Here is a 922,746-nt window from a genome sequence, read left to right on the forward strand (position 1 = left end):
GTCATAGGCGTGCGACTGGTGGGTGATCTCCACGCCCCGGTGCTCGCCCACCCCGTGCACCAGCATGCTCAGCGGGCGGGTGGCGGTGACCCGGGGGTCCTTCTGCCGCAGCGAACCGGCGGCGGCGTTGCGCGGGTTGGCGAACGGCGCCTTGCCCTCGCCCGTCAGCCGGGCGTTGAGCTCCTTGAAGGCGTCCTCCGGGAGGAAGACCTCACCGCGCACCTCCAGCAGCTCGGGGGCGGGGCGGACGCTCTCGTCGAGCCGGTCGGGGACGACGTCGATGGTGCGGACGTTGAGCGTGATGTCCTCGCCGACCCGGCCGTCGCCGCGGGTGGCGGCGGTGACCAGTCGGCCGTTCTCGTAGATCAGGTCCACGGCCAGGCCGTCGATCTTCAGCTCGCACAGGTAGGCGTCAATGGGGAGCTCGCCGCTGGCGCGCTGCGTCCAGGCCAGGAGCTCATCGGCGCTGAACGCGTTGTCGAGGCTCTCCATGCGCCGCAGGTGCTCGACCGCCGCGAAGTCGACGCTGATGGGCGCGCCGACCTTCTGCGTGGGCGAGTCCTGGGTGATCAGCTCGGGGTGTGCGTCCTCGATGGCGCGCAGCTCGGCCACGAGTTCGTCGTACTCGGCGTCCGAGATGATCGGATTCTGCATGTAGTACCGGTAGCTGTGGTCGTCGATCTCCTGGCACAGCTCGGCGTGGCGCTCGCGCACCGCCGCGGGGATACCGTCAGTGGCCGCCGGTTTTTCCGCGCTCACCCGGGTACGTCCTTTCCTTACCGTCTATCGCCGTGGTTCGTCGCGCAGCACGCGGGCGGCCGTCCGGCACGCCGTGAGCGCCGCGCGCGCGTGGCTCGGGGAGGCCCCGGCCAGCCCGCATGTCGGGGTGGTGACCACCGTCGCCGCGAGTTCCTCCGGGGCGAAGCCGACGCGATTCCACAGCTCACGTACAGGATCGACGGTATCGGCAGCGTCCGACAAAACCGAGTCCGTACTCGCCACGACGCCGAGAAAAAGCCCAGCTCCCGCCTCTACGGCCACGCCGATGTGCTCATCGTGGGCGCGCGTCAGCAGGGTCGCGTCCAGGCTCAGCGCCCGCGCCCCGGAACGGCGCAGCAGGTCGATCGGCGCGGAGGCGGCGCAGCAGTGGGCGAGGGGGAACGCATCGGCGTCGGCGATCGTGCCGAAGAGCCCGCGCAGCCGGTCCTCCACGGTGACGCGGTCGACCGCGGGCAGTCGGCCGTACCCGCTGGCGGTCGGGACGGCGCCGATGAGTACGGACGGCAGGGACGGCTCGTCCACCTGGACCAGCAGGTCGGCGCCGGGAACACGGGTCCGCACGTCGGCGATGTGCGCCCGGACCCCCTCGAGCAGCGAGTCCGTGAGGTCGGCGACGGCGCCGGGGTCGGCGAGCAGCTTCTCCCCGGAGCGCAGCTCGATCCCGGCGGCGAGCGTCCACGGGCCGGCCACCTGGATCTTCAGCGGGCCGCGGTAGGTGTGGGCGTGCTCCTCCAAGGCGTCGACGTCGTAGCGGAGGAAGTCGGTGGCGCGGGCCAGATCGCGGCCGGGGCGCTGCACCACCCGCCAGCCGGTGGGCTGCACCTCGACGGGGAAGTCGACCAGGAGCCCGGAGGTGCGGCCGATCATGTCGGCCCCGGCACCGCGCGCGGGGAGCTCGGGGAGGTGGGGCAGGTCGGGCAGCTCGCCCAGAATCGTGCGGACGGCTTCGCCGGGGTCATCCCCGGGATAGGAGCCGACACCGGTGGAACTCGCCTCGGGCCAGGGAAATCTCGCTTGCGTCACGACGCCCAAGGTTAGAGCACCGCGGGCGGGGTCCCGCCGGTCAGGACACGGCGCGTTCCGTGGGCTCACCGGGGTCGGCGGGCGCCTCCGGCATGGCGGACGCGGCGGCGGCCCTGCGGCGGCGGCGCACCCGGACAAGGGCCACGACCACGGCGATCAGCACGGCGGTGGCGCCCACCGCCAGGAACGGGGAGTGGATGAACAGGTTCCACCACATCGCGATGACGGCGATGCCGCCCAGGCTGTAGACGGCGGCCCAGGCCGTGCAGCCGACGAGCATCGCAACCAGGTAGCGCGGGAAGCTCATCCGCATGGCGCCGGCGGTGAAGTTCACGGCGGTCTGGATGCCGACGGTCAAGAAGGAGAGGGTGACGGCGGGCGGACCATAGCGGTCGATGAGGTCGTGCGCGCGGGTCAGCTTGGTACCGAGGCGCTCGGCCATGCCGGTGCGGTGCAGCCCGGCCCACACACCGCGCCCCAGCCAGTAGGTGGCCTGGGCACGGATGAGCACGATCGCGAACAGCGTGAAGTACACGACCCAGAAGGGCTGACCTTCCAGGAACCCGTACGGCATGCCGCCTCCTCCACACCCTCGCGACCGATAACCACGATAAGGCTAACCTAACTCCGATGAAAGAACGGTGTCAGTCGCGTCACGGCGACAACTCCCCGGACGGCTCGGCCTCCGCCCGAACGACCCCAAACGACGTTGATCTCGGGGATATCGACCGAATAATCGCCGACGTTCGGTCGATATCCCCGAGATCAACGAAAGCCCCGGGAGGTCGGACCCACCGGGGGGTCAGCCCGCCGGAGCCGCCTCCTCGCGGCGTGCGGTCGCCGTGATGGTCGCCGACCCCAGGACGGTGTCGCCGTCATACAGGACGGCCGCCTGCCCCGCCGCCACGCCGGTGGCGGGCTCGTCCAGGTGGATCACCAGTTCGTCGTCGCGCTGCCAGGCCGTGCAGCCATACACCTCGCCGTGCGCGCGCAGCTGGACGGTGCAGGAGGTCGGCTCGATGATCGGGTCGCAGCCGCTCCACACCGGGCGCTGTCCGACGATCTCGTCCACGCGCAGCGACGAGCGCGGCCCCACCGTGACCGTGTTGTTCACCGGCTCGATGGACAGCACGTAGCGGCGGTCGGGCGCCCCGCCCAGGTTCAGGCCCTTGCGCTGGCCGACCGTGAAGGTGTGCGCGCCGTGGTGCGTACCCAGGACCTCGCCGGACTCGTCCTTGATCGGGCCGGGCTCGCCGCCCAGCCGGTTGTTCAGGAACCCCGCGGTGTCGCCGTCGGCGATGAAGCAGATGTCGTGGCTGTCCGGCTTGTCGGCCACCGACAGGCCGCGGCGGTCGGCCTCGGCCCGCACCTCGTCCTTGGTGCAGTCGCCCAGCGGGAACATAGCGTGCGCCACCTGCTCGCGGGTGAGCACACCGAGCACGTAGGACTGGTCCTTGTCGGCGTCGACGCTGCGCACGAGGCGGCCGTCGATCTTGCGGACGTGGTGGCCGGTGGCCACGGCGTCGAACCCGAGCGCGATGGCGCGGTCCAGCACCGCCTCGAACTTGATCTTCTCGTTGCAGCGCAGGCACGGGTTGGGCGTGCGCCCCGCGGAGTATTCGGCGACGAAGTCCTGCACGACCTCGCGGTCGAACTCCTCGGCCATGTCCCAGACGTAGAAGGGGATGCCGATGACATCCGCGGCACGCCGGGCGTCGCGGGAGTCCTCGACGGTGCAGCATCCCCGCGCGCCCGTGCGGTAGGACTGCGGGTTCTTGGAAAGTGCCAGGTGCACACCGGTGACGTCGTGCCCGGCCTCGGCCGCGCGGGCGGCCGCGACCGCGGAGTCGACGCCGCCCGACATGGCGGCGAGTACGCGCAAAGTCATAACGCCTTCCAGACTAATGGCACCGCGGCTCCCAAGAGCGACGTCCGGCCCCGGCCCCCGGCGGCGGCTCACCGCCGAGACCGGCGCGTTCTCCGTGGCACCGCTTCCCACGCCGATGCGACAGCGGTGGGTCATCGCCCACATCACACTGGAGCATCCGCCCCTCTCCCTTCTTTTCGACCAATCTTTTCGACCAACTCGCCCGCTTTGGGCAAAGTCGGGACGGCAGGCGTCCTCCGGTGCCGCAGCAGCCGCTCAGCTCTGCGAAAATCGTGGCCATGGCTCTGTTCCGTCGCCGCAGCACCGCAGCATCCGACTCCGCCGTCGCCGTTGACGAGTTCTGGTCCCAGTGGGCCGACATCCGTGACGAGCTGGCGGCTTCGATCGATGCCGGGTCGGCGGTTTCCGCCGAGGTCGCACAACGTCTCACCGACCGCGTCACGCGCATCCATCCCGCACTGACGTGGCAGGTCTCCCCTGCTCCCAGCTCCGAGTCGGATGGCCTGGGGGACCTCGGGCTGCCCACCGACGCCGACCCCGAGGAGCTGCTGGCGCGGCTGACGGAAGCGGACGAGGCGGCCAGCGAGGGCGCGCACTCCTACGCGCTGACCCTGGTGGCGGGCGCCGACGACGAGGCGCGGGTGCTGGCCGAGCGCTGGATGCGCGCCGCACCGGAGGACGCCGACTGGCGCTTCTTCCCGGCCATCCCCGCCGACCACGCCAAGCTCAGCCAGACCTACACCACCGACGACCACGAGCTCGACCTCTCCCACTGCACCGTCTCGCTCCGGGTGGACCAGCAGCGGAGCATGATGGAGGCCGGGGTCTACCACCCGGACAACATGTTCCTCCCCGAGGAGGTACAGCAGGCGGTGGCCGAGCACGTGGTGCTGCTCGCGCTCGGCGAGGACGACTACGTGCGCTGGATCTCCCAGGTCACTCCGCTGTCGGAGAAGCCCTTGGACCCGCTGCCGCCGACGTCGATGCCGTCGGTCGTGCAGCAGCTGGCCGGGGCGCTCGGCAGCGGCGGCTGGGTGACCGTGCAGGGCCGCATCCCGCTGCGCGGCATCATCGAGATCGCCGTCCGGCACCCCCTGCACCGCCGCGACTTCCCGGCGATGACGCTGTCGGTGACCGTCGCCCTGCCGTACGCCAACAGCGACGCCGACAAGCTGCCCGCCGAGCCGTCGGCCTCAGCCCTGGAGGCGTTCACCGCGCGCCTGGACGACCTGCTCGGGGACAACGGGGCGCTGCTCGCCCGACAGACCGTGGGCGGCCAGCGCCTGCTCCACTACTACGTGGACCCGGAGTCGGGCATCCTGCCGGAGCTTGAGGCCGTCGTCCGAGAGTGGTCGGAGGGCCGGGCCCTGGTGCGCAGCCGCCTGGAGCCGAACTGGGACAGCGTCCATCAGCTGCTGAAACCGATCAAGCGACAGCTGGGCCAGTAGGCGTCGCCCCTGTCGGCGGCCATCACGGGCATGCTGGCGGAGAACGGCCGAGAATCGACAGATCTCCCGTAATCATCGCGGATGCGTCGGGGAACGGGGGTCTGCTGTGCGGCCTTGTCCGCTTTTGTCTCTCCGGTGTCCTGTGGTGAAAAGCGGCACCGAGGGGCGGTGGTGGCCAGGGGCACCGGTCGTCCGGCGATTGGGAGAGCAGTGCCCCCGGAGGCGGGCGAGCACTCTCCGCGCGTTGAAGGCGTGGGGCGCGGATCCGGCCGGGCCGGTCAGCGCCCTCAGGCCTAACCGCAACGCCGCGGTTTCACTTCGCGTGAGAGCACTTCTGCCATGCGGGAGTTTGAGGCTCTTTCGCCGATGATCACGGGAATACTGTCGATTGTCGGCCGTTTTCCGACAGAATCCCCATGATCATCGCCGTGGAGAGGGCCTCAGCGGCGCTTGCTCCGGGCGGCCCGGGCCCGCTCTACGGCGGGGCCGATGGCCGCGCCGAGCGCCGTGATGTCGTCGGGCTCAGAGCCGCGTCCCAGTGAGAAGCGCAGGGAGCTGAGGGCGGTCTCCGCGTCGGCGCCCATGGCCAGCAGGACGTGGCTGGGCTGGGCCACGCCGGCGGAGCAGGCCGAGCCGGTGGAGCACTCGATGCCGTGCGCGTCGAGCAGCATGAGGAGAGCGTCGCCCTCGCACCCGGGGAACGAGATGTGGGCGTTCCCGGCGAGTCGGTCGACGGGGTGGCCGTTGACGATGATGTCGGGCACAGCCTTGCGGACCGTGGCGATGAGCTCGTCGCGCAATGCGACAAGGCGGGCCGCGTGCTCCGCACGTTCCTCGACGGCCAGTCGCGTGGCCGTGGCGAACCCGCGCAGCAGCGGGGTCATCAGAGTGCCCGAGCGGACTTCGCGTTCCTGGCCGCCGCCGTGCAGCACGGGGACCGGGTCGACCCCGCGGGCCAGGACCAGCGCCCCGGCGCCCACCGGGCCGCCGATCTTGTGACCGGTCAGGGTGAGCGCAGATACCCCGGACGCGGCGAAGTCGACCGGCTCGGAGCCGACGGCCTGAACGGCGTCGGTGTGGAAGGGGATGGCGTACTCGCGCGCGATCGCGGCGAGTTCGCGGATCGGCTGCACGGTGCCGACCTCGTTGTTGGCCCACATCACCGAGACCAGCGCGACGTCGGCCGGATCGCGCTCGATCGCCTCGCGCAGTGCCTCGGGGCGGACGCGTCCGAAGCCGTCGACCGGGAGCTCCTCATACACGGCGCCCTGGTGGTCGGCCATCCACCGCGCCGGGTCGAGCACAGCGTGGTGTTCCACCGCGCTGACCAGGATCCTGCGCCGCGCGGGATCGGCCTGGTGGCGCGCCCAGTACAGCCCCTTGACGGCGAGGTTGTCGGCCTCGGTCCCGCCCCCGGTGAACACCACCTCGTTGGGCGCGGCCCCGATCGCGTCGGCGATGGTCTCCCGCGACTCCTCGACCGCCCGCCGGGCCCGCCGGCCCGCACCGTGCAGCGAGGACGCGTTCCCGAGGTGGCCGAACTCCTCCGTCATGTCCGCGATCGCCTCGGGACGGACGGATGTCGTGGCTGCGTGATCCAGATACACCATGGCGTTGTTAAGGATACGGCGCTGGAATCCGCCCCATCGCCGCGACCGGCCCGGACCGTCGCAGGGTGGCCGGTCACACGTTCCTCGCGCTTTTCACCGCTCCCTACGCACCGCCTCCGACCCACCGCTGCCCAGGACGTGCGAGGAGCCCGCCCCCGACAAACAAGCGGTGGCCCCGGGCGTGCTGCCCGGGGCCACCGCTATCACTACCGCGCAGTGGCGCTGCGTGCGCTACTTGCGCTTCTTGATCTCCTCGGTCAGCTGCGGCGCGACCTTGTGCAGGTCGCCCACGACGCCGAAGTCGGCGAGCTCGAAGATCGGCGCCTCGGGGTCCTTGTTGACCGCGATGATGTTCTTCGAGGTCTGCATACCGGCGCGGTGCTGGATGGCACCGGAGATGCCCAGCGCGATGTACAGGTTCGGGCTGACCGTCTTACCGGTCTGGCCGACCTGGAACTGGTTCGGGTACCAGCCGGAGTCGACGGCGGCACGGGAGGCGCCGACGGCGGCACCGAGCGAGTCCGCCAGCTGCTCGACGACCGAGAAGTCGTCGGAGCCGACACCCCGGCCACCGGAGACCACGATCGCGGCCTCGGTGAGCTCCGGACGCGCGCCGCGCTCCTGCTTGACGCGCTCCACGACCTTGGCGCCCTTGGCCGCGTCGGAGATCTCCACGGTGACCTGCTCCTCGGCGGCGGCGCCCTGGGCGGCCTCGGCCGGGACGGAGTTCGGGCGCACCGCGACGACCGGCACGCCGGACTTCACCTTGGCGTGGGTGATGGTGGCGCCACCGAAGATGCTGTGCTCGGCGACGAGCTCGGCGTTGACGTCGACAACGTCGGTGAGCACGCCGGAGCCCAGCTTGACGGCGGTCCGGCCGGCGACCTCCTTGTTCTCGGCGGTGGCCGAGACGAGGATGGCGGCGGCGGACTTCTCACCGGCCAGCTTGGCCAGCAGCTCCGCCTTCGGCGCGACGACGTAGTCGTTCAGCTCGGCCGACGCGACGTAGACCTTCTCGGCACCGAACTCGGCCAGCTTGGCCTTGCCCGACTCGGCGCCCTCACCGATCCACACGGCCGCGGGCTCGCCGATGCGGCGGGCCGCGGTGAGCAGCTCGGTCGTGACCTTCTTGACCTCTCCGTCGACGTGGTCGACGAGGACGAGGACCTCAGCCATATCCCTAATCCTTCTTTCGTCTCCGCCGGACCTACACGAACTTCTTCTCGGTGAGGAAGTCAGCGGCCTTCACGCCGCCGTCGCCCTCGTCCTTGACGATGGTGCCCGCGGCACGCGGCGGGGCCGCGGCGAAGTCCAGGGTCTCGGTCCCGGCGTTGGCGAGACCGACCTTGGCGGCGTCGATCTCGGCGTCGGCGACCGCCAGCTTCTCCACCGGCTTCTTCTTCGCCTGCATGATGAGCTTGAACGACGGGTAGCGCGGCTCGTTGATCTTCTCGACCACGGAGACCACGGCCGGGAGCTGCGCCTCGACGACGTCGTAGCCGTAGTCGGTCTGACGCTGCACCTTGATGGCGGAGCCGTCGACGTCGACCTTGCCCGCGAGGGTGAGCTGCGGCGCGCCGAGGTACTCGGCCAGGGCCGCACCCACGACGCCGGTCCGGGCGTCGGTGGACTCCGAGCCCAGGACCACGAGGTCGAAGCCGACCTTGCGAAGCGCCTGGGACAGCGCGTAGGCCGTCTGCAGGGCGTCCGAGCCGTGCAGCGCGTCGTCCACGACGTGGACGGCCTTGTCGGCGCCCATGGAGAGGGCCTTGCGGATCGAGTCCGTCGCCTGGTCCGGGCCCATCGTCAGGATGGTGACCTCGCCGCCGTGCTTCTCCTTGAGAAGCAGTGCCTCCTCGATCGCGTACTCGTCGAGCTCGTTGATGACACCGTCCGACGCGGCGCGGTCCAGCGTGTTGTCATCCGACGAGAGTTTCCGCTCGGTCGCCGTGTCCGGGACCTGCTTGACCAAAACGACAATATTCATGGCCGGTGGCCGACCTCCCTGCGCTCTTGTGCGTCGCCCACTCGGACGGCGCGGACGCCTGCTGCGTCCCTGCTGCGTATGGTCCCTAAGGGTGCCAAATGCTCCGGTGTCATCCGGCAGCGGGGCGACGTTCACGTCACGCCATCCCGCCTGATGACTCAGGTGATACCCCCGATGTTACTGACTAGTAGCCAGAGGGCAAACGCCGACCCTGGCACAGTTTCAACAAAGGCAAGGCTAACCTAAACATTTGTCGGGCTCGAGGCGAACCAGTCCGCCGGACCGGCCCCGCCCCAGTAGGCCGCGGCGGTCAGTCCGAAGGAGTAGACCAGCATCGTGAACAGGACCAGAGCGGCGATCACTCCCCAGTACACATAGACGTTGCGGATGTTGATCTTGTCGACCAGCCGCACCGCTTCGACGCGCGCGCCACGCCCGTTGGGGCCGAGGAAACTGCCGAGCACCACGACCACGATGGCGTAGGCGCCCACCGTGTTGGCGTCGCCCGACCCCCCGACGGTGAACACGATGATCAGCCCGAGGACGATGCCGCCGAGCAGGTATCCCAGGCCGTACAGCAGCGTCGTACCGAGGTTGCGTATCAGCGCCCAGGGCATGCTCAGCGCGATCACCACACTGTCCGAGCTGCGCGGGCCCCTGGTCTGCAGCCGACGGGCGTGCTCGGCCTTGACCAGGCTCAGCGCGCCCAGGACCGAGGCGACCAGGACACCGGAGATGAGCCCCACCCACGGCACCAGCAGCCCCAGGCCGGCCAACAGGAGCAGGACGGGGATGAGGATGAGCGACGGCAGACGACGCGGCTCCGCGTCGTCGTACTCGTCGTAGCCGTCGTCGTCACGGCTGCCCAGGTAGTCGCTGAGCCGGTCGCTGCTGGAGCCCTTGATCCGGTCGAACAGGCCGCGCCGCGGCTCGTCCTCGTAGTCGTCGCCCTGGAACGTGGCCGTGTGGTCGGCGCGGCGCGCGGGCCCGTTCTGGTCGACGGGCGTGAGGATGTCCCGGAACTCCTCCGGTCGCAGCGTGGAGTCGTAGTACATCGTGTGCGGGCCGGACCGGTCGTTCTCCGGCTCCGACTCATCGGGCGGCAGGTAGCCGGTGGTCTGCGGCTCGTCCACCGGGACGGCGCGCGTCGTCTGGTCGAGGCCGCCGTTCCCGGCGACCATCGTCCGGTCGGGGCGGTCCGTCGTGTCGGCAGTGTTGGCCCTGTCGGCCCCGTCGGCCCAGTCCGTCCGGCCGGTCTCGTCGGTCGGCGCGAGCTCGGTGGCCGCTCCCGCATCGCCGGACGGTGGCGCCTGCCGCGTCGTCTGCGCGTCGGGAACCGCCGGGGTCCGCGGAGCCTCGGGGCGTCGTCGCCGCGTCCCATGGCGGACCCGGCCAGTGCCCCGGCCGCGGCGCCCGCTGCCGCTCCTCCGGCCGCCGCCCCCACGCGCCAGCCCGCCGGTGCCGCCACCGGATCCGCCCGCCGACGCGGCGCCGCGCTCCCGCTCGGGCATGGGCGCGTGCACGGTGTGGCTTCCGGTGAGGCCGGTGCTCGCGTGGGCGGCGTCCTCGGTCCAGGGCAGGTCGAGGTTGAGCTGTCGGGCTTCGGCGACCAGCTGAGCCGCCGTCGGCCGCGACGCCATGTCGCGGGAGACCGCCCGCATGATCATCGGCCGCAGCGCCTCGGGGACGCCGTCGATGTTGATCTCGCCGTTGAGGATGCGGAAGAAGATGACCTCGAACGAGCCCGCGCCGTAGGGGGCCTCGCCGGTGGCGGCGAAGGCCACGGTGGCGCCCCACGCGTGCACGTCGGTGGCGGGGCCGAGGTCGGTGCCCTCGATGACCTCGGGCGAAAGGTAGCTCGGCGTGCCGACGAAGGTGCCGGTCTGGGTCAGTTTGGCGCCGTCGACCGCGTGCGCGATGCCGAAGTCGATGACGATCGGCTCGCCGTTGGAGATGATGACGTTGCCCGGCTTGAGGTCGCGGTGGATGACGTCAGCGGCGTGGATGTCGTCGATCGCCTGCGCGAGCCCGGCCACGAAGCGGGTGAGTGCGCGACCGCGCAGGGGGCCGTGGTCGGTGACCGTGGAGTCGAGTGTGGGGCCGGGGACGTACTCGGTGACGACCCATGGCAGCCGGGCGGAGGTGTCGGCGTCGATGACCTCGGCGACGTTGCGGCTGTGCACCAGGCGCATCGTCGCGACCTCGCGGTCCAGCCGGGCACGCGCGATGTGGTCCCCCGCCACCTCCGGACGGAGCACCTTGATCGCGACCAGCCGATCCGTGCGGGGGTCTTCGGCCTGGTACACAACGCCCATTCCGCCCTGCCCGATTCGGCGGCGGATCACGTACGGGCCGATACGCTCCGGCAGCTCCTCGCCCTCGGGGAAACCTGCCGTCATTGCCATAGCGATTTCATCCCCTCAATGCCCGCATATCACCACGTCCAGCCTAGCTGGCGGGAACATCCGGGTTTCGTGACGGCCACGCGGCCCCGGGGGGCGGCCGTCACCTCTCGTGAACCTCAAGCCACATCCACTCGTCCGGTGCCCGCCGGGGCAACCGCCGCCGTGGCACGGGCGCATGGTGTCGACACCATCCGGATCTCCCGATCGCTCGGGGGAGAACTGCCCCCACGCCATGCCACGCATGACGCTCTCGGGTGACCCCACGAGTATGACGGAAAAATTCCGTCCCCGGTTCCGGGAGAGCACCCCCGAATCACGGATTTCGGACACTGAGTCGACCGTGGTCCGTCAACGGCCGCACGGGGCGGGGGAAGGCGGGGCCCAACGAGGGGGCGCGGGGATTCGGACGGGCGGGCATCGACGCCCCCGGTTGCCCCTCCCCTGCCCGCCGCACGGCGGTTGACGGGCGGCGGCTCGGCCTACCGGCCGGAGAAGGTCGCCTTCCCCGGTCCCTGCTCCACGAAGCTGCGCATGCCGGTCTTCTGGTCCTCGGTGGCGAACAGCCCGGAGAACTGGAGCCGCTCGATCTCCAGACCCGTGTCGACGTCGGTCTCCAGTCCGTTGTCGATCGCCTGCTTGGCGGCCCGCAGCGCGATCGCCGGTCCGTTCGCATAGCGCGCCGCCATGGTGACGGCGGTGGAGTACACCTCGGCGGCCGGGGCGACCTCGTCGACCAGGCCGATCCGCTGCGCCTCATCGGCCGCGACCATGCGCCCGGTGTAGATGAGGTCCTTGGCCTTGGCCGGGCCGACCAGCCGGGGCAGGCGCTGCGTGCCCCCGGCGCCGGGGATGACGCCGAGAAGGATCTCGGGCTGACCGAGCTTCGCGTCGTCGGCGGCCACGCGGAAGTCGGCGCACAGGGCGAGCTCGCAGCCACCGCCCAGGGCGAAACCGGTGATGGCCGCGATGACCGGCTTGGGGATGCGGGCGACGGCGGTGAAGGAGTCCTGCAGCGACTGGGAGTGCGCGGACATGTCGGCGTAGCTCATGTCCGCCATCTCCTTGATGTCGGCCCCGGCCGCGAAGACCTTCTCGCCGCCGTAGATGACGACCGCGCGCACCGCGTCGTCGGCACCGACCTGCTCGGCGGCGGCACCGATCTCCCGCTGCACCTGCGCGTTCAGCGCGTTCATCTTGGGACGGTCCAGCCGGATGACGGCTACGGCGGGGTTGGCCGGGTCGGCCTCGACACGAACGAACTCGCCCACGGTCGCCTACCTTTCACGGGTTCTACAGGACCTCTCAGGGCAACGAGGTCTGGCTCACCCTTGCCTACCATGAACGGCTCTCGCGTTCCCCACCCAGGGTGCCGACGTGCCGACCGTGCGGCGCCGCCCGTTTTGCGGTGCTAGGAGCCGGCGGTCGGGTCGAGGATCCGGTGCAGGAACTGCTCCAGGTTGAGGACGGTGTCGGCGATCTGGTCCTCGACCGGCACACCCTCCAGGTACCGCTCCGCCGCGGCGTTCTTCTTCTTGCCCCGGACATAGAGCGAGCAGGCGAGGTCTCCGCAGACGTAGGCGCCCACGGTGTTGCCCTGGCGACCCGCGGCCCCCACCCGGCGGGCGGTATAGAGCACGACCCCGGTTCCGGCGTGCGCGGTGGAGCACAGCGAGCAGATGTTGCTCTTGGCGAGACTCCGCCGCACCCCACTGGCGGCGCGCAGCGTCACGCCGACCAGCCCGCTGTCCCGCTCGGCGACGATATAGCCGCGGTCCAGCGCCCCCGGATCGCGCCAGCCGAGGAAGTCAAGGTCATCCCACGGCACCTCGTGCAGCCCTCGGGGGAGGTTGGCCCGCTTCGCCTCGCCCTTGGAGCAGTTCACGAAGGACGCACGGATCTCTTTGTCGGTCACGGGGTTCATGAATCCGCACGTTAACAGGGCACATGATGGGATGTCTTTCGATTTTTCTCCCCGGGGCCGGTCCACCGGCCGGACTCCGGCATCCCGCGACTCATCCGTCGGCTCATGCGTGCGGTAGCTGCCGGTAGTGGTAAGCATGCGACACCGCGAAGCCGTGTGCCTCGTAGAGCGCTCGGGCGTGCAGGTTGCGTTCTTCGACCTGCAGCCAGGCGTGGCGGACGTCCTTGCGCAGAGCCCACACCCGCAGAGAGTCGAGAATCGCGGTGCCAACGCCACTGCGCCGGTACTCGGGCCGGGTCCCCATGCAGAAGATCCCGAGCCAGCCGCCGTCGACGACCCCGGCTCCGACGCCCGCCACCGTTCCGCCGTCCGCCACGCGCGCGAAGACCGTCCGGCCAGGAATGCGATCCATGACCATCTCACCGGCGTCGTCGACGCGCCCGTCGACAGCCTGGAGCGTCCGCGTCCACTCATCGTCCCGTTGCGCGAGATCGACCCGCCACGACGTCATCTTCCCCGCACCGTGAATCCCCTCTGCCATCCGGTCCAGTGGCGTCCACATGACCAACGACGGCGCGACACGTTCGAACCCACGAGCGGCCAGGTGGCCGTCCAGCATCCGAAGCCGGTGCCCGGGCGAAACCTGGATCAGCGCAGGTTGGTTCCGCTCCGCGTAGAACGCCTCGACATCAGCCAGTCCGTCGAGCGCACCATGCTCGGGCGGTACCGCGCTGTTCGACCGACGGCGCGACACACCGGGTGTGGCACGGAGCAACCACCCGCGCGTCTCCCGAACCACCATCGCGGGCCACGCCCGCACAGCCAGCCGGTCAATGAGAATGTCATCCGCCTCGTTCATGTCGGCAGCATCGCAGCACACCCGACGCTCGGCTCACCGCGGGCGGCAGGTCCCTTCCCAGGATCGCGGCCATGGTCCGCGTTCCCAGGCTGAGCTCGTCACGAGAGCGTTCGCCGGTGCGGATCGGGTGGACACGGTCGGCTCCGGTGATCGCGTCCCGGGTACGCCTCCACAACGAGACGTCAGCCATGCTCGGGATCCCTCCTCCCACCGTCGGCCGCCGACGACTCCGTCGCCTTGCCGAGCGACGCGGGCTCCCTTGGGCGGGCTGTGCGAACCTGCCGGTCTGACCGCCCCATCCAAGCCGAAGGCCCGCGCCTGTACGAGGCGCCATTTGACCGTGACCATCTGCTGAAGCAGAGCCGGAGCCGCCGCTCCGGCCAGAAGCGCCATCAACGAGGACTCGATCTGCCCGGTCAGGACGAGGACGAACCCCGCGAACGCGCCCAGAACGACGTGGAACACCGCGGCCAGCAGATCGGGGGCGAGGTCACAGCTGGCGCTGAAGGACGGACGTTCGCTCGGTTCACCCCCCTCCTTGATGTGCTTGTTGCGAGCCGATTGCCAGGCCAGGACCGCCGAGTACAGGTCGAGGAGGCCCCGAATCGAGCCTCCGGCCGCAGCGATCAGCGTCACACTGAGAATCGGATCCATCGTCGCGTACGTCTCCAAGGACGGGAGGACCAGCCTTCCACGCGCTTGAGAAGCGGGCGGAGTCCTTTGCTGGGATTCCCGAGCGGGGGCAGTGGTTTGTCACCTAACGGTGAGAACCCACTGCCGGGCTCACATGAACAGCGGCTTCCAGGTGCCCAGGGAGAGGGACAGGGCGTGGGCGGCCACCAGCAGCGCCGCGGTTGTGACGAGGAGCCAGGTGTCGGAGCGGCGCCAGACACTCTCGCGGGCGCGGGTGCGTGGTCCGGTGCCGAAGGCGCGGGCGTCCATGGCGGTGGCGAGCAGGGTGCCGGTGCGGATGGAGCGCACCAGGAGGGCGAAGGCCTTGCCGGTGAAGATCGTGGCCGCGGTCAACGGGTTGCGTCCCGCTTCCAGTCCGCGGGCGCGGCGGGCCAGGGTGAGCGTGCGCCACTGGTCGGCGAGCAGGGGAATCAGCCGCAGCGCCGCCAGCACGCCCATCGCCGGGCGTTCGGGGACCTTGAGCCGTTGCACCAGCGCGTCGGTCAGCTCGGTGGGCTCACTGGTCGCCGCCACCAGCACCCCGGGCAGGGCGATGGCCAGCAGGCGCACGGCCAGCCCGAACGCGGTGAGCGGGCCGTCCTCGCCGAAGACCAGGTTGACCACCCCGACCGAGAATGCGGCCAGGAGCAGCGGGCCGCCGAGGGTGACGGCGGTACGCCGGGGGATCCCCGCGAAGGGGAGGAGGAGCGCGATGGCGGCCAGCACGACGCCCGGGGTGACCGGATCGACCGTCGGGATCAGCGCCGCGGTCACCATCAGTGCGGCCACCACCTTCGCGGCCGGGTTCGCGCGGCGCAGCCACGCCCGTGCGGCGGGACGGGCCGCGCGCTCGCCGGCGGGAGGGGGTGCGGGCTCGTCACGCGGCAGGGCCGTGGGCTCGTGGGGAGCGACCGACGGTGGCGAGCTGGTGGCTCGCGTGTGGGGAGCGTGCGGTTCGGTCGGGTGTGTGGTCATCGTGTGGCCTCCCGTTCGGCCGATGGGGCCGGGGTGACGCGGCCGTCGCCCACGCGCAGTTCAATGTCGGTGAACCGGTCGAGCAGCAGGGTGTCGTGCGTGGCCATGACGATCGCCCGCCCCTCGCTCCGGAGGTCGGCGAGCAGGGTCACCAGCTCGGACCAGGTTCGGGTGTCCTGGCCGAAGGTCGGCTCGTCCAGCAGCAGCACGTCGGGCGCGTGGGCCGGTCCGGAGCTGAGGGCCGTCGCGACCGAGAGTCGGCGCTTCTCGCCACCGGAGAGCGTGTTGGGGTGGACGTCGGCGAGACCGGTCAGGCGCAGCCGCTCCAGCAGTTCCTCCACCCACGCCGCCGCCTCGCGCTCGCTCAGCCCGGTGCGCCGCGGGGCGAAGGCGAGCTCGTCGCGGACGGTGCCGGTGACGAACTGGTCCTCGGCGTGCTGGAAGACCGTGCCCAGGTGACGGGCGAGCCTGCGGGCGGGCCAGCGGATCAGCGGGCGCTCGTCGATGGCTGCCAGGGCGCCGCGCGGCTCGACCGCGCCACCATGCGGCGCGGTGAGCCCGGCCAGCAGCATCAGCAGAGTGGACTTGCCCGACCCGTTGGGTCCGGTCAGAGCGGTGGCCGACGCGGAGGTGACCGCAGCGGCCGCCCCGTCGAGGATCGTCGCGGGCGGGCCGGTGCCCGGCCCGAGCGCTTCGGGTGTGCGGGCGACGAGATCGACCGCCTCGATGAGCGGCGACGCGGGCGACGAACATGCGACGGGCCGTTGCTCGGCTCGGGGTTCGTGACCGGGCACCCACACGCCCTGCTCGGCGAGATGGGCGCCGTGGGTGGCGAAGACAGTGCCCGGCGCGCCGTCCGCGATGACGCCGCCGCCCGGTTCGAGGACGACGACACGGTCCACCAGTCCGACCACGTCGGCCACCCGGTGCTCGACCAGCACCAGCGTCGCCTCGGTGGTGGCGACCAGGTCCGCCACCACCTCGCGGACGAGGCGCGCCCCGGCCGGGTCGAGGTTGGCGGTGGGCTCATCGAGCAGCAGGAGGCGCGGGTTCATCGCCAGCGTCCCGGCGATGACCAGCCGCTGCTTCTCGCCGCCGGACAGCGCGGCGGTCGACCGCGCCATGCCATAGGGGAACCCCACCTGGTCCAGCGCGGCGTGCACGCGCGGCCAGATGTCCGCGCGCGCGACGGCGCGGTTCTCCAGACCGAAGGCGACGTCGTCGCCGCTCCGCGCCATCACGAGTTGGGTCTCCGGGTCCTGGCTGACCAGGCCGATGTCGCCGCGGCGGCGGTCGGCGTGCTCGCCGTCGACGAGGAGCGTCCCCTCCTGCTCCCCGGAGATGGCGGCGTCGGGGCCGGTGAGTCCGGCGAGGGCGTGCAGCAGGGTGCTCTTGCCCGCCCCGGAGGCCCCGAGGAGCAGGACCCGCTCCCCCGGCTCGATCGTCAGGTCGACGCCGCGCAGCGCCCACGCGTCGCGGGCACCGTGCCGCCACCCCCATCCGGAGAGCCGAACCGCGGCCCCGCCCCCGCTCATCCGCGTGCCGAGGGGAAGGGGGTGAGGGCGCCAGCGCGGGCCAGCGCCGTGGTCAGCAGGCGACCGCCGACACCGGCGATGACGGCGGCGCTGAGCACCACGATGACCCCGTAGGCGGCCATGAAGGTGACCGGCCAGGCGGCGTAGTAGAGGGCGAGGTCCATGACGGTCGGCGCGAGCCCGGCGGCGGCACCGGCGAGCACGGAGATCCCCATCCCCCAGCGGCGGAAACGGCCGAGCGTGAAGACCACCTCGGGCAGCAGTCCCTGCAGCAGCCCCGCGAGCAGGACCATCAGTCCCCATTCGGTACCGAGCAGCATCGAGACCGTCGCCGCCGCGACCGAGGTGAGCACACCGGCGCCGGGCTTGCGGATGATGAGCATCCCCAGCACGCCGGGCAGCAGCCACACGCCGTAGATCACCGCCTGCGCGGGCGGGAAGAAGAGGAAGAGGGGGGTGGTGGATGCCCACAGCATCCCCCAGACCCAGAAGATGACGCCGATGGCGACGCCCAGGACGGCGGCGACGACGATGTCGACGGTGCGCCAGCGGACACCGGAAACGCCCATGAACTCGGCGATGCGCCGCCGCAGAGCGGCGGCGCGGGTGGCGACTGCGTTCAGCACACCGGTTCCGGTGGATTTGGTCGTGGAGGTTGCTCCAGGCGTGGATGAGGTTCCCACGGCGGTGTTCCTGTCCCTTCGTGTCAGCACACGAGAGGGCGCGAAGTGCCAAGAGGGCCGGGATCGAGGCGCGCATCCGCGCGCCGACCGATTCCACGGCCGACGGATCCTACGACTTCCTTCGCCGGCATGACCCGGATCAGGTGTGTAAGGGTCTGCGGTTCCATCCCGCACTCTCAGCGCCGAAGCGCTCCCCTGTCGGTTCCCTGCCGTTCTGGCAGTTCATTCCATTATGGGTGACTCCGCGTGGAGATAGGCAACGTGGGATTCTCCAACCGCTGAGGCGCGAGATTGTCGACAGGGAGCCCTTGACAACGCCGCAGGGCCGGTCGGATCACAGATGACCGACCGGCCCGACACACGAGGTACCGCCTACGCCGCGACCGCTACCGCAGCACCATTCCGTCGTCCATGGTCTCGGGCGGCTGCGGGACCACGACCAGGCCCATCTCGGCGGGGTCGGCCAGCATGGGGTGGGCGGGCAGGACGCGCACGGTGTAGCCGCACGTTCCGGCGCGCCGGAGGGGGACGGAGCCCGCGTAGCGCACCAGCGGCCCCTCGCTCCCATCGGGCTCGCCGACCACCTCCAGGTCGGCCACGACCGGTTCCACCAGCCGCTCGTCGCCGGTGACCCGGCCGATGGCGACCTCCACCTGGATGTCCTCGGGCGCCAGTCCGGCCAGCCCGAGGGTGGTGTGCACCTGCATCTCGCCGCCGACCTGGGGTGGGTCTTCCATTCCCACCACCTCCACGTGTTCGATGCGCACCCCCGGCCAGGCCTTGCGAACCCGGCGCTTCCACTCGGCGAGTTCGCGCGCACCGTTCATGTCCTCGCCCGCCAACCGGCGGGAGGAGTCGGCCGCCCCCTGGTAGAGGCGGGTGACGTACTCCTGCACCATGCGCGTGGCCAGCACCTTGGGGCCGAGCGAGACGAGGGTGTGCTTGACCATCTCCAGCCAGCGGTTGGGCAGGCCCTCCTCATCGCGGTCGTAGAACTGCGGCGCGACCTCGCCCTCGATCAGGTCGTACAGGGCCGCCGCCTCCAGCTCGTCACGGCGGTCGGGGTCGCGCACGCCGTCGGCCGTGGGGATGGCCCACCCGTTGGAGCCGTCGAACCACTCCGCCCACCAGCCGTCGCGGACGGACAGGTTGAGCCCGCCGTTGAGCGCGGCCTTCATGCCCGAGGTGCCGCAGGCCTCCAGTGGGCGCAGCGGGTTGTTCAGCCACACGTCGCAGCCCTGGACCAGGGAGCGCGCCAGTGCCATGTCGTAGTCGGGCAGGAAGACGATGCGGTGGCGCACCCGCGGGTCGTCGGTGAAGCGCACGATCTCCTGGATGAGGCGCTTGCCGCCCTCGTCGGCCGGGTGGGCCTTGCCCGCGATGACGATCTGCACCGGGCGATCCGGGTCGAGCAGCATCGACTTGAGCCGGTCGCGATCGCGCAGCATGAGGGTGAGCCGCTTGTAGGAGGGCACCCGGCGGGCGAATCCGATGGTCAGGATGTCGGGGTCGAGGACGTCGTCGATCCAGCCCAGCTCGGCCGAACTGGCCCCCCGCTGCCGCCAGGAGGCGCGCAGCCGCTCCCGCGTGTCGGCGACCAGGCGGGAGCGCAGCGTGCGGCGCATCTCCCACAGATCCGCCTCGTCGGCGTCGGTAATCTTGCGCCACCCTTCGGAGTGGGTGAACTCGGCGGAGTCCTGCACCATGCGCCCCGCCATCCGCTGGGCCTCATCCGCCACCCAGGTGCGCGCGTGCACGCCGTTGGTGATGGAGGTGATGGGCACCTCGGCGGCGTCGAAGCCCGACCACAGCCCCTGGAACATGTCCCGGGCGACGGCCCCGTGCAGTTCGCTGACGCCGTTGACGCGCTGCGCCAGCCGCATGCCCATCACGGCCATGTTGAACACCGCGGGGTCACCGCCCGCGTAGTCCTCTGTGCCGAGCTCCATGACGCGGTCGCGCGGGACACCCGGTGTCGCGGAGACGTCGGCGGTGAAGTGCCGCTCGACGAGGTCGCGCGGCAGGCGGTCGATCCCGGCGGACACCGGCGTATGGGTGGTGAAGACCGTGCCCGCACGGGTGGCCTCGGCCGCCTCGTCGAAGGTCAGTCCGGCCTCGTCGATGTACTCGCGGACGCGTTCCAGGCCGAGGAACCCGGCGTGCCCCTCGTTCATGTGGAAGACCTCGGGGCGGGGGTCGCCGGTCTGCTCGCAGTAGACGCGGACCGCCCGGACCCCGCCGATGCCGAGCAGCAGCTCCTGGCGCAGCCGGTGCTCGCTCCCGCCCCCGTAGAGGCGGTCGGTGATGCCGCGCAGCTCCGGGTCGTTGCCCTCGTGGCACGCGTCCAGGAGCAGCAGCGGGACGCGTCCGACGCGGACCACCCACACGTGCGCGGTGATGCGGCGGCCGTCCGCCATGTCGACGCCGATGCACACGGGTTCCCCCGCGGCGTCGGACAGGCGGCTCATGGGCAGTCCGCGCGGGTCGATCTCCGGGTAGCCCTCCAGCTGCCAGCCCTCGGGCGAGAGGGTCTGGGTGAAGTAGCCGTGCCGGTAGAGCAGACCGACGCCGATGAGCGGTAGGCCCAGGTCGCTGGCGCTCTTGAGGTGGTCGCCGGCGAGGATGCCCAGTCCGCCGGAGTACTGGGGCAGGGCGGCGGTCAGGCCGTATTCGGCCGAGAAGTAGGCGATGCCCGAGGGCGGCTGGGACAGGCCCTGATACCAACGTGGTCCGGTGAGGTAGGTGTCGAGGTCGGCGGCGGCCTCGCGCAGACGGGCGCGGAACTCCTCATCGCGGGCGAGCGCGGCGAACCGCTCCCCACCGACCTCGCCGAGCATGCGGAACGGATCCTGGCCGACGCTCTCCCACACCTCGGGATCGATCGCGGCGAAGACCTCGCGGGTCGCCGGGTGCCAGGCCCAGCGGAGGTTCGCGGCGAGTCGGCCCAGCGGGGCGAGTTCGTCGGGGAGGACGGTACGGACGGTAAATCTGCGAATCGCCTTCACGGAGCGTGAGGCTAGTCAATTCGGCGCGGTTACGCGACCCCCTTAGGCCTTTATTCAACGAACACGTCAAAATCTTAACTTCCAGGTTTCTGCGGCGCTTTTCCCCGTATGTCGCAAACCGGAATATCCGGGACAGACCACTCTTCTGGCTCGCCACTCCATGATCACCCCGCACACGCGACACACCCATTTAACCGATTATGGCCACCCGCGAAGCCAATGTGACGATTGCTCCCACTAGGGACACACGACCGCTTTGTCGTTGTTTCCTGCGTGAAGCGGGTGAAGATACATCCCACAAAGAACCATTGCCAGTGTGACGACAATCACAAAAAATACGCACCGCAAACCATCGGATGCGGGCCATTCCGGGCCGACGATAGACAGTGAGAGCGCGTCGCTCCGCGCCACCCGGGGTCCACCTATGTCGCCTTTCGGGTCCGCTGAGCTGCCCGCTCTCAAATGCCTTTCACGCCACAAACGCCACGAACTTCCCACAATCGCCGGAATCGCGACACTCTCGCTCTCTGCATTGGTGCACTTGTGATCGGACGCATTCCCATTCTGAACGTCGCTCCCGTACCCGACCTCGGCGCGGCCAAGGCCGTCGCCGGTGAGACCTTCACCGTCAGCGCCACCGTGATCAGGGAGGGGCACGGCGCCCTCGGCGCGGCTGTGGTGCTGTACGACCCTCGGGGACGGCGCCAGGAGCCCGTGCCCATGCGCGAGGTGGCGCCGGGAACCGACCGCTACGCGGCCGATGTGCGTGCGTCCCGCGAAGGCGCGTGGCGATTCGCCGTCGAGGCGTGGGACGACCCCTTCGCCACCTGGCGGCACGACGCCCAGATCAAGATCCCGCTGGGGCAGGACGTCGAGCTGATGATGGAGGAGGGCGCCCGGCTCCTCGAACGGGCGGCGCGGCGCGTACCGCGCCGCCCCGAGCTGGCCAAGGTCGCCGACCGGCTCCGCGACACCACCCGGTCGGCGACCGAGCGCTTGGAGCTGGCCACCGGGGCCGAAGTCGTCGCGGAGCTCGGCGCCGCCCCGCTGCGCGACCTGGTGACGCGGTCGAAGAAGTTTCCGCTCGTCGTGCACCGCAAGCGCGCGCTCTTCGGCTCCTGGTACGAGTTCTTCCCACGCTCTGAGGGCGCGGAGCCCGCCGACCACGACGGCCAGTGGCGCCCGGGCACACTGCGCACCGCCGCCAAGCGCCTTCCGGCCATCGCCGACATGGGCTTCGACGTCGTCTACCTGCCGCCGATCCATCCCGTGGGTCACTCCTTCCGCAAGGGTCGCAACAACACGCTGCAGGCTGGGCCGGGCGACCCCGGCTCGGTGTGGGCGATCGGCTCGGCCGAGGGCGGCCACGACGCCATCCACCCCGACCTCGGCGACATCGACGACTTCGACGCGTTCGTCGCCAGCGCGCGCGAGCTGGGGATGGAGGTCGCGCTCGACCTGGCCCTGCAGTGCTCACCCGACCACCCCTGGGTGACCGAGCACCCCGAGTGGTTCACGGTCCGCGCCGACGGCTCCATCGCGCACGCGGAGAACCCGCCCAAGAAGTACCAGGACATCTACCCGCTGAACTTCGACGCCGCCCCCGAGGGGCTGTACGCCGAGGTGCTGCGCGTCGTCCGGCACTGGATGGCGCACGGGGTGCGCATCTTCCGGGTGGACAACCCGCACACCAAGCCGGTGGCGTTCTGGGAGCGGCTGCTCGCCGAGATCGCGCGGACCGACCCGGACGTGCTCTTCCTCGCCGAAGCCTTCACCCGCCCGGCGATGATGCACACCCTCGCCAAGATCGGCTTCCACCAGTCCTACACCTACTTCACCTGGCGCAACGGCAAGGAGGAGCTGGAGGACTACCTGCGCGAGCTGAGCGGGGACGCCGCCGCCTACATGCGTCCGAACTTCTTCGCCAACACCCCCGACATCCTCCACGCCTATCTGCAGCACGGGGGGCGCCCGGCGTTCGAGATCCGCGCGGTCCTGGCCGCCCTGCTCTCCCCGACGTGGGGGGTCTACTCGGGCTACGAGCTGTGCGAGAGCACGGCGGTGCGGCCGGGAAGCGAGGAGTACCTGAACTCCGAGAAGTACGAGTACCGGCCGCGCGACTGGGCCGCCGCCGAGGCGGCCGGGACGACCATCTCGCCGCTGCTGACGCGGCTCAACCAGCTGCGGCGCGAGCACCCCGCCCTGCAGGAGCTGCGCAACCTGCGCTTCCACCACATCGACCGGCATCAGCTGATCTGCTTCTCGAAGCGGACCGCCGCCGATGGCGACGGCCCGCGGCAGGACTGCCGCCAGCACGGCCCGGCCGTCCTGGACCCTGCCATTCCGGAGGGTGCTGTTCTGGATGGCGCCGTTCAGGACGATGTCGTTCTGGTCGTGGTCAATCTCGATCCGCATCAGCCCTGTGAAGGCACGGTGTGGCTCGACATGCCCGCTCTGGGGTTCACCTCCCAGGACACGATCCTCGTCACGGATCAATTATCGGGCGAAACGCATGAATGGGGCGCGATGAATTATGTCCGCCTCGACCCGAATATCCGACCAGCCCACGTATTCACCGTCGCACCCTCCGGAAAGCCCCGATAGCACCCGCCAACGGGCACATCCGGCGGAACACACTGGAACGACAACCGGTGGAGTAGTTTCGTGACACATCCGATGCCTGAGCCCGGAGACACGCCCCACGGGGTCGTGCCCGACACCTTTTCGCACGAGAACCCTCGCGACCCGTACTGGTACAAACGCGCGGTCTTCTACGAGGTGCTCGCCAGAGGCTTCTACGATTCCAACGGCGACGGCACCGGGGATCTCCGCGGACTCGTCGAGAAACTCGACTACCTCGAATGGCTCGGCATCGACTGCATCTGGCTACTCCCCCTGTACGCCTCACCGCTGCGCGACGGCGGCTACGACATTTCCGACTACATGAAGATCCTTCCCGAATTCGGGAAGATCGCCGACTTCGTGGAGCTCGTGGAGCAGGCCCACCGGCGCGGTATCCGGGTCATCACCGATCTCGTCATGAACCACACCAGCGAGCAGCACCCGTGGTTCCAGGCCTCGCGCAGCGACCCCGACGGGCCCTACGGCGACTTCTACGTCTGGTCCGACCACACCGACCGCTACACCGACGCCCGGATCATCTTCGTCGACACCGAGTCGTCCAACTGGACCTACGACGAGGTCCGCGGCCAGTACTACTGGCACCGCTTCTTCTCCCACCAGCCCGACCTCAACTTCGAGAACCCCGCCGTCCAGGAGGCGATCCTGGAGGTCCTGCGGTTCTGGCTGGACCTGGGCATCGACGGCTTCCGCCTGGACGCCGTGCCCTACCTCTACGAACGCGAAGGGACCAACTGCGAGAACCTCAAGGAGACGCACGAGTTCCTCAAGCGCGTCCGTTCCGAGGTCGACCGCCTCTACCCCGACCGGGTCCTGCTCAGCGAGGCCAACCAGTGGCCGGCCGACGTCGTCGACTACTTCGGCGACTTCGAGTCGGGCGGCGACGAGTGCCACATGAACTTCCACTTTCCGCTGATGCCGCGGATGTTCATGGCCGTCCGCCGCGAGCAGCGCTACCCCATCTCCGAAATCCTCGCGCAGACCCCGCCCATCCCCCGCAACTGCCAGTGGGCCATCTTCCTGCGCAACCACGACGAACTCACCCTGGAGATGGTCACCGACGAAGAGCGCGACTACATGTACGCCGAATACGCCAAGGACCCGCGCATGCGCGCCAACGTGGGCATCCGGCGCCGGCTCGCGCCGCTCCTCGACAACGACCGCGACCAGATCGAGCTGTTCACCGCGCTGCTGCTGTCCCTGCCCGGCTCGCCCGTCCTCTACTACGGCGACGAGATCGGCATGGGCGACAACATCTGGCTCGGCGACCGGGACGCCGTGCGCACCCCCATGCAGTGGACGTCCGACCGCAACGCCGGATTCTCCCGCTGTGACCCGGCACGCCTCTACCTCCCGCTCATCCTCGACCCCATCCACGGCTACCAAGCCCTCAACGTCGAGGCCCAGCGGGACGACCCGGGCTCGCTGCTCAACTGGACCCGCAAGATGATCCAGATCCGCAAGCGGCACCCGGTGTTCGGCACCGGCGACTTCGCCGAGCTGCACGCCAGCAACCCCAGTGTGTTCGCCTTCGTGCGGGAGTACGGAGACGACCGCATGCTCTGCGTCAACAACCTCTCCCGCTTCCCGCAACCGGTCGAACTCGACCTGCGCCGCTACGGCGGCGTCACCCCCGTCGAGTGCATGGGGGGTGTCCGCTTCCCCGCCATCGGTGAGCTGCCGTACCTGCTGACGCTGCCCGGCCACGGCTTCTACTGGTTCCAGCTCCCCCCGGTCGACGAAACGGACGGCCCCACGACCGAGGACCTGACAGTGCAGTCCGCCAGCCAGTCCGCCCATCAACCCGCCCATCAGTCCGCCAACCACTCCGCCGACTCCGCGACCGACCACGACGCCGCCGTCCACCGAACCACCCATCGGACCGTGCGGGAAGGGAACAAGGCCTTTCAAAGATGAGCCAGCTTGAGGATCTCCTTGCCGGCTGGATCCCGCGGCAGCGGTGGTTCGCCGGCAAGGGGACACCGATCGAGAAGGTGATGGTCGAGGCGGAGCACCCCGTCGTCACCGGCGAACCCGGGCTGCGGCTGCTGGTCGTCGAGGTCGGCCAGCAGGGTTCGACCTCCCGTTACCAGGTGCTCCTCGGCGTGCGCAGGGCCGGGCACCTGCGCGACGAGCTCGCCCACGCCACCATCGGCGTGTGCGAGCTGCCCGGCGACAGCAGTACGTGGGCCGTCTACGACGCGGCCCACGACCCCGAGCTGACGACGTCGCTGCTGGAGGGGATCGCAGACGAGCGGGGAGCGGACGGCATCCGCTTCCGCCGCATGCCCGGCGCGCCGATCCGCACCGGCCAGCGCAGCATCGTCCTCACCGGAGAGCAGTCCAACACCTCGCTGGTCTACGGCGAGGACTACGTGCTCAAGACGTTCCGGCGGCTGTGGCCGGGTCGCAACCCCGACCTGGAGCTCACCGCCGCGCTGGCCGGGTCGCCCTTCGTGGCCCGGCCGCACGGCTGGATCGAGACCGACCTCCCCAGCGACCGGCCGGGCGACGGCAGCAGCGTGCCCACCACGCTGGCGCTGCTCCAGGACTACCTGCGCAGCGCCACCGACGGCTGGGTACTGGCCGCCACCAGCGTGCGCGACCTGTACGACACGCCCGACCTCCCGCCGGGCGACGCCGGTGGGGACTTCGCCGGGGAGGCCGAGCGCCTGGGCAGCGCCACGGCGGCCGTGCACCGCGCCCTGTCCCGGGAGCTGCCCACCGACGTGCTCACCCCCGACATGCTCGGCGACCTCGCCGCGGGCATGCGCCACCGGCTGGAGTCCGCCACCGCCGAGATCCCCGAGCTGAGCCGGTACGCGCCCGCGCTGCGCGCCGCCTACGACGCGTTCGCCGCCGTGGCGGAGCCGCTCCCGGTCCAGCGGATCCACGGCGACTACCACCTCGGCCAGGTGGTGCGCACCGATGCCGGGTGGGTGTTGCTGGACTTCGAGGGCGAGCCCGCCGTGCCGGTGCGCGACCGTCGGCGCCCCTCCAGCCCGCTGCGCGACGTCGCCGGGATGCTGCGCTCCTTCGACTACGCCGCCCACTACCAGCTCATCGGCAGCGCGTCCGAGGAGACCCTGGCGCCGGCGGCCCGCGCGTGGGCGCGGCACAACCGGGACGCCTTCTGCGCCGGGTACGCCGCGGCCGGGGGCGTGGACCCGGAGAAGCACCAGGCCGTGCTGCGCGCGTTCGAGTACGACAAGGCGGTCTACGAGGTCATGTACGAGGCCCGGAACCGACCGTCGTGGCTGCGCATCCCCCTGGACTCGATCGCGGAGCTCACGCGATGAACCGGCACCCGCGCCGCGTCCCCCGTGCGCACCATCCACGCCACACACACGACCCGCGGCACCGCGGGACCCACCCCACCCACACCAGCCCCCCGACATCCACTACCCCGACATCCACCATCGCCCTGATATTCACGACCGACCGACGGGGAACGGCATGAGCCAGATCGACCGCGCTGAACTCGACCACGCAGAGATCGACCGCCTCGTCGGCGGCGCGCACCACGATCCGCACAGACTGCTCGGGGCGCACCCCGGCCCGGACGGGACCGCCGTGCGCGCCCTGCGCCCCCTGGCGGAATCGGTGCACGCCGTGTTGGCCGACGGCACCTCCGTCGAGCTGGACCACCTGCACAACGGCGTCTTCGCCGCGACGCTGCCCACCGACACGCGTTTCGGAGCGGACGCCGGCGCTGTGCCCGACTACCGGCTGCTCGTGCGCTATCCCGGAGAGGTGGAGGGGCGCCTGGTCGACGACCCCTACCGGCACCTGCCCATCCTCGGCGACCTCGACCTGCACCTGATCGGGGAGGGGCGGCACGAGGAGCTGTGGCGGGCGCTGGGCGCGCACACCCGCCGCTTCCCGTCGGCCATGGGCGACTCCCACGGCACCGCGTTCGCCGTGTGGGCGCCGGGCGCCCAGGGGGTCCGCGTCATCGGCGACTTCAACCACTGGGACGGCACCGCGCACCCCATGCGCTCGCTCGGCGGGACGGGTGTGTGGGAGCTGTTCGTTCCGGAGGTCAGCGACGGCTCGACGTACAAGTTCCAGGTGCTCGGCCGGGACGGTGTGTGGCGGGACAAGGCCGACCCGATGGCCTTCGCCACCCAGCGGCCGCCCGAGACGGCGTCGGTCGTGCACACCTCGACCCATGCGTGGGGGGACGACGCCTGGCTGTCGGAGCGCAAGAACGCGGAGTGGGTCGCCCGCCCGATGAGCGTCTACGAGGTGCACCTGGGCTCGTGGCGGCCGGGGCTCGGCTACCGGGAGCTGGCCGAGGAGCTGGTGGACTACGTGCGGGAGATGGGGTTCACCCACGTGGAGTTCCTCCCCGTGGCCGAACATCCCTTCGGCGGGTCGTGGGGCTACCAGATCACCTCGTTCTACGCGCCGACCTCGCGGTTCGGATCGCCCGACGAGTTCCGGGCGCTGGTCGACGCGCTGCACCGGGCGGGGATCGGCGTGCTGCTCGACTGGGTCCCGGCGCACTTCCCCAAGGACGAGTGGGCGCTGGCGCGCTTCGACGGTTCCGCGCAGTACGAGCACCCGGACCCGCGCCGCGGCGAGCACCCGGACTGGGGCTCGCTGATCTTCGACTACGGCCGCACCGAGGTGCGCAACTTCCTGATCGCCAACGCGCTGTTCTGGCTGGAGGAGTTCCACATCGACGGGCTGCGGGTGGACGCGGTCGCCTCGATGATCTACCTCGACTACTCGCGGGAGTCCGGGGAGTGGGCGCCCAACGCGTTCGGCGGTCGGGAGAACCTGGAGGCGCTGGAGTTCCTGCGGGAGCTCAACGCCTGCGCCTACCGGCGCAATCCCGGCATCGTCATGGTCGCCGAGGAGTCCACGGCCTGGCCCGGGGTGACCCGGCCGACCGATCACGGAGGGCTCGGGTTCGGCTTCAAGTGGAACATGGGGTGGATGCACGACACCCTCGAGTACCTCAAGCGCGACCCGGTGTACCGGCAGCACCACCACAACGAAATCACCTTCTCGATGGTCTACGCCTACAGCGAGAACTACATCCTGCCGCTCTCGCACGACGAGGTGGTGCACGGCAAGGCGTCGCTGCTGTACAAGATGCCGGGCGACGAGTGGCGGCGCTTCGCGGGGCTGCGCGCGCTGTTCGGCTACATGTGGGCGCATCCGGGCAAGCAGCTGCTGTTCATGGGCGATGAGATCGGGCACGGCGACGAGTGGTCGCACGAGCACGGGGTCCAGTGGTGGCTGCTCGACCACTGCTACCACCAGGGCGTGCAGCGCCTGGTGGGCGACCTCAACCGGGCCTACGCGGACACCCCCGCACTGTGGTCGCTCGACACCGATCCGGCCGGGTTCACCTGGCTGGACGGAGGCGACGCCCAGGGCAACACACTGTCGTTCCTGCGGCACGGGGACGACGGCTCGGTGCTGGCGTGCCTGGTCAACTTCTCACCCGAGGTGCACACCGGCCGCCGCGTGGGCCTGCCCCGCACCGGCCGGTGGCGGGAGGTGCTGTCGACCGACGCCGAGCCGTACCAGGGCAGCGGTGTGAGGGCAGTGGGCGCCGCAGGGGTCGTCGAGGCGACCGCGGGAGAGTGGAATGGGCAGCCCGCGTCGGCCGTGGTGACGCTCCCGCCGCTGGCGACAGTATGGCTGGTGCCCGACTGACGGACCGCATCACCAGTGTGGGAAAGGCCGGGCCGCGCGCCCGGCCTTCGACTTTCGTGGCGTCCACCCGGCCGAAAGGTTGACCCTCCCCACCTGCGGTAACCACCCGAACGGCCGATGCCGGACCGCCCCCGCGCTCCCTAGTCTCGCAGGGTTCGTCCGTGCCACCAGGCACGGGACGAGAACGAGCGAGAGGGGAGCCACGTGGGCCACCAGGAGGGCGGTAGCGCCGCCGGAAAGCACGGGAAGCCACGGATCGACGTACTGGATGTGCTGCGCGGGTTCGCGCTGTGCGGGATCCTGCTGGTGAATATCGGACCCATCACGCAGATGGGGTACGGTGCCTCCCTCGCGCTGGGCCCCGACGACCCCCGGCCTCCGGTGCACCCGGCCGAGAACATGCTGCACATGTTCGTCGACGGCCGGTTCATGCCGATCTTCGCGTTCCTCTTCGGTATCGGCTTCGCCCTGTTCCTGGAGTCGGCCCGCCGTCGCTCAGAGGCGCCCCGGCAGCTGCTGGTGCGCCGCCTTGTGATGCTGGCGGCCCTGGGCGGGCTGCACATGCTCGCCTACCCGGGTGAGGTGCTCCTCAGCTACGCGATCGTCGGGCTGGTGATCCTGCTCCCAGCGACCTACCTGCCCCGCTGGGCGGTGCTGATCGGCGGCGTGGCCGGGTCCATCGCCGGGGTGACACTCGCCCACGGCGGCCTGCTGCTGGTCCCCGGGCTGTTCCTGCTCGGCCTGGCCGTGGCCCGATACGAGATACCGCAGACCCTGCAGCACCGGACGGGCGAGGTGGCCATCGCGTTCCTGCTGTTTGCGGCCGTATCGGTGGCCGCTGTGGTCTGGCAGGTCAGCGTCGGACTGGAGAACACCGGTTTCACGACGTCGAGCGTGGTCGCCGGGCTGCTCATGGCCGGTGCCTACGTGACCGGGACCTGCCTGCTGATGCGCACCCCGCTGCGACGCGTCCTGCACGCCGTCTTCGCTCCGCTGGGACGGATGGCGCTGACGAACTACCTCAGCGCCACACTGGTCGTCCTGCTCGTGGGCTGGCTGCTGGACTTCTACTCCCGCGACCAGTACGGCGCGCTCTTCGCTCTGGCCGCCGGGCTGCTGACCGCGCAGTGGGCGTTCAGCACTCTGTGGCTCACACACTTCCGCTACGGCCCCTTGGAGTGGGCGTGGCGCTGCGTAACCTGGTGGGGCATCGTCCCGCTGCGCCGTCAGCCGGAGCGCGCCATCGGCGTGGCCGCCTGATTCAACAGCCCAGGAGAGCGCCGCATCCCGTCCTGGGGTGCGGCGGCCCTGCCTCGGACAGAGCCGGTTCCCCACGGTCGGATCAGCTCGCCGTAGGCTCCACGTCCGCGACAGACTCCATCCCCGGCTCGGGGTCGGTGTCGGTATCCGGATCCGTCGATTCCGTGGCCGCCGCGGGTGCTGCTTGGTCTGAAGGATCCGCGTTGTCCGTGGACTCCGCGTCGGCGTTTAGCCGAGTGGTCTCTTCGGGCAGTGCCTCCACGCCCGCCTCGGCGGGGGCGCCGACCCCCAGGCGCAGCATGATGGCTTCGGACAACCCGGCGATGGTGCCTCCGGTGCGCAGCAACTCCAGCGGCGGAATGTCGAAGCTGGACTTCTGTTTCACCGTGGTCAGCAGCTCGGCGGCCATGAGCGAGTCCATTCCGTACTCATCGAGGCGCCGGTGCGGGTCGAGGCGATCGGCATCCATGTGCAGCACCTCGGCGAGGTGCACGGTCAAATACTCGGTCACCCGGGCAAGGGCCTCGGCAGGGGGCAGCTTGCTCAGCTCGGCCGCGATGTCCTCCTGAGCGGTCGGGTCGTCGGTGGCGTCGCCGCCGAAGAGCGGCCAGAAGCGCGGGGACGCGAGAGACGGGAGCAGACTCCGGGCCCTCACCCAGTCGGTGCGATGGACTACGGCTACCTCGGTGGCGCGGTCCCCGCCCACCAGACCGTCGAAGACACGGAGCGCTTCGTCCGAGGTGATCGAGTCCAGGCCCATCTGGGCGGCCAGCGGGGCCAGGCCGTGGCGGGCGACGTATCCCACGTCACTGAGGTGGCCCCACGCCATCGCCCCTCCCTTATGTCCCTCTCTCCGGCGGTTCCGGACGAGCGCTTCGGTGTACAGGTTGGCCGCCGCGTAGTTGGACTGGAAGATGTGGCCGACACTCGCGGACTGTGACGAGTAGGTGCAGAACAGGTCGAGATCGTGATGGCGGGTGAGGTCGTCCAGGACGGTGAGTCCACCCATCTTGGGGCGCAGCACAGCGCTGAAGCGTTCGTCGGTTAGCTCGGCGAGCGGGGCGTCGTCCAGATCCATGGCTGCGTGCACCACGCCGCGCAGCGGGTACCCGCCCTCCTCGATCCGCCGCAGCACATCCGCCATGGCGCCAGCGTCGGAGCAGTCAGCGGCGTAGGCCGTCGCGGCGACGCCGTTCTCGGCGAGGTCAGCAATAAGCTGCGGCGCCTCGGGTGCCTCCGGGCCCCGACGGGAGACGAGCGCGAGCTGGCGGGCGCCGCGTTCGGCCAGGTGACGGGCGGTGGCGGCGCCGAATCCGCCGATCCCTCCGGTGACCAGGTAGGTACCGTCGGGGTCCAGCCGGGGCGGGGCCGGGGGGCACGGGCGCACCGGAGTGGGCAGGCCCTGGTCATCGAAGGTGACGATAACCTTGCCGATGTGCCGGGAGTGCTGCAGGAGCGCGAACGCCTCCCGCACCTGGGCGGCGGGGTAAGTGGTGTGGGGCAGAGGGCGGAACCGACCCTCGTTCAGCCCCTCGACCACCTCGGACCATACGCGGCGGGCGATATCAGGCCTGTTCAACAACGCGTTGAGATCGACACCGCAGAAGGTGAGGTTGTTGTGGAAGGGGCGTAGCGGCAGCGAGCCGTCCGCCATGATGTCACGCTTGCCGAGCTCGATGAACCGGCCACCGGGCTTGAGGAGGTCGAGCCCCCGACCGATCGCCTCTCCGGCCAGTGAGTTGAGCACGACGTCCACTCCCCGTCCCCCGGTTGATTCCATGACGCGGGGGACGAAGTCCAGGTCGCGGGAGTCCAGTACGTCCTCAACCCCCAGTACACGCAGGAAGTCGCGCTTGATCTCGCTCCCGGCGGTGGCGATGACGCGCGCGCCCCGGTGGCGCGCGTAGTGAAGTGCGGCCAGGCCGACGCCTCCGGCGGCGCCGTGCACCAGGACCGTCTCTCCCGGTCCGAGCCGGGCGAGGTCGCCCAACGCGTACTGCACCGTGGTGAACGCGACCGGCGTGGTGGCGGCCTCGGCGAACGTCATGTGATCGGGGATCCGGCCGACGGCGTGTGCTGCGGTCTGTGTGTGGGACGCGAGCGATCGCGGAGCCACGGCGAGCACGCGGTCACCGGCCTTCATATCCTCGACTCCGTCCCCGACCGCCGTGATGATTCCCGCGCACTCCAGGCCGAGCCCCTGCTCGGTGAACGTGCCTTCGACGGCTTCAGCCGGGAGCAGCCCGGTGGCCTGCATGATGTCACGGTAGTTCAGGGCGGCGGCGCGGACCTCGATGCACACCATTCCGGGGGCGGGCTCGGGGATGTCGGCCTCGACCCATTCCGTCCGGTAGCTCAGCCCGATGTCGCGCACGTTGAGTGAGTAGGCGTCGATCTCCGCTTCCGGGACCAACGAGGGGTCCCCGGTCTCACGCGGGACGAACCGTCCGCCGCGTGTGAGCGCGATCTCGTTCTCGGTGGACTCTGCGGCCAGTTCGGCCGCGAGCCGACGGGCATCGACCGCCGTGTCGCCGACGCGCTCCAGACTGATACAGGTGATCGGCAGGTCAGGGCACTCATTGGCCAGGGAGCGAGTCATTCCCCAGACAGCGGCATCGGCGGGGACATCGGGCTTCTCCGGAGCGGGGAGGGCCCCGCTGGGGCGGGTGACCAGGACCAGCCGCCGTAGCGGGGTTGGGTTGTCCGGGGAAAGACCGGTGACGAGCCTGCGCAACAGTGCTGCCCTCTGGGTGGCTCTCTGCACGCAATCCTCTCCGGGGTCCGGCTCGCCCAGTATGAGCGTGATCGAGGTGTTCGTATCCTGACCGGCGGGAAGGTCGGTCCACGCCTCATCCTCGGCGGTGGCGGCGACAACGCGCGATCCGTCACCCTGCGCCTCATCGAGCTCCGCCACTGCCCGTGCCAGGTGAAGCTCCGCCTCGCTCTCGGCAACGAGGAGGTGGTGACACGTATCCGCGTCCGCTTCCGAGGTCGCCTCACCGGTCGCGGTGGTGAGCGGGGCACCGACAGGCGCGACGGTCGTCTCCGCAGGCGTGGACGCGAGGATGATCGAGAAGTCCTCACGTGCGGGCGCGTCTTCGCTGCCGGTCTGGACGACGTTCTCGAAACCGCACCGGCGCAACAGCTCCGGCCACTGGTCTCGGGCGAGGAACCTTCCGTCGGGGCGGAGGTCGGTGTCGGCGGCGTCCCAGAAACTCTCCAAGATGCCGAACATCGCCGCCCCCAGAGCGTTGTTGTGGAACTCGGTGGCCAGGAGGTATCCGCCGGCGGCGAGGAGGGACGCCACCCTGGGCACCGCCACCGCCATGTCGCTGGCGGTGTGCAGGGCGTTGGCGGCAAGGACGATGTCGTAGCCGCCGACGGTGAATCCCTGATCCGCGGGGTCGGTGTTCAAGTCCAGGACGCGGTAGTCGACGAAGTCGTAGGCCGCGAGGTACTTGTCCGCCGCGGTGAGGAAGAAGGGCGAGATGTCGGTGAACGTGTACCGGGTGCGCTCCGGCGGGAAGAGGGGCAGCAGTGCCTGGGTGAGGCCTCCCGTTCCCGCCCCCACCTCGAGTACGCGCAACGGCCTGTCGGTCGGCCACTCGGCCACGATCTGCTGCAGCAGCGCCCGGGCCACACGCTGGCTGAATCGCATGTGGGGCGAGGCCGCGTAGAACTGACGCACCAGCTCACCGGTGCTCTCCTCGGCGAGCATCTCCAACGGGTCGCGTTCCGCGCGCACAAGTTCCGGGAGACGGCACAGCTGATGGAGGATCAGCGCCATCTCGTTCGTGAACGACGGCAGGTCGGACACGACATCGCGGCCCGTGTGCGGGTCCGAAAGGGCGCGAGCGGGAATCCGGTACCCGCCACCGGGGACCGGCTCCAGCAGGTCCGCTGACCGGAGCAACCGCAGCATCGTCTCCTGGAAACGGGCCAGGTGGTCTGGTGCCCGACTGACCGTGTCCTCCCAGTCGACGCGATCGGCTGCCTCCGGCGCCATGGCCAGCCTCGTCTTGGCCAGCAGCCGCGTGCCGAGCGTGGGAAAGCGCTCCGTGAACCGCGCGTAGTCCTGTGCCCCCCAGGCCCGTCGTACCTCGTCGATGCGCGGAGCCGCATGAGCGGCGATGCGATCCGGCGGGGGCAGCGGTGACGCAGCGGCCGGCTGGTCGAGGTGGGGGGCGGCACGCATGACGGTTCGCTGCACCGTGAGCGGCCGCCGCTGCTGGACGGCCAACCGCCGCTCGCGCACCCCGTACAACTCCGCGGTGACGGCACCATTCGCGTCGGTCACAGTGATGTCCCAGCACAGCTCGTGTGGCACGCGTGTGCGGTCACGTGCCCAGATCCACCCCTGTCCGGTCGGGGCGCGCCAGGCTTTCACGGCACCCACCGCAGCGGGCAGAAAGATATCCCCCTCCTCGAGGAGCAGTTCCGCCAACGGAATGACGGACTGCAGTGCTCCGTCCAAGACAGCCGGGTGCACCAGCAGGCGGTTGTCAAGGTCATCGGTCCGGTAGGCGGCGAGGACCTCGCCTTCACCCGCCCACAGATCCTGGAGGACCTGGAAACCGGGGCCGTATTGCAGCCCCAGACTGTCTAGCCATTCGTAGTGCTCGGTGCCGCCGACGTGGCGGGAGCACCGGCCGCGGACCCCGGCCACGTCCACCGGCGCGGGCGCCTGCCCCAGCAGGCGACGCACCCGGCCACGGGCGTGGGCGCGCGGCTCCTTTCCTGACTCGTCGAAGCTGGTGATATGCGTGATGCCGTCGTCAGGGGACACCGATGTCTGGACGCGCATCGCGGTCGCGTCGGGCCAGGAGATCACGAGGGGCTGCGTGAACTCCCAGGCGTGGGCTTCCACCGGATACCCGAGCGCCAGGCGCCCTGCGCTCAGCGCCATTTCGATGTACCCGACCGCAGGGAAGACGACGGATCCAGCGAGCTTGTGATCGGCAATCCACGGAGCCATCGCCGGTTCGACCGGCCCCTCCCAGGAGGAGATGGCCGCAGGCAGCCGCGCGCCGAGGAGCGGGTGGTCGATGGGGCTCGGCGGTGGTGGGGCCCAGTCGTGCGGGGCGCCGTTCCAGTGGCGTTCACGCTGCCAGGGGTAGGCGGGGAGATCGACCACCCGTCCAGCGCGGGGGAAAAAGGCGCTCCAGTCGATGTCCGCCCCCGCCGCGATGAGTGAGGTGACAGCGGTGTCCACGGCCTCACCGCCATCGGTGTCGCGGCGCAGGGTAGCGGTGAGCGAAGGGCGGCGCTGCGGTGAGGCGTCGAAGAGGCGGCGCAGGTAGGGGAGGAGAATTGGGTGCGGGCCGATCTCCGCGAAGACCTCGATGCCCGAGGCGCGCAACCGCTGGGCGGCCGCGGCGAAGAGAACCGGGTCGCGGACGCCGCGCCACCAGTGGTCCGGGGTCAGCTCGGTGCCCTCGATCAGGTCTCCGGTGATCGTCGAGGCCAGCGGGATGTCCCCCGGCTCCGGGGACAGCCCGTCGAGCGCCTGGAGCAACGGATCGCGGACCGGGTCCATGGCCGCGCTGTGAAAGCCGTAGTTCAGGTCGAGCCGCCGGGTGAACACGCCGCGCCGGTCCAGTTCGTCGGCCACGGCCGTGATCTGCTCATCCGGCCCGACCAGGGTGAGGTCGTGGTCGCTGTTGATCCCGGCGATCTCCACATCGGGGTGGCGCTCCGTCAGCTCTCCGGCGTCCTGCGGGGAGAGATCGACGGCGAGCATGCGGCCGCTCCCCGCGGTGGGCGCCTGGGCCGCGCTTCGGGCGGCCACGATCCGCGCGGCCTGGCCGAGGCTGAGCATGCCCGCGGCCCACGCGGCGGAGGTCTCGCCCACGCTGTGTCCGATGGCGGCGGCGGGACGGATGCCGTGGGCGGCCAGCAGGCGGGTTAGGCCTACCTGCACGGCGAACAGCAGCGGCTGGGCGACCTCGGTCCGGTCCAGCCGCCATTCGTCGGGCGGCAGCGCCAGCTCCTCGACCACCGACCACCCGAGATGCGGTGCCAGTTCGGTGTCGGCCTCGGCCATCCCCGCGGCGAACACGGAATCGGATGCCAGCAGGTCAGCGCCCATGCCCACCCACTGCGCGCCATTACCGCTGTAGACGAACGCGACCCGCCCGTCGGCGGCGGGAGCGTCGGCGACGGGAGCGTTCCTCAGCCGCTCGGCCGCCTCCGCGCCGTCGCGGGCGAGCACCACCGATCGGTAGGGGTGTTTTCCGCGTCGGACCGACGAGGTGTAGGCGATGTCGTAAAACTCCTGGGCTCCGGCGGCGTCCACGCGCGCCGCCATGGCCTCGGCAGCTCGGGCGAGGGCGTCGGGGGTGCGTGCCGAGACGACGACCGGTCGTCGGAGGCTCGTGTCCGGCATCCCGTCGGGCGCGCCTACCGCCCCTGGGGCCGCGTCCGGCCGGTCCGCATCGAGCATGGTGTCGACGTCGACGTTCCCCGCGGGCTCCGTGTCCCCCCGCCCCACCGTGGTGGGAATGTCGACCGGTCCTTCCTGGTGGGCCGTTGCGGCGTCGGCGGGCGGGCCGGCGACGATGACGTGCGCGTTGGCGCCGCCGAACCCGAAGGAGTTGACGCCTGCTAGGCGACGTTCGGTCGCGAGCGGCTCGACGTCACTCGGCTCGACGGCGGGAGCCAGGCCCAGCCCCGGGAAGTCGATGTCCGAATTGAGCGGGGTGGCATGCAGTGAGGCGGGGATGTGTCCGTGTCGGAGCACGAGCAGCGCCTTGAATAGTCCTGCCATGCCCGAGGCAGGTTCCAGGTGCCCCATATTGGACTTGATCGAACCGATCGGCAGCGGCCCGGACCGGTGTCGTCCCAGGACGCGACCGATGGACCGGCACTCGGCCGGGTCTCCCACGATGGTTCCGGTACCGTGCGCTTCCACGTATACGAGGTCGTCGGGCGTCACACCGGCACGGGCGTAGACCGTGCGGAGCAGGTCCTCCTGCGCCTCGGTGTTGGGGAGCGCCATGCCCATGGTGCGCCCGTCGCTGTTGGCGCCCCACCCCAGCAGTACGCCGTGGATTCGGTCGCCATCGGCGCGCGCCTCGGCCAGACGCTTGAGCACGACCACGCCGCCGCCTTCGGCGCGTACGAATCCGTCGGCGTCGGCGGAGAACGCCGCGCACCGGCCTTTGCGCGAAAGCATCGAGGCCTGGGAGAAGGCCACGTAGATGGAGGGGCTGAGCAGGATGTTGACCCCGCCTGCCACCGCCATCCCACCGTCGCACCCCACCCGCTGGCAGGCGCGTTCCAGAGCCGTCAGGGACGAGGAGCAGGCGGTGTCCACCGCCATGCTGGGGCCACGCAGGTCGAAGGCGTAGGAGAGCCGGTTGGCGGCGATCGAGTGCGCCCCGCCCGACGCGGTGTAGGCGTTGATGGTCTGCGGAGACGACATCTGCAGTCCGCCATAGGAGGAGTCGGAGATGCCCACGAACACGCCGGTGTCCGTTCCGGCGATGTGGTCGGGGTCGATGGCGGCGTCGTCGAGGGCTTCGGCGGTCATCTCCAGCAGCAGCCGGTGCTGCGGGTCCATCTGGGCGGCTTCCTTCGGGGAGATCCCGAAGTACTCGGCGTCGAAGCAAGCGATGTCGTCGAGGAAGGCACCGGCGGCCGTGTAGCTCCTGCCGACCCGGGGCATGGCCTCGTCCACGAACCGCGCGACCTCGAAACGGTCGGCCGGCACCTGGCTCACCAGGTCGCGGCCTTCATCCAGGGCCGTCCACAGCGTGTCGAGGTCGTGGATGCCGCCAGGCAGGCGGCATCCCACACCGATGACCGCCACCGCTTGGTCGCCGAATTCGTACGTGACTGCACCCATGATCTCCCCCTCGTGCAGCCCGACCGATGGCGATCCGGGGCCGAACGATCACCGCACCCATGATCGCCGTACGCGGTCTCAAAGTTACGCACCGGACATTCTCACCCGCAGGACTTCCGGCAGATCCTTCGATATCCCGATCCATCACGCCTGGTCGCAGGGGTATCCGCGGACGAGAACGGGCCACCTGGCGCCATACCGGACCCACTGGAACCTCCGCCGAAACCCCGAAAGTCACCCGCAGTCCGATACCGCTACGTAAAGTCATGACCTGTGGGAAGGGAGGGCGCTCCCAGCGGTCGTGTGTGATGGCCCCGCGCTCCGCCTCATCGCGTGCCGCCCTCGGCAGGGAGGTCGCCATGTTCACCGCGTGGAGCGCCCTCGTGTACCGCCTCCGCTGGGAGATCATCGCCTTCACGTTCACCATGGCGGTACTCAACGGGCTCTGGGGCGCCGGAGTCGCGCCCTACCTCTCCACCGGAGGGCTGGTCCCCGCGGGCACCGAATCCCGCTGGGTCGCCGACATTACCTACCAACAACTCGCGGCGATCGGCGACACCATCCTCCTCTACCGCGGAACCGAGAGCGGATACGGCAATCCAGCTTTCGACGACGCGGTGCGTTCCAGCGTCCGCGCACTGCCGCGGGACGCCGCGCTCGACGCGTACACCCCCTGGAACGCTTCCCAGAAGCGGGCCGACAGGCTCGTGTCGAGGGACGGGGGCACGGTCGCGGTGGTGGTACGGCTCGCGGGGGCCAACACCACCGAACGCAACGACTCACTGCGCCGTGTCCGCGACACCGTCGAGACCCCCGACTTACCGCGGTCCGGCGTGGACGTGAGCGTCACCGGCCCGCCCGCGATTCGGGCCGAGTTCCGCGAGCTGGCCATGAGCGACCTGGCCCGCGCCGAGCTGGTCGCCTTCCCGCTTCTGTTCGTCGTGCTGCTCTGGGCGTTCGGCAGCGTCACGGCAGCCACGCTCCTGGTTGTGGTCGGCGCGGTCACGGCGGCCTGCGCCACCGCGGTGCTACGCCTGATGGCCGCGTTCACCGAGGTCACCACGTTCGCGCTGAACGTGGTCGTCATGCTCGCCCTCGCTTTGACCCTCGACTACGCGCTGTTCATGGTCAGCCGGTTCCGGGAGGAGCTGGACCTCGGCCGCGAGGTCCCCGACGCCCTGGCCGCCACGATGCGCACGACCGGCCGCACCATTCTGGTTTCCGGACTCATCGTCGGTATCTGCTCAAGCGGCCTCCTCGTGTTCGACCTCGGCGCGCTGAGCTCGCTCGGGCTGGGCGGTATAGCCGCCACGTTCCTGGCCATGGTCGCGGCGCTCACGGTACTGCCCGCCCTGCTCGCCGTCATCGGCCGAGGCATCGACCGGTTCCCCATCGGGCGTCGCAAGGTGCAGGTCCCCGGAACCACCGCCACCGGGGTGTGGGCGCATCTGGCCCGGGGAGTGATGGCGCGACCGCTGCGTTTCCTGACCGCGAGCACCGCCGTGCTCGTCGTGCTGGGGATCCCCTTCGCCGGGGCACGGTTCACCACGACGGGCCCCGAGGTGCTGCCCGCGCACGCCGAGTCCCGAGCGGCCTATGAGGCGCTGAAACACGACCTGCCGGAAATCACCCTGCCCGATGCCACGGTCGTCGTCACCCGCCTGCCGAGGTTCAGCGCGGACGAAGCACTCGACGCCTACGTCGAGCAGGTGGAGGAACTGCCGGGCGTGCGGGAGGGGCGGGTGTTGGGTCGCGACCGCGGTCTGGCCGCCGTGGCCGTCGACTTCACCGCTGGGCCCAAAAGCGACGCGGCACGCGATGTGGTGCGGGAGCTCCGCGCCCTCGCGCCGCCGCCCGGCGCCTCCACGGCCGTCGGCGGTCAGACAGCCGAGTTGATCGACACCCTGTCCTCGGTGCGTGGCGACCTGCCGGTGATGTTGGGGACGGTGGTCGGGGTGACGCTGGCCCTGCTCTTCGTCGCGTTCGGATCGGTCCTGCTTCCCGTCAAGGCCGTGGTGGTGGGCGCGCTGTCGCTGACCGCGTGCTTCGGCGTGGTGGTCTGGGGCTTCCAGGACGGCTACCTGGCCGGCCCCTTGGCCTTCACCGCGCCGCCGGGAATCGACCCCAGTGCCATCGTGCTGATCGCTGTCATCGCGTTCGCCCTGTCGATGGATTACGAGGTGTTCCTGCTCGGACGCGTTCGCGAGGAGTGGCTGCGGTCCGGCGACAACACCGCCGCCGTCGCCGCGGGGATGCAGCGCACGGCCGGTCTGATCAGCCGTGCCGCGCTGCTCATGGCCATCGTGATCGGCGCGCTGGCCACCGCCGAAGTGGTCCTGGTCAAGATGGTCGCCGTCGCCCTGCTCGTCGCGGTCGTCCTGGACGCCAGCTTGGTGCGGGTGATCCTCGTCCCCGCCGCCATGCGGCTCATGGGCCGCGCCAACTGGTGGCTGCCCCGCCCCGTCTCGGCCCTGCACCGCAGAATCGACGTGCTGGAGCCGCCGCGCGCCTCCTCCTCGGCGCCGGAGCCGGAGGAGCCTGATCGGCCGCGGGTCTGACCTGCGGTGCCGACCGGCCCGACCTGGTCGCCGACCCCGCCACCACGTGGTTCGCCAACCAGGTCCGCACGGTCGACGGTGGGCTCGAACTCGCGTGAGCGGAGAGGGGGCGGCGGCCCCGGTCCGCAGGGTCGCCCGGCCCGGCTCAGCCCGCCTCAGCGGCCAGCGCCTGCTCGGTTCCCGGTTCGGTGTCTGCCTCGGGTCCGCGACCTGTGTCCGCTTCGGAGTCCGCATCGCCCACGGTTTCGGCTTCGGATTCTGGAGGGGTATCGGCTTCGGAGGCGGCGGTCGTCGCGGATCCCGTGGAGACGCCTAGGCCCAGGCGCAGCATGATGGTCTGGGTGAGACCGGAGATGGTGCCACCGCTGCGCAGCAGTTCCAGGGGCGGAATGTCGAACGCGTACTGCTGTCTCATCGTGGTCAGCAGCTCGGCCGCCATGAGCGAGTCGAGCCCGTACTCGTCGAGCCGCCTGTCCGGGTCGAGGCGGTCAGGATCGATGTGCATCACATCGGCGAGGAGCTCGGTCAGATGATCCATGATCACGGCGCGAGCCTCGTCGGTCGGCAGTTTGCTGAGCTCGGCGATGATGTCCTGCCGATCGGCCCCGGTAAGGTTCACGTCGCCGTCGAGCAGCATCCCGAAGCGGGGTGAAAGGAGCGAGGGCAGATTCCTTCTGGCCATCCCCCAATCGGTGCGATGAACGACGGCCACGTCGGCGTCGCGAAATCCCTGGATCAGGCCGTCGAGCACGCCCATCGCCCGCGTCGAGGTGACGGCTTCCGCGCCCAGGCCCTCCGCCACGGAGCTGAGCCCCTGGCGGGCGACGTATCCCACGTCGCCGATATGGCCCCATGCCACGGCCAGCCCTGGCAGGTGGCGGCTTCGCCGTCGGCGGATGAGCGCCTCGGTGTACAGATTGGCCGCCGCGTAGTTCGCCTGGAGAACGTTGCCGATGTTCGCGCTCTGCGAGGAATAGGTGCAGAACAGGTCGAGGTCACATCGACGGGTCAGCGAGTCGAGTGCCTGCAGCCCTCCCATCTTGGGTCGCAGTACCGAGGCGATGCGATCGCCTGTCAGGTCGATGAATTCATCGTCGTCCAGTTCCATCGCGGCGTGCACGACCCCGCGCAGCTGGTACCCGTCGGCGTCGATCCGCCGCAGGACGTCCGCCATCGCGTCGGCGTCGGAGCAGTCGGCCGCGTAGGCGGTGGCCTGAACCCCTCCTTCGGCCAACTCCGCCAGCAGATCGGACGCCTCAGGCGCCTCGGCACCGCGGCGGGACACCAACGCGAGGTGGCGTGCGCCGCGCTCGGCAAGATGACGCGCGGTGGCCGCACCGAATCCGCCGAGTCCGCCGGTCACCAGATAGGTGCCCTCGGCGTCCAGCTGCGGCGCGACCACCGTGCGACGACGAACGGAGACCGGCTCGCCCGGCTCGTCGAACGTGACGATGACCTTCCCTATGTGCCGTGAGTGCTGAAGAAGGGTGAACGCCTCCCGCACCCGGGCGGCGGGGTAGGCGGTGTAGGGCAATGGGCGGTACCGGCCGTCGTGGATCCGCTGGGTGACGTGGGACCACACGCCGCGCGCGTAGTCGGGGCGGTCGAGCAGGGCATTGAGGTCGACGCCGCAGAAGGTCAGGTTGCGGTGGAAGGGCTTCAACGGCAACGACCCGTCCATCATGATGTCGCGCTTGCCCAGTTCGATGAACCGGCCGCTGGGTTTGAGAAGTTCGAGCCCGCGGGCAATGGCCTCCCCGGCCAGGGAGTTGAGTACCACGTCGACGCCCTGGCCCCCCGTCAGCTCCATGACCTTCGGCACGAAGTCCAAGTCGCGGGAGTGGAGAACGTCGTCCACACCCATGGACTTCAGGAGGCCGCGCTTGATCTCGCTGCCCGCCGTCACGATCACCCGCGCTCCCCTCTCGCGGGCGTACTGCAGAGCGGCCAGGCCGACGCCCCCGGTGCCACCGTGAACGAGGACCGTCTCGCCAGAGGCCAGCCGGGCGAGGTCGCCCAGCGCGTACTGCACCGTCGTGAACACCACCGGCGCGGTGGCGGCCTCGGCGAACGTCATGTGGTCAGGGATCCGGCTGACCGCGTGGGCCGCGGTGATCGTGTGGGAGGCGAGGGAGTTGGGTGCCAGGGCGAACACTCGGTCCCCCACCTCGAGGCCCTCCGCACCCGCCCCGACAGCGGTGACCACACCGGCACATTCCAGCCCCTGCCCCTGCTCGGTCAGCGTCCCCTCGACCGCTTCGGCCGGCAACAGGCCGATGGCCTGCATGACGTCGCGGTAGTTCAGTGCGGCGGCGCGCACCTCGATGCACACGCTTCCAGGAACAGGCTCGGGCCGGTCGGTCTCGACCCACTGCAAGTGGTAGCTCAAGCCGGGCTCGCGCACATCGAGCGCGAAGGCGTCCACCTCGGCGGAGGGAACTTCGGGGACATGCTCGATCTCGCGTGGCACGAAGCGGCCCCCGCGCGTCAGGACGATCTCATCTTCGGCTGTCTCCCCGAGCAGTTCGGTGACGAGCCGACGCGCGTCGACGTCCGTGTCACCGCTCCGTTCCAGACTGATGCGGGTGATCCGCACGTCGGAGAGCTCATTGTCCAACGTCCGCGCCATACCCCACATCGCGGCGTCGAGCGGGGCTTCGGGCTTCTCCGGAGCGGGCATCGCGCCGCTGGGCCGCGTGACCACGACCAGTGACCGCACCATCGTCTCGCTCTGGTCACCTCGGGCCGCGACGATGGAGCGCACGAGCTTCGCGCGCTGGACGGTCCGGGAGACACTGTCCGGCCCGGTCTCGTCCCGCTCCGCCAGCAGCAGAGTGATGGAGACGGTTTCCTCCTGTTCGGCAAGCAGGTCCGCCCAGGCGCCGGACTCGTCGGGAGCGACGACGGCCTGTGTTTTGGAACCCGCGGCTTCGGCAGCGGCCGCCACGGCGTTGGCCAGCGGGAGCTCCGCCTCGGCCTCGACCGCGATGAGCTGGCAGGGCGGATTCGAGACGGCGTCGGATCCCGTGGCCGCGGAATCGTCGGTTAGGGCGGCGTCCCCGGCGTGGAGAGAAGCCGCGCCGACCGGCGGAGGCGGCGCCTCCGCCCCGGTGGCGGCGAGCAGCACCGAGAAGTCGCTGTATCCCGGTTCCTCGGGGGAACCGGTCTGGACGATGTTCTGGAAACCCGAACAGCGCAGCAGATCCGGCCACTGATCGCGGGCCAGCGCCTTTCCATGCGGTCGCAGCTCGGTATCGACGGCGTCCCAGTGGCTCTCCAACGTCCCGAACAGGCCGGTAAGCAGGAAGCGGTTATGGAACTCCACCGCCAGCAGCTGCCCGCCCTCGGCGAGGAGGGAGGCGACGCGGGGCATCGCGGCGCCCATGTCACGGGCGGTGTGCAGGGCGTTGGCGGCCAGCACGAGGTCGTACCCGCCAGGCGTGAACCCCTGCTCCGCAGGGTCGGTGTCCAGGTCAAGGACCTGGTAGTCGACGAAATCGTAGGCCGCGAGGTTCTTCTGCGCCGCGGCGAAGAAGAACGGCGAGACATCGGTGAACGTGTATCGCGTGCGCTCTGGGGGCAGGAGGGGCAGCACGGCCTGGGTGAACCCTCCCGTACCGGCCCCCACCTCCACCACCCGTAGCGGCCGGTCGGTCGGCCAAGCGGCCACGATCTGCTCTATGAGTGCTTGTGCCAACTGGTAGCAGAAGCGGTTGGGCGGAGATGTAGCGAACAACTGGCGAACAATTTCACCGGTGCTCTCGTCGGCGAGCAGTTCCAGGGGGTCGCGCTCACCGCTCGCTATCTCGGGAAAGTGGCGCAACTGGTGGAGGAGGAAGACGAGGATGTTCGCGTACGACGGCTGGTCGTGAACGAGCTCGTAGACGGCGTGCGGCTCGTCGGCTTCAGAGGGAATCACCCGCACCTCTCCACAGGGGAGTGACTCCACAAAGTCGTGGGCGTCGGGGGAGGAGGCCAGAGTCTCCAGCATCCGGAATGAGGCATTGGGCAGGCCGGTCCGTGCTTCCTCCCACGTGATGCCTTCTCGGGCGCGAGGTGCCACCGCGAGGAGGGTCTGAATACCGAATCGCGCGATGATCGGGGAGACACGTTCGACAAAGCGCGCGTACTCCCCTCCAGGCCAGGTGTCGCGTACATCGTCCATGCGACGGGCGGCACGGGCGGCGAGGAGTTCCGGCTCCGGCAGCGGCGAGACATCGGCGGGCTGGTCCGGGTGGGGAGCGGCGCGCACCACGGTGTGCTGCACCGCCACCGGTCGTTTCCGCTGACCGGTGACACGCCGTACGCGTACCCCGGACAACTCCACGGTGACCGCGCCCTGTTCGTCGGTCACGCTGATGTCGCAGCACATTTCTCCCTGAATGCGTGTGCGGTCGCGCACCCGCACCCATCCCCTGTCGGCCGGTGTGCGCCACACTCTCGCGGTGCCGATCGATGCGACCAGAAAGGGCTCATCTCGCGCCGTCTGTTCGATCAGTGGGGCGACCGCCTGCAGGGCGCCGTCGAAGAGTGCCGGGTGCACCTCCATACCCTGCTCGTCGGCATCGTGGTGATAGGCCGCGATGACTTCGGCACTGCCGCCCCACAGGTCCTGCAGCACCTGGAATCGGTGGCCGTACTGCAGGAACCCCTCCTGGGCGACCCGCTCGTAGTGCTCGGCACCGCTGACGTGGCGCTCGCACCGCACCCGGATGGCGGTCACGTCCAGGGGCGGGGGCGCCTGTCCGAGCAGGCGGCGCACCCGGCCGTGGGCGTGCTGGCGCGGTCGGCCATCATGTTTCTCGGAACTGGCGATGCGCATGGCGCCGTCGTTGGGCGAGAGCGATGTCCGCAGGCGCACACGGGTCGCCTCGGCCCAGGGGATGACCAGGGGTTGGGTGAACTCCCAGTTGTATGCCTCAACCGGGTGGTCGAGCGCGCGTCGGCCCGCGCTCAGCGCCATTTCGATGTAGCCGGCGCCGGGGAAGATGACGGACCCGGTGATCTTGTGGTCGGCGATCCAGGGGACGATCGCGGGTTCGACCGGCCCTTCCCAGGTGGGGATGGCGGTGGGCAGCCGTGCTCCCAGCAACGGATGATCGAGAGGGCTGCCGGGGAGCCCGGCCCAGTGGTGGGGGGTTCCGTTCCAGTGGCGTTCGCGCTGCCAGGGGTAGGAGGGAAGATCCACCGCCCGCCCCGGACGCCGGAAGAACGTCGATCTCCAGTCGATGTCAGCCCCTGCCGCGATGAGAGGTGTGACGGCGGCATCCATCGATTGGACGGCGCCGGTGTCGCGGCGCAGGGTGGCGGTGACCGTGTAGCGCCTGTGCGGCGATCCGGCGGTGACGCGCCGCAGGTAGGCACACAGGATCGGGTGGGGGCCGACCTCGGCGAAGACGCCGATCCCCGAGTCCCGCAGCCGATCAGCGGCCGCGGCGAACAGAACCGCGTCGCGGACCCCGTGCCACCAGTACTCGGGCGTCAGCTCGGCTCCCTCGATCAGGTCCCCGGTCACCGTGGAGGCCAGCGGGATGCGCCCCGAAGTCGGAGCCAATCCATCGAGGGCCCGGAGCAGCGGCTCGCGGATCGGGTCCATGGCCGGGCTGTGAAAGGCGTAGTCCAGGTCAAGCCGCTGCACGAACACGCCCCGTTGTTCCAGTTCCTCGGTGAGGGCCGTGATCTGCGCGCCCGTCCCCGCGAGGGTGACGTCGCGGTCGCTGTTGACCCCGGCGATCTCCACCCCGGGGAATCGCTCCACCAGCGTCTCGGACTCCTGCGCGGACAGGCTGACGGCCAGCATGCGACCGCTTCCGGCCGTGGGGGCCTGCGCCTCGCTCCGTGCGGCCACCACCCAGGCGGCCTGGCGCAGGCTGAGCATGCCCGCTCCCCATGCCGCGGCGACCTCACCCACGCTGTGCCCGATGACCGCGGCAGGGCGGATGCCCCATGCTTCCAGAGCGCGGGTCAGCCCCACCTGCACGGCGAACAGCATCGGTTGAGCGACCTCAGTGCGGCCCAAGCCCCACTCGTCGCGCGGCCGTGCCATCACCTCGGACACCGACCACCCCAGGTAGCGCCCCAGCTCGGCGTCGGCCTCGGCCACCGCCTCGGCGAACACGGGGTCGACGGCCAGGAGATCCGCGCCCATCCCCGCCCATTGGGAGCCGTTGCCGCTGTACACGAACGCCGTCCGGCCGTCGTCAGCGGCAGGCGTGCTCGTGGCGGATTCAGCCGCCCTGAGCTTCCCAGCGGCCTCGTCACCGCTGCCAGCCAGCACCGCGAGGCGGTACGGGTGCTTGCCCCGGCGGACACACGACGTGTAGGCGACGTCGTAGAACTCCCCGGAGTCGGCCGTGGCCACCCGATCCGCCATCCGTTCGGCGGCCACGGCCAGGGCCTTGGGGCTGCGCGCCGAGACCACGATCGGTAGGGCGGTGGCCGAGTCCGGATCGGCAGCGGAATCCCCGGTGGAGTCGGGTGCGCCGGTGGTCTCCTCCCGGTCGTGTGCGGAGGGCGCGCCGGCCTGCTCGTCCGTCGGGGAATCCGATGGGGTTTCGGCCGGGGCGGCGACGATGAGGTGGGCGTTCGCGCCTCCGAACCCGAAGGAGTTCACGCCGGCCGTGCGACGTTCCGCGGCGAGGGGCTCGACCGCGCAGGGTTCGACCGCCGGAGCCAGCCCTAATCCGTCGAAGTCGATGTCGGGGTTGAGTGGTGAGGCGTGCAGCGACGCGGGAATCCGGCCGCGGCGCAGCACGAGCAGTGTCTTGAACAGCCCCGCCATGCCTGAGGCCGGCTCGAGGTGGCCCATGTTGGACTTGATCGATCCCACCGGTAGCGGGCATGAGCGGCGCCGTCCCAGAGCGCGCCCGAGGGCCCGGCACTCGAAGGGATCCCCCACCAGGGTTCCGGTCCCGTGTGCCTCCATGTAGACCAGCTCGTCCGGATCCACCCCGGCCCGTTCGTACACCGTGCGCAGGAGGTCCTCCTGCGCATCGGGGTTGGGCAACGCGAGTCCGGCGGTGCGGCCGTCGCTGTTGGACCCCCACCCCACCAGCACGCCGTGAATCCGGTCACCGTCGGCCACCGCGTCTTCCAGCCGTTTGAGCACGACCATGCCGCCGCCCTCGGCACGCACGAAGCCGTCTGCCTCGGCCGAGAACACCGCACACCGACCTTTCGGTGAGAGCATGGCGGCTTGGGAGAACGCGATGTAGACGGCCGGGCTGAGCAGGACGTTCACCCCGCCCGCTAGCGCCACCCCGCCGTCGGACGCCACCTGTCGGCAGGCCCGCTCCAAAGCGATCAGCGACGAGGAGCAGGCGGTATCCACCGCCATGCTGGGCCCGCGCAGGTCGAAGACGTGGGAGAGCCGGTTGGCCGCGATCGAGTGCGTCGCACCCGGCGCCGCGTAGGGACCGATCGCCTGCGGAGACATCATCTGCAGCCCGCCGTAGGACACGTCGGAGATGCCCACGAACACCCCGGTGTCGGTACCGGCCAGGCGGGCCGGGTCGATCGCGGCGTCGTCCACGGCCTCGGCCGTCATCTCCAGCAGCAACCGGTGCTGCGGATCCATCTGCTCGGCCTCTTTCGGAGAGATCCCGAAGTAGTCGGCATCGAACAGGGAGATGTCGTCCAGGAAGGCTCCCGCCGCCGTGTAGCTCCTGCCGACCCGCGGCATCGCCTCGTCCACGAACCGAGCCGCCTCGAACCGGTCATCGGGCACCCGCCCGACCAGGTCACGCCCTTCCTCCAGAGCCGCCCACAGCGTGTCCAGGTCGTTGATACCGCCCGGCAGCCGACACCCGGCACCGACGATCGCGATCGCTGGATGGCCGCCCCCGTCGACGATCCTCCCCATGGACCCCTCCCCCGTGCACGTTGACCGATGGCAGCGACGAATGCGCCTCACCGCCAGCAATGACCACTTTGTGCGTCTACGAGGCTACGTACGGCACTGTGCACTGCCCAGGGGTGCAGCCCGGATCGACGCGAACCTGAGGGGAAAGGTCACGCCCGAAAAGCGCCCAGCGAGGGCAAGGGAGAGGGAGGGACGCAGAACCGGCGGATGGGACCGGGCGTGCACGCGTCACGCGGACGCTGCCTCGGCACCGGCGCCACTACTCCTCGGCAGCGACCGGCGGCCGCCTCAGCGCTTGTACTTCTTGGTGTTCATGGACTCGGCGACCTTGTCGTACAGGGCGGAGTACTGGCTGTCGACGGACCAGGCGTAGACGGCGATGTCGCTCAACGGCAGGAGCCACAGCCGGACCTCGAAGGTGTCGTTGTTCTCGCAGGTCACGGTCCACGCCCGGTAGTTCGCCTTGAGGCCGTCCGCGAGGTAGACGAGACCTGGCTTGAGACCTTCATTCTCCACGAGGGGCTGGAGCTTTTGGCTCTTGACCTTGACGTTGCCGTCCTCCCAGGTATTCAGGGAGCGGCAGGTGTCGGGGGCGGAGGCCCAGCCTTCGTCTTTGTCGAACGCCTGGTCCTTGGTGGGCCACTTGTTCGGGTCCTTCTTGGCGACCTTGGGCAGCACCTGGAGGGACCCGTAACCGCACTTGGACTCACCGGGCGGTCGCATGCACAGGGTGCCGTTGGACTTGTCAGTCTGCCAGCCCTCGGGGGCGTTGATCGTGATCTTCTGGATCCCGGCCTTGGAGAACCCCTCGGGGGCCGGGGCCTCGGCGGCGGGAACGACCCCGCTGTAAGTGGCGTCGGCCTTGGGAGCGCCGTCGCCGGAGCCGTCCGAGGAATCGCCGCCCGCGCATCCGGCCGCGACCAGCGTCAACGCCGTGGCGGCCGCTGCGAGAGCCGGGAGGGAAAAGACCCTGCCTGTGGGGAAGAACCCAACGCGCGTGCGGCCGGACGTATCGGACATGCGATTCCCTCTCTCGGCGCCGGGGGTGACCTTCCGACGATATCGGGAGGACTCGGCATAGTGCGCCATCGCCCGCGTACCGTCCCGGCCACTAGCCTGTGGGCATGCCCGATGTAGCGAAGCTGCTCGACCCCGTAGCCCAGATCCGCCAGCGGCGTACCGCCCCGCTGGTCCTCGAACTCGACCTCACCGACGGCATCACCGACGAGGTCCCGGCCGACCCCATCGGCCGCATCCTGGCGAAGCGGCGGCAGCGGCTCACCGATGTGGTCGAGGGGATCCGGCGCGGCGCCCTCGATCCCCGTGTCAAGGCGCTGATCGCCAAGGTCGACGGCAAGCCGCTGGGCTTCGCCCAGGTCCAGGAGCTGCGCACCGCCGTGCGCGCGTTCCGGAACGCGGGCAAGACCGCGGTCGCCTGGAGCGAGTCGTTCGGCGAGCTCGGCCCCGGAACGGTCCCCTACTACCTCGCCGCCGGCTTCGACGAGATCGCGCTGCTGCCCACCGGCACCGTGGGGCTGACCGGCCTGAGCATCCGGACCACGTTCGTGCGCGACGCCATCGACAAGCTCGGCGTGGAGTACGAGGTCGGCGCGCGGCACGAGTACAAGAACGCCGTCAACATGTTCACCGAGCGCGGGTACACCGAACCGCACCGCGAGGCCACCGGCCGGATCGTCGCGTCGCTGAGCGACCAGGTCGTCGAGGGCATCGCCGCGGGTCGCGGGATGACCCAGGAGCGGGTCCGCGAGCTGATCGGACGCGGCCCGTTCCCCGCGTCCGAGGCGCTGGAGAGCGGGCTCGTCGACCGCCTCGCCTACCGCGACGAGATTATCGACGACCTGCTCGGGCGCTTCGCTTCCGGGGAACGCGAGGGCGGCCAGGGCGGTCCGGGCGACGGCGGTCGGCCGATGCTGCAGTTCGTCCCCCGCTACCAGCACCGCCAGGTGATGGCCGCGCGTGTCCCGGCCGTGCGGCGCGAGGGCTTCATCGCGCTGATCAACGCCGCGGGCGCGGTGCAGACGGGGCGCAGCCGCCGTTCCCCGATGGGCGGCGGCAGCGGCATGGGATCCGACACCATCGCGGCCGCGTTCCGTGCGGCGCGCCGTGATCCGCACGTGAAGGCGGTGGTGTTCCGGGTGGACAGCCGCGGCGGGTCGCCTGTGGCCTCCGACATCATCCGCCGTGAGTGCAAGCTGACCAGCGAGTCCGGCACCCCGGTCATCGCGACGATGGGCGACGTCGCCGGTTCGGGCGGCTACTACATCACGCTGGGCGCCGACGCCATCGTGGCCCACCCGGGAACGATCACCGGATCCATCGGGGTCTTCGTCGGCAAGCCGGTGCTCAAGGGCCTGATGGGGCGCATCGGCGTCAGCACCGATTCGATCGACGGGGGCGAGCACTCCGGCATGTTCGCCACCGACCGCGGGTTCACCGAGTCGGAGTGGGAGCGGGTGAACACACTGCTCGACACCATCTACGACGACTTCACCGGGAAGGTGGCCGAGGCGCGCGGCATGTCCCGGGAGCAGGTCCACGAGGTGGCCCGGGGGCGTGTGTGGACCGGGCGGGACGCCTACGAGCGCGGCCTGGTCGACGAGCTGGGCGGGCTGGACACGGCGGTGCGGATGGCCCGCGCGAAGGCGGGGCTCGGCGTGTCGGCGCCGCTGCGCCTGTTCCCGCAGCCCAACCCGTTGGACCGGCTGGTGCCCGCGGAGTCCAGTGAGGACAAGAGTGAGAGCGGGGAGGCGCGGCTCAGCATGTGGGGCCCGCTGGCGCACATCGCGGAGCGCCTCGGGCTGCCCGCGGAAGGCCCGCTGGTGATGCCCGAGATGTGGGAGATCCGGTGAACCCCGGTGAGTTCCTGGAGACCATGGCCCGCTTCCCCAGCGGTGTGACGGTCGTGACGGTGTCCGACGAGCTGGACGACATCGGCAGCACGGTGAGCGCGTTCGCGTCGATCTCCGCCGAGCCGCCCATCGTCATGGTCAGCGTGATCCGGACGAGTTACCTGTGCGAGGTCATCGACCTGCGCGGGAGGTTCGCGGTGAACGTGCTCGGCGAGCGCCACCGGGCGATCGCCGGGAGGTTCTCGGCCGAGGGGCGTCCCTCGGCCCGGCTGCTGGTGGCCGCCGAGGCCCACCACCGGGGCGAGCACAGCGGAGCGCTGATCCTCGACTCGGCGATCGCCGCCCTGGAGTGCTCGGTGAGCCAGCGGGTGGAGGCCGGGGACCACATCGTCTACCTCGCCTCGGTGGAGGGCCTGCCGGAGGTGGCGGGCGCGCGGGCGGGGACATCTCCGCTGATCAGGTACGGCGGACGCTACCGCGGTCTGCGGTAGCCGAAACTCTCTAGAGAGGTTGCTCCCCGCACCTTGGGGAGAGCCTATTCCCGCCCAACCGCTAGTTTCTCCGGCGCCATGTCCGCTGTGCAATGGAAGCATGGACGGCTTCTACACGGTTCTCGGGATCCTCGTGGTCGGGTTGATCCTGGCCATGATCCTGTGAACCCATCCCCATGCCCCGATCCCACACCTGTCCCCACATCACGGCCGTCCACCGGCTGCGCGAGGCCCGGTGGACGGCCGTCCGAGGCGCGAGGGCCGCCCCTTTCGTTGATCTCGGAGATATCGGGGTCTCACGGGCGATTTTGACCCCAATATCCCCGAGATCAACGGAGGGTCAGGCGAGTCCGGCCGAGTCAAGCCAGTCCGCCGCGACGTCGGCGGCGTTCTCGTGGTCGATGCTCACGCGTTCGTTGAGTTTGCTCAGCGTCTCGGTGGTGAGCTTCGCGGACACGGCGTTGAGCGCGGCGCGCGCCTTGTCGTCGACGGCGTTGCTGTTGACCAGCGGGGTGACGTTCTGCGTGCCGAACAGGCCCTCGGGGTCCTCCAGCGGCACGAAGTCGTTCTTGACGATCGCCGGGTCGGTGGTGAACAGGTTGGCGGCCTGCACATCGCCGTTCTTCAGCGCCTGCGGCAGGAGCGAGGCGTCCAGCGCGCGGAAGTTCTTGAACTCCACGCCGTAGGTCTCGTTCAGTCCGGGGACTCCCTGGGGACGGGTCTCGAATTCGGGAGGTCCGCCGAGCGTCATGTCGCCGGCGGCCTTCTTCAGGTCCTTGAGGCTCTTCAACCCCTCCTTCTCGGCGGTCTCCCGGGTGACCGACACCGAGTCCTTGTTCTCGGCCGGGGCCGGATCAAGGATCTCCAACCCCTCGGGCAGGCGCTCCGCGACGGCCTTGTTGGTCTGCTCGGTGTCCGTGGCCGTGGCGTCCGGGTCGAGGTAGTAGAGGATGGCGCCGTTGTACTCGGGGAACACCGACAGGTTGCCCTCCGCGATCTGGTCGTAGTAGACCTCGCGGCTGCCGATGTTGAGCTGGGTGCCCACCTCCATGCCCTTGGCCTCCAGCGCCTTGGCGTAGATGTGGGCGAGCAGGGTGCTCTCCGGGAAGTCGGCGGACCCGACCACGATCTTCCCGCTGCCCCCACTGCCTCCGCCGCTGCCGTCGTCGCCGTAAGGGTTGCTGCCGCCGCAGGCGGCGAGGAGCGGGACCAGGACGAGTCCCACGATCGCGGATCGCATCGGTCTACGCATGTCGTGCCTTCTTCTCTTCCGTCACGCGGTTGATGGGGATCGGGTTCGGGTCGGCGGTGGAATGTCCGGTGTGCGGATCAGCGGCCGGCCGGCGTGCCGCGGCGCAGCGCCGGTGCGACGAGGACCCGCCCCAGGAAGCCGAACAGCGCCGTCACGACCAGCGCCAGGACGACCACCAGCAGCGAGCCGCCCAGCATCATCGGCAGGTCCTGTCGGGCCTGACCGTCCACGATGAAGCGGCCGAGTCCGCCGATGCCGACGTAGGCGGCGATCGTGGCGGTGGAGATGACCTGGACGGCGGCGGTGCGCAGACCGAGCAGGATCAGCGGCAGCGCGACCGGGAGTTCGAGGCGGAACAGCACCTCCGCGCCGCGCATGCCCATGCCCTGGGCCGCGTCCTTGAGTTGCGGGTCGACGTTGCGCACGCCCTCGTAGGTGTTGACCAGGATCGGCGGAACGGCGAGCGCGACCAGGGCGACCATGACCGGTAGGAGTCCGATCCCGACGAGCAGTACGACGAGGAAGAGCACCCCGATGGTGGGCAGCGCGCGGGCGAAGTTGGCCAGGCTGGCGAGGAGGAAGCCGCCCCGGCCGGTGTGCCCGGTGAGCAGGCCGAGGGGGACGGCGATGGCCGCCGACAGCAGCAGCGCGAGGCCGGAGTAGCCGGCGTGCTCGACGAAGCGGACCGGGATGCCGCTGGGCCCGACCCACTGCTCGGGCTGGGCCAGCCACTCCAGGATCCACATGATGACGTTCATCGGTCGCCCTCCCCCGGCGCTCGGCCTCCGGGTCGGTCAGGTCCCCCAGTGTTAGGTCCGCCAGTGTCAGCTCGCCCAATGTCAGGCCCCGGATGAGCAGGTCCCGGCGTGCCGGATCCCGCACCCGCGGGGACCGCCGCCACCGCCGCGGTGTCGGACTCCGCCGACCCGTCGGCGGCCCGCCGCTCGGTCCGCGTCGTGCCGCGTGCGGCGCCCCGGCTCTGTTTGCCGCGGTCATCGCGCCGCGTCCACGGGGTCAGCAGATACTGCAGGAGCACCAGCAGGGCATCGGTGAGGAAGGCCAGCGCCACCGACAGCACGACGCCGACGATGATCGGGGCCGGGAACTGGCGCTTGAACCCTTCACTGAGGATGAGCTGGCCGAGCCCGCCCAGGCCGACCAGGGAGGCCACGCTCACCATGCTGATCGTGGCGACCGCCGCGACCCGCAGGCCCGCGATGACGACCGGGATGGCGATGCGCAACTCCACCTGGAGCAGTCGGCGCAGCGGCCCGAAACCCATGGCGACGGCGGCCTGGCGCACGTGGTCGGGCACCTGGTTGAGGCCGTCGACGACGTTGGGCACCAGGATCGTCAGCGTGTAGAGGGTCAGCGGGATGATCGCCGTCCACAGGCTGAACCCGGTGTAGGGCAGCATCAGGAAGAACAGCGCGATCGACGGGATCGCGTACAGGACGTTCACACCCGTCAGCACCGGCGGGTACAGGGGGCGCCACCGCGCGCTGGCGATGCCGATGGGCAGGGCGAGCGCCAGACCGAGCAGGATCGGGGCGTACGACAGCAGCGTGTGCTCGACCAGCCGGGGCCAGACGATCGTGGCGAAGTTGTCGCAGGTCCAGGTGAGCAGCGACGGACCTTCGGTCTCCTCCGAGGCGAGGGAGCGCACCGCCGTGCACAGGCCATCGGTCATGGCGCACCCCGGTTCGCCGTGGGCTCGGTGCCCTCCTCGGGCGTGGCGGTGGTCCCGTCAGTGGTCCCGTCACTGGTCCCATCGCTGGTCCCGCTGGCCCCGCTGCCGTCGGACTCCCCCACCGACCAGATGGCCGAGCCAAGATCGGTCTGTGAGACGACACCGACGACCGTCCCGTCCTCGCTCACACCGACCGCGCGCCCGGCGGGCGAGAGCATCGCGGCGTCCAGGGCGGCCCGCAGCGAGTCGGTGGGGACGGTGAACACGTGCCCGTAGGCGACCAGGTCCAGGTCGCCGAGCTTCCGGTCGCCCTCGGCGCCGTCGAGGACCACGGCCGAGACCCAGCCGCGCGGGTGCCGCTCGGCATCGACGACCAGCAGCCACGGCTCGTCGAGCGTCCGGGCCAGAGACCGCGCTCTGCCGGCCGACATGTCGGCGCCGACGACCACGTCGCCGCGGAGCGAGAGCTTCCCGGCCGGGAAGAAGGAGAGCCGCCGCACCCCCCGGTCGTAGCCGATGAAGGACTCGACGAACTCGTCGACGGGATCGGCGAGCAGGCGTTCGGGGTGGTCCATCTGGGCGAGGCGCCCGCCGGGGCGGAACACGGCGATGGCGTCGCCGAGCTTGACGGCCTCGTCGATGTCGTGGGTGACGAAGACGATGGTCTTGTGCAGCTCGGACTGGAGTCGGAGCAGCTCCTCCTGGAGGCTGGCCCGGACGACGGGGTCCACCGCGCTGAACGGCTCGTCCATCAGCAGGATGGGCGGGTCGGCGGCCAGCGCGCGAGCCACGCCGACGCGCTGCTGCTGCCCGCCGGAGAGCTGGTGCGGGTAACGCTTGGCCTGGCCCGGTTCGAGGCCCACCAGTTCCATCAGCTCACCGGCCCGAGCCCGCGCCGCGCGCTTGGGCCGCCCGAGCAGCAGCGGCACGGTGGCGATGTTGTCCACGATGGTGCGGTGGGGGAAGAGCCCCGCCTGCTGGATGACGTAGCCGATCGACCGGCGCAGCACGGCGGGGTCGCGGGAGCGCACGTCGTCACCGTCGATCGAGATGACGCCGCCCGTGGGGTCCACCATGCGGTTGATCATCCGCAGGGCGGTGGTCTTGCCGCTGCCGGAGGACCCGACGAGCACGGTGGTCCGCCCGGCCTGGACGGTCATGTCGAGGTCGTCGACGGCGACGGTTCCGTCCGGATAGCGCTTGGAAACGCCCTCGAAGGTGATCATTGTGGGTGGCCGCGTCTCTCATCCGGGCGGTGAAGCCCCTGGTGGTTCATGGGCATGGCAGGGGGCGGTGTCTCTGGAAAGCAGGTCTCTGGAAAGCAGGTCTCTGGAAAGCAGGTCTCCGGAAGGCAGGTCTCTGGAAAGCACTGCCCCTGGGAAGCGGATCGGGTCGCAATCTTCCCGGGAAAGGAGGCGGCAAACAAGGACCGGCGAACAGCGGCGCTGCTCGCCTCGTCGACCGTGTTCACGGTGATCAGCCCTGGTCGGCGATCCATCCGGGCAGTTCGTCCAAGCCGTTGAGCACGACGTCCGCGCGTTTGGCGTCCGGCCGTTCGGCGTGCAGGTAGCCGAGCATGCCGCGGCGCAGCAGGGCCGCGCGCATCCCCGCTTCCTGCGCCGGGATGACGTCGTTGTCGATGCGGTCCCCGACGTAGAGGATCTCGCTGTGGCCGGTCCCGGCCACCTCACCGACGCGGGTGAAGAAGGCGGGGTCGGGCTTGGCCACACCCCAGGCGTCGGAGACGTGGATCTGGTCGACCGGCAGGTCCATGGCCGCCAGGGCAGGGGCGGCCGACAGCGGCTGGTTTCCGGCGATGATGACGCTCAGGCCCATGCCGCGCAGGGCGGCGAAGGCGGGACGGACATCGGGGTAGAGGTCGTCGGAGTCGAAGCTCTCGCGCAGTGAGTCGGGTTCCTCGGCACGCCAGGCAGCGGATTCGGCCTCGAGGTCGAACCCGGGCTTGACCACACGGAACACATCCATGAGCTCACGGCCCTGGGCGAGCATGCCGCCCATGAGCCCGAAGAACGCCAGGCGGGGCACACCGAGCCGGTCGGCCCACCGGGCGAAGATGCGTGTCTCGTCGATCAGGGTCTCGCCGACGTCGAACACCACACTGCGAATCGTCACGAAATGGACGCTAACACGTCCCAGGCTGCGGTTTCCTCCGGCACGCACGCACACGGGATGCACATCACACAGCGTACGGCCGACACCCACCGAGTGTTCGGGCGTGGCCGTCGGGCCACGGCGTGTGCGCACGCGCCGGGCGGCGCGAGTGGCGGGGCGCGCCCTGGTCAGCGGCGCTCCGGGGGGCGCAGGACGGCGAAGGCGTCGGTGATCTCCAGCCGTCGGGCGCGGAAGCGGAACATCGCGGCCGGACGCCCGCCGGATCGCCCCGAGGGCACGGACTCTCCGGTCTCTTCGATCTGGCCGCGGCGCAGGAGCACCCGGCGCAGGTTGGTGGCGGCGACGTCGTGGCCCAGCGCCGCCCGGTAGTAGCGGGAGAGCTCCGACATGGTGAACTCCGGCGGGGCCAGCGCGAACCCGATGTTGGTGTAGGAGAGCTTAGCGCGCAGCCGACGGCGGCCGGAGGTGACGATCGCAGCGTGGTCGAACCCCATCAGCGGCAGGTCGGAGGCGGGGTGCCACGCGGTGTCGTCGGGGATGACCGGGTCGATGTCGGCCGGAATCAGGCCCAGGTAGGCGGTCGCCAGGGTGCGTCCGTAGGGGTGGCGGTCGGGCGCGCCGCGGGTCTCCAGCTGTTCCAGGTGTGTGAGTTCGCGCACATCCACCTTCTGGGCGAGCTGACGCCGGATGGATTCGTCCAAACCCTCGGCGTGGCCGAGCTCACCGCCCGGCAGGACCCAGTGATCCTCGAAGGGCGGGCGGCCACGGCGCCACAGCAGGACACTCAGTCGATCCTGCCGAATCTGGAAGACGACGGCGAGCACCTCGTGGGCGGCAACGCCCGGCCCCGTCGGCGATTGCGGCCCCGGGTGTGCCACCGGCCGCTCGACGCCTCCCCTGCTCCGCCCTGACTCGTCCTTCTCGTTGATGTCCGCCTCCGCCCCGGTCCCGCGCATAGGTCACATGTTAGGCTTTGTCGAGTTTTAGCCTAGTAGGCACAAACTCGGCGTGGTCGTCACGACACGCCTCGAAACACGACGCCCGGCCCAGTGACCGGCGTCCCCCGTCCGAACGGAAGTGCAAGGACATGGCAATGGTCACCGCCACCGCGGACAATATGACCACGGAGATGACCACGGAGATGACCAGAGAGGCGTGGGCCGAGGAGGTCCGCCGCCTCGCGAAGGAGCGCGACGCGGTCATCCTCGCGCACAACTACCAGCGGCCGGAGATCCAGGACGTCGCCGACCACACCGGCGACTCCCTCGCGCTGTCCCGGCTCGCGGCGTCGGCGGACGCGAGCACGATCGTGTTCTGCGGCGTCCACTTCATGGCCGAGACCGCCAAGATCCTCGCACCGGAGAAGACGGTGCTCCTCCCCGAGCCCGCGGCCGGGTGCTCGCTGGCCGACACCATCACGGCCGAGGACGTCCGCGCCTGGCGCGCCGAGTACCCCGACGCCGTTGTCGTCGCCTATGTCAACACGTCCGCGGCGGTCAAGGCGGAGACCGACATCTGCTGCACGTCGTCCAATGCCGCCGACGTCATCCGGTCCATTCCGGAAGACAAGGACATCCTCTTCCTGCCGGACCAGTTCCTGGGCGCACACGTGAAGCGGGTCACCGGGCGCGACAACATCCACGTGTGGATGGGCGAGTGCCACGTGCACGCCGGAATCGACGGCGGCACCCTGCGCGAGCGCGCCGCGGCCGAGCCCGACGCCGAGCTGTACGTGCACCCCGAGTGCGGCTGCGCCACCTCCGCCCTGTACCTGGTGGGCAGCGGGACCGTTCCCGAGGAGCGCGTCAAGGTGCTCTCCACGGGCGGCATGCTGACCGCCGCCGAGAACACCACGGCGGACAAGGTCCTCATCGCCACCGAGACCGGCATGCTGCACCAGCTGCGCGCGGCCAACTCCACGACGACCTTCGAGCCGGTCAACCCGCGCGCCGAGTGCCACTACATGAAGATGATCACCGCCGACAAGCTGCTCACCGCGCTGCGTGACGGCAGCGGCGAGATCAAGGTGGACGAGGAGACCTCCACCAAGGCCCGCCGCTCGGTGGAGCGGATGATCGCGATCGGTTCCCCCTCGCGCGGCGGCGAGTAGCGGTCCGCCGTCTGACGCCATATCGGGGGTCCGGAACCCGGCGTATGCCCTCCGAACCCCCGCCAGTCGCCCCTTCTCGTCGAGTAACAGATCCCTTACTGTCCCGCCACAGCTCAGGCATGCGCCGGACAGCACCGTTCCCGCGTCGTTAGCGTCATCCGGACAACTCAGGCGCTATCTCCTTGTCTCAATTCCAGGGGTCCGCCGGGGACGGGTGTCGCACTCGAGGAGGGGGAAGTGACGACGCGCAGCGAGGCCGGACATCAACGGGGAGAGGGGTCCGATCCGGACTTCGCCGTATTGCTGCGCGAGGGGCGCGGATTCGACCGCTGCTATGACACCTTCGCCCCGCGGCTCTACCGCTACTGCTGGTCGCTCGTGGAGCCCGCGCGCGGTACGGAGGGCACGAAGAGCACGGCCACAGACAGCGGCGCCGCGGAGGAGCCCGCTGCGGCGGCCGTGCGGCAGACGTTCCTCGCCGCCGCCGAGCTCATCGGCGAACTGGGCGACCGCACCCTCTTCCGGCCGTGGCTGTTCTCCCTGGCACGGGCCGCGAGCCAGCAGCAGGGGTTCGCCACACGCTCTCCCTTCGTGGATCTGGCCACGGTCCCGGCCGAACGCCCGGCCGTGGAGGTGGCCCGGCGCCTGCCACCCAGCCACCGCGAGCTGCTCGAACTGCACCTGCGGCACGCGCTCCCGGTCTCCGAGATCGCCAAGGTGCTCAGCCTCGACACCGACATCGCGGGGGAGCTGTGCCGGGCGGCCGTACGCCGGGCCGCCGACATCCTGTCCGAGTTCGCCAAGGCGCCGGGATCCGTCGTCGACATGGTCCTGTCCGCCGACGCCATGGCGACCGGCTCCACCGACACCCCGGCGGCCAACCTCAGCGACGCCTCACGGGGCAGATCCGCCCAGAGCGGCGGAGACAGACCCGCCTGGACACCGTCCGACGTGGCCAGGCTCCTGGCTGTCCTCGAACCGCCCGGTCCACCGGCGGACCTGCGCGAGGAGATCGTGGAGGCATGCGTCGGCGACGAGGGGGTGGAGTCGCGCCGCCACGCCGCCGCCGAACTCCGTCCCCTGACCACCGAGGGTTTCCCGCAGCACCGCGAGCGGACCGAGTCGAAGGCCGCGTCGAACGCCAAGGCGCCCTCGCCCGGCGCGTCCGGCGCGACCGACACATCAGACCCTGCCGACACCTCCGAGTCCTCCCGGAAGCGCAGGCCGACCGGCGCGAGTTCAGGGAGCCGCGGCGCGGCACACCGCACCACCGCGCGACGGCGCAACCGAAGCGAGAAGCGCGGGGATCCGACGCGGAAAGGGGCCTCCCCCGGGAAGACCACGAAGCCGGGGGCACCGCGCGACACCGCGCGCGGATCCGCACAGCGCCGCGAGCCCCGGAAGCTTCCCCGGGACCGGATCACCACCAACGACGTCGATCGGATCTCGGCCACGGAACCGATCGCCCGGCCGACGAGGCCGCCGCGCAAGAATGACGGCCGATCCCCCGGCGACCGGAAGGACACGAAGAAGCCGGGGGCCAAGCGGCGCCGCTGGCCCGCGTCGGCCATCTCCGGCCTGGTCACTGTGGCCGCTTCGGTGCTGCTGTCGGCGAGCGCCGTCTTCATGACCGGCGATCCCGGCGACACCATCACCGATCCGGGTCCGCCCGGCCTGCCGTCACCGCCGCCGCTGAGCGACGAGTTGGCCACCGAGGACGGCACCGGCGAGGGCGGTGGGGTCGGCGGCTCCGGTGGCGGGAGGGCCGCGGGCCCCGCACCGGGAGGCTCCGGAGGTACCGCGCCGCGGACCAATCCGGGAGCGCCCGCCGCCGGTGCGGGCGGCACCGACGCCGCGGGGCAGCCGGAGAAGGGCGCGCAACGCGGCGACACCCGCGCGACCCCGGACCCCACAGTCTCGCCCAGCGTCTCCGCCAGCCCCAGCCCTCCGGATAAGGAGACCCCGCCGAAGAAGGACGGCGGCGGAGGCGGCAAGGGTGGCAGCGGGGACGACGGCTCCGGCGGCGCGGGCAGCCCCATGGCGCGGTTCTTCGACGACCTGAAGAACTTCCTGGGCTGACCCGCGTTCCCGGCACGGTGGGCGCACGGCCACCGCCGGGTACGTGTCACCGACCGTGTCACGCCGCCCGACGTCCCTGTGCGTGATTGGATCTCGCGGTTGGATTGCGCGGTCCGATCGATCGCGACGATGGGGCCGCGCACGCGGCAGGGATGGTCTCGACGCGAGCCGCCCTCGCTGGAGCGGCGAGCATGCCCCCTGCCGCACGCGTTCGGCCCCATCGCTCGTCCCCACTGCTCGTCCCCACGGCTGGTGAGGGCGCCGCGGACCGTCACTGTTCACGACGGGGGAGGGAGCCGCGCCACCAGGCCCCGATCGCCGTGGCCCGGTCGCGTCAACGTGCTCCGTGCGGTCCTGCGCGACCGCTGAGAATTACGAGGGGCGCCCACCACGTCGACTCGCCGCGTGGCGTCGGCATGCGGCCGCCGCCCTCGTCACGGTGGCGGGCCAGCCGGATCAGGACGGCCGCTCCAGGACGCTGGCGGTCGCGAGCGCACCTCCCGCACACATGGTCACCAAGGCGGTCGCGGCGTCGCGGCGTTCGAGTTCGTGGAGGGCGGTCGTGATGAGCCGGGCGCCGGTGGCGCCCACAGGATGGCCCAAAGCGATCGCTCCGCCGTTGACATTCACGCGGTCCAGATCCGGGCAGTGCTCCTGGGACCACGACAGGACAACGGCGGCGAAGGCCTCGTTCACCTCGACGAGGTCGATGTCGCCCAGCGTCATCCCCGCGGCCGTCAGCACCTGCGCGGTCGCGCGGATCGGTCCGTCGAGGTGGTAGTGGGGCTCCGCCCCCGTCAGAACCTGGGCGCGGAGGCGGGCGCGGGGCGGCAGGCTCCAGGCACGCGCGCGCTCCTCGCTGGTCAGCAGCACCGCGGCGGCGCCGTCGGAGATCTGGGCGGACGTACCGGCAGTGTGCAGGGCGCCGTCCGCGACGGGTCGCAGGCCGGCCAGTCCCGCGGCGGTGGTCGGGCGGAGGCCCTGGTCACGCGTGACTGTGTCTCTGTCACGCGTGGCGGTGCCCTTATCGCGGGTGGTGGTGCCGTCGTTCCCGGCATAGGGCTCTCCGGCCGTCGCGAGGGACACCGGGACGATCTCGCGGTCGAAGCGCCCCTCATCCCATGCGGTCGCGGCGCGGGCCTGGGAGCGGACGCCCCAGTCGTCGAGGTCGCGGCGGGTCAGTCCGCGGCGGTGGGCGATGCGTTCGGCGGCGGTGAACTGGTCGGGAAGGTCGAGGGACCAGTCATGGGGGCGGGGGTCGTCCGGGTGGACGCTGCGACCCAGCGGAACGCGGCTCATCGCCTCGACGCCGCAGGCGACAGCGGTGTCGACGGCACCGGCCTGGATCAGCGCCGCCGCGATGTGCGTGGCCTGCTGGCTGGAGCCGCATTGCGCGTCAAGCGTGGTGACCCCGACCTGCCAGGGCAGTCCGGCGTACAGCCAGGCGTGGCGCCCGATGTGGTTCCCCTGCTCGCCGCCCTGGGTGACGCATCCGGCGAGGACCTGGCCGACCTCGTGCGGGTCGATTCCGGCCCGTTCCACCACGGCGCGTTGGACATGCGCGAGCAGGGCCATGGGCTTCACCTCGGACAACACGCCGCGCCGCTTGCCGATGGGGGTCCGGACCGCTTCGACGATGACCGGGGTCGCCATGCCGTCTCCTGCCGCCTGTGTGCCGCCGACCTGTGTGCCGCCGACATCGTGCCGCTGTGTGAGGTGCGCACTCGGGGAGCAGAATATAACGCGTTCTAATTTTTGAGGAGAGGGCGGGAACCCGGCATAGGGGCGGGAAAGCCCACATGTGAATTTCAGATTTCGCCCACCAGCGCGGCGACTTCCGGGTGATCCACAACTCGTCACCCACGCACCGAAGAGGCGCGCCGATGGGCGACGATCAGAAACCCGCGAGCAGGGGCTCCGCCGCGACCTCCAGGCGCTGCTGCACCTGCTCCATGTCGCGGTGGCCCTTGAGGATCTCCAGCAGCTCGAAGATCCAGATACTCGCAAGCGAACCGACGAGGACATAGTCGTCGGCGTCGCGGTCGGGCAGCGCGCCTTCCTCACCCTCGGTCACCGGAGTCCCCGTGGCCACTCGGTAGAGGAGGTCGGTGATGCGCGCGCCCAGCTCGGTCTTGACCTCGGCCATGATCAGCGAGCGGACCAGCGCGTCGGCCAGTTCCGGCTCGCGCATCAATCCCCGGGTGGCGCGCATCAGCACGTCGACGGCGCGGCCCGCGGCGGTCTCGGCGTTCGGCGGGCGGCGGCTGATGCTGGTCTCCAAGAGGTCCAGTTCCTCGGTGACCACCGCGACGACCAGATCCATCTTCGATGGGAAGTAGCGGTAGAGCGTGCCCAGCGCCACACCGGCGCGTTCGGCCACCGTCCGCATCTGCATGGCTTCGACGCCGCCGCGCAACGCCAGGGCTGCCGCCGTCTGAACGATCCGCTTGCGGCGCTGGTTCTGATTCCGCATCCGCATCCCAATCGGCGCCTGGACCGCCACGGCGTTACTCCCATCATCGTCGTCGCGGGCACATCCGCCCCGCGTGGACCCTGGCACGACCGAACAGGCCGTGTCGGCCACTCCCCCGTCACCCGGACGCCATCCGCCAACGTCCGGCCGGACTTCTATGAGAACACGTTATCCAAGGATCACCTAGAACTTCATCATTAGACAACTGTGGATAAGGCCTCATCGGGCGATGTCCACGACGCCGAAGAGACCGGAAACACACACCATCCGGGGCTCTGGCGCGACTTAATAGAATTTGTTCTACTGAACGGGGCAGGGTTGGGCTACGACGGCGACCAGCGGGGTGCACCGTGGACTACTCCCTCGACCGCGATCAACAGGACCTGCGCGCGCTGGCGGCCGACGTCCTCGCGCGCGCGACCGACAGCGGGGCGCTGGACGCCCCCGACGACCCACCGTTCGACACGGCGGCCTGGAAGGGCATGGCACAGGCCGGACTGCTGGGGACCGCCGTCGGAGAGGATGAGGGAGGAACCGGGCCGGGCCCGGTCGACGTCGCCGTGGTGCTGCGGGAGGTCGGGGCCCGCGCGGCCCGGGTCCCCGCCTTCGCCACGCTCGCGCTCGGGGCGCTGCCGGTGGCGCTGTGCGGCACGCCGGAGCAGCGCGCGGCTCTCGCCCCCGTCGTGACCGGCGACCATATCCTGACGGCGCCCCTGGGCGCGCCGGGCCGCAGCGACGGTGCCATCACCGATCCGGCGACGACCGCCCACCGCCAGGGCGGCGACTACCTCCTGGACGGCGTAGCGACGTCCGTCCCCTACGCCACCGCGTCGCGCACCCTGTTGATTCCGGCGCGGCTGGACAGCGGCGGAGTCGGCGTCGTCCTCCTCCCCGCCGGCTCCCCCGGCCTCAGCCACCACCCTCAGCCGACGGGAACGCCCGACCCGGCCTTCCGCATCGGCCTCGACGGCGTACGGGTACCGGCCACCGCGCTGCTCGGCGGGGACACCACCGGTGCGGCGGCGCGCACCCTGCACCGCTGCGCCCTGGCCGGACTCGCCGCGACCGTCTCCGGCGCCCTCGCCGGTGCGCTCGGGCTCACCACCGAGCACGTCAAGACCCGGCGGCAGTTCGGCCGCGCCCTAGCCGAGCTCCAGGCCGTCACAATGAAGGTCGGCGACATCTACGTGGCCACCCGCGCTCTGGACGCGGCGATGTGGGCCGGAGCATGGCGGCTCGCAAGGAGCGGAGCGGCGAACCCGACCCCCAGCCCGACCCCCAACGCGGGCGCCGACGCGCCGTCCGCGACGGCGGCGGAGGCGGCCGACGACACCGACCACGTGCTGGCCGCCGCCGCACTCCTCATCACCGACCAGGTCCTGGACGCCTTCTACACCGCTCAACACCTGCACGGCGGCCTCGGCGTGGACGTCACCTACCCCCTGCATCGACATTTCTCCATCGGAAAGTGGGCCTCGACGGTTCTCGGCGGGCCGGAGACGCGACTCGACGCGCTCGGCCGACTGGCCGCCCTCGACGCTCCCGTCCACGTCCACGCCGAGTCCGCTCCCTAGTCCGCTCCCAGGGACCCATGGAGACCCCACATGTTCATCGATCTCACCGAGGAGCAGCGCGAGCTCCGGGACCACCTGCGCGCCTACCTCTCGGCGGTCATGACCCCGCAGGAGCGTGCGCACCCCACCGACCCGCCCGCCTACAAGCGGGTCATCCGCCGCATGGGCCGCGACGGCATGCTCGGATGGGGCTGGCCCACCGAGTACGGCGGCCGCGGGCTCGGTGCGCTGGAACAGCAGATCTTCGTCAACGAGGTGACCCGCGCCGAAGTGCCCTATCCGCTGGTCACCCTGCAGACCGTCGGCCCGGCCCTGCTCCACCACGGCACGCCTGAGCAGAAGCAGCGCTTCCTGCCCGGGATCCTGTCCGGCAAGATCCACTTCGCCATCGGCTACACCGAGCCCGAGGCCGGAACCGACCTGGCGTCGCTGCGCACCACCGCCGTACGCGCCGACTCCGGCGACTTCCTCATCAACGGGCAGAAGATCTACACCTCCGGCGCCCACCTCGCCGACCACATCTGGCTGGCCGCCCGCACCGACCCTGAGGCTCCCAAGCACAAGGGCATCTCGATCCTTATCGCCGACACGGCGGAGCCCGGCTTCTCCTGGACCCCCATCGTCACCGCCGACGGCCACCACCACACCAACACCACCTACTACTCCGATGTGCACGTGCCCGCCGACCGCCTCGTCGGCGAGCTGAACCGGGGCTGGCGGCTCATCACCGACCAGCTCAACCACGAGCGGCTCACGCTCGGCCCCTCCGGCAACATCGGGCACCTCTACGACCGCTTCCTGGACTGGGCGCAGTCGACGCACCGCCCCGATGGCGCGGACGACCGACTACTGGTCGACGAGCCGGCGGTGCGGCGCGCCCTCGGCCGCGTCTACGCCTACCTCCGCGTCAACGAACTCCTCAACTGGCAGGTGGCATCGACCATCGACACCGGCTGGCTGGGCGCCGCCGACGCGTCGGCGAACAAGATCTACGGATCGGAACGGTTGCAGGAGGTGCCGCGGATCATCGCCGACACCGTGTCGCGCTACGGCGACCCCGCCGACCCCCGAACCCGGGACCTGCTCGCCCGCCTCGACTCCGGCTCCAAGGGCGCCCTGGTCATGACGTTCGGGGGCGGGGTCAACGAGGTGCAGCGCGAACTGATCGCCACACTCGGCCTGGGCTTGCCCCGCGCGCCGCGCTAGGCGCGCGCCAGCGGAAAGGACTCCCCCCGTGACCGTTGACCGCACAGTGGACACAGTGGATGACGCGTTCCACGCCCGACTGCTGGAGCTGGCGGCCGCCGCCCGCGAACGCGGGGAGGTGGACGGTGGCACCGCCCCGGACCCGGTGAATACGCCCATGGTCCGCCACTGGGTGCGGGCGATGGGCGACACCAACCCCGTCTACCTGGACGAAGAGGCCGCTCGCGGGGCGGGACACGACGGTCTCGTGGCGCCACCGGCCATGCTGCAGGTGTGGACGATGCGCGGATACCTGGCTCCCGTGGAGCACGACCGGGAGGACCATGCCGAGCGCCCCGAGAGCGCGGTCGACGACCTCCTCGCCTACTTCGCGACCGGCGGATACGCGGGCGTGGTCGCGACCAACTGCGAGCAGAGCTACGACCGCTATCTGCGCCCGGGGGAACGGCTCCGGACGACGACCCGATTCGGCGACCTGACCGGCCCGAAGCGGACCGCCCTGGGGACCGGCTACTTCCTCACCTGGCACACAACCTGGTACAGCGGGAACGAACGTGTCGGGCGGATGCTCTTCCGGGTACTGAAGTTCCAGCCGCCGACGCGCGAGGCGGCGAAGGAGCGCGCGGCCGCGACCGACCCTCCCGCCGCCTCCGATTCCGCTGCCTCCTCTGGCTCTGCGACTGTGTCTGCCTCGGCGTCTGCCTCTGCATCCTCCACGGAGTCCGCTGCCCCGGCGCCCGCGGCCGAACCCGGAAGCTATCCCCTGCGTCCGGTCCGCAACGCCGACACCCACTTCTTCTGGAACGGGGCACTCGTCGGCGAGCTGCGCATTCAGCGGTGTGCCGACTGCGGCCGCCTGCGCCACCCGCCCGGCCCTATGTGCCCGTCGTGCCACTCCACCACCCGCGATCACGTCGTGGCCGCGGGCACCGGAAAGGTCTTCAGCCACGTCGTGCACCACCATCCGAACGTCCCCGGCCGGACATCGCCCTATGTGGTGGCGGTGGTCGAACTTCCCGAGGGCGTGCGGATGGTCGGCAACATCCTGGGAATCGCACCCGAGCGCGTCCACTCGGGGATGCGGGTCCGCGTCGACTTCGAACGGGTCGACGAGGACCTGGTCCTCCCCCAATGGCGCCCGGTGGACGCCGCCGGCCCGGAGGGCCCGTCCGCGAGCGCGCTGCCCACCCTGGAACTTCCGATGACACGGACGTCGATCATCACCCAGGCCCTGGCCACCCGCGACTTCCAGGACATCCACCACGACCCCGACCGGGCGCGCGCCCAGGGGGCGCCCGACATCTTCATGAACATCCTGACCACGCAGGGGCTGGTGGAGCGCTGCGTCACCGACTGGGCCGGGCCCGCGGCGCGCGTGCGCTCCATCGCCATCCGGCTCGGCGTGCCCAACCACGCCGGGGACACCTTCTCCCTCGGCGGAGCGGTGACCGAAAGGGAGGGGTCACGGACGACCGTGGCCATACGCGGGACCAACACCACCGGGACCCACGTCAGCGGGACGGTCGTCGTCGACGTGCCCGACACGGCGGTTCCGGCTGCGGATCCGGCCGTGGGCACCGCGGGGGAGGAGGGCTGATGTCGCTGGCACGCGTGGCCTCGATCGCCGGTATCGGTGCCACGGAGTTCTCCAAGGACTCCGGGCGGAGTGAGCTGCGGCTGGCCGCGGAGGCGGCGGTCGCCGCGCTGCACGACGCCGGTCTGCACCCCGCCGACGTCGACGGCATGGTCACCTTCACCCAGGACACCAACGCCGAGATCGCCGTCGCCCGGGAGATCGGCGCGGGCGCACTGCGGTTCTTCAGCCGGGTGGACTACGGCGGCGGTGCGGCGTGCGGCACCATCGCGCAGGCCGCCATGGCGGTGGCCACCGGTCAGGCCGAGGTCGTCGTGGCCTACCGCGCGTTCAACGAGCGCAGCGGGCGGCGCTTCGGCCAGGTCGCGCCGGGGGCGCTGCGCGCGCCGACGTCGCAGGGGCTGGAGATGAGCTGGCACGTGCCGTTCGGTCTGCTCACCCCGGCCGGGTGGGTGGCCATGTTCGCCCGCCGCTACATGGACACCTACGGCGCGACGAGCACCGACTTCGGCCGTGTCGCGGTGGCGGCGCGCAGGCACGCCGCGACCAACCCGAACGCCTGGTTCCACGGTCGGCCGATCACACTGGAGGACCACCAGTCGTCGCGCTGGGTGGTAGAGCCGCTGCGCCTGTTCGACTGCTGCCAGGAGAGCGACGGGGGCGTCGCGGTGGTTGTGACGAGCACCAAGCGCGCCCGCCACCTGCGGCAGCCGCCCGCCGTCATCGCCGCGGCGGCGCAGGGGTCGGCGCCGGGGCAGATGATGATGACGTCGTACTACTCCACCCACCCCGGCTCCTCCCACTCCACCGACTCCTGCTCCCCCCACTCCTGCTCCACCCGCTCCCCCGACCCGGCCGATGACATGGCGGGGCTGCCGGCGATGGGGATCGTCGCCGAGGGGCTGTGGCGCGGCTCCGGACTCAAGCCCCGCGACATCCAGACGGCGGTGCTCTATGACCACTTCACCCCCTTCGTCCTGGTCCAGCTGGAAGAACTGGGCTTCTGCGGGCGCGGAGAGGCCCGGGACCTCGTCGCCGAGGGCGGGGTGGAGCTCGGCGGTCGGCTGCCGGTCAACACCCACGGGGGGCAGCTGGGCGAGGCCTACATCCACGGGATGAACGGCATCGCCGAGGCGGTGCGCCAGGTGCGGGGGACGGCGGCCAACCAGGTCGATGAGGTGACCAATGTGCTGGTCACAGCGGGAACCGGGGTGCCGACGAGCGGCCTGATCCTCAGCCGCGACTAACGCGCGCGACCGTCACGTCCGCCGATAACCCCGGGGGCTGCCGCTTCTCTCTGACCGGCCGGTACGTACTCTAGAATCCGATTCGGTTTAAGTCCGGACGCACGAGTGAGCACGAACCCGGCGGACGCCCGCGCTCGGCGGGCGAGGAGAGGGGCGACAACATGCGGGAGATGCCACCGGTGGAGGACCTCGGCGGGGGGATCTGGAGCATTCCGGTACCGATCCCGGACAACCCCCTGGGCTACACCCTGATCTACGCGCTGGAGAGCCCGAGCGGCCCCGTCCTGGTGGACGCCGGATGGGAGCACGAGGAGTCGTGGCAAGCGCTGAGCGCCGGCCTGGAACAGATGGGGTCGAGCATCACCGACGTGCACGGCGTGGTCGTCACCCACTTCCACCCCGACCACTCGGGGCTGGCTGGTCGCGTACGCGAGGCGTCGGGGGCGTGGATCGCGATGCACCAGGCCGATATCGACCTGCTGCGGCGCATCGACGATCTGGGCGGCAGCGGGCAGCGCGAGCTGGAGGTGCGCCAGCTCCGCCTGGCCGGGGCCGCCGAAGAGGAGGTGGACCTGTGGGCGCGGCTGGACCCGCGCCTGGACCCGCCGCAGATGCCCGACCGCCCGCTGATGGACGGGGAGCTCGTCGACGTGCCCGGCCGCAAGCTGCGGGTGGTGTGGACGCCCGGCCACTCCCCCGGCCACATCTGCCTACACCTGGAGGACGGCGACCACCTGTTCACCGGGGACCATGTGCTGCCGAGTATCACGCCGCACATCGGGCTCTTCCCCTTCGATGAGGAGCACGACCCGCTCAGCACGTTCCTGGACTCCCTCGCCGGGCTGAGCGAGCTGGGCGCCGCCCAGGCACTGCCCGCGCATGAGCACCGGTTCACCGGGATCGGCCCGCGGGCGGCCGAGATCATCGCGCACCACGAGGAGAAACTGGATCTCCTGGCCGCAGCGCTGGGCCAGGACCCCGCGACACTGTGGGAGCTGGCCTCGGCGCTGCCGTGGCGGCGCTCCTGGGCCGACATGCACGCTCTGGCCCGGCGGATGGCGGCCTCGGAGACCGCGGCCCACCTGCGCACGCTGGAGCGGAGGGAACAGGCGGTCCGGCACACCCGGCCGGAGGGCGTCCTGGAGTGGACGGCGCCCAGCATCGCCCCGGCCGCCAAGGGGTGACGGGGAGAACGAGCCGCGCCCGTTCCCCGTGTGCTCCCTCGCCTTCCCCTCCTTCCCCCCTGCTTTCTCTCCTGTTCCCTTCTGTTCCCCTCCTTTGCGAAGCCCTCCCGGAGACGCATACTAGAACGCGTTCTACCCAACGACCGGCCAGGCGGGAGCTCGCCGATGAGCACGACCGGACCCACCGACCCCTGTCCCACGCCGTCCCACCAGCCCACCACCGCACACCTGCCGACGACCCCACGCCCGCCGACCGACCCGCACCTGCCAACTGACCCACACCTGCCAACTGACCCAAACCGGGCCGACCGGGCCGACCGGTCCCACCGGCCGGGGCAGGACGCTCCGGACACCAGCCTCGACGGCCGGGTCGCCGTCATCACCGGTGCCGGGCAAGGCCTGGGCCGCGCCCACGCTCAGGCACTGGCCGCACTCGGCGCGCGGCTCGTCCTCAACGACCTCGGCACAGACGTGGAAGAGGTCGCGGCCGAGATCCGGGCGGAGGGAGGGCAGGCCACGGCGCTCACCGGCGACATCGCCGACATCGGGCACGGCCAGGAGCTGGTCACCGCCGCCGTCGAGGGGTACGGGCGGCTCGACATCCTGGTGAACAACGCCGGGATCACCCGAGACCGGATGCTGTTCAACATGTCCGAGGAGGAGTGGGACGCGGTCGTCCGGGTCCATCTCAAGGGCCACTTCAGCGCATCGCGCGCCGCCGCCTCCCACTGGCGGGACCAGTCCAAGAGCGAAGGCGGCCCGGTCTATGGCCGGATCCTCAACACCGCCTCGGAGTCCTTCCTCCTCGGCTCGCCGGGCCAGCCCAACTACGCGGCCGCCAAGGCCGGAATCGCGGCCCTGACCACCACTGCGGCGCAGGGGCTCGGCCGCTACGGCGTCACCGCCAACGCGATCTGCCCCCGCGCCCGCACCGCGATGACGTCCGACGTGTTCGGCCCCGCTCCCGACGCGGGACCGGACCCGCTGGCCCCCAAGCACGTCGCGCCACTGGTGGCCTACCTCGCCTCCCCCGCCGCCGCACACGTGAGCGGACAGGTGTTCGTCGTGCATGGCGGGGTCATCGGCGTCATGTCCCCGCCCTCGGTCTCCGGAACCCTGCGCGCCGACGGCTGCTGGTCCTCGGCCGAACAGGTGGCGCGGGCCTTCGCTGAAGCCGCGCTCCCCGCTCATGGCTTCGTCGCCACCGACGTGCTGGAGCTGACGTGAGTCGCGTGAGTCGACCGGCACCCCCGCTCGGCCGCCGCGGATCCAGCGAACCCGGACCGGGCGGCGGACCAACGGCCATCGGAGGTTTGTCCCGACATAAGATCCAAGTACTGAATATCCGCTAGTGACGGCCAGGTATTAAACTGGCCGGTAACATCGCGAGCGTCCCAGTACCAGCCCGAACGACCCGCCCATGAGGGGTGGCGGGGGTCGACGGCGGTTGGCTTCTGGGACGCGGGCTGTCGACGAGGCCGGCCCCGAGCGAAACGGACCGCTATTGGGGGCGCCCCTAGGAAGCGGGTCCACGAGCGACGAACGAGGTGAGCTGTTGACCGTGCCGGCCGGAAGCGCGTCGCCGACGCTCGCTCCACAGCACCCGCCGTCCCCACAGCGCCCGTACTCGCCGCAACACCTGCCGAGTGCACTGCACCCGGCCCCTGCACAGCACCCGGCCTCCGGCGCGCGACGGGGAGTTCCGCGAGCGACAGCTCCCCACACTCACCCCGCACCCGCTAGCCCCACACCCCTGCCGATGGGTTGGACCTATGCCGCATCCTGAACGTCCTCTGCGCGTCGCCCTGCTCTCCTACCGCAGCAAACCGCACTGCGGTGGCCAGGGCGTCTACATCCGCCACCTCTCCCGCGAACTCGCCGCGCTCGGCCACCGCGTCACCGTCTTCTCCGGCCAGCCCTACCCGAACTCGACGAGGGCGTCATCCTGGAGAAGCTCCCCAGCCTCGACCTCTACAACGACGCCGATCCGTTCACGGCGCCCCCGCTCTCCCAGTGGCGCGACTGGATCGACCTCCTGGAAGTCGGCACGATGTGGACCGCCGGGTTCCCCGAACCGCTCACCTTCTCCCTGCGCGCCCACCGCGAGCTGCGCCGCCGACGCTCCGAGTTCGACGTCGTGCACGACAACCAGACCCTCGGCTACGGACTACTCGGCCTGCAGGCGATCGGCTTTCCGCTGGTCACGACCATCCACCACCCCATCACCGTGGACCGCCGTATCGAGCTCGAGCAGGCCACCGGGTGGCAGCGCCTGTCCAAGCGGCGCTGGTACAGCTTCGTCGGGATGCAGGGCCGCGTCGCCCGCCGCCTCCAGCCCATCCTGGTCCCATCGCAGTCGTCCGCCGACGACATCGTCCGCGAGTTCGGCGTCGGTCACTCCGCCATCGGCGTCGTCCCCCTCGGTGTCGACACCCGCTATTTCCACCCGCGCCCCGAGGTCGACCGCGTCCCCGGCCGCCTCGTCTGCGTGGCCAGTGCCGACAGCCCCCTCAAGGGCGTCGCGACGCTGCTGCGCGCCGCCGCGAAGCTCGCCACCGAACGCGAGGTCTCGGTGACCATCGTGAGCAAGCCCAAGCCGGGCGGCCCCACCGACCAGCTCGTCGACGAACTCAGCCTGCGCGACCGCGTCACCTTCGTCAGCGGGATCGACGACACCGAACTCGCCCGCCTCATCTCCAGCGCCCAGGTCGCCGTCGTCCCCTCCCTGTACGAGGGCTTCTCGCTCCCCGCTGTGGAGGCGATGGCCTGCGGGACCCCGCTGGTGGCCAGCCGTGCCGGGGCGATCCCCGAGGTCGTGGGGGACGACGGCGACGCCGGTCGGCTCATCACCCCCGGCGACCCCGAGGAGCTGGCCGCCACCATCGGCGCGCTCCTGGACGACGACCCGGAGCGCACGCGCATGGGTGAGGCCGCCTGGCAGCGCGTCCAGGAACGGTTCACCTGGCGGGCGGTCGCCAAGGCCACCGCCCGCCGCTACGCCCAGACGATCGAGGACGCCCAGACACGCCCGAGCGGCCTGACCTCACGCCTGTGACCGGCACGACCCGAAGGAGCCAGCCCTGATCACCGTCGACTTCACCCTGTTCCCCGTCGGACCGGGGAACCGCGTCCTCGACCTCGGCTGCGGTGGCGGCCGACACGCGTTCGAGGTCTACCGCCGCGGCGCCGACGTCGTGGCCTTCGACCAGAACGAGAACGATCTCGCCGACGTCGCCACCATGTTCGCCGCCATGCGCGCCGAGGGCGAGGCCCCCGCCGGGACGGAGGCCGAGACGGTCAAGGGCGACGCGCTCGACATGCCGTTCGACGACGGCATGTTCGACCGGGTCATCGCCGCCGAGATCTTCGAGCACATCCCGCACGACACGCTCGGCATGAAGGAGCTCTACCGGGTGCTCAAACCCGGCGGGATCGCCGCTGTCACCGTGCCCAGCTGGTTGCCCGAGCGCGTCTGCTGGGCGCTGTCCGAGGACTACCACACCAACGAGGGCGGGCACATCCGCATCTACACCCGTGCCGAGCTGGAGGCCAAGCTCAAGGCCACCGGTTTCCAGATCGGCCCGCACCACCACGCACACGCGCTGCACGCGCCCTACTGGTGGATCAAGTGCGCTGTTGGCACCGACAACAACGACCATCCGCTGGCCAAGGCGTACCACAAGCTCCTGGTCTGGGACATGATGGAGGCTCCGGCTGTCACCCGCGTCTCCGAGCGCCTGCTCAACCCGGTCATCGGCAAGAGCGTCGTCGTGTACCTGCGCAAGCCGCTCGACACCGAGCGCGAGCGCGAGTTCGACGGCCGCTCCACCCGGGCCGACGCGGCGCCCGGCGCGACGATTCGGGACACCGTATGAGTGATGCCTCGCCCGGGCTACCCGCTGTGCCCGGTGTGCTCGACGCCGCCGACATCGCCCGCTCCGCCGGTTACCTGCTGGCCACCCAGACCCCCGAAGGCGCCATCCCCTGGTTCCCCGGCGGGCACCTGGACGTGTGGGACCACGTCGAGTGCGCCATGGCGCTGTCCGTCACAGGGCACGTCGAGGCCGCTCGCCGCGCCTACAGCTGGCTGGCCGGTGTCCAGGACGCCGACGGCTCCTGGCCGGCCAAGCTCCGCCACGGCGAGGTCGTCAACCCGATCCGCGAGGCCAACCACGCCGCCTACCCGGCGGTGGGTGTCTGGCACCATCTGCTCATCACCGGCGACGAGGCGTTCGCCGAGGAGATGTGGCCGGTGGTCCGCGGCGGCATCGAGTTCGTGCTGGGCCTGCGCACCGGACGCGGCGAGATCCAGTGGGCGCGCGACCCCGGCGGCCAGCCCGGCGACCACGCGCTGCTCACCGCGTGCGCCAGCATCCACCAGGCGCTGCGGTGCGCCGCCGCCCTCGGCGACCGGCTTGGCCGCCCGCAGCCCGACTGGGAACTGGCAGCGGCCCATCTGGGCCACCTCGTCGCCGAGCACGAGTCGGTGTTCGCCGACCGCAGCCGCTACTCGATGGACTGGTACTACCCCATCCTCGGCGGGGCCGTGCGCGGCGCCGCGGCCAAGGAGCGCCTCAACGAGCGCTGGGACACGTTCGTGGTTCCCGGGCTGGGTATCCGGTGTGTGAGCGACGAGCCCTGGGTCACCGGTGCCGAGACCTCCGAGCTGGTGCTGGCGCTGGCGGCGATGGGGGAGACGGAGCTGGGAGCGCGGCTCCTCGGCGACATCCAGCACCTGCGCGACCCGGACGACGGCGCCTACTGGACGGGCTACCAGTTCGTCGAGGACGAGAACTGGCCGGTGGAGCGCAGCACCTGGACGGCCGCCGCGGTGATCCTCGCGGCGGATGTCCTGTGCGGAGCCACGCCGGGCGCCCGGGTGTTCACCGCCCCCGAGCTTCCAGCGGAGACCGGCCCGGTCTTCCCCGAGTCCTGCGGATGCGCGGCGCTGGTGCGGTGAGGCGCTGAACCGGGGGCCGGTTTTGGGACCGGTCGCGTGCACAGGCCAAGCACAGTCCAACACCAACACACCAGCACCAACAGACCAGCACCACGAGAAAAAGGCGGTGGCCGGGTCCCCATCCTCCAGGGACCCGGCCACCGCCTTTTCGCGCGCCGAGTGCGGCGTTCTCACTGGTCTGGTTTGTGCCCTTCTGGTTTATGTTCTGCGCGGGGTGGGAGCCGGATGCCCGTGCCGAGGTCCTCCTCGGCGGATGCGGCCGTCCGGCTCACCTCCGGTCAGATCGCTCTGTGCCGGACCACGCAACGGCTACCACTTTCAACCGGGTCCCACGGTTCCTCCGCCGCCGCCCGGCTGCGGGAAATCGCCGCCCTCGTTGCCGCCACCGCCAGGGACGTCACCGCTGCCGTCGCCGCCCGGGTCGGGCTCCTGCCCGCCGCCGGTGCCGTCTCCTCCGGAGGGCGGGGGCGTGCCACCGCCTCCGTCACCGGTACCGTCGCCGCCACCGTTGCCGTTTCCGCCACCCGCGCCGTTGTCCGGCGGGAGCTGCGGCTGCGGCTCAGGCTCCTGCTGTCCCTGGTTCTGCTGCGGGGTGTCCGGCTCCGGCTCGGGGACGTTGGGCGCCCAGTTCTCGATGGTGCCGTCACCGCTGCGCCCGGGGAAGGACTCGATGTCCTTGCCCTCCATGGCCTGGGTCATGAACTTCTGCCAGACGGACGCGGAGAGCGAACCACCCTGGACCACGCCCCAGCCGGGAACGACAACGGGTTTGTTGTCCGTGCTGTAGACCGTCATCGCCGTGGCGAGCTGCGGCGTGTACCCCACGAACCACGTGGCCACGTTGTTGTCGGTCGTACCGGTCTTGCCGGCCGCCGGGCGGCCCAGCGCGGCGTTGCTGCCGGTACCGCCGTTGACAACCGTCTCCAGCGCGTAGGTGACGTCGTTGGCGACGTGCTCCGGGAACGCCTGATTCCGCTTGACCTCCGGGCGCTCGTTCTCGCCCTCCTTGTTGACGATCTCGCGGACGACATGCGCCTCGATGTACTCCCCGCCGTTGGCGAACGTCGCGAAGCCGTTCGCCTGGTCCATGGGACGCAGGCTGGAGATACCCAGGGGGAACGAGGCGGCTGCCCTCTGCTCCTTGGTCATCCTGCTGGCGGGAATGCCGGCAGCCTCTGCCGCGGCCGCCGTCTTGTCCCCACCGACCTGCTTGTTCAGCCGGGCGTAGGCGGTGTTGCTCGACTTCGCCGTGGCCTGGGCCAGGGTCAGCGGCCCGTAGCTGTGGCCACCGGCGTTGCTGATCGACCCGCCGGGGACCGACATCGGCGAGCTCCCGTCCACCACGCTGTCGACGCTGTAGCCCTCCTGGAGCGCCGCCGCCAGCGTGTAGGGCTTGAAGGCGGAACCGGACTGCGCGCTACCGCTGAACGCGCTGTCGTACTGGTTCTGGATGAAGTCCTTACCGCCGTAGAACGACTTGACCTCACCGGTCGACGGCTCGATCGAGGCCATGCCGGCACGCACGTCGTCGGGGAGGGAGTCCATGCCCGAGGTGGACTCCACGGCCTCCTTCGCCTTCTTCATGAGGTCTTCGTCGAACGTCGTGACGATCTTGTAGCCGCCGCGGTTGATGAGGTCCTCGTTGTAGCCGAGCTTCTCCAGTTCCCGCATGGCCTGCTGGAACATGTAGCCCTTGTAACCGCTAAGGTCGCTCTGCGGCGTCTGCTCGTCCGGCGTGGGGAACTCCGCCTTGTCGGCCTCGGCCTGGGTGATGCCGGTCTCGGGGTCCTCGCTGTTCAGCTCGACCATGCCGTTGATCACGTACTGCCAGCGGGACTCCATGCTCGGCGTGTAGTCCTCGTCGGCCTGGCCGAACAGGCTGGGCTGCTGGATGGCGGCGGCCAGGAACGCCGCCTCCGACGCGTTCAGCTCACCGACATCCTTGTGGAAGTACGCCTGGGCGGCGGCCTGGATGCCGTAGGCCTGGCGACCGAAGTAGATGGTGTTGAGGTACTGCTCCATCACCCACTTCTTGTCCTTGGACTGGTCGACCTTGAGCGAGATGACGATCTCCTTGACCTTTCGGGTGATCGTCTTGTCCTTGCTCACACCGTCGTAGTAGCCCCGGACCATCTGCTGGGTGATGGTGGAACCGCCCTGGACCTGCTGGCCGGTGACCGTCGACCACACGGCGCGCAGCGTTCCGGTGACCGAGACGCCCGGCTCCGTCCAGAACCCCCGGTCCTCGGCGGAGATGGCCGCGTCCTGAACCACTTCGGGGATCTCGTCGTACTTCAGCGGCTCGCGGTCCGTGCCCCGGTAGGCGAACTCGGTCTCGCCATCGGCGTAGTAGAAGGTGGATCCCTGTTCGGTGGCGGCGGCCTTAGTGCCGTCGGGGACCGGGATGGTCGCGTAGGCGACGCCGAAGCCGATCACCCCGAGCAGCATGCAGAGGCCGACGCCGATCAGGGTGCCCACGGTGAGGCGCAGCCACAGCGGCTTCTTCGGTTTGCCGCCGCCCTTCTTCGCGACCTTCTTCTTGGCCTTCTTGGTCGTGGTCGAGGTCGCGATCCCGCCGGCGGCGGCCGCGGCCGGGGGGCCATCGTCGGCGGGGTCGGCGCCACCGCCGGACGCACCGGGGATGTCGAAGGTAGCGGTCGTTCCCGCCGCCTGCGTGTCGTTCGTCGTGTCGGGGGTGGGGGTGCCAGAGCCGGGAGGGGGAGCGGACGACGCCGCTGCGGCACCCGCCGCGCCCGCTGCCGCAGCGCCGAGCCCCGCAGCGGCGACGGGAGCGGTGACGTCGGATTCCGTCTTCTCAGGGTCCGAGCCATAGGACTCGCCCGATGCTGAGGCGGAGTCATCCTCATCGACGGATGCGGTGGGCTCCTTGGAGCCATCGGCGTCATGGGATGCGGGGGACGGCTCGGAGCCGACGGCGGGCGCGGAGGACGCCATCGCCGCGGCAGCCTCCACGTCGTCATCGTCGTCGTCGAACACTGGCGTGAAAGCCGCTGTGCCCTCCGGGTCCCAGACGGAGTCGTTCTCGGCCTTCTCGTCGACGTCGAAGGCTTCGTCGTCTACCGAGAAGGAAGGGGAAGAAGAGGAAGCAGGGGAAGCAGGGGAATCGTCGATGTCGTCGACGTCGGCAACAGCAGAGGTGGCACCACCGGCCGTCGCGGCCGTGACGATGGTGTCGTCGGTGCCGTCTGCCTTGTCGGCCTCGTTGGCCTCGTCGACTGCGTTGCCGGTGCTGTCGGTACTGGCGGTACTGGCGGTGCTATTTGTGCTGTCTGGGCTGTCGGTGCTGTCGGCGTCGGCCCCAGCCCGTTCCGCGTCGGCGTCGGCGTCGTCGTCTGCTCCGGACATCGACGCGGCGGACCCGTCACTCTCACCGATCCGGCCGTCCGCGTCGAGGCTGTAGCCCTGTTCAGCAAGGGTGCGCGCGACGCGGTCGCGGAAGAAGCTTCCGCTGTCCTTGAACACACTGGACGAGGAGGAATCGTCCGTCTCGTCGCCATCGTCCCCGGGGTTCCGGTCACTGTCACTGGACGGGTCGAACCAGCCGAAGCTCTCGGACGTGTCTTCAACGTCGGGCTCTCCCGCCGAGCCAGACGCCGTGGTTTCGGTCGCCCCTTCGGAGTGGTCCTCGTCGCTCACCTCGGCATCCGCCTCCGGAGAGGCAGCGCCGGTCTCATCGCGATCGGAGGCCCCAGGCTGGTCGGCGCCGACGTCAACATTGTCGTCGCTTTCGTCCACGTTGTCCGTGCGTGCGTTGGGCGTTGAGTCCTGGGGTTCGATACCGTCCATGGCCGCAGCTTCGTCGTTTTCGGGCGTGTCCGCTTCAGGGCGCGGCTCGGTCTGGCCGCCGCCGTACGTGCTCTCACTCAGTTGGTGGCCCCCTGGCACTCTCGATCCCCCAGCATGCGACACCGTTCACACTTGACTACGCGTGCATGGGTCGAATCGGTTCTGCGAAAATCTGGATCGGTACCGGCGTTGCGGGGGATATCGCCGCTACCCTCCCGGAACACGATACCTTTCTCCGCCTACCACAAAGCCGCCCAAGACCCCCGCTGGTGGGGTTCTTAGCGTCCTCTTAGGCGGTTGGCTCTCGGCCCGAAAACCCACAGGCGGCGGAGACGCCAGACGCAAGGCGCCCTGGCATCGGCGAGCGCCTGCCTGCCACGTTGGCGGGATTCGGGGAACAGCGACCGACAGGGCAATGTGCTTCATGTCACTCTTCCTCGCACGAAGAGGGACCACCCCGACACTGTCGGCGAGCAAACGTGGGAGTCCGGCCGGCCGCTGGAGCCAGCCGCAGCCGATCCATGCGATCGCGAGCATCGGCCCCGATGCTGGACGGCGCCCCGCTCACCCGAAAGCCGACCGAGCCACCCGTCTCGTCATCCGGGGCCGACGAGGAGACGCCAAGGACCGGCAGGAGCCGGACACCGCTTGGCACAGTCGTCCGGCCACTCCCCACTCTGACGCGCCCTCTCGGCATGGCGCACGGCCATAAGGACGATCAGGCCGACAGTCGCGGGCGGCCCGTCGCGCGTTCTCGCGGCACGAAGCAGCGCCGGTATATCAGAAAATCTGTCACGCATCAGAACAATTCCCTCCGCTCTTCCATTCTTCCTTTTCAGCACGGCGCTGCACGCTGAAAATCACACTCCGCTACCTGGTCAACACACCTTAACAAGCCACGTTTTCGCAGGTCAGACAAACGCGAACGTAGATTCGCGTTTGCAATTCCCGGATAACGCAGAGAAGGATGGATCTACATCCACCAGGCCCGCCACGACGGGCTTACTCGCCATGCCCGGACTTCACCGTTCACCACCCCAGGAGGGGACCATGATCCATGCCCGAGAACTGACCCGGAGTTTCAAGGTCAAGCGAGAAACGGTTCAGGCCGTCCGCGGCCTCAACCTCGATGTGGAGCCCGACCAGCTCGTCGCGTTCCTCGGTCCGAACGGCGCTGGTAAGTCGACAAGCCTGCGGATGCTCACCTCGCTCCTGCCGCCGACCTCCGGGACGGCGATCGTCGCGGGCTGCGATGTCGTCGCCGACCCCAGCGGTGTGCGTGCTCGGATCGGCTACGTCGGGCAGAAGAACAGCGCGGGCGAGAACTTCCGGGTCCGCGACGAGTTGGTGACCCAAGGATGCTGCTACGGGCTCACCCGGGCCGCGGCGCGTCGCCGCGCCGACGAGGTTCTCGACCTGCTGGAGCTGGCACCGCTGGCCAAGCGCACCCCCGGAACGCTGTCGGGAGGCCAGCGCCGCCGAGTGGACATCGCGATGGGTCTCATCCACCGGCCCCGGCTGCTGTTCCTCGACGAGCCCTCGACCGGGCTCGATCCGCAGAGTCGGGCCGATATCTGGCGGCACATCCTGCGGCTGCGCGAGGAGTACGACACGACCCCCTTCCTCACCACCCACTACCTGGAGGAGGCCGACAGCATGGCGGAGCGGGTGGTGATCATCGACAACGGACGGATCATCGCCGACGGCACCGCCGAGAAGCTCAAAAGCGACCTGGCGGGCGACCTGCTCACCATCACGACCCCGGACGAAGGCGAGGCGGCGCGGGCGAGGAACGTCGCCACGCGCTTCGCTGTCCCGGACGCGATCAAGAGGGAGGGGACAACCGTCCGGATGCGGGTTCCCCACGCCGGTGAGGTGCTGCCTGACTTCCTGCGGGTGGCGGAGGCGGCGGGAGTGGAGATCGCTTCCGCCGAGACAGCCCGCCCCACCCTGGACGACGTGTTCCTCACCCTCACTGGCCGCAGCCTGCGCGAGAGCGAGCAGGAGGGCGGCGACGCGTGACTCCCCCACAGGGTCGCTCCCGGCGACCCTCCTTCCCCTCAACTCGACGTCGACAACATCGACTCCCCCTATTCCGCCCACAGCCTACGAAGGAGCCCCGAGATGAGCACGACAACGGCGTCGACCACGAAATTCGCCCGCGACACACGGACCATGTTCGTCCGCGAGTTCGCACCGGTGCTGCACGCGCCGGTGAGCCTGCTCTTCACGATGGCGCAGCCCCTGCTCTTCCTCTTCCTGTTCGGCTCGATGCTGGCGGGAACCCAGGATTTCGGGGGTGACGGAGCATCATGGCAGTGGTTCGTCCCCGGAATCCTGATCATGATGTCCCTGTTCGGTCCAATGCTCGCCGGTTACAACCTGCTGGTCGAGCTACTCGGAGGATCGATGGAGCGCATGCTGGTCACACCGCTGGACCGCACGGCGATGCTGATCGGCCGGACCCTGAAGGAGATGGTGCTCCTGCTGGCCCAGTCGCTCCTGATCATCGGCCTCGCCGCACCGCTGGGCTTCCGGGTTCACCCCGTTGGGGTGCTGGCCGGACTGGCGCTCCTGGTCGTCTTCGGGATCGGACTGGGCGCGCTGTCATTCGCCCTGGCGATCGCGTCCCAGCCGAGTGGTGAGCTGTTCTACGGGATCACCCAGCTCCTCCTGTTTCCCCTGATGCTGTTGTCCGGGGTGATGCTCCCCCTCGACTTCGGGCCGAGCTGGCTGCAGATCGTCGGGGCGGTCAACCCGGTCGCCTACATCGTCGACGCGGAGCGCTCCCTCTTCGCCGGACAGATCACCGACGTATCGGTGCTGTACGGAATCGTGTCGGCCTGCGCGATCGCCGCTGCCGGGCTGGCGCTCGGGAATCGCTCGATGCGACGCGCGGTGTGACCCGATCTCCCCACTGGCGCGGCCGGTCTGATGAAACACTTCCGGACCGCCGCGCCACCGATCCAGCTACGGGCCCCCATACCGGCCCACCGGCTTTTGGCCCCTCATGGCCTGGAAGAAAAGGATCGTGAAGGTCAGTGCGGCAATCCCGGAGACGATAGCGCCAATCACGAGGAGTGTCAGAGCGCCATCGGAGAGGTGGGGAATCCGTTCGACCTCGGTGATCGCCGTCCCGGGGATCTCGGTCCAGACCTCGTCATAGCCGGAGTTCAGGGCGGTGTAGGTCACCATCGTTCCGAACACCGCGGCGCTGCCCAGTCCCAGCCACAGCCACAGCCAGCTCCAGTACATCCGCTGCGTCAGCGGGGTGACCACGGTCGGCTGCTTCGCCAGAACGTTGCTGGTCAGGGTGGCGTAGTCGCTCGTGAGGCCGTTGATTCGGATCTTCCGCCCGTCAGCGACAGTGATCGAGGCCGAGAAGTCCAGCCCGAGGTAGGCGGCCGGCGCCGTGGTTCCGGGAGCCTGGCGGTACCACATGCCGCGCACCTGCTCCCACGGCCACTGGCGCAGCGCGAACGCGGTGTTCCACACCAACCCGCCCTCGCGGACCTCGAAGTACTCGTTGGTTCCACGTCGAATCACCTGAACGAGCTGGACCGACCCGATCACCAGCCCGGACAGCGCGAACCCGATGAGAATGCCGATGCCCCGCCCGTGCGAGCGCTGGTAAGGCTGCTCCCCAGAGTCGGCGAGCACTGCCAGCAAGATAAGGCCGGCCACGGCGGCCACGGCCAGTCCGATGACGGCGGCTGGCCAGCGGCGACGGTTGTCCACCCCGGATGCTGACTGACCAGTGCGCCCAACTCGTGCCGCGCCACGTGCACTTCCCCGCTGCTCCGACGGACGGACAGGCGCGAATCTAGCTCTGGGGGCGCATCCGGCACAAGGCCCTGCCTGTACGCCCGGACCTACCAAAGGTCACCATCGCGCCAGTCGCAGGTCAGTTCCCCGGAGAGGTCAAGCGGGACTGACAGAGGCAAGACGTAGACGCCGTCGTCCTCCTGCGCGGTGCGCACGATACCGGAGGGAGTAAGCGCTGATGTCGGCCCCAGCCACCGCCTCCAGCCACGTCCCGCGTAGAACGCCGCGCCCGCATCGGTAGCGCTCAGCGCCCCCAGCTCGTACGCTCCGCCTATCACGCGTTCCAGTGTGTCCATCATCGTCGCCCCATGGCCACACCGACGCCGGTCCGCGCGCACCCCGACACCCTCGACGTACCCCGCACGGAGCGCCCGCCCGTGGTGGAGCAGTCGGCGCTGAACCACGGACGCATGCCCGATCAGATCGGTTCCCTCCCAGAGGAGGGCGTGGACCCCACCCAGGCAGTGTTCCCAGTCGTGGTCGGTCAGGTCGCCCTCGAATACCTCATCCAAGAGGGCCCGCGCAGCAGCGAGGACAGATGCGTCCAGCTCGGCGGTGTGGGCGGTGCCTAGCTCGATCATGTAGTTCATCGTGTCAGTCGCTCCGCGAGAGGCGGGCACCCTGTGCGACCCTCGAGCGGAAGGCCCACACAGAAACAGAAGCGGACGACCGCTCCGGACAGCAGGCCCTCAGCTCACGAGGCCAGGTTGGGTTTCTCCTGGCTGCTCGGCTTCCGGGGCTAGGAGGTCAACCTTCAGGCGGCATGTTGTTACGCCGAGCACCGTCGTGGACCTGTTCGTACTGGGCGGCGAAGAACTCGGCCGACATCAGCGAGCGCGGGTGACCCGCGCGGAGTGGCGGGCTCCCCCGGTCGGACAGGATGGTGTTGATGTCGGGCTGCACGATGATCGGCGCGTGGTCAGTATCCCGGTCGTGAGCGGCCACGATAAGGGGCGGGATTGGTCGATGGGTGTGGTGCGGGCCGGTGATCGCGTGAAGCACGTTGCCACCGTCCGCCCCGATCGAACAGGTGCCGCAGGGCGAGCCAGGCGAACCGACGCCCGCCTCACCACGTCCGCGTATTGACGGCATGCCGATGGCCCGCCGGGCGGGGGGACCTGGCGGGTCCGGCAAGATCACACGAGCAAGCGGCGTCAAACGGTGTCATCCGGTGGCCGATCAGCGGAGCCCTCACCCCCGCCGGTGTCCTCAGCCGGCGGGCGCGCACCCCGGTCAGGGCGGTCCGTGCGGCGGGGGAGCTCGGGACCGCCCGGCGCCCGCGGCGGCGGGGGGTGGGGCCTGTGCCGTGGGCGGGGCCGCTGGGCCCAGCCGCGCTCCCGCGCCCGGCGGTGCTCCTTCTCCAGGTTGTGGAACCGGCACAACGGCTGGGCGTTGGCCAGGTCCGAGGGGCCGCCGTCCCACCAGGCGACCTTGTGGTCGGCCTGGCACCACGCGATCGGCCGGTCACACCCGCCCTCCCACGCACACCTCTGGCGCTGCACCAGCAGAGCGGTGCGCACCGCCGGGGAGAACAACCGCTGGGCATAACCCACATCCAGCGGCTGCCCGCTGACCGGATCACACACCACCCGCCGCAGCACACCATCCGAAGCGTGCGCCCGGGCCGCCGAGGCCGGCCACAGGGTGCCGTACTCACTGACCGCCGGACCCGCCCCTCCTGGCCCTGCAGCAGGTCGAGCCCGACCACCAACGCCACCGGGTTGGCACCGGCCCTGCGGCGCGGCGCCTGCTCGGCGGGCAGCTCCACCACGGTCTGGCACATCTCGACCAACGCGTCATGGGTGCGCTGGTAGGAGGAGCGCTCCTCCCCCTCCGTGGCCGGCGGGGCCAAAAAGGCGTCCAGCGCGTTGCGCAACACGTCCCCCGACGCCTCGTCCCCCCAGGCCTCCAGGTGGAAGGAGTCATCCATCCCCCGGATAAACCTCGCACCCCGGCCCGCATAGCGGTCCTGGTACTCCTTCTCCTGACGCGCCGGGTCCAACGTGTAGCGCAACCGCCGTCCGACCTGGTCCAGGCCCCACACCGTCACCCCCGGCTCACACGCCAACCCCAACAACGGACCCTCAGCCGTGTGGGCGAAGGCCTCGGCCTCCGGCCACCGCTGCACCGACCGGCAGGCCAGGCCTTCGTTGACCCAGTGGGCGATGCGCTCCAGCTTCGCCAGAGAGATCTCGCCCTGCTGGTAGGCCTGCTCGGACTCCTCCAGATGCGCCGAGCGGTGGGCCAACGACGCCAGCTGGCGCGCTTCGGCCGGAGACCGGTGCGCGGTGTGCTGCAACCAATGCGACAGCCGGAACTGCCCCGAGCCCACCAGCCCACCACGCGCCTCGAACACCCCCGCCGCATCGGCCGCAGCGAGCTTGACCTCATCCAGGCCCTGCAGGACCTGGATGAGGTCCTCGCCCACGGTGTGCTCGGCCCCGGGCGGGATGTCGGCCCCGGCCACCTCGCCCAACACCTCAGCAGCACGGCGCAGGCACGCCACCGCCTCGCCCGCACCGCCACCCGGCGGCCGGGAGGAAGAAGGGGTGAAACCCGCGCCATCGCTCATACATCCAAGCTAGAAACCCCACCCCGCCGGTGTCGCAACAAATTTCCCGCCTGTGGACAACCCACGAAATCCTTGTGGCAGGCGGCAGGCAACGGCACGGGGCGGGGCAGTGGGTCTGCTGGGCGGCCGTGTCGGCAGTTATCTGCCCGATGTTCTGTGGTGAAAAGCGGCAGCGAGCTCGGTGAAGTGCTGGGCGCCGGTCCCCTGAGGGGTACGGCGGGCCCGGTTTGCGACGTGCGAGGCTCCTCTCGCTTCGTGTGCAGGGGCTTCCGCAATGCGGGAACACCATCCCGCCCCAGTCCCCTTCCGCTGATGATCACGGGAATTGTTCCGGCAAAACGGACAGAACCAGAGAACTCCCCATGATCATCGGCGGAAGGGGTGCGCGGTGGCGCGGCGAGACGGGAAGAGGCGGGAGCTGTGCCCTATTGATCCTGTTCAGTGCAGAGTGGTTGCGTTGATCTCGGGAAAGCGCGCCAAAAAACCGCTAGAATTTGGCGCACGTCCCCGAGATCAACACAGGCGGGGACATCACGGGCATACAGCCAGCGTTTTCCCGCCCCCGGGCCACCCACCCCACGCCGCTGGACCACCACGGCGCCCCCGCCGGCCGCCGGTGCCGCCTTTCACCCCAGGACACCGGACAGGGCGAACGCCGACACGGCCGCCCAGCAAACCTCCCACGCCCCCATCCCGAGATGATCACGGTGATTCTCCCGGCACACCGGACAGAACCGGGCCCCTGGCCATGATCACCGCGGGACACGTGGGACACACCGGCCACACCCCGGACCGGGCGGGGGCTCTCCGTCCGCAGGCCCAGACCAGCAGCCCCCTCGCCTGCCGATGCGCTCGCCGCCCCTCGACCACAAGGGCGCCCCGCGGCGTGGCCGCCGAAACCAGCCGCGCCCAGCCGCCCCTGAAGGGGACCGACACCCCCACCCCTGCCGTCCTCGGTGCTGCTTTTCACCACAGAACATCGTGCGGGTGACCTCGGACAAGGCCGCCCAGCAAGCCCCCTCGCCCCGCCCCAAAGGCACCCGCACCCCGACCCCGGCTTCACATGTTCACAAACCCGGGCAACAAAAAAGGAGGAGGGCCACCCCACACAGGGGCAACCCTCCTCCACAAGAAATGCGCGGCGGCGTCCTACTCTCCCACCCCCACCATGGAGGCAGTACCATCGGCGCTGAGGAACTTAACGACCGGGTTCGAAATGAGACCGGGTGTGACCCCCTCGCAAAAACCACCGCAACCCTAGAACCACCACCAACAAGGAAAAACCCCGCCAGCGTGGAAAACCACGGGCCGCAACGAGCGGCAATATGAAACTATTCTGATTCGTGTGCGAAATCTACGCCAACACCCACCCATGAACCCAACAGTCCATGAAGGTGTTGATAGTGTGCGCGAGCACCCAGCCATCTGCGGTGGACAAGCCCTCGGCCGATTAGTACCGGTCAGCTCCACCCCTCACAAGGCTTCCACACCCGGCCTATCAACCCAGTCGTCTACTGGGAGCCTTACCCCCTCCAACGGGGCAGGAGACCTCATCTCGAAGCAAGCTTCCCACTTAGATGCTTTCAGCGGTTATCCCTCCCGAACGTAGCCAACCAGCCATGCTCCTGGCGGAACAACTGGCACACCAGAGGTTCGTCCGTCCCGGTCCTCTCGTACTAGGGACAGCCCTTCTCAAGTCTCCAACGCGCACAGCGGATAGGGACCGAACTGTCTCACGACGTTCTAAACCCAGCTCGCGTGCCGCTTTAATGGGCGAACAGCCCAACCCTTGGACCAACTCCAGCCCCAGGATGCGACGAGCCGACATCGAGGTGCCAAACCATCCCGTCGATACGGACTCTTGGGAAGATCAGCCTGTTATCCCCGGGTACCTTTTAGCCGTTGAGCGACACCGCTTCCACACGCCGGTGCCGGATCACTAGTCCCTGCTTTCGCACCTGCTCGACACGTCCGTCTCACAGTCAAGCTCCCTTGTGCACTTACACTCACCACCTGATTGCCAACCAGGCCGAGGGAACCTTTGGGCGCCTCCGTTACCCTTTAGGAGGCAACCGCCCCAGTTAAACTACCCACCAGACACTGTCCCCCACCCGGATCACGGGTGCGGGTTAGATGCCCGAAACAGCCAGAGTGGTATTTCACCAACGCCTCCACCACCACTAGCGTGGCGGCTTCACCGGCTCCCACCTATCCTACACAAACCATCCCAAACACCAATGTCAAGCTATAGTGAAGGTCCCGGGGTCTTTCCGTCCTGCTGCGCGAAACGAGCATCTTTACTCGTAGTGCAATTTCACCGGGCCCATGGTTGAGACAGCGGGGAAGTCGTTACGCCATTCGTGCAGGTCGGAACTTACCCGACAAGGAATTTCGCTACCTTAGGATGGTTATAGTTACCACCGCCGTTTACTGGCGCTTAGATTCCCAGCCTCGCAGGATCACTCCTGCTAACCGGTCCTCTTAACGTTCCAGCACCGGGCAGGCGTCAGTCCGTATACCGCGTCTTACGACTTCGCACGGACCTGTGTTTTTAATAAACAGTCGCTTCCCCCTGGTATCTGCGACCCCACCCAGCTCAAGAAGCAAAGTTCCATCACCAGACAGGGCTCCCCTTCTCCCAAAGTTACGGGACAATTTGCCGAGTTCCTTAACCATGGTTCACCCGAACGCCTCGGTATTCTCTACCAGACCACCTGCGTCGGTTTCGGGTACGGGCCGCCCACACACTCGCTAGAGGCTTTTCTCGACAGCACGGGATCACTCACTTCACCACAAACGGCTCGACATCACGCCTCACCCCTGATGGAGCACGGATTTGCCTATGCTCCGGGCTACACGCTTATCCGGGACAACCACCGCCCGGTAGAGCTACCCTCCTGCGTCACCCCATCACTTACCTACTACCCTCCTGGGTCCCACGCCTCCACGACAGCGCACCCGAAGGCACACCACCGCTTCAGTGGTGGTTAGCATCAAAGGACTCGGTACTGGGCGCGTGTGAACGGGTACGGGAATATCAACCCGTTATCCATCGACTACGCCTGTCGGCCTCGCCTTAGGCCCCGACTCACCCTGGGCGGATTAACCTGCCCAGGAACCCTTAGTCAATCGGCGCCGGAGTTTCCCACTCCGGTTTCGCTACTCATGCCTGCATTCTCACTCGCACACCCTCCACCCTAGGTCACCCGAGGCTTCACCGGACGCACGACGCTCCCCTACCAACCAACACGTATGTGTCGGCTCCACAGCTTCGGCGGTGTGCTTCAGCCCCGCTACATTATCGGCGCAGAATCACTTGACCAGTGAGCTATTACGCACTCTTTAAAGGATGGCTGCTTCTAAGCCAACCTCCTGGTTGTCTCAGCAACTCCACAACCTTTCCCACTTAGCACACGCTTAGGGGCCTTAGCTGATGATCTGGGCTGTTTCCCTCTCGACTACGAAGCTTATCCCCGCAGTCTCACTGCCGCGCTATAACTTAAACCGGCATTCGGAGTTTAGCTGACCTCAGTAACCTTGTCGGGCCCATCAGCCAACCAGTCGCTCTACCTCCGGCAAGCAACACACGACGCTGCACCTAAATGCATTTCGGGGAGAACCAGCTATCACGGAGTTTGATTGGCCTTTCACCCCTACCCACAGCTCATCCCCCAGGTTTTCAACCCTGGTGGGTTCGGGCCTCCACGACCTCTTACAGCCGCTTCACCCTGGCCATGGGTAGATCACCCCGCTTCGGGTCTACAGCATGCGACTCACATTCGCCCTCTTCAGACTCGCTTTCGCTACGGCTACCCCACCCGGGTTAACCTCGCCACACACCATAACTCGCAGGCTCATTCTTCAAAAGGCACGCCATCACCCCACCCGAAGGCAAAGCTCTGACGGCTTGACAGCACACGGTTTCAGGTACTATTTCACGACCCCTCACCGGGGCACTTTTCACCTTTCCCTCACGGTACTTGTGCACTATCGGTCACCAGGACGTATTCAGGCTTGACAGGTGGTCCTGCCAGATTCACACGGAATTCCTCGGGCTCCGCGCTACTCGGGAAAACACCAACGCGTCGACTGCCGCTTCACCTACGGGACTCTCACCCACTCCGGCACCGCTTCCCAACGGCTTCGGCTACAACAATCGACCAACGCGCCCAGTCGGCAGACCAGGCCAGATGCATCCCACAACCCCGCACACGCAACAACTGCCGTCTCTCACACGCGCACGGTTTAGCCACCATCCCCTTTCGCTCACCACTACTCAGGGAATCACTGTTGTTTTCTCTTCCTACGGGTACTGAGATGTTTCACTTCCCCGCGTCACCACCAACCGCCCTATACATTCAGACGGCGGCAACCCGACACAACTCGGGCTAGGTTCCCCCATTCGGACACCCACGGATCACAGCTCGGTTGACAGCTCCCCGCGGCCTATCGCGGCCTCCCACGTCCTTCATCGGCGCCTGGTGCCAAGGCATCCACCGTATGCCACACTAACTTGGCCACCACAGATACAAGATGCTCGCGCACACTATCCACGAATCAAAACACCAGCCACACACCCAACCACAACACCCGGAACAAGCCACCCGAACCCCTCCACACACACGGAAAGATCCGGGATCGACGGCCCACCAGGGTCTTCGTCAGGGTGGCACGCAGGAACACAACCAGCGGTTGCATCCTCAGACACCCAACAGCGCGCCCGCACCCCCTCTTCCAGGACGAGGTGCGGAAGTTCGTCTCTCAGTTCAGCCATCCCAGCAGCTCACGCCTGGACAAAGTCCAGAGCATGCTCCTGGGTCCACTTTCGAGTCCGCCGACCGCCACCGACCACAACAGCCGATGCCACGACCAGCCAAATAAGACTCCTTAGAAAGGAGGTGATCCAGCCGCACCTTCCGGTACGGCTACCTTGTTACGACTTCGTCCCAATCGCCAGCCCCACCTTCACCCACTCCCCCCAGCAAGCTGGTTAGGCCGCAGGTTTCGGGTGTTGCCGACTTTCATGACGTGACGGGCGGTGTGTACAAGGCCCGGGAACGTATTCACCGCGGCACTGCTGATCCGCGATTACTAGCGACTCCACCTTCATGGGTCGAGTTGCAGACCCCAATCCGAACTGAGACCGGCTTTTAGGGATTCGCTCCACCTCACGGCATCGCACGCCCACTGTACCGGCCATTGTAGCATGTTTGCAGCCCAAGACATAAGGGGCATGATGACTTGACGTCATCCCCACCTTCCTCCGAGTTGACCCGGCAGTCTCCCATGAGTCCCCACCATCACGTGCTGGCAACATGGAACAAGGGTTGCGCTCGTTGCGGGACTTAACCCAACATCTCACGACACGAGCTGACGACAGCCATGCACCACCTGTCACCGATCCCAAAAGGACCCACCGTCTCCGATGGTTTACCGGTGATGTCAAACCTTGGTAAGGTTCTTCGCGTTGCGTCGAATTAAGCAACATGCTCCGCCGCTTGTGCGGGCCCCCGTCAATTCCTTTGAGTTTTAGCCTTGCGGCCGTACTCCCCAGGCGGGGCGCTTAATGCGTTAGCTACGGCACGGGAACCGTGGAAAGCCCCACACCTAGCGCCCAACGTTTACGGCGTGGACTACCAGGGTATCTAATCCTGTTCGCTCCCCACGCTTTCGCTCCTCAGCGTCAGGTAAGGCCCAGAGACCCGCCTTCGCCACCGGTGTTCCTCCTGATATCTGCGCATTTCACCGCTACACCAGGAATTCCAGTCTCCCCTACCTACCTCTAGCATGCCCGTATCCACTGCAAAACCAGGGTTAAGCCCAGCCTTTCACAGCAGACGCGACACACCGCCTACGAGCTCTTTACGCCCAATAATTCCGGACAACGCTCGGACCCTACGTATTACCGCGGCTGCTGGCACGTAGTTAGCCGGTCCTTATTCCCCACCTACCGTCAACCCGAGAAAACCCGGGGCCTGCGTGAGTGGTAAAAGAGGTTTACAACCCGAAGGCCGTCATCCCCACGCGGCGTCGCTGCGTCAGGCTTTCGCCCATTGCGCAAGATTCCCCACTGCTGCCTCCCGCAGGAGTCTGGGCCGTGTCTCAGTCCCAGTGTGGCCGGTCGCCCTCTCAGGCCGGCTACCCGTAATCGCCTTGGTAGGCCTTCACCCCACCAACAAGCTGATAGGCCGCGAGCCCATCCCCAACCGACAAGTACTTTCCACACCCCGCCATGCGGCAGGGTGTCGTATCCGGTATTAGACCGCGTTTCCACGGCTTATCCCAGAGTCAGGGCAGGTTGCTCACGTGTTACTCACCCGTTCGCCGCTCGTGTACCCCGAAGGGGCCTTACCGCTCGACTTGCATGTGTTAAGCACGCCGCCAGCGTTCGTCCTGAGCCAGGATCAAACTCTCCATCAAAGGCCAAACAACCCGGCCGTGCCGAAGCATGGCGGGTAAACCTGGAAGAGATAACCCTGACCGACCGAGAACCCTCGGTCAATCAAAGGAACCCCGAGCACCCCGCAACCACCAAGGGTTCCGTGTGCTCAAAAGGGGCCAAAACAAACTTGGCTGAAAGAAAAACAAACACGCGCTGTTGAGTTCTCAAGAAACAACCGCTCATCCCATACGAGCCGACCTGTCATTTGCCTGGTCTGGCTTTTCTGTTGAGGCGGTGCGTTCCGCTTTGTTGTGTCTTCACCGTATCAGGGCCCCGCATTCCCGCCAAATCGGCGTTTTTGCGGATTCCCTTCAAGTGAAGGAATCTTCCTCATCCATTTCACTGGTTCTGACACGGTGTCCGCGCGATCCAGTGAAGTTCCAACCGAGACCCGCTACAACACCACCAGTAGTGGCATCGAACAGTTGATCCTGGATGTGATGGACACGGCCGCAATGCGTCCGCTTCGTCCACCGACGAGGTTGGGCCGACCGCCCATCCGGTGGGATGTTCGGTTCCCGGCCACCTGCTCAACCCAGTTTACACGCTCGCAACGCATGGTTCGAACGATTTTAACGTGACCGAGGGTGATCGGTCCGCTCCCCTGGGGGAACCGTACCGACGACCATGCCGACGGTACCGGATGTTGCTCGGGGGCGCGAATCGCTTATCTCAGGCTTCTGAGGTCTCGTTGCGACCACTCATCCGGAACCAGACCAGACAGACAGAGCGCAGACCGAGTGTTGCCAGGCAGCCACCCTTGAAGAGTCAGCCGACCGGCAACACTCGCGTATCCGTTCGCCTGTTGGACCACAGGGTCCTAGAGCAGCTCCTGGAGACGCTCCGCCAGACGACGGAAGGCGATGCCGCGATGGCTGATCGCGTTCTTCTCCGCGCCGCTCATCTCGGCCGTGGTGCGGGTCTCCCCCTCCGGGACGAAGATCGGGTCGTAGCCGAACCCGTTCTCTCCCCGGCTCTTGTCGATGAGGTGGCCGCGCATCACACCCTCGACGACGTCCTCCGTCCCCGATGGCAGCACGATCGCGGCCGCCGACACGAATTCCGCACCGCGTCGTTCGTGCGGGGTGTCGGACAGCTGGTCGAGCACCAGTTCCAGGTTGGCCGAGTCCTTGTCGCCCGACTGCTCGCCGAAACAGCCGGACCAGCGCGCCGACAGCACTCCCGGCATGCCGTGCAGCTCGTCAACGCAGAGTCCGGAGTCGTCCGCGACAGCGGGCAGCCCCGTGTGTTTGGCGATGGCGCGCGCCTTGAGCAGGGCGTTGCCGGCGAACGTAGGCTCGGTCTCCGGCACCTCCGGAGCGTCCGGGTACGAGCCCAGCCCGACGACCTCGGCGTCGAGCCCGGCTTCGGTGAGGATCGCCTGCATCTCCGGGATCTTCTTGGCGTTGCGCGTCGCCAGAACGATCGTCGTGTGTGCACTCATCCCGCGAGGGCCTTCTTCTGCATCTCGGTGAGTTCGGCGCATCCGCCGACAGCAAGGTCCAGCAGCCCGTCGAGTGCCTTCCGCTCGAACGGCGCACCCTCGGCCGTACCCTGGACCTCGATGAATCGGCCGTCACCGGTGACAACGACGTTCATGTCGGTCTGCGCGACCGAGTCCTCCAGGTAGTTGAGGTCGAGCCGAGTCTGCTCCTGGACGATGCCGACGCTCACAGCGGCCACCGACCCCGTGAGCGGGTTGTTCTTCAGGTTACGGCGCTTGCGCAGGTACTTGACCGCATCCGCCAGCGCCACGTAGGCGCCCGTGATGGCCGCGGTGCGGGTCCCCCCGTCGGCCTGCAGGACGTCGCAGTCAAGCGTGATGGTGTGCTCCCCCATCGCCTTGAAGTCCACGACCGCGCGCAGGGAGCGGCCGATCAGGCGGGAGATCTCGTGGGTACGCCCACCGATCTTGCCCTTCACCGACTCTCGTGCGCCTCGGGTGTCGGTCGCTCTCGGGAGCATCGCGTATTCGGCGGTGACCCAGCCTTCGCCCGTTCCGCGGCGCCAGCGCGGCACACCGTCCTCAACGCTCGCGGCACACAGCACTCGCGTGTCGCCGAATTCGATGAGGGCGGAGCCTTCCGCGTGGCGGAGCCAGTTGCGGGTGATGGTTACGGGCCGGAGTTCATTCGGAGCGCGTCCGTCGGGTCGAGCCATAAAGTCGAGCCTATCGGCGACGGCGAGCGGGCGAGGCGTATGGCCGGATTCTCCGACCTGGCGGGCCCGCCACCCGCCCTCTTCCCGTTCCCATCTCCCTTCGCTTACGGTCCGGTCACCCGCTGCCGGTGCCCACGCACCGGATGACACCATGGGGCTACCGTCCCGCTTTCCCTTAATGGCAGAGGTTTCTCCCCCCATGACAGTCAGTCCGCGGAACGCCGCGGCCGTCCGCAGGAGGCTCGGCGTCATCGCCGCGGTGATCGCGGGGTTGGCGGTCGGCTGCACCACCGACCCGGACGCTCCAGCCTCGCCGAGCCCCACGAGCCCGTCGGAGGAGTCGCCCGCACCGCTATGGAAGGAGTGGGGCGGGACAGCAATCCCGAACACGGCGACCCCGACTCCCACCAGCGGTTCCGCTACCGCCGATACAAAGGTGCCAGGAGACGATCGGGCTGCGGATGGCACCGCCCCGGAGGCGGTGGACCCCCTTCCGCTTCCCGAGTCGTGTGAGTCCAGTGGACTCTCGGAGGACCTGGCCGACATCACCGATCGGCTGACCGAACCGGAGTTCACCGAGGTGCGCGCGGACCAGCGGCTGGAGTGCTCCTGGGCCGGTTACGCGCCGAGCAAGGGAAGTCAGGTGATCCTGGTGACCTTCGAGCCGAAGCGCAGTGAGGTGGAGTACCCGGGCCACGTTCCGGACATCGCGCGCGGCAATCCGAACTACTTCACCACGCCCGCCCTGGAGGAGATCGGTGGCATCGCATCGCTGACCGAGGGCGAGGTATTCACCGAGATCGACCTCCACCTGCCGGGAATGCTGATGTCCATTACGGCACAGAGCGCGTTGGACGCGGACGAGCAGTTGCTAGCAGCCACGACAGCGACGGCTTCGCGGGTGCTATCCGTCGACGCGCCTGACGAGGGTGACGCGTCGAAGGGTTCGTGAAGGCGCGTGACGGTGCCGGGGGAGCAGGAGCGGGGTAGTCAGGATGAGGAGCCCGGCGACCGCGATCGCGATGCGGGGGCTGGTGATGCCGGCCAGCAGGCCCCACAGCCCGGTCAGAGTCGCGGTGGTGGCTTTGCTGGTGACCGACCATGCAGACAGGGTGCGGGCCACGCGATCCGTCCCGGTCTGGTCGAGCCGGTAGGTGGCGAACACCGGGTTGAACACCCCCATGCAGGTGATCAGCCCAAGCTCTACGGCCATGACGAGCATCAGCCCGGCCGCGCCAGGGCGGACGAACACCAATCCGAGCAACCAGCACGCGCGCAGCGCCCCAGCGGTGAGCATAACCTGGCGCTGCCCGAACCGCGCGACCAGTCGGGGCGCCATACGTGAGCCGATCAGTCCGCCGACACAGGGCACAGCGAAGGCCAGGCCGTACTGCCAGGGTGCGAACCCGAGGTGCCCGAGCATGAGCACGGCGAGCAGCGGCGACGTCGCCATGATCAGGCCGTTGACCAGGATCGTGTTGAGGAACAGCGGACGAAGCGTCGGGTGGGTGAGGATGTATCGCCACCCGTCGAGCAGGTCGCCGGCTCGGAGCCGTGGCGCATCGGTTCGCGGGGGGCGTGGCTCCCTCCCGCCGATCGCGCGGATCCCCACTGCCGAGAGAAGATAGCTGACCGCGTCGGCCGCCACGGTCGCCACCGGGCCGAACATCCCGATCGCGGCCCCGCCCAGCGGCGGTCCGAGCGCGGTGGCGGTCCAGGTTGTGGACTCGAACCGCCCGTTCGCGACGAGCAGGTCCTCCGGCCGGACGAGCGCTTTCAGGTAGGCACCGCTGGCCGCCCTGAAGGCGATGTCGGCAGCGGCGACGATGACCGACACGACCAAGAGCTGGGCGAAGGTCAGCCAGCCAAGTGCGAACGCGGCGGGGATGCTCATCACCGCCGCGAACCGGGCCAGGTCCATCGCGATCATCACCGGCCGCTTGCGACAGAACTCCACCCACGGTCCGAGTGGCACCGCCACCGCCGCCCCTACGGCCAACCCCACCGCGGCCAGCAGCGACACCTCGGCCGACCCGGCGTGCAGCACAAGGATCGCGATCATGGCGAACGCGTCGAACGCCAGCCACGTGCCGAACGTACTGACCGCATACGCCGCCCAGAGCCACCCGAACCGCCGCCCCAGCGATCGTCGAGCCCCCATGCCCCGCCCGCCCCTCACCGCCCTGACGAACAACCCAGCGTTGGCCGGACACATCAAAGCGAGCAGTGCCGTCGCAAATCAAACAACCAGCGCTTCGGCAATCCACAACCATCGGTTGTGCACCTAGCCTGGGCAGCGTGGATCTCGATGCCGTGCGCACCGTCGTCGCCGTCGCGGACGCGGGGCAGTTCCAGGAAGCCGCCGCCGACCTGTCGATCACCCAGCAGGCCGTCTCCAAGCGCATCGCCGCGCTGGAGAAGGAGCTCGGGGTACGGCTGTTCACCCGCACCGCGCGCGGGGCGCGGCTCACCATCGACGGGCAGGCGTTCCTGCCCCACGCCCGCGATCTCCTCCAGGCAGAGGAGCGGGCAGCCGCCTCCGTTCGGCCCGGTCGCCGCGCCCTGCGCGTCGACGTGATCGGTCGGCAGCTCGCTCCAGCGGGTCTACTGCGCGGCTTCCACGGCGCGCATCCCGCGATCGACCTCGATGTCGTGACCCTCTTCGACGCTGACGCGGCCATCGCCGCTGTCCGGTCCGGCACGATCGACGCGTCCTTCCGCGCTCTCACCGTGCCCGCACGGCAGCTCCCCCAGGGCATCGAGACCGCCCGGGTCCTCGACGAGCCCATCCCACGAGTTCGCCGCCGCCAGCGGGGTCACACCCGCCCAGCTCGCCGAGCACCGGATCTGGATGCCCGGCATCGTTAGCGGGACCGAGTGGGCCGCCTATTACGACGACCTCGCCACCGCGTTCGGGCTCACCATCGATGTGATCGGCCCCAACTTCGGCGCCGAGCCCCTCCTCGATGCGATCGCCGACTCCCCAGCACTGGCGACGTTCGTCGGCGAACAGACCCGCCTCGTCTGGCCCGCCGACCACGACCTGCGGCGTATTGCCGTGCACAGCCCGACACCCGTCTACCCGCACTCGCTGATCTGGCGCCGCGACAACCCGCACCCCGGACTCGCCAAGCTCCGCGGTTACCTCGGCTCTGCGCAGCCCGATCGCTGCGACGCCGAAACGTGGACGCCCCACTGGGCGCAGCTGTGAACACCACAGTTCCTGACGGCGACAGCTTCATACGGTGGGCAGCCCTGAGCCGCGCCGATAGCGCGGATGGCGCGAACGTCGCGGACGGCGGTGCGGGAGGAGAGACGTGCGGAGGGTGATGCGGGGTGAGGGGGATGGCGGGGCAAAGAAGGCGAAGAAGAGCGACGGGGAGAAGTGGCCCCGCAGTCGTCGCGGGCGGGCATCGGTGGCCGATGGCACACGTCGACGCTCGCTATCACGCGCACCCGCGGGGCACTGATACGTGGTCCGCGGCTCAGCGGCCGCGGATCACCGGTCGGCGAACCTGAGGGTCAGGACAGGCGCTCGGTCAGGCGATGGACGGCGGCCGTGGCCGCATCCCCGCCCGTTCCTCGCACTCCTGTGGATCGTTCGGCGCCGATCTCATAGACCGCGCCGGGCCGGGCGAGATCGATCGGGCCGCTGAAGGTGCTCCGCGCCTCCTCATATGTCCGGTCGTCGTCGTTCCACGGCACCAGGTGCGTGAGGACCAGTCGGCGCGCCGCCGCGCTCTGCGCGTGCTCGCCCGCCTCACTCCCGGTGAGGTGCATGTCCTTGGGATGTTCCCGGTGATCGTGGAACGAGGCCTCACAGAGGAAGAGGTCGGTGTCCCGAGCGAGGTCGATGATCTCGTCACAGGCCCCGGTGTCTCCGCTGTAGGTCAGCGCTGTCCCGTCGTGTTCCAGGCGGATGCCGTAGGCCTCGACGGGGTGGTTCACCACGTCGACCCGGACGTCGAAGGGACCGATGCGCATCTGTCCCGGTGTCAGCTCCCGGAACTCGAAGGTCTCGGTCATGCCCGGATCGGGTTCCAGACCGTACGCCTCGGCCATGCGGTCGGCGACGCCGGTGGGACCGTAGACGGGGATGCGGGGTTTGCGTCCTCCGGGTGGGAAGGTGCGGGCCACCCAGTAGGAACAGAGGTCGAAACAGTGGTCGGCGTGCAGGTGGCTGAGGTAGACGGCGTCGATGTCGTAGATGTCGACGTACCTCTGGAGTGCTCCGAGGGCGCCGTTGCCCAGGTCGAGCAGCATCCGGAAGTCTCCAGCCTCCAGCAGGTAGCAGGAGGCGGGGCTGGCGGGGCCGGGGAAGCTCCCCGCTGAGCCGATGATCGTTAGTCGCACGTCGCAATTGCCTTTTCGATGAGCTGCCTCCGCGAAGACTCACGCGGCGAAGCGGTTGTGTCGCGAGGTGGGAGTCTCCTTGTTCTCCGTGTTACGGGTCTACCCCAATGACCGCTCCGGTGGTACCTAATGTGGGCCTCGTCTCACGCGTCGTGAATCACACGTGACCTCTTCACAAGATGCAACCCATCTTATTTTCCCTGGTCAAGTAGGTTCCTCCGGATGTTCTAGCGGCCCCGTCTGGCCAGTTGCCGACTCTGCGCGACCAATCGTCCCGTCACATCCCATAGGTCGAGGGTCTCGTCGAACCAGCCGTCGACCACCGCGTTCGTCCGGGCGCGGAAGGCCAATGGTCCAGGCTCGGGGATGGCGCGCATGTGCCAGGTCAGCTCGACGGTCGGTGCCCAGCTGCGGGGGCCGAACACGGTGATCACCGATGGCGGAGCGTCGACGGCCAGTGGCAGGACCAGGCACGGGTCCGAGCCGAGGCCTCCGTCCGCCTCACTGAGCCGGACATAGCCGCGGAGGTCCGGAGCGGGGGCGTCTCCGTCTTTGTCTTCTCTGTTTTCTCCGATGTCTCCTGCTTCGGCGCCGCGGCGTCGGAGCAGGTCCCAGGTGTCGCGGGCGAGGTACTGGTCGATGCGTTCGGGAAAGGGAGAGCCGCTTGTGCGGCGGGCCCTCGGGTCATAGCGGCGGCACCGATCGATCGGGGGCACGGCCGCGGGAGGGGTCTCGTAGGTGGGGGTGGTGTCGCGGTCCAGGGTGGCGGTGGCGATCGTGCCGGTGACGAGCGTCTGGCCGCCCTGGCTGATCCCAACCTGGACGGTGGCGACGGTCCGCCCGGCCTTGAGGACGGTCGCGTCGATGTCCGCGGGTCCGGCCGCGCCGGGACGGAGGAAGTGGAAGGAGGACGCGACGGCGTGGAGGTGCGGAGATTCGCACAGCGCGGCGCGCTGCAGCACCGCCATCACGTATCCGCCGTTCATGGCCTGGCCGATGAGGTAGCCGGGGTCCAGGTCGGCGGAGTAGCGCCCGGGACCGAGCGCGGTGACCGATGTCGCGGTATCGAATCGGGCCATGCTGACCATTGAATCGAACGCGATCCCATGCACGAACGCCGGGCCCTGCAGAACGGGACCCGGCTTCGGTGGTGCGGTGACAGCGTCTGGCGGCTCCTAGTCGATGAACCGCGCGTCGGGGTGCTCGGGGGATTCGCCGTCCAGGATCGGCTGCGGCTCGTGCTTCAGATGCTCGTCGAAGAACGCGGTGATGTAGGCGTTCTGGGAACGCAGCAGCCGCGGCCGGTCAGGGGCGTCGCCGAGGCTCTCACGCACCGTCCCCTCAGGCACGATCCCGGCGTCCTCCAGTTGCGGCAGCGTCAGCTGAAGGTCGGTGAACGACATGTGCCTGGCCTGGGGAAAGTTGATGTCGAGCTTCCACCCCGGCGAGTTGTCCCACAGGTCGCCCCAGTCGTCAAAGGTCCGGTGGGTGTGGGGAGCGCGTTCCCCTCCCTCCTCAACGCTGCTGCCTCCCATGAACATGAACGGCCGGTCCAGACCCTCCAGCGCCACCGGGAAGCGCTTCTCGAATTCACCGTCGTCCTGCCGGGAGGTCACCGTTCCGTCCAGGTCGATTCCGGCGTCGACGCGCTCGTCCTCGTACATCGTGTGGATCGAGGTTGCGCCGCCCATGGAATGGCCGAACATTCCGATGTTCTCCAGGTCGAGCCCGGCCTCCAGTCCGCGGGGCACCTCCCCGCCCTCGATACCGGAGTCATCGCCGCCCTGGATCTCCTCCAGCCGGTCGAGGACGAACCGGGCGTCGGCGACACGCGCTTCGACCGCCGTGCGAATGGCCTCCGGGGAGAAGTCCCCGACGCGGTCGGTGTCGACGTGTCCGTCGGGGAAGCGCACCGGGGCCTCGCCGGTGTGGTCCATGGTGACGACCACGTACCCCTGGCTCGCCAGTTCCTGCACGTGGACGGTCCCCAGACCCCGCACGCTGCCGAAGCCCGGGGAGTAGAGGACGACCGGTCGCTCACCAAGGCTGCGGTCCAGCGGGGCATCGGTGATCGCCGACGTTCGGGTGCCCTGGACGTCGACGGTGCCAGGGTCCAGTTCGACCCTCTTGAACAGCTCGTCACCGACCTCTTGGTGCATGTAGGCGGCGCGCTCACGCTCGGGGCCGCGCTTGGCCGGATACCAGACGCTGGTCATCAGTTCGCGGTCCGCTTCCGCGCCCCACGGATCGGTGCGGTCCTCGTCGACCAGGTGCAGTTCGGTCGTCCCGATGCTGTACGGACCGCTGGGTTCGGGAAGATCGAACCGGAACCCCGCGTCGGAGTCAGCGACCGGCTCGGCCACCGCTGGGGAAGGGGCGATGGTGAGGGCGAACCCGAGCGCTCCGGCGAGGACCGCGGCGCCCGTACGGCGGATTCCCGAGGGGCGCGAGGAACGGGTGGGGTGAGCGGACCTCGGGAGGTGGGGGGACTGAGGGATGTCGCGTTTAGACGCTTGTCTCATGGAGGCGAGGCTAGGCACGGCACCCGGGACCGCGCTTCCTCCGTAAGGCGGAGCACTTCCCCCAAACACGGAGCGGGGTTCCCCTGAAGCGCCTCAGGGGAACCCCGCCGCACATCCGTGACGCCGACCGAGGAGCCCCAGCTCGGGACCGGACCTGGGCCCCGCACCGCCGCCTACGGGTCAGGCCCAGAGTTGGCCGTCGAGGCGTTCCTCGGCCTCTTCCAGGGTGCCTTCGTAGGCGCCGGTGGACAGGTACTTCCACCCGCCGTCGGCGATGATGAAGGCGATGTCGGCGCGCTCGCCCGCCTTGGCCGCCTTCTGGGCCATCCCCAGCGCCGCGTGCAGCGCACCGCCGGTGGAGATCCCGGCGAAGATGCCCTCCTTGGTGAGCAGTTCGCGGGTGCGTCGGAGCGCCGCGTCGGAGGGGACGGAGTAGCGCGTGGTCAGGACGGTCTCGTCGTAGAGCTCCGGGACGAAGCCCTCGTCGATGTTGCGCAGGCCGTAGACGAGCTCACCGTAGCGGGGCTCGGCCGCGACGATCTTGATGTCGGACCGCTGCTCGCGCAGGTACCGGCCGACGCCCATCAGCGTGCCGGTGGTGCCGAGCCCGGCCACGAAGTGCGTGATCTCGGGGAGGTCGGCCAGCAGCTCCGGCCCGGTGGTCTCGTAGTGGGCGCGCGCGTTGGCCGGGTTGCCGTACTGGTAGAGCATCACCCAGTCGGGGTGCTCCCCGGCCATGGCCTTGGCCACCCGGACCGCCTCGTTGGAGCCGCCCTCGGCCGCGGAGAGGTGGATCTCGGCGCCCCACATCTCCAGGAGCTGCTTGCGCTCGGCCGAGGTGTTCTCCGGCATCACGCAGACCATGCGGTAGCCGCGCAGTTTGGCGACCATGGCGAGGGAGATGCCGGTGTTTCCGGAGGTCGGCTCCAGGATGGTGCATCCGGGGGAGAGCCGGCCGTCCTTCTCCGCCTGCTCGATCATGTAGAAGGCGGCGCGGTCCTTGATCGAACCGGTCGGGTTGCGGTCCTCCAGCTTCGCCCACAGCCGGACCTCGGGCGTGGGTGAGAAGCTCGGCAGCCCCACGAGCGGGGTGCGGCCGAGCGAGTCGAGGAGAGAGTCGTAGCGCATAGTGCTCGGTGGTCAGCGCATGCCGCCGGCCACGGCCGGCAGGACGGTCACGGTGTCGCCGTCGGAGAGGGTCGCCTCGATGCCGCCGACGAACCGGACGTCCTCGTCGTTGAGGTAGACGTTGATGAAGCGGCGCAGCTTGCCGTTCTCGACGAGGCGCTCGGCAAGGCCCGGGTAGCGCTTGTCCAGGTCTGTGATCAGCTCGGCGAGCGTCGCGCCCTCGCCCTCGACGGCCTTCGCGCCATCGGTCAGATTGCGCAGGATGGTGGGGATGCTGACCTTGATGGCCATGAGCGTCTCTCCGTTACAAGCGTGTGGTCGTGTGTGCGGTCACATCGTGCCCGCGTGTGCAGTGCCGGGCGGGTCCTGGTGCGGCACCCCGCCCCGTTGGTGTGCAACAGGCGCCGAGCATCCGTGATTCCAACGGTGTTCCGTACGTGAGGTCGCGGATGGTCCGTCGCGCCCCCTCGGCGTCCCCCGTGGCCGGTGTCAGCCGACTCCGGCGATCTCCACGGGCTCCTCGGTGACCTCGCTGTCGACGATCCGGTAGGAGCGGAACTCCACAGTCTCGGGGTCGCGCGTGGACACCAGGACGTAGTGCGCGTTGGGCTCGGAGGCATACGAGATGTCGGTACGCGACGGGTAGGCCTCCGTCGCGGTGTGCGAGTGGTAGATAACCACCGGTTCCTCGTCGCGGTCGTCCATCTCCCGCCAGACCTTGAACTGCTCCATGGAGTCGAAGCGGTAGAAGGTCGGCGAGCGCTCGGCGTTGACCATCTCGATGAATCGCTCCGGCCGGTCGGAACCCTCCGGTCCGGCGACGACACCGCACGCCTCGTCCGGGTGGTCGCGGCGGGCGTGGTCGACGATCTTGTCATAGATCGCGCGGTCGATCCTCAGCATGGTCCTCAGCGTATCCGAGAATATTTCCCTACCCACCCACTGGGTATGACTTTTCTCCCGCTCCCCCGCCTCCCTCGACGGTACGGCTGCGGGCCGCGGATGTTGGCAACCTCAGTCCTCCTCCTCGTCGTCGTCCAGACCGCTCGCCCCGAACAACGACTGGACCAGGGACTCCTGCAGGCCGCCGAGCCAGTCGTAGATGTGCAGCGCGGCGGCGTCGCCCTCGTCCAGCTCGCCCCGCTCCTCCTCGGCATAGGTCTGCTCGTCGACCCCGAGGCGGGTGCCGAGGGCGAGGCGGACGTCGTTGATCGCCTTCATCCACGCGTGCGCGTCGCCGAGATCGAGGTGGAGCGTCCCGCCGGCCACCGGAAGCTCCGCCAGCATGGTCCGCGCGTTCTCCCGCTTGTGCAGGCGGAGATCGTCCTCGGTGTAGCGGCGGAAGTCCCCCGCGGCCTCGGTGTCCTCCCTGTAGGCGTCGGGGAAGAGCCGCGCGAGAACGGGGTCGTCGGGCTTCTCCGCGCTGCCGCCGATACCGACGAGTTCGGCGAGCTCGTCCTGCGGCTCAGGTGCCTCCACCATGTCCAGGAGCAGCGCGGCCATGGAGCGGAGCACCGCCGACTCGTCGGCGTCCAAGTCGATGGCGACCCCACTGGAGTCGGGCCGGAATCCCTTGGTCATGTCGTCACTGCTCCGCGGTCCATAGGACGGTGCCCATCATCGTGTCTACGCGCCACCCGCGGCCCATCACTCGTCGTGCTGCAGGGTCGCCCACAGACCATACTGGTGCAGCACCTGGACATCGCGCTCCATCTCCTCACGGGTTCCGCTGGAGACCACGGCGCGCCCCTTGTAGTGGACGTCGAGCATGAGCTTGTGCGCCTTCCGCTTCGAGTAGCCGAAGACGGTCTGGAAAACGTAGGTGACATAGGACATCAGGTTGATGGGATCGTTCCAGACGATTGTCACCCAGGGGAGTTGCGGGCGCACATCCTCCTCGATGTCCGGTCGTTCCAGCTCGACCGGCGCCGTCGTCATGGCTCCCTCACCCTTTCCTCTGTGCGGGCTGTGCGCGGCGGCGCGCGACGGTGTCCAGGACACCGAGCGGGGCACCGATTCGCATAGGCATCCTCACGATGCATTCTCCCATCATTCGCGGCCTGCCCGGGGTGGAGTGTCAGAGGAGGTCGGATATTTTGTTACCGAGAGACACAAACTAACCTTGACCGTTATGACCGACGACTGGAGCAGTGCGCTCCTCACTGACCGGTACGAGCTGACGATGCTGCAAGGGGCATTGCGCAGCGGTGCCGCACACCGGCGGACCGTGTTCGAGATGTTCGCACGCCGACTCCCCGACGAACGACGCTACGGAGTGGTGGCCGGAACCGGGCGTTTCCTGGAGGCGCTACGCGACTTCCGGTTCGATACCCCCACGCTCGACTTCCTGTCCGATAACGGGATCGTGGACGATTCCACGCTGAAGTGGCTGGCCGAATACCGCTTCTCCGGCGACATCTGGGGCTATGGCGAGGGCGACGTCTACTTCCCCGGCTCCCCCATCCTCGTTGTTGAGGGGACCTTCGCCGAGTCCGTGATCCTGGAGACCGTGGCGCTGTCCATCTTCAACCACGACTCCGCGATCGCATCGGCCGCCTCCCGCATGGTCACCGCCGCCAACGGGCGCCCGCTGATCGAGATGGGATCCCGCCGCACCCACGAGATGTCCGCGGTCGCCGCGGCCCGCGCCGCCTACCTCACCGGCTTCGCCACCACATCGAACCTGGAGGCCGGCCGCCGTTACGGGATACCGACGGCCGGAACCAGCGCCCACGCCTTCGTCCTGGCCCACGACAGCGAGCGGCACGCGTTCACTGCGCAGCTCGACGCCCTGGGCCCGGAGACCACCCTCCTCGTCGACACCTTCGACGTCGACCGGGCGGTGCGCACCGCGATCGAGCTGGCCGGGGAGAAGCTCGGCGGCGTGCGCCTCGACTCCGGCGATCTCGGCGCCACCGCGGCACGGGTCCGCGACCTCCTCGACCAGCACGGGGCCACCGGCACCCGGGTCCTGGTCACCGGCGACCTCGACGAGTACGCCATCCAGGCCCTGGCGATCGCTCCGGTCGACGGCTACGGCGTGGGCACGGCGCTGGTCACCGGCTCGGGCTCGCCGACGGTGTCCCTCGTCTACAAGCTCGTCGCGCGTGCGCGCGGCACCGCGCCCGACGACCGGCTGGAACCGGTGGCCAAACGCTCCGTGGGCAAGCCGAGCAAGGGCGGCCGCAAGTGGGGGTCACGGCGGCTGGACGACCAGGGCGTCGCGACCGCGGAGATCGTCTACGACCACGAGCCGGAGGAGGAGCCGGGGGTGCGGCCGCTGCTGCGTCGGCTCGTGGACAACGGCGAGATCGTCGGCACCGAACCGCTGTCCGCCGCCCGCGAGCGCCACAAGGGCGCGCTGGCGGAGCTGCCGGAGGAGGCGCGCCGGATGTCCGGCGGCGAGCCCGCCATCCCCACCCTGTTCGAACGCCTGCATCCATGACCGACCGCACCGACGCGCGGAAGGAGGAGCGGAAGATGACCAAGGCATTGATCGTCGTCGACGTGCAGAACGACTTCTGCGAGGGAGGGAGCATGGCCGTCACCGGCGGCTCCAGTGTGGCGTCGCAGGTGTCGCGCTTCATCGCCGACCACAGCGACGACTACGCGCACGTCGTGGCCACGCGCGACTACCACATCGACCCCGGGGCGCACTTCTCCGATACGCCGGACTTCGTCGACACCTGGCCGCGGCACTGCGTCGCCGGTACCCCCGGCGCCGCGTTCCACCCGGACTTCGACACCAGCGCGGTGGAACAGGTGTTCAGCAAGGGCAAGTACACCGCCGCCTACAGCGGGTTCGAGGGCGCCGACGAGGAGGACCGGTCCCTGGAGGACTGGCTCCGCGCGCGGGGTGTCACCGAGGTGGACGTGGTGGGCATCGCCACCGACCACTGCGTGCGCGCCACCGCCCTGGACGCCGCCGAGGCCGGGTTCGACACCCGCGTGCTGCTGGACCTGACGGCGGGGGTGGCCGAGAAGACGACGGACGCGGCGCTGCGCTCACTGACCGAGAAGGGCGTCGCGCTGCGGGGGAAGCCGGTCCTCGCCTGACGGTGCTCGCCGCGCCGTACTCGGCACGCACAGCACACGGAACGCACCGCGTCCGACACGATCATGGCAGTCACAGCAACGCCCCGGAAAAACACAGAGCATCCCAGAACACCACGGAGAAGCAGAGGAGGGGAAGCAGCGGAAGCGACAGGGGCGGGCCGCCCGGATGGACGGCCCGCCCCTGTCATTGGCCTTCGTCGCGGCGGACGCGGCGGCTCAGTCGATGCCGACGGCGGCGCGAACCTTGGCGACCGTCGCCTTGGCGCGCTCGCGCGCCCGGGCCGCGCCCGCCTCGAGAATGTCGTCGAGGTCGCTGTCGGGGGCGATGAGCTCCTCGTAGCGCTCGCGCATCGGGCCGAAGGTGGTGTTCAGCACCTCGAACAGCTCGTTCTTGAGGTCGCCCCAGCCCATGCCGCCCGCTTCGAGCCGCTTGCGGGTGGCGGCGGTGTGCTCCTCGGTCGCGAACTGGGCGAGCAGCTGGAACGGCACCGAGGTGTCGGGGTCCTTGGGGGCCTCGACCGGGGTGGAGTCCGTGGGGATCCGCCGCACCAGCTTCTTCAGCTTGTTCTCGGGCAGGAAGAGCGGAATGTGGTTGTCGTAGGACTTGCTCATCTTCCGGCCGTCCACGCCGGGCAGGACGCTCGCCTCGCCCTCGGGGAACACGCCCTTGGGGATGGGGAAGGAGTAGGAGTCGCCGTAGAGGTGGTTGAAACTTCCGGCGATGTCGGCGGTGTACTCGATGTGCTGCACCTGGTCGCGGCCGACCGGCACGTAGTCGGCCTCCATGATGAGGATGTCGGCGGCCATCAGGATGGGGTAGTTGAACAGCCCCATGTTGACGCCGGCGTCGAGGTCGGCGACCCCGGCCGCCTCGTTGCGGTCGCGGGCGGCCTTGTAGGCGTGCGCCCGGTTCATCAGGCCCTTGGCGGTGATGGTGGCCAGGATGGTGGCCAGCTCGAACACCTCGGGGACGCTGGACTGCCGGTAGAGGATGGTGCGCTCCGGGTCGAGTCCGCAGGCGAGCCATGTGGCGGCGACCGACCGGATGTCGCTGCGGAGCTTCTCGGGTTCCTTGACCGAGTTGAGCGAGTGGTAATCGGCGAGGAAGTACAGGGTGTCGTGCTCGCGCGCGGCGGCCAGCGCCGGCTTGATCGCACCGATGTAGTTGCCGATGTGGGGCATGCCCGAGGTCTGGATACCGGTCAGATAGGTCTTGGTCGCTGCCATGACGCCGAGTCTATCGGGGGTGGGTAGCCACCCCGGATCGCTGCGCGTGTGCGGTCGCACGCCCGACGGCGCACACGGCAGACGGTGTCCGGCGCGTGCGCGGGCCCGGACGGCTTCGCACGGGAGGCGGTCGTCCGCGCATGCATTATGCATTAGGCGCGGAAGGCCGCCCAGTGTTCGGTCATGCGCTCTCTCTGACCACGCGTGAAGTGGCTCATGCAGGGGTCGTCACTGTAGTTCATGAAGTTGTGGACGGGGTCCCGCCCCGTCTGATCGCAGGTGTCGCGCCCCTCCGGGCAGCCGGCCGCCTGCTTGCTCTCGAACGGGGTGTCGTCGACGTAGTCGCCCGGATGTTCGCAGCCGTTCTGGAAGGTGTGGAAGAGGCCGAGCCAGTGCCCGGTCTCATGGACGGCGGTGAAGCCGAGGTTGAACTTCTCCCGCTCGCCGCCGGGGACCGTGCGGTAGTCGACGACGACGCCGTCGAGCTCGGGCGACTTCTCGTAGTCCTGGGGGAAGGTGGAACGCCCGAGCATCCCGTTGGGCAGATTCAGCATGTAGAGGTTGAGCGTGTCCGCGTCGCCGCGGCGCAGCTTCTCCTTCATCGTGCTCTCGTGCTCGCCGAAGTCCTCGAACCAGGAGTCGTTCACCGTACGTGTGACCGCGCGCAGCTTGAAGCGGAATCCGGTGTCGGCGCCGTAGCCGTAGCCGCCGCTGAAGCCCTTGTTCATGGTGTTGATCTGCCGGGAGATCGTGGAGTCGCTGAGGTCGCCCCGGCCGTCGCTCGCCGAGATCACGTGGACGACGGTCGGCACCTTTTTCCTCAGCCCCTTGGCCGGGGCCTGCTGGGTGACGAGGGCCTCGTTGAGCCGCCGGTCGAGTTCGGCGGCCTCCGCTGGGGTGAGGTGGTTGTGGTCCCGGTCCGGGCCGTCGGCGGTCCGTGCGGCGGTGTCCGCCTCCGGCGGGCACGCGGTGTCGTGCCCACGCGCGCGCTGCGCCTCGGCCGCGGTCTCCTCCGGGCGGGCCACGCCCGTCAGGACCAGCCCGGCCAGTGCGAGCGCGGTGAACAGCAGACCGCTCCAGATGCCGAGCGGTGCGCCGCCATAAGCTTTTCCAGCACGGTTCATGATCACGGACTGTAGCGATCACACTCGACGCGCGTGATCGCCGACACGTCATCATGGCGAACTATTTGCCCATCTTTCCGGCAATCGGCAAGCGCACGGGTCCCGCGGCGGTGCGATCGCCGCCCCGGCTACCGGCCCCCGGTCGCCCAGGAGCGGAGCCGGGCGATCCGCTCACGGATCTGCTCGGGCGAGGCCTGCGCGATGGGCGGACCGCCGCAGGCGTTGCGCAGCTCGGTGTGGATCATGCCGTGCGGCTTGCCGGTCCGGTGGTGCCACGCACCGACCAGGGTCTGCAGCTCCCTGCGCAGTTCGGCGACGACCTCGTGGGTCGCGGCCTGCTTCGGCTCCTCCTTGGGCGCCTTGCGCTGCTGGGCATGGATCTCGGCCTTGCGCTTGCGCAGCAGCTGGGACACCTGGTCGGGCTCCAGCAGTCCGGGCAGGCCGAGGAAGTCCTCCTCCTCGGGAGAACCGGGCGCCCCGCTGCCGAACTCCGAGCCGTCGTAGAGCACGCGGTCGAACTCGGCGGCCGACTCCATCGTCTCGAAGGGCAGCTCGTCGCCGGCGTCGGGGGTGTCGCGCTTCTTGCGGGCCTCATCGATGAGGTCCTGCTCCGGCTCCTCGCCCTCCTTGAGGGGACGGTCGAGCACGTGGTCGCGCTCGCGCTCCATCTCCCCCGCGTACTCCAGCAGGGTGGGCACCGACGGCAGGAAGACGGAGGCGACCTCGCCGCGTCTGCGGACACGCACGAAGCGCCCCACGGCCTGGGCGAAGAACAGCGGGGTGCTGGTGGAGGTGGCGTACACACCCACCATCAGCCGGGGCACGTCCACGCCCTCGGAGACCATGCGCACCGCGATCATCCAGCGGTCGTCGGACTCCGCGAACCGCTTGATCTTCCTGCTGGCGGTGGGGTCGTCGGAGAGCACCACCGTGGCGCCGGTACCGGTGATCTGGCGCAGGATCCGCGCGTAGGCGCGCGCGGCCTCGTGGTCGGTGGCGATGACCAGGCCGCCGGCGTCGGGGGTGGCCTTGCGCACCTCGGTGAGCCGCCGGTCGGCCGCGGTCAGCACCTTCTTGATCCAGTCGCCCTTGGGGTCGAGCGCGGCCCGCCAGGCCTGCGCGAGCGCGTCCTGGGTCAGCGGCTCGCCGAGCCGGGCGGCGAGTTCGTCTCCGGCGCGGGTGCGCCAGCGCATCTCGCCGGAGTAGGCCATGAAGACGACCGGGCGGACGACGTTGTCGGCGAGCGCGGGGGCGTAGCCGTAGCTGTAGTCCCAGGAGCAGCGGCGCACGCCGTTGTGGTCCTGGACGTAGTCGACGAACGGGATGGGGTTGACGTCGGAGCGGAACGGCGTCCCGGTCAGCGCCAGCCGCCGTGCCGCCGGGTCGAACGCCTCGCGTACGGCGTCGCCCCAGGACAGCGCGTCGCCCGCGTGGTGCACCTCGTCGAAGATGACCAGGGTGCGGCGCGCCTCGGTGCGGTTGCGGTGCAGCATCGGGTGCGCCGCGACCTGCGCGTAGGTGACGGCCGCACCGATGTACTGCCGCCCCAGGGCGCCCTGGCCGTTCTTGAAGTCGGGGTCGATCGCGATCCCGAAGTGGGCGGCGGACTCCGCCCACTGCTTTTTGAGGTGCTCGGTGGGGCAGACGATGGTGACGGAACGGACGACGTGGCGGGCGATCAGCTCGCTCGCCAGTGTCAGCGCGAATGTGGTCTTTCCCGCTCCGGGCGTGGCCACCGCGAGGAAGTCCCGCGGGTTCCTCCGGAAGTACTCCTCATAGGCCTCGCGCTGCCATTGGCGCAGGCCACTCAGGCGTTCCGACGTGCTGGTCTCAAGAAGCGTCATGCTGCCAATCCCCTGATACTCACCCGGACGAGGGTAACCGCCCACGGGGACCGGGCAGGCGTCACGCCGACGGCGCGTTCGTCACGTTCCGCCCGCCGTGTCCCGTCGTCCCTCCACGCTGGTGGCATACGCCGCCCCCGGATCCGCGCGGGATCCGGGGGCGGAGTCCGCTGGGTCCACTAGGTGCCCTGGACGTCCACGGCGCCGTCGTTGAACGGCATGTAGGGGTCGATCCACGGGAACACGACGTACCACAGCAGGGCCGCCGCACCCGCGATGAGCGCGAGCGCCAGCACGAGCCTCACCGGGACCGGGCCCGGGAGAAGGCGCCAGATCAATCCGTACATGGGTGCTAGTAACCCCGTTCCTTTTCCGTCGTCCGTCGGCTTCGCCGTCGGCGCGGCCGGTTCTAGGCGTCCGCGTTCTCCGGCGCCATGTCGGCGATGCTCTCGGGCATGCCCTGGTCCTTGGGCCGGGTGTCGGAGAGCTCGCCCCAGACGATCAGCCGGTGGGTGTTGTTCAGCTTCGGGGCGCAGGTGGTCAGGGTCAGCAGCGAGCGCTTCGGGTCATCATTGTTCTCCTTGTCGAACGGGGCGGGGTCGACCACCCACACGTTGTCGGGTGTGACCGTCTGCTCCTTGATGACCTTGTAGGTGTAGAAGTTGTCCTGGTCCTCCAGCACGATGGTGTCGCCATCGTCCAGCTGGTCGAGGTCCCAGAAGATGCCCGGTGTGCGGTGCCCGGCGACGGCGTAGTTGCCCTTCTGCCCCGCCTGGGCGTTGCCGGTGTAGTGGCCGGGGCTGTACTTGATGTCCTCCTGCGAGACCCCGTTGACGACCACCCACTGCAGGTCGAGGTCGGGGATGTACATCCGGGCGTTGGCCGACCCGGGCAGCGGCTCGGAGTCGGGCCCCTTGGGCGCCTCCCACTGCTCTTCGAGCCCCTGGGCGAGCTCGCGCTGCTCGCTCTGGGTCTCGAACTGCTTGCCGTAGACCTCGTAGGCCGCGAAGAACAGCATGAGGACACCGGCGGTGAACAGCAGCTCGCCGATGAGGCGGACCATGCCGCGTGCGACATCGCCGGCCGTCATTCGGGAGTTGGACCTGCCGCGTCGGCCACGCGGGGCGCGTCGACGCCCGCCTCGTGTCGGGCGCCGTTCACTTGTGGAGACCATATGCCCTACCTGTGGTGACAAGGCCGCACGCCCACCCGCCGACGAAAGTGTTGGGGGGCGCGGGCGATGAGCTCCGGTGCGTGCCGCCCGGATTGCGGATCCCGTGGAGCGCCGACGGCGGCCGCACACGGCGTGATCCCCCGCCGTTGGCCGGTTCCGGCGTTCCCGTCGCAAGGAGCGTACCGCGCCTGCTTCGCCCCCTGCAGCACGAAGGGCCGAGACGGACAAATGCCGTCACGGCCCCGCGGCGTGTGCGAAGCGAGAGCCGTGGCCTTGGATCAGGCGGCCATCATCTCTTCGTAGATCTTCTTGCACTCGGGGCAGACCGGGAACCTCTTGGGGTCGCGGTTGGGCACCCACACCTTGCCGCACAGGGCGATCACGGGGGTACCGGTGACGGCGCTCTCCGTGATCTTGTCCTTCTGCACGTAATGGGCGAACCGCTCGCGGTCGCCATCGTCGTGCGAAATATCGGGGCGGGTCTCGCTCTCCGGGAGCACCTTGTTGACAACGTCCATGGCCATCGTGCCCTCACACCTCCTACGTCTCATCCCACGGTATCCGCAGGGGACGAAATTCAGTTCAACGTCGGGTCGTCCGGGAAAGTCGATACCAAGGCGAGATCGCCGCCCTGGCGACGCAGCACCCGCGACCACAGCGAGTCGGGCGTCGGAGAGAAGACGTCCTCGGCCAGGGCGGGGAGGACGTACCAGGCGCCCTCCTCGATCTCGGCGTCCAGCTGACCCTCGCTCCATCCGGTGTACCCGGCGAACACGCGGAACCGGCCGAGCGCGCCGCCGAGGATCTCGGGCGGGGTGTCCAGGTCGATCAGGCCGAGCCGGGGCACGGTGGCGTCCTCGTCCAGGTTGGACAGCGGGCGCCAGCCGAGCGGAGCGTCGTCGGTGCCGGGCATGCCGAGCGCGAGGCCCGAGCCGGTACCGACCGGGCCTCCGGCGAACATGACGGCGGGGTCGGTGGCGTAGCCGCTCCAGTCGCCCAGGACGTCGTCGACCAGCAGCTCCGAGGGGCGGTTCACGATCACACCGAGGGTGCCCTCGGTATCGTCGTCATCGATCACGAAGACGACCGAGCGCCGGAACTCGGGCTCGGACAGCATCGGCGTCGCCACCAGCAGGCGGCCGGTCAACGTCGGCTGCTCCATAGCTCCACACCTACCCCGTGAGCCGGGCGGGCGCCACCCCGCCCTGCCCGGCGTCCACAGGGTGTGGCTACTCGCTCCGGCCGCGTGTGGCGACCTCGCGCACGGCGGAGGCGACGTGCTGGGCCAGGTCGGTGTGGAAGACGCTCGGGATGATGTAGTGCGGGCCCAGTTCGTCGTCGGTGACGACGTCGGCGATGGCGTTCGCCGCGGCCACCATCATGTCGGAGTCGACGAAGTGGCTCTGCGCGTCGAGCAGACCGCGGAAGAACCCGGGGAAGACCAGGACGTTGTTGATCTGGTTGGGGTAGTCGCTACGGCCCGTGGCGACGACGGAGGCGTGCAGGTGGGCCACCTCCGGGTCGACCTCGGGGTCCGGGTTGGCCAGCGCGAAGATGATCGAGTCCTCGTTCATCTCGGCGATGTCCGAGCCGGTGAGGATGTTCGGCGCGGAGACCCCGATGAAGACGTCGGCGCCCTTGACGGCACCCTTGAGGTCGCCGCTGTAGCCTGCGGTGTTGGTGTGCTCGGCGATCCAGGTCAGGTTGTCGTCGAGGCTCTCGCGGCCCTGGTGCACGGCGCCGTGGACGTCGCAGACGATGATGTCCTTGGCTCCGGCGTGCATGAGCAGCTTGAGGATGGCGGTGCCGGCCGCGCCCGCGCCCGACATGGCGATGCGGACCTCGCTGAGGCTCTTGTTCACCACGCGCAGGGCGTTGCGCAGCGCGGCGAGCACGACGATCGCGGTGCCGTGCTGGTCGTCGTGGAAGACGGGGATGTCGAGGAGCTCGCGCAGGCGCGCTTCGACCTCGAAGCAGCGCGGCGCGGAGATGTCCTCCAGGTTGATGCCGCCGAAGCCGGGGGCGAGCACCTGGACGGTGCGGACGATCTCGTCGACGTCCTGGGTGTCCAGGGCGATGGGCCAGGCGTCGATGTCGGCGAAGCGTTTGAACAGGGCCGCTTTGCCCTCCATGACGGGCATGGAGGCCTCGGGGCCGATGTTGCCCAGGCCCAGGACGGCCGAGCCGTCGGTGACGACGGCGACGCTGTTGCGCTTGATGGTCAGGCGGCGGGCGTCGTCGGGGTTGTTGGCGATGGCCTGGGAGACGCGGGCGACGCCGGGCGTGTAGGCCATGGAGAGCTCGTCGCGGTTGCGCAGCGGCACCTTCGACTTCATCTCGATCTTGCCGCCGAGGTGCATCAGGAAGGTGCGGTCGCTGACCTTGTGCACGACGACGCCGTCGAGGGCGCCCAGGGCGTCGATGATGGCCTGGGCGTGGTCGGTGTCGCGCGCCGCGCAGGTGACGTCGATGCGGATCCGCTCGTGGCCGGAGGACGCCACGTCGAGCGCGGTGATCATGCCGCCGACGTGCTCGACGGCGTTGGTCAGGCTGCCTACCGCGCTGCCACCCCCGTCGAGTTCGAGACGAACCGTTATGGAGTAGGAAACGCTGGGAAGGGTGGCCACGAAAAGCTCCTCAATTTCACGGATCTGCCGCGCTCGCCTGCACAGTCACGGTGCTCCGGCGCATCTTTCATGGTGCCATCACCTCTGATGACCGCGTGCTGAAGAGGCCGTGAAAACGGACATTACCGACGAGTAGGTGTCCACCCTCACGCTGTGGTCGGACCACTGGGCCGCACCGTTGCCAGACGGTGGTGAACCCTGTCACATTACCCGGTTTCGCGTTCCTCGGGGGCGATTCCGGACCCTCCCCCGGCCTCTCCGGCGCGGTCACGCGCCAGGCGCTCGATCACGTCGACACACGCGGAAGGGCCGATGACGGTCGAGTCGATGATCAGATGGTAAAGGGAGGGCGCGGCCGGGTCGACCCGGTAGAAGCGGCGGACATAGGCGGTGCGGGCGCGGTCGTTGTCGACCAGGTCATGCATGGTCGGCGGGTGCCACGCGGCCCCGGCGGCCTCGCGGTCGTCGCCGCGCATCAGCGCCTCCTCGCGCGCCGACTCCCGCATCTTGACCGCCTGGGCGAGCCGCCGGTCCTTGGGGCCGTCGAGGCGGACGTGCAGGGCGGTGCCGTGCCCGGAGAGCACGACCGCCGCGGCGCGGCCGAGAATGACGCCGCCGCTCGCCGCGACCTCGCCGATGACCTGCTCGGTCTTGTCGACGAACTCCTGGTCGTACAGGAGCCGTCCCTGTTCGTCGGTGGCACCGACAAAGGTGGAGTCGACGCTGCCCAGGGTGACGGTGGGCAGCCGGGCGGCGCTGGCCAGCAGGCGCTCGAACCCGGTGGCGGCGCGGTCGTCGTGCTCCAGCGCGTCTTCGAGTGAGCAGCCGATCTGCCGGGCCACCGCACCGGGGATGGCGCGGTCCAGGAAGGGGATGCCCAGCCGCTCCGCTACGGCGGGTCCGATCACACTGCCGCCGGCCCCGTAGGTCGCGGAGATCGTCACCACATAGGTCATCGGACACCATCCGGCAAGAGGAACACCTACACGCGTGTGTCCCGGGTCTTACCCCATCGGCCTGGGGATCAACTGACCCGCGGAGCAACGCGGCACACGGGTGCGTGCGGCAGTGCGGATCACCGCGGGACACGTCCGAGGGGGCACCGCGTCCCGACAGAGCCACGGCACCGTCGTCCCGCTCCGGCCCCGACCTGGCAGGGGGCGGAGCCGGAGCGGGACGACCCTCGCAGCGATCGGTGACCCGTGGCCGGAAATCGGCGCGGAGGCTAGAAGAGCGCGGCGGTGAGGGCGCGCCGGGCCTTGGCGACGCGGGGGTCGCCGGAGGGGAGCACCTCGAACAGGGTCAGCAGGTGCTTGCGCGCGGCGTCCCGGTCATCGCCGGAGGTGCGCTGGACCGTGCCGATGAGCCGCTCGAAGGCGTCCTCGAACTTGCCGCCGTACATGTCGATGTCGGCGACGTTGACCTGCGCCGCCACGTCGTCGGGGTTGTCGGCCGCGGCCTTGCGCTCCGCGTTGGCGTCCAGCCCGTGCACGCGGCCCACGAGGCGGACCTGGGCGAGCTTGAGCTTGGCGTGCTCACTGGAGGGGTCGGCTTCGACCGCCTTGGCGTAGACGGCCTCGGCGGCAGCGAAGTCGCCGCGCTGGAGGGCCTCCTGCGCCTCGACGTCCGCGGGGTCCTGGGGCCCCTCCTGCCCGCCGTTCTGGCTCTCGGCGGTCTCGGCGCCCTCCTGGCCGAGGCCGGTGAACTCCTCGGGGAGCACGCCCTGCTGCTTGAGGCCGTCGAAGATCTGGGTCAGCCACTCGCGCAGCTGCTCCTCGGTGGCGGGACCCGCGGGGCCGGGCACGACCTGGCCGCCGATGACCATGGCGACCATGGGGACGCCCGGCACGCGCAGCGCCTGGGCGAGCTGCGGGCTGGCCTGGACGTCGACCTTGGCCACGATCCACTGCCCGCCGGCGCCGGTGGCCAGCCGGTCGAGGGCCGACTCCACCTGAGACGACTGCTCAGAGCTCGCCTGCAGGATGGCGAGCACGACCGGGGCGCTCATGGAGCGCTCCAGGACCTCGTTCTGGAAGTTCTCCTCGTTGACGTCGATGGCGTAGGGGTTGGCTGTGCCCGACGACTCCTGCGCCTGCCGCTTGGCCTCACGTTCCAAGGCCGCCTTGCGAGCACCGAGGTCGACCGCGCTGTGCATTGAGTAGTCCGAAGGCTGCATACTTCCATCCTGCCGTATTCACAGCAGCGGCCGTCACCCTCCGCACCGACGGGGGCGGGGTCGGGTGGTCGCTCGGACTCGTAACCCCTCGCGCAATCCGCCGAATGGATCACATGTGCTGGCCCACGGGGCCGCGCTGCCCGCGATGTCCGGCAGTGCGCAGGTCATCCAGCACGAGGAGGAGTCCTTACTTCCCCGCCGTGTCCCTACTTCCCCGTCGTTCTCCGCTATCGTGGCGCCGCCATCGGGGCCGGGGCGGCCCTCCGGCGCGACCGCGTTCGACGGGACCCACCCACGCGGCCACAAGCGGAGCCTCCACGACACGGCGAACGTCCCCGTGTAGCGCCAGAACCAGCGGCGGTGTGTAACAGTACGTCATTATGTGGAGACACTCCGCGCTGGCGTCGACGCTGGGCCGTGTCGGCTCCCGCTCACGGCGTCGCCGCGGTGCCCTGGCGCTCGCGACCGCCACCGGCGCCCTGCTCCTGGGCACGACCGGCACCGCCGCCGCGCCCATTGCGGCCACAGCCGGCACCAGTGGTCCCGCGCTCTCGGTGGCCAGGTTCAGCGAGCACCAGCCGAGCATCCGGCCGAGCCAGGCCGCGGAGGCGCTCGGTAGGTTGGCGGCCCAACCCGGCGGCCCGGAATCATCCACCGAGTCAGACGGGAGGGACGTGCGCCCCTGCTTCCACCCGCATTGGGTCACCCTGGCCGTCGAGAACCGGGTGTGGCGGGTGCATGGCAGGTCCTGTCCGGACTGGGCGCCCAATGGGCGCATCCCGCTGTTCGCCCGTCCCGCCGCCGAGAGCCGGGTGGTCGGCCACCTCGACTCCCAACGTGAGGCCTGGTACCACTGCCAGGACGTCGGGGCACCCTTCCACCTGGGAAACGCGGTCAGCCGCTGGTGGGCGGCGAGCCGGACCCCCGATGGCCACTCCGGCTGGGTTCCCCAGGTCTACTTCCGCGGCGCCGCCCCCGGCGCGGCCGACAGCGGCCTGGAGTTCTGCGGCCATGCCGGCAGCCGCGACGACCACAAGGTGGCCCCGACCCCCATCGCCCTCCCCCTCCCGACCGGGCCCGCCGACGCCCACGCGGAGACTCGAGAAGGCCGGAACTGACGCGAGTCGGCGTGCGGCGCCGCTGCCTGTCGCGACGTTCTCGACCGCTGCACTACGGCCGACGCGGCGGAAAAGAACGGTGGCCCTGACGGAGACCGTCAGGGCCGGATGTTCGGGTGGGTGGCGCTTCTAGAACTGCGGCGCCTCGGTGTACGTGCCGAACTCTTCACCCATGGTTCGGCAGATCTCGCCGAGGGTGGCCTCGGCGCGGGCGGCGTCGAGGATGACGGGGATGAGGTTGCCGCTGTTCGGGTCGCGGACGGCTTCGAGGAGCCGGTCCAGTGCGGCGTCGACGGTGGCCTTGTCACGCTGGGCGCGGCGCTCGGTGAGGACGCGTTTCTGTTCCCGTTCGATCTCGTGGCTGATGCGGAGGATCTCCAGCTCGCCCGAGACCGTCGACGTGTGGGCGTTGACGCCGACGATGCGCTTTTCGTTCTTCTCCAGGGCCTGCTGGTACTGGAAGGCCGACTCGGCGATCTCGGAGCTGAACCAGCCGTTCTCGATGCCGGCGAGGATGCCGGAGGTCATCGGACCGATGGGGTGCTCGGCGCTGTCGCCGCCGCCCATGTGCAGGATGCGCTCGAAGATGCGCTCGGCCTCGGCCTCGATCTGGTCGGTGAGCGCCTCGACGTACCAGGAGCCGCCGAGCGGGTCGGCGACGTTGACGACGCCGGTCTCCTCCATGATGACCTGCTGGGTGCGCAGCGCGATCTCGGCCGACTGCTCGGTGGGCAGGGCCAGGGTCTCGTCGAGGGCGTTGGTGTGCAGGGAGTTCGTGCCGCCGAGCACGGCCGACATCGCTTCGAGGGCGGTGCGCACCACGTTGTTGTAGGGCTGCTGGGCGGTCAGCGAGACGCCCGCCGTCTGGGTGTGGAAGCGCAGCCACTGCGCCTTCTCGCTCGTGGCGCCGTAGCGGTCGCGCATCCAGCGCGCCCAGATGCGGCGCGCCGCGCGGAACTTGGCGATCTCCTCGAAGAAGTCGATGTGCGCGTCGAAGAAGAAGGACAGCCCCGGCGCGAACGTGTTGACGTCGAGTCCGCGCGACAGGCCTAGCTCGACGTAGCCGAAACCGTCGGCCAGCGTGAACGCCAGCTCCTGTGCGGCCGTGGCCCCGGCCTCGCGGATGTGGTACCCGGACACCGACAGCGGCTTGAACGCGGGGATGTTCTCCGCGCAGCACTCCATCAGATCGCCGATCAGGCGCAGGTGCGGCTCGGGCGGGTACAGCCACTCCTTCTGGGCGATGTACTCCTTGAAGATGTCGGTCTGCAGCGTGCCGTTGAGCTTGCCGGTGTCGACGCCCTGCCGCTCGGCCGCCGCCAGGTACATGCAGAACGCGGGGATGGCCGGGCCGCTGATGGTCATCGACGTCGTGATGTCGCCCAGCGGGATGTCGTCGAACAGGATGTCCATGTCGGCGACGGAGTCGATGGCCACGCCGCAGTGCCCGACCTCGCCGAGCGCCTGCGGGTCGTCGGAGTCGTGGCCCATGAGGGTGGGCATGTCGAAGGCGACCGAGAGCCCGCCGCCGCCCGAGGCCAGGATCATCTTGTAGCGCTCGTTGGTCTGCACCGCGTTGCCGAACCCGGCGAACTGCCGGATGGTCCAGGTGCGTCCGCGGTACCCGGTCGGGTACAGGCCGCGGGTGAAGGGGAACTCGCCGGGCCAGCCGATGCGCTCGAAGCCCGGGACCTGGGCCCCGTCGGTCGGCCCGTAGACGGGGTCGACCTGCTGCCCGGAGAGCGTGGTGAAGTCGGCGTCCCGCGTGCGGGACGCGTCGAACCGTGCCTGCCAGCGGGCACGCCCGTCATCTGTGTGCTGAGCCATACTCCGATAGTAGGACTTCCTACTAAATTTCGATAGGGCCGGTCCCCGACAGCGTGAGCCGTGTGAGCTGGATGGGCTGTGTGATGCCAGGGCGGCCGGGCGTCAGGACTCGCGAGAGGAACCGGGCGCGCGACCGTCCGCCCCGGCGTCGTCGGGGAAGTCGCCGTAGTCGACGCGCAGGCGGCGGAGCATGCCGTGGATGTCCCACAGCTCGCTGTCCTCGTAGCAGTCCATGCCGAAGTCCATGGCCAGCAGGTCGCGCGTGGCGTCCTCGACGACCTCGCGGCCCGACTCGGTGATCTCGGCGAGCGTGCCGCGCCCGTCGCTGGGGTTGGGCTTGCGCCGGACCAGGCCCTGGCGCTCCAGCCGGTCGATGGTGTTGGTGACGCTGGTCGGGTGCACCATAAGGCGCTCCCCGATCTTGCCGAGCGGCAGCGCACCGGTGGAGCTGAACGTCAGCAGCACCAGCGCCTCGTACCGCGCGAAGGTCAGCCCATAGGGCTTGAGTGCGCCGTCGAGCTGGCCGATGAGGATCTGCTGCACCCGCATGATCGAGGTGACCGCGACCATCGCAGGGGAAGCGCCCCAGTGGCGGCTCCAGTTGTCATGGGCGCGTTCGATCGGGTCGAACCGGAGATTCAGCGGGTTTCCCACGCTGCCACTGTAGCGAGCCGGGGATGGTTAACACTCAACTTGCCCCTGGTCAAGGAGAGCTGACTGGCCACCATTGGCCACAGCGCCTACGCGGACCCCGATCCAGCCCGCTACCTGGGTTTCCCATCACCAGGAAATGTTCACGTTGTCACTCTGGCGTTCGGGGACTTAAAAGGGGCGCGCGTGTCGTTGACCGTTCACAAAACTAATAGTTAAGTTTCCTAAAAATTGGTGTCCACACCAGCACATCTCCCATCCCCCATAGGTCCTACGCAGCAGGAGATGCAGCAACGTGAGAACCCCCCACCTACGAGGCCGGCTCGCCGCCGCGATCGTGACGGTCCTCGTCGCACCCCTCGCCCTCATCGCGGCCCCCGCCTCCGCCGCCCCCTCCGGTGTCACCGTCATCTACACCGAGGGGTCGCGCTGGGACACCGGCTACAGCGGCCAGTTCACCATCGACAACCAGTCCTCGACCGCCCTGGACGACTGGACCATCCGGTTCACCCTCCCCTCCGGCGCCAGCGTCTCCAGCCTGTGGAACGCCACGATGGAGCAGTCCGGCTCCGACTACACTCTCACCCCGCCCAGCTGGGGGGCGTCCGTTCCCGCCGGAGGCACCTACCAGATCGGCTTCAACGGGTCCTTCTCCGGCGGCGACACCGATCCGGTCGGCTGCACGCTCAACGACGCGCCGTGTGCCGGAGACCCCGGCGAGGGCGACACCGAGGCGCCGAGCACGCCCACCGACGTCGGCGTGCGCGACACCACCGCCACCAGCGTCACCCTTGAGTGGGCCTCCTCCACCGACAATGTGGACGTGGCCGGATACGAGATCGCCGACGCCGAGGGCACCGTCGTGCGCACCGTCATCGGCGGCTCCACCAGCGGCACCGTCAGCGGCCTGTCCCCCGACACCGCCTACACCTTCACCGTCCGCTCCTTCGACACCGCGGGCAACCGGTCGGACGCCAGCGCGGCCGTCACCGCCCGCACCGCCAAGGAGGACGACGGCGGCCAACCCCCGGCCGGGCAGCGCCGGGTCGGCTACTTCACCCAGTGGGGGATCTACGCCCGCGGCTACCTGGTGAAGAACATCGACACCAGCAACACGGCCGAAAAGCTGACCCACATCAACTACGCCTTCGCCAACATCAACGCCAACGGCCAGTGCTTCCAGGCGAACCAGGCCGGTGAGGGCGACGCGTGGGCCGACTACGGGCGCTCCTTCCGCGCCAACGAGAGCGTCGACGGTGTCGGCGACACCTGGGACCAGGACCTGCGCGGCAACTTCAACCAGCTGCGCGAGCTCAAGGAGAAGTACCCGCACCTGAAGGTCAACCTCTCCATCGGCGGCTGGACGTGGTCGAAGTACATCTCCGACGCCGCCGCCACACCCGAGTCCCGCCAGCGGATGGTCTCCTCGTGCATCGACATGTTCCTGCGCGGCAACCTGCCCGTGTTCGACGGAGCCGGCGGCCCCGGCGCCGCCTACGGCGTCTTCGACGGCATCGACCTGGATTGGGAGTGGCCGGGCTCCGAGGGGCACCCGGACAACATCGTCCGCCCCGAGGACAAGCAGAACTTCACCGCCCTGGTCCAGGAATTCCGCACCCAGCTGGACGCCCTGGAATCCGAGACCGGGCGCGAGTTCGAGCTGACCTCGTTCATGCCGGCCGACCCGGAGAAGGTCGACGCCGGGTTCGAGGTCCCCAAGATCATGCCGAACTTCGACTTCGTCACCGTGCAGGGCTACGACTTCCACGGCGCCTGGGAGGACATCACCAACCACCAGTCCAACCTGGTCCTGGTCGAGGGTGATCCCGGACCGCGGTTCTTCAGCAGCGAGATCGCCATCGACACGTGGGTCGACCGCGGCGCCGACCCCGCCGACCTCGTTCTCGGCGTGCCGTTCTACAGCCGCGGCTGGCAGGGCGTCGAGCCCGGACCGCGGGGCGACGGACTGTTCCAGAAGGCCAGCGGACCCGCCCCCGGCACCTACGAGGACGGGTATGAGGACTGGAAGCGGGTCCGGAACCTGGTCGACCAGGGGTACACGCTGCACCGGGACGACGCGGCCGGAACCGCCTGGCTGTACAACGGCGACATCTTCTGGACCTACGACGACGAGACCGCGATGCGGCAGAAGGCCGCCTGGACCCAGCAGCGCGGGCTCGGCGGCAACATGGTGTGGTCGCTCGACGGCGACGACGCCCAAGGTTCCCTGATGTCGGCGCTCCACGGAGCGCTTGGCTCCTGACCCACCCCGAAAGAGGATCCGGGGCCACCCCCTCCCGGCCCCGCAGGTCCTCCCCCCGGTGGCGGCCCGGTGCGGCGGGCCGCCACCTGACGCCGTCCCGCCCGGAGTGCACCCGGGCGGGACGGCCCCTCTTTTCGTTGATCTCGGGGATATCGACCGAATATCGGCGAGTATTCGGTCGATATCCCCGAGATCAACGGGCTGTGCGGGGTGGGACGCGCTCAGCGGTCGAGTGCGGCGGGGCGGGGGCTCGCGGCGCGGGGGTAGTCTTCTCGCTTCGCGTGAGGCGCCTTCCGCGATGCGGGAGCACTCTCCTGTCGCAGCCCCCTTTTGGCGATGATCACGGGGATTCTCTTCGTTTGTGTCCCTTTTATCCCAACAATCGCCATGATCATCGCGGGAAACTTGTGGCAAACCGGGCATACACGGCGCCCGGCGGCCAGCAATCCGACGTCTGGGCCACCCGCATGCCCCGCCCAGGAGCCGACAGGGGCTCCCCACCCCCGCCTCATCGCCGCCGCCTTCGTTGCTCCACCCGGGAGGAGACCGGTGGGGCGGGCCGCCGCTCCGCTTGGCCGCATCCTCTGAGACGACCGGCGCCCCGAGCCCCTCCGCCGTCGGTGCCGCTTTTCACCCAAGAACACCGGAAAGGAAGAACGCCGACAAGGCCGCCCAGCAGGCCCGACCGAAGTGATCAGCGGTCGAGGGCGGACAGCAGGGTGTCTGCGGCGGTGTAGGGGTCGCCGTGGCCGGTGGCGACGGCATCAGCGAGTTTGTCCAGCCCGGCGTGGCCGTGGATGTCGGCGAGTCGGTCGCGCAGCGCGCTCATCACGATCGCCTCGATCTCCTCGCGGGCGCGCGCGAAGCGGCGGCGGTCGAGTTCTCCGCTGTCCTTCAGGTGGGCGTGGTGCTGGTCCAGGCGCTCCAGGAGTTCCTCGACGCCTCCTCCCTTGGCCGCCACGGTGCTGACGATCGGCGGCTTCCACTCCTCGGGGGCCCGCTCCACCTGGCCGACCATCTGGCGCAGCTCGCGCACGGTGACGCGTGCGCCCTCGCGGTCGGCCTTGTTCACCACGAAGATATCGGCGATCTCCAGCACCCCGGCCTTGGCCGCCTGGACGCTGTCGCCCATCCCGGGTGCGCAGAGCACCACCGTGGTGTCGGCGTGCCGCGCGATGTCCACTTCGGCCTGGCCCACGCCCACCGTCTCCACGAGAATCACGTCGAAGCCCGCCGCGTCCAGCACGCGCAGCGCGTGCGGCGTGGCCCAGGACAGGCCGCCCAGGTGTCCGCGGCTGGCCATGGAGCGGATGAAGACCCCGCTGTCGGTCGCGTGCTCCTGCATCCGGACGCGGTCGCCGAGCAGGGCGCCGCCGGTGAACGGCGAGGAGGGGTCGACGGCCAGCACAGCGACGCTCTCGCCGCGCGCCCGCAGCGCTTTCACCAGCGCGTTGGTGGAGGTGGACTTTCCGACACCAGGCGACCCGGTCAGCCCCACGATGCGCGCGCCGCCGCTGTGCGGCGCGAGCCCCGCCATGATCTCCCGCAGCTGCGGGGCGGCGTTCTCCACCAGGGAGATCGCCCGCGCGACAGCGCGGCGGTCTCCCTGGATCATACGGTCGACGAGTTCGGGGGCCTGCATGCGACTCCTCGGCGTTGAAGGCTCCGTGCCGGATCGTTGGTGATGCCAAAGATCCGATGACGCCGAGTATCGCAAGTGGCGGGAGAGCCCCGTCACACGAGGTCCCCCGCCGCGTCGTGCGCCGCTGTGTTGGCCCGGTTGGAAGCCGGTCCGGTTAGAAGCCGGAGGTGCCGTCGATCTGCTCGCGCAGGATGTCGGCGTGCCCGGCGTGGCGGCCGGTCTCCTCGATCATGTGCACGTAGATCCAGCGCAGCGAGAGCCCACCGATCTGCGGGTGGGTGAAGGACTGTTCCAGCGGCAGGTCGGCGGCGGCCGCGCGGGACTCGGCGCAGGCGCGCTCGTAGTCCGCGATCAGCGTGTCGAGCGTGTCGTCGTCGGTGAGGTCCCAGGTCGGGTCGTCTTCAGGCGTCTCGAAGTCGATGCCGAGTTCGGCCTTCTCGCGGCCGAGCAGGTAGTGCTGGAACCAGCTGCGCTCGACCACCGCCAGGTGCTTCAGCATTCCGGCAAGCGTTGTCTTGGACGGGACGAGGCGGCGGCGCGCGTCGGTCTCGCTCACCCCGCTCGCGCGCCCGATGACGGCGGCGCGCAGGTAGTCGAGGAACGCTTCGAGGGTCTCGCGCTCGGCCGCTCGGCCCGCGGCCACAACGCGTTTTTCCGTGTCGGTCAGGGGGCGGGGGAAGGTGCGCTCTTTGCTTTCGCTGTCGCTCATGCCCGGCAACCTACGCGCCGGGTACGACACCGGAAAGCGATTATTTCGGGCCTCGCCGAACGCCCGCTTCTCCGATGCCGTACCCGGCGAAGCGCGGGTCAGGCGCCAGGCACCTGGAGCAGCAGCGCGTCGCCCTGGCCGCCGCCACCACACAGGGCGGCCGCGCCCAGGCCGCCGCCGCGGCGGCGCAGCTCGTGGATGAGGGTGACCGCGATGCGGGCGCCGGAGGTGCCGATGGGGTGCCCCAGCGCGATGGCGCCGCCGTTGACGTTGACAATGTCCTCGGAGACGCCGAGGTCGCGCATGGACTGGACGGCCACGCTGGCGAAGGCCTCGTTGATCTCGATCAGGTCGAGGTCGCCCACCTGCTTGTCGGCCTTGCCCAGCGCGTGGTTGATGGCGTTGGACGGCTGGGACTGCAGCGAGTTGTCCGGGCCCGCGACGTTGCCGTGCGCGCCGATCTCGGCGAGGATCTCGCAGCCGAGCTCCTCGGCCTTGGCCCGGCTCATCACGACGACGGCGCTGGCGCCGTCGGAGATCTGCGAGGAGGACCCGGCGGTGATGGTGCCCTCGGTGTCGAAGGCGGGGCGCAGCCGCCCGAGGCTCTCGGCGGTGGTCTCCGGGCGCACGCCCTCGTCCTCGGAGAAGACGCGCGGCTCGCCCTTGCGCTGCGGGATGCTCACCGGCACGATCTCGTCGGCGAACCGGCCGTCCTTGGTGGCGGCGGCGGCGAGCTGGTGGGAGCGCGCGGCGAAGGCGTCCTGCTCCGCGCGGCCGATGCCGAGGCGCGCGTTGTGCCGCTCGGTCGAGGCGCCCATCGACTCGTTGTCGAACGCGTCGGTGAGGCCGTCGTGCGCGGTGGCGTCGAGCATCTCGATCGAGCCGTACTTGTAGCCCTGGCGGGACTTGGGCAGCAGGTGCGGCGCGTTGGTCATCGACTCCATGCCGCCCGCGACGACGACGTCGAACTCGCCCGCGGCGATGAGCTGGTCGGCGAGCGCGATCGCGTCCAGGCCCGACAGGCACACCTTGTTGATGGTCAGCGAGGGGACGTTCATCGGGATACCGGCCTTCACCGCGGCCTGGCGCGACGGGATCTGCCCCGCGCCGGCCTGCAGCACCTGCCCCATGACCACGTAGCCCACCTGGTCGCCGGGGATCCCCGCCCGCTTCAGCGCCTCCTCGATGACGATGGCGCCGAGGTCCACGGCCTGGAAGCCGGTGAGTGACCCGAGCAGTCGCCCGATGGGTGTCCGGGCTCCACTGACGATGACGGATCCGGGCATTGGGTGCGCCTCCATGTGTGTTCTTGTGGCTGTTCGCCCGTTCGCTCACAACACCTGGTCTGTCACCATACATATACGTCCTTCACCCACTTTCCGGGAGGTCCACGGCAGTGCCTGCGTTCACCCGTATCGACCACATCGGCATCGCCTGTCACGATCTGGATGCCACCGCGCGGTTCTACCGGGACACCTACGGCTTCGAGGTCACCCACACGGAGACCAACGAGGAGCAGGGGGTCCGGGAGGCGATGCTGCGGATCAACGGAACCGACGACGGCGGCGCGAGCTACCTGCAGCTGCTGGAGCCGATCCGTGCGGACTCACCGGTGGCGAAGTTCCTGGCCAAGAGTGGGGAGGGCGTGCACCACATCGCGTTCGGCACCGCCGATGTCGCCGGTGCCGCCGCGGCTGTCGGCGAGCGCGGAGTCCGGGTGCTGGGCGATCCCCGCACCGGGTCCATGGGCTCGCTGATCACCTTCCTGCACCCGAAAGACTGCGGTGGGGTGCTGACCGAACTGGTCGAGTCCGCCGCGAAACCGGACGGACACGCCTAGAAGTTCGAAAGATGGCGCGCGCACGCGTTATCACGCTAACGTGATCTAACCGTCACTCCACGTGTCGGTGCACGTCTCGACCCGACCAGGGCCGCAGACCTGGGCAGGAACCAACCGAAAGGCCCTTCCGAAAAGGCCTGAGCTTGATAAAGTCTGCTAGTCGCCGGACTCGGATCGTCGGCGGCATCTGTCCCCCCGTACGTATGCAGACTCGTCGAGGCGGGTCGAACATTCGCGGCATGCGCCTTCATTGAGCAAACCTTGACATCAATGGAGTGAACATCCCTACGCGGAAGGACCTCGCGGAGTACCCTTCCCGGGGAAGTGCTACCGCCGATTCGAGGTGCGAGGAGCCGTCCTCCACGCCACCTCATGGCTCTCCAAACGACAATCTCCGCATACGTAGCCGTCTCGTCACCCGTTCAGGATTCCGCCACATGTCGTCGCCAGATATTGAAGCCCAGCTCAGCAATTTCTTCGAGGAAGGCACTCAAGCCACCGAGTTCGACGTGGTGCTGCGTGGTTACGACCGGCACCAGGTCATGGAGTACATCGGCCAGAAGCACAACGAGCTCAGCCAGGCCCATGAAGAGGTCGAGCGCAACCGCAAGGAGCTCGCCGAGGCCAAGCGCCAGATCCAGGAGCAGGAGCGCCCGACCTACTCGGGTCTGGGCGCCCGCATCGAGCAGCTGCTCCGGCTCGCCGAGGAACAGGCCACCGAGCTTGTTCAGGGTGCACGCGCCGAGGCCAATGACATCAAGTCCGCGGCCAAGATCGAAGCCGCCGAAATGCGGGCCGCCGCCGAGAACGAAGCGACCGATCTGCGCACCACCGCCCAGCGCGAGGCGGACGAAATGCGCACGGGCGCCGAAACCGAGGCGGAGGAGATCCGCACGACCGCCCGTCGCGAAGCCGACGAGCTGACCTCGACCACCGAGCGCGAGGTGCAGAAGAAGCGCTCGGCGGTCGACCACGAGATCGCCGAGAAGCGCGCCACGTTCGAGGGTGAGATCGCCAAGCTGCGCACCACCACCGAGCGCGAGTGCGCGACGGCCCGCGCGTCCGCCAAGCGCGAGCGCGACGAGACGCTGCAGACCGCCAAGCGTCAGGCCGACGAGATGCGCGCCCAGGCCCAGCGCGCCGTTGAGGAAAGCGAGGCCAAGCGGGCGCAGGAAGAGGCCGAGTTCGAGATCCAGCTGGCCAGTCGCCGCGAGGAGGCGGAACGTCAGGACGCCGAGCGCCTGGCCGCCGCGCAGGCCGCCACGCAGAAGCTGGTCTCGGAGGCCGAGGAGCGGGCCGCCAGCGCCGAGCAGCGCGCCACCAAGGCGAGCTCGCAGGCCGAGCAGACCCGCCGCGACGCCGAGCAGCACGCCAAGCAGGTCGTCGCCAACGCCAAGAAGACCTCCGAGCAGATCGCGGCCGAGGCCAAGAGCAAGTCCGAGCACCTGGTCAGCGACGCCAAGGCCGAGGCCGACCGCATCATGACCGCCGCGCAGCAGGAGGTCGACGAACTCAGCCGCCAGCGCGACGGCATCCAGTCCCACATGGACCAGCTGCGTCAGCTGCTGGGTGGAGGCGGCGCGCCTGCCGCACCCCCGGCCCAGGCTGCCGCCCCGGCCGCCCAGGAGCCCGCGGCCATCGAGAGCAACAACAAGCAGCAGCAGTCCCAGCAGGCCGTCCCCGCCAAGTCCGGCAAGGGCGGCGACGACGAGGACTGGTGGCAGGAGTAGCGACTCCGGCACCCCGCCTGCCTGTGCCAGGCACACGGAGGCGGGAACGCGCGTGAGTCATCGTCCGTAGCCGCAAAAGCAACGGACGCCACCGCCGGAGGCCCGGCCCCTGAGCAGGGGCCGGGCCTCCGGTCGTTCTGTGGGTCGTGCGTCGGACCGGCGTCACCGCCGACGAAGCGGCCGGGGCACCGCCCTCACGTCAGTGCGCCCCGCCCCCGGTGACGGCGCGCACCTCCATCTCGGCGAACCGGTCATCGTCGCGCTCCTTGGACAGCAGCGTGCCGATGACGGCGCAGAGGAATCCGGCCGGAATGGACACCAGCCCGGGGTTCTCCAGGGGGAACCACGCGAAGTCGATCCCGGCGGGGAACAGCGACATGCTCTCTCCCGTCTCGGGGTGGACCTTGCCCGAGACCACCGGCGAGAAGAACACCAGCCCAACGGCGGCGATGAGCCCGCCGTACATCCCGGCGACCGCCCCCGTCGTGTTGAAGCGCCTCCAGAAGAGGTTCAGCAGCAGCGAGGGCAGGTTGGCGGAGGCCGCGATGGCGAACGCCAGCGCCACCAGGAACGCGACGTTCAGCCCCTGGGCGAAGATCGCCAGGATGATCGCGACCACGCCGATCCCCATGGCGGCGATCCTGGCGACGCGGACCTCCTCCCGCTCCGAGGACTGGCCCCTGCGCAGCACGTTCGCGTAGAAGTCGTGCGCGAGCGACGACGAGGAGGCCAGGGTCAGCCCCGCGACGGTGGACAGGATGGCGGCGAACGCCGCGGCCGCGATGAACGCGAGCAGCAGCGCACCCACCGCACCGCCGCCCAGTTGCAGGCCGAGCTGTTGCGCGAGCTGCGGCGCCGCGGTGTTCCCGGCCGCGTTCTGCGCCATGATGGCGTCCCGGCCGACGATGGCCGCCGCGCCGAAGCCCAGCACCAGGGTCATCAGGTAGAAGGCGCCGATCAGCACGATCGCCCAGTTCACCGAGGTGCGGGCGGCCTTGGAGTCCGGGACCGTGTAGAAGCGGATGAGGATGTGCGGCAGCCCGGCCGTCCCCAGCACCAGGGCGATGCCGAGGCTGACGAGGTCGAGCTTGCTCCACAGCGTCGCCCACGCGTCGCCGTCCACCTCGACCCCGTAGCGCAGCCCGGGTTCCAGGAAGGCCTGCCCCTGGCCGCTGGAGCGGGCGGCGTCGCCCATCAGGGCACCGAAGTCGAACCCGTAGACGGCGAGCACCAGCACCGTCAGCAGGGCCGCGCCGCCCATGAGCACGGCCGCCTTGATGATCTGCACCCAGGTGGTGCCCTTCATCCCGCCGAGGGTGACGTACAGGGTCATCAGCAGGCCGACGATGACGATGCCGCCGACCTTCGCGGCGTCCGCGCTCAGACCGAGGAAGGTCTCCCCCTCCTGGATCCCGAGCAGGAGGGCGATCAGCGCGCCCGCGCCGACCATCTGGGCGAGCAGGTAGAAGACCGACACGGTGACGGTGGAGACCGCCGCGGCGGTGCGCACCGGGCGCTGCCGCATCCGGTAGGAGATGACGTCGGCCATGGTGAAGCGGCCGGAGTTGCGCAGCAGCTCGGCGACGAGGAGAAGGGCGACCAGCCACGCGACGAGGAAGCCGATCGAGTAGAGGAACCCGTCGTAGCCGAAGAGCGAGATCATTCCGGCGATGCCGAGGAACGAGGCCGCGGACATGTAGTCGCTGCCGATGGCCATCCCGTTCTGCAGCCCGGAGAAGCCGCGGCCACCCGCGTAGTAGTCGGTGGCCGATTTGGTGCGGCGGTTGGCCCACACGGTGATGCCCAGTGTGGCCCCGACCAACAGGAGGAACAGGACGATCGTGGCCAGGCGCTCGCCGCCGCCCGCGATGGTCTCGGTCGTGGTGGCCGCGCTCACGGCGGCCGCGGGGGCGGGGCTCATTCGTCGGCCCCCTTCATCCCGGAGGCGGCGGGTCCGGTGTCGGCCAGGTCGTCGGCCAGGTCGTCGGCCAGGTTATCCGCCGGGCCGGGTGCGGCGACCGCGCCGGCGCCCGCGCCGTTCAGCTCGGTGCGGAGCTCCTCGGCGAGGGGGTCGAGGCGGCGCGCGGCGTACCGGGCGTAGATGAACGCGATGCCGAACGTGGTGACGAACTGGAGGAGGCCGAACACCAGGGCGACGTTGACGCTGCCGAACAGGACGATGGCCATGGTGTCGCGGGCGAAGGCCGACATCAGGACGTAGAGCAGGTACCAGGCGAAGAACGCGATGCTCATCGGGAAGATGAACACTTTGAGGCGCCGTTTCAGCTCCACGAATCGTGGATCGTCACGCATGGCCACCGCCCTGTCGGTGGCGGCCCGCCCCCCTGTGCTGGTGTGGTCGGGTGATCCTCGCGATGGATCGACCATAAGTCTCAGACCCCTCTCGACGGCTGCTGGCGTGGCGGTGCGGCGGTACGGCGCTCGGCCGCGTTGCTCTCCCCAGCAAGGTAGAGGTGTTTTGAATCACACACCAGCGTTTGCATGTCACACAAAAATCACCCCGGAGGCAGGTACGCTCTCCGAGGCGATTGGTGTAATATTCAACTTTTTCGCCGAACGTAAGTTCCGGCACCTCAGGCGGCCCACGATTCGGCGAAACAGCTCGTCAACCGGGGTCTCCCCCACATACGGCGGCCCGGCTCCGCGCCTCAGACGGTGTCGCGCTCGGCGGGACCGTCCCAGTCGGTGGGCAGCGGGTACGCCTTCGGCGCGACGCGCTTCACGATCTCGTCGAGCACCGTGCGCACGTAGGGCTCCCCCACCCACAGGTGCTTGGCGTTGTCCACACCGACCACCTCGGCCTGCGGGACGCGGGCGAAGCGCTCGCGCGCCTCGGCCGGGCGCAGGTAGTCGTCGAACTCGGGCACCAGCGCCACCAGCGGACGCCCGAACTCCGCCCACCCGTCCAGGTCGGAGTCATCGGCACGGTGCAGCGGCGGCGAGAGCAGGATGGCGCCCTCCACCTCCGGGTCGCGCCCCCACTTCAACGCGAGCTCGGTGCCGAACGACCAGCCCAGCAGCCAAGGATGGGGCAGCCCCTCGAACTCGGCGAACTCGATGGCGGAGGCGACGTCGTAGCGCTCCGTCTCGCCGTCGCCGAACGACCCCTGGCTCGTCCCGTGCCGCGAGGTGGTGCCGCGGGTGTTGAAGCGCAGCACCGCGACGTCGGCCAGCGCCGGGAGCCGGAAGGACGCCTTGCGCAGCACGTGGCTGTCCATCATCCCCTCGTGCGTCGGCAGCGGGTGCAGGCAGACCAGCGTCGCCACCGGCGCGCCGGACTCCGGGAGCGCGAGCTCACCGACGAGCTCCAGGCCGTCGGCGGTATGCAGGGTGATGGGACGACGGTCGGCGGGCAGCACCGTGGCAGCGCGAATGTCCATGGGTCCTCGATATCGGATCGGGAATGGGGATGATCGGCGTCGGGAGCGGAGTCGGGGCTCAGCGCCGCGGCATCCGGACGCCGCGGTGCCCGCGCCGCTCCCAGCAGGAGGAGTGCCAGTGGCGGCGGTCCTCACCGTCGCCGTAGGGCCGCCACGCCACGACGTGCGGCATCCCGGCCGGGATCTCCTGGTAGCAGCCGGGGCAGCGGTAGGTCTTGGTGGCGGCCGCACCGCTGATGCGCCGGATGACCCACTCTCCGTCGGCGCCCGTCTCCCGGCGCTGGCCACCGGTGACGCGCAGCATCAGCGCATCCTCGTCGGGCGGCTGAACACGGGAATCCTTGCGGCGGGGGCTGTTACGGCGCGGGCTCACGATTCCAGGGTAGGGGGGAACGAACGTGCCAGGTGTTCACCCATCATGGCGGCGGTGGCCGCGGTACCGCGCGAGGGGGCGCGGGGCAGGATCGAGGAGTCGGCGACGCGCAGGCCCGTCACGCCGTGCACGCGGCCTTGGGCGTCGGTGACCTCCCCCATCGCGCAGCCGCCCGAGAGGTGGTTGGCGGTGGAGACGCGTTCCCCGATCCACGTGTCCAGGGCGCGGTCGGAGCCGAGGACGGCGGCCGGCGGGCCGCCGTAGGACGCCGTCAGGCGGCGCAGCGGCGCCGATGTGAGGATCTCCGCACAGCGCCGTACCCCCTCCCGCAGTCGGGCGCGGTCCGCCGCCGAGGTGAGGTGCCGGTAGGTGATGAGCGGTGGGGCGTGCGGATCGGCGGAGGCGAGGCGGATCGCCCCTGAGCTCGCGGTGCGCAGCAGGGTGACGCCGAACGCGACCTCGCCCGGCGGGGTCCCGGCGCCGCCCGGGATCAGCTCGGTGAACGGCGCGGTGTAGGGCATGATCTCCAGGTCGCCGTCGCGGCGCGCGCCCGTGCCCTCGTCCGCGGCGGTCGAGACCGCGTGCAGTGCCGCTTCCACCACGGCGGTCCGGGCGGCGGGGACAGCGGATGGGACGGGGGTGATGCCCACGGCGACGCCCGGGTGGTCGGTCACGGCCCGCCCGACGGCGGGGGCGCCGTGCACCACGCGGATCCCCAGGTCCGCCAGCTCATCGGCGGGGCCCACGCCCGAGAGCAGCAGCAGCCGCGCCGAGCCGATCGCGCCCGCCGCGAGCACGATCTCGTCGCCCCGGACCACCTGGACCCGGCCCTCGGTCTCGGCTTCGACCCCGATGGCACGGGTGCCCGCGAACAGGATGCGGCGGACGAGGACGCCGCCGCGGACGGTGAGGTGGGGCCGTCCGGCGTGCGGCAGCAGGTGGGTGAGGAGCGCGCTGTGGCGGATCCCGGAGACGACGTTGACCGGAACCGGGCCGACGCCCGGCGGCCCCGGAGCGTTCTTGTCGGGCTCCCACGGGTATCCCAGGCCGCGGCAGGCCGCCCAGAACGCCTCGGTGAGCGGGGACGCGGATCCGGGGAAGGTGCGGCGGACCGGCACCGGGCCGCGGCGGCCGTGCGGCGGACCGGCGAAGTCGTGGTCGTGCTCCACCGCCGCGAAGGAGGGCAGCACGCGCTCATAGGACCAGTCGGGGTGGCCGAGCGCGGCGATCGCGTCGAAGTCCTCGCGGGTGCCCCGGATGAAGACGCCGCCGTTGATCGCGCCCGACCCTCCGGCCACCCGGCCGCGCGGCACGGGACGCCGCGTGCCCGGGGCGACCTTCCCGGTGAAGGACCAGTTCAGCGCGTGGCCAGGCCGAGCGGCGGCCATCCGGGTCCCGTCCAGCACCTCCGGCGGGACGGCGTCGCAAGTGGCGGGGGCCGGTCCGGCCTCCAGCAGCTGGACGGAGCGCGCCGCACCCGGGGTGGTGTCGTCGCTGAGCCGTACCGCCAGGGCCGACCCGGTCGGGCCGGCCCCCACGATCACGACATCGGCGCCTAGGACTGCGCGGACCCCTGGCAGCAGCCCTCGTCGTCCTCCTCGAGCTCGGGGAGCTTGTCGAGGATCAGCGGGGCGGGCAGGGAGAAGGGAATCAGCCCGTTGTTGGTCAGCTGGAGGTGGTCCTCGGCGACCTTCTCGACACCGATCTCCTCCAGCAGCTCCACCGGCCCCTTGGGGTAGCCGCAGCCGAACCGCATCGCGGTGTCGACGTCCTGGGCGGTCGCGTAGCCCTCCCCGACCATGCGCATGGCGTCGTTGATGTGCGGGACGAGCAGCAGCCCGGCCAGGTCGTAGTCGTCGTTGCCCTCGTCGCGCAGCTGCGTGGCGAGGGCGCCCTGCGGCAGCTCTTCGGCGGGGTTGTCCGCCCCGGAGTAGTCGTAGAACCCGCGGCCGGTCTTGCGGCCGAGCAGCCCCGCGGCGACCATGCGGCGCAGCAAGGGGGTGGCGACGTAGCGCGACTCGCGGAACTCCTCCCACAGCACGTCCATGACGGCCAGGCAGACGTCCAGGCCGACGAGGTCGGCCAGCGTCAGCGGGCCCATGGGGAACCCGGCGGCCTTGGTGACCGACTCGTCGATCTCCTCGCGCGAGGCGAACTTGTGCTCGTAGGCCTTGACGGCGTCGTTGATGTAGGGGACCAGCAGCGCGTTGGCGACGAACCCGGCCCGGTCGGAGACGACGACCGGGGTCTTGCCGATGCGCTTGGCGACCTCGGAGGCGATCTCGGTCGTGCCCGACGAGGTGAGCACCGTACCGACGATCTCGGCCAGCTTCATGACCGGGGCGGGGTTGAAGAAGTGCAGCCCCACGACCTTGTCCGGGCGGTTGGTCAGGGCCGCGATCTCGGTGACCGAGAGCGAGGAGGTGTTGGTGGCGAGGATGGTTCCCGGCGGGCAGATCCGGTCGAGGTCGGTGAAGACGTCCCGCTTGATGTCGATGCGCTCGGGGACGGCCTCGACGACGAAGTCGGCGTCCGCCAGGTCCTCGCGGGCGGTGGTGAACACCAGACGACCGAGGATGGCGGCGTGCTCCTCCTCGGTGATCTTCCCCTTGCTCAGCGCTCGGCCGAGCGACTTCTCCAGGTGGCCGCGGCCGCGGTCGAGCGCGGCGTCGTCGATCTCCACGCCGGTGACCGAGAACCCGGCCCGGGCGAACACCTCGACGATGCCGGCGCCCATGGTTCCGAGCCCGACCACTCCGACCTTCTTGAATTCCTGCACCATGTGACTCACCTTACGGGGTGCCCGAACCGGCTCTTACCGGCGGGTACTTATTGGGATCTCGTCCAGAAATGTCGGCCACGGGCCGGAGTAATCCGCTCGTTCGCGCGACGAGCGGACGGTATCGCGACCAGAATGCCACCATGCGTATCGGAGCGTTCCTCCCGGCCGCCCAGTTCCCCGGCCGGGACCACACCCGGGTGCTGGAGTCGACGCTGGACGCCGCCGTCGCCGCCGAGGAGGCGGGGTTCGACAGCGTGTGGTTCGCCGAGCACCACTTCATGTCCTATGGGATCTGCCCGTCGGCCGCGACCCTGGCCGGATTCGTCCTCGGGCGTACCCACCGCATCAGCGTGGGTACCGCGGTGAGCGTACTCAGTACCCGGCATCCGGTGGACCTCGCCGAGCAGGCCAATCTGCTGGACCAGGTGTCCGGCGGCCGGTTCCGGCTGGGTGTGGGGCGCGGCGGACCCTGGGTCGACCTGGAGGTGTTCGGTACGGGGCTGGACCGCTACGAGAACGGCTTCGCGGAGTCGCTGGATGTGCTGCTGGCCGCGCTGGGCGGGGGGCGGATGCGCGCCGACGGCGCGACGTTCGGGTTCCGTGAGGTCGAGATCGTGCCGGGGCCGCGGACGTGTCCGCGCCCGGACGTCATGGTCGCGGCGTCGTCGGACCGCACGCTTCGGCTGGCCGCGCGGCTGGGGCTGCCGGTACTGATCGGGATGCACCTGACCCCTCGGGAGCAGGCGGGGCTGTTGCGCGACCACGCCGCGCACGCGCCCGAAGGGCCGGTACGCGGCCATGTGGTGACGGGTGTCGCGCACGTGGCCGACAGCCGGGAGGAGGCGCGCGCCACGCTGCTGGAGGCGCTGCCGCGCTGGTTGCGGCCGGGGCTGGCGAGCTACCTGCCGCTGGACGGGAGGCAGCGGCCCCAGCGGGACCCGGACCGGTACGCGGAGTTCCTCGTCGACACGCACGCGGTGGGGGCGCCGGACGACTGTGTGGAGCGGCTGACCGAGCAGGCGCGGGTGTCCGGCGCGGACGAGCTGATCCTGCTCGTGGAGGGGGCGGGCGATCCGGAGGCGGTGCTGCGCAACATCGCCCGGCTGGGCTCCGAGGTGCTGCCGAAGGTGCGGGCGGCGCTCAGCTGACGCGCGCGGCGGCCGGACCGGGGCCCGGCCGCCCACGACCGTCGGCGGGATCGATCGGTACGGCTACCGGCGATCGGTGTCCCTATCGCCGGTCGTCAGCACCGGCCATCAGCAGTCGACCAGCTCCGGCGACTGGTTGAGCAGCTGGGAGCGGGGGGTCACGAACTCCTCGTAGGCGGCGTCGGCGTCGTTGCGGAAGAGCGCCACCTTGTGGCAGTTCTGGAAGGCCATACGCATGCCGAAGTGACGCTCGACGGCGGCGCGCATGGCGTCGCTCGCCACCAGGCGCAGCAGCTGGCCCCGCTCAGCCTCGCTGGGCGGCGGCACCTCGTTGGCCTCGTAGTCGGCGCCGCTGGCCGTCGCCTGCTCGGCGAGCCCGCTGACGACGCTCCAGGCGTACGGCAGGGACGTGCGGATGCAGTCGATGAAGTCGGCGTTGTCGATGGGGCCCTGTTTCGCCTTGTCGAGCAGTTCCGGTGAGACCGTGAGCGACATGTGAGTCCTTACATCTCTCGGTGACAGGCGGCCACGGAACCCGAGGACCGACCGGCGGATGCGCCGACCATTGGGTTCCGTGCACCTCTTGTGACGGTAAATCCCGGTACGTACGACGTCACGGGACGCGAGGGCCACAGCTTGCTACCCCCGCCGCCACATGAAAATAGTTTTCATTTGCGTCCTCCGCCACCCCCGGGATGAAATCCACCCGACGGACCGCTCCCGTCCTCTCCCATTCCGACCGAACCGGTCCCGCGATGCCGGTAGCGTGACGTTTCGTGCGTCTTGTTATCGCCCGTTGCAGCGTCGACTACGTCGGTCGGCTCACCGCCCACCTGCCCATGGCCCCGCGGCTGATCCTCATGAAGGCCGACGGCTCGGTGTCGATCCACGCGGACGACCGCGCCTTCAAGCCGCTGAACTGGATGAACCCGCCGTGCTCGGTGCGCGAGTCGACCAATGACGACGGCCGCGCCGTCTGGACCGTCACCCACGGCAAGTCCGGCGAGAAGCTGGTGCTGACGCTCGAGGAGATCCAGCACGACAGCTCCCACGAGCTCGGCGTCGACCCGGGGCTGCAGAAAGACGGTGTCGAAGCCCACCTCCAGGAACTGCTCGCCGAACACATCACCACCCTCGGCGAGGGCTACACCCTGATCCGCCGCGAGTACCCCACGGCGATCGGCCCGGTCGACATCCTGTGCCGCGACGCCGAGGGCGCCACGGTCGCCGTCGAACTCAAGCGCCGCGGCGACATCGACGGCGTCGAACAGCTCACCCGCTACCTCGAACTCCTCAACCGCGACCCGGCCCTCAAGCCCGTCCACGGCATCTTCGCCGCCCAGGAGATCAAGCCCCAGGCGCGGGTGCTGGCCACCGACCGCGGCATCGACTGCGTCACCCTCGACTACGACGAACTGCGCGGCATCGAACCGGACACGCCCCGCCTGTTCTGACCGCGCTCGGCGGCCTCGCTCAGGCCGCCAGCCCGAAGCGTTCGGCCACCGCGCAGTCCTCGGCCGGACGGTCCTCGACGTAGCCCCACTTCACCAGGGAGTCCACGCCCAGGTGGCCCTGGCCCTCGGCTTCGGGGACGAGGGCGGGGTCGAGGTAGAGCTGGTCGCCTCCGCCCGGTTGCTCGAAGGCCGGGGCGATGGGTCCGATCTCGGCGTTGAACGCGTCGAGGACCTCGTAGCAGCGGTAGTTGTGGACCGGTCCACCGGGCCAGGTGTTGAGGGAGTCCGGCGGAAGGGAGCGCTGGGTGTAGGGGGTGCCGGCCGGGGCGAGGAAGGATCCCCAGGGGGAGCCGAACCGGTCGAGCATCACGCCCGCGGCCACCTCCACCTCGTAGCTCTGCACCTCGCCGCCGACAACGGCGAAGCCCTTGCGGCCGGGGTAGATCCAGCTCTCCTTGTCCTCACCCGTTCTGGGGTCGGTGTAGGCCTCCCGGTGCCTGTCCAGGAACTCGGTCGGCGAGAGGCGCCCCAGTCGCTGGTAGCCGCGCATCAGGTCCCCCACGACCCCGTCGTCGGGGAGTTCGGCCGGGCCGAGGCGGGGGTCACCGCAGAAGTAGCGGTCGAGGTCCTCCTGGCTCGGCGGCGGGTCGAGGACGGGGCAGTCGGTGGCGACCGCGGCGGCGGCCGGCCGCTCGGCCTCCGCCGGTGCGACGGCGGCGGCCTCGGCCAGAGCCGCCGGGACGAACAGGGCGAACGCCGTTCCAAGGGCAAGGGACAGGCGGGTGTAGGGACGCAACTCAGACTCCGCAGGGCCGTGGGACCGAGCCGACACCGACTCGACCGCAATCAATCAACTACGGCACGTAGCTAACCAGGAGCGGGGCCGCACACCGGCGAAGGCCCGAAATATCCGCGCGGCGTCGTGGCTCACGCCGATGCGGCAGCGTGCCCCCGCGGGACGGGCCGTACGCAGCTGCACCCGAACAGCACGGAAGGGCGGCGACACGTTCCCAGTTCAACAGCTGACCAGAAGCGGCCTACTACTTTTCCCAAATTGAAAAACGTGTTATTGCTCGATCATTTTTGGGTTTACACACCCATAAGCGAGAGGTAGATTCACCCAACACACCGCCGATCGCCATTCCGTGATATTGCGGCCACCGACAGAAATGTGCGACGTGCACATTCCACCACGAGCCCGTATCTACGAGTTCCTGTTGATCGGCGCCGCCACCGATACGCTTTTGCGTACTGGAGGTTTTCAAGTGAATATCACGTTGAAGTCCGTCATGGCCGCTGCCGCCGCACCCCTGATCGCAATGTCGCTCCTCCCTGGTACCGCGCTAGCGGACGACGGCCCCACACGGCAGGAGGAGCGCGAAGCGGTCTCCCAGAAGGTTTGGTCGGCCGATGACCGAGAGGCCGCTGTGCGGGACCTGTCGACCAGGGAGCGCGAGCTCTTCCAGGAGTCTCTCGACAGTTGGACCGCGAAGACCGCCGTGAGCCGTTTCGGCAAACTCTCGCCGACGTCTCCGGAGGTCCAGGAGATGGGACCCGGCGCCGAGAAGATCGCCGCAGCCGGAAACGACCCGGGCACCGAGGGCGCTCCGGCGGCCGGGTGCTGGTACCACTACCAGTACGACAAGTGGTATGACCTCGGACTCAACACTGGTGACACCTGGATGCAGCTGAACTGGTGCCACAACGGAAGTCGCGTCACCAGCCACAGCGTCTCGAACGTCGGTGGCCAGGGGCACCTGGGCAACGAATATGAAGGTGTTCTGCAGTACCACACCCGAGATGTCGGATGGGAAATCCGAAAGGCCACTCAGTACAAGTTCAACCTTTTCGGGGCGAGCGCCCAACCCTGTACTCAGATTCGCGGTGGAAATGGCCTGTACTCCACCCGTATGGACTGTTACCTGGGCGAGCAGTAAGGGCGCCCAGAAATGAGAAACCGTCTGCCCTGGTTCGGGGCAGACGGCCTTTTCGCGCGCAAGGGTCGACCTGTCTCGGACTCAGTGCGGTCGCGGACTCGGCGTTCCACGCGTGATCGCCCTGACACCCCTGATGATGAGAAGGGCGGTGCCCCTGGCCAACAGGACGATCCCGACCAATCCGCAGGCGTGCGCGACCGTATCGGTGACCGTCACCGCCGCCGTCGGAGCCCCGAGGAGGCGCGGCGCCTCCGCCAGTACCACCATCAAGCCCATGGCCACGGGGAGCCACTCCAGAAACGTCCTATTCGTGCGGGAAGTGGCCTCTCTCGATCGCCAGCGCCCGCGTCGGACGACGAAAGCGCCCCCCACCACGATCAGGACAGCGCCGAGGAGAACATTCGGCCACACCGTAGGGATGTACAAAGCTCCTCCTTCGCGCCGGGCTCGGGGCTGCGGCTGACCGGACGTGCCGCACCGCCAATGTAGTCGAGCGCCCGGCGATCTGTGGCAGGCAGCACACCCCCGTACTAGGACGATCAGGCGTGAATCGTCCATAACACCACATGACCCACCCCGCGCGTAAGGGGTATGGCTGATTGTGGCAAGTCCGTGTGCCTCACCTTGATCCGCAGTATCCCGACCTGACAGGCTGCACGGTACTTCTCACCATTCGCGTCCATTCCCGATACCCCGCATGGGTGGACGCCTGTCAGAAGGGCCATCGTGCGCAAGCCAGAATCTGGACGATCCCCCCGGCGTGCACACACCGCACGCAGACGACTGCTGGCCGGTGGTACCACCATCGCCGCCGCCCTGGTTATGGGGCTTGGCCCGGCAGCAGCGCAGGCCGACACGGCCCAGCTGCCCGTTCTCGTGACGGTCGACAATGTCCGCGCCCACATGGAGAACCTGGAGACCATCGCCGAATACAACGGCGGCAACCGGGCCAGTGGGACCGCCGGCTATGACGTGTCCGCCAAGTACGTCATCGACCAGCTCAAGCGTTCCGGCTACAAGCCGAAGAAGCACACCTTCGAGTTCGACTCGTGGAAGCAGCACTCGGACCCGGTGCTCTCGGTCACCAAGCCCGAGCCGAAGGACTTCGTCCACGAGGACGACTTCAGCACCATGACCTACTCCACCGGTGGCGAGGCGACCGCCGCCGGAGTGCCGGTCAACACCGACAGCGGCGAGAGCGGCTGCTCGGCCGACGACTTCACCGCCTTCCCCGAGGGTGCGATCGCCGTCATCAAGCGCGGCGGCTGCACGTTCGCGGCCAAGACGCAGAACGCCGCGGACGCCGGCGCCGTCGGGGCGATCATCTACAACAACCAGGAGGGCCTGTTCGCCGGGACGGTCAGCGAGCTGTCCGACATCCCGGTCGTCGGCGCCTCCGACGCGGTCGGCGCCGAGCTGGTGGCCGCGGGCTCGGACCTGGAGCTGCACCTCAAGGTCGACGCCGAGGTCGTGACCGAGTCCTCCTACAACGTCATCGCCGAGACCAAGGGCGGCCGGAAGGACAACGTCGTGGTCGTCGGCGCCCACCTCGACAGCGTCGAGGACGGCCCGGGCGTCAACGACAACGGCAGCGGCACCGCCGGCGTGCTGGAGACCGCCAAGCAGCTCGCCAAGCTCGGCAAGCCGAGGAACAAGGTGCGGTTCGCCTTCTGGGGCACCGAGGAGCAGGGTCTGATCGGGTCCACGAAGTACGTGGAGGGCCTGAACGCCAAGCAGCTCGACGACATCGCGCTCTATCTGAACTTCGACATGATCGGGTCGAACAACTACGGCCGCTTCGTCTACGACGGCCGCGGTGAGCTCGAAGGGTCCCTGACCCCGCCGTCCGGCTCGGCCGCGATCCAGAAGACCTTCGAGGACTACTTCGACTCCAAGAACCAGGTCTCCGAGCCGACCGAGTTCAGCGGCCGCTCGGACTACAGCGCCTTCATGGAGAACGACATCCCGTCGGGCGGCCTGTTCAGCGGCGGCGACTCCGTGAAGACCGAGAAGCAGGTCGAATACTACGGCGGCACCGCCGGAACCGACTTCGACCCGTACTACCACACGCCCGACGACACGATCGAGAACATCAACTGGGACTCGGTGGATGAGCTCTCCGACGCCCTCGCCTACTCCGTGGAGCGGTTCTCCAAGAACACGCTTCCGGTGAACGGTGTCGCGCCTCGGACGCTCCAGGCCCCGGTCCAGGCTGACATGCAGTTCGATCGCCAGGGCGACCACTGGCTGCGGTAACCGTCCGACCGCGCTGGGCGCCCGTGGGCGAGGGGCCTTCCCCTCGCCCACGGGCGTTTTTCCTTCCCGACCGGGTCCGCCACCGGCTCGGGCTCCCCTCCTTCCCGAACCGGAGACGGGCGGTGTCCCCAAGCCCCCCGACTCAGGGATCGCTCCCCCCTTCGGCGGCCCCGGTCATTCCCCCCTCTTTGAGGCTCGTCCCCCCACGGGCCGCAGTCCCTCGGCCGTCCCCCGATGGTCCCCCGGTCGAACGTCCCACGGCCACTCAGCCCCTGAACAACTACTCTCAGTAGCTTGTTCAGTGCTCAACGTATCAGCCTGCCGATCACACGACACCCTCTGAGACCGAACGGTTATCTGCCGACCGCGTCAGCGCGATCACTTCTAATCTGGGGCCATGACGAAACAGGATTCCGACAAGCCCGTAGTCCTCTCGAAGATCTACACACGGGGCGGCGACGCCGGTACCACCGCCCTCGGCGACATGAGTCGGACGTCCAAGACCGACACGCGCCTGACCGCCTACGCCGACGTGGAGGAGGCCAACGCCGCCATCGGGACCGCGCTCGCCCTCGGCGACGTCCCCGACGACATCCGGACGCTGCTCGGCCGGGTGCAGAACGAACTCTTCGACCTCGGAGCGGACCTGTCCTGTCCGGTCGTGGAGAACCCGGAGTACCCGCCGCTGCGCGTCGAGGCCGACTACGTCGAGCGGTTGGAGGACGCCTGCGACGCCTACAACGCCGACCTGCCGACGCTGCGCAGCTTCATCCTGCCCGGCGGCTCCCCCACCGTCGCGCTGATGCACACCGCGCGCGTGGTCACCCGCCGGGCCGAGCGCAGCGCCTGGGCCGCGATCGAGGCCCATGGCGAGAGCGTGAACCCGTTGACCGCCCGTTACCTCAACCGGCTCTCCGACCTGCTGTTCGTGCTCTGCCGCGTGCTCGGTAAGGACGGCAGCGAAGTGCTGTGGAAGCCCGGCGGCGAGCGCTGACCCGCCCGCCGCGGTCCCGCGCGGCGCCGCGACCAACGGCGCCGACCGGAACGGCGGCCCGCACCGGCCGGCCCGCCCGTTGCCCGTGGCACGGGCGGGCCGGGACCGCGTTCGGCGCCGTCCTCAGCCGCTTCCGCCCTGCCGGAGCTCGTGCTCCACGGCTTCGACCTTGCTGTGCAGGCCGTCGGTGACTCCGTGGCGGATGTCGGCTTTCAAGGTGAGGCTCACCCGCGACGCGCCCTCGCCCGCCGCCTCGACGGCGCGCTTGACGACGTCCATCACCTCGTCCCACTCACCCTCGACGCTGGTGAACATCGCGTCGGTCTGGTTCGGCAGCCCGCTGTCGCGCACCACGCGGACCGCGCGGGCGACGGCAGGGGCGACGGACTCGCCCGTTCCCATCGGGCTCACAGAAAATGCGACGATCATGCGGCCACCCTAAACCGCACCCCCGGCTCCCGCCGAGGGGCGCACCGGCGACCGGCGGCACACGGCCCTCAGGACTGCCAGATCGTCCCCGGCGGCAGGGACTCCAGCCACGACAGGAATCCCGTGAGGGCGCTCTCGCTCATCGCGATCTCATAGACCGGCTCTTTGGGGTCGGTCCCGTCCTCGGCCGACCACCCCACCTCGATGACGACCAGATCCGAGGTGAGCTCGGCGAGGTCGCGGGGCGTGGGCACGCGACGCCCCATAATGACGAGACCGCGGCGCGACAGCTCCGCTGTCGGCCGCGGCCACAAAGAGAAGATGCGGTACCAGCGCAGTTCCTCGCTCCCGTAGCGCCCGAACCCGATGCGCCAGGGCGCCGGATCATCACCGGCACCGGTCCGCAGATAACACTCGACGGCACCGCCCCCGCGCTCCAGGACAAACCTGCGCACGGTCACGGCGACCAGCCCCAGAAGGGCCAGCACGAGGAGGGCGAAGAACAGCCACTCCGCGATCTGAAACCACGCTTGGCCGAACAGCTGCGCCCCCACTCTCATGTCCCCGGGCCTCAGGCCGCCTTGCCCGCGGCCTCCAGGCGGCTGCGCGCACGCGCGGCGCGCGCCTGAGCCTCGGTGTCCTCCGGGCCGACGCCACCGGACTCCACGTCGCTCAGCGCCTGGCGCGCCCGTTCGACGTCGACGTCCTCGGCGAGCTCAGCGGTCTCGGCGAGGATCGAGACCCGGTCGTCGTCGGACACGGAGATGTACCCACCGTGCGCCGCCGCGCGGACCTCACCGGTCTCCCGGCCACCGAGAATGCGGACGACCGACCCCGGCGCCAGAAGAGCCAGCACCGGCACGTGCCCGGGCTGCACACCGATCTCGCCGTCGATGGTCTTGGCGATGACCATGTCGCCCTCGCCCGCCCACACCTCGTGCTCGGGGGAGACGATCTCGACGTAAAGCTTCTTCGACACTGCCACAAACTCCTTCGGCTCGCGGGCGGTTTCGACGGGAGCGGGCGCCGCCCGAGCGCCCGCTCCCCACCGTGAACTAGCCCTGGAGCTTCTTGGCCTTCTCGACGGCCATCTCGATGTTGCCGACGTCGAGGAACGCCTGCTCGGGCAGGTGGTCGTACTCACCGTCGCACACCGCCTTGAAGGAGGCGATGGTCTCCTCCAGCGGCACGAACACGCCCGGGTTGCCGGTGAACTTCTCGGCGACGAACATGTTCTGCGAGAGGAAACGCTCCAGGCGCCGCGCCCGGTTCACGATGATCTTGTCCTCTTCGGACAGCTCGTCGATACCGAGGATCGCGATCTGGTCCTGCAGGTCGTTGTTGCGCTGCAGGATCCCGATCACCCGCTGGGCGACGTCGTAGTGCTCCTGGCCCACGTACTGCGGGTCGAGGATGCGGGAGGTCGACGCCAGCGGGTCCACCGCCGGGTAGATGCCCTTCTGCGAGATCGGCCGGGAGAGCTCGGTCGTCGCGTCCAGGTGGGCGAAGGTGGTGGCCGGAGCCGGGTCGGTGTAGTCGTCCGCGGGGACGTAGATCGCCTGCATCGAGGTGATCGAGTTACCGCGGGTCGAGGTGATCCGCTCCTGGAGCAGACCCATCTCGTCGGCCAGGTTCGGCTGGTACCCCACGGCCGAGGGCATGCGGCCCAGCAGCGTGGAGACCTCCTGCCCGGCCTGGGTGAACCGGAAGATGTTGTCGATGAACAGCAGCACGTCCTGGTTCTGCACATCGCGGAAGTACTCCGCCATGGTCAGAGCGGACAGGGCCACGCGCAGACGGGTGCCCGGGGGCTCGTCCATCTGGCCGAACACCAGAGCGGTGTCCGGGAGGACGCCCATCTCGTCCATCTCCAGGAAGAGGTCGGTGCCCTCACGGGTCCGCTCACCCACACCCGCGAAGACGGAGACACCGCCGAAGTTGCGGGCGATACGGGTGATCATCTCCTGGATCAGAACGGTCTTGCCGACACCGGCGCCACCGAACAGACCGATCTTGCCACCGCGGACGTACGGGGTGAGCAGGTCGATGACCTTGATACCGGTCACCATCATCTCGGTCTTCGACTCAAGCTGGTCGAAGGCCGGGGCCTGACGGTGGATCGGCCAGCGCTCGGTGACGTTTAGCTCCGAGGTGGGGACGTCCATCGACTCGCCCAGCGTGTTGAACACGTGGCCCTTGACGCCATCGCCCACCGGAACGCTGATCGGCGCGCCGGTGTCGCGCACCTCGGCGCCGCGGACCATACCGTCCTGCGGCGCGAGGCTGATGGTGCGGACCAGGTTGTCGCCGAGGTGCTGAGCCACCTCCAGCGTCAGGGTCCTGGTCGTCCCACCGAGGGTCACGTCGGTGTGCAGGGCGTTGTAGATCGCCGGCAGGCTGTCGACGGGGAACTCCACGTCGACGACCGGGCCGGTCACCCGGGCGATACGCCCGGTGGCCGTCGCAGGTGCGGCCGTCCCTTCAGCAGTCGCAGTCACTTCTCTTACTCACTCCCCGCGCTGGCACCAGCGAGGGCATCGGCTCCGCCGACGATCTCGCTGATCTCATTGGTGATCTCCGCCTGGCGGGCCTGGTTGGCCTGGCGGGTCAAGGTCCTGACAAGCTCCTCGGCGTTGTCGGTGGCCGCCTTCATCGCGTTGCGACGCGATGCCCATTGGGAGGCCGCCGACTCCAGGAGCGCGAAATAGATCCGGTTCGTCACGTACTGCGGCAGCAGCTGTTCGAGGACGTCCTCCGCGGACGGCTCGAACTCGTAGAGAGGGAGCGGCTTGCCGTGCTCCTTCTCCAGCTCCGCAGCCTCGACTTCCTCCACCTCCAGCGGCAGCGCGCGGCGCGTCGCCGCCTGCTGGGTCAGCATGGAGATGAACTCGGTCGAGACGATGTGGATCTCGTCGACGCCGCCCTCGTCCGTGTCCTGCGTGTACTTCTCCAGCAGGACCGTGCCGATCTCCTTGGCGTCAGCGTAGGCGGGGCGTTCGGTGATGCCCTCCCACGTCTGCTCCATGGAGCGGTTCCGGAACTGGTTGTAGCCGACGCCCTTGCGGCCCACCACGTACTGGACGACCTCCTTGCCCTGCTCCTCCAGGAGCGCGGTCAGGGATTCGGCCTGCTTGATCGCGTTGGTGGTGTAGCCGCCGGCGAGGCCCTTGTCACTCGTGATCACCAGGACGGCGGCCCGCTTCGGGGCCTCCACGTCGGTGAGCATCGGGTGGTAGTTGACCCGCCCGGCCACGGCTGAGACCGCCCGGGTGATCTCCCGCGCGTAGGGCCCAGCCGCCTGGGCCGCCCGCTGCGCCTTGGTGATGCGGGTGGTGGCGATGAGCTCCATCGCGCGGGTGATCTTCGCCATCGACTTCGTCGAGCGGATCCTCCGGCGATAGACGCGAAGCTGTGCTCCCATGGGCTACTTCCCGGCGCTCTTGGCGACCTTGATGGTCTCCTGGCCGACCTTGCTCTCCTCCAGGGGCTCGGCCTCGTCCTCGTCCTCGGACCCGAGGACACTGCCGGCGCTGGTCTGGAAGGTCTGCTTGAACTCCGTGATGGCGTCCTTGAGGGCGGCCTCGGTCTCCGACTCGAACTTGCCGCTCTCCCGGATGGTGTCCAGGATCCCGGCGTGCTCGCGACCGAGGAACTCCAGGAAGTCGGCCTCGAAGCGGTGCACGTCCTCGACCGGGACATCGTCGATCTGACCGGTGGTCCCGGCCCAGATCGAAACGACCTCCTGCTCGACCGGGAACGGCGCGTACTGGCCCTGCTTGAGCAGCTCCATCAGCCGCTCACCGCGCTCCAACTGCGCCTTCGACACGGCGTCCAGGTCGGAACCGAAGGCGGCGAAGGCCTCCAGCTCGCGGAACTGGGCCAGGCCCAGACGCAGCGAACCGGTGACGTTCTTGATGGCCTTGGTCTGCGCGGCGCCGCCGACACGGGAGACCGACACACCGACGTTGATCGCCGGGCGCTGTCCCTGGTTGAACAGGTCGGACTCGAGGAAGACCTGGCCGTCGGTGATGGAGATGACGTTGGTCGGAATGTAGGCCGAGACGTCGTTCGCCTTGGTCTCGATGATCGGCAGACCGGTCATCGAACCCGCGCCCAGCTCGTCGGAGAGCTTCGCGCAGCGCTCCAGCAGACGGGAGTGCAGGTAGAAGACGTCACCCGGGTAGGCCTCACGGCCCGGCGGGCGGCGCAGCAGCAGCGACACGGAGCGGTAGGCCTCGGCCTGCTTGGTCAGGTCGTCGAAGATGATCAGGACGTGCTTGCCCTCGTACATCCAGTGCTGGCCGATGGCCGAACCGGTGTAGGGGGCGATGTACTTGAAGCCCGCGGGGTCGGAAGCGGGGGCGGCGACGATGGTGGTGTACTCCATCGCACCGGCCTCTTCCAGCGCGCCCTTGACGGCCGCGATGGTCGAGCCCTTCTGGCCTACCGCGACGTAGATGCAGCGGACCTGCTTCTTCGGGTCGCCGGACTCCCAGTTGGACTTCTGGTTGATGATCGTGTCGATGCAGACCGCGGTCTTACCGGTCTGCCGGTCGCCGATGATCAGCTGGCGCTGACCGCGGCCGATCGGGGTCAGCGAGTCGATCGCCTTGATGCCGGTCTGCATCGGCTCGCCCACGGGCTGGCGCTGCATGACCGAGGGGGCCTGCAGCTCAAGCTCACGGCGCTCGGTGGTCTCGACATCGCCCTGGCCGTCGATCGGCTTACCCGTGGGGTCGACCACGCGGCCCAGGAAGGCGTCACCGACCGGCACCGAGAGGACCCGGCCGGTGCGGCGCACCGTCTGGCCCTCTTCGAGGTGGGTGAAGTCGCCCAAGACGACGACGCCGATCTCGCCGATCTCCAGGTTCTGGGCCAGGCCCAGGGTGCCGTCTTCGAATTCCAGCAGCTCGTTCGCCATCGCCGAGGGGAGACCACCGACGCGGGCGATACCGTCACCTGCATAGGTGACGGTTCCGATTTCCTCGCGCGCGGCGGCGTCGGGCTCGTACGACTGGACGAAGCGCTGCAGCGCGTTCCGGATTTCCTCCGGCCGGATCGTCAGCTCCGCCATCTCACGTATGTCCTTGCTCTCCTTGGCGCCGAATTCCCGCGGCGCCGTGCGTGCTTGCGTTGCGTCGTGTCGTCTGTAGCGTCAACCGGCGAGGCGCCGCCGAACCTCGGCGATGCGCCCTGCCACGGTGCCGTCGATGACCTCATCGCCCACGCGGATGGAGAGCCCACCCACGATCTCCGGGACGATTTCGATGTTCAGGTGGATGGTCCGGCCGTACACCCGCGTCAAGACGTCCTGCAAACGGGACTGCTGGTCGGCGCTGAGCGCCACCGCCGTGCGCACCACAGCGATGTAGCGCTGCGCACGCTCGGCGACCAGCTGCCCGAAGTGCTCCAGACCCTGTTCCAGGGTACGGCCCCTGGGACGGGTGACGGCCTCGGTGACCAGGGCAAGCGTCGCCGCGGAGACCTTGCCCGAGAGCAGGTTCTCCAACAGCGTACGCCGGTGCTCCACCGCGACGCCTTCGGAGGTGAGGGCGGACCGCAGTTCCGGCTCGGAGGCGACGATCCGGTCGAACCGGAAGAGCTCGTCCTCCAGCTCGTCGAGCCGCTGCTCGCCCTCGACGCCGGCCATCGTCGCGTAGACCGCCATCCGCTCGATGGCGTCCACCAGGTCGCGCGGTGTGGACCACGCCGCCTGGACGACGTCGCTGACCACGATGACCGTGGTCGGCGACACCTTCGGCTCCAGGAGCTCGCCCATCAGACCGGACTTGGCCTCCGCCGGGTTGGCGGGGTCGGCCAGCCACCGACGCAGGGAGTGCTCCTGGCCGAGGAGCGCCACGACCTCGAAGAGCTCGTGGCCCAGCGTCGGGGCGTTGGCCGACGGCAGAACGCCGTCGAGGCGCTCGGTCACGTGCTCCAGCGACGTACGGCTGATACCCCGCATCAGCGCACCTCGGCCTGCTGGGCGCTTTCGGCCTGCTCCAGCTCCGCCAGGAACCGGTCGATGACGCGGTTCTGTGCGGCGCTGTCCTGGAGCGTCTCACCGACGATGCGCTCGGCGAGGTCGGTGGAGAGCGTGCCGATCTCGGCCCGCAGCTGCGTGAACGCGTGCTGCCGGTCGGCCTCGATCTGCGCGTGCCCCGCGTCGATGATGCGACGGGCCTCCACCTGCGCCTCTTCGCGCGCCTCGGCGATGATCGCCGCGCGCTGCTCCTTCGCCTTCTCCAGCTCGGCGGCGTACTGGCGGTGCGCCTCCTCGAGCTTCTCGCGGTACTGCTGGCGAGCTTCCTCCGCCTCAGCCTCGGCCTTCTTGGCCCGCTCGATGCCACCCTCGATCTGGTTGGCACGCTCATCCAGGGCGGCCATCAGCTTCGGCCAGTACTTGTAGACGACGCCCAGGATGAGGAGGAAGGCGATGAGACCGAAGGTGAACTCGTCCCAGTGAATCCTGAGAATGTTCTGTTGTTCGGCTGCCGAGATCATGGCTGGCATCCCCTTCGCGTTCGGTTAACCGATGGACGTGGTCAGCGGGCGAACGCGAGAACGAAGCCGAGAATGGCCAGGGCCTCAACCACGGCGAAGCCGAAGATCATCTGACCCTGCAGGATGCCACGAGCCTCGGGCTGGCGAGCAATGGCCTGAACACCCATGCCGAAGATCAGGCCGACGCCGATGCCGGGGCCGATGGCAGCGAGACCGTAACCGATGGTGTTGAGGCTACCGGTGATGTCCATTGTGTTTCCCTTTACTCAGATAAGCCGACGGTCTGTCGATTCCGTCGAACTGACGTGAATTACCGGAATGGGGTCGTAAAGCGCGCGCACCGCGATTAGTGCGCACCCTCCATGGCCTCACCGATGTAAATAGAGGCCAGCAGGACGAAAACGTAGGCCTGGACGGCCATGATGAACAGCTCGAAAACCGTGAACACCAGGAAGCCGACCAATGCGAGACCCGAGTAGCCGACGGAGATCGCACCGAAGAGCGGCCCCATGGGCGAGGTCGGGTTGAACATGTACCAGCCGGCCGCAGCGAACACGGCCAGCAGCAGGTGGCCCGCGAACATGGTCGCGAAAAGTCGAATGGCGTGGGTGGCCGGGCGGACGACGAAGTTGGACAGCGCCTCGATCGGCACCACCACGGGGAGAATCCACCACGGAACCCCGCTGGGAACCAGTCGGGCCTTGACGTGTCCGCCGAAGCCGTGCCGACGGATGCCAACCCCGTTCCACAGAATGAAGATCGTGAGCGCGAACACCGCGGGGAAGGCGAGGTTGGAGTTGACCGGCAACTGCAGGCCGGGGATGAGGCCCATGACGTTCATCGAGAAGATGAACAGGAACAGGGTCACCATCAGCGGGAGGAACTTGTCGCCCTCTTTGCCCATGGTCGTGCGGGTGATCTGGTCCCGGATGAAGAAGACCAGCAGCTCGGCCAGGCTTTGGCCGCGGCCGGGGACGACCTTGGACCTGCGGGTCGTGAAGAACCAGAATGCCGCTGCCACCAGCAGCGCGACCGCCAGAAGCAGCAGGTACTTGGTAATCCCGGACGTCCCCGGAAGACCGAAGTCGACCCACGGCGCGGGGAAGAAGAGGCCCGTACTGGGAGCTTCGAATCCGCATCCGGTGCCGAAGATGTGACAGCCTTCCTCGGCGGCGGCGCTGTACACGTCAGCACTCACGGCGAATCCTTTCGTCGTGACGCAACTCAATCCTCGATGTGTAGGGCGGTACCACGCCGCTCTCGGGGAGCCGCGCGCTACCGGGCTGGACGGTCAGGACCGGACGTACTGGGTGATGATCAGGTAGATCGCGGCAACCAGGCCCAGCAGCAGGCCGATGGGCAGGAACAGCGCCTCGTAGCCGAGTGCCCGGTCCACTAACCAGCCCGCACCACCCCAGAAGGCCAAGCCCCCCAGCAGATACGAGATGATCGTGACTCCGCTGGCGCGCGATGGTGTCTTGCCTTCGCCCGCGCCTGGACGGTCGTTCATCTCGCTCCGGAAGATAGCAGTAGGTGAATACAGTGCGCACACCACCCCGGCTACGCGGGGTCACCGCTGTTCCTCGACGGGCTCGGCGTCCGAAACCGGCTCCACATACGGACGTTTCACCCGCATACTCATGAACGCGTGCCCAGAGAGCCACGCGATGACGCATGCCAACGTCGTCAGTGCGAGCACGTTGCTGTCGAAAGCCGTCGTGCCCTTGAAGAGGATCAGTGCCGCCGCAAGGATCCCGACCTTCGTGGTGTAGACCAAGAAGGCTACCGGCAGCAGCAACTCCGGCCGCCGCTCCCCCGTCCACGCAATGATGACAGCGGAGACGGCGAAGAAGACGATGACCAGCAGGGTGCCGAGAACAGCACCGATGAGTCCATGCGTACCCGCGATCGCGAACGCGACGATCATCGCGATCAGGCCGACGACGGCGGTGGGAATCGCGGCGCCACGGAGGACCCGGGCGTCGTGTTCCTGCATTGAGGCTCCGGTGGATGTTCAGTGGGGTGCTTGCTCGTGAAAGCTATCACAAGGATTTCGGCGCTCGTCCCTGGGTGACCTTTACGCGCGTCTTACACCCGCGAAATGTCCCTGTTTCACCGGATTTCAGGGCTCTCTGTAAGCTATCTCACCGGATCGGCATAGCACCATCCGCATAGTTTGTCGTGCGTTCACGCGTCGTTCATCGTCTCGGACGCCGAGCGCGATCGTTCCTTCGCGACCGAAATGTGATCTTTTGTGCTGGAGCGCTTCTGCTGCCGACGACGCCGACGGCGCAGCCGCGGCAGGGTGATCAGGCCTACGGCACAGAGCGCTACCAATGTGGTCACGGTCAGGATCATCACCGGCTGGTCGAACACGGCGAGTGACACCGAGGCGAACGCGATGATCGCCGCCCACAGGTACATCAGCAGCACGGCCCGCGCGTGCGAATGGCCGAGTTCCAGCAGGCGGTGGTGGAGGTGCTTCTTGTCCGGGGCGAACGGCGACTTGCCCGCCAGCGTCCGGCGGACCACCGCGAGCACCAGGTCGGCCAGCGGCAGCGCGATCACCAGCAGCGGGAGCAGGACCGGGAGGAAGACCACCAGGCCGTGGTGGACGCCGACCGCGCCGTCCTGCCCGCTGTTCGCCGCGGTGTTGGCGTCGAACTGGCCGGTCACGGTGATGGTGATCGAGGTCAGCAGCAGCCCGAGCAGCATCGACCCGGTGTCGCCCATGAACACGCGGGCCGGATTGAAGTTGTGCAGCAGGAACCCGATGCAGACCCCGGCGAGGATGATCGCGATCATCGCGGGGTAGGACTGCCGCTCGAAGCCCTGGTCGACCGCGGCCACGTAGTAGTAGGCGAAGAAGGCGAACGCCGAGATCGCCACGATGCCGGCCGCCAGGCCGTCGAGTCCGTCGGCGAAGTTGACCGCGTTGATCGTGACCACGATCAGCAGGACCGAGATCACCGCGCCGAGCCACGGCCCCAGCGAGAGCGTCGTCCCGGGTAAGGGCAGCCACAGCAGCTGCACGCCCATCGACACGAGGATCCCGGCCGCGGCGACCTGACCGGCCAGCTTGGGGATGGGCCCCATCCCCCACCGGTCGTCGACGATGCCGATGACCGTGATCAGCCCACCGGCCAGCAGCAGCGCCATCCAGGTGTTGTAGACGAACACTTCCTGCAGGTGCGGAAGCTTGGCCGAGATCAGCAGCGCCGCGGCGAAGCCGCCGTAGATGGCGATCCCGCCCAGCCGCGGGATGGGCTCGCTGTGCACGTCGCGATCGCGGACCGGCGGAACCGCACCGAAGGTGATGGCCGCACGCCGGACGAAAGGGGTCAGCAGATAGGTGACCGCCACAGCGATGACGAAGGTGAGCGCGTACTCACGCACGACGTGTCCTCGAAGCCTTTCGTTTCCTCGACTCGGCGGGTACGGCCGGGAACCCCGGTGTACGCGGCCGTTAGGGGGTGTTCCTTGCGAACCTAGCACTCTCGCGGGTGCCCGGTGCCGCCTACGGACCCGGCACGGCGTTATTCGACGGGATTCCCGGAGGACGTGGGACCGTCCGGCTTCCCGGTGCGCTCCGACTCCGCGCCGCCGTGGGGCTCCTCCGCCCGGTCCGCGGCCGTGGTGTCGCCCCCGTCCGCCGTGGCGGACTCCTCCTCCGTGGCCTGCTCGGACTCCGCAACCGCGGGCTTGGGCTTGACCTCGCCGATCACCGTGCCGCACACGGCGCGCAGCCGCTCGACGGGGATGGCCCCGCTGCGCAGCACGCGGGGAACAGCGTAGGTCAGGTCGACGATGGTCGACGGCGTGGCGTCGCTGCTGCCCGGCCCGCCGTCGAGGTAGACGGCGACGCTGTCGCCGAGCTGTTCGGCCGCCTCCGCCGCGGTGGTCGCGGCCGGCTGCCCGGAGATGTTGGCGCTGCTCACCGCCATGGGCCCGACCTCCTTGAGGAGTTCGAGCGCGACCGGGTCCATCGGCATGCGCACCGCCACCGTGCCCTTGGTGTCACCGAGGTCCCAGGACAGGCTCGGGGTCGCGGTGCAGACGATAGTGAGGGGGCCGGGCCAGAACTCCTCGATGAGGTCCTGGCCGTGCGCGCCGAGGTCGTCGATCAGCGCCTGCGCCGCCCGGACCGAGCCGACGAGGACCGGCGGCGGCATGTCGCGGCCGCGGCCCTTGGCGTTGAGCAGGGAGGCGACCGCGCTCGGACTGAACGCGTCGGTGCCGATCCCGTAGACGGTGTCGGTGGGCAGCACCACCAGCTCGCCGCGGCGCACGCAGGACGCGGCGTCGGCGACGCCGTCCTTGCGCTTCGCGTCGTCGGCGCAGTCGTAGCTGCGGCTCATCTGTGGATCACCATTCCAATCCATCTGCGGACGTGCGTCATGGCGGCGGATCTAGTCGTCCGCTCTGCGCATGACCACGAAACGATCCCGGTGCGCGAGGTCCTTGCGGTTGCGGACGTCGCGCCACCCCGCTTCCTCGGGGAAGAGGTGGGGGATGTCGATGCCCTGGCCGTCGCCGTGTTCGATCGCCATGGCGCCCCCGGCGCGCAGCAGGCGGCGGCCGACCCCTTCGAGCTCTCGGATCATGTCGAGGCCATCAGTGCCCGACCAGAGCGCGGGACCGGGGTCGTAGTCGCGGACCTCGGGCGGGATCTGGCCGGAGTCGTCGGTGGGGACGTAGGGGGGGTTGGTGATGAGCAGGTCGACGCTGCAGTCGAGCTCGGGCAGGGCGCTGAGCATGTCGGCCTGGTGCGCGGTGACGCGGTCGCCGTGCCCGCTGTTGGAGATGTTGCGCTTGGCCCAGGCCAGCGCGTCGGAGTCGATCTCCACCGCGTGCACGCGCGAGCGCGGCACCTCCTGGGCGATGGAGATGGCGATGGCGCCGGATCCGGTGCCGAGGTCGACGACGAGGGGATCGGCGACGTCCATGGCGCGCAGGGTGTCGATCGCCCAGCCGACCATGATCTCGGTCTCCGGGCGGGGCACGAACACACCGGGGCCGACCTGCAGTTCCTGGTAGCGGAAGTAGGCGCGTCCGGTGATGTGCTGCAGGGGTTCGCGCGCCTCGCGGCGGGCGACGCACTCCCAGTACAGGGCGTCGAAGTCGGAGTCGGGAACCTGGTGCAGCTCTCCTCGACGAACGCCGTGCACAAACGCCGCGAGTTCCTCGGCGTCGGTGCGAGGCGAGGCTACACCCGCCTCGGCCAGCCTCAGCGTGGCCCGCGCGACCTCGTCGAGCAGGAAGTTCATGACTGCGCCTGCTCCAGCCTTTCCTTGGTGTCGGCGTCGATGAGCGCCTGCAGCACACCGCCCAGTTCCCCGTCGAGGACCTGGTCGAGGTTGTAGGCCTTGAAGCCGACCCGGTGGTCGGAGATCCGATTCTCCGGGAAATTGTAGGTGCGGATCCGCTCCGAGCGGTCGACCGTGCGCACCTGGCTCTTGCGCTCCGCGGCGGCCTCGGCATCGGCGGCGGCTTGGGCCTCGGCGTACAGCCGGGCGCGGAGGATCCGCAGCGCCTGCTCCTTGTTCTGCAGCTGGCTCTTCTCGTTCTGGCACGAGACGACGATGCCGGAGGGCAGGTGGGTGATTCGGACGGCGGAGTCGGTGGTGTTGACGCTCTGTCCGCCGGGGCCGGAGGAACGGTAGACGTCGATGCGCAGGTCGTTGTCGTTGATCTCGACCTCGACCTCTTCGGCCTCGGGGACCACCAGGACGCCGGCGGCGGAGGTGTGGATGCGCCCCTGGGACTCGGTGACCGGGACGCGCTGGACGCGGTGCACGCCGCCCTCGAACTTGAGCTGCGGCCACACGCCCTGGCCGGGCTCGGGGGTGCCCCGGTTCTTGAAGGCGATGGTGATGTCCTTGTACCCGCCGAGGTCGGAGGCGGTGGCGTCGATGATCTCGGTCTTCCACCCCTGCCGCTCGGCGTAGCGCAGGTACATCCGCACCAGGTCGCCGGCGAACAGGGCAGACTCCTCACCGCCCTCACCGGCCTTGACCTCCATGATGAGGTCCTTGTCGTCGGCGGGGTCGCGCGGGACGAGCAGCACGCGCAGACGCTCGGTCAGCCGCTCCTTCTCCGCGGTAAGCTCCTTGGCTTCCTCGGCGAAGGCAGGGTCCTCGGCGGCGAGCTCTTGGGCGGCGTCGATGTCGCTCTCGACCTGGTTGAGCTCGCGGTAGGCGGAGATGATGGGCGTGAGCTGGGAGTACCGCTTGCCCAGACGGCGCGCCTGGCCCTGGTCCGCGTGCACGGCAGGGTCGGCGAGCTGCTGCTCCAGCTCGTAGTACTCACCCAGAAGGTCGTCCAGCTTCACGTTTCGTCCTCATCGTCAGCGTCGATGGTCGCCCGGTGCACTCCCCGCGTACAGGTGTGGGGCGCGGTCTCGTCGAACCTAGTGCCGCGGCTCCGGTCGCATGCCCTTGTGCGGGCGCGACCGGAGCCGCCGGGGCAGACGCTACTTGCGCTTGCCGAAGCGCTGCTCGAAGCGGGCGACCCGGCCGCCGGTGTCCATGATCTTCTGCTTGCCCGTGTAGAACGGGTGGCAGGCGGAGCAGATGTCCGCACGGACCTTGCCCTCCGTGACGGTGCTGCGGGTCACAAAGCTGTTGCCGCAGGTGCAGGTCACCTCGGTGACAACGTACTCGGGGTGGATGTCGGCCTTCACGTGGATCTCCTCGCTAGGGCGGTCGCCGGACGCATGCCGATGGTGGTCGCTGCGAAGAACGAGGTTCCCCGCGTGGGCGGGGAGCACCGAATGGCCTGCGCGAACCGGTACCGCGACGGTCACATGACCTGGGATGGCCCCCGCACGTACGGGGGCGATTCTTCCTCTACCAGTCTGCCAGACCTTCAACCCCGAACCGACCAGCCGCTATTCCCGCCACGCGGTGAGAGGCGCCGCATGGCGCGCTGATGTGGGCGCACTCGACCGCCCCGACCGTCGCCCGGCCCCCGCCCCCGGCTCGGATCGCCGCGGGGCGCGTGTGCGTGCGTGAGGCCGCGAACGCGAAACGGCCCGCTCTCACATGCGTGAGAGCGGGCCGTCCGTGTGCGGGCTTTCGCGGGGTCAGCCGTCGTTGGACCCCGGAGTGCTCTTCTGCACCTGCATCAGGAACTCGGGGTTGCTCTTGGTCTCCTTGATCTTCTCCAGGAGCAGTTCGAGGCCCTGCTGGGCGTCGAGCCCGTGCAGCACCCGGCGGAGCTTCCAGATGATGTTGAGCTCCTCGCCCGACATCAGGATCTCTTCCTTGCGGGTGCTGGACTGGACGACGTCGACGGCAGGGAAGATCCGCTTGTCCGCGAGCTGCCGGTTGAGCTTCAGCTCCATGTTGCCGGTGCCCTTGAACTCCTCGAAGATGACCTCGTCCATCCGGGAGCCGGTCTCGACCAGCGCGGTGGCGAGGATCGTCAGCGAGCCGCCGTTCTCGATGTTGCGGGCCGCACCGAAGAAGCGCTTCGGCGGGTAGAGCGCGGTGGAGTCGACACCACCGGACAGGATGCGCCCGCTCGCCGGTGCGGCGAGGTTGTAGGCGCGCCCGAGCCGGGTGATGGAGTCGAGCAGCACCACGACGTCCAGGCCCATCTCGACGAGTCGCTTGGCGCGCTCGATGGCGAGCTCGGCGACCGTGGTGTGGTCCTCGGCCGGACGGTCGAAGGTCGAGTTGATGACCTCGCCCTTGACCGTGCGCTGCATGTCGGTGACCTCTTCGGGCCGCTCGTCGACGAGGACGACCATGAGGTGGCACTCGGGGTTGTTCTCGGTGATCGCGTTGGCGATCGACTGCAGCACCATCGTCTTGCCGGCCTTGGGCGGCGAGACGATGAGGCCGCGCTGGCCCTTACCGATCGGCGACACGAGGTCGATGATGCGGGTCGTCGGGACGTTGGGCTCGGTCTCCAGGCGCAGCCGCTCCTGCGGGTACAGCGGCACGAGCTTGGAGAACTCGGGCCGGTTGCGCGCCTGGTCGGGCGCCATGCCGTTGATGGTGTCGAGGCGCACGAGCGCGTTGAACTTCTCGCGGCGCTCGCCCTCGCGGGGCTGGCGCACGGCACCGGTGATGGCGTCGCCCTTGCGCAGGCCGTTCTTGCGCACCTGGGCCAGCGACACGTAGACGTCGTTGGCGCCCGGCAGGTAGCCGGTGGTGCGCACGAATGCGTAGTTGTCGAGGATGTCCAGGATGCCGGCGACCGGCAGCAGGACGTCGTCCTCATTGATCACGGGCTCCGTGTCCTGGCGGTCGCGCCCGCGGCGGTCGCGGCGGTCGCGGCGCCGTCCGCGGCGGCGGCCACCGGAGCCGTAGTCGTCGTCGGAGTTGTCGCGGCCGCCCTGGCCGCCGCCCTTCCGACCGTTGTCCTGGGACGACGTGTCGGTGGCGGCGGTCTCCTCGCGGTTGCCGCGGTTGCGGCGGTTGCGCTGACGCTCGCGGCCGCCCGAACCGGACTGGCCGGACTGGCCGCTCGCGGAGTCGGAGCCGCTCTTGTGCGGGGTACTCGATGTCTTGGTCACGCTGCTCGCGGTGGTAGAGGGGTCGCTGCCATCCGACGGCCTGTTCTGGTCACCGGAGTCGTCACCGCGCTTGCGGGACGAGCGGCGGTTGCGAGCGGGCTTCTCCGTACGCTCAGCCTGCTCCTTGGCCCCCTCATCGGTCGCGACGGGGGCCTCGGTGGTCACCGGAGCGTCCTTTGTCGTCCCGCTGTCCGCGGACTTCTTGGCGGAACGGCGGTCGGAGGACGCGCCGTCGGTGTCGTCGACCTTACCGCCTTCGGTCCGATTCTCAGAGGTCTTCGGGCTTTTCCTGGACGACGGGCCGGAAACCGGACCACCCTGCTTGGCTTCGATGGCGGCGATGACGTCGTTCTTACGCATCCGCCCCGTGCCCGTGATACCGAGACTCGACGCGAGCCGCTGGAGCTCCGTGAGCTTCAGAGCGGACAGACCGGTGTTTCCGGTCCGGCTCCGGGCCGCCGCGCTCTTGCCTGCTGAAGGGGCGGCGTCGCCGGCTTCCGCAGCGGACGCGGTCTGATTGTTCTGCGTACTGACCGCCGCGTCCGTGTGGAGTTCGGTGGTGTCGCTCACTAAGGGTCCTTCCCAAGGAGCGGGCTCAGGCCGTCATCGTGTCTGTAACGGCCGGCCCGGTGGTGCGAACCGGCGGGGGCCGGGTCGGGCTTGCCCCACCTGGATGTCATCGGGAACCGGCGTGCGGCTCCTACCCATTCACGGCGGGCTCTGGGTACAGCCAGACGTTGGGGCGATGAGCTCGGTAGTGCCGCCCGTGGACCATTCTGTCGCTCTCGCCGAACGAGGAATCGACTTCGGTGGGGTGGGCAGAGCCACGGGTGCGCCGCGAACTCAACACAGTGATCACCGGGTGTAGCGCGTGCATGGAGTCGACCATGTGCGCATCGGACGCGGAGAAAACTGTGGCGGATGAGCACACGCCCCGCAACGGGGCATCTGGTGCTTCACCTAGCCTAACACCACCGGAGCCCACAGCTATTCCTCGACACAGGTCAATGAACGGGGAGAACTGATCCACACCCCTGCCGGATCGATTGTTAAGGGGCGTATGTGCCAACCAGTACCCGTTCGCTCCCGTATTGAATCAACCAGGTCCCCACTGATTTGCGCGACGTTTCCCACTACGTCGGGGATCTCGTCGTTCGCGTCGGCCACCGGCGCGTGCCCCAGGACCAGGACGGTGGGCCCGGCACCCGAGACCACAGCGGGGAGACGGGCGTCTTTTCGCAGCTCGTGAATGAGCGCCGCGCTGGCGGGCATGGCCGGTTCCCGGAAATGCTCGTGGAGCCGGTCTTCGGTGGCCTCCAGCAGCATTTCGGGGTGGCCGGAAACGGCCGCGACAAGCAAGGCGGAACGCCCGGCTGTGAAGGCCGCGTCGGCGTGCGGGACCGCCTCCGGGAGCAGGCCGCGCGCACGCTCCGTGGACAGCTGCTCGTCGGGGATGCACACCACCGGGCGCAGCCGGGGCGAGGGCGGCAGTGCGAGCGCACCCCAGCCGGCCGCACCGCGCCAGGCGATGGTGAACCCTCCGTACACACACGGCGCGACGTTGTCGGGGTGTCCCTCGATGTCGGCCGCGACCTTGAAGACATGGTCCCGGTCCAGCTCACCGGTGGCCGGGTCGCCCTTGCCGAGGAGGACGGCCGCGGCGGTGACGCCCGCGACGATCGCCGAGGCCGAGGACCCCAGCCCCCGGCCGTGCGGGATGTTGTTGCGGCAGCGCAGGTCCAGGCCGGGCAGGGAGTGTCCGGAGGCCTCGAACGTGCGCCGCATCGCCGTCACGACCAGGTGGGAGGCGTCCCGCGGCAGGTCGTCGGCGCCCTCACCGACGATGTCGACGGTGACGCGGTCGTCGTCGCGGACGGCGACCTCGATCTCGTCGTGCAGCCCCAGGCTCAGGCCCAGGGCGTCGAACCCGGGGCCGAGGTTGGCGCTGGTCGCGGGGGTACGGACGAGCACCCCGGCGGGGCGCGGCTGAGACATCACGTGACTCCCAATGGTGTGGAAGTGGAGGCGAAACCGTCCCCGCCTACGCGGGGAGCGAATGCGTTCGGGCTACCGGGACCGGATCCGGACGCCGAAAACCCGACAAAATGGCCGGATCCGGTCACTGGTGCAACGGGGTCACCAGGTCGCCGCGCGGCTCGACACCTGTGGCGAGCGTCGGACGGCGACCGGCGGCCGGGGCCGACCGCCTCAGGCGAGCCCGAGCGCGGTGGCCGCCGCCTGCGCGTCGACCGGGACGGTCGTCGCAGCGGACGCTCCGGCCAGCGCCCAGTCGGGGTCCTTGAGACCGTTGCCGGTGACCGTGCACACGACACGGCTGCCGCGCTCGATGTGGCCCTGCTCGACGGCCTGCATCAGACCGGCGACGCTCGCGGCCGAGGCCAGTTCGACGAAGACGCCCTCCTCGGCGGCGAGCATTCGGTACGTCGACAGGATCTGGCGGTCGGTGACCGAGTCGATGCGCCCGCCGGACTCGTCCCGCGCCGCCTCGGCGTGGCTCCACGAGGCCGGGTTGCCGATGCGGATGGCGGTGGCGATGGTGCGCGGCAGCTGGACCGGCTCGCCCCCGACGATCGGCGCGGCCCCGCTGGCCTGGAAGCCGAACATGCGCGGCTTGCGCGTGGAGACGCCGTCGGCGGCGTACTCCTTGTACCCCATCCAGTAGGCGGTGATGTTCCCGGCGTTGCCGACCGGGAGGCAGTGCACGTCGGGCGCGTCGCCGAGGGCGTCGACGACTTCGAAGGAGGCCGTCTTCTGCCCCTGCAGCCGGTACGGGTTGACCGAGTTGACCAGAGCGACCGGGTAGTCGACGGACAGCTTCTGGGCCAGTTCCAGGCAGTCGTCGAAGTTGCCGTCGACCTGCAGCAGCTTGGCGCCGTGCACCAGGGCCTGGGCCAGCTTGCCCATGGCGATCTTGCCCTGCGGCACGAGCACCGCGCAGGTCATCCCGGCGCGCACCGCGTAGGCGGCGGCGCTGGCGCTGGTGTTGCCGGTCGAGGCGCAGATGACGGCCTTGGCGCCCTCTTCGGCGGCCTTGGTGATGGCCATGGTCATGCCGCGGTCCTTGAAGGACCCGGTGGGGTTGAGCCCCTCGACCTTGAGGAACACCTCGCACCCCGTCAGCTCCGACACCCGGTTGGCGGGCACCAGTGGCGTTCCGCCCTCCATCAGAGTGACGACCGGGGTGTTCGCGTTGACAGGAAGGCGGTCGCGATACTCCTCGACGACCCCTCGCCACGCCCGTGCCATGCTCACGACAGGGCCCTTTCGAGTGGGTGGGACTTGCGTTGGGTTTCGATGCGTCAGGCGGCGGGGCCCGCCGTGTCCGGCGGCCACGCGATACGGGTCACGGCCGGTCCGGCCGCCCCGAACGTCTGAGTTGATCTGCACCGATTCTAGGCCCCAGGGCTCGTGACCCGGGAATCCAAGGGTCGGTGGTCTCGGCTGGTGGGACGGTGTCCCTCCCACGCCCTCTCCCCGTTGATCTCGGCAAAGTGCACCGAATACGCACCGGAATCTGGTGCACTTTGCCGAGATCAACGGGGATCCGGGGACGGAAGGGTCAGCTGTCGCCGCCGAAGGCCTCGACGCGCATCACACTGGCGACCGACCGGACCATGTCGAGCGCGCGCAGCTGCTCGACGGTCGTGGTCAGTGCGGCGTCGGGGGCCTGGTGGCTCACCAGGACGAGCTGGGCGTCGTCGCCGAAGCCCTCCTGGCGCACGTTCTTGATGGAGACGCCGTTGTCGGCGAAGATCTCGGCGACGCGGGCGAGTACGCCCGGCCGGTCGGCGACGTCGAGCGCCACGTGGTAGCGGGTGATGGTGTCGCCCATCGGGTGCACGGGCAGCCCGGTGTCGTGGGCGCCCTCGGGCGCCGCGGCCGACGCGCGCCGGTTGCGGGCGACGGCGACGAGGTCGCCGAGGACGGCGCTGGCGGTGGGCGCGCCACCCGCGCCGGCACCGTAGAACATCAGCCGCCCGGCCGACTCGGCCTCCACGAACACGGCGTTGTAGGCCTCGTTGACGGTGGCCAGCGGGTGCTCGCGGGGGAGCATGACCGGGTGCACGCGCACACCGACGGACGTCCCGTCGGCGGAGCGCTGACAGATGGCGAGGAGTTTCACCACACAGCCCATCGCCTTGGCGCTGGCGATGTCGCCCGCGGTGACGTCGGTGATGCCCTCGCGGTGGACGTCGGCGGCGGTGACCCCCTGGGTGTGGAACGCCAGCCGGGCCAGGATCGCGGCCTTGGCGGCGGCGTCGAACCCTTCGACGTCGGCGGTCGGGTCGGCCTCGGCGTAGCCGAGCGCCTGCGCCTCCTCCAGCGACTCGGCGAAGCCGGCGCCGAGCGTGTCCATCCGGTCGAGGATGAAGTTGGTGGTGCCGTTGACGATGCCCATCACGCGGTGCACCGTGTCTCCGGCCAGCGAGTCGCGCAGGGGGCGCAGCAGCGGGATCGCGCCGGCGACGGAGGCTTCGTAGTAGACGTCCACCCCGGCCTCGCGCGCGGCGGCGTGGATCGTGGCGCCGTCCTCGGCGAGCAGCGCCTTGTTCGCGGTGACGACCGACTTGCCGGACTTGATCGCCGCGAGGATGAGCGAGCGCGCGGGCTCGATGCCACCGATCACCTCGACCACCAGGTCGATGTCGTCCCGCGTCACCAGGCCCATGGCGTCGGTGGTGAACAGCTCCGGGTCGAGCCCCGTGCCGCGGGACCGCCCGAGTCGGCGTACGGCGATGCCGCCGATCTCCAGGGGGGTCCCGATACGCGAGGCGAGTTCGGTCGACTGCTCATTGAGCAGGCGAACCACTTCCGCGCCCACAACGCCGCATCCGAGCAGCGCCACCTTCATTGCCATCTGGGGGTGACTCCCACTTCTCTCATTTCGTGCCGGTCGGAGGTCATCGTGGCCCTCTCCTTTTCTCCGAGGGCCGCAGCCACTCAGCCTACGTCCAGGCGGAGCAGGTCGTCCTCGCTCTCCCTGCGCATCAGCGTCCGGGAGGCGCCGTCGCGCACGGCGACGACGGCCGGGCGCGGCAGGTGGTTGTAGTTGCTGGCCATGGAGTAGCAGTAGGCACCGGTCGCCGCGACCGCCACGAGGTCGCCCGTGCGCAGGTCCGACGGGAGGTAGAGGTCGTGCACGATGATGTCGCCGCTCTCGCAGTGCTTGCCGACGAGGCGGGAGAGCATCGGCTCGGCGTCGCTGCCGCGGGAGGCCAGCACACAGGTGTACTCGGCGCCGTACAGGGCGGTGCGGATGTTGTCGCTCATACCGCCGTCCACGCTGACATACGTGCGGATGCCCTCGACGTCCTTGATCGTGCCGACCTCGTACAGGGTGATGCCGCAGGGCCCGGCGATCGCGCGGCCGGGCTCCACCGCGATCCGCGGCACCGGCAGCCCGGCGGCCGCGCACTCGCGGTGGACGATGGACAGCAGGCTCTCGGCGATGGCCTTGGGGGCCAGCGGGGTGTCGGAGGCGGTGTAGGCGATACCGAGCCCGCCGCCGAGGTCGAGTTCGGAGAGGGTCACGCCCAGCTGGGCGTGGATGAGGGTGAGGAACGCGGTGACGCGGCGCGCCGCGACCTCGAAGCCGGCGGTGTCGAAGATCTGCGAGCCGATGTGGGAGTGCAGCCCGACCAGCTCGATGTGCTCGGCGGCGAGGACGCGCCGGACCGCCTCCTGGGCGGCGCCGGTGCTGAGCGCGAACCCGAACTTCTGGTCGTCGTGGGCGGTGGCCACGAACTCGTGGGTGTGCGCCTCGACGCCGGTGGTGACGCGGATCAGCACCTTGGGCACGCGGCCGTGCGCGGCGGCCAGCCGGTCGAGGCGGTCGATCTCGTCGAAGGAGTCCACGATGATCCGGCCGACACCGACCTCCACCGCGCGCGCCAGTTCGGCCTCGGACTTGTTGTTGCCGTGCATGCCGATGTCCTCGGCGGGGAAGTCGGCGGACAGCGCGACGGCGAGTTCGCCGCCGCTGCACACGTCGAGCTTGAGGCCTTCCTCGCGGACCCACCGCGCGACGGCCTTGGTGAGCAGCGCCTTGCCCGCGTAGTAGACGTCGCCGCCGGTGTGGGCGAAGGCGTCGCGGTAGTCGCGGGCGCGCGTCCGGAAGTCCTCTTCGTCCAGGACGAACAGGGCGGTTCCGTACTCGCGGGCGAGCTGCGAGACGCCGATGCCGCCGATGGTGATCTCACCGTCGACGCGACGGGCCGTGGCCGGCCAGACGCGGGGGTCGAGCTCGATGAGGTCCTGCGGCGGGCTCGGCGGGTGCTCCTCGGGGAGCACGTCGGCGTGGCGCGGGCCTGCTGGGTGGGCGTAACGGCTCATGGGCGTGCGCTCTCGGCTGGGTTCGGTGGGTGGTGCGTCATGTGCGGCGAGTCCGGCCGCTCGGCGACGGCGCACGGCCGCACCGGGCGACGGGACGCACGGTTGTGGCGGGCCGGGGCCCGGTTGTTCACAGCCGTGTGGGCGCGGACACACCGAGCAGGGACAGCCCCGTTCTGAGCACACCGGCCGCGGCGGCACAGAGTTCGAGCCGCGCGGCGATGCCCTCCCCGCAGGTGCCACCGCCCGTTTCCGGACCGATCACGTCCCCGATTACGGCACCGCGGGATTCCCGCCATTCATGGTAGGCAATAGCCAGACCTTCGAGGTAGCGCACCAGGGTATGGGGTTCTCGACGCCGCCCGGCGGTGGCGAGAACGCCGGGTCCGTCGAAGAGTACGCCGATGAGCGCGGCGGCCGCAGGTTCGTCCAGCGCCGCGACGGCGGCGGGGGTGAGATCGATGGTCGCACTGGGATCAGAGTGACCGGACGCGGGATGACCGGACGTGGCCGCCGGGAGCTGACCGGCGGGGGCGGGAGAGTCCCCGAGCGCGTTCGGTTCGAGCCGCACCTGCACCAGCGGTTCCGTGCGTCGGTCGGAAGCCGTTGAAGGACGGGGGGACTCGGCCCCTCCCGCCGAGCTGGACGGCGCGGAACGCGACCCGGTGGGCAGTGATCTGGCGGGAAGCGCCGGGACGTTCCAGCCAGAGGCGTGGGCCCAGGCCAGGGTGGCGACGGCGTGGGCGTGCGCGTAGCGGACGAGGAAGGCGGGGTTGGCATCGGTGTGCCGCGCCCAGTTGCCCGGGTTCTCGGCCGTCGGGAGCGCGGGGAGACCGGCGCCGGTCTCCTCACCCCGGCGCGGCCGTTCGGGGATGGAGCGGCAGAATGCCACGCGGGCGCTGGCCTCGCCGGTGACGGCCAGCAAGCGCGCGACGGGTCCGTAGGGGCGCTGCGCGTCGAGGTAGGGATCGCGCCAGGACACCTCGGGGATACGGACGGCTTCGGAAGCAGAGGCGCTCCGCGCCGCAGAGGAAGTGGCCCGTGCGGGGGTGTCGCCGTACGTGCCGCCGATGCCGCCCGCGTGCGCGACCTCGCGTGCGTGGACGATACGCCGCCGGGCGTCGCCGCGCGCCAGTTCCCGGGCCTCTTCGACGGTCGGCGCCTCGTGGAGCGCGGACAGCGCCCACACGGGCCGATGGCCGCGGCCGCCTCCGGCTCGCCCGCCGCCGGAGGCCTCGCCCTGCTCGCCCTTCTTCGCACCCGTACCGCTCTGGCCACCGGTGAGATACGCCGCACCGTCACCGACGGCGTAGACCAACGACACGCGGGCGTCGGGGGTGAGGGTGACGTTGAGGAAGCCGCGCCCCTCGACCACGGCGTCCACCACCTGTGGGCGCGTGCGCAGTTCCCGAGCGATATCGGCGGCGAGCCGGTCGGCGGGCACTCCCGACAGCCCGGCCAAGCGCATCGGCAGGGCGCTGGCATAGTCCCCGGGTGCATCAACGGGCGGCCGACGCGGCTGCGCGTCGGGGATCCGCACGGGATCGACCCCGCTCACCTCGGCCGCGACCGCGCGCAGCAGATCGTTCACCCACCACGGCGTCGCCCCGCTCAGCACGGACCGCGCCTCGAACGACGCCGCCGACCGCACGCCGTCCTGCCCGTTGTCGTTCTCGCTATGGCCGTCCCGCATACCCGTGCGTCACCCGCCCTGCGGCAACCCGGCGAGGTCGCGCACGATCCGGACGAGTTCGGTCGGCTCGAACGGCTTGGTCAGGTACCCGTCGACGCCGATCTCCTGTCCGCGCTTCACATCGTCCCCCTGGGCGCGAGCGGTGATGAGCAGGACCTTCATGTCCTGGGTCTCCGCACTGTCCCGGAGCCGCGACGCCGTCACCCAGCCGTCCAGCCGGGGCATCATGACGTCGAGCGTGATCACGTCCGGCCGCACCTCGGCCGCCTGCTCCAGGCAGTCCTCTCCGTCCACGGCGGTGTGCACCTCGAACCCCTCCAGCTGCAGATTCACGCTGATCAGCTGTCGGATCACCTCGTTGTCGTCGACGACCAGTACCCGTGCCAGCACATCACCCACGGCCGTGAGACTAGCGCCCCGTCGCCGCAACCGCCGGAGTATCGCCGAAGCCGGGATCAATTGCGCGATCCACCCTCCGCGCCCTGCTAGAGTTATTCCCGCAGCGCGCCCCCTTAGCTCAGGGGATAGAGCAACGGCCTCCGGAGCCGTGTGCGCAGGTTCGAATCCTGCAGGGGGCACACTGAATACAGACGCGAAGGGCGGCGACTCCAGCTGGAGTCGCCGCCCTTCGCGTTGTGCTCATTGTCGTTCCGCATGGTCATCCGGACGGCCCGTCATCCGTGTCCGGACGGGTGAGGCCGACGGCGGGTTCGGTGACCGCCGAGAGGGGTTCTTGGGACACCGTGTCGCCGTTGTCAGGGTCGCCGTCACCGTTGCCGTCGGAGGGCGAGGGCCCCTCCGAGCCCGGGGACGGGGGATCTGTCACGACCCCCGACGGGCCGGGGCTGTCGGGGGGACATGTCCCGGCCGCGATGCCGCCGCCGACGCCGACGCCGAGGAGCGTGCCTCCGTCGCCCAGCACGTAGGCCAGGATGAAAGTCGCCACGGTATCCAGCAGCAGGGTCAGGAGCCATGCACCGACGATTCTGCCCATCGCACTGCCTTCGGGCCCGCGGTTCGAATAGTGCTTTTGTGCCGACGACCGTATCGGGAGCGTAGATCGTGATCAATAACCCGACCAGGAAAAACATCAAGATCACGCACGGTGAGTGAGTGATATGTTCCGTTCGGGCGTCAGAAAATGCGCTGGATGCGCCGATCGTGACAGATGTGCTCGCATCGGCCAGCCGTGTGGTGCCCGCGCACCGGGGACGCCAACCCGCATCACCCGATCCCTCAGCCTTTGCGACGACGGTATTCGGCGGATTATTTGGGATCCACCCCGCTTAATCGTGCTTCGGTCAATTGATCGCTCCGACGCGTTCCGTGCAATTATGATGCGCCGGCGGTGGTACTTTCACGGTTTCAACACGATTGCCTAACGAGGGCCGCGCGGACAGACACAGGGAAGGGCGGGACCGCCACCCCTAGGAACCACGAGTGTGGTCCCCGCACCCCTGACTTCAGGGATTCGCCCACTAGGCCATGGGATGCGTGATCGACGTCGAATGTGGTGGCAGCACCCGTGCGCGTCCGGGGTAAACACACCCGTGCGACGCACCTCGGTGACCTGCGAAGCTAAAGGCATCAGGAAAACCCCGGTAAAAGGTCGGAGGTGGGACGTGCGTTCCGATCATCGCCCGCTGCACGCGCGGCGCGCCCGCCGCGCCCCGCTCGGCATCAGGACATGCCAGGGGCACCGGGAGCGGCACGGCGACGCGGTCGCCCGCCTCGGCCACCAGCCACAAGGACCCTTCTCAAGATCCTTTCCGACCTGGCCGTTCGAAATCGTCCGCCCGGTTCACCCGCCGGACGGGACTACGAACATCCTTACTACACAAATGACTAAGACGTATGTATACTCACCACCGCAATCGAACCATACCCCGTGGCCGTTAAGGCCAAAGAGAACACCACGGCCGGATGTGCACAGCGGCCCGATTCGCCCAGCCGGGCGCGCCCACATCAGAAATTGAACGCGCCCGATCCCCCAACTGATATTCTCCCGCGATGCGAACAAAGATCATGAACCTCACGACATGATCGGCATTCTGCACCACATCCGTTCTGTTGCGGGCACTTCAGGACAAACACATACCCTGTCATAATCATCGAAGGTGGGATCTCTCGTGCGATCGTCGGTAGAATTGAGCGCCCCCGGTGTCCATGAGTTCCGCGATGAACAGGACAGCCTCATATCCCGCGCGGAGGCGCCGCAGCCTTTCGCTCTGCAACTGAGTGGACTGTGCAAGCAGTTCAGCGACAAACTGGTGATGGACCACGCCGAACTCTGCGTCCCGGATCGCTGTGTTTTCGGCCTCGTCGGCCCCGCAGGGGCCGGTAAGACCACCCTGTGGTCGATGTCCGTCGGGCTCCTCCCGCCCGACCAGGGCGATGTCCGGATCTTCGGGATGGACATGTGGTCGGAGCCGGCGCGCGCCAAAGCGGTGCTCGGGGCGCTGCCCGATGAGCCGTCGATTCCCGATCACTGGACCGGCCGGGACTGGCTGACCTCCGTCGCGATGTGGAACGGGCTGGACCCGGTCAAGCTCGCGGTCCGCGCCGAGCAGCTGCTGGGGCTGTGGGACCTCACCGAGGCCGAGACCACGCTCGTCCGGGAGTACTCCACCAGCCTGCGCAAGAAGATGGGGCTCGTCGTCGCGCTGCTGCCCAGTCCCCGGCTGCTGATGCTCGACGACCCGTTCGTCGGCGTCGATGCGGAGTCCGCCGAGATGATGCAGGAGATGCTGCGCTCCTACGTGGACGACGGCGGCACCGTGGTCCTCTCGACCGAGGCGGAGGACCTGGCCGAGGAGGCGTGCGACGACGCCGCGGTGATCGTCGACGGGCGGTTGTTCCCCGGCCGGTGCTGACGAAGGGCGTGCCCACCGAATGATGAGCACGCCCTGATGAGCGAATCTGTGATCTCTTGTGGACCCTGTACCTCGTGCGGCCGGGGGGACGCCGCACGACGGCCCCGAGTCAACTCGCGCTGTCGGCCATGAGCAGGGGGAGCTCGGTCGGCAGATCGGTGCGCCGGTTGACGTTGAGCTTGCGGTAGACCCGGGTCAGGTGCTGCTCGACGGTGCTCACCGTGATGAACAGCTTGCCCCCGATCTCCCTGTTGGTGTGGCCCAACGCGGCCAGGGCGGCCACCCGCCGCTCGGCGTCGCTCAGGACCGCGAACACCTCGGCCTCGGGCGACGCCGCCTTGTCGCCGCCGACACCGTCGGAGCCCTCACTGGGGAGCAGCCGCTGGCACAGCGCCTCGGCGTTGCAGCTCTTGGCGATCTGCTTGGCGCGGCGCGCCATCAGCCGTGCGCGGGCGAACTCCCCGAGCTTGTGGTGGGCGTCGCTGAGGTCCGCGAGGGCCAGGGCGAGTTCGAGCCGGTCGCCGCTCTCCTGGAGGCGCTCCACCGCCTCCTTGAGCATCGGCGCCCGCTTCTTGACGTCGCTCGTGGCCGCGAGGACCCGCAGCGACATCCCCCGCACCCGCGGGTTCCCGGCCCCCGGCCGCCCCAGCTGCTCGACGACGAGCTCCCGCGCCGTGTCCGGCCGACCGAGGCGCAGGTACACCTGGGCCGACGCGGTCCGCCACGGCAGCAGTCCGGGGAGGTCGAGGTTCCACTCCTTGACCAGGGATCCGCAGGTCTGGAAGTCACCGAGCGCGGCGTGCAGCCGGTTCGAGGCCAGGTAGTAGTGGCCCCGCGCGTAGAGGTAGCGCGGCCAGAACCAGGTCTGTGCCATGTTCTCCGGCACGACCTGCTTGGTTAGCTCTTCGGCCTCGGTGAGCCGCCCCATGGCGGTGGTCGCCTGGAGCAGATGGGCCATCGGCGAACCGACGACCACCCCCCAGCTCTGCGGGGACATGTCGGTCAGCGCTTGGCGAGCGTACCGCTCGGCCGCCGCGAGGTCGCCCTGGCGCAGCGCGATGCGCGCCCGCATATCGGCGAGGACCGCCGACCACGCGTGCAGCCCGCGAAGCTTGGCCTCGTCCCCGAGCGTGACGCACCACTGCACGGCCTTGTCCAGCCGGTCGGCGTGGATGAAGACGAGCAGCGCCCCCAGAACGGACTCGAGAACGGTCTCCGAAAGGCGGCAGCTCTGCAGCACCTGCTCGGCGCGGCCGATGGCTTCGTCGCCCCGGCCGTTGTTCATCACATCGGTGAGCGTGGCCTCCGTGCGCACTCCCCGATGCCGTTCGACCGTTGTGCCGTCTCTGCCCTGCTGACCCCGGGTCCTCGGCCCGGGCACCGCCCCCTGCCGCGCGGCACCGTGCCCCATGAAGACGGGGGTGCCGCCGGCTGTCGGTAGGCGTGGGTGGCACAGGCGCAGCCAGTCCCTGGTGAGGTTGAGCTCCGCCTCCGTCCAGGCGTCGGCCTCGTGCTGGGCCCCTTCGAACCAGTCGAGCGTCCCGGCCGCCTCCTCGCCCCGACCGTGCCAGAGCAGGTACCTGCCGAGCGCCATGACGTCGGCGCCCTCCAAGTGCCCCTCCTCGAAAGCGGTCGTCAGCGGGGGGATCAGGCGTGAGACCGCCGAGGGGTTGACCCCCCACTGAACGCGTGCGAGCAGCGCCGTGATGACGGCCCGCCTGCGCTCGTCCCCGGAGGCCCGCGCGGCCAGGTCGAGGCACTCGATGGCACGCTCCGCCTCCCCCATGGCGAGCGCGTGCTTGGCGGCGTCGCGCAGGACCTCCGCCATCCAGTCCTCGTCGACGCCGCCCCCGGCGGTGATGAGGTGGTCGGCGATCTCGGCCGGGTCCGCTCCTTCCTGGTACATCAGCCGTGCCGCCCGCAGATGCATGACCGCCTGGCCCTCAGGCGCCAGGTCGCCGAGCACCGCGGCGCGGACCGCGGGGTGCCGGAACCCGACATCGTCCAGCAGGCCCGTCGTGTTCAGCGCGGCCAGGACCGGCTCGACCGATGCCGCCTTCACCTTGAGCAGGCGGGCGACCGCGAACGCCGACGCGGACGGGCCGAGCAGCGCCACCGCGTGCGCGACCTCGAGCAGCCGCGGCTCCCATCGGTGCAGGCAGGACAGGACCGCCTGCCGAAAGGACTCCCCTGGCACGAGGTCCGCCGCACCGGCGCCGCTGTCGGTCGCGGTGTGGTGGTGGTCCTCGATCAGCCCGTGCAGGAGGACGAGGTTGCCGCCGCTGACCGCGTGGTAGACGGGGGACAGCCGTCGGGCGTCCTCCGTGCCCATGTGCTGCCGCAGTAGCTCCTCGACGCCATCGGGGGACAGCGGCGTCAGCCGGATGCGGCCGCAGTTGGGCTGCCGGGTCAGTTCGGCGTGGAACAACGGGTAGGCGGGCCGAGGCTGCTGCCATTCGCTGAGCACCATCATGGCCCGGCTGGATGTCAGCCGCCGCTGGATGTAAAGGAGCGCCTGCAAACTCGGACCGTCCGCGTGCTGTACGTCGTCGACGCTCAGCACCACGGAACGTTCACGTGCCAGTTCCAGCAGCAACGCGCACAACCCGTAGGCGACGTGGGCGTGCCGCTGGCCGAGGGTGACCGGATCCGGTTCGTCGGCGGTGAAGCCCATCGGCTCCGGCCGCAGCAGGTACTCCACCCGCTCCGACATCCCGTGGGGAAGGACGGCGGAACGGAACAGCTGACCCATCACACCGAGCGGCAGGACGCGCTCCGCACGTGAACCGGCGGCGTGGAGGACCAGTGCCCCCTGGTCGGCGGCGTGCTCGTGAAAAGCACTCACGAGTTCGCTCTTGCCGCTCGCCCCAGGACCGGTGACCAGCACGACCTGCCCTTTACCGTTCACACTCTCGGTGAACAGTCGATTCAATGTCTCTAATTCACGTCTCCGCTCCGCCATCTGCATCCGCGTCACCGTCCTCTATTTGCGTCTCTGCATAAAAGGGTGAGTCGGTGAGACCCGGACCCCTCTCTGCCCCACGCCAACCTACCCGCGGGAGAAAGTGAAGTACAAGCGTCTAACTTTGCGACTCTCCGCATGCGGGTGTACACTAATCGGCACTATCGCCGTGCCAGTTGGGTGTTTTCCGGCAGCATCGACTAAAGGTCAGCGGCAGTGCCACGAATGGCCACCTGGACGACAGGCCACGGACTTCCCCCGGTCGACAAATCGCCCACTGATGACCGAAACCGGATAACTGGCAAGCCCCGAAACACGCGCTTCACACCGCGTTCATGGGGGCACTTAATGATGTGAATCCATGGTACTTCAGCCGACCCACCGTCGGAGCATCCACCCCCGGAGACGGCGCCGACCACCTCAGCGATCGGCATCTGGGCAGGTGGGGCGGCATGCGCGTCGGCGCTGCCGAACGACCGAATTCACCGCACCTTCACGTGGTCGACCACGCGGCGCCCTTGACGGAACTCTCACGTCGCGCCCGACCGCCCGATCATGCGATTCTTCATGATCATTTAGCGTCAACGGGCCGGACTCATGATCTTGACACCGAAGAATGTCGAAATTTGGCCCCCGACGGGGGGCATGAACCCCGGGTGAATGTCGAGCGGCGCTCGGATCCGCCTTGCCCCCGCCAGAAGGGGAACGAGACGGGCCGAACGCCGCCACAGCTACATTCTGCAAGATGTTGAATCCGGGATAATGTCCGGACGCGGCCACCCCACAACCGCGGCTAGGGGAATTACACGAGATCGACCGTCGACGTTTTCGCTTTCAACGACCTGATCATTCCCTGTAAACGCACCGCACACTCAGAGCGTCGCGCCGAGCTCACCACCGGTGACCATTCGGTGCGAAGACCGGCCGAAGTCCTGGTCACTTCCGGCCCCCGCGTTCTCCGCGCCCTGCACCGGCCACGCACGGCCTCAGTCGCGGACGGGCGACCGGCTCTCGATGTGGTCGGTCATCACCTTCATCACCGCGGCGGCATGCGCGGTCAGGAAGAAGTGCCCGCCCTCGTACACGTGCAGGTTGAACCCGCCGCTGGTGTGATCCGCCCACATCCGCGCCTCGTCGAGGGTCACCTGGGCGTCGTCGTCGCCGGTCATGGCGATGATCGGGCAGCTCACGTCCGGACCCGGGGTGTAGCGGTAGGTCTCGGCGGCCCGGTAGTCGGCGCGCACGGCGGGGAGGATCATCCGCAGGATCTCCTCATCCCCCAGGACGGCGGCGTCCGTCCCGCTCATCCGCTTCAGTTCGGTGATGATCCGGTCATCGTCCGCGAGGTGCACCCGCTCGTCCCGAAACGCCGTCGGCGCCCGCCGACCCGACACGAACAGGCCGGTCGCGGTGACTCCCTCCTGTTCCAGCCGCCGCGCGACTTCGAAGGCCAACGACGCCCCCATGCTGTGGCCGAACATGGCCACGGGGCGGTCGGTCCAGGCGCGCAGCTCCGGCACGACCAGTTCGGCCAGCTTCTCGATGTCATCGACACACGGCTCGGAACGCCGGTCCTGGCGCCCCGGGTACTGGATCGCGAGCACGTCGACCGCCGGGGACATCGCCTGGGAGACGGGGTGGAAGAACGTGGCCGATCCCCCCGCGTGCGGAAAGCAGACCAGACGCGTGCGGGCCTCCGGCGCCGGGTGGAACCGGCGAATCCACGCGCCGTTGCCTCCGCGTTCTCCTGACTGTGCTGCCTTCACTCCGTGTCCCTTCTGGCCGTGACCGGCCGTCGTCCGGCGTGTGCCACCGGGTGTTCCTCCGCCCAGGCCCCGGGCGGGGTGTAACCGCGCCACTGGGTCCAGCGCGCCGACCTCGGAGCCGAACGCTGTGGGCTGGACGCCCCGGCCCTGCTCCGCATGAGAGCCAGGACCGCCACCGTGATCGCGGCGATCTCCTCGTCGTCCGGGGAGCCCCGGACGATCCGCATGAACGGGGCCTCCCGGCCCTCCTGTGCCGCGCCCATCAGACCGGTGGGTTGCCGTGCTTGCGGGCGGGCAGCGGCGCGTGCTTGGTACGCAGCATCTCCAGGGCGTCGATGAGGGTCGCCCTGGTCAGCGCCGGGTCGATGACGTCGTCCACCAGACCGCGCTCCGCGGCGTAGTAGGGGTGCATGAGCTCCTCGCGGTACTCCTTGATCCGCTGTTCCCGGGCCACCTCGGGGTCGGGGGCGGCGGCGATCTCGCGGCGGAAGACGACGTTGGCCGCGCCGTCGGCGCCCATCACCGCGATCTCGTTGGTCGGCCAGGCGAACGACAGGTCGGAGCCGATCGAGCGGGAGTCCATCACGATGTAGGCGCCGCCGTAGGCCTTGCGGACGATGAGCTGGATCCGCGGCACGGTGGCCGCGCAGTAGGCGTGCAGCAGCTTGGCGCCGTGCCGGATGATGCCGCCGTGCTCCTGCTCCTTGCCGGGCATGAAGCCGGGGACGTCGACCAGCGTCAGCAGGGGGATGTTGAAGGCGTCGCAGACCTGGACGAAGCGCGCCCCCTTCTCCGAGGACTGGATGTCGAGCACACCGGCCAGGGAGGCCGGCTGGTTGGCGATGACGCCCACCACATGCCCGTCCATCCGGGCGAAGCCGCAGATGATGTTGGTGGCCCAGGAGGCGTGCACCTCGAACAGGTCGCCGTCGTCGACGATCTCTTCGATCACGGCGCGCATGTCGTAGGACCGGTTGGGGTCGGCCGGGACCAGGTCGAGCAGGCTGTCGTTGCGCCGGTCGGCGGGGTCATCGCAGTGCACGGCGGGCGGAAGCTCGCGGTTGTTCTGCGGCAGCAGCGACAGCAGGTAGCGGACTTCCTCGATGCACTCCTTCTCGTCGTCGTAGATGAAGCCGCTCGCGCCCGAGACCGAGGCGTGCACCCGGGCGCCGCCGAGGTCCTCGTGGCTGATCTCCTCGCCGGTCACCGACTGGACGACGTCCGGCCCGGTGATGTACATCTGCGCCGAGCCCTCGACCATGAACACGAAGTCGGTGAGCGACGGCGAGTAGGTGGCGCCGCCCGCGCACGGGCCGAGCATGACGCTGATCTGCGGGATAACACCGGAGGCCTGGACGTTGCGGCGGAAGATGCCGCCGTATCCGGCCAGTGCGGTGACGCCCTCCTGGATCCGCGCCCCGGCGCCGTCGCTGAGGGCGACCAGGGGTGCCCCGGCCGACTCGGCCAGGTCCATGAGCTTGTGGATCTTCTCCGCGTGCGCCTCGCCCAGGGACCCGCCGAAGATGCGGAAGTCGTGGGCGTAGACGAAGACCTTGCGGCCGTGGACGAGCCCCCAGCCCGTCACGACGCCGTCGGTGTAGGGGCGGCGGGCCTCCAGCCCGAAGCCGGAGGCGCGGTGGCGGCGAAACCGTTCGATCTCGCGGAAGGTGCCCTCGTCGAAGAGCAGATCGATCCGCTCGCGCACGGTCAGCTTGCCCTTGGCCCACTGCGCCTCGGTGGACCGCAGCCCGGGGCCCTGGCGGGCCGCGTCGGCGAACTCGCTCAGTTCGGCCACTCGCGCCCGCAGGTCGGGGGGTCCCGCGGCGGTGTCCGTGGTCCCCGCTCCCCCGATGTCGTCAGCCTCTGTCACGGTCATCCGCATCCATCCGTTCGGTCAGGCGATTCCACGCGATCGGCCCGGCCGAGGCCGGCGCCTGCCCCCGCGCACCCTTGCTCCGGTCCGCGCGCACTGGCGCAGGACCGGGCCTGGACATACGTTCGGATAAACAAGCCAACACTCATTAAACCGAGGACTGGTCGAGTGTCGCTACAGTTCTCACCCCCTAAGCTCGGCGCCGTTTCCCCCTACTCATCGGCCCACGTCGACGACCTCGGTGATCATGCTCTTCGGGGTCGCCCCACTACTCTTCGCGCGCGGTTTCTGGGCGTAGCTATCTCGTCCTGAGCGTTTGGCCCTTACGCGCGGTGCCGACCCCTGCCCGCTCCCCCGTTGATCTCGGAGATATCGACCGAATAGCGGCGGATATTCGGTCGATATCTCCGAGATCAACGGAGGGCTGCACCGGCGGACCGGTGCAGCCCTCGGGGCGTCGCTCAGGAGGAGCCGAGCTCGTTGTCGAGAATGTCGAACAGCTCGCCCGCGGTGGCCGATTCGAGGTCGTCCTCGTCGTCCGCGGCGTCCTCCGGGCGGTGGTTCTCGGCCCACTTCGCGGCCAGGGCACGCAGACGGGCCTCGATCCGGCTGAACTCGGCCGCGTCCGGTGTCGCCGACCCGAGTGCGGACTCCAGCCGGGCCAGCTCCGCCTCGACACCGCCTCCCGCAGTCGCGTGCCCACCGACCTGCGACACGATGTGCTCGGTGAGGGCGGTCGGGCTCGGGTAGTCGAAGATCAGCGTGGCCGGGAGACGCAGCCCCGTCGCGCCACGCAGCCGGTTGCGGAACTCCAGCGCGGTCAGCGAGTCGAAGCCCAGTTCCAGGAAGCCCTTGTCCGGGCCGATGGCGCTGGGCCCGTCGTGGCCGAGCACCGTGGCGGCGCTGGTGCGGACCAGATCGAGCACGGCCGGGCCGCGCTCGTTCTCCGGCATCCCCGCCAGGCGGTCGGCGAGCCCGTCATCACTGGGCTCGGCCGCTGCAGCGCCGGTGCCGCGTCGGACCGGCATGCGGACCAGGCCGCGCAGCATGGCCAGCAGCTGCCCGTCGCCTCCGGAGCGGAGCGTGGCGAAGTCCAGGCGCACCGGGAACAGCAGCGGCTCGTCCATGGCCAGCATCGCGTCGAATAGGGAGAGCCCCTCCTCGACGGACAGGCCGAGCACGCCCGCGCGGGCCATCCGGCCCACGTCGTTGGTGTCCAGGTCACCGGAGAGACCGCCGTCGGCCCACAGTCCCCAGGCGTAGGAAGCGGCGTTGAGCCCGAGCGCGCGCCGGTGGTGGGCGAGGGCGTCCATGAACACGTTGGCCGCGGCGTAGTTGCCCTGGCCCGGACCGCCGAGCGCGCCGCCGGCGGAGGAGAACAGCAGGAACGCCGCGAGGTCCAGGTCGCGGGTGGCCTCGTGCAGGTTCCACGCGGCGTCCACCTTCGGCCGCAGGACCCGGTCCATGCGCTCGGGGGTGAGCGCCTGCACGACCCCGTCGTCGATGACACCGGCCGTGTGCACGACCGCCGTCAGCGGGGCCGTGGCCGGGACCGCCGCGAGCAGGCCGTCCAGCGCGGCGCGATCGGCCACGTCGCAGGCGGCGATGGTGGCCTCGGCGCCCAGCCCGGTCAGCTCATCCTTCAGCTCGGTGGCGCCGGGGGCGTCCATGCCCCGGCGGCTGGTCAGCAGGAGGTGCCGCACCCCGTGCGCGGTCACCAGGTGGCGCGCCATCAGGCGGCCGAGGACACCGGTGCCGCCGGTGATGAGGACGGTGCCGTTGGGGTCCAGGCCGGACTGCGCCGCCTGCGCGTCGCCCGACGCCGTGGTGTCGACGCGTGCCAGACGCGGGACGCGCAGCCTCCCGCCGCGCAGGGCGAGCCACGGCTCGTCCGCGGCGGCAGCGGCGAGCAGGGCGGCCACGGGCAGGTCGGAGGAGTCCAGGTCGAGCAGCATGAACCGCTCGGGGTTCTCGACCTGGGCGGAGCGCAGCAGGCCCCACACCGGCGCGTGGACCAGGTCCGCGACCCCCTCGTCACGCCCGGCCGCGACCGCGCCGCGTGTCGCCGCGACCAGCCGGGACCCTTCGAAGCGGTCGTCGGCCAGCCACGCCTGGGCCAGCTCCAGGGCGTGGTGCGTGGCGACGCGGGCGGCCTGCGGGTCGCCCTCCTCTTTCCCAGGGAGGGCGGCGATGACCAGGGTGGGCGTCTCCGCGCCCGAGGCGAGGGCCTGGCCGAGCGCTTCCAGGTCGTCGTAGTGCTCGCCACCGGCACCGGCCGCCGCGAGCGCTGGAGCGAGGCCGAACGCGTCGGGGCCGACCACGACGCACCGTCCGGAGCCGGTCGCACCGGCCTCCAGCTCGGTCCAGTCGAAGCGGAACAGCGTGTCGTTGCGGGCGCTGGAGGCGGCGGAGAGCTGCTCCGCCGACACCGGTCGCGAGACCAGGGCGTCCACGCGGGCGACCGGGGCTCCGGTGGCGTCGGCCAGGTCGATCGCGACGTCCTCGCCGCGCACCGGGCTCAGCCGGACGCGCAGCGCCGTGGCGCCGGAGGCGAACAGCGTCACCCCGTTCCAGGAGAACGGGAGCCGGGTGGTTCCGTCGCCCTCGTCCGCATCGAGCATGTCGGTGTGGAGGGCCGCGTCGAGCAGGGCGGGGTGCAGGCCGAACCGGGCCGCCTCCTCCTGCGCGCTCTCGGGCAGGGCGATCTCGGCGAAGACCTCGTCGCCGCGCCGCCAGGCCTTGCGCACGCCCTGGAAGACCGGGCCGTAGGCGTAGCCGCGGTCGATCAGGCCCTCGTAGGCGCCATCCACGGCAACGGGGGTGGCGCCGGCGGGCGGCCATTCCCTCAGGTCGACGTCGGGCGCCGCCCCCTCGGCCACCAGGGTGCCGGTGGCGTGCCGGACCCACGGCTCGGTGCCGTCGGCGTCGGCTCCCTCGGCACGGGAGTAGATGTTCACCGGCCGCGCCCCCGAGGCGTCGGGGCCGCCGACGACCACCTGAACGGCGACCCCGCCCTGCTCGGGCAGGACCAGCGGCGCCTCCAGGGTCAGCTCCTCCAGCACGCCGCAGCCGACGTGGTCCCCGGCGCGGATCGCCAGCTCCACGAACCCGGTGCCGGGCAGCAGGACCGAGCCGAGGATGTCGTGGTCGGCCAGCCACTGCTGCTTGCCCAGGGACAGCCGCCCGGTCAGCACGACACCGTCGGTGTCGGGCAGCGGCAGCGCCGCTCCAAGTAGGGGGTGATCGGCGGAGAATTGGCCGAATCCGGCCACATCCGCCTTGGCGCCCATGGCCGCCATCTCGTCGGACCAGTACCGGCGCCGCTGGAAGGCATAGGTGGGCAGCTCGACCCGCCGCGTGCCCTGTTCGTCGAGGAGGGTGCTCCAGTCGACCTTGGCGCCGCGTGTGTGGGCCACGCCCATCCCGGCGGCGAACTCGCGCGCCTCCGGTCGGTCCCTACGGAGCAGCGGGGCGAACGCGAACACAGTGTCCTCGTCACCGGTCACGCACTCCTGGCCCATGGCGCTGAGCACGCCGTCGGGGCCGAGTTCGAGGAACGTGGTGACGCGCTCGCGCTCCAGGGTGCGGATGCCGTCGGCGAAGCGCACGGCCGCGCGGACGTGCCGCACCCAGTAGTCCGCGTCGGTCAGCTCGTCGGCGTCGGCCAGGGCGCCGGTCACGTTCGACACGATTGGGATGGTCGGAGCGCTGTAGGTCAGGCCCTCGGCCACCTTGCGGAACGCGGCGAGCATCGGCTCCATGAGCGGTGAGTGGAAGGCGTGCGAGACGGTCAGGCGGCGTGTCTTGCGCCCCCTGCCCTGGAAGTCCTCGGCGATCCGCAGGACCTCCGCCTCCTCCCCGGAGACCACGACCGACGTGGGGCCGTTGACCGCCGCGATGCTCGCCTTGGCCTCCAGACCGGCCAGGGCGGGGGCGACCTCCTCCTCGGTCGCCTGAATCGCGACCATCGCACCGCCCTCGGGCAGCGCCTGCATGAGGCGGGCACGGGCGACGACGAGGGCGGCGGCGTGGGGAAGCGAGAGGACACCGGACACGTGCGCGGCGGCGAGTTCGCCGATCGAGTGCCCGGCGAGGTAGGCGGGTTTCACGCCCCAGGACTCCACCAGCCGGAACAGCGCCACCTCGACGGCGAACAGTGCGGTCTGGGTGTAGGCGGTCTGGTGCAGGAGTTCCGCTTCGTCCGCGCCCTCCTCGGCCCACACGATCTCCTTGAGCGGACGTTCAAGGTGCTTGTCCAGCTCAGCGCAGACCGCGTCGAACGCTTCGGCGAACACGGGGAACGCCGCGTGCAGCTCCTTGCCCATGCCGGGGCGCTGCGCGCCCTGGCCGGTGAAGAGGAAGGCGAGCTTCCCCCGGGCCACCGCGCCACTGACGACGCCCGGCCCGGTCTCCCCGGCGGCCAGGGTGTCCAGGCCGCGCAGCAGCTCCGCACGGCTGGTTCCGGCCACCACCGCGCGGTGGTCGAACAGGGAGCGGGTCGTCAGCAGGGCGTCGGCGACGTCGGCCGGGTCGGCGTCGGGCCGCTCCGCCAGGTGCGCCCGCAGCCGCGCGGCCTGGGCGCGCAGCGCGTCGGCGCTCTTGGCGGACACCAGCCACGGCAGCACCGCGGGCATCGCGGACGGGGCGGTGTCCTGGGCCGGTTCGGGCTCGGCCGGTGCCTGTTCGATGATGACGTGGGCGTTGGTGCCGCTGATGCCGAAGGAGGAGACGCCGGCGCGGCGCGGGTGGCCGTTCTCGGGCCACGTGACCGGCTCGGTCAGCAGCTCGACCGCACCGCGCGTCCAGTCGACCTGCGGGGTGGGGTCCTCCGCGTAGAGCGACCGGGGCACGGTGCCGTGGCGCATCGCCAGGACCATCTTGATCACCCCGGCGACGCCCGCCGCCGCCTGGGTATGGCCGAGGTTCGACTTGATCGACCCGAGCAGGAGGGGCTGCCCGCTCTCCGGGCGCTGCCGACCGTAGGTCGCCAGCAGGGCCTGGGCCTCGATGGGGTCGCCCAGAGTCGTGCCGGTGCCGTGGGCCTCCACGACGTCGACGTCGGCCGGACCGAGCCCGGCCGAGGCCAGCGCCTGCCGGATGACGCGCTGCTGCGACGGGCCGTTCGGCGTGGTCAGTCCGCTGCTGGCGCCGTCCTGGTTGACCGCGCTGCCGGGGATGACCGCGAGCACCCGGTGCCCGTTCTCACGGGCGTCGGACAGCCGTTCCAGCACCAGCATGCCCACGCCCTCGGAGCAGCCGGTGCCGTCGGCCGAGGCGGCGAACGACTTGCACCGACCGTCCTTGGCCATGCCGCGCTGGTTGCTGAAGTAGATGAACATGTCCGGCGTGGTCATGACGGTCACGCCGCCCGCCAGCGCCAGCGAGCACTCGCCCGACCGCAGCGCCTGGGCCGCCCAGTGCATGGCCACCAGCGACGAGGAGCACGCCGTGTCGACGGTGACGGCCGGCCCCTCCAGGCCGAGGGTGTAGGCCACGCGGCCGGAGACCAGGCTGCCGTCGCTGGATCCGGCGCCGTAGTCGTGGTACATGACACCGGCGAACACGCCGGTGCGGCTGCCCTTCATGGCGGTGGGGTCGATTCCGGCGTTCTCGAAGGCCTCCCAGGAGGTCTCCAGCATCAGCCGCTGCTGCGGGTCGATCGCCACGGCGTCGCGCGGCGCGACGCCGAAGAACCCCGCGTCGAAGTCGGCGGCGTCGTGCAGGAACCCGCCCTCGCGGGTGACGCTCTTGCCGGGGCGGCCCGGTTCGGGGTCGTACAGCCCGTCGAGGTCCCAGCCGCGGTCCGCGGGGAACGGGGTGACGCCGTCGGCGCCGTCCATGACCAGCTGCCACAGCTCCTCGGGGGAGGTCACGCCGCCGGGGTAGCGGCACGCCATCCCCACGATCGCGATGGGCTCGCCGGTCTGCTGGGTGAGCTCGGTGTTGCGCTGGCGAAGCTGTTCGTTCTCCAGCATCGACTTGCGGAGTGCTTCGACGATCTGGTCGACGGATGCGTCCACGGTTACTCGGCCTCTCCTGCTCAGTTGGCGCCGTCGGCCTTGAGGGCCGCCCGCACCAGGTCGTCGACTCCCATGTTCTTGATCTCGTCGCCGGTAGCGCCGCCCGACGCCGACGCCCCGTCCTCCTCGGCGGTCGCGGCGGTGGCGCCGTTCCCGTCGGGTGCGGCGAGCTTGAGCAGCTCGTCCAGGAGTCCGGTCTCGCGCATCCGCTCGATCGGGATGGAGGCCAGCCGCTGGCGGATGGCGTCGTCGGAGGTAGCGGAGCCTGGTGCCGACGCCTCGGCCGGAGCCGGGGCCTCCGCCGAGTCGGCGGCGGGGGCGTCGGCGAGGCCCGGCAGCAGCTCCTCCAGCAGGAACCGGGCCAGGTCCACGGGCGTCGGGTAGTCGAACATCAGCGTGGCCGGGAGGCGCAGCCCGGTGGCGGTCTGCAGGCGGTTGCGCAGCTCGATCGCGGCGAGCGAGTCGAGTCCCAGTTCGGTGAAGCCCTTGTCCACCTCGATGGCGTCAGGGTCGTCGTGCCGGACCGCCGCCACGTGGGTGCGCACCAGGTCGAGCAGGACGCGTTCGCGCTCCTCCCCGCTCTGCCCGGCGAGCCGCTGTTCGAGACTCTTCTCGCTGGGCGCGGAGGCGGCGGCCCCCTTGCTCTGCTTGGCTCCGCCGCCGCTGCGGCGCACCGGGGTGCGGGCGGACGCGCGCTTGACGTCGCTCAACAGCGGGAAGTCGGCCGACGCCGCGGCGAGCGCCGTGGCGTCCACGCGCAGCGGGACGAGCACGGCCTCATGCAGGCTGAGGGCCTCGTCGAACAGGACCAGTCCCTCGGCCGAGGAGAGCGGCGGCAGGCCCATCCCGGCCATGCGCTGCTCCTCCGCCTCGGCGTCGACCCCGGTCCCGCCGCCGAGCCCGGTTACTGTCGTCCACAGCGCGAACGGCAGCGACGTGGCCGGGAGGCCCGCGCGGCGTCGGTGCCAGGCCAGGGCGTCGACGAAGCGGTTGGCCGCGCCGTAGTTGGCCTGCCCCGCGCCCATGACCAGGCCGGACACCGACGAGAAGAGGACGAAGACCTCAAGGTCGCGGTCCTGGGTGAGTTCGTGGAGGTTCCAGGCACCGTCGACCTTCGGGCGCAGCACCCGCTCCATCTGCTCCGGGGTGAGCGACCCGATCAGCGCGTTGTCCATCACCCCGGCGGCGTGCACCACGCCCCGCAGCGGGTGCTCGTCCGGGATGCCGTCAAGGAGAGCAGCCAGCGTGTCGCGGTCGGCGGCGTCGCAGGCGGCGATGGTGGCCTCAGCACCCAGCTCGGCCAGCTCCTCCGTGAGCTCGGCCGCGCCGGGGGCGTCCGGTCCGCGTCGGCTGGTCAGCAGCAGGTGCCGCACGCCGTGCACCGATGCCAGGTGCTTGGCGACCAGGGCGCCCAGGCCGCTGGTGCCTCCGGTGACCAGGACGGTTCCGGTGGCGTCCCATGCCGGGGGGTTCTCGTCCTCGTGTGCGGAGACCTTGGTCAGCCGCGCCACTCTGACTTCGCCGCCCCGAACGGCGACCTCGGGCTGCTCCAGCGCGGCGATGGGGGCCAGCTGGCGCAGCGCGGTGTCGGTGCCGTCGAGGTCGACGAGGATGATCCGGCCCGGGTTCTCCTGCTGGACGGAGCGGACGAAGCCCCAGACCGGCGCCTGGGCGAGGTCGATCTCCTCGTCGTCCATCGCGACCGCGCCGCGGGTGACGACCATGAGCTTGGAGTCGGCGTAGCGCTCGTCGGCCAGCCAGCCCTGCACGACCTGGAGCAGGTCGTCGGTGACCGTGCGCACGCCCGCGGGCAGGTCCCCGTCGGCGGGCGCCGGGCAGTCGTAGAGCACCACCTCGGGCACGGGCTCGCCCTCCAACAGGGCCGAGCCGAGCGCCCCCAGGCGCTTGTAGACCGGAACCCGCGTCCCAAGATCGGCCTCGCCGAGGGCGGACTTGCCCCGGCCCAGGATCGCCCACTCGCCGATGGTGGCGTCGGACGCCGGGCCGAGCGCGTGCTGGGTCCAGCCGACGCGCCACATGGACTCGCGTTCGCGGGTGCCGGTGGAGGCGGCGGCAGCGGCGGCGACCCGGTCGGGGGTGACCGCCCGGACCACCAGCGACTCCACGGTGGCCACGGGGGCGCCCATCAGGTCCGACAGCTCCAGCTTCACCGCGTCGGAGCCGACCTTGGCGTCGGAGCCGACCCAGTTGATGCGCACCCGCATCCGGGACGCGCCGCCGGAGTGCAGCGAGACTCCGGTCCAGGCGAACGGGAGCTGCGAGGCGCCGACGTCCTCAGGCTTGCGGCCGTCGAGGAAGTCGGTCGCGCTGAGCGCCGCGTCCAGCAGGGAGGGGTGCACCCGGTACGCGGCGGCGGCCTCCGCGGCGTCCTCGGGCAGGGCGACCTCGGCGAAGATCTCCTTGCCGCGCTGCCACACCGCCTTGAGCCCGCGGAACATCGGGCCGTAGTGGTAGCCCTGGCTGGTGAGGTAGTCATACACGTTGGAGATGTCGATGACCTCGGCGCCCGACGGCGGCCACTCGGCGTAGCCCACGTCGAACGACTCGGGGGTGACGTGCGGCTTCTCCTCGTCGGAGAGCACGCCGGACACGTGGCGGGTCCACTCGACGTGGCCCGGGGCGTCCTCCACCCGCGAGTAGATGTTCAGCGACCGGCGGCCGTCGCCCTCGCGTTCGCCGACGACGACCTGCACCGCGACGCCGCCCGTTTCGGGGATGGGCATCAGCGCCTCGATGGTCAGCTCCTCGACCACCTCGCAGCCGACCTCTTCACCGGCGCGCATCGCCAGTTCGACATAGCCGGTGCCGGGGAGCAGCACCGTGCCCAGGACGTCGTGGTCGACGAGCCAGGGGTGCGTCTCGCGCGACAGCCGACCGGTCAGGGTGACGCCGCCGCCTTCGGGCGACACCATCACGGCACTGAGCAGGGGGTGGTCCGCCGCGATCTGGCCGAGCCCGGCCGCGTTGCCCACCGTCTTGGGCGCGTCCAACCAGTACCTCCGCGTCTCGAACGCATATGTCGGGAGTTCGGTCCTGCGGGCGCCGGTCCCGGCGAAGTACGCCGTCCAGTCGACGGGCGCGCCGCTCACGTGGAGCCGTGCCAGAGCGGTGAGCAGGGCGGTGGCCTCGTTGCGGCCCTTGCGCAGGACGGGGGTGACCAGGGTGTCGCCGTCCGCGTCGTCCAGGCAGCCCTGGGCCATCGCCGCGAGGACGCCGTCCGGTCCCAGCTCCAGGAAGCGGGTGACGCCTTCACCGTTGAGGAAGCGGATCCCGTCGGCGAAGCGGACCGCCTCGCGGACGTGGCGGACCCAGTACTCGGCCGACGCCAACTCCTCAGCGGGGATGTCGCCGCCGGTCACGTTGGAGACCACGCGGATGTCCGGGCTGCCGAAGGTCAGTCCCTCGGCCACGGCGCGGAACTCCTCCAGCATCGGCTCCATCAGCGGCGAGTGGAAGGCGTGCGAGACCGTCAGACGGCTGGTCTTGCGCCCCTTGCCCTGCAAGTCCTCGGCGATCCGCAGGACCTCCGCCTCCTCGCCGGAGATCACGACCGAGGTGGGGCCGTTGATCGCGGCGATGCTGACCTTGGCCTCCAGACCGGAGAGGGCCGGAGCGACCTCGTCCTCGGTGGCCTGGATCGCGACCATCGCACCGCCCTCGGGCAGCGCCTGCATGAGGCGGGCACGGGCCGCGACCAGCGCGCAGGCGTTCTCCAGGGAGAGGACGCCGGCGACGTGCGCGGCGGCCAGCTCACCGATGGAGTGGCCGACCAGCAGGTCGGGGGTGATGCCCCAGGCCTCCACCAGCCGGAACAGCGCCACCTCGACGGCGAACAACCCGGCTTGGGTGTAGGCGGTCTGGTTCAGCAGCTCCGCGTCGTCGGACCCGTCCTCGGCCCACACGATCTCCTTGAGCGGACGCTCCAGGTGCTCGTCCAGCCCGGCCACCACGGCATCGAAGGCCTTGGCGAACACCGGGAAGGCCGCGTACAGCTCCCGACCCATGCCCAGGCGCTGCGCGCCCTGGCCGGAGAAGAGGAACGCGGTCTGGCCGCCGGACCGGGTGGACCCGGTGACGATGTCGGGCGACTCCGCCCCCTCGGCCACCGCCGCGAGGCCGCGCAGCGCGGCGTCGCGGTCGCCCGCCAGCACCACGGCCCGGTGGTCGAGGGACGCGCGCGTGGTGGCCAGTGAGTACCCGGTGTCGACCAGGCTCTGCTCCGGGTTCCCCGCGAGGTGCGCGTGGAGCCGGTCGGCCTGGCCGGGCAGGGCCTTGCGCGTCTTGGCGGAGACGACGAGCGGGACCAGCGGGAGGCGCACCTCCTCGCTGTCCTGGGGCTCGGCGGAGGCGGGCGTCGCCGTCGCGCCATCCGGAGCCTGCTCGATGATGACGTGGGCGTTGGTGCCGCTGAGGCCGAAGGAGGACACCGCGCCGCGGCGGGGGCGGCCCGCATCCGCCCACTCTTGGGCCTCGTTCAGCAGCTTCACGTTCCCGTTGGACCAGTCGACCTGCGGCGACGGCTCGTCGACGTGCAGCGTCTTGGGCATCTGGCCGTTGCGGATCGCCATGGCCATCTTGATGACGCCGCTGACGCCGGACGCGGCCTGCGCGTGGCCGATGTTCGACTTGATCGAGCCCAGCCACAGCGGGTGGTCCTCGGGCCGGTCCTGGCCGTAGGTGGCGAGCAGCGCCTGCGCCTCGATCGGGTCGCCGAGCCGGGTGCCGGTGCCGTGGCCCTCGACCAGGTCGATGTCGGCGGTGGTGAGGCCGGACGAGGCGAGCGCCTGCTGGATGACCCGCTGCTGCGAGGGACCGTTGGGCGCTGTCAGCCCGTTGGACGCGCCGTCCTGGTTGATGGCGCTGCCGCGCACGACCGCCAGGACGGGGTGCCCGTTCTTCTCGGCGTCGCTCAGCCGCTCCACCAGGAGCAGGCCCACACCCTCGGACCAGCCGGTGCCGTCGGCTGCCCCGGCGAACGCCTTGCACCGGCCGTCGGGGGCGAGCCCGCGCTGCTGGCTGAAGTCGACGAAGATGTCGGGCGTCGGCATCACCGTCACGCCACCGGCCAGCGCCATGCTGACCTCGCCGGATCGCAGCGCCTGGACCGCCATGTGCAGCGCGACCAGCGACGACGAGCACGCGGTGTCGACGGTGACCGCCGGCCCCTCCAGGCCGAGGGTGTAGGCCACCCGGCCCGAGGCGATGCTGCCGGCGCTGCCGTTGCCGAGGTAGCCGGTCAGGTCCTCGGGCACGTCCTGCAGTCGGGTGCCGTAGTCGTGGTACATCACACCCGCGTACACGCCGGTCCGGCTGCCGCGCATGGTGGTCGGGTCGATCCCGGCGCGCTCGAACGCCTCCCAGGAGGCCTGCAGCAGCAGCCGCTGCTGCGGGTCCATGGCCAGCGCCTCACGCGGCATGATCCCGAAGAACTCGGGGTCGAACTCGGCCGCGTCGTAAAGGAAGCCGCCCTCCAGCGTGTAGGTGCGGCCGGGCAGACCGGGCTCGGGGTCGTACAGGGCGTCACCGTTCCAGCCGCGGTCCTCCGGGAAGGAGGAGATCGCGTCGCGGCCCTCGGCCACGAGGTCCCACAGCTCCTCCGCCGAGCGGACGCCGCCGGGGAATCGGCAGCTGATAGCGACGATCGCGATCGGGTCGTCACCGGAGACCGTCGCCACCGCCGCCGGGGCCGTCGTCTTCGACTCGGTCCCGGAGAGCCGCGACTTGATGTAGTCGGCCGCGGCCGCCGATGTCGGGTAGTCGAAGACGAGGGTGGCTGGCAGGCGCAGGCCGGTCGCGGAGTTGAGCAGGTTGCGCAGTTCGACCGCTGCCAGCGAGTCGAAGCCCAGCTCCTTGAACGCCCGGTCCGGCCCGATGTCGTCGGCGGACGCGTGTCCGAGGACGGAGGCGACGTTGGCGCGCACCAGCTCCAGCAGCGCACGGTCGCGCTCGGCCTCGGAGAGCCCGGCCAGGCGCCGCTCCAGGTCGCTGCCGCCACCGGCCGCGGCGTCGGCCTGGACCGTGCGCCGCGCGGGGGTGCGCACCATGCCGCGCAGCACCGCCGGGAGCTCGTCGGTCCGGGCGCGCAGCGCCACCAGGTCCAGCTTGATCGGGGCGACCGTCGCCGCTCCGGAGGCCAGAGCGGTGTCGAACATCGCGAGGCCTTCGTCGGCGGTGTGGGCGGGCATCCCGAGTCGGCTCATGCGTTCGAGGTCGGCGTCGGCCAGCTCGCCGCCGAGGCCGGTGTTGACCGCCCACATGCCGAACGCCATCGCCGTGGCCGGGAGCCCTTCGGCGTGCCGTCGGGCGGCGAGGGCGTCCAGGAAGGTGTTGGCGGCGGCGTAGTTCGACTGTCCCGCCCCCACGACCAGGCCGGACGAGGAGGAGAAGAGGACGAACGCCGTCAGGTCGCGGTCGCGGGTCAGCTCGTGCAGGTGCCAGGCGGCGTCGGCCTTGGGGCGCAGCACCGCGTCGAACCGCTCCGGGGTCTGCGCGCCGACCAGGCCGTTGTCCGCGACGGCGGCGGCATGCACGACACCGGTGAGCGGGTGCTCGGCCGGGATGCCGTTCAGCAGCGCGGCCAGCGCGTCCCGGTCGGTCACGTCGCAGGCGGCGATGGTGACCTCGGCGCCCAGCCCGGCCAGCTCCTCCTTCAGCTCGGCCGCGCCCGGGGCATCCATACCCCGGCGGCTGGTCAGCAGCAGGTGGCGCACGCCGTGCTCGGTCACCAGGTGCGTGGCGACCAGGGCGCCCAGGCCGCTGGTGCCGCCGGTGACCAGGACAGTTCCGGTGCTGTTCCAGACCGGTGCGGTGTCCGTACCGGGCACCCGCACCTTGGTCAGGCGCGGGACGCTCGCGGCACCGGCGCGCACCGCGGCTTCGGGCTCTCCCGAGGCCACGACCGCGGGGAGCGCGGCAGCGGATTCGGCCGCGCCGTCCAGGTCGACCAGGGCGAACCGGCCCGGGTTCTCCTCGGCCACGGCCCGCACCAGGCTCCACACCGGAGCGGTCGCGAGGTCGGGCGTCTCGCCGTCGAGGATCGCGGCGTCGCGGGTCACGACGACCAGGCGCGCGGCCGACAGACGGTCGTCGGCCAGCCAGGCCTGGACCGTGGCCAGCACGTCGTTGATGGCCGAGCGGACGCCAGCGGGAACGTTCTCGCCCTCCGGTGCGGTCACCGGCAGCAGCACGGTGCTCGGCACCGGGGTGCCCGCGTCGAGCGCCGCACCGAGGGCGGTGAGGTCCGAGTGGGCCGGAACAGAGTTCGGGAGAGCGAGTCGGTTGTCGCCGAGCACCGACGCGAGGTCGAACGAGTGAGCGGAGTCGTCGACGCCGACCGCCGAAGGCTGCTCCGCGTCGGCGGCGCAGCCGAACGAGGAGGCCGAGCGCGGAGACAGCACTGCCCAGGTCGACGTATCGACGGTGTCCTGGCCCAGAGGCAGCGGGTTCCACTCCACGTGGAAGACGGTGTCGGCGGTGCCGCCGCTCGCCGCGCTGATCTGGTCGGCCGAGACGGGCCGGGAGACCAGGTTGGTCACCGAGAGCACCGGCTGTCCGGACTCGTCGGCCACGTCCAGCGCCGAGACCTCGTCCCCGCGCACACGGCGCAGCCGGACACGGACGGACGAGGCGCCGGAGGCGAACAGCGACACCCCGTTCCAGGAGAACGGGAGCAGCGTCTCGCCGCCCGTCTCGTCCTGCAGCAGGTCGGCGTGCATCGCGGCGTCCAGCAGGGCCGGGTGCAGGCCGAACCGGGCGGCCTCGACCCGCGCCTCTTCGGGCAGCGCGACCTCGGCGAAGACCTCGTCGCCGCGTCGCCAGGCTCGGCGCAGGCCCTGGAACATCGGGCCGTAGCCGTAGCCCCGCTCGATCAGGCCCTCGTAGGCGCCTTCGACGTTGACTTCAGTGGCGCCGGAGGGCGGCCAGGCCGTGAGGTCGAAGTCCGGGGCGGGCGCCGGGGTGGCGGCGAGCGCGCCGGTGGCGTGCCGCGTCCAGGCGTCCTCGGTCGTGTCGCTCTCGGCACGGGAGTAGATGTTGACCGTGCGGGTGCCCGACGCGTCGGGGCCCCCGACGACCACCTGGAGCGCGACACCGCCGCGCTCGGGCAGGACCAGCGGCGCCTCCAGGGTCAGTTCCTCCAACACGCCGCAGCCGACGTGGTCCCCGGCGCGGATCGCCAGCTCCACGAACCCGGTGCCGGGCAGCAGGACCGAGCCGAGGATGTCGTGGTCAGGCAGCCAGGGCTGGGTGTCGGCGGAAAGGCGGCCGGTCAGCACCACGGCGTCGGAGCCGGGCGAGGCGACCACGGCGCTCAGCATCGGGTGCCGCGCCGACTCCAGTCCGGCGAATCCGAGGTCACCGCCTGCGGCACCGCCCGCGTCCAACCAGTAGCGGCGCTTCTGGAAGGCGTAGGTGGGCAGGTCGACGTGGCTCTTGCGGTGGCCCGCGAAGAAGGCGGCCCAGTCGACCTCGACGCCGCGTGTGTGGACCGCGCCGATCCGGGTGACCAGCTCGCGCTCCTCGCCGCGGTCCTTGCGCAGGAGGGGGAGGAAGGCGATATCGGCGTCGCCGGTGACACACTCCTGGCCCAACCCGGCGAGGACGCCATCGGGTCCGAGCTCGACGAAGGTCGTGACCCCCTCGGACTCCAGGGTGCGGACGCCGTCGGCGAAGCGGACCGCCCCACGGATGTTCCGCACCCAGTGATCGGGATCGCGGATCTCTGCCGCCGAGGCCAGGCGCCCGGTCACGGTGGATGCCAGGGGGATCGTCGGTGCGCTGAAGGCCAGTCGCTCGGCGAGCCCGCGGAACTCCTCCAGCATCGGCTCCATCAGCGGCGAGTGGAAGGCGTGGGAGACCGTCAGGCGGCTGGTCTTGCGACCCTCGCCCTTGAAGCGCTCGGCGACCTGGAGGACTTCTTCTTCCTCGCCGGAGACCAGAAGTGAAGACGGGCTGTTGATCGCGGCGATGCTGACCTTGCCTTCCAGGCCGGACAGCGCCGGGACGACCTCCTCCTCGGTGGCCTGGATCGCGACCATGGCACCGCCAGAGGGCAGCGCCTGCATCAACCGGCCACGGGCCGCGACCAGCGCACACGCGTCCTCCAGGGAGAGGACGCCCGCCACGTGGGCGGCGGCCAGCTCGCCGACCGAATGCCCGGCCACGAAGTCCGGCCGGATCCCCCACGACTCGACCAACCGGAACAGCGCCACCTCGACCGCGAACAGCGACGACTGGGTGTACGCGGTCTGGTTGAGCAGCTCGGCGTCGTCCGAGCCCTCCTCAGCCCACACGATCTCCCTGAGCGGACGCTCCAGGTGCTCGTCCAGCCCCGCCACCACGGCATCGAACGCCTCGGCGAACACCGGGAAGACCGCGTGCAGCTCCCGACCCATCCCCAGGCGCTGCGCACCCTGTCCCGTGAAGAGGAAGGCCACCTTCCCGTCGGTCGCGGTGCCGCGTACGACGCCCGGTCCGGCCTCGCCCGCGGCCAGGGCCTCCAGGCCCCGCGCCAGCTCTTCGCGGTCGGCACCGACGACCACCGCCCGGTTCTCCAGGGCGGCGCGCGTCGTGGCCAGGGCGTGGCCGATCTCCGTGGTCGAGTGGTGCACCAGCGCGTCCAGGTGGCCGTGCAGCCGCTCGGCCTGCGCCCGCAGCGCCTGCGGCGTCTTGCCGGACAGCAGCCACGGCGTGGTCGAGATCGACGCCGGGGTGCGCGGCTCGGAGTCACCGGAGCCGTCGGCCTGAGCGGTGTCGCTGGAGCGCGGCGCCTCCTCGATGATGACGTGCGCGTTGGTGCCGCTGATGCCGAACGAGGAGACCCCGGCCCGGCGCGGGTGGTCGGCCTCGGGCCACGGCCGCGCCTCGGTGAGCAGCTCCACCGTGCCGTCCGACCAGTCGACCTGCGGCGTCGGCTCGTCGACGTGCAGGGTCTTGGGCAGCATGCCGTGCCGGATGGCCTCGATCATCTTGATGACACCGGCGACACCGGCCGCCGCCTGGGTGTGGCCCAGGTTCGACTTGATGGACCCGAGCCACAGCGGCTCGCCGCTGTCCGGCCGGTCCTGGCCGTAGGTGTTGATGAGCGCCTGCGCCTCGATCGGGTCGCCGAGGGTGGTCGCGGTGCCGTGCGCCTCGACGGCGTCGATGTCGGCGGGGGTCAGGCCGCCGACGGCCAGCGCCTGCTGGATGACCCGCTGCTGCGAGGGACCGTTGGGCGCGGTCAGACCGTTGGACGCGCCGTCCTGGTTCACGGCGCTGCCGCGGACCACAGCCAGCACCCGGTGTCCGTTCTTCTCCGCGTCACTCAGCCGCTCCACCACGAGCAGGCCGGAGCCCTCGCCCCAGCCGGTACCGCCGGCCGAGGCGGCGAAGGAGTGGCAGCGGCCGTCCACGGCGAGCCCGCGCTGACGGCTGAAGTCCACGAAGGTGTCCGGCGTGGACATCACGGTCACACCACCGGCGAGCGCGAGGTCGCACTCCCCCGCGCGCAGCGCCTGGATGGCCCAGTGCAGCGCGACCAGGGAGGACGAGCACGCCGTGTCGACCGTGACCGCCGGGCCCTCCAGGCCCAGCGCGTAGGCGACGCGGCCGGAGACGACGCTGGCCAGGCCACCGTTGCCGAGGTAGCCGGCCACGTCCTCGGGCACCTCGCTGCCGAGGCGGGTCGCCCAGTCGTGGTACATGACACCGGCGAAAACGCCGGTGCGGCTGCCGCGCAGCGAGGTGGGGTCGATCCCGGCGCGCTCGAACGCCTCCCAGGCGTTCTCCAGCAGCAGCCGCTGCTGCGGGTCCATTGCCTGGGCCTCGCGCGGGCTGATCCCGAAGAAGTCGGGGTCGAACTCGGCGGCGTCGTGCAGGAACCCGCCCTCGCGGGAGTAGCTCTTGCCGGGTTTGCCGGGCTCGGGGTCGTACAGCGTCTCGACGTTCCAACCGCGGTCCTCGGGGAAGAGGGAGACCCCGTCTCCACCGGTGGAGACCAGCTTCCACAGCTCCTCGGGCGAGGACACGCCGCCGGGGTAGCGGCAGCTCATTCCGACGATGACGATGGGGTCGTCATCGTCGGCGGTGGCGGCCACCGCGGTCGGGGCGACGGCAGCGCGCTGCTCGACGCTGATCAGCTTGGACTCGATGTGCTCGGCCAGCGCGTGCGGCGTCGGGTAGTCGAAGGTGAGCGTCGCGGACAGGCGCAGGCCGGTGGCCGCGTTGAGCCGGTTGCGCAGCTCGACGGCGGCCAGCGAGTCGAAGCCGATGTCGCTGAACGCCCGGCGCGGGCCGATCGCCTCGGACCCGTCGTGTCCGAGGACGTCGGCGACCTGGGCGCGGACCATGTCGAGCAGGACGCGGGCGCGCTCGCTCTCGGGCATCTCGGCCAGCTGGCGGGCCAGGGACTCCTCCACGGAGACCGGTCCGCTCGACGCCGCCGTCGGGCGGGCGGGGGCGCGCACCAGGCCGCGCAGGATCGCGGGGACGCCGTCGCTGCGGGAGCTCAGCGCGCGCTGGTCGACGCGCACCGGCACCAGGGCGGCCTCGCCGGTGCCCAGCGCGGCGTCGAGGGAGGCGAGGTTCTCCTCCGGCGAGAGGACGTCGAGGCCGAGGCGCTTGATGCGCTGCAGGGCGGCGTCGTCGAGGTTCTCGCCCATGCCGCCGGTGCCGGTCCACAGGCCCCAGGCCAGGGAGGTGGCGGGCAGCCCGTCGCGGACCCGCTGCGCGGCGAGGGAGTCCATGAAGACGTTGGCCGCCGCGTAGTTGCCCTGCCCCGCACCGTCGAGGAACCCGGCGGTGGAGGAGAAGAGGACAAAGGCCGACAGGTCCCTGTCGCGGGTCAGTTCGTGCAGGTGCCAGGCGGCGTCGGCCTTGGGCCGCAGAACCGCGTCGACCTGGTCGGGGGTCATCGCCGCGGCCAGGCCGTCGGCGAGCACACCGGCCGTGTGCACGACGCCGGTCAGCGGGTGTTCGGCGGGGATGCCGTCGAGCAGGGCGGCGAGTGCGTCCCGGTCGGCCACGTCGCAGGCGGCGATGGTGACCTCGGCACCCAGCCCGGCCAGCTCCTGCTTCAGCTCGGCGGCGCCCGGGGCGTCGGCGCCCCTGCGGCTGGTGAGCAGCAGGTGCCGCACGCCGTGCTCGGTGACGAGGTGCTTGGCGACGGTGCCGCCCAGGCCACCGGTGCCGCCGGTGATCAGGACCGTGCCCTCGGCGTTCCACGCCGCACTCGCCTCGGCCGCCGCCGGGAAGCGGGTGAGCCGCGGCGCGCGGATCTCGCCGTCGCGGAGGGCGAGTTCTCCTTCGCCGGTGGCGAGCGCCTCGGGCAGGCGCCGCACCGAGGTCTCCGTCTCGTCGAGGTCGACGAGCACGAACCGGTCGGGGTTCTCCGCCTGCGCCGAGCGCAGCAGGCCCCACAGCGGGGCATTGCCGAGGTCGGTGGGGGTGCCGCCCGGCTCCGCCTCCACGGCGCCGCTGGTCACCGCGACCAGCTTCGAGGCGGCGAACCGCTCGTCGGCCAGCCAGCCCTGGACCAGGTCCAGCAGGCGCTGGAGGCCGCCGCGCACAGCGGCGGGGATGTCGCCGTCCTGCGGCTCGGGGTCGAAGGGGACGAGCACGGTCTCGGGCACCGGTGTCCCGGCGTCGATCGCCGCACCGAGTGCGGCCAGGTCGGCGTAGGTGCTCACGGCCGCGCCGAAGCGCTGCGACGCGAAGGTGACCGAGCGAGCGGAGCCGCCGATGCCGTTCGTCGAAGGCCGATCCGCTTCGGCGGTGGAGTCGAGTGAGGAGCCTGAGCGCGCAGAAGGAGCGGTGCCACCGATGACGGCCCACCCGGCGACGGCCTCGGGCTGCGGCGTGCCACCGGCCACCACGTCCCAGCGGACGCGGTAGAGCGAGGCGCCGCCGCCCTGGGCGGCGCGCAGCTGCTCCTCGGAGACCGTGCGCAGCACGAACGCGTCGATGGCGGCGACTGGCGCGCCCGCGGCGTCGGCGATCTGCAGCGCCACCGACTCCTCGCCCGTGGCGGTGATCCGCACCCGCAGCGACGACGCGCCGGTCGAGTACAGGGTCACGCCGTTCCAGGCGAACGGGAGGCGCGTCTCGTCGCGGTCGGGCTCCTCAGCGGTGTAGTCCGTAGCGTGCAGAACCGCGTCGAGCAGCGCGGGGTGCAGGGCGAAGGCACCGGCGTCGGAGCGGATCTCCTCGGGCAGCACGACCTCGGCGAACACCTCGCCGTCGGGGCGCCGCCACACCGACCGCAGGCCGTGGAAGGCGGGGCCGTAGCCGTAGCCCTGCGCGGCCAGGTCGTCGTAGAGGGTGGAGATGTCGACGGGAGCGGCCCCTGCGGGCGGCCAGACCGACGCGAAGGTGACCGAGCGAGTGGAGCCGTCGATGCCACGTGACGAAGGCCGATCCGCATCGGCGGCGGAGTCGAGCGAGGAGCCTGAGCGCGAAGAAGGCACGGTCATGCCGAACGCGTCGGCGGAGGCCGCCGGGGCGCCGGAGGCGAGCAGGCCGCTGGCGTGGCGGGTCCACGCCTCGTCCGGGGCGTCGTGCTGGCGCGAGTAGAACTCGACGGCTCTGCGGCCGGTCCGGTCGGCCTCGCCGACGACGATCTGCAGTGCGACGCCGCCCTGTTCGGGCAGGACCAGTGGCGACTCCAGGGTCAGTTCCTCGACCAGGTTGCACCCGGCCTGGTCCCCGGCGCGCACGGCGAGTTCGACGAAGGCGGTCCCGGGCAGCAGCGCCACCCCGGAGATCATGTGGTCGGCCAGCCAGGGGTGGGTGCGCAGCGACAGCCGCCCGGTCAGTACCAGGCCGTCGCCATCAGCGCGCTGCACGACGGCGCCGAGCAGCGGGTGCTCGGCGGGGACCTGGCCGAAGCCGGACGCGTCTGCGGTCGACACCGGCAGGGTCAGCCAGAAGCGGCGGCGCTGGAAGGGGTAGGTCGGCAGCTCGACGCGGCGCGCACCGCGTCCGGCGTAGAAGGCCTCCCAGTCCACCCGGGCGCCGCGCACGTGGGCCTGGGCGAGGGCCGCGACGACCTCGCGCTCCTCGTCCCGGTCGCGGCGCATGAGCGCGGTGAACGTGGTGTCTGTATCTCTGGCGCGCTCAGGCTCCTCGCTCGTTCCACCGCCGATCCCCTCAGGCCTTCGGCCGTTCGGGATCGACGCCTTCACTCGCTCGTTCACCTTCGCGTCGGCGCCGGTGACGCACTCCTGGCCCATGGCCGAGAGCACGGCGTCCGGGCCGAGCTCCAGGAACGTGGTGACGCCTTCGTCTTCGAGCAGGCGGATGGCGTCGCTGAAGCGGACGGCGGCGCGCACGTGCCGCACCCAGTATTCAGGCGAGCACAGCTCCTCCGTGGTGGCCAGCTGGCCGGTCACGTTGGAGACGATCGGGATCAGCGGTGCCTGGTAGTCGAGCACCTGCGCGACCTCGCCGAACTCCGCCAGCATCGGTTCCATGCGGGCGGAGTGGAAGGCGTGGCTGGTGTTGAGCCGCTTGGTCTTGCGCCCCTGCTCCTTGAGCTTCGCGGCGACCTCCAGGGCGGCGTCATCGTCCCCGGAGATGACGACGGCGGTGGGTCCGTTGATCGCCGCGATGCCGAGGCGGTCGGCGTAGTCGGCCAGCAGCGGCACGACCTCGTCCTCGCTAGCCTGCACCGCCACCATGGCGCCGCCCTCGGGCAGCGCCTGCATCAACCGACCGCGCGCCGCCACCAGGGTGGCCGCGTCCTCCAGCGACAGCACACCGGCGACGTGGGCCGCCGCGACCTCGCCGATGGAGTGCCCGGCGAGGAAGTCGGGGCGGATGCCCCACGACTCCACCAGGCGGTACAGCGCGACCTCGACCGCGAACAGCGCGGCCTGCGTGTACATGGTCTGGTCGAGCAGGGCGGCCTCGTCGGACCCTTCCTCGGCGAAGAGCACGTCCCACAGGGACTCGTCGAGCTGCAGGTCCAGGTAGCCGATGGCCTCGTCGAGGGCGTCGGCGAAAACCGGGAACCTCTCGCTCAGCTCGCGGCCCATGGCCAGGCGCTGGCTGCCCTGTCCGGTGAACAGGAACGCGAGCCGGCCGCCGGGCACCGTGCCGGTCGCGGCCCCCGCAGGGGTGCGGCCCTCGGCCAGGGCGGCCAGGGCACCGACCAGCTCCTCGCGGTCGCCGGTGACCACGGCGGCACGCTGGTCCAGGGAGGCGCGGGTGGTGGCCAGCGAGTAGCCGAGGTCGACGGGGGCCAGCTCGGTGTCGTCGGCGACGCGGTCGCGCAGCCGCGCGGCGTACTCGCGCAGGGCGGCGTCGTTCTTGCCGGTGACGACCACGGGGGCCAGCGACGCGGCGTCCTCGTCGCGCGCCTCCGGCTCGGTCGGCTCCTCGCCCTCCTCGGCCGGGGGCGCCTCCTCCAGGATGACGTGGGCGTTGGTGCCGCTGATGCCGAATGCCGAGACGGCGGAGCGGCGCGGATGGTCGGTCTCGGGCCAGGGCCGGTTCTCGGTGACCAGCTCCACCGACCCGCTGGACCAGTCGACGTTGGGGCTCGGGGCATCCACGTGCAGGGTCTGGGGAAGGACCCCGTGGCGCATGGCCAGGATCATCTTGATGACGCTGGCGACGCCGCCCGCGGCCTGGGTGTGTCCCAGGTTCGACTTGATCGAGCCCAGCCACAGCGGCCGGTCGGCCTCGCGGCCCTGCCCGTAGGTGGCGAGGATCGCCTGCGCCTCGATGGGGTCGCCCAGCTTGGTACCGGTCCCGTGGGCGTCCATCGCGTCGACCTGGTCGGCGGTGAGCCCGGCGCTGGCCAGGGCCTGCAGGATGAGGCGCCGCTGGGAGGGGCCGTTGGGGGCGGTGAGCCCGTTGGAGGCGCCGTCCTGGTTGATGGAGGAGCCGCGGACCAGGGCGAGCACGGTGTGGCCGTTGCGGCGGGCGTCGGAGAGGCGCTCGACGACGAGCAGGCCGACGCCCTCGGAGAAGCCGGTGCCGTCGGCTGCCTCGGCGAACGCCTTGACGCGGCCGTCGGGCGCCAGGCCGCGCTGGCGGCTGAAGGCGGTGAACATGCCGGGGCTGCCCATGACGGCGACGCCGCCGACCAGCGCGAGCGAGCACTCGCCGCGGCGCAGCGCCTGGCTGGCCAGGTGCAGGGAGACGACCGAGCCGGAGCAGGCGGTGTCGACGGTGACGGCGGGGCCTTCGAGGCCGAGGGTGTAGGAGACGCGGCCGGAGGCGACGCTGGGCGCGTTGCCGGTCATCAGGTAGCCGTCGAGGCCCTCGGGGGCCTCGTGCACCCGGACGCCGTACTCGTGCACCTCGGATCCGATGAACACACCGGCCTGGCTGCCGCGCAGCGAGGTGGGGTCGATCCCGGCGCGTTCCAGCGCCTCCCAGGCGGTCTCCAGCATGAGCCGCTGCTGGGGGTCCATCGCCAGCGCCTCGCGCGGGCTGATCCCGAAGAAGTCGGCGTCGAACTCGGTGGCGGTGTCGAGGAACCCGCCCTTGTCGACGTAGCTCTTGCGGGGCGTCTCGGGATCGGGGTCGAACATGTCGTCGACGTCCCAGCCGCGGTCGCGCGGGAACTCGCCCAGGACGTTGCGGCCGTCCAGCAGGAGCTGCCAGAGGTCCTCGGGCGAGGACACGCCGCCAGGGAAGCGGCAGCCGATGCCGACGATGGCCACCGGCTCGTCGTCGACGGCCTCAGGGGTGGCCGGAGCCGGCATCTCCTCGGGCAGGCCCAGGATCTCGGCCCGCAGGAACCGCGCCAGGACGGCGGGGGTCGGGTAGTCGAAGGCGATCGTGACCGGGAACTCCCGGCCGGTGGCCGCGGTCAGTCGGGTGTGCAGCTCGACGGCGGCCAGCGAATCGAACCCCAGCTCCTTGAACGGGCGTTCGGCATCGACCGCCGCTTTGGTGCCCGGCCGGACCTTCCGAAGCACCGCCTCGGCCTCGGCACGGACCACAGAGAGCAGGACGGCGCCCTGCTCGGATGCCGGCAAACCCTCGAGCCGACGCTGCAGCGCCGACGCGCCTCCCGCGTTCGGCTCGTTCCGGCTGTCGGAAACAGAGCTTCCGGACTCGCTCATCTGCGCACTCCACGTCATCACTGTTCTTGCGGACAGGCTTCACACACGACCAGGCCCAGCACCGTACGGTACGGAGGAAAATGACCCCCTCCACACCCCTAGCGGCCCCTAGGCGGGAACTGGAAAAAGCGACCCCGCCGGCGCTCCCCGGATATTCGACCGATCAGTTTTCTATTTCTTTTCCTGAGGGTTCCATGGGCGCCTCAACACCCGCGGGGACACTGTCCCGACCGTCGAGTTCCAGCGCTTCGTCATCGAACTTCCGTTGCACATAGGAGAGGTCGTCCAGCAGATCGGACGCGGTGAGCCGACGCGAGCGCCCGCCCCCCACCACCCGTTTCAGCGGCAGCGATCCGGTCTCCGCCCAGCGAAGCCAGCCGTCGCCGTCGATATAACTCCGCGCGCGCCCCATATTGTCCGGATGCACACAGTAGGGAATATCGAGAAAACCCTGCTTGAATGCCAGCAGCAGGGCGCGCCCGATATCGGGGTCGAGGTTCAGCACGGCATCGACGAGCGCATGGGCCTCGCGATACGTCTGCGAATCCTCATCCACCCCGTCAACAGAAAGCGGACGGTTTTCTCCGGCGACCTGCCCGGCGAATTCGAGGGCCGCGACGTTTTCCGCGATAACCGGGATTCTCTGCGATTCGGCCACCGTCTTGACGATGATGCGTTCCGAACCGGTCAGCACGGCCAACCGCGCGGCTTCCCCCATCAACCGGTAGGCGCCGCCGGGGGTCATCGGGTAGACGCCCATGTAGGCGTAGATGACCACGTGCCAGTTGTCGGTGGGCAGCAGGTGGGCGCAGAGGCGGCGCAGCGCGCGGACGGCCTCGATGTCCTGGTCCATGTTGGTCTGCTGGGCGTAACTGACCGAGATGCTGCGGATCCCGTGGTGGTAGAAGAAGAGCGCCTCCAGCACGCTCATCGCGACGAGCTGGCTCGGCGGGCACAGCTGGCCCATCATGCAGCCGCCGAAGGTCTCCAGGTGCGCCTCTACGCCGACGGACCGCAGCTCGGAGAAGAGTGTGCAGCACTCCGCCCAGTTGCGCACCGAGTCGGCCAGCGGGGTGCGGCCGTAGGGGAGGCAGTAGGAGACCGGACCGCCCTCGCTCGCGTTGAGCATCAGCTCCAGGCAGGCGCGGAAGATGTCGCGCGGCACCGCCGAACCGTGCCTGACCTGGACGGGGAAGGTCGCGTCCCGCACCCCGGCCAGCATCCGCCGGGTCGTGGCGGCCTCGTGGTTGACGATCGGGAAGCCGTTGAGGCCGATGCCGTCGCGCAGGGCGCTCTCAGCCGCGTCCAGGTCGCCGACGCGCGTGTAGCTGTCCAGCGTGATCGTGCCGACCGTGCTCGCGTCGGCCCCTTTGGTGGCGATCAGGCCCTCGCGCATCTTCGCGGGGTCGCTGAACCCCATGCGGGGTTGGGCCACCAGGCCGCCGTTGCCGCCCTCGCGGCGCACGAACGCGCCGAAGTCGACCGGCCGCTCGTCGTGCGCGGCCGGTCGGGTGTCCCCCGGGACAAGACTCATCCGGTGCCCCCGTTCATCCTGTGTCCCTGTCCCCGCTCCTTCAGGTTCCGGTGGCCGCGCTCACGCGGTGGCCCCGGACGTCTCCGTGATCTGCCGGCCCTTCGTCGGCGCCGTCTCGATGAACTTCTGGAAGTCGGCGACGCCGCTGACGCCGTCCTGGAATACCCCGTCGAAGCCCGCGGCCATCAGCTCGTCGATGTGCCCGGTGTCCTCACCGCCGGAGATGCCGAGCTTCCCGCCGATCACCATCGGCGTGGCGACCAGCTCTCCGGCCTCGCGCAGCTTGCCGATGACCCGCATTCCCTCCTGGTAGCCGTGGCCGTTGACGCTGCTGATGACCACCATCGCCGGGGCGATGCCGCGGCACTCACGCACCAGGAGGTCGTCCGGGACACAGGGCCCAAGGTTGACCACGTCGTAGCCCAGCTCCTCGATGAGGAGCTGGAGGAACACGAGGTTCCAGGTGTGGGAGTCGGACGCCATGGTGGTGACGACGACGGTCCCCTTGCTGACCTCGTTCTGCGGAGGCTCCAGCTCGGACTCAGACCCTGACTCAGTCAAAGGAAAACTCCACTCGAATGCCGAGATAGATGGCCAGGGATCCGCCCCCGGCCCGGTGTCCCTCCGTTGATCTCGGCGATATCGACCGAATTCCTGCGCTTATTCGGTCGATATCGCCGAGATCAACGGAGGGGTGGGGGCTACTGGCGCACGTTGGGGCCGGATCCCACCTGATAGGAGCGGGTGTGTTCGATTCGGGAGACCGAGACGACCTCGTCGCCCCGGACGATCACTTCTGTCGGTGCGGGCCGCCCCAGGAACATGAGCAGGCTCGCGGTGGGGCCGTAGGCCCCGGCGTTGGGGATGCTGACCACGTCGCCGGAGTCGAGGGGCGGCAGGGCGACCTCGCGGCCGAGGATGTCGCCGGGGGTGCACAGCGGGCCGACGAGGGTGGCCTTCTGCGACGGCTCCTCCTCAGCCTCCAGCTGCACGGCGACCGGGAGCAGCCGTCCCAGGCCGGACATGCCGCCGAAGGTGTTGATCCCGGCGTCGAGGATGACGAACTTCCGGCCGCGGCTCTCCTTGACGTTGCTGACCCCAGCGACCAGCGTCCCGCTGTCGCCCACCAGGTAGCGGCCGGACTCGCACGCGATCCGGGGCGCGCCGTCGCGCCAGCCGGGCAGGTGTACGTCCAGGGTGCTCTCCAGTTCGGAGCGCAGCTTGCCGTAGATCGGGCGCTCCCCGGGCACCGCGTAGGGGAGGGTGAAGCCGCCGCCGATGTCGAGGAAGCGCAGCGGGAGGTCGAGCTCCTCCTGCAGGCGCGCGGCCAGCGCGATGGTGTTCTGGAACTCCCCGATGAGCGCTTCCTCGTTCTTCGCGTTGCTCAGCGGGAAGAAGTGGAAGCCCGCGACGCGCGTGCCGGGCACGGCGCGCAGCTCGGGCAGCACCTCGGGCAGGATCTCGCTGTCGATCCCGAACTGCGAGGGCGTGCCGGTCATCCGGATGCTGGTGGTGGCGCTGGCCGAGGCGCTGTTGACGCGTAGCAGGGCGTCGACCTCGACCCCCAGCTCCACGGCGGCCTCGCCGATGTGCCGCATGTCGCCCAGGGACTCCACCGAGAACATCCGGACGCCGAGCCCGATGGCCTCGCGGAGTTCGCGCCCGGTCTTGCCCGGGCCGGTGTAGAGGATCTTCTCCCCGCTGAACCCGGCGGCCAGGGCCACGGCGAGCTCCCCAGTGGAGCTGATCTCCGCGCGGCAGGCCCGGACGCCGCCGCTGTCGCCGCCCTCGCGGAGGGTGCGCACCACCTCGGGGTGCGGGTTCGCCTTGATCGCGTAGAAGAGCTCGAACTCCTCCGGCAGCGCGGCGAACAGGTCCCGCCGTGCGGCGGCCACCCGGTCGAGGTCGTAGACGTACAGCGGCGAGCCGTAGCGTTCGGCCAAGTCGGCGTATCGTGTCACCGGTTACTCCCGTCGAGCATCTTCACCAGGGCCTCCCGCGAGTTCTTGCCGTGCAGCGTGAGGGGGACGTCGTCGACGACACGGCAGACCGCCGGGACCTTCTGCGGTTCCAGGCGGAGCCGCAGCTCCCGCAGCACCGCGTGTTCCTCCAGCTCGCCCTCGACGAAGACGGCCAGGTCGTATTTGCCGGTCGGCGGCAGGACGGCGGCGCTGCGGACGCCGGGGATGTCCATGGCCGCGGCCTCGATCTCCAGCGTGCTCATCCGGATGCCCTTGCGCTTGAACATGTCGTCGCGGCGGCCCTCGAAGTACAGGAATCCGTCGGCGTCGAGGTGCCCGTAGTCGCCGGTGTGCAGGCGCAGCTCACCGGTGGCCTCGTCGCGCCGGAAGGCGCGGGCGGTCAGCTCGGGGGCGCACCAGTAACCGGGCATCACGTGGGGGCCGGCGGCGACGATCTCGCCGACCTCGCCCACCGGCATCTCCTCGCCGTTCTCGCCGAGGATCAGCACCCGGGTCCCGGGCAGGGGACGACCGACGGACTCGGGCTTCTCCAGCTCCATCTCCGGCGGCATGATCGAGATGCGCTTGCACTCGGTCTGGCCGAACTGCCGCACCACGCGCGCGCCGGAGAAGTGCTTGCGCAGCGCGTCGATGGTGGAGGCGGGCAGGGCCGCGCCGGTGTTGGTGAACATCCGGACGGGCGGCGCGGGTTCGGAGTCGCGTCCGGCCAGGGTGGCGATCATGCCGGCCAGGGACGGGACGATCGGGACGATGGTGGCGCCGACCTCCCGCATGCGCCGGAGCAGCACGAGGTCGGACTCCTCACCGGCGAGCACGATCTCGGAGCGGCCGATGCAGGACAGCAGGACCTTGTAGAGGCCGTAGTCCCAGGACAGCGGGAAGCGGCAGAAGACGACGTCGTCGGGCTGGTAGCCCAACTCGGCGTTAATCGCGTGGGACGCGAAGGTCACCTGAGCGTGCGGGCCCATCACCGCCTTGGGGGCGGAGGTGCTGCCGGAGGTGTAGATGAGGACCCCGATGTCGTCGGGGTCGACCTTGGCGGACACCGGGGGCGCCCCGCGCTCGTCCAGCGCCTCGACCTCGGGCCAGATGTCGGCCACATCGTGCACGGGCGCGGTGGCGGCCTCGCGCAGCGGCTCGACGTTGGCTCCGGCCGCCACGATCAGCGCCGGGTCGGCGTTCTTCAGCACCGACTCCAGGTGGAAGGCCTTCATCGCCGGGTTCAGCGGAACGAAGATGGCTCCGCAGCGGGAGGCGCCGTAGAACATGGCGACCAGTTCCCGGTTGCTCGGCGTCTGCGTTACGACGCGGTCCCCCGGTCGGACGCCGCGTTCCTGCAGCCAATTTCCAAATGCGTGACTGAGTTCACTCAGCCGACGGTAACTCCATTCCCCGACCGCGTCGCGAACGGCACAGGCATCTGGTACCTCCGCGACGGCCTCATCCAGCAAGGCATGAATGAGTCCACCCTCTACGGGCGAGGTCACATAATTACTCAGGGTCGAGTTCGCGTGGGTATCCAAGGCCACTCCCCGTGCCCGGTAGTTGAAAACACACGAGCGTTTCGCGCCCATGGCAGAACAAGGAAGAATTCGGCGTCGCAAAAAAGGCTACCTACGGACGTACGTACGCCATACCCCTAGGCTCCCCTATCCCGTGAGGCGCATTCTCAGCGCCCGTCAGCACCGTCGCGGGGGGGGCGCTACCGCCCTTCAGCGGCCTCCCTGCTCGCTGCGCGCTCACGCTCCTCGCTCACTCCACCGCCGACACCCTCGGGCCTCCGGCCTTTCGGTGTCGACGCCTACGCTCGCTCGATCACGTTCGCGTCGGTACTCACTCCGCGCTCACGCTCCTCACTCGCTACACCGCCAACGCCCTCGGGCCTGCGGCCCTTCGGCGTTGACGCCTACGCTCGCTCGATCACGTTCGCGTCGCTGGCCAGCCGTCCCCGGTCGATCTTCCGGTTGGGGTTGAGCGGGAACTCGGCCACGTGCCGGTACTCCTTGGGCAGCATGCCCGGGGGCAGGACGCGGCGCAGTTCGCGGGCGAGCGCGGCGGGCGAGGTAGGGGCACCGGTGTAGAAGACGACCAGCTCGGTTCCTCCCTCGCCCTCCCGGGTCACGGTGACCGCGTCCTCGACGTCGTCGACGCCCCGCAGCGCATACTCGATCTCCGCCAGCTCCACGCGCCACCCCTGCACCTGGACCTGGGCGTCGAGACGGCCCACGTAGACGAGTTCGCCGTTCTCGGCGCGGCGGATGCGGTCGCCGGTGCGGTACCAGCTGCGCCCGTCGTGCTCGACGAACCGGCCCTTGTTGTCGGCGGGGTCGAGGTACCCGGCCGTCATCTGCGGACCGGTGATGCACAGTTCGCCCTCGTCGGCGTCGGTGGGCACGCCGTCGGCGTCGAGCAGCAGGTGGTCGTGGCCCTCGTGGACCCGGCCGATGGGCATGAGGCCGTTGATCCCCAGCTTCGGCGTCTCCTCGGGTGACCAGCGGTGGCCGGTGATGGTGACGGTGAGCTCGGTCGGGCCGTACAGGTTCTCCACCGTGGAGTTCGGGGCGGCGGCGTGCCAGTCGGCGACGTCGTCCATGCGCAGCGCCTCACCGGCGAAGAAGCTCCAGCGCAGCGAAGGCATCGACCCCGGCGTCAGCGCGCCCATGCGACGCAGGAGCGCGATGCTGCTCGGCGTGGAGAACCACACCGTCATGCCCTGCTCGGCCATGAAGGCGGGTATGTCCCGGTAGGCCTGCGGCGGCATGTAGGTGACGCTGGCGCCCGCGCCCCAGGCGCAGAAGAGGTCGAACATGCCGCAGTCGAAGTTGAGGTCGAACGTCTGGGAGAAGACGTCGTCGGGGGTGAAGTCGTAGCGCTCGTCGAGCAGCCCGAAGTAGTGGTGGGTGTTGCCGTGGCTGATCGGCACGCCCTTGGGGACCCCGGTGGAACCGGAGGTGAACAGCATGTAGGCCGTGTCGTCGGCGGTGACCGGGCGGGGTGCGGTCAGGGCGTGGGCGGGGTCGAGGGGGATCTCCTTGAGGGGGGCGGGCACCACGGCGCCGACCTCGGGGGCCAGAACCGGGACGACCAGGTCGTCGCCGAGGACGTCCGGGAGTCCGGCCAGGCCCTTGTCGTCGACCAGGACCGCCGACACGCCCGACATCTCGAGCATCCGCCGGGTGCGGGGGGCGGGGAAGGCGGGGTGGAGCGGGACGACGGTCGCCCCGGCGTACAGCCCGGCCAGGATGCCGACGTAGGACTGCACGCCCTTGCCGGCCAGGACGCCGACGGCAGTGGGCGGCTCGGGAGTCCCGGCGAGCAGGGACCCGGCCCACAGCAGGGCGCGCCGGTGGGCGCTCTCGTAGGTGATGGCCTGTGTGCCCAGCCGGACCGCGGGACGGTCGGGGGAAAGGGCGAGCCCGCGAAGGAAACGCCTGTACAACGCCGGGTTGGATGTTTCCTTCATTTTCTCCTCTTCCTCCTCGGAAGGTTGCCGCGCGCGACGGGTTCGACAATTTCAGGGCAGCATTTTTAAAGCAAGGGACCGACGATTCCCAAACGAATCCCTTACGCAAAAAATGGGCCCGATAACTTGTCATGACCCAGTTTGTGCAATAACGTCCAGGACGGAGATCAGTGCACCTGGGAGCAGAACGAAAGGCAGATGTCGATATGTGGGATGAACGGTTCGAAGAGCTTCTGCGGTCCTACGTTCCCTTTCTCTCCGCGGACGAGCCGCTGGAGGAGGACACCGACCTTCGGGATCTGGGTCTGGACTCGATGGGGACCGTCGAGCTGCTCGCGCAGCTGGAGGCCGCCTATGACGTGCGGTTCGTGGACGAGGCGCTGACCATGGAGACCTTCGCCTCCCCGGGCGTGCTGTGGAAGACCCTCCAGGAGATGTCCTCGTCCTGACCTCCGGTGCGGCGGGCGGCCCGTCATCAGGGTCAGCCCGCCTGCCGCCGCGCCTTCGGCCGCCGCTTGGGCCGCATGACCATCTGGGGGTTGACCGGGACGACGTCGAAGGTGCGGGTGGTGACCCCGACCCGGCCGAACAGGGAGTCCTGGCCGCACACGTAGACCTTGGAGATGCCCCGCTGCTGGAGGGCCGCCACGGCCTCGGGCCACTGCACCGCCCGGACGAACCCGTCGAGGAGCAGGGTGCGCACGCCGTCGGCCGTGGTGATGACCGTCCCGTCCTGGTCGGCGATCACCGGCAGCTTCGGGTCGCGGAACTCCAGGTCGGCGAAGATCTCCGCGTCCGCCCGCTTCCGCAGGTTTCCGAAGGCGGAGGAGTGCATGGGCGGGTGCATCTCGTACAGCGGCAGCCCGCCGTGGCCGCGCAGCTCCTTCTTGAACGCGTCGAGGTGCTCGCGCCGCAGCGAGACCATGTGGAAGTCGCGGTCGACGCGGCACGCGATGTCGTACCACTCACCACGCGCGTCCATGCCGTCGAGCACCTCGCGCAGCGCCTCGTCCGGCACGCGCGCGAAGGAGGAGGTGACGACGTCGGTGTGCTCCTCGGCGAAGAACTCGTCCTGCAGCCGGGCCAGGCGCACCGCCATCGAGATGCCTTGCGCGGGGTCCAGCGCGCCGGAGTAGATCGCCGCCGCCTTGCCGCCGAAGCTCGGCCCGACGCAGGCCTCCGGCCGGGCGCCGTGCTCCTGCTCGGCCCACCTCGCCATGGCCAGGCAGTTGATCAGGAACGCGGCCTGCGCGTACTCCGAGTAGTCGCCCGGGGTCTGCTTGAATCGCTCGACGAGCGAGTAGCCGAGGGTGTCGTTGGAGACCGCGACGAGCTCCCGCGCGATCGGGTTGATGACCATGAACTTGCCGACGTCCGCGAAGCGGGTCGGCCCCATCCCGGGGAAGACGACCGCCTCGCCCGTCCGGGCACCGTTCTCCATAAGTCCGCTTTCCTTTTTCCGCTTCCGGTCACACCATCAGCGGATCTCAGCGACCCGCAGATTCCACCCGGCTCACGCGATCCCCTTCAGGAATTCCGCCATGACCTCCCGGAAACGCTCCGGCTCCTCCAGGTGCGGCAGGTGGCTGGATTCCTCGAAGATCTCCCAACGCGCGTCCGGGATATTGTCATAGAACGGCTGGACGGTGGCCGGAGTGGCCTCGTCGTACCGCCCGGATATCAGCAGTGTGGGCACCTCGATATCGGCGGAGCATTCCTCCACCGACCAGTCCTTGAGAGTTCCGATGACGTGGAACTCGCTGGGGCCGTTCATCGCGTAGTACACCGTCGGGTCGTTGTAGATCTCCATAAAGGAGGCCATGTAGTCGCGCGGCCACGGCGACAACCGGCAGACATGCTTCTCATAGAAGACCCGCATGGCGTCGAAATACTCGTCGCTCTGCGTCGTGCCCGCCGCCTCGTGGCGGAGCAGGGTCGCGTTGACCTCCTCCGGCAGCTGCTCCCGCAGCACCTTCATCTCCCGCAGCCACAGCTGGTAGGAGGCCGGAGCGTTGGCGATGACCAGGCCGCGCAGCCCCTCGGGACCCTTGGAGGCGTGCCGGGCGGCGAGCATGCCGCCCCAGGACTGGCCGAACAGCACGTATTTGTCGGCGATCCCAAGCCCCTGCAGGAGATTGTCCAGCTCGTCCAGGAACAGCTTGACCGTCCAAAAGGCCGCGCCACGGTCGGGCAGGTGGGTGGAGCCGCCGTTTCCGAGCTGGTCGTAGTGCACGACAGGAAAACCGAGCTCGCTGAGCTCGGCCATGTTCAACATGTAGTCGTGCGTACTCCCCGGCCCCCCGTGCAACAGAACGAGAGCGGGCCGCTCGGAATCCAGATCGCCGGTGACGCGATACCACGTCTCAAATTCCTTGAACGGCACGGTCCCTTTGGCGCTCGGAGCCAGGGACATTGCTATCACCTCGACGGCATCATTATCATTTATCATTCACCGAGAAACGGAACGCCCCCGCGCTCCCACCACACAAAAGGCATGCAGATACGCAGCCGCTCTCGATCCTAACGAAACCACCAACGACCGAAACCCCTAAGCGCTCCCTAGGACCCCCTAACAGCGCCTGCGCAGAAATTTCCATACGATCTGCCGCGAGGACCGATTCGGCTAGGAGTCCACTCACCCGCACCCCACGCCCTCTACCGGGAGGAACCAATGTCCACCCCACCCTCGGGCAGCGGATTCGGCGCCGTGTCGCGGGCCGGTCGCGCGACTGGTCGGCGCATCGACCGCCGCTCCGGCCGGGCCATCATCGTGTTCTGTGTCCTGGCCTGCGTACTTGCCTGGGTCCCCGTCTCCCCGCTGTGGCTCGGAGGCGACGGATTGGACCACCCGCAGGGGCGGCTGCTCATCGGGCTGATGATGTTCACTCCGGCTATGGCGGCGTTCATCGTTCTGCGGTTCGTCGACCGACCGGCCAGCATCCCCCGCGCGACGGGCATGACCCCGCTGCGCCCGGCCGGGCGCCTGCTGCGATACTGCGCCTGCGGGCTCGTCTTCCCGCCGATCGTCATGCTGGGCGGCGTCCTGCTCGCGACGGCGGCGGGCGCCTACCAGCCGGACCTGGCGAACTTCTCCGGCTTCCGCGTGTTCGCCGCCGGCCTGGGCCTCACTGACGCGGACGGCCAAGGCGTCCCACTGGGCGCGCTCGGGCTCCTCGCCGCCCTGCAGCTGGTCGGCGTACTGCTCAGCCTGCCGATGATGTTCGGCGAGGAGTGGGGGTGGCGCGGCTACCTGCTGCCCGCGCTCGTGCCGATGGGAGTGGTTCCCGCGGCGGTGGCCCACGGAGTGGTGTGGGGCGTGTGGCACGCCCCGATCATCCTGCTCGGCTACAACTTCGGCCGACCCGACCTGATCGGCCTCGGCGCGATGACCGCGTTGAGCGTCCTGTTGGGCGCGGTCCTGGCCTGGCTGCGCCTGGCCTCCGGTTCGCTGTGGCCCGCTGTCATAGCGCACGGGGCGTTCAACAACTCGACCGCGATCGTCGTCGTCTTCAGCGACGCCGATGCGGGTCTGGGGACCTCCAGCACGCTGCCGAGCGCGGTCTGGGCCGCGATAGGCGCCTGCCTCCTCACCCTGATCGCCGTCGGCTACGCCGTCCACAGAATCCGATCCTCGATGCACCCGAACCCCCACAAGGGAGCCGCGTCCTGAAACGCGAGAGTGGTATAAACCAGGCTCGTGACGTGGGGCTGTACGCCGATTGGCCGGGCCTCCCCGACGTACGCTGAGCACACACGGCGGGTACGTGAAGCTAGGAGACGGCGATGTCCGGGGCGAGGGACTGGCGGTCCATGATGGAAGACTCCGCGCGGCTACTCCGGAAACGAACCGGCGCCGGGGTCGAGGAGTGGAACGCCCGGGTGCGAGCCAGCGGAGCCGACGACACGGAGGGCCAGTTGCGCTCATGGCTCACCGGCCAGGGCGTGACCGGATACGCGCAGGCACTCCTCGTCATGGAGCGGTTCGGCTACCCCGACTTCCTCACCGCCACCGCCGACGAACTCATCGACGCCCAGTACGCCGACCGGCCCGCGCTACGCCCCGTGCTGGACGCCATCCTTGGCGCCGCGACGGGGTTCGACGAGGTCCATGTCCAGGCGCGCAAGACGTACGTGTCGCTGGTCGGGCCGCGCCGGACCTTCGCCCTCGTTCGGGCATCGACGGCCAGGCGCGTCGATCTCGGCCTGCGACTCGAACCCCAGGGAACCGAGGGCAGGTTGCTCCCGGCCAGGAGCCTCGGCAACGACGACTTCCGGTGGCGGATCGCCCTCGCGTCTCCAGACGATGTCGACGACGAGGTCGTGGCCTGGCTGCGTCGCGCGTACGAGGTGAACCTCTAGGGCGTGCATCGAGCGTGCTGGTCACAGCCCCTCGCGGTAGTCCCTTGTGGCGAACTGCGAAGAGTCCCCACGCTGCCCGGCCGTGATCACGAGCGGCTCACCCGGTCGCGGACGCCGTGGTCGTCGGTCATGCCCAAGTACGCGTCGGCCTGGATGGAGAACAGCTGCCGGTAGTGACCGTTGGGCATGTCCATCAGCTGCTGGTGCGTCCCCTGCTCGATCACCCGGCCGTGGTCGAGCACGTAGATGCGGTCGGCCATCCGTACCGACGCGAGCCGGTGGGTGATGAGCAGAACGGTGCTGCCGGTCGCTGCGGAGTGGAGGGTGTCGAAGAGCCGCTGCTCGGCGCGCGCGTCCAGAGCGGCGGTCGGCTCGTCGGCCACCACGAGGTCGGCGTCCCGGTACAGCCCTCGGGCCGCGGCGATGCGCTGCTTCTGCCCGCCGGAGAGGTCGGCGCCGTCGACGAACCGCTTGTCCAGCAGCGTGTCCAGGCCGTGGGAGAGTTCGGCGACGACCTCGTCGGCGCCGCTGAGCTTCAACGCCCGGCGCAGCCGGGGCTCGTCGCAGGCGCTCTCCATGGTGATGTTGCGCCGCGCCGACAGCGGCCACTGCGTGTAGTCCTGGCTGATCAGCCCGATACGTGCGCGGTACTCCTCCGGCACGACGGTTGCCAGGTCGACGCCGTTCCACAGCACCGCCCCGCGCTGGGGCGTGTACAGCCCCGACAGCAGCCGCGCCAGCGTGCTCTTGCCCGACCCGTTCTCGCCGACCAGGGCGACGACCTCGCCCCGGCGGATTTCGATGTCCACGCCGCGCAGGGCCGGTTCGTCCGTTCCGGGGTAGGAGAACACCAGCTCTCGGGTGGAGAGCACCTCCAGCGCGCCCGGCAGGGATCGCGTAGCGGGCCCAGGAAACCGGGTGCGGGCCTGGTCACAGAACTCCAGGAAGTCGTTGAAGAACAGCCCGGACTCATAGCAGGCGTTGACGCTGTGCAGCAGTTGGTTCAGCGAGGTCTGGCCCTGGCGGATGGCCAGAACGGCGGTTCCGGCGACCGACAGCGGCATGGCGCCGGTCACCAGCAGTCCGCCCAGCGCGGTATAGGTGAGGGCGGTGGCCCCGCCGGAGACGGCGTCGCCGGTGGAGCGCACGAGGGTCTGGCGTCGGGCCACCCCGAGCAGGGCGTCGCGCACGTGGTCGGCGGTGGCCACGTACTGCTCCAGCAGGAACGGGCGCATGGTGTGGGCGCGCAGCTCCGCCGCCGAGGAGCGGTCGGCGAGCAGGTCGCCGATGATCATCTCGCGGCGTCGGGTGGTCGTCATTTCGCGCAACTTGGCGTAGCGGATGCGCGCCGCGCGCACGGCCGCCCACCCGTCGGGGAGCACTGTCAGTATCAGCAGCGGCAGCAAGAGGACGTGGAGGACGGAGAGCACCCCGGCGACCGCGACGAGGCCGATGAGCGCGGTCAGGACGTCGACGGTGTGGCTGACCATCCGCGCGACCTCACGCGTACCGCGATCGCGCGCCCGGTACATGGTGTCGGCGAAGTCGGAGTCGTCGAAGGACTCCAATCGGATGTGCGACGTCAGCCGGAACAGCTCGAGTTCGACCGCGCGCTCGACCTGGGGCGCCAGCCGCGACTGCGCCCACCCGGCGCCCGCGGCCAGCGCCCCGCGCGTCATCGCGGCCCCGGCCACCAGCAGCAGGGAGGGCAGGGCAGCGCGCACCCGGTCCGGAGTCGGCCCGGCACTGAACAGCGACTCCAGCACCCCGGCCACCGCGATCAGCCCGAACGCCGTGAACACCCCGGCCGCCACGTTCAACCCCAGCGTCGCCGCGGTGTCGCGCGGGCTGGCCCGCCACGACCACCGCAGCGCCGTCACCACCAGCGCCGGCAGCCGCGCCGCGACCTGCCAGATCGACGTGGACTCCAGCTCCTCGACCCAGGGACTGTAGCGGCTGGCCTTGACCTCCGGCAGCTGCGCGGCGGATGGGCGTGCCGCGGCGGCCGGAGAGCGTCGGCGCCAGGGTCGCATCAAGCGCTCATCACCTCACAAGAGTGACAGGGAGTACGCGCCCCAGCTTGCGGGAGGAGCTCACGACGGCGCCGCGGTTTCCCGAAATTTCGGGAACCGGACCACGACCGCAACCCGGCCAGGCACCGCTCACGCGCGGCGACGCAGCAAGGTTCGCGCCCCGATATCGCCGACCCGAAACCGCGAACCCCACCTCGGCGCACGGGCGGGCCCCGGCCCAGCGGGTGGAGGTCCGGGTAAAGCCCACAGGCCGCTGGTCACGCCCGCGCTTCGCGATGCCGCAACCGCATCGGATCGGCGGCGCGGCCAACGTCGTGGGAGCGCGGCAGCGGCCCCCGGTCGGCGCAGTCGAGGACCAGTTCTCCGATGTTCTCTCCACCCCAAGCGGGCCGCCTGTGCCAGCTGCTGCTGTGCGCCAACACCGCGCGAGCCGCCAAACGAACGGGAAGGACGCCCCTCGCATGCCAGCGACAGCGAGCACCTTCAGTGTCCGCTGCCTTCAATATTCCGCGCGCTTTCCCCATCACCGTCAAGTGCGTGGTAATCCGTGAACGCAGGTCGACAGCACGTCTTCATCGTCTACCGAATTCCCCGTTGATCTCGGGAAAGTGCGCCAAAAATCCGATAGAATTTGGCGCACTTTCCCGAGATCAACGAGGCGCCTGTGGATGGACTCAGCAGCGACAGGGCTGGGTGCCGCATCGTTTCCTTATGGGACGTCTTCCTTGCATACCTGAGCAACTTCGTCGGGCCCTTCCTCGGGTCTGAGGCGTGCAGGCGCGCGCTGATCACACGCCACCAGTTGCGGCGCTCCTCCTGGGTGAAGCTATGGCCGAACGTCTACACACACGTCGACAGTTGCCCTAATTCGCTCCTGACGCGTTTGCGTGGGCTCATGCTGATCATCCCGCAGGGGGCGGTGATCGGAGGGTCGGCAGCCGCAACCCTTCATGGCGCCGACTACCGGCGCAGGGGAGAACAGATCACGGTTGTCGTCCCCAGGGATACCCCCATGCATCCACGCGAGTACGTGAAGGTAACGCACGCTGAACTGAGTCGGGACGACACGTCGCTCATCCGAGGAGTCGCGGTCACGTCACCTCTGCGTACCGCCTTCGACTTGGCCCGGCTGGCGAAACAGGGAGGTGATGGGACTCTGCGCGAGCCTGTTGCCGCCCTCAACGCGATGCTGCATGTGGGAGTGGAGCCGCACGACGACCGGGAGATCCTGTTCAGCCCGGACGCCTTCCGCTGTTATGTGGGGCAGGAACGGCTGTTCAGATGGGCTGGGGTACGGCAGGCGGCGGCGGTCGCGGAGTTCGCCGAGCCACTCATTCAGTCGCCCGAGGAGTCCCGGCTGATGATGGACCTGGTGGGCGCGGGGCTACCGAAGCCGGTCGCACAGTACCCGCTCGCCACACCCGGCGGGCGCCGCGCCAACGCCTATCTCGACCTCGCCTACCCGGAGCTGGGGATCGGCATCGAGTACGACGGGGAGTGCCACGCGGACCGGCGAGAGTCCGATGTGGAGCGTCGACACCGCATCGAGGAGCAGGGATTCCAATTGTTCGTACTCACCAAGAGCACGCGCGGGGAGCTGCTCCCGAAGGTCGTGCGGGCAGTACGCGCGCGGTCGAGGGCGCGAGGTGTGTACGTCTCCGACATATGCCCTCGTCAGGCCCTCGCCGTTCAGATGAAGGCCGCCTCACAGCTGCGGCAAGAACGCGAGCGGCGCGGTACCGACAGCAACACCCCGCGGCCCGGCCGCCGCCTCTCCTTTCCTCGTTGATCTCGGGAAAGTGCGCCAAAAATCCGATAGAATTTGGCACATTTTCCCGAGATCAACGAGGATTTTCCTGCACGGCTGGGATCGTCGCCGCGAGCGCGCTCATGCCGGCCGAGATCCCACAGTTTGTCCAGCGCAACGCTGCAGCGCTGACACTTTGGTACCAGCCGTAGGCGAAGGGCCGAGCTCACAGGGCCGGGCGCAGCCCGGGTGCCGCACCAGGGGCATCCGAGTGCGGGAACCAGGCGTGTTCCGGGCACCGAACCCGGTCCAGGCGGTCGTGGAATTCCCCCTGTCGCCGCGACTCCTGCTGAGCTACGGTCGGGGCGCCCCCCGACGAACGGGCAATTGAGGCCGTGATGGGCAGCCGGTCGCCTGCTTCAGCGCTCACGCACTTGTTCACCCAGTCGGGCTTGTCCAAGCGGGGCTTTGCCAACGCCGTCGCCGAGCGGGCGCGTCATCCGCTTCTGGCCCTTACCTGCGTGAGGCTCAACTGTTGGGCGACTCAACGACCTGTGGGAAGCGTTGCCGCAGCCGCAAATACCTCCGGCTGCGGCAACGCTCACTTTCGCCGCCGCACGCTTGCGGATGAAGCCTGGCCGGCTACCGATCGGCCCCCTCGGAGAGTTCTGCCTCTGTGGGGCTGGCCATGTCGAGTAGCAGCAGCGCGTCGTGGTCCGGGGTGCCGGGCGGTGCCTGGTAGGTGACGAGGCGCTGTCCGTCGGTGCGGAAGATCGCCATCACCTCGAAGCTGAGGCACATCGAGCCGACCTCCGGGTGCTGGAAGTGCTTCTGGCCGCCGCCGCGCGCCTGAACGTCGTACCGCTCCCACAGGCGGGCGAACTCCGGGCTCTTCACCACGAGTTCACCGACGAGCTGGGCCAGCTCCGGCATGTCCGGGTCGGCGCCCGCCGTCGCACGCAGGTGGGCCGCGCTGTGCGCTGCCATCTCCTCCCAGTCGCGGTACAGCGTGCGGCCCATGGGGTGCAGGAACATGTATCGGGTGATGTTGCGACGCTCCGGCGGCCAGTCCGTGATGCCGTGGAAGAGGCGCAGGCCGGGCCGGTTGGCGGCCAGCAGGTCATTGGCGCGGTTGACGACGTAGGCCGGTGAGGGCCGCAGCGTCTCCAGCAGGGCGCGGACCGACTCCCGTACGGCGCGTTCCGGGGCCGGGGGCTGCGTCGGCGCCTGGCCCGCTGCGAGCGCCGCCAGCTCGTGCAGCCGCCGCAGCGCGTCACCGGAGAGCTGCAGCGCCTCGCCGAGCGCGGTGACGACGGAGGGCGAGGGCCGGTTCTCGCGGCCGCGCTCAAGGCGCGTGTAGTAGTCGACACTGACCCCGGCCAGCGTCGCCAGCTCCTCGCGGCGCAGTCCCGGAGTGCGGCGGATGCCTGTACCCGCAGGCAGGCCCACGTCCTGCGGGCGGATCTGTGCGCGGCGGGCGCGGAGGAAGCGGCCCAGTTCCGTACCTTCGCTCATCCGCCCATTGTCGCGAAGGGGAACGCATCCAGGGAGGCCGTACCACGGCCAGGAACAGCGCTCCCCTGGACGGCTCGGCCTGCCCGGGGCCGTAGACGCAGAGCAAGCTGCTGTCCGTATCCGACAGGAACGGCACAGCGAGGAGCAGCTCACGATGAGCGCGGCGCGATCCGGGCAAGCCCCGGCAGTCGAGGCAAGCTCGGTTACCCGAGGCGGGTCAGGGTCAGGGCGGCCAGGCTCTCCCGGCGCTGCTCTGGTCGCGGCCGTCCTCGGCTTCTTCGTGATCACCCTGGATGTCTCCGGCGTCAACGTGGCGCTGCCCGCCGTGCGGGAAGAACTCGGCGGCTCGATGTCCGGGATCCAGTGGATCGCCGACAGCTACACACTGATGTTCGCGGCGCTGATGCTCTCCGCCGGTGCCTTCTCGGACCGGATCGGCGCGCGGCGCGCGTACGGCTGGGGGCTCGGCGTCTTCACCCTGGCCTCGCTAGCCTGCGGGGCAGCGCCGACGCTCGGGACGCTGATGGCGGCGCGGGTGGTGCAGGGAAGCGCGGCAGCGGTGATGGTGCCCGCGTCGCTGTCGCTGATCCGGCAGGGGTTCCCCGATCCGGCCGCGCGGGCGCGTGGCATTGCCCTGTGGACGGTCGGCGGCGCGGTGGCCGTCGCTGCGGGACCCGTCCTGGGCGGGCTGCTCACCACGGAGTGGAGCTGGCGCGCCGTGTTCTTCCTGAACGTGCCCGCCGGGCTCGCCGGTTTCCTGGTCCTGCTGCGGGCGGCGCGCTCCCCGCGCCACGCTGCCGCTTTCGACCTGCCGGGACAGATGACGGCGGTACTGGCGCTGGCCGCACTGACCTTCACCGTGATCGAGGGCGGGCGCGACGGGTTCACCGGCACCGTCCTTGCCGCAGCCGGGGTCGCGGTGCTGTCCGGGGCCGGTTTCCTGGCCGTCGAGGCGCGGCGGCGCACGCCGATGCTGCCACTGGGGCTGTTTCGCCAGCGCGGCGTCACCGTGCCGGTCATCGCAGGCTTCGCCCTCAACGCCGCGTTCTACGGTGGGGTGTTCGTACTGAGCCTCTTCTTCCAGGAGGAGCGGGGGCAGTCGGCGCTGTCGGCCGGGCTGATGTTCGTGCCGATGGCGGTCATCACCGCCAACTTCAACTACCTCTCACCGAGGGCGGTTTCCCGCTACGGCCCGCGTGCGGTGGTCGTGGCAGGACTGCTGACCGGCACGCTGGGCTGCGGCGGGCTACTCGCCGTCGACACCGGCACGCCCTCGTGGGTGACCGTCCTGCTGATGATCCCACTGGGCATCGGCGGCTCCCTCGCCATGCCCGCGCTGACCTCCCTGATGCTCGAGAGCGTCGCCGCCGAGCGGGCCGGCACGGCAGCAGCGCTACTCAACACCAGCCGCCAGACGGGCGGAGCGCTCAGCATCGCAGTCTTCGGCGCGCTCCTCGCAGCGGACTTCATACCGGGGATGCGGGAGAGCCTGCTGCTCGCCGCATGCCTGCTGGCGGCCAATGCGCTGGGCGCTGCGGCGCTGCTACCGCGACGGTGAGGACGGCCGCAGTGCGTCCATCTCCGCGTGCGCGAAACTCTGAAGCGGTGGTGGATGTTCCGCTCCCCTGCCACCTTCGCTGCTGGGGGCTGCTGGCAGGAGACCTGCGTCCGGTGGGTGTGCTGGTCAGGAGCGCCGGTAGTGGCGTTGATGCTCGCGGCGTGAGAAGGAGGACACCCCCGCTCCGGCAAGGCACTGAAGCGACACCCCTCATTGAAACGTAACCAATTGACCGCATGTGGTCACAGGGAATCATCCGATGAAAAATCAACCGATGATCCTGTTAGCGTGAGCGCCGCACTGGCCCCGTCACGGAACGAAACCAAGCCATGACCACATCCAGGCACAGCCCCCTGCGCCGCCTGACCACCCTCCCCATCACCCTCCTGACATCGGTCGCCCTGATGACCTCGACCAGCCCGGCATCCGCCGAGGTCCTCCAACAGGCCCACTAGCAGCAGGCCGTCGCCGAGGTCGCGCAGGCCTACGGCGCCGCAGCAGCGGCCGGTGGGATCGTGGTCGCCGGCAGCTGGGTCAGTGCCGAGGCCGCTGGTGCCTTCTCGGCGTCGCTGGCCGCTGGCTCGGGTGTGTCCGCGCTGGTGGCCCAGTACCTCTGCTGACGCCCCCCGACCGAAGAGCTAGGAGATCATCATGGATCTCGTCGTAACCGGCGCCGGACTTCTCGAACTCGTCCTGGGCCTTAGCGGCCTGTACTTCATCGGCGCCAAGAAGCCCGTACCGCTCTGGCTCCTGATCGCCATCGCGGTCGAGGCGCTCGTTCTCGTCGCGGCGATGGGTACTGCTGGGTACCTCTGGTAGCTGCCGTCCAAGCATGCTGCGCCGACGATGCGCGCGGCTGGCCCGGCACCCACAGTGCCGGGCCTTTGTGGGGGTCCACCTCCGCGTGCGCAGAGCTCTGGTGTGCCCGATGGGTTGGCGCCGTTCATCCCGGCACGCAGGCAGGGAGAGCAGCCGTGACCTCCGGTTACCGGGCGCGACATGCCAAGCCGCGCAGCGGGGTGGTGGCGTGACTGGCTAACGCCATCGCCGAGGTGATAGTCCGCGTGTTGCGCTCCGAACCGCCGCGTCGACGGAGGAGGATCCACGACTGGCAGCCCAGTCCCGTGGAAGGCCTCCTCCGCCGACGGCTACAGGAGTACGGCGACCCTCGCCGCTACGCGTGGAGCCGGGTCCCGCTGAGCCTGTGGGTCGATTTCGACTACCCCGGCGAGGACATTGGGTGCTGGAACAAGCGCCATGACTCGGACCAGCCCGCGCTCGTCCGCCCTTACATGAGTCCGGGCACCACCTGAGCGCCCTGCCTCAGGGTCATCAGCCATTCCTCGACCGCGTGGGCCGTGGTCTCGGCGTGATCTTCGACCATGGTGAAGTGGTCGCCCGGCACGCGGCGGGTACGGGTGGCGGATTCCCAGGTGGCAGCCCAGTCGGCGGGGGTGGAGTCGTCGGGGGTGGGGTCGAAGGAGTCTTCCGCGCCGACAAAGAAGACGGGTGCCTTGGACGCCTCGGTGTCCATGTCGAGGAGCAGGTTCATGTAGGCGGCCTGGCCGGTCAGGCGGGTGGCGTCAAACCAGCCATAGGTCGCCTCCCGATCGAAGAGGCCACCGATGAGACGCTCGAAGATGGGCGCTCCGGTACGGCCCTTGATCGGGTAGGTGTCGAGCATGACGACCCCGGCCGGGTGGATCGCTCTTTCCTTTTGGAGATGGCCGGCCACCGCCTGAGCGAGGAGGCCGCCCGAGGAGTAGCCGAGCAGCGCGAACGGCTGCCCATCAGCCGCGCGCAGGACGCTCTCCGCGATCGTCTCCAGCGCGCACCTGCCCGTGGCCGGGACCTTCTCCCCATGTGCGAACCCAGGTACCGGGACCGCCGAGATGTGCCGCACCCCGCGAAGGTGGGTGACCAGGCGGCTGAACTGGTGCACGCCGCCGGTGGCCATGGGCGTGCTGACGCAGATCAACCGGGGATACTTGACGCCTTCGGCCAGCTGCACCGGAGCGGGGATTTCCGCCAGGTCGTCGGGGGAGGTGAACTTCGGCCGCTCCTCTGCGGCCACCCTGAGCATCGCGAGGCCCTTCTCCGCGTCGCCGGAAAGAACCGCGTCACGCAGTCGGGCATGGAGGTCGTCCACTTCCTCGGTCTCGGTCGGGTCACCAGCCGCACCGTCGTCCAGTTCGCCCACCAGCAGCGCGGCGATCTGCCGGGCGAGCGCCGCCGAGTTGGCGTTGTCGAACACGACCATCTGCGGCAGGGCCATTCCCGTCGCGGTGCTCAGGCCGTTGCGCAGCTCCATCACGGTGAGCGAATCGAAGCCCGATTCGAAGAAATTCCGCTCCGGGTCGATGTCCTCGGGGCCGCCGTGCCCGAGAACCGCTGCCACGTGGGTGCGCACCAGTTCCAGGATCTCGGTCTCGATCCGCTCCCGAGGTTGCCCGGCGAGGCGGTCGCGCAGCGAGTCCACGTCGGCCTGACCGCTGACGACCCGCCGTTTGGGGCGGCGCACCAGGCCTTGGAAGAGCGGTGGCAGGTCGCCGCTAGCTGCCAGTGATTCCAGATCCAGCCGGACCGGGATCGATAGGGGCGACTCCACGTTCGTGGCAGCGTCGAACAGCTCCAAGCCCTCGGCGTCGGACAGCGGGAGGACTCCGCCCTGGGAGATCCTGGACGTGTCGGCGCCGCCGAGTCCCTCAGTCAGGCCGCTGGAGTGCGCCCACAGACCCCACGCCATTGACCGGCCGGGCAGGCCGAGGGAGCGCCGGTGCTCGGCAAGTGCGTCGAGGAAGGCGTTGGCCGCCGCGTAGTTTCCCTGGCCGGGGTTGCCCAGCACACCAGCGGCGGAGGAGAACAGAACGAACGCCGAAAGGTCGAGGTCGCGAGTCAGGTCGTGCAGGTTCCAGGCCGCGTCTACCTTGGGGCGCAGCACCTTGGCCAGGCGTTCGGCGGTCAACGACCCGATGACGCCGTCGTCCAGCACACCCGCCGTGTGCACGACGCCGGTCAGCGGGTGCTCGGCCGGGATCGTTTCCAACAGGTCGGACAGCGCCGTCCGGTCGGAGACATCGCAGGCGGCGATGGTTACGGTCGCGCCGAGGCGGACGAGTTCGCTGTGGAGTTCGACGGCTCCAGGGGCGTGCGGGCCGCGACGGCTGGCCAGCAGCAGGTGCCGAACCCCGTGCTCGGTGATCAGATGCTTGGCCGCGAGCGCGCTGAGCCCACCGGTCCCGCCAGTGATCAGCACGGTGCCCTCGGGATCCCAGGTGTCGGCCTGGTCCGCTGCGTCGGATGCGATCGCCCTGGCCAGCCTGGGGACCCACGCAGTACCGGAACGCAATGCAACCTGGGGTTCGTCCGATGCCGCAACGGCACCCTGGAGGTCGGCCAGCCCCTCCTCACTGGTGGTGTCCGCATCCACCAGCGTGATCCGGCCAGGGTTCTCCGCCTGGGCCGAGCGGACGAGTCCCCACACCGGCGACAAGCTGAGGTTCGAACTCTCTTCGTCGCTGCCGACGGCCACCGCCCCGTCGGTCACGACCATCAGGCGGGGCGAGGTGAGTTGGTCGTGGGCGAGCCAGGTTTGGAGGAGGTCCAGGGCCTCACAGGCGGCCGAGTGCGCTGCGTCCGGCAAGTTGCCGGGCGCCGGAGCAACCCGGGCAACGACGGTATCGGGCGCTTCTCGGCCGTTCTTGATTGCGGTCGCCAGCTCCGCAACGTCCGTGAAGTGGTCGGCGTCGTCACCGAGGCCGAGCGCGTCAGAGCCGATGGTGGCCATGTCCTGGTTGACGGGAGTAGAACGGCTCAGTGCCGGGGCGGGGTTCCACTTCAGCTGGTAGAGGGATTCGTGTGAACTCTGGGTAGACGCCTTCAGCTGCTCGGCCGGGACCGGGCGTACGACCAGGGAGTCCACCGACAGCACGGGCTCGCCGGTCGTGTCGGCCACGGTTAGTTCCGCGCCTCCTTCGGGCGCCGAGGCCAGTCGCACGCGCAGTTCCGTAGCGCCCACCGCGTGCAGGGACACCCCGTTCCAGCCGAACGGGAGAAAGACCGTCCCGTTGCCCTCGGCTTCGTCTTCTGGGAGGAGTGCCACGTGTAGTGCTGAGTCCAGCAGTGCCGGGTGCACGCCGAAGCGGGCGGCGTCCGCCTGGGCCTCATCGGGCAGGGCGACCTCGGCGAAGAGTTCGTCGCCGCGTTTCCAGGCCGCGCGCAGGCCTCGGAACATCGGGCCGTAGCCGTAGCCGTTCTCTGCCAGGTGCTCATAGGCGCCGTCCACTGCGAGCGACGTGGCGTCAGCCGGGGGCCAGTCGGTGAGGTCGGCTCCGTTGTGCCCAGCCACCGCGTCCGTCACCGTCCCGGTGGCGTGCCGGGTCCAAGCCTCGTCCCTCGGTCCGTTTTCGGCGTGCGAGTAGATGCTCAGCGACCGGGTCCCGGACTCGTCCCGGCCGCCGACCACCACCTGGAGCACGACGCCGCCCTGTTCCGGCAGCACCAGCGGCGCCTCCAGGGTCAGCTCCTTCAGAACCCCGCAGCCCACCTCGTCACCGGCACGGATCGCCAGCTCCACGAATCCGGTGCCGGGGTACAGGACCGTGTCGCCGACCGCGTGGTCGGCGAGCCACCGGTGCGACCCACGCGCCACACGCCCCGACAGCACCACTCCACCCGTGTCAGGTGCGGGCATGGCGGCGCTCAGAACGGGGTGGTCCACCGGGTCCAGGCCGGCGGTCGCGCCCGCCATCATTCTCGCTCCCCCGGTACGCGGGCCGGTCGCGTCCATCCAGTACCGCTCGCGCTGGAACGCGTACGTGGGCAGGTCCACCCGCCGGGCGCGCGACCCGGCGAATGCCCTCCCCCAGTCCACGGGTACACCGCGCACATACGCCTCAGCCAGCGACGTCGCGAATCGGGTCGTGCTGTCCTCGTCGCGGCGCAGCGTCTCCACCGTCGCGGCCGACGCTCCCTCCGCGCCGATGGATTGGTCCAGGCCCATAGTGAGCACAGGGTGTGCACTGACCTCGACGAACGCCCCGGCGCCCGCGTCGAGCAGGCCACGCACGGTCTCCTCGAAGCGGACCGTCGAGCGGACGTTGGTGTACCAGTACTCCGCGTCGAGTTCCGCCGTGTCCAGGCGTCCGCCAGTCACCGTCGAGTGGAAGGCGATGTCCGACGAGCGCGTGCTCACCCCCTCGAACGCCTTCAGCAGGTCGTCACGGGCCTCCTCCACGAGCACCGAGTGCGACGCGTAGTCCACGTCGATACGCCGGGCGCGGATGCCCTCCTCCTGCAGTCGCTGGATGAGCTCGTCAAGCAGGTCCCCGTCACCGCTGACCGCCACCAAGCTTGGACCGTTCTCCGCCGCGACCTGGATGCGTCCGCCCCAGGCTGACACCAGATCGCGCACCCGCGCGACCGGCGCCACCACCGAGGCCATGCCGCCCTTCCCGGCCAGCCGCCCGGCGATGATCTGGCTGCGCAGACACGCCACGCGGGCGCCGTCGTCTAGGGAGAGAGCGCCGGCAACGCACGCCGCCGCGATCTCGCCCTGGGAGTGTCCCACCACCGCCGACGGCTCGACCCCATAGGAGCGCCACAGCTCCGCCAGCGAGACCATGACCGCCCACAGCACCGGCTGCACGACGTCGACCGAGTCGAGGGTGGGCGCGCCCGACTCTCCACGCAGGACTTCGAACAGATCCCAGTCCACGAACGGCTTCAGCGCGCGGGCACACTCCCCCATACGCTGGGCGAACACGGGCGAGGAGTCGAGCAGCCCGACGGCCATCCCGGCCCACTGCGATCCCTGGCCCGGGAACACGAACACGACCTGCGGCGCCTCTGCCGCGCACGTGCCCTGGACGACGTTGGTGGCGGGCTCGCCCTGGGCCAGCGCGGCCAGCCCTTGCATGAGCTCGTCCCGGTCGGTCCCGATCACGACGGCGCGGTGGTCGAATGCGGTCCGGGAGGTGGCCAACGAGTACCCCACGGCCGCCACGTCCGCGTCCCGCTCCGGCCGAGCCTCCAGGTAGCCGTGCAGCTTGCTCGCCTGCGCACGAAGCGCCTCGGGGGTCTTGCCGGAGATCACCCAGGGCACTGCTTGCGACGCGGCCGACATCGATTCGGGGGCGCCGATCCCGGGTGATTCCTCGGGCTCTGCTTCTGGTTCTGGTGCCTCCTCCAGGATCACGTGGGCGTTGGTGCCGCTGATGCCGAACGAGGACACCGCCGCCCGGCGCGGTTCCCCCGTCCGGGGCCACGCGACCGGCTCGGTCAGCAGCCCGATGCCGCCCTCGGACCACTCGATCTGCGGCGAAGGTTCATCGACGTGCAGCGTCTTGGGCAGCCTGTCGTTGCGCATCGCCATGACCATCTTGATGACCCCGGCGATGCCTGCGACCGCCTGAGTGTGTCCCATGTTCGACTTGATCGACCCGATCCAGAGGGGATGGTCCGCCGGTCGGTCTTTCCCGTAGGTGGAGATCAGCGCCTGCGCCTCGATCGGGTCGCCCAGCGCTGTCCCGGTCCCATGCGCCTCGACCGCGTCGACGTGTTCCGGCGACAGCCGTGCGTCGGCCAATGCCTGCTCGATCACCCGCACCTGGGACGGGCCATGCGGCGCGGTCAGGCCGCTACTGGCGCCGTCCTGGTTGAGCGCGCTCCCGCGCACCACCGCGAGGATGGGGTGTCCGTTCTTCTCCGCGTCGGACAGCCGCTCGACGAGCAGGGTGCCGACACCCTCCCCCCAACCGGCGCCGTCCGCCCCACCGGCGAACGACTTACACCGGCCGTCGGGGGCGAGGCCCCGCAGCTCGCTGAAGTAGAGGAAGGCGTCCGGGGTAGCCATCACCGTCACGCCGCCGACCAGGGCCAGCGTGCACTCCTGCCTGCGCAGCGACTGCGCGGCCATGTGCAGCCCGACCAGCGCTGAGGAGCAGGCTGTGTCGACGGAGACCGAAGGACCCTCCAGACCGAGGGTGTAGGAGACCCGCCCGGAAACGATGCTGCCGGTGGTGTTTCCGAGACCGTAGTCGTGGTACATCACACCCGCGAATACGCCGGTGGGGCTGCCTTTGAGCGTGGTCGGGTCGATTCCGGCGCTCTCGATCGCCTCCCACGCCGACTCCAGCAGCAATCGCTGCTGCGGGTCGCAGTCTTTGGCCTCGCGTGGACTGATGCCGAAGAAGTCCGCGTCGAAATCAGCTGCGTCGTAGAGGAACGCACCTTGGTTCACGTAGCACTTTCCGGACTTTCCGGGCTCAGGGTCGTAGAGTCCAGCCAGGTCCCATCCCCGGCCATCAGGGAAGTCGCCAACAACGTCTCTCCCCTCGTCCACCAACCGCCACAAATCCTCGGGAGATTCCACTCCGCCTGGAAAACGGCAGCTCATCCCGATGATCGCGATTGGTTCCCGCTCCCGTTGCTCCGCCTCGACGACCCGCTTGCGCGCATTGCGCAGGTCAGCGGTTGTCCGCCTGAGGTAGTCGAGGAGCTTCTTTTCGTCGTTCACCCACACCATCCAGGCTGAATACGGCAGCGAAGAGCACCGCCAACAATGAAGGCCAGATCGCATCATAGGGGTGATCGAAAACAATGAAAATAATTTAATTTGGGACAATTGAAACCACGCACAAAAAGAGGGGGATATGTCGGAAATCCGACACCTCCCCCTCTCAGTAGATGATCATTTCATGATCATCGTTCGAGAGTCCCGAGCCATTCCTCAATGGCCTGGGCGGTCGTCGCCGCGTCCTGCTCCACGATCGTGAAGTGGTTACCCGGGACGCGCACCGTGGCGGCGGCTCCGTCCCAGGTCGCCTGCCAGTCCTCGCCGTCCGCCGCGTCGCTACCATCCGCGCGCTCAGCCTCCTCGCTCGGCTCCGCCGCCGACGCGGGTCGGCCTTCGGCGGGTGGCATCGGCGGCTCCGCTCGCTCGTTCGACTTCGCGTCGCTGAACCACTCGCTCGCGCCGACGAACATGACGGGGGTCTCGATCCGCCGGACCTTGAAGTCGCCGAGCAGCAGGTCGATGTAGCGGATCATGCCGGAGAGGCGTGCGCTGTCGAACCGCCCGAAGTTCGACTCCTTGGTGTACAGCCCACCGATCAGGTCTTCGAACAGGTCGGCCTTGCCGGAGTCGTCCACCTGGTAGGTGTCGAGCATGATGACCCCCTCCGGCCGCTGTTTCCCCTGATCCTCCAGGTGCGCGGCGAGGGCCTGGGCCACGAGGCCGCCTGACGAGTAGCCCAGCAGCACGTAGGGCTCGCCTTCCGCCGCCTCCAGGACGCTGTCCGCGATCGCTTCGAGGACGCCGCCCAGCGAGGTCGGCAGCGGTTCGCCCCGCCCGAAGCCCGGTAGCGGCAGCGCCGCCACCGGCCGCTCGCCTCGGAACGGCGGAACCAGGCGGGCGAACTGGTGCACGCCGCCGGTCGCCATGGGGGTGGCGAGACAGATCAGCCGGGGGCGCTTCGGCCCGTCCGCCAGCCGCACCGCCCTGATCGGCTCCTCCAGCTGCTCGGCCGTCTCAAACTCCGGGCGTATGTCGGCGACCGCGCGCAGCAGGGACAGGCCCTTCTGCATCCGTCCGGACAGCACGGCGTTCTGGAACAGGTCGTGCAGGGTGTCCGACCGGTCCTCTCCCGACATCGCCGTGTCCGACGGCTTCACGTCACCGTTCGCGGCACCGTCCAGCTGTGTCGCAAGTTCACCGAGGACGTAGCGGGCGAGGTCGGTGGGGTTCTTGTTGTCGAAGACCACCATCGGCGGCAGGCTCAGCCCAGTGGCGGCGTTCAGGTTGTTGCGCAGCTCCATCGCGGTGAGCGAGTCAAAGCCGGATTCGAGGAAGTCACGGTCCGGGTCAACGTCCTCGGGGCCGCTGTGCCCGAGCGCCGTGGCGGCGAAGCCGCGAACGGTCTCCAGCAAGGCGCTCTCGCGCTCCGCCTCCGGGAGCCCGGCCAGCCGCTTGCGCAGCGACGCCGCGTCGGTCCTGGCGCCCCCAGCCGATCTGCGCAAGCGCGTCCGCACCAGACCGCGGAAGAGGTCGGGGAGGCGGTCCCCCGCCGAGGCCATGGCCGTGAGGTCGATGCCCATCGGGACGAGGACCGCCTCTCCCGAGGCCGCAGCAGCGTCGAGGAGTTCCAGCCCCTCGGCGTCGGAGAGCGGAAGCACACCACCCTGCGAGATGCGTGAGCGGTCGACGTCGTCGAGAGCGCCGGTCATGCCGCTGGACCGCGCCCACAGGCCCCACGCCAGGGACTGCCCGGCCAGACCCTGAGCCCGGCGGTGTGCGGCCAGCGCGTCCACGAACGAGTTCGCGGCCGCGTAGTTGCCCTGCCCCGGGCTTCCGAGCACACCGGCGGCCGACGAGAAGACGACGAACGCCGACAGGTCGAGGTCGCGGGTCAGCTCGTGCAGATGCCAGGCGGCGTCCACCTTCGGGCGCAGCACCGTGTCCATGCTTTCCGGGGTGAGGGAGGGGATCACGCCGTCGTCCAGCACACCGGCCGTGTGCACGACCCCAGTCAGCGGGTGCTCGGCCGGGATCGCCGCCAGCATGTCGGACAGTGCCTCCCGGTCGGACACGTCGCAGGCGGCCACCGTGACCTCGGCTCCCAGGCCGGTCAGGCGTTCCACAAGCTCGGTCGCGCCGGGCGCCTCCAGGCCGCGTCGGCTCGTCAGCAGCAGGTGCCGCACACCGTGGGCAGTGACCAGGTGCTCGGCGACCAGCGCTCCCAGACCGCCTGTCCCGCCGGTGATCAGCACCGTTCCGTCGGCCGTCTCCGCGTTGGCGAAGGCCGAGGCATCGGCGTCGGCGTCGGCAACGACCGGGACCCGGGCGAGGCGCGGCACGCGGACCTCGCCCGCACGCACGGCGATCTCGGATTCGTTCACGGTCACGGCCAGTGCTCCAGGAACCGCGGCAGGAGTGGACGGCGCCTCATCCACGTCCAGGAGTGCGAATCGGCCGGGGTTCTCCGCTTGCGCCGAACGCGCCAGGCCGCGAACCGCGGCCCCGGCGAGGTCGGTCACGTCCGCGCTCTCCTCCTCGGCCGCGACGCAGGTCAGCAGCACCAACCGGGGCGCGGCGAATCGCCCATCGGCCAGCCAGGACTGGATCACCCGCAAAGCCGACGACACCATCGCACGAATGCTGACGGGGTCCAGGTCCGTAGCCGATTCGATTGGGTAGAGCACCAGTTCTGGTGCGGCGCTCCCCTCGTCAATCGCCGAGCCCAGCGCGTCGAGGTCCGCGAACACGGGAACGCTGTCCGGGTCTACGGCGCCGAAGGGGTCGCCGCCGATGAGTGCGCAGTTCTCCAGGTCGATTGGTGTTGCCGCGGCGCTCGCCGTCAGGGGCTTCCACTCAATCTGGAACAGCGACTCCTGGTATCCGGAGGCGGCGGCACCGAGCGCTTCGGGAGAGAGGGGCCGCAGCACCAGCGACTCCACGGACGCCACCGGTTCACCGGACGGGTCCGCGACGTCCAGCGCGACGGTGTTGTCCCCGCTCGGGCGCAGACGAACGTGGATCGCGCCGGCACCGGTCGCGTGCAGGGTGACGCCGTTCCACGCCACCGGCAGGAGGGGCCGCTCCTCGTTCCCGTCCATGAGGGAGATGGTGTGTAGGGCGGCGTCGAGTGCGGCCGGGTGCAGCCCGAACCGGGCGGCCTCGCCCTCGGCGCCTTCGGGCAGGGTGACCTCGGCGAAGATCTCGTCTCCGCGCCGCCAGGCGGCGGTGAGTCCCTGGAACACCGGACCGTAGGTCAGGCCCCTCTCGGCCAGCCTCGGGTAGAAGCCCTCCAGGTCGACTGCCTGGGCGTCCTCCGGCGGCCACACGGTCAGTGCGCTGTCCGCCGGGAGCTTGTCCGGCCCAAGGGTTCCGGACGCGTGGCGCGTCCAAGGCACGTCGGCCGGGGCTCCGTCCGGACGGGAGTAGATGTGCAGTGACCGGGACGCGGCGTCGTCCGCCGCACCGACCACGACACGGACCGCTACGCCTCCGGTCTCGGGGAGTGCGAGCGGCGCCTCCAGGGCCAGCTCCTCCACGCGGCCGCAGCCGACCTCGACACCGGCGTGGATCGCCAGCTCCACGAACCCCGTGCCGGGGAACAGCATCGTCTCGGCGACGACATGATCGCCCAGCCACGAAGGCGACTCCCCCGAGATGCGGCCGGTCAGGACCGTCTCGCCACTGTCATCGGGAGCGAAGGCCACCGCGCCGAGGAGGGGGTGGTCGGCGGCCTCCAGCCCCAACCCGGCCGGGTCCCCGCCCAGCGCCGGGTCCTCCAGCCAGAAGCGCCGACGCTGGAAGGCATAGGTGGGGAGATCGACGCGCTTGGCACCGCGGCCCGCGAAGGCCGCGCTCCAGTCCACGGCCACGCCGTCGGCGTACAGTGCGCCGACGGCCGTGAACAGGGCGGTCACCTCGTCCCGGTCCTTTCGCGCTGCCGGGACCAGGAGAGCGTTCGCGGATTCCACGCAGGCCTGCGCCATTCCGGTGAGGACACCGTCCGGCCCCAGTTCCAGGAAGCGGGTGACGCCCTCGGCCTCCAGGGCCTCGATGCCGTCGGCGAACCGCACGGCCTCGCGCACATGTCGTACCCAGTACGCCGCCGACCCCACATCGACCGTTGATCTCGGAGATATTGGGGTCTCAGCGCCACTTTTTACCCCACTATCCCCGAGATCAACGGAAGGGGACGGGGCGGACGGCAGGAGAGCACCGGTCACGTTGGAGACGACCGGGATCGTGGGGGCGCTGTAGGTCAGGCGCTCGGCGACCTCGCGGAACTCCTCCAGCATCGGCTCCACCAGCGGCGAGTGGAACGCGTGCGAGACCGTCAGACGGCTCGTCTTACGACCCTGCTCCTTGAAACGCTCGGCGACCTGGAAGACCACTTCTTTCTCGCCGGAGACCACGACCGAAGACGGGCCGTTGATCGCGGCGATACTCACCCTGTCTTCCAGGCCCACCAGCTCCGGAGCGGCCTCCTCCTCGGTGGCCTGGATGGCGACCATGGCGCCGCCGGGCGGAAGCGCCTGCATGAGGCGACCGCGCGCCGCGACCAGCGCGCACGCGTCCTCCAGGCTGAGAACCCCGGAGACGTGGGCGGCGGCCAGCTCACCGATCGAGTGGCCGGCCAGGTAGTCCGGCGTAATGCCCCAGGATTCGACGAGGCGGAACAGCGCCACTTCGATGGCGAACAGCGCCGTCTGGGTGAAGGCCGTCTGGTTGAGTAGCCCGGAGTCCTTCGCGCCTTCTTCGGCCCAGATGACGTCTTTCAGCGGCCGGTCGAGGTGCTGATCCAGTCCGGCCACCACAGCGTCGAAGACTTCGGCGAACACCGGGAAGGCCGCGTACAGCTCCCGACCCATCCCCAGCCGCTGCGCGCCCTGCCCAGAGAACAGGAACGCGGTCTTTCCTCTGCTCACGGCGCCCCGCGCCACCCCCGGCGCGTTCCCCTCGGAGGCGACGGCGTCGAGGCCGCGCAGCAACTCCTCGTGGTCCGCGCCGACGACCACGGCGCGGTGCTTCATCGCCGCGCGCGTCGCAGCCAGCGAGTAGCCGATGTCCAAGGGCGACACATCGGGTCGGTCCGCGGCATAGTCCCGAAGCCGTTCGGCCTGCCCACGCAGCGCGTCGGCGCTCTTGCCCGAGAGCACCCAGGGCACCACTGGCGTGGTCGTCGTGGCCGCCGGTTCCGGCTCGGCTGGCGTCTCCCCCGGAGCTTCCAGGATGACGTGGGCGTTCGTGCCGCTGATCCCGAACGACGACACGGCCGCACGGCGCGGCCGGTCGACCTCAGGCCACGGCCGCGCCTCGGTCAACAGCTCCACCGCGCCCGAGTCCCAGTCCACCTGCGGCGACGGCTCGTCCACATGCAGCGTCTTGGGCAGCACGCCGTTCCGCATGGCCATGACCATCTTGATGACCCCGGCTACGCCCGCCGCCGCCTGCGTGTGGCCCATGTTCGACTTGATCGACCCCAACCACAGCGGGCGGTCGTCACCCCGGTCGCGACCGTAGGTCGCGAGCAGCGCCTGCGCCTCGATCGGGTCGCCCAGCGTCGTCCCGGTCCCATGCGCCTCCACCGCATCGACGTGCTCCGCCGACACCTGGGCGTTGGCCAGCGCCTGCCGGATGACACGGATCTGCGACGGCCCGTTGGGCGCGGTCAGCCCGTTGCTGGCGCCGTCCTGGTTGAGCGCGCTGCCACGCACGATCGCCAGGACCGGATGTCCGTTCTTCTTCGCGTCGCTCAGCCGCTCCACGAGCAGCATGCCGACGCCCTCGCCCCAGCCGGTGCCGTCGGCGGCCCCCGCGAAAGACTTGCACCGGCCGTCCGGCGCGAGCCCGCGCTGCCGACTGAACTCGATGAACGTCTCAGGCGTCGCCATCACGGTCACCCCGCCGGCCAGCGCCAACGAGCACTCACCGGCCCGCAGCGCCTGCACGGCCCAGTGCAGGCCGACCAGCGAGGACGAACATGCCGTGTCGACCGTGACCGCCGGACCCTCCAACCCGAGCGCGTAGGCCACGCGCCCCGAGGCGATGGCGCCCGTACTCGCGTTGGCCGGGTAGTCGTGGTACATCATCCCGGCGAACACACCGGTCGCACTGCCCTTGAGCGTCCCCGGGTCGATGCCCGCCCGTTCGAACGCCTCCCACGACGCCTCCAGCAGCAGCCGCTGCTGCGGGTCCATGATCAGCGCCTCGTTGGGGCTGATCCCGAAGAAGTCGGCGTCGAAGTCGGGCGCCTCGTAGAGGAAACCGCCCTCGCGCGAGTAGCTGGTATCCGGCCGCGTCGCGTCGGGGTCGTAGAGGTCGGCTGGCCAGCCGCGGTCCTCCGGGAACTCGGAGACCGCGTCCCGCCCCTCCTCGACCAACCGCCACAGGTCCTCGGGGGACTCCACCCCGCCCGGAAAGCGGCAGCTCATCCCGACGATCGCGATCGGCTCCCGCGACGCGGCCGTGAGTTTCTTGTTCTGCGCGCGCAGCCGCTCGTTCTCCTTGAGAGAAGTCCGGAGCGCGTCAACCAGCTTCTTGTCCTTGGCATCGGCCATCGCAGTGTCACGCTTCCCGCGTCGCGTCGTCGTCGGAGTCATCGGAATCGTCGGAGCCGTCCAGCACCATGCTGATCAGGCTCTCGGCGTCCATTTCGTCGATGTCGTCGATGGAGTCGGCACCGTCGCCGTCCCCCTCGTCCGCAGCCTGCGGGCCATCGACGTCGGTGATCCCGGCCAGTTCGAGCAGGCTGTCCATCAGCCCGGCCTCGCGCAGCCGGTCAAGCGGGATCGCCTGCAGTGCCACGCGAATCCGGTCCTCGCTGGACCCCGCGCCGCTGTCACCGTCGTCCTGCGGTGCCAGTTCGGCCACGAGGTGGTCGGCCAGCACCTGGGAGCTGGGGTAGTCGAAGATCAGCGTGGCCGGGAGGCGGAGCCCCGTGGCCGCGTTGATCTGGTTGCGGAACTCGACCGCCGTCAGCGAGTCGAAGCCCAGGTCGCTGAAGGCCCAGTCCGGTTCCACCGCCTCCGGTCCGGAGTGCCCCAGGATCGCCGCCGCCTGGCCCCGGACGAGGTCCAGCAGCACGGTGCCGCGCTCGTCCCGCGACAGCCCCGCCAGGCGCTGCTTGAACGTGGCCGCAGCCGCGCCCGATCCGGCCTCGGCGGTGCGCCGCGCTGGCGTTCGCACCAGGCCGCGGAACACACCCGGGATGGCGGAGACGTCCCCGGCGCTGGCGGCCAGCGCGCTGACGTTCAACCGCATGGGCAGAAGCACTGGCTCGGCCAGTCCGGTGGCGGTGTCGAACAGGGCCAGCCCCTCGTCGACGGCGAGCGCGTCGACACCGGAACGGCTCAGCCGCTGCACGTCGGCGTCGCTCAGGTCCCCGGCCATACCGGCGGCGCTCGCCCACAGGCCCCAGGCCAGCGAGTGGCCGACCCGACCCTGTGCCCGCCGGTGGGCGGCCAAGGCGTCGAGGAAGGCGTTAGCGGCGGCATAGTTGCCCTGCCCCGGCGACCCGATGACACCCGCCGCCGACGAGAACAGGACGAACGCCGACAGGTCGAGGTCCTGCGTCAGCTCGTGCAGGTTCCACGCCGCATCCACCTTGGGACGCATAACCGCGTCGATCCGCTCCGGGGTGAGTGAAGCGATCACGCCGTCGTCCAGTACACCGGCCGCGTGCACGACGCCGGTGAGCGGGTGCTCGTCCGGGATGCCGTCGAGAAGCGCCGCCAGCGCGTCACGGTCGGCCGCGTCGCAGGCGGCGATCTCCACCTCGGCGCCCAGCCCCGCCAGCTCCTCCTTCAGGTCAGCGGCACCCGGCGCGTCCATGCCCCGACGGCTGGTCAGCAGCAGGCGCCGCACCCCACGCTCAGCGACGAGGTGCTTGGCGACGAGCGCACCCAGGGTCCCGGTTGCGCCGGTGACCAGCACGGTGCCGGTGGCGACGCCATCCGGTGCTTCCTGCCCCACGGGCACCCTGGCCAGTCGGGGCGTGAGGATCGCCGATCCGCGCACCGCGACCTGCGGCTCGCCGGAGGCGAGGACCGCCGCCAGCCGCTGCGCGGTGTCGGCTCCCTCATCCAGATCCACGATCACGATCCGCTCGGGGTTCTCCGCCTGTGCGGATCGCACCAGACCCCAGAGCGCAGCCCCGGCCAGGTCGGTCGCGTCCTCGTCCGCGCCGACCGCGACCGCTCCGCGCGTCACCACGACCAGGCGCGCGTCGGCGAACCTGTCCTCGGCCAGCCACGACTGCAGCACGCCCAGGACCTGATGCGTCACCGCCCGGACGGCCTCCGGTTCGGAGCCGCCGCCGTCGCACGGCAGCAGTACAACGTCGGTGTCCCGTGCGGCGCCGAGGTCGTCGATGTTCCGGGTCTTGTCGCCCAGAGCCTCGACAAGCTCTGTACCCGTGGAACCGAGCACCGCCCAGGAGGCGGCCTCCGCCGCGCCCACACGGACGGGTGACCAGTCCAGACGGAACAGCGAGTCGTGGACGGCTGTCCGGGCGGCGGCCAGCTGCTCGGGGGAGATCGGCCGCAGCACAAGCGACTCCACGGTGGCCGCCGCGCCCCCAGCCGGGTCCGCGATCTGCAGCTCCACCTCGCCATCGCGGGCCGGGCACACCCGGACGCGCAGGCTTGATGCGCCTGCCGCGTGCAGTTCAACGCCCGTCCAGGCGAACGGCAGTACCACACCCTCGGTGCTCCCGGTCAGCGCGACGGCGTGCAGCGCCGCGTCGAGCGCGGCGGGGTGCAGGCCGAACTGGGCGGCTTCGTCCTGCGCTTCTTCGGGCAGGGCGACCTCGGCGAAGATTTCGTCCCCCGCGCGCCAGGCGGCGCGCAGCCCCCGGAACAGCGGGCCGTAGTCGAGGCCATCGGCGGCCAGACCGGCGTAAAAGCCGTCCAGGTCGATCGGCTCGGCGCCCCTCGGTGGCCAGGCCACCAGGTCGAACGCGGGCGTTCCCGTAGACGAGCCAATGACACCGGTGGCGTGCCGAGTCCACGGCTCCTCCGCTGACTCCTCTTCGCCGTGCGAGTAGATGTTGATCGAGCGCGATCCTGACTCGCCCGGCTCGCCGACCACGACCTGCAGCGCGACGCCGCCCCGCTCGGGCAGCACCAGCGGCGCCTCCAGGGTCAGCTCCTCCAGCGCACCGCAACCGACCTCGTCACCGGCGCGGACCGCCAGCTCCACGAAGCCGGTGCCGGGGAACAGCACCGACCCGGCCACCGTGTGGTCGGCCAGCCACGGCTGTGTGCCGACCGACAGCCGCCCGGAGAGGACCACCCCGTCGGACCCTGCCAGGCGCACGGCCGCACCCAGCAGCGGGTGGTCGGCCGAACCCAGACCGACCGAGCGGACATCGCCGCCCTTGCCGCCGACCGAATCCATCCAGTACCGCTCGTGCTGGAAGGCGTAGGTGGGCAGGTCCACGCGCTTCGCGCCCGTCCCGGCGAACACCTGCGTCCAGTCGACGGCGACGCCGCTGACGTGCAGGGTGCCGAGTGCGGTGACCAGCGCGACGGCCTCGGGACGGTTCTTGCGAACCGCAGGAGCCAGTACCGCGCTGTCGGATTCGACGCAGCCGCGTGCCATGCCGGTGAGGACGCCGTCCGGCCCGAGTTCGAGGAAGGTAGTGACGCCTTCCGACTCCAGGGCGCGGACGCCGTCGGCGAACCGCACAGCCTCGCGGACGTGTCGCACCCAATACTCCGCCGAGCCCACATCCACCGTTGATCTCGGAGATATTGGGGTCTCAGCGCCGTTTTTTACCCCGATATCCCCGAGATCAACGGAAGGGGCCGGGGCGCCGGTCAGGTTGGAGACGATCGGGATGGTGGGGGTCCCGTAGGTGAGCCGCTCGGCGACCGCACGGAACTCGTCCAGCATCGGCTCCATCAGCGGGGAGTGGAACGCGTGCGAGACCGTCAGACGGCTGGTCTTGCGACCCTGCTCCTTGAAGCGCTCGGCGATCTGGAAAACGGCGTCTTCCTCGCCGGACACCACGACCGAGGACGGGCCGTTGATCGCCGCGATGCTGACCTTGGCTTCCAGGCCCGCCAGCTCCGATGTGACCGCCTCTTCTGTCGTCTGGATCGCGACCATCGCGCCCCCGGACGGAAGCTTCTGCATCAACCGACCGCGCGCCGCGACGAGCGCACACGCGTCCTCCAGGGACAGGACGCCCGCTACGTGGGCGGCGGCCAGCTCACCGATCGAGTGACCAGCCAGGAAATCCGGCCGGATCCCCCACGACTCGACCAGCCGGAACAGCGCCACCTCGATCGCGAACAGCGCCGTCTGGGTATAAGCCGTCTGGTTCAGCAGCTCGGCCGCATCCGACCCCTCCTCGGCCCAGACGATCTCCTTCAGCGGACGGTCAAGGTGTGCGTCCAGCCCCGCCACCACGGCATCGAACGCCTCAGCGAACACCGGGAAGGCCGCGTACAGCTCCCGACCCATACCCAGACGCTGCGCGCCCTGACCGGAGAACAGGAAGGCGATCTTGCCGTCTCGCGCCGTCCCCTCGACGACGTTGGGGCGGGTCTCACCGGAGATGACCGTGTCCAGGCCGCGCAGCAGCTCCTCGCGGTCGGCGCCGACGACCGCCGCGCGGTGCTCCAACGGCACGCGCGTCGTAGCCAGTGAGTACGCGACGTCGATGCCGGTGAGCTCGTCCCGTTCCGACACGAACGCCTTCAGCCGCTCGGCCTGGGCGCGCAGTGCCTTCGCGCTCCGGCCCGACAGCACCCACGGCGTCACCGGCAGGGGCGCCTCCTCGCCCGATACGACATCTCCGGCCGCCTCGCCCTCCGGCGTCTCGTCGCGGGCCGCCGACGCGTGCTCGCTCGGCGCCTGCTCCAGGATGACGTGGGCGTTGGTGCCGCTGATCCCGAACGACGAGATCCCGGCACGCCGCGGGTGGCCGTTCTCCGGCCACTCCCGCTGCTCGGTGAGCAGCTCCACCGCGCCCTCAGACCAGTCCACCTGCGGCGTCGGCTCATCGACATGCAGCGTCTTCGGCAGCTGCCCGCGCCGGATGGCCTCGATCATCTTGATGGCCCCGGCCACGCCCGCCGCGGCCTGCGCGTGCCCGATGTTCGACTTGATCGACCCGAGCCACAGCGGCTCGCCGCTCTCCGGCCGTTCCTGCCCGTAGGTCGCCATCAGCGCCTGCGCCTCGATCGGGTCGCCCAGCGTCGTCCCGGTCCCGTGCGCCTCCACCACATCGACCTCGCCCGCAGACAGCCCAGCACCGGCAAGCGCCTGCCGGATCACGCGCCTCTGTGAGGGACCGTTCGGGGCGGTCAGTCCGTTGGACGCGCCGTCCTGGTTGACCGCGCTGCCGCGCACGACCGCCAGGACCGCGTGGCCATTCTTCTTCGCATCACTCAGCCGCTCCACGACGAGCATGCCCACACCTTCGGACCACCCGGCCCCGTCCGCCGAACCGGCGAACGACTTGCACCGGCCGTCCGGCGACAGGCCCCGCTGGCTGGCGAACTCGACGAAGACCTCGGGCGTCGCCATGACCGCCACGCCCCCGGCCAGCGCCAGCGAGCACTCGCCCGACCGCAGCGACTGGATCGCCCAGTGCAGCGCGACCAGCGAGGACGAGCACGCGGTGTCGACCGTGACCGCCGGCCCCTCCAACCCGAAGGTGTAGGAGACGCGGCCGGAGGCGATGCCGCCGGTCGCGGCGTTGGCTGCGTAGTCGTGGTACATCATCCCGGCGAACACACCGGTTGGGCTGCCCTGGAGCGCGCCCGGGTCGATGCCCGCGCTCTCGAACGCCTCCCACGACGCCTCCAGCAGCAGCCGCTGCTGCGGGTCCATGTACAGCGCCTCGTTCGGGCTGATGTTGAAGAACGCGGGGTCGAAGTCGGCCGCGTCGTAGAGGAAACCGCCCTCGCGTGTGTAGACCTTGCCCGGCGCGCCCGGTTCGGGGTCGTAGAGGTCGGCACCCCAACCGCGGTCCTCCGGGAACGCGGAGACGGCGTCCCGGCCTTCCTCGACCAGCCGCCACAGGTCCTCGGGTGAGGCGACACCGCCGGGGAAGCGGCAGCTCATGCCGACGATGACGATCGGGTCGTCGTCGAGCTGCGCGGAGACCGGTCGGCTCGGGACGGCCTCGTCGACCTTCCCCGAGACCTCGGTGAGGATGTGCTGGGCGACGCGCACCGGCGTCGGGTAGTCGAAGATCAGCGTGGCGGGCAGGCGCAGCCCGATCTCGTCCTTGAGTCCGTTGCGCAGCTCCACCGCCATCAGCGAGTCGAAGCCGAGGTCGGCGAAGGCCCGCTGCGGGTCGACGGACGCGGCCGAGCTGAGGCCGACGACCGAGGCGACCTGCTTGAGCACAATCTCCAGCACGGCGGCTTCGCGGTCGGCCTCCGGGATCCTGGCCAGGCGCTCCTGCAGCGAGGCGGCACCAGCCGCGCGGTTCGCGGTCCGCCGCGCGGGCGTGCGCACCAGACCGCGGAACAGGTCCGCCACCGCGCCGCCGCTACTCAGGGCCTTGAGGTCCAGCCGCATCGGAACAAGCACGGACGGCGTGGCCAGACGCGTCGCGGTGCCGAAGAGCGCCATGCCCTCGTCGCAGGTCAGGGGCACCACGCCCCCCTGCGAGATGCGGGACTTGTCGGTGTCGTCCAGCTGCCCGGTCATCTCGCTGCTCTGCGCCCACAGACCCCATGCCAGCGACTGGCCCGGGAGCCCGTCGGCGCGGCGGCGGGCGATGAGCGCGTCGAGGAAGGCGTTGGCGGCGGCATAGTTGCCCTGCCCCGGCGACCCGATGACACCCGCCGCCGACGAGAACAGGACGAACGCCGACAGGTCGAGGTCCTGCGTCAGCTCGTGCAGGTTCCACGCCGCATCCACCTTGGGACGCATAACCGCGTCGATCCGCTCCGGGGTGAGTGAAGCGATCACGCCGTCGTCCAGTACACCGGCCGCGTGCACGACGCCGGTGAGCGGGTGCTCGTCCGGGATGCCGTCGAGAAGCGCCGCCAGCGCGTCACGGTCGGCCGCGTCGCAGGCGGCGATCTCCACCTCGGCGCCCAGCCCCGCCAGCTCCTCCTTCAGGTCAGCGGCACCCGGCGCGTCCATGCCCCGACGGCTGGTCAGCAGCAGGCGCCGCACACCGTGCTCGGTGGCCAGGTGCTTGGCAACCTGCGATCCGATCATGCCGGTGGCTCCGGTGAGCAACACCGTCCCGTTGGTGCCGAACGCGTCGCTGGGCCCAGTGCCGTCTGCAGCCTCTGCCGAAACCGGGACGCGGGTCAGGCGGGCGGTGTGCAGGGCCGATCTGCGCACCGCGATCTGCGACTCTCCCGCCGCGGCGATCCCCGGGAGGACGTCGGCGAGGTCGGTCGTCTCGTCGTTCGCGTCCAGGTCCACGAGCACGACCCGGCCCGGGTTCTCGGTCTGTGCGGAGCGCACCAGACCCCACATAGCCGCACCGGCCAGGTCGGTGACCCGTTCCTCCGGGTCCACCGCCACGGCGCCACGCGTCGCCACGACCAGGCGCGCGTCGGCGAACCGTTCCTCTGCGAGCCACTCCTGCAGCACGCCCAGCACCCGATGCGTCGCCGTCCGCACCTCCTCGGGTGTGGATCCGCCGCCGCTCGGGAGCAGGACGAGGCTGGGGATCTCGTCCCCGTCCTCGATCGCGTCCCAGGCAACGTGCGCGACCGGGTCGCCACCGGCCGCTGTGACCGGCAGCGTGGGCCACTCCACCTGGAAGAGCGCGTCGTGGAAGGTCGACTGGGCGGCGCTCAGCTGCGCCTCGGAGATCGACCGCAGCGCCAGCGACTCCACCGACACCACGGGGGCGCCGGTCGGGTCAGCGATGTCCAGTTTCAGCACGTCGTCGCGGGTCCGGTCGACGCGGACCCGCAGGGCGGTCGCACCGGCCGCGTGCAGGTCGACGCCCGACCAGGCGAACGGCAGCATGACCTCGCCGCCCCCGGTGCTCCCGGTCAGCGCGATGACGTGCATCGCGGCGTCGAGGAGGGCCGGGTGCAGACCGAACCTCGCCGCGTCGTTCTGCGCCGAATCGGCCAGCTCGACCTCGGCGAACAGTTCGTCGCCGCGCTGCCAGGCGGCCCGCAGCCCCTGGAACACCGGCCCATAGCCATACCCGTTCTCCGCCAGCCGCTCATAGGCGCCGTCAACGGCGAGCGGGGTGGCGTCGGCCGGCGGCCACTCGACCAGCTGCGCGCCGCCGTGCCCGCTTCCGTCCGAGGTCACCAGTCCAGTGGCGTGCCGCGTCCACGGCACGTCCACCGCGTCCTCGTCGTCGGGACGCGAGTACACGTCGACGGTCCGACTGCCCGACGCGTCCGGTCCGCCGACCACGACCTGGAGCGAGACACCCCCGCGCTCGGGCAGCACCAGCGGCGCCTCCAGGGTCAGCTCCTCCAGCGCACCGCAGCCGACCTCGTCACCGGCGCGGATCGCCAGTTCCACGAAGCCGATTCCCGGGAACAGGATGGTCTCCCCGACCCGGTGGTCGGCCAGCCATGGCTGCGACCGCACCGCGAGTCGGCCGGTCAGCACCGAGCTGTCGGATCCGGCGAGGCTGACCGCCGCGCCGAGCAGCGGGTGGTCCGCCGAGCCCAGGCCGACCGATCGGACGTCGCCGCCCTGGCCGCCGACCGAGTCGAGCCAGTAGTGCTCGCGCTGGAAGGCGTAGGTCGGCAGGTCCACGCGCGCACCGGAGCGACCAGCAAAGGCCGGGTCCCAGTCCACCGGCACACCGTTGACGTGCGCCTCAGCGAGGGAGAGGGCGAACTGGTCCAGGCCGCCCTCGTCGCGGCGCAGCGATCCGATGGTCGCTGCCGCCGCCCCGGCGGCCTCCACGGACTCGTCGATGCTCATGGTCAGCACCGGGTGCGCACTCGACTCGATGAAGGCGCCGAAGCCCTTCTCCAACAGGCCCCGGACGACTTCCTCGAAGCGCACGGTCGAGCGGAGGTTGGTGTACCAGTACTCGGCGCCCAGCTCGGAGGTGTCCAGCAGCCCGCCGGTCACCGTCGAGTAGAAGGCGGTGTCGCAGGGCTGGGGGCGCACCCCCTCCAGCGCCTTGAGCAGGTCGTCGCGGATCTCCTCCACGAACACCGAGTGCGAGGCGTAGTCCACCTTCACGCGGCGCGCGCGGATCCCTTCCTCCTCCATCTGCGCGAGGAACCCGTCGAGCGTTTCGACCTCGCCGCACACCACGACCGTCCCGGGGCCGTTCTCCACGGCGATCTGGATGCGCCCGTCCCAGCCCTCGACCAGCTCGCGCACGCGCGCGATCGGCGCGGAGACCGAGACCATGCCGCCCTTGCCCGCGAGCTTCTCGGCGATGATCTGGCTGCGCAGGGCCACGACCTTGGCACCGTCGTCGAGGGTGAGGGCACCGGCGACGCAGGCGGCCGCGATCTCGCCCTGGGAGTGGCCGACGACCGCGTCGGGCCGGACCCCGAAGGACCGCCACACCTCGGCCAGCGAGACCATCACGGCCCACAGCACCGGCTGCACGACGTCGACGGCGTCGAACGTCGGTGCGCCCGGCTCGCCCCGCACCACGTCGATCAGGTCCCAGTCCACGTAGGCCTTGAGGGCGCGGGCACACTCGGCCATCCGCTCAGCGAATGCCGGGGAGGAGTCGAGGAGGTCGACGGCCATGCCGACCCACTGCGAGCCCTGACCGGGGAACACGAACACCATGCGCGGGTCACTCAGCGCCGTACCGCGCACCAGGTTGGGGGCGGGTTCCCCTCCGGCCAGGGCGGCCAGGCCTTCGGTGAGGGACGCGCGATCGCCGCCGACGACCACCGCGCGGTGGTCGAACGCCGCACGCGTCGTGAGCAGCGCGTGCCCGACGTCGGCCGGGTCGGCCTCCTGCGTCAGGTCCGCGCGCTCGCCGAGCTTGGCCGCCTGCGCCTGCAGCGCTTGCGGGGTCCGGGCGGAGAGCATCCACGGAACGACCGGCAGGGCCGGGCCGGGGGTCGGCGCCGACGCGGTGGCGCCGTCCTCGCCGGTGTCAGCGGCGGTCTCGGCCGCCTCGCCCTCCTCGGCCGCGGGCGCCTGCTCCAGGATGACGTGGGAGTTGGTACCGCTGGCGCCGAAGGACGAGACACCGGCGCGGCGCGGGTGCCCGTTCTCCGGCCACTCGACCGGCTCGGCCAGCAGCTCGACCGCCCCGGCCGTCCATTCGACCTGCGGCGACGGCTCGTCCACGTGCAGCGTCTTGGGCAGTCGGCCGTTGCGCATGGCCATGACCATCTTGATCACACCGGCCACGCCCGCCGCCGCCTGCGTGTGACCGAAGTTCGACTTGATGGACCCCAGCCACAACGGGCGGCCGTCCTCGGGGCGCTTCTTGCCGTAGGTGGCCAGCAGCGCCTGCGCCTCGATCGGGTCGCCGAGCGTCGTCCCGGTGCCGTGCGCCTCCACCACGTCGACGTGTTCGGCCGAGATCTGGGCATCGGCCAGCGCCTGCTCGATCACCCGCATCTGGGAGGGGCCGTTGGGGGCGGTCAGGCCGTTGCTGGCGCCGTCCTGGTTGATCGCGCTGCCGCGCAGAAGCGCGAGCACCGGGTGGCCGTTCTTCTTGGCGTCGGACAGCCGCTCCAGCAGCAGCATCCCGGCGCCCTCGCCCCAGCCGGTGCCGTCGGCCGCCGCGTCGAAGGCCCTGCACCGCCCGTCCGGGGAGAGTCCGCGCTGCTCGCTGAACCACACGAAGGTCTCGGGGGTGGCGATGACGGTGACGCCCCCGGCCAGCGCCAGCGACGTCTCGCCCCGACGCAGCGACTGCGCCGCCAAGTGCAGGGCGACCAGCGATGACGAGCACGCCGTGTCGACCGTGACCGCCGGACCCTCCAGGCCGAGGGTGTAGGAGACGCGCCCGGAGACGACGGCGCCGCGCGTGGTGCTGGCCGCGTAGTCGTGGTAGACGAGCCCGGCGAACACGCCGGTGGGGCTGCCCTTGAGTTGGGTGGGGTCGATCCCGGCCCGTTCGAAGGCCTCCCAGGAGGTCTCCAGGAGCAGCCGCTGCTGCGGGTCGCTCTCTTTGGCCTCGCGCGGGCTGATGCTGAAGAAGTCGGCGTCGAACTCCGCCGCGTCGTAGAGGAACCCGCCCTCGCGCGCGTAGGTCTTGCCCGGGGTTCCCGGAACCGGGTCGTAGAGGTCGTCGACGTCCCAGCCGCGGTCGGTGGGGAACCCCGCGATGACGTCCTGCCCCTCGTCCACCAGCCGCCACAGGTCCTCGGGGGTGGTGGCGCCCCCGGGGTAGCGGCACGCCATGCCCACGATCGCGATCGGCTCATGGTCGCGGGCCTCGACCTCACGGAGGCGACGCCGGGTCTGCTGGAGGTCGGCCGTGGCCCGCTTGAGATAGTCGCGAAGCTTGTCGTCGTTGGCGTTGGTCATCGAGATTCAACCAATCTTGCTGCGGTGACGGGTAGGGCCGGCGTCGTGTCTCATGCGTGTCAGGACGTGCCGAGTTCGTTGTCCAGGACCGCGAACAGTTCGTCGTCGGTGGCCTCCGCGAAGTCGTCCTCCGGAGCCTCCTCGGCCGCGCCGCCGTGCGCGTCCTGCCACATCCGCAGCAGGGATTCCAGCCGTGCGGTGATCTTGGCGTGCTCGCCGTCCTCCTCCGGCGCGAGCGCGGCGAGGGACGCGCCGATCCGGTCGAGTTCGGCGAGCACGGGCTGTGCGGCGTCCGCACCTTCGGGACTCACCTCGGTCTTGATGAACTGGGCCACTTGCCGTGAGTTGGGGTAGTCGAAGAGCAGGGTCGCGGGCATGCGCAGACCCGTGGCCGCGTTGAGGCGGTTGCGCAGTTCCACCGCCGCCAGGGAGTCGAAGCCGAGCTCGGAGAACGCGCGGTCCGGCTCGACCCGGGCCGAGGCGGAGTGCCCGAGAACGGCGGCGACGCGCTTGCCCACCAGCTCCAGGAGGAAGTCGTCCCGCTCGGTCTCGCTCATTCCCACGAGGCGTTCGGCGAGGGATGTGCCGCCCGCGTCGGCGTGACCCGTTGCCGCTGCCTGCGCCGCCTGCCAGGCGGGGACCGGGACGACGCCGTGCAGGGCCGGGGGAAGCATGCCCGCCCCGGCCTGCGCCCTGAGGGTGGCGAGGTCGAGCAGGACGGGGAGCAGCACGGCCTCGTCGTCGGCGTCGGCGAGGGTGGCGTCGAGCAGTTCCAGGCCCTGCTCCGCCGACATCGGGGTGATGCCGGAGCGGTTCATCCGCCGCAGGTCGGAGTCGTCGAGCGTCCCGGCCATGCCGCCGTCGCCCAGGCCCCACAGACCCCAGGCCAGGGATGTTCCCGGGAGCCCCGCGGCCCGGCGGTGCTGGGCGAGGGCGTCCAGGAAGGCGTTGGCCGTGGCGTAGTTGCCCTGGCCGGGACCACCGAGCGTGCCCGCGACCGAGGAGAAGAGGAGGAACAGCGACAGGGATTCCGTGTCCCGGGTGAGGTCGTGCAGGTGCCAGGCGGCGTCCACCTTGGGGCGCAGCACCGTGGCCATGCGGTCGGGGGTCAGGGAACCGATGACGCCGTCGTCCAGCACACCGGCGGTGTGGACGACACCGGTCAGCGGGCGCGCGGCCGGGATGGAGTCCAGCAGAGCGGCCAGTGCGTCGCGGTCGGCGGCGTCGCAGGCGGCGATCTCGACCTCGGCACCGAGGCCCGTCAGCTCCTCCTCCAGCTCGGCCGCGCCGGGGGCGTCGATGCCGCGTCGGCTGGTCAGCAGCAGGTGGCGGACCCCGTGTTCCGTCACCAAGTGTCTGGCGACGAGAGCGCCGAGACCGCCGGTGCCACCGGTGATCAGGACGGTTCCGTTGGTGTCGAGGCCGGTGGTGGCGGTCTCGGCTCCGGCCGCTCCTGCCGCTCGGGCGAGTCGGGGCACCAGGGCCGTCCCCTCGCGCAGTGCGATCTCGGGTTCCTCCGAGGTCGCCGTCGTCAGCAGCGCCTCGTAGGATGCGGCGGAGTCGTCCAGGTCCAGCAGCATGAACCGGTCCGGGTTCTCCGACTCCGCCGAGCGCAGCAGACCCCGGATCGCGGCACCGGCCAGGTTCGGCGTGTCCTCGCCGCTGACGGACGCGGCGCCCCGCGTCACGACCACGAGCTTGGACTCGGCGCAGCGCGGCTCGGTCAGCCAGGTCTGCAGGAGTGCGAGCGTGTCGTCCGCCGCCGTGTGCACGGCCGACGGAACCGCAACGTCGTCCCCTGCTGGCGAGGTGGTGGACAGGAACACCAGCCCGGGCACCGGTTCGCCATCACCGGCAGCATCCAGCAGCGCCGCGGCGTCGGCGAACACGGGAACGTCGTCACCGAGGCCGAGCGCGTCGGATCCGATGACCGCCCAGTCGCCGGGCGCCGGAGATGCCACCGCAGCGGTCTCGGCCGGGGCCGATTCCCAGGCGATGCGGAACAGTGCGTCGTCGCGGACGCTGCTCGCCGCCTTGAGCTCGTCGGACGCCACCGAACGGAACGCGACTGTGTCGGCGGACAGGACCGGCTGCCCGGTCGTGTCGGCCATGGTCAGCGACTTGGCGTTGCCCTCACCCGTAGGCGCGAGTCGCACGCGCACCGCCGAGGCGCCCGTGGCGTGCAGGGTCACCCTCCCCCAGTCGGAGGGGAGAGCGATCTCGCTGTCGTCGGCTCCGTCGAGCAGACCGAGGTGCAGCGCGGCGTCGAGGAGAGCGGGGTGCAGGCCGAAGCGGGTGGCCTCATCCTGCGTGGTCTCGGGCAGAGCAACCTCGGCGAACACCTCGTCGCCGCTCTGCCACGCCGCCCGCAGCCCCTGGAACACCGGGCCGTGCCCGTACCCGGCCGTGAACAGGCGCTTGTAGGCGCCGTCGACGTCGATGGGGGTGGAGTTCGGAGGCGGCCACGGCGACGCGAAGTCGAACGAGCGAGCGGAACCGTCGATGCCAGCTGCCGAAGGCTGACCCGCATCGGCGGTGGAGGCGAGGGAGGAGGCTGAGCGCGCAGATGGCTGGGTGAGACCGCTCGCGGCACCACCAGCGGTACCAAGGACACCCGAGGCGTGCCGCGTCCAGCGGGCGTCCGGTGCCGCGTCTTCGGCGCGCGAGTAGATGGTGATCGAACGGGATCCGGACTCCTCCGGGCCGCCGACAACGACCTGGAGTGCAACGCCGCCGCGCTCCGGCAGCACCAGCGGAGCCTCGGCCGTCAGCTCCTCCACGGTGGCGCAGCCGACCTCGTCGCCCGCGCGGATCGCGAGTTCCACCAGTGCCGTCGGCGGAAGCACCACAGTGCCGAGCAGATCATGGTCGGCCAGCCACTGCTGGGTGCCCAGCGAGAGACGGCCGGTCAACACTCGGCCTCCCGTCTCCGGGGCGGCGACGGCGGCGCTCAGCAGGGGGTGCTCTACCGCCTCCAGGCCCGCGAATCCGACATCGCCGGACTCGTGGCCCTCGGAGTTCAGCCAGAACCGCTCGCGCTGGAAGGCGTAGGTCGGCAGGTCGACGCGGGTGGCGCCACGACCGGCGAAGAACGCCTCCCAGTCCACGGCGACGCCGCGCGCGTGGACCGCACCGACCGTCGTGACCAGCTCGCGCTCCTCCGGACGGTCCTTGCGCAGGACCGGGAGAAAGGCGATGCCGGTGTCACCGGTGACGCTCTCCTGGCCCATCCCGGAGAGGACACCAACAGGACCGAGTTCGACGAAGGTCGTGACCCCCTCGGACTCCAGGGCGCGGACGCCGTCGGCGAACCGCACAGCCTCGCGGACGTGTCGCACCCAATACTCCGCCGAGCCCACATCCACCGTTGATCTCGGAGATATTGGGGTCTCAGCGCCGTTTTTTACCCCGATATCCCCGAGATCAACGGAAGGGGCCGGGGCGCCGGTCAGGTTGGAGACGATCGGGATGGTGGGGGTCCCGTAGGTGAGCCGCTCGGCGACCGCACGGAACTCGTCCAGCATCGGCTCCATCAGCGGGGAGTGGAACGCGTGCGAGACCGTCAGACGGCTGGTCTTGCGACCCTGCTCCTTGAAGCGCTCGGCGACCTGGAAAACGGCGTCTTCCTCGCCGGACACCACGACCGAGGACGGGCCGTTGATCGCCGCGATGCTGACCTTGTCCGCCACATCAGACAGCGCCGGGACGACCTCCTCCTCGGTGGCCTGGATCGCGACCATCGCGCCCCCAGAGGGCAGCGCCTGCATCAGGCGACCGCGCGCGGCAACGAGAGCGCAGGCATCATCCAGGGACAGAACGCCCGCTACGTGGGCGGCGGCCAGCTCACCGATCGAGTGCCCGGCCAGATAGTCGGGGGTGATGCCCCAGGACTCGACCAGGCGGAACAGCGCCACCTCGACCGCGAACAGCGCCGTCTGGGTATAAGCCGTCTGGTTCAACAGCACGGCGTCGTCCGAGCCCTCCTCAGCCCACACCACGCTCTTGAGCGGACGGTCAAGGTGTGCGTCCAGCCCCGCCACCACGGCATCGAACGCCTCGGCGAACACCGGGAAGGCCGCGTACAGCTCCCGACCCATACCCAGACGCTGCGCACCCTGACCGGAGAACAGGAAGGCGGTTCGCCTCCCAGAACGGGCCGTGCCATGCACGACGCCGCCCGCGGGTTCCCCATCAGCCAGGCCGACCAGGCTTTCCATCAGCTCACCGTGGTCTCCCGCCACCACAACGGCACGGTGCTCCATCGGCACACGGGTGGTCGCCAGCGAGTAGGCGGTGTTGGTCAGGTCGGTCAGGTCGCGCTGGGCGAGGTCGCTCTGCTGCTCAAGGTGCGACCGCAGCTTCGCGGCCTGCGCGTGCAGCGCCTCGGCGCTCCTGGCCGACAGGACCACCGGCACCAGCTCGGCCGACGGCGCCCGGGCCGCACCCTCGCTGTCAGCCCCGGCCGCGGCATCGATCGACTGATCCATCGGTGCCTGCTCAAGGATGACGTGGGCGTTGGTGCCACTGGCGCCGAAGGAGGAGACCGCGGCACGGCGCGGGCGGTCGGTCGACGGCCACGGCCGCGCCTCGGTCAGCAGTTCCACCGCACCGGCCGACCAGTCCACCTCGGGGGTGGGCTCGTCGATGTGCAGGGTCTTGGGCAGCAGGCCGTAGCGGAGCCCCATGACGGTCTTGATGATGCCCGCGACGCCCGCTGCCGCCTGGGTGTGTCCGATGTTCGACTTGATCGAACCGAGCCACAGCGGCTCGCCGTTCTCCGGCCGGTCCTGCCCGTAGGTGGTGATGAGCGCCTGCGCCTCGATCGGGTCACCGAGCGTCGTCCCGGTCCCGTGCGCCTCCACGGCGTCCACCTCGGCCGGGGACAGCCCGCCGCTCGCCAGCGCCTGCCGGATGACCCGCTGCTGGGCGGGTCCGTTGGGCGCGGTCAGTCCGTTGCTCGCGCCGTCCTGGTTGAGCGCGCTGGCGCGGACGACCGCCAGCACGCGGTGCCCATTGCGCTTGGCGTCGGAGAGCCGTTCGACCAGGAGGACACCGGCGCCCTCACCCCAGCCAGCGCCGTCGGCCGCCGCGGCGAAGGCCTTGGACCGGCCGTCCACGGCGAGGCCGCGCTGGTGGCTGAACTCGACGAACATCTCCTGGGTGGCCATGACCGCCACGCCGCCGACGAGCGCCAGCGAGCATTCGCCGGACCGCAGCGACTGGATCGCCCAGTGCAGCGCGACCAGGGAGGACGAGCACGCCGTGTCAACGGTGACCGCCGGGCCCTCCAGCCCGAAGGTGTAGGCGATCCGGCCGGAGGCGATGGATCCGGTGCTGCTGTTGGCCGCGTAGTCGTGGTACATCATGCCGGTGAACACGCCGGTCGGGCTGCCCTTGAGCTGCGCCGGGTCGATCCCGGCCCGCTCAAAGGCCTCCCAGGACGTCTCCAGCAGCAGCCGCTGCTGCGGGTCCATCGTCAGGGCTTCGCGCGGGCTGATGTTGAAGAAGGCGGGGTCGAAGTCGGCCGCGTCGTAGAGGAAGCTGCCCTCACGCGCGTAGTTCTTCCCGGGGGTCCCCGGCTCGGGGTCGAACCTGCCCTCGATGTCCCAACCGCGATCGGCGGGGAAAGCGGACACGGTGTCGCGGCCGTCGACGACCAGCTGCCACAGGTCCTCCGGTGTCTCCACGCCACCGGGGAAGCGGCAGCCCATGCCGACGATGACGATCGGGTCGTCGTCGTGCGCGGCCGTCGTCGCCACCGGCGTCGCGGCGGCCGGCTGCGTCTCCGCGAAGAAGGACGCGATGTGCAGGGCGACCTGCCGGGAGGTCGGGTAGTCGAAGAGCAGGGTCGCGGGCAGGCGCAGGCCCGTCGACTTGTTGAGGGTGTTGCGCAGCTCGACGGCGGCCAGCGAGTCGAACCCGAGCTCCTGGAAGGGCCGGTCCGGGTCGACGGCGTCGGCGGACGCGTGTCCGAGGACCGTGGCGACGTGCGTGCTCACCAGATCCAGCAGCAGGCGGTCGCGGCCGTCGGCGTCCAGCCCGCTGAGCCGCTGCTCCAGGGACGAGGCGCTGGAGGCACTGTCGCCGCTGGCGGCGGTCTGCCGGATCTGCCGCGCGCGGGCCGGGACCAGTCCGCGCAGCAGAGCGGGCAGGTCGTCGGCGCGGGAACGCAGTGCCGCAACGTCGACCTTGGTGGGGACGAGCACCGCCTCGCCGTTGGCGAGGGCGTCGTCGAAGAGGGACAGGCCCTCGTCAGCGGGCACGGCGGGGAGGCCCAGCCGCTTCATCCGCTGCAGGTCGGCCTCGCCCAGTTCGCCGGCCATACCGGCGGTGACGCCCCACAGCCCGAACGACAGCGACGTCGCGGGCAGACCGGCGGCCCGACGGTGCTGGGCCAGCGCGTCGAGGAAGACGTTCGCGGTCGCGTACCCGGCCTGTCCGGCGGCGAGCACCATACCGCCCGTGGATGAGAACAGCACGAACGCGGTGAGGTCGAGATCGCGGGTGAGGTCGTGCAGGTGCCAGGCGGCGTCCGCCTTGGGGCGCAGGACCGTGTCCAGCTGGTCGGGAGTCAGCGCGGTGACGAGCCCGTTGTCGGCGACACCGGCCGCGTGGACGACACCGGTCAGCGGCTGCTCGTCGGGGATGTCGGCGAGCAGGGCGGCCAGCGCGTCGCGGTCGGCGGCGTCGCAGGCGGCGACCGTGGCGGTCGCGCCGAGCCGGGCCAGCTCTTCGGTGAGGTCGGCGGCGCCCGGGGCGTCCATACCGCGTCGGCTGGTCAGCACCAGGTGGCGGACCCCATGTTCCGTAACCAAGTGTCTGGCGACGAGAGCGCCGAGACCGCCGGTGCCTCCGGTGATCAGGACGGTCCCCTCGGCGTTCCAGGTGTCGGTCGCCGCGTCGCGCCGTGTCGCCCGGGCGAGTCGCGGCACGCTCACGGTGTCGCCCCGCACCGCGGCCTCGGTCTCGTCCGAGGCCGCGATGGCGTGGAGCAGGGCCGTGAGGTCGTCGCGACTGTCGCGTTCGTCGACGTCTACCAGGGTGATCCTGCCGGGGTTCTCCGCCTGCGCGGCGCGCACCAGGCCCCACAGCGGCGCCTGTCCCAGGTCGAGGGTGTCGTTCTCGGGGTCGACGACCACGGCGTTCCGCGTCGCGATGACCAGGTGGGAGGAGGTGAACCGGTCGTCGTCCAGCCATGACCGCAGCAGGTCGAGTGTCCGGCGGGCCGCCGTGCGCACCGCGTCCGGGGGTTCCGCCCCCTCACTGGAGTCGCCGCGGTCGGCAACGGCCAGCACGACGTCCGGGACCTGCGTGTCCGTGTCGAGGGAGGCCGTCAGCGCGGCCAGGTCGGTGAAGCGCGGGGCGTCGCCGCCGATGCCGTGCCCCTCGGCCCCGACCACGGCCAGGCTCTGGCCCTTCGGAATGGCCGCGTCGCGCCCACCCGTGGCCGACGTCCAGTCGACGGTGAAAAGTGCGTCGTGCCGCCTGCTGGCCGCCATCGCGGTGAGTCCGCCCGCGTCGACCGGGCGGGTCACCTGGGTCTCGACCGACAGCACCGGCTGACCGGTGGCGTCGGCCATCGTGAGGGATTCGCGGCCCTGTCCCAGCAGCGAGATGCGAACGCGCAGCGCCGAGGCACCGGCCGCGTGCAGGGAGACCCGATTCCATGCGAACGGGAGGAGCGTTTCGCCCTCGCCCTTGTCCTCCAGCAGGCCGATGTGCAGAGCGGCGTCCATGAGGGCGGGGTGGAGGCCGAAGCGGGCGGCGTCGTCGTGGGCATGCTCGGGCAGGGCGACCTCGGCGAACAGGTCGTCGTCGCGCCGCCAGGCGGCCCGCAGCCCGCGGAACACCGGCCCGTAGCCGTAGCCGTCTCCGGTCAGGCGGTCGTAGGCGTCCTCGACCGGCACGGGGGTGGCGTTCGGCGGCGGCCACGGCGACGCGAAGTCGAACGAGCGAGCGGAGCCGTCGATGCCGCCCGCCGCAGGCCGACCCGCATCGGCGGCGGAGCCGAGCGAGGAGGCTGAGTGCGCTGGAGGCACAGCGAGGTCGGCGGAGGGAGCGTCGGTGTCGGGGGCCAGGATGCCGCTCGCGTGCCGCGTCCAGCCCTCGTCCTCCGCCAGGTCGCCCTCGCCCTGCGAGTAGATGCCGACCGTCCGGGCGCCTGAGTCGTCCGGGGCGCCGACGACGACCTGCAGTGCGACGCCGCCGCGCTCGGGCAGGGTCAGTGGCGCTTCGAGGGTGACCTCCTCGACCAGGCCGCAGCCGACCTCGTCGCCCGCGCGGATCGCCAGTTCCACGAAGCCGGTGCCGGGGAAGAGGATCGTGTCGCCGATCCGGTGGTCGGCCAGCCATGGCTGGCTGCCGACGGCCAGACGTCCGGAGAGCACCACGCTCTCGGAATCCGCGACCCGCACGGCGGCGCCCAGCAGTGGGTGGTCCGTCGAGCCGAGGCCGACCGAGCGGACGTCGCCCTGGCCGCCCGCGACGGTCACGGAGTCCATCCAGTAGCGCTCACGCTGGAAGGCGTAGGTGGGCAGGTCGATGCGCTCGCCTCGGCCGGTGAACACACGCGCCCAGTCGACGGCGGCGCCGGTGGCGTGCAGGGCGCCGACGGCGCTGAGCAGCGTGACGGCCTCGGAACGGTCCTTGCGGGTGGCGGCGACCAGGAGGGCGGTGTCGGACTCGACGCTGCTCTGCGCCATGCCGGTGAGAACGCCGTCCGGACCGAGCTCCACGAACCGGGTGACGCCTTCGGCCTCCAGCGTGCGGACGCCGTCGGCGAAGCGGACCGCGTGGCGGACGTGGCGCACCCAGTAGTCGGCCGACCCCACATCGACCGTTGATCTCGGAGATATTGGGGTCTCAGCGCCACTTTTTACCCCACTATCCCCGAGATCAACGGAAGGGGCCGGGGCGGACGGCAGGAGAGCACCGGTCAGGTTGGAGACGATCGGGATGGTTGGGGCGCTGTAGGTCAGGCGCTCGGCGACCTCGCGGAAGTCCGCGAGCATCGGCTCCATCAGCGGGGAGTGGAAGGCGTGCGAGACCGTCAGGCGGCTGGTCTTGCGGCCCTGCTCTCGCAAGTGGTCGGCGATGGTCAGCACCGCGTCCTCGGCGCCGGAGACGACCACGGAGTCGGGGCCGTTGATCGCGGCGATGCTCACCTTGTCATCCAGCCCGGAGAGCCGCGGGGTGACCTCCTCCTCGGTGGCCTGGATCGCGACCATGGCGCCACCGGCGGGCAGCGCCTGCATCAGTCGGCCGCGCGCCGCCACCAGGGCGCACGCGTCGCCCAGCGACAGCACCCCGGACACGTGCGCGGCGGCCAGCTCACCGATGGAGTGACCCGCGAGAACGTCGGGGGTGACGCCCCACGACTCCATCAGCCGGAACAGTGCCACCTCGACGGCGAACAGCCCGGCCTGGGTGAACGCGGTCTGGTTGAGCAGGTCCGCCTCTGGCGCCCCCTCTTCGGCCCAGATGACGTCGCGCAGCGGGCGCTCCAAATGTTCGTCCAGTCCGGCGCACACGGCGTCGAAGGCTTCGGCGAACACGGGGAAGGTGGTGGCCAGTTCCCGGCCCATGTCGAGGCGCTGTGCGCCCTGGCCGGAGAAGAGGAACGCGGTTTTGCCCTCGCTCGCGACGCCGCGCACCACGCCCGGCGCGCCGGTGTCGGCGGCGATGGCGTCCAGCCCGCGCAGCAGCTCCTCGCGGTCGGCGCCAACGACCACGGCGCGGTGGTCGAGGGCCGTACGTGTCGTGGCCAGGGAGAAGCCGACGTCGAGCGGGTGGGGCGCGGTGTCGTCACCCTCCGCAAAGGCACGCAGGCGCTCGGCCTGTGCGCGCAGCGTCGTGGGGTTCTTCGCGGAGATCAGCCAGGGGACGATCGTGCCGAGGACCGCCGGTTCCGCGGGAGCCTGGCCCTCCTCCGTCTCCGTCGTCTCACCCTGGGGGGCGTCGGAATCGCCGTCCTGCTCAGCGACGGGCGCCGGGTCGTGGGAGGCCTGCTCCAGGACAACGTGGGCGTTGGTGCCGCTGATCCCGAACGACGAGACACCGGCGCGGCGCGGGCGCTCGGTCTCGGGCCAGGGGCGGGCTTCGGAGAGCAGCTCGACGGCTCCGTCGGACCACTCGACCTGCGGCGTGGGCTCGTCCAGGTGGAGGGTCTTGGGCAGCAGGCCGTGGCGCATCGCCATGATCATCTTGATGATGCCGCCAACGCCCGCCGCGGCCTGGGCGTGCCCGATGTTCGACTTGATGGAGCCGAGCCACAGCGGCCGGTCCTGCGGCCGGTTCTGGCCGTAGGTGGCGATGAGGGCCTGGGCTTCGATGGGGTCGCCCAGCGTCGTGCCGGTCCCGTGCGCCTCGACGGCGTCGACGTCGGCCGGGGTCAGCCCGGCGGCGTTCAGCGCCTGCGTGATCACGCGCTGCTGTGCGGGGCCGTTGGGGGCCGTCAGCCCGCTGCTGGCGCCGTCCTGGTTGACGGCGGTGCCGCGGACGACGGCGAGGATCGGGTGGCCGTTGCGCCGTGCGTCGGAGAGCCGCTCCACGATGAGCATGCCGGCGCCCTCCGACCAGCCGGTGCCGTCGGCGGTCGCGGAGAAGGACTTGCACCGGCCGTCGGCCGCGAGGCCGCGCTGGCGGCTGAACTCGACGATGGTCTCCGGGGTGGCCATGACGGTGACGCCTCCGGCCAGGGCCAGCGTGCACTCACCGCGGCGCAGCGACTGTGCGGCCAGGTGCAGCGCCACCAGCGAGGAGGAGCACGCGGTGTCCACGGACACCGACGGGCCTTCGAGGCCGAAGGTGTAGGAGAGGCGGCCGGAGGTGATGGAGCCGGTAGCGGAGCTGCCCGCGTAGTCGTGGTACATCATCCCGGCGAAGACGCCGGTGGGGCTGGAACGCAGCTCGGCGGGGTCCAGCCCGGCGCTCTCGAAGGCCTCCCAGGCGACTTCGAGTAGCAGGCGCTGCTGCGGGTCGGTCTCCTTGGCCTCGCGCGGACTGATGCCGAAGAAGTCCGGGTCGAACTCGGCGGCATCGTGCAGGAAGCCACCTTCGCGCGTGTAGCTCTTGCCGGGCGTGCCGGGTTCGGGGTCATAGAGCGCGTCGAGGTCCCAGCCGCGGTCGGCAGGGAACTCGGTGACCGCGTCCCTGCCCTGCTCGACCAGGCGCCACAGGTCGTCGGGGGAGCTCACATCCCCCGGGTAGCGGCAGGCCATGCCTACGATGGCGATCGGTTCGTGGTCCCGCCGTTCAGTTTCGGCAATACGCTTGCGAGCCTCACGCAGATCGGCTGTCGCCCGCTTCAGGTAATCGAGAAGTTTCTTCTCGTTATTCACCCACGCCACCCCACTGAATCGATCAGGAAAACCACGCGTCGACGCTTCAGAGCCAAGCCGCACACGAGTGGGGGCGACCCCGAGCCGCGGACCCGATTCGCCACTCGAATCCCCTGATTCGGTTTCGCCCCATCACCGTCGACAAGATTCGGCGACCATTGCCGTAATCGCTTGCCTCCACTTATCAAGCCGCGCTCAAGAATTCACGGAAAGCCTCATCGAGGTACCGAGATATCCACTTGCACGCTACTTAGCACCCCCGAGGGGCGCCACCCCTAGCTCGTCCCTACTCCCCCCTAACGGGGAAGCGCGCCCGCGCACGATGCCGTGCCCGCCCCGAGGCGGCACCGTGATCTTATTGTTACTGTTGAGTAGCGGCGCAACTCTATGGCGTGAATCGATTACACGTGGCAAGTAGCACCAGGTGGTGACTTTCGGTTGCGCCGTCGATGATCTTGCCCTCGCCCACGGGCGGCCAGAGCGCCCGAAAAGCCCCTAGTTTCGGGCGATTCAGCACCGCCTGGATGGGTTACGCTCAAGATGACGGTTATACGGACGACTTAGACGTAGGTACGTATAGCGTCGAGGGAGGTTCACTCGTGCGAAAGTGCGCGCACGGCGCCGGTACCGACGGCCTACGGGCCGACGTGCGGTTTCATTGCGGACCGCACCGGCATGGGCCTCCCGAGAGCCCCGGTCGGCGGTGAGAATGACGCGGCTTGCCCCTTGCTGATACCGCGCAGGCTCTCCGCTTCACCGTTCACCCGGTTTCCCCTCTCGTCTGAACGGTGCGGCGAGAGTCGCCGCCGGTCCGGTCGGTACCGGCGACTGTCCACTCGGTGAACGCGTGTGGCCGCGACGGTCCTCGACCATCGCGACCACACCGTCACTTACCGGAGGCGTCCGTGCGGGCTCCCTGCCCCAGAGCCCGACCGGGCGCCTCCGGCCCCGATTCATTTTCCGTGGGGAGTCTCGCGAACCGGGCCCATTCCGGCCCCGATTCTGCGCAGTCCGATCGCCAGGTCACGCCCGCTGGGCGCCGATTGCGGGTCGATGAGCCACTGCGCCATCACGCCCATCAGCAGCGCCTGGAGAAGGGTACCGACCTCGGGCGGCGGCTTCTTCTCACCCCCGGAGTCCCGGTCCGGGAACCATGAGGCCATTGCCTCGCGCACCGCCTGCTGGGAATCGGCGAGAATTCTTCGGACTTCGGGGGCGCGCTCGATCTGCGCGAGCGCCTCGAAGTTGGCGATCCACAGCGACCTGTGCTCGTCGAACAGCTCGACGATGCGGCTCCACACTGTTTCGAAGCGATCCATAGCGCCGGTCGCCGGGTCGAGTTCGACGAGCAGAGCCCGCTCCAACTCCTCATACCACTCTGTGCACGCTTGAATAAGCGCTTCGTTAAGCAAAGCCTCTTTCGACCCGAAGTGGTAGCCGATTGACGCCAGATTCGTATCCGAAGCGGCCACGATGTCCCGCGCGGTTGTGCGCGCGTAGCCCTTTTCGTACAGGCAGTGTTTAGCGCCCGCGAGCAAGTCCCCACGATGTCCCATTTGAACATCGTATCCCGCGGGCTAGACAAACGTCTATTTGAAGTCCAGGGATTCCACCAACAAGTTTGTAACCAGTTCCCTTCGGTTACCGTTACGCGCTCTTAGCGTGACTCATCCTTGTTGCTCGTTCCCCTTCGGCACCGCGATTCCGGTGACGACCAAGCCGTTGCCGACGATCCAGCGGCCCTCGAACCCGCCCAGCCGGCGGCCATCGACCACCGGTCCGTCCACCAGCAGGCGCGCCGTGAAGGTCCGCTGCTCGGGGTCGATGGCGATATCGGCCTCCTCGAAACCCAGCCACATGCGCGTCAGCGGGAACCACGCCTTGTACACCGACTCCTTGGCGCTGAAGAGCAACCGGTCCCACGACACGCCCGGGTCGCCGACGGCCAGGTTCTTCAGCCGCACCCGCTCCTCGGGAAGGGCGATGGTCTCCAGAACGCCGTCCGGCAGGGCGCCGTGCGGTTCGGCGTCGATCCCGATCGTCTCCACGTCGGTCGCGCGGGCGACCGCGGCGGCCCGGTATCCGGCGCAGTGGGTCATGCTGCCCACGGCGCTCTGCGGCCATCCCGGAGCGCCACGCTCGCCGGGTAGCAGGGGCGCGGGCGGAAAGCCGAGTTCGGCCAGCGCGTCGCGGGCGCAGGCGCGGACCGTCGTGAACTCCCGACGCCGCTTGTCGACGGCCCTGGCCAGCAGTGCCTCCTCCTCCGGGAAGAGACGGGCATCGGCGCGGTCGTCGAAGGCCTCGACGCCGACGACCTCGGGGGTCAGCAGCTGCTCGATCACGCGGTGCCCTCCTCCACCGGCAGGATCCGGCGCAGCCCGCCGTGGCCGCCGCGCGGCTTCCACTCACGCGGGTAGCCGATGGAGACCTCTTCGAAGCGCACGCCGTCGTAGACGGTAGTGCGCGGGATGTGGAGGTGCCCGTAGACCACGGCCTCGGAACGGAAGCGCACGTGCCAGTCGGCGGTGCGCTCGGTGCCGCACCACTGCGCGAACTCGGGGTAGCGCAGGATGCGCGTTGGTTCGCGGACCAGGGGCCAGTGGTTCACCAGGACGGTCCGCAGCTCGGGGTCGATCTGGCCGAGGCGCTGCTCGGTCGCCTCGACCCGCGCGGCACACCACGCCGTCCGGGTCGGGTAGGGATCGGGGTGCAGCATCATCTCGTCGGTGCACACCACGCCGACGTCGTAGGCCTTGGCGAGGCTCTCCTCGGAGTTCGCGGTGCCCGGGGCGTGAAAGCTGTAGTCGTAGAGCACGAACAGCGGCGCGATCACGACCGGACCGCCCGCACCCTCCCAGACGGGGTACGGGTCCTCTGGGGTGACCACGCCGATGGAGCGGCAGATCTCCACCAGGTGCCGATAGCGGTGCTCGCCGCGCAGGCGGACGGCGTCCTCCCGGTGTGTCCACAGCTCGTGGTTTCCGGGAACCCAGATGACCTTGGCGAAGCGCTCGCTGAGCGTCGCCAGCCCCCATTCGATATCGGCGCTGAGTTCACCCACGTCGCCGGCGACGATCAGCCAGTCCTCCGGTGTCCGCGGACGGAGCTCTTCTAGGACCTTCCGATTTTCCGGGTGAGCCACGTGCAAGTCGCTGACCGCGAGGAGGTTTCCGGGGTGCAGACGCGCTGAATTCACCCGATCCACCCTACGGAAGGGGTGATCGCGACGTCACCCCTATCTCCCATTGATCCGCGCCGAAAAAGCGCCCGAAACCCCTCCGTTGTCCCTCCCGCAACACGGACCTCTCTGCCACAGTGGGTACACCGGTCCGCGTGCGATCGCGAACCCATCGCTGCGAGGGAAGTCGTCATGGAATTTCGGATGGTGGTGGAGATCCCGCAGGGATCGCGGAACAAGTACGAGATGGACCACGAGCGGGGCCGGATCCGGCTGGACCGCACCCTGTTCACCGCGACGCAGTACCCCGCCGACTACGGCTACATCCCCGACACCCTGGCCGAGGACGGCGACCCGCTGGACGCGATGGTCCCGCTGGACAAGCCGTCGTTTCCCGGGTGCGAGGTCCTGGTACGGCCCGTAGCCGTGTTCTGGATGCAGGACGAGGGCGGCCCGGACGCCAAGGTCCTGTGCATGCCCGCCCGCGACCCGCGCCTGGAACACATCCGCGACCTGCGCAATATCCCCGAGTTCCAGCTCAACGAGATCACCCACTTCTTCGAGATCTACAAGCTCCTGGAACCCGGCAAGAGCTCGGAGGTCCGCGGCTGGCAGGACCGCGCGGCGGCGGAGGCCACCGTGCTCGACGCGCAGCAGCGCGCGCGACAGAAGGCCTGAGTCGAGCGTTCAAGAGCGGACGGCCCCGGCACCGCTGCCTACTCCTCCGCGAGGCTGATCCTGTGCACGGTTCGGGATCTCCCGGGGGCCACCGCGGTTGCCGCGTGCAGGGTGGTGCGGGTCTTCCAGACCACCAGGTCATTGGTGGTCCAGCGATGCGTGTAGACGTAGTCGGGGTCCTGGATGAGGTCGTCCAGCACCTGGAAGTATCGCTCGTTGTCGTTGGCATCGAACCCGATGACGGAGTCGAGGGAGTCCGGAGCTCCGTACACGTAGTCAGCGCCGGTGCCTGCGTCCGTCATGACCAGGGGGTGCTCGATCTTGGGGTACTTCTCTTCCATCAGGGCCTTGAATTCGGCCATTGACAGGCCGGCATGCTCCGCACGGATCCGCACATGTTTGACCGCGGTATGCAGCGCCCTGCGACCCGCGATCCTGGCCTTCCATTCCGCTGGAAGCCGTTCGTACACGTTCACCGCGTTCGCGAACAGCGTGTGTCCACTCGTGCTCGGGACGTTCACCCCGTACAGCATGGTGTACTCCGGGGGATGAGCGTGGTAGCCGGAGTTGTCCTAGTGCCAGAAGTTGCCTACGCGGGCGACACCAATGGGCTGGTCATTCTTGCGTTCGTTCGATGAAACCAGGATCTCCGGTACCTCCGAGTGTCGGTAGTTCTCCACGACGAACGGAACCGGTCGGCCCAGTCGCACGGCCAGCGCAACCTGCTGCCGCGGCGTCATCTCGATCCCGCGTATGACGACGAGCTGGCGCCGCGCGACGGCGTCGGCGAACGCACCGAGGACCTCCTGCCGCTCGAGGTCGGCGTAGGTGACTCCGGTCAGCTCCGCGCCGATGAACGGCGTGATGTCGGTCAGTTTCACCCCGGCGTCCTTTCACCCCAATGGACAGATGAGGGGCAAGGCTAGACAGGCGGCAACAACACGTCGAGTAGCCAATCGGTGACACTCTTGCCGCGGCCCTCTCGGGATGATCAGGTGACCAGGCCGGGGACGGATCGTCTGAGGGCACGGAACGGCAACCGAACGTGGCTCGGTACTGTGGGCGGCGCCCTGCCGGTTCACCCGGAAATCCAGCCACCGTGCGGAACGGAGAACACATGTCTTCGTCAACCCCACCCGCCACGCCCGACCTCGCTCGCGCCGCGTGGGCGGAAGTCGAGCCGATCCACACGTGCATCTACTTCGCCCCGGAGACCGCCCCGACCTACCAGAGCATCGGCATGGAGTCGCTGGCGCAGATGTACTTCGCATCGCGCGGGGCTCCCCTGGGGCCCGTCGGTCCGGAGCTGGTCGCGGCCACCTTCTACAACTTCAATCCCGCGGTGGTCCGCACCGTCATCCCGGAGGCCTGGTCGGTGGCCTCACCCGACACGCTGGTGCGCGCCCGCCTGGAGATCGCGGACAAGTTCCTGCGCCGCGTCCTCGGGGAACAGACCGTGCGGTCGCCCGAGATGCGGGAGGCCGCGGACCTCGCCCGCACCGCGGCGGAGTCGGCCGCGCTGCACCCGCACGGGCGCCCGCTGTTCGCCGGCCATGCCGGACTCCCCTGGCCGGAGGACCCGCACCTGGTGCTCTGGCACGCCGCGACGCTGATCCGGGAGTTCCGCGGCGACGGCCACATCGCCCTCCTGCAGGAGGCTCATATCGGACCGGTGGAGGCGTTGGTGAGTTCCGTGGCGACCGGAAAGTACTCCTCCGAGTTGCTGCTCAAGAGCCGGAGGTGGAGCCGGGAGGACTGGGACGCGGCCGTGGCCCGCATGGTCGACCGCGGCCTCGTCGAGGTCGACGGTGAGGGCGAGCCGTCACAGACCACGGAGGGCAAGCGCTTCCGGGACGACCTGGAGGCACGCACCGACGTCCTTTCCCTTCCCGCCTTCGAGCCGCTCGGCGCCGACGGCTGTCGCCGCCTCGTGGAGCTGGTCTCCCCCTTCGCCGAGGCCATTCGCGCGCAGGACCTGATCCCCTTTACCAAGAAGCGGAGCTGAGCACGTCGGGCGCGGTGGAGCGCGCCCGACGCGGCCGCGCGTCAGCTCCGGTCCAGGGCCTCCTCGGCCGCGGCGAGGGCGGCGACGCGGTCCTCGGGGACCAGCCCGATGCGGGTGCGGCGGTCCAGGAGGTCGGAGACGTCCAGCGCGCCCTCGTGGCGGACCGCGAAGCGCAGCTCGGCCCGGGTGACCCCGTTGACGACCGGAGCGAGCAGGGCGGGGTCGCCCGCGGCCTCGTCGAGGACCTTCGACGCCTCCATCCCGTAGCGGGCGATGAGGCGGCGCGACGCCGGAACCCCGTCCAACGTGTTGCGATCAGCGGCGCCAACTAGTGGGAGTTCCCTGGTCCTGCATCTCCCCGCCGCCAGGTCGGCGGTCCGCACTGCGGCGTCCACGGCCTCCTGTGCCATGTTCCGGTAGGTGGTGAGCTTGCCGCCGACGACGCTGATGACGCCGTCGTCGGAGGTCAGGACGGCGTGCTTGCGGGACAGGTCGGCGCTGGAGTGGTCGCCTGTATCGAGCAGGGGGCGCAGCCCGGCGTAGGCGCCGATGACGTCGGAGCGCCGCAGCGGGGACGTGGCGACGCTGTTGAGGACGTCGAGCAGGAACGTGATGTCGGATTCCGGCGGCTCGGGCACGTCGGGAAGAGGGCCCTCCACCGGCTCGTCAGTGAGTCCGACGAACGCCCGGCCGTCCCCCTGCGGCAGGGCGAGGACGAAGCGGTTGAAGCTGCCCGGTACCGGAATCGTGATCGCGGTGCGCGGGTGGCCCAGCGCTTCCTCGGGCACCACCAGGTGCGTGCCCCTGCTGGGACGCAGCCGGAGTCCGGGGACCAGCTCGCCCGCGTACACACCGGTTGCGTTGATGACCGAGCGGGCGCGCACGTGCAGCTGTTCGCCGGTGAGGGTGTCGCGCAGGACAGCTCCGTCGCCCGCGGCCTGTTCGGCCGCGCAGCGGGTGAGCACCCGGGCGCCGAGCCCGGCCGCCGTGCGGGCCAGGGCCACCACCAGGCGGGCGTCGTCGGTGAGCTGGCCGTCGAAGGAGAGGATGCCGCCGCGCAGCCCCGTGTCGCGGACGCCGGGCAGGAGTCGGGCCGTCTGGACGCGGTTGAGCCGCCGGGAGCGGGGCAGGGTGCGCTTGTCCGTGCCGGCCGCCAGGCGCAGCAGGTCGCCCATCCCCACGCCGGCACGGGTCACGGCGGCATGGGCGGTGTCGAGGCCCTCGTGCAGCGGCACCACCATGGGCATGGTCCGGACCAGATGGGGCGCGGTCACACGCATCAGCACGTCGCGTTCGCGCGCGCTCTCGTAGGCGACACCGACCTGGGCTTTGGCGAGGTAGCGCAGCCCGCCGTGGACGAGCTTGGAACTCCACCGGCTGGTGCCGAACGCGAGGTCGTGCCGTTCGACGAGGAGGACGCTGAGCCCGCGGGCGGCGGCGTCCAGGGCGGCCCCGGCACCGGTCACCCCGGCGCCGATGACCAGTACGTCCACGTTCGGAGCAGCGGCGAGCTCGTCGAGCTCGCGGGCACGGCGGGCCGCGTTGAGCGACGTCGATCGGGTCATCGGTGCAGCACCTCACCCTTCTCTTGGCTGATGGGCCCGCCCCTGGGGTTATTCGCGGGGCGGAGCGGAGGCGGCCGACGTCGATGTCGCCGCGTCGTGGTCGGCATTCGTGGTGGACATTGGTGCCAGGTAGCCGTCCAACATCACGCGCGCCTCGTCGACCAGCTGGTCCTCGGTCATGACGTCGGTGGTCAGGCGGCGCGAGGTCGCCGTGTTCTGGATGACCAGCAGGACCATGCGGGCCATGGCGTCGGGGTCGCCGCGGCGGATCGAGCCGTCGCGCTGGCCCGCCTCCAGCTCCGGGCGGAGCAGTCCGAGCGCCACCGACTGGCCGGTTCCGAGGCGCTGGAATGTGTAGGTGGCCAGGAGTTCCGGCTCGTTGTCGACGATCCGGGTGAACAGGGGGTGGGACAGGAGGGCGCGGAGCACGCCCGTCGCCTGGGCGACGACGTTGTCGCGGGTGGAGAGCTCGTCGTGCTCGACCTTGTGGGCGAGCAGTATCGCGCGCAGTTCCCGGGTGAGGAGGTCGGCGACGAGCGAGGTGACGTCGGGCCAGCGGCGGTAGACGGTGGGACGGCTCACTCCGGCGCGTCGGGCGACGTCGGTGAGCGTCGTTCGACGGATCCCGAAGGCCTCCACGCAGGCGCGGGTCGCGTCGAGGACCTCGTCGTGAACGTTACGTCTTGACGTCATGTGTAAAACTGTACGGCATGAGCACGAACCGCGCCGCAGACATGTCCTGGTTCGCGTGGGGCGACCCGGAGCGGGCCACACCGCTGTCTGAGTCCCTCCGGGACCTCATCGCGCAGACCCTCGGGGCCGAGCTGCGGGATCTGCCGCCCGTCGACGAGGCGGACGTGCGCCTGCCCTCCTCGGCCCTGGACGCCACCGCGCGTGCCGCGCTGGAGTCGGCGGTGGGCGCGGAACACGTGCGGACCGACGCCCCGGCGCGGCTGCGGCACAGCGGCGGCAAGAGCACGCCCGACCTGCTGCGCCGCCGCGCGGGAGACGCCGACCCCGCGCCCGACGCGGTGGTGCTGCCCGCCGACCACGACGAGGTCCTGGCCGTGCTGCGGGCGTGTGCCGAGCACCGCGTCGCCGTCGTCCCCTTCGGCGGCGGGACCAGCGTCGTCGGCGGGGTCGACGCTCTGCGCGGCGGGTTCGCGTCCGTGGTCGCACTCGATCTGCGCCGCCTGGACCGGCTGGTCTCCGTCGACCACGAGTCGATGACCGCGACGCTGCAGGCGGGCCTGCGCACGCCGGAGGCCGAGGAGCTGCTGTCCGCGCACGGCTACACGCTCGGCCACCTGCCGCAGAGCTTCGAGTACGCCACGATCGGCGGGTACGCGGCGACGCGCTCCAGCGGCCAGGCCTCGGCCGGGTACGGGCGGTTCGACGACATGGTGATGGCGCTGAAGGCCGCCACACCCCGCGGCAGCCTGGACCTCGGCCGCGCCCCGGCCTCGGCCGCCGGGCCGGACCTGCGCCAGCTCCTGGTCGGCTCGGAGGGCACGTTCGGCGTCATCACGGAGGTGACGCTCCGGGTGCGCCCCCTCCCCGACGTCCAGCACGACGAGGCGTGGTCCTTTCCCGACTACGCGACGGGTGCCGCCGCCCTCCGGCGGCTCGCGCAGTCCGACGCCCGCCCGACCACCGCGCGGCTGTCGGACGAGACCGAGACCTTCGTCAACGCCGCCCTGTCCGGCAAGGAGGCCGCCGCCGGCTGCCTGGCCGTGGTGGGCTTCGACGGCACCGACGAAGCGGAGGTCGAGGCCCGCCGCGCGGCCGTGACCCGGCTGCTGACCGAGTGCGGTGGAACCCCGCTGGGCACCGAGCCGGTGTCCGAGTGGCGGCACTCGCGCTTCCACGGCCCCTACCTGCGCGACACGCTGCTGTCCGCGGGCGTCCTCAGCGAGACCCTGGAGACCGCCACCACCTGGTCCGGTGTGCTCCCGCTCTACGAGGCGGTCAGCGCGGCCCTGAAGGAGGCACTGGAAGGGCCGGAGGGCGGCGTGGTGACCATGTGCCACATCTCCCACACCTACCCGGCGGGGGCTTCCCTGTACTTCACCGTGGTGACGGCCGCGGGTGCCGACCCGCTGTCGCGGTGGGCCCGCGCCAAGCGCGCCGCCGGAGACGCGATCGCCGAGCACGGCGGAACGATCAGCCACCACCACGCGGTCGGCGCCGACCACCGCCCGTGGATGACGTCCGAAATCGGCCCGCTCGGCGCCGACATCCTGCGCGCGGTCAAGTCCGCACTCGACCCGGTCGGCATCCTGAACCCCGGCAAGCTCATCCCGGACGGGACGGACGAGAGCACCCAGGACGCGCACGCCTGACGGGCACCCCCACCGCGTCCCCACGACCACCCGGCCGCTGCCGCCGCTGCCCCTCTCTCCTCTCTCCCGGCGGTGGCGGCCGGGTTTCGCTCCGGGGACTCCCGGCGACGCCGCGCCCTCCGCCCTACGCTGGCCTACCGTGCGCATCGGATACGCGAGTGAACAGGGTCAGGGCGCGGTCAACGAGGACCGGGTGGCCGCGGGGGTGGACTGGGCGTTCGTCCTCGACGGGGCGACGGCGCCGCCGGGCGTCGACAGCGGGTGCCGACACGGCGTCGGCTGGCTGGTCGACCGGCTGGCCTGGGGACTCACGGCGGAGCTGGGCGCCGAGCACCGTCCTCCCCTGCCCGACGTGCTCGCCGCCGCGATCGAGCGCACGCGTGCCGCGCACGGCGGAGACTGCGATCTGGAGAACCCCGACAGTCCGTCGAGCACCGTCGCCATCGTGCGCCGTAGTGATACCGACGCGCGCCCTGGTGGCCGCGGCCGGACCGACATCCAGCTGGAGTACCTGGTCCTCGCCGACTCCGCGGTGCTCTTCGCGACCGAGGACGGCCGGGTGACCGCTGTGTCCGACGACCGCCTCGACCACCTGCCCGGCGGGCGCCCCTACACCCGTGAGGTGGTGCGCGCCGCGCGCAACGCGCCCGGTGGGTTCTGGGTGGCCGGGGCCCGGACGGAGGCCGCCTATGCGGCGCTCACCGGTACCACCGCCAGCGCTCACGGGCGATTCGCGCTGATGACCGACGGCTGCACCCGGCTGGTCGAGTACTACGGCCACACCTGGGAGCAGGTCTGGCTGCACCTCCACAAGAACGGTCCCGCGTCGCTCATCTCCTGGGTACGCGACGAGGAGCACCGCCGCGGGGTCATCCGCGGCAAACGGCATGACGACGCGACCGTCCTGGTGGGCGGGTTCGGGGCGCCCACGACGCACCCCGAGTGACGGGCGTCACCCTACCGATGGGTAGGATCGCTCCCGCCGCGTACCCGTGACGAGGAGGCGACATGGCCGAGACGCCCGCGTGGGCCCGTGATCCGGAGAGCCAGGTCCTGCGGGAGGAGCGGGACGGCGTCCTACTCCTCACCTTGAATCGCCCGGCCACGCTCAACGCCTGGAACCCCGTCATGGAGAAGCGGCTCTTCGACCTGATGGACCAGGCCGACGACGACCCGGCCGTGCGCGCCATCGTGGTCACCGGGGCCGGGCGCGGGTTCTGCGCGGGTGCGGATATGGAGGCGCTGGCCTCGGTCGAGCCGGGCACCTTCGAGCACGGCACGCGACCGCTCTCGTTTCCCACCACGCTGCGCAAACCGGTGATCGCGGCGATCAACGGGCCGGTGGCCGGGGTCGGTCTGGTGGTGGCGCTCTTCGCCGATCTGCGGTTCGCCGCCGACAACGCCAAGTTCACCATGGCGTTCAGCCAGCGGGGCCTGATCGCCGAGTACGGCGTCGCCTGGCAGCTCCCCCGTCTTGTGGGGACGAGCCGCGCGCTGGACCTGCTGCTCTCGTCGCGCGTGGTGCGGGGCGCCGAGGCCGAGCGGATGGGGCTGGTGGACCGGGCGCTACCGACCGAGCAGGTGCTGGAGGCGGCCCTGGACTATGCCCGCACCCTGGCGGCTACGTGCTCCCCCGCCTCGATGGCGGCGATCAAGGGGCAGATCTACCGGGCGTTGGAGACCGGCCTCGACGCGGCGACGGCGGAGGCCGACGCGCTCATGCCGCCGGTGTTCGACACCCCGGACTTCGCCGAGGGCATCGCCAGCTACCAGGAGAAGCGCCCGCCGGCGTTCCGCGGGCTGCCGCCGCGCGGCTGACCACCCCACCCCTTGCCGTTGATCTCGGAGATATTGGGGTCTCACGGGCGATTTTTACCCCAATATCGCCGAGATCAACGAAGGACCCATCACCCCGCCACTCCACTTATTAAGGGGCCGTCAAGGTCACCCCTGCGGCCATAAGAGGTGCATCAAGACCGCGATCAATGCCCGGTATGACCAGTTCAATCGCATCTGGCCCTACCGGTGGCGGTTTGAGCGAAAGGCGCTCCCCCGGCGTGGGCGGAAGGGAAATCGGTTTCATGCTCGACGTCGCGTACGTCGGCCTGACCCTCGTGTGCTTTGCGATCGTCGGGCTCATCGCGAGGGGGGTGGACCGCCTGTGACCACCTCCGTACTGGAAATCGTCGGGTTGGCCATCGCTGCCGCCCTGATGGTCTACCTGGTCGTCGCCCTCGTGAAGGCTGAGAGGTTCTAGGTGTCGGACACCGTGGCGGGGCTGCTGCAGATCGCCCTGCTGTTCTCCGTGCTCGCGGTCGTGTACGTGCCCTTCGGCGACTACATGGCGCGCGTCTACTCCAGTGAGCGCCACCTGAGGGTGGAGCGGATCGTCTACCGACTCTGCGGGGTCAACGCCGACAACGAGCAGCGTTGGTCGGCCTACCTCCGCGGCGTGCTGGCGTTCTCCCTGCTGTCCGTGCTGGCCCTGTACGCGCTCCAGCGCGTCCAGCAGTGGCTGCCGCTGAACATCGGGATGTCCCCGATGAGCCCGGACGGCGCGTGGAACACCGCCGTCTCCTTCACCTCCAACACCAACTGGCAGTCGTACTCCGGCGAGGCGGCCATGAGCCACCTCACCCAGATGGCCGGGCTCGCCGTGCAGAACTTCGTGTCGGCCGCCGTCGGCATCGTCGTCGCCATCGCGCTCGTGCGCGGCCTGGTGCGGCGCAGGACCGAACTGCTCGGCAACTTCTGGGTGGACCTCACCCGCACCGTCGTCCGCATCCTGCTGCCGATCTGCGTCGTCGGCGGGCTCATCCTGGTGGCCGGGGGCGCGATCCAGAACCTGGACCCGCACACCGTCTACGGCACGATCGACGGCGGCACCCAGACCATTCCCGGCGGCCCGGTGGCCTCCCAGGAGGTCATCAAGGAGCTGGGCACCAACGGCGGCGGGTTCTTCAACGCCAACTCGGCGCACCCGTTCGAGGGCCCCACCTCCTGGACCAGCCTGTTCGAGATCTTCCTGCTGCTGGTCATCCCGGTCTCCCTCACCCGCACCTACGGCACCCTGGTCGCCCGCGCCGGAGCCGGAACGCACAGGCACGGCCTGGCGATCCTGGCCGCGATGGGCGCCGTCTACCTGGTCTCGCTGGCCGGAACCATCGCCGGTGAGCTGCAGGCCAAGGGCGTCGCCACCGAGGCGGCCGGAGCCGCCATGGAGGGCAAGGAGGTCCGCTTCGGCGAATGGCTGTCCGCGCTGTTCGCGACGTCCACCACGAGCACGTCCACCGGCGCGGTCAACTCCTTCCACGACTCCTACACCGCGAGCGGCGGCGGCCTGCTGCTGTTCAACATGCTGCTCGGCGAGGTCACACCCGGCGGCGTCGGCTCGGGCCTGTACGGCATGCTCATCCTCGCGATGCTCGCCATCTTCCTCGGCGGGCTGATGATCGGCCGCACGCCCGAGTACCTGGGCAAGCGCATCGGGTCCTTCGAGATCAAGATGATCGCCCTGTTCGTGCTGACCACGCCGACCCTTGTGCTCGTCGGCACCGCCGTCGCCATGGCGCTTCCCGGAACGGTCGATTCGATGGCCAACGCCGACGTCAGGCCGCACGGCCTGGCCGAGGTCATGTACGGGTTCGCGTCCGGCGCCAACAACAACGGCAGCGCGTTCGCGGGCCTGGGCGCCGACACCTCCTTCTTCAACACCGCCATCGGTATGGCCATGCTGTTCGGCCGCTTCCTGCCCATGGTCTTCGTGCTCACGCTGGCCGGGTCACTGGCCCAGCAGCAACCGGCCCCCGAGACCGCGGGCACGCTGCCCACCCACAAGCCCCTCTTCGTCACCATGGTCGTCGCGACGACCCTCATCATCACCGGTCTGACGTTCTTCCCCGCGCTGGCGCTGGGACCGATCGCGGAGGCACTGAGCTAATGCCTGACGCTGACACTGCTACCCCCGTGCGGCCGCGCGAGCAGACCGCCGAACACACCCCCGCTCGCAACGACACGTCCCCGAGCACGTTCTCCCCGGGCGCGCTGGCCGCCCAGTTCCCCACGGCGCTGGCCAAGCTGGACCCGCGGGTCATGGTCAAACAGCCCGTGATGTTCGTGGTCCTCATCGGCTCGGTGCTGACCACCGCCTACTGCGTGATCGACCCGAGCGTCTTCGCCATCGTCACCACGGTGTGGCTGTGGGCCACCGTCGTCTTCGCCAACCTGGCGGAGGCGGTCGCCGAGGGCCGCGGCAAGGCCCAGGCCGACACGCTGCGCAAGGCCCGTAAGGAGACCACCGCCCGCCTGCTCAAGAACGGTGAGGAGACCGTCGTCCCGGCGATTCGGCTCACCGTCGGCGACCGCGTGGTATGCGAGGCGGGCGACGTCATCCCCAGCGACGGCGATGTCATCGAGGGCGTCGCCAGCGTCGACGAGTCGGCGGTCACCGGAGAGTCCGCGCCGGTCATCCGCGAGTCCGGCGGCGACCGCAGCGCCGTCACCGGCGGCACCCGGGTCCTCAGCGACCGCATCATCGTCCGGATCACCGCCGAGCCCGGCGCCACCTTCCTGGACCGGATGATCTCCCTGGTCGAGGGGGCTGACCGGCAGAAGACGCCGAACGAGATCGCGCTCAACGCGCTGCTGGCGTCACTGACGATCTGCTTCCTGCTGGCTGTTGTCACCCTGCAGCCGTTCGCCACCTGGTCGGGCGAGTCGCAGTCGGTGCTGACGCTGGTCGCGCTGCTCGTCTGCCTCATCCCCACCACCATCGGCGCGCTGCTGTCCGCCATCGGCATCGCCGGGATGGACCGCCTGGTCCGGCGCAACGTCCTGGCCATGTCCGGGCGCGCCGTCGAGGCGGCGGGCAACGTCAACACGCTCCTGCTGGACAAGACCGGCACCATCACCCTCGGCGACCGGCAGGCGCACGCGGTCCTGCCCATCGACGGGGTCACCCAGGCGAAGCTGGCCGAAGCCGCGCTGTTGTCGAGCCTGGCCGACGAGACGCCCGAGGGCCGCAGCATCGTGGCGCTGTGCGAGATGCTGCTGGAGGGCCGGGACCTGTCGGCGGCCTCCACCGGCGCCGTCCCCATCGCGTTCAGCGCCGAGACCCGGATGAGCGGCATGGACCTGCTCGACGGCCGACGCATCCGCAAGGGCGCCGGTGCGGCCGTGCGCGTCTGGGTGGACGAGAACGGCGGGGCATACGACCCCGCGGTCACCGCCATCGTCGACCAGATCTCCGCCGACGGCGGCACGCCGCTCGTCGTGGCCGAGGCCACGGCGGACGCCGCGCGCGTCCTCGGTGTCGTCCACCTCAAGGACGTCGTCAAGGAGGGCCTGCGGGAACGCTTCGACCAGCTGCGTGCCATGGGCATCCGCACGGTGATGATCACCGGCGACAACCCGCGCACCGCCGCGGCCATCGCCAGGGAGGCGGGAGTCGACGACTTCCTCGCCGAGGCCACTCCGCAGGACAAGCTCGACCTGATCATGAAGGAGCAGGAGGGCGGTCGCCTGGTCGCGATGACCGGCGACGGCACCAACGACGCCCCCGCGCTCGCCCAGGCCGACGTCGGCGTGGCCATGAACACCGGGACGACCGCGGCCAAGGAGGCCGGGAACATGGTCGACCTGGACTCCGACCCGACCAAGCTGATCGACGTCGTGGCGATCGGCAAGCAGCTGCTGATCACCCGGGGCGCGCTGACCACCTTCTCGGTCGCCAACGACGTCGCGAAGTACTTCGCGATCATCCCCGCCATGTTCGCCGCGATCCCCGGCTACGGGGGCCTGGGGGCGCTGAACATCATGGGGCTGGCCAGCCCCCAGTCGGCGATCCTGTCGGCGGTGATCTTCAACGCCGTCATCATCGTGCTGCTCGTTCCACTCGCTCTGCGGGGTGTCGCCTACCGCGCGATGAGCGCGGCCCGAATGCTCCGCCGCAACCTGCTGATCTACGGGCTCGGCGGCCTGATCGCCCCGTTCGTCGGCATCAAGCTCATCGACCTCGTCGTCGCGTTGATTCCTGGATTGGCCTGATCATGCCCACCACACCCACCTGGCTGCGCCAGTACGGCGCCGCGGCCCGCATCCTGATCGTCATGACGGTGCTCGTCGGGCTCATCTACCCGCTGGCCATGACCGGCATCGCCCAGCTGCTGTTCCCGTCCCAGGCGAACGGTTCGCTGATCCGGAACGACGAGGGAGAGGTCGTCGGCTCCGCGCTCATCGGACAGAACTTCGATGGCGACGCGTGGTTCCACACCCGACCCTCGGCCGCCGGGGACGAGGGCTATGACGGCGGTTCCAGCTCCGCGTCCAACCTCGGCCCCAACAGCGAGGAGCTGCTGCAACAGATCGAGGACCGCAAGGCCCAGGTCGCCGACCGGGAGGGCGTCGACGAGGACGAGGTTCCCGCCGACGCCGTCACCGCGAGCGGCAGCGGGCTGGACCCGCACATTTCGCCGGACTACGCCGCGATACAGACACGGCGCGTCGCCGCGGCCCGCGGGATGTCCGTCGAGGAGGTCGAGAAACTCGTCGCCGAGCACACGGTCGGACGGTCCCTCGGCTTCATCGGGGAGCCCGGCGTCAATGTGATCGATCTCAACCTGGCCTTGGAGGACGCGCACTGATGTGCTTCCCCGCGAACGCGATCGAGCGAGCGTAGGCACCGATGTCGAACAGCTTCGGTCTCCGACGCATCAGCGGTGGAGCGGAGGCCGGGGCCAGGGAGTCGGCGGCTCCCCGGCCCCGGGCCGGCCTCTTCCATAGAAAAGTCGGAATATCCGACCAAAAGCAGCACAATGTATACGTGGCACGTGGAAAACTGCGCATCTATCTCGGCGCCGCGCCCGGGGTCGGCAAGACCTATGCCGCCCTGAGCGAGGCGCGGCGCCGTGCCGATCGCGGCACGGACATCGTCGTCGGGTTCATCGAGCCCCACGGGCGGCAGAAGACCGCCGACCTGCTCGACGGCCTGGAGGTGCTGCCCCGGCGCACGATCACGCACCGCGGGTCCGAGTTCGCGGAACTCGACATCGACGCCCTGCTGGCCCGAGCTCCAAAGGTCGCGGTCGTCGACGAGCTGGCGCACACCAATGTCCCCGGCACGCGCAACCCCAAGCGCTGGCAGGACATCGACGAGCTGCTCGACGCCGGTGTCGACGTCATCTCCACGGTGAACATCCAGCACCTGGAGTCGCTGAACGACGTCGTCGAGCAGATCACCGGCGTGCGGCAGCGCGAGACCATCCCCGACGAGATCGCCCGCCGTGCCGACCAGATCGAGCTGTGCGACATGTCACCGCACTCGCTGCGCCGCCGGATGTCGCACGGCAACATCTACCCGGCGGAGAAGGTCGACGCCGCGCTGTCCAACTACTTCCGCGAGGGCAACCTCACCGCGCTGCGCGAGCTGGCGCTGCTGTGGGTCGCCGACCGCGTGGATGAGGGCCTCGCCCGCTACCGGGGCGAGCACAAGATCCGGCAGACCTGGGAGGCGCGCGAGCGCGTCGTGGTCGCGCTGACCGGCGGGCCCGAGGGCGAGACGCTGATCCGGCGCGCCGCCCGGGTGGCCGCGCGCTCGCGCGGCGGGCAGCCGCAGCCCAGCCACCTGATGGCGGTCCACGTGGTGGCCAGCGACGGCCTCACCCAGATCCGGCCCGAGGCGCTGGCCTACCAGAAGCAGCTGCTGGCCCAGCTCGGGGGCACCTACCACCAGGTCATCGGGGACGACATCCCCACGGCGCTGCTGGAGTTCGCCCACGGGGTCAACGCCACCCAGATCGTGCTCGGCTCCTCCCGTCGGCGCAACTGGCAGTACATATTCGGCCCCGGCGTCGGTGCGACGGTCGCCCGGGAGTCCGGCGACATCGACGTGCACATCGTCACGCACGAGGAGGTGGGCCGCGGGCGGGGGCTGCTGCCGCCGCTGGCCGGGAACCTGGGGCGGCTCCGGCTGATCTGGGGGTGGGTGACCGGCCTGCTGGCCCCCGTTGTGCTCGCCGGACTCCTGCACCTGCCGTTTCTCGCCGAGGTCGGTCTGCCTACGGAGATCCTGCTCTTCCTCTGCCTCACCGTCATCGCGGCGATGATCGGCGGCCTGTGGCCCGCGCTCGCCGCGGCGCTGTGGGGCAGCTTCCTCCTCAACATCCTGTTCACGCCGCCGGTGCACCGGCTGACGATCACCGAGCCCGACAACATCATCGCGCTGATCATCTTCGTGGTGGTGGGGGCGCTCGTCGCGATCGTCGTCGACCTGGCCAAACGCCGCTCCGTCCAGGCCGCGCGCGCCCGCGCGGAGGCCAGCACGCTGAGCCTGCTCGCCGGGAGCGTCCTGGGCGGCCAGGAACCCCTGCCCGCGCTGCTGCAGCGAATCCGTGAAACCTTCGGGCAGCAGTCCGTGGCCCTGCTGGAGCAATTGGACAGCAGCCGGTGGCGGTGCCTGGAATCGGTGGGCGACACGCCCTGCATGTCCCCCGACGACGCCGATGCGCTGGTGTCGGTCAGCGACTCGCTCGCGCTGGCGCTGCGCGGGCACATGCTTCCCGCGGCCGACCGGCGGATCCTCGGGGCCTTCGCCACCCACATCGGGATCGCGCTGGAACGGCAGCGGCTGGTCGGGGACGCGGCCGAGGCCCGGCGGCAGGCCGCCGGGAACAAGATCCGCACCGCCCTGCTCGCGGCCGTCTCCCACGACCTGCGCACCCCGCTGACCTCGATCAAGGCCAGCGTCTCCAGCCTGCGCTCCACCGAGATCGCGCTGGACGAGGAGGACCGGGCGGAGCTGCTGGAGAACATCGAGGATTCCACCGATCGGCTCAACGGCCTTGTCGGCAACCTGCTGGACATGAGCCGTCTGCAGACCGACACCGTGCGCCCCAAGATGCGCGCGGTCGGTCTGGAGGAGGTCGTCCCGGCGACCCTGATCGGCCTGCCGCCCGACAGCGTCCGGGTGGACGTGCCCGACCACCTGCCGCGCGTGCGCGTCGACTCCGGTCTGCTGGAGCGCGCCGTGGCCAACGTCGTGCAGAATGCGGTGCGGTACAACCCCGCCGGCGCGGACCCCGTGCGGGTCGCCGCCAGCGCCCTGGGCGACAAGGTCGAGCTGCGGGTCGCCGACCACGGGCCGGGGGTGCCCGACGAGGCCAAGGACCGGATCTTCGAGGCGTTCCAGCGCCTCGGCGACGCGCCCCGGGGCACGGGGGTCGGCCTCGGCCTCGCCGTGGCCAAGGGGTTCACCGAGGCGATGGACGGCACCCTGGTCGCCGAGGACACCCCCGGCGGCGGACTCACCATGGTCCTCACATTTGCCAACGCCACAGCGAAGCCGGTGGGTAGCACTACGAGGACGGGGGACGCCGTCTCGGGAGAGCCGTCCACCAATTCGACGGCCCCGTCCGGCACCAACACGAACAGAGTCACGGAAACCGAGGATGCGTGATGCGAATACTCGTCGTCGATGACGACGCGCAGATCGTCCGAGCCATGCGGATCAACCTGCGGGCACGGGGCTATGACGTGGAGACGGCCGGCGACGGGGCGTCGGCCCTGCGCATCGCGGCCAAGCAGCCGCCCGACGTCGTCCTGCTCGACCTGGGCCTGCCCGACATGGAGGGCGGGGACGTCATCGAGGGGCTGCGCGGGTGGACCTCGGTTCCGATCATCGTGCTGTCGGCGCGGCACTCGGCCAGTGAGAAGGTGCGCTCGCTCGACCAGGGTGCCGACGACTACGTGACCAAGCCCTTCGGCATGGACGAGCTCCTCGCCCGTATCCGCGCGGCCCAGCGCCGCTCGGTCCACGTCGAGGAGGCCCCGGTGGTGAACACTCCGACGTTCACCGTGGACCTCGGGGCCAAGCGGGTGACGCGTGACGGCCGCGAGGTTCGGCTCACCCCCACCGAGTGGCACATCCTGGAGATCCTCGCCCGCAACGCGGGTCGGCTGGTGAGCCAGCGCCAGCTCCTCCACGACGTGTGGGGACCCGCGTACCAGAGCGAGACCAACTACCTGCGCGTCTACCTGGCCCAGCTCCGCCGCAAGCTGGAGAAGGACCCCGCCCACCCCAGGCACCTGATCACCGAGGCGGGCATGGGCTACCGGTTCGAGAAGGACGGCTGACCGGCCCGCCCCTGCCCCCGTCCGCCCCTCCCGCGATGCTCATGGGGATTCTGTCCAAATACCGGCGAAATTCGACAGAATCCCCGTGATCAGCGACTGATGAGCTCCGAACGCCCGCACGGCGGAAGTGCCCTCACGCGAAGCGAGACAGCGGCGTTTCGGTCAGGCCCGGGGGCGCCAACCGGCCCGACCGGATCCGCGCCCCGGCGATCCCGGGGCGCGGGGCCTACTTTTTCTCCCTCAGGAGCTCCCGGCGGACCTTGTAGAGGTGGTCGGGGCTGTCGGTGAAGACGCCGTCCACGCCCGTCCGCAGGACCGCGATGTAGTAGCTCCGGTAGTCGCCGTAGGCCGTGGGGTCGTCGCCCTTCCGGTACCCGGCGGGGAGGAACTCGTTCTCGCTGCGCAGGGTCCAGGGCGTGACCAGGAGGTCGCGGTCGTGGGCGTCGGCGACCAGGGAGGTCGGCTCCCCGGCCAGGCCGTCGTCGCCGATCGGCAGTACCCAGCGCATGGTCGGGCCGATGGCGTCGGCGTAGGTGGCGATCTCGTCCAGTCCCTCGGGCGTGGTCAGGTGCCGCTGGTGGCCGCCGATGAGCTGGACCACCGGGATGTCCACCCGGTCGTTCAGCTCGCGGGCGCTGTCCGGCTCGAAGGACTGGACGACGACCGGGGCGTCCTCGTCGCTGAGGCCGCGTTCGTCCAGGATCTCGGCGAATTTGCGCTCCGCGTCCAGACCGATCGAGTCGAAGTACGCCCCGTGCTTGATCTCGGGGATGACCTTGAGGTCGCGTCCGGTCGTCGCGGCGACGGCGTCGCGCAGGTCGAGGACCTCCTCGAAGGTGGGGATCTCGTACTTGCCGTCGTGGCGGGCGCTGCGCGGGCGGATGTCGGGGAGGCGTTCGACGGCGCGCAGGGTCTTGATCTCGGCGAGCGTGAAGTCCTCGGAGAACCAGCCGGTGACCCGCTTGCCGTCGATGGTCTTGGTGGTGCGGCGGTCGGCGAACTCCGGGTGGTCGGCGACGTCGGTGGTGTCGCTGAGCTCGTTCTCGTGCCGCGAGATAAGGTGGCCGTCGGAGGTGGGCACGAGGTCGGGTTCGATGACATCGGCGCGCATCCGAACGGCCAGGAAGTAGGAGGCCAGTGTGTGCTCGGGCCGGTAGGCGGAGGCGCCGCGGTGGGCGATGATCCAGGGAACCTCGACGATGGAATCCACCGGTCTCTCCTGCCGCGTCGCGTCGTGGGTGGCGGGTTCGGCGGCCGCCGGGGCGGCGCCCGCCAGCAGGCCGAGAACGATCACGGGTGTGGTCAGGGCGATCCGGCGCGAAGCCGCCGCGTAGTGCCGCATGGGTCTCCTTCGATCTCCGCTGTCGTCTCAGACGGTGCCCTGGGGCACACAGTGCCCGCAGTGAACGGCGATGGCGTCGCAGTCTGACGATCGACCGCGTCGTGCCGATTCACCGGGTCTGAACGAAAACCCACGCGCCGTGGAATTGTCCACGCGGCGTCCGGTTGTGGACGGGAGCCGTGACACTGGTGCGGCGCCCGTGATAGGAGGCGGCCCGCCGTCCCCGCGGGGGCGGCGAACCGTGGGCGGGGGTGGGCCGGCACTGCTGGGTCCCCGGGAGGGCCGTCAGCAGGCGCACAGGTCCAAGAGCATCCGGAACTCGTCGGTGTCGGCGCGGCCGCGGTTGGCCAGGGCCACCGCGAAGATGGGGGCACACGCCCTGCACCAGGCGAGCAGGCGGTCGGAGGGCACCCCGATGACCGGGGCGAGTACGGCGATCCTGCGCTCGACCTCCTCCAGGCTGGCGGCCTTCCACAGCGGCCAGTCGATGGCGTCGGCGGCGGCGTCGCCGACGCAGGCGCGGGGGTCGACGGCGACGAGTCCGCGTTCGTGTCCACCGTCGAGGACGTTGCCGGGGTGCAGGTCGCCGTGGAGCGGGACGATGTCGTCCTCGCCGTGGGCCAGTGCCCGCGCGCGGGCGTGGCCGTGGTGGACGAGGGCGGCGGACACGACGTCGGCGGCGGCGCCCTCTTGGCGGTACCGATCCCACATGTCGAAAACGAAGTTGATCCTGCTGATGAGGGGATGCAGCTCGCCCAGTTCGTCGCGGGGGACATCGGCCGAGTGCAGGTCGCTGATGAGAGCGCCGATGGTCTCCATCGGCGGCACCACGCCGTTGAGGGCGACCGTGCGGCCCGTTCCGATGGCCTCCAGTAGGACGGCGCCGCGCTCCGCGTCGACCTCCCACACCGCCGGAACCCGCCCCGTGGGCTCCCAGATCCGGAGGATGCGTGCCTCGGAGGAGCCGAGCCTGGGGTCGGGGGAGATCTTCAAGATGCCGGCGCTGCCATCGATGCGGCGGCAGTGCACCACGACCGATGTCCTGCCGTGCGGTGCCGGGCCCAGCACCGTGAGCTTCCATTCCGCCGCAAGGTCGTCCACGAGGTCGGGGAGCCCGGCCAGCCAGTCGTCGGCCCTGCTACCGAATCTGCGCAACAGCCGCTCGCGCTGTTTGGCGTCGACTAGTTGCGCTGTGACGTCACTCATGCGTCCACCTTACGAATCGGCCCCGCCTGTGACCCGGGAATCATGTTGCCTCTCCGCTACCACCGGGAAAACCCCACACCCGGCTCTCACCGGCGGGGGACATCACAGGGATCCCTACCCCGGTGGCCGTCGGTCATATACCCACCCGGGGCATTACCATGACCACGTGATCGCAACGGGGGACAAGGGTGCCGCGTGTTCGGCGTGGGCACGCCTGCTGTTGCTGACGCTCGTCCTGCTGGGTGTGGGGGCCATGCACACGCTCGGCCACATGCAGGTGGACCGTTCCCCCGTTGGCGCGCACGCGCTGTCCGTGTCCGCGGCGGCGTCCGGTCCGCTCTCCACGACCGCCCCCGCATCTGGGAGCACTGCCGTGCGCACCGACGGCACCGACGGGTGGACGGAGTCCGGATCCGTGACCGCGGTATCGCAGGTCACCAGCGATGATGGTGCCGATCACCGCGCCACGGTGCGGTTGGATCCCACAAGCGTGTGCCTGGGGGTCGAGGTTCTGGTCCTCACGCTGGCGTGGGTGGCCATCGGCGCCTTCGCGCGCTGGCTGGGTCGCCTCCCGGGGAGATCATGGCCGTCGCGGATCGTCTCGACGGTGGCCCCGCCCGCATCTCCCCCATCCCTCGCGGCGCTTCAGGTGCTGCGGATCTAGATGCCCCAGGGGTGGAGTGCGTCCACGGCACCCCGCCCGATATCGGACCGACCACCTGTAGCACGGCGCGCTGGCCCGAATTCGCCACCCGCGTCCGCGTTGACGAGAAGGACACACGCATGACCACGCGCAAGCACGTTCTGCTCCTGCTGCCCACGGCCCTGGCCGGGACCGTGATCCTGGCCGCCTGCGGGGGTACCGGCGGCGGCGATGGCGCCGCTCCGACCACGGAGCAGACTGCCACGGCCGCCGCCGACTTCAACGACACCGACGCCGAGTTCGCGCGGATGATGATCCCCCACCACGAGCAGGCCGTGGAGATGTCGGACCTGGCCGAGAAGAACCAGGCCGGGACGCAGGTCCAGGATCTCGCGGACAAGATCTCCGCGGCCCAGGGACCTGAGGTCAGGAAGCTGAAGGGCATGTTGACAACCTGGGGTGAGAAGCCGCTGTCCGACGACGCGGCGGCCGAGGTCATGGACGGCATGCTGACCCCGGACCAGATGGCCGACCTGAGGAAGGCCACGGGCACCGAGTTCGACCAGCTGTACCTGGAGCTGATGGTCGAGCACCACGAGGGTGCGGTCGAGATGGCCCAGAAGGAGATCCACGACGGTGTCAACGCCGATGCGATGCAGATGGCTGAGGACATCGTGGACGCCCAGGAGTCCGAGATCTCCTCGATGAAGGGCATGCTCGGCGATTCCGGAACCGATGGCGGCAGGAAAGCCGCCGCGGACGGCTAGGGACGACGGCGGGGACGGCAGCCAGAGCTGATCTCGCGTGGAAGGGCACCGGCACGCCGGTGCCCCTCTTCTTTCCGTGTGGGCCCCGCCGACCGGAATACCTGTGCCGGTCCGCGTGTTTCCTTGACAGGTGTATACCCCCTAGGGGTATACAAGGACGTAGGGGGCTACACGGAAGGAGCACGACCGTGGCATCCGACGACGCCCAAGGGCACGCGCACGCCCGCCACCACGAGCAGCGGCACCACCAGGGACAGGACGCCCACCAGGGGCACGACGGCCACGAGGGCCATGGCGGCGGCCGCGGCGACCACGCGGCGGTCTTCCGCGACCGGTTCTGGTGGAGTCTGCTGCTCAGCATCCCCGTGGTGCTGACCAGCCACATGATCGCGGGGTGGTTCGGCTACCACGTCCCCGAGTCACTCACCTGGATCCCGCCTGTGTTGGGGATCGTCGTGTACGTCTACGGCGGCTGGCCGTTCCTCACCGGAGCGGTGTCCGAGCTCCGCTCCCGGCAGCCCGGGATGATGACGCTGGTGGCCATGGCCATCACGGTCGCGTTCGGGTCGAGCGCCATGAGCGCGCTCGGCTATGTCAGCGCGGAACTCGACTTCTGGTGGGAGCTGGTACTGCTCGTCACCATCATGCTGCTCGGACACTGGCTGGAGATGCGCGCCCTGGGGCAGGCGTCCAGCGCGCTGGAGGCCCTTGCCTCCCTCCTGCCCGACACGGCGGAGCGCGTCGGCCCCGACGGCACGATCGAGGAGGTGGACTCCGCCCGGCTCGACCCCGGCGACACCGTCCTGATCCGCTCCGGCGGCCGCGTCCCAGCCGATGGCACGGTCACCGAGGGCGCGGCGGCCATGGACGAGTCCATGATCACCGGGGAGTCGCGCACCGTCACGCGCAGCGGTGGCGACCACGTCGTCGCCGGGACCGTCGCCACCGACTCCGCCCTGCGCGTGCGGGTGGACGCCGTCGGTGAGGACACCACCATCGCCGGTATCCAGCGGCTGGTCGCCCAGGCCCAGGAGTCGCGCTCCCGCGCCCAGACGCTCGCCGACCGGGCGGCCGCGCTGCTGTTCTGGTTCGCCCTCAGCGTCGGTATCATCACCTTCGCCGTGTGGTCGCTGCTCCTCGGCGACCCCAGCTCGGCGATCACCCGGACGGTCACCGTCCTCGTCATCGCCTGCCCACACGCCCTCGGTCTCGCGATCCCGCTGGTCATCGCGATCTCCACGTCGATGTCGGCGCGGGCGGGAATCCTGGTCAAGGACCGACTGGCGGTCGAACGCATGCGGACCGTCGACACAGTGCTGTTCGACAAGACCGGCACACTCACCATGGGCCGCCCGGCGGTGGCCGGTGTGGCCGCGGCGGCCGCCACGACCGAGGAACAGGTGCTGGCCCTGGCCGGCGCCGTGGAGTCCGACTCCGAGCACCCGTTGGCACGGGCGATCGTGCGGGCCGCCGAGGAGCGGGGCGAGGTGCCCCGCGCGACGGGCTTCCGCTCGCTGACCGGGCGGGGTGTCCAGGCGTCCGTGGACGGCGCGTCGGTGTACGTCGGCGGGCCCGCGCTGGTCGCGGAGCTGGACCTGGCCGAACCGGCCTCCCTAGAGGGTCCCACCGGCGGCTGGCGGGACCAGGGGGCCACCGTGCTGCACGTCATCCGCGACCACGAGGTCATCGGAGCGATCGCGCTGGCCGACGAGGTCCGGCCGGAGTCGGAGGAGGCCGTGCGGCAACTGCACGAGAAGGGGGTCCGGGTCGCGATGGTGACCGGCGACGCCCGCAACGTCGCCGACGCGGTGGCCGCCCGGCTCGGGCTCGACGAGGTGTTCGCCGAAGTGCTCCCGGACGAGAAGGACGGGGTCGTGCGCGACCTGCAACAGCGGGGGCACCGGGTGGCGATGGTCGGTGACGGGGTCAACGACGCCCCGGCCCTGGCCCGGTCCGACGTCGGGATCGCGATCGGCGCCGGCACCGATGTCGCGATCGAGTCGGCCGGGGTCGTGCTGGCCTCGGACGACCCGCGCGGGGTGCTGTCGGTCCGGACGCTCTCGGGGGCCGGATACCGGAAGATGTGGCAGAACCTGGCATGGGCAGCCGGCTACAACGTCGTCGCGGTACCGCTGGCGGCCGGGGTGCTGGCCCCGATCGGGTTCGTACTGGCCCCGGCGGTCGGCGCGATCCTGATGAGCCTGTCCACCATCGTGGTCGCGCTCAACGCGCAGCTGCTGCGCCGCGTCGACCTGGCGGCGTGACGGCGACCGGGGCCGGCCTACCGGGTCTGTCGTGCCTTCACCATCGCCCACACGGCGAGCGCGACGATCAGTCCGATGAAGACCACGCCGAGGACGAGGGCGAGGAGGACGAGGACGACGAACGTGAGGAACATGCTCTGACCCTAGATCCGCGTGTGGGAACGTCGCACGCCTACGCGCGGATGATCCCCCGTGGACAGGTGGTGACATGCGGGAGCGGGTCCCCCTCACCCCGAAGGGGGGACCCGCTCCCGCATGTCACCGGAACGCCGGTCGGCTCTTCAGGCCGCCAGGCGGGCCTTGGCCGCGCGGTGCTGGGCCAGCAGCGTGTCCACGACGAGCGAGGAGGGCCAGAGAGGAGCTGTGAGGGAGACACCGTCGAGGCTGCGCAGGCGGTCGTAGTCGGCGCCTTCGACCAGCCGCCAGGTGGCGATCGACACCCGGCCGTGGCCGTTGCGCCGCAACCGCTCCACCGCGTCGGGCACCGAGGGGGCCCAGCCGTTGGTGTACCCCACCTGCACCGGGGCGCCCAGGCGGCGGCTGAGCATCCGCGCCACATCGGCCACCTCGTGGCGCTCCTCCTGGGCGCTGCCGCCGTCGGCTGCCAGCACCACACCGTCGCGCCGCGTCCAACCGGCCTCCGTCAGCCGACCGGCGAGGTCGGCGACGATCGAGGGCACCGCTCCCAGCGGCGCGGTCGGGCACGCGTCCACGCGATCGGCCAGGTTCAGCGTGGCCAGTTCGGCGAACATCTCCGCGCTGGCGTGGTCGCCGCCGGCGAGGAAGGCGGGAACCACGACGATCGGGCCGTCGACGGCCCGCACGGCCTCATTCACCTCTGGCCCGGATCCGAACGCCGGGACCACCGGCGCCTCACCGCGATCGGCGACCGCTTCGGCGAGGTCGCAGAGGGCATCCCTGCGATGCGTGTCACGCGAGTCATCGGCAACGAGAACCATCGTTGGGACCATATCCGTCTCCTTACGAATCACCGACTATCGCCGGCCCGCTACCCTCGACCATAGGGTCCGGCGGTTTCTCACGAATAACCTCGTGTTACGCACGTGAAAACTGAAGTCTGATCAGCGAAGGCAACCTCCTCGCAAAGAGAAGGGAAAGATCGCAAAGGGGGAGGGCGCCAAATGCGACCGTTCGCGAACCGAGGGGGAGCACCATCGCTCCGGCCTGCGCTGACGCTCACGTGAAACCGGGGCCTGACCACCAGGTCAGTTGATCCAGGGGGGATTTCCACTCCGATCCACACTCATTCTTCGGCGACATCGTGATCTCCGGGAACAACGGCTGTGACCATCAACACATCCCGTAATCACACGAATCTCGACCTCTCTACAGAGCCCACAGAAGTCCATGAATGAACAATCGGATCTCAACATCCCTGGGAAATCAGCGATACCCGCTTCCGACACGAATTAACGTGACGTAGGTCCCTCCCGAAAGGTGGCGTGAGAATTCACGTGCAAATGCGCTCGCAGTACGATCTCGGACGCGCGCGGCTCGCCCGGCCCACCGGACTCGGGGGGAGCATGCGCACCGCCGGACGCGATCACGCGGCATCGTTTAGCATCACCGCCCAACCACGTCAAGAGAGCAGCATCCCCACTTCATCCCACGTGAGTACCTCCCTGACATGGGAAGACAGGATGCGGATCGCGGATGTTCACTTGCCATCGACTGCTGCACCTCTCAGACTTAGGCCCTGAGGAGCAGTGCTTGGCGCTCCTCCAACGGACACCGGACGGTGCCTTCCCCCGGGCACCCGTCCTCCCACGGGGTCGGACAACCGAACAATTCGGATGCCACCGGGTGCCACGGCCAGCCGGTGGACACACGGAGGAGCCGGCATGAGCCAACCGGCACGATCCGCGAGCCCCGAGCGCAATTCAGACTGGAGACCGTATGGCGATCCACCCCCGCGTGCAGGCCCTTGTGCAGGCGTTCCTCCACCATGCGGACAGTGAGGCGCCCGGGCTCGTCGAAGGGCTGTACCTGACCGGTTCGGTCGCCCTGGACGACTTCCGCCCGCACGCCAGCGACGTCGACTTCGTCGCCGTGACCACCCGCACGCTCACCGCCGCCGACCGCGACGCCCTACGCCGCGCACACGCCCGCACCCGCGCGCAGATCCGCCGCCCCCAGTTCAACGGCATCCACGTCACCTGGGACGACCTCACCGAGGACCCGATGTCGTGCGGTCCCGTCGCCTCCGTCCTCGGCGGCAGATTCAAGGACCAGGCCGCCGCCGAGATCAACCCGGTCACCTGGCACGTGCTCGCCGAACGCGGCGTCACGGTGCGCGGTCCGGTCCCGGTGGAGCTGGCCGTGTGGGACTCCCCCTCCAGCCTGCGCGACTGGTCCCTGGGCAACCTCGACGAACAATGGCGCCGCTGGCGGGCCAAGGCCGGGCGCCTGGTCACGCCGCGGGGTCTCGCGGTCCTGGGGTCGCTGGCCCCCTCCTGGAGCGTGCTGAGCGTCAGCCGCCTCCACTTCACCCTCAACACCGGGGAGATCACCTCCAAGTCCGGCGCCGGGATGTACGCGCTGCACGCCTTCCCCGACCGGTGGGACCGCATCGTCAACGAGTGCCTGCGGATCCGGCGCGACAGCAAGCTCCCCTCGCTGTACGCCAACGCCCTGGCACGGCGCCGCGCCGCGCTCGACTACATCCAGATGGTGCTCGACGACGCGCTCGCCCCGCAGATGGCCTGACGGCGACGGGACGCCGGGACGCCGAGCACGCGGTGGCCGGTGGACGGCCATGCACCGTTCCGCCCCGTGCGCGGCTAATGTGTGACCCATGAGCAAGCGTCCCATCGTCTACTTCGGCGACCCGGTCCTCGTGACGCCGACAGCCCCCATCACCACGTTCGACCGGCACACCGACGCTCTCGTCCGCGACCTGCTCGACACGGTCGACGCTCCAGGACACGCGGGCGTGGCGGCCACGCAGATCGGTGTCGGGCGGCGCGCCTTCAGCTACAACGTCGAGGGAACCATCGGCTACGTGATCAATCCCGAGATCGTCGAGCTGTCGGAGGAGACCCAGGAGGACAGCGAGGGCTGCCTGTCGGTCCCCGGACTCTGGTTCCCGACGAAGCGGGCGATGCACGCCGTGGTCACCGGGGTCGACAAGCGCAACGATCCGGTCACCGTGCGCGGTTCCGGTCTCATGGCGCGCTGCCTGCAGCATGAGACGGATCACCTTGACGGGATGCTCTACCTCGATCGCCTGGACCGCGACACCCGGCGCGAGGCGATGCGAGAAGTCCGGCAGTCAGCCTGGTTCCTGCGCGAGGAACCGGCCGAACCCGCCGCCTCGAAGCTGCCCAGCGCCTTCGGAGGAATGTCCTGATCACACGGGAATCAGGCATAAATCCTCTACGATCACTAGGCAGCTAACAGCGGAGTCTCGTATCGTCTGCTGAAGCATCGCGTGGCCCACGGGCACCTACCCACCCTCGAACCGCCCACATCACAACCCCCGGGCGGGGCCACAGGTCCGTCCACGGAGCGACCCCTTGACTCGAATGCACAACAACTCCCTACGTCCTGCGCGCCGTCCGCGCTCGGTGCGGCTGCTCGCCGGAGTCGCCGTCACCGCGGCGGCGACCCTCCTGACCCCCACGGCGTCCTACGCCGAGCCCGAGGACGAGGAGGTCAGCCTCGAGGAGCTCAACGAGCAGGCCGACGAGCTCGAGGACGAGTACGCGGGTGACCTCATCCAGTACGAGGACGCCAAGGAGAACGCGAAGAAGGCGAAGAAGGCCCTGAAGAAGGCCGACTCCGACCTCGCCAAGGCGCGCGACGACGTCTCCGACATCGCCGCCGCGCAGTACAAGAGCTCCGGTGTGGACCCGGTCATGGAAGTCGTGCTGAGCCGCAAGCCCGGAGGCATGCTGGACGACGCCGCCGTGGTCAACCAGATCGCGCAGACGCACACCGGTCGCCTCGACACCCTCAGCGACCTGAAGAAGAAGCGCGAGAAGGCGTCGAAGAAGGCCGCCAAGGAGCTCAAAGACGCCAAGAAGGTCATCGACGGGCTGAAAGAGCAGCGCGACGAGATCAAGAAGCGGATCGAGAAGTACAAGGAAGAGCGGGTTCCCAAGCCGCCGTCCGACGACAGCTCAGCAGGCGGCGGTGGCACCGGCACCGTCCCGGCGGGCGCCCGCGGCTGGGGATTCGACGGCGCGACCCCGCGCATGGCCGCGATCCGCGACGAAATCATCGGCAAGTTCGGCGCCCCCTACCCGGTCGGCTGCCAACGCAGCAGCAACGACGACCACGGCTCCGGCCAGGCCTGCGACTTCATGATGAGCGCCGGCGGCAACTACCCCTCCTCTGCCAACCAGCAGAAGGGCCAGCAGATCGCCGAGTACGCCAAGAACAACGCCGGCCGCCTGGGCGTCAAATACGTCATCTGGGAACAGAAGATCTGGGACTCCCGCAACCCGGGTGCCGGCTGGAAGCCGATGAACGACCGGGGCAGCGTCACCCAGAACCACTACGACCACGTGCACGTCTCGTCGTTCTGACCAACCGACGAGTCCGGGGGTTCACCATGCAACCGGTGGACCTGCTCGGTGGTGTCATGGACGTCCACCCGCAAGCATGATGCCGGGCCGGGGCTATGCCCCGGCCCGCGCTCTTATGCGCGGGTCATGTCCGTATAGCGGCCGGGGCGGATCACGGTTCCCTCCCAAGCCCATTCTCGGAACGGAACGGCGCGGGGTTCTCTCCCCCTCTTCTGTCGCCCATCGCAATGCCCCAGACCAGCCCAGCCACACATACGTCTAAGTATGTGACGCTCCGCGCAGTCTTCATGACTCATTCAGCGGATCGCAATGGCCCACCTGGGCTATATCAGAAATGGGCCTAATGGGGCCTGTCGGTGCAGCTCGACGATCCGTAGTTTCGACCCCAGCGGTGAGGAGGGACACAGTAGGCCGAAATGAGCGGCCCGCGAAGTACCGGCTCTAATCCGGACTCCGCGAGTGGCACCGTCCGCCGAACTCTCTCCCTCCCCCGATGCCGACGACCGCGCCCGTCGGCAGTACCTACAAGACTCACATGCTGATCTTGGGAGTGGGGCAACATGTGGAATAGGGATTGGGCTGGCAGGGGTCTGTGCCGGGAGACGGACCCTGACGCCATGTTCGTCCAAGGAGCCGCCCAGAATCGGGCCAAGCTCATCTGCCGGGGCTGCCCGGTGCGCACCGAATGTCTGGCCGACGCGCTGGACAACCGCGTGGAGTTCGGTGTCTGGGGGGGCATGACCGAACGCGAGCGCCGCGCCCTCCTGCGCCGACGGCCGGACGTCGACTCGTGGCAGAACCTCCTCTCGAACGCGCGCGACGCCTATGAGCAGAACTCCGAAGCCGAAGGGCAGCTTCTCGCCTAGTCGTCGTGGTGTGGAGGCCGTCCCCGGGAGTGGTGGGGACGGCCTCACCTTATGAGCGATCCGCGCCGCCCAGCAGTTCAGATGCTACTCACACGTTCGTACGGGCCGCATGGTTTCTCGAAGAGACGGCCACACTCGGTCACGTGGCCGTCATTCCCTCGGCCATCATCGGTCCGGTCGCGGCCCAGCTACCATCGGCGGAGCCCTGTCGACTGGTTTCCCTCGGTACCGGCCCCTGACCCACGGTCGCGGTTCGGACCGGACAGCCCGCAGGACCCCCCGGATTCCTGTCGCCGACCGAGCCCTGGGGCCCAGGGAAACAGCCAATGATTCTCGATCTCTCGGATGAAGCCACGCCGAACGAGCTGCTGCACACACTCGTACGCGGGTTTCGCATTCCCCTCTTCGCGCCGATAAAGCCCTTCATGCCCCGGTCGCTGCCGGAGTTCCGCGACGAACTCACGAAACTCCCATCGCCGCCCCGGGAAGTCCATCTGACCGGATGGGGCGAGTTCGCCGAGAAATGGCCCGAGCATGCCGAAGAGCTCCGCGGCATCATGGTTGAACACAGGGACCGGAACCCGGAAACAGTCGTCACCTACACGGACAGCCCGGCCGAGATCAGCACGGTCATCGACCTCGGTGGCGTGGCGGACGCGCGCGACCTGCACCTGCTGCTCAAGCAGGCGCTCGACTTCCCGTGGTTCTACGGCAAGAACTGGGATGCCTTCTGGGACGCCATCACCGGCCTCGTCGAGCTCCCGGCCGCGATCCGGTTCACCGGATGGCGGCACCTCGAAGCGGTCAGTCCCAGGGACGCCCGCATGCTGCGGCAGTGCTTGGATGACTACCTCGCTGAGAGCACCAGGGACGGGGAACACGTGACGGTGGTCTACGGGGATTGATCCGCTGCCCACGCCGAGCGCCGGAAAGCCGGTTGTCCGGCGCAGCGATCGGCCGTCTCAGCCGTTCTCGGGCTCCGGGACCGCCGCCTGGTTGGCGGCGAGCCATTCGGCGATGCGTTCGGCCCTGCGCGGGGTAAGGGAGCGTTCGGCGTGGCCCATGCCCGGTTCGATCCACAGTTCCTTGGGTTCGCTGGCGGCGTCGTGGATGCGGTGGGCGTGGACGAGGGGAAAGTAGCTGTCCCGATCTCCGTGCACGACCAGGAGCGGGGCCGGGGCGACCATGGGGGCGAGTTCGACCGGGTCCTGGGGCATGGGGTTCCAGGCCTGGTCGGTGACGCGGACTTGGCGGGCGACGCGGAGGAACCAGCGGCCCAGCGGCTGTTCCACACCGAAGTGCAGCAGCCGCATCCGGCTGGTTCCCCGGTAGAACCACTGGCTGGGTCCGCTCACCGCGACGGCCGCCGACACACCGCCGAACAGTCCGGCGTGGCGCACGACGACGGCGGCTCCCATGGAGAAGCCCACGGTGGCGATGGACGTGTAGCCGAGGCCGCGCAGGTGCTCGATGACCGCCTGCAGGTCGTAGACCTCATGGTTGCCGACCGTGCTGTCTCCCGTCGAGGCGTAGTGGCCGCGGAAGTCGAAGGTCATGACGTCGCCCACCGGCAGCATCCGGGAGGCGATCATCTTGGTGTCGGGGCTGCGCCACGTGCCGGTGAATCCATTGGCGAGGACGACCGCCGTGCCGCGCGTCGTCCTGGCGTCGGCGCGGATCAGGACGGAATCGAGGTGGACCCCGTCAGGGGTGGTCAGCTGCTGACGCTCGGGGCGAGACCGGGAGGTGAATTCTGAAAGGGCGTCGGACACCCCACCATCCTGCATGATCGCGCTTTCCCGAAGCACGGAAGGACGCACGTGTCTCCCCGGTAGGGGAGGCACTACCGGCGTGTACGTCGCCGCAGCGGAGAGGCGGGTTTCCGCTTCGTCCCCACCCGTCCCCTCCGGTGACTCGTGACACGCCTCACCTGGACGACGCGCCGCGCCGTCGCCGACCGCCGCCGGACCGAGCGGGCCGTCGAACAGCACCCTGGTCGGCGGACCGGCCGCGCCCACGGCGACCGCCCCTCCGCCCGGCACCGCGGCCCCCGCTGTGGCCACCGCGATCGCCGCCGGGGAAGAGCAGGCCGCGCACGTCGATGAGGATGTGCAGCAGGATCGGGATGATCAGGCTTCCCGTTCCCAGGTAGACCACCGTGAACAGCACACCGACCAGGCCGGGGCCGACCAGACCCCACCAGCCCTGGTAAAGGTGGGCGATCGCGAAGAGCACGCAGGAGATGATCGCCGCCGCCCACACCGGCAGGCCGAAGCTCACGCCGAGGGCGATGAACAGGCCGCGGTAGAGCAGTTCCTCACCGACACCCGCGGTCACGGCCAGCGCCGCGGCCAGCCGCCGCTCGGCGGCCGTGTGCGGGGTGAGGGCCTCGATCACCTCGGCGCCGGGGGTCGGCGTGGCGGGCAGCTGGGGGCCGGAGCGCTCCGGATCGTCCGGGTAGCCCTCGGGGCGGTGGTCGGAAGCGGCGTCCGGTCCGGCAGCCGCGTTGGCACCGATGCCGTAGGGCGCGTCGTATCCATGCCCCTGGTCGGGCGCGTAGCCGTAGGGTTCGTCGGCTTCGGGGGCCGCGGGACCGCGCCGCCGGCCGTGCCCCTTCCCCTTCTTTCCGCCGCCCCTGTTCCGGCCGAGCAGCCAGATCACGGCGCCTGCCACGGCGAAGCCGACGAGGGCGGCCAGCAGTGGGCCCCACTGGTCCGGCGCGCGCAGACCGAGGTCGGCGAGGGTCAGGGCGGGCGAGAGCACCAGGATCACGACGATGAGCGCGACCCAGAGCCACTGCAGGGCGATGGTCAGGCCGTAGAACCTCACCAGCGCGCCGGTTTCGGTCTCGCGTCGGCGGCGCAGCCAGGCGTAGGCGTAGCGTCCCAGAATCGGCTCGCCAATGGCGGCGTACGCCATCAGAACGATCCCGAGGATCATCGCGATGAGACTGAATTGGGGAATGCTCTCGGACCACGGCACGGCCACAGCCTAAGAGATTGGGACGGCCGCCACGCCGATTCTGGTCATGCCGCTGTTCAGTTTTCCGGCACCCCCGCACCACCTGCCGCTTCGCCACCACCACGGCACCCTGTGTTACCCCCCGTTTCCCCAAATGACCCCTTGTGATATCCGGCGTGAAAGGTGACGGTAGAGAGTGTCCCGCGTCACACTCGACGCGGACCGCCGGCGTCATCCGCATGGGAGTCGTAGGAAGAAGGTTGGGAAGCATGGCGGACAAATCCGGTCCAGCGACCACCGGCAGGGCACTTAAGGCCGACCGACCGACGGACATACGCAACGTCGTGCTGGTCGGCCATTCCGGAGCAGGAAAGACGACGCTGATGGAGGCCCTGCTGCACGCCTCCGGTGCCACGTCCCGGGTCGGGCGGGTCGAAGAGGGCACGACGGTCAGCGACTACGACGACGTGGAGATCCGGCAGAAGCGCTCGGTCAACCTCGCGATGGCCCCGTTCCGCTCGGGAAACGTGAAGGTGAACCTGCTGGACACGCCCGGCTACGCCGACTTCGTGGGCGACCTGCGCGCCGGGCTGCGCGCGGCCGACGCCGCGCTTTTCGTCGTCTCGGCGCTCGACGGCGTCGACGGCCGCACCCGCCTGCTGTGGGACGAGTGCGCGGCCATCGGCATGCCGCGCGCCGTCGCGATCACCAAGATCGACCACCACCGCGCCGACTTCGCGGGCACCGTGCAGGAGTGCCAGGCCGCCTTCGGCGACGGCGTCCTGCCGGCCTACGTTCCGGTGTACTCCGGCGAGGGCGACGCGCGCACCGTGCGGGGCCTGATGGGGCTGATCTCCCAGCGCTACTACGACCACTCCGGGCCGGAGCGGACCGAGAGCGCGCCGCCCGAGGGCCTCGACGGCGAGATCGACGCCATGCGCAACGCCCTGATCGAGGGGGTGATCCAGGAGAGCGAGGACGAGACGCTCATGGATCGCTACATGGAGGGCGGCGACCTCGATCCCGAGATGCTCATCACCGACCTGGAGGCGGCCGTGGTCCGGGGCGGATTCCACCCCGTGCTCGCGATCTCCTCGACCCAGGGCATCGGTATCCAGGAGCTGCTCGACGAGCTGCCCCGTTCCACGCCGTCGCCGGTCGAGCGGCGGCTCCCGGACGATGTGACCACGGTGGACGGTAAGCCCGTCACCGGGCTGAGCTGCGACCCCGACGGCCCGTTGCTGGCCGAGGTGGTCAAGACCGTCAGCGACCCGTACGTCGGCCGGGTCAGCCTGGTGCGCGTCTTCTCCGGAACGATGCGCCCGGACGCCGTCGTCCACGTCTGCGGGCACGGTCTGGCCGAGCGGGGGCACGACGACCACGACGTCGACGAGCGCATCGGCGCACTGTCCATTCCGATGGGCAAGAACAGCGAGCCCTGCGGCGAGGTCATCGCGGGCGACGTCTGCGCCGTCGCCAAGCTCACCCAGGCCGAGACCGGCGACACGCTCTCCGACAAGGAGCGCCCGCTGCGCATGCCGCCGTGGTCGTTCCCCGAGCCGCTGCTCCCGGTGGCGGTGAGCGCCGCCGCCAAGAGCGACGAGGACAAGCTGTCCCAGGCGGTCTCCCGGCTGTCGTCGGAGGACCTGACCCTGCGCGTGGAGGTGAACCCGGAGACCCACCAGATGGTGCTGTGGTGCACGGGCGAGGCCCATCTGGACGTGGCGCTGGACCGGCTGCGCGAACGCTACGGTGTCCGCGTCGAAACCGATGACGTGCGCATCCCGCTCCGGGAGACCTTCGCGGTCCCGGCCCAGGGGATGGGCCGCAATGTCAAGCAGAGCGGCGGGCACGGCGAGTACGGCATCTGCAAGATCGAGGTGGAGCCGCTGCCGTCGGGGGCCGGGCTGGAGTTCGTCGACAAGATCGTCGGCGGCGTGGTGCCGCGCCAGTTCATCCCGTCGGTGGAGAAGGGCGTGCGCTCCCAGATGGAACACGGCGTGAAGTCGGGCTACCCGCTCGTGGACATCCGGGTCACCCTGTACGACGGCAAGGCGCACTCGGTGGACTCCTCCGACATGGCGTTCCAGAAGGCGGGGCGGCTTGCGCTGAAGGACGCGGCCGAGCACGCGAAGACGTCGATGCTCGAACCCGTGGACGAGGTGGCGGTGCTGGTGGCCGACGATTACATGGGGGCGGTGATGAGCGACCTGTCGGCCCGGCGGGGCCGGGTCATCGGCACCGAGGCCCTGGAGAACGGGCGCACCCTGATCCGCGCCGAGGTACCCCAGCTGGAGATCACCCGCTACGCCGTCGACCTGCGCTCCGTCTCGCACGGCACCGGCACGTTCGACCGCCGCTACCTGCGGCACGAGCCATTGCCGCCGCAGCTCGCCGAGAAGTTCCGGCAGGAGGAGCAGGCCACCTCGTAATCCGGGGGCCGCGCCGCGCCCGCCCCACCACCGGCCCGACCACCACGGCGAGCCGACCCGCCGTCGGCGCTGCCCACGTACGCCGGTGGCCGTCACAGCACGCGGCCGGGGCGGGACCGGTCGCTCAGCGCGTGGAACCGCCACGTGTTCACCGGATGGCTGGAGAGGAGGTTCGCCAGCATCACAAAGAAGCCCTGGTCGGTTGCGGCCCGGTCGGCGATGTCCGCGAAGTCGACGTGGCGGTACAGGTACTTGCCGGCGGCGAGGATCCGCAGCCCCTCCACGCCCTCGGGGCAGAACGCGTAGGCGTGGTTGTCGGCGGTGTACTCCTGGGCGCGGTTGAGCGTCATCCCGATCCCCGGAATGACGTTGGCGACCGACACCCCGAACTGCCGCCAGTAGGAGGCGTGGCCGGCCGCGATGTGCCCGACCTCGTGGCCGATGACGAAGCGGAGCGTATCCGGGTCCCGGAGGCGGCCGCCGACCTCGAACAGGTCGCTGGTGATGGCGACGTACCGGCGAAAGCCGTGTCCGGACGCGAAGGCGTTGATCCGCCCGTTGCCGAGCACCACATATGCGTCGGGGACCCGCGGAAGCCCGAGCTCCCGCGCGGCGTCGACCACCATCCGGTGGGCCTCGGGGAACTGGTTCTCGGAGATGCGCACCCCGTCCGACCGCTGCCGGGCGTAGAGTATCCCGCGGGCGAAGAAGACCGCTCCGGGCACGCTCAGCAGGAGTAGCGGCTGCCCGCTGTCGCCGCCGAGCGACCGGTTCACGGCCCCCACGACCGCCAGCACGGTGACCGCCACACATATCCCCAGGAACACGTTCTCCCGTGGATGCCGCAAATGCCGTCGGCGACGCCGATTCCCCCACGAGGCCCACCCCATCCGCCCATTGTGGTGGCGGCACATCGGCAGCGTCCTCCGCAGCGGTGATCTCAGGGGAATGGGCCCGCTGTCGCGCCGACCACCCGGACGGTCCCTCGAGGTCAACGACGACCGGCCCACCTCCTGCTCCGGGGAAGCCGAGCCGAGTTCGCGCTCCATCGCCGCGGTGATCACGGCGGAAGTCCTCGGCTCTGTCCGTTCTGCCCGAACAGAGGCCGTGATCACCGCGAGGAGTGCCGAACCTAGAGCCGGAAGGGAGGCTCCTCGCGCGGCGGGTCCTGCCCCGGCTCGGGCTGCTGTTCGTAGGGCTGCGGCTCGGAGGCGTCACCGGAGGCCGGGCGGTCGTCCGGCGCGTAGGTACCCGGGACGTAGGGCGTCGCGCCCGGAGGGGGCGGCGGCGCGGAGATCGGGGCACCCTGGGGCGGCGGGGCCGCGACGGGGGCGCCCTGGGGCGGGGCAGGAGACGGGGCCGGGGCCTCGTCGGCCAGCAGCTGTGCCATGTTCGCCTGCCGGGTGGACCCCTCCGCGTCCTCCTGGTGCCGGCCCTCGCCGGTCTCCTCCAGCAGCGCGTCCATGTCCGCCGACTGCGTGGACTCACCGATGTTCTCGTCGGGCACACCGCCGTCGGTGCCGCCCTCAAGGCCGGACTCCGGAGCGATGGACGGGACGAGCGGCGCGGACGGTTCCGCCGCCGCGACCGGGGCCGGTTCGGCGACGGTCGGGGCGGACGGCTCGTGCGCGGGCGCGCCATCCGGCGCGAACGGCCGCTGTGCTCCATCGACCTGGAACGCCTGCTGCGCCCCGGTCGGCACGATGTCGTCCTCCGCGCGGCCCAGGTAGGTGAGGGCGCCGATGGTCAGCGCGGCCAGCCCGGCCCGCAGCGTGGGCTCGCGGTCCGGGGCGAAGAACGGCGAGTGGTTGCTCGGCACCCCGGCCAGCTTCTCGTAGGGCGTGTCACCCGGCGCCGCCGCCCACACGTCGTGGGGGGTCGCGCCGACGAACCAGTAGACGTAGGGGATCGGATCCGGGTCGCCGGGCAGCCCGAAGACGCCGAAGTCCTCGCTGCCGGTCACCGGCTCGGGCAGGTCGATGACGTACCCGTCGCCGAAGTACGCGCGGTGCGCGGCGGCGACGTCGTGGGTGTGGTCGGGGTCGTTCGCCGTCACCCCGGCCTGCTGCATCACGGTGATCTCCGGTTCCCGCGGCGCGCCCGACGCGGCGGCCTCGGCCCGCACGATCCGTTCGATGGCGGTGCGCAGCCGATCGGCCACGAGCGTGTTCAGCGCCCGGGTGTTGATCTCCAGGTAGGCCTCGTCGGGGATGATGTTGGACTTGGTCCCGGCGCGCACCATGCCGACCGTCACGACCGCCATCTCGCTCGGGCTGATCTCCCGCGCGACGACCGTCTGCAGTCGGGTGATGATGTTCGCCGCGATGACCACGGGGTCGACGGTGGCGTCCGGCCGCGAGGCGTGGCCGCCGGATCCGAAGACGCGCACGCTGGTCGCCTCACTGGCGGCCATGAGGACGCCCTCCCGGTGGGTGACCATCCCGGCCGGCTGCGGGCCGATGTGCTGGCCCAGCACGACGTCGGGGCGCCCGAAGCGGGGGTACAGGCCGTCGGCCACCATCGCGGCCGCGCCCTCGATCGTCTCCTCCGCCGGCTGGGCCACGACCATGAGCGTGCCCCGCCAGTGGTCGCGTGCCTCGGCGAGCAGGTCGGCGGCGCCCACGAGGCACGCGGTGTGCGCGTCGTGGCCGCAGGCGTGCATGATCGGGACCTCGCCGCCCTCGGCATCGGTCCCGCGCGCGGTGCTCGCGTAGGGCAGCCCGGTCTTCTCCTCCATGGGCAGCGCGTCCATGTCGGCGCGCAGCATCACGGTCGGACCGTCGCCGTTGCGCAGAATGCCGACGACACCGGTGCCACCGACCCCCGTGTGGACCTCGAATCCTGTGCGCGTCAGCCACTCGGCCACCGAGTTCGCGGTCCGGTACTCGGCATGCGAGAGTTCCGGATTCTTGTGCAGGTCGACGTAGAACCCTTCCACCAGAGGAAAGATCTCATCGACAAGTCGCATGACCACGCCGCCGTGCTTGGCTACACGTTGTGGATCGACCGCTCGCGGCACTGCTTCCACCGCCTTCTTCCATCGGTTCGGCAGGCGGCCGGGGGGTGTCCGGCCACTTCACCGGCGGACGTCCGCCGCGCTGATTGTCTCGCTCGCCCCGGTGAATCTCAAACTCCCGCGATGTCGCCCCACTGCGTCCGCTTATGCCAGGACACGCCCGATTCACTGGGTGCGAACGCTGGGAGAATGCTGAGCAAGTGCCCAGTTTTCTCCGCGCCGCCAGGGCCGCCGCTAGCGTCGTGCCTTGCGGGGAGAAGCAAACCGGGGTGGACGACGGACCGCGTGTCGTAGCCGCACCAACCCCCGCCAGAGCGGCATCCACCACCGATGACGCACGATCTATCACCTCAGGACATGGCCTGATTCCGCCGGTAACGGTAGTGTTCCGTCCCAGGGTTCACAGCGAATTCTCAGGCTTTGGCCATCGGACCCGACACCCACACCGTCCTGCCCATCGCGATGGCAGCGGCACGCCCCCGCTCCGTGCCGAGGAGGACCGGTGGCCCGCACGTGCCCGGCACGTCCCCACAGCCCCGATATCCGGTGACTTGGAGACACACCAGTGGCCTCAATCTCGACACGCCCGTCCGAACCCGACGCAGGCACCGCCGACCCGTCACGGGAGCCGCCGTCGGACCCATCACCGCCCAAACGACGCGACGCGCTACTCGACAACGCGAAGTTCCTGCTGATCCTGCTGGTGGTCATCGGCCATGTCATCGAGCCGACCACCGACACGCGCGAGGCCAACACGGTCTACTTCTGGATCTACCTGTTCCACATGCCCGCGTTCGCACTGATCAGCGGGTATCTGTCGCGGTCGTTCGACGGTTCCCCGCGGCGTATCGACCGCCTGCTGACGACGGTCGCGGCGCCCTACCTCATCTTCTGGGGGATCTACGCGCTGCAGTCCCTGACCGCAGAGCGCGGCCTGCCCGACGGCCCGCTCGATCCGCTGTGGTTGACCTGGTTCCTGGCGGCGCTGTTCGTGTGGCGGCTGACGGTCCCGCTGTGGAAGCGGATCCGCTGGCCGTTCACCGTCGCGATCGCGATCTCGCTGTTCGGCGGCCTGGCCGTGACCGGCGACGCGCTCGGCATCTCCCGGATCATGAGCCTGCTGCCGTTCTTCGTCGGCGGACTGCTCCTGGAGAAGCGCCACTTCGAGCTGCTCAAGACCACCTGGGTGCGGGTCTCCAGCGCCGCGCTCATGGTCGTGACGTTCATCCTGTGCTACGTCTACCTGGAGCAGGTGAGCCGGGAGTGGGTCTACTGGCGGGAGAGCCTGGCCGACCGCGACGTCGACATCCTGCCGGTGGGGCTGCCCGGCCGCATCCTCTTCCTGATGCTCGCGTTCGCGCTCACCGCCGCGCTGCTCTCCCTCACCCCGCGCCGCACCACGTGGTTCACCCGGCTGGGCGCGCTCACCATGTACGTCTTCCTGCTGCACGGACTGGTGATCCGGATCGCCGACCAGTTCGGCTGGTACGACTACTCCAACGCGGTGTTCGGCCCGCACGGCTCCTTCGTGGTCAACTTCCTGGTGTCGATCCCCATCACGCTGGTGCTCTGCTCTCCGTGGGTGCGGCGGGCCAGCCGGTGGGCGGTGGAGCCCTCGGTCGGGGGGATCATTCGCCAGGGCACCGACACCGGCTCCGCTCCGCCTCGGGAGCGCGCCGCCACCTGAGCCGCCTCCGACACACCGTTGATCTCGGCAAAAAGCACCGAATACCCGCGGGTATTCGGTGCTTTTTGCCGAGATCAACGGAAGCGGTCAGCCCTGGAGCTTCGTCAGCTCCGTGGTGAAGTCGCGGGTGGCCAGCCACAGCTTGTAGATGATGATGACCTCGAAGGCCGCGAGCCCGAGGCAGGCGAGGACGGCCACCGGGATGATGAGGCTGCTCAGCGGCGCGACCAGCGAGACGAGCGCGGTCAGCGGAGCGACGACGCACACGAACATCTCGAACTCGATGCCGCTGAACAGGTGCGGGCGGACCCGGCTGCGCAGCAGGGCGTCGCGCACCCGTTCGTACCACCCGAACTTCCGGCTGAAGCCCTGGTGCACGTCGATGACCTTGGCCCCGGCCGGGTGGGCGCCAGAGCGCACCTCGTCGGCCTTGAGCTGGGGGTTGTCCCGCAGCACCTCCTCCATGAAGACGACCGGGGCGCCGTCCCCGTCCTCGCTGCCGTCCTGCGACGCCGCGTTGGCCTCGGTGCTCTCGGGGTCGTCGACCGCGCCGTCCACGGCCCGGCCCTCGGCGGCGGCGCGCAGCTTCGCTCGCATGGCCTGCCGGGTCTTGGCCACCTGCGCGCCGTTGAGGTAGCGGAACAGGTCGAGGAAGATCGCCACCGGCGCCAGGATCAGGTAGGCGACCTCACCTGTGGCCACCCACTGGCCGATCAGCAGCGCCAGCATGCAGCCGAAGAAGCGGATCCGGTCGAAGACGAAGTCCACCCACGCGCCGAAAACGGAACCGTTGCCCTTGAGCCGCGCGATCTTGCCGTCCATGCAGTCGAGCACGAAGCTCAGGTGGAACAGCAGCGCGCCGAGCACCAGCCACGGCCAGTCGGCGAGCGCGAAGCACACCGCGGAGCCCAGCCCCAGCACGCCCGCGCCGAACGTGATCTGGTTCGGCGTGATGTTCGTGCGGTTGGCGGTCCACACCACCAGCCGGGATGCCAGCGGGTCGACGAGGAAGACCGTCCACCAGGCATCGCGGCTCTTGTATGTGCGCTCGCGGACATCCGCGAGTGTGAAGCTCGTCATGTCATCTCCTGCGGAACTCCCGTCCGGTGCCACGTGTCGAATCTCGACGACGCTGGGGGATCGCCCACGATCCAGAGGGAGGGGAGGGGTAGGTGTGTCAGCCGAGATCATTCCAGACGACGTGTCACCTGGGCTAATCGGTGCGGCAATAATGGGTAGGTAAGAGGGGGTTCGACCAGGTATCGACTCATTCGAGTGGAGCCCGGTACCGTCCGCCCCGAACGGCATCGACCGAGGTAGCAGGCGTGCACTTTCTGAACAACCAGGTTCCCGACCATGACCTGACCTACAGTGACGTGTTCATGGTCCCCCGGCGGTCGGCCGTGGGATCCCGGCTGGACGTGGATCTCGCCTCGCACGACGGCACTGGCACGACCATCCCCATCGTAGTCGCGAACATGACCGCGGTGGCGGGCCGCCGCATGGCCGAGACGATCGCCCGCCGCGGCGGGATCGCCGTGATCCCGCAGGACATTCCGATCAATGTCGTGACCGAGGTCATCAGCTGGACCAAGCAGCGTGACCTGGTCATCGACACCCCGATCACGCTCGGCCCGGACAGCACAGTCGGCGACGCGCTGAACCTTCTGCCCAAGCGGGCGCACGACGCCGTCATCGTCATCGACGACCAGCGGCACCCGCTCGGCGTGGTCACCGAGGCCGACTGCCTGGGCGTCGACCGCTTCACCCAACTGCACGAGGTGATGTCCACCGACCTGCTGACGATCCCGGTGGGCACCGACCCGACGGAAGCCTTCGGAACGCTGCACGACTTCCGGCACCACCTGGCGCCGGTCGTCGACGCCGAGGGCGCGCTGGTCGGCGTGTTCACCCGGACCGGCGCGCTGCGCTCCACCATCTACCAGCCGGCGCTGGACGACAACGGGCGGCTGCGCGTCGCCGCCGCCATCGGCATCAACGGCGACGTGGCGGGCAAGGCCAAGGAGCTGCTGGAGGCCGGGGCCGACGTCCTGGTCATCGACACCGCGCACGGCCACCAGGAGAAGATGATCAGCGCGCTGGGCAAGGTCCGCGCGCTGGACCCGCAGGTGCCGATCGTGGCCGGCAACGTCGTCACCGCCGAGGGCACCCGCGACCTCATCGAGGCCGGAGCCGACATCGTCAAGGTGGGTGTGGGGCCGGGCGCCATGTGCACCACGCGGATGATGACGGCCGTGGGCCGCCCGCAGTTCTCCGCCGTGCTGGAGTGCGCGGAGGCAGCGCACGAGCTGGGCAAGACGGTGTGGGCCGACGGCGGTGTGCGGCACCCGCGCGACGTCGCTCTGGCCCTGGCCGCCGGTGCGTCCAACGTGATGATCGGCTCGTGGTTCGCCGGGACGTACGAGTCCCCGGGTGACGTCATGCGCGACGCGCAGGGCCGCCTGTACAAGGAGAGCTTCGGCATGGCCTCGGCGCGCGCCGTCAAGCTGCGGACCTCGGAGGACTCCGCGTTCGACCGCGCGCGCAAGGCGCTGTTCGAGGAGGGCATCTCCTCCGGGCGGATGTACCTCGACGCCGAGCGTCCGAGCGTGGAGGACCTGCTCGACGACATCATCGCGGGCGTGCGCAGCTCGATGACCTACGCCGGCGCGACGACGCTGGAGCAGTTCCACGAGCGCGCCACCATCGGGGTGCAGAGCGCCGCGGGCTACAGCGAGGGCAAGCCGACGCCGAGCGGCTGGTAGTCCGGCGCGGTCACATCGGAGGTCCGCACGGAATCGAGGCGGCCTCGGCCGGGCGCGGGAGAAAACGCGTCCGGCCGACATTCCCGCGGAGGGGAGTCCCCAGTCGACGTCGGGGTCTCCCCTCCCGCGTTCCCGGTGACGTGGACGGCCGCACCGGGCGCGCATCGACCCCGCGGTACGGGGCCTGCGGGAACGGCTCAGATGGCCGGCTGTGTGGCGGCCTCGCAGATCACGACCGGGATCACCCGGTCGGTCCAGGACTGGTAGGCGTCGTAGTCGGGATAGAGCTCGACCAGCCGCGGCCACAGCTCGGCCCGCTCCTGTTCATCGGCCACCCGAGCACGCATACGGCGCATGCGGCCACCGGTCTGCACCACAACGGTGGGTTCCGCCAGGAGGTTGCGGAACCACATGGGGTTGCGCGCCCTCCCGCCCTGTGAGGCGACGAGGATGACGCGCTCGCCCTCGGGGGTGGAATCGCTCAGGTAGAGCAGCGGCGTGGTGCGCAGACGGCCGCTCTTGCGCCCCCGGGTCGTCAGCAGGCATACCGGGATGCCGTCCGGGGCGCCGCTGTGCGCGGGGAACTTCCCGCCGATGTATCCGTCGGTGGCCCGATAGGCGAACGTGTTCACGCGCGACACGACCTTGAGGATCCGCGTGGTGAGCGGCGAATCGAGCGCGGGCGGACGCTGACGGGGCATAGCGGGACTCCTCCGTGTACAGGGGGGATGGCTCCTGACGCTATGACGGCCCTCCCTGCCATGGGAACACATCCGAAAGAATTGGCCGATTTCAGCCATTTCCTGCGCTTGCGCACGATCTCCGTGAGCCCACTCCCCTCCCTGCAGACAGCGCTGTGTCGCACCCCACGTTTGCGGGCGCCGCGAACACAGCCTCGGACGTATTATTTTTGAACTGACTAGTCAGTTCAAAAACGTGAAGGGGGCTGGGGATGCGCCGGGCCACAGGAGCCAGAGTCGAAGCCGACCACCTCGGACTACACACCCGCCAAGGCACCGTCTACACCGACATCACCTTCACCGCCCGCCCCGGCACCATCACCACCTTCCACGGCGAAGCCGGCACCGGCCGCACCGCCCTCCTGCTCACCCTCGCCGCACGCATGACCCCCACCCACGGCACCCTCACCATCGACGGCCACCCCCACCCCACAAAGCCCGCACCATCCGCCAAATCACCGCCCTCGGCCTCACCGACGGCGTCAACGACCTCGACGACCGCCTCCGCGTCCAAGAACACCTCACCGAACGCCACTACCTCCGCCTCCGGCCCGCCAACCGCACCCTCACCAACGCCGCCCTCACCCACGCCGGACTCGCCGACCTCGACACCACCCGCCTGGTCACCGACCTCACCACCAACGAAAAACGCCGCCTGGGCATCGCCCTCGCCCTCATCGACGAACCCCGCCTCCTGCTCATCGACAACCTCGACCACGGCCTCTCCCCACCCACCAAACCCACCTCTGGGACACCCTCACCGCCCTCGCCGACCACGGCCTCACCATCATCACCACCACAACCAACACCACCCACACCCCACCAACACCACCCTCCACCCCTCACACGACCAGAGGACGAGGGTCCGCCGCCGCTGCCCCAGGGGCGGCACCGGCGGCTGAGCCTGGGGGGACTGTTCGGCCGGGGCGACAGCGCGGGTGGCGGTGACGCGGCCGAAACGAACACCGACGAAACGACGAAGACGATGACGAAGGAGACCAAGGCGTGAAGCTCCCGAAGGTCCGGGTACTGCCGGCACTGCGGCTCGGCGGGCTCTCGGTGCGGTCGTTCTTCCGCTCACCCCTGCCCGTCGCCGCGCTGGTCGCGCTGGCGCTGATCCCGCTGCTGTACTCAGGGCTCTACCTGGCGTCGTTCTGGGACCCGTTCGGCAACATGAAGAACCTCCCGGTCGCCCTCGTAAACGAGGACCAACCGGTCACGGTGGACGGCGAGGAGACCCACGCCGGGCAGGACATCACCGACGAGCTACTGGAGGGCGGCGACCTCGACTGGCGCCTCGTCGACGCCGACGACGCCGCCTCCGGCGTCGCCAACGGCCGCTACTACGTCTCCCTCACCATCCCCGAGGACTTCAGCGAAAACCTCGCCTCCCCCTCCGAGGACGACGCCGAGCCGTTGCCCGCGATGCTGGATGCGCACTACAACGACGCCAACAGCTACATCGTCCGCCAGCTCATGAAGTCGGCCTTCAAGGAGATCCAGGCCGCGGCGGGCAAGAACGCCACCGGCGAGTACCTCGACAACATGTTCCTGGGGTTCAACGAGATCCAGGGCCAGACCGAGGACGCGGCCGACGGCGCGGGGAAGCTCGCCGACGGCACCGACGACGCCAAGGACGGCTCCGGCAAGCTCTACACCAACCTCGGCGACGCCAAGGACGGCTCGTCGCAGCTACGTACGGGCATCGGCGACCTCTACGACGGCTCCAAGAAGCTCGCCAAGGGCGCCACCACCGCCTCCGGGAAGGTCGACAAGGAGACCGATAAGCTCAACAAGGCCGCCGACGAGTGGCTGCCGCTGGTCAAGGAGAACGCGCCGACGGTCAAGGAGAAGGCCGACGCCATCAGCGATCTCGCGGACCTGGTCGCCTCCTCTGACGGCAAGCTCCCCGACCCGCCCAAGAACCTCCCCCCGGCCGGTGACGGCCAGAGCTCTGCGACCGACTTCCAGTCCTTCCTGGACGCCAACCCGGACCTCCAGCAGACCAACCCGGAGCTCTACCGGCTGCTGACCGACGCCAAGAAGCTCGCGGGGGACTCGGGCTCCGACCAGTCGGCCTCATCGAGCGGGTCCGGCGACAAGATCCTGGTCGACAAGGACAAGATCGACGAGATCAAGAAGAAGGCCGACGACGTCAGCAAGAAGGCGGCCAAGGTCTCGGATGGCGCTAAGAAGGCCGAGGACTTCGCCGACGACGCCGACGACAAGCTCGACGACATCAACAAGCTCAACGATGGGCTCGCCGACCTGGCCAAGGGCAACCGGGACCTGCGCGACGGCCTGAAGAAGGCGAACAAGGGGATCAAGGACCTCGACGACGGGATCGGCAAGCTGCACTCCGGCGCCGGTGACCTGGACGACGGGATCGGCAAGATCAAGGACGGCCAGCACGACCTCGCCGACGGGCTTGAGGACGGCGCCGAGTCCATCCCCACGTTCAACGACGACAAGCGCGACACCAACGGCGACATGATGAGCAAGCCCGTGCGGCTCAGCTCCAGCGTCGACAACGAGGCGCCGCAGTACGGCACCGGCTTCGCCCCGTTCTTCGTGGCCCTGTCGCTGTGGGTCGGCGCGATGATGACGTTCATGGTGCTGCCCGCGGTCTCCAAGCGCGGGCTGGCGGGCACGGCGCCCTCGTGGCGGGTCGCGCTGGCCGGGTGGCTGCCGCCGGTGGCCATCGGCGTCGCCCAGGTCGCGGTGATGATGTCGACGCTGCACCTGACACTCGGCCTGGACGCGGTGTACTGGGGCGGCGTCATCGGGCTGCTCGTGCTGACCGTCGCCTCCTACAGCGCGGTGGTCCAGTGGGCCACCGTCCAGTTCGGGACGGCCGGGCGGATCGTGTCGCTGATCCTGCTGATGCTGCAGCTCACCTCGGCCGGCGGCACCTACCCGATCGAGACCAGCCCCGGGTTCTTCCAGGCCATCGCGCCCTACCTGCCGATGAGCCACGTGGTGCAGGCGCTGCGCATCCTCATCAGCGGCGGCGACATGGGAGCCGTGTGGACGGCCTGCGGGGTGCTGACCGCCTACCTCGTCGGGGCGCTGCTGCTGACGTGGTTCGCGGTATCGCGCAAGCGGGCCTGGACGATGAAGGACCTCTATCCGGCACTGAAAGTCTGACCCTTCAAGCGGGGCCGCGCCGCGTGTGCTGCGCGGCCCCAGACGGGAGTACCGATAATGGGTACCCGGCTACATCCCCCAGTCCCCCAGGAGCGGCCCATGAGCTCGCGGCGCGAGGCGACCCGCCAGCGTCTGTTCGAGGCGGCGATCACGCTGATCTCCGAACAGGGCTTCGGCGCCACGTCCGTGGACCAGATCGCGGAGCGCGCCGGAGTCGCCAAGGGCACGGTCTACTACAACTTCTCCGGCAAGGCCGAGCTGTACACGGCGCTCATGGAGTGGGGCGTCCAGCGGCTCTCCGACCACCTGAGCGCGGCGGCGGTGGGGCCGCCGCGCGAGGCGCTGGCCAGCGTGCTCCGCACCGAGCTGGAGTTCATCGGCACCCACGAGTCGCTGGCGCGGCTGTTGATGGCCGAGGCGTGGCGGACCCGCCAGACCTGGTACGACACCGTCCGCCAGATTCGGACGGGGGCGATCGGCGTCATCTCCGGCCTGTTGGAGGACCTGGTGGAGGCGGGCGAGCTGCCCGACGACCTCGATATCGGTGTGGCGGGGTCTGCGCTGTTCGGCATGGTGCTGACCGTTGCCCTGGACTGGCGCACGCTGCAGCCGGACCGCCCGTTGGAGGAGATCCACGCGACGCTGATCCGACTGGTGGACGGCTTCCTCACGCGGTAGGGGGCCGCGCGCCGCTTACGGCCGGGCCCCCGCCCACACATCCACATACACGCACAAGGCCATGGCCCGCCATCGGGCCGTGGCCTTTCGTGTGTCTCGGGCACGAACGTCCCCAACTTCCCCGACTTCCCCAAATCCACGCGTGGCGCGTTGTCTGCCGCTGCGCGCCGTCCGAAGCTCGAAGCGAGATCGGGCACACACCGTCATGCCGCGATCACTCGCTCAGGGAGAGACGGGAAGGCGAGGTGAAGGGGGCTGGGGATGCGCCGGGCCACAGGAGCCAGAGTCGAAGCCGACCACCTCGGACTACACACCCGCCAAGGCACCGTCTACACCGACATCACCTTCACCGCCCGCCCCGGCACCATCACCACCTTCCACGGCGAAGCCGGCACCGGCCGCACCGCCCTCCTGCTCACCCTCGCCGCACGCATGACCCCCACCCACGGCACCCTCACCATCGACGGCCACCCCCACCCCCACAAAGCCCGCACCATCCGCCAAATCACCGCCCTCGGCCTCACCGACGGCGTCAACGACCTCGACGACCGCCTCCGCGTCCAAGAACACCTCACCGAACGCCACTACCTCCGCCTCCGGCCCGCCAACCGCACCCTCACCAACGCCGCCCTCACCCACGCCGGACTCGCCGACCTCGACACCACCCGCCTGGTCACCGACCTCACCACCAACGAAAAACGCCGCCTGGGCATCGCCCTCGCCCTCATCGACGAACCCCGCCTCCTGCTCATCGACAACCTCGACCACGGCCTCTCCCCCACCCACCAAACCCACCTCTGGGACACCCTCACCGCCCTCGCCGACCACGGCCTCACCATCATCACCACCACAACCAACACCACCCACACCCCCACCAACACCACCCTCCACCCCCTCACACGACCACCGAGAGACCGTTCTCCGGCAACGGAACGGACGCGGGAGAAGCGTCTCCGTCTCGACGGCCTCTTCGCGGTTCGAGGGCGCGCCGGGGGACACACGAAGCAGGGGAAGAAGCAGGGGAAGGGGCGCGCATGACGTTCCCCCGATTCCGCTTCCTGCCCACGCTTCGGCTCGCCTGGCTGTCGGTGCGGTCGTTCTTCCGCGCCCCGCTGCCCCTGGCCGCGCTCATCGCGCTCGCGGTCGTCCCCCTCCTGTACTCCGGCCTGTACCTGTGGTCGTTCTGGGACCCGTTCGGCCGGATGGACAACCTGCCGGTCGCCCTGGTCAACGAGGACAAGCCGGTCACCGTGGAGGGCGAACCGCTGCACGCGGGCCGGGACATCACCGACGAGCTGCTGAAGGGCGGCGACCTCGACTGGCACCTCGTCGACGCGGATGAGGCCGCCGAGGGGGTGTCTGACAGCCGCTACTACGTCTCCCTCACCATCCCCGAGGACTTCAGCGCGAACCTCGCCTCCCCCTCGGAGGAGGGGGCCACCCCTGTTCCGGCGAGGTTGGAGGTGCACTACAACGACGCCAACAGCTACATCGTCCGAGAGCTGTTGGGGGCGGCCTTCAAGGACATCCAGACCGCGGCCGGGAAAACAGCGACCACGGACTATCTGAAGAGGATGTTCCTGGGGTTCAACGACATCCACGCCGAGACCGTGAAGGCCGCCCACGGCGCCGGGGAGCTCGCCGACGGCACCGACGACGCCAAGGACGGCTCCGGCAAGCTCTACAGCGGGCTCGGTGACGCCAAGGACGGCTCCAGCGACCTCGCCACCGGACTCGGTGACGCCAAGGACGGCTCCAGCCGCCTCTACAACGGACTCGGTGACGCCGAGGCGGGGGCCGGGGAGCTCAGCTCGGGGATCGGGGACCTCTACCAGGGGTCCCAGGACCTTGCCGCTGGTGCCACCACCGCCTCCGACGAGGTTGCCGCCGCCACCGACACGCTCGACACCCTCGCCGACGAGTGGATCCCCCTGCTCCGGAAGGACGCCCCCGCGATCGGATCCACGGCCCGTGCGGTCGCCACCGCGGCGACGACGCTGTCCCACGCTTTGGACCGGCTTCCGGCGCCCTGCACCAAGGGCGCGGTGCGGGCCGCGAAGGTCCGCGAACAGCTCCAGGACTACCTGGACGCCCACCCCGACCTGCAGCAGAGCGACCCCGAACTGTACGCGCTGCTGACCGAGGCGCGGGAGGTCGCCGATCTCGCCGTCGAACTCGACAACTTCGTCCAGAACCACCGCGACGAAATCGCCACTATCAAGAAGAACGCCGACAAGGTCGCCACACTGGCCTCCGCGCTCGCCGAGGCCGCCCCGACCCTGGCCGACGACGCCGAGGCGGCCCGGGACAAGGTCGACGCTCTCGACGCGGCGCTCGCCGACATCGCCCAGGGCAGCCGGGACCTGCGCGACGGCTTGAAGGAGGCGAACAGCGGGGCCAAGGACTTGAAGGCGGGTATCGGGCGACTGCACAGCGGGGCGGGCGACCTCGACGAGGGCATCGGGGAACTCCACAGCGGCGCCAAGGACCTGGACGACGGAATCGGGGAACTCCACAGCGGAGCGGGCGACCTCGACGCGGGCATCGGCGAACTGCAGGACGGCGCGCACGAGCTGGCCGACGGCCTGGATCAAGGCGCGGACGAGATTCCCACGTTCGGCGCCGCCGACCGGGACCAACGCGGGGACATGATGAGCACACCCGTGCGGCTCAGCTCCACCATCGACAACAAGGCCCCGGACTACGGCACGGGGTTCGCCCCGTTCTTCATCGCGCTGTCGCTGTGGGTCGGCGCGATGGTCATCTACATCGTGCTGCCGCCGCTGTCGGCGCGCGGGCTCGTGTCCACGGCCCCGTCCTGGCGCATCGCCCTGGCCGGGTGGCTGCCCGCGCTGGCCATCGGCGCCGCCCAGGTCGCGCTGATGATGGCCGTTCTGCACTACCTGCTCGGGTTGGAGGCGCGGAACTGGCCGGGGGTCCTGGGCCTGCTCCTCCTGGCGGCCGCCGCCTTCACCGCCATCGTCCACTGGCTGGTCACGCGGTTCGGCGCGGTCGGCAAGGGGATCGCGCTCATCCTGCTGATGCTGCAGCTCACGTCGGCCGGCGGCACGTACCCGATCGAGACCAGCCCCGAGTTCTTCCAGGAGATCAGCCCGTACCTGCCGATGAGCCACGTGGTCGAGGGGCTGCGGCACCTCATCAGCGGCGGTGAGCTGACGACCGTGTGGGAGGCCGTCTGGGTGCTGGCCGCCTACCTGGTCGGCGCCCTCCTGCTGACCTGGATGTCGGTGGAACGCCGACGTACGTGGTCCATGAAGGACCTGCACCCGCCCCTGAAGATCTGAACCCGGGACCGAGCACAGATCAGAGCGCAGGTCCTTCAACCGGTGTCCGCATTGCACATCTCAAAGGCGGGCCCGGACCTGCAACTCCATCCGAGCCCGCCAATCGCCCGGGGCCTGGTGCGCGCCCAGCGTAAAGGCCCCTGTCCTCACTACCCGGCCGTCCGGGACACCCCCGTATGTATCCCTTTGGCCGTGGTAACCACGGTAGGTTCGGGCACCCTTCGGAGGCATCGACCCACCGGCGTATTCCCCTCTCCACCCCGCGGGGGTCCGACAGTCCTCCTCCCGGCGGAGGGGTCTCACCGCCACGGTCAGACGCCCAGTTCACGCGGGTCAGGAGGGGCGCCGTTGGAGCTCCGGCCCGTTCTTCACGGGGTCAATGAGGGGGTCGCTGCGGTGGGAGCCGCGAGGCTGATTAACATACATACATGCATGTACGTAATAACCACGCGGGTGGAGCCGAGGGGCGCGATGCTGCCGGCCCCCGCCGTTCCACCCAAGCCGACCGAAGGGCACGGACACGCGACGCCCTCCTCGCGTCGGCCGCACGCGGGCTGTCCCGCTACGGCTACGCCAACCTCGTACTCGAACAGGTGGCCAAGGACGCCGGATACACGCGCGGCGCGCTCTACCACCTGTTCAAGGACAAACAGGACTTAACCCTGGCCGTGACCGAATGGGTTATGGACACCTGGTGGCGGGAGGTCGGCCGGTCCGTCGAGCAGGAGTCGGACCCGGTCGCGGCCCTGCTCACTCTCGCGCGCGGCCACGCCGTCTACTGCCGACGCGACATCGCCCGTGTGGCGATGGCGCTGCGGCTGGAGTTCGCCGGTCAGGACCATCCGGTCGGGCGCGAGGTCGAACGGAAGTACCAGGCACTCATCGACCGCTGCGCCGCCCTCATCGACGCCGGACGCGAGGCCGGATCGATCCCCGATGGTCCACCGACCGGAGCCGTGGCACTCGCCTTCGTCGGCGCACTCGAAGGCACATCGATCGCCTTGGCCGGCCAGGCCCCCCACGACGAAGAACTCACGGCCCGCGCCGTCGCCGGCGTCCTCGGCCTCAGCCCTCACACCACAATCCGAAGGAAAGCATCATGAAGGTCGCCATGGTCGCAAGCCACTACCCGCACGCTTCCTACCGGGACGAGTTCATCGCACGCGTCCAGCAGGTCGCCGAGGTGTTCCGGCAGGCGCCGGGATGTCTCTCGGCTGAGTGCTGGGTATCCGCCGACGGCGAGGCGGTGGTCTCGACCGTGCAGTGGGAGTCCGAGGAGGCACGCGACGCCTCCTTCGCCGCCGTCATGGCGGCAGGACTGGACCTCGACCACGACGAACGCGAATCACGACCGCGCGAGATCATTCAACTCGCGGCGGCCTAACGCCCCTCCCCCGACGCGCGGCCGCTATGGCGCCCGAGACCGATAGGCGGCACCCGGTCCTCGGCTTCGACGTCGTAGCGGACCGTGGCGTCCTGACCGCCGCAGCGTCGTCGACCCAATCACCGGCCTCAATAGACCGATAATCGCCGGTACCTGGCCTTGTCAGGACAGTCTTCGCTACGGTAACCCCCACGTCCCCACTTCGGCCGCCACGACCACGTGGTCGGGAGCACTCCTCCGACCCGTCCGGGACGGTCGGCCACCTCCGTCGCGCGGGAGCGCGAATCAGATCCCCTCGATAGCACCGAGACTGGAAAAGCCGTGGCGTACCTGTACCCCCTACTGCCCATCATGGCGGGCCTAGTGATGCTGGGCGTGCTGCTCCGACACCGCCAGTTCTCCGCGTTCCTCGCCGCGCGCGGCGTGCGCGCCGAAGGCGAGATCGTCGGCTACAGCGAGACCAATACCTCCGCGCGCATGATCGTGCGTTTCGAGACCGAAGACGGCCGCGTCGTCGAAGCCAAGCAGAACAGCACCGGCTGGACGGCCTCACGCCACGGCGATGTCGTCACCGTCGACTACGACCCCGACAACCCTGAGAACATCCGCATCGTCGCCGCGAACTGGCTCAGCCCGTGGGTCAGCAACATGTTCACCGCTCTGGGGCTCGTCCTCATCGCCATCGGCTGCCTGCTCGCCTATCTGGCCTGGTGGTGAGGGCGAACGCAGACCGGGCCGACTCCACTGGCCGGGAGGGGTGCCGCCTCCCCTCCGCCGGAGACCTATCGACGTCGGTCTATGCCGCCGAGAACTGGGAGATGTAGGCGCGGGCCTTCTCCGGGTCGAACATCCACTTCTCGTAGTCCTCGGGACGGTCGAAACCGGAGATCCAGCGGTCGCGCACCTCCGGGTAGGCCACGACGGCCTCCATCAGCTCGGGGAAGTGCTCGGGGGCGGAGCCCTCCCAGAAGCCCGTGACCATCTCGCTGAAGACAGCGGCGTGCCGCCCGTGGTCCTCCCAGAACGCGTCGAACGTCCGCTCCATCCACTCCTCGGTGAAGGGGGCCTCGCCCCGGTACTTGATCGCGTTCAGGTACACGTCGGCGCACAGCGTCGAGTTGTTCCAGCCCTGGCCGCTGGTCGGGTCGCTGGTCAGGACCACGTCGGCCATCCCGAGCACGCGTCCTCCCGACGGGAGGATCCCCACCGGGCGGCGGACCGAGGGGACGATCCGGTCGAGGTTCGCGGATCGGTCGTCGACGAGTGCCGCCCCCTCGCAGCGCGCGGCCACGTCGGGCACGTGGTCGCGCAGGCGACGCATGAGGACATCCAGGATGTCCTGCTCGGTGGCGCGATTGCGCAGGTCGGGGCTGCAGTCGAGCGCCGATCCGGGACGTCCCTTCACGAACACGCTGGTGGCGGGGCCATCGGCGCACAGCATCGGAACGATCAAGAGGTCGCCGCCGGGCAGCTGTCGGCCGTCCGCGGAGTCGCGCGGACCAAGGGAGATCGCCTCGCCGACGTCCTGGGTCTGCGCGCCCTCGGGCGGGGCGACGCCGGTCAGGATCGCCTGGGTGAGGACCCCTTCGTAGGCACCGCCCACGCGATGCGGGTCGGCGTCGAACAGGGCGCCGAGCTCGCCGGCCCCGACCGCGACGATGATCAGGTCGAACATGCGCGTGAAGTAGTCGAGGTCGGTCACGGTGACGCCGTGGATGATGACCTTACCACCGCGGTCCTCGAAGTGCTCCAGCCAGTCGGCCATCTTCATTCTTCGGTCGACCGATACCCCATAGCCGCTGGTGAAGGTGCCGCCGAAGTCGATCGGGGGTTGATCCTGCGGGCGTAGTGACACTCTCGCCCCGGTGTAGCGAGGGGCTTGTTCCTGCCACCGGTCGAGGCGGGCGGCGCGCTCCATCTCCAGGACTCGGGGCATGGTGAGCTGGGTGGCTGAAGGGCGGCTGTTCCGGATCTCGGTGGAGCTCTGAGCGGTAACGACGGTGGTTTCATAGCCGTGGTCGAGCAGAGTGTGGGCGAGGTGGAGCCCGCTCTGTCCGGCACCGACGATCAATATCCTGCGCACATCATCTCCTCACTGTCCGTAACCGACCGAGGCGCGGTCCTGCTGGGCCTGGGGCGCCCTCGCCGTGGGGGTGGTGATGAGCCGGAATCGCGGCGTCGGCCGGATAGCGGGGTTATCGTCCCATAGACCGCCCCCGTGCCCGAAGGGACGGTCTATGGGAAATGAGGCTTTCTCACCCCGGTGCGCCGCTGGACTCGGTGGTTCTGGCGCTGGTCGTCTCGCCGGTTTTCGGCGTGGAGGTGTCGGCTGCTGTCTCGTGGGTCGTTCGTTCGGCCGCCTGTCCGGTGGCCCACGCGGTGAGCATCCCCGCCACGTCGACGAGGGTGGTATCCGGCATCACCTGGGTGTCAGCGCCGGTGATGCGGCGGATGCGGGCGCGCAGCCGGTACACGTCGAGGGACCCCACCCCCAACTCGTACAGCGGGGCGTCGAAGGGGAGCTCCTTCTCCGAACGCCCGGTGAGGCCGGTGACGATGCGGCGGAGCAGGTGGGTCGCCGCCTCGTCCCGTTCCTGCTCGGTGGCGGCGCCGGTGAGGGCGGCCACGGCCCGGGCGTGCTCGGCGACATGCTCGGCGTCGGGACGGGCCCAGCAGCGCGGCGGGAGATCGACCGCGTCCAGGTCGGCGGGGACCGGCCAGGCGGGCACGCGGCCGTGGGTGGCGACCGTTCCCAGGGCCCGCAGGAGATCGGCGCGCTCGTCATAGTCGGCGTCGGCGACCGGGCGCGTAGCCGCGACCACGGGGGCATCGGCGGGATCGTACCCAGGGACGTGGGCGAGGGTGTCGGTGAGTGCGCCGACCAGGACCGGGCGCGGGGCGATCTCGATGAACAGGCAGCGGTGCCGGGCGGCCAGGGCCGCGATGGCGGAGTGCAGGCGAACGGGGGCGCGCATCTGGCGGCCCCAGTAGGCGGCGTCGAGGTCGGTGCCGTCGATGGGGGCGCCGATGGCGGTCGACCACATGGTGGTGCGGGCGGCCCCCGGACGCAGACCGGCCAGCGCCTCCTCCAACCTGTGCGTGTGTTCGGTAATGAGAGGGCTGTGGACGGGGGTCGCTTCTTCGAACAGGTGGGTCCGCGCGCCATCCCGGGTCAGCCGCGCATTCAGGTCGGCCAGGACCGCGTGGGGTCCGGCCAGGACGGTGGCGCTGGGTCCGTTGTAGACGGCCACGGTCGCTCCGGCCTCGGCCGCCTCCTTTTCCGCGGTCTCGGCATCCAGGTCGGTGGCCAGCAGTCCGCCATGGGCGGAGGCCTCGGCCAGCAGCGCCGAGCGCTCGACCACCAGGCGGGCGGCGTCGTCGAGGGTGAGGGCCCCAGCGGTGTGGGCGGCGGCGACCTCACCGAGGGAATGGCCGATCACGATGTCGGGTGTGATGCCCCATTCCCGCCACAGCGCGGCCAGGCCGACCTGCGTGGCGAACTGCGCGGGCTGGATGGTGTCCATCCCCCGAAGCGGATCCCCGGGTCTCCAGGGCGCGCGGTGCAGGTGGGCGGCGAGTGCGTCGTTGGCCGCGTCGCGGGCGGCGGCGAAGGCGGGTTCGGTCGCGGCGAGGCGTTCGCCCATGCGCTCCCTGTGCCCTCCGTGCCCGGAGAAGACGAAGACGACCTTGTCGACACGGCCGACCGGGCGCGGACCGACCAGGGCGGGGTGCTCGTCGCCGCTGGCCAGGGCCGCCAGGGCCTGGTGTGCCAGCTCCGGGGTGTCCGCGACGACCCCCGCACGGTGCCGGAGGTGGTCGCGGCGGTGGGAGGCCGTGGCGGCGAGCGCCCCTAGCTGGTGGTTCGGCCGGATGTGGTCGGCCCAGCGCTGGGCGGTGGCGGCCAGTGCCGCCGGTGTTGATGCCGAGACCGGGATCAGGTGGGCGGTGTCGGCGGTCTGATGCCGCACGTCGGGGCCGTCCGCCCCGCGCCCGTCGGACACGGGAGCCGGAGACCGGATGATGACGTGCGCGTTGGTCCCGCCGAACCCGTAGGAGCTCACTCCGGCGACGTGCGTGTCCCTCGTGGGCCACGGGCGCGGGTGCGTGGGCACCTCCAGTCCGTGGTCCGCCAGGCCTTCGCGCGGATCGGTGTGGTGGACGACGGGTGGGGCGGTGGCGTGGCGCATGGCGAGGACCGTCGCGATGAGGCCGATGACCCCGGCTCCGCCTTCGAGGTGGCCGACGTTGGACTTCACCGCGCCCACCAGCAGCGCGCGGTCCCGGCCGGGGGCCCGGCCCAGGACGTCGCCAAGGGAGCGCGCTTCGACGCCGTCGCCGTCGCTGGTACCGGTGCCGTGCGCCTGCACGTAGTCCACCGTGGCCGGGTCGACCCCGGACCGCTCGTAGACGCGGCGCAGCAGCTCGCGTTGGGAATCGAGGCTGGGACGGACGATGCCGGTACGGCTGCGCCCGTCGGAGTTCACGCCGCTGCCCAGGATGAGCGCTCGTATCGGGGAGCCGTGGGCACGGGCGTCCTCGGCCCTCTGCAGGATGACGACCCCCGCGCCCTCGGAGCGCACGTAGCCGTCGCCCGCGGTGTCGAAGGGGCGGCAGCGCCCGCCGGGGCCGAGCATGCCCGACATCACGAAAGCGCGGGTGTTGTGCTCGTTGAGCAGGACGTTGGCGCCGCCGACGACCGCCAGGTCGGCGTCACCCGTCTGCAGGGCGATCCAGGCGTTGTGGAAAGCGACCAGGCTGGCCGAGCAGGCGGTGTCGATGGTCATCGACGGGCCGCGGAAGTCGAAGTTGTAGGAGAGGCGGTTGGAGAGGAGGCTGGGTGCCGCCCCGAGCGCGGTGACGACCGTGCCGTAGTCCGCCCCCAGGGTGTGGGTGGCCTGGTCGATGGAGGACGATCCGATCCACACGCCCGTGTTGGTGCCGCGCAGCGAGGACGGCGCGATACCGGCGTCCTGGAGCGCCTCGTCGACCACCTCGCTCAACCACCTCTGTTGGGGGTCCAAGGTGGATGCTTCGAAATTGGGCACCCTGAAGTGCTTGCGGTCGAACCCCTCGAAGTCCCCGCGATCGAGGAGCCCGGCCGGGAAGAGGGACTCCGGTCTCGGCTCGTCGGGGGCGGGGGTGTCGCTGATGAGGTCGCGCCCGGCGACAAGCGCGTCCCACAGCTCGGCGGGGGTGGTGATGCCGCCCGGCAGACGGCAGGACATGCCCGTGATCGCGATGGCGGAACCGCCAGGGAAGGTCGGGGTGGTCATCGGGCGTCCGCCTCCCACAGCGCCGTGCAGCCGCGCACCTGGACACGGACGTTGGTGAAGCGCGCCTCGAGTTCGGCGCGCAGGTCCGTGGAGGTATCGCGAGCGTTCGTGAAGATCTCGCGCCGGTTGTAGACGGACATGAGGAGCCGAGCCAGCGGGTTGCGGCGGGCGAACGCCACGTCGCTGACGACGGTGGAACCGAAGAACCGCCCGCCTGGCTCCAGTACCCGGGCCGCCTGATCGAAGAAGGAGGCCTTCCCGGCGAAGCCGAGCCCTTGGTCCGGCAGGGTGTGCAGTACCAGCGACGCGCAGACCGAGGTGAGGGTGCTGTCCACGAGCGGCCAGGTGCCCAGCGCGTCGGCCTGGTGCGTGACCGGGGAGAAGCGGCGCAGGCGCTGCGCGGTCAGCCGCAGCGGGTCGGGGTTGATGTCGAGCAGGTGCAGCTCGCCGAAAGCGTCCCGTGCGGCGGACGCCGCCGCGGTATCCAGCAGTTTGCCTGTACCCACACCGACATCGAGGTGCCGCGAACCGAGGTTTCGCTTGTACAGGTCCACGAGCCGAGGCTCGGGGCAGCCCCAGGCCAGTCGGGTGGAGAGTGTGAGGACGACGAAGTCGTAGTAGCGGATCCAGCGGTCCGTGTAGACGGCTGAGGTCGGTTGGTCACCAGCGGAGGGCATGCTTCGGGCCATAGGGATGCTCCGGTTCGAGATCAGGGAACAGACAACCCGGGATCGAAGGGGTGCGATTCAACGAACCACGCAATCGGCATGGTGGCGCTCACCCCACCGCCGCTCCGAGAGTGCAATGGTGTGATCTATATCGCCGCAACACGCACCGTTGCCACATTTCCGAGCATCCGTCACACATGCGGCGAACTCGAGGGCGGACGCACATACATTCCGCTGGTAAAGCGGAGCCTCAATCCGCTCGAGAGCAGCGAACCTTCACTACAGAACCGGTCATCCCATTACCTAAAGTGACGCCCGCAAGGTCACGAAAACGAAAACGCCGACCACGGGCGGCGAATAAGCCCTTCACTATCTACCAATTCAGCACGTCCGAAACACGCACATACCAGCCGGCCCCGCGAACCGGAGAACCCGCCCTCCCGCATCGGGCGACGCTGAAGGCCCGAACTAGGGGAGCGGGGCGAACCCACCGAAGGCGCCCCCGTGGTAGAGCAATGGCGGCCGAAGGTCCTCCAGTACCAGTGTGTGGGTGACTTCTCCGACCACCAGCCAGTGGTCACCGATCAGTCGGGTGTCGAACCTGCGGCACACCAGGTGCGCGGACGCGCCGTCCAGCAAGGGCACCGCCTCCGGGCCCGGGCGCCACGACGTCGGCTCGGCGAACCGGTCCACATCCTTGCGGGCGAACCGCGCCGCCAGGTCAGACTGCTCCTCAGCGAGCAGGTGCACCCCGAACTCCCCGGCCAGGCGCAGTCGCGACCAGGTCGACGAGGATTCGGCGATATAGAAGGCCACCAGCGGCGGGTTGAGGCTCACGCTGGTGAACGACGTGGCGGTCAGGCCGACCGGCTGACCGTCCACACTCGCGGTGACAATGACGACCCCGGCCGGATGGTGGCGCAGCGTCGCGCGGACGTGGTCGGCCTCAGCAGGGGCGTGAGGGTGGGCGACGGCCTCCGTGGTACTCATCGGACTTCTCCCTGATCGTGGGGAACTCAGGTGGTGGTGGAAGAGGGGGCGCGGAGGGAGGCCCGCAACCACGGGGCGGCGTCCGCGGCCCAGGGTTCCAGGACCTCGTCGAGCAGGGATGTGTCACCTCCTCCCCCATCGGTGGTGATGGCGTCCTGCGGCAGCGCCAACCCGGTGGTGGGCACGGCCGCGCCAAGCTCCAGCAACAGCGGACGCAGGTGCACGTCCACGGCCAGGGTGTGCGCGGGCGAGCCCATCACCAGCACGGGTACCGCCGTCACCCCGGACAGTCCGCCCGAGGGCAGGAGGTCAAGGAACACCTTCAGCAGACCGGTGTACGTGGCCTTGTACGTGGGGCTGGCCACGACCAGCAGGTCGGAGGCGCGCGCCCGCGCCAGCGCCGCGCCCACGCCGGGCGGCGGTCCCGGCGCGAGCAGCGACGGCGCCAAGTAGGACAACTCGACCAGGTGCGCCTCCTCCGAGAGGCCGGCGGCGCGCACGGCGTGGCGGGCCACCGCCAGAGCGCCGGCCGCCGTGCGTGATCCGGCGCGGGGATTGCCGACGAGAACGGTGGTGGTCATGGTTGGGTCTCCGGTTCAGGACGTGGCGGGGGCGGCTGCGGCGAAGGGGACATTGGGTGGTTGGATCGGGGCGCTACAACTGGCCGTGGCGTGGGGGACGGCGCCGGTTGAGGCAGTGGTCGCCGATGCGCTGCACCTTCCAGCGCACGGGGTCGTGGACGGTGTGGGTGCGGGCGTCGCGCCAGAGGCGATGCAGGTTCTCCCCCTCGGCGGTGGCGCGGGTGCCCGCCACCTCGAACAGCGCCGAGGAGACCGCCACCGCCGTCCGGCCCGCCACGACCTTGGCCGCGGCGACGGCGACGGAGGCCTCGGCGGTGACGTCGGCTGCGGCCTGACCGCTGTCCCTCGGGACGGTCGCGTCCAGTACCGCGTTCGCGGCGTCCACCCGGGCGGCGGCGGTGGCGAGCAAGGCCTCGGCAGAGCGCACGTCGACCTCCAGCTCGCCGAAGCGCTGGATGAGCAGGGGGTCCTCGGCGGCTGTGCCTACACCGCTCTCGGACCACGGGCGGCTCTTGGCGCGCACGAACTCGGCCGCTTGGGAGAGCGCGCCGCGCGCCACGCCGGTGTCGATCGCGGCGTGCAACAGTTGCGCGAAGGCACCGTAGGTGGTGGGCCCCTCGAAGATCCGGTACTGGGACAGGACGAACGTTCGGTCCACGGCCACGTCGGCCAGGTGCACGGTGCCGCTCGCGGTGGTGCGCTGTCCCATGCCGTTCCAGTCGTCCTCGACCCGTACGCCCGGAGCGTTGGCACGCACGTAGGCGGTGTGCGGACGCGGCCCGTCCGGCGTCTCGGCCGGTGCGACCACGGCGATCCAATCGGCGAACAGCGAACCGGTGGCGTAGTACTTGACGCCGTTGATCAGATAGCGGCTCCCCTCCTGTTCCAACCGGGTGGCGTAGGTGTGTGCGGTCGTGCCGGAACGCTCCGCTTGGGCGTTGCTCACCAGCGCCCCTGCCAGCACGTCACCGAACACCCGTTGCTGGGCCTCCACGCTCCCACGCAGCCGCAGCGCGTTGAGGAACGTGAAGTGGGGCTGCGGGATCTGGGCCAGGCTGAGGTCGGCGGTGCCGAGCAGCCGCAGCACTTCGGCCACGGTGGAGGCGCGCACATCGGCGCCGCCCAGGGCGCGGGGCACGGTGATACCCAGCAGTCCGCTGTGGGACAGCTCGCGGACCTGGGCGTGCGGTAGGCGGCGCTCCCTGTCACGCTTGGCCGCCCCGTCGGCGAGCCGGGGCACCAGCGCGCGGGCGACCTCGATCGCCTCGTCGTCGCTGGTGAGGACCTGGGGTTCGGTGGTGTCGGCGGGCCTGTCGGTTGTGGGGCCGGTGATGGTCTCGGGCATGGGAAAACCTTTCCTGCACTCGGGCACGGCCGCCCCGCGCCGTGTCCCCGGGATCCCGGCCTCTGGGACCCCTACCTCTGGAATCCCAATTGGCATGACCTGGAGAAAGGGCACGAGGCGGCACGTGTGGGACGGCGGCACGCGGCCGTCGGTACGGCGGGTCAGGTGTACCGGGTGGGTTCGCGAGCGCCTAAGCACGCACAGCCCTGACCGCCTCCTCCGCGGGGGCGCCGTTGCCCAGGCGCTCGTCCACGTCTTTCTCCAGTTCCCGGATCACGGGCAGGACGTGTTCGCCGAAGTGGGCGACGTCTTCGAGGTAGTGCAGGAAGCCGAGCAGCAGCAGGTTCGCGCCGCGCGCCTTGTACTCCACCACGCGGCGGGCGATCTGCTCGGGCTCGCCGATCAGCCGGGTGCGGAAGCCGTCGTTGTACTGGACCAGGTCCTCGAACTCCGAGTCCGCCCACATGCCCTTGCCGTCGGAGGCCGACCTCCCCGCTTGGGCGACGGCCTGGCGGAAGCCCTCCACGGCCTGGGTGTCGGCCTTAGTGACGATCTCGCGCAACACTTCGCGGGCCTCGGACTCGGTGTCACGGGCGATGAGGAAGGCGTTGAGCCCGAACCGGACGGTGCGCCCGTGGATCGCGGCCTCGGCCCGCACGTCGTCGACCTGCTCGGTGAAACCTTCGAAGTCCTTGCCGTTGGAGAAGTACCAGTCCGACACCCGGCCGGCCTGCTTGCGGGCGGCGGTGGAGTTGCCGCCTTGGAAGATCTCGGGGTGGGCGCGGCCCGGGACCTCCACGGGCTTGGGCTTGATGTCGAAGTCGTGGATGCGGTAGAAGTCCCCGCTGAACTCGGCGGAGTCGCTGCTCCACAGTTCGCGCAGGACCCGGATGAACTCCTCCGAGCGCCGGTAGCGCTCGTCGTGCTCCAGCCAGGGCTCGCCGAGACCGGTGAACTCGCCCTTGAACCAGCCGCTGACCACGTTGACGGCGGCGCGCCCGCCGGAGAGCTGGTCGGCGGTGGCGATGAACTTCGCGAGCACGCCGGGATGCCACAGGCCGGGGTGGACGGCGGCGATCAGCTTCAGGCGCTGGGTGGCCAGCAGGAGCGCCAGGCTGAAGCCCGTGGACTCGTGTTGGTAGGCGGCGCCGTAGCTGGCGGTGTAGCGCACCTGGGAGAGCGCGTAGTCGAAGCCGTTGTTCTCGGCGAGCACGGCTAACTCGCGGTTGTACTCGTATCCCCAGTCGGTGCGCTGCTCGATGGTGCTGGTGACAAGGCCGCCGCTGACGTTGGGCACCCAGTAGGCGAAGCGCAGCGGCTCAGGGGTGGTCGGCTGGTCGGGCATTGGTGAGGCCTTTCGTCCGAGTACGTCTCCATTGGGGGTGGGGGATAGGTCTCCATTGGGGGGACGGTCCGGACCGAGGGACGGTCGGCTCCGCGCACGGCAGTGCCCTCGACCCGGATCCAATGGGGCCGACCTCGCGTCGGTGGTCGACCCCGGGTCGGCGGCTCCGCTCCTCCGTCGACCTGACGTCCAGGCTGCTCCTGATAAATCGACTTTGTCAACCAACAAAGTAGGAAATAATCATTAGGACAGACACAGGCCCTCTGACCTGCGCGGCAGCAGCCCGAAGGAGCGGGAACCCGGCGCGCTCTTATGTCGCCGGTGGAGTGATGCCTCCCTCCGGGGGCGCGCACGCACTCCCTGGGGACGGCGGGACCGTGAACGCCCCTCAACACCCACGGCCCGACCGCGCCGGGGAGCCCCGACCGGCATCCCAGCGCAGTGGTGGGAGGGCGGGATCAGCGGGGCCGCGCCTTCTCCGCCCGGTTCAGGTGTGCCTGGACAAGGGCCAGGTAGGGGGAGGTGCGCTTGCGGCCGGTGGTGTGGTCGGTGAGGGTGAAGCGCCACCCATCCGGCGTGCGGTACCAGGTCAGGGTGAATCCCAGGGATTCGGCGCGGTGACGCACCTCGATGAAACAGCTTGCGCCTGTATGTTCACTCCCCTCAAGCTGTCCATGCAGATTCGCCCCGGAAATCCGCCGCCGAGGAGCCCCGTGAGCCGCCCCACGTATCAGCGCATCGCCGATGAACTGCGGCAGCGCATCATCACGGGCATTTACGCGCCGGGTGACCGGCTCCCGTCACGCCAGGCCATCGCCGACGAGTTCGGGGCGGGCATGGGCGCGGCGGCACAGGCTCTCCGCCAACTCGTCGCGGAGGGGCACGTGGTGGCGCGCACGGGTTCGGGCACCTACGTGCGGTCGCGGCCGCCGGTGCGCCGCCTGACACGCAGCTGGTACCGGGAAGCGCGCGGTGGGTCGCCGTTTCGCGCGGACATGTCCGCGCAATCACTGCGCGGTGGCTGGGAGTGCTCGTCAGAGACGGTTGTGGCACCTGCCGATATCGCTGATCGGCTGGCTGTCGAACCCGCAGCGCCCGTGATGCGGACCCGCTATACGTTTACGGCCGACGACGAGCCGGTCATGCTCAGCACGTCCTATGAGCCGCTGGAGATCACGCGGGGTACGCCGGTGGTGCTGCCTGAGGACGGGCCGCACGCCGGGCGGGGCGTCGTCGAGCGGATGCGCGAGATCGGCCAGGAGATCACCTACGCCGCGGAGATCGTCACCGCGCGCCTGGCCGAGGCTGAGGAGGTCGACCGGCTAGGGGTCAGCCGCGGGCAGGTGGTGATGGTGATCCAGCGGACCTACTCCACGGCTGAGCGGCCAGTGGAGACAGCCGACATCGTGGTGCCGGTGGACCGCTACGAGCTGGCGTACATGATCCCGGTGAGACAGGAGTAGTCAGAGAAAGGCCCCCACCGTGGTGAGGCCGAGTGGTCCGCGTTCCTCACCGAGGTCAAGGCCGACCGCCTCTCGCACCCCAGGTAGGACCCATCTACTCGGCGACGTAGGTGCCCTTGCCTGGAACGGTGACCACCAGTCCCCGTTCCTGTAGTTCTCGGACGGCCCTTCGCGCAGTGAGACGGGCGATGCCGTACTGCTCCGCAAGACGTGTCTCTGCGGGGATCGGCCGGTCCGGCTGTAGCTCACCCGAAGCGATCTTGGCCGCGACGATGTTCGCCAACTGCATGTACAGCGGCGTTGCGCTCTCGTGCTTCAGCTCTTCTGTACCACTCACGGCCTCAACATAGAAGGCCTCTGACCTGCGCACCCTAGTAGATCCCTCTGCACCCCTATACAGAGGGCTATATACAGCAGTACCCTGCCAAGAAAATCACACAGCAGACCCCGGCGGGTGCGGGAACACCCCCGGGGCGCGGTCTCAGTCGATGGAGGACTGATGACGAACCCGATTCTGCCACCCATCACTCGTCGGCAACGCCCGCGCTCGACCACGCGCACGCGCCCCTATGTTCCGGTGCTGCGCCCCGCACGGCCCCTCTCCCGCCCCGCCCGGTCGGCGCGCGCGGTGCGCCACTACGCGATGGCCGCGTGGAACCGCCAGCGCATGGGGCTGGCGCCCACTCCCCTGACCTATGCGCCCCGACTCGCCTACCACCCCCTCGCAGTAGGAGCGGGGGCAGCGCGGTGAACGAAGAAAAAGGCGTGCAGGACCCGATGCTGTGGCTCCTGCGCCGCCACTACGCCGGAACCTGGACCATCCGCCGCACCGCCCATCTGTGGATCGCGGTGGCCACGAACCCCGACACCGACCGCGCGCCCACCGTCATGCACGACGACGTCGAGAAGTTCGTCCGCGAGCTGGAGAACCCGCCCCCACGTGTCGGGCGCCGCATCTCGCTGCTGTCCACCTCCTGGTCAGCTGAACGACTCGACCAGATCGGCGACGGCGCCTACCGGGACGACACCCCACCCATCACCTGACCGAAATCAGCGCCCCCAGCGAGCCCGCCGACCACGGAATCGGCGGGCTCCCGTCTCTCAGGGGCACGTCCCACCCGCAATCGGCTGACGCCGACTACCCCTTCGGGGCAACCGCCGATCACACCGCAGGGTCGGTGTCCGCGCCGAGTTCGGCGAGGCGCTTGCGGAGGATCGCGTTTTCGTTCTCCAAGGCGTGGAGCCGTTCGTAGGTCGGCGCGAGTTCAGCGTCGGAGTGCCGACGGGGAATGTGCTTCGGACAGTTCCAGTCATGGCCTTCGAGGTCGATCACCATGATCCGCTCCACGCGGCCGGCCGTGCGGGGTGAGCTCACCCGCTCGGCCAGGTCGGGGTCCTCGTCGAGGTTGCGCGTGTGCGCGTGGCCGAACAGCTTGAGCCGGGACTGGTGGGCGTAGTCCATGAAGAACAGCGCCACGCGACTGTCGGTCTTGAGATTGCCGTTGGTGATGTACTGCCGGTTCCCGCGAACGTCGGCGTAGGCCAGCGTCAACGGGTCGACGACGTGCACGAACCCGGGCGGGCCACCGCGGAACTGGATGTAGGGCCAGCCGGTCTCGCCCACACTGCCGAGGTAGAACCCGTCCCGTCCCGTGATGAACTCGGTCTCGCGTTCGCCCAGCGGGTCGCGTTCCCGTCCCACGGCCTCGCCGAGGTTCTTCCAGCGGGCCGGGCGGGTGCCCTCGTCCTGCTGCAGCTGCCGCACCGTGTCCGTGAACGCCAGGCGCGCAAACCGGCTCATGCCATCATCACTCCTCGCTGTGCTTGTGCTCCGGCCCGCCGCGCGGCAGAGGCGGCCGGGCCCACTCGCCGCTCCATGCCAGCGTGACCGCCGGGACCCGCCGAGCCGGTGCGCGGGTGGCCCTGGCCGGGCCAGCCACGACCGCCCGGGCACCTGGACGCGCCAGGTGCCCGGCGCAGTCGACGGGGTCAGCGCCTGGTGCTCGGGTCCTCCGCCTCCGCTTCGGCGCTCTCGGCTTCCTCCCGGATGATCTTCATCGTGTCGATCCCCACGGGGACGCCCGCGTAGACGGCAGCCTGGAGGGCGACTTCGGCGAGTTCCTCCGCGCTGCACCCGTTGCGCAGCGCACCGCCCACGTGCAGCCGTAGTTCAGCGGGGCGGTTCAGCGCGGCCAGGATGCCGACGTTGAGCAGGCTCCGCGTCCTGAGGTCGAGCCCGTCTCGCGTCCAGACAGTGCCCCAGGAGAACTCCGTAATGAGGTCGAGCAGGGGTTTGGCAGGCTCCCAACCGCGCAACATAGTGTTCACGTATTGGTCGCCCAGTACCTGCCGGCGGATCCGGTCTCCGGCCGCGTAGCGGTCGGCCTCGTCTCCTTCGCTCCGCTCCACTGTTCTCCTTCGCTCCTTCCCTTGGTCCGCGTTCGCGGTCAGTGCGCCGGAAGCGCATGCGGTTCGCTGGTCAACACGGCTTCGTGCCGTACGTCGTGGTCCCCGTCCGGGGGATCGTCGAGGCCGAGGACCGAGCGGGCGATCGCGTCGGCGTCACCGAGGATCACCGAGTCCACACCGGGCCGGACACCGGCGGCCGTGGCCCAGTGGACCCCTTCGGTGGGGACCCCGAACGCGTGCACGCCGGGGTTCGGGCGGCCGCACGCGTCGACCAGCCGGTAGGGCCGGTCGGTGACCTCCAGTCCGCCGGTGACGTGTTCGGTCCCGTTCGTGCGGAGCCGGTGCCGCCGCCCGATCCCGCTGTCGAGGAGGTAGCGCACCAGCGGGTCATCCGAGCCGACGACGCCGGGGTCCGGGAGGCGGGCGTCGATGAGCACGTCCCCGGTGTACTCGGCGCCGACCACGGCCGGTGAGGTCCCGGTGAAGTGGCCGCGCGGGTCGGCCGTTGCGGAGAACCCCGGCCCGGCGACGGTCACGATTCCGGCTTCGATCAGCGCGATCAGTTCCGCGATACGGCGCGGTGGCGGCCCGATCGAGACGAACGCGTTGAGCGGGGTGTAGAAGCCCGAGACGTGTTCCCGGTACGAGGCCGCGGTGAGCTGCCCGTGGTCGATGACCTGACGCACCTCGTTTCGCAGGTCCCGCAACGCGTCCAGCGCCGACTTGATCGGGTTGTCCACGTTGCCGCCGTAGGAGTTGACGAGGTCCTCACGGAGGTAGGCCAACAGGCGGTCGGTGAACGCTTCGGGAGAGGCGAAGACGCCCTCTCCCAGCGGCCGGGAGATACAGTCCCAGTTCCACTCGGTGTCCCCGCCGATGCCGTGCCGACGCAGCAGCGGGCGCGTGTGCTCCGGCCCGTGGGTCAGTGCCGTGACGAGTTCCGTGGCGAAGGCGCGGCGGTCGGCCGCGGGGTCCGACTGCCGGGCCATCGCGCAGTAGTAGACGAACGCGACCTCGTTGGTGATGTGGGGCCACACGTCGTCGTAGAAGTCGAGCCCGCCGACGCCGCGCGCCCGGGCCCGCAGACGCTCGATGGTCTCCGGGGTGAGGAACCGCGGGACGTGCCGACCGGTCACGCCCTTCTGGTTGGCGCCGCGTGCGTGGTAGGGAACGCCGCGCCGGGATCCGGCGACGATCCTGGGCTCCGTTCCCGAGGGCCGGTACACCAGGCCGCCGGTGGTTTCGTCGAAGCGGCCTCCGCGGGCGCTGGTCAGCAGGCTCAGGTAGTCGAAGAAGTTGAGTCCGAGGCCGTTCACGAGCACAGTGTTGCGCTCCGTCACATCGGCCAGGTCGATGTCCGCCGGGTTCGCGGGCGGGATGTACTGCAGCCCGTGCGTGATCGCGAACGCCTCCAGGCGGCGCTCCCGCTCGCGCAGGCTCGCCGGCAGGTGCCCGAGTGCCAGCACGACCTTGTCCACGGTGATCGCCTGGGTGCTGTGGGACGGGACAACGGCGTACCCGCCGGACCCCAGAGCAGTGACCGCGAGCACCCGGTCGGTGTGGACGTGTAATCGGACGTTGGCGGGCAGCCCCGCGCGGACGTGGTCGAGAACCCAGTGCAGGTACCTGCCGTACAGGGCGCGGGTCGGGTAGTCGTCGGCCGCGAGCCGGGCCGCCTGGGCGCGCAGCTCCGGATCGTCGAGCTCGTCCGCGCCGCCCCGTTGAATCCACTCGTACAGGCTCGGCCCGGGCACGATCGGCCCGCGGCACCGGACACTGGTGTCGTTGAACAGCGTGACCTGTGATGCCACCGTGTTCATCAGCAGGTGCCAGGACTGCGTCGGGCGCCAGACGGATCCCGCCCCCGGTGATTCCGCATCGATCGCGTGCACGACAACCGGGGAATGGGGGTGGAGGCGGGCGTTCTCGACGATTCTCTCCAGCGTGGACATTCCTCGCGGCCCAAGCCCGACGATAGCGATGTTCCTGGTCACGGTTGCCTTTTCTGTTCTCATGCCGATTTCTGTGCAGGGGGACGGGTCGGAGCCGGCGGTTGGGGCCAGGACTCCGTACTCGGCGGATGCGCTAGCGGGCGCGGGATGACACTCGGCGCGTGGGCACGGGAGCGCCGGGCCAGGAGAACGTCCGGAGGAGCAGCACTACCACCGCCCCCGCCACCAGGATCGCGCCGCCGATGAGCAGCGCCGGCTGGTAGCCGTGGTCGAGGGTTGGCTGGACGATCAGCGGCCCCAGGACCTGGCCCAGCCCGTAGGCGGTCGTGAGTGCGGCGGCCGAGCGCGGGACGTTGAGTTCGGCACCGGCGGCCAGCGCCAGCGTGGTGATTCCCATGAAGGTGCCGCCGAACAGGACGGCCGAGACGACGACCATCGCGGCGTTCTCGGTGACGCCGGGGAGCGCCACAGCGGCCGCCTGCACCAGCAGCGCCATCACCAGCAAGGTCGGCCGGGAAACGCGGCGGGACCAGTACGACCACAGCACGCACGATGGAATGGCCGCCACGCCGACCAGCACCCAGGCGCCGTTGCCCAACCAGGTCAGACCGGACCCGGCGAGCGCCGCCACGAGGAACGTCGCGGCGATGATGTAGCCGACGCCTTCGAGGAAGTAGCCCGCGAGCAGCAGCTGGAACGCTCGTCGGGGACCCGGCCCCGCGCCGCCTGTCCCGCTTGCGGCCTCGCGCGGATCCGCGGCCCGGTCGATCAGCGTCCACACCGGCGCACCGAGGAGCAGCGCCAGCACAGCGGAGAGGTACCAGAACACCGGCCAGGACGTCGCGGGCCCGGCCACCAGCACCACGGTCCCGGAGAGCGCGATGCCCAGCCCGACCCCTCCGTAGGACCAGCCGGACAGGTGCGGGTTCCTCCGTAGTGTGCGCAGGAGCGCCTGCGCGGCCACGATGAAGATGACCGCACTGGCCACTCCGGCGAGGAACCGCAGCGCCATCCACGCGGGCGCGGTGGTGACCAGCGGCATCGACGCGAGTGTGGCGACGAGGAGCGCCAGTGAGCCCCGTGCGACCACGCGGGAGGTCGCCAGGGACGGAAGCACGCTCAGCAGCACCGCCCCGGCGATGTAGCCCAGATAGTTGGCGGTGGCGATCTGGGCACCCGATACGGCGCTCAACCCCGCCTGCTGCTCCATCATCGGCAGGATCGGGGTGTAGACGAACCGTCCGATACCCATGGCGGCCGCCAGCACCACAGCGGCACGCCACAGCAGCCGCCGTTCGTTCCGTGCGTCGTCCGTTCCTGTGCTGGAAGTTCCGGACACGGATGCCCGCGGCACGCTTTCAGAGTCGACCACGAATCCCCCGTTTTCTGGTCAAACGCGACCGATACAGCGACTAACAATGCGATACGGCCACGTATAACTCTCAGACCGACAAAGAAGACATCTGGCGCAGAGGATCGTATATCAACCGCCCAGCCACCCGGACAGCAGGGTGGCAGCGTAAAGGGAATGTAAATTCTCGGCCCCCGTTCCCTCTACTGCATTCGGAGCTGCGCGAACAGGGGCTCCCGCTCTCGCTGGTCGAGGCTGATCCGCTGGAATGGAGCTCTTCATTCGCGGGAGGGCTTTACATCGCCGACGTGGAGGGCGGGTAGCTCGCAGCGTCTGACCTGGAGCACCTCGACGTCGACGCAGGTGAGCGCGTCGTGAGAGCGCAGGGACGCGCCGCGCGACTATACTCCCGCCCTGCTCCCGATACGTGACTGCGTTGACGAGGCGCATGGTCAATAACAGATTTTTCGCAGGTCAGATGCGCAATGAAGATGGCACGGTGAGCCGCGTGAAAAGCGGACGGCCGTCGGTCCGACCCCGCCCCTGACCACACCTACTTGAACCTGAGAAATGCCCCGTGATCTGGGAATTAAGATCGCGGGGCATTCTTGTGTCGTGGCAGTTGCCGAGGGTGCGGCTGGGCGCCAGCGGGTGGCGGGGCCCAAAACGTGGGACGGGGAGCAGGTGAGTTCCACCGGGCAATGGATCGCGGCTCGCCCCTGATGCGCTCGGTCCCGTTCCCCACGACCGACAGCGGGAGCGCGCAGCAGCCGCACACGTCGTCGGTCGATCCGTGGGCGTCGATATCGTCGTGTGCGAGTTCGGAGTCGGCGATGCCCCCTGCGGTCAGACGCCTCACCCCCACCTGTCGCGAGGAGTCCCCCACTTGTCATCCCTCACCCGTCACACGACACGCGGCCGTGCCGATGGACTCGGCCATCGGGCCAGACGCTTGGGAGCCCTGGTGGCATGTGCTCCCCTCGTCCTGGTCACAGCCTCGTGCGGACTGTTCGACGGAGCAGACTCGGCCGATTCAAAAGATGCCTCGCAGGAGCGGAAGTCCGAGGTCGCCGTCCCTGAGGCGTTCACCCGTGAGGTCATGCTCTTCAATAAGTACGGAGACAACGCAGCGGCCCAACTGGAGCTGGAGGCGGTCGAGGCCACCGACGAATCCACCGCGGTCCACCTGACCCTCACCAATCAGGGCGACACGCTCACCAATCTCTCCTTTGACAACACGAAGCCCATCCTCATCGATCCCGTCGACGGCACGGCATATCCGATGATGGCCGACCGGCCACTCGACTCCCCTGCCCGGGACTTCTACGGCAGTCATGACGACGGGGATGACGTGCCCTTCCTCAAGGGCGTCGACAACGCGTTGCGGTTCTATTTCCCGCCGCTGCCCGACCACGTCGAGTACGTCACCTTCCTTGGGTTCGGAGCGGGGGTCATGACGGGGGTCCCGGTGCAACGGGTGGACGAGCACCGCCCGATTCCGGAGCCCGGCGTCGACGGGAAGAAGCGCGAGCCCAAACCGGGAGAAACGCTGGACTGGCCGGTCCGCGAGCCCGACGGCGACCAGCACGAGTTCGTCTTGGACGCCCAGGGATACGTGGAGGGGGCCGACAGCACGCTGATCCGTGAAGGAGATGAGGAGACCATCGCCCTCGATGCGGATGTGCTGTTCGCGTTCGACAAGGCCGAACTGACCGACGAGGCAGCCGATCTCCTGGCCGACGCCGCCGCCTCCATCGAGACGAACGGGGCCGATGCCGCCGGGCCCATCGTGATCACGGGACACAGCGACGGCGTCGGCGACGACGCCTACAACCAGAAACTGTCCGAGAAGCGAGCCCAGGCCGTCCGGGAGAAACTGGAATCTCTGCTGGACGGAGGACACGACTTCGACGTCTCGGGCAAGGGCAGCTCCGAACCGATCGCCGAGGAGGGCGGGAAGGACGACGAGGAGGCACGCAAGCGCAACCGGCGCGTAGAGCTCTCCTACAAGGTCTCCTCCGGACGTCGTGGCAAGGAAGCCGACGCGTCGGACGACGGGGCCGGAATCGCCGCCGCCGAGCGGCATGTTGGGCTCCCTGCGTCCTACCGTTCGGATCCAGGGAAGCCGGTGGCTAAGAAGCAGGACAGGGATTTCGATCTTGCCGTGTACCCGCTGCTGCGTGACGGTGCCCACCTGGTCGCCGAATTCGAGATCACCAACAACGGGAGCGGATTCCGCACACCCGATCTGGGGGACGACCCGTCGCTGCGGAGGCACACCAAGAAGGGGGGCGAGTCGCTGAGCGGCTTCCGGATCCTGCAGTCCGACCCGGAACTGGCTCGCTACCCGCTGCTGATGTTCTACAAGGACAAGTACGTTCCGATCGCGGAGCGCTCCCGCGCGATCGGTTCCGGTGAGAGCTTCCGTCTGGCCATGATGTTCCCCGCGCCGTCGCCGGAGACCAACGAGGTCACGCTGGACGCAGGCCCGTTCGGCGAGGTCAGCGTTCCCATCACGTAGTCGGGCGTGGGGGCGGGGCTCCGCCCCCACGCGAGGGTAGGTGCCGACCGCGTCCCCGTCGTGCAGGCCCAGCCGTGGAGAGGAGAAAAGGCAATCACGCTTCCTCCTCTGGAGGTGCCCGCTGGGCATCTGTGCCCGACGTCAGCACACACCATGGACTGATCCCGGGAGTGACTCGGGGTGGTGTCCACGACCGAAGACTCCTCCGGACACCACCAGTGACAGCGGTGGCCACCGACGGGCGATGCGGGGCACACGGCCCTCGCGATCGAGGTGCCGGAAGTGATCGCGACGAGGCCTATTGGGCCCGGCTCCGACGTCGTCGGCAAACTTCTCGATTCAGAAGGACGATCCTGGACCTGCGCATTGTATGTAGACAGACCTGTCTGTATATACTTCCTCCATTCGGATCGTGACATCACCCGCCGACTCTCCGAAGGGCCCCTATGACCCCGTCCCGACCTGCCCCGAGCGTGCGCCACGTCGAGACGCCCTACCTGCATCCGCTGCGGCTGGCGACGGCCGGAGCGGCGCTGATCGCCACCTGCTACGGGATCGCGCGCTTCGCCTATGGCCTGTTCGTCCCCGTGCTCCGCCAGGAGTTCGACCTCGATGCCGCGACCGCTGGTCTCATCGCTTCGAGTAGCTACACGGCCTACTGCATCGCGATCGTCGTCTCGATGGTGGTGACCGGCCGGGTGGCCCCACGCCGGGTCGCGGTCATGGCCGGGGCGCTGGCGACCGCGGGAACCGCGTTGATCGCATCCGCCACCGACACAGCGACGCTCTCCATCGGTGTGGTCGTCGCGGGGGCCAGCACTGGTGTGGCCTCACCTCCGCTGGCCGAGGCCGTGGCGCACCGGATCGGGCCGGGCCACCGGGACCGTGTGCAGAGTGTCGTCAACGCCGGAACGGGTGTGGGTGTCATGCTCTCGGGTCCCATAGCCCTGGCGGCCGGGGCACACTGGCGGCCCGCGTGGATCGTGTTCGCCCTGATCGCGCTCGCCGTCACGGCGTGGAACGCCTGGGCCGTTCCCCCGGACATCCCCCGCACCGAACGCGGTGGCGCGCCCTCTCTGCTCCCCACCCCGCTGCTGGCGCCAGGGGCCGTCAGGATGCTCGCGGCCGCGGTGGCCATGGGCGCGGCCAGCTCCGCGGTCTGGACCTTCGGCCGGGACATCGTCATCACCGAGGGCGGTGCGAGCCCCGTGGCGTCGACCTTCATGTGGGTGTGCTTGGGCGCGGCCGGTGTCCTGGGGGCGTTCGCTGGGGACATCGCCGCGCGGACAGGGCTCGGCCGATCCTGGGGCGGCACCATGCTGGCCCTGGGCGCCGCTACCGCGGGCCTGGCCCTCATGACGGGGTCGTCCGCCGCGGTGATCGTTTCGGCGGCGGCGTTCGGGGTGTTCTACACGGTGCTGACGGGTCTCCTCCTGCTGTGGGGGATCCGCCTGTACCCGAACGCCCCCTCGTTCGGGGTGGGCTCCTCGTTCCTGATGATCGCGGCCGGCCAGGCCGTCGGGGCTCCCCTGGTCGGCGTGGCATCCGACCTGTGGTCGCCGGTCACCGCGTTCGGGCTCGCCGCGGGCGCGGCGGCGCTCGGCGCGCTGCTACGGCCTCGTTCTGCGCTGGGTCCCGGCCCGGTCGGGATCCGCTAGCTCAGAACCCGTCTCACGGCGTGAGGCCATGCGCCGCGATCAATACCTCCGCCGCGTCGCGGGCGCCGCGCATCGCCTCGCTCCGGTCTCTGAGCACGGTGGTGACGGTCACGCCTTCCACGAGGACGAACAGCTGCTCGGCGAGGCCCTCGGGATCCGTGGCACCGGCCTGGGCCGCCAGTTCCTTCATGTAGGAGCGCATCCAGCGCTTCTGGTCCAGGGCCACCTGCCGCGCAGGGTGGCCGGGGGTGGAGATCTCGGCGACGGCGTTGACGAACGCACAGCCGCGGAAGCCCTCGACCTCGCCGGACAGCCACGCGTCGAGTGCATCGAAAACCGCCAGCAGTCGGTCCCGCGGCTCGGATCGCTCCTCCACGGTCGTGGTCAACCGCGCGCGCCACACCTCATCGCGTTGCCGAAGATAGGCACCCACGAGTTCGTCTTTCGAGCCGAAGTGCTTGTACAGGGTCATCTTGGCCACGCCGGAGCGGGCCACGACCGTGTCGACCCCCGTGGCGCCGATGCCCTCCTCGTAGAAGAGTCGCGACGCCGTTTCAAGGACGCGCTGCGCTGCTGAACTCTGCACGCGCTGCCCGTTGGCCGGGCCCTTCTGAGCACTCACGATCCGCCGCCCCCTTACCGAACTCGATGCCTTGACTATACAGATCCGTCTAGCTACTTTGAAACCAGGCAGACAGACCTGTCTGTACTCCTTCGTCCCATCGGAGAGGCGATGACCACGCTGAAACGCCGGCTGCGGTCACTGATCACCGCCGTGGTGGACTTCCACCGGGAAATGGAGCGCGGCTTGACCGTGATGCGTTACGGCGAGACCCCGAGAAGCGCGCGCCGGACCTGCCCCTACCCCGCACACACGAACCGGCCACTGCCCCACCACGGGCAGCAGCGTCTGACAACCGTCGGACGCCCGTCTACACGGAAAGGCGGGCGGGGGTCGGACCACCGAGCGACAAGCCGAAGGGGAAGAATCGGCGGCATCCAGCACAGGGATGTCGCCGTCGCTCACCTAGCGCCCGCCCGACGACCCGCCCTCGTCGATGCGCGACTGCAAGTCCGGATGTAGTCCTGGTCAGCCTCCACACGCTCACGTTCAAGATCGGCGATCCGCTCCTCATCGAGGCGATTCTGGAACCGTAGACAAGACGGAAGTCGCGGTCGGTCTCGTGCTCGGCCAGCTCCACCGGCATGATCTTGTTGACCAGGAACCAGCCAACAACGAACAGCGGAACCATCACCACGACCAGCGGCGGGATGAACAGGGTTGCACCCAGGCAAATCACGCCAAGCGCGATCCGCCCCCAGACCCGATTGCGCCGGGCCTGCGCCTCCGGCGTCTGGCCCCGAGAACCGCGAGGCGTCGCAGCGGCGATCGCCTCCGCCTCATCCAGCTCACCCTGCTGAATCCTGACAATGTCGCCAGAGCTCACCCCGCAGGCATGGAGATAGCGAACGTGCTTGCGTCTCTCCATGAAGCTTCCGTACTGCCTCTTCTCTCCCATCTGCCACCTTCCCGATCATCGCGCTTTATAGGTCCGATGATCCTACCCTCGATAGGCTCACCACTCTCACTCCATCAACGCTGCGTGAAGGTCAGCACGGAGAAATCAAGGGAATATTCAGCATCTTCTCCCACGCGCGCAATTTCCCATTCCACCACCTGACATTACCTTATACCTAATTGGCGCGCTAGTCCGCATCCCCGTATGCAGAACAGACACTAGAAGGAACTCGGTACCCTCTCGCTGCGTCCATATCAAAAATGACAAGAAGAGCATCCGGGATGTAGGAGATCCGGCCCTCTACAATCTCTCCCAACGCAATGACAACGCTTTTTCCTCCAGCAAATCCGAGGCGAACAGCCCACGGGACTTCTGAACATCCTTCATTAGGAACGTGTCTAGCCACGCTGGATTGATTGACTGATCGGCCAATGAAACCCCTCCAGCCAAAGGCTTCGGTCACATTAATATAATCATCCGACCGCTGTTGAACTGAGGGAAAGTCATCGCGCAAGTTCAGCGCCAGAGCCTCGTTCAGGCCATCAACAACCCAGGTGAAATATAGCGTCTTTCCGCTGGAGAACACGAGACATATGGCAACATCAACCTCGTGAAAGAGTCCTCCGTGCTCATGTCCACACGGCCACCCTTCCCCCTCAAGGGGGAGGTACCATGCCGACACCAAGGAATCACCGGGCACGAAATTGATCAGGTCTTCAATGAAGTTTTCTGACATTACGCATCCAAATTGACCTCTATCTCCCGCAGAGATTAGTAGCGTCCAAAGTACTGGAACAATCCACTGGAATCGAAGGTTGCCCCGAACCCTCTGCCGCCAGCGCTATCCGGCATGATGTGACGAGTCCCTCCACGAAATCCGCCTGACGTCACAGGAGATACCGCACTACTCGGATGTGTCAGAATATCATCCAGAAGGCTCTGACCAGCAGAGTCAAACTCCTTACCGCTTACCTTAGGAAGATCCCCTCGGCCCATGTGCTTCTGATACTCCCGACCAGCCCTGGTCAAGTTATTCTTATCGGGCCTCATTCCACTTCGCGACAAGGCGTCCAGCCCGCCACAGTTGTGGGTGAGGACGTCACTCGAAGCGCCGACAGCGACGTTGTAGGTGTGGATGCCCTCAACCGTGAGGTTATGGACCTTCGCGGATTGAGTCCAAGCTCGGGTCGCGGTGACCTGGACCCACGTACCGGAAGAAGTCTCCAGCCACATGCCCGGACGCAGGTCGCCTGCGTCCAGCCACTCGCCCAGCTCGGGGACCCAGAAGGGGTGCGCCTCCGTGGCGATGATGATGTCACCACCAGCCAGCGGGCCAGGCATACCGCCGTTTCCGTTGAGGCCGCCGGCGTCAGGGCCGAGCTCAGCTTCCGCAGGCTTCTCTGTGCTGGTGTCGACCGTGATCTCGACCAGGTCTTTCGACCCTTGGCCGATGATGGTGGCCAGAACCGTCTTCTCTGACTGTTCTCCCGTTTCGGGGTCAGTCGCGATGACCTTCTCGCCGACGTCGACATCCTCGATCGGCTTCTTCGACCCGTCGGCCATCAGAACGCCAGTGCCGGGGACAAAGCTGTTGCACCCGGTTGGCCCGTTGCGGGCGGCCCCGCCGCCCTTGCTACGGGAGAAGAAGCCAGAGAGCTTGCTGGACAGCCCCGAGCGGCCACCGCCAGCCCCAGCGCGGCTGGCGCCGCTGCTGAACATTGACCCGATCTTGCTGGAGGCTGCCGACGCGACCTTGCCGCCGAGGGCACCGCCGGCTGCGCCGAAGGCGCCGCCCAATGCCGTGGATGTTAGGGCGTCGGTGACGCTCCATTGCTCCTTGGGGGTATCCAGTTGGTATTGGACCAGGCCGGAGACCGCGCCGCCGAGGGCTGCGCAGCCGATGGTTCCGGCTCCGGCGGTGGCCACCGAGCAGGCGGCGCCGACTGCGATTCCGGCGCCCGTTGCGATAATGGTGTTCTTATGTCGACGGACGAAGGATGACGTGGCGCGATACGCGCGCTTCACATAACTCTTGGTCTTGTGGTAGGCGCGGCGGACATATCTTCTGGCCTGGTGGTACTTCTTCCGGACGTAGCGCTTCGCCTGGTGGTACTTCTTCTTGACGTACTTCTTGACCTTCTTGTACTGGCGCTTAACGTACTTCTTGCCCTTGTTGTAGACCTTCTTAGCCTTTTTCACTCCCTTCTTGACCTTGCTCTTGGTCCAGTTCCAGGCCTTGTCGAGGAACATCCCCGACGGGTCGCTCCAGGTGACCGGGTTGTTGTTGGAGTACACGTAGCCGTGCATCTGCTGGGCGTCGGTCGGGTCCATCACCGGGTCGACCGAGATGAACCGGCCGATCGCCGCGTCGTAGGCGCGGGCGCCCAGTTGGGTGAGGCCGGTGGACGCGTCGATCGTGCCGCCGACGAAGCCCTTCTCACCCGGCCACTCGCCGGTCGACGAGCGCTCCTCGCCGAACGGGGTGAACCGCCGCTGGACGGCCTCGCCCGTCGAAGCGTCGATCGCGAGCTGGCCGCTGCCGTGGTGGTCGGAGATCAGCCAGTGCAGCGACCCGTCGTTCTCGCGCATCGCGACCGTCTCGCCCGCGTGCTCGTAGTAGCGGGTCGCCTCGGTCTTCTGCTCCGCGGCGTCGAACCGAAGTTCCATTCCCGGCAGGTAAAGCGTCGACGACTGCGCGTCGCGGCGCAGCAGGCGCTGGCCGTTGGCGTCATAGGTGTAGCTGGTCGCCTGGTCGCCCTCGGTGACCTTGACCAGGTTCCCCTCCGCGTCCCACTCCAGGTTCTGGTCGTGCTCCGCGGTGAGTCGGCTGGTCATGTTGCCCGACTCGTCGTAGCCGTACTTCTCCAACCGGTCGCCCTCAGGCCCGGTCTCCTCGACCTTGGTGAGCGCGTGCGGCTGCAGCTTCCCCGGGTCGGGGTGGGTGTAGGTACGGACGGTGTCACCGCTGCTGGACGCGGAGTGCTTGGTCTCCGTCAGTCGGTTGCCGACCTTGTCGTAGGCGTACGAGTGCCAATAGGGCGCAGCGCCGCCCAGTGCGTCGGCCGACGGCTTCTCCGCACAGGACTTCTTGTCGTCGTCCTCTCCTGGTTTGGAGGTCCACGCCTCGGTGAGACGGCGCAGGCCGTCGTAGGCGAAGCACTGCGTGTCGCTTGCCAGTCCCTCCGCCGTGGGCTTGTCGCTGATGCTCAGGACGTTGCCCGCGTCGTCATACGTGTAGCTCTGGTGGCTCAGCGACCCGGACCCGATCTCGGGGACGGTGCTGATAGACGACAGCCTGCCGGTCCGCCGGTCGTAGTCGTAGGTCGCCCAGGTCTTCTTCGCCCCGCTGTTCCCCTTGTGGAACTCACGCTGGACCAGCTCGCCGATCTTGGAGAACTTGGCCTCGCTGACGACCTTGTCGCGACCGGCCTGCACCATCGTGGGCATGCCGAGTTCGTTGTAGTGGTACTGCACCAGCTCGCGCGGCAGCTTGCCCGCCTTGGGCAGCACAACGCTCTGCGTGGAGCCGTCGGGGTTGTAGTCGGTGGCGAACCGGTACTTCCCGGAGAGCACCCCCTCGCTCTCCGGGATGCTGATCTCGGTCATCAGCGGCTGGTACAGCTTGTTGTACTTCAGCACCCGCTGGGTGTAGGCGCTATTGCCGCTATAGCGGGTCGCGGAGCTGAGCTGCCCCTTCTGCACCGTGTCGTAGACCATCCCGACGCGCTGCGTCCCCTTCGGGGAGTCCTCGAAGACCCCGGTTTGGCGCCCCAGCTCGTCGTAGGTGTAGGCGAGGGTCCGGCCGCGACCGTCGGTCTGCGACACCAGCTGGTCGAGTTCGTCGTACTTGAAGGTCGTGGTTCCAGCGTCGGGGTCGACCGTCTTGATCTGCCGCCCCCGAAGGTCATACCTGTACTTCCAGACGTTGCCCGCCGGGTCGGTCACCGTGGCGAGCTCATCCGCCTTCGTGTAGGTGTACTTCGTGGCGTCGTACTTGCCTTCGGGCTTGTTCCCGTGGTGCTGCCGCATCTCGGTCATGCGCCCGCGAGCGTCGTAGAGGGTGGTTGTGGCAGTGTCGCCCGCCGGGACCGTAACCAGGGTCCGGTCACCCAGTTCCTGGACGCTGGTGCGCAGCACCTCCTTGCCGCGCGACCGCTGGACGGTGGCGGTCTGCCGCCCCGCTCCGTCGTAGACCGACTCGGTCTGCCTCGGGATCTCGTCCTCGTTGTTGACGACGAACAGCTTGTCGCTGGGCTCCTCGCCGTTCGGGTAGGCCTCCCGCTCCAGGACGACGTTGCCCCGCGAGTCGTAGAAGACCTCGCTGATCAGCCGCCCGTCGATACCGGGGCTCTGCTGCTGCCGCGGGCGCAGCATGCCGTCGTAGATCTCGTAACTCGCGACGTAGTCCCCGCGGTTGTTGAGCTCATAGGTGACGACGCTGGAGGGCGCGTCGGCCCGGATGTTGTACTCGAACTTCGCGCTCGGCCGCTCCTTGTTCTTCTCCTTGTCCCGGTCGGCGAGCCAGACCGAGGTCATCCGCCCGAGCGGGTCGTAGGCGAGGTCGGTGCGATTCCCGTTGGCGTCGGTCTCCGAGACGAGCGACGAGCGCAGCGGGTCCATGCGCACGGTCGTGGTGTGCCCGAGCACATTGGTGTTGGCGATCTCCGTTTCCGGGCCGCCGGGCACGTCGGAGGAGTACGAGGTCTTCGAGACGTTCCCGGCCGCGTCGGTGTCGGTCACCTGGCGCCCGTACTTGTCGTAGGTGCCCTGCGAGATCGTCAGGTACTTGGGGGTGTCCCCGTCGTAGTCCTCGAGCTCCTGGGCCTTGGTGACGAGCCCGCGCGTGGGCTTCTCACCGAATCCCTTGCCGTCGTACAGGATCCGCTCGTCGGAGATCACGTCGTCCGGGTACGTGGGCTTCTCGCCGCACTTGACCGACAGCACCTCCTCACGGGACTGCAGCGCGATCAGCCATTTGTCGGTGTTACGTGCGTAGGAGACCCGGACGCACTGGTCGTCGTCGGGGTCGGACACGTCCCCGTGGTCGTCGATGCGGCTCAGGAACCCGTACTCGTCGAAGGTGCTGTCGGTGAGCGTGACGCGCTGCTTCCCGCCTTCGAGAGGGGTGTAGGTCCGCTCCGACTGCGTGTCGGTGTGATACGAGCGCAGGGTCCCCCACTTGTACTTGCGCTCGGCGGTCTGCTTCTTCCACGGGATGCTGATCTCCTTGGAGATCACCTCACCGCCGGGGCCGTTGCGCTCGATGACTTCGCGCGTTTGACCGTTGAAGGCGTCATGGTCGGTGTCCGTGCCCCCTTCGGAGTCGGTGATCTTCACCGACCGCTTGCCGGACGACAGCTTGTCGCCGTCCATGCCCCGGTAGAAGAGGTACTCGGTCTCCGAGCGGGTGTCGTCCGGGTGCCCCTCGCGCACCTTGACGCGCTCGTACCCGCGCCACTGCGACCAGGTCTTCTGCTTCTCGGGGACCAGGCCGTCGGCGTCGTCGAAGTGCCAGGCGCCGCCGCCGAGGTACTCGTAGGAGGTGACGACGTCGGGCTGCCCGCCGACCAGGTCCTCCTCCGTGACCCGCGTGACGACGTACTTGTGGAACCAGTCGGTGAGCTCCTCCTCGCCCTCGGGTGTCCAGATCACCGGGTAGCAGCGCTTGGTGTTCTTGTCCGGCTTGGGTGTGGAGCCCGCCGTGCACTCCGGCGCGGAGTACTCGACGTGCACCCGCCCACCGGTCTCGTTGGAGACCGAGGTGATCCGGTACTTCAGCATCGGAGCAGGCCCGTCACGGGTGGAGTCGACCCGGTTCTCCATGGCTTGGCCGTGGAAGACCACCTTCGGCATCGTCTCTGTGCCGCCGACGTGCCCGGTGTGGGTGACGGACTTCAGCCACAGCGCCGGGTCGGTGCCGTCACCCGGCTTCGGGTAGGAGTGTTCGAGCTTCCACGAGTCGACCGGCTTGTAGCCGCTCCCGTCGTAGACCTCGGTGGTGACCTTGTCCAGTTTCTTGGTCGACCAGAAGGACGGCGAGTGCTTTCCGACGCACTTCTCGTCCTTCTTGCACTCCTGGTCGGTGGGGACGTCCGGCCAGTGCTTGGCATTGGCCTCGGTGCGCTTCTTGGGCGCGCAGTCGAAGTCCTTGCTGGGGATGCAGCGCTCGCCGACGGTGAACTTCACCCGGGCCGGGGCCTTGGCGAAGACGTCGTCGGAGCGCAGCCCGTACTCGATGCGGTTGAGGTTGCCCGCGCGGGTGTAGGGCGTCGCCTCGGTCTTGACGTTGCGGCCGTAGTAGTCGGTGTACTTGTCGTAGTAGTACGTGGTGACGTTGCCGTGCACGTCGACCTCGTAGTCGAGGTTCCACCGGTAGGCCTGCTGGCACCAGGAATCGGCGAACGACGACGCGTGGCACGGCTCCCCGGAGTCGTTGCCGTAGACGGGCACGGTCCAGGTGGACTTGGTCTCCGGCTTGCCCTTCGACCATCCGGGCAGGCGGTTGCGGCCGAAGTAGTACTGGGTGCCGTCGGTGGTGGTGACGCGCCAGTACTCGCCGTCGTTGTCGCCGTTCTTGGCGCCGGTCAGCCGCTCGATCCTGGAGCCGTCGTCGTTGCGCGGGTGCCAGTCTCCGTCCTTGTCGATGATCAGCTCGGTCGACGTCCCGTTGAGGGACATGGTGGCGTTGTGGCGTCCCCAGCACTGGTCGCCGGTCTTGGATCCCTCGGCCTGACCGTCCTGCATGCACGCCTTGTAGCGGCGCTCGATGTATCCGGCGTCGTAGCTGAACCCCTCGCCGACCCAGGAGGTCTGGTTGTTGGACGACGCGGTGCGGCCGTCGACGCTCTGCGAGGAGTAGCTCAGCCCGATCTCGGGGGACTCCCCGGCCGCGACGCCGGGGGTCTCCATCGGGTACGACCAGGTGAAGTCACCGGTCTGCTCCCCCACGCTCCACGTGGACGACGCCTGCAGCGGGGTCGCGGAGTAGTCGCCGGTACCGCCGGTGGGGGCGGCGGCCAGGGCGAGCAGCGTGCCGCTGCCTCCGCCGCTGGGTGCGGTCGGCGCGAGCGCGGACCGGTAGGCCCCCGGCTCGGGCACATCCGTCCCGGCGCTGGCAGGCGCCACGGCGGTCACCGTCTGCGCGTCGGCGTTGTTCTCCGAGTCCAGCTCGACCACGTCGGGTGCGTCGCCGGGGCAGCCGCCCTGCTCCAACACGCATTCGTCCACGGCGACGAGGCGCAGCCGGGAGCCGTAGTCGGCGCCGAAGGCGGTCGCGAAGTCGGAGTAGTCGACGGAGACCTCGACCGGTCCGTCGGAGTCGCTGCCGTCGGTGCGCTTCAGGCGCAGCAGCAGTCCGGAGACGCCCGCCTTCTCCGCTGCTTCGCGGTCAAGGATCTCCAGGTCGGCGCCCTCGACCGCCGTCAGCGCGGAGGGTTCGGCGGACGGCTCGTCCTCGGTCGCGTCCTCCTGGGACGGTTCCGGGTCGCCGTCCGCGGCGGGTTCCCGTTCCGGTGCGGGCTCCGGCTGCCGCGGCTGCTCGCTGGGGGTGTCGGGTTCCTGCCCGCTCTCCTGCTCCGACGGCGAGTCCGCCTCAGGCGAGGGCTCGGGGGTGGGAGAGGACTGCACGGCCGCGCTGTCGGGGCCCGGAGACCGAACGGCGTCGCGCCGCTCGGACGGGGCCTCGTCCGTCTCCTCTGCCCCGCGCTTCTCCTGGGGCTGGTCGTCGGCCTCGGGGAGCGGGGACTCCCACTCTTCGGCCTCCTTCTCGGGCAGCGCCTTCGCGGAGACCACCGGCTCGGCGCCACCGCTGGATGCCTCGGAGCCGCCCGCCGGAATCTCGATCGTCTCCGGCTCCGGCCACTCGGCGTCCGGCAGCTCGGTGAGCGCTGCCTTCTCGGTCTCATCGTCAGCGGGGGCCACATTCACGGACGCGTCGCTGCCCGCGATGGAGGCCTCGTCGGGAGCGTCCGGACGGTGGTTGTAGGCGATGGCGGACGCCGGCATGACGGACAGCAGACCGATGGCCATGACCAGGGCCACGCCCTGGGATGCGGCCTTACGTCCGGGAAAGCGCCGAGGGGCGGGCGTCACAGGGGGTTCAGACACAGGATTCCTCCTGACCCGTCGATCGAAGTCGACGGGCCTGCTGCAACATCGAGGTGAGTGAGGGGAACGGGGGGTACGGGCGCCTTTCCGCGGCGGCCTAGCGGCGCGGCAAGGTCACGGGACGAACCCCTTCCTGACCAGAAGCACGTCCGGTTCGCTGAGTACGCCCTGGTAGACGTGGACATCGTCGATGTCGCCGCCCCAGGCGCCCGTCAGCCGTTCCTCGAACCGCGCGGCGCCGATGACCAGAGGACCGTCGGCGTTCCAGGGGGTCTTCTGCACGTCGGTGTCCTGCTTGACCCCGTCGACGTAGAGCGCCAGCTCGCCGGTGGTGTGGTCATAGGTGGCGGCCAGGTGGGTCCAGGTGCCCAGCTCGGGCGCGTCCTTGGACAGCGCCCTCGGCCACCCCTTGCTGCCGACCTTGTCCTCGGGGGCCATCTTGAGCACCCAGTTGTCCCAGTCGTAGGTGTTCTGCTGACCGAGGTAAAAGCCGCTGTGCTTGCTGCCGTCCTGGGACACGGCGGTGGAGTTGGTGCCGGTCTCATCCAGGCGCACCCACGCCGCGACGCTGAAGCTGCGGTCGGTGCGGATGGCCGGGGCCTCGGTGGTGATGCGCTCGTCCTTGCCGTTGAGCGTTACCCCGGTGGACAGGGTGTGGTCGTTGTCCGCGCCGCCCCAGGCGGTGTCCGGGTTTCCATGCAGGGCGCCTGTCAGCCCGTGGTCACTGGAGTCGGCCACCGAGGTGCCGGAGGATTCGTCCAGGTCCCAACGGCCCTCCAGTGCGGCCGGACGGTTGGCGAGGCGCCACGGCTCGGAATGCTCTTCCGATTCGTCGAGGACGTCGTCGACGACGACCCGGTCCCAAAGGCGGACATCGTCGATAGCGCCGGGCCAAGCATCGTAGGGCTTTCCCTTGAACTGCGCCCCACCGATGAGCAGCGGACCCTTGGCGGTCCACGGGGTCTTCTGGACGCTGGTGCCCTGTTTGACGCCGTCGACGTAGAGCGCCAGTTCGCCGGTGGCCGGGTCGAAGGTGCCCAGCAGGTGAGTCCACACCCCGGCCTTGGCCGGTTTCTTGGAGTAGACGCGGTGAGCGACACTCGTGGAGGCGGTGTCATCGCTCGGAGCCTGCTTGAACACCCACGAGCCCTTGCCGACCCGGTGGTTGTAGCCGAGGTAGAAGCCGCTGTGCCACTCACCTTCCTGCGCGACAGCGGTGTGGTTGCGGGTCGGGTCGTCCAACCGCACCCAGGCGGCGACGCTGAACGCCTTGCTGGTGTCGACCACCGGGCCGTCGGTGGCGAGTCGGCCGTCCCTACCGTCGGTCTTGACCGCCGTCCCGTTCAGCCGGTGGGAGTCGCCGTCCAGCACGCCGACTCGGCCGCGGGCCCAGTCGACGCCTCCCGACGCCGTCGCGGTACGACCGTCCTTCACCTCGTCGGCCGCCGTACTTCCTTTCCCTTCGTCGAAGGGGAAGTGGGCGACAGGGCCGCTTGGGGGCGCAACGGTGAACGTGTAGACCAGCACGCAGTCCGAGGAGTTGCCGTGGGCATCGGTGGTGCGGGCGTGGATCAGATTGGGGCCGTCCGAGCGCGGCGTGATGGTCGTGGTGACCGACCCGCCCGGCTTGGCGGGGGTGAGCTTGGTGGAGCAGGAGGCGTCGTTGACGCTGTAGTGGTAGGCGGCCGCGTCTTTGACGCCGTTGGCGGAGAAGGTGAACGCCCCCGACTTGCCCACGGTCCCGGTCAGCGCGTCACCGGCGGGGTAGTCCTCAGCGGCCACCTTGGGTCCGGTAGCGGGCTTGGACGTGTCGACCTTGATGTAGCACCAGTCCGACCACGGGTAGCCCCATGCCGTCTTGTCATGGGCGATGGCACGGTAGCCGAGCAGCTTTCCCTCGGGGAGGGGTTGGGCCTTGGCGCTCTGATAGCTGCCCCTGGGCCATTTGTCGACGTCCTTGTAGACCGTGTCCACGTATCCGACGCGGTCGCCCTTGCCGTCGATCTTCCACTCGAATCGGGTCTTCAGTTTCTGCCCGACGAACGCGGAGTCGTAGTCACGGACATAGGCGCGCAGGACCGGTGTCCTGGTGTTGATCAGGCGGGGCTTCTTCGGGTCGGTGGAGCACACGCCGCCGTGGGAGTCCGACATCTTGGACGTCGACGGCTGGGCCGGCTTGTTGTTGTACTTCACCACCAGCTTCGGATTCTTGGCGAAGCGCCGCCAGTCCCAGTTGGAGTTGGACACCTTCTCGTTGCCGTACATCCCGTAGGTCACCGACTGGTGCCCGGCCTTGGCCGCCGACGTGTAGGCCTGGGTGGCGTCGAACTCCACACCCTTGCCCCCGCAGGCCGGGCGCCCCTTGTCGACGTTGACCGTGTCCTGCTTGGTGAGTTTCTCCGGCTGCTTCTTCCAGGTGGTCTTGGACGACAGGATCCGGGTCCGCCACAGGGTGACCTTGGCGTTGGTGCAGCCGAAGGCATGGGTCACCTCCGCACGCAGGGTGGCCGACGTGATAACCGTGGTCGGCTTCTTCGTGCGCGCATAGACGCTGAACCGCCAGAACGCGCGCTTGGTGCTGCCGGTCTGGGGCTCGTAGCCGACGCCGGTGTCCTTGTCGGACCGGTTGTAGTACACCTGCGACGGGAAGCGCTTGTTCACGTACGCCCAGGCCTTGCGGCTGACCGAGACCGAGGGGTCGATGTAGACAGGGTACTCGGTGTCGGGGTCGGTGAGCATCGCCTGGTCCGGCACCAGCTTGATCGACGACGGCTCGACCGTGGTCGCGATCGGCTCGATGCGCGCACCGGTGGCGGCGCGTGCGGTCCGCTCCACCTCGGGGACATCGTCGCCCGAGGAGTCCCACATGGCCGGGGTCGTGGCGGTGAACACGGTCTCGCCGCCCTTGTCGCCCAGCGCTTCGAGGTTGCCCGCTTCGTCGGCGCTCATCCGCACGCCCGTGGTGCCCAGCGCCAGTTCGAGCTCGGCCAGCTTCGGGTTCTGGGCGGCCTTGCGCGACTTGACCACCAGGACCTGGGAAAACCCGTCGGTTCCGGCCGTGAGCACCAGGTCGACATCCGGCAGCACGTCGGCGTAGGTGGCGCGGTCCTCCTCCAGCGTCGGAGCGGGGAGCTCGCCGGGCCAGTCCAGCTCGACCGCCTTGGATCCGATTCCGATCCGGGCCATCGGCGCATCGCCACCGCCGGAGAACTCGACCTCGGCCGAGGACGCCGTGGGCTGCACCATGCCGTCACCGGACGTGACCAGGGTGGTGTCGACCGGCGCCCAACCGTCGGACGTGCGGACCCGCTCGGGCACCGCCGACTGCTCCAAGGTGAACGAACCATCCGGCTCAGCGAACACCTGCGACCGTTCGTCCGTCGCAGAAGTGATCTCCACCCGCTCACCCGACCTCTCGGCCTGCTCCGAGGCCGAGTGCTCCTCCGCTGTCAGGTCTTCGGCTGGGGAGTCTGCGTCGGCGGGGGCCGGCGCCGCCGAGAGCAAGCTCCCGACCAGCACGCCCGCCACCACGGCGGCACTCCTTCTCACGGCACGCATCCGCTCCGGCACCCGTTCACGTCGTCATTGACTCCGGTGCCTCCGCACAAACCCGACGGAGACATAAAGCGCGGATAAAGCTGCCAGAACTTCATAACCGTGTGCAACTGTGTTGCAACTCACAGAAAAGTGTTCCCCTGGGAAATCGGGGAGAATTCCCAGGAAGGGAACGGTGTAACCACCTGCAGAAACGAATGCCGGTTTACACGATTCTCGGAGGTGATTGTAATTTTTTGGGAAAATAATGGTGCACCCTCGGCCGCAAGCGCGACCAAACCGCAACCTTCGGTACGCATGCGTGATGAATGGTCCGTTAAGATCCCTCCGGATCCTTGTGCCTGCAACACGAGAATAGGCGGAAACGCACGCGGTGGCCCACGGAATGGCGACCTCACACCTGCCGCGAATGCGCTCCCCCGTGGGTGGAGAACACCCGCTGGTCAGCGATACCGCACCGGAAGGTGTTTGATCCCGTTGATCCAGGAAGAACGGAACCGCTGCGGAGGCCCGGCCTGCCGGATGTCGGGCATGTGGTCGGCGATCGCGTCGAAGATCAGGCCGATCTCCAACCGGGCGAGGTTGGCGCCCAGGCAGTAGTGGGCGCCTGTGCCGCCGAAGCCGAGGTGGGGGTTGGGATCCCGCGTGATGTCGAAGGTGAAGGGATCCTCGAACACGTCCTCGTCGAAGTTGGCCGAGCTGTAGTACAGGCCCACGCGCTCGCCCCTGCGGACCGTCTGCCCGCCGATCTCGGTGTCGGCCGTCGCGGTGCGCTGGAACGCGATCACCGGTGTCGCCCACCGCACGATCTCGTCGGCGGCGGTTCGGGGGCGGTCGTGTTTGTAGAGCTCCCACTGGTCCGGGTTCTCCAGGAAGGCCAGCATGCCGTGGGTGATGGCGTTGCGCGTGGTCTCGTTCCCGGCCACGGACAGCAGGATCACAAAGAACCCGAATTCGTCGTCGGTCAGTCCGCGGCCGTCGATGTCGGCGTGCACGAGCTTGGACACGATGTCGGGGCGCGCTTCCGCGCGGCGCTCCCCCGCCAGCACCATGGCGTAGGCGAGGATCTCCGCCGCGGCGACGGGCGGATCCACTGTGTACTCGGGCTCGTCGTAGCCCAGCATCTCGTTGGACCAGCCGAACAACCGCGCGCGGTCCTCCTGCGCCACCCCGATCAGCTCGGCGATGGCCTGCAGCGGCAGCTCGGTGGCGACCTCGGTGACGAAGTCCCCCTCGCCCCGAGCCGCGGCGTCGGCCGCGATCCGCTCCGCCCGCGCGCGCAGGGCCTCTTCCAGCGTGCCGATCGCCCGCGGCGTGAACCCCCGCTGCACGATCTTGCGGAGCTTCGTGTGCTCCGGCGGGTCGATGTTGATCAGCATGTTCTGCCGCTGCACCTCGAGCCCGTCCGCGCTCAACCCCTCGTAGAAGCGAATGACCGCGGTATTGGCGTGGGTGGAGTACAGATCGGCGTTGATCGACGCCTCCCGCACGTCGGCGTGCCTGCTCAGGATCCACAGTCCGCCGTCGTCGAAGCCGCTCGTCGCGGGCTGCGGGTTCCAGTAGACGGACCGCGTCGCGCGCAGGGCGGCGAACTCCTCATGCGGGATGCGCTCGGCGATGAGGTCGGGGTCGGTGAAGTCGAATCCGTCGGGGAGGGTGGGGCGGGGAGACGGGGGAGATGGGGGAGACTGCGGAGGCTGGGGAGGTTCGGGTGTCATTTGGGGGCGTCTCCTTGTTGGTCCTGGCGACCGATCGAGGCGCGGGTGTGGGGACGGCTCCGGGGGCGGTGCTGGGGCTAGTGATGTGGTGCTGCGGCTGCCACGCGTCTGGCCCACCTGTAGTCGGCCTTTCCGCTGGGTGAGCGGCGCACTTCGGGGACCATGCGGTACTGGCGCGGCACCTTGTAGCCCGCGACCCTTTCGCGGACGAAGGCATCCAGGTCGGGCGCCGCGACGCCGCCGACGGCCGACACCACGGCGGCCACCCGCTGTCCGAAGCGATCGTCGTCGACGCCGACCACCACGGCGTCGCTCACCTGCGGGTGGCCTTTCAAGACCGACTCGATTTCTTCGGGGAAGACCTTCTCTCCGCCGGTGTTGATGCAGACGGAGCCCCGGCCGTGGACGGTGACGGTGCCGTCGGCCTCGACCGTGGCCATGTCGCCGGTGAGCGTGTAGCGCACACCCCCGGCCTCCACGAACGTCGCGGCCGTCTTCTCCCGATCCTTGTAGTAGCCGAGCGGCACCCGCCCCGACCGGGCGACCTGGCCGATATCCCCCGAACCCGGCGCCACCGGCCGCAGGTCCGAGCCCAGCACGGTGATGCGCTCGTCGTCGAAGCGGTAGCGCAGCCCCGTCTCCGGTGTGGCCCCCGCGACGCCCCACGCGACCAGGCCCGTCTCGGTGGACCCGTAGTTGTCGAGAACGGCCCGCCCCGGCAGCAGCTCCTCCAGCCGGGCACGGACCGAGCCGGACAGGATGGCGCCGCTGGAGCTGATGACGTGGAGCGAGGAGACGTCGTGGCCGCCCGCCTCCAGCGCGTCGGCGAGCGGAGCGGCCATGGCGTCGCCGACGAGGTTGATCGTCAGCACACGCTCCCGCTCGATCGCCCGCAGCACCGCATCGGCGTCGAACCTGCGGACCAGCACGATCGTGCCGCCGCTCCACAGGCAGATGAAGGCGGTGAGTTGCGCGGCGCCGTGCATCAGCGGTGCCACCGGCATCATCACCACCCCGCCGCCCGATGTCGCCTTCTCCACCAGCTCCTCGGGGGTGGCGACCGGTTCGCCGCCGGGGTTGCCGCCGCCGTGGCCGCTGAAGAACAGGTCTTCCTGGCGCCACATCACCCCCTTGGGCAGGCCGGTGGTGCCGCCCGTGTAGATGATGTAGAGGTCGTCGCCGGAGCGCTTCGGGAAGTCCCGTTCGGGGCTGCTTCCGGCCAGTGCCGCCTCATAGGTGATAGCGGTGACGTGCGGTCCCGCGTCGAGGGGCGGGCCGCCCACCGCGACGAGGTGGCGCAGCGTCGGAACCCGGGGGAGCACGGCCGCGACACGGTCGCCGAACTCCGCGTCGTAGACGAGCCCGGCGAGGTCGGCGTCGGTGTAGAGGTACCGCAGCTCATCGGCGACATAGCGGTAGTTGACGTTGACCGGCACCGCCCGGATCTTCAGCACGGCGAGGAGGGACTCGATGTAGGCGGCCCCGTTGTACAGCTGCATGCCGACGTGGGCGCCGGGGCCGATCCCGGAGGCGGTCAGGTGGTGCGCCAGCCGGTTAGCGCGCACCTCAAGTTCGGCGTAGCCGCGGCGGTCGTCGCCGCAGACGAGGGCGGTTCGGTCGCCGATCCGGTCGGCGATGCTCTCGAACATGTCGGCGAGGTTGAACTGCATCCGGCCTCCCGGTGTGGTCACTCCCCCGGAGGTCAGCCCCGTTGTGTCGGTGTTCGCCCCGTTAGCCCCGTGTCGGTGCCGCTGATGCTTCTGTTGTTGGCTGCGGTGGTTTCCGTCAGGTCGTCATGGTCGGTCCGCTCCGACGATCCACATCGCGAAGAACTGTGATCCCGCCCCGTAGGCGTGGCCGAGGGCGACGCGTGCCCCGTCGATCTGGTGCTCGCCCGCCGCGCCCCGCACCTGCTGGGCCGCCTCGGCGAACCTGATCAGCCCGGACGCCCCGATCGGGTTGGCGGAGAGCACCCCGCCCGACGGGTTCCACGGCGTGTCTCCGTCGAATGCGGTCGCCCCCGCCTCGGTGAGCTTCCAGCCCTCCCCTTCGTCGGTGAACCCGAGGTTCTCCAGCCACATCGGCTCGTACCAGCTGAACGGCACATACACCTCGGCCACGTCGATCTCACGGCGCGGGTTGGCGATCCCGGCCTGGTGGTAGACATCGGCCGCGCAGTCCCGGCCCGCCCTCGGGTTGACGGCGTCGCGCCCGGCGAACGAGATCGGCTCGCTGCGCATGGCGGTGCCGCGCACCCACGCCGGGGCACCGCGCGCCGCCCGGGCCGCCGTCTCCCCGCCGAGCACCACGGCGCACGCCCCATCGGACGAAGGGCACGTTTCGAGGTAGCGGATGGGCTCCCAGAGCATGGGCGAGCCCGCCACCGTCTCCGGGGTGATGTCCGGAATCCGGAGGTGGGCATAGGGGTTGCGCAGCGCGTTGCGCCGGTCCTTGGCCGCGACGATGTGCCCGATGTGGCCGGGCGCCCCCGCGCGCTCGATATAGGCGCGGATGAACGGGGCGAAGTACCCGCCGGCGCCCACCACCAGAGAGGTCGACATGGGGTGGGCGACCGTCAGCGCCCACGTCGCGTTGGACTCCGACTGCTTCTCCCACGCGACCACGAGCACCCGCTCGAACGCCCCGCTGGCGATGTGGCTCGCCCGACGATGGCCGTCGATCCGCCGACCGACCCGCCGTGTGCACCCGCAGCAGCGGCTTGCCCCGCGCCCCGAGCGCGTCCGCCAGGTACAGGTCGGGCATGATGACGCCCTCGAAGAGGTCGGGCGCCTTGCCCAGGACCACCGCGTCGATGTCGGCGAAGGTCAGCCCCGCGTCCTCCAGCGCGCGCAGCGCCGCCTCGCGCACCAGCCCCGCGATGGAGACGTCGTCGCGCCGGGTGCGGTAGCGCGTCTGCCCGACCCCGATGACCGCCACAGGCCTGCCGCTCATCTCACCCCTCCAGTACCGCGACGAGGTTGTGCTGCAGGCACGGCCCCTGGGCCGCGTGGGCGACGCCGCGCTCCGTTGTGCCCTCGGCGATCCGACGGGCAACCTCGCCCACCCGGACCAGCCCGGTGGCCATCACCGGGTCGGCGCCGAGCGGCCCGCCCGAGGGGTTGACCTCGACCTCGCCCCCGAGGCCGAGCGCCCGGCGCAGCAGCGGCTCCTCGTGGCTGAAGCGGGCGTGCACCTCGGCGATCTGGACCGGGGCCTTGCCCACCCCGGCCGCGACGGCGGCGAGCTCGGCCGACTCGCACCGTGTCAGATCGCGGACCCCGGGGCTGTGCGGGTCGATGCGCTGCTCCAACCCGCGGATCCACACCGGGCGCCTGCCCTGGGCGTCGGCGATGCGGTAGGCGGTGTCGCCGGAGGCGAGGACGACGGCGGCGGCGCCGTCGCAGGGCCGCGCGATGTCACCCGTCCGCAGCGGGTGCGCCACGTAGTCCTCCTGGTCGAGCAGCGCGTCGGGGGTGAACCCGGCCTCGGCCGAGGAGGGGTTGGCGCGTGCGGCCGTGTGTGCGCGGGCGGCCACGTCGGCGAGGTCCCGCTCGCTCACGCGCCCGGCGTCCAGCAGGGCACGGGCCTGGAGCGCGCCCAGCGCGACGTGGTCGACCTCCAGCGGAGCCAGGTAGTAGGGGTCGAGCTGCTGGGTGAGGATCTCGGGCAGCTCGCCCTGGGTGGCCTTGCCGAATCCGTAGACGAGGGCCGTAGCAGTGCCAGCGTCCCCGTGCCGCAGGCGCAGCCACGCCTCGTACAGCGCCCAGGCGGCGTCCATCTCGACGTGGCTCTCGCTGATGGGCGGCCACGCCCCCACGGCATCGAGCGCGCCGACGAAGGAGAAGGGGACACCGGCGAGGTAGTCGAGGCTGCCGGAGACGGTGAACCCGATGTCGCTCCGGTCGATCCCGGAACGGGTGATGACGTCGGAGACCACCTCGTGGACGAGGGCCGCCTCGGGTGTCCCGTTGTCGGTGGCGCTGTGCCGGGTCTGCGCGAAGGCGACGACGGCGATGTCGGCGCTGCCGTTCGGGGTGCTCACCGGCTCTCCCCTCCTTCCTGGTGGTCGGGGACGAACCAGCGGATGCTCGGCCGCGTGCGGCTGCGCTCCTCGGGCGGCAGCCACTCGGCCCGCACGCGCATTCCGGTGCGCACCTGGGACACCTCCACCCGGCCGATCAGGGCGAGCAGGTCCACGTCGGCCCCGTCCAGGCGCACGTAACCGGTGACGAACGGGACCTCGGGGGCGCGGGGGTCGGGGACGTGGTTGACCGAGTACATGGTGAGCACGCCGGTGTCCGGCAGCTCGACCTCCTCCACACCGGGACTGCCGTCCGTGGGGTCGAAGTCCCGCAGGGGGACATAAACGGTGCCGTGCCGGGAGCGCATGCCGAGGATCCGGCCCTCCACCTGCCCGTCGAGGTAGCGGGTGAGGGCCGTCCCGGCCCGGATCGTGTAGTCCAGCCGGCTGGGCGAGACGACCCGGTCGACCTCGGGGCGGAAGTAGGCGATGTCGGTGATGGCGCCGACGCGCTCGTCGCGCAGCCGGGGCCGGACCCGCAGTCCGGTGCGCAGGTCGCGCGGCGGGGCGGCGCCGGTGTCGGGGCCGAAGCTCAGGGCGTGCAGCATCGGGGTGTCGGCGCCGTCGAGCAGGATCAGCGCCCAAGCGAAGGGGTGGTCGAGGGGGTGTTTGGGCCGGGGGGCGGCCACCCAGGTCCACGTCGTCACCGTCCCGGCCGGACCGACGCCGACGAACTCGTCGGTGACCGGCGAGGCGTCGTCTGGGTCGTACTCGGTGGGCGGCACGAGGACGCGGCCCGAGCGGGTGCGCACCCCGACGAGGCGCCCGTCGCGCAGCTCGGTGAGGAAGCGTCCGATCACCGGGCCGGTGCTGCGGGTGTAGCCGCCGGGGAACTCGACCGTGTGATCGCCGGTGAGGGGCTGGTGGGGTGGGGGTCCCATGCTCACCTCTGTTCGCTGGTCGCGCCGTCGCTCTGCCAGTAGGGGTCCCGGAGCTTTCGTTTGATCAGCTTGCCGTTGGGTTCGCGGGGCATCTCGGCGATGAAGTCGATGCTCTTGGGCCACTTCATCCGGGCCAGTCGCCCGTCGAGGGAGCGCAGCAGCCGGTCGGCCAGCTCGGGGCCGGGTTCGACGCCGTCCGCCGGTTCGATGACGGCCTTGATCTGCTGGCCCCATTCGGCGTCGGGGACGCCGAACACCGCGACGTCCATGACATCGGGGTGGGAGAGCAGCTCGTTCTCGATCTCGGCGGGGTAGATGTTGGCGCCCCCGGAGATGATCAGGTCCGATCTTCGGTCGCTCAGGTACAGGTAGCCGTCGGCGTCCACGTGCCCCAGGTCGCCCATGGTGAAGTAGTCGCGCAGCCGGGCCGCCGCGGTCTTCTCCCGGTCGCCCTTGTACTCGAACTCCGAGCCGGTCATCTTCAGGTAGACGGTGCCGACCTCCCCGGTGGGGACCTCGTTGCCGTCGTCGTCGACGATCATCAGCTCGGTGATCGGCCACGGGCGGCCGACCGATCCGGGGTGCGCGCGCCAGTCCTCGGGGGTGGCGATGGTGCCGCCGCCCTCGGTGGCGGCGTAGTACTCGTAGACGCAGTCGCCCCACCACTCCAGCATCGCCTCCTTCACGGCACGCGGGCAGGGCGCGGCGCCGTGGATGAGCCAGCGCATGGACGACACGTCGTAGCGTTTGCGCACCTCCTCGGGCAGGTGCAGCATCCGCTTGAAGTGCGTCGGGACCATGTGCGTGCTGGTGACCCGGTACGTCTCGACCAACCGGAGCGTCTCCTCGGCCGACCACCCGTCCATATAGACGACGGTGTGCCCCATGTGCAGGGCGATGGTGCTGAACTGCGTGACGGCGGTGTGGTAGGTCGGCGAGGTGACCAGGTGCGTGTGGTCCGGCCCCGGTTCGATGCCGAAGACGTGGAAGAGGGACGTGATCAGCTCGGCGGCGTCGTCGGGGTCCAGCTCACCGAGCGGGCGGCGCACGGCCTTGGGCCGTCCCGAGGTGCCCGAGGTGTAGTGCATGGCGAGCCCGGCCGTGCGGTTCTCGGGGGTGACGTCGGCGTGGCGCCCCAGGAGGTCGTCGAGCGGGGCGCAGCCGGGGATGCGGCCCACCGAGATCCGCGCTGTCGATGGCAGGCCCGCGGTGTCGGCGCCGCGGATGCCCTCCTCGGCGTAGCGCTCGTGGACGACGAACGCCTTGGCCTCGCTGTCGGCCAGGACGTGCGCGATCTCCGGGGCGGTGAAGTGCCAGTTGATCGGCGTGTAGTACAGGCCGGCCTGGGTGGCGGCCAGGTAGAGGGTGAGGCCGTCGGCGCCGTTGGGGATCAGCCCGCAGACGACATCGCCGGTGCGCAGCCCCATTCCGCGCAGCGCGTGGACGAGACGGTTCGCGCGGCCGAGCAGGTCTCCGGCGCGGTACTCCGTGCCGTCGGGGTCCACGCAGGCGAGCCGACCCGGGTCGGCCTGCGCGAGCCGCCAGAAGCCGGGCCGTGTCGCATCCGCCATTGAGATCTCCCTCACATTTAGACGCGCTCGGCGCTAAGTAGATCACGTTCTCGTTTTGTCGCGCAAGACATGTCACCGTGGGTTTTGGCATCTAGAATTGGTTTCTCTTGCTCGCCCACTTCACACCGTTAACGGTGTTCACAACCAGGAGGCCACATGGCCGAGCTTCTCCACGTTTCAACCCCGCACTGCCATGTGATAAAAGACGGCTCCATCGTGACGGTGACGATGCACCGCCCGGAGGCCCGCAACGCGCTCTCGACCGACATGCTCGTCGGACTGGCCGACGCCTTCGGCTACATCGATTCCGAGCCCCAGGTGCGCGTGGGCATCCTGACCGGCGCGGACGGCGCGTTCTGTTCCGGCGCCGACCTCAAGGCCATGGGCACCCCCTCGGAGGACCCCCGGGTGCGGCGGCGGGCGGCCGAGATCGAGGACTTCCACTGGAAGGGGCTGCTCCGGCAGGCGCGGCCGAGCAAGCCCCTGGTGGCCGCTGTGGAGGGGCCCGCTGTGGCGGGCGGAACGGAGCTGGTCGCGGGTACCGACATCCGCATCGCGGCGCGCGGCGCGACGTTCGGCCTGTACGAGGCGCGGCGCGGGCTGTTCCCCATGGGCGGCTGCGCCGTCCGCCTCGCCCGGCAGATCCCCTACACGCACGCCATGGACATGCTGCTCACCGGGCGCTCCTACACCGCGCGCGAGGCCGCCGACATCGGGTTGGTCACCCGGGTCGTCCCCGATGGCGCCGCGATGGACGCCGCCCGGACGGCCGCCGAGGCGATCGCCGCCTGCGGGCCGCTGGCCGTGCAGGCGATCCTGCGGGTCCACCGCGAGACCGAGGGGATGGCCGAGGAGGAGGCGCTGCGGGTCTCCGACCGGGTCGGCTGGCAGGTGATGGCGTCGGACGACGCCAAGGAGGGCGCGCGGGCGTTCGCGGAGAAGCGCGCCGCACGGTTCACCGGAACGTGAGGCGCGCCGCGCCCCGCGGCTTGGCGGTCACTCGGGGATGGTCGGCGGGTGGGTGTGGGCCCCGTCCTGCGCGCGCGGAGCGGAGTAGCGCACCAGTTTCCTGGGCAGCCCGCCGGAGACGGCACCGCGGGTGACCACTCGCGCCCCGGCGATCAGGTCGAACAGGCCCGTCTGGTCGCGGCGCGTCATGGCCGGGAGGCCGTGCAGGGCCGGCACCGCGAGCGCCCACCACTGGAGGTCGAGCACGAACAGCACGGTGACGGGCGTGTAGAGCAGCGCCGAGCGCAGCAGCACCCGCCACCGCTCAGCGGGCCGTGGGCGGCCGAGCCCGGCGAGCGCGAGGTGGACGGAGGCGCGGCCGGGCGTGCAGCGGTCGCGCCGCAGCAGAGGGAGGGCCAGCCCGAACAGCGCCGCCAGCGCGACGAGGGCGACGTCCGTCGCGGCGGCGCCCGCGTGCCGGGGCAAAGCGCCGACCGCCACCGCGAGGGCGGCCAGCGTGCCCGCGCCGAACCACCACAGCCCCAGATCGAGCCCGTGGCCGAGGACGCGGCGGGAGATCGGGGGCGGCATCATGTCGGCCGTCGCCCCGGGCCAGGGGCGGGGCAGCCACCGGACCGCGGCGATGCCGACCAGCCACCCGACGAGCACTCCGAGGCCGCCGAGGACGACATCGTCGACGGCCGCGACCCGGTAGGCGCACGGGTAGAGTCCGAGCACCCCGGTCAGCTGCACCACCTCGACCAGCAGGGCGAGCAGGAGACCGAACGCGACGGTGACCACCGCCCCGCGCCGGTAGCGGTAGCGGGCGAGCAGGCCGACGGGCACGTAGACACCGGCGGCGAGCGCGATGTGCGCGGCCGCGGGCCACGACACGGGTGCCGACCGGACGACGGCCAGTGGCGTGAACAGCGGGGCGGAACCGCCGCTGATGGCGCACAGGCCGTCGACGCCGCGCGGCAGCGGATAGACCGCGTACACCGCCAGCCCGACACCGACCAGCACCGTGATGAGGGTGACCTGACCAGGCCAACCACGCATCGGCCCATAGCGCTGATGGTGGCGCGCGAAGAACAGCGCGGCGCCCAAGAGGATCCCCAGTGCGACCCCAGGAAACACGATCGCCGCCACTGTGGGATCACCCGCGAAAATCCCTGCCATAAGTACCTCAGGCTAGCGGCCGCGGCCTCATTGCGCAGCGAAAACGTGGATCCCACGGTAACCGTCGCAGCGCCCAACAGACCGGACGAACCGCCACACAGGCGACGCATTCGGTAACTTTTTGATAATCCTTCTGCTGTCCCGCGAACCACTCCACACCCCAACGCACACGCATACTCAGGACGAACGCCCTGGTTAGGACCAAAGTCCCAGCTCGGTACTCCCGTCACCAACCGACTGCATACCGCAACCTCCACGAAAACAGTTGATCTCGGGCGAGATACGATCCCCTCGCCGACCCCTAGAGCAATGGCTTTTTCACCGGCGCACCCCTGATCCCCGGTGCCGTCGCGCGGTAGATCCCCGACAGACGACGAGTGTCCCCGGCCCGGTGCGCCCGTCTCCGGGCCATAGGAGAGCAGTGCAGGCAGCAAAAGAACAGCGAGTCACCGGCATCGGCACTCGCCTCCGCAAAATCGTCCTGGCCCCCACGGCGGCCCTCATCGCGCTGTGGCTGGTGGTGACCGGCTATCTCGGCTACAGCGCCGTTCTCCAGTACGCCCTCGTCCAAGGGAACCGGGAGCTGCTGACCCCGTCGGCGGTCGCGCTCACCGCGGTCATGGACGAGCGATCGGCCACGATCGCCTTCCTGGAGGACCCGGACGGGCAGCGCGACGCGCTGCGCAAGGCGCGCGCCACCTCCGACGAGCACATGAGCACCTTCCTTGACAAGTTCAAGGATGTCCTGCCCTACTCGCCCGAGCGCGTCCAGGAGCGCCTCCACGACCTGGACGAGCAGTTCTCCGAGATCGAGGACTTCCGCGCACACGTCGACGACGACGTGAAGAACGGGGAGGGCTCCCGTCAGTCGGTCCTGAGCTACTACAACGACCTCTCCGAGGCCGGGGCCGACCTGTTCGAGGAGGTCGGGCGCACCGGGCACGCCGCCGAGACCATCGGTCCGGGCATGACCGCCGTCTACACCTTCCGCGTGGTCGACACCCTCGGGCAGGCCGACGCCCAGCTCGCCCGCGGCATGGCCACCGGCGAGCTCTCCCGGGAGGACCAGGTGGAGTTCACCCGGCTCGTCGGTTCCTACCGCGGCACGGTCGAGGCGCTCCACGAGTACTACGGGCCCGAGACCGGTCAGAAGCTGCGGGAGCTACAGAAGAGCGACGAGTGGGCGAAGCTGGAGAAGCTGGAGAACGAGATCTCCGACCGCCCCATCGGCACCACGACGGACCCGATCACCGGAGAGACCAGCCAGGACCTGTCCATGCCGGTGGACGCCGAGGAGTGGCAGGCGGCCTATGCCCCGGTGAAGTCGACCCTCACCGACATCGGCGCCGAGCAGTCCCTGCAGACATCGGAGATCCAGGAGGGCGTGGCGGTTCGGGCCATCAGCTACGCCGTCGGGGGCAGCATCGGCATCGCCGTGCTGTCGATCCTGGCGTTCGGCTACGCGCGCCGGGCCGCGGAAAGCCTGATTGACCGGCTCAACGGGCTCCGCGACGACACGCGCGACCTCTCCGAGGTCAAGCTGCCCACGATCATGGAGCGGCTCGGTCGGCACGAACCCGTGGACCTCGACTCCGAGCTGCCCGACCTGATCTCGCGCCAGGAGGGCGACGAGATCGGGCAGGTCGCCCGCTCGTTCGACACCGCCCAGCGCACCGCCGTCCAGGCCGCGGTGCGCCAGGCCGAGCTGCGCCAGGGCATCAACCGGGTGTTCCTCAACATCGCGCACCGCAGCCAGACGCTGGTCCACCGGCAGCTGCGCCTGCTCGACAAGATGGAGCACGAGCAGGAGGACCCGGAGCACCTCACCGAGCTGTTCAAGCTGGACCACCTGGCCACGCGCGCGCGGCGCAACGCCGAGAACCTGCTGATCCTCGGCGGTGAGACGCCGGGCCGCACCTGGCACCGCCCGATGCCACTGATCGACGTCCTGCGCGGGGCGATCTCGGAATCCGGCGACTACACCCGCGTGGAACGGCAGCACATCGCGCGGGTCCAGCTCAAGGGCCCGGCCGTCGCCGACGTCATCCACCTCGTCGCCGAGCTGGTCGACAACGCCACGACCTTCTCCCCGCCGCACACCCAGGTCCGCCTCAGCAGCGACCAGGTGCCCAACGGTGTCGTGGTCGAGATCGAGGACCGCGGCCTGGGCATGCGCGAGGACGAGTTCGAGGCCGCCAACGAGCTCCTGGCCCACCCGCCGGAGTTCGACGTCATGCGGCTCAACGAGAAGATGCGCCTGGGCCTGTTCGTCGTCTCGCGCCTGGCGCACCGCCACGACATCAAGGTCCAGCTGCGTTCGTCGCCCTACGGAGGCGTGCAGGCGATCGTCCTGCTGCCCACGGCCGTCATCGCCGGCGACCCGCTCGCCCTGCCCCAGGGGGTCGAGGACACCGGGGAGCAGCGGATCATCCCCGCGAGGGAGGAGTCCCCCGAGCAGGACGGCACCGCCGAATCCGGTGGCGGGCTGCGCCGCTGCACGGACGGCAACGACGGCAGCGGCACCGCAGGCGACGACACCCCCCCTTCCAGCGGTGGACTGCGCCGCTGCACCGACGGCAACGACGGCAGCGGCACCGCAGGCGACGACACCCCCCCTTCCAGCGGTGGACTGCGCCGCTGCACCGACGGCAACGACGGCAGCGGCACGGCCGGCTTCTCGGCCATCGGGCCGACGCACAGCGTGAACGGCACGAAGGAGAAGGACCCCGCACTGGCCCCGGGGGCGCTCACCGGCGATGTGCTGGCGAGCACCCCGACCCCGCCCTCTTCTTCGTCCGACACCGGCGCGCGCCCGTCGCTGCCCCGGCGCGAGCTGCGACCCGGTGTGTGGAAGGGCGCCGACGAGCTGCGCCAGCACTCGCAGGACCGCCCGAAGCCGCCGACGCTGCCGCGTCGTCGCGAGGCGGCCCCCAACGACGTGTCACCGGTATCCCCCGCTCCGGTCGACGCCTCGGCACCGACCGACACGCCTACGGCTTCTGAGGAGGGATCGGCCACGACGAACGACGGACGCCCGACGCTGCCCCGACGCACCCCCCAGGTGAATCTGGCCCCGCAGCTCTCCGAGGAACCCGAGGCGACCCCCACACCCGACAGCTCCAGCCCCCAGCAGGATGAGGACCGCTCGACGCGGCTGCGCCGCAACATGGCCGCATTCCAGCAGGGCACCGAACGAGGTCGGCTCGAGGCGAAACAGCGCCAGAACGACAGCGAGAGCGAGAAGGACTCCCGATCTTGACCAACAACGCCGCAATGGACCTGAACTGGCTGCTGGACGAGCTCGTCGAGCGGGCCGCCGGTGCCAAGTACGCCATCGTCCTGTCCGCCGACGGCCTGCTGATCGGCCGCTCCCAGGAGCTGAGCAAGGACGACGCCGAACAGCTCTCCGCCGTGGCCTCGGCGTTCCAGAGCCTGGCCCGCGGCACCGGCCGCCAGTTCCGCGGCGGACAGGTGTTGCAGACCGTCGTGGAGATGGAGCACGCCTACCTGTTCGTCACCGGCGCCGGGAGCGGCGCCTGCCTCGCGGTTATCGCCGACGAGGGATCCGACGTCGGCCTCATCGCCTACGAGATGAACGTCCTGGTGGAGCAGGCCGGGAGGTTCCTCAACGCCGCTCCCCGCGAGAACGGCGGCACCGGCGAGACGTCGACTGTCGGCGGAGCCGCCGAGAATGCCACCGGTTGAGGCGGAGGTGAGCCATGTCAGATCACAATGAGGAGCACGAGGCGGACTCGGTCGGTCCGCTGGTACGCCCCTATGTCATCGCACAGGGGCGGCAGCGCTCCGACACCGTCAAGTTGGACATGGTCAGCGTGGTCATCGCGGCCCGTGCCGAGGTCGACGAGATGTCCCTCGAACCCGAGCAGGTGCGGATCCTGGAATTCTGCCGCCGCCCGCAGTCCGTGGCGGAGGTGTCCTCGCACCTGGGCCTTCCGATCGCGGTGACCAAGGTTCTGATCGGCGACCTCATCGGCCGGGGCTATGTCCTGGCTCGCGCCCCCTACACAACCGAGAGCCCGGTCAGCCGGGACGTACTCCAGGCGGTACTCGATGGCATCCAACGACTCTGACCGCGCGGCGGAGCACATCCCCTCCGCGATCAAGATCCTCGTCGCAGGCGGTTTCGGAGCCGGTAAGACCACCCTCGTCGGTTCGGTCAGCGAGGTGACCCCGCTCAACACCGAGGAGGTGATGACCGAGGCGAGCCTCGGCGTGGACGACCTCGCCGGGGTGGAGGCGAAGACCACCACCACGGTCGCGCTCGACTTCGGCCGGATCACCATCTCCGACCAGCTCGTGCTGTACCTGTTCGGCACCCCGGGCCAGGAGCGCTTCTGGTTCATGTGGGAGGAGCTGGCGGTCGGCGCGCTGGGGGCGGTGGTCATCGCCGACACCCGGCGGCTGGAGACCTGCTTCGCCGCGGTCGACTTCTTCGAGCGGCGCGGGCTGCCGTTCGTGGTCGCGGTGAACTGCTTCGAGGGGGCGCACCGCTACGACGTGGACGAGGTCGCCGCCGCGCTCAACATCCCCTCCGGCATTCCCGTTGTCCTGTGCGACGTGCGTGAGCGCGAATCGAGCAAGGAGGTCCTGCTGACGCTCGTGCGGCACGTCGCCGAGAGCATGGCCATGCCGGTGTAGGACCTCCCAGGTCACACGGCTCCCTGTGACAACCGGGTTCCACAGGGTCGCACCCGGCTGGCCGCACCGTTTTCCACCGTCTTACTCTTGCGATGAGTAGGTGGTGGCGTGCACTTTCCGTGCATTCCACCACCTATCCCCCACAACAACGGCGGAATCGGAAGAGTTCGCATGAAACGGTACGACTGGTACGACGAGATCCACCGGCTGGACGCGGAAGCCGACTGTCGGCGGATCACCCAGATCCTCGCCTGGCATGAGTTTCCGTGGGACATCACCCAGGCCCTGGGGCTGGCCCTGTACCGCACCTACGCTGTCCCCAGCATCGGCGGTCTGCTCGACCGCACCCGCGAATTCACCACCCGAACCCAGTACCGCTACGACGACACCGCGCTGCTGCTCGGCGCGATGCTGCACCACGGCTTCGAGCCGGGCGAGGGGCGCGACGCGCTGCGTCGGATGAACCAGATGCACCGCTCCTTCGACATCTGCAACGACGACTACCGCTACGTGCTGAGCACGTTCGTGGTCATGCCGGTGATCTGGCTCAACGACCTCGGTTACGGGTGGCGCAAGCTGACCGAGCACGAGATCACCGCCGCCACCAACTACTACCGCGTGCTCGGCAGGCACATGGCGATCAAGGACATCCCGGAGACCTACGCCGAGTTCTACGAGCTCTACGACTCCTACGAGCGGGAGAACTTCGCCTACTCCGAGGGCGGGCGCGCCGTCTCCGACGCCACCCTCGACCTGATGGTGGACTTCTATCCACCGTGGCAGCGCACGGTCATCCGCCCCTTCAGCATGGCGCTCCTGGACGACCGCCTGATCCGCGCGTTCGGCTACCCGGCGCCCTCGCGATTCTGGCGCTTCGCCGCCCGCGCGGGGCTGCGGGCCCGGGCGAAGGTCGTCCGGTTCATGCCGCCGCGCGTGGAGCCCTTCCAGGAGAAGGACAGCCCGAACATCCGCAGCTACCCCCACGGCTACGACGTCAACCGCATCGGCACCTTCCCGCAGGGGTGCCCGGTCCCCCACGACCTGCTCACCACCGAGGTCCCCGGTACCGACATCCGTGTCCCCGCACCGGGACAGGAACTCGCACCGGAGCAGAAGACGACCTGAGTCAGCAAAGTTGATCTCGGAGATATTGGGGTCAAAATCGCCCGTGAGACCCCAATATCTCCGAGATCAACGGAGGGACCGGCGAGATCGGTGGGGAAACGTCAGTCGTCCCTGACAACCGTGTTCAGGCGTTCCAGGGTGTCGCCGAACTCCGCCATGAACTCGTAGATGACCTGGGAGGTGGGCTTCACCCGGTTCAGGCTGCCCACGATCTGACCGACCGGGGACGGCGTGAGCCGGGGATGGCGGATCCGGCCGACCCGGCGCAGCGCGTCGGCGATCAGCATGAACTGCAGGGGCATGGGCAGTGCCCCGGGTGAGTCCGCGCCCTCCCACGCGTCGGTCCAGTCGTTGCGCAGCATGCGCGCGGGCTTGCCCGTCAGGGACCGCGACCGGACGGTGTCGCGCGAGGTGGCGCCGAGGATCTGCTCCAGGGATCCGGGCGGGGTGTCGGACTCCTCCGTGGCCAGCCAGACCGAGCCGGTCCACACCCCCTCGGCCCCCAACGCCATGCCCGCGGCCATCTGCCGACCGCCCCCGATACCGCCCGCCGCGAGCACCGGCGCCGGAGCGACCGCGTCGACGATCTCGGGGACCAGCACCATCGTGGCCACGTCTCCGGTGTGCCCGCCGGCCTCGGTGCCCTGGGCGACGATGACGTCGACGCCCACCTCGCGCTGCTTGCGCGCGTGGCGCACGCTTCCGGCGATCCCGGCGACGGGGACGCCGCAGGCGTTCGCCTGCCCGACCACGTCGGCGGGCGGCGCTCCCAGCGCGTTGGCCAGCAGGCCGATGGGGTGGCGCAGCGCGACCTCGACCTGCGGCCGCGCGGTGGCGTCGGTCCATCCGAGCAGGAAGTGCGCGGTGTCCGAGTGCGTGAGCTCAGGAACCCCGTGCCGGGCGAGCAGGTCGTTGACGAAGTGCCGGTGCTCGTCGGGGATGAACTCCGCCAGCCGGTCCCGCAGCCCCTCGCCATTGGCCGCGGCGAGGTCGGCCCCCTCGTACATGGCGGGCATGACGACATCGACGCCGTAGGGCCTGCCGCCCACGTGCTCGTCGATCCAGGTGAGTTCGTGTTCCAGTTCCTCGGGCGTGAAGTAGAGCGCACCGAGCACCCCCATGCCTCCGGCCCTGCTCACAGCGGCGACGACGTCACGGCAGTGGCTGAAGGCGAAGATCGGGAGGTCGATGCCGAACATCTCGGTCGCACGGGTTCGCATGCGGTCATGGAAACACGAAACTGAAACACGTTCTAGACACGCTCCACGAACTGTTTCCCCGAGTGCGCCCCTTCCCTCGTTGATCTCGGTGATATCGACCGAATACTCGCCGGTATTCGGTCGATATCACCGAGATCAACGGACGAGGAGCGTCAGCGGGGCAGCCGTCGCCACACCGGCCGCGGCAGCACGCGCAGACCGGCGAACAGCAGCTGCAGCTTGCGCGGGACCCAGACGACGCAGGACCCCTTGCGCAGACCTTCGGCGACCGCCTCGGCGACCTGGCGGGCCGTCGCCGGGAAGGGCGCGGATGAGACGTGGGCGGACATGCGCGTGGGCACGTAGCCGGGCCGGACGATCATCACGCGGGCGCCGGTGCCGTGCAGGGAGTCGCCGAGCCCCTGGGCGAAGCCGTCCAGACCCGCCTTGGCCGCGCCGTAGACGAAGTTGGCGCGGCGCACCCGCACGCCGGCCACCGAGGAGATGACCACGAAGGTCCCGTGTCCCTGCTCCTTGAGCCGGGCGGCCACGGCGATGCCGGCGGAGACGTGCCCGGTGAAGTTGGCCGTGGCGGCGTCGGCGGCGGCCACCGGGTCGGTGTCGAAGACGGCCTGCTCGCCGAGGACGCCGAAGGCGTCGATGACGGCGTCAAGGTCGCCGACGAGCTTCACGGCCTCGGCGACCGCGTCGGCGTGGGTGTCGGGACGGGCGGCGTCGAAGTCGATCGTGTGGACCGCGGAGGCGCCCAGGGAGAGCAGCCGTTCGGCGGCCTTCTTTTCGATGCCCTGGCTCTCCGGCCCCCCGTCCTCCTCGATGTCCGCGGCACCGTGCTCGCCCTCCTCGCTCGGGGCGGGCCGGGCCGCCAGCACGACCTTGCGGGCGCCGTCGCGGACCAGGCGTTCCACGATGGTCAGCCCGATCTCGCTCCGGCCGCCCAGGAGGAGGACCGTGTCCACCGTCCCCACCGCGTTCCGCATGCGCTCCTCCTCGTCCGGGATCTTGGACGTAGCTTCCCAAACCGCGCGGGCCGGGGGAAGAGTCGGCCGCGAAAACCGCGTGTCAGCGACGGCCGTGGCGCACCTTGACCGAGCCGTACGTGATGTGGCCGCTGATCCGGACGTGAAGCGCTCCCGGCTCGGCGCGCTCCGGGACGCGGGAGCGGACGGCGCCGTAGTCGCTTGTGAGTCCGTCGAGATCGGCCGAGGCGCCGCGCGGGAGGGTGATCAGCACGCTCCCGCTTCGCATCGAGACTTCGATGTCGACCACCGGGTGGGGGATGGTGGCCTCGGTCAGGTCCAGACGCACCGATCCGGCCTCGGAGCTGACCTTGAGGCGGCGTGGGACGACCCAGTCACCTTTGCGCCTGATCACTCCGCTGCGCTGGCGCAGTTCGACGGTCTCGGGGCGAGCGGGGACCACGTCGAGCGCGCCGGGCAGGTCGTGCAGCAGCGCCCGCAGCTCGTCGTCGAATGTGGACTGGTAGGCGGCGGTGGAACGGTCGTTGAACTCGTCGAGGGTGAGGCGCCCATCGGCGTAGGCCTGGCTGATGTGGCGCACGACCTGTTCCCGCTCGGCGTCGGAGACACGTTGGCGGGGCGAGGGCGATCCGGGCAGCGACTCCATGCAGGCAGCGTATCCAGGGCGCGCTGGCGCGTTGATGCAATTGCTTATGAGCAATCCCGAAGTCCGCTCACGGGAGGACTGGGGGCGCTTACTCCGGGTAGGGGGTGGACGGCGCATCTATATCCCGCGGAATAAGGTGACACAACCGAATAGCAGGAGGCCTTCGTGGTCGGATTCGCTGTCGTCTGCTTGACCGGTGCCGCACTGACCGCGGCCGTCCTGATTGTCGTCCGCACGAGGCGGCGTCGGGGCGGTTCCACCCCCGTGGTCCTCCCCCGCAGGACCGAGGCCGAGAGCGGAGACGAGGCCTGGTACCACGTCCACCGGGCGTTCGCTCCGTGTTCCTCCTGGATGGCCGGGATCATCGTGGTCACCGCCCTGCTCGCGGGCACGGTCCCCGTGGAGGTGCTGGAACTGTCCGTCCTGCTGATCCTGACGGGATCGGTCGCCGTCACGTTCATCTGGAGCGTGATGGCCCCGCGCAGCCCGCTCCACCGCCGCCCCTATGAGTACGAGGACCACTGGGACTGACGCCGCGGCCGACCGCGCTCCCTGACCGGTGTCCTGAACTTCCGGGGTCTCACCCCCGACGCGGGCCGCGCAGGCGGTGGCCGACTCAGGCCCGCGGCGGGCCGATCCAGTGGAAGCGGCGCTCGGGGCGCCCGGCGGTGCCGTAGCGCAGCCGCACCTCGGCCTTGCCTTCCTGGACGAAGAACTCCAGGTAGCGGCGGGCGCTCACGCGCGCCAGTCCGGTGAGCTCGGCGCACTCCGATGCCGACACCTCGCCCGCGCGGCTCAGTTCCCGCTCGACGAGCCGGGCCGACTCCGGTGTGAGCCCCTTGGGCATGTCCCGGGCGCTCGATTCGGTGGCGCTGGGCACCGACCGCCCGAAGACGCGGTCCACATCGGTCTGGCGCGGGGCGCCGCCGTCCGCGAGGATCCGGCGCGTCTCCTGGTAGCGCAGCAGCCGGTCGCGCAGGGTCTCGGCGTCGAAGGGCTTGATCACGTAACTCACCGCGCCGCCCTGCAGTGCCTGGCGCACCGTCGCGGCATCCCGCGCCGCCGTGATGATCAGGGCGTCCACCTCCGGGCCGCCGCCCGCGCGCAGCCGCCGCAGGACCTCGGTACCGGGCATGTCGGGGAGGTAGATGTCCAGCAGCAGCAGGTCGGGGCGGAGCTCCGCGGTGAGGTCCAGCGCCTCGGCGGCGGTGCGCGCCTCGCCCACCACGGTGAACCCCGGGACCCGTTCCACGAGCTTGCGGTGGACCTGGGCGACCATGAAGTCGTCATCGACGACCAGCACCCGGATCACGGTCGGCTCCCTTCCTCTCCAACGTCGGCCGCTGTGTCCCCCGCCCCGTAGGGCAGGCGGGCGGTGAACTCCGAGCCCGTCACGTCGACGCCGCCGCCCCGGCGAGCGCACACGAGTCGGACCAGTGCGAGCCCGACGCCGCGCCCGGAGGCGCGTCCGGGGACGGCCCCGCTGTGCGCCGACTCGTGGTCGCGCGGGCCTTTGGTGCTGAACCCGGTGCGGAACACCTGCTCGGCCAGCTCCGTGGGCACACCCGCACCTGAGTCGCGCACCCGGACCCGCACGGCGTTCGCCGACGCCGCGGACGCCGTCTCGGCAGAGGCGCCGTCCCCTTCATCCTCATCGACGTCCACCACCTCCTCGGCGCCCTCGGCCTCCTCGGTCAGCTCCACCTCGACCCACGACCCATCGTCGCCCCTGATGGCGTCCAGAGCGTTGTCGACGAGGTTGCCGACGACCGTGACCAGGTCGGACGACAGGCCTTCGTCATGGAGGCCGAGGTCGGTCGCGTCCGAAACAAGCAGCCTGCTGCCCTGCTCGGCGGCGAGGCTCGCCTTGGCGATGAGCAGCGCGGCCACCGAGGGGTCGACGACCCGCGATGCCACATCCTCGGTCAGCCGGGCCCGCGCCCCGCCGATCCGGTTCACGTACCGCCCGACCTCCTCATACTCCTCCAGCTCCAGCAGCCCGGCGATGACGTGCAGCCGGTTGCTGAACTCGTGCGCCTGGGCGCGCAGTGCCTCGGTGGAGGTGCGGCTCGCGTCGAGTTCGTGCCGCAGCGCGACCAGGGCGGTGCGGTCGCGCATCGTGGTGACCGAGCCGATGGGACGGTCCCGGTAGTACAGCGGCATGCGGTTGAGGGTGACCAGGCGGTTGTTCATCAGCACCACCCGGTCGGGCTCCTGGACCCGGTCGGTGAACGCGTCGACCAGGTCGGGGGCGACGCCCAGGTCCGCCAGGCGGCGGCCCTCCGCATTCGGCGGAAGACGCAGCAGCTCGGCCGCGGTGTCGTTGACCAGCGTGACCCGGTCCTCCGCGTCGAGACCGAGCACGCCCTCCTTGATTCCGCGCAGCATGGCCTCGCGGTGTTCGGCCAGGCGGGTGATCTCCCCGGGTTCCAGGCCCAGGGTCTGGCGCTTGACCCGGCGTGCGAGCAACAGGGAGCCCGCGACGCCCAGGACCGAGGCGATGCCGAGGTAGACCAGCAGCGTGGGCGCGGCGGTGGCGAGCCGCTCGATCGGGCCGGGGTAGTCGCGTCCGGCCGCGACGAAGCCGAGGATGTCGCCGTCCTTCCCGATCACGGGGACGTGGGCGGCCAGTACCTGCCGTCCGCCGATGTCGGTGACCCCGGTCCAGGAGCGCCCGTCGAGGACGTCGCTGTCCCCCATGTCGATCTCCCGCCCGATGCGGCGCGGGTCGACGGCGGTCAGGGCGCGCCGGTCGGAACGCGCCACGACGAGGTGGTCGGCACCGGCGAGGCTGCGCACGCCCTCGGCCGTGGGCTGCAGTATGCCCTCGCGGCGCTGGTCCCGGAGCCCGACGCGCACCGTGTCCATCGAGGCCGCCGTCTCCGCGACGGCCTGCATGCGACGCCCCTCGGTCCGCCGGAAGCCCGCGTCGGCCTGGGCCAGTGACACGCCCGCGACCGCGAACAGCACGACCACGACGATCACCAGCTGCAGGGCGAGGAACTGACCGGCCAGGGTCGGCCGCGCCAGTCGGGCCAGCGGTGGACGCACCGGGGCTCCCCCTCTCGGCCGAAGCGGTGATGATGCGTCATCGTCGCACGTGGTCGGTGTGCGGGACGGCGGCAGGGGTCGTGACCACTACGACCGAAACGTCCACTACCACCAATGCCCGCATAACCGACATAACGCTTTTCGCCCCCGTTGCCCGCTGTTTTCATGTGCGTTACGTCACGTCGGCCCAGCCGGCGGAATCCCCCGTACCCCCTGTTCACGGAGGCGCACATGTTCCGCGCACGTCCCGCCGCCCCATCCACCGCGGCCACGCCCACCTCTGCCGCGAGCCGAGCCGCGGCCGGTGCCGCCGCCTGCGTCGGCCTCGCGCTCGTGGCCACCGCCTGCGGCTCCGGCGGCGGGCAGAACGCCGACGGCCCCTGGGCCCCGACCCGCCCGATCGAGATCGTCGCACCGGCGGCCACCGGCGGTGGATGGGACACGCTGGCCCGCACCAGCTCCCGCGTCCTGGAGGAGGAAGGCCTGGTCGACAAGCCGATCCAGGTGGTGAACAAGCCCGGCGGCGGGGGCGCCATCGGCTGGGCCTATGTGGCCGCCACGCCGGACGACCCGCACCGGCTGTTCGTGACGAGCCCGCCCATGACGCTCGTGCCGCTCACCGACGACTCCACCTACGACCACGAGGACTTCACCCCGATCGCGCGGCTGAGCACCGGCTACATGGCCTACCTGGTTCCGGCCGACTCCCCGTTGAAAACCTTCGACGACCTCGTCGAGGCGATGCGCGAGGACCCCGGCGAGATCTCGGTGGCCGGCGGCTCCTCACCGGGCAGCATGGACCACGTCGCCCTGGCCGGAGCCGTCGACGCCGCGGGCCTCGACCCGAAGGACCTCAACTACGTGCCCTTCGACGGCGGCGGCGAGGCGCTGGCCCAGGCCCTCGGCGGCCACGTGGACGCGGCCGTGACCGGCGCCTCCGAGGCGACCGGACTGGTGGAATCGGGCGACCTGCGGGCGCTGGCGGTCTCGTCGCCGGAGCGGGTGGAGACCCTGCCCGACGTCCCCACGCTCACAGAGGAAGGCGTCGACTACACGTTCGACATCTGGCGCGGCGTGATGGGTCCCGGCGGCATGACCGACGACCAGGTCGCCTACTACGAGAAGGCGTTCGCGGACATGGCCGAGAAGGACAGCTGGAAGACCGAGACCCGCAAGCTGGGGTGGGTCGACTCCTACATGGGCAGTGAGGACTTCGGCGCGTTCCTCGACCAGAGCCGTGCGGAGTCCGCCCAGATCCTGAGCGAGGTCGGGCTGCGCAAGGACGAGGGCGGGACCCAGTCATGACGCCCTTCCGCTTCTCCAACCGCGCGGTGGCGGTGGTGGTCGGCCTGATCGCCGCGGGCTACCTGGCGCTCGCCTTCCAGCTGCCGGACTTCACCGCCGTGAGCGTCCCGGTCCAGCCCGCGACGCTGCCCCGCTGGCTCGGGGTGTTCCTGCTCGTCCTGGCCGCTCTGCTCTTCTTCCAGCGCACACCTCCCGAGGAGGACGGCGGACCCGGCGGGACCGCCGCGCCGACAGCCTCCGGCACGGACACGACGGGGCCCGAAGGGGGCACCCGCCTGGGCCGCCTCGCCGACAGCCGGCTCGAACTCGCCCTCTTCGCGTCCTCGATCGCCGTCTACATCGCGCTGCTCGAACCGGTCGGGTTCCTCATCTCCACGACCGTCTACATCGCCGCCGTGACCGCCTACCTGGGCTACCGCCGCCACTGGGTGACGGGGCTGGTGAGCGTCGGCGTCGCGGCCGGGCTGTACTTCCTCATGTCCGACTTCCTCAACGTGGCGCTGCCCGCCGGGCCGCTTCCGTTCTGATCCCCTCCTGACCCGCGGAGCCACCATGGAAATGCTCAGTCACATCGGCTACGGGTTCGGGATCGCGTTCGCCCCGGAGAGCCTGCTGTTCGTCCTGATCGGCGTGCTCGCCGGGACGATCATCGGCATCCTGCCCGGCCTCGGCCCGATGAGCGCGATCGCGCTGATGATCCCGATCGCCTTCGGCATGGACCCGACCACGGCCATCATCATGCTCGCGGGCGTCTACTACGGCGCCATCTTCGGCGGGTCCACCTCGTCGATCCTGCTGAACGCGCCCGGCGTGGCCGGAACGGTCGCGACCTCGTTCGACGGCTACCCGATGGCGCGCCAAGGCAAGGCGGGCAAGGCCCTGGCCATCGCCGCCATCGCCTCCTTCGTCGGCGGCACGGTCGGCGTCGTGCTGCTCATGCTGATCGCCCCGACGCTCGCGAAGTTCGCGGTCAGCTTCGGCCCGGCCGAGTACTTCGCGCTCATGGCCCTCGGCCTCACCGCCGTGGTGTCCCTGGGCGGGAAGAACCTGGTCAAGGGGCTCATCGCCGCGGTGATCGGGGTGATGATCTCGCTGATCGGGATCGACTCCCAGACCTCCACGCCGCGTTTCACCTTCGACCTGCCGGAGCTGTACGAGGGCGTCGAGTTCCTCATCGTTGCCCTGGGTGTGTTCGCGTTGGCCGAGGTCTTCGCGCTGCTGGCCCGACGCGGGCTCGGCGGCGCCGACGGCACCGTGTCGTCGCTGCGGCTCAGCCGGTCCGACGTCAAGGCCATGGCCCCGGCCACGGGGCGCGGTTCCCTGCTGGGTTTCTTCACCGGCGTGCTGCCCGGCGCCGGGGCGACGGTGGCGTCGTTCCTCGCCTACTCCTCGGAGAAGCGCATCGCCAAGGACGGCCACACGTTCGGAACCGGGAACGTGAAGGGCGTCGCCGCCCCCGAGTCCGCCAACAACGCGGCGGCCGTGGGCTCCTTCGTCCCGCTGCTCACCCTGGGTGTACCGGGTTCGGGCACCACCGCGATCCTGCTCGGCGCGCTGCTGGTGCTCGGCGTACAGCCCGGCCCGCTGATGCTGACCGACCGCCCCGACGTGTTCTGGGGAGTGGTGGCCAGCATGTACGTGGGCAACATCGTGCTGCTGGTCCTCAACCTGCCGCTCATCCCGGTCTTCGCGAAAGTCCTCAAGACGCCCAAGGCGGTGCTGTTGCCCCTGGTCGTCGTGTTCTGCGTGGTCGGCGTGTACGGTTTGAGCTTCAGCGTGTTCGACCTGTGGCTGCTGCTCGGCTTCGGGGTCGTGGGGTACCTGATGCGGCAGAACGGCTTCCCCGCGGCACCGCTGATCCTCGGGCTGATCCTGGGCGGCATGATGGAGCGCTCGATGCGCCAGGCGCTGCAGATCTCCTCGGGCGACTGGTCCACGTTCGTGACGTCGCCGGTGTCGGGCGTCCTGCTGGGCCTGGCCGTGCTGGCGGTCGCGGGTCCGCTGATCGCGCGAACGCGGCGCGGGCGCGGCACCGCGGAAACGGCGCCCCCTGCCCCGGTCTCCGCGAGCGACGACGGCGGGCACGACGCGGACGCCGACGCCGTTCGCGGACGGTAGGGAGGTCGACCGAGCGATGTGGACAGGGCGCCGGTGCCTGACCGCCGTGACCGCTCCGCTGGCGCTAGTGCTGGCGGCGGCGGTGGTCGGCTGCGCACCGGCGCCCGCCGTACCCGAGCTGCGGATCATGGTCCCCAACCCGCCCGGCGGGGGCTATGACACCACCGCGCGGACGGTGGCGGCCGCTCTGGAGGAAACCGGGCTGGCCGGAGAGACCGGGGTGTTCAACGTCCCCGGATCGGCCGGGACGACGGGACTGCACCGGCTCCTCTACGAGGAGGGCAACGAGCAGCTGCTGCTGCAGATGGGCATGGGGCTGGTCGCCCGCACGCACATCAACGACGAGACCCCGGTCACCGCCGCCACGCCGCTGGCCCGGCTGGTGGAGGAGCCGATGGTCATCCTGGTCCCGCCCGACTCTCCCTACCGGACCTTCGACGACCTCGCCGAGGACTGGCGCGACCCCGGCGTCCGGCTCACCCTGGGCGGCGGGTCCAGCCCCGGCGGGCCTGACCACCTCCCGCTGATGCTTCTGGCCGAGGAGATCGGGGTGGACCCCGGCAAGGTCGACTACGCGTGGCACGACGGCGGCGGGGAGACGCTCGCCGCCCTGCTCCAGCACGACGTCGACGCCGCGGCGGCGGGGGCGGGCGAGTACCGGCAGGCCATCGCCGCCGGGCAGCTGCGGGTTCTGGCGGTCAGCGGGCCGGAGCGCACCGGAGGCATCGACGCGCCGACCCTCCGCGAGCTCGGATTCGACCTGGTGTTCATGAACTGGCGGGGCCTGCTCGCCCCGCCCGGCATCAGCGAGCGCGAGCGCGACGCGCTCATCGCCGTCCTCGACGACCTGCACGCCACCCCGGAGTGGCGGTCCGCGCTCAACGAGGCGCACTGGACGGACGCCTACCTCACCGGCGACGACTTCGGCGCGTTTCTGGCGGCCGAGGACCGCGACGTCGGCGATGTCCTGGGCAGGCTCGGCCTCGCCGACCGGTGACGCGCTTCCCCTGTTGATCTCGGAGATATTGGGATAAAAATCAACGCTGAGACCCCAATATCTCCGAGATCAACGGGGGAAGCGGCAGCGTCACAGCTCCAACCTGCGCGACAGGTCGGAGACGAGGACGCCACGCGGGTCGACGCGGTCGCGGACCGCACGCCACTCGTCGAGGCGCGGGTACATCGCGTGCACGACGGGCGCCTCGGCCCGGCTGTCCTTGGCCAGGTAGATGCGTCCGCCCGCGGCGAGGACCTGCTCATCGCAGCCGCGCAGCAGGCGGGCGAGGCCGGGGAGCTCGGCGGGCAGGTCGAGGGCCAGGGTCCAGCCGGGCATCGGGAAGGACAGCGGCGCGGGGGTGCCCGGACCGAAGCGTTTGAGCACCGTGAGGAAGGACGGCGCACCGGCCGACGCCAGCCGCTCGGCGATCCGGCGCAGGGTGTCCTCCTCGCCGAACGGCACGACGAACTGGTACTGCACCAGGCCGTGCGGCCCGTACATGCGGTTCCAGCCGCGCACGGCGTCCAGGGGGTGGAAGAACGACCCGAGTCCCTGGATCTCGGCGCGACCGCGCCGGGGCGCGCGGGCGTAGTAGGCGGTGTTGAACGCCCGTACGCTCCACGCGTTGAGCAGCCGCGGCGGCACCCAGGGCGGTGCCCCGGCCACCGTTCGCGGGGTGTAGCGCAGGGGGTCGCGGCGCCAGCGGGAGGGCAGGTCGCCGATGCGGGCGTGGTGGGCGCGGGTGAGCACGCCGCGGCCCATGGAGGCGCCGCGGGCCAGCAGGTCGAGCCAGCAGACGGTGTAGTGGTACCGGTCGTCGGACTCGCTCATCAGCGCGAGCGCGGCGTCCAGGTCCGGCGTGCGGTCGGTGTCGACCCGCGCAGCGGACGTCTCCACCCGGATGACATCGAACGTCGCCTCGGTGATGATCCCGGTCAGGCCCATGCCGCCCACCGTCGCCCAGAACAGCTCCGGGTCCTTCGCCGGGCCGATGACGCGCTCGGCGCCGTCGGGGGTGACGAGGGTCAGGGACCGCACGTGCGCGCCGAAAGAGGAGTCCACGTGGTGGTTCTTGCCGTGGATGTCGGCGCCGATCGCACCGCCCACGGTGATGTGCCGCGTTCCGGGGGTCACCGGCACGAAGTAGCCGTGCGGCAGCAGGTACTCCATGAGGTCGGCGAGGCTGGTCCCGGCCGACGCGGTCACGGTGCCCGCCCCCGGGTCCAACCGCAGGCACGGGGCGAGGTCGGCGCACTCGATCACCAGGCCCCCGGCGCTCTGCGCGGCGTCGCCGTAGCTACGGCCCAGGCCACGCGCGATCGCTCCGCGTCCCGCCGCCTCGGCGGCGCCCGACGCGTCGTCCCCGTTCGCCACACCCTCGGCTCCCGCTCCACGGAGGAGCAGCGCCACGTCTTCGGCGGTGCGCGGACGGGCGACCGTCGCGAGGGTGGGGGCCGTGCGTCCCCACCCGCTGAGAAGGCGCCGGTTCACGCGTAGATCCCGACGCCGATCAGCCCCACCAGCGCCAGCAGGCAGAGTTGGAGCGGGCGGTCGCGCAGGGCGATCTCCTCGGGTTCCTCGCCGACACCGCGGTCGACCAGCTGGTGGTACCGGAGCACGAACACGAAGAAGGGGACGATGCTCGCCGCGTGGAATCCGTTGGGTTCGTGGGCGGCGCCGCCCTCCAGCGCCCACAGGCAGTAGGTGACGATCATGGCGGCGGACGCCATGGTGCGGATCTGCACCAGGTAGCTCCGGGAGTACCCGTTGAGGGAGGCGCGGGCGCCTTCGCTGCCGGGGTTGCGGAGTTCCGCCTCCCGCTTTCCTGCCACGACCAGGAGCGCGGCCAGCGACACCACGATGATGAACCAGCCGGTGATGGGGACGCCGATGACGACGCCTCCGGCGACGGCGCGCAGCACGTGGCACCCGGCGACGGTGGCGATGTCGACGACGGTGATGTCCTTCAGCCACAGCGTGTAGGCGGTGGTGAGGGCGAGGTAGCCGAGGAGCACCGCGAGCAGGGGCAGGTTGCCGCTGGCGATGGCCACGAGCAGGGCGCCGGCCACCAGGGCGACGCCCGTGCCCACGGCGAGGGGGACCGGGACGATGCCGGCTGCGACGGGGCGGTTCCGCTTGCGCTCGTGCAGCCGGTCGTGGTGCACGTCGCGGGCGTCGTTGAGGAGGTAGGTGCCGCTCGCGGCGAGGCAGAACAGCACGAAGGTCAGGACGGTCCAGCCGAGCACTCCCGGGTCGGTGAGCATCCCTGCGGTTCCGGGAGCGGCGAGGACCAGCAGGTTCTTCAGCCACTGCTTGGGCCGAGCGGCCCGGAGGAGGCCAACCGCGCGCGCCCCCGGCCCCGGTGCCGACGCGGGGAGCGTCAACGCCGGGGCCGGGGCGGGGTAGAGCGATTCGCCCATGGAATCACCAGACGTTCAGTGCCGACCGTGGGCCGACGTCCGGGCTCCGACGAGCAGGACGCCGCCGAGGGCGATCAGCACCACGCCGACGACGAGCATCGTCAGCGGCAGGGTGGTGCGCACGAGCGGGATCAGGGACGCGCCCTCGGACGCGGTCTCCACGTTGGACTTCTTGGTCTCGTCGGTGAAGCGCATGTCGCCGTCGAAGAGGACCAGCTTCTCCTCGCCGTCGACGAAGGCGCCGCGGTGCTGCTGTTCGCGCAGGTCGATCGGGGCGCCGGTGGTCGGCTCGATCCAGTAGGTGCGGGTGTTGCTGTACATCACGTCGGTGGTGGCGTCACCCTTGCCCTTCATGTCCAGCAGGGACTTGGGCAGGACCTTCTCCTCGATCTTGGTCGGCTCGACCTTCTGCGTGAACTTGTAGGTGTCGATCTTCTTGCCGTCGATGTCGAGGGTCTCCTCGCCCTCGAACTTGATGGGGAGGGTCTCCTTGGTGGCGGTGTCGAAGAACTCGTAGTCCTTCTTCTCGGTGAGGAAGGGGAACTTGAACGCCTGGCCGCTCTGCTTGGCCGGTTCCTCGTTGACCGAGGCGTCGCAGCAGTCGACCGCTTCGCCGGTGACCCGGTCGTGGCCGGTGCGGCGGGTGGTGGAAAGGAACGCGAAGTCCTTGTCGACATCCTTGACCCAGGTGAACTGGTCCCAGACGGCAGTGTCGTCGTCGCTGGCGGCCACGTCGCCGCGGATGGTGGTGTAGGCCTCCACCTTTGCGTGCTCGACCAGTTCCAGGTCTTTGGCGCTGAAGTAGGTGACGTCGTCACCCCGGTTGACCGTCTCGCTGTACTGGTCGAGGGGGGTCTTCATCGCGGCGCCGGCGACCCAGAACCGCAGCAGCGGGGCCAAGACCAGACAGAAGACCCCGAGCGCAATGCAGACGACTGCGGCGGTACGACGCATGAGTTCTCCCGGGCAGAGTTAAGCGGATCTGGAACTTGCTTCATTTTCGGGTAGAGTACTTGTCCATGGCGTGCAACGTCACCAGGGCGTGTCCGAATTTTTATAACACGTTCTAGTCTGACACGGGGTCGGTGACCTGCCCCCAGGTACCCCCCAGCTAGAGCTCGGCGCTCGCGCCACGCGCCCACACCCGCCAGCCGAAGGCATGTGTAGGAGGCCGGCCTGTGACAGCACCGCCCGAAGCGAATGGGGCCGCGGCTGGAAACCCACCCGCGGCCGGCATCGTGACCGGCAACGGCAGGGGTACCACCGCCCCTGCCACCGCAGCCAGGCCCGACTCCCGGTTTCTACCCCAGGTCAGAGGGCATATCACCGGGCTCGACGGCATCCGGGCCATCGCCGCCCTGATGGTGCTGGTGTTCCACGTGGGGATCGAGACCGGCGCGGCGCTCCACCCCGGTGTCTTCGGCGCCTTCCTCTCGGGCGGGCAGTACGGTGTCCCGCTGTTCTTCGCGCTGTCGGGACTGCTGCTGTACCGGCCGTGGGCGCGCGCCGCCCTCGACGGCACGCCGCGCCCCGCCGTCCTCCCCTACCTGTGGCGACGCGCCCTGCGGGTGCTCCCCGCCTACTGGATCGTTGCGGCCACGGCGCTGCTGATCTGGTCGGACGACCGACTGGGGTCGGTGGGCGCCTGGGTCGAGGTGATGACGCTGACCTTCACCTACGACCTCGACCCGTGGTGGGTGGGGACGGGCCCCTACGGCCTGGGCCAGATGTGGAGCCTGTGCGTCGAGGTCTCCTACTACCTGCTGCTCCCGGTGATCGCGTACCTGCTGGCCCGCTACGCCGGGCGCGCGGGACAGGGCCGCGGGCGCGGCGGACGCGGCGCGGCGAACACCGGCGACGGCCCCACCGCCTCCATCGTGGACGTCCGGGCCAAGCGCCTCCTCATCGGCCTGGCCGTGATGGTGGTGCTGAGCCTGCTGGCCTTCTTCCCGCAGTTCTATCCGGAGCCGCGCCCCTACATGCACTCCTGGCTGCCGCGCACGCTCGGCATGTTCGCGGTCGGGATGGGGCTCGCGGTGGTCTCGGAGTGGGCCTGGCGTGAGTCCGGCCCCGACGGCCCGGTGCGCCGCTTCTGCCGGACCCTCCCGCGCGCGGCGACGCTGTGCTGGTCGCTCGCGGCGATCGTCTACATCCTCGCCTGCACGCCGGCCGCCGGTCCCCGGTTCGTCGGCGTGGACGGCCTGTGGGTCGGCTGGTTCAACTCGATCATCTCGATGGCCTTCGCGTTCTTCCTCATCGCGCCGGTGGCACTGATGCCGCGGTACGACGCGGCTTCCGAGAGCACCGGCGACGGCGGCAGCCCGCTATCGCGCTGGAGCGAGGGCGCCTGGCTGCGGCGGCTGCTGGCCCACCCCGTGAGCGTCTACCTCGGCAAGATCTCCTACGGGATCTTCCTGTGGCAGTTCGTGGTCCTGTACATGTGGCGCGGCTTCACAGGCCAGGAGATCTTCACGGGCTCCTTCTGGTTCGACATCGTTCCCGTCACCTTGGGCACGATCCTGTGCGCCGCAGCCACGTACCGGTGGGTGGAGGAACCCAGCCGCCGCTGGTACAACGCGGTCGGTCCCGGGCGCGGAAAGCGGAAGGCGAAGGCGGAGCAAACGGCCGCCACCGGCTGACCGGGGGCGGCCTGAGGACACGGACGCATAGGGCGGGGCCGCGACCGCGACTCGGGCCCTGCGCCCCGTGCCGCACGCGACCCGTCGACGCTAGTCGTCGCCCGACCCGCCAGCGGTGTCCTTCTTCCCGCCGTCCTCGTCCTTCTCGTCGGCCTTAGTGTCCTTCGTGCCCTTCTCGCCGTCGCCGTCATCCTCGTCGGCGTCCTGCTGTGCCCAGGGGTCGCCGTCGGTCTGCGGCTCCAGCTCGCCGAAGGTCACCCACTTCATGCACAGTTCGTCCTGCTTGGTGTGGAGCAGCAGCTTGCTGCCCGCACCGGGAACGGGGACGTACCACATGCCGCCCTTCGGGGCGGCGGGCAGTTCGGTGTCGATCCACGAGTCGCCGAGGACGACGCCGATGCGCGTGGAGGTCTCGGCGGTGTAGTTGATCGCGAGGATCATCGTCGGCCCGCCGAACGACTCGACCTGCCACATCACCTCGCCTTCGAGGGTGGACATGCACTTGTCGTCGTCCGGCTTGCCGAAGAACGCGCTGTCATCCTTGGGCTTGGCGGGGACGAGGTATCCGGCGTCGTTGAACACGAGCGCGGTGTCCGAGGGGCCGGGGCTGCGGAGCCGCTCGGCGACCCCCTCGTCGGCGAGCGGGCTCAGGACGTAGGAGCTGAGTCCGCGCGGGCCGTTCCACGGCAGCACGATGTCCGCGGGCACGGGGCGCGGGTAGACGCCCGCCTCCTTCGGGATCTCCGACATCTGGGCGCGCACGGTGTCCAGGTACCAGCGCACCCGGTTGCCGCTGAGGGTGTCGGCGAAGGCGTAGGTCGAGTACCCGGCGGCGAGGATGAAGACCGTGGTGGCCGCGATGGTGACATCGCGGGCGCGCTTGGGCGGCGGCACCCACCGGAACGCGGCGTGGCCGTCCGTGCCACCTGCGTGGGAACCGCGTCCGGGGTCGTCCGTGCCCGGACTCTCCTCCCGTGTGGGGATGTAGGCGAAGGCGAGGCAGATCGCGAACACGAGCGCGGCGTCGGCGACGTAGCGCGGGTCGAAGCCGATGGCGTCCTCGTAGCGGCCGCGCGCGATGAGGGTCGGGATGATGTCCACGACCACCAGATAGCCGAGCACGATCGCCCAGGCGCGCCACGAACGGCGGCGCAGCAGCAGGCTGACGCCGACGACCACCGCCAGGACCGACCACGCGCCGATGACCATGGGGGCGGACGGGTTGAGCAGGCCGCCGGCCGGGGTGACCGGACCCCATTCGAAGGGTCCGCCGACGGTTCCGGCCGGGAAGGTCTCGCCGAGCAGCCGCCGCGCCGCCGACACGGCGGTGTCCAGCTTGGGCAGACCGGCGCCCTCGCCCTGGGCGGTGTCCTGCTTGGAGATGTAGAGCAGCCCGTGCCCCACGGACAGCGCGCCCATACCGACCCAGAAGGGCATGTCGCGTTCCAGGGTCGTGGCGATGACCTTGGGGAACCTGCCGCGCACGAGGAAGGCGGCGGCAACGACGAACAGCAGCGGGGGCAGGAACAGCGCCTTCACGGAGAAGGCCATGCCGAGCACGACGGCGCCCGCGGTCATCCAGCCGTACCGGACGTCGCCGGTCCGCAGGTAGCGCACCATCCACAGCAGCGACAGCGCCATGGCCAGCTGGAACGGCACGGCGTTCAGCGCGGCGGCCCACCAGGCGAGGACCGGCATCGTCAGCGGGGCGAAAAGGTAGACGGCCAGCGGGGCGAGAATGGCCCAGCGGCGGCCGAAGACCACCCACAGCAGCCGGAAGACGGCGGCCGACGCGCCCGCCTGGAAGGCGACCATGATCCCGGTGGCCAGGCCCCAGTCGTAGGGCGCGATGGCGGTCTGGATGTAGGCGAGCAGCATCGCCCCGGGCATCAGGTGGCCCTTGTGCAGACTGGTCAGATAGTCCGGGGTGAGGTTGGTGGCCGCGGCGTTCCCGAAGAAGAGGAAGTCGTCCTCGACGAAGTAGGCCGAACGCAGCACATAGATCTTGAGCGCGAGGGCGGCGATGATCAGGACGCCGCCGAGCACCACCAGGGGATCGCGCAGGCCGTAGTCGGCCGCGGCGATGGCCCGACGCACCAGCGTCTGGTCGCTGCGGCCGTCACCGGAAGCAGCGGCATCGGCTTCGGCAGGTGTCGAGGAGCCGGAGGTAACGTCAGGGGTGGGATCGCCACCGCTGACGCCGTGCCCATCGGCCTCCTGCCTCGTGCCTTCGGAACCAGGCATGAGCTCTCACTTCCCAGGGGGTCGGTGCCGGGCCATTTGACGACACCACACAAAGTGATGTCACAATATAACAAGTTTCACATGATGCTATGAGTGTCGCCGCAGCTCCATTGTGGCGGAACAACCAGAACAAGAACCGGGTTCACCCCCGGGTTAGGGATGCCGCCAGGGGGTGGGATCGTGGGCCTCGACGAGGTGCGTGAGGACTGGACCCGGCTCGGATCGACCGAGCCGCTGTGGGCGGTGTGCGTCGACCCGTCCAAGCGCGGTGGCGGCTGGGACGACGACGAGTTCCTGGCGTCGGGTTCCGCCGAGATCGATGGTGCCATGCGGCGCCTGGAGGAACTCGGCATCCGGCCGGACGGAGGCCGCGCCCTGGACTTCGGCTGCGGCGCGGGGCGGCTCTCCAACGCGCTCGCCGCACACTTCACGTCGGTGGTCGGCGTCGACATCTCCGAACCGATGCTGGCGGAGGCCCGCCGCCTGGACCGCAGTGGCGGCCGGATCGAGTTCCGCCTGAACGACACCACCGATCTGCGGTCGTTCCCGGACGACACGTTCGACCTCGTCTACACCGACCTCGTGCTGCAGCACCTCCCGCCGGAGCTGGCCGAGGGCTACCTGCACGAGTTCTGCCGCGTGATCCGGCCGGGCGGGGCCATGGTCATCGGCATCCCGGCGCGCGAGCGGCGGACCTTCAAGGGCCTGGTCTTCAAGTACCTGCCGTGGCCGCTGATCCGCGTCGCCCAACGGGTCATCCTGCGCTACCCCGCCCCGATGCGCATGCACACCCTGTCACCGGACGACCTGGCCGCAACACTGGCTCCCACCGGTGCCCGGATCGTCGCCTCCGACGAATACTGGGGCGGCGACCACTGGCAGCACCTCCGCCACTTCATCACGGTCGAACCAGACGACGCGTCAGGACCCGCCGCAGAGGGCACGCAAGCGGATAAGCAGGGAGCAGACGGCCCCTCAGAGTCAGCGCCAGGAGCCACCCCATGAGCAACACGGGCCTGACAGGTGCGCCCGGCCATTCACCTACTACCCCCTTCCGCGCCACCCTCGGCCGCTCGGTCGCGCTGTTCTCGGCCTTCCGCAAGGAACAGACCGACCCCGACCACTTCTACGGCACTCTGGCCCGCGACACCGTCGCCCAGCTCCGGAGCTACACACCACTCAACGGAGCCGTCGTCGTCGACATCGGCGGCGGCCCCGGCTACTTCTCCGACGAACTGCGTGCGGCCGGCGCCCACTGCGTCTGCGTCGACGCCGACGCGGGCGAGATGCGCCTCCGCGACGGCCAGATCCCCCACACCGCAGTCCTCGGCAGCGCCCTCGACATGCCCATGCGCACGGGATCGGTGGACATCTGCTTCTCCTCCAACGTTCTGGAGCATGTCCCCGAGCCGGAACGCATGGCCGAGGAAATGGTGCGCGTGACCCGCCCCGGCGGGCTCGTCTACCTCTCCTACACCCTGTGGCTCTCGCCCTGGGGCGGCCACGAGACCTCCCCGTGGCACTACCTGGGTGGCCGGTACGCGGCCGAGCGATTCACCCGGAAAAACGGCCGCCGCCCCAAGAACGACTTCGGCTCCACCATGTTCGCTGCCTCGGCCGCCCAAATGCTCACCTGGACCAGGGGGCGCACCGACATCGACGTCGTCGATATCCTCCCGCGCTACCTGCCCACCTGGATGAAGCCCATCGTCCATATCCCCGGCCTGCGCGAGATCGTCACCTGGAACCTGCTGCTGGTACTGCGCAAGCGGTGACGATAGGCCGATCAACGCCCGAACCGGGCCGGCCGGTGGTTCGCTTGTGTGCATTCTCGACAGAAGCCAGAACCGGAAAGTGAGGTTCCCCCGGCGGGCTGGAGAACTTCTTCGCCGACCAGACCAACGGGTGTCAACGTCCGAATGGTGGCTCTGGCGCTGGTCATGGTCGCGTCAATAGGCCAGTCGTTCACCGCCACTGCGCTGACCCCCTATCTGACCAGACGGTCCCGGTGGCGGGTCCGGGGCGAGCATTGCCGGTGGATACCTGAGACGCCCAGAGCACGCACCCTCGCGGAAAGCGCTCGTCCGCACCACGGTGATCACCAGCCTGACCGGGTATTCCATGGTCTTTTTCGGGGTTTGTCCCAAGCTTACCTTGGGCAACGAAATGAATACATTGCGCAGTCGACGCTGGGGTGAACGTGATCCGCAAGCGGTTCGAACGGGAGTCCGCGCCGATCTCGCCGAGGTCGGGGGCGGCGCGCCGGTCCGGTCCTCCTGCCGGGCCTCAAGGACCGGCACGGTCCGTCGGTCGGCGGTGAGGCGGGAAAGGAGCGGTGCGATGCGAGCGTCGGAGACGGTGGGACGGGGCGTGCGCGAGCAGGAACCACCGACGTTCGGGGACGAGGAGCGGCGCACAGGGCGAATCGCCGCCAGGTTGGTGGAGGAGATCGCATCCGGCGGACTCGATCTGCCCCTCCCCGGGAGCGGTTCCACCTGGGTGCGCTGGGAGCGCCTGCGCGACCTCGCCCGTGAGGACCTCTCCCTGGCCCGTTTGGCCGAAGGGCACACCGATGCCATCGCGATCCTGTCGGAACTCGGTGGGTGGACCCCCGAACCCGCCAGCGTGTGGGGTGTGTGGGCCGCCCATCCCCCCGGAACGCCGCTGATAGCGGACAAGACGGGCGGGAGGTGGAGACTGCACGGCGCCAAACCGTTCTGCTCCGGCGCCCGCGTCTGTACCCACGCCCTGGTCAGCGCCGACGTCGCCGGTGGAGAACGGCGGCTGTTCGCGATACGCACGGACGGAACCAAGCCCCGGCCTGGCACCTGGGCGTCGGCGGGCATGGCGGCCAGTGACACGCTGACCGTACACTTCGACGGTGTCGGAGCCGAACCGGTCGGTCGGCCTGGCGACTACGTGGGCAGACCGGGATTCCACCACGGTGGGGCGGGGGTGGCGGCCTGCTGGTTCGGGGGAGCCCTCGCCGTCGCGCGTCCCCTGGCCGCACGCGCCGGCCGGGACGAAGCCGATGCCCACCTGCTCAGTGCATTCGGGGCGGTGGACCGGGAGCTGTACGCCGCGGGCTCCGTGCTGCGCCGCGCCTCGCGTGAGATCGACGACCACCCCCTGGACCGAAGCAGCGCCGCCGTGCGCGCCGCGCGGGTGCGGGCGGTCGTCGCCGACACCTGCACCCGTGTCCTGCGCCGGACGGGAGAGGCGCTCGGCGCGGGGCCACTCGCGGGGGACGTGGTCTACGCCCGCGCCACGGCCGACCTGTGCGTGTACATCCGCCAGCACCACGCTGAGCGGGATCTGGCCGAACTGGGCACGCTCGTCGCCTCCGGGACCTGGATGAGTGGCGCCGATGACTACTGACACCACCCGTTCTTCGAACCCTGCCGAAGACACCGGTACGCCCGAGGCGGAGTGGCGGCGGTGGCCGGAACTCGGCCAGCTTCCCCACCTGGACCTGCGCGGTGTGCGTGAGGCGGCCGTCGTGGCGCCTCATCCCGACGACGAGACGCTCGGTTTCGGCGGCGGGCTCGCCCTCCTCGCCGCGAACGGCGTCCGCCTGCGGATCATCGCGGTGACCGATGGTGAGGCATCACATCCCGGCAGCACCGTGTTCACGGGGGACCAGCTCGTCGTCAGACGCGCGGCCGAACGCGCGAACGCGTTGGCGGCGCTCGGAGCGGCGGACGCCGAGGTGGTGCGGCTGGGGCTGCCCGACAGCGGCGTGGGCGAGTGGGAAACCGCGCTGGCGGACCGGTTGCCGGATCTGTGCGGCGATGCGGACGTGTGTGTGGCTCCGTGGGAAGGTGATCCGCACCCCGACCACGAGGCGGTCGGCCGGGCCGCGGCCGACTGCGCGCGAACACGCGGTACGCGGCTGCTGTCCTACCCGGTGTGGACCTGGCACTGGTCGTCTCCCGGTGACGCGTCCGTTCCGTGGGCCCGGGCGCGCCGACTCGGCCTGTCCCGGGACGCCCGCTGCCGTAAGGACGCCGCCATCCTCTGCTTCGGGACGCAGATATCCCCGATAGGTCCGGAAGCCTCAGACCGGGTCGTCCTGGAACCCTCGATGCTGGCCCACTTCGCGCGGGATTTCGAGGTGGTGTTCGCGTGACGGTGGACGGAACCTATTTCGACGCGATGTACGCCTCGTGTGACGACCCGTGGGGGTTTCGGACTCGATGGTACGAACGACGCAAACGCGCCGTGAGCATGGCTGCCCTGCCACGTGAACGCTACGGGTGCGCGTTCGAGCCGGGGTGCTCGATCGGGCTGTTGACCAGGGAACTCTCGTTTCGCTGCGATCAGGTTCTGGCGTGGGAGGGCGCGCATGAGGCCGCCTCGCGGACGCGGGAGGAGCTGGCCGACGCCGGGAACGTCCGAGTGGTCTGGGCCCGCGTGCCCGAGAAGTGGCCGAAGGACGAGTTCGACCTCGTCGTCCTGTCCGAGCTGCTCTACTACTTCGACGACCAGGACCTGGCCGCTGTCCTCGACCTGGCGTGGGGTTCGCTCAGGTCGGGGGGAACGCTTCTGGCCGTCCACTGGCGCCATCCGGTTGCCGAGCACACGCGTTCGGGGGATGACGCCCACCGAGCGCTGGCGGGACTCCCCGGGCTGGGACGGCTGGTCGAGCACCGTGAAGAGGACTTTCTCCTCGACGTCTACCAGGCCGGGCGCTGCGCGAGGCCCGCCTCTGTTGCCCGAGCCGGGGGGCTGGTGTGATCGCCGGCGTGGCAGTGGTGGTCCCGGCGCACCAGGAGGAGCGGCTTCTCGGCGACTGCCTGGCTGCGGTGAACAGGGCACTGGACGCCTGCCCCCTACCTCCGCACGCGCGGCATGTGGTCGTCGTCGCGGATGCCTGCACGGACCGGACCGCGTCGATCGCCCGCTCGGCGGGCGCGCACGTGGTCTCCACACGCCACCGCAACGTGGGCACCGCTCGCCGTGAAGGGGCGAAGTACGCCCTGCGGTTGGCACATGGCCTGGCCGGGGACGCGCTGTGGCTGGCCGCGACCGACGCGGACACGCTTGTCCCCGAGCATTGGATTGCTGGGCAACTGCAACTCGCGCGCGAGTACGACGCCATGGTCGGGACCATCGACGTGACGGACTGGTCTCCACGCGCCCCCGGTTCCGCCCAATGCTTCGCCCGCGTCTACCAGCGGGGCGGAGGCACAGGACACCCCCATGTCCACGGGGCCAACCTCGGTGTCCGGGCGTCGGCCTACTGCGCCGTCGGCGGCTTCCCGCCCCTCCCCTGTTCCGAGGACCATGCACTGGTGACGGCGTTGGAGATCGGAGGCTATCGGGTCCACCGGTCCCGCGATCTCTCCGTGCTGACGTCCGCGCGAGAGGACGCCCGCGCACGCGGGGGCTTCGGCGACTACCTCACCCGGATTCTGTGAGCCGGGGACCGCGCTTGGCCGCCCCCATCTCCGAAGAAATTCTTCAACGTGCTCGCCGACACTCTCCGCCGCACCCCGTGGTCGGCGAGCTGTCGCTCTACTTCGAGAAGATGCTGCTGCCCACCGACCCCGGCCAGATGCTGGTCACCTACGCAGCCGAACCGGGGTCGCCCTCCGAGGCGGCACTCCGGCTCCTGGCCGGGGCCGACCGCCGCTCAGGCGCGTCCTCCGCGCGGATGTCTCCGGGCGCGTAGAAGCGGGCGACGAGCATGGTGTTCCTCAGTTCTCTTTCGAGGCGTCTGTCGGGGCGAGCAGGTCGAGCACGGTCGCGGTGTCAGCCGCTCCGCGCAGCCGCTCCGCCCGGTCGGGATCGCTGAGCACCCTGGCCAGGGACGACAGCACGCTCATGTGTTCGTCTCCGGAGGCGGCGATGCCGATGGCGAGGTGGACGGTGGGGCCGCCCCAGTCCACCCCGTCGGGGAACTGGACGACGGCGAGCGACGTGCGTTTGACCAGGGCACGGGCGGCGTCGGTGCCGTGCGGGATGGCCACGCCCTCCCCGATGTAGGTGGACACCGAGGATTCCCGCTCGTGCATGGCGGCCAGGTAGGCGGGTTCGACGGCGCCCGTCTTTAGGAGCAGGGCGCCGCACTGGTCGATGGCGTCATCGCGGCCGGTGGCGGTGCACCCTAGACGAACCGCCTCGGCGCGCAGGGCGGGTTCAGTCGGCAAGCGTCTCACCGTCCCGGATCGCCTGCTCCAGGCGGATGAAGGCGGGGTCGCCCAGGTACATCTGGAACGGCACCACCGCCAGGACCGCCGACCGCATCAGGTGGTGGGCGCTCGCTGTGGCGCCCGGCGGTTGCGGGCGGAGGTGATGAGAGCGGCGAGGAGCAGCACCGTGCCCAAGGCCCCCAGGGAGACCGGGAGGTGGGTCTGCACCGCGATGAGGAGGGCGCGGGTGGAGCGGGCGTTGTCGGTGTAGGCGGCCACCTGGGTGTCCTGCAGGGCGAGGTCGGCGTCGAGGAGGACGCGTTCGCCCCGGCCCGAATCCGAGCGCAGGGTTTCCGTGCGCTTCTCGGCGGCGTTCACGACGTTGCCGCTCACCGGTTCGATCCAGTAGGTGCGCTCCACCTCGACCCACCGGGTCGCGTCGACCGTGCCGTCCCGGTCCAGTCCCAGGGCCTTGGCGGGGGCCTCGCGGGACGACTGCGGGACCTGGGTGGGGCTGATGCGCTGCACGAACTTCCGCGTGGCGACTCCGCCGATGTTCTCGGTGCCGTCGAACACCATCCGGGGAGCGGCGCGGATGTCGGCGTCGTAGAAGGCGTACTCGTCCTTGGTGGCGTTCGCGGGCCAGCTCAGGACCAGTCCGGCCTGACGCACCGCGCGGTCGCCGTTGACGTGTTCGCCGCAGCAGTTCACCGCTGTTCCGGTGGACCGGTCGACGATGACCCGCCGGTCCATGTGCTCGATCATGTGCTCGCGGGTCGCGGTGTCGATCGACATGTCCCAGGCGCCCCACTCCGGCTTTCCGGGGCTCGCCGTGCCGCGAACGCCGATGCTGCGCACCACCTCGGCGTCCTCGACCGTCTTCCAGGTGCTGGTGTCCAGGTACGTGGCGGCCTCGTCGGTCAGCCGCAGCTCCATCCGCATGTCCGCGGGTATCACCGCGATCTGGCCGTACAGGAAGAACCGCAGCAGGAGGGCGAAGGTGATGAAGAAGGCCCCGAACGCGGCCAGCAGCGGGGCGGCGTTGCGGCGCAGCACGCCAGGACCGGTTCGGGCGCCATGCTCCTCGGGCGCCAAGGGCTCCTTGGCAGTTGCCGGGCTCATGTCGTCACCTCCTCGACGTCCCGTTCGCCGTCCGAGCGGCCGTCCCGCGCGGTCGCGCCGTGTCTGGCGCCGCCGTTGCCGTTGGCGGTCCCCTCCCCCTGCTCCGCGGCGGTTCTGACCACCATCGGGCGCGTCCAATGCGCGTCGGCGTCGGGTTCCGGCTGCTCAAGGCTGGTGAACCCGCCCAGCGAGACCACCATCCGGGCCACGGCCGGAAGGCAGAACAGCTGCGCCACCCAGCCGCGCAGCGGGTCCCCGAGCAGCTCCCCGATGCCGTGGAAGGGCATGTACATCGACAGGTAGGTGCCGATCGCGAGGGAGATCCCCGCGCACGCGAGCGCGACGGTGACGGTCCACGGCCCGGCGAGCCAGCGGATGATTCGGCCGCCCAGGGCCGGGCGTTCGGGACGCGCGTGCCGGAGCGAGGTGGACGGGGCCCGCCCCAGCCACCACACGAACAGCAGGACCGCCCCCATGACGGCGGCACCGGCCGCACCGGCCACCCACACGCCGAGGCCGACGCCCACCGGGGCCAGCGCGATACGGCCGACGCGGCCCACCTTGGCCGGGACGGCGGAGGCGAGCAGGGCCGCGCGGTCCTTCTTCGGGCGGCGCACCGCGAGCACGCCCGCCAGCAGCGCCAGCACCGCGCCCACGCCCAGCGCCGCGTGGTAGATGCCGTCGGGGGTGTAGGTGAGCGTGACGGTCCCGTGCGTCCCCGCGGGCAGCCGCCAGGCCTGCTTCCATCCGTCCAGGCGTACCGGCTCCAGTGGGCCGTCCTTCCCCTCGACGGTCGCTTCCCATCCCTCGTTGAAGTTCTCGTTGACGACGAGGTAGCTGTCCTCGTCCACGGCCACGTCGAACCGGCGCTCGCTGTTGCCCCAGCCCGCCAGCTTGGGGACGTCGGCGGTCGTGACCGGTTCGACCCTGGATTCCTTGCTGCCGCTGCCCGCCGGCTGCTCGGCTCGGGCGGCCAGGTCGGTGCCCTTCTGCTCGACGATGGCCGAGCCCACCTGGTACTGGTTTCCGGGCTCGACGACGAGCCGGTTGGTCCCGGCCTTCAGATCGACGTCGTCGCAGCTCTCGTAGCCCAGCGGCGTCCCGTTGAGCTTGTCCTCCAGCGTCCCGGAGACGATGCGGGTCTCCACCCGCTCGCCGTTCACGCGGAGCACGGGACCGAGCCCGCACGCCGTGGTGGCGTCGCCGCCTTCGATCGGCTTCAGCGGCTTCACTCCGGGCAGGGCGATCCGCTGGATCTCCAGCGGCTGGTTCTCGGGCGGGTCGAAGGTGATCGACAGCTTGTCGGTGGTGACCGGGGCGAAGTTCACCCACCCGTTGCCGTCGAGCCAGGCCTCGCGGACCGTGGACCCGGTGTCCACGGTCACCCGGATCGGCCGGGACAGGCCGATGCCGCGCGGGAACTCCACGCGCATCCCGTTGATCTTCCGCTCCTTGCCGAGCTCGACGTCGAGCCGGGGCTGTTCCTCGTCCGGGTCGGGGTACCAGACGGTCTTCTCGTCGCCGTCGAAGGCGTTGCGCCCGACGGCCGCCGGGTGGCGGACCGATGTGGAGGACGAGGTGACCTTGGGGTATCCCCCGGCCCGGTTGGCCGCGTTCTCGACGTCGACGGGGTCGGTGACGACGGCCTCGCCGCGGACGGTGTGCCGCTGGGACGCCGCGTCCTCCGACACCTCGAAGGTGCGGTCCATCCCGAAGGCGTCCTCGCCCTGGACGGCGAGCCTCGGGTTGCACACCCACACCTCGGAGCCCTCCATGCAGCCCGGAACGGTTCCGGTGGACCCCGTGAACATCATCGTGCCGGCCCCCGCCACGCCGGGAACGTCGAGGGTGCGGGAGGCGTCCAGGCCGGGGATGTCGATGTCGGTGATGCCCACGCGGCTGCCGAACCGGTAGTCCGGCTCCCACGCGAGCTTCTTGACCTGGATGCGGAGCCGCTTGGTCGTCCCGCTGGGGAGGGTGAACTCCTGCGGCTTGTCGGTGGCGGACACGGGCGCGGTGACCCGGTCGTCGTCGGTGACCAGCGCGATTTCAGAGGGCGGCGGCTCCCCGGTGATCTGCTCGAAGGCGATGCTCACCTTGCGGAGGTCGCGCGGCTTGGCGAACTCGACCTCCAGCCACTGCCCGATGGAGCCGGTGAACCCGCTGGACCGCCACGAGGTCGCGAACGAGTCGTCGAGCGCGGCGAACGGCGCCCGGCCTGGGTCGCGGGTGCCGGGGCTGGCGTTGGCTCCGGCCTCCGACGAGGAGGCGGTGACGGACGCGATGCCGCGGTTCTCCGCCACGGCGGTGTAGCCCTCCCACGCCGGGTCCTGGATGTCGGGCGCGGGCGCGTCGCGCTCGTACTCCTCGTCGGCGGTGAGGGTGTGGCTGACGTTGTGCCGGACGTCGGAGTAGACCACCTCGCGGCGCCGGGCGGTGTCGCTGACCACGGTGTTCTCGGGCGCGATGTCCTCGGCTCCGGGGTCGTCGCCGACGATGACCGGCCGGTCGTCGCGGAGGATGCCCTGCTCGGCCATGGAGAGCAGGGCCTCGGGGCCGCCGGTGACGCGCAGTGTCTCGTCCGCGGGGACGGTGCCGACGACGGGCGCCGGGCCGCCGTCCCGGCCGTCGACCCCGTCGCCGACCTTGTAGATCTCCAGTGACCGGTAGGGCTGGTCGTACCATTCGCTCGCCTCGTGGGCCTCGGTGGCGCCGATCTCCGGCCCGAAGGAGACCACCCGCGAGATGCCGGGCGAGTCCCGCAGCGCTTGGTGCACACGGGCGGGCCAGCCGCCGTTGTTGCCGGTGCGCTGCAGGTCGTTGCGGACGAGCAGGTAGGTGACGCCCATGCGCCCCAGCGTCGCGGTCAGCCCGGCCGAGCCGCGCCCCGAGGAGATCCGCTGGTCGAGCGCGTGGGTCAGCCGCGAGACGCCAGCCGAGCCCCACGGAATGATCTGCTGGTTGGTCCACGCGCTCTGCATCAGCGGCTGCATGGGTTCGTCCATGGGACGCCCCCACTCGTACTCGCCGCGGGCGGAGCCGGGAACGGCCATGGTCATGCCGCCGGGGCCGCTGTTGTGCGCGTCCAGCCACTTGGCGGCCTCGTACCAGTAGCCGGGGATCCGCTCGAAGCCGCCCCGGGTGGCCACGCCCACCGTGGCGATGGGGGTGAGGGTGACGAGGAAGGCCACCGCGCACGTCCCCGCGACCGCGCGGCGCACGACGTGGTGCGGGATCGCCATCGCCCGGAGCCATCCGCTGCGGCGGTCGGCGGCGTCCAGCGCGACGACCACGGGAAGGTGGGCCAGTCCCAGCACGAGGGGCAGCCGGATGAGCGCGTCGAACTTGTGGATGTTGCGGAACGGGCTGAGGATGCCGTCGAACGCCGCCTGCATGGTGGGGGCGAGCGGCCCGGTGAGGTCGCCGGTGTATCCGGCGACGATGATGGCCGTGCCGATGAGCACCGAGACCACGAGGAACACGCGCTCGGGCATCCGGCGGTTGATCAGGCCGGCCAGGCCGAGCCCGGCGACGACCGCGGTCGCCACGACCAGCCACGGCTCGGTGGAGAGCGCGGAGCCGGCGGGCAGCGGGGGCTGGCCCTGGGTGGGGACATAGCCCATCCAGTTGGAGGCGCCGCGCAGTGCGTTGATGAGGGACGTGACGCCGGTGGTCGTGGCCGCGTCCTCGGTGAACGGCATGAACGAGAACACGTAGCTGCCCATGACCAGCAGCGGGGCCAGCCACCAGAACGACACGAGGAACAGCGCCGTCAGCCACCAGGCCAGCAGCCGGAACTTGCGCGGCCCGTTGGAGCGGGTGAGCAGGTAGATCAGCGGAACGACGAGGACCGCCAGCTCGGAGGCGGCGTTGGTGCCGCCGCACAGGAGGAAGGCGACGCCGGAGAGCATCGCCATGCGCATCGGGTCGCGCCCGTGGCGGGCTCCGTGGACGAGCGGCAGGATGATCCACGGAAGCAGCATCATGGGCTGCAGCTCCGCGGAGTTGTAGGAGATGAGCGTGAGCACGCGGGGCGCGAGCGCGTAGGCCACGCCCGCGATGATCCGGGTGTTCGTCGTGCCGATGTCGAGCGCGGCGGCCAGCTTGAAGGTACCGAGGAACGCGGCGCACAGCAGCACGGCCATCCACGTGCGCTGGACCAGCCACTCGGGCATGTCCAGGGCGATGAGCAGCGCGTGGAACGGGCCGTTGGGGAAGAAGTAGCCGTAGGCCTGGTTCTGCAGCTGGCCGAAGTAGGACGGGTCCCAGAGGTAGAGGGCGCGTTCCAGGAAGGCGAGCGGGTTGATCGTCAGGTCGATCTTGGTGTCGCCGACGATCAGCTGCGGGTCGAGGCTGACCGCGACCGCGCTGAGGAGCAGGCAGACGGCGAGCAGCTTGAGCCGGCGCAGCAGGTTGGTATCGGTGTCGGGGCGGACCCGCGCACTGGGCCCGCCCTCCTCACTCCGCCCGTTCGGAGTGTGCGTTCCGGGCAGGGTCACGTGGCGGCCTCGTCGGCGGGGGATGTCGTCGTGGCGGTGGAAGCGGGAGCCGGCAGGGACGTGGTGCCGGCCGCGGCGGTCGGAGCGCTGGTGGTCGCGTCGGCGTCGGCGCGGCCCAGGGTGGAGGCGATCAGGCGCGTCATGTTCGCGCCGCTCTTCTCCCAGGTGAAGCGGGCCGCCCAGGTGCGGCAGGCGGCGCTGATCTCAGCGGCGCGCGCGGGGTCGCTGAGTTCGGCCAGCGCCTTGTCGACGACCTCGGTCAGGTCCTCGCCCTCGCGCACCAGCCATCCGGTCTCGCCGTGCCGCACGGAGTCGCGGAGGCCGTCGACGTCGTAGGCGACCGTGGGCACGCCGAGCCCGGCCGCCTCGATGACGGTGAGTCCCCACCCCTCGAACTCCGAGGCGGTGACGTGCAGGACGGAACGGGCCAGGACCGCGTTCTTGTCCGCTTCGGGGAGGAAGCCGTGCAGCCGGACGTGGTCGTGCAGCTTCTCGTTCTCGATGCGCTCGGCCAGCGGTTCGGTCTCCGGGCCACGTCCGACGATGTGGACGCGCAGGCCGGGCCGGGAGTCGCGGAGCCGGCTGGCGATGTCCACGACGCGGGAGACGCGCTTCTGGACGACGAGGCGGCCGAGGCTGACGATCGCCGGGGAGCCCATGTCGTCGTTGGCGGTGCCGGTGGGGCTGGCCTCGCCGGACCGCGCGCGCCGGGCGGCACGCGCGTGGTCGAGCGCGATCGGCTGCACGGGCGGGCTGCCGTTGTGGATGACCGTGATGGGGGAGCGCCAGCGGAGCTTTTCACGCATCGCGCGGCGCGAGGACTCCGAGACCGTGACGGTCATGCACGAGCGGTACACACGGCTGGCCACCGTGCTCTCGATGAACCTGCCGAACCAGGCGAGAGGACGGTTGAAGTAGGCGTTGAACTGCAGGTCGTGGACGTGGTGGACGACGCTGATGACGCGGGTACGGCGGGGCAGGAGCAGCCGGGAGAAGAACGGGATGCCGTTCATGCAGTCCAGGGCGATGTGGAACTCGCGCCGCCAGAGCAGCAGCCAGAGCATGACCAGAGGGTAGACGCTGAACTTCTGGCCCATACGGCGGATGACGATGCCCTGGCGGGTCTCCACGCGGGCCTGGCCGGGCTCACGGCTGGTCAGGAAGGTGACGCAGGCGCCGCGTCCGGCGAGGTGGCGGCTCATCCGCCAGGCGTACTCCTCGGCGCCGCCGGCGACCGACTGCCACGGGTCGCGCCAGTTGATCATGACAATGCGGACCCCGTCGAGGCGGGGCTCGGTGGGTGCGTCCGGCTCGCCGGGTCTCTCCGTGCGCGCCGGTTCCGTCTCGGGGCCACCCGTGGCCGCGGAGGGAAAGGGCACGCCCGCCGGTCGGACTCGGCCCGTGCCGGAGGTCTCCGGTGCCTCGGGGTCGAGGGTCACCGGCGGCCCGTAGATCGGGTCGAGGAAGAGGGGGGTCTGCTGGTAAACCACATGCTCTCCTGTTCCGCCCAACTCACCCAGACGAGCGGTCGTTCAGGCGTCGCGGCGACGGCTCCCAGGGTTGGGAATCTCCGGGCCGGACAGGGGAGGAATCAGGGCAAAAGGTGCACTGTTCGGCGGAAAGGACCGCCGACACCACCACGAGTTGCGGGTTCCCCCACCGACCGGACCTGCTCTGACGGGCGGGCCACGCGGGACCGCGAGACGATGTCGGACGTCGGGGAAGACTCTCAGACGGCCCCGCTGTCGACGCGTCGACAGCGGGGCCGTCCGCGGCGAATTAGCGGTCGCCGTAGTTGTAGAGAGACTCATTCACCGGCTCGGCCGATGAATTGGCGTTCGTTGCGACAGTGGACCCGACGAGGGCCAGCGTGCCTGCCATAGCCGCTCCGATCACTGAGGCGACGACGATCTTGATCACTGGGAGCTCTCCTTCCGCGATTCCGCCCCGGCACTGCGGGCCGGACGCATGAGAACGAGACTAGAACCTGATGCAACGCATGACCAGAGAATTGCTCCAACTGTAACTAACCAGCCGGTAACTTCCAAGAGCGTGAGCCGGTCTTCTACCGCCGCGACGTGCTCGTCTGGCAGTCGGATCAGGGCGAGACGCGCGCCGTCGTGGACGAGTTCGGCACCCTCGGAGGCAAACAGGAACTTGTTCTCTGTGGGGGGTGAGGAAGGGGGATCGGTGGTGGGATCGGAGGGCGAGGACACCGCCTCGCGCTCGACGAGCACGTAGCGGATTCCCAGCTCTCCCAGGCGGGCGGCGACGCCCGGGGCGTGCATGGACGCCGGAATCCCCCCAAGAGCGGTGGAGTCCGCAGTGTCTGCGCCGATCACCTCGGCGGCCCGGCGGGCGAGGGGGTCTTCACCTTCGACAATGTGGACTTTTCCGGATTCCGCGACCCGAAGGTCATCGTTCCACACGACGCGCCGATCGAACAGTTTTGTCGCCGGGTCGAGTACGACGATCGTACGTCCATCTCCCGTCCAGTCAACGCCGCGGTAGGCGCTCCAGGGAAGGACCAGGACGGCGCCGGGGGCGGTGTCGGCGGCGGCGATGCGCTGGACCTGCCGCCACTCGGCGGGGTAGTCGGCCGGGGCCAGGCGCCCGGCTGCGCCCCAGGCGAGGCCGGGCAGCAGCACGACCGGCGCGAGGAGCAACAGGACGGCGGCGGTGGCACCGGCGGCGTCCGCGCGCGCGTCCCCCCACAGCCACAGCACCGCGCCGCCGAACCCCACCGCTTGCAGCAGCGCCAGCGGCGCCACATACAGCTGGCCGTCCCGCAGCGGGCCGAAGCCCGGCCACGCGCCGATCAGCCCGCGCAGCAGCTCACGCCCGGGCTCGGTGGCCCCCAGCAGCGCGATCGCGAAGCCGATGACCGCCGCAGCCGTCAGCCCCCCGGCCACGTCGGGCCGATGGCGCCGGACCAGCCACACCCACCCGCCTAGGGCGACGATCGCCAGCGTCAGCCGGCACGCCGCGACGAACGCATGCCCGTACCATTCCGGAACCGCCTGCGCGTTCCACACACCGCCCAGCGCCAGCAGCGAACCCACCGTCCCGAACGGCGTATCCGCGCGCGGCGCGAACAGGTCCACCGCCGCCGGGTCCGTGCGCGCCCCGCTCTCCAGCGCCGGAATCAGCCACGGCAGGCTCACCACCAGCAGCCCGCCCACGACCTTGACCACCGCCGCGCCCGCCACCCACGGGCGCCACCCGCGCCAGGGCCGCCCGCCGCGCGCCACCGCCGCCGGGAGTGCGACCACCGCCGACAGCAGCACCGAGGAGAACCCGCCCACCGCCGCCGGAACCAGCGCCACGATCAATCGCGACAGGCGGGACGACCGCACCACCGCTCCCAGCACCCACGGCAGCCCCGCGTACCCCAGCAGCATCGCCCACTGCCCGAGCAGCAGCCGCTCCGCCACAAAGGGGTTCCACACGTAGAAGACGGCCGCCGCCAGCCGCGGCACGACCCACCGCCCCGGAACCAGTCGGGCGGCGCCCGCCGCCCCGATCATGAAGATCGCCAGCAGCACCAGCGCCTGGACGGCGTCGGCGGGGATCGGAAGGACCCGGTTCAGCGCTCCCACCACGGCATCGCTGGGTACCGCGCGCGGGAAGCCGCCACCCCCGCCGAGGGTCACCGCCGACAGCGGCGGATCGGGCACGAACACCATGTCGTACCGCAGGGCGAACCCCGGCCCGAGCGCCGGACCCAACGCGAGGACGCCCGCCCCCAGGCCGATTCCCCAGGGCGCGAGGGATGCCGGCCGGAGCCGTCTACGCCCGAGCCGCGGCGCCCGCCGGAGCCGCGCCCCCCGTGACCGCCCCGGCTCCGACTCCGGTGCCGACCGGGCGCCCCCGCCACCCCGCATCTAGTCCTCCACGACGAACTCGACCGGATCCGCGGCGCCACCCGCGAGGTAGTCGCGGTGCGACACCACGACGAACTCGGCGGCGGGCTTCCCGTCGGTGTCGATGGCCCAGCGGCGGTCCCCGTTGACGACCGCGACGCTGGTCCACCCCTTTCCCTTCCCCGGCCCCTTGGCGTCCCGTGGCTCGCATGCGGGTGCGGCGGAGGAGGCGCCGTCGGCGTCGTCCGGGTCCTCTTCGTCGGAGGGCTCCGCGCACTTCATCGGGCGACGCCACACCTCGAAGTGGGTGGCGTTGGTGACGGCCGCCCACACCAGGAATTCGCGCCGGTCATCGACCCGAACCCACTTCGGGGCCGCTGGCGGGTCGGCGTCGAAGGGCACCTTGACCACCCGCGAGCGCCGCCCTCCGTCACCGCCCTTGAACGGCCGCACCACGAACTCATAGGTCGCCCCGCTGAGCAGGTGATCGACCTCGACGCTCATCCGCCCGTCCTCCGCCGGCGTGGGCTCGGTCAGCAGCGGCACCTGCTCATCCGGGTCGGGGCGCAGCCTCCGCTGCAGCACCTGGTAGCGGGTCGCCCCCAGCACCCGCTTCCACGACAGCACGAGCTTGTCGGCGTCCTGCTCCGCCACGCTCACCTTCGGCCGCGTCTGCGGGCCGACCGGCACTTCGGGCAGCGGCCGCGGGTATGGAGCGCCCAGCCGGAGCGGTCCGGCCAGGGCGTCGGCGAACGCCGCGGCGATCTTCAGCTCGCCGCGCGCGTTGGGGTGCGTGGTGTCCCAGTTGTCCTCGGCCGCGGAGTAGTGCGCCGACGTACGCGCCACGACGACCGGCGAGTCCTGACCCGTCATGTCCTCGGCGACACTCGGCAGCGCCATGTTGAACTCGGCGATCTGCCGGTTGAGCCGCTTGTCATCGTCGGTCCCCCGCACCGGTGTGAGCTCCCCGAGCACGATCTGGAGGTCGCCGCGTACCACCCGCGCCGTGCGGATCAGATCGCGGACCTCCTCCAGCGCCTCCGGCGCGTTCCCCCCGCCCACGAAGTCGTTGACCCCGCCATGAGCAGCAGGTAATGGGGGTCGTACTCGGCCACCTGCTCCCGATGTGCTCGGAGAGCTTCTTCACGGGCGCGCCCCACACCGCGGCGTGCCGCTGGTCGAAGTTCGGGTCGGCGTACCCCTGGGAGCCGCTCCCGTCCCCGCTCACATCGAGTACCCCGTTGTAGGGCCCGACGAACTCCACGTCGGCCCCGACCTGCTCATCGAGGTGCTTCCAGAGCCGGTAGCGCCACGTGTAGTCCCCGCTGCTGCCCTGGGTGATCGAGTCACCGACCACCATGATCCTGGCCGTCCCCTCCGGCGGGGACCCGGTCGCCGGGCTCGGCTCGCGCTCAGGGGGCTCGCCGCCGGGCCGGAAGGTCCCGATGAAGCTCTGGATCAGCAGCAGGGTGACGAACATGGCGGCCAGCGCGACCCCGGCGAGGCCGAGCGGGCCGGGACGGAAGCGCGGCTTCGCGCCATCGGCGGAAGCGCCTTCGGTCCCCTCGTCGCTGTGGTCGGTCGACACGGTCGCGCTCAGGCCTCCGGATCGCGGGGCAGGCCGAGCAGACGCTCCCCGATGATGTTCAGCTGCACTTCAGTGGTCCCGCCGTAGATGGTCATGGAGCGGCCGAAGAGCATGGCGCGTGCCCAGACGCCGCTGGGGCCTTGCGGGTCCGCACACGCGGCGGCGCTCCCCTGCCACTCCCAGATGAAGTCCGCTGCCCTCTGATTGAACTCCACACCCTGGAGCTTGCGCACACTCGACTCGGCCCCCGGTTCGGTCCCTGACACCTGCTTGAGCGCCACGCGCAGCCCCAGCAGCTCGATGGCCTGCCCCTGGGCCACCAGGCGCCCCAGCTCGACGCGGACGTCGCGGTCGGCCGCGCGCTCGGGTGACTCGGTGAAGAACGAGATCAGCTCGGGCAGGCCGACGCCGATCCGCTCCCGCTCGACAGCGCCACCCGCTCGTTGGTCAGCGTGTTGCGCGCGACCTTCCACCCCTCCCCGGTGCGCCGATGACGCAGTCGTCGGGACGAACACGCCGTCGAAGAACACCTCGTTGAACATGGTGTCCCCGGTGATCTCCCGCAGTGGGCGCACCTCGATGCCCGGGAGTCCATGTCCACCACGAAGTAGGTGATGCCGTCGTGCTTCCCGCCACCCCGGGTCGGTCCGCGCGAGGCAGATGCCCCACTGGGCGACGTGTGCGATCGACGTCCAGATCTTCTGTCCGGTGAGCCGGTACCCGCCCTCGACGCGCTCGGCGCGCATCGACAGCGCCGCCAGGTCGGACCCGGCGCCCGGTTCGCTGAACAGCTGGCACCACATCACCTCGCCGCGCAGGGTGGGGCGCAGGAAGCGCTCCTGCTGTTCGGGGGTGCCGTATCCGGCGATCGACGGCAGCACCCACGCCCCGATGGCGAGCGTCGGCCCCCGCACCCCGGCCCGTCGCAGCTCCTGCTGGATGACCAGCTGCTCCAGCGGGGAGGCGTCCTGCCCCCAGGGGCGCGGCAGGTGCGGCGCCACCCAGCCGCCGTCGGCCATAGCCACGAACCGCTCCCGCTGGTCGGTGATGGCGGCGAGCCGGGCCACCTCCGCGCGGATCCGCTCCCGCGCCTCCCGGCTCTCGGCGTAGTCGAGCTCGATCTCCACCGGGCGGCGCAGCCCGGCCAGCGCCGCCTCGGCGACGGTGGCGGCCCAGTCCGACGCCGATCCGGCGAGGGCGCGCAGCGTGGCGGCGCGGCGCAGGTAGCGGTGGGCGTCGTGCTCCCAGGTGAAGCCGATTCCTCCGTGCACCTGGATGCAGTCGCGTGTGCAGGCCAGAGCGTTGTCGGGGGCGATGAGGCCGACGACGGCCGCGGCGAAGTGTGCGGTGCCGGCCTCCGTCTCCGCCGTCACCTCCCGCTCCCGTTCGCGCGCGTCCAGGGCCCGCGCGGCGTCCCACACGACGGCGCGCGCCTGCTCGACGGCGATGGCCATGCGGGCGCACTTGTGCTTGATCCCCTGGAACTGGCCGATGGGGCGGCCGAACTGCTCGCGTGTCGTGGCGTAGTCGACGGCGGTGTCCAGAGCCCACGCGGCGATGCCGGTCGCCTCGGCGCCGAGCAGCACCGCCGCTATGCCCGCGACGTCGTCGGTGCGCACGCCCGAGAGGACCGCCTCGGCCGGAACGGTGGCCTCGCCGACGTCAACCTTGACGACGGCACGGTCGGTGTCCAGGCTGGGGAGCGAGGTGACCTGGAGGGCAGCGGCGTCCAGCACCACCCAGGCGGTGCCCTCGTCTGTTCCCGCGTCCGTTCCTTCCGCTGCTTCCACTTCTTCCACGGGCGCCACGATCACGTCGGCGAGGTGCCCGCCCAGGACGGGGGTGAGTGTGCCACGCACGATCCGGGCGCCGTCGTCACCGCGCCGGGCGGCGAGCGGGGGACCCAGCGCGAGCGCCGCCGTGCGTGTTCCGTCCGCGAGGCCGGGCAGCAGCGAGGCGCGCATGGTGTCGTCATTGCCGCTGTGCGCGATGACCGCGCTGGCCAGGACGGTCGGGAGGAACGGCCCGGGCAGGAGCGCGCGCCCAAGCTCTTCGAGCGCGACCGCCAGCCCCAAGAGCCCCGCGCCCTGCCCGCCGTATTTCTCGTCGATGTGCAGGCCGAGAAGTCCTTGGGCGGCCAATCCCTCCCAGAACGGGGTCCACGTCGATTCCGCCGAATCGGCTGGCTCGGCTGACTCGGCTGGCTTGACCAATTCGGCCGCTGCCTCACCTCGCACGCGCTCGCTCCAGCCGCGTACTGCGGCGGCCAGCTCCTCGTGCTCGGCTGTCAGCCCGATGGCCATCGTCGACCCCTCATTCACGTCGTGGCGATATCCCCAGACTAGAACTCGTTATATAAGCTGGGTCAACACGGATCGGAATTGGCACCCCGCACCGATCCGAACACGTCCAGATGGTGGTGAGCTTAGCGGCAGCGTACTGCCGCGCTCCGGGCAGGTCAGCGTGTGGGCAACACGTTCTACACGGCGCATCTGTCGGTCCCCCTGCTCCGGTCATCCCTCGCAGATCCCTAGGAAAGGCGGCAGTGCGTGCTAGGTCTGATCGCCGCGCTCCTCTCGGCCGCGATCTACACGATCGGGCTGACCATCGAACAGCGCGCCCTCCACCACGCGCCGGGCATCAGCCTCAACCGCCCGCTGCACCTGGCCCGCGTGCTGCTGGGCAACCCGCGCTGGGTGGGCGGATGCGTCCTGGCGGCGCTCGGCAGCGTCGGCCTGATCGTCTCCCTGGGACTCGCCCCCGTCTCGGTGGTGCAGCCCGCCTTCGCCGGTGGCATCGCCATGATGCTGCTTGTCATCACCCTGATCCTGGGAGATCCCATCACCCGTGGGGAGCGCGTGGCGCTCGCGCTCATGCCCGTCGCGCTGCTCCTGCTCAGCCTCTCCCTCGGCGACGGCGGCACCACCGGGACCACGCCGCATATGCCCGCGCTGCTCATCATCAGCGTCGGCACGGTCATCGCCTGCGTCGGAGCGATGACACTGGCCGGAAGCCGCGGCCGCTACATCTCGGCGGCGGCCATCGGCGCCGCTGCGGGACTGTCCCAGGGCGTCGCCGGCCTGCAGGGCAAGGGCCTGGGCGGGCTGCTCGTCGAACGGGGGCTCACGGACGCGATCGTCCCCGCCCTGCTCTCCCCGTTCCCCTACCTCTACGCGTTCGGCTGGGCGGTCGGCATCGTGCTGTTCCAGACGTCGCTGCAGCGCTCCCGCGCGTCGATCACCGCTCCCGTCGCCAATGTCGTGGGCAACGTGTTCATGGTGGTGCTGGGGACCCTGATCTTCGCGGAGCAGCTGCCGTCCGACCCGCTGGTGCTCGCGCTGCGCGTCGCCGGATTCGTCCTCACCCTCGCCGTCGTGGTCCTGGTGCGCGGCAACGTCGCCGAGGCGGAGGCCGACACCACCCGGCTGCGCACGGAGGCCGGGGCCCACTAGGAGGGGGCGGGTCGACCGGTGCCCGCTGATCCGGACGGACCGGCGCCCCACCCGCCGCTCCAACGGCGATCGGGCCTGCCCCAGACCAGGGGCAGGCCCGATTCGCTTCGGTTGGATCCCCGGAGCGGGCGGCGTGAGCCGGCGCGCGAGGGTGCCGGGCGGCGTCAGACGGCGACGGCGACCGCGTCGCGCAGCGCCGGGGCGGAGACGCCCGCCCAGGCCTCGATGACGTTCGTCGGGTCGGCCAGCTCGCCGCGCGTCAGCAGCAGCCCCGGCTCGGCGACCCACGCCCCGAGGTCCGAGAGCAGGACGCGCAGGTCCTCCTCGATGTTGCGCCCATTGCGGAGGTCGTCCACGACCGCCATGGGCACGGCGACCGCCCGGCCGAGCCCGAGCTCGGGCAGCCGGTCCAGGAACACCTTGAGCAGCCCGGTGTAACTGCCGTGGGCCTGCGGCGAGGAGACCAGCAGCACGTCGCTCTCGCTCACCGCGCGCAGCGCCGCGGAGACGTCGGCGCCGGTGTCGGCGGCCAGCAGCGCCGGGCCGAGTTCGGCGAGGTCGATGACGTTCGGGGAGTCCGTGATGCCGGTGTGGGAGGAGATGGCCTCCGCGGTGCGGACGGCGGCGGAGCGGACGGCGGAGCGCGGATGCGGATCGGCGACGAGCACGGTGAAACGGGTCATGGGATTCTCCTGGTGAGAACGGTCCGCGGGGACCGTGAAGCGCATGTGGGGTCGGTCCGGCAGACCGCCGTATGCGGGAGAGATCGCACGACTATGTGCGTACGCGCAGGGGGTGTCTGCCGGTAGCGGTGGCTAAGTCGGGAACGGGAGAAGGACGACAGTTCCCAGGGCAGGACCGAAGAACGGGCCTGCGGAGGCACGTTAGCTACGACAGAGTGCGCTGGCCTGCTGTCTCAGATCGACATGCAGGCGCTGGACGAGCAGCTCACCGGCGGACATGACCCCATGATGAGCGGACGGAGCGCTATCGTCAATGCGTGATGGGCGGATTTGTCGTCGTCTCAGAGGATTCGGCGACCCGCTCACCGCGACGCCGGACCCGGGCGCGGCCGCGCGATGCCCCGGCTCTCCAGGGGATTCCCGAGGGCCGTGGGCGACGACGGCTCCCCGAACGGCACGGAGTGTGGGATCGGGCACAGAAGGGCGTGGAGTATGGGCCAGGGCGCGACCGAGACGACGCTGACCAACGCACGGCTGGTCACCCCGCGGGGGGTCCGCGTCGGATGGTTGCGGTGCGAAGGCGCGCGGATCACCGACCTCGGCACAGGTGAGCCGCCGCGCCCCGGTGGCTCACCCATCGACGTCGGCGGCCGGTGGGTCCTGCCCGGCCTGGTCGACATCCACATCCACGGCGGCGCCGGTGCGGCGTTCACCGCCGCCGACCCCGACCGCATCATGACCGTCCTCGAGTTCAACCGCTACCACGGCGTGACCGCGGTCGTCGGCGGCCTCGTCTCCGCCTCCCCCGAGGACACGCTGCGGCAGGTCGCGGCCCTGGCGGAGGTCGCCGACGCGGGGGAGATCCCCGGAATCTACCTGGAGGGCCCCTACATCTCGGCGTCCAAGTGCGGCGCGCACGACCCCGCGCTGCTGCGCGACCCCGACCTCGCCGAGTTCGACCGCATCGTGAAGGCCGGGCGCGGCCACATCAAGATGATCACCGTCGCGCCCGAGCTCCCCGGAGCGCTCGACCTGATCCGCGCGGCCACCGCCCAGGGGGTGGTGGCCGCTATCGGCCACACCGACGCCGACTACGCCCAGACGCGCGCCGCGATCGACGCGGGCGCGACCGTGGCCACGCACCTCTACAACCAGATGCGCCCGCTACGGCACCGCGACCCGGGTCCGATCGCCGCCGTACTCAACGACGAGCGGGTGACCGTCGAGCTGATCAACGACGGCGTGCACGTCCACCCGGGCGCCGCCCAGGTCGTGTTCGACGCGGCGGGCGCCGACCGGGTCGCCCTGGTCACCGACGCCATGGACGCCACCGGCCTCGGCGACGGCGAGTACACCCTCGGCAAGCTCCGGGTCCGAGTCCGCGACGGCCAGGCGACCCTGGTCTCCACCGGCGCGATCGCCAGCAGCACCATCGTGCTCCCCGACGCGATCCGCCAGGCCGTGCACAACGTCCACGGCGTCGGCATCGAGGCCGCGGTCCACTCCGCCTCGGCCGTCCCCGCCCGCGCCCTGGGGCTGCCCGGAGTCGGCTCCTTGACCCCGGGTAACCACGCCGACCTGCTGCTCCTGGACGCGGACCTCACCGTCGCCGCCACCATGCACCGCGGCTCCTGGGCACGGCCCCTGTAAGGAGTGTCCGTCCGAACAGACAGAATCGCGGCTCCGCGCGGGAACAGCGTTGGAAGCGTCGGGATCCGGGGTCTGCTGGGCGGCCTTGTTCGCTTTTGTCTCTCCGGTGTTCTTGGGTGAAAAGCGGCACCGAGGGCGGAGGGGGTTGGGGACACCGGTCGTCCGGCGGGTGGGCGCACGGTGCCCCGGGGCGGGAAAACACTCGCTGCATGCCCGTTATGTCCGCGCCTGCGTTGATCTCGGGAAAGCGAGCCAAATTCCAGCGGTTTTTTGGCGCACTTTCCCGAGATCAACGAATCCACCCTGCGCCGACCAGGACAAACCGGGCATACCCGACACCCGGCGGCCCGCAACCCAACTTCCGGGCCGCCCGCATGGCCCGCCCGGGAGACGATGAAGGGCGCCCAACCCCCTCCGCCCTCGGTGCTGCTTTTCACCCAAGGACACCGGGAAGATCCTCGCAGACAAGGCCGCCCAGCAGACCCTGGTTCCGCACCAGGCCCCGCCCGGCGGTGATGACGGGCTTATTCACGACGAAACAAGCACAATCGCGCCCCTTGCCGTGATCACCGCGGGAGCCCGCTCACAGCGGGGCGTCGGCGGCGTATCCCGTCATGTGCCTTTTTGGCCGCCTTACGGCGTGTCCACCGCCAGGAAATGTCGCGCTGCGCAATAATCTGATCGCATACGGCAATGATTTCGGATTCGCGGCCCCCTCGCGACTCCGCATGACTCCACGTACGGACATGGCCGAGGGGGACGATGGCATTGCTGAACACCTACCGGACCGTCCGCGTCGCGTTCGGGCAGGGGCTGAAGCCGGCCGTCCGGGCCATCCTGACGGTGGTCACCCGGCGGTTGCCCGTCTCCGTGCTGCTCATGCCGCTAACGCTGCGCTGGTGGGGACTTCTCCGGGACAACCCCCGGCTGCACCCCGCCGTGTTCCAGGGACGCGCCGTGCTGGCCCGTGTCTGGGACGGGCCCCTGTCCACCGATCGGTTGGCGCGTTCCAACCTGCGGCGCTGCGTCGACGTGCTGGACGCCGAGGGCGTCGACTACTTCCTGGTGCGCGGTCTGTCCGAGCGCGAATACACCATCGGCGTCGACGCCGACCACCGCGAGCGCGTGGTGGCGGCGCTCGCGGAGCGCTATGGCCGCGACGGGGTGTACGCCGCCCCCATCGGCCGTGGACTTCTCGACTTTCTGCGGCCGCTCGCCGACCGGCGCGGTCTACGGCGCCTCTACTCGGCTGGGGCCATCCGCGTGGGCGTCTACATCACGGCCGGGGGCGACAGAGCCGTCGTCGGGCCGGAGCACGGGTGCGTCATCGAGTTCTGGCGCACCGGCCGGAGCGTGCTGGACGACCCCGGCCGCGACCGGGTCCTGAAGGCGCTGCGCGTCGTCGCCCCCGAGACAGTGCTCAGCGACGCGCTCATCGCCCCGCGCCGCAACCGGGTGAGCGAGGTCCTGCCCGCCGAGGAGCGCCGACCCCAGCGGGTCCGGATCGGCAACCGCCACTTCCCCACCTTCCCCGCGTTCATCCGGCGGCTCCCCGATGACGTCACCTTTCCCATCGACGTCGTCTACACGTGGGTCGATGGTGCCGACCCGCAGTGGACGGCCGCGCGCGACCACCATCTGAGCCGGATCGGCGCGCTGAACCCGACGGCGGCATCGCACTCGCGCTACGTGGACCGCGACGAGCTCCGCTACTCGCTGCGCTCCCTGGAGATGTACGCGCCGTTCGTCCGCAACATCTACATCGTCACCGACGGCCAGTGCCCCGCGTGGCTCGACGCCTCCTCCGACCGGGTGCGCGTGATCGACCACCGCGACATCTTCGACGACCACTCCGTGCTGCCCGTCTTCAACTCGCACGCCATCGAGACCCGGCTGCACCACATCGAGGGGCTGAGCGAGCACTACCTGTACCTGAACGACGATGTCTTCTTCGGGCGCCACGTGTCCGCCCGCACGTTCTTCCACGGCAACGGCATCGCCAAGGTGTTCCCCTCCCCGTTCCAGTTCGGGCTCGGCATCCCGCGCGTCGACGACCAGCCGGTGGACGGGGCGGCGAAGAACAACCGCGAGCTGATCCGCGGGGCGTTCGCCCGGTTCCCCGCCCACAAGTTCAAGCACACGCCCATCCCGCAGCTGCGCTCGGTCATGTTCGATCTGGAGGCGCGCTTCCCCATCCCGATCGCCCGGACCACGGCCTCCCGGTTCCGGCAGCCCGGCGACGTGTCCATGGCCTCGTCGCTGCACCACTACTACGCGCTGCTGACCGGCCGCGCCGTCGAGGGCGAGATCGACTACACGTACATGAACCTGGCCGATCCGGAGGGGGTCGCCACCCGCATGCGCGCCCTGGAGGAGCGCCGCCCCTTCGATGCCTTCTGTATCAACGACACCACGAGTCCCGCGCGCGGCGCTGCCGTCGGGGGCGCCGACGCCGCCGGGGTCCGCGCGGCCGCCATCGACCGGCAGGTCCGCGCGTTCCTGGAGTCCTACTTCCCGTTCCCCGGTTCCCTGGAGCTGGGCACGGCGCCGGCCGACATCCCGGCGCAGATGCGGCGTCAGCACGGCGGCGGCGCTGAGCGCGCCCCGTCGAGATCCGAAGCCGCGTGATCGTCCATGCGTCCGGGCTTCGCTGACCGCACCGTCCGTCGGGCGCCGGCATCTCCGCGGCCGGACCGGCGTCCTCCGCTGGTGGCCTGGCTGCAGATGCTGGCACTGTGCCATCTGCGCGGCCCCGTCCGTGCGGCCCGCACGGTGCACCGGCACGCGTCCCGGCTCATGCGTCGGGTGCGTCGGGGGATCATCCATCTGGACCGCTTTTTCGCCCGCTTCCGCGCCCGCTCCGACCACCTGTCCATCCTCGACGGGCAGACGCTGAACCTGTCCGCTGTCCTGCCCCGGCCCGGCGGCGGTGCCGTGAGCGTCCACATCGAGTTCGAGGCGGGCGGCCGACGTGTGGCCGCCCTGACCCGGGTGCTGCCCGACCCGGACGGGCGTGACCGCGTGGAGGCCACCGTGCGACTGCGCCCCGATCACGGGTCCGCGGGGATCGCCGCACCGCCCGGCGCCGCCGATCCCCGCAGTGGGGGCGGGCCGGCGCGCGAGACCGACCCCGCCGAGGTCCGGCTGGCCGCGGGCCGGTGGAGGGTCCGGCTGGTGGCGGTCTACCCGGAGGAGACCCTGCGGGTGGCGCTGACGCTCCCGCGGGCCACCGGGGCGGCCCAGGACCGTCCTGCGGGGCAGGCACGCGCGTGTCCGCAGACCCGTGCCCGGTTCGCGCTCGTCGGCACCGCGACCGGCGCCGCGGCCCTGTCGGTCGCGCCGCCGCGGGCGGCGGCGGAGGTGCGGTCCGTGCTGGTCCGCCCCACTCGGGCACGCGTCACCGGCGAACTGCTCGACCTCCCCGACATCCACGCCATGGACGCCGATGTCGCGCTGCGCGGCGGCGGTTCGGCCCACAAGGTGCGCCTGGAGGTTCAGCCGGGATCGCGGGGCATCGCGTTCACCGTGGATCTACCGGTGCCCGAATTGGCCGAGGTCGCACGCTCCGAGCTCCGCTGGGAGCTGCGGTTCCACACCCGGTCCCACGGGACGCTCCGGGCCGGGCGCCCCGACACCGATCTGCGCTCGGCGGGCGCTGTGCTGCGCGTACCCGCCCAGACCGTGTTCCCCGAGACCGGGCCGCCCGTACTGCTCCGCCCCTACTACACCGACGCCGGAACGCTCACCATCGCGCTGACCCCGCTACCTCAGGGAGTCCGACCATGAAGATCACCTACCTGCTGACCTGGGGCGACGCCATGGGCGGCACCGAAGTGGCCGCATTCTCGCAGGCCGCCGCCCTGGCCGACCGCCACGAGGTGGAGATCCTCAGCGTCTTCCGCACCGAGGACGCCCCGTTCTTCGCCCTGGACCCGCGTGTGCCCTTGCGCTACCTCATCGACGCCCGCCGCCCGACCCAGCGCCCCGTCCGCGACACCGGGCTGGAGGACAGCGAGTGCGAGGCGCTGTCCCGGGCACCCAGCGAGCTCATTCCGACGAGCTGGGAGGGCGCCTTCAGCCGACTCGCCGACATCGAGCTGCGCCACGCCCTGCCCCGCCTGCGGACCGACGTGCTGGTGAGCACCACGCCCGCGCTGATGTCGCTCGTCACCCGGCTCGCCCCGGCCGACGCCGTCACCGTCGGCCAGGAGCACCGCATCTCCGAACTGCGCGAAGCCAGCGGCGGCCCGCTGCTGACCTGCGCGCCGCTGCTGGACGCGCTGGTCGTACTGACCGAGCCGACCCGATCCTGGTTCGCCGAGTCGTTGGGGACGGCCGCGCCCCGCCTGGAGGCCATCCCCAACGCCGTCCCCGCCGGGTTCCAGCCGCGCTCCTCCCTGGACAGCCGGACGATCCTGGTCGCGCGGCGGCTCGTCCAGGAGAAGCAGGTGGACCACGCGATCCTGGCCTTCGCCCAGGTCGCCGACGAGCATCCCGGGTGGACGCTGCGGATCTGCGGCGACGGCCCCGACATGAGCAAGCTCCGCTCCCTGGCCGACGCCCACGAACTCCACAACCGCGTGGAGTTCCTCGGCACCGTTCCCGCGATCTCGGAAGAGTGGGCCAAGGCGAGCATCTGCCTGCTCCCCTCCCACATCGAGGCGTTCGGCCTGGTCCTCACCGAGGCCTTCGCCGCCGGGGTGCCCGCCGTCGCCTACGACTGCCCGACCGGCCCGGCCGAGGTCGTCCGGCACGGCGTCGACGGCCTGCTGGCCCCCGCCGACGACGTGGACGGGCTGGCCGTGGCCCTGGCCAAGCTGATGGACGACGACGACCTCCGACACGAGATGGGCCAGGCCGCGCTGCAGGGGCTGAGCAGGTTCTCCACCGAGGACGTCACCGCCCGCTGGGAGGGGCTCTACACCGACCTGGCGGAGATCCCATCGGCCGACCGCGCCCACGCCCGTACCGAGAGGGCCGCCCGGCACGCCGCCGCCACGGCGCACACCGGCATGGTGTTCCGCGCGCTGCCCTGGGAGCAGACCAGATCACAGGCGCCCAACCTGCAGGCCGAGGAGGCGCGGCTGCTGCGCGCGCACTCTGGGCTGGTCCGCTCCGGCGGACAGGTCACGGGGGTCCGCGACGACCTGATGCCCGCAGACGCGCTGCGCGCCAACCTCGACCTGGTCGTCCAGGCGCTCGACGCCGCGGGCGTCCCCTACGCGCTGCTGCGCGACGAGGGGCAGCGGCACCGCGTCATGGTGACCGCCGACGTGCGCGAGGCGGCGCTCGACTCCCTGGCGTCGGTCCACGCCGACGCACCGGTCTACGTACGCCCGCTCAAACCGCGCGGCCACCTGCCACAGCCGGTGCTGGCGAGCATGGCCGCCAGCCTGACCGACATCTGCGGGGTGCGGGTGTACCACCCCTGGATCACGCCCGGCCGCACGCTGCGCTACGGCGCCGCGTACGCGGCCGACCTGGAGTTCTGGACCTGGGACGCCGACCTCCCGGGGTACGCGGGTCCGGGGCAGACCGACATCGGCGACCGGATCCCGCTGGAGGCGATGCGCCAGGCGACACTGCGCGTCCAGGACCGCGACTACGCCACCTACGAACCGTTCACCCGCTGCCTGCCGAACGATGTGCGGTTCCCCATCGACGCCGTCTACACGTGGGTGGACGGCGCCGACCCCAAGTGGCGCGAGCGGTGGGAGGCCACCCTCGCCGACTACGGTCTGGTCGTCTCCGCCGACGCCACCGACGACCACCGGTTCACCAGCGCCGACGAGCTCCGGTTCTCACTGCGCTCGATCGCCATGTTCGCGCCGTGGATCCGGCACATCTACGTCGTCACCGACGGCCAGGTGCCGCCGTGGCTCGACGCGTTCCACCACCGGATCACCGTGGTCCCGCACCGGGAGCTGTTCGGAGAGCGCGGCGCCCTGCCCACGTTCAACTCCCACGCCATCGAGTCGCAGCTGCACCACGTCGACGGCCTGAGCGAGCACTTCCTCTACTTCAACGACGACTTCTTCCTCGGGCGCACGCTGCGGCCGGGGCACTTCTTCCACCCCGACGGGACGTCCCAGTTCTTCTGGTCGCCCACGGCCGTCCCGTTCGACGCGCCGAGCCCCGACGAGCCCGCGCATGTCGCCGCCGCGAAGCAGAACCGGGCGCTGCTCGAACGCACCTTCCAGCGCTCGCTCACGCACGGTTTGCGCCACGCGCCCTACGCTCTGCGGCGCTCGGTGCTCGCCGAGATCGACACGTGCTTCCCCGAGGAGGTGGCCGCGACCGCCGCCAGCCGGCTGCGTTCCCACACCGACCTCTCGATCCCGTCGTCGCTGCACCACCACTACGCCTACCTGACCGGACGCGCGGTGCCCGGCACCGTCGTCTACGCCTATGTCGATGTGGGCGACCCCGCGCAGCACGTCAAGCTCACCCAGCTGCTCGGCGGGCGCAACCGCGATGTCTTCTGCGTCACCGACTCCACGCCGCATTCGGTCCCGCGCGCCGAGCAGGCCCGGATGATCCGCGCATTCCTGCGCGGATACTTCCCCCTGGCCGCGCCCTGGGAGCTGGACGCCGCCCCCGTCGAGGACGCGGGATGACCGCTCTGGCAGGCTCTTGCGCATGGATGTGCGCACAGCCCAGCGACTCTGGTCGCTCGACTCCGTCTGGCTCAACACCGCCCAGTACGGCATCCCGCCGAACACCGCGCACCGGGCTCTGGCTGAGGCCATGGAGGCCTGGCGGACCGCGACCGGGGACCCCAGTTCCTGGGGAGCCGCAGCCCAGGACGCGCGGCGCCGGTTCGCAGCGTTGATCGGCTCCACGCCCGACGACATCGCCCAGGGCACGACGACATCGCAGTTCATGGGCGTGATCGCGGCGTCCCTCCCCGATGGCGCGCGGGTGGTGGTGCCCGAGGGGGACTTCACCTCGGCGGTCTTCCCGTGGATGGCCCACGCCGACCGGGGTGTGGAGGTGCGGGTGGTGCCGCTGGCCGGGCTGGCCGACGCGATCGACGATGCCACCGCGGTGGTGGCGTTCAGCCTGGTGCAGTCCGCTACGGGGGAGGTCGCCCCGGTCGAGGAGATCCTGGGCGCCGCCGCGCGCCACGACGCTCTGGTCGTCACCGACGCCACCCAGGCGGCCGGGTGGTGTCCGATGGACGCCACCCGCTTCGACGCGGTGGTCTGTTCGGCCTACAAGTGGCTGATGGCGCCGCGCGGACTGGCCTATGCTCACCTGTCGCCCCGCCTGCGCGACCGGGTGCGCCCGACCGGCGCCGGGCCGAGCGCGGCGGCGGATCCGATGGCGTCCTTCTACACCTCGCGGATGGTCCTGGCCGAGGGGGCCGCCCGGTTCGACGCCTCCCCGAACTGGTTCGCGGCGGTGGCCGCCGCCGAGTCCCTGCGGGTGCTCCAGGACATCGGCGTCGAGGCGGTCCGCGCGCACAACCTCGCCGTCGCCAACCGGTTCCGGGACCGGCTGGGCCTGCCGCCGGGTGACTCGCCCATCGTCGCCGTGGACGACCCGGACGCCGGGGAGCGGCTGCGCGCGGCCGGTGTGCGGGCGGCGGAGCGCGGCGGCCGGGTGCGGCTCGCGTTCCACCTGTACTCGACGGAGGAGGACGCGGACACTGCGGCCAAGGCTCTCGCCTGAACGCCGGATTGGGGTGAGCGAAACACCGGGTGGGGGATCCCCCGCACTGCAGGGGGTTGAGATCGGCGTCCGGCGTGTCGTGGTCATGTTGCGGATTCACAACAATACTTGGAGTGACAATGGCCGTCAGAGCACGTCATCCGCCGACCGGAAGGACGCCGTCATGGCCCAGTCGAAGTACAGCCGGCCCTGCCCCGCGCCTACCGCGGTACCACGCTCCACCGAACGGCTCCACCTGTCCCGGCTGGCCGCCGCACTCACCGGCTACGGTGTGTGGGCGCGGATCATCGAGGACACCGCGCCGTTCCTGCGGGTGAGCAACCCCGACTCCGACTGCGCCATCGAGGACGTCGCCTGCGAACGCCGCACGCGCGACCACGCGTTCATCGCGTCGTCGGGGGTCTATATGGGCAACAGCGACAGCATCTCGCTCACCGCGAAGAAGATCGCCTGGCTGGTCGGCACGATCGACCGCTGACCGCGCCACCGCCACCGAACCGCAGAACCGCGGCCCTGGGTGTCCGCCTCCGTTTCAGGAGGTGGGCCCCGAGGACCGCAGTGCCCGACCGGCGGCCGTCACCACCACGCCGAGGACGGCGATGCCCAGATAGGCGACCGGCGGGAGGTCGAACCACAGGTGGAGCAGGCCCATGTCCTTGTCGAAGAACATTGGGCCGACGAACCCCAGGACGCCCTGGATCAGGACGATGATGCCGATGACTTCGAGCACGGCCGCTCCCCCTCACTCGTCATGCACCCCGCTGCGGCACCGCTCGGCGCCGGAGGGCCCCATGATCGCGTGACGGCGGGCCGGGAGTCGTCCTCCCGGCAGCCGATTTCCGCGGTCCGTCGAAGGATGTACGCGCACACCACGGATACGGACCAGGGGCCGCCGACCGAGAAAAACCGTGTGCGGAACGACCCGTTTCCGATGTAGCGTCCCGACATGTCCAACTCCCGGATCTATTAGCTCAGGACCTCGCTGCCGTAGCACCAGTGTGTCCTGAGTCAGATCCGGGAGTAATTTTTTGATCACCGCAAGTAATGTTTCTGTGCGCGCCGGCGCCCGTCTGCTGCTCGACGACGCGAGCTTCCACATCTCCCCCGGAGACAAGGTCGGGCTCGTCGGCCGCAACGGCGCGGGCAAGACCACGCTCGTCCGAGTCCTGGCGGGGGAGACCACACCCGCCGGAGGCGAGATCCACCGCACCGGCTCGGTCGGGTACCTGCCGCAGTCCCCTCGGGACGATGAGGCATCGGGCACCGTCGCCGATCGGATTCTGTCCGCCCGCGGCATCGACGAGGCGGTCCGCGGCCTCCGGGCGGCCGAGGCGGCTATGGCCCAAGCCAAGGGCCACGAGCTGGAGAAGGCCATGCGGGCCTACGCCCGTGCCGAGCACCGGTTCCTCGCGCGCGGCGGGTATACGGTCGAGGCAGACGCCGCGCAGGTCGCCGCCAACCTCGGGCTGTCCGACACGATCCTGCGCCAACCCTTGGCCAGTCTTTCCGGCGGGCAGCGCCGCCGGGTCGAGTTGGCCCGCCTGCTGTTCGGCGGACACGGCACGCTGCTGCTGGACGAGCCGACCAACCACCTTGACGCGGACTCGATCCGCTGGCTGCAGCGGTTCCTGCGGGAGCACAGCGGCGGGTTCCTGCTCATCAGCCACGACGTCGACCTGTTGGAATCCACGGTCAACCGGGTGTTCCACCTCGACGCCGACCGCAGCGCGATCGACGTCTACAACGTCGGTTGGACGACCTACCTGACCCAGCGCGAGACCGACGCCCGCCGACGGCGCCGGGAACGGGTCAACGCGCAGCGCAAGGCGGACGAGCTGCGCGCGCAGGCCGGGAAGATGCAGAGCAACGTGAAGACGGCGGTGGCGGCCAAGAACATGATCCGCCGGGCGGACCGGATGCTCGCCGAAGTCGAGCCCGAACGCCGTGCGGACAAGGTGGCGCGGCTGCGCCTGCCCGACCCGCCGCCCTGCGGCAAGGTCCCGCTGACCGCCGAGTCGGTGTCCAAGTCCTTCGGCTCGCACGAGGTGTTCACGGGGGTGGACGTCGCGGTCGACCGGGGTTCGCGGATCGCCATCCTCGGACTCAACGGCGCGGGCAAGACGACGCTGCTGCGCATTCTGGCCGGTCAGGAGCGTCCGGACAGCGGACAGGTCCGGCACGGTACGGGTGCGCGGCTGGGCTACTACGCGCAGGAGCACGAGACGCTGGACCCCGACCGCACGGTCCTGCAGAACCTGACCGACACCGCCCCGCATCTCGCCGACAACGAAGCGCGGCTGATGCTGGGGTCCTTCCTGTTCTCCGGTGACGACAGTCAGAAACCAGCGGGGGTGCTCTCGGGCGGGGAGAAGACCCGCCTGGCGCTGGCGACCCTGGTGTGCTCCGAGGCCAACGTCCTGCTGCTCGACGAGCCGACCAACAACCTCGACCCGGCGTCACGCACGGAGATCCTGCGGGCGATCGACTCCTACCGGGGCGCCGTCATCCTGGTCACCCACGACGACGGCGCCATCGAGGCACTGCGCCCCGACCGCGTGCTGCTGCTGCCGGACGGCGTCGAAGACTTGTGGAACGACGAGTACCACGAGCTGGTCTCCCTCGCCTGATTCCGCGTGTGGGCGGCGCAGCGAGCGGCGCGATCACCTCCAAGTGTTCGCGCCGCTGTTGGTATTCGCCTACCTGTGGAGATCCGGTCGGTGGCGCTGTGGCGCGCCACAACACGAAGAGCCCCTGACCTTCCGCGCGTGCGGAGGACAGAGGCTCTTCGAAGAAAGTGGAGGTGGCGGGAATCGAACCCGCGTCCTTCAGCACCGCAACAGGGCTTCTCCGGGTGCAGTTCGTGCTGCCGTTCTACTCGGCTCCAGCGCTCTCACGAACAAGTCGCTGACGAGCCCAGCCACGTAAGTGTCCCGCTCGGGCCCCGTGGCCTGATCCGAGCGGTGAGTCCTCTGAACGATGCCGGACACTGGGCCGAGGACGAGCTCAGGCCGACAGAGACGCTATCGCTTAGGCAGCGAGAGCGAACTCAGTGCGCTTAGAATTGGCACTTGATATTTAATGCGATGCAGGATTAACGAGGTCACAAACGCAACCCTCGACCCGCTTCCCCTGAAACGACTACCGAAGTCGAAACCGATCACCCCCTGTGGATTTATCAACAGGCCCGAGGGCCCGCAGGCAGGCACCACCGCAGTGGTCCCTGTGCTCTAACGCTACAGGTAGAACGCTTCGAAGGCCAAGCCGATTCCCGGCCACGCCATCCGTTATGTCCCTGATACACCGGCCGCGTCATCGGAGGTCCGGCACCGGAACGCGCGGCCTCCGCGGGCACCCTTCCCCCGAACATGAGAAACCCCCGCGGGTGCGGACGGGATCCATCGACGCTACCCGCGAGGGCGGCCGGCAGGGTCGGGCCGGCCTCTCATCCAGCAGGACCTCCCCCGAGACGAGGTCCCGCCTTCTAGGACTGGTGTCCGCAACCCCCTTTACGGCCTCCCAGTCATTAGGGAAGACGCGTTTTTGACTCGCGCGGGTTGCCCCTGACCTGGGGTGACTTACGGTCACGTCACGGACGGCGCCAGACCGGTTCGGATGGGGCCGTCGGGGCGAGCGTCGGCCGGTGCCGACCCGTCCGACCTGCTCAGACCCCGGGGACGCCCGGTGTGCCCGCGCCGCCCGAGGCCGCACCGCCGGCATCGCCGTCCGCGGTCGCGCCCGGGTCCTCGACGTAGCCGTAGGGAAGGTTCTGCAGGAACCCGCTGCCCGCGCTGATCGCGTACTGGTCCCACTCCATCGCCGGGTCCACCTCGGCCACCACGGCGAACGCCACGTTGCCCTGGTAACCCACGAACCATTGCACGGCGGTCTCCTTGCCGCCGACGTCCTGCTTGACCGACGCCGCCTGGCCGTGCACCGGGACCGTGCCGAGGTTGGCGCGGGAGGCGCCTCCCTCGACGACCGCGGCGCGCATCATCTCGCGCAGCTGCTTGACCGTCTCCTTGGGCAGGTCGTGGGAGGCACCCGGCTCACCCTGATCGGTATCGCGCACCAGGCGCGGGGCGCGCCACGAGCCGTCGGCGACCGCCCCGGCGACCAGCGCCATCGACAGCGGGCTGACCGTGACCTGATCCTGGCCGACCATGGCGGCGGCGGTGTCGCCCGCCGACTCGGGCGCGGTGAACTCGCCGTTGTAGGTGGGAACCGAGAGCCGCCAGTCGCCATCGATACCGAAATCGGCCGCGGCGGACTCCAGCGCCGCTCCGCCCACGCCCTCGCCGAGACCGGCGAACGCGGTCGTGCAGGCGAAGGCGAAGTCCCTGGTGAAGTTCGGCTCCCACAGCCCGCCGTTGTTGGGGGTGGCGAAGGTGCGGTCGCCGACCTTGGTCTCGGGCTCGCACGGCACGGTCGCGGAGGGCTTGGCCGCGCCGGACTCCAGCGCGGCGGCGGCCGAGACGATGGTGAAGGCCTCGCCCGGCTCGTACTCCTTGGTGAAGGCGCCGTCGTTGCCCAGGTCGTCCGGGTTCCCGGCGGCGGCCAGGACCTCCCCGGTGCGCGCGTCGAGCGCGACCAGGTAGCCCGCGCCGGGCAGCTGCGCCAGGGAGGTCGCGGCGACGCCCTGCGCCGTCGAGTCGAGGGTGGTCGTCAGTGAGCCGCTCTGCGTACCGGGCCACGATTTCAGGACACCGGTCTGCTCGCCCTTCTGGTTGACGGTCACCACCTCGGTGGTCGCGCTGCCGGCGAGACGCTGCTGGAAGACGTTCTGCAGGCCGTTGAGGCCGACGGTGTCGCCGGCCTGGTAGGTGCTGACGACGCGGGAGGAGACGTTGTGCTCGGCGGTACCGGCCACCTCGCCGATGACGCCGCTGGCCATCGTGGGGGTCAGCGGCATGGTGAGTTCGGTGGTCTCGACGCCGGAGATCTTCTTGGCCTTGCGGACGACGGACTCCTTGACGTCCTTCTTCCGCAGCAGCGCCAGGGGTTGGAACTCCTCGGGCGGCGCGGATCTGACCCGGTCGAGCATGGGGTCGGGGTCCTCGCCGAGCACCTTGGCCAGGGCGCCCACGCCCTCTTTCATGCCGTCGAGCTCGGCGGGGACGACACCGAAGGCGATCAGCTCATCCTCGCTGACCAGCGGCTCGTGATTGCGGTCGAAGATCTCGCCGCGGTCGGGCACGTCGTAGCTGACGGCGAGCCGCTCGCCCTCGCCGAGCTCGGGGTGGATCACGCTCGGGGACCAGGCGATCTTCCACCCGCCCGCACCGCGCCCCAGCGACATCTCCCCGGTGTACTTCCACACGGGGTCACCGATACCGAGGTCGGCCTGGACCTCGAACTCGGCGGTGGCTCCCTTGCCGTTCTGCCGGATGCGCCCCAGCCCGAAGCGCAGGGCGGCCAGGTCGAGCTGGCGGTGCGCCCGCTCCAGGGAGTCGGCGACCTCCTCCACGTCCCCGGTGGTCTGCCGGGCGGCGGCCTCGTACTCACCGGCCTGCCAGTCGAGGAGGAAGGTGCGGACGGCGACCTCCGGACTGGGCTGGGTGGCACAGGCGGTCATCACGGCCGCCATGGCGACACCGGTGCCCGCGGCAAGGAACCGGCGGAGGGGAGGGGGAGTCACCCTGGATCCTTTCGTTCACACCTCAGCGCCGACGGCGCAGCGCACGCTCGATATCACGCTTCGCCTCGCGTTCGGCGATGTCACGGCGTTTATCGTACGAACGCTTACCGCGTGCCAGCGCCAACTCCACCTTGGCCTTGCCTTCGCTGAAGTACAGCGACAGCGGGACGAGGGTGCGGCCGGCCTCCTCGGTCTTGCCGACCAGTTTGGCGATCTCTTCGCGGTGCAGCAGAAGCTTACGCGGCCTACGAGCGGCGTGGTTGGTCCAGGTCCCGTGGGCGTACTCCGGGATGTGGACGTTCTCCAGCCACACCTCTCCATTCTTCACGTGCGCGAACCCGTCCGTGAGGGACGCGCGGCCGGCACGCAGCGACTTCACCTCGGTACCGGTGAGCACGAGGCCCGCCTCGTAGGTGTCGTCGATGTGGTAGTCGTGCCGGGCGCGCCGGTTCTGCGCGATGACCTTGCGCCCTTTCTCCCGTGGCACCGGAGTTCTCCTTAGTTACACCCTGAGGTAGCGCCGCAGCGTCAGGAACGACGCGACGGTACACAGCAGCACGCCCAGAATCAGCGAGACGCCGATGACGTACAGCAGCGAACCGGTCGACAGCGCGACAGGGAACGCGAACCAGTCTTCGACCTTGTCCAGGAGGAAGAAGCGCGCGGCGACGATGAAGCCGGAGGCGATGACACCACCGATCAGACCCGCGATGGCGCCTTCCAAGAGGAAGGGAAGCTGGATATAGAAGTTCGACGCACCGACGAGCCGCATGATTCCGGTTTCCCGGCGGCGGCTGTAGGCCGACAGCCGGATGGTGTTGCCGATCAGCAGCGCGGCGGCGCCGAGTTGGATGAACGAGACGGTGAGCGCGCCCCACTTCAGGCCGTCGAGCAGCCCGAAGAACTTCTCCAGCACCTGCTGGTCGTCGGAGACCGACTCGACCCCGGGGGCGCCCCGGACCTGCTCGGCGACCTTGCTGTACTGGTCCGGGTCCTTCAGCTGCACGCGGAAGTTGTCCGGGATGTCGCCCTCGCGGACGGCGTCGCTCATGGCCTCGTTGTTCGAGAAGCGCTCCTGGAAGTCCTTGAACGCCTCGGCCTGGGTCACGTACTTGACGTCCGCGACCTCGGGCAGCGACGTGAGGCTCGACTCGACCTTGGTGCGCTGCTCCTTGGTGGCCTCGCCGCTCTCCTCACAGGCCGCGGACGGCGCGTTCTTCGTGCACATGAAGACCGTGAGGGAGACACGGGAGTCCCAGTACCCGCGCATCTGCGAGACCTGCTGCATCATGAGCAGACCGCCACCGAACAAGGCGAGCGAGATGGCCACGGTGATGATCACCGCGACGGTCATCGTCAGGTTGCGGCGTAGGCCGATCCAGATCTCGGAAAGTACGAATTGTGCTCGCATGATGTGTTAAGGGTCCATCCTTAGGGGCTTCGCCGCGCTGCTACGGCCAGCGGGGGACGCATGGCCGACCCGGCTGGTCAGTCGGCTCAGTAGGCCTGGCCGTAGATGCCGCGCGTCTGGTCCCGGACGACGACACCCTCTTCGAGCTCGATGACGCGCTTGCGCATCGAGTCGACGATCGCGGCATCGTGGGTCGCCATCACGACCGTCGTTCCGGTGCGGTTGATTCGGTCGAGCACCTTCATGATGCCGATCGACGTGGCGGGGTCGATATTGCCGGTGGGCTCGTCAGCCAGCAGGATCTGCGGCCGGTTGACGAACGCCCGGGCGATCGCGACCCGCTGCTGCTCACCACCCGACAGTTCGTCGGGCATACGGGTGGACTTGCCCTCGAGGCCGACGAGCTCGACGACCTCCGGCACGACCTTGCGGATGAACCGCCGCGGCTTGCCGATGACCTCCAGCGCGAACGCGACGTTCTCGAAGACGTTCTTGTTCGGCAGCAGCCGGAAGTCCTGGAAGACACAGCCGATGCGGCGCCGCAGGTGCGGGACCTTCCAGTTGGACAGGCGCGCGAGGTCTTTGCCCGCGACGTGGACCCTGCCCTGAGAGGGCTTCTCCTCCTTGAGGACCAGCCTGAGGAACGTTGATTTACCCGACCCGGAGGGACCGACGAGGAACACGAACTCTGCCTTGTCCACGTCGAGGGAAACGCCGTCGAGAGCCGGGCGCTTCTGGGTCGCGTAGACCTTGGTGACGTTATCGAAGTGGATCACAGGTGCATCACAAGGTTCTCGGAGGTAGGGGCACCCAGACGGATGTTCACATCCGCGCAGGGCAGTACCGGCCACGGGGCCAATCGACAGTGTAGAGGCGATCGCAACCCGGAATGTCCAGATCGACGTGCGACCTCACACCGCCGCCCACAACTGGAGGACGTCCGGGCGGGCGATCAGACGCCGCTTTCCCCCCTACGGCCCGCTGGCCCCGACTGTCCGCGCAGGACAGCACGTCCGAGCATATCGGAAGCGTCAACCACCTATAACATTCACATATACCCGTTTTGTCGCAAACGCGACGCGAGGGGGAGATTTTCCCGCCCGCGGGCCGCAGCGGATGCCCATCCGTCACATCCGCCACACGCGCCCCGCTAGCCCTGCGCGTCCCCGTTCTCCTGACTGCGCATCCAGCGGATCTCCGCGTCGATGAAGTCGTCGATCTGACCGTCCAGGACGGCGGTCGGGTTGCCCGACTCCACGTTCGTGCGGGCGTCCTTCACGCTCTGGTACGGGTGCAGCACGTAGTTGCGCATCTGCGTGCCCCAGCTGCTGGCGCTGTCGCCGCGCAGCTCGTCGATCGTGGACTGCTCCTCGCGGCGCTTGCGCTCCAGCAGCTTGGCCTGGAGCATCGACATCGCCGTCGCCCGGTTCTGCAGCTGCGAGCGCTCGTTCTGGCACGAGGTGACGATGCCCGTGGGCTGGTGGGTGATGCGCACCGCGGAGTCGGTGGTGTTGACGCCCTGTCCGCCCGGACCGCTGGACCGGTAGACGTCGATCCGCAGATCGCTCTCGTCGATCTCGATGTGGTCGCTCTGCTCGATGACCGGCACGACGTCCACACCCGCGAAGGAGGTCTGCCGACGGCTCTGGTTGTCGAACGGCGAGATCCGGACCAGCCGGTGCGTCCCGTGCTCGCCGCGCAGCGTCCCGTAGGCGAACGCCGCCTTCACGGCGAACGTCGTCGACTTGATCCCCGCCTCTTCGGCATACGAGGTGTCGTAGATGTCGGTCGGGTAGCCGTGGCGCTCGGCCCAGCGCAGGTACATCCGCTGCAGCATCTGCGCCCAGTCGGCGGCGTCGATCCCCCCGGCCTGCGCGTTGATGGTGACCAGGGCCTCGCGCTCGTCGTAGGGGCCGCTGAGCAGGGTGCGGACCTCGAGTTCGCCGATGTCCTTGCGCAGCGACTCCAGCTCGTTGTCGGCCTCGGCCAGGGCGTCGGAGTCGTCCTCCGTGGCGGCCAGCTCGTAGAGCACGCTGAGGTCATCAAGGCGCTGGCGAATGTTGCCGACCTTGGTGACCACGGACTCGAGGTTGGCGAGCCGACGGGTCACCCTCTGGGCGTTCTCGGCGTCGTTCCAGAGCTCGGGGTCGGCAGACTGCTCGCGCAGCTGTTCGATCTCGGTGTTCTTGGCGTCGAGGTCCAGCACGGATTCCACGCTCGCCAGGGTCGACGAGAGTTCCTTGATCTTTTCTGCGGGGTCTTGGTCTGCCACGTGCCCAAGTCTAGGGCGTATAGGACGCCGTCCTTCACACAGCGGGGTGCGCCGCCCCGACACGGACCGCCGCGATCCAGGTCGGCGCCGATCCGCACCGGTGGGCGGCGGCCCCCGATCGGCGCTCGTGCGGACCGGGGACCGCCGCCCGCCGGGGTCGCGGCGCGCGGAGCCGGGACCAGGCTCCGGCCAGCGACCTCGTGCGCGCCTTGCGCCCGCTGAGGAACAGCACCAGCCCCACGACCATCACGATCAGTCCGGGTGCCCCGGGTATCGCGGCGATCAGGAAGTACCTGTCGTCCAGCGGGGCGTTGACCAGCTTCGGTGTCCCGTCGTCACCCGGCCCGAAGTGGGCGGCACCCTCGTGGGCGGCGGCAGGGAGCACCGCTTCCTCCCCCTCCAGCTCAGGAGAGTGGGACACAGCAGGCACCTTCTCTGCGACATTCCAGGCGCGGCCTCCGACCGACACCAAAAAGGGCCGCGCCCCACGTGGGACGCGGCCCCGGTGCTTCGGGTTCCGGACCTTAGTCCGCGGAGCTCACCAGCGAGCGGACGGACCGCAGCGCCACCGAGAGGGTGGCGAGGTCGAAGCGCTCGGTCTCCCAGATCTCCGAGAGGGTCTGCCCGGCGCGGTCCAGCGTGGCCTTGTTCTGCTCCATCCACTGCGTGCGCATGGCGTCGACGGACTCACCGGTGCGGCCGGACTCCAGCACCCGGCCGGTGAGGTCGGCGTGCGTACGGTACAGGTCGTCGCGCACGGCCGAGCGCGCCATCGTGTTCCAGCGGTCGTCACGCGGCAGCGCGATGATGCGCTCCCGCAGCCGGGAGATCTGCAGCCGGTCGGCCAGGTCGAAGTAGACCTCGGCGACCTCCCGCAGCGGGCGCCCGGTGCGGTGGCCCACCTCCACCAGGTCGAAGGTGGAATAGGCCGGGACCATCGCGGCGACCTGCTCGGCCAGTTCCGAGGGGACGCCACGCGCGACGAACCTGTCCCGGCGCTCGATGAACGCGGCCAGGTCGCGGCCCTTGAGCAGTTCGGACAGCTGCGGCACGATCGCGGCCACGCCCTCGGCGAAGAACGCGATCTCCTCACCCAGGTCGAACAGGGACGTGCGGTTCTGCAGCAGCCAGCGCGCCGAACGCTCGGCGAGCTTGCGGGCCTCCAGCAGCATGTCCAGCTGGGTGGCGACGTCGACCTTGTGGTCCAGATCCTCCACCGCCCGCCAGAAGTCGCGGAGCCCGAACACGTCCTGCACGACGAGGTAGGCCCGCGCGATGTCGTCCGCCGAGGCGCCGATCTCCTCGTTGAGCCGGAAGGCGAAGGTCGAGCCGGAGCGGTTCACCATGTCGTTCACCACCTGGTTGGTGATGATCTGGCGGGCCAGCGGGTGGTCCGGCATGGCGTCGGCGAACCGCTCGCGCAGCGCCGTCGGGAAGTACTCGGTGAGCGTGTCCCGCAGGTAGGGGTCGGACGGCAGGTCGGAGTCGGCGATCGCGTCCTTGAGGGTGATCGTGGTGTAGGCGATCAGCGTGCCGAACTCCGGCCCGGTCAGGCCCTGGCCGCTGGAGCGGCGCGCGGCGATGGCTTTGTCGTCGGGCAGGTTCTCCAGCTTGCGCTTGAGCTGCCCTGAGCGCTCCAGCGCGCGCATGTAGCGCTGGTGGACGTGGAGCATGCCGTTGGACTGCTTGCGCGCCGCGGCGAGCACGACGTTCTGCGCGTAGTTGTTGTCCAGCACGAGGTCGGCGACCTCGTCGGTCATGCTCAGGAAGAGCTCGTCGCGCTCGTCCTTGGCCAGGCGGCCGGCCCGGACCTCGCGGTCCAGCATGATCTTGATGTTCACCTCGTGGTCGGAGGTGTCCACACCGGCGGAGTTGTCGATGAAGTCGGAGTTGACCCGGCCCCCGGCCAGCGCGAACTCGATCCGCCCCGCCTGGGTGAGGCCGAGGTTGCCGCCCTCACCGATGACCTTGCAGCGCAGCTCGGGAGCGTCGACGCGCACCTGGTCGTTGGCCTTGTCGCCGACCGAGGCGTGGGTCTCGGTGCTGGCCTTGACGTAGGTGCCGATGCCGCCGTTCCACAGCAGGTCCACCGGGGCCTTGAGGATGCACTGGATCAACTCGAACGGGGTGAGCGAGGTGACGTCCGGGCCGATCCCCAGAGCCTCGCGGACCTGCGGGGTGATGTGGATCGACTTGGCCGTGCGCGGGTAGACCCCGCCGCCCTCGGAGATCAGCGACTCGTCGTAGTCGGCCCAGGTGCTGCGGGGCAGCTCGAACATGCGGCGGCGCTCGGCGTAGCCGCGCGCGGCGTCCGGGTTCGGGTCGAGGAAGACGTGCCGGTGGTCGAACGCGGCCACCAGCCGGATGTGCTCGGAGAGCAGCATCCCGTTGCCGAACACGTCGCCGGACATGTCGCCGATGCCGACGGCGGTGAAGTCCTGGCTCTGGACGTCCACGCCCATCTCACGGAAGTGGTACTTGACCGACTCCCAGGCGCCGCGGGCGGTGATGCCCATGGCCTTGTGGTCGTAGCCGACGGACCCGCCGGAGGCGAACGCGTCGCCGAGCCAGAAGCCGCGCTCCTGGGAGATGCCGTTGGCGATGTCGGAGAAGGTCGCCGTGCCCTTGTCGGCGGCGACGACGAGGTAGGAGTCGTCGGCGTCGTAGCGGACGACGTCGCGCGGGTACTCGACGGCGCCCTCGACAAGGTTGTCGGTGACGTCGAGCATGCCGCTGATGAACTGCTTGTAGCAGGCCACGACCTCGGTCATGATCGCGTCGCGGTCGCCGCCGGCGGGCAGCCGCTTGCAGACGAAGCCGCCCTTGGCGCCGTTGGGGACGATCACCGAGTTCTTCACCATCTGCGCCTTGACCAGGCCGAGGATCTCGGTGCGGAAGTCCTCGAAGCGGTCCGACCAGCGCAGCCCGCCGCGGGCGACCGAGCCGAAGCGCAGGTGCACGCCCTCCATCCGCGGGGAGTAGACGTACATCTCGAACTTGGGCCGGGGGGCCGGAAGGTCCGGGATGGCCTGCGGGTCGAGCTTGTAGACCAGGTAGGGCTTGTCGCTCTCGCCGTCGGCCGCGTACTGGAAGTAGTTGGTGCGCAGGGTGGCCTGGATCATCGCCAGGAAGGACCGCAGGATGCGGTCCTGGTCGAGGCTGGCCACCAGGTCGAGCTCGCCGTTGATCTCCTCGGTGATGGCCTCGGAGCGCTCGGTGCGGCCGTCGGAGTGGCGCGGGTCGAAGCGCGACTCGAAGAGGCGGACCAGCAGGTTGGCGATGTGCACGTTGGCGACGAGCACGTCGGCGATGTAGGCGGGGCTGAACGTGCTCCCGGTCTGGCGCAGGTACTTGGCGTAGGCGCGCAGGATGGTGAGCTGCCGCCAGGTCAGCCCGCCGCGCAGCACCAGAGCGTTGAAGCCGTCGGACTCGCCGCGGTCCTCCCACAGGGCGGTGAAGGCGTCCTCGAAGAGGAACTTCATCCGGTCCACCGGGACCTGCACGGCGTCCTGGATGGGGGCCAGGCCGAAGTCGTAGATCCACGCGCGCCCGCCGCCGTCGCGGTCGGCGCCCGGGGCGGTGATGCCGTAGGGGCGCTCGTCCTCGACCTCGACGCCCATGTGCTCCAGCAGTGGCAGCACCTTGGACAGGGAGATCGGGTCGCCCTTGCGGTAGACCTTGAACCGCCAGTCGGACGGGTCCTGCGACGCCGACTGGTAGAGGTTGACGGCGAGTTGGCCGTCCGTGAGGGAGTCGATCCGCCCGATGTCGTCGACGGCCGTGGTGGCCGAGGTGTCGACCTTGTAGCCCTCGGGCAGGGCCTCGCGGTAGCGCCCGGCGATCTCGGTGGCGCTGTCGGCGCCGTAGCGCTGGGTGAGCTCGACGAGGAGGTCGTCGTCCCAGGAGCGGGTGGCCTTGACGACCTCGGCCTCCAGCGCGGCGTGGTCGACGTCGGCCAGCAGACGGCCGCGCTCGGCGCGCACCACCAGGTACAGGCGGGCGAAGGGGGCCGAGCCGACCATGACGTTGTGCTCCATGGTGGCGCCGTGGAACGCGTTGGCCAGCACGTTCTGGATGTCGAGGCGGACCTGCGTGGTGTAGCGGTCGCGCGGCATGTACACCAGGCAGGACATGTAGCGCCCGTAGGGGTCGCGGCGCAGGAACAGCTTGCTGCCGCGGCGCTCGCGCAGCCGCAGGACGCCCAGCACGATGTTGTAGAGCTCGGGGACGGGGGTCTGCAGCAGCTCCTCGCGCGGGAAGCCCTCGAGGATCTCGATCAGGTCCTTGCCGTCGTAGCTGTCGGCGGCGAACCCGGCGAGGTCGAGGACCTCGGCCTGCTTGCGCTTGAGGATCGGGATCTCGGCGATGCTCGTCGTGGTGGCCTGGTGGGTGAACAGGCCGAGGAAGCGGTACTCGCCGACGATCCGGCCCTGGTCGTCGAACTTCTTGACGCCGATGTAGTCGAGGTACTTGGGGCGGTGGACGGTGGCCCGGGAGTTGGCCTTGGTCAGCACCAGCACGTGCGGCTCGCGCGCCTTGGCGCGGGCCTCGGCGGGCAGCGCCGCGAAGCTGCCGGACAGCTGGGTGTCCATGCGCAGCACGCCCAGTCCGGTTCCGGCCTGCGGGCTCAGCGCCTCGCGGCCTTCCTCGTCGCTGACCAGCGCGTATTCGCGGAATCCGAGGAACGTGAATTGGCGGTCGGCGACCCAGTGCAGGAACTCGGCGCTCTCGGCGATCTCCTGCTCGCTGATGCCTCCGGCGACGAGGGCGGAGGTGCGTGCGGTGATCTCGTCCGCGAGGGCGGTGGCGCGTCGGCGCATCCTCGCGCCGTCCTCGTCCACGTAGCGGACGTCGGTGAGCACGCGCGTCAGATCCGCTTCCAGCTGCTTGAGCACGGTGGAGTCGGTCTGGCGGTCGATCTCGACGTGGATCCACGACTCGGCGATCGGGAGGAGGTCGCCGTCGGTGTCCGCGGGCTCGATCTCGCGCAGCTCGCCCCTGAGGTCGCGCAGGACGCGCAGCTGCGGGTGGACGACGAGGTGCGCGCCAATGCTGTGGCGCGCGAGTTCCATGGTGACGGAGTTGACCAGGAACGGGGCGTCGTCGGTGACGATCTCGACCACGGTATGGCCGATCTCCCAGCCGTCCCTGTCCTCGGTGGGCGTGTGGACACGCACCTTCGCGCGACCCTGGACCCGGTTCTCGGCGAGGCCGCGGTGGGACAGGGCGGCACCGACGATCTCGTCGGGGCTCCGCTCCTTGAGCTCTTCGGGGTCGACGTGCCGGTAGTAGAGGCGCAGGAAGCGCTCGATCCGGCTCGTGTCGTCGTCTTCGGTCAAACCGCCGGGGGAAGCGTGGGTCCACTGTGTGGCCGCATCGCGTAGCAACTGGTCCTGTATGGCGTCAGACTGCCCGGACATGTCGCGATCTCACTCCTTTGTGAGCGTCGGGGGTGAACCGGAAGCCGACCTGGAGACCGGCCCCAGAACATCGGGTGATGTGACTTGTGATGTTGTGTGTCGGTGGACCACCGTCCCCGGTGGCCCGGCTCCGGTAGAAGGAACCTGTGCGCACAGGTCGTGGCGTGTGGGGCTCGGACGCCCTTGTCCGGCCGCCGCCACGGCCTAGGCTACTGCGTTTCACACGGTAGAACAGTGATCAGAACCGTTAAGAGTCAGTTTCGTCAGGCATAGGAGCGCATTGCGGGCGGGGACATCCCCACCCAGGACAGTATGCGCGGGAGATACGTCACATTCACACCTTGGGCCGTTTCCGGACACGCCGACACGAGGCGGGAATATGCGGCCACCCGGCGTGGCGACCGTACGAAACAGACACTAGCCAGGCGGCTACCTGGGGTGGGGCGGAAACGTCACCCTGCTGACTCACCCGTCTCGGGCGGGCGCGTGGCTCCGCGGATCATGTGCAGCAGGGCCCGCCGGTCGGTGAGGTCCTCCAGGACGTGCTTGGCTCCAGCCGCACGCAGCTGCGACTCGGTGGTCGACCCGCTGGCGACTCCGATGGGCGTGGCGTGGCCGATCAGGGCCGCCTCGACGTCGCGGGCGGAGTCGGTGACATAGACGGTGGCGGACTCGGGGAACGCGGAGCCGTGGGCCTCCGCCGCGCGCATCCGGGTGAACTGGATCAGGCTGGCCTTGGGGTAGTGCTCGGAGCCGAACCCGCCGATACTCAGGTCCAGGTAGCCATCGAGCCCGAAGGCGGAGAGCTTGGCCACCGCGTTGGCCATGATTGTTCCGGTGACCACGGTCTGCACCGTGCCCTCCAGGGCCGCGACGGCGGCCAGCGCCTCCTGCGCCCCGGGCATCGCCCGGCCGCGAGCGGGCAGCTGGTCGCGCCGCCGGGCGAACGCCTCGCCCAGGGCTTCGAGGAAGTCGGCGATCTGCGCCGCCCCGGACTCGGCGTCCACGTCGTTGCGGGCCAGCAACTCATAGAAGACCTCGGAGTCGGTGCGGCCCGCAGTCGACGCCAGGTAGACGAGAGGCTCGCCCGTCACCTGTTGGAACGCCTCGGCGTAGGCGGCCCGCGTCACCTGGGCGACGTCGACGAGAGTGAGGTCGATGTTCCACAACACCAGCCGGCTGATGGGAGTCTCCTCACGGAACACGAGGGGTGAGCAATGTCCGCCCCATTATCCCAGTCGCCGAAGTCACGCGGCCATGGTGCGGTGCCTAACGGCGGCGGCCGGGAGAATCGGTCCGGATCCAGGGGCGCACAGCGGGCCCGGCCAGCCGGCCGAGGCACCACCGTGGGGAACCACTCTGTCACGCCGCGCGTCCCAGTCCACCGGTACGCGAACACCACGGGAAACAGGGGAAGATGAGCAGCGACAGAGGGAGCGGCTCGGACGGCGTCGTGGACTTCTTCATCGGCGACTGGAACGTCACCGACCGGCGTCAGAACCGGCGCATCCGGGAGCTGGAGGAGGGCCTCGACCAGGCCAATCAGCGCGTCTACCACGAGCGGAGTCGGCTCCGCTCCGAGCTGAGCCAGGTGCGCGGTTCGCTGGAGGCGCGGTTGGACGCGATCTCCGCCTCCTTCGACGCCTTCGTCGAACTGAGCGACCTCCGTGCCGTCCTCGCCATGTTCACCGACACCGCGCTGGCCCGCCACCGAACCCGGCAGATCCTCAGCGGCGACCGGCCGGACGAGCTGCACCTCGACGACGACTCCGGGTACTGGCTGGTCCCGGCCGCCTACGGCCTGCATGCTCTGACCAGAGGCGACGTGGGGACCGCTCAGGCCCGGTTCGCCGAGGCGGCCGAGCGCGACCAGCTGCGCGCCCAGGTCTTCGCGGCACTCGCCACGGCGGTCATCGCGCCTGAGCACACGCCCGCGATCGCCGGACACATGCTGCCGAACCTGCTGCCCGAACTTCCCAATCAGGTGAAGCGCTGGCAGCGGGCGCTGTGGCTGCTGACCGCCGACGGTGTGCTGGGCGAGGGCGCCCGGGAAGAACTGCGGCTGCGGACGCAGTCGGCGCTCCGTGAGCGAGGCCGCCCGCCGGTCCATGCGGACGCCTGGCAGACCGCGGGATCACCGCCCAGGCTGGAACGGTCGCCCGTCTCCCTCAGCGGAACGGGCGAAATCCGGGACCGGCTGGTCGCGGCCGCCCAGCTCCGCGCCCTTCGCGAACGACTGGAGCAGGCGTTCGACAGCGCAGCAGCCGAAGTGGGCGAGGATGTGCCCGATACACCTCTGTCCCCCACACCGCTCGTGGCCGAGACGCTGCGGATGCTGATCGACGAGGGGAGCCCGGAAGAGGCCCCTCTGTTGGAGCGCGCCCTCCAGCTGCGCGGCGTCATCGAGAGCAGCGGTAGCGCCTCCGCAGAGACCCGGCGCCCCACGTGGAATGCCGAGGTGGGCTCGTCGGCTCAGTTCCTCCTGTCGGACGCTACGGACTCCACGGCCCCCATGGCACGGCGGACGTTCGCCTTCTCGTTCCAATCCACCCACGCGCTGTCGGTGGCCGAATCCCTCGCACAGCAGGCACAACAGCCGTGGACCGGCCAGGCCGTCCTCACCGAGCAGGGCCAGCGCGTCCCCGTCACTCCGGACGGCCCCGTGCGCGACGCGCTCCTCGACGCCGAGGCGGCGATCGCGGCTCGCTACCCGGCGCGCGGCTCGGAACGTCGGCCCGCCGTGTTCGCGGGTGCGGCCATCGGTGTCCTCCTGCTCGCGGTCGGCGCGACCGCCGCTTCCCTGCTGGCGGTGCTCGGCGGCGTCGCGGCGTTCTGCTGGTCCGGTTGGGCCCTGCTGCAGGACAGCGACGACCACCGAAACACCGCCGCGGCCGCCGAGCAGCATCAGGAGCGGATGCGCACGGCTACGGACAAGGCCACGCGACACCTGCGCTATCTCCTCGACGAGGCCGACGCGGCCGGTGCCCGGGCCGCCCAGGACCTGGAGGCGATCCGGCGGCTGCTCGACCGGTTCTGATCCGGGGCGGCGGCCCCGGATCAGCTCGCGGCGGCGGGTTCGGCGCGCGCCGACTAACCCATGTGCGGGTACCTCCAGTCCGTCGGGGCGACGAAGGTCTCCTTGATCGCCCGCGGGCTCGCCCAGCGGGCCATGTTGAACAGGGACCCAGCCTTGTCGTTGGTACCGCTGGCCCGCGCGCCGCCGAAGGGCTGCTGGCCGACGATCGAGCCGGTCGGCTTGTCGTTGACGTAGAAGTTCCCGGCGGAGAACCGCAGCGCCGCGTCGGCGGTGGCGACGGCGTTGCGGTCGCGGGCGATGATCGCTCCGGTCAGGGCGTAGGGCGCGATGTCGGCCATCTGGGCCAGCACCCGCTCGTAGTCGGAGTCGTCGTAGACGTGCACGGCGAGGATCGGGCCGAAGTACTCGGTGCGGAACACCTCGTCCTCTGGGTCGTCGCACTGCAGCACCGTCGGCTGCACGAAGTAGCCGACCGAGTCGTCGACGGTGCCGCCGGCGAGGATGCTGATCGAGTCGGTCTCCGCGGCCCGCTTCAGCGCGGCGGCGTTCTTGGCGAAGGCCCGCTCGTCGATGACCGCGCCCATGAACGTGGACAGGTCGCCGGTGACGTCGCCCATGGTCAGCGACTTGACGTCGGTGAGCAGGTCGTCGCGGACGGCGGACCACAGGCTGCGCGGCACATAGGCGCGCGAGGCCGCCGAGCACTTCTGCCCCTGGTACTCGAACGCGCCCCGGACCAGCGCGGTGCGCAGCACGTCGGGGTCGGCGGAGGAGTGCGCGACGACGAAGTCCTTGCCGCCGGTCTCGCCGACGATCCGCGGGTAGGAGGCGTAGTCCGCGATGTTCTCCCCGACGGTCCGCCACAGGTGCTGGAAGGTGCGGGTGGAGCCGGTGAAGTGGATCCCGGCGAGGTCGGGCTGGGCCAGCGCGACCCGGGACACCGCGGTGCCGTCCCCGGTGACCATGTTGATCACGCCGGGTGGCAGGCCCGCCTCCTCCAGCAGCCGCATCAGCTGCCAGGCCGAGAAGGTCTGCGTGGGCGAGGGCTTCCACACCACCACGTTGCCCATCAGGGCGGGGGCGGTGGGGAGGTTGCCCCCGATGGCGGTGAAGTTGAACGGGGTGATGGCCAGGACGAAGCCTTCCAGCGGACGCAGCTCCTGCCGGTTCCACACGCCGCGCGACGAGATCGGCTGTTCCTCGTAGAGCCGGCGGGCGAAGGCGACGTTGAACCGCCAGAAGTCGATCAGCTCGCAGGCGGAGTCGATCTCGGCCTGCTGCACCGACTTGGACTGGCCGAGCATGGTCGCGGCGTTGACCGTGGCCCGCCACGGCCCGGCCAGCAGGTCGGCGGCGCGCAGCAGGATCGCGGCGCGGTCGTCGATCGACATCGCGCGCCACGCGGGGGCGGCGGCGCGGGCGGCGCTGATCGCCTCGTGTACGTCGGTGTCGGTGGCATTGGCCATCCGGCCGAGGACGTGGGCGCGCTTGTGCGGCTGGACGGCGTCGATGAGCTCACCGGCACCGAGCCGGGTCACCCCGCCGACGGTCTGGCCGAGCTCGTACTCACGACTGGTCTGGCGATCGATCTCGGCCGCCAGCTCCGCGCGCTCCGGGGTCCCCGGCGCGTAGCTCAGGTTGGGTTCGTTGACGGGAACGGGCACCCGTGTCACGGCATCCATGAACGCCTCCCGAATGGGTCTGCGTCCACTGGCATACCCGGATCGACCAGACGGGTATCGCGGTGTCGCGCCGTGGAGTTGCGGCGTTGTCGGCGAATGCGCTCCGGTCGGCACACGGTCGTCGGCGCCCGGCGCCAAGGCCAATTCCTACAGCCAATAATTCGGGTGAGAGGTTGGAGCGGAGCTCCGCCGCGCGCCACCGCCCCGCCATGACGTGGCTCACATTTCGTCGTTCAATCCGATACCACAAACGTTACTCGCGAGTTAAGCTGCGCTCGTGTCGGACACGACGGTGACGATCGACTGCGTGCGCGTGGTGCTCTGGGGAGCGCGGCGGCGCGGTCTCGATGCCGGGCCGCTGCTGGTCGGGGCGGGCGTCCCGCCCTCGCTGCTCGATGCCCCGGGCGCACGCGTCCCCGCCGACCGCTTCGCCCGCCTGGTCCGTGCCGTGTGTGCCGCTCTCGACGACGAGTTCCTCGGACTCGCCGACGAGGCCGTCCGGCCGGGCACGTTCGCGATGATGTGCCGCACCGCCATCCACTGCCCCGACCTCGGAGCGGCCCTGCGCCGGGCCGGGTCCTTCTACGCGCTGTTCCCCGGAGCGCCGCGCGCCCGGCTGAGCACCGACCCCGCGGAACCCGAGGGGCGCTGGGAGTTCAGCGTGCACATGCCGCCGCGGATGGGGCCGTTCATCGAGTTGTGCCTGCTGGGCATCACGCTGCGGCTCGCGTCCTGGGCGATCGGGCGCCGACTGCGACCGTCGCTGGTGGAGCTCGCCCACTCCCGCGCGTCCTCGGTCGCCGACCACGCGGCCGTGCTGGGCGATCGGATCCGCTACGAGCGCGCCCGCCCGGCCCTGGTGATCGACGCCGCCGACCTCGCCGCGCCGATCGTCCGCGACGAGCACGATCTGCGGGCGCTGCTGGCCGGATCCCCGGCGGGGCTGCTGGCCGGGCTGCGCCCCGCGGTCGCCACAAGCGAGCGGGTGCGGCGCATCCTCGACCGCGACATCGCCGGGGGCGTTCCCGCCGCCCACGAGGTCGCGGCTCGACTGAACATGAGCCCGCAGACGTTGCGCCGCCATCTGCGGGCCGAGGGGGTCTCCTTCCGGGAGATCCGCGACCGGGTGTTGCGGGACGCCGCGGTGTCGGCGCTGGCCGATGGCGGGTGGAGCGTCGCCGAGATCGCCGAGCACCTGGGCTTCTCCGAGGCCAGCGCCTTCCAGCGCGCGTTCAAGCGTTGGGCCGGGACCACCCCCGGCGCGTACCGCAGCGCGCGGTGCTCCCCGCCGACGTGCAAGGGCGGGGAACACCGCTCGCTCACAGCTCCGCGGCGTCACAGGCAGAGCGGCGGCCGGGCCGAGTCGGGGTCGAGCGCGTTGAACACGTGACGGTGCACCACCGGGTCGAACGCGGCGGCGATGTGCCCGGAGATGTTGGTCGTGCAGCGGTCCTGCAGCACGATGTTGGTGACGTCGTCCCCTCGAGATACCCGCTGGTGTAGGGCTGCACGAAGATGTCGTACCTGGTCATGATGGTCGTGTAGGTCACGCCGGGGACAGCGGCCCCGCCCTCGTTCATCTTCTCGAGGAAGTCGGACCCGGTCAGGAACTGTCGGCAGGGGCCGCAGATCTGGTCGACGGACCGCCCCACGGTCGGGTCCAGGCCCCAGGCGATGGCGATCCGGTTGACCTCGGCCGCGCCGAAGAAGGCGGTGCCGTCCCACAGCGGAGTGAGCGCAACGTAGTTGCGGACCTTCTCGGCGCCGCCGAGGAACTTGACGTAGTAGTTGGGCATCAGGCTGCCCTCGGAGTGGCCGACGATGTCGACCTCCTGCGCGCCGGTGGCCTCCAGCACCTTGTCGACATAGTCGGAAAGCTCTTCGGCGCTCTCCTCCATCGGCACTGCCCCGCCCACCGCGCTGAGCGGGAGCGGCAGCTCGCTGCGCAGGCCGTAGGTGGGGGCGAACACGCAGTATCCGCGCGCCGCCAGACGCGGGGAGAGGAGCTGCCAGTTGGCGAACCCGTTGGCGCCGTAACCGTGCAGCAGGACCACCGGCCGGGGGTGCTCCTCCGTGGGGCGGCAGGAGAAGTCGTTGGCTCCGGGCGCGTCCGGCCAGGGGTCGGCGCCGGACCGCGGTTCGGGCATCTGCGGGATGTCGACCCCGGGACCCCCCATCAGGAGGGCGTCGGCGGAGTCGGAGGCGGCGGAGGGCCCAGCGGGCGCGGTGTCGGCCGCGGCGGTGCCGTTGACGAGCAGGCCGCCGACCAGAAGCGCGGAGGCCGCCGCCGCGAGCAGGGGATATGACGCATGGGTGACCCTTTCCTCGGGTGATCGGGTGAGGTGGCGACGCGGAATGCCCGGTCGTCAGGCGGGACGTGGCGCGTCGTACAGGTCGTCCAGAAGCTGCTGGTAGCGCTGGGCGACGATGCTGCGGCGGAGCTTCAGCGACGGCGTGAGCTCGCCGGTCTCCACGGAGAAGTCGCGCGGGAGGATCGCGAACGCGCGCACCCGCTCGGGGCGGGAGTAACGGGCCCCGACATCGGCCACGACCTCCTCGATGAGCGCACGGACGTCGGGATGGGCGGCGAGGTCCGCCTGGTCCTCGGGCAGGCCCCGCTCGCGTGCCCAGGGGATGATCTCGTCGGGGTCCAGGGTCACCAGCGCGGCGAGGTGGGGACGGCGGTCGCCGAAGACGATGGCGTGCGAGATCCAGCGGGAGCCGCGCAGGTCGCCCTCGATGTTGGCGGGGCTGATGTTCTTGCCGCTCGCCGGGATGATCAGGTCCTTTTTCCGGCCGGTGACGCAAAGGTAGCCGTCGGCGTCGAAGTCGCCGAGGTCGCCGGTGTGCAGCCAGCCGTCGGCGAGGATCTCGGTGGTCGCCGCCGGGCGCGGTGGTAGCCGGAGAACACGTTGGCCCCGCGGGCCAGGATCTCGCCGTCCTCGGCGATGCGGATCTCGACCCCCGGCAGGGGACGCCCCACGGTGCCGAAGCGCCGGTCGGCGGGGCTGTTGAGGGTGAGGACCGCAGCGGACTCGGTCATCCCGTAGCCCTCGTTGACCGGGACGCCGCAGGCGTGGAAGAACTCCAGGATGTCCGGTGCGATCGGGGCAGAGCCGGTCAGCGCCTCCTTGAGGCGGCCGCCGAACACGCCGCGGACCATGGACAGCCACCGCTCATCGGCCTCCGCGAACTCCGCCTCGATCTCCGGGGCGACCGGTTCGCCGCGTTCGCGGGCCGTCCGCACCTTCCCGCCCACGGTGACGGCGCGGGCGAAGGCCGCCCGGTCCGCCTCGGGTGCTTGGGAGAGCAGTGACCGCACCCGGGTGTGCACCTTCTCGAACAGCAGTGGTGCCGAGGGCAGGTAGTCGGGGCGCACCTCGGCCAGGTCGGTGGCCACGTTGCGGATGTCGCCGCCGAAGAAGTGCAGCGTGGCGCCGCGGGAGACCGCGACCAGCTGCACCACGCGCGCGAAGGCGTGCGCGAGGGGGAGGTAGAGGAAGATGCTCTCACCCGCGCGCACCGGGAGACCGGCATCAAGACCATCCAGTGTGGCCTGCCAGTGGCCGTTGCAGATCAGGCAGCCCTTGGGCGGGCCGGTGGTCCCGGAGGTGTAGATGATGGTGGAGAGATCACCGGAGCGCACGCGCGCCTCACGGTCGATGACCTGGTCGGTGCTGGTGGCTCCGCCCCGCTCCAGCAGCGCGTCGAGCGTGATGGCGCCCGGCGCCTCACCGTCCAGCACCACGATGTGCCGCAGCCGCGGGAGTTCGGGCAGCAGCGGTTCCACCTTGGCCACCTGCCCGGCGTCCTCGCAGATCAGGACGGACGATTCGGAGTCGCTGAGCACCCAGCGGCACTCCTCGGGGCTGTTGGTCGGGTACACGGGCACCGAAATCGCGCCGATGGCACCGATAGCGAGGTCGCAGACCGTCCACTCCGGCCGGGTCTCGGCGAGGATCGCCACCCGGTCGCCGGAAGCGACGTCGAGCGCCAGCAGCCCCCGCGCGACGTCGTCGGTGACGCCGCCGAGCTGCGCATAGGTCAGTTGCGGCCAGCGGCTGGGGCGCACCGAGCGAATCGCGGTATGCGCCGCGAACGTATCGGCCGCGTAGCGGGCCAGGCCCGCTGGAAGTACGGCGGAGCGGTGGGCAGGGCGTTGAACGGATCCGGGCACTGGTGCCTCCTGCGGTCCGCGTGCGGGGGACGTCGCTCCTGGCAGCTGTGCCGGGAGCCGCCCTCCAGAAGCTAGGACCGGCCCAGTGCCGCTGCGATGGCCAAGCCGCTCAACATGCGTGACCGTTGCGCTCAGGGGCAGTGACCGAATGTCGTGCCCGACGCCCGCACGAGCTGAATGCGCGAAGCCCACCGCCGAGGCCCGTCCTCACCGTTTCCTGAGTGAGGGGAGGTGGGGAGGGTGGGGTGCACGAGTGTCTGCTGGGCGGCCTTGTCGGCCTTCGGCTCTCCGATGTCCTGGGGGTGAAAGGCGGACAAGGCCGCCCAGCAGACCCCCTCAGCCCGATCTGGGGCCTACTCCACGAGGTACTTCAGCTCCTGGGTCGCGTACCACATGAGTTCGTGTTCGTCCTCGTGCCCGACGTCCGGCTCGGCGGCCGACCGGGCGATGTCGTCGGCCGCGTCCTCATCGTCGACGTGGGCGGAGGCCACCCGCTTGAGGGGGACCGTTCCGGTCAGGGTGACCTCGGCGGGGTGAGTGGCGTCCGGTGCGGGCCCGATGAGCTTGTCCGGGATGTCCGCTGCGAGGACGACACGGCGGCGCGGTGCCTCGGGGTCGGCGGCCAGGAGGCGCAGGGAGGCGTCGGCGGCGGCGTACAGGGCCTCGTATTCGAGTTCTTCGCTGTCGCCGGGGGTGCTCTCGGTCAGCTCCGGGGTGACCGCGAAGGCCGTGATCGGGTCGCCGCGCACCTCCCCGTCCGAGAGAACGGTGGCCAGGGCGGGAAGGGTGCTCGGCAGGTAGATGCGCATCGTGGGACTCGACATTCGGGCGGGCGGCGTTGACAGGCTGAGTATGCCGAATATCGGGTCGAACCGCGCGCCGACGCGGCGCTAGGAGGGCAGCGCGTCCACCACGATCCCGCAGGTCTCGGCGAGCCGTTCGCGCGTCTCGGCGGGGTCGCGGTGCAGGATGCCGGTCATCCCGAGGTCGACGGCGGCCCGCACGTTGTGTTCGATGTCATCGATGAAGACGCACTCCCTCGGGGTGAGCCCGGTGAGTTCGAGGGCGTGCTGGAAGATCTCGGGCTCGGGCTTGCGCATGCCGACCTCGCCGGAGATGACCACGGCGTCGAAGGATGCGGCGAAGCGGTCCCGGGGGTAGCCGTTGCCCCAGGAGTTCGACAGCAGGCAGGTACGGACGCCCTGGTCGCGGGCCTGGCTCAGCACGGTGTACATCTCGTCCACCGGGTGGAAGCGGGAGAACATCCGCTCGATCAGTCCGACGGCCGGCACCTCACCACCGTCCACCAGCCGCAGCTCGGCGGCGAGCGCACGCTCGAACTCCCCCGTGGCCACCTCGCCGCGTTCCAGCGCGTGGATGGGGTTGCCGTCGCCGTCGCCGTAGGCGCCCTCGACCCAGGAGCGCATGACCTCCCGGTAGCGGTCGGGGTCGATCCGGTCGGCGTCCAGCCAGGCGTCGATCGTGTCGTGGAGGGGCGAGGTCAGGACCCCGCCCCAGTCGGTGATGATGCCGCGGCACGTGCTAGACACTCCATCGCCTCCGTCTCCATCTACGTCGAGGGCCTCCGCACCGACGTCGGCCCTGACAGCTGTCCCGCCCGAGGGCCGGGGAGACATCCTTCCCCGCCCGCATCACGCCGAATCCTCCTCGTTCACGCGTATGCGGACACCCCTGACCCCGGAGGTACCGACCGGTCGGTTTGGTGGCATACTCAGGTCATGGACTTCGAACTCAGCCCCCCGGCCCGCGACCACCTGGCCAACCTGCAGGAGTTCATGGACACCCACGTCTACCCGGCGGAACCCGTCTACCAGAGGCAGCGAGCTGAGGCCGGCCGCGACGACCACACGCTTCCGCCCGTGATGGAGGAGCTGAAGGCCGAGGCGCGCCGCCGCGGCCTGTGGAACCTCTTCCTGCCCGACGTCAGCGGCCTGAGCGTCACCGACTACGCCCCGCTCGCCGAGCTGACCGGCCGCTCCCCCGTCCTCGCGCCGCAGGCGCTGAACTGCTCGGCGCCCGACACGGGCAACATGGAGGTGCTGCACATGTTCGGCACCCCCGAACAGCGCGAACGCTGGCTCGACCCGCTGCTGGACGGCCGCATCCGGTCGGCGTTCGCGATGACCGAGCCCGATGTGGCGTCCTCCGACGCGACCAACATCGCCACCTCGATCACGCGCGACGGCGACGAGTACGTGATCAACGGCCGCAAGTGGTGGATCAGCGGATCGGCCGACCCGCGCTGCGCGGTGTTCATCGTGATGGGCCAGACCGACCCGGATGCCCCCGTGCACCGGCGGCAGTCGATGGTCCTGGTCCCCCGCGACACCCCCGGCCTGGAGATCGTCCGCTCGCTGCCGGTCTTCGGTTACGAGGACCAGGAGGGGCACTGCGAGCTCCGGTTCACCGACGTCCGCGTCCCGGCCACGAACCTCATCGCCGGGGAGGGCGAGGGCTTCGCGATCGCCCAGGCGCGGCTCGGCCCCGGGCGCGTCCACCACTGCATGCGCGCGATCGGCATGGCGGAACGGGCCCTGGAGCTGATGGTCCGCCGTGCGGCCGAACGGGTCGCGTTCGGCGGGCCGCTGGCGCGCCAGGGCGTGGTGCGCCAGCAGATTGCCGAGTCCCGGCTGGCCATCGAGCAGGCCCGGCTGCTGGTCCTCAAGACGGCGTGGCTGATCGACAACCACGGCGCCAAGGCGGCGCACACCGAGATCGCCGCGATCAAGGTGGCCGCGCCGCGTGTCGCCGTGGACGTCATCGACCGCGCCATCCAGGTCCACGGCGGCGCGGGGGTGAGCGATGACGTCCCGCTGGCCCTGATGTACGCGCACGCCCGCGCCATGCGCATCTTCGACGGCCCCGACGAGGTCCACCTGCGCTCCATGGCCCGGCGGGAGATCAAGCGCGTCACCGGCGACGGCGCCGCCACAACCGCCGCGTCGGGCGGGTCCGCCCCGCGGTGATCGGGTGACGGCCCCGGCGCTGCCCGCCCGGGGTCAGCCCCGGTAGCCGAGTCCGGCGCCGACCTTCAGGTCGGTGCCGGGCAGGTCGACGGGGAGCCGGCCCGCCGGGTCGACCTTTCCGGCCAGCGTCCGGGCCGCGGCGACGCGGGAGGCCTCGACCGCGGAGTAGGTCGCGAGGTAGGCGTCGACCTCCGGGAAGGCCGAGAGGTCGTACGGCGTCCCCTGGGCGATCACCACCACCGGCTTGCCCGCCCCGAGGGCGTTCTGCACCATCGCCTGCTGCGCGCTGTCGCGGCGGGCGTCCGCCGTCCCCACGACCGTGGCGTCGGCCCGGGCGAATGTCGAGGCGAGCGTGTAGCCGAGCGCGCGCAGCTCCGCCCCGATCGTCTCGGCTCCCTTGCCGGTCACGTACACCGAGGCGCCGTCGGCGAGCGGGAGGACGTCGCCCTTGTTGCGGAGGAGGGTCATCGACGTGTCGGCGAGCTTCTGGGCGGCGGCCTGGTCCTTCTCGGACCCCACGGCCTTCGCCGCGGCGTCGGGGTCGACCGGCTCGGCTCCGATGACACCCCGGCGGGCCTTGAGCTTCAGGATGCGGAGCACGGACTCGTCCAGCCGCTCCTCGCTGATCCGGCCCTCCTTCACTGCGTCGGTCACGGCACTGACCGCGGCCTTGGGGTCCGGGGGCATCAGCAGCTGATCCGCCCCGGCGAGGATGGCGCGCACCGCGTTCTCGCCGTCGTCGTGGGCCTGGCGGACGCCCTCCATGTTCAGCGCGTCGGTGGTGACGACGCCGTCGTAGCCCAGCTCGTCGCGGAGGATGCCGCCGATGATGTCCCGCGACAGGGTGGCCGGTGCGCCGGAGTCGTCGAGCTGCGGCATCACGACGTGGGCGGTCATGATGGCGTCCACGCCCGCGTCGACGGCCGCGCGGAACGGCGGCAGGTCGGTCTTCTCCCAGTCCTCCCGGCTCTTGTCGATGGTGGGCAGGCCGGTGTGGCTGTCGACGTCGGTGTCGCCGTGCCCGGGGAAGTGCTTGGCCACGGGGACGACGCCGCTCTTCTGGAACGCCTCGGCCTCGGCGACCGCCATCTCGGAGACGCTGTCGGGGTCGGATCCGAATGAGCGGACGCCGATGACGGGGTTGTCGGCCTGGGAGTTCACGTCGGCCACGGGTGCGTAGTCGAGGTTGATGCCGAGCGCGGCGAGCTCGTCGGCCGTGGTGCGCGCGAGGGTGCGGGCCTGGTCGGGGTCGCCGGTGGCGCCGACCGCCATGGCGTCGGGGAAGCGGGCGCCGATGGGCAGCCGGGCGACCAGCCCCTGCTCCTGGTCGATGCCGAGGAACAGGGGGACGCCCGCTCCGGTGTCGGCGGCCCGCTCCTGCAGGCCGTTGGAGAGCGCGGCGATCTGGCCGGCCGATTCGAGGTTCTCCGGGAAGTAGATGAAGCCGCCCGGGCGGTAGTCCTCGATGGCCTGAGAATCCACCTCAGGCGTGGTCCCCGACACGGTGAGCACGAGCAGCTGGCCGACCTTGTCCTTCAGCTCCATGTCGGAGAGCAGGTCCTCGGCGATGCGCTGCGCCTCCGCCGCCGAGCCCGCGCCCTGCGGCGCATCCTCCCCGTCATCTCCCGGCGCACCTCCACCACCTCCGCTACAGGCGGAGGTCAGCAGGATCAGGCTCGCGCCCAGCGGCGCGAGGGTGTGACGCAGTCGCATGGCTCGTCTTTCGGGCGGCACGGAGCGGGCAGTGGGTGACGGGACGGGAGAAGGTTCCCCGGCCCCGACGGTGCGGGGGTGGCCGCGACCCACCATAACCGCGCCACCGCGTACCTCCGCCGATCTCGGCAACGTGCGCCGAATACCGGCGGCGGGTTTTGGCGCGCTTTGCCGGGATCAACGGGACGAGGGGGTGCCCGGTACGGCGCCGGACACCCCCTCACTCAGTCCTGCTTAGAGCCCCAGGTCGGCCAGTCCCGGCAGGTGGCTCCGGGCACTGCTGACGGCTTCTGCGACCGTGCGGGCCTCCAGGGCGGCCTGGGCGGCCTCCCGGCACTGGGCCAGCGAGGTGCGGGCCAGGGCGGCGCGCACCATGGGCAGGGCGGTGGCGCCCATCGACAGGGTCGTCACACCCAGGCCGACCAGCACGCACGCGAGGACCGGGTCGGCCGCCGCCTCGCCGCACACACCGCACGGCCGCCCGGCCTGCTGTGCCGCGGTGGCGGTCGCCGCGACCAGCTCCAGCACCGCCGGCTGCCAGGGGTCCTGGAAGCGGCTGAGCCCGCCGACCTCGCGGTCGGCGGCGCACGTGTACTGGGTGAGGTCGTTGGTGCCGATGCTGAAGAAGTCCACGGACCGCGCGAGGTGGCGGGCGCGCAGGGCGGCGGCCGGCACCTCGATCATGATGCCCGCGTGCTCGATGCCCGCTGTGGCGGCGGCAGCGGCGAACCACTCCGCGTCCTCCACATCGGTGACCATCGGCGCCATCACGTGCAGCTGGGCGTCGGTACCGCGCTGGGCCTCGGCCAGCGCGGCCAGCTGGGACTCCAGCGTCCGAGGGTGGCGGCGCATCATGCGCAGGCCCCGTTCGCCGAGTGCCGGGTTGGGCTCCGCACCGGGGGCGGGGAGGAACGCCAGCGGCTTGTCGGCTCCGGAGTCCAGGGTGCGCACCACGACCTTGCCGCCGGGAAACGCCTCCAGCACGGCGCGGTAGGCGGCGACCTGTTCCTCGTGGCCGGGCGCGTCGGCGCGGTCCAGGAACAGGAACTCCGTGCGGTACAGGCCCACACCCTCGGCACCATTGTCGAGGGCGGCCGGGAGGTCCTGCGGGCCGCCGATGTTGGCCAGCAGCGGAACGGCGTGGCCGTCGGAGGTTCGGCCGGGCCCGGTGCTCTCGGCCGCGGCCGCGTCCCGCGCTGCGGCCGTGGCGCGGGCGGCCCGCACCGCTTCCGTGGCCGGTTCGAGCACGACCTCTCCGGTCATGCCGTCGACCAGGAGCCGCGTGCCGTCGTCGATGGCGTCGGCGCCCGCACAGGCCACGACGGCCGGAAGCCCCAGTGAACGGGCGAGGATGGCGGTGTGGCTGGTCGGCCCGCCCTCGCGGGTGACGAAGGCGACGACGCGCTCGGGGTCGAGCATGGCGGTGTCGGCCGGGGCGAGGTCGCCCGCCACCAGGACGAAGGGGGTCGCGGACTCGGGGATTCCGGGGACCGGCACGCCGAGCAGGCGGGCGACGACGCGGTCGCGCACGTCGTCCAGGTCGGCGACGCGGGCGGCCAGGTACTCACCGGCGCTCGCGAGCATGTCCCGGTAGACGGCCATGGCCTCGGAGACGGCGCGCGCCGCGGTGGCACCCTCGCCGACCCGCCGCTTGACGTCGTCGGCGAGCGCGGGGTCGCGGGCCATGAGTGCCTGAGCGGCCAGCACCTCCCGGGCCGCTCCGCCCACGCGCTCGCCCCGCGCGGTGAGGTCCAGCGCCGTCTCCTCCATCGCGGAGGTGGCGCGCTGGATCTCGGCGTCGGCGTCCCCGTCGTGCCGCGCGTCGGCGGGGGGCTCCGGGATGGAGCGGGACAGCCGCAGCGCCGGGGCGTACCCGACACCGGAGCTGACCCCGACGCCTCTCAGCATGTCACCCATGGCTCCTCCCGAAGGCCGGTCGCCGGCCGAGGGCCGGTCTGTGCACACGGCTGGTCGCTCCCACTAGCCGGCGTTGGCGATCTCGGCCAGCCGGTCGAGCAGCGCATCGGCGTCGTCGCCGTCGGCGGTGATGACGATCTCGTCGCCGTTGCGCACATCGAGGCCCATGATGGCCAGGATGCTCTTGGCGGACACGGGGGCGCTGCCGTCCTTGCTCACGGTCACGTTGCCGCTCGCTTTGGACGCCGCTTCGACGAACAGAGCCGCGGGCCGGGCGTGCAGCCCGACCTCGGACTCGACTTTGACACGGCGTTCTGCCACTGGTCGCTCCTCTTTCTCGTGTCGCTCGCTCAGGCGCGCGGGGTGATGTGCGGCCAGTCGACCTCGGTCAGGTGGTCGACGATGAGATCCGCGTCCCGCAGCGCCGAGCGCTCGTGTGTGGTGGTGATGCCGACGGTGCGCATTCCCGCGCGCCGCGCGGCCTCGATCCCGGCGGGGCTGTCCTCGAACACGACGATGTACTCGGGGGCGTGGCCCAGGATGTCGGCCCCGGCGAGGTATCCCTCCGGGTCCGGTTTGCCCGCGGTGACGTCACCGGCCGCCACCACGCCTTTGAACAGTTCACGCATGCCCAATATGGTCAACGCGTGCTCGGCCCAATCCCGTCCGGCCGAGGTGACCAGGCCGAAGGGGACGTCACTGGCGTGCAACCGCCGGACGAACTCCACCGACTCCGGAAGGTGGACCACCGGCGGAAGGTCGGGGTCCTTTCCGATCTCCTGGATCTCGGCGAGGATGACGTCCCACGTCACGCCGGGGAACAGCGCGGGATTCTCGGCGACGACGTCGGGTCCGCGACGCCCCATGAACCGGTGCAGGGTGGCGGTCTCATGGGGGACGTTGTGCATGTCCAGCAGCCGGGACCAGGTCGCCAGGGAGCGGGGTTCGCTGTTGATCAGCGTGCCGTCCAGGTCGAACAGCGCGCCGCGGGGAACCAGGTCCCCGTTCGGGTTCATGCCCACTGGAACAGCTGCTCGCCCTTTGCCACGTCACCGGTGGCCGTGCCGGACACGACGTCGCTTTCGGCGTCGAGGGCGACGACCGGGACGATCGCGGACAGGCCCTGCGCGGCCACCTCCTGCGGGTTCCAGCGGATCAGCGGCGTTCCGGCCGCCACCTCGTCGCCCTCGGCGGCGAGCTTCTCGAAGCCCTTGCCGTCGAGCTTGACCGTGTCGATGCCGAGGTGGACGAGGACGCCCCGGCCCTCGCGGTCGACCACGACGAAGGCGTGCGGGTGCAGCTTGATGATCTTGCCGCTGATCGGCGCGACCGCCTGCTGCGGTTCGGCGAGCGGCTGGACCGCGGCCCCGGGACCGACCATGCCCTGCGCGAAGACGGGGTCGGGCACGTCGGAGAGCCCCACGGCTGCGCCCGGGACGGGCGAGAGCACGCTGAGCACGGGTTGCCTCCTAGGAAGGGTGAGGGGTTGTCGGGGGGTGCGGCGCGGTCGGCGACCACACCCCCGCGGTGCGGTATGTCAGTCGAGCAGGTCGGCGATGTCGTCGTTGAGGGCGTCGGCCTCGGGGCCGACCACGACCTGCACCACGTTTCCGGAGACCAGGACGCCGTGCGCGCCCGCCGCCTTCAGCGCCGCCTCGTCGACCTTGGCGGGATCGCCGACCTCGGTGCGCAGGCGCGTGATGCACGCCTCGATGTCCTCGATGTTGTCGGCGCCGCCCAGACCCGCGACGATCGCGGCTGCCTTGTCGGCCATGTGTACCTCCGTGTGTGGTGCGACGGGCCGGAAGGACCCGTGTGAGAAGAATCGGTGAATTACCCCAGAGCTTAGGTCCCCGCGCAGGTCGCGCCTAGGACGTCTGGGTCACCTTGCCCAGGCCGCGGGGCGCGTCGGGGTTGTAGCCGAGCCTGCGCGCGAGCTTCTCGGTGAGCAGCTGGGCGGGCACGATGAGGCTGATCGGAGCCAGCCACTCGGGCACGTCCGGCATCGGCACGGAGAGGTCGCACGCGCCGGCGAGGGCCGAACCCCCGCCGATGCCGTAGGCGGGGGCGCCCGCCGACACGACGCGTTCGGCCAGGGCAACGGTACCGGGCAGGGTGGGCCCGGAGTTCGCGGCGAGCAGGATCGCGGGGGTGTCGCGGTCGACGACGGCGATCGGGCCGTGCAGCAGGTCGGCGTAGGACAGGCCCATCGCGTGCAGGTAGCAGGCCTCCTTGAGCTTGAGCGCGGCCTCCAGCGCTGTGGAGAACGCCATACCGCGCCCGGAGATCACCGCGCCCTGCACACCGACGAGGCGCTCGACGATCGCGTCGAGCTGGTCGGTCGGCTGGGCGAGGACGTCGTCGATGGTGTCGGGGACGCCGCGCAGCAGACCCGGGTCGAGGTCGGCGCCCAGCCCGAGGGCGAGGACGGCGAGCGCGGCGAGCTGGGTGGTGTAGGTCTTGGTCGCGGGGACGGCGAGCTCGTCTCCGGCCTGGGTGACCAGGGCGACGTCGGCGACCTCGGTGAGGGGAGAGCCGCCGCCGTTGGTGATGCCGACGGTGCGGGCGCCGCACTCGGCGGCCCAGCTCATGGTGTCGACGATCTCCTCGGTCCGCCCCGACTGCGAGATGGCCACGGCCAGCACGCCGGAGAGGTCGATCTTGGCGTTGTAGGTGGTGGCGATGGACGGCGAGGCCAGGGTGGCGAGGCGCCCGCCGTGTGCTTGGAGCAGGTAGCTGCCGTAGACGGCGGCGTTGTCGGAGGAGCCGCGGGCGATGAACAGCACCTGCCGGGTCTCGCGGCCGAGGCGCTCGACCTCGTCGGCCATGGGCAGCAGCGCGTCGAGGGTGGTGCGCAACGCCTCGGGTTGTTGCGCGATCTCCGAGCGCATGACGCTCGTTGTGGTCGTCATCTGACTACGTCCCATCGTCGGTCCACCAGCTGTGCTGCGGGCCCGGGGGTCAAAGGCGCTGAGCAGCACATATACGGGCTTGAAGGGTGTTAAGCCGTGTGCACGTCGTCTATATTGACACATGCGACCACACTGTGGTCTAGTCCGGCCTATACCAGTCATACCAGAATGTCACACGACCGAACAGGCACCCACACTCATGGCGATCGACCCCGCGAGCCCCGTCCCGAAGTACGTCCAGCTGCGGGACCTTCTGCTCGACTGGATCGTTGAGACGGGCCTCTCGGTGGACGACCCCGTCCCCTCCGAACGGGAGCTGGGGGCGCGCTACGAGCTGTCCCGCATGACGGTCCGGCAGACGATCGACCTGCTCGTCTCCGAGGGCAAGCTGTACCGGGTCCCCGGTAAGGGCACGTTCGTCGCGCGGCCCAAGATCGAGATGGCTCTCGCCCTGGCGTCCTTCACCCAGGACATGGTGGCGCGCGGCTACCAGCCGGGAGCGCGCGACCTCGTCCGGCGGATCGTGCCCGCCAGCGGGCACGTCGCCCGGATGATGGACATCGAGCCGGGGGCGCCCGTCCACCACATCGAGCGCCTCCGCACCGCCGACGACGAACCCATGGCGGTGGAGCGGTCCAACATCCCCGTCTCCCTCGCCCCGAACCTCGACTCCTACTCCCTGTCCGGACGCTCGCTCTACCAGATCCTGGAGCAGGAGTTCGGCGTCCTGCTCGACTCGGGCGAGCAGACCATCGAAGCCGGGATCTGCGACGCCGCGGACGCCCGGCTCCTCGGGCTCGCGCACGGCAGTCCGGTGCTGTCCATGCAGCGCCGCAGCTTCAGCCACGGCGCCTGTGTCGAGCTGGCGATCTCCACCTACCGCGCCGACCGGTACCAGCTGCACTCCCGCCTTGACCCGCGACAGACCAGCAGCTGAGCACACCCCCCTCATCCCCCGTCCCGTCCCCCGGGGACACGCCGTGACCACCACGGCCGACACCCGCACCCATTCGACTCGACCGTCATGTACAAGGGAGGACCCGCGGTGAGCTCCGCACCTGCCGCATCAAGCGGCCCATCCGCCGCATCGAAGTCATCATCGAAGGCGCTCGCGATCCTGCAGCGCATCGGCCGCAGCCTGATGATGCCGATCGCCGTGCTTCCGGCGGCGGCGATCCTGCTCCGTCTGGGCCAGGACGACCTGCTGGGCAAGGACGGCCTGTCCGGGCTCTCCGGCATGGGCTGGATGTCCCCCGTCGCCGGTGTCATCGGCACCGCCGGTGACGCCATCTTCCAGGCCATGCCGCTGCTGTTCGCGGTCGGCGTGGCCATCGGATTCGCCAAGCGCGCCGACGGCTCCACCGCACTGGCCGCCGTCGTCGGCTACGTCGTCTTCGACCGCGTCAGCAAGCTGCTGTTCTTCAACGCCGGCGGCGAGATGGGCGAGCGGGTCACGGTCTCCAGCGCCGATGGCCCGGTGATCACCCCCGACGGGCCGATCATCGACTGGGGTGCCAAGAACCCCACCGACGTCCTCGGCGGCATCCTCATCGGTATCGTCGCGGCCGTGCTCTGGCAGCGGTACTACAAGATCAAGCTGCCCACGTGGCTCGGCTTCTTCGGCGGGCGCCGGTTCGTCCCGATCGTCACCGCGCTCGCCGCGATGCTGCTCGCGATCGTCTTCGGCCTGGTGTGGCCGACGCTGGGCGGGCTCCTCAACGACCTGGGCGAGTGGATCATGGGCGCGGGCGCGGTCGGCGCCGGTGTCTACGGCGTGATCAACCGCCTGCTGCTCCCCTTCGGCCTGCACCACATCGTCAACTCCGTGGTGTGGTTCGTGTTCGGGTCCTATGAGGGACCGGACGGCACCGTGCACGGCGAGATCTTCCGCTACTACGCCGGCGACCCCACGGCCGGGGGCTTCCTCTCCGGCTACTTCCCGGTGCTGATGTTCGGTCTGCCCGGTGCCGCCCTGGCGATGTGGATGTGCGCGCACAAGTCCCAGCGCAGCGCCATCGGCTCCATCATGATCCCGGCGGCCCTCACCGCGTTCGTCACCGGTATCACCGAGCCCATCGAGTACGCGTTCATCTTCGTCGCCCCGCTGCTGTTCGGCGTGCACGTCGTGCTGACGGGTATCTCCATGGCGGTGCTCAACGCGCTCGACGCCCATCTGGGCTTCGGGTTCTCGGCCGGGCTGATCGACCTGCTGTTCAACGCGACGAAGTCGAACACCACCGGGCTGTTCCTCATCCTCGGTATGGGCGTCCTCTACTTCTTCGTCTACTTCGGGATCTTCTACGGTCTGATCACGAAGCTGAACCTGCCCACGCCGGGGCGCGAGCCGATCGAGGAGAGCCCCTCGGTCGCCGTCAACCCCGACAACACGTCGGGAGCCGACACCACCACGAAGGCCGACAAGCCGTCGGGCTCCGGCGGCTGACCGCGACCGCATGGCGAAAGGGCGGGCCCCGCGTACGCGGGGCCCGCCCTGACCGTTCCGTTGATCTCGGGGATATCGACCGAATTATGGCGGACATTCGGTCGATATCCCCGAGATCGACGCAAGGAAGCACGTAAACAGGGTGGGGTCCCGCCGATCGCGGGACCCCACCCTGTCGCGTTACCGCCGTGGGTGGTGCGCCGTTAGGCCGCGCCGCCCTTGGGCTCGCCGTGGCACTTCTTGTACTTCTTGCCCGACCCGCAGGGGCACTGCGCGTTGCGCCCGGTGCCGGCGTAGGGCTTGTCGGCGCTGGTGGCCTCGGTGTGCTTCTCGACGCCGCCCGTCTCGCTGGGGGCGCTGTACTGCAGGTGGCTGGGGCGGTTCTCACCGAAGCCGGGAACGACGACGTCCTCGGGCTCGGGGACGGCCTCGGCTTCGGCCCGCTTCTCGGCGGCCTCCGCTTCCTCCTCCGCGGTCTCCGGCTCCAGGACGGCCGCGGTGGCGGTGGCCGTGGCGGCGGCCTCCGCTTCCTCCTCCGCGGTCTCCGGCTCCAGGACGGCCGCGGTGGCGGTGGCCGTGGCGGCGGCCGCGGCCGGGGTCACCTCGCTGGAGGCACGCCCCTTGACCTGGACCTCGACGTTGAACAGGTAGCCGACCGACTCTTCCTTGATGCCTTCGAGCATCTCCTGGAACATGTCGTAGCCCTCCCGCTGGTACTCGATCAGCGGGTTGCGCTGGGCCATGGCGCGCAGGCCGATGCCCTCCTGGAGGTAGTCCATCTCGTAGAGGTGCTCACGCCACTTGCGGTCCATGACCTGGAGGATCACCCGGCGCTCGACCTCGCGCATGGTCTCCTCGCCGATCTCCTCCTCGCGGCGCCGGTAGGCCTCCTGGGCGTCCTCCCGGACCCGGTGGATGATGACGTCCGGCGTGAGCGTCCCCAGGTCGCCGCCGTTCTCCTCGATGAGCTCGTCGACGGTGAAGCTGATCGGGTAGACCTGCTTGAACGCCTTCCACAGCTTGTCGAGGTCCCAGTCCTCCGGGTCGCCCTCGGCGGTGGCGAGGCGGGCGTAGTTCTCCAGGACGTCGGCCATCATCGCCTCGACCTGCTCGCGCAGGTCGGCGCCTTCGAGGACCTTGCGGCGCTCGGCGTAGATCACCTGGCGCTGGCGGTTGAGGACCTCATCGTACTTCAGGACGTTCTTGCGGATCTCGAAGTTCTGCTGCTCGACCTGGGACTGCGCCGACTGGATCGCCTTGGTGACGACACCCGACTCGATCGGCTGGTCCTCGGGGATGTTCAGCCGCTCCATGATGATCTCGACCCGGGCGCTGTTGAACAGCCGCATCAGGTCGTCCTGGAGGGAGAGGTAGAAGCGCGACAGCCCGGGGTCGCCCTGGCGGCCGGAGCGTCCGCGGAGCTGGTTGTCGATGCGCCGCGACTCGTGGCGCTCGGTGCCCAGCACGTAGAGCCCGCCGACGTCGACGACCTGCTGGTGCTCCTCCTCGAACTCCTTCTTGGCCTTCTCCAGCGCCTCCGGCCAGGCTTCCTCGTACTCCTCGGGGGTCTCCAGCGGCTGCAGACCGCGCGCCTGGAGCTCCTCGTCGGCGATGAAGTCGGGGTTGCCGCCGAGCATGATGTCGGTGCCGCGACCGGCCATGTTGGTGGCGACAGTGACGCCGCCGAGCTTCCCGGCCCGGGCGATGATCGACGCCTCACGCGCGTGGTTCTTCGCGTTGAGGACGTCGTGGGGAACGCCCTCGCGCTTGAGCATCTTCGACAGCAGCTCGGACTTCTCGACGCTCGTCGTACCCACGAGGACCGGCTGGCCCTCCTTGTGGCGCTCGGCGATGTCCTCGACGACGGCCTCGAACTTGGCCTCTTCGGTCTTGTAGACGACGTCGCGGTCGTCCGTGCGGATCATCGGCTTGTTCGTCGGGATGGGGACGACGCCGATCTGGTAGGTCTGGCTGAACTCCGCCGCCTCGGTGGCGGCGGTACCGGTCATGCCCGAGAGCTTCTCGTACATGCGGAAGTAGTTCTGCAGGGTGACCTTGGCGAGGGTCTGGTTCTCGTCCTTGATCCGCACCTTCTCCTTGGCCTCGATGGCCTGGTGCATGCCCTCGTTGTAGCGGCGCCCGCGCAGCACACGCCCGGTGAACTCGTCGACGATGAGCACCTCGCCGTCGTTGACGATGTACTCCTTGTCGCGGCGGTAGAGCTCCTTGGCCTTCAGCGAGTTGTTCAGGAAGCTGATGAGCGGGGTGTTGACGGACTCGTACAGGTTCTCGATACCGAGCCAGTCCTCCACCTTCGCCACACCGGCCTCGGTGATACCGACGGTGCGCTTCTTCTCATCGACCTCGTAGTCGGTTTCGCGCCGCAGGCGGGGGGCGATCTTGGCGAACTCCGCGTACCAGCGGGAGTTCTGCTCGGCCGGACCACTGATGATGAGCGGGGTGCGGGCCTCGTCGATGAGGATGGAGTCGACCTCGTCGACGATCGCGAAGTAGTGCTCGCGCTGGACGGTGTCGTCCAGCGACAGCGCCATGTTGTCGCGCAGGTAGTCGAAGCCGAACTCGTTGTTGGTGCCGTAGGTGATGTCGGCCTGGTAGGCCGCGCGCCGGGCCTCGTTGGACATGTCGGGCGCGATCACGCCGACTTCCAGGCCGAGGAACTGGTGGATCCGGCCCATGTTCTCGGCGTCGCGCTTGGCCAGGTAGTCGTTGGGGGTGACGATGTGGACGCCCCGGCCGGCCAGCGCGTTGAGGTAGACCGCCAGCGCCGACGTCAGGGTCTTGCCCTCACCGGTCTTCATCTCGGCGATGTTGCCGAGGTGCAGGGCGGCGCCACCCATGAGCTGCACGTCGAAGGGCCGCTGCCCCAGCGTGCGCTTGGCGACCTCCCGCACCGTGGCGAACGCCTCGGGCAGCAGGTCGTCGAGCGTTTCGCCGTCTTTGTAGCGCTCGCGGTACTCGTCGGTGAGCTCGCGCAGCTCGGCGTCGCTGAGGTCGACGAAGTCGTCCTCGATCGAGTTGATCTGGTCCTTGAGCTTCTTGAGCTTGCGCAGGATCTTTCCTTCACCTGCGCGGAGGACCTTATCGAGTATGCCTGGCACTTCTAATGCGCTCCTCGCAGATCATGGCCCGCCATGTGCGTTGGGGCGGATCGGATCCCTTACCCGCAGCCTTCCACTGTAGGCAAGCCTATTCCCTCAGCGACCCTTTGTGCGTCCGTGCCGTGGCCGCAACAGGTCCTCTGCCGGGTTTAGCCCTACCTGGGCGAGGTTATCCACCGATGGAAGGATCCTTAGGGATCCGTTATCGCGCAGCGTGGGGGGAACGCCATGGCAGACAGCGCGCAATCGCAGCCCTACATCCGTGGATACCAGGCCGAGGGCGGGGTCTGGACCGATATCGGCAGCCACCGCGGCCGTCCGGGGTCGTGGGTGGCGGTGGCCTGCATTTTCGTCGGTTTCGCCCTGGGCGGACTCTCCCTCGTGCTGGGCATGTCCTGGTGGCTGCTGGGCGCCGGGGCCGCCCTCATCCTCATCGGTGCGGTGCTGAGCCTGGTCACCGACATCTTCACCGACGTGGTGCTCGACGACCCGCACTACGAGCCGGAGGAGCCGCACGAGACCCCCCTGCACAAGATCAAGCAGCGCGAACGGGAGATGGCCGTCGGCGACGAGATGTGAGGCGCCGCCGCCCGCGTTCGCCCCACCCGCCACAGTGATGTGCCGCGACGGAAGGTCGTCCGCCGCGGCACACCGGTTTCCACACCATCCTTCGAGGGTCAGTCCATCAGGCGCAGGACCCCGTAGTTGAAGCCTCGCCGACGGTAGACGACGCTCGGCGCGTCCTTCTGCTCGTCGTGGAAGAGGTAGAAGTCGTGGCCCACGAGCTCCATCTCCATGAGGGCCTGGTCGATACTCATCGGTTTCGCGTGGTGGAACTTCTCCCGGACGACCACCGGGGTGTCCCCTTGGGTGTCGAGCTCCACGAACTCGTCCGAGAACCGGTCAGCCGCCGCGGACTCGTCGAATCCGCCGATGCCGCCGGACGCACCCGCCGTCTGGGAGGGGACGGGCGTGCGTGCGGACGCCGGTGCCTCTGCGGGTGCCACATCGTTGTTCGCGAGACTGGCGGTCGCCGCGGCCACGGAGACCGGAGCGTGGTTTCCCCTGTGCACCTTCCGGCGGTCGGCCACCTTGCGCAAGCGGGCCTCGATACGGTTCAGCGCCTGGTCGAGGGCGCTGTAGCGGTCATCGGCCGACGCTTCACTGCGGATCACCGGACCGCTGGAGTGGATGGTCAGCTCAACCCGCTCGCGCTGGTCGGCGAGGCGCGGGTTGCGCTCCTTGGACACCTCCACATCGACGCTCATGCCTTTTTTCTCCCACTTGGAGAGCTTGCTCAGCTTGTTCTCGACGTGCTGCCGGAACTTGTCGCTGACACCTGTGCGTCGACCCTTGACGATGATGTCCACAAGACCCCCTTCGTCGCGTTGGTCATCTCTTCAGCGATGACCAGGCTGTGTTCTACCGCCCCCCGCTGTCCGCGGCGGGCTTTGCGCTACCCGCCCCTCCTCTCCGCCATCCCACCGGGGATGACAGCTTGGTCTGGATCTCCGTATACCCACAAGATCCCTGGTATTCACCCCGTCGAAGGTTGGTAATCATCCAGGTCAGAGGCGAGAAATTCACACGTGATCCTCACCTTGGCCGCGTGGCGTCGCGCGGCGGCGAAGCGTCGGGGACGGAGGTCCGAACGGCACCGGTGGCCGGTGCCCGGCGACGCGGGGCCGGGGTACTCGGAGGAGAGAATCCATCGGCCCGCCGCGGCCCCGGGGTGTCGGGGCGGCCGTGTCAGCGTCCCGGGACGACGCGGGGCACACCGAGTAGGGACATGCCACCCGCCCGGCCGACCTGGTCTTCGTCCCCACATCCGCCTGCTGAGGGTTTCGCCGCGCTCATGTGCGACTACTGCCCTTCTCCCGCTCCCAAGGGACATCCGGACCCTCTGCGGGGCAGGACTTACCTCTAAGGCGCACCGTGATCGGTCGACGAAAAGTCGCCTTACGTGGGCCGTTTCGCCTGCGCCTGGCATCGGCTTGCCGGACCCGCGCCCCAACACAGGGGCGTCGTGTCCCGCGCAACCACGGACCCGGACGGGTGCCATGTCAAGAACGCTAGCCCGAGTTCGCTCGGATGTCAGGTGCTGACGTCCGAGCGGTTGTGAGCGTATGCGTTCCCAGCCCCCGAAAAACGCGAAAGTCGGAAGAAACCGGACCGGAGTAAAAAATTCTCTAGGCCACTCCGAGTCCGGACGGGGGCACCCTCCGGCCGCCATCGAGGCTACCCGCGCTCGGTGAGCACGGCGGCCCCCGCCACCCGTACCCCGGCGGCGCGCAGCGCCCGGGTGGCCTCGGCCAGGGTGGCGCCCGTCGTCACGACGTCGTCCACCACGACCACCGCTGGGCCGGTGAGGGAGCGAACCGCGCGAGGACGCACGGCCAGCGCCCCCTCCAGGTTCGCCCGCCGACGCGAACGGTCCAGGCCCACCTGGTCGGCCACCCGGCGGCGGTGCAGCAGCGCCGGCACCGGCCGCACCGCGCGATCCGGGCACGGGGACCGGACGGGAGGGGGCGGGGGCAGCCTCGGGGCGCGCCCCGGCACAGCTCCTCGGCCGCGGCGCGGGCCAACAGCGCCACCGGATCGAACCCGCGGCGGCGCAGGGCCGCCGTCCGGGGCGGGACCGGGACCAGCACGACCGCACCGCGTGCGGGCGCGGCCTCGGCCACCGCCCGGGCCAGCCGCCGCCCCAGCGGCGCAGAGAGCGCCCGGACCCCGCCGTCCTTGAACCGCAGCAGCAGGTCGCGGCCGCACCCGGCGTACGGGCCCGCCGCCCACACCGGCGGACACCCCGGCCGGGTGGCACAGCGCCGCGGGCGGCGGTCGAGCGTTTCGGCACAAGCCGCGCACAGCAGCGTCCCGGCGCGCCCGCACCCGGCGCAGCGCTCGCCCAGGAGCAGGTCGACCAACGCGGACAGGACGGCGGGACAGGAGATACACCTCATAGCCCGCAGGTTCACCGCGCCCCGGCTCCTGCCGCAATGGCGGTGCACCGCCTGTGGACGGCGGGGATCAGCCCGGGTAGACGGGGTTGGCGCCGTCGGCGACGCGCTGCCAGCTGATGCGGTCGCCGGTCAGCATGATCTGGCCGTCCTCGGTGCCGCACATCAGCGGCTGGCCGGGGGCGGCGGTGATGCTCTTCATGTCGGTCCCAGACGGCGCCGCGGCGCTGGTGGCGTCCGTGCTGCCGTCCAGCGACACCAGGAACGCCTGGTTCGCCCCGCGCGCCCGCTGTCCGACGACGGCGAGCTGGTCACCGCCCCGCCAGGAGGCGTCCTCAACCGTGGACAGGTCCTGCGCGAGCGGGAGGAAGGCGCCCACGGCCGACTTCTCCTCACCGTGGATCACCCGGCCGACGAACAGCCGCCCGGCGTCGTCCTTACCGCCCGAAGCGTCCGAGGTGATGACGGCGACCCGAGTGCCGTCACGGGAGACGCGCAGCCGCTTGACCTCGCGCCCGCGCAGCGCCGGTGCGTCGACCTCCTCCGGGTCGGTGCCGCCGCGCAGCAGCCAGACCTTGGTGCCGGGGCGCTTCGGCTCGTCGTCCGCCTTGTCACCGGAGGAGCCGTCGTCCTTGCTGTCCTTGCTGTCCTTGTCGGCCCTGTCGGCCCTGTCGTCCTTCCCGTCCTCGCTGACGTCCTCGACGACCCAGAGGTTGCCGTAGCGGTCCCAGGACACGGAGGTGTACTTGCCGCCGGACATCAGCGTGCCGAAGTCAGCGCCCTCGGTCATGTCGGCGGCGACGACCCGGCCGCCCCCGGCCTCGATACCGGCGATGCGGCGCTGGTCCAGGGAGACCGCGTGCTGCTTCAGAGGGGTGTCGCCGACTCCGGCGGCTCCCTTGAGGCGCGCTTCGGCGTGCTTGTCGTCCGTCCCGGTGCCCGTCAGCGACCAGAGTTGACCGTTGCGGCTGAAGAAGGCGCTCAGGTCGGTGGTGGTGGGGACACCACCGGGGTTGACCGGGTCCCAGTACTTGTCGGTGGACTGCAGGTTCTCGTCGGCGTCGCCGGGGAATTCCACGTCTTCGTCGTTGATCCGCAGGGTGAACCCCTCCACCCGCGGCAGCTGCTTGAGGGTCCACGCCAGCTGCGCCCCCATGCCGAATTCGTCGCCCCCGGTGTCGGTGCGCAGCTCGACGATGACCTTGCCCGAATCGAACGCCACATCGACCTTGGCGTCCTCGGGGAAGGCGGAGCCGACGGCCGGCACGAGCCAGTCGGTGGGGCCGTTGACCAGCGTCTTCACCAGTCGCATCTCGCGCCGGTCGCTGCGGGCCGGAAGGAACACGGGATCGGGGACCAGGGAACTGTGGTCGAGGTTGTAGAAGTAGAGGTTGAGCGGGCGGTACAGCCGCTCCACGTCCTTCTCGCCGAGGAGCAGCTTGTCGGGCAGGTTGACGATCCGCCACTCGCCCTCGTCGTTCTTGGCGAGGTCGAAGGTGACGTCGATCATCTGGCCCTGCTCGGCCGGCAGGTACTGCCCGGTCGGGTCGAGCGTGGCGACCTGCGGGCTCCGTACCCGCACCTCGGCCGTCTTGCCGTCGGCTCCGGAGTCGACGGACAGTGAGACCTCGTCCATGTCGGGGTAGATGAGCACCGCCCCTTCGCCCGACCATTTCTCGCGGCGCTCCGGCTGCAGGTACTCGCGTGCGGCCTTGTGGTGGTCCTCGTAGCTGCGCATGTCGCTGAGGAAGCCGCGTACCAGGCCCTCCTCGCCGACGCCCTTCTGCGGCCCGGCGGGAAGCATCCGCACGAAGCTCTCATAGAGGTCGTCCGCTTCGTCCTGGCGTCCCGCGCCTTCGACCACGGGCCCGCCGGTGGGCACTGTGGCGCAGGAGGAGAGCACGACCGCCAGCAGCGCGGCCCAGGCCGCGGAGCGGAGGCGCCTCGGGCGGACGGTCATGACTTCTCCCCAATCCCCGACGGTCGCGACGCGGCCGTGTCCGGGTCCGCTGCGGTGCTCACTTGGCCGTACCCCACACGATGGCGCCCCAGCGCCATCTCGGGCGGGGCGAGCGGCAGCGGGGAACCACGCAGCTCCTGACCGGCCTTGCGGGGCAGGGAGAGACGGAACTGCGATCCCTTTCCGGGCATGCCCCACGCCTGCAGCCAGCCGCCGTGCAGCTGCGCGTCCTCCTTGGCGATGGCCAGCCCGAGCCCGGTGCCGCCGGTGGTGCGGGCCCGCGCCGGATCGGCCCGCCAGAAGCGGTCGAAGCACAGGTGTTCCTCGCCCTCCTTGAGGCCCACACCGAAGTCGCGCACCGCGACCGCCACCGCGTCGCGGTCGCCCACAGCGGTGACGATGACGTCCTTGCCCTCGCTGTGCTCGATGGCGTTCACGACGAGGTTGCGCAGGATGCGGTTGATCCGCCGAGCGTCGAACTCCGCGTAGCAGGCTTCGGCCGGAAGCCGCAGCACGACCTTGATGCCGCGCTTCTCGGCGATGTGCTCGGCGTCGCCGACGGCCTTCATGACGGCGTCGCGGATGTCGGTGGACTCGATGGAGAGCGTGGCCGCCCCGGCGTCGTGCCTGCTGATCTCCAGCAGGTCGCCGAGGAGCTCCTCGAACCGCTCCAGCTGGCCCTGCAGCAGCTCCACCGAGCGGGACTGGGTGGGATCGAGGTCCTCGCGGTCGTCGTAGAGGAGGTCACCGGCCATACGGATGGTGGTCAGCGGGGTGCGCAGCTCGTGGGAGACGTCGGAGACGAACTGGCGCTGCACCTTGGACAGCTCCTCCAGTTCGTGGATCTTCTCCTGCAGGTTGCCCGCCATGTCGTTGAAGGACATGGCCAGCCGCGCGAGGTCGTCCTCGCCGCGTACCTTCATGCGTTCGGAGAGGTCGCCCGAGGCGAGGCGCTCGGCGGATCCGGCCGCCATCCGCACCGGGATGACGACCTGGCGGGTGACGGCGAAGGCGATCACCGCGAGCAGGATGACCAGCGCGGTGGCCACCAGGACCACGGTGCTCTGCACCAGGTCGAGCATCTGCTGCTCGTGGTCGAGCGGAAAGACGTAGTAGAGCTCGTAGACATGGGAGAGCTGCGCCCCGACCGCCAGCCCCGGCTCACGTCCGTTGTCGCTGACGATTTCCGTGTACCGCATGTACTGGGCGTCGAGCTCGTCGCTCTGGCCGACCCGCTCACGCAGGGGTTCGGGGATGCTCTGCGGCTTGACCGTTGCCGACCCCGAGATGCCGTCGATGCTCGGGAGGATGAGTACCTCGTAGAGGCCGGTGGTACCGCTGCGCTGCCTGAGGTCCGTGGCGATCTGGAGGAGCTGGGAGTCGCGATCGATGGACTGCAGCTCGCCGTCCTGCATCGCGATGGTCGCGGTCTGCAGACCGACCTTGTGGTAGTTGAGCGCCGCCTGTTCCTTGGCTTCCAGCAGCCCCGACTTGACCTGGTCGATCAGGACGATCCCGAGCCCGGCGGTGACCAGCGCGGACAGCACCAGGGTGGTGGTGACCACGCGCAGTTCCAGCGAGCGCCGCCAGCGGGTGTGCACGCCGCGCACCAGGGCGCGGGCCGCGCGCTGGGCGGCGAGGTAGCCGCGCAACAGCAGTTCGAGCGCCTGCTGCCAACGCGACAGCACGGCGTCCTCGCCCTCCGGCGGGTCCGCCGCGTGTGCGCCGTTGGTGCTGCTGCTTGTCACGTGTCGGGTCTCGGTCGGTTCAGGCGGTTCCCGCCTTGTACCCGACACCGCGGACGGTCACCACGACCTCCGGGTGCTCGGGGTCCTTCTCGATCTTGGCGCGCAGCCGCTGCACGTGGACGTTGACCAGGCGGGTGTCGGCCGCGTGGCGGTAGCCCCAGACCTGTTCGAGCAGGACCTCGCGGGTGAACACTTGGCGCGGCTTGCGGGCCAGTGCCACGAGCAGGTCGAACTCCAGCGGGGTGAGGCTGATGGGCTCTCCGTCGCGGCGGACCGCGTGCCCGGCGACGTCGATGGTGATGTCGCCGATCTGCAGCACCTCGGGCGCCGGCTCCTCGGTGCGGCGCAGCCGGACCCGGACGCGGGCGACCAGTTCCTTGGGCTTGAACGGCTTGACGATGTAGTCGTCGGCCCCGGACTCCAGGCCGAGGACGACGTCAACGGTGTCGCTCTTCGCCGTGAGCATCACGATCGGCACACCGGACTCGGCGCGGATCTGCCGGCAGACGTCGATCCCGTCCGCCCCCGGCAGCATGAGGTCCAGAAGCACGAGGTCCGGCTTTGTCTCGCGGAACGCCTCCAGTGCCTTGTCGCCGTCGTGCACGAACGACGGTTCGAAGCCTTCGCCTCTGAGGACGATGCCCAACATTTCAGCGAGAGCGAGGTCGTCGTCGACGACCAGTACGCGTCCCTTCATCGATGTACCCGGCGCCCAACGCGCATCCCGACGGGATGCGGCGGCCGGCGCCTTCTCCTTTCTGGACACTCAAGCGGCACTGATCTTTGCGAGCTCTACTGCCAGGGTCCCTGTGCGGGAGTCGTCGTTGTGCGGTGCACTTGCGGCCGGCCCCCTCTCCTAACCTTGCCATCTCCTGGCTCGGCTTGGCGTCCGGTCGCCCCTGATCGGCCGCCCCGGGGGGGGCGATCTTCGTTATTTATGCTTGCGCCACGGCGGCGACACGGGTTCCCGCATGGGGAACACCCTGCCGTCGGACCCGCCACCCCGTCCAGAGCACCTGCTCACCGAGCGTATGCGACTTGGTCGGTTGATAACCGAAAGCATACAAAAAGAATGAAGGGAATCGGCGGTCCGTTTCGCGGCGAAAGACCACGCAACAGCGGTAACGCCCAATAGACGGCCGATCTGGCATAGCGTGGACGGTGCCACGAAGGACGCACATCGCCGCTGACGGAGAAACCCCCGAAGACGGAGGAACGAGGGACCATGTCGCACGAGGACGGCCAGCCCTGGGAGACGCCAGGGTCCTCTCCTGAGAACGACGGGGCACCACCGGTTCCTCCGACCCCCTCCGCACCTGCCCAGCAGGGCTGGGCGGCGCCCGGTGGTCCGCCGCCCGCACCGGATCCGTCCGCGCACGCCTCAGCGGCTGGTCATCCCCAGGGCCAGCCGCCCCAGGGCCAGCCGGGATGGGCGCCGCCCGGCGGTCCGCCGCCCGCGCCGCCGACCGGGTGGGCCGCGCCCGGCGGGCAGGGACCCGACGGAGCGGCCTATGGTGGCCACGGCGCCGCCGGCCCCGCCTACCAGCCGCCCTATGGCATGGCCGGTTCCGGACCGTATCCCGCCGCTCCCCCGGCTCCGATTCCCGGCGTCGTCGCGTTGCGCCCGCTCACCCTGGGCGACATCTTCAACGGCGCCTTCGGCTATATCCGGCACAACCCGAAGACCGTGTTCGGGCTGGCCGTCATCGTCATCGCGATCTTCAACATCGTCAGCGCCATCGGCATGGGCGGCTACGTCGCCGACTATGGCAGCTGGGTCGACACGCTCGCGACCGATCCGAGCGCGGACACCGACGTCCTGCCCGTCGCCCCGTGGACCCTCGTCACGATGTACGGCGGCGCCCTCCTCTCCTACGTCGGCCAGGTGGTCCTGACCGGCCTGCTGGCCGCCGTCGTCGGCCTGGCGGTCCTCGGCCGCAAGCTCACCATGGGCGAGGCCTGGCAGGCGGTGCGCGGCCGAATCAGCGCGGTGCTCCTCGTCGCCCTCCTCCTTTTCCTCATGGGCCTGGGCTGGACTCTCCTGCTCGTCGGCGTCCTCGCGGGCGCGATCGTGCTCGGCATCACCACCGGCAGCGACATCGCGGGCGTCGCGGCGTTCATCGGCGGATTCCTCGCCGTCGCGGCGCTGGGCGCGTGGATCTGGGTGCGCACTTCCCTCGCCATGCCCGTGGCCGTCCTGGAGCGGCTCGGCCCGGGCCGCTCCCTGGCCCGGTCCTGGCGAGTGACCCGCGGCAGCTGGTGGCGGGTCTTCGGCATCTTGCTGCTCTCCGGGCTGATCGTGGGAGTGGTGTCGGGCATCCTCTCCACGCCGTTCTCGCTGGTCGCGATGGTTCCGGCGGTCATCGCCCCCGGCGCGGCCTGGGTCTCCGTCGTCGGTGGCGCGGCGTCGTTCATCGGAACCGTCGTCTCCGGGGCCCTGACCATCCCGTTCATGGTCGGCGTCATCACGCTGCTCTACGTGGACCTGCGCATGCGGCGTGAGGGCCTGGACCTGAAGCTGCAGGCCGCCGCGCAGTCCGGGCAGGCCGTCGACGCCGGGATCTACCTGCCGGACCCGGCACCGGCCTACGGCGCCTACCCCGGCCCCTATCCCGGGCCCCACTCCGGCGGTGTCCCCGGAGCTCCGGCTTGAGCGGCGCGCTCGCGGGCGCCGCGGCCGTGCTGTCCGCGACCGCTGAGGTCTCCCGTAGCGAAGGGGCCCGCCTCGCCCGCGAGGAGCTGGCCAAGAAGATCTACGGCGAGGCCGAACCCACCCTCCTCGACATCATCTGGGAGCGGGTCACCGACTGGCTCTCCGAGGTCACCGGCCGGATGGAGGCTGCGATGCCCGGCGGGTGGTGGGTGCTGGGACCGGTGCTCGCCGTTGCGGCCGTGGTCGCCATCGGCCTGATCATCTACGCGCGCCCGGCGCGCAGATCCCGGCGCACCGCCCGCATCGACACCACGGCGCCGCTCACCGCGGCCGACCACCGCTCCGCCGCGGAGCGGAACGCCGCGGCGGGGGACTACGCCGAGGCCATCCGGGAGCGCCTCCGGACGGTCACCCGCGACCTGGAGGAGCGCGCCATCATCACCCCCCGGCCCGGGCGGACCGCGACCGAGCTGGCCACCGAGGCCTCCGAGGCGCTGCCGGACCGGCGCGAGGACCTGTTCGGCGCGGCCCGGGTGTTCAACGACGTCGCCTACGGCGAGCGCCCGGCCACCGCCGACGGCTACCGACAGCTCCGGGAACTGGACGAGCGGCTGGCCGTGACCCGCCCCGTGGACCAGGACAAGAAGGCGGAGCCGACCGGATGAGCACGACCACCGCTCCCCCGCCGCCCGCCGCCACGTCCCCGGACGGCTCGACCGCCACGTCGGTCGGCATCGGCACGCTGTGGCGCAAAGCACGCGGCCCCCTCGCGTTCCTCGGCGTGCTCGTGGTGCTCGCGGTCCTGCTGTCGCTGGGTGCCGAGACCACCCGTTCGGGCCCCCTGGAGCCGCAGAACCCCGGTCCTGAGGGGTCCCGGGCGCTGATCGAGATCATGCGGCGACTCGGTACCGACGTCACCGTCGCCCGCGACACCACAGCCGCTGTCACGGCGGCGCGCTCCGACACGGTGCTGGTCGTGGCGTCCTCGCACCGGCTACTGCCCGAAGAACTCGAACGCCTCGCTGGCACGCCCGGCGACCTGCTGCTCGTGCTGCCCACCACGGGCACCATGAAGGCGCTGGCACCGGGGGTGCGGACGAGCGGCGACACCGACGAGCGCACGCTGGCCGCCGCCTGCGACCTGCCCGCGGCACGCACCGCGGGCTCCGCCGACACCGGCAAGGAGCTGTACGCGGTGAGCGGAGACGGTGCGACCCGCTGCTACCCGGGCGAGGACGGCGACGCGCTGGTCCAGGTGCCCCGGGACGGCGGGGTGACGACCGTGCTCGGCTCCAGCGACCCGCTGGTCAACGAGCGACTGGACCGGGAGGGCAACGCCGCACTGGCCCTCAACCTCGTCGGGGACCGCGACGTCGTGTGGTTCCTTCCGGAGGTACCGGCCGCGAGCGAGGGGAAGGACATCTGGGCGCTGCTCCCGCGCTCGTTCTACCTCGCGGTGGTGCCGCTGGGCGCCGCCCTGCTCCTGCTGGCGGTATGGCGGGGCCGCCGCCTGGGTCCGCTGGTCGCCGAGCGGCTGCCGGTGGTGGTGCGGGCGTCGGAGACCACCGAGGGACGCGCGCGGCTGTACGCGGCGCGGCGGGCGCGCGACCGCGCGGCCGAGGCCCTGCGCTCGGGGCTCATCGGCCGGATGCGCCCGGCCCTCGGGCTCGGAGCCGACTCCGCGCCCGAGGCGGTCGTCGAGGCCGTGTCCCTGCGCAGCGGGGATGATCCGGCTCGGCTGCGCGTGCTGCTGTACGGTCCGGAGAGTGGGCCCGAGGACGACCCGCACACCGCCGACGACGCGGCGCTGGTCCGGCTCGCCGACGAGCTCGACGCACTCGAGGAACGCCTGCGGTGACGGAGCGCTCGCCGCGGACACGTCCAGGTCCGCGGCGGGTACCGAGCCCACCCAACGGAGATTGCAGAGAGGTACTTCAGACGTGACCGCCTTCACCGACCAGGGGCAGCCCTCCGGGCAGCCGTCCACCGAGCAGGCGCGGGCGGCGCTGACCGCGCTGCGCCACGAGGTCTCCAAGGCCGTCGTCGGCCAGGAGGAGACCGTGACCGGCCTCGTCGTGGCGCTGCTGTGCCGCGGCCACGTGCTGATGGAGGGAGTGCCCGGCGTCGCCAAGACGCTGCTGGTCCGGGCCGTCTCCGCCGGGCTCTCGCTGGACCACAAGCGCGTCCAGTTCACCCCCGACCTGATGCCTGGTGACGTCACCGGGTCGGTCGTCTACGACGCCCGCACCGCCAAGTTCGAGTTCCACGACGGCCCGGTCTTCACCAATCTCTTCCTGGCCGACGAGATCAACCGGACACCGCCCAAGACGCAGGCCGCACTGCTGGAAGCGATGGAGGAGCGGCAGGTGACGGTGGAGGGCAAGCCCATGGCGCTGCCCGACCCGTTCGTCGTGGCCGCGACGCAGAACCCGGTGGAGTACGAGGGCACCTACCCGCTGCCGGAGGCGCAGCTCGACCGGTTCCTGCTGAAGCTCGTGGTTCCGCTGCCGCACCGCGACCACGAGGTGGAGATGCTGGGCCGCCACGCCACCGGATTCGACCCCAGCGACCTGGACGGGGCCGGGCTGCGCCCGGTGGCCGGGCCGGCCGAGCTGCGCGCCGCCCGCGCGGCCGTCGCCACCACCACGGTCGCCCCCGAGGTGCTCGGCTACATCGTCGACGTGTGCCGCGCCACCCGCCGCTCCCCGTCCCTGCAGCTGGGGGCCTCCCCGCGCGGTGCCACCGCGCTGCTGCGCACCAGCCGCGCCTGGGCCTGGCTGTCCGGGCGCGACTACGTCACCCCGGACGACGTGAAGGCCCTGGCCAAGGCCACCCTGCGGCACCGCGTCGCGCTGCGCCCGGAGGCCGAGCTGGAGGGCGCCACCGCCGACGGCGTCCTGGACGGTGTGCTGGCCTCGGTCGAGGTCCCGCGCTAGCGCGCGTCGACCGCGGCGGCGGCACGAACTTCGAGAGAACCACGGATCACGGGGTAAGGACGAATGGCGATCACAGGCCGGGCGGTATTCGCCGCGTTCGCGGGCACGCTCGTGGTGCTCATCGCGGGGTCGGCCGGCCTCTGGGTGCTGTGGGCGGTCCTGGCGGTCCTCGCCGCGCTGATCGCGGTGGACCTGCTGCTCGCACCGAGCCCGCGCCGCGTCACCTGCGAGCGCGAGGGCGACACGTCCATTCGGCTGGGCGAGTCCGCCACGGTCAGCCTGGTGGTGGCCAACCCCGCCTCGCGGACGCTGCGCGGACCGCTGCGCGACGCGTGGGCGCCCAGCACCGACGCCCGGCCGCGGACGCACGATGTGGTGATCCCCGCCGGGGGGCGGCGCCGGGTCAGCACGGTCCTCACTCCGCGGCGGCGCGGCGACCAGCAGGCCGCCGGGGTCACGCTGCGCAGCCTGGGGCCATTGGGGATAGCAGCGCGGCAGTGCACGCACACGGTGCCGTGGAGTGTCCGCACGCTCCCGCCCTTCCACAGCCGCCGCCACCTGCCGGGAAAGCTCGCGCGCCTGCGCGAGCTGGACGGGCAGCACAGCGCGCTCGTGCGCGGCCAGGGCAGCGAGTTCGACTCGCTGCGCGAGTACGTGCCCGGTGACGACGTGCGCTCCATCGACTGGCGGGCCACGGCGCGCCGCGACAGCGTCGTCGTCCGGACCTGGCGCCCCGAGCGCGACCGCAAGATCCTGCTCGTCCTGGACACCAGCCGGACCTCGGCGGGCCGGGTCGGCGACACCCCGCGCCTCGACCACGCCATGGACGCCGCCCTGCTGCTGGCCGCCCTCGCGGCCAAGGCCGGCGACCGGGTGGAGATGCTGGCCTACGACCGCCGCGTCCGCGCACAGGTCCGCGGCCGGGGACGCGGCAGCACCGTGCCGCAGATCGTCCAGGCGATGGCACCGTTGGAACCGGAGCTGGTGGAGTCCGACCCGACGGGCATGGTCAGCACGATCCTCGGCGGACAGAGCCGGACCCGGCAGCTGGTGGTCCTGCTGACCGACCTGAACGCCACCGCCATGGAGGAGGGCCTGCTGCCCCGGCTGCCCGCCCTGACGTCCCGGCACCTACTCCTGGTCGCAGCGGTGGGCGACCCCCGCGTCACCGAGATGGCCGCAGCGCGAGGCGACGCCCGCGGCGTCTACGAAGCCGCAGCCGCCGAACGCACCCTCACCGAACGCCGCCGCATCACCGCCGAACTCCGCCGCCACGGCGTCGAAGTCGTCGACGCCGACCCCGAGCACATCGCCCCGGCGCTGGCCGACGCCTACATCGACCTGAAGGCCCAGGGGCGGTTGTAGCAGGGATACCGTGTTTTCGCCCGCTTCTCTCTCCACCCCGCACCGCTCGGCCTAGACTTAACCCATGAACGCCGAGAAGGACTACGAAGCCCTGCGCGAGCTGATGGATCGCCTTCCACCGGCAGGCCTACGCCGACTGCGCGCACTGGCTGAGTCCGACAGTGAAATTGCACAACTTCAGGACGAGGGGGACGAGGACGCGCCCAAGCGTTTCCTACCGTTCATCGGAAAATTTGACTCCGGACGCAGTGACATATCCATTCGTCACCACGAGATCATGCTTGAGGAGTTCGGCCGCCCGGAATGATCGTCACTCTTCTCGATACCGGAGTCCTTTGGGCCGCACTCGATGTTCGCGACACGCATCATCGGACGTCGGCCGAGCTAATGGCAACCCTGCCAGGGCGGGTGCTCCTCCCCTCAACTGTGCTAACTGAAACATCGTGGCACGCGGAGCGAACCCTCGGCCCCAAGGCTGAGTCCGAACTTCTCGACTACATCGTGCAGAGCGATATCGAACTCGTCGATGTCGACAAGGACGACCTGATCTGCGCGTCGAGCATTATCAGACGGTACGCGTCACTACGCCTGGGTCTCGTAGACTCCTCAGTTGTCGCCCTGGCCCAGCGACTGGATATCAGCCGTATCGCGACTCTGGATCGTCGGCATTTCACTGTGATCCGCCCGGATCACGTGAAGTCATTCACGTTGCTCCCCGAAACGCTCTAGCCCGAAATCGTTAACCGGCGACGGGGACGGCCGCAGGGCGCTCCTCGATGTCGCCCGTCTCGCCCTCCAGGTAGGCCTTGCGGCCCAGGGTGAAGACGTAGGCCAAGAACAGCACCTCGGCCACCACACCGATGCCGATGCGGAGCCAGGTGGTGTGCACCCAGCCGGTGACCAGGCCCTCGATGAGGCCGGAGATGAACAGGACGACGATCAGGCCCAGCGCCACCGCGATGGCCGGGCGGGCCTCCTCGCCCAGCGCGCGGAGGCGGGGGCGGTGGCCGGGCGAGATGACGGTCCAGCCGAGTTTCAGGCCGACGCCCGCGGCGACGAAGACGGCCGTCAGTTCCAGCAGGCCGTGCGGGAGGATCAGGCCGAGGAAGATGTCGCCCTTGCCGTGCGCGAACATGATCCCGCCCATCACGCCCAGGTTCGCGCTGTTCATCGCCAGGACGTAGAGCACGGGCAGGCCGAGGAAGGCACCGAAGACGATGGCCTGGGCCGCGACCCAGGCGTTGTTGGTCCACACCTGGGCGGCGAAGGACGCGCCGGGGCTTTCGACGTAGTAGTTGGCGAACTCGTGCTCGACGATCTGGCGGATGTAGTCGGGCGGACCGAGCGCTGCCATCACCCGGGGGTCGTTGATCACCCACACGGCGAGGACGGTGGCGAAGGCGAGCGAGCCGACGGTCGACCAGATCCACCACCAGCGCAGCCGGTAGACGACCGCGGGGAAGGTGCGGGTGAAGAACCGGGTGAAGTCGCGCCAGGCGGGGGTGTGCGCGCCGGTGACCGCGGAGCGTGCCCGCGCGACGAGGCCGGAGAGCCACCCGACCAGGGCCGGGTCCTCTCCCGCGGAGCGGACGACGGACAGGTGCGTGCTGGCCTTCTGATACAGCTCGACGAGTTCGTCGACCTCGGGGCCGGTCAGCTTCCGGCGCCTGCGGACGAGGCGCTCCAAGCGTTCCCAGTCGGATCGGTGCGCGGCGGCGAAGACGTCGAGTTCCACGCCTGGACTCTACCTATTTCTCCCACTCCACCGGAGATCGGACGGCCGGGGGCGGGGGCCGCGGAGGGCCGCTCGACCGGCGTGCCGCACTCCCCGGGTGCTGCCAGACTGGGAGGAGAACGGACACATGCACACCTACGACCAGGAAGAGGCAACGGTGGCGTATCCGGGCGGTGGAGCTACATACGGGCAGACCTCCCTGGTCACCGGGGACGCGGTCGTGCTCGACCTGCGCCCCGCGGGCTTCGCGACGCGGCTGGCCGCGCTCTTCGTCGACATCAGCGTCCAGCTCACCGCGATCATCGGGCTGAACATCCTCGCCGTGCGGATCGGCGCGGGGGTCGACTCCGCCGCGACCGCCGCCGTGCAGCTCGCCCTGACCGTGCTCGTCCTGGTCGGCTACCCGACCGCCTTCGAGACCTTCACCCGGGGCCGCTCGCTCGGCAAGATGGCCGTGGGGCTGCGGGTGGTCGGTGTCGACGGCTCACCCGTGCGCTTCCGCCAGGCGCTGGCCCGGGCGCTGACGGCCGCCGTCGAGATCTGGACGTTCTTCGGCATCGTGGCCCTGGTCGTCTCGCTGACCAACCGCGACGGCCGTCGCGTCGGCGACTTCCTCGCCGGGACGATGGTGGTCTCGGAGCGCACCCGCCGCAAGCGGGACGAGACCATCGAGATGCCGCCGCGGATGGCCGCGTGGGCGGCCAGCGCCCAGCTGTCCGGCCTCAGCTCGGAGACGGCCGCCATGGCCCGCCAGTACGTGCTGCGCTACGACGAGCTGACGGAGCAGGCGCGCTACGAGATGGGCGTGCGGATCGCCGACATGGTGGCGGCGTCGGTCGGCCCGCCCCCGCCGCCCGGGACCTCGCCGCCGGAGTACCTGGCGGCCGTCCTCGCCGAGCGCCGCCGCCGTGAGGAGGAGCGGATGGCCGCCCGGCAGGCGGGTCCGCCGACGGTCTGATCGCCTGCCCCCGCCACGGATGCCTCCGCGCACGAGCCGGCCGCGCCGGGGCGTCAGACGTGCCAGGAGTGCAGGTACTCCTCCTGATCCGGGGTGAGGTGGTCGATGCCCACGCCCAGTGCCGCCAGTTCGAGGCGGGCGACCTCGGTGTCGATGTCGGCGGGCACCTCCAGCACGCCGGGGGTGAGCGTGTCGCGGTGGCGCGCCAGCCAGACGACGGTGAGGGCCTGGACCGAGAAGGACAGGTCCATCACCGCGGCAGGGTGGCCTTCGGCCGCTCCGAGGTTGACCAGACGGCCCTCGGCGAGCAGCACGACGCGGCGGCCGTCGGCCAGCACGTACTCGTCGGTCTGCGGGCGCACCTCGTGCCGGACCTCGACCGCGAGCGCCTCCAGCGCGTGCAGGTCGATCTCCACATCGAAGTGCCCGGAGTTGGCCAGGACCGCGCCGTCCTTGAGCGAGGCGATGTGCTCGGCGCGGATCACGTCGCGGTTGCCGGTGACCGTCACCAGCACGTCGCCGATCGGCGCGGCCTCGTCCATCGGCAGCACGGTGTAGCCCTGCATCACCGCGTCGAGCGCCTTGACCGGGTCGACTTCGGTGACGATGACCCGGGCGCCCATGCCGCGGGCGCGCTCGGCCAGCCCGCGCCCGCAGTAGCCGAAGCCCGCAACGACCACGGTGCGGCCGGCGAGCATGGCGTTGGTGGCGCGCATGATGCCGTCGATGGTGGACTGCCCGGTGCCGTAGCGGTTGTCGAACATCCGCTTCGTGGCGGTGTCGTTGACGGCCACCATCGGCAGGGTGAGGACGCCTTCGGCCTGCATCTGGCGCAGCCGGATGACCCCGGTCGTGGTCTGCTCACAGCCGCCGAAGGCCTCGGCGAGCAGCTCCGGCCGCTCCAGGGACGCGATGTTGACGAGGTCGCAGCCGTCGTCCAGCAGCATGTGCGGGCGGTGTTCGAGGACCGCCAGGAGATTGCGGTCGTAGCTCTCGGCGTCCATCCCGGCGCGGGCGTGCACCGTGATGCCGTACTCGGCGACCAGCGCGGCGGCGGTGTCGTCCTGGGTGGACAGCGGGTTGGAGGCGGCCAGCGCGATCTCGGCCCCGCCGGCGCGCAGGGCGCGCAGCAGGTTGGCGGTCTCCGCGGTCACGTGCATGCACGCGGCGATGCGCACGCCGTCCAGGGGTCGCTCGGCGGCGAAGCGGTCGTGCACCCGGCGCAGCGCGGGCATGGCGCGGGCCGCCCATTCCACGCGGCGGACCCCGGCCTGGGCCAGGCCGAGGTCCGCGACGTCATGCTCGGGAGTTGCCATGGTCTATGGCGTGATCGCCAGTATCAGTAGCGGTAGTGGTCGGGCTTGTACGGCCCGGCGACGTCGACACCGATGTAGGCGGCCTGCTCCTTGGTCAGTTCGGTGAGCTTGACCCCGAGGGCGTCCAGGTGCAGCCGCGCGACCTTCTCGTCGAGGATCTTGGGCAGCGTGTAGACGTCGGTCGGGTACTCGTCGGTCTTCGCGAACAGCTCGATCTGCGCGATGACCTGGTTGGTGAAGCTGTTGGACATCACGAAGCTGGGGTGACCGGTGGCGTTGCCCAGGTTGAGCAGGCGCCCCTCGGACAGCACGAGGACCGTGTGGCCGTCGGCGAAGCGCCACTCGTGGACCTGCGGCTTGATCTCGGTCTTCTTGATGCCCGGGATCTTCTCCAGCCCGGCCATGTCGATCTCGTTGTCGAAGTGGCCGACGTTGCCGACGATGGCCTGGTGCTTCATCCGCGACATGTGGTCGGCGGTGATGATGTCGAAGTTGCCGGTGGTGGTGATGACGATGTCGGCGATGTCGACGACGTCGTCGAGGGTCGTCACCTGGTAGCCGTCCATGGCGGCCTGCAGGGCGTTGATCGGGTCGATCTCGGTGACGATGACGCGGGCGCCCTGGCCGCGCAGCGCGTCGGCGGAACCCTTGCCGACGTCGCCGTAGCCGCAGATGACCGCGACCTTGCCGCCGATGAGGACGTCGGTGGCGCGCATGATGCCGTCGGGCAGCGAGTGGCGGATGCCGTACTTGTTGTCGAACTTGCTCTTGGTGACCGAGTCGTTGACGTTGATGGCCGGGAAGAGCAGCTTGCCGTCGCGATGCATCTCGTACAGGCGGTGCACGCCGGTGGTGGTCTCCTCCGTCACGCCCTTGATGCGGGACGCGATGTTGGTCCACTTCTTCGGGTCGGCCGCGAGGCTCTTCTGAAGGAGGGTGAGGAAGACCTTGAACTCGTCGCTGTCGGCGGTGGCGGGGTCGGGAACCGCTCCGGCCGCCTCGAACTCGGCACCCTTGTGCACGAGCATGGTGGCGTCGCCGCCGTCGTCGAGGATCATGTTGGGGCCGTCACCACCGGGCCAGGTAAGCGCCTGCTCGGTGCACTGCCAGTACTCCTCCAGGGTCTCGCCCTTCCAGGCGAAGACCGGCACGCCCTTGGGGTCGTCCGGGGTGCCGTCGGGGCCGACGACGACCGCGGCGGCGGCGTGGTCCTGGGTGGAGAAGATGTTGCAGCTCACCCAGCGCACCTCGGCGCCCAGCGCGACAAGGGTCTCGATGAGGACGGCGGTCTGCACGGTCATGTGCAGCGAGCCCATGATCTTGGCGCCCGCGAGCGGCTTCGAGGCGCCGAACTCGGCGCGGGTGGCCATCAGGCCGGGCATCTCGTGCTCGGCGAGACGGATCTCCTTGCGACCGAACTCGGCCAGTGACAGGTCGGCGACTTTGAAGTCGAATGACATGCGTGTCCTCACTCCAGACGGGTGGATGCGACCCGAGTCTAGAGGTGCTGGTGTGGTCGATACACGACCCTTGTCGCGATATTGACATTTCATTGTCAGAAATGACCCCGAGAGGGGAAGCGTCCGGTTAGAGTCACGTCCATGGCCGACGTCGATAACCCCCGAGCCGCCGCTCGTTCCAGTGCCGCCCGCCCTTCGGAGGGAGCGGGCGCGGCCGCGCCCGGCACCGGTGGTGAGTCCGGTCACGAGCGCATCCCGATCTCCGCGGCGGCCGAACGCCTGGACACGACCGCCCGCATGCTGCGCTACCGGGAGAGCCTGGGCCTACTGCCCGTGACCAAGGAGCAGCCCACCGGCCGCGGACACCGCCACCGCCGGTTCTCCGAGGCCGACCTGCGGACCGTGGCCGTCGGCCTGGAACTGGAACGGGCCTACGGCATCACCCCGGCGGCCCTGGCCTTCGCCCTGCGCATGCTCGCCGAACCCACCACCCTCGCGCGCGTCCGCTCGTTCGGCGAACGCCTCGGCCGCGTGACCCCGCCGCCGGTTCGGGCCATGGACTTCGAGAAGCAGAAGGCCCTGCGCCTGCTGCAGCAGCGCAAGGAGAAGGAAAGGGGAAGGGAGCGCGGCCAGGGCGCACGCTCCGATCAGGACCGTGGGCGGCCCGAGGGTCCGTGATACCGGCCGAGGACAGGGGGTGAGCGCCCGGCGCCGGGCCGCGTCCACCCCCGCGCCTCCGTCACCGCCGACTCAGTCGCGCCACGCCCCGCGGGCGGCCGCTTCGGCGGCGTAGACCTCGAAGTCCTTGGCCGGACGTCCTGTCACGCGTTCCACGACGCCGTTGGGCTCCACGTTGCCGAGATCCCGCAGCGCGGTGAACGCCGCGATCTCGGCCTCCGTCACATCGCGGTCAGCGCCCCGGGCGGCCTGAGCGGCGCGGTAGTCCTCGGCCAACCCCAGGAACCGCACCTTCCGACCGGATTCCCGCCCGATGATCTCCACGGCCTCGGCGAACGACAGCACCCGCGGCCCCATCACCTCGTAGCTCCGCCCGGCGTGCCCCTCCCCCGTCAGCGCCGCGGCCGCGACAGCGGCGATGTCATCGGCGTCGACGAAACCCTGCCGGACGTCCCCCACCGGCATGACCACCTGCCCCGCCATGATCTCGGGGCGGAAGAAGCCCTCGTCGAAGTTCTGGTTGAACCAGTCCGGCCGGACGATGGTCCACTCGACACCGGAGCCCCGCACCATCCGCTCGGCGGCCATCAGTCGGTCATCACCCATGGCCTCGATGTTCCGGCTGGACAGCAGCACGATGCGCCGCACTCCCCGGTCCACCGCACGAGCGACGAGCTCCGGGGCGATCGGCAACTCGTGCGGCGCCATGAGGTACATCCCCCACGCCCCGTCCACCGCCGTATCCCAGGTGCTGGCATCGTTCCAGTCGAACCGCACCTCACCCCGCCGCGAGGCCGCCCGCACGGGGTGCCCCGCCTCCCGCAGCAGTCCCGTCACCCGGCGTCCGGTCGAACCGGTCGCACCCAGCACCACAATCGGTCGATCTGTCATGCGGGCAGTCAAGCACCGGTCACCTGACAGGTCCTGTCAGGAATTCTCGGCCTCGTTCGGCGCCAGGCTCGCCCGCATCGTGCGCCGGACGTGAATGATCTCCGACACGAGATAACCGCCGGGGATAGCGAGGAACATAACGATCTCGGGGTCCATCCCGGTCTGGATGAACATCACGGCCCCCATCACCGTGAACATAGCCAGAGACAGATAGAGCGAGATCTCCATACGGCGCCCCTCCGGCATTTGTCTACCTCCGTCACAGTCGACTACCGGCAAAGGAACGAACGTACACCCCCGGGGCGACTACGGCCCCTATCGCTCCGCTCCCGCGGCGGCTTTCAGATCCGCTTCGAGAGCGGGCGCCAGCGTCCGCATGTAGGTGCTCGTGATGTGGTTGCCGTCCCAGTAGACGAGGACGTTGCCGATGACCGAGGGGCAGCGGTTCCCCGTGCAGAGGTGGTCGGTGAGGTCGAGGAAGGTGACGTTGTCGGGGACGGCGGGGACGTCGTCCAGCGGAGAGCGCTCCGCCAGGGAGTGGGAGCGTTCGCCCACGCAGTCGCCCGGGGACTTCTCGGCGACGCAGGTGGCGGAGTCGAAGCCGAGGCGGGGGGTGTCGCGGACGGCGAAGACGTCGATGTCGAGCTCGGCCAGCTCCCGCCACTTCTCCACGTAGCCGTCGACCACCATCTCCTCGCCGTAGCCCGCCCTGGTGTCGAGGCTGGTCGTCGTCGCCGTGGTGAAGACGGCGTCAGGGCGCAGGTCGGCCAGTTCGGCCATCACGCCCTCGTTCCACTCCGCGCAGGAGGTGTAGGGCTCGCCCTTGTAGCGCTGCGGGGCGTCGGTGAACAGGCAGGCGCCCTTGACGATGTTGACGACGCGCCAGCCGTTGTCCCGCGCGATCCGGTGCAGCGCGGGGAACCAGTGGGCGGCGTGGGAGCCGCCGACCAGGGCGATGGTGCGGTCGGCGTCGTCGGGGCCGTAGGAGCAGGTGAGGACCTTGGCGGGGCCGGTCTCCTGGTTGCAGCCGTCCTCGTAGGTGACGGGCACGTCGACGGCGGCCTGGGCCGGTGGCGGGTACACCGGGAGGTCGCGCGGTGCCGTGCCGGCGCCGCCGTCGGCGAGCGCGGCGGCGCCCGGGTAGTTGGCCCCGTCGGCGACGAAGGCTTCCAGGCGGCGCTGCTCGGCGTCGAGGTGGGCCGACCAGCCTCCGGCCGCGGTCAGGACGGGCAGTAGGCAGGCCAGGCCGACGGCCGGGACGACCAGGCGCTTCGGACGGCCGCGGGAGACCTGTTCGACGCGGTCTTCCACCAGCCACTTGGTGCCGGCGGCCAGCACCAGGGACAGGCCCAGGATGTAGGCCCCGCCGAGCAGGCTGGGTGCGGTCCGCTCGGTGACGGCGAGGTAGCAGATCAGCACCGGCCAGTGCCACAGGTACAGCGGGTAGGAGATGTCGCCGATCGTGTGCAGCGGCTTCCAGGTCAGCAGGCGGTCGGCGGCGAACCGGCCGCCCGTGTCCCCCGCCACGATGATCAGCACCGCCGCGGCGGTCGGCCACAGCGCCACGTACCCCGGAAAGGCCGTGGCCGGGATCAGCATCCCGCAGGACACGAGCGCGGCCAGTCCCACCCAGCCGCACACGATCCGCACCCTGCGCTCCAGGCGGATGGAGGACACGCCCAGCGCGAGCAGACCGCCCAGTGCCAGCTCCCACAGCCGCGCGCCGGTGTCGAAGTAGGCCCACTGCTGGTTCGCCGCCGTGGACAGCACGGAGTAGCCGAACGACCCGGCGAACACCGCCGCCACCACGACGAACACGGCTCGGCGCACGGCCCACCCGCACCGCGCGGCGATGACGGCCGCCACCCCCACCACGACCGGCCACAGCAGGTAGAACTGCCCCTGGATGGACAGCGACCAGAAGTGCTGCACCGGGCTGGCCGCGCTGTTCTGCGCCAGGTAGTCGACGGACTCGGTGGCCAGCCACCAGTTCTCGTAGTACAGGGCCGCAGCGACGACCTGGTGGATCGTGTCCCGCCAGCGGTCGTCGGGCAGGAACAGGTAGGCGGCGGCGAGCACGCCCACCAGGACCACGGACGCCGCCGGGAAGAGCCGCTTGACCAGCCGGGACCAGAACGCCGCGACGTCCACCCGCCCCTGCCGCTCCACCATGCGGACCAGGGAGCCGGTGATCAGGAATCCGGTGAGCAGCAGGAAGACGTCGACTCCGCCGGAGACGCGGCCGAACCAGATGTGGTAAGCGGCCACGAGCAGGACGGCGACCGCACGCAGCCCCTGGATCTCGGGCCGGTAGCCGCCAGCGGCGGCGGAGCGGGGAGCCGCCCCTGCCCCGGCGGCGGGGCGGTCGGTGCCGGGCGCGGCGGGTTTGGGCTGCGTGAACGACGCGAACTGCACGAAGGACGACCACCTCGGAGGGGACGGGCACCCCCGATCTCGTCAACGCGCGTCACCACCGCCGCGCGGGGCGGACGGGCCAAGCGCGTGCCCGCGATCCGGCGGTGGCCCTCGGGGGGTTATGCCGGGACAGTCTGCACAGTCGGCGTTACAGGCGGGGATACCGCGGCTGAACCGCGGATGGCCCGCGTTTGGCCGACGCCACGGACCGGCGTCGGCCGCACCCGCGCGTCACGGCCTTGCAGCGACCTGCGGCTCCGTCCTGCCCCTTGCCCAGCGTCCCTCGCTGCCACGCGTGACGGACGCTCACGCCTCTCAACGAAACCGTCGGGCCGCTCGCCACGATCCCCGGCAGGTGGGCACGGGACGCGCGGGGCCACCGGTGCAGCTGTCGGGTCCTGCCCTGTTCCGAATCGTCAAAACTCCGAACGTCTTCAACCGATACCGCCGAGTCAGGTTTTCGGCGCCGCTTCGCGGGCTACTGTCACAAACGTGAACCCGCATCATGGGCGACCCTTCGCCTTGGACCGCTTCCCGGGCCCCGTGCGCCGACGCCTGGCCGATCTCGACCGGCTCCGTGATGTCTGCGCTGATCACTACAGACACACGCCCGGCGAACGTGCGTACGAGATTCTACGCAGGGGCCTTCGGCGCCATCTGCGGGAACTGCGGGTTCTCGCCGGTCGGGAGGACGCCGGGCCGGACCGGCTCCGGGCCGATGAGGACATCCTGTTGGAGATGGCCGCCGAATGCCGCTCCGGAGAGTGCCTCACCCCCGCGTACCTCGCCGATCTGACCCGCAGGGCGCCCGATTTCGGGATGCCTCCCGATCTGCCCGAGGACGCGGGCAAGGTTCTGGCCGAGGCCGCGACGGTGGAGACCCACCCGCTCATCCGCGCCGCACACCTCTTCCTCACCTGCGAGGGCGAACTGTGGCCGGACCGCCCCACACCACCGCCGCAGCACCCGCTGCCCTGGGTGCTCGCGTCGTTGTCCCTGCTGCGCTCGAACCAGCCGCCCCTGCCGATGGACCGCCGCCTCGCGGGACAGCTGGCGGCGGCCCGCTCCCGCCCGGACCCCCACGAACGGCTAATCGCGCTGATCCCGATCTTCGCCGACCTGATGACGGCGGCGCTGCGCGCCGAGATCTGCCGGACACCCGCGGCCACGCCGCCGTCCCACGGCCCCGCACCGCTCGCCGGTGCGCTGCACCGCAGGATCCAGGAGCACCTGCGCAGGCGCGGCGACTCACTGGCCCTGGTGCTTCGGGAGCTCGATCCCACCACCCGCGCCACGCACAACGCGGGGGACGTCAGCGAAGGGGCCCTGGCCAAGCGGTGCGACGACGCCGCCACCCGCGCGCTCTTCGAGCGGGGACCGGACTGCTGGTGGTCGTCCGTGGAGATCGCGGTGGCGGACGCGGTGCTGCGGCTGCTCGTCGTCGTGCAGCAGGTGGGCACCCCGGCCAACGGTGTGCTCGCGGTGACCGCCGATGGCGTGCTGGCCTGCCCCGAGGGCCCGGTCGACGTCCTCGACCTCGCCTGCACCGACTGCGTCACGCTCATCCCCACCGACTGCGCGGACGAGCGCTGGCCCGCCGTGGAGTCGTTCGTGGACGACGTGGCCTCCCGGGCGATCGACCGGCTGACGCAGGCGGTGTGCTGAGGGCCCTACGCCCCCACCGCCGCTCGTGGCTACATGGCCGAGAGCAAGACCAGAAGCAGGACGAGGATGATGATCGCGATCAGTACGGCGGGGACCATCCACCCCTGAGCGAAGATCGGGTCCTCCTGCGCGGCCTGGCGCGCGGGCTGCTTCTGCGGCGGCATAGCGGGGCGCGGCGCCTGCGTGTGGGGCGGCATCCCATGCGCGGCGCCGTACATCGTGTTCGGTCCGGAGCCCTGCGGCGGGTACTGGCCGCCCATGCCCGGATGCCCACCGGTCATCCCGGGATGACCGGTGTGTGGAGCCTGCGGCCCCTGCGGGCCCCTCTGGTTCTGTACCGGTGCGAAGCCGCCCTGCTGAGGACCGGTCATCGGGCGGGCGCCCATGGCACCGCCCTGCTGGCCGTGGGACGGGAACGGCGTCTGCGGGCCGCTCGGCCCCACCTGGCCGTACGGCGCCTGCGGCCCGCTCGGCGGCGCACCGGCCTCGGCGATGCGCTCGCCCTCCTTGACGACCTCGTCGGTGGAGGAGTCCGCGGCGGACTCGTCGTGCCCGAGCAGCCGCATCAGCAGCGCCTGCGCGCTGGGGCGGCGGTTGGGGTCCTTGTCCAGGCACTGCTGCACGATGGGGAGCAGTGACGCGGGCAGCCCGTCGAGGTTGGGCGGGGCACTGACCACGCGGTGCACGACCGCGGGAACGCTGTCCTGCCCGAAGGGGGCGTTGCCGGTGGAGGCGAACGCCATGACGCATCCCCAGGCGAAGATGTCCACCCGGTCGGTGATGTTCTTGCCCTCGATCTGTTCCGGCGCCATGTAGGACGGCGTCCCGACGATCGAGTTGGTCATGGTGGCGGTGCCGTCGACGACGCGGGCGATACCGAAGTCGATCACCCGCGGGCCGTCCGGCCCCAGCAGCACGTTGCCGGGCTTGAAGTCCCGGTGCACGATCCCCGCCTGGTGGATGGCGACCAGCGCGGTCGCCGTCGACACGGCGAGGCGCTGCAGCTGCGCCCCCTTGTGCGGGCCCTTGGCCGCCACCGACTCCTGCAGCGACGGCCCGGGAACGTACTCGCTGACGACGTAGGGGGGATCCGCGTCGAGCCGGGCGTCATGGATCGCGGACGTGCAGAAGGACGCCACCTTCTGCGCGGCCCGGACCTCCTTCTCGAAGCGCCTGCGGAGGTCCTCGTCCTGCGACCACTGGTCGTTGAGGACCTTGATCGCGAACTCCTCGCCCTCGTCATCACGACCGAGATAGACGACGCCCTGGCCGCCCTTCCCCAGGCGTCCGACCACGCTGTAGTCGCCGAAGGCGCTGGGATCGCTCGGCATGAGCGACTCGGGACCGGGCATCGATCTCCTCCTACAGAGGTCGTGTCTTGGCGCAGGCGCACGACCAGGGTATGGGTTGTCGGGGGACGCCATACGCCACATGTGGCTCCACAGTGGCGTAATCGGTTAGAGCGATCAAACCCGCCGAGCGTTCCATATCCGTCGACATAGCCGCCTGACTCCCGGCGATTTCACCCGGAGCGACAATGCCGCGACGCACAGCCCGCCCCACCTGGACCAGAACTGGCCGGATGTGGACGCGGCGGAGCATCGCGGCACGGACCCGCTCGGCCGGCGGAGTCAGCGGATCTCGCGGGCCTCGTCGACGAGCAGCACCGGAATACCGTCGCGGATCGGGTAGGCCAGGCCGCTCTCGTCGCAGATCAGTTCGCCCGCCTCGGCGTCGAGGCGCAGCGGGGCCTTGCTCTTGGGGCAGGCCAGGATCTCCAGCAGCCAGTCGTCGATCTTCGCGCTCATGCTCATCTTCTCGTCTCGTGGTCGTGGGCGGCCCGCGAGGGGCACGCGGGCGGCGGAGTCAGGCCCGGATGATGGCCAGGACGTCGTCGCGAAGCTTGGCCATGGTCTCGGTGTCGGGCGCCTCCACGTTGAGCCGCAGCAGCGGCTCGGTGTTGGAGGCACGCAGGTTGAACCAGCTCCCATCGGCGAGCGCCACGGTCAGCCCATCGAGGTCGTCGATCCGGGCATCGGCGCGGCCGGTGTAGGCGGCCTCGACGGCGGCCATGCGCCCGCTCGCGTCGGCGACCTCGGAGTTGATCTCACCCGAAGCCGCGTAGCGCGAGTACTCGGCGGTGATCTCCGACAGTTTACCGGTGCTGGAGCCGAGGAACCGCAGGACGTGCATCGCGGCCAGCATGCCGGTGTCGGCCCGCCAGAAGTCCCGGAAGTAGTAGTGCGCCGAGTGCTCGCCGCCGAAGATCGCCCCGGTCTGGGCCATCGTCTCCTTGATGAAGGAGTGGCCGACGCGGGTGCGCACCGGCTCGCCGCCGTTCTCGCGGACGATCTCCGGAACGGCGTGCGAGGTGATCAGGTTGTGGATGATGGTCGCGCCGGGCTCCTTGGCCAGCTCGCGGACCGCGACCATGGCGGTGATGGCCGACGGCGGCACCGGCTCGCCGCGCTCGTCGACGACGAAGCAGCGGTCGGCGTCGCCGTCGAAGGCCACACCGATGTCGGCGCCGGTGGCGCGCACCTTGTCCTGCAGGTCGACGATGTTGTCCGGGTCGAGGGGGTTGGCCGGGTGGTTCGGGAAGGTGCCGTCGAGCTCGAAGAACAGCGGCACGATCTCCAGGGGGAGCGGGTCCAGCACCGTGTCGCCGAGCACGGCCGGAACGGTGTGGCCGCCCATGCCGTTCCCGGCGTCGACGACGACCTTCAGCGGTCGGACGTCGGTGAGGTCCACGAGCGAGCGCAGGTGCGCGGCGTACGCGGCGAGCATGTCCCGCTCGGTGATGGAGCCCGTCGGGCCGTCGTGCGGGGGCACGCCCTTCTCGGCGAGCGTGCGGATCTCGTCCAGCCCGGTCTCCGAGCTGATCGGCGCCGCCTCGGCCTTGCACATCTTGATGCCGTTGTACTGGGCCGGGTTGTGGCTGGCGGTGAACATCGCGCCCGGGAGACCGAGGTGCCCGGAGGCGAAGTAGAGCAGGTCGGTCGAGCCCAGCCCGGCGAAGACGACGTCGAGGCCCTGGCCGGTGACGCCTTCGGCGAAGGCGGTCGCGAGCTCGGGAGAGGAGGGGCGCATGTCGTACGCGACCACCACGGCGTCGCCTCCGACGACGCGCGCGAACGCCGCGCCGATGGCGCGCGAGATGTCGGCGTCGAGCGTGTCCGGGACCACGCCCCGGACGTCGTATGCCTTGAAGATCTGACCGAGGTCGCCCACAGCTGCTCCGGATCTCACTCGACGGACAGGACGGCACGCGCACAGGGTGCGATCGCGCACGCCTCCCAACGTACAAGACGGGGGGTGAGCTCCAGCGAACGGCCGGTGGCGTTCAGGCGTCGCGTTGAGGACGGCCCGTGTGCTGGTCAGACGGGTGTTGGGGGTGCTGTGGCTCGGACTTGACCACCCGCAGATGGCCGCGGCGGTGGGTCTCCACGCCCTGGCCGACGGGGTCGTGTGCGGCCGGCGGACGCGCCGCCTCGCGGACGGCGTTGGCCAGGGCCTCGAGGTCGTCGCTGCCGGGGCCGCCCGCGGTGTTGTCGGCGGGAAGCCGCACGACCTCCCAGCCGCGCGGCGCGGTCAGGCGCTCGGCGTGCATGGCGCACAGGTCATAGCAGTGGGGCTCGACGTAGGCGGCGAGCGGACCGAGGACCGCCGTGGAGTCGGCGTAGACATAAGTGAGCGTGAAGACTGCTGGCTGCCTGCACGCGGTACGCGAGCAGCGTCGAACAACGCTCACGGGGATAGACTCTAGGCCTTTCTCCTGCAACGCGCCAGCATTGCCCGCCGTGTCCGTTCCGAGCACCGGCACCCCTGACCATGTGCTTGTCCCTGATGCCCGTTCCCACGACGGTTCCCGACCCGCGTGTGTGCGGGCCTCGCGCGCGCCGTGGGCCCCGTCCCCGCGCTTCGGGGCGGGGCTGCGCGACGGCCGCGGATGGCATAGTCTCAAAGCGTGCGACGAGTGCACCTGTACAGGCCTCAAGCCGACCGCGTACGGCGCCGAGACCGCCGCGGACGCGGCATACGCGGACCCCTGGCGCCGCCTGAGCTCCCTATTGCCCGCAGCAGGGCTCAGATCTTCGACGACCTCGTGCTCGACGCCGTCGAACGCCTGGAGCGCGTCTGGGCCCGCGAACTGGCCAACGTGGAATTCCTGGTCGAGGATGTGCCGCAGGTCCCCGCCGGGGTGACCGCGGAGGACGGCATCCCCTTCTCCCGTCTGGAGTCCACCCAGTCGGGCCAGGCGCGGATCATCATCTACCGCAGGCCGGTGGAGATCCGCACCAAGGAGCCGGAGGAGATGGCACTCCTGGTCTACGACACCGTCGTCGAGGAAGTCGCCAACCTCCTGGGCCTGGAGCCGGAGATCGTCGACCCAGAGGCGTGACCGCTCCTCCGCACCCCATGCCTTCGTTGATCTCGGGAAAGTGCGCCAAATTCCTGCGGCTTTTTGGCGCACTTTCCCGAGATCAACGAAGGACTCGCCGGGTAGGGGCGGCTTTATGGGACGACGCTCGTCAGCGTGTCCTGGACCGGCGGGAGCAGGACTTCGGCCGGGGACGGAAGCACCGGGAGGGCCGTGGTGGCCCGCTTCTTGCCGGAGCCCTGGGTGAGGACGCGTCCCGCATGGACGGGGCCGGAGTCTTCGGAGACCTCGACCACCAGCGCGTGGGCGCCCTTGGGGGTGTCCAGGTCGGCGGTCACGGTGTGTCCGGCCTCGACGTCGACCTTCTGCCGCTCGCCGCGCTCTCCGTCGGCGGTGACCGGGGTGACCACGACCGTGCCGGGCTTCTCCGGGGCGCCCAGGAGAAGGCGGGTCGTGGTGCCTTTGAGGGCGGCGGGAAGGACGGCGCGGCCGTGGATCCTGCCCTCCAGCGGGAGGGCGGCCGCGGCGTAGGCGGTGTCGTCACCGCCTGAGCGCTCCATCGCGAGGCCCGCGACCACGGGGGCGTCGGCCTCGACGACGATCGTGGCTTCCTGCTTGCCCAGCGCGTCCCCCATGCTCAGCGGCGTCGACGCCCCGGGCGGGATGCTCAGCTCGGTGAAGCCCTCGTGGTCCAGCTCGCCTTTCGGGGTGAAAGCGCGCACGTCCGCGGTGACCGGCTCCTCCCCCGGTGCGGCGAGGATGAGTCGGCGCTCGCCGCCGCCCTCGGGGACGCCCGGGATCACCAGGCGTTGGGCCGGGGCCCTCGTCGGTGGGACCCAGTCCGACCCGGACGCCGTGTTCTCGGCGAACAGCGCCGCCGCGACGCGTCCGACGTTGGTCCGGACGTGCACGACGGCCGTGTCGGTGGCCTCGATGAGGTCGGTCAGGTCGATCGTGGCCTCGCCGTGGGCGTCGACCGAGACCCCGCGGGTCTCCTCCCCCACGATCGGGCCCTCCGGGGCGTAGACGTCGACGTTGACCGTGGCCGCGGCGTCGTCGACGTTGGCCACGTGGACCCGCAGGGACTTCAGGTCGTTCTCGCCGGGCGCGGCGAACCACGTGCTGACCCCTGGTTCGGCGCAGCGCACCTGGGTGGCGTAGGGGTCGTCCTCGCCGATCGTCGTCTGGACGACCTCCGCCCCGGCCGCGAGCGCTCCGTCGGCCCGCACGACCGTGGGCCGCTCGGCGTCGCTCACGTCCTGGGTCCAGGGCCGCCCGGCATCCCCCGTCTCGCCCAGGGGCGGAGCTCCCTCGATGTCGGGCCCCGCCGTCAGGGAGCCGCCGGTCGCCTCGCCTATCGGCGTGAACGCCGACACCTCGCTCTCGCGGTCCTTGCCCTGCGGTGTCGGACACACGCGCAGCGCCGATTCCACGGGCACCACTTCGGGCTCGGGGTCGGCGCCACTGGTATCCGCGCCCATGGAGCGGGTCGCGAACGCCACGCCGAACAGCGCGGCCAGCGCGATCGCGACCAGGCCCAACAGGGCGAACCGGTTCTCGACGATCAGCCTCACCGGGCCTCCCCCTTCTGCTCCCTCGTGCGAACGCCGCGCCCGCGGCGACCCCGCCGCCCGCCGCTCGTGCTCCCGCGGCCGCTACCGTGTCCACTTCCGTGTCCGCCGCTCGCGGCGCGGGACCTGGAGCGGAGTCGGGCCGGGCGGCGCGGGCGCGGCGTGGGCTGGGCGGCCTGCGCGCGGATGTCCTCCTCGGTACGCGCGCCGGGCAGCGCCAGAACCACGACCACGGCCAGCAGCGCGCCCTGGGCCAGCAGCCAGCTCAGGCGCACAGTGTCGTCGCGGGTGATCTCCACCGTGCCGCCCGATGCGGGCAGGTCGAAGGCCTGCATGCCGTTGTCCCACTCCACGGGGGTGAGATCGGTGCCGTCGAGGGTGGCGCTCCACCGGCCGTCCGCGGGTTCGGCCAGCACCAGCGTGCGGTCGCCCTCCCCCGCCGGGACATCGGCCGACACCGGTTCGTCGTCCCCGGTCTTCAGCACGACCGGGTCGCCCTCACCGACGACCCGCAGCCGCCCGGCGGGCCGCTCCACCCGCCAGAGGCCGAAGTCGTCGGTCAGCTGCAGCCGGGCGAGCCCCGGGGTGCCGTCCATCGTGTCGACCACGGTCACGTCGTCCTGGCTGCCGACCTCCGGTCGCGGCACCGCCACGTACCCGATGCCGAGACCGGCCAGGGTGTCGGCCTCGTCGCCGCCCCGGCCGGCGGACAGTTCGGCCACGGTCCGGTCCAGGACGGCGCCGGGGCCGCTGTCGGCGGGGATCTGCTCCTCGCCGATCCGGGGTTCCCGGCCGCGCAGCACGCTGTAGCGGATCGGGCCGTCTCCGGTCGGGGCGACGATGAGCGTGCGCGGCTGCGTGCCGTCGTCGCTCAGCGCGCTCACCACGGCGGGGATCATCGGCGGGACGTCGGAGTCGAGCCCCTTGACGCCGTCGACCATCCACACGCCGGCCGCGGACAGCGGCGTGGTCAGCGCGAGCGCGGCGACGGAGAGCGCGAAGAGGCGGCTGCGCCCGCCCGCCTTCCACATCGCGTCGAAGGACTGCGCCGCGGTCGCGGCCGACAGCAGCATCGCGGTCGCGGCGAAGGCCAGCGCGACACCGGGCCAGGCGGGGGCGGCCGGGCCGCCGTAGGGGGCGGCCACGACGATCCGGCTCATGAGGATCGCGACGAGGATGCCGACCAGGGCCATGCTCCAGCCGACCGCGACCAGCATCCGGCTGCGGAGCAGCAGCAGGGCGCACAGCGCGGCCGCGATGAACCCGCCGGTGACCCAGATGGGCGGGTTGCCGGGGCCGCCGGGCGAGAGCATGAGCAGCGCTTCGGGGGTCGCGGGCGGCGCGGAGAGTTCGGGCCGGTGCAGCCCGGCCTCCAGCAGCCACATCGACGGTGTGGTGAGCAGCTCCAGGGACCAGGGCAGGAGCAGCACCATCGGGGTGGCCAGCGCGATCCCGACACTGACGTAGAGGCGCCGCCCGAGGTGTCCGAACGCCGCGAGGACAACGGCGCCCGTGACCAGCGAGAGGAGCCAGACCAGCGGGACGAACGCGGTGGCCGCGGCGAGGAACAGGCCCAGCCCCCACGCGGCGCGCCGGGAGCGGCGCCCGGGCAGGGTGAGCACCTGGATGAGCAGGATGCCGAGCACCGGAAGGAGGGCGTGGACCAGCGCGGTGCCCAGACGCCCCTGCGCGACGGCGCCGGTGGCCATGGGCAGCAGGGCGTAGGACCCAGCCATCCACAGCTGCGCGGGGCGGAAGCGCAGCACCCGCCGGGCCAGCTGGTAGGCGGTGAACCCCGCGAGCGGGACGCAGCCCAGCAGGACGATGGTGACGGCCGTGTGAGGGTTCCCCAGGGTCAGGGTGGAGACGAGGGCGAGCAGCCCGACGTAGGGCGGGGCGGGTGCGCCGGAGCCGACGCCCACGTCGTGCATGCTCGCGAGGTAGAGCGCCCACAGGTCACTGGCCCCGCCCGCCACCGGGGCGAGCGCGCCTCCGGCGAGGTGGTCGCCGAAGAGCAGGGAGCGCTCGGCAACGACGGTGACCGCGGTGAGGGCCGTGATGAGCAGGACGCCCGGGTGGGTGATGAGGCGCCGCAGCACGCTCTGGTCGTCGCGCAGCGGATCGTCGTCGTCCTCGATGCGCGACGGCGGCGGGGCGACGACCGCCTGGTGCCGTCCGGCGGTGTCCAGCGCCGGGGAGCCGGTCATGATGTTGACGGCCATCTCGGTGAGCCGCCGCATCGCCACCCCGCGGGCGAGGAACGGGGCGATCGCGCTGTAGGTGCGGCGGCGGTTGCGCCGCCGCCGGAAGCGGGCGCGGATGAGGCGGCCGGGCATCAGGTAGACGGCGGCGATCGCCGCGGCCTCGTCGAAGGCGTTGGCGGGTTGCTTGGCGATGACGTACATCAGCACGCGCAGCAGCGAGCCGATGGTGTTGCGCAGCAGCGCGCCGACCATCCCGCCGAAGGGCAGGTTCGCCAGCAGCACGAACAGGGCGTTGCGGCGGTCGATACGGCGCGGGTGGCCACCGCTGGCGTTGATCGTGCGGCGGCGGCGCGCCGCTCCCTCGGCGTGGTAGGCGACGGCGTCGGTGACGATGAGGACGCGGTGCCCGGCGCCGCCGACGCGCCAGCAGAAGTCGATGTCGTCGCGGAACAGCGGCAGGCTCCGGTCGAACCCGTCGAGCTCCTCCCAGACGTCGCGGCGCACCAGCATTCCCGCGCTGGACACGGCGAGGACCTGGCGGATGCCGTCGTGCTGCCCGTGGTCGAACTCACGGGGTTCCAGCCCGGTCTCGCGGCGGCCGGCGCCGTCGATGGTCACGCCGACCTCGACGAGAAGCCTCCGGTCGAACCAGTCGCGGAGCTTGGGGCCGAGGACGACCGCGCGCGGGTTGTCGTTGGCGGCGAGCAGCAGGTGCTGCAGCGCGTCGGGGTCGGGCGTGCAGTCGTCGTGGATCACCCAGATCCACTCGGTGGCGTCCGGCGCCGCGCCCGGGAACTCGGCGCGGGCGCGAGGCAGCCGCAGGCCAGCGCGCACGGCGTCCCCGAAACCCGTGTCTCGGGGCAGGGTGGTGATCGCGTCGGCGGCGATGAACTCGGCGAGGATCCGGCCGCTGTCGTCGCGGCTGCCGGTGTCGACGCCGACGACGCGCTGCACCGGTCGGGACTGCTCGCGGACGGACTCCAGCGTCTCCGGCAACCAGCGGTCGCCGTCGTGAGTGACGATGACCGCGGTGACGATGTGGCGAGCGGGATCCAGGGGTGGCACGGCTGGGGTTCGCTCTCGGGTGTCGAGGTCGGGGGTTAGCAACGTGAGGGACGAAGGGACAAATCGACCCGTTATGGTCGGACCCTATCGGCAGATCACCATACGCCACCTGCGCACCGAACGGAGCGGACATGGCTGGCGCTCCGGCGCGACCGACGAGAGGGAGCCGGGCGCGCCGCGCCGCTGGTCACGATGGCCCCACTGACCACATCGGCCCCTCCAGAACCAGAGTTCCGGCTGACCGAGTGTGAGCGGGGGAAACCCGGCAATGAGAACGCGAAAAAAGCGTGTGCCCCGGGCAAAAGGCCCGGGGCACACGCTTGACGGCGGTCGGCCGGTTACAGTAGGTCAGCCAGGAAATCGAAATCCTGACCGGCGGCTTTCTTCAACCGGCGCCGTTCGCGTTCGGAGAGTCCCCCCCAGATGCCGAAGCGTTCATCGTGCTCCAGCGCGTATTCCAGGCACTCCGCCCGCACCTCGCAAGAGTGGCAGACCTTCTTCGCCTCCCGTGTCGAGCCGCCCTTCTCGGGGAAGAACGCCTCGGGATCGGTCTGCGCACACAAGGCGCGTTCCTGCCAGCCCAGATCATCATCTGCGCCGTGCGCCAGCGGGATGACCTCGCTCATGCGCACCTCCTATTGCCCCCCTAGATGTACCCCCCCATTCGACCCCGGAGGGTGGAATCACACCTTGAAATTACACGCGCGCGCCTCGCTATACGTCAAGCGCGTTGCGTGGTAATCCCTGAATATCATGTAACGAACGGCCAACGGCCGCACTCTGACGTCGGTTCAGCGGATTACCACGCAATTAGTCCGTGTTTCCCGGGTATCTCCCGGGGGGCGTGGAGTCAGCGCCGGTCGTCGTCCCGGTACCAGTTCTGCTGCCCGTCGGGGGACTCGGCACCGCTCTGTCCCAGCTGGTCGGAACCGTAGGGCTGGCCGTAGGCGGAACCAGAGCCGTACTGGGCGCCGTATCCCTGGTCGGCGGGGGCGGGGGCCGCCGCACCGGCGTCCTGCTGTTGCTGCTGCTCCGCCTGCTGGTACCAGCCGTACTGGTCACCCGGCTGCGCGACCTGACCGACGTCGGCCTGCGGCTGCGCCGCGTACTGTCCCGGGTCGTAGGCCGAACCGTAGGCGGCCTGCTGACCGCCGGTGGCGTAGGCCTGCTGGTTCGGGTCGGCGGCATAGCCCTGCTGGGCACCCGTGTCGTAGGCCTGCACCGGCTGGCCCCCACTCGCATACGCCTGCTGGCCGCCCGTTCCGTACGCCTGCTGCGCGCCGGTGCCATAGGCCTGGGGCTGCTGGGTGCCGTAGGCGTCGTAGCCGGTCTGCACCTGCTGGCCGTACGCCTGCTGCCCGCCGGTTCCGTAGGCCTGGGCCTGCTGCTCAGCGGACTGCCACTCCTGGCCGTAGGCCTGCTGGCCGCCGGTCTGCGTGTACCCGGCCTGGTAGGACTGCTGCGCGTAGCCGTCCTGCGCTCCGCCCTGCTGGTAGTAGGACGCGTCCTGCCCGCCGCTCGGGTTCTGCTGCCAGCTCTGCCCGTATCCGCTGGGATCGACGTAGCCCTGCTGGGCCTGCTGGGCCGGGTCGGCGGCGTAGGCCTGCTGCCCCTGGTCACCATAGGCGGCCTGACCGGCGTCGGCGTAGGCGTTCTGGTTCGGTGCCGCGTAGCCGTAGCCCTGCTGCTCCTGCTGCGCCGCCCAGTCCTGCTGCTGGTAGGCCTGCTGGGCATCGATGCCATACCCCTGCTGCGCGAAGGACGCCTGGCTGCCGGTCTGCGGGGCGAAGCCCTGCTGCACCCCGGCGTGCGGCCCGAAGGTCTGCTGCGGGCCGACCTGCTGCGGGGCGGAGCGCGGCACCAGGTTCTGGTCGTTGAAGACCTTGACCATGAACAGCCCGGCGATGGCCACGATGGCGAGCTGCCCGCCGACGGCGAAGAGGTTGCTGAACCCGACCGACATCGCCGACGTGTCGCTCGCCAGGACGAAGCCCATCACCAGCGTGACGAGCGCCATGAGCGCCGCGAAGCCGGTGAGGATGAGAGCGGTCAGCACGATCGGGAAGTTCACCGAGGTCCGGCGCGGCGCGGTGGCCACCAGCAGCACCGCCCCCAGCAGCAGGGCGATGATGACCGGGCCGAAGAAATAGACGTCTCCGGACGCGACGAACCTGCTGGACACCGCGTTCTCATAGTCGGAGGACGCGAAGACGTGGATGAGTCCGGCGATCACCTGCGCCACGACGGCTCCGAGCAGCGCCCAGGCCGCGGGCACCCGCAGGCGATTGATTGCTTCGTTGTTCAAGAGAGGTTCCCCTCTGCCGCTTCCCGGTCGCGTCGGGGGAAGCTTTGCTTATCGTCGGTTCGTCAAGGGATCCAGCCGGGACACGCGAAAGTGGGGTGTCCGCCCTGGAGCGTCCCTCGCGCAGTACCCGGTACTCGGACGTGGGGGAGATCACGCGGATTCCGGTCGGAGCGAACGGACCGGCGATCGAGCCGAATCCGCACGGTACACCCGCGCACGTCCGCTCTCTGGTGGGCCCCGCCACCTGCCCCGCCGCCGCGCCGGCGGTCATCGCGCAACTGCGCCACCTGCCCCCGCGGACACGCGGGCCACACGGCACACACACGACCACAGCCTGCCAGACTTGGAGTCATGCGGATAGTCGTGCTGGCTGGCGGTATCGGAGGCGCGCGGTTCCTGCGCGGACTCAAGGCGGCGCTCGGGATCGGGGCGGACACCACAGAGAACGATTCGACCATAACGGTCATTGGAAATACGGGTGACGACATCACCCTCTTTGGGCTACGGGTCTGTCCGGATCTGGACACCGTGATGTACACGCTCGGCGGCGGCGCCAACGAGTCCCAGGGCTGGGGACGCGCCGACGAGACCTTCGTCGTCAAGGAGGAACTGGCCGCCTACGGCATGCAGCCGACCTGGTTCGGCCTAGGTGACCGGGACTTCGCCACGCACATCGTGCGCGCGCAGATGATGGCGGCCGGATACCCCCTGTCCGCGATCACCGCGGCCCTGTGCGACCGGTGGAAGCCGGGCGTGCGGCTGCTGCCCATGACCGACGACCGCGTCGAGACCCACGTGCTCGTCGAGGACGAGCACGGCCGCCGCGCCATCCACTTCCAGGAGTGGTGGGTGCGGCACCGGGCCGCGCTGCCCGCCGAGCAGATCATCGGGGCCGGAGCCGCCGACGCCACGCCCGGGCCGGACGTGCTGGAGGCCATCGAGGAGGCCGACGTCGTGCTGCTGCCGCCGTCGAACCCCGTGGTCAGCATCGGCACCATCCTCAACGTCCCGGGGATCCGTGAGGCCGTGGAGAAGAAGACGGTCGTCGGGGTCTCCCCCATCGTCGGGGGGGCGCCCGTGCGGGGCCACGCCGACGCCTGCCTGACCGCGATCGGGGTGGAGACCAGCGCCCAGGCGGTGGCCTCGCACTACGGTCCGGAGCTGCTGGACGGGTGGCTGGTCGACGAGGCCGACGACGGGGCACGCGTGGAGGGCGTCGAGGTCCGCTCCCGCCCGCTGTACATGAGCGACCCGGAGGCCACCCAGGCACTGGCCCAGGCCGCGCTGGACCTCGCCGTCGAGCTCAAGGAACGTCAGGCCGGCGGAGTCGCCGGCGCCGGGAAGAAGGAGGCCCGCTCGTGACGGCGGAGATGCGCGTCCACGGGATCACCGGACTCCCGGAGGTCCGCCCCGGCGACGACCTGGCCGAACTCATCGCGGGCACCGCCGACCTGCGCGACGGCGACATCCTGGCCGTGACGTCCAAGATCGTCAGCAAGGCCGAGGGACGCGTGTACCGGATGGACCGCGAGGAGGCGATCGACGCCGAGACGGTCCGGGTAGTGGCGCGCAAGGGCCCGACCCGCATCGTGGAAACGCGGAGCGGCCTGGTCATGGCCGCGGCCGGGGTGGACGCCTCCAACGTCGAACCTGGCCATGTACTGCTGCTGCCCGAGGATGCCGACGCGTCGGCCCGCAAGCTGCGCTCCGCGCTGCGGGACCGGCTCGGCGTGCGGGTCGCGGTCGTCATCACCGACACCTTCGGTCGCCCGTGGCGCAGCGGGCAGACCGACGTCGCGATCGGCGCGGCCGGTATCGAGCCCCTCGACGACCTGCGCGGATCCGCCGACACCCACGGCAACGTGCTGGACGCGACGGTCAACGCGGCCGCCGACGAGATCGCCTCCGCCGCCGAGCTGGTCAAGGGCAAGTTCGGCGGGGTGCCGGTGGCGGTGGTGCGCGGCCTGGAGCACCGGGTGACCGACGAGGACGGCGCCGGTGCCGCCGCACTGATCCGCCCCGCCGACGAGGACCTGTTCCGGTACGGCTCGCGCGATGTGGTGCCGGCCCGCCGGACGATCCGCGAGTTCACCGCCGAGCCGGTCGACCCGGCGGCGGTGCGCCGCGCGGTGGCCTCGGCGATCACCGCACCGGCCCCGCACCACACCACCCCGTGGCGGTTCGTGCTGGTGGAGTCGGCCGTGACCAAGGCCCGGCTGCTGGACGAGATGCGGGACGCGTGGGTCGCGGACCTGCGCGGCGACGGATTCACCGAGGAGTCCATCACCAAGCGGCTGCGCCGCGGCGACGTTCTGCGCAACGCGCCCTACCTGGTGGTCCCCTGCCTCGCGGCCGATGGCGCCCACCCCTACCCGGACGAGCGCAGAGCGGACGCCGAGCGCTCCATGTTCCTGGTGGCGATGGGCGCGGGCGTCCAGAACCTGCTCGTCGGCCTGGCGATGGAGGGTCTGGGGTCGGCCTGGATCTCCTCGACGATGTTCTGCCCGGACGTGGTCCGCCGGCTGCTGGAGCTGCCGGAGGAGTGGCAGCCGATGGGCGCGGTGGCCGTCGGCCACGCCGCCGCACCGCCCAAGGACCGTCCCCCGCGCGACCCGGACGCCTTCATCGAGGTGCGCTGATCCACCCAGGCGGGTGGAGGGCTGCGGTTAGGGGTCAAGTTCGAGGACCTGGGAGGAACCCAGCGATCGAGGGCCGCGTATTCGGCAGTTTTCGGGCCGGACGGGTGACGGATCGATAGTTCAAGATTTTACTGCAAACTTTCTTTACGATTCCATTGACGCCGCCGCTGTCCGCGGCTTACGTTGCTCCCAATCCAAGATCCGGCCGGATCACGACACAGCGCTCCGCCGCCCCGGCGGCTCCGGCCTCGCGCGGCCACCGGCTGTGTCCTGCCGTCCCGCTCTACGGATCATTCGGATGCTGAGGAGCACATCCCCCATGCACGCTCCATCCAGACGCGCACCCCTGCTGCGCTCGATCTCCGCCGCCGCGCTTCTCGTGGCCGGTCTGTTCACCGCCTCGACCCCGGCCGCCGCCGCTCCCGCTGCCGAAGCGGAGCCCGCCGCGGCGACGGGCGCCTCCGCCCCTGGCGGGTGGCTCACCGGGTACTGGCACAACTTCGACAACGGCTCGACGACGCTGCGGGTCGGTGAGGTCCCCTCCGACTACAACCTCATCGCGATCGCCTTCGCCGACAACCTGCCGGGCACCCCGGGCGGTATCACCTTCAACCTCGCCAGCGCCGAGCTCGGCGGCTACACGGAACAGGAGTTCAAGGCCGACATCGCCGCGGCCCAGAGCGAGGGGCGCAAGGTCGTCATCTCGGTCGGCGGCGAGAAGGGCCACGTGAGCGTCACCAACCCGACCGAGGCCGCCAACTTCGCGGACACCACCTACGACCTGATGCGCGAGTACGGGTTCGACGGCGTCGACATCGACCTCGAACACGGGATGAACGCCCAGTACATGGAGCAGGCGCTGCGCTCCCTGCGGAGCCAGGCGGGCAGTGACCTGATGATCACCATGGCGCCGCAGACGATCGACTTCCAGGCGCCCAGCTACGCCTATTACCAGCTCGCGGAGAACGCGGGCGACATCATCACGCTGGTCAACATGCAGTACTACAACTCCGGCTCGATGATGGGGTGTGACCAGGGGGTCTACGCGCAGGGCACGGTGGACTTCCTGACCGCCCTGGCCTGCATCCAGCTGGAGATGGGGCTGCGCCCCGACCAGGTGGGCCTCGGGCTGCCCGCCGTCCCCAGCGCCGCGGGCGGCGGCTACCAGCCGCCCGCCAACATCATCCGGGCGCTGGACTGCCTGGAGGCGCGCACCAACTGCGGGGCGTTCACCCCATCCGAGGCCTACGGGAAGCTCGGCGGCGTGATGACCTGGTCGATCAACTGGGACGCCACCAACGGCTACCGGTTCGCCGAGACCATCCGCCCGCGCCTCGACGGAGAGGCCCCGGCACCGTCTCCCCCTCCTTCGCGAGGGTGCCACTGACTTCGGCAGTTGGGTGAATCGCCCCACGCGCCACTGGGTAGTGAGCTATATTTCGTGTTGGCCCGATAGCCAAGGGTCACGGGGTCGGACAGGCCCTGTCAGGACGTGGAGCCCTCGGGGTTACCCGGGCAATGAAGCGTCAACTACCGGCGACGGACCCGTTCCGTCGGCTGGATTCTCCTGCCTTTTAGACGGGAGAGGATGTCAAGAGGCCAAGTGGTGGACCCAGGGCGACGCCCCGGGAACAGGCGGCGAGTGAGGTCCCTGGAAGGACCTCTGGGTTTGCTGATCCCCACCGACTGATCCCCTATTGACACTGGCCCAACCGGGGTGCATGCGATCCTCGGTTGGGCCGCGCCGTGTGGAGGTAGTAGTCCCGGCCGCCTCCGGCGGCCTTCAGACCACGGGCAGGTGGGGCCGCCGCACGCTCTCGGCGACGCCGTCGTGGGCTTCGGCGACCGCCTGCCGCTCGACGCTGACCTCGCCATAGGTGGTGGTGCGCTGGCGCAGCGGGCGCCCGGTGGGGGCGACCATCGCCCGGATGTCGCTGATGGTCTTGAACGACCCGTTGTCCGAACCGGCCATCCTGCTGATGGTCTCCTCCATCAGCGTCCCGCCCACGTCGTTGACGCCGCCCGCGAGCAGCTGGCGGCAGGTGTCCTCGGCGAGCTTCACCCAGGAGCACTGGATGTTGTCGATGGCCCCGTTCAGCAGCAGCCGCGCCAGCGCGTGCACCGCGCGGTTCTCCCGCACGGTCGGCCCGGTCCGGGCCAGCCCGGCGAGGTAGATCGGCGAGTTGGTGTGCACGAACGGCAGCAGCACGAACTCGGTGAACCCGGGGCGCCCGTTGCGCTCCACCGACCGCTCCTGCAACGAACGCAGCAGCTTGATGTGCGCGACCCAGTGCGCCGGGGTGTCGACGTGGCCGTACATCATCGTCGACGTCGTGGGGATGCCCAGGTCGTGCGCGGTGGTGACGACCTCGATCCACTCCGAGGCCGGCAGCTTGCCCTTGGTCAGCACCCAGCGGATGTCGTCGTCCAGGATCTCGGCGGCGGTCCCCGGGATCGAGTCCAGCCCGGCCTCACGCGCCCGCTCCAGCCACTCCCGGATCGGCAGGTTGGTGCGGGACGCCCCGTTCACCACCTCCATCGGGCTGAACGCGTGGACATGCATGTCCGGGACGCGCTCCTTGACCGCCCGCGCGACGTCGAAGTAGGCGGTCCCGGGCAGGTCCGGGTGGATCCCGCCCTGCATGCACACCTCGTTCGCCCCGGCGTCCCACGCCTCGGCGGCCCGGTCGGCGACCTGATCCAGGGAGAGCGTGTAGGCGTCGGCGTCGGTGCGGCGCTGGGCGAAGGCGCAGAAGCGGCAGCCGGTGTAGCAGACGTTGGTGAAGTTGATGTTCCGGGTGACCGTGAACGTGACGTCGTCGCCCACCGCGTCCTTGCGGACGGCGTCGGCGAGGGAGGCGAGCGCCTCCAGTTCCGGTCCGTCGGCGTGCAGCAGCGCCAGCGACTCGGCGTCGCTCAGCCCCGCCGGATCGGTCTCGGCACGCCGCAGCGCGGCGCGGATCTCCGGGTCGAAGCGCCGCGGTGCGTCCGCCCCGGCCTCGGGTTGAGGCAGGCGCTCGCGCAGCTCGTCCCAGTCGCCGTAGACGGCGTCGAAGTCGCCGCGCCGGTCGGTGGCGCGCCCCTCGGTGTCGATTCCGGTGTGCAGGTCGGTCCGGCCGGAGGCGGTCATCTGGGTCTCCGGCTCCTGCCAGGGGAGGCCCACGACCGGGGCGTCCTCGTCGGCCAGGCCGGTGGCAGGGTCGGCCAGCGCGCGGACGTGCGGGGACACCCGCGGGTCCAGCCACGGCTCGCCCTGCCGCACGTACTCCGGGTAGGCGGGGAGGCGTTCCCGCAGCTCGAAGCCGAGGTCGGCGCTGCGCTCGGCGAGCTCGTCGACCTGCGGCCACGGCCGCTCGGGGTTGACGTGGTCCGGGGTGAGCGGCGAGACGCCGCCCCAGTCGTCGATGCCCGCGCGCAGCATGAGCTCGTACTCGCCGCCGATGAGGTTGGGCGGCGCCTGGACGCGCATGCGGGGCCCCAGGACCAGCCGCGTCACGGCGATGGTGGCGGCGAGGTCGGAGAGTTCGGCGTCGGGGCGGTGCATCATCGCGGTGTCGGGCTTGGCCCGGAAGTTCTGGATGATGAGTTCCTGGATCGCCCCGTACTCGCGGGCGGCGGAGCGGAGCGCGAAGATGGAGTCGGCGCGCTCGGCCAGGGTCTCGCCGATGCCGATGAGGAGGCCCGAGGTGAAGGGGACACTGGACCGCCCGGCGTCCTGGAGCACGCGCAGCCGCACCTTCGGGTCCTTGTCGGGGCTGCCGTAGTGGGGCTGGCCGCGCTCGGTGAACAGCCGCTCGGAGGTGGTCTCCAGCATCATCCCCATGGACGCCGCGACGGGCTTGAGCCGCTGGAAGTCGCTCCAGCTCAGCACGCCGGGGTTGAGGTGCGGGAGCAGCCCGGTCTCCTCCAGGATCAGGATGGACATGGCGCGCACGTAGGACAGGGTGTCGTCGTAGCCGCGCGCGTCGAGCCACTCCTTGGCCGCCGTCCACCGGTCCTCGGGCCGGTCGCCGAGGGTGATCAGGGCTTCCTTGCAGCCCATGGCGGCGCCTTGGCGGGCGATCTCCAGGACCTCGTCCGGGGAGAGGAAGGGGGCGTGGAGCTTGCCGGGGACCGTGGCGAACGTGCAGTAGTGGCAGCGGTCCCGGCACAGCCGGGTGAGCGGGATGAACACGCTGCGGCTGTAGGTGATGACGCCGGGGCGGCCGGCCGCCTCCAGTCCGGCGTCGCGGACCCGCTCGGCGTAGGAGAGCAGGGTGTCGAGGTCGTCGCCGCGCGCGTGCAACAGCACTTCGGCCTCGGTCGCGTCCAGTGCCTTTCCGTCACGTGCCCGCGCCAGCGCGCGCCGCATGGCCGACGGGCTGGGCGCCTGGTCACCGTTCACGTTTCCTCCACTCATAACCGCCCACCCTACGCGCCGGTAGCAACGCCTATCGCCGCCAGGGGCGCAGAATCCGCGACCACACTGAGGGCTTCCCGCGCCGGGTGAGAAGCCCATCGAGATAGCGCTCCCAGCGGGCGGCGGTGCTGTCGATGTCGTACTCGGCCGCCGTGGCGGCCGTGGCCGCGCCCATGCGGCGCCGCTCGTCGGCGTCCTCGACGAGGCGCAGCAGACCGGCCGACAGCGCGTCGACGTCCTGGTCGGCGACGAGCAGCCCGTTGTGGCCATGGGTGATGAGCTCCCGCGGGCCGAAGGGGCAGTCGAAGCTCACCACGGGCACACCCACGGCGAACGCCTCGACGATCGTCATGCCGAAGCCCTCCTGCTCGGAGCTGACGGCGACGATCGACGCCTTGGCGAACTCGTCGGTGATAGTGGGCGTGCGCCCCATAAGCGCGACCCGGGCGTTGAGCCCGAGCTCGTCGATGGTGGCGCGGATCTCCCGCTTCTCCGGGCCGCGGCCGTAGATGCGCAGCTGCCACTCGGGGTGCTTGTCCGCGACGGCCGCGAACGCCCGGACGAGGAGGGGGTACTGCTTGACCGGGACGAGGCGCCCGGCGGTGGCGATGATGGGGTTGGTCAGCCGCGAGGTGGCATACAGGGCATCGGGGAGGGGGTTGGGCATGGTCGTCGCCCAGCCGTCGGTCCTGCCGACGAAGGCAGCGTACTCGTCGCGGTCGAAGTCGGTGAGGACGGTGAGCCCGTCAAGCGCCGTGTGCACGTCGCGGATGTGCTCGCGCACGTCGGCGGGCTGCTGGCCGAGGTTCTGGTGCTCCTGGCCGAGGCGCAGGTAGTCCGTGCGACCGAACGCGGCCAGCAGGGAGTTGAGGCCGGGGTTGGTGGCCACGACGACGTCGGCCTCGACCTGCTCCAGGTAGCGGCGGACCTCGCGCTCGGTGGCCGCGTTGAAGACGTTGGCCCGCTCGGCCTCGCTGCCGGGCACGTGCTCGGCGGGCTGGAGTTCGAGCTCGGCGATCTCCGGGTCGGGTTCGGGGCGATCGGTCCAGCCGCGGCTGTGGGTCAGCGTACGCAGGCGGACCTTGGGGTTGATGGTGAAGAAGGGCTCCGCCGCGTTCTGCGCCAGGCTGACGATCTCGACCTCGTGCTTCGCCGCCAGCCCGTTGGCCAGGCTGGTCGTCGCGCGGATCGTCCCGCCCATGCCGTAGATGTTGCCGATGAGGAAGGCGATGCGCATGGTCAGGCCGCCTCGCACAGCGCGCTGTCGGCGTCGTCGGCGTCCTCGTCGGCGCCGTCGACATCGCCCGTCACGGCCACACCCAGGAGGGACAGGCCGTCTTTGACCGTGTAGTAGGGGCGCAGGCCGATGGTCGCGGTTCCGGCCCCGATACGGGTCTCCAGGAAGCTGAGGCGGCCCTTCTTGCCGACGATGTCATCGACGTGGGAGCCGAGCCGAACGTCGGTGTCGAGTCCGGGGACGCGCAGCCACAGGTCCCACTCGTTGTGCTCGCGGGCGGCGTCGTGGGCCTCGGCGAGCGGGCGCAGCGGAATCCGGCCGACGAAGGAGCGGCCGGTGAGCTCGACCGGGTGGAGCCGGTCCTCCTCACTTTCCCGGTGGCGGCCACGGACCACGAGCTGGGCGGCGGCGTCGGCGGTGGGTTCGGGGGCGTAGGCGAGGAAGCCGGTGACGGTGATCCGCTCGCCGGTGGTCCGCACGCCGCGCACCTCGGCGTGAGGGCGGACCGCGCGGGCCTTCACACGCAGGCGGCCGGTGGAGGTGCGCACTGCGCTGAACGCGCGGGTCCGGGCACGGGAGGCGTAGTCCTCGGCCTCGGCGGCGTCGTAGCAGGGGTCGGTGGTGAGGATCGGCCGCTGGGTGCTGTCCGGTCCCTCCCAGCGCAGGGCCCAGGTGCCGTTGGCGAGCCCGCCGAGGTCGGCCAGGGCACGGTCGCCGTTGATCCGCAGCGGCACGACCTTCTGGGCGACACCGGACTCCTTAAGCTTGCCGACCGGTTTGCAGACAAGGTTGGCGCTGGTCGGGCCGGGCTCGGACAGAACCAGCTCCAGAACGTCATCCGCTAGAACCCGGCTCGTGGCGACGCGCATTCTTCCCCCGAGGTCTCGGAAATGGTCATTCGTGAACAGCCCGACAAAAGCTAAAGAGGGGCGGTTCATGGCATCACCACGCCAATCCCAACGAACCACCAAAGACTGACCCAAATAACGGCATGCCCCAGTAAACAAGCGGCAAAAACCCCTGCTTGTCGTGGGGTGGCGCGGAAAATCTCAGGTCGTGGCGTCCACTCACCCGGCCGCCTTTGCGCGGCGGCGTTCGGCGAGGAACTCCTCCCACTGGTCGGTGATCACCGAGATGTCGTAGTCGGCGGCCGAGCGCGCGGCCTCCTCACCCATGCGCAGCCGCTCGTCCCGGTCCTCGACGAGCCGCAGCAGCCCTGCGCCCAGCGCCTCGACGTCCTGTGCGGGCACGAGCAGGCCGTTGCGTTCGTGGTCGATGATCTCCCGCGGCCCGTAGGGGCAGTCGAAACTGACCGTGGGCACGCCCACCGAGAAGCCCTCGATGATCGTCATGCCGAAGCCCTCGACGCGCGAGCTGACGGCCAGCAGTGACGCCTTGGCCAGCTCACCGGTCAGGTCCTTGGTGCGGCCCATGAGGCTGACCTGGTTGCTCAGGCCCATATCGACGATCTTCGTGCGCAGCTTCCCGTCCTTGCTGCCGCCGCCGTAGATGCGCAGCCGCCAGTCGGGGTGCTTCTCGGCGACCATCGCGAAGGCCTCCAGCAGCTTGGGGTACTGCTTGATCGGCGTCATGCGCCCGGCCGCGACGATGATCGGGTTCTCCTGGGTGGAGCGCGGATACTCTCCGGCGGGCAGCGCGTTGGGCATGACACGCAGCCACTCCGGGTTGCTGCTGAGGAAGTCCAGGTAGGCGGAGCGGTCGGCCTGCGTCAGCACGGTCAGCCCGTCGAGCCGGGGGTAATCCACGCCGATGCTCCCGCGCACGTCGGCCTTGTGTTCGGCCAGGTTGACGTGCTCCTGGCCGATACGCAGCAGGCGTTCGGGCGCCCACCGGGCGATCAGCAGGTTGATCCCGGGCCGCGTGCCCACGACGACGTCGGCGTCGGTCTGGCGCAGGTACTTGCGCAGTCCCTGTGCGGCGACACCGGTGAAGGCGCCGTTCTGCTTGATCTCGGTGGGCGGGACCGCCGCGCCGAGGCGCTTGGTGTGCCACCGGTTCCGCAGCCCACGGGTGGTGTGGTGCCGCCCACCCACCTGGGTTCCGATGGGGGCCAGCGGCACCAGTCGGACGCCCTCGGGCACGGGGAAGAAGGGCTTCTCCTGGTGTCGGGCGAGGCTGGCGATCTCGACCTCGTGGCGCGCGGCGAGACCGCCCGCGGTGTTGAAGACGGTCCGGATCGTGCCGCCCATGCCGTAGGCGTTGGCGATGAGAAAGGAGATCTTCATTTGGCACCCTTGTCGGCCAGCGTCGCCAGGAGCGAGAGATCGTCCTCCGCCGTGTAGTAGGGCCGGATCCGCACAGCGGGTCCGGACTCGGTGAGCGTGGCGTCCGCGAAGACGAACTTCTTCTTCTTGCCGACGATGTCGTCGGCGTGCGCGGCGAGGCGCAGCTCGGTTTCGGAGCCGTCCTCGCGCAGCCACAGGTCCCACTCGTTGTGGGCGCGCTCGGGGTCGTGCGCCGCGACCATCGGGCGCAGCGGGATCTCGCAGGTGAAGCGGCCGTCGACGAGCTCGGCGGGTGTCTCCACCACGCCGGAGCGAGCGCGCTGGCGGGCGACGATCCGCGCGGAGGTGGTGCCCGCGCGCTGTGCGGTGTAGGCGAGCAACCCGGAGACGGTGACCGACTCGGCGCCCATGTCGACCCAGCTCACTTCGGCATACGGGGTGACCGCGATCGAGCGCAGCCGCAACCGCCCCCGCGGGTCGCGGATCGCCCGGAGTTCGCGGCGGCGCGGACGGCGCAGGTAGGCGACGCGCTCGCTGAGATTGAGGCCGGGGTCGCGGGTCGCCAGCGGGGTGGTCCGACCATCTGCTTCGACCCACAGCACGTCCCACGTACCGTCGTCGAGCTGGAGCCCGTTGAGGTCGGCGCGGACGCGATCGCCCGCGCGGCGCACCGTGGTGATGGGGATGACGACTTCGGAGTCACCGCCGCGGCGCAGCGCCAGGGATGCGCTGCCGCCGGCATCGCCCGCCTGTCCGTCGCTCTCGCGGAGACGCAGCTCAAGGACGTCGCCGCTGTCGATTCGACTCAACTCTGCCTGCACTGGCCCCCCAGAGCCCATGACTGTCCCGCGTGCCCCACGCTGCGGCGTGGATCACGCTGGCGCCCGATGACTGGATCATTCGACCGTGAACGGGACGGTCCGTGCATCAGTAGCGTCGTCGCGCAATCATCCCCCGATGACGCGTCCACACCACTGCTGTCTAGAACCGTACATTTCCCCCTTTAAAGCGCAAGTAAGGAACCCTTCATCACACACACTCTGAATGTGACCTATTTCGTCACGTCAATGGGGGTATCGCGCGCATGGGCGAAAGTGGTTTACATGAGAAAAACTATGGCCGGATGCGGCCAAGGTCACACAAAGCGCAATCAAGCAGTGCGTTTCCGTGCACGCATAAGAACGATGCTGCCCTGCGTATTCGACTGCCGCGCGTCGCCGAACGACACCAGGGGGATCAGCGGCGCGGCGGCGTTGAAGCCGATCCGCCCGCCGTGCGCCGACAGGGTCAGGTAGGTGCGCTCAGCGTGGCGGCCGCGGAACTGGTAGCTGTGCTCCACGACGTCCAGGCCCTGGTCGTCGAGCAGCTCGGTCAGCGTCGCGTGGGTGTAGGTGCGCTGCACGTGGTAGCGCTTCCGATGCGCCTCGAAAAGGTCGGGCCACTCCGCGCGGCGCGACAGGCAGTCGGCCGACATGACCAGTTCGCCTCCGGGCCGCAGGACGCGGGACATCTCGCGCAGCGCGGCCGCGCCGTCGTCGAAGTGCTCGATGGCGCAGATCGACATCACCTTGTCGACCGCAGCGTCGCGCATGGGCAGCCGCAGCGCATCGCCCTCGACGAGGGCCGGGGCATGGCGCAGCCGCGCGCCGCGCACCATCTTGTGCCGCGCCAGGTCCACCGACACCGCGTTGGCGCCGCGGCGCCGCGCCTGCCCGGCCCAGTAGCCGTCGCCGCCGGCGACGTCGAGCACGGTCTGCCCGCGCAGGTCACCGCCGAGCCAGCGGAGCAGGGTTCCCGCCTCGCGGTAGCGGCAGACATGGACCTGGTGGCCGGCGAAGGCGACGACATCTGGCATTCCCACGGGGGACACCCTAGGACACGCCCTGGGGACGACCTTCCCTCAGTGGCACGTCAGCGAGATATCAGGAGGATGGCGGCACCGCGGCCTAACGTGCTCACAACAGCAGCCGAACAGGCCAGGGCCGGAGCCGAGGAGGGCACCGTAGATGTCGAAGACCGCACCGGCGCCGCCGCGCGAGGTCCGGATCGCGGGGAAACCGGCCCTCGCGGCACGGGTCCGGGAGCCCGAGCGCGCGGGAGGCGGCACCAGTGTGCGGGCGAGCGAACGAGCGGAGTCGCCGATCCACGACCGGCCGCAGGCCCAAGGGGGATCGGCGGCACAGCGAGTGAGGAGCCCGAACGCCGCAGAAGGCACCGGTGTGCGGGCGAGCGAACGAGCGGAGTCGCCGATCCACGACCGGCCGCAGGCCCAAGGAGGATCGGCGGCACAGCGAGTGAGGAGCCCGAGCGCCAAAGAAGGCACCGCGGGACCCCCGATCGTGCTGCTGCACGCGCTGGGTCGGACCCTGGAGGATTGGGAGCCCATCGCCCCGCTGCTGGCGCTGCGGCATCCGCTGTACGCGGTCGACCTGCGCGGCCACGGCGCCTCTGATGACGGCGCCTGGACGCTCGACGGCCTGCTCGACGACGTCATCCGGGTAATCGGGCACTTCGGCCTGGACCGGCCGGTGCTGGTCGGCCACGGCCTGGGCGGGATGCTCGCGGTCGCCTACGGGGCGCGCTCGTCGCGCACCACCGCCGTGGTGAACATCGAGGGGCACGGGTGGCCGCGCCCGCACGACGTCAGCGAACGGCTCGGTCTGTCCCCGGAGGAGGCGGAGGGGCACGTGGCGGCCTTCCGCCACTACACCGTGGACCAGGTGTCGTCCACTCTCGCGCCGATGCCCCCCGACGCCTTCGACCGGATGGTGGAGGCGTACCGGAGCGGCGCCATGGGGCTGCCCGGACCGGCGCTGGCGGCATCGGCGCTCCGGTCGGCCGTCACCGCCGACGGTGTCGTCTCCCCGCGGCCTGGCCAGCGCGCGGCCCGCGCCCTGTACGCCGCCTTCGACCGCTTCGACCCCGATCTGCACTACCGCGACCTGAAGGCCCCCGCCCTCACGCTTGTCTCCACTGCTTCGCTCCCCACTCCGCCGGGGGCGCCGGCCCGCTTCTCCGACATCCTCACCGCCCAGACCGAGCACGAGCTGATCCCCCGCGGCGACCACCTGCCGTCCCGCGGCGTGGACGCCCCCTACGCCATGCACATGTCCCACCCGCACGCGTCGCCGAGCTCATCGAGGACTTCCTGGCCGGTGTCTGATCGGCGCCGCCACCCGCCCCCGGGTGCGCGGCGGGTGGGCGGCAGCACCGAAGGCCCCCTACGCTGGCCACGTGCTGAGCCGGTTGCGCGACCACCGTTGGGTGCGCCTGATCATCGTCCTCATCGTCCTGGGCTGCGCGGGGTACGCGCTCGTCGCCCGCTGGGACGAGGCCGAGGAGGCGCTCCGCGCGCTCTCCCCCGCGTTCGTCGCGGCGTCGGTGGCGGCGGCGCTGACCGGGCTCGGCGCGCAGATGATGGCCTGGCGGGCGATCCTGGCCGACCTCGGGTCACCGCTGCCCGTGCGGGCCACCGCACGGGCGATGTTCGTCGGGCAGCTCGGCAAGTACCTGCCCGGGTCGGTGTGGGCGTTCGTCGCCCAGGTGGAGCTGGCCAAGGACCGTGACGTGGCCCGGCAGCGGGGCATAACCGCGACCGTGCTGGCCGTGGCGGTCACCCTGACGGTGAACCTGGCCGTGGCCGCCGCGACCCTGCCGTTCGCCTCGGAGGAGGCAGCGCACCGTTGGTGGTGGGTGCTGGCCTGCGCGCCCTTCCTACTCGCCGCTCTGCACCCGCGCGTCGTGACGTGGGTGATCCACACGGCGCTGCGGCTGGTCCGGCGGTCCCGGGACGTCCCCGACGCCGAGCTGGAGCGGGTCAGCGGGCGCGGCATGGCGGTCGCCGTGGGCTGGTCGGTTCTGGCGTGGGTGCCGCTGGGCGCGCACATCTGGGTGCTGGTGCTGGGCGCGGGCGGGCAGCAGGCCGCCGCCCTTCCCGCCGCCGTCGGGGCCTACGCGCTGGCGTGGACGCTGGGCATCCTGTTCGTCATCGCCCCCGCCGGGATCGGGGTCCGCGAACTTGTCCTCGTCGTCGCCCTGTCCCCCGTCCTCAGCCCGGGCTCCGCGCTGGTCGTGGCCGCGCTGTCGCGGCTGGTCATGACCGCGGCCGACATCCTGTGGGCGGGCGCTGCGCTGGCGTTCACCCGGTCGGCCGCCCCGTCTCGGTGAGGGTCGCGATGTAGTCGTCCCAGTAGGGGTCCGGGTCCACCGGGCACACGCCGTCGCGCAACCGCTGTGGCTCTCCCTCGGCGTAGAACGCTGTGAGGGCGCGGGCCAGGTCCGCGGCGTCGTCCGGTGCGCAGAGCAGCCCGTCCACGCCGTCGCGGACGTGGCCGGGCAGGGTGCCTGCGCGGGTGGCGATGACGGGGACTCCGTGCGCGTGGGCGAGCCAGACGTTCTGGGTGGCGGTCGCCGAGCGGTACGGCAGCACGACCGCGTCGGCACCGGTGAAGAGCTCGGACAGTTCGGCGGCCGGGACGTAGCCCTCGCGGAACTCCACCCGGTCGGCGATCCCGAGGTCGGCGGCGAGCGACCGCAGCTCGGCCGACCCGCCCCAGAACTCTCCGGCGATGGTCAGCCGCACCCTCGGCGGTGCCCCCTGGGCAAGGGCGCGGAGCAGCACGTCCACCCCCTTGTAGGGGCGCACGATCCCGAAGAACAGCAGGTGGTGGCGGACACCCTCGGGGTGCGCCGACACGGGCCCGTTCGTCTCCGGCAGGTGCGGGGGCATCTCGGCCATCCCCACCCGGGTGTCGGTGCCCAGGACCAGCCCCCGCGCCAGGTGCGCCTGGTCGGGCGAGTGCGCGAGGACGCCGTCGACGCGGCGCAGCAGGGCGCGCATCAGGGTGGTGTCGGCGGGGCCGGGTTCGTGCGGCAGCACGTTGTGGCAGAGCGCGACCGTGCGGCCGCCGCGCCCCACCCCCGCCAGGACGCCCAGGTAGGGCGGTACCTGCACCGGGGAGAACACGGCCAGCACGGTGAGGTCGCTTATCCGGGCCGCGCGCCACCCCGCGCGCCACCAGCCGTCCGGCCGGTACCAGGCCAGGTCGTGGCGGGTCCGGGGGAAGAGCTCCCCCTCGGGGACGTCGATGGTCTGGCGCCCCGGGTAGAGCAGTGACGGGTACTGCGCCCGCCACGACTCGATGACGACCTCGTGCCCCCGCTCCGCGAGCCGGTGCGCGAGCTCCGTCGTGTGCCGTGCCCCGCCGCCCTTGTACGGGTAGGCCGGGCCGACCAGCGTGATGCGCATGCGCTCCCTTCCGTTGATCTCGGAGATACTGGGGTAAAAATCGCCGCTGAAACCCCAATATCTCCGAGATCAAGGGCGTAGCAGGATCAGGAGCTGTTGCGCGACCGCACGATCAGGTCCGCGAGCAGCGCCATGGACCCCACGATCAGCCCCGTCATGAACAGCATGATCGTGTTGTTCGGGATGTACAGCGGGGCCTTGACCATGTCGAAGACGAACTTCACCGAGCCGATGCCGATGAGCCACAGGGCCAGCGGCATCAGCACCTTCAGCGGGTTGAAGTACATGACCATCCGCAGCACCTGCAGGATGTAGCGGTAGGCGTCGCGGACGAAGTGGAACTTGGAGTTCCCCGCCCGCTTGGCGTAGCTGATGGGCACGTAGTGCACCGGGTGCTGGTTGGACAGGAACGCCAGGGTGATCGTGGTGACGCAGGAGAAGCCGGGCGGCAGGAGCCGCAGGTAGGGCAGGGAGACCTCGCGGCGGAAAGCGCGCATGCCGGAGTTGAGGTCCGGGATGGTGGTGTTGGTGAGCCGCTCGGCGATCTTGCGGATCACCCACTTCGTGGGAACCCGCAGGAACTTGTGGCTGCCGGACTCCTGCGTGCGCGCGCCGACGACCTGGTCCATCTCGGGGTTCTCGTCGAGCATGGCGACGAACTCCGGGATGCGCTCGTTGGGGTAGGTCATGTCCGCGTCGGTCCACACGACGATGTCACCGCGTGCCCGCTGGGTGCCGATCCGGCGCACCGTCCCGGAGCCGCCGTTGTGCCCGAAGGCGATGACGCGCATGCGCGGAAAGCGCGTCTTGGCCGCGCGCAGCCGGGCCAGGGTCTCGTCGGTCGAGGCGTCGTCGATGGCGAGCAGCTCGTAGGCGTACCCCGACGCGTCCATCGCCGCACTGATCCGCTCGATCTCCGCCACCACGTGGTCCTGCTCGTTGTAGCAGGGCAGCACGATGGTGACGCGCGGTCCCGCGGGCTCGGCGTCGGCGGCTGCTCTCTCAGGTACTTCCTGCATCTCGCTCACGGTCGGCCAAGGATAGCGGGGGATCGCCGGGCCGCTGCGGTCACCCGGCCACGGCGATCCACACGTCCCCGTTGAAGGCCCAGGGGCCGGACGGAGGCTCCATCAGGGTGCTCGGGTCCGACGCGCTGTGCACGTCGAAGGGGTGCTCCTTGGGGGTGGTGGACGGGACGTAGCGGTCCAGGGTCTCCGGCGCGGACGCCGCGAGGACCGGCGTCCGGCCCCGCTCGCGGATCTCGGCCGTCACGCGGTCCACCACCGCGACCTCATCGGTCAGGACGCGCGCCGTCGGAACCCCGCACATACCCCGGATGAGCTGCATATAGTTCCCCGCCGAACCGTCCACCATGAGGACGCTCGCATCCTCGGGCAGCGCCGCGCAGAGGTCCCGCGTTCCCGCGACCGTTCCGATATCGGATCGATAGCTCATCACCCCGGCCGCGGTGATCGCCGTGGGCATCAGCATCACCAGGGCACCGGCCGCGGTCACCACGGCGGCGGCCATACGCCCGGCCCCCGGCCGTTCCCCGACCGACGCCGGAAGTTCGGTCGCGAACCGGCGGGCGAGCCAGGCGACGAACCAGACGGCGAACAGGATGAACGCGGGGATCACCAGGACGATGAGCCGTCGGCTGGCCCACGGGTGATCGGGGGTGATCGCGGGCCGGAGCAGGGTGGTGGCGACCGTCCAGACCAGCACCATGGTCGGCAGCACCCACCGCGGTTCCCGGCGGCGCAGGATCCGGTGGAGCAGAATGGCCAGCCCCAGGGTCGCGAGCAGCACGGTGCTCGCCCCGACGTACCAGCTCACCCAGTAGAGGCTCATCTCCTCATAGGTGCGCTCCGGGTCGACGGGGAGGCCCTCGATCTCCTGCACCTGGCCGATGTAGACGCCGGTGGCCTCGTCGCCGTGCCCGTACTGGACGAACAGCAGGGGCCGGAGGGCGAGCGCGACCACCACGAGTACCGCCAGCACCGCGACGGCCGTGGGGAGCCAGGACGGGCGGTCCGTTCGCGGGACACCGTGCCGCCACAGCAGCGCGGTGGCCAGCGCGGCACCGACCACGACGACGGCGCTGAGCACCAGCAGTGGCTCGAGCGAGTCCGACAGGTAGTCGAGGTAGGGCTTGGACAGCCAGAACCCGGCGACGAACCCGTAGCCGAGACCGAGCACCAGCCCGGCGAGCATCGGCAGGGCCTGGCTCCGCCGGGCGAGCAGCAGCAGGGCGATGAAGCCGACGACCGGGAGGAGGTCGCGGATCGCGTCGATGCGCACGACCAGACCAAGGCCGAACACCAACCCCGCCACCCCGGCGAGGGCGTGCGTCGCTCCCCAGCGGTCCCGGAGGCCGGTGCCCCGGGACAGCGCGTGGGGCTGGCTGGCGCGCTCGGGCGCCTTACTCGCGCTGGCATCGAAGGCGAGCGCCAGCGCGCCCAGCATCAGCACCTGCGCGGCTATCTCGCTGTAGGTCGAGCGGCTGATCCACTGCTGGGTCTGGCAGACGGCGAGGATCAGGGCGGCCAGCGGGGCCCACCGCGCTCCGATGAGCCGGGCGGCGAGTCCGGCGAAGGTCAGCACGCCCAGTGCGCCGATGAGCGGGGCCATCAACAGCATGCCGGGGATGTCGCCGATCCAGTACCCGACGGAGAGGATCAGGGGCAGCCCGGCGAGGAACTGCGGCCAGATGTCGGTGCCCACCTCGTAGTAGGCGAGACTGCCGTAGCCGACGGCGGGGTCGTTGCCCGCGATCAGGTCGCGGTCCTGGGGGATCGGCAGCGACCCGTGCTGGGCGATCCACGCGGTGAACTGGGCGTAGCTGGCGGGGTCCCGGCGGATCACCAGCGCCTCGCCGTGATAGGCGAGCTGCACCGCCGCGAAGGCCACCGTGATGAGGACGACCGCGGCGACGGGCCACCACGGCACGTCGTCCTCGGGCGGTTCCGGCACCCACCGCGGCACGAACACCAGCGCGGCGATCACGGCCGGCCCGCCCAGCAGGGCACCGGTCAGCGGCGTGAACTGGCCTACGACCAGCAGGGGAAAGGCCACCAGCAGCCAGGCGGCCAGGGCGACGGCGGGGACGATCGTGAGGCGGGCGAGCAGGCGACCGGGGGTCAGACGCATGTGGACAACTGTTCCAGTTCTCGGCTGCGCACCAGGTAAAGAGCAGACCGCGCCCGCACGGGTCGTGGGGAGTCCCGCCGCGAGCGGCAGCGGGTCGTGGGGCCTCATGTTCTTACCGGCACGCTGAGCGGGGTGCGGAGATCTCGGATATCCCGGCGAACCTACCGAACACCCGGGTGGCACCGCACCATCCGGCCGCGTTCCGACCGGTCCGGAACCCCGCGATGCGGCGCCACGGCGCCGAGGGGCGGCCGACCAGTGCGACCCGCGAGTAGCATGTGCGCGATCCGTCCGTGCCCGTACATCCCCGGGCCGAACACGAAGGACCCCTGGTGACCGCGGAAACCCCATGGGCGCTGTGGCGCGCCGCTGTGTCCACCGACCCGGCCCGCCCGTTCGTCACGGCGTATGACGCCGACACCGGCGGGCGTGTCGAACTCTCCTACGCCACGTTCGACAACTGGGTGGCCAAGACCGCCAACATGCTGCTCGACGGCCTCGCCGCCGAACCCGGAGACCGCGTCGTGCTCGCCCTGCCGGTCCACTGGCAGTCCCTGGTGTGGCTGCTGGCCTGCTGGTCGACCGGCATGACCGCCGTCCCGGCCCCGGCCGACGAGGTCCCCGAGGGGGACATCGCGGTCGCCGACGCCGCCCGGTTGGAGGCCGCCCTGGACACCGGCGCACGCGAGGTCGTGGGGACCTCCCTGCACCCCTTGGGCGCCCCGCTGGCCGACTGCCCGCCCCCGGCCATGGACTACGCCGTCGAGGTGCGCTCCTACGGCGACCACTTCGCTCCTGCGGTTCCGGTTGCCCCGGACACGGTTCATTTGGACGGGGAAAACCGGCTCACGGGTGCTGATCTGGTGGCCGCTGCCCGGACGACGGCAACGGATTGGCAGCTGACAGCGGACGACCGAGTGGCTATCATCACGGCAGCGTCGGATTCCCTCACGGTGCTTGGAAGCGACCTCTCCCGCTTCCTCGCTCCGGTGTTCCGCGCCGTGCCGCTCGTACTCCTTCCCGGTATCGATTCGGCTAACCTGCAATCACGGCTTGATATGGAGCGCGCCACCGCCCTGGTTGGCGCACCGCCCGGCACCCCCGCGCTTACGGGCGACATCAGGCCACTGTCCTGACGCCTAACCTTTTGGTGCCCAATGCCCAGAAAACGCCCCTCATCTCGCGGCTCTGCGCGGGGCCATGCCGCGCCGAAGAAGTTGTCGAGGTCCCTCCCCACAAGGAAGCGTCTCTCCCCCAGCGCGTGGATCGCGGTCATCACGACGGGGGTCGTCATCGGAAGCAGCCTGACCGCCTACGCCGCCTACGTCGACATCACCGGTGGCATCAACCGCGAGAACGTCAACACCGACGCCTTCGGTGACCGGCCGAGCAAGGTCGAGGGCGTGGTGAACATCATGATCGTCGGCTCCGACAAGCGGGACGGAGCCAACGCCGAGTACGGCGATGCCGAGGGGGAGCGCCCGGACACCCTCGCCATCGCGCACATCTCGCCGAAGAAGAAGTCGGCGACGATCGTCAACCTCCCGCGCGACTCCATCGTGCAGCTGCCCGCCTGCAAGCAGAAGGGCGACGAATACCCCGGATCCGACGCCCAGCAGGGGATGATCAACTCGGCGATGAGCTACGGCGGGGTGGACTGTCAGTGGGACACCGTCGAGAAGCTGACCGACATCCGCATCGACCACTTCGTCAGCGTCGACTTCACCGGCTTCAAGGGCATGGTCGACGCGCTCGGCGGAGTCGAGATGTGCATCCCGCAGAAGATCCACGACCCGAAGGCCGGCGGCCTCGAACTCGACGCCGGGAAGCAGACGCTCAACGGGGAGGACGCGCTCGGCTACGTGCGCTCCCGCAAGGGCCAGGGCGACGGCAGCGACCTCATGCGGATCGGCCGCCAGCAGGAGTTCATGGCCTCCATGGTGCGGAAGGTACTGAGCGGGGACACCCTGAAGAGCCCCTCCAACCTCTACGCCTTCCTCAACGAGGTCACCGGCTCGATCACCACCGACGACGAACTCACCGTCGACACGATGGCCGACATCGCCATCGCGATGCGCGAGGTCGACCTCAACGACGTCAACTTCGTCACGGTCCCCAACCACCCCTGGGAGCAGAACAACAACCGGGTCGCGTGGGACGAGCCCGACGCCCAGCAGCTGTTCCAGGCCATCGCGACCGACGAATACGGCGGCGAGAAGGACAAGGCCAGCAGCGACGACTCCGGGGACGACGCGAAGGACGTCAAGCCCGGCGATGTCAGCGTCGAGGTCCTCAATGGAACCGGCATGACCAACCTGGCAACCCAGGTCTCCGGGATTCTGAGCGAGCGCGGATTCGGCGTGAGCGGGACCGGCAACCCTCAGGGCATCGTCCCGGAAGCGAGCACCATCTACCACGGACCGGACGGCAAGGCCGCGGCTGAGCTCCTCGCCAAGGAAGTGACGAACGCCACGCTCCAGGAGGACTCCTCGCTCAGCGGCAACTCACTCCGGCTGGTCATGTCGAGAGACTGGAACGGCTTCAAGACCGCGGGCGCCACCGGCGACGTGCCCGACACGGTCAAGAGCAAGAGCGCCGCGAGCAAGCCCTCGGCCTGCTGACCCGCACGTCCCTCCGTTGATCTCGGGGATATCGACCGAATATCGGCCAGAATTCGGTCGATATCCCCGAGATCAACGGAGGTGGCGGCGTGACGGCGAAGCCCCGCACCCGGATCCGGGTGCGGGGCTTCGCATGTGTCTCGAATCGAACGCGCGGGGTCAGGCCGCGATCGCGCCCTGGAGGTCGACGGGTTCGGGCACGGTGCCGTCGACGATCAGGTCGGTCCACAGGGAGCACACCCGCTCCAGTGCGTAGTTCCCGGTGATCTCCGCTTTCGCGGCCAGGCGCGCGGCGTCGAAGCGGTCCTCGCTGACGATCCCGTGGATCGCGTCGGCCATCGCCGCGGTGTCGTCGTGCAGCCAGCGGCGCGAGTAGATGGTGTCGGCCCCCGGCCAGCTGAGGACGGCCGGCACGCCGCCCGAGGCGGCGCACTCGGCGGGGGCGAGGTGGAAGCTCTCGTCGTCACTGGTCGACAGCATGAACCCGACCCGGCGCAGCCAGGTCGCCACGTCCGGCCCGAACGGGTCGAACACCACGCCGCCGGCGAGGAGCGGGTCGCGCTGGACGGTGCGGTAGACGCGCTCGTAGTACTCGCGCTCCTCCGGCCGGTTCCAGATCCACCAGTAGTCCCACGGCTGCTTGGACTTGACCGCGAGCGTGTAGCGCGGGTCACGTCTGCGCAGCTCGGCGAGGACCTCCAGGCCCCGGTCGAGCCGCTTGCGCGACGGTGCGATGCCGATCATCCCCAGGGTGAACTCGGCGCCGGGCAGCTTGGGCCGGTCCAGCTGCCGGTCGTCCACCCAGTTGGGCAGGGTGACCACCTTGTCGGCCGGCCACGAGGCCAGCTCCCGGGTGAGGGAGGCGTAGTGCGGGCTGACGCAGATGATCGCGTCGACCTTGTCGATGTCGAGCTTGCGCGGCCACTCCGCGTACAGCTCGAAGCGGTGCAGCCGGACGACCAGCCGCTGCCCGGGGCGCTTGTGCTGGGAGTAGAACAGCGCGTTGGGACCGCACCACTCGCAGATGACGACGTCGGCCCAGGCGGCGAGTTCCCTGCTGCGGTACTGGTCGTGGTCGCGCAGCCCGTCCCACTCGTCGAGCCGCACCTCCAACCCGGGCAGGGACATCAGGTGGTCGGCCAGCCGGGTGAAGAACTTGAGGTCGTGCCCGGCGATGACCACCTTGAGCGGGCGCTGCGGGTCGGTCCCGGCCGGGGCGGTGGGGTGCGCCAGGTCGAGGTAGCCGCGCAGCCGCTCGGCGGCCTTCTCCAGGGTGAACCTGGCCGCGGCGGCGCGGCAGCGCTCGGCCGCCTCGCCGTAGATCCCGGGGTCGGCGGCGAGGGTGAGCGTGTCGGCGACAGCGTCCACATCCCCATCGGCGAACAGCGGGTAGTCGGGCCCGAGCAGATCCTCGTGCATGGGCGTGCGGTTGAGCACGACCGGCAGACCGAGTGCCCCCAGCTCCAGGACCTTGGTGGACAGCTCCAGGCTGGCGTCCATCTCCGGGGCGCGCCAGGACAGCCCGATGTCGCATTCGGCCGACAGCCGCAGCGCCTCAGCTCGCGGCTTGCCGCCGTGCCACCGCACGTCCGGCGTGCCCTCCAGGGCCTTGGCCATCCGCTTGGCCCACTCCGGGGAGTCGCGGTGGATCTTGTCGCCGATCATGTGCAGCTCGGCCGCTACTCCGCGCTTGTCGAGCGCGGCGGGCAGTTCGGTCATCTCCAGCGTGTTCCAGCGGGGCGCGAACTTGCCGGTGTAGACGAGGCGCAGCCGCTCACTCGGGGCGCCGGGGCCGGACACGCCCTCGGGGACCACGACCACCGGCGGGAACAGCACGCTCTTGCCGCAGGCCGCGGGGACCGCCGACTCCAGGAAGCAGCGCAGCTCCTCGGTCTGGCAGAGCAGGAACCGGGAGGCCACCGCGATGTCGGTGAGCTCGGAGACGGCCGTGGAGGTCATCTCGGCGACGTTCTGGGGCACGTCGGTGAGGTAGGTCCACAGCCGCCCGGCCAGCGCCTCAAACTGAGCGGCGATCGAGGCCAGCCGGCGCCCGCGCACGACCACGAGGTCGAAGCGCTCCTCGGCGTCGAGCCGGGTCATCAGCGTGACGGCCTGGTCCGGGGTGAGGCCGCGCGGCCCCAGGTCGCTGAGCAGCTTCTCCTCATAGGGGCGGCGCAGCGTGACCCCGGGCGCCCCGTCGAGCGGCGCCACCAGTCGGTCCGTGGTGACCGGGGCCTTGAGCAGCAGGGTGACCTCGCATCCGGCGGCGGCCAGCCCCTGGGTCATCGACTGCGCCCAGATGGCCGAGCCGTCGATGATGTTCAGATCGACATCCCCATAGACGAGGGCGCGTAGCGGCTTCGCCCGCTGTTGGTCGGTCACGTGTTTCCCTTCAAGACCCGTCCCCGGGGCCCGCCCGGGGACGCCTGCGCGGCCGCCGAGCCCGACGGAGCGGGGCGGACGCGGATGTATGGCCGCTGACTCTTCACTGGTGCGCGACGTTGCCGGCGTTGCCCGTTCAGCCCGCATCGGGTGTGCTCCCCACCTGTCCGGGCTCGGCCTCCCGATCGGTGTCCGGCTGGGGACCGAGGGCGAGCAGCCGCGCCCCGTGCCGGTTCCACACCCCCGGCTGCAGGCCGCGCCGGACCAGCTCGGTCCGGGCCAGATCCGGTTCGATGGCGCTGACGAAGACATAATCCTGGTCGGCCACGGCGTCGTCGAGGGCGCTGGCGCGGCCGTCGCCGTCCGCGGACGCCGAGGCGCCACTCCCCCACCAGGGCACCGCCGGGCCGACGGCGTCGGCGCCGGAGCACTCGGCGGCGCACAGCACGTCGGTGAGGAACGCCGCGCCTCTGGGCGCCCGCCACAGCGCGACCCACGGCGACGTCGCCTCGCGGGCCAGCGCCGCCCACGCGGCCGGGCCGGGCGCGCCGCCCGCATCGGCGTTCGTGTCGACCCCGCGCACGGTCCGCATCGGGATCCCGGCGGACCGCAGGCGCGCCACCCCGGCGAGGTGGTCGACGCCGTCCGGCAGCACGATCTCGGCCGGAGCGTACTCCTGCTTGAGGATGTCGTCGGCGAACGCGAGCGAGGTGATGTCGTCGGTCGGGACGGCGGTCACCGAAACCTGGCGGATCCGCAGCGAGGCCGACGGGCTACCGGAGCCGGGCGCGAAGTCGACCCGACCGAGGATGTCGGCGAGCCGGACGGGCGTGGCGTCGGTGAGGAACACGGAGCGCAGCACCAGCCGCAGCTCCTCGGAGCTGAGCGGACCGGCGGCCCGCACGCGGGCGAGCCCCTCGGCCGCCGCGCCCGAGCTCAGCGCCGACGCGTCGACCGGAACGCGATCCGGCGTGCGTCCGGTGTCCGCGGTGTCGCCGTCGGGCGCGCCGCCCAGCAGCAGGGCGCGGGCGCCGCACGCCATGGCGCGGTCGGCCAGGGCGGGGTCGTCGACGACCACGGTGGTGGCGGCGCGCAGCGTGGCCGGTTCCTCGGCCCACCCCGGGTCGGCGCGGCGCAGGTCGCCGTCCCGGACAAGCATGTCGACGAGCCGGTTGGCCACGACCCCGCTGTTGCCGACCGACGGCAGGTGGACGGGGTCGACTCGGCGCTCCGGTTCGGCCGCGATCGGGTTGAACCGGTGCAGGGGGACGCCGACGCCGCCGTCGTGGACGAGGCTGAAGGGCAGCGTGGTGAGCGCGGGCGGTGCGGGGGCGTCGTTGAGCAGGATCGACGGCACGCCGCGCGACGCGGCGGCCTCGACCACCCAGTGCAGCGCGCGGGTGCGGTCGCCGGAGGAGGGGTCGCCGACGTGGGCCCACAGGCTGCCGGTCGCCGCCGCGGAGGCCGAGACCAGGACGGCGTCGACGTCGACGGACTCGAACACGACCTGGGCGTCCTGCGGACGCAGCGCGATGACGCGCACGTAGGGCTCGATGGCGGCGTGCACCTCGGGCGAGAGCACCCCGGCGACGACGAGGCGGTCGTCGCGGTTGCCGATGTTCCCGGCGAGCAGCCGTGCCTCCTGGCGCTCGGCGTCATACGAGCGCACCGGCTGGGGCTTGCGCCGCCCGCCCGCGCTCTGCCGGGTGGTGCCGCTCTTGCGCCACAGCCGGAACAGGTCGCGCGGCAGCCGGACCAGGCCGCGTCCGGGCCGTTTGGCCGCCGCGGTCAGTGCCCGCCCGACCTGCAGGGACGTCGAACCTTCCAGGGCGGCGAGGCGGGCCTGCGCTTCCTGCAGCTGGGCCTCCCTCTCCGAGAGCGCCTGCCGCAGTTGTTCGGTCTGGCTCTGTTCACGCCGTTTCACGGGTGTCATCCTGCCTTGCGGTGTCGAACGATGGGGGATCGGTGGCGGGGTGCGCGTGTCATCGTGCCGCGGCACCGTTCGCCAGGATGGTGGCGATGCGTTCTCCGGCGTGGCCGTCCCAGAGCGGGGGGACGTCGGCCACGGTGGTGGTTCCGGTTCCCTTCCCCGCCAGGATCGAGCCGACCAGGCCGGGAAGCTCGGCGTCGACCACGAGCCGGTTGGTGCCGTGGGTGATGGTCACGGGGCGCTCGGTGTTGGGGCGCAGGGTCAGGCAGGGCACGCCGAGGATGGTGGTCTCCTCCTGCACGCCGCCCGAGTCGGTGATGACAGCGGTGGAGCCGCGCACGAGGGTGACGAAGTCGATGTAGCCGAGCGGTTCCAGCAGCCGCATCCGCGGGTGGCCGCCCAGGCCGGCCTCGTCGAACGCCCGGCGTCCGCGCGGGTGCACCGGCATGACCACGTCCACCTGGTCGGCGACCTCGTGCAGGCGCTTGGTCAGCCGGGCCACGGTCTCGGGATCGTCGACGTTGGCCGGGCGGTGCAGGGTCGCCGCGGCGTAGGTGTCCGGCAGCTCCAGGCGCTCGCGCAGCTCGGCGGTGTCGAAGCGGTCCAGGTTGCCCAGGAGGGTGTCGATCATCGGGTTGCCGACGAAGTGGATCCGGTCGTCCGCGACGCCCTCGCGGGCCAGGTGGCCGACAGCGTCGGGGCTGGTAACGAAGCAGATGTCGGAGAGCTGGTCGGTGAGGCGGCGGTTGACCTCCTCCGGCATGGTCCAGTCGAACGACCGCAGCCCCGCCTCCACATGGGCGACGGGGATGTGCAGCTTGGCCGCGACGAGCGCGGCGGCGACCGTGGAGTTCACGTCACCGTAGACGATGACGAGTCCGGGTGAACGCGAGATGAACTGCTGTTCCAGGCCCACCATGAGGGCGGCCGTCTGCTCGGCGTGCGAGCCGGACCCCACCCCCAGGTCGACGTCGGGCCGGGGCAGTCCCAGCTCGCGGAAGAAGATCGCCGACATCCGGTCGTCGTAGTGCTGGCCGGTGTGCACCACCGACTGCCGGACGCCCCGCTTCTCCAGGGCCGCCACCACGGGTGCCGCCTTCACGAAATTGGGTCGCGCACCGACGATGTGCACGACCTCGGCGGTCTCGGTCCCGACTGACGACATCACATTCCCTTCGAAGACGAATCGATCTTGACCGACGCTGGACGCCGTGGCGTCACCAGCAGGTCACTCCGGCGTGGTTCCATGTCCGACCGTGCGCAACATCCTGAAAGCGGCGACCTTCACCGCGACCCTGACCTGGCGGCACCTGCGGGCCGAACCCGCCCGTATGCCGCTGCTGGCCCTGCGGCTGCTGCCCGGGGGTGTCCGCGGACGCGTCCGCGCCACCGCAGGACGGCTCGGCACGCTGCCCCAGGCCTACGCCCTGTGGGACGCCGGCCGCCGCGACGCGACGCTGCGGGCCATCCGCGACGCCGCCACGACCGCCACACCCGGTTCGCTCGCCCGCATGACGGCGTTCGCGCTGGCCATCGAGGAACCCGTCCTGGCGGAGGAGCTGCTGGACCGGCTGCCCGAGGGTCCGCGCCGCACCCGGTTGGCGCACCGGTTGGACGTGACGACGGGACGCGCCGTCCCCGCCGACACCTCTGTCGATCTCCCCGAGCACCGGCACGACATCAAGGTAACGCCGAGGCAGAAAACGCGACGCGACGACACGATGAACGCTGGGAGATCCGCAACCGACGACCTCCGCGTGCTGCACGTCGTCACCAACGCGCTGCCGCACACGAACGCCGGATACACCCAGCGGACCCACCGCATCGCGCTCGGCCAGCGCGCCGCCGGGCTCGACCCGCACGTGGTGACGCGGCTGGGCTACCCGCTCACCAAGGGCGTCCCCGACGCCCGGCCCCGCGTGGATGTCGACGGCGTGCCCTACCACCGGCTGCTGCCGTGGATCGCCCCCGGCGACGACGCCCGGGCGCTGCGCGCGGGGCTGCGCCGCGCGGCCCCCCTGGTCGAGCGGCTGCGCCCGCGGGTGCTGCACGCGGCCAGCAACCACCTCAACGCCCGGCTGGCCCTGGGCCTGCGGGAGCGCTACGGCCTGCCGGTGGTCTACGAGGTGCGCGGGTTCCTGGAGGAGTCGTGGCTGTCGCGCGATCCCTCCCGCAGCGTGAACGACGCCTACTACCGGGCCGAGCGCGCCCGGGAGACGGCGTGCATGGAGGCGGCCGACCTCGTGGTGACGCTGGGTGAGACGATGCGCGCCGACATCGTGGCGCGCGGTATCGTCCCCGAGCGGGTCGTCGTGGTGCCCAACGCGGTGGACGAGGCGTTCCTGGACCCGCTGCCCGACGGGGCGGATCTCCGCCGTGAGCTGGGCATCGGCCCCGAGGACTTCGTGGCCGGGACGACCACCAGCTGCTACGGCTACGAGGGGCTCGACACGCTGGTGGACGCCGTGGCCGAGCTGCGCCGCCGCGAGGTTCCGGCGCACCTGCTGATCGTGGGCGATGGACCGGAACTGGGAGCGCTGCGCGAGCGGGCCGCGGCGGCCGGGCTGGGCGAAGCAGCGCACTTCCCCGGCCGGGTCCCGGCGGAGGCGGTCCGGCGCCACCACGCCGTCCTCGACGTGTTCGCGGTGCCGCGGCGCGACGCACGCGTCAGCCGGCTGGTCACCCCGCTGAAGCCGGTGGAGGCGATGGCTGGGGGCCTCCCGGTCGTGGCCAGCGACGTCGAGGCGCTGCGCGAGATCGTGGAACCGGGGATGACCGGTGAGTTAATTCCTCCGGACGACTCGGAAGGTCTAGCGGACGCGCTCGAAAAGCTGGCTTACAGTCGTGAAACGCGAGAGGAGTTCGGTCTCGCGGGCCGCCAGCGGGTCGGGAATGCCCGAACCTGGCGCGCGGCCGCCTACCGCTATATCGAGTCCTATGAGGCAGTAATCCGAAAAGTGTCCGAACCAGGCCACGGTCTGTAATCGCGGCAAACCGCGAAGTACCCTCGGGCATCTAGTCGGTATTTGGAAGTCCTCGTTCGTTCCTCGATATTCCGCACCGAAAAAGAGAACCCGAGGGGGACCCCCTGTGGATGTCGCTACCTCTACTTCCGACCTGGTCGTCATCGGCCTCGGATACGTCGGCCTGCCGCTGGCGCACGCGGCGAGCCGCGTCGGCCTCCAGGTCACCGGGCTCGACGTCAGCCCGGAGGTCACCGACGGGCTGAACGCCGGACAGTCGCACATCGACGACCTGGAGCCCGGCGACATCGCGGAGATGCTGGAGGCGGGGTTCCGCGCCACCACGGACGCCGACGTCCTGAGCGGCGCCCACACCATCGTCATCTGCGTCCCCACCCCGCTGTCCGACGAGGGCGGCCCCGACCTGGGCGCCGTCACGGCGGCTGCCCGGTCCGTGGCCGCGCGGCTGCGCCCGGGCACCCTGGTCATCCTGGAGTCGACCACCTACCCCGGCACGACCGAGGAGGTCGTGCGCCCGATCCTGGAGGAGTCCGGCCTGGTCGCCGGCGCCGACTTCCACCTGGCGTTCTCGCCGGAGCGCATCGACCCGGGCAACCCGGCCTTCGGCATCGCCAACACGCCCAAGGTGGTGGGGGGCATGACCGCGCGCTGCGGCGAACTCGCCGCCACCTTCTACGGCAAGTTCGTGAACTCCGTGGTCCAGGCGCGCGGCACCCGCGAAGCCGAAATGGCCAAGCTGCTGGAGAACACCTACCGGCACGTCAACATCGCGCTGGTCAACGAGATGGCGATCTTCTGCCAGGAGCTGGGCGTCGACCTGTGGGACGCCATCGCCTGCGCCTCCACCAAGCCGTTCGGCTTCCAGGCGTTCTACCCCGGTCCCGGCGTCGGCGGACACTGCATCCCCATCGACCCGAACTACCTGTCCTACAAGGTCAAGACGCTGGGCTACCCGTTCCGGTTCGTGGAGCTGGCCCAGGAGATCAACGCGCGGATGCCCACCTACGTGCTGCAGCGCGCCCAGGAGCTGCTCAACGACAGCGGGCTGGCGCTGTCGCGGTCCAAGGTGCTGCTGCTCGGCGTCACCTACAAGGCCGGCATCGCCGACCAACGCGAGTCCCCGGCCCGCCCGGTGGCCCGGAAGCTCGCGGCCAAGGGCGCCGCGCTCACCTACCACGACCCGCACGTCGAGGAGTGGTCCGTCAGCGGCGAGCAGGTTCCGCGCGCCGAAAACCTGGAGCAGGCCCTGGCCGACGCCGATCTGACCATCCTGCTCACCGACCACCCCGACTACCGGCCCAAGCTGCTCACCGAGCGCGCCCGGCTGCTGCTCGACACCCGCGGCGTGCTGCGCCGCCTCGACCCCGCCGAGACCGACGGCCGCCGCACCACCAGCCCGATCACCCGCGACGGCATCCAGGTCCTCTAGCGGGTCGTCCAGGACGCCCGCACAGCGTTCCCCGGCCCCGGCCCGACAACGGGGCCGGGGCCGTCGGCGTCCCCACCATCCCCGAGGAACTCCCCGCACCGAAAGCGAGAAATCGCCAAAATTTGGGGCGATTTGACCCTGCGGTGAACACCCCCATGCCGGGCCGTATCCGGGTTTTCCCGCCGCACCCGGCGAAGTCAGTACAAGGTCATTCACCCCACTCACGTCTGTCCGTAACCCGACTTTTCACCTGTTGTTTCCCTGGCTGCTTAGCGTGGCAGGCGGACATTCGCACCTTTTCGCGCGAATGTTGGTCCAGGCCCCTTTGTGGCTACAAGAAGCAGGTGAAGTCGGATATGCACGCTGTTGTGGCCACTGTGGTCCACCATCCGGAGGACGCGCGCATCCTGCACCGCCAGATCCGCGCCATGCTGGACGCCGGGCACAGCGTCACCTATATCGCGCCGTTCCGCGAACGCGGCGTCACGCCGTGGTCGGACCTGACCGCCATCGACGTGCCCAGGGCGGCGGGACGGCGGCGGGCGCGGTCGCTGCGGGCGGCCCGGCGCCTCCTGGCCGAACACGCGCCCAGCGCCGATGTCCTGCTCTTCCACGACCCCGAGCTGCTGCTCGCGCTGCCCAGGAACCGTCCGGTGACCGTCTGGGACGTGCACGAGGACACCGCGGCCTCGGTGCTGACCAAGCCGTGGCTGCCCCGCCCGCTGCGCCGCCCGCTGGGGCCGCTCGTCCGCGCGTGCGAGCGGCGCGCCGAGCACCGGATGCACCTCATCCTGGCCGAGGAGGGCTACCGCGACCGGTTCGAGCTGCCGCACCCGGTCGTCCCCAACACCACCTACGTCCCGGAGCGCCCGGGCCGCCAGCCCGGCACCGACCGCGTCGTCTACCTGGGGCAGCTGTCGGCCGCGCGCGGCGCCGCCGAGCTGGTGGAGCTCGGTCGGCTGCTGCGTCCGCGCGGCGTGCGGGTCGAGGTGATCGGCGCCGCCGACCCGGAGATCCGGCCCATGCTCCGCCAGGCCCAGCAGGACGAGGCGATCCGCTGGTACGGGTTCGTCCCCAACGACCAGGCGCTGCGCATGGTCAGCGGCGCGATGGCCGGGATCTGTATGCTCCAGGACACCCCGAACTACCGGCACTCGCTGCCCACCAAGGTCGTCGAGTACATGGCGCACGGCCTGCCGGTCATCACCACCCCCAACCCCGTGGCCGCGGAGCTGGTCTCCGGCCGCCCGGAGGGCGACTGCGGAATGGTGGTGCCGTTCGGCGACGCTGTGGCGGCCGCCGAGGCGGTGCTGCGGCTGCGCTCGGACCCGCCGCTGCGCCACCGGTTCGCGCGCACCGGCCACGAGATCGCGCGGGCGGCCTTCCACTGGCCGGTCCACGCCGACGTGTTCGTCCGCCAGCTGGAGGAGTGGGCCAAGGCCACGCCGGGCCACCAGCGGCAGATGGTCGGCGACACGGAGCAGGTCCCGCGGCAGAGCACGGTTCCACCCACGCCGCAGCGGCTTCCGGTGGTGGACGCCGCGATCCCCGACACCACGGCCTGAGCCGTTGTGTGGAGTGTGCCACACGCACCCGCGACCCCGGAATAGTTTCCCAGGAAGACGAGTTGGGCTCGATTGACCGTGAAGGCCACGGTCCCCGCGATCCACGAGGGATGCCATGAGCGAGACCGCCGAGCTGCTCGAACTCTCCAAGGAAGCCCAGGACCTCCTGTTCCGCGACGCGCGCACGGTCGGTGCCTTCACCGACGAGCCCGTCACCGAGGAGCAGGTCCGGGCCATCCACGACCTGGTCAAGTACGGCCCGACCTCCCTGAACACCCAGCCGCTGCGCGTGACGCTGGTGCGCTCGGCCGAGAGCCGCGAGCGCCTGGTCCAGCACATGGCCGAGCCGAACCAGGAGAAGACGCGTACGGCACCGCTCGTCGCGATCCTCGCCTACGACACCGCGTTCCATGAGAGGGGCGAGGAGGTCTTCCCCGGGCGCGGGGAGATGATCAAGGGCATGTTCGCCGACGAGGCGGCCCGCGACACCAACGGGCGGCTCAACGCGACGCTGCAGATCGCCTACGTGCTGCTCGGCATCCGTGCCGCCGGTCTGGCCGCCGGACCGATGACCGGCTTCGACGCCGCGGGAGTGGACCGGGAGTTCTTCGCCGACGGCTCCCGGAAGAGCCTCGTCGTGGTGAACATAGGCACGCCCGCCGAGGGGCAGCCGCCCTTCCCGCGCCTCCCCCGCTTCGAGTACGACGAGGTCGTCACCGAGGTGTAGGGCACAACCGCCACCCGTGCCCCTTCCGTTGATCTCGGAGATATTGGGGTCTCAGCGTCGATTTTTCCCCCAATATCTCCGAGATCAACGGAAGGGGCCGAGCGTCCTCAGATGATCGGCGGACGGCCGGTGCGGGTCATCCGCCAGGCGGTGGACCACTTCATCGGCGCGCGCCGCCCGGCATCCTCGCGCCACCCCTCCATGAAGCCCCGGCACCACGCGCGCAGCGCGGCACCGTTGCGTTCCCGCAGGACGGTGATGCCCACCCAGGTCGCCAGGTAGATGGCCGCCAGCGTCCAGGGCAGGTTGCGCCGGGCCAGCCAGACCCGGTTGCGGGCGTTGAGGCGGTAGAAGTTCTCGTGCCGGGTCGGCGCCACCGCCGGGTGGTACATCACGGCCTCGGCGTCGTAGACGATGTGGAAGCCGGCGTCCATGATCCGCCAGGCGAGGTCGGTCTCCTCGTGCGCGTAGAAGAACTCGCCGGGCAGCCCCCCGCCCTGCTCGAACGCGGTGCGCCGGATCGCGCACGCGCCCCCGAGAAAGGTGGTGACCCGGCTGGAGCGCTGCGAGTCGCCCACACGCAGCCGCGGCACGTGCCGCCGCTGGTCGGGGCCGCCGTCGGGGTCGGCGATACGGAAGGAGATCGCGCCCAGGCCGGGATCGGCGGCGAACGCGTCGTGCACGTGCCGGGCGAGATCGGGCGAGCGGTACCAGCCGTCGTCGTCGAGGAACAGGATGATGTCGCCGCGGCACTCCTGGACGCCGAGGTTGCGGCCCTCAGGGATGCCCACGTTCTCCGGAAGCCGCACCTCGGCCACGCCCTTGGGCAGTTCCGGCAGGTCGGCGCCGTTGCCGACGACGATGACGTCGATGTCGACGCCCTGCTGCTCGAACACGCTGTTGATCGCGCGGCGCAGTTCGGCCGGACGGTTGCCCATCGTCAGCAGCACACAGGAGATCTTCATCTTCTGTATACCTCCCCGACCAGCACCGTCCAGGCTGCCGTCAACTGTACGGGAGGCGACGCCTTCGGCCGGCGTCAGGTCGGAGGGCTCCCGCCCGGGGGCGGAGCCCGACGCGGGGGCCTTGGAGGAAGCGGGACTACTCATGAGAACCGTTCGTGAACGTCAGGAGACACAGGTCTGAAGCGTTGACCATCGCATGGTGAGGCTAACCGAGAGATAAAAGCGATGCTCACAGCTCGTGTGCAGATTATACGGAGCGTGACCATGGATGATCTCGGATTTCGGGAAAGACGCCGGTCCCGCCATGGCGGGACCGGCGCCGGTGTCAGGAGAGGCGGCGCGAGGCCAACACACTGACCAGGTGCAGCACGGTCTGCAGCGCGGCCACGGCGACACAGGCGACCACGAGCACCTGCGTGGCCAGCAGGTCGCCGCGGACCGCGTCGACGATCGCGACGACGACCACCAGCAGCGACAGCTCCACCGCCTGGATGACGCGGTGGAAGCGCAGCGCCGCGGCGGCCTTGCGGGCCAGGCTCAGCCCGGCCGAGCGCGGCGCCAGGGCCGAGTCCGGGATCTTCTCCGGCAGTCCGGCCTTGGCGCGGGCCACGACGACGTTGTCGGTCTCGACCTTGATGAGCGCGGCGCCCAGCGCCGCGGCCATCCCGGCGACCACCCACCCGCCGGCCCCGAACTCGCCCTGGGCGCGGATGCCCAGGCCGATCAGCAGCGCGATCTCGGACAGGTAGTGCCCGATGCGGTCGAGGTAGATCCCGGCGACACTGGTGCGCCCGGTGTAGCGGGCGACCTCGCCGTCGGAGCAGTCGAGGAGCAGGTAGACCTGGATGAGCACGGCGGCGGCCAGCGCCGACCACAGCCCGCCGAAGGCGAGCGTGACCCCGGCCAGCACGCCGCACGCCATCATCAGGTAGGTGATGGGGTTGGGTGGGACGCCCAGCCGGACGAACACCGTGCTCACGTACGGCGAGATGTCCCGCATGTAGAGGCGGCCCGCCCAGTGCTCCTCGTTGACGCGCTCCTTGATGCCCTCGGGCTGTCCTCCCGCGCGGACCTCAGCGACCGAGGGTTTCGACATACTCACCGACGCTCCGTCGAATCTCGTCATCCGCCAGGGCCAGATGCTCCAGGATGGTGTAGCGGCCCGGCCGGGTCGAGGGGGCGTAGGCCACCGCGCGCGCGAAGGCCTCCTCGTCCAAGCCGACATCGCCCGGGAGGATGGGCAGCTCGTGCCGGAGCAGGCAGGCGCGGATGTCGCGCATCCGCTGCTCGCCCTCGCCCAGGTACTTCTGCCGCAGGAAGTAGGTGAACAGAGCGCCGATCCCGGCCAGCTCACCGTGGTTGCTGGTGCCCGGGAACAGCTGGTCGATGGCGTGCAGCACCTCGTGGCAGCCGCCGCTGGCCGGGCGGCTCGACCCGGCGACCGACATGGCCATGCCGCTGAGCACCAGCGCCTCGGCCAGGACGGTGAGGAACTCCTGGGACTCCACCGAGTCCGTCCGGTGCAGCAGGGCTTCGGCGGCCATCCGGGCGAAGGTGACGGCCATGCCGTCCACGGGTTCGCCCTGCTCACGCCCGGCCAGCTCCCAGTCGGCGATGGCCGAGAAGTTGCTGATGGCGTCGCCGATGCCCGACCGCACGAGGCGCTGCGGGGCGGCGCGGACGTAGTCCACGTCGATGACCACGGCGATGGGCATGCTGACGCCGTAGGAGCCCTTGCCGCTTTCGTGTTCCAGCGAGGCGGTGGGGGAGGCGATGCCGTCGTGGGCCAGATTGGTGGCCACGGCGACCATGGGGATGCCCGCCATGGACGCGGCGAACTTGGTGACGTCGATGGTCTTGCCGCCGCCGATGCCGGCCACGGCCTCGTAGTGGCCGGACCGCAGCTTCTTGCCGAGCTCGGTGGCGACGTCGATGCTGCCGTTCTCGACCCGGAAGACCTCGCAGTTGGGGAGGTCGAGGTCGGCCGCGATCTGGGCGCCCTGTCCGGGGCCGACCGCGACCGCGACGCGTCCCTCAGTGGCGATCCGGCGGTCGGCGAGGACCGCTCCGAGGGAGGAGATGGCCCCCCGTCGGACGTCGATCGTCAGGGGGGAAGGGAGCATCCGGGCTAGTAGCGGCATGCGATCTCCCGGGCGCGGTTCAGGTCGTCGTGGTCGTCCACCTCGACCCAGTCCACCTTGCCGATCGGAGCGATGGCGACCTTCTCGCCGCGGTTCACCAGCTCCTGGTAGCCGTCCTCGTAGTACAGCTGCGGGTCGCGCCCCCAGGTGGCCTTCAGGGCGTCGGCCAGGCGGTCGCCCAGCGAGCCCTCGATGAGGGTGGCGCCGATGTACTCGCCCGCGGCGGTGGCGGGGTCCATGAGCTTGGTGATGCCCTGCAGGTGCCCGGCGGAGTCCAGGGTTACCTTCATCTCCTCGTCGGCGAGAGTTTTGACGTTGTCCACCGCCAGGAGGAGCTCCGGCCCCCGGGCGGCGAGTAGCGTCTCCTCAACGCTCACCGGGTGCACGGTGTCGCCGTTGACGAGGAGGACGCCTTCGGAGAAGTACTCGCGCGCGGTCCACAGGGAGTAGGCGTTGTTCCACTCCTCGGCCTTGTCGTTGTAGCAGAGCGTCAGCTTGACGCCGTGGCGGCGCTCCAGCGCCTCCTTGCGCTCCTCGACCGCCTCGGCGCGGTAGCCGACGACGACGACAACGTCGGTCAGCCCGGCCGCGGCGAGGTTGCGCAGAGAGATGTCCATGATGGTGGTGTCGTCACCATCGACCGGCACGAGCGCCTTGGGCAGCGTGTCGGTGTATGGGCGCAGACGGCGGCCCGCTCCTGCGGCCAGAACCATACCGAGCATGTACGCGCCTTCCTCCTTAACCGGTGGAGGCGTCCATGCCTCCACGTTCGTTTCGCGGAACATCCGCCAGGGTCGTGACGGGGGTTGCGAGCCAGCTCCTCGTGGCCTCTCCGACGAGCAGCACCACCAGGTAGCCCGCGAGCACGCCGTAGGCGAACGGCAGCCAGCCGAGCACACCGCCGCAGGCGATGAACAGCATCCGGCCGTCCCAGCCCAGCATCGCTCTGGTGGCCCAGGCGGGTGGGCGTACGCCGCAGCCGGGCCGGCGCACGGCGTCGCGATGGTGCAGTACGACCGCAGTCAAGAGTACGAACACCAGTGGACCCGGCACACCGGATCCGTAGCCGAGCGCGAGTAGGTAAAGGTACTCGGTTCCGCGCAGGACCGGCGGGACCATCCAATCAAATCGCCCATCGTGTGGATGCCCCGACGCCACTCCCGCGAGCAGGAGGGCGGCGGCCGGTGCGAACAGGGTAATGCCTGACAAGCGTCCAAGACCGGCGAGCAGCAGCACTCCCACCACCAGCGCACCGGCCAGAGCCGGGAGCAGCGGGGGGAGCGCTCCGGCGCCGAACCGGCCGAACGCGACGCTAAGGTGACCATCGTCACGAAGAACTCGCAGGTCAACCGCGCTATACCAGCGCGGCCGCAGTGACGCGACCATGTTCTCCGATCACCCTATCCCGCCTCGGCGTGGACCGGCTGGTCCACGACCTCGGCCGCGACCGCCACACCGCAACCGACGATCAGTGCGATGAACGTCACCCGAGGGTCCCAAATCGTTATCGTCAGTGCCACCGTCGCGAACCGGGCGGCCTGGGGAAAGGCCAGGAGGCGACGCGCCGCGGTGGGTGGCGGAGTACCGGCGCTCACCGCCGCTGGGGCGTCGGGTCGCGGCGGACGCTCCCGCCGGTCGTCCCGGTCTGCCCCGCTGCCGCCCTCGCCGTCAGCGGTGGCGCTCGTGGCGGTGCCGAACAGCTCCGCGGTGAGCGTCGGGTCGCTGGGCGAGCGGTCGGCGGTGGTGCCGCTGGGATCGACGGCGTCGATGAGCGACACGCTGACGCAGCCGCCGCCGCGCGGCTGAGCGGGCACGACCACCCCCTGGGGCGGCCCGCTCAGGTCGGGGCGGGCGCGGTGCGCGGCCACCACCGAGTCGCGCAGTGCCACCGCGATGAGCGTGCCGGCGGCCCACCCCCAGGCGTCGGGGACGCCCGACAGCGTCCCCGCGATGGCCAGCCCCAGGTAGACGATGTACTCGCGCAGCCGCGACAGCATGGCCGTCAGCCATGCCTCCAGCGCGTCACGCCGCTCCCCCACCAGCTCCCCGGCGACGGCATCGGTGCACAGGGCGGCGGCGAGGAACAGGGAGCCGATGAGGGCGCCCCGCGGGCCCGGCTCGGTGAACCAGACGGCGGCCGGCACGGTGAGGACCAGGCCGATTCTGCCCAGCCCGGAGGGAGTGAGGTGGGCGCGTCGCGCCCAGCGCGCGCCGGGACGCGACAACGGGCCGAGCCAGTGGTCGGTCAGTGCGGCGGCTTTGGCCATGGTCGTGCCCCTCCCCGAGCGGCCCTGCGCAGAACCGTGACCCAGGATGCCGCGCCAGGCAATCATCGCCACGCGGAATTCCCGGAGAAAAGAGGGAAAACCGGTCCCGCACGTCCAGCCGGGGCGCGCGGAGGAGGGCGCCGGAATCAGGCCGCCTGGCCGCCGCCTTCGGACTTCTTCTTGTCCTCGGCGGCCTTCTTCTTGGCGTCGAGCTCGGCCTGGGTGTCGGCGTTGTAGGCGTCCAGCGCGCTCTTGATGTCGGAGTCGAGCGCGACCGACCCGTCCTTGATGTAGAGGCCGCGGTTGCAGAACCGCTTGAGGTCGGCCTCGCTGTGCGAGACCAGCACCATGGTGCGGTGGTTCTCCAGCATCTCCTCGATCTTGGCGTAGCACTTGCGCTTGAACGCCTTGTCGCCGACGGCCAGCACCTCGTCGACGAGCATGACCGGGTGCTCCAGCTGGGAGATGAGCGCGAAGCCGAGGCGCACCTTCATCCCGCTGGAGTAGTGGCGCACCGGCATGTCGATGTAGCCCTCGCGGATCTCGGCGAAGTCGACGATCTCGTCGAACTTCTCCTCGATCGTCTTGGGGTCCATGCCGTGCAGCGAGCCCACGAGGTGGACGTTCTCCCGGCCGGTGAGCTGGTCGGAGAAGCCCGCGCGCAGCTCCAGCAGCGGGGCGACCTTGCCGCGCACGGCGACCCTGCCCTCGTCGGGGATGAGGACGCCCGCGATCAGCTTGAGCAGCGTGGACTTGCCCGTGCCGTTCTTGCCGACGATCCCCACGCAGTCGCCGCGGTCGATCTCGAAGGAGACGTCGCGCAGCGGCCAGAAGTCCGCTCCGGCCGCGTTGGGGTCGCGCTTCTTGCCGTGGATGAACATCTCGCGCAGGCTGCGCTTGCGCCGACGGTTCACCGCGAACTTGACGCCGAGCCCCTTCGCCTCGATGACCGGCTGCGCCATCACAACTCCTTCAGGACGGACATTTCCAGACGCCGGAACGTCGAGTACCCGATGATGAACATGATGACCGCGCCACCGATGGCACCCCCCAGGGCGATCGACGACGGGGTACCGACCGGGAACCAGACGGACTGGTGCATCTGGAAGATCCCGACGAGCGGATTGAGCTGGTACACAACCTTGAACCACCCTGGCGCGGCCCCGCTGTCGAGCACCAGGCTGGCCGGATACACGACGGCGGACGCGTAGAACAGCACCCGGTTCAGGATACGCACGATCCGCTCGATGTCGCGCAGCAGCACGTTGACGGAGGACAGCAGCAGCGTCACGCCCAGCGTGAACAGGAACTGCACGGTCAGCGCCAGCGGCAGCCAGACCAGCAGGCCAATCCCCCAGGTGCGCCCGCCCAGGACGAACACGAAGAGCAGCAGGACCGGCCAGGTGAACAGGTACTCCACGAACTTCGTGGTGACCACCGCGAGCGGGAAGATCTCCCGCGGCACCTTCATCGTCGTGATGAGCTTGGAGTGGCTGATGAGCGCCCGCGGCGCCTCACCCAGCGACGCGCTGAAGGACAGCCAGGGGAGCAGCCCGCAGATCAGGAACAGCATGTAGCCGCCGGGCGCGTCCGGCCCGCCGGGCGTACCGCGGTCGGCGTTGAGCAGCACACCGAAGACGAGGAAGTAGACCCCCGACATCGCCAGCGGTTCCAGCATCGACCAGGCGTAGCCCAGGACCGACTGCTGGTACTTGACCTTCAGGTTGCGTCTCACCAGGAGGCCTACGACCTGCCGGTTCTGCCAGACGGCCAGCGCCCTCGACGCCACCGCCACCTCCTCGGGGATACTCAACACAGACTCGGAAACTATGAAACATGGAACACAGGACCACGGTGTGCACGCGCCGACGGCCTGCCGACGGCGGCGCCACTCACAACGGGGACGGACACCGGCGCGATCCGGGCCGGGCCTGCCTGTGGGGGACCGCGGACCCACCGCAACGATCAACGCCGCGGTCCCGCGGGGCATGGGGCCAGGGGCTCTGGTCGACCACAGCCCTCGAGGCGCGCCCCCGGTCTCGGCGCCCTGATCCTGTCACAACCGAGGACAACCGGGAACCCATTCAGGCGTCCTCAGCGTACCCGCGCTACCGGAAGGATGGTTCAACCAGGGCGTATTGTCACGCGCTGTCCGGCCATCGTTGGCGGATCGAGAGCCGGAGGGAGCCGACGCGATTCCGCTAACCTCGGCAGACGAGCCCCCGTGCCGCCACCCCCGGCCCGCCGGGTGCTTCCCCGCAGACAGGTGACGAGAGGTCGAGCGATGCCGACTGAGACCGCCCCCGGACCCGCATCCGGCGGACGGACCCGCCCCCGTGTGACCGCAGCCGTCCTGGCCGGCGGAACGGGGACCCGTATGGGGGGAGAGCTCCCCAAGCAGCTGCTGCCCCTGGCGGGGCGACCGATCATCGAGCATGCCATCGCGGCGTTCTGCGCGGCGCCGGACGTCGACGACGTCATCGTGGTGATGGTCGAGGAGCAGGTGCCCGAGGTCGAGAAGATCGTGGCCGACGCCGGGCTCGGCAGCGGCACGGGCGGCAAGGTCACGGCGATCCTGCCGGGCGGCGCCACGCGCACCGCGTCGTCCCACACCGCCCTGCGGGCGCTCGACGCCCGCCCCGGAACCGACCTGGTCCTGCTGCACGACGCCGCGCGTCCGCTGGTCTCCGCGGGCACGATCCGCCGCTGCGTCGGCGCGCTCGCCGAGGTCGGCGCCGCCGGGGTGGCGGTGCCCTCCTCCGACACGGTCGTGGCGGTCGAGCCGGGCGCGTCGGGCGGCGAGGCCATCCGCGACGTCCCGCCCCGCACCAGCCTGCGCCGGATGCAGACCCCCCAGGGCTTCCGGTTGGACGTGCTCCGCCGCGCCTACGAACTGGCCCTGGCCGACCCCGGCCTGGTCGCCACCGACGACTGCGGCGTGGTGCTGCGCTACCTGCCCGACGAGGAGGTCCGCGTCATCGAGGGTGAGGAATCCAACATCAAGGTGACCAACCCCGGCGACGTCGAGATCGCCGAGGTCCTGCTGCGCCTGCGCGACGCAGGGGGGGCGTCATGAGCGGCGTCTTCACCGCGACCGAGGTCATCGGGCACCGCGGGGCCGGCCGCACCGCCGCAGGCGAGGAGCGGGAGAACACCATCGCCTCCTTCCTCGCCGCGGTCGAGCAGGGCGCCGCCTGGATCGAGATCGACGTCCGCCGCAGCGCCGACGACGGGCTGCTGGTCCACCATGACGCGGCCCTGCCGGACGGGCGCCCCATCATCGACCTCCCGGCCGCGGAGTGCCGGTCCGCCGGACTGGTCACGCTCGACGAGGCGATCGCGGCCGTCCCCGAGCACATCGGCCTGGACGTGGACGTCAAGACGGTGATGGAGGACGCCGCCGACCCACCCGGTCGGCGCACCATGTCGCTGCTGCTTCCGGCCCTGCGGCGGGAGGCGCGGCGGCGCCGGATGTTCGTCTGCTCCTTCGACCCGGGCGCGCTGCTGGCCGTGCACGCCGAGGCGCCGGAGATCCCCACGGCGTGGATGCCGTTCGTCCGCAACCCGCTGGACCAGGCGGTCGCCGGGGCGGCCGGGCTGGGGTGCGCGCTGGTGGCCATCGACGCCCGCTCGTTCGGTCTGACCGGCGACGCCCCGCGGCCGGGACGCCGCGAGGTCGCCTACACGGTCGACGTCGCGCACCGGGCCGGGATGGAGGTCATCTCCTGGTGCCCGGACCCGGTGGACGCGGCGCGGTTCGCCGACGACGGCGTCGACGCCGTGGTCGTGGACGATGTGTCCGGCGTGGTCGCGTCCTTGGAAGCGCGCCGCGCCCATCGTTGATCTCGGGGATATTGGGGTAAAAACCGGCCGTGAGACCCCGATATCCCCGAGATCAACGCAACGGTCAGGCGTTGGCGCGCTTGGCCCGCGCGGTGCGGGAGTCCGCCCCCAGCCCGGGCGGGCTGGTGAGGAAACCGACGCCCCAGGCCATGTGCATCGTGGCGAGTGCCACGGGGATGGCCGGCCACGCCTTGGGGGGCAGGCCCCGGCCCAGCGGCAGCGATGCGGCGAGGATCGCGGCGATGTAGCCGCCCGGGATGATCCAGGCGGGCCAGAAGGCGAACCCGGCCACCAGTCCGACCAGGATGGCGGTGACCGCGACCGGCGCGGCGAGGTAGCGGAGGTTGATCGTGCCCTTGTGCTGGCGGGCCACCACCCGGCGCCAGCGGCCGTAGTGGAAGTACTGCCTGGCGAGCCCCTTGGCATTGGGCCGCGGCCGGTAGGAGACGCGCATCCGCGGCTGGAACCACACGACACCGCCGGTGCTGCGGATCCGGTGGTTCATCTCCCAGTCCTGGGCGCGCAGGAACGCCTCGTCGTACCCCTCCACCCGGTCGAGCGCCGACCTGCGGAAGACACCCAGGTAGACGGTGTCGGCGGGGCCGCCCTCGCCCCCGGTGTGGAAGCGCGCGTTGCCCACGCCGACCTTGGAGGTCATGGCGGCGGCCACGGCCTGCTCCCAGGGGGTCTCGCCCTCGGCTGCCATGATGCCGCCGACGTTGTCCGCGCCCGTCTCCTCCAGTGTCTCCACGGCCACGCGCAGGTAGTCCGACGGCATCATGGCGTGGCCGTCGATGCGGGCGACGATGGAGTTGGAGGAGGCGTGGATCGCCGCGTTGAGCCCGGCCGGGGTGCGGCCGGTGGGGTTGGCCACCACCTTCACGCGGGGGTCGGCGGCGGCCAGCGCGTCGGCCACCTCCTGGGTGCGGTCCGTCGACGGTCCGACGGCGAGCACCACCTCGAGCTCGCCCGGGTACTCCTGGGCGAGGACGTGCCGCACGGCGGCCTCAAGGTGGCGCTCCTCGTTCAGGATGGGCATGACAACCGATACGGCAGGCCAGGTCACGGTCGCTTCCAAGTGGTCACCAGGGGGCTGTTCACGGGAGAAGTCCGCCATCGGGTCTGCCATCGCGGCGCGGGGACCCGGGGTCGGCGTGCTTCGCAGATAACGGTACCGGCAGTTCCGGCCGGTTCCGGCCCTGCTCACCGGTCGGCCCGCCGCTGGTGGGCCGCGGCCGCGCGCTGCCCGCCCCCTGCCCGCGCCCACGTGGCGGACCATCCTCCTCCGATCCGATCGCTGTTGCCGCGTACCGGGCGACAACACGCCGAGGACCGACATCCGGTGACCCATCGGTGGATTGGGTGACAACCTAGGGAAGCCAAGAACCGGGGGCGACACGCGGGTGTCGGGGAGGGGACGCATGAGCGAGCGGCAGGACGGGCCGGAATTCCGCCGGGTGCGTTCGGCGCCTACGCCGCCCGCGTCGCCGCCTCACACCACCCGGACACGTCACACTATGGCACTGCCCAGCCGTGCGGCACGCCGAAAGCAGTGGGCGCTGCTGGCCGCCGGGACGATGTCGGTGATCGTCCTGCTGGCCTCGGTCGCCGCGTGGGGGCTGACCGGCTGGATGTCCGGCCAGCTGAACCGGTTCGACGTGTTCGGGGGGCTGGGCGGCGACCGCCCGGACCCCGGCCCCAAGGGCGCGGTCAACGTCCTGCTGATCGGCTCCGACAGCCGCGCCGAGGTGGGCGACGGAAAGAAGCTGGGTGTGGGCCACGTGGAGGGGCAGCGCTCCGACACCATGATGCTGGTCCACCTGAACCACGACCGCGACCGGATCACCGTCGTCGGCATCCCCCGCGACTCCTGGGTGGACGTTCCGGGACACGGCAAGAACAAGATCAACGCGGCCTACCAGTTCGGCGGCCCGCAGCTGACCGTGCGGACCGTGGAGTCGCTGACGCGGGTGCGCATCGATCACTACGTCGAGGTCGACTTCACCGGGTTCGTCGACGTCGTGGACGCGCTCGGCGGTATCGAGGTGTGTCTGCCCGAACCGATCTCGGACCCCAAGGCCAACCTGGACATGGACGCGGGCACCCACAAGGTGGACGGCACCCAGGCGCTCGGCTTCGCCCGCACCCGCAAGACCGCGGGCGGCGACCTCGACCGCATCGACCGGCAGCAGCAGGTCATGTCGGCACTGCTGGACAAGGCACTGGACTCGAACACGCTGAGCGATCCGGGCCGGTTCACCGCCTTCCTCGACAGCGCGCTCAGCTCGATCACCGTCGACGAGGGCCTGGACACCACGACCATCAACGAGCTCGCCAACCAAATGCGCGACATCGGGCTGGGCGACGTCTCCTTCACCCAGGTCCCGCTGGACGACACGGCCTACTGGACGCCGCGCGGCGACGTCGCGGTCACCTGGAACCGCACGGCCGCCAACGTCATGTTCGCGCAGATCGCCGCGGACAAGCCGGTCACCGAGCCGGAGAAGAAGGGACGGCCGGGGGTGGACGAGCCGAGCGCCGGTGACATCCGCGTGCAGATCTTCAACGGGACCGGCACGCCGGGCCAGGGAGGCAGGGCCAGCGCGGCGTTCCGCGACGCCGGGTTCCAGGTGCCGGGGACGGCGCAGAACTGGTCGTCCAAGGACGTCTCGACGACGTTGGTGCGGCACTCCCCGAAGCGGAAGAAGGCGGCCGAGGCCGTCGCCGATGTCATCCCCGACGCCAAGTTGCAGGAGGACCCCACACTCGGCGAGGAGGTGCAGGTGGTGATCGGCTTCAACTACGCGGGAATCGACGCGCCCGATGCACCCCCGGCCCCGACGCCGTCGGCCACCCCGAGCGCGGGCGAACGCGGCGAGGTCCACACCTCCACCGCCAAGGACAACGTCTGCTCCCCATAGTCTGCTCCGCATAGGCGGATCGGAGGGGCGAGCGCGCCCCGCGGATACCGGCGCGCGCCGGTATCCTGAAGGCCCTAGGCCGAATTGGGACGGGGCCAGGTACCGAGCCGCGAGGAGGCCTCATGTTGCGCCACCTGATCGGGCTGGTGATCGGTCTGATCGTCGCTCCCCTGCTGTGGCTGGGCGTCGCGTGGGCGGCCACCGCCATCGAACCGGTCCTGCGAGGGGAGGGCTTCGGAGCCCCAATGGTGTTGCCCGCGGTCGGCGTGCTGATGCTCGTCGGGGTGATCTGCGGGTTCCTCGCCGGTACGCGGATGTCGCCCCTGGCGGCGCTCGTCTCCGGCGGACTGATCCTGGCCTTCTACCTGTGGCCGGTGGTGAACCCCGCCTCGGCCAACGCCGTTCTGTCCGGATGGATCGACCAGGGCACCTTCATGCACCCCGTGGGTGCGGCGCTGCCGATCGCGCTTCCACTGGGCACCCTGCTCTTCATCTCCGCACTGGCGCCCTCGCGCTGGCGGCGGTCCGCGGCGCCGGAGTCCGTGCCGGTGGCACCGGCCGCCCCCGCGGACGAGCCCGGATCCGCTCCGGGTCCGCACGGCCCCGGCCGCCATGCCCGGGACACAGAGCCCGGCACAGGCGCGGCGGGCCTCGGCCACTCCGGGCCGGGCGCGCTGGAGTCCGATGTGCCGATTCCGCCGCCGTCGCCCCATGCCGATGCCGGCGGAGATGCCAAGACGACCCTTCCGTTCCGCCGGAACTCCGCGACCGGCGCGGCGGAGCCCGATGAGGAGACGCCGCCGGAGTCCACGTCGCGCACCCGCCTGTTCGGCAGGGGCGACCGCCCCTGACCGCCGCACCAGGGCGGGCCGTCACGACTCGCCCTGCCACCGGGGCGTTGCGCGCCTACCCACAGGTAACCTCGGGCTCGACGACGCACCCCCGAACTGCCACAATTCATCGCACGAGATGACGAACCACGCATCCCCGTGCGCCATCCATACCGTCTTGAGATCTCCTACGGGTTGTACCGGGCGCGTCCTACGGCTATGTGAGAACTAACGGACGCAACCGATCGGCGGCGCTCAGGGACGCACAATGCGGGAAATCGACCGACCGCGGAACACCATCGCTGACACCCCGCCCCACCACGTGACACCGCTCCCCCAATACGGCCCGGGGACCGCTCATCCCCAGGCCCATCAGGCGTCGCACCGGTACTACCATGCCAAGGCCGGTTCACCTGAGCGCACCCAGGCGATCGAACACGCACGAAGGGCGTGAACGCGGCAGCAGTCGAGAGAGGAACTTGGACCATTGGTCGCAGACAAGCAGCGGGTCAGCGGCGCTGAGCCCACGCGGACGGGCCCCAGCAGGATCTCGGTCATCGGGACGGGATACCTGGGTGCCACACACGCCGCCTGCATGGCCGAACTCGGCTTCGACGTGCTGGGCCTCGACGTGGACCAAGCCAAGATCGACGCCCTGTCCTCCGGCCAGCTCCCCTTCTACGAGCCCGGCCTGGAGGAGGTCCTGACCCGCAACCTGGCCAACGGCCGACTGCGGTTCACCACCTCCTACGACGAGGTCGCCGAGTTCGCCGACGTCCACTTCATCTGCGTGGGCACGCCGCAGCGCGGCGACTCCAACGCCGCCGACCTCACCTACGTCGAATCGGCCGTCGAGTCCCTGGGGCCCCGGTTGGCCCGTCCGACGGTCGTGATCGGCAAGTCCACCGTGCCGGTGGGCACCGCCGCCTGCAGCGCGGCCCGGCTGCAGACCCTGGCTCCAGCCGGCGACGGCGTCGAGGTGGGGTGGAGCCCGGAGTTCCTGCGCGAGGGCTTCGGCGTGGAGGACACGCTGCGCCCCAACCGGATCGTGATCGGCACCGACTCGCCCCGCGTCGAGGCCGCCATGCGCGAGATCTCCGCCGCGCAGATCGAGCAGAACATCCCGTTCCTGGTCACCGACCTGCAGACCGCCGAACTGGTCAAGGTCGCCGCCAACGCCTTCCTCGCTACCAAGATCTCCTTCATCAACGCCATGGCCGAGGTCTCGGAGGCCGCGGGCGCCGACGTCATGCAGCTGGCCCAGGCGCTGTCGTACGACGACCGGATCGGCGGCAAGTTCCTCGGGCCGGGCCTGGGCTTCGGCGGCGGGTGTCTGCCCAAGGACATCCGCGCGTTCATGGCCCGCGCCGACGAGCTGGGCGTGGAGCCCGCGCTGTCGTTCCTGCGCGAGGTCGACGCCATCAACCAGCGGCGCCGGGCGCGCACCATCGACATCGCGCGCACGCTGATCGGCGGGGGGTTCGCCGGGCGCACGGTCGGTGTGCTGGGGGCGTCGTTCAAACCCAACTCGGACGACATCCGCGACTCGCCCGCGCTGGACGTCGCGTCCACGATCTCCTCCCTGGGGGCGACGGTGACGGTGTACGACCCCGAGGCTCTGGACAACGCGCGGCAGGTGCACCCGGAGCTGAACTACGCGCACTCGATGCTGGAGGCGGTGCGTGACGCGGAGGTCGTGCTGCTGCTGACCGACTGGGCCGAGTTCCGCGACGCCGACCCGGATGAGCTGGCCAAGATGGTGGCCGAGCCGCACATCGTGGACGGCCGCAACGCGCTGGACCCGACCCACTGGCGCGCCCGGGGCTGGACCTACCGCGCCCTCGGACGCCCCTAGCCAGGACGCCACGCGTCCACATCGCCGACACAGCAGGACCTTTCGGCGGCGGCCCGACAGCGGGTCGCCGCCGTTTCGCTACCCCCCAGTAACCCCAAATTGTCCCAATACGCCCAATATGGGCACCTATGTACAAGCGAATAGCCTCCGTCCTGCTGACCGTTCTCGCGATCTCCGGCCTCACCGGGATCGCACCAGCAGCAGCCGATAGCAGGCCCTCCCCCACGATCGCCACGTACAACGTCTTCTTCCTCCCCAAGGCCCTGTATCCGAACTGGGGCCAGGACAAGCGCGCCGACCTCATCGCCGACGACGGCGTCGTCGCCGACCAGGACGTGGTCGTCTTCCAGGAACTGTTCGACAACTCCAGCGCCGACCGGCTGCGGGCGGCCATCTCCGAGACGCACCCCTACGGCACCCCCGTCGTCGGCCGGTCCCGGTCGGGCTGGGACGAGACCACCGGGTACCGGGACGAGACCACGACCAACGGTGGCGTAAGCGTCCACAGCGTGTGGCCGATCGTCCGCAAGGAGCAGCACATCTACTCCTCGTCCTGCGGCTCCGACTGGTTCTCCAACAAGGGTTTCGCCTACGCCGAGATCGAGACCCCGGACGGCCCGCTGCACGTCGTCGGTACGCACATGCAGTCCGAGGACAGTGCCTGCACCAGCGGCCAGGCCGCGCGTATCCGCTCCGAGCAGCTCGCCCAGATCCGCTCCTTCCTGGACCGCAAGCAGATCCCCGACGACGAGCAGGTCTACCTGGCCGGTGACCTCAACATCATCGGCGGCTCCACCGAGTACGAGGAGGCGGTCGAGGCACTCGACGCCGTCGCTCCCGACTTCAGCGGGGCCGAGTACTCGTGGGACCCCTCGACCAACTCGGTCGCCGCGGACCAGTACCCGGGCTACGACCCCGAGCACCTCGACTACGTCCTGCCCATCCGCAACGGGGCCGCGCCGCAGTCCTTCCGCAACGAGACGCGTGCGGTGAAGAGCGAACCCTGGACGGTCAGTTCCTGGGGCAAGGAGTACACCTACACCGACTACTCCGACCACTACCCCGTGTTCGGCGGCACGGCCTGACCTCTGCGCGGCCGGGGAATGGGCACAATCGGACCATGAGCAACAGCAGCCACGCCAACGGCGACGACGTCAGCGATGACGTGATCCGCCGCATCCTGCGGGAGAGCGAGGTCTGGGCGGTCGTCGGCCTCGGGAACAACCCCCGCCGCCCCGCCTACGGCGTCGCCAGGTTCCTGCAGGCGCACGGCAAGCGCATCGTCCCGGTGCATCCCACGGCCGCCACCGTGCACGGCGAGCGAGGCTACGCCTCGCTCGCCGACATCCCCTTCGAGATCGACGTGGCCGACGTGTTCCGCCGATCGGAGGACGCGGGCGGCGTCGCCGACGAGGCGCTCGCCCGCGACGACATCACGACGGTCTGGTTCCAGCTCGGGGTCATCGACCACGCGGCGGCCCAGCGGGTGCGCGACGCCGGACGGACCATGGTGATGGACCACTGCCCCGCCATCGAATGGCCCCGGCTTCTGGGCTGATCCGCGCCCGGCGGGGAATGGCGGGACGCACCCGTCGCCGTGCCGGCTTCGCGTTCTCGCTCCGCCGTACACCCCACCTGCTCTGCGTCGATTCGCGGCGGCTCACGTGGGGTAGAGGCATGGACATGCGACGTTCCCGGCTTCTCCGCATATTCGGCCCGAAGCCCCCGCAGCCCGCTGCGGACGGCGAGTCCACCGCGCCCCCCGCGGGTGGCGGGTCCCCGGACGATGATCGGACACCGGAGCAAAGGAACCGCGCCGAGCACCGACAGAGAGTGGCGCGCGAACACGGCTGGACCTACGTCGAGCGCGACACCCCCGCGATCCAGGGCTGGCCGCGCACGGCCCTGCCACCGGGACCGCTGGGCCGCGTACGCGACGAGGTCACCGGCAGCTACCGGGGACGCGCGTTCCGGTTCTTCGACTACATCCACCGCGACTCGGCCCGCGCCCCATGGCGCACCCTCTCGGTCTGCGCCGTGCGCATCCCGGTCGAGGTGCCCTACCTCTACGTCCGCGGCCCCGGCGATACCGGGCACGACCTCTACGCGGAGAGTCCGGAGGCGGACTTCGCCGTGGAACTGCTCTCCGACGACGTCCGCGACGACATCCGCGAGAACGGCTTCACCGACCTCGTGCTCGACCGCGACCTGCTGATCTGCACCGCGGCGGGCGGCGGCCCCCAAGACATCGAACCCCGCCTCGACGCCCTCACCCGGCTGATCTCCCACGTCCCGGCCGACGTCTGGGCCCACTGGGGACGCTGAGGGCGAGGGGACACCCACCCCGGCAGGACGGACCGCGACGCACCACGGCTCTTGACATATCGTTTTTCAATACTATCGTTCTTCGATAGCAACGATAAACGATATGCCGAGGAGATCCGATGGCCCCGGCCCCCGCGCAACGATCGAAATCGTGGCTCGGCTCACTGTCGACGATGACCGACATCGCTATCGGTCTCGGCGTGGTCATGCTGGCCGTGACGGTGCTCTTGGCCGTAATCAGCGCGACCGGCCTCCGCCCCAACGGGCTGAGCTTCGAGGCCCACGTCCCGGCCCACTTGATCGAGGGCCTACGGGCCGCCCCCGACGCGCTCGCACCCGGAGCCGAGTTCGACGGCGACGTGAGCGTGCGCATGCCCGCCAGCACCGCTGCTCAGACGGCGCTGTCTGTGCTCACCCCGGTGTCGGGCCTGCTGTTCGTACTGGCCGGGGCGGTCATCCTGCGCCGCGCGCTCCGGGCGGCTATGCGGGAGGGGCCGTTCACGCTCACCGTCGCCACCCGGCTGCGCTACGTGGGCTACCTCGCCATATTCGGCGGCCTAGCCCACGCCCTTATCGTGGCGGTCACGGACGCGCTGCTGCTCAGGAGTGTGCTTCCGGACGAGCACGTCGCCTTCAGCTGGTCGTTCACGTTCCCAGCGCCGGAGATCGTGATCGGGTTCGGCATGCTGGCCGTATCCGAGATCATCCGGCACGGAGTCCGTCTACGCGAAGATGTGGAGGGAACGATCTGATGGCGCCCGCGGAGAACGACGACCCAGCGGCGCAGGGGATCGTCGTCCGGCTTGACGACGTGCTGGCCGACCGCGGCATAACCCTGGCTGAGCTCTCCCGACGCGTGGGCGTAACCGTGGTCAACCTGTCCATCCTGAAGAACGGCCGGGCCAAGGCGATCCGCTTCTCCACCCTGGCCCGCATCTGCGCGGCACTCGGGTGCCAGCCCGGGGACCTCATCGAGTACCGGAACCACGCCTGAGGGCCCGGCGCCCCGCCGGTGAGCATTGGCGTCCGGCGGCATCAGACCGCCGGACCTCCATCCCGTCTCCCGTCAGACGCCGAAGCCCATGGAGTTGCTGCCGGTGACCTGGCGGCGCAGGCGTTCGCCCTTGGCTTCGGCCTGGGCCTTGAGGTCCTCCTGGAACTTGGCCATCTTGTCGCGCAGGTCGGTGTCGTGGGCGGCCAGCATGCGGACCGCGAGCAGACCGGCGTTGCGGGCCGCGCCGACCGCGACCGTGGCGACCGGGACACCGGCGGGCATCTGGACGATGGACAGCAGCGAGTCCATGCCGTCGAGGTACTTGAGCGGGACCGGGACACCGATGACCGGCAGGGTGGTGACCGAGGCGAGCATGCCGGGCAGGTGGGCGGCGCCGCCCGCTCCGGCGATGATGGCCTTGAGACCGCGGTCGGCCGCCTGTGCGCCGTAGGCGATCATCTCGTGCGGCATGCGGTGGGCCGAGACGACATCAGCCTCGTAGGCGATCCCGAACTCGTCCAGTGCTTTGGCCGCCTCCTCCATGACGGGCCAGTCGGAGTCGCTGCCCATCACGATGCCGACGGTCGGCGCGGTCTCGGTCACTGGGAGTCTCCCTTGAGGTAGGCGGCGGCGTCACGGGCGCGGGCGAGCAGGTCCTGGTAGTCATCGCCGGCCACGTTGACGTGTCCGATCTTGCGGCCGGGGCGGACCTCCTTGCCGTAGAAGTGCACCTTGAGCCCGGGGTCCTTGGCCATGACATGAATGTAGCGGCTGTAGACGTCGGGGTCCCGTCCGCCGAGCAGGTTGGCCATCACCGTGTAGGGGGCGGTGGGGGACGGCGAGCCCAGCGGCAGGTCCAGGACGGCGCGCAGGTGCTGCTCGAACTGGCAGGTGCGGGCGCCGTCCATGGTCCAGTGGCCGGAGTTGTGCGGGCGCATCGCCAGTTCGTTGATGACGACGCCGTCGGCGGTCTCGAAGAGCTCCACGGCCAGCATGCCCACCATGTCGAGCGCCTGGGCGAGCTCGATCGCCAGTTCCTGGGCGCGGGTGGCCTTGTCCTCGTCAAGGCCGGGGGCGGGCGCGATGACCTCGTGGCAGATGCCGTCACGCTGCACCGTCTCGACCACCGGATAGACGGCGACCTGACCGTAGGGCGAGCGCGCGACCTGCACCGCCAGCTCGCGCCGGAAGGCCACCTTCTCCTCCGCCAGCAGCCGCACCCCGGCCTCGGCCGCGCGTTCCAGGACGGTGAGGGCTTCGGTGGCGTCGTCGACGATCCACACGCCCTTGCCGTCGTAGCCGCCGCGTGCCGCCTTGAGGACGACCGGCCAGCCCGTTTCCTCGGCGAACGACTCGATCTGGGCGACCGTGGTCACCGCACGCCAGCGCGGGCAGGGGGCGCCGAGTTCCTCCGTGCGGGTGCGCATGCGCAGCTTGTCCTGGGCGTAGCGCAGAGCGTCCCGGCTGGGACGGACGACCACGCCCGAGGCCTCCAGGTCGCGCAGCACGGGGTCCGGCACGTGCTCGTGGTCGAAGGTGAGGACATCGCAGGACTTGCCGAACGCGAGCAGGTCGTCCCGGCCACGGTCGTCGCCGATGTGCACGTCACCGCAGACCAGCGCCGCACTGTCGGACGCGGAGGCCGCCAGGACCCGGAAGTCCACGCCCAGGGCGATCCCCGCCTGGTGGGTCATCCGGGCGAGTTGGCCACCGCCGACCATTCCAACGCTGGGGACGGTCCGATTACGCTCGCTCACAATGCCTCACTCGTTCGATCACCGCTGCGGGAGGGGCCGTAGGCTGCCAGGAGGCCTCCCTTGGCACCCCCGGAAGTCTAGTGACCGACCCGGACCTGGATCGGAACGCCCCTTGCGCATCGCCACCGCCCTCTATCAGCGGTTCTCCCAACTCATCCACGAACTCGCCAAGTTCGGCACCGTCGGCGCCCTGGCCTTTGTGGTGCAGCTCTCCACCACCAACCTGCTGTGGACGGTGTTCGGCGTGTCCGCCCTGGCGGGCCAGGCCATCGGCACCATCCTCGCCACCATCGCGGCCTTCCTCGGCCACCGCCACTGGACCTTCAACACCCGGGCCCGCACCGGACTCGCCCGCGAATACGTCCTGTTCTTCATCATGAACGGCGTGGGCCTGCTGATCCAACTCGGCTGCGTCTGGACCACCGTCGGCCTCCTCGGCCTCGACAGTCCGCTGGCCCGCAACATCTCCGGCAACATCATCGGCGTCGGCCTGGGCACCCTCTTCCGCTTCTGGAGCTACCGCCTCTGGGTCTTCCCCGCCGAGGCGGCCGTCCGCGTCGCGCGGGCCGAGGATCGCGTGAAGGAGACCGCGGCACAGGGGTGAGGGTCTGGCCAACGGGCCTGCTCAAATTCCGTTCTGTCCGTATATTGTCGGCAAATTTTAGCCAAGGAATCGTCAAGTATCCCGGTTCGCCGGGTATGTCGGCTATGCGCGGGTGGGTATTTTCGGCCACACGAGAGCCGTTCGGCGCGCATAATAGGGAAATCCCCGCGACTCGACTTACGATCAGGTACATGACCTGCGTTTTGCTGGCCGAAGACGATACCTCGATCTCCGAGCCTCTGGCCCGCGCTCTGCGGCGCGAGGGGTACACGGTGGACGTGACCGTCAACGGCACCGAAACCCTCGACCGTGCTCGAGGCGGGGACATCGATCTGATGGTCCTCGATCTTGGCCTGCCCGAAATGGATGGGCTGGAAGTGGCTCGGCGCCTACGCGCCGAAGGCCACGGCACACCGATCCTGATCCTGACCGCGCGCGCCGATGAGGTCGACACTGTTGTCGGCCTCGACGCCGGTGCCGACGATTACGTGACCAAACCATTCCGGCTCGCGGAGCTACTGGCCCGCGTGCGCGCCCTACTGCGGCGTGGCGGGGCCGAGGTGCCCGTCGTGCACGGTGTGCGCATCGACAACGACTCCCGCCGCGCCTGGCTCGGCGATCGCGAACTGCAACTCACCACCAAGGAATTCGACCTGCTCCGGGTCCTCGTGCGCGACGCTGGAAAGGTCGTCACGCGCGAGCAGATCATGCGCGAGGTGTGGGACACCAACTGGTGGGGGTCCACGAAGACACTGGACATGCACATCTCCTGGCTGCGCCGCAAACTCGGGGACGACGCCAACCACCCGTCCTACATCACGACCGTCCGGGGTGTCGGCTTCCGGTTCGAACGCGAATAAGCCGACCTGCGCCGCGATATCCCCGCGGATGAGCTCGCGATGGGCTCCCGCAGGCCGCGCGGACAAGGAGTGACATGCGCAGGCGGATGCTGTTCTCCACGCTGGTGGTGACGGTCATCGCGGTGATGCTGCTCGGCCTGCCCCTGGGTGCGCTGACCTACAAGTCGGTCTATGACGAGAACATCCGGCAGCTGCAGCGGGAGGCCGACATCATCGGGTCGGACATCGACTCGCAGCTGGAGGACACGGGCCGGATCGACCGGGACCAGTTCGCCTCGATCTACCCGAAGCGCCACATCGAGATCGTCATCCCCGGGGCGAGGGCGCCCATTATCGCCGGCGGCTGGGATGTCGACCCGCGGTCGGAGGACGCCCCGGACACGATGCGGGCCGAATCGGTATCGGCGACGGGCATCGAGATCACGATCTGGCGCGACTCGAGCTCCGTGCAGGAGAGCATCCTCAACGCCTGGCTGGGTATCGCCGCGCTGTCACTCCTGGCCATTGGCCTCGCCGGAGGCCTGGCGATGCTCCAGGCGCGGCGACTGACCCTCCCTCTGGTCGACCTCGCCGCGACCGCGGAGCGGCTCGGCTCGGGGGTGGCCACGCCCTGGGGACACCGGTACGGCATCCCCGAGGCCGACCGGGTCGCCGAGGTGCTGGACCGCAGTGCCGAGCGCATCGCGGGGCTCATCGCCACCGAGCGGCACTTCGCGACCGACGCCTCGCACCAGCTGCGCACCCCGCTGACGGCGCTGACCATGCGCCTGGACGAGATCATCGCCGAGGCCGACAACCCCGACGTGGTGCGCGAGGAGGGCGAGGCCGCCCTCGCCCAGGCCGAACGGCTCGTGGAGACCATCGAAAACCTGCTCGGCCGCGCCCGCAAGACCCAGAACCCCGAGGTCGAGGCCGTCGACATCGACGACGTGCTGGATCGGTTCGTCGCGGAGTGGACGCCCATGTTCCGCAGGGAGAACCGCGAACTGCGGCTGGACGGGGAGCGCGGGCTGACCGCCATGACCGTGCCCTCCGACCTGTCGCAGATCCTCGCGACGCTCGTGGAGAACGCCTTCAAGCACGGGGAGGGCACGGTCGTCGTCCGCCCGGTCGACGGCGGCCACTCGGTGCGCATCGAGGTGAGCGACGAGGGCGAGAGCATCCCCGACCACCTCTCCGGGCGCATCTTCGACCGGGAGGTCAGCGGCGGCGACGGCACCGGACTCGGGCTGGCCCTGGCCCGCCACATCGCCGAGTCCGAGGGCGCCCGGATCGAGCTCATCCAGACCCGGCCGACCACGTTCGCGCTGTTCCTGCCCTCCGGGGCCAACGGCCTGTCCAAGATCACCGGACCGGTGTGAGGTGGTGGCCGGAGGATCGAACGCGCCCGGCCACCCCGCGGTCGGGTCAGTAGCCCCGCTCGATCCACTCCTGCAGGTGCGGAGCCTCCTCCCCGATGGTCGTGGACGCCCCGTGCCCGGGGTGGACCACCGTCTCCTCCGGCAGCGGAATCAGCCGCTCCTTGATCGAGGAGATGATCTGCGGGAAGTCGGAGTACGAGCGGCCGGTGGCACCCGGCCCGCCGTTGAACAGGGTGTCGCCGGTGAAGACCGCGCCCAGCTCCGCCGCGTACAGGCAGACCGCCCCGGGCGCGTGTCCCGGCGTGTGCAGCACCTTCAGCTCGACATCACCGGCCCGCAGCAGTTCTCCCTGCAGCAGTGGGGCGTCGGGCTCGCGGTCCGGGTAGTACATGTGCCACAGCGGCGCGTCGTCCGGATGCAGCAGGATCGGAGCGTCGGCGAGGTCGGCCAGCTGGGCCGCCGCGTTGATGTGGTCGTTGTGCGCGTGCGTGCACACGATGGCCATCAGCTCGCGGTCGCCCAGCGCGCGGGCGATCGCCTCGTGGTCGTGTGCGGCGTCGATCACGATGGCCGAGCGGTCGTTGCCCACGATCCACACGTTGTTGTCGACGTCCCACTCGCCGCCGTCGAGCGTGAACGTGCCCGAGGTGACGAGCTTGTGGACGGCGGACGGATTCGTGTCGGTCATCTAGAGGGTCACCACCGAGCGCAGCACCTCGCCGCGATGCATCTTGGCGAACGCCTCCTCGACATCGTCCAGGCCGATCCGCTCCGATACGAACCGCTCCAGCGGGAGGCGGCCCTGCAGGTAGAGATCGACCAGCATCGGGAAATCGCGGGACGGCAGACAGTCGCCGTACCAGGATGACTTCAGCGCGCCGCCGCGACCGAACACATCGAGCAGCGGCAGCTCGATTTTCATATCCGGGGTGGGGACGCCGACCAGGACGGCGGTCCCGGCGAGGTCCCGGGCGTAGAACGCCTGCCGGTAGGTCTCCGGGCGGCCCACCGCGTCGATGACGACGTCGGCGCCGTTGCCGCCGGTGAGCTCCCGGATCGCCTCGACCGGGGCGCGCTCGCGGGAGTTGACGGTGTGGGTGGCGCCGAACTCCGAGGCCCATTGGAGCTTGCGGTCGTCGACGTCGACGGCGATGATCGTGGCCGCGCCCGCCAGCCGTGCTCCGGCGATCGCGGCGTCGCCCACGCCACCGCAGCCGATGACGGCCACGGAGTCGCCGCGGGACACCCCGCCGGTGTTCATCGCGGCCCCCAGCCCGGCCATGACGCCGCACCCCAGCAGTCCGGCGACGGCGGCTTCGGCCGCGGGGGCGACCTTGGTGCACTGACCGGCGGCCACGAGGGTCTTGTCGGCGAACGCGCCGATGCCCAGTGCCGGGGACAGCTCGGTGCCGTCGGTCAGCGTCATCTTCTGCGTCGCGTTGTGCGTGGCGAAGCAGTACTGGGCACGCCCGCGCCGGCAGGCCCGGCACTGGCCGCAGACGGCGCGCCAGTTGAGGACGACGAAGTCGCCGGGCTCGACCTCGGTGACGTCTGCCCCCACCGCCTCCACGACACCCGCCGCCTCGTGTCCGAGGAGGAAGGGGAACTCGTCGGTGATCCCGCCCTGCCGGTAGTGCAGGTCGGTGTGGCAGACCCCGCACGCCTGGACGGCGACCAGCGCCTCCCCAGGCCCCGGATCAGGGACGACGATGGTCTCCACCCCGACCGGCGCGCCCTGCTTCCGGGAGACGACTGCCCTGACTTCATGCGCCATGGATGGCTCCTCACACCTGGCTCAGGAGGACTCTCTTCCGCGCGCAGGGTGACCCCCGCCGCTGCCCTCCAACATGCCGGATGACCGCGCCGGAGGAAAGGACTTTGGTCAGCGAGAGGCATCCGTCCCGCGACAGGGCGCTCAGCCCTGTGGACGGACCGGTTCGAAGGTGCGGCGCAGCGCGTAGGGCTGCAGCTTGCCCAGTCCGTGGGCGTGCCGTGGGCGGACCGGCTCGACCTGCAGGGACTCCTCGTCCTTGAGCAGCTCGGCGAGCGCCTCGTCGATCAGGACGGTTCCCGGCCGGGCGAAGGAGGTGAGTCGGCTGGACCGGTTCACCGTGGTGCCGAAGACGTCGCCGAGCAGTGCCAGGACGGGGCCGTAGGCCACCCCCACGCGCACATCGGGCACGTCGATGTGGGTGGTGACCCCGACGCTGAGCCGCAGCGCGATCTCCGCCGACTGCTTCGCGGTGTTGGCGACGAACAGGATCTCGTCGCCCAGCGTCTTGACCACCCGACCGCCTCCGGAGGCGACGATGTCGGTGGCCGTGGACTCGAAGCCCTCGACGACCTCAGCCAGCCCCATCTCGTCGAGTTCCCGGCTCAGCGTCGTGAACGACACCAGGTCGGCGAAGCCCACCGCGAGCGGGAAGTAGGTGGGCGCGGCGTCCTCCGTGCTCTCCATGAACGCCACTCGGCGCGCGGCCGAGGCGGCGAGCTGGCGCCGCCAGATGTGCAGGAGCAGGACTTCGACGTCGGGCAGCACGCCCTCGGCGATGCTGGCCAGGGTGTTCAGCCGGTCCTCGTCGGAGGCGCCCTCCTGCTCCAGCGGGATGGTGCTCAGGATGCTGGTCTGCCACTCGGCGAGCCGGGTCATGGTCTGGCCCATGGCGCGGGCCAGCCGGATGGCGGCCTCCTCGTCGACGACGCCGTTCTCCAGCAGCCGGGAGGTGACGCGCAACGCCTCGACGTCGCTTTCGGTGAAGGCGATGGCGTCCTCACTGCGAGTGGCGAAGCCCAGCGCCCGCCAGACGCGGCTGGAGAACTCCGGTGAGGCGCCGGCGAGCCGAACCGCCTCCGCACGGGTATACCGCGCTTCACCTCCGAGCAGGGCGGCTTCGATCTCCTTGGGGTCAGGACGCGACGGCATACATTCTCTCGTGTTCGAGGCCGGTGCGGGGGGGCGGGGGATTCTCCTCCTACCGGCCGGTTGGAAAGGCACTGTCACGTGCATGTGACTGTCGGTTTAGTACGCGGATGCCACGCTCGTCAAGAAACCGGACGCGCTGGTGGGGACGCGGCGGTACCGCTCGGCCGCATGGCGTGCCCGTGCCGCCGAGGTCACGGCTCGTGCGGCGTGGACGGGCCGGACGGGCCCGCAGCGCCGGAGGGGCCGGGCGGGGAGGAACGCCGCATGGCCTCCTCGACCTGCCGGTAGATCTCGCCCTGCAGCCACTCCGCCCGCGGGACCTTGCGCAACTCCATGCCCTCCTGCTCGGAGGCCGACTGGACGGACAGGTTGCCGGAGCGCATGACGCGCTCCCACAGCGAGATGCTGAAGGTGACGTCGTTGACGCGGGTCAGGGGAATGTCGCGGCCGTGCTTGGAGAGCAGGCCGTAGCGGTACATCAGCCGCCGGCTGGTCAGGATGTAGAGCGTGGTCCACCACTTCAGCGTGGGCACGAGCCAGAACACGATCGCGGCGATGACGGCCACCAGGATGATCACATAGCTCACCCACGGCGTCCAGTCCTCGCCTTCGGGCAGGAGCCACAGCAGCCCTGCGGCGACGGCGATGACGACGATCAGCGCGAAGAACTCCGCCAGCACCGTCGTCCAGTGTTGGCGGGTGACATGCACCAGCTCTTCGCCTTTGGCGAGGTAGCGGTCCGCGGTAGCCATGGGAGCGATCCTTGCACAGGACCCCGCTCAGCGTGCCGGGGACATCCCGGGCACTTGTGGGTTCATGTCCGCTTTACCCGATTTTCGCGCTGAGGGAAAGGGGGGGCGGACATGACGGTGCGACGCCCCTCCCATGACCGGCTCACCTGCACGGACACACCCGATTCGGCACACCCGGCCGATGCCGCGGATCCCCGCCTACTCCGTCGCGGGGCGGACGTGCACGACGTCCCCGGCGCTCAGCGCCTCCTCGCCCCCGGCGCCGGTGCGCACCAGCAGGCGGCCCTCGGCGTCGATCCCGGTGGCCTTGCCCTCGGTGGTCCTCTCGCCCGGAAGGTGGACCCGGACGAGCCCCCCGATCGTGCCGCAGCGGCTCCGGTACTCCTCGGCGAGTCCGCTCGCCTCGGCGTCGCCCCCGTGGTCGACCCACGCGGTGTAGAGCTCGGCGAAGCCGCGCAGAACCGCCCGCAGCAGCGGATCGCGGTCGGTGACGGGTGCCCCGTCGGCCGCGAGGGAGGTCGCGGAATCGACCGGCAGCTCGTCGCGCCGTTGCAGGACGTTGAGCCCCATGCCGATGACGACCGCGGGCCGCTCACCGGAGGCCGGACCTTCGGCGGGGAACGCCGCCTCGGAGAGGATCCCGGCCAGTTTGCGTTCGGTTCCCTCACCGTCGACGCCCCGGGAGAGGACGTCGTTCGGCCACTTCAGCGAGGCGGGCAGTTCCCCGATACGGCGCACCCCGTGCACCGCCGCCACGCCCATGAGCAGCGGCAGCCATCCCAGGCGGCTCACCGGGACATCCGGGCGGACCAGCACCGAGAAGGTCAGCGCGGCGCGCGCCGGAGTCTCGAACGTCCGGTCCAGGCGCCCGCGCCCCGCGGTCTGGTGCTCGGTGACCAGTACCGTCCCTTCGGGCGCTCCGTCCCGCGCGCGACGCACCAGTTCGGTGTTGGTGGACCCCAGCTCAGGCACCACCTCGATGCCGGTCCACAGCCCGCCGGGGCGCACGAGCACGCGCTGGAGCGCGATCTCCCGCAGTGGGGGACGGTCAAGGTCGGTAAAGGGAGATTCGCCGGTCATGGGCTCAATGTATCTCCGCTTCTCCCGGCCACGGGGGCTTTGCGCCAACACGCGGCTGTCCCGCCTCCGTCCTGCGGAGGCGGGACAGCCGACGGCCGCGGCCCCGAGGTGGGGCCGTCAGCCGGTGTTCTGCAGCCCGGCGGCGACACCGTTGACCGACAGCAGCAGCAGACGCTCCAGGTGGCCGTGGTCCTCGTCGCTCAGCGACTCGGCCTCAGGCCCGCGCAGGGCTTCCAGGGCGCGCAGCTGCAGGTGGGAGAGGGCGTCGACGTAGGGGTTGCGCAGGTCGACCGCGCGGGAGAGAACGCGGCGGTTCTCCAGGAGACGCGTGTGCCCCGTCACCGCCAGCACGCGCTCGCTGGTGCGGTCGTACTCGGCGAGCACCAGCTCGGTCAGCTCGGGACGGCCGCCGAGGGCCAGATAGCGCTCGGCGATGGTCCGGTCGGTCTTGGCCAGACTCATCTCGGCGTTGTCGAGCAACGAGGAGAACAGCGGCCACTCGTTGTAGGCGGCGCGCAGCGCGTCGATGTCGTCGATCGACGCCAGGCCGGTGCCCAGACCGAACCAGCCCGGCAGGTTGACCCGGGTCTGGGTCCAGGCGAACACCCACGGAATCGCGCGCAGGTCGTCCAGGCCGCGAGCGGCGCTGCGGCGCGCGGGACGCGACCCGAGGCGCAGCTCGCCGAGCTCCTCCAACGGGCTGACCCGGGAGAACCACTCGGCGAACCCGTCGGTGTCGATGAGCGCACGGTAGGCATCGTGCGCGGCGGACGCGATACCGTCGGCCACCTTCCGGTACTTGGCCGCCGCCTCGGTGGCCCGCTCCTGCACCGTCGGGGTGGAGGCCATGAGCACCGCGTGCCCCACCTGCTCGATGTGCCGCCGGGCGATGGCCTTCTGCCCGTAGCGGGCGAAGATGACCTCGCCCTGCTCCGTCACCTTGAACCGCCCGGCCACCGAGCCGGGGGCCTGGGCGAGCAGCGCCCGGCTGGCCGGGCCGCCGCCGCGGCCCAGGGAGCCGCCGCGCCCGTGGAACAGGGTGAGCTTGATGTCGTTGCGCTCGGCCCACGCGGCGAGTTCGGCCTGGGCGTCGTAGAGCCGCAGCGTCGCGCTGACGGGCCCGACGTCCTTGGCGGAGTCGCTGTAGCCGAGCATGACCTCCATCCGGCGGTCGGTCTGCTCCAGTCGGCGGCGCATCTCGGGCAGCCGCAGCATGCCGTCGAGGACGGTCGGCGACGCCTCCAGGTCGGCGCCGGTCTCGAACAGCGGGATCACGTCGAGCACCGGGATCCGGTCCTCGGGAAGGGCGTGGGCGGCCAGCTCGTAGACGGCGGCGATGTCGTCCGCCGACCGGGTGAAGCTGACGATGTAGCGGCGGCAGGCGTCCACGCCGAACCGGTCCTGGATCCAGGAGACGACGCGCAGGGTGGCCAGCACCTCCTGGGTCTTCTCCGAGAGTTCGCCCCCGGCGCGGACCTCCTCCAGCGCCCGGGCGTGCACCTCGCTGTGCTGCCGGATCTCCAGCTCGGCCAGGTGGAACCCGAAGGTCTCCGCCTGCCAGATGAGGTGCTGCAGCTCGCCGTTGGCCTGCCGGTCCGCTCCGGCGGCGGACAGCGAGCGCTGCACGGTGCGCAGGTCGTTCAGGAACTCCTCGGGCCCCCGGTAGGCGAGGTCCGCGTCGCGCTCGCGGGTCGCGCGCAGCCGTTCGGTGGCGAACAGCAGCATCTGCCGGTGCGGCTCGTTGGGTGAGCGCTTCGCGATCCTGCTCACCACCTGCGGGTAGCCGGCCTGCGCGGTGGCGAGCAGGTCGCTCAGCTCCGGGGCGGCCGGGGTCAGGTTGCTGTACAGGGTCAGCGTCCGCCCGACGTGGCCGCACATGTTCTCCAGAGCGCGCAGCACGTACTCGGACTGGATGGAGATCGCCTCGCGGGTGATCTCGTGCGTGACGAAGGGGTTGCCGTCACGGTCGCCGCCGATCCAGCTCCCGTAGCGCACGAAGGCCTTGGCGTTCGTGGGCCGGCGACCGGAGTCGTTGGGGTCGATGGCGGTGTCCAACGCGCGGTAGACCTCCGGGACCACCTGGAAGATCGACTCTTCGAAGGCGGCCATGGCCGTGCGGACCTCGTCGAGCGGGTCGAGCTTGGTGTAGCGCAGCTGGGAGGTGCGCCAGAGGAGGTCGATCTCCTCCAGCATGCGGCGGTGCGCCTCGGCTTCGGCGGAGCTGCCGGGGTGGGCGGCGTGCAGCTCCTCCAGGTGGCCGCTGATGCGCAGGATCGCGGTGGAGACCGCGCGGCGCCGCGCCTCGGTGGGGTGGGCGGTCAGGACCGGATGGAACTCCATGCCCTCGATGAACTCGCGCAGCCGCTCCTCGCCGCAGTCCTCGCGGACCCCGCGGACGGCGGCGGCCAGCGACTCCCGCGGCGGGTTGTCGGCGTCGTCGCGCTCGCGCAGGGCGCGCATGCGCTGGTGTTCCTCGGAGAGGTTGGCGAGGTGGAAGTAGACCGTGAAGGCCCGCGCCACCTGCTTGGCCCGTTCCAGCGGCCACGAGGCCACCAGCCGGGTGATCTCCTCTCCGGTGACCGAGCCGTCCCGGGCGCCGATGACGGCCCGGCGCAGCCGCTCGACGTCGGCCAGCAGGTCTTCTCCACCGCTCTCCGCGAGAACGGTGCCGAGCATCTCGCCCAGCAGGCGGACGTCGCCGCGCAGCTGGTCGGGCATCTCCTGGCGAGCACTGTCGCGCTCCGCGCTTACCGCAGTCATGTGCGAAACCCTACCCAGATTGGTCTGAACCATTGAGAGGCGGGGGTCACATAACTCCACTTTGGCATGGGTGCGGAGCTTTGCGGAAGCTCCGAGGGCGGTCGAGGCCGACGGGAGTTCGGGGGTCGGCGCGAACGGATTAAGGGGCCGAGTGGGGTGTCGTCCCCCGGCCGCTGTCGGGTTGAGTGACACGGCAGGACGGGGGTCACCGTCCGACCGCACCGGCGCGGGGCGCTGGCCGGGATGGCGCGGGGAACACGGCGTGAACCGGAAGAACCAGGAGGGGAGCAGCGGGAATGCCTCAGCGGCGACTCATCCTCTCCTTGTTTCTCTCTCAGCTTCCCCCTCACTCCGCTTCCCCTTCGTGCCCTTCTCCGGTGCCGGTCACCGCATCGGACCACTCCGCCACCCCCGCGCGAGCAGCTTGGAATGGCCGCCCCGACCTGGGAATCCGTGCACGGCTTCCCGGCCGGAGTGTGCGCAACCCCACTTACCCCTTGGTAACCGGGGTCACGTTCCTGCGGAGCTCCACGCCGGGACTATGGTGAGGCCTTATGGCGACCGAAGCCCCTGAACCGCTGCCCGCGGCCGAGATCGACATCCACACCACCGCGGGCAAGCTCGCCGACCTACAGCGCCGCCGGTATGAGGCCGTGCACGCGGGGTCCGAGCGAGCCATTGAGAAACAGCACGCGAAGGGCAAGATGACCGCGCGCGAGCGCATCGACGCCCTGCTCGACCCCGGGTCCTTCGTGGAGTTCGACGCCCTGGCCCGGCACCGCTCCACCAGTTTCGGACTGGAGAAGAACCGGCCCTACAGCGACGGCGTGGTCACCGGCTACGGCACCGTGGACGGCCGACCGATCGCCGTCTTCAGCCAGGACGTCACGGTGTTCGGCGGCTCCCTCGGCGAGGTCTACGGGGAGAAGATCGTCAAGGTCCTCGACCACGCCCTGAAGACCGGCTGCCCCGTCGTCGGAATCAACGAGGGCGGCGGCGCGCGCATCCAGGAGGGTGTGGTCGCGCTCGGCCTGTACGCCGAGATCTTCAAGCGCAACGTGCACGCCTCCGGCGTCATCCCGCAGATCTCGCTGATCATGGGCGCCGCAGCGGGCGGGCACGTCTACTCCCCCGCGCTGACCGACTTCATCGTCATGGTCGACCAGACCTCGCAGATGTTCATCACCGGCCCCGACGTCATCAAGACCGTCACCGGCGAGGACGTCTCCATGGAGGACCTGGGCGGCGCGCGGGCGCACAACGTCAAGTCCGGTGTCGCCCACTACATGGGCACCGACGAGCAGGACGCGCTCGACTACGTCAAGGAGCTGCTGTCCTACCTCCCGGGCAACAACCTCCAGGACGCGCCCGTCCTCGACTCCGGCGCCGAAGCCGAGCTGGAGATCACCGAGTCCGACCTCGAACTCGACACGTTCATCCCGGACTCCGCCAACCAGCCCTACGACATCCACACGGTCATCGAGCACGTGCTGGACGACGGCGAGTTCCTGGAGGTGCACGCCCAGTTCGCCACCAACATCGTGGTGGGCTACGGCCGCGTTGAGGGCCGCCCGGTGGGCGTGGTCGCCAACCAGCCGATGAGCTTCGCGGGATGCCTGGACATCGACGCCTCGGAGAAGGCGGCGCGGTTCGTCCGCACCTGCGACGCGTTCAACATCCCGGTGCTCACATTCGTGGACGTGCCCGGCTTCCTGCCCGGCACCGACCAGGAGTGGAACGGCATCATCCGGCACGGAGCCAAGCTCATCTACGCCTACGCCGAGGCCACCGTTCCGCTGATCACCATCATCACGCGCAAGGCGTTCGGCGGCGCCTATGACGTCATGGGGTCCAAACACCTCGGCGCCGACATCAACCTGGCCTGGCCCACGGCCCAGATCGCGGTCATGGGCGCCCAGGGAGCGGTCAACATCCTGCACCGCCGGACGCTGGCCGCCTCGGACGACGTGGAGGCCGAGCGCGCCAAGCTCATCCAGGAGTACGAGGACACCCTGCTCAACCCCTACTCCGCCGCGGAGCGGGGGTACGTCGACGGCGTCATCCTGCCGTCGGAGACCCGGGTGTCCGTTGCCAAGGCGCTACGCAGCCTGGACAACAAGCGACAGCAGCTGCCGCCGAAGAAGCACGGGAACATTCCCCTGTGATGGAGGAACGCGACGGGTCCCGGCGCCCCGGCCGCACGCACCGTCGCGCGGCAGCGCCGGCGGCCGGCGCAGGGAACGAGAGGGTGTAGATGTCGAACGCAGCCGAGCAGCCGCGGAGCCCCGCGCCCTACCTGCGGGTGGTCCGCGGGGACCCCTCGAACGAAGAGGTCGCCGCCCTGGTGACGGTGTTGACCGCACGCGCGCGGGCCACGCGGACGGCACACGCGGCCGCGGCGTCGGGCCGCGGCGCGCCCTCGGCCTGGCGCGACCGCTCCCGGCTGGTGCGCCGTCCCCTCACCCCGGGGCCCGGCGCCTGGCGGAACAGCTTCCGGTCCGGGTGACCGGCGCCGGGGCCAACCGGCCACAGGCGGGGTAGGAGACAACCATCCTCGCTGGATCCGGGCGGATGCCCCGCACGCTTTCTAGACTTCTCACGACCAGGCGCGACACCCATCCGGTCCGGCGCCGTACCAGGAGGAAATTCGACCGTGCGTAAAGTTCTGATCGCCAACCGGGGCGAGATCGCGGTGCGGGTCGCGCGCGCCTGCACCGACGCCGGGCTCGGCAGTGTCGCGATCTACGCCGAACCCGACCTGGACGCCCTGCACACCAAGGCCGCCGACGAGGCCTACGCCCTGGGCGGCCAGACCCCCGCCGACAGCTACCTCAACATCGACAAGATCCTCGCGATCGCCGCCGAGTCCGGCGCCGACGCCGTCCACCCGGGCTACGGGTTCCTGGCCGAGAACGCCGACTTCGCCCAGGCCGTGATCGACGCCGGACTGACCTGGATCGGCCCGCCGCCGACTGCCATCACCGCGCTGGGCGACAAGGTCCAGGCGCGCCACATCGCGCAGAAGGTCGGCGCCCCGCTGGTGGCCGGAACCCCCGACCCCGTGTCGGGGGCCGACGAGGTCGTCGCGTTCGCCGAGGAGCACGGGCTGCCGATCGCGATCAAGGCGGCCTTCGGCGGCGGCGGGCGCGGCCTCAAGGTCGCCCGCACCCTGGACGAGGTCGCCGACATGTTCGATTCGGCGGTGCGCGAGGCCACCACCGCCTTCGGGCGCGGCGAGTGCTTCGTGGAGCGCTACCTGGACCGGCCCCGCCACGTGGAGACCCAGTGCCTGGCCGACAAGCACGGCAACGTGGTCGTGGTCTCCACCCGCGACTGCTCGCTGCAGCGCCGCCACCAGAAGCTGGTCGAGGAGGCCCCGGCGCCGTTCCTGTCCACGGAACAGATGGACCTTCTCTACTCCTCCTCCAAGGCGATCCTGCGCGAGGCTGGGTACGTCGGCGCCGGAACGTGCGAGTTCCTCGTCGGCACCGACGGAACCATCTCCTTCTTGGAGGTCAACACCCGGCTGCAGGTGGAGCACCCGGTGACCGAGGAGGTCACCGGCATCGACCTGGTGCGCGAGATGTTCCGGGTCGCCGACGGCGAGGAGCTGGGCTACGACGACCCGGAGATCCGCGGGCACTCGTTCGAGTTCCGGATCAACGCCGAGGACGCCGGTCGCAACTTCATGCCGGCCCCGGGCACCATCACCACGTTCAACCTGCCCGGCGGCCCCGGCGTGCGCGTCGACACCGGGTGCGAGACCGGGTTCACCGTGCCCCAGGCGTTCGACTCCATGGTCGCCAAGCTCATCGTGACCGGCCGGACCCGAACCGAGGCGCTGCAGCGCTCGCGCCGGGCCCTGACCGAGTTCGAGGTCGGCGGGATGCCGACCGTGCTGCCCTTCCACCAGGCCGTGGTGCGCGACCCGGCCTTCGCCCCCACCGACCCGAGCGCGGCGTTCACCGTCCACACCCGGTGGATCGAGACCGAGTTCGCCACCGAGATCGCCCCGTACGCGGGCGAGAGCGAACAGGCGGAGACCTCCGAGCGCGACACCGTGACCGTCGAGGTCGGCGGCAAGCGCGTCGAGGTCGTCCTCCCGGCCGGACTGGGCGCCGACCTTGGAGCGGGTGCGGGCAAGTCCGCCAAGAAGCCCCCCAAACGCGGCCGCGGCGGCAGCCGCGCAGCAGCGGCGGTCAGCGGCGACGCGCTGGTCTCCCCGATGCAGGGCACGGTCATCAAACTCGTGGCCGAAGACGGCCAGGAGGTCGCCGAGGGCGACACGATCGTGGTCATCGAGGCCATGAAGATGGAGCAGCCCCTGACCGCCCACAAGTCCGGCACCGTCACCGGCCTGGCCGTCTCCGCGGGCGAGACCATCTCCAACGGCGGCGTGGTCTGCGAGATCAAGGACTCCTGACCGAACCGCCGTCGTAGGCGAAGGAGCAAGCAACAGCGGGGCGGGGACGCATGCGTCCCCGCCCCGCCCTGCACGGGTCTGCTGGGTCGGCCCGCTCCGCTCCTCCGATGCTCAGTGGCAAAAAGCAGCACCGACGGCGGCGGAGGCCAGGGCCGCCTTCGGCAGTGCGGACCGGCTGGTCGGCGTTGCGGGGGTGGCACCGGTCCCCCGGGACTCGGGGCGCATCAGCGGCAACTTGCACCGGCCCAGGCGCTACAGCCGCCGCCTGCTGCGAGTGTTCTACATGTCGGCCCAGGTCAGCATCCACTGCTGTCCGGACTCCAAGGCGTTTTACGAGCGCAAGCGGGCCGAGGGCAAGCGTCATGTCCAGGCCGTGATCGCGCTGGCCCGCCGTCGGGTCAACGTGCTCTGGGCGATGCTGCGCGATGGGCGCCCGTTCGTTGCGGCCACTGCCATGAAGTTGACCGCGGCGGCTTGAGGCGTTCACAGCCTGTTACCGCTCGGCCTTGACGACTTCATTGGGAATCCTCCCGGCCTTGGGGCGTGGGGGCGCGGGGCGCGGATCCGTCCCGGCCAGTCGACGCCCCTCAGCCCGACTGAAACGCCGCTCTTCCGCTGCACGCGAGAGCACTTCCGCCATGCGGCAGTTCAGCTCTCTCTCGCCGCTGATTACGGGGTTTCTGTCGATTTTCGCCCGTTTTCCGACAGAGTCCCCGTGATCATCGCCGACAGGGCTGCGGACAGCGCTATCCCGTCCTTTCGGGGCCACCCAGCCCCCCGGTGGCCAACAGCAGCGGCCAGCCCCCACCCGCTGTCGCCGCCACCTTCCCCACCCACCGGCACGCTTCACGTCGAGCATGCCCCGACGCGATCCTGCGCTTCTGACCTCGAAAGACAGTCTGTGGGGCACATCTCTTCCCGCCCACATCCCCGCACACATCCGATGATCCGCGCACACGTGATCAGGTTGATACCAGGGCGATTGGGAATAAAGCGGCCGTGCTGGCTATTGTTCACGTTCGTGACGAACATTTGGGGCCTCACCGAGCGACGGCACATCGATCTGTGCCGGGTCGCCAGCCAAGCGTGTCGTCGTTCCTAGGAACGACCCATCCCCCAGCGCGCCTTTGGCCGCGCGCCATCGTCCACCGGGCCGCCGCACGATCCCCGCGAGCGCCCGGGCATCGCTCTGATCTTGGAGTCTCCCAGTGCTATCCGCACTTCGGCGTGTCCCATTCGCCGTACAGGTTTTCGCTGCCCTAGTCCTCGGCATCGCCTTCGGAGTCATCGCCCGTCACATGGGCGGAGGCGCGGACGACCCGAACTGGCTCGCCGTCACCCTCGACACCATCGGCTCGACGTTCGTCACCCTGCTCCGCACGATCGTGCCGCCGCTGATCGTTCTCGCGGTCATCTCCTCCATCGCCAGCCTGCGCAACGTCTCCAACGCCGCCCGCCTCGCCGGGCAGACGCTGGTCTGGTTCGCCATCACCGCGCTGATCGCGGTCTCGATCGGCATCGGTCTCGGCCTCATCATCCGCCCGGGGATGAACAGCGGCGTCGACCCGTCGACCGCGGCGGACCCGAGCACCCACGGCTCCTGGCTCGCGTTCCTCGAAAGCCTGGTCCCGACCAACTTCCTCGGCCTGGCCGCCAGCACCAGCGCTGACGACGCCGGGGTGCTCAGCACGAGTCTCGACTTCAACGCGCTCCAGCTCATCGTCATCGCGATCGCGATCGGCGTGGCGGCGGTCAAGGTCGGCAAGTCCGCCGAGCCGTTCCTCGCTTTCACCCAGTCGACGCTGGACATCGTCCTCAAGGTGCTCTGGTGGGTCATCCGGCTGGCGCCGCTCGGCACCATCGGTCTGCTCGGCAACGCCGTCTACAGCTACGGCTGGACGACCATCGGCGCCCTCGGCAAGTTCACCCTGGCTATCTACGTCGGCCTCGCGCTGGTGCTGTTCGTCGTCTACCCGCTGCTCACCAAGGCGCACGGGCTGTCGGCGCTGAAGTTCTTCAGCGGTGTGTGGCCCGCGGTGCAGCTCGGCTTCGTGTCGCGCTCCTCCATGGGGACCATGCCCGTCACCCAGCGCGTGGCCGAGACCAACTTCGGCGTGCCGCGACACTACGCGTCCTTCGCCGTACCGTTCGGCGCCACCACCAAGATGGACGGCTGCGCCGCGATCTACCCGGCGATCTCGGCGATCTTCGTCGCCCAGTTCTTCGGGGTCGACCTGGGCATCACCGACTACCTGCTGATCGTCTTCGTCTCGGTGATCGGGTCCGCCGCCACCGCGGGCACCACCGGCGCCACCGTCATGCTCACGCTGACGCTGTCGACCGTGGGCCTGCCACTGGAGGGCGTCGGCCTGCTGCTCGCCGTCGACCCGATCCTGGACATGGGCCGCACCGCCACCAACGTGGCCGGCCAGGCGCTGATCCCGGCCATCGTGTCGAAGCGTGAGGGCATCATCGACCTGGAGCGCTACAACGAGCCGCGCGGTCTCGACGGGTTCGTGGTGCCGGAGTTCCGCAGCTCGGCCGACACCGCCGACGCCGTCGATCTCGACGGCTCCGCCGAGGAGCCCGCGGAGGCGGACCGGGAACCGGCGTCGGTGGCCTCGGCATCGACGGCGTCGTAGCGCCTGTTTCCGATCACAACGCGCGCTACGGGCGGCCCGCAATCATTGCGGGCCGCCCGTAGTGTTGGGGTAGGGCGACCCGGCGGGGGAACCATCGAACGCCGTCGTTCGTCAGACTCTTGTGACGGAGGCGAAAGGAACCATGATGTTGCGCCGCTTGGTATTGCCCGCTCTGCTGGCCGCAGGGCTCACCGCTTTCGCGGCGGCCCCTGCGAGCGCCGCCGATGCCCCCGATGTCCAGGATGTCGCCAACGAGCTGAAGGGCTCGCACATCTACGTGGACGAGGGCGTGGACACCATCTCCGACACCGAATCCGGGCTCGTCAGCCAGCAGGCGGAGAAGGCGGAGACCCCCGTCTACGTGGTCGTCCTCGAAGACGGGACGGTCGGCTCCCGCACCGAGGCCGGCGGCTACATGGGCCAGGTCCAGCAGGAAGTCGGTGACGGCACCTACCTCCTCATCGACGGCAAGGACTTGGAGGCCGACTCCACGGTCCTCGACTCCGGCGCGGTGGACGCCGCCAAGACCGCCGCCAAGCAGCAGGGCACCCCGACCGACGCCGCCAACGCCTTCATCCAGAAGGCCGACAGCGAGGTCAGCGCGGCCGAGTCCGGGGCCATGTTCGGGATGATTCTGATCGGTCTGCTCGTCGTCGCCGTCGTCGGCGGCGGGTTCTTCCTGTACAGCGCGAAGAAGAAGCGCGAGGCGCAGAAGGCCAAGGAACTCGCCGAGATCAAGCAGATGACGACCGAGGACGTCGTGTCCTTGGGTGAGGACATCGCCCGCCTGGAGATCGACCTCAGCAGGGTCGACGACCCCACGCGCGCCGACTACACCCGGGCCATGGACTCCTACGACCAGGCCAAGAACACGCTCGACTCCATCCAGCGTCCCGAGGACGTCGAGCAGATCACCAAGTCCCTGGAGGACGGCCGCTACTACATGACGGCCACCCGGGCGCGCATGAACGGCGAACCGGTCCCCGAGCGGCGCGGCCCCTGCTTCTTCAACCCGCAGCACGGCCCGTCGCAGCAGGACGTCATGTGGGCACCGCCCGGCGGCAGCCCCCGCACGGTCACGGCGTGCGCCAACTGCGCCCAGGCGGTCCTCGCCGGATTCGACCCCGACGTCCGCATGGTCGAGGTCGACGGCCAGCGACGCCCGTACTACGACGCCGGTCCGGCCTATGCCCCCTATGCGGGCGGCTATCACGGCACCGACATGATGATGGGCATGTTCACGGGCATGATGATGGGCTCGATGATGGGATCCATGATGGGCGGCGGCTTCGGGGGCGACATCGGAGGCGGCGACGTCGGTGGCGGCATGGACGGCGACTTCGGCGACGGCGGAGGCTGGAGCGACTTCGGCGGCGGCGGTTTCGACGGCGGCGACTTCGGCGGATTCGGCGACTTCTAGCCCTGAGCTTCTCCGAGACAGAGAAACAAGAAAGGGGGCCCGGCCGTCTGGCCGGGCCCCCTTTCTTGTTTCCCCGACCCTTGGCACAGGGGCTCGATGGCGTCGGGGACGTCGCCGTGCACGGCAGCGCTGCGGAGCGTCGGCGTGGGCGCGACCGCGACGAACGTCGGTTCGGTGACCACCGGACGCCCGGTCCGCCCACAAGCGGGCGGTAGTTGATTCTCGGCCCCGACACGAAATCCACGTCCTGGCTCCGTGCCCCGACAGCTTTGCGGGAGACGGCCACCACTGCTTTTCATTCCGCTTCCCGCTTCGGGCGGTCGGTTCCTGCGTGAGCGCAGGGTGATCACGATGCATCACCGGGTGGCCGGGTCCGGCCAGAGGGAAGCCTGGATTTATGGTTACCGGGTAAGTATGGTCGGTGCTAGTTACTCGGTAAGTAGGAGTCGAAATGTCCGTTCGGCAGGGATTGCTGGCCTTGCTCGCCGAAGGCCCCAAGCACGGCTACCAGCTGCGCGCGGAGTTCGAGGTGCGCACCGGTGGCACCTGGCCGTTGAACATCGGCCAGGCCTACACCACGCTGCAGCGCCTGCATCGTGACGGGCTGGTCGAGCCGGTGAGCGGTGGGGCCGAGGGGGATCCCGAGAGGTTCGAGCTCACCGAGACCGGGCGGGGTGAGGTCACGGCCTGGTGGGAGACACCGGTCGAGCGCGGGGCGCCCGCACGGGATGAGTTGGCGATCAAGTTGGCACTCGCGGTGACCACACCGGGCGTGGATGTGCGGGGGATCGTCGATCGGCAGCGGTCCGAGACCCTGCGATGCCTGCAGGACTACACCCGGCTCAAGATGCCGCGGCACGATGCACCGGAGCCGTCGAGTATGGAGGCCGATCTCGCCTGGCATCTGATCCTCGACTCGCTGATCTTCGCCGCGCAGGCCGAGATCCAGTGGCTCGACCACGTGGAAGCGCGGGTGGCCCGCGCGGCGCTGTCGGCCGCACACACGGCTCCCACCGAGGACGACGCGGACACCTCCGCCGCACGCGGGACGCGTCGATGATGGCCGGCGGGGCCGGGGTTCCGCACCCGGACGGCAGCGAGGTGGAGACGCCGGTCCTGGAGATCGTCGGGGCCACCCGGGTCCACGGGCAGGGGCCGACCGAGGTCGTCGCGCTGGACGGGGTCGACCTGGAGGTGCGGGCCGGTGAGCTGGTGGCGGTCATGGGGCCGTCGGGGTCCGGGAAGTCCACCCTGCTCAATCTCGCGGGCGGGCTCGACACCCCCACCGCCGGGAGCATCCGCGTCGTCGGGGAGGAGCTGAGCGGCTTGGGTGCCACGGCCCGCGCCCGCCTGCGCAGGCGATTGGTCGGGTATGTCTTCCAGGACTTCAACCTGGTCCCGTCGCTGACCGCGGCCGAGAACGTCGCCCTCCCACTGGAACTCGACGGAGTCCCGGCACGGCGGGCCGGTGAGCAGGCGATCGCGGCGCTGGACAGCGTCGGGGTCGGCGACCTGGCCGATCGTTTCCCCGAGGAGATGTCCGGAGGGCAGCAGCAGCGCACGGCGGTCGCCCGAGCCCTGGTCGGGCCGCGTCGCCTGCTGCTCGCCGATGAGCCGACGGGCGCGCTCGACACCGCCACCGGCGAGGAGATGATGCTGGTCCTGCGCGGCCGGATCGACGCCGGAAGCGCGGGGGTGCTGGTCACGCACGACGCCCGCTACGCGGCATGGGCCGACCGCACGGTCTTCCTGCGGGACGGACGCCTCACCGGCTCCACCGGGACTCGGATGGGCGTGGAGTCGCTGTTCACCACTCCGGGCGCCCCGCCGCCCCCGCGCTCGGAGCCCGAACCATGAGGCGCGCGCTGCGGGCCTGGTGGGCGCCCTGGCGGGCGAGCCTGCGGGCGGCGAGACGCGACGCGCTGCGCAACCGAGGCACCACCGCCCTGATCGCGTCGATGATCGCGCTGACGGTGCTGGGCGGTGCGCTCGCCGACATCATGCTCCGCTCCGCCGTCCCCGAGCCCGCGACCTTCAACGACATGATGCTCGGCGACAACGCGCAGGCCCGGATCGCCTGGCGGATGCCCGGCGAGGTCGTCCAGGACGAGCGCGAGGATCTGTGGCTCGGGACTTCCGACGACGAACCGCCCGACTCCACGGCGGCCTACGAAAGCGACCTGCTCAAAGCGCTGCCCCCCGGAACCGAGTTGACGCGTACAGCAGAGGGTCCCGTCGCCGTCCGCGCCGGTGATCGGAGGACCGAGGAGCTGCCGGCGGTCGAGGCCGACCTCGACGCTCCAGCGCTTGCGGGCCTGTTCCGAATGGAGGCGGGCCGTGTGGCGACCGAACCGGGCGAGGTCGTCGTGAACCAGGGGCTGGCTCGGCGGCTGGAGGTGGAGCCCGGTGATGCCGTCGAGCTGGTGGACGGCGCGGGCGAGACCCGCTCCGGCACCGTCACCGGCGTGTACCGCACCACCCTCAACGAGATCGAGCTCGCCCTGGCGTCCGGCACGCTCCTGGACACCGGGTCCCGGCCAGGCGGCGGCTCCGCGTCACCTGTCTGGTACTCCACCGGCTCCGACGCGGTGACCTGGGAGCAGGTACTCGCCGTCAACGAGCTGGGGGCGAGCGTGGTCAGCCGGGCGGTCGTGCTGGACCCGCCCCTCCCCGAGGACATGCCGATCTACCAGGGCGCCCCGGTCGAGGCCGACGCCGAGCAGCTGATGATGTACGCCGGCGTCCTCGGAGCCGGTCTGCTGGTGACGGTGCTGCTCATCGCCCCCGCCTTCGCGGTCGGGGCGCAACGGTCGGCCCGACGGCTGGCGGTCGTCTCCGCTCAGGGCGGGTCCTCTCGCGACCTGCGGCGGATGGTGCTCAGTGGGGCGCTGGTCGTCGGTCCGACAGCGGCGGTGGCTGGCGCGCTGCTGGCAACGGCTGTCGCCGCCGCGGGGTTCCTCCTCCTGCGGGCCCTGGGCAACCCGAACTTCCCGAACCTGATCCTGCCCTGGGCCGACATCGCCGCCTTCGCGCTGTTCGGTGTGGCCATCGCGGTCATCGCCGCGTGGCTGCCCGCCCGGAAGGCGGGGCGAATGGATCCCGTGGCCGTCCTGACCGGGCGGCGCACCGCCACCGGATCCCGCCCCTACCCGCAGATCATCGGCGTGCTGCTGGTCGTGGCCGGTGGTGCGGCGGTCACGGCGGGCATCGCGCTGACGCGCTACGTGTTCTCCGCCTCCGGCATCATCGTGATCGTGGTCGGCACCGCACTGTGTTCGGGGGCCATCGTCAGCACGCTGGGGCGGGTCGCGGCCCGACTGCCGCTGTCGCTCCGGATCGCGCTACGCGACTCCGCCCGGAACCGGTCGCGCACGGTTCCCGCCATCGCCGCCGTCTTCGCGGCGCTGACCTTCCTGGTCGCCACCGCCGTGTTCACCGTGTCGGAGGCGGAGCACGAAGGGTGGTTCCACTTCCCGCGTGCGGCCGAGGGAACCGTGCTGGCGTACCTGACCGATCCGGACCGCGCCGACAGCGCGACCGTCGACCGGGTGGCATCGGCACTGACCAGCGAACTCCCCGCCACGGATGCCCTGCCCGTGCGAATGATGGACACGGACTTCTCCGTGGCTCCCCTTCCCGACCCGAACCAGTCCTGCCCCTTCTGGGCCGTGGTGCCCCCCGCGTCCCCGGCGCGGGCGGCCGACATGAGCGTCAACGACGTCGACTGCGCGCCGATGAAGGTCAACGGCGACCGCAACCGGCAGACGCTGTGGCAGACGCAGGGGGAAGTCTCACCTCTGGTGGACGACGGGTCTGTCGTCCGTGCCCTGGGTCTGCCGGAGGCCGCCAAGGCCGCCGCGGCGCTGGCCGAGGGCAAGGCGGTGGTCACCCGCGACCTGGATCTCTGGTCCGACGACACGGCACGCGTGGCGTTCCTGCAGATGAGGAACGTTGACGGGGACTCCGACGGCCGCACTGGCGACGCACCGTTCAAGGACGGGAACGTCGCCACGGTTCCGGCGGTGACCGTGGACTGGCCCAGCGCCCAGTACGAGCTGATCATCCCTCCCACGCTGCTGAAGGAGTGGGGCGGGGAGGCGCGGACGGTCGGCCTGGTCGCGCCGACGGACGCGACACCCGGTGACGGAGCCGTCGATCGCGCCCGCGCTGCGGTCGCCAAGGCCGAAGCGGCTGGGTTCGCGGAGGCGACCGGATCGGTCGAGGTCGTCGTCGAACGCGATGGTGGGGCACCAGCGAACATGACACGGTTGTACGCCCTGATCAGCCTTGCCGCCGTCGTCGCCGTGGGGGCGTCGTGGGTCGCGGTGGGTCTGGCCGCGACCGACGCGCGACCCGAGATGGCGACGCTCGCTGCGGTCGGCGCGGCCCCGTCGACCCGGCGCAGGGTCAGCGGAGCGCAGGGGCTGGTGATCACCGCCACCGGTGTCGGGCTCGGCCTGGCGTGCGGACTTGCCCTGGGCGTGGCGCAGGTCCTGATGGAACGCCACCAGTACGGATACGCCGACGAGTCCTGGTCCGTGGTCGTGCCCTGGCCACTGATCACCCTGATCACGTTGGCAATTCCGATTATCACCTTTATCGGGGCGACCACAGCGATTCGTCCGCACATCCCACTAGTACGCAGAGCGACGCACTGAGCACAATTCTGGAGTTCTCACAAATGACAGAAATGAGACATTCCCGTCAGACGATTACTCCCGCCCTCGAACGAGCACATCCCAATGACCTCATGCGGCCAATCGACGTCCATTTGAGCCGCCAAATCGAAGGAGAGCCGGCGGCCCGCACATCCGGAAACCGCAAAGATCAACCGACCCCGCCACCTGCACTCATTCTCCGCCCGCGACATCGCTTTCGAATTCCCAGATCTACCCAACCGCCACATCGACAACACAAGATCATTATTCGGCCAGGGTGAATCGACACTTGCCGAGCGCCTCCCGGCCACGGTACACACGAAGGCGATGGCCATCGCTGCCAGTTTCGGGCTCGGGGACTCCATTTCAATGGGGCGGCATTCCCGTGCACAGAACGCCAATTTCCTCGGGACTCCGAAAACATTTGTCACTAGGAGAGGGAGGGACGAATGTCCTCCACGCCAACCACGACAGGGCGCTCGCTGGCCGCACGCGCGGGCGCCATTGTCGCGGCGTTCGGCCTGGCCGGCACTCTCGGTGTCGCCATCGCCTCCCCGGCGGAAGCCGCCTGCAGGAGCGGCGGCTACTCCGTCACCGCCTACCGGTCCTATGCCTGGACCAACACCGCGCACTGCCGCTACTACGGCCGTTCGTGGGCCCGCCACGGCCGCTACTACGCGTCGACGCCGTGGACCTCCAAGTCCTCGAGTGCCTACGCCCGCCACTACACGGGCGCCACACCGAGGTACGCCGGATACGCGCTGACCCGCTGATCCGGATACGTCATCGCAACAAGTGATGGAGAGCCGACCATGGCCACCCCAACGCCCTGAGCGGAGCCGCACCTCCGCACCGGGCACCGGCCGGCCATGGTCGGTTTCCGCCCCACCCATCCCCCGGGAATCTCCGGATCGGGAATCACCATGGAATTCAGACCGAGAACGCTGGCGGCAGCCGCCGCCCTATGCGTCGCCGTACTGTCCGGGTGCAATGCGTTCGGCGGCGATGATCCCGCCGGAAATGCCGCGGGAAATTCCGAGCCCTCCCTCGTCGAGCAGTACAAGCAGATGCGCGATGAAGCCACCTCCGATTTCGAGCGCGAGGTCTTCGAGCGCGCCATCAAGAAGGGGGAGATCGCGCCGGAGGATTACGAAGAGGCGTTCAACAAATACATGGAGTGCGCCGAGGGCGCCGGGCTCGACGAAACCTACACCAAGCTCCCCAACGGCATCTACAAACTCGTCAAGTGGGACGCGGGCGGCGCCGACGACGAAAAAGCGAACCAGGAGCACTTCGAGAAGAGCGCCGAGTGCGCCGACGGCACCATCGCCCGCATCGAGGCGATGTACCAGCAGCAGGTCGGCAACCCCGAGCAGTTCGACGATCCGCGCAAGGTCGCCGTCCAGTGCCTCATCGAAGCCGGGATCGCGCCCGCCGACTACACCGAGGAGCAGTTCGACAAGGACTTCGAGAGCGCGTTCGAAGACGCCGACTTCGACGTCACCGACCCCAAGGCCGAGGAGTGCCTGCATACGGCCGGCTACTCGCTCAGCGTCGGTGACTGACCCCGTTGTCCCGACACAGGGAACGACGCCGCATCCGCACCGACACCTGCGCACCGACACCCGCGCACCGATACCAGGGAGGATTCGATGGCCATGAACCGTTACTCCGCGATCGCGGCGCTGGCCTGCGCCGGGCTCATCATGCTGGCGGCCTGTTCCCCGGGGGGCGATGAGGAGCCAGCGGGCACGGGCACGCCCGACGCGTCCGCGTCGCCCGGCGGCCCCGCCGGAGCCGTGAAGAGCCACAACGCGGGAGGCGAACCGGACTACGTCATGGGGGAGGAGATCCAGCCCGCCGTGGACTGCCTGATCGAGGAAGGCCTCGCACCCGAGGACTACACCACCGAGAAGCTCGACGCCGACCTGAAGTCGGGGTTCGACAGCGCCGACTTCGACGGAAAGAACCCGGTCGTCAAGAAGTGCCTGGACAAGGCCGGGATCACCTTCGAGATGGGAGATGAATGACCATGTCCGACGCGTCCACAGCCGCGGTGAGCCGACTCCGGTCGCGTATCGCGACCGTCCTGGCGGCACTCGCCATCGCGGCGTCGCTCGGCACCGTCACCGCGCTGCCGGCTGAGGCGGCCGCCTGTGACATTGGCTATTCGATCACCGACTCCTATATCTCCGCATGGGTGGATGTGACCGGCTGCGACCGCCAGGCCCGAGCGACGGTCCGCTGCGGCGCCAAGATGAAGACGACGGGCTGGGTCACGACCAAAGCGAGCGTCACCGTGCGGTGCTCTCCCACCGACACACCGAGGTACGCCTGGCACTCCTTCCGCTAGCCCACCGGAGACGACACCGGGACCGGCATCCGCTTCCATGCCCCGTACCCCCTCCCCGCCTCCTACTTCTGCTCCCGCTCGTCCCCCTGTTCCTGCTCCTAACCCCTCGTGACCTCCTCTTTTCCGCACACCGAACACAGCGGCACAGGAGGCATCGGACCCATTGGATGTGGTGCAATGCTCAACCGACCTACGGGGACCGCGCTCCTCGCCGGTGCGGTGCTGCTGGCCACCGGCGGCGTGACCGGATTCCTGCTGCGCCCGGCCGGGCCGCCGCCCGACCTCGCGGCCGCCGACCCCATCACCTCCGCGCCGGTCGCCAAGGAGGAGTTCGTCGACGAGCGCACGGTGCAGGTCGCGCTGAACATCGCCCCCGCCACCGACCTGGTGGTGGGAACAGGTGGCAGGGTCACCTCCACCACCTGCGCGGCGGACGCCACGCTGAAGTCGGGCAGCGTTCCGATGCGCGTCAACGGCAAGCGACTCATTGCCCTGGCCACCAAGGTTCCCCTCTACCGCGACCTGTCGTGGGGCGACAAGGGCGCCGACGTCAAGGCGTTGCAGACCGAGCTGTCCCGACTCGGGCACTCCACCGCGGCCGACGGGACCTTCGGACGCCAGACCTACAACGCCGTCCGCGCCCTGAAGAAGGCCAACGGGATGAAGAACCCCGACGGCAAGGTCGCCGTCGACCGGTTCGTCTGGTTGCCGTCCGCCACGGTCACCGCCGAGGAGTGCACGGCGCCGCTGGGCTCCAGCATCAGCAAAGGAGAGGCGTTCGCCTCCGTTCCCGGGCAGGTGGAGTCGGCGACCCTGGAGGAGGTCCCCACCGACGCCGCGCCGGGGAAACGCACCCTCACCGTCGCCGGGGTAAGCGGCCCGGTCAGCGAGGACGGGGCCGCGGACGATCCGGACTTCATGCGCGAGCTGTCCGACACCAAGGAGGCGCAGGCCGCCCAGAAGGGCGAGGACGAGCCGATCAGCGCCTCGGTCGCGCTCACCGAGCCGCTGGACGCGCTGAAGGTCGCCCCGGGCGCCCTGTTCGGCACCGCGGACGGCAGGGGCTGCCTGCAGTCGGGCGACAACGTCATCCCCGTGCGGATCGTCGGCTCCAACCTGGGCTCGACCATCGTCGTCGCGGAGGACGACGTCCCGGACGAGGTCGCGCTCGGTCCGGCCATCACCGCCACCTCCTGCGAAAAGGACGCGTCATGAGCGCCACCTACGTCCGCGCGACAGGGCTCACCCACCGCTTTCCCGGAACCGCGACCCTCTTCGCCGATCTGGGCTTCGAGCTGCGCCCCGGCCGGATCACCGGGGTCTGCGGCCCGTCCGGGTGCGGCAAGTCCACCCTGCTGTCGATCCTGGCCGGCTGGCTGACCCCCGTGGAGGGGACCCTGGCGATGTCCGGCATCGACCGGACCGGCTGGGTCTTCCAGAACCCCTACGGCGTCCCGGCCCGCAGCGCCCTGGACCATGTCACCCTCCCGCTGCTCGCCCGCGGGTGGGACCGTCCGCCCGCCGAGAAACGCGCCGCCGCGGTCATGGCCGGATTCGACCTCGCCCAGGTGGCCGACCAGCCGTTCCGGGAGCTGTCCGGCGGGGAGTCCCAGCGCCTGATGCTGGCCCGCGCGGTGTGCTCGGCCCCGGACCTGCTCCTGGTCGACGAGCCCACCGCCCAGCTCGACCTCAGCACGGCCGCCACGGTCAACGCGACCCTGGGCAACATCGCCCAGGAGGGCACCATCGTGGTCATCGCGACGCACGACCCGCACACCCGCGAAGCGTGCACCGAGGTCATCGACATGGAGACCGCCGGCTGTGGTGAGGTGGCCGCCTGATGAACGTGCCGGAGGAACGCACACCTGAGAACCCCGGGAGGGGGAGGAGGGAGGACGCCGGGCGGCCGGGTGCGTCGGAGGGACGTCTCGGAAGCGGGTCGGGCGGCGCCATGCGCCCCGCCGCGATCCTGTCCGAGGCCTGGCGCAACCTGGCCACCGGCACCACGCGGGCGGCCGTGTTCGCGATCGCGCTGGCCGCGGTCACCGCGAGCCTGGCGATCACGGACGCCCGCGCCATCATCGCCCTGCAGCAGCGGGCCGCCGAGTTCATCGCCGCCGGGGCGTCGGTGCGGGTCCTCGACGCCGCGGGCTCCACCGACGGCCCCTCCTGCGAGGCGCTGTCCGGCCTTCCCGCCGTCGGTTCCGCCGGGGCCGTCAGCGAGGGAACACCGGTCACACTGGCGGTGATGCCGGACAACCCCATCCCCTCCTACGAGGTCACCCCGGGGATGGGCGAGGTGCTGGGGGTGCGCCCGCTATCGGCCGAGGGCGTGTGGATCCCCACCGACGTCGCCGAGAAGCTGGGGCTGGAGGCGGGCCGGACCCTCCAGACCGACCGCGGTCCGCTGGCCATCGCCGGTGTCTACGACTACCCCGACGACGGCCGCGACAGCAGGCTGGGGTATGCCCTCGTCATCCCCACGGTGGCGGCGGGCGCGTTCGACCAGTGCTGGGCGAACGCGTGGCCGGTGACCGAGGAGGCCGACGGCCTCATCCGCTCGGCGGTGGCCGCCGACGTCGACCCCGACACCTCCGTGACCGTCGGGCAGCTCAACACCCGGCTGGGGGCCTCGTTCGACGCCGCCGCCGAGTTCTCCGGGCGCATCACCCGCACCACCGTTCCCGGGGCGGCGCTGGCCGGGCTGGTCCTCGGCTTCGTCGCGATCCGCGCCCGGCGCCTGGAGATCGCCGGGGCACTGCACGTGGGGCAGTCGCGGCGGGCGCTGCTGGCCACGGTCGTGTTGGAGACCGCGGCGTGGTCCGTGGCCGCGCTGGCGCTGGCCGCGTGCGCGCTGCTGCTGGCGGTGGTCCCGAACAACCCGGCCGATCCGCTGCACGCGTTCGCCATCGACATCCGCGGCCCGGCCGCCGCGGTGCCGGCCGCGCTGGCGGGGGCGGTCGTCGCCCTGCTGCTGATCCGGGAGAACCATCTGTTCCGGTACTTCAAGGACAGGTGACCCCTCACCGACGCGTCACCGCCGAAGGCGCCTGTGGGCGCCTTTCCCCGGTGCGGCCGACCGTCGGTCGTCCGGGTATCTGCGGTGCCTACTCGGGGGAGGCCTGCATCAGGGAGCGGGCCGCCTCGGTCACGCTGCCGGACAGCGACGGGTAGACCGCGAAGGTGTGGGCGATCTCGTCGACGGTGAGGCGCTGCTGCACCGCGATGGACACGCCCAGGATGAGCTCGCTGGCCCGGGGGCCGACGATGACGCCGCCCAGCACGATACCGGTTTGCTGACGGCAGATCAGCTTGATGAACCCGTCCTTGCTGTTGTTCATCTTCGCCCGCGGGTTGGTGTCCAGCGGCAGGGTGACGATGCGCGCGTCGACCTTGCCGGAGCGCACGTCCTCCTCGCTGGCGCCCACCGCGGCGATCTCGGGGTGGGTGAACACGGTCGAGGCGACGGTCGACAGCTTCAGCGGTGAGACGGCCTCGCCGAGCGCGTGCCACATCGCGATCCGGCCCTGCATGGCGGCGACCGAGGCGAGCATGTTCACCCCGGTGCAGTCGCCGGCCGCGTACACGCCCGGTGTGGAGGTCCGCGAGACCCGGTCGACCTGCACGAACCCGCCCTTGTCGAGCCGGACTCCGGTCTCCTCCAGCCCGATGTTGGCGGTGTTGGGGATCATGCCGACGGTCATCAGGCAGTGGCTGCCCTCGATCTCGCGGCCGTCGGAGAAGGTCACGTGGACGCCGTCGCCGGTGTTGGTGACCGACTCGGCGCGGCTGTTGGCGAGAACGGTCATGCCGCTGCGCCGGAACACGCCCTCGAGCACCTTCGCGGCGTCGACGTCCTGCGTCGGCATGACGTGGTCGCGGGAGGAGACCAGGGTGACCTCGGAACCCAGCGCCTGGTAGGCGTTGGCGAACTCGGCGCCGGTGACACCCGAGCCGACCACGATGAGCTTCTCGGGCAGCGTGTCGAGGTCGTAGAGCTGGCGCCAGGTCAGGATGCGGTCGCCGTCGGGTTTGGCGTTGGGCAGCTCGCGCGGGTGGGCGCCGGTCGAGACGAGGACGACATCGGCGCGCAGGCGCTGGTCGCCGACCGCGACGATGCGCGGGTCGACCAGGCGACCCTCGCCCGGGACGATCTCGACGCCCTCCTTGACCACGCGGGCGGCGGTGTCGTCGGACTGCGCCTGGGCCAGCCGCTTGACGCGCGCGTTGACGGTGCCGATGTCGACCTTGACGCTGCACGGCCCCGCCGGCTCGGCGCCCACGTTGAGGCCCAGCTTCGCGGACTCCCGGACGTAGGTGGAGCGGACGGACGTGGCGATCATGGTCTTGGACGGTACGCAGTCCGTCAGCACACAGGCTCCGCCGATACCGTCACGGTCCACGACCGTCACTTCGGCGCCCAGCTGCGTTGCGACCAGAGCCGCCTCGTAGCCACCTGGCCCGCCTCCGATGATCACGACCTTCGTCACGTCTGCTCCACTCCTTGAAGGCGATCGGCCGCCCGTCACCGGGCATGCCACGGCCCTGTAGGGCCCTTCGCCTGGGTCTTCGCTCGCCTGTCGCTCCCCTCCATTGTCCTCTCATCCCCGGTCGCGAAGTTCGCACCGGGGTGGCGTCATGCGCTCTCTCGGTGCCGTAGCCCCGACGACCAGCGTGTGCGGGGCCGCCACGGCGCGAATGGGAGGGCCGTCCCTGACCGCCCATAGCGGCGTTTATAGCCGCCTCAGACACGCTGCGTTGCGGTCCGGCACAAATCGGTTACGCAGGGGTACGCTCCGGAGATGTGAGCGAATCCACGCAAGATCGTCCCGTGATACGGACCGCCGACGCGAAGGAGCTGGCGGCCCAAGCGGCGGATGAGCTGAAGTCCCGTAGCGGTGCCGACGGCTACGACGCCGTTGTCGTGCTCGGATCGGGCTGGGCGGATGCCGCCGACTATCTGGGGACACCGGACATCGACCTCGACGTGATCGACCTTCCGGGGTTCGCCGCTCCGACGGCGGCGGGCCACTCCACCAAGGTGCGGAGCATGTGGGTCGGCGCCAAACGCGTCGCCGTGTTCCTCGGCCGCGTCCACCTGTATGAGGGATTCGACGCGATGCAGGTCGCGCACGCGGTCCGCACCGGCGTCGCGGCAGGCGCCGGCACGGTCGTCCTCACCGGGTCGGCCGGGTCGCTGCGCGCCGACTTCGCCGTGGGTCAGCCGATCGTGGTACGCGACCACATCAACCTCACCGCGACGTCACCGCTGGCCGGTCCGGACTTCGTGGACCTGAGCGACGCCTACACGGAGCGGCTGCGCGAGCTCGCCCACACCTCGGACGCGACACTGGCCGAGGGCGTGTACGCGACCGTGCCCGGCCCGCAGTTCCAGACCCCGGCGGAGCTGGGGATGCTGCGCGCGTCCGGCGCCGACCTGGTGGGCCAGTCCATCGCGCTGGAGACCATCGCGGCCGTGGAGATGGGCGCCGAGGTGCTGGCGCTGGCGATGATCAGCAACGACGCGATCGGCGGGGTTTACGAGCCCTTCAACCAGGAGCGGGCGCTGGAGGCCGTGCGCCAGCGGAGTCCGCGGCTGGGCGAGCTGCTGAACACGATCCTGATGCGGCTGTAGCGCCCGCGTCCCCGCGCAACGGCCGTCCGCAGTACCACCGCCGGAAAAGCCGTACCACCGCCGGACAACATGCCACCGCCGGAAAAACGGGGATCGCCGACCCCATCCGCGCCAGGGTCGGCGATCCCTTTTCCGTGGTGAAGCAGGACTCGAACGCGGAGGCGGACGGCGCCGCGTGGCGAGCAGCATCCTGAGGCCGAGGATGACTGGCACCGTCCGTCCCGTGGCGGTGAGGTCCCCGTACGGCCCGGTTCCTCGGGAGTCCCCGCAGACACCGCTGGAACCGGACCGTACGTTCTTCGGATACAGCGCGCCGCCGAGGTTGCCCCTGCCCGAAGGCAGGCCCGGAAAGGAGTCCCCGCGACACCTTTCCGGTGGCGACCCGCACGAGTGGCGATTCGTGCGGCGGCGCACCCGCTATTCAGTTGACCCGCAGACGCCTGAGGGAACCCGGATTCGGATGGCCCGGCGATCCGCGCTGACACCGGACCCCCGAACCCGTGGCCCTTAGGCATGCCTTACCTAACCAGTAGCTGGGGGTCGCGGTCAAGTCACGCGGGCAAAAAAATGCGGGACGCCCCGAAAGGGGCGTCCCGCATCGCTCCGCGGAGCGGATGTCACCCGACCAGCAGCGCCGCGACCAGCAGCAGCACCGGCACACCGAGCGCGACCAGCGCGTCAGGCGACCACACCGTCGACAGCGCGCCCGAGTCGTCCGCGGCCGCGGCGGTCGGCTCGGCCTTCCGCCGCTGCGCCTCCTCGCGCAGTTGGCGGGCGACCAGATTGACCGGCCGCAGCTCGCGCGGGTCGTCGCTCTCCTCCTCCAGGATCGGACCGCCGTCCGACCCGGCGCGGCGCAGGTTGTCGCGCACCACGGCGCGCTTGGTCTCCCGCAGCGGCCAGGACCGGATGACCTGGCCACCGGCGTGGATCCGCAGCACGTCGGTGACATCGGCCCAGGTGAAGGCCGCCCACGGCACGAACGTCTCGCGCAGCGGGTTCACCACGCGCACGCCGTCCTCCTGCGCTGCCACGCGCGGGCGCAGCCACAGCACGTAGGTCGCGCCCACCGTGCACAGCAGGACGGCGGCCGCGACCACCGCGGTGCGGCCGCCGCCGTTCACCAGCAGGTCGATCAGCAGCAGGACGACCACGCCGATCCAGACCCAGCCCAGGACCCGCGACAGCGGAGCGGTGAAGGGCTTCACTCCGCGGTCCACTTAATCGGCCCACTTGAGCTGCGCGAAGCCCGGCTTGATGTGCCCGTTGATCAGAGCGAGCCGCTCGTCGAAGGGCAGGAACGCCGACTTCATCGCGTTCACGGTGAACCACTCCAGGTCGTCCCAGCCGTAGTCGAACGCCTGGCACAGCCGCGCGAACTCCTCCGACAGTGTGGTGCCGCTCTGCAGCCGGTTGTCGGTGTTGACCGTGACCCGGAAGCGCAGGCTGCGCAGCATGCCGATCGGGTGCTCCGCGATCGACGTGGCCGCCCCGGTCTGGATGTTGGAGCTGGGGCACATCTCCAGCGGCACGCGCTTGTCACGCACGTAGCGCGCCAGACGGCCCATGCGCGTCTGGCCGTCCGCCATCCGCTCGATGTCGTCGACGATCCGCACGCCGTGCCCCAGCCGGTCGGCGCCGCACCACTGCAGCGCCTCCCAGATGGAGGGCAGCCCGAACGCCTCACCCGCGTGGATGGTGAAGTGGGCGTTCTCCCGCCGCAGGTACTCGAAGGCGTCGAGGTGGCGCGTGGGCGGGTGGCCGGCCTCGGCACCCGCGATGTCGAAGCCGACCACGCCCACGTCGCGGTAGCGCACGACCAGCTCGGCGATCTCCCGCGAGCGGGCGGCGTGCCGCATGGCGGTGAGCAGGGTGCCCACCCGGATCGTGCGCCCCTGCGCGGCGGCGCGCTCCTGGCCCAGCTGGAAGCCCTCCAGGACGGCTTCCACGACCTGCTCCAGGGTCAGCCCGGCTTCCAGGTGCTGCTCGGGGGCGTAGCGGACCTCCGCGTAGACGACGCCGTCGGCCGCGAGGTCCTCGGCGCACTCGGCCGCCACCCGGATCAGCGCCTCGCGCGTCTGCATCACGCCGACGGTGTGCGAGAACGTCTCCAGGTAGCGCTCCAAGGAACCGGAGTCGGAGGCGTCGCGAAACCACTGCCCCAGTTCGACGGGGTCCTTCGTGGGCAGTGCGGAGTAGCCGGTCGCGTCAGCGATCTCGACGACTGTCTCAGGCCGCAGCCCGCCGTCGAGGTGGTCGTGCAGGAGAACTTTCGGCGCGCGTCGGATCTGGTCCAAGGTCAACTGGTGGCTCATGCGTCTCAGGATGCCACTTGATCTCGGCCGACGGCGCGGCCGCCCGCCGCCGATGGGGCCCGCCGCGCGGGCACGGGCCCTGCGCGGCGGCGTGGCGTACTTCCGCGGCCCTGGGGATGATGGGGGAAACGAGGGGAGGGGAGTCAGGGGCCCGTCAGGCCAGGGCGGCGTCCTCCACCGTCTCATCGCTGCCGGGCCGGGCGCACTCCCACAGGGCGGTCAGCGCGGCGGCGGCCATGAGCTGGACACCGGTGCAGATGGCGCCCTCGTCGACATCGAACGCGCCCTGGTGCAGATCGAGCATGGGCCCGCTGGCGGTCGGTGGGTGCGTGCCCAGCCGCGCCATCGCGCCGGGAACATGCTCCAGGTACCAGGCGAAGTCCTCACCGCCGAGGCTCTGCGGCGTGGACGCCACCGACTCCGGGCCCAGGGTCTGCGCACAGGCGGCGCGCAGCATCCGCACGCTGGAGGCCTCGTTCACGGTGGGCGGGACGCCCCGGCGGTAGTCGAGGTCGGCCGTTGCGCCGTAACCGGCCACCACGGACTCGACCAGTTCCTTGATGATGTCGGGGGCCGCGTGCCAGGCGTCGTCGTCCAGGCAGCGCACCGTGCCCTCGGCGACACCGTCGTCGGGGATCGCGTTGGGCGCCGACCCCGCGCTGATGCGCCCCCACACCAGGCTGAACCCGGCGCGCGGGTCCACCCGGCGGGACAGCGCGGCCGGCAGCTCGGTGACCACCTTGCCGAGCGCGTAGACGAGGTCGGTGGTGAGGTGCGGCCGGGCGGTGTGGCCGCCCGCGCCCGACAGCCGCACCATCAGCTGGTCGCAGGCGGCGGTGATGGGGCCGACGCGCAGGCCGACCTGACCGCTCAGCAGCCGGGGGTCGCAGTGCAGGGCGAAGACGCGGTCGACGCCGTCGATCCCGCCCGCGTTGATGACCTCACGCGCCCCTCCGGGCAACTCCTCCGCCGGCTGGAACAGCAGCCGCACGCGGCCGGGGAGGGCACCGGCCCTGGCCTGCTGGGCCAGGAAGAGGCCGGCGGCGAGGACGACGGTGGTGTGCACGTCGTGTCCGCAGGCGTGGGCGGCGCCCGGCACGGTCGAGCGGTAGGGCACGTCCTTCTCGTCGGTGAGCGGCAGGGCGTCGAGGTCGGCCCGCAGCGCCACCGTCGGCCCGTCGTCGGAGCCGATGTCGCAGATCAGTCCGGTGCCCTGCGGGAGGACCTTGGGCGCCAGGCCGGCGCGCCGGAGGCGGTCCACCAGCCGCTGGGTGGTGCGGTGCTCGGCGAAGGCGAGTTCCGGGTGCATGTGCAGGTCTCGCCGGAATTCCACGAATTCGCGCTCGTGCCGGGCCAGAAAGGCGGTCAACTGGTCTGGCAGGTCACGTCCGTGCATGCGATGGCCCCCTGTTCCTCGACGGTTGATCTCGGTCGGCGTTTCCGCCGGTGTCGCCGTGCTCCGCCCCGCGCTCTCCGGCCCCGCCCCCGGAGCTCGGCCAGGGGCCGTCCACTCCGGCTCGGAATTCCGCCATCAGTGCGTCCACGACGTCGTTGAGCGTGCCTCCCTGGTCGATCACGGCACGCTGGCGCTCATACGGGGCGCCTTTGTCCAAGACCTCGAAAGCGACGTCGAGGTCTTCGGCACAGCCGAGCCGAGCGGCGACCGGCTCCAGCTCGTGCAGGAGTTCGTACAGGTCATCGCGCAGGGGCACGGTGGTGCCGTGCCCGTCGGTGATGACCCGTGCGTCCAACCCGTAGCGGGTGGCCCGCCACTTGTTGTCGTTGACGACCCAGGAGGGTGGGCTGGGCAATCCGTATCCGCGGTCGAGCTGCTGGTCGAACAGTCGAACGAGGCTCTGCGAGAGCGCGGCCGCCATTCCGACCTCGCGCAGAGTGGGAATTCCGTCGAACATCCGGATCTCGATGGTGCCGAAATCCGGGTGTGGGCGGACATCCCACCACACTTCCTTGATACTGCGGATGGTGCCCGCCCGCAGCAGCGTCTCCATGTAATCCTCGAATGTGGTCCAGTCCGGCAGGAGCGGTGGCGGACCGGCCGTGGGAAGCGCGCCGAATACGACGGATCGGGCGGATGCCAGACCGGTGTCGTGGCCGCTCCAGAACGGGCTGGAGGCGGTCAGCGCGAGAAAGTGCGGCAGGTACTTCGAGAGTGCGTTGACGATCGGAACGGCCTTTTCCGCCGAACGGACCCCCACATGCACGTGGACGCCGAAGGTGAGAATGCGCCGGGCGAGCCATTGGAGATCCTCGATCAGTTCGCCGTAGCGCTGCACCGGGGACGTCGTCTGATCGCGCCAGTCGTCCAGCGGGTGGGTGCCCGAACAGGCCAGAGCCAGCTGGCGGTCCTCGAGGACCGACGTGATCTGCTTGATGTTGGCGGCGAGGTCGGCCTTGATCTCCTCGACGGTCTCGCAGATCCCGGTGACCACCTCGATCGTGCACTGCATGAGCTCGTGGCGCAGCGGCGGGCTGGCGGTCTGACTCAGGCTGGGAAGGGCTCCGAGGACCTGTTGGGCCTCCTGGCGGAGGTGCCGGGTGTTCACATCGACGAGCTGCAATTCCCACTCGGCACCGATGGTGGTGCGGTCAGAAGCGTTGAATTCAATGGCCACGGTCATCCTCCGCCCTGTCCGGCCGGCTTGCGCACCGACGTCAGAGGCACCATAAGCGAGGCGGGGTCCCGCATGTCAGTCCGCCTCATGACCGAATTCACTCTCCTTTGAAAGGCATCGCAGGCCACGGAAGGCCGCCGCGTGCCAGCTCAGCGAGCGGGTGGGTGGCGCCACCCGAACGAGGATTGCAGGTGCCCCAGTGAACCTGCCGGAAAACCGCGAATCACGCCCCTGTGGGACTCCATGTCGTCTCATCATTCGGGACCAGACGACCGTGGAGCGCATCCTCCGCGTCAACTGGAACAGCGTCGTAGCTTTCCGACGAATTCCCGTGAGACCCGCCAATGACCTTGGCAGAGCTACACGTTACCCAAGATCCGGGCCGAAAACCGGGAAGTTGACCTATACGTGATACGACGCGTCGGATGCCATCAGCGACGGCACATGGCCGGATCCGGCCTCAACGCGTGCTCTGTGCCGACCCCCGGTGCTTGCGTACCCACACGGCGAGGGCGGCGAGGCAGGTGAGCACCACCGCCGGGAGGGCGGCGCGACGCAGGGCGGCGCGGACGGCCCGAAACCGGGCGGGGGCCTCCGCGCCCGCTTCTGGCCCGAGGGCGCGGGCACCTCCATCCCGACCCGGCACCCGCGGCGTGGCTCCGTCAGGGATGTCTCTTCCAGCATCGCCTCCGTTTCCGTGGCCGGCGCGGGCGGCGCCGCTCCCGCCGCCCCACGCACCAGCGGCAATCCCCACCCCCATCCCCATCGGCACGTTTCCCTGGTAGGGCGGCGGAACGGCCAGCCAGGTCGCGGTCCACGCGGCGCAGAACAGGACCAGCCGCATCACCAGGTTGATCCACACCAGCAGGCCCACGACCACCGCGAACGACGCGTAGACGGGGTTTCCGAGCGTGTTGCTGATCAGCAGCGCCCCCGCGGCCTTGAGCGCCTCGAACCCGACGGCGGCCATGAGCGCGCCGCGCCACAGCAGCCGCCAGGGACGCCGCGTCCCCGAGAGGCGGGAGAACAGCATCAGGAAGATGAGCAGGTTCACGCCGATGGCGATGGCCAGCCCCAGCACGCGCGTCGAGACGATGGCGGCGAGCGAGTCGTCCAGGCCGACCCACGAGAGCAGCCATGCGGTGGCGGCCTGCGCGACGCTGGTCAGCGCCACCGTGGCCAGGAGGCCGACACCGACGACGATCAGCACGGCCACGTCATAGAGCTTGGCCAGCACGATGTTCGGGCCGGAGCGGACGTCCTTCAGCCAGATCTGGTGCAGCGCCTCGCGCAGCGCCGCGACCGCACCGAGGCCGGCGTAGAGAAGGCCGAGCAGACCGATGCTCCCCGCTCCGGTACGGGCCCGCGCGATCTCGTCGATGGGCAGCTGCTCGGACAGGCCCGGGAGCATCTCCTCGATGGCGAGCTCCAGGTACTGGCGCAGGTCGGCGTGGAACTCCACGAGGTAGCCGACCAGCGCGAACGCGAGCGCCAGCAGCGGGAAGAAGGACAGGAAGGCGAAGTAGGTGACCGAGGCGGCGAAGGCGCTGCCGTGGCGGTCGCCGTAACGCTCCACGGCGCGCACGGCATGGTCGAAGGCGGGCCGCCGGCGACGCGCGGCCCAATAGGTCTCCATGGCCAAGTGGCCGTAGTGCCGGGCCTTGTCCTTGACCGTGTCCTTGACCGTTTCCAGCAACGATGCCATCGGTGTCCGCTCCGGCCCCATTCGTCCGTGGACAGGTGAGGCGAGCGTAGCCGTGCCCACCGCGCCGGGGCAGCTCCGGCGCGCCGCGCGGGAGATCACGACGCGCTTCACGCCACAATCGGGAGAACCGCACGAGGCAGGCGAGGATCGCGCTAGGAGCAGCCGTGAGGGTTCTGGTGACCGGCGGCGCCGGGTACATCGGCAGCGTCGTGGCGGCACGCCTGTTGGAGGCCGGACACGCGGTGGCCGTCATCGACGACCTGTCCACCGGCCATCGCGACGCCGTTCCCGACGGGTGCACGTTCGTCGAGGGATGTATCCGGGACCGTGCGGCCGAGGTGCTCGGAGACGTCGCGCGGTACGGCCGCACCGACGCGGTGCTGCACTTCGCCGCCCGCTCCGTCGTCCCGGAGTCCGTGCGCCGCCCCGAGCTGTACTGGACCGGAAACGTCGGCGCCTCGCTCGCGCTGCTGGAGGCGATGCGCGCGGCAGACGTGCGCCGGATCGTCTTCTCCTCGACGGCCGCCGTCTACGGCGAGCCCGAGGAGGTCCCCATCCGCGAGTGCGCCGCGGTGCGCCCCACCAACCCCTACGGGGCGTCGAAGGCCGCGGTCGACGCCGCGCTGGCCGAGCACGCCCGGATGCACGGCCTGGGCGCGGTGAGCCTGCGCTACTTCAACGTCGCCGGTGCACACGGACGCCACGGGGAGCGACACGCCACCGAGACCCACCTGATCCCCATCGTGCTGCAGGTCGCGCGCGGCCTGCGGGATTCGGTCGCGGTGTACGGCGAGGACTACGCCACCGCCGACGGCAGCTGCGTGCGCGACTACATCCACGTCACCGACCTCGCCGACGCCCACCTGCGCGCGCTGGAGTACTGCGTGCCAGGTGCGCACCGCGTCTTCAATCTCGGCAACGGTGCCGGGTTCTCGGTGCGCGAGGTCATCGAGGTCTGCCGCGAGATCACCGGCCACCCCATCCCGGCGGTCCCCGCACCGCGCCGCGCCGGAGACCCGGCGGTGCTCGTCGCCTCGGCCGAGCGCGCCCGGGCCGAGCTGGGGTGGGAACCACGCCTACCTGAACTTCGGGATATCGTCGCCGACGCGTGGGCCTTCCACACGGCCCAGGATGGTCGAGACGAGCGGGACGCACGGGCCGGCGCCCCGGGATGAGCAGGTGAGGGATGGCGTGGACACACTGCGGCGGCTGCTGAAGCCCTTTGCGACCGCGCGTCGGCGGAATGCCGCCGAGGCGGCCGAGGAGTGGCGGGTGAGCGCCCAGGTCGACGACGACGCGCTGTCCGCCGCCTTCACCGAGGCCTACGGCACCCCGCCGACGGGAATCTGGCGCGCGCCCGGCCAGGCCAACCTCATGGGCACGCACACCGACGCCGTTGGCGGGCTGGTCCTGCCCGTGGCCGTGCCGTGGGGTGTGTCGGTGGCCCTGCAGCCGACCGCGGACGGAACGGTCGAAGCACGCAGCATCCAGCGCCCGGGGGAAGCGGTCCGGTTCACCACCGCCGAGGTGGACGCGGCCACCACCGCCCGCGCGGCGATCACCGGCTGGGGCCGAAACGTCGCGGCGGTGTTCTCGGCGGCCCGCGAAGCCGGACACCTCGATGCGAGCGCGGGAGCCCGGATCATGCTCGACTCCGACCTCCCGGTCGGGGCCGGACTTTCCTCGTCGGCCGCACTGCACTGCGCGACGCTGCTGGCCCTGGCCGAGGCCCACGACATCAGCGACCTGTCCAAGGACCGGCGCGGCATGGCCGGACTCGCCCGTCGCGCGGCCACCGAATTCATCGGCGCCCCCACCGGGGCCATGGCGCACAACGCGCCACTGCGCTGCAAGGAAGGGCACGCCCTGTTCCTGGACTGCCGTACCGAGGGCGGTCGCAACGTCCCCCTGCCGTTGGACGAAGCGGGACTGCGCCTCCTCGTCATCGACACCCGCGTCCGTCCCCGCCCCAGCGACGCGGCACACATCGCCGCGACTCGACGCACCGAATGCGAACGTGGGGCACGGCAGCTGGGCGTCGAAACCCTTCGCGATGTCGAGGACCTGGCTTCCGCTCTTGACCGTCTGAAGCAGCTGGCGCTGCGGAAGCGCGTCCAGCACGTGGTCACTGAGATCCACCGCGTCAACGCCGCCGTCGGCCTGATGCGCGCGAAGGCCCTCCCCGAGATCGGCGCGGTCCTCACGGCCTCCCACTTCTCCCTGCGCGACCAGTTCGAGGTGTCCTGCCCCGAACTCGACCTCGCCGTGGAAACCGCCGTCCACGCAGGCGCCCGCGGCGCCAAGATGACCGGCAACGGCCTCGGTGGCAGCGCCATCGCCCTCGTCGCCGAGGAGAAGGTGGGCGGGGTGCGCGAGGGCGTGTCCGCAGCGTTCGCCGACAAGGGCTTCCAGGCACCGGAGTTCCGGATCGCCCTGCCATCCTCGGGTGCCGGTCCGACGCGTTAGGGACCTCCCCAGTGAGGAGGTCCCTTCATCGGCTCCGCGCTGGGACGCTGCCCCTAGTTGTCTCCGACCGATTCCATCCAGTCATCAAGCGCCTCATCGACAAGGTGCTGAGGCACGACCTTCATCGGGAAGGGAGCATCGGTCGCGAAGACCTCTTCGCCGAACACCTGTGTCACCTCACGGTATTCACCGTCCGTGAGACGCAGTTCGAGCAGGCCCGGCTTCTCGGTCGACGGGTTGAAGATCCAGTACGACCCGATCCCGAACTCGGCGTACTCAGCACGCTTGGTGTGGTTGTCGCGGAACACGCTCTCGGGTGAAAGAACCTCCACCGCCAACAGAGGCGGCCGGGTAAGGTACGGCTTCTCCACATCCGCCTTGCGCGTCACCAGAAGGTCAGGGATCCGGTGGTGCGTCCCGGCGTCATTGAGGTTGATTCCCGCTCCTGGGAGCACGATGTGCCCCTTGGGCGCCGCCGTCATCAGGTGGTACAGCAGCCGCCCCTCGACAAGGGAATGAACGAATACCGGCGCGGGAGACACGTCAAGCCTCCCGCCGACCAGCTCGTACCGCCTGCCGTCGTCGGGCATTCTCTCCAGGTCCTCGACGGTGAGCGGTCGCTGCTGCGGTTCCGACGTCCCCATGGTCATGACAGACATACTGCCTCCTAACTCGCATGCGGACCAGTGTTCGGGAGTGATGTCGGGTTACCAGCGGGTTTTCGACATACGGATCGAAAGTGCGTTCTAAACGGACAGCCAGAATCACGGTCGCGTTTTCCCCGCTGCCCCCTCTCGCTCCGGCACGGCCAGAGCGAACCCACATACGATGTGGCCAGTCACACCGGAAGCAGCGATGTAGGACACGCGGGCACGGAACGGATGGATAACCACGGCGATGGCTGATCGAGGCAACGGGCGCAACCGGCCCTCTAACGGGCCCACTGGAGACCACAACCGAACCGGGGTGTTCCGGCGCCCCGGTGGCGATGGCGGGCCCGACGAGATCGAGAGGCTGTACCGGCCGCGGCGATCCGAGCAGCGGTCCGCGCGTGGGCCCGCGGACGCGGGCGGGTCGCGTCAGCCGGGCGGCGCACGAGGCGGCAGAGGCGACGGGCGCGGGCGCCACGGTGGTGGCGGCGGCGGAGGCCGGGACGGTGGTGGACGCGTCTACGACGGCACCGGCAGGTCCCGCAGGGAGCGGGAGCAGCGGGCGCGGCGGCGGCGCACCATCCTCATCACTGTTCTGGTGGTGCTGGTCGTCCTGCCCGCGCTCTTCTACTTCTGGGCCGACTCCCGCCTCGTGCGCGTCGAGGCCCTGCAGGACTACGACGGCCGCCCCGAGGAGCAGCCCGGCACCACCTACATGGTCGTGGGGTCCGACAGCCGTGCGGGCCTCAGCGACGAGGACGTGCAGGACCTGCGCACCGGCCGCGCCGAGGGCAAGCGCACCGACACGATCATGGTCCTCTACGTCCCCGACAGCGGAAAGCCGACCATCATCAGCGTGCCGCGCGACTCCTACGTCACGATCCCCGGCATCGGCGACAACAAGATCAATGCGGCCTTCAGTACCGCCCTCGGCGGCGGCCCGTCGACCCTGGTGCAGACGTTCGAACAGGAGAGCGGCGTCCGCATCGACCACTACGTGGAGATCGGTTTCGCGGGCTTCGTGGACATCGTCGACGCGGTCGGCGGCGTGGAGATGTGCCCCAAGGAGGACATGAAGGACCCGAAGTCGGGCCTGGACCTCAAGGCCGGATGCCAGACCATGGACGGCGCCACCGCACTCGGCTATGTGCGCACCCGTGCTTCGGCCCGCGCCGACCTGGACCGGATCCAGCGGCAGCGCGAGTTCTTCAGCAAGCTGGTCGACAAGGCCACCTCCCCCGGGACCCTGTTCAACCCGTTCCGCTCAGTACCGCTGGTCACCAACGGCACCTCGACCTTCGAGGTGGATGAGGGCGACCACCTCAGCGACCTCGGATGGATGGCCCTGGCGATGGGCGACGACCCCACCACGACCTCGATCCCGGTCGGCTCCACACCGACGTTGAACGTGGGGTCGGTCGTGCTGTGGGACGAGGCCGCGTCCGGGGAGATGTTCACCGCCATGAAGGAGGGACGGGAGATCCCGGAGTCGGCCCTGCGCGACTGACGCCGAGGGGGCGGCGGCGCCCACCGCGATAAGCGCGACACGCGAGATGGCCTGTGGGAGGTGCCGCGGCACCTCCCACAGGCCATCTCTGCCGTTCGGTGACCCGGGTGGGGTTCGCGTCCCCGGCCCGTGCGGTCAGCTCTCCATGACGGGACAGGTGTACTGGCGGCGGACACTGCTGCCGAGACGTGAGATGTCGGCACCGTAGACGTGCAGCGAGATCGCCATGCTGTCGCAGTCGTTGCGGACCAGGTGGATGTCTCCGGGCGGGGCGAAGCCGCAGACGGTGCCGCGCGCGTTGACCACGTCCTCCACAGGAACCAGGTGCAGGGTCTCGCCCGCGCCGCGCAGGTCGTAGCGGCGTTCGAGTTCGGTGCCCTCGTGGACACCGGTGACGCACCACGACACGTGGTCGTGGATCGGGGTCTGCTGGCCGGGGAGCCAGACCAGGGCCACGACCGAGAAGCTTCCGTCCTCCTCGGCGTGGAGGACGTGCTGGAGGTAGTGGTCGGGATCGCCGACGCGGTACTCGTCCGGGAGCAGGTCCGGGTCGAGCAGGAACGGGCGCAGCCGCTCCGCGACGAGCTGTGCCGTCTCGGACGGCGGACGCTCCATGCGGACGGCCTCACCCACGGCGGTGATGAGTTCGGCCAGGCGGGGGGTCATCGCGGTGGTGCCACTGAAGGTGCTGGGGGCCATCGCCGCTTCCTCTCCGTTCTCGTGGTCGAATCCGTCGAATCCGTCGAACCGGCTTTCCGTCCGCGCAGATAGCGGCAGAGGGACACCGGAGTGGACGCACGGATCGACGACGAGTGATCGACTCTCTTACCCCGTAGCTTTGCCCTCCAGAAGCATGAGGTCCAGTTCAGGTTTCTTCGCGGGATCCAAAGATCCACTTATAGGTCCAGGGCAGGATGTTCAGTGCCCGGCTCCGCTCGCGCCATATCGGTGTCGGTCGGCGCCGGCGCGCCCTGTTCCTCCGCCGTTTGTTCGTCGCGTGTCTGTTCGTCCGCTGTCCGCCGCAGGGCGAGAAGCATCAGCCGGGTGGCCGGGATCCGCCGGTGGCTGGGCAGTGTGTAGGCGGAGATCCGGCGGCGCCCGATCGGCGTCAGGGGGCGTCCGGTCACCTTCGGGTGGCGCAGGAACGACAGCACCATCCGGGGCATGAGCGCGACGCCCACCCCGGACGCGACCAGGCTCTGGACCGCGAGGTTGTCATCGGTCGTGAAGGCGATGTCCGGGGTGAAGCCCACGGCCCGGCAGGCCTGGGCGAAGTGGCCCCGGCAACGGCGGCAGCCCGCGATCCACCGCTCGCCCGCCAGCGCGCGCAGCTCCACCGACGCCTCCTCCGTGAGCGGGTGCCCCGCGGGCAGGAGCACCACCAGGGGGTCGTCCAGCAGCGGCACCTCCATCAGCTCCTCCGGAGGAGCGGGGGTCTCGTCGTAGCCGAATGCCAGGGTGACGTCGCACTCGCCGCGCACCAGCATGTCGAGGGAGTCGGGCGGCTCGGCTTCCAGCAGCTCGATACGGATTCCCGGGTGCTCCGCCATGACCCGCGCCGTCGTCTGGGGCACCAGGGTCGCGCTGGCGCTGGGGAACGCGGCGACACGCACGTGGCCGGAGCGCAGCCGGGCGATCGCGGTCATCTGCTCCTGCGCCGCCGACATCGCCCCGAGGATGCCCTCGGCGTGGCCGGAGAGCACCTCACCGGCCTCGGTCAGCCGCAGGCGGCGGCCGACCCGGGTGAACAGCGGCGTTCCCACCGCGCGTTCCAGGGCCTTCATCTGCTGGCTGATCGCCGGTTGGGTGTATCCGAGATTCCGGGCCGCCGCCGTGTAGGAACCCGTCCGCACGACTTCGGCGAATACGCGGACATGCCGGGAATCGAACATTGGGCAAGGATAGGCGCGGCGCATCGGTGCGACGTCGGGCTCTGTGGCGCCGTGCCCCTGAGGGCACTCGGCGTCGCCCTGCGGGGCGGTTGTGCCCGGTCCTACGACCGGCGAGCCGACGCCGGACATGAAAAGGGCCCGCTGCCCTTGGGGCAACGGGCCCTTATCCTGACGTTCCGCGCCTCGCGCGCCTACCCCCCAGCGGGCGCGGGGGCGGAACGTCGGTCTGGGATGACCTCATCTCGACAAACTCGAGACTACTGCCCGGCAGGTAAATCGCTCGGGCAGACACCTTCAAGATAGGGCAATGTTCGCGAAATACGCGAATCTTCCCTACGTGTCCTTCGCCGCACTCCCTTCGCACAGTGACCAGACATACCCAAAACGCTCATAATGGGCCATGGCAACGTCGCATGTGCATTTATGTGGCGTTCTTACCGGGCCCTCGCGCAATACCCCACGTCGACCGGCAGTGCGTGAAATACAGCGTGAAATACACCACAGCACGAAATGCGAAGGCCGCCCCACCGCGATGCGGCGGGACGGCCTGGGAACTCCGAACGAGCGGCGCCGGTCCGGATCAGGCGAGGCGCTTCTGCAGGTTCTCGTCCAGCGCGGCGAGGAACTGCTCGGTGGTGAGCCAGTCCTGCTCGCCGCCGACCAGCAGCGCGAGGTCCTTGGTCATCTGGCCGCCCTCGACGGTATTGACGACGACGTCCTCAAGCGCGTGGGCGAACTCGTTGACCTTCGGGGTGTTGTCGAGCTTGCCCCGGTGGTCCAGGCCGCGGGTCCAGGCGAAGATGGACGCGATCGGGTTGGTCGAGGTGGGCTTGCCGGCCTGGTGCTGGCGGTAGTGCCGGGTGACCGTGCCGTGCGCGGCCTCGGCCTCGACGGTGCTGCCGTCGGCCGTGCGCAGCACCGACGTCATCAGGCCGAGGGAGCCGAAGCCCTGCGCGACCGTGTCGGACTGCACATCGCCGTCGTAGTTCTTGCAGGCCCAGACGTAGCCGCCCTCCCACTTCAGCGCGGCGGCGACCATGTCGTCGATCAGCCGGTGCTCGTAGGTGATCCCGGCCGCCTCGAACTTCTCCTTGTACTCGGCCTCGTAGATCTCCGCGAACACGTCCTTGAACATGCCGTCGTAGGCCTTGAGGATCGTGTTCTTGGTGGAGAGGTAGACCGGGTAGCCGCGGTCCAGGCCGTAGCCGAAGCTGGCCCGGGCGAAGTCCTCGATGGACTTGCGGAAGTTGTACATGCCCATGGCGACGCCGCCGCCCTCGGGGAAGCTGGCGACCTCCATCTCGATGGGCTCGCCGCCGTCCTCGGGCGTGTAGGTGATGGTCACCGTGCCGGGACCGGGCACCTTGAAGTCGCTGGCCTTGTACTGGTCGCCGTGGGCGTGGCGGCCGATGATGATCGGCTGGGTCCAGCCCGGGACCAGGCGCGGAACGTTCTGGCAGATGATCGGCTCGCGGAAGACGACGCCGCCGAGGATGTTGCGGATGGTGCCGTTGGGCGACCGCCACATCTTCTTCAGGCCGAACTCCTCGACGCGGGCCTCGTCGGGGGTGATGGTGGCGCACTTGACGCCGGCGCCGTACTGCTTGATCGCGTTGGCCGCGTCGACCGTGATCTGGTCGTCGGTGCGGTCCCGCTCCTCGATGCCGAGGTCGTAGTACTTGAGGTCGACGTCCAGGTAGGGCAGGATCAGCCGGTCCTTGATGAAGGACCAGATGATCCGGGTCATCTCGTCGCCGTCGAGCTCTACTACGGGATTCTCAACCTTGATTTTGGCCATGGCTGTGTGGCTGTCCCTTCGTTTCGGCTAGCCGTCATGTGGCTGGAGGCCTCGCGCGCGGGGAGTCGGGCTCGCGCACTACGGCCGCGGCGCTGCCGCCGCGACCGCCGTGGCGGGCCCGTGACCACCGCGCAGGCGGCGGCCGGTCCCACGTCTCGCCTTGTGAGCTCGCCGCAAAACCTTCAACCGCCTGCCAGTCCGGTCGTCGTGCCTGCTCAGACCGGGCTGCGGGCGGCAATCTCGTTCGATCGTCTGCGGTATCTCGATATCAAGCTTATTAGACACTCACGATGACAGCTGCGGCGCCACCCATGCGAGCACGATCAGAAGGACCGCGAGCGTGACCGTCGTGATGATGTCGATCCAGCGGTGCCGGACCGCCAGCATGCCGATCCGCCCCGGGGGCAGGAGGTAGCGGAAGGCCGCGGCCAGCAGCAGCGCTCCGGCGATCAGCGCGGGTCCGCGCTTGAAGTAGGCGGCCGCGACCACGACGATCCCCGCGGACATCGTCGCGAGCACCAGGAAGTAGGGGACCTGGGCGAGCCATCCGGGGGTCTCTTCGGTCACTGTGTCAGCTGTTCCGGCCGAGCCGAAAGCGTCAGCTGTGCCGGCGGCATCGGAGGTGTCAGCGGGGCCAGGCGTGCCTGCAGCGGGCTCCCGCTCCGAATCCGACGCGCGCCCCGGCTCCTCCTCCGACGGGCGTGACTGGGGTGCGACAGCGTCCTCCACCGTTTTATGGCTCACCGTAAACCTCGCCCTAACGCAGACATATTCCGGACCCCCACAGGCCGACCGAGCGGGTCGTGGCGCGGACCGGCCACAGGCGATCCGACCGAGACCGAAACTGGACGCGTTCGGGAGATCAACGGACGAGCAAGACTTGATCGATCACACATAGCTACTGGCTACAGCGCCCCTCATTCTAGTGAGCCGACGCCCGTCCGCACCTCACGCCCCACCGTATCGGCCGGAGTGGCAGCGCTCGATGGACCGACCCTATTGCCGGAATGTGCCGTAAACGTGCCGGGATAGCTGTCTAACCCGAGAGTAAGCGCGTAGAACCCACAGTGCCCGGGTAACCAGTCACCAGATGAGCGCCACGGTGAGCGAGGACAGCCCCCCATGAACCCCACTCGACCAGCGACCGGCAATCGATCCGTTTCCAATGTGAGGCACCCTGTCACGCCCTGCCGCGAAACCGCTCATCGACCGCGCCCCACACTGGGAGGAACAACCGTGGACGGGCCCTACATACGGGTCGAGGAAAGCGGGGACGTTCAGCAGCTGAACGCCGAGGTCACCACTGTCGGACGTGGTGAAGGAGCCGATATCCACCTGAGTGACCCCAGCGTCTCCCAGCTCCACGCGGAGCTGGTGCGCCGCGGCCCCTACGTCTATGTCGTCGATCTCGGCCTCTCGCGCAACGGCACCAGGGTCAACGGCCGCCCCATCGCGCGCAGGGTTCTCGAAGAAGGCGATGTCGTCACATTCGGCAGTTCACGCTGCAAGGTCGGCGGTCTGCCCCGCGAGGAACTCCACCCCGACGTCGAGCTCCGCAAGGGTGCCACCCCCGAGCTGACCCGCCGCGAACTCGACGTCCTCACATCGCTGTGCCGTCCGGCGCTCTCCGATGAAGCGTTCGTCTCCCCCGCGACCGCTCGCGAGATCGCCGAGGATCTGGTGGTCACCGAGGCCGCCGTCAAACAGCACTTGCTCCGCCTCTACCAGAAGTTCCGGATCCCTGAAGGACCGAACCGGCGCACCCGCCTCGCCAATGAGGTCGTCGCTCTGGGCCTCGTACGCCCCATGCCGGTCTTGGATCGGGAACGCAAGGCAGGATGACCACCGAGCCCGCGGAACCGTAACCCTGTGCAGGCAGCAGGGCCGGAACCGGGGAACCTCCACCACGTCGCACGCGTCGAATCCCCATCGGTTCGGCACGCGGGCACGCGTGTGACGCGGGGTGGCCCACCTCCCGTGCGCCAGGCCGCACGGCGTCGATGTACGGTCGGCGCGTCGAGCGCGGAGCGCAGAGCGGAGAGGTGCGTGCGGCATGGCCAACGACGACGGGACACTGCTCATCCTGACGGCGGCCTTCGGGCTGTTCGGGCTCGCCTTCAGCGTCCTCGGAATCGTCCTGGTACGCCGGGAGAACGTCTACCGGACGCGCGGTGTCGCCGTTCCCGGCCAGGTCACCGACGTCGTCTCACGAGTGAGCAGCGGAGGCGGAGGTCGCAGGTCGGGGCCCCGCACCTACTACCACCCCGTGGTGGCCTACCGCACCCTGGAGGGCCGCGACATCCACGAACGGGCCACCATCGGCACCAACCCGCCCCGCTACAGCCCCGGCCAGTACGTCCAGGTGCTCTACCTGCCCGAGTCCCCCGACAGGTTCCGCGTGGCGGGCGACTCCAGTGGAAAGTTCACGGGTTACGCCTTCACCATTTTCGGGCTGATCTTCATCGCGATCTCGGTGGTGGTCCTGGTGAACGGGCTCCTCTGACCGGGCACCTGTGACCGGGCTCTTCCAACACCGACGGGCGTCCGGCCCTTTCCGCCCTCTCCTTCCCGCCCTCTCCTTCCCGTCCTCCGGGCCGAACGACGAGCGGCGGCGAGGCCACTACCCCGCCGCCGCGTGCTCCTCGGGACGTCAGCCGAGTCGGCGCTCGGCCGCCTCCACCACGTTGACCATGAGCATCGCCCTGGTCATCGGGCCGACACCGCCCGGGTTGGGCGAGACGTACCCGGCGACCTCCGTGACGTCCAGCGCCACATCGCCGGCCAGGCCGTCGTCGGTACGGGTGACACCGACGTCGAGTACGGCCGCGCCCGGCTTCACCATGTCCTTGGTGATCAGGCCGGGGACCCCGGCCCCTGCCACCACGATGTCGGCGTGCCGGGTGTGCTCGGCCAGGTCACGCGTGCCGGTGTGGCACAGCGTCACGGTCGCGTTCTCGCTGCGCCGCGTCAGCAGCAGGCCCAGCGGACGACCCACGGTCACGCCGCGCCCGACCACGACGACCTCGGCGCCCTTCAGCGGGACGTCGTAGCGGTTCAGCAGCTCCACGATGCCGCGCGGCGTGCACGGCAGCGGGGCCTCCTCCATCAGCACCAGCTTGCCGAGGTTGGAGGGCTGCAGCCCGTCGGCGTCCTTGGCGGGGTCGATCAGACCCAGCACCCGGTTCTCGTAACGGCCCTTGGGCAGCGGCAGCTGGACGATGTAGCCGGTGCACGCCGGGTCGGCGTTGAGCTCGGCAACGGCCGCCTCGATCTCCTCCTGCGTGGCCGTGGCCGACAGGTCGCGGCGGATGCTCTCGATCCCCACCTGCGCGCAGTCGCGGTGCTTGCCGTTGACATATGAGTGGCTACCGGGGTCGTCGCCCACCAGGACCGTGCCCAGGCCGGGAACCACGCCCTTGGCCCGCAGCGCGGCCACGCGTTCCTTCAGCTCCGCCTTGATCGCCTTGGCGGTCGCCTTGCCATCGAGAATCTGTGCGCTCACGAGCGTTCGAGTCCTTACCTTGTGCGATTCTCCAGCCGCCCGTGGTGGGGGCGACTGCGGCGTTGTCACGGTCCAGGCCGTCCCGGGCCGATCCGATCACTGGTCGCGACCCGCGGCCCCTGTCACCGCTCGGTTGGCACCGCTCAGTGGAAGAAGTGCCGGGTCCCAGTGAAGTACAGGGTCACCCCGGCGCGCTCAGCGGCCGCGATGACCTCCTCGTCGCGCACCGACCCGCCCGGCTGGACGACGGCCCGCACCCCCGCGTCCGTCAGCACCTCCAGGCCGTCGGGGAACGGGAAGAACGCGTCGCTCGCCGCGACCGACCCCTGCACCCGGTCGCCCGCCCGCGTGACGGCGAGCCGTGCCGAGTCCACCCGGTTGACCTGCCCCATGCCCACGCCCACCGTGGCGCGGTCGGCGGCCAGCAGGATCGCGTTGGACTTCACCGCGCGCACCGCCCGCCAGGCGAAGGCCAGGTCGGCCAGGGTGGCCTCGTCCGCGGCGGGACCGGCCCGCAGCTCCCACGTCGCCGGGTCGTCGCCGGTGGCGGCGATGGTGTCGGCGGCCTGCAGCAGCACGCCGCCGCTGATCTGCCGCGTCTCGGGGCGGGCGGAACGGTCCGGCGGAGCGACCGTGAGCAGCCGGATGTTCTTCTTGCGGGTCAGCACCTCCACGGCGCCCGGCTCGAACCCCGGCGCGACGACGACCTCGGTGAAGATGTCCACGACCTGCTCGGCCATGGCCACGCTCACCGGGCGGTTCGTCGCGATGACGCCGCCGAACGCCGACACCGGGTCGCAGGCGTGCGCCTTGCGGTGCGCCTCGGCGATGTCGGAGCCCACCGCGATGCCGCACGGGTTGGCGTGCTTGATGATCGCGACGCAGGGGTCGGTGAAGTCGTAGGCGGCGCGCAGCGCGGCGTCGCCGTCCACATAGTTGTTGTAGGACATCTCCTTGCCGTGCAGCTGCTCGGCACCGGCCAGCCCCGGCCCGGCCGGGTCGTCGCCCCGGTACAGCGCCGCGGTCTGGTGCGGGTTCTCGCCGTAGCGCAGCGTCGACACGCGCTCGTAGGAGTCGGCGTAGAAGTCCGGCCACCCGGTCTCCGCGGCCACGTCGTCGGGCGCGAAGGCGGTGGCGAACCAGCTCGACACGGCGGCGTCGTAGCTCGCCGTGTGCGCGAAGGCCTGCGCGGCCATGCGCTTGCGCTGCTCGGCCGTGAAGCCGCCGGCCCGGATGGCCTCCAGGACCTCGTCGTAGCGGGTCGGGTCGACCACGACGGCGACGCTGCCGTGGTTCTTGGCCGCCGCGCGGACCATGGCCGGGCCGCCGATGTCGATCTTCTCGATGCACTCCTCGGGGGAGGCGCCCGAGGCGACGGTCTCACGGAACGGGTAGAGGTTGACCACGACCAGGTCGAACGGCTCCACGTCGAGCTCGTCGAGCGCGGCGCGGTGCTCCTCCTTGGAGCGGTCGGCGAGCAGCCCGGCGTGCACCCGGGGGTGCAGGGTCTTGACTCTGCCGTCCAGGCACTCGGGGAAACCGGTGACGTCCTCCACGGGGGTGACGGAGACGTCGACCGCCGTAAGGCGGGCGGCGGTGGAACCGGTGGAGACGATCTCCACACCGGCCTCGGCCAGGCCGTAGCCCAGCTCCTCCAGCCCAGTCTTGTCGTAAACGCTGATCAACGCACGCCGAACGGCCTGCTGGCTCACCGATTCTCCTCTGCAACGTAGCCGGGTGCTTGCTCCGGTCCGGGCTCGGGCGAGCCCAGCCGCACGTGTCGTTTGTCCAGGGTCCATCCGTCCCGGGCCAGGCGGCCGACGACGTCGACCAGCATGGTCCGCTCAACCCGCTTGATCCGCTCGTGCAGGGACCGCTCGTCGTCGTCGGGCTCCACGCGGACCGTGACCTGGTCGATGATCGGCCCGGTATCGACGCCCGCGTCCACGAAGTGGATGGTGGCGCCGGTGACCTTCACGCCGTGGGCGAGCGCCTCGCGGACGGCGTGCGCGCCGGGGAAGGAGGGCAGCAGCGCGGGGTGGAGGTTGATGACGGTGAACCGGCTCAGCACCGCGGGGCCGAGGATCCGCATGAATCCGGCCGAGACCACGATGTCGGGCTCGAACCGGGCGATCTCTTCGGCCAGTGCGGTGTTCCACTGGTCGCGGTCGGGATAGGCACGGAAGGGGGTGACGAACGTGGGGACACCGGCCTGCTTGGCCAGGTCGATCCCGGCCGCGCTCGCACGGTCGGCTCCGACGGCGACGACATCCGCCCCGTAGCCCGGATCGGCCGCCGCGTCGAGCAGGGCGGCCATGTTGCTCCCCGTCCCGGAGATGAGGACGACTACTCGCGCCGACAGAGTGCTTCCTCCTCAGTGAGAATTCGATGCGCCGAACACTCGCGTCCTGCGTGTCCCGGGGGCGCGGTGTGAACGCGCAGCATCCGGGGGTGTGCGGATACGCCCGATGGCGGGCGAGACCGGGGACTAATCCGCGCCCCGTCCGCTTGAACACCCTATCTGGCGAGGTAGCGTCTACTCCAAGAGGACCCTCACTGTGCGGTCTGCCGCCGTGGTGAGGGCCGTGTGCGCGCTGTTCTTCCCCCCACTGTCGGCGCGCGCCCTCGGCTGCGCGTCGACCTGATGTGCCTCGACGCGCCCGCCACCGCGCCACTATGGCAACGAAGCCCCGAAGGAGCCCCCGTGAGCAACGAGCCGACCGAACCGCGTGCCGACGGGCAGCCGCCCGCCGTGGAGCGAGGCGGCCTGTGGGGGCTCATCCTGTCCACCGCCGGGCTGGTGCTGCTGTTCCCGATGGGGGTGCTGCTGTCGATCCTCGGCATCTACCAGGGGCACAAGGCGCGCCGGGCGGCGAAGCAGAACAACACCACCGCGCCGGGGGCCATCCCCAGCGTGGTGCTGGGCTGGCTCGGCGTGGCCATCTCGGCCCTCGGGCTCATCGGGATGCTGATGTTCTGGAGCGAGTTCGACGCCTACCAGCAGTGCTCGTCGCGGGCGCACACCGTGAGCACGCAGCGCCAGTGCGACGAGACCCTGCAGGAGGACCTGCGCGACGCCATCGCCCAGCGCACCGGTCTGCCCAAGGAGCAGGTCCCGATGCCGAACATGGGGGTCTGAGCGAGGCCGGCCCCGGCCCGTTCACCGGCGTGCGCACCGAATGCGCAGGCGCGCGGACCCGCTCGGATACATCCTGACGGTGAATCCCGCCCCCGTACTTCCTGCCCCGTACATCCCGCCCGGTTTCCGAATGCGGACCTCAGCGCCCCGGTTCCCGCGGCGCAGCATCCCCGCTGTCCCCGCCATCCCCGCCTTCGGGGGCGGTGGACTCCGGGTCCGCTTCGTAGGTGATCCCGTAGAGCTCCTCGGCGTCGTCGCCGACGTCGGGGGCGCCGCGGCGCCGCCATCCGAAGCGCGGCAGGCGCGAACGCCAGGCCGAGCGCCCCGACGCGCGGCGGTTCGGCTCCGGTGCATCGTCGACGTCGCCCCGGTCTTCCGCCGGGAGAACCGGGGCATCGACGTCCTCCGCCGCGACGTAGGTGTCGGGATCGGCTTTGACCAGCGTGAGCACGGGTTCGCGGCCGGAGCCTGCCCCATCTTCGCGGCCGGAGCCTGCCCCATCTTCGCGGCCGGAGGCCGACGCATCGGCCGTGGCGGCGTCCGCCTCCAGCCCTTCCCCGGTCTCCACCGGGTCAGCGGACTCCGTCGCCGCGTCGCCGTCCGCCGCTGCGTCGGTCCGCATCCGTCGCAGGTAGGCCCAGTTGGCCACCCACGCGGTGATCGCCGCCGCGACCCCCACCTCCAGTGCCGTGATCAACCCCACCTGCCAGGCGGACGGCCCGACCTCGGCGAGCCGGTCCGCGCCCAGGGAGCCGCCCGCGATCAGCGACAGCACGGCGAGGACCGCTCCCGTACCGACGCCGCAGACGAACCCCCACATCGGCGCGGCCTCACCGACCAGTGTGGGCGCACTGCGCTGGGTGAGAACCCCGCCGACGCCCCCGGCGACGAACGGGGCGGCCAGGGCCACCAGGGAGATCACAGGGGCAGGCCCGTTGTCGGGGAGTGCCGCGAGCAGTGGGAACAACGGCAGCGGCCCGACCGCGATCCCGGTCGGCGCCACCATGGTCCCGGTGCCGAGCGCGAAGCCGGGGCCGACCGCGTAGGCCGTCCCGAAGACGATGGCGTTGGGCAGGTAGAGCAGCTGCAGGAGGATCAGCAACGCGCCGCCGACGAGGCCAGGGGCCAGCTGCCCGGTGATGGCGGCGGCCTCCCCGTAGTCGAGGGCGAAAGCGATCCCGACCAGCAGCGCGCCGGACAGCAGCAGCGTGCCGGTCGCGCCGAGGGTCCCCGCGAGCAGCGAGCGCGGTCGGTCCGGCACGACCTCCAGCAGCCGCCGCTTGGGGATGCCCTTGTCGTTGAGCAGCTGGTGCAGCACGCCCATGCCCCCGGCGACGAGGGCCAGCGCGAACCCGGCGAACAGCGCCTCCACGACGCTGGGCTGCACCACCTCGGTCTGCCCGATCAGCGCCAGCGTCCCTGAGATCGCTGCATACGGCCCAGCGATGGCCAGGGCGGCCCGGAACAGGTGGCGCAGCCGCGGCAGCTCACAGCTGCGCGCTAGCCACCGCCCGGAGCGGTACAGCACCAGGCCGGGCAGCACCACGAGGCCCAGCGGGAGCATCCCGATCTCGCCGCCGGGGATCCCGAAGCCGACCAGGTGGCCGACCAGCCACATCTGCACCGCTGTGCGCAGCACATGGTCGATGTCCTGGCCGAACGGGCCGTGCGGCGCCGCCGCCCAGCCGATGACCGTGATCGTCAGCAGCACGACCAGGCCGACACCGGCGGCCCAGGCGGCGGCCATCCCACCGGCCGTGTACACCGGTCGCGGGTCACGCGGGCCGGGCACGGGACCCGGCGTCGCCGACCGGCCGCCTGTGCCACGAGCCGGGCTGCGCTTCGGCCGAGAAGACTTCGAGGGAGGATCTGCGGGCGCACTCACCCGGCCCATGCTGCCAGCCTCATGACCGGATCGGGAGCCTTCGCACCGCGTGTGTCGGCCGGCCACCGATGCCCCGATGACGCCGACACCTGTACACCTGCCCCGCACCTGCCCTGCAGCTGCCCTGCAGCTGCCCTGCGCCTATCCCGGAGCTTGCGCACCCCCAAAGATGCGCACTTCAAGTGATATTTTGACTACAGAAAGTTATTGAGTTGTCGAGGGGACACCGTCCGTCGGATCGATGACCCGTCGACCACCCGTGAAGGAGGGACATCGATCGATGACGACAGGCGTCGTGAAATGGTTCAACGCTGATAAGGGATACGGCTTCATCGCGGTCGACGGCGGTGGTGACGACGTGTTCGTCCACTACTCGGCGATAGTGAGCAGCGGATACAGGTCCCTGGAGGAAAATCAGCGAGTGGAGTTCGAGGTCGTCCAAGGCGATAGGGGACCACAGGCGGACAGCGTCCGCCCTCTCTCCTAAGAGCACTGCCCGCCGACACGCGTGTGCCCCGCCTCGGGTCCCGAGGCGGGGCACACGCGTGAAACAGGTCGGACCACTCCAGTGTCCGCTCCCGCAGGGGAAGGACCTAGAACAGCTCCCGTGCGAGCTTGGCCGTCTCGCTCGGCGTCTTGCCGACCTTGACTCCGGCGGCCTCCAGGGCCTCCTTCTTCGCGGAGGCGGTGCCCGAGGAGCCCGACACGATGGCGCCGGCGTGGCCCATGGTCTTGCCCTCCGGAGCGGTGAAGCCCGCGACGTAGCCGACGACCGGCTTGGTCACGTTGGCCTTGATGAACTCCGCGGCCCGCTCCTCGGCGTCGCCGCCGATCTCACCGATCATCACGATGGCGTCGGTGTCGGGGTCGGCCTCGAACGCCGCGAGGGCGTCGATGTGCGTGGTGCCGATGATCGGGTCACCACCGATGCCCACGCAGCTAGAGAAGCCGATGTCGCGCAGCTCGTACATCATCTGGTAGGTCAGCGTGCCCGACTTCGACACCAGGCCGATGCGGCCCGGCTTGGTGATGTCGGCCGGGATGATGCCGGCGTTGGACTGGCCCGGGGTGATCAGGCCGGGGCAGTTCGGGCCGACGATGCGGGTCTTGTTGCCCTTCTCGCTGGCGTAGGCCCAGAAGGCGGCGGTGTCGTGCACCGGGATGCCCTCGGTGATGACGACGGCCAGGCCGATCTCGGCGTCGATGGCCTCGATCACGGCGCTCTTGGTGAACTTCGGCGGGACGAAGATGACCGTGACGTCGGCCCCGGTCTTCTCCATGCCCTCGGCGACGGAGCCGAAGACCGGCACCTCGGTGCCGTCGAAGTCCACGCTCGTCCCGGCCTTGCGCGGGTTCACGCCACCGACGACCTGGGTCCCGGAGGCCAGCATGCGCCGGGTGTGCTTGGTGCCCTCAGAGCCGGTCATGCCCTGGACCAGCACCTTGCTGTCCTTGGTCAGAAAGATAGCCATTGTCGCTCTTCTCCGCCCCTACTTCGCGGCCAGTTCGGCAGCCTGAGCAGCGGCGCCGTCCATGGTGTCCACCTGGCGCACGGCCGGGTGGTTACGGTCGTTCAGGATCTTGCGCCCAAGGTCGGCGTTGTTGCCGTCCAGGCGGACGACCAGCGGCTTGCTGACGTCGTCGCCGCGGCCCTCCAGCAGCTCCAGCGCCTGCACGATGCCGTTGGCCACCGCGTCGCAGGCGGTGATGCCGCCGAAAACGTTGACGAACACGCTCTTGACGTCCGGGTCGCCCAGGATGATCTCCAGGCCGTTGGCCATGACCTCGGCCGACGCGCCACCGCCGATGTCAAGGAAGTTAGCCGGCTTCACGCTGCCGTGCTGCTCACCGGCGTAGGCCACGACGTCCAGCGTGGACATGACGAGGCCCGCGCCGTTGCCGATGATGCCGACCTCGCCGTCGAGCTTGACGTAGTTGAGGCCCTTCTCCTTCGCCTTGACTTCCAGGGGGTCCCCCTCGGCGGCGAGCTCGAAGCGCTCCAGGTCCTGGCGGAACTCGGCGTTCTCGTCCAGCGTGACCTTGCCGTCCAGGGCCACCACGCGGCCGTCACCGCTCAGGATGAGCGGGTTGACCTCGACGAGCGTGGCGTCCTTGCCGACGAAGGCGTCCCAGAGCTTGGAGACGATCTCGACCGCGCCCGCGGCGGCGGCCTCGGGCAGCTTGCCCTGCTTGACGATCTCGGCGGCGACCTCGGCCGGAGCGCCCTTCAGGGCGTCGATCGCGACCTTGGCGACGGCGTCGGGGTTGGTCTCCGCGACCTCTTCGATCTCCACGCCGCCCTCGCGGGAGCAGATCGACAGGAAGGTGCGGTTGGCACGGTCGAGGAGGAAGGAGAAGTAGTACTCCTCAGCGATGTCGCTGGCCTCTTCGATGTAGACGCGGTGGACGGTGTGGCCCTTGATGTCCATACCCAGGATCTGCTCGGCCTTCGCCTGAGCGTCCTCGGGACCATCGGCCAGCTTGACGCCGCCGGCCTTGCCGCGGCCGCCAGTCTTGACCTGCGCCTTGACAACTACGCGGGGCTTACCGGCCGCCGCGAATTCCTCGGCGATCGCACGCGCCTCAGCAGCGGTGCTCGCCACCTTTCCCTGGGGTACCTGGACCCCATACTCCGCGAAGATCTCCTTCGCCTGGTACTCGACAAGGTCCACGAGGGTCCGTCCTTGTTGCTCGCTGGCTGCAGTGTCTTGCGGAAGTCGTGTCACTCAACCCGGGGAACCTTTACCGGATCTGCCGCGTTGGAAGTTCGCTGAAAAAGCCATCCGCAACATGCGGAAGCTTAGTCCTCCTGGCCCTTGACATCGGACACCGGGGCCGTGTTGACCAGTCAATCCATTCCCAAGAGCCACCATCCGACCCGCTTCTGCCAGGGACGGCGGTGAGAATTCGTGTGACGGGTCACATCGCTTCCACCACGACGTTACGCGATCTCACCCGAACTGTTCGAGGCCGAGCTTCACCAGCAGGGCGAGCACGACGACCACCAGCACGCCCCGGACGAACCCGGTGCCCCGGCTCAGCGCCATGCGGGCGCCGATCTGCGCGCCGATGATGTTGCACACAGCTAGGCCGAGCCCGAGAAGCCAGAGCACGTTGCCGTTCCAGGCGAAGACCGCGAGCGCTCCGACGTTGGTCGCGGTGTTGACGATCTTGGCGGAGGCGGACGCGTTCACGAAGTCCAGTCCGGTGACGGTGGTCAACGCGATGATCAGGAACGTTCCCGTACCCGGCCCGATGAGGCCGTCGTAGAAACCGATCCCGCCCCCGGCCAGCAGGATCGCGGTGACGATGCGGGAGCGCGTCAGGCGCGCGGGGTCGGCCGCGGCGCCCAGCGCGGGACGCGCGATGACCAGCACGAGGACGACGGCGAGCACCAGCATGACGGTGGGGCGCAGCGCGTCCGAGGAGATGGAGCCCGCGAGCGCGGCCCCGCCGCCCGCTCCGGCCAGCGCCAGACCGGCGGTCGGCCCGACGATCCGGGGCTCCAACCGCACACCGCGCGTGTAGGTGATCGCGGCCGAGGAGGTGCCGAAGATGGCGGCGAGCTTGTTGGTGCCGAGGAGGGTGGCGACCGGGGCGCCGGGGAAGGCGACCATCAACGCGGGCAGGAGGAGCAGTCCGCCGCCGCCCACGACCGCGTCGATCCACCCGGCGGCGGCCGCCGCCACCAGCAGAATTGCTATGAGGTCGATGCCGATGTCCACGCCCGGCTACCGACCCGCCGGAGTGGGCGCGGAATAGCCGCTAAGCAGGACAAGAAGGGGAAGTGTCACAAGACGGGCAGTGTAGCCAGGGCCCGGGTCCGCCCTACAGCGCCCCCTCTATGACAGCCCCTATGAAACCCCCGGTGTCAGGCCGCGTGCGCGGATCGGATGTTCTCCCGCACCCAGTCGCTGATCTCGGCCGTGGCCGCCCCGGGCGTGAAGATCTTCGCGACACCGAGGCGCTCCAGCTCGGGGATGTCCCGATCAGGGATAATGCCGCCGCCGAAGACCATGATGTCGGTGGCGTCGTTCTCCTCCAGCAGTTCCAGGACGCGGGAGAACATGGTCATGTGCGCGCCGGACAGCACCGAGAGGCCGATCGCGTCGGCGTCCTCCTGCAGAGCGGCGTTCACGATCATCTCCGGAGTCTGCCGCAGCCCCGTGTAGATGACCTCGACACCGGCGTCGCGCAGTGCGCGAGCCACGACCTTCACGCCCCGGTCGTGACCGTCGAGCCCCGGTTTGGCGACGACGACCCGTACCGCTGATGACGCGCCCATGCTCAGCCAGCCTCTCTTCACCTGCTCGCACTGTCCCGCGCCGTGCCGCCGTCCTTGTGGGCCGTAAGCCGCGCGCGGGCGGGTCGGATGGACTTGTGAGCAGAGTAACGCAGCTCACTCACTGTTGAACGGACCGGGTAGGCGGGTACCTCAAGGACATGACCGATGATCTGCCCCGGATCGACCAGATGACGACCATGGAGCTGCGGGATCGCGCGGTCGCCCTGGCCAAGCGCCGATGGGACGTGCGGTTCTTCTGGCACCTGCTGGAGAGCCTCCCCGCGGCGGAGGCCGCCGCCGGCCACATGGATGCCAGCGACGCCAGTGTGGCCCAGGCGTCCGGGCTGTTCCACGAGGCGCTTGCCGCCGAAGCCGACACGGAGGTCCAAGAGGCGCTGCGCCCCCTCTACGTCGACTATCTCGCTCGGCACGCCACCGACATCGCGAAGCCCGAGGCCGAGCCCAACGACATCGCTGACACCTGATCGCCGACTCCTAGCGCGGCGAACGCGCCGCATTCACCTTCCGCGCCGATTCCCCACCCGGCTGCTTCGCCACCCGACCGATTCCCTGCCTGACTGGCTCCCCACCAGGCGAGGAACCACCGCCCTCACCGCCGTGCCTCACCGCAGTGCCTCATCTCCACACCACCATTGCGACGTACATGTCGGAAATCCGCTAGCCTGCGGAAACGGCGCGCGCGAGGATGGTCACGTGATGGATGACGACCACTGCTATCTGGCGGTCCGCAGCGGCGACGCGCGGTTCGACGGCGTGATCTTCGTGGGTGTGACCAGCACCGGCATCTACTGCCGACCGAGCTGCCCCGCCGTGGCGCCCAAGCGGGAGAACACCGTCTTCTTTCCGTCCGCCGCGGCCGCACAAGGAGCGGGGTTCCGCGCCTGCAAACGGTGCCGTCCCGACGCCACACCCGGATCGCCGGAGTGGAACGCGCGGGCCGACGCCGTGGGCCGCGCCATGCGGATGATCGCCGACGGTGCCGTGGACCGCGACGGGGTCGCCGGGCTGTCGGCGGCCCTCGGCTACAGCGAGCGGCAGCTGCAGCGGCTCCTCACCGCCGAACTCGGCGCGGGGCCGCTGGCCCTCGCCCGCGCGCAGCGGGCCCAGACGGCCCGCGTCCTGTTGGAGACCACGGACCTGTCGATGGCCGACACCGCGTTCGCCGCAGGGTTCGCCAGCATCCGCCAGTTCAACGAAACGATCCGTGAGGTCTTCGCGCGGACCCCCACCGAGCTTCGTGCACGCTCCGCCCACCGCGATGGTTCGGCTCGCCTCGACACCGTCGGCCACCCGGACGGCGGTCCGCTGGCGGGCACGATCAGCCTCCGGCTCCCCTACCGGGCGCCGTGCGACCTGGGGCACACGTTCGGTTTCCTGGGCGCCCGCGCGGTTCCGGGCGTGGAGGAGGTGACGCCGGACGGGTACCGCCGCGTGCTGCGGCTCCCACACGGCACCGGGATCGCCGAACTCGCCCCGGGGGACGGCCCCGGATATGTCCGGTGCCGACTCCGGCTGGAGGAACTGCGCGACCTCGGCACAGCGGTCCAGCGCTGCCGCAGGCTGCTCGACCTCGATGCCGACCCGCAGGCCGTGGCGGAGGTGCTGGGAACCGACACCCTTGTGGCGCCGCTGGTCGCGGCGGCTCCCGGGCTGCGCTCGCCCGGGCACGTCGATCCGGCGGAGCTCGCCGTGCGCGCGATCGTCGGTCAGCAGGTTTCGGTGGCCGCCGCCCGCACGGTCGCGGGTCGGCTGGTCGAGCGCTACGGCAAACCGCTGACCGTGCCCATAGGCGGGCCCAGCGGGGGACTCACGCACGTGTTCCCGCTGGTGGAAACGTTGGCTGAGGCGGACCCACAGGAGCTGCCGATGCCCCGCGGACGCGCCCGCGCGCTGGTCGCCCTGTCCACCGCACTCGCCTCCGGCGACATCGACCTGGGGCCCGGCGCCGACCGAGACGAATCCGCCGAGCGGCTGCGCGCGCTGCCCGGCATCGGCCCGTGGACCGCCGACTACATCCGCATGCGCGCCCTCGGCGACCCCGACGTCTTCCTCCACACCGATCTGGGGGTGCGCCAAGCCCTGGAACGCCTGGGCCACCCCGGCGACGGCCACTCGGCCGCGACGACCGCCCGCGCCTGGCGTCCCTGGCGTTCGTACGCCAGCCACCACCTGTGGGCATCGAACTCACGGGCGGCCCCGTCACCTCCGCGCACCAGACCGCGATCCGCCCACCGCCGCACGCCGCACCCGACCACCAAGGACACACGATGAGCTCACTGACCGACCAGGACCCGCTGCCCTTGGGCGTACCGACTCCGGAGGCGCCTGAGCCGGTCGCCGCCGTGGAGTTCGCCCGCCCCGGCGACGGGCCGACCCTCTACACCACCCGGTCGTCCCCGATCGGGGATGTGCTGCTGACCAGCGACGGCGGAGCACTGACCGGCCTGTATATGCTTCCGGAGCCCGAGTCCGGCCTGAAGCCGATCCCATCGGACTGGAAGCACGCTCCGGAGAGCTTCCGGGAGACCGTCGACCAGCTCGACGCCTACTTCGCCGGGGAGCTGCGCGACTTCGACCTGCCGCTTGCGCCCAGCGGCACCGATTTCCAGCTGCGGGTGTGGCGCGAGCTGACGACCATCCCCTACGGCCACACGACCAGCTACGGCGCCATCGCCGAAGCGCTCGGCCGTCCGACCGCCTCCCGCGCGGTCGGCATGGCCAACGGCCGCAACCCGATCTCGATCATCGTCCCGTGCCACCGCGTCATCGGCGCCAACGGCGCCCTCACCGGCTACGGCGGCGGCCTCCCCCGCAAGCGGCACCTGCTCCGGCTGGAGCGCGGCGGTTATCGGTAGCAGCTGTCGTGCATCCCCCTGGCCCGCCCCTCGCGTCACGGGGGCGGGTCCAGCCCTGGCCACCGGTAGGATTCCCCGAACATCCCACCTTCTAGTTCCGCCTTTCGGTCAAGACGAACGGGCCCCGGCCGTGAGTGAAGCAGGATTCGGCCACTGCGAGCTTGATGCGCCCGGCCATCACCTCGTTGTCGCCTAGGTTGGCCTAAGGCCATTTCTTCTCGATCCGATCCTCATAGACCTTGTAGAACGCGGGGCCGCCACGGGTGATTGCCCGGTCTATATTGCCACGCATGTTATGGAATCTTGTGGTCTTCTCCACCACGCTCAATTTGGCGCTGCTGAGGCAGAAGAGCACACACGACCCCTCTGCCAGAGCGGCGAGTTCGCCCGCCCTATACCGGATTCGATCGTCCTGCGTGAGAAGCGACCACCCTTGTGATATTCCGTACGCGATCCACTCTTCGTCGCTAGTTTCCTGCCCGTCCTGGGGAAATGCGTCCGCAACCAGATGTACTGACCGACCTCGGCTACGGAGTTCCGCGGCAACCCTCTTTTCCAGGCATCGATCGAGGAAGAACTCAGGCGGCGTCGTAGCGGAGTGCGGCTCGACAGACCTCTTCGGCTTGATCACGCGTGATCCCGAATTCCTCAGCGACGGTTTCCAGAGATTCCCCCGCCTGCCAGAGACCGACAATCGCGTCGATTGGTACCTTACTGCCCTCTAGGACAGGTGCTCCCCACCCAAATCTCGGATCAATGATGACCGGAGCAGCGTCGGGGTACTGGCGGAGTCTCAGGCGCTGCGGGAAATCGTCATCGGCGTCCCAGATGATGTATTTGAGGTAATCACGAATGACCTCCCTGATCGGACGCTGTCCGTCACGGGCCCGAGCGAGGTCGTCACTATCGAGGTAATGAACAAAGATGTCGACACCGTCAGTTGCGATGCGCTGCGTCGCAAGTCCGTACGGCGTCCCGAAGCGCTCCCTGACCGTGGTGGCTGCATCCCGGATCGCCTGTTTGCTGAGTCCGAGGTCCCGCAGGGATCGAAGTACATATGCCTCGATGACGGCGATGAACGGCACGGAGGGAGCCCCGCGTTTCACCGGTTCGACGCCGTGTACCAGCGGTGTTCCTCCGGCCTCCTCATTCAACCATCCGTTCAAGGTTGACTCCGGTATACGCAGGTGACGTGCGGTTTCCCTTCACGTCAGCATCGGAGCCGAGAACTTGTCCACCATGTTCGTCACCCCCTCCAGCCGACTCCAACGATGCCATACGGCCATGGCTAGTGGTCGGTTTTCCACAGCAAGCCGACCGCTGGAGGGCGACCGCATCCAATGCCACGCGCCGTCGCGCAACTCATCGCCGAGATGGCCGAGATGAACGCCTACATCGGCGGGCTGGTCGGCGCGCATCGCGCAGCGCCCCGCAACAGTCTGCTGAGTCGGCTGATTTCCCAGCACGACGACGAGCTGTCCGACGCGGAACTGGTCGGGATCGGCAGCCTGCTGCTCATCGCTGGACACGAGACGACCTCCAACATGCTCAGCATGGGCACGCTGCTACTCCTACGCCATCCGGACCAGCTCGCCGCGGTCCGCGACGCCCCGGAGGCGGTCGTTCCCGCGGTCGAGGAGATGCTGCGCTACCTGTCCGTTGTGCACTCCCCCATGCCGCGCTTCGCGACCAGGGACCTCGAACTCGGCGGCAAGCGGATCAGAGCCGGGGACATCGTGGAGACCTCCCTGGTCACGGCCAATCGAGACGAGGCACTGGCCGGCGACCACCCCGAGCGCTTCGACATCTCCCGCAAGCCCGGCCCGCACGTGGCGTTCGGCCACGGGGCGCACGAGTGCATCGGCCAGCAGCTGGCCCGGCTGGAGATGCAGATCGCGTTCCCCGCACTACTCCGCCGCTTCCCCGGGCTCAAGCTCGCCGTGCCCTTCGAGGAGGTCCGCTACCGGCGCGAGTCGACGGTCTACGGCGTGCGGGAGCTCCCCGTGACCTGGTGAGCGCCGTCCACCCACACTCACGACCACCCACACCTCTGACCGGCCGTGCCCGAGTGAGCCGCGACTCAGCGGACGCCCGCGGCGCGGCCGACGGCCGCGCCGCATCTGTCTGATCTCCCTAGCAGATCATGGAAAATTGCAGAAAATTTCCGCAAACTATTGCGTGCTTCGGCTGACGCTCATTAGCGTTCGCGTAGCCTGCCGGCAACAGAGCGAGAGGACCCTCCCCCATGCCGTCCCTCTGTTCACGGCCGCGGCGCGGGTTGAGCGTCGCACGCCTTCTCACACTCGGCCTGACGACCGCCCTGCTGGCGACCTACAGTGGCGGATCCACCGCGAACGCCGCGCTCCCGCCAGGCGAAGTGCGGCCGACCACCGAAGGAGAGCCCATCGGCCACGACCTCGGCGCCGCCAAGGCCCACTGGATCGACCGCGGCGCCATCGCCTGGCCGAGCCCTCCTGCCGATGACCACTCCTACGACCTGATCCACTCCGCCGACGCCTCGATCGGTGTCGAGAACGACCGACTCACCGGTGACTTCCGGACCATCCCGCTGCGGGTCGCCGATGGCGGGCTCACTGACAAGCAGCGCGCCAAGTGGCCGCATCTGGCGAACCGCACCGCGCTGCGGAGCCGCGGCTCCATGGCTGACCAGTCTGAGGTGGCTGTGCTGTCTGAAGTGACTGTGCTGTCTGAGGTGGCTGTGCTGTCTGAGGTGACTGAGGCTCTGCGCGGCCAGGTCGTCGTGGTCGAGCGCGACGGTGACGGGCGCGTGGTCGCGGCAACCGGAGCCCAGATCCCCGGCGTGCTGGACGACGTGTACGCGGCGGCGGCCGACGCCACGCTCGGCCCGGTCTGGGAAAACGGTAGACCCGCGCTGTCGCTGTGGGCGCCCACCGCCCGTGACGTGAAGCTCGTGCTCTACGAGGACCCGCGCTCGGCAGAGTCTCATACCGTGCGGATGAAGCGCGACGCCGCCACCGGCACCTGGTCGGCGCAAGGCCCGGCCCGCTGGAAGGGGAAGTACTACGCCTTCCAGGTGGAGGTGTACTCCCCTGCTGTCGGCAGGATCGTCACCAACACGGTCACCGACCCCTACAGCCTCGCCCTGTCCGCCGACTCCGAACGCAGCCTGCTCATCGACCTCGCGGACCCGGCCCTCGCCCCGGAGGGCTGGGACTCCCTGACCAAGCCCGCGCCCACCCCGATGAACGCCGCGAGCATCTACGAGCTGCACGTCCGCGACTTCTCCGCCTCCGACACGACCGTTCCCGAGGCCGACCGTGGGACGTACCGCGCCTTCCGCGCCTCCCGCGACGGCTCCGCTGGGATGACGGAGCTGCGCGGGCTCGCCGACGACGGCGTCGACTACGTGCACCTGCTGCCCGCCTTCGACTTCGGTTCCGTCCCCGAGCGCCGCTCCGAGCAGAAGGCCCCCGCGTGTGATCTGGCGTCCTTCCCCTCCGACTCCACCGAGCAGCAGGCCTGCGTCGAGCGCACCGCCGAGGACGACGCCTTCAACTGGGGATACGACCCCGTCCACTACACCGTCCCGGAGGGCTCCTATGCCAGCAGCCCCGACGGCACCGCCCGCGTCACCGAGTTCCGGGAGATGGTGAGCGGGCTGAACCGCGCCGGACTGCGCGTCGTGATGGACGTCGTCTACAACCACACCTATGCCGCCGGGCAGGACGACAGGTCCGTGCTCGACCGCGTCGTCCCCGGCTACTACCACCGCCTGCTCGACGACGGTTCCGTCGCCACGTCGACATGCTGCCCCAACACCGCCCCCGAACACACCATGATGGGCAAACTCGTCGTGGACTCCGTGGTGACCTGGGCGCGTGCGTACAAGGTCGACGGCTTCCGCTTCGACCTCATGGGCCACCATCCCAAGTCGAACATGCTCGCGGTGCGCGCGGCGCTGGACCGGCTCACGCCCGATCGCGACGGCGTGGACGGCTCCTCGATCGTGCTCTACGGCGAGGGCTGGGACTTCGGGGAGGTCGCGGGCGGCGCCCGCTTCGAGCAGGCCACCCAGATCACCATGGCCGGGACGGGCATCGGCACCTTCAACGACCGGCTGCGCGACGGTGTGCGCGGCGGCGGCCCCTTCGACGCCGACCCCCGCCTCCAGGGGTTCGGCTCCGGGCTGTTCACCGCCCCCAACGCCGCGCCGGGGAACGGGACCGAGGCCCAGCAGCGGGCCCGGCTGCTGCACGACCAGGACCTGATCAAAGTCGGGCTGACCGGAAACCTCAGGGACTACCGGTTCACCGCCTCCTCGGGGCGGGAGGTCACCGGCGGCGAGGTCGACTACAACGGCGCCCCCGCCGGGTACACCGCGCATCCGGGTGAGGCCGTGACCTACGTCGACGCGCACGACAACGAGACCCTCTACGACGCACTGGCCTACAAGCTCCCGCAGGACACCTCGATGGAGCACCGGGTGCGCATGCAGTCGCTGGCACTGAGCACCGCGCTGCTCGGACAGGGGACCGCGTTCGTGCACGCCGGGAGCGAGCGGCTGCGCTCGAAGTCACTGGACCGCAACTCCTACGACTCCGGCGACTGGTTCAACCGGCTGAACTGGGACTGCGAGGACGGCAACAACTTCGGCGCGGGGCTGCCGCGTGCGGCGGACAACCAGGACAAATGGCCCTACGCGCGCCCGCTGCTCGCCGACCCCGACCTGCGGGCGGACTGCGCGGCCATCCGGAAGGCCCGCGCCCGCTTCGGCGAACTGCTGCGCGTCCGCGACTCCTCGCCGGTGTTCGCACTGGACTCCGCGGAGGAGGTGCAGCGGCGGGTGTCCTTCCCGCTCAGCGGCGCGCGGGAGACACCGGGGGTCATCACGATGCACCTCGACGCCGAGGGGATCGACCCGCGGTGGTCGTCGATCACCGTGGTGTTCAACGCGTCTCCGCGTTCCCAGAGCCAGACCATCGCGGCGCTGAGGGGCGCCGAGGTGGCCCTGCACCCCGTCCAGGCGGAATCCGACGACCCCGTGGTGAAGGAGTCCTCGGCCGATACCGAGACCGGAGCCCTGACCGTCCCCGGGCGGACGGTCGCCGTCTTCGTCGCGGACTGAGGCGTCGGCCGCCGACCGCGCCGAATCCGGTGGGGTCGCGGTCGGCGCGTCGGCCGATGACGCGCCGACCGGTTCGTTCACCCCATCTTCGTTCACCCCATCGATCCGGCCCGTGCGATGATGCTGGCCGTCGCACCGGCCCCGGTAGGGCGCGCCCCACCTCGACCGGCACGTGCGGCCTGCGCGAATCCTTCGCGAGGATGGTCGTGATCCCCTTAACAGGGGATGGCCCCTACCCCTCCCCTGGTATGTGGTCCGCCCATCGACCGCGTCACTACGTTGAGGCGCCATACGGACGGCGATCTTCGGCTACGGCCGACCGCCCTCCGCCTACTGCCGCCACGTAGCGTCCGGTTCTGGGAGACACCACCATGACCAGCGACATCGCCGACACCATTCCGGCCTACCCGCCGCCCCGCACCTGCCCGCTGCGCCCATCACCCGAGTTCGACCGCCTCCGTGCCGAGCGACCGATCTCCCGCATGGCCATGCGCGGAGGCGGAGAGGCGTGGGTGGTGACGCGCTACGAGGACGTGCGCACCCTGCTCGCGGATCCCAGGATGAGCTCGGACCGCGCGCACCCCGGCTTCCCTCGGCTCATCGCCGGGCTGGAGGACATCCAGCCGCGGGAGGAGGAAAAGCCACCCATCGTCAACCTGGACGGAGCCGAGCACAGCAAGGCCCGCGGCGCGATTCTCAGTGAGTTCACGGTCCGCAGGGTGCGGGAGATGCGCCCGTGGGTGCAGGGCATCGTGGACCGGCGCGTCGACGCCATGCTGGCCGCCGGACCGCCCGTGGATCTGGTGGACATGCTGTCTCTCCCGGTCCCGCTGCTCGTCGTGTGCGGGCTGCTTGGAGCCTCCTACTCCGACAACGAGCTCTTCGAGGACAGCACGCGCAGGATGATGTCGGCGGGGGTGTCCGATGAGGACCGCTTCGCGGCCGCCGAGGACCTGAGCGTCTACCTGGAACGCCTGTGCCGGGAGAAGGAGGCGGACCCGACGGAGGACGACCTACTCGGCCGCCAGGTGCTGCGGTACCGGCGCGAGGAGGGCGAGGTCGACCACGCCGAACTCGTCGCCCTCGCGCTGATGCTGCTCGTGGCCGGGCATGAGACCACCGCCAACGTCATCTCGATGGGTGTGGCCTCGCTGCTGGAGCACCCGGACCAGCTCGCCAAGATGCGGGCCGACCCCGGCCTGCTGCCCGCCACGGTCGAGGAGGTGCTGCGGTTCTGCAGCGTCACCGACGCGATCACGGCGCGGGTGGCGACCGCCGACATCGAGATCGGCGGCGTGCTGATCCGCGCGGGCGAGGGTGTCATCGCACACGTGCCCTCGGCCAACCACGACCCCTCGGTCTTCGCCCGCCCCGAGCGGCTGGACATCGACCGCGGGGCGCGCCACCACTTCGGGTTCGGTTACGGGCCGCACCAGTGCGCCGGGCAGAACCTCGCGCGGCTGGAGCTGCAGATCACCATCGAGACGCTGTTCCGGCGGATTCCGAACCTGCGGATCGACGCGCCGCTGGACAGCCTGCCGTACAAGGACAACTCCATGGTCTACGGCCTGTACGAGCTGCCCGTCAGGTGGTAGCGGCGCTGCGGGGACAGCCGACGGGACGGGCGGCTCGCGGCCCGGAGTCGAAGACCACTTCGAGGGTCATGCCATGCGCGTGGTAGCGGACCGGAATCGCTGCGCCGGAAACGGGCAGTGCGTGCTGACCGATGCGGCGATCTTCGACCAGGACGAGGAGGAAGGCCGAGTCGTCGTGCTCAACGAGCGGCCGGGCGCCGAAAGCGCCGAGCGGGTACGGCAGGCGGTGCGCCTGTGCCCGGTGCGTGCGCTCGCCATCGAGGAGTGAGGGGACGGCGGTTGCCGACCATTACGGCTCGACGCAGCGCGCCACGGCTCGGCGCGGCGCAGCCTCGGGCAGCTCCGCCCGCCCCGACGTGAGGGGGCGTCGCGGCGGGTGGCACCATCGTCCCCCATGACGATCGATCCACAACGAACCGCCGTTCTCGCCCTGCACTGGCAGGTCAACGTGATCAAGCCGGAGGGCTTCTTCGGCGAGATGCTGAGCGAGCCCGTACGCCGCAGCGGTGTGGTGGAGCGGGCCGCCGACTTCCACCACCGCGCTCGCGCGGCCGGTCTGCCCATCGTGTTCACCCGCTTCACCGTGCCCGAGGGAGAAGGCGGCCTCGTACGCAACACCGGATTCATGAACGCGGTGGGGGAGGCTCAGGAGTCCTTCCGGCCCGAGGCACCAGGCGCCCAGCTGATCCCCGAGATGGCTCGGCTGGGCGAACGCGACCGCGTCGTCGACAACCAGAAGCTGTCCGGGCTCGCGGGGAACAGCCTGCCGGAGTTGCTCGCCGCGGAGGGTATCGACACCCTGCTGGTGACCGGTGTGGCCACCAACCTGACGGTCGAGCAGACGGCGCGGCACGGCACGGACCTCGGCTCGACCGTGCACGTGGTCGCCGACTGCGTGGCGGCGGCGGAGGACGCGGTCCACGAGGCGTCGCTCGCCAACCTCGACCTCGCCACCAGGGGTCGCCTCTCCTCGGACGACGCTCTGGCGCGACTCGCGGGCTAGGCCCGCGGAACAGCGGCGGCCCGGCCCGCTCCGGCCGGGTCCAGCCGGGCTATGAGCGGCGCGGCGACCGGTGTGGAGGCCACGGGGCCCGGTCTCGCTAGGGGACGTCGCCCAGCGTCTGAGCCACGAACCGTTCCAGCCCCGCGACGAACGCCTCGGCCTGGTCGGGCGGCCAGGCCGCCAGTCGCTCATCCAGAAGGGCCACGAGCCGTCCCCGCATCAGCCCGACGATCTCCTGACCCCGTGGCGTCAGTGTGAGCAGGACGGCCCGTCGGTCATGCTTATCTCTGCCACGGCGGATGAGGCCGTGCTCTTCGAGTCTGGACGCGTAGCGGCTGGCGACCGACCGGTCGATTCCGACCTCGGCGGCCAGGCGCGCCGCCGTGATGGGACCGAGCCGGGCGATGCCGCTGATCACGGGATAGGTCGTGGGGTCCACGCCGTGACCTATCCCGTCCGTGAGGTCGCCGTAGAGGTCGGCGCGGACACGGCGCTGCAGCAGCTCCCCGAGTGCGGCCTCCGTACGTCTGCCGAGATCCCCGCTCACGCTGTTGCCCCCGCTCCGTGCGCCATTGCGCGGCTCTCCCGTCGCCAGTAGATTGGGTTATGCGTGCAAAATACACGCATTATTCGACCCGCATCTGCCCGTGCGGTGGAGAGGAGAGTGCCCATGCCGGGGAGTGTACGGCCCGAGGAAATCCTGCCCGATGGCGATGACCACACGGTTCTCGACGGCTTAACGGTTCGCAAGGGGACCGTGGCGGCCTTCGTCGCGAATGTGAAGGCCCTGGACGGCGTCGAAGAGGGCAGTGCCGAATGGAAGATGTTGGCGGACCGAATCAGGGAGCTCGTCCCGGGGGTGCGCGCGGTCGGCCTCTTCGACGTCCTCACGCCGAAGTCCCCGCAGCTCAGAAACATCATCGACGAAGCGTCGACACACGGCGGCACAGCAGCGCCCTGACGCCCCGACGTAGGGCCGGGCGGACCGCCACCGCCGACGCATGGCGTCACCTCTGTTCCGTGTCGTCTCCGTATCGTCTCCCTGTCGTTTCCGTGTCCTCCCACCTATTTCCGGACCGCTCTAGTCGGCATCACGGTTGGGCAACAACCCATTCCATTCCCAACCGACGCATACCCGCCCGCAGCGAGCATGGGGACGCGGCCGGACGTGACCCCCGGCCCCGCGGTCATGCCTGCGGGGCACTCCCCGACGCCACCCTGATCCGTGGGCCCTGGGGTCACCGGATCGGGAGGGGCAGATGTGGGCAGACAAGGCTTTGGGGCGCTCCTGACGGACGAGCAGTGGGCACGCTTCCTCAGGGCGGGGACCACCCGCCGGTTCCAGGTCGGAGAGGTGATCATCCGCCAGGGTGACCGCGGCGAAGCCGTGTACATGCTCGCCGAAGGCACGGTCAAAGTTTCCATGGTGCGGACGGACGGGACCGAATCGCTGATAGCGCTCCGTGGCCCTGGCGAGTCGCTCGGCGAGCTGTCGGCGTTGTCCGGGCTCCCCCGAACGGCCACCGTGGCCGCCTCCGGCGGATCGTGTCTCACCCGCGTCCTGAGTGGCGCCCAGTTCCGGCTGCTGGTGAAAACCATGGAGTTGGAGCACGCTCTGTGGGAGCACATCGTGCTGCGACAGCACGAGAGTGAATCGCTGCGGGCGGAAATGGCCGCGCTGCCCGCGGGGCAACGGTTGGCGATCACACTCCTCAGGCTCGCCGCGTCGCTCGGTAGCGACGTCAGCGAGGCGGGAGGACCGCCCGATCGGCAGGAAAGCCGGACGGGGCGTACCCGCGCGCGCCGTGGAACCGTCCTCAAGTTCGGGCTGACCCAGCGCGAGCTCGGCGACTCCATCGGCCTGTCCCGGGCCTCGATCGCGGCCGAGTTCGGGAAGCTGCGCTCCCTCGGCGTCATCAGCACCGGACGTCGGTTCGTCGCGATCCGCGATGTCGAACGCCTGAGGAGGCTGGCCGAGGGCGAGGAATGACAGGGGCACGCGTTCTCACCATCGTCTCACCGACGTCAGCCCTGACACCCCGGCTCACCCCCGTACCGCGCGACGCGGGTCGCCGCCCTGTGTCCAGTTTTGGACACTGCCCCACGCAGATTCGCGACATGGTCGAGGTGAACGGCCCGACCGGGCCGCCAGACATCCCGACTCGCCCCTCAGGAGCCCCGACAATGGCGGAGATCCCGCGCCGGGTCCGGCGCACCAGCATTCCGATGCCGCCGTATCGCGCCGTTCTCGCGGTGGACGCGGAGAAGTACTCGCGCACGTCCTCCTACAACCAGCGGATCCTCAGCAACACGGTGCGGGACGCGCTGGAGGAAGCATTCCGCGGCAGCGGACTGGAGCACCTGTGGAGGAACGCCTCCTTCCCCCAGACCACCGGCGACGGCTATGTGGTCGGTGTCCAGCCCGAGCACCTGCCCCTGCTGATCCATCCGCTGCTGGGCGAACTCCAGGCGGTGCTGGGCGAGATACAGCCGGGCCTCGCCTTCGAGGACCGATCGCTGCGTCTCCGGTTGCGCGCGGCGATCGGCCTGGGGCCGCTCCCGGACAGCGGTGGCGATGAGCGGGGCGACGGGGTCGGCACGGCCATGAACGAGACACACCGGCTGCTCGACGCTCCGGCCCTGCGTGCAGGTCTGGCCGACTCCGACCCGGAGATCACCTTCCTCGCGGCCGGGATCACCCGGCGCGTCTATGAGGACGCGGTGCTGGGCGGCTATGTCGGTTTGGCGCCCCGCCACTTCCACGAGACCGAAGTCGACCTTCCGGACAAGGAGTACCGGGCGGAGGCCTACCTCTACATTCCTCAGCCGTCCCTTCGCCCGCCGGAAGCGCGCGGCACCGGCGGCTCCGCCCCGCGCGAGACGGCACAAAGGAGTGGCGGCCACGATCCGGACTCTAGCCAGGGGCAGGGACAGGGGCAATCGCAGGCGCCGAGGCCGGGCCGGGGAGCCGCTGGGGCGATCACATTCGAAGCGATCCCTGATGCGTAGCGCTCACGAGCCTGCCAATGGTGAATGTTCAGGAGGGCCCATGCCCAGGAGTTCGTACGCGGGATCAGCGAGCACGAAGGAAAAGGCGCGGAAGCGCAGCAGCGCTGCAGCGAATCGGACGGCACCGGATGACGGTGCACACGCCTCCCCGTACGCCCGCAGTGAGGTCACCCGGCTGCTGTGTGCCAGCGCCTACCTGGACGGGCGGTTTCGCCGCAGCGTCATCAAGGAGTTCGTCGAACGGCGGGAACAGGTGGCCGCACCGTCCCTGGGGTTCGACGCGGTTCCGGTGGTGCGACACTGCCTGCACGCCCGCCGACTGGAGCTGAAATGCCTGGGGTGGCTCACCGCGGCCTGGGCGGTACCGTTTCTGGCCCTTTTCCTGGTCTGGATCGCCATCGCCGTTTTCTCCGATCGTTCGGAAGCCGACCTATTCGTGGCGGCGACGCTGGTCGGTGTGACCCCCGGTGTCATGCTTTTCGTGGCACTGTGCCTGCTCGCGTGGCTCAGCCGGGTGGTGAGCGGACGCAGCACCTCGGTCTACGTCGACGATCGCGCGGAGAGATCTCCGAGGAAGGGGATTCTCGCCTGGCTGGGCACTGTGATCCGAATCGCCGCCTGGGCGATGGGCTACTCGTACGCAGGCTTCATACTCACCCTGGTCTTTGACCGAGGCTACGGCTCCGGATGGGCGGAGTTCGACGCCACGGAGTTCGCGGCGCTCATGCTGATCGGTGCTCTCGCGTTGGTCGCGTGGGTCGTGTCCTGGTACCGAGCGTCGGTGGAACACGTCCTGTCGGTCGACCTCAGTAAGCCGCGCTTCAGCGGCCAAGGTCCCGAGGTGGCCGAAAAGTACGCTCCCCTCCTCGACGCGGTCGCCCGCGAACAGCACTCTTCGGTGGTCATCTACGACCCCGCCGCCCCCTTCCGCGGGGCCGGGCAGCCGCACAAGCCGTGGTCACTCGCCCTTGAGCTGCGTCCCGCCGACGGCAGGACACCCACGGACGGTCTCACCGGGCGGCGGATCATCGACCTGGTTCGGCCGCAGCTCGCGTCCCTGGCCGAGCGGGCCGGTGCGACCAGCCGCGACCGCCTCAGCGGCCTGGAGGTCAGCGAGTGCGTGTTCCTGCCGGCGCCGTTGCCTTTCGGCTACCAACGGGAGCAGCTACCTGTCGGGGACAGCGACGCTCCGCAGGTGATGCGGCACATCGACAACGCGGTCGGTGAAGGAGCCGAGCAGCGCCGCCACTTCCTCCGAATCCGCGTCGGGGCGTGGGCGGAAGAGGTGGTCACCACCCTCTTCGTCCGGGCTCACACACAGGGGCGGATGCTCCTGCTGGAGGTGGTGCCGCACGTGTTGACGCCGATCCGCGAGGAGTTCCGTGCTGTGGACGCGATCGTGCCGGATCGTGGTGCGCGCCGCGCGGTCTCAGCACTCGCCACCGCACCGGTCGCTTCGGTGTCCGCACTGGTCTCGCTGTTCCAGACCATGGCCTCCAGGTCCCGCTCATGGCGCAGCAATCCCGACGGGAGCCGCGTGGAAGCGCCACTGATCAGTATCCGCGAGCAGGCCGCGGCCGGTCCGCTCTCCCTGTTCCAGGAGATGGACGTGGCCAGGTACGTGAAGACCCTGCAGGACCGGATCGCCTCGGGGGTCCGCCAGGCACTGGTCGAGGCGGGGTACCAGACCGACGAGTTCCAGCAGCAGATCGTCAACATCGGTAGCGGCGGGGTCTTCATCGGAGGCTCGATGTCCGGCGGAGCCATCGCGTCGGGAGAAGGGGCAGCCGCCCGCCACGGCAGCAGTTCCCCAGCGGCGGCAGATAGCGCACAGGCCAAGGCGACGTAGGGCACCACGACGAGGAGAGGGAAGGGAAAAGAGGCATGACCGAGCGCGAGCGTGACGACCACGAACGTGGGCCGGAGGAGAGCGGCGGCGTCTACATCGCCGGATCGATGATCGGCGGCGCTGCGGCGACGGGCGCGGACTCCGAGGCGGAGGACAGCAGCAGGAAGGAGGGAGGACCGACGGCGGCCGACCTTCCCGCCCCGTCATCCCGACTGAGTTCGGCTCCTCCTGGACAGACCGTGGTCGGCGGACACTTCGCGGGCGGGGCGGTGGCAACCGGCGCGCGTAGCAAGGCAGCCGACAGGTCCGTACGCATCGACACCGCACACCGGGAGTTCGCGGAGAGTCTGGCCTGCGTGCGTCGTGAACTCGCGAAGCGAGAGCGAACGTTCGAGGTCGAGGCGGTCGACCGCGAACTGGCCGAGGCCGAGCAGCAGATCGAGTCCACGGGGACCGTCGGCCGCTCGCTGCTGGATCGTCTGGTTTCCCTGTTCAGCGGTGGCAGCACGATCCTGCAGAGCGTCACGGACAGCGCTGTCGCGTTGGAAGCCTTGAAGAACATCGCGAGCACTACCCAGTTGGCGGCCGGAGAGCTCGAACCGGATGAGTGACCCAGGAAGGTGCGCATGACCGGCCACGACACAGCGGACCACGACACGGCCGTATGGGATGCCGAAGAGCAATGCTGGACCCTGCCCGACCGCGACGACCTCACCTCAGAAACGGACCGGCCCGATCCCGCCCCGACACCGCTGGGAACCCTGCCCTATCGCGCGGTCGGGCTGATACCCGAAACGTGGACGAAGCCCCAGAACCGCGTCCGACTCCTTGCCGCGACAGGAGGAGCTATTGTGCTGCTCGTCGGCGGCGTGGCAGTGCTCACGGATACTTCGGAAGACGAATCGGATGGTGGTGACGCACAGGTCGCCACCCCTCCGCCCGAGGTTCCCACCGAAGACGCCGACGTCAATGGCGGTCTGGACAACCAGCAGGACGAAGAGCACGGCAGTCCGAGCACCGAGCAGCCCGAGGAACAGCCCACATCGTCCGACGCCTACCAACTGATCGATGATCCCCAAGGGTTCGCCCTCTACGTCCCCGAATCGTGGACACGCTCGCAGGACGAGGATGAAGAGGCAGGAGCCATCTACACCGCGCCCGACGACGAGCGGTATCTCCTCCAAGTCATGTGGGAGGACGACTCCACGGATTCCCCTGAGGAGATCCTGGAACGAAGAGTCCGCCAGACGGCATCCGAGAACGACGGTTACGAGGAAGTCAGCTTCGGAGAGGCTGCGGGCGCTGGCCCGGCCGAGATCGAGTACACCTACGACCACAAGGACCACGGACCGCGCCGAGTCATGGCCGCCGCCCTCACCCCCGCGGACGATACGACCTACATCGTGCTCTCCGTCGGGCCTGAAGACGACCGCACCGCGATCGACGAAACCCTCCGCAAGGCGGTGACGTCCTTCCAGCAGTGAGTCAATGCAGATGGCGTCCCCCTTCGCACACTCCCACAAGATGAAGCCACCGAGCGCGACGATCAGTGGACCCCCAACGGCTCACCAGGGCCGGTGGGGACAGTCACCCCATACGGCAAACGATCGCTTCACCTACCGGGTCAGCTTTCGGGCGGTTGTTGCTGCGCCAGATGCCGTCGTGGACCTGTTCGTACTGGGCGGCGAAGAACTCGGCCGACATCAGCGAGCGCGGGTGACCCGCGCGGAGTGGCGGGCTCCCCCGGTCGGACAGGAAGGTGTTGATGTCGGGCTGCACGATGATCGGCGCACGGCGAGCATCCGGGTCGTAAGCGACCACGATAAGGGGCAGGATTGGTCGATGGGTGTGGTGCGGGCCGGTGATCGCGTGGATGACGGCGTCACCGCCCGCCCTGATCGACCAGGTGCCGCGGGGCAGGGTATCGACGCGTGCCTCACCACGTCCGCGGGTCGACGGCATGCCGATGGCCCGCCGGGCGGGGGGACCTGGCGGGTCCGGCAAGATCACACGAGCAAGCGGCGTCAAACAGTGTCATCCGGTGGCGGATCAGCGCCGCCCTCACCCCCGCCGGTGTCCTCAGCCGGCGGGCGCGCACCCCGGTCAGGGCGGTCGGTGCGGTGGGGGAGCTCGGGACCGCCCGGCGCCCGCGGCGGCGGGGGGTGGGGCGGGTGGGGCCTGTGCCGTGGGCGGGGCCGCTGGGCCCAGCCGCGCTCCCGCGCCCGGCGGTGCTCCTTCTCCAGGTTGTGGAACCGGCAGAGTGGTTGGGCGTTGGACAGGTCCGAGGGGCCGCCGTCCCACCAGGCGACCTTGTGGTCGGCCTGGCACCACGCGATCAGCCGGTCGCACCCACCCTCCCACGCACACCTCTGGCGCTGCACCAGCAGAGCGGTGCGCACCGCCGGGGAGAACAACCGCTGGGCATAACCCACATCCAGCGGCTGCCCGCTGACCGGATCACACACCACCCGCCGCAGCACACCATCCGAAGCGTGCGCCCGGGCCGCCGAGGCCGGCCACAGGGTGCCGTACTCACTGACCGCCGGACCCGCCCCCTCCTGGCCCTGCAGCAGGTCGAGCCCGACCACCAACGCCACCGGGTTGGCACCGGCCCTGCGGCGCGGCGCCTGCTCGGCGGGCAGCTCCACCACGGTCTGGCACATCTCGACCAACGCGTCATGGGTGCGCTGGTAGGAGGAGCGCTCCTCCCCCTCCGTGGCCGGCGGGGCCAAAAAGGCGTCCAGCGCGTTGCGCAACACGTCCCCCGACGCCTCGTCCCCCCAGGCCTCCAGGTGGAAGGAGTCATCCATCCCCCGGATAAACCTCGCACCCCGGCCCGCATAGCGGTCCTGGTACTCCTTCTCCTGACGCGCCGGGTCCAACGTGTAGCGCAACCGCCGTCCGACCTGGTCCAGGCCCCACACCGTCACCCCCGGCTCACACGCCAACCCCAACAACGGACCCTCAGCCGTGTGGGCGAAGGCCTCGGCCTCCGGCCACCGCTGCACCGACCGGCAGGCCAGGCCCTCGTTGACCCAGTGGGCGATGCGCTCCAGCTTCGCCAGAGAGATCTCGCCCTGCTGGTAGGCCTGCTCGGACTCCTCCAGATGCGCCGAGCGGTGGGCCAACGACGCCAGCTGGCGCGCTTCGGCCGGAGACCGGTGCGCGGTGTGCTGCAACCAATGCGACAGCCTGAACTGCCCCGAGCCCACCAGCCCACCACGCGCCTCGAACACCCCCGCAGCATCGGCCGCAGCGAGCTTCACCTCATCCAGGCCCCGCAGGACCTGGATCAGGTCCTCGCCCACGGTGTGCTCAGCCCGGGCGGGATGTCGGCCCCGGCCACCTCGCCCAACACCTCCGCAGCACGGCGCAGGCACGCCACCGCCTCGCCCGCACCGCCACCCGGCGGCCGGGAGGAAGAAGGGGTGAAACCCGCGCCATCGCTCATACATCCAAGCTAGAAACCCCGCACAGGCGGTGTCGCAACAAATTTCCCGCCTGTGGACAACCCACGAAATCCCTAGAAGTCCGTCGGGCAGGCAGCCAGCACGGCTCATCGTGACCGGCGGGGTGGAGTCCGTTGATCGACTAACTGGACTGTTGGCCGTATGGAGTCCGTGTCAGCCCTCAGGTGGGGCGTTGTTGCGCCATACGCCGTCGTCGACCTGCTCATACCGCGCGGCGAAGAACTCAGCCGACATCAGCGAGCGGGGATGACCCGCGCGGGGCGGCGGGTTCTCCAGGTCGGACAGGAAAGTGTTGATGTCGGGCTGCACGATGGTCGGCGCGTGGTCGGCCTCGGGATCATGGGCCACCGCGACCCACAGGTTCTCGGTCCGCCGGATCGCCCAACGATCCCCATAGTGCCCACGCAGCAGCGGATCGTTCTCGTTGGTCATCGCTCCACGCCCGCGCCGACCAGAGCCAGGTACGCGGCGAACCGCCAGAAGAGACGGCCCCTTGCGACGCGCTGGTGCTCCAGCGCCGTGAGGTAGGGGCGGATACGGCGACTTCGCCGTGATGTCAGGATGGACATTGTCATCAGCTCCTCGGTAGCTGCTGGCCACGCCCCCGGACGGATGCCCCCGTCGCGGGGGTCGTTTGCTCAGGTGGGACGCTCCCCGCATCGGCGTCCACATGCCCGCCGCTTTTCGCTGCTCAGCGACGTGCTAAGAAGCTAGGCTCGAAACGCGGGTCCGACCCGGAAAAAATTCCGGGATCGCTGGTCTGGGAGAAGCGATCATGCCCATCACTCCCGAGGGGCTAAGCCCTGGGCAGCGTATTGCCTGGTATCGCGTGCGGCGCGGCATGTCCCAGGAAGTTCTGGCCGGGCTCATTGGTCGTACCGCCGATTGGCTAGGCAAGATCGAGAACGACCGTGCGCCGCTAGATCGGCTCAGCGTGATTCGGTCGCTCGCTGATGTCCTTGATGTCTCCGTCCTCGATCTCATCGACAAAAGGACAGGCCGAAGGGTCGCGTCGAGGAACGATCTCGACGTGCAGAGACTTCGGTCAGCCTTGCTTGACTACCGGCAGCTCAGTCCTCTACTTGCCCGTGTACAAAGCGATTCCAAGCCGACGGATCTTCAGGCGTTGCGTCAGGACATCGACTATGTCATGGGCGCCTACCAGGCGTCCGGCTACGGCCGCATGCTCCGTCGACTTCCCGATCTGCTCATTCGCACGCATGCCGCCACCTACGAATACAGCGGGGATAAGCAGGTCACCGCGCAACGGCTCTCAGCCTTGGCTAACCAGGCAGTCGCCACGATTCTGACCAAGCTCGGGGAATCGGACCTCGCGTGGATTTCAGCTCAACGAGGGCTGAAGGCAGCGGAGCAGTCCGGCGATGACGCGATCATCGGTTCCTTGTTCCGGTCAGTAGTTCACTCTCTCCACTCCCACGAACAGCCCCGGGCCTCAGCCGAGATGACACAGCAGGCAGCGGACTTCATTCATGTGCGGATGGACTGGTCGTCGCCGCGCATGCTGTCCATCTATGGGACTTTGCTACTGTCCGGCGTTGTCGCCGCAGCTCGAAGTGGTGACCGAACGACGGCCAAGGCCTACTTTGGACGAAGCTCAGCAGGCAGCGGATCGCCAGGGAAAAGACTCCAACCACCTGTGGACGGCGTTCGGGCCGACAAATGTTGCGGTACATCGCGTAGTGATCGCAATGGCGCTCGGCGATGTGGGAATCGCTCTCGACATAGGGCCAGGCATCGACACATCAGCTTTGCCGGTAGAGCGGCGAGTGCGCCACGCATTCGAGGTCGCGAACGCGCATCTCCGCAGGAACCAGCAGGCCGACGCACTGACACAACTGCTCCAAGCTGAGAAGGTCTCGGCCGAGCAGGTCCACCACCATGTCATGGCACGTCAGCTCGTAGTCCGGATGCTGCGCCGTAAGTCGGGCTATCAGGATCAGAAGCTAGGGGCGCTCGCACGTCGCATGCAGGTTCTCTAACCGATCCCCTAGAGTCACGAAGGTGACAGCTGATCCCACTGCGAACTTTGCGCGCCCCCGAGTCGCCGCCGGCGTCCTGTTCTTCGACGAGCACGACAGAGTTCTCATGGTCGTCCCCTCCTACAAGGACTACCTCGATATCCCCGGCGGCTACATCGAACACGGAGAAACACCCAGAGAGGCCGCGGCCCGTGAGGTACGGGAGGAGCTCGGCATCGCTCCCCCAATCGGCCGACTCCTGGTCACCGACTGGGCACCCAATCCGAAGGAAGGCGACAAGCAGCTGTTCATCTTCGACGGCGGCCTACTCACCCACACCTACCTCGACAAGATCCAGCCGTCCCCTGACGAGCTGACCGGCTACGAGTTCCACGACGTCAACGCCATCCACGAAGCGACCATCCCCCGCCTGGCCCGACGTATCGTCCACGCAACCCAAGCCCGCACCGAGGGCACCACACGCTACCTCGAGCACGGCGAGCACATCCCCGGCTGAAGACCAGCACGCAAGATTCACGTGTTCACAATCCAGGGCAATAAAAAAGGAGGAGGGCCACCCCCACAGGGGCACCCCTCCTCCACAAGAAATGCGCGGCGGCGTCCTACTCTCCCACCCCCACCATGGAGGCAGTACCATCGGCGCTGAGGAACTTAACGACCGGGTTCGAAATGAGACCGGGTGTGACCCCCTCGCAAAAACCACCGCAACCCTAACCCCACACCACGAACCACACGATCCGTGTCGGGAAAACCAAGGGCCGCAACGAGCGGCAATATGAAACTATTCTGATTCGTGTGCGAAATTTCGCCAACACCCACCCATGAACCCAACAGTCCATGAAGGTGTTGATAGTGTGCGCGAGCACCCAGCCATCTGCGGTGGACAAGCCCTCGGCCGATTAGTACCGGTCAGCTCCACCCCTCACAAGGCTTCCACACCCGGCCTATCAACCCAGTCGTCTACTGGGAGCCTTACCCCTCTTAGGGGCAGGAGACCTCATCTCGAAGCAAGCTTCCCACTTAGATGCTTTCAGCGGTTATCCCTCCCGAACGTAGCCAACCAGCCATGCTCCTGGCGGAACAACTGGCACACCAGAGGTTCGTCCGTCCCGGTCCTCTCGTACTAGGGACAGCCCTTCTCAAGTCTCCAACGCGCACAGCGGATAGGGACCGAACTGTCTCACGACGTTCTAAACCCAGCTCGCGTGCCGCTTTAATGGGCGAACAGCCCAACCCTTGGGACCAACTCCAGCCCCAGGATGCGACGAGCCGACATCGAGGTGCCAAACCATCCCGTCGATACGGACTCTTGGGAAGATCAGCCTGTTATCCCGGGGTACCTTTTAGCCGTTGAGCGACACCGCTTCCACACGCCGGTGCCGGATCACTAGTCCCTGCTTTCGCACCTGCTCGACACGTCCGTCTCACAGTCAAGCTCCCTTGTGCACTTACACTCACCACCTGATTGCCAACCAGGCCGAGGGAACCTTTGGGCGCCTCCGTTACCCTTTAGGAGGCAACCGCCCCAGTTAAACTACCCACCAGACACTGTCCCCACCCGGATCACGGGTGCGGGTTAGATGCCCGAAACAGCCAGAGTGGTATTTCACCAACGCCTCCACCACCACTAGCGTGGCGGCTTCACCGGCTCCCACCTATCCTACACAAACCATCCCAAACACCAATGTCAAGCTATAGTGAAGGTCCCGGGGTCTTTCCGTCCTGCTGCGCGAAACGAGCATCTTTACTCGTAGTGCAATTTCACCGGGCCCATGGTTGAGACAGCGGGGAAGTCGTTACGCCATTCGTGCAGGTCGGAACTTACCCGACAAGGAATTTCGCTACCTTAGGATGGTTATAGTTACCACCGCCGTTTACTGGCGCTTAGATTCCCAGCCTCGCAGGATCACTCCTGCTAACCGGTCCTCTTAACGTTCCAGCACCGGGCAGGCGTCAGTCCGTATACCGCGTCTTACGACTTCGCACGGACCTGTGTTTTTAATAAACAGTCGCTTCCCCCTGGTATCTGCGACCCCACCCAGCTCAAGAAGCAAAGTTCCATCACCAGACAGGGCTCCCCTTCTCCAAAGTTACGGGGACAATTTGCCGAGTTCCTTAACCATGGTTCACCCGAACGCCTCGGTATTCTCTACCAGACCACCTGCGTCGGTTTCGGGTACGGGCCGCCCACACACTCGCTAGAGGCTTTTCTCGACAGCACGGGATCACTCACTTCACCACAAACGGCTCGACATCACGCCTCACCCCTGATGGAGCACGGATTTGCCTATGCTCCGGGCTACACGCTTATCCCGGGACAACCACCGCCCGGTAGAGCTACCCTCCTGCGTCACCCCATCACTTACCTACTACCCTCCTGGGTCCCACGCCTCCACGACAGCGCACCCGAAGGCACACCACCGCTTCAGTGGTGGTTAGCATCAAAGGACTCGGTACTGGGCGCGTGTGAACGGGTACGGGAATATCAACCCGTTATCCATCGACTACGCCTGTCGGCCTCGCCTTAGGCCCCGACTCACCCTGGGCGGATTAACCTGCCCCAGGAACCCTTAGTCAATCGGCGCCGGAGTTTCCCACTCCGGTTTCGCTACTCATGCCTGCATTCTCACTCGCACACCCTCCACCCCTAGGTCACCCCGAGGCTTCACCGGACGCACGACGCTCCCCTACCAACCAACACGTATGTGTCGGCTCCACAGCTTCGGCGGTGTGCTTCAGCCCCGCTACATTATCGGCGCAGAATCACTTGACCAGTGAGCTATTACGCACTCTTTAAAGGATGGCTGCTTCTAAGCCAACCTCCTGGTTGTCTCAGCAACTCCACAACCTTTCCCACTTAGCACACGCTTAGGGGCCTTAGCTGATGATCTGGGCTGTTTCCCTCTCGACTACGAAGCTTATCCCCGCAGTCTCACTGCCGCGCTATAACTTAAACCGGCATTCGGAGTTTAGCTGACCTCAGTAACCTTGTCGGGCCCATCAGCCAACCAGTCGCTCTACCTCCGGCAAGCAACACACGACGCTGCACCTAAATGCATTTCGGGGAGAACCAGCTATCACGGAGTTTGATTGGCCTTTCACCCTACCCACAGCTCATCCCCAGGTTTTCAACCCTGGTGGGTTCGGGCCTCCACGACCTCTTACAGCCGCTTCACCCTGGCCATGGGTAGATCACCCCGCTTCGGGTCTACAGCATGCGACTCACATTCGCCCTCTTCAGACTCGCTTTCGCTACGGCTACCCCACCCGGGTTAACCTCGCCACACACCATAACTCGCAGGCTCATTCTTCAAAAGGCACGCCATCACCCCACCCGAAGGCAAAGCTCTGACGGCTTGACAGCACACGGTTTCAGGTACTATTTCACGACCCTCACCGGGGCACTTTTCACCTTTCCCTCACGGTACTTGTGCACTATCGGTCACCAGGACGTATTCAGGCTTGACAGGTGGTCCTGCCAGATTCACACGGAATTCCTCGGGCTCCGCGCTACTCGGGAAAACACCAACGCGTCGACTGCCGCTTCACCTACGGGACTCTCACCCACTCCGGCACCGCTTCCCAACGGCTTCGGCTACAACAATCGACCAACGCGCCCAGTCGGCAGACCAGGCCAGATGCATCCCACAACCCCGCACACGCAACAACTGCCGTCTCTCACACGCGCACGGTTTAGCCACCATCCCCTTTCGCTCACCACTACTCAGGGAATCACTGTTGTTTTCTCTTCCTACGGGTACTGAGATGTTTCACTTCCCGCGTCACCACCAACCGCCCTATACATTCAGACGGCGGCAACCCGACACAACTCGGGCTAGGTTCCCCCATTCGGACACCCACGGATCACAGCTCGGTTGACAGCTCCCGCGGCCTATCGCGGCCTCCCACGTCCTTCATCGGCGCCTGGTGCCAAGGCATCCACCGTATGCCACACTAACTTGGCCACCACAGATACAAGATGCTCGCGCACACTATCCACGAATCAAAACACCAGCCACACACCCAACCACAACCCACCAGCACGGTCACACCCAACCCCACATACCGAGGAACACCTCAGCCGTGGAGACGGCGGCCCTGCCGGGTCTTCGTCAGGGTGGCACCCAGGAACACAACCAACGGTTGCATCCTCAGACACCCAACAGCGCGCCCCCGGCCTTCCAGAACCAGGGGAAGTTCGTTCTTCTGCTCAGCCATCCCGACACCAACCAACGCCCCCAAAGGAGCATCAGCCACCATGCCGGGTCCACTTTCGAGTCCGCCGACCGCCACCGACCACAACAGCCGATGCCACGACCAGCCAAATAAGACTCCTTAGAAAGGAGGTGATCCAGCCGCACCTTCCGGTACGGCTACCTTGTTACGACTTCGTCCCAATCGCCAGCCCCACCTTCACCCACTCCCCCAGCAAGCTGGTTAGGCCGCAGGTTTCGGGTGTTGCCGACTTTCATGACGTGACGGGCGGTGTGTACAAGGCCGGGAACGTATTCACCGCGGCACTGCTGATCCGCGATTACTAGCGACTCCACCTTCATGGGTCGAGTTGCAGACCCCAATCCGAACTGAGACCGGCTTTTAGGGATTCGCTCCACCTCACGGCATCGCACGCCCACTGTACCGGCCATTGTAGCATGTTTGCAGCCCAAGACATAAGGGGCATGATGACTTGACGTCATCCCCACCTTCCTCCGAGTTGACCCCGGCAGTCTCCCATGAGTCCCCACCATCACGTGCTGGCAACATGGAACAAGGGTTGCGCTCGTTGCGGGACTTAACCCAACATCTCACGACACGAGCTGACGACAGCCATGCACCACCTGTCACCGATCCCAAAAGGACCCACCGTCTCCGATGGTTTACCGGTGATGTCAAACCTTGGTAAGGTTCTTCGCGTTGCGTCGAATTAAGCAACATGCTCCGCCGCTTGTGCGGGCCCCGTCAATTCCTTTGAGTTTTAGCCTTGCGGCCGTACTCCCAGGCGGGGCGCTTAATGCGTTAGCTACGGCACGGGAACCGTGGAAAGCCCCCACACCTAGCGCCCAACGTTTACGGCGTGGACTACCAGGGTATCTAATCCTGTTCGCTCCCCACGCTTTCGCTCCTCAGCGTCAGGTAAGGCCCAGAGACCCGCCTTCGCCACCGGTGTTCCTCCTGATATCTGCGCATTTCACCGCTACACCAGGAATTCCAGTCTCCCCTACCTACCTCTAGCATGCCCGTATCCACTGCAAAACCAGGGTTAAGCCCCAGCCTTTCACAGCAGACGCGACACACCGCCTACGAGCTCTTTACGCCCAATAATTCCGGACAACGCTCGGACCCTACGTATTACCGCGGCTGCTGGCACGTAGTTAGCCGGTCCTTATTCCCCACCTACCGTCAACCCAAGAAAACCCGGGCCTGCGTGAGTGGTAAAAGAGGTTTACAACCCGAAGGCCGTCATCCCCACGCGGCGTCGCTGCGTCAGGCTTTCGCCCATTGCGCAAGATTCCCCACTGCTGCCTCCCGCAGGAGTCTGGGCCGTGTCTCAGTCCCAGTGTGGCCGGTCGCCCTCTCAGGCCGGCTACCCGTAATCGCCTTGGTAGGCCTTCACCCCACCAACAAGCTGATAGGCCGCGAGCCCATCCCCAACCGACAAGTACTTTCCACACCCCGCCATGCGGCAGGGTGTCGTATCCGGTATTAGACCGCGTTTCCACGGCTTATCCAGAGTCAGGGGCAGGTTGCTCACGTGTTACTCACCCGTTCGCCGCTCGTGTACCCCGAAGGGCCTTACCGCTCGACTTGCATGTGTTAAGCACGCCGCCAGCGTTCGTCCTGAGCCAGGATCAAACTCTCCATCAAAGGCTTCATACACCCTCGCCGCAAGCGGGCGGGTAAACCTGGAAGAGATAACCCTGACCGACCATGACTCGCATCATGGCCAATCAAAGGAACCCCGAGCACCCCGCAACCACAGGTGGTTCCGTGTGCTCAAAAGGGGCCAAAACAAACTTGGCTGAAAGAAAAACAAACACGCGCTGTTGAGTTCTCAAGAAACAACCGCTCATCCCATACAAGCCGACGTTTCCGTCTAACTTTTCTGTAGAGGCGGTGCGTTCTGCATATTTATTGGGATTTCCCCATTCGGAGCTTATCAGATGCTCCGACTTGAGGCCAACCCTTCAAGCTTACTCCCGAATTCGCCTCAGTCAAGAACTGCGGTGTTTTCCGGAGTGATTCCACCCTAGCGTGTCGATCCGAGTGCTCGGACCAGTTCGTCAGAGTGGGGAGAACCGGCTCGCCCACGGGCTGGGCCCGTGTTCGGTTCGCTCGGTGCTCCCCAAGACTACAAGCCTCGGGACGGTGCTCTGGACGGTTTCACTGAGTTGTGAGCAACCGACCAGGTCACAGCTTCTCGATCGGTGCGAACTTCACGAGGAAGTCCTTCTCGCCGATGTCCGCTCCGAAGTCGATGCGGGCCTTGGTCTTGTCCCCGACACCATCGACGAGCTGCACCGTCCCAAGTCCGAACGAGTCGTGGTTCACCTTGTCCCCAGGACTCAGTGTCGGCACGTTCCCGGCCGCCTTCTTCGTCGACGGCTCACTCCTGCGGCGTGTGATCGGTGCGCTGGCGCCGAACGACGATTCGGCACGGCGCCACTCGATGAGTTCCTTCGGGATCTCATCGATGAACCGCGACGGAGGGTTGTACGAGGGTGTGCCCCAAGCGCTCCGCACCGCCGATCGGCTCAGGAAGAGCCGCTCCTGGGCACGGGTGATCCCCACGTACGCCAGGCGCCGCTCCTCCTCCAGCTCGGCCTTCTCCCCCAGCGTGCGCATGTGCGGGAAGACTCCGTCCTCCATACCGGTGAGGAACACGACCGGGAACTCCAGCCCCTTGGCCGAGTGCAGCGTCATCAGCGTGACGACGCCACCGTGCTCGTCCGTGTCCGGGATCTGGTCGGTGTCGGCCACGAGGGAGATCTGCTCCAGGAAGTCGACCAGCGTGGGTTCCGGTACGGATGCCCCACCGGACGGTTCCTCTTCCTCGTCCCCGTGCTCCGGGCGCTCCGCAGGCTCTGTGGCCTGTGCCGCTACCTCGTCCGCTTCCTCTAGCCCGTCGTCCTCCGGGTAGAGCGATCCGGTGAACGACGCTTCGAACTCGCGGGCCACGCCCACGAACTCCTCCAGGTTCTCCACCCGGCTCTCGTCCTGGATGTCCTTGGAGTTGGTGAGCTCCGACAGATACCCCGTCCGCTGCAGCACCGCCTCGACCATCTCCGCCGGGGAGCTGTCGGGAACCAGGCCCTCCAGTTCCTCCAGCAGAGCCACGAACTCGCGGATGGCCTTCAGCGACCGCGTGGCCAGCCCGGGTGCTTCCTCTGCCCGGCGCAAGGCCTGCGAGAACGAGATCCGCTCGCGCGCCGCGAAGAGCTCGATGGTCTCCTCCGCGCGGTCGCCGATCCCCCGCTTGGGAACGTTCAGGATTCGGCGCAAGCTGACCGTGTCCTCCGGGTTGGCCAGTACCCGCAGGTAGGCGAGGATGTCCCGGATCTCCTTGCGCTCGTAGAAGCGCACAGCGCCGACGATCTTGTACGGCAGGCCGGTCCGGATGAACACGTCCTCGAATACACGCGACTGCGCGTTGGTCCGGTAGAACACCGCGACCTGGCCCGGGTTGCACGCACCCTCGTCGGTCAGCCGGTCGATCTCGCCGACGACGAACGACGCCTCGTCGTGTTCGTTGTCGGCCACATAGCCCGTGATCGACGGCCCGATGCCCTGCTCCGACCACAGCTTCTTGACCGGGCGCCCCGGGTTCCGGTCGATGAGTGCGTTGGCCGCGTTCAGAATGTTCTGCGTGGAGCGGTAGTTCTGCTCCAGCAGGATCGTGCGCGCCTCGGGATAGTCGCGCTCGAACTCCAGGATGTTGCGGATGGTCGCGCCACGGAACGCGTAGATCGACTGGTCGGCGTCGCCCACCACGCACAGCTCGGACTGCGGCACGACAGCGTCCGCACCGCCCTCGCCCACCAGCAGGCGCACCAGCTCGTACTGGGCGTGGTTGGTGTCCTGGTACTCGTCGACGAGCACGTGCCGGAACCGCCGGCGGTAGTGCTCGGCGACGTCCGGGAACATCTGCAGCAGGTTGACCGTGATCATGATCAGGTCGTCGAAGTCCATGGCGCCGGCCTCGTGCAGCCGCCGCTGGTAGAGCGTGTAGGCCTCCGCGAGCTTCTTCTCCTGCTCGGTCTGTGCCTGCTCGGTGAAGGTGTCGTAGTCGATCAGCTCGTTCTTGAGGTTCGACACCTGCGCGGAGAACGACTTCGGCGGGAACCGCTTGGGGTCGAGGTCCATCTCCTTGCAGACCAGCTGCATGAGCCGCTTGGAATCGGCCGCGTCATAGATCGTGAAGCTGCTCGGGTACCCCAGGCGCCCGCCCTCGCGGCGGAGGATGCGCACGCACGCGGAGTGGAACGTCATAATCCACATGGCGCTGGCGACACGCCCGCCCAAGAGGTCCTCGATGCGCTCCCTCATCTCGGCCGCGGCCTTGTTGGTGAAGGTGATCGCGAGCACCTCGCCCGGACGCACGCCCCGCTCGGCCAGCAGGTAGGCGATGCGATGGGTGAGGACCCGGGTCTTGCCGGACCCGGCACCGGCAACGATCAGGAGCGGGCCGCCGGAGTGTGTCACGGCGTCGCGCTGAGGAACGTTCAGGCCTTCGAGAAGCTGCTCTTGGGAGGACACGTCACCAAGACTACGAGCCTTCGCGAGGGGACATCTCCTTCTCTCAGCTGATCCCTCGCATCGCCGGGAATCGGCTGAGAACGTCCCTCCTGATGAGGGGATATCCGCACCGTGCGCGGCGCTGAGGGACGGCCGGACCAGGTGCGGCGCGGACGGGTGGCGGACGAGTGACTGTCCGGCGCGCCTACCCTGGATGGGCACTTGAGGTGATCAGTGATCACCTTGGACGAATGAGACAACGTGGGGGAAACGTGCGGGTCTTTGTCGATTGCGACCCTGGTATCGACGACGCGCTGGCGCTGGCCTACCTGACCGCGCGGCCCGATGTGGAGATCGTCGGCATCGGCGCGGTGTTCGGTAACAACAGCGTCGACATCACCACCGACAACGCGCTGCGGCTGATGGAGCTCTACGGCCGTTCCGGTGTCCCGGTGGCGCGCGGTGCGTCGCGGCCGCTGGTCCAGCCGCCGCATCTCGCCGAGTCGGTGCACGGCGCCAACGGCCTGGGCGACGTCGAGACCCCCGCTCCCGCGAGCGCTCCGGTCGAGGAGTCCGCGGCCGAGCTGCTGGTCCGGCTGGCGCGCTCGGCCCCCGGCGAGATCGACGTGCTTGCGGTCGGCCCGCTGACCAACCTGGCGGTGGCGCTGTCGCTTGAGCCGGAGCTGCCGAAGCTGGTCCGCCGCGTCGTGATCATGGGCGGCGCGGTGCAGGCGCCGGGCAACGTGACCCCGTGGGCCGAGGCCAACACCTCCAACGACCCCGAGGCCGCCGAGGTGGTGTTCGCGGCCGGGTTCGACCTGTCGCTGGTCGCGCTGGACATCACCATGAAGACCGTGGCGACCGGCGCGTGGCTCGACGAGCTGAAGACGGTCGAGGGCGAGCGCGCCCAGAAGACCTCGGCGTTCCTCGACTTCTACGTGGGCTGGTACAGCAACGTCTTCGGGGTCCGCCAGTGCGCGATGCACGACCCGCTGGCCGCCGCGATCCTGCTGGACCCGGAGATCGTGACCACGTCCATCGACGTTCCGGTCCGAGTGGAGCTGAAGGGCGAGCACACGCGCGGGCTGACCATCGCCGACCTGCGCCCGGACGCCGCCGACCACGCCGATGACCGTCCCAAGATCACGCTGGTCCAGGAGGTCGACGGCGAGGCCTTCCTCAAGCGGATGATGGACGCGCTGCGCTGACATACCCGTGATCCACCGCGGGGGCCGATGCGCCCGAGGTGGGATGACGAGGCTTTGGCCCTCGAACGGCGGTGCCGGTCATGGCACCGCCGTTGTCGTCTTCGCCCGATGGGTCAGACCAGCTTGCGCGCCGTCGCCCAGCGGCTCAGTTCGTGGCGGTTGGACAGCTGGAGCTTGCGCAGCACCGAGGACACGTGGGTCTCCACCGTCTTCACCGAGATGAAGAGTTCCTTGGCCACTTCCTTGTAGGCGTAGCCGCGCGCGATGAGGCGCAGGACCTCGCGTTCGCGCTGGGTGAGCCGGTCGAGCTCGGGGTCCATGGGCGGGGCGTCGGTGGCCGCGAAGGCGTCCAGCACGAAGCCGGCCAGGCGCGGGGAGAACACGGCGTCGCCGTCGGCGACTCGGACGATGGCGTTGGCGAGCTCCTTGCCGGAGATCGTCTTGGTGACGTACCCGCGTGCACCGCCACGAACGACGCCGATCACGTCCTCGGCGGCGTCGGACACCGACAGCGCCAGGAACCGGATCTCCGGATGCGAACCGAGGACCCGGCGCAGCACCTCCACCCCGCCGCCCCCGGGCAGGTGGACGTCGAGCAGGACGAGGTCGGGCTGCTGCTCGCCGATGACGCGCACGGCGCCGTCGACGTCTCCGGCCTCGCCGACGACTTCGACGGCGTCCCCGAGTTCCCCGCGGACTCCGCTGCGGAAGAGCCGGTGGTCATCCACGATCACGACGCGCGGGACCGCGGCGCCGCTGGCAAAAGTGCTGTTGTCGTCTCCCACATGTCGGACTCTACCCATTGCGTCCTCGTGAATGGGCTTTCACCGCCCGGTCGGGCCGACAGCGGCCACGTCGTCCGGGCCCGCGCCGCTCTGCTAGTCGCTCTCGGAGGCGCGCGGGACGCGCAGCTGCACCTCGGTGCCCTCGCCGCGGGCGGTGCGGATGCGGGCGCTGCCGCCGTGCCGCTCCATGCGGCCGACGATCGACCCGCGCACGCCCATGCGGTCCTCGGGGATGTCGTCGAGGTCGAACCCCGATCCCCGGTCGCGCACGAAGATCAGCACCTCGTCCGGGTCGACCTCGCCGAACACCGAAATGGAGTCGGCCCCGGCGTACTTCGAGGCGTTGACCATGGCTTCACGGGCGGCGCGCAGCGCGGCCTGGATGTTGTCGTCGATCTCGCAGTCCCCGACGCACACCACCTCGATCGGCACCCCGTGTACCTCCTCGACCTCGGCCGCCACCCGTTCCAGGGCGGGGGTCACCGTGGCCTCGGCGTCGGCCGGACGCTGGTAGAGCCAGCCGCGCAGGGCGCGTTCCTGGACGCGGGCCAGACGCTGCACCTCGCGCGGGTCGTCGGCGCGGCGCTGGATGAGGGTCAGGGTGTGCAGCACGGAGTCGTGGATGTGCGCGGCCAGCTCGGCCCGCTCCTGGTTGCGGATGCGCTCGCGGCGCTCACGGTCGCGCTCACGGACGAGGCCGATGATCCACGGAGCCGCGATGAGCGAGATCCCGGCGAGCATGGTGATCGCGAACGTCAGCCCGGCGCGCGCGTCCTGGAGCTGCTGTTGGAATCCGAGGAAGCCGATAACGCCGATGATGACGAGCAGCACGCCGAGCCCGCTGCGCACCCAGCTCTTGCGGCTGTGCAGAACGGTGGCCGACATCCACTCGTCGCGGACCGCCGGGTTGGCCTGCTGCCACAGGATCGCACCGCCGAGCGCGCCGAAGACGAGGAACCACAGGAGTGGGTCGAAGACGCCCCCGAAGATGAGGAACAGCACGCCCAGTCCGCTGGCGAGGGCGAGGTAGGCCAGCAGCTGGCTGACGTCGCGCCCCTTCTGACGCACGCGTTCGTGTTCGCCCGCGTCGGAGCCTTCGCCCGCGTCCGCCTCCTCGGCCGCGGGTTCCAGTGGGACGAAGAAGAACATGACCAGGTAGACGGCGATGCCGATACCGCCGATGCCCAGCGCGACGAAGGCGAGCCGCGTCACGACCGGGTCGATGCCGAGGTGCCGGGCGAGGCCCGCCGCGACTCCCCCGAGCAGCCGCCCGTCGCGGACCCGGTACAGCCGCGGGATCTCGGTCGCCGTCTCCGTCACTGTCGCGGTGTCCTCGTCTTCGTTGGCTTCGTAGGTGTCGTCGTCTGGGACGTCGTGCCCGTCATCGGTGGTGGTCGGTGATATCGGACGGTGGTCGCGGGTGTGTTCCACGTGTCCTCGATTCCAGGATGCCCCCTTGTCTCCCCTCCGGCATCAGGGGCTCGCCCCCACCCGTCCCGGAGAGGTTCAGGGTGTGGTCAGGGTCCTCCCGGATGGGAATCTGTGCACGTAACCGGCGACGATGGACGGTGTGAGGGAGACGCGTGGTGACCGACCATGAGTGACGAACGAGAGCCGACGAACGGCGCCGGGGACCCGGCGTCGGCGACCGGCGACTCCGCGTTCGCACCCGAGGAGCGAGAGCTGCGCCGCCACAGCGAGACCGGTGTTGTCACGGGGGTGTGCGCCGGGCTGGGCGAGTACACGCGGGTCGACCCGGTGGTGTGGCGGGTCGCGTTCTCGCTGACCGCGCTGAGCAGCCTCGTCGGCGTCCTGCTGTACATCATGGCGTGGATGGTGATGCGGGACCAGCAGGGCGGTCCCGCCATGGCCGAGCAGCTGCTGAACCGGCGGATCTCCGCTCGGGCGGTCCCGGCCCTGCTCGGCGCGGGGTTGGCGGTAGCAACCGCGCTCAGTCTCATCGGCGGGTTCGGCTGGGGCACCCTCGTCCTGGCCACGCCGCTCATCTTGGGCGTGCTGGTGGCCCACAACCGCGGGGTCGATCTGCGCCACGCCTATCGCGAGCTGCCGTCCCTGCTGCGGTCGGGCGGGCCGCCGCCGACCGCTCCGGCCCCGGCCCCCACACCCGCCTACTACAACCCCGCTCAGCCGTGGGCGCAGGCACCCAGCGGACCGATCGACCTGGCGGTGATCGCCGGGCCGACGCCCGAGGCGGGCGAGCACTCCGGGGAGCACCCGCACGAGCCGGGCGAGAGCGACGACGGCGACGAAGGCGGACCTTCGACTTGGGCGTCGGACGCGAGAGAGGGGCGCCGAGAGGCGCGCCAACGCCGCCGGGAGGCGCGCGAGCGTCGTCGGGCGGCGCGCAGGAACCGAGGCGTGCGCCTGTGCACCCTCGTCTTCTGGGCCCTCCTCGTGGCCACCGGACTTGCGCTCATGCGCACCGGTGGATCCCCCTTGTCGGCCCTGGTGGGGCCCGAGACCGGCCCGGTCTATCTGGGAAGCGTCGTCGTGATCATCGGATTGGCCCTGATCCTGGGCGCCTGGGTCGGGGACCCGCGCGGGCTGATGGCCCTGGGTCTCGTGGGGACGCTGCTCCTGGTGGCCGTGTCGACCGTGGATGTGACGGCGATGCGGTTCGGGACCGCCGAGTGGCGGCCGCGGACCGTAGCCGAGGCGGAGGAGCCCTACGGCCTCACTCTCGGCGGAGCGTCGCTCGACCTGACCCGGCTCGATCTGGAGCCCGGTCAGCGGGTGGAGGTCTCCGCGACCGTGGCGGCCGGGGCACTGGACGTGGAGGTTCCGGACACCGCCCGGGTGGACGTCCACGCCGCCTCGAAGCTCGGCAGGATCTCCGTGGACAACACGCAGCGCGCCGGCACGCGACTGGACGTGCGGACGACGCTGGAGCCGAAGGCCGCGGAGGCGCGGGCGACCGACGGGAAGGAGGCGTCCGGCGAACCGCCCACGGTGGTCCTGAACCTGGCGTCCTACGTTGCCGACATGGAGGTGGGGCGTGCGACGCCGTAAGACCGACTGGGGTTCGCTGATCGCCGGCCTGCTGTTCGTGGGCCTCGGGATCGCCTTCGTGGTGGGCCAGCGCACGGACTGGGGGTTCGACCCGATCTGGGTGCTGCCGATTCTCACCATCGGCCTCGGGGTCGCCGGGCTGGCCCGCGCGCTGTCGCGGTCCGCCGCGTCGGGCGAGGCGCGCGACGACAGAGCCGACACGTAGCCGAGGCGACAAACCAACGACAAACCAACAGCGACAAACCACCACGGCCCCGGACGGGCATCGCCCGTCCGGGGCCGTGCGACGGTCAGGCGACCGCCCGGCTACTCCCACTCGATGGTGCCCGGCGGCTTGCTGGTGACGTCGAGGGTGACGCGGTTGATCTCCCGCACCTCGTTGGTGATGCGGTTGGAGATCGTGGCGAGCACGTCGTAGGGGAGCCGCGACCAGTCGGCGGTCATGGCGTCCTCACTGCTCACCGGGCGCAGCACCACGGGGTGGCCGTACGTGCGGCCGTCGCCCTGCACCCCCACCGAGCGCACGTCGGCGAGCAGCACGACGGGGCACTGCCAGATGTCGCGGTCCAACCCGGCGCGGGTCAGCTCCTGGCGGGCGATGGCGTCGGCCTCGCGCAGCACGTCCAGCCGCTCGCGGGTGACCTCGCCGATGATCCGGATGCCCAGGCCGGGGCCGGGGAACGGCTGCCGCCACACCATCTCGGTCGGCAGGCCCAGCTCCTCGCCGACGCGCCGGACCTCGTCCTTGAACAGCTCGCGCAGCGGCTCGACCAGGGTGAACTGGAGATCGTCGGGCAGGCCGCCGACGTTGTGGTGCGACTTGATGTTGGCGGTGCCGGTGCCGCCGCCGGACTCGACGACGTCGGGGTAGAGCGTCCCCTGGACGAGGAACTCCACCTCTTCCCCGGCGGCTCCGCCTTCAGCGACGACCTCGCGGGCCGCCTGCTCGAAGACGCGGATGAACTCGCGGCCGATGATCTTGCGCTTCTCCTCCGGGTCGCCCACCCCGGCCAGCGCCGCCAGGAAGCGCTCCTGGGCGTCGACGACCTTGAGCGAGGCGCCGGTGGCGGCAACGAAGTCCTTCTCGACCTGTTCGGCCTCGCCCTTGCGCAGCAGGCCGTGGTCGACGAAGACGCAGGTGAGCTGGTTGCCGACGGCGCGCTGGACGAGGGCGCCCGCGACGGCGGAGTCGACGCCGCCGCTCAGCCCGCAGATGACGCGCTTGGTGCCGACCTCGGCGCGGATCCGCTCGACCTGCTCGTCGACGATGTTCACCATCGTCCAGGTGGGGCGGCATCCGGCGGCTTCGTAGAGGAAGTGCCGCAGGACGGCCTGGCCGTGCTCGCTGTGCATGACCTCGGGGTGGAACTGCACGCCGTACAGCCCGCGCTCGGGGTTCTCGAAGGCGGCGACCGGCGCGCCCGGCGTGGTGCCGGTGGCGCGGAAGCCCTCCGGGGCCTTGCTCACGGAGTCGCCGTGCGACATCCACACCTGCTGGACGGCGGGCAGGCCGTCGAACAGCACGGTGTCGGTGCCGACCTCGATCGAGGTGCGGCCGAACTCACTGAGCCCCGTCTCCTCGACGGTGCCGCCCAGCGCCTGGGTCATCGCCTGGAAGCCGTAGCAGATGCCGAAGGTCGGCACGCCGGTCTCGAACAGCTCGACCGGGGCCTGCGGGGCATCCTCGGCGTAGACGGACGAGGGGCCGCCGGAGAGGATGATGGCCTTGGGGTTCTTGGCGAGCATCTCCTCGACCGGCATGGTCGAGGGCACGATCTCGCTGTAGACGTGGCATTCGCGGACCCGTCGGGCGATCAGCTGTGCGTACTGCGCGCCGAAATCCACGACGAGAACGGTGTCGAACGTGCTATCGGAAGCACCGGCAAGGGACACGTAACGGCCTTCCCGCAGGTAGATATGGATTGCCTCCCAGTCTAAGGCGCCGCGCGGACCAGGTGGCGAGTCAGCGGGCGGGGTGTGCGTCACTGCGGATACGGAACGCCCGGAAAACCGGTGGTCGGGCGTGGCCTGCGTGTCCCTCCAAGGTCGGGCCGTGAGCGGAGCGTTGAGGCGCGCCCTCGCCTAGAACTCCGCGACGAGCACGGCGCGGTCGTCGGCGTGGCCGATACCTGAGGACCACTCCATGATCGCGGAGCACACATCGGTGGGACCGGGGTCGCTGAGGCCGGTGAGGAGGTCGGCGAGTTCACCGAGCCCGATGTCGAGCGACTCGCCGCGTCGCTCGACCACGCCGTCGGTGTAGAGAATGAGCATGTCGCCGGGGCCCACCACCGTCTGGTCGCGATTGCGCCCGGTGCCCATGGAGCAGCCCAGCGGCGGATCGACGACCGCGTCGAGCGGCGCGCAGCGCCCGTCGGGGCGCAGCAGGAGAGGCGGGACGTGCCCGGCGTTGGCGTAGGTGAGGAGCTGTTCCTCCGGTTCGTAGACGAGGTAGCAGACCGTGGCCATGCTGGCGGGAAGGTAGGTGTCGACGTAGTGGTCCACGCGGGACACGACGTGGTCGGCGCGGGCTCCCTCCTCCAGGGCGGCGGCGCGCAGCACGCTGCGGAGCTCCGCCATGATCATGGCCTCGGACAGCCGGTGTCCGGCGACGTCGCCGATGGCCAGGGCGACGCGCTCGGTGTGGGGCACGCCGAAGACGTCGTACCAGTCGCCGCCGACCTCGGCCCCGTAGACGGTGGGCCGGTAGTCCACCGCGACCTTCAGCGGCGTGCCGTCGATGTGGTCGGGAAGAAAGCTGCGCTGCACTTCGGCGACGACCTCGTGCTCGCGCTGCAGGCGGGCGCGGAGATACCGCTCGCGCTCGTTGAAGGCGGCGGCCCGGCGCGGGACGTTCCCGCGGTGGGCCGAGGGAACGAGGCGGACCTGCACGACGGGCTCGTCGGCGGCGTCGGCCACCCAGGCGGCCCGCGCGCCGAAGCAGTGGCAGTGCCGGGATCCGCCGTCGGCGTCGCGCAGGGCGAGGGCACCGACGAGCGGGGCGCCGCACCGCGCCCATCGCCACAGCGTCTCGGCGGTGTCGCCCGCGTCGTCGGTGGTCAGGTCGTGGAGGTTGGATCCGGTACCGACCCCGGGGAAGGTGCGGAGCATGGCGGCGTTGGCCCCCAGGATCGTTCCGGAGATGCCCACGAGCAGCATCGGTTCGCTCACGGTGCGGGTGATCGCACCGAACAGCTCACCCGCGCTCACGGTCGTCTTCGGTGCCGCCGCCGATGCACGGTGGCAGGACGTGCGGGAACTCCGCGGATTCGCCGTAGTACTCGTTTCCGGACGCCTGATCGGCGCCGGGCCCCGGGCGCAGGTGGATGACCACCATGCAGCGCGGGTGGCGGCGTGCGATGGTCTCGGCCAGGTCGACCTTGGCATAGCCGAGATAGCGCGCCGTGAGGTTGCCGAACACACTGGACGTCATCGTGCACAGCGCCTCGTTGCCCTCGACCGGCGAGCCGAAGGGGCAGGCCCTGTTGGCGAGGACGATGCGGTCCTCGTCCACGGAGACGATGGAGAAGTCCCCCTGGATTCGCCGGTAGAGGTCGACCAGTACCTCCGCGATCTGGTGGCGGTCGAGGTTCTCCAGCTCCAGTTCTCTGGTGTAGAGGTCGCCGAGCGTATCCCCCATGCGCTGTCCTGCCAGAGCGATGTAGCCGGACGCTTCCTCGAGTCCGACGACGGCTTCCAGTGCGGCCGCGAGCTCGGTGAGGAGGCGGCGCATGAAGTCGTCTCGTTCCAGCGGGACGGCGGCATCTATTACTCGCATAGTGCCTCCATGTGACCCGTACGGTCCGCGTCCGCCGAGTGCGTGGGGAGCGAGGGGTGGCGGCACGGTTTCCGTACACGGAACGTTACGCCGGGACGGGAAGCGTACGCAGGGCTTTTCCGCTTTTTTGTCGAGGAGGGAACGGAACGCGGAGATTCCGACGTGTTAGCGGTCGGCGGGCCATCGGGGCACGCCCGCCACCGAGGGCACCCGATCCGCGGGACCGTCCCGCCCCGCGCCGCAGTCGCGGCGGCGGGGGCCAGCGACAGCGGGCGGGGCGGTTTCGCGTGGGGCCGACGCGCGCCGGTCCGGGGGTCAGCGGATGTGGAAGCGCTTCATCAACCGGGCGCCGCGGGTCAGCAGTGCGGCGAACGTCGCGCCGTCCATGCCCGGGGGGCCGCCGAATCCGACGAAGTGCTGGCTGGCGATGGTCTGCGCCTCGGTGTAGCGCAGCAGCCCCTCGGCGCCGTGGCGGCGGCCCAGTCCCGACTTCTTCATGCCGCCCATGGGGCCGCCGTAGCTGGCCCACGCGGCGCCGTAGCCCTCGTTGATGTTGACGGTGCCCGAGTGGATGCATTCGGCGATCCGGCGTCCGCGCGCGGTGTCGCGGGTCCACACGCTGGCGTTGAGTCCGTAGTCGGTCGCGTTGGCGAGGTCGATGGCCTCGCTCTCCTCGGTGAAGCGGTAGAGGGAGACGAGCGGGCCGAAGGTCTCCTCCGAACACGCCGTCATGGTCGGTTCGACGCCGGTCATGACGGTGGGCTCGTAGAACAGCGGCCCGATGTCGGGGCGCGGCCGTCCCCCGGCCAGGATCGTCGCCCCGCTCTCGCGCGCCTGGTCGACGTGCTCGATGACGCGGTCGAGCTGGCGCGGGTAGGTGAGCGATCCCATGTCGGCGGAGAAGTCGTAGCGGGCGTTGAGCTCCATGCCCCGCACCGCCTCGGCGAAGCGCTCGGTGAACTCGTCGAAGATCGCGTCGTGGACGTAGACGCGCTCCATGGAGATGCACAGCTGCCCGGCGTTGCTGAAGCAGGCGCGCAGCGCACCCTCGATGGTCCAGTCCAGGTCGGCGTCCTCGCAGATGATCGCGGGGTTCTTGCCGCCGAGCTCGGCGGAGCAGCCGACCAGGCGGCTCGCGGCGCGCTGGGCGATCTTCGCCCCGGCGGCCGAGGAGCCGGTGAATGCGACGTAGTCGGCGTTGTCGATGAGGGGGTCGCCGATCTCGGCGGGTTCGCCGAGGACAGGGATCCACAGGTCTTCGGGCAGACCCGCCTCGACGAGCAGGTCGATCGCCCACAGGGCGCTGAGGGCGGTCTGGGTATCGGGCTTGGCGACGACGGCGTTGCCCGCCAGCAGCGCCGGTACGGCGTCGCCGACCGGGAGCGCCAGCGGGTAGTTCCACGGGGAGATGACGCTGACGGCACCCTTGGCCTGCTGGTTCACATACGCCCGGGTGGCGCCGGGCATCGCTCCGGGAACGCGCCTGCGGCGCAGCATCCGGGGCGCCTGGCGCGCGTAGTACAGGGTGCCCGCCGCGGCGTCGTAGACCTCTTCGAAGGCGTGCCGCCGGGCCTTTCCGGTTTCGGCCTGGAGGATGTCCAGGATCTCGTGCTGGCGGTCCAGCACCAGGTCGTGGAAGCGGAGAAAGGGCGCGACCCGGTCGCGCGGGGACACCGCCGCCCAGGCCCGCTGGGCCGTGCGGGCGCGCTGGAACGCGTCAGCCACGTCGGCGGCCGTCGACTGCGGGACCTCGGCCAGGGGCTTTCCGGTGAACGGTGCGGTGATCGTGCTGCTGTGCCCGGACGTACTCGCGACGCGGCGCGTCAGGCGCTCGACCATCGCGGAGTCCACGGCCGGGGTCTCGGTGGAACCTGTGGCGATACCCATATCGGGAGCGTAGTCCGCTGCCCGCGGCTTGACTACCTATCGGTAACCGTGGATGTGGCGTGGCGCGGGGAATGTGTCGGAGTGGGAGGGGCGGGAGCGCCGGCATCGGGGGTGTATCGCACGTCACATCCCCGCCTCGCTGGACAATCCGGCGTTTGCGAGGTTCTACTTCATCAGGCGTTGAATTAAGCGAATGTTGAATCAAGACCGCATGACGTCGGTCAGCCGAACCAGCACACTCCACGCGGAGGTCGCAATGACGCGCACCGAAACCACCACCGTCGCCATCTCCGGCGGCGGTCCCGCCGGGATCATGCTCGGCCTACTGCTCGCCCGCGCCGGTATCGACGTCACCGTCCTGGAGAAGCACGGCGACTTCCTCCGGGACTTCCGCGGCGACACGGTCCACCCGTCGACGCTGCAGCTCCTCGATGAACTGGGGCTGGCCGGGGCGGTCGAGCAGCTCCCGCACCGCAAGGTCCGCTCGGTCGAGTTCGGCAGCACCGAGGGGCCCCTCTTCGCGACCGGCCTCGACCACCTCCCCGGCCGGTACCAGTACGTCGCGATGGTCCCGCAGTGGGACTTCCTCACCCTGCTCGTCGACCACGCCAAGCGCTACCCCGGCTTCCGACTGCTCATGAACGCCGAGGCCACCGAAACGATCGAGGAGAACGGCGCCGTACGCGGCATCCGCTACACCGACCGGGAGGGCGAGCACGAGCTGCGCGCCGTGCTGACCGTCTCGGCCGACGGCCGCCGCTCCCAGCTGCGCGAGGCCGCCGGGATGGTCCCCAAGGAACTCCACACGCCCATGGACGTGCTGTGGATGCGTGTCGAGCGCCGCGCGGAGGACGAGACCGGACTCTATGGGCGGGTCGGCAACGGCTCCATGCTCGTGGCGTTCGACCGCGGCTCCTACTGGCAGGTCGCCTACCTCATCCCCAAGGGCGGGCTGGAGGAGATGCGGTCCCAGCCCATCGCCGTGCTCCAGGACCGGATGCTCGCGCTCCTGCCCGCACTCGGTGAGACGGCGGTCCGATCGCTCGACGACTGGGACAAGGTCGCGTTCCTGCGGGTCGGGCTCAACCGGTTGGAACGCTGGTACCGGCCGGGCTACCTGTGCATCGGCGACGCCGCCCACGCGATGACGCCGGTCGGCGGCGTGGGGATCAACCTGGCGGTCCAAGACGCGGTGGCCACCGCGAACCTGCTGGCCGACGCGCTGTACCGGGCACAGCGCGACCCGGACCGGTTCGGCAAGACGCTCAACCCCGAGCTCCTGGCCCGGGTGCAGCGGCGCCGGTGGATGCCCACGGTGGGCACCCAGCGGCTCCAGCAGGTGGTGCAGGACAGAGTGATCACCCCGGTTCTGGCCGCATCACCGGACGCGCCCCTGGACCTCCCGCTCCCGCTGCGGGTGATCGCCGGTACCCCGCTGGCCGCGCTCGCCCCGCGCTTCGGGCTACGGGCGGTGATGCTGGGCCTGCGCCCGGAGCACGTCCACACGCCGGAGCGGCCGGTGGGCGCCGCGGCCGCCTAGCCGGCGAACCCGCGGGGGTTGGCGGACTGCCAGCGCCAGGCGTCGGCGCACGCCTCGTCGACGCTCCTGGTGGTCTGCCAGCCGAGGTCGCGCCGGGCCGCACTGGGGTCGGCGTAGCAGGTCGCGATGTCGCCGGGCCGACGCCCCACCACCTCATAGGGAATGGGACGGCCGCAGGCCCGCTCGAACGCGGCGATCGACTCCAGCACCGAGGTGCCCGTCCCGGTCCCGAGGTTGTAGACCCGGTGGCCGGGGGTCCCGGCGAGGTGCTCCAGAGCCGCGAGGTGGCCCAGGGCGAGGTCGGTGACGTGCAGGTAGTCGCGCACTCCGGTGCCGTCGGGGGTGTCGTAGTCGTCGCCGAAGACCCGCACCTTGTCCCGGCGTCCGGCGGCGACCTGAGCGAGGTAGGGGAACAGGTTGTTGGGGACGCCGTGGGGGTCCTCGCCGATGAGGCCGCTCTCGTGCGCGCCGATCGGGTTGAAGTAGCGCAGGGAGATGATCTCCCAGCGCTCGTCGGCCGCCGACAGGTCGCGCAGGATCTGCTCGATGAAGAGCTTGGTGGCGCCGTAGGGATTGGACACCGACAGCGGCATGCCCTCGGTGATCGGAACGCGGGCGGGGTCGCCGTACACGGTGGCCGAGGAGCTGAACACCATCCGCCGCACGCCGTGGGCCTGCATGGCCTCGCACACGGTGAGCAGCGCGTCGAGGTTGTTGCGGTAGTAACGCAGCGGCTGCTCGGTGGACTCCCCCACGGCCTTGAGCCCGGCGCAGTGGATCACGGCGTCGACGGGGTGGTCGGTGAGGACCTTCTCCATGACGACCGGGTCGGAGCAGTCCTCCGGGTAGAACGGGACGGCGTGCCCGGTGATGCGCTCGACGCGGCGGACGGCCTCCGCGTTGCCGTTGCTGAGCGCGTCCACCACCACGACGTCGTGGCCGGCGCCGATGAGCTCGACCGCGGTGTGCGTGCCGATGTACCCGGCGCCACCGGTGAGCAATACGTTCATCAGCGTTCCTGCTTCCTGGGAGACGACCGCACGGTTCCCCGGCCACATGCGGCACTCCACTCAGGATATGCAGGCCACGGACGCGCCGAACCGACGGCTCCCACCCCTCCGTTGATCTCGGCGGACTGCACCGAAAAACCGCTCGAATTCGGTGCGCTGTGCCGAGATCAACGGAGGGGGCGGCGTCACAGCCGCGGGTCCACCGGTTCGGACTCCAGGGCCAGGACACCGAACACGGCCTGGTGCACGCGCCACAGCGGCTCGCCGCGGGCGTGCCGGGCCAGGGCCTCCAGGCCGAGCTTGTGCTCGCGCATGGCCAGGCCGCTCTTGCGCCCCAGGCGGCGGTCGCGCAGCACCTCCATGCGGTCGGGCTCGGTGTAGTCCGGGCCGTAGATGATCCGGAGGTACTCCGGGCCGCGCACCTTCAGGCCCGGCTGGGCCAGGCCCTGGCGTCCGCGCGCGAGCGCCCCGGTGAGGGGCTTGACGACCATGCCCTCGCCACCGGCGTCGACCAGGTCGCGCCACCACGCAGACGCGGCGGCGGTGGCGTCGGGGTCGGTGACGTCCACGACCAGGTAGCGCGTGGTGCGCACGAGGTCGCAGGCCTCGGCGAGCCGCTCGGCCACCGCCATGTGCCACAGGTGGTCGGCGTCGGTGAACGTGCGGCCCTCGGCGGCCAGCACCATGAACGGGGCGTAGCGCAGCCCGGCCGCTCCGTCGGTGGGCCAGCTGTACCGGCGGTAGACCCGGCTGAACGCCTCGATCCCCTCCGTGCGCCGGGCGACCCGGTCGGCGAGGCCGCCGACGTCCAGCCCCGCCCGGCCGCCGCTGCGAGCGCGGCCTCGGCGGCCGGGAGCGCCGCGCGTGCCGCCGCGCCCACCGACGCGTACTGGTCGCGGATGAGCCCCTCCGCCTTGGCCGACCACGGCAGCATCTCGCCGTCCAGCGCGATCCAGTCGGTGTCGAGCCGCTCCCACAGCCCGGCCGCCTCAATCCCGGAGCGCAGGTCGGCCAGCACCTCCGACTCCACCTTCGGGTCGGAGAAGAACGGGCGCCCGGTGCGGGTGTAGACCGCGCCGAGGGAGTCGGGCACGAAGCGGCGCTCGGCGGCGGCCGCGTCGCGGCAGACGACCGCGACCGCCCGCGACCCCATGTGCTTCTCCTGGCAGATGACGGTCCCGACACCGTTGCTCCGGTAGTGCGCGAAGGCCTCGGCCGGGTGCTCCAGCAGCTCAGGGTCGGCCGACGTCGGCGCGGGGGCCATGGTCGGCGGCAGGAAGAGCAGCCAGTGCGGGTCGACCGCGAAGCGGCTCATCACCTCCAGCGCGGCCAGGGCGTTCTCCCGGGCGATCCTGATCCGTCCGTGCCCGGTCTCGACGCCGCCACCCGAGACGTCGTTGCCGTCGAGCACGTCGCCGACGTCGAGCACACCGGAGGCGCGCGCGTCGGCCTCGGCCGCGGGCGCGGCGGCGTCGCCGTCGAGGAACGGTTTGGCCGACGCGTACCAGGTGCGGTGCGCCGGGACGTCGACGAGCTGGCGCTCCGGGTAGCGCAGCGCGGTCAGCCTGCCCCCGAAGACGCACCCGGAGTCCAGGCAGATGGTGTTGTTCACCCACTGCGGCTCCGGCGTGGGCACGTGGCCGTAGACCACCGCGGCCTTGCCCCGGTAGTCGCGCGCCCACGGGAGGCGGACCGGCATCCCGAACTCGTCGGTCTCACCGGTGGTCTCGCCGTACAGCGCGAAGGAGCGGACGCGCCCCGAGGCGCGGCCGTGGTACTCCTCCTTCAGCCCGGCGTGCGCGACCACGAGGTTGCCGCCGTCGAGCACGTAGTGGCTGATCAGTCCGTCGCAGAAGTGCACCACCCGGGCGCGGAACTCCGCCTCCTCGGCGTCGAGCTGCTCCAGCGACTCCGCCAGCCCGTGCGAGACGGTGACCTTGCGCCCCTTGAGCGCTCGCACCAGCTTGTTCTCGTGGTTGCCCGAGACGCACAGGGCGTCGCCGTCGGCGACCATGCCCATGGCCAGCCGCAGCACGCCGGGGGTGTCGGGGCCGCGGTCGACGAGGTCGCCGACGAACACGGCGGTGCGCCCGGCGGGGTGCCGCGCACCAGTGGCGCGGCCCGAGGCGTCGCGGGCGATCGTGTAGCCGAGCTCCTCCAGCAGCTCCTCCAGCTCGGCGCGGCAGCCGTGCACGTCGCCGATGATGTCGAACGGGCCGGTCAGCTCGCGCTTGTCGGTCCAGGACTTCTCGTAGGAGATGACGGCGGAGTCGATCTCCTCGACGCCCCGCAGGATGTGGACCTTGCGGATGCCTTCCTTGTCCAGCCGCTTGAGGTTGCGCCGCAGGTCGCGCCGCTGCCGGGAGATCACGTGGTCGCCGAAGTCGCGGTCGGCGCGGGTCCGGTTGCGCTCCCGGGCGACCCGTTCGGGGACGTCGAGCACGATGGCCGTGCACAGCACGTCGTTGTCCTTGGCGACCCGGACGAGTTCCTGACGGGCCTTCTGCTGCACGTTCGTGGCGTCCACGACGGTGAGCAGGCCGCGCCGCAGCCGCTTGTTGACGATGTAGTGGAGCAGGTCGAAGGCGTCGGCCGTGGCGGACTGGTCGTTCTCGTCGTCGCTGACCACGGCCCGGCAGAAGTCGGAGGTGACCACCTGGGTGGGGGTGAAGTGCCGGGCGGCGAAGGTGGACTTGCCCGAACCGGAGACCCCGACGAGCAGCACGAGCCCCATCTCGGGCACGTTCAGCACCCGCGGTTGGCCCGGCCCGGTCGGCTCGGGCTCCGGCGCGCCGGTGTCCCCGGAGTGCTCCGTGCTCCCGCCAGTCGCGGCGTGCTCGGTGCGCTCGACGCGTTCGAACTCCGGGTTGTTCTCGCTCATCGGGTGAAGACTCCCATCTGCGTCGGCGCCCCCACCTGGGGGTCGTCCTGCCCCACGGGCAGGTACCGCACCCGGTAACCGTGGGTGCGGGCGACGTTGTCCGCCCACGCGCGGAATTCGGCGCGGGTCCATTCGAATCTGTGGTCGGCGTGCCGGAAGCCGCCGTCGGCCAGTCCCTCGTAGTGGGCGTTGTACTCGGCGTTGGGCGTGGTCACGACGATGGCGCGCGGGGCGGCGCCGCCGAAGACGACCTGCTCCAGCGCGGGCAGCCGGGCCGGGTCGATGTGCTCGATGACCTCCATGAGGACGATCGCGTCGTGGCCGGAGAACCGCCGGTCGCGGTAGAGGGCCGAGCCGACGAGGAGCTCCAACCGCCGGCGCCGCGACTCGGGCATGCGCTCGACGCGCAACCTGCGGTGCGCGTAGCCGATGCTGTCGGCACTCACGTCCACCCCGGTGACCAGGGTGAACGCGGGGTCGTCGAGCAGCCGCCCGACGAGCTTGCCGGTGCCGCAGCCGAGGTCGAGCACGCGCTGGGCCCCCTCGGACTTGAGGACCGAGAGCACCGCCCCGGCCCGCTGGTCGGCGAGCGAGGGTTCCCGGGGGCCGTCGTCGTCCGGGTCCCGCCGCCCGGAGGAAGCCGCCGCGGTCTGCGGGGCCGCGGCGTCGGTGTCGGGCGCCTCCTCCTGGGCGGGGTCGCTCTCCTGGGTGGGGTGGTCAGCCTCGTCCGGTTCGGTCAGGTCGTCGACCTCGGCCAGGCGCGCGATCGCCTGGCGGAACAGGCGCTGCTTGCGGGAGAGGTAGCGGCGGGTGATCCAGGCGCGTTCCGGGTGTCCGGAAAGCCACCCCTCGCCCGCCCGCAACAGCTTGTCGACCTCGTCGGCGGTGACCCAGTAGTGCTTGGTCCCGTCCAGGACGGGCAGCAGCACATACAGGTGGCTCAGCGCGTCGGCCAGCCGCATCTCGCCGGTCAGGGTCAGGCGCACGTAGCGGGAGTCGCCCCACCCGGGCAGGCCGGGGTCGAGGGGCACGGGGACGGCCTCCACCTGCCAGCCCAGCGGCTCGAACAGCGCCCGCGCCCGCTCGGCCCCGCCCCGGCAGGGCACCGCCGGGAGGGCGAGGGTGAGCGGGATCGGCGTCGCGGCGAGATCAGCGCGGGCCGCGCAGCGCCCTTTGAGGGCGGACCGGAAAACATCGCCGAGCGCCACGGCGAACAGCGACGACGCGGCATACGGCCGGTCGTTGACGTACTGGGCGAGCGCGAAGTCCGGGCTGGCCACCGACGAACGGGAGCGCAGCAGCTGCTGCGGATCGACCTCCAGCAGCAGCGCCGCCGTACAGCGCTCCTGCTCCGCCTCCGGATAGAAGACGTGCGCCGTCCCGAAGGACTGGCTGAACCGCTGCACCCGGTCGGGGTGCTTGTGGAGCAGGTAGCCCAGGTCGGTGGCGGGGCGGTGGGTGGTCGTGATCGTCAGTAGCACGCCCCCAGTTTGGGGGATGCCGATACCCGATTTCGAGGGATTTTCCCGCTGGGCAGCGTCTGGCCGCCGCCCAGCGGGGGTGGTCCGGCGCTTAGGTCCGCGCCCGCGGCGGCTTGGGCGTGGCCTCGGGGACGATGTCGGGCGCGCCGTGCTGGACGGCGTCGGCCTCGTGGTCGTTCTCCTGCTCCTGGGCCGCGCGTTCCGCCTCGATGCGCTTGCGGTAGTACTCGACCTCCCGCTTGATCTGCTCCTCGTTCCAGCCCAGCGGCTCGGCGATGAGCTCGGCGGCATCCTCCGCCGCGGCGATGCCGCGGTCCCATGTCTCGAACGAGATGCGGGTGCGCCGCGACAGCACGTCGTCGAGGTGGCGGGCGCCCTCGGACGCGGCCGCGTACACGATCTCGGCGCGCAGGTAGTCGTCGGACCCGGCCACCGGCTCCTTGAGGTCGGGGCGCTGGCGCATCAGCTCCAGCAGGTCGTCGATCATCGACCCGTACCTGCGCAGCAGGTGGACGACCCGGGAGACGTGCAGGCCGGCGTCGCGGGCGATGGTGTGGCGCTGGTTCCACAGCGCCGCGAACCCGTCGGCCCCCACGAGCGGCACCCGGTCGGTGACCGACTCGGGGATCTTGCCGTCGAGGCCGTGGGCGACCGCGTCCACCGCGTCCTTGGCCATGACGCGGTAGGTGGTGTACTTGCCCCCGGCGATCAGCACCAGGCCCGGCACCGGGTGGGCGACGGTGTGCTCCCGGGAGAGCTTGGAGGTCTCGTCGGACTCGCCGGACAGCAGCGGGCGCAGACCGGCGTAGACGCCTTCGACGTCGTCCCGGCTCAGCGGGACCCGCAGCACGGCGTTGACGTGGTCGAGGACGTAGTCGATGTCGGCGCGGCTGGCCGCCGGGTGCGCCTTGTCCAGGTTCCACGGGGTGTCGGTGGTGCCGATGATCCAGTGGCGCCCCCAGGGGATGACGAACAGCACGCTTTTCTCGGTGCGCAGGATCATCCCCGTCGACGCCTGGATCCGGTCCCTCGGGACGACGAGGTGGATGCCCTTGGAGGCGCTGACGTGGATCTGCCCGCGGCCGCCCACCATCTCCTGGATGTCGTCGGTCCACACCCCGGCGGCGTTGACCACCTGCTGGGCGCGGACGTCGATCTCGTGGCCGGTCTCCAGGTCCTGGACCCGGGCCCCGGTGACGTGCTCGCCCTCGCGCAGGAAGCCCACGGCCTGGGCGCGCGAGGCGATCCGCGCGCCGTAGGTGGCGGCGGTGCGCAGCACGGTGAGGACATAGCGGGCGTCGTCGACCTGGGCGTCCCAGTACTGGAGGGCACCGGCGAGCGCGTCGCGGCGCAGCGCCGGGAAGACCCGCAGCGCGCCCGAGCGGGTGAGGTGCCGGTGCGGGGGCAGGCCGCGGGTGTTGCGGCCGGTCATCGCCAGGATGTCGTAGAGGGTGACGCCGGCCCCGATGTAGCCGCGCTCCCAGTGCTTCTGGAACGGGAACAGGAACGGCACCGGCCGGACCAGGTGCGGGGCGAGGCGGCCGAGCAGCAGCCCGCGCTCGGTCAGTGCCTCGCGGACCAGCTCGAAGTCGAGCTGTTCGAGGTAGCGCAGGCCGCCGTGGATCAGTTTGCTGGACCGGCTGGACGTACCGGAGGCGAAGTCGCGCGCCTCGATCAGGCCGACCGAAAGGCCGCGGGACACCGCGTCCAGCGCGACGCCCGCGCCCACGATGCCGCCGCCGACGACCAGGACGTCGAGCTCGTTTTCGGCCATGTGCGCGAGCGCCTCGGCCCGCTCGTCCGGTCCCATGCGCGCTGCCGTCATGTCACGCCCTCCCGACACGTGCCCACCTGGCACTACTCGGAACATCTGCGGACATCCAGGCTAACCCGCCACTCTCCGGGAAGAGCGTCGACGCGGTCGGCGCGTCGGGAGTCACCGATGCCTTCGTTGATCTCGGGGATATTGGGGTTTCAGCGGCGATTTTTACCCCGATATCTCCGAGATCAACGGAAGACCATCGGGGGTGTGGGGGCACTCGCGTCGTTTGCGAGCGCCCGGGTCAGGTGGCGCGGGCGGCGTCGGCCGCGTAGCGGTTGGCGATGTCGAGGATGTCGCGGGCGTAGGACTCGGACTGGTTGTAGGCGAGCACCGCCCGCCACCAGTCCTCCTGGTCGGTCAGGTCGCGTCCCTCCGCGCACAGGTAGCGGGCGGCGGTCAGGGCGGTGTCGTCGATGTCGTGCGGGTTTGCGCGGCCGTCGCCGTCGGCGTCGGCGCCCCACTGCTCCCAGGTGGTGGGGATGAACTGCATCGGCCCGACCGCGCGGTCCCACCTGCTGTCGCCGTCGAGCTCGCCCCCGTCGGTGTCGACGATGGCCGCGGTGTTGTTGGAGCCGTCGAGCGGGATGCCGATGATGTCGACGGTGGTGCGCCCGTCGGACCCGACTTCCCCGCCCGCGTACGTGCCGTGCCTGGACTCCACCTCACCGATGGCGGCCAGGGTGGGCCAGGAGATCCGGCACCCCGGCTGCTCCTCCATCAGCCGCAGCTGCGCTTTGGCGTAGGCCAGCAGGGCGCGGCGCGGCACACCGGAGGCCTCGGAGTTGGTGTCGAGCCACTCGGGGAGGGGATCCGCCGACGCGGTCTCTTGGGCGGCGGGCGACGGGCGTTCGTCGGCGTGGAGCTCGGCCTGCTCGGCCGCTTCCGCGCCGTCGGCGGGGACGGTGTCGATGACGCCACCGGCCTCCTGCGGACCGGGTGGGGGCTGTGGGGGCACCGCTGAAGGGTTGAGGCCGCCGACGACGGCCACGATCCCGGCGGTCAGTCCCGCCGCGGAGAGGACGGCCGCGGCGGCGACCGCGGCTGGTTTCCGATGAGGGAGGGGTTGGGCCGCGGACGCTTCCGCGTCCTGCCCGACCGGGGGGGAAACTGTCACGGACTACCTCACTCGCTCACCGAGCGCACGACGGGACGAATCGGTCGCCCTCGACACACGCTCACGTACGCAACGGCCTACGCCGAGAGAACAACCTACGCGACTTCGCGGATCACAGGCAGGGGCCGAACGAAAAAAGGAAGGACGCCGCTCGATTTCACACGAGCGGCGCCCCGGTTGATGGTAGTGCGCGACCTGCCCTCCCAGCGGGACGGCGTATCCCCATCCCCCGCGGCCGAGCGCTACCGCGCCCGGAGGGAACGGGCCATGCCCACACGGACGTCGGTCAGCGGTGCGGGTTGACCACGACCTCCACGCGCTGGAACTCCTTGAGGTCGGTGTACCCTGCGGTGGCCATGGTCCGGCGGAGGGCGCCCATCATGTTCATGGAGCCGTCGCTGGTGGACGCGGGGCCGTGCAGGATCGACTTGAGGTCGCCGATGGTGCCGACATTCACCCGTTCGCCGCGCGGCAGCTCGCTGTGGTGGGCCTCGCTGCCCCAGTGGTAGCCGTGGCCGGGCGCCTCGGCGGCGCGCGCCAGCGGCGAGCCGACCATGACGGCGTCGGAGCCGCAGGCCAGCGCCTTGGCGATGTCGCCGCTGCTGGTCATCCCGCCGTCGGCGATGACGTGCACGTACCGGCCGCCGGACTCATCGAGGTAGTCGCGGCGGGCCGCGGCCACGTCGCCGATGGCGCTCGCCATCGGCACGGCCACGCCCAGCACGGAGCGGGTGGTGTGCCCGGAGCCGCCGCCGAAGCCGACCAGCACACCGGCCGCGCCGGTGCGCATGAGGTGCAGCGCCGCCGTGTAGGTGGCGCAGCCGCCGACGACGACCGGGACATCCAGGTCGTAGATGAACTGCTTGAGGTTGAGCGGCTCGGCGCGCCCGGAGACGTGCTCGGCCGAGACCGTGGTGCCGCGGATGACGAAGATGTCGACACCGGCGTCGATGACGGCCTTGTGGTACTGCGCGGTGCGCTGCGGCGAGAGCCGGGCGGCGGTGACGACACCGGAGGCGCGGATCTCCTCGATGCGGCGGCCGATCAACTCCTCCTTGATGGGGGCGGAGTAGATGTCCTGCAGCCGCCGGGTCGCGGCCTCGTCATCGAGTTCGTGGATCTCGGCCAGTAGCGGCTCGGGGTCCTCGTAGCGCGTCCACAGCCCTTCCAGGTCCAGGACGCCCAGACCGCCCTGCTCGCCGACGGAGACGATCGTCTTCGGCGAGGCGACGCTGTCCATCGGGCTGACGACCAGCGGCGTTTCAAACCGGTAGGCGTCGATCTGCCACGCGATGGACACTTCCTCGGGGTCACGGGTCCGTCGGGCGGGAACGATCCCGATCTCGTCGAGCTCGTAGGCGCGGCGCCCGTTCTTGCCCAGCCCGATCTCAACCTGAGCCAACGCTTAGATCCCCTCTTGCGTGCTTCACCGGCACGATCACCGGCGGATACTGCCGCCGCGAGTTTACCTCCGGGCCGGGTGGCGGCGGCCCGCCGCCTCCCGGGAGACTCGCCCGCTGGTCGCGGCCAACGCCCTGGTCGTCCGGGATCCCGACGTCTTCGATTCCGCGGCCCCTGGACCCGCTTCTAGCGCTTGGAGTAGTTCGGCGCCTCGACGGTCATCTGGATGTCGTGCGGGTGGCTCTCCTTGAGACCGGCCGAGGTGATCTGCATGAGCTGGCCCTTCTCCCCCAGCTCGGCGACGGTGCGCGCGCCCGCGTACCACATGGACTGCCGCAGGCCGCCGGTGAGCTGGTGCGAGACCGCCTCCAGCGGACCGCGGTAGGGCACCTGGCCCTCGACGCCCTCCGGGATGAGCTTCTCCTCGGAGGCGACGTCGGCCTGGGAGTAGCGGTCCTTGGAGAAGGAGCGCCCGCGCATGGCGCCGAGCGACCCCATGCCGCGGTAGGTCTTGTACTGCTTGCCGTTGATGAAGATGAGCTCGCCCGGGCTCTCCTCCACGCCCGCCAGCAGGCTGCCGAGCATCACGGTGCTCGCACCGGCCACGAGGGCCTTGGCGATGTCGCCGGAGTACTGCAGGCCGCCGTCGGCGATCACCGGGACGTTGGCCGGTCCGGCCGCCTTGGAGGCCGCCAGAACGGCGGTGACCTGCGGGGCGCCCACACCGGCGACGACGCGGGTGGTGCAGATGGAGCCGGGGCCCACCCCGACCTTGACGGCGTCGGCACCGGCGTCGATGAGGGCCTGCGCGGCGGCGCGGGTGGAGATGTTGCCGCCGATGATGTCGGCGCGGGAGTTGGCCTTGAGCTTGGCGATCATCTCCAGGACACCGGCGGAGTGGCCGTGGGCGGTGTCGACGACGATGAAGTCGGCACCGGCGTCCATCAGGGCTTTGGCCCGCTGCTCGGAGTCCGGCCCCACGCCCACGGCGGCGCCGACCACGAGGCGGCCGTCGGCGTCCTTGGTGGCGTCGGGGAACTGCTCGCTCTTGATGAAGTCCTTGACGGTGATCAGGCCGCGCAGCCGCCCCTCGCCGTCGACCAGCGGCAGCTTCTCGACCTTGTTGTCGCGCAGCAGCCGGAAGGCCTCGTCGCGGCTCACCCCGACCGGTGCGGTGACCAGCGGCATCGGGGTCATGACATCGCGCACCCTGCGGCTGCGGTCGTCCTCGAAGCGCATGTCGCGGTTGGTGACGATGCCGACCAGGCGCCCGTCGTCGTCGGTGACCGGGGCGCCGGAGATGCGGTAGTGCGCGCTGAGCGCCTCGACGTCGGCGAGCGTGTCGTCGGGGCCGCATGTCACCGGGTCGGTGACCATCCCCGCCTCGGAACGCTTCACCAGGTCGACCTGGGCGGCCTGGTCCTCGATGGACAGGTTGCGGTGCAGCACCCCGGCGCCGCCCTGGCGGGCCATGGCCACGGCCATGCGCGCCTCGGTCACGGTGTCCATGGCGGCCGACAGCAGCGGGATGCGCAGGCTGATGTTGCGGGAGAGCCGGGTGCCGGTGTCGGTCTCTCCCGGCTGCAGGTCCGAGTAGCCCGGAACCAGCAGCACGTCGTCGTAGGTGAGTCCCGGCGGCAGAACCTTCTCGCCGTCCCCCGTGTTCATCTGCGTCATGACGCCCTCCGCCCTCTTGCGACCACTCCCGCGTGTTATTTCATCCTAGGGCGCTGACCGGCGCGCATCTTGCGTCTGGCGTGACGACCCACGTCACACCGGGCACCCCGTGCGCGGAATCACACCGCTCCCGGGCACACCTCGCCTGCCGCGCAGTTGCCGTCAGTGGATGCGGCGGCCGTAGGCGCAGTGGTCGCGGGTGCGGATCCGGGACGGGCAGCGACGGCCGCGGGGACCGGGACGGATCGGGGCGTGGTGGGTACGGCTAGATGAGGCGGTTCGCCACGGCCACCTTCCGAAGCCGAGCAAGAGCTCGGTGCTGGGCAACCCGAACCGCTCCGGCCGACATTCCCAGAACATGTCCCGTCTCATCAGCAGATAGACCCGCAATCACGCGCATGACCAGCAGCCGACGCTGCTGCTCGGGGAGTTCACTGAGCAGTGCACGGGCCCGCTCCGCCTCGATGGTGCGCACTGCGGCCTCCTCCGGGCCCGGCCCGTCGTCGGGACAGTCCGGTACCGCGTCGGTGGGAACGTCGCGGGTGGAGCCGCGTAGTGCGTCGGCCACCTTGTGCGCGGCGATCCCGAACACGAACGACGCGAAGGGCCGACCCATGTCCTCGTAGCGGGGGAGCGCGGCCAGGAGTGCGATGCACACCTCTTGCGCGACGTCATCGGAATAGTGTACGTAACCCGAGACGCGGGCCAGGCGCGCTCGGCAATACCGGACCACCATGGGGCGCACCTCGCGGATGAGGGAGTCGACCGCCCCATGATCACCTTGGACCGCCAGCGTGGTCAGCTGGCTCAGTTCTGTGTCGTGCCGCCGGGCACCTGATCGTTCCGCGAGCATGCCCCCCGCACCGCGTGGATCCGTCACGTATCGAATGATGCCCCCGCGAGCGGACCCGCCAGTCACGAACCACGGCTACAGAATGATCACATTTAAGGGAAATGCCGGGTAATGACACGCGTGCCCCGAGTGGGACCCGGGGCACGCGTGGTACGGCAGACGCCCGCGCACGCGGGCCGCTTCACCACCCCACAGGGCGGAGACCAGCCGAGATCAGTGGCCGTGACCGTGGCCGTGACCGGCCGCCGCGCCCTCGTCCTCGTCCTCCGGCTTGTCGACGACCAGTACCTCGGTCGTCAGCAGCATGCCGGCGATGGAGGCGGCGTTCTGCACCGCGGAGCGGGTGACCTTGACTGGGTCGATGATGCCCTGCGCCATGAGGTCGCCGTACTCGCCGGTCGCGGCGTTGTAGCCGTGGCCGACCTCCAGCTCGGCGATCTTGTGGGTGACCACGTAGCCCTCGGCGCCCGCGTTCTCGGCGATCCAGCGGGCCGGCTCGTTGAGCGCCCGGCGGACGATCGACGCGCCGGTGGCCTCGTCGCCGCTCATGTCGAGGGCGTCCAGGGCCGCGGCGGCGTGCACCAGGGAGGCGCCACCACCGGGGACGATGCCCTCCTCGATCGCGGCACGGGTGGCCGAGATGGCGTCCTCCAGGCGGTGCTTCTTCTCCTTGAGCTCCACCTCGGTGGCCGCGCCGACGCGCAGCACGGAGACGCCGCCGGCCAGCTTGGCCAGGCGCTCCTGCAGCTTCTCGCGGTCCCAGTCGGAGTCGCTGGCCTCGATCTCCTTGCGGATCTGGTTGACCCGGTCGTCGACCGCGGACTGCTCACCGCCACCGTCGACGATGGTGGTGTCGTCCTTGGTGATGGTGATGCGACGGGCGGAGCCCAGGACGTCGAGCTCGGCGTTCTCCAGGGTGAGGCCGACCTCCTCGGCGATGACCTGGCCGCCGGTGAGGGTCGCGATGTCCTGCAGCATCGCCTTGCGGCGCTCGCCGAAGCCGGGGGCCTTGACCGCGGCGACGTTGAGCGTGCCGCGGATCTTGTTGAGGACCAGCGCGCCGAGCGCGTCGCCCTCGATGTCCTCGGCGATGATCAGCAGCGGCTTCTTGTTCTGGACGATCTTCTCCAGCAGCGGAAGCAGCTCGTTGAGGTTGGAGATCTTGCCCTGGTGGATCAGGATCTGCGCGTCCTCCAGCACCGCCTCCTGGCGCTCGCCGTCGGTCACGAAGTAGGGCGAGATGTACCCCTTGTCGAACTGCATGCCCTCGGTGAAGTCGAGGTCGAGGCCGAAGGTCGGGGCCTCCTCGACGGTGATGACACCGTCCTTGCCGACCTTGTCGAAGGCCTCGGCGATCATGTCACCGATCTGCGCGTCCTGGGCGGAGTTGGTCGCGACGTAGGCGATGTCGGCGCGCTCGCCGACCTCGCGGGCGCGCTCCACGAGTGCTTCGGAGACGCGGGCCGCGGCGGCGTCGATGCCCTTCTTCAGCGACATCGGGGACGCACCGGCGGCGACGCTGCGCAGGCCCTCGCGCACGAGCGCCTGGGCGAGCACGGTGGCGGTGGTGGTGCCGTCACCCGCGGTGTCGTTGGTCTTGGTGGCGACCTCCTTGACGAGCTGGGCCCCCAGGTCCTCGTAGGGGTCCTCCAGCTCGACCTCACGGGCGACGGTCACACCGTCGTTGGTGATGGTCGGAGCACCGAACTTCTTGTCGATGACGACGTTGCGCCCGCGCGGGCCCAGCGTCACCTTCACAGCGTTGGCGAGGCGGTCGACGCCCCGCTCGAGGGCGCGGCGAGCCTCGTCCTCGAACTCCAGGATCTTCGGCATGGTGAGCTTTCCTCAATCCGTGCAAGTACGTCGGAGATAAGAGAACCGCCCCGCCCGGCTGCGAGCCGGCCGGGGCGGGATGTCACATGGGTGACGTCAGTGAGTGCCGAGACCTACTTCTCGACGACCGCGAGCAGGTCGCGGGCGGAGAGAACGAGGTACTCCTCGTTGTCGTACTTGACCTCGGTGCCGCCGTACTTGCTGTACAGGACGACGTCGCCCACGTTGACGTCCAGGGCGACACGGTTGCCCTTGTCGTCGAGGCGGCCCGGGCCCACCGCGAGGACCTCGCCCTCCTGCGGCTTCTCCTTGGCGGTGTCCGGGATGACCAGGCCGGACGCCGTGGTCTGCTCGGCCTCCAGCGTCTTGACGACGACGCGGTCCTCAAGCGGCTTCAGCACGGTCTTGGTGGCGGTCGACACGGTTGTGACCTCCCCCTTCATTCGATGGTTCGAGACGTCATGCTTGGCAAAAGGGGCGACCACGGCGGCCTGCCGTCGCGGGTGCCAGACCGGCCTCGTCGCGGTTAGCACTCTACCCTTGAGAGTGCCAGTATGGAACATTAGTCGTGCCCGTGAGGCTCGTCAAACAACAGGTCACAGGGGGAAGAGCGTGCAGGGCAACGAGCAGGTCACGGCTCAGATCTCGGCATTCGAAGCGCTGCTCACGCCCGCTGGACAGCGGCTGTTGGAGGCGCTGGACCCGGCCGAGGTCGAGGCCGATCCGCTCGGGGTCGCCACCCGGCTGCGCCGCACGCCGGTGGAGGGCACCGACGCCCTCGGGGTCGACCTGTCCGAACTGGTCGGCGCGGCGCTCACGCAGGCGCGCCTACGCGGGCGCGCGCGGGAGAAGTTCGGCGAGTCGGCCGAGCGCATGTACTTCACCCCCAACGGGCTGGAGCAGTCCACCCGTCGCCCGGTCGCCGCGTACCGCGCCCGCCGCTTCGCCGCCGGCGTGTCGCGGGAGGCGCTCGTGGGCGACCTGGGCTGCGGGATCGGCGCCGACCTGCTGAGCCTGGCCGAGGCGGGGCTGCGGGTCGAGGGCGTCGACGCCGATCCGTTCACGGTCGCCGTCGCCGAAGCCAACATCGCGGCCCGGGGGCTGGGCGAGCGCGCCCGGGTGCGGGAGGGCGACGTCACCGAGACCGAACCCGGCGCCTACGACGCGGTGTTCTGCGACCCGGCGCGGCGCGGCAAGCGGGGCCGCATCTTCGACCCCGACGCCTACTCGCCGCCGTGGAGCGCGGTCATGGCGCTCGCCCAGGCCGCGTCGGCCGCGTGCGTGAAGGCGGCCCCGGGCATCCCGCACGACCTGGTGCCCGAGGGGTGCGCGGCCGAGTGGATCTCGGTGGGCGGCGAGGTGAAGGAGGCCGCGCTGTGGTTCGGGGCGCTGAGCGACGGCGGCCGCCGAGCCACGCTTCTGCGTGCGGGGGCGGAACCGGCCACGCTGACCGCCGACCCCGGCCTGGGCACTCCACCGGTGGCGGAGCCGGGCCGCTACCTGTACGAGCCGGACGGCGCGGTGATCCGCGCCCATCTGGTCGCCGAGGCGGCGGAGGAGGTCGAGGGCGCCCTGCTCGACCCGCACATCGCCTACATCACGTCCGATCGGCTGGTCGCCACGCCGTTCTCCCGTGCCTACGAAGTGACCGATGTACTGCCCTTTTCCCTAAAGCGGCTGCGCTCCGCACTTCGAGAACGCCAGGTCGGAACCGTAACGATCAAGAAACGGGGATCGGCCGTCGACGTCGAGAAACTACGGCGCGACCTCCGGGCGTCGGGACCGGAGTCGGCTGTGGTTGTGCTCACCAGGATCGGCGAACGCCCCGTGGCTCTCCTGTGTTGCGAGGTCACGGCCTTCCCGTAAAGAGAGTTTCCGACAACTCCAGAAAAGGGCGGGCGTGACTGATAGGACAGACAGTACTAATGTGACGAACACCGGTGTTGCATCCGGAACCGATGTCTTTCTTCCTCGATCACAGTGAACGCTGCCCCATGTCGTTAGACTGACCCCCACTGAATCCATTCCCCCTACTCCCGGATTCTCTGTCAGCCGTATGGGCGGAGAGTGAACCCCTAACGAACGATGGTTCACCGCGCCTCGTAGGCTTACGGCGAGTAGGCGTCGGACATCCGAATGTGAACGCAATACGTCGGCAGGTCCCGCCCCTTCCTCCGTGCCGGCGATTCTCTCCACAACACCCCCGTCCTCCCGTCGGAGCAGGACCGGGGCGCCAGAGCCAAAGGAGCACCTCGGTGGAACAGTCCAACCACAACTTCCTCAACGGAGGAGGTCAGACCGGGATCTCCGACCGAATGCGGGACCTCCTCTCACGGGCCGCGCAGGACCAGGTCTCGGAACAGAAGACGCAGGGCGCGATCTCCGAGGAGATGCGCCAGCGCCTTGAGGGCATGGAGTGGCTGCTACGCGAGTTCCGTGAGCGGGAGTTCGCCACGCTGGCGGAGGGCCTCGCGGCGGTACAGAGCCGCGTCGACGAGCTCAGCACGCGTCCGCCGGAGTGGGCCGAGACCCTCGCCGAGCACATCGCGCTGGTCGGCGAGCGGGTCAAGCCGCTGGCGGAAATGGCCACGCTGCGCACCGACGTCCGCCAGATCGGCGGCAACGTCGACACGGCGCTGACCCGGCTGCAGAGCGTCGCCGAGACGGGATCCCGCACCGCGGCCCAGGTCGACGCGGTGAGCGAGCGCTTGGAGGAACTGGCCTCCACCATCGAGGCGCGCTTCAGCCGCGCCGACGAGGCGATCGAGTCGCTGGCCGCCCGCGCGGAGGCCCTGGAGACCGCGATCGCGGACGTCGGCGAGCGCGTGGACGGTCGGCACGAGGCCGCCATGGGCGCGGCGGCCGAGCAGCACGAGGCCCTGACCACCGCCGTCACCGAGGGGCGCGCCGCCCTGGAGCAGGCGGTCACCGAGGGCCGGGAGGCGCTGGCCGCGGCCGTCACCGAGCGGCACGAGGCGCTGCAGGAGACACTGCGCGAGCAGCACGAGGCGGTCACCACCAAGCTCGACGACGGCGTCCAGACCCTGACCGGCACGGCCCAGGAGCACCACAGCACCGTCACCACGCAGCTGGAGACCACCGCCGAGGAGCTGGGCGGCAAGCTCGACGGCGCGACCGAGACCCTGAGCGGCAAGCTGGACAGCGCGTCCGAGGAGCTGCGGACCAAGGTCGACGCCAGCACCGAGGACCTGCGCGGCACCGCCGAGACGCACCACACCGCCCTCACCGCCAAGCTCGACGACGACGTCCAGACCCTGACCGGCACGGCTCAGGAGCAGCACGAGGCGCTGACCACCGCTCTGCGCGAGAGCGTGGCCAACCTCAGCACGCAGGCCGACGAGAACCACGCCGAGGCCACCGCCGCGGTCGCCGACACCAACAGCGCGGTCGTGAAGCTGGCCGAGGCGACCGACGAGAAGCTCGGTTCCGTCAGCGCCCACCTGCGCGAGCGCCTCGGTGAGCTGAACGAGCAGCTCGAACTGCAGCGCGCCGAACTGCGCGAGCGCGACGACCAGCAGCGCGAGAGCATCCTCGCCCGGCTCGCGGAGACCACCGAGACCCTGCGTACCAAGGCCGAGGAGGACGTGGCGGCGGCCACCTCCGCCCTGGCCGAGATGCGCACCTCCCTGGACCGCAGCGTCCGCGAACTCAACGAGAAGGTCGACGAGCGGCACACCGCCCTGACCGAGCTGGGCGAGCAGCACCGGGCGGCGGTGACCGAGCACCTGGAGCAGCACCGCACCTCGGTGGACGAACGCCTGGAGGAGTACCGCACGTCCGTCGACGAGCGCCTGGACCAGCAGCACCGGGAGCTGAGCGGCAAGGTCGACCAGCACCTCAGCTCCATCACCGGCAAGTACGAACACGGCCTCGGCCGACTCTCCGACCGCTTCGACACCTTCGAAGGCCACTTCGAGGGCAGCTTCGAAGGCATCGACGGCAAGATCGACGGTGTCGACGGTCGCCTCGACGGCCTCAACGGCCGCCTCGACGGAATCGAAGGCCGGGTCACCGGCGTCGAAGGCCAGTTCGAGGGCGTCAACGGCCACATCAGCGGGGTCGACGGCCGCCTGGAGGCCGTGGACGACCGCCTCGAAGCCCTCAACCAGCGCCTCGGCCAGCTGCCCGCCTCGATGGAGGTCAGCGAACTCCACCGCCGCCTCACCGAACTGGTCGACCGTCCGGTCATCGACCACTCCGACCGCTTCGACGCCGTCGACCGCAGCCTGCTCGAGTCCCTGGAGCCGATCCTCCGCGAACTCCAGAACCGCCCCGACCGGCACGAGTTCGAAGAGACCATCAACGAGGCCGTGGAAACGTCCCACGACGACGTCACCAAGCGCCTGGCGTCCCTCGAAGAGACCATGCTCGCCCTCGCCGAGGCGCTGCTGCGCCCCGGCCGCGACGGCAAGAAGAAGCGCCGCCGCGACGAGGATGACGAAGACGACGAGTAACGAGGGCGTCGTCACCCGCGCGACACGAAGGGCCGGTCCGCACGGACCGGCCCTTTTTCCTCAGCCTGTGGAAAGTCTCGCCGCTCTGGAGATGCCTGACCTACGCTCGACCACAGACAGCGCCCGGCCGGGGAGCGCATGGGGAGCTGTCGGCAGGTTCGCGGTAACCCGGCTCGGGCGGCTCCCGGCCATATGCAGAAGGCACACGCCCGCTAGTGTCGCCACCGTTCGAGACAGTCAGATGGCCGCCAAGCCACAGGAGATCCCGCGAAATCGAGATTCTCGGCGTCTTCCAGCTACCACCCTGGAGCCACACTGCGACATCACAAGAACATAACGCGCCACATTTCAGCAGGTCATTTGCTGTAAGCCGCGCACGCGGGGGTGGACCGCGCGCCCGCTACTGGCAGCAGCGCGCCATCAGGTAAGCCCCGCACATGCGGGGATTCCTGACTTGACGTGCCCGAGCCTTATCCGCTGGAGGGAAAGGTGGGATCCACTCGCCGTTAGACCGCGAGAGGGCGGTTGATCGGCAGGGAGGTGTCGGTGGCCAGGTCCAGGGTGGACGGCGGCAGGCCCGCGGCGACGACTTCGGCGCCCAGGGCGGCGATCATGGCGCCGTTGTCCGTGCACAGTCGGGGGCGGGGGACGCGGAGTTCCACCCCGGCCTCGGCGCAGCGCTGTTCCGCCAGGGCGCGGATGCGGGAGTTGGCGGCCACGCCGCCGCTGATGACCAGGCTGCCCACGCCGTGTTCGACGCAGGCGTCCACCGCCTTGCGGGTGAGGACGTCGGCCACGGATTCCTGGAAGGCTGCGGCGATGTCGGGGACCGACAGGTCGCTCCCGTTGCGCTCACCGTCCTCCACCCATCGGGCGACCGCGGTCTTCAGGCCGGAGAAGGAGAAGTCGTAGGTGCCGTCGCCCCACTTGCCGCGCGGGAAGCGGATCGACCTCGGGTCGCCCTCGCGGGCCGCGCGGTCGATGTGGGGGCCGCCCGGGTAGGGCAGGCCGAGCAGGCGGGCGACCTTGTCGTAGGCCTCGCCCGCGGCGTCGTCGACGGTGTCGCCGAGCGACTGGACGTCGGTGGCCACGTCGCGCACCAGCAGCAGGGAGGTGTGGCCGCCCGAGACGAGCAGTGCGATGGCGGGCTTGGGCAGCGGGCCGTGTTCCAGTTGGTCCACGGCCACGTGGCCGACCAGGTGGTTGACGCCGTAGAGCGGCTTACCGAGCGCGAGCGCGTAGGCCTTGGCGGCGGAGACCCCGACGAGCAGCGCCCCGGCCAGGCCCGGCCCCGCCGTGACGGCGATCGCGTCGACGTCGGAGAGTTTCGCCCCGGCGCTGTCGAGCGCGCGGTGCACGGTCGGCACCATCGCCTCCAGGTGGGCGCGGCTGGCCACCTCGGGAACGACGCCGCCGAAGCGGACGTGCTGCTCGACGCTGGACGCCACCTCGTCGCCGAGCAGCTCGCAGCCGCGGACGAGGCCGACGCCGGTCTCGTCGCACGAGGTCTCGATCCCCATGATCAGGGGCAGGTCACGGTTGCTCATCGCGTCTTCTCTTCATTCTCCGTCACGGTCGCGTCCGCTCCCGTGGCGGTGCTCAGGTCAGGGCTCGTGGCGGCACGCGTGTCCGCGCGCGTGCCGTTGGCCGATGCCGACAGTCCGCCCGCGGCACGCTCGGCGACCGTGGCCGAGCGGCGCATCACGATCGCGTCGGCGTCCTGGTAGTAGCGGCGCCGGATCCCGATCTCGGTGAACCCGAAGTGGCGGTACAGCTCCTGGGCGCGCGGGTTGTCGGAGCGCACCTCCAGGAAGAGGTCGGTGACCCCGCGCTTGCCGGCCTCGTTGATGAGTTCCGTCAGCAGCGTGGAGCCGATGCCTCGCCTCCAGTGGGACTCGGCGACGGCGATGGTCTGCACATCGCCCTGCGGCGGCACGGCGCGCAGGCCCGCGTAGCCGACGATCGCCCCGCCTTCGCCCTCCTGCGCGACGACGTAGTGCCGGGAGGCTTCCGCCATCTCACCGCGGAGCATCGCCTCGGTCCAGGCGTCCTTGGGGAACAGCCCGCGTTCCAGCGCGATCACCGGGGCGACGTCGGCACCGGTCATCGGGCGCAGCCCGATGCCGGAGGTCATGCCTGCCATTGCCGCACCTTCTTTGGCGCTCCCGGCACGACGGCGTCCGGGCGGCGCAGGTAGAGCGGCCGGGGCTCGGGCAGTTCCTCGCCCGCGGCGAGGCGGCGCAGCGCGACCTCGCCCAGGGCCGCGGCGGACGGGTACAGCGGCTCGGCCGCCGCCTCGTCCTGCCCGAAGACCTCGGCGTACATCTGCGCGCCGTGGCCGATCACCGGCAGCCCTCCGGTGTCGATGTTGGCGGGGCGGTCGACGGCGATCTCCCCGGTCCGGGTGGTGGCGTCGGCGTAGTGCGCCCAGAACACCTCCTTGCGGCGCGCGTCGCTGGCCGCGATGAAGGGGGTGGTCCGACCGGAGGCGAACGCGACGGCGTCCAGCGTGGCGACCCCGTGGCACGGGATGCCCAGCGCGTCGGCTAGGGCCTGCCCGGTGGAGAGCCCGACCCGCAGGCCGGTGTAGGGGCCGGGGCCGATGCCGACCGCGACGTGGGTCAGCTCGCCGAGGGCCACGCCCGCCTGTTCCACGATGTCGCGCACGCTCGGCGTGAGGAGTTCACCGTGGCGGCGCGCGTCGACCGAGGACGTGCTCGCACGCACCCGGACGTCGGCGCCGGAGGATTCGCAGACCGCGACGGTGACCGCCGGGGTCGCGGTGTCGAAAGCCAGTAGCAGCACGATCGTCCAGCCTAGTCCGCGCTCAGTACCACATCGGCCCACCGCGGGCCGATACCGGTCAGCCGGACGGTGCGGGCGTCGTTGGGGAGCCGGTCGATCGAGATCTCCAGCCGGTCGTCGGACAGCTCCTCGGCGACCCCCTCCCCCCACTCGACGATGGTGACCGAGTCGGCGAGGCTCGCGTCCAGGTCGAGGTCGTCGACCTCGGCGGCGCTGCCCAGGCGGTAGGCGTCGGCGTGCACCAGCGCCGGTCCGCCATCCAGTGAGGGGTGCACGCGCGCGATCACGAAGGTGGGCGAGGTGATCGGGCCGCGCACGTTCAGCCCCTCGGCGATGCCCTGGGTCAGGGTCGTCTTCCCCGCGCCGAGCGGACCGGACATGATCAGCAGGTCGCCGGGGCGCAGCAGCCCGGAGATGCGTTTGCCCAGAGTGCGCATGGATGCGTCGGTCTCGGCCGTGACGAGGGCGGTCGCGCCCAGCGTGGTGGTCTCGGTGGTATCGGTCATGAGCTCACAGCGGTGTCGAAGAAGGTGTGGCCCGATGTCGGTGCCCCTCACCAGGGTAGGCACATCTCCACGTTCGCGTGTCCCCTCGACCGGAACCGCTCTCCGCGCCGGTCTCGGGTGGCGGGGATCCAGGAGGCGCTAGATCGCTGATGGGAGTCGGCTGGAGCGGCCCTGCCCGGGCAGGTTTCCTGCCTCCCCGTTCGTTGATCTCGGCGATGTGCACCTCATACCCACCGGTATGAGGTGCACATCGCCGAGATCAACGAAGCGAGCGATGGTGCGGCGCCGGGAACGCACCGCCGGAGGCCCGCGGGCGCGCCGTCCCGCCCATGCGTCCGCTGCTCGCCTGCCGCCACCGGCCAGGCCGAAGATCTCCCATCAACCATCTAGCCGCCGACGTAGACGCGCGGCACGCGCGGGCTGATGCGCGTGACGATCTCGTAGGGGATCGTGTTCAGGGCCGCCGCCCAGTCCTCGGCGGTGGGTTCGCCGTTGTCACCGGGGCCGAAGAGGATGGCGTCGTCACCGGCCTCGGCGGCGTCGTCGCCGATGTCGAGGACGAACTGGTCCATGCAGACGGTCCCCGCGATCGTGCGGCGGCGCCCGGCGGCCAGCACCGGGCCGAGGTTGGTCGCGGCGCGCGGGATGCCGTCGCCGTAGCCGAGCGGGATCAGGGCGAGGGTACTCGGACGCGTGGTGGTGTAGCGGTGTCCATACGAGATGCCGCTGCCCTCCGGCACCCTCTTGACCAGGGCGATCTTCGTGTGGAGAGTCATGGCCGGGCGCAGCTCGGGGAAGGTGAGCTCGGGGATGGGGTTGATCCCGTAGCTGGCGATGCCGGTGCGCACCAGGTCGAAGTGGGTCTCGGGGAGGGTGAGCGTCGCCGGGGAGTTGGCCAGGTGTCGGACCTCGGGGCGCAGACCGCCCTTCTCCGCCACTTCCAGGGCCTCGTGGAACACGTTGATCTGGGAGGCGATGGAGGGGTGCCCGGGCTCGTCCGCGCAGGCGAAGTGCGACCACACGCCGGTGACCTGGATCAGCCCGGCCGCCTCGGCGCGTGCGGCGGCGGCCACGACGTCGGGCCACTCGGCGGCGGTCACGCCCCCGCGGGTGAGCCCAGTGTCGGCTTTGAGGTGGACGCGGGCCCGGCGCCCGGCCTCCTGCGCCGCCGTCGCGATCTCGTCGAGCAGCCACAGCGAACTCACGCCCAGGTCGACGTCGGCGGCGATCCCCGCCGACAGCGGGGCGCCGGGCGGAATGATCCACGAGACCGTGGGCGCCTGGATCCCCGCACCCCGAAGTTCGAGGGCCTCCTCGATGAACGCCGTGCCCAGCCAGGTCGCGCCACCGGCCAGCATGGCGCGGGCGGCCGGGATCATTCCGTGTCCGTAGCCATCGGCCTTCACCACGCCCATGACCTGCGCACCTTGCGCCCGGCCACGCAGAACCGCGACGTTCTCACTGATCACGCCCAGATCCACGCGGGCTTCGGCGAAAGAAGGAGGCATGCCTCCAAGTCTGGCACGTGTGCGGACCGACCTGCGCGGACACGCTTCGGCGGAGGCGTGGCATAGGCAACGGGGATCGGCACCCGCGCGGGTGGGTCGCAGCGGGCATCGCGTCGGGGAGGCGCGCAGGCGCATTCCCGACCGATCGCCGATCCCCCTGGTCCTGCTAGCGCCGGAGCAGCCGGTCGGTGCTCCTCGGCAGCGCCATGCCCGCCAACGCGGTCAGCGCGTAGGCGGCCTGTCCTGGGGCGCAGGCGCCGAGGAGCAGGCCGAAGTTGCGGCCCGGAGTGCGCAGGAACTCGCGCACGGTCGGGTAGACACGGGGCACGCTCCAGCCGCTGACCAGCAGGCTGAGCAGCGCTACTATCGCCGCCCCTACCCACACCGTCTCAACCGGCGACAGCGTGCCCAGCCACCTCTCGGCACCGGCCACGACCTCCAGCGCGTAGGCGGAGGCGGCGGAGCCCGCCGAGCCGCCGTCGCCCGAACCCACTCCCACGTGCGGGTGGACGGCGATCAGGGCACTGGCGGCGACCGCGACGGCCACGGAGGCGGGTGCGGGTGCCAGTGCTCTGCGCAGTTCGCGCGCCGACGCCGTCAGCTCCTCCTGGCGGGGGAAGCGGCGCCAGGGCCGCTCCCCGGCACGCGCCGCGCCCATCGCAAAGGCGCGGCGGTGCCGCAGGAAGTCCCAGCTCGCGGAGAGCGTGGCCGGTCCCCGACTCGCCGCCGTGATCATCACCGCGAGCTCGTGCAGAATCGTGGAGAGTGTCGTCGCGAGCGTCACCGGGAGAAGGGCCCAGGCGTAGGCCGCGCGCTGGAACATGGGGGCGATGTCGCCGGGGACGCGCACCCGGAGGCGCACCGACCTGCCGCGCGCCCATCGGCGCAGCCCCGCGAGCGGCGGCTCGCCGGGCAGGGCCGGGGTGGTGTCGGCCGTCGAGATGGCCAGCCGGTAGTCCATGAGCACCGCTGCGCCCAGCAGGAGCAGCAGAACCCAGCGGGTCGCGGCGCCCCCTCCGGTGATGGCGGCGAGGAAGGCGGTGACGGGTGTCGGATCGACCCCGGCCAGTGCCGCGTTGAAGTTCATGTGTTCCAGCGCGGCGACCCACAGGGCGATCGGCGGCAGGAGCCAGAGCCGCGCCCCGTAGTGGCGGCGGCCCACGATCGCCAGACCCAGCGCCGCTCCGACGAGCCCGGTGGTGACGGCGTGGCCGGAGAACTGCACGCCGAGCCCGGGGAGTTCGATCCACCCCGGGAACAGGGTGAGGACCTCGTAGACGGGAGGGGGCGCGGGGACGGTGCCGCCCGTGACGCCCCGCAGCGCCTGCTCGGCCAGGTGGAAGCCGGCCCCGGAAGCGGCGGCGAGCAGCAGGTAGTCGACGGCGGCGAAGCGCTTGAAGCGGCGTCCGGCGACCGCCCGGCAGAGCAGCAGCGGAAGGAGCTTGATCGGTTCTTCGACGAGGACGGCGATGTAGGTGGGGCCGAACCACTCCTCGACGCCGCCCAGCGCGCCGGACAGCAGATTCTCGGCGAGCGCGGCCGGCCAGATCATCAGCGCGCCGAGCGCCAGCACCCGCATCAGCGTCGCGAAACCGACGGTGCGGGAGCGGGCGAACCAGGCGAACTGAGCCATCAGCCACAGCGTTCCGACCAGCACGGGAAGCGCCACCGACACACCCGGCACGATCAGTCCGGCGACCAGCAGAACCGCCACCATCGCCCAGCCCCACGCGCCGCGCAGGGCGCGCATCCATGTGACGGCCTGATCGGCGCTCTCGCGCAGCTTGCGACCACGCACCGCGACCCGTTCGGTGAGGTCCGGACCTGGCGCGCGGGTCCCGGACGGGTGTCCCTGGTCGATGCACCCGTAGAGCTGGGCAGCGCGCAGCAGCTCGGGGTGGCGGTCTTTGCGGGCCTCCTCGGCGAAGCCGGTGCGGGCACCGGCGAGGTCGCGTCCGACGAAGGGGCGCAGGAAGTCGTCGGAACCCGCGGCCACGGTGAGCTCGGAGGCGGTGACCAGGACCGCGGCGGAAAGGTCCTCCACGGCGACCAGCAGGTCGGTGGGTTCATCCCCCCAGGCGCGGATGACAGCGACGATGCTGGCCGTATCGGCGGGCACATCGGTCACCGGCTCGAAGGCGAACTCGTTGCGGGTGCGGCAGATGAGGAGACGGTCGACGCCCACGGCCCGCCCCGCGGCGACGATGGTGTCGATCAGGGAGGTGTCGCGGGGGGCGGTGAAGGGGACGACGGTCTTGCGGTCCGACCGGAGCCACTCCTCATCGAACTCGATGGGGTCGGCGCACAGGCGCAGGACGAGGTCGCGGGTGAGCATGGCCTGTTCGTCCATTGGCTCCCTTTATCCAGGGCAGAATCCGACACGTTCTCGATAATTCCCCCGCGTTATCGCACCGAGGCGAGTACCCTTCCCCGGCGATCGCCTACGCTATCGCGCCGGTGGCAGCCCAGGGCAAGGCCTTGACGATGGTTCGCCCGTTGGTCATCCCGTCACCGCGCATCATCCAGGGCGGCGTCCGTGTCCGTGCCGAGGGCGGACCCGCTATCCGTGCGCGGCCGGGGCTCTTTGGGGCCCGCACCCAGAGCATCGGCCATGAGCTGGGCGAACCAGCCGACGCCGGGCAGCACCAGCAGCCAGCCGAGCAGCGCCCACCCGAGGTGGATGTGCTCCAGCGCCCGCGCGAGCGCGGCGATTCCGGTGGCGCGGGTGCCGTCCGTGCTCTCGTAGGTCAGCCGCCGCAGGGCACCCGGATGCGCCTCGGCCGGGCGCAAGAGCAGCGCCACCGGTCGGCGCGCCGCCACCCACCCGCCGAGCCCCGAGCACATGTCGCAGCCGCCCGCCACGTACAGCGTCGCCTCCGGGCAGCCCGCCCAGGGACGAGCGCGGGGCGCCCAGGGCCGGACCGCAGCCCGGTAGCGCGCCCAGGACGCGCCGAAGACGCTCTGGAGCTGGTCGCCCTCGTGCCAGGAGGCGATCCCGGCCCCGTAGGCGAACCCGACCAGCGCACCGATGAGCAGCCGCGGCTCGGCGGTGAGCACCGCGCAGCCGATGTAGGCCACAACGACGGAGAGCTGCATGGGGTTGCGCACGTAGGCGTAGGGGCCAGTGGTGACCAGTCGCTTGGGCGGGTCGTAGGGCAGCGGCGTGCCCCCGCCCGCGCGGGCGAATTCGAGGGCCGCCGCCAGCCCGGGCAGGAGCACGACCGTCAGGACCTGGACCCCGGCCGCGGTGGCAGGTACCGACCAGGCGGGCTCGGCGCCGAGCAGGTAGAGCGGGAGTCCGACCATGATGGCTCCGGCCAGCCCCGCCTGCGCCCAGACGCGGACGCCGAGGAGGCGGTCGTGGCGCGTCCAGTGCCCCAGCAGGACGGCGGGGAGGAGGCAGAGGACCACGCCGACGGCCTCACCGGTCAGCCACCCCGGGTCCAGGCGGACGACCGGCGCGGTCAGCGGCATCAGGATCAGGTCCAGCCAGACGATCGCCCCGACGACGAGCGGCAGCGGCAGGTCGCGGGCGAGCAGCACGGGCAGCACACCCCACAGGACCGCCCACCCGATCCACAGGTCGACCGGGATGCCCAGCGCGACCGCGCCCTGCGCGTGGAAGGACCACCAGCCCATGCGGAAGGCGAGCAGGTTGAGCCCGAAGATGGTGATCCCGCTCCAGGCTGTGGCGACGATTGCGGCGGCGATGTCGCGCGTCGACGGGCGGTGCACGGCGATCAGCGCCGCGACCACCAGCGCCGGTGCGAACAGGGCGACCGTCCGGATGACCGCCGGGTCCCCGGCCACCGGCGGCAGGCCCCAGATGAGCTGGTCGGCTGCGGCGAGGGTCACCACTCCCGCCCTCCCTCGGCGGGCGTTCCGGCGGCGACGGCGCCCGCGGCGAAGGTGTCGGCGAGGTACGCGGCGGCCTCCCCCATCGCGTACTCCTGGACCGGGCCGAAGTACCAGGAGGGGTCATAGGTCCGCTCGTAGGACAGCGTCCAGCTCAGCCGGGTCTTCCCACCCTCCGCTGTCCACGTGGCCTCCGCCTGGCGCAGGTCGAGCCAGCGGGCCACCGTGGTGTCGTCGGTGACCAGGAAGACGACACGACCGCCGTCCGCGCCGATCTCACTCTGGACGACCTCCAGCGTCATGCCGCGCGGTGTGCTCGGCGCGCTCAAGCCGAGGAAGGGGCGCCCCCGGAACTCGACGACCCGTCGGGCGCCCACCTGCAAACCACCGCCGCGCGCCTCGACCGGGGCCGGGAACGGCAGTGCGGTCAGGAGGGTCGATTCGACGTCGCCGTACTCGGGGGCGGCGCCGAGCGCGGCGGCCACCTGCCCGGGTGTGGCGTCCACGAGCCGTTCGGCCGAGCCCGCGCTGTCCCGGGGCAGATAGGTGAGCCCTCCGACGCCTTCCAGGGCCAGCACCGCGACCAGGGGCAGCGCCACCAGGGCGCGCGGTCCGGCCGGGCCGTCGTCCCGGGTGAGGCGGTTGAGGGCGAAGATCATGATCCCCGCCACGAGGTAGAACAGCGGCGCGGCGATGACTAGGCAGATCACGCCCTCGCCGAGCATCGGTCCGGCGAGCAGCAGGCCGATGGTCAGCGCTCCCATGGTCACACCGCCGGGGCTGCGCGGGCGGGCGACGAGGACGATCGTGACCGCGATCAGCGCCGGAAGTCCGACGTAGAACAGTGCCGTCTGCTCCAGCCGCCCCGCGATGAGCACCCGGTAGGCGAGCATCGCGCCATAGAGGGCGAGCAGCACGGCCGCCAGGGTCCAGCGGGCACTGCGGTGCGCTCGCGGCTCCGGTTCGTCCTGGTACCGGACGTAGTAGGGGACGCCGGAGGAGTCGGCGGAGCCGGACTCCACCCGCCCCGGACCGTCGTCTTCCGCACGGCGCTGCTCGGGGTCTCCTGTGGGCGATCCGTCCTCGTGCACGACGTCCTCTCCCTTCGCAATGGCTCGGCCATCGATTGATCGCTTGATTTAATCAGATGATTAAAGCGTACGATGAAGGGACCCCAGTGCGAAAGAGGAGAGGGAAGCCGTGGCCAAGGGAGCTGCACAGGCTCGCAAGTCCAGCGAGGAGACACGGGACCGGCTGATCACCGCAGCTGGGCAGGTGCTGCGCGAGGAGGGGTACACCGGGGCGTCGGCCCGCGTCATCGCCAAAGCCGCCGACGCCAACTCGGCGCTGATCTTCTACCACTTCGGCGGCGTCGACCAGCTGCTGCTCGCCCTGCTGGACCGGTCCGCCGAGGAGCGCATGGCGCTGCACCAGGCCACCGCGTCGCGCGCCACCACGCTGGAGCAACTGATCGAGGCGGCGGTGGAGATCTACCACACCGACCTGGAGCGCGGTTACCTCGCCGAGTTCGCCGAACTGGTCGCCGCCGCGGTGACCCGGCCGGAACTGCGCGCGGAGATCAACGCGCGCGCCGAGCCCTGGATCGCGTTCGTCGAGGAGCACTACGAGCGCGTCGTCGGGGGATCGCCCCTCGCCCGCCTCCTGCCCGCCCGCGAGGTCGCCTACGGCGCGATCACCTACTACATGGGCGCCAACTTTTTCTCCGTGCTCGACGAGGACCGCAGCCGCACGGAGGCGGTCTTCGACCTCGCCGCGCGCATGGCGCCGCGCGCCAAGCTCCTCACCCTCCGCCTGCCCCGTCGCAAGGGCCGTGCGGACGCGGAGCCTGAGGCGACCGAGGAGATCGACGACGAGTAATGGGCCGGTCGGCCATGGCCGTGGCGTGTGGCCGACGCCGGTAGCGTCGGTGCGGCAGGCGATGAGTCGGGTGAACGAAGAGCGAGGGGGCGGCAGGGTGTCGGCGGACGTGGAGATCGCGGAAGGGATCGTGTTCCCCGATACCGGGGACGGCAACCTGTGGGTCGGCGGCGCGGTGATCATCGACGACGCGGGCCGCGCGTTCGCCCAGCGCCGCTCGCCGGACCGGAAGATCTTCCCGCACTGCTGGGACGTCGTCGGCGGGCACGTCGAGAGCGGGGAGACCATGGTCCAGGCCCTGCGGCGGGAGATCGCCGAGGAGACCGGCTGGGAGCTCACGGCGGTCCTCGACGAGCTGTACCGGCTGATCTGGACGCCTGACGACGGCATCGAGCGACACGAGGTCGACTACCTCGTCCGCGTCGACGGCGACCTGACCGCGCCGCGTCTGGAGCCCGGCAAGCACACCGAGTTCATGTGGGTGGACGACGACCACGTCCACCTGCTGCACGACCACCGCGACCCCGGCGACTACTTCATCACCGACATCGTGTCCCGAGGGCTCGATAGCGCCCGAATGCTGCGCGATCGGGGCTGACAGACACCGTCCGCCCCGACGCCCGTCAGGGCCTCCGGACGGCCTGGATCGCTCGCGGCAGGGCCTCCAGCAGGTCCGAGGCCGACACCGGAGCACCGTTGTTGGCCACGCGCGCCGCGAGACCGTGGAGATAGGCCCCGCACAGCGCCGCCTCGCGCGGCGTCAGGCCTCCGGCGAGGAGCGAGCCGATGAGGCCCGACAGAACGTCGCCGCTGCCCGCCGTGGCCAGCAGTGGCGTGCCGGTCGGGTTGACGACGGCGGGGCGTCCGGGTTCGGCGACGATCGTGGTGGATCCCTTGAGGAGGACCGTGCAGCCGTACTCCTCGGCCGCGCGGGTGGCGTACTCCAGGCGTCGGGCCTCCACGTCGGCGCGGTCGGTTCCCGGCAGCAGGCGGGTGAGTTCCCCGGTGTGCGGGGTCAGCAGCGTGGGGGCCTGCCGCTCTCGGACGACCTCGGGATTTCTCCCCACCAGGGTGAGGGCATCGGCGTCGACTAACACCGGCAGTTCCTTGGACAGCACCCACGCCAGCTCCATCATGGCGGCCGGGTACAGGCCCCGGCCCGGACCTATCACCCAGGCGGCCACACGGTTGGGGAGCCCGTTCACCGGGTCGAGCGGGTCGAGTACCGAGGCGACCGTTTCCGGCCAGCTGCGCAGCACCTCGTCGACCGCGTCGCGCTGTCCGGCGTAGCGGACCATGCCGATACCGCCGCGCAGTGCGCCGCCCACCGTCAGCACCGCGGCGCCCCGGTAGCGTGCCGAGCCCGCCGCTATGGCGAGCACGCCGCGGCGGTACTTGTCGGAGTCGCCGCCCGGGGCCGGTAACAGGCGCGCGATGTCCTCGGTCTGCGGGCACTCCACGCGCGCGGCGGGCAGCTCGGATTCGAGTCCGATGTCGACGAACTCCACGACCCCGGCCCGTTCCGCCCCGGGGTCGATGAACAGTCCCGCCTTGTGCGTGCCGAAGGTGACGGTGACGTCGGCGCGCACGGCCGTACCGTCCACGGTGCCGGTGTCGGCGTCGATCCCGCTGGGGAGATCGACCGCCACGACCGGTGCCGCGGCCGCGCTCGCCAGGGCGGCGATCGCGGCGTGCGGTTCGCGCAGCCCGCCGCGCCCCCCGATGCCGACGAGGCCGTCGATGATCAGGTCGGCCGCGGCGATCTCGGCGGCCGCCTCGGAGATCGGCGCGCCGACCGCGCCGGCGGAGCCTTCGGGGGCGCCGCCCTCCTGGCCGCGTACCGCGATGGTCCGGCCGCCCGCCGCCCGCAGCGCGGCCAGCCCCGCCTCATGGACCCGTGACCCTGTGAGGACGGCGCGCACCGCCGCTCCCCTGCGGGCCAGGATGGTCCCCGCGTACAGGGCGTCGCCGCCGTTGTCGCCGCTGCCGACCAGCAGCACGACCCGGGAGCCGTAGACCCGCGGCAGCATCCGCGCGCAGATCGCCGACAGTCCTCGCGCCGCCCGCTGCATCAGCGTCCCGTCGGGGAGCCGCGCCATGAGCTCGCCCTCGGCTTTGCGCACCGCCTCGACCGTGTGTGCGTACCGCACAGCGCCTCCCGTCCGTCGCTCCGCAACCCCGGACACCTTACGAGGTCCTCACGACCAGAGCATGCCCCACCGGGAGCGGCCTCATCGCGCCCGCGACGGGGAGCCGGTACCGGATACAGGACCGCCCGATGCCCCCGGTCGCGTACCGTCGATGAAACCCCCCGTTATGCGCACCGGTGTGAAGCGGCGCGCGCGGACCACTGATTTACTGGCCCGAAAAACGATATTCCAGGCACGGACAGCAGCACAGGACGTTTCCGCATGACCTTTACCGACAACCGCATCGCGACCGATGACGGACTGTCCGAACGCGTCGCGCACCTGCAGAACGCCATGCACAAGCTCGGCGCGGACGTCATCAGGCTGCAGACCCAGCTCACCGATCTCGCGACCGCGGCTCCCCCGCAGGCGGAGGAGGAGTCCGATGAGCCGGCCCCGTTCATCTTCAACATGTCCCGGGACGCCTACAAGCGCGAACTCGCGGCGCTGGTGAGGTGGGTCGACGAATTCCTGGTCCCCGTCTACGTCGGCGACGGCGCCACCTGGTGCCCGGCCTGGTGGGAACACCATGAGGCGGTCGGCCGCCTGCACGCGCTGCGGCTCGCCTACGGCGAGCTGGCCGACACCTCGATCTCGGGGCCGGTCGGCCCGGCCGTGTGGCACCGCGACCACCTCGATCCGGTCCTGGACCGGCTGCGGTCGGAGACGGGGCCGTTCGCCGCCTGCCTGACCGCCGCCGGTCACGTGGAGCGGCGCCGCGCCGCTACAAGCGGATGAGGTGCGGCACGAAGGACGACGTGTCGTCGGTGATCAGGCTGGACGTCTCGCGGATGCCCAGCCCCGCTGAGGTGTCCCCGACCACCCACGTGCCCAGCACCGGGTGCCACCCCTCGATCTCGGGGAGCGGCTGGAACTGCTGGAAGACATACCCTTCCGTGCCGTAGTCGCCCGCGGTCCGCTCCAGTTCCCCGTCCGGCGTCACGATCCGCATGCTCGCCCCTTCGCGTCCGAGCAGCGGTTTGGCGATGTAGGTGTCCAGCGGCCCGGGGTCGCCCAGGTAGGCCGGGAGCAGGTTCGGGTGGCCCGGGTACAGCTCCCAGAGGATCGCCAGCAACGCCTTGTTCGACAGCACCATCTTCCACACCGGCTCCACCCAGGGCGCGCCGTGCAGCCGCTGCAGGATGAGGGGGCCGAACCGGTCGTGGATCAGCCACTCCCACGGATAGAGCTTGAACGCGGCCGTGATGGCGCGTTCCTCCAGGTCGACGAATTCGCTGGCCGAGTAGTCCCAGCCGATGTCCTCCAGGGCGATCTCCTGGGTGGGCAGCCCCGCCTGCTGGGCGGTCTCCTGAAGGTAGGCGGTGGTCAGCGCCTCCTCGCCGGTCTCGTCCTCGTTCGTCCAGGCGAAGTGGACCAGGCCGTCGGGAAGTCGGGGGCGCAGCGCGGCCCACTGGTCGATGAGCTGCTCGTGCAGGGAGTTCCACTGGTCGGCCCCGGGGTGGGTGTCCTGGAGCCAGTGCCACTGCACGATCGCCGCCTCCACCAGGCAGGTGGGGGTGTCGGCGTTGTACTCCAGCAGTGTGGGCGGGTTGACGCCGTCGTAGCGGAGGTCGAACCGGCCGTACAGGTAGGGGTCGGTGCGTCGCCAGGAGTCGCGGATCGCGGGCACCGCCCACTCGGGGATACCGAAGTCGGCGAACCGGTTCTCCGCGACGACGTGCTCCACCGCTTCCAGGCACATCTGGTGGAGGGACTCCACCACGGTTTCGAGGTGCAGCACCTCGTCCATCTCGAACTCGTAGTGCACCGACTCGTCCCAGTAGGTGCGCGACAGGTGCTCGGGATGGACCGCGCGGTGGAAGCCGAGCCCCTGCGACTCGACGATCTCCGGCCAGTTCGGGCGGACAGGGTTGCCGCTCTTCCTGATCATCTTCGGATCAGCCTCCCCGGCCGCTGCCACCGCTGCCACCGCGGCCGCCCGCGCCGCCGCGCTGGATGACGGTGCCGCGCTTGGTCACGATCCGCGCGTCCGAGGGCCGTTTGACGCTGCCGCCGCTGACCCGCCCGTTCCGGACGGTCCCGCCGTAGTAGTAGTGGTAGCTGCCGCCGCTGCTGTAGGTGTCGTCGTCATCGCAGTACCGCTCGTCGACGACCCGCTTCTCCTTGCCCTGCACGCAGTGAGCGGTGACCTCCTTGGGGCTCGAGCACCCGGCGACCGCCAGCGACAGGACGCCGATGGTGCCGATCAGTACCGTGGACGAGCTCTTCCTCCCCGGCTGCGCGCCCTCCCCGTTCTCGCGGGGGGCGGCGGTGTTCCCTGGCGACATAGCGCTGCTGCTTCTCCTCGGCTCGTCAGTGGTGGGGGGGATGGGTGGGGAGCTTCGCGTCGCCCCCGCGCCCCATGCCTGATTGTGACCGTTCCGCGGGCGCCGAGGTTCCCGACCGGAACGTGAAAGTTCACGCAAACCTGGCCGAATCCGGTCAGGTCTTGCGGAGCCGTACGCGGCGGATGCGGTGATCCTCGCCCTTGTAGAGGACGAGGGTGGCCCGCGCACGTGTGGGGCGGATGTTCTCCACGAGGTTGACCTCGTTGATGGTGCGCCAGGTGTCCAGCGCGAACTTCGTGGCCTCATCCTCGGGCACCGTGGTCGCCATGGAGTGGAAGTAGGAGCGCGGGTCGGAGAACGCGGTGCGGCGCAGCTCCAGGAACCGTTCCATGTACCAGGAGCGGATGTGGTCGACCTTGGCGTCGACGTAGATGGAGAAGTCGAAGAAGTCGGCGACGGCGAGCCGCCCCGGCAGCGGCGGCTGGAGCACGTTGATGCCCTCGAGGATGAGGATGTCGGGCCGGTACACCGTCTGCCGCTCGTCGCGCACGATGTCGTAGTGCAGGTGCGAGTAGACGGGGATCTCCATCTGCTCCGCGCCCGACTTCATCTCGGAGACGAACCGCACCAGCCGGCGCCGGTCGTAGCTCTCCGGGAACCCCTTGCGGTTCATGATGCCCCGGCTCTTGAGCACCGCGTTGGGATGGAGGAAGTTGTCGGTGCTCACCAGCTCGACATTGGGGTGGTCCGGCCACTGCGCCAGCAGGGTGCGCAGCAGGCGGGCCGTGGTGGACTTCCCCACGGCCACGCTGCCGGCCACGCCGATGACGAACGGGGCCGGGCGGTCGTCCTCGCCCAGGAACGCGCGCACCGCCCCGTGCCGCTGCCGCGTCGCCTTCACATACAGGTTGAGCAGCCGCGACATGGGCAGGTAGATGTCCCGCACGTCCTCCAGCGACGTGGGGTCACTGGTCCCGCGCAGGACTTCGAGCTCCGCCTCGGTCAGGGAGAGGGGGGTCGAGTCGCGCAGCGCCGCCCACGCCTGCCGGTCGAGCTCAACGTAGGGCGTTGAGAAGCCGTTCTTCGTCGCTTGAGACACGTCTGCCCACCTTAGATCAGCCCCTACCCCGGTCGACGCACCGCCCCTGCGCCGCGGCCGAATTGAGTTCTGGACTATCTCCCCCGATATGTGCGTCCGGATCGGCTTCTGGGCGGATTTTTTCGACACGAGACCAAGGACACGTCGCGGGGGCACTCGCCGCCCCCGCGCGCGCCTGACGTGCGCCGTCGGGTCGCGACACACCAACTGGTCTATACCGCCACCTGCGAAAATGGCTAATGGTCTGGTGTCGTAAGTTGCTCGGTGACCCCCTCTGATCGCTTACGCTGGCGCTCATGTGCGGAATCGTTGGCTACGTCGGGCCGCAACCGGCGCTCGAGGTCATTGTGGACGGCCTGGCCAGGCTGGAGTACCGCGGGTACGACTCCGCGGGTGTCGCCGTCCTCACTGACGGCAAACTCGACACCGAGAAGCGGGCCGGGAAGCTCGCGAACCTCCGGGCCGCGCTGGAGCAGACCCCGCGCGACGCCGACGGGATCGGTATCGGGCACACCCGCTGGGCCACCCACGGCGCCCCGAACGACCTCAACGCCCACCCCCATGTCGACAACGACAGGCGGGTGGCGGTCATCCACAACGGCATCATCGAGAACTTCGCGGCACTGCGCCTGGAGCTGGAGGAGCGGGGCTGCAAGTTCAGCTCCGAGACCGACACCGAGGTCGCCGCGCACCTGATCTCCGAGGAGCTCAAGGACCGGGGCGACGACGACCTGGCCGCCGCCATGCGCGCGGTCTGCCGCCGCCTGGAGGGCGCGTTCACCCTGGTCGCGATGTTCGTGGGTGACCCCGACCTGGTCGTCGCCGCCCGCCGCAACTCCCCGCTGGTCGTCGGCCGGGGCGACGGCGAGAACTTCCTCGCCAGCGACGTCGCCGCGTTCATCGCGCACACCCGCGACGCCATCGAGCTGGGCCAGGACCAGGTCGTGGAGCTGCGCCGCGACGCGGTGACCGTCACCGACTACGACGGCAACCCCGTTGACGTCCGCGAATACCACGTGAACTGGGACGCCTCCGCCGCCGAGAAGGGCGGCTACGACTACTTCATGCTCAAGGAGATCGTCGAGCAGCCGAAGGCCGTCTACGAGACCCTCCTCGGCCGCGTCGGCGTCGACGGCACCCTCACCCTGGACGAGATGCGCCTGGCCCCCTCCGACCTGCGCGACATCGAGAAGATCGTCATCATCGCGTGCGGCACCTCCTACCACGCGGGGCTGATCGCCAAGTACGCGATCGAGCACTGGTGCCGCATCCCGTGCGAGGTGGAGGTCGCCAGCGAGTTCCGCTACCGCGACCCGATCCTCAACAGGCAGACGCTAGTCATCGGGATCTCGCAGTCCGGCGAGAGCATGGACACGCTCATGGCGGTGCGCTACGCCCGCGAGCAGCAGGCGCGCGTGCTGGCCATCTGCAACGTCAACGGCTCCACCATCCCCCGCGAGTCCGACGGCGTGCTCTACACCCACGCGGGACCGGAGGTCGGTGTCGCGGCGACCAAGACCTTCCTCACCCAGCTCATCGCCTGCTACCTCATCGGCCTGTACCTGGCGCAGGTGCGCGGGCTGAAGTTCGGCGACGAGATCAACGCCGTCATCGCCCAGCTGGCGAACATGCCCGAGCAGGTGGAGCGGGTCCTGGCCACGGTCGAGCCGGTGCGGAACCTGGCCCGCACCCTCTCCGACGCCAGCACCGTGCTGTTCCTCGGCCGCCATGTCGGGTACCCGGTGGCCCTGGAGGGCGCGCTCAAGCTCAAGGAGCTCGCCTACATGCACGCCGAGGCGTTCGCCGCCGGTGAGCTCAAGCACGGCCCGATCGCGCTGATCGAGAAGGACCTCCCCGTCGTCGTGGTGGTGCCGTCCCGCGAGGGGCGCGGCGTGCTGCACGACAAGATCGTCTCCAACATCCAGGAGATCCGCGCCCGCGGCGCACGCACCATCGTGATCGCCGAGGAGGGCGACGAGACGGTGCGCCCGTTCGCCGACGAGCTCATCGAGGTGCCGGCGGTGCCGACGCTGCTGCAGCCGATCGTGGCCACCGTCCCGCTGCAGGTGTTCGCCTGCGAGCTGGCCCTGGCCAAGGGCAATGACGTCGACCAGCCGCGCAACCTGGCCAAGAGCGTCACCGTGGAGTAGTCGCGCTCGGTTCCGGGTGCCCGAGCTCCCGTTGTCCACGAAAAGCGGGCGGATCTTTGTGAAGATCCGCCCGCTTTTCTCGTTTTTTCGCCAGAGTCATGTACAGGCATTCGGAATCGCGACCATAACCAGGCCGAATTTTCCGACGTCACGAAGGATTCGGGCAATTCAGAATCCCCCGGAGCGGGTTTACGGAGACACCCAATTGTGACCATAAGCGGTCACTGGAAATGTTCAGGGATCAATTGACACGGGTAGAACCGGCTACCGCGTGGCGGTTCTCGGCGATCGGCCGGAGACACACCACGATGAACTTCTAGACGGCATCGCACCCATTGCGGCCTGGACGACTATCGACCGGGTCCGGTGCCGTGCCAGTGAATAGAGGCGATATTCCATGACGGAAAGGACCCACGCATGGCACGCAGCCGGTTGAGACGAGTCGGCGCCGCGTCGGTGACGGCGGTGCTGCTCGCCGCGGGACCCGCAACGATGGCGGCCGCGGCGCCCGGTGACGGGATCGGTGACCCGTACTTTCCCACCTACGGCAACACCGGCTACGACATCGAGCACTACGACCTCCGGCTGAATTACCAGCCCGACACCGACCGGCTCTCCGGAACCGCCACCCTGGTCACCGAGGCCACCGAAGACCTCGACAAGTTCAGCCTCGACTTCCTGCTGGATGTCAGGTCCATCCGGGTCAACGGGAAGAAGTCCACGTTCGAATCCGACGGCGACCACAAGGTCATCGTGACCCCCAAGGCGCCCGTGGACGCGGGCGACCAGATGACCGTCGTGGTCAAGTACGCCGACGTCCCATCCTCGGTGAAGTGGAGCAAGGGCGAGGTCACCGGCTGGCACCGGTCGGACGGCGGGGCCATCGCCCTCGGCGAGCCCGAAGTCGCCTGGTGGTGGTTCCCCAGCAACGACCACCCGCTGGACAAGGCGACCTTCGACGTCCGGGTCAGCGTCCCCGAGGACTACAAGGCGGTCAGCAACGGCGTCCTCACCGGCCAGTTCACCCGGGCTGGGCGGACCGTCTACCTGTGGCGCCAGGACCAGCCCGCCGCCACCTACCTGGCCACGCTCGCGGTCGGCAAGTACGAGGTGAACACCGGCACCACGGCATCCGGTCTGCCCGTGTACAACGCCTACGACCCGGGCCTCGACTCGCTGATGGGAGCGGCCAAGGCCAGCATCGAGCGCAGTGAGGAGATCCTGGAGTTCCAGGAGCAGGACTTCGGGCCCTACCCGTTCAACGCCCTGGGCGGCATCGTGGCGGGTCCTGACTCGGGGCTCGGCTTCGCGTTGGAGACCCAGACCCGGCCGGTCTACAGCCACGCGTTCTTCGCCCGCGGGTCCAACCCGTACGTGGTCGCGCACGAACTCGCCCACCAGTGGTGGGGCAACCACGTCTCGGTCGCCCGCTGGCAGGACATCTGGCTGAACGAGGGCTTCGCGAGCTACGCCGAGTGGATGCTGTCCGAGCACGAGGGAGAGGGCACCGTCCAGGAGATCGCCGACTACGTCTATGACTCCAACCCCGAGGACGACCCGTTCTGGCAGGTGAAGCCGGGCGACCCGGGGGCGGACAACGTCTTCCACTCCGCCGTGTACGACCGGGGCGCGCTCGCGGTCCACGCGCTGCGTATGGAGGTGGGTGAGGCGGCGTTCGCCGACATCCTCACCACCTGGCAGCAGGAGCACGCCAACGGCAACGCCACCGTCGAGGAGTTCATCGAGCTGGCGGAGAAGGTCTCCGGGCAGGACCTCACCGAGCTGTTCGACACGTGGCTCTACACCGAGGGCCGTCCCGCCGAGCCCCCGGCGCCGCAGGCCACGACCCGGACGCTGTCGGCCCCGGCGGGCGACGAGCGGCCGAAGGAACCCAAGTCCTGGAAGAAGATCAAGGCCAACCACGATCTGATGCACCGGGAGGGACACGCGCACGCCCACGCGCACTAGCGCCGTCGCGGTGCCCCGCGGACGGGGCGGCCGACCGGATCTGCGCGGCCCCACGACACACGCGTGCCGGTGTGCTCACGATCGAGCACACCGGCACGTCGGTCGAGGAACGGCTCGGCAGACGGGAGGGGCGCCTCCGCGGCCCCCCGCCTCAGCCCAGGTCGGACTTGACGACCCCGGCGAGGCGGCCGGCGATCTCCTCGGCCCTGCCCTCGGTGGTGGCCTCGACCATCACCCGGACCATCGGCTCGGTTCCGCTGGGCCGGATCAGCACCCGGCCGGACTCGCCCAGCTCGTCCTGGGCGAACTTCACCGCGTCGGCGACCACGGCGGACGTCGCGGCCCGGCTCTTGTCGACACCGCGGACGTTGACCAGTACCTGCGGCAGCCGGGTCATGACCGTGGCCAGCTCGCCGAGGGAGGCTCCGCGCCGGGCCACCGCGCTGAGCAGGTGCAGGCCGGTCAGCAGGCCATCACCCGTGGTGGCGTGGTCGAGCAGCACGACGTGCCCCGACTGCTCGCCGCCGAGCGAGTAGGACCCGGCGTTCATGGCCTCCAGGACGTAGCGGTCGCCCACGGCCGTCTCCACGACCTTGATCCCGGCCTTGCGCATGGCCAGCTTCAGCCCCAGGTTGGACATCACCGTGACGACGAGCGTGTCCTGGGCGAGGCGTCCGGCCTCCTGCAGCTCCAGCGCGAGGATCCCCAGGATCTGGTCGCCGTCCACGACCGAGCCGTCGGCGGCCACGGCCAGGCAGCGGTCGGCGTCACCGTCGTGGGCGATACCGGCGTCGGCGCCGTGCTCGACCACGGCCGCGCGCAGCGCGTCGAGGTGGGTCGACCCGCAGCCGGAGTTGATGTTGAGGCCGTCGGGCCGGTCGCCGATGGCGATGACCTCGGCCCCGACCCGGCGCAGCGCCTCGGGGGCGACCTCGGAGGCGGCGCCGTGGGCGCAGTCCACGACGACCCGCAGACCGTCGAGGCGGTGCGGCAGTGAGGCGACCACGTGCGCGATGTAGCGCTCCGCGCTGTCGGCGGCGTCGGTGACCCGGCCCACGTCCGCGCCGGTCGCCCCCGCAGCCGGCTGGGCGAGCTGGGCCTCGATGCGGTCCTCGACCTCGTCGGCGAGCTTCTGCCCGCCGCGCCCGAAGAATTTGATCCCGTTGTCGGGGGCCGGGTTGTGGCTGGCGGAGAGCATGACACCGAAGTCGGCGTCCAGTTCGGCGGTGAGGTGCGCGACCGCCGGGGTTGGCAGCACGCCCAGGCGGATCACGTCCACCCCGGCACCCGCCAGCCCGGCCACGACCGCGGCCTCCAGAAACTCACCGGAGGCGCGCGGGTCCCGCCCGACGACCGCGAAAGGGCGGGCACTCGCGCCCGCATCGCGTCCCTCGGTCAGTACCCGCGCCGCGGCGATGGACAGATCCAGAGCCAGGGTCGCGGTGAGATCGCGCCCGGCGACCCCTCGCACGCCGTCAGTACCAAACAGCCGAGCCACGTATCCTTCGCCCCTTACACATCTCATGGAGGTTCGACGACAGGGCCGTCGGGACGCGCATCGGCGTCCCACTCCCGCCCACCGCGTCCGTCGGACAGCGGTGGGCGACCCGGGGCCCGGCCCTGACGGCCCCGAATGGTGAACGTTCTCGGCGCGACGACGCGCGGGAACTCCCGTGTGAGTATCCCTGGACGACGCGCCCTTGGGGATACATTCACCGCAACGGAGCCGAGAAACAGCTATGGCCCGCCCTGGCCCCCGGGGACCAGGGGACAGGCGGGCCGTAGCGTGCGGCACCGACATGCACGGTGCTCGAGAGTCTCGACGGAGTGGTTACCGCTTGGAGAACTGCGGAGCCTTGCGGGCCTTCTTGAGACCGGCCTTCTTCCGCTCGACCTCGCGCGCGTCGCGGGTCAGGTAACCGGCCTTCTTCAGCGCCGGGCGGTTGTTCTCCGGGTCCAGCCCGGCCAGCGCACGGGCGATGCCGTGGCGCAGGGCGCCGGCCTGGCCGCTGGGGCCGCCGCCGTTCAGGCGGGCGAAGACGTCGTAGGAGTCTTCAAAGCCCAGGGCGACCAGCGGCTCCTTAATGACCTGCTGGTGGACCTTGTCCGGGAAGTAGTCCGCCAGCGGCTTGCCGTTGACCTTCCACTCGCCGGCACCCGGGGTGATACGGACTCGGGCGATGGCCTGCTTGCGGCGGCCGGTCCCGGCACCCGGGCCGGTGGCGGTGGGGACATAAGCCGCACCGGACGCCTCGGGCGTCTCGCTGGTGTACTCGCTCGGGAACTCGTCGGAGTTCTCGTCGAAGTCCTGGGTGGTGACGTCTTCGATACCGGTGGGCTCGACCACGGTTCTCCTCGTACTTCCTTCAGTCTCGCGAACGCCTAGGCGGGCTGGTCGATCTTGGTGATTTCGAACGGCACCGGCTTCTGGGCCTGGTGCGGGTGCTCCGGGCCGGCGTACACCTTGAGCTTCTTGGCCATCTGCCGACCAAGGGAGCCCTTCGGCAGCATGCCCTTGACAGCCTTCTCGATGGCCCGCTCAGGGCGCTTCTCGATCAGCTCGCTGTAGGCGACGGAACGCAGACCGCCGGGGTAACCGGAGTGCCGGTAGGCCCGCTTCTGCTCCAGCTTCTTACCGGTCAGCGCCACCTTGTCGGCGTTCACGATGATCACGAAGTCACCGGTGTCGACGTGGGGCGCGTAGTAGGTCTTGTGCTTGCCTCGGAGCAGCGTGGCGACGTGGCTGGCCAGCCGCCCGAGCACGACATCGCTGGCGTCGATGACGTGCCACTGACGCTGGACATCGCTGGGCTTAGGGCTGAATGTGCGCACGATCGTAAGCCTTCTCAGTCGGCGTGGTCCATCCCCGCGAGCGGAGATGGGGAACTCGTAATTAACTGGACCGGCCGCCTCAACGTGTCTGAGGGCCCGGCCGGCGATGAGTGTGCAGACGATGATGCGTGACCGGCGCCCATCCAACACAGATGTGGGAACCCACGGCAACTCAACGCACAACGACGGAGTATCTTACCGATCGAGTGCACCGCAAGTCAAAATGACCCATGATCATAACTCTGCACTGACATGGGCCGACAAGCACTGACACCACGATCCGTGATTACTCCACCTTCATTATGCCCTCCCTGGGGAGTGCTTTCGCCGGTTCCGGGCGCCACCGTACCCGCACGCCGCGTCGATCGGCCGCCGCAATGCCCACCGGCTGGGCGATCGGGGCCGCTCAGGCCGGGCGAACCGCGAAGAGTTGGGAGATTACCGCCATACTCCCACCACTCGTCCCGAACCGGACGCTAGAGTCGCGTGCGGAGCATCCGAGCATAGCGTGCCGGCAGTCCCGATCAGCGCCGCTGCCGCGCCGCTCGACCGACGTGGCCCCGGCTCTCGGACGGACCGCGCTCACCGTGCCCGGCTTCCCGTCCGCTCACGACGCCGGAGGGCACCTGATAGCGCGAGAGTCGCCCTACCACGGCTCTCGGCACCCACGACGGGTTATCCTCGGGCCGCACGCTCGATGCCCTACATCGGATGAGCCGCGAACGGATCCGTCGGCGCCTCGTCTTGGAACACAGCAGGTCACCCCGAAGTCGGGCGGCATCCGACCGCTGTGGTCCACGACTCCGCACGATCACGGGCCCGGACCCCGGACCGGCCGCGTCATCAACCCCCATGTGCCGCCCCAGGACAGTCTCCGGAGCCTCCCATCGCACCGCATCCGAACGAGCCAACCGACGGCCGCCCCGGCCCTGACGGCCGGCATCAGCGGCAGCACGCCGCCATGAACAACGGACCTGCTGAGGAGCCCGCGCAGACCCCGCGACCGCCGCAGCCGGGCCAGCCCCCGCGCAGCGGACCCGGCGGTGCCATGGGACCGCAGGAGCCCCTTCCGCCCTCCCCCGGATCACCCCAGCACGCCGGACCGCCCGCCTCGCAGCCGCGACACGCGGGTCCCCGACCGGGACCGGGCGCTCCCCAGGGAGCACCGGCGCCGGGCGCCCCCGGTCCGCAGCAGCCCCAACCGCACCCCGGACCTCAGCAGCCGCTCCCCCCGGCGCCCCCGCCCAACGGAGGCCGTCCGGGAGCGCAGCGCCCCGTGAACGGTCAGCCCCCGATGGGCGGCGCCACCGGCGGACAGCAGGCCCCCATGCCCGGCCCCCAGCAGCCGCCCGCGCCGGGCGTTCGCCCCGGCCCCCACCCGCCGACCGGCGGTCAGCCTCCGATGCAGCCGCCTCCCGGTTCGCCCCAGCAACCGCAGACCGGAGCACGGCCGCCGCAGCACCAGCCGGGACCGCAACAGCCCCCACAGCCACAACCGCACCGGGGCGCCCCGCAGGGCGCACCCGCGCCCCCGCCCGGACCTCCCCAGGCACAGCGCCCCGCGCTTCCACCCGCGGCCGAAGGTGCACCGCAGCGGCCCGGCCCGGCCGGGCCACCGCCCGCCCAAGGCGGCCCCAGCCCGCAACAACCACAGCAGCCGCAGCAGCCGCAGCAGCAACACCCTGGCCCGCAGGCGCCGCACGGCCTACCCTCGGGGCCGCCACAGCCGCCGCCTACCGGCGCGCCGACGGGTGGCCAACCCGGCATGGGCCGGCCGACCGGCGGCCAGCAGCCCCCGATGGGTGGCCCCACCATGGGCACCCCCACCGGTGGACAGCAGCCCATGGGCGGGCCCCAGCAGGTCCCGGGTGGCGGCGGTCCGCAGCGGCACGCCGCCGAACCGCAGCCCCAGCAGCCGCCCGCGAACAGCGGGCCGCACCAACCGCTGCAGGGACGTGTCCTGCAACCCGGCGCGCCCGCACCAGACGCGGACGCCGTCTCCGTTCCGGCGGAGGACCCCGTCTTCCCCCAGGACGCCGGTGCGGCCACGCAGAACATGAACGCCGTCGTCGACGACAACGCGACCCAGGCCATCCCGCCGGTCGACGACGACTTCGGCGGCCTGCCCATGTTCCGGGACGAGACCCGCAAGGGCGGCGCCACCTACGAGCGCACCGCTGAGATCGACCTGTCCGGCATGGACGTCGACGGCGACACCCCCAGCCGCGAGCGGGGCCGGCGCCGCGGCGGCACCAACGGCCGAAACAAGCAGGGCATCCTGCTGGGCGCGGGGTTCGTCGCTCTGCTCCTGATCGGCGGCGGGGGCGCGTTCCTCATCGCCAGCAACAGCGGGTCGGACGGGTCGGACACCGGCTCCACCGGCGGCGAGGCCGCCGCTCCCGAGGCGCCGGTCGCCCTCGAAACCGGCGCGCTCTTCCCGGAGGACATCGAGATCGAGGGCGTGAAGTTCGAACGGGTCATCACCGACGACACCGGCGACAAGTGCGAAACCGCGACCCACGGCGGCTACGGCGACGTCCTCAAGGACAACGACTGCCAGCAGCTCATCCGCGCCACCTACGTCGACGCGGACGCCACCCGCGCCATCACCACCGGTGTCGCCGCGCTTCCGTCCCCGGACAACGCGACAGCGGCCCAGGAGGCCCAGGACCTGGGCGCGACCACATGGTTCGCCGGTCTCAAGGGGAAGGACGACACCGGCACCGAACGCATGGGCTTCGCCGGCGGCCACGCCTCCGGCGCCCAGTGGGGCCCCTACCTGGTCTTCACCCTCGCCGCCAACAGCGACGGCCGCGCCCCCGAAGGCGACGACTCCGATCTGGCCGACCTGAGCGACGGCTTCACCAGCAACTCCCTGGAGTCCCTGGCCGAGAACGTCGACTGACACCACCCCCGAGCCGCACACCCGCCGGTGATCACTGGGTTCGTCCGCGCAAAACGGACAGAATCGGCGACTTCCGCCGTGATCACCGCGTGGTCGGCGGTGTGGTCGGGGGGTCTGCTGGGCGGCCTTGTCGGCGTTCATCCTGCCCGGTGTCCCGTGGTGAAAAGCGGCACCGAGGGCCGGTGGGGGTGGGGCGCCGTGGTCGTCCAGCGGCGTCGGGTGGGTGGCCCGGGGCGGGAAGACGCTCGCTGTAGGCCCGTTATGTCCGCGCCTGTGTTGATCTCGGGAAAGTGCGCCAAAAAACCGCTGGAATTTGGCGCACTTTGCCGAGATCAACGAATCCACCCTGCGCCAACCAGGACAAACAGGGCAAAGGGCCCGCCGCGCCGCACCACCGCGGCCCCCTTCCGCCGATGATCATGGGAATTTCTCTGACTCTGTCCGTTTTGCCGGAACAATTCCCATGATCATCGCGGGGAACTTGTGGCAAACCGGGCATACCCGGCGCCGGGTGATTCGCTATCCGGCTTTTGGGCCGTCCGCCCGCCCTCCCGGGAGCCGAGAGGCGCCCCCAGCCCCCTCCGCCGTCGCTGCCGCTTTTCACCACAGAGCGCCGGAAAGGGAACCACCAGACAAGGCCGCCCAGCAGACCCCCGGGACTCTCCCGATCCCTATCTAACCGGACAGGGTCCGCACTCTGCGGGTGGCGGTGGCGCGCGTGGCCAGGTCGGTGTCGGCGGGGTAGCGGATTTCCTCCAGGCTGAGGCCGTGGGGTGGGACGACGTGGACGGCCGAGTCGCGGACTCCGGCGTTGAGGACGGTTCGGGGCCATGACGTGTCGCGGCGGCCGTCGCCGACCGCGAGGACGGCGCCGACCAGGGCTCGGACCATGTTGTGGCAGAAGGCGTCGGCCTGGACGGTGCCCGCGTAGAGGTGCTCGTCCTCGCGCACCCACTCCAGGCGCAGCAGTTCGCGGATGGTCGTCGCGCCCTCGCGCTTGCGGCAGTAGGCGGCGAAGTCGTGTTCGCCGAGGAGCTCGGCCGCCGCCTGGTTCATGCGGTCCAGGTCGAGGGGGCGCTTGTGCCACAGGACGTCGTGGCGGCGCAGTGGGTCGACGCCGCCGGGGGCATCGCTGACCCGGTAGACGTAGCGGCGGTACAGCGGGGAGAAGCGGGCGTCGAAGCCCTCGGGAGCCGGGGCCACGGCGCGGACTCGGACGTCAGCGGGGAGGACCCCCGACAGGCGACGCAGCAGACGGTCACCCTCAGCGGCCCACAGATCCACAGGGACGTCCAGATGGGCCACCTGCCCACGTGCGTGCACGCCGGCGTCCGTCCGTCCGGCCACGGTCAACTGAACGCCGTCCAGACGCAGCACACGTGCCAGAGCGAACTGCAGTTCTCCCTGGACCGTTCGCCGTCCCGGCTGCTCGGCCCACCCGGAGAACTCGGTGCCGTCGTAGGCGATGTCCAGTCGCAGCCGGAGGAGCTCAGGCGTGCTCGTCGTGGGCGACGCCGGGTCGTGCATCTGTGGTCTCCAGGATCGTCGAGGTCGTGTGGGATCGCCGTCGTGCCGGTGGGGTGCGTGTCCCCAGGTACCCATGCCGCTGTGCTCCCCACCCGCGGCCCCGACGCACGAAGTGCCCGGCCCCCGGATCGGGGATCGGGCACTTCGTCGCGTAAGGCGATGCGTACGGCGCTCATGCCGACCGGGCCGGCATGAGGCCGATGACCGATGAAGCGCGAACGCTGAGCGTTCCTACTTCTCCTCGGTCGTCTCGTCGGCCTTGGTCTCGGCCTCGGCCGGAGCCTCGGTGGTCTCCTCGGCCTTGGCCTCGGTGGCCTGCTCCGCCGCCGGCGCGGCCGGGACGGTCGTGGCGGCCGGAGCGGACAGGGCCTCGACCAGCTCGATCACGGCCATCGGGGCGTTGTCGCCCTTGCGCGGACCGATCTTGGTGATCCGGGTGTACCCGCCGTTGCGGTTCTCGAAGCGCGGGCCGATCTCGGTGAACAGCTCGTGCACGACCGACTTGTCGCTGATCTTGGTCAGCACCTGGCGACGCGCGTGCAGGTCGCCGCGCTTGCCCAGGGTGATCAGCTTCTCAGCGTACGGGCGCAGCCGCTTGGCCTTGGCCTCGGTGGTCTTGATGCGGCCATGCTGGAACAGCGCGGTCGCCAGATTCGCCAGCATGAGCCGCTCGTGGGCCGGGCCGGCCCCCAGGCGAGGCCCCTTCGTTGGCGTGGGCATTGTGTCGTTCTCCTAGTGATGCGGTCCTCGACCAGGCACTCGGCCGTGGACCATTGGGCGACGTCTTCTAGTACTGCTCGGTCTCGACGAAGGACTGGTCATCGTCGTCGGAACCGTAGGAGTCGGCCGCGCTGCTGGGGTCGAATCCGGGCGGGGAGTCCTTGAGCGAGAGGCCCATGTCGATGAGCTTCTGCTTGACCTCTTCGATGGACTTCGCGCCGAAGTTCCTTATATCGAGAAGGTCCTGCTCGGAGCGTGCGACGAGCTCGCCGACGCTGTGGATGCCCTCGCGCTTGAGGCAGTTGTAGGAACGGACCGTGAGGTTGAGGTCCTCGATCGGCAGCGCCAGGTCGGCCGCCAGGGCGGCGTCCGTCGGCGACGGGCCCATGTCGATGCCTTCGGCGTCGACGTTGAGCTCACGGGCCAGACCGAACAGCTCGACCAGGGTCTTGCCGGCGCTCGCGACGGCGTCGCGCGGCCGGATGGCCGGCTTGGTCTCGATGTCGACGATCAGCCGGTCGAAGTCGGTGCGCTGCTCGACACGGGTGGCCTCGACCTTGTAGGTGACCCGCAGGACCGGCGAGTAGATCGAGTCGATCGGGATGCGCCCGATCTCCTGGCCCGGCTGCTTGTTCTGCGCGGCGGAGACGTAGCCGCGGCCGCGCTCGACCGTCAGCTCCATCTCCAGCTTGCCCTTGCTGTTGAGCGTCGCGATGTGCAGGTCGGGGTTGTGCACCTCGACACCCGCCGGCGGGGCGATGTCCGCGGCGGTGACGACACCCGGGCCCTGCTTGCGCAGGTACATCAGCACCGGCTCGTCGTGCTCGGAGCTCACGACGAGGCCCTTGAGGTTCAGGATGAGCTCGGTGACGTCTTCCTTGACACCGGGAACGGTGGTGAACTCGTGCTCCACGCCCTCGATGCGGATGCTGGTGACAGCGGCACCGGGGATGGACGAGAGCAGGGTCCGCCGGATCGAGTTCCCGATCGTGTAGCCGAAGCCCGGCTCCAGGGGTTCGATGACGAACTTGGAGCGGTACTCCGCGAGCGACTCCTCGGAGAGCGTCGGACGCTGAGCGATCAACATGGTCCGTGATTCCTTTCCCACGGCCGCCCGCTATATGACGGCCACTGGACGGCTCCGCGAACGCGAAGCCCTGATTACCTCTTACCCGGATCTCCGGGTTACCCCGCCTCGCGGGCCCCAAGGAAAGGACCCGCGAGGACAACGCGGTCGACGGGCGGGTCAGACCCGGCGGCGCTTCGGCGGACGGCAGCCGTTGTGCGGAACCGGCGTCACGTCCTGGATCGAGCCCACCTCCAGGCCGGTGGCCTGCAGCGAGCGGATCGCGGTCTCACGGCCGGAGCCGGGGCCCTTCACGAAGACGTCCACCTTGCGCACCCCGTGCTCCTGGGCGCGGCGCGCGGCGGCCTCGGCGGCCATCTGCGCGGCGAAGGGGGTGGACTTACGCGAGCCCTTGAAGCCGACCTGTCCGGAGCTCGCCCACGAGATCACCGCACCCGTCGGGTCGGTGATGCTCACGATCGTGTTGTTGAACGTGCTCTTGATGTGAGCGTGCCCGTGGACAATGTTCTTCTTTTCCTTGCGACGCACCTTACGCGCGGCGCCCTGCTGACGGCCCTTAGGCGGCATACCTGACTACTCCCAAGATCATCGGTCCGTTGGCGTTTCCGGACTCGAAGCTGTTGGCTTACGTCCGGACGGACTACTTCTTACCGGCCTTCTTCTTGCCGGCCACGGTCTTCTTCTTGCCCTTGCGGGTACGCGCGTTGGTCTGCGTCCGCTGGCCGTGGACCGGCAGGCCGCGACGGTGCCGGATGCCCTGGTAGCAGGCGATCTCCATCTTGCGCCGAATGTCGGCCTGGACCTCACGGCGGAGGTCACCTTCGACCTTGTAGTTGGCGTCGATGTAGTCGCGAATCTTCACCAGCTGGTCTTCGGTGAGCTGGTGGACGCGGGTGTTCGGGTCGACGCCCGTGTTCTTCAGAGTCTCGATAGAGCGGGTGCGCCCGACCCCGAAAACATAAGTGAGAGCGACCTCCACCCGCTTGTCGCGGGGGATGTCAACGCCGGCAACGCGTGCCATGTGGGCGAACTCCTTCGTACTAGTGCGGAGGTCTTTCCCGTTCCCCAACCCTCTCGTCGCCCAATCGACGAGGCCCCGGCCTCCGACCGGGGGTTATCTCCCGCCGCGATCGTTCGCGGATCCGAGGAGATGGAACGAGACTTCTACAGCTTCTTCTTCGCCGCCGAGGCGCGGACGTCCAACGCCCACGTGGCGGACGAGCCTGTCAAGAAGCGGCCGTCAGCCCTGACGCTGCTTGTGGCGCGGGTCCGAGCAAATGACCATGATCCGGCCGTTGCGGCGGATGACACGGCACTTCGCGCAGATCTTCTTGACGCTCGGCTTGACCTTCATGGTGTCTCCGAACTCATGCCATCACGCTACGCCGTCTCCCTCGGGGAAGGCGGCCGACGCGCGAGGGCCTACTTGTAGCGGTAAACGATGCGCCCGCGCGTGAGGTCGTACGGGCTCAGCTCCACAACGACGCGGTCGTCGGGGAGGATACGGATGTAGTGCATCCGCATCTTGCCGCTGATGTGGGCAAGCACCTTGTGCCCGTTGTCGAGCTCCACTCGGAACATAGCGTTGGGCAGGGACTCGATAACGGAGCCCTCGATCTCGATGGCGCCGTCTTTCTTAGCCATATCCTCCACGCTTCGGAATCAGCCCCGTGGCCGCGGGGAACACGAGGCAGGGCCGTTGGCGGCCCGGTACCAATTGCTGAATCGAACACTGAGAAATCAGGTCAACTGCGTCAGCATACGTCGAGGAACCGAGCGGATGCGATTTCAGGCAGCCTGACCCAACAGCCCGAGTGTGGGCATAGCCAGTCTAGCGTGCTCGGGCGAGTGGTCTCGACACTAGGCACGTGACGTGCCGCGGAACGGCGATACCGTCCCGCTGCGTCGGCGGTGCCGGCGTTTCCTCCGGTGTCCGCCGCCCCTGTCTACCGCCCGCAGGCGGTCAGTCGTCCTCCGCCCGGTCGGACCCCGTCTTGGTGAAGAACAACGCGAGGGTGATCAGCAGCATGATCATCCCCCACGGCACGAGCACCCACAGGAACCACGGATAGCCGTCGGTGGTGCCGGTGAGGAACAGGATCGACCAGATCGAGAAGCAGACGGTGTTGACCCCGGCCCACAGCCCCCAGGGAATCAGCAGTGCCGGATCCTTCAGCAGGTCGCTCGTCTGCGGAGAGCGCTCGTCCCCCGCACTCTCGGTGCGTCGCGCCTCCCGCACCGCCTGCCCCTCGGTGGCGCGGCGCTTCTCCGTGAGGTCGCGCTCCGGCAGGTCGCGGGTGAGGGGGTCGAGTTCACCGACGGTCCGCGCCTTGTAGGCGCTCTCGAGCCGGGCGCTGAACTCGTCGTTGTCCAACCGCCCCTGGGCGAAGTGCTCCTGCAGGAGCTTGGCCACGCGATCGCGATCGGTGTCGGAAGCCCTGATCTCCGGCGCTGACTCGGACACCACTCACACCATCCTCGATGACTGACCGGGGCCGGATGACCACGCGGCCCATCCTAGCGACCGGACCGGTGCCCCTCCATCCCGATCATCAGAAGCCTGGGTCCACAAAGCCCATTTCGGCCATCTTCGCCCGGTTCTCCTCGCGAGCGGTGAGGACAAGGGGGCCATCGGCGGTGATCGCGACCGAGTGCTCGAAGTGGGCCGAGCGCTCGCCGTCGCGGGTGACGACGGTCCAGCCGTCCTCCAGCTGCACGACGTGCCGGGTGCCCCGGTTGGTCATCGGCTCGATGGCCAGGCACATGCCCTCGGCCAGCCGCATGCCCTTGCCCGGCCGCCCGTGGTTCAGCACGTGCGGTTCCATGTGCATCTCGGTCCCGATGCCGTGCCCGCCGTACTCCTGCACGTTGCCGTACCCGCCCTGGGACTGGATGTAGGAGTCGACGGCGTGTCCGATGTCACCGAGCCGCTTGCCGGGACGCAGCTGGGCGATGCCCTGCCACATGGACTCCTCGCAGACCTCCAGCATCCGCTGGTCGGCCGCACTGATCTCCCCCACCGCGACCGTGATCGCGGAGTCGCCGTGCCACCCGTCGAGGATGGCACCGCAGTCGATGGAGATGATGTCCCCGGCCTCCAGCACCTTGGTGTCGCGCGGGATGCCGTGCACGACCTCCTCGTTCACCGAGGCGCAGATCGACCCCGGAAAGCCGTGGTAGCCCTTGAAGGAGGGCACCGCCCCGGAGTCGCGGATGCTGCGCTCCGCGATCGCGTCGAGGTCCAGCGTGGTCATGCCGGGTTCGACGGAGGAGCGCAGCAGGTCGAGCGTGCGGGACACGACCTGGCCCGCCGCCCGCATCTTCGTGATCTCACCCGCGCTCTTGAGCTGGATCGCGGGTTCTGCTTTGCGGAACATCAGCCCTTGGCCCTCAGCGCTTCCTTGGCCCGGGCGGTGACGTCCTCGACCGCGCCGGTCGCCTGGATCGACACCAGGAGGCCACCGCCCTCGTAGAACGAGACCAGCGGCGCGGTCTGCTCCCGGTAGACCTCCAGGCGGTGCCGGATGGTCTCCTCCTGGTCGTCGTCGCGCTGGAACAGCTCACCGCCGCAGAGGTCGCACACGCCCTCCTGCTTCGGCGGGTCGTACAGCACGTGCTGCACGTGCCCGCAGTTGCGGCAGGAACGGCGGCCCGACAGCCGCTTGACGACCTCTTCCTCGTCGACCTTGAGCTCGAGCACCGCGTCGAGGCGCTCGTCCATGTCGTCGAGGATCTTGTTCAGGGTCTCCGCCTGGGCGACATTGCGCGGGAACCCGTCCAGCAGAAAGCCGCCCTGGGCGTCCTCCTGGCCGAGACGGTCGCGGACCATCGCGTTGGTGACCTCGTCGGGAACCAGGTCGCCCCGGTCCATGTAGGCCTTGGCCTGCTTACCAAGCTCGGTGCCGCCGCTCACGTTGGCACGGAAGATGTCGCCGGTGGACACCTTCGGAATCGACAATTCTGACGCCAGGATCTGGGCCTGGGTGCCCTTACCGGCACCCGGCGGTCCCACCAATACGGCACGCACTATCGCAGAAAACCTTCGTAGTTCCTCTGCTGGAGGTGACTCTCGATCTGTTTCACCGTGTCCAGCCCGACACCGACCATGATCAGGATGCTCGTACCGCCGAAGGGGAAGTTCTGTGTGGCACCGGAGGCACCCATCGCGATCATCGGCAGCAGAGCGATCAGCCCGAGGTACAGCGACCCGGGCGTCGTGAGCCGCGTGAGTACGTAGTCGAGGTACTCCGCGGTCGGACGCCCCGGACGGATACCCGGGATGAACCCACCGTACTTCTTCATGTTGTCGGCCACTTCAGTGGGGTTGAAGGTAATGGCCACGTAGAAGAAGGCGAAGCCAACGATCAGTACGAAGAATGTGGCCATGTAGACCGGATGGCTGCCGCTGACGAAGTACTCGGAGAGGAACCTCACAACGACGTTGTCCGACTCCTGACCCATCAGGCCGATGGCCAGCTGGGGCAGGTACAGCAGCGAGGAGGCGAAGATGACCGGGATGATGCCGGCCTGGTTCACCTTCAGCGGGATGTAGGTGGAGCTGCCGCCGTACATCCGGCGCCCGACCATCCGCTTGGCGTACTGCACCGGGATGCGGCGCTGGGCCTGCTCGATGAAGACCACGCCCGCGATCAGCACGATGCCGGCGATGACGATCAGCGCGAAGATCCAGGCCTCCTGCTCCTGGAAGATCGTCATGATGGCGGAGGGGAAGGTCGCGATGACCTGGGTGAAGATCAGCAGCGACATGCCGTTGCCGACACCGCGCTCGGTGATCAGCTCACCGAACCACATGATGATGCCGGTTCCGGCGGTCATCACGAAGACGATGGTGACCAGGGTGAGCAGGTCCTGGTTGGGCATGTAGGAGCTCACCGGGATCTGCTGCTGGAAGAGCTGCCCGGTACGCGCCATCGCGATGATGCTGGTGGACTGCAGGATCGCCAGAGCCAGCGTCAGATACCGCGTGTACTGCGTGATCTTGGTCTGCCCGGCCTGGCCCTCCTTCTTCAGCGCCTCCAGCCGTGGAATGACCACCGTGAGCAGGTTGATGATGATGCTCGCGGTGATATAGGGCATGATGCCCAGCGCGAACACCGCCAGCTGCAGCAACGCGCCACCGCTGAACAGGTTGATCAGCGCGTACACGCCAGCGGCGTCCGTCTGCTGGACGGCCTCGAGCTGGTCTCTGATCGCCGCCGAGTTGATGCCCGGAGCCGGGATCACCGATCCAAGGCGGAAGATGGTCAGGATGAACAGTGTGAACAGCAGCTTGTTACGCAGGTCAGGCGTGCGGAACGCACGGACGAACGCACCTAGCACGTCTCCTCCTGCGAGGCTTCGGCGGCGGAACCGGTTCGAGACATCGCGGCCGATCCTGAATCGTCGTAGAGCGTCAGCCCCGAGCGTCTGCCCGGAACTCGGAATTCCTCGTTGAAATCGGTTGAGCAGTAGCGATCCACGCCATTTCGATCTCCGCGGTGTTCACGCGAGAAGATCTTCCACAGCATGGACCGCAAGCAATGCAATAGGGAACTGTAACAGTCATCGCACGGTCAGGCGGGATCGGGATGCTAACGATCGGCCGTGGCCGATCGTTCCGAACCCCCGTGGCGATCAGCACAACACCCGCACATCACCGGGCAAATCCCCCGGAATACGAGCGAGGGCGCCCGCCGGTCCCATCGGGTGGGATGGCGGACGCCCTTTCGCACGCACGTGGGAATGATCCCTACACCTCGGTGACGGTGCCACCGGCGGCGGTGATCTTCTCCTTGGCGGACGTGGAGAACGCGTTGGCGCTCACCTGAACGGCCACCGAGATCTCCCCGGTGCCCAGCACCTTGACGAGCTGGTTCTTGCGAACCGCGCCCTTGGCGACCAGGCTGTCGATGGTGACCTCGCCACCCTCCGGGTACAGCTCGCTCAGCTTGTCCAGGTTGACGACCTGGTAGGTCTTCTTGAACCTGGCGTTGCTGAAGCCCTTGATCTTCGGCACCCGGCGGATGAGGGGCATCTGGCCACCCTCGAAGCCGACCGGGACGGTGGAACGAGCCTTCGTGCCCTTGGTACCACGACCGGCCGTCTTGCCCTTGGACGCCTCGCCACGACCCTTGCGGATCTTGGCCTTGTTGGAGCCCGGAGCCGGACGGAGGTGGTGAAGCTTGAGCAGCTCGCCGGAGTCACTCATTCGCTGACCTCCTCGACAGAGATGAGGTGCGCAACGACGTTGATCTGCCCGCGAACCTCGGGACGGTCCTCACGGATAACGGACTTGCCGATCCGGCCCAGACCGAGCGAGCGCAGGCTGTCGCGCTGCTTCTGCTTGCCGCCGATCTTCGAGCGGACCTGCGTGATCTTCAACTTCGCCATGTCTAGGCCCCCGCCTTCGCTTCCGCACGGGCGCGCAGCATGGCGGCCGGAGCGACGTCCTCGATGGGCAGACCGCGGCGGGCCGCGATCTCCTCGGGACGGCTCAGGTCCTTCAGAGCCGCGACCGTGGCGTGGACGATGTTCAGCGGGTTCGACGAGCCGAGCGACTTGCTCAGGACGTCGTGGATGCCGGCGCACTCCAGCACCGCGCGGACCGGGCCACCGGCGATAACACCGGTACCGGGGGCCGCCGGACGCAGGAGGACGACGCCGGCGGCGTCCTCGCCCTGGACCCGGTGCGTGATCGTGCCGGCGATGCGCGGGACGCGGAAGAAGTTCTTCTTCGCCTCCTCGACACCCTTGGCGATGGCAGCCGGAACTTCCTTCGCCTTGCCGTAACCCACACCGACCATGCCGTTGCCGTCGCCGACGACCACCAGGGCGGTGAAGCTGAAGCGCCGACCACCCTTGACGACCTTGGCGACCCGGTTGATGGTCACAACTTTTTCGATGTAGGAGACACCCTTGTCTGCGGCGCCGCCGCGGCGATCGTCACGGCGGTCACGCCGCTCGCCACCGGCGCCGCGCCGCGGAGCTGCAGCCATCAGTGGTTCCTCTTCCCGTCGTTGTTTCCGAGCTGAGAGTTCATCACCTTAGAACTCCAGCCCGCCGGAACGCGCGCTGTCGGCCAGCGCCGCGATCCTGCCCGTGTACTGGTTGCCGCCGCGGTCGAAGACGACCGCGGAGATGCCGGCCTCCTTGGCGCGCTGCGCGATGAGCTCGCCGACCTTCTGCGACTTCTCGGTCTTCTTGCCCTCGACCGAGCGGATGCTCGGGTCCATCGTGGAGGCGGACACCAGGGTGTGGCCCACGGTGTCGTCCACGATCTGCGCGATCATGTGCTTCGAGGAGCGGGTCACGACCAGGCGCGGACGCGCCGACGTGCCCGTGACCTTCTTGCGGATCCGCAGGTGCCGCCGCGCACGGGACGCCGCACGCTTGCTCGTGCCCTTGCGCACCAGCGTCATTGCCTTGCCCATGCTTACTTGCCCGCCTTTCCGGCCTTGCGGCGGATGTGCTCACCCTTGTACCGCACGCCCTTGGCCTTGTACGGGTCAGGCTTGCGCAGGCTGCGGATGTTGGCAGCGACCTGGCCCACAAGCTGCTTGTCAATACCGTCGACGTGCAGCAGGGTCGGCTTCTCCACGCGGAAGCTGATGCCTTCCGGCGGCTCCACAACGACGGGGTGGCTGTAGCCCAGCGAGAACTCCAGGTTGGAGCCCTTGGCCTGGACGCGGTAACCGACGCCGTGGATCTCCAGCGTCTTGGTGAACCCCTGGGACACGCCCTCGATGAGGTTCGCGATCAGCGCACGGGTCAGGCCGTGCAGCGACCGGTTCTCGGGCTTGTCGTCGGGACGCACCACCGTGATCGTGCCGTCTTCCTGCGAGACGGTGATCGGAGCGGCGATAGTGTGCGACAGTTCGCCCTTCGGCCCCTTGACTTTGACGTCTTGCCCGTCAATCGTGACTTCGACGCCCTTCGGGACCGAGATCGGCAGTCGACCGATTCGCGACATGCTGAAATCTCTCCCTTTACCAGACGTAGGCGAGGACTTCGCCGCCCACGCCACGCTTCTTGGCCTGCTTGTCCGTCATCAGGCCACCGGACGTCGAAATGATGGCAACGCCGAGGCCACCCAGGACACGCGGAAGGTTCTCCTTCTTCGCGTAGACCCGCAGGCCCGGCTTGGAAACCCGGCGCACGCCGGCGATCGAACGCTCACGGGTGGGCCCGTACTTCAGGTCCACCACGAGGTTCTGGCCAACGGGGGCTTCCTCGGTACGCCAGCCCTGGACGTACCCCTCCTGCTGGAGGATCTCGGCGATGTGCGCCTTGATCTTGGAATACGGCATTGACACACTCTCGTGGTACGCCGAATTCGCGTTACGCAGACGCGTAAGCATGTCTGCGATCGGGTCGGTCATCGTCATGGCCGATAGGCCCTTCCTCACCGCGGTTTCCCCAAGGACAGTACTGTCCAGTGCAGCCTGTTCCCGCGCACTCATGAGCGCGCGGGTTCCTCTAGGACCTACGGCGTGGTCGTGGGCACCGTGCCGCCGGAGCGGTCACCGTGCCCTGTCGGTTCATTCCTTATGAGCTACCGCGCCCGGCCGCGGACGCCGTCTCGACGGCGGCGGCTCAGGCCCGGTCGTCCTCGCGGTGGTAATGACGGAGTCCTACCATCCGCTTCGTATGAGGCCCGGTTCTTCACCGGGCGGGTCCCCGGGCCGACCCTCGGGTCGGCCCGGTGGGGACTACCAGCTCGACTTGCTGATGCCCGGGAGCTCGCCCCGGTGCGCCATCTCGCGGAAGCAGATACGGCACAGGCCGAACTTCCGGAAGACGGCACGCGGGCGGCCGCACCGCGAGCAACGAGTATACGCGCGGACAGCGAACTTCTGCTTCCGGTTCGCCTTGGCGATCAACGCCTTCTTAGCCATCCCAGATCCCCCTAGGCTTCCTTGAAGGGGAACCCGAGCTGCTTGAGCAGGCTGCGCCCCTCTTCGTTGTTGGTCGCCGTGGTGACGACAGTGATGTCCATCCCACGCTGGCGGTCGACCTTGTCCGGGTCGACCTCGTGGAACATGACCTGCTCGGTCAGCCCGAAGGTGTAGTTGCCGCGGCCGTCGAACTGCTTCGGGGAGAGCCCGCGGAAGTCCCGGATCCGGGGAAGCGCCAGGCTCAGCAGCCGGTCGAGGAACTCCCACATGCGGTCGCCGCGCAGCGTGACGCTGGCGCCGATCGGCATGCCCTCGCGCAGCTTGAACTGCGCGATCGAGTTCTTCGCACGGTTGACCTTGGGCTTCTGCCCGGTGATCGCCGTGAGGTCGGTGATCGCGCCCTGGATCAGCTTCGCGTCGCGAGCGGCCTCACCGACACCCATGTTGACCACGATCTTCGTCAGACCGGGGACCTGCATGATGTTGCCGATGCCGAACTCTTCGCGAAGAGAAGGGACGATCTCCGAGCGGTACTTCTCCTTGAGGCGGGGCATCGCCGGGGCGGCGGTGCCTGCGCTCGCCGTCTCATTGGTGACCGTCATCAGATGTCCTTACCGGTACGGCGGGAGATCCGAACCTTCGTGCCGTCGTCCTCGAAGCGGTACCCGACGCGGGTGGCCTTGCCGTCCTCCGCGAGCGCAACGTTGCTCACGTGGATCGGCGCCTCCTTCGTCACGACCTCGCCCTGCTGGCCGGCCGCCGGGTTCGCCTTCTTGTGCTTCTTAATGAGGTTCACGCCCTCGACGACGACACGCTGCTCCTTGGGAAGAGCCTTGACGACCTTCCCGGTGGCACCCTTGTCCTTGCCGGCGATGACGATGACCTCGTCGCCAGATTTGATCTTCATCGCCTAGAGCACCTCCGGCGCCAGCGAAATGATGCGCATGAACTTCTTGTCCCGCAGCTCACGGCCGACCGGGCCGAAGATGCGAGTACCTCGCGGGTCCCCACCGTCCTTGATGAGGACGGCGGCGTTCTCATCGAAGCGGATGTAGGAGCCGTCGGGCCGGCGGCGCTCCTTGGAGGTACGCACGATAACGGCCTTGACGACATCGCCCTTCTTCACGCCGGCGCCGGGAAGGGCGTCCTTCACCGTCGCGACGATGGTGTCGCCGATGCCCGCGTAGCGCCGACCCGAGCCACCGAGGACACGGATGGTCAAGATCTCCTTGGCCCCCGTGTTGTCGGCGACCTTGAGTCGCGACTCCTGCTGAATCACGTCTGCTCCTGATATTGGCAGGCGGGTTCCGACCCGCACTGCTAGGTGGTCTCACCCCTTGGGCGGCCGATCTCCACGAACCGGCCGCCGAGGCAGGGGTTTACTTGGCCTTCTCCAGGATCTCCACGACGCGCCAGCGCTTGGTCGCGGACAGCGGGCGGGTCTCCATCAAGCGGACCCGGTCACCGATGCCGCAGGAGCTCGCCTCGTCGTGGGCCTTGTACTTGGTGGTGCGGCGGATGATCTTGCCGTACAGCGCGTGGCTGACCCGGTCCTCGACCTCGACGACCACGGTCTTCTGCATCTTGTCGCTGACGACGTAGCCCTCGCGCACCTTGCGGTAGTTGCGCTCGGAGCCCGTCGCGCTCACCTTCTCGGAGTTCTCGCTCATTCGGCTGCTTCCTTCGTCTTCTCAGCCGACTCACCGGCCAGCGGCACAATGCCGAGCTCGTGCTCCCGCATGACCGTGTAGATCCGAGCGATCTCACGCTTCACGGTGCGCAGCCGCCCGTGGTTGTCCAGCTGCCCGGTGGCGGCCTGGAAGCGGAGGTTGAACAGCTCTTCCTTCGCCTCCTTGAGCTTGGCGGCCAGGTCCTCCTGGGACTGGGTCCGAAGCTCCTGGGCGGTCAGGGACTTCGCCATCACGCCTCCACTTCGCGCTTCACGAACTTGCACTTCATCGGGAGCTTGTGCATCGCCCGACGCATGGCCTCCTTGGCCACGTCTTCCGGCACACCCGACAGCTCGAACATCACGCGCCCGGGCTTCACCGGGGCCACCCACCACTCGGGGGAGCCCTTACCGGAACCCATGCGGGTCTCGGCCGGCTTCTTCGTGAGCGGGCGGTCCGGGAAGATGTTGATCCAGACCTTGCCGCCACGCTTGATGTGACGCGTCATGGCGATACGAGCGGACTCGATCTGCCGGTTGGTGACGTAGGCGGCCTCCAGTGCCTGGATGCCGTACTCACCGAAGTGAACCTGCGTCCCACCCTTGGCGCGACCCTTGAGGTCCGGGTGGTGCTGCTTGCGGTACTTGACCTTGCGGGGAATGAGCATCGGTCAGCTCCCCTCGTTCCCGGACTTCTCGGCCGTGCCGGCGGCCGACTCCGCGGACGCGCCGGACTTGGCCTCGGCCTGCTGGCCCTGGCCGCCCTGCTGACCGCCACGACGACGACGCTGCGGACGCTCACGGCGCTGACCGCCGCCGCCACCGCCGCCCGGCGTGCGCTGCGCGGCCTGAGCCGCTTCGCGCTCGGCCCGGGTGGCCGGGGCGTCGCCCTTGTAGATCCACACCTTCACACCGATGCGGCCGAACGTCGTACGGGCCTCGAAGAAGCCGTAGTCGATGTCGGCGCGCAGCGTGTGCAGCGGCACGCGGCCCTCGCGGTAGAACTCCGAACGCGACATCTCGGCGCCGCCCAGACGGCCACCGCACTGGATGCGGATGCCCTTGGCGCCGCCCTTCATCGCGGTCTGGATCGCCTTACGCATGGCACGGCGGAACGCGACTCGGCTGGACAGCTGCTCCGCGACACCCTGAGCGACGAGCTGAGCGTCGGTCTCGGGGTTCTTGACCTCGAAGACGTTCAGCTGGACCTGCTTCTTGGTCAGCTTCTCAAGGTCGGCACGGATGCGGTCGGCCTCCGAACCGCGGCGGCCGATGACGATGCCCGGCCGGGCGGTGTAGACGTCGACGCGGACACGGTCACGGGTGCGCTCGATCTCGACCTTGGAGATCCCGGCACGCTCCATGCCGCGGGTCAGCATCCGGCGGATGGCCACGTCTTCCTTGACGTAGTCCTTGTACAGCTTGTCGGCGTACCACCGGCTCTTGAAGTCGGTGGTGATACCGAGTCGGAACCCGTGCGGGTTGACCTTCTGCCCCACTATCGGGTCCTTTCCTTCGTCTTCGACGAGGCGCCGGCGCTGTCGCGCGGCTCAACGACCACGGTGATGTGGCTCGTCCGCTTGGTGACCCGGAAGGCGCGGCCGAAGCCCCGCGGCCGGATGCGCTTCAGGGTCGGACCCTCGTCCACCCAGGCGCGCCCGACAACCAGCGTCTCGCGGTCCAGCTTGTCGTTGTGCTCGGCGTTGGCGATGGCGCTCGCGAGCACCTTGCCCACAGGTTCGCTTGCCGCCTGGGGCGCGAACTTGAGCACCGCCACTGCCTCGTCAGCGGGCAACCCGCGAATAAGGTCCACCACCCGGCGGGCCTTTCGGGGCGTAACACGGACGAACCGTGCCTGTGCCCTCGTTCCCATCGCTTTTCCCTCGCTCACGGAAATCACCCCCACGCACCGCTTTCTCTACTGGGCACTGTGGGGTATATGGCTCTTACTCCTACTGCAACCGCTAACGACGGCTGCGGCGGTCTTCCTTGACGTGGCTCCGGAAAGTGCGCGTGGGAGCGAACTCGCCGAGCTTGTGGCCGACCATCGACTCGGACACGAACACGGGAATGTGCTTGCGACCGTCGTGGACGGCGATGGTGTGCCCGATCATCTCGGGGACGATCATGGAACGCCGGGACCACGTCTTGATGACGTTCTTGGTGCCCTTCTCGTTCTGGACCTCCACCTTGTTGATCAGGTGGTGGTCGACGAAGGGACCCTTCTTAAGGCTACGTGGCATCAGACGTGCTCCTTACCGCTTCTTCTTGCTACGCCGACGCACGATGAGCCGGTCACTGGCCTTGTTCTTCGCCCGGGTCCGGCCTTCCTTCTTGCCCCACGGGCTGACCGGGTGGCGGCCACCGGAGCTCTTGCCCTCACCACCACCGTGCGGGTGGTCGATCGGGTTCATGACCACACCGCGGACGGTCGGGCGCTTGCCCTTCCACCGCGAGCGGCCGGCCTTGCCCCAGTTGATGTTGGACTGCTCGGCGTTGCCGACCTGTCCCACCGTGGCCCGGCAGGTGACCTCGACCTGGCGCATCTCACCGGACGGCATACGCAGCGTGGCGTAGGCGCCCTCCTTGGCGAGCAGCTGGATCTGCGTGCCGGCGGACCGGCCCAGCTTGGCACCGCCACCCGGCTTCAGCTCGACCGCGTGCACGAACGTACCCGTGGGGATGTTGCGCAGCGGCAGGCAGTTGCCCGGCTTGATGTCCGAGGTGGGGCCGTTCTCGACCTTGTCACCCTGCTTCAGGCCGGCCGGGGCGAGGATGTAGCGCTTCTCGCCGTCGACGTAGTGGAGCAGGGCGATGCGCGCGGTGCGGTTCGGGTCGTACTCGATGTGAGCGACCTTGGCCGGGACACCGTCCTTGTCGTGGCGACGGAAGTCGATGACGCGGTAGGCGCGCTTGTGTCCGCCACCCTGGTGGCGAGCGGTGATCCGGCCGTGGCCGTTTCGCCCGCCCTTGGAGTGAAGCGGACGCACCAGGGACTTCTCCGGCTCCGAGCGCGTAATCTCGACGAAGTCGCTCACGCTGGAACCGCGACGACCCGGTGTCGTCGGCTTGTACTTACGAATGCCCATCTTCTTCGTGCATTCCTTTGCGTGTTACTTGTGCTGAAGCGGTCAGGCGGACCTGATCAGACGCCGAAGATGTCGATCCGGTCGCCCTCGCGCAGGCTCACGACCGCGCGCTTGGTGTCGGGACGCTTCCCGTAACCGAACCGCGTGCGCTTCCGCTTGCCCTGACGGTTGATCGTGTTCACGGCGGTGACCTTCACGTCGAAGATCTTCTCCACCGCGATCTTGATCTGCGTCTTGTTGGCGTCAGGCCGGACCAGGAACGTGTACTGGTTCTGGTCCATCAGGCCGTAGCTCTTCTCGGAAATCACCGGCTCGACGATGATGTCCCGAGGGTCGGGGATCCTCACTGGTCGTCCTCCTGAGACGTCGCTGCCTTCGCGGCACCGGACGCGTGAGCCAGGAACTCCTCGTAGCCGGCCTCGGTGAAGACGACGTCGTCCGAGTAGAGGACGTCGTAGGTGTTCACCTGGTCGGCGTCGAGGATGTGCACCTCGCGCAGGTTCCCCAGCGCCAGACGGTTGTGCTCGTCCTCGTGGGCCAGGACCACCAGCACCTTGTCGGAGTCGGTGAGCTGGCGCAGCGCCTTCAGAGCGGTCTGGGTGCGCTTGGTGGTGACGTCGGCAGCGACGAAGTCGCTGATGACGTGCACGCGCCCGTTGCGCGCCCGGTCGGAGAGGGCGCCGCGGACGGCGGCGGCCTTCATCTTCTTAGGCGTGCGCTGGGCGTAGTCCCGCGGCTGCGGCCCGTGGACCGTGCCACCGCCGGTGTACTGCGGAGCCCGGATGGAGCCCTGGCGGGCCCGGCCGGTGCCCTTCTGGCGGTAGGGCTTCTTGCCACCGCCGCGGACGGCGCCGCGGGTCTTGGTGGCGTGGGTTCCCTGGCGCCCGGCGGCCATCTGCGCGTTCACGACCTGGTGCATCAGCGAGATGTTCGCCTGCTGGTCGAAGATCGCCTCAGGGAGCTCGATGCTCCGGCCGGCCGCGCCGTCGGGGCTCTTGACCTCGATCGTCGCCATGTCTTACTTGTCCCCCTTCGCGGCGGTACGGACGAGCACCAGCCCGCCGTTGGGGCCGGGAACCGCACCCTTGACCAGGATGAGGCCCTTCTCCGCGTCCACCGACTGCACGGTCAGGCTCTGCACGGTCTTGCGCACGTTGCCCATGCGCCCGGCCATCCGCAGGCCCTTGAACACGCGGCCGGGCGTGGCGCAGCCGCCGATGGAGCCCGGCGAGCGGTGCTTGCGTTGGGTGCCGTGCGTCGCGCTCAGGCCGTGGAAGCCGTGGCGCTTCATGACACCGGCGAAGCCCTTGCCCTTGGTCTTGCCCGTGATGTCGACCTTCTGGCCGACCTCGAAGGCGTCGGCGGTGACCTCCTGGCCGAGCTGGTACTCGGTGGCGTCGGAGGTGCGCACCTCGACGTAGTGGCGTCGCGGGGTGAGCTCGTGCTTGCGCAGGTAGTCGCCGAGCGGCTTGTTCACCTTGCGCGGGTTGATCTTCCCGAAGCCGAGCTGGACGGCGGAGTAACCGTCGGTCTCCGGGGTACGGACGCGCGTCACGACGCACGGACCGGCCTTCACAACGGTGACGGGCACGATCTTGCCCGACTCGTCGAAGACCTGGGTCATGCCGAGCTTCTCGCCCAGAACTCCCTTGATCTGCTTGGTGGCCATGTCTGTGCGTCCCTTAAAGCTTGATCTCGATGTCGACGCCGGCCGGAAGGTCGAGCCGCATGAGCGAGTCGACGGTCTTCGGCGTCGGGTCGATGATGTCGATCAGCCGCTTGTGCGTGCGCATCTCGAAGTGCTCGCGCGAGTCCTTGTACTTGTGCGGCGAGCGGATGACACAGTAAACGTTCTTCTCCGTCGGCAACGGCACCGGGCCAGCGACGCTCGCGCCAGTCCGCGTCACGGTCTCGACGATCTTTCGAGCCGAGCTGTCGATGACCTCGTGGTCATAGGCCTTGAGCCGAATGCGGATCTTTTGTCCCGCCATGGTGGCCTTTTCGTCCTTCGCTTAGTGTCCGTAGAGGCGCGGTGCCAGTTGACCGGCCCTGTGCCCTGCAGAGGCTGCCCTTTAATTACTGAGGCTCTATTCACCTGAGAAACTGCTACAGGGCTGTCCCCTGGAGGTGCATCACCGCTACAGAGCCCGATGACGTCGTTCATGGTGTGGCGGCCGGGTCCGGGCTTGCCGCGCCCCGAGGGGCACGAGGACCCGGCCGCCACACAGGGGCGGACGATGCCGCCCCTGCGCGTTGCTGCTACTTGATGATCTTGGTAACGCGGCCCGCGCCGACGGTCCGGCCACCCTCACGGATGGCGAACTTCAGACCCTCTTCCATGGCGACCGGCTGGATCAGCTGGACCGTCATGCCGGTGCTGTCGCCCGGCATGACCATCTCGGTGCCCTCGGGCAGCGTGACGACGCCGGTGACGTCCGTGGTCCGGAAGTAGAACTGCGGGCGGTAGTTGTTGAAGAAGGGCGTGTGGCGGCCACCCTCGTCCTTGGACAGGATGACGACCTGGGCCTCGAACTCCGTGTGCGGGGTGGTCGTGCCCGGCTTGATGACAACCTGGCCGCGCTCGACGTCCTCGCGCTTGGTACCGCGCAGCAGCAGACCGACGTTGTCGCCCGCGTGGCCCTCGTCGAGGAGCTTGCGGAACATCTCGACGCCCGTAACGGTCGTCGTCTGCTTCTCTTCCTTGATGCCGACGATGTCGACGGTCTCGTTGACCTTGATGATGCCGCGCTCGATGCGGCCGGTGACGACGGTGCCGCGACCGGTGATCGAGAAGACGTCCTCGATCGGCATCAGGAACGGCTTGTCGGTGTCACGCTGCGGCTCGGGGATGCTCTCGTCCACGGCCTTCATGAGCTCCAGGACGGCGTCGCTCCACTTCTGCTCGCCCTCCAGGGCCTTGAGCGCGGAGACCTTGACGACCGAAGCGTCGTCGCCCGGGAACTCGTACTCGGTGAGCAGCTCACGGATCTCCAGCTCGACGAGCTCGAAGATCTCCTCGTCGTCCACCATGTCGGCCTTGTTCAGGGCGACCACGATGGCCGGAACGCCGACCTGGCGGGCCAGGAGCACGTGCTCCTTGGTCTGCGGCATCGGGCCGTCGGTGGCGGCGACGACGAGGATGGCCCCGTCCATCTGCGCGGCACCGGTGATCATGTTCTTCACGTAGTCCGCGTGACCCGGGCAGTCAACGTGGGCGTAGTGACGCGCCTCGGTCTGGTACTCGACGTGAGCGACGGAGATGGTGATACCGCGCTCGCGCTCCTCCGGAGCGTTGTCGATGTCCTCGAACGGCGTGAACGGGTTCAGGTCCGGGTGCGCCTCGTGCAGAACCTTGGTGATAGCAGCGGTAAGCGTGGTCTTACCGTGGTCGATGTGACCGATGGTGCCGATGTTTACGTGCGGCTTGGTCCGCTCGAACTTGGCCTTCGCCACTGGACTTCTCCTAGACGTACAGAGTTGCTAGCTGACTGGTTACGTGTCCGCGGTTATTCGCCGCGCGCCTTCGCAACGATCTCTTCTTGGACGTTGGTCGGCACCTCGACGTAGGAGTCGAACACCATCGTGTAGTTGGCCCGACCCTGGGTGCGGCTGCGCAGGTCACCCACGTAGCCGAACATCTCCGACAGAGGAACCAGGGCCTTGACGAGCCGGGTGCCGGCGCGCTCCTCCATCGACTGGATCTGACCGCGTCGGCTGTTCAGGTCACCGATCACGTCGCCCATGTAGTCCTCGGGCGTCGTGACCTCGACCGCCATGACCGGCTCCAGGATGACCGGCTTGGCCTTGCGGGACGCGTCCTTGAACGCCATGGAGCCGGCGACCTTGAAGGCGAGTTCGGAGGAGTCGACGTCGTGGTAGGCGCCGTCCTGCAGGGTGACCTTGATCCCGACCAGGGGGTACCCAGCGAGGACACCGAACTCGGCAGCCTCCTGGCAGCCCGCGTCCACGGACGGGATGTACTCCCGCGGGATGCGGCCACCAGTGATGTTGTTGACGAACTCGTAACCGCCGCTGTCACCGTCGCCATCGGCCGCGAGGGGCTCGAGGTCGATGATGACGCGACCGAACTGGCCCGAACCACCCGTCTGCTTCTTGTGGGTGTATTCGACCTTTTCGACCTTCTTGCGAATGGTCTCGCGGTAGGCCACCTGGGGCTTACCGATGTTCGCCTCGACCTTGAACTCGTCGCGCATCCGGTTGACGAGCACCTCAAGGTGGAGCTCGCCCATACCGGCGATGATGGTCTGGCCGGTCTCCTCGTCGGTGGAGACCTGGAAGGACGGGTCCTCCTCGGCCAGACGCTGGATCGCGACGCCCAGCTTCTCCTGGTCGCTCTTGGTCTTCGGCTCGACGGCGACTCGAATGACCGGGGCCGGGAAGCTCATCGACTCCAGGACGATCGGCTGCGCGGAGCTGCACAGCGTCTCACCCGTCGTGGTGTCCTTCAGGCCCATGACGGCGACGATGTCACCGGCACCGACACGCGCGATCTCCTCGCGCTTGTTGGAGTGCATCCGGTAGATCTTGCCGATGCGCTCCTTGCGCCCCTTGACACTGTTCAGCACCTGCGTGCCGGCCTCCAGAACACCGGAGTAGACGCGCAGGTACGTCAGCTTGCCCAGGTGCGGGTCGCTCATGATCTTGAAGACCAGAGCGGAGAGGGGCTCCTCCTCGCTCGGCTTGCGAGTGAGGTTGGCCTCCTCGGACTCGTCCTTGGGGTCGTGACCCGTGACGGACTCGACGTCCAGGGGCGAGGGCAGGTAGGCGGTGACCGCGTCGAGCAGGGGCTGCACGCCCTTGTTCTTGAACGCGGTGCCGCACAGCACCGGAACCGCGGTACCCGCGATGGTGGCGCGCCGGATGGCGGGCACGATCTGCTCCACCGTGGGCTCGACGCCCTCCAGGTAGAGCTCCATGATCTCGTCGTCGGCCTCGGCCAGCGTCTCGATCATCTTGTCGTGCGCCTCGCGGGCGGCCTCGGCGTGCGTCTCCGGGATGTCGAGCGTGTCGTACATCTCGCCCAGCTTGGCCTCGGCGTTCCAGACGAGCGCCTTCATGTGGACGAGGTCGATGACGCCCTTGAAGTCGGACTCCGCACCGATCGGCAGCTGGATCGCCATGGGGTTGGCCCCGAGGCGGTCGGCGAACATGTCCACGCAGCGGTGGAACTCGGCGCCGATCTTGTCCATCTTGTTGACGAAGCAGATACGCGGGACGTTGTACCGGTCGGCCTGGCGCCACACCTGCTCGGACTGGGGCTCAACGCCTTCCTTGGCGTCGAACACCGCGACCGCACCGTCGAGGACACGCAGCGACCGCTCGACCTCGACCGTGAAGTCCACGTGGCCGGGCGTGTCGATGATGTTGATGGTGTGGTCGTCCCAATGGGTGGTGGTAGCGGCCGAGGTGATCGTGATCCCTCGGCTCTGCTCCTCCTTCATCCAGTCCATGGTGGCCGCGCCATCGTGGACCTCACCGACCTTGTAGGTCACGCCGGTGTAGTAGAGGATCCGCTCGGTCGTCGTGGTCTTACCCGCGTCGATGTGCGCCATGATCCCGATGTTGCGGACCTTGGCTAGGTCAAGAGCAGTGGTAGCCATGTGGCTCGTCTTCTCTCGGTCTCTCGTATCGATTCGGCCGCGGGGATTACCAGCGGTAGTGGGCGAAAGCCTTGTTCGACTCCGCCATCTTGTGTGTGTCCTCGCGGCGCTTGACGCTCGCGCCAAGACCGTTGCTGGCGTCGACCAGCTCGTTCATCAGGCGCTCGGTCATCGTCTTCTCGCGGCGCTGCCGCGAGTAGGTGACCAGCCAGCGCAGAGCGAGTGTGGTGCTCCGGGACGCACGGACCTCGACCGGCACCTGGTAGGTGGCGCCACCAACGCGGCGGCTGCGCACCTCAAGGGAGGGTTTCACGTTGTCCAGAGCACGCTTCAGAACCACGAGCGGGTCCTGGCCCGTCTTCTCGCGGGAGCCCTCGAGGGCGTCGTAGACGATCCCCTGGGCGATGGAGCGCTTGCCGTCCAGCAGCACCTTGTTGATCAGTGCGGTAACCAGCGGCGACCCGTAGACGGGGTCAGTGATCAGCTGGCGCTTCGGCGCCGGGCCCTTGCGCGGCATGCTTACTTCTCCTTCTTAACGCCGTAACGGCTACGCGCTTGCTTGCGGTTACGGACGCCCTGAGTGTCCAGCGAACCGCGGATGACCTTGTACCGGACGCCCGGCAGGTCCTTCACACGGCCACCGCGCACGAGCACGATGGAGTGCTCCTGCAGGTTGTGCCCGACACCGGGAATGTAGGCAGTGACCTCGATACCGCTGCTCAACTTCACACGGGCGACCTTGCGCAGCGCGGAGTTCGGCTTCCGGGGCGTGGTGGTGTAAACACGCGTGCACACACCACGACGCTGCGGACTCCCCTTCAGCGCCGGGGTCTGGCTCTTTGTGAGCTTGTCCTGTCGGCCCTTGCGGACCAGCTGCTGGATGGTGGGCACCGCGTCTCCGTCTTTCTCGTGACCTACGCCGGTTCTCTTAGCCGATATCGCTATTGACCTGCTGAATTTCCCGTTCCCCCCGACCCCCGAATCCGGGCGTGTCGCGCTCTACCCCAAGCATGGCGAATATCGATACGCCCGACCTGGTGGTCGAATCACGTGGGAGGAGGTGTCACGTGGCACTCTTCCTCGCCGCCCGCACGCGGGACCGGCGAAAAAGCACACACGTGTGACCCGTTGACTCACGGGCACGAAGTTAGAGAGTACCGAATCGGTTGTGCCTGGTCAAAACGTAAGACCAGCACTCCGCGGTACCCGTACTCCGGAGCCGCATGCTGCCGTAGGCCACTATCAGTGTACGCCGTCAGAGCAGTGGTCGGGTTGGCCAACGGTCGCACTCCGGCACGAAACCTCTATACCACGGGGAAACATGGCGTGGCTCCACCCGACAACCTCGGCGTGTCGCCCGGAAAAGGGGTGGGGTACGCGTCGTGGACGTGGCGACGATCACGACGACGGCGCCCCGCCGTCCCGTGGTGCACGGGACGGCGGGGCGCCGTCGGCTGGGCGTGAGGTCGCCGCTCAGATGAACATCACGACGGCCACAGCGGCCTCGACGAGGAACAGCACGATGCCGACCGCGGCGAGGACGGTACCGGTGGTCACCAGGTTCAGGCCTTCGAGCTCACCGTCGGAGGCCTGGATGTTGCGCTTGGCCTTCGGCCCGGTGATGAACGCCGCGAGCGCGGTGAACAGGCCGATCACCGGAACGAGACCGAGGATGCCGAGCCACAGGGTGGTGGTGGCTCCGGATTCCGTCTCCGGCCAGTAGTCGATGTTGTCGTACCCCGGGTAGGGGTCGCCGCTGCCGCCGTCCAGCGGACCGTCGTTGAAACCGGGGAAGTCGTCGGCGATCGGGTCGCGACCGCCACGGCCCCGGCGCGAGGACGGTTCCTCGGGTGCGGGCTCGCCGTAGCCGTCGTACCCCTCGTCGTCGTAGTACTCCGCACCGTCCCGGTCGCGGTAGCCGGCGTCGTAGTCGGCGTGGTCGGCGTACCGGTCGCCGTGCTCGGGCGCCGGAGCGTACGGGTCACCGCCGTCGGGCGCGAAGCGGCCGTCGCGGTCCGGACCGTAGTCGCCGTAGGCGTCCGGCCCGTGATCGTCGGCATAGCCCTGGTCGGGGCCGGGCCGGTGATCGTAACCGTCGTGGTCCGACCAGCCGCCGGGTCCGTCCTCGACGTGGCGGTCGCCGTAGGCGTAGTGGCCGTCAGGACCGCCGTCGTAGCCGTACTCCGCCGGCCGGTCCCCCGCGGGAGGGTCGGCGTACGCGTCGCCGCGGCGGTCCGCGCCGAGGTCATCGGGGAGCGCGGGCATCGCCTGCGTCCCCTGCATCGCGTCGGCGTAGCTCGTATTCTCCGCCCAGGATTGCGTGTCCGCGCCGCGCTCAGGCTCGCCACTCGCTCCGCCGCCGATCACGTCGGGCCGCGGGGCCCACGGCTCGGGGGCGTAGGCCTCGTCCACGCCGGGGCCGCGACCGAACGCGTCGCCGCGCTGGTCGTACTCGGCCTCGCCGCGCCGGTCCGGACCGAGTTCGTCCTCGACCCCCCGCTGCGGCGACGGCATCGGGCTCAGCCGTGCGCCCCAGTCGTCGAGACGCGCGCCCTCGTCGGAGTCGGGCGCCCCGCCCCCCTGCGCGCGCGCCTGCGCCTGCTGGGCGGCGATGGACGCCAGCGGGTCGTCGGCCGCCGGGGCACTGTCCGCACCCGGTTCGGAGTCCGCCGCGGACGGACCGGCGGGGTCGGCCGCGAAGAACTGCGTGGTGTGCTCGGGCGAACCGTCCCGCCGCTTCTGCTCGGCCCGCAGCGCTTCCTCGCGCACGGAGTCGGGCAGGCGGGGGTCATCCCTGCTGAACGCCCAGGTGTTCCCGCTTCCCGTACCGAGCTGGCCGCCGAGGTCCGACGACGCACCGCCGGGCGCCGGGGTGCCGGCGCCGGGAGCCTCCGGGTCGCGCGGTACCCCCTCCCCGCTTCGCGCGGTGTCGCCCTCGGCGGGCGACGGCGCGGCCGGGTCGATCCGCGCGAACGGACCGGTGGTCGGCGGGGGAACGTCGGTCGCGGCCCACGGGCTCTCCCACTGGCCGGTGGTGGCCCCGGCCGGGGGCTCCTCCGCGGGCTGCCGCCCCATGTAGGGCCGGGAGAGCTCGTCGGTGTACTCGCCGGTGGGCAGCGACGGTTCCACCGGTCCGGCGGACCGCTCCCAGCCGGCCTCCTGGACAGCGTCGTCCGACGGGGTCCAGGTGCCGCCCGCGCTCAGCGGGTCGTCCCACCGGACGTCCCGGCGGCCTTCGTCCGCGCCACCGGCCGGATAGCCCGCACCGGACCGGGCCGCGGGATCCGTCGAGACCGCCGGGAAGCCGCCGGTCGTCGCCGGAGGGGCACCGAAGGGCTCACCGTAGGCGGGGCGGCCGGGCTCGTCACGCGGTGGCGCGAAGCCGTCCTGGGGGCCTTTCGGGGCCAGGTCCGGTGTCGCCCCGCCGGGGACCCCGCCATCCCCGTGTCGGGGCTGGGGCCCGGACGCGTCGGCGCGGTCCCACCGCTCGGGCTGGTCCGAGTACGGGGGAAAGGCCGAGGGGGCCGGGGAGGAGGAGAAGTCCGTGGTGTCGGCGGGGGTCTCGGGGGCCCAGCCGTTCGCGTGGTCCGTCCGCTCCGGCTCGTTCCGGACGTTGGTGTCGGCACCGAGGGCGGGGCCGCCGAACAGCCGGGCGGAGGGATCGTCGGGCCGTCCCGGCTCCGGCGCGGGAACCCCCGGAACCGGACCGGCCGCCTCCTGCGGGTGGCCGAGCTCCTGGCCGAGGGCGGCGTGGTCCGTCCCGCGGTGGTCCTGCTGGTCGGGGGCGGCGGGGTGAGCCTCCTCGGTGGTCGGCGCCATCGGGGCGTCGGGACGCTCTCGGCGAACGCTCGATCCGAACCCGGGGTAGCCGCCCGTGCCGCCGGGCACATTGAACGGCAGGTCCCGCAGGTCACCCTGAGGCGTCCACGCCGGTTGCGCGCCCGTGGGCACCCGGTAGACCCCACCGGCGGGGGCCTCGTCGGTGCTCTCACCGTCGGAGGGGGCCGATGGCGCGGGTCGGTCATCGGCTCCCGCCATGGGACGGTCCCGCGCGTCTCCGGCGGAGGGCTCCGAGGGGGTGGAACCGGTCATCGGATCGCCCGGTCCGGCATAGGGCGCGGGAGCGCCGGACGCGTAGGGCGGCAGACCCGGTGCGGTGCGGGGGTCGTACGCCGGTGCCGAGCCGGTGCCCAGGTCGTACTGGGGGCTCGTCGGCATCGGCGCGTCGGGCTCCGACGCCGGCATGCCGGGCCAGCCGCCACTGTGGGTCGGCCCGCCTGCGGGCGGTCGGCCGCCGAGCGACGACTGCTCTCCCGTGGCCGGTGCGCCGCCGGTGGACGACGGTCCGTCGGCGGGCGATGGTCCGCCGACAGGCGGCTGTCCGCCGGTCGCTCCGGGGTAGCCGGGCGCACCGGGCAGCGGCGGAAGGCCCCCCGGCAGGTCCTGGCCGGGAGCGGACCCCAGCCCGCTCTGCGACGGCTGCGCGCCCGTGGGCTCACGCGTGTCCGACCCCAGGCCGCCGAGGGCCGAGGGGTACGGCTCCGCCATGCCCGGGCGCGTTCCGCTCATCCCCGGGTAGCCGCCGGTGTTCGGGAACCCACCGAAGGAGCCGGGCGTGCTGTCCGCGTCGCGTGCCGGTGCGGCGTCGCCCGCCGCTCCGTCGACTTCGTCGTCCCCCGTGTAGGGGTCCTGGTAATGCGACTGTGTGCGGTACCGGTCGCCAGTCGGCGTGAACCAGGAGCCCGGCTTCTGCCGCTCCTGCTCCTCCTCCGATGACCCGTACCGCCCTCCCCCGTTGTCCGTCACTGTGTTCGTTCTCCAGACCGCGCCTGCGCGCTTGAGTCCCCATCCGAATCCGAGTATGCCGACCGGGAACGACGAACGGCGGTAGTTCCACCCCTTCCGGAGTGGACTACCGCCGCTGCCAGATCAATCAATCGATCTCACCGGTCGTCTCTCGACGTCACCTGTTGTAGGGGCCGAAGTCGTACTCCTCCAGCGGAACCGCCTCACCGGATCCCTGACCGAAGGTGTACTCGCTGGGCTCGTCGTAGCCCGAGACAGAGTACATCGACGCCTTCGCCTCCTCGGTCGGCTCCACCCGGATGTTGCGGTACTTCGGAAGTCCGGTACCCGCCGGGATGAGCTTACCGATGATGACGTTCTCCTTGAGCCCGACCAGCGGGTCGCTCTTGCCGTGAATCGCGTTCTCGGTGAGCACCCGGGTGGTCTCCTGGAAGGAGGCCGCCGACAGCCACGACTCCGTGGCCAGCGAGGCCTTGGTGATGCCCAGAAGAACCGGTCGACCGGCCGCGGGCTGGCCACCTTCGGCCACGACCTCGCGGTTCATCGCCTCGAACTTCGGACGCTCCACCATCTCGCCGGGCAGCAGCGAGGTGTCGCCCGACTCCAGGATGTTCACTCGCTTGAGCATCTGCCGCACGATGATCTCGATGTGCTTGTCGTGGATCGAGACACCCTGCGACTTGTAGACCTCCTGGACCTCCGACACGAGGTGCTGCTGCACCGCGCGCGGGCCCTGGATGCGGAGCACCTCGTGCGGGTTGATCGCACCCGCGATCAGCTGCTGGCCGACGGTGACGTGGTCGCCGTCGCTCACCAGCAGCTGCGCCCGCATGGGCACCGGGTAGGCGATCTCGTCGGAGCCGTCGTCCGGAATCAGGACGATCTTCCGGCTCTTCTCGGTGTCGTCGATCCGGATCCGGCCCGGCAGCTCGGAGATCGGGGCCACACCCTTGGGGATGCGGGCCTCGAAGAGCTCCTGGACACGGGGCAGACCGTGGGTGATGTCCGCACCGGCGGAACCACCCATGTGGAAGGTCCGCATGGTCAGCTGGGTACCCGGCTCACCGATCGACTGCGCGGCGATGATGCCGATGGCCTCGCCGACGTCGACGGCCTTACCGGTCGCCATGGAGCGGCCGTAGCAGGTCGAGCAGACGCCGATCTTGGCCTCACAGGTCAGCGAGCTGCGCACGCGCACCCGCTCGATCCCGGCCGCGACCAGCTTGTCGATGTTGCCCTCGGAGGTGTCGCCCCCGGCGGGCACGATGATCTCGCCGTTGACCACGACGTCCTCGGCGAGCGTACGGCCGAAACCGGTGTTCTCGACGTTGTGCTTGCGCACGACGGTGCCGGCGGCGTTCTTCTCACCGACCTCCTGCCACAGCGAGCGGTCCGTACCGCAGTCGACCTCGCGGACGATGACGTCCTGGGCGACGTCCACCAGACGACGGGTGAGGTACCCGGAGTCGGCGGTCCGGAGCGCGGTGTCGGCCAGACCCTTCCGCTGACCGTGCGTGGAGATGAAGTACTCCAGCACGGACAGGCCCTCGCGGTAGGAGGACTTGATCGGACGCGGGATGGTCTCACCCTTGGTGTTGGAGACCAGACCACGGATACCGGCGATCTGCCGGACCTGCATCGGGTTACCACGGGCCCCGGACTGGACCATCATCCACACCGGGTTGTCGACCGGGAAGTTGTCCTCCATGACCTGGGCGACCTCGTTGGTGGCCTTGGTCCAGATCTCGGTGAGCTCCTGGCGGCGCTCATCGTCGGTGATCAGACCGCGGTCGTACTCCCGCTGGATCTTGTCGGCCTGGTTCTCGTAGCCGTCCAGGATCTCCTGCTTGCCGGGAGGCGCGAGGACGTCGCCGATACCGATGGTCAGCCCCGAACGGGTCGCCCAGTGGTACCCGGCGTCCTTCAGGGCGTCGAGCGTCGTGGCGACCTGGGCCTTGTCGTAGCCCTCGGCCAGGTCGTTGACCAGGACCGAGATCTGCTTCTTGCCCATCTGGTGGTTGACGTAGGGGTAGTCGAGCGGCGTGGTCTCGTTGAAGAGGTACCGGCCGAGCGTGGTCTCCAGCCGGTAGGGCTCTCCGGCCTCGAGGCTCTCCGGCGCCTCCCAGCCGCGCGGCGGCGGGACATCGTGGTCGAGCCGCATCTGGATCTTGGCCTGCAGGTCGAGCTCGCCGTTGTCGTAGGCCATGATCGCCTCGGCCGGCGTGCGGAACGAGCGGCCCTCGCCCTTCGCATTCTCCTTGAGAGTGGTCAGGTAGTAGAGGCCGATGATCATGTCCTGCGTCGGCATGGTGACCGGCTTGCCGTCGGACGGCTTGAGGATGTTGTTGGTCGCCAGCATGAGCAGGCGCGCCTCAGCCTGGGCCTCCGCCGACAGCGGCAGGTGCACGGCCATCTGGTCACCGTCGAAGTCCGCGTTGAACGCGGTGCAGACGAGCGGGTGGATCTGGATGGCCTTGCCCTCGACCAGCTGCGGTTCGAAGGCCTGGATGCCCAGACGGTGCAGGGTGGGCGCACGGTTGAGCAGCACCGGGTGCTCGGTGATGACCTCTTCGAGGACGTCCCACACCACGGGGCGGGAACGCTCGACCATCCGCTTGGCGCTCTTGATGTTCTGCGCGTGGTTCAGGTCGACCAGGCGCTTCATCACGAACGGCTTGAACAGCTCCAGGGCCATCTGCTTGGGCAGACCGCACTGGTGCAGCTTCAGGGTCGGGCCGACGACGATGACCGAACGGCCGGAGTAGTCGACGCGCTTACCGAGCAGGTTCTGCCGGAAGCGACCCTGCTTGCCCTTGAGCATGTCGGACAGCGACTTCAGCGGACGGTTGCCCGGACCGGTGACCGGTCGGCCGCGGCGGCCGTTGTCGAACAGCGCGTCGACGGCCTCCTGCAGCATCCGCTTCTCGTTGTTGACGATGATCTCGGGCGCGCCGAGGTCGAGCAGCCGCTTGAGGCGGTTGTTCCGGTTGATCACCCGGCGGTACAGGTCGTTGAGGTCGGAGGTCGCGAAGCGGCCACCGTCGAGCTGCACCATCGGACGCAGGTCCGGCGGGATGACCGGGACGCAGTCCAGGACCATGCCCATCGGGCTGTTCCGCGTGTTGAGGAACGCCGCGACGACCTTGAGCCGCTTCAGGGCGCGGGCCTTCTTCTGGCCCTTGCCGCTGCGGATGGTCTCGCGCAGCTTCTCGGCCTCGGCGTCGAGGTCGAAGTTGGCCAGGCGCTCCTGGATGGCCTGGGCGCCCATGCCGCCGCGGAAGTACTTCCCGAAGCGGTCCCGCATCTCGCGGTAGAGCATCTCGTCGCCCTCGAGGTCCTGGACCTTGAGGTTCTTGAAGCGGTTCCAGACCTCTTCGAGGCGGTCGATCTCGCGCTGCACGCGCTCGCGGATCTGCCGCATCTCGCGCTCGGCGGACTCGCGCACCTTGCGGCGCGCGTCGCCCTTGGCGCCCTGCTCCTCCAGCTCGGCGAGGTCGGCCTCGAGCTTGCGGTGGCGCTCCTCGACCGAGGAGTCGCGCCGCTGCTCCAGGTGCTGGCGCTCCACCGAGATGTGCGCTTCGAGCGACTGCATGTCGCGCTCACGCGCCTCGGTGTCGACCCAGGTGACCATGTAGGCCGCGAAGTAGATGATCTTCTCGAGATCCTTCGGGGCAAGGTCGAGCAGGTACCCCAGGCGGCTGGGCACGCCCTTGAAGTACCAGATGTGGGTCACCGGAGCGGCGAGCTCGATGTGGCCCATGCGCTCACGACGGACCTTCGCCCGGGTGACCTCGACCCCGCAGCGCTCACAGATGATGCCCTTGAAGCGGACCCGCTTGTACTTACCGCAGTAGCACTCCCAGTCGCGGGTGGGGCCGAAGATCTTCTCGCAGAAGAGCCCGTCCTTCTCCGGCTTCAGGGTTCGGTAGTTGATGGTTTCCGGCTTCTTGACCTCGCCGTGCGACCACTGGCGGATGTCGTCGGCGGTCGCGAGGCCAATACGCAGCTCGTCGAAGAAATTGACGTCGAGCACTTAATTCGTCCCCTGCTCTTGAAGATCGCGGAAGTTAGACCTCTTCGACACTGCTCGGCTCGCGCCGACCAAGGTCGATCCCCAGTTCTTCCGCTGCACGGAAGACGTCCTCATCTGTGTCCCGCATCTCGATGGACATACCGTCACTGGACAGCACCTCCACGTTCAGACAGAGCGACTGCATCTCCTTGATGAGCACCTTGAAGGATTCGGGAATGCCCGGTTCGGGGATGTTCTCGCCCTTGACGATCGCCTCGTAGACCTTCACGCGGCCCAGGACGTCGTCCGACTTGATCGTGAGCAGCTCCTGCAGGGCGTAGGCGGCACCGTAGGCCTCGAGCGCCCAGACCTCCATCTCACCGAAGCGCTGGCCACCGAACTGCGCCTTACCACCCAGCGGCTGCTGCGTGATCATCGAGTACGGACCGGTGGAGCGCGCGTGGATCTTGTCGTCGACCAGGTGGTGCAGCTTGAGGATGTACTTGTAGCCGACGGAGATCGGGTGGGCGAACGGCTCACCGGTACGCCCGTCGTACAGGGTGGTCTTGCCGTTCGTGCCGATCAGGCGCTCACCGTCCGCGTTGGGGAGGGTGGACGCCAGCATGCCGCCGATCTCGTCCTCGCGCACACCGTCGAACACCGGGGTGGCGACCTTGGTGCCGGGCTCGGCGGTGTCGACACCGATCTCGTGGAGCGCCTGCTTCCACGGCTCGTCGTCGCCGTCGACCGCCCAGCCGTTCTTGGCCAGCCAGCCGAGGTGGACCTCCAGCACCTGCCCGACGTTCATTCGACCGGGAACGCCCAGCGGGTTGAGGATGATGTCGACCGGCGTGCCGTCGGCCATGAACGGCATGTCCTCCTGGGGGAGGATCTTGGCGATGACGCCCTTGTTGCCGTGGCGGCCGGCGAGCTTGTCGCCGTCGGTGATCTTGCGCTTCTGCGCGACGTAGACGCGGACCAGCTCGTTCACGCCGGGCGGCAGTTCGTCGCCCTCGTCGCGGCTGAAGACGCGCACGCCGATGACCTTGCCGGACTCACCGTGCGGGACCTTCAGGGAGGTGTCGCGCACCTCGCGCGCCTTCTCACCGAAGATGGCGCGCAGCAGCCGCTCCTCCGGCGTCAGCTCGGTCTCACCCTTGGGCGTGACCTTGCCGACGAGGATGTCGCCGTCGACGACCTCGGCACCGATGCGGATGATGCCGCGGTCGTCGAGGTCGGCCAGAACTTCGTCGCTGACGTTGGGGATCTCGCGGGTGATCTCCTCCGGGCCCAGCTTGGTGTCGCGGGCGTCGACCTCGTGCTCCTCGATGTGGATCGAGGAGAGGACGTCGTCCTGCACCAGGCGCTGGGAGAGGATGATCGCGTCCTCGTAGTTGTGGCCCTCCCAGGACATGTAGGCCACGAGCAGGTTCTTGCCGAGCGACATCTCACCCTGGTCGGTGGAGGGGCCGTCGGCGAGCACCTGGCGCTCCTCGACCCGCTGCCCCTCGGTGACGATGGGGCGCTGGTTGAAGCAGGTGCCCTGGTTGCTGCGGCGGAACTTGCCCAGGCGGTAGGTCTTGCGCGAGCCGTCGTCGGCCATGACGGTGACGTAGTCGGCGGTGACGTCCTCGACGACACCGGCGCTCTCCGCCAGGATGACCTCGCCGGCGTCGGTGGCGGCACGGTACTCCATGCCGGTACCCACGACCGGAGCCTCGGCCCGCAGCAGCGGCACCGCCTGGCGCTGCATGTTGGAGCCCATGAGCGCGCGGTTGGCGTCGTCGTGCTCCAGGAACGGGATCATGGAGGTCGCGACCGACACCATCTGGCGCGGCGAGACGTCCATGTAGTCGACCTCGTCCACGGAGGCGAGCTCGAACTCCCCGCCCTTACGGCGGACCAGGACGCGGTTGGTCTCGAAGGTGCCGTCCGCGCTGACCATGGTGTTGGCCTGCGCGATGACGAAGCGGTCCTCTTCGTCGGCGGTCAGGTAGACGACCTCGTCGGTCAGGCGGCCGTCGATGACCTTGCGGTACGGGGTCTCCACGAAGCCGAAGGAGTTGACCCGGCCGTACCCGGCCAGCGAGCCGATCAGACCGATGTTCGGGCCTTCCGGCGTCTCGATCGGGCACATGCGGCCGTAGTGCGACGGGTGGACGTCGCGCACCTCGAAGCCGGCGCGTTCACGGGACAGACCGCCCGGACCCAGCGCCGACAGGCGGCGCTTGTGGGTCAGGCCCGCCAGCGGGTTGGTCTGGTCCATGAACTGCGACAGCTGGCTGGTACCGAAGAACTCCTTGATGGAGGCGACGACCGGCCGGATGTTGATCAGGGTCTGCGGCGTGATGGCCTCGACGTCCTGCGTGGTCATGCGCTCGCGGACGACACGCTCCATGCGGGCCAGGCCCAGGCGGACCTGGTTCTGGATGAGCTCGCCGACGGTGCGCAGGCGCCGGTTGCCGAAGTGGTCGATGTCGTCGGTCTCGATCGGGAGGGAGCCGTTCGCGGTCTCCAGCTCCTCCTCACCGGCGTGCAGCCGGACGAGGTAGTCGATGGTGGCGACGATGTCGTCTTCGGTCAGCGTGCCCTGGGTGTACTCGGCGTCGACCCCGAGCTTCTTGTTGATCTTGTACCGGCCGACCTTGGCCAGGTCGTAGCGCTTGGGGTTGAAGTACAGGTTCTCCAGCAGCGCCTGAGCCGACTCCTTCGTGGGCGGCTCACCCGGACGCAGCTTGCGGTAGATGTCCAGCAGCGCGTCGTCGGTACCCGCGGTCGGGTCCTTCTCCAGCGTGTTGCGGATGGACTCGTAGTGGCCGAAGCGCTCCAGGATCTGGTCGGTCGTCCAGCCCAGCGCCTTGAGCAGGACGGTGACGCCCTGCTTGCGCTTGCGGTCGATGCGGACACCGACGAAGTCGCGCTTGTCGACCTCGAACTCCAGCCAGGCGCCGCGCGACGGGATGACCTTGCACCCGTAGAGGTCCTTGTCGGAGGACTTGTCGATCTGGCGGTCGAAGTACACGCCCGGCGAACGGACAAGCTGAGACACGACGACACGCTCGGTGCCGTTGATGATGAAGGTGCCCTTGGCGGTCATGAGCGGGAAGTCGCCCATGAACACCGTCTGGCTCTTGATCTCACCGGTGTCGTTGTTGATGAACTCCGCCGTGACGAACATCGGGGCGGAGTACGTCATGTCCTTGTCCTTGCACTCCTCTTCGGAGTACTTGGGCGGCTCGAACCGATGGTCGCGGAACGAGAGCGACATCGTGCCCGAGAAGTCCTCGATGGGACTGATCTCCTCGAAGATCTCTTCGAGACCGGACTGCTCCGGAACGTCCTTACGGCCGGCGTTACGGGCCGCCTCCACTCGGGCACGCCACTTCTCGTTGCCGAGCAGCCAGTCGAACGAGTCGGTCTGCAGGGCGAGAAGGTTCGGGACCTCGAGTGGTTCCTGAATGCGAGCGAAAGAAACGCGGTTCGGACCAAGGGCGTTAGCGGAGGCGTTGCGCGAGGCTGCCAACAGGGGTCCTTCCGAAGGCTTGTGGCGGTTGATGCGCGCGCACGCCGGACGACCCAAGGTGTCGGAGTACCGTCGAAATCGGAAGGCTCCCGTCAGGAGCACGTACGAGGAGCGCCGAGATCACGAAGAATCGGACACAACGCACGGACACCGGCACACGGATCGTCAAAGGGCAGCGCAAAAGGGCAGTGTAGCCGAATACTACACCGCTGTCCAACCGTGGCCCCCGGAGTCATTCACGACACCACGCAGCATCGCCCCAACCGACGAATCCGTCAAGCCCGGAGCCCCTTCAGAGGGGGCTCCCGGGGCCGTGAGAGGTCCCACAGGCCACCGGGGGTGTGAATGACCGGATAACCGGGAAAGACCCGTAGGTCCAGGCGCCATCCGGTCACCACCGCCCCCAGTATCCCCGAGACCGGAGACACGGGCCAACCGCGATCGGTCGGTAACGGCGGAGTCACACCGAGACACGGAACGGCGCGAGAACTCCCCCCGAGTCCCATCGGCACCACCCGTATGGCCACGCGGCACGCCCGAAACTCACCAGCATCGTCGGCATTCGGCCCTGTCCGACCGGATGCGGACACCGGGTCGCCCGGCACGCAGCCGTCGGCGCCAAGCTGGACCTACAGGTTCCGCACGAGGCGCTGCCGAAAGATCGGGCCAGCCGCCGCGCGGACGGACATCGCGGACGCCACGGAGAACAGCGAGATACACAGCGAAGGGCGGCCGCCCCCGAAAAGGGGCGACCGCCCTGTGCAAGCTGTGCGAAACAGCGGTGCAGTCCGGCCGGACTACTTGAGGGTCACCGTGGCGCCGGCGCCCTCGAGGGCTGCCTTGGCCTTCTCGGCGTTCTCCTTGTTGACACCCTCGAGCAGCGGCTTCGGGGCGTTGTCGACCAGGTCCTTGGCCTCCTTCAGGCCGAGGCTCGTGAGACCACGGACCTCCTTGATGACCTGGATCTTCTTGTCGCCGGCGGACTCGAGGACGACGTCGAACTCGTCCTTCTCCTCCTCGGCGGCGGCCTCGCCGCCACCGGCGGCCGGGGCGGCGACGACGGCCGCGGCCGGGGCGGCGGCGGTGACGTCGAACTTCTCCTCGAACTGCTTCACGAAGTCGGCCAGCTCGAGAAGGGTCATCCCCTCGAACTGCTCCAGCAGCTCTTCGGTGCTGAGCTTCGCCATGATTGCGATCTCTCTTTCTCTAGCAACACGCGCGTCCGGCGACGCCGTGCCGAGCCTTGCCATATCGGCGCGACCGCACCGACAAGGATCGTGGGGTTTCTTAGGCTTCGTCCGTACGCTTGTCGTGCAGCGCCTGAGCGAGCCGCACGGTCTTCGACGGCAGAGCCTGGAACACGGCGGCGGCCTGGCCCTGCTTGGCCTTGAGCGCGCCAGCCAGCTTCGCGAGGATGACCTCGCGGGACTCGAGATCGGCCAGCCTGTTGATCTCGTCGGGCGACATCGCCTTACCGTCGATGACGGCGCCCTTGATCACCAGCGGCTTGTTCGCCTTCGAGAAGTCACGCAGCCCCTTGGCGGCCTCGACCACGTCACCGTGGACGAAGGCGATGGCGGAGGGACCCTCGAACAGGTCGCCGACCTGCTCGCCAAGACCGGCCTCGTCGGCGGCGATCTTGGTCAGCGTGTTCTTCACGACGCGGAAGCGCGCGTTCTGGCCGAGGCTACGACGCAGCTCCCTGAGCTGCGCCACAGTGAGCCCCCGGTACTCGGTCAGCACAGCGCCCTGCGAGTCACGGAACTCCTCCGTGAGCTCGGCGACCGCGGCTGCCTTATCCGGCCTCGCCATGGGACTCCTTCCAACAGTGAACGCCGGTGGTTCCCAAGGGACCAGGTGAGGAGCGGGCGAGGGCATGAAAAAAGCCCCGGCGCAGGCGCACGGGGCGGGCGGATCCACGACATCCCACAGACGAACACAGCCGTCCACGGAGGACAGGGATCAACACGGCACTCAGCACACCTGCGCAGGCCGCCCACATCACGTGGGACCTTAGGTCACCCGTTGGGTGACGACCGGCGGTCTTCGGCAGTTCTCCATGTTAACCGATGTCCCGGGGTGCGGCGAACACCATCAGACTTCTCCGTTGATCTCGGGGATATCGACCGAATGTCGGCGATCATTCGGTCGATATCCCCGAGATCAACGAAGGGGTGACGAGCGGTGCGCCGGGCGCGTTCGCGGGCCCGGCGCACGCACCGCCTTCGGATGCCGGCGCGGTTTAGTACCCGCCGAGGTCGGAGCCGCCGCCCAGGCCCGGGGTGAGGTCGTCCATGCTGCCGATCTGGCTCTCACTCGGGAACTGGACCTCGCTCGGCTCGTTGAACGAGTGGAAGTCGACGGTCGACGTGAAGGCGTCGCCGAGCTTGGTCACCACGCGGCGGGGCAGCCCGTCGCCGTCGATGTAGGCCTCGAACTCCACGGTGTCGACACCGGCCTGCTCGAACTGCTCCCGCGCCGCCTGCTGCGCGTCCGCGTCGTCGACCTCCTGCAGCGCCTCCTCGGTGCTGTAGGACCCGGTGTACTTGGTCGTGGGGACACCGTCGATGTCCTGGCTCCCGGCCTCCTCGGCCTGCTTGACCGCCATGAGCTTCTCGACCTCGGAGAGCGGGTCCTGGCTGCCGACGTCGACCTGCTGGTCGCCCGGGTCGAAGCGGATCCACTCGGGGGTGTCCCCGCCCATCTGGCCCATGCCCATCGAGTCGGCCTTCATGACCATGTCGGTGCCGCGCATCAGGACGGTCGCCTGCTGGCCCTGCATGTCCATCTCCATCTGGAGCGTCGGCTCGGGGTTGCGCGTGTAGTCGATGTCCGCGGACATGTCCATGCTCTGGGCCCCGACCGAGCCGGACATCGTCATCGACGCCGTGTAGGTGTCGGCCTTCTCGGCGTCGTTCGCCATGTTCTTGACGACTTCGAGCGGGCTCGGACCGCCCAGCCCCGGCAACGGCAGAACCGAACAGCCCGAGACGGCCAACGCCAGGCCCGCGCCCGCAGCGGCCGCAGCGATCTTCTTCAGCATCGATCAAGCTCCCACTTCAGATATCAGCCGAAATCGGCCGGTTCGATCCATACGCGGTCTCTGACGTCGCATACGCCACTCGGGTTCCGCCTCGTCGCGGGAGGATTCGACGGCGGGCGGATCGCTGACCGGTCGCAGGTCGCGGGCGAACACGACAAAGCGACCGTTTCGACACACTTCAGTGGAATCATTGACGGTGCCGCACCCCCGCGGCCCCATGTTCCCCGCCCATGGGTCCCCTACATGAGAAGCAGAAAGCTGAATACCCCAGTGCGATCCCGTATCCCCGCGCTCATGGCCGTCGGCGGCCTCGCCCTTGTCACCACCGCCTGCGGCGGTGGCGCCGCCGAGGACGCCCCCGAGAAGACGCACGAGTCCGAGCCGCAGCAGGAGACCGCGGCCACGAAGCCCAGCGACATCTTCGAGCTTCTCGGCACGAAGACGGCCGAGCTCGACAACTACCGGGTCGATGTCGAGATGACCGTGGAGGACGAGGAGATCGGCACCTACCGCCCGTCCTTCTCGTACCAGGTCATGGACGATCCGGAGGCGATCCTCATGGATGTCGACTTCGGCGAGGAGTTCGGCGACGCCTTGGTGGAGGCCATGGGCGGTGAGGAGCCTCCGGGCGGCCTCGACGCCTTCACCCACACCACCCTGGTCTACGTCGGCGACGACGTCTACGTGAAGAACGACCACGGGCTCCACGGCGACGCTCCCTGGGTGCGCTCAACCGACGAGTCCCGGGAGGACATGCCGGACGTCGAACTCGACGACTTCATCGACCTCACCGAGGCGCTGTCCCAGGTCGACGACGTGAAGGAGGCCGGGACCGAGGAGATCAACGGGCAGGAGACCACGCACTTCACCGGGTCGCTGACCCAGAAGGCCATCGACGCCACCGAGGACGCGGACAAGCGCGAAACCTTGAAGGAGCTCTTCGACGGGGAGATCGAGGGTCAGCTCGACTTCGACGTGTGGGCCGACGCGGACAGCATCCCGCACCGCGTCACCCTGAAGGACGACGAGGTCGACATGACGATGGAGTTCTCCGAGATCGGCAAGGTCTCCTTCGAGGTCCCCGCCGAGGACGAGATCGGTGAGATGAAGGCCTGACCCGCTCTCCCACCCCTTCGATGACGCGCGAGATCGGAGGGGTGGGCAACACGAAGGGGCGCCGTCCCGTCCGTACGGACGGGACGGCGCCCCTCGACACATCAGCGGCGGCCGGGAAAACCCGGCCGCCGCTGATCGCTACGCGTGGTCCTGACGCGATCAGACCTCGAGCGGGATGCCCGGGCCCATGGAGGTGGTCAGGGTGGCCTTCTTGATGTAGCGGCCCTTCGCGGCGGACGGCTTGAGGCGCTGCACCTCGTCGAGGGCGGCACTGTAGTTCTCGACCAGCTTCTCGTCGTCGAACGAGAGCTTGCCGACGATGAAGTGCAGGTTCCCGTGGCGGTCCACGCGGAACTCGATCTTGCCGCCCTTGATGTCGGTCACGGCCTTGGCCACGTCCGGGGTGACGGTGCCGGTCTTCGGGTTCGGCATGAGGCCCCGCGGACCGAGCACGCGGCCCAGGCGGCCGACCTTGCCCATGAGGTCCGGGGTGGCGACGACCGCGTCGAAGTCGAGGAAGCCGTTCTGGACCTCCTGGACGAGGTCGTCGTCGCCGACGTAGTCGGCGCCCGCGGCGCGCGCCGCCTCCGCGCGGTCACCGGTGGCGAAGACCAGGACCCGAGCGGTCTTGCCGGTGCCGTGCGGCAGGTTGACGGTGCCGCGGACCATCTGGTCGGCCTTGCGCGGGTCGACGCCCAGGCGCAGGGCGACCTCGACGGTCGCGTCGAACTTGACGGTGCTGGTGTCCTTGGCCAGCTTCACCGCGTCGGCCGGAGCATAGAGCTTGCTGCGGTCGATCAGCTCGCTGCTTTTGCGGTGGTTCTTGCTGCGCTTCACGAAAATCTCCTGTGAGACGTGTGGTCGGGGGCCAGCGCCTGGCCCTGCCACGGGATGTTCAACGACGCCGGACGGGCTACTTGATCACGATGCCCATGGAGCGGGCGGTACCCGAGACGATCTTCTCGGCCTGGTCGAGGTCCTCGGTGTTGAGGTCGGGCAGCTTGGTCTGCGCGATCTCACGCACCTGGTCCTGGGTGATGGTGCCCGCCGTGGTGCGGCTCGGGTCCGTGGCGCCCTTGTCGATGCCGGCGGCCTTGAGGATCAGCTTCGGAGCCGGCGGCGTCTTGGTGATGAAGGTGAAGGAGCGGTCCTCGAAGATGGTGATCTCAACGGGGATGACGCTGCCGCGCTGGGCTTCCGTCGCAGCGTTGTACTGCTTGCAGAAGTCCATGATGTTGACGCCGTGCGGACCGAGAGCGGTACCGACGGGCGGGGCCGGCGTGGCCTGGCCAGCGGGAAGCTGAACCTTGACGAGCGCCGCGACCTTTTTCTTCGGAGGCATTTCGGGTCCTTTGCCTGGTCTGCTGTGTTTGCCTGGGCCGATCCGCACCGCTTGCGCGAAGCGGTGTGGTTCGCGGAGGGTCGGCCGGGCGGTTGCACGAACCGCTCCGGACGAACACCGTCACCCGCGTGGAGTAGCGCGCCCCTGCCAGGCCCAGGGCGGAGCGCGAATAATGCCCCGCAGGAGCGGGGCACGACGGGCCCGCCCCAGCAGGGCGGACCCATCAAGTCTACGCGCCATCGGTCGATGGCCGCGCCGCGGGCGATCTCAACTGGCCGCTGCGGCGCGCGGAGACGTATCAGATCTTGGAGACCTGGTTGAAGGCGAGCTCGACCGGGGTCTCGCGACCGAAGATCGACACCAGCACCTTGAGCTTCTGGGTGTCGGGGTTGATCTCGCTCACGGTCGCCGGAAGCGTGGCGAAGGGGCCCTCCATGACGGTGACCGACTCGCCGACCTCGTAGGCGACGTCCGAGCGGACCTCGGGCTTCTCCTTCTTGGTCTCCTCCGGCTCCTCCTCGGGCTCAGGCGCGAGAAGGTCGGCGACCTCCTGCAGGCTCAGCGGAGCCGGCTTGTTGGACAGGCCCACGAAGCCGGTGACGCCCGGGGTGTTCCGGATGGCCGACCAGGATTCGTCGGTGAGCTCCATCCGGACCAGGACGTAGCCGGGCAGCACCTTCTCGGTGACCTGCTGCCGCTTGCCGCTCTTGACCTCGGTGACCTCCTGGGTGGGCACCTCGACCTGGAAGATGTAGTCCTCCATGTTGAGCGACTGCGTGCGGCTCTCGACGTTGGCCTTCACCCGGTTCTCGTAACCGGCATAGGTGTGCACGACGTACCAGTCGCCAGGAAGCAGCCGGAGTTCCATCTTGAACTCCTCGACGGGGTCGAGCTTGGGCAGCTCGGGCGCAGCTGCCTCCCCCGCCTCGCCGTCGACGGCCTCGTCACCGTCGTCGGCGGCATCGCCCTCGATGGTGTCGGCGGCGTCGCCGGTCGCGCCGGCGTCGGACGCCTCGGGCTCCACCTGCTCGGCGTGCTGACCGGTCGCTTCCTCCGACGACTGATCAGTTTCCTCAGCGGGGAGGTCGTCAGAGGTCAGTGGGGACTCGGACACGGCTGCTCTTTCTCTCGTCGGTTAGGCGCTCGCGGATCGGCGCATCCATCGGTAGCGCCGGTGCCGGTTTCTGCCAGCTTACGGTCTCATCGGCCGCGATGGGACCAGGCCGGACACAGCGAGCGCGCCGCGCCGCGTATCAGCCCCGGGTTGTGGGGCCCGGATCAGGCCTCCGGGCTGCCGAACGTGCTGTAGAGCCAGGTGACGGCTTCACCGAAGCCGAAGTCGAGCAGAGAGACGTACCCGACCAGGATGAGGACAAAGACGATCACGACGATCGTGTAGGTGATGAGTTCGCGGCGCGTGGGCCAGCGAACCTTGCGAAGCTCGCCGACGACCTGCTTGCTGAAGGTCACCGGACCCGTACGACGCTTGCGCTCCTTCTCGGGCTTCGCGTCGGCGTCAGTCTGTGTCACCTGAAGTCCTTAGGAGTCGTCGGTCCGTCCGGCACCTTCTCGGCGTGACCCCCGCTTGTGGCGGAGATCCCAGCGCGCTCGCTCGCGATGCGCCGCCGTGAGGGAGCTGTTTGCAGGGCAGGAGGGACTCGAACCCCCAACCGCCGGTTTTGGAGACCGGTGCTCTTCCAATTGAGCCACTGCCCTTCGGGTGCCGCATTCTCGGCTGCTCCGCCAAGATAGCCGCGTTCCCACGATAGCCGCAACAACAGAGGCGGGGCACAACGTTTTCCACGACCCGTCCCGCCTGTCCGAGGACCATCGGATGCCAGAGTCTATGCCCATTGGAGACCCAAGACCAACCCGGCGCTCGCGCAGCGGGTAGTCCCACCTTCCGGGAAACCACCCGGCACCTCATGCAAGCATGGGGTACATGACTGACCGACCTCGTATCTCCGAACGCATCGGCGGCATCTCCGAGTCGGCGACCCTGGCCGTTGACGCCAAGGCCAAGGCCATGAAGGCGGCCGGGCGCCCCGTCATCGGATTCGGCGCCGGGGAGCCCGACTTCCCCACTCCCGACTACATCGTCGAAGCGGCCGCCAAGGCGTGCCGCGAACCGCGGTTCCACCGCTACACCCCGGCGGGGGGCCTGCCTGAGCTCAAGGAGGCGCTGGCCGCCAAGACCCTGCGTGATTCCGGTCTCAAGGTCGACCCGGCGCAGGTCCTGGTGACCAACGGCGGCAAGCAGGCCATCTACGAGGCGTTCGCCACGCTGCTCGATCCGGGCGACGAGGTCATCGTCATCGCTCCCTACTGGACGACCTACCCGGAGTCCATCAAGCTGGCCGGCGGTGTGCCGCGCTACGTGGTCACCGACGAGTCCACCGGCTACCTGGCCTCCGTCGAGCAGCTGGAGGCCGCGCGCACCGAGCGCACGAAGGTCCTGCTGTTCGTCTCCCCGTCCAACCCGACCGGCGCGGTCTACACCCCGGAGCAGGTCCGGGAGATCGGCCAGTGGGCGGCGCGCAACGGGCTGTGGGTGCTGACCGACGAGATCTACGAGCACCTCGTCTACGGCGACGCGAAGTTCAGCTCCATGCCGGTCGAGGTGCCCGAGCTGCTCGACCGCACCATCATCGTCAACGGCGTCGCCAAGACCTACGCGATGACCGGCTGGCGCGTGGGGTGGGTCGTGGGCCCCAAGGACGTCGTGAAGGCCGCGAGCAACCTGCAGTCGCACGCGACCTCCAACGTCGCCAACGTGTCGCAGGCCGCCGCCCTGGCCGCCGTCTCCGGCTCGCTGGACGCGGTCGCCGAGATGCGCACCGCGTTCGACCGGCGCCGCCGCACCATCGTCCGGATGCTCAACGAGATCCCGGGCGTGCTGTGCCCCGAGCCGCAGGGCGCGTTCTACGCCTACCCGTCGATCAAGGAGGTCCTCGGCAAGGAGATCCGCGGCAAGCGCCCGCAGACCTCCACCGAGCTCGCCGAGCTGATCCTGGAGCAGGCCGAGGTGGCCGTCGTTCCGGGCGAGGCGTTCGGAACCCCCGGCTACCTGCGCCTGTCCTACGCGCTCGGCGACAGCGACCTGGCCGAGGGCGTCGGCCGCATGCAGAAGCTGCTGAGCGAAGCGGAGTAGCGGCCCCGCGGCCCGCTCCGTCCCCACATCCTGGGCCCCGGAACCCGCGGGTTCCGGGGCCCACGTGTGTCCGCCCGCCGTCCCGGCGGTCGGCCCCGCCTTCGAGCGATCCTTTTCCTGGGGGACCTTGTGACGGCACGCGCCGTCGTACGGCACCCTTGTTTCATGGAACGCCCGATCACCCAGCTACCCAAGGCCCACCTGCATCTCCACTTCACCGGCTCCCTGCGCCATTCGACCCTGGTGGACATGGCCCGGGAGCGCGGGGTCCACCTCCCGCAGGCCCTGGTCGACGATTGGCCACCCCGGCTGCGGGCGACCGATGAGCGCGGCTGGTTCCGGTTCCAGCGCCTGTACGACATCGCCCGGTCGGTGCTGGGCCGGCCCGAGGACATGTACCGGCTCCTGCGCGAGGCCGCCGAGGACGAGCGTGCCGCCGGTTCGGGGTGGCTCGAGATCCAGGTCGACCCCAGCGGGTACGCGCCCCGCTTCGACGGCCTCACGGCCACGCTGGAGCTCATCCTGGACGCCGCGCGCGTGGCCGAGCGGGAGACGGGGGTCGGGATCGGGATCATGGTCGCGGCCAACCGCACCAAGCACCCCCTGGACGCGAAGGCGCTGGCGCGGCTGGCCGCCCAGTACAGCGGGCGGGGCGTGGTCTCGTTCGGGCTCAACAACGACGAGCGGCGCGGCCGGGCCCTGGAGTTCGAGGGCGCGTTCCGGATCGCCAGGCGCGCCGATCTGCTGTCGGCCCCGCACGGCGGCGAGCTGGGCGGCCCCCGCAGCGTCCGGGAGTGCCTGGACGAGCTGGCCGCCGACCGCATCGGCCACGGCGTCCGCGCGGTCGACGACCCCTACCTGGTGGAGCGCATCGCCACGCAGGAGGTCACGCTGGAGGTCTGCCCCACCTCCAATGGCGCTCTGGGGGTGTTCGAGGAGATCGAGCACGTGCCGCTGCGCTGGCTGTTCGACGCGGGTGCCCCGATCGCGCTGGGTGCCGACGACCCCCTCCTCTTCGGGCCGAGGCTCGCCGAGCAGTACGAGATCGCGCGCACCGTGTTCGGCTTCACCGACCCCGAGCTGGCCGAGCTGGCGCGGATGTCCATCCGCGGGTCGGCCGCGCCCGACGCGCTGAAGAAGGAGCTCCTGGCGGGCGTGGACGCGTGGCTGGCCACGCCCCCGCCCCAGTGATCCCGTTGATCTCGGGAAAGCGCGCCAAATTCCAGCGGTTTTTTGGCGCAGTTTCCCGAGATCATCGACTCTTTGGCGCACTTTCCCGAGATCAACAGGGGAGTCAGAGCGCGATTGTGCGCAGCCCCTGCAGCAGCATGCCGCCTCCGGCGAGGAAGAACAGCACGGCGGCGCCGACCTGGATGGCGCGTTCGGGGAGCTTCTTGCCGAGCACGGCGCCGAGTCCGATCGCGATGGCGTCGGCCGCCACCATGCCGATGGTGGAGCCGATCCACACGGGGAGCCAGTCGTACTGCGTGCCGACGGCGATCGTGGCGAGCATCGTCTTGTCGCCGAGTTCTGCGGCGAAGAACACCACGAGGACGGTGACGAACGCCGAGGGGATGCGCCGCGATGCCGCGCGCTCCTCGTCTTTGGCGGTGAGGTCGTCGCCGCGCAGCGTCCACAGGCCGAAGAGGATGAAGGAGACCCCGGCGATCAGCGTGACCCAGTCGGTGGGGATGGCCAGGCCCAGCACTTCGGCGAGGAGGACGCTGAACCCGTGGACCGCGACGGTCGCGGCGGTGATCCCGAGCAGCACGGTCCCCGCCCGATAGCGCGTGGCCAGGGACATCGCGACGAGCTGGGTCTTGTCGCCCATTTCCGCGATGAAAATCGCGCCGGTTCCGACCGCCAATGCGGTGGCGAACTCCATGATCGTCCCGCTTCCCTTTCCACGTCGCGCTGCGGCGCACCGGGCGGAAGCGAAAAAGCGGACGCCACGCTTCGACCCGGAACGCATGTCCGGACCGAAGGTCTCGTCCGCCTGTGGCAGTGGAGGCTCATGCGACCGGGCCGACGTCGTGGCCGGCCAGCGTGTCGATCGCATGGATTAGGGACTACTCCCCTTCGACGAATCGGACTTTATACGCCGAAAAGGGGAAATGCAATTTCTCGGGGCGGCTCATAAATGCCCGAAGAATGCCGAATATCAGAGTTGGGTACCCCGAAATTAATTGGTCCGGGAGCCTAAAGTCCGACGCCCACCATCACCGGCTCGTTGACCAGGGTCACGCCGAACGCCTCGGCCACCCCGCCGCGCACCTCGCGGGCGAGCCGCAGCAGGTCCTCGGTGGTGGCGCCGCCGGGGTTGGTCAGCGCGAGCGTGTGCTTGGTGGAGATCCGGGCGGGCCCGGCACCGTAGCCCTTGTGGAATCCGGCGCGGTCGATGAGCCAGGCCGCGGAGAGCTTCACATGGCCGTCGGCGGCGGGGTGGGCGGGCGCCGCGGTGTCCGGGCCGAGCCGATCGGCGACGCGCTTGGTGAACTCGGTGAACGCCTGGGCGTCGAGGATGGGGTTGGTGAAGAAGGACCCGGCGCTGCGCGTGTCGGGGTCGGCGGGGTCGAGCACCATGCCCTTGCCCTTGCGGAGCGCCAGGACGGTGCTGCGCGCCTCGGCCAGCGGCACCTGCTCCCCCGCCTCGACGCCCATGGTGCGGGCGACCTCGGCGTAGCGGATGGGCCGGCTCAGGTCGCCGCGGGTGAGTTCGAACACGACCTCGCACACGACGTAGCGGTCGCTGCCCTTGAAGACGCTGTCGCGGTAGGTGAAGCCGCACGCGGCGTTGTCCATCACGCGCCGCTCGCCGGTGTGCCGGTCCCAGACCAGCACCTCGGTGATGGTCTGGCTGACGTCCTGGCCGTAGGCGCCGACGTTCTGGATCGGGGTGGAGCCGACCCGGCCGGGGATACCGGAGAGGCACTCGATCCCGCTGAGCCCTTCGGCGACGGTCTGTTCGACGAGGGGTTCCCACCCCACGCCGGCGTCGGCGCGCAGGCGGACGGTGTCGTCCCGGGTGCCCGGCTCCATCGTGACGCCCTGGGAGTCGACGTGGACCACCGTCCCGGCGAACCCGGCGTCGGCGATGACGAGGTTGCTGCCGCCGCCCAGGACGAGCAGCGGCTCACCGGCGGCGTCGGCGGCGGTCACGGCGTCCACCAGCTCGGCGGTGTCGCGGGCGGTGACGAACCGCCCGGCGGGGCCGCCGAGGCCGAGGGTGGTGTAGTCGGCCAGCCGAACGTCGGACTCGGTGTGAACGGTCACGTGCTACCTCTGTGGGACGGGGAAAAGGTGGCGGCTCCCCGCCGCGGCCGCCGGTCTGCGGCCGCGTGCGACGGAAGCGGGGCTCAGGGACGATGGCATCGGAGACGATGCGCGGCCGAGCGGGGCGGCCTCAGGCGAGCCGGACGACCGCGTTGGCGCGGACCAGCACCTTGGCGCCGCCGGAGCGGGCGGTCAGGGCGACCACGACCTGGTTGTCGTCGCGCTTCTCCTTGACGACGCCGCTGACGCTGATCTCGGCGCCCTCGTCGTCATCGGGCACCACGACGGGCGCGGAGAACTTCACACCGTACTCGACCAGGGCGCCGGGGTCGCCGACCCAGTCGGTGACCAGGCGACCGGCCTCGGCCATGGTGAACATGCCGTGCGCGATGACGTTGGGCAGGCCCACGGACTTGGCGACGCGCTCGTTCCAGTGGATCGGGTTGAAGTCGCCAGAGGCCCCGGCATAGCGGACCAGGTCGAGGCGGCGGACCGGGTAGACCTGCTCGGGCAGCTCGGTGCCGACCTCGACATCGGTGTAGCGGATGGTGGCGGCCATACTGTGCTCCCTGCTCCCTACTTCTGGTCCTGGGCGGCCTCGCCGCGCACCACGAGCATGTTGACGGACGTCACGACGTGCTCGCCCTCGACGGTGGAGATCTCGCTCTCCAGTGTGACCATCTCGGTGGCACCGAGGGTTTTGATCTCGGCGATCCGCGTCACGGTGTCGACGACGTCACCGGCCCGCAGGGGGCGGCTGTAGCGGAAGGTCTGCTGCCCGTGGACGACCCGGGAGAAGTCGAGGCCGAGCTCGGGGTCGACGGCGGCCTGCGCAGCGGCGTCCATGCCCAGGATGATGGGGAAGGTCGGCGGAGCGATGACGTCGGGGTAGCCGGCGGCCTTGGCCGCCTCGATGTCCGTGTAGAGGGCGTTCGAGTCCTGGATCGCGCCAGCGAACTCCCGGATCTTGCCGCGGGTGACGTCGTAGGGCTGTGCCGCCCGGTACTCCCGCCCCACAAAGTCGCGGTTGATCGCCATGGACTCCCTCTCAAAAGCCGATGATGGGCCGCGTCCGGCATACGCGCCCCCTTAACACTAATAGCCCAGTGAGCTGCGACGCTCACTGGGCTATCTGCGCGTATATCACCGCGGAACCGCCGCTGATCCGGCCGTCGCGCCCGGGCGGACCGGCTCTGCGGAACGCGGCCGGGACGGAGAACGGCGACCCCATGGGACGGTGGGGATCGCGGCGCGCGGCGCCTCCGCTACGAAAGCGGGACTAGCGGGTCTCGCGGTGCTCGGAGTGCTGCCGGCAGTTCGGGCAGAACTTCTTCAGCGAAAGACGGTCGGGGTTGTTCCGACGATTCTTGCGCGTGATGTAGTTACGGTGCTTGCACTCCTGGCAGGCCAGGGTGATCTTCGGCCTCACATCGGCGGTGGCAGCCACGTCGGAGTGCCTTTCTCGCTGGAATCCAAACTGACAACTGCGTGCTAACGCAGCACACTGCAAAAGACCCGCGTCGACCCCTGGCACAGTGACAGGGGTCTCGCAGGTGGTAGCGGAGGCCGGACTTGAACCGACGACACAGCGATTATGAGCCGCTTGCTCTACCGACTGAGCTACTCCGCCTGGATGCCCGGGCGTTCCGGATCCGCAGTGAAAGGATACCGGAGGCTCGGCTCGACCGGCGAATGAGATTCCGCCGGTCACCCACCTGAGTGGACCGGAAGCTCAAACAAGTGGTGGAGCCCCTTTACGGAATCGAACCGTAGACCTTCTCCTTACCATGGAGACGCTCTGCCGACTGAGCTAAAGGGGCACGCTCCCTTGGCTTTCCCCCGGGGCTTCCGGGGTTCCGCCCTTCGCGTTGGTGATGACTATACAGGGGTTTCGGGGTGCTCTGCCAAATCGAACGCCGAGGACCCCCGCGACCAGCACTCATCCACCGTACTGCCCGGGTGCGTCGACCCAGACGTTGGACATCGCGTCCCGGTGGATCGTCCGGATCGTGGCGGGCAGGCCCAGCCGGATCAGGGCGTCGGGCAGCCGGGTGTCGTGCGTGAACACGATGATCTGGCGGTGGCGGCCGACCTCCGCGAGCACTGCGGACAGCCCCTCGACGGTCTCGGTGTCCATGGCCTGGACCGGGTCGTCCAGGACCAGGAAGCCGAACGGGTTGCCCGGGATCAGGGTCCGCGGCAGGCACACCGACAGCGCCAGCGCCTGGAACTCGCCCTGGCTCAGCAGCCCCGGCGCGTTGCCGTCGTTCTCCACGCCGTCCACGGCGACGTCCACGGCCATCCGCCGCTGCATCCCCCGGCCGACCAGGCGCAGCCGCTCCAGGTCGATGTGGCGCTCCTGACGCAGCCGCTGCCAGACGTGCTCGGCCTGGGCCGCGAGCGGGCGCAGGCGTTCGGCCCGGATCTCCCCGGCCAGGCCGGTCAGCCAGTGCAGCGCCTGCTCGGCGGGGACCAGCGTCTCGTGCGCGCGCGAGGCCGAGCGCGCGTCGTCGATCCACGCGGACAGCTGCTCGGCCAGGGCGGCCCAGCCGTCCGTGGGGTCGTCGAGGCGCTCACCGGCGGCCCTCCGGGCGCTGGTGGCCGCCGAGCGGAAGCGGCGGCCCACGGTCTCGATGTGGTCGGCCAGCTCACCCAGGTCGGTGATCTTCGTGCCCGCCTCCCACTGCGCCCAGACCTGCCCGAGCTCGCTGTCGGCCGGCAGCCAGGACGGCATCGGCGCCAGCAGGAACCGGGCCTTGTCACGGGCGTCCTCGGCGCGCTCGTAGGCGGCCGCGGCACTCGCGGCAATAGGCTCCAGCTTCGCGATCTCCGCTCTGGCCTGCCGGGCCCAGTCCGGCCCGAGGACTCCCTCGGCGTGGCACGTCGGGCAGTCGGACTCCTTGGGGTGGCGCTGGTGGTGCTCCAGCGCTTGGCTCAGCAGCGTCACGACGCCGCGCGCGCGGTCGCCCTTGGTCCCGGCCGCCATGGCCAGTTCCATCGCCGCTCCGCGCAGCTCGTTGACGACGTCGCTCATCAGGGACCGCTCCGGAACCGACATCCGGCGCAGCCGTCGCATGACGAGCTGCTGGCCGGGGTCGGCCGGGCCGTCGTCGGCGGCGATGACCGCGAGCCGGTCGAGGTCGATGGACGCGGACGCCGCCGTGAGCAACTCCACAGCGCGCGTGGCGCGAGGGTCGCTGCCGTCCTTGAGCTGGGAGATCAGGAACGGCAGATCGCGACTGGGGCGATCGCGCACCTTTGCCAGGCGGTCGCAGGCCTTGGCGAGGCGGCGCTCGGCCTCGGCGAGCTCGGTGAGTCCGAGGAGCGCCGTGATGGTGTCGTACAGCTCGACGGCGCGCCCGGTGACGGTCCGGCCGAGCTCGTCGTAGGAGAGGAACGGCCGGTACCGGGCGAGTTCCGGGTCCAGGCCGAGGCTGCGCAGCGGCGCGGTCATGCCGGAGTGCGACACCACCTCGCCCCGGGCGGAGCGCACGCTGTCGCCGGTCCAGTGGCGGGTGACACGTGTGGGGCCGGGGTCGCCGTCCATGTGCAGCTCGACGCTGACCTCGGTGCTGTCCTCGAAGTGCAGGTTGCGCCAGCCGTCGCGCCACGCCGTGGGCATCGCGTCCCAGCGGGGGTTCCGACCAGTCAGCGCCGCCTGGGCGGCCTCGGCGAAGCTGGACTTCCCGGATCCGTTGCGGCCGACGATGACGGTCAGGCCGGGGCCGGGCGGGAATTCCAGCTGGGCCGGGCGGCCGATGCCGCGGAACCCCTGGACCTCGATCCGGCCCAGATAGCTTCGCCGCAGCTGGGGCCTGGGCGGCGGGGTGCGCACCTCGTCCGCGAGCCCGTCGACCGCCTTACCCCGGGCAAGGGCCGCCACAGCGTCGTCCCCGTGCAGAGCGGCCGCCACCCACTGCCGCGCCGTCGCACCCAGGGAGGACTCGGCCAGCCGCTCCAGAACCTCCAGAGCCGACTCGCCGCCGTCGTCCTGACCGGCGTCCTCATCGGAGAACGTCGCAGGGATTGTCGTCACCGCCGATCACCCCACCCGCCCCATCGCTTTACTGTTCCTTTGCAGGTTAGGACAGATGGGATGAAAGCAATAGCCGGATGCGCACACCGGGCGCTGACGCTCGCCCGGTGCCGCGCACCGCCCTCGGCACCTTCGCGGGGCGGGTCGCGCCGCCGCGTCCACCCCGTCCCACCGGGGACGGGGTCTCCCGGCCGCCGGGAGCACGTGATCACACCCCGATAAGGCGCCTCCGCCGCCCGTCCCAGCTGAAGTGCAGGGTGGCGATGCCCGGCACGGCGGGATCGCGCAGACACTCGTAGATGTGCAGGCTCGGCACGTTCGGGAAGCAGCCCCAGACCCGTTCCGAGGTCAGCACGAAGTCGAGGTCGAGCTCGACGAGCAGTCCCAGGAGGCGCCCGTGGGTGGGTTCGTCGACCTTGGCGAAGGCGTCGTCGAGCAGGATGAGCCGGGGCGCGGTGGGGGCCTGCTCGGCCAGCGCGTCGAACTGCGCCGCCGCGGCGGCGAACAGCACCAGATAGGCGATGACGCGCTGCTCGCCCTGGCTCAGGGCGGTGCGGTGGCTGAGCCGGCGTTCGCGCTCGGGGTAGGCGGCGTTGGTCACGTACACGGTGAACGCGAACCAGGAGCGGTAGTCCAGTGCCGCCCGGAGCTGCGCGCCACCGGTCGCCGTCGGGTCCAGTCGGCGGATCGCCTCGATGCAGCGGCGCAGCGCGTCACGCAGCCGGGTGCTCTCCACCCGGGTGCGCTGTGCGGCGGGTCGCGCCAGCAGCGGCACAACGGCCTGGATGTCCTCGTCGGCATCGGGGGCGAGGTCCCACTCCAGCCGGACGCCCAGGCCCTGGGACGTGGTGACGTCGCCCAGCACCCCGTTCATCGAGGAGATGAGCGCCCGGGCGGCGTCGATCTGCTGGGAGAGGTGTCCGGCGAGCTCACCGAGCAGGTGGCGCTCGAACGCCTCCTCCTCTCGGATCAGTACGGCCTCCTCGGCCTGGGCGATGGCCCGGTCGAGGCGGTCGGCGTAGTCGGTGATGTCGTAGGAGCCGCCGTCGTCGTGCACGGTGACGCGCTTGAGCCCCGCCGGTTCGGTGAGCTCGGTGCGCGCGCCCACGGCCCCGCTGGAGGCGAGAAGCCGGTGCAGCTCCTCACGGCGCCGCAGGATGCCGCTGTCGTCGATCAGCGGGTCCTCGGCGCCCTCCCCGAGCCCGGCCTCGATGGCGGCCACGAGGGCGTCCAGCTCACGCACGCGCTCGGCCAGGGCGTCGTGGTCCTCCGCGTCCTCGGCCCCGGCGTCGTCGGTCGCGCCGTCGGTGGCCGGCTCCGCGGTGTCCTCCGCGCCGTCCGCGGTTTCGGTATCGCGCCGTCCGGCCAGAGGGGCGACGTCGGCGAGACCGGCCGCCGCCAGCAGAGTGGTGTCGGGCCGTCCGTCGGCGTCCTCGATCATCCGGTGCAGTCCGTCGCCCGCGGCACAGGCGCGACGGGCCTGCCCGGCGCGTTCGAACACGGCGGTGTCGAGGCGGGTCTCGGCGGCGACACGGTCGTCACGGGCCTGCTGGGCCGCGCGCTCCACCTCGGGGAGGCGTTTCTCGGCCTCCTCCATGCGCCCGCGGACCTCGCCCACGGCCGTCTCGATCTGCTCGGGTACGGCCACACGGGCGCGGTCGGTCAGCTCGATCTGGCGGCGCACGGTGATCATGTCGCCGATGGCGGCGGTGCGCGCGTCCTCCGCGATGATGCGGTCGGAACGCGTGCGCTCCCAGTCTGCGGTGTGCCGCTGGTACTCCTCCAGCTGGACGGCGAGGGCCTCCAGATCGCGGTAGGCCGAGGCGATCTGCACGCGCAGCCGGTCGAGCACGGTCAGGGTGCCGGTGAGCTGGTCGGGGGCGGCGGGCAGGGCGTGCTCGGCCGCCGGTTCGGCCATCTCCGAGCGCAGCGCCAGGGCGTCGCGGCGGGCGGCCTCGGCGGCGTCGGTCGCGGCGGTGTGGTCGCGCTTGGCGTCGGCCAGCCAGGAGCGGGCGTTGTCCAGCGCCGCCCACGCGGCGGCGAGGCCGCCGGGGTCCGGCAGGTCCCGGACGGTCGCCACGAGGGCGCCGTGCCTCTGCTCGATGTCGCTGCGCCGCTCCCCCGCCTCGGCCAGCAGGGCCTCGGCGATGTCGATGCGCCGGTCGATGTTGGCGACGTGGCGGTCGTTGGTATCGGTGCGCACGTCCGCGCCGATGTACTCGGGGGCCGACTTGAAGTGGGCGCCGGAGGTGACGCCGAGCCGCCACCGCCCGTCGAGGGAGACCGCGCTCGCCGGGGGTGAGGCGCTGTCCCGCCGGTGCCGGGGCTGGGGGTCGACGACCTCCTCGCCGGGGGCGGGCAGCAGCCCGATGGAGCACAGCAGCGCCTCGACGGTCCTGGGCGCGATGCCGGAGTCGCCCATGTCGGCCGGGGTCAGCGCGTCGAGGAGGGTGCGGCCGTTGGCCTGGCGCGAGGGGGTCAGGACCAGGTCGCGGGTTCCGGGGTCGACGACCGCGCCGTCGGCCGTGATCCACCCGGACAGCAGGCCGCTCGCCTCGAGGGCGGCCTCCAGGCCGGCGCGCTCCGACGTCGTGAGTTCGGGGGTGAAGTCGACGGCCATGTAGAAGGGGAGGCCGGCGCTGGGCCTGCGGGGGGCCGTCGCCCACTGGGGGCGGGCCGCGGGGATGTGATCGCTCCCGTTGTCCTTGCGGTCGGCGAGGTCGTCGAGCTCTCCGGCGAGTTCGCGCTCCTCGCCGACGGCGGTGTCGCGCCGGGTGCGCAGGTCGCGCAGGAGGGGGTCGACCATGTCGTGCACCGCGTCGGCGATGGTCGCGGGGACGTCGGCGTCGAGCACCCGCCGCGCGTCGTCGAGCGGCAGCTCGACGTGCTCCTCGAGGGCGGCGACGGCCTCGTTCAGGTCGGCCTCGGGAACGACCTCGCGCAGCCGGGTGGTCCATTCGCGGACCTGGTGGGCGTAGTCGGCGCTGGCGGTGCGGACCGCGTCGATGGCCGACCGCTCCCGTTCGGCGGCGCGTTCGAGCGCGGCTTCGGCGGCCTCGGCCTCGCCGTCGAGTGCGGCCTCGCGGCGCTCGGCCGCCGCCCGTTCGATGGCGCGGTCGCGCAGCGCCGCGGCGGTCTCGGCGCGCGCCGCGGCCGCCCCGTCGGCGTAGCCGAGCAGGTCGTGCAGCTCGGCGAGTCTGCCGCGCAGCTCGACGAGGTCGATACCGGCCACCGGATCGCGTTCGACGGCCTGTTCCAGGCCCTCCAGGTCGACGTGGGTGACGCTCTCGCGGGGCGCGAGGATGGTCGGCACCGGCTGCGGCACCTGCCCGAGCGTGCCGGGATCGATGCCCCCGGTGCGGGCGGTCTCCTCCATCTCGGAGTGCAGGCGCTGCAGGCCGGACAGGGCGCGTTCGATCGAGGCGATGTCGTTGGTCAACCTCTCCTTGGCGCGCTCCTCCGACATCAGGGCGTAGCCCGCGGCCGTCCAGGCGGCTTCGGCCGCGCGGATGTAGGCGCTGACGGCGGCCTGGCGCGCCTCGTGCTCCTGGACGCTGACACCGGCGTCGGCCATGGCGCCCGCGGTGAGGGTGTCGGCGTCGGAGGCGGCGGTGTCGCGCGTGCGGCGGAGCCGGTCGCGCTCTTCCTGGACGGCGCTCTCGGCCGCGACGAGCTGGTCGAGCTCGTCGGTGAGGCGGGCGACCTCGGAGTCGCGATGCTGGTACTCGCCGATCTGCTCGCGGACGGCGTGCGCCTCGGTGCGCAGGGTGCCGCGCAGGTAGCTCCGGTAGTCGGTGAGGAAGGCGGAGACCTGGTCGCGTGCCGTGCCGAGGGAGGCCAGGCGGTCGCGTGCCTCCTCCAGGTCGGCGATATTGCGCGCGACCTCGTCCAGGACGGTCTCGTCCATGGGAGGCAGGGCCTCGGCGAGGACCGAGACGAGCTCACCGGCCTCCAGCCGCTCGCCGATGGTGGGGCGGCGCAGCCGGTAGAGGAGGTGGATGAGGTTGCGGTAGCGGACGGGGTCGTCGATGCCGAACAGCTCGCGCATGACCCGGGCCCGGTAGGTGACCGGGGTGTCGTAGCAGTTGTCCTGGCCGACCTCGGTGCGGAGCCGGTCGATGGGCATCGGGCGGTCGTCGACGGCGAGGCTGAGATCCGTGCCGACGCGGCGGTCGGTGACGAAGAAGACGCTGCGGGCGCCGGTGTCGGCGGACGCGGTGATGGCGGCGCCGAGCGTCAGGTGGGCGGCGCCGGACTCCTCGGTGTCGCCGTCGCGGACGAACTCCACCCACAGGTAGCCGAGGAGGGAGGTGGTGGGGGCGGAGTCGGTGTTCTCGTCGCCGCGGCCCGCGCCGTCACGGTCGTCGTCGCCGTCGGCGGGGGTGCGGCCGTCCAGCATGAGCCAGCGCAGGCTGGTGCGGCTGGTGCCGGTGGTGTCGAGGCGGCGGGCGTCGCCGTCGAGGAGGAACGGCAGCAGCATCTCCAGCGCCTTGGACTTGCCGGTGCCGTTGCGTCCGCGCAGCAGGAGGCGGCCGTCCGCGAAGTCGAAGGTGTGGTCGTCGTACTGCCAGACGTTGCAGATTCCGGCGCGGTTGAGCCGGTACCGGCAGGCGCGGTCCGCCTCCCCGTCGCTCGGCGACCGACGGTCCGCGGACGCGCCTGCCGGCGTGTCCGGTGCGTCAGCGGCGTCGGTGCCGGCGGCGCCGTTTCCTGCCGCGGTCTCCTCGGTGCGCTCTTCCAGCGCGGTCCCGGACCGGGCCGGAGCGTGGCCGTTCGGGGACGGGGCGGCGGCCGCGCCGTCGTCCTCGGATACCGGGGCGCCAGACGACGCCAGGAGGTCGGTCCCGCTGTCCTCGCCCGCACCGGCTTCGTCGGATGGGGACGGCGCCGAGGGAACCGTGCGGTCGTCGCCGCCCTGGGCCGGGCCCATGCTGCGGACCTGCCGCATCACCGAGGCGATCGGGTCATCCAGGTCGGACATCGACGTCTCCGCTCCCTCGATCATGTTGGCGGCGCCCTTCGCCCCGCTCCCGCTCACCGGCCGTCCTCCGCACCGTGTCCTGCGTCGGCCTCGCGCCGGGGACCCCGCCCGTCGGCGGTCCTGACATTGTCCCGGATCCCCGCGGGCGGACGGACGCCATCGGCGCAGAAGACATCGCTCGCCGTGTCACGCTCGCTCTCCCGGCACCGACTCCGTTTCTTCTCCCTCACCCCGCACCGTTGTCGCGTCCGCGCGCTGCGATCGCTGCCCCCGTCTGCCTCCGTACCGGGCGGCGGCCGCGAGGAGGCTCCAGCCGTCGTACCCGGTGGCGCTCGGCGAGGGGTGGCTCATCAGACCGGCGTCGCGGAGCAGTCGGAGCACACGGTGGGTGAGGTCGTCCTGGTCGGGGATGTGGGAAAGGGCGGTACGGGACCAGCAGTGGCGCGGCTCGGCGTCGGGAGCGACAACGGCGGCGATCTCGGTGCGCAGGGTGTCGGGGGGCACGGGGACAGCGTGCACGGGTGAGTGCTCCGGACGCAGCCGCGCGATCAGGCGCTCCAGCAGAAGCAGCGCCGCCTGGCCGATCGGGTCGCCGCTGGGGAAGACGGCGCCGCGGTCCTCCTCGGTCTCGTCGGGCATGATCAGCGCGATGCCCTCGGCGCGGATCTCGGCGTCGCAGCCGAGCAGCTCGCCGAGTTCGGCGACGGCCCGCCACTGGTGGTGGGCGAGGCGCTCGCGCTGCCGCTCGGACAGGTCGGCGCGGTAGACGACGGGCGTCTCGGCGAGCATGCGACGCAGCGCGACCTCACCGGCTTCGTCGCCCGACGGGTCGGTGCCCTCCATCCCCTCCACGAAGACGGAGGGGTCGGGAGCGGAGTGCGGCGGGTGCGCGACCACGCGGCGGGCCAGCTCCAGATCGACTTCCAGCCACACCTCCCGCGCCCCGTCGGCGGCGTACCCGGAGTACGCGGCGAGCGTCCCCTCGCGTTCGGTGATCACGCCCCAGCCGACGAGGTGGCGCAGTGCGGCGGCGAAGGTGCGGCGCTCGGCCATCCGGTCGCGGGGGTCCAGGTCGAGTCCGGCCTCCGTGGCAGCGGCATGCACGTCGGCGGCCAGCCGCGACACCGGAAGCGTGGGCGGCGCCTCCACCAGGGCGGCCAGGGCGAGGGCGAGGTAGGTGTAGGCGCGCGGGGAGAAGTGGGCGCCGCTGGACCGGGTGAGGGGGCGGGCGACGGACCGGACGAGGCCGGTCTTGGCGAGGCGTGCGTGGTCGGCCGCGACCGTCAACCGGTAGTCCAGGATTCGGTGGAACCGCTGGATCAGCCAGTCGGAGTGGGCGCGGATGACCGCGAAGTCCTCGGGGTGGGTGCGGGCGGTGACGATCGGGGCGGTCAGGAGCCGCCGCGCGGCCGCCTGGCGCTCTCCGATGAGCGCGATGTCCTCGCTGGACTCCACTGGTGTCCGTCACCTCCTGCGCCTGGTTATGTGCTTCTCGGGGCCGAAGGGGCGCCGGTCGTCTCGTGGTGGTCGGGGTAGGCCAGGGCAGTGCGCCGATGAGATCGCCCGGCCCGATTCACGCCTGGCGGACCAGCCGGATCCCGGGATCCAGCCCCGCCAGCCCGCAGTCGTCCGTCGTCGTGTCGGACACGGCGGTGTCGTCGGTGTCCTCGGTGTCGTCGATCTCGTCAGCGTCGGTCCCCGCGTCGACCGCGTATGCGGTGATCTGCATCCGCAGGCCTTCGAGTGTGAGGTCGCCGTCAGCCCCCCGCAGGGTGATGCGTGCCGTCGGAGCGCTGCGGATGTGCAGCCGGATACCGAGTTCGAGGTCTCCGGCGGAGACGGGGGAGAGGGTGGCGTCACCGGCGCTCAGGGTGGCGGTGAGGAGTTCCATGAGCACCTCCAGCGCGAGGCCGGACAGGTGCGGCCGGGCATTGTCGCCCGTGGGTTCGGCCAGCACGCGGCGCAGCTCCTGGGCGGCGGTGCGCCGCCAGTGAGCGGAGGACTCGGCGGCGTCGCGCAGGCGCGCCTGCTGGTCGGTGTGGTCGGGGATGGGGGCGGGGGGCAGAGCGCTGGTGAGCCGGAGGGCGGCGGTGCGGGCGAGTGGCGCGTCCCACCAGCTCGTGGTGGCGGCGACGGCGTCCTCACCGGTGCCGCCGAGGTGGCGGGCCGGGTGGACCGCGAACGCGGCGGTGAAGAGCTCGTGCGCGGTGTCGGTCTCAGCGGCTTCGAACCAGGAGGCAAGGCGGAGCAGCGCGGCGCGGCCGTGCCTGGGCACAGGCACACCCGTGTCGTCCGCGCGCTCGCTGGCCCGCGCGACGCCGTCGTCGGCGGTCGCCGTCGTCGCCTGGTTCGCTGAGTCACCCACAACTCAGCAGACTAAAGACCCTGGGCCACTGTCGCGCCCAAAACCCGGGCTCCGACATCCGCGGCGATACCCGAAACTACGCCTTGACCTGCGAAGAAACCATCCCCTGTATTTCTTGAGGAGAACCCGTCCCCGCGACGGTGGCCGAGCGGTGTCGCGGGGACGGGTCGGCCAGTGGACCGGGCGGCCCGCGGTCCTTAGTCGGTCGACGGAACCATCAGCCGGCCGCCGTCGGCCTCCTCCATGCGCTCCTTCATGTCCGGGGGAAGCTCGGAGTCGTCCGGCACCGAATAGGCGGTGTAGTAGTCGTCGCCGTCGAAGTCCTTGGGGGTGTCGAGCTCGACGGTGACCGGGAAGGGGTCGTCCTGGCACTCGGGGAGGCACCAGGTTCCCGACACCGTGCCCTCGCCGACGGCCGGCGACTGGCCCCAGCCGGACCAGGTCAGGTCGGAAAAGGTGGTGAACTCCGAGGCGACCAGGACCTTCGGGCGCTGGTCGCGGAATCCCTCCTCGTTGCCGTAGGTGTTGAAGACGTAGATCTCGCCGTCGTCGCGGCCGTCCCCATCGGTGGGCGTGGGCTCGCCCGCTGTCGCTGTCCTGTCGGTCGGCGAGGGCGCGCCGCCCGGACCACCTCCGGAGCCGCCGTTTCGGTCCCCGCATCCGGCGACCGCTGTCAGGGCGCACAGCGCCCCGACGACAGCCAGGCGTGTCATGTCCATGTCGTCCCCTCCCACCACTGCGTTGGCTACGCCCCGTGGTGATCCCCTTTCTGCGAGCGATCTCACTTCCAGGTGACCCGGACGCGGGCCGCTGTCGTCGCGCACCCCCATGCGGCCGCCGCCCTATCTGCGTGCCACAACCCCCATTACCAAACAAGCGCTTGGCTGTTATAAGGGGGTCATGAGCACGCCACGGGTCTCCGCCGCCGAGGGATGGTTCATGGTCGACGCTGACGGTCCCCACCTCCTGGGGACACGCTGCGCGGACTGCGGAACCGTGCACTTTCCGCCGGAGCGGGGGTTCTGCCGCAATCCGTCCTGCTCCGGCGAGGATTTCGCGCACATCCGGCTCTCCCGGCGCGGCCAGATCTGGTCCTATACCGACAGCCGCTACCCGCCCCCGGCGCCCTACATCGCGCGGACCGATCCCTACGAACCCTTCACGCTGGCCGCGGTGGAGCTGGCGGCCGAGCGCATCGTCATCCTGGGGCAGACGGTGCCCGGCGTGACCGTCGACGACCTGGAGATCGGCCAGGAAGCGGAGTTGGCCGCGGGCGTGCTGTACGCCGACGACGCGTGCGAGTACCTCATCTGGAAGTGGCGTCCGCTGCCCGGCCCCGCAGAGGGCGGGGGCGACGGCGTCGATGCCCGCACACGGCCCCGGCCGGATGCGGGGCCGGGCCGATGACCGCCGCCGACGTCGCCGTCGCGGGCACCGGCATGCACCCGTGGGGAAAGTGGGGCCGCGGTTTCGTCGAATACGGCGTCACCGCCGCTCGAGCGGCCCTCGCCGACGCCGGCATCGAGCACACCGACGTCGGCTTCATCGCCGGAGCCTGCACCATCCGCAACGGTTACCCCGGGTTCGTGGCCGGGGCCACGTTCGCCCAGGCGCTCGGCTGGAGCGGCGCGCAGATCGCCAGCTGCTACGCGGCGTGCGCGAGTGGCGCGCAGGCCATCGCCGTCGCCCGCGCGCAGATCTTGGCCGGGCTGTGCGACGTCGCCCTGGTCATCGGCTCGGACTCCGCGCCCAAGGGCTTCTTCGCGCCCGTCTCCGGGGACCGCCCGGACGACCCCGACTGGCTCCGCTTCCGTCTCCTGGGCGCGACCAACCCGGCCTACTTCGCGCTGGCGGCTCGGCGCCGTATGGCGCTGTACGGCTCCACTTCGGCCGATTTCGCCCGGGTGAAGGTGAAGAACGCGGGCCATGGGGCGGCCAATCCCAACGCGCGCTACCGCGCGAAGGTCACCGAGGAGGACGTGCTCGCGTCCCCGATCGTGGCCGACCCGCTGCGGCTGCTGGACATCTGCGCGACCAGCGACGGGGCGGCCGCTCTGGTTCTGACCGGGGTGGACCACGCGCGCCGACGCCAGCGGCGGCCGGTACGCCTCAGCGCCGTCGCCACGGTCACGCCGCGCTTTCCGAACCACCTTCTGGAAATACCGAACTTCGCCACCGATTCCTGCCTCGTTCTCAACCCACCCGAGACGCCATTTCGCGCCTCCATCGCACAGGCCGCCTACGAACAGGCCGGGGTGGGGCCGGAGGATCTCGATCTGGCCGAGGTGTATGACCTGTCGACCGCCCTGGAACTGGACTGGTACGAGGACATCGGGCTGTGCCCGGTCGGGGACGCCGAGGGATTGTTGCGCGACGGCGCGACGGAGATCGGCGGGCGCATCCCGGTCAATCCCAGCGGCGGACTCGCGAGTTTCGGTGAGGCGGTCCCCGCGCAGGCGATCGCCCAGGTATACGAAATCACCCGACAATTGCAGGGGCGGGCCGACGACCGCCAGGTGCGCCCCGCACGCGTCGGAATCGCGGTGAATCAGGGCCTTTTCGGGCACGGCTCCGCGGTCGTCCTCCGACGGTGATCACAAAGGCGAGAGGATCCCCCGGCCCACCCCGGTGCGGGGAAAGGCGCGGGGAATCCTCCCTTTCTTTCGAATCTCGGCGCTGACTACGGCGACTAGGTCACGGCCGCCGCGTCACCCAACTACCTGATTAGTAGTGGTGGCCGTGGTGGTGATGGCCGTGGTGGCCGTGGTGGTGGCCGTGGTGGTGGCCGTGGTGGTGGCCCTTGTGCTTCTCAACATTCGTGTTGATCGGGCCGTTGGTGCAGTGGCCGGTGTGCTGCGGCGACGCGATCGGAATCGCGAGGATGTTGGCGTTGCAGAGCTGAATTGGAATCAGCTGCAGGTTGTTGTTGGCCGTGTAGCCGTCGGCGTGAGCGGGCGTCCCCATCATCAGGGCGCTCATGGCGGCCCCGGCCACGAGGGCACCCGCAGCGAACTTGCGCAGCATTGTGGAGCTCCTTACCAGAATCAGTAGTGGTGACCGTGGTGACCGTGGTGGCCGTGGTGGTGGCCGTGGTGACCGTGGTGGTGGCCCTTGTGCTTCTCAACGTTCGCGTTGATCGGGCCGTTGGTGCAGTTGTGGGTGTGCTGCGGCGAGAAGACCGGGATGCCGAGCAGGATGTTGGAGTTGCAGAGCTGGACCGGAATCAGCTGCAGGTTGTTGTTGGTCTGATGGCCGCCGTCTGCGTGAGCAGGCGCGGCGGACAGCACCGCGCCCATCGCAGCGCCAGCGACCAGGCCGGCGATACCAAGTTTGCGAAGCATGTGTTCCCCTAGTAGTAACCGTGGTGCTTGTGGTGGCCGTGGTGCTTGTGCTTCTCAACGTTCACGTCGATCGGCCCGTTGGTGCAGTGGCCGGTGTGCTGCGGCGAGAAGATCGGCACGGCGATCACGGCGTTGAGGTTGCACGCCTGGATCGGAACCAGTTGCAGGTTGTTGTTGGCCTGAGAGCCGTCCTGCGCGTAGGCAGGAGCGGCGGCCATAACTGCGCCCATCGCAGCGCCGGCGACTAGGCCGGCGATTCCCAGCTTCTGAAGCATGGGGTTCCTTCCTGAGTCAGTAGTGGTAACCGTGGTGCTTGCCGTGGTGGCCGTGGTGCTTGTGCTTGTCGACGTTCGCGTTGATCGGGCCGTTGGTGCAGTGGCCAGTGGTCTGCGGCGAAGCGATCGGCACACCCAGCAGGATGTTGGAGTTGCAGAGCTGGATCGGCAGCACCTGGAGGTTGTTGTTGGTCTGAGAGCTGCCATCCGCGTGAGCAGGCGCGGCCATGAACAACGCGCCCATTAGCGCGCCCGCCGCGAAGCCCGCGGAAACGAGCCTTTTCATGTCGGATCCCCCGAATTAAATAAGCGATGCTACTGAGAATAAGGGCACCCACACAGGCACCCCTTGATGCGGTGGACGTCGGCAATCATCATCCGAAGCCAAGAGTTTTGTCAACGCCAAAACGGGGAAATCCAAATGTCCATTTCATCCGTTCAGTGATGGTTGGAGAAGGAAATCACTTATCACACCGTGGTCCATTGACGAATCTTTTAGATATTCATTTACCGCACTCTATAAAACACCTTTAATCAAGGCGGATTCGGACTTGGCGGACGCCTTCCAGCACATGATTCGTACGTTGCCGACCCCGCCCGACGGATCAGAATCCCCTCAGGAAATCGGCGTGTCGCAGATCGGTATCTCGATACCCGGCAGAGCCCCGCGAGTGAGAAACAGTGACGGCATGGCATCCGTGCCCCGGTGACAGATGGCCCACATCCGCGACGAGCGTCGGCGTGTCCCCCACGGAAGGCACCCGCTCCCAGCGGCAGCCGAGCACGGGCCGCAACCGACGGAGACGGCGGAGAGGAACGAGGAACACGGCGGAGCACGACCACCGGCGCGGCCACGGACGTCACCGCGAACGGCCTTCGCGTCCGGCCCGACCGGAGGAGCCCCGACAAACACAAAAGCGCTCCTCGACCAGCACATACGCTGGTCAAGGAGCGCTTTCGGCGCAGCGACGCCGTCGGTGTCACATCGTCGGCGCGTATTCGACGCAAGTGATGACTTCTGCCCTGCTCCGAGCCCGCCCGCCCGGACTTCGCTCAGGACTCCTGGCCACGCCGACGGCGGCGGGCGTTGGCACCGAACACGGCGCCGATGACCCCGCAGGCCAGGATCACGAATGCCACGCCGGGGATCTGGGCGGCGCCGTCGAAGAATTCTCCGTTGGCGAAGCCGACCATCACGACAACGACGAGAAGGCTGACGGCGGCTTGGTCACTGATGCGGATCGGCGCGGACTTCGCGGACACGTAGGACCTCCGGACAAATCGAGGGTTGGAGCCATCGGCACTTGTACCATGTCCGCTTCGCGCCCCCGTGCGGTGCCGGTGCGGCGTCGTCGGGCACAGCCGTACGACACGAAAACGCCCCCTGACCGCACATGCTGGTCAGAGGGCGTTCTCCGTGGGTGGCAGGTGTAGGGTTCGAACCTACGTAGGCTGAGCCGGCGGTTTTACAGACCGCTCCCTTTGGCCACTCGGGCAACCTGCCTGGGATGCGGCGACGTGGTGTCGCGGCGCATGAATGAGGATAGCGGACATGTGGCGCGGACACGAAATCGAAAACCTCGCGGGCGTTTGGGACGGCGTTCGGCATGCTGTCAGGACGCTCGGGCCGCCACGCGGCTAAGCTCTGTCTCTGCCGCAGCCGGACGACATGGCCGTCGCGGACCGGCTGCGTCGACAACTCCCGTCGGGTGCCCTGCGGGGCGGGCCCGAAGGTCGTCTGCCAACCGTCTCTCAAAGGTGTGAACACACGTGGCCGCTGAGTCCAGTTTCGACGTCGTATCCAAGCTCGACCGCCAGGAGGTCGACAACGCGCTGAACCAGACCGGCAAGGAACTCTCCCAGCGCTTCGATTTCAAGGGGACCGGTGCCACCATCACCTGGTCGGGAGAGCAGGGCGTGGAGGTCCGCGCCAACTCCGAGGAGCGCGTCAAGGCCGCCTTCGAGGTGTTCAAGGAGAAGCTGATCAAGCGGAACGTCTCGCTCAAGGTCCTCGACCCGGCGGACGAGCCGAAGATCTCCGGCAAGGAGTACCGCCTCCCGGTCGCCCTCAAGGAGGGCATCTCCACCGAGGACGGCAAGAAGATCTCCAAGATCATCCGCGACGAGGGCCCCAAGGGCATCAAGGCCCAGATCCAGGGCGACGAGCTGCGGGTCAGCTCCAAGAAGAAGGACGACCTGCAGTCGGTCATCAACCTGCTCAAGGAGAAGGACCTCGACCTGGCCCTCCAGTTTGTGAACTACCGGTAGTCAGGCGGTCCGCGGCCTGCTCGCCCCTCTCGGTCCGGGCGGGCCGCTCGTATTTCTCTCCCTAGCTCTCTCCTGCTCGTCCGCTCCGGACCGGCCTGCCGACCCTCCCCTCGCGTTCGCGCGGGTTCACGAGTCAGTCGAGTCCCCAGCCGCCGTCCACGGCCATGCGCCGCAGGCGGCGGATGCGCTCGCGCGTGGGCGGGTGCACAGCGAAGACGCGGCTCATTCCCTGCGGCGGGAACGGGTGGGCGATCATCAGGTGAGCAGACGCGAGCAGCCGCCCCTCGGTGGGGAGGGGGTGGGTCCGGGTGCCCACCTCGATCTTGCGGAGGGCGTTGGCGAGGCCGATCGGGTCTCCGGTGAGGCGCGCCGCGGCCTCGTCGGCGCAGTGCTCCCGACCCCGTGTGACGGCGATCCGGATCACCAGTGCGGCGGCCGGGCCGAGAACCAGGAAGAGCAGCCCGCTCAGCAGGCTCGGCACATCCTCGTCCTCGGAATCGCCCAGCGGCAGCAGCAAGGCCAGGGCGGTCATCGACGTGATGATCGCGGCCAGTGTCGCCGCGACCGAGCAGACGACCGTGTCGCGATTGCGCACGTGCGCCAGCTCGTGCGCGATGACCCCGCGCAGCTCCCGCTCGTTGAGCAGGCGGAGCAGTCCGGTGGTGCAGCAGATGACGGCCCGGCGCGGCCCGCGTCCCGTAGCGAAGGCGTTCGGCGCCGGTGTCGGCGACAGATAGAGCCGCGGCATCGGCTGGCGTGCCTCGGTGGCCAGCTCCCGCACGATCCGGTAGAGCTCCGGCCGCTCGATCTCGCTGATGGGGCGCGCGCGCATGGCACGCAGCGCCATGGAGTCGCCGAAGAACAGCACCAGGCCGTTCATCACGATCACCAGGACGACTCCGAGCTGCAGCCCCTGCGCTCCCGCGAACGCCCAGCCGCCGATGACGACCAGCACCGATAGCCCGACGAGAAGGCACGCCGCGCGGATCGTGTTGCGGTACACGACGACTGCGCCCTCCTTCGCTCTCCGGTCCCTCTCCAGGCCCGTCCACCCATTCGAACGCGCAAGTCGTGGCCCCACGTTCCCGTCGTAGCGGGATGAACGTCACCACCGGATGGGAAAAGGAGCCAGATAAGCCCCGGAAGAGGGCGATAAGGGAAGAACCGGGCCACCAGGCGGGGCGGGATCCCATCGGCTGTCAGCGGATCTGGCGTCCTCTGCTCGGCCCTGCTCGCCCTTCCCTCGTCCAGCCGAAGACCGGCCGGAAAAGCACCGCGGGCCCGCCGCAGCCTGCCCCCGTGACCTCGGTCCACCCCTACCGGGACCCCGGCGGCCCAGCACAACTAGGGGTGTGATCTACCCCACCACTCCCCACTCGCCCGAGAAGGACGACCTATAGTGCAAGAGTGGTTCGTATCACGTTGATCGCCCAGCCGGCGGCGCCGCTCGTCGGCCGTCCGCTCCTGGACACCGTCCGCACCGCCGGGGTGATGTGTCGCCCCTAACCCTGCGCGGCCCGCCCCGCGCCGAGTCCCGAGAATGGCGCGGAATCGCGGACCGCTGCCGCGCGCGGATCCCGCTCCCGGTAGTCCATCGGTGCTGGTAAAGCGATCGCGGCCGTGATATCCAACGCGTTCCGCCCACCCAGGCGACCGGTCCCCCGCCCAGGGGCGAGAACTGAGGCAATCAGTGAGCCGCCACCCCCGTATGCGGTGGCTCCCCAAGGAGGTCGGCGATCTCAGTGACCAAACAGGTCCAACAACTCGACCGTGTCATCATCCGGTTCGCAGGAGACTCCGGCGACGGGATGCAGCTGACCGGCGACCGCTTCACCCAGGAAACCGCGTCGTTCGGCAACGACCTGTCCACCCTGCCGAACTTCCCAGCGGAGATCCGTGCTCCCGCGGGGACCCTTCCCGGCGTGTCCAGCTTCCAGCTGCACTTCGCCGACCACGACATCATGACACCGGGCGACGCCCCCAACGTCCTGGTGGCCATGAACCCGGCGGCGCTCAAGGCCAACATCGACGACCTGCCCGACAACGCCATCGTCATCGTCAACACCGACGAGTTCACCAAGCGGAACCTGGCCAAGGTCGGTTACGACACCAATCCGCTGGAGGACGGCACGCTCGAGGGGTTCAAGGTCAGTCCGGTCCCCCTGACCTCGATGACGGTCAAGGCGCTGGAGAGCTTCGACATCTCCAAGAAGGACGCCCAGCGCGCGAAGAACATGTTCGCGCTCGGCCTGTTGTCGTGGATGTACAACCGGCCGACGGAGGGCACCCTGGGCTTCCTGAAGTCGAAGTTCGCCCAGAAGCCGGAGATCCTGGCGGCCAACCTGGCCGCGTTCCAGGCCGGCTGGAACTTCGGCGAGACCACCGAGGACTTCGCGGTCTCCTACGAGATCAAACCGGCGCGGCTCGCCCCCGGCACCTACCGGAACATCACCGGCAACGTGGCCATCTCCTACGGCCTGATCGCCGGATCGCAGCTGTCCGGGCTGCCGCTGTTCCTGGGCTCCTACCCGATCACGCCCGCCTCCGACATCCTCCACGAGCTGTCGAAGCACAAGCGGTTCGGCATCCGCACCTTCCAGGCGGAGGACGAGATCGCGGGTGTGGGCGCGGCGCTGGGCGCGGCATTCGGCGGCTCCCTCGGTGTGACGACGACCTCCGGACCGGGCATGGTGCTGAAGGCCGAGACCCTCGGCCTCGCCGTGATGACCGAGCTTCCGCTGATCGTCATCGACGTGCAGCGCGCCGGCCCCAGCACGGGCATGCCCACCAAGACCGAGCAGGCCGACCTGCTGATGGCGATGTTCGGGCGCAACGGCGAGTCGCCGGTGCCGGTGCTGGCGCCGCGCTCCCCCTCGGACTGCTTCGACATCGCGATCGAGGCAACGCGGATCGCCACCACGTACCGCACCCCGGTCATCGTGCTCTCCGACGGCTACCTCGCCAACGGGTCGGAGCCCTGGCGTATCCCCGACGTCGGCGGCCTGCCCGACCTGTCGGTGAACTTCACCACCGAGCCCAACGGCCCCGACGGGGAGTTCCTGGCCTACCAGCGCGACCCGGAGACGCTGGCGCGACCGTGGGCGGTGCCCGGGACCGCGGGGCTGGAGCACCGCATCGGCGGCATCGAGAAGAGCTCCGGCAGCGGCGACATCTCCTACAGCCCGAGCAACCACGACCTGATGGTGCGCTCGCGCCAGGCCAAGGTCGACGGGATCGCGCGGGACCTCCAGCCCCTGGAGGTCGACGACCCCACGGGCGACGCGCGCGTCCTCGTGCTCGGGTGGGGCGGCACCTACGGCTCGATCGGGGCCGCCGTGCGGCGGGTGCGGCGCGCGGGGGGCAAGGTCGCCCAGGCGCACCTGCGGTATCTCAACCCCTTCCCGGCCAACCTCGGTGAGGTGCTGCACAGCTACGACCGGGTTCTCGTCCCCGAGATCAACCTCGGCCAGCTCGCGCTCCTACTGCGCGCGAGGTTCCTGGTCGACGTCATTGGCTACACGAAGGTCCGCGGTCTGCCGTTCAAGGCCGAAGAGCTGGCGGGCGTGGTTCAGGAGGTCATCGACCGTGCCGAGTGACAAGGCTTCCAACGCGGCGTCGGAGCAGGGCGGATGGACCCCCAAGGGCCTGAAGCTCGTCCCGCGCGGCGACGCGTCGTACAAGATGAAGGACTTCAAGTCCGACCAGGAGGTGCGCTGGTGCCCGGGCTGCGGGGACTACGCGATCCTGGCGGCGTTCCAGGGGTTCCTGCCTGAGCTGGGCGTGCCCCGGGAGAACATCGTCATCATCTCCGGGATCGGCTGTTCCTCGCGGTTCCCGTACTACCTGAGCACCTACGGCATGCACTCGATCCATGGGCGGGCGCCGGCCATCGCCACGGGACTCGCGGCGAGCCGACCGGACCTGTCGGTGTGGGTGATCACCGGTGACGGCGACGGGCTGTCGATCGGCGGCAACCACCTCATCCACGCGCTGCGCCGCAACGTCAACATCAACGTGCTGCTGTTCAACAACCGCATCTACGGGCTGACGAAGGGGCAGTACTCGCCGACCTCCGAGGCGGGGAAGGTCACCAAGTCCTCGCCGATGGGGTCGCTGGACTCCCCCTTCAACCCGGTGTCGCTGGCGCTGGGGGCGGAAGCGGGCTTCGTGGCGCGCACCGTCGACTCCGACCGCAAGCACCTCACCAGCGTGCTGCGCGCCGCGGCCGACCATGAGGGCGCGTCGTTCGTGGAGATCTACCAGAACTGCCCGATCTTCAATGACGACGCGTTCGAGCCGCTGAAGGACCCGGCCGAGCGCGACACCCGGTTGCTGCGGCTGGAGCACGGCGAACCGCTGCGCATCGGTGAGGACCGGGGCGTGGTGCTCGGCGAGTACGGCGAGCTGGGCGTAGCCGACATCGCGGACGTGGGCGAGGAGCGAATCCTCCGCCACGACGCGCACCGTGCCGACCCGGGATTCGCGTTCGCCCTGTCGCGGCTGGACTACCCGGCCTTCGACCACGTGCCGGTGGGGATCTTCCGTGACGTCGCGCGTCCCACCTACGACGAACTCATGGCCGAACAGTTGAGCGAGGCCCAGGCGACGCAGGGGCGCGGCGAACTGGCCAGCCTGCTGGCCAGCGGCGACACCTGGACGGTGGAGTAAAGCGAGGATCCGGCCGGGGAGCGCCACCCGGTACGGCGAGGAACATCACCAGCGACGAGAATCACCGACACCGACGGCAGGGGCCGTGCACCGGAAAGCTCCGGTGCACGGCCCCTCGCATTGTCGGCGTTCACGCTTCTCCGCGCGGCGTCGGCCCGAGCGCCGCAGCGTGCGTTGCTCCCCCGACGTAGGGCCACCCCCACCCTCCCCGCTCGGCCCAGCCCGACCCGCACCCCTGGAGCGAACACGAGAAATTCACCCAGATGTTGGGCAAAGCGTCGCTTTTAGGCCATGTTGATTAAACTCGTTGTTAGTCTTTCGCCCCTATGAGCGCACATTCGACCAGTTCTCCCCCTCGTCATCACAGACACACCCCGCCCCCGGAGAGAGGCGACGTGACTCCCGCGGCCCGGGCCGCTCCCCGACCGACGCGGCGTCCTCGCGACGACCATGATCGTCGCGGCGCTTCCGCTCCTGCTCCTCCTGTCCCTGGTCGCGGGCCAGTGGGCGCCGCTGATGTCCTTCGACCAGTCGCTGGCGCAGTCGCTGCACGACGCCATCGCCCCCTCACCCGGACTCGCGCACGGCCTGGAGCTGTGGACGGACGCGTTCGGAACCTGGGCGATGCGGATCGTGTCCCTGCTGGCCGCCGCCTGGCTGCTGATCCGCCGCCAGGTGAGCACGGCCGTCTGGGCCGGGGCGACCGTCTTCCTCGCCAACCTGTTCGGGCTGATCCTGAAGCTCACCGTGGACCGCCCGCGGCCGGAGTTCGCCGACCCGATCTCGGTGGCCGTCGGACCGTCCTTCCCCTCCGGGCACGCGCTCATGGCCGTCACCGGCATGGGCATCCTGCTCTTCGCCGTGCTTCCGCTACTGCGCGGCGCCTGGCGGAGCATCGCGTGGGTGGTGGCCATCGTCATCGCCCTGAGCACCGCGCTGTCGCGGCCGCTCTTGGGCGTGCACTGGGGCACCGACATCATCGCCGGCATGAGCCTCGGCCTGTTCACGGTCGCCCTGACGCTGCTGCTGTGGACGTTCCTGCCACCGATCGCGCGACGCTGGGACCGGCCGTCGCCCGCGTCGGCGCCGAAGGCATAGCCTGCGATCATGCGTATTGTCATCGCCGGAGGGCACGGAAAGATCGCGCTGCGTCTCGAACGACTGCTGGCCGCGCGCGGCGACAACCCCGTCGGCCTCATCCGCAATCCCGATCACGCCGACGACGTGGCGGCCGCGGGTGCCGAGCCCGTACTGATCGACCTGGAGTCGGCGACCGTCACCGAACTGACCGAGAAGGTCATGGGCGCCGACGCGGTGGTCTTCGCCGCCGGGGCCGGGCCGGGGAGTGGGGCGGCCCGCAAGAACACGGTCGACCGCGGGGCGGCCCGCCTGCTGGCCGACGCCGCCTCGCTGGCCGGTGTGCGCCGCTACATCATGGTCTCGGCGATCGGGGTCGACGACGGTCCCGCCCCCGACGCCGAACCGGTGTGGGCGGCCTACGTCGAGGCCAAGCGGGCGGCCGACGACGACCTGCGGTCGCGCAGCCTGGAGACCGACTGGACCATCCTGCGCCCGGGCCGCCTGACCGACGCGTCGGGGAGCGGGAAGGTCCGTCTGTCGGAGAAGACGGGCCGCGCCGAGGTGAGCCGGGACAACGTCGCCGCTGTGATCGTCGGGCTGCTCGACGAACCGGCCACCATCGGCAAGGTGCTCGAGCTGGTGGACGGGGAGACTCCGATCGGCGCGGCTGTGGCCGCCGTGGCGGAGTGATCGGGTCTGCGCATCCTTGTGGCCAGATATGCCCATAGGGGGCATCATGGGTGCGGTACGGCCCGGCGATGGTCCTCCGTAGCGAAGGTTCTCCGTAGCGGACACGGACGTTCGGCGGCGCTCCCCGCGCTCGCGGGGAGGGTCCGCGCCCCAGCGAACAGATAGGTACGGTTTCACACATGAGCGTCACGCAGGTCGTGAGGGACAGCACCGTCGTCGAGCATGCCAAGGTCGCGGCACAGCAGAAGCGCCGGATGTTCATCATCCAGCTGGATGTGAACGGCTACGACGACGGCTCCAGCAAGGTGCGGCCGGGTCTCACCCGCATCCTCGAGGGGATCGAGGAGGCCGGGTGGCGACTGGACCTGATCACGCCCACCGAGGACACCGAGGGCAAGTCCATGCGGCTGTTCATCTTCCGGCTCGACCCGCAACAGAGCGCTGAGCAGCCCGCGAAGGACACCGCGTCCCAGGAGGGCACGGGCGCCCACCAGACCTACCGCCAGCACCCGACCGGCGCCCAGCAGCAGGATGCCTACACCGGTTACCAGCAGCACACCGGCGGCCATCCGCAGCAGGGGTACGCCCACCCGGGGTACCAGCAGTACCCGGGCTACGAACAGCAGCCGGGGTACGGCTACGACCAGCAGCAGTACCCGGGGTACGGCCAGCAGCCCGGCTATGGCCAGCAGTACCCGGGCTACGGCCAGCAGCAGGGCTGGTAACCAGCGCCGCCTGAGGGGTCCCTGACCGGAGGGCGCCCGCCCTCCGCCCCGCTTCGTCTCCGACGTCGATCGGCCCGCGTAGCGAGTGCGCACGCGGGCCGTCGTCGTGAGTCCAGAGGCCGAGCCTGGTCAGTCGGTGCCGAGGCGCCTGTGTGGCGGCGCGGCCGCGCGCCTCTGTCGGGGCTCCCAGGTGGACCAGGCCGCCACGGAGAACTCGGTGAATCCCAGGGATCGGTACAGCGGCACCCCCGCGTCCGTGGCCGTCAGGACGATCTCCCGGCCGGGGGACGCGCCCACGACCGCGTTCATCAATGCGCGACCGACCCCCGTCGACCGGTACTCCGGCAGAGTGGTCAGCCAATAGATCCCGACCGCCACGCCATCGTCGCAGCTGACACATGCCCCCGCTGGCCTCCCATCACGATGCGCCGACCAGACACGGAGGCCGGGACGCTCGATCAGCTTCGGAGGCAGGTGTCCGCCGGGACGTCCGGGCGTCGGGTCGCGTACCGGGAAGCCGTCGATGATGATCCGTTCCGCCCCGGTCAGTTCCTCGGCATCCCGCACCGGTTCCACCCGAACCAGGGGCGACGAGCCGTGGTCGATCACGTCCTCCGCCCGCGCTCCCATGACAGGCATGTTCTGGAACGCATCCGGCGCGCCGCCGTTGCCGTTCGGCCGCAGCGCGCCGAAGGGGTCCTCCAGGAGCACGGCCTCACGATCGGGCGCCGCGAGCAGCCGTTCCCACCAGTCCCCCGCCTCCCACATGGCCCGCCGCACGACCACCTTGATGGTTCGCCGCACGGGAAGCCGAAAGATCGCGACTCCTGGCGGCGCGTCGAGCTCGTCGGAGTCCCCCGGCCCCATACTCCGCCACAGGTGCACGGCATTGTCCGCGTACAGTTCCGTTCCCAGCATGCTTCAGGCTCCCAAACCACCGAGACGCCCACCAGACGCCAGGAACGGCACGGAGTTGAGGGGTCCTGCAGCGAGATCGACTCAAGAGACCACCCGTCACGCGGGAGCGTGGCATACGGCTTCGACGTTGTTGCCGTCCGGGTCACGGACGAACGCGCCGAAGTAGTCGGGGTGGTACTGCGGCCACTCGCGCGGCGCGTGCAGGATCTCGGTCCCCAGTTCGACGGCGGCGTCGTGGAACGCGGTGACGGCGGCACGGTCGTCCGCGGCGAAGGCCACGTGCGTCTCGCGCGGCACGCCCTCGTTCGTGACCGGCCCGAGCCAGAAGGTCGGCCGCGTCGTGCCGAAGCCGACGAAATCGCCGAACTCCAGCAGCCGCCGCGCGCCCAAAGGCGCGAGGAGCGTTTCGTAAAAGGAGGCGCTGGCCTGCACGTTCGCCACTTGTAGAGATATGTGGTCGATCACGCGCCCCAGTATTCTCCTGGGAACCGACAATCTCGGCGAACGATGGTCCGGCGTGCCGCCACGGCCGCCGCCCCGCCCCTCGCCTGTTGCGGGGATTTCCGCGCGGTTAGGACGCGGCCCCCATCTCCTGCACGAGGAAGAACTCGTTGCCAGAGGGGTCGGTGAACCAGGTGGCCTTGTCGCCCCAGGGCATCATCTCCGGCGCCTGCTTGAAGTTGACGCCCTTCTCCGTCAGCGCGGCGTACTCGGCGTCGATGTCATCAGTGGTCACCGAGATGCCACACCCCTTGGACCGGCCGGGCCCCGGGGCCTGCTCGTTGTAGACCTCCGGCTGCCCGAGCACCACAGCGGTCTCCGCTCCGCGCGGCGCCACGGTCAGCCAGCGCATCTCGCCCATGGTGTTGTCCTGCCGCTTCTCCCAGCCGAGGGTGTCAACGTAGAAGCGCAGGGCCTCTTCCTGGTCGGCGACGATGACCGTGGTGGAGTGCAGTTTCTGCATCATGGGGCAAACCTAGGCTCCGCCTGTGACAGTTTCCTGCCCTCCTCGCCCAAATTTGCGCGGGCTTTGCGCAGACGCGTGCCGGACGTGCGACAGGAACGGAAGACTCGGCGCTGCGATTCTTCGCGTACTCGGCCGTAACCGAACACAGAAGGGAGCTCACTCCCCCGTTCGGGCGACGCCCACAGGGCAGGATTCGCCGGTGCCTCCTACCCCGCAATAGCCATGCGGGTTCTTGGTGTCGCTCAGGTACTGCTGGTGATATACCTCAGCGAAATAGAACTCGCCCGCCGGAAGGATCTCGGTGGTGATCGCGCCGTAGCCCCCCTGGGTGAGGATCGGCTGGAAGGCGTCGCGGGTAGATTCGGCGGCGGCCTTTTGCGTGTCGTCGTGGTACAGGATCGCCGAGCGGTACTGGGTGCCCACGTCGTTGCCCTGGCGCATGCCCTGGGTGGGGTCGTGGTTCTCCCAGAAGACCCTGAGGAGGTCGGTGTAGGAGATCTTCTCCGGGTCGAAGACCACGCGGACGGCTTCGGTGTGGCCGGTGCGGCCGGTGCAGACCTCGTCGTAGGTGGGGTTGCGGGTGTAGCCCCCGGCGTAGCCGACGGCCGTGGTGATGATGCCGTTCTCGGCGCCGAGTTGCCAGAACCTGCGTTCGGCGCCCCAGAAGCAGCCCATGCCGAAGTCGGCGATCGCGCTGCCCTCCGGGTAAGGCGGGGTCAGCGGCGTGCCCAGGACCTCGTGGGGCGGCAGCGCGGGGGTCGGAGCGTCGCGGCCGGGAAGTGCCTGGGCCCGGTCGACCATGGTGGATTTCTGCCCGAACATGCGTCCAGCCTAGCCGTTCTGTCCGGTTCGCCGGTGAAGCGCGAGACGGGCCGCGGTGCGCGTATCCCCGTGCCGGAACGCCGCCACAGGCCGGCACTCGAGGTTTTCCGATCGCTTCAAAGATCGTGTAAGAAGAATTAACTATTCATCCGATGACCATTCCAATAATCTGAAACGCGTGTCGGACTCCAATTCCCCTAACGGCGTGCTCCTCGGAGCCAGCGCCTACCTCATGTGGGGCATCTCCACCCTCTACTGGCCGCTGCTCGACGCCGCCGGACCCGTGGAGATCCTCGCCCACCGGATGGTCTGGGCGCTGCTCGCCGTCGCGGTCATCCTTGCCGCGCGCGGGCAGTGGGGCGGGCTCGTCGCCGCGCTCCGTGACCCGCGCAAGATCCTGATTCTCGCCGGAGCGGCCCTCGTCATCTCGGTCAACTGGGGCGTCTTCATCTACACCGTGAACTCGGGGCAGACCTCGCAGGCCGCGCTCGGCTACTTCATCAACCCGCTGGTCAGCATCGTGTTCGGGGTGATCATCTTCTCCGAGCGGCTGCGCCGCGCCCAGTGGGTCGCCGTGGCGCTGGGCGTGCTCGCGGTGGCCGTCCTCACCTACGCCTACGGCGCCGTTCCGTGGATGTCGCTCTCCGTCGCGTTCTCCTTCGCCACCTACGGTGTGCTGAAGAAGCTCGTGCGTCTCGACGGTCTGGACAGTCTGGCCATCGAGACGCTGCTGATGTTCCTGCCCGCACTCGGCTACCTGCTCTACCTGGGGCACGCGGGGACAGGGACGTTCACCAGCGTCTCCACCACGCACACGCTCCTGCTCATCGGCGCCGGAACCGTCACCGCCCTGCCCCTGCTCTGCTTCGGCATGGCGGCACGCCGCATCCCGCTCAGCACTATCGGCCTGCTCCAGTTCATGGTGCCGATCATGCAGTTCCTCTTCGCCTGGCTGGTCTTCGACGAGGAGCTCCCCCTCAGCCGCTGGCTCGGGTTCGGCATCGTGTGGGCGGCGCTGGTGGTGTTCGCCGTCGACATGCTGCGCAACACCACGCCCCGTCCGGCGCGGACGGCCGTCGCCGAACCGCCTCCCGACGATTCGCCCGCTGCCGACCTACGCCCGGCGGGAGGCGGTGCTGCCGACGGTGGCGCCGAACGCGGGCGGATCGGCGCGGCCACCCAGGAGGCGGCGGGTGGTCCCGTGCCGCCGTAGCCGCGTCACGCGGCGTCCCCGCCCTGCGGCCCTGGGTCGTAGCCGGGATAGGACACCCTCCGGACGTTGGGCGTTTGCTGGTAGCCGCGGCGCTGGGGCACCCCAGCACGGGGCGGCTCCGGGTAGCTGTGGCACGCCGTCTCCCCAGCTCGCGGCGGCTCCGGGAAGCCGCGGCACGCCGCCTCCCCGCCGTGGTAGTCGGCGCTCGGCCCCGCGTCCGGGCGGCGGGCGTGTTTGCCCTGCGGCTTCCAGCCCGACTCGGACGCCCGGGGGTCGGGCACTGCCGGGTCGAGCCCGTAGTGGCGGTAGACGACGTCCTCCTGCCGCATGGAGATGTGCTGGTTGACCTGGAAGCTCGGGGCCTGTTTGATCATGGCCTTCGTGTAGGGCACCTGAAGGCCGTCATCGACCGCCTGAGCCCCCCTCAGCGGGACAAAGTTCTCCCGCGTGCCGAACAGCCCGGAGCGGACCGTCACCCATTTCGGCACATCGGTCTGATCGTCGAAGAACACCTGGCCGATCTTGCCGACGCTGTTACCGTCCCGGTCCAGCAACCGGTGCCCGATGAGGTTCCGAATTCCAAGCTGTGCTTGCACGGCGGTTCGCTCCCTCCATATCGCCTACCCCGAACATCCCCGCGCGGCGTCCGCGTCCGCGCAGCTCACAGCGCCATCACGGGATCACCAGTGTGCAGTGCGCGGGTTCCCCGCCCCCTTGCCCGCCATGCCGGTCTTACCTCGCCGATACCAATTTCAGGACATCGCGTTAACCGCCCTGATCTGCGAACGAACAAGAAAAACGGCCCGCATCCCCCTCACGGGGGTGCGGGCCGTTCTCGCTCAGGGGCCGCCGCGGCCGCCGATCAGCCGGTGCGCGCCACCACGTAGTCGCACAGCGCCTCGAACGCGTCGCGCGGCGGGCCGGCGGGCAGGGTGGCGAGTTCGGCGCGCGCCTTGTCCGCCCAGGCCGCGAGGTCGGCGCGGGCCGCGTCCATCGCCGGGTGAGCGCGCAGCAGGGTCAGCGCCTCCTCTGTCTCGGCGTCGTCCAGCTCGCGTCCGAGCAGCTCGCGCAGGCGCATGTCGGCCGGGTCGGTGCTGCGCCGCACGTAGAACATCGGCAGGGTCAGTACCCCCTCGCGGAGGTCGGTGCCGGGAACCTTGCCGGACTCCGCGGTCTCACTGGCGACGTCGAGGATGTCGTCGGAGAGCTGGAACGCCATGCCCAGCGCCTCACACGCGCGGGCGATCGTCTCCTGGACCTTGGGGTCGGCTTTGCCGAACATCGCGCCGATCTCCGCCGAGGAGGCGATCAGCGAGGCCGTCTTGTCAGCGATGACCTGCAGGTAGTGATCCATCGGGTCGACGCCGTCACGCGGCCCCGAGGTCTCCAGGACCTGTCCCTGGACGAGCCGCGCGAAGGTCTGCGCCTGCATCCGTACGGCGTCCGTGCCCAGATCGGCGAGCATCAGCGAGGCCTGCGCGAACACGTAGTCGCCAGTCAGGATGGCGATGGTGTTGCCCCAGCGCTGATTGGCGCTGGGCTCGCCGCGGCGCAGCTCGGCCTCGTCCATCACGTCGTCGTGGTACAACGTAGCGACATGGGTGAGCTCGACCACGGCGGCGGCCTTGACGAGGTCGGACGAGGTCGGATCGCCGAAACGGGCCGCGAGCAGGACCAGGGTGGCGCGGAACCGCTTGCCGCCCGCCGCCAGGAGGTGCGTCGCGGCCTCGTACAGCATCGGGTCGCTGGAGGCGACCGACTCCCGCAGCACCTCCTCGACCTGTTCCAGACCTTCCTGGACCTCCCGGGCGAGGGTCGCGTCGATCGACGGCAGAGCGAGGAAACCGCTCGGGACAGCACCGCTCACCAGAAAGCTCCACATGTCAACAGGCGCGCGATACCCAAACGGACGTATCGCGCGCTCTCGGGATGAACATAAACCGGATAGCCAAGTTATCCGACGGGGGTTGCACAGCCAAAGCCACCCACCGAGTGCCCGCGGCTACCGAGCGAACCCGTCGACCTGCGCTACGGCCTGCACCGCTGTGCCCGTGTCAGCCCCCTCCCGCGGGTAGAGGTGATTGAGCAGCGGCGTCGGATAGACACCGAGCAGAAGGGTGGCCGCGACGCCGATGGTGATGGCCGAGCCGGTGAACGCCCCGGCGCGGATCACCGTCGGGCCTTCGGCGGCCGGTTCGGCGAAGAACATCAGCACGATGATGCGGACGTAGAAGAACGCGGTCACGGCGCTGCTGAGCACACCCACGACCACCAGCGGGGTGGCTCCGCCCGCCATCGCCGCCTGGAAGACCGCGAACTTTCCGATGAACCCGCTGGTCAGCGGGATACCGGCGAAGGCCAGCAGGAACAGCCCGAGCGACCCGGCCAGCAGCGGCGCGGTGCGGCCGAGCCCGGCCCACTGCGTCAGCTCCCCGGCCTCGGGGCCGTTCTCGTGCGTGCGCACCAGGGTCACGACGGCGAAGGCGCCGATCGTGGTGAACCCGTAGGCGGCGAGGTAGAACATCGCGCCCGCCATGCCCTCGGAGCTGGCCGCCACGACGGCGGTGAGCACGAACCCGGCGTGCACCACCGAGGAGTAGGCCAGCAGCCGCTTGATGTCCCGCTGCGTCACCGCGATGACCGCGGCCAGCACCATCGTGAGGATCGCAACGATCCACAGCATCGGACGCCACTGCTCCACCGAGGCGCCGAAGGCCACGAGGAACACGCGCAGCAGCGCGCCGAACGCCGCGACGAGGGTGCACGACGCCATCAGCGCGGTGATGGGGGTCGGGGCGCCCTGGTAGACGTCGGGCTTCCAGTTGTGGAACGGGACCGCGCCGACCTTGAAGAACAGCCCCACCCCGATCAGCGCGATGCCGACCAGCAGCAGCGGCTGCGCGGCCTCCGGATTGGCGAACACCTCGGCGCCGCCCGCCTCGATCGCCGCGTGCACCTCGGCGAAGTTCACCGCGCCCGCGTACCCGTACACCAGCGCGATGCCGAACAGGAAGAACGCCGAGGAGAAAGCGCCGAGCAGGAAGTACTTGACCGCCGCCTCCTGGGAGAACAGCCGACGCGTACGCGCCAGGCCACACATCAGGTAGAGCGGGAGGCTCATCACCTCCAGCGCCACGAACAGGGTGAGGAAGTCGTTGGCCGCCGTGAAGAGCATCATGCCCAGCAGTGCGATCAGCACCAGCGGGTAGACCTCGGTGTGCCGCGACCCGGCGAGGATGTGCCCGCGCTCCTCCTCACTGCCGGGGACCGCCGCCGCCTGCGCGGCGAACGCCGTCTCCGCGTGCCGGTTCTCGGCGATGAGCAGCAGGCTGATGAAGGCCAGCACCAGGATGGTGCCCTGCAGGAACAGGGAGACGCGGTCGATGGCCACGCTGCCCAGCGCCACCGTCGTCCCGGCCTCCCCGGCCGGAATCCCGCCGATCAGCAGCACGGAGAGCGCGAAGGCGCCGAGGACCGAGGCCATGGTCAGGGTGAGCTGGATGGGGCGGCGCCGCTCCTTGGGGGCGAACGCCTCCACCAGCACGCCGATCACCGCCGCGGCGAAGATCACCAGCATCGGGGAGAGCTGCCAGTAGTCGATTTTCGGCGCCTCATCGGTGATGACCGGTGCGGCGAGGACCGCAGCGGGCGCCGAGACCATCGGGGCGATCACTCGTCGGCTCCTTCCTGCCCGCCGGCCGCCTCACCGGCGGCGTCGAGCGCCGGTGCGGGGTCGGTGGCGTCGATCTGTTGCATGGTCTGCTCCACGGCGGGGTTGATGGCGTCCAGCAGCGGCTGGGGGTAGAGGCCGAAGAGCACGATGAGCGCGATGAGCGGACCGACCACCCACACCTCGCGGTGGGACAGATCGGGAAGGCGGCCGAGCGATGCGGGCAGCGGGCCGGTCATGGTCCGCTGGTACATCCACAGGATGTAGAGGGCGGCCAGCACCGTCCCGGCGGTGGCGATGATCGCCGGAACCGGGTGGAACATGAACGCGCCGATGAACACGAGGAACTCGCTGACGAACGGGGCCAGCCCCGGCAGCGAGAGCCCGGCCAGGCCCGCCACCAGGAACGTCCCGGCCAGCAGCGGGGCCGTGGTACGGACCCCCTGGTAGTCGGCGATGGCCGAGGAGCCCCGCCGCGCGATCAGGAACCCGACGACCAGGAAGAGCGCGCCGGTGGCGAAGCCGTGGTTGACCATGTACAGCGCCGCGCCGGACTGCCCCTGGGTGGTCATCGCGAAGATGCCCAGGGTGATGAACCCGAAGTGGGAGATCGAGGTGTAGGCGATCAGCCGCATCATGTCGCTCTGCGCCACCGCGAGGATCGCACCGTAGACGATGCTGACCAGGCTGAGCGCCACCACAGGCCAGACGAACCACGCGGCCGCGCCGGGGAACAGCTCCAGGCAGTAGCGCAGCATGCCGTAGGTGCCGACCTTGTCGAGCACGCCGACCAGCAGCACCGCGGTGCCCGGCCGGGAGGACCCCGCGGCGGACGGCAGCCAGGTGTGCACCGGCCACATGGGCGCCTTAATCGCGAAGGCGATGAAGAACCCGAGGAACAGCCAGCGGGCCACGGTGGTGTCGACCCCGGCCAGCGCGCTGCCCGGCGCGACCAGGTCGCTCCACAGGAAGGTGCCGCCGTAGACGGCGACGCCGATCACCGCGACCAGCATCAGCAGCCCGCCCAGCAGGCTGTAGAGCAGGAACTTGATCGCCGCGCGGCGGCGGTCCTCGCCGCGGCCGTAGCGCCCGATCATGAAGTAGACCGGGATGAGCATGGCCTCGAAGAAGACGTAGAAGAGGAAGACGTCGGTGGCGGCGAAGACCCCGATCATCATCGCTTCCAGGAGCAGGATCAGCGCGAAGTAGCCCTTGCCCCCGTCGTCCACAGTGCTGGCGTCGTTCTCCTTCCAGGCCGCCAACACCACCAGCGGAACCAGCAGCACCGACATCAGGATGAGCACGAGCGCGATGCCGTCGACTCCCACCGCGTAGCTGACCCCGAACTGCGGGATCCACGCGTGGACCTCGGTGAACTGCAGCCGCTGCGTGCTCGCCACGTCGAACCGGGCGGCCATGGCGACGACGAGCAGCAGCGTGCCGAGCGTGACGCCGAGCGCCACCCGTTTGGCGGTCTCGATCCGCTCGCGCGGCATCAGCGCGATGGCCAGGCCGCCCAGGGCGGGCAGCGCGATGGCCAGGGTGAGCCAGGGGATATCGGTCATTTAGATCCTCACAGCCAGCGTTGCGACGACGATCGCGGCTCCGAAGAGCATCGTCAGCGCGTAGGTGCGGGCGAACCCGGTCTGTGTGGTGCGCAGCTCTCGCGAGGTGTCGCGCACACTGGTGCCGACGCCGTTGACCAGGCCGTCGACCACCGCCCTGTCGAAGATGTCCATTCCGGCGGCCAGGACCCGCCCCGGCCGCATGAACAGCCCCTCGTTGATGGCGTTGCCGTAGAGCTCGTTGCGCGCGGCCACGACCACGAGGTTGCCGCGCGGCGCGACCACCGGCACCGGCGCCGAGACGTAGCGCCACCACGCCACGGCGACACCGGCGACCAGCACGGCGAGCGCGATCAGCGAGTAGGGGCCGGTCAGCATGTGGACGAAGTCGAAGTGGTGCACCTCGGCGCCCACGGCCGGGGCGAGGAACTCGGCGAAGGTGTTGCCGAAGACGAGCAGCCCGCCCAGCGCCACCGACCCGACGGCCAGCACGATCATCGGCCCGGTCATGGAGGTGGGCGACTCGTGCGGGTGGGCGTCGTCGGCCCAGCGCTTCTCCCCCAGGAACGTCATGAACATGATCCGCGACATGTAGAACGCGGTCAGCCCGGCGCCGAGCAGGGTGGCCGTGCCGAGCAGCTGTCCGGCGACACCGGGGAAGGAGAAGGCGGCCTGGATGATGCCCTCCTTGGTCCACCACCCCGACAGCAGCGGGACCCCGATGATGGCGAGGTACCCGAGCCCGAACGTCGCGAAGGTGATCGGCATGTAGGTGCGCAGCCCGCCGTAGCGGCGCATGTCGACCTCGTCGTTCATGCCGTGCATGACCGACCCGGCACCGAGGAACAGCCCGGCCTTGAAGAAGCCGTGCGTCATGAGGTGGGCGATCGCCGCGGCGTAGCCGATCGGGCCGAGGCCCGCCGCCAGCGTCATGTAACCGATCTGGCTCATGGTGGACCCGGCCAGCGCCTTCTTGATGTCGTCCTTGGCGGACCCGATGACGGCACCGGCGAGCAGCGTGGCGGCGCCGACGATGGCGACGGCCAGCTGCGCGGTCGGCGCGGCCTCGAAGATCGGCCCGGAGCGCACGATCAGGTAGACACCGGCGGTCACCATGGTCGCGGCGTGGATGAGCGCGGAGACGGGGGTCGGGCCCTCCATGGCGTCCAGCAGCCAGGACTGCAGCGGCAGCTGGGCGGACTTGCCGCACGCGGCCAGCAGCAGGAGCAGCCCGACCGCGGTGAGCACGCCCTGCCCGGCACCGTCCACGGCCCCGAGCACGTCGCCGAACGCGACCGTGCCGAACGTGGAGAACATCAGCATGACCCCGATGAGCAGCCCGAGGTCGCCGACACGGTTGACCAGGAACGCCTTCTTGGCGGCCACGGCCGCCGCGGGTTTGTGCTGCCAGAACCCGATGAGCAGGTAGGACGCCAGACCCACGCCCTCCCAGCCGAGGAACAGCAGCGCGTAGTTGTCGGCGAGGACCAGCACCAGCATGGCCGCGACGAACAGGTTGAGGTAGGCGAAGAAGAGTCGCCGGTCGTCGTCGTGGGCCATGTAGCCCACCGAGTAGATGTGGATGAGGGAGCCGACGCCGGTGACGAGCAGCGCGAAGCTGATCGACAGTGGGTCGACCAGAAGCGTCACGTCCGCGCTGAACCGCCCCGCTTCGAACCACGTGTACACGGGGACGGAGACGCTGCGGTCGAGGGGCGCCATCCCCAGGAGCTCGACGAGGGCGAGCACGGCCCACACGAAGGCCGCGAGCGGCAGCGCGACGGCGAGCCAGTGGCCCCAGCCGTTGGTGCGCCGCCCGCCCAGGAGCAGGATGGCCGCTCCCAGCAGGGGCAGGGCGATGAGCAGCCAGGCGTTGGACATGATCGCCCCGCTGGCGTCCGTTGTGACCACCGGTTCGGCGGCGAGGAAGAGGTCGGACACAGCCACGTCGCCTTCTAGTTCTTGAGCAGGTTGGCGTCATCGACCGATGCCGACCTGCGGGTCCTGAAGATCTGCATGATGATGGCCAGCCCAACGACGACCTCGGCCGCGGCCACGACCATCACGAAGAACGCGATGACCTGGCCACCGATGTCGCCGTGCAGCCGCGCGAACGCGACCAGCGCCAGGTTGCAGGCGTTGAGCATGAGCTCGACGCACATGAAGACGATGATCGCGTTGCGCCGCACCAGTACCCCGACAGCGCCGATCGTGAAGACGATCGCCGCGAGGGCGATGTAGTTCATCGGGTCCACGCCCGGTTCACCTCCTGCCCGTCGTTGTGCCGTCGCCGTCTCGCTCCGGTTCGGCGTCCTCCCCGTTCCCGTCGGTGGGCTCGCCGAGCTCGTGGCCCTCCTTGGACCACGCCGAGGCCGACGCCCCGCCCGGCTCCGGCTCGGTCCCCAGCCGCACCTCCCGCGGCACCCCCGACTGCAGCTCGGGGTCGCGGGCGGCGAGCACCGGGTTGAGCGAGAGCTGGGAGATCGACCCGTCGGGCAGCAGCGCCGGCATGTCGATCGCGTTGTGGCGGGCGTAGGTGCCGGGGCCGGGCAGCGGCGTGAGGTGATCGCCACGGACCCGCTCCCGGGAGAAGTCCCGCTGCGTGCGGCGCTTCTTCAGCCGGGTGACGTGCGCCAGCACCAGGGCGCCGAGCACTGAGGTGATGAGCAGCGCGCCGGTCGCTTCGAACGCGACGACGTAGCGGTAGACGACCTCTCCAGCGATCCACGGGACGCTGCCGCCGGCCGCGGCCACCCCCGCGTCCATGCCGACCGGGTCGCCGACGACGACGCGGGTGAGCCCCAGGGACAGTGCGCCCAGGAAGCCGAGGGCGACCAGCGCGGCCAGCAGCCGCTGCCCGCGGATCGTCTCGACGAGGGAGTCGGCCGAGCTGACGCCGACGAGCATCAGCACGAACAGGAACAGCATCAGCACGGCGCCGGTGTAGACGACGACCTGCACCACCATCAGAAACGGGGCCTGGTTGATGCCGTAGAAGACGGCCAGCCCCAGCATGACGACGGCCATCATCACCGCGGAGTGCACGGCCTTGCGGCTGAACACCACGCCGAGCGCGCCGAGCACCACAACGGAGCCCAGCACCCAGAAGACCATGCCCTCGCCCGCCGAGATGGGGGCGGCCAGCGCGTGCGCGTCAACGGGGGGCGCGGGAGTCACGGTCGTCGGTGTCACCGGACCGCCTCGCCGTCGTTCTCGATGTCCTGGGAGGCGCCGTTGACGGACCGGTAGTAGTCCTCCTGGGTCTCACCGAGCCGCATCGGGTGCGGCGGCGCCTCCATCCCCTCGCGCAGCGGCGCGAGCAGCTGCTCCTTGGTCCAGATGAGGCTCTCGCGGTTGTCGTCGGCGAGCTCGTAGTCGTTGGTCATGGTCAGCGCCCGGGTGGGGCACGCCTCGACGCACAGCCCGCACAGGATGCACCGCAGGTAGTTGATCTGGTACACCCGGCCGTACCGCTCGCCGGGCGAGAACCGGGCGTCCTCGGTGTTGTCGCCGCCCTCCACGTAGATGGCGTCCGCCGGGCAGGCCCAGGCGCACAGTTCGCACCCGATGCACTTCTCCAGCCCGTCGGGCCAGCGGTTGAGCTGGTGCCGCCCGTGGAAGCGGGGCGCTGTCGGGCGCTTCACCTCCGGATACTCAATGGTCGGCACCTTCGTGAACATGGTGTGGAAGGTGACGCCGAACCCCTTCACGGGGTTGAGGAAATCAAGCACCGGTAACCTCCTCACGCTTTTCGGATCGGTTCGGTGCGTTCGTGGTGGGGCGCGGCTCCTCCGCGCGCACGCTGCTGCCGTAGTGCGGCAGGTTCTGCGGGGGCACGGGGAATCCGCCGTAGGAGGCGTCCGCGCGCATCCGCCGGAGCTCCTCGTGGTGCTCGGCCGCCTCCGCGGCGCGCCGCCGCTTCTCCGACCGGACCATGGCGTAGACGGAGGCGACGAACAACGCGGCGAAGACGACGCCCACGCCGCCGGTCGCCCAGAGCGGGGCGCCCTCGTTGGCCATGACGCGGACGATCGCCAGCGCGGTGATCCAGACCAGCTGCACCGGGATGAGGACCTTCCAGCCGAGCTGCATGAGCTGGTCGTAGCGGATCCGGGGCAGGGTGCCGCGGATCCAGATGAAGAAGAACATGACGCCCATGAACTTGAGCAGCCACCACAGCGCGGGCCACCAGGCCTCGTTGGCCCCGGCCCAGAAGGCCGTGATGGGCCACGGGGCGAGGTAGCCGCCGAGGAAGAAGGTCACCGAAATCGCCCCGACGGTCACCATGTTCACGTACTCGGCGAGGAAGAACATGGTGAACTTCATCGAGGAGTACTCGGTCATGAAGCCGCCGACCAGCTCGCCCTCACCTTCGGCGAGGTCGAAGGGCAGCCGGTTGGTCTCGCCGACCATGGTGACCACGTAGACGAGGAACGACGGGAGCAGGATGACCGCGAACCACACCGGGCGCTGGGCGTCGACGATGCCGGAGGTGGTGAGCGTCCCGGCGTACATGAACACCGCCACGAACGACAGGGACATGGCGATCTCGTAGCTGATGACCTGCGCGGAGGCGCGCAGCCCGCCGAGCAGGGCGTAGGGCGACTGGGAGGCCCAGCCGCCGAGCACGATGCCGTAGACGCCGACCGCCGCGGTCGCCAGCACCACCAGCGCCGCGATCGGCAGGTCGGTGAGCTGCAGCTGCGTCTGGACGCCGAACATGGTGACCTCGGGTCCGACCGGGACCACCGAGAAGGCGATGAACGCGGGGACGGCGGCGATCATCGGCGCGGCGATGTAGACCGCCCGGTCCACCCCGCGCGGGATCAGGTCCTCTTTCAGCGACAGCTTGACGCCGTCGGCCAGGGACTGGAGCAGCCCCCAGGGGCCGAACCGGTTGGGGCCGTGGCGCTGCTGCATCCGGCCCATGACCTTGCGGTCGGCCATGATCATCATCAGCACACACAGCATCAGGAAGACGAAGATCGCGAGCGCCTTGATCAGGGTGATCCACCACGGGTCACCGCCGAACGCGTCGAGCCCGGGCTCGGCGGCCAGCACCAGTCCGGCGCCCGCGTCTCCCGGGGAGATGGGCATCACTTCTCACTCCCAGCACTCGTCGCGGCGGCCTCATGGGCCCTCTTGTCGACCTCCAGCCCCACCAGCGCGCCCGCGCCGACGCCGAGGTCGCGCTGGAGGTTGGTGCCCTCGCCGTTGGCGGGCAGCCACACCACCCGATCGGGCATGTCGGTGACGACCGCCGGGAGGCTGACGGACCCGCCGTCGCCGGTGACCCGCAGCAGTCCCCCGTCGGACAGCCCGATCTCGGCGGCCGTGGCGGCCGAGAGCCGCGCCAGGGCGGGCCGGGCGGTTCCGGCGAGGTAGGGCTCGCCGTCCTCCATGCGGCCGCCGCCGAGCAGCTGCCGCCAGGTGGACAGCACCGCCTGCCCTGGTCCGGGGTCGGGGCGCGCCGTGGCGGGGGTGAGCGGGTCGGGGACCCGTTCACCGCTCCAGGCCCCCAGCCGCGCCAGCTCGTTGCGGGCCGCCTCGGCCGAGGGCAGTGCGAGGTGGACGTCCATCTCGTCGGCGATCGCGGCGAGCACCCGCAGGTCGGACAGGACGCCAGGGGTCTTCAGCGCGTCGCCGAAGGGGCGCTCGCGGCCCTCCCAGTCGACGAACGTGCCGGCCTTCTCCGCCACGGCGGCCACCGGCAGCACCACATCGGCGCGGTCGGTGACCGAGCTCGCCCTCAGCTCCAGGCTGACCAGGAAGGGAACCTTGGCCAGGGCCGCGCGGACGAGGGCCGGGTCGGGCAGGTCGTCCAGGTCGACACCGGCGATGACCAGCGCGTCGATCGCACCGGCCGCGGCGTCGCGCAGGATGGCGGTGGTGCCGCGCCCCTCGCGCTCGGGCAGCGGGCCGGTGGTCCAGGCGCGCGCGGCTTCGGCGCGGGCTCCGGCGTCGGCGACGGGGCGCCCGCCCGGCAGCAGGTTGGGCAGCGCCCCCGCCTCGATGGCGCCGCGCTCCCCGGCCCTCCGGGGGATCCAGGCGAGCCGGGCGCCGGTGCGGTCGGCCAGCCGGACGGCCGCGGACAGGGCGCCGGGCGTCTCGGCGAGGCGCTCACCGACGAGGATGACCGCGCCCTCGGCGCCGAGCGCCTCGACGACCTCGGGTTGCTCGCTGGTGAGCCCGTCGAGGACCCCTGCCTCGTCGCCGGGGGTGGCCGCGATGAGCGTGCCGCTCATCCTGTCCAGTCCCCGGTCGGCGTGCGAGGCGATCGCGTAGATGCGTGTCCCCTTCTTCTGGGCGGCCTTGCGCAGCCGCAGGAAGACGATGGGCGACTCGTTCTCGGGTTCGAACCCGGCGAGCAGGACGGCGGGGGCGGCTTCCAGGTCGTCGTAGCTCACCTGGATGCCGGTCCCGGCGACGCGGGCCGCGAGGAAGTCGGCCTCCTCCTCGGATTCGACGCGCGCCCGCATGTCGATGTCGTTGGTGTGCAGCGCGACCCGCGCGAACTTCGCGTAGGCGTAGGCGTCCTCCAGGGTGAGGCGGCCCCCGGTGAGGACGGCCGCCCGCCCGCTGGCGCGCGCCCGCTCCAGGCCGCGCGCCGCCATGGACACCGCCTCGGGCCAGGAGGCGACCTCCAGGGCACGGGACTCCTCGTCGCGGACGAGGGGGCGCTTGAGCCGGTCGGGCTGGGTGGCGTACGTGAACGCCCACCGGCCCTTGTCGCAGTTCCACTCCTCGTTGACCTGCGGGTCGTCGCCGGCCAGGCGGCGGGTGACCTTGCCGCGGCGGTGGTCGGTGCGCTGGGCGCATCCCGAGGCGCAGTGCTCGCACACGCTGGGGGTGCTGACCAGGTCGAAGGGGCGGGAGCGGAAGCGGTAGGCGGCACCGGTGAGCGCGCCCACCGGGCAGATCTGCACGGTGTTGCCGGAGAAGTAGGACTGGAAGGGCTCGCCCTCGGCGATGCCGACCTGTTCCTGGGCGCCGCGCTCCAGCAGCTCGATGAAGGGGTCCCCGGCGATCTCCGCGGAGAAGCGGGTGCAGCGGGCGCACTGGATGCAGCGCTCGCGGTCGAGCAGCACCTGGCTGGAGAGCGAGATGGGCTTGGGGAAGGTCCGCTTGACGTCGAGGAACCGCGTCTCGCCCTGCCCGCTGGACATCGCCTGGTTCTGCAGCGGGCACTCGCCGCCCTTGTCGCAGACGGGGCAGTCCAGGGGGTGGTTGATCAGGAGGAACTCCATGATCCCCCGCTGGGCCTTCTCCGCCACCGCGGAGGTGAGGTGGGTCTGGACGACCATCCCGTCCATGACGGTGATGGTGCAGGACGCCTGCGGCTTGGGCATGCCGCGCCCGTTCCCCGCGTCCGGAATCTCGACGAGGCACTGGCGGCAGGCGCCGGCGGGTTCGAGCAGCGGATGGTCGCAGAAGCGCGGGATCTGGATTCCCAGCAGTTCCGCGGCGCGGATGACCAGGGTGCCCTTGGGCACTTTGATCTGGAACCCGTCGATGGTGACGGTGACGAGATCTTCCGGCGGCACGGCGGGCGTGCCGCCCGATGTCGTGTTGGTCGTGACGGTCATCGAGCTCCTCCCCACACCGTCGACTTCGCGTGATCGAACGGACACCCGCCCTGCTCGACGTGGTCGACGTATTCCTGACGGAAGTACTTGATCGACGACATCACCGGGCTGGCGGCGCCATCGCCCAGGGCGCAGAAGGAGCGGCCGAGCAGGTTGTCGCAGATGTCCAGGAGCTTCTCCAGGTCGGCTTCGGTCCCGTCGCCGCGCTCCAGGCGGTCGAGCACCTGCTCCATCCAGAAGTTGCCCTCGCGGCAGGGCGTGCACTTGCCGCACGACTCGTGGGCGTAGAAGGCGATCCAGCGTCCGGTGGCGCGGACCACGCAGGTGGTGTCGTCGAAGATCTGCAGGGCGCGGGTGCCCAGCATCGACCCGGCGGCGCCGACCGACTCGAAGTCGAGCGGGGTGTCGAGGTGCTCGGCGGTGAAGATGGGGGTCGAGGAGCCGCCGGGCGTCCAGAACTTCAGCTCGTGCCCGGCGCGCACCCCGCCCGCCATGTCGAGCAGTTCGCGCAGGGTGATGCCGAGCGGGGCCTCGAACTGGCCGGGCCGGGCGACGTGCCCGGACAGGGAGAACAGGCCGAACCCGGCGGACTTCTCGGTGCCCATGGCGGTGAACCACTCGACGCCGTTGGCCACGATGCTGGGCACACTGGCGATGGACTCGACGTTGTTCACCACGGTGGGCGAGGCGTAGAGTCCGGCGACCGCGGGGAAGGGGGGCTTGAGGCGGGGTTGGCCGCGGTAGCCCTCCAGCGAGTCGAGCAGCGCCGTCTCCTCACCGCAGATGTAGGCGCCGGCCCCGGCGTGCACGACGACGTCGAGGTCGAAGCCGCTGCCGAGGATGTTCTTGCCGAGCAGCCCGGCGGCGTACGCGTCGGCCACGGCCTGGCGCAGCCGCCGGATGACGTGCAGGACCTCGCCGCGCACGTAGATGAAGGCCAGGTTGCTCTTGATCGCGTAGGAGGAGATCGCGACGCCTTCCAGCAGCACGTGCGGGTTGGCGAGCATCAGGGGGATGTCCTTGCAGGTGCCCGGCTCGGACTCGTCGGCGTTGACCACGAGGTAGCGGGGCTTGGGGTTGTCCTTGGGGAGGAACCCCCACTTCATGCCGGTGGGGAACCCGGCGCCGCCGCGCCCGCGCAGGCCCGACGCCTTCACCATCCCCACGAGGGTGTCGGGCTCCATGCCCAGCGCGGTGCGCAGCGCCTCGTAGCCTCCGGTGGCGCGGTAGCCGTCGAGGGTGTAGAGGTCCGTCCGGTCCCAGTCGCGGGAGAGGACGGGTGTCAGTGGCGTCACTTCGCTTCCCCCTCACCGGCGTCGTCGGCCGGGCGGGGCGGCAGGGCGTCGGGGTCGGGCGCCGTCCAACCGCGCTCGCGCGCCAGGCGCAGGCCCCGCAGCGAGGGCTCGCCGGCCTGGGTGCCCTCCTCCGCGTGTCCGTCGGGGAATCCGGCCAGCACGCGCGAGGCCTGCTTCCATGTGCACAGCCGGTCGGGGCCGCGCGTGGGGACCACGTCGTTGCCCAGCCGCAGGTCGTCGACGAGTCGCCGGGCCGATTCGGGGGTCTGGTTGTCGAAGAACTCCCAGTTGACCATCACGACCGGGGCGAAGTCGCAGGCGGCGTTGCACTCGACGTGCTCCAGCGTGACCTTGCCGTCCTCGGTGGTCTCGCCATGGCCGACATCCAGGTGCTCCTTGAGCGCGCCGAAGATCTCGTCGCCGCCCATGACCGCGCACAGCGTGTTGGTGCAGACCCCGACGTTGTAGTCGCCGCCGGGCCGCCGCCGGTACATGGTGTAGAAGGTGACCACCGCGGTGACCTCGGCCTTGGTCAGGCCGAGCTGGTCGGCGCAGAAGGCGATGCCCGCGGAACTCACGTAGCCCTCCTCCGCCTGCACGAGGTGCAGCAGCGGCAGCAGCGCGGAGCGCTCCCGGGGGTACTTCGCGATGATCTCCTTGGCCTCGACCTCCAGCCGGGCCCGTACCTCGTCGGTGAATCCCCTGGTCGTCGTGGTCACCTGTCCACCCCTCCCATCACTGGATCGATGCTGGCCACCGACGCGATGACGTCGGCCACCGTTCCGCCCTCGCACATGGCCGCGACCGCCTGCAGGTGGGTGAAGGAGGGGTCGCGGAAGTGCACGCGGTAGGGCCGGGTGCCGCCGTCGCTGACCGTGTAGCAGCCGAGTTCGCCCCTGGCGCTCTCCACGGCCGCGTAGGCCTGCCCGGCCGGAACGCGGAAGCCCTCGGTGACGAGCTTGAAGTGGTGGATCAGCGCCTCCATGGAGTTGCCCATCATGTGGGCGATGTGGTCGGGCGAGTTGCCCAGGCCGTCGGCCCCGAGGGTGAGCCGCGCGGGCCAGCCGATCTTGGCGTCGTCGATCATCACCGGCCCGGGTTCGAGCCGGTCGAGGCACTGCTCGATGATCCGCAGGCTCTGCTCAAGCTCGGCGACGCGGACCCGGTAGCGGGCGTAGACGTCGCAGCCGTCGGAGACGGGGACGTCGAACTCGTAGTTCTCGTATCCGCAGTAGGGCTTGGCCTTGCGCAGGTCCCAGGCCAGACCGGAGGCGCGCAGCAGCGGGCCGGTGGCGCCCAGCGCCAGGCACGCGGCCATGTCCAGGTAGGCGACGTCGCGGGTCCGCGCCAGATAGAAGGGGTTGGCGTCGAGCAGCTTGCGCAGGATCTTGACGCGCTTGGGCATCTCGGCGAGCAGCTCTCTGATCTTCTCGATCGCGCCGGGCGGCAGATCCTGGGCCACCCCGCCGGGGCGGATGTAGGCGTGGTTCATCCGCAGGCCGGTGATGAGCTCGAAGATGTCGAGCACCATCTCCCGCTCGCGGAAGCCGTTGGTCATGACCGTGGTGGCGCCGATCTCCATGCCGAACGTCGCCATCGCCACGAAGTGCGAGGACATCCGGTTGAGCTCCATCATCAGCACCCGGATGACGTTGGCGCGCTCGGGGATGCGGTCGGTGATGCCCAGCAGCCTCTCCACGGCCAGGCAGTACGCCGCCTCGTTGAACAGCGGCATGAGGTAGTCCATCCGGGTCACGAACGTGGTGCCCTGCGTCCACGTCCGGTACTCGGTGTTCTTCTCGATGCCGGTGTGCAGGTAGCCGATGCCGACGCGGGCCTCAGTGACGGTCTCGCCGTCCAGGGTGAGGATGAGGCGCAGCACGCCGTGGGTGGACGGGTGCTGCGGACCCATGTTGACGACGAGCCGCTCGGCGCCGCTCGACTGGGCGCGCTCGACGACCTCCTCCCAGTCGCCGCCGGAGGCGTCGATGTAGTCCTCGGTGATGTTGGTGCTCATGAGTAGGACCTCCGCTCCTCGGGCGGGGGGATCGTGGCGCCGCGGTACTCCACCGGAATCCCGCCGAGCGGGTAGTCCTTGCGCTGCGGGTGCCCGTGCCAGTCGTCCGGCATCTGGATGCGGGTCAGGGCGGGATGGCCGTCGAAGACGATGCCGAAGAAGTCCCAGGCCTCGCGCTCGTGCCAGTCGTTGGTCGGGTAGACGGACACGATCGAGGGGATGTGCGGATCGGCGTCGGGGCAGGTGGTCTCGACCCTGATCTCGGTGTTGTGGGTGATCGAGCGCAGCTGGTAGACGGCGTGCAGCTCGCGGTTGGTGTCCTCGGGGAAGTGCACGCCGGTGACGCCCAGGCACAGCTCGAAGCGGAGCGCGGGGTCGTCGCGTAGCCGCCGCATGACCTCAAGGAGGGCATCGCGGCGCACCTGGAAGGTGATCTCGCCGCGGTCGACGGCGACCCGCTCGACGGCTTCCGCGTAGGAGACCGGGGCGTCGTCGAGCGTGCGCTCCAGGGCGTCGGCGACCGTGTCGAAGTCGGCGGTGCGCGGGTCCTCCGGGTCGGTGTAGGGGCGCTCGGCGTCGGGCACGGCCGGGCGGCGGACCAGCAGGCCGCCGTAACCGGAGGTGTCGCCGGTGGTGTGGGTGCCGAACATGCCCTGACGGGCGATGGGCGAGGCGAGGCGCTCCTCCCCGGCCTTGGCGGGCAGGTTCTCCTGCTCGCTCCCCTGCTCGGGCACGCCGTTGTGTCCGTTGGCTCCGTTGGCGGTCATCCGGTCACCTGCTCGGGCCGGTCGATCAGCGGGAGGGAGCGGCGCATGCGGCGCTCCTCCTCTTCGTCGATCTCCTTGCGCCGGTGTGCGCCGAGTTTGGTGTTCTGCACCTTGTCGTGCAGCTTGAGCACGGCGTCGAGCAGCATCTCCGGGCGCGGCGGGCAGCCGGGCAGGTAGATGTCGACCGGGACGACGTGGTCGACGCCCTGCACGACGGCGTAGTTGTTGAACATGCCGCCGCTGGAGGCGCAGACGCCCATGGCGATGACCCACTTGGGTTCGGGCATCTGGTCGTAGATCTGCCGCAGGACCGGGGCCATCTTCTGGCTCACCCGCCCCGCCACGATCATCAGGTCGGCCTGGCGCGGGGTCGCCCCGAACTTCTCCATGCCGAACCTGGCCAGGTCGTAGTGCGGTCCGCCCACGGACATCATCTCGATGGCGCAGCAGGCCAGACCGAACGTCGCGGGCCACATCGAGGTCTTGCGGACCAGCCCGGCGACCTGCTCGACGGTCGTGAGCATGACGCCACTCGGCAGTTTCTCTTCAATCCCCATCCGGCGAACCCCCTTTCCCGTTGCTGGAGTGAATGGAGTCGGTTGAGCGGCTGGAGCGCCGGTGGTTCACCGCCGGTGCGGGAGTGCGCGATCCGGGGGTCGTCGCGGCGCGGGTCAGTCCCATTCGAGGCCTCCGCGCTTCCACTCGTAGGCGTAGGCGATCGACACGTTGACCAGGAACAGCAGGATCGCGACGACGCCGAAGACCCCGAGCGCGTCGAAGTGGACCGCCCAGGGAACGAGGAAGATGATCTCGATGTCGAAGACGATGAAGAGCATCGCCGTCATGTAGTACTTGATGGTGAAGCGGCCGCCGCCGGCCGGCTGCGGGGTGGGCTCGATGCCGCACTCGTAGGACTGCAGCTTGGCGCGGTTGTACCGCTTCGGCCCGGCGATGGACCCGACGATCATCGAGACCACGACGAACGCGGCGCCGATCGCGCCGAGAACGATGACGGGTGTGTACAGCTCCATTACCAGCCGTTCCCCTTCGTGCCCATGGAGTGCGCGGGTGTCAGATCCGGGTGCGCGGCGGGCAGGGCGGCGCACCCGCTTGTGATTGCTTTCACGTAGCAGGTCGTGTGGTGGTCCGAGGTCGCCATCAGGTTCGCGTCCCGTGAGCCGGTGTCCGTCGCTACGCCGCGGGGGCCATCTTGGACATCCCGTTGATCACGCGATCCATCGCGTCTCCGCGACTGGGTTCGGTCAGATTGGCCAGCATCTTCAGCATGAATTTCATGAGCGTGCGCTGAGGGAGGCCGTATCTGGTGGCCAGCTTCATGAAGTCCGGATTGCCGATCATCTTCACGAAGCAGCGGCCGAGCGTGTAGTACCCGCCGTAGGCGTCGGAGAGGACCTGCGGATAGCGGTGCAGGGTGCGCTCGCGCGCCTGCACGGTCGGGCGGCTGAGCGCCTGGACGACGACGTCGGCGGCGATGTGCCCGGCCTCCATCGCATAGGCGATGCCCTCCCCGTTGAACGGGTTGACCATGCCGCCGGCGTCGCCGACGAGCATGAGCCCGCGCGTGTAGTGGGGGGTGCGGTTGAAGCCCATGGGCAGGGCGGCGCCGCGGATGGGGCCGCGCTGGCGCTCCTCGGTGAACCCCCACTCCTCGGGCATGCTCGCGGTCCACAGCCGCAGCAGCTTGCGGTAGTCGATCTCGCGGAACCCGGCCGAGGAGTCGAGGATGCCCAGGCCGACGTTGCAGGTGCCGTCGCCGACGCCGAAGACCCAGCCGTAGCCGGGCAGCAGGACGTTCTTGGCGCCGCTGTTGTCCCACAGTTCCAGCCAGGACTCCAGGAAGTCGTCGTCGTGGCGGGGGCTGGTGAAGTAGGTGCGCACGGCCACGCCCATGGGGCGGTCGTCGCGTCTGCGGATGCCCAGGGCCACGGCCAGCCGGGAGGAGTTGCCGTCGGCGGCGATGACCAGCGGCGCGCGGTAGCTGACCGGTTCGCCGTGGGGGTTCTTGGCCTGGACGCCCGCGACGCGGTCGGTGCGGGCGTCGAGGATCGGGGCGGTGACGGTGGTGTTCTCACACAGCCGCGCCCCGGCGCTGACGGCCTGGTCGGCGAGGATGCGGTCGAAGTCGTAGCGCGTGCGTACCAGGCCGAACCCGGGGTACTCGGCAAGGTCCGGCCAGGGAAGTTCGAGCCGCACGCCGCCGCCGATGATGCGCAGGCCGCGATTGCGGATCCACCCCTTGTCGTCGAAGGAGACGCCCATCGCCGCCAGCTGCTTGACGGCGCGCGGGGTCAGGCCGTCGCCGCAGACCTTCTCGCGCGGGAAGGAGGTCTTCTCCAACAGGAGGACGTCGAGCCCGGCCTGGGCCAGGTGGTAGGCCGTCGTGGAACCGGCGGGCCCAGCGCCGACGATGATGACGTCGGCCTCGAGTTCGGGGGTGTCCCGGACGGACAGTGAGGTGGCTGCTGTCTCGCTCACGAGTTCGGTCCTTGACGTGCGTGGTGAGCGGTGTACCGCTCTGCGGGGGCGCGTCTGCGGGGTGACGCTCTGTGGTGTTCCTGTGTTGTTCGTCTACAACCAGTGTTATCAATGACTCGTTAGCTTGTGAAGGACTTCACAAGGCTTCGTTCCGAAGTCTAGACCCTTGGACACCTCCGGGGCGAGCCCCAGAGGTCCCTCTTCTTGATCGCCACCGATTCATGACAAAGCAGACATCTCGCGCGTGACCTGCGTGCTTGAAGTGAAACACGTCTGCTTTATGGCCATTAATCCCATATACGACAAAGACCCCGAAACATCCGTTTCGAGGCCTTTGCCAGAAAAACTATTCCCGCCCTGCGGAGGGGCGCCGCACGCGTCAGGTCAGGAGCCGCGCACCCCGCGGTGAAGAGCGACGACGCCCATGGTGAGGTTGCGCCACGCCACGCGCGACCACCCGGCGCGCTGCAACCGCGCGGCCAGCTCGGCTTGGTCGGGCCAGTCCATGATCGATTCCGAGAGGTACTCATAGGCCGCGGCGTTCGAGGTGAAGCACTTCGCGATCTTGGGAAGGGCGGCCATGAGATAGGTGGCGTAGAACTTGTCCACCAGTTCGACCGGGATATGGCTGAATTCGCAAATGACCAGGCGGCCGCCGACCTTGGTCACCCGCCGCATCTCGCGGAGCGCCTGATCCACGTCGTTGACGTTGCGCAGGCCGAAGGAGATCGTCACGGCGTCGAAGGTCTCGTCGGCGAACGGCAGCCGCAGGGCGTCTCCGGCCACGAAGGTCACCCCGTCGCGCGAGGCGCCGCCCCGGCGCTCCGCACCGACCCGGAGCATGCCCTGGGAGAAGTCGCAGGCGATGACGCGCGCGCCCTTGGACACGAACGACTCCGAAGAGGTCCCGGTCCCGGCGGCCAGGTCGAGGACGAGCTCCCCGCTGTAGGCCTCGACCGCCTTCACCATGGCGCGCCGCCAGACGCGGTCCTGCCCCAGAGAGAGGACGTCGTTCACCAGGTCGTAGCGGCTGGCGATGCCGTCGAACATCGTGGCGACGTCGTACGGCTGCTTGTCGAGTTCGGCGCGGGTCATGCCCCAAGACTACGGCGGCACCAGCCCCGTTGAACCCGGTTCCGACAGCGCGCCGCGCCCGTCCCCCGTATCACACGCAAGAACAGTTACGGTAAGCAATGGATAGTAACCCATAGTCACAGAACCGCGCGCCTGCCGCCAACCCGCACAGTGGTCCTGTCACCCGGCCACGGGGCTGCGTGGTTATGCCCGAGGAATCTGGAGAACGCCACTCGTGGGATGTCAGGGACACCAGGGACGCCCAGGTCGCACCCGCTCGCTGTGCACCGTCGCGCTGAGCACGCTCACGCTCATCGCGTCGGCGCTGTTCGCGGGATCGGCCGACGCCGCTCCGACGGGGTTCCCGCATTCCGTGGTCGTCAGCGAGCGCCCCGTCTCCTGGACGCCGCACATCCTCGACGGAACCGTCAAGGCCATCGCGCAGGTCGGCGACGTGGTGATCGCGGGCGGCAAGTTCACCCAGGTGGCCGATCCGAATCGGCAGACCACCCACGCGCGGCAGAACATCGTCGCGTTCGAGCACGGCACCGGCCGGATCCTCACCGACTTCAACCCCACGATCAGGGGCATGGTGCGCACCCTGGCGGCCGGGCCCGGGGACACCGTCTATGTGGGCGGCACGTTCACCGGCGTCAACGGAGACGGCCACCGCGGCATCGCCCGCCTGTCCGTCGCCACCGGCGAGCCGGTGCCCGGGTTCGACGCGAGCCTGGGCAGCGGCTCGGTCTACCGCCTCGCCCGGCACGGCCACCGCCTCTACATCGGCGGCTCCTTCGGCTCCGTCAACCGCGTCTCCCGCGCCGGACTCGCCCAGCTCAACGCGTACAACGGCGAGGTGGAGCAGAGCTTCGACATGCACCTCAGCCACTCCCGCCGGGGCACACTGCGCGTTCAGGAGCTGGCGATCAGCCCCGGCGGCACCCGCCTCGTCATCGGCGGCACCTTCACCCGGGCGCGCGGCCAGCGCCGCTACCAGATCGCCATGGTCGACACCGGCGTCATCCCCGCCCGCCTCAGCCGCTGGTCCACCGAGGGCTACGCCGCCCGCTGCGACTACTCCCGGATGCACACCTACATCCGCCAGATCGACTTCTCCCCGGACGGCTCCTACTTCGTGGTCGTCACCGCCGGCGGCCCCATCCTCAAACGGGGCCTGTGCAAGACCGCCACCCGCTGGGAGACGGGCGACTACCCCAACGCCCGACACACCTGGGCCAACCACACCGGCGGCGACTCCCTCTACTCCGTCGAGATCACCGGCTCGGCCGTCTACGTCGGCGGCCACCAGCGCTGGATGAACAACGCGATGGGCAACTCCGAGCCCGGCCCCGGCGCGGTGAAGCGCAAAGGCATCGCCGCCCTCGACCCCAACAGCGGCAAGGCCCTGCCCTGGAACCCCGGCCGCGCCCGGGGCCACGGCGCCGAAGCCCTGACGGCCACCGCGGACGGCCTGTTCGTCGGCAGCGACACCAGCCGCCTCGCGGGCTACAAGCGCGGCCGCATCGGCATGTTCCCGCTCAAGGGCCGCACCGAGTGAGACGCCGACGATAGGACGCGCAACGCGATGGCCCCACTGCTGGGGCCATCTGTTGTCAGAGGTCGGTGTCGGCCGACCTTCATGCCGTTAACGGAGAGCGGCCCGCTCGATTCCGACCCCGGCGCGACGGCCGGTCAGGAGCGCTCGCCGCTCGCGGCGGACGGGGACTCCGGGCTCGTGCCGTCGGCGTGAGAAGCGGTGCGGGGGTCAGTCGACACGGTCGCCTCGGCGGGCTGGAGCCGATCTGCGTCGTCCTCCTTGGAAGCACCTTCTTCCAGGCGTTCCCCCATGCCGCGCATCTTGGCCAGGCCCTCGGCGACGACGGCGGACATGGCGTCGCGCTGCTTGGACAGCAGCACGTAGCTCACCAGGCCGCTGATCAGGAACGCCAGTGCCAGGGCGAGGAAATCACGGGCGCCCAGGAGGTAGAGAACACCGAGCGCCACGGCGAAGAGCAGGAGCCGAGACGCGGTGTAGGCGAGGACGCTACGCATGAAAACTGCCTCACAACGGGTGAAGATCGGAATAGATTGGTCTTGTGGGAGAAATCACCGGCGAGGTGATGTCGGCGGCTTCGGCGTCGGCCCCATGCCTCGTCGGCGTGCCCACCGGACCACCCCTCCCTCACCAGGGTAAGGGCAGGTCGGTGGGGTGCGGCATCGGCCCCGGGCGGGTGTCGGGACGGAGCTACCCCCACAAGGAATGCCGATCATCGGATGTATCGAAACCGACAGGTTGCAATAAAAGTTACGTTCCGATCACATATCGCGCACTCGCCACCTGTTCCACTCAATTTTTACGAAAACTAGGGAGGAAACGGACTAACTCGTGCAGACTAGGGGATCAGACGCCCGCCTCCCCCCAGACATCGACGGCGGGCCCGAAGGGGGATTGTGAAGGTGGAAAGAGGAAGCGAACGCTTGCTGACCCCCGGAGAAGTGGCCTCGCTCTTCCGGGTCGACCCCAAGACGGTGACCCGCTGGGCCGCCTCCGGCCGGATCAGCAGTATCCGAACACCCGGCGGACACCGCCGGTTCCGTGAGTCCGAAGTCCGCGCGCTGCTGCACGGGGAGCCCACTGAGACGACCACCTGACGAGCACCACGACCTCATCCCCAGCCCGTCACGCGGAGAACGGCAAGTTGGATCTCCCCCTCGGCCACCGAGTCACTGTCTCCCCATGCAGGTGGGGTGGAACGAAGATAGGCTTTCTCCATGGTGTGGCTCGCTGGTCTGATCACGCTGATCTCGATCGTGCTCTGGGTGTACGCGTTCTTCGACGCGCTCACCTGCCCTGCGGACGAGGCACGCAACCTGCCAAAACTCCTCTGGTTGGTCGTGATCGTGCTCTTCGTGCCAGTCGGTGCCCTGCTCTGGCTCTTTCTCGGGCGCCCGAAGGCGGCGACCACGAGCACAGCGTCGGCCCGGCCCCAGCCCGCGCCGAACGAGCCCATGGACCCGTCTGATCCGCAGCCACCGTCCGGGCGGTCTCACCCGCTCGGCCCGGACGACGACCCAGAGTTCCTACGCCGCCTGAACAAGCGCATCAACCCCGATGACTAGGACATTGCACGTGAGCGTGGGGGCGTGACCTGATATCAGGTCACGCCCCCACGCTTTTGGCCATCGGGTAGCGGGACTACGCGCGCGGCCGACAGGTTCGACGGTCAGGCGTAGCTGTGCAGGCCGCTGAACATGTAGTTCACACCGAAGAAGTTCCGTACCTCCCAGGGGGACGACCCCCTTCGACCCCCGCAGCCCCTCAGGCGTAGCTGTGCAAGCCACTGAACATGTAGTTCACACCGAAGAAGTTGAACAGCAGGCAGACGAAGCCGATGAGGCCGATCCAGGCGGCCTTGGACCCACGCCACCCGGCCGTGGCGCGAGCGTGCAGGTAGGCGGCGTACACGGTCCAGGTGATGAAGGACCAGACCTCCTTGGGGTCCCACCCCCAGAAGCGGCCCCAGGCCTCGTCGGCCCAGATGGCGCCCGCGATGACGCCGAACGTCCACAGCGGGAACGCGAACAGGATGAACCGGTGCGAGACCCGGTCGAGCAGCTCGGGACTGGGCAGTCGGGCGGCGATGCCGGTCACCATCTCCCCCGCCGCACGCTTCAGCTCGGTGCGGCTGGACACCAGGTAGGTGATGGCCGCCGCACCCGACACCATGAAGCCGCCGCTGGCCAGAATCAGCGCCGAGACGTGGATGGGGATCCAGTAGGAGTCCAGCGCCGGGATGAGCGGGCCCGCCTCGGTATAGAGCCATTTGACCGCGATCCCGAGCAGCAGCACCACCGGGATCAGCACGAACATGCCCAGGTAGCGCGCCTGGTAGCGGACCGCAGCGAAGAGGAACGCCGTCACCGCGCACAGGCACAGCGCCACGACGAACTCGAACATGTTGCCCCACGGCCAGCGGTCGACCGCCAGCCCGCGGGTGATGATCTGGACGAGGTTGACCCCGAACGCGAGGAAGGTGATGGCCAGCGCCACCTTCCCTACGACGTGCCGGGAGGCCTTGGCCTCGGGTTCCTGGTCGCGGACGTTGACCGTCATGTCGTCGTCGAGGTCGAACGGCGCGGAGTAGCCGCCGGCCGAGGCCGTGCCCCCGGCGGTGACGTGCCCTCCGGAGACCGCTCCGGTGGCGGCGGGCACGGCGGACGCGGACGTTTTCGCGCCGGCCTCCACGCGCACCGGCACCAGCCGGTTGCCCCGCAGGATCTCCCGGCGCCCGTACGCCGCCTCGATCACGAACAGGAACAGGGCGATCGAGTACATCACGATCATGGCAAGGACCAGGTTGTCGCTGATCGATGCCAGATTCTTGTCCACCGCCGGCTCCGCGGCGAGCATCTGCACCACCGGTTACTCCTTCATCCCTGCGTCGTTGGCGGGTGCGTCCCGCAGTCGGTCCCTTAGTGTCCTGGCGATCCGGTGGAACTCCGCCGTCGCCCACGCGGCATCGGTCTTGCTCAGCCCGGCGACCTCGACCACGGTACGCCCGTCGTCCCCGCGCTTCGCGCGCACCCACGCACGGCGCGGGCGGACGAACAGCGCGGCCAGCAGTCCCACCACGGCCACCGACGCCGCGAGCAGGGCGGGGATACGCGCCGGGTTGCTGTTCACCTGCATGCTCAGGTAGTCGCGGTAGCCCTTGAAGGTGACCGACCCGGCGCCGTCCGGCAGCTTCCAGGTGTCGCCGGGCCGCATCTCCGGGGACTCGCCGAGCTCGTCCATCTTCTCGGTGTAGAGCTGGTACACGGACTGGGGGCTGCGCATGCCCAGATCGCCCTGGTAGGCCTGGAGCGTGACCACGGGGTCGCGGGTGTCGGGGAAGTCGGACGTCAGCTCGCCCTGGGGGGTCTTCGCCGCCGACGGGTAGAACACCGCGCTGAAGCCCAGCTGGTCGTCGTCTCCGGTGTCCGGCACCTTGATGACGCCGTCGGAGGTGAAGCTGAAAGTGTCCCGGTAGAGGAACGGCACGGCCTGGTCGAACACGACGTCGCCGTCGGCGTTGGTCACCTCGAACTCCGGCGCGTAGCCATGGCCGAGCAGGTAGACCTGTGCGCCGTCCACCGACAGCGGCTCGTTGACCTCCAGCTTGTGGTGCTTCTCCGGCGCGTCGGGCGCCTCCTTGTAGCTGAGGTCCGCGGCGTAGGAGTCGGCCTGGCCGCTGAGTTTGCCGCCCTCGATGAAGGTCGCCTTGAAGTCGTCCACGTTGAACGAGAACGGCTGCAGGTCCCCGGCGTTCACGGCGGTGCCCGGGTAGTAGGCGTCGTAGGAGGGGACACCGTTGGCGAACCCGGTGCCCTCGACGACGAGCATGTTGCCCCGGTAGCCGTAGAAGGAGCCGGCGGCCACCGCGAGGAGGATGGCCAGCAACGCTAAGTGGAAGACCACGTTGCCCGTCTCGCGCAGGTAGCCCTTTTCGGCGGCGATGGAGGACGTGCAGGTCGCGGCGTCAGCGGGAGCGTCGGTCTCCATCCGGTAGCCCTTGAGCACACTCCGCGCGTGCTCCAGCACCGCGTCGGGCGCCTTGTCGGTGGTGAAGCGCGCGCAGTAGGGCATCCGGTTGAGGTTGCGCGGCGTCTTGGGCGGGCGGCCGCGCATCGTGCGGTAGTGCGCCATGGCCCGCGGCAGCACGCAGCCGGTGAGGGAGACGAACAGCAGCAGGTAGATCGCCGCGTACCAGGGCGATGTGTAGACGTCGAACAGGTAGAACCGGTCCAGCCACGGCGCGATGTCGGGGTGGTCCAGGAAGTAGTTGGTCACCTGGTCGACGCTGACCCCGCGCTGCGGCAGCACGGAGCCGGGGATGGCGCCGATGGCCAGCAGGAAGAGCAGGATGAGCGCGGTGCGCATCGACGTGAGGATGCGCCACGCCCAGCGCACCCATCCCAGCGCGGACAGGCGCGGCACGGTGACGTCGTCAGGGGAGCCGCCCGTGCCTCCGGCCGACGCCGAGCGCGTCGGCTCCTGGGTCTCCGCTGCCGATTCGGCTCCGCCGGGGCCTTCGGTCTCCCCGGGCTCGCCGGTCGTCACTGAGGTCACTGCTAGATCACCGTCGCAAAGCCTTGGGTCCAGCCCTGCATGATGGCTGTGATGTCGGTCCAGACGCCGGAGACCAGGAGCAGGCCGACGATCACCAGCATCAGCCTGCCCGCGGCCGTCACCGCGCGGTAGTGCCGCTTGATCCAGTCGAACGTGCCCAGGGCGCGGCGGTACAGCAGGGACGCGCCGATGAACGGCAGCCCCAGGCCCACGCAGTAGGCGAGCGACAGCAGCGCTCCCCTGGCCGCGCTGCCCTCGGTGAAGGCGAGCGTCTGCACGGCGGCCAGCGTGGGGCCGATGCACGGGGTCCAGCCGAGGCCGAAGAGCACGCCGAGCATCGGGGCCCCGGCCAGGCCCGCCTTGGGCATCCGGCTGAAGCGGATGTCCCGGTTGAGGCCGGGGATGACGCCCATGAACCCCAGGCCGAGCAGGATCGTCAGCACGCCCAGGACACGGGTGATGGGGTCGGCGTAGTCGAGCAGCAGGCCGCCGATGCCGCCGACGAACGCGCCCACGGAGACGAACACCGCGGTGAACCCGGCGATGAACAGCAGGCTTCCCAGGAGCATGGTCCAGCGGCGCGACTCCAGCTCCTCGTCGACCGTCGCCACGGTCGCGGTGGCGGTGCCTCCTTCGGCCTGCTCAGCGGTCCGACGCGCGCGGCGAGCCGCCGCCATGTCGGCGCCGCTCATCCCCGTGACGTAGGAGAGGTAGCCGGGGACCAGCGGGAGGACGCACGGCGACAGGAAGGACACCAGCCCGGCGGCGAGGGCGAGCGGGATCGCGAAGAGGAGCGAGCCCTGGGTGATGGTTTCGGCGATCATGCCGTACCCGCGTCCCCGCCGTCCTCGGCGACGACGGTCTCGACGAGCCCCTTGAGCTGCTTGTAGTCGGTCTCACCGATGACGCGCGCGGCGATCCGTCCCTCGCGGTCGAGGACCAGCGTGCTGGGGATCGCTTGGGGCGGCACGGTGTCGCGGAACTTCTGTACGACCTCGCCGGGCTGGTCGTAGATGCTCGGGTAGCTGATGCCCTGGCTCTTCTCGAAGGCCTGGGCCGCGGTCTTGTCGTCCTTGATGTTGACGCCGAGGAACTCCACGCCGTCGTCGGCGAACTCGCTGCGGACCTCCTTCAGGACGGGGGTCTCGGACCGGCACGGCCCGCACCAGCTGGCCCAGAAGTTCACCACGAGGACGTCACCGCGGTAGTCGGAGAGGGAGATGGGATCGCCGTCGAGGCTGTCGCCGCTGACGTCGGGCGCGGCATGGCGGTCGCCTGGGTCATAGGAGGTGCTGGAGCCGTCCCCGGCGATGTAGCGGTTGTCGGAGGAACTCCCGGTTTGGGTGGCCCCACCCCCGGCGCATCCGCTCAGCGCCGCCAGGACCGCGATCGCGGCGGCGGCACGCAAAAGCACCGGGCGCACGCGGGCGCCGGATCTGTAACAGGGCATCGATGGAACCTCGAAAACGGGAGGTAAAGCGGGCACGACGTCAACAACGACAAAGTGTAGTAGATGCGTCAGCGCCTGCTCGGATGCCCCGGTCTTCCACAGTCTTCGCGCACGCGTGGCACGTATCAGGACACGACGTGGCGAATCGACGTGTGCTGTGCGCTGGCCTGAGGCCCACCCTCAGGGGCGATGGGCGGGGTTGCACCGCCCCCAATGGGTGACACGCCGTTAAATCAACCGGCCTCGACGAATGCTTCGCGGAGGTAGTCGTGGACAGCGCGTTCCGGCACTCTGTACGAGCGGCCCACGCGGATCGCGGGAAGCACGCCGGAGTGGACCATTCGGTAGACGGTCATCTTGGAGACACGCATGATCGTGGCGACTTCGGCCACGGTGAGGAACCTGACCTCTTCCAGAGGTGCCTTACTCCCGTTCATGTTCTGCAACGCCCTCGCTTCCGGACGTGCGCGTAGGTGTCACTGCTTCTGTCGGCCGACGCGGTGACCCCGTACGGCAGTGAGGGGAGACTCCCGGCCGCTACGCCCCATCGCCGCGCCGGCGTGCCGTTCGGTAACTGCTGACACGTCCGTTTTCAGGGTAGATCCGCGTGCACGGCTTTGAAAGGCCGGTTTTGCTGTCTCTGCAGCTACATGAGGGCAGGGGGTCGCGTGAGGTTTAGCGGTTGGGTATAAACGGCTCCCCTGTCACCTGAATCCCGCCCGGTGCAGCATGTAGTCGGACAGCGGACGGTAGTCGGCGGTGGAGTATCCGTCGTCCAATGGGACCGTGGTGAGGAGTTTTCCCTCGTGTTCGGCGAGGAACAGTGCCGGATCGTTACAATCCGCGAACCCGATGGTGGGGATACCCGCTTCGCCCGCGGCACCCGCGAAACCATGATCGGCGATGACCAACTGCGGCCACTCTTCGCCCCGCTCAGTAAGGGAGTTCAGGGCTGCCCGCATTCCGAAGGGATGGTGACTGTGCCGCGGAGCGTCACCGTCGACCACCAACCCGACGCCGTCGCGCCAGACGAGGATGCGGCGATTGGGGGGATGTTCGGTCGTCACCTCATAGGAGTATCCGCCCCCCGCGGTGACGACCTCGCAGCCGCGCTTCTCCAGCTCGCTCTTCCAGAGCTGATAGGTCTCCAGCAGGTTGCGCGGATGCCCGGTCGCGAACATGACCCGCTCCTGCTTCCGCGCCGCCTCGGCGAGTCGGTCGCCCAGGGCCTCCAGGGCGTCCACGGTCAGGTCGGGGTCGATGGTGTCGATCCCCCACTGGTGCGATTCGTCGGCCACCACCCCGCAGCGCTTCGCCATCAGGGCGAGGACCTCGGAGAACGACCACTCATGGGCGAAGGTGAGACCGAACTGGTAGTAGGGGTCCTTGTGACATAGCCGCCGGTAGTGCCGGAGGTTGCCCTGCCGGGGAGTGTCCACATGCCCGGCAATTCCGGTACGCACCAAATGCGCGATGAGCTCTGCACGCGAAGGCGGCGCCACCTTAGATCCCCCTCCCACTGCCGGACGCGGCGATCCGGCTCGTTCCCGGCCGACGACCTGTCTCGCGCCCCAGGCGAAACGGCGCATACCGCTCCACACGGAACGGCGCGGTACCGATCCCCCGGGAGCGGACAGCACGCGTCGTCATACCCTGTCCATCTCGGATTCAACGTCACGCACCGGTCGGCCACGACCAGACCGATCCGCTCTCTGCGCTCGACGCGACACCTGCCTGACCCGTCGGCTCCCCGATCCGCATCCCGGCTTCACAGGCTCGGGTCGATCCCGTGGCTGGGGAAGACCGCCTTCCGGGTCTCCTGAATCGCCTGGTCCACCGGATCGTCCGGGTCGAATCCCGCCTCGAACGGGGTGAAGTCGGGGGAGCGCCCGTCGGTCATGTACAGCGGAGGGGCCTCGCCGGTGCGCTCACGGACGAAGCCGCGCCAGGCGTCCGGGGTCGCGATCTCGGGGTCGATCTCGACACCCGCGGCCTCGGCCAGCAGGTGCGTCCAGGCACGGGGGACCACCTGGACCAGCTCGTACCCGCCGCCACCGAGCACGACCCAGCGCCCTCCCGCGGTCTCCTTGGCCAGCTTGTGCATCGCGCTGTAGATCCGGCGCTGGCCGTCGAGGCTGAGCGTGAGGTTGGCCAGGGGGTCGAGCAGGTGGGTGTCGGCGCCCTGCTGGGTGACCAGCACCTCCGGCTGGAACTCGCTCAGCAGCGGGGGGACGGTGGCGTCGAACGCCCGCAGCCAACGGGCGTCGTCGGTCCCCGCGGGGAGGGCGACGTTCACGGCGTATCCCTCGGCGTTCGGCCCGCCGACCTCGGAGGGGCGCCCGGTACCGGGGAAGAGCGTCAGCGGCGACTCGTGCAGGCTGATCGTGAGCACGCGCGGGTCGTCGTAGAACATGGCCTGCACGCCGTCGCCGTGGTGGACGTCGACGTCGACGTAGGCGACGCGCTTGGCGCCCTGGTCCAGTAGCCAGGCGATGGCCAGGGCGGCGTCGTTGTAGACGCAGAAGCCCCAGGCGTGCTTGGGCATGGCGTGGTGCAGCCCACCCGCGATGTTGGCGGCGTGCTCGGTCTCGCCGCTCCACACCGCGCGCGCGGCGGCGACGGAGGCGCCGCCCACGAGCGCGGAGGCGTCGTGCATCTTCGGGAAGACCGGGTTGTCGGGGGTGCCGAGGCAGTACTGCTCGTCGCCGATGAGCGTGTCGCCGGCGCGCTTGACCGCCTCGATGTAGCCGGGGTCGTGGATGAGCTTGAGCAGGTCGTCCGAGGCCGGTTCGGCGTCGATGAAGGACACTTCGGGCGCGTCGAAGACGCCCAGCTCGCGGCTGAGGGCCATGGTCAGCTCCACCCGGACGGGCGCGAGCGGATGCTGCGGCCCGAAGTTGTAGGCGGTCAGCCCATCATCCCAGGCCAGGTGAAGCGAGCAGGCCATGCGCCCTCCCAGCGGTCAGCATCTGGTTGTGTGCCGAACAACACAGTAGTCAACTGGTACAAACCAATGGACCATCGGGGTCATTCCCCCGGCGCCTGTTTCCCCATTGTTGTGGGGGTCGCGTGCCCCGAACGGTGCCGCACCGCCCAGCTCGGGGCACGCCTCCCGGCATCGCGGAGCGGCATCGGATCACCGGAGCCCGATCACCCCTCGGACAGCGCGCGGCTGCGGTCGCGTGCCGCCTCGATGGCGTCGGTGAAGGCCGTGCGGACGCCGTGGCGGTCCAGCTCCCGGACCGCGGCGGCGGTGGTTCCGCCCGGCGAGGTGACCGCCTCGCGCAGGACGACCGGGTGCTCACCGGACTCGTTGAGCATGGCCGACGCTCCGGCGATGGTCTGCCCGACGAGCCGCTGGGCGGTGGCGCGCGGCATCCCCATGGCGACACCGGCCTCGATCATCGTCTCCGCGATGAAGTAGAAGTAGGCCGGGCCGCTGCCGGACAGCGCGGTGACGGTGTCCATGTGCTTCTCGGGCACCTGGACCACCTCCCCGACCGTGCGCAGCAGCCGCTCGGCATGGTCGAGCTGCGCCGGCGTGGTGTGCGTGCCCGCCGCGACCGCCGTCATGCCCTTACCCACGAGCGCGGGGGTGTTGGGCATGGCGCGGACGACGGCGATGTCGCCGCTCAGGTGCTTCTCCAGCAGCGAGGTGGTGATCCCGGCCGCGACCGAGATGACCAGGCGCTCACCGCGGCCCATGTGCGGGGAGAGCTCGTTGAGCAGGTCGACCATGTCCTGCGGCTTGATCGCGAGCAGGAGGGTGGTGGCGCGCTGGGCCGCCTCGGCGGCCGTCACGGTCTCCACGCCGTAGCCTTGGCGCAGCTGCGCTGCGTGCTCCTCGCGCGGTTCGACGACGAGGACGTCGGCCGGGTCGTACCCGGTCCCCAGTAGCCCGGCGAGCAGGGCCTCGCCCATCTTCCCGGCACCGATGATCGCGATCATTCATTCCACCTTTCGAACGCTTTCAACGGTATAGGCGCTCGGCTACTCCGCGCTTCGTCTTTCTCACTTCCTGGACAGGACGGACCGCGCGGCGAACACGAGGTTCGCCGGGCGCTCGGCGAGGCGACGGGCGAGGTAGCCGTACCAGTTGTCGCCGTAGGGGACGTAGACGCGCACCCTGTGCCCGTCGTCGGCCAGTCGGCGCTGCTCATCGGCGCGCACGCCGTAGAGCATCTGGTACTCGAAGTCCCCGGGCCCCTTGCCGAAGCGGCGGGCGAGCGTCCCGGCGATGTCGATCAGCCGGGGATCGTGCGTGGCGACCATCGGATAGGCCTCGCTGGCCATCAGCACGCGCAACGAGCGCACATAGGCGGCGTCGACGTCGCGCCGCGCCGTGTAGGCCGTGGCGGGGTCGGGGGCATAGGCGCCCTTGCACAACCGGATCCGGGCCTTGGGCCCCGCCATTGCCGCCGCGTCGGCGTCCGTGCGGTACAGGTACGACTGGAGCACGCAGCCCAGCCACGGAAAGCGGTCGCGCAGCGAGGAGACGAGGCGCAGCGTGGCGTCGACGGTGTCCGGCGATTCCATGTCGATGGTGACCGTGGTTCCCATGTCGCCCGCAGCGGCGCAGACGCGCCCGATGTTGTCGGCGGCCAGCGCCTCCCCTTCGTCCCCGAGAGCGAGCCCGACAGCGGTCGCTTTCACCGACACCTCGGCCCACCCGGACAGCCCGGCGTCATCGAGCCGCTCCAGCAGCCGGAGGTACCCGCGGGTGATCTCGTCGGCCTGCGCCGGATGGGCGGTGTCCTCCCCGAGCAGGTCGATGCTCGAATAGATCCCGCGCTCCGCCAGGTCCCCGGCCACACGCACCGCGTCGACCGCGCTCTCCCCCGCGACGAACCGGTCGATCACAGCGCGCGTCATCCGCGACGACGAGACGAAGGACCGCAACCGCTCGTTCCCGGACACCGCCAGAAGAGTGTTCCGCCAGGCCATCCGCTGCTCCTCCTCCACAACCACGACACCGGGGTCTTTCGAGCCTACGCTGCGGGGGCTCCGCACTTCTTGAAGGGAACGCGCGCCAATGGACACGAGTGGCGAGGGGATCAGGGGATCTGCGCTATCACGTCCGGGATCGGAGGCCTGGGTCTGCTGTACGGCCTTGTCGGCGGTTGGCTAATCCGGTGTTCTGGGGTGAAAAGCGGCGCCGACGGCGGTGGGGTGCTGGGGTGCCCCTGTTGGCTGCCGGGTGGGGCCGGGTAGGGCCAGCGTCGGGGCATTCGCCGCTGACAGCTCCCTGATCCGTGACGGGGGCGGCGCCGACGAGGAGGTGGGGCAGGCGCCCCTGTTGCCTCGCGGGAGGGGCTGGGGCGCGGGTGGGAAGGGGAGGGCGCTTTGTCTCGTTTGTCGTGGCCAGTGCGCGGTGGATCCGTTGATCTCGGAAAGTGCGCCAAAAAACCACCGGAATTTGGCGCACTTTCCCGAGATCAACGGAGCGGCGGACATAACGGGCACACAGAGAGCGCTTTCCCGCCCCGGGCCTGGGCCCGCCCCACCCGGGAGCCAAGAGGGGCACCCCGGCCCCACCGGCCGTCGCTGCCGCTTTTCCCGACCTGCCCCCGGGAAGATGCATGACCAGCAGGCCGCCGCCGCGAACCGATCCGCGCCGCACCCCGGGGAGACCAGCGCCCCCGGCCCCCCACCCGCCGTCGGTGCTGCTTTTCACCCCAGAACACCGGATCAGCCAACCACCGACAAGGCCGCACAGCAGAGCCAGGTCCCGACACCCTCGAACCCGCTGGTTCACGCCGTGGGACGGGCCGGGTCACCGTCCTCGATCACGGCGCGGATTGCCGGGGCGTACATGGCGACGATCTCCTCGGTGTCGGCCGAGCGGACCACCTCGACCCCCACCACATAGCGCAGCAGGACAATGCCGAACAGCTGCGATCCGATCATCGCGGCGCGCAGCGGCGGGAGCCCGAGCTCCTTGGAGATGTGGTGCACGACCAGGTCGTTCATGAAGCCGCGCACGGCCTCGGCCGCCTTGTCGTGGCTGGTGGCCGAACGGACCAGGGCGAGCATCGGATCACGCGACTGCGGGTCGTCCCACATGCGGAGGAAGAAGCGCAGGATCGACTCGGCGTGGTCGTGCTCGCGGTCGGCCATGATCGCGCGCACCTCGTCGGCCGGATTGAACGGCAGCCGCATCGCGGCGATGAACACTCGCTGCTTGGCGCCGAAGTAGTGGTGGACCAGCGCGGGGTCGACCCCCGCGGCCCGGGCGATGCCCCGGATCGTGGCGCCGTCGTAGCCGAGGTCGGCGAACTGCTCCCGCGCGGCCCGGAGGATCTCCTCGCGGGTCTGTGTGGTGCCTGGCCGTCGTCCTGTTCTCGCCATGGCGACCAGAATGTCAGGCTTCGTCCGCGACAGTGCCGTCACTGTCGACGACGAAGTGACGCGGCGGCGTCGTGTCGCCCCGCCGCCGCATCGCGATGCGCTCGCGGCGGTCGGCGCTCTCCTGGTGTCGCGAGCCCTGGTCGTCGGAGGACGACCCCCGCACCCCCGCGGCGAAATGCAGCCGCGTGAAGGCCAGTGCCTCGGCCAGCTCCAGCTGGCGCGCCTCGCGGTCGGCGGCCTTGCGGGTGTTCACCTCCAGCACCAGCTGCCCCTCGTAACCGGTCGAGGCGAGATGTTCCAGCAGTTCGGCGCAGGGTTGGGTGCCCCGGCCCGGGATCAGGTGCTCGTCGAAGTTCTGCTTGCCCGTGCCGTCGGCGAGGTGGACGTGGGACAGGCGGTTGCCCAGCTGTTTGGCCATGTCCATCGCGTCGGAGCGCGACATGGCCGTGTGGGAGAGGTCGAGGGTCACGTCGGGGTAGTCGCGGTCCAGCGGGTTCCAGCTCGGCGCGTAGGGCACGGCCTCCTTGCCCCGCATGTGCACCGGGTACATGTTCTCGACCGCGAAGACCACATCGGTCTCCTCCTGCATCCGCGCGATGCCGGTCTCGAACTCCCGCGCGTAGTCGCGCTGCCAGCGGAACGCCGGGTGGACCACGATGGTCGTGGCGCCCAGCTTCTCGGCCATCTCCTTGGAGCGCACGAGCTTGCCCCACGGGTCGCGGCCCCAGACGGCCTGGGTGAAGATCAGGCAGGGGGCGTGTACGGCGGTGATCGGAACGCCGTGGTAGTCGGAGAGCCGCCGGAGCATCTCGATGTCCTGGCTGACCCGATCCGTGGACACCAGCACTTCCACGCCGTCGTAGCCGAGTTTCGCGGCGAGTTCGAAGGCCACTGGAGTTTTCTCCGGGTAGACCGACGCCGACGAGAGCACAACGGGCGCGTCTGGAACCTGGATAGCGCTCACCTGAACAAGACTATGTGGTGCGGCGGCCGGTTGGCTCGGATGCTGCGCCGATCGCTATCGTCCTGCAGGTGAGAGCAGCGCTGCAGGGGGCGATTCCCAGCCCCAACATCTGGAACAGCCCCGGAGTGTACGAGCTGGAGAACCGGGCGGTCGACCCGGACGGGGTCATCGACGCGGCCATGCGCCGCATCCGGGGGATGGACGGCGCGCACGTGCTCGACATCGGCTGCGGAACCGGCTTCCATCTCCCCCGCTTCGCGTCCGAGGCGGCGCGGGTCACCGGGATCGAACCGCACGGCGAACTCGCCAGCGCGGCACGCGCCCGGGCCGCCGGGCTCGCCAATGTCACGGTCCGCACGGGCGTCGCCCAGCGCCTCCCCGTCCCCGACGCGTCCGTGGACGTGGCCCACGCCCGCTGGGCCTACTTCTTCGGCCCCGGCTGCGAACCCGGCCTTGCCGACCTGCGCCGGGTCATGCGGCGCGGCGGCGTCGCGTTCGTCATCGACAACGACGCGACCCGCAGCACGTTCGGCGGCTGGTTCCGCCGCTTCCTCCCGTCCTACGACCCGGCCGCCGTCGAGCGCTTCTGGGCGCGGCAGGGATTCGAGCGCGAACAGCTGACCATGCGGTGGCTCTTCGACAACCGCGCCGACTTCGAATCGGTCGTCCGAATAGAGTTCTCCCCCGCCGTCGCCGAGGACGTCATCACCGCCCACTCCGGTGTGGAGGTCGACTACGCGATCAATCTGTGGTGGCGCGAGTACTGATCGGGGCCGCCGACGTCCGGCCCCAGGCCCTCGTGAGGCCCATCCGGACACCGCCCACCTGATCGGACAGCCAGGTACAACAGCGACTGGCGCCCCCACCCTGTGGACAACTGACCCAAGATGTCCGCGGCGACCGCTAGCGTGCTGTCATGGCCAAGGCTCCCAAGACCACGTTCCGATGCGCCGAATGCGGCTGGACCACGCTCAAGTGGGTCGGGCGCTGCGGCGAGTGCCAGGCGTGGGGCACCGTCGACGAGGTCGGCGCCCCCTCGACCGAGGTGATCGCGCCGTCGCGCGTCAGCTCTCCGGCGCTGCCCATCACCGAGATCGATGTGGAGGCCGCGCACGCCGCCCCCACCGGGCTCGACGAGCTCGACCGCGTGCTGGGCGGCGGTGTGGTTCCCGGCGGCGTGATGCTGCTGGCCGGTGAGCCGGGGGTCGGCAAGTCGACGCTGCTCCTGGAGGTCGCGGCACTGGCGGCCGACAGCGGGCCGGTGCTGTATGTGACGGGTGAGGAGTCCACCGGCCAGGTGCGGCTGCGCGCCGAGCGGCTGGGCGCCCTGTCGTCCAAGCTCTTCCTCGCGGCGGAGACCTCGGTGTCCGCCGTGGTCAGCCATGTCGACGCGGTGGCGCCGCGCCTGCTGATCGTCGACTCGGTGCAGACCATGGTCTCGCCCGAGGTCGCCGGTGTCCCCGGCGGGGTCACCCAGGTGCGCGAAGTCACCGGGGCGTTGATCCGCCTGGCCAAGGAGCGCGGCATCGCCACCGTGCTCGTCGGGCACGTGACGAAGGACGGGTCCATCGCCGGGCCGCGGCTGCTGGAGCACCTCGTCGACGTCGTCCTGCAGTTCGAGGGCGACCGCCACTCCCAGCTGCGCATGCTGCGCGCCGTCAAGAACCGCTACGGTCCGACCGACGAGATCGGCTGCTTCGAGCTCAGCGACTCCGGGATCATCGGGCTGCCCGACCCCAGCGGCCTCTTCCTGACCCGGCGCAACGAACCGGTGCCGGGCACCTGTGTCACGGTCACACTCGAAGGGCGCCGACCACTGATCGCCGAAGTGCAGGCGCTGGTCTCCGCCTCCAACCTGCCCGCACCGCGCCGCGCCACCTCCGGCCTCGACACGGGGCGGGTGAACATGGTCATGGCCGTCCTGGAGCGAAGGGCGGGTGTGCGCATCGCCACCGCCGACGTCTTCTCCTCCACCGTGGGCGGCGTCCGGCTGGGCGAGCCCGCGGTGGACCTCGCCCTGGCACTGGCCACGGCCGGCTCGGTGAAGGACGTCGCACTGCCGCGCGGGCTCATCGCGATCGGCGAGGTGGGCCTGGCGGGCGACGTCCGGGCCGTCAGCGGCGTGCAGCGGCGGCTGATGGAGGCCCAGCGGCTCGGCTTCACCCAGGCGATCGTGCCCAGGAACAGCGAGGAACCGGTCGAGGGCATCGAGACCATCGGCGTCGAGGACCTCGCCGAGGGGATCCGGCTGGCCCTTCCGGCGCGCCGCCGGTCGTAGCCGATCCGGCGGTCCTCCCGCGCCAGCCGGGCTGGCACCCGACCGATGTCATTCACGGCCCCCTCCGCACCGCGCGGCGCGGAGGGGCCCTCAACGGGCGCGGGGCCGCCCGTACGGCTAGTTCAGCCGGAAGACCTGCCGCTCGGCGCCCTCGTCGTAGTCGCTCTCCAGGGTGGCCACGTACGTACCGGGGCGGCGGGCGTCGACGTCGGCGTCGCGGCACTCCTTCCAGGACCGCTTGCGGTCCCACGTCACGGTCCGGGACCGCGGAACGCCGCGCTCCAGTTTCTTCTTCACCACGGCCTTGTCGCCCTTCGCGCAGTCGGCGGTGGAGAAGACCCGGTCGTCGCCCGACTTGATCAGCACCTCCATGTTCTTCGGCCCCATGTCCACGGTGCAGGTCTGCTCGCCCGTGTTCACGGCGGTGATCTCGATCTTGGGCTTGCCGTCCCAGGCGTAGTCGGACTTGTCGACCTCGAACGTCACCACGACATCCTGCGGTCGGCACGGGTCGCTGGCCTTCGTGGGAACCGGCACCGACTTGGCGCCCTCGGAGCCGCCCGACCCCTTGGATCGGCCGGACCCCGATCCGGCCGCCGCGGAACCCTCGTCCCCGTCGGCCCCACCGCCCTTCGCGCCCTCGCCCGCGCTGGGATTCGGGCTCGCGGAGCGATCGGGCGCCGGTTTCGGTGAGACACTGGGCGATGAGGGCGCCTGAGGTGAGGGACTGGCGTCCGCTTCCGCCGCCGCTTGGTCCTCATTCGACGATGAGGGGCGCGAACACGCGTAGGCGATCAGCGCCACAACGAGGAGGAGCCCCGCCAGGACGAACACACGCCGCTTCCAATACGTCTCCGGACTAACAGGTCCAGGGTGCCCAGCACTAGCCGCCATGGGGCGTAGTATTCCGGGTTTCCCCGCGTGTCACATACTCAACCCGCCGAACTCTCCACTGATTGCGCATGTTCGACAACCCCTACAGCACCGCCATTCTCAGCTGGTACCAGGCCAACGCTCGTGATCTGCCCTGGCGCCGCCCCGATGCCTCACCGTGGTCCATCCTGGTCAGCGAGATCATGCTGCAGCAGACGCCGGTCGTGCGGGTGCGGCCCGCCTGGGAGGCGTGGATGGACCGGTGGCCCACACCCGCCGATCTCGCCGCCGAGCCGTCGGGCGAGGCCGTCCGGATGTGGAACCGCCTCGGCTACCCGCGCCGAGCGCTCAACCTGCACGCCTGCGCCCGCGAGATCGTGGACCGCCACAACGGCGAGGTGCCCGACTCCCACGCCGATCTGCTGGCGCTGCCGGGCATCGGTCCCTACACCGCCGCGGCCGTCGCCAGCTTCGCGTTCGGCCAGCGGCACGCCATCCTCGACACCAACGTCCGCCGGGTCCTCGCCCGCGCCGACACCGGCATCGAATACCCGCCCAAGACGCAGAGCAAGGCCGAACTGCGACTGGCGGAGTCGCTGCTCCCGCCCGAAGCCGACGTGGCGGCGCTCTGGGGCGTGGCCATCATGGAGCTGGGCGCCCTGGTCTGCACGGCCCGCTCCCCCGCCTGCGCCGACTGCCCCATCGCCGACAAGTGCGCCTGGCGGCTGGCCGGAAAACCCGCCCACGACGGCCCTCCCCGCCGCGGCCAGACCTACGCGGGCACCGACCGCCAGGTCCGCGGCCGCCTCCTGGCGGTGCTCCGCGACGCCTCCGGCCCGGTCCACAAACCCGCCCTGGACGCGGTCTGGGACGAGCCGGTACAGCGCGAACGGGCGCTGGACGCCCTGGTCGCCGACGGTCTGGTCGACCCCCTCGACGACGGCCGCTACGCGCTGCCGGGCTGACTGTTTCCGTCTGTCGTCCTTCTCCCGCGTCCAGTCGGCGGGACGCCGTAGGTCACTACCCCGAACTACGCTCGTCCCGCCGACGGAACTGGCCGAACGGACGGATGACGATGGGTATATCGCTCTACTACACCGCGCGCCGCCAACACGGGCTCAGCGATTCCGAGCGGGACGCGGTCGAACACGTCCTCACCGAGGCGAACGAGAAACTCGTCGCGCGCCTGAACCGGAATCTCCCGCGTTGGAAGGAAGACGGCACGGTCCCCTCATCTATCGAGGACGCGTCGCAGATCTGTGAAGGGCTCCATCTTCACCTCTCGGACGCCCCCGACGTGATCCTCGACGGCTCCAGCAAGGTTTCCCACGGATCATGCGGGATGGAACCTCTGATGGAGCAGGTGGAGTACTACACCCAGTGCGCCCTTCCGCGGCTCCGACAGGCACTCCCGGGCGCCGCCTGGTGGGTCCACCTCGACGACCACGACCTGACGTGGGACGAGGAGAACGGCGAATACTCACTCTCCTGATAGCCCGTCTTCGGCGGCTCGCTCCCGCTGGGCGCGACGCCTGTCGTGCTCGGCGTCGATTTTGTCCAACCACGCCTGCGCAGCGGCGAGTTCGCTTTCGGTGACCGGGCCGAACTCCTCCTCCAGCCAATCGACCAGCTCGCGGAGGCGTTCGCGAGCCCGCTCCCCCGCCTGCGGCGACTGCCCCATCGCCGACAAGTGCGCCTGGCGGCTGGTCGGCAAGCCCGCCCTGGACGCGGTCTGGGACGAGCCGGTACAACGCGAGCGGGCGCTGGACGCCCTGGTCGACCCTCTCGACGACGGCCGCTACGCGCTGCCAAGTTGATCCTCTACAGCCCCGTCGAGGACCACCTGGCAGCCGCTCATACGTTCCGGACGAGGGTGGTGTCAGGGACCAGTTTCTCCAGATCTCCCACGTCTGAAGTGAGGATCGTTACTTCACCCTTCAGCTGGCGCGCAATGACGGCCAAGACCGCGTCTATGGCGTGTTCGTGGCCGTGGAGCTGGGCGTCCGCGAGTAGGCGGTGGGCCGCTCGGGCTTCTTCCTTGCCGATCGCGACTACCCGGACACGGGAGAGCACCCAATTCCACCGCCCTTCGGTGGTCTTGCCGTCGCACGCCTCGATGAGCGTCATTGGAGAGGTCACCAACTCGACCTCCCTTTGCGCCGCGAGCTTGAACCGTGTGAGCATCCTGCGGTCGCCGCGCACTGCCTGGGAGAGCGCTTCACTGTCGAGTACGTAGATCTGCAGCGGTTTGGTTTTACTACTTCGCTGCTTCACGCAGCGTCTCCACTGTGGTGAGCAGCGGCGCGCCGAGCCTCGTGTTCGGCGTGAAGCTCATCCAGTTCCGCCAGTCCAGCGGCGTATTCGTCCTCGGTAACCGGGCCGTGTTCCTCTTCCAACCAATCGACAAGTTCGACAAGCAGGTCATGGTCCCGCTTCTGACGGACGGCTTCGGTGACGTAGGCCGAGATACCTCGCTCGTCCACCTCACCGCGGATCTCCTCAAGGAGATCCTCAGGGATCGTTATGGTCACTTTCTTCGTTGCCATACTTCTGACCATACTCCCCGCCCACGCCTCCGCGCAGGGGTTCGCCGAATTCGCCGAAAGAACCCAGCACCTCCCCACATACAAAGAGCGGGCCCCACCCTTGAAAGAGTGGGGCCCGCTCCTGTTGGGACGGGATGCGGTTGAGCTGCGACCTTTCGGTTACTCGCTCTTGCCCGCCGCGGTCTCCTCGACCGCCGGGGTGTCGGGGACGGATTCGGGCTTCGGCACACCGTGGAAGGTGAACTTGGCGTCCGTGCCCTCGCCCTCGGCGTCGATGACGATGATCTGGCCGGGCTCGACCTCGCCGTAGAGGATCTTCTCCGAGAGCTGGTCCTCGACCTCGCGCTGGATGGTCCGGCGCAGGGGCCGGGCGCCCAGGACGGGGTCGTAGCCGCGCTCGGCGAGGATCTTCTTGGCCTTCGGCCGGAGCTCCAGGCCCATGTCACGGTCCTTGAGGCGCTCGTCGAGCTGGCTGACCATCAGATCGACGATGCTGATGATCTCATTCTCGGTGAGCTGGTGGAAAACGATGACGTCGTCCACACGGTTCAGGAACTCGGGCCGGAAGTTGCTCTTGAGCTCCTCGCTGACCTTCGCCTTCATCCGGTCGTAGTTGGTCTTGGCGTCGTCCTCCTTGGCGAAGCCCATGGCCGCGCCCTTGGAGATGTCCCGCGTACCGAGGTTCGTCGTCATGATGATGACGGTGTTCTTGAAGTCGATCGTGCGGCCCTGAGCGTCCGTCAGGCGGCCTTCCTCAAGCACCTGCAGCAGCGAGTTGAAGATGTCGTTGTGGGCCTTCTCGATCTCGTCGAAGAGGACCACGGAGAACGGCTTGCGGCGCACCTTCTCGGTGAGCTGGCCGCCCTCCTCGTAGCCGACGTAGCCGGGAGGCGAGCCGAACAGCCGCGAGACGGTGTGCTTCTCCATGAACTCGCTCATGTCGAGCTGGATCAGTGTCTCCTCGTCGCCGAACAGGAACTCGGCGAGCGTCTTGGACAGCTCGGTCTTACCGACACCCGACGGACCGGCGAAGATGAACGAACCACCGGGGCGCTTCGGGTCCTTGAGCCCGGCCCGGGTACGGCGGATCGCCTGGGAGAGCGCCTTGATGGCGTCCTCCTGGCCGATGACCCGCTTGTGCAGCTCGTCCTCCATGCGCAGCAGCCGGGAGCTCTCCTCCTCGGTGAGCTTGAAGACCGGGATGCCGGTGGCGGTGGCCAGGACCTCGGCGACGAGCTCCTCGTTCACCTCGGCGACGACGTCCATGTCGCCGGCCTTCCACTCCTTCTCCCGCTGCGCCTTCTTGTTCAGCAGCTGCTTCTCGTCGTCACGCAGCGACGCCGCCTTCTCGAAGTCCTGCGCGTCGATCGCGGACTCCTTGTCGCGACGGACGTCGGCGATCTTGTCGTCGTACTCGCGCAGGTCCGGCGGCGCGGTCATGCGGCGGATGCGCATGCGCGAGCCGGCCTCGTCGATGAGGTCGATGGCCTTGTCCGGCAGGAAGCGGTCGCTGATGTAGCGATCCGCGAGCTGGGCGGCGGCCACGAGGGCGCTGTCGGTGATGGACACCCGGTGGTGCGCCTCGTAGCGGTCGCGCAGGCCCTTGAGGATCTCGATGGTGTGCGAGATCGTCGGCTCGTCGACCTGGATCGGCTGGAAGCGGCGCTCCAGCGCGGCGTCCTTCTCCAGGTGCTTGCGGTACTCATCGAGCGTGGTGGCGCCGATGGTCTGCAGCTCACCTCGGGCCAGCATCGGCTTGAGGATGGAGGCGGCGTCTATGGCACCTTCCGCCGCGCCCGCGCCGACCAGCGTGTGCAGCTCGTCGATGAACAGGATGATGTCGCCGCGCGTGCGGATCTCCTTGAGCACCTTCTTCAGACGCTCTTCGAAGTCACCGCGGTAGCGGCTGCCGGCGACCAGCGCGCCCAGGTCCAGGGTGTAGAGCTGCTTGTCCTTGAGCGTCTCGGGGATCTCCCCCTTGACGATCTTCTGGGCCAAGCCCTCGACCACGGCGGTCTTACCGACGCCGGGCTCACCGATGAGGACCGGGTTGTTCTTGGTCCGGCGCGACAGCACCTGCATGACGCGCTCGATTTCCTTGTCCCGGCCGATGACCGGGTCGAGCTTGCTCTCGCGCGCGGCCTGCGTCAGGTTCCGGCCGAACTGGTCCAGCACCAGGGAGGTCGACGGCGTGGACTCCGAGGAGGCACCCGTGGCCTGCGGCTCCTTGCCCTGGTAGCCATGCAGCAGCTGGATCACCTGCTGGCGCACGCGGTTGAGGTCGGCACCCAGCTTGACCAGCACCTGGGCAGCCACACCCTCGCCCTCACGGATGAGGCCGAGCAGGATGTGCTCGGTGCCGATGTAGTTGTGCCCGAGCTGCAAGGCCTCCCTGAGGGAGAGCTCCAGGACCTTCTTCGCGCGCGGAGTAAAGGGGATGTGACCGGAGGGAGCCTGTTGACCCTGGCCGATGATCTCCTCGACCTGCTGGCGGACCGCCTCCAGGCTGATTCCCAGGCTCTCCAGGGCCTTCGCGGCGACGCCCTCACCCTCGTGGATGAGGCCGAGCAGGATGTGCTCCGTACCGATGTAGTTGTGGTTGAGCATCCTGGCCTCTTCTTGCGCCAGGACCACCACGCGCCGTGCGCGGTCGGTAAACCTCTCGAACATGTCTCGTCGCTCCTCACAGAGCGGTCCGGCAGGGACGGAAGCTCCGGCCCTCACTTTTCCGCATTCCGGCCCCACCGGGGAGTGAGCCCCTGTGGGGCGCTACCGCACCCGTCCACCAAGCCGTCCGGTCCACCCGGACCGACCCGACAAACACATCCCGCACGGTGGCCGTCCCAGACCATCCGTGCCAGAGACTTTCCCCGACGATAGGGCGTTCACCCTCATCCAACTACCAATCGGGCCTTCAGTGTTCCAAGTACGCCGCAAGCGAACGGCCCGTGCGCCCCCGGATGGCGAGGGCACACGGGCCGTGCTGTGGATACATGCGATGGTTTGCTCTGAGCGAACATCGCCTCGCGGGACTGGACACCGTCGGGGCCGGGTGATCCGGCGTTATTCCCCGTACGGGTCCAGAAGAAGCGCAGTGGAGTCCCGCACTGCCGCGGTGGTCTCCCCGCGGCCGTGCACCACGACGCGATGCACGCCACGCCCGCATCGCGTGTGATCAGCGCTGGGCGGCCTCGTACTCGGCGACGATCGCGGCCGGAATGCGGCCCCGCTCGTTCACCTGCTTGCCGGCGGCCTTCGCCCACGCGCGGATCTCCGCGCTGCGCTCGCGGCTGGGGGCGCTGCGCTGCTGCTTGCGCCCGCGGCCGGCCTTCGCCGGAGCCTTGCGTGCGGCATCGACGTACGGGGCGATCGCTTCACGCAGCTTTGACGCGTTGTCGGCGCTGAGGTCGATTTCGTAGTTAGTACCGTCGACCCCGAACGCAACGGTCTCCTCTGCCTCGCCGCCGTCGAGATCGTCGACGAGAAGCACCTGAACCTTTTGTGCCATAGATACAAACCTTTCAAGAGTGCGGTGCGACGGCACCTTAATATAAAGCTATCTGGATAGCAGCCAGAAGACAATTCTCGGCGCGGCACAAATCGCGCGGTCCGTGCCAGAGAGCCTCCACAGCGAAAAGCTCGGTACGACGCCCGATACCGCTGCCGCACCCCTGAGCGGGCGACAGCGGTTAACGCGGGGGCGCTGCCCCCATTCCCATACGTTGTCGGTTAGCGGTCAGCGGCGTCGGGACGGTCGGCGGGAACTTCCGAAGAAGACCCGTCCGCACCCTTTGCCCCGTCTTCTACCGCAACGGTGGTACTCCCCGCCGGAGTCGCGGTTGTGGCGTCGCCTTGCGTGGAACCCGTTGCGTCGTCGACTTCACTGACGAGCCGCCCATCCGACGTTCTCGGGGCCATCTCCTTACGGAGCAGCTTAACGACGAACGTACAGAAGACCGCCGCGACAACAGCAGGGGGGATCAGCGCCGACAAAATATCACCCATCGAGCGCACTCCCCTTCCTTGTCGTTACCTTATGCAGCAATTACCCCACGGAGGGGCGTGTTCGGGTCACACGGACGCTCCGACGGCGTCCCCAACCCGGCGCGAAGGGGGACTCCGACATCATAGACACCTTCCGCCCCTTTCCAAGACCCCTACGTGCGAGGAAGCCGGGTTGTCGGCCCGGGCACCGGTAGGGGACGCAATAAGAGGCACGGCGTCCCGGCGACTTCGCGGTCTCCCATATGCGTGGGGGTTCGCGACCGAATCACCGGCGAACTGACAACGCTTCGTAGCCACATGCGAGCGGAATCACCCCCAAGAGGGTGGGGGATATGAAACCGGCGTCACTGAGCCAGCCCGGAGCGTCCGGAAGGAAGCCTCCCGCGACCTCTCGATCACAATCCATAGATTACCTGCCTCTATACCCCACTCTCACCCCGGTCGACGTGAACGCGCAAACGACCTCGGCAAGTTGTGGGATCGTGACTCTGGCGGTACCTAACGGGACACCATCTAAGAAGAGCGTAAGTCCCAACGGCACGCTACAAGAGGACTTTGGGAGGTCCGACCCCAGGGTTGAGACCTGATCTGCATATTCACACCAAGTACTCACGGGCTCGCTGTGGGATTCCGGTCATGAACGTCCAGTCCCATGGGGCCCCCGTACTGGCATTGACCTGCCCGGCGCCGGTGATTTCACTCACGCCCGCCCGGTATGGGGATCTGCGCGCCAATCTGCCCCGCGCCGCGCCCGCTCGTTCCGGACCGGGACGAAATCGACGCAAGGAACCTGCGCACCCTCCCCACCAGTTGTCAGAAACCACCGGGATTCATGCTCACTGTGGAGAAACCCACCGCCGATAAACGGAACGGACGTACCCGAAGTCGCCCGTGTTTTGATCTATGCCCCGGCTCCCGCCACTACGGGGTATCGCGGCTCACTCCTCCAGATACACGAGCATCCGGGTGTTGCCGAGCGTGTTGGGTTTGACCCGCTCAAGGTCGAGGAATTCGGCTACGCCTTCGTCGTACGAGCGCAGCAGCTCCTCGTAGACGCGCGGGGAGACCGGTGTGCCCTGGATGGGCATGAAGCCGTGCTGGCCGAAGAAATCGGTCTCGAAGGTGAGGCAGAAGACCCGGCGCACCCCGACCTCGCGGGCGTGCTCCAGGAGCTCGCTGACGATGCGGTGGCCGACCCCGTGCCCCTGGAGGGCCGGATCGACCGCGACGGTGCGCACCTCCGCGAGGTCCTCCCACAGCACGTGCAGCGCACCGCAGCCGACGACGGTCCGCCGGTCGCCGTCGTCGGCCTCGGCCACCCAGAATTCCTGGATGTCCTCATACAGGTTGACCGTGCTCTTGGAGAGGACACGGCGTTCCCCGCTGAACATGTCCATGAGCCGGCGGATGTGGACGACGTCTCGTGTCCGCGCGCGGCGGATGGTGACCTGCGTTATCGGCATGACCGAATCAGACTACCCACCCGCGTCGCCCGGACGCGGGCCGCCATCACGGAAGTCCCACCCGGGTTTGGCCCCGGGCGGGACTTCCCACGGTTCGGTGGCCTGTTAGATCAACTGCTTACGGGCGGCCCACACCACCGCTTCGATCGGGGTGTTGACGCCCAGTTGGTCGCATATGGCCCGGAGCCGACGGCGCAGGGTGCGCGCGCTGAGTTCGAGACGCCGCGCGGCGACGTCCGTGGTCACGCCGGTGGCGATCTCCGCCAGCAGCTGGAGCTCATCGTCGGTCAGTTCGACCGGCACGCTCGGCCCGCCTTCGCGCGAGGGCGCGGGGGCCGGCACCATTGTCTCGCCGAACGGCGGGACACCGGGATCCTTTACGGCACGACGTACGAGTGTGGCCTGTTCCACTCCGTCCTCCCTCATCCATGGTGAGTGCGGAACAACAACTCGTCGCCGCAGGAACCTTGGGTGAGGTGAGGTACGAACCTCCGGACATATGCGCTCGGGCGCTGATGCGGACCGACGGCAGGTCACCGGGATACTCGTTCCCCTGGCACAGAAACGAGAAGTCGGTGTGGGCCATGATCCGCGGACCCGATGACCGCGGTCTGGGACGGACAGACCGGGCGAGTGCACACACGGCGAGGGATGGGCGAACCTGCCGGAGCCGTGCTCAGCCATCCTCACTCGCCGTCACCTCAGATCCACTACGGCAAACAGGCGGAAAATCTCCGCTCGCTTCGAAACGCTAAGCGGCCGGGAACAGGGCGTCAAGGTCGAATATATTACTCAGAGTAAATATAAACAGACGTTCCGTGACGTCCATAGAGAACAAGAACCTACGAAGTCGGCAGTGACCTGCGAAAATAATCTTCGGCTCAGACAGACCGCACGGACAGTGATCTACCGAAGAGTATTCCGAAAGTGACCATGAAGACAGTGCTATGGCCTGGGGCTTTACACAATGACCAAATATCACGATCCCGCAACGCGAACCGCGCGAGCTCGGAGGTCATCTCACTGCAGGGTCGTCGATCCCGAGCGGCGGGGACGGCCCTGTGCCATCACTCCGGCTTGACCAGCGGGAAGAGCACGGTCTCCCGGATGTTCTTGCCGGTGAACGCCATGAGCAGGCGGTCGATGCCCATGCCCACGCCACCCGACGGCGGCATACCGTACTCCAGCGCACGCAGGAAGTCCTCGTCCAGCTGCATCGCCTCGGCGTCACCGCCCGCTGCCAGCAGCGACTGCTCAGTGAGGCGGCGGCGCTGCTCGACCGGGTCGACCAGCTCGGAGTATCCGGTCCCCAGCTCCATGCCGAACCCGATGAGGTCCCACTTCTCGGTGAGCAGCGGGTCCTCCCGGTGCACCCGGGTCAGCGGGCTCGTCTCCATCGGGTAGTCGCGAACGAAGGTTGGCCGCACCAGCGTGTGCTCGACCAGCTCCTCGAAGAGGTGCTCGACCAGCTTGCCCTGGCCCCAGTCCGGGCTCCACTCCACCCCGCGGGCGTCGGCGTACTTGCGCACCGTGTCGATCGACGTCCGCGGCGTGATCTCCTCGCCCAGCGCCTCTGACACCGCGCCGAAGAGGGTGACCGACGGCCACTCGCCGCCCAGGTCGAACTCCTCGCCGTCGCGCTCCACGACCAGCGAGCCGAAGGCCGACCGGGCCGCATCCTGGATCAGCGTCCGCGTGATGTCGGCCATCACGTTGTAGTCGGCGTAGGCCTGGTAGAACTCCAGCATCGTGAACTCGGGGTTGTGCGTGGAGTCCGCGCCCTCGTTCCGGAAGTTGCGGTTGATCTCGAAGACCTTCTCCATGCCGCCGACCGCGAGCCGCTTGAGGTAGAGCTCGGGCGCGATGCGCAGGTAGAGGTCGAGGTCGTAGGCGTTGATGTGCGTGGTGAACGGACGCGCCGTGGCACCGCCGTGCACCGGCTGCAGCATCGGGGTCTCGACCTCGATGTAGCCGAAGTCGTCCAGGGTGGACCGCAGCGAGCGGATCGCGGCCGAGCGGCGGCGCACCATCTCCCGCGACTCGGGGTTCACGATGAGGTCGACGTAGCGCTGGCGGACGCGGGCCTCCGGGTCGGTCAGCCCCTTGTGCTTCTCCGGCAGCGGGCGCAGGCACTTGGCGGTCAGCCGCCACGCGTCGACCATGATCGACAGCTCGCCGCGCCGCGACGTGATGACCTCGCCCTCAACACCGACGTGGTCGCCGAGGTCGATGTCGCCCTTCCAGGCGGCCAGCGACTCCGCGCCCAGCTTGTCCAGGGACATCATCACCTGGATGTCGCCGGACTCGTCGCGCAGCGTGGCGAAGCAGAGCTTGCCCCCGGTGCGGTAGAGCATGACCCGGCCGGTGATCCCGACGCGCTCGCCCGTCGCCGTGTCGGGCTCCAGGCCCTCGTGTTTCTCCCGAATCTCGCCAATGCTGGTGGTCCGGGGAAACCCGACGGGGAAGGGGTCGACCCCTTCGCCCCGCAGACGGTCCAGCTTCTCGCGCCGGACCCGCATCTGTTCGGGCAGCTCGTCGTAGGATTCGTCCAGCACATCACTCACAGGCCCGATCCTATCGGCCCGATCCGGGTGCCCGGAGCGTGCGGCGAAAGCGATCGACGGCGATCGAGGGCACCGATCACCCGACGTTACGAGCGAACACGAGACGCAGCCCCACCAGGGTCAGCCAGGGTTCGTGGACGTCCACGGTCTCGCACTCTTCCACCACCAGCGGGGCCAGGCCGCCGGTGGCCACCACCGTCACCTCGTCGACGTCGTCGGTCAGGTCCTGGGCCATGCGGTCGACGATCCCGTCGACCTGCCCGGAGAAACCGAAGATGATGCCCGAGCGCAGCGCCTCGGTGGTGTTCTTGGCGATGACGGAGCGCGGCTTGACGATCTCCACCATGTGCAGCTGCGCGCCGCGCTGCGAGAGCGCCTCCACCGAGATGTCGATCCCCGGGGCGATGGCCCCGCCGACGTACTCGCCCTTCACGCTCACCGCGTCGAACGTGGTGGCGGTGCCGAAGTCCACGACGACGCAGGGGCCGCCGTAGAGCTGCACGGCGGCGAGCGCGTTGATGATGCGGTCGCTGCCGACCTCCTTGGGGTTGTCCATCCGGACCGGGATGCCCGTCTTCACCCCCGGCTCGACGATGACCGCCGGGACGTCGCCGAACTGCCGCCGGAACATCTCGCGCATCTCGTGCTGCACCGTGGGCACCGAGCAGCACATCGCGATCCCGTCGATGTCGCCCACGCTGTGCAGCTCACTGGCGTCCACAAGGCCTCGCAGCACGACCGACCACTCATCGGCGGTGCGACGGGCCTCCGTCCCCACGCGCCAGTGCTCCATCAGGTCGTCCCCGTCGAAGAGACCGAGGACGGTGTGCGAGTTGCCGACGTCGATAGCGAGCAGCATCTGGGCCTTATCCGAGGTTGTGAGGTGGGTCAGTGGCTCTCACGCAGATCGAGCGCGATGTCCAGCGCCGGACTGGAATGTGTGAGGGCACCCACCGCAAGATAGTCCACACCGGTCTCCGCCACCTGGGAAGCGACAGAAAGAGTCAAACCTCCGCTGGATTCGAGCCGGGCGCGGCCCTTCACGAGGGCGACGGCCTCGCGCAGCTGTGCCACCGAGAAGTTGTCCAGCAGGATCTCCTCGGCTCCGGCCTCCAGCGCCGCCTCGATCTGGTCGATCCGGTCGACCTCGACCTCCAGCGGCACGTCGGGGTGGGCGGACCGAACGGCGCGCACCGCCTCAGCCACCCCGCCCGCGGCCAGCACGTGGTTGTCCTTGATCAGAGCGGCGTCGCACAGCCCGAAGCGGTGGTTGACGCCGCCACCGCAGCGCACCGCGTACTTCTCCACGGCGCGCAGGCCGAGGTGGGTCTTGCGGCTGTCGCGGATCCGCGCTCCGGTCCCGGCCACGGCGTCCACCCAGGCGCGGGTGGCCGTGGCGACACCGGACAGGTGGGTGAGCAGGTTGAGCGCGGTGCGCTCGGCGGTGAGGAGGTGGCGGGTGCGCGCGGTAACGGTCATCAGGACGTCGCCGCAGCGGACCCGGTCGCCGTCGGCCGCGTGCCGCTCCACCTCCATGACCCCGTCGGTGACCATCCAGAAGACGGCCTCAGCCAGCGGGAGCCCGGCCACCACCCCGTCGGCGCGGGCCACGACATCGGCGGTGCGGATCTGGGCGGCGGGGATGGTGGCGTCGGTGGTGACGTCGGTGCCGATCCCCTCACGGTCCAGGTCCTCGTCGAGGGCGGTGGCGATCAGCCGCTCGACGGCCGCCGCTCCGAGACCGCGGACGTCGCCCTTGGTCACCTCGGCGAGCTCCGCGGCGAGGTGCTCGGGAAGCCGCGCCGCCCCTCGCGACCGGTCCACGGACATGGCGTTCCCTCCGATCCGGACCGCGACGTTCGTCGGCCCCGTGTGCGCCACCGGGCTGCGGCGTGCGGGCAGCCGCCGGGCACGGTGCAGAGCGGCGACGGTGAGCGTACGCGCCACCGTCAGCAGGTTGGCGGCCTCCCACGCCGGGGTGCCGGGTTCGGCACCGGCGTTGGCGGGATCCCCCGCCAGCGCGTCGAGTTCGCGCAGCGCGCGCTCCAACCCCGCCGCGTCGCGGACGACGCCCACGTGGCGGGACATCGCGGCGCGGATGCGCGGGACGACGGTCGGCGAGACCAGGCCCGACGGCGGGTCCGCGTCCGGCACGTCCTCCACGGCGGGGCTGGACGCCGAGACCGGAACGGGCTTAGCGCGCCCGGCGAGCCGGTCGGCGACGCGGTGGGCGAACACGACGCTCTCCAGCAGGGAGTTGGAGGCCAGGCGGTTGGCGCCGTGCACTCCCGTGCAGGCGACCTCGCCGACGGCGTACAGCCCCGGGACGTCGGTGGCCCCGCCCAGGTCCGTGGTGAGCCCGCCCGAGGCGTAGTGGGCGGCGGGCGCCACCGGGATCAGGTCGGTGACCGGGTCGATGCCGTGCTTGCGGCAGGAGGCCAGGATGGTCGGGAAGCGCTCCTCCCACATCCGCGCGCCGAAGTGCCGGGCGTCGAGGAAGACGTGGTCGGTGCCGGTCGCGGCCATGGCCTCGGCGATGCCCTGGGCGACGACGTCGCGCGGGGCGAGGTCGGTGAGCTCGTGCCGGTCGCGCATGAAGCGGCGGCCCTCGGCGTCGACGAGGAAGGCGCCTTCGCCGCGCACCGCCTCGGAGATGAGCGGCTGCTGGCCGCGCGCGTCGGCCCCCAGCCACAGCACGGTGGGGTGGAACTGGACGAACTCCAGGTCACGGGCGCTCGCCCCGGCGCGCAGGCCGAGTGCCACGCCATCGCCGGTGGAGACTTCGGGGTTGGTGGTGGAGGCGAAGACCTGCCCGATGCCGCCGGTGGCCAGCACGACGGCCCCGGCGTGCACGGCACCCACGCCGTCGCGTTCGCCCTCGCCCATGACGTGCACGGTGACGCCGCGCACGGTCCCCTCAGCCCCCGTGTCGAGCAGCAGGTCGGGGACGAAGGCGTGCTCGATGAGTTCGACGCGCGGTTCGGCCTTGACGGCGTCGCTCAGCGCCCGCTGGATCTCGGCGCCGGTGGCGTCGCCCCCGGCGTGGGCGATGCGGCGGGCGCGGTGGCCGCCCTCCCGGGTCAGGGCGAGTTCTCCGGCCGTGGTGCGGTCGAAGGAGGTGCCGCGGTCGATCAGCCAGTGCAGCGCGTCCGGGCCCTCGGTGACCAGGGTCCGCACTGCTTCCGGAGCGCACAGCTCGCGCCCGGCGATCACGGTGTCGACCATGTGCGCGACCGGCGCGTCGGACGGGTCGATCACGGCGGCGATCCCGCCCTGGGCCCAGCGCGTGGAGCCCGTGGAGAGGACGTCCTTGGTGACGAGGACGACCCGGCCCGTCGGGTCGCGCTCGACGTAGCGCAGCGCGGTGCTCAGCCCGGCGATGCCGGATCCGACGATGACCACGTCGGCCTCGACGGACCAGCCGGGCGCCGGCGCCGTGAGCCGACGGGGCAGCGGCGCCTGTCTCTCGCTCACCCGTGTGACCTCCTTGATGTCCACTTCGTTCGGCTCCGGGGCACACGGTGCGGCCCGGGAGACCGGGGCCGTCGGCCGTGCCGCGCCCTGCGGGCCCCGAGAGGGGCACGCCTGTGCTCAGAGCGTGAGCGGCACGTTGTCGATCAGCCGGGTCTTGCCGACCCATGCGGCCACGGCGAGCACGGCCTCGCCCCGGAAGTCGTTGGGGACTTCACCGAACGTGTGCGCGTCGACCAGGGCGAGGTAGTCCACGGCGACCGGAGGGGTCGCCAGGGCCGCCTCGTCCAGAACGGCGCGAGCTGCGCTGAGGATACCGACCGGCCCGGTCACGGACGCGTCCGCCCCGGACAGCAGAGCGCGGGACAGCGCCAGCGCGGTGGTGCGCTCCTCGGGGCTGAGGTAGACGTTGCGGCTGGACGTGGCCAGGCCGTCGGCGTCGCGGACGGTCGGCGCGCCCATGACGGTGATGGGCATGCACAGGTCGCGGACCATGCGGCGGACCACGGACAGCTGCTGGGCGTCCTTCTGGCCGAAGATGGCGACGTCCGGGCGGACCAGGTTGAACAGCTTGTTGACCACGGTGAGCACGCCCTCGAAGAACCCGGGACGGAACTCGCCCTCCAGCACCCGGCCCATCCTTCCCGGGCTGACCGTGACCATCTGCTCGCCCGGGTACATCACCTCGACCGGCGGGGCGAAGACCACGTCGACGCCGTCCTCCGCGCAGATCGCGAGGTCGTCGTCGAGCGTGCGCGGGTAGCGGTCGTAGTCCTCGTTCGGCCCGAACTGCAGGGGGTTGACGAAGATGCTGACCACCACGGTGTCGGCGTGGTCGCGCGCGGCCGCGATCAGGCTGCGGTGTCCGCTGTGCAGCGCCCCCATCGTGGGCACCAGCGCGACGCGGCCGAGGTTCGCGCGGAGCCGGTCCAGCTCCTCGGGCGTACGGGCGACGGCCGGGGCGGTGCGGGGAGGAGTGGTTGCCGGTTTGGTCATCTCAGGTGTCCTCAATGGTTCGGGGCGGGGTGGCGAGGTGGCGGCTCACGCCTGGAGGACGTCCAGCAGGCGTTCGGCGTCGTGCGGCTTGAGCAGTCCGGCGTCCATGGCGCGGTCGGCGGTGAGGCGGGCCAGCGCCACGTAGCTCGCGACGCTCTCGGGCGCGTGGACGCGCAGTTCGGCGATGTGGGCGGCGACGGTCTCCGAGTCACCGCGCAGTACGGGGCCGCTGAGCCCGTCGATCCCGAGCCGCAGGGCGTTGTCGAGCGCGGCTCCCAGCAGGGGCCCGAGCATACGACCGGGCTGCTCCACTCCGGCCGTGGTGAGGAGCGCGGCGCTTTCGGCCACCAGGGTGACCAAGTGGTTGGCGCCGCCGGCCAGGGCCGCGTGGTACAGCGTGCGGTGCTCCTCGGCGATCCACACCGGCTCGGCTCCCATTTCCACGACGAGCGCCTCGGCGATGGGACGCAGGGCGTCGGGGGCGGTGACGCCGAAGGTGCAGGTGGCCAGGCGGGGCAGGTCTTCGTCGCGGCCGGTGAACGTCATGACCGGGTGCAGGGCCAGTGGCAGGGCGCCCTTGGCGGTGGCGTCGTCCAGGACGCCGTAGCCGTGGGCGCCACTGGTGTGCACGAGGAGTCGGCCCTGGACATCGGTGCCGGTCTCGACGAGACCGCGCACGAGGGGACGCAGGGCGTCGTCGGGAACCGTCAGCAGCACCAGGTCGCAGGAGGCGACGACCTCGGCCGGTTCACAGATGCGCGCGTTGGGCAGCCGCTGCTCGACACGGTCGCGCGAGGCGGCGGAGACCGCCGACGCCGCCGCGACCGTGTGCCCGGCGCGCTCCAGGGCGGCACCGACCACCGACCCGACGCGGCCGGGGCCGATCACCCCGACCGTGAGCCGGGCGGGTCGCTGCTGTGTGGTGTCCATCGGATCGCTGCCCCTCGTTCCAGTCCACGGGCGGGTACCGGACGTCGTGCGCACAGCCTACTGTCCGTAGTGGATCCCCAGCACGCTGCCCTACCTGGGGCCGGACGTGCGACGACACGAGAAATTGGGCCGACGCCGACGAAACGGCCATTGGCTCGTGGAGCACCGAGTGGACCGGGAGCCCCCAGCGTCTGCTGCGCGGCCCCGGACGCAATCCCCGGATGATCGCCGGCACAGGCGGGATTCTGCCCGCTTCGTCCCGCCGGAGACTGTGCACATCGTTCGAAAACGCGAACGGCGCCGACTCCGGGGGATGAGGAGTCGGCGCCGGATACCCGGCCGCGGTGCGCATCCACGGTCGAGCCTGGGCTTGAGGGGGTTCGTGGTGTCCGGTCGCGTGCGCAGCGCTACCCACGCGGCCGAACATGCCAGGCGGCGATGTGCCGTCCTGCTAGCCGTTGGCCGCGACCACGCCGACGATGGGCACGCCGGTGACGATGCCGGCGGCCGGGGTCGAGGAGGCGGCGGAGGCGCTGGCGCCGCTGGTGGCGGCCGCAACGCTGCCGGCACCGGTGGCCACCCCGGGAACGACGACGGTGCCGGCGGTAACGGCGTGGGCCGGGGCGGCGGAGAGGAGGACACCCGCGGAGGCGGCGATGACGGCACCGGTGGCGATGGACTTCTTCAGCACTGCATGACTCCTTGTACAGACCGGCCCGGGGGAACCGACCGGCCATCGGGGGGTGACTACGTGAGCACTTTCCGTGCCCACATGTCATTTAGCCAGACACCGCCGCCTTCGCGCAGCGGATGACCTCGAACAATGACGTGGAGGAACGATCCATCCACTTAATGTGAGTCGACTTATCCGGATTTTGCGTACGGAACTTCTGTGACTCGTGGGGTTAGTGTGACGCGCGACACACCAGATTCGGACAATTCTGCGCGTCACCTAACCGACGTTTCAGTTCGAACAGTTCCGACCGCGCCCCAGGTGGGGCAGAACCCCGCAGAGCGACGGGGAGCACAGGGAGAGCAAGGGAGGCCAAAGCCGAGCCACCGGCCTCCGCCCGAAACCCGGAGAACCACGACAGCAACAGGACAACAAAAAAGAGGACCGGAGCCGCCCTGGGGGGAAGGACGGCGCCGATCCTCTGGCGCTGGGTCGCGTGCGCGTTGCCGCGCACGCGACCGCACCGACTAGTTCTGGTAGCTCTTCGCGTTGCCCTTGCAGAAGGCGTTGGCGTGAGCGGCGATGTTGAGGATGTTGTTGCCGCAGATGCTGGTGTTGACGGCCACCGGGATCTGGGTCTGGCTGCCGCCGGCGATGCTGGCGTCACCGGAGGTGGAGCTGCCCGAAGCGTGAGCGGGGGCACCGGTCAGCAGAACGCCAGCGGCGGCAGCGGCGACGGCGGCGGTGGCGAAGGTCTTCTTCATCACTCTTGGATCTCCTCATTCAACCGGGCGACCCCAGCCACCCGGAAAGTTTGCTTTGCGTGGGTCCGTGAACACGTGGTGTGTTCGATCTCCATGTAGCCACAGTTCGCCGGGTCACAGCAGCAAAATTCGGAACATGAGTAACAGGCGGTCGTCTTTCATTGACCAGGAGTAAGCCCACAAATCGCGACATGGCGACAGGAAACACAGCAACACACGGCACCTCACGTGACACAGATCACACTTTCGGCGCGACGTGTCGGGGGCTTTTCGGCTGCGGACACACCACCAGGGAAGGCCACTTCCGCACCGCGGCAGGGGCCGAGGCAGGCCGCTCAGCCTGCCGTCAAGGCCACGCAGCGGCGGAGTACCCCGCCAGCTGACGTACTTCTCCCCCACCCCAGGTCACTTCACACCCGCGAATCACACCCGAATAACGGGGATCACGAGACGGGACCGCGCCCCTCACCGCGCGTGGCCCAGCGCTCCGGGCCGGCCGTAGTCGTCCGCGCCGCGTGCCCGCGTTCGGCGACAGCGTCGACCACGCGGCGCGCCTCGGCCAGGTCGCGGCCGACCGCACGGGCCCGGATCGGGCCGGGAGGCGTGTCCGCGTCCACGTCGGCGACGCCCCGCCGACGGCTGATCGGACCGGCCGTCAGCCGGATGCTCTGCACCCTCGCAAGGGGGACGATCTCCGTCACCCGGCACAGGAGCCCCCGACGGCTGACGAAGAGGCGGTCGTCGAGGCCCAGCGCGTCATGCGCGGACCCACCGCGCCGGGCGGGGCGCAGCGCGACCCGCGCCGCGTCCGCCCCCGGGAAGACCTCGCCGACGAGCGCGTAGGCCACCCCACGCGGCACCACCGGAAGGAGCGTCGAGGAGTCCATCTGCCGCTCGCCCACGTACCCGGCGACGTTGGCGTCCACCCGGGCGACGCCCAGCGCCCGCCACAGCAGCGGCTCGACGATCTGGACCGCCTGCACCCGCCCCGGCGGCACCGTCTGCATGCGCGCCTGGAAGATCCCGTAGCGCAGCCGCAGCCCGTCCGGCGAGCGTGAGGCGTAGAAGTCCGTGTAGCGCAGCAGTGGGCCGATGAAGCCCTGCATCAGACCGAGCAGGAGCGGGACCGCGGCGCCCAGCACCCCCGGCTCGCCGCTGGAGATCCCCGCGACCATCAGCACGAGGAAGAGCACGAACGCACCCAGCACCGGCAGCCGGAAGGCCAGCGCGCCGAGCAGCAGCCCGAACGGGAGGCGGTACAGCGGCCACTCGGGCGCCTCTGGGGTCGTCCCGGACAGCCCCGCTGCGTGGGCCAGCAGTGACGCACGCAGCCGCTCGGCCGTCCTCCGGCTCAGGTAGCGCAGCCGGACGCAGCTGGCGTCGCCTCCGGCCAGTTCGATCCGCAGCTCCGCCAAGCCGAGGATCTGCATCAGCAGGGGGCGCACGACGTCGACCGCCTGCAGGCGGCTCAGCGGAACCTCGCGCGAGCCCCGCCGGACCACCCCGCTGTGCACGACGAGGTGGTCGTCCCGCAGCCCGAAGGAGGAGTTCCACCAGGACAGCAGGGCGTAGACGGTGGTGCCGAGAGCGACGGCGAGCGTGCTCAGCAGCAGCCAGCCGGGCCCGAAACCGATCAGCAGCGGGCCCGGCACCGCGATGAAGACCAGGGAGACCAGCAGCACCTGGAACGGCACGGTCGCCCAGTGCGGCTGGTGAGATCCGCGGGTGACGTCGTCGTCCTCGACCTCCTGCGGCGCCCGTGCCGGGGCGGGCGGCGGCGGAGGCCGATGCGCCGCACCGTTCGCCGGAGCGGGAGCCATGGGAGGCAGGAAGCGCACGTTCCCGCCGTGGGAGGCCCCGGGAGGTGCGGGCGCGGTGCCGAGCGGCCGGTGCGGGCCCGGTGCGGGTGCCCCGGAGGGCGCGTGCATGTGCCCACCCGCGCCGTATCCCGGCCGGTGGCCGGGCGGTCGCGGGCCCTGGACCGGGTAGCCCGGGGGCACCGGGACCGCACCGCCGTTGGCCGGATCGTGCGCCGACGGGTACCCCGACGGCCCCGGTGGACGCGCACCCGACCCCGGATGGGGGCGCGCCGCGTACGGGCCTACCCGGGGCGCGGCAGGGACGGAGGTAGCGGGGGGCAGCACGGGCGGCGAGAACCGGGGGCGCCCCCGGCGGGAAGCCGCGGCGCCGCTGTCCGGTCCATGGTGCGCGGCAGGCCCGTCAGCCAGCGCGTCGCGGGCCGTGTCGGGTGCGACCGGAGACTCGTGCTCCGGCTCCGCGCTCACCCTCGACCACAGCGGCGTGACCGGCCCCGGCCCCTCCTCGCGTGACCGCACGGGACGGTCGGCCGCGGCACCGTCGGCCCCCTCGGGACGCTGCGGCGCGAGCGCGGCCTCCCCTGTCTCCGGGACGGACGGTTGGTCGGCGTGGTCGCCATCCCCAGGGAGCGGCGGCGCCACCTGCTCGGTGAAGTTCGCGTCGGTGGGTGCGGTCACCTCCCGCAGAGCGGGCAGGTCTGAGGGCCCGGCGGTCTCGGCGAAGAGCCAGTCGTCCTCGGTCCCCTCGGCCTCGTCGGACCGCGCCACGTCGCGGCCGGGTCCGGGGTGCTCGAACTGCGGATACCCCCGTTGCTCCGCCCCGTTATCGGCACCGGGGGTCGGCCGACCATCGGCCGCACCCTCGGCGGGGTCGGGGCGCTGTTCCCGATCGGCTTCGCTCACGCGTCACAGCCCCGTGGAGAAGGTCTCGCTGCGCGCGGCCAGGCGATCGCGCAGCTCGACGGCGTCGGCCAGGCGGATACCGGGGATTCGCGTGTCGGCGGTGGTGGCCGCGGTGCGCACCTGCAATGTCGCGATTCCAAGAGCTTGCTCCAGCAGGTTGGAGGTGACATCCACGACCTGCATACGGCCGTAGGGAACGACCACCAGCTGGCGCACGACGACGCCATAGGTCAGATAGAAGTCCGTGCGTCCTTCCGCGTATCCCCAGGAGCGGCGTGCCGGTTCGGCCGCCGCCCACCCGACAGCAATGCCCAGTCCGCACAGGAGCAGCCAGGCGATGGTCCAGCCCCATCCCGACCACGCCCAGATCAGCGCTCCGCCGAGGACGGCCCCGGGCAGCAGCACGGCGAGCAGGATCAGCCTCCGGTACCAGGCCAGCACCGGCGCGACGCGGTTCCACGACGCTCCGTCGGGAGCGGCGAACGCCGCATCGACCGCCGACGGCGCGGCCCCTGGCGCGGACGCGCCCTCGGCCGCCTCTGGACCTGCCGAGGCTGCTTCATCCTCCGCGGCACCCGTGGGCCCGGCTCCGTTCACGGAGGAAGAGGGCGGACCGTCGGCCGACGCCCCGTCGGCCTCCGGCGACAGCGGGACATCAGCCCCGGGTGCCGCGAATCTCGGCGCACCGCCATCGGGCTCCGGGGAGCCCCCGGAGCCCGCGTTGCCATCGGATTGCTGTGACGTCGCATCAGACGCGGCAAACTCCACGATTCCAGTCAATCATCCCCGCGCCAGTCCGAAGGGACATGCCGCTTTCGTCCCATTACCGTCGCGCGAAAGCCGGGCGGTACGCCGACGATCGGCTCATACCCCGTTCCCGGCTGATCATGGGGCCGGGCCGGGGGCGGGGTCTGCTGGGTCTGCCCGGTCCGCTCCTCCGGTGTTCTTGGGTGAAAAGCGGCACCAACGAGGGCGGGGGGCGCCGGTCGTCGCGGGGGATGCGGCCGGGCGGGGCAGCGGCGGCGGCCCGCACCCCGGCCTCTTCCCTGGTGGAGGAACGAAGGCGGCAGCGGCGAAGGCTGGGGGGTGGGCGGCGCCGCCGGTCGGCTCCCGGGCGGGGCCATGCGGGCGGCCCGGAACCCGGCTTCCGGGCCGCCGGGCGCCGGGTATGACCGGTTTGCCATAACTTCCCCGCGATGATCATGAGGAATAGTCCGACACATGGGACGCGATGGGTGGCTTTTCCCATGATCATCGCCAGGAGGGGGCCTGCGGGGGGGGAGTGCTCCCGCATCGCGGAAGCGGCTTCACGTCCAGCGGAAACGCGGCCTTCCGGCCCGCCCCCACTGCCGTTTCACCACCGCACCCACCCCTCTCTCCGTTGATCTCGGCGATATCGACCGAATACTCGCCGGTATTCGGTCGATATCGCCGAGATCAACGGAAGGACAGGACGGAGAGCGCTTTCGCGCTGCCCGGCGCCGGGCCCGTCCCGCCTGCGAGCCGACAGGGGCGCCCGAGCCCCCACCGCCCTCGGTGCCGCTTTTCACCCGAGAACGCCGTACAGGGCGACCGCCGACAAGGCCGCCCAGCAGACCCAGGCTCCGCAGCCCGCCCCGCCGCGCGATGATCACGGAAAAGCGGCCAGCGTCTCATCAACCTCGACTCAGGTCACGCCGGCGGGCGGGCCGGATCGCCTGAGTTGCCGGAATCGTCGCCTTCATCGGGGACGCGGCAGGCATACTCCAGCAGCAGCGCCACTGCCAGCAGCACCACGCCCGCGAGCATCGTCCCGAAGGCCGTCGTGGCATCGGCGCGCGGTGTCGGGACGGAGAGGCGGTCCAGCAGGGACAGCGCCATTCCGCCGAACACGCCGATCGCCAGGGACGCGATCACCACGCTGGCCTTGGCCAGGGCCACCAGCCGCGCCGCGCTCAGCGGGTCGACCGGCTCGGTCCCCGGAAGGTGGCGGATGCGGCGGCGCGTGTGCCAGGCGGCGATGCCCTCGGCCACGGCGAGCAGGAGCAGTGTGGGGATGGCCGTCCAGGGCAGGATCGGGAGCGCGTCATAGGACGCGTCGACCACCACGTAGGAGAGGGCGGCGCTGACGAGGATGATCCCGAGTGGCACCTGCCACCCGGTCGGACGCATCCCACGGCCGTCCTCGTGCGTCTTGTCGTCCATGGGCTCAGCTACTCCGGCGGTCGCAGGGCGAGATCGGATCGACGCCACAGTTCCTGGTCGGCGACCTTGCCGAGCAGGTCGCGCACGGTACCGCGGCCTACGACAACGGCATCGGGATCGATGTCGGACCACGGCCGCAGCACGAAGGCGCGCTCGTGCGCCCGCGGGTGCGGCAGGGTGAGCACGGGGTCGTCGCTGGTCTCGGCATCGAAGTCGAGGATGTCGATGTCCAGCGTCCGCGGCCCCCACCGCACCGCGCGCACCCGGTAGAACTCCTGCTCCACCCCCTGGGTGAGCTCCAGCAGGGCGCGGGGACGCAGCGAGCAGTCGGCGGCGACCACCGCGTTGAGGTAGGCGCCCTGCTCGGGGCCGCCCACGGGCGCGGTCTCGTACACCGGCGAGATCGCCACGATGCGCAGGGAGGGGTCGCGGGACAGGGTGTCGACCGCTCCCTGCAGGGTGGCCATCCGGTCGCCGAGGTTGCTCCCCAGCGCCAGCACGACCCGCCGCGCCGACGCCGGGGACCCTGCGCCCCCACTCATGTGCGTCTCCGCAGGATCGTGACCGTCACGTCGTCGAACTTGTGCGGAATCGGCGCGTCCGGCTTGTGCACGGTGATCTCGACCTCCCGCACCGGCGACTCCTCCAGGCAGACCGCCGCCAGCCGCTCGGCCAGGGTCTCGATGAGGTTCACCGGTTCCCCGGTGATCACATCGACCAGGCGGCCGCTGAGCACGCCGTAGTGCACCGTGTCAGCGACGTCGTCACTGCGCGCCGCCACACGGGTGTCCACCCCGAGAACGACGTCGACCACGAAGTCCTGGCCCTCGCGCCGCTCCTCAGGGAACACGCCGTGGTAGCCGTGGGCGCGCAGCCCCCGCACGGCGATCCGGTCCAGCCGATCCAGCCCTCCGGTCACTCGTGGTCCTCTTCCCCGTCCTCCTCGTCCATCAGCACCGGCGAGGCGTGGTGCGACCACAGCCGCCAGCCGTGCTCGGTGTTGACGAACATGTTGGTGGTCACCACCTGGCCGCCCGCGACGAAGCCGGGGCTGTCGTCCTCGGCGGTGAGCACGTTCTCCTCACAGGTGACCATCGCGACCTCGCCGCTCACCCCGATGTGGGTGTCGGTCAGGACGTACTGGATGTAGGGGACGTTGGCCATGATCAGCGACCAGGCGCGCATGATCTCCGCACGGCCGCGCAGCAGCGGCCAGCCCGGGTTCACGCAGACCAGGTCGGGGGCCTCGTCCTCCTCCGCCCAGACCCGGCGCATCAGGTCGATGTCACCGTTCTCGATGGCTCCGTAGAACTGCGCGTTGGCCTCCGCCACGCGCTCCATGACCTCGTGGCGGGACCTCACAGGCCGCCCCGGCCGATGACGTCGGCCCGGCCTTCGTCAAGATCGGCGCCCCCGCTGCGCCAGGCCGCCGCGACGCGCACCGCGTCGGCGTTGGGCCGGACGTCGTGCACGCGGACGCACCAGGCACCCCGATCGGCCGCCAGGGTTGTGAGCGCCACCGTTGCGGCGTCACACCCGGTGGCGGGCCGGCCGGTGCCTTCGGCGTCGCTCAGCAGACGCCCGAGAAAGCGCTTTCGGGAACCCGCGATCAGCAGAGGCCTCCCCATGTCGTGAAACGTGTCCATGGCGCTCAAGAGCGCCCAGTTGTGACTGCGATCGGGCCGCTTGGCGAAGCCCAGCCCGGGATCGAGGATGATCTGGTCGGGGTCGACCCCCTCATCGACCATGGCCTCCATGCGCTGCCTCAGCTCATTGTGGACTTCTCGGACGACGTCGTCGTACATGGCGCGGTTCTGCATGTCGTGACTATGCCCGCGCCAGTGCATCAGCACGTAGGCGACACCCGCCTTGGCGACCAGCCGTGCCATCGACGGGTCGGCGAGCCCGCCGCTGACGTCATTGACCAGGCGCGCCCCGGCCTCGACCGCGTACTCGGCGACCTCGGCGCGCATGGTGTCGATGCTGACGGCCACTCCCTGGCGGCTGAGCTCCCGCACCACCGGGCCCACGCGGCGCAACTCCTCGTCGCGCGAGATGCGCTGGGCGCCGGGGCGGGTGGACTCACCCCCGACATCGACGATGTCGGCGCCCTCCTCGGCCAGCCAGAGTCCGTGCTCGATCGCTCTCTTGGGATCGAAGTAGGCGCCACCGTCGGAGAAGGAGTCCGGGGTGACGTTGACGACCCCCATGACCAGGCAGCGCCCCTGTTCGGGCAACCCGGGAAGCTTGTACGTCGACGCCATGCCCACACCCTATGAGACACAAGACGCACGACGGCGCCCGTAGCGACTCATTAGCGCTACGGGCGCCGTCGGAAGGTACGACTCGTCCGCTTCGTCGAGCTCAGCTGTGCCCGATGATGAGGCTCATGGCCTCGGCGCGGGTGCGGTCGCGCTTGGCGAACACGCCCCGAACCGCCGAGGTGACCGTCTTGGCGCCGGGCTTGCGCACCCCGCGCATGGTCATGCACAGGTGCTCGGCCTCGATCACCACGATCACGCCGCGCGGATCGAGGTACTCCATCAGCGCGTCGGCGATCTCGGTGGTCAGCCGCTCCTGCACCTGCGGGCGCCGGGCGTAGACGTCCACCAGCCGGGCCAGCTTGGACAGGCCGGTGATCTGGCCCTTGGTGTTCGGGATGTAGCCGATGTGGGCACTGCCGTGGAACGGCACCAGGTGGTGCTCGCAGGTCGAGTACATCTCGATGTCCTTGACCAGCACCATCTCGTCGTGGCCGGCCTCGAAGACCGTGGTCAGGACGTCCTCGGGCCGCTGGCTGAGGCCGGCGAACTGCTCCTGGTAGGCCCGGGCGACACGCGCCGGCGTGTCGAGCAGGCCGTCGCGGTCCGGATCCTCGCCGATGGCGAGGAGGATCTCCCGGACGGCCTTCTCGATCCTGGGCTGGTCGACACCCGCGGCGGGCGCTTCCGTCGTGAAGATGTCGCCCCCGGCGTCGGTACTCACGCCTGCTCCCCTGATTCGGGGTCACCGCCGGAACCCGCGGACTCCGGCGTACCGTTGACGCGGCGGGACGTGTCGGCTTCGGCACCGCCCTTCCACGACTCGCCGCTGCCGCTCCAGGAGGCCTGGCCGTTCCCGGAGGCCACCTGCTCGACGTCCTGCGGCCCCGTGAGCGTGAGCTCCTTGGGCGTCAGCACCGGCGGCTGCTTGGAGGGCTGCCGCTTGCCGTAGCCGGTGAAGGACCCCCGCGACGGGCGCTTCTTCACCGGGGCGAAGATCTCCAGGACCTCCTCCTTGGAGAGGGTCTCCTTCTCCAGCAGGTGCAGCACGAGGTCGTCGAGGACCGCGCGGTTCTCGACCAGGACCTCCCACGCCTCGTCGTGCGCGGCCTCGATGAGACGGCGCACCTCCTCGTCGATGAGGGAGGCGATCTCCTCGGAGTACTCGCGGGCGTGCGACATCTCGCGGCCCAGGAACGGCTCGGTGCTGGCCGAACCGAACTTGCGCGCGCCGAGCCGCTCGCTCATGCCGTACTCGGTGACCATGTTGCGGGCCACGCTGGTGGCCTTGTCGATGTCGTTGGCCGCACCGGTGGTGGGCTCGTGGAAGACGAGCTCCTCGGCGGCGCGCCCGCCCAGCATCATCGCGAGCTGGTCCATCATCTGCGAGCGCGAGGTGAGGAACTTGTCCTCCATCGGCACCGACATCGTGTACCCCAGCGCGCGGCCGCGCGGCAGGATGGTGATCTTGTGCACCGGGTCGGAGTTGGGCAGCGCGTGTCCGACGAGCGCGTGGCCGCCCTCGTGGTAGGCGATGACCTTCTTCTCGGCGTCCGACATGACCCGGGTCTTGCGCTCCGGACCGGCCATGACGCGGTCGATGGCCTCCTCCAGGGTGGCCATGTCGATCTCGGTGCGTCCGGCGCGGGCCGTCAGCAGCGCGCCCTCGTTGACGACGTTGTTGAGGTCGGCACCGGTCATGCCGGAGGTGCGCCGGGCGATGACGGCGAAGTCGACGTCGCTCGCGATCGGCTTGCCCTTGGCGTGGACCTCCAGGATGCCCTTGCGGCCCTCCATGTCGGGCCGGTCGACGACGATCTGCCGGTCGAAGCGGCCCGGGCGCAGCAGCGCGGGGTCAAGAATGTCGGGGCGGTTGGTGGCAGCGATCAGGATCACGCCGCCCTTGACGTCGAAGCCGTCCATCTCGACGAGCATCTGGTTGAGCGTCTGCTCGCGCTCGTCGTGCCCGCCGCCCATGCCGGCGCCGCGGTGGCGGCCGACGGCGTCGATCTCGTCGACGAAGATGATCGCCGGGGCGTTGGCCTTGGCCTGCTCGAACAGGTCGCGCACACGCGAGGCGCCCACACCCACGAACATCTCGACGAAGTCGGAGCCGGAGATGGAGTAGAAGGGCACCCCGGCCTCGCCCGCGACGGCGCGCGCCAGCAGCGTCTTACCGGTACCGGGGGGACCGAAGAGCAGCACGCCCTTGGGGATCTTCGCGCCGATGGCCTGGAACTTGGCCGGGTTCTGCAGGAACTCCTTGATCTCCTGCAGCTCCTCGATGGCCTCGTCGGCACCCGCGACGTCGGAGAAGGTGTTCTTCGGGGTGTCCTTGGTGATCAGCTTGGCCTTGGACTTGCCGAAGTTCATCACCCGGGAGCCGCCACCCTGCATCTGGTTCATGACGAACAGGAAGATGGCGATGAGGATGATCAGCGGAAGGAAGCTGAAGAGCAAGGACACGAACATGCTGTCCTTGGGGACCTCGACGTCGTAGGACGTGAGGTTGTCCCCCTCCAGCTCCTGCTTCCGGAGGTCCTGTGCGAGCTCGTAGCCCTGACCCTCGACCCAGTAGGCTTCATACACCTTGTCGTCGGTGGTCGTCAGCTCGATCCGCTGGTCCTTGTCGATAATCTTCGCGTTGTCGACCTTGTCCTTGGAGATGAGATCGAACACCTTGGAGGTGTCGACCTTCTCCGGCTCCGGGCCGGACCCGAAATTCGTGAACTGGAAAAACGCAAAGAGCAAGAGGCCAATGGCCAGGATCCAAAGCCACGGCCCGCGGTACAAACGCTTGAGATTCATCTATACGGAACCCCGCTGGGTCCGTCCCTCCTGACCAGGCGGCCTGCCCCGAGAACCGCAGAGGCGCCGGACCAGGCGATCGGGTGGCGCGGGACGACGCGGCGGTGCGCCGCACCCGAGTTGCTCCACCGTCCTGCCGGAAGGCCTTCTGTGGCCGCCGGAAGCGGGACCTATCGGACACGTACTCCCGAATAATGATGCCGGGATAATCGACGGTACACCCCTGCCGTGAACGCACGCACTCGTGCGCCGAGGCATGCGTTCCGGTGAGCACCCGTCATGACGGCAACGCGTGATGGACACGATCTGTTCCCGGAGTCTGGCGTGGCCCCCTGCGCATGGACCGGACCGACCGTGCGGCGCGGGCGATCCGACCGTTCCGGCACCGCACGGTGCGCACGTTCAGTCCTGGTAGACGTGAGGCGCCAGGGTGCCGATGAACGGCAGGTTCCGGTACTTCTCCGCGTAGTCCAGACCGTAGCCGATGATGAACTCGTTGGGCAGGTCGAACCCGATGTACTTGACGTCGAGGTCGACGCTGAAGGCCAGCGGCTTGCGCACCATCGTGCAGATCTCCACGGAGGCCGGACCCCGCGACTTGAGGTTGCCGACCAGCCAGGACAGCGTGAGGCCGGAGTCGATGACGTCCTCGACGATCAGGACGTTGCGGTCCTTGATGTCGGCGTCGAGGTCCTTCAGGATCCGCACCACACCCGACGAGGTCGTCCCGGCACCGTACGACGACACCGCCATCCAGTCCGTCTCGGCGGGGTGGTGCAGCTCCCGGGCGAGGTCGGCCATTACCATCACGGCGCCCTTGAGGACACCGACGAGCAGCAGGTCCTTGCCGGCGTATGCGGCGTCGATCTCGGCGGCCATCTCGCGCAGCCGAGTCTTGATCTCCTCTTCGGTGACCAGGACCTTCTCGAGGTCCTCGCCCATGTCTTTCGCGTCCACGCTTAACTGTCCTCGCTGCTCCGTCGGACTTGGTGCGCCAACCAGGATAAAGGTGCAGAAGGTGCCACGAGGGCCATATACACCCCGGCGCGCCCACGTGCCCCCGTTTCCCCATCCCCACCTCCCTCCCCCGTTGATCTCGGAGATATCGACCGAATGACGGCCATTTTTCGGTCGATATCTCCGAGATCAGCGGAGGGGAGGGGTGACGAGGATCATCCCGTCGACCCGCCGCCCCCGCATTCCCCCGGGCAGATCGACGTGCGCCTGGCCACGCCACCCGGTGACCAGCCGGTCCAGTTCGGCCACATGACCGGCGGTCAGGGCACCGGCCGGGCACCCGGCCGCGATCGCGGCGCGGCGCAGCAGCCGGGTCCGCACGGCACGCGGCAGCTCGGCGAGCGCGGCGGCGTCGAGCCCGCCGTCCGCCCGCCGGACGCCACGCTCGGCCTCCTCCGTCCACGCCTCCAGCGCGTCGGCGTCGTCCCGCAGCAGGTCGGCGCTGCGCGCCAGCGCCTTGGCGATACCCGGGCCGAGGGCCTTCTCCAGCACCGGCAGCGCCTCGACGCGCACGCGGGAGCGCGCGTAGGCGGGATCGGTGTTGTGCGGGTCCTCCCACGCCGCCAGATCCATCAGCTCGCAGGCCGCACGCACGGTGGCGCGGTCGAGGCCCAGGAAGGGGCGCAGGTAGCCGCCGGTGCGCGGGGACATCCCGGCCAGGGAGCGCGCGCCGGAGCCGCGGGCGAGCCGGAGCAGCACGGTCTCGGCCTGGTCGTCGCTGGTGTGCCCGAGCAGGACGGCGGCGGCGCGGTGGCGCTCGGCGGCGGCGTCGAGCGCGGCGTAGCGGGCGGTGCGCGCGGCGCCCTCGGGACCGCCCTCGTGCCCGACGTCGACGCTCACCTGCTCGACCGGGTCGAACCCGAGCCCGCGCAGGGTGGCGGCGACCGCGGCGGCGCGCTCGGCCGACCCCTCCTGCAGCCCGTGGTCCACGGTGACCCCGCCGGCCCGCAGCCCGATGCGCGGCGCGACGAACGCGGCCGCCCCGGCCAGGGCGAGGGAGTCGGCCCCGCCGCTGCACGCGACGAGGACGAGGTCACCGGCCCGCGGCCCGCCGGGCTCGGTCAGGGCCCGTCGCACGGCACGCCGGGCGGTGGCGATGGCGGGCGGCGGCTGGGGCGGGCGGTGGGTCACTCCTCGCCTGTGCTTTCCCCGTTCTCGCCCGACCGCTCCGATGGCGCCACCTGGCCGTTACCCTCGGGCGCGACCGGCAGTTCGCCGGCGCGCACGACGCGGTTGATCCACAGCTCCGGCGCGCGGATCTCCTTCATCGTCGGCAAGGTCTCGGGCGACTCCCACACGCGGTTGAAGTCGGCCATGCCCACCTGCGTGACGACGGTACGGACGAACGCCGCGCCCTCTTCGTACTGCTTCATCTTGAGGTCGAGGCCGAGCAGCTGACGGATGATCTTGTCGATCCGGTTGGCGCCCTCGCGACGGCGCTGGAAGCGGCGGCGGATCCGCGCGACGGAGGGGACGACCTCGGGGCCGACCGCGTCCATCACGTAGTCGCCGTGCCCCTCGGCGAGGGTCATGACGGCGGTGATCCGATCCAGGATCTCGCTCTGCTCCTCACTCTGGAACACCTCGATGAGGTTGCCCTCGCCACCGCGGACGACCTCGGCGACGGCCTCGCCCGCGGCGCGCAGCCGGTCGAGGAACTCCGCGGCGTCCACGTTGGAGGCGAGCAGCAGCTCCTGCATCTGCTTCTGCACGTACTCGCGCAGCCAGGGCGTGGAGGTGAACTGCGTCCGGTGGGTCTCCTCGTGCAGGCAGACCCAGAGCCGGAAGTCGCGCGGGTCGACGTCGAGCTCGCGCTCGGTGTGCACGATGTTGGGGGCCACCAGGGTGAGGCGGCCGGTGGGTGCGGTGCCGTCGGGGTCCGGCGGCAGGAAAAGCTCGTACTGGCCGAGGACACGCCCGGCGAGGTAGGAGAGCACGGCACCGAGTTGGACGCCGGTGACCCGGGACCCCACGGCCGAGGTGATGGAGGTGGCCGTGTTGTTGCCCAGCTTCTCGGCGCCGAGGCGGTCGAGCATGGGTTCCAGCACGACGCGGAACCCCTCGACGTTGGCCTTGATCCAGCCGGGACGGTCCACGATGACCGCTGGTCCTGCCGGTTCAAGGGGCTGCATTCCGGTGAATTCGCGCACGTGGCCCTGGGCGGTGACGGACAGCTCGCGCAGTTGCGCCACCGCTTGGCGGGCATCGGCGAGGTCCACTTGGGGGCCGGGGCGCACGAGGCGGATTCCGGTGTTGACGGCTACGTCCCAGTCGATCAGACTCACGCTCTCACCGTACCCATTGGTATGCCACCGAAGGCGAGTCGCGCCTGGATTTCCGGGTTTCCTCAGGGCTCCCCCCGAGGGGGTGCTCGGCCGACGCCCCCGGTCGACGGGCCGCGTGGCCTGCGCCCCTGCCCTAGGAGCAGCCGCACTCCGCGATCGCCGCGGCGAAGGTGTCCAGGGTGCTGCCCGCGGCAGCGTCGCCGTTGGCGATGAAGGCGAAGAGCAGCAGGCGGCCGTCGCGGTCGTGGACGGTGCCGGACAGCGCGCTGACGCCGTTGAGCGTCCCCGTCTTGCCGCGGACCAGCCCGGCACCGGCCGCGGCTCCGCTGTCAGCGGTGTAGCGGGGGCCGAGCGATCCGGTGGAATGTGCCGTGGGCAGACCGGTGATCGCTGGGCGGAGGCCGGGGTTCTCCGGGTCCGAGGCGATCGCCACCAGTTTCACCAGGGCCTTGGGGCTGATCCTGTTGTTGCGGGTCAACCCGCTGCCGTCCGCCACGTGCACGCCGGACACGCCGAGGTCGGACAGCACCTGCCCCACTCCCGTCGAGGCCCCGGCGAACGAGGCTTCCTCTCCCCGGGCCAAGGCGACCTGACGGGCCAGGGCCTCGGCGATGTTGTTGTCGCTCTCCAGCATCATCTTCTCGACCAGCGCGGCGAGGGGCGGGGAGTCGACAGAGGCGATGGGGTCGGCGCCGTGGGGGGCCTTGGCCGGGGCGGGTTTCCCCTCGACCCGGACCCCGGCCTCGCGCAGCTGTCGGGCGAACTTGTCGGCGGCGACACGCGGCGGGTCGTCGTAGCGATCGCCGTACTTCCGCTCCTTGTGTTTCCGGCCGCCGTCGACCATCAGGGCGGTGACCTTGGCGACGTTGCCGTCCCAGATGTAGCTGGGCTTCCAGTCGGGGCCCTCCAGGGGTCCGGCGTAAAGCGAGCTGTCGTAGCCGAGCCGCACGCTGTCGACGCCCGCGCGCTCCAGCGCCGCAGCGGTGTGGTCGGCCAGTTCCTCCAGGCTCGCCATCTGCGGGTAGTCGCCGGTGGCGTTGCTCTCGGTCAGCGTGGGGTCGCCCGCGCCGACGAGGACGATCCGGTCGCCGTCGCGGACGGCATCGGTCCGCAGGCGCTTGTCGGGGCCCAGCTCGTGGAGTGCGGAGACCGCGGTGACGATCTTGGTGGTCGACGCGGGAATTCTCGACGTGACGGCGTCCTTCTCGAAGACAACGGTCCCACTCGACGCATCCGTGACATAAGCGGAGAGTCCGTCACTCAGTCCGGAGTCCGACATGCGATCATCGAGCTTGTCCGCGAGCCGGTCAGGGTCGATCGGGGCGGCGTCCGATGGTGCCGAAGCCGGTGCGCCCTCGGCGAGGGCGACAGGGTAAGGCATGGTCGCCGATGGCCGGGACTTGAGCACATCCGCCGCTACAACACCTGCCACCAGCACGAATATGTTGAGCATGGCCAAGGCAAGGAGAGCTCGGGCCCGTACCTGCCGCACCCCGGCACCGCCTTCCTTCGGCATCGTGAGAAAACCTGCACTGACGTAACGACACTAGTCGTAAGGGAAGCCGAGAACAGCATGGAATTCGACGTCACTATCGAGATCCCCAAGGGCGAGCGTAATAAGTATGAGATGGATCACGAAACCGGCCGGATTCGCCTGGACCGGATGCTGTTCACCTCGACCAGCTACCCGGCCGACTACGGATTCATCGAGGGCACGCTGGGTGACGACGGCGACCCGCTGGACGCCCTCGTTGTGCTGAAGCAGCCGACGTTCCCGGGCTGCATGATCCGCTGCCGTGCCGTCGGCATGTTCCGCATGACCGACGAGGCGGGCGGCGACGACAAGATCCTGTGCGTGCCGGCCACGGACCCGCGCATGGAGCACCTCCGTGACATTCACCACGTGAACGAGTTCGAGCGCCTGGAGATCGAGCACTTCTTCCAGGTCTACAAGGACCTGGAGCCCGGCAAGTCCGTCGAGGGCTCCACGTGGGTCGGCCGCCACGAGGCCGAGCAGGAGGTCCTGGCCTCGGCGAAGCGCGCTGAGGCGTCGGGTGACCACGGGGACCGCTCGCACATCAAGGAGTAGTCCTCCGGCAGGGCGGATCTCCAACGAGCGCGACTGCCGATCGCGGCCCGGTGCCTCGACGGTCACCGGGCCGCGGCATGTTCGCGCCACCTGTGCGCGCGGGCTCGGTCGGCGCGTCGCGGGCGGCCGTCCGATCCGCGTCAGCCCGACATCGTCACGATGGGGTCGATCGGCCATGGCATCGGGGCCGGGGTGGTCCGCACGCAGACGTAGACCACCAGCACCAGGATGAGCAGCGCACAGGCGGCAAGAATGAGCCCCGGAACCAGTCGGGAGGACAGGGCGTCCGGGCGTTTCGTGGAGGGCGGAAGCGGGAATCCGCACCGGTCGAATGCGTTGGCGCGTTCGGCGATGTGCGCGCGGTAACCGGAAAGGTCCGGACCGGTAACACCGCTGAGTACGCGCAACCGCAGACATGGCGGCCGATGGCAGAGTGGGGATTCACCGGTGAACTGCTCGGCGTATTCCCCGCTGATAGGCGCCGCCATCTGGTTGGTTGGCGCTGCAAGTGCGGTCGCACTTGCACGTGCAGCAACCGGATGCCGTGCGCATTCCGCTCGGGCTATCGCGATCAGCCATTCTCGCAGCCGCGCCGAATCGGAAAGCCGATCGATGTGCGCCCTGGCCACGATGAACGTGTCACGCAGAACTGTGTGTGCCATGTCGGTGTCACGGAGCGACACCCAGCATTCGCGGTAAAGCTCCTCACCGTAGGCGTCATAGAGCCGAGCGTAGGCGTCCGACGGTTGAATCCTGTTGGATCGCAGGGCGTGGACAAGGTCCTGGTCCGTCATATTCCTAGAATCTAGGCCTCTCTTCGCGGGCCGGTAACCGCCTTTGCCAAAATTCGTAGCGTTTCACGACCTTTACCACGAATCCGACCGCGGGACCACGCACTGGTGTAAAAACGTCGGCGCACGCGCAAGCGGTGCAGGTCCCCACGTACCCGCCGGTGACCATCACACGCTCAGCGCCGGGTGGACAGGTCGATCCGAGCGGCGATCTCCTCGACCTGCTCGGCGGTGAGGACGGCGGGCCGCTGCCGGATGTAGGCCACGGCCCCGCGCGGTCGGGCGATGACGCCGCGTCCCGCGCGCATCACCGCTTCGGGCAGGCGGCCGCCGACCGTGATGACGGGCACCAGGGGGACGGTGGTCAACGCGCTCAGCCGCAGTGCGTCCTCCAACCGCACGGCGTGTCGGGACAACCGCTCCACCACGCGCCCGGCCGGAACCCCGCCGATCAGCCATCCCCGCGGCGCCCGCGCCACCGCGTGCCGCCAGGTCCGCGTCTCCAGCAGGAATACGCCGCCCGGTCCCACCGCCACATGCCGCGACATGCCATCGGGCAGGATCCGGTATCCGGCCCGCTCCAGCGAGCGCAGCAGCCGCCCGCGCCCATAGGGGGCGGGGAGCCGGGAGGCGTCCCGACCGAGCAGCGGATACGTGACCGCGGTGAGGACGGCCACCAGCAGCCCGGCCCGCCAGTGGATGAAGCCCGTGGCCATGGTCCCGGCGGCGAGCACGACCATGGCGCGCACCGCGAGCCGCATCAGGCGCGCCTCGGGCAGGGCGGTGGATCTCCCGGTACTCCCGGGGCGGATCGGACCGCCGTCCCCCACTGGCCACCTCCGACGACCGTCCGTTCACCGGTGTCTGTCGCGCGAGCAGGCCCGACCGGCTGTTTCGGCTGGGCGAAAACGCATCCCCGAACCTACGCTGATGGCGCGCGCCGCCTAAGCGCACCCGCCGCTCCGGGGAGAAATCCAAGGTCAGAACCGCGCCGCACAGGGATCGCGGGAGCAGACCGCAAACGGCGCTATCGGTGGTCCCGCTACCGATGATCACGGTGAGGGACCCGGTTCTATCCGGTTTGCCGGGAGAATCCCCATGATCACCGCCGGGTGGGGGTCGTCCGTGGAGGGTGGACGCGGAGGAGAGGCGAAACGGGGCGATCGTTGCCCTGGTGACGCATCCGACATCCCGATATCGGCGAACCGCTTGACACCATGACCTGCGAATTGGTCTCCTTGCTCACATGTATCCGCGCACCCACCTGGTTCGACAGGTCGAGGCTCGTCTGGCCCGCACGGCCGTTCGCCGTGCGCCCGGTGCGCTGTGTTCGTGTCCTTCGTGTTGTCGCTGACCAACGGCAGCTGACAGCAAACGGGGCCATCTGAGCGCCCCTACTCGCGACGCACGCGAGTGCCGTCCCGTGCCCCGCCGATTCACCGCAGGTGAATACAGGCGAGGAGCCACCCGACGCGCTCGGCGCGCTCCACCTCGCCGCTCTCCGCGTTTCCGCCGCCAGACCCGGGTCCGGCGGCCACTCCACGAAGGACCACACACCGGTGTCGTACAGCGTTCCCGTCTCCGTTCCCACCCGTCCGCGCAGGAATGATCACCTGACGCCGACCGCTCCCGCGCACACTCCGCTCCCCGCCGACCGCCCCGCCGTCTCCACCGCCGATGAGGTGCCCCCGGGCAACGACATCGACGGCATCGGGGACATCGTGCTCGCCGGGCGGCCGTCCGGCTACGCGCACTTGGCCGCCCGCCCGATCGCGACGGCTGGACGTCTGGTGGCGGCGGCGCGCGCGGCGGCGTCGGCTCTGGCGCTCGCGCCGTCATCGCTCTCGCGCCGCTTCCGGCGCCACCGCGGCCACTGGTACATCGCCCCGCGCCCCGTCCGCCGTGCCGTGGACCGCGGTCTGCGGGTGGAGGTCGCCGCCCTGGCCCCGGGCGAGGCCGCCGAGCTCCCCGAACGCCGCCACCGCCCGGCGACCCGCCGCGGCGTGGCGCTCCACCTCGTCTACGGCGACGCGCACCTGATCACGCCCGAGGACGACGGCGATCCGGTCATCCGCCCCTTCGCCGCCGGGTCCACCCGGCTCCTGGGCACGGGCAACGGACACCGCCTGGTCAACACCGGCGCCGGACCGGCGTTGGCGGTTCGCGTCCTCGTCTGAGCCGGCGCGGGAGCCACCGCGGCGGTCAGCCCTGCCCCGGGGCGGTGGTGGCGCGCAGGGCGTCGTCGACCGCCTCGATGGAGCGGAGCAGCGCCGCCGTGCGCTGCCCTTCGGACCGGTAGGCGTTCATCACCTGGTCGATGGCGTGTGGGGGAAGGAGCTCGCGCAGGTCGACGCGGGCGGTGCGGTACCCCTGGCGCGCTCCTTCGAGGGTCGCGGCGACATGCCGCCGGGCCAGCCGCGAGAGGGCCACCGGGTGGCGGCGCAGTACCCCGTGCAGCCGGTAGTCGGCCGGGACGTGATCGAACAGCCACACGACCGCCGTCTGCTCGAAGGACTCCGATCCAGGCGGGTGCACGCTCGCCGGCCAGTCCGCGGACAACTGCTGGTCGGTCATACCTCCACCCTACCCGACCTGCGAACATCTGTTCGATTCGCGGTACGGGACCTGGGACGTCCGCCCTCGTGCCGACGCACCGCAGGGCGCGACGCCGCGCCTACTCGGTCGTCGGCGCGCCGGTGTCCTGCCCCTCCTGATCGTGCCGGGCCTGCTGCGCCTGCCGCTGTTCGACCTCGACCCGGATCGCGTACTCGGCCGCGTCAACCGCGGCGCGGGCGGTGATCGCGCTGGTGTGCGCCCGGTCCAGTTCGTCCAGCGCGATGCAGTCGAACGCCACCCGGGCGTCGTGGATGGCCGCCTCCAGCTGGCGCCCCGCCTCCTCCAGGCTCATGTTCTCCCCTTCCCTAGGCGGGTCCGGACAGACGCGCCCGGTGTGCCTCCTGAGGCCACCGATGCGCGCTTCTTCACGCGTTACTGGTGCTTACCCGTGCAGGCGGGGGCCCATGTCTCACGCCGCCTCAACGAATTGCCGGTAGGCCGTCGCACCCCCCGACTAGGATTGCCGTGATCCGCCCGGTACAAGGGCGATCGGGCGGCCTCGCGCGGGGGCCGCGACCGCGATTCGGCACACACGGAGAGACACATGCGCAACCGCTATCCGGGAACCTGCACCACCTGCGGTACCGGTGTCGCCGCGGGGGACGGCGTCGTCCTCAAGGAGGGCGGGCGGTGGCGCACCTACTGCGCCGAGCACGAGCCCCGCCCCACTCCGCCGCCGCGCGGCGACCACCTGGGCTGGCACACCGGCGACCTCGCCGGATACGACTGCGAGACCTCCTCGAACGACCCGCGTGCGGCGTTCCTCGTCTCCGCGGCGCTGATGCTGCCCTCCGGCGCCACCCGCACCTGGCTGGCCGACCCCGGCGACCGGGAGATTCCGCAGGACGCCATCGCCATCCACGGCATCACCAACGAGCGCGCGCGGGCCGAGGGCGCGCCCGCCGAGGAGGTGCTGGCGGAGATCGCCGAGTCCCTCGCCGAGCACCTGCTCGCCGGTCGCGGCCTGGTGATTTTCAACGCACCGTTCGACCTCGGCGTCCTCACCGGTGAGCTGCGCCGCCACGGGCTGAAGTCCCTGGCGGAGCGGCTGTCCGGGGAACCCTGCCCGATCATCGACCCGCTGGTCATCGACCGCGGCATCGACCCGTACCGGCGCGGGCCGCGCAACCTCGCGGCGATGTGCGCCTACTACGGCGTGGATCCGGGCGACGCCCACACGGCCCATGGCGATGCCGCCGCCTGTCTCGCCCTGGCCCGCGAGATCGGCGCGCGCCACCCGGATATCGCCGCGCTGAGCCTGACCGACCTGCACGCCCGGCAGGTCGAGTGGGCCGCCGCCTACGCGCGCAGCCGCCAGGAGTGGCTCGACCGCAGCAGGCCCGGCCACGGCCGGGTGATCGACGGCAGTTGGCCGTCAACGGCCGAGTAATCGCCCCCCACGAGGCACCACCGGCACCCCGTGTCACGCGTTTACTTTCCACCCCTTAGTCTGAAATGTGGACCGCCCGGAGCATCGCTCCGGGCGTAGCCGTGTGTCCGGAGTGTTCACAGCATTCCGCGAGCGCACACCGGGGTGATCCGCCCCCGCCTCGACCGAGGCACCCGAGCGCACCCGCTCCGCGCCGCCCCTCCCCCCTCGCGCGCCTGGCCGACGGACGCGTTCGGATGTAAGTCGACGAAAAGGAGGAGGCGCGCCGGAACGGGGCGTCGTTAGACAGTGGCGTTAGACAACGGAAATAACCCCCAATCCAACACTGACGAGATCAGCACCGCGGACCTGCTCTGGGAGCCCCCGGAGACCTCCAAGGCCGACCGCGCCCCCAAGACCGACCGCATCGTGTTCGGTGTCTCGGCGGTTCTCGCCCTCGCCTTCCTGGCCTGGGGCGTGATCGCGCGGGATTCGCTGAGCAAGCTGTCCGCGAGCGCGATGCAGGGCCTCATCCACAACGCCGGCTGGGGATTCGTGCTGGCGGCCTCCGGATTCGTGGTCTTCGCGCTGTGGCTGGCCTTCAGCAAGTACGGCAGCATCCGGCTGGGCCGCGACGACGAGGCGCCGGAGTTCAAGACCCTGTCCTGGATCGCCATGATGTTCGGCGCCGGGATGGGCATCGGCCTGGTCTTCTACGGCGTCAGCGAGCCGATCTCGCACTACCTCAACGCCCCTCCCGGAACCGAGCCCGTCTCGTTCTTCACCGGCGGGACGACGGAGGCCAAGGCCGCCGTGCAGGGCCAGGCCATCGAGCACTCCATGGCCACCACCCTGTTCCACTGGACGCTGCACCCGTGGTCCATCTACGCGGTCGTCGGCCTGGCCATCGCCTACGGCGCCTTCCGCCGCGGCCGCGGGCAGCTCATCAGCGCCGCGTTCACCCCGCTCATCGGTGAGCGGCACGCCAACGGGGCCGTCGGGCGCGTCATCGACATCTTCGCCCTGTTCGCGACGCTCTTCGGCACCGCGGCCTCACTCGGCATCGGCACCCTGCAGATCGCCGGCGGCCTCAAGGAGCTGGGCTGGGTCGACAACATCACCAACCCGGTGCTGATCGGCGTCATCGGCGTCCTGATGGTCTGCTTCCTGCTGTCGGCCGTCTCGGGTGTGGCCAAGGGCATTCAGTGGCTGTCCAACACCAACCTGGTCCTGGCCTTCCTGCTGCTGTTCTTCCTGCTGTTCGCAGGGGCGACGGTCTTCATCTTCAACCTGTTCCCGACCGCCCTCGGCTCCTACATCAACGAGCTGTTCTCCATGTCGGCGCGGACCGCCGACGTCGGCGGCGACGCGACCGAGACGTGGCTGTCGGGCTGGACGATCTTCTACTGGGCGTGGTGGATCTCCTGGTCGCCGTTTGTCGGCATGTTCATCGCCCGCATCAGCCGCGGCCGGACCATCCGCCAGTTCATCGGCGGGGTCATCCTGGTGCCGAGCGCGCTGAGCCTGGTCTGGTTCTGTGTCATGGGCGGTTCGGCGCTCAGCATGGAGCAGAACGGCAACGGGGTCTCCGGGGCGGACGGCGCCGAAGGGCAGCTGTTCGCGCTGCTGGGCCAGTACCCGGCGCCCACGTTCATGATGCTGCTCACGATCGTGCTCATCGCGATCTTCTTCATCACCGGCGCCGACTCCGCGTCCATCGTCATGGGCACCATGTCGCAGCGCGGCGCGATCCGCCCGCAGCGCAAGGTCACGGTGTTCTGGGGCGTGATGATGGGGGGTGTCGCGGCCATCATGATGCTGATCGGCGGCAGCGACGCGCTCACCGGCCTGCAGAACCTCACGATCATCGTGGCGGCGCCGTTCACCATCATCATCGTGCTGATGTGCGTCGCGCTCGTCCGCGACCTGCAGCGCGACCCGGTGGTGCTGCGTTCGGCCAAGGGTGAGGAGGTCGTGGCGGCGGCCGTCATCGCCGGTGCGCAGGACCACGACGGGGACTTCCAGCTGGAGATCTCCTCCACCGACGACAGCGCCGAAGCGGCGGAGGAAACCGCCGACGAGGACGGTGGCTCCGCTCCGGACGACCAGGCCCCGGCCTACAGCTCGACGGGCGGCTGAGCCGGCACCCCTCGCTGGTCTCGGCGGCGTGGCCGCAGAGACCAGCGAGGGCGCCGCGTCCGGTCAGGGGCGCCGACCGATGGTCGCGCTCGCGCGCCGCTGATCGGTGGGCAGCCACCCGCGCGGCACCAGGTCCGCCAGGAAGCCGTAGTCCCGGGCCAGCTTCCGCTCGGCCTCGCTGTGCGCGGCGTTCACGCGCACCCACCAGGCGGCGATGTCCGCCCAGCCCGGAGCCGACAGCGACCCCCCGGTGTGCTGCACCGACAGTGCCGCGGAGAGGTTCGCGAACCGCAGCCGCTGCTCCAGCGGCCACCCCGCCAGCGTCCCCACGATGAACGCCGAGCCGAACACGTCGCCGGCGCCGGTGGTGTCGATGGCCTCCAAGACCAGCCCTTCCACCTCGGCGCTCTCATTGGTCGCCTGATCGACGGCGTACGCGCCGCGCGGGCCGTCGGTCACCACCGCCACCGGCACGTACTCGGCCAGCGCCGCCAGCGCTGACGCCGGGCTTCCGGTGCGGGTGTAGGACATGGCCTCGATGGCGTTGGGCAGGAACGCGTGGCAGTGCTCCAGCTGCCGGAGGACCGAACCGCACCACGTCTGGCTGTCGTCCCAGCCGACGTCGGCGAAGATCTTGGCGCCGTGTGCGGCCTGGTCCACCGCCCACTGCGGCACCGAGTTCCCCGCCTCCAGGCTGACGAACGCCGCGCGCGCCCGCGGCAGGGCGCGCGCCATGTCCGCCAGCGGGATCGGCGAGGGGTGTTCGTGGGTGACCAGGCTCCGGTCGCCCCGGAAGGCGAGCGAGACCGTGAACGGCGAGTGCCAGTCGGAGATGCGGCGGGACGCCGTGAGGTCCACCTTCTCCTGGTCGGAGAGGATGTCCCAGGAGAAGTCGCCGTAGACGTCCTCGCCAAACGCGGCGGCCACCGCGGTGCGCAGGCCCAGCCGCGACGCGGCCACGGCGAGGTTGGCCACTCCGCCGGGGCAGGAGCCCATGCCGTCGGCCGCCACCTCGGTGCCGGAGGCGGGCGGCGCGGCCAGCCCGGTGAGGACGATGTCGAAGAAGACGGTGCCGCTGAGGGCCAGGTCGATAGCGGGGCTGTCGGGCTCCCGCTCGCCCGCGAGAACGTCGTGCCGCTCACCGACCAGGGGCGCGGATTCCAACCGTCCGTAGGCCGTCGCAGACACCGCCTCCTGCCGCTCCTCCTCGTGCTCCCGCGTCGCCATGCCGGTTTCCTCGCCCTGTTCGATGCCGTTAGTTGTGCAGGGTACGCAGGTGGTCAACACCCCGCACCTCTACCGTTGATCTCGGAGATATTGGGGTAAAAATCGACGCTGAAACCCCAATATCCCCGAGATCAACGGGGAAAAGGAGACGAGCGTGCGGTTGACGATCCTCGGCGGGGGCGGGTTCCGTGTGCCGCTGGTGTACCGGGCGCTGCTCGCCGACGCTACGCGCGGCAGCGGCGTCATCTCCGAGCTGGTGCTGTTCGACACCGACGAGCGGCGGCTGCGCGCGATCGGCGCCGTTCTGGAGCGGCAGCGCGACGCGCACCGCGCGGCCGGCGGAGCCCCTGCGCCGGCCATCCGCGCCGAGACCGATGCGGTGGCGGCGCTGCGCGGCACGGACCTGGTCTTCTCCGCCATCCGCGTGGGCGGCATGCCGGGCCGGGTACGTGACGAGCGCGTCGCGCTGGCGGCCGGCGTCATCGGCCAGGAGACCGTCGGTGCGGGAGGCATCAGCTACGGGCTGCGCACGCTTCCGGTGGCCCTGCGGTTCGCCCGGACGATCGCCGAGGAGGCCCCGGACGCCTGGGTGGCCAACTTCACCAACCCGGCCGGGCTGGTCACCGAGGCCATGGCCGAGGTGCTGGGCGACCGCGTCGTCGGGATCTGCGACTCGCCCGTCGGCCTGGCCCGGCGCGCGGCACGGACGCTGGGCCTGGACCCCGCCGATACGCACGCCGACTATGTCGGCCTGAACCACCTGGGCTGGCTGCGCGGACTGTGGGCGGGCGGCCGCGACCGGCTCCCGGAGCTGCTGGCCGACGACGCCGCGCTCACCTCGTTCGAGGAGGGGCGGCTGTTCGGCGCGGACTGGCTGCGTGCCCTGGGCTGCCTGCCCAACGAGTACCTGCACTACTACTACATGGCGCGGGAGGCGCACGCCGCGACCGCCCGGACGCTCGCCCACGGCGGGCAGACCCGCGGCGAGCAACTCGTGGCGCAGCAGGAGGCCTTCTACCGCGCGGCCGCCGCCGATCCCCAGGACGCGTTGACGCTGTGGGAGGCGGCCCGCAGGGAGCGGGAGGAGACCTACATGGCCGACAACCGCCGCGCGGCCGGGGACGTGCAGCGGGACGAGGAGGACCTCGACGGCGGCGGGTACGAGCGGGTGGCGCTGGCGGTGATGCGGGCGGTCGCCCGCGACGAGCCGACGCGGTTGATCGTCGATGTCCGCAACCGCGGCGCCCTCTCCGAGTTGGACGCCGACGCGGTGGCGGAGGTGCCCTGCCTGGTCGACGCGAGCGGAGCGCGCCCACTGGCCGCCGCTCCGCTGACCGGCCACCAGTCCGCGCTGGTCCAGGCGGTCAAAGCGGTCGACCGAGAGGTGATCGAGGCGGTCCGCACGGGGTCGCGCACCCCGGCCCTGCGCGCCTTCGCCACCCATCCCCTCGTGGACTCGGTGCACACCGCACGCACCCTGCTCGACGGGTACATGGAGGCGTTCCCCGAGTTGGCGAAGGTGCTGGTGCGGCCGTAGGCGCGCGACCGGTCGGCGTGCCGGGGATCCCCGGCACGCCGACCGCCCCGCTCACCGCCTATTTTCGTTTCCAGCCCCGATCGGACCCGCGCGGCGCGGGTACGGCGCTGCGGCGGTCGAGATAGTCGAGGATCGCGCTCATGGCGACGCGCCGACAGCGGCGGATCCGAACGGACGCCAGCTCCCCGCGGGTGATGAGTTCGTAGACGGTGCGGCGGGAGACATTGAGCTCGCGGGCGGTGTCATCGACCGTGAGCAGCCACTGCGACCCCTTGTCCTCGCTGTACACGTAGACCGGGGCATTCCTGCCCGGACCGAAGAAGTGGTAGCTGCGGCCGTCGACGCGCACGACACCGAAATAGGGCTTCTCGGCTTTGGCGCCGCGGCTTCCCTCGGGGTGACCCTGAATGCTATCGTTCAAGGCGAACGCTCCTGTTCTGCAGATTTTCTCGGCTGAATTCTCTGACGCAACGGATCGTTCTGCGCCCCGACTGCGACTGGTGTTGGCGCACCGGAAATCACGTCGGGGCCTTTTTCTGTGTGACTGCGATCCTACTAAGCAACTTAGATATCGTCCGCGCGATACCAGGATTCCCTCAAAATCGCCCATAAAGCGGCAGATCTACCTCGCCTGCGATGGGGAGGGCCATCCGCGGGCCAGTGGCCGACCGCCTCGCGATGTCGGAGGATTCATCGGCCCCACACAGCATCTCCCGGCCCGGTGTCCAGCAAACTATCGCACCCGTCCGCCAGGTTGCAATGACATCTCGACCCGAGGACGGCGATAACCGGAAATCCGCGCAATCCGCACGTCGGCGCACGAGCCGTTCGTTGAAAGCGCAACCGCACCACGGAAACTGAGAAAAATCTCAGACCTCAGAAAAAGGACGAACCGCACTTCTCGCACCATCAGCGCGAGAGATGACCAGGTTTCGGAAATCCGAAATAAGCGCGTGAGGCCCGGCAACAACCCGACGCCTTCCGCCGACGCCGCATCACGGGCGCCCCAGATCGCGCAGCCGGTCGACCACCTCTCGGGACCGCCGCTGGTCCATCCCCGTCTCGTCGCGCATCACCCGCACCGCCTCGACCCCCCGGCCCAGCGCGAGTAGTTCCCGCACCCGCGCGACGGTCTGCGCCGGGACCGGCTCATCGGCCTCGGCCGCGTCGCCCCCATCGGCCGCACTGACCAATGTGTAACCACCGACCGGCGCACCCGGCTCCGGGACAGCGGGGCGCTGCGGCCCGGACGGGACCTCCCCCTCCCCCGGCCCGAGCCGGCCCATCACCCAGACCCCGAGGCCGAGGACCCCCACGGCCCCGAGCAACGCCACGAGCATCAACGCAAGGCTCATGACCTGGGCTTACCCAGGACACAGCCATGCTCACAACCCGTGTGCTGGGCAAACTTCGCGCGCTCCCACATGTCGTGACTCAGGTATGGACATCCCGCTTTGCGGTTGATTAGGTGGATACTCAGGGTGCGCACCCGATCACGATTTGTCGGCATCGCATGTGCTGGAAAGGACCATCCATGCCCGTGAGCGGGAACGTCATCGACCTGTCCAGAAGCCCGCAGGCCCGGACCGACGCCCACTACCTCCCCTCCTACACGGTGCTCGGCACCCCCATCGACATCGACAACCCCCGCTTCACCAACCCGCACGTCACAGGTGACTGGGACACATTCAGCCCCAACCCCAGCATCTATGGCTGGGCCGTGACCGTGGGCAACATCGATGTCGTCAGCGCCGCCTACGCCCAGACCGGCAACAGCTCCCAGGCCGTCAACCTCAACGGCACCGAGGTCGGCGAGATCCAGCAGGACCTGCTCACCCTCCCCGGCTACTGGGTCACGATCAAACTCCGGGCCGGCCACAACGCCTACGGCAGCTGCGAGAACAAGCTCGCCCGGTTCTGGATCCAGGTCAACGACGACGTCTCCACCCGCGTCACCTACAACCTCGGAAAACTCGCCGACCTCGTCGACGAGCCCGACAAGCAGAACTACTGGCACGAGGTCACCTACGAGTTCCGCGCCCGCGGCTTCGACTACCTCCAGCTGCACGGCGATCCCGACCCCGACAGCGGCGGTGTCTGCGGCGCGCTCGTCACCGAGGTCCGCGGCTTCCAGCGAGCGCTGACGGCCCCCGCCCCGGCTTAGGCCGCGGCGCAGAGCCGCGCCAGCTACATCACATCATCTAGCCCGGGTTCGACTGTCATGGCGCGGCGCCCACGTCCCCAGCACGGATTCGCAGAGACCGACGTGCCGTGGAGCGTGCGGCGCCGGGAGTACTCCGAGGGCCGCGTCGACCTCTGCCGCGAGCAGTGCCGAAAGCGAAAACGGCCCCTTCCGAGATCGGAAGGGGCCGTTGACCTGAGAGCCGCCTGTCGGAATCGAACCGACGACCTATTCATTACGAGTGAATCGCTCTACCGACTGAGCTAAGGCGGCCGAACCCCGGCATCGCGCGCGAGGCAGGGACCAGTCTAGCGTGCTCTGGGACCTGCCTTGTACACGATTTCCCTCGCACGGCTCTGCTCCCCATCGCCGCACCCGGCCGCGCGCCTCACTCGGTGCAGACCGTGCCGTCGTCCGGCGGTGTCCCCTCCAAGAGGTAGGCGTCCACGGCGTCGTCGACGCACAGGCTGCCTTTCCGGTAGCCGGTGTGGCCGTCGCCCTCCCGGGTGAGCAGGACCCCCGACTCCAGTCCCTTGGCCAGGCGCTCCGCCCACTCATACGGGGTCGCCGAGTCGCGCGTGGTGCCGATGACGAGGATCGGCGCCGCCCCGGGCGCGTCCATCGGCTCGGGCTCGGCCACCGCCTCCTCCGGCCAGTAGGCGCACGTCAAAGCGCCCCACGTCAGCGACGGCCCGAAGACGGGGGCCTCCTCCGCCGCCTGGTCCACCGCCTCCTCATAGGCGCCGATGTCGCGCGGGCTGGGGTGGTCGGAGCAGTTCACCGCCACGAGCGCGGCGGCGGAGTTCTCGTAGGAGTCCTCGTCAGCCCGCTCATAGAGGTCGTCGCCGAGCATCAGCAGGGCCGTGCCGTCGCCCTCGAACGCGTCGGCCAGCGCGGAGCGCACCCGCGGCCAGAAGCTCTCGCTGTACAGGGCGGCCATCACCCCCAGCTCGGCCCGGGTCCGGTTCACCTCGCGGCCGTCTCCGGTCGTGTTGCGCAGCGGCTTCTCCCCGGCCTTCTCCATCAGGCCGACGAGCTTGCCGACGCCGTCCTCCACGCTCGCGTCCTCATCTCCCAGTGGGCACTCCGTCGTGTCGAGGCAGTCCGCGACGAACGCGCGCAGCGCCGTCTCGAACCCCTGCGCCTGCTGGACGCTCAGCTCCAGCTGGTCCATGGCCGGGTCGATCGCTCCGTCGAGCACCAGCGCACGCACCCGCTCCGGAAACAGGTCGGCGTACTGCGTGCCGATGTAGGTGCCATACGACTTTCCGAGGAAGGTGAGGCCCTCGTCGCCGAGGACCGCGCGCAGCACATCCATGTCCCGCGCCACGTTGGCCGTCCCCACGTGCAGCATCAGGTCGCCGGACTGCTCCCGGCAGCCCTCGACGAACGCGCGGTTCTCCGCCTCCAGTTCCTTCAGCCCGGCGGCGGACACGTCGGCGGGGTCGGCGCCATCGCCCTCGCTGTCGTAGTCCATGGCGATGAACTCGTCCAGCTCGCCAGAGTCCAGGCAGGTCAGCGGAGCGCTGCGGCCGACCCCCCGCGGGTCGAACCCGACCACGTCGAAGCGCTCCCGGACCTGCCGGCTGACCGCGCCGGTGGCCGCGTCCACGTACTCGTACCCGGACCCGCCCGGCCCGCCGGGGTTGACGACCAGTGATCCCAGGACGTCGGACCCCGACGCGGGCAGCCGCTTGACCGCGATCTCCAGCCGTTCGCCGCCGGGGTCGTCGTAGTCGAGCGGGACCTCATAGCCGCCGCACTCGAAGCCCTCGCCGCACTCCCGCCAGTCGATGTCCTGCTGGTAGAAGGCGGCCAGCCGGTCGCTGTCCCCGCCCTCGTCCCCGTCGACCGCCGGCGTGGTGGGGGTGCACCCCGTCGCCACCAGGACCAGCGCGAGGGCGCCGCCGACCCAACCGGATCTGATCACTGGGCTCCGTTCTCGTCCTCGGCACGTTCATTCCGGGCGTGGTCGTAGGCTTGCCGCGGCCCGCAGACCGAGGCGCGGTCGCAGGCGCACCGCCGCCCTCCGTCGTTGAGCCGGACCACGACCCTATCCGCGGGCGGGTCGTGCCCGACCACGACACCGTCGCCCTCCGGCGTGCCCACCTCGGCGCCCGTCCGCGGGGCATCGGCGCGGAACTCGGCATAGAGCGGATGCTCGAATTTCAAGCAGCACATCAGTCTGCCGCACGCACCGGAAATGCGCATGGGGTTCACCGGCAGGTCCTGGTCCTTGGCCATGCGGAGCGACACCGGTTCGAACTCGGTGAGGAAGGTGGCGCAGCACAGGTCCCGGCCGCACGAGCCGATGCCGCCCTGCAACCGCGCCTCGTCGCGCGCGCCGACCTGGCGCAGCTCCACCCGGGCGTCCAGCCTCCGGGAGAGCTCGCGCGGGATGCCGCGGAAGTCGACCCGCCGCGCGGCCGTGAAGTACACCAGGAAGACGCGGTCGGCGTAGTCGATACCGACGACCTTGATGGGCAGGCGCCGCTCCCGCAGCACCCGCTTGACCACCGCCCGTGCCTCCGCCCGGCGGCGTCGGTTGCGTTCGTCGCGCGCGACGTCGGCCTCCGTCGCGATCCCCGCGCAGACGGGTAAGCCCTCGACGTCCTCGCTCACCCACTGCGGCGCCCAGACGCACTCGGCCACCTCGGGACCGGCGTCCGTGGGCACCAGGACCCTGTCACCCACCGCCGGGCTCACATCGCCCGGATCGAGGTAGTAGAGCCGCCCGTACCGCTCAAAGCTGACCGCCATCATCATGCCCACGCGCTCACCCTATGATCGCGGTCACATCAGCGGGGCGCGTTCCGGTGTCACGATCGTGTTCTCGCGGTCACCCCGAGTGCGGCGGCGCCTGCCGCGGCGGCCTCACGCCGTGTAGAGCGCAGCCGTCATCGCCTCCATGGCGATCTGCGGGTGCACGTTTGCGCCGATGCGCTCGCGGCACTCCATGATGGCGTCGATCCGGCGCAGGGTGGACTCGGGTGAGGACGCCCGGGCGACGCGCGTCAGGTCGGTCTGCTGACTGGCGGTCGACAGCTCCACCCGCGCGCCCAGCTGCATGGCCAGGACGTCGCGGTAGAAGGCGACCAGGTCCATCAGCGCGACGTCATAGGTGTCGCGCTTGATCCTGGTCGCGCGCCGCTTCTGCCGTTCCTCCAGGTCCTTGAGGGCACCCGCCGCCCCCCGGACGGCCTTGGCGACGCCCTTGCCGGTCGCGCCCTCGCCGTAGGCCGCCTTGAGGTCGGACTTCTCCGCCTCGTCGAGGGCACTCGTGGTGGCCTTCGCCTCGGACTCGGCCAGCTCATACAGCCGTGCGGCGGCGGACACGCAGGCGCCCAGCCCGTCCAGGCGGGCGGGGATCGCCAGCACCTCCGAGCGGCGCTGGCGCGCCTCCTCATCGGTGGCCAGGCGCCGCGCCCGCTCGATCTGGCCCGCGGAGGCCCGCGCCGCTTCGGCCGCCGTGACCGGGTCCACGCCGTCGCGGTGGACCAGCGCGTCGAGCACCGCCTGGGTCGTGGGCGTGCGCAGGGCTACCAGGCGGCAGCGGGAGCGGATGGTGACCAGCATGTCCTCGGCAGTGGGCGTGCACAGCAGCCATACCGTCCGCGGGGAGGGTTCCTCCACGGCCTTGAGGAGGGCGTTGGAGGCGGCCTCGGTCGCGCGGTCGGCGTCCTCGAAGAGCACGATCCGGAAGCGGCCCCCGGACGCGCTTGACGCCGCCTTCAGCACCAGCTCGCGGGTCTGGGCGACCCCGAAGCTCAGCCCGCTGGGCCGGATGAAGAGGACGTCGGCGTGCGTACCGGTGAGGACCTGGTGGCAGGAGTCGCACTGCCCGCAACCACCGTCGCGGCACTGCAACGCGGCGGCGAACGCGCGCGCGGCGTCGGCGCGGCCGGCCCCGGGCGGACCGGTGAACAGCCAGGCGTGCGTCATCCCGCCGCCCGCACCACCGGCCAGCTGCTCGTCCGCCGCGTGCACGGCCGAACGCAGCTGCTCGATCACCGTGTCCTGGCCCACCAGGTCATCGAAGACACTCATCGCCCCTCAGCATAGGCGCCGCCACCCACGTAAAGGGCTCCGACGACGAAGCCCCGGCGTGCTCCCGCTGTCGACGGGTGCGCGCCGGGGCCGAACGGCTGACGCGGCGCCGGGGTCAGCGCACTCACCTCGCGCTCCCACCCCGGCACACGGTCACTCCTTGATGATCGGCATCATCCCCGTGATCGCCTCGGCGTCCTGCGGGACGGGGTCGGGCAGGATCGGCCGGACCCGGCGCTGGATCTCCCGGGTGATGTCCTCCTGCGCTCCCTGGGCGTCGACGACCAGGTAGCGCTCGGGCTCGCCCTCGGCGAGCCGACGGAAACCGGCCCGGACGCGCTCATGGAAGTCCTCGGACTCCGACTCGATGCGGTCGGTGGTCCCGCCGAGCCGCGCCAGGCCGGAAGCGGGCGGAACGTCGAGCAGGACGGTGAGGTCGGGGACGAGCTCGTCGGTGGCCCACTCGTTGATCCGGCGGATCTCCCCGACCGACAGCTCGCGTCCGGCCCCCTGGTAGGCGAGCGTGGAGTCGACGTAGCGGTCGCTGATGACGATCGCCCCGCGGCGCAGGGCCGGGAGGATCACCTGGGACACGTGGTCGGCGCGGTCGGCCCCGTACAGCAGCGCTTCGGCCCGCGGGGACATGCCCGTCTGGTCCTTGTCGAGCAGGAGCGCACGCAGCCGCATGCCGAGCTTGGTGGAGCCCGGCTCGCGGGTCGTCACGACCTCGAAGCCCTCGTCGCGCAGCCAGATCGACAGCTGGCGCGCCTGCGTGGACTTTCCGGCGCCCTCGCCGCCCTCCAGGACGATGAAGGTGCCCGGGAGCCGCTCGTCCTCCTTCTCCGGGCCGACCGGAACGCCGCGCAGGACCGCGATCAGCTCGGCGAACAGCGAGACCTCGGAGCCCTCGTCCACCTGACGGTAGGAGAGCACGGCCAGCAGGAGCGCCGTCAACCCGGCGAGCACGAGCACCGCGCCGGCGCCCAGGACGTCGTAGCCGAGATCGCGGACGTCGAGGCGGTGGTCGCCGATGAGCCCGGCGATCAGCGGTGCGACCGTGAGCGAGACCAGCAGCAGCACCCGGGCGGCGGTGTGCAGGAACGCGAGGGTGCGCTCACGGAGGTCGCCCTCGATCTCCCGCGCCAGCAGGCCCGTGCCGATGACCCAGGCGATCCCGACGCCCACACCGGTGATCGAGGCCAGGACGGCGGCCAGCACCATGTTCGGAATCAGGCCGGTGAGCAGGAGGGCGGCACCGGAGACGCCGACGCTGAGGGCGAAGAGGCGACGGCGGTTGAGGGCGCGCAGCACGCGGGGGCCGACGAAGGCGCCCAGCGCCATCCCGGCGGAGACGGCCGCGAACAGGACGCCGAACCCGGCGTTGCCCGCGGCCAGGCGGTCCACGAGGATCCGGCCGACGCCGATGACGACGACGCTGGTCGCGAAGGCGCCGAGCATGCCCAGGAGCAGCCCGCGCACCAGCGGGGTGATCCCGGCGAAGCGCATGCCGTCCCAGAACGTGCGGAGCATGTTCTCCGGAACGCGTCCGGGGGTCACCGCGGGACGCGGGGACGCCGCACCCTGCCGCGGCGGCTGTCCCTGCTGCCCGCCCGACGGGCCCGGGGGAACCTGGGCGGCCGACGGCGTCGGCGGAGCCGGCCGCTCCCGCTCCTGGCCCCGATCGCCCCCGGCGGCTAGCTCGGAGGTCCCGGACGTCGAGATGCGCTCCGTGGTCTCGTCACCGGCGCCGAGGTGGGGAACCTGCTCGGTGGTCTCCTCGCCCGCGCCGAGGTGCTGGATCTCCTCGGTCGTCTCCTCACCCGCTCCCAGGTGGCCGATCTGCTCCGTGCGCTCGTCATCCGACGAGCCCAGCGGGGCGATCTCTGCGGTCTTCTCGTCTCCCGAGGCCGGGATGGCCGCGGCCGGAGGGGCGGTCGGGCCTGCGGGGTCGTCGGCGGCTCGGGAGCCCCGACGGGGCGGGACCGCCCGCCCCGGCCCGCTGGCTCGGCGCGCCCGGCGTGGCACCCGGCAGCCGCCAGTCGACGACGGCCGCGGCGAGGAAGGCGACACCGTTGGCGTACAGCGCGATGTCGGCCGCGGGGGTGTCCAGTGCTGGGAACAGCCCGGCGAGCAGGACGCTGACGGACGCCAGAAGCGCGAAGAGCACCGCGGCCGCCGGCGCGGCGCCGTAGCCGGTGATCAGGCTGATGCGGTCGGCCTGCCGCAGCTTGGCCTTGGGAACCAGGTCGGGTACGAGCGCGTCCTTGGCCGGCGCCCAGAACAGCGTGACGACGGCGGTCAGGAAGGCGGCGACCAGCAGCCAGTCGACCCGTCCCACCAGCGGGACGGAGATGTAGAGGAGGGCGCGCAGCGCGTCGCCGACCACCATGGTGAGTCGGCGGTCGACACGGTCGACCAGCAGCCCGGCGAACGGGCTGAACAGGATCGGCGGCGCGAGTTTGAGCACCGCCACGCCGCTGACAGCCGCGTACTGCGTGAACGAACCGCTGTCGTGGGTCAGGGCCGCCGCCAGCGACATCAGGGCCAGCAGGCCGAGCCAGTCGCCGAGGCTGGACAGCGAAAGCGAGACCCACAACCGGCGGAACGGCGTGATCTTGAGGACATCGCGCGCCTCGTCCGGCGCTCCAGGGGGTGCAGATCTGCTCATAACGATTAAGAGTAGCGACGCTTCCGGTCGGGAACAGATGATCAGGCGCTGGCCGCACCAGCACGGGGAAGGCGGGGTGGCGCAAGCGGCCGCCCCGACGCGGATGTGCCGCGCGACCTGGGGGCATGGATGATTCGCGGCACCCGATCCGGGATACGGCTCAGGGGTGCCGCACGCACGATGCCGCGGACCTCCGGATCGGCTGTCCGCGGCACTGTACTGCCGGGCGGGCTCGGGCGGCTACCCCGCGGGGCGCCCTGTTGCCCGTCTCTCCTCCATGTTCGACCATGTCGGCTCCCTCGGCAGCGCTTCGAGGAAGCGGAGCGAAGAAATTCCGGCCGTCGCGAGGCGATCTACTCCGCGCTGTTCGACGTGGCCGACCCGTTCTTCGTCGCGGTGCTCTTCTTCGCGGCCGTCTTCGTGGCGGTCGCGGATTTCTTGGTGGTCGACTTGGTGGTCGACTTGGTGGTCGACTTCGCGGTCGACTTGGCCGCCGCCTTCTTCGTCGTGCTCTTCTTCGCGGTGGTCTTCTTCGCCGGGGCCTTGGCGCGGCGGTCGGCGAGCAGCTCGGCGGCGCGCTCGTCGGTGATCGACTCGACCTCGTCGCCCTTCCGCAGGGAGGCGTTGGTCTCGCCGTCGGTCACGTACGGACCGAACCGGCCGTCCTTGACCACCATCGGTTTCCCGGTGTCCGGATCCTCGCCGAGCTCCCGCAGCGGCGGGGCGGCGGCAGCGCGGCGGCCCCGCTGCTTCGGCTGGGCGAACAGCTCCTTGGCCTTCTCGATGGTGACCGTGAAGATCTGGTCCTCGGTCTCCAGGGAGCGGCTGTCGGTACCCTTCTTCAGGTACGGGCCGAACCGGCCGTTCTGCACGGTGACCTGCTCATCGTCGATCTCGCCGACCACGCGCGGCAGCGACAGCAGCCGCAGCGCGTCCTCCAGGGTGACGGTCTCCAGCGACATCGACTTGAACAGCGAGGACGTGCGCGGCTTGGGGGCCGAGGCCTTGGACTTCGCCTTGCTCTTGGGCTTGGTCTCACCCTCGGCGGCGGGCTCCGGCTCTTCCAGGACCTCGGTCACGTACGGCCCGAAGCGCCCGCTCTTGGCGACGATCATGCGCCCGGTCTCCGGGTCGGTGCCGAGCTCGCGGTCGCCGCTGGGCTGGGCGAACAGCTCCTCGGCCTTCTCCTTGGTGAGCTCGTCCGGCGCCATGTCCTCGGGGACGTTGACGCGCCGCCCGTCCCACTCCATGTAGGGGCCGTAGCGACCGACGCGCATCACGATGTCGCTGTCGGGCAGCGGGAAGGAGCTGACCTCCTTGGGGTCGATCTCCCCGAGCTGGTCGCCGACCAGCTCCTTCAGCCCGGTCTCCTGCTCCTCGCCGAAGTAGAACCGGCGCAGCCAGGGCACGCGCTCGGCCTCGCCTCGAGCGATGGCGTCCAGCGCGTCCTCCATGCGGGCGGTGAACTCGTAGTCGACCAGGTTGCCGAAGTGCCGCTCCAGCAGCTGCACCACGGCGAACGCCAGGAAGGACGGCACCAGGGCCGAGCCCTTCTTGAACACGTATCCGCGGTCGAGGATGGTGCCGATGGTGGGGGTGTAGGTGGAGGGGCGGCCGATCTCGCGCTCCTCCAGCTCCTTGATCAGGGTGGCCTCGGTGTAGCGCGCCGGCGGTCGGGTCGTGTGCCCCTCGGCCTCGATGCTCAGCGCCTTGAGCGGGTCGCCCTCGTCGACCGGCGGGAGGCGCCGCTCGCGGTCGTCCAGCTCGGCGTTGGGGTCGTCGGCACCCTCGACGTAGGCCTTGAGGAAGCCGTGGAAGGTGATGATCTTGCCGGTGGCGCTGAACTCGGCCTGCTCACCCGAGGTGGAGGTGCCGTGGATCTTCACGGTCACGGACTCGCCGACGGCGTCCTTCATCTGGGAGGCGACGGTGCGCTTCCAGATGAGCTCGTAAAGCCGGAACTCCGCGCCGGTCAGGCCGGTCTCGGCAGGGGTGCGGAAGCTGTCCCCCGCGGGGCGGATGGCCTCGTGCGCCTCCTGGGCGTTCTTCACCTTGCCCGCGTACAGGCGGGGCTTGGGCGGCAGGTAGTCGGCGCCGTACAACCGGGTGACCTGGTCGCGGGCGGCGGCGATGGCGCTGTCCGACAGCGTGGTGCTGTCGGTACGCATGTAGGTGATGAACCCGTTCTCGTACAGGCGCTGGGCCACCTGCATCGTCTGCTTCGAGGAGAAGCCGAGCTTGCGCGAGGCCTCCTGCTGCATGGTGGTGGTGCGGAACGGGGCGTAGGGCGAGCGCTTGTAGGGCTTGCGCTCCACGGAACCGACCGAGAATTCGGCGCTGACCAGGCGCTCGGCCAGGCCCCGGGCGGCCTCCTCGTCTAGGTGGAGGATGCCCTTGGACGAGCGCAGCTCGCCCCGCGACGTGAAGTCGCGGCCCTGCGCCACACGGGCGCCGTCGACTGACACGAGGTTGGCGGTGAAAGTCGAGGGGTCGACACCCCCAACGGCGTCCACGGCGTCGAAGACCGACTTCAGGCCCCAATACTCGGCCGAGGTGAAGGCGATGCGCTCACGCTCGCGCTCGACCACCAGACGGGTGGCCACCGACTGCACGCGGCCCGCCGACAGCTTCGGCATGACCTTCTTCCACAGCACCGGGGAGACCTCGTAGCCGTAGAGGCGGTCGAGGATGCGGCGGGTCTCCTGGGCGTCGACGAGGCGCAGGTTGAGGTCGCGGGTGTTCTCGGCGGCGTTGCGGATGGCGTCGCGGGTGATCTCGTTGAACACCATGCGCTTGACCGGGATCTTCGGCTTGAGCTCTTCGAGCAGGTGCCAGGCGATGGCCTCGCCCTCGCGGTCCTCATCTGTGGCGAGGAGGAGCTCGTCGGCCTCGGCCACCAGCTCCTTGAGCCGCTTGACATGCGACTTCTTCTCCGCGTGCACAACGTAGAGGGGCTCGAACTCGTGGTCGACGTTCACCCCGAGCTTGGCCCACGGCTCACCCTTGTAGCGGGCCGGGATCTCGGCCGCCTTGGTCGGCAGGTCGCGGATGTGGCCGATGCTGGACTCGACGACGTACCCCGGGCCCAGATAACCGGCGATGGTCTTGGCCTTGGCCGGCGACTCGACGATGACGAGCCGGTTGCCGCCTCCTTGGCGTCCAGTGTCCTTCGAGCCGTTCTTACCGGCGCTGCCCTTCGTGGGTGGCACGCTTTTCCCCTACATCTAGCCTTGCGCTGTCATATGCGATCGCTGTTCGAATCGGACCGCGAGCCATCGGTTCCCAGCCACCGACGGTAACCGACGGCTGCAAGGATCGCTTCCCGAGGCGACGTGACCGTGCGGTTCCGTGTCGACACGGATCGTTCCCCAGAAATCGGCGTCCCGGTCATCCACGGGTACGAACGCTATGGCACGAACCCGGCCGGGAGCCGCAGAATAAGCGCAATGCTCGAGTACGAATACCGCGAACTCCGCTTCTCGCGAGGTACATCACGCAGCGCGGCCCGGCAGGCGCTTGCCGAGTGCGCGGAATACGGACGCTGGGAGCTGGCCCGGGTGCGGCTGCATTCCGACGGCAGCAGGCGCATCACGTTACGCCGCCGGATCATTCGACAGATCCGCACGATGTGATTCCCATCACACCTGGCGTGACGGACATGGAACGAGGGCGCGCGCCACCCACGTATCGCCGTGGTGTCACGCGTCGGAGCAGACTGCCTCTCAGCCCTTGTCCCCCCTGCGGCCCTGTCTGACCGTCGTTCGGCCCTTGTTCGGCCGTCGCGGATCGGCGCCGGTGGTTGTCGGTCGGTGTCGGTCTTCGTCCACAGCAAGCGGCGAGTCCCCCCGGATATTCCAGGACGACTCGCCGCTTCGACGTTGCGGTCGTCACGCCCGCCTCCCCGCTTGTCCACCGCATCACGTACGGAAACAGGGAGGCGGCCGCCTCGACTCGGCGGCCGTCGCGCCCGGTTCTCCTGCTTGTCCACCGCATCATTCACGGAACAGCAGAACGGCCGCTCCGACTCGCGGTCGCCACTCCCGGTCCCCCTGCCTGTCCACCGCATCATTCACGGGACAGGAGGACGGGTGATGACTACCGCACGCCGGTCTTTCCTCCTCGAACGCGCCGCAGCGCGCCGGGAGAGTCGCTTACAACCCCAGTTCGAGGCCGAAGGCGCTGGCCAGCTCACCGAGCGGGCCGACGGGCCGGGACTGGGGCGGGGCCGGTGCCGAACCCGTGCCCTGCTCCGACGCGACGCCGCCTTCGGGGGCGGCGCCCTCGACCGGAGTGGCCCCCTTGACCTGCGTGTTCTCCGTGGTCGGCGTGGGCTCGTCGACCGACGTGGCCTCAGACGTGGTCTCGTCGGTGGCCGCGAGACCGGGCGCCTGGTCGCCAAGGACCTGACTGTCGCTCCGCACAGCACCGTCGCCGGAGGTGACGGGGTCGCTTCCGGCGAAGGAGACGCCCGTCCCCATCGCCGCGAAGCCCGCGACGAGGAGCATGGTCTTGGCGGATGTACGAATCCACCTACGCATATGGGTTGTCCTTTCGAAACCGATGAACGTTGATTCGATGGAGTGTTCAGTTGGAACCCGTCGACCTCGGAGTCCGTCGGCCCCTGGCTTGGAGCACGGCCGCCGTGGCCTGGTGTGTGGCCCGGGGGCGGCGTACCTGGCAGGTACACCTTCGCCCGGACGAGGGGCGCGCGACGCCTTCGCGGTGTTCACGAACCTGCGTGTGTGCGCCCGGTCGGCTCCGCTCTGGCTGAGCGGAGGCTGAGGTGAACCCCGCGAACGTGGCCGCGGCCGCGGGACTCGCGTCAACCTCCCGGTCATCCGAGCTCGGGACACCGACCAGCGGGCGGGGGCGTAACCCGGGTGGCACGGGCCGCCGGGCCGGATCGCACCCGCGTCGGTCATCGGCAGTCAGCATCAGCACTCCTCAACATCAAGCGGATGCACGTCATCACGGGACAGGGAAACCCCTACGGGACAGCCGCGCACAACAGCCGCATCGGCACCGGCCCTGCTCACAACGCAGGCAGCACGGGCACGCGATGGCGCGATCGCTACGGCGCGGAGAAAGAAGGACGAAGTCGACGCAAACGCGGACGGCGGCTGGTGCGGGCACGGTGAACGGCCGCAGGCCGGGTCCGGCGGGTCCGGACCGCCCCTCGAAAAGGACCTACTAGTCGGGGGAGAACGACGGGTCGTCGGCGATTTCGCGCGCGACCAGCGTCGGGTCGCCCGGCAGCGCGACGCGCTGGGTGGGAACGCGCAGCACGTCGGCGCGGTTCATCAGGAAGCCGGGCGTTGCCGGGGTCGGCGTCCACGACGAGGAGGACGCGGACCCGGCGGAGGTGGACGTGGAGTCGGAGACACCGCCGTGCCAGACGTGGCCGTCGTTCTCCGTGTCCTCGGCGTCCCTGTCGTGCACGCCGGTCGCGCCCGGCGCTTCGGCGGCGAACGTCGCGACGTGCTCCGCCGCGTCGGCCGTCGCGTGCCGGGTGAGCAGCGGGTGCGTGGCGCCAACGTCGGCGTGCTCCCGCTTGCGACCACGCTCGTCTTCGGCGAGCGGGGCGTCGTTTCCGTTGTCCGGGGCAGAACCCGGTGCGAGACCCGTTGAGCGGGGTGTGGGCGCATTGCCGTCGGACAGGAGCGGCAGGTCGCCGGCGCGTGGAGCGCCACCGATGGTCTTGCCGAGCTGGCTCGTCAGGTGCCCGGTGGTCTCGGCCAAACCCTTCTTCCCGACCAGCCCTTCCTCGCCCACGAGTCCGTTCTCACCGACGAGCCCGTCTTTACCGGTCAAGCTCTTGGAAACGGTCGTGGTCAGCGACGACGAGGAGCGACGCAGCGACGAGTCCGCGTACCCCGTGAGCTTCTGCCCGGTGCGAACGGTTCCGCTCAGGACACCGCCGGTCTCGCGGGCCGCGCCCTTGACCACCGTGCGGGTGGTGGTACCGGCGGTCTCGGTCGTCGAGTTGACCGGGGCGGAGAGAGCCGCCGTGGTGGATTCGAGCGAAAGGTCGACCGGCAGGACGTCGCGTGTGACGTCGGCGGTCGCAGAAGCCCCGCTCTTCTTTCCGTCCTGGGCGGTGCGCTCGGCGGAGCCCGCGACGTCGGCGGCGAGGTGCCGCCCCATCTCGTGGAGGTTCTCGGAGTGGGCCTCATCGGCGTAGGAGGCGGTGCTTCCCGCCAGCAGCCAACCGGCGGCGGCGATACCGGCGACGGCGCCCAGGCGGACCAGGGTCCGCCCCAGCCACGGGCAGACCGAACAGGCGGGGACACCCCGCCGTCTCCAGTCCGCGAGCACCATGCATGCTCCTTCGTGCGACGACCCGTGACGGGTGGGACGTTGCTACTGCCAACCCATCTCTCGAAACTGAGAGTAACCGTAACATCACGACGGGCAACAATCGGCGCGCAGAGCGAGAGACACGCCGGATTTTTTCACCGGCGTGCCCCTGTGTCCGACTACGCCCGCTGTGCGACCGGAATCGGCGGTCGATCACGGTCTGACGCAGCGGCGATCAGCGGCCAGGGCCGCCGTCGCCCTCGCGTCAACTCGCCTCGATGAACCGATCCAGCACCCGCACGCCGAAACGCAGCGCGTCAACCGGCACACGCTCGTCGACCCCGTGGAACATCCCGGCGAAGTTGAGCTCGGGGGGCAGCTTCAGGGGGGCGAACCCGTAGTTGCGGATACCGAGCCGCTGGAAGCTCTTCGCGTCGGTGCCGCCGGACATGCAGTAGGGGACCGCCTTGGCGCCCGGGTCTTCGGCGAGCAGCGAGTCGGCCATCGCGCTCACGATGCCGCCCTCGAACTCGGTCTCCACGGCGGGGAGGTGATGGATGAACTCGCGCTGCACCTTCGGGCCGAGAAGCCGGTCGATCTCGGCGAAGTACTCGTCCTCCATACCGGGCAGAAAACGTCCGTCCACCTCCGCCGTGGCGGTGCCCGGAATGACATTGGCCTTGTACCCCCCGCTGAGAACAGTCGGGTTGAGGGTGTTGCGGATCGTGGCGCCGATCATGGTGGCGAGGGGACCGAGACGGGCGAGGGTTCCCTCGACGTCGTTCTCGTCGAACTCGATACCGAACTCCTCGCACACCTCCTCGAGGAAGGTGCGAACGGTCTTCGTCAACCGAATCGGGAACTCGTGCTGCCCCAGCCGCGCGACGGCGGCGGCGATCTCCGTGACGGCGTTGTCGTCATTGACCATCGACCCATGACCGGCCGTGCCGCGCGCGGTCAGGCGCATCCACGCGATGCCCTTCTCCGCGGTCTCGATCAGGTACAGCCGCCGGTCGTCAGCAACGGTGAGACTGAATCCCCCGACCTCACTGATCGCGTCGCTGCAGTCGGCGAACAGGCCGGGGTGCTCATCCACCAGCCACTGCGCACCCCACGACCCCCCGGCCTCCTCATCGGCCAGGAACGCGAGCACGATGTCCCGCGGCGGAATCCGCCCCTCGCGCATGCGCTGCCGCAGCACGGACAGCACCATCGCGTCCATGTCCTTCATGTCGACCGCACCGCGGCCCCAGACACAGCCGTCGGCGATCTCCCCGGAGAAGGGGTGATGCGTCCAGTCGTCGGCATCGGCGGGGACCACATCCAGGTGCCCATGGATCAACAACGGCGGCCGACTGGAGTCGGCCCCGGTGATCCGCGCCACGACGCTGCTCCGCCCTGGATGCTTCTCATAGATCGTGGACTCGACCCCGACCTCATCGAGCTTCTCGGCCACATACTCCGCCGCCACCCGCTCCCCGGGACCGGAGTGATCCCCGTAGTTAGAGGTGTCGATGGCGATGAGCTCCCGGCACAGGTCGACAACCTCACCCTCGGCCGGACTCATGCCCTCCGTCTCTCCCACCACGTCCACCAGCTCCCTTCGGGATCGTCGCATCCGTCAACCGACCCTCCCATGGTCCCGCCCCAAGGTTTTCCGTGTACGTCGGACCCCAGACCTTTGCTATGGTTAACCATGTCCGGCGCGGGAAGCGCCTGACAGCACTGTCCGGGTGGCGGAATAGGTAGACGCGCTAGCTTGAGGTGCTAGTGCCCGTTAAGGGCATGGGGGTTCAAGTCCCCCCTCGGACACTTTCGATTCGCACACGTCGTGGAGGCGCGGTTTGATCCGTGCCTCCACGATTCGTGTTTCCGGGTGGTATTCGAGGTACAGCCCCATCTTCGCGTAGAGGTCGGCCTTGTCCTCCGGATCCGCGCGATGGACCACCGCAGCGAGCCCGGTGATCCCTTTCCACCATCGCGGCGGTCCCATCGCGCGTCAGACGCTGTTTCCACGTAGCGCACCCTTCCGCGCGTCGGAATGGCCGCGCGCGTACCGGATTTCCGTCAGCGTCCGTCTTCGACGTCGAGCACGGAGATGTCCAACCGGGCGGTCCTCCAGCCGAGCTGGTCGCGGACGACCTCGGCCACCCGCGTGCGCAGAGCGGCGTCCACCCGCGGGACAGGAGTGCCCACGTGCAGCCGTACGCGCAACTCGATTTCGATCCCGTCCTCGCCCTCGATGAGCTCCGCGACGCGGGCGTCGGCCACACCGGGGACGTCCTCTGCCGCCGTGCGCAGCACGGCGGCCGCAGCCGAGCGCCTGACCCGGGTCACCCCCTCCTCCTCTCCAGGCACCCGCAGGGCTCGGCGCGACCTCGGGTCGGCGCGGACCAGCCGCATCACGTCGTCGAGTAGGTGCGGTGGAGCCACCACGCGCTCCGCGGCGAGCTCGGACCGGGCGGCGAGCAGCACGCCGTGCTCCTCGACCGCCGCGCGGCAGTGCGGGCACCGCAGTTCATGCTCGGTCGGCTCGCCGTCGCGCTCGTGCGCCAGAACCGTGTCGATGTCGGAGCCGCACGGCAGCCGTTCATAGTCGGTGTGCTCTATCGCCATGGCTTCAGCGCCTCCACGAGGTGGGATCGGGCACGGTGGATGCGGCCGCGGACGGCGTCCGTCGTCACACCGACGGTCTCAGCGATCTCGCCGTAGGTCATCTGCTCCATCTCGTACAGGATCCAGCAGACGCGCTGCTGCGGCGGAAGGTCGAGGAGGGCCTGGGCGAGGGCATCGCGCAGGCCGCTGGCGACCGTGTGGTGTTCGGGCCCGGCGCCGCGGCCGGTCCGCTCGCCTTCCAGGAGGTCGCTCGGCGACTCAGGGGTGCGCGCTCGCGCCGTATTCAGAGCGCGGCGCGTGACGATGCGGTAGAGCCACGCCCGGAATGTCGCTGGATCGTCCAGGTCGGGGAGGCGGCGCCATGCCGCGACGAGCGCCTCCTGCGACGCGTCCGCGGCGTCCGCCGGATCGTTCAGGACGCGCAAGGCGATCCGGTACACGGTGTCCTGATGCCGCCGAACCAGCACCTCGAACGCCGCGGCGTCGCCGTCCCGGGCGCGCTTGACCAGCGCCGTGTCGTCACAATACGGGGTATTTGCCATTCATCCGCCTGCGTCCGCAGCCACCCAGCCATATTACGCATAGTATTTCTGTATACACGGTCTGTGATAATCCGACGGGGGTGTCGGCCGCCTCGAATGTGTCCCAGCTCACATTCGATTCCGCGTGAGGATGCGGGGGGCACGCGTGTCCTTAGGGGTGCGCGCTACTACCGGTAACACGGAAGCGCGATCGCTCCTCCCGGCACCGACGGGGCGGAGCGCGACACGAACGAACAGGGGGAACGAACGATGGGCAACATCGAGAACGAGTTCGAGAACGCCAAGGGCAAAGCCAAGGAGACCGCCGGCAAGGCCATGGGGGACTCCGAGCTGGAGACCGAGGGCAAGCTCGACCAGGCCAAGGCCGGGATCGAGGACGCCGCGGAGGACGTCAAGGAGAAGGCCGGAGAGACCGCCGAGAAGATCAAGAACGTCTTCAAGCGCTGAGCCGCCATGCACTGCACGGGGGGATGGAACAGTGACCGATTCGAAAGCAGAGCCCAAGGTGCCTGAAGCACGCGAGAAGAACGCCTCCGGGGCCGACGCCCGTGAGCTGGTAACGGCGAAGGGCACGACCTCGATCGCCGACCACGTCGTCGCGAAGATCGCGGGCATGGCCGCGCGGGAGGTGGGCGGCGTGCACAGCATGGGCGGCGGCGCCGCCCGGGCTTTCGGGGCCATGCGCGACCGGATTCCCGGCGCCACGACCTCCGGGACCGCTGCACGTGGAGTGTCCGTGGAGGTGGGCGAGCGCCAGACGGCGGCCGACATCGATCTGGTGATCGAGTACGGGGTGTCCATCCCCGACCTGGCGGCGGCGGTACGCCGCAACGTCATCACCGCCGTGGAGCGGATGACGGGCCTGGAGGTCACCGAGGTCAACATCACCATTGACGACATCTACCTGCCCGACGACGAGGTCGACGACGGTGGATCCGAGCCGCGCGTCCAGTGAGTCCCGCGCCTCCCGCCCGCACTCCAGGGCGGGAGGCGCGGACTCGGCGACCGGAGCGGGCGGCGCGGACCACCGTGCGCGGATCGCGCGGGAGATCGCCAACCGGGTGCGCGGCCTCTCCGAGGTCGTCGACCTGTCGGCGGGTGCCTTCCGCACCACCGCCACGTTTACCCCGGGAGACCGGATCGAGGGTGTGTCGGTGCGCGAGAACGCCGTCGCGATCGGGGTCGTGCTGCGCTGCGGCCGGCCGATCCCGGAGGTCGCGGAGGAGATCCGCGCGCTGGTCGCACCGATGGCACCGGGACGGCGCGTGGACGTGTCCGTCGAGGACGTGGCCGCCGACGTCGCGGACCGGGGTTGATCCGGTGCGCGGGCGGCCGCGCGACCAGCGCGGGGCCTACCGGGCCTGGGTCCGCGAGAACCACCCCGACCGGGGCGGCGATCCGCAGGCTTTCGCCGAGGGCCTGGCGCGATGGCGCCGGTCGCTGGGCGAACCGGGTGCCCGGCCATCAGGGGACGGCCGGGCACCCGGCGGGATCCGGGCGTTCCGGGCGCCGAGAGGGCCCGCCGCGTGGGTGCTGCTCGCGCTGCGCCGCAGGGCGGCCCGGCGCGAGCGGGCGCGGCGGCTGCGATGAAAAGCGAGGAGGGTGGCCATGTGGCCCATCGTGGGACTGGCCTACGGCACGGTACTGGCACTGGCGGCCGCGTTCGGCGGTTTCGGGGCGTTCGCGCTGGTGCTCGTACTCGGCATGGTCGGCTTTTTGGCCGGCCGCGCCTATGAGGGCGAAATCGACCTGTCCGAGCTGTTCCTCCGGCGTCGGTAGCGCCCTCGGGAACACGGGACGCACCAGGGACGCCGAAGGGACAGGGAACGGGCGAGGCCCGAGAAAGGGGGCGGTGGCATGACGGCGATCACGGCGCCCGGGCACCCGCCACGGCAGCGGGGAGGTGCTGCCGCGCACGGGCACGGCAGCACGACGATTCCCGAACGGGTCGTCACCAAGATCGCCGCACGTGCTGCTGCGGAGGTGCCGGGAGTCGGCGAGGTCAGCGGCGGTCTCGGGCGACTAGTCGGAGCCGGAGCGGGGCCCGCCCGGGTCACCGTCCGCCTCAGCGGCCGGGAAGCGGAGCGCACGGCGACCATCCGGCTGGGCATCGCCGTGCGCTATCCGCGCCCCGCCGCGACGACCGCCCGACGTGTACGGGAGCACGTCGCGCACACGGTCGAGCGGCTCACCGGGATACGCGTGGGCCGCGTCGACATCGAGGTCGTTGAGCTGCTCCGCGGAGACGCGGCCGGAGACCGGGCGCAGCCGAGATGAGCGGAGTTGTTCCGCACCGATGCGGATCGGGACCACGAGAGCGGATGCCATGCGGGACGGGGAGGACGCACCGATGACGACAACGGCGGACACCGAGTGGAGCGCGCCGGACCCGGGTACGGCCGAGCGGGCCCGCCGGGTGGCGGTGCGCGCCTTCCGGCCGTACCGGATATGGCCGACGGTGATCGCGGCGGTGCTGCTGCTCGCTGTGGCGGGCACGGCGGCGGCCGAGGTGATCTCCGCGCTGGCCGGTGTGCCGCTGGGCATCCCGTTCATCGGCACGGCGGCCCAGCGGGTCGGCGGCGCCCAGTGGAACGCCCCGGAGGTGCAGTTCGCCTCGGCGGCCCTGGCTCTGATCGGCCTGCTGCTGATCGCGGTGGCGCTGCTGCCCGGCGAGGGCCGGTGGGCGGCGCTGCACACCGGCGACCCCGATCTCATCGTCGGCCTGTCCCGGCCCGCCCTCCGACGGACGCTGACCGCGGCGGCGCTGGGCACCGGCGGGGTGGATTCGGCCAAGGTGGCGGTGCGGCGCCGACGGATCCGCGTGCGCGTACGCACCGAACTGGCCGAGACCGCGGAGCTTCGGGCGGCGGTCACCGCCACAGTGGAGGAGCGCCTGGCGGACATCGCTCCGCTGCGCTCCTACAGGGTGACCACCACCGTGCGGCGGACGAAGCCATAAACACGCGCTGGGATGACGGCGCAGAGGCGTGAAGAGGGCGAGGACAGTGGGCGAGAGGAACAGGGCGCGCCGCTCGGCGCGCGGCAACCGGTGGGGGCTGGCCCTCCTGGGCGTGCTGCTGCTCGGCGGCGGAACGGCGTCACTCGCCGCGGGCCGGGGGCTGCTCGGCGGACGGGTCGCCGAGGTGGAGATCGCCGGTACGCCGGAGCTCATCGAACAAGCAGGGGCCTGGCTGCCGTGGGCGGTCGCCGCCCTGCTGGTCCTGGTGGCGCTGCTGGCACTGCGCTGGCTGCTGGTCCAGCTGCGCACCGACGCGGTCGGGCGGATCGCGCTCGGTGACCACGACGCCCGAGGCCGCACCGAGCTCAGCTCCAAGGCAGCGCGGACGGCCTTCGAACGACAGGTCCTCGACATCCCGGGCGTGCGCCGCGCCCACGCCGCCGTGACGGAGTCGGCCCAGCGGCCGCACCTGCGCCTCGACGCCACGGTGGACGAGGACACCGACGTCGAGAACGTGTGGCGGCGCCTCCGCGCCGAGGCGCTGCACGACATGCGCACCGCCCTGGAGCTCGACCGCCTGCCAACTGTGGTTCGGCTCTCCATGGCCGCCCCGCCTCGCCATCCAAGACACCGACCGGCCTGACCGACACACGAAGCCACCCTGGAAAGCGGCACCTTGGGGATGGGGGACCCCTCGTGCCGCCCTGTGCCCGGCCCCGGTCGACCGGCCGAGGCCGGGCACCTCGTGTCCTGGCACAGAAACACGTGAGCGGTCGAAGCGCCCCGCGCTCCCTGCGGGGGATTGGGCCAGCGGATGCGGCCTACATGATCCATGCGGGCGCCGCCTACCCATCGGGACGCGCTCCGGCGCGGGGCACACCGTTCACGGTGGCGATGCGCCGACGGTGCGGCCCACCCCGCCGCCGACAGCCGCACGCTGCGGTGGATAAAGGTCGTGTGGCACCACCTTGCTTGGTCGCTAGGTGCGTGAACGGCCCGAGAGTGGGCCGGGCGAGCCCTGGTCGACTTTTCGTCTTTCCGTCTCACCGGCGACGACGCCGCGAGGTTCTCCTCGCTCCGACCGGTGCCGTCCGACCCATGGTTCTCGGGGACCGTTCCCGGAGAGGCCGCGCGAGACCGCGAACGAAGACGTCACGCGGCGATACGGGAAATGGCGATCCGGAGTGCCGAGTCGTGCGGCGTTCCGGCGACCGTGGCTTTGCTCGCCGACGATCCCCTGGAACGGCTCCGCGAGGACGCCGAGGACCTGTCCGCCTGCCACACAGTGTTCGCAGCCATTGACGACGGCCCCGCCGCTTCCTGGCCGCGGCCGCGCGAGGCGACGACACCTCTGGCACTCTCCGGCCGACATTCATCCCCGGGCTGTCCCGCCGCTCCGCGACTCGGGCTCGGAGCGACGGCGTCCGGGTGCGCATGAGCGAGAGGAACATCGGACGGGGAGGTCGACTCATAGGGTGCGCGGAAGGCGAGGCGCGCTCGCGCGGTTGCACAATCCTCCGGCACCACCCGGACCGGCGCCCCCGCTTCCATGGACGACTCGGCTTCAGCACCTCACCTCGCACTCAAGAAAGACCTGGCCTGAGTGCCACCGCGGAATCATCACGGGTCGCCTGGCACCCGGCGAGCTCGTCGGCCAGCCCCGGGCCGGCCGACGAGGAAGGCCCATCACTGTTCCAGAACCGGACGCGCACCGGCGTCGTGTCATCGGCCCGGAGCGGAACCGGGTCGGCGCGAGCGACGGACCGGCGCTTCAGGGCGGCCCGCGGTGACGGCACTGGCGGCGCACAGCACGGCCCAGCCTCCCGCCATCGCCACGCCCAACACCCGGGACACTGGGCTCGGCAGGGACCGGCCCAGGAAGAACGCGTCGCCCGCGTCCGACACGGCGCGGGCGGCGATCAGCCACCGCAGCGGAGCACCACGCGGCGCGACGACCATACCCGCTCCCACGGCGACGTCGCGGAAGCCGATGAGCTCGATCAGCAGACGCGTCCGCGGCGGCACCGTGCCGTCTTCTTCGGTCAGGCCGAGTGGACGCGCAATGATCTCCGGCCGGGCCGCGGTGGCCGCACCGAACACCGCCGTGGCCGCACCGAGCAGCCGCGCGAGCCGTGCCATGGTCCGTCTCCTCTCCCCGCGTGGCCGTACACCACCCGACGCTATCCCCGCCGATCGAGCGACACCATCCCCGCCCAACGCTCGCCGAAGCGGCCCCGTCCATGTGCGCTTCCGTGTTCGCGACGGGGTGGAGGATGGGCTGGACGACGGTGCCCCGAAAGCTGCGCCGCACCATGGCCACAGCACATCGAGTATGGAATTCCCCAGGCGGCGGGCCCGGTGCGCAAGAGCCGGACCAGGATCCTGCCCGTCCCCCGACGCACACGTGTCACCCGCGGCACCGCCGACCTGCCAAGCCGCGTCGACGCCGTCCACCTACGTGTAGCCTCCCCGGCTGCGCGGCCGATCCCCGGCGCCGCCCGACCGCTTCTTTCCACACCTCATCCGGCACACGTCACGGTGGCCTCCGCCGCCAGGCGGGCCAGGGCCTTCGCCTCTCGGCTCCCCTCCTCGGCGCTGAACACGTGCACCACCAGGCCTGTCTCGCCGGGTGCCTCCGGGACGTGCAGGGTCTCGCACTCCAGGGCGATCTCCCCGATCGCCGGGTGCCGCAGTCGCTTGCGTCCCGCGCCGCACATCATCACCTCGCCGGTCTCCCATAGGCGGCGGAACTCCTCGCTGCGCTCTGACAGCTCCATGATGAGCGCGGCCAGGCAGCCGTCCTCGGGGTAGCGCCCCGCGGCGACACGCAGCAGGCCCACCGCCTCGGCCGCTCGCTCCTGCCACTCAGGGAGGACGTCGCGCGACGCGGGGTCGAGGAAGAGGAACCTGGCGTTGTTCGGGTCGCGGCGACCGGGGTGCCCCAGGCCGCCCATCAGCTCGGCGCCCAGCACGTTCCAGGCCACCATGTCCAGGCAGTGGTTCGTCACGTAGGCCGGAAGCCCGACCATGGCGTCCAGGGCCCGCTGTAGCAGGGGGCTGACCTGGAGTCGGGGCGCGGGGCCGCCCCCGGCACCGGCCAGGGTCCGCAGGTGTCTCCGCTCGGCCGTGTCCAGGCGGAGCGCCCGTGCCAGCGCGTCGAGCACCTCGGCGGACGGCTGGACCGCACGCCCCTGTTCGAGTCGCACGTAGTAGTCCACGCTGATCCCGGCGAGCTGGGCGAGCTCCTCACGACGCAAGCCGCGCACTCGACGCCGACGGCTCGCCGTGATCCCGACGTCCTCCGGCGCGACGCGCCCGCGCCGCGTACGCAGGAAGGCGCCGAGCGCCCGGCGCGGGTCGCCGAGCCCGTCGATGCGGTCCCCTCTGTCCCTGTCGTCTCGGTGTCCGATGGTGCGGTCCACGCTGTCCATGTGCTCCAGTATGGGTGGCCCTCCCAGTACCAGGATCCGCCTGCCTCCGGTCAAAGGGAGTACTGGCTCCCCTCTCGCTGTCGGGCGAAGGTGGCGTCATGACCGAAAGCGCACAGCAGCCGCAGAAGAACGTCCTCATCGTCACCGCCCACCCCGAGCCCCGCTCGCTCAACGCCGCCCTGGCCGACTTCGCGGCCGAACACCTTCGCGCGGCGGGGCACGAGGTGCGGACGTCCGACCTGTATGCGATGAAGTGGAAGGCGACGCTGGACGCCGACGACTACCCCGACCATCCGGCGGACCAGCGCCTGCACGTGCTGGACGCCGCAGGGCGGGCCACGGCGGAGGGGCGGCTCTCCCCTGACATCACCGCCGAGCAGGAGAAGCTGCTGTGGTCCGACGCGGTGATCCTGCAGTTCCCGATGTGGTGGTTCTCCGTGCCCGGCATCCTCAAGGGCTGGATCGACCGGGTCTTCACCTACGGTTTCGCCCACGGCCCCGGGATGCCCCCGCCCTACAGCAACGGCGGGCTCGCGCCTCGCCGGGCCCTGGCATCGGTGACGTTCGGCGCGCACGAACCGTCGTTCTCCGACAGGGGCGTCCACGGACGGCTGAAGGATGTCCTGTTCCCGCTCCACCACGGCCTGTTCTGGTTCACCGCCCTGGCTCCGCTCGAACCGTTCGCGATGTACGACGTCAACGAGGCCCCGGATGACCGCTTCGAGCCTGCGAAGCTGGAGTACGCCGACCGCCTCGACCACCTCTTCACCGACGAGCCGATCCCCTTCCGCACGCTCGACGGCGGCGACTACGACCACGACATGCGCCTGCTCCCGGACGTCCAAACAGCGGCCACCAGCGGCCCCGACATCCACCTCCGCCCGCGCGGGTAGCGGCCCCGGCCCGCAGCACCGAGAACGCACCGCCGCTACCTCACACCGAGCGAGGAAGCGGCGGTGCTCAGACGACCCCCTGTCGGAGCCTGGTCGGGCTATCGCGCAGGGTCGCGGTTGTAGAGCCTCTTCGCCCAGATGTAGGAGGCCAGTGCGATGGCGACGCACCAGGCGACCGCGATCACCGCATTGTTGCCGATCTCGGTGCCCATCAACAGTCCGCGCAGGGTCTCGATGATGGGGGTGAAGGGCTGGTACTCGGCGAACCACCGCAGCCCGGTCGGCATGGTGTCGGTGGGCACGAAGCCGCTGCTGAGGAAGGGCAGGAATACCAGGGGCATCGGGATGTTGCTCGCGGTCTCGACGCTGTCGGAGACCAGGCCGAGCGCCACCGACAGCCAGGTCAGGGCGAGCGTGACCAGGGCGAGCAGGCCGATGGCCGCGGCCCACTCGCCGGGTCCGGCGCTCGGCCGGAATCCGATGAGCAGCGCCACTCCGGTGACGATGGCGACGCTGAGCAGCGTCTGGATGAGGGTCCCGAGGACGTGGCCGGTCAGCACCGACACCCGGGCGATATCCATGGTGCGGAACCGGGCGATGATGCCTTCGGTCATGTCCATGGCCACCGAGATGGCGGTTCCCTGGGCTGCGGAGGCCACGGCCATCAGCATGATTCCGGGGGCGATGTAGTCGAGGTACTCGGCGCGGCCGCCGGAGGCGTCGCCGAGTCCCGCTCCCATGGTGCCGCCGAAGACGTAGACGAACAGCAGCAGGAAGACGATCGGCATGCCGACGAGCAGCAGCGTCATGGACGGATAGCGCACCAGGTGCCGCAGTTGGCGGCCGAGCATGGTGGCCGAGTCACCGGTGGCGCGCGTGAGGGTGGTCATCGTGAGACCGCCTTCCGTGCGTTGTCGTCCGTGCCGGCATGGCCGGTGAGGGAGAGGAACACGTCGTCGAGGTCGGGGGTGTGCACCGACAACTCCTCGACCTCGAGGGACGCGCCGTCGACCCGGTCGAGGAGCGCCCGCAGCGACGCGACTCCGCTGTCGCCGGGGACATCGAGCGTCAGGCCGTCGTCGTCACGCGTCCCGCCGAGCGTGCGGGCCGCCGACTCCAGGTGGTCGGCCGCGGCGAAGTGCAGGCGGATATGACCGCCGGGGATGCGGCGCTTGAGCTCCGCCGCCGTGCCTTCGGCCACGAGGGTGCCGTGGTCGAGGACGGCGATGCGGTCGGCGAGCTGGTCGGCCTCCTCCAGGTACTGCGTGGTGAGGAAGACGGTGACCCCGCCGGCGACAAGGTCGCGGATGATCTCCCACATGCCGCGGCGGCTGCGCGGGTCCAGGCCGGTGGTGGGCTCGTCGAGGAAGATGAGGCGGGGCTCGCCGACCAGGGTCATCGCGAGGTCGAGCCGACGGCGCATCCCCCCGGAGTAGGTGGCGGCGGGCTTCCCGGCGGCGTCGGCCAGGTCGAACCGCTCCAGCAGCTCGGCGGCGCGCTGCCGGGCGCGGCGGCGGCCCAGGCGGTGCAGGTTCGCCATCAGCAGCAGGTTCTCCTCTCCGGTGAGGAGGCCGTCCACCGCCGAATATTGGCCGGTGACGCCGATCGCGGCGCGGACCGCGTCGGGCTCCTGGGCCAGGTCGTGACCGCAGATCCGCGCCTGGCCGCTGTCAGCGGCAATCAGTGTCGACAGGATCTTCACCATGGTGGTCTTGCCAGCGCCGTTGGGTCCGAGCAGCGAGAAGATCGTCCCAGCGGGGATGTCCAGGTCGATGCCGTCCAGCACGACGTGGTCGCCGAAGGACTTGCGCAGTCCGGTGGCCGTGACGGCCGCTGGTGGCGTGTGTCGGGTCATGTCTGCCTCGTTTCTCGTTCACCGCGATCGCGCTCCGCATGCTCACGTCACCGGAGAGCCCGCAGAGGCTCGCGGACACCAAGGGGTCAGAGGGGCTCAGGCGCGGCGGACCACGATGTCGCCGTAGACGCTGCGGGCGCGCACCTCGACGGTCTCTTCGGCGGTGCCCGGGCCCTCGGCCGCCTCCAGGGAGCTGCTCAGGGCGCCGTGCTTGGAGGAGGCGTCCAGCCAGGCCGCGGTGCCTTCGCGGACGCCGACCTCGATCTCTCCGTAGGAGGTTTCGATGTCCACGCGGCTGCGGACTACCTCGCCGATCCGGACGCTTCCGTGGGTGGCCCTCGCGTGGACGGAGTCCAGGGCGCGCTGGGCGCTGATGTGCCCGTGGGCGGTGTTCATCCGCAGCTTGCCGCTGACCGTGCCGAGGGTGATGGCACCGCTGGACGTCTTGACCACGGCGCGGCCGTCGATCTCGTGGGCGCGGATCCAGCCGTCCGTCGAGGTGAGTTCGGCGTTTCCGGTCAGCCGGTCCAGCGCGATGTTGCCGCTGGAGGCAGTGATCTCGGCGGACCCGAGGTCGCCTTCGCAGCGGACGTTGGCGTGCCTGGCCTGGGCGTGGAGCAGCGAGCCGCGCGGCAGATCGATGGTCACGTCCGCCATGCCCTTGCGCAGCATCGAGCCCAGCACGGTGTTTCCGGAGTCCTTCACCAGCAGGCGGCCTCCGGCGCACTCGATCTGGATCTGTTCGGCGACCCGCACGTCGACGTCCTTGGCGGCGTCGCGGGGGCGGACCTCGACGGTCGTGTCGGAGCGGTCGCCGGCGTTGATCTGGACGGCGCCGACGAGGAGGTCGATCTCGGCGGTAATGGGTTCGGGTGTGTCGAAAGTTGGCATGGCTGTCTCCAGGTCATGGCGGTGGTGGGCGTCTCCGCTGGTGGGAGACGTAGTGGAAATGGGGCGGGGGCGGCTAGCGGACCCAGCCGGTGTAGCCTCGTCCGACCTGGCGGCCCGCGCCCCGATCGGGCCGTCGAGCGCCGGTGTCGAGCCCGGCGGCAACTGCGCGCACCAGCCAGGCGTTGACCGACAGCCCTTCGCGGCGGGCGGCCTCCTCGACCTGAGGCTTGAGGTGGACGGGCAGGCGCAGGGTGACCCGCGACGTGCCGCCGTCCTCGGCGTCATGCGGCTGCGACTCCGCAACGGGCCCGGCCTCCGCCGCGGCCTCGCCCGACGAGGGCCGCGGCGACGCGAGGCCCCCGTCGGAGGGACCGTCGACCGGTTCGTCCGTCGGCGGTGGCGTCACAATGAAGTCAGTCTGACCCCCTCGCAGCCGAACCTCGACCGAACCAGGAGCGAAATCGCGGGTGATCTCGTCGGCGGCCTCGGAAAGCGCATCCAGTAAGGCCAGTCGCGCAGCCGGCTCCAGCGCCGCCGCCAGCCGCTCAGCGACCGCCCGAGCATCCTCGTTGCCAGCTTCGGCGGCCACCACGAGCTGGCGGCGGAGGTTGTCCACATACGGCATCAGATCCATGACTTCACTATGACGTCATCATGACGTCACGTCAAGCCGAATTTGATGCACATTGACGCCACCCCGCGTCTTCCGATGAATCACTTCAGGCTGCCCGGAGACCCCGATGACGGGTTCGCCCTGTAGTTCTGGCGTACTGTGAGGGTCGTCGCCGGACATCGGCTAACGCTGAAGCCCTCTGGCCTGACCAGGTGCTTTCCTAACCCAGAAGAAGCTGCCACCCCACATGTCACCCACCGTGTAGCCGCAAGGAAACAGGGCGTCGGGGAGGATGTGCTGGTTGACGCCGGTGATCCAGGCTCGGCCCTCGATCAAGGGGATCACGGCGTCGCGTCCGGCGGACCGGACCCGCTCGTGCAGTATGCCCTTGAACGTGATGCCGAGGACGCCCTGGCGAGATTACTCCCGGTGGGTTTCCCCGACCCGCCCGCCGAACCCGTCGCGCCCACGTCCGAGCACCGGCCCCGGCGAGGTCATGGACGAGGTGCCTGGCGCGTTGCCGGTGGCTCCGGTGATGACGTACGTGCTCACCTTTCTCTCCCTGTTCGGGAGCGCCTACCTATGCGCCTGCTGTCGCTCGCCCGCAGGATCCGCGTCGGACGCCGTGTCCAGGGCCGTCGACGGGATTTCCTGCAGGCGGCCCGGCAGCAACGGGCTGGCGGCCAGGATGACCACGGCCACCGCCAAGAGGAACCAGTTGACCTGCTGGAAGCCGCCGATCCCGCCGGATACCCCGCCCGCTCCCGCGGCCGCGAGGATCAGGGCGGCGCAGGCGACGCCGAGTGCGCCGCCGAGCTGGTTGAGGTTGTAGAGCACGGAGCTGCCCTGCGGCACCTTCTCGGCGGGCAGCGTCCGGTACAGGGATCCCATGGTCGGCGCACCCACAGCGCCCAGACCGAATCCGATGACCAATGCCGCCAGGGCCGACCACGCCTCCCCGCTCTCGGCTCCGATGCGGGTGAGAGCGAACGCGCCCGCCGCCGCCAGCACCGCGCCGCCCTGTACCAGGCTGCGCGCCCCCAGCCTGTCGCTGAGCCTCCCGGCGATGGGCATCGCGAAAGCCGATCCCAGCCCCAGCGGGGCCACCAGCAGCCCGGCGCCGCCAGCGCCGTGATCGTGGATGATCTGGTAGTAGAGGGGCAGCGCGAAGAGCCCTGCATAGGTGCCCAGGCCCACGAGCCCCTGCACGGTCACGCTCGCGGCGAAGCTGCGGCTGGTGAAGAGGCGCACGTCGATCAGCGGCTCGGTCGTCCGGACACGCAGCGCGTGGACCACGTACCCGAAAAGCAGGGCGAGTCCGATGGAGAGCGGGGCCAGCACCGCGGGCGCAGCGAACTCCGCGTGCTCGCCTGCCTGGGTGAGCGCGAGGACGGTCGCGGCGAATCCGGGCGCCAGCAGCAGGAAGCCAACGATGTCGAGCGGCGTGCGCGCGTCCTGCTCCCCGGGCGGGTCGGTCGGGATCACGCGCAGCGCGAGCATGAAGGCGACGATGCCGATGGGCAGGTTGATGTAGAACATCGAGCGCCAGCCCATGGAGTCGAGCAGGAGGCCGCCAAGCACTGGGCCGAGCACCGGACCCAGTGACAGCACGACGCCCATCATGCCCATAACCCGTCCCGCACGGCTCGGGCCGGCGGCCCGAGCCAGGATCACCAGCACCAGCGGGTCGAGAATGCCTGCGCCGGCGCCTTGGACCACCCGAAAGAGAACGAGGCTCTCCACGCTCCAGGAGAGCGCCGAGGCGAGCGAGGCCGCCACGAAGAGGACGAGACCAAACAGCCACAGCCGCTTCACGCCGAATCTGCGGACGGCCCAGCTGGTGATGGGGATGGTGACGGTGAGCGCGAGCAGATAGCCGGTCGAGGCCCAACTGATCACGCTGAGCGAGCTGCCGAACGCTTGGGAGAGCGTGTCGGCTGCGACGGTGACCATGGTGCTGTCGAGGATCCCCATGATCCCGCCCAGCAGAGTCACACCGATCAGCCGTAGGAGCGCGGTGTCCAGGCGGTCGTCTCTGACTTGAGTCATGCGGCTCCCATTCCGCTACCAGTTCGTGCAATTTATTGAACCAATCGGTTCAAGTTAACTAACGGAACTAACTCGGGGCAACCGAATTTGGAAATATCTTGAACCGGATGGTTCAGTCTGAGGAGTAGAGCGGTACGATGCCGCTGTGAACGCAGCCAAGACCTCAGAAACGGGGAGCCGCAGCAGCCCCCGCGGGCGCATCGACAAACGGCAGGCGATCCTGGACGCCGCGTTCCGAGTCTTTGCCCGGGACGGGTACGGACAGTCCTGCGTGCGCGAGATCGCAGATGAGGCCAGGGTGGCCAAGCCCACCGTTTACAACCACCTCGGCGACAAGGAGACTCTCTTCCACGAGGCCTTGCAGGCGGCCGTGGGCCGAACAGTCGATCGATCGCTGGCCGCGCTCGACAAGCTGCGCGGATCTGAGGGCGACCTGCGTGCCACGCTGGAAGAGGTAGGGCACCTACTGCTGCAGAACCACTGCTGCGCCGAATCGCAGGCGCTACGCCGACTGCTCAACGCCGAAGCCGCACGCTTCCCCGACCTGTTGAACGAGATCCAGAGTGCGGGAGCCCAGCGCATCCAGAACGCCCTCGCCGACCGCCTGGCCCGGCTCGCACTCGCCAAGCGGCTGAACATCGCCGACCCCGAACAGGCGAGCGAGCAGTTCCTCGCGCTACTCACCGGTCCCATGGAGCTGCGTTCCCGGCTCGGGACCCGACAGGTCCCCGACACCGAGCTGCGTTCCGTGGCCGGAGCCGCCCGCGACACCTTCCTGCTCGCCTACGCGCCCCAGGGCGAGGCCGACTGAACCGGCCGGGAGAACGCAGGGCGAGAAGTGACGAGCAGCGGCCGGTGCGATCCGCATGTTTTCAAGGGAGGACGGTAGTCATGGCCACTGCACTGATTGCTGATCCGGACAAGGGCCTCGGCCTAGAAACCGCCCGAAGGCTGATCGCCGCTGGCCACACCGTCTTCCTGGGTTCCCGAGACCCGGAACAGGACCGGTCGGCAGCGGAGGAGACAGGCGGGCGCGCCGTTCAACTCGATGTGACCAGCGACGCCTCAGTCCGGGATACGGCGAACACGATCGCGGACCAGACCGGACACCTCGACGTCCTGGTCAACAACGCCGGAATCACCGGACCGCTCCAGCCACACACGCGGGACACACATCCCATCGGGATTGGGCTTCGTCGATTCGTTTCCGAACTAAGCCGAGCTTCCGCACATGCGTGCTAGAAGCCCCCAAAGACAGCGCTTATGTGAAGAGAGTAACCATGCAGCTTCTGATGACGTGTGCCCGGTGTAGAAAGCGCATGTATTCTTGGCGGCGTCTACCTTGTGCAGCGCTGCACAAATGCGCTGGCCAGCGAGGACATAGGCAAAGCCCCGACACGGCTTGGGAGGCAGCGCCGGGGCTTTACCATCTGCGGCCGACCCCCCCTGCGGGGTCGGCCTAGCTCTTGGCCACGTCGATCAAGAGCCTGACCAGCACTTCAAGGAATCGCCAGAAGTCTGGCAGCTTCCAAAACTGGTCACTGGGCTTCGGCTCCATAGCCCTCCTTCTGCCATACGGTTCCTAGTGCAACCGGCTGTCGGTGACCGCCAGCGCTAGCGACCCGTCGGTCACCTGCGGCAGGGAGGCGTCAAGCTTCCGCCAAAGCCAACGTATCGCCACTGGGGCTGGCCGAGGACTCAACCTTTTCGCGAAACTGCACGTCAGGGCCAATAATGGCCAATTTCGCAGCGGCTCACGCGTTCCTGACCAGCACCTTTAGGAACCCCTTTCTAACAGGGTTGCAGCCCACCCCCACAGAAGTGTTATAAGTCACATTCTAGAGAGCTGTGCTCATGCCGCCGACTGTGCTGGCACACTCTCGTGCGACCTTGGTGGCGAAGGAGTAGGTGGGAGGAGGAAACCGGATCGCTTGTACATCTACCGTTTAATTAGCTTCGACCATGCGTTCGCACCTGCCGTGCCACCGTTGTGGTCACGGCAGGTCACGGCCACGACGTCGCGGCCCTGGCCGAGGCCACGAGTGAAGGCATGCCGTTCGAAGAGGTCATCCTCACTACCGGTGGTGGTCCACTCCTTGAGAATCCTAATGTCGTCCGGGGCGAGTGACAGCATCCGAGCGAAGCCACGAATCGTGTGCGGTGAGCCGGGCCATCCCGGGGCACACCGCAGTCAGGTCGGCGCCCCTCCGGCGCTCCTCGGCGGTGAGCCTTGCGAGCTCGACCAAGAGCGGTCTGGTGGTGTCATACCGCCTCAGCAACCCCTTTGACCGGCAGCGTTGCTACGACGACATGACGCCAGCCTGCAACGTGGTTGATGCCGTTATCGGCTAGGACAGAGGGAAGACAGGTGTTGAGGCGCGTGTTTTAGCGTCCCCATTTATTCTTCGCGATCGAAGTGAAGGAGAGGCACGTCATAGAGCGCAGGGTTCGGTATCCGCCGCATTTGTGGCGAGGTGATCTCGACGAGAACCATCTCGGTGAGGAACTGGACCTCGGCGGCCAGGAGGTGGCTGGTGTGTCCGGTAGCGCTGTGTTCCTTGAGGCCGACGGAGACGTGGACGTGGGGCGAGATCGTGTCATTGGCCTCGTCGTGGGCGATGGTGCCGCCGCCCACGGCCTCGACGTTGGTCAGGTGGACCTTTGACCAGACGGGCGCTAGTGGATCGGTGAGCTGCTCACAGGTACCGACGATGTCGACGTGCGCGAAGCCCGCGATGAACATCGGGATGTAGCCCTGGCGGACGTTGTTGGTACGGCAGAACGCGTTCAGAGTCTCGAAGAAGTTCTCGCCGTGGTCGAAGACGACACCGAAGGTGCGGCCCGGGGTCAGTTCATGGCTGCGCACGTCGTTCCTCGTTCCTTTCCGTCGCGGAGCAGAGGGGAGATGGTGGTGGCCAGGTCAGCCCTGGCCGTAGGCTCCTGCCCTCCTGAACACCTCGGCGATCGATCCACCGTCATGACCAGTGGCCAGGAGTGACCAGAGCAGGATGCGCGACTTTAGTGGGTCCAGGAACCCGGCGCGGATCAGCCCCTGTTCCAGCAGGTCGCTTTCGGAGCCGGGGAACCCGTAGGTGGAGGACAGGCCGGGGCCCGAGCCGGCACGCGAGGCAAGGACGACCGGGATGTGTTCGGCTAGCTCGCTGAGAACCGGAACGAGGCCCTGCGGGACGTGGCCGACGCCGAATGCCGCGACGACCAGGCCGTCCGCCCACGCGGCGAGATCGTGAACGAGGGCGCCGTCGTCGCCGAACACAACGGTCACCAGGGCCACGCGGGGATCGGTGTGCAGTGCAGTGAGGTCGAGGGTGGCGCGGGCGGCGGGCAGACGGCTGAGGAAGTGCGGGTTGCCTTCGACGAGGTGGCCCAAGGGGCCGGTATTGGGGGACTGAAAGGTGTGGCCGCTGGTGGCGTGGGTCTTGCGGACGTGGCGCGCGGCGTGGATTTCGTCGGCGAGCACGACGAGCACCCCGTGGTCCCGCGAACCCGGGTGGGCGGCGGTCTGCACGGCCGCGAGCAGGTTCGCTGGGCCATCGGCTCCGGCCAGGGTGGGGTTGCGCATGGCTCCTGTGACGACGACCGGCTGCGGCGCAGTGTGGAACAGGTCGAGCAGGTAGCTGGTCTCCTCGATGGTGTCGGTGCCCTGGGTGACCACGATGCCATCGACGTCACCTGAGGCCAGTCGCTTGTCGATGTCGACTGCAAGAGCGGTCAGATCTGCGAAGCCCAGCGATGCACCGGGCAGGCGCCGAAAGTCGTTGACCTCGATGTCGATACCGGTGTCAGCGAGCCCGGGAACAGCGTCGAGGAGCTGGGCGGCAGACAACGAGGGGACGACGCCGCCCACGCCAGCCATCGCGATGGTGCCGCCCATGCCGTACACCGCTACCCGGCGACGAGGAACCTGGTTCTGCATTTCCGCTTCCTTCCGCGCCGATTCCTGTGCGGGCAGCCTAACGCTTTACCAAGGCCGCTTTTCCGAGGAATCTGCAGGCGCGGTCGATCCCGGTGGTGCTGAGAAGTCGGCTTGATGGGACGAGCAATCCCGCGATTCCATAGGTGCTGAGCTCGGCGCATCGGCGCACCAACCAAGACCATTCCACGTTCAGATAGTCCGCGAACGCACGCAGCCGCTCGTGGGGCGTGGGAGCGTCGATGACTGAGTGTGCGCTGGCGTAGGCGGTGATGTCGGTGTACTCGCGCACCGTCGCCATGCTGTCGGTTGTGTCCACATGCCAGATGCCGTCCGTGCCCAGCCAACTGGCGATGATCGCCCAACGGTAGGGATCGAGCACGAACCCCTCAACCGTGCTGTACTCGGGATCGCTGCATACCTGAATCCGGATCCCGAAGGACTCCATCAATGCTGCCGCAAGGACGATCAGGAACCGTTCGGCCTGGGGTGAAGATCCGACGAGTAACTCGGGGATGCAAAATGAGCGCGTCGCTCCGGTCGGGAACCTCTCGGACAGGGCCTTGAGGTAGCTGTACTTGTGGGCGAACAACAGCCACGTGCTGGCCTCCTCGCCGGTGCGCTCACGCGTCCAGAAGTCAGGGGTGGAGGTGAGGCGGGAGGATTGGCGGAGGATGTATCGGGCGCAGAAGTCCGAGCCCATCCACAACTGGGAGACCGCAGTCAGCTCCGCGGCCATGTCCCGTCCGGCCGAGGAACGAGGAAACTTCTCGAAGTTGTCGAGTTCGGACTTGCGCTCGGAGATCAACGCATCATCGAACAGAAGCGCTCTGTCCAAGGAGCTCGCCGCCCACAGCAGACCTGTGGTGAGGTCATCGAGGACATACGCCCCGGGAATGCTGATGTCGGCCGTGCCGGGTGCTTGTCGGAGTCGGCGGCGTTTCCTGCGGGCATCGATCGCGACCATCGCGGGGCCGTCCGCATCGTCGTGGATTCCAACCAGGAGTTGGGCTTGGACGGGCGTCACGGCAGCGGGCGGTTCCTCAATGCGGATCTTGTCCTCCCGCCGAGTCGCTCGACTGATCTGCACTTCGATCCGTGCACCAGCGAAGAAGCGGCCCGAGGCAGTTTTCAGATAGCCCTCCCCGCCGGGTTCGGCCGCACCGTGCAGTGACACGTTCGGCCCGGTCACTGCCGTGGGCCCCGAGACAGCTTCGGGAGCCAGGCTCACAGCTTGGCGCTGGTGGGCGTCCAAAAGTGGCCAGGCGCGGCTGAGAACGCCGCCGGTGTCGAGGATTTCGTCGAGTTTGTAGGCGAGGCTGCTCGGGCAAGCGCGCTCAGCGGTTTCGATCTTGCCGATCATGCTGCCGCTGATCCATACCCGTTGGCCGAGTTCCTTTTGGGACATGCCGCGTTGCAGTCGCCAGTGACGCAGCTCGGCACCGAACCAAGCACCGATGGAATGACCTGGTCGTAGCGCTTTGAGTGGCTGAGGCACCGGGGCACCTCCGATGAGAGTTGATGCGGACAGTTCCTGCTGTCCGCATCAGCATCTCGACTCGTGCCCCTGAGCGCCACCAAATTGGGAACTGCGGTCAGCCGCACGTTCGGGCAGGACGTGAGAAGCATTCATAGATGTGCGGTTGCCCGGGTTCTAGCAGCGCGGCAAGCCTGTGGCGTATCGGCCATCGATCCCAACGAGGAGCACCCCAATGAGCGAAAACGCGACCATCGACCCCGGCCGCGCCGAAGAGTTGCGGGACCAGGCCGTCACCCAGCTCGTCACCGACGGCACGATTGTCTCTCAACGGGTCGAGGCCGCCATGCGCGCGGTTCCCCGTGAACGATTCGCGCCCGAAGCCGCCTTGGAGGACGTCTACAGCCCCTATGGCGCGGTGATCACCAAGCGGGATGAGCACAGGGTCGCGGTCAGCTCGGTGTCGGCCGCCCAGATCCAGGCGATGATGCTGGAGCAGGCTGACCTGCGTCCGGGGCACCGGGTGCTGGAGATCGGATCAGGCGGGTACAACGCGGCGCTGCTCGCCGAGATCGTCGGCCCGGGCGGTGCGGTCACCACAATCGACATCGACCCCGAGGTCACAGAGCGCGCGACTCGGCTCCTCAAGGAGAACGGCTATGAGCGGGTGCGCGTGGTGCGCGCCGATGCCGCCCAGGGGGTTCCCGAGCACGCCCCTTACGACCGAATCCTGGTGACTGCAGGGGCCTGGGACATTCCACCGGCCTGGATGGACCAGCTCGCCGCTGGTGGGCGGCTCGTGGTGCCCCTGCGAATGCGCAACCTCACCCGATCAATCAGCTTCCTCAAGTCCGGCGATCACCTGACCAGCACCTCGGCCCGCATCTGCGGGTTCGTGCCCATGCAGGGCGCCGAGGAGCACCGCGAGACGCTGGTGCTGGTCAACGGAACTGAGGAGATCGCTCTGCGTTTCGATGACGAGGTGCCCGCTGACCCCCACCAGCTGGACAACGCGATACTCCACCCCCGTGTCGAGACCTGGACCGGGGTCACCGTTGGCCTGCAAGAGGTCATCGACACGCTCCAGCTGTACCTGGCCACACACTTGCCCGGATTCTGCATCATGGCCGTCGACCCCAACCTGGACACCGGGCTGGTCTCACCGAACAACCCCCGCTTCTCCCTGGCCGCCGTCGACGACGACACCTTCGCCTACCTCGTCACCCGCCGCACCCCTGAGGAACAGTCGGTCGAATATGGCATCCACGCCTACGGCCCTCACGGGGCGGCGTTCGCCGACGCGGTGTCGGAACACGTGCGCACCTGGGCACGCGAACAGCGCGGCGGCCCCGGACCGCGTATCGACGTCTATCCCGTCTCCGCTGATGTAGCGGCGGACCTGGTCATCACCAAGATGCACACCCGCGTCACATTCACCTGGCCCCCGGCCACCGCTGCGGGCTAGGCCATCTCACACCACCACAGGTAAGGAGAGTGATTCCCATGGCTACCTCCACCCCTATTGACGACGAGTTCGCTCTCAACGTCGAGGTCGTAGTGTCCACACACCCCAACGGCAAGCTCATGTGCAACACCGGTGACGGGTGCGGCAATACCTGCCAGCAGGGGGCTTCGGCCTGCAACTCCTTCGTGGGCGACCCCGCCTGAGGCGCCCGTGCCCCAGGGGTGGGTCGGAACCCCGCTTCGGACCCACCCCCGCACATCCCGCCCCACGAATGGAGTTGAGGACGAAACGAGGGCAACCATGTCGAAGCGATCCCCGTACGGCTACCGCTGGAGCGGCGCAGCACAGCTACGCGCCAGCACCACCCCACACGACCTCACCGTCCCCCACGACCCCTTCGACGACGCCTCCATCACACCGGGGCGTGAGTGGCTGGCCAGCGTCTGGGAGCGCGAGGAGGTCCGCGATGCCCTGGCCACGGTCAACCCCGCCTTGTGCGACCACATCACCACCACCCTGTCGAGGCAGGACGCCACCCCGCGCCGCGTGCGCAAGACGGTGCTCTCGCTGGTCGCCTACCTGCTCCGCTGGCAGCGCCCGACCCCGCTGGCGACATTCGCGGGAGTCGCCTCCCTCTCCATCGGGGACCATCCCGATGCTGTGCGGGGCACCGACCATCGCATCGTCGCGCGCCCCGACTCCGACTGGCTGTCCGATGTCATCGACCGCCTGCACGGATGCCGAGCCCTGCTGGAGCGGCTGAGAGTGGTGACGGACAACACCGGCCACGTCCGCGGGGAACGGTTCGTGACGTCCGGGCACTCAGCCGACGGCCAGACACACCTGGCCGCACCCGAAGAGGTTTCCATCAGTCACAGCCCGCCGGTGGCCGCTGCTCTGGACGCCGCGCGCACCCCCGTGCCCTACGCCCAGTTGCGCGACCTGCTCGCCCAGCGCTTCCCGAAGGCGGACCCCGCGCGCATCATGGCGATGCTCGATGACCTCATCGCCCACCGCGTGCTGCTCACCAGCCTGTGGGCACCGATGACCCGCATAGACGCACTGGGGCATGTGTGTGAGGAACTCGCGGCAGCCAATGCCCAGGACATCGACGAGATCGCCGACGTGGTGGAGCGGCTGGAAGCGATCCACCGGCAGCTCATCCGCCCGACCCCGACCACCCTGCGGGAGCGTACGGCCCCTGTCATCGACCAGATGCACACGCTCACGGGCATCGCCCCCACGCCGCTCACCGTAGACACGATCGTGGACTGCCAAGTGCGCCTGCCCCACCACGTGGTGCGCGCCGCGGAGGAGGCCGCCGATGTGCTCACCCGCCTGAGCTCCCACCCCTTCGGCGCACCGCCCTGGCGCGACTACCACGCCCGTTTCCGCGAACGGTACGGCCCCGGTGCGCTCGTTCCCGTACTCGACCTGGTCAGTGACAGCGGCCTGGGCCTGCCTGCCGGATACCTGGGCTCCGGGCGCGGACGCACGCCGCGGCCCCTGACCGACCGCGACACCGCCCTGCTCGCCCTTGTCCAGAGAGCTATGGCCAAGGGCAGCGATGAGATCGTCCTCACCGAGCCCCTCATCGACGAACTCGCCCCCGAGGACGACGTCCTGACCGTGCCTCGCGTCGAGCTATGCGGAGAGATCCATGCCGCCACACTCCATGCGCTCGCAGAGGGGGACTTCAGCCTCGTCGTGACCGCAGCACCGCGCCCGACCAGCAGCATGGCCGGGCGATTCGCTCACCTGCTGCCCGACGACGACCAGCAACGACTCGCCGCCTCCTATCACAGCCCGCAGCCCGACACGCTGGTCGCGCAGCTGTCGTTTCCGCCACGCAAGCGCCGAAACGCCAACATCGCCCGCACCACACGCCTACTGCCCTGGGCCATCCCACTGGCCGAACACCACTCGACCGGTCCCGACGTGATCCCGCTTTCCGACCTCGCCGTCACCGCCGATGCCCGCCACTTCCACTTGCTGCGGATCTCCACCGGCCAGCGCGTTGAAGCCCACGTCACCCACGCCCTGGAACCCGCAACCCACACCCCGCCCCTGGCCCGCTTCCTCGCCGAGATCACGCACAGCCGTTGCGCCGCCTATGGCCCCTTCGACTTCGGCGCCGCCGCGCACCTGCCCTACCTACCCCGGGTGCGCTACAACACCACGATCCTTTCCGCCGCTCGGTGGCTGCTCGACGCCGACAACCTTCCTCGCGCCACCGCGCCCACTCCCGAGTGGGAGGAGAGCTTCACCCGATGGCGTCGACACTGGCGTGTCCCCGACCAAGTCGCGCTGGTGGAGCACGATCGGCGGCTTCCGCTGAACCTGTCACACCCCGTTCACCGCCGACTGCTGCGCCAGCGGCTGGGCACCCACGACTGGGTGGAGCTGCGGGAGGCCGCAGCTCCAGAGCAGATGGGCTGGCTCGGTCATCCGCACGAGGCGCTGTTCACCCTGACACGCCCCGAGCCCATCACCCCGCCGCCCCTAATCCCGCTCCCCGTACGTCCGGTCAGCACCCAGGAGGCCCATCTGCCCGGGGGAGACGTCGTGCATGCCCAGCTTTATGCCCACCCCCAGCGTTTCGACGAGATCATCACCGCCTATCTGCCCGAGCTGGGGTGCCTCCTCCACGCGCGCGACGCGTGGTGGTTCCATCGGCACTGCGACATGACGCGCCGGGATACGGATCAGTACCTGGCCTTCTACCTTCGCGTTCCTCCCGCCCTCTCCTACGGACAAGCCGTCGAGACCGTGCACACCTGGGCTCAAGACCTGCGCCGCCATCGCCTGCTGTCTCGCCTGGCTCTGGCCACCTACCAGCCGCAGACCGGGCGCTATGGGTACGGCCCGGCGCTACAGGCAGCCGAGGAGGTGTTCGCCGCCGACTCAGCCGCCGCCGTTGCACAGATCCGCGCGGCCCGCCGCTCGCACACCGCTCCCCAGCCCCTGGCGGCGGCCAGCATGGTCGACCTCGTCACGTCCTTCACCGACCACGGACTTCAATGGCTGTCCGACGACATGCCCCACACTGCCGGCCCCGTGGACCAATCCCTCCGCCGCCAGGCCCTGCACTTGGCCGCCCCCGATGGCGACCGCACCGCCCTATACGCCCTGAATAGCGGCGATGAGGTGGCCGCCGCATGGCAGACCCGCGCCGCCGCCCTGGCCGACTACCACAAGCACTTGGCTTCCGAGCGAGACCCGCACACGGTCCTGCGGTCCCTGCTCCACCTCCACCACGTGCGCGCGCTCGGCGTCAGCCCCAACCAGGAGACCCTCACCATCCGGACCGCACGCGTTGTCGCTCGCTCCCACACCGCGCGGACGGCACGATGAACGCCTCCTCCATACCAGCGACTGACCCGGCCGCCGTGCTCGACCGCCTCGTCCAACGCTTGTCCGCCCCGCATCCCCCGAACGCACCGGGCGAGGGGCAGTCCCTAGCCCAAGGCGCAGCGGGAACCGCCCTGCTGCACATCGAACGCGCTCACACCCGGCAGGGCACCTGGGACCAGGCTCACCGCTGGATCACCGCAGCGACCACCGGGCAGGTCAGCGCCGCCGACACCACCGGCCTGTTCCTGGGTGCACCCGCCATCGCCTTCATGCTGCACGCCGCAGCCGCCGGTACCTCCCGCTATGCCGACGCCCTGTCCACCGTGGACCACCACGTGTCGGCCCTCGCCCACCGGCGCGTCCACAACGCCATGAGCCGTATCCACAGCGGCGCCTTGGCCACCTTCGGCGAGTACGACGTGTTCTACGGGCTCACCGGAATCGGCGCCTACCTCCTGCACCGCGACCCCAGCAGTAGTGCCCTGCAACGCGTCCTGGACTACCTGGTTGCGCTCACCCGCCCCGTGATGGCTAACGGTCAGACCCGGCCCGGCTGGTGGGTCGCCCACGACCCCCATCGCCGCACTTCACCTCACTTCCCCGGCGGGCACGGCAATCTCGGCGTCGCCCACGGCATCACCGGCCCGTTGCTGCTGCTCAGCCAGGCCCTGCGGCGTGGAGTCACCGTGGACGGCCACCAGGAGGCCATCACCACCATCAGCGCCCACCTCGACCACTGGCAACAGAACACAGACCCCGGCCCCTGGTGGCCCGAGCACCTCACCGCCCACGATCTGGCCACCGGAACCACCCACCAACCCGGCCCAACGCGCCCCTCCTGGTGCTACGGCACCCCCGGGATCGCCCGCGCCGGACAACTCGCCGCGCTGGCCATCGGCGATACCCACCGGCAACGCTTCTTCGAATGCGCCCTCGACCGATGCCTGTCCGACCCCGTTCAGGTGGAGCGCCTCACCGACGCCAGCCTGTGTCACGGCTGGGCCGGCCTCTACCAGACCGTGTGGCGCATGGCTCGCGACGCCACCTTTCCGACCCTGGCCGACCACCTTCCCCGCCTGGCTGCCCAGCTGCTCCGCCACGCCGATCCCACGAACGTCACGGCTCCGGGACTCTTGGAAGGCCAGGCGGGCGCTGCCCTCCCCCTAATCACTTCCGTCGAAGATCGCGAACCGGTCTCTGGATGGGACGCATGCCTGCTGATCGACTGATCCACCCGCTTCAAGCCCCAACAGCAGAGGTCATGGAGCGCGCCGTCCTGCAGGTCCTTGGTGGAAACCCGCTGCCCGACGTGGCCGCGCACCTGAGGATGGATCCCACGGAGCTAGACACAGCAGTGGGGGTGTTCCGCTGCGGCGGACGCGACGCCCTCTGCCAGCGCGCCAGCGCCCGCTGGTGGCAGGTCTACGTCGAATTCACCGAATGGGAGACGGCTGAGTCCTACGCAGTGGACCATCTTGCTCCGCTCCTGCGACGTTGGGAAGCCGAGCAGGACATCACCGGCTGGTGGTTCATCCGCAAATACCCCTGCTGGAGACTGCGCCTGCGCCCGCGCGGCCCGCAGTCCCCAGCACGGATCCGCGCGGCCCTGGACGACCTGGTGAACGCCGGGCGGATCCGACGGTGGTGGACCGGCATCTACGAACCGGAAACCGCCGCGTTCGGAGGACATGTCGGCATCGCGATCGCTCACAACCTCTTCCACGCCGACAGCAGGGCGGTCCTGGACCTCTCCACGCGCGATCACACCACGATTGGCCGCCGTGAACTGTCCATCCTGCTCTGCACAGCGCTGATGCGCGGCGCTGGCCTCGAATGGTACGAACAGGGCGACGTGTGGGACCGCGTCCGCCACGAACGCCCCACCCCGCCGGACGTCACCCCTGAACGGCTTCGCCCTATGGTCAATGCCCTACAGACACTGCTGCTGGCCGATACCGCCCCCGATGGGCTCATGTTCGGTCCGGACGGCCCTCTGAAATTCGCTGCAACCTGGGCCACCGCCTCCGACCAGGCGGGTCGGGATCTGAGGGCGGCGGTCCGTAACGGCACACTCGAACGGGGTTTGCGTCGCATCTTGTCCTACCTAGTGATCTTCCACTGGAATCGCCTCGGCCTCTCAGGGCGGGACCAGAGCGCGCTGTCCTGGGCTGCACGCACCGCAATTCTGGACGCGCCTACCCCAAACCATGATGGTCCAGGAGGCAACCTCCCACAGGCACCGCCGGAAGCTGTCGGGTGATCCTGACCAGGCGTACCGTGCTCCCACGTAACAACGACGCGGAGCGCATCCGTCCATCCGCGGCCGTTCCCCACCGAGTCGGCAGGCCCGGTGCACCACCAAGGGTGCACGCCGGACATGCGACTGGCAATCTGAATACGCCTGGCTATGAGACGCGCACCCGGGAAATCAGTAGGCGCTGAGCACCAATAGCCCTCTTCGGGGGACGTGACCGAGGCTTCAAGGGGACCCCAGACAAGCGGTCAATCCGGTAGCCGTCGGCTGACGATCAGCGCAACGATACCCCGGCGGCGCCCAGGAACATGGCGCAGCCTGCTGCCCGGGCCGCCAGCATGCGGTTCGGGCAGCCCTGCTTCGCGGAAACCGCGCCTGACATTATCGGGCGCATCCCTCTTTGGAGACTAATGCGAAGTATCGCACTCCCCTCACCTGCACACCTCCGTGATCGCCTGGACTTTGTATCAGTCCGGCGCGTGTTCACCAAGCTGGACACACCTGTCGTGTACATGCCGGGCACGCCTTAAATTGGGTGACTAGCAGGAACACCACGACCTTCGGGTCGCCTCCCTTTGACGAACAAGGACACCCCCGACTGATGGCAGTGACCCAGCAGGAGATCGAGAGCCGGTTGTGGGACGCCGCCGACGAGCTGCGCGTAGCGATGCCCGAAGCGCAATACTCCTCGGTCGTCTTCCCGCTGATGTTCTGGAAGTACCTGTCGGACACCTGGGAGCATCACCACCAGGAGTTCCTGGCCGAAAACGAGGGCTTGGACGACCTCCTCTCGGCCGAGGAAGCCCGCGAGATCGAGTACCGCGACTACCAGTCGTTCGAGATCCCGGTCATCCACCCCGGCACCGTCCGGGAGCGTCGCGCCTCTTGGTCGTCCATCCTCGCCACCATTACCCAGCCTGGCCTCGGCCATCGGGTCCGCGCCTCCCTGCAGGCGATCGAGACGGCCAACCCTGACAAGTTCTCCCGCCTGTTCGGGTCCATGACCTGGACCTCCGAAGAGGTGCTGTCGGGGGAGGTGCTGGCGGCGGTCATGCAGGCGATGGACCGCACCCCGAAGATGCACGAGGGCAACATGTCCTACGACGTGCTCGGTGGGGCGTACGAGTACCTGCTGAAGCGGTTCTCCGACGGGTCCGGCACCCGCGCCGGCCAGTTCTTCACCCCGCGCGAGGTCGTCGAGCTGATCGTCGAGGTCCTTGACCCCAAGGGCTTCGAGTCGGTCTACGACCCGACCTGTGGGTCGGGCGGTATGCTCATCGCCTCCGCGAACCTTCTGAAGGCCCGCGGTGGGCGTGGTTACACGCTCAGATTGCACGGGCAGGAGGCCGTACCGGACACTGCGGGTGTGGCACGCATGAATCTCTTCATGCACAATCTCACCCAGTTCCAGATCGAGATCGGCGACACCCTGAAGGACCCGCGTTTCAATAAGCCGGACGGGTCCCTCGCGAAGTTCGATGTGATCGTCGCTAACCCGCCCTACAGTCTGAAGTGGAATCCCTGGACCAATGACCCGCGCGCCCTCGGCGGGGTCGCACCGCAGTCGTCGGCGGACTGGGCGTTCGTCCAGCACATGATCGCCAGCATGGGCCCGAAGAAGGGCCGTGCCGGCGTGGTCCTTCCCCACGGCGTCCTCTTCCGCGGCGGCCAGGAAGCAGCCATCCGCCAGCGCGTCCTGGATGACGACCTCCTCGAGGCCGTGATCGGCCTACCAGCGAACCTCTTCTATTCGACCTCCATCCCGACCTGCATTCTCGTGTTCCGTGCCCCCGGCACCAAAGCCGAGGAGCGCCGGAAGGGGGTACTGTTCATCGACGCCTCCAAGCGGTTCACCAAGAGCAAGAACCGGAACGTCCTGACCGAGGCGGACATCGCCGATGTGGTGACTGCCTACCACTCGAAGTTCGATTCCGAGGGCAACCCGGTCGACCCCGACGGCGACGGCGGAATCGCGGCGCGATTCGTCCCCGCCGCGGAGATCGTGGCGAACGGGTACGACCTCAACATCGGGCGGTACATCAAGCAGGCCGCCGTCGAGCAGGAAGATCTCGGCACCCTGATTGACGCCTACAACATCGCCCGAGCCGAGCGCCAGAAGAGCGAGCAGCGCATGCTCGCGGTCCTCGCCGATGCCGGAATCGAGGGCTTCGATGAGTGACTGGAAGCGGACCACCCTTGGGGAGGTGATGACCCAGGTTTCCCGCGCAGTCCGGGTCGAGGACCTGACCGAGGCTCGATATGCCGGGGTGCGCTGGCATGCCGGAGGAGTATACGAGCGTGAGACGGTTCCCGCTGAGAAGATCAAGGGCAAGACGCTCTACCGGATCAAGCATGATGACATCGTGTACAACCGGATGTGGGCGACCAAAGCCTCTTTCGGGGTTGTCAAGAACGACGCTGACGGCTGCTTTGTCACCAACGACTTCCCAGTGTTCAAGGTCAATCCCGAGGCGATCCTCCCGGAATATGTCGAGGCTATCTTCCACACCGCGTCGTTCCAGTCTGAGGCGTCAAGTCGAGCGGTCGGCACCACAGAGCGCCGACGCCTCCATGTACGGGACTTCGTGAACATCTCCGTCATGCTGCCGTCCCTACCGACACAGGAGCGGATCGTCGAGATCATCGGCGCGGTCGACGACCAGATAGCCGCACTTGAGGCTGAGGCCGAGGCCGTCGTCAGAGTCCGTACCGGCCTGGTCCGAAGGTCTGCCGATACCGGGCAGGTGCCCATCGGAAGCCTGGGGGTTGTGTCGCAGGGGAAGGGGCTCCCGAAGGAGTTCCAGGGCAAGCGAACGGGCGAGGTTTCTTGGTACAAGATTGCGGACATGGCCGGCCCGGGGAACGAGTTCGGCTACACCCTTGCCGATACGCGGCTTACCCCCTCGGAGGTGGCTGAGATTGGCGGTGTTGTGGTCGAGGCTGGCGCGGTGACATTCCCGAGGGTGGGGGCGGCAGTTCTCACTGAGAAGAAGCGGATTGTGGAGGTCCCCGGAGCGCTGGATGAGAACCACCTTGTCATCACGCCCGGGGAAGGGACGAACTCGGAGTACCTGCTGGCGGTCATGGAGAACTTCGCACTCTCGAGCCTGGTTCGACCGGGCGCCGTCCCTTCGCTGAACATGGGACTGATCCGTTCGACGGAGGTGCCTTGGAGCTGGACGGAAAACCAGTCCCTCGGGACTGCGCTAGGCGGGCTCCGAGCCGAATCTCGTGCGCTGGCGGCTGAGGCTGCCAGGCTTCGTACCGCCCGGGCAGCCCTGCTGTCGGGTCTACTGGATCGGAGCATCGACATCGAGTCCGCCGAGCCGGAGGTCTGATCCGTGGCGAAGGGCATCAGGGAGCGTGAGTTCCAGAACCTGATGATCCAGTGGTCCCTCCCAATGGGCTGGGAGTTCACCGCAGGCAGGTCGCTGGCGCGTGAAACGACGCAGACGGTGGTCGCCGGACAGCTGCGGGATGCCATCGTCCGGCTCAATCCTGGGGTGATCGACGGGTTCGACGTGGACGCAGTGGTCGAGGAGGTCGTCGCCACGGTCAACGTCGTCGAGGGCGGTCTGGTGCGGGCCAACGAGCAGGTGCTGCACCTGCTGCGCGGGCGCAAGGAGTTCCGGGACGCCGACGGTGTGTGGCATACCCTGAAGGTCATCGACTTCGAACACCCGACCGCCAACACCCTGGTCGTCTCGGACGAGGTGACCATCACCGTTCCCGGCAAGACCTCCCGCCGCTTCGACCTCGTGTACTGGGTCAACGGCCTGCCCCTAGTCGTGGTGGAGGTGAAATCCCCGACCGCGAAGTCCGCGTGGGCCGATGCCGCCCGCGAGATCAACGACGTTTACGCCACCGAGTACCCGTGGTTCTTCACCCCTAACGTCTTCGCCGTCGCCTCTGACGGGCTGAATCTGCGGTTCGGTGCTGCCGGAGCGCCCACGACCCTGTGGCATCCGTTCCGGTCCACTGCGGATGACGAGAACCTGTCCGGGCAGGCCGACGTGCAGCGCTCCGTCGAGCTGCTGATGAGCCCGGCCACGATCCTGGACATGCTCGCCAACTTCGTCCTCTTCGACACCTCCGGGGGTGGGGCGGACAACAAGTATCTTTCGCGCTATCCGCAGATGGAGGCCGCGCACCTGATCCACAAGCGGGTCCTGGAGGGCGGGGCGAAGGGCCTGATCTGGCACCACCAGGGGTCTGGGAAGACGCTGCTGATGGTGTTCACCGCCTCGCTGCTGCTGACCGACCCCCGTACCGAGTCGCCCACGATCATCCTGCTCTCGGACCGGCTCCAGCTCGTCCGGCAGACCTCGGGGGTGTTCACCTCCGCGATGGGGGACGCCTACTTCCACCAGCCCGCCACTGGTCGGGAGTTGCGTTCCCTGCTGGCCGACGACGTGCGCGGCGTCATCTCCACGACCGTCCACAAATTCGCCGACGCCGGCAAGAACCTGTCGACCCGGGGCAACATCATCGTGCTGGTCGACGAGGCACACCGCACGCAGTCCACCAGGTCGAAGTCCCTGGCCGGGCAGATGCGCGCAGCGTTGCCGAACGCGAAGTTCTTCGGCATGACCGGCACCCCCATCAGGAACCTCGCCACCGACACCTTCGCCCTCTTCGGCGAGCAGACCGACCCGGACAGGGTGCTGCACCGGTACTCGGTGTCCCGGTCCCTGCTGGATGGGGCGACCGTTCCGGTCATGCTGGACCCTCACCCGGTCTCCTTCGAGATGAACGACCAGGCGTTGCAGGCTGAGTTCGATCAGTTTGCCGATGACTTCGACCTCGACGATCCCGATCGTGAGGCCCTGTCCCGCAAGTTCGGGCGCCTCACCTCGGTGTTCGCTAGCCCCGACCGTATCCACGCGGTCTGTCAGCACATCGTGGACCACTACCTGTCTGGCGCTTACCGCAACGGCCTCAAGGCCCAGGTCGTCGCCTACAACCGTGAGCTGGCCGTGGCCTACACGGACAAGATCAACGAGCTGTTGGCCGGCTTTGAGGCGTCACAGGTGCTCGATGAAGTCGGGAAGCATGATCGGATCACCGCCGAGGTGAACATCTCCGTCTCGGATTCCAAGGACGAAAACCCCGCCATGCGGCCGTTCCAGCTCTCGGAGGCCGAGGAGGAGGAGCAGAAGCGGCGGTTCCTCACCCCGGACGACCCGCTGTGCTTCCTGGTGGTGACCGCGAAGCTGATGACCGGGTTCGACGCCCCCAACGAGGGCGGCCTCTACCTGGACAAGCCGCTGAAGGCCCACACCTTGTTCCAGACGATCACCCGACCGAACCGCCCCTGGGTGTCCCCGACCGGGTTCGTGAAGACCTCCGGCGTGGTCGTGGACTACATCGGCCTAGCCGAAGAGGTCCAGCGGGCCGTCGCTGACCCCACCTCGAAGGGAGCCGGTAAGGGTGGCGGGTTCGTCACCGACCTGACCGAGCTGGTCGCCGAGTTCCGCACCACCTTCGCCCGAATCGAAGATCTCCTCGCGGACGTGGACGGCCTGGACCTCACGGTCCATGGGTACGAGTCCGTGCGAGCCATCAACGTCTTCTTGGACGCCAACCCTGGCGCCGCCGAGGCGTTCGCCAAGGACTACCGGCTCCTGGCCCGCCTGTACCCGCTCATCAATACCGACAAGCGCATCGCCAAGTACCGGGACGGCATCGGGCTGTTCGGGTCGGTGTACACGACCCTTTTCAAGAAGTCCTCCGAGGAGGAGAGGAAGGAACGGCTGAGCGAGCTGGGGCCGATGGTCCTGGAGATCATCAACGCCCACGTCCACTCCTTCTCCGTGGTCGCCTCCCAAAGGGAATCCCTCGTACTGGACGCCCGGGGAATCGCCCTGCTCAAGGAGCTAATGTCCCTCGTCCGCCCCAAGCCAGGCAAGGACGACAGCGACGACAAGACGCCGCCGTCCGCGGCGGAGATCCTGGACCACATCAAGGCCGCCCTCGAAAAGGGCGTCGAACCGGAGTCGGCGAAGTACACCGCCCTTGCGGAGCGGATCAAGCTGCTGCGGGACCGGATCATCCAGAACGCCCAGGACGCCCTGGAGTTCCTGTCCGAAGCTCTCCGGGTCGCCCGCGCCATCGTGGACGCCGAGAAACACCCCGACGAAGCTGTCGTCGTGCTGGACGACGACCACGTGGGTGTCCTGTCGCGGATCATCCACGACCACGCACCGTCCGGCCTCACAGTCACGGAGAGGAACCTGGCCGAAGAGATCGACCAGGTGGTCACCCGCACCCTCGCCCGGTCGTGGGACAACGCCGAGGCTCGCAAACGAGGCGTCCGCCGCGCCACCGCTGCGGTCTTCCGCCGGTACAGGTTGAAGCCGGTGGGTGAGCCGTATGACTCCACTGTCGCCTACATCGAAGCCCACTACCTCGTTGACTGACGAATGCACGTGGCCCGGCAACCTATGGCCGTTGCCGGGCCACGTCGCGTTGTTCGGGCCCTGACCTATTCCCTGAGCCGCAGAAAGCTCGAATGCGGCAAGTGCCCGAACAGCATCGTTCGGGCACAGCAACAGACCTGCGCCGAGGCGCATAGACACCTCCGGTGACATCGCCGCAGGTCGGCCCTCGTCCGAAGGTTCTCGTCGAGGTGAGCGTCCATTGGGGCTGATCGCGCCGCGAACGGCAGCGCCGGGTCTTGGGAAGGGCCTTCATGCCGATTACCGCCACCGCATCCGTGCAGGACACTGGGCCGTTGGGGCTGGTCCGGCCCCGCCCGCGGAGTCCACCGAGCCCACGCGGGTGTTCGGGGGCGCACACACGCCACCAGCGCCCCCGTGGGGGTACATGCGCCCCGGGCAGGCGAACAGCCTGTAGGCGGCCGTCGGGGCGGCGCAGGGGCGGCCGCGAAGGGTCTGTTCGCGACACTGCGGGCGGCGGGGGTGGGCCGGGTGTTCGGGGCGGTGGACGCCCGGGTGTCGGTGGTGTCGCTGCCGGGCAGGATCACCGTGTGGGTGCGCGGCGGGACGTTCACCTGGCGGGACGCCGACGGGCGCCACCAGACCCACGCCTGGACGGACCCTCAGGGGGAGCCCAACCAAGCGGTCAAGCCGGCGCGCGCCGCCAACTCCACGTCCGCGCGACGCTGCCTCTACGTTCCCCAGGAAGGTGAATGATTGTGTCCGGGACGTCCTGCTCCCGGACACAATTTCAGCTTGGGAAACCGAGAGCCGGCCTTCCGGATTTCCTGCGGCTTCCTGGCCTGCGGTTTTCAGGCTGGTAACCCTTCATTCCCGCGGCTATCCGTCGTTCACCGTCCTGTGTGGCACGTGCGGGCACGGAAGCGGGGAGACTGGGCGGAAGGCAGAGCGTTCTCGGGCCTCCTCCCCGATGGTTGCGGGAGTCGAGGCGACGGCGATTAGTCCTACCGGCCTGTGCCCCCTCAGTTCCACATCTCCTTTCCGGCGCATTGGACGGGGCCGACCGTTCTGGTCCTGCCCCTGTCTGCGGTGGGCTTCCGCATCGATGCGGCCATCCGAAGCCTCCGCAATGACTGAGCGCTGCGCCCTGCCACGGCGGACCGGGAAGCCTCCTCACTGCGTAGAGGAGGGCGGATACCAGGCCCGGCCAGCTCGCGCCGTGATCGCGGGCCAGCCGCCCGCAGTAACCAGTGCGGTGGGCAGGACGGTACCGGCCCGAGGTCCCCGACAGCGCCGTGGCGGCCACCCAGGACAGTCACACTCCACTGTCGGGTGCCTCGGGATCGCAGCAGGTCAGGAACCAAGGTGCCAGAAAAAGTGGTGTAGATGCGCGCTCTGGGTCACCATGGACCTAGCTGGCACCCCTGATTCCCTGCTCACTCTGTGGGGGTGCCTTCACAACAGCTATACGCGTCCGAAGGCGGCTGCGGCGGCGCTTGCACCGCTTCCTCTATCCCTTACAGTCCAACTCGGAATACATATAGCAGGAGGAAAGAAATGGGAGACCCGAGGAAGATATTTCTTTTTCTGGGGACATTTTCTCAGGAGGGCTTGCGGAGCAAGCTCAATGTAACGGATGTTTGGTACGTTACCAAACGCATGGAATCGTCCCCCGAAAACTGGGAGAAAATAGCCAAAATACTCGAAAATCCAAACCTTGTCGGCGTACTTGGAAAGTTTGGCCGAGGGGCCTATCTGCGAATGGGGTCCGATGAGCACTTGGAAGTCGCCAATGGAATGCTCGAGAATCTGAGCAAGGTGCCACACATCATTTTTATTCACGAAGACATAATAAACGGTGATGCGGCCAGGAATTACGTGGAGCCATTGCCTGTTGCCGATGCAAAGGGAGAGCTGTACAGAACTTCATTCGATGCCTGCATGTCCCAGATTCCAGAAGAAAAGACGATCATTACAAATGATTTGCTAAAAAAGCACGAGATTCAAGTGGCCTCCTATAAGAAGAATTCTGAACTCTACGTTCTCGCAGATTCATTCATTGAAGACTTGGAGAATAATCTCCTTTTCAGGATTTACGTGCCAAAGGGAAGGTTGTACTCAAATGAAATGTCGCGCCTCCTAGATCTTTTTCGGGAGTGGTTGACAACAGTCAAGAAAGAAAAGATTAGACAAGATGGATACAAGACAAGCCGGGGGCAAGTCTTTGAATTTTTCAGTGAACGGAATCTCGGAAAAGAGGAGGTAGCTGAAGAAATTCGGGAGTTTGGTCGATTTCTTGACCTTTGTGACTACCCAGATGAAGCCGCCCTTGTACTTCAAGGAATAGGAGTTGAGAAGAGCGGTGCAACCGAACTCGTGGGGAGGTACGCCAAGGAAGTTCGGCGCTTGAGAATTGATATTAAACAGGAGAGGGAGCAAAGGGTTATGCAAATTAGGCATCGCATGGAGTCTGAAATTGTAGATGAAGCAGACAGGCCTGAGATTCACTGGAGGGCAGTGAGCAACCTGGTGGCAAGTATGATCCCCGAAGTTCCTGGCGATCTTACAAATCTGATGACACGTTATGCGATAGACGAGAATAGCGAGCGGACTCCGATTCAGATAAATCAACAAATAATAGGTCGGGCATGCGGAGAAGTTAGCCAAAATGTTGCCGGCACGCAGCATTTTGGGCCGGACGCGCAAGCTCTAATTGAAATGATTCGCAACCATGGTGGAGCTGAGGAGGCAGAGCTTGTTGCCTCCGTCCATGAAGTTTCCGACGAAGAAGCTAGGATGTCGGATCGCCTGACAGCAAAGCATAAAATCAAGAGATTTCTTCTTCGGGCAAGAGACAATGTTGAAACAACGGCATACAGTCTGGCGCAATCATATATTGAATCTCAGATGGGACTTTAGTCCTCTATTCGTATCAGATGTCTTTCATCTCGAACCAGGTCTTGCGGCCTGAGAGGGTGCCGTGGCTGCCCTTGCCTGTCTGCCGCTGCGTCTTTCGAAATTCCGTTGCTGTACGCTCGTGTGCACGCCCAACGCGGGGGCAGGTCGATCAGCCCTTAACCCGCGCTCGGCACAGCCAGGAGTGGTGCGCTTGACCAGTACGGAATCGCCTACCGGTTTTCCGAGAGCATTGCTGGGCGCGACTTGAATCCGTTCACCGTACTCGCCGTGATCGTCTTCGCCCTAAATCCCGTTGTTCCGGGTCTTCATGACGGTAATCCCGAAGTCGATTGACAGGAGATCCATCCACCGTATCGGTTCGCCCGGGCTGTAGAAATTACCTCTAAGTTGTCGTTTTGGCAGTTTGATGATTGGCCTTCCAGGGACACCGTAGCTGAGTTCCAAGCCTGGCTGGAAAGACGGACCGGCCTGCGCATGGGGGGCGGTTACCCCGCCTCTGTCAAGAAACTCCTCATTGCGTGAATGTGCGACTAATCGATCCCATTACGTGCAACGCATCCCGGGGCTCACATTGTTCTTTTCTGCTGACCTTCGGCGCGAGCGAAGTGAGAACCCCCACCTGCTCTCTCACCTCGGGGTGCATTTCCTTGATTCCGATGCCTGTCGCTTCGTAGCCCCCGAACGCGGCATCTGGAGCATCTTTCCGCCACTGAGGGTGGCTGAGAGAAAGTACTGTTGGCCCGCTAACTCCCTGACTATCGAAGATGCCACAGGCTTCCTCATCGGATCTGCTGTTTCAGCTGCATATGATGACGCGGTGCACGGGAACGGTGCGCCGAGCAGGCCCCATTTACCTCCCCGCGAATTTGAGACTGACGACCACATATCGTTCTTCAACGAAGAACTGGCAAGGGCTATCGGAATCCCTCTGTCATGGTCAGCATGAGCGGAACCTGATGACCGGCTCGGCGGCTGGCAGGCGCCCCGCAGCTCAAGAAAGCATCGCCTCCTGCTGGTAATCCTGATACCCTTCCACGCAGTGTTCAAGCACGGCAGGTAACGATTAGCCCTAGTGTTGTCCCCTTAATGCTCAGAGCTCGATTCGATCGTGCGAAACTCGGTGTCTTGCCGCTCTTCGGCGGCTGAGCGAGCGATTTCGTAGGAGACGTAGCTGTCGCGGTCACCGTGAGTGACCAGGTCAGGTACCTGGGAGCGACCAAATTCCTTCATTAGGTCGTAGCGAGAGAGTTCTTGCCACAGCACCTGTCCGATCGGAAACTCGCCATCGATCAGTAGACGGCCCTGCTCGTGCAGCTTGCGCTGTCGGTCTGATCCGAAGTTCGCCTTTCTCTAGGGAAGCTAGGGGTGGAGGAAGGTGTGATCAAGGTCGAAGACCGGGCTCCACAGCACGAGGGAAGCGAGCTGCTTCTCCAGGACTGACAGCATCAGTGCGGTTGGGACGGCCCCAAAGCTGGCGGCCACAATAGTAATCAGCCCAGGAGCCGCTCAGTTGCGTGCTTTACGACAGCTTGGAGATCCAGCGTCTTTCCGACAATGGTCACCCCTTCTGGGGCGCTGCCGCTCTTACCGTGTCAGCAGAAGGAGAACCGGGTGACAGCGAATCCTGCTATGGCGAGCTGCTCCGCCAGCCGAACAAACATCCCCCTCGTCTTTATCAGCAGCAATGCCGTGCGCCCAGGTGATTTTCCCTCGTGTTGTGCCTGTCATTGCAAGGTGCAGGACTACGTCGAGCCGAACCCCATCAAGGGTATGCACCTCGAACGAGTTCATAGAGAAATCCCTGGTCGGGGGATCGCTTCCGGGGAGCGGAGGCCGGCGATCGGTCACCGTATACGCCGAATATCAGATCAGAGTTCGTCGTTCTTCACTCCAGAGAGGAAGGAACGCCACTCCGCAGAGGTGAAGAAGAGGGCATCGAGATGGCGGTTCATGCTGTCGCGCACACTGGTCACTCTGCCTTCCGCGACTTCGACGCAGTTATTGGCACCTGCGCTGTAGCTGCTTTTATGCCACACCGCCGACGCCCGGTCCTGCTGAGACATCAGGGCGCCTCCTGACTGAGTTCATTAATCCGTCGCTCTATAAGGAGCATGCTTTCACGCGTCCCGAGCGCGGCTACTTGCAGCTTGTTGAAGACCAACTCGTACACGCTGGTGTGCTGGGGACGATCCCAGAAGTCGGAACCGGTCAGATCCTCCAAGTAGACGTAGGTCGACTCTACTTCCCTCAGATGGAGCAGGGTGAAGCCGACCCCCATCGCCGCATGCTCGCCAGAGTCGTAGTGGAGGATCTGGAGGTCTATATGTGGGAGCTGAGCGAGCTTGTGCAGGTGGGACAGCTGGTCGCGGAGAGCTGCTCGGCCTCCGACAGCGCGGTGCAGGGCGCCTTCACCCAGGATGAGCGACACGTTCGGTGGTTGATCTCGGTGGAGAATCGCAGCCCGGTCCATTCGGCCCTTGACGATGCGCGCGATGTCAGCCGGAGCGTTAGTCACGGAAGTCGAGCAGAGCGCCCTAGCGTAGGCCTCGGTCTCGAAGAGTGCCGGGATCAGCTCTTCATAGAAGATCTTCAGCTCGTCAGCTCCAGCTTCCATGCTGACGAACCCTCGAGCGAAGTCGGGCACCTTCCCATATGAGCCACGCTTGCGAGCGGAAGCTGCGAGATCCCGAAAACCACGAGCCTCATCACCGGACAGCTTGAACAGCCTTACAAGCTTGTTCGCCTCTGCAGCACTAAGCGTGCTGTAGCCCAGCTCGATCTTGCTGACCTTGGACAGACCGCACCCCAAGGCATGGGCGATGTCCTCGCGGGAGACGGATCCAGAGGCCTCACGGAGGCGGCGGATCTCCCTACCAAGTTGCAAGCGAAGCACCTGCGGCCCCGGGTTCACCATCGTCGTTCTGCCTCCTGCAGCTGCTAGTACGGAGGCAACCGTACTCGATAACGCCTGGCAGTGAACCAGATCAGTGTATAAGTGGAAATTCTACTTGACTTTCCATTGGCAAAGCAGTTACCTGGACTCAAGGCTAGTCAGCCTGCGGCGTAGCCGCAGGCGAACCAGCACTCAGGCCCATGCCTCACAGAGGAGATCTGATGTCTCCGTCACACACAGCAGGCGAGACCCGTCGCTCTCTAACCGCTCGACTCCAGGCCGAGATTCTCAGGCTGAGAACGCCCGCACTCGTTGCGCTCGGCAACACCGACTACCCCGTGCTCTACGCCCTCCGATCTGACGGCACGCGCGTGGCAATTGTGGCCATGCGGCTCCATGATCAGTGGTGGTTCGTCACAGGAGACAGCGCCCCCATACCGGCGGACAACCCCGAGATGGCCGCCCGTTCTCTCGTTGCAGGCACAAAGGGGGGCGTAAGAGAACTCTTCTCGCGGCGCCCCCGGCCGCGCGGATCTCAGATGGCCGCAGCTGCGGCATAGCGCCGAGGGCTCTGCCGGGTGCGCCCACACCCGACAGAGCAACAGCAACCCCGAACTCTGACGAAACGAGGTCACGTCATGAACTGTAACCGCTCCCCCAGTCGCAGCCCCGACGCGGATCCCGCTGTACGAAGCCGCGCCTCAGGGGGTGCGCCCCGTGCTCGAGCTCACCCCTGAAGAAGCCCGCTGCCTGCGGGAACTCGCTGACCGGATTGTCGAGGCGACGCAGGACCGCTCCTATTGGTTCTCCGCCGCCCGTGAAACCTCGCTCGCGATCCTCGCCCGGGCCACCGACTGGCTCGGCGACGCCTGCGGGCAGAGTCTCCCCGCACACGTGCACCCCCGTCAGCGTCTGGGGCTCGCGGCGCGACAGCCACTCACGTGCATCCGGCCCGCTGGCCACACCGCAAGGCACATGGACGCTTCCGGACACTGTTGGAGCGAGAGACCGGATGGCACCCCAGGGGTGGTCTCTCCGCTTCCTCGCATAAACCAATGAGGAACGCCGCGTCCTGGAAGGAGAGGGGCCTACCGGGACGCGGCAAACAGCGGGTGCGCGGTGGAGGGGGCCGAGCACCCGTTCCCGCGGGACACGACCTAAAAGGCCGGGCTTGCACCCCCCACCCAAAGTCTGGAAAGTGCAAGGGGCTGTCAGCAGCAAACCGCTCCTAGCCCTTTCAGTTGGGGATCAGCGACCCTGCGGTAGTTCGCTGATCCCCAACTGAAAGGGCTAGGAGCGTCCCTCTAGCATGAGTAGCCGAGTTCCTCCCGCCCGGGTTTCACCCAGTCGTCCTGCTTTCTGCTGGTGGAGGATGCGATGGCCCTATTCCACATACATGAGCGCGTGATGCGGCTTCTGGACCGGCCTGGTCACGTCGACATGGGCCGGTTCGAGCGCGTCGTCGAGGCAGCGGGCACTTTGGGACCCCCGATGCGGGAGTTGAGCGGCGACGAGCTGCGGCATCGCGCCGAGATGGTTCGGGAAGCCTCGTGCGGCGGCACCGATCCCGACCCGGCGGAACTCTGTGCCCTGGGACGTGAGGCAGCCCGGCGCGTGCTCGGTGAGCGGGCATTCGATGTGCAGCTCCTCGGTGCCCTGGGGATGCTCGCGGGGAACGTCGTGGAGATGGCCACCGGCGAGGGCAAGACGCTGGTCGGGGCGATGACCGCGGTCGGCTATGCGCTGCGCGGCCACCGCGTACACGTGATGTCGGTCAACGACTACCTCGCCCGGCGCGACGCCGAGTGGATGCGTCCGGTCTTTGAGCTCCTGGGCGTCTCGGCTTCCTGGGTCGCCCAGGACTCCTCATGGTCCGAGCGCCGCGACGCCTACTCGTGCGACGTCGTCTATGGGTCCGTAAGCGAATTCGGCTTCGACGTGCTGCGTGACCGGCTGCGCGAAGACCCGGGCCAGATCGTCCAGCCGCGGCCCGACGTGGCCATCGTCGACGAAGCCGATGCCGTTCTCGTCGACGAGGCTCGCGTACCGCTGGTCTTGGCCGGTGCCGCCGGAGGGGAGGACGACGGCGACACCGTCATCGCCCGGATCGTCGCGGGCCTCACCCCCGACCTGCACTACGAGGTCGGCGAGGACGGCCTGGTGGCGAACCTGACCGACGCGGGGCTGGAGAGGGTGGAGGAGGAGTTGGGCGGCCTCGATCTGTACACGGACGCCCACGCTGACACCCTGTCCCGCGTCAACGTCGCCCTCTACGCTCACGCCCTACTCCGTCCCGACGTCGACTACATCGTCCGCGACGGAGCCGTTCAGCTGGTCAGCGCCTCGCGGGGAAGGGTGGCGATGCGCCAGCGCTGGCCCGACGGACTGCACGCCGCCGTCGAAGCCAAGGAGCGGGTCGCCTCGACCGGCGAGGCCGAGGTCCTTGACTGGATGCTGGTGCAGGCCCTCGTCGGGCGGTACGAGCGGGTCTGCGGGATGTCGGGGACGGCGATGGCAGCGTGTGAGCAGCTGCGCGAGTTCTACCGACTGGATGTCGGCAGGGTGCCGACCAACCGGCCCTGCATACGCGAGGACCGGCCCGACCGCGTTTATGCCACCACCGCCGACAAGGAGGAGGCCCTCGTCGAGCACGTGGCCGAGGTGCACGCGAACGGCCGCCCCGTGCTGATCGGCACGATGGACATCGCTGAGTCGGAGCGCCTGGCCGGCCTGCTCCGCAGGGAGGGGATGCGCCCAACCGTGCTCAACGCGAAGAACGACGCGGAGGAAGCGCGGATCATCGCCGAGGCCGGCACCTTCGGCGCCGTAACGGTCTCCACCCAGATGGCGGGGCGCGGCACGGACATCCGGCTTGGCGGCGCCGACGGAGCTGACCACAGCCGCATAGCGGGGCTGGGCGGCCTGCATGTGGTCGGGTCGAGCCGCTACTACACACGCCGCCTGGACGATCAGCTCCGCGGCAGGGCAGGCCGCCAAGGGGACCCAGGGAGCTCGGTGTTCTTCCTCAGCCTCGAAGACGAGCTGATCACGCGCAACGTCCCGGACCTGCGGCACCCGCCGCGCAGCGGGCCCGGCGGCCTTCTGGACGACCGCCGAACAAAGTTCACCGCCGAGCATGCGCAACGCGTGGCCGAAGGCGCGCACCTGGACGTCCATCGCACGACGTGGCGCTACAACCAGCTCCTACAGATCCAACGCGACGAAGTCCTTGCCCACCGCGACGAGCTGATGCGCGGCCCGGCTGCGGCGAACGAGCTCGCCGGGCTGCGCGCGGAGCGCTATTCGAGCCTCCTGGAGGAGGTCGGGAGGGTGGTCCTGGAAGAGGCATCGCGGGTGATCTTCCTCTTCCACCTCGATCAGCGCTGGTCGGAGCACCTTGGCTACCTCAGCGCCATGCGCGAGGGCATCCATCTGCGCGCGCTCGGACGCGAGAGCCCGCTCAACGCCTTCCACCGCGAGGCTGTCGCGCAGTTCCGGTCATTCTTCGACGACGTCCGCGACCGCGCCGCCGCAACATTCGACAAAGCCGAGATCACCGCCGATGGCGTCGACACCGACGCGGCGGGCCTGAACCGGCCCACCTCCACCTGGACCTACATGGTCCACGACAATCCCTTTGGAGACCCCGAGGAGCGCTTCCTGGAATTCCTCGGTTCGATCATCCGCTACTCCATCCGCGGAAAGGACTAAAGGACTAAAGGACTAGATGAGTGAGTCCGATGTTTTCCGTGGTCCCTACATTTTTGTTGCGGGTGATGCGGGCCCGTTGTGCAGCACACGACCGCCGCGATCACCGCCAGCATTTACGCGGTGGCGATGGTGACCTATCGGAACCAACTGACCGTTGATCTGGCCGATGTGGCAACGGTGGTCAGCCGCGGGTTCCACGCAATCGCGGGCGAGGCTGTCGTGGGCTTTGGCCGCCGCCGACGCGGGTTCGCCCCACCTTCCGAGCGCCGAACCGGTGCGCCTCACGGCGGGCCAGGTCGGCGGCGATCCGTTCCAACGCCGGGATCGCGCCGGTCCGTGTCTTGTCCTCGTGCAGCAGGTACATGGTCAGGTCGGGTAGGTCGCTGACTGGCACATAGGTCAGGTCGGGCCGGGGGTTGCCTGACGCCGCGGCGCTGCCCGTGATGAAGACGCCCAGGCCGACGGAGCAGACGTCCATGGCTTCATCGAACGTCCTGACTGTGTGAACGATCCTTGGCGCGTGGTCCGCCGGCCAGGACTCGATGAGGCCGGGAGGGAGGCCCGCGTTCCCGGCGTCTCTGCCCGCGAATTCGCAGTCCACGATGTCGCCGATGCAGACGCTCGCGCGCTCGGCCAGCGGATGCGTCGAGTGGACGCACAGCACGGGCTCCTCCGTCCAGAGCGGTACGGCGCGGACTCCGCGTGTGCGGGGCGCTATCGCGGAAGGCGCTAGGACGACGTCGGCGCGGTCGTTCCGCAGGGAAGCCACACTGTCAGCGAATTCCAGACGGCGGAGTTCCCAGCGCACCGTGGGCAGGGCTCTGGCGGCCTCAGCGATGATGGCCGAGGCGAGGCCGGTGCCGCCGACCATGCCCACGCGGACCCTCTCGGCCAGGTCCCCCGCCTGAGTGGTCCAGTGGATGACGTCATCCATGGCGCCCACCGCGCGGCGTGCCAGAGGGAGAAGGGCCTGCCCCGCCGGGGTCAGCTCCACGTGCCGGGAGGTGCGCTTGAAGAGCGGCATCCCCAGACGACGTTCGAGGGCCGCGACCTGCTGACTGAGTGAGGGGGTAGCGATGATCAGCCGCTCGGCCGCCCGCGTGAAGTGGAGTTCCTCCGCGACGGCCACGAAGTAGCGGAGTTGCTGAACGGTGAGATCCAACCGGCCCTCCCAGAAACCGCGAGCCAGCCTAACCGCCTTACGCGCAGGCTCATTCCGGCCGAGGGCCGACCGGGATGGGGCGATGATCACCTTTCTCGCCGTTGGACGTAGCGGGAGGTGGCCGCCCCGCCCTGGTCCTGTGCGCCGTGATCGTTGGTCTCCGCCTAACGGTCGTGCGGATTCTTGTCGTGGTGTCATCCTTGCTGTCCGCCCAGGATGGGGGCATGCACAACGTCGCTGTCCGCACCGGCCTGGTCTTCGCCGACCGTGATACCGGCCCACTGGTGCTGGACCTCTACCTGCCGCCTCCCAGCAAGGCGTCGGGTGCGCCGCCGGTCGTGGCGTGGCTGCATGGTGGCGGTTGGTTCACCGGCGACCGCCATCTCGCCCCTGACCTCCGGCGTTACTTCGCCTCACGCGGCATCGCCATGGCGAGCATCGAGTATCGGCTCAGCGGTCACGCCCTTTTCCCGGCACAGTTGCACGACGTTCGTGCCGCGGTGCGCTATCTGCGTCGCAACGCCGCTGGGCTCGGTATCGATGGCGGTTCGATCGGGCTGTGGGGGTCTTCGGCCGGTGGCCACCTCGCGGCACTGGCCGGAGTTACCGGGCACCTAGAGACCTTGGCGGGCGAGCCGGACATCGGCCCGGAGCCTGACGCGTCGGTCAGCGCGGTCGCCGAAGGCTACGGTCCCGTCGACCTGCTCACGGCCGCCACGGAATCCGACCTGGCCGCTCTGGCGCTGGCCGACGCCGACCGCCCCGAAACCCGGCTGCTGGGCGGGTCCCCCTCGCAGCTACCGGATCAGGCCCGCGCGGCCTCCCCGCTGAGTTTCGTGACGGCTGCGGCTCCCCCGTTCCTGATCGTGCACGGCACGGCGGACCCCGCGGTCAGGCCAAGTCAGAGCGCGTTGCTGCACAACGCGCTGGCCGCCGCAGGCGTCGAGAGCACCCTCTACTTGATCGACGGCTTCGGCCACGGGTTCCTCAACCGGCAGTCCGTGAGCGAGTTCCCCGGAGCGACGAGTGCCGGGGCCGACACACCGCCCCGGCCGACGTTTCTGCAGGAAGGGCGCCTTGAGCGTGAACCGCACCCTCCGGCGGTATGCCATCGCATCGCGCCTGGCCAGACCCCGTCGAGCCACCAGGCCGCCTTCTCTTACGACGTGGTGGGCGACTTCTTCCGGCGTCATCTGCTCGGGCGATGAGGCCTGTACCCACCCTCCACCTGCCAACCCATCGGAAACAAGGAAAACCGAATTGACCACCGATCTCGAGGCTGTCCATACCTTCACGCCCCTGCGCAACGAGCTTCCCGGTGCGCCCGTGCCCTACTACGTCGCCAACGGCGAGGGAGAGCGGTACGAGGTCGACGGACAGCTGTGGACCATCATCGCCCGGACTCAGGACACCGGCGGGCTGTTCGATGCCGCCTACATCAGTGGCGGGCGCGGGGCAGCGACCGGCTACCACGCCCACCGTGACCACCAGCGCTCCTTCATGGTCATCAAGGGCAGTGTGCAGGTGTGGCTGGGCGGGGAGAGCCGCGTTCTCGTGCCGGGCGACTCATTCACCGTGCCCCCGGGCACTCCTCTCGCCTACCGGATGCTCGCCCACCACACCCGCATGCTGACATGGTCGGCCCCCGGCGGCGCCCTCACCTACATCCAGCGGCTCGGCTCTCCCGTCGACAGCCACATCCACCCCAACCGGCCCGACCACTCCAGCTCTCCCGGTCGCCGAGCCGAGATCGGAGCCCCCCTCGGCATCACCTTCCCCGACGAGGAAGAAGTGGAAGCGAGCCTGGAGTGGGACGCACGCCTACCAACGGGGATCGAGCCCTACTTCCTGCGTGCGGGGGAAGGCGACCGGTTGGCATACCCCAACGGGATGCACAGCTATCTATGCCGGGGGGCTAACACCCGCCACCAGTACTTCGCTCTTCTCAGCCAAGGTGGCCCCAGCGAGTATTTCGCTCGCCACTTCCACCGAGAGCACACCGAGAACTTCCTCTGCTTGTCGGGCCGGATCTGGCTGCACGCCAACGGCGAGGACATCCTGCTGACCCCGGGCGACTTCGTGCACGCCCCGGCCGGCACCATCCACACCTTCGCCTTCGACTCCCACCACACCGAGATGCTGGGCATCCTGGCCCCTGACGTGTTCGAGCCCTTCTTCGGGCACATTGCCGACCCGACCACCGACCACATCTACTCCGACGACAACTCGCCCACGGTGGTGGGGGCGCCTCCGGCCTCCGAGCTGCAGAAGCTCCAGGAGGAACTCGACCTGGTCATCGTCGGCCCTCCGCCCAAGCGCACGGTCGGCCTGGACATCTGACGGCCCGTCACAGGCTTCTGCCAGCGTAGGGATCTCGGCCGACGCACGGTGCCCCCGAACCTCCCGGTGCCGACCAGCGCACCCCCGAGTGTGGCCAGGACGTTCACCGACTCCACGGAGACGGCCGTCAAGGCCGCGAACCCGCGTTCCGACCACGTCGCACGTGGTCGGACGCGGCCGCTCTCGTGGGGCGGCGGCCCCATCTCGTCCGACCGGTGGGGCGGAATGTCCCGTGACGGCCTGGTTTCGACGGTGAATGCTCTTTACGCTTGTGGCGGTTCGCGCCCGTTCTTCCGCGCAGTGAAGGAGCGTTATGCCCCCCGCCCGCGCCGTACCCGACGTCCTCTCCGACGCCTTCACGGCTGACCCGTACTCCGCCTACCGAGTCCTGCGGAGAGACGCCCCGCTGCTGTGGCACGAAGGGATGCACAGCTACATCATCTCCCGCTACGAGGATGTGAAGAAGGCCTTCAAGAGCGACGAGTTCACCACGGCCAACTACGACTGGCAGCTGGAGCCCATCCACGGGCGCACGCTGGTGCAGATGAGCGGGCGCGAGCACGCCGTGCGCCGTGCGCTGGTGGCGCCCGCGTTCCGAGGCAGGACACTGCGGGAGCAGTTCCTCCCGGTCATCGAGGAGAACGCCCGCGACCTCATCGACGGGTTCCGCACCGCCGGGTCGGCCGACCTGGTCGACGAGTTCGCCACACGCTTCCCCATCAACGTCATCGTCGACATGCTCGGCCTCGACAAGGCCGACCACCCGCGGTTCCACCGGTGGTACACCGCCATGATCGCGTTCCTCGGCAACCTCACCCAGGACCCCGACGTGGCGGCGGCCGGAATACGGACCCGCGAAGAGCTCGCGGACTACATGCTCCCCGTCATCCGACAGCGCCGGGACAACCTCGGCGACGACCTTCTCTCCACCCTGTGCACGGCCGAGATCGACGGCACGCGGATGAGCGACGACGACGTGAAGGCCTTCTGCAGCCTCCTCCTCGCCGCCGGTGGCGAGACCACGGACAAGGCGCTGGCCAGCACGTTCGCCAACCTGCTGCGCCACCCCGACCAGCTCGACGACGTCCGCCGCGACCGGAGCCTGATCCCCCGCGCCTTCGCCGAGACGCTGCGTTACACGCCCCCCGTGCACATGATCATGCGGCAGCCCGCCCAGGACGTGACGGTCAGCGGCGGGACCATCCCGGCCGGCAGCACCGTCACCTGCCTGATCGGGGCCGCCAACCGCGACGGGAACCGGTACTCCGATCCTGATTCCTTCGACATCCACCGCACGGAGCTGGACACCGCCACCGCCTTCACCGCCGCGGCCGACCACCTCGCGTTCGCGCTGGGACGGCACTTCTGCGTGGGGGCGCTGCTGGCGGAGGCCGAGGTGACGGTGGCGATCAACCAGCTGCTGGACGCCATGCCAGACCTGCGGCTCGCCGACGGCGCTGACCCGGTCGAGCGGGGTGTGTTCACCCGGGGACCGGCCGAGCTGCCGGTCGTGTTCACCCCGGCGGCATAGCCGACCACCGGTACCGAACTCCAGAGGGGCGGTCGCGGCTACGCGCTCTCGTGGGCCGCGGCGCCCATCGCCCCCGCCGGCCACACCGGCACCCCGGGGCTGAACCGCACCGGCAGGGAGAACAGGCCGCGCATCCACACCGACGGCCGCCACCGCAGCTCGTCGGCGGCCACGTCCAGCTCGATATCGGGCAGCCGGTCCAGCAGCACCTCGATCGCCGTGCGTGCGATGGTCTCGGCCAGCTCGGGGGCCGGGAAGGGGCAGCCGTGCTCGCCGTGCCCGAACGACATGTGCGCCCGGTTGGCCGAGGAGTCCGAGGGGCACTCCGGCTGCACCCGCGGGTCGGTGTTGGCCGCGGCCAAACCCAGCACCAGCAGATCGCCCTTGCGGATCCGGCGGCCGCCGACCTCGCACGCCTGCACCGCCCACCGTCCGACGAAGTTCTGGGTGGGGGTGTTCTTCCACAGCACCTCGTTGAGCGCCTCGCCGGCGCTGCTGCGCCCGCCCTGCAGGGTCACCGAGAACTGGTCGTCGACCAGCATCAACCGCAGGGCGTTGCCGATCCAGTTGCCGGTGGGCGCCTGCGCGGCGGCCATCACCACCAGCAGGTCGATGACGACCTCGTCGTCGGTGAGGCCGGCCGGGTGCGCCAGAAGCCGCGAGGGGACGTCGTCGGCCGGGCGGACGCGGCGGTCGGCGACGAGCGCCTGCATCCGCGCGTGCAGCCGCTGGTGCGCCAGAGCAGCGGACTCGTCCACGTCCAAGGAGGCCAGGACGTCCTCCACCAGGGCCGGGACGTCGGACTCGGACAGTCCGAACATCCGCGCCACCACGCCCGCCGGGATCCGGTGGGCGTACCGGGCGATCAGGTCGGCCTGCCCCTCCCCGGCGAAGTCGTCGACGAGCTGGTCGGCCACCTGCTCGCAGATCAGGGACAGTTCGGTGCGGTCCAGGGCGTCCAGCGCGTCGCCGATAGCGCCCGCGCGCCGCTGGTGCTCGGCGCCCTCGGCGAACATCACCGACGGTGTCCAGCCCACGTAGGGCATGAGCGGCCAGTCGTCGGGAATGTGGTCCCAGGCGTTCCACCGCCTGCAGTCGCGTGCGAACCACTGGGGGTTGCTGGTGACGTGGTGGACCTCGCGGTAGCCGAGCACGAACCAGGCGGGGATGTCGCCGTCGAGCAGAATGGGCGCCACCGGGCCCTGGCGCCGCCGCATCTCGTCGTAGAGCACCGCCGGGTCCTTGGCGATCTCCGGCCCGTAGAACCGGACCGCGTCGGTGTGGTCGGGGTAGTCATCCCACAGCGGGCGGTCCGCATGTGCCGGCGAGGAGGGCTCGGGCAAGCTGGGGTCGTTCGTCACGGCGTGCCTTCCTGAGCGGGCGATGGGACGTACAGGTGCCTGAGGTGCTCGACGAGTCTGATCAGCACGGACTTGGCGGATTCGCGGTCGCGGGCGTCGCACTCGACCAGGGGGACCCCGTCGGATAGCGACAGCGCCTCGCGCACCCGGGCGGCGTCGGGCCCGGGACCGAACCGGTTGACCGCGACGACGAACGGCATGCGGTGGTGCTCCAGCCGGTCGATGGCGTACCAGGAGTCCTCGATGCGGCGGGTGTCCACCAGCACGACCGCCCCCAGGCTGCCGGAGAACAGCTGGTCCCACAGGAACCAGAACCGCTCCTGACCGGGCGCGCCGAACAGGTACAGAACCGTGTCGTCGGTGAGCGTGATCCGACCGAAGTCGAACGCGGCCGTGGTGGTGGTCTTCTGCCGCACCCCGCTGGGGTCGTCCACGCCGACACCGGCCTGGGTCATGACCTCCTCTGTGCTCAGCGGGCGGATCTCGCTGACCGACCCGACCATGGTCGTCTTGCCCACGCCGAACCCGCCCACGACCACAATCTTCAGGGCGTCCGTGGCGGTCGCCCGGAGGGGGGTCGGGCCGTCGTGCGTCGCTTGGTCAGAGGCGTTGGAGTGCAATGAGTACCTGCTCCAAGGTTTCCGGGGAGGGTTGCCGGGCCCACGTCGTGGTCGACGCCGGGTGACGGGCCGTGATCTGGCCGGTGTCCAGCAGGTCGCGCAGCAGGATCTTCACCACGCTCACCGGGAGGCGCAGCTCTGCGGAGATCTCCACCACCGCCATCGGCCGTCGGCACATCCGCAGGATCCGCGCGTGCTCGGACTGCATCGCGGGGGTGGGCTCGCACTCGCTGACGATGAGCGTGACCGTGTCGAAGGACGCCTCGTCAGCACGGGCGCGGCCACCGGTGACGGTGTAGAGCCGGTCGGGGTCCTCACGATCGATGGGACGCGGGTTCATGACGTGGTGTCGCCGCCGGCGACGGAGCGCGGCGCGGCGGTGAGGTACGTGCCGATCTGCTCGACGAGCTCGTTCATGTTGTGCCCGACGATGCCGACGTCAGCGTCGGCGTCGGCGATCACGGCGAGGTGGGCCCCCTCCCCCGCCGGCACGATGAGCAGCAGCCCCCCACCGAACTCCACCATGGCCTGCCCTGACCCCAGGCCGTCACCGAACTCGGCCGAGGCGCTGAGGGACAGGCTCTGGATCCCCGCAGAGACGGCGGAAAGCTGGTCGGCCTGGTCCTCGTCCAGGCCGGGGGTGAAGCACATCTTCAGGCCGTCTCTGGACAGCACGAGAACGTGCCGGACGCCCGGCGTCTTCTCCACGAGGTTGTCCAGGAGCCAGTCAAGGCCGCGGTTCGCGGTACTGGTCGGGGGTTCGGGAATGCTCATCGCGATCGCGGGGCGCGGTCCGGGGACTCCCCGGGCCGGGGCCCCTGCCTCCTGCTCTCTCGGTCGGTTCTACGGGTCGGTGCGGCGGCGGTCCGGCCGCCGGGACGCTGGGCCGGGGAACGGTGCGGACCTTCCCGACGGCGGCCTGGTGGCGTCACGGGCTCGGGGTGGTCTCACACGCTCACGAGCGCTCCTCCTCACCCGTCCCCGACGGGCCGCGGCCGCGGCTGGCGTGGCGGAAGGCCGCGAACCGGGCTCCGGTGTCGCGACGCTCCCGCGTGGTCGGTGCGGCGGCTGGTGCACGCCTCGACCGGGCCGCGGCCGCGAGCGTCTCGCCGCGGCGGCGCTGGGGCAGGCCCTCCGGCCTACCGCCGTCCCGGGGCTCGGCGTGCTGGTGGCCGGCCCGGGAGGGGGTGGGCTCGGCCGCCGCCGGCGGCGGCGGGTGGGGGCGGGCTCGGCAGGCCCGACCCGGGGCTGGGTGATGAGGTGCTGCGGGATCAGCACCACGGCGCCGCTCCCACCACGGGAGGAGGGGCGGAAGTTGACGGTCAGGCCGTACTTGGCGGCCAGCCGACCCACCACCGCCAGGCCCAGGCGGGTACCGGAGAGGGTCGTCAGGTCCATGGACTCGGAGACGAACTGCTCGGCGCGGCGCCGCTCGCGGGCGCGCATGCCCAGGCCACTGTCTTCGATCGTGACCGTCACGCCGGTGTTCTCCTCCTCCACGTACACGTGGACCTCGGTGTCGTGGGCCGAGAAGGTGGTGGCGTTGTCCATCAACTCGGCCACGGCGTGCATGACGCCCTCGGCGGCATAGCCGGCGACGGCGGACGTGCTGGTGGAGTGGACACGCACGCGCCGGTAGGCGCTGATGCGTCCCATGGCGCCGCGCAGCACGCTCTCCATCACGATGGGCTTGGTCCACCTGCGCCCGGAACGTCCGCCGCTGAGGAGCGCGAAGCTGTCGGCCAGCCGACCCATCTGCGAGACGCTGTGGTCGAGGTCGAGGAGGTCCGCGAAGATCCCCTCCTGGTCGCCGTAAATGTCCTCCAGCTCCCGCAGCCGGGCGAGCAGCGTGGTGACCTGGGCCTGCACGCGGGCCGCGGCGCTGGCGCAGCCCGCCATGGCCGCGCCGCCCCTGCGTTCGGCCTCGCTGAGGGCACGGGCGGTCTGCTCGAGGACGCGGCTCAGCTCGTGGTGGGTCGGCCGGACCACCTCGGCGAGGGCGGCCTCCGCCGACGACGTCCGGCTCGCCCGGATCCGCGCGACCAGCGCCGGCAGCGTCTCGTCCGCCAGGGCCGCTGCCTCGCCCTCCATCGTGGACAGCCCGTTCCGCCCGGCGACGGCCCGGCTCTCGGCCGCGTCCAGCGTCCGCGCGGTGTACTCGGCGAGTCCTCGCAGCGCGCCATGGGTCGGCTGCACCACCTCCGCAAGCGCCGACTCAGCCGGGACGCCCTCGCCCACGCGACCCGCGAGGGTCGGAAGTACGACCTCGCGCAGATGCAGAGCCTCGCGCTCCAGGCGGCCGGTGGCGGCCTCGGCGTGCGCGGTCCGCTCGCGCGCCTGGCGCGCGGTGGCGGCATAGTAGGCGGCCGCGGCGAGCGCGGCGACCAGAACCGCGCCGGTGGCGGTGCCGCCGACCAGGACGGGGGCTCGCGCTGACCACGGTACGGCCAGGGTCACCCATGTCCACACCAGAGCGACGGCGGCCGTCGCTCCGAGGAGGACGTACCCCGCCAGCCTGCCGGGCGAGGGCGGGCGCGGGTCATCGGCGGGTGCATGGGCTGACATCGATCAGCTCCCCTGGGGCTGGTCGGGGGCGGAAGGGCAGGCGGACGGCGGCCGCACCGATGCTGGGCGGCGCGGGCGGGAGGAGATCAAGGGCGCTCCCACCGGGAGGGTGGCACCCGCCAAGGCAGCACGGAACATATTCCGGACCGTGCCGGATCTCGGCGGCGGGGGACGCTAGGGCCACGAACCTACCCACTCCGGCCAGGCAACTCAACACCAGCGCGGCCACTACATAGCGGGATTAACCAACGTCATGCCATATTTCCGACAAACCGACCACCCCAGAGCAGCGGCCCGGCGGGCGCCCACCGCCACCCGAGGGACGCATTCGATCCCGGAAACGACGACCGCCGTCTCCACATTTGCGACCCGTTGATTCACGCGCCTTCTATCGCATCTCCAAAAACCCAGGGCAGTTCATATAAAACCAAATCGAACTGGCGCGATAGGGGCCACTGAACAGATAACGCAGAACACGAGAAACCACAAACCCACTTCTGCCGCAGAACGAAAACGCCTGCTCACGCCGCCCTCAAAGAGGTGAACATTCGGCCTACCTCCGCATGCGCGGAGAAGCGGAGCAAACGGCCCGCGAGAACGCGAGGCGTTGGGGGATCCGGTGGAGTCGTCGTTCCTTGCGGGGATCGGTGTGGGCCCGGCGGGCGTCCTCCCACCAGGTCACATCCCGCACGAGCTACAGCGCCTCGACCGCCAAGGAGCTCGTGCAGGGGCCGGCGGTTGGGATTGATGCAGAACAGATCGTGGGCTCAGCGTCCACCCAAGTAGAGGGAGTGGGATTGGACGATGTGCAGCGCATCGGCGGTGAACAGGTGCCCGGCGACCTGGCCGTCGTCCAACCGGTCCGGGGGCACAGGTGAAGGCCTCCAGAGTTTCCGGGGTCCCTGGAGTACGCGGCGCATCCTTACTTTTTTGGTCCTTGGCCAGACAAATCGCCGGTGTCCGGTTTAGCATCGATGTCGACAGGCGACCGACATAGATGTAGTCCGGGGCAGGCCACAGTGGCCAGCGTGGAGGTACAGAAGTGCCGAGGTATGGCCGGGAAGACGAGGAGTGGGAACAGCTCGTCGAGGCGGGGCTCAAGTTCCTGATCGAACGCGCGCAGCTCAAAACGTTCACCACCTACACCGAACTCAATGCCGCGCTGGTACGTAGGACCGGACTCCGGGGCTTCGATTTCGGGCAGGACAGCGAGCGAGCCGCGATGGGAGACCTGCTGGCGACGATCGTGGAACGCGAACTACCGAAAACAGGACTTATGCTTTCGGCTCTGGTTCGCTATCTCGACAGGAACGACGCGGGAACCGGATTCTACAAGTTCGCCGAGGAACTGGGACTCCTCGAGCGCGGTGCATCGACGCGGGCGAAAGACGAGTTCTGGTTCAAACAGGTCAACGCCCTGTATGGGTGCTACGCAAGCTGAGTTTGTCGGCTGTTGCCGAGGATCGTGCGCGGACCGGGAATGGCAGTGAGGAGAATACGTACTCCCGTAAACAGCTTTTCGGCGCTAGTGCAGCGAGACCGCGATCGGCGCGTCGCCGCGCCATCGGCTCGGCGTGCTCAGGTGCGCAGCGCGGTATCGAAAGGGTAGTGAACTCCGGTCGGCGTATGCCGCGAACAGGAAAACTGCGATGGATGCTTGCACCTGACACTGCTGTCACCTCCCACGCTGTCACCTCCCAGCATGCCCCTGCTGCACGTGCGGAGCACTTAGCCGTAAGCCGCAGATCGTTGAGGTAGCACGAACAGCAAGGGCTTCTGGAGTCGCGCCGCACCGAGAGACGAAAAGGCAGTGGTGAGGGTCCGCATTATTCGCGAGCTCCTCGGCGCCGGACTCAAAGACCTGCAGATCATCGCCCCTTACCCGGGGCAGAATCTCGATCCCGAGCACTACTACAGGGCACTGGATACCCACAACAACCGACTCGGCGAATTGGACCGCAGGATCTCCGGCCTCACCGTTCACCGTGACCGGCTCCAGGAGATGATCGGCGGGCGCTGACGGCACCCGAACGGAGCCGAATGAACGGCGCCGAATGAACGGCGCCGAAACAAACGAACCTCCAGTGAATCGCACTATTCCCCGGTTGCCGCTTTTCCCTATTCGGTGTTCCTCAGCACGGCAACGACAAATTCATTATCGCCGCCATCCTGCCCGCCATTTCACTGATATCTCAGCGTGCGCACTTCCCGGATCAACGCCGGATCACCGAGCGGGCGCCGGATCTGCGGCAGGGGGCGATCCCGCGCACCCGTCTCCCCGCGCGACACCGCCGGAACAGCTGCCGCTAACTGCTCCTCCCGGAGGATGTCCGTCTTCCCAACTGCGCAGCAGACCTCTGTGGTGGAGTTTGTCGCCAACACCGCGCACAAGAGCTGACGACCCCCTACGGTGCGGGAGCGACGGGCCGGTCCGGCGCCGTACGACAGGATGTTCCCATGAAGCGAAAGGAGAACGGGCGCGTGTCCGACCGAACCAATCCCAACTCGCCACCCCCGCCCCCAGCGGAAGGCCCTGACGGGCCACGGGTGAGCCGCGAGTGGTGGGAGCGATCGGCCGACGCCTACCAGGCCGAGCACGCCGCGTTCCTCCGGGACGCCTTCATATGGTGCCCCGAGGGAGTGGACGAGGCGGCCGCCGGCCTCCTCGGCGCCCCCTCGGACCTGGCCAACGCCCGCGTCCTGGAGGTGGGCTGCGGCGCGGCGCGCGCCTCACGGTGGCTGCGCCGACAGGGCGTGGCTCGCGTGGTGGGCGTCGACGTCGCCCACCGCCAGCTGCAGCACGCGCTGCGCATCGGAACCTCTGACGGCCCCAAGAGGGTTCCGGTCGCGCAGGCCGACGCCCTCCGACTGCCGTTCGCGGACGCCTCATTCGACGTCGTGTTCTCGGCCTTCGGGGGCTTCCCGTTCTTCTCCGACGCCGCCGCGCCCCTCGCAGAGAGCGCGCGGGTCCTCCGGCCCGGCGGTCGGCTCGTCTTCGCGGTACGCCACCCACTGAGCTGGTGCTTCGCCAGCCCATCGCGGGAACTCACCGCGACGGTGCCCTACTTTGACCGTCGGGCCCCTGCCCCTGGAGACAACGGCACGAGCCCCGAACTCCACCACACCATGGGGGACTGGGTGCGCGCGCTCACCGCGTCCGGTCTGCGCCTGCTGGACGTGTTGGAGCCGGAATGGCGGGCGGGCCGCGCGAAGGTGTGGGACGGATGGGGCGCCGACCAGGGCCGGATCGTACCGGGGACGGCGATCTTCGCAGCACAGCGGGAACAGCCCGCCGAGGCGGGCTGACCCGCCACCAACGGGCCGCTGCCGCGCCCGCCGACAGCCGCCGGGGCCTTCCGGTGCTCGGCGCGGCCGCAGGTGCGTAGCCAGCGACGCGGGTGGCGGAGGGGCTGACGACAGCGACTCCGCGCGGCGCCACGGCGGGGGCGGGCGTGCGTAGCAGCTGCTTCTGCCAGCGTGGTGTCAAGCCAGGACGGGGCCGCGCCGCGAGGTCACGGGCTGGGCGCCGTTGACCCGGCAGCACCAGGGAAAAGTACGGCTTCTACCCAGTCGACGACCGAATACATCCCCCGTTACTAAACGGTGGCCGCCGCGTTCATCAATCCAGACACAATTGGACAAATCGCTTCATACACGACAGAAAGGTTGGTGATCAATTAACGAGAACGAGGTTGGGAGCGACCGACCATGCGCCGACTGTTTCGCGGAAACGCCGCCCCCGGGGCCGTCACCGCTGCGGCGTGCGTGCTGCTGGCCACCGCCTGCACCGCGGACGCCGGCGACAGCGCATCGCTGGAGCACTGGCCCGCCGAGGCCGCCGACCAGTTGGAGGGGCTGATCGCCGAGCACGGCGACAGCGGCGAGTACGCCGCCTTCGATGCCGACAACACCATCTGGAAGCACGACCTGGAAGAGTCCCTCATTCCCTACCTGGAGAACGAGGGCGTCCTCACCCGCGACAACCTTGACCCGCAGCTGCAGATCGTTCCCTTCGAGGAGGACGAGAGCCTCCACGCCTACTACAACCGGCTCTGCGATGAGGCCGGCACCCCCACCTGCTACGCCTGGGCCGCGCAGGCCTACTCCGGGCTGAGCCTGGGCGAGGTCAAGGGCTACGTCGACGACCTCATGGAGCGCGACGAGCCGGTCGCCACCAACATGTGGGAGGACGGCAAGCTCGTCGACACCGAGGTTGCAACGCCCGAGATCTACCCGGCCATGAAGGAGCTCATCCACGCCCTGCACGAGGCCGACATCGAGGTCTACGTGGTCACCGCGGCGCACGAGGAACTCAACCGGATGGTCGTGACCGACCCCGACTACGGGCTCGACATCCCCACCGGCAACGTCCTCGGTGTCCAGACGCTGCTGGAGAACCCCGGAACCGGGGACATCGGCACACGCGTGGAGCTGAACGAGCGCGATATCGAGGTCACCGACGACTTCGAGTTCACCGCGCACCTGTCCACCCCGGTCACCTGGCAGTCCGGCAAGGCGGGCGTGCTGCAGGAACGCGTCGACCCCGTCCAGCGGCCGGTGCTGACCGGTGGGGACTCCTCCTACACCGATGAGCACCTGCTGTTCCGCACCGACATGGACAACGGCGGTCTGCGCATCTTCGTCAACCGAAAAGAGAAGTACACCTCCGGCATCAAGGCGGAGGCCGAACGGCGCGCCGAGCGGCAGGAGGAACTCGGCCTGGACGCCGACGCCGAGGACGGCTGGATCTTCGTCGACCCCGCGGAGCTCGGCGTCGACGACTGATCCCGGCGCCACTGGCCCGCCTGCGGTGCGGTCCCCTCCGCACACGTCGCCCCTGCCCGGCGGCGTGGCCCTCCACGCACCGGCAAGGATCCCCGCCGCGCCGGGGGCGCTTCCTACTGCGCTCAGGGAGCGCCCACGGCGGCCCCTATGGGGCTACTCCGGCCGCGGGTCGGCACCGCCTCCGCCGACAGGCCTCCGGCGCCGATGGCGTCTGCTGACCACTCCGCGGACGTGAAACCGGGTGCACCAAAGGGCGTGTGGACCGCCAGCGGCAGCCGGACGGAAGCCGGGCCGTCGCGGTACTGCTGACACCCCTCCCCCGTTGCCGAGGGGCCCGCCGGCTCCCTTGGGCGGGTCGCGGCCTCAGGGCGACACGTACTGTGCGGACTGGCGGTCGTCCGCGTCGAGGACGCCGGTGGTGAGAAGGTCGAACTGCCGTGCGATGCCGTCGATGTCGGCCTTCAGGAACTCGATCGCGGCCTTGGCCCTGTTCAAGGAGCCGTCTTCGGCCTCTCGAGTCCACGCCATCACCTGCGTGATCGCGAACGTGTAGGCGATGGCGCGGCCACCGAGGACCAGGTGTTCCTGCTTGAGATCGCGGTCGAGGAAGCTCAGGTCCACTCCATGGGCCGCGACTCCGGGCGCTGTAAGCGGGGAGGTCGCCAGGAAACCGCTCAGGGCCACGTCGCCGCGGTTGTCCAGACAGAACTGGGTGAGCTGCTGGCTGAGCAGGTCGTTCGTGCCGTCGAAGATGGTGAAGACCCGGGTGTCCAGGAACGCCTGTCCGGCGATGTTCGTGGGCGAGCCGCAGCGGTAGCCTTCGCCGCCGACCAGCTGCTGGTAGTGGTGCGCCGCGCGCAGCATCAGCTCTGTGCAGACCGTCTTGAGCGCCTGGACGGCCGGAAAAGAGCCCGTCATCTCGCTCTTCACACTCAGCTCGGTCATGAGGTAGCGGTTGAGCGCCGCACAGATCGTCTGCGCGGCCTCGATCGATGTGAGCCGGTACCTGGCGAAGCGGATGTCGGCCAGCGGCACCGGTCCGATCCGCCGACTGTTCGCGTACGCGTGTGCCTCGCGCTCGATTCTCCTGAGAAAGCCGCACGCCAGCGCCGCCATCATCGAGCGCGGGGCCATCAGCATCTCCACCATCGCGCTCAGGTTTCGCTCCGGAGCGTCGATCTTGCGATGCTTGGGGACGACGGCGTCGATTTCATTGAGCCCGTAGTCGAGGACCTTCATTCCCACCGGTTCGTACCGCCGAATCGTCCTGAACCCCTCGCTCCGCTTGACGATGAAGTAGCCGTACTTTCTCCCGTCCCTGTCGTTCTTCGCGCTCACCAGCCACCAGTGCGCCGTAGAACTGAAACCCTGCCAGTGTTTGCGGCCGCGGATACGGTAACCGCCCTCGACTTCTTCGTACGTCGTGGTCATGCTCGACATCGCCGACCCGCAGCCGGGTTCGGTCGAGGCGAATCCACAGATCATCGGGTCATCCGTGGCGAAGAGCGGCAGCATCTCCCGCTTCGCCTCCTCGCTGGCGCGCAGCGCGATCGGGCGCAGAGCGACCGCCGTGATGATCTTCGTGTACATCGCCAGAGGCAGGTTCCACTCAGCGAGTGTCTCGACCACACGGCACATCTCGACATGGCTGTCGCGCCCACCGAACTCTGTTGGAATCGCGGGCAGCAGGACACCCGCCTTCACCAGCAGCGTCCAATCATCAGCCGACAGGTTTTCCTGGGGAAAGGTCTGACAATCGAATCGCGAGCGCGCGACCTCCGCGATGTTTTCTACGAACTCCTCGGTCGACAGCGACACCAGGGTCTTTCGCATGACGCACCTCACTGTGCGGGGAGGCGAACGGATACTCGCGGACCTGCGATCGCGGACCACACCGGCTCCGTTCCGACGGTGAACAGGCGATTTGATCTTCCTTCGCCCTTCCCTCCGGAACCGTGGGATCTGTCTGCTGGCGGACAGTGTTGACCTTGGTGCGGTGAAGAAATGATCGCAATCGCGTAAGACGCATCTCGCCTTACCGCCACAAAAACACGGTTCCCCACGTACGGGCCGATCGCCGCCGGGCCGCCTACTCGAGCCAGCACGTCGTCGGAGCCGTCCGCCTCTGGACACGGGGCGCCTCAGACCGTGCCCTCGTCGGGGCTCCGTCCCGGGCTGAGGCGCTCAGGTAGGTGTCCGGGACACGCGTCTCAGTCGCATTCCTCGCAGCGGACGTCGAGCACCTGGTCCAGCCCGATGACGTGGAAGATCCGCCCGATCCGCGCCCCGGTCATCACGGTGACCCCTCCGCCGGTTCTCCGCCTCCGCTGATGCAGCCGGGCCAGGGAGTGCAGCCCGGTGGAGTCAATGAAATCCAACCCGGTGAGGTCGATAACCAGGGTGCTGCCCGGGCTCTGCTCCGCCTCCGCCAGTCGTCTCTCCAGGGATGTGATGTTGGACAGGTCGAGTTCCCCGGTCACCCGCACCAGCGTGCTCGACTCCCAGCGCATGATCGCCACATCCAGTGGACACATGAGTGATCCCATCCCAGCCAACGGTTACCCGCGGGCGAGGTCCGGACCCGAAGGGACTCAGTATGCGAAGTGACCAAATGTAGTCCGCGCCGCCATCATCCGCAGGACAAACCGGCGATTCGGTCGTTCATGGTCATCCGTTCCCTTATACGTGGCACCCTCCCGGGTAGGGTGGAGACACATATTCAGTACCGTGTGCCATGAAAGGCGCCGTGACGACAAACAGGTTGTCTCAGCTCTGGGCGCTCGTCGCCGAGCGTGCGTGGCCCCGGGGTGCTTCGGTCTCACTCGAGGACATCTGCGGGGTGTGCGCGGCCGAGATCCCCTCCGACGGCGTCTCCCTCACCGCGAACACCTCCCCTCAGGACCTGGTCGAGCGGTTGTGCGCCACGACCCCGCTGGCCCGCGAGATCGAGGAACTCCAGGCCACATTGGGGCAGGGGCCCGGCGTGGCCGCGCTGTCCTGCGACGGCCCTGTGCTCACCCCTGATCTCCACGACGCCACCCCTCGTAGGCGGTGGCCCGCGTTCGCTCCGGCCGCGGTCCAGGCCGGGCTGGGGGCGGTCTTCGTATTCCCGCTGCGGACCGGCGCCGTCCAGGTGGGCGCATTGAGCCTGCATAGGGCCGGACCGAAACCCCTCACCGACGCGCAGCTGTCCGATGCGCTCTCCCTAGCCGACATGGCGCTGGAGATTATGCTGGACGGCGGAGCAGACACGTGTGTGGAAGACCGCCCGCTCTGGAACGGCTTCGCCGCCTTCCATGACCAGGCCGAAGTCCACCAGGCCGCCGGGATGATCTCGGCGCAGCTCGATGTGGGGATCGACGAGGCGTTGGTCCGGCTACGCGCCTATGCCTTCGGGCACGAACGCCCGCTCGCCGACGTAGCGCGCGACGTCGTGCGGCGCAGGCTGAAGTTCACACCCGACCCGCAAACGGACTGAATCGTCAGTCACCACGCAATCTTCTCCCAAGGAGGTTCCCGGTGCCCAGGGAACAGGAACTGGCCAGCACCTTCGTCCAACTGGCCGACACACTGGTGGTCGACTTCGACGTGGTCGACTTCCTGCACATGCTCGCCCGGCGCAGCGTAGAGCTGCTGGACGTGGACGCCGCCGGCCTGATGCTCACCGACCACCACGGGAATCTGCGCTTCATGGCGGCCTCAACCGAATCGGCTCGCCTCCTGGAGCTCCTGCAGTTGCAGAACGAGCAGGGGCCCTGCCTGGAGGCCTACCGAGGCGGCAAGCAGGTGTCCTGCCCCGACCTGTCGTGTGCGCTGCACCGGTGGCCGCGCTTCGCCCAGGCGGCGCTCGGTGAAGGCTACAGCTCGATCCAGGCGGTGCCGATGCGACTGCGCGAGCACACCGTCGGCGCGCTGAACCTGTTGCGCCACGAGCCGGGCCGACTCACCGAGGCCGACATCGCGATCGCGCAGGGGTTCGCCGATGTGGCCACCATCAGCATCCTCAACTCGCGCACCGCCGAGGAGCGCGAGCGCCTGGCCGAGCAGCTGCAGACCGCGTTGAACAGCCGGGTCATCATCGAGCAGGCCAAGGGCGTGCTCTCGGAACGCCGCGAGATCGACATGAACGACGCGTTCGGCCTGCTGCGCGGCTTCGCCCGCGAGCACAACCGCAGACTGTCGGAGGTCGCCAGGGCGGTCGTGCGCCGGGACAGCAACGTCGCCACCCTGCTCGTGTCGGCCCATGACGCGAACGCGCCAGGTGCGAGAGACGGCGCTGGCAACGGCGCGGACGGGGCGCGGGCGTGACCTTCCCGGGGCGCGCCCCTCGCCCAGCCCCGGTGGCCAGCACCTGAACGAGGTCATCGCGGCCGCTCAGGCGGCCCCATTCCATCCATGGCGATCGCGGATGAATGCGCGCCGCTCGGGCGGTGGCGCGGTGCCTCCTGGGACCGACGGGAGCGGGGTGCGCCGAGTGCGTGCTACCGCAGGTCCAGGCGGAGGAGGGCGTTCTCGATCAGTTCGGGCATGGCCGGGTGGATCCAGTACTGGTCCTCGGCCATGGAGCGGGCGTCCAGATCGAACTGCATCGCCTGGATGAGCGGCTGGATCAGGGTGGGCGCCTCGGGGCCGATGATGTGCGCGCCCATCAGCCGTCCGGTGGCGGGATCGGCGAGCAGCTTGGCGAATCCGGTGGTGTCCTCCATCGCCCAGCCGTAGGCGACACCGGCGTAGTCCTGCCGCGCCGACACGTACTCCCTCTTGGCTTCGCGTGCTTCCTGCTCGGTGATGCCGACCGAGGCGATCATCGGTGCGGAGAACACGGCGTGTGGAACGTAGCGGTGGTCGGTCCGCACAGGCGCCTCAGGGTGCAGGAGGTTGTGCTGGACGGTCTGCGCCTCGCGGTTGGCCACATGTTTGAGCTGGTACGGGGAGCTGACGTCGCCCAGTGCCCACACGCCGTCGACAGAGGCGGCCTGGGTCGCGTCGACGCTGATCCTCCCGTCGTCGGTGAGATCGAGCCCGCCCTCCTCGGCGGCGATGAGGTCGCTGTTCGGGACGCGGCCGGTGGCCACCAGGATCTCTTCGGCCTCGACGGACTCGAGGCCCTCCTGGCCGTCAAGGTGCAGCCTGACCAGTCCGCCATCGCGCTCGACGCCCTTGGCCGTGCGGTTCATGCGCAGGTCCCACCGGCGAGCGGCGAGTTCGGTGAACCGCGTCGCGACGTCCTCGTCCCCGTGCCGCAGCATCAGGCCGGAGCGGCCGACGACGGTCACGTCGGTCCCGAGAGCGGAGAACACGTGGGCGAGCTCGGCGCTGACGAACCCCGTGCCCATGATGATCATCCGACGGGGGAGGTCCTGCAGCCTCATCACCGAGTCGCTGGTGAGGTATCCGGCCTCGGCCAGCCCAGGGACCGGCGGGGCGCTCGGACGGCTGCCGGCCGCGACCACGACCCGGTCCGCGGAGATCTCCTCGGTTCCGGCGGCGGTCCGCACCGCCAGCGTCTTGATGCCGGTGAAGTGTGCGGTGCCGCGGTAGAGGGTGACGTTGTCGGCTTTGGCCCGGTAGCGCTCGCCGCCGACCGCGATCGGGTCGATCCGCCCGAAGATACGGTCGCGGATGGCTGGCCAGTCCGCCCCCTCCAGCCGTAGGTCCACCCCGAGTCGATCACCGTGTGCGGGGGCACTGGCGGTATCCGCGGTGTGTACGAACATCTTGCTCGGGATGCAGCCGACATTCAGGCAGGTGCCGCCGAAGGCTCCGGTGGAGCCCACCCCCTTCTCCACAAGCGCGACGCTCCAGTCGGAGAACCGCTCGTCCACGATCGTGTTGCCCGAGCCGGAGCCGATGACGATGAGGTCGAAGTGCGTCATCGCTCCATCCTTCACCACGCTCCGGCACGTCGAAAGGGATCGACCCGAAGCGCCGCCGCGGGCCTTCGCGGCACCGGGAGCATGCGGAGTGTCACGGCGCGGGGGACCGCCACCACTCCACCGCGTGCCCTACGTCGAGTCCTACCGCCACCGGGCCAGCGGCTCCAAGCCGCGCCTCCAGCCCGAGTGACCGCGGACGCGGGGTGGCCGGACGGCTCACGGCGCGGGTAGCACGTCGACCGGGAAGCCGTTGAGGACCGCAGTGCCCGGCAGGGGGTCGATGGCAGCGGGGTCGGTGAGCACGTTGGCGATGACGCCCGGACAGCAGCGCCCTGGGATCGTCGGCGGTGCGTTGGCCGCGCCGACGCGCTGCCATGGCTTCGATGCACGCTGACTGGCCAACGGCTATTGGTTTCTGCACGTCACAGCCATCGCGCTTATCCCCGGGGGGCGGACTTCTGGTGGGTGATGGCCCGGGTAGGGTTCCACTCGTGAATGAGGCGACCAGTGCACGACGACAGCGGATCCCCCTGAGGTTCCTGCTGCTGTCGCTGGTCGTACTGGTCCACTTCCTCTGCTCGGTCTGTCATGCGGCCGCCGCCGTCCCCGACGATGCCGCCGATGCGAGCGCAGCCTCGGTAGCCGCCAGTTCGGCGGGACCGACGGCCGATGCCGTGGCGTCGCGCAGTGCGGACGACACCGGGACTTCCGCCCATGCCGCCGACGAGGACATGGGTGTCGACCAGCGTCTGATCGCACCGCAGATGCTCCTCATGGTGGGGCTCGGCGTGCTCCTCATCGCGGCACTCTGGCTGGCACCTCCGCAGGCGGGGCACCGTCTCCTCCGCCGTTTCCGTGCCGTGCCACCCGGCGGACCGCCGATTCTGCTGTCGCTATGCATCCAGCGGGTCTAGGCCGGACCCGGCGCTGACGCGCGCCCTTCTCCGGTCCCTCTCCCTGTTTTCCGAAGCCGCTTCTCGGCGTGTGGCCGGCTGCGCGCTGCGCCGCTGAGGGCTGAGGGCTGAGGGCTGCGCGCACCGTGACCTCTCCGCCGACCCCGTGCCCCTGGGGTTTCTGGCGATCACCGCGGCATCAGCCAGGCGGTGCGGGCTTCCTGGACGGCGCCGCTGTAAGCAGCCCCACTCTCTGCCGACCCCTACCGCGGCCCCACGTCCCGAGCCGAGGCCCATCGGCCGCGGCCATTGCCTCTGCACTTGCCTCTGCACTTCTGGAGGAGCCATGAACGACGAGATGAAGATGAACATGCACAACGGGATGTCGGGTCCCATGTGGATGCCGAGCACACCTCCCGACCTGGAGGGTCTGCTCGCCTGGCACCCCCAGCCCTATGCGCTCTTCCCCGTGCTGTGCGCCCTGCTCGCCGCCCTCTACGTGGTCGGCCTCATCCGGCTGCGGCAGCGCGGGGTCTCCTGGCCGATCGGGCGGACCGTGAGCTGGGCGGTGGGGGTGGCCCTGGTCCTGTGGGTGACGGCCACCGGCATCGAGGGCTACGGCATGGCGCTGTTCAGCGTCCACATGTTCCAGCACATGATCCTGACAATGCTCGCCCCGGTGTTCCTGCTACTGGGTGCGCCCGTGACCCTGCTGCTGCGGACGCTGCCCACGGGAAAGGGGCGACGGGGAGCACCGCGGCGTGCGCTGGTGTGGCTGCTGCACAGCCCGATCGCCAAGGTCGGCGCCCACCCGGCGTTCACCCTGGCGCTGTTCATCTTCAGTCTCTACGGCATCTACTTCACGCCGATCTTCGACGTCCTCATGCGCAGCGTGTGGGGCCACTACTTCATGCTGCTGCACTTCCTCATCACCGGGATCATCTACTTCGGACCCGTACTGATGGTCGACCCCTGGCCCGGCTCCAAGAACCACCTGCTGCGCATCATGTTGATGATGTCCGGGCTGCCTTTTCACGCCTTCTTCGCGATCGCCGTGATGATGTCCGAGACACCGATCGCGCGGTTCTTCGCCTCCCCGCCCCCGTCCTGGAACGTCGACGTCATGGCCGACCAGCTCTGGGCGGGCGGCCTGACGTGGGTGTTCGGGGACATCCCCACCATCGTGGTGATGATCGCGCTCGCCATCACCTGGATGCGTTCCGACGACCGGCTCGCCCGCCGCACGGACCGCCAAGCCGAGCGCGACGGCGACGCCGAGCTCAACGCCTATAACGCATATCTGCAGCGACTGGCCGAGTACGAGGCCACGGCCCGACCGGTCCGTAACGGCTGAGGGTCGACCGGGCCGACCGGTGCCGCACCGCACGTTCGCGGCCGTGGGCCTCACGGCGGCCGGGCACCGAGTGACCGCTGTCGTCACGCGTCAGCCCTGCCCGGTCGCGGTGAGGTAGATCAGTGCGATGTTGAGCGTCACCACGGTCGCCGCGATGGCCACGGCCGCTCCGGTGATCCATCGTCCGTTCGCGTAGCGCCCCATGACGTCGCGCCGTGCCGTGAGGAGAACCAGAGGGACCAACGCGAAGGGAATACCGAAGGACAGGACGACCTGCGAGAGGACCAGAGCCCGGGTGGGGTCCACCCCCAGGGCCAGCACCACCAAGGCGGGGATCAAGGTGATCAGTCTTCGCGCGAGGAGAGGGATACGGCGCCGCAGAAGGCCGTCCATCACCACCGCACCCGCGTAGCAGCCCACCGCAGTGGAGGAGAGCCCCGAGGCGAGGAGGCCGATCGCGAAGAGCAGTCCGATGGCCGGCCCGAGATTCCCGCTCACGGCGGCATGCGCGCCCTCCAGCGACTCGCCGGTCGCACTCCCCTGCAAGGCGCTCGCCGCCAGCAGCAGCATGCCGAGGTTGACCGCCCCGGCCAGCAGCATGGCAAGGCCGACGTCGAACTTGTTCGCCGTGAGCAGCCGCTCCCGCAGCGGCCCCGTCTGCCGTCCGTGCCGGTCACGCGCGAGGGCGGAGTGCACGTACACCGCGTGCGGCATGACGGTAGCGCCGAGCATTCCGGCCGCCAGCAGCACGCTCTCGGTGCCGGAGAACCGCGGGACCAGTCCGCCCAGGGTTCCAGCGGGGGACGGCGGCGCTACGAGCAGCCCGGCCATGAACCCCAGCGCGATCACGGCCAGCAGTCCGGTGACGGCTCGCTCGAAGGGGCGCTGCCCGTACCGGTTCTGCAGCGCCAGCAGCGCCATGGAGACCGCTCCGGTGATCACCCCGCCGATGAGGAGCGGAATGCCGAACAGAATGCGCAGCGCGATGGCCCCGCCCAGCACCTCCGCCAGGTCAGTGGCCATGGCCACCAGTTCGGCCTGCCCCCAGTAGCCGAGACGGGCCGCGCGCGGCATGCGCTCCCGCAGAGCCTCGGGGAGGGACTGACCGGTCACCAGGCCTAGCTTGGCCGAAAGGTACTGCACGACGAACGCCATGAGGTTGGCCGCCACGATGACCCACACCAGCATGTAGCCGTAGGTCGCACCGGCGGCGATGTTCGTCGCGACGTTGCCGGGATCGACATAGGCAATCGCGGCGACGAACGCGGGGCCGAGGAGGGCGATACCCGAGCGCAGCCGTGTCGCGGTAGTGGGGGCGGCACCGGCCGCGGAGTCGAGCATCCCCACGCCTCACCTCCGAAGGCTCGTCGATCTTTGATGTTCGATGCGCCTAACTCTTTAGCATGACGATCCGAACATCGGATCACCGCCCCGGCCGACGGCTGAGGCGCCCCGGGCACGGCACCCCGGGGCAGGGCGGCCGTCCTTCCGCCCCGCCCCGCCCCGCGGGCCACCCCCGGACCCCAGTTCCATCGGGTCCGGTTCCGAGGTCAGGAGCTCGTGAGGATGACGAGTCGCTGGGTCGCCCGGGTCATCGCGACATAGCGGTCGACCGCTCCTTCGATCCCCTCGCCGAACTCCTCCGGGTCGACGAGGACGACCAGGTCGAACTCGAGCCCCTTGGCCAGTTCCGGAGTCAGCGACCGGACGCGGGAGGTCGCCCGGAACGTGGGATCGCCAATGACGCAGGCGGTCCCCTCGGCGTTTTCGGCGAGCCAGGTGTCGAGGATCGCGCCCAGATCCGCAACGGATCCGTGGGCGACGGGGACGCCGCCGCTGCGGATGGAGGTCGGCACGTTGGCGTCGGGGAGAGCAACCCGGATGACCGGCTCGGCTTCCGCCATGACCTCTTCCGGCGTCCGGTAGTTGATGCTCAGGCGGGCCAGGTTGATCCGGTCGAGCCCGACCCGCTCGAGCCGTTCCTGCCACGACTCTGTGAACCCGTGTCTGGCCTGGGCGCGGTCTCCGACAATGGTGAAGCTCCGGGACGGGCAGCGGAGCAGCAGCATTTGCCACTCCGTGTCGGTCAGTTCCTGGGCCTCGTCCACGATGATGTGCGCGAACGGGCCGCCGAGCAGGTCCGGGTCGGTGCCGGGCAGTGCGGCCTCGTCGACCAGGCTGTCCTGCAGGTCCTGTCCGCGCAGCATCGTCACCGCACCTTCACCGTCGTCATCGGCCGCGACCACGTCGTCGATGACATGGGACATGCGCTCGCGTTCGGCGGCGACAGAGGCGTCGTACCGGCGCTTGCGCCGTGACGCCTCCGGGTCGCCGAGCCGCTGCCGTGCCGCGTCCAGCAGCGGCAGGTCGGACACCGTCCAGGCCTGGGCGTTCTCGCGCTGCAGCTTCCGAATCTCATCGGGTCCTAGCCAGGGAGCGCACATCCTCAGGTAGGCGGGCACCGACCACAGGTCGCCGACGAGGTCAGTCGGTTCGAGGAGCGGCCACGCGCGGTTGAGGGTCCTGATCAGCTCCGTGTTCCGCAGCAGCGACCTCCGGAACATATCGGGCGAGACGTCGTCATCGTCGTGCTTGTCCGCCAGGATCGTGACCAGCTCCTCCAGAATCTGGTCGCGCGCTTCGTTGTGCGGAGTTCCCGGTTCCAGTGCGTCGAAGGCCTCGGCCCAGTCGTCGGCGCTCAGCCAGATGTCGAACCAGTCCGTCGTGACCGTCATCCCCTTGGTGGGCGGCTGTTCGTAGAACCTCACGGCGGGTTCGATCGCCTTCACCAGGTTCGCCGTCGACTTCAGCCGGGCGACCTCCGGGTCGGCCTCGACCGCCGCCGTGGCCCCCTCGGGGACGAGGTCGCGCAGGGTGCAGGTCTGCACGCCCTCCTCTCCGAGGCTGGGCAGGACGTCGGCGACGTAGGCCAGGTAGGGCTGGTGCGGACCGACGAACAGCACGCCGCCCCGGCGGTGGCCGAGGCGAGGGTCGGAGTACAGAAGGTGGGCGGTGCGGTGCAGGGCGACGACGGTCTTGCCCGTGCCCGGACCGCCGTCGACGACCAGGGCACCGCCGGAACCCGCGCGGATGATGGCGTCCTGGTCGGCCTGGATGGTGCCGAGCACGTCGCGCATCCGGGCCGACCGGTTGGCGCCCAGGCTGGCGATGAAGGCGGACTGGTCGTCGAGCGCGGCGTGCCCTTCGATCCCGTCGGCGGTGAACACCTCGTCCCAGTAGTCGCTGATCCGGCCGCGGGTCCAGCGGTAGCGGCGACGGCTCGCCAGGCCCATCGGGTTGGCGTGGGTCGCTGCGAAAAACGGCTCGGCCGCGGGAGAGCGCCAGTCGAGCAGCAGGCGGCGCCCCTCACTGTCGGTGAGGCCGAGTCGTCCGATGTACACGGGCTCGGAGCCGTCCGCGCTGACGATGTGTCCCAGGCACAGGTCCAAACCGAAGCGGCGCAGGGCGCGCAGGCGAGCGGACAACCGATGGATCTCCATGTCCCGGTCCAGCGCCTCGCGGCCTTTGCCGCCGGGCGCCTTGCGCTTGGCATCGAGACGGTCGGACAGGTCGGCGATCGCCCGCTCGAGGCTCTCGGCGATGGCCGCGAAGTGCCGCTCGTCGTCGGCGATCAGGGTCGGGTCGGCCTTGGGAGAGAGGTGGTCGGGAAGGTCAAAGGCGCTGGTGGCCTGGGGATACACGTCGTCTCCCATGTCATAGGTTCTGAACACGAGCGACGATTGTCCGGCATGACCGGGGTCTTGCCGCAAGCCCCCGGGTGCGCTATAAATTTAGACTGGCGGAGAGTTTCCAGCCGCCTATTCATCGTCCACCATCGATGGACGACCTGTTCGCGAAGCCCCGGCGCCGTCCGATGCCCCACGGGCCTCCGGATGCAGCCTCGGCAAGGCCGTGGAGCCGCTGACCGGCCCGCTGATCGCTCGCCGCAGTCGCCGCTTCTCTCCCGCACAGCCACAGTCGGTGAACGAGAAGGGTGCGCCTCCTTGCGCATACCGGAGGCGCACCCTTCTCGTTCACCTCGCTGGGCGAAGGGACTCCCCGATGGACAGCATGCGCACTGGACGCCGGCCTGACCACCGGGATCCGCTAGCGGGAGCCGGGCATGGCCCGACCCCAGTCGACCGGACGGGTCACCGGGCGGCGATCGCCGGCCAGATCGTGTTCACGATCCGCCGGGGAAGATCCGGGTCGAACTCGCCGGTGCGGAGGTAGGACTGGAAAAGGCTGCCCTGGAGCATGATGCCGATCGTGTCCAGGTCGAGGTCGTCGCGCACCTCGCCGCGGTCTTGGCCGTGGCGGAGGGCGGCTTCGAGAAAGGCCTGGCGGGGTTCGATGCCGTGTTCGCGGATCAGGGCGATCAGCTCTGGTGTCTGCTTCCGTTCGGCCAGCGTCGCGCTGATCATGTCGAAGCCGCCGTCGGGGCTGGTCATGGCCTCGTTGAGAAGACGTAGGACATCGACGAGCTCGTCGAACGCCGATCGCTCGGAGTCGGGTGGCGGGAGCAGCGGCACCACGCGCGACAGGGCGTAGTCCACGGCCGCCGTGACCAGGTCGATCTTGGTGGGCCATCGCCGGTAGATCGTGGGGCGCGTGACACCCGCGTCGGCGGCGACGTCGGCGATGCTCATTCTCGCGTAGCCGTCCGATGCGAGCCGGTGCCGCACGGCCTTCAGGACCGCTTCCTCGATCGCCGGGTTGCGGGGACGGCCGCGGCCGCGCGTGCCTCCCGCGCTCGGCTGATCTGGGCCGTCAGGGTGTTCTGCTGCTGAGCGCTCGTCCGGAATCAGGGCTTCTCCTTCACCAGGTGGGGGATTCGTGGCACTCATTTTCTTTACTTTCCAGAGTTGTAAACATATTCTTGGTCGTACACCGGCTCGCCCGCTCGCTCGCCCCGAGCAGCGAGCGGGCTGTCTGCGTCGAGAGGATGATCATGGCACTCGCACGAGAAGACATCCTGGATTTCCCGCTGGACCGGGTCCCGGACGCCACCGAGTTCATCGAAGCCGCGATGCACTGGCACTTCAGCCCCCAGACAGGCTCGCCCTACTGGCTGGAGCGGGCCAAGACGCTGGACTTCGATCCGATCCGCGACGTGCACACCTTCGATGACCTGCGGCTCTTCCCCAACGTCGTCGACGAGTTCCGTCACGTGCCGTCCGAAGCTCTGATCCCCAAAGGCTATGGCGACACCGCCACGGTCATCGGGGTCTTTGAGAGCGGTGGCACCACCGGCTCCCCCAAGCGGCTGCCCTTCCTTGAGGAGTGGATGGCTCGCAGCGAATCCTGGCAGGAACGGCACATGGACGCCCGCGGCCACACCCGCGGCGTCAACTGGCTGGGCGTGGCGCCGACCGGCCCGCACATGTTCGGCTCGTGGACACAGCGCATGGCGCGGCGGCGCGGGGGCGTGCCGTTCTTCGTCGACCTCGATCCCCGCTGGGTGAAGAAGTGCATCGCCGACGGCCGCCCCGACGAGGCCGACCGCTACGCCGAGCACATCGTCGCCCAGGCCCGC

Annotated in this window: 722 protein-coding genes, 7 tRNA genes, 6 rRNA genes, 1 other RNA gene, 13 pseudogenes and 1 riboswitch (2 of these 750 only partly in view); of the genes and pseudogenes, 265 read left to right on the forward strand and 484 right to left on the reverse strand. The window is 69.8% G+C overall.

The window, feature by feature from the left end; all coding sequences use genetic code 11:
• From ligA to mnmA, 4 genes are all read right to left on the reverse strand, one after another.
• On the reverse strand, positions 1-759 hold the beginning of the coding sequence (gene ligA, locus CDO52_RS22600; RefSeq protein ID WP_017621016.1) for an NAD-dependent DNA ligase LigA. Its footprint begins 1,422 nt before the window's first position; the window shows 759 of its 2,181 coding nt (coding positions 1-759); it begins with the start codon at positions 757-759; its stop codon lies beyond the left edge, outside the window.
• A gap of 24 nt (positions 760-783) precedes the next feature.
• Positions 784-1,812, reverse strand: a complete 1,029-nt coding sequence (locus CDO52_RS22605) for a methionine synthase (RefSeq protein WP_026126247.1) — start codon at positions 1,810-1,812, stop codon at positions 784-786.
• Between the two features lie 31 nt (positions 1,813-1,843).
• Positions 1,844-2,377, reverse strand: a complete 534-nt coding sequence (locus CDO52_RS22610) for a DedA family protein (RefSeq protein ID WP_017621014.1) — start codon at positions 2,375-2,377, stop codon at positions 1,844-1,846.
• 228 nt (positions 2,378-2,605) lie between these two features.
• Complete coding sequence (gene mnmA, locus CDO52_RS22615; protein ID WP_017621013.1) at positions 2,606-3,691, reverse strand: tRNA 2-thiouridine(34) synthase MnmA; 1,086 nt, start codon at positions 3,689-3,691, stop codon at positions 2,606-2,608.
• Positions 3,692-3,969: 278 nt separating this feature from the next.
• Here mnmA and CDO52_RS22620 point away from each other — a divergent pair, with 278 nt between their 5' ends.
• Positions 3,970-5,139, forward strand: a complete 1,170-nt coding sequence (locus tag CDO52_RS22620; protein WP_017621012.1) for a DUF695 domain-containing protein — start codon at positions 3,970-3,972, stop codon at positions 5,137-5,139.
• A 440-nt stretch (positions 5,140-5,579) separates the two neighbouring features.
• On the opposite strand, the gene CDO52_RS22625 is transcribed toward CDO52_RS22620, so the two are convergent.
• The 12 genes from CDO52_RS22625 to glgP form a co-directional block, all read right to left on the reverse strand.
• Positions 5,580-6,749 carry a cysteine desulfurase family protein gene (locus CDO52_RS22625; RefSeq protein WP_017621011.1) on the reverse strand — a complete coding sequence of 390 codons (1,170 nt, stop codon included), beginning with the start codon at positions 6,747-6,749 and terminating at the stop codon, positions 5,580-5,582.
• A gap of 231 nt (positions 6,750-6,980) precedes the next feature.
• A complete protein-coding gene (locus CDO52_RS22630) occupies positions 6,981-7,925 on the reverse strand; it encodes an electron transfer flavoprotein subunit alpha/FixB family protein (RefSeq protein WP_017621010.1) in 945 nt (314 codons plus the stop codon).
• Positions 7,926-7,956: 31 nt separating this feature from the next.
• Positions 7,957-8,736 carry an electron transfer flavoprotein subunit beta/FixA family protein gene (locus CDO52_RS22635; protein ID WP_033301806.1) on the reverse strand — a complete coding sequence of 260 codons (780 nt, stop codon included), beginning with the start codon at positions 8,734-8,736 and terminating at the stop codon, positions 7,957-7,959.
• Between the two features lie 242 nt (positions 8,737-8,978).
• Positions 8,979-11,141, reverse strand: a complete 2,163-nt coding sequence (locus tag CDO52_RS29155) for a serine/threonine-protein kinase (protein ID WP_094932682.1) — start codon at positions 11,139-11,141, stop codon at positions 8,979-8,981.
• 479 nt (positions 11,142-11,620) lie between these two features.
• Complete coding sequence (locus tag CDO52_RS22645; RefSeq protein ID WP_017621008.1) at positions 11,621-12,409, reverse strand: enoyl-CoA hydratase/isomerase family protein; 789 nt, start codon at positions 12,407-12,409, stop codon at positions 11,621-11,623.
• 140 nt (positions 12,410-12,549) lie between these two features.
• Positions 12,550-13,062, reverse strand: coding sequence for an FBP domain-containing protein (locus CDO52_RS22650; RefSeq protein WP_017621007.1), 513 nt, complete (start codon positions 13,060-13,062; stop codon positions 12,550-12,552).
• Between the two features lie 103 nt (positions 13,063-13,165).
• Positions 13,166-13,921, reverse strand: coding sequence for a GNAT family N-acetyltransferase (locus CDO52_RS22655; protein ID WP_017621006.1), 756 nt, complete (start codon positions 13,919-13,921; stop codon positions 13,166-13,168).
• 33 nt (positions 13,922-13,954) lie between these two features.
• Positions 13,955-14,557, reverse strand: a complete 603-nt coding sequence (locus tag CDO52_RS22660; RefSeq protein ID WP_157745687.1) for a hypothetical protein — start codon at positions 14,555-14,557, stop codon at positions 13,955-13,957.
• A gap of 147 nt (positions 14,558-14,704) precedes the next feature.
• Positions 14,705-15,568, reverse strand: coding sequence for an energy-coupling factor transporter transmembrane component T family protein (locus CDO52_RS22665; RefSeq protein ID WP_017621004.1), 864 nt, complete (start codon positions 15,566-15,568; stop codon positions 14,705-14,707).
• Positions 15,565-17,103: an ABC transporter ATP-binding protein gene (locus CDO52_RS22670; protein WP_017621003.1), complete on the reverse strand. Its 1,539-nt coding sequence runs from the start codon at positions 17,101-17,103 to the stop codon at positions 15,565-15,567. The genes CDO52_RS22665 and CDO52_RS22670 overlap by 4 nt, the downstream gene beginning before the upstream one ends.
• Positions 17,100-17,672, reverse strand: a complete 573-nt coding sequence (locus CDO52_RS22675; RefSeq protein WP_033301819.1) for an ECF transporter S component — start codon at positions 17,670-17,672, stop codon at positions 17,100-17,102. Before CDO52_RS22675 ends, CDO52_RS22670 begins: the two co-directional genes overlap by 4 nt.
• A gap of 213 nt (positions 17,673-17,885) precedes the next feature.
• A riboswitch (TPP riboswitch) is annotated at positions 17,886-17,993 on the reverse strand.
• A 179-nt stretch (positions 17,994-18,172) separates the two neighbouring features.
• A complete protein-coding gene (gene glgP, locus CDO52_RS22680; protein ID WP_017621001.1) occupies positions 18,173-20,791 on the reverse strand; it encodes an alpha-glucan family phosphorylase in 2,619 nt (872 codons plus the stop codon).
• A gap of 543 nt (positions 20,792-21,334) precedes the next feature.
• On the opposite strand from glgP, the gene CDO52_RS22685 reads away from it, so the two are divergent.
• The 5 genes from CDO52_RS22685 (at position 21,335) to CDO52_RS22705 (ending at position 30,364) form a co-directional block, all read left to right on the forward strand.
• Positions 21,335-23,395 carry an alpha-1,4-glucan--maltose-1-phosphate maltosyltransferase gene (locus tag CDO52_RS22685; RefSeq protein WP_017621000.1) on the forward strand — a complete coding sequence of 687 codons (2,061 nt, stop codon included), beginning with the start codon at positions 21,335-21,337 and terminating at the stop codon, positions 23,393-23,395.
• Between the two features lie 72 nt (positions 23,396-23,467).
• Positions 23,468-25,348, forward strand: coding sequence for a maltose alpha-D-glucosyltransferase (gene treS / locus CDO52_RS22690; protein ID WP_017620999.1), 1,881 nt, complete (start codon positions 23,468-23,470; stop codon positions 25,346-25,348).
• Positions 25,345-26,730, forward strand: coding sequence for a maltokinase N-terminal cap-like domain-containing protein (locus CDO52_RS22695; RefSeq protein ID WP_094932684.1), 1,386 nt, complete (start codon positions 25,345-25,347; stop codon positions 26,728-26,730). The genes treS and CDO52_RS22695 overlap by 4 nt, the downstream gene beginning before the upstream one ends.
• Positions 26,731-26,887: 157 nt before the next feature.
• Positions 26,888-29,104, forward strand: a complete 2,217-nt coding sequence (gene glgB, locus CDO52_RS22700; RefSeq protein WP_094932685.1) for a 1,4-alpha-glucan branching protein GlgB — start codon at positions 26,888-26,890, stop codon at positions 29,102-29,104.
• Between the two features lie 204 nt (positions 29,105-29,308).
• On the forward strand, positions 29,309-30,364 hold the full coding sequence (locus tag CDO52_RS22705) for a DUF418 domain-containing protein (RefSeq protein WP_017620995.1): 1,056 nt from the start codon (positions 29,309-29,311) through the stop codon (positions 30,362-30,364).
• A gap of 82 nt (positions 30,365-30,446) precedes the next feature.
• On the opposite strand, the gene CDO52_RS22710 is transcribed toward CDO52_RS22705, so the two are convergent.
• On the reverse strand, positions 30,447-38,210 hold the full coding sequence (locus CDO52_RS22710; RefSeq protein ID WP_017620994.1) for a type I polyketide synthase: 7,764 nt from the start codon (positions 38,208-38,210) through the stop codon (positions 30,447-30,449).
• Positions 38,211-38,569: 359 nt separating this feature from the next.
• Here CDO52_RS22710 and CDO52_RS22715 point away from each other — a divergent pair, with 359 nt between their 5' ends.
• Entirely contained in the window at positions 38,570-40,768 is a 2,199-nt protein-coding gene (locus tag CDO52_RS22715; protein ID WP_161627268.1) for an MMPL family transporter, read from the forward strand.
• A gap of 145 nt (positions 40,769-40,913) precedes the next feature.
• Here CDO52_RS22715 and CDO52_RS22720 read toward each other — a convergent pair whose 3' ends face one another.
• The gene (locus CDO52_RS22720) at positions 40,914-48,629 is read right to left on the reverse strand and encodes a type I polyketide synthase (RefSeq protein WP_017620992.1); all 7,716 of its coding nucleotides are present in this window, start codon (positions 48,627-48,629) and stop codon (positions 40,914-40,916) included.
• A 288-nt stretch (positions 48,630-48,917) separates the two neighbouring features.
• Entirely contained in the window at positions 48,918-49,649 is a 732-nt protein-coding gene (locus tag CDO52_RS22725) for a hypothetical protein (RefSeq protein ID WP_017620991.1), read from the reverse strand.
• A gap of 104 nt (positions 49,650-49,753) precedes the next feature.
• On the opposite strand from CDO52_RS22725, the gene sppA reads away from it, so the two are divergent.
• Both sppA and CDO52_RS22735 read left to right on the forward strand, forming a co-directional pair.
• Entirely contained in the window at positions 49,754-51,499 is a 1,746-nt protein-coding gene (sppA, locus tag CDO52_RS22730) for a signal peptide peptidase SppA (RefSeq protein WP_017620990.1), read from the forward strand.
• A gap of 23 nt (positions 51,500-51,522) precedes the next feature.
• Positions 51,523-51,990 carry a flavin reductase family protein gene (locus CDO52_RS22735; protein ID WP_033301808.1) on the forward strand — a complete coding sequence of 156 codons (468 nt, stop codon included), beginning with the start codon at positions 51,523-51,525 and terminating at the stop codon, positions 51,988-51,990.
• Positions 51,991-52,330: 340 nt separating this feature from the next.
• Here the strand turns inward: CDO52_RS22735 and CDO52_RS22740 are convergent, their stop codons facing one another.
• From CDO52_RS22740 to CDO52_RS22765, 6 genes are all read right to left on the reverse strand, one after another.
• The gene (locus CDO52_RS22740) at positions 52,331-53,230 is read right to left on the reverse strand and encodes an ABC transporter substrate-binding protein (protein ID WP_017620988.1); all 900 of its coding nucleotides are present in this window, start codon (positions 53,228-53,230) and stop codon (positions 52,331-52,333) included.
• A gap of 89 nt (positions 53,231-53,319) precedes the next feature.
• Entirely contained in the window at positions 53,320-54,000 is a 681-nt protein-coding gene (locus tag CDO52_RS22745) for an ABC transporter permease (RefSeq protein ID WP_094932686.1), read from the reverse strand.
• Positions 53,997-54,932: an ABC transporter permease gene (locus CDO52_RS22750; RefSeq protein WP_094932687.1), complete on the reverse strand. Its 936-nt coding sequence runs from the start codon at positions 54,930-54,932 to the stop codon at positions 53,997-53,999. Before CDO52_RS22750 ends, CDO52_RS22745 begins: the two co-directional genes overlap by 4 nt.
• On the reverse strand, positions 54,929-56,158 hold the full coding sequence (locus CDO52_RS22755) for an ABC transporter ATP-binding protein (protein ID WP_017620985.1): 1,230 nt from the start codon (positions 56,156-56,158) through the stop codon (positions 54,929-54,931). The genes CDO52_RS22750 and CDO52_RS22755 overlap by 4 nt, the downstream gene beginning before the upstream one ends.
• Positions 56,159-56,408: 250 nt before the next feature.
• Positions 56,409-57,065, reverse strand: coding sequence for an HAD family hydrolase (locus CDO52_RS22760; RefSeq protein ID WP_026126241.1), 657 nt, complete (start codon positions 57,063-57,065; stop codon positions 56,409-56,411).
• A 167-nt stretch (positions 57,066-57,232) separates the two neighbouring features.
• A complete protein-coding gene (locus CDO52_RS22765; RefSeq protein WP_017620983.1) occupies positions 57,233-58,021 on the reverse strand; it encodes an NUDIX hydrolase in 789 nt (262 codons plus the stop codon).
• A 131-nt stretch (positions 58,022-58,152) separates the two neighbouring features.
• Between CDO52_RS22765 and nadA the strand changes: the two genes are divergently transcribed.
• Entirely contained in the window at positions 58,153-59,175 is a 1,023-nt protein-coding gene (gene nadA, locus CDO52_RS22770) for a quinolinate synthase NadA (RefSeq protein ID WP_026126239.1), read from the forward strand.
• 237 nt (positions 59,176-59,412) lie between these two features.
• Positions 59,413-61,254: a hypothetical protein gene (locus CDO52_RS22775; RefSeq protein WP_026126238.1), complete on the forward strand. Its 1,842-nt coding sequence runs from the start codon at positions 59,413-59,415 to the stop codon at positions 61,252-61,254.
• A gap of 456 nt (positions 61,255-61,710) precedes the next feature.
• On the opposite strand, the gene CDO52_RS22780 is transcribed toward CDO52_RS22775, so the two are convergent.
• Both CDO52_RS22780 and CDO52_RS22785 read right to left on the reverse strand, forming a co-directional pair.
• The gene (locus tag CDO52_RS22780; protein ID WP_017620981.1) at positions 61,711-62,907 is read right to left on the reverse strand and encodes a steroid 3-ketoacyl-CoA thiolase; all 1,197 of its coding nucleotides are present in this window, start codon (positions 62,905-62,907) and stop codon (positions 61,711-61,713) included.
• Positions 62,908-63,148: 241 nt separating this feature from the next.
• A complete protein-coding gene (locus tag CDO52_RS22785) occupies positions 63,149-63,733 on the reverse strand; it encodes a TetR family transcriptional regulator (RefSeq protein ID WP_017620980.1) in 585 nt (194 codons plus the stop codon).
• A gap of 344 nt (positions 63,734-64,077) precedes the next feature.
• Between CDO52_RS22785 and CDO52_RS22790 the strand changes: the two genes are divergently transcribed.
• From CDO52_RS22790 to CDO52_RS22830, 9 genes and pseudogenes are all read left to right on the forward strand, one after another.
• Positions 64,078-65,301, forward strand: a complete 1,224-nt coding sequence (locus CDO52_RS22790; protein WP_017620979.1) for an acyl-CoA dehydrogenase family protein — start codon at positions 64,078-64,080, stop codon at positions 65,299-65,301.
• Between the two features lie 30 nt (positions 65,302-65,331).
• The gene (locus tag CDO52_RS22795) at positions 65,332-66,507 is read left to right on the forward strand and encodes an acyl-CoA dehydrogenase family protein (protein ID WP_094932688.1); all 1,176 of its coding nucleotides are present in this window, start codon (positions 65,332-65,334) and stop codon (positions 66,505-66,507) included.
• Positions 66,508-66,535: 28 nt separating this feature from the next.
• Positions 66,536-68,104 (forward strand): OB-fold domain-containing protein, encoded by a 1,569-nt coding sequence (locus tag CDO52_RS22800; RefSeq protein ID WP_017620977.1) that lies wholly within the window; start codon positions 66,536-66,538, stop codon positions 68,102-68,104.
• Positions 68,104-69,348: a lipid-transfer protein gene (locus CDO52_RS28300; protein WP_094932689.1), complete on the forward strand. Its 1,245-nt coding sequence runs from the start codon at positions 68,104-68,106 to the stop codon at positions 69,346-69,348. Before CDO52_RS22800 ends, CDO52_RS28300 begins: the two co-directional genes overlap by 1 nt.
• Before the next feature lie 161 nt (positions 69,349-69,509).
• Entirely contained in the window at positions 69,510-70,532 is a 1,023-nt protein-coding gene (locus CDO52_RS22810; protein WP_017620974.1) for an MBL fold metallo-hydrolase, read from the forward strand.
• Between the two features lie 165 nt (positions 70,533-70,697).
• Positions 70,698-71,759, forward strand: a complete 1,062-nt coding sequence (locus CDO52_RS22815; RefSeq protein WP_017620973.1) for an SDR family NAD(P)-dependent oxidoreductase — start codon at positions 70,698-70,700, stop codon at positions 71,757-71,759.
• Positions 71,760-72,304: 545 nt separating this feature from the next.
• Positions 72,305-73,587, forward strand: a pseudogene (locus CDO52_RS22820) (glycosyltransferase family 4 protein).
• Between the two features lie 25 nt (positions 73,588-73,612).
• On the forward strand, positions 73,613-74,407 hold the full coding sequence (locus CDO52_RS22825) for a class I SAM-dependent methyltransferase (RefSeq protein WP_083920078.1): 795 nt from the start codon (positions 73,613-73,615) through the stop codon (positions 74,405-74,407).
• The gene (locus tag CDO52_RS22830; protein WP_033301783.1) at positions 74,404-75,492 is read left to right on the forward strand and encodes a glycoside hydrolase family 15 protein; all 1,089 of its coding nucleotides are present in this window, start codon (positions 74,404-74,406) and stop codon (positions 75,490-75,492) included. Before CDO52_RS22825 ends, CDO52_RS22830 begins: the two co-directional genes overlap by 4 nt.
• A gap of 318 nt (positions 75,493-75,810) precedes the next feature.
• Here CDO52_RS22830 and CDO52_RS22835 read toward each other — a convergent pair whose 3' ends face one another.
• Positions 75,811-79,299 (reverse strand): transglycosylase domain-containing protein, encoded by a 3,489-nt coding sequence (locus CDO52_RS22835; protein WP_094932690.1) that lies wholly within the window; start codon positions 79,297-79,299, stop codon positions 75,811-75,813.
• A 1,050-nt stretch (positions 79,300-80,349) separates the two neighbouring features.
• Here CDO52_RS22835 and CDO52_RS22840 point away from each other — a divergent pair.
• Together CDO52_RS22840 and CDO52_RS22845 are read left to right on the forward strand one after the other, a co-directional pair.
• Positions 80,350-81,321, forward strand: a complete 972-nt coding sequence (locus CDO52_RS22840; protein WP_017620969.1) for an ATP-binding cassette domain-containing protein — start codon at positions 80,350-80,352, stop codon at positions 81,319-81,321.
• Positions 81,322-81,423: 102 nt separating this feature from the next.
• A complete protein-coding gene (locus CDO52_RS22845; protein WP_017620968.1) occupies positions 81,424-82,203 on the forward strand; it encodes an ABC transporter permease in 780 nt (259 codons plus the stop codon).
• A gap of 66 nt (positions 82,204-82,269) precedes the next feature.
• Here the strand turns inward: CDO52_RS22845 and CDO52_RS22850 are convergent, their stop codons facing one another.
• The 9 genes from CDO52_RS22850 to rph form a co-directional block, all read right to left on the reverse strand.
• The gene (locus CDO52_RS22850; protein ID WP_157745689.1) at positions 82,270-82,959 is read right to left on the reverse strand and encodes a hypothetical protein; all 690 of its coding nucleotides are present in this window, start codon (positions 82,957-82,959) and stop codon (positions 82,270-82,272) included.
• A 212-nt stretch (positions 82,960-83,171) separates the two neighbouring features.
• Positions 83,172-83,714 carry a GNAT family N-acetyltransferase gene (locus CDO52_RS22855; RefSeq protein ID WP_017620966.1) on the reverse strand — a complete coding sequence of 181 codons (543 nt, stop codon included), beginning with the start codon at positions 83,712-83,714 and terminating at the stop codon, positions 83,172-83,174.
• 157 nt (positions 83,715-83,871) lie between these two features.
• The gene (locus tag CDO52_RS22860) at positions 83,872-84,069 is read right to left on the reverse strand and encodes a hypothetical protein (RefSeq protein WP_017620965.1); all 198 of its coding nucleotides are present in this window, start codon (positions 84,067-84,069) and stop codon (positions 83,872-83,874) included.
• Between the two features lie 121 nt (positions 84,070-84,190).
• Positions 84,191-85,696, reverse strand: coding sequence for a hypothetical protein (locus CDO52_RS22865; protein ID WP_157745691.1), 1,506 nt, complete (start codon positions 85,694-85,696; stop codon positions 84,191-84,193).
• 1,136 nt (positions 85,697-86,832) lie between these two features.
• Positions 86,833-86,950: ribosomal RNA gene (rrf, locus tag CDO52_RS22870) — 5S ribosomal RNA — on the reverse strand.
• A gap of 175 nt (positions 86,951-87,125) precedes the next feature.
• Positions 87,126-90,216: ribosomal RNA gene (locus tag CDO52_RS22875) — 23S ribosomal RNA — on the reverse strand.
• 371 nt (positions 90,217-90,587) lie between these two features.
• Positions 90,588-92,116 (reverse strand): 16S ribosomal RNA (locus CDO52_RS22880).
• Together the 16S, 23S and 5S rRNA genes form the textbook arrangement of a ribosomal RNA operon.
• 842 nt (positions 92,117-92,958) lie before the next feature.
• The gene (gene rdgB / locus CDO52_RS22885; protein ID WP_017620864.1) at positions 92,959-93,582 is read right to left on the reverse strand and encodes an RdgB/HAM1 family non-canonical purine NTP pyrophosphatase; all 624 of its coding nucleotides are present in this window, start codon (positions 93,580-93,582) and stop codon (positions 92,959-92,961) included.
• Entirely contained in the window at positions 93,579-94,298 is a 720-nt protein-coding gene (gene rph / locus CDO52_RS22890) for a ribonuclease PH (protein WP_017620865.1), read from the reverse strand. Before rph ends, rdgB begins: the two co-directional genes overlap by 4 nt.
• Before the next feature lie 199 nt (positions 94,299-94,497).
• Here rph and CDO52_RS27820 point away from each other — a divergent pair, with 199 nt between their 5' ends.
• Complete coding sequence (locus CDO52_RS27820; RefSeq protein ID WP_152471828.1) at positions 94,498-95,250, forward strand: hypothetical protein; 753 nt, start codon at positions 94,498-94,500, stop codon at positions 95,248-95,250.
• Here the strand turns inward: CDO52_RS27820 and CDO52_RS22900 are convergent.
• Positions 95,203-96,459, reverse strand: coding sequence for an MFS transporter (locus CDO52_RS22900; protein WP_017620867.1), 1,257 nt, complete (start codon positions 96,457-96,459; stop codon positions 95,203-95,205). The two genes, CDO52_RS27820 and CDO52_RS22900, sit on opposite strands and share 48 nt — an antisense overlap.
• 137 nt (positions 96,460-96,596) lie before the next feature.
• On the opposite strand from CDO52_RS22900, the gene CDO52_RS29315 reads away from it, so the two are divergent.
• Positions 96,597-97,166, forward strand: a complete 570-nt coding sequence (locus CDO52_RS29315) for a LysR family transcriptional regulator (protein ID WP_332459746.1) — start codon at positions 96,597-96,599, stop codon at positions 97,164-97,166.
• Positions 97,150-97,509: a type 2 periplasmic-binding domain-containing protein gene (locus tag CDO52_RS29320; RefSeq protein ID WP_332459747.1), complete on the forward strand. Its 360-nt coding sequence runs from the start codon at positions 97,150-97,152 to the stop codon at positions 97,507-97,509. The genes CDO52_RS29315 and CDO52_RS29320 overlap by 17 nt, the downstream gene beginning before the upstream one ends.
• Positions 97,510-97,820: 311 nt before the next feature.
• Here the strand turns inward: CDO52_RS29320 and CDO52_RS22910 are convergent, their stop codons facing one another.
• From CDO52_RS22910 to clpS, 8 genes are all read right to left on the reverse strand, one after another.
• Positions 97,821-98,651 (reverse strand): MBL fold metallo-hydrolase, encoded by an 831-nt coding sequence (locus CDO52_RS22910; RefSeq protein WP_083920066.1) that lies wholly within the window; start codon positions 98,649-98,651, stop codon positions 97,821-97,823.
• A 227-nt stretch (positions 98,652-98,878) separates the two neighbouring features.
• Entirely contained in the window at positions 98,879-99,730 is an 852-nt protein-coding gene (locus tag CDO52_RS22915; protein WP_232524294.1) for a thioesterase family protein, read from the reverse strand.
• 96 nt (positions 99,731-99,826) lie between these two features.
• A complete protein-coding gene (locus CDO52_RS22920) occupies positions 99,827-101,173 on the reverse strand; it encodes an alpha/beta hydrolase family protein (RefSeq protein WP_152471829.1) in 1,347 nt (448 codons plus the stop codon).
• A 180-nt stretch (positions 101,174-101,353) separates the two neighbouring features.
• Positions 101,354-102,301 carry a PLP-dependent cysteine synthase family protein gene (locus CDO52_RS22925; protein ID WP_017620872.1) on the reverse strand — a complete coding sequence of 316 codons (948 nt, stop codon included), beginning with the start codon at positions 102,299-102,301 and terminating at the stop codon, positions 101,354-101,356.
• Positions 102,302-102,313: 12 nt separating this feature from the next.
• Positions 102,314-102,592 (reverse strand): MoaD/ThiS family protein, encoded by a 279-nt coding sequence (locus tag CDO52_RS22930; protein ID WP_017620873.1) that lies wholly within the window; start codon positions 102,590-102,592, stop codon positions 102,314-102,316.
• A gap of 198 nt (positions 102,593-102,790) precedes the next feature.
• The gene (locus tag CDO52_RS22935) at positions 102,791-103,204 is read right to left on the reverse strand and encodes a Mov34/MPN/PAD-1 family protein (RefSeq protein ID WP_017620874.1); all 414 of its coding nucleotides are present in this window, start codon (positions 103,202-103,204) and stop codon (positions 102,791-102,793) included.
• Positions 103,205-103,315: 111 nt separating this feature from the next.
• The gene (locus CDO52_RS22940; protein WP_017620875.1) at positions 103,316-103,882 is read right to left on the reverse strand and encodes a DUF2017 domain-containing protein; all 567 of its coding nucleotides are present in this window, start codon (positions 103,880-103,882) and stop codon (positions 103,316-103,318) included.
• A gap of 66 nt (positions 103,883-103,948) precedes the next feature.
• Positions 103,949-104,239 carry an ATP-dependent Clp protease adapter ClpS gene (gene clpS, locus CDO52_RS22945; protein ID WP_017620876.1) on the reverse strand — a complete coding sequence of 97 codons (291 nt, stop codon included), beginning with the start codon at positions 104,237-104,239 and terminating at the stop codon, positions 103,949-103,951.
• A 193-nt stretch (positions 104,240-104,432) separates the two neighbouring features.
• Between clpS and CDO52_RS22950 the strand changes: the two genes are divergently transcribed.
• Together CDO52_RS22950 and CDO52_RS22955 are read left to right on the forward strand one after the other, a co-directional pair.
• Positions 104,433-105,746: a nicotinate phosphoribosyltransferase gene (locus tag CDO52_RS22950; RefSeq protein ID WP_094932693.1), complete on the forward strand. Its 1,314-nt coding sequence runs from the start codon at positions 104,433-104,435 to the stop codon at positions 105,744-105,746.
• Positions 105,747-105,781: 35 nt separating this feature from the next.
• Positions 105,782-106,357, forward strand: coding sequence for a nicotinamidase (locus CDO52_RS22955; protein ID WP_026126213.1), 576 nt, complete (start codon positions 105,782-105,784; stop codon positions 106,355-106,357).
• Positions 106,358-106,573: 216 nt separating this feature from the next.
• Here the strand turns inward: CDO52_RS22955 and CDO52_RS22960 are convergent, their stop codons facing one another.
• From CDO52_RS22960 to CDO52_RS23005, 10 genes are all read right to left on the reverse strand, one after another.
• The gene (locus tag CDO52_RS22960; protein WP_017620880.1) at positions 106,574-107,584 is read right to left on the reverse strand and encodes a tryptophan--tRNA ligase; all 1,011 of its coding nucleotides are present in this window, start codon (positions 107,582-107,584) and stop codon (positions 106,574-106,576) included.
• A gap of 152 nt (positions 107,585-107,736) precedes the next feature.
• On the reverse strand, positions 107,737-108,708 hold the full coding sequence (locus tag CDO52_RS22965) for a zinc metalloprotease (protein WP_051060903.1): 972 nt from the start codon (positions 108,706-108,708) through the stop codon (positions 107,737-107,739).
• A gap of 128 nt (positions 108,709-108,836) precedes the next feature.
• Positions 108,837-110,552 carry a DEAD/DEAH box helicase gene (locus CDO52_RS22970; RefSeq protein WP_017620882.1) on the reverse strand — a complete coding sequence of 572 codons (1,716 nt, stop codon included), beginning with the start codon at positions 110,550-110,552 and terminating at the stop codon, positions 108,837-108,839.
• Between the two features lie 179 nt (positions 110,553-110,731).
• Entirely contained in the window at positions 110,732-110,899 is a 168-nt protein-coding gene (locus tag CDO52_RS28305; protein ID WP_017620883.1) for a hypothetical protein, read from the reverse strand.
• 62 nt (positions 110,900-110,961) lie between these two features.
• The gene (locus tag CDO52_RS22980; protein WP_017620884.1) at positions 110,962-111,642 is read right to left on the reverse strand and encodes a class E sortase; all 681 of its coding nucleotides are present in this window, start codon (positions 111,640-111,642) and stop codon (positions 110,962-110,964) included.
• A 362-nt stretch (positions 111,643-112,004) separates the two neighbouring features.
• Positions 112,005-112,250 (reverse strand): DUF3039 domain-containing protein, encoded by a 246-nt coding sequence (locus CDO52_RS22985; RefSeq protein WP_017620885.1) that lies wholly within the window; start codon positions 112,248-112,250, stop codon positions 112,005-112,007.
• Positions 112,251-112,303: 53 nt separating this feature from the next.
• Positions 112,304-112,888, reverse strand: coding sequence for a YqgE/AlgH family protein (locus CDO52_RS22990; protein WP_017620886.1), 585 nt, complete (start codon positions 112,886-112,888; stop codon positions 112,304-112,306).
• Positions 112,889-112,955: 67 nt separating this feature from the next.
• The gene (locus tag CDO52_RS22995) at positions 112,956-114,353 is read right to left on the reverse strand and encodes an NAD-dependent malic enzyme (protein WP_017620887.1); all 1,398 of its coding nucleotides are present in this window, start codon (positions 114,351-114,353) and stop codon (positions 112,956-112,958) included.
• Between the two features lie 206 nt (positions 114,354-114,559).
• On the reverse strand, positions 114,560-115,309 hold the full coding sequence (locus tag CDO52_RS23000; RefSeq protein WP_094932694.1) for a cytidylate kinase-like family protein: 750 nt from the start codon (positions 115,307-115,309) through the stop codon (positions 114,560-114,562).
• 269 nt (positions 115,310-115,578) lie between these two features.
• Positions 115,579-116,529 carry a tetratricopeptide repeat protein gene (locus CDO52_RS23005; RefSeq protein ID WP_026126215.1) on the reverse strand — a complete coding sequence of 317 codons (951 nt, stop codon included), beginning with the start codon at positions 116,527-116,529 and terminating at the stop codon, positions 115,579-115,581.
• Positions 116,530-116,909: 380 nt separating this feature from the next.
• Here CDO52_RS23005 and CDO52_RS23015 point away from each other — a divergent pair, with 380 nt between their 5' ends.
• Positions 116,910-117,647, forward strand: coding sequence for a hypothetical protein (locus CDO52_RS23015; protein ID WP_017620890.1), 738 nt, complete (start codon positions 116,910-116,912; stop codon positions 117,645-117,647).
• A gap of 129 nt (positions 117,648-117,776) precedes the next feature.
• Here the strand turns inward: CDO52_RS23015 and CDO52_RS23020 are convergent, their stop codons facing one another.
• Positions 117,777-119,474 (reverse strand): acyl-CoA mutase large subunit family protein, encoded by a 1,698-nt coding sequence (locus CDO52_RS23020; protein ID WP_017620891.1) that lies wholly within the window; start codon positions 119,472-119,474, stop codon positions 117,777-117,779.
• 102 nt (positions 119,475-119,576) lie between these two features.
• Positions 119,577-120,128: a MarR family winged helix-turn-helix transcriptional regulator gene (locus tag CDO52_RS23025; protein ID WP_017620892.1), complete on the reverse strand. Its 552-nt coding sequence runs from the start codon at positions 120,126-120,128 to the stop codon at positions 119,577-119,579.
• 292 nt (positions 120,129-120,420) lie between these two features.
• Between CDO52_RS23025 and CDO52_RS23030 the strand changes: the two genes are divergently transcribed.
• The gene (locus tag CDO52_RS23030; RefSeq protein WP_094932695.1) at positions 120,421-122,388 is read left to right on the forward strand and encodes a glycoside hydrolase family 18 chitinase; all 1,968 of its coding nucleotides are present in this window, start codon (positions 120,421-120,423) and stop codon (positions 122,386-122,388) included.
• A gap of 694 nt (positions 122,389-123,082) precedes the next feature.
• Here CDO52_RS23030 and meaB read toward each other — a convergent pair.
• The 3 genes from meaB to CDO52_RS23045 all read right to left on the reverse strand — a co-directional run bounded on the left by meaB (position 123,083) and on the right by CDO52_RS23045 (position 126,025).
• The gene (gene meaB / locus CDO52_RS23035) at positions 123,083-124,030 is read right to left on the reverse strand and encodes a methylmalonyl Co-A mutase-associated GTPase MeaB (protein ID WP_017620894.1); all 948 of its coding nucleotides are present in this window, start codon (positions 124,028-124,030) and stop codon (positions 123,083-123,085) included.
• Positions 124,031-124,184: 154 nt separating this feature from the next.
• Positions 124,185-124,739, reverse strand: a complete 555-nt coding sequence (locus tag CDO52_RS23040; protein WP_017620895.1) for a DinB family protein — start codon at positions 124,737-124,739, stop codon at positions 124,185-124,187.
• A gap of 98 nt (positions 124,740-124,837) precedes the next feature.
• Entirely contained in the window at positions 124,838-126,025 is a 1,188-nt protein-coding gene (locus CDO52_RS23045; protein ID WP_017620896.1) for an acetyl-CoA C-acetyltransferase, read from the reverse strand.
• A gap of 110 nt (positions 126,026-126,135) precedes the next feature.
• On the opposite strand from CDO52_RS23045, the gene mce reads away from it, so the two are divergent.
• Together mce and CDO52_RS23055 are read left to right on the forward strand one after the other, a co-directional pair.
• The gene (gene mce / locus CDO52_RS23050) at positions 126,136-126,579 is read left to right on the forward strand and encodes a methylmalonyl-CoA epimerase (RefSeq protein ID WP_017620897.1); all 444 of its coding nucleotides are present in this window, start codon (positions 126,136-126,138) and stop codon (positions 126,577-126,579) included.
• 437 nt (positions 126,580-127,016) lie between these two features.
• On the forward strand, positions 127,017-128,309 hold the full coding sequence (locus CDO52_RS23055; protein ID WP_017620898.1) for a DivIVA domain-containing protein: 1,293 nt from the start codon (positions 127,017-127,019) through the stop codon (positions 128,307-128,309).
• 199 nt (positions 128,310-128,508) lie between these two features.
• On the opposite strand, the gene CDO52_RS23060 is transcribed toward CDO52_RS23055, so the two are convergent.
• The 6 genes and pseudogenes from CDO52_RS23060 to CDO52_RS23085 form a co-directional block, all read right to left on the reverse strand.
• Positions 128,509-130,230, reverse strand: a complete 1,722-nt coding sequence (locus CDO52_RS23060; RefSeq protein WP_017620899.1) for a solute symporter family protein — start codon at positions 130,228-130,230, stop codon at positions 128,509-128,511.
• A 104-nt stretch (positions 130,231-130,334) separates the two neighbouring features.
• A pseudogene (locus CDO52_RS23065) lies at positions 130,335-130,697 on the reverse strand (DUF485 domain-containing protein); the annotation flags it as partial.
• Between the two features lie 281 nt (positions 130,698-130,978).
• Positions 130,979-131,710, reverse strand: a complete 732-nt coding sequence (locus CDO52_RS23070; RefSeq protein ID WP_017620901.1) for an alpha/beta hydrolase — start codon at positions 131,708-131,710, stop codon at positions 130,979-130,981.
• 58 nt (positions 131,711-131,768) lie between these two features.
• Positions 131,769-132,083: an ATP/GTP-binding protein gene (locus CDO52_RS23075; protein ID WP_198345778.1), complete on the reverse strand. Its 315-nt coding sequence runs from the start codon at positions 132,081-132,083 to the stop codon at positions 131,769-131,771.
• Entirely contained in the window at positions 132,080-133,627 is a 1,548-nt protein-coding gene (gene mftG, locus CDO52_RS23080) for a mycofactocin dehydrogenase MftG (RefSeq protein WP_198345779.1), read from the reverse strand. Before mftG ends, CDO52_RS23075 begins: the two co-directional genes overlap by 4 nt.
• A gap of 11 nt (positions 133,628-133,638) precedes the next feature.
• The gene (locus tag CDO52_RS23085) at positions 133,639-134,865 is read right to left on the reverse strand and encodes a 3-hydroxyacyl-CoA dehydrogenase (RefSeq protein ID WP_017620904.1); all 1,227 of its coding nucleotides are present in this window, start codon (positions 134,863-134,865) and stop codon (positions 133,639-133,641) included.
• A gap of 140 nt (positions 134,866-135,005) precedes the next feature.
• Here CDO52_RS23085 and CDO52_RS23090 point away from each other — a divergent pair, with 140 nt between their 5' ends.
• Positions 135,006-136,013 carry an LLM class flavin-dependent oxidoreductase gene (locus tag CDO52_RS23090; RefSeq protein WP_017620905.1) on the forward strand — a complete coding sequence of 336 codons (1,008 nt, stop codon included), beginning with the start codon at positions 135,006-135,008 and terminating at the stop codon, positions 136,011-136,013.
• Positions 136,014-136,121: 108 nt separating this feature from the next.
• Here the strand turns inward: CDO52_RS23090 and CDO52_RS23095 are convergent, their stop codons facing one another.
• Positions 136,122-136,508 (reverse strand): SCO5389 family protein, encoded by a 387-nt coding sequence (locus tag CDO52_RS23095; RefSeq protein WP_017620906.1) that lies wholly within the window; start codon positions 136,506-136,508, stop codon positions 136,122-136,124.
• Positions 136,509-136,789: 281 nt separating this feature from the next.
• On the opposite strand from CDO52_RS23095, the gene nucS reads away from it, so the two are divergent.
• Complete coding sequence (nucS, locus tag CDO52_RS23100; RefSeq protein WP_017620907.1) at positions 136,790-137,467, forward strand: endonuclease NucS; 678 nt, start codon at positions 136,790-136,792, stop codon at positions 137,465-137,467.
• Between the two features lie 19 nt (positions 137,468-137,486).
• On the opposite strand, the gene CDO52_RS23105 is transcribed toward nucS, so the two are convergent.
• The gene (locus CDO52_RS23105; protein ID WP_094932697.1) at positions 137,487-138,263 is read right to left on the reverse strand and encodes a TNT domain-containing protein; all 777 of its coding nucleotides are present in this window, start codon (positions 138,261-138,263) and stop codon (positions 137,487-137,489) included.
• Positions 138,264-138,645: 382 nt separating this feature from the next.
• Here CDO52_RS23105 and CDO52_RS23110 point away from each other — a divergent pair, with 382 nt between their 5' ends.
• Entirely contained in the window at positions 138,646-139,404 is a 759-nt protein-coding gene (locus tag CDO52_RS23110; RefSeq protein ID WP_198345780.1) for a hypothetical protein, read from the forward strand.
• 81 nt (positions 139,405-139,485) lie between these two features.
• Here the strand turns inward: CDO52_RS23110 and CDO52_RS23115 are convergent, their stop codons facing one another.
• Positions 139,486-139,830: a hypothetical protein gene (locus tag CDO52_RS23115; protein ID WP_017620910.1), complete on the reverse strand. Its 345-nt coding sequence runs from the start codon at positions 139,828-139,830 to the stop codon at positions 139,486-139,488.
• Between the two features lie 300 nt (positions 139,831-140,130).
• Between CDO52_RS23115 and CDO52_RS23120 the strand changes: the two genes are divergently transcribed.
• Together CDO52_RS23120 and CDO52_RS23125 are read left to right on the forward strand one after the other, a co-directional pair.
• The gene (locus tag CDO52_RS23120) at positions 140,131-141,660 is read left to right on the forward strand and encodes a M20/M25/M40 family metallo-hydrolase (protein ID WP_083920070.1); all 1,530 of its coding nucleotides are present in this window, start codon (positions 140,131-140,133) and stop codon (positions 141,658-141,660) included.
• A gap of 397 nt (positions 141,661-142,057) precedes the next feature.
• Entirely contained in the window at positions 142,058-142,654 is a 597-nt protein-coding gene (locus CDO52_RS23125; protein WP_017620912.1) for a cob(I)yrinic acid a,c-diamide adenosyltransferase, read from the forward strand.
• Between the two features lie 123 nt (positions 142,655-142,777).
• Here CDO52_RS23125 and CDO52_RS23130 read toward each other — a convergent pair whose 3' ends face one another.
• From CDO52_RS23130 to CDO52_RS23245, 24 genes are all read right to left on the reverse strand, one after another.
• Positions 142,778-143,083, reverse strand: a complete 306-nt coding sequence (locus tag CDO52_RS23130; RefSeq protein WP_083920071.1) for an MTH1187 family thiamine-binding protein — start codon at positions 143,081-143,083, stop codon at positions 142,778-142,780.
• Positions 143,084-143,151: 68 nt separating this feature from the next.
• Positions 143,152-143,643 (reverse strand): DUF2550 domain-containing protein, encoded by a 492-nt coding sequence (locus CDO52_RS23135; RefSeq protein ID WP_017620914.1) that lies wholly within the window; start codon positions 143,641-143,643, stop codon positions 143,152-143,154.
• 11 nt (positions 143,644-143,654) lie between these two features.
• The gene (locus CDO52_RS23140) at positions 143,655-144,062 is read right to left on the reverse strand and encodes a F0F1 ATP synthase subunit epsilon (RefSeq protein ID WP_017620915.1); all 408 of its coding nucleotides are present in this window, start codon (positions 144,060-144,062) and stop codon (positions 143,655-143,657) included.
• Positions 144,063-144,138: 76 nt separating this feature from the next.
• Entirely contained in the window at positions 144,139-145,581 is a 1,443-nt protein-coding gene (gene atpD, locus CDO52_RS23145; RefSeq protein WP_026126220.1) for a F0F1 ATP synthase subunit beta, read from the reverse strand.
• A 5-nt stretch (positions 145,582-145,586) separates the two neighbouring features.
• Positions 145,587-146,504, reverse strand: coding sequence for a F0F1 ATP synthase subunit gamma (locus tag CDO52_RS23150; protein WP_026126221.1), 918 nt, complete (start codon positions 146,502-146,504; stop codon positions 145,587-145,589).
• A 3-nt stretch (positions 146,505-146,507) separates the two neighbouring features.
• Positions 146,508-148,157, reverse strand: a complete 1,650-nt coding sequence (gene atpA / locus CDO52_RS23155; RefSeq protein ID WP_017620918.1) for a F0F1 ATP synthase subunit alpha — start codon at positions 148,155-148,157, stop codon at positions 146,508-146,510.
• An 81-nt stretch (positions 148,158-148,238) separates the two neighbouring features.
• Entirely contained in the window at positions 148,239-149,048 is an 810-nt protein-coding gene (locus tag CDO52_RS23160) for a F0F1 ATP synthase subunit delta (protein ID WP_017620919.1), read from the reverse strand.
• The gene (gene atpF, locus CDO52_RS23165; protein WP_017620920.1) at positions 149,048-149,587 is read right to left on the reverse strand and encodes a F0F1 ATP synthase subunit B; all 540 of its coding nucleotides are present in this window, start codon (positions 149,585-149,587) and stop codon (positions 149,048-149,050) included. Before atpF ends, CDO52_RS23160 begins: the two co-directional genes overlap by 1 nt.
• A gap of 41 nt (positions 149,588-149,628) precedes the next feature.
• Complete coding sequence (atpE, locus tag CDO52_RS23170) at positions 149,629-149,838, reverse strand: ATP synthase F0 subunit C (RefSeq protein ID WP_017620921.1); 210 nt, start codon at positions 149,836-149,838, stop codon at positions 149,629-149,631.
• Between the two features lie 95 nt (positions 149,839-149,933).
• A complete protein-coding gene (gene atpB / locus CDO52_RS23175; protein ID WP_017620922.1) occupies positions 149,934-150,773 on the reverse strand; it encodes a F0F1 ATP synthase subunit A in 840 nt (279 codons plus the stop codon).
• 105 nt (positions 150,774-150,878) lie between these two features.
• A complete protein-coding gene (locus tag CDO52_RS23180) occupies positions 150,879-151,097 on the reverse strand; it encodes an AtpZ/AtpI family protein (protein ID WP_017620923.1) in 219 nt (72 codons plus the stop codon).
• A 60-nt stretch (positions 151,098-151,157) separates the two neighbouring features.
• Positions 151,158-151,583, reverse strand: coding sequence for a hypothetical protein (locus tag CDO52_RS23185; protein WP_017620924.1), 426 nt, complete (start codon positions 151,581-151,583; stop codon positions 151,158-151,160).
• 191 nt (positions 151,584-151,774) lie between these two features.
• A complete protein-coding gene (locus tag CDO52_RS23190; RefSeq protein WP_017620925.1) occupies positions 151,775-152,983 on the reverse strand; it encodes a glycosyltransferase family 4 protein in 1,209 nt (402 codons plus the stop codon).
• A 140-nt stretch (positions 152,984-153,123) separates the two neighbouring features.
• Positions 153,124-153,945, reverse strand: a complete 822-nt coding sequence (locus CDO52_RS23195; protein ID WP_017620926.1) for an L-threonylcarbamoyladenylate synthase — start codon at positions 153,943-153,945, stop codon at positions 153,124-153,126.
• A gap of 51 nt (positions 153,946-153,996) precedes the next feature.
• Complete coding sequence (gene prmC, locus CDO52_RS23200) at positions 153,997-154,854, reverse strand: peptide chain release factor N(5)-glutamine methyltransferase (protein WP_017620927.1); 858 nt, start codon at positions 154,852-154,854, stop codon at positions 153,997-153,999.
• A complete protein-coding gene (gene prfA / locus CDO52_RS23205) occupies positions 154,851-155,918 on the reverse strand; it encodes a peptide chain release factor 1 (protein ID WP_017620928.1) in 1,068 nt (355 codons plus the stop codon). The genes prmC and prfA overlap by 4 nt, the downstream gene beginning before the upstream one ends.
• A gap of 141 nt (positions 155,919-156,059) precedes the next feature.
• The gene (gene rpmE, locus CDO52_RS23210) at positions 156,060-156,269 is read right to left on the reverse strand and encodes a 50S ribosomal protein L31 (RefSeq protein WP_017620929.1); all 210 of its coding nucleotides are present in this window, start codon (positions 156,267-156,269) and stop codon (positions 156,060-156,062) included.
• A 402-nt stretch (positions 156,270-156,671) separates the two neighbouring features.
• Complete coding sequence (gene rho / locus CDO52_RS23215) at positions 156,672-158,681, reverse strand: transcription termination factor Rho (RefSeq protein WP_017620930.1); 2,010 nt, start codon at positions 158,679-158,681, stop codon at positions 156,672-156,674.
• Positions 158,682-159,098: 417 nt separating this feature from the next.
• Positions 159,099-160,106, reverse strand: coding sequence for a homoserine kinase (thrB, locus tag CDO52_RS23220; protein ID WP_017620931.1), 1,008 nt, complete (start codon positions 160,104-160,106; stop codon positions 159,099-159,101).
• A gap of 213 nt (positions 160,107-160,319) precedes the next feature.
• Positions 160,320-161,378, reverse strand: coding sequence for a threonine synthase (thrC, locus tag CDO52_RS23225; protein WP_198345903.1), 1,059 nt, complete (start codon positions 161,376-161,378; stop codon positions 160,320-160,322).
• Positions 161,379-161,691: 313 nt separating this feature from the next.
• Complete coding sequence (locus CDO52_RS23230; RefSeq protein ID WP_026126222.1) at positions 161,692-162,990, reverse strand: homoserine dehydrogenase; 1,299 nt, start codon at positions 162,988-162,990, stop codon at positions 161,692-161,694.
• 83 nt (positions 162,991-163,073) lie between these two features.
• Positions 163,074-164,465 (reverse strand): diaminopimelate decarboxylase, encoded by a 1,392-nt coding sequence (lysA, locus tag CDO52_RS23235; RefSeq protein ID WP_017620934.1) that lies wholly within the window; start codon positions 164,463-164,465, stop codon positions 163,074-163,076.
• 127 nt (positions 164,466-164,592) lie between these two features.
• Entirely contained in the window at positions 164,593-166,155 is a 1,563-nt protein-coding gene (locus CDO52_RS23240; RefSeq protein ID WP_094932699.1) for a DALR anticodon-binding domain-containing protein, read from the reverse strand.
• A gap of 9 nt (positions 166,156-166,164) precedes the next feature.
• Positions 166,165-166,554 (reverse strand): response regulator transcription factor, encoded by a 390-nt coding sequence (locus CDO52_RS23245; RefSeq protein WP_017620936.1) that lies wholly within the window; start codon positions 166,552-166,554, stop codon positions 166,165-166,167.
• A gap of 107 nt (positions 166,555-166,661) precedes the next feature.
• Here CDO52_RS23245 and CDO52_RS23250 point away from each other — a divergent pair.
• A tRNA-Arg gene (locus CDO52_RS23250) sits at positions 166,662-166,733 on the forward strand.
• Between the two features lie 80 nt (positions 166,734-166,813).
• On the opposite strand, the gene CDO52_RS23255 is transcribed toward CDO52_RS23250, so the two are convergent.
• Positions 166,814-167,149 (reverse strand): hypothetical protein, encoded by a 336-nt coding sequence (locus CDO52_RS23255; RefSeq protein WP_017620937.1) that lies wholly within the window; start codon positions 167,147-167,149, stop codon positions 166,814-166,816.
• Positions 167,150-168,284: 1,135 nt separating this feature from the next.
• Here CDO52_RS23255 and CDO52_RS23260 point away from each other — a divergent pair.
• On the forward strand, positions 168,285-169,028 hold the full coding sequence (locus tag CDO52_RS23260) for an ABC transporter ATP-binding protein (protein WP_152471831.1): 744 nt from the start codon (positions 168,285-168,287) through the stop codon (positions 169,026-169,028).
• A 109-nt stretch (positions 169,029-169,137) separates the two neighbouring features.
• Here CDO52_RS23260 and CDO52_RS23265 read toward each other — a convergent pair whose 3' ends face one another.
• From CDO52_RS23265 to CDO52_RS23315, 11 genes are all read right to left on the reverse strand, one after another.
• A complete protein-coding gene (locus CDO52_RS23265; protein ID WP_026126224.1) occupies positions 169,138-171,996 on the reverse strand; it encodes a helix-turn-helix transcriptional regulator in 2,859 nt (952 codons plus the stop codon).
• A gap of 980 nt (positions 171,997-172,976) precedes the next feature.
• A complete protein-coding gene (locus tag CDO52_RS23270; protein WP_017620940.1) occupies positions 172,977-173,756 on the reverse strand; it encodes a thioesterase II family protein in 780 nt (259 codons plus the stop codon).
• Positions 173,753-174,019, reverse strand: coding sequence for an acyl-CoA carboxylase subunit epsilon (locus CDO52_RS23275; RefSeq protein ID WP_017620941.1), 267 nt, complete (start codon positions 174,017-174,019; stop codon positions 173,753-173,755). The genes CDO52_RS23270 and CDO52_RS23275 overlap by 4 nt, the downstream gene beginning before the upstream one ends.
• Positions 174,019-175,632: an acyl-CoA carboxylase subunit beta gene (locus tag CDO52_RS23280; protein WP_017620942.1), complete on the reverse strand. Its 1,614-nt coding sequence runs from the start codon at positions 175,630-175,632 to the stop codon at positions 174,019-174,021. The genes CDO52_RS23275 and CDO52_RS23280 overlap by 1 nt, the downstream gene beginning before the upstream one ends.
• Positions 175,633-176,090: 458 nt before the next feature.
• Complete coding sequence (locus tag CDO52_RS23285; RefSeq protein WP_232524295.1) at positions 176,091-181,649, reverse strand: type I polyketide synthase; 5,559 nt, start codon at positions 181,647-181,649, stop codon at positions 176,091-176,093.
• A 20-nt stretch (positions 181,650-181,669) separates the two neighbouring features.
• Positions 181,670-198,724 carry a type I polyketide synthase gene (locus tag CDO52_RS28930; RefSeq protein ID WP_094932700.1) on the reverse strand — a complete coding sequence of 5,685 codons (17,055 nt, stop codon included), beginning with the start codon at positions 198,722-198,724 and terminating at the stop codon, positions 181,670-181,672.
• Between the two features lie 163 nt (positions 198,725-198,887).
• Positions 198,888-200,258: a hypothetical protein gene (locus CDO52_RS23295; RefSeq protein ID WP_017620947.1), complete on the reverse strand. Its 1,371-nt coding sequence runs from the start codon at positions 200,256-200,258 to the stop codon at positions 198,888-198,890.
• A gap of 60 nt (positions 200,259-200,318) precedes the next feature.
• Complete coding sequence (locus CDO52_RS23300) at positions 200,319-200,819, reverse strand: cobalamin B12-binding domain-containing protein (protein ID WP_017620948.1); 501 nt, start codon at positions 200,817-200,819, stop codon at positions 200,319-200,321.
• A 140-nt stretch (positions 200,820-200,959) separates the two neighbouring features.
• The gene (locus CDO52_RS23305; protein WP_017620949.1) at positions 200,960-202,219 is read right to left on the reverse strand and encodes a type III PLP-dependent enzyme; all 1,260 of its coding nucleotides are present in this window, start codon (positions 202,217-202,219) and stop codon (positions 200,960-200,962) included.
• Complete coding sequence (locus CDO52_RS23310; protein ID WP_083920073.1) at positions 202,216-203,814, reverse strand: AMP-binding protein; 1,599 nt, start codon at positions 203,812-203,814, stop codon at positions 202,216-202,218. The genes CDO52_RS23305 and CDO52_RS23310 overlap by 4 nt, the downstream gene beginning before the upstream one ends.
• A 332-nt stretch (positions 203,815-204,146) precedes the next feature.
• Complete coding sequence (locus CDO52_RS23315; protein ID WP_017620951.1) at positions 204,147-205,703, reverse strand: AMP-binding protein; 1,557 nt, start codon at positions 205,701-205,703, stop codon at positions 204,147-204,149.
• A gap of 206 nt (positions 205,704-205,909) precedes the next feature.
• Here CDO52_RS23315 and CDO52_RS23320 point away from each other — a divergent pair, with 206 nt between their 5' ends.
• A complete protein-coding gene (locus tag CDO52_RS23320) occupies positions 205,910-206,152 on the forward strand; it encodes a phosphopantetheine-binding protein (RefSeq protein WP_083920076.1) in 243 nt (80 codons plus the stop codon).
• Between the two features lie 32 nt (positions 206,153-206,184).
• Here the strand turns inward: CDO52_RS23320 and CDO52_RS23325 are convergent, their stop codons facing one another.
• Positions 206,185-207,144 carry an ACP S-malonyltransferase gene (locus CDO52_RS23325; protein WP_094932701.1) on the reverse strand — a complete coding sequence of 320 codons (960 nt, stop codon included), beginning with the start codon at positions 207,142-207,144 and terminating at the stop codon, positions 206,185-206,187.
• Positions 207,145-207,216: 72 nt separating this feature from the next.
• Entirely contained in the window at positions 207,217-208,116 is a 900-nt protein-coding gene (locus CDO52_RS23330) for a proline iminopeptidase-family hydrolase (RefSeq protein WP_017620953.1), read from the reverse strand.
• 258 nt (positions 208,117-208,374) lie between these two features.
• Here CDO52_RS23330 and CDO52_RS23335 point away from each other — a divergent pair, with 258 nt between their 5' ends.
• Positions 208,375-209,373: a CPBP family intramembrane glutamic endopeptidase gene (locus CDO52_RS23335; RefSeq protein WP_017620954.1), complete on the forward strand. Its 999-nt coding sequence runs from the start codon at positions 208,375-208,377 to the stop codon at positions 209,371-209,373.
• A gap of 113 nt (positions 209,374-209,486) precedes the next feature.
• Entirely contained in the window at positions 209,487-210,062 is a 576-nt protein-coding gene (locus CDO52_RS23340) for a DUF5655 domain-containing protein (protein WP_017620955.1), read from the forward strand.
• Positions 210,063-210,148: 86 nt separating this feature from the next.
• On the opposite strand, the gene CDO52_RS23345 is transcribed toward CDO52_RS23340, so the two are convergent.
• Positions 210,149-212,095, reverse strand: coding sequence for an ABC transporter ATP-binding protein (locus CDO52_RS23345; RefSeq protein WP_017620956.1), 1,947 nt, complete (start codon positions 212,093-212,095; stop codon positions 210,149-210,151).
• Between the two features lie 895 nt (positions 212,096-212,990).
• On the opposite strand from CDO52_RS23345, the gene CDO52_RS23350 reads away from it, so the two are divergent.
• Entirely contained in the window at positions 212,991-213,884 is an 894-nt protein-coding gene (locus CDO52_RS23350) for a type IV toxin-antitoxin system AbiEi family antitoxin (RefSeq protein ID WP_017620957.1), read from the forward strand.
• A gap of 600 nt (positions 213,885-214,484) precedes the next feature.
• On the opposite strand, the gene CDO52_RS23355 is transcribed toward CDO52_RS23350, so the two are convergent.
• Complete coding sequence (locus tag CDO52_RS23355) at positions 214,485-215,357, reverse strand: helix-turn-helix transcriptional regulator (RefSeq protein ID WP_017620958.1); 873 nt, start codon at positions 215,355-215,357, stop codon at positions 214,485-214,487.
• A 154-nt stretch (positions 215,358-215,511) separates the two neighbouring features.
• On the opposite strand from CDO52_RS23355, the gene CDO52_RS23360 reads away from it, so the two are divergent.
• The 4 genes from CDO52_RS23360 (at position 215,512) to CDO52_RS23365 (ending at position 218,228) form a co-directional block, all read left to right on the forward strand.
• The gene (locus tag CDO52_RS23360) at positions 215,512-216,915 is read left to right on the forward strand and encodes an MFS transporter (RefSeq protein ID WP_026126231.1); all 1,404 of its coding nucleotides are present in this window, start codon (positions 215,512-215,514) and stop codon (positions 216,913-216,915) included.
• Between the two features lie 329 nt (positions 216,916-217,244).
• Positions 217,245-217,370, forward strand: a complete 126-nt coding sequence (locus CDO52_RS29165) for a hypothetical protein (RefSeq protein ID WP_017620960.1) — start codon at positions 217,245-217,247, stop codon at positions 217,368-217,370.
• Between the two features lie 196 nt (positions 217,371-217,566).
• Positions 217,567-217,734 (forward strand): hypothetical protein, encoded by a 168-nt coding sequence (locus CDO52_RS27825; RefSeq protein WP_017620961.1) that lies wholly within the window; start codon positions 217,567-217,569, stop codon positions 217,732-217,734.
• A gap of 245 nt (positions 217,735-217,979) precedes the next feature.
• A complete protein-coding gene (locus CDO52_RS23365; RefSeq protein ID WP_152471836.1) occupies positions 217,980-218,228 on the forward strand; it encodes a hypothetical protein in 249 nt (82 codons plus the stop codon).
• On the opposite strand, the gene CDO52_RS23370 is transcribed toward CDO52_RS23365, so the two are convergent.
• The 7 genes from CDO52_RS23370 to CDO52_RS23400 form a co-directional block, all read right to left on the reverse strand.
• Positions 218,204-224,431, reverse strand: a complete 6,228-nt coding sequence (locus CDO52_RS23370; RefSeq protein WP_232524296.1) for a type I polyketide synthase — start codon at positions 224,429-224,431, stop codon at positions 218,204-218,206. The two genes, CDO52_RS23365 and CDO52_RS23370, sit on opposite strands and share 25 nt — an antisense overlap.
• A 185-nt stretch (positions 224,432-224,616) precedes the next feature.
• Positions 224,617-230,985: a type I polyketide synthase gene (locus tag CDO52_RS23375; protein ID WP_094932704.1), complete on the reverse strand. Its 6,369-nt coding sequence runs from the start codon at positions 230,983-230,985 to the stop codon at positions 224,617-224,619.
• A 7-nt stretch (positions 230,986-230,992) separates the two neighbouring features.
• Positions 230,993-241,849 carry a type I polyketide synthase gene (locus CDO52_RS23380; RefSeq protein WP_094932705.1) on the reverse strand — a complete coding sequence of 3,619 codons (10,857 nt, stop codon included), beginning with the start codon at positions 241,847-241,849 and terminating at the stop codon, positions 230,993-230,995.
• Positions 241,850-241,908: 59 nt separating this feature from the next.
• Positions 241,909-253,188: a type I polyketide synthase gene (locus tag CDO52_RS23385; RefSeq protein WP_094932873.1), complete on the reverse strand. Its 11,280-nt coding sequence runs from the start codon at positions 253,186-253,188 to the stop codon at positions 241,909-241,911.
• A gap of 953 nt (positions 253,189-254,141) precedes the next feature.
• Positions 254,142-254,726: a TetR/AcrR family transcriptional regulator gene (locus CDO52_RS23390; protein ID WP_232524298.1), complete on the reverse strand. Its 585-nt coding sequence runs from the start codon at positions 254,724-254,726 to the stop codon at positions 254,142-254,144.
• Positions 254,727-254,855: 129 nt separating this feature from the next.
• The gene (locus CDO52_RS23395; protein WP_017621714.1) at positions 254,856-255,530 is read right to left on the reverse strand and encodes a 4'-phosphopantetheinyl transferase family protein; all 675 of its coding nucleotides are present in this window, start codon (positions 255,528-255,530) and stop codon (positions 254,856-254,858) included.
• The gene (locus CDO52_RS23400) at positions 255,527-256,384 is read right to left on the reverse strand and encodes a metallophosphoesterase family protein (protein ID WP_017621715.1); all 858 of its coding nucleotides are present in this window, start codon (positions 256,382-256,384) and stop codon (positions 255,527-255,529) included. The genes CDO52_RS23395 and CDO52_RS23400 overlap by 4 nt, the downstream gene beginning before the upstream one ends.
• A 174-nt stretch (positions 256,385-256,558) precedes the next feature.
• Between CDO52_RS23400 and CDO52_RS23405 the strand changes: the two genes are divergently transcribed.
• Positions 256,559-257,044: an inorganic diphosphatase gene (locus CDO52_RS23405; RefSeq protein WP_026126402.1), complete on the forward strand. Its 486-nt coding sequence runs from the start codon at positions 256,559-256,561 to the stop codon at positions 257,042-257,044.
• 38 nt (positions 257,045-257,082) lie between these two features.
• On the opposite strand, the pseudogene CDO52_RS28935 reads toward CDO52_RS23405, so the two are convergent.
• A pseudogene (locus CDO52_RS28935) lies at positions 257,083-257,925 on the reverse strand (TauD/TfdA dioxygenase family protein).
• 236 nt (positions 257,926-258,161) lie between these two features.
• Here CDO52_RS28935 and CDO52_RS23415 point away from each other — a divergent pair.
• Complete coding sequence (locus tag CDO52_RS23415; RefSeq protein WP_017621719.1) at positions 258,162-259,049, forward strand: SCO6745 family protein; 888 nt, start codon at positions 258,162-258,164, stop codon at positions 259,047-259,049.
• A gap of 41 nt (positions 259,050-259,090) precedes the next feature.
• Here the strand turns inward: CDO52_RS23415 and CDO52_RS23420 are convergent, their stop codons facing one another.
• Positions 259,091-260,614 carry a glycerol-3-phosphate dehydrogenase/oxidase gene (locus CDO52_RS23420; protein WP_017621720.1) on the reverse strand — a complete coding sequence of 508 codons (1,524 nt, stop codon included), beginning with the start codon at positions 260,612-260,614 and terminating at the stop codon, positions 259,091-259,093.
• Between the two features lie 48 nt (positions 260,615-260,662).
• Positions 260,663-261,307 (reverse strand): TetR/AcrR family transcriptional regulator, encoded by a 645-nt coding sequence (locus tag CDO52_RS23425; protein WP_083920140.1) that lies wholly within the window; start codon positions 261,305-261,307, stop codon positions 260,663-260,665.
• 17 nt (positions 261,308-261,324) lie between these two features.
• On the opposite strand from CDO52_RS23425, the gene CDO52_RS23430 reads away from it, so the two are divergent.
• The 9 genes from CDO52_RS23430 (at position 261,325) to CDO52_RS23470 (ending at position 273,084) form a co-directional block, all read left to right on the forward strand.
• Positions 261,325-262,956, forward strand: coding sequence for an FAD-binding oxidoreductase (locus CDO52_RS23430; protein WP_232524299.1), 1,632 nt, complete (start codon positions 261,325-261,327; stop codon positions 262,954-262,956).
• 139 nt (positions 262,957-263,095) lie between these two features.
• The gene (locus CDO52_RS23435; protein WP_017621723.1) at positions 263,096-263,902 is read left to right on the forward strand and encodes a protein phosphatase 2C domain-containing protein; all 807 of its coding nucleotides are present in this window, start codon (positions 263,096-263,098) and stop codon (positions 263,900-263,902) included.
• A gap of 62 nt (positions 263,903-263,964) precedes the next feature.
• On the forward strand, positions 263,965-264,774 hold the full coding sequence (locus CDO52_RS23440) for an enoyl-CoA hydratase-related protein (protein ID WP_017621724.1): 810 nt from the start codon (positions 263,965-263,967) through the stop codon (positions 264,772-264,774).
• A gap of 343 nt (positions 264,775-265,117) precedes the next feature.
• A complete protein-coding gene (gene kdpF, locus CDO52_RS23445; RefSeq protein ID WP_017621725.1) occupies positions 265,118-265,213 on the forward strand; it encodes a K(+)-transporting ATPase subunit F in 96 nt (31 codons plus the stop codon).
• Positions 265,214-266,896, forward strand: coding sequence for a potassium-transporting ATPase subunit KdpA (kdpA, locus tag CDO52_RS23450; RefSeq protein ID WP_017621726.1), 1,683 nt, complete (start codon positions 265,214-265,216; stop codon positions 266,894-266,896).
• Positions 266,896-269,001 carry a potassium-transporting ATPase subunit KdpB gene (gene kdpB / locus CDO52_RS23455; RefSeq protein WP_051060946.1) on the forward strand — a complete coding sequence of 702 codons (2,106 nt, stop codon included), beginning with the start codon at positions 266,896-266,898 and terminating at the stop codon, positions 268,999-269,001. The genes kdpA and kdpB overlap by 1 nt, the downstream gene beginning before the upstream one ends.
• Before the next feature lie 2 nt (positions 269,002-269,003).
• Positions 269,004-269,597, forward strand: a complete 594-nt coding sequence (gene kdpC / locus CDO52_RS23460; RefSeq protein ID WP_017621728.1) for a K(+)-transporting ATPase subunit C — start codon at positions 269,004-269,006, stop codon at positions 269,595-269,597.
• 179 nt (positions 269,598-269,776) lie between these two features.
• Positions 269,777-272,407 (forward strand): sensor histidine kinase, encoded by a 2,631-nt coding sequence (locus CDO52_RS23465; protein WP_017621729.1) that lies wholly within the window; start codon positions 269,777-269,779, stop codon positions 272,405-272,407.
• Positions 272,407-273,084, forward strand: a complete 678-nt coding sequence (locus tag CDO52_RS23470; RefSeq protein WP_017621730.1) for a response regulator — start codon at positions 272,407-272,409, stop codon at positions 273,082-273,084. Before CDO52_RS23465 ends, CDO52_RS23470 begins: the two co-directional genes overlap by 1 nt.
• A 226-nt stretch (positions 273,085-273,310) precedes the next feature.
• Here CDO52_RS23470 and CDO52_RS23475 read toward each other — a convergent pair whose 3' ends face one another.
• Both CDO52_RS23475 and CDO52_RS23480 read right to left on the reverse strand, forming a co-directional pair.
• Positions 273,311-274,426, reverse strand: a complete 1,116-nt coding sequence (locus CDO52_RS23475; RefSeq protein ID WP_094932707.1) for a glycerophosphodiester phosphodiesterase family protein — start codon at positions 274,424-274,426, stop codon at positions 273,311-273,313.
• A gap of 285 nt (positions 274,427-274,711) precedes the next feature.
• On the reverse strand, positions 274,712-275,632 hold the full coding sequence (locus CDO52_RS23480; protein WP_017621732.1) for an aminoglycoside phosphotransferase family protein: 921 nt from the start codon (positions 275,630-275,632) through the stop codon (positions 274,712-274,714).
• A gap of 166 nt (positions 275,633-275,798) precedes the next feature.
• On the opposite strand from CDO52_RS23480, the gene CDO52_RS23485 reads away from it, so the two are divergent.
• From CDO52_RS23485 to CDO52_RS23495, 3 genes are all read left to right on the forward strand, one after another.
• The gene (locus CDO52_RS23485) at positions 275,799-276,296 is read left to right on the forward strand and encodes a hypothetical protein (protein WP_017621733.1); all 498 of its coding nucleotides are present in this window, start codon (positions 275,799-275,801) and stop codon (positions 276,294-276,296) included.
• 119 nt (positions 276,297-276,415) lie between these two features.
• Positions 276,416-277,042 carry a DUF305 domain-containing protein gene (locus CDO52_RS23490; RefSeq protein WP_026126406.1) on the forward strand — a complete coding sequence of 209 codons (627 nt, stop codon included), beginning with the start codon at positions 276,416-276,418 and terminating at the stop codon, positions 277,040-277,042.
• Between the two features lie 188 nt (positions 277,043-277,230).
• A complete protein-coding gene (locus CDO52_RS23495) occupies positions 277,231-279,306 on the forward strand; it encodes a heavy metal translocating P-type ATPase (protein WP_198345782.1) in 2,076 nt (691 codons plus the stop codon).
• Between the two features lie 281 nt (positions 279,307-279,587).
• Here the strand turns inward: CDO52_RS23495 and CDO52_RS23500 are convergent, their stop codons facing one another.
• Positions 279,588-280,277: a sirohydrochlorin chelatase gene (locus CDO52_RS23500; protein ID WP_094932708.1), complete on the reverse strand. Its 690-nt coding sequence runs from the start codon at positions 280,275-280,277 to the stop codon at positions 279,588-279,590.
• 946 nt (positions 280,278-281,223) lie between these two features.
• Here CDO52_RS23500 and CDO52_RS23505 point away from each other — a divergent pair.
• The 5 genes from CDO52_RS23505 (at position 281,224) to CDO52_RS23525 (ending at position 285,627) form a co-directional block, all read left to right on the forward strand.
• Positions 281,224-282,033, forward strand: a complete 810-nt coding sequence (locus CDO52_RS23505; protein ID WP_017621739.1) for an aminoglycoside adenylyltransferase domain-containing protein — start codon at positions 281,224-281,226, stop codon at positions 282,031-282,033.
• An 88-nt stretch (positions 282,034-282,121) separates the two neighbouring features.
• Positions 282,122-282,676 (forward strand): peptide deformylase, encoded by a 555-nt coding sequence (gene def, locus CDO52_RS23510; RefSeq protein WP_017621740.1) that lies wholly within the window; start codon positions 282,122-282,124, stop codon positions 282,674-282,676.
• 175 nt (positions 282,677-282,851) lie between these two features.
• The gene (locus CDO52_RS23515; protein WP_017621741.1) at positions 282,852-283,856 is read left to right on the forward strand and encodes a coiled-coil domain-containing protein; all 1,005 of its coding nucleotides are present in this window, start codon (positions 282,852-282,854) and stop codon (positions 283,854-283,856) included.
• A gap of 560 nt (positions 283,857-284,416) precedes the next feature.
• Positions 284,417-284,722 carry a WhiB family transcriptional regulator gene (locus tag CDO52_RS23520; protein ID WP_026126409.1) on the forward strand — a complete coding sequence of 102 codons (306 nt, stop codon included), beginning with the start codon at positions 284,417-284,419 and terminating at the stop codon, positions 284,720-284,722.
• Positions 284,723-285,147: 425 nt separating this feature from the next.
• On the forward strand, positions 285,148-285,627 hold the full coding sequence (locus CDO52_RS23525; protein ID WP_198345783.1) for a barstar family protein: 480 nt from the start codon (positions 285,148-285,150) through the stop codon (positions 285,625-285,627).
• 57 nt (positions 285,628-285,684) lie between these two features.
• On the opposite strand, the gene CDO52_RS23530 is transcribed toward CDO52_RS23525, so the two are convergent.
• Positions 285,685-286,494, reverse strand: a complete 810-nt coding sequence (locus tag CDO52_RS23530) for an alpha/beta hydrolase (protein WP_017621744.1) — start codon at positions 286,492-286,494, stop codon at positions 285,685-285,687.
• Between the two features lie 154 nt (positions 286,495-286,648).
• A complete protein-coding gene (locus CDO52_RS23535) occupies positions 286,649-287,704 on the reverse strand; it encodes a CPBP family intramembrane glutamic endopeptidase (protein WP_232524300.1) in 1,056 nt (351 codons plus the stop codon).
• Positions 287,705-287,952: 248 nt separating this feature from the next.
• On the opposite strand from CDO52_RS23535, the gene CDO52_RS23540 reads away from it, so the two are divergent.
• Entirely contained in the window at positions 287,953-290,115 is a 2,163-nt protein-coding gene (locus CDO52_RS23540) for an elongation factor G-like protein EF-G2 (RefSeq protein WP_026126412.1), read from the forward strand.
• Between the two features lie 92 nt (positions 290,116-290,207).
• Here the strand turns inward: CDO52_RS23540 and CDO52_RS23545 are convergent, their stop codons facing one another.
• Positions 290,208-291,005: a M48 family metallopeptidase gene (locus CDO52_RS23545; protein ID WP_033302351.1), complete on the reverse strand. Its 798-nt coding sequence runs from the start codon at positions 291,003-291,005 to the stop codon at positions 290,208-290,210.
• Positions 291,006-291,247: 242 nt separating this feature from the next.
• Entirely contained in the window at positions 291,248-293,143 is a 1,896-nt protein-coding gene (locus CDO52_RS23550) for an amidohydrolase (RefSeq protein ID WP_232524301.1), read from the reverse strand.
• Positions 293,144-293,696: 553 nt separating this feature from the next.
• On the opposite strand from CDO52_RS23550, the gene CDO52_RS23555 reads away from it, so the two are divergent.
• Entirely contained in the window at positions 293,697-294,818 is a 1,122-nt protein-coding gene (locus CDO52_RS23555) for an acyltransferase family protein (RefSeq protein ID WP_017621748.1), read from the forward strand.
• An 87-nt stretch (positions 294,819-294,905) separates the two neighbouring features.
• On the opposite strand, the gene CDO52_RS23560 is transcribed toward CDO52_RS23555, so the two are convergent.
• Positions 294,906-295,898, reverse strand: coding sequence for a CDP-alcohol phosphatidyltransferase family protein (locus tag CDO52_RS23560; RefSeq protein ID WP_017621749.1), 993 nt, complete (start codon positions 295,896-295,898; stop codon positions 294,906-294,908).
• Positions 295,899-296,143: 245 nt separating this feature from the next.
• Here CDO52_RS23560 and CDO52_RS23565 point away from each other — a divergent pair, with 245 nt between their 5' ends.
• Positions 296,144-297,583 (forward strand): GuaB1 family IMP dehydrogenase-related protein, encoded by a 1,440-nt coding sequence (locus CDO52_RS23565; RefSeq protein ID WP_017621750.1) that lies wholly within the window; start codon positions 296,144-296,146, stop codon positions 297,581-297,583.
• 197 nt (positions 297,584-297,780) lie between these two features.
• Here CDO52_RS23565 and CDO52_RS23570 read toward each other — a convergent pair whose 3' ends face one another.
• On the reverse strand, positions 297,781-298,284 hold the full coding sequence (locus CDO52_RS23570; RefSeq protein ID WP_017621751.1) for a nitroreductase family deazaflavin-dependent oxidoreductase: 504 nt from the start codon (positions 298,282-298,284) through the stop codon (positions 297,781-297,783).
• A gap of 251 nt (positions 298,285-298,535) precedes the next feature.
• Between CDO52_RS23570 and CDO52_RS29595 the strand changes: the two genes are divergently transcribed.
• From CDO52_RS29595 to CDO52_RS23610, 8 genes are all read left to right on the forward strand, one after another.
• The gene (locus CDO52_RS29595; protein ID WP_094932710.1) at positions 298,536-299,225 is read left to right on the forward strand and encodes an ATP-binding cassette domain-containing protein; all 690 of its coding nucleotides are present in this window, start codon (positions 298,536-298,538) and stop codon (positions 299,223-299,225) included.
• A 103-nt stretch (positions 299,226-299,328) separates the two neighbouring features.
• Positions 299,329-301,470: a YhgE/Pip family protein gene (locus tag CDO52_RS23580; protein WP_094932711.1), complete on the forward strand. Its 2,142-nt coding sequence runs from the start codon at positions 299,329-299,331 to the stop codon at positions 301,468-301,470.
• Between the two features lie 99 nt (positions 301,471-301,569).
• Positions 301,570-302,148, forward strand: a complete 579-nt coding sequence (locus CDO52_RS23585; RefSeq protein WP_017621918.1) for a TetR/AcrR family transcriptional regulator — start codon at positions 301,570-301,572, stop codon at positions 302,146-302,148.
• A gap of 261 nt (positions 302,149-302,409) precedes the next feature.
• On the forward strand, positions 302,410-303,186 hold the full coding sequence (locus CDO52_RS23590) for an ATP-binding cassette domain-containing protein (RefSeq protein WP_094932712.1): 777 nt from the start codon (positions 302,410-302,412) through the stop codon (positions 303,184-303,186).
• Entirely contained in the window at positions 303,183-305,453 is a 2,271-nt protein-coding gene (locus tag CDO52_RS23595; protein ID WP_017618632.1) for a YhgE/Pip domain-containing protein, read from the forward strand. The genes CDO52_RS23590 and CDO52_RS23595 overlap by 4 nt, the downstream gene beginning before the upstream one ends.
• 428 nt (positions 305,454-305,881) lie before the next feature.
• On the forward strand, positions 305,882-306,556 hold the full coding sequence (locus tag CDO52_RS23600; protein WP_026125795.1) for a TetR/AcrR family transcriptional regulator: 675 nt from the start codon (positions 305,882-305,884) through the stop codon (positions 306,554-306,556).
• Positions 306,553-306,837, forward strand: coding sequence for an antibiotic biosynthesis monooxygenase family protein (locus CDO52_RS23605; protein ID WP_017618634.1), 285 nt, complete (start codon positions 306,553-306,555; stop codon positions 306,835-306,837). Before CDO52_RS23600 ends, CDO52_RS23605 begins: the two co-directional genes overlap by 4 nt.
• Before the next feature lie 321 nt (positions 306,838-307,158).
• Positions 307,159-307,554 (forward strand): DUF3592 domain-containing protein, encoded by a 396-nt coding sequence (locus tag CDO52_RS23610; protein ID WP_017618635.1) that lies wholly within the window; start codon positions 307,159-307,161, stop codon positions 307,552-307,554.
• A gap of 79 nt (positions 307,555-307,633) precedes the next feature.
• Here CDO52_RS23610 and CDO52_RS23615 read toward each other — a convergent pair whose 3' ends face one another.
• The 8 genes from CDO52_RS23615 to CDO52_RS27830 form a co-directional block, all read right to left on the reverse strand.
• Entirely contained in the window at positions 307,634-308,920 is a 1,287-nt protein-coding gene (locus CDO52_RS23615; protein WP_026125796.1) for a styrene monooxygenase/indole monooxygenase family protein, read from the reverse strand.
• Between the two features lie 172 nt (positions 308,921-309,092).
• A complete protein-coding gene (locus tag CDO52_RS23620) occupies positions 309,093-312,110 on the reverse strand; it encodes a type I polyketide synthase (protein WP_017618637.1) in 3,018 nt (1,005 codons plus the stop codon).
• Positions 312,107-312,787, reverse strand: a complete 681-nt coding sequence (locus tag CDO52_RS23625; protein ID WP_026125797.1) for a class I SAM-dependent methyltransferase — start codon at positions 312,785-312,787, stop codon at positions 312,107-312,109. The genes CDO52_RS23620 and CDO52_RS23625 overlap by 4 nt, the downstream gene beginning before the upstream one ends.
• 459 nt (positions 312,788-313,246) lie before the next feature.
• On the reverse strand, positions 313,247-313,768 hold the full coding sequence (locus tag CDO52_RS23630; RefSeq protein ID WP_017618639.1) for a flavin reductase family protein: 522 nt from the start codon (positions 313,766-313,768) through the stop codon (positions 313,247-313,249).
• A 26-nt stretch (positions 313,769-313,794) separates the two neighbouring features.
• Positions 313,795-314,349, reverse strand: coding sequence for an NADPH-dependent FMN reductase (locus tag CDO52_RS23635; RefSeq protein WP_094932713.1), 555 nt, complete (start codon positions 314,347-314,349; stop codon positions 313,795-313,797).
• A gap of 73 nt (positions 314,350-314,422) precedes the next feature.
• The gene (locus CDO52_RS23640; RefSeq protein ID WP_017618641.1) at positions 314,423-315,694 is read right to left on the reverse strand and encodes an SfnB family sulfur acquisition oxidoreductase; all 1,272 of its coding nucleotides are present in this window, start codon (positions 315,692-315,694) and stop codon (positions 314,423-314,425) included.
• A gap of 190 nt (positions 315,695-315,884) precedes the next feature.
• Entirely contained in the window at positions 315,885-317,039 is a 1,155-nt protein-coding gene (gene sfnG / locus CDO52_RS23645) for a dimethylsulfone monooxygenase SfnG (protein ID WP_017618642.1), read from the reverse strand.
• A gap of 458 nt (positions 317,040-317,497) precedes the next feature.
• A complete protein-coding gene (locus CDO52_RS27830) occupies positions 317,498-317,665 on the reverse strand; it encodes a hypothetical protein (protein WP_017618643.1) in 168 nt (55 codons plus the stop codon).
• Positions 317,666-317,752: 87 nt separating this feature from the next.
• Between CDO52_RS27830 and CDO52_RS23650 the strand changes: the two genes are divergently transcribed.
• Positions 317,753-318,502 (forward strand): GntR family transcriptional regulator, encoded by a 750-nt coding sequence (locus tag CDO52_RS23650; protein WP_198345784.1) that lies wholly within the window; start codon positions 317,753-317,755, stop codon positions 318,500-318,502.
• 94 nt (positions 318,503-318,596) lie between these two features.
• Here CDO52_RS23650 and CDO52_RS23655 read toward each other — a convergent pair whose 3' ends face one another.
• On the reverse strand, positions 318,597-318,839 hold the full coding sequence (locus CDO52_RS23655) for a GntR family transcriptional regulator (RefSeq protein ID WP_026125798.1): 243 nt from the start codon (positions 318,837-318,839) through the stop codon (positions 318,597-318,599).
• 162 nt (positions 318,840-319,001) lie between these two features.
• Between CDO52_RS23655 and CDO52_RS27835 the strand changes: the two genes are divergently transcribed.
• Together CDO52_RS27835 and CDO52_RS23660 are read left to right on the forward strand one after the other, a co-directional pair.
• The gene (locus CDO52_RS27835) at positions 319,002-319,253 is read left to right on the forward strand and encodes a hypothetical protein (protein ID WP_152471611.1); all 252 of its coding nucleotides are present in this window, start codon (positions 319,002-319,004) and stop codon (positions 319,251-319,253) included.
• Complete coding sequence (locus CDO52_RS23660) at positions 319,250-319,546, forward strand: hypothetical protein (protein ID WP_232524303.1); 297 nt, start codon at positions 319,250-319,252, stop codon at positions 319,544-319,546. The genes CDO52_RS27835 and CDO52_RS23660 overlap by 4 nt, the downstream gene beginning before the upstream one ends.
• 118 nt (positions 319,547-319,664) lie before the next feature.
• Here the strand turns inward: CDO52_RS23660 and CDO52_RS23665 are convergent, their stop codons facing one another.
• From CDO52_RS23665 to CDO52_RS23680, 4 genes are all read right to left on the reverse strand, one after another.
• Positions 319,665-320,303, reverse strand: coding sequence for a pyridoxamine 5'-phosphate oxidase family protein (locus CDO52_RS23665; protein WP_017618647.1), 639 nt, complete (start codon positions 320,301-320,303; stop codon positions 319,665-319,667).
• A gap of 188 nt (positions 320,304-320,491) precedes the next feature.
• Positions 320,492-320,911: a carboxymuconolactone decarboxylase family protein gene (locus CDO52_RS23670; protein WP_017618648.1), complete on the reverse strand. Its 420-nt coding sequence runs from the start codon at positions 320,909-320,911 to the stop codon at positions 320,492-320,494.
• Positions 320,912-320,949: 38 nt separating this feature from the next.
• Positions 320,950-322,926 carry an FAD/NAD(P)-binding protein gene (locus tag CDO52_RS23675; protein ID WP_094932714.1) on the reverse strand — a complete coding sequence of 659 codons (1,977 nt, stop codon included), beginning with the start codon at positions 322,924-322,926 and terminating at the stop codon, positions 320,950-320,952.
• Positions 322,927-322,996: 70 nt separating this feature from the next.
• On the reverse strand, positions 322,997-324,217 hold the full coding sequence (locus tag CDO52_RS23680; RefSeq protein ID WP_232524304.1) for a YbfB/YjiJ family MFS transporter: 1,221 nt from the start codon (positions 324,215-324,217) through the stop codon (positions 322,997-322,999).
• 961 nt (positions 324,218-325,178) lie between these two features.
• Here CDO52_RS23680 and CDO52_RS23685 point away from each other — a divergent pair.
• Together CDO52_RS23685 and CDO52_RS23690 are read left to right on the forward strand one after the other, a co-directional pair.
• The gene (locus CDO52_RS23685) at positions 325,179-326,735 is read left to right on the forward strand and encodes an OmpA family protein (protein ID WP_017618651.1); all 1,557 of its coding nucleotides are present in this window, start codon (positions 325,179-325,181) and stop codon (positions 326,733-326,735) included.
• A 446-nt stretch (positions 326,736-327,181) separates the two neighbouring features.
• The gene (locus CDO52_RS23690; RefSeq protein ID WP_051060733.1) at positions 327,182-328,393 is read left to right on the forward strand and encodes an MFS transporter; all 1,212 of its coding nucleotides are present in this window, start codon (positions 327,182-327,184) and stop codon (positions 328,391-328,393) included.
• 13 nt (positions 328,394-328,406) lie between these two features.
• Here CDO52_RS23690 and CDO52_RS23695 read toward each other — a convergent pair whose 3' ends face one another.
• The 11 genes and pseudogenes from CDO52_RS23695 to CDO52_RS23740 all read right to left on the reverse strand — a co-directional run bounded on the left by CDO52_RS23695 (position 328,407) and on the right by CDO52_RS23740 (position 349,825).
• Entirely contained in the window at positions 328,407-329,015 is a 609-nt protein-coding gene (locus CDO52_RS23695) for a TetR/AcrR family transcriptional regulator (RefSeq protein ID WP_017618653.1), read from the reverse strand.
• Between the two features lie 310 nt (positions 329,016-329,325).
• Complete coding sequence (locus CDO52_RS23700) at positions 329,326-329,883, reverse strand: hypothetical protein (RefSeq protein ID WP_157745695.1); 558 nt, start codon at positions 329,881-329,883, stop codon at positions 329,326-329,328.
• Between the two features lie 217 nt (positions 329,884-330,100).
• Positions 330,101-330,649, reverse strand: coding sequence for a hypothetical protein (locus CDO52_RS27840; protein ID WP_152471615.1), 549 nt, complete (start codon positions 330,647-330,649; stop codon positions 330,101-330,103).
• A gap of 35 nt (positions 330,650-330,684) precedes the next feature.
• Positions 330,685-338,019, reverse strand: a complete 7,335-nt coding sequence (locus CDO52_RS23705) for an RHS repeat-associated core domain-containing protein (RefSeq protein ID WP_152471616.1) — start codon at positions 338,017-338,019, stop codon at positions 330,685-330,687.
• A 114-nt stretch (positions 338,020-338,133) separates the two neighbouring features.
• Positions 338,134-341,577 (reverse strand): LamG-like jellyroll fold domain-containing protein, encoded by a 3,444-nt coding sequence (locus tag CDO52_RS23710; protein WP_033300121.1) that lies wholly within the window; start codon positions 341,575-341,577, stop codon positions 338,134-338,136.
• 440 nt (positions 341,578-342,017) lie between these two features.
• Positions 342,018-343,292: a cytochrome P450 gene (locus tag CDO52_RS23715; protein WP_094932716.1), complete on the reverse strand. Its 1,275-nt coding sequence runs from the start codon at positions 343,290-343,292 to the stop codon at positions 342,018-342,020.
• Positions 343,293-343,369: 77 nt separating this feature from the next.
• Positions 343,370-344,962: an acyl-CoA synthetase gene (locus CDO52_RS23720; RefSeq protein WP_094932717.1), complete on the reverse strand. Its 1,593-nt coding sequence runs from the start codon at positions 344,960-344,962 to the stop codon at positions 343,370-343,372.
• A 123-nt stretch (positions 344,963-345,085) separates the two neighbouring features.
• A pseudogene (locus CDO52_RS23725) lies at positions 345,086-346,244 on the reverse strand (thiolase domain-containing protein).
• Position 346,245: 1 nt separating this feature from the next.
• A complete protein-coding gene (locus CDO52_RS23730; RefSeq protein WP_017618661.1) occupies positions 346,246-347,334 on the reverse strand; it encodes a hypothetical protein in 1,089 nt (362 codons plus the stop codon).
• The gene (locus CDO52_RS23735) at positions 347,331-348,254 is read right to left on the reverse strand and encodes a Zn-ribbon domain-containing OB-fold protein (RefSeq protein WP_033300134.1); all 924 of its coding nucleotides are present in this window, start codon (positions 348,252-348,254) and stop codon (positions 347,331-347,333) included. Before CDO52_RS23735 ends, CDO52_RS23730 begins: the two co-directional genes overlap by 4 nt.
• A 2-nt stretch (positions 348,255-348,256) precedes the next feature.
• Entirely contained in the window at positions 348,257-349,825 is a 1,569-nt protein-coding gene (locus CDO52_RS23740) for an acyl-CoA synthetase (protein ID WP_017618663.1), read from the reverse strand.
• Positions 349,826-349,981: 156 nt separating this feature from the next.
• Between CDO52_RS23740 and CDO52_RS23745 the strand changes: the two genes are divergently transcribed.
• Positions 349,982-350,794, forward strand: a complete 813-nt coding sequence (locus tag CDO52_RS23745) for a crotonase/enoyl-CoA hydratase family protein (RefSeq protein ID WP_017618664.1) — start codon at positions 349,982-349,984, stop codon at positions 350,792-350,794.
• A 27-nt stretch (positions 350,795-350,821) separates the two neighbouring features.
• Here the strand turns inward: CDO52_RS23745 and CDO52_RS23750 are convergent, their stop codons facing one another.
• Positions 350,822-351,922, reverse strand: a complete 1,101-nt coding sequence (locus CDO52_RS23750) for a VanZ family protein (protein ID WP_017618665.1) — start codon at positions 351,920-351,922, stop codon at positions 350,822-350,824.
• A gap of 451 nt (positions 351,923-352,373) precedes the next feature.
• Between CDO52_RS23750 and CDO52_RS23755 the strand changes: the two genes are divergently transcribed.
• From CDO52_RS23755 to CDO52_RS23775, 5 genes are all read left to right on the forward strand, one after another.
• Complete coding sequence (locus CDO52_RS23755) at positions 352,374-355,211, forward strand: sensor histidine kinase (RefSeq protein WP_094932718.1); 2,838 nt, start codon at positions 352,374-352,376, stop codon at positions 355,209-355,211.
• 14 nt (positions 355,212-355,225) lie between these two features.
• Entirely contained in the window at positions 355,226-355,657 is a 432-nt protein-coding gene (locus CDO52_RS23760; RefSeq protein WP_017618667.1) for a roadblock/LC7 domain-containing protein, read from the forward strand.
• Positions 355,658-355,671: 14 nt separating this feature from the next.
• Entirely contained in the window at positions 355,672-356,043 is a 372-nt protein-coding gene (locus CDO52_RS23765) for a DUF742 domain-containing protein (RefSeq protein ID WP_017618668.1), read from the forward strand.
• Positions 356,024-356,611 (forward strand): GTP-binding protein, encoded by a 588-nt coding sequence (locus CDO52_RS23770; protein ID WP_017618669.1) that lies wholly within the window; start codon positions 356,024-356,026, stop codon positions 356,609-356,611. The genes CDO52_RS23765 and CDO52_RS23770 overlap by 20 nt, the downstream gene beginning before the upstream one ends.
• A gap of 171 nt (positions 356,612-356,782) precedes the next feature.
• Positions 356,783-357,736 (forward strand): oxygenase MpaB family protein, encoded by a 954-nt coding sequence (locus CDO52_RS23775; protein WP_017618670.1) that lies wholly within the window; start codon positions 356,783-356,785, stop codon positions 357,734-357,736.
• Between the two features lie 101 nt (positions 357,737-357,837).
• On the opposite strand, the gene CDO52_RS23780 is transcribed toward CDO52_RS23775, so the two are convergent.
• From CDO52_RS23780 to CDO52_RS23790, 3 genes are all read right to left on the reverse strand, one after another.
• Complete coding sequence (locus tag CDO52_RS23780; protein ID WP_017618671.1) at positions 357,838-358,956, reverse strand: NAD(P)H-dependent flavin oxidoreductase; 1,119 nt, start codon at positions 358,954-358,956, stop codon at positions 357,838-357,840.
• Between the two features lie 152 nt (positions 358,957-359,108).
• Positions 359,109-359,933, reverse strand: coding sequence for an SDR family NAD(P)-dependent oxidoreductase (locus CDO52_RS23785; protein ID WP_017618672.1), 825 nt, complete (start codon positions 359,931-359,933; stop codon positions 359,109-359,111).
• A gap of 82 nt (positions 359,934-360,015) precedes the next feature.
• Positions 360,016-360,579 (reverse strand): DUF1707 SHOCT-like domain-containing protein, encoded by a 564-nt coding sequence (locus CDO52_RS23790; RefSeq protein WP_017618673.1) that lies wholly within the window; start codon positions 360,577-360,579, stop codon positions 360,016-360,018.
• Between the two features lie 165 nt (positions 360,580-360,744).
• Here CDO52_RS23790 and CDO52_RS23795 point away from each other — a divergent pair, with 165 nt between their 5' ends.
• Positions 360,745-361,110, forward strand: a complete 366-nt coding sequence (locus CDO52_RS23795) for a hypothetical protein (protein WP_017618674.1) — start codon at positions 360,745-360,747, stop codon at positions 361,108-361,110.
• Between the two features lie 85 nt (positions 361,111-361,195).
• On the opposite strand, the gene CDO52_RS23800 is transcribed toward CDO52_RS23795, so the two are convergent.
• Together CDO52_RS23800 and CDO52_RS23805 are read right to left on the reverse strand one after the other, a co-directional pair.
• Positions 361,196-361,891 (reverse strand): response regulator, encoded by a 696-nt coding sequence (locus tag CDO52_RS23800; protein ID WP_017618675.1) that lies wholly within the window; start codon positions 361,889-361,891, stop codon positions 361,196-361,198.
• Complete coding sequence (locus tag CDO52_RS23805; RefSeq protein WP_017618676.1) at positions 361,888-363,630, reverse strand: sensor histidine kinase; 1,743 nt, start codon at positions 363,628-363,630, stop codon at positions 361,888-361,890. Before CDO52_RS23805 ends, CDO52_RS23800 begins: the two co-directional genes overlap by 4 nt.
• A gap of 231 nt (positions 363,631-363,861) precedes the next feature.
• Here CDO52_RS23805 and CDO52_RS23810 point away from each other — a divergent pair, with 231 nt between their 5' ends.
• Genes CDO52_RS23810 through CDO52_RS23825 form a run of 4 tightly spaced genes read left to right on the forward strand, consistent with a single transcriptional unit; the run spans position 363,862 to position 368,050 of the window.
• A complete protein-coding gene (locus CDO52_RS23810; RefSeq protein ID WP_094932719.1) occupies positions 363,862-364,935 on the forward strand; it encodes a Bug family tripartite tricarboxylate transporter substrate binding protein in 1,074 nt (357 codons plus the stop codon).
• Entirely contained in the window at positions 364,932-365,462 is a 531-nt protein-coding gene (locus CDO52_RS23815; RefSeq protein WP_017618678.1) for a tripartite tricarboxylate transporter TctB family protein, read from the forward strand. Before CDO52_RS23810 ends, CDO52_RS23815 begins: the two co-directional genes overlap by 4 nt.
• Positions 365,463-365,487: 25 nt before the next feature.
• On the forward strand, positions 365,488-367,053 hold the full coding sequence (locus CDO52_RS23820) for a tripartite tricarboxylate transporter permease (protein ID WP_083919865.1): 1,566 nt from the start codon (positions 365,488-365,490) through the stop codon (positions 367,051-367,053).
• Positions 367,054-367,099: 46 nt separating this feature from the next.
• A complete protein-coding gene (locus CDO52_RS23825) occupies positions 367,100-368,050 on the forward strand; it encodes a Bug family tripartite tricarboxylate transporter substrate binding protein (protein WP_232524305.1) in 951 nt (316 codons plus the stop codon).
• Positions 368,051-368,140: 90 nt separating this feature from the next.
• Here CDO52_RS23825 and CDO52_RS23830 read toward each other — a convergent pair whose 3' ends face one another.
• The 3 genes from CDO52_RS23830 to CDO52_RS23840 are packed head-to-tail and all read right to left on the reverse strand — an operon-like array spanning position 368,141 to position 371,424.
• On the reverse strand, positions 368,141-369,541 hold the full coding sequence (locus CDO52_RS23830; protein WP_017618681.1) for an FAD-binding oxidoreductase: 1,401 nt from the start codon (positions 369,539-369,541) through the stop codon (positions 368,141-368,143).
• Complete coding sequence (locus CDO52_RS23835) at positions 369,538-370,470, reverse strand: decaprenyl-phosphate phosphoribosyltransferase (protein ID WP_017618682.1); 933 nt, start codon at positions 370,468-370,470, stop codon at positions 369,538-369,540. The genes CDO52_RS23830 and CDO52_RS23835 overlap by 4 nt, the downstream gene beginning before the upstream one ends.
• Positions 370,471-370,485: 15 nt before the next feature.
• Positions 370,486-371,424, reverse strand: coding sequence for a DUF3068 domain-containing protein (locus tag CDO52_RS23840; protein ID WP_017618683.1), 939 nt, complete (start codon positions 371,422-371,424; stop codon positions 370,486-370,488).
• A 284-nt stretch (positions 371,425-371,708) separates the two neighbouring features.
• Between CDO52_RS23840 and CDO52_RS23845 the strand changes: the two genes are divergently transcribed.
• Positions 371,709-373,109: an acyltransferase family protein gene (locus CDO52_RS23845; protein WP_017618684.1), complete on the forward strand. Its 1,401-nt coding sequence runs from the start codon at positions 371,709-371,711 to the stop codon at positions 373,107-373,109.
• A 90-nt stretch (positions 373,110-373,199) separates the two neighbouring features.
• On the opposite strand, the gene CDO52_RS23850 is transcribed toward CDO52_RS23845, so the two are convergent.
• Positions 373,200-375,353 (reverse strand): hypothetical protein, encoded by a 2,154-nt coding sequence (locus CDO52_RS23850; protein ID WP_094932720.1) that lies wholly within the window; start codon positions 375,351-375,353, stop codon positions 373,200-373,202.
• 180 nt (positions 375,354-375,533) lie between these two features.
• Between CDO52_RS23850 and CDO52_RS23855 the strand changes: the two genes are divergently transcribed.
• The 7 genes from CDO52_RS23855 (at position 375,534) to CDO52_RS27845 (ending at position 381,027) form a co-directional block, all read left to right on the forward strand.
• The gene (locus CDO52_RS23855) at positions 375,534-376,358 is read left to right on the forward strand and encodes a class I SAM-dependent methyltransferase (RefSeq protein ID WP_017618686.1); all 825 of its coding nucleotides are present in this window, start codon (positions 375,534-375,536) and stop codon (positions 376,356-376,358) included.
• Entirely contained in the window at positions 376,355-377,128 is a 774-nt protein-coding gene (locus CDO52_RS23860) for a class I SAM-dependent methyltransferase (protein ID WP_017618687.1), read from the forward strand. The genes CDO52_RS23855 and CDO52_RS23860 overlap by 4 nt, the downstream gene beginning before the upstream one ends.
• A gap of 565 nt (positions 377,129-377,693) precedes the next feature.
• Complete coding sequence (locus CDO52_RS23865; protein ID WP_017618688.1) at positions 377,694-378,731, forward strand: acyl-CoA dehydrogenase family protein; 1,038 nt, start codon at positions 377,694-377,696, stop codon at positions 378,729-378,731.
• A complete protein-coding gene (locus CDO52_RS23870; RefSeq protein ID WP_017618689.1) occupies positions 378,721-379,482 on the forward strand; it encodes a PIG-L deacetylase family protein in 762 nt (253 codons plus the stop codon). The genes CDO52_RS23865 and CDO52_RS23870 overlap by 11 nt, the downstream gene beginning before the upstream one ends.
• A gap of 26 nt (positions 379,483-379,508) precedes the next feature.
• Positions 379,509-380,090 carry an SAM-dependent methyltransferase gene (locus tag CDO52_RS23875; RefSeq protein WP_033300158.1) on the forward strand — a complete coding sequence of 194 codons (582 nt, stop codon included), beginning with the start codon at positions 379,509-379,511 and terminating at the stop codon, positions 380,088-380,090.
• A gap of 8 nt (positions 380,091-380,098) precedes the next feature.
• Positions 380,099-380,773, forward strand: coding sequence for a glycosyltransferase (locus tag CDO52_RS23880; protein WP_232524307.1), 675 nt, complete (start codon positions 380,099-380,101; stop codon positions 380,771-380,773).
• A gap of 77 nt (positions 380,774-380,850) precedes the next feature.
• Positions 380,851-381,027, forward strand: coding sequence for an MmyB family transcriptional regulator (locus CDO52_RS27845; protein ID WP_017618692.1), 177 nt, complete (start codon positions 380,851-380,853; stop codon positions 381,025-381,027).
• A 25-nt stretch (positions 381,028-381,052) separates the two neighbouring features.
• Here CDO52_RS27845 and CDO52_RS23885 read toward each other — a convergent pair whose 3' ends face one another.
• From CDO52_RS23885 to CDO52_RS23915, 8 genes are all read right to left on the reverse strand, one after another.
• Entirely contained in the window at positions 381,053-381,505 is a 453-nt protein-coding gene (locus tag CDO52_RS23885) for a PTS sugar transporter subunit IIA (protein ID WP_017618693.1), read from the reverse strand.
• A 96-nt stretch (positions 381,506-381,601) separates the two neighbouring features.
• Positions 381,602-382,609, reverse strand: a complete 1,008-nt coding sequence (locus CDO52_RS23890; protein WP_083919866.1) for a DUF3068 domain-containing protein — start codon at positions 382,607-382,609, stop codon at positions 381,602-381,604.
• The gene (locus CDO52_RS23895) at positions 382,606-387,108 is read right to left on the reverse strand and encodes an alpha-(1->3)-arabinofuranosyltransferase (protein WP_094932721.1); all 4,503 of its coding nucleotides are present in this window, start codon (positions 387,106-387,108) and stop codon (positions 382,606-382,608) included. The genes CDO52_RS23890 and CDO52_RS23895 overlap by 4 nt, the downstream gene beginning before the upstream one ends.
• Positions 387,105-388,598 (reverse strand): glycosyltransferase family 4 protein, encoded by a 1,494-nt coding sequence (locus CDO52_RS23900; protein ID WP_017618697.1) that lies wholly within the window; start codon positions 388,596-388,598, stop codon positions 387,105-387,107. Before CDO52_RS23900 ends, CDO52_RS23895 begins: the two co-directional genes overlap by 4 nt.
• A 289-nt stretch (positions 388,599-388,887) precedes the next feature.
• Positions 388,888-389,028, reverse strand: a complete 141-nt coding sequence (locus tag CDO52_RS28355) for a hypothetical protein (protein WP_017618698.1) — start codon at positions 389,026-389,028, stop codon at positions 388,888-388,890.
• On the reverse strand, positions 389,025-390,992 hold the full coding sequence (locus tag CDO52_RS23905; protein ID WP_394340766.1) for a hypothetical protein: 1,968 nt from the start codon (positions 390,990-390,992) through the stop codon (positions 389,025-389,027). The genes CDO52_RS28355 and CDO52_RS23905 overlap by 4 nt, the downstream gene beginning before the upstream one ends.
• Positions 390,993-392,033: an SGNH/GDSL hydrolase family protein gene (locus CDO52_RS23910; protein ID WP_232524308.1), complete on the reverse strand. Its 1,041-nt coding sequence runs from the start codon at positions 392,031-392,033 to the stop codon at positions 390,993-390,995.
• Between the two features lie 534 nt (positions 392,034-392,567).
• Positions 392,568-394,862, reverse strand: a complete 2,295-nt coding sequence (locus CDO52_RS23915) for an acyl-CoA dehydrogenase (protein ID WP_232524309.1) — start codon at positions 394,860-394,862, stop codon at positions 392,568-392,570.
• Between the two features lie 246 nt (positions 394,863-395,108).
• Here CDO52_RS23915 and CDO52_RS23920 point away from each other — a divergent pair, with 246 nt between their 5' ends.
• Complete coding sequence (locus tag CDO52_RS23920; protein WP_017618702.1) at positions 395,109-396,011, forward strand: hypothetical protein; 903 nt, start codon at positions 395,109-395,111, stop codon at positions 396,009-396,011.
• Between the two features lie 164 nt (positions 396,012-396,175).
• On the opposite strand, the gene CDO52_RS23925 is transcribed toward CDO52_RS23920, so the two are convergent.
• Positions 396,176-396,694: an NADPH-dependent FMN reductase gene (locus CDO52_RS23925; RefSeq protein WP_017618703.1), complete on the reverse strand. Its 519-nt coding sequence runs from the start codon at positions 396,692-396,694 to the stop codon at positions 396,176-396,178.
• 492 nt (positions 396,695-397,186) lie between these two features.
• On the opposite strand from CDO52_RS23925, the gene nagA reads away from it, so the two are divergent.
• The 6 genes from nagA to CDO52_RS23955 all read left to right on the forward strand — a co-directional run bounded on the left by nagA (position 397,187) and on the right by CDO52_RS23955 (position 406,496).
• On the forward strand, positions 397,187-398,344 hold the full coding sequence (gene nagA, locus CDO52_RS23930; RefSeq protein WP_017618704.1) for an N-acetylglucosamine-6-phosphate deacetylase: 1,158 nt from the start codon (positions 397,187-397,189) through the stop codon (positions 398,342-398,344).
• Positions 398,345-399,106: 762 nt separating this feature from the next.
• Positions 399,107-400,972 (forward strand): stealth family protein, encoded by a 1,866-nt coding sequence (locus CDO52_RS23935; RefSeq protein WP_033300167.1) that lies wholly within the window; start codon positions 399,107-399,109, stop codon positions 400,970-400,972.
• Between the two features lie 81 nt (positions 400,973-401,053).
• Positions 401,054-402,130, forward strand: coding sequence for a hypothetical protein (locus CDO52_RS23940; protein WP_017618706.1), 1,077 nt, complete (start codon positions 401,054-401,056; stop codon positions 402,128-402,130).
• The gene (locus tag CDO52_RS23945) at positions 402,127-404,961 is read left to right on the forward strand and encodes a stealth conserved region 3 domain-containing protein (RefSeq protein ID WP_017618707.1); all 2,835 of its coding nucleotides are present in this window, start codon (positions 402,127-402,129) and stop codon (positions 404,959-404,961) included. Before CDO52_RS23940 ends, CDO52_RS23945 begins: the two co-directional genes overlap by 4 nt.
• 22 nt (positions 404,962-404,983) lie before the next feature.
• Positions 404,984-406,018 carry an aminotransferase class V-fold PLP-dependent enzyme gene (locus CDO52_RS23950; protein ID WP_094932723.1) on the forward strand — a complete coding sequence of 345 codons (1,035 nt, stop codon included), beginning with the start codon at positions 404,984-404,986 and terminating at the stop codon, positions 406,016-406,018.
• 163 nt (positions 406,019-406,181) lie between these two features.
• A complete protein-coding gene (locus tag CDO52_RS23955) occupies positions 406,182-406,496 on the forward strand; it encodes a hypothetical protein (protein WP_017618709.1) in 315 nt (104 codons plus the stop codon).
• A gap of 54 nt (positions 406,497-406,550) precedes the next feature.
• Here CDO52_RS23955 and CDO52_RS23960 read toward each other — a convergent pair whose 3' ends face one another.
• Positions 406,551-406,748, reverse strand: a complete 198-nt coding sequence (locus CDO52_RS23960; protein ID WP_017618710.1) for a hypothetical protein — start codon at positions 406,746-406,748, stop codon at positions 406,551-406,553.
• Between the two features lie 298 nt (positions 406,749-407,046).
• On the opposite strand from CDO52_RS23960, the gene CDO52_RS23965 reads away from it, so the two are divergent.
• On the forward strand, positions 407,047-408,645 hold the full coding sequence (locus CDO52_RS23965) for an ABC-F family ATP-binding cassette domain-containing protein (RefSeq protein ID WP_026125804.1): 1,599 nt from the start codon (positions 407,047-407,049) through the stop codon (positions 408,643-408,645).
• 165 nt (positions 408,646-408,810) lie between these two features.
• Here the strand turns inward: CDO52_RS23965 and ssrA are convergent.
• From ssrA to CDO52_RS24010, 9 genes are all read right to left on the reverse strand, one after another.
• Positions 408,811-409,183: a transfer-messenger RNA gene (ssrA, locus tag CDO52_RS23970) on the reverse strand.
• Between the two features lie 496 nt (positions 409,184-409,679).
• Positions 409,680-411,653: a penicillin-binding transpeptidase domain-containing protein gene (locus tag CDO52_RS23975; RefSeq protein WP_017618712.1), complete on the reverse strand. Its 1,974-nt coding sequence runs from the start codon at positions 411,651-411,653 to the stop codon at positions 409,680-409,682.
• Between the two features lie 22 nt (positions 411,654-411,675).
• Positions 411,676-412,140, reverse strand: a complete 465-nt coding sequence (smpB, locus tag CDO52_RS23980; RefSeq protein WP_017618713.1) for an SsrA-binding protein SmpB — start codon at positions 412,138-412,140, stop codon at positions 411,676-411,678.
• Positions 412,141-412,155: 15 nt separating this feature from the next.
• Entirely contained in the window at positions 412,156-413,064 is a 909-nt protein-coding gene (ftsX, locus tag CDO52_RS23985) for a permease-like cell division protein FtsX (protein WP_017618714.1), read from the reverse strand.
• Positions 413,065-413,150: 86 nt separating this feature from the next.
• On the reverse strand, positions 413,151-413,840 hold the full coding sequence (gene ftsE, locus CDO52_RS23990; protein WP_017618715.1) for a cell division ATP-binding protein FtsE: 690 nt from the start codon (positions 413,838-413,840) through the stop codon (positions 413,151-413,153).
• 374 nt (positions 413,841-414,214) lie between these two features.
• On the reverse strand, positions 414,215-415,336 hold the full coding sequence (gene prfB / locus CDO52_RS23995; protein WP_017618716.1) for a peptide chain release factor 2: 1,122 nt from the start codon (positions 415,334-415,336) through the stop codon (positions 414,215-414,217).
• A 34-nt stretch (positions 415,337-415,370) separates the two neighbouring features.
• The gene (locus CDO52_RS24000) at positions 415,371-415,757 is read right to left on the reverse strand and encodes a hypothetical protein (protein ID WP_017618717.1); all 387 of its coding nucleotides are present in this window, start codon (positions 415,755-415,757) and stop codon (positions 415,371-415,373) included.
• Between the two features lie 103 nt (positions 415,758-415,860).
• Entirely contained in the window at positions 415,861-420,756 is a 4,896-nt protein-coding gene (locus tag CDO52_RS24005; protein WP_017618718.1) for an NAD-glutamate dehydrogenase, read from the reverse strand.
• A 452-nt stretch (positions 420,757-421,208) separates the two neighbouring features.
• A complete protein-coding gene (locus CDO52_RS24010) occupies positions 421,209-421,925 on the reverse strand; it encodes an HAD family hydrolase (RefSeq protein ID WP_152471621.1) in 717 nt (238 codons plus the stop codon).
• Positions 421,926-422,173: 248 nt separating this feature from the next.
• Here CDO52_RS24010 and CDO52_RS24015 point away from each other — a divergent pair, with 248 nt between their 5' ends.
• Positions 422,174-423,793 (forward strand): hypothetical protein, encoded by a 1,620-nt coding sequence (locus tag CDO52_RS24015; protein ID WP_157745697.1) that lies wholly within the window; start codon positions 422,174-422,176, stop codon positions 423,791-423,793.
• 53 nt (positions 423,794-423,846) lie between these two features.
• Here CDO52_RS24015 and pruA read toward each other — a convergent pair whose 3' ends face one another.
• Positions 423,847-425,475, reverse strand: a complete 1,629-nt coding sequence (gene pruA, locus CDO52_RS24020; protein ID WP_017618721.1) for an L-glutamate gamma-semialdehyde dehydrogenase — start codon at positions 425,473-425,475, stop codon at positions 423,847-423,849.
• 277 nt (positions 425,476-425,752) lie between these two features.
• Here pruA and CDO52_RS24025 point away from each other — a divergent pair, with 277 nt between their 5' ends.
• Positions 425,753-426,865: an AraC family transcriptional regulator gene (locus tag CDO52_RS24025; protein ID WP_094932725.1), complete on the forward strand. Its 1,113-nt coding sequence runs from the start codon at positions 425,753-425,755 to the stop codon at positions 426,863-426,865.
• On the opposite strand, the gene CDO52_RS24030 is transcribed toward CDO52_RS24025, so the two are convergent.
• The 5 genes from CDO52_RS24030 to CDO52_RS24045 all read right to left on the reverse strand — a co-directional run bounded on the left by CDO52_RS24030 (position 426,795) and on the right by CDO52_RS24045 (position 431,202).
• Positions 426,795-427,652 carry an esterase/lipase family protein gene (locus CDO52_RS24030; protein WP_232524310.1) on the reverse strand — a complete coding sequence of 286 codons (858 nt, stop codon included), beginning with the start codon at positions 427,650-427,652 and terminating at the stop codon, positions 426,795-426,797. The two genes, CDO52_RS24025 and CDO52_RS24030, sit on opposite strands and share 71 nt — an antisense overlap.
• 189 nt (positions 427,653-427,841) lie before the next feature.
• On the reverse strand, positions 427,842-428,345 hold the full coding sequence (locus tag CDO52_RS29705) for a hypothetical protein (RefSeq protein ID WP_449406730.1): 504 nt from the start codon (positions 428,343-428,345) through the stop codon (positions 427,842-427,844).
• Positions 428,255-429,652, reverse strand: coding sequence for an AMP-dependent synthetase/ligase (locus CDO52_RS28365; RefSeq protein WP_198345787.1), 1,398 nt, complete (start codon positions 429,650-429,652; stop codon positions 428,255-428,257). Before CDO52_RS28365 ends, CDO52_RS29705 begins: the two co-directional genes overlap by 91 nt.
• 353 nt (positions 429,653-430,005) lie before the next feature.
• Complete coding sequence (locus CDO52_RS24040) at positions 430,006-430,461, reverse strand: DUF6912 family protein (RefSeq protein ID WP_017618725.1); 456 nt, start codon at positions 430,459-430,461, stop codon at positions 430,006-430,008.
• An 81-nt stretch (positions 430,462-430,542) separates the two neighbouring features.
• A complete protein-coding gene (locus CDO52_RS24045; RefSeq protein ID WP_094932726.1) occupies positions 430,543-431,202 on the reverse strand; it encodes an HAD family hydrolase in 660 nt (219 codons plus the stop codon).
• 189 nt (positions 431,203-431,391) lie between these two features.
• Between CDO52_RS24045 and CDO52_RS24050 the strand changes: the two genes are divergently transcribed.
• A complete protein-coding gene (locus tag CDO52_RS24050; RefSeq protein ID WP_017618727.1) occupies positions 431,392-432,639 on the forward strand; it encodes an acyl-CoA dehydrogenase family protein in 1,248 nt (415 codons plus the stop codon).
• Between the two features lie 33 nt (positions 432,640-432,672).
• Here the strand turns inward: CDO52_RS24050 and CDO52_RS24055 are convergent, their stop codons facing one another.
• From CDO52_RS24055 to CDO52_RS24085, 7 genes are all read right to left on the reverse strand, one after another.
• Complete coding sequence (locus CDO52_RS24055; RefSeq protein ID WP_017618728.1) at positions 432,673-434,352, reverse strand: glycoside hydrolase family 3 protein; 1,680 nt, start codon at positions 434,350-434,352, stop codon at positions 432,673-432,675.
• Between the two features lie 234 nt (positions 434,353-434,586).
• Positions 434,587-436,260: a phosphoenolpyruvate--protein phosphotransferase gene (gene ptsP / locus CDO52_RS24060; RefSeq protein ID WP_232524311.1), complete on the reverse strand. Its 1,674-nt coding sequence runs from the start codon at positions 436,258-436,260 to the stop codon at positions 434,587-434,589.
• A gap of 72 nt (positions 436,261-436,332) precedes the next feature.
• Complete coding sequence (locus CDO52_RS24065) at positions 436,333-436,590, reverse strand: HPr family phosphocarrier protein (RefSeq protein ID WP_017618730.1); 258 nt, start codon at positions 436,588-436,590, stop codon at positions 436,333-436,335.
• A gap of 29 nt (positions 436,591-436,619) precedes the next feature.
• The gene (locus tag CDO52_RS24070) at positions 436,620-437,285 is read right to left on the reverse strand and encodes an HAD family hydrolase (protein WP_026125805.1); all 666 of its coding nucleotides are present in this window, start codon (positions 437,283-437,285) and stop codon (positions 436,620-436,622) included.
• Positions 437,282-437,728, reverse strand: a complete 447-nt coding sequence (locus tag CDO52_RS24075; protein WP_017618732.1) for a PTS sugar transporter subunit IIA — start codon at positions 437,726-437,728, stop codon at positions 437,282-437,284. The genes CDO52_RS24070 and CDO52_RS24075 overlap by 4 nt, the downstream gene beginning before the upstream one ends.
• A 78-nt stretch (positions 437,729-437,806) precedes the next feature.
• Positions 437,807-438,103 carry a PTS glucose/sucrose transporter subunit IIB gene (locus CDO52_RS24080; RefSeq protein ID WP_269769204.1) on the reverse strand — a complete coding sequence of 99 codons (297 nt, stop codon included), beginning with the start codon at positions 438,101-438,103 and terminating at the stop codon, positions 437,807-437,809.
• Between the two features lie 34 nt (positions 438,104-438,137).
• Positions 438,138-439,181, reverse strand: coding sequence for an SIS domain-containing protein (locus CDO52_RS24085; RefSeq protein WP_026125806.1), 1,044 nt, complete (start codon positions 439,179-439,181; stop codon positions 438,138-438,140).
• A gap of 199 nt (positions 439,182-439,380) precedes the next feature.
• On the opposite strand from CDO52_RS24085, the gene CDO52_RS24090 reads away from it, so the two are divergent.
• Positions 439,381-440,118, forward strand: a complete 738-nt coding sequence (locus CDO52_RS24090) for a GntR family transcriptional regulator (protein ID WP_017618735.1) — start codon at positions 439,381-439,383, stop codon at positions 440,116-440,118.
• A gap of 87 nt (positions 440,119-440,205) precedes the next feature.
• Positions 440,206-441,624: a PTS transporter subunit EIIC gene (locus tag CDO52_RS24095; protein WP_051060742.1), complete on the forward strand. Its 1,419-nt coding sequence runs from the start codon at positions 440,206-440,208 to the stop codon at positions 441,622-441,624.
• Positions 441,625-441,827: 203 nt separating this feature from the next.
• On the opposite strand, the gene secA is transcribed toward CDO52_RS24095, so the two are convergent.
• Complete coding sequence (gene secA, locus CDO52_RS24100) at positions 441,828-444,743, reverse strand: preprotein translocase subunit SecA (protein WP_094932728.1); 2,916 nt, start codon at positions 444,741-444,743, stop codon at positions 441,828-441,830.
• 228 nt (positions 444,744-444,971) lie between these two features.
• On the opposite strand from secA, the gene CDO52_RS24105 reads away from it, so the two are divergent.
• The gene (locus CDO52_RS24105; protein ID WP_017618738.1) at positions 444,972-445,322 is read left to right on the forward strand and encodes an HGxxPAAW family protein; all 351 of its coding nucleotides are present in this window, start codon (positions 444,972-444,974) and stop codon (positions 445,320-445,322) included.
• Positions 445,323-445,420: 98 nt separating this feature from the next.
• Here CDO52_RS24105 and hpf read toward each other — a convergent pair whose 3' ends face one another.
• From hpf to mtrA, 6 genes are all read right to left on the reverse strand, one after another.
• On the reverse strand, positions 445,421-446,113 hold the full coding sequence (gene hpf / locus CDO52_RS24110) for a ribosome hibernation-promoting factor, HPF/YfiA family (protein WP_017618739.1): 693 nt from the start codon (positions 446,111-446,113) through the stop codon (positions 445,421-445,423).
• A gap of 868 nt (positions 446,114-446,981) precedes the next feature.
• The gene (locus CDO52_RS28945) at positions 446,982-447,077 is read right to left on the reverse strand and encodes a hypothetical protein (RefSeq protein ID WP_332459749.1); all 96 of its coding nucleotides are present in this window, start codon (positions 447,075-447,077) and stop codon (positions 446,982-446,984) included.
• Positions 447,074-447,703, reverse strand: a complete 630-nt coding sequence (locus tag CDO52_RS24115) for a ComF family protein (RefSeq protein WP_232524313.1) — start codon at positions 447,701-447,703, stop codon at positions 447,074-447,076. The genes CDO52_RS28945 and CDO52_RS24115 overlap by 4 nt, the downstream gene beginning before the upstream one ends.
• A 67-nt stretch (positions 447,704-447,770) precedes the next feature.
• Positions 447,771-449,660: an LpqB family beta-propeller domain-containing protein gene (locus tag CDO52_RS24120; protein ID WP_094932729.1), complete on the reverse strand. Its 1,890-nt coding sequence runs from the start codon at positions 449,658-449,660 to the stop codon at positions 447,771-447,773.
• Entirely contained in the window at positions 449,657-451,408 is a 1,752-nt protein-coding gene (gene mtrB, locus CDO52_RS24125) for an MtrAB system histidine kinase MtrB (RefSeq protein WP_017618742.1), read from the reverse strand. Before mtrB ends, CDO52_RS24120 begins: the two co-directional genes overlap by 4 nt.
• A gap of 19 nt (positions 451,409-451,427) precedes the next feature.
• Positions 451,428-452,105, reverse strand: a complete 678-nt coding sequence (gene mtrA, locus CDO52_RS24130) for an MtrAB system response regulator MtrA (RefSeq protein WP_017618743.1) — start codon at positions 452,103-452,105, stop codon at positions 451,428-451,430.
• A gap of 528 nt (positions 452,106-452,633) precedes the next feature.
• Between mtrA and CDO52_RS24135 the strand changes: the two genes are divergently transcribed.
• The 7 genes from CDO52_RS24135 to CDO52_RS24165 all read left to right on the forward strand — a co-directional run bounded on the left by CDO52_RS24135 (position 452,634) and on the right by CDO52_RS24165 (position 459,091).
• A complete protein-coding gene (locus tag CDO52_RS24135; protein ID WP_083919868.1) occupies positions 452,634-454,061 on the forward strand; it encodes a glycerophosphoryl diester phosphodiesterase membrane domain-containing protein in 1,428 nt (475 codons plus the stop codon).
• Complete coding sequence (locus tag CDO52_RS24140; protein WP_232524314.1) at positions 454,058-454,726, forward strand: DUF4129 domain-containing protein; 669 nt, start codon at positions 454,058-454,060, stop codon at positions 454,724-454,726. Before CDO52_RS24135 ends, CDO52_RS24140 begins: the two co-directional genes overlap by 4 nt.
• Positions 454,723-455,919, forward strand: a complete 1,197-nt coding sequence (locus tag CDO52_RS24145) for a DUF4350 domain-containing protein (protein WP_017618746.1) — start codon at positions 454,723-454,725, stop codon at positions 455,917-455,919. Before CDO52_RS24140 ends, CDO52_RS24145 begins: the two co-directional genes overlap by 4 nt.
• An 82-nt stretch (positions 455,920-456,001) precedes the next feature.
• The gene (locus tag CDO52_RS24150; protein ID WP_017618747.1) at positions 456,002-456,997 is read left to right on the forward strand and encodes an AAA family ATPase; all 996 of its coding nucleotides are present in this window, start codon (positions 456,002-456,004) and stop codon (positions 456,995-456,997) included.
• Positions 456,998-457,060: 63 nt separating this feature from the next.
• Complete coding sequence (locus tag CDO52_RS24155) at positions 457,061-458,362, forward strand: DUF58 domain-containing protein (RefSeq protein WP_017618748.1); 1,302 nt, start codon at positions 457,061-457,063, stop codon at positions 458,360-458,362.
• A gap of 64 nt (positions 458,363-458,426) precedes the next feature.
• A complete protein-coding gene (locus CDO52_RS24160) occupies positions 458,427-458,669 on the forward strand; it encodes a hypothetical protein (RefSeq protein WP_017618749.1) in 243 nt (80 codons plus the stop codon).
• Positions 458,666-459,091 (forward strand): type II toxin-antitoxin system VapC family toxin, encoded by a 426-nt coding sequence (locus CDO52_RS24165; protein WP_017618750.1) that lies wholly within the window; start codon positions 458,666-458,668, stop codon positions 459,089-459,091. Before CDO52_RS24160 ends, CDO52_RS24165 begins: the two co-directional genes overlap by 4 nt.
• 10 nt (positions 459,092-459,101) lie before the next feature.
• Here CDO52_RS24165 and CDO52_RS24170 read toward each other — a convergent pair whose 3' ends face one another.
• Positions 459,102-460,097, reverse strand: coding sequence for a stage II sporulation protein M (locus tag CDO52_RS24170; protein ID WP_017618751.1), 996 nt, complete (start codon positions 460,095-460,097; stop codon positions 459,102-459,104).
• 127 nt (positions 460,098-460,224) lie between these two features.
• Here CDO52_RS24170 and CDO52_RS24175 point away from each other — a divergent pair, with 127 nt between their 5' ends.
• Entirely contained in the window at positions 460,225-461,055 is an 831-nt protein-coding gene (locus CDO52_RS24175; RefSeq protein ID WP_017618752.1) for an RDD family protein, read from the forward strand.
• Positions 461,056-461,108: 53 nt separating this feature from the next.
• Here the strand turns inward: CDO52_RS24175 and ahcY (CDO52_RS24180) are convergent, their stop codons facing one another.
• Together ahcY (CDO52_RS24180) and ahcY (CDO52_RS24185) are read right to left on the reverse strand one after the other, a co-directional pair.
• Positions 461,109-462,371 carry an adenosylhomocysteinase gene (ahcY, locus tag CDO52_RS24180; protein WP_017618753.1) on the reverse strand — a complete coding sequence of 421 codons (1,263 nt, stop codon included), beginning with the start codon at positions 462,369-462,371 and terminating at the stop codon, positions 461,109-461,111.
• Between the two features lie 23 nt (positions 462,372-462,394).
• Positions 462,395-463,831 carry an adenosylhomocysteinase gene (ahcY, locus tag CDO52_RS24185; protein WP_017618754.1) on the reverse strand — a complete coding sequence of 479 codons (1,437 nt, stop codon included), beginning with the start codon at positions 463,829-463,831 and terminating at the stop codon, positions 462,395-462,397.
• 141 nt (positions 463,832-463,972) lie between these two features.
• On the opposite strand from ahcY (CDO52_RS24185), the gene CDO52_RS24190 reads away from it, so the two are divergent.
• A complete protein-coding gene (locus CDO52_RS24190) occupies positions 463,973-464,509 on the forward strand; it encodes a MerR family transcriptional regulator (protein WP_017618755.1) in 537 nt (178 codons plus the stop codon).
• 72 nt (positions 464,510-464,581) lie between these two features.
• Here CDO52_RS24190 and CDO52_RS24195 read toward each other — a convergent pair whose 3' ends face one another.
• From CDO52_RS24195 to CDO52_RS24205, 3 genes are all read right to left on the reverse strand, one after another.
• Complete coding sequence (locus CDO52_RS24195; RefSeq protein ID WP_033300202.1) at positions 464,582-465,400, reverse strand: NmrA family NAD(P)-binding protein; 819 nt, start codon at positions 465,398-465,400, stop codon at positions 464,582-464,584.
• A gap of 36 nt (positions 465,401-465,436) precedes the next feature.
• Positions 465,437-465,628, reverse strand: a complete 192-nt coding sequence (locus tag CDO52_RS24200; protein ID WP_152471623.1) for a hypothetical protein — start codon at positions 465,626-465,628, stop codon at positions 465,437-465,439.
• Positions 465,629-465,715: 87 nt separating this feature from the next.
• Positions 465,716-467,815 (reverse strand): acyltransferase family protein, encoded by a 2,100-nt coding sequence (locus CDO52_RS24205; protein ID WP_232524315.1) that lies wholly within the window; start codon positions 467,813-467,815, stop codon positions 465,716-465,718.
• Between the two features lie 492 nt (positions 467,816-468,307).
• Here CDO52_RS24205 and CDO52_RS24210 point away from each other — a divergent pair, with 492 nt between their 5' ends.
• A complete protein-coding gene (locus tag CDO52_RS24210) occupies positions 468,308-469,480 on the forward strand; it encodes a hypothetical protein (protein WP_026125810.1) in 1,173 nt (390 codons plus the stop codon).
• Between the two features lie 29 nt (positions 469,481-469,509).
• Here the strand turns inward: CDO52_RS24210 and CDO52_RS24215 are convergent, their stop codons facing one another.
• The 4 genes from CDO52_RS24215 to CDO52_RS24230 form a co-directional block, all read right to left on the reverse strand.
• The gene (locus tag CDO52_RS24215) at positions 469,510-470,832 is read right to left on the reverse strand and encodes a serine/threonine-protein kinase (RefSeq protein ID WP_017618760.1); all 1,323 of its coding nucleotides are present in this window, start codon (positions 470,830-470,832) and stop codon (positions 469,510-469,512) included.
• A 279-nt stretch (positions 470,833-471,111) separates the two neighbouring features.
• The gene (locus CDO52_RS24220) at positions 471,112-471,288 is read right to left on the reverse strand and encodes a Trm112 family protein (protein WP_083919870.1); all 177 of its coding nucleotides are present in this window, start codon (positions 471,286-471,288) and stop codon (positions 471,112-471,114) included.
• Between the two features lie 58 nt (positions 471,289-471,346).
• Positions 471,347-472,711: a phosphomannomutase/phosphoglucomutase gene (locus CDO52_RS24225; RefSeq protein WP_094932730.1), complete on the reverse strand. Its 1,365-nt coding sequence runs from the start codon at positions 472,709-472,711 to the stop codon at positions 471,347-471,349.
• Positions 472,712-472,823: 112 nt separating this feature from the next.
• Positions 472,824-473,231, reverse strand: a complete 408-nt coding sequence (locus CDO52_RS24230) for a DUF3499 domain-containing protein (RefSeq protein ID WP_017618763.1) — start codon at positions 473,229-473,231, stop codon at positions 472,824-472,826.
• Positions 473,232-473,456: 225 nt separating this feature from the next.
• Here CDO52_RS24230 and CDO52_RS24235 point away from each other — a divergent pair, with 225 nt between their 5' ends.
• Complete coding sequence (locus tag CDO52_RS24235) at positions 473,457-473,882, forward strand: metallopeptidase family protein (protein ID WP_026125811.1); 426 nt, start codon at positions 473,457-473,459, stop codon at positions 473,880-473,882.
• Positions 473,883-473,995: 113 nt separating this feature from the next.
• On the opposite strand, the gene CDO52_RS24240 is transcribed toward CDO52_RS24235, so the two are convergent.
• From CDO52_RS24240 to CDO52_RS24255, 4 genes are all read right to left on the reverse strand, one after another.
• Positions 473,996-475,435, reverse strand: a complete 1,440-nt coding sequence (locus CDO52_RS24240) for a DUF5719 family protein (protein WP_017618765.1) — start codon at positions 475,433-475,435, stop codon at positions 473,996-473,998.
• The gene (locus CDO52_RS24245; protein WP_094932731.1) at positions 475,432-478,701 is read right to left on the reverse strand and encodes a glycosyltransferase family 2 protein; all 3,270 of its coding nucleotides are present in this window, start codon (positions 478,699-478,701) and stop codon (positions 475,432-475,434) included. Before CDO52_RS24245 ends, CDO52_RS24240 begins: the two co-directional genes overlap by 4 nt.
• A gap of 338 nt (positions 478,702-479,039) precedes the next feature.
• Positions 479,040-479,327: a WhiB family transcriptional regulator gene (locus CDO52_RS24250; RefSeq protein WP_017618767.1), complete on the reverse strand. Its 288-nt coding sequence runs from the start codon at positions 479,325-479,327 to the stop codon at positions 479,040-479,042.
• Positions 479,328-479,551: 224 nt separating this feature from the next.
• Positions 479,552-481,006: a mediator complex subunit 15 domain-containing protein gene (locus CDO52_RS24255; protein ID WP_094932732.1), complete on the reverse strand. Its 1,455-nt coding sequence runs from the start codon at positions 481,004-481,006 to the stop codon at positions 479,552-479,554.
• A 351-nt stretch (positions 481,007-481,357) separates the two neighbouring features.
• Between CDO52_RS24255 and cofD the strand changes: the two genes are divergently transcribed.
• From cofD to CDO52_RS24270, 3 genes are all read left to right on the forward strand, one after another.
• Positions 481,358-482,368: a 2-phospho-L-lactate transferase gene (gene cofD, locus CDO52_RS24260; RefSeq protein WP_051060745.1), complete on the forward strand. Its 1,011-nt coding sequence runs from the start codon at positions 481,358-481,360 to the stop codon at positions 482,366-482,368.
• An 8-nt stretch (positions 482,369-482,376) separates the two neighbouring features.
• Positions 482,377-483,645, forward strand: a complete 1,269-nt coding sequence (locus tag CDO52_RS24265) for a coenzyme F420-0:L-glutamate ligase (protein WP_094932879.1) — start codon at positions 482,377-482,379, stop codon at positions 483,643-483,645.
• 319 nt (positions 483,646-483,964) lie between these two features.
• Entirely contained in the window at positions 483,965-485,032 is a 1,068-nt protein-coding gene (locus tag CDO52_RS24270; protein WP_017618771.1) for a chitinase, read from the forward strand.
• 396 nt (positions 485,033-485,428) lie between these two features.
• Here the strand turns inward: CDO52_RS24270 and CDO52_RS24275 are convergent, their stop codons facing one another.
• The 6 genes from CDO52_RS24275 to CDO52_RS24300 all read right to left on the reverse strand — a co-directional run bounded on the left by CDO52_RS24275 (position 485,429) and on the right by CDO52_RS24300 (position 493,382).
• Positions 485,429-488,029: a bifunctional FO biosynthesis protein CofGH gene (locus CDO52_RS24275; protein WP_394340767.1), complete on the reverse strand. Its 2,601-nt coding sequence runs from the start codon at positions 488,027-488,029 to the stop codon at positions 485,429-485,431.
• Positions 488,030-488,075: 46 nt separating this feature from the next.
• Entirely contained in the window at positions 488,076-489,281 is a 1,206-nt protein-coding gene (locus CDO52_RS24280; RefSeq protein ID WP_026125814.1) for a glycosyltransferase family 4 protein, read from the reverse strand.
• A gap of 2 nt (positions 489,282-489,283) precedes the next feature.
• Positions 489,284-490,150, reverse strand: coding sequence for a hypothetical protein (locus tag CDO52_RS24285; protein ID WP_017618775.1), 867 nt, complete (start codon positions 490,148-490,150; stop codon positions 489,284-489,286).
• A 198-nt stretch (positions 490,151-490,348) separates the two neighbouring features.
• Entirely contained in the window at positions 490,349-491,527 is a 1,179-nt protein-coding gene (locus CDO52_RS24290) for a glycosyltransferase family 4 protein (protein ID WP_017618776.1), read from the reverse strand.
• Positions 491,524-492,336, reverse strand: coding sequence for a hypothetical protein (locus CDO52_RS24295; protein WP_017618777.1), 813 nt, complete (start codon positions 492,334-492,336; stop codon positions 491,524-491,526). The genes CDO52_RS24290 and CDO52_RS24295 overlap by 4 nt, the downstream gene beginning before the upstream one ends.
• A gap of 341 nt (positions 492,337-492,677) precedes the next feature.
• Positions 492,678-493,382, reverse strand: a complete 705-nt coding sequence (locus tag CDO52_RS24300) for a class I SAM-dependent methyltransferase (RefSeq protein ID WP_083919871.1) — start codon at positions 493,380-493,382, stop codon at positions 492,678-492,680.
• 151 nt (positions 493,383-493,533) lie between these two features.
• On the opposite strand from CDO52_RS24300, the pseudogene CDO52_RS28950 reads away from it, so the two are divergent.
• Both CDO52_RS28950 and CDO52_RS24310 read left to right on the forward strand, forming a co-directional pair.
• Positions 493,534-494,544: pseudogene (locus CDO52_RS28950) on the forward strand (alpha/beta fold hydrolase); the annotation flags it as partial.
• 217 nt (positions 494,545-494,761) lie between these two features.
• Positions 494,762-495,694 (forward strand): lysylphosphatidylglycerol synthase domain-containing protein, encoded by a 933-nt coding sequence (locus CDO52_RS24310; protein ID WP_017618780.1) that lies wholly within the window; start codon positions 494,762-494,764, stop codon positions 495,692-495,694.
• Here the strand turns inward: CDO52_RS24310 and CDO52_RS24315 are convergent.
• The 3 genes from CDO52_RS24315 to CDO52_RS24325 form a co-directional block, all read right to left on the reverse strand.
• Complete coding sequence (locus CDO52_RS24315) at positions 495,666-496,775, reverse strand: glycosyltransferase family 4 protein (RefSeq protein WP_017618781.1); 1,110 nt, start codon at positions 496,773-496,775, stop codon at positions 495,666-495,668. The two genes, CDO52_RS24310 and CDO52_RS24315, sit on opposite strands and share 29 nt — an antisense overlap.
• Positions 496,776-496,861: 86 nt before the next feature.
• A complete protein-coding gene (locus CDO52_RS24320; protein WP_026125816.1) occupies positions 496,862-497,794 on the reverse strand; it encodes a glycosyltransferase family 2 protein in 933 nt (310 codons plus the stop codon).
• A gap of 49 nt (positions 497,795-497,843) precedes the next feature.
• Complete coding sequence (locus CDO52_RS24325) at positions 497,844-499,925, reverse strand: hypothetical protein (protein WP_017618783.1); 2,082 nt, start codon at positions 499,923-499,925, stop codon at positions 497,844-497,846.
• A gap of 332 nt (positions 499,926-500,257) precedes the next feature.
• Between CDO52_RS24325 and CDO52_RS24330 the strand changes: the two genes are divergently transcribed.
• Positions 500,258-501,061 (forward strand): TIGR03089 family protein, encoded by an 804-nt coding sequence (locus CDO52_RS24330; protein WP_017618784.1) that lies wholly within the window; start codon positions 500,258-500,260, stop codon positions 501,059-501,061.
• Positions 501,062-501,142: 81 nt separating this feature from the next.
• Entirely contained in the window at positions 501,143-502,546 is a 1,404-nt protein-coding gene (locus CDO52_RS24335) for an LCP family protein (protein ID WP_017618785.1), read from the forward strand.
• A 159-nt stretch (positions 502,547-502,705) separates the two neighbouring features.
• On the opposite strand, the gene CDO52_RS24340 is transcribed toward CDO52_RS24335, so the two are convergent.
• The 3 genes from CDO52_RS24340 to wecB form a co-directional block, all read right to left on the reverse strand.
• Positions 502,706-504,832 carry a glycosyltransferase gene (locus tag CDO52_RS24340; protein WP_232524545.1) on the reverse strand — a complete coding sequence of 709 codons (2,127 nt, stop codon included), beginning with the start codon at positions 504,830-504,832 and terminating at the stop codon, positions 502,706-502,708.
• Positions 504,833-505,064: 232 nt separating this feature from the next.
• Entirely contained in the window at positions 505,065-506,852 is a 1,788-nt protein-coding gene (locus tag CDO52_RS24345) for a hypothetical protein (protein WP_198345788.1), read from the reverse strand.
• Positions 506,853-506,910: 58 nt separating this feature from the next.
• Positions 506,911-508,023 carry a non-hydrolyzing UDP-N-acetylglucosamine 2-epimerase gene (gene wecB / locus CDO52_RS24350; RefSeq protein ID WP_017618789.1) on the reverse strand — a complete coding sequence of 371 codons (1,113 nt, stop codon included), beginning with the start codon at positions 508,021-508,023 and terminating at the stop codon, positions 506,911-506,913.
• Between the two features lie 166 nt (positions 508,024-508,189).
• Here wecB and CDO52_RS24355 point away from each other — a divergent pair, with 166 nt between their 5' ends.
• The 4 genes from CDO52_RS24355 to CDO52_RS24370 all read left to right on the forward strand — a co-directional run bounded on the left by CDO52_RS24355 (position 508,190) and on the right by CDO52_RS24370 (position 513,563).
• Positions 508,190-509,842, forward strand: coding sequence for a glycosyltransferase family 4 protein (locus tag CDO52_RS24355; RefSeq protein WP_083919872.1), 1,653 nt, complete (start codon positions 508,190-508,192; stop codon positions 509,840-509,842).
• 106 nt (positions 509,843-509,948) lie between these two features.
• Positions 509,949-511,271: a nucleotide sugar dehydrogenase gene (locus tag CDO52_RS24360; protein WP_017618791.1), complete on the forward strand. Its 1,323-nt coding sequence runs from the start codon at positions 509,949-509,951 to the stop codon at positions 511,269-511,271.
• Positions 511,272-511,627: 356 nt separating this feature from the next.
• Entirely contained in the window at positions 511,628-512,836 is a 1,209-nt protein-coding gene (locus tag CDO52_RS24365; protein ID WP_033300250.1) for a glycosyltransferase family 4 protein, read from the forward strand.
• Between the two features lie 115 nt (positions 512,837-512,951).
• Entirely contained in the window at positions 512,952-513,563 is a 612-nt protein-coding gene (locus CDO52_RS24370; RefSeq protein ID WP_017618793.1) for a malonic semialdehyde reductase, read from the forward strand.
• 107 nt (positions 513,564-513,670) lie between these two features.
• Here CDO52_RS24370 and CDO52_RS24375 read toward each other — a convergent pair whose 3' ends face one another.
• The 8 genes from CDO52_RS24375 to CDO52_RS24410 all read right to left on the reverse strand — a co-directional run bounded on the left by CDO52_RS24375 (position 513,671) and on the right by CDO52_RS24410 (position 520,725).
• Positions 513,671-514,528 carry a glycosyltransferase family 2 protein gene (locus CDO52_RS24375; RefSeq protein ID WP_094932736.1) on the reverse strand — a complete coding sequence of 286 codons (858 nt, stop codon included), beginning with the start codon at positions 514,526-514,528 and terminating at the stop codon, positions 513,671-513,673.
• A 325-nt stretch (positions 514,529-514,853) separates the two neighbouring features.
• Positions 514,854-515,624: a CDP-alcohol phosphatidyltransferase family protein gene (locus CDO52_RS24380; protein WP_017618795.1), complete on the reverse strand. Its 771-nt coding sequence runs from the start codon at positions 515,622-515,624 to the stop codon at positions 514,854-514,856.
• Positions 515,602-516,651: an iron-containing alcohol dehydrogenase family protein gene (locus CDO52_RS24385; protein ID WP_094932737.1), complete on the reverse strand. Its 1,050-nt coding sequence runs from the start codon at positions 516,649-516,651 to the stop codon at positions 515,602-515,604. The genes CDO52_RS24380 and CDO52_RS24385 overlap by 23 nt, the downstream gene beginning before the upstream one ends.
• A gap of 5 nt (positions 516,652-516,656) precedes the next feature.
• The gene (locus tag CDO52_RS24390) at positions 516,657-517,391 is read right to left on the reverse strand and encodes a phosphocholine cytidylyltransferase family protein (RefSeq protein WP_017618796.1); all 735 of its coding nucleotides are present in this window, start codon (positions 517,389-517,391) and stop codon (positions 516,657-516,659) included.
• A gap of 16 nt (positions 517,392-517,407) precedes the next feature.
• Positions 517,408-518,055, reverse strand: a complete 648-nt coding sequence (locus CDO52_RS24395) for a DUF5941 domain-containing protein (protein WP_051060747.1) — start codon at positions 518,053-518,055, stop codon at positions 517,408-517,410.
• A 14-nt stretch (positions 518,056-518,069) separates the two neighbouring features.
• Positions 518,070-518,936 carry a hypothetical protein gene (locus tag CDO52_RS24400; protein ID WP_094932738.1) on the reverse strand — a complete coding sequence of 289 codons (867 nt, stop codon included), beginning with the start codon at positions 518,934-518,936 and terminating at the stop codon, positions 518,070-518,072.
• A 146-nt stretch (positions 518,937-519,082) separates the two neighbouring features.
• Entirely contained in the window at positions 519,083-519,898 is an 816-nt protein-coding gene (locus tag CDO52_RS24405) for an ABC transporter ATP-binding protein (RefSeq protein ID WP_017618799.1), read from the reverse strand.
• On the reverse strand, positions 519,898-520,725 hold the full coding sequence (locus CDO52_RS24410; protein WP_017618800.1) for an ABC transporter permease: 828 nt from the start codon (positions 520,723-520,725) through the stop codon (positions 519,898-519,900). The genes CDO52_RS24405 and CDO52_RS24410 overlap by 1 nt, the downstream gene beginning before the upstream one ends.
• Before the next feature lie 495 nt (positions 520,726-521,220).
• On the opposite strand from CDO52_RS24410, the gene CDO52_RS24415 reads away from it, so the two are divergent.
• Together CDO52_RS24415 and CDO52_RS24420 are read left to right on the forward strand one after the other, a co-directional pair.
• Positions 521,221-522,012: an IspD/TarI family cytidylyltransferase gene (locus CDO52_RS24415; protein WP_051060749.1), complete on the forward strand. Its 792-nt coding sequence runs from the start codon at positions 521,221-521,223 to the stop codon at positions 522,010-522,012.
• Positions 522,009-522,779: a glycerophosphodiester phosphodiesterase gene (locus CDO52_RS24420; RefSeq protein ID WP_017618802.1), complete on the forward strand. Its 771-nt coding sequence runs from the start codon at positions 522,009-522,011 to the stop codon at positions 522,777-522,779. Before CDO52_RS24415 ends, CDO52_RS24420 begins: the two co-directional genes overlap by 4 nt.
• A gap of 64 nt (positions 522,780-522,843) precedes the next feature.
• Here CDO52_RS24420 and CDO52_RS24425 read toward each other — a convergent pair whose 3' ends face one another.
• Positions 522,844-523,845 (reverse strand): glycosyltransferase family 2 protein, encoded by a 1,002-nt coding sequence (locus CDO52_RS24425; RefSeq protein WP_269769205.1) that lies wholly within the window; start codon positions 523,843-523,845, stop codon positions 522,844-522,846.
• Positions 523,846-524,296: 451 nt separating this feature from the next.
• On the opposite strand from CDO52_RS24425, the gene CDO52_RS24430 reads away from it, so the two are divergent.
• The 8 genes from CDO52_RS24430 to CDO52_RS24465 all read left to right on the forward strand — a co-directional run bounded on the left by CDO52_RS24430 (position 524,297) and on the right by CDO52_RS24465 (position 531,704).
• The gene (locus CDO52_RS24430; RefSeq protein ID WP_017618804.1) at positions 524,297-525,700 is read left to right on the forward strand and encodes an LCP family protein; all 1,404 of its coding nucleotides are present in this window, start codon (positions 524,297-524,299) and stop codon (positions 525,698-525,700) included.
• Positions 525,701-525,822: 122 nt separating this feature from the next.
• Positions 525,823-526,551, forward strand: a complete 729-nt coding sequence (locus CDO52_RS24435; RefSeq protein ID WP_086003431.1) for an ABC transporter permease family protein — start codon at positions 525,823-525,825, stop codon at positions 526,549-526,551.
• 466 nt (positions 526,552-527,017) lie between these two features.
• The gene (locus CDO52_RS24440) at positions 527,018-528,385 is read left to right on the forward strand and encodes a UDP-glucose dehydrogenase family protein (RefSeq protein WP_017618805.1); all 1,368 of its coding nucleotides are present in this window, start codon (positions 527,018-527,020) and stop codon (positions 528,383-528,385) included.
• A 128-nt stretch (positions 528,386-528,513) separates the two neighbouring features.
• A complete protein-coding gene (gene sph, locus CDO52_RS24445; protein WP_017618806.1) occupies positions 528,514-529,470 on the forward strand; it encodes a sphingomyelin phosphodiesterase in 957 nt (318 codons plus the stop codon).
• A gap of 35 nt (positions 529,471-529,505) precedes the next feature.
• A complete protein-coding gene (locus CDO52_RS24450; RefSeq protein ID WP_017618807.1) occupies positions 529,506-529,943 on the forward strand; it encodes a CoA-binding protein in 438 nt (145 codons plus the stop codon).
• A 275-nt stretch (positions 529,944-530,218) separates the two neighbouring features.
• On the forward strand, positions 530,219-530,710 hold the full coding sequence (locus tag CDO52_RS24455; RefSeq protein WP_017618808.1) for a type III secretion system chaperone family protein: 492 nt from the start codon (positions 530,219-530,221) through the stop codon (positions 530,708-530,710).
• A 173-nt stretch (positions 530,711-530,883) separates the two neighbouring features.
• Positions 530,884-531,462, forward strand: coding sequence for a DUF2975 domain-containing protein (locus CDO52_RS24460; protein ID WP_157745701.1), 579 nt, complete (start codon positions 530,884-530,886; stop codon positions 531,460-531,462).
• A complete protein-coding gene (locus CDO52_RS24465; RefSeq protein ID WP_017618810.1) occupies positions 531,462-531,704 on the forward strand; it encodes a helix-turn-helix domain-containing protein in 243 nt (80 codons plus the stop codon). The genes CDO52_RS24460 and CDO52_RS24465 overlap by 1 nt, the downstream gene beginning before the upstream one ends.
• Before the next feature lie 72 nt (positions 531,705-531,776).
• On the opposite strand, the gene purE is transcribed toward CDO52_RS24465, so the two are convergent.
• Both purE and CDO52_RS24475 read right to left on the reverse strand, forming a co-directional pair.
• Positions 531,777-532,307: a 5-(carboxyamino)imidazole ribonucleotide mutase gene (gene purE, locus CDO52_RS24470; RefSeq protein WP_017618811.1), complete on the reverse strand. Its 531-nt coding sequence runs from the start codon at positions 532,305-532,307 to the stop codon at positions 531,777-531,779.
• Positions 532,304-533,461, reverse strand: coding sequence for a 5-(carboxyamino)imidazole ribonucleotide synthase (locus CDO52_RS24475; RefSeq protein ID WP_033300258.1), 1,158 nt, complete (start codon positions 533,459-533,461; stop codon positions 532,304-532,306). The genes purE and CDO52_RS24475 overlap by 4 nt, the downstream gene beginning before the upstream one ends.
• Before the next feature lie 112 nt (positions 533,462-533,573).
• Here CDO52_RS24475 and CDO52_RS24480 point away from each other — a divergent pair, with 112 nt between their 5' ends.
• From CDO52_RS24480 to CDO52_RS24490, 3 genes are all read left to right on the forward strand, one after another.
• The gene (locus CDO52_RS24480) at positions 533,574-534,065 is read left to right on the forward strand and encodes a GtrA family protein (protein WP_017618813.1); all 492 of its coding nucleotides are present in this window, start codon (positions 533,574-533,576) and stop codon (positions 534,063-534,065) included.
• 191 nt (positions 534,066-534,256) lie between these two features.
• A complete protein-coding gene (locus CDO52_RS24485; protein WP_017618814.1) occupies positions 534,257-534,925 on the forward strand; it encodes a response regulator transcription factor in 669 nt (222 codons plus the stop codon).
• A gap of 74 nt (positions 534,926-534,999) precedes the next feature.
• Positions 535,000-536,286 carry an ATP-binding protein gene (locus CDO52_RS24490; protein ID WP_033300260.1) on the forward strand — a complete coding sequence of 429 codons (1,287 nt, stop codon included), beginning with the start codon at positions 535,000-535,002 and terminating at the stop codon, positions 536,284-536,286.
• 46 nt (positions 536,287-536,332) lie between these two features.
• Here CDO52_RS24490 and CDO52_RS24495 read toward each other — a convergent pair whose 3' ends face one another.
• From CDO52_RS24495 to CDO52_RS24520, 6 genes are all read right to left on the reverse strand, one after another.
• Complete coding sequence (locus tag CDO52_RS24495) at positions 536,333-536,974, reverse strand: MBL fold metallo-hydrolase (protein ID WP_017618816.1); 642 nt, start codon at positions 536,972-536,974, stop codon at positions 536,333-536,335.
• Positions 536,975-538,060 (reverse strand): S-(hydroxymethyl)mycothiol dehydrogenase, encoded by a 1,086-nt coding sequence (locus tag CDO52_RS24500; RefSeq protein WP_017618817.1) that lies wholly within the window; start codon positions 538,058-538,060, stop codon positions 536,975-536,977. It abuts the gene before it with no gap.
• 141 nt (positions 538,061-538,201) lie between these two features.
• A complete protein-coding gene (locus tag CDO52_RS24505; protein ID WP_017618818.1) occupies positions 538,202-539,209 on the reverse strand; it encodes an adenylate/guanylate cyclase domain-containing protein in 1,008 nt (335 codons plus the stop codon).
• Between the two features lie 191 nt (positions 539,210-539,400).
• Positions 539,401-539,961: a PH domain-containing protein gene (locus CDO52_RS24510; RefSeq protein ID WP_017618819.1), complete on the reverse strand. Its 561-nt coding sequence runs from the start codon at positions 539,959-539,961 to the stop codon at positions 539,401-539,403.
• Positions 539,962-540,159: 198 nt separating this feature from the next.
• Positions 540,160-541,041: a biotin--[acetyl-CoA-carboxylase] ligase gene (locus CDO52_RS24515; RefSeq protein ID WP_017618820.1), complete on the reverse strand. Its 882-nt coding sequence runs from the start codon at positions 541,039-541,041 to the stop codon at positions 540,160-540,162.
• A 117-nt stretch (positions 541,042-541,158) separates the two neighbouring features.
• Entirely contained in the window at positions 541,159-543,759 is a 2,601-nt protein-coding gene (locus CDO52_RS24520) for a phosphoenolpyruvate carboxylase (protein WP_269769206.1), read from the reverse strand.
• Between the two features lie 596 nt (positions 543,760-544,355).
• Between CDO52_RS24520 and CDO52_RS24525 the strand changes: the two genes are divergently transcribed.
• From CDO52_RS24525 to CDO52_RS24600, 17 genes and pseudogenes are all read left to right on the forward strand, one after another.
• A complete protein-coding gene (locus CDO52_RS24525) occupies positions 544,356-545,966 on the forward strand; it encodes an acyl-CoA carboxylase subunit beta (protein ID WP_017618822.1) in 1,611 nt (536 codons plus the stop codon).
• Between the two features lie 89 nt (positions 545,967-546,055).
• Positions 546,056-546,307, forward strand: coding sequence for an acyl-CoA carboxylase subunit epsilon (locus CDO52_RS24530; protein WP_017618823.1), 252 nt, complete (start codon positions 546,056-546,058; stop codon positions 546,305-546,307).
• A 147-nt stretch (positions 546,308-546,454) separates the two neighbouring features.
• Positions 546,455-548,224 carry an acetyl/propionyl/methylcrotonyl-CoA carboxylase subunit alpha gene (locus CDO52_RS24535; protein WP_017618824.1) on the forward strand — a complete coding sequence of 590 codons (1,770 nt, stop codon included), beginning with the start codon at positions 546,455-546,457 and terminating at the stop codon, positions 548,222-548,224.
• 151 nt (positions 548,225-548,375) lie between these two features.
• Positions 548,376-548,702: pseudogene (locus CDO52_RS24540) on the forward strand (transposase); the annotation flags it as partial.
• 465 nt (positions 548,703-549,167) lie between these two features.
• A complete protein-coding gene (locus tag CDO52_RS29600) occupies positions 549,168-549,326 on the forward strand; it encodes a putative leader peptide (protein ID WP_394296721.1) in 159 nt (52 codons plus the stop codon).
• A 196-nt stretch (positions 549,327-549,522) separates the two neighbouring features.
• A complete protein-coding gene (locus tag CDO52_RS24545; RefSeq protein ID WP_017618826.1) occupies positions 549,523-550,866 on the forward strand; it encodes a dicarboxylate/amino acid:cation symporter in 1,344 nt (447 codons plus the stop codon).
• 145 nt (positions 550,867-551,011) lie between these two features.
• The gene (locus CDO52_RS24550) at positions 551,012-552,286 is read left to right on the forward strand and encodes a hypothetical protein (protein WP_033300271.1); all 1,275 of its coding nucleotides are present in this window, start codon (positions 551,012-551,014) and stop codon (positions 552,284-552,286) included.
• Between the two features lie 451 nt (positions 552,287-552,737).
• Complete coding sequence (locus CDO52_RS24555) at positions 552,738-553,346, forward strand: PadR family transcriptional regulator (protein WP_017618828.1); 609 nt, start codon at positions 552,738-552,740, stop codon at positions 553,344-553,346.
• Positions 553,343-554,143, forward strand: a complete 801-nt coding sequence (locus tag CDO52_RS24560; RefSeq protein ID WP_017618829.1) for an ABC transporter ATP-binding protein — start codon at positions 553,343-553,345, stop codon at positions 554,141-554,143. Before CDO52_RS24555 ends, CDO52_RS24560 begins: the two co-directional genes overlap by 4 nt.
• Positions 554,140-556,944 carry an ABC transporter permease gene (locus tag CDO52_RS24565; protein WP_017618830.1) on the forward strand — a complete coding sequence of 935 codons (2,805 nt, stop codon included), beginning with the start codon at positions 554,140-554,142 and terminating at the stop codon, positions 556,942-556,944. The genes CDO52_RS24560 and CDO52_RS24565 overlap by 4 nt, the downstream gene beginning before the upstream one ends.
• Positions 556,945-557,393: 449 nt before the next feature.
• Positions 557,394-557,717, forward strand: a complete 324-nt coding sequence (locus tag CDO52_RS24570; protein ID WP_017618831.1) for a hypothetical protein — start codon at positions 557,394-557,396, stop codon at positions 557,715-557,717.
• 150 nt (positions 557,718-557,867) lie between these two features.
• Positions 557,868-558,509, forward strand: a complete 642-nt coding sequence (locus CDO52_RS24575) for a hypothetical protein (protein WP_152471626.1) — start codon at positions 557,868-557,870, stop codon at positions 558,507-558,509.
• Positions 558,510-558,602: 93 nt separating this feature from the next.
• Positions 558,603-558,974, forward strand: a complete 372-nt coding sequence (locus CDO52_RS24580; RefSeq protein ID WP_017618833.1) for a hypothetical protein — start codon at positions 558,603-558,605, stop codon at positions 558,972-558,974.
• 2 nt (positions 558,975-558,976) lie between these two features.
• Positions 558,977-559,297, forward strand: a complete 321-nt coding sequence (locus tag CDO52_RS24585) for a hypothetical protein (RefSeq protein WP_033300264.1) — start codon at positions 558,977-558,979, stop codon at positions 559,295-559,297.
• 177 nt (positions 559,298-559,474) lie between these two features.
• On the forward strand, positions 559,475-560,512 hold the full coding sequence (locus tag CDO52_RS24590) for a peptidoglycan-binding domain-containing protein (protein ID WP_017618835.1): 1,038 nt from the start codon (positions 559,475-559,477) through the stop codon (positions 560,510-560,512).
• Entirely contained in the window at positions 560,509-561,138 is a 630-nt protein-coding gene (locus tag CDO52_RS24595) for an ABC transporter ATP-binding protein (protein ID WP_017618836.1), read from the forward strand. Before CDO52_RS24590 ends, CDO52_RS24595 begins: the two co-directional genes overlap by 4 nt.
• Positions 561,138-562,316, forward strand: coding sequence for a hypothetical protein (locus tag CDO52_RS24600; RefSeq protein ID WP_232524317.1), 1,179 nt, complete (start codon positions 561,138-561,140; stop codon positions 562,314-562,316). Before CDO52_RS24595 ends, CDO52_RS24600 begins: the two co-directional genes overlap by 1 nt.
• Positions 562,317-562,404: 88 nt before the next feature.
• Here CDO52_RS24600 and CDO52_RS24605 read toward each other — a convergent pair whose 3' ends face one another.
• On the reverse strand, positions 562,405-563,787 hold the full coding sequence (locus tag CDO52_RS24605) for an NAD(P)H-quinone dehydrogenase (RefSeq protein WP_017618839.1): 1,383 nt from the start codon (positions 563,785-563,787) through the stop codon (positions 562,405-562,407).
• 341 nt (positions 563,788-564,128) lie between these two features.
• On the opposite strand from CDO52_RS24605, the gene CDO52_RS24610 reads away from it, so the two are divergent.
• Complete coding sequence (locus CDO52_RS24610) at positions 564,129-564,932, forward strand: purine-nucleoside phosphorylase (protein WP_017618840.1); 804 nt, start codon at positions 564,129-564,131, stop codon at positions 564,930-564,932.
• A gap of 617 nt (positions 564,933-565,549) precedes the next feature.
• On the opposite strand, the gene CDO52_RS24615 is transcribed toward CDO52_RS24610, so the two are convergent.
• The 5 genes from CDO52_RS24615 to CDO52_RS24635 form a co-directional block, all read right to left on the reverse strand.
• Complete coding sequence (locus tag CDO52_RS24615) at positions 565,550-566,140, reverse strand: PH domain-containing protein (RefSeq protein WP_026125827.1); 591 nt, start codon at positions 566,138-566,140, stop codon at positions 565,550-565,552.
• Positions 566,141-566,152: 12 nt separating this feature from the next.
• Complete coding sequence (locus CDO52_RS24620; RefSeq protein ID WP_017618842.1) at positions 566,153-567,247, reverse strand: adenosine deaminase; 1,095 nt, start codon at positions 567,245-567,247, stop codon at positions 566,153-566,155.
• A 154-nt stretch (positions 567,248-567,401) separates the two neighbouring features.
• On the reverse strand, positions 567,402-568,643 hold the full coding sequence (locus CDO52_RS24625) for a M20 family metallopeptidase (protein WP_017618843.1): 1,242 nt from the start codon (positions 568,641-568,643) through the stop codon (positions 567,402-567,404).
• Positions 568,630-569,880, reverse strand: a complete 1,251-nt coding sequence (locus CDO52_RS24630; RefSeq protein ID WP_083919877.1) for a glutamate--cysteine ligase — start codon at positions 569,878-569,880, stop codon at positions 568,630-568,632. The genes CDO52_RS24625 and CDO52_RS24630 overlap by 14 nt, the downstream gene beginning before the upstream one ends.
• A 460-nt stretch (positions 569,881-570,340) precedes the next feature.
• Complete coding sequence (locus tag CDO52_RS24635) at positions 570,341-571,585, reverse strand: YihY/virulence factor BrkB family protein (protein ID WP_051060753.1); 1,245 nt, start codon at positions 571,583-571,585, stop codon at positions 570,341-570,343.
• Between the two features lie 164 nt (positions 571,586-571,749).
• Between CDO52_RS24635 and galE (CDO52_RS24640) the strand changes: the two genes are divergently transcribed.
• Positions 571,750-572,760: a UDP-glucose 4-epimerase GalE gene (gene galE, locus CDO52_RS24640; RefSeq protein WP_033300281.1), complete on the forward strand. Its 1,011-nt coding sequence runs from the start codon at positions 571,750-571,752 to the stop codon at positions 572,758-572,760.
• Between the two features lie 16 nt (positions 572,761-572,776).
• Positions 572,777-574,051, forward strand: coding sequence for a galactokinase (locus CDO52_RS24645; protein WP_017618846.1), 1,275 nt, complete (start codon positions 572,777-572,779; stop codon positions 574,049-574,051).
• A gap of 53 nt (positions 574,052-574,104) precedes the next feature.
• Here CDO52_RS24645 and CDO52_RS24650 read toward each other — a convergent pair whose 3' ends face one another.
• Positions 574,105-574,710, reverse strand: coding sequence for a Uma2 family endonuclease (locus tag CDO52_RS24650; RefSeq protein ID WP_017618847.1), 606 nt, complete (start codon positions 574,708-574,710; stop codon positions 574,105-574,107).
• Between the two features lie 238 nt (positions 574,711-574,948).
• On the opposite strand from CDO52_RS24650, the gene CDO52_RS24655 reads away from it, so the two are divergent.
• A complete protein-coding gene (locus CDO52_RS24655; protein WP_026125829.1) occupies positions 574,949-576,208 on the forward strand; it encodes an LCP family protein in 1,260 nt (419 codons plus the stop codon).
• Positions 576,209-576,343: 135 nt separating this feature from the next.
• Here CDO52_RS24655 and CDO52_RS24660 read toward each other — a convergent pair whose 3' ends face one another.
• The 4 genes from CDO52_RS24660 to CDO52_RS29605 form a co-directional block, all read right to left on the reverse strand.
• A complete protein-coding gene (locus CDO52_RS24660; protein WP_017618849.1) occupies positions 576,344-576,907 on the reverse strand; it encodes a cysteine dioxygenase family protein in 564 nt (187 codons plus the stop codon).
• A gap of 197 nt (positions 576,908-577,104) precedes the next feature.
• Positions 577,105-578,100 carry a LysR family transcriptional regulator gene (locus tag CDO52_RS24665; RefSeq protein WP_017618850.1) on the reverse strand — a complete coding sequence of 332 codons (996 nt, stop codon included), beginning with the start codon at positions 578,098-578,100 and terminating at the stop codon, positions 577,105-577,107.
• Between the two features lie 580 nt (positions 578,101-578,680).
• A complete protein-coding gene (locus tag CDO52_RS24670) occupies positions 578,681-579,898 on the reverse strand; it encodes an NADP-dependent isocitrate dehydrogenase (protein WP_094932740.1) in 1,218 nt (405 codons plus the stop codon).
• A 285-nt stretch (positions 579,899-580,183) separates the two neighbouring features.
• Positions 580,184-580,627 carry a DUF3017 domain-containing protein gene (locus CDO52_RS29605; RefSeq protein ID WP_083919878.1) on the reverse strand — a complete coding sequence of 148 codons (444 nt, stop codon included), beginning with the start codon at positions 580,625-580,627 and terminating at the stop codon, positions 580,184-580,186.
• 507 nt (positions 580,628-581,134) lie between these two features.
• Here CDO52_RS29605 and CDO52_RS24680 point away from each other — a divergent pair.
• Together CDO52_RS24680 and CDO52_RS24685 are read left to right on the forward strand one after the other, a co-directional pair.
• The gene (locus CDO52_RS24680; RefSeq protein ID WP_017618853.1) at positions 581,135-581,740 is read left to right on the forward strand and encodes an FHA domain-containing protein; all 606 of its coding nucleotides are present in this window, start codon (positions 581,135-581,137) and stop codon (positions 581,738-581,740) included.
• 211 nt (positions 581,741-581,951) lie between these two features.
• The gene (locus CDO52_RS24685; protein ID WP_017618854.1) at positions 581,952-582,401 is read left to right on the forward strand and encodes a DUF3592 domain-containing protein; all 450 of its coding nucleotides are present in this window, start codon (positions 581,952-581,954) and stop codon (positions 582,399-582,401) included.
• Between the two features lie 147 nt (positions 582,402-582,548).
• Here the strand turns inward: CDO52_RS24685 and CDO52_RS24690 are convergent, their stop codons facing one another.
• The 3 genes from CDO52_RS24690 to purN all read right to left on the reverse strand — a co-directional run bounded on the left by CDO52_RS24690 (position 582,549) and on the right by purN (position 585,762).
• Complete coding sequence (locus tag CDO52_RS24690) at positions 582,549-583,400, reverse strand: bifunctional methylenetetrahydrofolate dehydrogenase/methenyltetrahydrofolate cyclohydrolase (RefSeq protein ID WP_017618855.1); 852 nt, start codon at positions 583,398-583,400, stop codon at positions 582,549-582,551.
• Positions 583,401-583,543: 143 nt separating this feature from the next.
• A complete protein-coding gene (gene purH / locus CDO52_RS24695; RefSeq protein WP_017618856.1) occupies positions 583,544-585,112 on the reverse strand; it encodes a bifunctional phosphoribosylaminoimidazolecarboxamide formyltransferase/IMP cyclohydrolase in 1,569 nt (522 codons plus the stop codon).
• On the reverse strand, positions 585,109-585,762 hold the full coding sequence (gene purN, locus CDO52_RS24700; RefSeq protein ID WP_083919879.1) for a phosphoribosylglycinamide formyltransferase: 654 nt from the start codon (positions 585,760-585,762) through the stop codon (positions 585,109-585,111). The genes purH and purN overlap by 4 nt, the downstream gene beginning before the upstream one ends.
• Before the next feature lie 342 nt (positions 585,763-586,104).
• Between purN and CDO52_RS24705 the strand changes: the two genes are divergently transcribed.
• Positions 586,105-586,539, forward strand: coding sequence for a DUF4190 domain-containing protein (locus CDO52_RS24705; RefSeq protein WP_017618858.1), 435 nt, complete (start codon positions 586,105-586,107; stop codon positions 586,537-586,539).
• 139 nt (positions 586,540-586,678) lie between these two features.
• Here CDO52_RS24705 and CDO52_RS24710 read toward each other — a convergent pair whose 3' ends face one another.
• Positions 586,679-588,331: a cell division protein PerM gene (locus CDO52_RS24710; protein WP_157745703.1), complete on the reverse strand. Its 1,653-nt coding sequence runs from the start codon at positions 588,329-588,331 to the stop codon at positions 586,679-586,681.
• 373 nt (positions 588,332-588,704) lie between these two features.
• Here CDO52_RS24710 and CDO52_RS24715 point away from each other — a divergent pair, with 373 nt between their 5' ends.
• Positions 588,705-588,911, forward strand: coding sequence for a cold-shock protein (locus CDO52_RS24715; protein ID WP_017618860.1), 207 nt, complete (start codon positions 588,705-588,707; stop codon positions 588,909-588,911).
• A gap of 106 nt (positions 588,912-589,017) precedes the next feature.
• Here CDO52_RS24715 and sucD read toward each other — a convergent pair whose 3' ends face one another.
• The 4 genes from sucD to CDO52_RS24735 all read right to left on the reverse strand — a co-directional run bounded on the left by sucD (position 589,018) and on the right by CDO52_RS24735 (position 592,709).
• Positions 589,018-589,896, reverse strand: a complete 879-nt coding sequence (gene sucD, locus CDO52_RS24720; protein ID WP_017618861.1) for a succinate--CoA ligase subunit alpha — start codon at positions 589,894-589,896, stop codon at positions 589,018-589,020.
• Between the two features lie 18 nt (positions 589,897-589,914).
• Positions 589,915-591,096 (reverse strand): ADP-forming succinate--CoA ligase subunit beta, encoded by a 1,182-nt coding sequence (gene sucC / locus CDO52_RS24725; protein ID WP_017618862.1) that lies wholly within the window; start codon positions 591,094-591,096, stop codon positions 589,915-589,917.
• Positions 591,097-591,375: 279 nt separating this feature from the next.
• A complete protein-coding gene (locus tag CDO52_RS24730; protein ID WP_026125830.1) occupies positions 591,376-592,143 on the reverse strand; it encodes a TSUP family transporter in 768 nt (255 codons plus the stop codon).
• Between the two features lie 152 nt (positions 592,144-592,295).
• The gene (locus CDO52_RS24735) at positions 592,296-592,709 is read right to left on the reverse strand and encodes a cobalamin B12-binding domain-containing protein (protein WP_017618864.1); all 414 of its coding nucleotides are present in this window, start codon (positions 592,707-592,709) and stop codon (positions 592,296-592,298) included.
• Between the two features lie 158 nt (positions 592,710-592,867).
• Between CDO52_RS24735 and CDO52_RS24740 the strand changes: the two genes are divergently transcribed.
• The 3 genes from CDO52_RS24740 (at position 592,868) to CDO52_RS24750 (ending at position 595,585) form a co-directional block, all read left to right on the forward strand.
• A complete protein-coding gene (locus tag CDO52_RS24740; RefSeq protein WP_017618865.1) occupies positions 592,868-593,194 on the forward strand; it encodes a hypothetical protein in 327 nt (108 codons plus the stop codon).
• A 232-nt stretch (positions 593,195-593,426) separates the two neighbouring features.
• The gene (locus CDO52_RS24745) at positions 593,427-595,001 is read left to right on the forward strand and encodes a DNA-3-methyladenine glycosylase 2 family protein (RefSeq protein WP_094932741.1); all 1,575 of its coding nucleotides are present in this window, start codon (positions 593,427-593,429) and stop codon (positions 594,999-595,001) included.
• Positions 594,998-595,585 carry a methylated-DNA--[protein]-cysteine S-methyltransferase gene (locus tag CDO52_RS24750; protein WP_017618867.1) on the forward strand — a complete coding sequence of 196 codons (588 nt, stop codon included), beginning with the start codon at positions 594,998-595,000 and terminating at the stop codon, positions 595,583-595,585. Before CDO52_RS24745 ends, CDO52_RS24750 begins: the two co-directional genes overlap by 4 nt.
• A gap of 202 nt (positions 595,586-595,787) precedes the next feature.
• On the opposite strand, the gene CDO52_RS29610 is transcribed toward CDO52_RS24750, so the two are convergent.
• The 3 genes and pseudogenes from CDO52_RS29610 to CDO52_RS29325 all read right to left on the reverse strand — a co-directional run.
• Positions 595,788-596,216, reverse strand: a complete 429-nt coding sequence (locus CDO52_RS29610) for a PIN-like domain-containing protein (RefSeq protein WP_157745705.1) — start codon at positions 596,214-596,216, stop codon at positions 595,788-595,790.
• Positions 596,164-596,598, reverse strand: a complete 435-nt coding sequence (locus tag CDO52_RS24755; RefSeq protein WP_332459824.1) for a DUF433 domain-containing protein — start codon at positions 596,596-596,598, stop codon at positions 596,164-596,166. The genes CDO52_RS29610 and CDO52_RS24755 overlap by 53 nt, the downstream gene beginning before the upstream one ends.
• Positions 596,599-596,775 (reverse strand): annotated as a pseudogene (locus CDO52_RS29325) (hypothetical protein); the annotation flags it as partial. It lies immediately after the preceding gene.
• Positions 596,776-596,925: 150 nt separating this feature from the next.
• On the opposite strand from CDO52_RS29325, the gene CDO52_RS24760 reads away from it, so the two are divergent.
• The 5 genes from CDO52_RS24760 (at position 596,926) to CDO52_RS24780 (ending at position 603,290) form a co-directional block, all read left to right on the forward strand.
• A complete protein-coding gene (locus CDO52_RS24760) occupies positions 596,926-597,600 on the forward strand; it encodes a cytochrome P450 (protein WP_017618869.1) in 675 nt (224 codons plus the stop codon).
• Between the two features lie 263 nt (positions 597,601-597,863).
• Positions 597,864-600,692, forward strand: coding sequence for a pullulanase-type alpha-1,6-glucosidase (gene pulA, locus CDO52_RS24765; protein WP_232524319.1), 2,829 nt, complete (start codon positions 597,864-597,866; stop codon positions 600,690-600,692).
• 371 nt (positions 600,693-601,063) lie between these two features.
• Positions 601,064-602,287, forward strand: a complete 1,224-nt coding sequence (locus CDO52_RS24770) for a cytochrome P450 (RefSeq protein ID WP_017618870.1) — start codon at positions 601,064-601,066, stop codon at positions 602,285-602,287.
• Between the two features lie 73 nt (positions 602,288-602,360).
• A complete protein-coding gene (locus tag CDO52_RS24775; protein WP_017618871.1) occupies positions 602,361-602,555 on the forward strand; it encodes a ferredoxin in 195 nt (64 codons plus the stop codon).
• A 126-nt stretch (positions 602,556-602,681) separates the two neighbouring features.
• Positions 602,682-603,290: a cysteine hydrolase gene (locus tag CDO52_RS24780; protein WP_017618872.1), complete on the forward strand. Its 609-nt coding sequence runs from the start codon at positions 602,682-602,684 to the stop codon at positions 603,288-603,290.
• 97 nt (positions 603,291-603,387) lie between these two features.
• Here the strand turns inward: CDO52_RS24780 and CDO52_RS24785 are convergent, their stop codons facing one another.
• Entirely contained in the window at positions 603,388-603,837 is a 450-nt protein-coding gene (locus tag CDO52_RS24785) for a MarR family winged helix-turn-helix transcriptional regulator (RefSeq protein ID WP_017618873.1), read from the reverse strand.
• A gap of 123 nt (positions 603,838-603,960) precedes the next feature.
• Here CDO52_RS24785 and CDO52_RS24790 point away from each other — a divergent pair, with 123 nt between their 5' ends.
• From CDO52_RS24790 to CDO52_RS24815, 6 genes are all read left to right on the forward strand, one after another.
• Positions 603,961-604,251 (forward strand): hypothetical protein, encoded by a 291-nt coding sequence (locus CDO52_RS24790; RefSeq protein WP_017618874.1) that lies wholly within the window; start codon positions 603,961-603,963, stop codon positions 604,249-604,251.
• A gap of 300 nt (positions 604,252-604,551) precedes the next feature.
• On the forward strand, positions 604,552-605,280 hold the full coding sequence (locus CDO52_RS24795) for a Crp/Fnr family transcriptional regulator (RefSeq protein WP_017618875.1): 729 nt from the start codon (positions 604,552-604,554) through the stop codon (positions 605,278-605,280).
• Between the two features lie 194 nt (positions 605,281-605,474).
• Positions 605,475-606,299, forward strand: a complete 825-nt coding sequence (locus CDO52_RS24800; RefSeq protein WP_017618876.1) for a hypothetical protein — start codon at positions 605,475-605,477, stop codon at positions 606,297-606,299.
• Between the two features lie 40 nt (positions 606,300-606,339).
• Entirely contained in the window at positions 606,340-608,148 is a 1,809-nt protein-coding gene (locus tag CDO52_RS24805) for a hypothetical protein (RefSeq protein ID WP_017618877.1), read from the forward strand.
• Between the two features lie 35 nt (positions 608,149-608,183).
• Complete coding sequence (locus CDO52_RS24810) at positions 608,184-608,759, forward strand: hypothetical protein (protein ID WP_017618878.1); 576 nt, start codon at positions 608,184-608,186, stop codon at positions 608,757-608,759.
• Between the two features lie 15 nt (positions 608,760-608,774).
• The gene (locus tag CDO52_RS24815; protein WP_017618879.1) at positions 608,775-609,632 is read left to right on the forward strand and encodes a hypothetical protein; all 858 of its coding nucleotides are present in this window, start codon (positions 608,775-608,777) and stop codon (positions 609,630-609,632) included.
• A 103-nt stretch (positions 609,633-609,735) separates the two neighbouring features.
• Here the strand turns inward: CDO52_RS24815 and CDO52_RS28370 are convergent, their stop codons facing one another.
• The 5 genes from CDO52_RS28370 to CDO52_RS28375 all read right to left on the reverse strand — a co-directional run bounded on the left by CDO52_RS28370 (position 609,736) and on the right by CDO52_RS28375 (position 612,187).
• Complete coding sequence (locus CDO52_RS28370) at positions 609,736-610,110, reverse strand: hypothetical protein (RefSeq protein ID WP_051060758.1); 375 nt, start codon at positions 610,108-610,110, stop codon at positions 609,736-609,738.
• A gap of 62 nt (positions 610,111-610,172) precedes the next feature.
• Entirely contained in the window at positions 610,173-611,456 is a 1,284-nt protein-coding gene (locus tag CDO52_RS24825) for an HNH endonuclease signature motif containing protein (protein ID WP_157745707.1), read from the reverse strand.
• Positions 611,441-611,599, reverse strand: a complete 159-nt coding sequence (locus CDO52_RS27870; RefSeq protein ID WP_157745709.1) for a hypothetical protein — start codon at positions 611,597-611,599, stop codon at positions 611,441-611,443. The genes CDO52_RS24825 and CDO52_RS27870 overlap by 16 nt, the downstream gene beginning before the upstream one ends.
• 172 nt (positions 611,600-611,771) lie before the next feature.
• Positions 611,772-612,050 (reverse strand): hypothetical protein, encoded by a 279-nt coding sequence (locus tag CDO52_RS24830; protein WP_017621919.1) that lies wholly within the window; start codon positions 612,048-612,050, stop codon positions 611,772-611,774.
• A complete protein-coding gene (locus tag CDO52_RS28375; RefSeq protein WP_017621920.1) occupies positions 612,047-612,187 on the reverse strand; it encodes a hypothetical protein in 141 nt (46 codons plus the stop codon). Before CDO52_RS28375 ends, CDO52_RS24830 begins: the two co-directional genes overlap by 4 nt.
• A 206-nt stretch (positions 612,188-612,393) precedes the next feature.
• Between CDO52_RS28375 and CDO52_RS29615 the strand changes: the two are divergent.
• From CDO52_RS29615 to CDO52_RS24840, 3 genes and pseudogenes are all read left to right on the forward strand, one after another.
• Positions 612,394-612,576 (forward strand): annotated as a pseudogene (locus CDO52_RS29615) (helix-turn-helix domain-containing protein); the annotation flags it as partial.
• Positions 612,577-613,174: 598 nt separating this feature from the next.
• On the forward strand, positions 613,175-613,618 hold the full coding sequence (locus tag CDO52_RS28955) for a hypothetical protein (RefSeq protein WP_232524320.1): 444 nt from the start codon (positions 613,175-613,177) through the stop codon (positions 613,616-613,618).
• Between the two features lie 22 nt (positions 613,619-613,640).
• Positions 613,641-614,114, forward strand: a complete 474-nt coding sequence (locus CDO52_RS24840) for an NUDIX domain-containing protein (RefSeq protein WP_026126452.1) — start codon at positions 613,641-613,643, stop codon at positions 614,112-614,114.
• Positions 614,115-614,207: 93 nt separating this feature from the next.
• Here the strand turns inward: CDO52_RS24840 and rrf (CDO52_RS24845) are convergent.
• The 4 genes from rrf (CDO52_RS24845) to CDO52_RS24860 all read right to left on the reverse strand — a co-directional run bounded on the left by rrf (CDO52_RS24845) (position 614,208) and on the right by CDO52_RS24860 (position 622,372).
• Positions 614,208-614,325, reverse strand: a 5S ribosomal RNA gene (rrf, locus tag CDO52_RS24845).
• A 171-nt stretch (positions 614,326-614,496) separates the two neighbouring features.
• Positions 614,497-617,584: ribosomal RNA gene (locus CDO52_RS24850) — 23S ribosomal RNA — on the reverse strand.
• A gap of 373 nt (positions 617,585-617,957) precedes the next feature.
• Positions 617,958-619,483, reverse strand: a 16S ribosomal RNA gene (locus CDO52_RS24855).
• A 543-nt stretch (positions 619,484-620,026) separates the two neighbouring features.
• On the reverse strand, positions 620,027-622,372 hold the full coding sequence (locus CDO52_RS24860; RefSeq protein WP_017621611.1) for a UvrD-helicase domain-containing protein: 2,346 nt from the start codon (positions 622,370-622,372) through the stop codon (positions 620,027-620,029).
• 251 nt (positions 622,373-622,623) lie between these two features.
• Here CDO52_RS24860 and CDO52_RS24865 point away from each other — a divergent pair, with 251 nt between their 5' ends.
• On the forward strand, positions 622,624-623,559 hold the full coding sequence (locus CDO52_RS24865) for a nucleoside hydrolase (RefSeq protein WP_017621610.1): 936 nt from the start codon (positions 622,624-622,626) through the stop codon (positions 623,557-623,559).
• A gap of 113 nt (positions 623,560-623,672) precedes the next feature.
• On the opposite strand, the gene CDO52_RS24870 is transcribed toward CDO52_RS24865, so the two are convergent.
• Both CDO52_RS24870 and CDO52_RS24875 read right to left on the reverse strand, forming a co-directional pair.
• Positions 623,673-624,362: a response regulator gene (locus CDO52_RS24870; protein ID WP_232524321.1), complete on the reverse strand. Its 690-nt coding sequence runs from the start codon at positions 624,360-624,362 to the stop codon at positions 623,673-623,675.
• 75 nt (positions 624,363-624,437) lie between these two features.
• Positions 624,438-625,664 (reverse strand): ATP-binding protein, encoded by a 1,227-nt coding sequence (locus CDO52_RS24875; RefSeq protein ID WP_051060941.1) that lies wholly within the window; start codon positions 625,662-625,664, stop codon positions 624,438-624,440.
• A gap of 276 nt (positions 625,665-625,940) precedes the next feature.
• Here CDO52_RS24875 and CDO52_RS24880 point away from each other — a divergent pair, with 276 nt between their 5' ends.
• The gene (locus CDO52_RS24880; protein WP_017621607.1) at positions 625,941-627,374 is read left to right on the forward strand and encodes a PspC domain-containing protein; all 1,434 of its coding nucleotides are present in this window, start codon (positions 625,941-625,943) and stop codon (positions 627,372-627,374) included.
• Positions 627,361-627,579 carry a hypothetical protein gene (locus tag CDO52_RS24885; protein ID WP_017621606.1) on the forward strand — a complete coding sequence of 73 codons (219 nt, stop codon included), beginning with the start codon at positions 627,361-627,363 and terminating at the stop codon, positions 627,577-627,579. Before CDO52_RS24880 ends, CDO52_RS24885 begins: the two co-directional genes overlap by 14 nt.
• A gap of 101 nt (positions 627,580-627,680) precedes the next feature.
• On the opposite strand, the gene guaA is transcribed toward CDO52_RS24885, so the two are convergent.
• The 4 genes from guaA to CDO52_RS24905 form a co-directional block, all read right to left on the reverse strand.
• Positions 627,681-629,267, reverse strand: a complete 1,587-nt coding sequence (gene guaA / locus CDO52_RS24890) for a glutamine-hydrolyzing GMP synthase (protein ID WP_094932743.1) — start codon at positions 629,265-629,267, stop codon at positions 627,681-627,683.
• Positions 629,268-629,456: 189 nt separating this feature from the next.
• Positions 629,457-630,584, reverse strand: coding sequence for a PP2C family protein-serine/threonine phosphatase (locus CDO52_RS24895; RefSeq protein WP_017621604.1), 1,128 nt, complete (start codon positions 630,582-630,584; stop codon positions 629,457-629,459).
• A complete protein-coding gene (locus tag CDO52_RS24900; protein WP_033302239.1) occupies positions 630,571-631,152 on the reverse strand; it encodes a methanogen output domain 1-containing protein in 582 nt (193 codons plus the stop codon). Before CDO52_RS24900 ends, CDO52_RS24895 begins: the two co-directional genes overlap by 14 nt.
• A gap of 315 nt (positions 631,153-631,467) precedes the next feature.
• Positions 631,468-633,039, reverse strand: a complete 1,572-nt coding sequence (locus tag CDO52_RS24905; RefSeq protein ID WP_017621602.1) for a succinic semialdehyde dehydrogenase — start codon at positions 633,037-633,039, stop codon at positions 631,468-631,470.
• Between the two features lie 256 nt (positions 633,040-633,295).
• Here CDO52_RS24905 and CDO52_RS24910 point away from each other — a divergent pair, with 256 nt between their 5' ends.
• Complete coding sequence (locus CDO52_RS24910; RefSeq protein ID WP_017621601.1) at positions 633,296-634,579, forward strand: FAD-dependent oxidoreductase; 1,284 nt, start codon at positions 633,296-633,298, stop codon at positions 634,577-634,579.
• Here CDO52_RS24910 and galE (CDO52_RS24915) read toward each other — a convergent pair.
• The 10 genes and pseudogenes from galE (CDO52_RS24915) to groES all read right to left on the reverse strand — a co-directional run bounded on the left by galE (CDO52_RS24915) (position 634,576) and on the right by groES (position 649,073).
• Positions 634,576-635,589, reverse strand: coding sequence for a UDP-glucose 4-epimerase GalE (gene galE / locus CDO52_RS24915; protein WP_017621600.1), 1,014 nt, complete (start codon positions 635,587-635,589; stop codon positions 634,576-634,578). The genes CDO52_RS24910 and galE (CDO52_RS24915) overlap by 4 nt on opposite strands.
• 185 nt (positions 635,590-635,774) lie before the next feature.
• A pseudogene (locus tag CDO52_RS24920) lies at positions 635,775-638,323 on the reverse strand (polynucleotide kinase-phosphatase).
• 143 nt (positions 638,324-638,466) lie between these two features.
• The gene (locus CDO52_RS24925) at positions 638,467-639,951 is read right to left on the reverse strand and encodes a 3' terminal RNA ribose 2'-O-methyltransferase Hen1 (protein ID WP_094932744.1); all 1,485 of its coding nucleotides are present in this window, start codon (positions 639,949-639,951) and stop codon (positions 638,467-638,469) included.
• Positions 639,952-640,042: 91 nt separating this feature from the next.
• Positions 640,043-641,776: a glycerol-3-phosphate dehydrogenase/oxidase gene (locus tag CDO52_RS24930; protein WP_017621597.1), complete on the reverse strand. Its 1,734-nt coding sequence runs from the start codon at positions 641,774-641,776 to the stop codon at positions 640,043-640,045.
• Between the two features lie 238 nt (positions 641,777-642,014).
• Entirely contained in the window at positions 642,015-642,887 is an 873-nt protein-coding gene (locus CDO52_RS24935; RefSeq protein ID WP_017621596.1) for a lytic transglycosylase domain-containing protein, read from the reverse strand.
• 286 nt (positions 642,888-643,173) lie between these two features.
• Positions 643,174-644,289 (reverse strand): GuaB3 family IMP dehydrogenase-related protein, encoded by a 1,116-nt coding sequence (locus CDO52_RS24940; protein ID WP_094932745.1) that lies wholly within the window; start codon positions 644,287-644,289, stop codon positions 643,174-643,176.
• A 185-nt stretch (positions 644,290-644,474) separates the two neighbouring features.
• Positions 644,475-645,965: an IMP dehydrogenase gene (gene guaB / locus CDO52_RS24945; RefSeq protein ID WP_017621594.1), complete on the reverse strand. Its 1,491-nt coding sequence runs from the start codon at positions 645,963-645,965 to the stop codon at positions 644,475-644,477.
• 265 nt (positions 645,966-646,230) lie between these two features.
• Positions 646,231-646,818, reverse strand: a complete 588-nt coding sequence (locus CDO52_RS24950) for a sigma-70 family RNA polymerase sigma factor (RefSeq protein ID WP_017621593.1) — start codon at positions 646,816-646,818, stop codon at positions 646,231-646,233.
• A 213-nt stretch (positions 646,819-647,031) separates the two neighbouring features.
• On the reverse strand, positions 647,032-648,651 hold the full coding sequence (gene groL / locus CDO52_RS24955) for a chaperonin GroEL (RefSeq protein ID WP_017621592.1): 1,620 nt from the start codon (positions 648,649-648,651) through the stop codon (positions 647,032-647,034).
• Between the two features lie 113 nt (positions 648,652-648,764).
• On the reverse strand, positions 648,765-649,073 hold the full coding sequence (gene groES / locus CDO52_RS24960) for a co-chaperone GroES (RefSeq protein ID WP_026126378.1): 309 nt from the start codon (positions 649,071-649,073) through the stop codon (positions 648,765-648,767).
• Between the two features lie 190 nt (positions 649,074-649,263).
• On the opposite strand from groES, the gene CDO52_RS24965 reads away from it, so the two are divergent.
• Both CDO52_RS24965 and CDO52_RS24970 read left to right on the forward strand, forming a co-directional pair.
• Positions 649,264-650,517 carry a class I SAM-dependent methyltransferase gene (locus CDO52_RS24965; protein WP_094932746.1) on the forward strand — a complete coding sequence of 418 codons (1,254 nt, stop codon included), beginning with the start codon at positions 649,264-649,266 and terminating at the stop codon, positions 650,515-650,517.
• Between the two features lie 389 nt (positions 650,518-650,906).
• Entirely contained in the window at positions 650,907-653,126 is a 2,220-nt protein-coding gene (locus CDO52_RS24970; RefSeq protein ID WP_017621589.1) for an apolipoprotein A-IV repeat region-like domain-containing protein, read from the forward strand.
• A 506-nt stretch (positions 653,127-653,632) separates the two neighbouring features.
• On the opposite strand, the gene tsaD is transcribed toward CDO52_RS24970, so the two are convergent.
• The 8 genes and pseudogenes from tsaD to CDO52_RS25010 all read right to left on the reverse strand — a co-directional run bounded on the left by tsaD (position 653,633) and on the right by CDO52_RS25010 (position 662,891).
• Entirely contained in the window at positions 653,633-654,673 is a 1,041-nt protein-coding gene (tsaD, locus tag CDO52_RS24975; protein WP_017621588.1) for a tRNA (adenosine(37)-N6)-threonylcarbamoyltransferase complex transferase subunit TsaD, read from the reverse strand.
• A gap of 140 nt (positions 654,674-654,813) precedes the next feature.
• Positions 654,814-655,260: pseudogene (gene rimI, locus CDO52_RS24980) on the reverse strand (ribosomal protein S18-alanine N-acetyltransferase); the annotation flags it as partial.
• Positions 655,257-655,931 carry a tRNA (adenosine(37)-N6)-threonylcarbamoyltransferase complex dimerization subunit type 1 TsaB gene (tsaB, locus tag CDO52_RS24985; protein WP_017621586.1) on the reverse strand — a complete coding sequence of 225 codons (675 nt, stop codon included), beginning with the start codon at positions 655,929-655,931 and terminating at the stop codon, positions 655,257-655,259. The pseudogene rimI and the gene tsaB, both read right to left, overlap by 4 nt.
• An 11-nt stretch (positions 655,932-655,942) precedes the next feature.
• Positions 655,943-656,437: a tRNA (adenosine(37)-N6)-threonylcarbamoyltransferase complex ATPase subunit type 1 TsaE gene (gene tsaE, locus CDO52_RS24990; RefSeq protein ID WP_017621585.1), complete on the reverse strand. Its 495-nt coding sequence runs from the start codon at positions 656,435-656,437 to the stop codon at positions 655,943-655,945.
• A 386-nt stretch (positions 656,438-656,823) separates the two neighbouring features.
• Entirely contained in the window at positions 656,824-657,945 is a 1,122-nt protein-coding gene (gene alr, locus CDO52_RS24995) for an alanine racemase (RefSeq protein ID WP_026126377.1), read from the reverse strand.
• Between the two features lie 166 nt (positions 657,946-658,111).
• Entirely contained in the window at positions 658,112-660,295 is a 2,184-nt protein-coding gene (locus tag CDO52_RS25000; protein WP_017621582.1) for a protease PrsW, read from the reverse strand.
• Between the two features lie 158 nt (positions 660,296-660,453).
• Positions 660,454-661,803: a methyltransferase family protein gene (locus CDO52_RS25005; protein ID WP_017621581.1), complete on the reverse strand. Its 1,350-nt coding sequence runs from the start codon at positions 661,801-661,803 to the stop codon at positions 660,454-660,456.
• Positions 661,797-662,891, reverse strand: coding sequence for a fused MFS transporter/spermidine synthase family protein (locus CDO52_RS25010; protein ID WP_017621580.1), 1,095 nt, complete (start codon positions 662,889-662,891; stop codon positions 661,797-661,799). Before CDO52_RS25010 ends, CDO52_RS25005 begins: the two co-directional genes overlap by 7 nt.
• A gap of 109 nt (positions 662,892-663,000) precedes the next feature.
• On the opposite strand from CDO52_RS25010, the gene CDO52_RS25015 reads away from it, so the two are divergent.
• Together CDO52_RS25015 and CDO52_RS25020 are read left to right on the forward strand one after the other, a co-directional pair.
• On the forward strand, positions 663,001-663,678 hold the full coding sequence (locus tag CDO52_RS25015) for a TetR/AcrR family transcriptional regulator (protein WP_017621579.1): 678 nt from the start codon (positions 663,001-663,003) through the stop codon (positions 663,676-663,678).
• A gap of 61 nt (positions 663,679-663,739) precedes the next feature.
• A complete protein-coding gene (locus CDO52_RS25020; protein ID WP_193373718.1) occupies positions 663,740-664,276 on the forward strand; it encodes an NUDIX domain-containing protein in 537 nt (178 codons plus the stop codon).
• 25 nt (positions 664,277-664,301) lie between these two features.
• Here the strand turns inward: CDO52_RS25020 and CDO52_RS25025 are convergent, their stop codons facing one another.
• Positions 664,302-665,828: a bifunctional ADP-dependent NAD(P)H-hydrate dehydratase/NAD(P)H-hydrate epimerase gene (locus CDO52_RS25025; RefSeq protein WP_017621577.1), complete on the reverse strand. Its 1,527-nt coding sequence runs from the start codon at positions 665,826-665,828 to the stop codon at positions 664,302-664,304.
• 261 nt (positions 665,829-666,089) lie between these two features.
• On the opposite strand from CDO52_RS25025, the gene CDO52_RS25030 reads away from it, so the two are divergent.
• Positions 666,090-666,605 (forward strand): DUF4913 domain-containing protein, encoded by a 516-nt coding sequence (locus tag CDO52_RS25030; RefSeq protein ID WP_017621576.1) that lies wholly within the window; start codon positions 666,090-666,092, stop codon positions 666,603-666,605.
• Here CDO52_RS25030 and CDO52_RS25035 read toward each other — a convergent pair.
• The 3 genes from CDO52_RS25035 to coaA all read right to left on the reverse strand — a co-directional run bounded on the left by CDO52_RS25035 (position 666,592) and on the right by coaA (position 669,254).
• On the reverse strand, positions 666,592-667,758 hold the full coding sequence (locus tag CDO52_RS25035; RefSeq protein WP_017621575.1) for a glutathionylspermidine synthase family protein: 1,167 nt from the start codon (positions 667,756-667,758) through the stop codon (positions 666,592-666,594). The genes CDO52_RS25030 and CDO52_RS25035 overlap by 14 nt on opposite strands.
• A gap of 7 nt (positions 667,759-667,765) precedes the next feature.
• Positions 667,766-668,155, reverse strand: coding sequence for a hypothetical protein (locus tag CDO52_RS25040; protein ID WP_094932747.1), 390 nt, complete (start codon positions 668,153-668,155; stop codon positions 667,766-667,768).
• A 154-nt stretch (positions 668,156-668,309) separates the two neighbouring features.
• The gene (gene coaA, locus CDO52_RS25045; RefSeq protein ID WP_017621573.1) at positions 668,310-669,254 is read right to left on the reverse strand and encodes a type I pantothenate kinase; all 945 of its coding nucleotides are present in this window, start codon (positions 669,252-669,254) and stop codon (positions 668,310-668,312) included.
• Positions 669,255-669,550: 296 nt separating this feature from the next.
• Between coaA and glmS the strand changes: the two genes are divergently transcribed.
• Positions 669,551-671,404: a glutamine--fructose-6-phosphate transaminase (isomerizing) gene (gene glmS / locus CDO52_RS25050; protein WP_017621572.1), complete on the forward strand. Its 1,854-nt coding sequence runs from the start codon at positions 669,551-669,553 to the stop codon at positions 671,402-671,404.
• A gap of 417 nt (positions 671,405-671,821) precedes the next feature.
• Positions 671,822-673,372, forward strand: a complete 1,551-nt coding sequence (locus CDO52_RS25055; RefSeq protein ID WP_033302219.1) for a M1 family metallopeptidase — start codon at positions 671,822-671,824, stop codon at positions 673,370-673,372.
• Positions 673,373-673,523: 151 nt separating this feature from the next.
• Here the strand turns inward: CDO52_RS25055 and glmM are convergent, their stop codons facing one another.
• From glmM to CDO52_RS25075, 4 genes are all read right to left on the reverse strand, one after another.
• A complete protein-coding gene (gene glmM, locus CDO52_RS25060; RefSeq protein WP_026126374.1) occupies positions 673,524-674,870 on the reverse strand; it encodes a phosphoglucosamine mutase in 1,347 nt (448 codons plus the stop codon).
• 333 nt (positions 674,871-675,203) lie between these two features.
• Positions 675,204-675,719, reverse strand: a complete 516-nt coding sequence (gene rpsI / locus CDO52_RS25065) for a 30S ribosomal protein S9 (protein WP_094932748.1) — start codon at positions 675,717-675,719, stop codon at positions 675,204-675,206.
• A gap of 35 nt (positions 675,720-675,754) precedes the next feature.
• Positions 675,755-676,204: a 50S ribosomal protein L13 gene (gene rplM / locus CDO52_RS25070; protein WP_017621569.1), complete on the reverse strand. Its 450-nt coding sequence runs from the start codon at positions 676,202-676,204 to the stop codon at positions 675,755-675,757.
• Positions 676,205-677,288: 1,084 nt separating this feature from the next.
• A complete protein-coding gene (locus CDO52_RS25075) occupies positions 677,289-677,906 on the reverse strand; it encodes a hypothetical protein (RefSeq protein ID WP_094932749.1) in 618 nt (205 codons plus the stop codon).
• Between the two features lie 63 nt (positions 677,907-677,969).
• Between CDO52_RS25075 and CDO52_RS25080 the strand changes: the two genes are divergently transcribed.
• Positions 677,970-679,109 carry a hypothetical protein gene (locus tag CDO52_RS25080; RefSeq protein ID WP_232524323.1) on the forward strand — a complete coding sequence of 380 codons (1,140 nt, stop codon included), beginning with the start codon at positions 677,970-677,972 and terminating at the stop codon, positions 679,107-679,109.
• Between the two features lie 675 nt (positions 679,110-679,784).
• On the opposite strand, the gene truA is transcribed toward CDO52_RS25080, so the two are convergent.
• The 42 genes from truA to CDO52_RS25290 all read right to left on the reverse strand — a co-directional run bounded on the left by truA (position 679,785) and on the right by CDO52_RS25290 (position 717,100).
• Positions 679,785-680,636: a tRNA pseudouridine(38-40) synthase TruA gene (gene truA / locus CDO52_RS25085; RefSeq protein WP_017621565.1), complete on the reverse strand. Its 852-nt coding sequence runs from the start codon at positions 680,634-680,636 to the stop codon at positions 679,785-679,787.
• 231 nt (positions 680,637-680,867) lie between these two features.
• Positions 680,868-681,356: a 50S ribosomal protein L17 gene (rplQ, locus tag CDO52_RS25090; RefSeq protein ID WP_026126371.1), complete on the reverse strand. Its 489-nt coding sequence runs from the start codon at positions 681,354-681,356 to the stop codon at positions 680,868-680,870.
• Between the two features lie 67 nt (positions 681,357-681,423).
• A complete protein-coding gene (locus tag CDO52_RS25095) occupies positions 681,424-682,443 on the reverse strand; it encodes a DNA-directed RNA polymerase subunit alpha (protein ID WP_017621563.1) in 1,020 nt (339 codons plus the stop codon).
• Positions 682,444-682,602: 159 nt separating this feature from the next.
• Entirely contained in the window at positions 682,603-683,010 is a 408-nt protein-coding gene (gene rpsK / locus CDO52_RS25100; protein ID WP_017621562.1) for a 30S ribosomal protein S11, read from the reverse strand.
• Between the two features lie 73 nt (positions 683,011-683,083).
• The gene (rpsM, locus tag CDO52_RS25105) at positions 683,084-683,464 is read right to left on the reverse strand and encodes a 30S ribosomal protein S13 (protein WP_017621561.1); all 381 of its coding nucleotides are present in this window, start codon (positions 683,462-683,464) and stop codon (positions 683,084-683,086) included.
• A 219-nt stretch (positions 683,465-683,683) separates the two neighbouring features.
• The gene (gene rpmJ / locus CDO52_RS25110) at positions 683,684-683,797 is read right to left on the reverse strand and encodes a 50S ribosomal protein L36 (RefSeq protein ID WP_013156136.1); all 114 of its coding nucleotides are present in this window, start codon (positions 683,795-683,797) and stop codon (positions 683,684-683,686) included.
• A gap of 68 nt (positions 683,798-683,865) precedes the next feature.
• Positions 683,866-684,087: a translation initiation factor IF-1 gene (gene infA, locus CDO52_RS25115; RefSeq protein ID WP_017593374.1), complete on the reverse strand. Its 222-nt coding sequence runs from the start codon at positions 684,085-684,087 to the stop codon at positions 683,866-683,868.
• A gap of 319 nt (positions 684,088-684,406) precedes the next feature.
• Entirely contained in the window at positions 684,407-684,907 is a 501-nt protein-coding gene (locus tag CDO52_RS25120; RefSeq protein WP_017621560.1) for a DUF1707 SHOCT-like domain-containing protein, read from the reverse strand.
• An 88-nt stretch (positions 684,908-684,995) separates the two neighbouring features.
• Positions 684,996-685,820 carry a type I methionyl aminopeptidase gene (gene map / locus CDO52_RS25125; RefSeq protein WP_017621559.1) on the reverse strand — a complete coding sequence of 275 codons (825 nt, stop codon included), beginning with the start codon at positions 685,818-685,820 and terminating at the stop codon, positions 684,996-684,998.
• Positions 685,820-686,470 carry an adenylate kinase gene (locus CDO52_RS25130; RefSeq protein ID WP_232524324.1) on the reverse strand — a complete coding sequence of 217 codons (651 nt, stop codon included), beginning with the start codon at positions 686,468-686,470 and terminating at the stop codon, positions 685,820-685,822. The genes map and CDO52_RS25130 overlap by 1 nt, the downstream gene beginning before the upstream one ends.
• Complete coding sequence (gene secY / locus CDO52_RS25135) at positions 686,470-687,783, reverse strand: preprotein translocase subunit SecY (RefSeq protein WP_017621557.1); 1,314 nt, start codon at positions 687,781-687,783, stop codon at positions 686,470-686,472. Before secY ends, CDO52_RS25130 begins: the two co-directional genes overlap by 1 nt.
• A 409-nt stretch (positions 687,784-688,192) precedes the next feature.
• Positions 688,193-688,651 (reverse strand): 50S ribosomal protein L15, encoded by a 459-nt coding sequence (gene rplO / locus CDO52_RS25140; protein ID WP_017621556.1) that lies wholly within the window; start codon positions 688,649-688,651, stop codon positions 688,193-688,195.
• Positions 688,648-688,833 (reverse strand): 50S ribosomal protein L30, encoded by a 186-nt coding sequence (gene rpmD / locus CDO52_RS25145; protein WP_017621555.1) that lies wholly within the window; start codon positions 688,831-688,833, stop codon positions 688,648-688,650. Before rpmD ends, rplO begins: the two co-directional genes overlap by 4 nt.
• Before the next feature lie 2 nt (positions 688,834-688,835).
• Positions 688,836-689,438 (reverse strand): 30S ribosomal protein S5, encoded by a 603-nt coding sequence (gene rpsE, locus CDO52_RS25150; RefSeq protein WP_017621554.1) that lies wholly within the window; start codon positions 689,436-689,438, stop codon positions 688,836-688,838.
• 48 nt (positions 689,439-689,486) lie between these two features.
• Positions 689,487-689,873: a 50S ribosomal protein L18 gene (gene rplR, locus CDO52_RS25155; protein WP_026126370.1), complete on the reverse strand. Its 387-nt coding sequence runs from the start codon at positions 689,871-689,873 to the stop codon at positions 689,487-689,489.
• A 2-nt stretch (positions 689,874-689,875) separates the two neighbouring features.
• On the reverse strand, positions 689,876-690,412 hold the full coding sequence (gene rplF / locus CDO52_RS25160) for a 50S ribosomal protein L6 (RefSeq protein ID WP_017621552.1): 537 nt from the start codon (positions 690,410-690,412) through the stop codon (positions 689,876-689,878).
• Positions 690,413-690,428: 16 nt separating this feature from the next.
• A complete protein-coding gene (gene rpsH, locus CDO52_RS25165) occupies positions 690,429-690,827 on the reverse strand; it encodes a 30S ribosomal protein S8 (protein WP_017621551.1) in 399 nt (132 codons plus the stop codon).
• A gap of 324 nt (positions 690,828-691,151) precedes the next feature.
• A complete protein-coding gene (locus CDO52_RS25170; protein ID WP_017621550.1) occupies positions 691,152-691,337 on the reverse strand; it encodes a type Z 30S ribosomal protein S14 in 186 nt (61 codons plus the stop codon).
• An 11-nt stretch (positions 691,338-691,348) separates the two neighbouring features.
• Entirely contained in the window at positions 691,349-691,939 is a 591-nt protein-coding gene (gene rplE / locus CDO52_RS25175; RefSeq protein WP_017621549.1) for a 50S ribosomal protein L5, read from the reverse strand.
• Positions 691,939-692,244 (reverse strand): 50S ribosomal protein L24, encoded by a 306-nt coding sequence (gene rplX / locus CDO52_RS25180; RefSeq protein WP_017621548.1) that lies wholly within the window; start codon positions 692,242-692,244, stop codon positions 691,939-691,941. Before rplX ends, rplE begins: the two co-directional genes overlap by 1 nt.
• Positions 692,245-692,247: 3 nt before the next feature.
• On the reverse strand, positions 692,248-692,616 hold the full coding sequence (gene rplN / locus CDO52_RS25185) for a 50S ribosomal protein L14 (RefSeq protein ID WP_017621547.1): 369 nt from the start codon (positions 692,614-692,616) through the stop codon (positions 692,248-692,250).
• 100 nt (positions 692,617-692,716) lie between these two features.
• Positions 692,717-693,007 carry a 30S ribosomal protein S17 gene (gene rpsQ, locus CDO52_RS25190; protein ID WP_017621546.1) on the reverse strand — a complete coding sequence of 97 codons (291 nt, stop codon included), beginning with the start codon at positions 693,005-693,007 and terminating at the stop codon, positions 692,717-692,719.
• Entirely contained in the window at positions 693,004-693,258 is a 255-nt protein-coding gene (rpmC, locus tag CDO52_RS25195; RefSeq protein ID WP_017621545.1) for a 50S ribosomal protein L29, read from the reverse strand. Before rpmC ends, rpsQ begins: the two co-directional genes overlap by 4 nt.
• Positions 693,258-693,674, reverse strand: a complete 417-nt coding sequence (gene rplP, locus CDO52_RS25200) for a 50S ribosomal protein L16 (protein WP_017621544.1) — start codon at positions 693,672-693,674, stop codon at positions 693,258-693,260. Before rplP ends, rpmC begins: the two co-directional genes overlap by 1 nt.
• Positions 693,675-693,677: 3 nt before the next feature.
• Entirely contained in the window at positions 693,678-694,505 is an 828-nt protein-coding gene (gene rpsC, locus CDO52_RS25205; RefSeq protein WP_017621543.1) for a 30S ribosomal protein S3, read from the reverse strand.
• Positions 694,505-694,879, reverse strand: a complete 375-nt coding sequence (rplV, locus tag CDO52_RS25210; protein ID WP_017621542.1) for a 50S ribosomal protein L22 — start codon at positions 694,877-694,879, stop codon at positions 694,505-694,507. The genes rpsC and rplV overlap by 1 nt, the downstream gene beginning before the upstream one ends.
• A 91-nt stretch (positions 694,880-694,970) precedes the next feature.
• Positions 694,971-695,249 (reverse strand): 30S ribosomal protein S19, encoded by a 279-nt coding sequence (gene rpsS / locus CDO52_RS25215; RefSeq protein ID WP_017621541.1) that lies wholly within the window; start codon positions 695,247-695,249, stop codon positions 694,971-694,973.
• Positions 695,250-695,261: 12 nt separating this feature from the next.
• On the reverse strand, positions 695,262-696,095 hold the full coding sequence (rplB, locus tag CDO52_RS25220) for a 50S ribosomal protein L2 (RefSeq protein WP_017621540.1): 834 nt from the start codon (positions 696,093-696,095) through the stop codon (positions 695,262-695,264).
• 56 nt (positions 696,096-696,151) lie between these two features.
• Positions 696,152-696,442, reverse strand: coding sequence for a 50S ribosomal protein L23 (gene rplW / locus CDO52_RS25225; RefSeq protein WP_017621539.1), 291 nt, complete (start codon positions 696,440-696,442; stop codon positions 696,152-696,154).
• Positions 696,439-697,110, reverse strand: coding sequence for a 50S ribosomal protein L4 (gene rplD / locus CDO52_RS25230; RefSeq protein WP_017621538.1), 672 nt, complete (start codon positions 697,108-697,110; stop codon positions 696,439-696,441). Before rplD ends, rplW begins: the two co-directional genes overlap by 4 nt.
• A gap of 3 nt (positions 697,111-697,113) precedes the next feature.
• The gene (gene rplC / locus CDO52_RS25235) at positions 697,114-697,764 is read right to left on the reverse strand and encodes a 50S ribosomal protein L3 (protein ID WP_017621537.1); all 651 of its coding nucleotides are present in this window, start codon (positions 697,762-697,764) and stop codon (positions 697,114-697,116) included.
• Between the two features lie 13 nt (positions 697,765-697,777).
• The gene (gene rpsJ / locus CDO52_RS25240; RefSeq protein ID WP_017621536.1) at positions 697,778-698,086 is read right to left on the reverse strand and encodes a 30S ribosomal protein S10; all 309 of its coding nucleotides are present in this window, start codon (positions 698,084-698,086) and stop codon (positions 697,778-697,780) included.
• A gap of 268 nt (positions 698,087-698,354) precedes the next feature.
• A complete protein-coding gene (tuf, locus tag CDO52_RS25245; protein ID WP_017621535.1) occupies positions 698,355-699,548 on the reverse strand; it encodes an elongation factor Tu in 1,194 nt (397 codons plus the stop codon).
• Between the two features lie 53 nt (positions 699,549-699,601).
• On the reverse strand, positions 699,602-701,716 hold the full coding sequence (gene fusA / locus CDO52_RS25250) for an elongation factor G (protein WP_017621534.1): 2,115 nt from the start codon (positions 701,714-701,716) through the stop codon (positions 699,602-699,604).
• A 46-nt stretch (positions 701,717-701,762) separates the two neighbouring features.
• Positions 701,763-702,233, reverse strand: a complete 471-nt coding sequence (gene rpsG, locus CDO52_RS25255) for a 30S ribosomal protein S7 (protein ID WP_017621533.1) — start codon at positions 702,231-702,233, stop codon at positions 701,763-701,765.
• Positions 702,234-702,235: 2 nt separating this feature from the next.
• A complete protein-coding gene (gene rpsL, locus CDO52_RS25260; protein WP_017621532.1) occupies positions 702,236-702,607 on the reverse strand; it encodes a 30S ribosomal protein S12 in 372 nt (123 codons plus the stop codon).
• Positions 702,608-703,189: 582 nt separating this feature from the next.
• Positions 703,190-706,522, reverse strand: a complete 3,333-nt coding sequence (locus CDO52_RS29170) for a hypothetical protein (protein WP_094932750.1) — start codon at positions 706,520-706,522, stop codon at positions 703,190-703,192.
• Positions 706,523-706,679: 157 nt separating this feature from the next.
• The gene (locus CDO52_RS25270; RefSeq protein ID WP_017621529.1) at positions 706,680-710,555 is read right to left on the reverse strand and encodes a DNA-directed RNA polymerase subunit beta'; all 3,876 of its coding nucleotides are present in this window, start codon (positions 710,553-710,555) and stop codon (positions 706,680-706,682) included.
• Positions 710,556-710,589: 34 nt separating this feature from the next.
• A complete protein-coding gene (rpoB, locus tag CDO52_RS25275) occupies positions 710,590-714,057 on the reverse strand; it encodes a DNA-directed RNA polymerase subunit beta (RefSeq protein WP_017621528.1) in 3,468 nt (1,155 codons plus the stop codon).
• 797 nt (positions 714,058-714,854) lie between these two features.
• Positions 714,855-715,244, reverse strand: a complete 390-nt coding sequence (gene rplL / locus CDO52_RS25280) for a 50S ribosomal protein L7/L12 (RefSeq protein WP_017621527.1) — start codon at positions 715,242-715,244, stop codon at positions 714,855-714,857.
• Between the two features lie 100 nt (positions 715,245-715,344).
• Positions 715,345-715,869, reverse strand: coding sequence for a 50S ribosomal protein L10 (gene rplJ / locus CDO52_RS25285; RefSeq protein ID WP_017621526.1), 525 nt, complete (start codon positions 715,867-715,869; stop codon positions 715,345-715,347).
• Positions 715,870-716,299: 430 nt separating this feature from the next.
• Positions 716,300-717,100, reverse strand: a complete 801-nt coding sequence (locus CDO52_RS25290; RefSeq protein ID WP_017621525.1) for a LolA-like protein — start codon at positions 717,098-717,100, stop codon at positions 716,300-716,302.
• A 294-nt stretch (positions 717,101-717,394) separates the two neighbouring features.
• Between CDO52_RS25290 and CDO52_RS25295 the strand changes: the two genes are divergently transcribed.
• A complete protein-coding gene (locus CDO52_RS25295; protein WP_198345791.1) occupies positions 717,395-718,216 on the forward strand; it encodes an LppX_LprAFG lipoprotein in 822 nt (273 codons plus the stop codon).
• 159 nt (positions 718,217-718,375) lie between these two features.
• Here CDO52_RS25295 and rplA read toward each other — a convergent pair whose 3' ends face one another.
• The 5 genes from rplA to CDO52_RS25320 all read right to left on the reverse strand — a co-directional run bounded on the left by rplA (position 718,376) and on the right by CDO52_RS25320 (position 721,274).
• Positions 718,376-719,053 carry a 50S ribosomal protein L1 gene (rplA, locus tag CDO52_RS25300; protein ID WP_017618631.1) on the reverse strand — a complete coding sequence of 226 codons (678 nt, stop codon included), beginning with the start codon at positions 719,051-719,053 and terminating at the stop codon, positions 718,376-718,378.
• 76 nt (positions 719,054-719,129) lie between these two features.
• Positions 719,130-719,558: a 50S ribosomal protein L11 gene (gene rplK / locus CDO52_RS25305; protein ID WP_017618630.1), complete on the reverse strand. Its 429-nt coding sequence runs from the start codon at positions 719,556-719,558 to the stop codon at positions 719,130-719,132.
• Positions 719,559-719,856: 298 nt separating this feature from the next.
• Entirely contained in the window at positions 719,857-720,672 is an 816-nt protein-coding gene (gene nusG / locus CDO52_RS25310) for a transcription termination/antitermination protein NusG (protein ID WP_017618629.1), read from the reverse strand.
• Positions 720,673-720,836: 164 nt separating this feature from the next.
• Complete coding sequence (gene secE, locus CDO52_RS25315) at positions 720,837-721,088, reverse strand: preprotein translocase subunit SecE (protein WP_017618628.1); 252 nt, start codon at positions 721,086-721,088, stop codon at positions 720,837-720,839.
• 113 nt (positions 721,089-721,201) lie between these two features.
• Positions 721,202-721,274, reverse strand: a tRNA-Trp gene (locus CDO52_RS25320).
• Positions 721,275-721,500: 226 nt separating this feature from the next.
• On the opposite strand from CDO52_RS25320, the gene CDO52_RS25325 reads away from it, so the two are divergent.
• Together CDO52_RS25325 and CDO52_RS25330 are read left to right on the forward strand one after the other, a co-directional pair.
• The gene (locus tag CDO52_RS25325) at positions 721,501-722,709 is read left to right on the forward strand and encodes a pyridoxal phosphate-dependent aminotransferase (protein WP_026125794.1); all 1,209 of its coding nucleotides are present in this window, start codon (positions 721,501-721,503) and stop codon (positions 722,707-722,709) included.
• Positions 722,710-722,874: 165 nt separating this feature from the next.
• Entirely contained in the window at positions 722,875-723,900 is a 1,026-nt protein-coding gene (locus CDO52_RS25330; protein ID WP_017618626.1) for an adenosine deaminase, read from the forward strand.
• Positions 723,901-724,003: 103 nt separating this feature from the next.
• On the opposite strand, the gene CDO52_RS25335 is transcribed toward CDO52_RS25330, so the two are convergent.
• From CDO52_RS25335 to CDO52_RS25390, 12 genes are all read right to left on the reverse strand, one after another.
• Positions 724,004-724,594, reverse strand: a complete 591-nt coding sequence (locus CDO52_RS25335) for a TMEM165/GDT1 family protein (RefSeq protein WP_017618625.1) — start codon at positions 724,592-724,594, stop codon at positions 724,004-724,006.
• 314 nt (positions 724,595-724,908) lie between these two features.
• Positions 724,909-725,982 (reverse strand): UDP-N-acetylmuramate dehydrogenase, encoded by a 1,074-nt coding sequence (locus tag CDO52_RS25340; RefSeq protein WP_017618624.1) that lies wholly within the window; start codon positions 725,980-725,982, stop codon positions 724,909-724,911.
• A gap of 130 nt (positions 725,983-726,112) precedes the next feature.
• Positions 726,113-726,541, reverse strand: a complete 429-nt coding sequence (locus tag CDO52_RS25345) for a MaoC family dehydratase (RefSeq protein ID WP_017618623.1) — start codon at positions 726,539-726,541, stop codon at positions 726,113-726,115.
• Between the two features lie 17 nt (positions 726,542-726,558).
• Positions 726,559-727,020 (reverse strand): MaoC family dehydratase N-terminal domain-containing protein, encoded by a 462-nt coding sequence (locus tag CDO52_RS25350; RefSeq protein ID WP_017618622.1) that lies wholly within the window; start codon positions 727,018-727,020, stop codon positions 726,559-726,561.
• Between the two features lie 241 nt (positions 727,021-727,261).
• Positions 727,262-727,429 (reverse strand): 50S ribosomal protein L33, encoded by a 168-nt coding sequence (gene rpmG / locus CDO52_RS25355; protein WP_017618621.1) that lies wholly within the window; start codon positions 727,427-727,429, stop codon positions 727,262-727,264.
• Positions 727,430-727,536: 107 nt separating this feature from the next.
• Positions 727,537-727,612: transfer RNA gene (locus CDO52_RS25360), tRNA-Met, on the reverse strand.
• A gap of 114 nt (positions 727,613-727,726) precedes the next feature.
• Positions 727,727-727,802: transfer RNA gene (locus tag CDO52_RS25365), tRNA-Thr, on the reverse strand.
• A 119-nt stretch (positions 727,803-727,921) separates the two neighbouring features.
• Positions 727,922-730,018 carry an AAA family ATPase gene (locus tag CDO52_RS25370; RefSeq protein WP_017618620.1) on the reverse strand — a complete coding sequence of 699 codons (2,097 nt, stop codon included), beginning with the start codon at positions 730,016-730,018 and terminating at the stop codon, positions 727,922-727,924.
• 208 nt (positions 730,019-730,226) lie between these two features.
• On the reverse strand, positions 730,227-735,056 hold the full coding sequence (locus CDO52_RS25375; protein ID WP_094932752.1) for a TIGR02680 family protein: 4,830 nt from the start codon (positions 735,054-735,056) through the stop codon (positions 730,227-730,229).
• Between the two features lie 129 nt (positions 735,057-735,185).
• Positions 735,186-736,454: a TIGR02678 family protein gene (locus CDO52_RS25380; protein ID WP_094932753.1), complete on the reverse strand. Its 1,269-nt coding sequence runs from the start codon at positions 736,452-736,454 to the stop codon at positions 735,186-735,188.
• A 118-nt stretch (positions 736,455-736,572) separates the two neighbouring features.
• The gene (locus CDO52_RS25385; RefSeq protein WP_017618617.1) at positions 736,573-737,364 is read right to left on the reverse strand and encodes a DUF2397 family protein; all 792 of its coding nucleotides are present in this window, start codon (positions 737,362-737,364) and stop codon (positions 736,573-736,575) included.
• Between the two features lie 197 nt (positions 737,365-737,561).
• Complete coding sequence (locus tag CDO52_RS25390; RefSeq protein ID WP_017618616.1) at positions 737,562-738,083, reverse strand: hypothetical protein; 522 nt, start codon at positions 738,081-738,083, stop codon at positions 737,562-737,564.
• Positions 738,084-738,264: 181 nt separating this feature from the next.
• Between CDO52_RS25390 and CDO52_RS25395 the strand changes: the two genes are divergently transcribed.
• Together CDO52_RS25395 and CDO52_RS25400 are read left to right on the forward strand one after the other, a co-directional pair.
• A complete protein-coding gene (locus tag CDO52_RS25395) occupies positions 738,265-738,771 on the forward strand; it encodes a Zn-ribbon domain-containing OB-fold protein (protein WP_051060728.1) in 507 nt (168 codons plus the stop codon).
• The gene (locus CDO52_RS25400) at positions 738,768-739,958 is read left to right on the forward strand and encodes a lipid-transfer protein (RefSeq protein ID WP_017618614.1); all 1,191 of its coding nucleotides are present in this window, start codon (positions 738,768-738,770) and stop codon (positions 739,956-739,958) included. The genes CDO52_RS25395 and CDO52_RS25400 overlap by 4 nt, the downstream gene beginning before the upstream one ends.
• Before the next feature lie 130 nt (positions 739,959-740,088).
• Here the strand turns inward: CDO52_RS25400 and CDO52_RS25405 are convergent, their stop codons facing one another.
• The 6 genes from CDO52_RS25405 to CDO52_RS25430 all read right to left on the reverse strand — a co-directional run bounded on the left by CDO52_RS25405 (position 740,089) and on the right by CDO52_RS25430 (position 742,484).
• On the reverse strand, positions 740,089-740,388 hold the full coding sequence (locus tag CDO52_RS25405; RefSeq protein WP_094932754.1) for a hypothetical protein: 300 nt from the start codon (positions 740,386-740,388) through the stop codon (positions 740,089-740,091).
• 20 nt (positions 740,389-740,408) lie between these two features.
• A complete protein-coding gene (locus CDO52_RS25410; protein WP_017618612.1) occupies positions 740,409-740,705 on the reverse strand; it encodes a hypothetical protein in 297 nt (98 codons plus the stop codon).
• Positions 740,706-740,713: 8 nt separating this feature from the next.
• On the reverse strand, positions 740,714-740,980 hold the full coding sequence (locus tag CDO52_RS25415) for a hypothetical protein (protein WP_017618611.1): 267 nt from the start codon (positions 740,978-740,980) through the stop codon (positions 740,714-740,716).
• A gap of 16 nt (positions 740,981-740,996) precedes the next feature.
• The gene (locus CDO52_RS25420) at positions 740,997-741,266 is read right to left on the reverse strand and encodes a hypothetical protein (RefSeq protein ID WP_017618610.1); all 270 of its coding nucleotides are present in this window, start codon (positions 741,264-741,266) and stop codon (positions 740,997-740,999) included.
• Between the two features lie 767 nt (positions 741,267-742,033).
• The gene (locus tag CDO52_RS25425; protein ID WP_017618609.1) at positions 742,034-742,243 is read right to left on the reverse strand and encodes a hypothetical protein; all 210 of its coding nucleotides are present in this window, start codon (positions 742,241-742,243) and stop codon (positions 742,034-742,036) included.
• Positions 742,244-742,402: 159 nt separating this feature from the next.
• Positions 742,403-742,484 (reverse strand) — tRNA-Tyr (locus tag CDO52_RS25430).
• Between the two features lie 266 nt (positions 742,485-742,750).
• Here CDO52_RS25430 and CDO52_RS25435 point away from each other — a divergent pair.
• Positions 742,751-743,248: a YajQ family cyclic di-GMP-binding protein gene (locus CDO52_RS25435; protein ID WP_017618608.1), complete on the forward strand. Its 498-nt coding sequence runs from the start codon at positions 742,751-742,753 to the stop codon at positions 743,246-743,248.
• Between the two features lie 133 nt (positions 743,249-743,381).
• On the opposite strand, the gene CDO52_RS25440 is transcribed toward CDO52_RS25435, so the two are convergent.
• Entirely contained in the window at positions 743,382-744,251 is an 870-nt protein-coding gene (locus CDO52_RS25440; protein ID WP_017618607.1) for a M48 family metalloprotease, read from the reverse strand.
• A gap of 739 nt (positions 744,252-744,990) precedes the next feature.
• On the opposite strand from CDO52_RS25440, the gene CDO52_RS25445 reads away from it, so the two are divergent.
• The 5 genes from CDO52_RS25445 to CDO52_RS25465 all read left to right on the forward strand — a co-directional run bounded on the left by CDO52_RS25445 (position 744,991) and on the right by CDO52_RS25465 (position 750,411).
• On the forward strand, positions 744,991-746,844 hold the full coding sequence (locus CDO52_RS25445; RefSeq protein ID WP_017618605.1) for a 2-oxoacid:acceptor oxidoreductase subunit alpha: 1,854 nt from the start codon (positions 744,991-744,993) through the stop codon (positions 746,842-746,844).
• An 85-nt stretch (positions 746,845-746,929) separates the two neighbouring features.
• Positions 746,930-747,916 carry a 2-oxoacid:ferredoxin oxidoreductase subunit beta gene (locus CDO52_RS25450; protein WP_152471608.1) on the forward strand — a complete coding sequence of 329 codons (987 nt, stop codon included), beginning with the start codon at positions 746,930-746,932 and terminating at the stop codon, positions 747,914-747,916.
• Positions 747,917-748,366: 450 nt separating this feature from the next.
• Positions 748,367-749,014, forward strand: a complete 648-nt coding sequence (locus CDO52_RS25455) for a phosphatase PAP2 family protein (RefSeq protein WP_094932755.1) — start codon at positions 748,367-748,369, stop codon at positions 749,012-749,014.
• A gap of 9 nt (positions 749,015-749,023) precedes the next feature.
• Entirely contained in the window at positions 749,024-749,686 is a 663-nt protein-coding gene (locus CDO52_RS25460) for an SDR family oxidoreductase (RefSeq protein ID WP_017618602.1), read from the forward strand.
• A 179-nt stretch (positions 749,687-749,865) separates the two neighbouring features.
• Positions 749,866-750,411 carry a hypothetical protein gene (locus CDO52_RS25465; RefSeq protein WP_026125793.1) on the forward strand — a complete coding sequence of 182 codons (546 nt, stop codon included), beginning with the start codon at positions 749,866-749,868 and terminating at the stop codon, positions 750,409-750,411.
• 129 nt (positions 750,412-750,540) lie between these two features.
• Here CDO52_RS25465 and CDO52_RS25470 read toward each other — a convergent pair whose 3' ends face one another.
• The 4 genes from CDO52_RS25470 to msrA form a co-directional block, all read right to left on the reverse strand.
• A complete protein-coding gene (locus CDO52_RS25470; RefSeq protein WP_017618601.1) occupies positions 750,541-751,329 on the reverse strand; it encodes a GNAT family N-acetyltransferase in 789 nt (262 codons plus the stop codon).
• Between the two features lie 96 nt (positions 751,330-751,425).
• On the reverse strand, positions 751,426-751,794 hold the full coding sequence (locus tag CDO52_RS25475; protein WP_026125792.1) for a VOC family protein: 369 nt from the start codon (positions 751,792-751,794) through the stop codon (positions 751,426-751,428).
• 106 nt (positions 751,795-751,900) lie between these two features.
• Positions 751,901-752,296, reverse strand: coding sequence for a VOC family protein (locus tag CDO52_RS25480; RefSeq protein ID WP_017618599.1), 396 nt, complete (start codon positions 752,294-752,296; stop codon positions 751,901-751,903).
• 156 nt (positions 752,297-752,452) lie between these two features.
• Complete coding sequence (gene msrA, locus CDO52_RS25485; protein WP_017618598.1) at positions 752,453-753,118, reverse strand: peptide-methionine (S)-S-oxide reductase MsrA; 666 nt, start codon at positions 753,116-753,118, stop codon at positions 752,453-752,455.
• 232 nt (positions 753,119-753,350) lie between these two features.
• Here msrA and rarD point away from each other — a divergent pair, with 232 nt between their 5' ends.
• The gene (gene rarD, locus CDO52_RS25490) at positions 753,351-754,331 is read left to right on the forward strand and encodes an EamA family transporter RarD (protein WP_051060730.1); all 981 of its coding nucleotides are present in this window, start codon (positions 753,351-753,353) and stop codon (positions 754,329-754,331) included.
• A 5-nt stretch (positions 754,332-754,336) separates the two neighbouring features.
• Here rarD and CDO52_RS25495 read toward each other — a convergent pair whose 3' ends face one another.
• The 18 genes from CDO52_RS25495 to CDO52_RS25580 form a co-directional block, all read right to left on the reverse strand.
• Positions 754,337-754,927: a PRC-barrel domain-containing protein gene (locus CDO52_RS25495; RefSeq protein ID WP_094932756.1), complete on the reverse strand. Its 591-nt coding sequence runs from the start codon at positions 754,925-754,927 to the stop codon at positions 754,337-754,339.
• Between the two features lie 266 nt (positions 754,928-755,193).
• Positions 755,194-756,198, reverse strand: coding sequence for a polyprenyl synthetase family protein (locus CDO52_RS25500; RefSeq protein ID WP_017618595.1), 1,005 nt, complete (start codon positions 756,196-756,198; stop codon positions 755,194-755,196).
• A 135-nt stretch (positions 756,199-756,333) separates the two neighbouring features.
• Positions 756,334-757,992: an NADH-quinone oxidoreductase subunit NuoN gene (gene nuoN / locus CDO52_RS25505; RefSeq protein ID WP_026125790.1), complete on the reverse strand. Its 1,659-nt coding sequence runs from the start codon at positions 757,990-757,992 to the stop codon at positions 756,334-756,336.
• Positions 757,993-758,000: 8 nt separating this feature from the next.
• Positions 758,001-759,566, reverse strand: coding sequence for an NADH-quinone oxidoreductase subunit M (locus tag CDO52_RS25510; protein ID WP_017618593.1), 1,566 nt, complete (start codon positions 759,564-759,566; stop codon positions 758,001-758,003).
• Positions 759,567-761,447 (reverse strand): NADH-quinone oxidoreductase subunit L, encoded by a 1,881-nt coding sequence (gene nuoL / locus CDO52_RS25515; protein WP_083919855.1) that lies wholly within the window; start codon positions 761,445-761,447, stop codon positions 759,567-759,569.
• 74 nt (positions 761,448-761,521) lie between these two features.
• Complete coding sequence (gene nuoK, locus CDO52_RS25520; protein ID WP_017618591.1) at positions 761,522-761,821, reverse strand: NADH-quinone oxidoreductase subunit NuoK; 300 nt, start codon at positions 761,819-761,821, stop codon at positions 761,522-761,524.
• A 7-nt stretch (positions 761,822-761,828) separates the two neighbouring features.
• Positions 761,829-762,758, reverse strand: a complete 930-nt coding sequence (locus CDO52_RS25525; RefSeq protein WP_017618590.1) for an NADH-quinone oxidoreductase subunit J — start codon at positions 762,756-762,758, stop codon at positions 761,829-761,831.
• Positions 762,755-763,297, reverse strand: a complete 543-nt coding sequence (gene nuoI, locus CDO52_RS25530; protein ID WP_017618589.1) for an NADH-quinone oxidoreductase subunit NuoI — start codon at positions 763,295-763,297, stop codon at positions 762,755-762,757. The genes CDO52_RS25525 and nuoI overlap by 4 nt, the downstream gene beginning before the upstream one ends.
• Positions 763,290-764,663, reverse strand: coding sequence for an NADH-quinone oxidoreductase subunit NuoH (gene nuoH, locus CDO52_RS25535; RefSeq protein WP_017618588.1), 1,374 nt, complete (start codon positions 764,661-764,663; stop codon positions 763,290-763,292). Before nuoH ends, nuoI begins: the two co-directional genes overlap by 8 nt.
• Entirely contained in the window at positions 764,663-767,152 is a 2,490-nt protein-coding gene (locus CDO52_RS25540) for an NADH-quinone oxidoreductase subunit G (protein ID WP_017618587.1), read from the reverse strand. The genes nuoH and CDO52_RS25540 overlap by 1 nt, the downstream gene beginning before the upstream one ends.
• Positions 767,149-768,447 (reverse strand): NADH-quinone oxidoreductase subunit NuoF, encoded by a 1,299-nt coding sequence (nuoF, locus tag CDO52_RS25545; RefSeq protein ID WP_017618586.1) that lies wholly within the window; start codon positions 768,445-768,447, stop codon positions 767,149-767,151. The genes CDO52_RS25540 and nuoF overlap by 4 nt, the downstream gene beginning before the upstream one ends.
• A complete protein-coding gene (gene nuoE / locus CDO52_RS25550) occupies positions 768,444-769,166 on the reverse strand; it encodes an NADH-quinone oxidoreductase subunit NuoE (protein ID WP_017618585.1) in 723 nt (240 codons plus the stop codon). Before nuoE ends, nuoF begins: the two co-directional genes overlap by 4 nt.
• Positions 769,163-770,464, reverse strand: coding sequence for an NADH-quinone oxidoreductase subunit D (locus tag CDO52_RS25555; protein ID WP_094932757.1), 1,302 nt, complete (start codon positions 770,462-770,464; stop codon positions 769,163-769,165). Before CDO52_RS25555 ends, nuoE begins: the two co-directional genes overlap by 4 nt.
• Positions 770,461-771,231 carry an NADH-quinone oxidoreductase subunit C gene (locus CDO52_RS25560; RefSeq protein ID WP_017618583.1) on the reverse strand — a complete coding sequence of 257 codons (771 nt, stop codon included), beginning with the start codon at positions 771,229-771,231 and terminating at the stop codon, positions 770,461-770,463. Before CDO52_RS25560 ends, CDO52_RS25555 begins: the two co-directional genes overlap by 4 nt.
• Positions 771,228-771,788, reverse strand: a complete 561-nt coding sequence (locus tag CDO52_RS25565) for a NuoB/complex I 20 kDa subunit family protein (protein WP_017618582.1) — start codon at positions 771,786-771,788, stop codon at positions 771,228-771,230. Before CDO52_RS25565 ends, CDO52_RS25560 begins: the two co-directional genes overlap by 4 nt.
• Before the next feature lie 114 nt (positions 771,789-771,902).
• A complete protein-coding gene (locus CDO52_RS25570) occupies positions 771,903-772,262 on the reverse strand; it encodes an NADH-quinone oxidoreductase subunit A (RefSeq protein ID WP_017618581.1) in 360 nt (119 codons plus the stop codon).
• A 160-nt stretch (positions 772,263-772,422) separates the two neighbouring features.
• Positions 772,423-773,727: a geranylgeranyl reductase family protein gene (locus CDO52_RS25575; protein WP_094932758.1), complete on the reverse strand. Its 1,305-nt coding sequence runs from the start codon at positions 773,725-773,727 to the stop codon at positions 772,423-772,425.
• Between the two features lie 384 nt (positions 773,728-774,111).
• Positions 774,112-774,822: a demethylmenaquinone methyltransferase gene (locus tag CDO52_RS25580; RefSeq protein WP_017618579.1), complete on the reverse strand. Its 711-nt coding sequence runs from the start codon at positions 774,820-774,822 to the stop codon at positions 774,112-774,114.
• A 214-nt stretch (positions 774,823-775,036) separates the two neighbouring features.
• Here CDO52_RS25580 and CDO52_RS25585 point away from each other — a divergent pair, with 214 nt between their 5' ends.
• The gene (locus CDO52_RS25585) at positions 775,037-776,359 is read left to right on the forward strand and encodes a hypothetical protein (protein ID WP_198345792.1); all 1,323 of its coding nucleotides are present in this window, start codon (positions 775,037-775,039) and stop codon (positions 776,357-776,359) included.
• Positions 776,360-776,493: 134 nt separating this feature from the next.
• Here CDO52_RS25585 and CDO52_RS25590 read toward each other — a convergent pair whose 3' ends face one another.
• Positions 776,494-776,853 carry a DUF4229 domain-containing protein gene (locus CDO52_RS25590; protein ID WP_017618576.1) on the reverse strand — a complete coding sequence of 120 codons (360 nt, stop codon included), beginning with the start codon at positions 776,851-776,853 and terminating at the stop codon, positions 776,494-776,496.
• A gap of 399 nt (positions 776,854-777,252) precedes the next feature.
• Between CDO52_RS25590 and CDO52_RS25595 the strand changes: the two genes are divergently transcribed.
• Positions 777,253-777,453 carry a BldC family transcriptional regulator gene (locus tag CDO52_RS25595; RefSeq protein ID WP_026125787.1) on the forward strand — a complete coding sequence of 67 codons (201 nt, stop codon included), beginning with the start codon at positions 777,253-777,255 and terminating at the stop codon, positions 777,451-777,453.
• Between the two features lie 120 nt (positions 777,454-777,573).
• Positions 777,574-777,921 carry a PLD nuclease N-terminal domain-containing protein gene (locus tag CDO52_RS25600; protein WP_017618574.1) on the forward strand — a complete coding sequence of 116 codons (348 nt, stop codon included), beginning with the start codon at positions 777,574-777,576 and terminating at the stop codon, positions 777,919-777,921.
• Between the two features lie 199 nt (positions 777,922-778,120).
• Here CDO52_RS25600 and ccsB read toward each other — a convergent pair whose 3' ends face one another.
• The 11 genes from ccsB to CDO52_RS25655 all read right to left on the reverse strand — a co-directional run bounded on the left by ccsB (position 778,121) and on the right by CDO52_RS25655 (position 789,672).
• Positions 778,121-779,221 carry a c-type cytochrome biogenesis protein CcsB gene (ccsB, locus tag CDO52_RS25605; RefSeq protein WP_094932759.1) on the reverse strand — a complete coding sequence of 367 codons (1,101 nt, stop codon included), beginning with the start codon at positions 779,219-779,221 and terminating at the stop codon, positions 778,121-778,123.
• A gap of 3 nt (positions 779,222-779,224) precedes the next feature.
• Positions 779,225-780,901 carry a cytochrome c biogenesis protein ResB gene (gene resB, locus CDO52_RS25610; protein WP_017618572.1) on the reverse strand — a complete coding sequence of 559 codons (1,677 nt, stop codon included), beginning with the start codon at positions 780,899-780,901 and terminating at the stop codon, positions 779,225-779,227.
• 11 nt (positions 780,902-780,912) lie between these two features.
• On the reverse strand, positions 780,913-781,734 hold the full coding sequence (locus tag CDO52_RS25615) for a cytochrome c biogenesis CcdA family protein (RefSeq protein WP_094932760.1): 822 nt from the start codon (positions 781,732-781,734) through the stop codon (positions 780,913-780,915).
• Positions 781,731-782,360, reverse strand: a complete 630-nt coding sequence (locus CDO52_RS25620) for a TlpA family protein disulfide reductase (RefSeq protein ID WP_026125786.1) — start codon at positions 782,358-782,360, stop codon at positions 781,731-781,733. The genes CDO52_RS25615 and CDO52_RS25620 overlap by 4 nt, the downstream gene beginning before the upstream one ends.
• A gap of 233 nt (positions 782,361-782,593) precedes the next feature.
• A complete protein-coding gene (locus tag CDO52_RS25625; RefSeq protein WP_017593285.1) occupies positions 782,594-782,797 on the reverse strand; it encodes a helix-turn-helix domain-containing protein in 204 nt (67 codons plus the stop codon).
• A gap of 267 nt (positions 782,798-783,064) precedes the next feature.
• Complete coding sequence (locus CDO52_RS25630) at positions 783,065-783,862, reverse strand: phosphatase (protein WP_026125785.1); 798 nt, start codon at positions 783,860-783,862, stop codon at positions 783,065-783,067.
• Between the two features lie 266 nt (positions 783,863-784,128).
• Positions 784,129-785,307, reverse strand: a complete 1,179-nt coding sequence (locus CDO52_RS25635) for an acetoin utilization protein AcuC (RefSeq protein ID WP_017618567.1) — start codon at positions 785,305-785,307, stop codon at positions 784,129-784,131.
• A 203-nt stretch (positions 785,308-785,510) separates the two neighbouring features.
• Positions 785,511-786,308, reverse strand: coding sequence for a pyrroline-5-carboxylate reductase (gene proC / locus CDO52_RS25640; protein WP_017618566.1), 798 nt, complete (start codon positions 786,306-786,308; stop codon positions 785,511-785,513).
• A 63-nt stretch (positions 786,309-786,371) separates the two neighbouring features.
• Positions 786,372-787,304 (reverse strand): proline dehydrogenase family protein, encoded by a 933-nt coding sequence (locus CDO52_RS25645; protein WP_017618565.1) that lies wholly within the window; start codon positions 787,302-787,304, stop codon positions 786,372-786,374.
• 807 nt (positions 787,305-788,111) lie between these two features.
• Positions 788,112-788,708 carry a TetR/AcrR family transcriptional regulator gene (locus tag CDO52_RS25650; protein WP_017618564.1) on the reverse strand — a complete coding sequence of 199 codons (597 nt, stop codon included), beginning with the start codon at positions 788,706-788,708 and terminating at the stop codon, positions 788,112-788,114.
• A gap of 13 nt (positions 788,709-788,721) precedes the next feature.
• Positions 788,722-789,672, reverse strand: coding sequence for a sugar phosphate isomerase/epimerase family protein (locus CDO52_RS25655; RefSeq protein ID WP_026125783.1), 951 nt, complete (start codon positions 789,670-789,672; stop codon positions 788,722-788,724).
• 68 nt (positions 789,673-789,740) lie between these two features.
• Here CDO52_RS25655 and CDO52_RS25660 point away from each other — a divergent pair, with 68 nt between their 5' ends.
• Together CDO52_RS25660 and radA are read left to right on the forward strand one after the other, a co-directional pair.
• Positions 789,741-790,439: a class I SAM-dependent methyltransferase gene (locus tag CDO52_RS25660; protein ID WP_193373666.1), complete on the forward strand. Its 699-nt coding sequence runs from the start codon at positions 789,741-789,743 to the stop codon at positions 790,437-790,439.
• A 149-nt stretch (positions 790,440-790,588) separates the two neighbouring features.
• Entirely contained in the window at positions 790,589-791,950 is a 1,362-nt protein-coding gene (radA, locus tag CDO52_RS25665; RefSeq protein ID WP_017618561.1) for a DNA repair protein RadA, read from the forward strand.
• A gap of 117 nt (positions 791,951-792,067) precedes the next feature.
• Here radA and CDO52_RS29330 read toward each other — a convergent pair whose 3' ends face one another.
• The gene (locus tag CDO52_RS29330; protein WP_332459756.1) at positions 792,068-792,487 is read right to left on the reverse strand and encodes a hypothetical protein; all 420 of its coding nucleotides are present in this window, start codon (positions 792,485-792,487) and stop codon (positions 792,068-792,070) included.
• A 425-nt stretch (positions 792,488-792,912) separates the two neighbouring features.
• On the opposite strand from CDO52_RS29330, the gene CDO52_RS25675 reads away from it, so the two are divergent.
• The 3 genes and pseudogenes from CDO52_RS25675 to CDO52_RS25685 form a co-directional block, all read left to right on the forward strand.
• Positions 792,913-793,788, forward strand: a complete 876-nt coding sequence (locus tag CDO52_RS25675) for an HhH-GPD family protein (protein ID WP_094932761.1) — start codon at positions 792,913-792,915, stop codon at positions 793,786-793,788.
• A gap of 104 nt (positions 793,789-793,892) precedes the next feature.
• The gene (locus tag CDO52_RS25680) at positions 793,893-794,315 is read left to right on the forward strand and encodes a hypothetical protein (protein WP_017618558.1); all 423 of its coding nucleotides are present in this window, start codon (positions 793,893-793,895) and stop codon (positions 794,313-794,315) included.
• Between the two features lie 157 nt (positions 794,316-794,472).
• Positions 794,473-794,640 (forward strand): annotated as a pseudogene (locus CDO52_RS25685) (A/G-specific adenine glycosylase); the annotation flags it as partial.
• Positions 794,641-794,677: 37 nt separating this feature from the next.
• On the opposite strand, the gene CDO52_RS25690 reads toward CDO52_RS25685, so the two are convergent.
• From CDO52_RS25690 to dacB, 27 genes are all read right to left on the reverse strand, one after another.
• Positions 794,678-795,097 carry a hypothetical protein gene (locus CDO52_RS25690; RefSeq protein ID WP_017618556.1) on the reverse strand — a complete coding sequence of 140 codons (420 nt, stop codon included), beginning with the start codon at positions 795,095-795,097 and terminating at the stop codon, positions 794,678-794,680.
• Complete coding sequence (locus CDO52_RS25695) at positions 795,094-795,369, reverse strand: ribbon-helix-helix domain-containing protein (RefSeq protein WP_026125781.1); 276 nt, start codon at positions 795,367-795,369, stop codon at positions 795,094-795,096. The genes CDO52_RS25690 and CDO52_RS25695 overlap by 4 nt, the downstream gene beginning before the upstream one ends.
• Positions 795,370-795,528: 159 nt before the next feature.
• Complete coding sequence (locus CDO52_RS25700; protein WP_094932762.1) at positions 795,529-798,039, reverse strand: ATP-dependent Clp protease ATP-binding subunit; 2,511 nt, start codon at positions 798,037-798,039, stop codon at positions 795,529-795,531.
• A gap of 505 nt (positions 798,040-798,544) precedes the next feature.
• A complete protein-coding gene (locus tag CDO52_RS25705) occupies positions 798,545-798,877 on the reverse strand; it encodes a histone-like nucleoid-structuring protein Lsr2 (protein ID WP_017618553.1) in 333 nt (110 codons plus the stop codon).
• Between the two features lie 221 nt (positions 798,878-799,098).
• Positions 799,099-799,374 (reverse strand): hypothetical protein, encoded by a 276-nt coding sequence (locus tag CDO52_RS28970; protein ID WP_083919851.1) that lies wholly within the window; start codon positions 799,372-799,374, stop codon positions 799,099-799,101.
• 938 nt (positions 799,375-800,312) lie between these two features.
• Complete coding sequence (locus CDO52_RS25715; RefSeq protein ID WP_017618552.1) at positions 800,313-800,837, reverse strand: amino-acid N-acetyltransferase; 525 nt, start codon at positions 800,835-800,837, stop codon at positions 800,313-800,315.
• Positions 800,838-800,942: 105 nt separating this feature from the next.
• Positions 800,943-801,248 (reverse strand): LuxR C-terminal-related transcriptional regulator, encoded by a 306-nt coding sequence (locus CDO52_RS25720; RefSeq protein WP_026125780.1) that lies wholly within the window; start codon positions 801,246-801,248, stop codon positions 800,943-800,945.
• A gap of 656 nt (positions 801,249-801,904) precedes the next feature.
• Positions 801,905-803,401: a bifunctional lysylphosphatidylglycerol synthetase/lysine--tRNA ligase LysX gene (gene lysX / locus CDO52_RS25725; protein ID WP_017618550.1), complete on the reverse strand. Its 1,497-nt coding sequence runs from the start codon at positions 803,399-803,401 to the stop codon at positions 801,905-801,907.
• 76 nt (positions 803,402-803,477) lie between these two features.
• A complete protein-coding gene (locus CDO52_RS25730) occupies positions 803,478-804,260 on the reverse strand; it encodes a type III pantothenate kinase (RefSeq protein WP_017618549.1) in 783 nt (260 codons plus the stop codon).
• 29 nt (positions 804,261-804,289) lie between these two features.
• Positions 804,290-806,875, reverse strand: a complete 2,586-nt coding sequence (locus CDO52_RS25735; protein WP_026125779.1) for an L-aspartate oxidase — start codon at positions 806,873-806,875, stop codon at positions 804,290-804,292.
• A 117-nt stretch (positions 806,876-806,992) separates the two neighbouring features.
• A complete protein-coding gene (panC, locus tag CDO52_RS25740; RefSeq protein WP_017618547.1) occupies positions 806,993-807,868 on the reverse strand; it encodes a pantoate--beta-alanine ligase in 876 nt (291 codons plus the stop codon).
• A 45-nt stretch (positions 807,869-807,913) separates the two neighbouring features.
• Positions 807,914-808,798 carry a Rossmann-like and DUF2520 domain-containing protein gene (locus CDO52_RS25745; protein WP_017618546.1) on the reverse strand — a complete coding sequence of 295 codons (885 nt, stop codon included), beginning with the start codon at positions 808,796-808,798 and terminating at the stop codon, positions 807,914-807,916.
• Between the two features lie 451 nt (positions 808,799-809,249).
• Positions 809,250-809,489 (reverse strand): hypothetical protein, encoded by a 240-nt coding sequence (locus tag CDO52_RS25750; protein ID WP_017618545.1) that lies wholly within the window; start codon positions 809,487-809,489, stop codon positions 809,250-809,252.
• A 509-nt stretch (positions 809,490-809,998) separates the two neighbouring features.
• Positions 809,999-810,235: a hypothetical protein gene (locus tag CDO52_RS25755; RefSeq protein ID WP_017618544.1), complete on the reverse strand. Its 237-nt coding sequence runs from the start codon at positions 810,233-810,235 to the stop codon at positions 809,999-810,001.
• A 443-nt stretch (positions 810,236-810,678) separates the two neighbouring features.
• On the reverse strand, positions 810,679-812,955 hold the full coding sequence (locus CDO52_RS29335; protein WP_332459757.1) for a PH domain-containing protein: 2,277 nt from the start codon (positions 812,953-812,955) through the stop codon (positions 810,679-810,681).
• Between the two features lie 3 nt (positions 812,956-812,958).
• The gene (locus CDO52_RS25765; RefSeq protein WP_232524327.1) at positions 812,959-813,552 is read right to left on the reverse strand and encodes a PH domain-containing protein; all 594 of its coding nucleotides are present in this window, start codon (positions 813,550-813,552) and stop codon (positions 812,959-812,961) included.
• Positions 813,553-814,626: 1,074 nt separating this feature from the next.
• Positions 814,627-815,139: a DUF3180 domain-containing protein gene (locus CDO52_RS25770; RefSeq protein WP_017618540.1), complete on the reverse strand. Its 513-nt coding sequence runs from the start codon at positions 815,137-815,139 to the stop codon at positions 814,627-814,629.
• Positions 815,140-815,147: 8 nt separating this feature from the next.
• Positions 815,148-815,681: a 2-amino-4-hydroxy-6-hydroxymethyldihydropteridine diphosphokinase gene (gene folK / locus CDO52_RS25775; protein ID WP_017618539.1), complete on the reverse strand. Its 534-nt coding sequence runs from the start codon at positions 815,679-815,681 to the stop codon at positions 815,148-815,150.
• Entirely contained in the window at positions 815,678-816,058 is a 381-nt protein-coding gene (gene folB / locus CDO52_RS25780; RefSeq protein ID WP_017618538.1) for a dihydroneopterin aldolase, read from the reverse strand. Before folB ends, folK begins: the two co-directional genes overlap by 4 nt.
• The gene (locus tag CDO52_RS25785) at positions 816,055-816,501 is read right to left on the reverse strand and encodes a nuclear transport factor 2 family protein (protein ID WP_017618537.1); all 447 of its coding nucleotides are present in this window, start codon (positions 816,499-816,501) and stop codon (positions 816,055-816,057) included. Before CDO52_RS25785 ends, folB begins: the two co-directional genes overlap by 4 nt.
• Positions 816,498-817,403: a dihydropteroate synthase gene (folP, locus tag CDO52_RS25790; protein ID WP_017618536.1), complete on the reverse strand. Its 906-nt coding sequence runs from the start codon at positions 817,401-817,403 to the stop codon at positions 816,498-816,500. The genes CDO52_RS25785 and folP overlap by 4 nt, the downstream gene beginning before the upstream one ends.
• A 100-nt stretch (positions 817,404-817,503) precedes the next feature.
• Positions 817,504-818,124, reverse strand: a complete 621-nt coding sequence (gene folE / locus CDO52_RS25795; RefSeq protein ID WP_017618535.1) for a GTP cyclohydrolase I FolE — start codon at positions 818,122-818,124, stop codon at positions 817,504-817,506.
• On the reverse strand, positions 818,121-820,208 hold the full coding sequence (gene ftsH, locus CDO52_RS25800; RefSeq protein WP_083919847.1) for an ATP-dependent zinc metalloprotease FtsH: 2,088 nt from the start codon (positions 820,206-820,208) through the stop codon (positions 818,121-818,123). Before ftsH ends, folE begins: the two co-directional genes overlap by 4 nt.
• Before the next feature lie 402 nt (positions 820,209-820,610).
• Positions 820,611-821,165 carry a hypoxanthine phosphoribosyltransferase gene (hpt, locus tag CDO52_RS25805; RefSeq protein ID WP_026125774.1) on the reverse strand — a complete coding sequence of 185 codons (555 nt, stop codon included), beginning with the start codon at positions 821,163-821,165 and terminating at the stop codon, positions 820,611-820,613.
• A gap of 189 nt (positions 821,166-821,354) precedes the next feature.
• Positions 821,355-822,356 (reverse strand): tRNA lysidine(34) synthetase TilS, encoded by a 1,002-nt coding sequence (tilS, locus tag CDO52_RS25810; protein ID WP_094932763.1) that lies wholly within the window; start codon positions 822,354-822,356, stop codon positions 821,355-821,357.
• Complete coding sequence (locus CDO52_RS25815; protein ID WP_083919845.1) at positions 822,353-823,504, reverse strand: zinc-dependent metalloprotease; 1,152 nt, start codon at positions 823,502-823,504, stop codon at positions 822,353-822,355. The genes tilS and CDO52_RS25815 overlap by 4 nt, the downstream gene beginning before the upstream one ends.
• A gap of 139 nt (positions 823,505-823,643) precedes the next feature.
• Entirely contained in the window at positions 823,644-825,026 is a 1,383-nt protein-coding gene (gene dacB, locus CDO52_RS25820) for a D-alanyl-D-alanine carboxypeptidase/D-alanyl-D-alanine endopeptidase (RefSeq protein WP_232524328.1), read from the reverse strand.
• Positions 825,027-825,083: 57 nt separating this feature from the next.
• Here dacB and CDO52_RS25825 point away from each other — a divergent pair, with 57 nt between their 5' ends.
• Positions 825,084-825,599, forward strand: coding sequence for an inorganic diphosphatase (locus CDO52_RS25825; protein WP_017618529.1), 516 nt, complete (start codon positions 825,084-825,086; stop codon positions 825,597-825,599).
• Between the two features lie 140 nt (positions 825,600-825,739).
• Here the strand turns inward: CDO52_RS25825 and CDO52_RS25830 are convergent, their stop codons facing one another.
• Both CDO52_RS25830 and CDO52_RS25835 read right to left on the reverse strand, forming a co-directional pair.
• Positions 825,740-826,393, reverse strand: a complete 654-nt coding sequence (locus CDO52_RS25830) for an RNA polymerase sigma factor (protein ID WP_026125771.1) — start codon at positions 826,391-826,393, stop codon at positions 825,740-825,742.
• Between the two features lie 173 nt (positions 826,394-826,566).
• The gene (locus tag CDO52_RS25835) at positions 826,567-827,220 is read right to left on the reverse strand and encodes a hypothetical protein (protein WP_017618527.1); all 654 of its coding nucleotides are present in this window, start codon (positions 827,218-827,220) and stop codon (positions 826,567-826,569) included.
• A gap of 729 nt (positions 827,221-827,949) precedes the next feature.
• Between CDO52_RS25835 and CDO52_RS25840 the strand changes: the two genes are divergently transcribed.
• Positions 827,950-828,567, forward strand: a complete 618-nt coding sequence (locus CDO52_RS25840) for a hypothetical protein (protein ID WP_152471604.1) — start codon at positions 827,950-827,952, stop codon at positions 828,565-828,567.
• 25 nt (positions 828,568-828,592) lie between these two features.
• Here CDO52_RS25840 and CDO52_RS25845 read toward each other — a convergent pair whose 3' ends face one another.
• Positions 828,593-828,964: a hypothetical protein gene (locus CDO52_RS25845; RefSeq protein WP_017618525.1), complete on the reverse strand. Its 372-nt coding sequence runs from the start codon at positions 828,962-828,964 to the stop codon at positions 828,593-828,595.
• 100 nt (positions 828,965-829,064) lie between these two features.
• Positions 829,065-829,298 carry a hypothetical protein gene (locus tag CDO52_RS25850; RefSeq protein WP_017618524.1) on the reverse strand — a complete coding sequence of 78 codons (234 nt, stop codon included), beginning with the start codon at positions 829,296-829,298 and terminating at the stop codon, positions 829,065-829,067.
• A 252-nt stretch (positions 829,299-829,550) separates the two neighbouring features.
• On the opposite strand from CDO52_RS25850, the gene CDO52_RS25855 reads away from it, so the two are divergent.
• Both CDO52_RS25855 and CDO52_RS25860 read left to right on the forward strand, forming a co-directional pair.
• Positions 829,551-830,396 (forward strand): exonuclease domain-containing protein, encoded by an 846-nt coding sequence (locus tag CDO52_RS25855; protein ID WP_017618523.1) that lies wholly within the window; start codon positions 829,551-829,553, stop codon positions 830,394-830,396.
• 288 nt (positions 830,397-830,684) lie between these two features.
• Positions 830,685-832,514, forward strand: coding sequence for a BCCT family transporter (locus CDO52_RS25860; protein WP_017618522.1), 1,830 nt, complete (start codon positions 830,685-830,687; stop codon positions 832,512-832,514).
• A 63-nt stretch (positions 832,515-832,577) separates the two neighbouring features.
• Here the strand turns inward: CDO52_RS25860 and CDO52_RS25865 are convergent, their stop codons facing one another.
• Positions 832,578-833,798 (reverse strand): carbohydrate kinase family protein, encoded by a 1,221-nt coding sequence (locus CDO52_RS25865; protein WP_232524329.1) that lies wholly within the window; start codon positions 833,796-833,798, stop codon positions 832,578-832,580.
• Between the two features lie 97 nt (positions 833,799-833,895).
• On the opposite strand from CDO52_RS25865, the gene CDO52_RS25870 reads away from it, so the two are divergent.
• On the forward strand, positions 833,896-835,278 hold the full coding sequence (locus CDO52_RS25870) for a 6-phospho-beta-glucosidase (protein WP_094932766.1): 1,383 nt from the start codon (positions 833,896-833,898) through the stop codon (positions 835,276-835,278).
• Between the two features lie 58 nt (positions 835,279-835,336).
• Here CDO52_RS25870 and CDO52_RS25875 read toward each other — a convergent pair whose 3' ends face one another.
• Positions 835,337-835,699 (reverse strand): helix-turn-helix domain-containing protein, encoded by a 363-nt coding sequence (locus CDO52_RS25875; RefSeq protein ID WP_017618518.1) that lies wholly within the window; start codon positions 835,697-835,699, stop codon positions 835,337-835,339.
• A 574-nt stretch (positions 835,700-836,273) separates the two neighbouring features.
• Positions 836,274-836,633: a hypothetical protein gene (locus CDO52_RS25880; RefSeq protein ID WP_017618517.1), complete on the reverse strand. Its 360-nt coding sequence runs from the start codon at positions 836,631-836,633 to the stop codon at positions 836,274-836,276.
• A gap of 179 nt (positions 836,634-836,812) precedes the next feature.
• Here CDO52_RS25880 and CDO52_RS25885 point away from each other — a divergent pair, with 179 nt between their 5' ends.
• A complete protein-coding gene (locus CDO52_RS25885; RefSeq protein WP_017618516.1) occupies positions 836,813-837,442 on the forward strand; it encodes a hypothetical protein in 630 nt (209 codons plus the stop codon).
• A 218-nt stretch (positions 837,443-837,660) separates the two neighbouring features.
• Here the strand turns inward: CDO52_RS25885 and CDO52_RS25890 are convergent.
• The 7 genes and pseudogenes from CDO52_RS25890 to topA all read right to left on the reverse strand — a co-directional run bounded on the left by CDO52_RS25890 (position 837,661) and on the right by topA (position 847,384).
• Positions 837,661-837,733: transfer RNA gene (locus CDO52_RS25890), tRNA-Thr, on the reverse strand.
• 115 nt (positions 837,734-837,848) lie between these two features.
• Complete coding sequence (locus CDO52_RS25895; protein ID WP_017618515.1) at positions 837,849-839,390, reverse strand: alpha/beta hydrolase; 1,542 nt, start codon at positions 839,388-839,390, stop codon at positions 837,849-837,851.
• Positions 839,387-840,226: a PSP1 domain-containing protein gene (locus CDO52_RS25900; protein WP_017618514.1), complete on the reverse strand. Its 840-nt coding sequence runs from the start codon at positions 840,224-840,226 to the stop codon at positions 839,387-839,389. The genes CDO52_RS25895 and CDO52_RS25900 overlap by 4 nt, the downstream gene beginning before the upstream one ends.
• A gap of 108 nt (positions 840,227-840,334) precedes the next feature.
• A complete protein-coding gene (locus CDO52_RS25905; protein WP_017618513.1) occupies positions 840,335-841,507 on the reverse strand; it encodes a DNA polymerase III subunit delta' in 1,173 nt (390 codons plus the stop codon).
• Between the two features lie 153 nt (positions 841,508-841,660).
• Positions 841,661-843,532, reverse strand: coding sequence for a dTMP kinase (gene tmk / locus CDO52_RS28380; protein WP_232524330.1), 1,872 nt, complete (start codon positions 843,530-843,532; stop codon positions 841,661-841,663).
• Position 843,533: 1 nt separating this feature from the next.
• Positions 843,534-844,175, reverse strand: a pseudogene (locus CDO52_RS29710) (MFS transporter); the annotation flags it as partial.
• A gap of 353 nt (positions 844,176-844,528) precedes the next feature.
• Positions 844,529-847,384 carry a type I DNA topoisomerase gene (gene topA, locus CDO52_RS25920; protein WP_017618511.1) on the reverse strand — a complete coding sequence of 952 codons (2,856 nt, stop codon included), beginning with the start codon at positions 847,382-847,384 and terminating at the stop codon, positions 844,529-844,531.
• A 237-nt stretch (positions 847,385-847,621) separates the two neighbouring features.
• Between topA and CDO52_RS25925 the strand changes: the two genes are divergently transcribed.
• On the forward strand, positions 847,622-847,807 hold the full coding sequence (locus tag CDO52_RS25925) for a DUF5703 family protein (protein WP_026125768.1): 186 nt from the start codon (positions 847,622-847,624) through the stop codon (positions 847,805-847,807).
• Between the two features lie 519 nt (positions 847,808-848,326).
• Here the strand turns inward: CDO52_RS25925 and CDO52_RS25930 are convergent.
• The 3 genes from CDO52_RS25930 to CDO52_RS25940 all read right to left on the reverse strand — a co-directional run bounded on the left by CDO52_RS25930 (position 848,327) and on the right by CDO52_RS25940 (position 852,090).
• Positions 848,327-848,713, reverse strand: coding sequence for a hypothetical protein (locus tag CDO52_RS25930; protein WP_152471599.1), 387 nt, complete (start codon positions 848,711-848,713; stop codon positions 848,327-848,329).
• 652 nt (positions 848,714-849,365) lie between these two features.
• The gene (locus CDO52_RS25935) at positions 849,366-850,493 is read right to left on the reverse strand and encodes a hypothetical protein (RefSeq protein ID WP_017618508.1); all 1,128 of its coding nucleotides are present in this window, start codon (positions 850,491-850,493) and stop codon (positions 849,366-849,368) included.
• 244 nt (positions 850,494-850,737) lie between these two features.
• Positions 850,738-852,090, reverse strand: a complete 1,353-nt coding sequence (locus CDO52_RS25940; RefSeq protein WP_394340769.1) for a M20/M25/M40 family metallo-hydrolase — start codon at positions 852,088-852,090, stop codon at positions 850,738-850,740.
• 109 nt (positions 852,091-852,199) lie between these two features.
• On the opposite strand from CDO52_RS25940, the gene CDO52_RS25945 reads away from it, so the two are divergent.
• Positions 852,200-852,284: transfer RNA gene (locus CDO52_RS25945), tRNA-Leu, on the forward strand.
• Between the two features lie 255 nt (positions 852,285-852,539).
• Here CDO52_RS25945 and CDO52_RS25955 read toward each other — a convergent pair.
• Together CDO52_RS25955 and CDO52_RS25960 are read right to left on the reverse strand one after the other, a co-directional pair.
• Positions 852,540-853,088, reverse strand: coding sequence for an Asp23/Gls24 family envelope stress response protein (locus CDO52_RS25955; protein ID WP_017618506.1), 549 nt, complete (start codon positions 853,086-853,088; stop codon positions 852,540-852,542).
• A complete protein-coding gene (locus CDO52_RS25960) occupies positions 853,079-853,630 on the reverse strand; it encodes an RNA polymerase sigma factor (RefSeq protein WP_017618505.1) in 552 nt (183 codons plus the stop codon). The genes CDO52_RS25955 and CDO52_RS25960 overlap by 10 nt, the downstream gene beginning before the upstream one ends.
• Before the next feature lie 249 nt (positions 853,631-853,879).
• Between CDO52_RS25960 and CDO52_RS25965 the strand changes: the two genes are divergently transcribed.
• The 8 genes from CDO52_RS25965 (at position 853,880) to CDO52_RS25990 (ending at position 857,232) form a co-directional block, all read left to right on the forward strand.
• Positions 853,880-854,077 carry a CsbD family protein gene (locus tag CDO52_RS25965; RefSeq protein WP_017618504.1) on the forward strand — a complete coding sequence of 66 codons (198 nt, stop codon included), beginning with the start codon at positions 853,880-853,882 and terminating at the stop codon, positions 854,075-854,077.
• 31 nt (positions 854,078-854,108) lie between these two features.
• Positions 854,109-854,585, forward strand: coding sequence for an Asp23/Gls24 family envelope stress response protein (locus CDO52_RS25970; protein ID WP_017618503.1), 477 nt, complete (start codon positions 854,109-854,111; stop codon positions 854,583-854,585).
• Positions 854,560-854,946, forward strand: coding sequence for a hypothetical protein (locus tag CDO52_RS25975; protein ID WP_017618502.1), 387 nt, complete (start codon positions 854,560-854,562; stop codon positions 854,944-854,946). The genes CDO52_RS25970 and CDO52_RS25975 overlap by 26 nt, the downstream gene beginning before the upstream one ends.
• A gap of 4 nt (positions 854,947-854,950) precedes the next feature.
• Positions 854,951-855,220 (forward strand): hypothetical protein, encoded by a 270-nt coding sequence (locus CDO52_RS27875; protein ID WP_152471598.1) that lies wholly within the window; start codon positions 854,951-854,953, stop codon positions 855,218-855,220.
• 18 nt (positions 855,221-855,238) lie between these two features.
• Positions 855,239-855,409, forward strand: a complete 171-nt coding sequence (locus CDO52_RS28385; RefSeq protein WP_017618501.1) for a hypothetical protein — start codon at positions 855,239-855,241, stop codon at positions 855,407-855,409.
• A gap of 78 nt (positions 855,410-855,487) precedes the next feature.
• Positions 855,488-855,907 carry an Asp23/Gls24 family envelope stress response protein gene (locus CDO52_RS25980; RefSeq protein WP_094932768.1) on the forward strand — a complete coding sequence of 140 codons (420 nt, stop codon included), beginning with the start codon at positions 855,488-855,490 and terminating at the stop codon, positions 855,905-855,907.
• Positions 855,908-855,980: 73 nt separating this feature from the next.
• Positions 855,981-856,589, forward strand: a complete 609-nt coding sequence (locus tag CDO52_RS25985; RefSeq protein ID WP_033300004.1) for a DUF6286 domain-containing protein — start codon at positions 855,981-855,983, stop codon at positions 856,587-856,589.
• Positions 856,590-856,635: 46 nt separating this feature from the next.
• The gene (locus tag CDO52_RS25990; protein ID WP_017618498.1) at positions 856,636-857,232 is read left to right on the forward strand and encodes an alkaline shock response membrane anchor protein AmaP; all 597 of its coding nucleotides are present in this window, start codon (positions 856,636-856,638) and stop codon (positions 857,230-857,232) included.
• A 1,079-nt stretch (positions 857,233-858,311) separates the two neighbouring features.
• Here CDO52_RS25990 and CDO52_RS26000 read toward each other — a convergent pair.
• Both CDO52_RS26000 and CDO52_RS26005 read right to left on the reverse strand, forming a co-directional pair.
• Positions 858,312-858,728 carry a hypothetical protein gene (locus tag CDO52_RS26000; RefSeq protein ID WP_017618497.1) on the reverse strand — a complete coding sequence of 139 codons (417 nt, stop codon included), beginning with the start codon at positions 858,726-858,728 and terminating at the stop codon, positions 858,312-858,314.
• Between the two features lie 380 nt (positions 858,729-859,108).
• Positions 859,109-860,020 (reverse strand): helix-turn-helix transcriptional regulator, encoded by a 912-nt coding sequence (locus CDO52_RS26005; protein ID WP_017618496.1) that lies wholly within the window; start codon positions 860,018-860,020, stop codon positions 859,109-859,111.
• 98 nt (positions 860,021-860,118) lie between these two features.
• On the opposite strand from CDO52_RS26005, the gene CDO52_RS26010 reads away from it, so the two are divergent.
• A complete protein-coding gene (locus CDO52_RS26010; RefSeq protein WP_017618495.1) occupies positions 860,119-860,913 on the forward strand; it encodes an NAD(P)H-dependent oxidoreductase in 795 nt (264 codons plus the stop codon).
• A gap of 98 nt (positions 860,914-861,011) precedes the next feature.
• Here CDO52_RS26010 and CDO52_RS26015 read toward each other — a convergent pair whose 3' ends face one another.
• The 7 genes and pseudogenes from CDO52_RS26015 to CDO52_RS26035 all read right to left on the reverse strand — a co-directional run bounded on the left by CDO52_RS26015 (position 861,012) and on the right by CDO52_RS26035 (position 866,321).
• Positions 861,012-861,803 (reverse strand): ABC transporter permease, encoded by a 792-nt coding sequence (locus CDO52_RS26015; protein WP_017618494.1) that lies wholly within the window; start codon positions 861,801-861,803, stop codon positions 861,012-861,014.
• Positions 861,800-862,768, reverse strand: a complete 969-nt coding sequence (locus CDO52_RS26020) for a daunorubicin resistance protein DrrA family ABC transporter ATP-binding protein (protein ID WP_017618493.1) — start codon at positions 862,766-862,768, stop codon at positions 861,800-861,802. The genes CDO52_RS26015 and CDO52_RS26020 overlap by 4 nt, the downstream gene beginning before the upstream one ends.
• 96 nt (positions 862,769-862,864) lie before the next feature.
• The gene (locus CDO52_RS26025; protein WP_017618492.1) at positions 862,865-863,659 is read right to left on the reverse strand and encodes a DUF4097 family beta strand repeat-containing protein; all 795 of its coding nucleotides are present in this window, start codon (positions 863,657-863,659) and stop codon (positions 862,865-862,867) included.
• Between the two features lie 73 nt (positions 863,660-863,732).
• A complete protein-coding gene (locus CDO52_RS26030; RefSeq protein ID WP_198345793.1) occupies positions 863,733-864,293 on the reverse strand; it encodes a histidine kinase in 561 nt (186 codons plus the stop codon).
• Between the two features lie 162 nt (positions 864,294-864,455).
• Positions 864,456-864,674, reverse strand: a pseudogene (locus tag CDO52_RS29620) (proline racemase family protein); the annotation flags it as partial.
• Between the two features lie 18 nt (positions 864,675-864,692).
• Positions 864,693-864,824 carry a hypothetical protein gene (locus tag CDO52_RS29175; protein ID WP_017618490.1) on the reverse strand — a complete coding sequence of 44 codons (132 nt, stop codon included), beginning with the start codon at positions 864,822-864,824 and terminating at the stop codon, positions 864,693-864,695.
• 24 nt (positions 864,825-864,848) lie between these two features.
• Entirely contained in the window at positions 864,849-866,321 is a 1,473-nt protein-coding gene (locus CDO52_RS26035) for a DHA2 family efflux MFS transporter permease subunit (protein ID WP_017618489.1), read from the reverse strand.
• A gap of 145 nt (positions 866,322-866,466) precedes the next feature.
• Between CDO52_RS26035 and CDO52_RS26040 the strand changes: the two genes are divergently transcribed.
• Both CDO52_RS26040 and CDO52_RS26045 read left to right on the forward strand, forming a co-directional pair.
• Positions 866,467-867,132, forward strand: coding sequence for a TetR/AcrR family transcriptional regulator (locus CDO52_RS26040; RefSeq protein ID WP_017618488.1), 666 nt, complete (start codon positions 866,467-866,469; stop codon positions 867,130-867,132).
• A gap of 80 nt (positions 867,133-867,212) precedes the next feature.
• Positions 867,213-867,563: an SDR family NAD(P)-dependent oxidoreductase gene (locus CDO52_RS26045; protein ID WP_083919840.1), complete on the forward strand. Its 351-nt coding sequence runs from the start codon at positions 867,213-867,215 to the stop codon at positions 867,561-867,563.
• Positions 867,564-868,719: 1,156 nt separating this feature from the next.
• Here CDO52_RS26045 and CDO52_RS26050 read toward each other — a convergent pair.
• From CDO52_RS26050 to CDO52_RS26060, 3 genes are read right to left on the reverse strand one after another with little or no spacing between them, the layout of a single operon-like run.
• Positions 868,720-869,187, reverse strand: a complete 468-nt coding sequence (locus tag CDO52_RS26050; protein WP_017618486.1) for a PPC domain-containing DNA-binding protein — start codon at positions 869,185-869,187, stop codon at positions 868,720-868,722.
• A 54-nt stretch (positions 869,188-869,241) separates the two neighbouring features.
• Entirely contained in the window at positions 869,242-870,255 is a 1,014-nt protein-coding gene (locus CDO52_RS26055; RefSeq protein ID WP_017618485.1) for an asparaginase, read from the reverse strand.
• Between the two features lie 37 nt (positions 870,256-870,292).
• Positions 870,293-871,750, reverse strand: coding sequence for a helix-turn-helix domain-containing protein (locus CDO52_RS26060; protein ID WP_026125764.1), 1,458 nt, complete (start codon positions 871,748-871,750; stop codon positions 870,293-870,295).
• Positions 871,751-871,964: 214 nt separating this feature from the next.
• On the opposite strand from CDO52_RS26060, the gene fxlM reads away from it, so the two are divergent.
• The 10 genes from fxlM to CDO52_RS27885 all read left to right on the forward strand — a co-directional run bounded on the left by fxlM (position 871,965) and on the right by CDO52_RS27885 (position 888,119).
• The gene (gene fxlM, locus CDO52_RS26065) at positions 871,965-873,194 is read left to right on the forward strand and encodes a methyltransferase, FxLD system (RefSeq protein WP_017618483.1); all 1,230 of its coding nucleotides are present in this window, start codon (positions 871,965-871,967) and stop codon (positions 873,192-873,194) included.
• Between the two features lie 38 nt (positions 873,195-873,232).
• The gene (locus tag CDO52_RS26070) at positions 873,233-873,397 is read left to right on the forward strand and encodes an FxLD family lanthipeptide (protein WP_017618482.1); all 165 of its coding nucleotides are present in this window, start codon (positions 873,233-873,235) and stop codon (positions 873,395-873,397) included.
• Between the two features lie 97 nt (positions 873,398-873,494).
• On the forward strand, positions 873,495-876,548 hold the full coding sequence (locus tag CDO52_RS26075; protein WP_094932769.1) for a lantibiotic dehydratase: 3,054 nt from the start codon (positions 873,495-873,497) through the stop codon (positions 876,546-876,548).
• The gene (locus CDO52_RS26080; RefSeq protein WP_051060717.1) at positions 876,545-877,777 is read left to right on the forward strand and encodes a lanthionine synthetase C family protein; all 1,233 of its coding nucleotides are present in this window, start codon (positions 876,545-876,547) and stop codon (positions 877,775-877,777) included. Before CDO52_RS26075 ends, CDO52_RS26080 begins: the two co-directional genes overlap by 4 nt.
• A 32-nt stretch (positions 877,778-877,809) precedes the next feature.
• A complete protein-coding gene (locus tag CDO52_RS26085; protein ID WP_017618479.1) occupies positions 877,810-878,808 on the forward strand; it encodes a thiopeptide-type bacteriocin biosynthesis protein in 999 nt (332 codons plus the stop codon).
• Between the two features lie 595 nt (positions 878,809-879,403).
• On the forward strand, positions 879,404-880,981 hold the full coding sequence (locus CDO52_RS26090) for a type I restriction-modification system subunit M (RefSeq protein ID WP_017618478.1): 1,578 nt from the start codon (positions 879,404-879,406) through the stop codon (positions 880,979-880,981).
• Complete coding sequence (locus CDO52_RS26095) at positions 880,974-882,140, forward strand: restriction endonuclease subunit S (protein WP_017618477.1); 1,167 nt, start codon at positions 880,974-880,976, stop codon at positions 882,138-882,140. Before CDO52_RS26090 ends, CDO52_RS26095 begins: the two co-directional genes overlap by 8 nt.
• Positions 882,141-882,143: 3 nt before the next feature.
• Positions 882,144-885,221 carry a type I restriction endonuclease subunit R gene (locus tag CDO52_RS26100; protein WP_017618476.1) on the forward strand — a complete coding sequence of 1,026 codons (3,078 nt, stop codon included), beginning with the start codon at positions 882,144-882,146 and terminating at the stop codon, positions 885,219-885,221.
• Positions 885,222-885,731: 510 nt separating this feature from the next.
• Positions 885,732-885,956: a hypothetical protein gene (locus CDO52_RS28980; RefSeq protein WP_232524331.1), complete on the forward strand. Its 225-nt coding sequence runs from the start codon at positions 885,732-885,734 to the stop codon at positions 885,954-885,956.
• Between the two features lie 801 nt (positions 885,957-886,757).
• Positions 886,758-888,119, forward strand: coding sequence for a hypothetical protein (locus CDO52_RS27885; RefSeq protein WP_152471597.1), 1,362 nt, complete (start codon positions 886,758-886,760; stop codon positions 888,117-888,119).
• Positions 888,120-889,478: 1,359 nt separating this feature from the next.
• On the opposite strand, the gene CDO52_RS29180 is transcribed toward CDO52_RS27885, so the two are convergent.
• The 3 genes from CDO52_RS29180 to CDO52_RS26115 all read right to left on the reverse strand — a co-directional run bounded on the left by CDO52_RS29180 (position 889,479) and on the right by CDO52_RS26115 (position 891,033).
• Positions 889,479-889,601, reverse strand: coding sequence for a hypothetical protein (locus CDO52_RS29180; RefSeq protein ID WP_017618474.1), 123 nt, complete (start codon positions 889,599-889,601; stop codon positions 889,479-889,481).
• Positions 889,602-889,987: 386 nt separating this feature from the next.
• The gene (locus tag CDO52_RS26110) at positions 889,988-890,182 is read right to left on the reverse strand and encodes a DUF397 domain-containing protein (protein WP_026125760.1); all 195 of its coding nucleotides are present in this window, start codon (positions 890,180-890,182) and stop codon (positions 889,988-889,990) included.
• The gene (locus CDO52_RS26115) at positions 890,182-891,033 is read right to left on the reverse strand and encodes a helix-turn-helix domain-containing protein (RefSeq protein ID WP_017618472.1); all 852 of its coding nucleotides are present in this window, start codon (positions 891,031-891,033) and stop codon (positions 890,182-890,184) included. The genes CDO52_RS26110 and CDO52_RS26115 overlap by 1 nt, the downstream gene beginning before the upstream one ends.
• A gap of 1,386 nt (positions 891,034-892,419) precedes the next feature.
• Between CDO52_RS26115 and secA2 the strand changes: the two genes are divergently transcribed.
• Positions 892,420-894,723 (forward strand): accessory Sec system translocase SecA2, encoded by a 2,304-nt coding sequence (secA2, locus tag CDO52_RS26120; protein ID WP_017618471.1) that lies wholly within the window; start codon positions 892,420-892,422, stop codon positions 894,721-894,723.
• Between the two features lie 181 nt (positions 894,724-894,904).
• On the opposite strand, the gene CDO52_RS26125 is transcribed toward secA2, so the two are convergent.
• Positions 894,905-895,885: a LysR family transcriptional regulator gene (locus tag CDO52_RS26125; RefSeq protein ID WP_017618470.1), complete on the reverse strand. Its 981-nt coding sequence runs from the start codon at positions 895,883-895,885 to the stop codon at positions 894,905-894,907.
• 224 nt (positions 895,886-896,109) lie between these two features.
• Between CDO52_RS26125 and CDO52_RS26130 the strand changes: the two genes are divergently transcribed.
• The 3 genes from CDO52_RS26130 to CDO52_RS26140 all read left to right on the forward strand — a co-directional run bounded on the left by CDO52_RS26130 (position 896,110) and on the right by CDO52_RS26140 (position 899,756).
• Entirely contained in the window at positions 896,110-897,093 is a 984-nt protein-coding gene (locus CDO52_RS26130) for an alpha/beta hydrolase (RefSeq protein WP_017618469.1), read from the forward strand.
• 52 nt (positions 897,094-897,145) lie between these two features.
• A complete protein-coding gene (locus tag CDO52_RS26135; RefSeq protein WP_017618468.1) occupies positions 897,146-898,225 on the forward strand; it encodes a quercetin 2,3-dioxygenase in 1,080 nt (359 codons plus the stop codon).
• Between the two features lie 313 nt (positions 898,226-898,538).
• Positions 898,539-899,756: a cytochrome P450 gene (locus tag CDO52_RS26140; RefSeq protein WP_017618467.1), complete on the forward strand. Its 1,218-nt coding sequence runs from the start codon at positions 898,539-898,541 to the stop codon at positions 899,754-899,756.
• 38 nt (positions 899,757-899,794) lie between these two features.
• Here CDO52_RS26140 and CDO52_RS26145 read toward each other — a convergent pair whose 3' ends face one another.
• The 5 genes from CDO52_RS26145 to CDO52_RS26165 form a co-directional block, all read right to left on the reverse strand.
• On the reverse strand, positions 899,795-901,117 hold the full coding sequence (locus tag CDO52_RS26145; RefSeq protein ID WP_394340770.1) for a cytochrome P450: 1,323 nt from the start codon (positions 901,115-901,117) through the stop codon (positions 899,795-899,797).
• A complete protein-coding gene (locus tag CDO52_RS26150; protein ID WP_017618466.1) occupies positions 901,114-901,737 on the reverse strand; it encodes a GTP-binding protein in 624 nt (207 codons plus the stop codon). The genes CDO52_RS26145 and CDO52_RS26150 overlap by 4 nt, the downstream gene beginning before the upstream one ends.
• A complete protein-coding gene (locus tag CDO52_RS26155) occupies positions 901,718-902,077 on the reverse strand; it encodes a DUF742 domain-containing protein (RefSeq protein WP_017618465.1) in 360 nt (119 codons plus the stop codon). Before CDO52_RS26155 ends, CDO52_RS26150 begins: the two co-directional genes overlap by 20 nt.
• Positions 902,074-902,511, reverse strand: a complete 438-nt coding sequence (locus CDO52_RS26160; protein ID WP_017618464.1) for a roadblock/LC7 domain-containing protein — start codon at positions 902,509-902,511, stop codon at positions 902,074-902,076. Before CDO52_RS26160 ends, CDO52_RS26155 begins: the two co-directional genes overlap by 4 nt.
• Positions 902,512-902,580: 69 nt before the next feature.
• Positions 902,581-904,302 carry a sensor histidine kinase gene (locus CDO52_RS26165; RefSeq protein WP_198345794.1) on the reverse strand — a complete coding sequence of 574 codons (1,722 nt, stop codon included), beginning with the start codon at positions 904,300-904,302 and terminating at the stop codon, positions 902,581-902,583.
• Between the two features lie 1,042 nt (positions 904,303-905,344).
• Here CDO52_RS26165 and CDO52_RS26170 point away from each other — a divergent pair.
• From CDO52_RS26170 to CDO52_RS26185, 4 genes are all read left to right on the forward strand, one after another.
• Entirely contained in the window at positions 905,345-905,743 is a 399-nt protein-coding gene (locus CDO52_RS26170; protein WP_017618461.1) for a hypothetical protein, read from the forward strand.
• A gap of 372 nt (positions 905,744-906,115) precedes the next feature.
• On the forward strand, positions 906,116-906,322 hold the full coding sequence (locus CDO52_RS26175) for a MerR family transcriptional regulator (protein ID WP_232524332.1): 207 nt from the start codon (positions 906,116-906,118) through the stop codon (positions 906,320-906,322).
• A 461-nt stretch (positions 906,323-906,783) separates the two neighbouring features.
• Entirely contained in the window at positions 906,784-907,608 is an 825-nt protein-coding gene (locus tag CDO52_RS26180) for a class I SAM-dependent methyltransferase (RefSeq protein WP_232524333.1), read from the forward strand.
• Positions 907,609-908,010: 402 nt separating this feature from the next.
• Positions 908,011-909,087, forward strand: a complete 1,077-nt coding sequence (locus CDO52_RS26185; protein ID WP_017618458.1) for an HAD family hydrolase — start codon at positions 908,011-908,013, stop codon at positions 909,085-909,087.
• Between the two features lie 363 nt (positions 909,088-909,450).
• On the opposite strand, the gene CDO52_RS26190 is transcribed toward CDO52_RS26185, so the two are convergent.
• Both CDO52_RS26190 and CDO52_RS26195 read right to left on the reverse strand, forming a co-directional pair.
• Positions 909,451-910,920 carry an acyl-CoA dehydrogenase family protein gene (locus CDO52_RS26190; RefSeq protein WP_017618457.1) on the reverse strand — a complete coding sequence of 490 codons (1,470 nt, stop codon included), beginning with the start codon at positions 910,918-910,920 and terminating at the stop codon, positions 909,451-909,453.
• A 377-nt stretch (positions 910,921-911,297) separates the two neighbouring features.
• Entirely contained in the window at positions 911,298-911,621 is a 324-nt protein-coding gene (locus CDO52_RS26195) for an STAS domain-containing protein (RefSeq protein WP_017618456.1), read from the reverse strand.
• A gap of 212 nt (positions 911,622-911,833) precedes the next feature.
• Here CDO52_RS26195 and CDO52_RS26200 point away from each other — a divergent pair, with 212 nt between their 5' ends.
• Positions 911,834-912,565: an ANTAR domain-containing protein gene (locus CDO52_RS26200; RefSeq protein WP_026125756.1), complete on the forward strand. Its 732-nt coding sequence runs from the start codon at positions 911,834-911,836 to the stop codon at positions 912,563-912,565.
• Positions 912,566-912,606: 41 nt separating this feature from the next.
• On the forward strand, positions 912,607-913,395 hold the full coding sequence (locus CDO52_RS26205; protein WP_017618454.1) for a GAF and ANTAR domain-containing protein: 789 nt from the start codon (positions 912,607-912,609) through the stop codon (positions 913,393-913,395).
• Between the two features lie 173 nt (positions 913,396-913,568).
• Here the strand turns inward: CDO52_RS26205 and CDO52_RS26210 are convergent, their stop codons facing one another.
• Positions 913,569-914,963, reverse strand: a complete 1,395-nt coding sequence (locus CDO52_RS26210) for a mycothione reductase (protein ID WP_017618453.1) — start codon at positions 914,961-914,963, stop codon at positions 913,569-913,571.
• A 216-nt stretch (positions 914,964-915,179) separates the two neighbouring features.
• A complete protein-coding gene (locus tag CDO52_RS27890) occupies positions 915,180-915,365 on the reverse strand; it encodes a hypothetical protein (RefSeq protein WP_152471596.1) in 186 nt (61 codons plus the stop codon).
• 89 nt (positions 915,366-915,454) lie between these two features.
• Here CDO52_RS27890 and CDO52_RS26215 point away from each other — a divergent pair, with 89 nt between their 5' ends.
• Together CDO52_RS26215 and CDO52_RS26220 are read left to right on the forward strand one after the other, a co-directional pair.
• The gene (locus CDO52_RS26215; protein ID WP_017618452.1) at positions 915,455-915,877 is read left to right on the forward strand and encodes a hypothetical protein; all 423 of its coding nucleotides are present in this window, start codon (positions 915,455-915,457) and stop codon (positions 915,875-915,877) included.
• A 325-nt stretch (positions 915,878-916,202) separates the two neighbouring features.
• Entirely contained in the window at positions 916,203-917,210 is a 1,008-nt protein-coding gene (locus CDO52_RS26220; protein WP_017618451.1) for a cytochrome c oxidase assembly protein, read from the forward strand.
• A gap of 90 nt (positions 917,211-917,300) precedes the next feature.
• Here the strand turns inward: CDO52_RS26220 and CDO52_RS26225 are convergent, their stop codons facing one another.
• The 3 genes from CDO52_RS26225 to CDO52_RS26235 all read right to left on the reverse strand — a co-directional run bounded on the left by CDO52_RS26225 (position 917,301) and on the right by CDO52_RS26235 (position 922,057).
• Complete coding sequence (locus CDO52_RS26225) at positions 917,301-918,551, reverse strand: Nramp family divalent metal transporter (RefSeq protein WP_017618450.1); 1,251 nt, start codon at positions 918,549-918,551, stop codon at positions 917,301-917,303.
• A 209-nt stretch (positions 918,552-918,760) separates the two neighbouring features.
• Entirely contained in the window at positions 918,761-920,923 is a 2,163-nt protein-coding gene (gene helR, locus CDO52_RS26230; RefSeq protein WP_232524334.1) for an RNA polymerase recycling motor ATPase HelR, read from the reverse strand.
• A 438-nt stretch (positions 920,924-921,361) separates the two neighbouring features.
• Positions 921,362-922,057 carry a TetR/AcrR family transcriptional regulator gene (locus tag CDO52_RS26235; RefSeq protein ID WP_083919836.1) on the reverse strand — a complete coding sequence of 232 codons (696 nt, stop codon included), beginning with the start codon at positions 922,055-922,057 and terminating at the stop codon, positions 921,362-921,364.
• Positions 922,058-922,161: 104 nt separating this feature from the next.
• On the opposite strand from CDO52_RS26235, the gene CDO52_RS26240 reads away from it, so the two are divergent.
• Positions 922,162-922,746 carry the 5' portion of an AMP-binding protein gene (locus tag CDO52_RS26240; RefSeq protein ID WP_086003428.1) on the forward strand. Its footprint extends 516 nt past the window's final position, so the window shows 585 of its 1,101 coding nt (coding positions 1-585); its start codon is at positions 922,162-922,164; the stop codon falls past the right edge of the window.

The organism is Nocardiopsis gilva YIM 90087, assembly GCF_002263495.1.
GTDB classification, from domain to species: Bacteria; Actinomycetota; Actinomycetes; order Streptosporangiales; family Streptosporangiaceae; genus Nocardiopsis_C; species Nocardiopsis_C gilva.

What these genes read in the sequence shown, in the direction of transcription:
- CDO52_RS22610 (WP_017621014.1), bottom strand. Translation starts at nt 2,377, where the DNA reads ATGCCGTACGGGTTCCTGGAAGGTCAGCCCTTCTGGGTCGTGTACTTC.
- mnmA (WP_017621013.1), bottom strand. Translation starts at nt 3,691, where the DNA reads ATGACTTTGCGCGTACTCGCCGCCATGTCGGGCGGCGTCGACTCCGCG.
- CDO52_RS22620 (WP_017621012.1), top strand. Translation starts at nt 3,970, where the DNA reads ATGGCTCTGTTCCGTCGCCGCAGCACCGCAGCATCCGACTCCGCCGTC.
- CDO52_RS22625 (WP_017621011.1), bottom strand. Translation starts at nt 6,749, where the DNA reads ATGGTGTATCTGGATCACGCAGCCACGACATCCGTCCGTCCCGAGGCG.
- CDO52_RS22630 (WP_017621010.1), bottom strand. Translation starts at nt 7,925, where the DNA reads ATGGCTGAGGTCCTCGTCCTCGTCGACCACGTCGACGGAGAGGTCAAG.
- CDO52_RS22635 (WP_033301806.1), bottom strand. Translation starts at nt 8,736, where the DNA reads ATGAATATTGTCGTTTTGGTCAAGCAGGTCCCGGACACGGCGACCGAG.
- CDO52_RS29155 (WP_094932682.1), bottom strand. Translation starts at nt 11,141, where the DNA reads ATGGCAATGACGGCAGGTTTCCCCGAGGGCGAGGAGCTGCCGGAGCGT.
- CDO52_RS22650 (WP_017621007.1), bottom strand. Translation starts at nt 13,062, where the DNA reads ATGAACCCCGTGACCGACAAAGAGATCCGTGCGTCCTTCGTGAACTGC.
- CDO52_RS22655 (WP_017621006.1), bottom strand. Translation starts at nt 13,921, where the DNA reads ATGAACGAGGCGGATGACATTCTCATTGACCGGCTGGCTGTGCGGGCG.
- CDO52_RS22665 (WP_017621004.1), bottom strand. Translation starts at nt 15,568, where the DNA reads ATGACCACACACCCGACCGAACCGCACGCTCCCCACACGCGAGCCACC.
- CDO52_RS22670 (WP_017621003.1), bottom strand. Translation starts at nt 17,103, where the DNA reads ATGAGCGGGGGCGGGGCCGCGGTTCGGCTCTCCGGATGGGGGTGGCGG.
- CDO52_RS22675 (WP_033301819.1), bottom strand. Translation starts at nt 17,672, where the DNA reads ATGGGCGTTTCCGGTGTCCGCTGGCGCACCGTCGACATCGTCGTCGCC.
- treS (WP_017620999.1), top strand. Translation starts at nt 23,468, where the DNA reads ATGCCTGAGCCCGGAGACACGCCCCACGGGGTCGTGCCCGACACCTTT.
- CDO52_RS22695 (WP_094932684.1), top strand. Translation starts at nt 25,345, where the DNA reads ATGAGCCAGCTTGAGGATCTCCTTGCCGGCTGGATCCCGCGGCAGCGG.
- glgB (WP_094932685.1), top strand. Translation starts at nt 26,888, where the DNA reads ATGAGCCAGATCGACCGCGCTGAACTCGACCACGCAGAGATCGACCGC.
- CDO52_RS22710 (WP_017620994.1), bottom strand. Translation starts at nt 38,210, where the DNA reads ATGGGTGCAGTCACGTACGAATTCGGCGACCAAGCGGTGGCGGTCATC.
- CDO52_RS22715 (WP_161627268.1), top strand. Translation starts at nt 38,570, where the DNA reads ATGTTCACCGCGTGGAGCGCCCTCGTGTACCGCCTCCGCTGGGAGATC.
- CDO52_RS22720 (WP_017620992.1), bottom strand. Translation starts at nt 48,629, where the DNA reads ATGGGGAGGATCGTCGACGGGGGCGGCCATCCAGCGATCGCGATCGTC.
- CDO52_RS22725 (WP_017620991.1), bottom strand. Translation starts at nt 49,649, where the DNA reads ATGTCCGATACGTCCGGCCGCACGCGCGTTGGGTTCTTCCCCACAGGC.
- sppA (WP_017620990.1), top strand. Translation starts at nt 49,754, where the DNA reads ATGCCCGATGTAGCGAAGCTGCTCGACCCCGTAGCCCAGATCCGCCAG.
- CDO52_RS22735 (WP_033301808.1), top strand. Translation starts at nt 51,523, where the DNA reads ATGGCCCGCTTCCCCAGCGGTGTGACGGTCGTGACGGTGTCCGACGAG.
- CDO52_RS22740 (WP_017620988.1), bottom strand. Translation starts at nt 53,230, where the DNA reads ATGCGATCCGCGATCGTGGGACTCGTCCTGGTCCCGCTCCTCGCCGCC.
- CDO52_RS22745 (WP_094932686.1), bottom strand. Translation starts at nt 54,000, where the DNA reads ATGAACGTCATCATGTGGATCCTGGAGTGGCTGGCCCAGCCCGAGCAG.
- CDO52_RS22750 (WP_094932687.1), bottom strand. Translation starts at nt 54,932, where the DNA reads ATGACCGATGGCCTGTGCACGGCGGTGCGCTCCCTCGCCTCGGAGGAG.
- CDO52_RS22755 (WP_017620985.1), bottom strand. Translation starts at nt 56,158, where the DNA reads ATGATCACCTTCGAGGGCGTTTCCAAGCGCTATCCGGACGGAACCGTC.
- CDO52_RS22765 (WP_017620983.1), bottom strand. Translation starts at nt 58,021, where the DNA reads ATGCGCGGGACCGGGGCGGAGGCGGACATCAACGAGAAGGACGAGTCA.
- nadA (WP_026126239.1), top strand. Translation starts at nt 58,153, where the DNA reads ATGGCAATGGTCACCGCCACCGCGGACAATATGACCACGGAGATGACC.
- CDO52_RS22780 (WP_017620981.1), bottom strand. Translation starts at nt 62,907, where the DNA reads ATGGCGACCCCGGTCATCGTCGAAGCGGTCCGGACCCCCATCGGCAAG.
- CDO52_RS22785 (WP_017620980.1), bottom strand. Translation starts at nt 63,733, where the DNA reads ATGCGGATGCGGAATCAGAACCAGCGCCGCAAGCGGATCGTTCAGACG.
- CDO52_RS22795 (WP_094932688.1), top strand. Translation starts at nt 65,332, where the DNA reads ATGTTCATCGATCTCACCGAGGAGCAGCGCGAGCTCCGGGACCACCTG.
- CDO52_RS28300 (WP_094932689.1), top strand. Translation starts at nt 68,104, where the DNA reads ATGTCGCTGGCACGCGTGGCCTCGATCGCCGGTATCGGTGCCACGGAG.
- CDO52_RS22810 (WP_017620974.1), top strand. Translation starts at nt 69,510, where the DNA reads ATGCGGGAGATGCCACCGGTGGAGGACCTCGGCGGGGGGATCTGGAGC.
- CDO52_RS22815 (WP_017620973.1), top strand. Translation starts at nt 70,698, where the DNA reads ATGAGCACGACCGGACCCACCGACCCCTGTCCCACGCCGTCCCACCAG.
- CDO52_RS22830 (WP_033301783.1), top strand. Translation starts at nt 74,404, where the DNA reads ATGAGTGATGCCTCGCCCGGGCTACCCGCTGTGCCCGGTGTGCTCGAC.
- CDO52_RS22835 (WP_094932690.1), bottom strand. Translation starts at nt 79,299, where the DNA reads ATGGACGGTATCGAACCCCAGGACTCAACGCCCAACGCACGCACGGAC.
- CDO52_RS22840 (WP_017620969.1), top strand. Translation starts at nt 80,350, where the DNA reads ATGATCCATGCCCGAGAACTGACCCGGAGTTTCAAGGTCAAGCGAGAA.
- CDO52_RS22845 (WP_017620968.1), top strand. Translation starts at nt 81,424, where the DNA reads ATGAGCACGACAACGGCGTCGACCACGAAATTCGCCCGCGACACACGG.
- CDO52_RS22855 (WP_017620966.1), bottom strand. Translation starts at nt 83,714, where the DNA reads ATGAACTACATGATCGAGCTAGGCACCGCCCACACCGCCGAGCTGGAC.
- CDO52_RS22865 (WP_157745691.1), bottom strand. Translation starts at nt 85,696, where the DNA reads ATGAGCGATGGCGCGGGTTTCACCCCTTCTTCCTCCCGGCCGCCGGGT.
- rdgB (WP_017620864.1), bottom strand. Translation starts at nt 93,582, where the DNA reads ATGAGTGCACACACGACGATCGTTCTGGCGACGCGCAACGCCAAGAAG.
- rph (WP_017620865.1), bottom strand. Translation starts at nt 94,298, where the DNA reads ATGGCTCGACCCGACGGACGCGCTCCGAATGAACTCCGGCCCGTAACC.
- CDO52_RS27820 (WP_152471828.1), top strand. Translation starts at nt 94,498, where the DNA reads ATGACAGTCAGTCCGCGGAACGCCGCGGCCGTCCGCAGGAGGCTCGGC.
- CDO52_RS22900 (WP_017620867.1), bottom strand. Translation starts at nt 96,459, where the DNA reads ATGGGGGCTCGACGATCGCTGGGGCGGCGGTTCGGGTGGCTCTGGGCG.
- CDO52_RS29320 (WP_332459747.1), top strand. Translation starts at nt 97,150, where the DNA reads ATGCCCGGCATCGTTAGCGGGACCGAGTGGGCCGCCTATTACGACGAC.
- CDO52_RS22915 (WP_232524294.1), bottom strand. Translation starts at nt 99,730, where the DNA reads ATGGCCCGATTCGATACCGCGACATCGGTCACCGCGCTCGGTCCCGGG.
- CDO52_RS22920 (WP_152471829.1), bottom strand. Translation starts at nt 101,173, where the DNA reads ATGAGACAAGCGTCTAAACGCGACATCCCTCAGTCCCCCCACCTCCCG.
- CDO52_RS22925 (WP_017620872.1), bottom strand. Translation starts at nt 102,301, where the DNA reads ATGCGCTACGACTCTCTCCTCGACTCGCTCGGCCGCACCCCGCTCGTG.
- CDO52_RS22930 (WP_017620873.1), bottom strand. Translation starts at nt 102,592, where the DNA reads ATGGCCATCAAGGTCAGCATCCCCACCATCCTGCGCAATCTGACCGAT.
- CDO52_RS22935 (WP_017620874.1), bottom strand. Translation starts at nt 103,204, where the DNA reads ATGCTGAGGATCGACCGCGCGATCTATGACAAGATCGTCGACCACGCC.
- CDO52_RS22940 (WP_017620875.1), bottom strand. Translation starts at nt 103,882, where the DNA reads ATGACCAAGGGATTCCGGCCCGACTCCAGTGGGGTCGCCATCGACTTG.
- clpS (WP_017620876.1), bottom strand. Translation starts at nt 104,239, where the DNA reads ATGACGACGGCGCCGGTCGAGCTGGAACGACCGGACATCGAGGAGGAT.
- CDO52_RS22950 (WP_094932693.1), top strand. Translation starts at nt 104,433, where the DNA reads ATGACCGACGACTGGAGCAGTGCGCTCCTCACTGACCGGTACGAGCTG.
- CDO52_RS22955 (WP_026126213.1), top strand. Translation starts at nt 105,782, where the DNA reads ATGACCAAGGCATTGATCGTCGTCGACGTGCAGAACGACTTCTGCGAG.
- CDO52_RS22960 (WP_017620880.1), bottom strand. Translation starts at nt 107,584, where the DNA reads ATGGCAGCGACCAAGACCTATCTGACCGGTATCCAGACCTCGGGCATG.
- CDO52_RS22965 (WP_051060903.1), bottom strand. Translation starts at nt 108,708, where the DNA reads ATGAACCGTGCTGGAAAAGCTTATGGCGGCGCACCGCTCGGCATCTGG.
- CDO52_RS22970 (WP_017620882.1), bottom strand. Translation starts at nt 110,552, where the DNA reads ATGACGCTTCTTGAGACCAGCACGTCGGAACGCCTGAGTGGCCTGCGC.
- CDO52_RS28305 (WP_017620883.1), bottom strand. Translation starts at nt 110,899, where the DNA reads ATGTACGGATTGATCTGGCGCCTTCTCCCGGGCCCGGTCCCGGTGAGG.
- CDO52_RS22980 (WP_017620884.1), bottom strand. Translation starts at nt 111,642, where the DNA reads ATGACGGCCGGCGATGTCGCACGCGGCATGGTCCGCCTCATCGGCGAG.
- CDO52_RS22985 (WP_017620885.1), bottom strand. Translation starts at nt 112,250, where the DNA reads ATGGCCATGGACGTTGTCAACAAGGTGCTCCCGGAGAGCGAGACCCGC.
- CDO52_RS22990 (WP_017620886.1), bottom strand. Translation starts at nt 112,888, where the DNA reads ATGGAGCAGCCGACGTTGACCGGCCGCCTGCTGGTGGCGACGCCGATG.
- CDO52_RS23000 (WP_094932694.1), bottom strand. Translation starts at nt 115,309, where the DNA reads ATGACCTATGTGGTGACGATCTCCGCGACCTACGGGGCCGGCGGCAGT.
- CDO52_RS23005 (WP_026126215.1), bottom strand. Translation starts at nt 116,529, where the DNA reads ATGCAGCCTTCGGACTACTCAATGCACAGCGCGGTCGACCTCGGTGCT.
- CDO52_RS23015 (WP_017620890.1), top strand. Translation starts at nt 116,910, where the DNA reads ATGTGGAGACACTCCGCGCTGGCGTCGACGCTGGGCCGTGTCGGCTCC.
- CDO52_RS23020 (WP_017620891.1), bottom strand. Translation starts at nt 119,474, where the DNA reads ATGGCTCAGCACACAGATGACGGGCGTGCCCGCTGGCAGGCACGGTTC.
- meaB (WP_017620894.1), bottom strand. Translation starts at nt 124,030, where the DNA reads ATGCAGGCCCCCGAACTCGTCGACCGTATGATCCAGGGAGACCGCCGC.
- CDO52_RS23040 (WP_017620895.1), bottom strand. Translation starts at nt 124,739, where the DNA reads ATGAGCGACAGCGAAAGCAAAGAGCGCACCTTCCCCCGCCCCCTGACC.
- CDO52_RS23045 (WP_017620896.1), bottom strand. Translation starts at nt 126,025, where the DNA reads ATGCCCGGATCCGTCATCGTCAGTGGAGCCCGGACACCCATCGGGCGA.
- CDO52_RS23055 (WP_017620898.1), top strand. Translation starts at nt 127,017, where the DNA reads ATGTCGTCGCCAGATATTGAAGCCCAGCTCAGCAATTTCTTCGAGGAA.
- CDO52_RS23060 (WP_017620899.1), bottom strand. Translation starts at nt 130,230, where the DNA reads ATGAGCCCCGCCCCCGCGGCCGCCGTGAGCGCGGCCACCACGACCGAG.
- CDO52_RS23070 (WP_017620901.1), bottom strand. Translation starts at nt 131,710, where the DNA reads ATGGACATTCGCGCTGCCACGGTGCTGCCCGCCGACCGTCGTCCCATC.
- CDO52_RS23085 (WP_017620904.1), bottom strand. Translation starts at nt 134,865, where the DNA reads ATGGTGCAGGAATTCAAGAAGGTCGGAGTGGTCGGGCTCGGAACCATG.
- CDO52_RS23090 (WP_017620905.1), top strand. Translation starts at nt 135,006, where the DNA reads ATGCGTATCGGAGCGTTCCTCCCGGCCGCCCAGTTCCCCGGCCGGGAC.
- CDO52_RS23095 (WP_017620906.1), bottom strand. Translation starts at nt 136,508, where the DNA reads ATGTCGCTCACGGTCTCACCGGAACTGCTCGACAAGGCGAAACAGGGC.
- CDO52_RS23125 (WP_017620912.1), top strand. Translation starts at nt 142,058, where the DNA reads ATGACGAAACAGGATTCCGACAAGCCCGTAGTCCTCTCGAAGATCTAC.
- CDO52_RS23130 (WP_083920071.1), bottom strand. Translation starts at nt 143,083, where the DNA reads ATGATCGTCGCATTTTCTGTGAGCCCGATGGGAACGGGCGAGTCCGTC.
- CDO52_RS23135 (WP_017620914.1), bottom strand. Translation starts at nt 143,643, where the DNA reads ATGAGAGTGGGGGCGCAGCTGTTCGGCCAAGCGTGGTTTCAGATCGCG.
- CDO52_RS23150 (WP_026126221.1), bottom strand. Translation starts at nt 146,504, where the DNA reads ATGGGAGCACAGCTTCGCGTCTATCGCCGGAGGATCCGCTCGACGAAG.
- atpA (WP_017620918.1), bottom strand. Translation starts at nt 148,157, where the DNA reads ATGGCGGAGCTGACGATCCGGCCGGAGGAAATCCGGAACGCGCTGCAG.
- CDO52_RS23160 (WP_017620919.1), bottom strand. Translation starts at nt 149,048, where the DNA reads ATGCGGGGTATCAGCCGTACGTCGCTGGAGCACGTGACCGAGCGCCTC.
- atpF (WP_017620920.1), bottom strand. Translation starts at nt 149,587, where the DNA reads ATGATCTCGGCAGCCGAACAACAGAACATTCTCAGGATTCACTGGGAC.
- atpE (WP_017620921.1), bottom strand. Translation starts at nt 149,838, where the DNA reads ATGGACATCACCGGTAGCCTCAACACCATCGGTTACGGTCTCGCTGCC.
- CDO52_RS23180 (WP_017620923.1), bottom strand. Translation starts at nt 151,097, where the DNA reads ATGAACGACCGTCCAGGCGCGGGCGAAGGCAAGACACCATCGCGCGCC.
- CDO52_RS23185 (WP_017620924.1), bottom strand. Translation starts at nt 151,583, where the DNA reads ATGCAGGAACACGACGCCCGGGTCCTCCGTGGCGCCGCGATTCCCACC.
- CDO52_RS23195 (WP_017620926.1), bottom strand. Translation starts at nt 153,945, where the DNA reads ATGAGCCGCAGCTACGACTGCGCCGACGACGCGAAGCGCAAGGACGGC.
- prmC (WP_017620927.1), bottom strand. Translation starts at nt 154,854, where the DNA reads ATGAACTTCCTGCTCGACGAGGTCGCGCGGGCCACGCTGAGGCTGGCC.
- thrB (WP_017620931.1), bottom strand. Translation starts at nt 160,106, where the DNA reads ATGTCTCAGCCGCGCCCCGCCGGGGTGCTCGTCCGTACCCCCGCGACC.
- thrC (WP_198345903.1), bottom strand. Translation starts at nt 161,378, where the DNA reads ATGGCACGGGCGTGGCGAGGGGTCGTCGAGGAGTATCGCGACCGCCTT.
- CDO52_RS23230 (WP_026126222.1), bottom strand. Translation starts at nt 162,990, where the DNA reads ATGGCAATGAAGGTGGCGCTGCTCGGATGCGGCGTTGTGGGCGCGGAA.
- lysA (WP_017620934.1), bottom strand. Translation starts at nt 164,465, where the DNA reads ATGAGCCGTTACGCCCACCCAGCAGGCCCGCGCCACGCCGACGTGCTC.
- CDO52_RS23240 (WP_094932699.1), bottom strand. Translation starts at nt 166,155, where the DNA reads ATGCGGGACGGCCATAGCGAGAACGACAACGGGCAGGACGGCGTGCGG.
- CDO52_RS23255 (WP_017620937.1), bottom strand. Translation starts at nt 167,149, where the DNA reads ATGGGCAGAATCGTCGGTGCATGGCTCCTGACCCTGCTGCTGGATACC.
- CDO52_RS23265 (WP_026126224.1), bottom strand. Translation starts at nt 171,996, where the DNA reads ATGCAGATGGCGGAGCGGAGACGTGAATTAGAGACATTGAATCGACTG.
- CDO52_RS23275 (WP_017620941.1), bottom strand. Translation starts at nt 174,019, where the DNA reads ATGGGCGCGGCACAGGAGGGCCGGGAGGCCCCGTTCATGCGGATCGTC.
- CDO52_RS23280 (WP_017620942.1), bottom strand. Translation starts at nt 175,632, where the DNA reads ATGACCGTGACAGAGGCTGACGACATCGGGGGAGCGGGGACCACGGAC.
- CDO52_RS28930 (WP_094932700.1), bottom strand. Translation starts at nt 198,724, where the DNA reads ATGAGCGAGTCCGGAAGCTCTGTTTCCGACAGCCGGAACGAGCCGAAC.
- CDO52_RS23295 (WP_017620947.1), bottom strand. Translation starts at nt 200,258, where the DNA reads ATGAGTCTTGTCCCGGGGGACACCCGACCGGCCGCGCACGACGAGCGG.
- CDO52_RS23310 (WP_083920073.1), bottom strand. Translation starts at nt 203,814, where the DNA reads ATGGGCGCGAAACGCTCGTGTGTTTTCAACTACCGGGCACGGGGAGTG.
- CDO52_RS23315 (WP_017620951.1), bottom strand. Translation starts at nt 205,703, where the DNA reads ATGAAGGAAACATCCAACCCGGCGTTGTACAGGCGTTTCCTTCGCGGG.
- CDO52_RS23320 (WP_083920076.1), top strand. Translation starts at nt 205,910, where the DNA reads ATGTGGGATGAACGGTTCGAAGAGCTTCTGCGGTCCTACGTTCCCTTT.
- CDO52_RS23325 (WP_094932701.1), bottom strand. Translation starts at nt 207,144, where the DNA reads ATGGAGAACGGTGCCCGGACGGGCGAGGCGGTCGTCTTCCCCGGGATG.
- CDO52_RS23330 (WP_017620953.1), bottom strand. Translation starts at nt 208,116, where the DNA reads ATGTCCCTGGCTCCGAGCGCCAAAGGGACCGTGCCGTTCAAGGAATTT.
- CDO52_RS23335 (WP_017620954.1), top strand. Translation starts at nt 208,375, where the DNA reads ATGTCCACCCCACCCTCGGGCAGCGGATTCGGCGCCGTGTCGCGGGCC.
- CDO52_RS23340 (WP_017620955.1), top strand. Translation starts at nt 209,487, where the DNA reads ATGTCCGGGGCGAGGGACTGGCGGTCCATGATGGAAGACTCCGCGCGG.
- CDO52_RS23345 (WP_017620956.1), bottom strand. Translation starts at nt 212,095, where the DNA reads ATGCGACCCTGGCGCCGACGCTCTCCGGCCGCCGCGGCACGCCCATCC.
- CDO52_RS23350 (WP_017620957.1), top strand. Translation starts at nt 212,991, where the DNA reads ATGCTGATCATCCCGCAGGGGGCGGTGATCGGAGGGTCGGCAGCCGCA.
- CDO52_RS23355 (WP_017620958.1), bottom strand. Translation starts at nt 215,357, where the DNA reads ATGAGCGAAGGTACGGAACTGGGCCGCTTCCTCCGCGCCCGCCGCGCA.
- CDO52_RS23360 (WP_026126231.1), top strand. Translation starts at nt 215,512, where the DNA reads ATGAGCGCGGCGCGATCCGGGCAAGCCCCGGCAGTCGAGGCAAGCTCG.
- CDO52_RS29165 (WP_017620960.1), top strand. Translation starts at nt 217,245, where the DNA reads ATGACCACATCCAGGCACAGCCCCCTGCGCCGCCTGACCACCCTCCCC.
- CDO52_RS27825 (WP_017620961.1), top strand. Translation starts at nt 217,567, where the DNA reads ATGGATCTCGTCGTAACCGGCGCCGGACTTCTCGAACTCGTCCTGGGC.
- CDO52_RS23375 (WP_094932704.1), bottom strand. Translation starts at nt 230,985, where the DNA reads ATGGCCGATGCCAAGGACAAGAAGCTGGTTGACGCGCTCCGGACTTCT.
- CDO52_RS23380 (WP_094932705.1), bottom strand. Translation starts at nt 241,849, where the DNA reads ATGACCAACGCCAACGACGACAAGCTTCGCGACTATCTCAAGCGGGCC.
- CDO52_RS23405 (WP_026126402.1), top strand. Translation starts at nt 256,559, where the DNA reads ATGGAATTTCGGATGGTGGTGGAGATCCCGCAGGGATCGCGGAACAAG.
- CDO52_RS23415 (WP_017621719.1), top strand. Translation starts at nt 258,162, where the DNA reads ATGTCTTCGTCAACCCCACCCGCCACGCCCGACCTCGCTCGCGCCGCG.
- CDO52_RS23420 (WP_017621720.1), bottom strand. Translation starts at nt 260,614, where the DNA reads ATGACCCGATCGACGTCGCTCAACGCGGCCCGCCGTGCCCGCGAGCTC.
- CDO52_RS23425 (WP_083920140.1), bottom strand. Translation starts at nt 261,307, where the DNA reads ATGACGTCAAGACGTAACGTTCACGACGAGGTCCTCGACGCGACCCGC.
- CDO52_RS23430 (WP_232524299.1), top strand. Translation starts at nt 261,325, where the DNA reads ATGAGCACGAACCGCGCCGCAGACATGTCCTGGTTCGCGTGGGGCGAC.
- CDO52_RS23440 (WP_017621724.1), top strand. Translation starts at nt 263,965, where the DNA reads ATGGCCGAGACGCCCGCGTGGGCCCGTGATCCGGAGAGCCAGGTCCTG.
- kdpB (WP_051060946.1), top strand. Translation starts at nt 266,896, where the DNA reads ATGCCTGACGCTGACACTGCTACCCCCGTGCGGCCGCGCGAGCAGACC.
- kdpC (WP_017621728.1), top strand. Translation starts at nt 269,004, where the DNA reads ATGCCCACCACACCCACCTGGCTGCGCCAGTACGGCGCCGCGGCCCGC.
- CDO52_RS23470 (WP_017621730.1), top strand. Translation starts at nt 272,407, where the DNA reads ATGCGAATACTCGTCGTCGATGACGACGCGCAGATCGTCCGAGCCATG.
- CDO52_RS23475 (WP_094932707.1), bottom strand. Translation starts at nt 274,426, where the DNA reads ATGCGGCACTACGCGGCGGCTTCGCGCCGGATCGCCCTGACCACACCC.
- CDO52_RS23480 (WP_017621732.1), bottom strand. Translation starts at nt 275,632, where the DNA reads ATGAGTGACGTCACAGCGCAACTAGTCGACGCCAAACAGCGCGAGCGG.
- CDO52_RS23490 (WP_026126406.1), top strand. Translation starts at nt 276,416, where the DNA reads ATGACCACGCGCAAGCACGTTCTGCTCCTGCTGCCCACGGCCCTGGCC.
- CDO52_RS23500 (WP_094932708.1), bottom strand. Translation starts at nt 280,277, where the DNA reads ATGGTCCCAACGATGGTTCTCGTTGCCGATGACTCGCGTGACACGCAT.
- CDO52_RS23505 (WP_017621739.1), top strand. Translation starts at nt 281,224, where the DNA reads ATGGCGATCCACCCCCGCGTGCAGGCCCTTGTGCAGGCGTTCCTCCAC.
- def (WP_017621740.1), top strand. Translation starts at nt 282,122, where the DNA reads ATGAGCAAGCGTCCCATCGTCTACTTCGGCGACCCGGTCCTCGTGACG.
- CDO52_RS23515 (WP_017621741.1), top strand. Translation starts at nt 282,852, where the DNA reads ATGCACAACAACTCCCTACGTCCTGCGCGCCGTCCGCGCTCGGTGCGG.
- CDO52_RS23520 (WP_026126409.1), top strand. Translation starts at nt 284,417, where the DNA reads ATGTGGAATAGGGATTGGGCTGGCAGGGGTCTGTGCCGGGAGACGGAC.
- CDO52_RS23525 (WP_198345783.1), top strand. Translation starts at nt 285,148, where the DNA reads ATGCCCCGGTCGCTGCCGGAGTTCCGCGACGAACTCACGAAACTCCCA.
- CDO52_RS23540 (WP_026126412.1), top strand. Translation starts at nt 287,953, where the DNA reads ATGGCGGACAAATCCGGTCCAGCGACCACCGGCAGGGCACTTAAGGCC.
- CDO52_RS23545 (WP_033302351.1), bottom strand. Translation starts at nt 291,005, where the DNA reads ATGGGGTGGGCCTCGTGGGGGAATCGGCGTCGCCGACGGCATTTGCGG.
- CDO52_RS23560 (WP_017621749.1), bottom strand. Translation starts at nt 295,898, where the DNA reads ATGACGAGCTTCACACTCGCGGATGTCCGCGAGCGCACATACAAGAGC.
- CDO52_RS23570 (WP_017621751.1), bottom strand. Translation starts at nt 298,284, where the DNA reads ATGCCCCGTCAGCGTCCGCCCGCGCTCGATTCGCCGCTCACCACGCGG.
- CDO52_RS29595 (WP_094932710.1), top strand. Translation starts at nt 298,536, where the DNA reads ATGCGCCGGGCCACAGGAGCCAGAGTCGAAGCCGACCACCTCGGACTA.
- CDO52_RS23585 (WP_017621918.1), top strand. Translation starts at nt 301,570, where the DNA reads ATGAGCTCGCGGCGCGAGGCGACCCGCCAGCGTCTGTTCGAGGCGGCG.
- CDO52_RS23590 (WP_094932712.1), top strand. Translation starts at nt 302,410, where the DNA reads ATGCGCCGGGCCACAGGAGCCAGAGTCGAAGCCGACCACCTCGGACTA.
- CDO52_RS23595 (WP_017618632.1), top strand. Translation starts at nt 303,183, where the DNA reads ATGACGTTCCCCCGATTCCGCTTCCTGCCCACGCTTCGGCTCGCCTGG.
- CDO52_RS23600 (WP_026125795.1), top strand. Translation starts at nt 305,882, where the DNA reads ATGCATGTACGTAATAACCACGCGGGTGGAGCCGAGGGGCGCGATGCT.
- CDO52_RS23605 (WP_017618634.1), top strand. Translation starts at nt 306,553, where the DNA reads ATGAAGGTCGCCATGGTCGCAAGCCACTACCCGCACGCTTCCTACCGG.
- CDO52_RS23620 (WP_017618637.1), bottom strand. Translation starts at nt 312,110, where the DNA reads ATGACCACCCCGACCTTCCCTGGCGGTTCCGCCATCGCGATCACGGGC.
- CDO52_RS23625 (WP_026125797.1), bottom strand. Translation starts at nt 312,787, where the DNA reads ATGCCCTCCGCTGGTGACCAACCGACCTCAGCCGTCTACACGGACCGC.
- CDO52_RS23630 (WP_017618639.1), bottom strand. Translation starts at nt 313,768, where the DNA reads ATGAGTACCACGGAGGCCGTCGCCCACCCTCACGCCCCTGCTGAGGCC.
- CDO52_RS23635 (WP_094932713.1), bottom strand. Translation starts at nt 314,349, where the DNA reads ATGACCACCACCGTTCTCGTCGGCAATCCCCGCGCCGGATCACGCACG.
- CDO52_RS23640 (WP_017618641.1), bottom strand. Translation starts at nt 315,694, where the DNA reads ATGCCCGAGACCATCACCGGCCCCACAACCGACAGGCCCGCCGACACC.
- sfnG (WP_017618642.1), bottom strand. Translation starts at nt 317,039, where the DNA reads ATGCCCGACCAGCCGACCACCCCTGAGCCGCTGCGCTTCGCCTACTGG.
- CDO52_RS27835 (WP_152471611.1), top strand. Translation starts at nt 319,002, where the DNA reads ATGACGAACCCGATTCTGCCACCCATCACTCGTCGGCAACGCCCGCGC.
- CDO52_RS23665 (WP_017618647.1), bottom strand. Translation starts at nt 320,303, where the DNA reads ATGAGCCGGTTTGCGCGCCTGGCGTTCACGGACACGGTGCGGCAGCTG.
- CDO52_RS23675 (WP_094932714.1), bottom strand. Translation starts at nt 322,926, where the DNA reads ATGAGAACAGAAAAGGCAACCGTGACCAGGAACATCGCTATCGTCGGG.
- CDO52_RS23690 (WP_051060733.1), top strand. Translation starts at nt 327,182, where the DNA reads ATGACCCCGTCCCGACCTGCCCCGAGCGTGCGCCACGTCGAGACGCCC.
- CDO52_RS23700 (WP_157745695.1), bottom strand. Translation starts at nt 329,883, where the DNA reads ATGGAGAGACGCAAGCACGTTCGCTATCTCCATGCCTGCGGGGTGAGC.
- CDO52_RS27840 (WP_152471615.1), bottom strand. Translation starts at nt 330,649, where the DNA reads ATGTCAGAAAACTTCATTGAAGACCTGATCAATTTCGTGCCCGGTGAT.
- CDO52_RS23710 (WP_033300121.1), bottom strand. Translation starts at nt 341,577, where the DNA reads ATGCGTGCCGTGAGAAGGAGTGCCGCCGTGGTGGCGGGCGTGCTGGTC.
- CDO52_RS23715 (WP_094932716.1), bottom strand. Translation starts at nt 343,292, where the DNA reads ATGACACCCGAACCTCCCCAGCCTCCGCAGTCTCCCCCATCTCCCCCG.
- CDO52_RS23720 (WP_094932717.1), bottom strand. Translation starts at nt 344,962, where the DNA reads ATGCAGTTCAACCTCGCCGACATGTTCGAGAGCATCGCCGACCGGATC.
- CDO52_RS23735 (WP_033300134.1), bottom strand. Translation starts at nt 348,254, where the DNA reads ATGGGACCCCCACCCCACCAGCCCCTCACCGGCGATCACACGGTCGAG.
- CDO52_RS23740 (WP_017618663.1), bottom strand. Translation starts at nt 349,825, where the DNA reads ATGGCGGATGCGACACGGCCCGGCTTCTGGCGGCTCGCGCAGGCCGAC.
- CDO52_RS23745 (WP_017618664.1), top strand. Translation starts at nt 349,982, where the DNA reads ATGGCCGAGCTTCTCCACGTTTCAACCCCGCACTGCCATGTGATAAAA.
- CDO52_RS23760 (WP_017618667.1), top strand. Translation starts at nt 355,226, where the DNA reads ATGGACCTGAACTGGCTGCTGGACGAGCTCGTCGAGCGGGCCGCCGGT.
- CDO52_RS23765 (WP_017618668.1), top strand. Translation starts at nt 355,672, where the DNA reads ATGTCAGATCACAATGAGGAGCACGAGGCGGACTCGGTCGGTCCGCTG.
- CDO52_RS23770 (WP_017618669.1), top strand. Translation starts at nt 356,024, where the DNA reads ATGGCATCCAACGACTCTGACCGCGCGGCGGAGCACATCCCCTCCGCG.
- CDO52_RS23775 (WP_017618670.1), top strand. Translation starts at nt 356,783, where the DNA reads ATGAAACGGTACGACTGGTACGACGAGATCCACCGGCTGGACGCGGAA.
- CDO52_RS23780 (WP_017618671.1), bottom strand. Translation starts at nt 358,956, where the DNA reads ATGCGAACCCGTGCGACCGAGATGTTCGGCATCGACCTCCCGATCTTC.
- CDO52_RS23785 (WP_017618672.1), bottom strand. Translation starts at nt 359,933, where the DNA reads ATGCGGAACGCGGTGGGGACGGTGGACACGGTCCTCCTCCTGGGCGGC.
- CDO52_RS23790 (WP_017618673.1), bottom strand. Translation starts at nt 360,579, where the DNA reads ATGGAGTCGCTGCCCGGATCGCCCTCGCCCCGCCAACGTGTCTCCGAC.
- CDO52_RS23810 (WP_094932719.1), top strand. Translation starts at nt 363,862, where the DNA reads ATGTTCCGCGCACGTCCCGCCGCCCCATCCACCGCGGCCACGCCCACC.
- CDO52_RS23815 (WP_017618678.1), top strand. Translation starts at nt 364,932, where the DNA reads ATGACGCCCTTCCGCTTCTCCAACCGCGCGGTGGCGGTGGTGGTCGGC.
- CDO52_RS23820 (WP_083919865.1), top strand. Translation starts at nt 365,488, where the DNA reads ATGGAAATGCTCAGTCACATCGGCTACGGGTTCGGGATCGCGTTCGCC.
- CDO52_RS23835 (WP_017618682.1), bottom strand. Translation starts at nt 370,470, where the DNA reads ATGGGCGAATCGCTCTACCCCGCCCCGGCCCCGGCGTTGACGCTCCCC.
- CDO52_RS23840 (WP_017618683.1), bottom strand. Translation starts at nt 371,424, where the DNA reads ATGCGTCGTACCGCCGCAGTCGTCTGCATTGCGCTCGGGGTCTTCTGT.
- CDO52_RS23850 (WP_094932720.1), bottom strand. Translation starts at nt 375,353, where the DNA reads ATGCCTGGTTCCGAAGGCACGAGGCAGGAGGCCGATGGGCACGGCGTC.
- CDO52_RS23860 (WP_017618687.1), top strand. Translation starts at nt 376,355, where the DNA reads ATGAGCAACACGGGCCTGACAGGTGCGCCCGGCCATTCACCTACTACC.
- CDO52_RS23865 (WP_017618688.1), top strand. Translation starts at nt 377,694, where the DNA reads ATGCGAGCGTCGGAGACGGTGGGACGGGGCGTGCGCGAGCAGGAACCA.
- CDO52_RS23870 (WP_017618689.1), top strand. Translation starts at nt 378,721, where the DNA reads ATGACTACTGACACCACCCGTTCTTCGAACCCTGCCGAAGACACCGGT.
- CDO52_RS23875 (WP_033300158.1), top strand. Translation starts at nt 379,509, where the DNA reads ATGTACGCCTCGTGTGACGACCCGTGGGGGTTTCGGACTCGATGGTAC.
- CDO52_RS23890 (WP_083919866.1), bottom strand. Translation starts at nt 382,609, where the DNA reads ATGAGCCCGGCAACTGCCAAGGAGCCCTTGGCGCCCGAGGAGCATGGC.
- CDO52_RS23905 (WP_394340766.1), bottom strand. Translation starts at nt 390,992, where the DNA reads ATGCGGGGTGGCGGGGGCGCCCGGTCGGCACCGGAGTCGGAGCCGGGG.
- CDO52_RS23915 (WP_232524309.1), bottom strand. Translation starts at nt 394,862, where the DNA reads ATGGCCATCGGGCTGACAGCCGAGCACGAGGAGCTGGCCGCCGCAGTA.
- CDO52_RS23925 (WP_017618703.1), bottom strand. Translation starts at nt 396,694, where the DNA reads ATGACCCGTTTCACCGTGCTCGTCGCCGATCCGCATCCGCGCTCCGCC.
- nagA (WP_017618704.1), top strand. Translation starts at nt 397,187, where the DNA reads ATGGGCCAGGGCGCGACCGAGACGACGCTGACCAACGCACGGCTGGTC.
- CDO52_RS23935 (WP_033300167.1), top strand. Translation starts at nt 399,107, where the DNA reads ATGGCATTGCTGAACACCTACCGGACCGTCCGCGTCGCGTTCGGGCAG.
- CDO52_RS23945 (WP_017618707.1), top strand. Translation starts at nt 402,127, where the DNA reads ATGAAGATCACCTACCTGCTGACCTGGGGCGACGCCATGGGCGGCACC.
- CDO52_RS23950 (WP_094932723.1), top strand. Translation starts at nt 404,984, where the DNA reads ATGGATGTGCGCACAGCCCAGCGACTCTGGTCGCTCGACTCCGTCTGG.
- CDO52_RS23955 (WP_017618709.1), top strand. Translation starts at nt 406,182, where the DNA reads ATGGCCCAGTCGAAGTACAGCCGGCCCTGCCCCGCGCCTACCGCGGTA.
- ftsX (WP_017618714.1), bottom strand. Translation starts at nt 413,064, where the DNA reads ATGCGAGCACAATTCGTACTTTCCGAGATCTGGATCGGCCTACGCCGC.
- CDO52_RS24005 (WP_017618718.1), bottom strand. Translation starts at nt 420,756, where the DNA reads ATGTCCGGGCAGTCTGACGCCATACAGGACCAGTTGCTACGCGATGCG.
- CDO52_RS24015 (WP_157745697.1), top strand. Translation starts at nt 422,174, where the DNA reads ATGAGCAGCGACAGAGGGAGCGGCTCGGACGGCGTCGTGGACTTCTTC.
- pruA (WP_017618721.1), bottom strand. Translation starts at nt 425,475, where the DNA reads ATGGATGCCGTGACACGGGTGCCCGTTCCCGTCAACGAACCCAACCTG.
- CDO52_RS24030 (WP_232524310.1), bottom strand. Translation starts at nt 427,652, where the DNA reads ATGGGGGGTCCCGGGGTCGACATCCCGCAGATGCCCGAACCGCGGTCC.
- CDO52_RS24040 (WP_017618725.1), bottom strand. Translation starts at nt 430,461, where the DNA reads ATGCGCATCTACCTGCCGAGCACCCTTCCCGCCCTGGCCACCGTTCTC.
- CDO52_RS24050 (WP_017618727.1), top strand. Translation starts at nt 431,392, where the DNA reads ATGGACTTCGAACTCAGCCCCCCGGCCCGCGACCACCTGGCCAACCTG.
- CDO52_RS24055 (WP_017618728.1), bottom strand. Translation starts at nt 434,352, where the DNA reads ATGCGACTGCGTCACACCCTCGCGCCGCTGGGCGCGAGCCTGATCCTG.
- ptsP (WP_232524311.1), bottom strand. Translation starts at nt 436,260, where the DNA reads ATGCTGAGAGGCGTCGGGGTCAGCTCCGGTGTCGGGTACGCCCCGGCG.
- CDO52_RS24070 (WP_026125805.1), bottom strand. Translation starts at nt 437,285, where the DNA reads ATGAACCCGAACGGGGACCTGGTTCCCCGCGGCGCGCTGTTCGACCTG.
- CDO52_RS24085 (WP_026125806.1), bottom strand. Translation starts at nt 439,181, where the DNA reads ATGACGACCACAACGAGCGTCATGCGCTCGGAGATCGCGCAACAACCC.
- CDO52_RS24090 (WP_017618735.1), top strand. Translation starts at nt 439,381, where the DNA reads ATGGCGATCGACCCCGCGAGCCCCGTCCCGAAGTACGTCCAGCTGCGG.
- CDO52_RS24095 (WP_051060742.1), top strand. Translation starts at nt 440,206, where the DNA reads ATGTACAAGGGAGGACCCGCGGTGAGCTCCGCACCTGCCGCATCAAGC.
- CDO52_RS24105 (WP_017618738.1), top strand. Translation starts at nt 444,972, where the DNA reads ATGGCAGACAGCGCGCAATCGCAGCCCTACATCCGTGGATACCAGGCC.
- CDO52_RS24115 (WP_232524313.1), bottom strand. Translation starts at nt 447,703, where the DNA reads ATGAGGTGTATCTCCTGTCCCGCCGTCCTGTCCGCGTTGGTCGACCTG.
- CDO52_RS24120 (WP_094932729.1), bottom strand. Translation starts at nt 449,660, where the DNA reads ATGACCGTCCGCCCGAGGCGCCTCCGCTCCGCGGCCTGGGCCGCGCTG.
- mtrA (WP_017618743.1), bottom strand. Translation starts at nt 452,105, where the DNA reads ATGAAGGGACGCGTACTGGTCGTCGACGACGACCTCGCTCTCGCTGAA.
- CDO52_RS24135 (WP_083919868.1), top strand. Translation starts at nt 452,634, where the DNA reads ATGTCGCACGAGGACGGCCAGCCCTGGGAGACGCCAGGGTCCTCTCCT.
- CDO52_RS24145 (WP_017618746.1), top strand. Translation starts at nt 454,723, where the DNA reads ATGAGCACGACCACCGCTCCCCCGCCGCCCGCCGCCACGTCCCCGGAC.
- CDO52_RS24155 (WP_017618748.1), top strand. Translation starts at nt 457,061, where the DNA reads ATGGCGATCACAGGCCGGGCGGTATTCGCCGCGTTCGCGGGCACGCTC.
- CDO52_RS24160 (WP_017618749.1), top strand. Translation starts at nt 458,427, where the DNA reads ATGAACGCCGAGAAGGACTACGAAGCCCTGCGCGAGCTGATGGATCGC.
- CDO52_RS24165 (WP_017618750.1), top strand. Translation starts at nt 458,666, where the DNA reads ATGATCGTCACTCTTCTCGATACCGGAGTCCTTTGGGCCGCACTCGAT.
- CDO52_RS24175 (WP_017618752.1), top strand. Translation starts at nt 460,225, where the DNA reads ATGCACACCTACGACCAGGAAGAGGCAACGGTGGCGTATCCGGGCGGT.
- ahcY (WP_017618753.1), bottom strand. Translation starts at nt 462,371, where the DNA reads ATGGCAACTCCCGAGCATGACGTCGCGGACCTCGGCCTGGCCCAGGCC.
- ahcY (WP_017618754.1), bottom strand. Translation starts at nt 463,831, where the DNA reads ATGTCATTCGACTTCAAAGTCGCCGACCTGTCACTGGCCGAGTTCGGT.
- CDO52_RS24190 (WP_017618755.1), top strand. Translation starts at nt 463,973, where the DNA reads ATGGCCGACGTCGATAACCCCCGAGCCGCCGCTCGTTCCAGTGCCGCC.
- CDO52_RS24195 (WP_033300202.1), bottom strand. Translation starts at nt 465,400, where the DNA reads ATGACAGATCGACCGATTGTGGTGCTGGGTGCGACCGGTTCGACCGGA.
- CDO52_RS24200 (WP_152471623.1), bottom strand. Translation starts at nt 465,628, where the DNA reads ATGGAGATCTCGCTCTATCTGTCTCTGGCTATGTTCACGGTGATGGGG.
- CDO52_RS24215 (WP_017618760.1), bottom strand. Translation starts at nt 470,832, where the DNA reads ATGCCCGGTCCCGAGTCGCTCATGCCGAGCGATCCCAGCGCCTTCGGC.
- CDO52_RS24220 (WP_083919870.1), bottom strand. Translation starts at nt 471,288, where the DNA reads ATGAGCGCGAAGATCGACGACTGGCTGCTGGAGATCCTGGCCTGCCCC.
- CDO52_RS24250 (WP_017618767.1), bottom strand. Translation starts at nt 479,327, where the DNA reads ATGAGCGAGGTCATCCCGCTGGCGCACGGCGCAGATGATGATCTGGGC.
- cofD (WP_051060745.1), top strand. Translation starts at nt 481,358, where the DNA reads ATGCGGATAGTCGTGCTGGCTGGCGGTATCGGAGGCGCGCGGTTCCTG.
- CDO52_RS24265 (WP_094932879.1), top strand. Translation starts at nt 482,377, where the DNA reads ATGCGCGTCCACGGGATCACCGGACTCCCGGAGGTCCGCCCCGGCGAC.
- CDO52_RS24270 (WP_017618771.1), top strand. Translation starts at nt 483,965, where the DNA reads ATGCACGCTCCATCCAGACGCGCACCCCTGCTGCGCTCGATCTCCGCC.
- CDO52_RS24280 (WP_026125814.1), bottom strand. Translation starts at nt 489,281, where the DNA reads ATGCGCATCGCCTTCCTCATCGGCAACATCTACGGCATGGGCGGGACG.
- CDO52_RS24285 (WP_017618775.1), bottom strand. Translation starts at nt 490,150, where the DNA reads ATGCGCGTCGCCACGAGCCGGGTTCTAGCGGATGACGTTCTGGAGCTG.
- CDO52_RS24290 (WP_017618776.1), bottom strand. Translation starts at nt 491,527, where the DNA reads ATGAAGATCTCCTTTCTCATCGCCAACGCCTACGGCATGGGCGGCACG.
- CDO52_RS24300 (WP_083919871.1), bottom strand. Translation starts at nt 493,382, where the DNA reads ATGCCAGATGTCGTCGCCTTCGCCGGCCACCAGGTCCATGTCTGCCGC.
- CDO52_RS24315 (WP_017618781.1), bottom strand. Translation starts at nt 496,775, where the DNA reads ATGCGCATCACGCTGGTCGGCCCGGCCTACCCGTACAAGGGCGGCGGG.
- CDO52_RS24320 (WP_026125816.1), bottom strand. Translation starts at nt 497,794, where the DNA reads ATGCAGGAAGTACCTGAGAGAGCAGCCGCCGACGCCGAGCCCGCGGGA.
- CDO52_RS24325 (WP_017618783.1), bottom strand. Translation starts at nt 499,925, where the DNA reads ATGCGTCTGACCCCCGGTCGCCTGCTCGCCCGCCTCACGATCGTCCCC.
- CDO52_RS24340 (WP_232524545.1), bottom strand. Translation starts at nt 504,832, where the DNA reads ATGACCCAGGGGCTGGCCGCCGCCGGATGCGAGGTCACCCTGCTGCTC.
- wecB (WP_017618789.1), bottom strand. Translation starts at nt 508,023, where the DNA reads ATGTCGTCAGTCGGGACCGAGACCGCCGAGGTCGTGCACATCGTCGGT.
- CDO52_RS24355 (WP_083919872.1), top strand. Translation starts at nt 508,190, where the DNA reads ATGCCGCTGCTGGCCCTGCGGCTGCTGCCCGGGGGTGTCCGCGGACGC.
- CDO52_RS24365 (WP_033300250.1), top strand. Translation starts at nt 511,628, where the DNA reads ATGCACGCTGTTGTGGCCACTGTGGTCCACCATCCGGAGGACGCGCGC.
- CDO52_RS24370 (WP_017618793.1), top strand. Translation starts at nt 512,952, where the DNA reads ATGAGCGAGACCGCCGAGCTGCTCGAACTCTCCAAGGAAGCCCAGGAC.
- CDO52_RS24375 (WP_094932736.1), bottom strand. Translation starts at nt 514,528, where the DNA reads ATGAAGATCTCCTGTGTGCTGCTGACGATGGGCAACCGTCCGGCCGAA.
- CDO52_RS24380 (WP_017618795.1), bottom strand. Translation starts at nt 515,624, where the DNA reads ATGTCGAAACCCTCGGTCGCTGAGGTCCGCGCGGGAGGACAGCCCGAG.
- CDO52_RS24385 (WP_094932737.1), bottom strand. Translation starts at nt 516,651, where the DNA reads ATGCTCCCTTCCCCCCTGACGATCGACGTCCGACGGGGGGCCATCTCC.
- CDO52_RS24390 (WP_017618796.1), bottom strand. Translation starts at nt 517,391, where the DNA reads ATGCTCGGTATGGTTCTGGCCGCAGGAGCGGGCCGCCGTCTGCGCCCA.
- CDO52_RS24395 (WP_051060747.1), bottom strand. Translation starts at nt 518,055, where the DNA reads ATGGTCGCGTCACTGCGGCCGCGCTGGTATAGCGCGGTTGACCTGCGA.
- CDO52_RS24400 (WP_094932738.1), bottom strand. Translation starts at nt 518,936, where the DNA reads ATGGCCAAAGCCGCCGCACTGACCGACCACTGGCTCGGCCCGTTGTCG.
- CDO52_RS24405 (WP_017618799.1), bottom strand. Translation starts at nt 519,898, where the DNA reads ATGGCGCAGCCGGTCATCGAGGCGAAGGGGCTCGGCGTCAAGTTCGCG.
- CDO52_RS24415 (WP_051060749.1), top strand. Translation starts at nt 521,221, where the DNA reads ATGCCGACTGAGACCGCCCCCGGACCCGCATCCGGCGGACGGACCCGC.
- CDO52_RS24420 (WP_017618802.1), top strand. Translation starts at nt 522,009, where the DNA reads ATGAGCGGCGTCTTCACCGCGACCGAGGTCATCGGGCACCGCGGGGCC.
- CDO52_RS24430 (WP_017618804.1), top strand. Translation starts at nt 524,297, where the DNA reads ATGGCACTGCCCAGCCGTGCGGCACGCCGAAAGCAGTGGGCGCTGCTG.
- CDO52_RS24435 (WP_086003431.1), top strand. Translation starts at nt 525,823, where the DNA reads ATGTTGCGCCACCTGATCGGGCTGGTGATCGGTCTGATCGTCGCTCCC.
- sph (WP_017618806.1), top strand. Translation starts at nt 528,514, where the DNA reads ATGTACAAGCGAATAGCCTCCGTCCTGCTGACCGTTCTCGCGATCTCC.
- CDO52_RS24450 (WP_017618807.1), top strand. Translation starts at nt 529,506, where the DNA reads ATGAGCAACAGCAGCCACGCCAACGGCGACGACGTCAGCGATGACGTG.
- CDO52_RS24460 (WP_157745701.1), top strand. Translation starts at nt 530,884, where the DNA reads ATGACCGACATCGCTATCGGTCTCGGCGTGGTCATGCTGGCCGTGACG.
- CDO52_RS24465 (WP_017618810.1), top strand. Translation starts at nt 531,462, where the DNA reads ATGGCGCCCGCGGAGAACGACGACCCAGCGGCGCAGGGGATCGTCGTC.
- CDO52_RS24485 (WP_017618814.1), top strand. Translation starts at nt 534,257, where the DNA reads ATGACCTGCGTTTTGCTGGCCGAAGACGATACCTCGATCTCCGAGCCT.
- CDO52_RS24490 (WP_033300260.1), top strand. Translation starts at nt 535,000, where the DNA reads ATGCGCAGGCGGATGCTGTTCTCCACGCTGGTGGTGACGGTCATCGCG.
- CDO52_RS24495 (WP_017618816.1), bottom strand. Translation starts at nt 536,974, where the DNA reads ATGACCGACACGAATCCGTCCGCCGTCCACAAGCTCGTCACCTCGGGC.
- CDO52_RS24500 (WP_017618817.1), bottom strand. Translation starts at nt 538,060, where the DNA reads ATGGCGCATGAAGTCAGGGCAGTCGTCTCCCGGAAGCAGGGCGCGCCG.
- CDO52_RS24505 (WP_017618818.1), bottom strand. Translation starts at nt 539,209, where the DNA reads ATGCCGTCGCGTCCTGACCCCAAGGAGATCGAAGCCGCCCTGCTCGGA.
- CDO52_RS24510 (WP_017618819.1), bottom strand. Translation starts at nt 539,961, where the DNA reads ATGGCTACCGCGGACCGCTACCTCGCCAAAGGCGAAGAGCTGGTGCAT.
- CDO52_RS24515 (WP_017618820.1), bottom strand. Translation starts at nt 541,041, where the DNA reads ATGACCGGCGAATCTCCCTTTACCGACCTTGACCGTCCCCCACTGCGG.
- CDO52_RS24520 (WP_269769206.1), bottom strand. Translation starts at nt 543,759, where the DNA reads ATGCCCGACCAGCTGCGCGGCGACGTCCGCCTGCTGGGCGAGATGCTC.
- CDO52_RS24525 (WP_017618822.1), top strand. Translation starts at nt 544,356, where the DNA reads ATGGCGACCGAAGCCCCTGAACCGCTGCCCGCGGCCGAGATCGACATC.
- CDO52_RS24530 (WP_017618823.1), top strand. Translation starts at nt 546,056, where the DNA reads ATGTCGAACGCAGCCGAGCAGCCGCGGAGCCCCGCGCCCTACCTGCGG.
- CDO52_RS29600 (WP_394296721.1), top strand. Translation starts at nt 549,168, where the DNA reads ATGATCCGCGCACACGTGATCAGGTTGATACCAGGGCGATTGGGAATA.
- CDO52_RS24545 (WP_017618826.1), top strand. Translation starts at nt 549,523, where the DNA reads ATGGGCGGAGGCGCGGACGACCCGAACTGGCTCGCCGTCACCCTCGAC.
- CDO52_RS24550 (WP_033300271.1), top strand. Translation starts at nt 551,012, where the DNA reads ATGTTGCGCCGCTTGGTATTGCCCGCTCTGCTGGCCGCAGGGCTCACC.
- CDO52_RS24555 (WP_017618828.1), top strand. Translation starts at nt 552,738, where the DNA reads ATGTCCGTTCGGCAGGGATTGCTGGCCTTGCTCGCCGAAGGCCCCAAG.
- CDO52_RS24560 (WP_017618829.1), top strand. Translation starts at nt 553,343, where the DNA reads ATGATGGCCGGCGGGGCCGGGGTTCCGCACCCGGACGGCAGCGAGGTG.
- CDO52_RS24565 (WP_017618830.1), top strand. Translation starts at nt 554,140, where the DNA reads ATGAGGCGCGCGCTGCGGGCCTGGTGGGCGCCCTGGCGGGCGAGCCTG.
- CDO52_RS24570 (WP_017618831.1), top strand. Translation starts at nt 557,394, where the DNA reads ATGTCCTCCACGCCAACCACGACAGGGCGCTCGCTGGCCGCACGCGCG.
- CDO52_RS24575 (WP_152471626.1), top strand. Translation starts at nt 557,868, where the DNA reads ATGGAATTCAGACCGAGAACGCTGGCGGCAGCCGCCGCCCTATGCGTC.
- CDO52_RS24580 (WP_017618833.1), top strand. Translation starts at nt 558,603, where the DNA reads ATGAACCGTTACTCCGCGATCGCGGCGCTGGCCTGCGCCGGGCTCATC.
- CDO52_RS24585 (WP_033300264.1), top strand. Translation starts at nt 558,977, where the DNA reads ATGTCCGACGCGTCCACAGCCGCGGTGAGCCGACTCCGGTCGCGTATC.
- CDO52_RS24590 (WP_017618835.1), top strand. Translation starts at nt 559,475, where the DNA reads ATGCTCAACCGACCTACGGGGACCGCGCTCCTCGCCGGTGCGGTGCTG.
- CDO52_RS24595 (WP_017618836.1), top strand. Translation starts at nt 560,509, where the DNA reads ATGAGCGCCACCTACGTCCGCGCGACAGGGCTCACCCACCGCTTTCCC.
- CDO52_RS24600 (WP_232524317.1), top strand. Translation starts at nt 561,138, where the DNA reads ATGAACGTGCCGGAGGAACGCACACCTGAGAACCCCGGGAGGGGGAGG.
- CDO52_RS24620 (WP_017618842.1), bottom strand. Translation starts at nt 567,247, where the DNA reads ATGAGCCACCAGTTGACCTTGGACCAGATCCGACGCGCGCCGAAAGTT.
- CDO52_RS24625 (WP_017618843.1), bottom strand. Translation starts at nt 568,643, where the DNA reads ATGCACGGACGTGACCTGCCAGACCAGTTGACCGCCTTTCTGGCCCGG.
- CDO52_RS24635 (WP_051060753.1), bottom strand. Translation starts at nt 571,585, where the DNA reads ATGGCATCGTTGCTGGAAACGGTCAAGGACACGGTCAAGGACAAGGCC.
- CDO52_RS24650 (WP_017618847.1), bottom strand. Translation starts at nt 574,710, where the DNA reads ATGTCTGTCATGACCATGGGGACGTCGGAACCGCAGCAGCGACCGCTC.
- CDO52_RS24655 (WP_026125829.1), top strand. Translation starts at nt 574,949, where the DNA reads ATGGCTGATCGAGGCAACGGGCGCAACCGGCCCTCTAACGGGCCCACT.
- CDO52_RS24660 (WP_017618849.1), bottom strand. Translation starts at nt 576,907, where the DNA reads ATGGCCCCCAGCACCTTCAGTGGCACCACCGCGATGACCCCCCGCCTG.
- CDO52_RS24665 (WP_017618850.1), bottom strand. Translation starts at nt 578,100, where the DNA reads ATGTTCGATTCCCGGCATGTCCGCGTATTCGCCGAAGTCGTGCGGACG.
- CDO52_RS24670 (WP_094932740.1), bottom strand. Translation starts at nt 579,898, where the DNA reads ATGGCCAAAATCAAGGTTGAGAATCCCGTAGTAGAGCTCGACGGCGAC.
- CDO52_RS24685 (WP_017618854.1), top strand. Translation starts at nt 581,952, where the DNA reads ATGGCCAACGACGACGGGACACTGCTCATCCTGACGGCGGCCTTCGGG.
- CDO52_RS24715 (WP_017618860.1), top strand. Translation starts at nt 588,705, where the DNA reads ATGACGACAGGCGTCGTGAAATGGTTCAACGCTGATAAGGGATACGGC.
- sucD (WP_017618861.1), bottom strand. Translation starts at nt 589,896, where the DNA reads ATGGCTATCTTTCTGACCAAGGACAGCAAGGTGCTGGTCCAGGGCATG.
- CDO52_RS24735 (WP_017618864.1), bottom strand. Translation starts at nt 592,709, where the DNA reads ATGGGCGCGTCATCAGCGGTACGGGTCGTCGTCGCCAAACCGGGGCTC.
- CDO52_RS24740 (WP_017618865.1), top strand. Translation starts at nt 592,868, where the DNA reads ATGACCGATGATCTGCCCCGGATCGACCAGATGACGACCATGGAGCTG.
- CDO52_RS24745 (WP_094932741.1), top strand. Translation starts at nt 593,427, where the DNA reads ATGGATGACGACCACTGCTATCTGGCGGTCCGCAGCGGCGACGCGCGG.
- CDO52_RS24750 (WP_017618867.1), top strand. Translation starts at nt 594,998, where the DNA reads ATGAGCTCACTGACCGACCAGGACCCGCTGCCCTTGGGCGTACCGACT.
- CDO52_RS24760 (WP_017618869.1), top strand. Translation starts at nt 596,926, where the DNA reads ATGCCACGCGCCGTCGCGCAACTCATCGCCGAGATGGCCGAGATGAAC.
- CDO52_RS24770 (WP_017618870.1), top strand. Translation starts at nt 601,064, where the DNA reads ATGACCAGCGACATCGCCGACACCATTCCGGCCTACCCGCCGCCCCGC.
- CDO52_RS24775 (WP_017618871.1), top strand. Translation starts at nt 602,361, where the DNA reads ATGCGCGTGGTAGCGGACCGGAATCGCTGCGCCGGAAACGGGCAGTGC.
- CDO52_RS24780 (WP_017618872.1), top strand. Translation starts at nt 602,682, where the DNA reads ATGACGATCGATCCACAACGAACCGCCGTTCTCGCCCTGCACTGGCAG.
- CDO52_RS24790 (WP_017618874.1), top strand. Translation starts at nt 603,961, where the DNA reads ATGCCGGGGAGTGTACGGCCCGAGGAAATCCTGCCCGATGGCGATGAC.
- CDO52_RS24800 (WP_017618876.1), top strand. Translation starts at nt 605,475, where the DNA reads ATGGCGGAGATCCCGCGCCGGGTCCGGCGCACCAGCATTCCGATGCCG.
- CDO52_RS24805 (WP_017618877.1), top strand. Translation starts at nt 606,340, where the DNA reads ATGCCCAGGAGTTCGTACGCGGGATCAGCGAGCACGAAGGAAAAGGCG.
- CDO52_RS24810 (WP_017618878.1), top strand. Translation starts at nt 608,184, where the DNA reads ATGACCGAGCGCGAGCGTGACGACCACGAACGTGGGCCGGAGGAGAGC.
- CDO52_RS24815 (WP_017618879.1), top strand. Translation starts at nt 608,775, where the DNA reads ATGACCGGCCACGACACAGCGGACCACGACACGGCCGTATGGGATGCC.
- CDO52_RS28370 (WP_051060758.1), bottom strand. Translation starts at nt 610,110, where the DNA reads ATGCCGTCGACCCGCGGACGTGGTGAGGCACGCGTCGATACCCTGCCC.
- CDO52_RS27870 (WP_157745709.1), bottom strand. Translation starts at nt 611,599, where the DNA reads ATGAGCGATGGCGCGGGTTTCACCCCTTCTTCCTCCCGGCCGCCGGGT.
- CDO52_RS24830 (WP_017621919.1), bottom strand. Translation starts at nt 612,050, where the DNA reads ATGACCAACGAGAACGATCCGCTGCTGCGTGGGCACTATGGGGATCGT.
- CDO52_RS28375 (WP_017621920.1), bottom strand. Translation starts at nt 612,187, where the DNA reads ATGTCCATCCTGACATCACGGCGAAGTCGCCGTATCCGCCCCTACCTC.
- CDO52_RS24870 (WP_232524321.1), bottom strand. Translation starts at nt 624,362, where the DNA reads ATGGGTAGAGTCCGACATGTGGGAGACGACAACAGCACTTTTGCCAGC.
- CDO52_RS24880 (WP_017621607.1), top strand. Translation starts at nt 625,941, where the DNA reads ATGAGTGACGAACGAGAGCCGACGAACGGCGCCGGGGACCCGGCGTCG.
- CDO52_RS24900 (WP_033302239.1), bottom strand. Translation starts at nt 631,152, where the DNA reads ATGCGAGTAATAGATGCCGCCGTCCCGCTGGAACGAGACGACTTCATG.
- CDO52_RS24905 (WP_017621602.1), bottom strand. Translation starts at nt 633,039, where the DNA reads ATGGGTATCGCCACAGGTTCCACCGAGACCCCGGCCGTGGACTCCGCG.
- CDO52_RS24910 (WP_017621601.1), top strand. Translation starts at nt 633,296, where the DNA reads ATGACGCGCACCGAAACCACCACCGTCGCCATCTCCGGCGGCGGTCCC.
- galE (WP_017621600.1), bottom strand. Translation starts at nt 635,589, where the DNA reads ATGAACGTATTGCTCACCGGTGGCGCCGGGTACATCGGCACGCACACC.
- CDO52_RS24930 (WP_017621597.1), bottom strand. Translation starts at nt 641,776, where the DNA reads ATGACGGCAGCGCGCATGGGACCGGACGAGCGGGCCGAGGCGCTCGCG.
- guaB (WP_017621594.1), bottom strand. Translation starts at nt 645,965, where the DNA reads ATGACGCAGATGAACACGGGGGACGGCGAGAAGGTTCTGCCGCCGGGA.
- CDO52_RS24950 (WP_017621593.1), bottom strand. Translation starts at nt 646,818, where the DNA reads ATGCTCGCGGAACGATCAGGTGCCCGGCGGCACGACACAGAACTGAGC.
- groL (WP_017621592.1), bottom strand. Translation starts at nt 648,651, where the DNA reads ATGCCGAAGATCCTGGAGTTCGAGGACGAGGCTCGCCGCGCCCTCGAG.
- tsaD (WP_017621588.1), bottom strand. Translation starts at nt 654,673, where the DNA reads ATGAGCAACCGTGACCTGCCCCTGATCATGGGGATCGAGACCTCGTGC.
- tsaE (WP_017621585.1), bottom strand. Translation starts at nt 656,437, where the DNA reads ATGACCGATACCACCGAGACCACCACGCTGGGCGCGACCGCCCTCGTC.
- alr (WP_026126377.1), bottom strand. Translation starts at nt 657,945, where the DNA reads ATGCCTCCTTCTTTCGCCGAAGCCCGCGTGGATCTGGGCGTGATCAGT.
- CDO52_RS25000 (WP_017621582.1), bottom strand. Translation starts at nt 660,295, where the DNA reads ATGGACGAACAGGCCATGCTCACCCGCGACCTCGTCCTGCGCCTGTGC.
- CDO52_RS25020 (WP_193373718.1), top strand. Translation starts at nt 663,740, where the DNA reads ATGAGTCGGGTGAACGAAGAGCGAGGGGGCGGCAGGGTGTCGGCGGAC.
- CDO52_RS25030 (WP_017621576.1), top strand. Translation starts at nt 666,090, where the DNA reads ATGACCTTTACCGACAACCGCATCGCGACCGATGACGGACTGTCCGAA.
- CDO52_RS25035 (WP_017621575.1), bottom strand. Translation starts at nt 667,758, where the DNA reads ATGATCAGGAAGAGCGGCAACCCTGTCCGCCCGAACTGGCCGGAGATC.
- CDO52_RS25040 (WP_094932747.1), bottom strand. Translation starts at nt 668,155, where the DNA reads ATGTCGCCAGGGAACACCGCCGCCCCCCGCGAGAACGGGGAGGGCGCG.
- glmS (WP_017621572.1), top strand. Translation starts at nt 669,551, where the DNA reads ATGTGCGGAATCGTTGGCTACGTCGGGCCGCAACCGGCGCTCGAGGTC.
- CDO52_RS25055 (WP_033302219.1), top strand. Translation starts at nt 671,822, where the DNA reads ATGGCACGCAGCCGGTTGAGACGAGTCGGCGCCGCGTCGGTGACGGCG.
- CDO52_RS25080 (WP_232524323.1), top strand. Translation starts at nt 677,970, where the DNA reads ATGGGCCGGCCGACCGGCGGCCAGCAGCCCCCGATGGGTGGCCCCACC.
- truA (WP_017621565.1), bottom strand. Translation starts at nt 680,636, where the DNA reads ATGCACGACCCGGCGTCGCCCACGACGAGCACGCCTGAGCTCCTCCGG.
- rplQ (WP_026126371.1), bottom strand. Translation starts at nt 681,356, where the DNA reads ATGCCCACGCCAACGAAGGGGCCTCGCCTGGGGGCCGGCCCGGCCCAC.
- CDO52_RS25095 (WP_017621563.1), bottom strand. Translation starts at nt 682,443, where the DNA reads ATGTTGATCGCTCAGCGTCCGACGCTCTCCGAGGAGTCGCTCGCGGAG.
- rpsK (WP_017621562.1), bottom strand. Translation starts at nt 683,010, where the DNA reads ATGCCGCCTAAGGGCCGTCAGCAGGGCGCCGCGCGTAAGGTGCGTCGC.
- rpsM (WP_017621561.1), bottom strand. Translation starts at nt 683,464, where the DNA reads ATGGCACGCGTTGCCGGCGTTGACATCCCCCGCGACAAGCGGGTGGAG.
- rpmJ (WP_013156136.1), bottom strand. Translation starts at nt 683,797, where the DNA reads ATGAAGGTCAAGCCGAGCGTCAAGAAGATCTGCGCGAAGTGCCGTGTC.
- infA (WP_017593374.1), bottom strand. Translation starts at nt 684,087, where the DNA reads ATGGCTAAGAAAGACGGCGCCATCGAGATCGAGGGCTCCGTTATCGAG.
- map (WP_017621559.1), bottom strand. Translation starts at nt 685,820, where the DNA reads ATGTTCCGCAAAGCAGAACCCGCGATCCAGCTCAAGAGCGCGGGTGAG.
- rplO (WP_017621556.1), bottom strand. Translation starts at nt 688,651, where the DNA reads ATGAGTGACTCCGGCGAGCTGCTCAAGCTTCACCACCTCCGTCCGGCT.
- rpmD (WP_017621555.1), bottom strand. Translation starts at nt 688,833, where the DNA reads ATGGCGAAGTTGAAGATCACGCAGGTCCGCTCGAAGATCGGCGGCAAG.
- rpsE (WP_017621554.1), bottom strand. Translation starts at nt 689,438, where the DNA reads ATGGCTGCAGCTCCGCGGCGCGGCGCCGGTGGCGAGCGGCGTGACCGC.
- rplR (WP_026126370.1), bottom strand. Translation starts at nt 689,873, where the DNA reads ATGGGCAAGGCAATGACGCTGGTGCGCAAGGGCACGAGCAAGCGTGCG.
- rplF (WP_017621552.1), bottom strand. Translation starts at nt 690,412, where the DNA reads ATGTCGCGAATCGGTCGACTGCCGATCTCGGTCCCGAAGGGCGTCGAA.
- rpsH (WP_017621551.1), bottom strand. Translation starts at nt 690,827, where the DNA reads ATGACGATGACCGACCCGATCGCAGACATGCTTACGCGTCTGCGTAAC.
- CDO52_RS25170 (WP_017621550.1), bottom strand. Translation starts at nt 691,337, where the DNA reads ATGGCTAAGAAGGCGTTGATCGCCAAGGCGAACCGGAAGCAGAAGTTC.
- rplE (WP_017621549.1), bottom strand. Translation starts at nt 691,939, where the DNA reads ATGACGGTCACCAATGAGACGGCGAGCGCAGGCACCGCCGCCCCGGCG.
- rplX (WP_017621548.1), bottom strand. Translation starts at nt 692,244, where the DNA reads ATGAAGATCAAATCTGGCGACGAGGTCATCGTCATCGCCGGCAAGGAC.
- rpsQ (WP_017621546.1), bottom strand. Translation starts at nt 693,007, where the DNA reads ATGAGCGAGAACTCCGAGAAGGTGAGCGCGACGGGCTCCGAGCGCAAC.
- rpmC (WP_017621545.1), bottom strand. Translation starts at nt 693,258, where the DNA reads ATGGCGAAGTCCCTGACCGCCCAGGAGCTTCGGACCCAGTCCCAGGAG.
- rplP (WP_017621544.1), bottom strand. Translation starts at nt 693,674, where the DNA reads ATGCTCATTCCCCGCAAGGTCAAGTACCGCAAGCAGCACCACCCGGAC.
- rplV (WP_017621542.1), bottom strand. Translation starts at nt 694,879, where the DNA reads ATGGGAACGAGGGCACAGGCACGGTTCGTCCGTGTTACGCCCCGAAAG.
- rpsS (WP_017621541.1), bottom strand. Translation starts at nt 695,249, where the DNA reads ATGCCACGTAGCCTTAAGAAGGGTCCCTTCGTCGACCACCACCTGATC.
- rplB (WP_017621540.1), bottom strand. Translation starts at nt 696,095, where the DNA reads ATGGGCATTCGTAAGTACAAGCCGACGACACCGGGTCGTCGCGGTTCC.
- rplD (WP_017621538.1), bottom strand. Translation starts at nt 697,110, where the DNA reads ATGGCGACGATCGAGGTCAAGAGCCCCGACGGCGCGGCCGGCCGGAGC.
- rplC (WP_017621537.1), bottom strand. Translation starts at nt 697,764, where the DNA reads ATGGCCACCAAGCAGATCAAGGGAGTTCTGGGCGAGAAGCTCGGCATG.
- rpsJ (WP_017621536.1), bottom strand. Translation starts at nt 698,086, where the DNA reads ATGGCGGGACAAAAGATCCGCATTCGGCTCAAGGCCTATGACCACGAG.
- fusA (WP_017621534.1), bottom strand. Translation starts at nt 701,716, where the DNA reads ATGGCTACCACTGCTCTTGACCTAGCCAAGGTCCGCAACATCGGGATC.
- rpsG (WP_017621533.1), bottom strand. Translation starts at nt 702,233, where the DNA reads ATGCCGCGCAAGGGCCCGGCGCCGAAGCGCCAGCTGATCACTGACCCC.
- rplL (WP_017621527.1), bottom strand. Translation starts at nt 715,244, where the DNA reads ATGGCGAAGCTCAGCACCGAAGAGCTGCTGGAGCAGTTCGAGGGGATG.
- rplJ (WP_017621526.1), bottom strand. Translation starts at nt 715,869, where the DNA reads ATGGCGAGGCCGGATAAGGCAGCCGCGGTCGCCGAGCTCACGGAGGAG.
- CDO52_RS25290 (WP_017621525.1), bottom strand. Translation starts at nt 717,100, where the DNA reads ATGCTGAAGAAGATCGCTGCGGCCGCTGCGGGCGCGGGCCTGGCGTTG.
- CDO52_RS25295 (WP_198345791.1), top strand. Translation starts at nt 717,395, where the DNA reads ATGGCCGTCGGCGGCCTCGCCCTTGTCACCACCGCCTGCGGCGGTGGC.
- rplK (WP_017618630.1), bottom strand. Translation starts at nt 719,558, where the DNA reads ATGCCTCCGAAGAAAAAGGTCGCGGCGCTCGTCAAGGTTCAGCTTCCC.
- CDO52_RS25325 (WP_026125794.1), top strand. Translation starts at nt 721,501, where the DNA reads ATGACTGACCGACCTCGTATCTCCGAACGCATCGGCGGCATCTCCGAG.
- CDO52_RS25330 (WP_017618626.1), top strand. Translation starts at nt 722,875, where the DNA reads ATGGAACGCCCGATCACCCAGCTACCCAAGGCCCACCTGCATCTCCAC.
- CDO52_RS25335 (WP_017618625.1), bottom strand. Translation starts at nt 724,594, where the DNA reads ATGGAGTTCGCCACCGCATTGGCGGTCGGAACCGGCGCGATTTTCATC.
- CDO52_RS25345 (WP_017618623.1), bottom strand. Translation starts at nt 726,541, where the DNA reads ATGGCCGCCACCATCCGCTACACCGATGTCGAGGTCGGCACCGAGCTG.
- CDO52_RS25350 (WP_017618622.1), bottom strand. Translation starts at nt 727,020, where the DNA reads ATGGCGATCAACCGCGACTTTGTGGGGCGGGAGTACCGGGCGGCACAG.
- CDO52_RS25390 (WP_017618616.1), bottom strand. Translation starts at nt 738,083, where the DNA reads ATGGACATGACACGCCTGGCTGTCGTCGGGGCGCTGTGCGCCCTGACA.
- CDO52_RS25395 (WP_051060728.1), top strand. Translation starts at nt 738,265, where the DNA reads ATGAGCACGCCACGGGTCTCCGCCGCCGAGGGATGGTTCATGGTCGAC.
- CDO52_RS25400 (WP_017618614.1), top strand. Translation starts at nt 738,768, where the DNA reads ATGACCGCCGCCGACGTCGCCGTCGCGGGCACCGGCATGCACCCGTGG.
- CDO52_RS25405 (WP_094932754.1), bottom strand. Translation starts at nt 740,388, where the DNA reads ATGCTGCGCAAGTTCGCTGCGGGTGCCCTCGTGGCCGGGGCCGCCATG.
- CDO52_RS25410 (WP_017618612.1), bottom strand. Translation starts at nt 740,705, where the DNA reads ATGCTTCGCAAACTTGGTATCGCCGGCCTGGTCGCTGGCGCTGCGATG.
- CDO52_RS25415 (WP_017618611.1), bottom strand. Translation starts at nt 740,980, where the DNA reads ATGCTTCAGAAGCTGGGAATCGCCGGCCTAGTCGCCGGCGCTGCGATG.
- CDO52_RS25420 (WP_017618610.1), bottom strand. Translation starts at nt 741,266, where the DNA reads ATGAAAAGGCTCGTTTCCGCGGGCTTCGCGGCGGGCGCGCTAATGGGC.
- CDO52_RS25450 (WP_152471608.1), top strand. Translation starts at nt 746,930, where the DNA reads ATGAAGGACTTCAAGTCCGACCAGGAGGTGCGCTGGTGCCCGGGCTGC.
- CDO52_RS25455 (WP_094932755.1), top strand. Translation starts at nt 748,367, where the DNA reads ATGATCGTCGCGGCGCTTCCGCTCCTGCTCCTCCTGTCCCTGGTCGCG.
- CDO52_RS25460 (WP_017618602.1), top strand. Translation starts at nt 749,024, where the DNA reads ATGCGTATTGTCATCGCCGGAGGGCACGGAAAGATCGCGCTGCGTCTC.
- CDO52_RS25465 (WP_026125793.1), top strand. Translation starts at nt 749,866, where the DNA reads ATGAGCGTCACGCAGGTCGTGAGGGACAGCACCGTCGTCGAGCATGCC.
- CDO52_RS25470 (WP_017618601.1), bottom strand. Translation starts at nt 751,329, where the DNA reads ATGCTGGGAACGGAACTGTACGCGGACAATGCCGTGCACCTGTGGCGG.
- CDO52_RS25480 (WP_017618599.1), bottom strand. Translation starts at nt 752,296, where the DNA reads ATGATGCAGAAACTGCACTCCACCACGGTCATCGTCGCCGACCAGGAA.
- msrA (WP_017618598.1), bottom strand. Translation starts at nt 753,118, where the DNA reads ATGTTCGGGCAGAAATCCACCATGGTCGACCGGGCCCAGGCACTTCCC.
- rarD (WP_051060730.1), top strand. Translation starts at nt 753,351, where the DNA reads ATGTGGGGCATCTCCACCCTCTACTGGCCGCTGCTCGACGCCGCCGGA.
- nuoN (WP_026125790.1), bottom strand. Translation starts at nt 757,992, where the DNA reads ATGGTCTCGGCGCCCGCTGCGGTCCTCGCCGCACCGGTCATCACCGAT.
- CDO52_RS25510 (WP_017618593.1), bottom strand. Translation starts at nt 759,566, where the DNA reads ATGACCGATATCCCCTGGCTCACCCTGGCCATCGCGCTGCCCGCCCTG.
- nuoL (WP_083919855.1), bottom strand. Translation starts at nt 761,447, where the DNA reads ATGTCCAACGCCTGGCTGCTCATCGCCCTGCCCCTGCTGGGAGCGGCC.
- nuoH (WP_017618588.1), bottom strand. Translation starts at nt 764,663, where the DNA reads ATGCCCATCTCCCCGGGAGACGCGGGCGCCGGACTGGTGCTGGCCGCC.
- CDO52_RS25540 (WP_017618587.1), bottom strand. Translation starts at nt 767,152, where the DNA reads ATGACCGTCACGACCAACACGACATCGGGCGGCACGCCCGCCGTGCCG.
- CDO52_RS25555 (WP_094932757.1), bottom strand. Translation starts at nt 770,464, where the DNA reads ATGAGCACCAACATCACCGAGGACTACATCGACGCCTCCGGCGGCGAC.
- CDO52_RS25560 (WP_017618583.1), bottom strand. Translation starts at nt 771,231, where the DNA reads ATGACCGCCAACGGAGCCAACGGACACAACGGCGTGCCCGAGCAGGGG.
- CDO52_RS25565 (WP_017618582.1), bottom strand. Translation starts at nt 771,788, where the DNA reads ATGGGGATTGAAGAGAAACTGCCGAGTGGCGTCATGCTCACGACCGTC.
- CDO52_RS25570 (WP_017618581.1), bottom strand. Translation starts at nt 772,262, where the DNA reads ATGGAGCTGTACACACCCGTCATCGTTCTCGGCGCGATCGGCGCCGCG.
- CDO52_RS25580 (WP_017618579.1), bottom strand. Translation starts at nt 774,822, where the DNA reads ATGACCCGCGCCGAACTCGACAAGCAGCCGTACGACGTCGCCACGATG.
- CDO52_RS25590 (WP_017618576.1), bottom strand. Translation starts at nt 776,853, where the DNA reads ATGCGTAGCGTCCTCGCCTACACCGCGTCTCGGCTCCTGCTCTTCGCC.
- CDO52_RS25600 (WP_017618574.1), top strand. Translation starts at nt 777,574, where the DNA reads ATGGTGTGGCTCGCTGGTCTGATCACGCTGATCTCGATCGTGCTCTGG.
- CDO52_RS25615 (WP_094932760.1), bottom strand. Translation starts at nt 781,734, where the DNA reads ATGATCGCCGAAACCATCACCCAGGGCTCGCTCCTCTTCGCGATCCCG.
- CDO52_RS25620 (WP_026125786.1), bottom strand. Translation starts at nt 782,360, where the DNA reads ATGCCCTGTTACAGATCCGGCGCCCGCGTGCGCCCGGTGCTTTTGCGT.
- CDO52_RS25625 (WP_017593285.1), bottom strand. Translation starts at nt 782,797, where the DNA reads ATGAACGGGAGTAAGGCACCTCTGGAAGAGGTCAGGTTCCTCACCGTG.
- CDO52_RS25635 (WP_017618567.1), bottom strand. Translation starts at nt 785,307, where the DNA reads ATGGCCTGCTCGCTTCACCTGGCCTGGGATGATGGGCTGACCGCCTAC.
- proC (WP_017618566.1), bottom strand. Translation starts at nt 786,308, where the DNA reads ATGATCGCGATCATCGGTGCCGGGAAGATGGGCGAGGCCCTGCTCGCC.
- CDO52_RS25645 (WP_017618565.1), bottom strand. Translation starts at nt 787,304, where the DNA reads ATGGCCTGGCGGAACACTCTTCTGGCGGTGTCCGGGAACGAGCGGTTG.
- CDO52_RS25650 (WP_017618564.1), bottom strand. Translation starts at nt 788,708, where the DNA reads ATGGCGAGAACAGGACGACGGCCAGGCACCACACAGACCCGCGAGGAG.
- radA (WP_017618561.1), top strand. Translation starts at nt 790,589, where the DNA reads ATGGCCAAGGCTCCCAAGACCACGTTCCGATGCGCCGAATGCGGCTGG.
- CDO52_RS25675 (WP_094932761.1), top strand. Translation starts at nt 792,913, where the DNA reads ATGTTCGACAACCCCTACAGCACCGCCATTCTCAGCTGGTACCAGGCC.
- CDO52_RS25680 (WP_017618558.1), top strand. Translation starts at nt 793,893, where the DNA reads ATGACGATGGGTATATCGCTCTACTACACCGCGCGCCGCCAACACGGG.
- CDO52_RS25695 (WP_026125781.1), bottom strand. Translation starts at nt 795,369, where the DNA reads ATGGCAACGAAGAAAGTGACCATAACGATCCCTGAGGATCTCCTTGAG.
- CDO52_RS25700 (WP_094932762.1), bottom strand. Translation starts at nt 798,039, where the DNA reads ATGTTCGAGAGGTTTACCGACCGCGCACGGCGCGTGGTGGTCCTGGCG.
- CDO52_RS25705 (WP_017618553.1), bottom strand. Translation starts at nt 798,877, where the DNA reads ATGGCACAAAAGGTTCAGGTGCTTCTCGTCGACGATCTCGACGGCGGC.
- CDO52_RS28970 (WP_083919851.1), bottom strand. Translation starts at nt 799,374, where the DNA reads ATGGGTGATATTTTGTCGGCGCTGATCCCCCCTGCTGTTGTCGCGGCG.
- CDO52_RS25715 (WP_017618552.1), bottom strand. Translation starts at nt 800,837, where the DNA reads ATGCCGATAACGCAGGTCACCATCCGCCGCGCGCGGACACGAGACGTC.
- CDO52_RS25730 (WP_017618549.1), bottom strand. Translation starts at nt 804,260, where the DNA reads ATGCTGCTCGCTATCGACGTCGGCAACTCGCACACCGTCCTCGGTCTC.
- panC (WP_017618547.1), bottom strand. Translation starts at nt 807,868, where the DNA reads ATGACCAAACCGGCAACCACTCCTCCCCGCACCGCCCCGGCCGTCGCC.
- CDO52_RS25745 (WP_017618546.1), bottom strand. Translation starts at nt 808,798, where the DNA reads ATGGACACCACACAGCAGCGACCCGCCCGGCTCACGGTCGGGGTGATC.
- CDO52_RS25755 (WP_017618544.1), bottom strand. Translation starts at nt 810,235, where the DNA reads ATGAAGAAGACCTTCGCCACCGCCGCCGTCGCCGCTGCCGCCGCTGGC.
- CDO52_RS25770 (WP_017618540.1), bottom strand. Translation starts at nt 815,139, where the DNA reads ATGGACGACAAGACGCACGAGGACGGCCGTGGGATGCGTCCGACCGGG.
- folK (WP_017618539.1), bottom strand. Translation starts at nt 815,681, where the DNA reads ATGAGTGGGGGCGCAGGGTCCCCGGCGTCGGCGCGGCGGGTCGTGCTG.
- folP (WP_017618536.1), bottom strand. Translation starts at nt 817,403, where the DNA reads ATGGCGTCGACGTACAAGCTTCCCGGGTTGCCCGAACAGGGGCGCTGC.
- ftsH (WP_083919847.1), bottom strand. Translation starts at nt 820,208, where the DNA reads ATGAATCTCAAGCGTTTGTACCGCGGGCCGTGGCTTTGGATCCTGGCC.
- dacB (WP_232524328.1), bottom strand. Translation starts at nt 825,026, where the DNA reads ATGCCGAAGGAAGGCGGTGCCGGGGTGCGGCAGGTACGGGCCCGAGCT.
- CDO52_RS25825 (WP_017618529.1), top strand. Translation starts at nt 825,084, where the DNA reads ATGGAATTCGACGTCACTATCGAGATCCCCAAGGGCGAGCGTAATAAG.
- CDO52_RS25830 (WP_026125771.1), bottom strand. Translation starts at nt 826,393, where the DNA reads ATGACGGACCAGGACCTTGTCCACGCCCTGCGATCCAACAGGATTCAA.
- CDO52_RS25845 (WP_017618525.1), bottom strand. Translation starts at nt 828,964, where the DNA reads ATGACCGACCAGCAGTTGTCCGCGGACTGGCCGGCGAGCGTGCACCCG.
- CDO52_RS25850 (WP_017618524.1), bottom strand. Translation starts at nt 829,298, where the DNA reads ATGAGCCTGGAGGAGGCGGGGCGCCAGCTGGAGGCGGCCATCCACGAC.
- CDO52_RS25855 (WP_017618523.1), top strand. Translation starts at nt 829,551, where the DNA reads ATGCGCAACCGCTATCCGGGAACCTGCACCACCTGCGGTACCGGTGTC.
- CDO52_RS25880 (WP_017618517.1), bottom strand. Translation starts at nt 836,633, where the DNA reads ATGAGCCTTGCGTTGATGCTCGTGGCGTTGCTCGGGGCCGTGGGGGTC.
- CDO52_RS25885 (WP_017618516.1), top strand. Translation starts at nt 836,813, where the DNA reads ATGCCCGTGAGCGGGAACGTCATCGACCTGTCCAGAAGCCCGCAGGCC.
- CDO52_RS25900 (WP_017618514.1), bottom strand. Translation starts at nt 840,226, where the DNA reads ATGATGATGGCGGTCAGCTTTGAGCGGTACGGGCGGCTCTACTACCTC.
- CDO52_RS25905 (WP_017618513.1), bottom strand. Translation starts at nt 841,507, where the DNA reads ATGAGTGTCTTCGATGACCTGGTGGGCCAGGACACGGTGATCGAGCAG.
- CDO52_RS25925 (WP_026125768.1), top strand. Translation starts at nt 847,622, where the DNA reads ATGCTCGAGTACGAATACCGCGAACTCCGCTTCTCGCGAGGTACATCA.
- CDO52_RS25930 (WP_152471599.1), bottom strand. Translation starts at nt 848,713, where the DNA reads ATGCGTAGGTGGATTCGTACATCCGCCAAGACCATGCTCCTCGTCGCG.
- CDO52_RS25935 (WP_017618508.1), bottom strand. Translation starts at nt 850,493, where the DNA reads ATGGTGCTCGCGGACTGGAGACGGCGGGGTGTCCCCGCCTGTTCGGTC.
- CDO52_RS25940 (WP_394340769.1), bottom strand. Translation starts at nt 852,090, where the DNA reads ATGCGACGATCCCGAAGGGAGCTGGTGGACGTGGTGGGAGAGACGGAG.
- CDO52_RS25955 (WP_017618506.1), bottom strand. Translation starts at nt 853,088, where the DNA reads ATGGCGATAGAGCACACCGACTATGAACGGCTGCCGTGCGGCTCCGAC.
- CDO52_RS25960 (WP_017618505.1), bottom strand. Translation starts at nt 853,630, where the DNA reads ATGGCAAATACCCCGTATTGTGACGACACGGCGCTGGTCAAGCGCGCC.
- CDO52_RS25965 (WP_017618504.1), top strand. Translation starts at nt 853,880, where the DNA reads ATGGGCAACATCGAGAACGAGTTCGAGAACGCCAAGGGCAAAGCCAAG.
- CDO52_RS28385 (WP_017618501.1), top strand. Translation starts at nt 855,239, where the DNA reads ATGTGGCCCATCGTGGGACTGGCCTACGGCACGGTACTGGCACTGGCG.
- CDO52_RS25980 (WP_094932768.1), top strand. Translation starts at nt 855,488, where the DNA reads ATGACGGCGATCACGGCGCCCGGGCACCCGCCACGGCAGCGGGGAGGT.
- CDO52_RS25985 (WP_033300004.1), top strand. Translation starts at nt 855,981, where the DNA reads ATGACGACAACGGCGGACACCGAGTGGAGCGCGCCGGACCCGGGTACG.
- CDO52_RS26000 (WP_017618497.1), bottom strand. Translation starts at nt 858,728, where the DNA reads ATGGCACGGCTCGCGCGGCTGCTCGGTGCGGCCACGGCGGTGTTCGGT.
- CDO52_RS26005 (WP_017618496.1), bottom strand. Translation starts at nt 860,020, where the DNA reads ATGGACAGCGTGGACCGCACCATCGGACACCGAGACGACAGGGACAGA.
- CDO52_RS26010 (WP_017618495.1), top strand. Translation starts at nt 860,119, where the DNA reads ATGACCGAAAGCGCACAGCAGCCGCAGAAGAACGTCCTCATCGTCACC.
- CDO52_RS26015 (WP_017618494.1), bottom strand. Translation starts at nt 861,803, where the DNA reads ATGACCACCCTCACGCGCGCCACCGGTGACTCGGCCACCATGCTCGGC.
- CDO52_RS26020 (WP_017618493.1), bottom strand. Translation starts at nt 862,768, where the DNA reads ATGACCCGACACACGCCACCAGCGGCCGTCACGGCCACCGGACTGCGC.
- CDO52_RS26025 (WP_017618492.1), bottom strand. Translation starts at nt 863,659, where the DNA reads ATGCCAACTTTCGACACACCCGAACCCATTACCGCCGAGATCGACCTC.
- CDO52_RS26030 (WP_198345793.1), bottom strand. Translation starts at nt 864,293, where the DNA reads ATGGATCTGATGCCGTATGTGGACAACCTCCGCCGCCAGCTCGTGGTG.
- CDO52_RS26035 (WP_017618489.1), bottom strand. Translation starts at nt 866,321, where the DNA reads ATGACTCAAGTCAGAGACGACCGCCTGGACACCGCGCTCCTACGGCTG.
- CDO52_RS26045 (WP_083919840.1), top strand. Translation starts at nt 867,213, where the DNA reads ATGGCCACTGCACTGATTGCTGATCCGGACAAGGGCCTCGGCCTAGAA.
- CDO52_RS26055 (WP_017618485.1), bottom strand. Translation starts at nt 870,255, where the DNA reads ATGCAGAACCAGGTTCCTCGTCGCCGGGTAGCGGTGTACGGCATGGGC.
- fxlM (WP_017618483.1), top strand. Translation starts at nt 871,965, where the DNA reads ATGAGCGAAAACGCGACCATCGACCCCGGCCGCGCCGAAGAGTTGCGG.
- CDO52_RS26070 (WP_017618482.1), top strand. Translation starts at nt 873,233, where the DNA reads ATGGCTACCTCCACCCCTATTGACGACGAGTTCGCTCTCAACGTCGAG.
- CDO52_RS26075 (WP_094932769.1), top strand. Translation starts at nt 873,495, where the DNA reads ATGTCGAAGCGATCCCCGTACGGCTACCGCTGGAGCGGCGCAGCACAG.
- CDO52_RS26080 (WP_051060717.1), top strand. Translation starts at nt 876,545, where the DNA reads ATGAACGCCTCCTCCATACCAGCGACTGACCCGGCCGCCGTGCTCGAC.
- CDO52_RS26085 (WP_017618479.1), top strand. Translation starts at nt 877,810, where the DNA reads ATGGAGCGCGCCGTCCTGCAGGTCCTTGGTGGAAACCCGCTGCCCGAC.
- CDO52_RS26090 (WP_017618478.1), top strand. Translation starts at nt 879,404, where the DNA reads ATGGCAGTGACCCAGCAGGAGATCGAGAGCCGGTTGTGGGACGCCGCC.
- CDO52_RS26095 (WP_017618477.1), top strand. Translation starts at nt 880,974, where the DNA reads ATGAGTGACTGGAAGCGGACCACCCTTGGGGAGGTGATGACCCAGGTT.
- CDO52_RS27885 (WP_152471597.1), top strand. Translation starts at nt 886,758, where the DNA reads ATGGGAGACCCGAGGAAGATATTTCTTTTTCTGGGGACATTTTCTCAG.
- CDO52_RS26110 (WP_026125760.1), bottom strand. Translation starts at nt 890,182, where the DNA reads ATGTCTCAGCAGGACCGGGCGTCGGCGGTGTGGCATAAAAGCAGCTAC.
- CDO52_RS26115 (WP_017618472.1), bottom strand. Translation starts at nt 891,033, where the DNA reads ATGGTGAACCCGGGGCCGCAGGTGCTTCGCTTGCAACTTGGTAGGGAG.
- secA2 (WP_017618471.1), top strand. Translation starts at nt 892,420, where the DNA reads ATGCGGCTTCTGGACCGGCCTGGTCACGTCGACATGGGCCGGTTCGAG.
- CDO52_RS26130 (WP_017618469.1), top strand. Translation starts at nt 896,110, where the DNA reads ATGCACAACGTCGCTGTCCGCACCGGCCTGGTCTTCGCCGACCGTGAT.
- CDO52_RS26140 (WP_017618467.1), top strand. Translation starts at nt 898,539, where the DNA reads ATGCCCCCCGCCCGCGCCGTACCCGACGTCCTCTCCGACGCCTTCACG.
- CDO52_RS26155 (WP_017618465.1), bottom strand. Translation starts at nt 902,077, where the DNA reads ATGAACCCGCGTCCCATCGATCGTGAGGACCCCGACCGGCTCTACACC.
- CDO52_RS26160 (WP_017618464.1), bottom strand. Translation starts at nt 902,511, where the DNA reads ATGAGCATTCCCGAACCCCCGACCAGTACCGCGAACCGCGGCCTTGAC.
- CDO52_RS26165 (WP_198345794.1), bottom strand. Translation starts at nt 904,302, where the DNA reads ATGTCAGCCCATGCACCCGCCGATGACCCGCGCCCGCCCTCGCCCGGC.
- CDO52_RS26185 (WP_017618458.1), top strand. Translation starts at nt 908,011, where the DNA reads ATGCGCCGACTGTTTCGCGGAAACGCCGCCCCCGGGGCCGTCACCGCT.
- CDO52_RS26190 (WP_017618457.1), bottom strand. Translation starts at nt 910,920, where the DNA reads ATGCGAAAGACCCTGGTGTCGCTGTCGACCGAGGAGTTCGTAGAAAAC.
- CDO52_RS26195 (WP_017618456.1), bottom strand. Translation starts at nt 911,621, where the DNA reads ATGTGTCCACTGGATGTGGCGATCATGCGCTGGGAGTCGAGCACGCTG.
- CDO52_RS26210 (WP_017618453.1), bottom strand. Translation starts at nt 914,963, where the DNA reads ATGACGCACTTCGACCTCATCGTCATCGGCTCCGGCTCGGGCAACACG.
- CDO52_RS26220 (WP_017618451.1), top strand. Translation starts at nt 916,203, where the DNA reads ATGAACGACGAGATGAAGATGAACATGCACAACGGGATGTCGGGTCCC.
- CDO52_RS26225 (WP_017618450.1), bottom strand. Translation starts at nt 918,551, where the DNA reads ATGCTCGACTCCGCGGCCGGTGCCGCCCCCACTACCGCGACACGGCTG.
- helR (WP_232524334.1), bottom strand. Translation starts at nt 920,923, where the DNA reads ATGGGAGACGACGTGTATCCCCAGGCCACCAGCGCCTTTGACCTTCCC.
- CDO52_RS26235 (WP_083919836.1), bottom strand. Translation starts at nt 922,057, where the DNA reads ATGAGTGCCACGAATCCCCCACCTGGTGAAGGAGAAGCCCTGATTCCG.